Here is a 922,746-nt window from a genome sequence, read left to right as displayed (position 1 = left end):
TTGAGGATGCTGGGGTAAAAGTAAATGAAGATTTATTAGCACTTAGCGACTTGTTGCAATGGATATGGAGAAGTGCCATAAGAAAATCAAAAGCAGAGCCAATTAACATATACATACCGAGCATAAGAATGAGAACCTTATTGTATCAATGGCTTAACAATGAGGAAATCAAGTTTAAGAAATAATATTAGTGTCTATTAACAAAACATAAACCATTGAACTTTCAAATAACTTTATAAACATAAGAACATAAAATATATACTCAAATAAGGAATTGTAAGGCTATTTGAGATTTCAAACATAAAAGTCGAATCCCATTCTATAATAAATGATGGGGTTTTTAAATGTATAAAAGGAGATTTTTATAAAGTAACAAACTGTGATTCATTCCCACAGTTTGTTAATTATTTTATGAATATTAATTAAACCCTGTCTATAGACAGGGTTCTATCGTATGATATTTTTTAAAATGTTACAAATTCCAATAGTAAATTATGGTATATTGGAATTAGAAAATTTAAAAAATAGGGTGATAAGAGGGGGAACATCGTGAAAAGATTATTGTTTTTGATGGTAATACTGGCTGTTGTATTAAGTGCATGTGGAGGAAGAGACTTGTCTAACGTTAAGACTTCTTTATATGGTCATTGGAAAGATGAAGAATCGGGTGCAGAATACTATTTTAGTGATGGCACTTTTATTGTTGTAGATGAGGAAGGCAAAGAAGAAAATACTTACAAGGTTTTAGAACATGATGAAGTTAAAAATACGATTAAAATACGAGAAAAAGATAAAGACGATTCGGGATATGAAATGGAAATTGTTTTTAGTAGTGATAAAAGGGAATCAGTAGAAGTAACGACTTTTGGAGATACATATGAATCTGGAAAAAAGAATGAAGATAGTCCTTTCAAGGAAAGCTGTGACTGCTAGAATAAAGTGTACAGTTTTTGCTTGATAAGATGAAACGCTTATTTACCCAAATATACCAGCAAAAAATATCAACCTATCACTGTAAAATGATCATAGTTCATACTTGCAGTGGAGGTTAGCGAAGGTGGATAAGTGGGAAATGTACATGGAGATAAAGCAATTATTAAAGCAAGGATTTAGTCAGACAAAGATAGCTGAAAAGTTAGGGGTTTCTCGAACAACTGTTTACAGGCACTTAAAGAGATCTCCTTCGGAGATGGCGGAATGGGTTGATTCTCTTCAGTATAAAAAGAAAAAATTAGATCCATATAAAGAACTGATTTTATCTTGGTTGAGAATGCATCCGGATATGTCAGCAGCACAAGTTTATGATTGGCTTTTAGAGAAATATAAAGATCTAACTGTTGGAGAAAGTACAGTAAGAACATATGTAAAAGCATTAAGAGAAGAATACAAAATAAATAAGGAAACATCTCCTCGAATGTATGAGGCAATTCCTGATCCCCCAATGGGAGAACAAATGCAAGTAGATTTTGGTCATACGAGACAAAAAACTGTTGATAATAAGGAAGCCAAACTCAACTTTATAGCTTTTGTCTTATCACATTCTAGACAAAAGTATAAAGAGTGGTTGGATAGACCATTTACAACACGGGATGTTATACAAGCCCATGAGAACGCGTTTAAATGGTATGGAGGAATGACCAATGAGATCGTTTATGACCAAGATAGTTTAATTGTTGTTAGCGAAAATGGTGGAGATCTAATTTTAACTAAAGAATTTCAGCAGTATAGAGAATCCAGAGGAATAAACCTTCGGGTTTGTAGAAAAGCTGACCCTGAGAGTAAGGGAAGAATAGAAAATGTAGTTGGATTTATCAAACAAAACTATGCCAAACATAGAGTGTTTCATAACATCGACTCTTGGAATGAGCAAGGATGGGAATGGCTGAACAGAACGGGTAACTATAAAATACACAATACAACAAAAAAGAGACCATTCGAAGTGTTCCTCCTGGAAAAGCAACACTTAAAACCAGTCTCCCAAAATATAGATATTCAAAATAACTATGAGATAAGTATAGCAAGATGTGTTCATAAGGACAATACTATTCGTTACCAATCTAATCGGTACTCTCTTCCACTTGGAACTTATAACAAATATGAAAAAGTATGTATCAAGGAAACGGAGACTAAAGAATTAGTTATTTATATACCTGATACTGGCGAAATTATTGCAAAACATTCAATTCCCGAAGGGAAAGGGATGTTAATAAAAGATAAAAAACATAGTAGGGATCGTACAAAAGGTGTTGGAGCATTCATTCATACAGTGGCTGAGAGATTTGAAGATAAAGAACTAGCCTTTAAATATTTAGAGAAGGTTAGGGAAAAAAATCCTCGTTACATTAAAGACCAGTTGCAAATCATCTTGCGCGAAACAAAAGGTATCGATAACGAAGTACTGACTAAAGCGTTAGCAGAGTGTTTAAAAAGGAAATTATACAGTGCAACTGATTTTGGCGATATCATTGCATATGTGAAACGTCAGCGCCAGGTACATGAAACAGTTATTGATAAAAAGAAAGAAGTTAAGACTTTGAACAGGCTATCAGAATGGGTTTTAGAAACAGAAGCATACAAAAGAAAAGTAGATACTTACACGGTTTTAATGGAGGTTGAATAGCGATGAGCCAAATCCAACAATTACAAGACATAATGAAAGGGTTAAGACTCGTTGAAACTGCCAAGCATCTCCCCCATTTGATCAGAGAAGCTGAGCAAAAAGACCTTTCATTTACTCAATTCCTGTTAGATGTCACTTCTTATGAACAAACTCGAAGAGAAGAAAAGCAACTAAACAACCGATTAAAGTGGGCAACTTTTCCTTTCAGCAAAACACTTGAGGAGTTTAATTTAAAAGAACAAAAGTCTTTAAGCAACAAACAACTAAATAGATTAAAAGATTTAACTTGGATAGAACAGCTGTACAATTTGATTTTATTAGGGCCACCAGGTGTAGGTAAAACTCACCTGGCCGTAGGCCTAGGAATAGAGGCTATTAACCAAGGGTATAAAGCGATATTCACATCAATGGGAGATTTAATTCATAACCTGAAAACAGAAGAAATCACACGAAAGTCAAAAGCAAGAATGAAAAGAATTAGAGAGGCTGATTTAGTCATAATAGATGACTTAATGTTTATGGCAATGGATCAACAAGAAGCTAATATGTTCTTTCATTTAATTAATGACTTGTATAATCAGTCTTCCATTATCTTGACCTCTAATAAGGCACCAAAAGAATGGGGAGAATTATTGGGTGATCAAGCTATAACAACAGCAATTCTAGATAGGATTCTTCACCGAGTAGAAATCATTCATTTAAATGAAGATAGTTATCGTATGAAGCATCGTTCTACCATATTTGGGGAACAAAGTGTTTCAAAATAACGAGCAAAAATTGTTTCATTCTACTTGACGGTCACAAAAGCATTGATAATTTAACAAAAACTATTGTTGCAGGTAAAACATTTGTTGCTAATTGGAAATATGTAGATGACAAACAAAAGCCATAAAATATATTAATTAAAGTAATAGGAGTGGGGGAAAATTCCCCTGTCTTTATTTATATCGTTACCGATAGACTACACTCAAACGGTAATGAACAGGTAAAAAAGAAAGGCTAGTAATACCAAGGGTTTTAAGGCTCTGATTTATTACCGTTTGACTATTACCGTAATTGTTAGTAAAATATAATTATAAATAACGGTAATGGAGTGGTTCGAAATGAGAACAATCGGATATATAAGGGTAAGTAGTGAAGGTCAAAACATCGCACGACAAAAGAAATCATTGAAAGAAGCAGGGTGTAAAGAGTTTTATATTGAAAAGCTAAGTGGTGCTTCAATGGAGCGTCCAGAACTGCAAAGAATGTTAGAAGAACTTAATAAAGGTGATACTATAATCATTCATGAAATTAGTCGTTTATCACGTTCAACTAAAGACTTACTTACAATTGTTGAGATTATCCAGAATAAAGGAGCAGGGTTAAGGTCTGTTAGTGATAAGTGGTTAGACCTTTCTGACGATAACCCCATGAGTGAATTTATATTTACTATATTTTCAGGTCTAGCACAGTTTGAACGTAAAATGATTAAGCAACGTCAAAAAGAAGGTATAGAGATTGCTAAAAGTGAAGGTAAATTCAAGGGTCGTAAAACGAAATTAATTGAAGGTGGTAAAGAAGAACAGCGAATGAAAGCGATAATTGAAGCATATCAACAAGGGAAGTCTATAAATGATATTCGTACAACTTTTAAAGTAGGCACAGGCACTATCTATAGGCTGTTGGAGCGTGAAGGGATTAAGTAATGTAATTTAATAGGAAACGTTCTAGGCACTCTCTAAGGGTGTTTTTTTCATTTCTAAGAGGGGTTGCTTATCACCAATAGCCTATATTGGTATTATGAAATGTGTAATAGCACTTCTACTCCCACAATCAGAGTTAAAATACAGCACCGTGTGAAACATGAGAAAATACCCTTAATAGAGATTGTTTTACCGTGTGAAAATTTATTATAAAAATCTAATTGATTAGTGACTATTTATTGAAATTACTAATTTATTCCTATATAATGAAGACAACGGTCTAAGTTCGAAAAGTGACCGTTATACATGACTAAAGCAAAACTGCGATATATAGAGTAGCTCAGCAGGATAGAGCAACGGCCTTCTAAGCCGTCGGTCGGGAGTTCGAATCTCTCCTGGGACGTCCAAAAAGCCTACTTTTTATCTTAAAACAAAAAGCCTACTTTTTATCTTAAGATAAAAAGTAGGCTTTTTGTTTTGTTCTCCTAAGAAGTACAAATGAACTCGATAGAAAAACTTTTTTAAAGTCATCTCATCCTTAGAGTCTCAACGATGAAAGCGTATCCAAAGATTCTGTTTAGTCTAAATTATCTAAAAAATATTCAAAAAACGGTTGACTATGTATAAAAATGGGCGTAAGATAGTCCTCAAATATAAGTTTTCTAAAAATTTTAATTAGTTGAAAACGTTAGTTTTCTCTGTTATTTGAAAGTGGAAACCTGAGAATAACAGAGAGATGAAATAATGAATTAAAACGTTGAAGAGGATAAGTAATTTTGATAGTTTGGTATCAACAGAGAGTCGGGTTGCTGGAAGCCGACGTTACCAGATCAAAGTGAACTCACCTCAGAGTGTCATCCTGAATTGAGTAAGGGTGGCCGAGTGTTATTCCAACACACTCGTTATCAAAACGAATGTTTATACATTCATGAGGTAGTCTTCGTGACTGCAAATGAGGGTGGTACCGCGTAAAGTACAAAAGACTTTTCGCCCCTTGACCTATCTTAATAAAGTGGGTCTTTGTCAGGGGTGGAGAGTCTTTTTTTCTTTTTATTAAGAAAACGAAAGGATGAGAAAAAGTGGGAGCCAATATGCAAACAAAAGAGCCAGCAAGCATTGGGAAACAAATGAATGGATCTGACATGTTGATTGAATCTCTAAGAAGAGAAAATGTTGACGTCATTTTCGGTTACCCAGGAGGAGCTGTCTTACCAATTTATGATAAGCTTTACGGCTCAGGAATGTTTCATGTACTTGCTCGTCATGAGCAGGGTGGGATTCACGCAGCCGAAGGGTATGCGAGAATTTCTGGTAAGCCTGGTGTTGTCATTGCTACAAGTGGACCTGGTGCTACAAACATTGTAACTGGTTTGGCAGATGCAATGATTGACTCACTTCCTTTAGTTGTATTTACGGGGCAAGTAGCGTCAAGTGTAATTGGTTCAGATGCGTTCCAAGAAGCCGACGTATTGGGAATTACAATGCCGATTACCAAGCACAGCTATCAAGTACGTAAAGTCAGTGATTTGCCAAGAATCATTAAAGAAGCATTTCACATTGCAACAACGGGAAGACCTGGTCCAGTATTAATTGATATTCCAAAAGACATGGCGCAAGGAGATGGCGAATTCAGCTATGAAGGTGAGGTTAACTTACCTGGCTATCAGCCTACATACACGCCAAACCAGCTGCAGGTTAAGAAATTAGCCGAAGCGGTAACAGCTGCTAAAAAGCCAGTTATTTTAGCAGGCGCAGGTGTATTGTTAAGTAAAGGTTCAGAAGAATTAAAAAATTATGCAGAAAAGCAAAACATTCCTGTTGTGAACACGCTGCTAGGCTTAGGCTGTTTTCCGGCGGATCATCCGCTTCATTTAGGAATGGCCGGCATGCACGGCACGTACACAGCAAACATGGCGATTTATGAGAGTGATCTTCTCATCAGTATCGGAGCTCGCTTTGATGATCGTGTAACAGGCAATTTAAAGCACTTTGCACCAAATGCTAAAATTGCACACATTGATATCGATCCCGCTGAAATCGGTAAAAATGTACCAACGAAAATCCCAATCGTGGGAGACGCAAAAGAAGTGCTGTCACAGCTTCTTTTACAAGATGGCGAAACAGGAGATTATACGAAATGGCATGAGAAATTAGCTGGGTGGAGACAAGAATATCCTTTATGGTATGAGAACTCTTCAGAAGTGTTAAAGCCTCAAAAAGTGATTGAGCTACTGCATCAATATACGGATGGAGATGCCGTAGTGACAACAGACGTAGGTCAGCATCAAATGTGGGTTGCTCAATACTATACGTTCAACAATCCAGACCGATGGGTAACTTCGGGCGGTTTGGGAACAATGGGGTTTGGTTTACCTTCTGCCATTGGTGCACAGCTGGCAAATAAAGATAAAACAGTTGTAGCAGTTGTTGGAGATGGTGGCTTCCAGATGACGCTTCAAGAATTAGGTGTTATTCATGAGCTTAATCTACCTGTGAAAGTGGTTATATTAAACAATCATTCTCTTGGAATGGTTCGTCAGTGGCAAGAAATCTTCTATGAAGAGCGCTATTCTCATTCACTGATTCCGAATCAGCCAGACTTTATGAAACTAGCGGAAGCTTATGGTATTAAAGGGCTTCAAGCAAAGACTGAAGAAGAGGCACACGCTGTATTAAAAGAAGCGATGGAGACGGATGGTCCAGTGTTAATGAACTTCTTCGTAGCACCAAAAGAAAATGTGTATCCGATGGTTGCTCCTGGAAAAGGACTTCATGAAATGGTGGGGGTGAAACCGTGAAGCGGATTATAACAGCAACAGTGTTAAATAGAGCAGGCGTATTAAATAGAGTAACAGGGTTGTTCACCAAAAGAAATTTCAATATTGAAAGTATTTCAGTAGGTCATACCGAATCAGAAGACGTATCGCGCATGACGTTTGTAGTAAACGTGGAGGACGATGGCGCTGCTGAACAAGTAATTAAGCAATTAAACAAGCAAATTGATGTCTTAAAAGTTCAGGACATTACTGAACAGGCCGTTGTTTCACGAGAGCTTGCTTTAATGAAAGTAGCTTCAACACCAGCGAGCCGAAATGAGCTGTATGCAGTTATTGAGCCATTTCGAGCAACCATTCTTGATGTTAGCCGAGATAGTTTAATCATCCAGGTAACAGGTGAATCAAGTAAAATCGAAGCGATGATTGATCTACTTCAGCCATACGGACTGAAAGAAGTAACGCGAACGGGTACCGTAGCTGTACCGCGCGGAACGCAAAAAGTAGCGGCAAAGTGGTCATCAATTATTTAACTAAGATATAAACCAAAAATTAACCTATAAAAATTAAAAACAAAGAGGAGAGATTTATTATGACAAAAGTATATTATAACGGTGACGCAAAGGATCAATTCTTACAAGGTAAAACAGTAGCAATCGTAGGATACGGTTCACAAGGTCACGCTCATGCACAAAACTTACGCGATAGTGGAGTAAACGTAGTTGTTGGTTTAAGAAAAGGTAAATCATGGGAGCAAGCTGAGCAGGATGGATTCACAGTTCTTTCAGTGAAAGAAGCTGTACAACAATCTGAAGTTGTGATGGTCTTATTACCAGATGAGCATCAACCAAAAGTATATAATGAAGAAATTTTACCAGGATTAAAGCCAGGAAAATCATTAGTTTTTGCACATGGCTTCAACATTCACTTCAACCAAATCGTTGCTCCTGAATTTGTAGATGTATTCTTAGTAGCTCCGAAGGGTCCAGGACATCTTGTGAGAAGAACATATGAAGAAGGTGCGGGTGTACCAGCTCTATTTGCTGTATTCCAAGACGTAACTGGTGAAGCAAAAGAAATTGCGTTAGCATACGCAAAAGCAATCGGATCAGCTCGTGCTGGTGTATTAGAAACAACATTTAAAGAAGAAACAGAGACTGATTTATTCGGTGAGCAAGCAGTTCTTTGCGGTGGCTTAACATCATTAGTAAAAGCAGGTTTTGAAACGCTTGTAGAAGCAGGCTATCAGCCAGAAGTTGCATACTTCGAGTGTTTACATGAATTAAAATTAATCGTTGACCTTATGTATGAAGGTGGATTAGCAGGAATGAGATATTCAATTTCTGATACTGCTCAATGGGGTGACTTCGTATCAGGGCCACGCGTTGTAGATGAGCGTTCAAAAGAACAAATGAAAAAAGTGCTTGAAGACATCCAAACAGGTAAATTTGCTAAAGGTTGGATCCTAGAAAACCAAGCAAATCGTCCAGAGTTTACAGCAATCAATAACAGCGAAAATGAGCATTTAATTGAAAAAGTTGGTGCGCAGCTACGTGAAATGATGCCATTTGTAAAAAAACAAAAGAAAGAAGCGGTGGTCGCTAGTGCAAAAAATTAACCTATTTGACACGACGCTACGAGACGGGGAACAATCACCTGGAGTTAATCTAAACCTACAAGAAAAGCTTGAGATTGCAAAACAGTTAGAGCGTTTAGGAATTGATGTAATCGAAGCAGGTTTCCCAGCTTCTTCAAAAGGCGATTTTCAATCGGTGAAGGAAATTGCGTCGACTGTCAAAGATTCTTCTGTAACAGGCCTTGCAAGGTCTGTTACACAGGACATTGACATCGCTTGGGAAGCCTTAAAAGACAGTGCTGAACCAAGGCTGCACGTATTTATTGCTACTTCTCCAATTCACTTGGAGCATAAGTTGAAAAAGACACCAGAGCAAGTGCTAGAAACAGCGGTTGAAATGGTGAAATATGCAGCGAAAAAGTTTCCGATTGTTCAATGGTCTGCCGAAGATGCATGCCGAAGCGAATTACCGTTTCTAGCACAAATTGTAGAAGCTGTCATTGATGCAGGGGCTAAGGTTGTTAATATTCCGGATACGGTTGGTTATACAACGCCGGCTCACTACGGATCTGTGTTTCAATATTTAAAAGAAAATGTTTCAAACATTGATAAAGTGTCATTGTCTGCTCATTGTCATGATGATTTAGGCTTAGCGGTAGCGAATTCACTTGCTGCAATTGAAGCAGGAGCAACACAAATTGAAGGGACAATCAACGGGATTGGTGAGCGTGCTGGAAATGCGGCTTTAGAAGAAGTTGCACTTGCCTTAAATATTCGCAAAGATTTCTATCAAGCGGAGTCAGGCCTGGTTTTACCAGAAATTAAGCGAACAAGCGATTTAATTAGCAAGCTAACGGGCATGACGATTGCACCAAATAAAGCAATTGTAGGTAAAAATGCTTTTGCTCACGAATCTGGTATTCACCAAGATGGTGTCTTAAAAAACCCATTAACATACGAAATTATTTCCCCAGAACTTGTTGGGGTGAAACAAAACCCGATTGTGCTTGGGAAGCATTCTGGAAGACATGCATTCCGTACACGCTTAGTAGAGCTAGGGTTTGTTCTAGAAGATGAGCAAGCGAACGTTCTATTTGAAAAATTTAAGGACTTAGCAGATAAAAAGAAAGACATCACAGATGATGATTTGTTTGCGCTAGTAGTGCACAAGCAGGTTAATCACGATGTTGAATACAAGCTAGAAGGACTTCAAGTACAGTATGGTATTAATAATATTCCAACTGCTACAATCACGCTTCAGCGTAAGAATGGAGACGTTGTTCAAGAAGCGGCGACGGGATCAGGGAGCGTTGAAGCAATTTACAATACGCTGGCACGTTGTTTAGAACAAGATGTAAAGCTATTAGATTATCGCCTACAGTCCATTAACGGTGGACCGGATGCGCTGGCAGAGGTATTTGTTAAAGTAGAAAGTGACGGTGTGGAAGTAAGTGGAAGAGGCGTAGCATTTGATGTACTAGAGTCATCGGCAAAGGCTTATATCAACGCAATTAACCGCTTATTCGCAGTTAAGCAGCACCGCGTTGAGCAAGAAGTGTAATACGTAGACAAGAAGGGAGAGACTATCATGACAAAAAAGGTAGCGGTGTTACCTGGAGACGGAGTTGGGAAAGAAGTTACAAAAGGTGCAATCGACGTCTTAAACGCCATCGGTCAACGCTTTAACCATCAGTTTGAATTTAGCTATGGGTTAATCGGAGGAGCTGCTATTGATACAGAAGGAGTACCACTTCCAGAAAGTACAGTAGCGGTTTGTAAAGAAGCGGATGCAGTATTGCTTGGGGCTGTAGGTGGTCCTAAGTGGGATGCCGTTCCTACACAGCTCCGTCCAGAGCGAGGCTTATTAGCAATTCGTAAAGAACTGGACCTTTATGCTAACTTGCGTCCAGTTACTTATTATGATAGTTTAGCAGATTCTTCTCCTTTGAAAAAAGAATATATTCAAGACGTTGATTTTATTATCGTACGTGAGCTAACAGGCGGCTTATATTTTGGAAAACCAAGTGAACGCCGCACAAATGGGAGTGAAGAAGTCGTTGTAGATACGCTCTATTACAAGCGTGAAGAAATTGAGCGTATCATTCGCCAAGCATTTGAAACAGCAAAAGTTCGTCGTCAAAAGGTTACGTCTGTTGACAAAGCGAACGTATTGGAGTCAAGTCGTTTATGGCGTGAGATTGCTGAAGAAGTATCAAAAGATTATCCCGAAATTGAGCTTGAACATATGCTAGTGGATTCAGCAGCGATGCAGCTTATTCGTAATCCAAAGCACTTTGACGTAGTCGTTACTGAGAACATGTTCGGAGATATTTTAAGTGATGAAGCTTCGATGCTGGCTGGATCTTTAGGGATGTTACCATCTGCTAGTTTGACGTTAAACGGACCTTCTCTTTATGAACCTGTTCATGGCTCTGCACCAGATATTGCAGGCCAAAATAAAGCTAATCCAATCGCAGCCATTTTATCAGCAGCGATGATGTTAAGACATTCATTTGGTCTTGAAGAAGAAGCGAAAGCAGTGGAACAAGCGGTAGAACACGTATTAAATGCTGGTCATCGTACAGCAGATTTAGCGAACGGCTCACATTATTTGTCAACTGAAAAAATGGTAGAAGCAATTGTTGATACGATTGCTGACGATTCTGCAATTGTTAACATTATGACAGCTTATAGTTAATCATGCGTTTCTCACCTTTATGTGAGAAACGTTTTTCATAACTGGAAAGGAGGAGCAAGATGAAAGCAAAGAACATTATTGAGAAACTATGGGAACAACATGTAGTACGCCAAGAAGAGGGGAAGCCGGATTTATTATACATTGATCTTCATCTTATTCACGAAGTAACGTCACCTCAAGCATTTGAAGGCTTACGTGTTGCTGGGCGAAAAGTAAGGCAACCCAATTTGACGTTTGCAACGATGGATCACAACATTCCGACCGTTGACCGCTTCAACATCAAAGATCCAATTGCAAAAAAACAAGTTGATACGTTATCTGCAAACTGCGCTGAGTTCGACGTGAGGCTGTTAGACTTAACGAATGAAGAACAAGGAATCGTTCATATTATTGGACCGGAATTAGGTTTAACGCAGCCTGGTAAGACAATTGTATGTGGGGATAGTCATACATCTACCCACGGAGCGTTTGGTGCATTAGCATTTGGTATTGGTACGAGTGAAGTTGAGCACGTATTAGCTACTCAAACGCTTTGGCAAGCCAAGCCAAGAACGATTCAAGTAAAAGTGGATGGCCAAAAGAAGCCTGGTGTATTCGCAAAAGATATCGTACTAGCGATTATTCAGAAGTTTGGTGTGAACTTTGGAACAGGTTCTATCATCGAATTTACGGGAGATTGCATTAAGCAGCTTTCAATGGAAGAGCGGATGACCATTTGTAACATGTCCATCGAAGCAGGAGCAAAAGCAGGCTTAATCAGCCCTGATGAAGTAACTTTTTCTTATATTAAAGGAAGAGAATATGCACCAAAAGGTGAAAAGTTCACTGAAGCAGTTGAAAAGTGGAAAGCGTTAGCTTCGGATGAAGGCGCAGAATATGATCAAACGCTAGAAATTGATGCAAATGAAATCGAGCCTGTTGTGACATGGGGAACAAATCCTGCGATGAGTTCGTACATTAGTAAAACAGTTCCTACATTTGAATCATGTAACACGGATTCAGAACGCAAATCATTGGAAAGAGCGCTAGACTACATGGGGTTAACTCCGGGTATGGCAATTGAAGATATTCCAATTCAACACGTATTTATTGGTTCCTGTACGAACGCTCGCTTATCGGATCTACGTGATGCAGCTTCTTTTATAAAAGGAAAGAAAGTATCACCGAATGTGCGAGCAATGGTTGTACCAGGTTCTCAGAAAATTAAACGTATTGCTGAAGAAGAAGGGATTGCAAAAACGTTTGTTGAAGCTGGATTTGAATGGCGTGATTCAGGATGTAGCATGTGTTTAGGGATGAACTCGGATTTAGTTCCTCAAGGGGAACATTGTGCTTCCACGTCAAACCGTAACTTTGAAGGACGTCAAGGTAAAGGGGCACGAACTCACCTTGTTAGTCCAGTGATGGCGGCGGCAGCAGCAGTATATGGTCACTTTGTAGACGTTCGTAAATTACAAGAAGAAGCTGTGAGATAAGGAGAGGTAACATGAATGCATTTACAGTTGAAACAGGGAAAGTAGCCGGGATGGACCGCTCTAATGTCGATACAGATCAAATTATTCCAAAGCAATTTTTAAAGCGCATTGAGCGTACTGGTTTTGGAAAATATTTATTTTTTGATTGGCGATACAATGAAGATGGAGTAACGCCAAATCCTAGCTTTGAGCTAAATGCGCCTGAAAATGAAGGAGCAACAATCTTAGTTGCAAATGAAAACTTCGGATGTGGTTCTTCACGTGAGCATGCACCGTGGGCATTGTTAGATTACGGCTTTAGAGCCATTGTGGCGCCATCTTTTGCAGATATCTTTAAACAAAATTGTCTAAAAAATGGAATTCTACCAATTGCATTACCAGTTGAAGATGTTGAGTATCTATTGAAGGAATCAAAAGCAGCTGATTATAACTGCACGATCGATTTACATCAGCAAACAATTTCAGACGAAGCTGGATTCAAACGAACGTTTGACATTAATAGCCATTGGAAATATATGCTTGTAAATGGGTTTGATGAAATTGGCTATACGTTATCGTTTGCTTCTGACATTGATCAGTATGAAAACAATACCGTTCGTTATTGAAAAAAGCTGGGCAAAGTTACCTCTTTGCTCGGCTCTTTTTTGCGTTCTATTAGACAACTTGCTAAACTGTATAGCAAAGAAATGTGAAGTGAGGAGAGAATATGACCGAGAAAAAGCGAGATAATGTAATTGCGTTTCCTCATTTGCAAGAGCGTTTAGTAGAAAAAGCGAAAGAATATCTACAGAATAAACGCTTTAATGAGGCTCTGCATTTATTTAAGCAAGCATACGAAATAGGCCAAGAGCACCGAGACGTATTGTTCGGGCTAGCTGTATGTTATTTAGAACTAGGAGAGGTTGAAACAGCTAAAACGCTTTGTAAAAAGATGTTGCATGAAGACATAGGACATTACTATGATAATCTACAAATGCTTTTAATGATTCTTATCCAGCTTGGTGAGTATAAAGAAGGCTATGAAACCTTGCAGGCTGTTATAGAAGAACATGATGTACCCGCTGAGGATCAAGAGCAAATTAATCAGCTCTTAGCGTTTTGCTTATCGAGAATGAATCAAGAAAAGGACATAGAAGGACAAACAGAGCAGGAGCAGCTTACGCGTTTAAAAGATTTCTTAAATGAGACGGTCGTTTCAAATCAGATTGATCATTTACACACGCTCCCTCTTCATCGAATGAATCAGTATAGCTTCTTCTTACAAGAGCTATTCACAAATGAATCCGTTCATCCCATTGTGAAAACCGAGGCTCTTAAAATATTAATGAAGGAACAGGTTAACCATGACTTTCATATCAACAAATTTCAGCGTGAAAAAAAAATTAATCCGCTCACTTTACAGCAAATAATACCATCTCCGTTAGCCATTCATGTTGAGAAATCCCTGAGGGAAAAGTTGGAACACGAAAATCTCACTATGCTCCAAGCAAGCTTAGAGATTTGGAATCGTTATTTATATGTTTTATTTCCATTCAGTCCGGTTAATGAACATGTAGGTATCTGGGTGGAGGCGTTATACGCACTCGCAACTGAATTATATGGTGAAGAGGTTGACGCTGAGCAAATCGCACTGATGCATAACTTCTCTGCTGAGGATTTGAAACAAGCTATTAAACACCTAAAGGAAATTGAAGAAATTTCTTTGATATAAAATGAGGTGTTTTGTTGAAACGTCATTGTTGTATGTTATAATATAATGGTTGTAAAATGCACTTAAACAAGTATAGTAGAATTTCATCTTTACATCACGTTCCTACTTACTTTAAAGTAATAGGGAGTTCGATAGATAATGAAGGAAACATTGATCTCATTATCAGAGTGAAAATCACTACTTAAAATGATTTTGGAGGGAAATATACATGTCTGCAAAATGGGAAAAACAAGAAGGTAATCAAGGCGTTTTAACAGTAGAAGTTGAAGCTGCTGAATTCGATAAAGCCTTAGATAAAGCATTCACAAAAGTTGTTAAACAAGTAAACGTACCAGGTTTCCGTAAAGGGAAAATGCCACGTCCACTATTTGAAAAACGCTTTGGTGTAGAATCTTTATACCAAGATGCACTAGATATCTTATTACCAGAAGCTTACAGCAATGCTGTTGCTGAAGCTGGTATCGAGCCAGTAGATCGTCCGGAAATCGATGTTGAAACAATCGAAAAAGGACAAGACTTAGTTTTCACTGCTAAAGTAACAGTTAAGCCTGAAGTGAAATTAGGCGAATACAAAAACTTAGAAGTTGAAAAATTAGACACAACAGTAACTGACGAAGACGTTGAAGCTGAATTAAAATCTCTTCAAGAGCGTCAAGCTGAGCTAGTAGTAAAAGAAGAAGGCGCTATTGCTGAAGGCGATACTGCTGTAATCGACTTTGAAGGATTCGTTGATGGAGAAGCATTCGAAGGCGGAAAAGGTGAGAACTATTCATTAGAAATTGGTTCTAACACATTTATCCCAGGCTTTGAAGAGCAATTAGTAGGTTTAGAAGTTGGCGCTGAAAAAGACGTTGAAGTAACGTTCCCAGAAGAGTACCATGCTGAAGAGCTTGCTGGTAAAAAAGCAACTTTCAAAGTGAAAGTACACGAAATCAAAGCAAAAGAATTACCAGCATTAGACGATGAATTTGCTAAAGATGTAGACGAAGAAGTAGAAACTTTAGAAGCATTAAAAGCGAAAACAAAAGAAAACTTACAAACTGCAAAAACAAACGAAGCTGAATCAGCTCTACGTGATGCATTAGTAGAAAAAGCTGCTGAAAATGCAGAAGTAGAAATTCCAGAAGCAATGTATGCAACTGAAATGGATCGTATGATGCAAGAATTCGAGCAACGTTTACAAATGCAAGGTTTAAACCTTGAGCTATACTTCCAGTTCTCTGGTCAAGATGAAAAAGCTTTACGTGACCAAATGCGTCCAGACGCTGAAAAACGCGTGAAGATTAACTTAACGTTAGAAGCTATTTCTCAAGCTGAAAATCTTGAAGTAACTGACGAAGAAGTAGAAAAAGAATTAGAGAGCATGGCAGGAATGTACAACATGCCTGTCGAAGAAATTAAGAAAGTGCTTGGCAGTCTTGAAACAGTTAAAGCTGACATGAAGATTCGCAAAGCTATAGAATTTCTTGTAGAAAACAGCAAAGCTGTAGCATAATAATAGTAAAGAACAAGGCGCGACTTGATCGTGCCTTGTTTTATAACCTTCAAAAGTTTTTTCATACCATAACGACACGCCAGCACGCTGTTTTGTTCAATTGTCAAAAATCCGTAGTTATGAAATTGGCTTAATAAGCTGACAATACATAATAGCCAATCGATGCTTTTCGCTCATCAAGTGTTTATACATAAAACGTTTTAGTATCTATTCCGAAAAATGTATGATAAAATGCAATACAAATCTTTTCATACATGGGAAACTCGGTATGATAAAAGATCATGCTTTTACTAAGAAGAGGAAGAGCAGTTGGCAAATAACTCGGATTAAGTGAGCTTCCAGCACTTTAGTCATTACTATAAGGGGTGAAAATTATGTTTAAATTTAACGATGAAAAAGGGCAACTAAAATGTTCGTTTTGTGGTAAAACACAAGAACAAGTTCGTAAATTAGTTGCTGGTCCAGGTGTTTACATATGTGATGAATGTATCGAGCTTTGCACTGAGATTGTTGAAGAAGAGCTTGGAACAGAAGAAGAAGTAGAATTTAAAGATGTGCCAAAGCCAAAAGAAATCTGTGAAATTCTAGATGAGTATGTAATTGGCCAAGATGAAGCGAAAAAATCTTTGGCTGTAGCTGTTTATAATCATTATAAACGCATTAACTCAAACAGTAAGATTGATGACGTTGAATTAGCTAAAAGTAACATTTCTTTAATTGGTCCAACAGGTAGTGGTAAAACATTACTTGCTCAAACGTTAGCTCGTATTTTAAATGTGCCGTTTGCTATTGCTGATGCAACGTCGCTAACAGAAGCTGGTTACGTTGGTGAGGATGTTGAGAACATCTTATTGAAGTTAATTCAAGCCGCTGATTATGATGTAGAAAAAGCAGAAAAAGGCATTATCTATATCGATGAAATTGATAAGGTAGCAAGAAAGTCTGAAAACCCATCAATTACGCGTGACGTATCTGGTGAAGGTGTTCAGCAAGCATTGCTTAAAATTCTTGAAGGCACTGTAGCAAGCGTTCCTCCACAAGGTGGACGTAAGCATCCGCATCAAGAATTCATTCAAATTGACACAACAAATATCTTATTCATTTGTGGTGGAGCATTTGATGGTATTGAACCAATTATCAAGCGTCGTTTAGGTAAGAAAGTAATTGGGTTCGGTTCAGAAACAAAACAAGCAGATCTTAACGATAAAGAGTTATTATCAAAAGTTCTGCCAGAAGACTTATTAAAGTTTGGCTTAATTCCTGAGTTTATCGGTCGTCTACCTGTTACGGCTAGTCTTGTACCGTTAGATGAAGGAGCGCTTGTTGAGATTTTAACAAAGCCAAAAAATGCGCTAGTAAAACAATATCAAAAGCTTCTTGAGCTAGATAATGTTGAGCTAGAGTTTGAAGATGAAGCACTTGTTGAAATTGCTCGTAAAGCAATTGAACGTAAAACAGGTGCACGTGGTCTACGTTCAATCATTGAAGGTATTATGCTAGAAGTGATGTATGATTTACCGTCTCGTGAAGACATTGTTAAATGTATTATCACTGGAGAAACGGTTCGTGATCAAGTAGCACCTAAGTTTATTTTAGAAGATGGTTCAACGGTTGAACAAGGAAGTAAAACATCTGCTTAATAAATAAGAAGACAGAGCGTTAGTTTTTAACGTTCTGTCTTTTTTTATTTTATGAAGAATTTTATGCTAAATTTGTTTATTCCACCTGTTGCAAGGAGATAATAACAAATAATTATCTTAACAATTGTTGCAGGAGGTTACTTATGAATTGGACGAATATTGCCTTAATGGTTCAGCTATTCTTTGGTATCATTATTGGCTTGTACTTTTGGAATTTATTGCGCAATCAGCGCACACAAAAAGTATCAATTGATCGGGAATCAAAAAAAGAAATGGATCAATTGCGAAAGATGCGTGCCATTTCACTAACTGAACCATTAGCAGAAAGAGTTAGACCGTCAAGTTTTCATGATATTGTGGGACAAGAAGACGGCATTCGTGCTTTAAAAGCCGCGCTATGTGGCCCAAATCCACAGCACGTTATCGTATATGGACCTCCAGGCGTAGGGAAAACGGCAGCAGCTCGTCTTGTACTAGAAGAAGCAAAAAAAAATCAAAAGTCTCCTTTCAAAAAAGGATCAGTATTTGTAGAACTTGATGCGACGACAGCTCGTTTTGATGAACGAGGGATTGCTGATCCTCTTATCGGATCTGTACATGACCCTATCTATCAAGGAGCGGGGGCTATGGGACAAGCTGGAATTCCTCAGCCAAAGCAAGGTGCTGTAACGGATGCTCACGGAGGAATTTTATTCATTGATGAAATTGGTGAACTACACCCTATTCAAATGAACAAATTACTAAAGGTATTAGAAGACAGAAAAGTATTTATGGAAAGTGCGTATTATAGCGAAGAAAATGCACAAATTCCGACTCATATTCACGATATTTTTCAAAATGGACTCCCTGCTGATTTTCGTTTAATTGGGGCAACAACGAGAACACCGAGTGAAATTCCGCCAGCCATTCGCTCACGCTGTGTTGAAGTGTTTTTTCGCGAGCTTGATCAAGATGAAATCATTAGCGTTGCGAAAAAAGCCGCTCAAAAAGTACAAATGGAAGTAACAGATAAAGGGCTGTCTATGTTGTCTACATATGCTCGCAATGGGCGAGAAACAGTTAATATGATGCAAATTGCAGCTGGATTGGCAATTTCAGAAGATCGTAAAGACATAAAGAATGAAGATATTGAATGGATTATTCATTCAAGTCAGCTAACTCCACGTCACGAGCCGAAGATTCCAGAACAAGAACAAGTAGGATTAATTAATGGATTAGCTGTATATGGACCTAATTCAGGTGCGTTATTAGAAATTGAAGTAAAAGCAATGAAAGCAAAAGAAAAAGGAAATATTACCATTACGGGGATAGTAGAAGAAGAAAACATCAATGGGCAAGGAAAATCCGTACGAAGAAAAAGTATGGCCAGAAGTTCAATTGAAAATGTCATTACTGTGCTGCGCTCCATGGCTGTGCCTGCCGATGAATATGATATTCATGTGAACTTTCCAGGAGGAGTGCCAATTGATGGACCTTCCGCAGGAATTGCGATGGCAACAGGCATTTATTCTGCTATCTATGAAGTGCCGATCAAACATACAGTTGCAATGACTGGAGAGATTGGACTGCATGGAAATGTTAAGCCAATCGGGGGCGTCATTCCTAAAATTAAAGCGGCAAAGCAGGCAGGGGTAACTCATGTAATCGTTCCGAAGGATAATATGAATGGAATGGTGGAACAGATTCGAGGAATTGACATTTTACCAGTGACTCAACTAGCAGATGTTTTAAAATATGCACTCTTACCAATACAAGATCACGTTGCTCACCTATCAAAAGAAGCCGGGGTGCCAAAGCGCGAATTCATGTAATATTAGCGACATTTAGTTGGAAAATTTTTTCATATGAATATCATCTGCCTTTTTCGCGTATAAAATCTTTATACACGCTTTACGAAAAAGGCTTTTTCTATGTGAAAAAGATATTTACTTCGCTTTGCATTGCAAAGACTTCACATGGTACAATTAATAATTACTATTATTAGACATGCCAAGTTAAATAGGATAAAATTGAATCAGAATTTATCCCTTACATACTATGGAATAAACGGGCATTGGAGGTGTTCATTGAATGACGAAAAATGAAACAATTCGCATTCCACTTTTACCTTTACGTGGGTTGATTGTCTATCCAACTATGGTATTGCATTTAGATGTTGGAAGAGATAAATCCGTGCAGGCTTTAGAAAAAGCAATGATGGACGACCACTTGGTGTGCTTAGTTTCTCAAAAGGAAATGGGCATCGATGAACCAGCGGTTGATGACTTATATAAAATGGGTACTTTAGCAAAGATTAAGCAAATGTTAAAGTTGCCAAATGGCACGATGAGAGTATTAGTTGAAGGGTTAAACCGTATTGAAGTCAAGGAAATAATTGAAGAAGATTGCTTCCTGGCTGATGTAATGAAATACAATGAAGAACATGAAACAGATGTGGAAGACAAAGCGCTAATGCGCACGCTTTTAGATTACTTTGAACAATACATAAAGCTATCTAAAAAGGTATCCGTTGAGACGTTTTCAACCGTAACAGACATTGAGGAACCGGGACGGTTAGCCGATATTATTGCTTCGCATTTGCCGATTAAAATTCAATTGAAGCAAGAAGTTCTTGAAACTGAAGATGTAAAAGAGCGCTTGAACATGCTCATTTCTTACATTCAAGATGAACAAGAAGTGCTACAACTTGAAAAGAAAATTGGACAACGTGTGAAAAAGTCGATGGAGCGTACTCAAAAAGAATACTATCTTCGTGAGCAAATGAAGGCTATTCAAAAAGAGCTAGGCGATAAAGAGGGTAAAGGCGGAGAAGTTGCTACACTTCGAGAAAAGATTGAAGAAAGTGGTATGCCTGAGCGCGTGATGATGACTGCGTTAAAAGAACTAGATCGCTATGAAAAAATTCCCGCTACTTCTGCAGAAAGCTCAGTTATTCGTAACTATATCGATTGGCTACTTGCTTTGCCATGGACAAAGGAAACTGAAGATCGTTTAGATATTCACCGTGCAGATAAAATTCTAAATGAAGAGCACTACGGTCTTGAAAAAGTAAAAGAGCGTGTGCTCGAATACTTAGCTGTTCAGAAATTAACGAACTCATTAAAGGGACCAATTCTTTGTTTAGCTGGACCTCCAGGAGTAGGTAAAACGTCTCTAGCACGTTCTATTGCGACGGCGTTAAATCGGAATTTTGTCCGCGTATCGCTCGGTGGCGTGCGTGATGAATCTGAAATTCGAGGCCATCGCCGTACGTATGTAGGCGCGATGCCTGGACGTATTATTCAAGGAATGAAAAAAGCTGGTACAGTCAACCCTGTCTTTTTATTAGATGAGATTGATAAAATGTCTAATGACTTCCGTGGAGACCCATCTTCTGCTATGCTTGAAGTCTTGGATCCGGAGCAAAACCATAATTTTAGCGATCACTATATTGAAGAAACGTATGATTTATCAAAAGTGATGTTTGTAGCTACTGCTAATAATTTAGCGACGATTCCAGGACCTTTACGCGACAGAATGGAAATCATTAATATTGCTGGCTATACAGAGCTTGAAAAACTTGAAATTGCTAAGCGTCATCTAGCAGTGAGACAGTTAGAAAACCATGGTCTGAAAAAAGCTGACCTTCAAATTCGAGAAGATGCTCTAGTAGCAATCATTCGTCTTTATACGAGAGAAGCGGGCGTTCGTAACCTCGAGCGTGAAATTGCATCTATTTGTCGTAAAGCTGCTCGCATTATCGTATCTGGAGATAAAAAGCGCGTAGTCGTAACTGAAAAGAACTTAGAAGAATTTTTAGGAAAAGCAAGGTTTCGCTATGGGCAAGCTGAATCTGAAAACCAAGTTGGTGTTGCAACAGGGTTAGCTTACACAACTGTGGGAGGAGATACGCTTGCAATTGAAGTTAGTCTATCTCCTGGAAAAGGTCGCCTTGTACTAACAGGGAAACTTGGTGATGTGATGAAAGAGTCTGCTCAAGCAGCTTTTAGTTACATTCGTTCAAAAGCGGAAGAGCTAGGAATTGATGAAAAGTTCCATGAGAAATATGACATTCATATTCATGTGCCAGAAGGAGCAGTACCAAAAGATGGACCTTCGGCAGGAATTACAATTGCAACAGCTTTAACTTCAGCTTTAACAGGTAGACCGGTAAGAAGAGAGGTAGGAATGACGGGTGAGATTACGCTTAGAGGTCGCGTCTTACCAATCGGTGGATTAAAAGAAAAATCATTAAGTGCACATCGCGCTGGACTTACAAAAATCTTAATCCCTCAAGACAACGAGCGTGATATTGAAGATATTCCAGATAGTGTACAAGAACAGTTGGACATCGTACTTGTATCTCATTTAGATCAAGTATTGGAACATGCATTAGTAGGAGAGGTAAAATGAAAGTAACCCAAGCGGAAATTGTTATCAGCGCAGTAAAGCCTGATCAATATCCAAAAGAAAACTTGCCAGAATTTGCTTTGGCTGGTCGATCAAATGTAGGAAAATCATCATTTATTAATAAAATGCTTAACCGTAAAAACTTAGCACGTACATCGTCAAAGCCTGGAAAAACACAAACGTTAAATTTTTATTTAATCAATGAAATGATGCATTTTGTTGATGTTCCAGGCTACGGGTTTGCTAAAGTGTCTAAGACAGAGCGTGAAGCATGGGGCAAGATGATTGAAACATATTTAACGGATCGCGATCAGCTAAAAGCGGTGTTATTAATTATTGATTTACGTCACGCGCCGTCTAAAGATGATGTCATGATGTACAATTTCTTAAAGCATTACGAAATTCCTGTAATGGTTATTGCCACAAAAGCGGATAAAATTCCGAAAGGTAAATGGCAAAAGCACTTAAAAGTTGTACGTGATACGTTAGAGCTAGAAGCCGAAGATGAACTCATTCTATTTTCATCTGAAACTGGTCAAGGAAAAGATCAATCGTGGAGATCACTTCAATACCGCATGAATAATTAACAAAAAAAGGTTGAAACGAAAAGCGCTCGCTTTTCGTTTCAACCTTTTTTACATATATTACTTACGTTTGAAAAATAATAAATATAAGCCAATGAGTAGGAATAGAATAGGCCAAAAGGTAGCTAGGTAATTCACACCGTTTTCAACCGCTGGGGCAAACTGATTTAAATTATTTGAAAACATCATAAACAGCGCAATGAGTAATAAAAGAATACCTTGAAATAGGCCGGTTTTACTCTTTTTCGCACTCAGTAAAAAGCTCAGTGCAATCATTAAAATGACCATGCTAGTATGTTGAGGCCAGAACGGCAGCCAGTCACTTACATAAAAATGACCGCCTAATGTAATTAATATGTAGCTTGCTAGTACGTTAGAATAGTCTTGCGAAATGCGACATTGTGCCCCAAGCGCAACTCCGACTAAAACGAGCAGGAGAGGCCAGGTGTATAAGTGTTCTGCGATTTTTAAGTTAAGCTCGTCTACTAGAAAAAAGATTCCAAATCCAACTAATAAAACTCCGAAAAAAATTGACTGTTTCTTCATCGTAACCTCCTGGTGTGATTAAACAGGAAAAGTGATAAATCACTGCTTTTTTGATACAATTTGTTATGGATAATCGTTAATATCTTAACACATGTTTTCAAAGACTGTTCACATTTTTTTTAAGAACGAGTAGGGAAACATGTTATAATAGAGATAGATAAAAGGACAGTAATTTAATTTTTTATTGAAGGGGGTATGTACAAGTGCATATTATAGCAGTCGGCTTAAATTATCGAACAGCCCCTGTTGAAATAAGGGAAAAGCTTAGCTTTAAAGAACAAGAGTTAGGCTCTGCAATGAAAGCTTTAAGTAGTCAAAAGAGTATCTTAGAAAACATTATTGTGTCAACATGTAATCGTACGGAGATCTATGCAGTAGTGGATCAGTTACACACAGGGCGTTACTATGTAAAAGCCTTTTTGGCAGAGTGGTTTGAACTAGATAAAGACGAGTTTTCACCTTTTTTAACAATTGCTGAAAACGATGGTGCTATTGAGCATTTGTATCGAGTAAGCTGTGGGTTAGACTCAATGGTTGTAGGTGAAACACAGATTCTTGGACAGGTACGTTCAAGCTTTTTACTTGCTCAACAAAATCAAACAATTGGAACGGTATTTAATCAATTGTTTAAGCAAGCTATTACACTAGCCAAGCGTGCGCACAGCGAGACAGAGATTGGAGCCAATGCTGTTTCAGTGAGTTACGCTGCGGTTGAGTTAGCGAAAAAAATTTTTGGTGATCTGTCATCGAAGCATGTGCTTATTCTAGGTGCAGGTAAAATGGGCGAGCTTGCTTTGCAGAACTTATACGGCAGCGGTGCTCAAAAAGTAACGGTTGTAAATCGTACATTCGAAAAAGCAGAAGAACTTGCTAAGCGCTTTTCTGGTCAAGCGAAACAGCTAAACGAACTTCAATGTGCGTTAATTGAAGCTGATATTTTAATTAGCTCTACGGGAGCTAGTACGTTTGTCGTATCAAAAGATATGATGAAGCAAGTAGAGCGCATGCGCAAAGGACGACCTCTTTTTATGGTTGATATCGCGGTTCCGCGTGATTTGGATCCTGCACTTGCAGAGCTTGATAGCGTCTTTTTATATGATATTGATGACTTACAAGGGATTGTGGATGCGAATTTACAAGAACGCAAAAAGGCTGCTGAAACAATCGAGTTAATGATTGAAGCTGAAATTGTTGATTTTAAAATGTGGCTAGGTCGTCTTGGGGTTGTGCCTGTTATTTCAGCTCTTCGTGAGAAAGCACTAACTATTCAGGCTGATACGATGGCTAGTATTAATCGCAAGCTTCCGAATTTGTCTGAGCGTGAACGAAAAGTGCTGAACAAACATACGAAAAGCATCATAAATCAATTGCTGCGAGATCCGATTTTACATGCAAAAGAATTGGCTGGAGAGCAGCATGCTGAAGAGTCGTTAGAATTGTTCATGAAGATTTTTAATATTGAACAAGAAGTGGAAGCTCAAAAGCAAAAAGAATCTCATCATGAGCTACCCGTAACTCCTCAACAAGTAGCTTACCAGTCGTAAGTGAGGCTTTGATATGGTTGATATCTCATTGACCAGAATTTATGAATTAATTGTAATTTTATACGCGGTCAGTGTTTTGCTTTATTTCATTGACTTTGTACAGCATAACCGGAAGGCAAATAAAGTAGCCTTCTGGTTACTTTCTATTGTGTGGTTTTTACAAACAATCTTTTTGTTTTTACGAATGTGGGAAACCAGTAGAGTCCCAATCTTAACAATTTCAGAGGGCCTGTACTTCTATGCGTGGGTGCTCATTACGCTATCGTTAGTCATCAATCGTTTATTTAGAGTTGATTTTGTCGTGTTCTTTACGAATGCGATTGGCTTTTTAATCATGGCGATTCATACGTTTGCACCAATGGAAACACAAACGTCGGTTGAAGCAGAACGATTGGTATCGGAACTTTTAATTTTTCACATCACAATGGCTATTTTATCTTATGGAGCTTTTTCCATTTCTTTTGTTTTCTCAGCTTTGTACCTTGTACAGTATGATTTGCTGAAAAAGAAAAAATGGAACAAGCGACTGATGCGCATTGAGGATTTAACGAAGCTGGATTATCTGTCTTACGTACTGATCTTAATTGGTGTACCTCTATTGTTGCTTTCCTTGATGCTTGGGTTAATATGGGCGTATATTAAAGTAGTCGATTTTCACTGGTATGATACAAAGGTATTAGGTTCGTTCTTTATGCTCCTTGCATATAGCGCTTACTTGTATGTGCGTTTGAGAAGAGGAATTCAAGGTCGGGCAATAGCTATTTGGAACATCGCATTATTTTTAATTTTATTGATTAACTTTTTCTTATTTGGAAGTTTGTCAAACTTTCATTTTTGGGAGTCGTAAAACTAGGAGGACAACATGCGGAAAATTATTGTCGGCTCACGCCGAAGCAAGCTAGCATTAACACAGACAAAATGGGTTATCGAACAGTTGAAACAACAAGGTCTTCCTTTTGAGTTTGAGATTAAAGAAATTGTCACAAAAGGAGATAAAATCTTAGATGTAACGCTTTCTAAGGTAGGCGGAAAAGGCTTATTTGTAAAAGAAATTGAACAAGCAATATTGTCAAAAGAAATTGATATGGCCGTTCACAGCATGAAGGATATGCCGGCTGTTTTACCTGAAGGGTTAACAATTGGATGCATTCCGCTGCGTGAAGACCACAGAGATGTGCTCATTTCAAAGACCGGAAAAACGTTTGAAGAGCTACCAAGTGGAGCTGTCATTGGAACGAGTAGCCTACGACGTGGTGCACAGCTTCTTGCAAAGCGTTCAGACATTGAAATTAAATGGATTCGAGGCAATATCGATACACGTTTAAACAAACTACAAACAGAAGAATATGACGCAATAATTCTAGCTGCAGCTGGTCTATCACGAATGGGTTGGTCTAAAGACACTGTGACGCAGTATTTAAACCCTAGCTTAAGTGTTCCAGCGGTTGGTCAAGGAGCTTTAGCGATTGAATGTCGTTCAGATGACAAGGAGCTACTTGAACTTCTACATATGCTAAACGATGAGGACACAAGCTTAGCAGTTCAAGCAGAGCGCGTGTTTCTAAAGCGCATGGAAGGCGGCTGTCAAGTTCCGATTGCAGGCTATGCTCACGTAGTAGAGAATAGGCATGTACAATTAACAGCGCTTGTTGCTTCTCCAGATGGTCAACAAATTTATCAAGAAACGCTTGCTGGTGCAAACCCCGTAGAAATTGGAGAGGAAGCTGCACGTCGTTTAACTGCCAACGGAGCTAAAGAATTAATTGATCGTGTAAAAGAGGAGCTGGACAGTTAATGAGTCAACAGGCTCCTCTTTTTTTAAAACGAGTGTTGATTACGCGCCAAGCGGAGCAAGCCAAAAGCTTTACTGCTGCAATACAAGCTGTAGGTGGTATTCCTTTAACGGTGCCTGTTTTATCTTTTGTACCAGCAGCTAATCGTACGTACATACAGAGAGTGCTTGAACAGCTTCATACATATCAGTGGATTATCTTTACAAGTCAAAATGGAGTCGAGTTTTTCTTTCAGTGGCTTAATCTATTAAATATAAACAGTGGTTTAGCTAAATCCTGTAAGATCGCTGTTGTTGGAAAAAAAACAGGTGAAGCACTCAAAAAACGTGGGATAAAGCCAGACGTAACTCCTGAAGAGTACATAGCAGAGTCACTGCTAGAAGCACTCATGAAGGAGGCTAAACCTCATGAAAAAGTCCTTGTTGTTAGAGGGAATCTAGCACGTCCTATTCTTTTACAAGGACTTGATGAAAAAGGGTATAGCGTGACGGACCTGGTGATGTATGAAACGGTTCAAAATAAAGCATCCAGGACTGAGCTTCAGCACGCGGTTGAGAAAGCGGATATCATTACGTTTACAAGCTCATCTACCGTTAACTTCTTTGTTGATATGATGGATTCAAAACAAGATTGGCTATCGGTTATAAACGAAAAAGTGGTCGTGTGTATAGGACCTATTACCGCTCAAACTGCTGCCAAATATGAAATTGAGCACATCGTTCCAGAAGAGTATACAATTAATGGTATGATAGAGAAAATGGTAGATTATTTTAAAGGTAACAATTAAGGAGGATTTTCTCATGACATTATTACAATTCAATCGTCATCGTCGTCTAAGACGTTCAGATAGCATGCGTGCACTTGTTCGCGAAACGCACTTACAGCCGGAAGACTTTATTTATCCAATCTTTGTAATTGAAGGAGAAAATAAGCGCAATGCAGTTCAATCCATGCCAGGCGTAGATCAAGTATCGCTTGATTTATTAAGTAGAGAAATGCAGGAGCTTGTCGATTTGGGAATTCAGTCCGTTATTGTTTTTGGCGTGCCAGCTGAAAAAGATGCTGTTGGTTCGCAAGCTTATCATGATCATGGAATCGTTCAAAAAGCAATTCGTCAAATTAAAGAAGAGTTCCCTGAACTTGTCGTTATTGCAGACACTTGCTTATGTCAATATACCGATCATGGACATTGTGGCATTATTGAAGAAGGAAAAATCTTAAATGACCCAACGCTTGATTTGCTAGCAAGAACAGCGGTTAGTCAAGCAAGAGCTGGCGCTGATATCATTGCACCTTCTAACATGATGGATGGGTTCGTAGCGGCTATTCGTCATGGTTTAGACGAAGCTGGTTTCGAAGATATTCCTATTATGTCTTACGCTGTAAAATATGCGTCAGCTTTCTACGGTCCTTTCCGTGATGCAGCACATTCTTCTCCGCAATTTGGAGATCGTAAAACGTACCAAATGGACCCAGCCAATCGCTTAGAAGCTCTTCGTGAAGCGGATTCTGACGTAGCCGAAGGTGCAGACTTCTTAATTGTAAAACCAGCGCTTTCTTACTTAGATATTATGCGTGATGTAAAAAATAACTTTAACCTACCTGTCGTGGCTTATAACGTAAGTGGAGAATACTCCATGATTAAAGCAGCTGCACAAAATGGATGGGTAAATGAAAAAGAGATTGTGCTAGAAAAGCTTACAAGTATGAAGCGTGCTGGAGCAGATTTAATCATTACGTATCATGCGAAAGATGCTGTTCGCTGGCTAAAAGACAACTAAAAGGAGTGTTTGTTCGATGAGAAGTTATGAAAAATCAAAAGCAGCCTTTCTTCAAGCAAAGCAACTAATGCCGGGCGGAGTAAATAGCCCAGTTCGTGCTTTTAAATCTGTAGATATGGATCCTATCTTTATGGAACGTGGAAAAGGAGCGAAAATCTACGATATTGATGGAAATGAATATGTAGATTACGTCCTATCTTGGGGGCCATTAATTCATGGTCACTCAAATGATCGTGTGGTAGAAGCAATTAAGAAAGTAACTGAGTCTGGAACAAGCTTTGGTGCTCCAACTTTAATTGAGAACGAATTAGCTAAAGTAGTAATCTCACGTGTACCTTCAATTGAAATTGTTCGTATGGTGAGTTCTGGAACGGAAGCAACGATGAGTGCTCTTCGCTTAGCTCGTGGCTATACGAATCGAAATAAAATCTTAAAATTTGAAGGATGCTATCACGGGCACGGCGATTCATTGTTAATTAAAGCTGGTTCGGGTGTTGCAACACTGGGTTTACCAGATAGCCCTGGTGTACCAGAAGGAATTGCTAAAAATACGATTACGGTTCCTTATAATGATTTAAAAAGCGTAAAGTATGCGTTTGAGCAGTTTGGTGAAGATATTGCGGGTGTTATTGTTGAGCCAGTAGCTGGTAATATGGGAGTAGTACCACCTCAGCTTGGATTTTTAGAAGGGCTTCGTGAAATTACATCTGACTATGGCTCACTGTTAATTTTTGATGAAGTGATGACAGGCTTCCGAGTAGCGTATAACTGTGCGCAAGGTTACTATAACGTAACGCCTGATTTAACTTGCTTAGGAAAAGTAATTGGTGGTGGCCTTCCGGTTGGTGCTTACGGTGGTAAAGCGGAGATTATGGAGCGAGTAGCACCGAGTGGTCCAATTTACCAAGCGGGTACGCTTTCTGGAAACCCACTTGCCATGACGGCAGGTTATGAGACGCTAACGCAGTTAACGCCACAGTCGTATGATGAATTTTCTAGAAAAGCAGATCGCCTTGAAGAAGGTCTAAAAGCAGCCGCGGCAAAATATGAAGTGCCTCATACAATTAATCGAGCTGGCTCTATGATTGGCTTGTTCTTCACAAACGAAGACGTAATTAACTATGAGACAGCGAAAACATCAAATCTTGAATACTTTAGCAAGTACTATCGTGAAATGGCGAATGAAGGAGTCTTTTTACCACCTTCTCAATTTGAAGGTATGTTTTTATCGACTTCTCATGCGGATGCAGATATTGAATTTACAATCCAAGCTGCTGAAAAAGCCTTTGCTAAACTTCGTTCATAATCCAAAGAGCTTACGTGATAAACGTAAGCTTTTTTGCTTTTAAAGACATATTTTATTTTTCACTTTCATACATCTTTAATGACAACGCTATTTTGTAAGGTGTTGGAAGGGGGAGAGCAATTTGTCGCAGGATAATTTATCGGGTCTGCGTTTTTCAGTAGAAGAATCAGTATGGTTTCAAAAGGGACAGGAAGTGTCTCAGCTTTTATCAATCTCCTTAGAGCCTCAGGTCGCAATCCAAGAATATGATCAATATGTCTCCATTCGTGGAGCTTTATTGCTAACAGGTGAATATGAAACGTTAGAAGAGGAAGCACACTCTTTGCGCGAATATACAAACGAAAAGCACGTTGAATCAGTGCTTGTTAGAGAAGATGGTACAGCTGAACTATCACATGCCTTCCCTGTTGACATTACGATTCCTAAAAATCGTATTCAGAATATGGAAGATGTTTATGTATCAATTGATTTATTTGATTATGAGTTACCAGAATCGGATTGCCTACAGCTAATGGCGGATTTATCGATTACGGGTCTTTACGGTGAACAGCAAAGTCACGTAAGAGAAGAGGAAAAAGGTTGGGCAGAAATTGAAGAACCAGAAGCAAAACATGAAGAAGAGCTTGAAGCTTCTTACCGCAACACTGCTGTTGAAGAAGTAGAAGAAAAAGAACTTGAAGTTCCTTACCGTAATACTTCTGTTGAAGAAGAAGCAAAACATGAAGAAGAGCTTGAAGCTTCTTACCGCAACACTGCTGTTGAAGAAGTAGAAGAAGAAAAAGAACTTGAAGTTCCTTACCGTAATACTTCTGTTGAAGAAGAAGCAAAACATGAAGAAGAGCTTGAAGCTTCTTATCGTAACGCTTCTGTTGAGGAAGAAATGGACGTAAAGGAAGTTGAAAAAGAAGCCGAGGTGCAGAACTATTTTTCGTCCGTTTTCCGTAAAGAAGAACCAAAAGAAACGTTAGTAAAGTACGAAGAAGATGTGTATGAACCGTTTGAAGTAGAAGTGAAAAAAGAAGAAGCGGAAGAAGAACGCGAAGATAATGTAATTGAGCTGTTTCAAGCACGTGAAGATGCGTCCAGTTGGGGCGAAGAAGAAACGGAGATAGCACATTATGAAGAAAAAGAGCAGGAAGAAAATGAAATTGTAGTAGAGTTTCGAAAGGAAGAGGAATCGGCTTCAAACCGTGCGGAAAATGCGCTGTATTTAACAAAGCTATTTTCTCGTGAGGAAGAGAAACAAGCGACATGGCGCTTATGCATTGTCCAAAGTGGAGACTCGCTTGATACGATTGCTGAACGCTATGATACAAACGTACAGAGTCTTTTAAGAGTAAATGATTTAGAAGACGAGCAAGAGTTAGAAGAAGGAAGCATCCTAAACATTCCTGTTAAGTAAAATAGCAATAGAAAACAGTTTTGACTTCTGCTACGTCTTAACTGTTTTCTTTGTGTATAAATGAATGTTTAATGCATAGAAAGTAACAAGGAGGTGTGAGTATGAACTATCAGGAACCTGTTAATTATCATGAACTCCTAAAGCAGTATCAGCTTGAAATTGATTTTATCGAAGACTACGGGAAGGTAAAGAAAGTCTATACCAAAAGCGGAGTCTATGCCTTAAAAGAAGTAGAGGAAGCTGAAATTAGAAGTCATGATTTTATTAGAAGTCTTCAAAATCTTCAGCATAAAGGATGGATGGGGTTTGTCCCTATTTATCAATCCAGGCAAGGTTCGCCTGTGGTAACCCACCAAAACAAAGGTTATTATTTGATGCCTTGGCTTCCTAATACACCTTCTGACGAACGGGATGTAAGATATCATAAATTATTTCAAGAGTTAGCAAAGCTTCATGGTACTTCTTCAAAAGAAGTTGAAGTTAAAAAGAAAGATATTGAAACGCACTATACGGGATTAAAAACAACGTGGGAAGACCGTCAAAAAGAGCTTGAAGAGTATGTAATGGAATGTGAAAAAAAGGTGTATATGTCCCCTTTTGAACTTCATTTTTGTACCGTGTATTATGAAATGATGCGGGCTATGGAATTTGGGTTTAGTCGGTTAGATGAATGGAACACCGAAATGGAAGAAAAAGAAAAAATCCGACTTGTGACGATTCATGGAAAGCTGTCGGCAAAGCATTTTTTATACGATGAACGCGGGAATGGCTTTTTTATTAATTTAGAGCAAGCGCGTGAGGCTTCACCGATTCATGATCTTGTCTCATTTTATTTGCGAACGCTACGCACATATCCATTAACGAGCTTAGATAGCTATGAATGGTTCGCAACATACGAGAAGCATTTTGCACTGAGAGAAGAGGAACGTTTACTTTTGCATTCATATCTTGCTTTTCCAGAACCTTTATATCAGTGCATCATGCAGTATCGTCACCAGCGGTATAAAACTGAGCTTGAACATATGCAATCGTTGATTCGAGCATACTGGCTAACAAAAAATATTGAACAGGTCAATATTAAAATCTTTGAAGTAGATCAACAGAAAAAAATAGCAGCAGAAGCGGCTGCTAATGAGACTGAGACATAAGTAGTTCAGTCCTTACTATACCTGAACGATTGAGAGTTCATCACTTTTAATCGTTCAGGTTTTTTGGTTGATTGTGAAAACAATGTTGGAAACAGGGTGGAATGGAGCGTAGGACACTCGACTCCTGCGGAAAGCGAGTGACCGTAGCGCAATGGAACGAACGTGTTGAGACAAACTAAAGAGATGGGAACAGCTAGTGTTCGTCTTTTAGAAGCAATCATTTTGTTATGTCCCAAACTCTTTTTTACATCCATTCTAGATAGAGAACAATAGTGATGAGTGAAAAAATAGCAAGAAGGAAAACATCGAACGTGGTGGGGAAAAAAAGCGTTCGAATTCCTTGAATAATCGTCAGGGGAATGATGAATTGGGCACACGCTGCGCCAATCGTTTTAAACCAGCGCTGTACTTGATAAGAGTTAAACTGTAAGTTAATTCGTTTTTTCATACTTCATATGCTCCTTTCCTGCTTGCAGGCCGTTACATAATAATGTATGAATCATGGGCGCTAGGTGTTCAGTTTTTTTCGTAAGATCTGGCGTGTTTGTGAATAGAATGAGAAAAAAATGGAGAAGATTATTGACGAATTCATATTTTTTCATATAGTATAATTAAGAGAAAATCATATGAACATACAGTGAGTAGGAAGAGTACAAAATAAAGCACCTTTAGAGAGAGAAATCAGCAGCTGAAAGATTTCTTAGGAAAGCTTATTTGGAAGGTCGCCTATGAGTAGTTTTTTTGAACAGACTTTGGTCTAAGTAGAAGAAACCGGTTAATGAACCGTTATGAAATGAAGTGTATAGACGTCTTTACGGGAGAAGTCTATAAAAAAAGGTGGTACCGCGAAATCAACTCCTTTCGTCCTTTTATGGAAGAAGGAGTTTTTTTATGTTCATTCGAGCTTTCGCATATCGAAAGCTATATAAGAAATTATACATGGAGGTACAGAGTATGTCAGAACAGGAAGTAAAGCTTTCAACGAAGTATGACCCAAAATCTGTTGAAGAAAATCGCTATCAATATTGGTTGGATGGGAAGTTTTTTGAAGCAACAAACGATGCTGAGAAAGAGCCCTACACAATCGTGATCCCACCGCCAAACGTAACGGGTAAACTTCATCTAGGGCATGCTTGGGATACAACGTTACAAGACATTTTAACGCGTATGAAGCGCATGCAGGGCTATGACGTTCTATGGTTGCCTGGAATGGATCACGCCGGTATCGCTACGCAAGCAAAAGTAGAAGAAAAGCTTCGTCAAGAAGGAAAAAGCCGTTATGACTTAGGGCGTGAGAAGTTTGTAGAAGAAACGTGGAAGTGGAAAGAAGAATATGCCAGCTTTATTCGTCAGCAGTGGTCCAAGCTAGGCCTTGGCTTAGATTATTCTCGCGAGCGCTTTACGTTAGATGAAGGCTTATCAAAAGCCGTTCGTGAAGTATTTGTTAAGCTATATAAAAAAGGCTTAATCTACCGCGGTGAATATATTATCAACTGGGATCCAGCAACAAAAACAGCCCTGTCTGATATTGAGGTTATCTATAAGGATGTGCAAGGTGCATTTTACCATATGCGCTATCCGCTTGCCGACGGTTCTGGGCATATTGAAATTGCAACAACACGTCCGGAAACAATGCTAGGTGATACGGCAGTTGCTGTTCATCCTGAAGACGAACGCTATAAGCATTTAATTGGTAAAACAGTTAAGCTTCCGATTGTAGGTCGTGAAATTCCTATCGTTGGTGACGATTATGTAGACATGGAGTTTGGCTCAGGCGCTGTGAAGATTACACCTGCTCATGATCCAAACGACTTTGAAATTGGGAACCGCCACAATTTAGAACGCATTCTTGTGATGAATCAAGACGGTACAATGAACGACAAAGCAGGAAAATATGAAGGTATGGATCGCTTTGAATGTCGTAAACAAATCGTAAAAGATTTACAAGAAGATGGCATTTTATTTGAAATTGAAGATCACATGCACTCTGTAGGTCACAGTGAACGTAGTGGAGCTGTGGTCGAGCCTTACTTATCAACGCAGTGGTTCGTGAAAATGCAGCCCCTGGCTGATCAGGCAGTTGAACTTCAAAAAAGCGAAGAAAAGGTTCAGTTTGTTCCAGATCGCTTTGAAAAAACGTACCTACACTGGATGGAGAATATTCGCGACTGGTGTATTTCACGTCAGCTTTGGTGGGGACACCGTATTCCAGCTTGGTATCATAAAGAAACTGGAGAAGTGCACGTTGATCATGAGCCTCCAGCAGATATTGAAAACTGGGAGCAAGATTCAGACGTACTTGATACGTGGTTTAGTTCAGCTTTATGGCCATTTTCAACGATGGGTTGGCCGGACGTGGAATCGATTGACTTCCAGCGCTACTATCCAACAAATGCGCTTGTAACGGGCTATGACATCATCTTCTTCTGGGTATCTCGCATGATTTTCCAAGGTCTTGAATTTACAGGCAAGCGTCCATTTGACGACGTATTAATTCACGGACTTGTACGTGACGAGCAAGGCCGTAAGGTGAGTAAATCTCTTGGAAACGGTGTAGATCCGATGGAAGTGATTGAGAAGTACGGTGCCGATTCACTTCGCTACTTCTTATCAACGGGAAGTTCACCGGGACAAGATTTACGCTTTAGCTTTGAAAAGGTTGAAGCAACTTGGAACTTTGCTAATAAAATTTGGAATGCATCTCGCTTTGCATTAATGAATATGGATGGCATTACGTTTGAAGAACTTGATATGTCGGGTGAGAAATCAGTAGCGGATGAGTGGATTTTAACACGCTTAAATGAAACAATTGAAAGCGTAACGAAGCTAGCTGATAAGTATGAGTTCGGCGAAGTAGGACGCGTGCTTTATAACTTTATCTGGGATGACTTCTGCGACTGGTATATTGAAATGGCAAAGCTACCTCTATATGGAGAAGACGAAGCGGCTAAGAAAACAACTCGTTCAATCTTAGCGTATGTGTTAGACAACACAATGCGACTTTTACATCCATTTATGCCGTTTATTACCGAGGAAATTTGGCAAAGCTTGCCGCATGAAGGCGAATCGATTACGGTAGCGAAATGGCCAGAAGTACGCCCAGAGCTAACAAATAAAGAAGCGGCAAACGAAATGCGCTTACTTGTAGACATCATTCGTTCAGTGCGTAATATTCGTGCGGAAGTAAATACGCCAATGAGCAAGCAAGTACGCTTGTTCATTAAAGCAAAAGATGAAGCGATTCAAGCGCAGCTTGAGAAAAATCGTGCATACATCGAGAAATTCTGTAATCCAAGTGAGCTTGCAATTTCTACGGAAATCTCTTTAGACGAAAAAGCAATGACAGCTGTTGTAACAGGAGCTGAATTAATTCTACCTCTTGAAGGGTTAATTAACATTGAAGAGGAAATTGCGCGCCTTGAAAAAGAATACGATAAGCTGAATAAAGAAGTGGAGCGTGTTCAAAAGAAACTTGGAAATCAAGGTTTTATCGCAAAAGCACCGGCAAAAGTAGTAGAAGAAGAGCGCCAAAAAGAACAGGATTATGTTGAAAAACGTGAAGCTGTTCAAGCGCGTATTGTCGAATTGCGCGGGGAATAATAGAAAAAAGCGCTGCTTGTGAAGCAGCGCTTTTTGCAGGCTGTTGAGAAACTTTGTTCTCAACAGCTTTTTTATGTCTGTCTTTTTTTATCAGTGGTAACACTGATAAAAAAAGACTGGAGTTGATGAAACATGATGGGTGCACTTAAAAATCATCGAGATGAACAAGTGATGGTTTCTGTAGAAGATTTAGTTCCTGCCAATCACTTTTTGCGTACAATTGAAGCGACAATTGATTTTAGCTTTATTGAAGAAAAGCTTCTTCCTTATTATTGTGAAGACAATGGACGTCCTTCCATTCATCCCATTACGCTATTCAAAATGATGTTTATTGGCTACTTTTATGGCGTTCGTTCCGAACGTCAACTTGCCAAAGAAATTCAAACGAATGTGGCGTATCGATGGTTCTTAGGCTTATCGTTAACGGATGCCGTTCCTCACCATTCGACGATTAGTTTTAATCGCCGAACACGCTTTTTAGATACGACGATTTTTGAAGACATTTTTGATGAAATTGTTCGCCAGGCGATAGAACATCGCATGGTTGGTGGACGTGCTTTAATGACAGACTCGACTCATATCAAAGCGAACGCAAATAAACATAAATATGAAAAACAACCAAAGAAGTCCCGCCGACAAGCGTATATGGAAGAGTTAGAAGCAGCCGTCAACGAAGATCGTCTTGAAAACGGAAAAAAGAACTAAGTCCTCGAAAGGAAGGCGTTGCCTTACAAAAACAAACCCGCATCAGTACAACGGATCCCGATAGTGGTTTTATGATGAGAGATGGAAAGCCAGATGGCTTTCATTATTTAGATCATCGAACGGTGGATGTCAAACATAATATTATTACAGACACCTGTATTACAGATGGCAATGTGGCTGACTCTGTTCCTTATCTTGACCGCCTTGACATACAAATAAAAAAGTTTCGCTTTTCTGTTGAAGCTGTTGCATTAGATGCCGGGTATTTTACAAGCCATATTTGTAAACGCCTTTCTGAAAAAGGGATTTTTATGGTGATGGGCTATCGGCGTTTTGGATCGTCAAACAAAGACGTGCCAAAACGTCTGTTTCACTACGTACAGGAAAAAGATGTATTCGCTTGTCCAATGGGGTGCATTTTATCGTATGCGACTACCAGTCGCACAGGAGATCGTACATACAAATCAAATCCAAGTGATTGTGCCGTTTGTCCAATGAGAAACGGTTGTTTTTCCGCTTCCCAAAAACAACGCGTGGTGACACGTCACATTTGGGAGAGATTCAAAGAACAAGCGCGTCTAAATAAGCGCACAAAAGCAGGTAAACAACTTTATCGTATGCGTTGCACGACGATTGAGCGTAGCTTTGCCGACGCAAAAGAGCTAAATGGGTATCGATATGCCCGGTATCGAGGGCTGAAGTCTGTCCAGATGCAGGCGTATCTGACGGCAGCTTGTCAAAACATGAAAAAAATCGCCCATTACCTGACCAAAACAGGTCAGGTAATGGGCGATTTTTATGGAAAACGACGATTTATTTGTGAAATGTTTACTTGTTTCACTATAAAAAATGAAAAGAGCCTCAGATTGACGAGAACCTTACAGGTTTCTCGTCAATCTGAAAAAAGCGCTGCTTGTGAAGCAGCGCTTTTTGTATACATAACGGAACCACAACCAGACTTTTAAGTTCATTCGATTTTTACTGTTGCATTCGCTATAATAATCATAATACAAAAAGAAGGGTGACCGCGATGATACAAACATATGATGAGGCCTTACAATGGATACATAATCGCTTACGTTTTGGCATGAAGCCTGGCTTAGAGCGAATGAACTGGATGCTTGAACAGCTTGATTATCCCCATCAAAATATAAAAGCTATTCATATTGCGGGCACAAACGGAAAAGGCTCAACCGTTACGTATCTGCGCTATATGCTCCAAGAAGCAGGGTATGATGTAGGCACATTTACTTCTCCTTATATTGAAACATTTAATGAGCGAATTAGCATAAACGGAACGCCAATTTCAGATGAGGAAATGCTTCGCCTTGTACAAGAAGTTAAAGCAGTTGTAGAAAGAGTAGAAGAGACAGAATTTGGCGCTGCGACTGAGTTTGAAGTTATTACGCTCATGTTCTTTTTATATTTTGGCTACCATAACCGCGTTGATTATGTTCTTGTTGAAGCTGGACTTGGTGGTCGATACGATTCAACAAATGTCGTTGAACCACTGTTAACCATTATTACGAATATTGGCTTTGATCACATGGCTATTTTAGGGAATACGGTAGATAAGATTGCGTTTGAAAAAGCAGGCATCATTAAGCGAGGCGTGCCTTTAGTAACGGGTGTAGAACAAAAAGAAGCGATAGAAGTAATTGAAGGAATAGCTCGTGACCATGAGGCGTCGCTAGATCGTTTGGGCAGTGAGTTTACAATTGAAAGTTACAGTGCTTTAGAAAATGGCGAAGCCTTTACATTACAAACACCTATCCATACTTATGAGAACCTTGAACTTGGCATGTTTGGCTATCATCAAGTGAAAAACGCATCCTTAGCGGTTCGAGCTTTAGAGCTGTTAGGACAAAAAGGAGAACTACAGCTTTCTCAAGCTGATTTAGCAGAAGGGTTAAAAAAAGCACGCTGGAGTGGACGCTTTGAAAAAGTGAGTGATTCTCCACTAGTTATCATTGATGGTGCCCATAACCAAGAAGGTGTAAAAAGCCTACTAAGTACGCTGCGTCTTCACTATGAAGACAAGCAGATTCACATCATTTTTAGCTGCCTAAATGACAAGAGTGGTAAAGAAATGGTGAAAAGTTTAGAAGGTATTGCTGAAAGTATTACCTTTACATCGTTTGATTTTCCAAGAGCGAGAACAGGACAAGAGCTATATGAACTCAGTAAGCACCCTAGTAAAAAAGTGAATGAACAGTGGCAAGAAGCAATTGAACAAGCTCTTTTACACCATGCAAAACCAAATGACTTAATCGTCATTACAGGTTCACTTTACTTTATTTCAGAAGTTCGATCATTCTTATTACGCGCCTAAAAAGCAAGTCGTCACCGAACGGCTTGCTTTTTTATTTAAAATATTTCGTGAATGACACTGTGAATAAAGAACTATTTTTATTATAATGATGGTAAAACATACTAAAGAGAGGAATAAAAGATACTATGACCAAAGTTATAGGTGAGTGGATAGGATTCTTTATTGCAATCTTGTTGTTCAGTACGTTCGTTCCTCTACAAGGACAAGCTGCAAGCAGTACTCCTGCTTTAAATGTGAACGTAAGCCCGTCAAAAGAAGAGTTTTTAAAGCCTTTAGGTGCTGATGCACAGGGAGATTTAAATATTACGCTTAATCCAGAAGGAAAGCTTGATGATATTTCAAATGAGCTTAGAAAGCCTTTAGACGTGGTGTTTGTGCTTGATAAATCCGGATCGATGGGTCCTTTATATGGAAATAAGTTAGATGATGCTAAGAAAGCGATGAATGAAGCAGTTAAAGTTTTTCAAGCAAATCGTTTAGCGAATGATCGGTTTGGACTGGTAACTTTTGATACGGACGTAAAGGATGTTATTTCTTTAACCTCCGATCTTCAAGCCATTAATAAAAAGGTTCAAAGTATGACGGCTGATGGAGGAACAAACTATGCACAGTCACTTGAACGAGCAGGTGATATCTTAAAAGATTCAAAGAATGATAAATATATTATCTTTCTCACAGATGGATTTCCTACCCAAGCTCAGGAAGAAAAGTATTTTAACTTTTCCGGTAACGTTCGCAAATGTAACTCTTGGGGATATTGTAAGTATGACTATGTAAGGGTTAATAGTCATAAAACGGTATATTACAATGTATATACCAATGGTTCACAAGATGCGTATATACTAGATGATGATGGCTATAGAATATATGTTAATACATCTGGAACTCCACAATCGATTATTAAAAGCTTGAGCACTAATCAAGCTCTCAGTCTAGCCAATCAAAAGGTCAAACTTTACTCTATAGGTTTTGGAACAAATCAAGAGTTAGACATGAACTATTTAACTAAGCTCTCAGAAACTACTGGCTCTAAAGCCTATCAAGGTGATACAAGCAACCTAAGCGATTTATTTCGAAGCATTACGACTGAAATTGGGCAATATGCAATGAAAGACGTGCAGGTGAAAGTGAAAATTCAGGGAAGCGGAACGTCGTTTCCTGGAAAAGTGAAGTTAGCCGATAATGCGAATGCGTATATGGACGGTGACTATGCGGTGATTAATTTAAAAGACGTTCCGTATGTATTAGGTCAAACGCCTTCTGCGACATCGTATTCCCTACCCCTTACGTTTGATACCAAAGGAACGTATAATTTTTCAGACGTCTCGTTATCCTATAAAAATTTAAGCGGTAGTTCCATTTTGAAAAAGCACGATGCAGTAAAGGTTGAAATCAAGGATAAAATTGCTCCAACGTTTAAAGGAACGGTTGGTTTTTTAGATACAAACAAAGTAGGTCGGCTTATTAAAAAAGAAGATCGAAATAGCGAATCTAACCAATTTGATTTAATCTATACGCTTACACCTGATGCAACTTTAGAAAAAGCTGATCGAGGCACGCTGCAAACTATTAAACTAACGCAGATTCTTCCTGAAGGGATAACGGTTGTTAATCCGCCTTCAAACGTCAGCGTGAAAGGAAATCTCATTGAAGTAACGTTTACGGATATTCCCTATAACAATGGTTCGTTTAGCATTAACAAGCTAACGCAAACGATTAAACTTCAAGCAAATTGGGCAATGAATCAAACGTTCCAGAATCCAACTGTCTCGTATAATGACAGTAATGCAGGAGCAAGAAGCGTCATTTTAACAGCTCCAAAATTACCAATCATCGCGAAGGTTGTATTAGAAGATACCCTTGAGAAATATAGTGGGGATGCATATGGTAACATTGAAAAGATAACAAAAAATACCAATACGCTTATTCAAACAATTAAGCTAAAAGATGGAGAACAAGAGTTAGCTCAGCCAATTAAGTCAATGGTATTTACAGGTGATAAAACAGCAATTGACGTAACGTATAGCAATGACACAAAAAAGCGGCTGAAGCTTGTTCCTTCGTTTGAAATAAGAGGTCAAGATTCAAACGAAGTGATTAAAAACGGTAGTGTGTCATCGGAAAAAGTAAAGTTCTCGTTAGTGGATTTAATTCCAGGAGAAGGTGTAACGTATGAATATAAGGTCAACAACGGTAGTTGGACAACCTTTCAACAAAAAGATGAAGTTACCGTTGATAAAGTAGGAGAAGTAACGATTAAAGTTCGTGCAACGGGTGGTTTTGCAAAAGCTAATCAAGAGGTTACTCAGACAGTAACTATTCGGAAGTTAGTTGACAATATTAATGTTGATCCAGCTAGCGTGACGCTGTTTGTTGGTGAAAAAATAACGTTAAATGCATCTGTTTCACCAGCGGATGCCACGAATAAAGATGTTAAATGGATGATTTCTGATACGGGGATTGTTAAAAAAGATATACTCGTAACGGGTTCATCTAAATATGGAATTATTGGTGTGGCACCAGGAAATACGACTGTTGTAGTAGAATCAGTAGACGGAGCTGTGAAAAAGGAAATTCCAGTACAAGTGCTTGATGATTTTAAATTTAAATATCCTTCGATTACGATGGAACCAGGAGAAGAGCGCAATATAAAAGATTTACTTGTTTATCGTAATGGTGGGCTTTTAGATACGCTACTAAATCGTCAGGTGATAGAAAGTATTGTTACTGAGCCAAAGGATAACCCGTCATTTAGCATTGTATCTAAAGATAACAGCATGTTTATTGTGGCCAAAAAAGTAGGATATGGATCTGTGGTGGCAACTGGAGCAAAAGTGAAACAAGACGGAACAAGGGCTAGCTCTAGTATGATCGTTATCGTGAAAAAAAGACAAGGAACAGATGGATCTGGGGCGAAGTGGTGAGTGAAAGCCGTGATGCTAAGCATCGCGGCTTTTTGCTGTTCAAAGTATTGTCACTTTAATCAATGGGAAAACTGATATATAATTGACATGAATCCAAACGTAAGGAGATTGTGAAAATGAGTAAGGAAAATGAGAAAATAGTGCCGACTAGTAATAAAAACTATACGGGCATTATCTTAACGGTTTCATTAATTGCAAACGCAATTATCTTAGCACTGTTCTTTTCACCAATCGGTTATCAAGGAGAGGTTCACTTTGATTTAACAATCTTTCCGCGATTAAATGCAATATTAAACAGCTTTACTTTTATCTTTCTTGTAGCGGCACTAGTATCAATTTTAAAGAAAAACATTAAAGCTCATAAAGGGTTTATTTTAGCGGCATTTTCTTCGACACTATTGTTCCTTGTTTTCTATTTGACGTTTCACTATATGTCAACAGAAACAGCAACGTTTGGTGGAGAAGGAATTATTCGCCCAATCTATTTCTTTATTTTAATTACTCATAGCTTCTTAGCGGCCGTAGTTGTTCCACTTGCGCTGTTCTCAACGGTTTGGGGTTGGACGATGCAAGTAACTAAGCATAAAAAAATCGTTCGTTGGACAATGCCGATTTGGCTATATGTAAGCTTTACAGGTGTGCTTGTATACCTATTTATGGCACCTTATTATTAAAAAAATCTTCTCCTGACGGAGAAGATTTTTTTAATTTCGCGGTTGAATGGTTGCTTCTGGTATTACTTGAAGCGTATCAACAAGCGGTAGAGATTCAAGTTTTGTTAATAAGACGCTGCGGTCATAAAGAACGTTAAAGCGAGAATACTTTCCTACTTGTGAGGTACTAGATCGGTCGATGTCTTTTTCAGTTTCTACGTTACCTCTCACAGCATTAACCGTCAGCGGTCCCTGAGAGAAAATTCCACCGTCGATGGCAAACAGTGAGCCTACGCCGTAAAGCTCAGCTGAAGATTCCGTATAGAAAAAGCCTTGTAACAGCGAGAATACATCTTGCTGTTGATCTTTTAAGTTTTTGAAATTGACTCTTTGTTCTTCTTCGTCATTAAACGTTGTAAACTCATTAATTCGGTTTAAATTAATAGGACCTTTAGCAAGTAAAATCAGCATTCCTTTTTTTCCTTCATTACTATAATTAAAGCCTTCAATACTAACGTTGGTAATTTTAACCTCTCCACCTGTATAGACAATGGAATCAAACATCCCAATTTCCTTTTCGGCGGTTGAAACATCCGTATTACCTGTAATCGTCAAATTGTTTTTTACCACAATATTCTTTGTTAATTCAAAAGTGCTGTTTAAAGGTTTCAAGGTTAAATTGTTACCCACAAACAATGGATGATCTAACGAAATGTCATCGTTTGTATCGATGAGTAAGCTTCCACTTGTCAGTAACGAATCAGTTAATGTAACCGTTCCATCCTGATTTACAATTGTGATATCCCCAGTAGAAATAATTTTTGGTAACGTGATGTTCGCTCCTTTTAAATTAGTGATTGTTACGTTACCGTCTACAAACAGTTTATCTGTAATCGTGAGATTGCTGATGTTGCTTAGTACCAAGTCACCTTTTACAACGATAGACGATAATGTGGAATCAGAGATATTGGCAACTTGAGTACTTTGGCTAAAAACAAGGTCGTCTCCTAAGCTGAGCACTTCATATAAAGATGGTACCGTTAGTATAGAACCATTCTTTGTTAATAAAGAAGACGTAATGTCAGGTAGTTTTAGTGAGTTGAAAATGGAATTTAGGACATCTTCAGCTATCATTGTACCTTTGTCAGCGGCTTGTAAAATGGCTTTATTAAGAACGGCGGTTACGCTTGAAGATTCCGTGAACTGTAGGTTTTCACTACTGAAAATTCGGCGTTCTTCTTCTAGCATGGCTTCATCAAATTTAAAATCAATAAAGTTACTATCATTTTTTAAAGCAGGTACTTTTTCTTTATAAAAAAAAGCTTCACGTGGCTCTTTATCAGCAAAAAGATTCTTGTTTTGCGAATAGAGACTGCCTGTAATCTGAGGGAAAGGTGTATCTACCTGCTGCTGTCCATTTCCATTCGTAGGCGTATAGTTAGCTTCTTTATGAATGACTAACTCATTTGCAAATACGTTTCCTGTAATAGTGGGTGAGCCGTTTAAAATTAATGATTCAGCGGAACCAAGTGCATATTGTAAAAAGCTTGGTGTCGGTGAAATAATGACTCGTTTTGTATAAGTACGTTCAAGTTTTGAAACTTTTTTATCATCAGGAGCTTTTGTGACAATCGTGATGTTATAAATGCGCGTGAAATGATTAGAAAGCGTGCTGGCATTTAACTCAGATGTTGTCACGTCTTCGATGGTGACGTCTTCTAAAAAATCTTTCTTTTTATAGTCATCAACGACGATTTTTTGAGCCAGGTCTTTTAAATGAGTGTCAAAGAGTGAATCAATCTGTCCATTTGCATCTCTCGTAATGGAAATCATGTATTGAGTAGATTGTTCGCGAAGCGCAGTGCGCAAATCGCCAACTACTTCATCCATAGCTGCTTCTGCTTCCGCAGAAATATTGACGTCAACTTCTCGTACTGTTGTACGGAAGGTTCCTTGAATCGTTGCGGCTACAACAGCGAGTCCCACCACGCTTAGAACAGTGATAACAAGAAGTGTGAGCACTAGACCGTAGCCCTTTTCATTGTTTAACATAGTTGTTCACCGCCTTAAAAGCCAAATTTACTGCTGAGCGTTAGTTTTTTATCTAAATCAGGATGCTTCACGATAAGCACTACATCTAATAAGCCTCGAATGCAACGATTACTGCTATCTTCTTCGGCGCAGCTAATGGTAAACTTCGAGTCAGAAAAATCTGCTTCTGACTCGAGCGGTAATGAGTTCACGGCGACTTTTTTTTCACTCCCAGTTGCTATGAGTTCAATTTCAGATGTCGTTTGCTCAGCTGCCGGTCGCTCTTTGGATTCCACATCATAAAAAACATCAGAAGAGTTTTCGCTATCTCGGTATTCGTCGTACTGTGGAGCGTAGCGGTCGGTTAGGGAGATGCACGTACCTTTTTCACCGCGCGGGCTACAATCTTCAAACGTGTCAAAGCCTTTTTCTGTTAGCTCGTTCATCATCATTGTGATGATATAATCTGCATCATCGCGAATTTGTTCTTCAATACCAATTTTTTTAGAGACGGTGATGCCGTTTACGAATACGCTGTATGTAATACCCATTACAATGGTTAAAACAACCATTGTAGCTAGTAGCTCCGTCAGCGTAAGACCCTGCTCATTGTTAATAAGTTTCGCGAATATCTTCACTGACAATAGCTCCTTTCACGGTTGTGGATAATTCTTCGTTGTTTCGCTTCCATTCTGCTGAAACGATAACGGGAACGGTATATTTATAATTACCTTTGTTAAGTTCTTTCTCCTGACCTTTCTCATGGTCATACGTCACCTTTACTTGGAAGGGAATATTATTAATTGTAATGGGTGCGCATCCGTTCGGTGGAGAAGCTAGTTTTGTATACTTATAGTACTGTGCTGTAGAATTATTCTGAGTACAAATATAAACATAAAGCGGTTTTGCTGAAGCTGATTGATTTAGCTGTTCATTCATTTCAATAAAGCTTTGTCGTTCCATAAAAGCTAATGCACTCCTTGCTACATTAATACCTGCCGTTTTGTTTTGACTTCTGTTTGTATAAGAATAAGCATTAGAAAAAAAGTGCATAAGTCCGGTAAAAACAATCATTAAAATGACAAGTGAAGCAAGAACTTCAATAAGAGTTAGTCCTTTTTCATTAAAAAACTTCTTCACAAAGCTTCTCCCTTCTTTTAAATTCGACAAGATTATTATACAATAAGCTAGAAAAGTTGATAGGTAAATTGTACGTATTCTATTTTTTTCTATTCTTTTAGTAGGAAGTGAAGGCCTTTGATTTCTTTTTTATTAATTAGTATTAGTTCTATTGTTTTATTTTTTGTTTTATATTACCTGCCTTTACCGTATAACAAAAATGGTAGAGTGGCTATTTTTAGTACTTCTGTCATACTAGCGATTGTGGGGCTAATCACAAACGTTTTTCTTTCTATTAAAGGAATGCTTTTGACGTTATTGCTGTTAATTTTATGCATTGCTTATTTATTCAGTAAACGTCCTGCTTTGTTAATGGGAGCTGAGACTTCCGCAGATGAAGATGATGATTATCAGCTGCACGTAAACGCCATGACGAATCATCAATCAAAGCTACCTAGTGTACCTCATGATGCTGAATCGGTTCACCAAGATAGGAATAAAGATGACTTCTACCTTGATATCGATACAAAACAAACGGTTAATTCATTTGAAACTGCAGACCTCGATGTATTATTACATCAAGATTCAACCTCTGTTGAACAGAAGAGTGAGCATGATCAATTCAACGTTACATCAGCTGAACATATCGAACCATTGCAGGAAATCGATGAGGTGAATGAAGATAACGCCTTACCAGTTGTATTAGAAGAACCCTTCCAACAAGAAGAAACGTTAGCTCCGCTAACAACGGCAGAATTAGACATGCTTTTACATGAAGAATTATCTTCTATTGAACAGAGGAATGAAGAACAACAAGATCATGTGCCAGATGTCCTGGAAGATGAAAAACTACTAGAGTACTTAAATCATATGAATGTAAACGAAAATGAGTTTCCTAGTGAGCGAGATTCAAATCATGAAGGAGAAAGTCATCTCCATGATTTATTGAATGATATTACAGTCGAAGATGACGATTTCGTCGTGAGTGAAGAAGTTGAAGAATTAGAGGACCTGATAAGCGATATGACGATTCTTGAAGAGGAAGTAATGCCGCTAGAAAATAATCATCAAGAACCGCTTATCGAACTTCTTGAAGAACAACAGCTTGCAGGCTTCGAAAAGGAAGAACTTCATGAAGCTCTGATAGAAGAAATCGAAACAAATCAGCTAGAAGTCAGTGAACTTGCTGAAGGAGTAGATAATGCACGAAAAGACGGTGAAGAATCGCATGATGAAGAAATGCATCATGAAGAAATGCTGACAAGTGAACCTGAAACTCGTCGCCAGGAAGAGCACAATGATCTAGAAGAAGTGCGTGAAGAAGTAATGGAAGAGAGCACTGTAGCCGAAGAACAAGACAGTGATGAGCTGGACATAGTCACTAATTTGAGTGAAGAACACGTAGACGTAGTAGAAGAAGATCAAGGAGCTAGTGAGAAAGAGCAAGAAATCAGCGAAGAATCACAAGAACCAAAGCAAGCAGCAGTGACGGCTTCTATGAACGCAGCTCTATGGCAAACCATTCTAGAGCAAATTGAATGGTGTAAATATCAGCAAACGAAAGAACAATATGAAGATACGCTTCATCAATATATTCATACAGCTCTGCCAGCTCATGAGAAATATGTGCTACATCGCTTACTTATCCAGCATTATATTGACAGTCATGAGTCACAAAACGCTACTACACAGATTGAAATAGTAAAAGATGCGTATGGACAATATCCTATTTTACTAGCAGAATTAAATTACTTACATGAATTAGCAAATCTTGAAGGAGTAGGTGTTAAGAAATAATGAAAAAAAGTGTTGAAATTCTGAACTTGCCTGTTATTAGCATTTCAGAAGGAGAAGAAATTGGACAAGTCAAAAGCTTAATTATTAACCCAGAGAAGTTTTCAGTCGACTTTTTAACAACCCAACAAGAAGAATGGCAAGTAGGAGTTAAAGCGATTCCGTTTAAAAAAGTCATCGGTGTTGGGGAGTATGCTGTCACTGTAGAGCACGGCAATGCAATTATGGACCTTAGTGAAATTCCAATTGCAAACCAGCTTTTCAATAAAAAAGTAGGGCTAATTGGTTCCCGAGTTATGACTCGTAAAGGACATCTTTTAGGTGAAATTATTGAGTACCACGTAAATGATGATAACGGTCAAATCCTGGGATTAACCTTAAAAATGGGTGATCGCGAAGTTATTTTACCGATGGGAGAAGTTGTAACCCTTGGTAAACAAATGGTTATTGTGACTGAGAATGCTGAAGAGGCACTTGTAGCTGAAGCTTCTGAGTTAAAAGTCTTATCTGCTGATGAAGAAGCGGAGCAAATCATTTCAGTTGTTGAAGCGCCAGCACCAGCTCCAAATCCAACAGAAGTAGACAACAAAGCACTGCAGCAAGCGGATGGTTTAAAAGAAAAACAGGTACAGCTGCTTATCGGTAAGACGCTGTTAAAAGATATTCATGACCAGCAAGGAAACATGCTGTTTGAAGGTGGTACAACGCTAAAACGTGAAGATGTAGAAAAAGCTCAGGAAGAAGGTCCGAGCACGTTTGTTGAACTATCGATGAATGTAACTGAATAATTAGGAGGAACTTAGTGTGAGAAATGAACATTTTCTCCGCATTTTTCTGCTACTGACATTTTGTACCGCATATTTGTTAAGCTTTTCAAACCTTGGTGTTTATGCGTACGATCGTTTATTCGGAAGCGATGGTGCGTATAAACCAGGTACAAAAATTGGCAGTATTGATGTAGCTGAAATGTCAACTGCACAGGCAAAAGAAGAAGTTAAAGCATCTATTGAAAAATGGAAAGCTACACAAACAATTGACATTCAGTACAAAGAGAAAAGCGAAACATTACCAATGGATGTATTTTCATTTTATCTTAACGATACATTTGCTGTGGCGCAGACAGGAAAAGAAACGCCTGTGTCAGTAAAAGTGAATGAAGAACTGCTAGCAGCATTCTTAAGCTCATTTCAAAATGACCCAGAGGATAAAGATAACTTGCAGATGGATCGTTTAAAAAGGCAACTGCATACGCAAGCTAGCATGCTATCCCCTAGCAACGAGTTGCTCTCATTGGAGTCATTTTTATCGGAGTCTAGTCAGACAAAAGAAGTGCTGGCACAGTCAACCGTAGCCGTGACGAGTAAAGAAATGGCTGATATCCAAAGCTGGTTAGATGAACTGAAGCAGCTGAAGATACCCGCACAAAAAACGGTCTCGCTAAACGAACTAATTCAAAAGCATCAGCTTGAGAATCTATCTCCAGATAGCCTAAGTTTAGTTGGGTCTTCGATATATGAAACAATTACTTATTCGAATTTTGATATATTGGAACGTCACATTGGCAGTGAAATTCCTGATTATATTGATCCCGGATTTGAGGCTCGTATTTCGCCAGGCAAGCTGGATTTAGCATTCTTTAACAGCAATCAATCCGACTATACATTAACCTTTGAGCTTGACCAAGGACGTCTAACAACTAAGTTAGTAGGTGAACCGTTTTTTTATACATACGAAACAGCAGTGAAAGAGCGGAAGGAGTATGAGCCACGAACAATTGTACAATATACGGCAATGCTTTCTCCAAACGTCACTAATATTGAAACGATGGGCAAAAACGGATTGGCAATTAAAGTCGAGCGAACGGTAACAGATGGAGACGCAGTTATTGCATCTAATCTGTTATCAGATGATTTCTACCCGCCTGAAAACAAAGTTGAGCAGCGAGGCTTAATTATTGATGAAGAAGATAGCGATAATAGCCAAGACATGGATTCATCTGAAAGCAGTAGCTCTAAAGTAGATGAGGACGCAGCAAAAGAATCAAATGATAAGTCTGAATCAAATGACTCTTCTGGAAATTCTTCAGCTAGTTCTTCAAACGGGAATGAAGGTCCACCTAAGAATAACAGCACGACCAGCGAGGCAGAAAAAAAAACGACTAATGCTAATGAACAAGCTGTGAACAAAGAGCGTGAGCAAATTATGAACGGAACAGCTGACGTAAAGGAACCTGAAAAACCATAATGTGTGTAAAGGATGAAAGTGATGCATGAGCGTAAACGACTTGGCGATTTGCTTTTAGAAGCAAATTTGATTACAGAAGCTCAGTTAACAGAAGCTTTAAGCGAAAAAAAAGAAGGGCAAAAGCTGGGAGATGCTCTTTTAGAACGCGGTTATCTTACCGAACAGCAGCTCATTCAAGTGCTGGAATTTCAGCTTGGAATTCCCCACGTTAGCTTGTATGGCTACCCTTTTGATGAGTCGCTTTTTTCTCTCATTACGCATGACTTTGCAAAGCGTAACATGGTTGTGCCGTTAAGGAAGGAAGAGAACCGCTTGTTAGTGGCGATGGCCGACCCGATGGATTTTTTTGCGATTGATGACCTCCGGTTGTCAACAGGATTTCAAATTGAAACGGCTATTGTATCCAAAGAAGAAATTTTACGAACGATTTCAAAGTACTATGACCTTGATGATGACGTGGAAGAATTTGCGCTGCTTCAAAAGAATGTCCAGGGGCAAGAAGAGGAAACGGTAACTGACGGTGACTCTCCTGTAGTGCGCCTTGTGAATCAGCTTATTGCAAGTGCCGTTCAGCAAAAAGCAAGTGACATCCATATCGACCCTCATGAAAAAAAGCTGTCCATTCGCTATCGCGTGGACGGCATGCTTCGGGTGGAACGAGTTTTGCCCAAAAATCTTCAAGGGATGCTCACGGCTCGAATTAAAATTATGGCGAACCTTGATATTACCGAGCATCGCGTTCCACAGGATGGTCGAATTAAAATGAATTTAGATTTAAAGCCAATCGATTTGCGTGTCTCAACTCTTCCGACCGTATATGGTGAAAAAATTGTTATGCGTGTATTAGACTTAGGGAGCTCATTAAAAAGCATTCATAAGCTTGGGTTTAACAGCTTAAACTTAAAACGTTTTTTGAAAATGATTGAGCAGCCAAACGGCATTGTGCTCATCACAGGTCCAACCGGATCGGGGAAATCTTCCACGCTATATGCGGCGCTAAACTATCTCAACAAAGAAGAAACGAACATCATTACGGTAGAAGATCCAGTGGAGTATCAGCTTGAAGGAATAAACCAAATTCAAGTAAACCCTGCTGTGGGCCTAACCTTTTCAGCAGGACTTCGCTCAATTTTGCGGCAGGACCCTAATATCATCATGGTTGGAGAAGTGCGTGATAAAGAAACGGCTGATATTGCCATTCGCGCATCCTTAACCGGGCATCTTGTATTTAGCACGCTTCACACTAATGATGCGCTCAGTACAATTACTCGACTGATGGATATGGGAGTAGAACCGTTTTTAGTGGCGACATCACTAGCTGGCGTTGTATCTCAGCGTCTCGTTCGACGAATTTGCAGAGACTGTCAAAGTGTTCGCGAACCGTCTGCAAGCGAGCGTGATATCTTTGCACGCAGAGGAATTTCAATCGATCGCGTTACGTATGGAAAAGGGTGCGGAACGTGTAACATGACAGGGTATAAAGGTCGAATTGCCATTCACGAACTCATGGTGATGAATGAGGAGATAAAGCAGGCTATTTTAAATAAAGAACCATTTAGTCAACTTCGTGCTCTAGCGATGAAAAATAAAATGATTTTCTTGATGGATGACGGATTGGTAAAAGTGAAACAAGGGTTGACGACTACGGAAGAAGTTCTGCGTGTGTCAACGTTAGAATGAGGTGAACGATAATGAGAAGCAAAGTGGAACATTTAATGAGAAGTGCATTCCAGCTAAAGGCGTCAGACGTACATTTAACTGCAGGCGTCCCGCCGATTTTTCGCATCAACGGTGCTTTAAAGCGCTATGGAAAAGAAAATTTAGTTCCAGAAGAGCTTGAAGAGATGGCAAAGAATATTATTGATCCAATAAGATGGGGAGACTTCAAAGAAAAAGGCGAGCTCGATTTTTCATACGCTGTGGAAGGATTATCGCGCTTTCGCGTCAACGCTTATCATCAGCGCGGTTCAATTTCAATTGCCATTCGAATTGTGCCTACGAAGATTCCGAGTTTAGAAGATTTAAAGCTTCCGGAAGTATTAAAAACAATTGCGACGAAATCTCAGGGACTTGTTCTTGTGACTGGACCAACGGGAAGTGGGAAGTCAACAACGCTTGCGTCTATGATCGATTTTATGAATCGTACGGCAAGTCGTCATATTATTACGCTAGAAGATCCGATTGAGTACTTACATCGCCACGGTAGCTGCATTATTGATCAGCGGGAAGTGGGGTTTGATACACACAGCTTTGCCAACGGTCTGCGCGCTTCGCTTCGTCAGGATCCTGACGTTATTTTAGTGGGAGAGCTTCGCGACCTAGAAACGATTCATACTGCCATTACGGCAGCTGAAACCGGACACTTAGTGCTCGCTACGCTGCATACGTCAAGCGCACCGGCAACGATTAACCGTATTATTGACGTATTCCCAGCTGCGCAGCAGGAGCAAATCCGCGTCCAGCTCTCTTCGGTGCTCGTGAGCGTCATTTCACAGCGTTTGCTGCCAACGACGGACTTGCAAAATCGCACGTGCGCAACGGAAATTTTAATGAATAATCCAGCTGTATCCAACCTGATTCGCAGTGAAAAAATTCATCAAATTCCAAACGTTATGCAAACAAGTCGTTCTCTTGGCATGCATACACTCGCTCAGTCGGTCAATGAGCTTTTGCAAGCGGGTGTGATTACGAAAAAAGTAGCGGAACCGTATGTCAACGAGGCGGTTAGCTAATGGTGCAGTTTCAGTACGAAGGAAAAGACGTGAACGGAAGAAAAAAGCGCGGGAAAATCACGACTTCATCCAAGCGTGATGCCGTGATGCTGCTGCGTGAAAAAGGAATTCGCGTTTCTCATGTACAAGAAGTAGAGCAGACCTTGTTAAATAAAGAAATCAACCTAGGCAATAAGGTGAAGCTCTATGATTTTGTCATTTACCTGCGCCAGTTTTCAACGCTTTTAAAGGCGGGAGTGACGGTTGTAGAGTCGACGCGTATCTTATCTGCTCAAACCGAAAGTAAACTACTACAGCGAGCGCTTGTACAAATTGAAGAAGAAATTCGGGAAGGAAATGCGCTATCCTCAGCTTGTGCGAAATTTCCTCATGCGTTTCCAAGCATGTTTATTAACATGGTTAAAGCAGGTGAAGTAGCCGGTAATCTCGATGAAACGCTTGAACGCCTAGCCGATTATTTTGAAAAGCAGCACCGCACGCGACAAAAGATTATCTCAGCACTGGCTTATCCAGCAGCGGTGGGCGTCGTGGCCATTGCCGTCGTCATTTTCTTGCTTGTATCCGTTGTGCCAATGTTTGTAGATATGTTCAAAGATTTCGGAGCTGAGCTTCCAGCCATTACGAAGTTTGTATTGGCTTCAAGTGAATTTATGCAAAAATTTTGGTGGGTAATTGTTGGTTTATCTAGCATCATTGCAGTAGGACTTTCACTTTTATATAAGCGCCCACAAACAAAGTATTATTTAGACTATGCCATGTTAAAGCTTCCCGTATTTGGACCAATGCTGCAAAAAGCGGCTATCGCTCGGTTTACGCGAACGCTAAGCTCGCTGTTTTCAAGCTCCGTGCCAATTTTACAAGCCATTCACACCGTTGAAGGCGTTATTGGGAACGAAGTTGTATCTCAAGTATTAAAAAAAGCGCGAACATCTCTTGAAAAAGGAGCTTCCCTTACCGAACCGATGGAAAAACACTGGGTATTTCCACCGCTTGTGACGCGCATGATTTTAGTTGGTGAAGAAACGGGTGCACTCGATACGATGTTAAGCAAAGTGGCAGATTTCTACGAAGCGGAAGTTGAAACGACAACGGATCGGTTAAAGTCTCTCATCGAACCGTTAATGATCGTCTTACTAGCTGTACTTGTAGGGACAATTGTACTAGCGATTATGGTGCCGATGTTTGATTTATTTAATCATGTTGATTCGTACTAAAACTATTTTCATATTTTGTAAATTATTGTATAATGAAAAAAATGAATAAAATGACCTATAAATCCATTGTGTGATTTCAATCGGGATAAGAAATCAGCATGATAGGAACAAATGAAATCTTCATTTACCATAACGTTTGCAGCGTGGTATTTTCTTTACTTTTTTACTAGTTATAAAGTATGAGGGTTTATGGTCCTGATTCTGCTGATTTTTTACATATTCAACAGAATAGAGAACAGAATGTAGTACAAGCACAAAAGCTCAATGCTCATCGGTTCCATTTTCAAGTCAAACGGTGGATTTATGCAAAATGTACAAAGGAAAAGGAGAGAAACACATGATGAAAAAGTTCTTGAAAAATGAAAAAGGATTAACGCTTATCGAGCTACTCGCCGTAATCGTCATCCTAGGAATCATCGCAGCGATTGCAATTCCAAGTATTGGTGGGATTATTCAGAAATCTCGTGAGGATGCGGTGAAGGCTGATGCGATTCAGGTATTAAATGCTGCCAAAGTATACATGGCTTCTAATAACGTAGAAAATGGAAGTGAAAACACGATGGATCAAGAAGTCTTGGCTGAATATGTAGACTTTGAAGGTGAAGGATTCGGTACTTATGAAGTGAGCTATAAAGATGGCAAGTACGAATTAACTGCTGAGGGCGATGCAGGAAGTAAAACAATTAAATTTGAGAATGCAACAATTAAGGGTATTAAAGCTAGTGGGAAATCTTTAGAAATTACAAACTAATGATTTATTTTTATTGCTACATTCTAACCCTAGGTCTCATTCTAGGCTCCTTCTACAACGTAGTCGGCTTACGCATTCCGGCCAGGGAGTCAATTGTGAGGCCACGGTCTAGCTGCCCGAGCTGTCAGCACGTTTTAACAGCTTGCGAGCTGGTGCCGGTGCTGTCGTATTTGGTTCAAAAAGGGAAGTGCCGCAGCTGCGGGACGTCGATTTCAATTAAATATCCGATGATGGAACTTTTGACAGGCATATTATTCGTCCTGTCATTTCGTTTATATGGCTTTCAGTGGGAAACGCTTGTTGCGTGGACTCTTGTATCGCTCCTGATGATTGTGGTGGTATCCGATTTGGCGTATATGCTCATTCCGGATAAAGTGCTGCTGTTTTTCTTACCGGTTGTAGTCGTTCTTAGACTGTTTGTTCCGCTCGACCCTTGGTGGGATATGTTTCTAGGTGCTGCAGCTGGCTTTGGACTGCTCCTTTTAATTGCTCTCGTTAGCAAAGGTGGCATGGGCGGAGGCGATATTAAGCTATACGGAGTGCTTGGGCTTGTGCTCGGATTTAAGCTCGTGCTCTTGTCCTTCTTTTTAGCCGCGGTAATCGGTGCAATTGTTGGAATATTTGGTATGATAGTAGGGAAAGTCCAACGCGGAAAACCAATGCCATTTGGCCCATCGATTGCAGGAGGAACGCTTGTTGCATATTTTTATGGTGATTTTCTGATAAACTGGTACTTTACATTTTTAATTTAGCAGGTGAACAACCATGGCCTTACGACTTCCGTCAATGAAAAGTAAAATAGGCAATTTGATTATTAAAGACCATGTCATTCGATATATTGAAGTGAAACAAGCAAGTCCGGTTGTTATTTCGAAACAGCATGAGCGTCATTTACCTCATGGCTTAATTCAGCAGGGGAAAATTGTGGATGAAGAGTCGTTGCTGTTTATTTTAGATGAATGCGTGAGAGATTGGAAAATTAAAAAGATGAAAGTGCGCTTTATTGTTCCGGATAACAAGGTGGTTATCCGGCAGCAGCAGCTTCCAGAGCACGTGAAGGAAGAGGAGATTCGAACGTATTTGTTTATGGAACTTGGCGCTACGATTCATTTGCCGTTTGAAGAAGCTATTTTTGACTACGTTATTCATCAAAAAACAGAAAAGCAAACGGAAATCACGCTTTTTGCTGCGCGAGAAGATACGGTTGTTAGCTATATGGAACTGATGAAAAAAGCGAAGTTAAAGCCGGTTGTTGCGGACTTGTCTTCGCTTAGTACATACCGACTTTTCTTCCAGGCTGACCTCGTTCGCTCTCAGGCGCACTATATGGTTTTGCAAGTGGATTCGTTTAGCATGAATGCCAGCTTATTTGCGAACCATCGTCCCGTCTTTATGCGCCATATGTCAGTTGGAGAGTACTGTAACGGCTGGACGGTGGAGCAAGAAGGAGACAAAACTTCTCTGCAGTTTTATGGTGACAAACATGAGCAAATACAAGCATTCTATGAAGCTATTCAAGAGCTAGAGCGAATCGTTAGCTTTTATCAATTTTCTATTAATAAAGGTGAACAACTCATCTCCAAAGTTTTTGTGACCGGTGACCATCCCTATATTCATGAGTTAATGGAGCAAATGCAAGAAGCTGTTAGCATTCCATTTGAAGTGATTAACCATGGAATGAGTCGTCAAGAGTTGATAGACGACGTGAAGCCCAGCTTTCATTTGCCGCTTGGCTTGGCACTGAAAGAGGTGAGATGATGCTTGTTGAAATTAATCTCTTGCCCCAAAAAGAACGTGGAAATAAGCCGTTTGTTTGGGGGCTAGTTACCATTGCTGCGCTAGTGCTGTTGGTGGGGAGCTTTATCATTTGGGAGTATTTTAGTTTAGTAGAAAAAGAGCAGTCAGCAACGATAGCGATTCAAGAAGTACAGGTAGACCAAGCTGTCAAAAAAGCGCAGCTTCAAAAAAGCAACGACGGCAAGGAAGTTGAAGAGCTTGTTTCAGCGATTGAATGGGCGCAGAGCTACCCGATGAAAACTGTTCCAATTATCAAAGAGTTTACGGCTGCGCTCCCTGACCGAGGCTTTCTTAAACGATTTGCGTACAGTGCAGAAAACGAGACGGTAGAAATTCAAATTCAATTCGACGAACAGCGCCAGAGCTCCTATTATTTAAGCCGATTAAAAAATGATGTATCGATTGTAAAAGATGCGCAGGTGTTAACGGTGGAAGCTGAAAAAAGTGAAAAAGAGAACGAAGATAAAACGATTCAAAGTGAAGAAAGTATTATTCCGCGCTATGTTGCAACGTATAGTGTTCAGATTGATCGAAAAGCAGTAGGCAACCTTGTTAAGAAAGAAAAAGAAAAGGAGGACCAATGATGATGGGACTATCCAACAAACAGTGGATTATCGGTGCCTCAACTTTTGTTGTTATGGCATCCCTCCTTGTGATTTTATATTTTCAGTTTTTATCACCGTTAAAAACAAATGTTCAGACGCTTGAAGAGGAGCTTGAAGCGGAACAGAGAATTTTAAAATCGTTGAATGAAAGCGGGGCAAATAAGCCGAAAGCCCTTTTAAAAAGCAGCGTGGAGCTACAAAAACAAGTACCCGTACAGCCGTTTACCGAACAGTTTATGCTCGAACTGCAAAAAGCTGAAGTGGTGTCCGATAGCGTCATTGATGAGATGAATTTTGCTGATGGAGAAGGGATTTCTTCACCTGCAGGCGAACAAAGCGCTGAGGATGAAGCGCAGCCTGCTGAAGGGGCTGTCACTCCGGCAGGCTTACAGCAGACCAAAGTCACCGTCACGGTAGAATCGAAGCGATATGATGACCTTTTGACATTTTTACAGACGATGGAGTCTTCAAAGCGCATCACTCAAGTCGAAGCGATTACATTTGATGGACCACAGGATGCAAAGACCATTTCTGATGTAGAAGACCCCGTGCTGCGATATGAGCTAATGCTATCAACATTTTATTACCCTTCGTTAGAGAATTTACGTGATAAAATCCCAGCAATCGACATACCAGAAGCGGGAAACAAAGCTGATCCATTTCAAACGTTAGGTAATCATTAATGAAGTTGATACATAAAGATGAACGAGGACTGACGCTGATTGAAGTTCTAGCGGTTCTTGTAATTTTAGGAATTGTAGCAGCGGTGGCATTTCTCTTTACAAGTAAAGTCATTCAACAATCAAAAGGTCAAGCGTTCGTAGCTAACGCTATTGCTATGAAGGAGTCAGCCACTTTACATAAGCGTTCAAACGAAGTGATCTTAGATGGAAAAGTGGAAGGGAAGCTGACGTATCAAGAATTGATTGAAGAAGGTTATCTTGAGCCGCTCATGGACCCTTATACGAATAAAGAATGGACGACAACAGAAGATGCTGACGGTTCATTTGTAGAGATTCGCTTTGAAGATAATCGCTTAAATTACTATGTTTGCCTAAAGAGTGATACAAAAGTACTTTGCCAAGAGGACGGAGTAGGGATTTTGTCATCGGAGCTTGCGGTCGACAAAATTAAAAATCGTGTAATAAAATAGCGAAACCTTTTATAACAAGACGACAAATGTCTTGTTATTTTTTTTGTCGTCTATGATAGCATGGTAAAAAGTGTATGTGTTAGGTAGCAAAAGGTGGTGAAAAGGTGGACAAGCAAAATCCAAAAGTTACGGTCAAAATTAATGGTAGGGAAAAGAACATAAAAGATACGGATACGCCTAAGGAAAAGGAAGAAGAGGTAGTGTGGGTTCTTCCGGAAAAAGTCGAGGTGTCTGAGCGCAAAGTCGTTTCAATTGAAGAAGTGCGCAACGAAAAGAAAAAACAGCCGAAAAAACTGAAAGAGCAAGTGGGGAAAATATCCATCAAGAAATCATCGTTTTCAGCAGCGAGGAAATTTATTGTGATTGTAGGATTAGCGGTTACCGTTGGCGTCGGGTTTGGAATGTTTGGTTTAAATACGATTACAAATGATAAGCAGCCGTCTCCAGTCAGTCAGAGCCCATCCGCAGTTGCGGTTAACTCCGCAGTGACCGATCATTCGGAGCAAACAAAAGCGACTGAAAAAGAACTGAAAGAAGACGCAAAGCCTGGGGCAACGGCCACGGTTGATGCTTTCTCAATCTATATTGTACAAGCAGGTGTTTTCTCTTCAAAAGAAGCGGCAGCAAAAGCAAAAGAAAGTCTAAGCGGAGAAAGCGTTGTGTTTGGTCAAAGCAATGCCTATACCATTGTCGTAGGTGCTAGTACGAGTGAAGCAAAGGCTAAAGAACTGAGCGATGCCTATAAAAAAAGTGGTGAAGACGCCTATGTAAAATCATATGAGATGAAAGGTGCTGCTCAGCTGGCAGAAAGTGACGAAAAAGTGATGTCCACGCTTCAACCATTTATGGCCAATGTGATGGATCAAGTGGGAAAAGTAGTGGAAGGAAACAAAGCGTCAAGCGTGAGTGAAGTTAAGAAAGAACTGGATAAAATCCAAGAGCAAACGGATAATAAAGAGATAGGAAAGCTAATTAAAACGCTAGAACAATCGGTTTCCTCTCTTGAGTCATTTAATCAGTCTAGTAAAAAAAGCGATGGTGATCAAGCGACAAAGTATATGCTAACGTCCCTTGTTCAGTATCAGCAAATTATTAAAAAGTAAATCAGGTGGCGCTTGCTACCTGATTTGTTTATTGTAAAAAATAGTTAATCTTGTTAAAATTGAGATGTGTTCTTTTTTTCAAATATTCGAAGTGTAAAGGTTGAGATCAATGAACAAAGAATTAATATTAGCCTCTGGCTCTCCTCGTCGTAAAGAACTGCTACAGCAGCTTCACATTCCTTTTTCCGTACATGTAAGCAACGTTGATGAAAAAGTTAATCACAACTATTCACCGTCTGAAGTGGTGATGGACTTAGCGTTGCAAAAAGCGTCTGATGTTGCAACTCTGTATCCGAATCATATTGTGCTAGGATCCGATACGGTTGTTGTGTACAAAGACAGTATTTTAGGAAAGCCAGCTAGCGAAGCAGAAGCAGTTAAAACTTTAGAGATGCTTTCAGGAAAAAAACATCAAGTGCTCACAGGAGTGGCTCTTGTGGAAGGTGAGCAAGTTCAGACATTTTATGAAAAAACAGATGTTGAATTTTGGCCGTTAACAGTAGATGAAATTACGCAGTACGTTCGAACGGGTGAGCCAATGGACAAGGCGGGCTCGTACGGTATACAAGGCCTAGGAGCTGTGTTTGTCAAAAGCATTCAAGGTGATTACTTCTCTGTTGTTGGTCTGCCATTGTCTCGCACAATAAGAGAACTGAGAAAGCGTGGTTTTGTCTACTCCATTTGAGGAGGGAAACCATTTGATGAATGAGTCATTGATAATGAAAGATTTTCCATATGAAGAAAGACCAAGGGAGCGCCTCATGCTAAAAGGTGCTTCCAGTTTATCAAATCACGAGCTTATCTCTATCCTGCTTCGAACAGGAACGAAAGAAGAATCCGTTCTTCAACTTGCCAACCGAATCCTTCGCTATTTTGATGGATTGGAGCTATTGCAAAATGCAACGCTGGATGAAATGGTAAGAATGAAGGGGATTGGACAAGCAAAAGCAGTTCACCTTATTGCTGCGATTGAACTCGGAAAGCGAATGGCTCAGGTGAAACCAGGAGTAAAGTATGCTATTCGAAGCCCAGAAGATGGAGCAAATTACGTAATGGAAGAAATGCGTACATTACTTCAAGAGCATTTTGTCTGTCTTTACTTAAATACGAAAAATCAGGTTCTTCATAAACAAACCATTTTTATTGGTAGCCTCAATTCATCGATTGTACACCCCCGTGAAGTCTTTAAAGAAGCTTTCCGTCGCTCGGCAGCCTCTATTATTTGTGTACACAATCATCCTTCCGGAGACCCTACACCTAGTCGAGAAGATATCGATGTGACTAAACGCTTACAAGAGTGTGGATTAATCATTGGTATTGAACTTTTAGACCATTTAATTATCGGGGATCGAAAATATATTAGCTTAAAAGAAAAAGGATATATGTAATGCTATGCTTTTTAATTTCCTTGAGTTATAATAGTAGTCATGATTTTAAATGACAAGTTCTTTACAATCATCGGTTATTAATAGACAAAGTATGAAAATATATCATACAATATTTGGCGTTGACATCTATAAAAGAAGTATAGAAAATAAAAAATGTTAATAATGAAATGGTGAAATCGACTGAGAGGGTTTAGCCTTTGCATTTCGGTAAGAGAAAGGAAGAGACACATGTTTGGAATCGGTACTAGAGACCTTGGAATAGATTTAGGTACTGCAAATACACTTGTTTATGTTAAAGGAAAAGGAATCGTTGTACGTGAACCGTCAGTTGTAGCATTACAAACAGATACAAAGCAAATCGTAGCGGTTGGTAATGATGCAAAAAATATGATTGGTCGTACACCTGGAAATGTTGTAGCACTTCGTCCTATGAAAGATGGAGTAATTGCAGATTATGAAACAACAGCAACAATGATGAAATATTACATCAAACAAGCGCAAAAGACAAAAAGTTTGTTTGCTGGCAAGCCTTATGTAATGGTATGCGTACCATCGGGAATTACGGCTGTTGAGAAGCGCGCAGTCATTGACGCAACTCGTCAAGCAGGCGCTCGTGATGCTTATACAATTGAAGAGCCATTCGCAGCAGCAATCGGTGCGAATTTACCTGTTTGGGAACCAACAGGAAGCATGGTTGTTGATATCGGTGGCGGTACCACAGAAGTAGCCATTATCTCACTAGGTGGTATTGTAACATGTCAGTCAATCCGTATTGCCGGAGACGAAATGGATGAAGCAATCATCCAATATATTCGCAAAAATTACAATCTTATGATTGGTGAACGTACGTCAGAAGCGTTAAAAGTGGAAATTGGTTCAGCAGGTATCCCTGAAGGAATCGACAACATGGAAATTCGTGGACGTGACTTATTAACTGGATTACCAAAAACAATTGAGATTTCAGCAGAAGAGATTGCTGATGCGCTGAAAGATACGGTTTCAGCAATTGTTGATTCAGTAAAAGGTACGCTTGAAAAAACACCACCAGAACTAGCGGCAGATATTATGGATCGCGGAATTGTATTAACAGGCGGTGGCGCTTTACTGCGTAATTTAGATCGTGTAATTAGTGAAGAAACAAATATGCCTGTTGTCATTGCAGAAGATCCGTTAGACTGCGTAGCAATTGGAACAGGAAAAGCATTAGATAATATTGATTTATTCAAAAATCGTACAAGCGATTCGTATCGCTAAACAGTAAGAGGTGTAAATCGTGCCACAGTTTTTTTTAAATAAGCGTCTAGTTATTTTGTTAGTTAGTATTATTGTATTAGTGGCATTGATTGGTTTTTCGTTAAATGGTCGTAAAGATGTAACGTGGCCTGAACAGTTTGTGAAAGACACGGTCGGTCTTGTTCAGGCTACATTTCACCAACCCGCACAGTATGTAGCGGGTTTCTTTGAAAATGTAGGTGACCTAAAGCGTACATATGAAGAAAATGAAGTGCTAAAAGCACGTCTTGATGAGCGTATGCAATTAGAAGCGAAAGTAAGTGAGCTAGAAACAGAAAATGATAAGCTGCGTGAACAAATGGATAAAGAAAGCGACCTCAAAGCTTACGATCCAATTGAAGCAACGGTTATCGCTCGAAACCCAGACCGTTGGCATGACGTTATTGCCATTGATAAAGGAAAAGTTCACAATGTTGAAGAAAACATGGCCGTGATTACGCCAGGTGGACTAATTGGGAAGGTGAAACATGCTTCTCAGTTTACTTCAACGGTTCAATTAATTAGCTCATCCGATCGCACCAACCGCGTATCGGCTAAGATTCAAGCGGAAAAACCTGTGTACGGTTTAATTGAAGGATACGACGAAGAAGAACAAGCTCTTTTATTAAGACGAATTCCATTTGATGCTGAAATTAAAGAAAAACAAAAAGTTGTTACCTCTGGCCTTGGAGGCGAAGATGGTGTATTTCCAAGCGGACTTGTTATTGGAGAAATTACGAAAATTGAGCCTGATGAGTACGGTTTAACACAAAAAGCATACATTAAGCCATCAACGGACTTATACGATCTTGATCATGTTATGGTCGCTAAAAGAAGTACAGTGATGTCTGAAGACAGCTTAGAAGCAGAGGAGGAAGAGTGATGAAACGCTTCCTCTTACCTTTCATAATTCTAGTTATTTTTATGTTAGAAAGCATTTTTGTGAACTTTGTTGCGATGCAGCCAGCTTTTCGAGACTGGCTTTTATCGCCGCGCTTTGTTTTAATTGCGCTCGTATTTATGACCATCTATATTAATCGCAAGCAGGCGATGATTTTTGGGATTGTTTTTGGATTTTTATATGATATTGCCTTTACGGACGTACTGGGTATTTATGCACTTGGCTTACCAGCCGTTTGCTATATCGTGTCACAGCTTATAAAGATTTGGCAAAACAATTTGTTAGTGGTGCTTTTAATTTGTTTGATCGCAGTTGCCATTATTGAGTTTTATGTATATGGCATTAATACAATTATCGGGGTATCGGATATGCTAATGGGGCGTTTCTTAGCCGAACGATTTTATGCAACTCTGATTTTAAATGCAATTTTTACGGTGATTTTTGCGCTACCTCTACAAAAGTGTTTTCAATATTTTTCACTGTTTTATGCAAAGGAACGATAATACTTCAAAAAAAGTCAATTTTCTAGTTCCAAATTCGTAGAAATGTTGTGATTCTGCGAGTGAAAAAAAGGAATTGGTAAGTCTCTGTCGAAATTATATATTCGTTGAGGTGAGCGTCTTGAATAAACAAAAGCAACAAAATATAACTATTAAAGGAACGAAAGATGGACTAACGCTCCATCTCAATGACGCATGTTCGTTCGAGGAGCTATTAGCTGAACTACAGACGAAGCTTTTGACGAATAAACATGGAGATGACGAGCAGCATGTCACCGTATATGTAAAAGTTGGAAATCGTTTTATGACTGAAGACCAGGAAAACGAGTTAAAGGCGCTCATCGAGAAGAATCGACACTTAGTAGTCAAAAAAATCGATAGTAACGTCATTTTAAAACAGGATGCATTACGGGTAAAAGAAGAAGAAGAATTAGTTTCTGTTGCAAAAGTTGTTCGCTCAGGACAAGTACTTCACGTCGAAGGAGACTTATTGTTAATCGGCGACGTCAATCCTGGGGGAACCATTGTAGCAGGGGGAAATCTTTTTATATTAGGTGCTTTAAAAGGAATTGCTCATGCAGGGTATCGTGGTAATAAAACAGCGGTTATTGCAGCTTCAATTATGCAACCGTCTCAGCTTCGAATTGCTGATGTTATCACACGACCTGAAGAAGAGGATAGTGAAAAAGAGCAAAGTGTCATGGAGTGTGCGTATTTAGATGACGCGAATCAAATAGTTATAGACCGCGTTCAAGGTTTAGCGAGTCTACGACCTAACTTGACAAGGTTAGAAAGGAGAATTTGACAGTGGGAGAGGCTATTGTTGTTACGTCTGGTAAAGGTGGAGTTGGAAAAACAACGACATCTGCCAACTTAGGTACTGCGCTAGCGTTAGCTGGAAAGCGCGTTTGTTTAGTAGACACTGATATCGGTCTGCGCAACTTAGATGTTGTGATGGGACTGGAAAATCGAATTATATATGATCTTGTAGACGTGGTAGAAGGGCGCTGCCAACCTCAAAAAGCCTTAATTAAAGACAAACGATTTGAATGTTTGTATCTGCTTCCTGCTGCTCAAACGAGCGATAAGACAGCTGTTCAGCCAGAGCAAATGCGCGAGCTGATTCTTGAATTAAAGCAAGAGTATGACTATGTCATTATTGATTGCCCAGCTGGTATTGAGCAGGGATATAAAAATGCAGTAGCTGGCGCAGATAAAGCGCTTGTTGTGACAACTCCGGAAGTGTCAGCTGTTCGTGATGCTGATCGCATTATTGGGTTGCTCGAGCAAGAAGATATTGAATCGCCAAAGCTTGTCATTAATCGAATTCGAAGCCATATGATGAAAAACGGAGATATGCTTGATGTGGATGAAATTGCTCAGCTGCTTGCAGTTGACCTCATCGGAATTGTAGCCGATGATGAAAATGTCATTAAAGCATCTAATAGCGGTGAGCCCATCGTTATGGACCCATCTAGTAAGGCTTCCATTGCTTATCGTAATATTGCGCGACGAATTCTTGGTGAAACCGTTCCTTTACAATCGCTTGATGATGAAAATAAAGGGATGTTCGCACGCATCAAACGATTCTTTGGTGTACGTGCATAAAAACAAAGCGTTTGTTTGAAAAGCTTCCACAATGGAAGCTTTTTTTGTTTCACTATTCATCATTTTTATCCTGTCATAACGATGCCGGACAAGTCATACATTAAATTATATAAGTTTAAGGACAAGGAGAATGATGAATCATGAATCGACGTGCTGATGAAATTCGAAAGCGAATTGCTGAGCGTAAAAAAAGGCAGCTTTCTACTGCTAAGAAAATCCCGCATGAACCGCTTCATACGTCATTGATGAGTGAAGAAGAAAAGTATGGACTTCCTGATTATTCACCTATTGAATATACACCTACTAAAAGTAGCGGTGAGCGCTATCCCTTTTTTCGAAAAGAGCGCTTCTTTTTTAAAGTCTTAGCGTCAGCTTGCTTAGTACTTATCGTCGCTATTTTATTTAAAAGTCCTTCCCCAACGTTTGAAAAAGCAAGGGTGTACATCTCTACAGCGATGGATCAAGAATTTCAGTTTGCTGCTGTTTCATCTTGGTACGAAGATCAATTTGGCAAACCGCTCACGCTTTTACCACAAAAGGCTGAACCTAAAAGCGATGAACAAAGCGTCAGCGGAGATTATGTTATGCCTGCATCTGGAAAAGTAATGGAGACCTTTGAAGAAGATAAGCAGGGTGTAACGATTCAAACGGGAGCAGATTCTGTTGTCGAAGCGATGAGCGAAGGAATTGTTCGCTATGTTGGAAAACGAGATGGAATTGGAAACACAGTAATTATCCAACATGCTGATGGCTCTGAAACATGGTATGGGCAACTAAAGACGGTTGATGTAAACGTTTATGACTTTGTTAATAAAGGAAAACAACTTGGCGTAGTAGCGAGTTCAGATGACGGAGAAACAGGCCTCTTTTATTTTGCAATTAAAAAAGGTGAAAAGTTTGTGGACCCTAGTCAGGTGATTCAATTTGAATAGCTACTTATCACTGCTGATGAAAATTCATATTCACCCTCTGTTGTGGGGGGTTTTTATTATTGGGATTTTTACAGCGGCGATTAAGCCGCTGATGATTTTGTTTGTGATTATCCTTATTCATGAGTTGGGTCATGCGCTTGCTGCTCACCATTTTTCATGGCGAATCAAGCGAATTATGCTGCTGCCGTTTGGTGGAGTAGCGGAAGTGGATGAACATGGAAACCGTCCATTTCGTGAAGAGCTAATCGTTACGATTAGCGGACCTATTCAGCATATTTGGCTCGTTGGCGGTGCTTATTTATTTGCTGAGCTTGGTTGGATTCAAGCGGAAACGTATGAACAATTTCTCTATCAAAATGCGCTTATCTTCTTTTTTAATTTGTTACCTATTTGGCCTCTAGATGGAGGAAAGATTTTGTTTTTATGGTGCAGTAGATATGCGCCGTTTTTAACAGCACATGAACGAATGCTAAAACTATCAAGTGGATTTTTAATAGCGTTATGCCTCTATACGGCCGTTTTTTATGCAATGCACCTTCATTTATGGATGGTGCTAGCCTTTTTGATTCTTTGTCATTATCAAGAATGGCGAAACCGTCATTTTGTCTACATGCGCTTTTTACTAGAACGATATCATGGGAAAGAAAATGCAATTTCTACTTTACAGCCAGTAACTGCTTCTGCAAATGAGCAGATTTATGATGTATTAAAAAAGTTTAAAAGAGGCTGTAAGCATATGGTTGTGTTTCAAGCAAACGGTGAAGCGTTGAGAATTGATGAAAACGAGCTGCTTCATGCTTATTTTGTGGAGAAAAGAGTGGACAGCTCGCTTGATGAACTTGTATCTATCTATTAAAATCAAGTAACATATAAAGAAGGTAAGGTTCGGCTGAACGCGTAGCCGGACTTTTTTTATTGAACATTAAAGAAGTGGAGATTTAAACGTGAGAAAATGTATTATTAATGCTGCAACAAAATCGAAGCGCATTGCCGTTATAAATGATGGAGAGCTAGAAGAGATTTATTTAGAAGAGCAGAATAAGCACCAAATTGTTGGTGATATTTATATAGGTCGAGTTGTGAGGGTTGTACCAGGTATGCAGGCCGCTTTTGTTGATATTGGTCTATCACAAAATGGATTTATTCATCAGCAAGAGCTCGTTTCATATCGAAATGATTCGGACACTCAAAGAGACAGTAAGCCAATGTCAGCTTTTATTCGAGAAGGAGAAGCTATTGTTGTTCAGGTGATTAAAGAAGGAATTGGAACAAAGGGACCGCGCTTAACCGGTGTGATTGAATTTGCAACGGAAGAACTTGTTTATTTACCAGACGGAAACTATGTGGCAACTTCGAAAAAGATGGAGGAGAAAGAGCGAGTTAAGTGGAAGCAGCTTGGTCAACAGCTGGTTGAAGAGAAAGAAGGCCTTGTCTTTCGGACAGCTGTTCAATCGCTGACAGAGGAACAGGTAATAAAGAGAGTCAAAGAGCTGCGAGTTCAGTATCAACATGAAATCGTAGCGAACAAGAATCAAAAGGCACCGAAGCTCTTAAAAAAAGGCCAAGAGTTTTTGAATGCATTTGTACAAAATGCGAGTAAAAAATCAATACAAGAATTCGTAGTGGATGATTTTACTGAATACCAACAGCTTCTTAAGGCGTATCCAACATTACCTTTTTACTATTATAAAGGCACTGAAAGCGTATTTGAGCACTATGAGATTGAAAGCCAATTGGAAAAACTTTTGAAACGCATTGTTTGGCTGAAGAGCGGTGGCTATATTGTCATTGATGAAACAGAAGCAATGACGGTAGTGGACGTAAATACAGGAAAGTTTAGCGGGAAAAGCTCATTGAGAGAAAACATTTTACGCGTTAATAAAGAAGCTGCTTTTGAGATGGCTAAGCAGCTAAAGCTTCGCCACATTGGCGGGATGGTATTGATTGATTTCATTAACATGAGCAGCCGACAAGATCGTGATGAAGTGCTAAAGTATGTTCAAGACATTGTAAAAGAGGATGAAGTTCGTACTACCGTAGTTGGGTTTACTGAACTCGGTATTTTGCAGCTAACGCGCAAAAAGGTACGTGATAGCATCGGTTCTACCTTAACGACGGCTTGTCAGGTTTGCAATGGAACAGGACGAGTAATGGATGCAGAAGCCATTGCGTTTCAAATTGAGCGTAAGCTATGGGAATATCGATTTTCAACAGAAGAAGCCATTTGGGTTGAAACGCGCGAAGATGTAGAAAAATACTTAAAGAACGATGGTTTCTTTCATGCGATAGAAGAAATGATTGGACTGAAGCTTTACTGTACGCCAACGCTTTCAGCTTCTCATATGTACCATGTTAAATACGTTGGGAAAGAATCTGTCATTCGGGACAGATTAAGAAAGTAATCTTTTTATGAATAAAGTTGCAAATGTAATTGACACTTACCTTCATACTGTAGTAAGATTTAATATGTTGGTTTGTAGCACCCGTGCTACAACCGCTCAGAACAGGTTTTAAGTCTAGTATAGGCACCTGTGATGGCGAGTCTTAGTTTTTAGAGGAGGTGCAGAGAATGTACGCAATTATCGAAACTGGTGGTAAACAAATTAAAGTAGAAGCTGGTCAAGCAATCTACATCGAAAAACTTGCTGGTGAACAAGGCGAAACAGTTACTTTTGATAAAGTATTATTTGTAGGTGGCGACAACGTTAAAGTTGGTGCTCCATTTGTTGAAGGTGCAACAGTTACGGCTAAAGTTGAAAAACAAGGTCGTGCTAAGAAAATCACTGTATTCAAATACAAAGCAAAGAAAAACTATCGTCGTAAGCAAGGTCACCGTCAACCTTACACAAAAGTTGTTATCGACGCTATCAACGCGTAAGATTAGCATCTGATGATTAAGGTGACAATTTCTCGTAACGCAAACAAGCAAATCGACGGGTTCACGATGAGTGGACATGCTGAATTTTCCGAGCATGGAAAAGATCTTGTTTGTGCGGGAGCATCGGCAGTTTCATTTGGCACTTTAAACGCTATTCATTCAATAACCGGCGTAACGCCAGTTATCAAGCAGGGTGGAGATGGTGGATATCTTCGCTGTGAGATTCCAGGAAATGTTGATTTATCAGCATTGGAGCAAATTCATCTTTTGCTAGAAGGAATGGTCGTGTCTTTGAAAACAATCGAATTAGACTACAGTAAATATATAAAAATTAACGACAATTAAACAGGAGGTGGATGTCATGTTAGTAAGATTAGACCTTCAATTCTTCGCTTCTAAAAAAGGAGTAGGTAGTACTAAAAACGGTCGTGATTCAATCTCGAAACGTCTTGGTGCTAAACGTGCTGATGGCCAATTCGTAACTGGTGGTTCAATTTTATACCGTCAACGCGGTACTAAAATTTACCCAGGTGCAAACGTAGGTCGTGGTGGAGATGATACTCTATACGCTCAAATCGACGGTATCGTTAAATTCGAACGTTTCGGTCGTGACCGTAAAAAAGTATCTGTATATCCAGTAGCTCAAGAAGCATAAGCTGTGAAAAGAAAACTCTAACCTCAATGGAGGTTAGAGTTTTCTTTTTGTAGAATAATTCACCTATTCTCCACTGGAATTTGTTATAATCGAACATATTAAATAACAATGATGCGAGATGTTTTTTATCGCCTAGAAGTTACTTATGCTCGAGTCAAAAGTTAGTTAGGAGTGCGAAAATGAAAAAAGAGTGGGATGTTGTCGAAGTATTAAAATATGCTAGGCATGATTGGCTAAATAAGATACAGCTAATCAAAGGCAATTTAGCACTGAATCGGGTAGATCGAGCAAACGACATCATCAATACAATCGTGAACGAGTCACAGCACGAATCAAAATTAACAAGCATGAATATGCATTTGTTCACAGGTTTTGTTATGACTTACCACTGGTATAACCACGCGGTTCGGTTAGAACTTGAAGTGCTCGGAAACGCTCAGGATTTATCAAAGTATGATAATGAAGTATACAAATGGTGCCGTTATTTAACGGGTTTGCTAGAATCTCATATTGATTATCATGCTGATAATTATTTGAGTATTTCATTATGCACCGAAGAGCAGGAACCTCGTTTCTTTTTTGATTTTAGTGGAATACTAACGGATATGCAAAATTTACAAGAACAGCTCGGTAGTTATGAATATGGTCAAATGCTTACATGCGTTGAACAAGAAATTCTTCCAACTGAGTTTAATATTCAAATTAAGTTAAATACATGAGTAGATCTCTTTTGTACAAGCGTACAGAAGAATGAACTAGAACGGAGTGAAAGTACATGTTTGTAGATCAGGTCAAGGTATATGTGAAAGGTGGCGACGGAGGAAACGGTATGGTTGCCTTCCGTCGTGAAAAGTATGTGCCAAAAGGAGGTCCAGCTGGTGGTGACGGTGGTCACGGAGCAGACGTTATCTTTGAAGTAGAAGAAGGGTTACGTACGCTGATGGATTTTCGCTATAAGCGACACTTTAAAGCAGATCGTGGTGAGCACGGCATGTCAAAAGGCCAGCACGGGCGCAATGCAGAAGCAATGGTTGTTAAAGTTCCACCAGGAACAGTTGTGGTTGATGCAGAGACAAAAGAAACAATTGCAGATTTAGTAGAACACGGTCAGCGTGCGGTTATTGCAAAAGGTGGACGCGGAGGTCGAGGAAATACGCGTTTTGCAACGCCAGCTAACCCGGCTCCAGAGCTTTCTGAAAACGGAGAGCCAGGACAAGAGCGCGATGTTATCCTTGAGCTAAAAGTACTGGCGGATGTTGGATTAGTTGGATTCCCAAGCGTAGGAAAATCAACTTTACTATCGGTTACGTCTGCTGCGAAGCCAAAGATTGCCGAGTATCATTTTACAACGCTTGCACCAAATCTAGGAGTCGTTGAAACGGGAGACAACCGTAGTTTTGTTATGGCGGATTTACCAGGTTTAATTGAAGGTGCACACGAAGGCGTTGGTTTAGGACATCAGTTTTTACGCCACATTGAACGTACGCGAGTTATTGTTCACGTAGTAGACATGTCTGGATTAGAAGGTCGCGATCCTTACGAAGACTATCTAACAATCAATGAAGAGCTACGCCAATATAATTTACGCTTAACAGAGCGTCCACAAGTGGTAGTAGCAAATAAAATGGATATTCCAGAAGCGGCAGAAAACTTAGCTCGTTTTAAAGAAAAAATTGGAGATGAAGTAAAAGTATTCCCTATCTCTGCTGCAACGCGTGACGGAATACGCGAATTGTTGTTTACGGTAGCTGATCTTGTAGACACAACGCCTGAATTCCCAATGCATGAAGAGGAAGATTTATCGACTCACCGCGTACTTTACAAGCACGAGAAGAAGGAAGTTGAATTCCAAATTACACGCGATAGCGACGGTTCATTTGTATTAGATGGCGAAAAAGTCGAAAAGCTGTTCAAGATGACAGATTTCTCAAGAGACGAATCTGTTCGTCGCTTTGCTCGTCAGCTTCGTGGTATGGGCATAGACGAAGCGCTTCGTGAAAGAGGCGCAAAAGATGGAGATATTGTAAAGCTATTCGAATATGAGTTCGAATTTATCGACTAATCATTCATGTCACGGGGGAGGGGCTTGACTTGGATAAGGCGGATAAGCAGTTTTATTTAGTACGAGAAGATGTATTGCCAGAAGCAATGAAGAAAACGCTGGATGCAAAGCTGCTAATTGAACGTGGAAAATCAGCTTCCGTAGCCGATGCAGTTCAAGAGGTTGACTTAAGCCGCAGTGCTTTTTATAAATATAGAGATACTGTGTTTCCATTTCAAACGGTTGTTACACAGCGAATTATTTCGCTCTTTTTTCACCTGGAAGATCGCTCAGGTACGCTATCTCATTTACTAAGTGTCGTAGCCTCTTCGGGTTGTAACGTGTTAACGATTCACCAAACCATTCCGCTGCAAGGTAGAGCAAACGTTACGCTCTCACTAGATATTGCAAGTATGAAGGTTGAGTTGAACGATTTGTTACGAGAGTTAAAAAGACTTGCATTTGTGGACAAGGTTGAAGTCCTTGGTTCAGGTGCTTAACTAGAAAGCAGACATAGACAGGAGAGAGAAGAATCGTGGGGAAAGTAGGATATTTAGGACCAAAAGCAACATTTACACATGTAGCAGTTCAAGAAGTATTTTCAGAATATGAGCAGATTCCCTTTAAGACTATTCCATCTTGTATTGATGCGGTGTATAACGAAGAAGTAGAGTATGGAATCGTTCCGCTTGAAAATGCACTAGAAGGTTCCGTTAATTTAACACTTGATTATTTAATTCATGAGCATCGTCTTCCAGTAGTAGGCGAGATCATTTTACCGATTCGTCAGCATTTGATGGTTCATCCTGATCATGCAGACAAATGGGAAGAGGTCAAGGCAGTTTATTCACATCCTCATGCCATTGCGCAGTGCCATAAGTTTTTATACGGCAGCTTAGCTCATGTTCCTGTAGAAGAAATGACATCAACAGCATTTGCTGCAAAATATGTTAGCGAGAACCCTGGAGAAGTTGTTGGTGCGATTGCCAACGGGCTAGCTGCTAAGGAGTATGGGCTTCATATCGCACGCCCAAATATTCATGATTATGATCACAACACGACTCGATTCGTTGTACTTCATAAGGATAGAACTCGCGCAGTGCCATTTGAGCAAGAGAATGGTTACAAGACGACGTTAATGATTACATTACCATCGGATCAAGCAGGAGCACTACATCAAGTACTGTCTGCGTTTGCATGGCGTAAGCTAAACCTATCTAAAATTGAATCAAGGCCAATGAAGACAGGATTAGGAAACTACTTCTTTATTGTCGATATTGAACAGAAAATGGACGAGGTGCTCATCCCAAGCGCGATTGCTGAACTCGAAGCACTTGGATGTAAGGTAGCTGTTTTAGGAAGCTATCCACATACGCTACTCGACCAAAAAATCCCGCTATAAAACATAGCGGGATTCAGTTTGTCGACAAAAGGGATTCGGAATGGTCTCATTCCGAACCCCTTTTTAGCTTTTTATGGGATTTGAAGCTATTTAATAAAAAGACAGACCTCTTCGAGTTCATCATTTAGGCCATTTTTGGACCTTGCCACGTCCAGTTGGCCATCTTCTTCAGGTTCATGGCAGCGAAAGTAAGCATCGCCTGCATCGACAATTTTTTAAGTCCCCTTAACGTTGTCCAACGCATGCCATGCTTTTCTTTTCCATCTGCGAATACACGCTCAATGGTTTCTTTACGTTTGGCATAAATCTCTTTCACCTCTGCGTGATAGCGAAGATGGTCTGCCTCTTCTACGTATTCCTGCCAAATATGACGCGTCACCACTTTCTGGTGGTCTTTACTCTCCGTACATCTGGCTAAAAATGGGCATGTCGCACAAATCTGTTTTGGCGATTTGTACTCCCGATATCCTTCTTTATTCGTTGTCGAGTAGGCCAAGATCTCACCTGCCGGGCAAAGATAACAGTCAAAGTATTCGTCATACACATAGTCATGTTTTCGGAAAAAACCTTTTTTCGTACGTGGTCGTGTGTATGGCAAGGCAGGGGTCATCCCCTGTTCCAATAAGTAACGGGTAATCGCAGGAGTTTTGTACGCGGCATCTGCGGCGACCGCTTCAGGCTTTCCGACTCTCTCGATGACCTTTCCGACCAATGGCTCTAAAATCTGACTATCATGTGTGTTGCCAGGTGTGACCATGGTGCCAAGCACAAAACCGTTACGATCCGCGGCTGCGTGAAAAGAATAGGCGAACTGCTTCGTCCGTTCATCCTTCACATAGTAACCACTCTCTGGATCGGTGGTGCTTTCTTTGATTTCTTTCTTCTCTTCCTTCTCAAACTTGTCCGGAGGAAATGGTTTTTTTCCGTGATCTTCCCGGTCCTGGTTAATCTCTTCTTGAAGGCGTTCCTGATACGCGCGTGTCTCTTTGCGAACGACTTTCTTTTCAAATTTGCGTTTGTTCGCACTCGCTTTAACATGGGTCGAATCCACGAAAACGTGCTCGGCACTGATTAGCTTTTTCTCGGCAGCTTCCTTTAAGATGCGATAGAAAATCTGTTCAAACAGATCGGTATCTTTAAAACGGCGTTCATAGTTTTTTCCGAACGTAGAGAAATGAGGCACTTTATCGTGGAAACCATACCCAAGGAACCAGCGATAGGCCATATTGGTTTCCACTTGTTCAATCGTTTGGCGCATGGACCGGATTCCAAACGTGTATTGAAGGAAGGTCAATTTAATTAAGATGACAGGATCAATACTGGGACGACCGATTTCTGAATACATGTCCTTCACCAAGTCATAGATGAACGAAAAATCAAGTGCTGCCTCTATTTTACGAACCAAGTGGCTGGCCGGTACCAATTGATTTAACGTAATCATTTCTAATTGATCTCGTTGAATGGGATTATGTTTCGAAAGCATGTCAATCACCTCAAGTTATGTAGTACTTCCATTGTAAAATAAAAAAGACTGTAGGCAAACTGGATTTCTTCCAGTTTGTCTACAGTCTGAATCCCGCTATAAAACATAGCGGGATTTTTTTATTCACTCTTTAATAGGTAGCCAGCTTGCTCAAGTGCATGACAGGCTGCATCAAGCTTCTGAACGGAGTCTGCTTCAAGCGTGTGAAGGTGGGTGCCTTCTGTTAATTGTGAAAGATAGGTTGCGTTGGTTTGATTAATCTTGTGTAAAAAAGCTTCTACATCTTTACGAGTTTGAACCATCATTGAAGCCGTAAGCTCTCCGTATACGGGGTGTTCAATGATTACATCTTTTACGCACACTCCGTGGTCTACGATGAGAAAAAGCTCTTTCTCTGTATCTTCAGGTGCGTGATGACAAGCAATAATTCGCTGCTGAGAGGATGCCTGGCCAGGAGACTGCATATAAATATAGCCTTGGCTTGTGGCTAAAATAGGTTCATTACGGGCTTTTAAGAGCGAGATATCCTGCACAATCACCTGTCTGCTTACCTTTGTTCTTTTTGATAGTTCACTGCCTGTCATCGGCTTCTGTTCATCTTTTAACCATTGTAAAATGAGTTCTCGTCGCTCTTCACCTAAAACTTTGCGTTGATTTTCTGACATGGTCTTACCGCTCCTTCATAATCTCTTTATGTAATAAATGAAGCACATTCATTAGTTCATCTAAATCTTTCGTAGTCGTATGCAAACTAAAGGAAATGCGAATGAAATTTTTGGCTTGCTCTGGACTTTTTCCAATAGCTAGTAGCGAACGAAGAGGGGCTTGTTTATGAACTGTACAAGCGCTGCCCGTTGCTACTGCGATATTGTGACGATTACATTGTAACATAACATACTGACCTTGTACGTTGCGGAACGTTAGTCCGATTATACCAGGAAAGTGAGCTGAGCTAGCTGCTTCCATCTCAACGAATCCCTGTAACTCCTTGATGCGTATAAGCAAGTATGACTTTAAGTGTTCGAAGTGATTGTAGGCTTGTTTTAACTGAGTATAAGCATGTTCAGCAGCCGTCGTAAACGCTGCAATTCCAGGGACGTTCACAGTTCCTCTATGGCTTTCTGTAAGGAAATGAGTTAGGGAAGCAGAAGCTTTAGAAGAACTTGGTTGAATGTAAACGAATCCGACGCCTTTTGGACCATATAGTTTATGGCTTGATACTGATAAGCTATCAATGTTTGCTTCTTTCACGTTAATCGGTAATTTTCCAAATGACTGCACACAGTCGCAGTGGAACCAAATGTCTCGTTTTTTTAACAGTTGTCCAATATCATAAACGGGCTGAATTGATCCTAGCTCGTGATTGACATGCTGAATGGCTACAAGAACTGTGTCGTCTTGAATGGCGTCTTGCAAAGCTTCTATCGACACAACGCCATCTTTTGTGACTGGTAGATAAGTAATAGTATACTCTACTTCTTGGAACGAAGAGAGAGCCTGTAAGACGGAGGAATGCTCTAACGAAGTCGTTATAATGTGTTTTCCTCTATGCTCTGTGTAATGGAGAAGTGAGCGGATAGCAAGTACGTTTGATTCCGTGCCTCCGCTTGTAAAGTAGATGGCTTGTTGCTCTCCATTAATAAGAGAAGCGAGCTGATGTCGACATAAAGAAAGCAAATCATCTGCTTGCGTACCAACCGTATGTAAGCTGTTTGTATTTCCGTAATACGATGTGGCCGCTGTGTGATATGCTTGGATTGATTCCTTACTCATGGGCGTGGTTGAAGCATAGTCAAGGTAAATCATAGCTTTCCCTCTTTCGTTCAAAATAAAAAATATCTTGTCTTTTATTTAATAATATGTAAATATAAGTGTCAAGACACATGTAAAGTTAATTGTCTTGTTTTTTGTTTTTATAAATTAACAGAAGTGTAAGAGGTGAAGCATGCATAAGACGGACGTGTTGATTATTGGAAGTGGATTGGCAGCTTTAGCTACGGCTTCTGCTTTGTATCCATATAAGAAAGTTACGATTGTAACAAAAGGAAGCATAGAACAAAACAATTCTGTATTAGCGCAAGGTGGAATTGCAGCGGCGGTGGGAAACCATGATAGTTGGCAAGAACATGCTTATGATACGTTAGCAGCTGGTAGCAGTCACTGCAGCGAAGAGACCGTACATATATTAACTAAAGAAGGAATCAGCTGCGTATTCGACTTCATTGCTAACGGCATGGAGTTTGATCAATTCCAAAATGGCAGCCTGCATTTTGGTAGAGAAGGAGCTCATCGATTAAATCGAATTTTGCATGCAGGAGGAGACCAAACGGGTGCTTTATTATTTGCCTTTTTAAAGAAGCGCGTATTACCTCATGTTGAAATTATAGAGCATCAAATTGTTCATAAGCTAATTTGTGATGAACAAGGATGTATTGGAGCGATTGGAGAAGGACGAAAAGGGAAGATACAAGCGTATTTAGCAGAGCATGTTGTAGTGGCTACTGGTGGAATCGGCGGTTTGTATCAGTATACGTCCAATCATGCTTACGCCACTGGAGACGGCTTGATGCTTGCTTATGATGTGGGAGCAGAACTTGAAGATTTAGAATTTATTCAGTTTCACCCTACGCTCTTGCGAGAGGGGAATCATGCTGCTGGACTGGTATCAGAAGCGGTACGCGGTGAAGGAGGCGTGCTCGTAACTGAAGATGGAGAGCGCTTCATGAAAGGAATTCAGCCGTTTGAAGACCTATCGTCGCGAGATATTGTAGCAAGAGCAGTTTTTGGGCAAATACAAAAAGGAAAAGATGTCTTTTTAGATATTAGCGAAGTAGAAAAGTTTAACAAACGCTTTCCGACAATAAAAGCTCTTTGTCAAAAAGCAAATATTCACCTTTCCAAAAATCGAATACCTGTCATACCAGGTGCACATTTTTTAATGGGTGGAATCAAAGTTAACGAACACGGAGAAACGACCATTCCATCTCTTTATGCTGTAGGAGAAGCAGCCTGTACAGGCGTACATGGTGCAAACCGTCTAGCTAGTAACTCGTTGTTAGAGTGTATCGTATTCGGTAGACGAGTAGGGTGCCATATCCTATCAAAAGAAAGTAGGCGAGTCGTAGATTATAAAACAAACTATCAGATTTCAAGAGTTGAGGAGTCTTTAATTATGCATCAAGCGGATATTCAAGCCGTTATGATGCAGCACGTAGGAATCATTCGAAACGGAGCTGGTCTCCGTCAAGCAATCAGCTGGTTTGATGAGGAGCTAGATTCGTTGGATTTTAGCTTTACAAGGTCATATCCCGAACAACAAAGGCGGCGAATTTTGATGCTCAGACTTGGAAAACTCATAGCTTCTGCAGCGATACATCGATGTGAAAGCAGAGGCGCACATTACAGGTCTGACTTTCCTCAAACTAGTCATCAGTGGGAGAAACAAAAAGTTACTCATGTTTTACGAGGCGTATTAGCGTAATTGGTAATGAATGATACAAAGAAAACGAGGGGAATTGTATGAACGCATTGAAGGTTAAAGCACTTCTTCATCAATTTTTTATTGAAGACGTTGGAGATCAGGATTTGACGAGTGAAGCCATTTTTTCACGTCACGAAACGGGAAGCGCTGAAATTGTCACTAAGCAAAGTGGAGTTTTTGTGGGTGATAGTATTATTACAGAAGGCTTTCAATTACTAAATCAACAAGCGAAAGTTCAGCTTTATATAAAAGATGGACAGTACGTTGAAGCTGGAGATATCATTGCAAAGATTCACGGACCAATACAAGCAATTTTAACGGGAGAGCGCGTTATATTAAACCTTATCCAGCGCATGAGCGGAATCGCAACGATGACTTTTCAAGCGAGAAAAATAATGGAAGGGACGCATACACAAATTTGTGATACGCGTAAAACAACGCCTGGGCTTCGAGGGTTAGAAAAGTATGCTGTTCGAATGGGTGGAGGAGTTAATCATCGGTTTGGGTTGTACGACGGAGTCATGTTAAAAGATAATCATATTGCGTATGCAGGTTCTATTAAAAACGCTGTTTTAAAAGTGAAAGAATATATTGGACCCATGGTAAAGGTAGAAGTGGAGATAGAGACCCTGGAACAGCTAAAAGAAGCGGTTGAAGCAGACGTAGATATTATTATGTTTGATAACTGCGACCCACAAACGATTAAGAAATGGATTTCTCAGGTACCAAACCACATTACGACAGAAGCTTCTGGTGGAATGAATTTGAATAATATAGCTTTATATAAAGACACGGGTGTTGACTACATCTCCTTAGGAGCATTAACACACTCTGTGCAGTCACTTGATATTAGCTTAAACGTGGAGGAAATGAACCATGAACTTGTTTGAAACGTTAAAGACTAAGACATTACCCTTTGAGTATTCAATGATGTCGGATGAAGAGATGAAGAGAAGAATTAGAATCATTAAGCAAAAGCTTGGCGCTCAGCTTTACATATTAGGACATCATTATCAAAAGGATGAAGTTTACAAGTTCGCGGATGCGGTAGGAGATTCCTTGCAGCTATCTCAAATGGCGGCAGCAAATAAAAAAGCTGCTTATATCGTATTTTGTGGTGTTCATTTTATGGCAGAAACGGCGGATATTTTAACAACGAGTAGTCAACGAGTTGTGTTACCTGATATGCGAGCAGGGTGTTCTATGGCCGATATGGCTAACATTGAACAAACAGAAAAAGCATGGCCGATTTTGCAATCTTTGTTTGGAGACACAATTATACCGCTTACGTATGTTAATTCCACCGCGGAAATCAAGGCGTTTGTCGGCAAACATCATGGAGCAACCGTGACGTCATCAAACGCAAAAGAAGTGGTTCAGTGGGCGTTTTCTAAAAAACAGCGTATTTTATTTTTACCAGATCAGCATTTAGGAAGAAATACAGCTTATGAATTAGGAGTGCCTCTTTCTGAAATGGCTATTTGGGATCCCATTGAAAATGAGCTCGTTTTTGATGGTGATATAGAAGATGTGAAGATTATCCTGTGGAAGGGACACTGCTCCGTTCATGAAAATTTCACGTTGAAAAACATTGAGCATGTACGTAAAGCACACCCGAACATGAACATCATTGTGCATCCAGAGTGTACGCATGACGTAGTGCAGCACTCTGATTACGCTGGCTCAACAAAGTACATCATGGAGACGATTGAACAAGCTCCATCAGGTTCAGAGTGGGCAATTGGAACAGAAATGAACTTGGTTAACCGCTTGATTCATGCTCATGATGATAAGAAGGTTATTTCACTTAATCCGTATATGTGTCCTTGTTTAACAATGAATCGTATTGATCTTCCTCATTTGCTTTGGTCTTTAGAAATGATTGATAAGGGCACGCCCATCAATGAAATTAAAGTGGAGTCTGAAGTAGCAGAACTGGCTCAAAAAGCACTCAACAATATGCTTGCAATGGTTTAAAGATGTCGGACTAAATGAAAAGTGAAAAACAAGCATAAAAGAGATCCTCTCACATACATTTGTGGTGATGGATCTTTTTTTTATAAAAAAATCCAAACTTTTAAGCATCAAGAATAAAATACTTGTTCAAGGCATATGTTGTGATGAACAAACAGAACTTGCTTTGATTCCGCACATATAGATGAAATATACTCGACTCGGGAGGGGAATGACGTTGAAAATCCATATTGTCCAAAAAGGGGATACCCTTTGGAAAATTGCCCAAAAATATGGCGCAAACTTTGAAGAACTTAAAAAAATGAACTCACAATTAAGCAATCCAGACATGATTATGCCTGGAATGAAAATTAAAGTGCCAACTGGCGGAGTACCTGTTGCAAATGAAGGGAACTCATTAGGGATTAAAGAAATGCCTAAAGTCCAGCATCCATATAGCGACCAATCAACGAAAGCTTATCCGGTAACAGAAATAGATAGTGAACAATCACCAATTCCGAGCATGCAGCCAGTGAAAAAAGAGATGCCAATTGCTCAGCCGCCGAAGAAAGAAGCACCAGTAGCGCCAGTAGCGCCGAAGAAAGAAGCACCAAAGAAGGAAATGCCAAAAAAAGAGGCACCAAAGAAAGAAGCGCCTAAAAAGGAAATGCCTAAGATGCCAAAGCTTCCAAAGATTCAGCCAATCGCTCCTGAAATTGACATTAACAATTACTATACGTTAAACATGGCGATGCAACAGCCGAAAAAAGAAGAGCCAAAAGTAGAAGCTGTTGTAGAGTCACCTGAAAGTCCAGAGATGGAGAGTGTAGAAGCACCGGTGCAACAGCCATGCTATCCAATTGTACCAATCTCTCCAGTAATGCCTGGATGTGGATTTCATTATATGCCGTGTTATCCACCGCCAATGCCACCAGCATATCCTGTGTATCCACATCAATGGCAGATGCCACAGGTACAAGGAGCAATGGAAGAAATGGAGTCCATGGAAAATAACCAAATGGTAGCTGGTCAAATGCAACATCCAAATGCGCCAATGCATGCTGCGAATGCACCATTTTACCCAATGATGAATCCGTATATGCCATGTGGTCCGGTTCAATGCTCGCCTTGTCCACCACCTTGGGGATACCAGCAACCTGCGTATCCAATGTATCCGTCGATGCCACAGGTACAAGGTGAAATGATGGAATCGCCAGAGATGGAAAACAATAGCGTAATGGGTATGCAGATGCCATATCAGCAACCGCAAGAAGACTGCGGATGTGGATCTCCTCAGCCCATTCCATATGGACACCAGCAGATGCCGTATGGATACCAACAGATGCCATATGGGTACCAAGATCAGCGCTTGGCACCGTACCCAGCCCCGTATGGACCCCCATTTGGTATGATAGGGGCACCGCCATATCCAGCGGTTGATCCGGATTTATTTAATATACCCGATTATGAAGAAGATGAAGATTAATAACGGCAGAGGCGATGACTCTATACATCGCCTCTTTTTTTGTTTGGTAGAAAAAGGAATTCTTGTGAAGCAATACTATATAAAAAAGCCACACGTACTTTATGTAAACACGAATCAAGGGATGAAAATAATAAAGAAGTATCGGTATGAAAACACGATTAATCGTAATTTTCAGTTCATTCAAGCACTCAAACAGCACGGGTTTAACGCTACCATTAATTTTGAACCTTTTTCAGATGGAGAGGTTGTGATCAAAACCAGAGGAGAAGTTTGGGGAATTATGCCTTATCTCCAAACAAAGTCACCGGTTTCATATGAACAATCCCATCACCGAAAGCGAGTCATTGAGCTACTACATTCTTATCATGAAACCGCGGCATTTGCTTGGTATGATGTGAAAGACATATTTCCAATGTATGAACTTACTCACGTGTGGCAAAAGCGACTTGCTAGTTTTATTCATCATAACAAGCTTATTGAGTCCATCATTGGAAAAAGAACGTATAAAGTTATTGAAGAGTTATGTCAAAACAGTTTAGTAACCATGCATAAATACGAACATGAAGGGCAGAAGCATCAACACACAATAATCCATGGTGACACGGCTTCTCATAATTTTTTAAGGGGAGTTAATAACGATTATTATTTAATTGATTTTGATTGTGCAGCTCAATCCACATTTTTTACGGATTATATTCAACTAGCTCAACGCTTTTTATTACAGGAAGACTTTTCTATTGAAAAGCTGCTAAAGGAAGAGGGGATGAGCAATCTTTTTCATTTACCGTATTTTGCTGCGGCTCTGCGCTTTCCAGCTATGCTTTTGCTGCCTTGGTACATTCGTTTAACCAGCATATCACCTTCATATAAAGAGCTTATTCAGCTAAAACAATGGACTGAAAAGCAAGCTATAAAAGCAGAATTAACAAATAGGGAGATATTGCGTATATTCCCCAATATCTAAAGAGTTTACCGCTAACTGACAGCATAAATTTTGCTCAACTTTAAGACCCTAATGGTGAGTCCGCTATAAGGTGGCTCATTTAAAGGGGGAGTTTCGATTGAACAAGTATATCATTTCATCATTAGCAGCTGGCTGTATGTTTGGCTTAACGGCTTGTACAAGTGACCAAGGAATGGAACAGCGTTATAACGATAACACTGAGCCTGTTGGTTACTATACAAGTGAAAACGAAAATGAGCATCGTCTTGACCAAGGAAAAGGCCCTGTAACGGATATGTTAGACGGCGACGACGAAAATAACAACAATAGACGAACTGCTCCGTTAAACGTAACGGATGGGCGTTATGATAGCCCAACTAATTCTTATCAAAACCCATCTACAAATAAAAATGGTTTTTATAGCAATGCTAACATCGGTGGTAGTGATAGGAATTATCACGGTCATCTCAATGGTAGAAACAATCTTACGCAAACGAATACAAATGCTTACCCAGCAGACTTGACTGAGAAAGTAGCAGACAAAGCAGCTGGTGTAAACGGTGTGAAAGACTGTAGAGTAGTAGTTGATGATAACCGCATGTTGGTAGCTGTTGATCCAGCTAACAGCAACGTGAACGAAGAAGAGCTTAAAAAAGCTGTGCAAAAAGAAGTAAAGCCTTTAGCGAAAAAATATAATCTTCAAGTTGAGGTAGATAACGGAATGTTCAATAGCGTTCGTAATATTGATAATGACATTCGTAACGGTGTAGATAACGGAATTATTCGTACAAATATCAACAGCTTGTATGAATCCATTGATGAAAATGTTAATCGTAAAGACCGCTAAGTAAAAAAGAGCTGGGACATCAGTATTCCAGTCAACGAGATATCCGAATGAGGCTGGGACATAAGTAATTCGGCCAATGATAAATCTGAACGATTGAGAGTTTCTCACTTTTAATCGTTCAGGTTTTTTGTTGATTGTGAAAACAATGTTGGAAACAGGGTGGAATGGAGCGTAGGACACTCGACTCCTGCGGGAAAGAGAGGGAAAACTGAGATCCCGCAGCGCAGCGAGGAAGCTCAGGTTCCTCCCCGCGGAAAGCGAGTGACCGTAGCGCAATGGAACGAACGTGTTGAGACAAATCAAAGAGATGGGAACAGCTAGTGTTCGTCTTTTAGAAGCAATCATTTTGTTATGTCCCAAACTCGTTCGGATGTTTTTTGTTTTGAAAACCTAACTATTGTAGAAGAGTCATGATTCGTTTTTGAGAAGGACTCATTTAGCTTTGTCCCAGCTTCTTTTTGTATATTTAAGAAAATGGATAAAAAAAGAAAGAAAGGAAAAGATATAAATAGCAATTCTTCTTTCAGTCATCTTTATGAAGTGACAAATTACATGTGTGAGGTGATGATGGATGAAACGAACCATTCATCAAATAATCATTGTATGTACTATCAGCAGCTTTTTAGTAAGCTTAGCTGGAGTAGTAGAAGCTGAGCGCCCAATGACTATTTTTTTAGAGCGTACGTATGTAGATGGAGTTATTAGTCAAGAGGTCTTGAATTCCCCGTACATGACAAAAGAAGAAGTACTAAGCGCGTATCCTATGTGGAGAGTGATTAAAGCATCAGACGAAGAGGTTGTACTTAGAAAGGCGGTTGACGACATTTCGCCAATGCTTAAAGAAAACGGCTACGTTGGCTTATCAGTTAACGGAGTATTATCTACGTTTGAAGGGAAGCCGGTAAATTCCACAAATATTATTCAATCTTTCTTTCAGATTGATGTAGAAAAATTAGAGAGCTATCAAGAAGAGCTGCTGAAAGATGGGATTCGTGTTCAAACGAAAGATGATTACGTATCCTTGATGGATTTTTATAAAATGTACGAGCTTAATTCGCGGCCTACTTCTAGTAAGTAGCCGCTTTTTGTCGCGTTCTAATCCACAGTAAGGACTCGAAAGCAGATTTCTTTTTATTTCTATGTCAAATTCCTTCTATTCACTTTTAGGATTGTGTTAAAATAATAGTCAGCGCTAAATGTTCGACAGAGTATGCAAAAGCAATTGTGAAATTAAAATTATTACGGCTTCTTAGTTGGAAGATAGATGAATGAACTGGGCAGTGTTCTCTACTTGATGATAACAAGGAGGGTAGACTGCCTTCGTTCATGTGAGAGGGAGAGAGTTAGTTGATTGATTATATCAGAGGTGTGATTACATATATTAATCCAGAATACGTTGTCATTGAAAACCAAGGAATGGGCTATCAGGTATTTACACCAAACCCTTATGTGTTTTCAGTTGATAATGAAGAGAGAGTTATTTATACGTATCAGTATGTCCGTGAAGATATCTTAGCACTGTACGGCTTTAATTCTCGCGAACAAAAAGAACTATTCATGAAATTAATTAGCGTCTCAGGCATTGGTCCAAAAGGTGCGCTGGCGATTCTAGCATCAGGTAACCCTTCTCAGGTGGTGCAGGCCATTGAAGAAGAAAATGAAAAGTTTTTGGTGAAGTTTCCAGGAGTAGGAAAAAAAACAGCTCGTCAAATGATTTTGGACTTGAAAGGCAAGCTTCATGATATCGTACCGGATGCAGTGCCATCACTATTTGCTGATATGGACGAACAAGAAGTTAAATCACAAAGCTCAGAAGCTTTAGATGAGGCTATCGAGGCATTAAAAGTACTTGGATATGCAGAGCGAGAGATTAATAAGGTAGTTCCAGCCTTAATGCAACAGTCGATGACGACAGATCAATATATTAAGGAAGCGTTGAAGCGTTTGCTTAAGTAACGAATGAAGGAGGAATATGATGGACGATCGTATTGTGACAGGCGATGCACTTAGCGAAGAAGAAGTGCTAGAGCAAAGTCTTAGACCTCAATTTCTACAACAGTATATTGGTCAGCATAAAGTAAAAAGCCACTTAGATATCTTTATTAAAGCTGCTAAAATGCGAAGCGAAACGTTGGATCATGTTTTACTATATGGACCTCCTGGCTTAGGGAAAACAACGTTGGCGACCATTATTGCAAATGAGATGGGCGTGCAAATTCGCACTACTTCCGGACCTGCCATTGAGCGTCCTGGAGATTTAGCGGCTGTACTAACAAGCTTAGAACCGGGCGATGTGTTGTTTATTGATGAAATTCATCGTCTTAATCGATCGGTTGAAGAGGTCCTTTACCCTGCAATGGAGGATTTCTGTCTAGATATTGTGATTGGAAAAGGCCCAAGCGCTCGCTCCGTGCGTTTAGATTTGCCACCCTTTACGCTTGTGGGGGCGACAACAAGAGCTGGTTTGCTCTCATCACCACTGCGAGATCGTTTCGGGGTTTTAAGCCGCTTGGAATATTACCAAGAAGAAGACTTAGCGTCTATTGTAGAGCGTACTGCTTCTATTTTAAATGTAGGCATCGATACGCAAGCTACGCATGAAATTGCCAGGCGAGCTCGTGGGACCCCGAGGATTGTCAACCGGCTTTTAAGACGCGTTCGCGATTTTGCGCAGGTAAAAGGTGATGGTGAGATTACTGTTCAGCTTGCTACAGAAGCTTTAGAGATGCTGCAAGTCGACCGTTTAGGTTTGGATCATATTGACCATAAATTATTAAGAGGGATTATTGAAAAATTCCGTGGAGGTCCAGTTGGCTTAGATACAATTTCGGCTACCATTGGTGAAGAATCACATACAATTGAAGATGTATATGAGCCGTACTTACTTCAGATTGGCTTTCTGCAAAGAACGCCTAGAGGGCGGATTGTGACGCGGCTTGTGTATGATCATTTTCAAATGGAGGTGCCAGAGAAGTGAACGAACTCCCTAAATTCGTAATGATTGTGGGTGGTATTTTACTATTGGTCGGTTTTTTGCTACAATTTATCGGCAAACTTCCTGGTGATATTTTAATTAAAAAAGGAAATACAACCTTTTATTTTCCAATCGTTACGTCGATTGTTATTAGCATTTTATTATCGCTTATTTTCTTTTTTATTGGTCGATTTAAATAATTATTTTAGTAGGAACAGGTGAATGAAATGAAAGTAGATTTATTTGATTTCCATTTACCGGAGGAATTGATTGCGCAAACGCCGCTTGAAAAGCGTGATGCATCAAGACTCATGGTAGTAAACAAAGAAACAGGTGAGGTACGTCATCATATGTTTCAAGACCTTCTTGACTATTTACAAGAAGGTGATTGTCTTGTATTAAACGATACGCGTGTTTTACCAGCTCGTTTATTTGGAACAAAAGAAGATACGGGCGCTAATATTGAAGTCCTTCTTTTAAAACAAACGGAAGGTGACATGTGGGAAACGCTTGTGAAGCCCGCTAAGCGAGTTAAAGAAGGAACGGTTATTTCATTTGGAGATGGTCGCTTAACGGCTGTTTGTAAAGGTGTGAGTGATCAGGGGGGAAGGCTGCTGGAATTTAAGTATGACGGAATCTTTTATGAAGTATTAGAACAGCTTGGTGAAATGCCGCTGCCACCTTATATCAAAGAACGCCTTGATGACCGCGAACGCTATCAAACTGTGTTTGCACGTGAACAAGGTTCAGCTGCAGCACCAACGGCAGGACTTCACTTCACGGAAGAGATGTTGGAAGAAATTAAAGCGAAAGGTGTGCATATTGCTTTCTTAACACTGCACGTTGGCCTAGGAACCTTCAGACCCGTAAGCGTAGATGATCTGGAAGAGCATGATATGCACGCTGAATACTATCAAGTGAGCGAAGAGACAGCTTCGTTGTTGAATTCAGTGCGTGAACAAGGTGGACGAATTATCTCTGTTGGTACCACGTCTACGCGAACGCTTGAAACAATCGCAACTGAACACGACGGTGTGTTTAAAGCTTCATCGGGCTGGACGAGCATCTTTATTTTCCCTGGATATGAATTTAAAGCAATTGATGGTATGATTACAAACTTCCATTTGCCGAAGTCAACGCTTATTATGCTTGTTAGCGCGTTAGCTGGACGTGAGCATATCATCGGCGCATATGAAACAGCGGTAAAAGAAAAGTATCGATTCTTTAGCTTTGGCGATGCCATGCTAATCTTGTAATTTAACATGAAAGGAATACACTAATGACAGCTATTCGTTATGAACATATTAAAACATGTAAGCAAACCGGAGCACGCCTTGGCATTGTGCATACTCCACACGGATCTTTTGAAACGCCGATCTTTATGCCAGTTGGTACGCTTGCTACAGTAAAAACAATGTCTCCTGAAGACTTAAAAGCAATGGGAGCAGGAATTATTTTAAGCAACACGTATCATCTATGGCTACGTCCAGGTCACGAAATTGTAAAAAAAGCTGGCGGACTTCATAAATTCATGAACTGGGACCGTCCAATTTTAACGGATTCAGGTGGTTTCCAAGTGTTTAGTCTAAGCGATCTTCGACGTATTGAAGAAGAAGGCGTGCATTTCCGCAATCACTTAAATGGTGACAAGTTATTCCTATCACCTGAAGGAGCAATGGAGATTCAAAACGCACTTGGTTCGGATATCATGATGGCATTTGATGAGTGTCCACCATATCCAGCTGAATATGATTATTTAAAGCGTTCAGTAGAGCGTACAAGCCGTTGGGCTGAGCGCTGTTTAGAAGCTCACAGTCGCCCGCAAGACCAAGGATTATTTGGGATTGTACAAGGAGGAGAATTTGAAGATTTACGTCGTCAGAGTGCTTCTGACTTGGTTTCTATGGACTTCCCGGGTTATGCTGTAGGAGGACTATCTGTTGGAGAACCAAAAGACGTTATGAATCGCGTGCTTGAGTTTACAACACCTTATCTGCCTGCGGATAAACCTCGTTACTTAATGGGCGTAGGTTCACCAGATTCATTGATTGATGGAGCAATCCGTGGAATTGATATGTTTGACTGCGTGCTACCAACGCGTATTGCACGTAACGGTACATTAATGACAAGCGAAGGGCGCTTAGTTGTTAAAAATGCAAAATATGCAGAAGACTTTGGGCCAATCGATCCAAACTGTGATTGCTATACGTGTAAAAATTATTCAAGAGCGTATATTCGCCACTTAATTCGTTCTAATGAAACGTTTGGAATTCGATTAACATCTTACCATAACTTATATTTTCTGCTAAACTTAATGGAGCAAGTCCGTGAAGCTATTCGCGAAGATCGATTAGGTGACTTCCGTGATGAATTCTTTGATAAATATGGATTTAACGGACCAAATGCAAAAAATTTCTAGGTCATTACAGGGGTTTTTCATCAACATATGAATAAGTACCTGTTGATAAATTGATTAAAGGAGGAGATCTTGTGGAAATTTTCCAAGCAATATGGCCATTACTTTTAATGTTCGCCATCTTTTATTTCTTATTAATTCGTCCACAGCAAAAGCGTCAAAAAGCTGTACAGCAAATGCAGTCTGAACTGAAGAAAGGTGACAAAGTCATCACAATCGGTGGAATGCACGCTTTAGTTGAAGCAATTGATGAAGGAACAGTTATTGTGAAAACAACAGACGGTTCTAAAATGGTATTTGACCGCGCTGCAATTCGTGAAATCCGTAGCGAAGCGTAATTATAGAAAGAGACTGAGACATAAGTAGTTCAGTCCTTACTATACCTGAACGATTGAGAGTTTCTCACTTTTAATCGTTCAGGTTTTTTGTTAATTGTGAAAACAATGTTGGAAACAGGGTGGAATGGAGCGTAGGACACTCGACTCCTGCGGGAAAGAGAGGGAAACATGAGATCCCGCAGCGCAGCGAGGAAGCTCAGGTTCCTCCCCGCGGAAAGCGAGTGGCCGTAGCGCAATGGAACGAACGTGTTGAGACAAACTAAAGAGATGGGAACAGCTAGTGTTCGTCTTTTAGAAGCAATCATTTTGTTATGTCCCAAACTCTTTTTATGCTGTTCTAGAGCCTGATAAATTGACCCCAATCACACCGCCGAGCATGGCTACCAGTAAAAACCCACCGTGAAATAAAAGCTGCTGAGCTGAAAAGAGCTCGTTGTATCCAAGAAATTGTAGCATAAGCATAAGAACAGAGTAGATAAGACCAGTTGCTCCACCAATCATCCAACCCTTTGAGCCACTTTTTCCACCTGACATAAATCCACCAATAAAGACTGCCAAAAAGGATAAAATAGCAATCCATAGTTGCAAAGCTTGTTCAGTAACAGACGAAAACTTTAACAAAAGTGCTAACAAAAGGCTGATGACAAAACCGATGATAAAGATGATCATTACTCCAAAAAAGATAGCACTGCTCATTCTTTTTGCTTCCATTACTAAAAACCCCCTTATATGTCAAACTGCAATCTTAGTACGAGCATATTCACAAAATGGAAGAAATAGACGCAAAAAAATCCGTCTATTTTTTGTGTTTAAACGAAAACTAGTCAGGAATGTCAAAGTGCGGAGGTTTTTATATGGAGATCGTAACAATGGTTTTTCGTACTATTTTGTTATATTTTATCGTATTAGTCATCTTTAGACTAATGGGTAAGCGTGAAATTGGCGAGCTCAGTATTTTAGACCTTGTCGTGTTTATTATGCTAGCAGAGCTAGCGGTAGTGGCAATTGAAAATACAAATGATCCATTGCATCATAGCTTAGTTCCGATGATCACCTTACTTGTGATTCAAATTGGGTTGGCTCTTTGGTCACTCAAAAGTAATCGCATGCGCAACTTCTTAGACGGTCAGCCGACGGTTATTATTCAAAATGGCGAAATTCGTGAAAAGGAAATGAAAAAGCAGCGCTATAACTTTAACGATTTACTCATACAGCTTCGTGATAAAAATGTGAAGGATATTGCTGACGTTGAATTTGCTATTTTAGAACCTTCTGGCAAGCTTTCTGTTTTTGAAAAAAAGAATAATACCGCTCCTTTTGGAAAAGAAAGCTTAAATCTGCCTTACATTATTGATGGCGTAGTCCAAGAAGAACATTTAGCACTCGATCACCGTACAACGCTATGGCTTCGCCAAGAATTAAAAAAGCTAGGTTATCAAGAAATAAAGAATATTTCATATTGTACCTACAATAATGGCACCTTTTTTGTAGATAAAGTGGACGAACCAAAATAAAGAAGATGAGTATGGTTGCTCATCTTCTTTATTTCTTTTTAAACAGTCGTAGAATTGAAAAGCGGTTGAGCTCTTCTTTCGTAATAAGCTTGAATAGTAATAAAAGAATAACGTATAACAGGCTTGTTAGCATTATAGAGACTAATGTTTGTAGTACAAGTGGAAGGTTGGCAAAAAAATGTGTAAACGCATACTGTCCCACCCATCCAGCAGCTAACATGACGATACAGCTTTTTACATAATCCATGATTTGTAGCTTATACATAATTTGTTTCGTAACGGTTGATAAATGAAGAAGAGTGACGAGCATAGTGCCAACTACAATAGAAAGTCCGGCGCCCATAATGCCGAGAGTAGGCTGAGAAGCTAATAAAAAAATCAATGCGGTTTTCACAGCTGCGCCAATGAAACTGTTAATCATGGCGGCTTTAGCTAGGTCTAAAGCTTGAAGGACGGCCTGAAGGGGTCCTTGAAAGTAAGAGAAGATAAAAAAGGGTGCCATGACTTTAACAAAGATAGCTGCTTTATCTGATCCGTACATCAATTCCATTATGGGGTTAGCGAATACGTATAATACGACAACGGCAAGTCCCCCTGTTATAAACGATAGGCGCAGCGCTTGGTGAAGTCTATACTGAATTTGTTTCATATGGTTCTTTGCATAGGATTCACTGATAGCAGGTACTAGTGCAGTTGAAAGAGAAACGGTAATAAAGGACGGTAGCATTAATAATGGAAGTGCAAAGCCCGTTAATTCTCCGTACTGCTGAGTAGCGACGGTGGTTGCTACTCCAGCAATCGCTAGGCTCTTGGCTACAACAATTGGTTCTAAAAACCAAGAAACTGAACCAATCATACGACTCCCTGTAGTGGGAACAGCGATTCTCATCAAGTCATAAAAGGTATCTTTGCCAGCACGAAGTGATTGAAAAAAGTTACGACGAACGGTTAACTTCTTTTTTCGTTTAAACATATAGAACATATAAAATAGAGATGCCAATTCTCCAAATACAGAAGAGAGCATAGCGCCAGCAGCGGCATATTCAATTCCATAAGGTAAGAATGCCTTTGTACATACAGCGATTAAAGTGATACGAACGACTTGTTCAATGACCTGCGAATAAGCAGCGGGTTTCATTTGCTGAAGACCTTGGAAATAGCCGCGAATAACCGATGAAATAGCGATAATTGGAATAACAGGAATAACCGCTAATAGTGGATATAAGGTACGCTCATCTGTAAAAAAGGTTTTTGCGATAATAGGAGCGAATACTATTAAACTGAGCGTAAATATAAAACTCAATGTACACGTGATGCTTAAAGAAACAACCAGAATCTTTTTAATTTTTCGTTTGTCACCGAGTGCCTGTGCTTCTGCAACTAGCTTTGAAATGGCTACAGGCAATCCTAACTGCGTTAACGTAATAACGAGTACAAGAGTAGGAACAGCCATCATGTATAGGCCAACACCTTCGTTCCCAATCATTCTTGCAATAACAACGCGGTTAATGAATCCGAGAACTCTTGTAATCAATCCAGCTATAATTAAAATAATAGTACCTTGCAAAAATTTAGACATAGATCCTCACTGCTTTCTTGGACAAATTATAATTGATGTAATCCAATATATGCAGGGAATGTGTCCAAGCATGACAAGGAATCAAAGAAATAACAGAGAGCTTGCTGGCTTATATATTTTGCATGCGTGTGAGAAAAGGAGTCGTGAACATGAATTCGATAATATCAGATGAGCAAAAGACAATCATTCAACCAGTAATTGAGAGTAAGCTAGAAGAATTTCATTTAATTGGTTACGAAGACGTAACGGAAGCAGAATTGTGGGGGTATTTGAACCAAAAGAAGTGGAAAAAGCGTCAAGAATTTTCGTTGCATCAGGTTGTTAGTGACGTGTTGACTGTTAAGATTACTGATGTAATGAGCTATGTAACAATTGAATCTTATAAATCAAATATGTTCGAAACTGTTAGTGACAATGAAGATTGGAAAGAATTATTAAAGTAATGCAAATTTTATGGTTCGTCATTTGACAGACCCCTAGTTATCGAAGATAATTAAGTTGGTATTTTACAGCGATCAGCTCATGTGTTTTACATAAGAAGGAGGATTTCTTATTCATGGTTAAAAGAGGACGTATCGTTACCTTTTTCCTCTTAGTACTTTTAATATTTGGTACAATCGGAACAACGGTTACAGGTATTGCAAAAGATATTAAGCTTGGTCTTGATCTTCAAGGTGGGTTTGAAATTTTATATGATGTAAAACCTGCTAAGAAAGGTGATGTCATCGATAACAGTGCACTTAAAAGCACCGTTGAAGCGCTAAATCAGCGTGTGAATGTGCTCGGTGTAAGCGAGCCTAGTATTCAAATTGAAGGAGATGATCGCATTCGCGTACAGTTGGCTGGTGTTACGGATCAGTCACAAGCGCGTGAGCTATTATCAACTGAAGCAAATTTAACCTTCCGTGATGTAAATGACAATATCTTAATGGATGGTTCTGACCTTGCTCAAAATGGTGCAAAACAATCGTTTGATGAAAACAATCAGCCGAGCGTTTCGTTAAAGCTAAAAGATGCGGATAAGTTTAAAGAAGTAACAAAGAAAGTGCTAGATATGGCACCCAATAATTTATTGGTCATCTGGTTAGATTTTGAGGAAGGAAAAGATTCCTATAAGGCAGAAGCAGCTAAGCAAAATCCTAAGTTTTTATCTGCAGCAACTGTAAATCAAGTTTTCTCTCAAAAAGAAGTATCGATTACGGGTGGTAACTTTACAGTTAAAAGTGCTACAGAATTATCAGATCTATTAAATGCAGGCTCTTTGCCTGTTAAATTGGATGAAATTTATTCAACATCTGTCGGGGCTCAATTTGGTGAGAAAGCTCTCGATATGACCGTGTTTGCCGGAGCAATTGGAATTGCTATCATCTTCCTTTTCATGATTGCATTCTACCGTCTACCAGGGCTTATCGCGGTAATTACGCTAAGCTTTTACGTATATTTAAACCTTTTAGTATTCGATCTTATGCATGTTGTTCTTACTCTTCCAGGGATAGCAGCTTTAATTCTTGGAGTCGGGATGGCAGTGGATGCTAATATCATTACATACGAGCGAATTAAAGATGAATTAAGGACAGGCCGATCTGTAATGTCTGCTTTTAAAGCAGGAAATCGTCGTTCCATTGCAACGATTTTCGATGCAAACTTAACAACAATGTTAGCAGCTGTTGTGCTGTTTATCTATGGAACAAGTTCTGTTCAAGGATTTGCGACAACGTTAATGATTGGGATTGTACTGAGCTTTGTGACAGCTGTATATGGAACGAGATTGTTGCTAGCTCTGCTAGTTAACAGCCGTTGGTTAAATAAAAAACCTCACTTATTCGGTGTGAAAAAATCTGAAATTCATGATTTAAGCAAAGACGATGGTCAAACAGTTTTACCAACAGCTTGGGACAGATTTGATTTTGTTAAATACAGAAAACGCTTCTTTGCTTTATCAAGCATCCTTGTTGTAGCTGGAGTTATTGCCTTGCTTATCTTCAAGCTTAACCTAGGAATTGATTTTGCAAGCGGAACGCGAGTTGAAGTAGCAAGTGATAAAGCTTTAACTCAAGAACAGGTAGAAAAGGACATGTCTTCAATTGGATTAGAGTCAGACGATGTGATTATCACGGGTGATGATAAAAAGACGGGAGTTGCCAGCTTTGTAGGTGTACTTTCACAAAAGGAAATTGCTGATTTAAAGGATTACTTCAGTGGAAAGTATGGCTCAGAACCTAACGTAAGTACAGTGTCTCCGACTGTCGGAAAAGAGCTAGCACGCAATGCAATGATTGCGGTATTAATTGCTTCTATTGGAATTATTATTTATGTAGGGTTCCGATTTGAGCTGTATATGGGATTAGCTGCCATTGTAGCCTTACTACATGATGCCTTTTTCATCATTGCTTTCTTCAGTTTAACTCGTCTTGAGGTTGATTTGACATTCATTGCGGCAATCTTAACAATCGTTGGTTATTCAATCAACGATACGATTGTAACGTTTGACCGCATTCGAGAGAATATGAAGAAGTTCAAATCAAAAACGTTTGAGGACTTAAAGTTTATCGTGAACTTAAGTTTGCGTGAGACCCTAACTCGATCGTTGAATACGATTATTACGGTAATTATTGCTGTAGCAGCACTGTTGATTTTTGGAAGTGACTCAATTCTAAACTTCTCTATCGCTCTACTAGTAGGATTAATTGCAGGTACGTACTCATCGATTTTCATTGCCTCTCAGCTGTGGCTTGTATGGAAAGGCAAGCAGCTAGAACGTAAGAGAGTCGTTGAAAACGAAACAGAATAAATGAATGAAAAAGTGCACGGATTATTCCGTGCACTTTTTCTGTGTCTGCCCTTTCAATTCACATCATAAGCTTAGTAGTACAAGAGAATTTTGGGTACGCTAATGAATAATGTCTTTCTAGAAAGGGTGTGAAAAAATGGACAATGAACAGCGGTTTAAAGAAGCACAAACTGCTGCGATGGTAGGGATGGTTGGTAATATTGTCTTGGCTATCATGAAATCGATTGTAGGCGTCATGGCAAACAGTCGAGCACTCATAGCGGACGCCGCCAATTCTGTTTCAGATGTTGCAGGCTCACTTGTGGTTTTTATTGGTGTGAAAATTGCAAAGCAGCCACCTGATGAAGATCATCCTTATGGACATGGAAAAGCTGAATCAATCGCTGCTATTATCGTAGCCGTTCTTTTAGCCATTGTAGGAATTGAAATTTTAACTTCTTCTTTCCAAGCATTTTTTAATCGGATAGAGCCTCCTAAAATTTTTGCTGTCTATGCTCTAGTTGCGGCTATCATTATTAAAGAAGGATTGTACCGCTACACATACCGTATTGGAAAGAAAATAAAAAGTGACGCTGTTATGATTAATGCTCATGATCATCGAGTGGACGTGTTCTCTTCTTTTGCAGCGCTTGTAGGTATTGGAGCTTCTCTTATTGGCGATGAAATTGGGATAGAGTGGTTAGTGTATGCGGATCCTCTCGCAGGATTAATTGTTTCTGTACTTGTGTTAAAAACAGCTTGGACACTAGGAGCAGAGGCTTTTCACAATACGTTGGATCATGTTCTTCATGAGGAAGATATCGCACATTTAAAAGAGATCGTGTTAGGCGTTGAAGGTGTTGAACGAATTGACACGCTTCATGCAAGAGAGCATGGTTACTATGTTATTGTTGATTTGCGTATTTCAGTCGATCCGTTTATCACGGTGAAAAAGGGCCATCAAATTGGAAAAGTAGTAAAAGAGAAGTTACTGGAAGAACCGAATATTCAAGGTGTATTTGTTCATATTAACCCATATTCAGAAAGTTAAGATTAAGCTCACTCATTGCCCGTTTGGGTTGCCTTTAGTATAATTATGTGGGTTAAGGGGTGAGATGAGATATGCTACAGTCAAAGAAGCGTTGGAATGTAAAACATATAGATGATCCACTTGTTGATGAATTTGCAAAGAAACTCAATATTACACCTCTTGTTGCTTCACTGCTTATTAATCGAGGAATTCAAACAGTAGAAGAAGCCTCACAGTTTTTACATATTGAGGATGAATCTTTTCATGACCCATTTCTTTTAGAAGGTATGGAAGAAACGGTTGCGCGCATTCGTCAAGCGATTGAAAACAATGAACGTATTATGATATATGGGGATTATGATGCTGACGGTGTAAGCAGTACGTCCGTTATGCTTTCTGTTTTAGGTCAACTCGGAGCGCAAGTTGATTTTTATATACCCAATCGTTTTACAGAAGGCTACGGCCCAAACGAACAGGCATTTAGACAGATTGGTGATGAAGGATATGGATTAGTTATTACAGTAGATACTGGAATTTCCGCTGTTAAAGAGGCAAAGCTAGCAGCTGAGATAGGGTTTGATTTAATCATTACAGACCACCATGAACCAGGTCCAGAAATTCCGGAAGCCTATGCGATTATCCATCCTAAACTTCCAGGTGGAGGCTATCCATTCAAAGAGCTAGCTGGAGTTGGAGTAGCGTTTAAATTAGCTCACGCTTTGCTCGGTGAAGCTCCTGAACATTTATTGGAGCTAGCTGTCATTGGTACAATTGCTGATTTGGTGCCGCTAGTAGGAGAAAATCGACTAATAGCGAAAAAGGGCTTACGCTATTTAAAAAGTTCAACTCGACCTGGAGTTGAAGCGCTATTAAAAGTGTGCAGTGTGAAGAAAGAAGACATTACGGAAGACACAATTGGTTTTGCCCTTGCTCCAAGAATTAATGCTGTAGGTCGTCTTCAAGATGCGAACCCGGCAGTCGATTTACTTATGTCTGCTCATTATGAAGAAGCAATCGAGTTAGCAAAAGAAATTGATGCTTTAAATAAAGAGCGCCAACAGATTGTAAATGAAATTACGCAAGAAGCAATCGATACTGTAGAAAGCCTATATCCGCCTAGTGAAAATGCAGTCTTAATTATTGAAGGTGAAGGGTGGAACGCAGGAGTTGTTGGAATCGTAGCTTCTCGGTTGGTTGAAAAGTTCTATCGTCCAACTATTGTGTTAAGTCTGGATCACGAAACCGGCTTAGCAAAAGGGTCGGCAAGAAGCATTGCTGGATTTGATTTATTTGCAAACTTATCAAAGAGTCGTGATATTTTACCGCATTTCGGGGGCCACCCGATGGCTGCAGGGATGACGCTTGAAGCGAAGAATGTTGAGCTACTGCGCCAGCGTTTAAATGAACAAGCGCGAGAAGTGCTAACTGAACAAGACTTCATTCCGATTACCTCGATTGATACGATATGCAAAGTTGAGGATATTACAATCGCTGGTATTGAAGAGCTCCAAACACTCGCTCCTTTTGGCATGCATAACCCCAAGCCGAAGGTGCTTGTTGAGCGTGTTACGCCAACATCAATGCGTAAAATCGGCAGTGATAAAAACCATTTAAAGCTTGTTGTAGAAGATAATGGGCTATCAATTGACGTCGTAGGGTTTGGTTTAGGACATGTATTAGATGAAGTCTCTCCGTTAGCCAAAGTATCGTTAGTCGGTGAGCTTTCAATTAACGAATGGAATAATATACGCAAGCCACAGCTCATGATTGAAGATGTAGCAGTGAGTGAATGGCAGCTTTTTGATTATCGTAATTCATTTGATATGAAGAGATTCTTTCAAGAAATTTTCACGAAAGAAATGGATATCGTGACGTTTAATCAACAAACCGTTCAAAAGCATGCAGCGATTTTGCCGATGGATCAAGTCGTTGAGATTTCGACAGATGAACAAGCTAGTCTATATAATTCAGCTGATAAACAAATGATTCTTTTAGATTTACCAGATTCAAAAGAGAGGTTAAATCTCTTATTTGCTGAAGGAAAGCCGGCTCGAATTTATGCGATGTTCGTAACGGAAAATGATAGTTATTTTGATACGATTCCGACTCGTGAACATTTTAAGTGGTTTTATGGACTGCTGGCTAAAAGAAGCCCGTTTGATTTAAAACACTATAAAGAAGAGATTGCCATTCATAAAGGCTGGACAAAAGATACAATTGATTTTATCTGCCAGGTGTTTTTCGAACTAGAATTTGTTACAATAAACAATGGTCTAATTTCGCTAGTGAAAAATAGTCCTAAACGTGATTTAATAGAGTCTGTGACTTATCGCAAGAAACAGCAACAAATTGAAATGGAAAAAAACTTTATTTATAGTTCATATGCACAGTTAAAAAGTGAGTTTGAGAAGCTTCTTGCAAGTGCGGATGAATGAGGAGGCAACATTAGAATGAATTTTAAAGATTATATTACAATTGTACCTGACTGGCCAAAACCAGGTATTAAGTTTAAAGATATCTCAACATTAATGGATAATGGTGAAGCGTATCGTGCAGCGACAGATGAAATCATGAAGTATGCAAAAGATAAAGAAATTGATATCATCGTTGGGCCTGAAGCACGTGGGTTTATCGTTGGTTGTCCAGTTGCGTATGCGCTAGGTGTGGGCTTTGCACCAGTTCGTAAAGAAGGTAAATTACCTCGTGAGGTAATTAAAGTTGATTATGGCTTAGAATATGGAAAAGACGTATTAACAATCCATAAAGATGCAATTAAGCCAGGGCAACGCGTATTAATTACAGACGACTTATTAGCAACAGGTGGAACAATTGAAGCAACAATTAAACTAGTTGAAGAACTAGGCGGAGTAGTTGCTGGCATTGCGTTCCTTATTGAGTTATCATACTTAGATGGACGCGAAAAGCTAAAAGGGTACGACGTATTTACATTAATGACGTACTAATGAACGGATTTATAATCAAACAGAGAAGAGGCTGGGACATAAGTAATTCAGCCAATGATAAACCTGAACGATTGAGAGTTTCTCACTTTTAATCGTTCAGGTTTTTTGCTGATTGTGAAAACAATGTTGGAAACAGGGTGGAATGGAGCGTTGGACACTCGACTCCTGCGGGAAAGCGAGTGGCCGTAGCGCAATGGAACGAACGTGTTGAGACAAATCAAAGAGATGAGAACAGCTAGTGTTCGTCTTTTAGAAGCAATCATTTTGTTATGTCCCAAACTCTTTTTTGTTTAATACGAAGAAAGCAAAAGATTGAAATGTGACTTTATTTGATAAATTATTACCAAAGGCTTTACATCTCTATTAATTTTCATGATAATAGTTACAATATGAATTAATAAAAATGCTAGTTGATAAAGGTGATTTCATGGCAAATGAGCAAGTCCTAACAGCAGAACAGGTCATTGATAATTCGAGACGGTATTTGGATGAAGAGGATGTTGCGTTTGTTCAAGCAGCATATGATTTTGCAAAAGAAGCACATAAAGAGCAATATCGTAAATCAGGAGAACAGTATATCATTCATCCTATACAGGTTGCAGGGATTTTAGTTGATCTTGACATGGATCCAGCCACAATTGCAGCTGGATTCTTACACGATGTCGTTGAAGATACAGAGATAACGCTAAAAGATTTAGAGAAAGCTTTCAACTCAGAAGTTTCAATGTTAGTAGACGGTGTTACAAAACTTGGGAAAATTAAATATAAATCAAAAGAAGAGCAGCAGGCAGAAAACCATCGCAAAATGTTTGTTGCAATGGCACAAGATATTCGCGTTATTTTAATTAAGTTAGCCGACCGTTTGCATAATATGCGTACATTAAAGCATTTACCACAAGAGAAACAGCGCCGCATTTCAAACGAAACGCTGGAGATTTTTGCACCGCTTGCTCATCGCTTGGGGATTTCAAAGATTAAGTGGGAGCTTGAAGACACAGCTCTGCGCTATTTAAATCCGCAGCAGTATTATCGAATTGTAAACTTGATGAAGAAAAAGCGAGCAGAGCGCGAACAGTACTTAGAAGAAGTTATTGATGAAGTACGCGAGAACGTTGATGATGTGTCGATTAAAGTTGAGATTTCAGGTAGACCAAAGCATATCTATTCAATCTATCGCAAAATGGCCCTTCAAAATAAGCAGTTTAATGAAATCTATGATTTGCTTGCAGTGCGTATTATTGTAGACAGCATTAAAGATTGCTATGCGGTACTTGGTATTATCCACACCTGTTGGAAACCAATGCCTGGCCGCTTTAAAGATTATATTGCAATGCCAAAGCAAAATATGTATCAGTCTCTTCATACAACTGTTATTGGCCCAAAAGGCGATCCCTTGGAAGTTCAGATTCGTACTTTTGATATGCATCAAATTGCAGAGTATGGAATTGCTGCACATTGGGCTTATAAAGAAGGCAAGTCAACGGAACATGCATCTTTCGAAGAGAAGTTGACTTGGTTCCGCGAAATTTTAGAGTTCCAAAATGACGCTAATGATGCAGAAGAGTTCATGGAATCATTGAAAATTGACTTATTTTCGGACATGGTCTATATTTTTACGCCAAAAGGCGATGTGATTGAATTACCGTCTGGTTCAGTTCCGATTGACTTTGCATATCGCATTCACTCAGAAATTGGGAATAAAACAATCGGTGCGAAAGTCAATGGAAAGATGGTCACGCTGGATTATCGTCTAAAAACGGGAGATATCATTGAAATTTTAACATCTAAGCATTCCTATGGACCAAGTAAAGATTGGCTGAAGCTTGCTCAAACATCTCAGGCAAAAAACAAGATACGTCAGTTCTTTAAGAAGCAAAGCCGAGATGAAAATATTGAAAAAGGCAAAGAGCTTGTTGAAAAAGAAATTCGTCAAATGGAATTTGACGTAAAAGAAGTATTAACAACCGATAATATTAAACGAGTAGCCGAAAAGTTTAACTTCTCAAATGAAGATGATATGTATGCAGCAATTGGATATAACGGTTTAACTGCTGCTCAGGTTGCGAATCGTTTGACAGAGAAATGGCGAAAGCAGCGTGATCAAGAGCAGGAAGTGCAGGTAGATGATCTGGCTCGAGATACGGCAGCGAAGCGTGTACGTCAGCATAAGCGCAAAGACTCTGGTGTTATTGTACCAGGTGTTGAAAATATGCTTATTCGTTTATCGAAATGCTGTAATCCAGTTCCTGGTGATGAGATTGTAGGATTCATTACAAAGGGTCGGGGAGTATCTGTTCACCGCGCAGACTGTTTAAATGTCCATACGGAGGATTCGGAAAATCGTTTAATTCCAGTTGAGTGGGAAACGCATATTAAAGAAGGTAAAGAATTTAACGTCGAGATTGAGATATCTGGTTATGATCGTCGCGGCTTGTTAAACGAAGTGCTTCAAGCTGTCAATGAAACAAAAACCAATATTTCAGCCGTCTCTGGTCGATCGGATCGAAATAAAATGGCAACCATTAATATGTCAATCTCTATTCATAACATTAGTCATCTTCATAAAGTTGTTGAACGAATTAAGCAAATTCGTGATATCTATTCGGTTCGTCGTATTATGCATTAAGAAAGGTACGTGAAGAATGAAGGTTGTAGTGCAGCGTGCAAAAGAAGCAAATGTTACCGTTGAAGGTGAAGTCGTTGGTGAAATTAGCAAAGGCTTTATGCTCTTAGTAGGAGTTACGCATGAAGATGAAATGAAAGATGCGGATTACCTTGCAGATAAAATAGTCAACCTACGAGTGTTTGAAGATGAAACAGGAAAAATGAATCACTCATTGCTCGATATTGAAGGTGAAATTCTATCTGTTTCGCAGTTTACGTTATATGGTGATTGTCGAAAAGGAAGACGCCCAAATTTTATGGGAGCGGCAAAGCCAGACAAAGCGCTTACGCTGTATAATTATTTTAACGAGCAGCTAGAAAAAAAGGGAGTTCGTGTTCAAACCGGCTCGTTTGGAGCAATGATGGACGTTAGCTTCACCAATGATGGGCCTGTTACGTTAATTATTGAAAGCAAAGATAAATAAATGATTAAAAAAGCGTCTGTTGCATCATGTGCAAACAGGCGCTTTTTCTATTGTTGCTTGAAGTATTGCTGAATTCCTACGGCTACTTGGTGAGCGACTCTTCGCTGATACCCAACGGAATTAATGTAGGTTTCCTCACGCTTATTACTTAAAAAACCTAGCTCTAATAAAATGCTTGGGCGCTTATTTTCACGCAGCACGTAGTAGTCTCCAAAACGCACTCCTTTGTCCTTTAAGTCACTGTGATGGACAAGTGAAGCGTGGATAGAGCCAGCTAGAATAGAGTCTTGGTTATCATGGTAAAAGTACGTGATGAGTCCTGTTAAGTCAGGGTTAGCAACGCTGTTATAATGAATGCTAATATATAAATCAGCGCTGTTTGAAGCTAGAATACGATTGGACAGCTCTACATATGAATCGTCTGTTCTTGTTAATTTTACGGTGGCACCATCGTTTTGAAGCTCTTCTTGTACGAAACGAGCAGTTCGGAGCGTTAAGTCCTTTTCATACGTACCTTGTGTACCTATGGCCCCTTTATCTTTCCCACCGTGTCCGGGATCTAAAATGATGGTTTTCCCTTTTAAATAATCTGTAGGTGCGTTTTGGATAACAGGTGTAGATTTTAGCTCAATTTGCTGCTGTGGAGAGAGGTTGTTAAAGTCTAATAACGCTGTATGTGGTTTAGAAATCCAGCCTTCAAGGTCTTGAAATTGTACAAAAAGCCAATTTCCCTGCTGATCTATAACGCTAACCCGATCATTTTGCTTAAGTGTTGCTGAAATGGAAAAAGCTAAACCTGGTCCTGTTCGAACATGTAAGGTATCGGCTGTAACGATTCTAGGTGAAAAACTCGGAGATTCTGGCTCATCGAAGGAAGAGAGACAAACGAGTATGATAACAGACAACAAGAAATAAAGTTTAGATGAACGAAAAAAAGCGATACGTATCCCTCCTTTATCACAGACTAAGTAATTCGAGGTTGTGAAAAAAAATCCTTTCATTTATGAAAGATGTCGACTTTTTTGGCAATGCTATAAAGAGCATATTTAGTGTGAAAGCACTTAGAAAGAAGGGATACGTACATGAAATTTAGTGATAAAGGAGAGCATTCCTTTCAACAAAATCAGTCGCTTTTCGGCATGCAGTTCCACGACTTCGTAGATAAAGAAAAGGATGCTTCGTCAATTGAATTAGCGTCTGAATTTGGTTTGTCGCTTCGAGATGTGCAAAAGCTTAGGAAACAGCTAAACCGCTCATAATTCATTTCGTTTCCAACTTACCAATAATTTATGGCCGTGAAGTTCTTGACAACTGTTCATTTCATTCGTAATATAGTAAACAATTGCTATATTTTAATGAAAGGCTATTACATAGCTTAATTTTATATGAATAGAACCTATGATGAAGAAAAGTAATTGAGATGACACATGGAGAGAGAAAAAATGCCTTGGGCTGAAAGCATTTTACATGATGACTCAATGAATGAACACTTCGGAGGTTTCGCTCTGAAAGCACGGTTAGTAGGAGCTGAACGGTTTCGTACGTTAACGAATGAGTGGAAGTGTACAGCATGTATGCTTCAATTAGGGTGGTACCACGTGATTTAAACTCTCGTCCCTACTAGTTGCTAGTAGAGATGAGAGTTTTTTTGTTATAGAAAATGAAGTTATAGGAGGCATATGACGCTTTATGTCAGTTCAAATACCAAGAGGAACTCAAGATATCTTACCAGGAAAAGTAGAATACTGGCAGTTTGTGGAGCAAAAAGCTCGTGAAATCTGTCGTGCATTTAACTACAAAGAAATTCGTACACCAATGTTTGAGCATACGGAGTTATTTCAGCGTGGTGTGGGAGAAACAACTGATATTGTTCAAAAAGAAATGTATACCTTCAAAGACCGAGGGGATAGAAGCTTAACGCTTCGTCCGGAAGGAACTGCTGCTGTTGGACGTTCTTACGTAACGCATAAAATGTTTGGAAATCCAAATCAACCAACGAAGCTTTTCTATATTGGTCCCATGTTCCGATATGAAAGACCGCAAGCAGGGCGCTTCCGCCAATTCGTTCAGTTTGGTGTTGAAGCTCTTGGAGTAAACGATCCAGCTATTGATGCAGAAGTGTTAGCGTTATTAATGAATTTTTACCAATCGCTAGGTTTAAAAAAGCTAAAGCTAGTTGTAAACAGCCTGGGAGATACGGAAAGTCGTCAAGCGCATCGCCAAGCGCTAATTGATCATTTCTCTCCGCGTATCGGTGAGTTTTGTAGCGATTGTCAAAATCGTTTGCACAAAAACCCACTTCGCATTTTAGATTGTAAGAAAGATCGTGACCATGAGCTTATGAACACAGCGCCGTCTATCTTAGAGTATTTAAATGACTATTCAAAAGAGTACTTCGAAAGCGTACAGCAATACTTAACAGATTTAGATATTGAGTATGTCGTTGACCCAACGTTAGTTCGCGGATTAGATTACTACAATCACACAGCGTTTGAGTTAATGAGTGAAGCAGATGGATTTGGTGCTATCACTACGCTATGTGGCGGAGGACGTTATAACGGACTTATTCAAGAAATTGGTGGACCTGAAACGCCAGGAATTGGGTTTGCTTTAAGTATTGAGCGCTTATTGTCAGCATTAGAAGCTGAAAACATTGAGCTTCCAGTTGAAAAAGGCATTGATTGCTATGTTGTAACACTTGGTGATGCAGCAAAAGCAAAATCAGTCGCGCTTGTTAATAAACTACGAAAAGCAGGATTTGTAGCAGAAAAAGATTATCAAGATAAAAAAGTAAAAGGTCAATTCAAATCAGCAGATCGTTTGGAAGCAAAATACGTAGTGGTCCTTGGTGATGATGAATTAGCTAAAGGCGTAGCCAACGTCAAAGATATGGCACTAGGCGAGCAAGAAGAAGTGAAGTTAGAAGAGCTAGTAGCTTACTTAGAGAACAAAGCTTAAGGAGGAACAGTCATGACAAAACGTTCATATTACTGTGGTGACGTAACGGAAACGGCCATTGGTGAAAAAGTATTGTTAAAAGGTTGGGTGCAAAAACGCCGTGATTTAGGAGGGTTAATCTTTATCGATTTACGTGATCGAGGAGGCTTAGTACAAGTCGTATTTAACCCTGAGGTATCACAAGAAGCGCTTGAAATTGCAGAAAACGTTCGTAACGAGTATGTATTACAAGTTGAGGGGAAAGTAGTCGGCAGACAAGAAGGAACGATTAACCCGAACTTAAAAACAGGTAAAATCGAAATTCACGCTGAGCGTATTACGGTATTAAATGAAGCAAAGACGCCTCCATTTGCTCTTAATGATCAAACGGATGTATCAGAAGATGTTCGTTTAAAATATCGTTATTTAGATCTTCGTCGTCCAGAAATGTTTTCAACGTTAAAGATGAGAAGTGACGTTACAAAAACAATTCGTAATTTCTTAGATGATAACGACTTCTTAGATGTAGAAACACCAATTCTAACAAAAAGTACGCCAGAAGGTGCTCGTGATTATCTTGTACCAAGCCGCGTGCACCCAGGTGAATTTTACGCGCTTCCGCAGTCGCCACAAATCTTTAAACAGCTGTTAATGGTAAGCGGCGTAGAGCGCTACTATCAGATTGCGCGATGCTTCCGTGATGAAGATTTACGTGCTGATCGTCAACCTGAATTTACGCAAGTCGATATTGAAACTTCTTTCTTAACGCAAGAAGAAATCATGACATTGACAGAAGAAATGATGTCAAAAGTGATGAAAAATGTAAAAGGATTAGATATTCAAACACCTTTTCCACGCATTTCTTATGATGAAGCAATGAGTCGCTTTGGTTCTGATAAGCCAGATACGCGCTTTGCTATGGAGCTTGTCGATTTATCTGAGCTTGTAAAAGATTGCGGGTTTAAAGTGTTCAGTGCCGCGGTAGAAAGCGGTGGGCAAGTTAAAGCAATTAACGTTAAAGGAGCTGCGGGGAATTATTCTCGTAAAGATATCGATGCGTTAACAGATTTTGTGAAGATTTACGGTGCGAAAGGTCTTGCATGGCTAAAAGTTGAAGCTGAAGGACTGAAAGGACCAATTAGTAAATTCTTTAACGAAGAAGAACAAGCGCAGTTTATGAGCACGCTACAGGTTGAAGAAGGCGATTTATTATTATTTGTTGCAGATAAAAAATCAGTAGTGGCAGATGCATTAGGTGCGCTCCGATTAAAGCTGGCTAAAGAGCTTGGCCTAATTGATGAGTCACTATTTAACTTCCTGTGGGTAACAGATTGGCCACTTCTTGAGCATGATGAAGAAGAAGGTCGTTACTATGCAGCTCACCATCCGTTTACAATGCCGGTTCGTGAAGACTTACCACAGTTAGAAACGAATCCAGGTGCCGTTCGCGCTCAAGCGTATGATCTTGTTCTAAACGGCTATGAGCTTGGTGGTGGATCACTGCGTATTTATGAGCGTGACATTCAAGAACAAATGTTTAAAACGCTTGGCTTTACGCTTGAAGAAGCGCATGAACAATTTGGTTTCTTACTTGAAGCATTTGAATACGGTACACCTCCTCACGGTGGAATTGCATTAGGACTTGATCGTCTTGTTATGCTGCTTGCTGGACGTACGAACCTTCGTGATACGATTGCATTCCCGAAAACAGCAAGTGCAAGCTGTCTACTAACAAACGCACCGGGTGAAGTAAGCGAAGCTCAGCTTGAGGAACTAAATCTAGATATTCGAAAAGCAAAAACAGAAGCATAATATTGCAAAACAAAATCTTCTGTGATAAGATACTTTCAAGAACAATAGAGTCCTGATATGTTCGTCTTTACAACAGTTTTGACCGAACAATTTGTTGCTTGGGAACTCGGAGTTTTTATACAGCGTACATGCCTTTTCTAAGGACTTACAGTGTGTAAAACAGAGTACCCACCTGCCGAGAGCGGGTTCAAAACGAAAGCATTAAGACGGCATTATTGGGACTAGCCTACATAAAAACCTTCTCTGTCGTATAGAGAAGGTTTTTTTATGAGTTTTAATACGTAAACCGATAGACATGCTTGCTTTTGAAGAAAAGTGTGTTATAGTCTAATTCGTATAAAATCATTATGCAAGCATTTGCGATGATAGAAAAACTTGAAAAGTATACACTACTAAAAAGTGTTGAAATAGAAAGGCGGAGTGTTGAAACAATGTTGCATCAATTTTCACGTAATGAACTAGCGATTGGGAAAGATGGCTTAGCAACTTTAAAAGGGAGTACAGTAGCTATTTTAGGAATTGGAGGCGTTGGTTCGTTTTCGGCAGAGGCGCTTGCTCGTTCAGGTGTTGGACGATTAATTTTGGTTGATAAAGACGATGTGGATATCACAAACGTAAATCGTCAAATTCATGCTTTATTATCAACAGTAGGTAAACCTAAGGCAGATTTAATGCGCGATCGAATTCTTGATATTAATCCTGAGTGTGAAGTCATCTCGTTAAAAATGTTTTATACAGAAGAAACATATGAGCAGTTTTTTAGCTATGAACCTGATTTTGTGGTTGATGCTTCTGATACTATTTCGTATAAAATTCATTTAATGAAAGAGTGTTTAAAGCGAAATATCCCGATAATCTCAAGCATGGGCGCTGCTAATAAAATGGATCCAACGCGCTTTAAAATTGCTGATATTTCAAAAACTCATACGGACCCAATTGCGAAAGTCGTGCGTACGCGACTTCGTAAAGAAGGAGTTCGCAAAGGAATTAACGTTGTCTTTTCTGATGAAAGACCAATCGTCATTCGTGAAGAAATCCGTAAAGAAGTAGGAAACGATGCAGCGGAAATTCGCAAAGCCAAAATGCCACCATCATCAAATGCATTTGTTCCCTCTGTTGCAGGTTTAATCATGGCTGGACACGTCATTAATGAACTGCTAGCAGACGTAACAATTAAGCGTGTTGGCGACGATAAGTAATAAAAAGCCCCAGTAGGCAGTGCCTTAAAAAATAAAGTTTACCTTTATCTTTTTTAAGGCACTGCCTCTTTGGGGCTTTTTTCATGGAGATAAATTTTTATAAACCTGTGCCAATGCTTGTTCGAATTTTCCTGTTCTCTTTGGCTCATAATAGCGTTTATTCTTTATTTTATCAGGAAGGTATTGCTGTTTAACCCAGCCGTTTTCAAAGTCGTGAGGGTATTGATAATTCTGTGCTCTCCCTAGCTTAGCTGCTCCTTTATAATGACCGTCTTTTAAATGGTTTGGGACGTCCCCGGATAAACCTTTTTTAATATCAGCAATAGCAGCGTCAAGCGCTTTGTAAGCTGAGTTGGACTTTGGAGATAAACAAAGTTCAATAACAGCGTTGGCTAATGGTATACGAGCTTCTGGAAAGCCTAGCCTCTCAGCTGATTCAATGGCAGACAGTGTTCTTGCACCGGCTTGAGGGCTTGCTAGTCCAACATCTTCGTACGCAATGACTAAAAGTCGTCTGTTAATACTCACTAAATCACCAGCTTCAATCAGTCTCCCTAAATAATGAAGCGCAGCGTTTACGTCGCTTCCACGAATGGATTTTTGAAATGCTGAAAGTACGTCGTAATGAGCATCTCCATCTTTATCGTGTGAAAAGTATTTTTGTTGCAAGCACTGCTCGGCAATGTCAAGCGTGATATGGATGACGCCTTCCTCATTTTCATCCGTAGATAAAATAGCAAGCTCAAGGGCATTTAGCGCGGAACGAACATCACCGTTACAGCTTGTTGTAAAATGAAGCATTGCATCACGATCAACCTGAACATTTTGATTTCCATATCCGCGTTCTTTATCATGCAGTGCTCGGTTCAGCGCTTGTTCAATATCATCTGGCTCTAACGATTTTAGTTCAAAGATTTGACACCGGCTTCGAATTGCGGGGTTAATAGCGTGATAAGGGTTGCTTGTTGTAGCACCAATTAACGTAATGAGTCCGTTTTCTAGATAAGGAAGTAAAAAGTCTTGTTTTCCTTTATCTAGTCGATGTACTTCGTCTAGTAGTAAAATTACTTTCCCGGACATTTTTGCTTCCTCGGCGACAATTTCCATATCTTTTTTATTATTCACAACCGCATTTAGCTGTCGAAAAGCTGTTTTGGTTGTTTTAGCAATAGCTGTAGCAATAGATGTTTTCCCTACACCGGGCGGACCGTATAGAATCATTGAGCTTAGGTGGTTGGCTTTGACCATTCGATAAATCATTTTGTCTTTTCCAACAAGATGCTGCTGTCCAATAATTTCATTGATATCTTTAGGACGCATGCGAAATGCAAGCGGGTTATTATTCATGCAGTGACCTCCTTTTAGAATTAAATATATAGTTTGATTTTACTGTATCATATCTAAAAAAGTGTTGAAATTTCTCTCATAGGGATAGTATGATATAATGTCAACAGTATAACGTTTTTAAATAGACTATTTAAATTTGAAATAATGAATAATGAACGACCTATTATAAACACCTTATGGATATGAGAAGGAGTGGAGAAAATGAAAATCTCGACAAAAGGACGCTACGGTTTAACAATTATGATTGCACTGGCAAAACGCTTTGGTGAAGGTCCCATTTCATTAAAAACAATCGCTCAAAACCATGACTTATCGGAACATTATCTTGAGCAATTAATTTCGCCTCTTCGTAATGCAGGTCTTGTAAAAAGCGTCAGAGGTGCGTACGGTGGCTATATTTTAGCACATGAACCTACCAATATTACAGCAGGAGACATTATTTCGGTACTGGAAGGACCAATTAGTCCAGTAGAAGGATTGGAAGACGAAGAGCCAGCTAAAAGAGAGCTGTGGATTCGCATTCGTGATGCAGTTAAAGAAGTGTTAGATAGCACAACGCTTGAAGATTTAGCGAATCATTCAGGTGATGAAGAAGAATCATATATGTTTTATATTTAATTGGTTGAGTTAGGAGGAGTTTTTAGTTGGAGCGTATTTATGTAGACCATGCAGCAACGTCTCCTGTACACCCAGCAGTTGTTGAAAAAATGACGACGTTTATGCATGAGCATTTTGGGAATCCGTCAAGCATTCATCACTACGGACGAGAAAGTCGCAGATATTTGGATGAAGCGCGTCAAACAATTGCCAGCAGTATTGGAGCACGTGAAAATGACATTATCTTCACGAGCGGTGGAACGGAAGCAGACAACATGGCGCTGATTGGTGTTGCGCTTGCGAATAAACATCGTGGCAATCATATTATTACGACATCTATTGAGCATCATGCTGTGTTGCATACTTGTCAGTTTCTAGAAGAACAAGGTTTTGAAGTGACGTATCTACCGGTTGATGAAACTGGACGTGTGTCGGTTGAAGATATTAAGAGGTCCTTAACGGATAGAACGATTTTAGTTTCAGTTATGTACGGCAACAATGAGGTTGGCACAATCCAGCCAATTTCAGAAATTGGTGCCTTGTTAAAAGAATATGGTGCTTATTTCCATACGGATGCAGTGCAAGTTTATGGATTAATTTCATTAAATGTGCAACAATTAGGTGTCGATCTTCTCTCCGTTTCTTCTCATAAAGTTAACGGACCAAAAGGGATTGGCTTTTTATATGCTGCTCCACACGTTACGCTTTCGCCACTTTTATTTGGAGGAGAGCAAGAGAGAAAGCGCAGAGCAGGTACAGAGAACATGGCAAGCATTGTCGGATTTGAACAAGCTGTTCGCATTGCGCAAGAATCATTAAAAGAACGTGCAGCTCAATATAAGCAGTTTAAAGAACGAATGATACAGGTATTGGAAGAAGAGCAAGTATCGTTTGATATAAACGGAAATGTCGAGTATTCTTTACCACATATACTAAATCTTTCTTTCAAAGGTGTAAACGTTGAATCTATGCTTGTGAATTTGGATTTAGCAGGTATTGCTGCATCAAGCGGATCAGCTTGTACAGCAGGAGCTGTAGATCCGTCTCACGTACTTGTTGCCATGTTTGGCAAGGACTCTAACCGTATTACTTCATCAATTCGCTTCAGTTTTGGGTTGGGTAATACAATGGAGCAAATAGAAGAATTAGCTCGTAAAACAGCAACAATCGTAAAGCGATTGGCAAAATAAAAGAACACGTTTATTGGAGGTGACTAAGTTGACGAAAGCACCAAAAGATACGCGTGTTGTTGTTGGAATGAGTGGAGGAGTAGACTCTTCAGTCGCTGCTCTGTTATTAAAACAACAAGGTTATGATGTAGTTGGAATCTTCATGAAAAACTGGGATGATACGGATGAAAATGGCGTATGTACAGCAACAGAAGATTACAATGACGTCATTCGCGTATGTAATCAAATCGGTATACCTTACTATGCAGTCAACTTTGAAAAACAATATTGGGATAAAGTATTTACGTATTTCCTTGATGAGTACAAAGCAGGGCGTACGCCAAATCCTGATGTTATGTGTAATAAAGAAATTAAATTTAAAGCATTTTTAGAACATGCGATGACGCTTGGTGCAGACTATTTAGCAACAGGGCACTACGCGCAAGTGGCGTATCGTGATGGCGAGTACAAAATGCTTCGAGGAGTAGACAATAATAAAGACCAAACGTATTTCTTAAACCAGCTTGGTCAAGAACAGCTATCAAAAGTTATGTTCCCACTTGGAGGAATTGAAAAATCCAAAGTGCGTGAGATTGCGAAAGAAGCGGGACTTGCGACAGCTACTAAGAAAGATAGCACAGGCATTTGTTTTATTGGAGAACGTAATTTTAAACAGTTTTTAAGTCAGTACCTTCCAGCTCAGCCTGGTCTTATGCAAACGTTAGATGGTGAAGTAAAAGGAAACCATGACGGCCTGATGTATTATACAATCGGCCAACGTCACGGACTTGGAATTGGTGGAAGCGGAGAACCTTGGTTTGCTGTTGGTAAAGATCTAGAGAAAAACGTTCTTTATGTCGACCAAGGATTTCATAATGAGCTGTTATACTCAACTTCTATTACGGCAACTAACGTTAGCTGGGTAAGCGATCGTGAATGGAACGAACCGCTTTCTTGCACAGCTAAATTCCGTTACCGCCAAGAAGATAATGAAGTAACAGTTGAGAAGCTAGATGAAAATACGGTTAAAGTTCTTTTTAAGAACCCAGTTCGTGCCGTAACGCCAGGACAAGCTGTCGTATTCTATAACGGTGAAGAGTGTCTAGGTGGAGCTACAATTGATAATGTATATAAAGATGAAGAGCAGCTTTGGTACGTATAATACGAATCCAAGGGCTTTTTAACAAAACCTCGGCTCTGTAGAGCGGGGGTTTTGTTATGATATACTACTAGTAATCGGATAAACTAATAAAAAACAACGGTGGAGTGAAAAATGACAGATAAAAATCAATTAGGTATTCAATATATGCAAGATGGAAAATTTGAAGAAGCAGCAAAAACATTTTCAGAAGCAATCGAAGAAAATCCCAAAGACCCGGTTGTATACGTGAACTTTGGTAACCTTTTAGCCGCGGTTAGCGAAACAGATCGTGCGCTAAAATTTTATGAACGTGCCATTGAAATTGATGAGGAAACAGCAACGGCTTACTACGGTGCTGGCAACGTATATTTTAACCTTGAACAGTTAGAACAAGCGAAGCATTATTTTGATCTAGCTATTAAAAAGGGCTTAAATTCGTCAGATGTGCATTTTATGCTCGGTTTAACACTATTTCATTTAGAACAAATAACGTATGCTCTACCATATTTAAAACGAGCAGTAGAGCTTAATGAACACGATACAGAAGCAAGATTTCAGCTTGGACTTTGTTTAGCTCAGCTAGAAATGGTAGATGAAGCGGTAGAGGAGTTACTGCGCGTTGTCCAAGAAGACGAGGAGCATGCTGATGCTTACTACAATTTAGGAGTAGCTTATGCGATGAAAGATGATAAGGATAAGGCTATCTCAATGTTTGATCAAGCGCTACAAATCCAGCCAGATCATCATATGGCAGCAAATGGTAAAAATGTTCTTTCAATGATGGAACACTAAGAAGTGAATGTAAAAATGGGGGAATAGTATGAGTGAGGAAGTTCTAAACCCTTTACAACCCGATGAAGAAAAAACGTACATAAAAGGCACGGCAATTGTCACGGTCTTTCATAATGAAGAAAATTTGTATAACGTAACAAGAATTAGAATAAAAGAAACAAATGTATCCATGGACGATAAAGAAGCGATTGTTACGGGATATTTCCCCCGTTTGAACGAAGATGAACTTTACACTTTTATTGGAAACTTTAAAGAGCATCCGAAATTTGGCCTTCAGTTTCAAGTAGAGCAATTTAAAAAAGAGCTTCCCCAGTCAAAACAAGGGGTCATTCAGTACTTATCAAGTGATCTCTTTAACGGTATTGGTAAAAAAACCGCAGAAAATATTGTAGAAGCACTTGGTGAACGTGCAATTTATCGAATGCTACAAGACCCTGCGGTATTGAAAAAGGTGTCTAGGCTATCTGCTGATAAAGCAGAAAAGCTAATCGTTCAGCTGCGAGAGCACCAGGGGTTAGAAGAAGTAATGGTTAAGCTGACAGATTTGGGATTTGGTCCGCAGCTTTCCATGAAAATTTTCCAAGCTTATAAACAAGAGGCGCTAGAAGTGATTCAAACAAACCCCTATCAGCTTGTTGAAGATGTTCAAGGAATCGGCTTTAACCGAGCGGATGAATTAGGAAGGAAGCTAGGGTTAGCAACCAACCATCCTAACCGGCTTCGAGCTGGAATTTTATACGTTATCGAGCATGAATGCAATCAAATGGGACACGTCTACGTGAAAGCAGAGCAATTGTATCAGAAAACGGGAGAGCTGTTACAAAAAAGTCGTCAAGAACCGTTATCAGAAATGGATATTATACGAGAGATTGATGCACTAAAAGAAGAGAAAAAAATTATTATTGATGACGATAAAATGTACTTCCCACCGCTTTTTTATGCTGAAAAAGGAGTCGTTAAAGCGATTGGTAAGCTAATGGCTCAAACAGAGTATGAAGAGCAATTTCCTGAATCAGAATTTCTTCTAGCTCTAGGGGAGTTAGAAGAGCGTCTAGGCGTGCAGTATGCACCTTCGCAAAGAGAAGGAATTCAAAAAGCGCTTTTATCCCCAATGCTTTTGCTTACAGGAGGACCAGGTACCGGTAAAACAACAGTTATAAAGGGAATTGTTGAACTTTATGCAGAGCTTCATGGCTGTTCGCTAAATCCAGGGGATTATAAAAAAGACGAAGGATTTCCAGTGCTGCTTGTCGCTCCTACAGGTCGAGCTGCTAAACGGATGAGCGAGGCTACTGGACTGCCAGCGGTGACAATCCACAGACTTTTAAAGTGGAATGGACAAGAAGGGTTTGACCACAATGAAGAAAATCCAATCAATGGTAAGTTACTGATTGTGGACGAGGTCTCTATGGTAGATTTATGGCTTGCTCACCAGCTCTTTAAATCACTTCCAGCTAGCATCCAAGTAGTGCTTGTAGGTGATGAAGATCAATTACCTTCAGTTGGTCCTGGTCAGGTGTTGAAAGATTTATTACATTCTGAAGCTGTTCCTACCGTACGATTAACAGATGTATATCGCCAAGAAGAAGGCTCATCTATCATTGATTTGGCTCATGAAATTAAAAAAGGACGTCTTCCATCCGATTTGACTAATCAGCAAGGCGATCGTTCCTTTATTCGTTGTTACGGAGCGCAAATTACAGATGTTGTCAAACAAGTGTGCGGCAATGCTGTAAAAAAAGGCTATACGGCTAAAGATATTCAAGTGCTGGCTCCAATGTATAAAGGTCCGGCGGGGATTGATAAAATGAATGAAGTACTGCAAGAATTATTTAATCCAGCCTCTCAACAGCGGAGAGAGTTAAAGCACGGAGATGTAACATATCGTGTAGGCGATAAGGTACTTCAGCTTGTAAATCAACCTGATAGTAATGTTTTTAATGGAGATATGGGTGAGATTGTGTCTGTTTTTTTCGCAAAGGAAAACACGGAAAAGCAGGATATGCTTGTTATTTCATTCGAAGGAAATGAAGTAACCTATACGAAACAAGACTTTAATCAGATTACGCATGCGTACTGCTGCTCTATTCATAAATCACAAGGAAGCGAGTTTCCGATTGTGGTGTTGCCTATTGTGAAAAGTTATTATCGCATGCTCCGACGGAACCTGCTTTATACTGCCGTTACGCGGAGCAAGCAGTTCTTGATCTTATGTGGTGAAGAAGAAGCGTTTCAAATTGGCGTAAATCGTAACGAAGACAGCATTCGACAGACCAATCTACAAGCCCTTCTCAAAGAGCAATTAGTTGATGAGTTAGAAGATCCTGAGGTGCCATTTATGAAAGATGCAAATATTGGCATGGAAAACCTTACGCCGTATGATTTTATGTAAGATATCGCAACCTACAAAAGAATTAAGCATTGCTTAATTCCCTCCTCCTAGCCTGGTGTTTAGGTATGGACATGGTAAAAAGTGGACAGAATACGTTTTATAAACGAACGTATAAAAGAGGTGTTCACTTTGTTAAAGTGTCCAAACTGTAAAAGTATTGATGTTGGTAAAATTGGGGTTAATCAATATTATTGCTGGAATTGTTTTATTGAGATGACGATTTCAAAAGGACAAATTAATACCCACCAAGTAGAAGAGGATGGCACGTTAAGCTCATTGGATGATTTGTTTTCAGAGGATGAGCGTACAATGAATTTTTAACTCATTTAGGGGGGCTTTGCGATGAATCGAATTATTCCGTCAGTAGTTGCTTTTGGTCTAGGGGCATATGCGTTCAAAATGGCAGGTGACCGAGAGATGTTCACAAAGCGCAATATGAAAAAAATGCGCAAGCGTGTTATGAAAGCAATGCACTAAAATCATTGTTGGTCTCTTTACAAAAAAGCTCTTGCTTAGCAAGGGCTTTTTCTCATGGGAAGTTATCTAAAAAAACATCATGAATAAACTCTTTTCTTTGTTGAAAAATAAAGATGAGGAGGAGTTTATTGTGAAAGAGGTACCGATTAAATGGTTTTATCGTTTGGGGATTTTTTTGCTAGCACTGCTTTGTATTTTACTTTTATTTAAAATAAAGTTTGTTTGGCTACCATTTCTTGAGATGTTTTTTAAAGCAATGCTGCCTTTTTTTATTGCTGCCTTTATTACATATTTACTTCATCCAATTGTAGAGAAAACGCATGAAAAAGGTGTTCCACGACCTCTTGCCATTTTACTAATTTATCTCATTTTCTTTGGTGGAATAGGTTATGGTATTTATAAAGGGTTTCCTCTTTTCGTTATTCAGCTAAAAGAATTAAATGAACAGCTGCCTGAGCTTACGGAGATGTATAAGGGATGGGTGCATGAAATTCATGATCGTACCTCAACACTACCAAACGGAGTTCATGAAAAAATTGAGCAGAGTATCGTTGATTTAGAGCAAACTGTTAACACATGGTTATTGCGAGTGATGGAGGGGGTTAAGTCCATTGTCAATTCATTTTTAATTCTCATTATTATTCCGTTTATTGTGTTTTACTTGCTAAAAGACTTCGGCCTTGTTCGAAAAGCTGTCGCATATATTGTGCCAAAGAAATGGCATGAAGAAGGGAAGCATTTTTTACATGATGTAAACTTGTCATTGGGAAGCTACCTTAGAGGACAGTTTTTTGTTTGTCTCATCATAGGCGCTATTGCTACGACTACATTTTGGTTTTTTAACGTACCGTATGCGCTTTTGCTTGGGATAATCATAGGCATTACGAATATTATTCCGTATTTCGGTCCCATTATTGGAGCAGTACCAGCGGCAATTCTCTCCATGACAGTTTCTGTGAAGCTCGTATTAATTGTTGTCGTCATTATCTTTGTACTTCAATTTCTAGAAGGGAATATTCTATCTCCTCTAATCGTAGGGAAAAGCTTGCATATCCACCCTCTTTTTATTATCTTAGCGCTTTTGCTTGGGGGAGAATTTGGAGGGGTGTTTGGGCTAATTATTGCTGTTCCTATTTTAGCTATTGTAAAAATTTCGATTTTACATGTGCGAGGGCATACCTTGAAACATTGACAAAGCAACCCGAATTTGTCATAATATCGCCATAGAAAACGTTACATAGTAAACAATACAATGAAGGAACCAAGTAAGCTGTACACTGGTATATAAGAGAAGCACTTCCAAGGCTGAAAGAGGTGCGATACAAAGAATAGCTGAATGCTAGTCCTGAGTGCAGGAAAACCCTGCCGTTTTAGCAGCGTTAATGCGATGAAGGTGATGAACATTCTAACATGTTCATAATCAGGGTGGTACCGCGAGCTAAACTCTCGTCCCTGCTTTTTGGGATGAGAGTTTTTTTGTGTGCAAATTTCTAAAACTCCCTATTGTATTGTGCGTAATGAAGCAAGCTGCTTTTAGGTCATTATGTTTTTGTCTATAAATAATGAAGAGTTCTAAAGGAGGAACCAATCATGAAAAAGTTAACATCTGCACAAGTGCGTCAAATGTACTTAGATTTCTTTAAAGAAAAAGGTCATGATGTAGAGCCGAGCGCTTCTCTTGTACCTCATGAAGATCCATCTCTTTTATGGATTAACAGTGGTGTTGCGACGCTAAAGAAATACTTTGACGGACGCGTTATTCCACAAAACCCACGTATTTGTAATGCTCAAAAATCAATTCGTACAAATGATATTGAAAACGTTGGTAAAACAGCGCGTCACCATACGTTCTTTGAAATGTTAGGTAACTTTTCAATCGGTGAATATTTTAAAGAAGAAGCAATCGACTGGGCTTGGGAGTTCTTAACGAGCGATAAATGGATTGGCTTTGATCCTGAAAAATTATCTGTCACTATTCACCCAGAAGATGAAGAAGCATTCAAGCTTTGGAACGAAAAAATTGGAGTTCCAAAAGAGCGCATTATTCGTTTAGAAGGTAACTTCTGGGATATTGGTGAAGGGCCAAGTGGACCGAATACAGAGATTTTTTATGACCGTGGTGAAGCTTATGGAAACGACTTAACTGACCCTGAGCTATACCCTGGTGGAGAAAACGAGCGCTATTTAGAAATCTGGAATTTAGTATTTTCTCAATTTAACCATAACCCTGATCATACCTATACACCACTACCAAAGAAGAACATTGATACAGGAATGGGACTAGAGCGTATGGTGTCGGTTATTCAAGATGTACCGACAAACTTTGATACAGACTTATTCATGCCAATTATTGAAGCAACTGAAAACATCTCAGGTGCTAAATACCGCACAGAAGATGAAAAAGACGTTGCATTTAAAGTAATTGCTGACCATATTCGTACGGTGACATTTGCTGTTGGAGACGGAGCTCTTCCATCCAATGAAGGTCGTGGATATGTACTGCGCCGTTTATTACGTCGTGCTGTACGCTATGCAAAAAAACTAGGCATCAATCGTCCGTTTATGTACGAGCTAGTACCTGTTGTGGGTGAGATTATGGTTGATTTCTACCCAGAAGTGAAAGACAAAACAGACTTCATTCAGCGCGTTGTGAAAAACGAGGAAGAGCGTTTTCACGAAACGTTAAACGAGGGTCTTGCTATTTTAGCAACAATGATTAAAAAAGCAAAAGACCAAGGCAGTGATACAATTTCTGGTGAAGATGTATTCCGATTATATGATACATATGGCTTCCCAGTTGAGTTAACGGAAGAATATGCAGAAGATGAAAAGATGAAAATAGATCATGACGGATTTGAAAGCGAGATGGAAGGTCAACGTGAGCGTGCAAGAGCAGCTCGCCAAGATTCTAGCTCTATGCAAGTTCAAGGTGGGGTATTAGGCGAGTTAACAGTTGAAAGTGAGTTTGTCGGCTACGATAAAGACGAAGTGGAAACGTTCATTGAAGCTATTATCTTACATGGAGAACTTGTTGATAAAGTAACGGAAGGTCAAGAAGCACAGGTTATTTTAAAGCAAACGCCATTCTATGCTGAGAGCGGTGGACAAATTGCTGACCAAGGTGAAATCTCAAATGCCACATCTGTTGCAGCAGTTAAAGATGTGCAAAAGGCACCGAATGGCCAGAACGTGCACACTGTAGAAGTAAGAAGCGGAGAGCTTGTAAAGGGCGAAACTTACACAGCGACAATTAACGGGAAAAAGCGTGATGCAATCGTGAAAAACCATACGGCAACTCACCTGCTTCACCAAGCATTAAAAGATACGTTAGGAATGCATGTTAACCAAGCTGGTTCATTAGTAACTCCAGATCGCTTACGTTTTGATTTCTCTCATTTTGGACAAATAACAGCGGAAGAAATTGAAAAGATTGAAACGATTGTAAACGAAAAAATTTGGGAAAACATTTCCGTAAATATTGAAAATAAAGCAATTGATGAAGCAAAAGCAATGGGTGCAATGGCGCTGTTTGGTGAGAAGTATGGCGATATCGTTCGCGTTGTTCAGGTTGGAAGCTATAGCTTAGAGCTTTGTGGTGGTTGCCACGTTGCTAATACGTCTGAAATCGGCTTATTTAAGATTGTATCAGAATCAGGAATTGGAGCTGGAACACGCCGTATTGAAGCCGTAACTGGAAAAGCAGCTTATCAGTTGATGAATGACCAAGTAACACTGTTAAAAGAAGCAGCAGCAAAAGCAAAAGCGAACCCTCGAGATCTTGTTGGTCGTGTGGAAGGCTTACTAGAAGAAATTCGCCAACTTCATCGTGAAAATGAGTCATTAGCAACGAAGCTAGGGAATATTGAGGCAGGCAATCTAATCGACCGCGTGAAAGACGTAAACGGTGTGAGCGTCTTAGCAGAAAAAGTAAACGCAACGGATATGAACAACCTTCGTTCAATGGTAGATGACTTAAAGCAAAAGCTTGGCTCAGCAGTTATTGTACTAGCTGCACCTCAAGGTGAAAAAGTAAATATCGTTGCAGGAGTGACAAAAGATTTAATTGCAAACGGTCATCATGCAGGTAAGATTGTAAAAGAAGTGGCAACAATTTGTGGCGGTGGCGGCGGTGGTCGTCCAGATATGGCTCAAGCAGGTGGAAAAGATCCGAACCAAATTGAAAATGCATTGAAGATTGTAGAAGAATGGGTTAAATCCGTTTAATTCTCCTCTTTCTTGGTGTACAATAGAAGTAAGACTTAACATGATTCATAATGTGCTCACAAATTAAACGAGTGAGGTGGGAAAATGAGTTCATTTGATAAAACAATGCAATTCAATTTTCAAGATGAGCCAGCTGAAACAAGCGTCCATGAGGTTTTATTTACGGTTTATGAGGCATTGAAAGAAAAAGGATATAACCCGATTAACCAAATCGTTGGATATTTGCTATCAGGAGATCCTGCTTACATTCCTCGTCATAATGATGCGCGAAACACAATTCGCCAATTAGAGAGAGACGAGCTCATTGAAGAACTTGTGAAATCTTATTTACAACAGCATCGAAAGGATTCATAAATGCGCGTATTAGGATTAGATGTTGGCACGAAGACAATTGGCGTAGCTGTAAGCGATGAAATGGGCTGGACAGCCCAAGGGATTGAGACGATTAAAATTGCCGATGAGCAAATGAAGGAGTCTTATCCTCGATTACAGCAATTAATTGATGAATATTCAGTTGAAAAAGTCATTGTTGGCCTACCAAAAAATATGAATGGCACAATTGGTCCTCGCGGTGAAGCTTGTCTTCAATTTGCAGAGGAACTAAAGAAGGATCTAAACATCGAAACGATGATGTGGGATGAACGCTTATCGACAATGGCTGCAGAGCGTGTTTTACTTTCAGCTGATGTTAGTCGTAAAAAGCGTAAAAAAGTCATTGATAAGATGGCGGCTGTTATGATTCTTCAAGGATACTTAGACAGCAAACAATAAAGTTGATTGTAGCTTAGCTTCTGCACGGTTATCCTCGATAAAAAGAGTCTAATTTGATAAGAAGCTAGGGCTTTCAACTTGCCATAAAATTGCTAGTAACTAGCTGGAAAATGAGGTGTCGAACATGACAGAAGAAGGAAAAATTACAATCGTAGACGAAAGTGGTAACGAGCAATTATGTGAGATTTTATTCACATTTGATTCTGAAGAATATGGTAAATCTTATGTAATTTATTATCCAATTGGTGCAGATGAAAATGACGATGAAGAAATTGAAATTCATGCGTCTGCTTTCACACCAAGCGAAAATGGTGAAGATGGTGAACTTCAACCAATCGAGACAGAAGAAGAATGGGATATGGTTGAGGAAATGGTTAACACATTCCTTGACGAAGAAGAAGGCGAATAAAAAAGTTGGTGGCGAGAGCTACCAACTTTTTTTATGGTTTATTTTTCAAATAATTTAAATCTTTACTGTCTATCCTAATGAGGACATGTCTTTTCACTTGCTTTTATAGGCGGTCTTGTATGATAATGACGAAAAATGAGATAAATTGTAGTATAATAGTGCGTGCGTATGAGAGGAGGATGCAACTTGTCGCACCAATCTTTTTTTACACCTAAAAAAAATAAACGAAAAAAAATTATCATTGTGACAATAATTCTTTTAGCCGTACTTATTGGTGGAGGCGTTTTTTATGCTCAATCATTTGTACAACCCGTTGATAAAAACAGTAGTAAAAAAGTAAATATAACGATTCCGCAAGGTTCTTCAGTCCGGTCGATTGGAACGTTGTTAAAAGAAGAAAATCTAATTAAAAGTGAAAGTGCTTTTCGATACTATATTAAAATGTCTAGCGTATCAGGATTTCAGGCTGGAACATACACTTTCTCTCCTTCCATGAGCTTAAGTGAGATGGTCGATATGATGGAAACAGGAGATGTATCGAAGAATCCGGATGTTCGCTTAGCAATTCCAGAAGGCCGTCAGCTTGATGAAATTGCTACAATTATTGCAAATCGAACAAACTACACGGAAGAAGAAGTAATGAATACTTTAGATGACCCTGCTTTTATTGAGAAGATGAAGAAGAAATACCCAGATCTTGTGACGGATGAAGTGTTTAATAAGGACATTAAGCATCCTTTAGAAGGGTATTTATATCCTGCTACTTACGATCACTATGATTCAACTGTTTCGCTTGAAGTCATTTTAGATAAAATGATTGGTAAAACGAACGGCGTTTTAGCTCAATATCAAAAGGAAATGAAGAGCAAAAAATATACGGCTCATAAGCTTTTAACGATGGCTTCTTTAATTGAAGAAGAAGCAACGGAACAGGTGGATCGTGAGAAAATCGCAAGCGTGTTTTATAATCGTATTGAAGAGGATATGCCATTACAGACGGATCCAACGGTGTTATATGCTTTAGGTGAGCATCGTGAGCGAGTCTACTATAAAGATTTAGAAGTAGACTCGCCTTACAATACGTACCGAGAGAAAGGACTTACACCAGGACCGATTGCAAACTCAGGCTTAATGTCTATTAAAGCAGCTTTGGAACCCGCTGATACCGATTACCTCTATTTCTTAGCGAATAAAGATGGAGAAGTCATCTTTACCAAAACACTTGATGAGCATAACCAAGAAAAAGCGACTCATATCACAGGGCCTCGTGAAGAAGATAAGAAATAAAAGCAATAGTAACCGTTAATTAAGCGTTTAAAACCCCCTTTACTTTTAAAGATAAAGGGGGTTTTAGTTATAAAATTGTGTGGATAGCTTTAAAAAATTGATTCGACTTTTTGGCATCTGCTCTACTTTTATGTTAAAATATATCGGGTTTACGTTCAGAAAAAAACCACTTATAATAGACTAGTTGTATATTTTGTGCGTTAGTACATGTTAGCTAAGGTTTTTTTTGAGCTTTAGTCACGTTTATTTAGTGAGTCAAACTATATATAACCGCTTTTGACTAACGTCAAACATACTTCTTTGAACGGAGGAAGTGTTTTGCTTTTACAAAATGTTGAACAGTATGTAGAAAACCTTATTCCTAAGCGTACAGAGCTTGTTGAAGAGATGGAGAACTATGCAAAAGAACATGTAGTACCAATTATGGAACTCATCGGAATTGAAGCATTGCTTCAAATTCTTCGCCTTCATCAGCCAGCACATATATTAGAAATTGGGACAGCCATCGGCTATTCTGCTATTCGTATGGCTGAAGCATTACCAAATGCTAAAATCGTTACGGTGGAACGTAATGAAGATCGGTATAAACAAGCTCAGTTCTTCATTAATCGAGCTGAAAAGAAAGAGCAGATTAAAACCTTGTTTGGAGATGCTTTAGAACTTCAAGCAGACATTGAACAAAATGGCCCTTACGATGCCGTATTTATTGATGCTGCCAAAGGACAATATCAGCGCTTCTTTGAGCATTATGCACCATTAGTAAATAAAAAAGGTATTATCATTTCAGATAATATTTTATTCAAGGGGCACGTAGGAACCGATTTATCGCAGATTGAAACGCGCCGTAAGCGAAGTTTAATTAAAAAAATTGATGCATACAACGTATGGCTAATGAAACATCCAGATTTCCAAACCACCATTTTACCAATTGGGGATGGAATTGCAATTAGTATAAAAAGAGGTGATTGACAATGAAAAAACCTGAACTATTAGTAACACCAACTGCTGTTTCAAATATTAAACCATTAATAGAAGCCGGTGCAAACGCATTTGTAATTGGTGAACAGCGATATGGGTTACGACTTGCAGGAGACTTTAAGCGTGAGGATATCGTAGAGGCAGTTAATATTGCACACGCTCATCATACAAAAGTTTATGTAGCTATGAACGCGCTATTTCATAATGATACAGTAGCAGAATTAGATGAATATATCTTGTTTTTACAAGAAGCAGGCGTAGATGCCATTGTCTTTGGAGACCCAGCAGTATTAATGGCTGCTCGCGCAGTTGCTCCGAAAATGAAGCTTCACTGGAATACAGAGACGACTGCAACCAACTGGTATACATGTAATTACTGGGGACGAAAAGGTGCTAAGCGTGCGGTGTTAGCTCGTGAACTTAGCATGGACAGTATCATTGATATTAAAGAGAATGCAGAAGTAGAAGTGGAAGTACAGGTTCATGGAATGACATGTATGTTTCAATCGAAGCGCTCTTTATTAGGTAACTATTTTGAATATCAAGGTAAAGTAATGGAAGTTGGAAATCGAAAGCTTGAACAAGACATGTTTTTATTTGATAAAGAACGCGATAACAAATATCCAATTTACGAAGATGAGAACGGTACACATATCATGAGTCCAAACGATATTTGTATTATCGACGAGCTTGCAGAAATGATTGATGCACAAGTTGACGTTTTTAAAATTGATGGTGTGCTAAAGAGCGCAGAATACATTATTGAAGTAACGAAGAAGTATCGCAAAGCCATTGATTTATGCGTAGAAAATCGTGAAGAGTATGAAGAGATAAAAGACGAGCTTTTAGAAGAAATTGAAGCAATGCAACCAGCAAATCGTCCTCTTGATACAGGATTCTTCTTTAAAGAAACTGTTTACTAAGTGTCATGAGAATGGAAAGAAAAATCGAAAAAGTAGACAATTAGGAGGTACTAACTATGGCTGTGCAAATTGATACGGTTGTTAATGGGAAACGTGTTATTACGAAAAAGCCCGAGTTGTTAGCTCCAGCAGGCAATCTTGAAAAGTTAAAAGTAGCAGTACATTATGGTGCTGATGCGGTCTTTATCGGTGGAAAAGAGTTCGGTCTTCGCTCAAATGCAGGTAACTTTTCATTAGAAGAAATGGCTGAGGGAGTAGAATTTGCAAAAAAATATGGAGCACGTATTTATGTAACAACAAATATCTTTGCTCATAATGAAAACATGGATGGCTTAGATGAATATTTAATGGGATTACAGACGGCTGGCGTAGCTGGAATCATTGTAGCAGATCCGTTAATTATTGAAACATGCCGCCGAGTTGCCCCAAAGCTAGAAGTACATTTAAGTACTCAGCAGTCGCTTTCAAACTGGCGTGCTGTTCAGTTCTGGAAAGAAGAAGGCTTAGAACGTGTGGTATTGGCGCGTGAAACGAGTGCTGAAGAAATCCGTGAAATGAAAGAAAAAGTAGATATTGAAATTGAAACATTTATTCACGGAGCTATGTGTATTGCTTACTCTGGTCGATGCACGTTGAGTAATCATATGACAGCTCGGGATTCAAACCGCGGTGGCTGCTGTCAGTCATGTCGCTGGGACTATGACTTATTTAAATTAGAAGGCGAATCAACAGAAGTTCCTTTATTCAATGAGTCAGATAGTCCGTTTGCAATGAGTCCAAAAGATTTAAACTTAATTCAATCAATTCCAAAAATGATTGAGCTAGGTATCGACAGCTTAAAAATTGAAGGCCGTATGAAATCAATCCACTATATCGCAACCGTTGTAAGCGTCTATCGCAAAGTCATTGATGCCTATTGTGCAGATCCAGAAAACTTTGTGATTCAAAAAGAGTGGTTAGATGAGCTTGATAAATGTGCTAATCGTGATACTGCTCCTGCTTTCTTTGAAGGTGTGCCAGGAGTAGATGAGCAAATGTTTGGCATTCACGGTAAGAAAACAACATTTGATTTTGCTGGATTAGTGTTAGACTATGATGAGGAAACAAGCATGGTAACACTTCAGCAGCGAAACCACTTTAAGCCTGGAGATGAAGTGGAGTTCTTTGGACCAGGAATCGAAAACTTTACACAAGTAGTCGGCACAATTTGGGATGAAAAAGGCAATGAGCTAGACGCTGCTCGTCATCCGCTACAAATTGTAACGTTTAAGGTAGACAAACCATTGTTTTCTTACAACATGATGCGAAAGGGGATTTAATAAGAAGATGGGGAAAAAGCCCGTTGTAATCGGTATTGCTGGTGGATCTGGCTCTGGAAAAACAACTGTTACAAAAGCAATTTATGAATATTTTAAAGGTCATTCAATTATGCTTCTAGAGCAAGATTATTATTATAAAGATCAAAGTAACCTGCCATTTGAACAACGCTTACAGACGAACTATGATCATCCTTTAGCGTTTGATAATGACCTTTTAATTGAGCACTTGCAGAAATTATTAAATTATGAGAGCATTGAAAAACCTGTATATGATTATACTATTCATACTCGCTCTCAAGAAGTTATTGTAGAAGACCCAAAGGATGTTATTATCTTAGAGGGTATCTTAGTGCTTGAGGACAAGCGTCTGCGTAACTTAATGGATATTAAACTATATGTTGATACCGATGCTGATTTGCGTATTATCCGCAGAATGTTGCGAGATATTAACGAGCGTGAGCGTACGCTAGAATCCGTAGTCGATCAATATATTTCAGTGGTACGTCCAATGCATAATCAGTTTATTGAACCAACTAAGCGATACGCTGATATTATTATCCCAGAAGGCGGTCAAAATCACGTAGCAATTGATTTGATGGTAACGAAAATCCAAACAATTCTTGAACAAAATGCGATTTTATAATAACATAGCATAGATACAGGGATTTTTTTGAAAATAAAATCGTCATATTCTATAAACAAGGTCTTCACATATAGTAGAGAAACGAGCAGCTTCTAATTTGAAGCTGTCATTTCTCTATTCACTGAGATTTTAGAATATGAAACCTTTTAGTACATACAGAAAACACTGTATAAGGCACTAATGTATTTCGATTTTATAAAGGAGTGAAGGGTTATGGCACAAGAAAAAGTGTTTCCAATGACGGAAGAAGGAAAGCTAAAATTAGAACAAGAATTAGAATATCTGAAGACGGTAAAGCGTAAAGAAGTAGTAGAGCGCATTAAGATTGCTCGTAGTTTTGGTGACTTATCAGAGAACTCTGAGTATGATTCAGCAAAGGATGAACAGGCTTTCGTTGAAGGGCGCATTACAACGCTAGAAAACATGATTCGCAATGCGAAAATTATTGAAGAAGATGTAGAGAACTCTTCAATTGTATCTCTAGGTAAATCTGTGACGTTTATTGAACTACCAGACGGAGACGAGGAAACGTATACAATTGTAGGTAGTGCAGAAGCAGATCCATTTGAAGGTAAAATTTCAAATGACTCTCCAATTGCTAAAAGCCTAATGGGCAAACAGGTTGGAGATGAAGTAACAGTTCAAACTCCAGGTGGAGAAATGGCTGTTAAAATCGTTACTGTAAAATAAATGTAAATGAATTAGCTCGTTAGAAAGAAGCGCCAACGAAACCGTTCGTTGGCGCTTCTTTTTTCTATTTTTAGAAAAAAGAAGTTTAATTCTGAATTTTATCTGTTGTATTCGTTTGAAAAAAAGCTACGTCGGCGACAATGATACAGAGTGAGGTGTATCGACATTGAGAGTAGTTCGAAAACGAATGCAATCGATTTTGATTATTATTATGTTGTTAATTTTTTTACTTATTGGCAGACTCGTTCAAATACAGCTTATTAGTACAGAATCATTTTCAAATCATAATGTTAATTTAATTGAAGAAAGCGTTCATCAGCGCACACAAGAAATGGTGGTAGATGATGGAAGAGGTAAATTTATAGACCGCAACGGTCAATCACTTACATCCGTTACGAATAATCGCCTTGTGCTGTTTCCGTTTTTAAATGAAATGCAATGGCCCATGCAACAGGTGTCTACTATTACGGGGATTTCGACAGTAGAGATGGTTACAAAGCTAAAAGATACGAAGTCTCCGGTAGCTGTTGGAGATCATCTAACAATTGATCAGTTAAAGCAAGTGAATGAATTAAAGATACCTGGAGTTTTTGGGGTACCGTTAAAGGATGAGCGTCCCGTACCTATTGCAGAGCATGTAATTGGATTAGTAAGACAAAGTCAGGAGAAAATCGTAGCACAATATGAAGATAAATTGAAAAGTGGGGAATTAAAGGCAACTACGCCAATTGGCATTACGGGCATGCAAAAAACATTTGACGAATTTCTTCTACCACAGCAAGAGTCGAAGTTGTTATATCACGTCGATCGGTTTGGAGGTCCGATGTTTGGAATTGATGTTAAGTATACGGGAGATGCTAATCCTTTTTATCCTGTAAATGTGAAAACGACTCTGGATTTGACAATTCAAGAAAAGGTAGAAGAGCTATTAGAAAAATATAACTTAAAAGAAGGCGGCGTAGTACTATTAGATATCGAAAAGAGCAACATATTAGCCATGGCTAGTAGACCTAATATCAATCAAACTCATCCGTACGAAGAAAAGAACAAGGGGCTCTATAACCGTATGCTAATGCCACAAGTCCCTGGATCTGTGTTTAAAACCGTCACAGCAGCAGCTGCAGTAGAAGAAGGGATTCTTACTCCGAATATGACGTTTAATTGCAATCAAAGCATATATGACGAATCGTTAGAGAATGATCATCAAAAAGGAATGTTATCCTTTGAAGAGAGCTTTGCACAAAGCTGTAATAAGACGTTTGCACAGCTAGCTAAGCAAATGAGTGAGAAAAAACCTGATTCATTGGACCAATATGCCCGAAAATTAGGCGTAACGGACCCGGTAGGGTGGAGCGGAGATGTGTTTCACTTTGATCATTTTACACAGCTTCAAGAAGGAAAGGGAACAGTGTGGAAGAAGGATGCCAATAAACGCGTTCCCAACGCCATTTCTCAAACTGCTATCGGTCAGCTAGATGTGAAGCTTACTCCTCTAGCAGTTGCCAATATGATGGCTACGATTGCTAGAGGTGGAGAAAAGCGACAAGTAAAAGTAGTGGATGAAATTCAGTATAAAAACAATACTTCGCTTTACACGTTTAAAAACAAAAAGTTGTCTGGTGAAAGTATAAAAAAGCCAACGGTTAAAGAACTTCAAAAGTTACTAAGCCAAGTTGTCCAAAGTGAGGATGGCACGGGAAGACGTTTTCAAGATCTTCCTTATTCAGTAGCAGGAAAGTCTGGTACTGCTGAAATTGATGTAGAAAATGAAATCGTTAATAAGTGGTTCGCTGGATACTTTCCTGCTGATAAACCTAAGTATGCCCTAGTAGTTGTTGATTTGAATACAAAAAGTACAATATCGTCTACAAATCAGATTTTTTATGATATTGTTAAAGAGATGTATGATTTAAATCATCAATAACTAAAAAGTATGTAAAAAATATTACAAAAATGCTTCAAATGAAGGTATGTGCTTCATGAATTTCCAAACACATGGTAAAATAGAACATTATAAAAGTTGGAGGAAGTTGTAGCAATGAATAACAATCGTTCTTCAAGACATCAAAACAAAGAAAAAAAGGTTAACCGATTATATAATGTGTTAATTGCCGTAGTTGCGGTATTGATTGTCTTTATCGGTGGCTCACTTATTCTTGGAGGAGGATCAGACGAGACATCTCCAGAACAAAACACAGAGCAAACACCAAAGTCAGAAAACAATAATGATACGGAGAAAAATACTCCTGAAGAAAACACAGAGGAACCTGCAAGTGATGAAGAAGCAGATGAAAACGCAACAGATGATGAAGCAACAGAGCAAGAGGAGTCTTCTGATGTAGAAGTGGAAGAAAATCCTGAGCCAGGTGTTGAAAGCCGAACTGTAGACCCATCCTGGGAGCCTGTAGGTACAGAGCAAGGTGAAAAGCCAGCAGCTACGTATGAAAAAGGTTCAACTGATTGGAATGAAATGCTTGCAGCAGTTGGAGCTGGAGTAGGCGTTAATCCAAACGATATGACAGTATGGCGTTTAGGCAACAATGGTGCTCCTGAAAAAGCAGTGGCAACAGTTAGTCCTAAAGGTGAAGGCTCGGTAAAGTATCGAGTGGAAATTGAATGGATAGAAAACGAAGGTTGGAAACCAACTGTTGTTGAAAAATTATCTTAATAAAAAAAGCGGCGCTTTCATTAGCGCTGCTTTTTTAGTTTGAAATGAACAACCGCAGAATAAAGCTTCTTACCTTGTTCATAGTCTACTGCCATTTGATGAGAAACGCTTTGAACTCCTAATAAGATGGCTTTATTTTGTTCAACTTTATCATTAATTTGTTTCTCTAAATCTTTTAAGTCATGTGATTCGAAAAACTCAATTTTGTCTTCAATCATATCAAACTGAAAATTCATCGTCTCGCTTCACCTTCTTCATCCCATATTTACCAAACTTTATTTTAGCAGGAATTCTTGCCGAAATAAATTTATTATGATAACTTAAGAACAATTAATACTTTAAATCATACTATATCTATAAGAATTATAAGGAAAAGATAAAATCGTTAAATAACAACAATTTTTTATTGTGAAAAAATAACTTAGATAGTAACAAAATTAAACATGAGGGTGAGATAAGATGGGTAGAGAGTTTTTAAACATCTTTGAAAAGTGGGCAGAAAACTATGATTCGACTGTTGAAGGACATGATCAAGAATATGAAGAAGTTTTTCGAAACTATGAAGGTATTTTACAAGCAGTTGCAAATCGTTCATCGGGAAGCGTAATTGAATTCGGTGTAGGAACCGGAAACTTAACGAAAAAGCTACTGGAAAAGAGTCTAGCAGTGACAGGAATTGAGCCTTCAAGTCCAATGCGAAAGCTTGCGGCAGGAAAGCTAGGTGAATCGGTTACTTTATCTGATGGCGACTTCTTAGCGTTTCCTGCCCCAAAAGAGCAGGTTGATACAATTGTTAGTACTTATGCTTTTCATCACTTAACAGATAAAGAAAAAGAGCTTGCGATTAGAAACTATAGCAACCTTCTACAAACAGATGGTAAAATAGTGTTTGCTGACACGATGTTTGAAACAAACGAGTCGTTTCAAGAAACAATTGAATATGCTAAGCAACATAAATTCTTTAACTTAGCGGAAGACTTAGAAAGAGAGTATTATACAACGATTCCAGTCTTAAAAAATCTTTTTGAACAAAATGGATTTGAAGCAACTTTTGAACGCTTCAATCATTTCGTTTGGATTGTGGAGGCAACGAAACAATAACAGAAAGAGGTTCGTATAATGAAAGTAGCAATCATTGGTGCTATGGAGGAAGAAGTAACGATTCTCCGAGACAAGGTAGAAAACAGAGAAGAAACAGTCATTGCAGGCTGCGAATATTCAACTGGTACAATCAATGAAATTGATGTAGTACTGTTAAAGTCAGGTATTGGAAAAGTAAATGCTGCATTATCAACAGCAATCTTACTGGAAAGATTTCAGCCTGACTATGTGATTAATACAGGGTCTGCTGGCGGCTTTCATCCAGATCTAAATGTTGGAGATGCAATTATTTCATCGGAAGTACGTCATCATGATGTTGATGTAACAGCATTTGGCTATGAGTACGGTCAAGTTCCAAATTTACCTGCTGCATATCAAGCTGATAAAAAACTTGTTGAGATTGCAGAACAAAGTGCACAAGAAGTAACGGATATGAAAGTAGCCAAAGGTTTAATTGCAACGGGTGACTCATTTATGAATGATCCAGTTCGCGTTGAGTTTGTAAGAAGCAAATTCCCAGAACTAATGGCAGCTGAAATGGAAGCTGCTGCAGTAGCTCAGGTTTGTCACCGGTTTAAAGTTCCTTTCGTTATCATTCGTGCATTATCTGATATTGCGGGTAAAGAATCAGATGTATCGTTTGATCAGTTCCTTGAAAAGGCAGCTGTAAACTCTACAAACTTAGTATTAAACTTTTTATCAAAATTAAAATAATAAATCTGTCCAATAGTACCAATACTATTTTATAGTATTGGTACTATTGGGATTTAATTCACACTAAACAGATGAGTTAACTATAGATGGAAACTTTTGCTAAAGAGGTGTTGGCATCATGGAAGTCGTAAAAAGTATCCATGAGTTAATTGGAAAAACTCCCATCGTTGAAATTACAAAATTCGCGCTTCCTAAAGATGTACGATTGTTTGCGAAGCTTGAATACTTTAACCCGGGAGGAAGTATTAAAGATCGTCTTGGAAAAGAGCTGATTGAAAGAGCCCTAGCTACAGGAAAAGTTACTGATGGTGGGACAATAGTTGAACCAACTGCAGGAAATACGGGAATCGGGCTTGCTTTAGCAGCTATTCCATACAATTTAAACGTTGTTGTATGTATCCCTGAAAAGTTTAGCATTGAAAAACAAGAGCTTATGAAAGCCCTTGGTGCAAAGGTTGTTCACACGCCTACGAGTGAGGGAATGAAAGGAGCTATTCAAAAAGCGAAGGAGCTTATCGAAACTATTCCAAACGCATATTGCCCGCAGCAGTTTGCAAACGCTGATAATCCGTTAACGTATTACAAAACGCTAGGTCCAGAGGTATATGAACAGCTGGATGGTCATATCGATATATTTGTGGCAGGAGCAGGCACAGGTGGCACATTCATGGGAACTGCTCAATATTTAAAAGAACAAAATCCATTAATAAAAACAGTGATTGTTGAGCCTGAAGGTTCAATTTTGAATGGCGGTCAAGCAGGTCCTCACAAAACAGAAGGCATTGGGATGGAATTTGTACCGGATTATATCAATACAAGCTACTTTGATGACATTCACACCATTGAAGATGATTTAGCATTTAAAGCTGTCCAAGAGTTAGCGGCAAAGGAAGGGCTTTTAGTAGGGAGTTCATCAGGAGCTGCTTTTATGGCTGCATTAAAAGAAGCACAAAAAGCTAAGCCTGGTACAAATATCCTTACTATTTTTCCAGACAGCAGTGAACGATATTTAAGTAAAAAAATTTATGATGGAGGTATTTAGATAATGAAGCGTAAAACACAGCTTATTCATGGTGGAATTGCGGGAGATCAACATACTGGAGCAGTCTCAGTTCCCATTTATCAAGTGAGCACGTACAAGCAAGAAGAAGTTGGGAAACACAAAGGTTATGAATACTCACGTACAGGGAATCCAACAAGGCATGCTCTAGAAGAACTAATTAAAGACCTCGAAGGAGGAGAAGCGGGATTTGCTTTTGGGTCGGGGATGGCTGCAGTTACAGCGGTTATGATGTTGTTTAACAGCGGTGACCATGTTATTTTAACGGATGATGTATATGGCGGTACGTATCGCGTGATTACGAAAGTGTTAAATCGCATTGGCATTGAAGCGACATTTGTTGATACAAGTGATGTTACAAACATCGAAAAAGAAATCAAAGAAAATACAAAAGCACTGTACATTGAAACACCAACAAACCCGCTATTGAAAATCACCGATATTTCGGAAGCTGCACAAGTAGCGAAAAAACATGATTTAGTAACGATTGTCGATAACACATTTAGCACGCCATACTGGCAAAATCCAATTGAGCAAGGAGCGGATATTGTTCTCCATAGCGCAACGAAATATTTAGGAGGCCACAGTGATGTTGTGGCAGGATTGGCAGTTGTAAATTCGAAAGAACTTGCAGAAGAGCTTCATTTTATTCAAAATTCAACTGGAGGTATCTTAGGCCCACAAGATTCATGGTTACTCATGAGAGGAATGAAAACGTTAGGGATTCGTATGGAGGAGCATGAAGCAAATACAAAGAAAATTGTCGACTATTTAAACAATCATCCAGCGGTACAAAAAATTTACTATCCAGGCCTTGAAAATCATCCGAACCACGCAGTTGCCAAACAGCAAGGAAGAGGATTTGGTGGTATGGTATCGTTTGATGTAGGTAGTGAGGAGCAGGCTAATAAGCTATTAACCACGGTAAAATACTTCACATTAGCTGAAAGTTTAGGAGCGGTGGAAAGCTTAATTTCTTTACCTGCTAAAATGACGCATGCTTCTATTCCAGCTGATCGTCGCAGAGAATTAGGAATAACGGATGGACTAGTACGTATATCAGTAGGTCTTGAAGATGTAGAAGATTTAATTGAAGATTTGTCAAATGGTTTAAAATAAAAGAGACTGAGACATAAGTAGTTCAGCCTCTACTATACCTGAACGATTGAGAGTTCATAACTTTTAATCGTTCAGGTTTTTTGGTTGATTGTGAAAACAATGTTGGAAACAGGGTGGAATGGAGCGTAGGACACTCGACTCCTGCGGGAAAGAGAGGGAAAACGGAGATCCCGCAGCGCAGCGAGGAAGCTCAGGTTCCTCCCCGCGGAAAGCGAGTGGCCGTAGCGCAATGGAACGAACGTGTTCAGACAAACCAAAAAGATGGGAACAGCTAGTGTTCGTCTTTTAGAAGCAATCATTTTGTTATGTCCCAAACTCTTTTGTTTACATAAATTGTCATCCTTGTGCTGGTGTTCTTTATGTTACGATAAAGATAGCGTTTCTAGTCACCACACGTACTAAGAAAAGTGCAAAGGCTTAAGGGAAGGGTGAAGCTTATGAATCAAAAAGAATTAAAATTAATTAAACAAAAAATAGAAGATTATCGACGATTTATTTATGTATTGTTAGCTACAGGTACATTTTTATATATTGGTGTATTAATTGGGCAAGGTGAAAAAACGTTTGTTCAATTAATGTTCATGTCCGGAGTAGATGTTGTTTTATTATTAGTAGCATTTTACTTTGCTTATCGAGCTAAAAAGTTAAAGAAGAAAATAAAAGATGAGCTATCATCATAACGGTGTATAAAGAAAAGTGGAAGAGAATTAATTGTTCTTTCCATTTTACTTTTTTTCTTTTTCAGCGCGATAAAACTCGTGAAACATTTTCATTAATGCGCGTTTTTCGATGCGGGAAACGTAGCTTCTAGATATATTGAGTTCCTTAGCTATTTCACGCTGTGTTTTTTCTTTCTGTAAATCAAGCCCGAATCGTCCAACAATTACCTCTTTCTCACGCTCATCAAGAATATCAATGTACTCTTTGATTTTTTCTAATTCCATATTTAGCTGAATCATATCAATAACATCATCTGATTCAGATTTTAAAATGTCAATAAGGCTAATTTCATTTCCTTCTTTGTCTTGGCCGATTGGATCGTGCAACGACACGTCCTTCTTTGTTTTCTTTAAAGCGCGTAGGTGCATTAAAATCTCATTCTCAATACATCTTGCCGCGTACGTTGCGAGCTTTGTACCTTTTCCTTGAGAATAGCTTTCAATCGCTTTGATTAAACCAATCGTTCCAATTGAGATAAGATCTTCAGCGTCTTCCCCCGTGTTTTCAAATTTTTTCACGATGTGTGCTACGAGTCGAAGGTTATGTTCAATTAATAAGTTTCTCGCTTCTTGGTCTCCTTGAGCCATTAAAGTTAAATAGCGTTTTTCTTCTGCAGCTGATAGCGGCTGGGGAAAAGCGTTATTTTTAACATACGACACAAGAAATATTAACTCTTTAAAAAAGTATCCGAGCGCTGTAATAATAGCTGACATTTTCACACCTCCAGTTAGTGTAAGCGATAAAGCCGTGACATTAAATTATATGTTAGGCGGGCTTACTATGTGCCTGTACGGTTAAAAATAACGGCAAGACAAGCGAGTTTCATAGAATTCTTTTTGAGAAGTACAGACACAATGGCCACCTGCCCATACATAAGCTATCTTTTTGAATAAATTATGAGTAATACGTATGTGAGGAGTGACAACTATGTCATATGGATATGGCGGATATGGATGTTATCCAAGCTATCCATGTTATCCATCTTGTGGCGGTGGAGGATATGGATGGGGAATAGGGTTACTGGTTGTTTTATTTGTACTACTACTTATTTTCGGCGGTTTTTACTGGTTTGGATGCTATTGGGATTAACAAAAACCTCATGCGAGCATGAGGTTTTTGTTATACTTTCTTTAGTTTAAATGTGCTCACCATTAGGAAAGATAAAATAATGGTTAAAAACATAAAAACGTAGGATGGTAAGTACGGTACAGATAAGTAGCTTAAGGTTAATAAACATCCCGCAGCTGTAATGGGCAATCCTGTAAAGTAACCGTTGTTCTCTGTAATATTAAAGCGTGCTAATCTTAGAGCACCGCATGCAATATATACAATGGCGAATACAGCCCCTGAAGCTCCGTAGCTAAATAGAATGCTTTGATATAGTAGTAGAGCAGGGGCAATACCAAATGATATAATATCGCACATGGAATCTAGCTGCTTGCCAAGTTCTGATTCAATATTTAACTTCCGGGCAACCATCCCATCAAAGCGATCAGCTAGCGCTGCAAGAAAAATAAGCAGTAGGCTGAGCTTTAACTCATCACGTAGAATGAATAAAATGGCAAAGCTACCAAGGCTTAAATTTAGTAATGTTAAAGCATTTGCTGATTGGGATTTTATCTTTTTAATTGTATGATCAAGATAATCTAATAAAAACAAGTTCCTCACTCCTTTTAGAGGATGACCTCATACAGCATAATGATAGAAAAGGTCGTAATTTCATTTTAGACGTAAACGAGAGGCTAGTAAAGAACTATTCAACTTTGGCATCTTAAAATTACAGGAACGTATGTAAAGCTTTTTAACGCTATCTAAGCAAAAAATAGAACCTATTTAAGGAAGAGGGAAGCTTGTCAAGTAGGAACGGTACCAGACAAGCTTTACTGCTCTTAAATAGGCTCTTCTATTAGTTAAGATGGAATTTGAATTGTTATTTTTAATGACCGACGTTGAATTTCTTTTTCAATCAGCTGAATGAACTCCGGGCTTAATTGCAACTGTGTAGCTTTATAATATGATTCGATAAGCAGTTCATCTGATAATTTTCGCATGATAATGCCGCCACCTCCTATAAAAAAGATAGGTGCTTTAATTCTAAGAAGTATCTCGTGTCCCAATAGAATTCTTATTCATAATGTATCATGAATTGAAATATAGAACAATCGTTCTGTTATCCACAACTATAAGTGGATAAGCTGTGAGTATTTTGTTTATAATTACCAATAATGCATAATCTATTGAAAGGTATTCTGTGAATAAAATTATCCACAGAATACCAGTTAGCATAATTTGTCGAAAAGTTTCTTGAGAAAATATCGAAGATTTTAAGGTTTTTTCATTTGTTTTTAATCATTTTATTCTTTTTTTGGTGAAATTAAGATATGATTATAGTTTGACTGCAGAAATTTCAACAAAAGCAACAGCTGATGAAAAAAGTAGTATTTAAATATAAATAACTGGTGGAAAAATGAATATCCCCCGTTATAATGATAGGCAGAAATCGTTCTTAGAACGTTATTAATATAGTTGAGGTGCATAATACGTGTTAAAACTTTTTTTACCAAACCAACATGTGAAAAGTGTATTGCAAATTAAGCCTGAGGAGTTAATCGAGCGAGGAGTAAAGGGGATTATCACAGATTTAGATAATACGCTAGTTGAGTGGGACAGACCTGACGCAACTCCTGAGCTTATCGAATGGTTTAAGTTAATGCAAGAACATGGTATTAAGATTACTATTGTATCGAATAATGTGGAAAAGAGAGTTAAGCTCTTTTCAAATCCTGTAGGGTTACCATTTGTTCATCAAGCAAGAAAGCCGATGAGAAAAGCATTTAGACGAGCACTGCGTGATATGGATCTACAAAAGGATGAAGTAGTTGTCATCGGAGACCAGCTTTTAACAGACGTGCTAGGCGGAAATCGCTTAGGTGTATACACCATTTTAGTTGTGCCCGTTGCGCAAACGGATGGATTTATTACAAAATTCAATCGTAAAATGGAGCGACGTATTTTAGCTTGGATGAAAAGAAAAGGTATGATTAACTGGGAGGAATAAAAGTGAGTGAAGAAAAGCTACAGTGCATGGGTTGTGGGGTAGAAATTCAAACAGAGCGTCCAAATGATATTGGTTATGCCCCTAAGTCTGCACTTGAAAAAGAGTTTATTATTTGTCAAAGATGTTTTCGTTTAAAGCACTACAATGAAATTCAAGACGTATCGCTAACAGATGACGACTTCTTGAAAATCCTAAATGGAATTGGCCAAACGGATGGTTTAGTCGTAAAGGTTGTAGATATCTTTGATTTTAACGGTAGTTGGCTCCCTGGTCTACATCGCTTTGCAGGCGGAAATAACGTCATTCTTGTTGGAAATAAAGCGGATTTACTTCCTAAATCTGTGAAGAAAAATAAATTGATTCACTGGATGAAGAAATCTGCAAAAGATCTTGGGTTAAAGCCTGTAGATGTCTTTTTAATGAGTGCGCATAAAGGACAAGGCATTAAGGAAGTTGCTGAAGCTATTGAGCACTACCGATTTGGAAAAGATGTTTATGTTGTTGGCTGTACAAATGTTGGGAAATCAACGTTTATCAACGCAATTATTAAAGAATTCACAGGTGAAAAAGATGTGATTACAACATCTCAATATCCTGGCACAACGCTTGATATGATTGATGTACCGCTTGATAATGGCGCATCGTTATATGATACACCTGGTATTATCAATCATCATCAAATGGCACATTACGTAGATAAGCGCGATTTGAAGCTTATTTCTCCAAAGAAAGAGATTAAGCCTAAAATTTATCAGCTAAATGAAGGACAGACGCTGTTCTTTGGAGGATTGGCACGATTAGATTATGTAAGTGGCGGTCGTAAATCATTGACGTGCTATGTATCAAACGAGTTACTTATTCATCGTACAAAGCTCGAAAAAGCAGATGCGCTGTATGAAAATCAGTTGGGAGAGTTGCTTCAACCTCCAAGACCAGAGCAGCTAAGTGAGTTTCCTGAGCTTGTTGCCCACGAATTTACAATCAAGCATGACAAGACGGACATTGTGTTCTCTGGGCTTGGTTGGGTGACGGTAAACGAACCTGGTACAAAAGTAGTTGCATACGCACCAAAAGGTGTTGGGGTATTTGTACGTGAATCACTAATTTAAATATAAAGAAGAGGGGAAATAGGTTGAAGCAGTTATATGGACTAATAGGTTATCCAGTAGGGCATTCACTTTCACCGCTTATGCATAATGATGCGTTTGAAAATTTAGGAATAGACGCTCATTATGAGGCGATTCAAATTGAGCCAGACTCCTTTAAGGTTGAAGTTGAAAAGCTAAAAAAGCAGCAGATTAAAGGGTTTAACGTGACGATTCCGTATAAAGTTGATATCATGGACCTTTTAGATGAGGTGGACCCTTTAGCTAGAGCAATTGGCGCCGTTAATACAGTTGTGAATCAAAATGGACGCTATGTTGGATATAATACAGACGGTGATGGATATGTGGCATCTCTACTGCAGCATGTAGGGGGCACATTAAAAGATAAAGCTGTTGCAATTATTGGTGCGGGAGGAGCGGCTAAAGCAATTTTTTACACGCTAGCATCTCATAAAGATAGCCCTTCCTCTTTCTATATATGTAACCGAACGGTTGAAAAAGCACAGAGGCTAATTGATCAGTTGCCATTTCAAGCTAATGCGTCAGCCATCACATTAGACGAAGCAGAAAAAAAAGTAGACACATTTGATGTCATTATTAACACAACATCTGTGGGAATGCATCCTCATGTGGAGGATGCGCCAATCGACATTCAACATATTCGCCCAGAAACAATTGTTAGTGATATTATTTACAATCCGTTAGAAACTAAGTTATTAAAAGAAGCAAAACAAAAGCAAGCATATTGTCATAATGGCGTAGGTATGTTTGTATTACAAGGCGCGCTTGCTTTTGAAAAGTGGACAGGTATCGTTCCTGACCAAAAAAAGATGGAACAAATTGTGTTAAAGAAACTTACTGAAAAGTAAAAGCATCATGGAGGTTTTTATGTTAAAAGGAAAACAAAAGCGATTTTTACGCTCAAAAGCACATCATTTATCACCAATCTTCCAAGTAGGTAAAGGTGGAGTGAATGAAAATATGATTCAACAAATTTCAGATGCACTTGAAGCGAGAGAATTATTAAAAGTTAGCATTTTACAAAACTGTGAAGAAGATCGTAATACGGTAGCAGAGCAGTTGGCTAAAGGTGCTAGAGCTCAAGTTGTACAAGTAATTGGTAACACTATCATTCTTTATAAAGAGTCACGCGAAAATAAACAAATCGTATTACCTCGATAAGAAAAGGATACCACCCTATCATACGCGTATGATAGGGTATATGTACATGTTGAGAGAAGCTTAATATGATAAAAGGAGCTATGATTTTTTGAAACGTATTGGTATTTTTGGTGGAACGTTTAACCCTCCCCATATCGGACATTTAATTATGGCAAATGAAGTATTGTTTTCATTAAAGTTAGATGAAATTTGGTTTATGCCTTCGCATATTCCGCCTCATAAAACCTTGAAACAAGAAATAGATCCCAATCATCGCTTGAATATGCTTAGTTTAGCGACTGACGGTTATTCTAAATTCCGCGTTCAGTCGATTGAATTCGAACGTAACGATATATCATATACATTTGATACGATGTGCATCTTAAAAGAAACATATCCAGATAATCAGTTTTATTTTATCATCGGGGCAGACATGGTAGAATATTTACCAAAATGGTATAACATTGAGGAGCTACAAAAGCTTGTGACATTCGTAGGGGTGAAGAGGCCTGGATATGAAATGAAATCTCCATATTCAATACTGGAAGTAGAAGCACCTCAAATGGATATCTCTTCATCATTTATACGAGAACGTATTAAAGTGCAAGGTCCCATTGACTTTTATGTGCCTTTATCAGTAAAACACTATATTGAGGAGAATCAGCTATATGAATCAGAGTGAAGCGTTAGCTGTTGTGAGAGAGCAGTTAACAGAACGAAGATATATTCATACGTTGGGAGTCATGGAAACAGCCGTAAAATTAGCCGAGCGATATGATGTGGATATAAAAAAAGCCGAATTAGCTGCAATCTTTCATGATTACGCAAAATTTCGACCAAAAGAAGAAATGAAAGCGATTATTATAAATGAAAGCATGTCTGTTCACCTTCTTGAGGCCAATACAGAGCTCTGGCATGCTCCAGTTGGTGCATTCTTAGTTGAAAAAGAAGTGGGGCTAACGGATGAGGACATATTAAATGCTATTCGCTATCACACATCGGGGAGACCAGGGATGTCGTCTTTAGAGAAAGTGATTTATGTGGCCGATTATATTGAGCCAGGTCGCAAGTTTCCTGGAGTTGAAGAAGTAAGAGAGCTTGCAGAGCAAGACTTAGATAAAGCGCTACTTCAAGCATTAAAAAATACGATTAGCTTTTTGATTAGCAAAAATCAAAGAGTTTTCCCAGATACGCTGTATACTTATAACGAATTAGTTCTAGGAGGAAACATAAATGAATGAACGCGATTTATTATCACTTGTGGTAAAAGCAGCAGACGATAAAAAAGCAGTGGATTTAGTTGCATTGAATATGCAAGGGATTTCACTCGTAGCAGATTACTTTGTCATTTGTCATGGTAATTCTGATAAGCAGGTTCAGGCTATTGCAAGAGAAGTGAAAGAGCAAGCGCATGAACATGAAATTACGGTAAAGCGTATGGAAGGGTACGATGAAGCACGTTGGGTACTTGTGGATTTAGGTGATGTTGTTGTTCATATTTTCCACAAAGACGATCGTGGCTACTATAATTTAGAGCGCTTGTGGGGAGACGCGCCTTCTGTTGACTTACAAGAAGAATTACAATCATGAGCAGCTATAAGCAATTCGCCTACGTGTACGACCATCTTATGACGGACATTCCATATGACCAATGGATTCAGTTTGTATCCCGTAAAGTTAAGCCGGGTGAAAAGCTGTCTATTCTTGATGTAGGGTGCGGAACTGGTGAGATGTCAATTCGTTTAGCCAAACAAGGCTATGAGGTAACTGGAATTGACCTATCGGATGATATGTTGGTGATTGCGCAAGAGAAAGCGCAAAACGAAGGTATCGCGTTAAAGCTATATGAACAAGATATGTCAAAACTTGAGCTGATGCAGGAGTTTGATTGTATCGTTATCTTTTGTGATTCACTTAATTATCTACAAACTGATGAACAAGTTAAAGAAACGTTTATGCGTGTCTATGAACATTTAGCTCCAGGTGGCTTTTTGTTATTTGATGTTCATTCAACGCATAAACTTAAGAATATTTTTGGGGATAATTCATTTTCATATGTAGATGATGATGTATCTTATATTTGGAACTGTGAGTATAATGAGGCTAATCAAAGCGTTCAGCATGATATGACATTTTTTGTGTATGACGAAGAAATTGAAGCGTACGACCGATTTGATGAGGTTCATATTCAGCGAACGTTATCAGAGTCTACTTATAAAGAGTGGTTAACAGAAGCTGGGTTTTCAGCTGTTGAAGTGAGCGCTGATTTTAAAGACGAGCTTCCTCATCAAAATAGTGAAAGAATATTCTTCTCTGCAAAAAAATGAGTTTGGGACATAACAAAATGATTGCTTCTAAAAGACGAACAATAGATGTTCCCATCTCTTTGATTTGTCTGAACACGTTCGTTCCATTGCGCTACGGCCACTCGCTTTCCGCGGGGAGGAACCTGAGCTTCCTCGCTGCGCTGCGGGATCTCAGTTTTCCCTCTCTTTCCCGTAGGAGTCGAGTGTCCTACGCTCCATTCCACCCTGTTTTCAACATTGTTTTCACAATCAACCAAAAAACCTGAACGATTAAAAGTTATGAACTCTCAATCGTTCAGGTATAGTAGAGGCTGAACTACTTATGTCTCAGTCTCATTTTTTTTTATAAAAAAGCAGGAATTTTGTTGAATGAAGGTGAATAATGTTGATTACGTAAAATTAAACTGCTTTTCAACGAGCTCGATATCCTCATCAAACTTCTCATGTGTTTTTTGAAACAAATGAACAAACATATCTCCAAGTTCCTCTTCTAATACTTTAATTCCTTCTCCTGTAACACCGCCCTTTACGCATACTTTCTCTTGTAAAGTAGGGAGCGTAAAAATTTCTTTTTCAAGTAATTTACCCATTCCAATAATCATATCACTAGCCATAATGGTTGCTTCTTCTTTTGAAATCTCCGTTTCTTGAACAGCAGCATCAATAAATTTCTGTAACAAGAAGCTGAAAAAAGCAGGTCCACAGCTAACAATATCCGACGATACCCTTGTAATGTTTTGTGGAATTGATACGGTTTTAGACATGCTGCTAAATAAATTTGTTAAGTAATTTTGATAAAAAGATGAACAATGATCGCCATATGTCATAAGTGATACGCCTGACAACGCACGATTTGTAATGCTTGGAATGATTCGTGCTACTTGGGTAGTCACGATGCTTTCCAGCTGCTCCACGCTTATTGGACTTGTAATCGATACAATGCAATGTTCTTTCGTTAACAGCGGTTTTATTTTTATTAAAAGGGGGTGAATATCCAATGGTTTTACACATATAAAAATAAGTTGTGAAGAACGGACAACTTCTTCCGCACAATCTCCCAGCTGAATTTCTCGGTGCTGCTTTTGAATCGTTTTTGCTTTGCCTTTTGTTCGATTTGTGATAGTTAGTTGTGAAGGATGTACGGCTTTTGACTCAATAAAGGCATCAATTAATATTCTCCCCATATTACCTGTTCCAATAAATCCTATATTCACTTGTACTTCCCTCCTTCAAAAGCCTATTCTTCTAAACAGTATGAGATTATTAATCAATTTATGACGTTAGTTCATAATCCCTTAAGGAGGAAACCATGACTTTATCGAAAAAACATTGGATTATTTTGGGTTTTATTTCGGTAGCTGTATGTGGGTTTTTAATTTATACAAATGTTTTATTTCCCCAGGTAGAAACGAGTGCTCAGGTTGGAGATGACTTTCCATTTGCTGAAAAACAAGAAAGTAGTTCTTCAACAAGAGACGTGCCTCAAAAAGATTCTACAAGTACTCAAATCGTTGTTGATGTGAAAGGTGAAGTTCAAAAACCAGGCGTATACGAGCTTGAGGCTGGCCTTAGGGTTCAGGATGCTGTCGAGAGAGCGAGTGGAATTACGAAAGAAGCGGACATGAATCAGGTAAATTTAGCAACAAAAGTAGCTGATGAAATGGTCATCTATATTCCAGCTATTGGTCAAGAGCCTCAAGTACCTGTTGCTAGTGGAGGAAGCGTTGAAAAAAGTGACAGCGGTGTAGTGAATCTTAACACAGCAACGTTAGAAGACCTGCAAACTTTAAATGGAATCGGTCCGTCAAAAGCGCAAGCGATTCTCACATATCGTGAAGAAAATGGTCCTTTTAAAACAGTGGAAGATCTGCTACAAGTCTCAGGAATTGGCGAAAAATCATTGGAGAAAATAAAAGCAGAGATAGCAATAAATTAGTGAATGCGTTGACGTCATCTCCTTTTAACCGATACACTATGTACTAGATAGCGAGACAAGAAAGTAGGGAGTAGAAGATGACAAGAATTTCGTGGGATCAATACTTTATGGCACAAAGTCATTTATTAGCATTACGCAGCACGTGTGAACGTTTAGCTGTAGGTGCCACAATTGTAAGAGATAAACGTATTATTGCAGGCGGATACAACGGATCAATAAGCGGCGGGGTGCATTGTGCAGACGAAGGCTGTTACGTCATTGATAACCATTGTGTCAGAACCATTCATGCAGAGGTAAATGCTCTGTTACAGTGTGCTAAATTTGGTGTTAAAACAGAAGATGCAGAAGTTTATGTCACGCATTTTCCTTGCTTAAACTGTTGCAAAGCACTTATTCAAGCTGGGATTAAGACCGTTTATTATGCCAACGACTACAAAAATCACCCATATGCTATTGAATTATTTGAGCAATCAGGGGTAAGATTTGAAAAAGTCGAGCTAAACGAAGCTGTCATTGATTTAAACAGTCAAGAAAAATGGAGCTTTGTAAACAGTATTTTAGAGAAGCTTCACCAGAGTAATCTTTCAAAAAAAGAAATTGCTCGCTTAGAAGACCAAGCCTTTTCGTTGTTTCAACCTTCATAAGCTAGGCACTTGGTGTCTAGCTATCTCTTTTGAATGGGAGGTGCTTTCTTGAAAGGTTTCTATTTATATATAGCAGTTAGCTCCATGTTAACCATGTTTTTAGCTTATCATCTATCATGGATTACATTCGTATTTGCACTAAGCTACGCGGTTTTTTTATACCTGAAGTGCCCACCGTATGTTTTCGTCCTTTGTGTTCTTGTTGGCGGTTTTTCTTTTGGGTTGTTTTATCTTTTTTCACTTCATCATCAAACATCTATCTCTTCCAATCAAACAATATTTACCGGTCAAATCGCTTCTATTCCTGATATTGACGGAAGCCAAGTGCGCTTTTTCTTTAGCACTCAAGGTGAGGACATATCCGTTACGTATTATATGAAAAAAGAAAGTGAAGTTAAACAGATTCAAAACCTAACGATTTATGACCAATGTATGCTAAAAGGCAAACTTTCTTCTTTTGAAGAAGGGCGAAATCCAAATGCATTTAACTACAAAGCATACATGAATACTCAGCGTATTCACTGGAATCTTAAAGCATCTACTTTTACAACCTCTTTATGCCAACCTCCTAAACGATTATCTCTCATTCAGTCCCTTTCTACCTATCGACAAAAAGGAATTGACTACCTTAAACAGACTGTTCCTCAGCCAGCTTCTTCTTTTATGCAAGCGCTCATTTACGGAGAGAGAAACCAAATCGATTCTGATTTACTCCAGCTTTACCAAAGTTTCGGGCTTATTCATTTGCTAGCTATTTCAGGACTTCACGTTGGTTTAATGACCTTTATGTTTTTTTATATACTGATTCGAGTGGGGGTTACGCGCCAGTTAGCCATAAACATTTTATTAGTAACTCTTCCTTTGTATGCTATTATCGCGGGTGGGGCGCCTTCGGTTATTCGTGCAGTGTTAATGAGCATGTTAGCATTAATTAGCATGCAGTATCAAAAAAAGATTAGTCTAACCGACAGCATAGCAATAGCATTTTTGTTAATGGTAGTTGTTAATCCATTTTATATTTTACAAGTGGGATTTCAATTATCTTTTGTGGTGACCCTTTTTATTGCGCTTAGTACACAGATTATTCTAAAGCGAATTACCTCAACTATAGCTCAGCTACTGATGGTATCGTTGGTTGCGCAGCTCGGATCGCTACCGCTGTTATTGTTTTATTTTTATGAAATTTCGCTACTAAGCCTTCCTCTTAATATGATTTATGTTCCCTTTTTTTCAACAGTCATTCTTCCACTTTGTTTGTTCACATTTATTGCTTCATTTTTCTTTTCACCCATCGGAACTATAGGTCAATGGCTACTAAATAATATATTATTACTGAGCGAATGGTTCTTGAAGCTACTACACGATGTATCTCCTGTGTTCTTAATAACAACCGGCAAGCTTTCTCTATGGGTTGTTGGACTTTTTTACATAGGTATTTACGGCGTTTTATGGTCTATGGAAAACAAGAAATATACGTCTTTTTTTAGCATAGTCACTGTCCTAATGTTTGTGGTTCAATGTCTTTTTCCGTATGTAAATCCATATGGGAAAGTGACGATGATTGACGTGGGTCAAGGAGATAGCTTGTTAATTGAGCTTCCCTATAGGCAAGGGATTTATTTAATTGATACGGGAGGTAGCGTTCCGTTTTTCAGTGAAGATTGGCAAGTACGTCGCGATTTGTTTGATGTGGGAAGGGATGTTATCATGCCAGTTTTAAAATCAAAAGGAATTCGAAAGGTAGATAAGTTATTGATTACGCATGGCGACTATGACCATGGTGGAAGTGCCAGCACGTTACTGAATCAAGTCAAAATTGAACAGGTGGTGCTGGGGAAAAAGAAGCAGTTTACAGATTTAGAACAAGATATTATCAAGCAAGCAAGGAAAGCGAATAGCGAGATTTCTTATGTTCAGAAAGGAGATCACTGGAAACAAGGAGACATTTCTTTTTATATTCTTTCACCAACAGGATCAGAAACAACAAGCAATAATTCATCTATTGTTTTGTTTACAGAGTTTGGAGGACTAAACTGGCTTTTTACAGGTGATTTAGAAGAAGCGGGAGAAAATGAGATTCTTCGCACTATTCCTTCGCTGCAAGCTGATGTGTTAAAGATTGCACATCATGGAAGTAAATCGTCTACATCACCTGCGTTTCTTCGTGCACTTAACCCCAAAATTGCTCTCATATCAGCAGGTAAAAAGAACCGTTACGGTCATCCTCATGAGGAAGTGGTTGAAAGGTTACAAGAAGCCGATGTTTTGATTTACCGAACAGATGAAAACGGTGCAATCACGTATACATTTCGAAAAAACAAAGGAACCTTTTACCCCCAACTTCCATAGTCTATATCAAGTTAAAAAAACGACTGTAGATGACAGTCGCTAAGTGTTGCTGATTTTCTATCTCGTTTACCGATTCAACTAATGAATAAAGGTTGTATTCATTAGCAGCTACTTATGAACCAAAGTAGTGAATGACCGTTGCGATAATAAATAAGGTAGTAAAAAATCCAAATGATGCGATAAATCCTACAGCCGAATCGACTGCGTCGTTTCGTTTACTTTGAACGCTTTCTTCAAATTGATTCATTGCCACCCCTCCTATTTACAGTATAATCCATGTTTTTTAAAAAATCTATAAAATATAAAGCGTTTTCCTAACATGACAACAGTTAACAATCATTGTTTGTGGCAAAAAAGTAAACGATAATTATATGGGTTTACTCATTAACAAATAAGTAACCTAGGGCTTAATTTGTTAGTGTTTATTATAAACTGAGGAGTTGCTGCTTTTAGCAATTCCTTTTTGTATTCTTGCCAAACCGTTGTCGCACCTATACCATAGAAGGTGAAGAACTATAGAATGGAGCGTAAAAAATTGGCAATAGATTCGTTGAAAACTATCAATTCTAAGGACATAAAACCCGTCTATTTATTACATGGTTTAAATGCTTTTATTATGAAAAAAGCAAGAGATAAAATTATTCAACATTCCTTATCAGATGAGGAAAAAGAGTTTAATTTATCGATATATGACTTAGAGGAAACGCCGATTGAACAAGTAATTGAAGATGCTGAAACGCTGCCTTTTTTAGGTGATAAGCGAGTGGTAATTGCCAAGAATGCTTTTTTTCTAACGGCAGAAAAATCAAAATCTAAGGTAGAACACGATGTTAGTAAATTGCAGGACTATCTTGAGCAACCCGCACCTTTTTCAACTTTAATCGTGCAAGCTCCTTATGAAAAATTAGATGAGCGTAAAAAGATAACAAAAGCGTTAAAAAAGCAGGCTACATATGTGGAAGCAAATGAATTTAATGAGCATGACTTAGTGCAGTGGATAAAAGACGTATTGCATAAAAGAAACGTGGAAATGGATGAAGATGCTAAGCAGCTCTTGCTGCAGCTTGTCGGATTAAACGTTACGATCATCACAAATGAAGTGGAGAAAATGATGCTTTATGTAGGAGATAATGGTGTCATTACGCGGGAAGTTGTACACGAGCTTGTAGCCAAAACGTTAGAACAAAATGTTTTTACACTTATTGAAGCAGTTATGAATAAAAACCTAAAAGAAGCGTTAAATATTTATCAAGATTTGCTTCGGAACAATGAGGAGCCAATCAAAATTCTATCGTTACTAGCTTCACAATTTCGCTTAATTTATCATACAAAGCAGCTTTCTGGTCAAGGGTATAGTCAACAGCAAATTGCACAAACGTTAAAAGTGCATCCTTTTCGAGTGAAAATTGCTCTTCAACAAAGTCGAAAATTTGAAGAGCCGTTGCTGCGTAGCATTATCAAAGAGCTAGCAGAAGCAGATTATGAAATGAAGACGGGAAAAATAGACAAAGAATTGCTTTTACAATTGTTTTTCTTAAAGCAAGCTGGTGTCTAGCAAAACATAAAAAAAACGATCCTATAGGGATCGTTTTTTCGCTTATTATGCAGATAAACCGTTAAGTTTTTGCGCTAAGCGAGATTTTTGACGAGCTGCAGCGTTTTTGTGGATAAGACCTTTTTGTGCAGCCTTGTCTAATTTTTTAGAAGCAACAGAGTATGCTGCTTTTGCATTATCTACATCGTTGTTTTCAACTAAAGCTTCAAAGTTTTTGATAGCAGTACGCATAGCAGATTTTACTTGGATGTTATGTGCACGACGAGCTTCAGCAGTTTTTACACGTTTGATAGCTGATTTAATGTTTGGCATTCGTTTCACCTCCCGAAATTATAACAATCGAGATTATATAGAACTCGACATTTCTTACAATAAGAACAAAGGATATTTTATCAAACCCACGGCTATAATGCAATAGCACCTAAAAGGAATTTTATCGCTCTCGTGCATGAATTAATTAGCAAGAGGTGAAACTAACTTCTATGATAATAGCTGAGGAGGGTCTGCAATGAATGAAAACTTAGACTTAAGTCAATATAGTATTCGCACTGATTTAGCCGTGGAAGCAAGAACGATGGCTGTTGAAGACAATGAAAAGCAAGCCAAGCAGTCTGAGCTTGAAGGCGTTATTTTTAAAGAGAAAGATGTCGATGGAGTAAAGGTATCTTTAGTCGAAATAACTGAACGAGGTGCCCAAACGATTGGAAAGAAAAAAGGTCGCTATCTTACTCTAGAATCTGTTGGAATTCGCGAGCAGGATACCGAAAAGCAGGAAAAGATGGAAGAAGTATTTGCCGAAGAACTAAATCATTTTATAAAAGGCTTGAATATCCCAGATGATGCAAGTTGTTTAGTAGTCGGTCTTGGAAACAGCAGCGTTACTCCGGATGCACTTGGACCAAAGACGGTCGAAAATTTATTAATCACTCGTCATTTATTTGCTCTACAGCCTGAAAGCGTAGAAGAAGGGTTCCGTCCGGTAAGTGCTATTATACCTGGTGTAATGGGGATTACGGGAATTGAAACGAGCGATATTATCTTTGGTGTTGTCCAAAAAGTAAAACCTGACTTTATTATTGCGGTTGATGCTTTAGCAGCTCGTTCAATCGAACGTGTGAACGCAACGATTCAAATTTCAGATTCAGGTATTCATCCCGGCTCTGGAGTTGGAAATAAACGAAAAGAAATTAGCTATGAAACGCTAGGTATTCCAGTAATTGCAATCGGTATACCCACAGTTGTTGATGCGGTATCAATTACAAGCGATACCATTGATTTTATTTTAAAGCATTTTGGACGTGAGATGAATGAACAAGACAAGCCTTCGAAGTCTCTTATCCCTTCTGGAATGACGTTTGGAGAAAAAAAACAGTTAACTGACGAAGATTTACCAAGCGAAGAACATCGTCAAACGTATTTAGGAATGATTGGTACGTTACCTGATGAAGAAAAGCGTCGTTTAATTCATGAGGTGTTAGCGCCGTTAGGTCATAATTTGATGGTTACACCAAAAGAAGTTGACTTATTTATAGAAGAGATGGCCAACGTGGTAGCTGGAGGGCTGAACGCAGCTCTTCACCATGAAGTGGATCAAGGAAACTTTGGATCTTATACTCATTAAAAGTGAATGAAACAAGAAGAAGTATCCCATAATGAATACTACGAAAATGAATAGGTATGTTTAGATGAAAGGAGCATTCTCATGGCGAAATTCATGATGAAGTCGCTGCTGCTAAGCGTTGTGTTATTGTTCGGTGTACTATTAGGGATGCAGACTGCCCAGCAAGGGCTAATTAAGATGAAAGGGTATGATGACCCTAGTATTCAGCAAGTTTTTACAGTTTCTAAAACGAGCGAGGGCGAAGTAGAAGCAGATGTAATGGGCAACAAGCGAGTTGTGGACCTTGAAGAAAAACAAAAGCTACTGGAAGAGCGAAAGGCATTTAACTTTTTTTCTTCAATCGGAAAAAGCTTAGCTAACGGCATACAGGCTGTTATGCAAAAAGCAGTCGAAGCTTTTCATAACCTGTTTGTATAAAACAACAAAGCAGAGCAGCCTTAATGTTTCGCTATACATTAAAGCTGCTCTGCTTTACTATTGAGCTCATCTCTCTCCTTCCTTTGAGAAGTTTATTGAATGTTGACTGATGTGTTGTTATAATTTACTTTAGTGTATTTTGCCGATTTTCAGTAGGAGTGAAAAAATGATGGATAGAGAAGCGAAGTTAAACCGACAGTCGAAAATTAGAAACTTTTCGATTATTGCTCATATAGATCACGGAAAGTCAACATTAGCTGACCGTATTTTAGAAAAGACAAATGCGCTTACGCAGCGCGAAATGAAAGCTCAGCTTTTGGATTCTATGGATTTAGAACGTGAGCGTGGAATTACTATTAAGCTAAATGCTGTTCAGCTTAAGTATAAAGCAAAAGATGGGGAAGAATATATTTTCCATTTAATTGATACTCCAGGGCACGTCGATTTTACATATGAAGTGTCTCGTAGTCTTGCAGCTTGTGAAGGAGCAATTCTTGTAGTGGATGCAGCTCAGGGAATTGAAGCGCAAACATTAGCAAACGTATACTTAGCGCTAGATAATGATTTGGAAATCTTACCGGTTATTAATAAAATTGACCTTCCAAGTGCTGAGCCTGAACGCGTACGTCAAGAAGTGGAAGATGTAATTGGCTTAGATGCTTCAGAAGCAGTGCTCGCTTCTGCAAAAGCAGGTATTGGAATTGAAGAGATTTTAGAGCAAATTGTAGAAAAGGTACCTGCTCCTGAAGGCGATCCTGAAGGGCCTTTAAAAGCCTTAATTTTTGATTCATTCTATGATGCGTATCGTGGTGTTGTTGCATCTATTCGTATTGTAGAAGGGTCGGTCAAAACAGGCGATAAAATTCGCATGATGGCAACGGGCAAAGAGTTTGAAGTAACAGAAATTGGTGTATTAACACCAAAAGCAGTTCCACAAGACCAACTATCTGTTGGAGATGTAGGATATTTAACAGCTGCTATTAAAAACGTAGGAGATACACGTGTAGGGGATACGATTACGCTTGCTAAAAATGGTGCAACTGAACCATTACCAGGTTACCGTCGTTTAAATCCAATGGTATATTGCGGCTTGTATCCAATTGATACAGCAAAATATAATGACTTACGTGAAGCCTTAGAAAAACTGGAGCTGAATGATTCTGCCCTTCAATTTGAACCAGAGACATCTCAAGCATTAGGATTCGGCTTCCGCTGTGGATTCTTAGGCCTGCTTCACATGGAAATTATCCAAGAGCGTATCGAGCGTGAGTTTAAGATTGACTTGATTACAACAGCACCAAGTGTTATCTACGATGTTTACATGACGGATGGCGAGAAAGTATCTGTTGATAACCCGTCTAATATGCCAGACGCTCAAAAGATTGAAAAAGTGGAAGAGCCGTATGTAAAAGCAACGATGATGGTTCCTAATGATTATGTAGGAGCTGTTATGGAGCTTTGTCAGAAGAAGCGCGGTAACTTCATCGACATGCAGTATTTAGATGCGAATCGAGTGAGCATTGTGTATGAGATTCCGCTAGCTGAAATCGTGTATGATTTCTTTGATCAATTAAAATCAAACACAAAAGGGTATGCATCCTTCGATTACGAATTAATTGGTTACAAAGAATCTAAGCTTGTGAAAATGGATATCTTATTAAATGCAGAAAAAGTCGATGCACTGTCCTTCATCGTGCACCGTGACTCAGCGTACGACCGCGGTAAGATTATCGTAGAGAAGCTTAGAGAGCTGATTCCACGTCAGCAGTTTGAAGTCCCTATTCAGGCAGCTATTGGTCAAAAGATTGTAGCACGTTCAACAATCAAAGCCATTCGTAAAAATGTATTAGCAAAATGTTACGGTGGAGATATTTCTCGTAAGCGTAAGCTTCTTGAGAAACAAAAAGAAGGTAAAAAACGAATGAAGCAAGTCGGATCAGTAGAAGTTCCACAAGAAGCATTCATGGCTGTACTGCGTATGGATGAAGAGTGAGAAATCATTTAATATAAGCAGTTTAGTGTTTTATAACTGATTGATTTGTTACACTATAGCGTAGAGCGATTAAAGACGCGTTACGATAAAAAATACCGCAGAGAGCATCTGCGGTATTTTTATCATTTACTTTAACTATTTTGAGGTGGAAGACGATGATTGAAGCAGCTTACCTGCACATTCCTTTTTGTCATCATATTTGTCACTATTGTGACTTTAATAAAGTATTTTTCAAAAATCAGCCCGTTATGCCTTATCTAGAAAAAATGAGAGATGAGATGAAGCAGACGGTAGAAAGGTATCCAGCTAATGATTTAAAGACGATTTTTGTCGGTGGAGGAACTCCGACAGCCCTTGATGAAAAGCAACTGACGTACTTTTTAGAATCCATTCATGAATCGTTTCCAGTTCATGATGTAAAAGAGTTTACGTTTGAAGCAAATCCTAATGAGCTAACAGAAGAGAAGTTACGAATTTTACATGCGTACGGTGTAGATCGATTGAGCATTGGTGTTCAAACGTTCAATGAACAGCTTCTTGAAAAAATTGGACGTGTTCATAGCAACCAGCAAGCATTTCAAGCTGTTGACGAAGCGAGAAAAATAGGGTTTAGAAATATTAGCTTAGATTTAATGTACAGCTTGCCTGGACAAACGATTTCTGATTTCAAAGAAACGCTTGATATTGCATTTTCACTGGATGTCGAGCATATATCTGCTTATTCTCTTATCATTGAGCCTAAAACCGTATTTTATAACTTAATGAATAAAGGAAAGCTTCGTGTGCCTTCTCAAGAAGATGAAGCGTTTATGTACGAGATGTTAATGGATGAGATGGATAAGCATGGATATTCTCAGTATGAAATTAGCAATTTTGCTCGTTCAGGCTACGAAAGCCTCCATAACCTGACGTATTGGAATAATAATGATTACTACGGGATAGGAGCGGGAGCTCATAGCTACATTGATGGAATTAGACGATCGAATATTGCACCGTTAAAAAAATATATGCAGGCCGTTACTGAAACGAATCATGCTTATTTAGATGAAATTTCTGTTTCAAAAGTGGAAAGAATGGAAGAAGAGATGTTTCTAGGATTGCGTAAAACAAATGGTGTTAACAAAGCTAGCTTTTACGAAAAGTATAAAGTTGAAATGAATGATGTTTTTTCTGAGCCAATAAAAGAATATACAAACAAAGGATTGCTGGAACAAACCGAAAGTTCGCTGCGACTAACAAAAAAAGGGCGCTTTTTAGGAAATGAGGTATTCCAGGCATTTATTGGTGGAATCTAATCGTTGACATGACCCATAATGATTTGGTAATTTATTATTAGATTTAGCACTCAAGCTTTTAGAGTGCTAACAGAGGTGATGAAACGTGCTTACTGATCGACAACTATTAATTTTACAAGTCATAATTGATGATTTTATTCGATCTGCACAGCCTGTTGGCTCTCGTACACTTTCTAAAAAAAGTGAAATTAACTTTAGTTCAGCAACAATTCGCAATGAAATGTCTGATTTAGAAGAGCTGGGCTTTATTGAAAAAACTCATACATCTTCAGGGCGCGTTCCATCCGAAAAAGGATATCGCTATTATGTGGATCATTTGTTATCTCCGCAGCTATTAACGAATGAAGATATTTCAACAGTTAAGTCTCTCTTTGCTGAACGAGTTGTTGAACTGGAAGAGATTGTGCAAAAATCTGCTCAAATTTTATCAGACTTAACAAGCTTAACGTCCATTGTGCTTGGCCCTAAAGCAGTAACGAATAAGCTCAAGCAGCTGCAGATTTTGCCGTTAACTGAGGAGTCAGCCGTTGCTATTATTGTTACAGATACAGGTCACGTACAGCATCGTACCATTACTTTACCTACTGGTATTGGCGCATCAGATATTGAGAAGATGGTCAATATTTTAAACGATAAGCTAGTAGGCGTTCGGATTACTGAGCTACATGATAAGATGTATAAAGAAGTAGCTTTATTGTTAAAAAATCATATTCGAGGGTATAAAGAAACGATGACGATTTTAAGCGATACGTTAAAGCTGAATACAAGCGGTAAAATGGTTATCGGTGGAAAAACGAATATGTTTGCTCAGCCTGAGTTTCATAACATTGATAAAATTCGTGATTTATTCACTATTATTGAACATGAAAAAGAGTTTTCACAGCTTTTAACGTCTAGTGAATCTGGTATTCACGTTAAAATTGGCCGTGAGAATGAAGTAAACGAAATGGCTGATTGTAGTTTAATTACTGCTACGTATTCGTTTGGTGAAGAACAAATTGGTACCATTGCTTTATTAGGACCGACTCGTATGGAATATGCGCGAGCTATTAGCTTAATGACATTGTTATCTTCTGACATGTCTCGTTTATTAACGAATTTATACAAGCAATAAAAAATAAAAGGAAAGTGCTGGAAGTCATTGCTTCCTGTCTTTCCTATGATAAAATAGACAGCAGCATGAACGTGCTCTAACTTTAAGGAGGTGAAGGAATTGTCAAACGAAAAGCAAGTAGAGGATGTAGTAGAAGAAACTGTAGATACAGAAGTTCAGCAAGAAGAGACTGTTGAAGAATCTGTAGAAGAATCTGTAGAAGCTACTCTTCAAACAGAAATTGACCAATTAAAGCAACAGCTTGAAGAACAGGAAAATAGATATGTACGTCTACAAGCTGATTTCGATAATTTCCGTCGTCGTTCTCGTCTTGATGCAGAAGCAGCACAGAAATATCGTGCTCAATCTTTAGTGACAGATATCTTACCAGCACTAGATAACTTTGATCGTGCTCTACAGGTGAACACAGAAGATGAGAATACGAAGTCTGTGATGAAAGGTGTAGAGATGGTCTACCGTCAATTAGTTGAGGCACTTCAAAAAGAAGGTGTTGAGGCAATTGAATCTGTAGGGAAACCATTCGATCCTTATGAACATCAGGCTGTTATGCAAGTAGAAGATGAGGCGTATGAACCAAATACAGTCGTAGAAGAACTTCAAAAAGGGTATAAACTAAAGGATAAAATTATTCGCCCTGCAATGGTAAAAGTAAACCAATAAAACTATTACATAAAACAAGGAGGTTATTTTACATGAGTAAAATCATTGGTATCGATTTAGGTACAACGAACTCTTGTGTCGCTGTTTTAGAAGGCGGCGAGCCAAAAGTAATCCCAAATCCAGAAGGAAATCGTACAACACCATCTGTTGTTGCGTTTAAAAACGGTGAGCGTCAAGTTGGGGAAGTAGCAAAGCGTCAAGCAATTACAAACCCAAACACAATCATCTCAATTAAACGTCATATGGGTACAGATTACAAAGTAGAAGCTGAAGGGAAAGAGTATACACCTCAAGAAATGTCAGCAATTATTCTTCAACATTTAAAAGGATATGCAGAAGAATACTTAGGTGAGCCTGTAACAAAAGCGGTTATTACAGTTCCTGCATACTTTAACGATGCTGAGCGTCAAGCAACAAAAGATGCTGGTAAAATTGCTGGTTTAGAAGTTGAGCGTATCATCAACGAACCAACAGCAGCTGCTCTTGCATACGGATTAGAAAAAACAGACGAAGATCAAACTGTACTAGTATATGACTTAGGTGGAGGTACGTTTGACGTATCGATTCTAGAACTAGGCGATGGTGTATTCGAAGTACGCTCAACTGCTGGTGACAACCGTCTTGGTGGAGATGATTTTGACCAAGTAATCATCGACTACTTAGTAGCTGAGTTTAAAAAAGAAAATGGCATTGATTTAGCTAAGGATAAAATGGCGCTTCAACGTCTAAAAGATGCTGCTGAAAAAGCGAAGAAAGATTTATCTGGTGTAACTTCTACACAAGTTTCATTACCATTTATCACAGCTGGCGAAGCTGGACCACTTCACTTAGAAGTAACGCTATCACGCGCGAAGTTTGAAGAGTTATCTGCAGACCTAGTAGAGCGTACAATGGCTCCAGTACGTCAAGCATTACAAGATGCTGGTCTTTCTGCAAGTGAACTAGATAAAGTTATTTTAGTTGGTGGTTCTACTCGTATTCCAGCTGTACAAGAAGCAATTAAAAAAGAAACTGGTAAAGAGCCTCATAAAGGCGTAAATCCTGATGAAGTTGTTGCTTTAGGTGCAGCAATTCAAGGTGGCGTATTAACTGGTGATGTAAAAGACGTAGTATTACTAGATGTAACGCCATTATCTCTAGGAATTGAAACAATGGGTGGCGTATTTACAAAGCTAATTGAGCGAAACACAACAATTCCTACAAGTAAATCACAAGTATTCTCAACGGCAGCTGATAACCAAACGGCTGTAGACATTCATGTGCTTCAAGGTGAACGTCCAATGTCAGCTGACAACAAAACGTTAGGTCGTTTCCAATTAACGGACATTCCACCAGCTCCACGTGGTGTACCTCAAATTGAAGTAAGTTTTGATATTGATAAAAACGGTATCGTAAACGTACGTGCAAAAGATTTAGGTACAAATAAAGAGCAAGCAATTACAATCAAGTCTTCTACTGGTTTATCAGATGATGAAATCGAACGCATGGTAAAAGAAGCAGAAGATAATGCGGATGCAGATAAAAAGCGTAAAGAAGAAGTTGAATTACGCAATGAAGCAGATCAACTTGTATTTACAACTGAAAAAACGTTGAAAGACCTTGAAGGTAAGGTTGAAGAAGCGGAAGTAACAAAAGCTAACGAAGCAAAAGATGCGTTAAAAGCTGCAATTGAAAAGAATGACCTTGAAGAAATCAAAGCGAAAAAAGATGAACTTCAAGAGGTTGTTCAAACTCTAACGGTGAAAATGTACGAGCAAGCTCAACAAGCAGCTGGTGGCGAAGGCGCTCAAAACGATGATGTTGTAGATGCAGAGTTTGAAGAAGTAAACGACGATAAAAAATAATGCATCTTGACGACTAATGTGAAGGACGCCACGGTGCAATTCACAGGATTTCAAAAGTCAAAGTCAAGCTATCTCTTGGCTTTGACTTTTTTAACGTACAAAAATAGCAATTCACAATAGGTTCGGTGTGTCGCTTAACTTTTCTGTTGCGATGGAAAGATTAATGATGATACAATTACGTTTATGTGAAACGATTCGGGAGTGAGTATTGATGAGTAAGCGAGATTACTATGAAGTACTCGGCATCAGCAAAGGCGCTACAAAAGATGAAATTAAAAAAGCGTACCGTAAGCTTTCAAAAAAATATCATCCAGATATTAATAAAGCCGAGGATGCTGCAGAGCAATTTAAAGAAGTCAAAGAAGCATATGAAGTATTGAGTGATGATCAAAAGAAAGCACACTATGATCAATTTGGTCATACTGATCCAAATCAAGGCTTTGGTGGTTTTGGCGGCGGATCAGACTTTGGCGGCTTTGGCTTTGAAGATATTTTTAGTTCAATCTTTGGTGGTGGAGGTCGTAGAAGAGACCCTAATGCGCCAAGACAAGGTGCCGATTTACAATATACGATGACGTTATCGTTTGAAGAAGCGGTATTTGGGAAAGAAACAACAATTGAAATTCCTCGTGAAGAAACATGTGACACATGTAATGGGTCAGGTGCAAAGCCAGGTACAAAAGTAAGCACATGTTCACACTGTAACGGTTCTGGGCAATTAAATGTGGAACAAAACACGCCGTTTGGTCGTGTAGTAAACCGTCGTGCTTGCCATCATTGTAATGGAACTGGTAAGAAAATTGAGCAGAAATGTTCAACATGTCACGGAGAAGGAAAAGTAACAAAACGTCGCAAAATTAATGTGAAAATTCCAGCTGGTGTGGATGATGGTCAACAGCTTCGCGTGAGTGGCCAAGGAGAACCTGGTGCAAATGGCGGTCCATCTGGAGACTTATACGTTGTGTTTAACGTTCGATCACATGAACTCTTTGAGCGTGACGGTGATGATATTTATTGTGAAATGCCGTTAACCTTTGCACAAGCCGCACTGGGAGATGAAGTGGAAGTACCGACGCTGCATGGAAAAGTAAAGTTGAAAATTCCTGCAGGTACGCAAACGGGTACAAGGTTCCGACTAAAAGGGAAAGGTGTAGCAAACGTTCGAGGATATGGTCAGGGTGACCAGCATATTCACGTGCGCGTTGTTACACCAACAAAGCTTTCTGAGAAACAAAAACAATTGATCCGAGAATTCGCAGAATTAAGCGGACAAGAAGCAGTTGATGAGCAGCACGATTCTTTCTTTGCAAAAGTAAAGAGAGCAATTAAAGGCGAATAGTAAACACTGACAGGTTGGTAAAATGCTTTACCAACCTGTCAGCTGTCATAAAACAAAATGAAGTGAAAAAATAGAAGGGATGAAGTTGGTAGAGATGAAATGGTCTGAAATTTGTATTCATACGACACAGGAAGCGATTGAACCAATCTCACATATTTTACATGAATCAGGAGCGAGCGGTGTTGTAATCGAAGATCCTGCAGATTTAATAAAAGAAAGGGATACAACTTTTGGGGAAATCTACCAGCTTAATGCCGATGATTACCCTGAAGAAGGCGTAATTGTAAAAGCATACCTTCCTGTAAATAGCTTCTTAGGTGAGACGGTTGAAGGTATTAAAGAGGCTATTAACGGCCTGTTAGTTTATGACTTTGATTTAGGTGCAAACAAGGTGACAATCAGTGAGGTAAATGAAGAAGAGTGGGCAACTGCATGGAAGAAATATTATCATCCTGTAAAAATATCTGAGCGTTTTACAATTGTCCCTACTTGGGAAAACTATGAAAAAGTCAACACAGATGAATTAATTATTGAATTAGATCCAGGGATGGCGTTTGGAACAGGGACCCACCCAACAACGGTCATGTCTTTGCAAGGACTTGAACGAACGGTTAAAGAAAATGATACGGTTATCGATGTTGGAACAGGTTCTGGCGTTTTAAGTATTGGTGCAGCAATGCTTGGAGCAAAATCTGTAAGAGCACTTGATCTTGATGAAGTAGCCGTTCGTTCTGCTCGTTTAAACGTAAAGCTAAACAAAGTGCAAGATGCTGTAACGGTTGCTCAAAATAACCTTTTAAATAATATTGAAGGTCCTGTAGACGTTGTTGTTGCAAATATTTTAGCAGAAATTATTGTTCGTTTTGTTGACGATGCATATGCGGTTCTGAAGCCAGGCGGTTCATTTATTACATCAGGCATAATTAGTGCCAAGAAAGAAGAAGTAAAAGAAGCGCTTGTGAAGGCTGGATTTGTTATTGAAGAAGTAACAATGATGGAAGATTGGGTAGCTATTATTGCGACTAAACAAGCTTGATAAGTGAGAAGGTGTAGCTGTGCAACGTTATTTTCTAAAAAATGATCAATTTGTTGATAAAACGGTGAGAATTACTGAATCAGATGCTCACCACATTCAGCGAGTGATGAGAATGTCAGAAGGAGAACGTATTATTTGTTGCAATGAAAATGGACAAGCGGCTCTCTGTGAGATTGAAATGATTTCCACTGACGAAATCCAAGGATCTATTATAGAATGGCTAAGTGAAGAAAAAGAAATGCCTGTGACAGTTACGATTGTGAGCGGGTTGCCTAAAGGGGATAAGCTTGAGCTTATTATTCAAAAAGGGACAGAACTTGGCGCAACGAGGTTTATCCCTTTTATTGCGGATCGCTCCATTGTGAAATGGGACGAGAAAAAAGGTAAAAAGAAATTAGAGCGATGGAACAAAATTGCAAAGGAAGCTGCAGAGCAATCTCATCGTACCATAGTGCCAGCTGTTGACAGTCCGATGACTTTAAAACAGCTCGTTGCAGCAAGCGACTGTACGCATAAAATTGTAGCGTATGAAGAAGTAGCTAAGCAAGGTGAGTCTTCTAATTTGCATCATGTTTTATCTAATCTACAGCCAGGTGATTCGCTTTTGGTTGTTATTGGACCAGAAGGTGGACTCACAGAACAAGAAGTTGCGTTTTTAGAAGAACATCAATTTATTAAATGTGGATTCGGTCCTCGAATTTTACGTGCAGAAACAGCACCGCTATACGTGCTATCTGCTATTTCATATCAAACTGAGTTAATGGGGTGAACACAATGCCAACAGTTGCTTTCCACACGTTAGGGTGTAAAGTGAATCACTATGAAACAGAAGCTATTTGGCAGTTGTTTAAAGGAGCTAACTACGATCGCGTAGAATATGAACAAACTGCTGATGTATATGTTATCAATACCTGTACGGTAACGAACACAGGTGATAAAAAAAGTCGCCAAGTAATTCGTCGTGCAATTCGTAAAAATCCAGATGCTGTTATTTGTGTAACAGGATGTTACGCACAAACATCACCAGCAGAAATAATGGCGATTCCTGGCGTTGATATCGTTGTAGGTACACAAGATCGCGTGAAGATGCTAGATTACATTGAACAATTTAAACAAGAGCGCCAGCCGATTAACGGCGTAGGAAATATCATGAAAACACGCGTATATGAAGAATTAGACGTACCAGCTTTCACGGACCGTACGCGTGCATCCTTGAAAATTCAAGAAGGCTGTAACAATTTCTGTACGTTTTGTATCATTCCTTGGGCAAGAGGTTTAATGCGTTCACGCGATCCAAAAGAAGTTGTAGCGCAAGCTCAACAATTAGTAGATGCTGGTTATAAAGAGATTGTTTTAACGGGAATTCATACGGGTGGCTACGGTGAAGATATGAAAGATTATAATCTTGCACAGCTATTACGTGATTTAGAGTCTCAAGTAAAAGGATTAAAACGCATCCGTATTTCATCAATTGAAGCTAGTCAGATTACAGACGAAGTTATCGACGTGTTGGATAAATCTGAAATGGTTGTTCGTCATTTACACGTGCCCCTTCAGTCCGGGTCAAATACGGTGTTAAAACGCATGCGTCGTAAGTACACAATGGAATTCTTTGGAGAGCGTTTGACACGCTTAAAAGAAGCGTTACCTGGACTTGCGATTACATCTGATGTAATTGTAGGATTCCCTGGTGAAACAGAAGAAGAGTTTATGGAAACATACAACTTCATTAAAGAGCATAAATTCTCAGAGCTTCACGTGTTCCCATACTCTAAGCGTACAGGTACACCTGCTGCTCGCATGGACGACCAAATTGATGAAGAAGTGAAAAACGAGCGCGTACATCGCTTAATCGAGCTTTCAAATCAACTGGCGAAAGAGTATGCTTCAGAATTTGAAGGTGAAGTATTGGAAGTTATTCCGGAAGAACGTTACAAAGAAGAATCAAATAGCAATCTGTACGTTGGTTACACGGATAACTATTTGAAAGTAGTGTTCCCAGCAACGGAAGAAATGGTTGGAAAGCTTGTGAAAGTAAAAATTTCTAAAGCTGGTTACCCATATAACGAAGGTGAGTTTGTACGTGTGATGGACGATGTAGAAATGCCAGCAGATCGCGTTAAACTAAGTTCTTAATTTCAAAAAGCACACGCAGGTTTGGAAGATAAAGAAAGCCTGCGTGTGCAAGTTTTATAATTGATTGAGAAAATGGGTATGGTTTAATAAGTGAATTCATAAAATACAATTGAATGGGTTTATTACTTTATTTAAACTGGTTGACCTTAAGAGTTCATTATATTATAATGGCAAAAGACATGTCTAACACATGTCATTATGATGTTAGTGGTTTTGTTCGGAGGGAGGGAATTAGAATGTCAAAAACAGTTGTTCGTAAAAACGAATCGCTTGAAGATGCTCTTCGTCGCTTCAAACGTTCAGTTTCAAAAACTGGTACGTTACAAGAAGCAAGAAAGCGCGAATTCTATGAAAAGCCTAGCGTAAAGCGTAAGAAGAAATCTGAAGCTGCTAGAAAGCGCAAGTTTTAATAAGAGGGTGGATTTATTATGAGTCTTCTCGAGCGTTTAAATAGTGATATGAAGCAAGCGATGAAAAACAAAGAGAAAGAGAAGCTAACTGTGATTCGCATGGTAAAAGCATCTCTTCAAAATGAAGCCATTAAGTTGGGCCACGATCTAACTGAAGCAGACGAGTTGACGGTTATTTCTCGCGAATTCAAACAACGTAAAGACTCCCTCCATGAATTTGAGAAAGCAGGTCGTCAAGATCTTGTTGATAAAATTCATTCTGAATTAGTTATATTAGAAGCTTATGCGCCTAAGCAACTAAGTGAAGAAGAGTTAAGCGAATTGATTAAAGCAACGATTGAAGAAACGCAGTCTTCCTCTAAAGCTGATATGGGGAAAGTTATGGGAGCGCTTATGCCTAAAGTGAAAGGTAAAGCTGATGGCTCTCTTGTAAATAAGCTTGTTCTTCAACACTTATCGTAAAAAACACCTTACACACGTAAGGTGTTTTTTATATGTTATAGGTTCATATTCATACATAAAAAGTTTCAAAAACTTGAAACTATTTGTAAAGTTAATCGTATAAGAAGATAAGCACTCATATGATGCAAAGAGAGGAGGGGTGATAGAATAAGTGAAAAAAATAACTGTAAGCATCATTGTCGCTACGTTTATCATACTTTGTTTCTTGCCACAAGCCTTCACTGCTAGTTCAGAGAAAGTATATGTCATTCCAGTTGAGGATACAGTTGAAAAAGGACTTCTCGCTTTTTTAAACCGTAGTATTAAAGAAGCAGAAACCGAAAAGGCAGATTTAATTGTGTTAGATATTAATACGCCTGGTGGGGCCGTAGATGCTGCTTCTGATATTGGAAAAAGTATTACAAAAACGGATATTCCCATTGTTGCGCTCGTCAATAAAAAAGCATTATCCGCAGGAGCATACATTGCCTTAAATGCGGATGAAATTTATATGACTCCTGGATCAACAATGGGTTCTGCAGCTGTTATTGATGGGTCAGGTAACGCAGCGGACGACAAAGCACAGTCTTATTGGCTATCAGCGATGAAAAGCGCCGCTGAGCAAAATGGACGCGACCCAAAATATGCAATGGCAATGGCAGATAAATCGATTGAGCTGCCAGAGCTGGACATAACGAATAAAGAACTGCTAACGCTGACTCCTAAACAAGCGGAAGACGTACAATATTCTGAAGGAACAGTTGCTAATTTAAATGAGCTATTAGATAAATTAGGCTATGAAAATTCGGATGTGATTACAACAAAGGTTAGCTGGGCAGAGCATATCGCTCGCTTCGTTACCAATCCAGTAGTCGTACCAATTTTGCTGTCGATAGGAGGACTAGGTTTAGTGATTGAGCTTTATACGCCAACGTTTGGTTTAGCTGGTTCCATGGGAATTGGTGCGCTACTTCTATTCTTTTATGGTCATCTGGTAGCGGGATTAGCAGGAATGGAAGCAATTATTGTATTTATTATTGGAATTGTTCTTCTGCTTTTAGAGCTTTTCTTACCAGGTGGAATATTAGGAATAATTGGGTTAGGGGCTATTTTTGTTAGTTTCTTTCTCACTACGGATAACTACGTGCAAATGGGAGTGTCGTTAATCATTGCTTGTGCTGTTGCTTTGGGAGGAGCGTTTGTTATGATGAAATTTTTTGGTAAGAGAATGAAAACGTTGAGAAAGATGGTATTAAGTGACTCACTTAATACAGAGTCGGGTTATGTTTCTAACCAAAATCGTTATGAATTGATCGGTAAAGAAGGGGTAACAATTACACCACTTCGACCATCTGGTACAGTTTCAATCAATGATGAATACATCGACGTAGTATCAGAGGGGAATTATTTAGCAAAAGATGTTAAAGTGAAAGTGATGAAAGTAGAAGGATCACGAGTTGTGGTACGAAAAGTGAAAGACTTACCAACCGAGGAGGAAGTTAAATAATGGAACCAGGTAGCTTATTATTTTTTGTTGCAATTGGCTTAGGCATTATACTATTAGCCGTATTCTTTACGTTTGTACCGGTAATGCTGTGGATTTCAGCATTAGCAGCAGGTGTACGTATTAGTATCTTTACACTAGTCGGAATGAGATTACGTCGCGTTATCCCGTCTCGCGTTGTAAATCCATTGATTAAAGCAAGTAAAGCTGGATTGGATGTTTCGACAAATCAGCTAGAGAGCCACTACTTAGCAGGTGGTAACGTTGACCGCGTTGTTAATGCGTTAATCGCTGCTCAACGTGCAAATATTGAGTTATCGTTTGAGCGTGGAGCTGCGATTGACTTAGCGGGTCGTAATGTGTTAGAAGCTGTTCAAATGAGCGTTAATCCAAAAGTAATTGAAACACCTTTTATTTCAGGTGTGGCGATGGATGGTATTGAAGTAAAAGCAAAAGCTCGTATTACAGTACGTGCAAACATTGACCGTTTAGTAGGGGGAGCTGGAGAAGAAACAGTTATTGCCCGTGTCGGTGAAGGGATTGTTTCTACAATTGGTTCTCAGCAAGATCATAAAAAGGTATTAGAAAACCCAGATATGATTTCACAAACAGTTTTAACAAAAGGGTTGGATTCAGGAACAGCCTTTGAAATTCTATCAATTGATATTGCAGATATCGATATCGGTAAAAACATTGGTGCAGTCCTTCAAATTGACCAAGCGGAAGCTGACAAAAACATTGCACAAGCAAAAGCGGAAGAGCGCCGTGCAATGGCTGTAGCACAAGAACAAGAAATGCGTGCAAAAGTAGAAGAGATGCGTGCAAAAGTAGTAGAAGCCGAAGCGGAAGTTCCGTTAGCGATGGCAGAAGCACTGCGCTCTGGTAACCTTGGCGTGATGGATTATATGAATATCCGAAACATTGATGCAGACACGGACATGAGAGATTCTATCGGCAAAATGGGACAGGATGACGAAGAGAAATAAGGAGGGCTCTCCTCATGAACATAATTCAAGGCATATTTGAATTTATTATCGGAAATCTCTTTCTTGTTATCATCGTCGGAGGCTTTATTTTAAACGTTATTCAACGTTATATTGGTTCAGGGGCAGAAGAGGAAGAAAAACGCCCACAGCGCCAGCCAATGCCTCCTGTTGGTAATCCTACTTCTAGAGAAGAGAGAAATCGATCAAAACGAATACCCTATCGTCCTTCTGAGCGCAACAAAAAAGAAACGGTAGTAGAAGCTAAGAAAGATATGAAAGAAGAGGCTCAAGCCGTTCGGAATGAGCTTCAGGAAAAGCTTGAACAATTAAAGACTCAAAGAGAAATACCAAAGCGAGCTGGAACGAGCTCAGTTTCATCTATCGACAAAAAGCAGGATACATCTACTCGTCCCGTTGTGTTTTCGAAGAAAGCAGCAATTCAAGGTGTTATTTGGTCGGAAGTACTAGGACCGCCAAAGTCGAAAAGACGAAGTTATAAAAGATAAATAGATGTGATACATTAACCCCCTTTCTCATAAACATGAGATGAAAGGGGGTTCTTTTTTATGAGCAAAACATGGAGACAGCAAATGAAAAGATGGATGACGAAAACGATGGAACTACCCGCTGATGTGTTAATGGATCTTCCTCGGATTACGTTAGTTGGACAAATACACATATATATTGAAAATCACAAAGGTTTATTAGCCTTTTCTGATACTGAAATACGAGTGTTGTTGAAGCAGGGACAAATGCTAGTCCGCGGTGAAGGACTCGTGATAAAGGTGATTTTACCTGAAGAATTAGTGTTAGAAGGGAAAATTAATCAAGTTCTTTATTTAGAACAGTAAGGGTAGGAGGAACATAATGAAGAATGGATGGACAAACTTTATTATTGGAACCGTTCGAATTCGAATTGTTGGAAAAGGTATTGAACGTTTTGTGAATTTATGCGTGCGCCAAGGAATTATGATCTCTCATGTCAAAAAAGTAGAAGAGGGTTGTATTACAGCCACTATTTTGTTGAAAGACGTCAAAAAAATTCGTATACTGATTCGAAAAGCTGACTGCAAAATTTATTTTGTACGTCGGCAAGGCTTTCCTTTTTTAACAAAAACAATGTGGAGAAACAGCGGGTTTGTATTAGGCGTTCTTTCTTTTTTTCTTTTGCTTACGCTGCTATCTAATATGATATGGAAAGTTGAGATAACTGGAGCTTCTCCAGAAACAGAATATGAAATGACCAAGAAGCTAAAGGAAGTTGGCGTTAAGAGAGGAGAATTTCAATTTTCATTAGGTAGTCCTGAGCAAATACAGCGTTACTTAACCGACTCCATGAATAATATCACATGGGTCGGTGTAGAGGTTAAGGGAACTTCTTATCACTTTCAAGTTGTTGAGAAGAATGAACCAAAGCAGCAGGAGAAATCATCTCATCAGCATTTAGTTGCAGCTAAAAAAGCAACGATTACAAAAATGTTTGTTGAGAAAGGACAACCTTTGGTAAAAGTAAACGACGTGGTAAATGAAGGTGAAGTACTGGTTTCTGGTATTATTGGTAACGAGAAAAATAAGAAGGTTGTATCAGCAAAAGGAGAAGTTTATGGGGAGACATGGTACAGGTCTGAAGTAGAAGTTCCACTGGAAACTAATTTTCATGTGCTGACTGGAGAATCCTATAATAAGCACTACTTAGATTTAAGCGCATTTAAAATGCCGCTTTGGGCGTTTTCAAAAGAAAAGTATAGAACGACAAAAGTTGAAAAAGAAGTGAAGCCGCTGTACTTTTTCAAGTGGAAAACACCCCTTTCTTATGAAAAAGTGATTATAAGAGAAGATCAAACTACAAAACGGGTATACTCTAAACAAGAAGCCGTTGCCAAAGGGCTTGAAACGGGTCGAAAACAATTAAAAGCATTTTTAAGTGAAGATGCTGAAATAAAAGGTGAAAAAGTTTTGCACCAGCAACTTGAGAATGGTAAAGTAAAATTATCAATACATTACCAAGTTATAGAAAATATTGCGAGTACCCAACCAATTATTCAAGGAGATTGAGGAATGTCAGAACAGCTAGTAACAATTAACGTACAACTTGACGATTCAAACGAAGCAATTTCTTTATTCGGTGTTCAGGATGTTAACTTGAAAAGAATTGAAGAAGAAATGAATGTAAACATCATCTCTCGAGGTGAAACAGTCATTGTTTCAGGTAACCCTGAAGATGTACAAACCGTTGAAGAAATGTTAAAGAAGCTAGTAACAATTATTCGTAAAAACATTACAATTTCAGAACGAGATGTTGTCTATGCAATTCAGCTTGCTAAAAAAGGTACGCTGGAGTTTTTTGAAGATGTATATGAAGAAGAGATTGCCAAAAATGTACAGGGTAAGTCAATTCGTGTTAAGACATTAGGGCAAAGTCACTATATTTCTGCTATTAAAAAGAATGACCTTGTATTTGGTATTGGACCAGCGGGAACGGGAAAAACGTATTTAGCCGTAGTAATGGCCGTTAACGCCTTAAAAAATGGTTTTGTAAAGCGAATTATTTTAACGCGCCCAGCTGTTGAAGCAGGGGAAAGCTTAGGTTTTTTACCAGGAGATTTAAAAGAAAAGGTAGATCCTTATTTACGACCACTATATGATGCGCTGCATGATGTGTTAGGAACGGAGCATACGCAGCGACTAATAGAAAGAGGAGTAATTGAGATTGCTCCACTTGCTTATATGCGTGGCCGTACATTAGACGATGCTTTTGTCATTTTAGACGAGGCGCAAAATACAACATTAGCACAGATGAAAATGTTTTTAACTCGATTGGGTTTCGGGTCAAAAATGATTATTACAGGTGACGTATCACAGGTGGACTTGCCTAGAGGTGTGAAGTCTGGATTAGGGTCAGTTACAAAAATATTAAATAATGTAACAGGCATTTCGTTTATCCATTTAGATCAATCAGATGTCGTTCGTCATCCATTGGTTGGTCGAATCATTCAAGCGTATGACCAATTTGACAAAGAGACCCTTTAATTTAGGGTCTATTTTTTGTAAAAGGGGGAAATTGGTGTGTCAAAGTTTCGGTTTTTTAAACAAACAATGGCACAGATCGAAAAGCTGCGGTTAATTCAACTAGGGTTATATGCTTTAATTGGTCTCATTATGTTTGCGTCTATGTACAGCAATGTAAAGCCAGAAGAATTGGACTTGAGGCTTTTATCGATTTCACCGGAGACGATTTACTCACCTGTGACAATTGAAGATAAAGAAAGTACAGAAAAGAAGAAGGCAGAGGCAAAAGAAGCAGTTGAAGATGTGTATACACAAAAAACAGAATATGCACAAAACCAGGTCGATCTTGTTGCATCTATTTTTGATGCTATTATTGAAGTGAATAAAGAGTACGATCAGCTAGAAAATAAAAGCGAAGCAAGCAAACAAGAAATGTTGCAGGATAAGCTTCCGGATAATATTCGCAAGGATCTATCTGACAAGGCAATTAGTGAGCTTTTACAGACGAACAAAGAAGAATTATCGGTTGCAAAAGATGCGGTTGTTACAGCAGTCCACCACGTAATGAAAAACCAAGTTATGATTAGTGACTTAGAAGAAATGAAAGACCAAGCTGAGGGGCAGCTGGTGTATACAACTAATGTAAGTTCTAGCCTAAAGGCTGCGATGAATGAAATCGCAAGATCTTCTATTATTCCAAATGTCATTTACGATCCACAAAAAACATCTGAAAATCGCCAGGCAGCAGTTGAAAAAATAGAGCCTGTGCGGATTAAGCAAGGTCAAATTATTGTGGAAGAAAATCAGCTCATCAATGCGGATATCTACCGTCAGCTTCAGCTTGCTGGGCTGTTAAACAATAAAGGAATGCTGCAACCGTTTATTGGCTTAAGCTTGCTAATTATTATTATGATTGGCGGAGCAGCTTTTTATTTGCGAGGCCTTCATGCAAATACATATAAGCCACTCCTTTTATATGCAATTATCACAAGTATTACGATTGCTTTAATGAAAATCTTAAGCTTTTTTCAACGAATTGATTTATCTGAAATTGGCTACTTAGCCCCTGTGGCTGTTGGTGGTATTTTGCTGCGAGTGTTAATGAATGAGAAGATTGCCATTATTTCCAGCATCATTTTTGCCATTTGCGGTAGCATTATTTTTAACGGTGAATTGACAACAGCGTTTAATATGAATATAGGGATTTACTTTTTGATTAGTAATATTACAGCTATCTTGTTTTTAATGGACAAACAGCGCAAGGCAAGAGTGCTTCAAGCAGGACTCGTTGTCGCGCTAATGAATGTGATTGTTAGTCTATCAATTATTTTTATTAAAAATGGTCAGTTAGATACAATGGAGCTTGGTTATTATAGCTTAATGGCAATGGCATCTGGCATTATCTCTTCAGTATTAGCCATTGGTTTGCTTCCTTTCTTTGAAAGTGGCTTTGGTATTTTATCAACAATGAAGCTAATTGAGCTATCTAGTCCAAATCATCCTTTACTGAGAAAAATCTTAACGGAAACGCCGGGTACGTATCATCATAGCGTAATGGTAGCTAACCTTTCAGAAGCTGCTTGTGAAACAATTGGAGCGAACGGTTTGCTCGCACGCGTAGGGGCCTATTATCACGATATTGGTAAAACGAAGCGTCCTCAATATTTTATTGAGAACCAAATGAATATTCGTAATCCACATGATGCGTTATCTCCAAAAGTCAGCAAAAATATCATTACATCTCATACAACAGACGGAGCGGCTATTTTGCGCAAGCATAAGCTACCAAAAGAGATTGTTGATATTGCCGAGCAGCATCATGGAACGTCTTTATTAAAGTTCTTCTATCATAAAGCATTGGAACAAACAGAAGAAGAAATAAAAGAAGAAGACTATCGTTACGAGGGGCCTAAGCCCCAAACAAAAGAAGCAGCCGCCATCTGCATTGCAGACAGCGTAGAGGCTGCTGTGCGTTCGATGCCCAATCCAACCCCAGAAAAGATTGAGAAGCTAGTGCGAAGCATCATTAATGACAGAGTTGAAGATGAGCAGTTTATTGAATGTGATATTACATTAAAAGAATTGGAATTGATTAGACAAGCTCTTTGTGAGACGCTAAATGGTATATTCCATTCTCGTATTGAGTATCCTGAATTAAAAAAACAGAAGGTGAAAGCATGAGTTTATTAATTGACTTTATTGATGAAACAAATGAAATAACAAATGAACAAAAAGAAACATTAGAAGCCTTATTAGCAGTAGCTGCTGCTAAAGAAGGTGTAGAAGACGGAACAGAAGTATCAATTACGTTTGTAAACAATGAACGTATTCAAGAAATCAACCGTGAATATCGTGACAAGGACAAGCCGACAGACGTTATTTCTTTTGCTTTAGAGGAAATGGGCGAAGGGGAGATTGAAATCTTTGGAGAGGAAATGCCGCGAGTTTTAGGCGATATTATTATTTCCGTTCCAAGAACAGTTGAGCAAGCTGAAGAATATGGCCACTCCTTTATGCGCGAACTAGGTTTTTTAACCGTACATGGTTTCTTACATTTGCTTGGTTATGATCACGAAACGGTTGAAGATGAGAAGCAAATGTTTACACGTCAAAAGGATATTTTAGATGAGCATGGACTCACGCGATAAAAGAGGAATAAGACGATTAGTTCGTAGCTTTGGCTATGCAATAGAAGGATTTAAGTATGTAGTTACAAAGGAAGCAAACATGAAAATTCATGTTTTCGCTTCCTTTGTAGTTATCTTAGCAAGCTTGTGGTTTCGTATCTCATTAACAGAATGGCTGGTTGTTCTGCTGTTAATTGCAGGTATGTTTAGCTTAGAACTTATGAATACGGCTGTTGAAAAAACAGTGGATTTAATTACAACTAAACGTCATCCTTTAGCAAAGCACGCAAAAGATGCTGCCGCTGCGGCAGTGTTGGTTTATGCGTGTTTTGCTGTTGTTATTGGCATCCTTATCTTTTGGAAATACATCTTCTTTTCATGAGTTGTTTGTATTCTCTATATAGCGTTGTGCTATAATGATGCTATAGTAAGATTTGCTCTTTTTTACAGCATGCTAAACTGATTACGTGTTGTAGAAAAGGTGATAAGAATATTATGAATGGATCAATCATCGGAGGCTTTACATGAGTAATCATACATTTAAATCAGGTTTTGTTTCAATTATTGGTAGACCTAATGTTGGGAAGTCTACCTTTTTAAATCGAGTAATTGGGCAGAAAATCGCCATTATGAGTGACAAGCCACAGACAACTCGTAATAAAATTCAAGGCGTTTATACAGAAGATGAGGCACAGATTGTGTTCATTGATACACCTGGGATTCATAAGCCTAAGCATAAGCTTGGGGACTTTATGATGAAAGTTGCGCAAAATACCTTAAAAGAAGTAGATCTTGTGCTGTTTATGGTAAACGCAGCTGAAGGGTTAGGTCGTGGTGATGAGTTTATCATTGAGCGTTTAAAAGAGACAAAGACACCCGTGTTTTTAGTCATTAACAAAATTGATGAAATTCACCCAGATGAGTTGTTTACAATTATCACAACGTATAAGGATCTATATCCTTTCGCTGAAATTATCCCAATTTCTGCTTTGCAAGGAAACAATGTAGAGCGTTTGTTAGAGCAAATTAAAAAAGTGCTTCCAGAAGGTCCGCAATACTATCCTGCTGATCAAGTAACGGACCATCCAGAGCGTTTTATCATTACAGAATTAATTCGTGAAAAGGTATTGCATTCAACGCGCGAAGAAATTCCTCACTCCATTGCAGTTGTCATGGACTCCATGCAAAAGCGAGATAACGGTGCTATATACGTCGGAGCAACAATTATTGTTGAACGCGATTCTCAAAAAGGCATCGTCATCGGAAAGCAAGGGAAAATGCTAAAAGAAGTAGGTAGAAAAGCGCGTGCTGATATTGAAGCTTTACTAGGTTCAAGAGTATTCTTAGAGCTTTGGGTGAAGGTGCAAAAAGATTGGCGCAACCGTTCATCACACTTAAGAGACTATGGTTTTAGAGAAGATGAATATTAAATTAACACATCACAAATTGTAAAAAATTGTGTTACATGATTTTAGCTAGGAAGGCTATTCTAAACGTAAGGAATTGAAATTGTATCTGATCTATACGATTAGAAAGGTGGGAGTTCTATGTTGAATTTTACTTGGAACGTCTTTTCACAAACAGGTAGTATCGATACATACCTTCTTTTCAAAGAACTTGAAAAAGAGGTAATAGAAGGGCCTGAAGCACACGAAGATGATACTGATGGTCTCAATTCTCCAGTTTCGTAGCCTTCCCAACAGTAGGTGATAAAGTTTGTTTAAAAAATGTGAAGGTATTGTTATTCGAACGAATGACTATGGTGAATCAAATAAAATTGTAACCATCTATTCACGTGAATTGGGCAAGGTAGGCTTAATGGCCAGGGGCGCGAAGAAGCCGAGTAGCCGTTTAGCTTCTGTGACACAGTTATTTACGTATGGCTATTTCTTTATACAAGCAGGTTCAGGAATGGGAACTCTTCAGCAAGGTGAAGTGATTTCTTCTATGAGAAGCATACGCGAAGATATTTTTACAACCGCGTATGCTTCTTATATTCTTGAATTAACGGATAAGGGAACAGATAACAACAAGCCAAATCCGTTTCTGTTTGAGCTGCTTTACCAAACGATTCATTATATGAATGAAGGATACGATACTGAAATTTTAATGTATATTTATGAAATGAAGATGTTGAATGTACTAGGTTTATATCCAATTCTTGATGAATGCGCGGTCTGTCATGCAAAAGAAGGAACTTTCCACTTTTCTGTACGCGAAGGGGGCTTTATTTGTCACCGTTGCCTAGAAAAAGATCCGTATCATTTTAAACTGACGCCCATGACCGTTAAATTACTGCGCTTATTTTATTATATGGATTTAAAAAGACTAGGCTCTATTTCAGTTAAGCCGGAAACGAAAAAACAATTGCACTTTATTATTGATCAATATTATGATGAGTATTCAGGCTTGTATTTAAAAACAAAGCGATTTTTAACTCAGATGGAATCTTTGAAAGCGGCACTGCCAACTAAAAGCGAATAAAGGTTACGTATGAGTTTTATAACATAACGTGAGGGTGCCTCAAAGGATAAAGTAATATTTGAGACGCCCTTTTTACTATTGATTTAAAAAAGCGAATAGTCATTAAAAAAGTTACAGGCATCTTTCATGTTTTTTTGGCCGTAACATGATAGAATAAAAAATCCTTTTAAAAATATATCTTTTCATCTTTTACTTTTGAATAAAAAGTATATAATGTTTCTATAAATAGTATGTCACATTTAACAGTTAGGTGGTGATTAAAATCGAACTAAATAAAAGACAAGAGCACATCTTACAGATTGTAAAAGATCAAGGTCCCATTACTGGAGAGCATATTGCAGATAAGCTAAACTTAACGCGTGCAACGCTGCGACCGGACTTAGCGATTTTAACAATGGCAGGTTATTTAGAAGCACGACCTCGTGTGGGTTATTTCTATACAGGAAAAACAGGGGCGCAGCTGCTAACGGATAAAATCAAAAAAATCCAAGTTCAGGACTATCAATCTATTCCTGTTGTAGTCAATGAGAATGTGTCCGTATACGATGCGATTTGTACGATGTTTCTAGAAGATGTAGGAACGTTGTTTGTTGTGGATGAACAGTCGTTATTAGTAGGAGTTCTATCTCGAAAAGACTTGCTGCGTGCCAGCATCGGGAAACAAGAGCTTACATCAATTCCTGTTCATATTATTATGACTAGGATGCCTAACATTACATATTGTCATCGTGAAGAGCTTCTCATTGATATTGCACAAGTGCTGATTGAGAAACAAATTGATGCCATTCCCGTGGTGAAAAAAGTAGACGCAGGACTTGAGGTAGTAGGAAGAGTGACCAAAACAAATATCACAAAATTACTAGTAGCACTGGCTCATGATGAAGTATTATAATCGAAGTGATTAAAATGATTAAGGGGATGTGCCAAAATGAACAACCCATGCTTATATGTAATTTCAGATTCGGTTGGGGAAACAGCAGAATTAGTTGTCAAAGCAGCTTCCAGTCAATTTAATATGACGGAGTTTATTATTAAACGAGTTCCTTATGTAGAAGATACTGCTACGTTAGCAGAAGTGGTATCTTTGGCTAAGTTGAATAATGGAATTATTGGATTTACGCTTGTGAAACCAGAAATGCGAAACTTTTTGCTGAACGAAGCGGCTAAAAAAGGCGTGGAAGTTTTTGATATTATTGGACCGCTTATTGATAAAATTCAATCATCCTATCAGCTATCGCCAAGATATGAACCAGGAACGGTTCGCAAGCTAGATGATGATTATTTCAAAAAAGTGGAAGCGATTGAATTTGCAGTTAAATATGATGATGGACGAGATCCAAGAGGCATTCTGCGAGCAGATATTGTGCTCATTGGAGTATCACGAACGTCTAAAACGCCGCTGTCTCAGTTTTTAGCTCATAAACGTTTAAAGGTGGCTAACGTTCCAATCGTACCGGAAGTAGATCCACCAGAAGAACTCTTTCACGTGTCGCCTAAAAAATGCATTGGCCTGATGATTAGTCCTGATAAATTGAATGATATTCGCAAAGAACGTTTAAAATCATTAGGACTAAATGACCAAGCTATTTACGCAAACATTGAAAGAATTAAAGAGGAGTTAGATTTCTTCCAAGGAATTGTCGATAAAATTGGATGTGAAGTAGTGGACGTCTCAAATCGAGCTGTAGAAGAGACTGCTGGAATTATTGCGAAAATCATTCAACAAAAGAAATAAAGCAGTTGTCAGTTACACGAAGAAATGACGTGACAACACTGTGTTGCTTTATGAGCCATCATTCCTGAATGATGGCCCTTTGCGTGAAGGGCTACTCTTTAACTTTATGGTAGAAAATATTGCGTAGTTATATTATAATTAAAAATTGTGATAAAAAAGAATAGTTTTAGGTTTAGACTCTGTGAAGAACGAATAAACTATTTATATAAATGTCAAGGATTGAGTCTAAAAAGTATTCGACAAACGCAATCTACATGAAATTACAAATGGTAGAAGGAATCTGTGGAGGGATGTAGAATACAGAGTTATAGCAAAAGAAACTATACGATTTTTGTCGATGCTGATGCGTGTCCTGTAAAAAAAGAGATTGTAGAACTGGCACATACATACTGCGTTGAGGTTGTTTTTGTTGCTTCATATGCTCACATGCAAACAAACCCTTCAGCTGGTAAGTGGGTTTACGTAGATAGTGAGAAGGAAGCAGTAGACTTATACATTTTAAATCATGTTCAGCAAGGAGATGTCGCTGTAACACAGGATACAGGGTTAGCGAGCATGCTTCTTAGTCGACGTGTTTATGTATTGTCTCCACGTGGAAAAGTATATAGTGAGAACGATATGGATACGGTTCTTTTTTTTCGATATGTTTCAGCAAAGGAAAGAAAAGCAGGTCGCTATTCAAAAGGTCCTAAAGCTTTTAGCGATGAAGACAGAGAAAAATTCAGCACAGCACTCGAAAAAATATTGTCGAAACGTGAAGGAATTTAGCTTTTGATGAAGAATTACTATAGAAATACGGAGCTGTTAACATGGCAAATCGAATTCCTGATGAAGTGATTGATCGTATTCGGCGTTCAGTAGATATTGTCGATGTCATAAGCGACTATGTGCAGCTAACGAAACAGGGCCGAAACTATTTTGGGCTGTGTCCGTTTCATGGGGAAAATACACCATCGTTTTCCGTATCGCCAGATAAGCAAATTTATCATTGCTTTGGCTGTGGAGCTGGAGGAAACGCATTTTCATTTGTTATGGATTTAGAGGGGCTTTCATTTACCGAAGCTGCTCAACACCTTGCTGATAAAGGAAACATTCCATTTGAATATGAAGTGCAACAGCCGAGCTCTGAGGGTTCAAAGTCAGAAAATGCCCTTGTTGATGCACATGAGCTTTTAAAGAAATTTTATCATCATTTATTGGTAAATACAAAAGAAGGCCAGGAAGCCTATGACTATTTAATCAACCGTGGTTTCACAAGAGAAATTATAGACGAGTTTGAAATTGGATATGCGCTAGATTCCTGGGATTTCGTTACTAAGTTTTTAACAAAGCGTGGATTTAAGCCAGATGAAATGGAAGCTGCAGGTCTTATCATTAAACGAAATCAAGAAGAAAGCTATTTCGATCGGTTTCGAGATCGAGTTATGTTTCCTATTGCAGACTTACAAGGAAGAACCATTGCTTTTTCAGGTCGCCTATTAAAAGAGATAAAAGGGCAGCCTAAGTATCTAAATAGTCCCGAAACTTCAATCTTTAATAAAAGTCGTACACTCTACAATTTTCACCGTGCAAAAAAACACATCAGAAAAAATCAACAAGTCATTTTATTTGAAGGATTCGCAGACGTTATTTCATCGGTTACTGCTGAGTGTCAACAGTCAATTGCAACGATGGGTACTGCGCTTACAGAAGAGCAGGCAAAAATTATTCGTCGAAACGTTGAATCCGTTATTGTATGCTATGATGCAGACTCGGCAGGTATTGAAGCTGCGTATAAAGCTGTGAATATTTTAACAGATGCAGGCTGCTCAGTAAAAGTCGCCACGATGCCGGATGGATATGACCCTGACGATTATATAAAAGAGTTTGGAGCAGCAAAATTTCGAAACGAAGTCATTGAAAACAGCTTGACGCTTATGGCGTTTAAAATGCGATACTTGCGACGTGGTAAGAACTTGCAGATTGAAGCTGATCGCATGAAGTACATTGATGAAGTGTTAAAAGCAGTTAGTCAATTAACAAAAGCGGTCGAAAAAGACTATTACCTCAGGCAACTGTCTCAAGAGTTTTCAATTTCATTAGATGCTTTAAAGGAACAGCAGCAACAAGTTCGCCATGAAGTGAAAAAGAAAAAGGATAATGATTCTTGGAATAGAAATACTATATCAAGACATCCTGTCACCAAAAAAAACCTTCTTCCTGCACATGAAAATGCAGAGAGGCATTTAATTGCATATATGCTAAAAGACAGGGATATAGCGTTTCGGATTCAAGATCTGCTTCAAGCACAGTTTAATATAGAAGAACATAGGGCTCTTGTGACATACTTGTATGGTTACTACGAAGAAGGGTATAGTCCTAACCCAAGCAACTTTATCGAACGTATTCCTGATTCAAATCTGACAGGTTTAGCTTCGGAACTAGCGATGATGTCAATTAACGAAGAATTGTCGGAGCAAGCGTTGCATGATTACATTCAACAAGTGTTGAATTATGAAAAGAAGTCCATAATAAAAGAAAAAGAGCAGCAAAGGCAAGAAGCGGAGCGTCAAAAGGATTATGTAAAGGCTGCGACGATTGCAATGGAAATTTTGGAATTAAAAAAGGCGTTAAAATAAAACGTGTTTATTAGTCCCACTTTTAAAAAAGGTATCCTCAAAATTTTGGAAGGAGGGGATTTGATGGCTGAAAAATCAGCACATTCAAAGCAACTTGATTCAGATTTAACAATAGAGCAAGTCAAAGAACAATTGACTGAAATTGGTAAAAAACGTGGTGTTCTCACATATGAAGAAATTGCCGAGCGCATGGCAAATTTTGAAATTGAGTCCGACCAAATGGATGAATACTATGAATTCCTTGGTGAACAAGGTGTTGAAGTGATGAGTGAAGCAGAAGCAAATGAAGATGCGGATCCAGATATTCAACAATTGTCTAAGGAAGAAGAGTTTGATTTGAATGATCTTAGCGTGCCACCAGGAGTAAAAATCAATGACCCTGTTCGTATGTATTTGAAAGAAATTGGTCGTGTAGATCTTCTATCTGCTGAAGAAGAAATTAACTTGGCAAAACGTATTGAAGAAGGCGATGAAGAAGCTAAGCGCCGTTTAGCAGAAGCAAACTTACGTCTAGTTGTAAGTATTGCTAAGAGATATGTAGGACGCGGCATGCTTTTCTTAGATTTAATTCAAGAAGGAAATATGGGCCTAATTAAAGCAGTTGAAAAGTTTGATTACCGTAAAGGTTACAAATTTAGTACGTATGCAACATGGTGGATTCGTCAAGCCATCACACGTGCGATTGCAGACCAAGCAAGAACAATTCGTATTCCTGTACACATGGTAGAAACAATTAACAAGTTAATTCGTGTTCAACGTCAATTACTGCAAGACTTAGGTCGTGAGCCATCTCCAGAAGAAATTGCAGAGGATATGGATTTAACGCCAGAAAAAGTACGTGAAATCTTAAAAATTGCGCAAGAGCCTGTTTCACTTGAAACGCCTATTGGTGAAGAAGATGATTCTCATTTAGGTGACTTCATTGAAGATCAAGATGCAACATCGCCTTCTGAGCACGCTGCTTACGAACTATTAAAAGAGCAATTAGAAGACGTCTTAGATACGTTAACAGATCGTGAAGAAAATGTGCTGCGTCTTCGTTTTGGCTTAGATGATGGTCGTACACGTACACTTGAAGAAGTTGGAAAAGTGTTTGGCGTAACGCGTGAACGTATTCGTCAAATTGAAGCAAAAGCGCTACGTAAGTTAAGACATCCAAGCCGCAGCAAGCGCTTAAAGGATTTCTTAGAATAGAATTTGTGATGAATTAATAGTTTACTTCTATATAGGAGTAAACTATTTTTTTGCTTCTTTTTTTTACCAATCACTACCCTTTGAATATATTTTACTGAAATGAGTTTTGTTTTGCAAATGCTCTTTTAAAAAAAATCCACTAATTTATCCAGTCACGCCCTTAAATGCAATCGCTGTCATTTTTTTAAAGAAACTTTCGTTTATTATATCATGAAATAGATTCTCTTATTTTAAAAGTTGAGAAAATTTACAAAAATGACTTATAATTAATTATTGTAAGCGTATACATTTTGTTTGGGGGGATTTGAGATGAATTTTGAATTAACGGCAGAACAGAAAATGATTCAAAAAACACTTCGAGAGTTTTCTGAAGCTGAGGTTGCACCAGGAGCATTGGAACGAGACAAGACGAAAGAATTTCCGTTAGATGTGTTTAAAAAGTTATCTGATTTAGGCGTTATGGGACTTCCTTTCCCAGAAGAGTATGGTGGGGGCGGTGCTGATACGGTCAGCTTTGCAATTGTAGTAGAAGAGCTAAGCAGAGCGTGTGGTTCAACGGGAATTACATATTCTGCTCATGTATCGTTAGGGGGGGGCGCCTATTCACCTATTTGGAACACCGGAGCAAAAAGAAAAATACTTAGTTCCAATCTGCACAGGAGAATCGTTTGGAGCATTTGGGTTAACTGAGCCTAATGCGGGAAGTGATGCTGGAGGAACTGAAACAAGTGCAGAGTTAGAAAATGGTGAATATACGATTAACGGTAGTAAATGCTACATTACCAATGCAAGCTATGCAAAATTTTTAGCTTTGACAGCTGTAACGGCAAGACATGAAGGAAAAAAAGAGATTTCTGCGTTAATTGTGCCGACTGATGCAGCTGGTTTCTCAGTCATCGATAATTATGAAAAGATGGGACTTCATGCTTCAAATACAACGGAACTAATTCTAGAAGACGTAAAAGTGCCAGAAGAAAATCTACTTGGCAAAAAAGGAGAGGGATTTAAGCAATTCTTAAAAACGCTCGACGGAGGACGAATTGGAATTGGAGCAATGGGAGTTGGAATTGCTCAAGCGGCTTATGAAAAAGCTCTTGCTTATGCACAAGAAAGAAAGCAGTTTGGAAAAACACTTTCGTCTTTTCAAGCAATCCAATTTAAACTAGCAGATATGGCCATGAAAGTGGAACTGGCAAGAACAATGGTTTATAAGGCAGCATGGCTGAAAGATCAAGGCAAACCTTTTACTAAGGAAGCAGCCATGTGTAAACTATATGCCTCTGAAATATGTATGGAAGTAGCCAGCCAAGCGATTCAAATCCACGGTGGATATGGTTATATGAAAGAGTATCAGGTTGAGCGCTTTTTACGTGATGCCAAGCTGTTGGAGATTGGCGAAGGAACATCTGAAATTCAGCGTTCCGTTATTGCTAGGCAAATTGGGTGCTAATTAACTACTTGAAAAGTGTAAACGCTTCGAAAAATAGTAGATTTTATGGATAGGTTAGATAATTCTGTAAATAAAACCCTTTCACTTGTCCTCGTTTTACAGTAAAATAAAGATGCTTATACTATTTTTGCTATTTCACGGGATGGGAATACATAAAGGGGGTATAGTTAATGAATCGAAATCCACTGATACCATTTTTGCTTATTGCACTTATTGGAATTGGATTAATGGTAACCTTCTCATTTAATGGTCTCAACAACGCAGAAGAAATAGCCGCTGAAAAAGAAGGTGGAGGCGAAGAAGATCAAGCCTCAGCAAAGCCTGAAGATCTCTATCAACAAAACTGTATTGGATGTCACGGCGATCAGTATCAAGGAGGCGTAGGGCCAGCTTTAAAAGGAGTGGGCGACAAGCTTTCTGAAGAAGAAATTGCTGATATCCTAGTGAACGGAAAGGGATCAATGCCACCAGGGTTAATATCTGCTGAAAAAGCTCCTGAGATGGCGAAATGGGTTTCAGAAATTAAATAAATAGGATTTTTATGGCAGCCTCTTACAAACGAAGAGGCTTTTTTTTATGGGATATAGGAAATAATAGAAGCGGAGTCACAGTATGATTCGCAACAGTGTTTGTGATAAAATAAGGAACAGTAATTACATAAAGAATAGGTGACAAGACAATGAATGAGCTAAAATTATCCAAGCGACTAGAAGAAGTCGCAAAATCAATTCCAAAAGGAGCTATGCTTGCTGATATTGGATCAGATCATGCTTATCTACCTTGCTATGCATATTTACAAGGGTATATAAAAGGAGCAATTGCAGGTGAAATTACAGAAGGTCCTTTTCAATCAGCTGTGAAGCAGGTAGAAAAAACAAACTTAACAGACGTTATTGAAGTAAGAAAAGGCGATGGGTTATCTGTTATTAAACCGGGTGAAGTAGACTGCATTACAATTGCAGGAATGGGTGGAACTTTAATTCAAACCATTTTAGAAGACGGGAAAGAAAAGCTACAGGGCGTTACAAGACTTGTGCTTCAGCCTAATATTGGGGCTCATCATATCAGACAGTGGTTAATTGAACATAAATGGTCTTTAATTGACGAAAAAATCATGGAAGATGACGGTCGAATCTATGAAATTCTTGTTGCTGAACAAGGAGAGCCGTTAGAGTCTTATGATGAAAAAGTTGAAGCGGGAATTTTAGTAGGTCCAATCTTAGCAAAAGAGAAAAACGATGCTTTTAAAAAGAAATGGAATCATGAGCTAGCTCATACAAAAAAGATCGTCGAGCAAATGGAGAAATCAGCTACAACAAAAGAAGGGCAAGAAAAAAAGAAAAAGCTAGAAAATGAAATTCGAATCATTGAGGAGGTTTTATCATGAATAAAGTACCAAACGGTTATCAAGTTATTGAACTGTTTGAGTCTTTTTCCCCGAAGCACTTAGCTATGGAAGGGGATAAAATTGGTTTGCAAATCGGGACATTAAACAAGCCGGTTCATAAAGTGATGATTACCTTAGATGTATTAGAAACGGTTGTTGATGAAGCGATTGAAAAACATGTAGATCTCATTATCGCTCATCATCCTCCTATCTTTCGACCATTACAACAAATTCAAACGGACCAACCCGCTGGCCGTATTGTTGAAAAGTGCATTAAACATGATATTGCGGTATACGCTGCTCATACGAACTTAGATATTACTGAAGGTGGGGTTAACGATTTGTTAGCTGATGCATTAGGTTTGCAAAATACCGAAGTGCTTGTTCCAACGGGTGCTGAAGAACTAAATAAACTTGTAGTCTATGTGCCAAAAACTCACTATGAAGCCGTTCACCAAGCTATCTCAGAAGCCGGTGCAGGTGAGATAGGGCTATATAGTGGCTGTGCTTTCTTTACAGAAGGGATTGGAACCTTCACTCCATCTGAGCAGGCAAACCCTTATATCGGCTCACAGGGTACTGCAGAACGCGTGAACGAAGTGAAAATTGAAACGATCTTTCCAGCAAAGCTTCAAAAAAAAGTTGTACAAGCTGTGCTGCGTGCTCACCCATATGAAGAAGTAGCGTATGACATTTATAAGCTTAAGCAAAAAGGAAAAGAGTACGGTCTTGGGAAGATTGGAAAGCTTCCTCGTGAGATGACTTTAAAAGAATTTGCTCATCATGTAAAAGAAGCGTTAGATGTAGAAGGGCTAAGAGTTGTTGGTGACTTACATGATACGGTGAAAAAGGTAGCCGTATTAGGTGGAGATGGTAACAAATACATCTCTAATGCAAAGTTTAAAGGTGCGGACGTTTACGTTACAGGAGACTTATATTTTCACGTAGCTCATGACGCGATGATGATGGGATTGAACGTTATCGATCCTGGTCATCATGTGGAAAAGGTAATGCGTCAAGGGGTTGAAAAGAAAATGCAAGAGCTATGTAAAGACAAAAAGTTTGAGTGCACGATCTTTTCTTCTCAAGTTGATACAAATCCATTTACGTTTCTATAAAAAAGATGCTCATCAGAGCATCTTTTTTTAGGATGATTTTTTTGTACGTACTTTTGGTAAGATTTTTGATAAAGGAACAGCTTTTTCGCGCGTCCAAGTCGTTTCATCAGCAGGGTCAAACTGCTCTAGATACTTAATGACTTCTTTTGTAATTGGCGTAGGAGTTGATGCACCAGCCGTTACAGCAACAGAAGTAGCACCTTTAAGCCAATCCACTTCAAGCTCAGAAATATCGCTAATACGATAAGCTTTTGTTCCAGCAATCTCTTCAGAAACCTGCGCTAGGCGGTTAGAGTTATTACTTTTTGGATCACCAACAACAATTGTCACGTCGGCTTCTCCGGCTTGTTCCGCTACCGCTTCTTGACGTACTTGTGTTGCTAGGCAAATTTCTTTATGAACTTCAGCATGAGGGTACTTCTCCTGAACTTTTTCAATCACATCGGCTACGTCCCATTGGCTCATTGTTGTTTGATTAGTCACAATGATTTTATCTCTTGTAATCGCAAGGGATTCCACATCTTCTTCTTTTTCAATTAGATGAACGATGTGAGGTGCAATTCCAACTGCACCTTCTGGCTCAGGATGGCCTTTTTTGCCGATATAGACAACCTCATAGCCTTCTTTTTCTTTTGCAAGAATAAGGTCATGGGTTTTTGTTACGTCTGGACACGTTGCGTCAATGGTAACAAGTCCTTTTTCCTTTGCGCGTTCTTTTACTTCTGGTGATACACCATGAGCTGTAAAAATGACCGTACCTTCATTAATTTTATCTAAAATCTCTAAACGGTTTGCACCGTCTAGGGTAATGATTCCATCTTCTTCAAACGCGTCTGTTACGTGCTTGTTATGCACAATCATGCCTAATATATAAATTGGGCGTGGAAGTGATGTATCCAAAGCTGCGTTGCGTGCAATAACCATTGCATCAACAACTCCATAGCAATAGCCGCGTGGAGCAATTTTTATAACCTTCATTAGTATCCTCCTCATCATAAGGTGACGAGTATTTGTAAACTCCTTTCTATTATATAAAAGCATGAACAATAATACAAAGAATATATTGGTGCTGTAATGGTTCATCTCAATAACTGGAATTAGCCCTTAGTTTCGATGCAAGTATGTATAAAAGGTAGATGTTAACCTCTCTACCTTTTTTATCTTAAATGTAAAGCTTTGGTGTTGATTGGCGTACCTTTTTAACAGATTTAATTTCTTGATCATCAAAATCAAACTCGTCACTTTCCGATTTTTTTTCTTTTTCGTCCTCTTTTAAACCATCAACCTGCTTACTTACTTCATTTTCTTTTTCTTCGCTATCGTTATTTGTGTCATTCTCTTCTCCTTCATCTGTATCCGCCGTTCGTAATAGCTGATACATTTTTAGGAGAGATGGAGCGTTTTTAACGAGTGGTCCGTATTGTTGTACCATTGGCCCCATGGTTTCAGCTACTTTAATAACCTTTTGAATATTGGTCATCATAGAGCTAAGCGTAGCAGGGTTCGTTAAGTTCTGTAAGTTACTTAATAATGAAGCAGACGATGCTGGTGTAGCTGCACTTTGAACCGTATTAAATAGAGAAGTAGGTGGAATCATCCTTTGAGCTCCAGCAGCTCCAGAACCTCCAATGGCTTCAGGACCTCTGGCACCAGAACGACCTCTTCCAAATATACGAGCTAGTAAATTCCCTGGACCACGAGACGTTCCTTGAGGGTTGATTCCCTGTGTATTCGGGAAGAATGTTTGTTGAGTATTAGTAGGTCCAAAAGGACTCTGCATACGAGGGGGAAAGGATGGTCTTCTTGGAATCAAAGAGCGCACCTCCTTTAGGTTAGTAAACTTCTTCTTTATCCTATGCATTTGTACCGAAAATGTTTGCAAAACCCAACATAAGTTTTTAGAATCGAAATGATCAGTAGTCAGCGAGAGCAAAATGGATTATAATCATATATTGTGTTTAAAATTGAACGTGACAGTAAAAAAAGGAGATTTAATATGGAAAAAACTAACTTTGAACGTTTTGAGCTACAGCCATTTTTAATAGAAGCAATCAAGCAATTAGGGTTTTATAACCCAACAGAAATTCAAGAACGCTTAATTCCATCAGTTTTAAAGGGAGACAGCGTTATTGGTCAGTCGCAAACTGGAACAGGTAAAACACATGCATATTTACTTCCTCTTTTAGAAAAAGTAAATCCAGCAAAACAAGAAGTACAGGTTGTTATTGCGGCACCAACACGTGAGTTAGCTTCACAAATTTATAAAGAAGTACTAAAGATTACGAAGTACTGTGAAGAAGGCAAAGAAATTACGGCAAAATGTTTTATTGGTGGAACAGACAAGCAGCGTACGATTGAAAAGCTAAAAAAACAGCCGCAAATTGTCGTTGGAACACCTTCACGTTTATTTGACTTAGTGAATGAAAAAGCGTTATTTGTTCATACAACTGCAGCAATCGTTGTGGATGAAGCAGATTTAATGCTTGATATGGGCTTTTTAGAAGATGTAGATCGCTTAGCGAGTAGCATGCCTGAAAAGCTTCAAATGCTTGTATTCTCAGCTACAATTCCAGAGAAATTAAAGCCATTCTTGAAAAAATATATGGATAACCCTAAGTATTCTCACGTATCACCAAACCAAGTAGCAGCAGCTAAGCTAGAGCATGTATTAGTACCACTTCGTCACCGTAACAAGTTTAAACTTTTACATGATATGCTTTTGTCGTATAACCCATATTTAGCTATTGTGTTTACCAACACGAAGAAGATGGCTGATGAAGTAGCGGATGATTTAATGGCAAAAGGTCTTCGCGTAGGTCGTATTCACGGGGATTTAACGCCGCGTGATCGTAAGAAAATGATGAAACAAATCTCAAATTTAGAGTTTCAATACGTTGTTGCAACAGATTTAGCAGCTCGCGGTATTGATATTGAAGGAATTAGCCACGTAATTAACTTTGAGCTTCCTTCAGACCTGGATTTTTATATTCATCGCGTAGGACGTACAGCACGTGCTGGATATTCAGGAATTGCTGCTACAATGTATGATGTAGAAGATGAAGATGCAGTGATTCGACTTGAGAAAATGGGAATTGAGTTTGTGAACAAAGACTTAAAAAACGGTGAGTGGATTTCAATTGATGACCGCAACCGTCGTAAAAAACGTCAAAAGAAAACGGATGACGTTGATAAAGAAGCAAGTCGCTTAATTCAAAAGCCGAAGAAAGTAAAACCTGGTTATAAGAAAAAACGTGCTCGAGAAATTCAAAAATTTGTTCAGAAGAAAAAAAGAAGCGAGCGCCGGAATAATCGATAAAACAGAGGTGGTAACAACATGTTAAAAATCGGTTCACACGTATCAATGAGTGGGAAAAAGATGTTACTTGGTGCTAGTGAAGAAGCTGTTTCATATGGAGCGAATACGTTTATGATTTATACGGGTGCTCCTCAAAATACAAGACGCAAAAAAATTGAAGAGCTAAACATTGAAGCTGGTCTACAGCATATGAAAGAAAACGGTATTGATAATATCGTTGTGCATGCTCCATATATCATTAATATTGGGAATACAACAAATCCAGCCACGTTTGAGCTTGGAGTAGAGTTTTTAACTTCAGAAATTCAGCGCACGCATGCTCTTGGGGCTCGCCAAATTGTGCTTCATCCAGGAGCTCATGTAGGAGCGGGGGCAGAAACAGGAATCAAGCAGATTATTAGTGGGTTAAACGAAGTGCTTCGTCCAGACCAAGAAGTACAAATTGCTTTAGAAACAATGGCTGGAAAAGGTTCTGAATGTGGAAGAAGTTTTGAAGAAATCGCTATGATTATTGATGGAGTGACGCATAACGAAAAGCTGTCGGTTTGCTTTGATACATGTCACGTTCACGATGCAGGCTATGATATTGTGAATGATTTTGACGGTGTGCTAAACGAATTCGACAAAACAGTAGGTATCGACCGTATTAAAGTACTGCACGTTAACGATAGTAAAAATAGCTGTGGGGCTAAAAAAGACCGACATGAAAATATTGGATTTGGCCATATTGGATTTGACGCGTTAAATTACATTGTCCATCATCCAGCATTTGTGGATGTACCTAAAATTTTAGAAACGCCGTACGTTGGTATTGACAAAAAGACGAAAAAAGCACCGTATAAGCTTGAAATTGATATGCTAAAAGCAAAAGCGTTTGATCCCGAGTTACAAAATAAGCTGATGAGCTAACAGCTAAAATAAGCTGGGACATAAGTATTTGAGCTAACGAGATATCCGAACTAGTGGAAGTTAACGACTTTTGATAGTTCGGGTATCTTTTTGTTTGTTTTGAAAATAAGTTAAAAAGCCTAGTGGAATGGAGCGTAAGACATATGACTCCTGCGGGAACAGAGGAAAGGCTGAGACCCCGCAGCGCAGCGAGGAGGCTCAGATTCCTCCCCGCGGAAAGCGAGTGTCTGCAGCGCAATGGAACGAACTGGTTATTACAGCCTAAAGACTTTAGAAAAGGCATACGTGGTCTTTGAGAAAAAATCATTTCGTTTTTTCTTAGACTCTTTGTTTATGTTACATCAGTTTTTGGAACAGCTCATTAACCTTTTTAGCCGTTTCACGATCTGTTACTTGAGCAATTTGTTTAATTAAATAACGCCGCTCAGATTCATTGTAAATATTTACAGGTTTTTGCTTAATGACGTTTACAAGAGTATGAGCCTGTTCAGGTGTAATGAATACATTATACTGCTTACTATAGCTAAGCAACTCTTTGGGTGTTAAGTTATTTATTTTTTTGTTCACGATTTGTTGAACAATTTTCATGTCAATCCCTCCTCGTTATATATATTGTATGAGGGAAAGTGCAACATGTGCCTATTTTCTTTATGTGTTAAAGTTTACAACAAAGTAGGATTGAGGTATACTACTAGAATGATTAAATCGTAACGATTCTGACATGAATGGGGTAACGGCTAAGACAATAAACCGTGCCCTGTTCGTCGTGCTTAAATATAGAAAAGAATGGTGATGGATATGAGTATAGCGAATGCTATTGAAGTTGAACAATTATCGTTCCAATACGATGGGAGATATGTTTTAGAAGACATTAGCTTTTCAATTCCAAAAGGGTCTTTTTTAGGGCTTGTGGGTCCAAATGGCTCTGGAAAATCAACGCTTATTAAATGTATTCTAGGATTGCAGAAGCCTTCAAAAGGATTAATTCGCTTATTTGGGACAGAACAAAGAAAATTTAAAGAGCGAAGCAAAATTGGCTATGTGTCACAAAAAGCAAATAGTTTTAACAGTGGTTTTCCCGCAACTGTATTTGAAGTTGTATCAACAGGGCTAACGTCTAAGATTGGCTTGTTTAAGTTTATGACACCAGCACATCGAAAAAAAGTCAAAGAAGCAATAGCGGCAGTTGGTATGAGTGAGTTTATAAATCGAAACATAGGTGAGTTATCCGGTGGACAGCAACAGCGTATTTTTATTGCACGTGCTCTTGTGAGTGATCCGGAGCTGCTTATATTAGATGAGCCAACGGTTGGTGTGGATGCTCAAAATGTTCAAAATTTTTATCAACTATTAGAAAAGCTAAATAAGGAACACGGAATTACGCTGTTACTTGTTACGCATGATATTGGAACGATCACTGATAAAGTAACGCACGTTGCGTGTTTAAATAAATTTTTACATTTTCACGGGGAATCAAAGGACTTTGAAACGTTTTGTGAGCATGATGTATCCATGTTTTATGGACATGACATTCATATGTTAACTCATCACCATGACCATGGAGGGCAGCACGCATGATTGCAAGTTTATTTGAATTTGAATTTTTACGCAATGCATTTGCAACGGGAATGATCATTGGAATCCTAGCTCCGCTTTTGGGCGCTTTTATTGTTGTGCGCCGCCTTTCTCTTATTGCAGATGCGCTTAGCCATGTAACTCTTGCCGGAATTTCTTTCAGCTTGTTATTGAGTCAGAAAGTAGGGTTTATGCAAGGGGTAAATCCACTATATCTAGGAATGGTTGCTTCAGTTGGAGGATCGCTTTTCATTGAAAAGCTACGTGCGGTTTACAAGCATTACCAAGAATTAGCCATTCCCATTATTTTATCGGGCGGAATAGGAATTAGTGCCATTTGTATTTCATTAGCAGATGGCTTTAACAATGACCTAATGAATTATTTGTTTGGTAGCGTGAGTGCTGTAAGCCGATCGGATTTATGGACGGTTATTGGTATTGCGGTAGTAGTTATTACGCTCGTTTTCGTATTTTATAAAGAATTATTTATTTTATCCTTTGATGAAGAGCATGCGTCAGCATCTGGCATTAAAGCGAAATGGGTGCATTTTTTATTTATCGTAATGGTTGCTTTAGTTATTGCGGTTTCCATGCGAATTGTTGGAATTTTATTAGTGTCATCCTTAATGACGCTCCCGGTAGCAGCGAGCATTCGCTTAGCTAATGGTTTCAAACAAACCATTTTATTATCGGTCATGTTTGGAGAAGTATCCGTACTAGGTGGGTTGTTTTCAGCTTACTATTTAGATTTAGCTCCCGGAGGTACAATTGTTGTCATTGCTGTTATAATTTTAATTATATCAATTATGATTAACAAAGGGCGAAAGGGGAAAAGAACATGAATTTGTCAGAAGCAATTAATTTGTTAAAAGATGAAGGATATAAGCATACTGGAAAACGAGAAGAAATGCTTACGTTGTTTTCAAAAACGGATAAGTACTTAACGGCTAAAGATGTGTTAGAGCATATGCGATTGGATTATCCAGGTCTTAGCTTTGATACTATTTATCGTAACTTATCACTATTTGCAGACCTTGGCATATTAGAGATGACCGAGCTTTCAAGTGAAAAGCACTTCCGCTTTAAATGTGCAACTAAACACCACCATCATCACTTTATTTGCTTAGAATGCGGCAAAACAAAAGAAATTGATGCTTGTCCAATGAAGTATGTAAACGAAGACTTAAAGGGATTCGATGTAACGGGACATAAATTTGAAATCTACGGCAAATGTACGGATTGTAACGAGCAAGTGGTAAACTAAATTTTATAAACAAAGAGGCTGGGATATAAGTAATTCAGCCAATGATAAACCTGAACGATTGAGAGTTTCTCACTTTTAATCGTTCAGGTTTTTTGGTTGATTGTGAAAACAATGTTGGAAACAGGGTGGGATGGAGCGTAGGACACTCGACTCCTGCGGGAAAGAGAGGGAAAACTGAGATCCCGCAGCGCAGCGAGGAAGCTCAGGTTCCTCCCCGCGGAAAGCGAGTGGCCGTAGCGCAATGGAACGAACGTGTTGAGACAAACTAAAGAGATGGGAACAGCTAGTGTTCGTCTTTTAGAAGCAATCATTTTGTTATGTCCCAAACTCTTTATTGTTGCAATTATGATTGTATTTTTAACCAATTGTTTACCCATTCATTTGCTTCTATCCAATTATGAACCCGTACCACTTTTGACGGCACTGGAAGGCGGTTATAAGGTGTATCAAAAAGAATGACGGGTATATCGCACTCTTCGCTTATATCACAAGCATTATCGTGTTTGTCCTCAAAAAAGATATCCACTTTGTGCTTTTTCGCTGCTTCTACTTTAAAGTGCGTTCCAATTAGTTCAATATGATGAAAGGATACATCATGTTCATTAAACCAATTTTCTGTCACATCCAATAGCTTATCTGAGCGAGCGCTGATAAAAAAGAGCTCATGCTGCTTATGCCATTGCTGCAAAATTTCCTTTGCATGTGGAGCAAGAGGGGATGTTTTGTAAATGGCAGCTTCGTTGTCTGTAAACCATTGTGCTAATTCTTCGCGAGTAGCATTTACAAAAGGTAAAAAATCATACTCAGTAATATCTTCGTAAGTTAAATTTGCATTAAATGCTTTATTCAAATGAGGAACAAATGTTTCGGGTGAAGTGACTGTTCCATCAATGTCAATTCCAAATCGTTTAGACAACCAATTGCACTCCAATCTGTAAAATCTTCTCTAGCGGCTTGTTATGTTAAGTGTACTAAAGTAAGAAAACATTAACAACTATAATTTTAAGATGACATCACATACTATAAATGCTCCTTTATTTCAGAAAGTGAGGGATAGACATGGAGAATAAGCAGCATGAACGACGTAAGGATATAGATTATGACGCGTACGAAGCAGACTTTATGGAAGAAACGGCTGCTGAGATAGCAGTTCCAGCTTCAGCACGTGAAGAGCATATTCATCGTGAACATGAAGTAGTTGATCGAGATGAAGGGAAAGGGTATGGGCGTTTTGCGCTAATCCTATCCATTCTTTCGTTATTCTTCTTGCCAATTATCCTTGGCGCAGCTGGGATTATTTTAGGGTTTATCGCACGAAGAAAAGGAGCATATACGTTAGGAGCATGGGCAATAGGAATTGGGATTGTATCCATTATTGTGGGAACCTTTGTCCTCCCGTTCTTTTAACAAAGAAAACAGGGTACCGAAACGGTACCCTGTTTTTTAAGCATTTTGTTCTGCTTTTTGTTTTTCATAATATTCTTCAGCAATTTTATCTACTTCTTTTTTCAACTCTTCAACCATTGTTTCCTCTGGAACCTTACGAACGATTTCACCCTTGCGGAAGAGCAATCCTTCACCTCGAGCGCCAGCAATTCCGATATCGGCTTCACGAGCTTCACCAGGTCCGTTTACTGCACAACCTAATACGGCAACTTTAATTGGTGCCTTAATGTGTGAAATATACTCTTCGACTTCGTTTGCAATGCTAATGAGATCAATTTCAATGCGTCCGCATGTAGGACAAGAAATTAAAGTCGCTGCGTTAGCTGCTAAACCGAATGATTTTAATAATTCGCGAGCTACCTTTACTTCTTCAACTGGATCGGCACTTAAAGATACACGAACGGTATTTCCAATACCTTTAGATAAAATAGCACCTAATCCAGCAGCGCTTTTTACTGTTCCAGCAAATAATGTACCAGACTCTGTGATACCTAAGTGTAGAGGATAATCAAAAGCTTTTGCTGCCTTTTCATATGCTTCAATTGCTAGGTTTACATCAGAAGCTTTCATGGATACGATGATATCGTGGAAGTCTAAATCCTCTAGAATTTTAATGTGATGTAATGCACTTTCCACCATGCCATCAGCCGTTGGATATCCGTATTTATCTAGAATACGCTTTTCAAGTGACCCTGCGTTAACTCCAATACGAATTGGAATACCTTTAGCTTTCGCAGCGTTCACAACGGCTTCAACTTTTTCACGGCGTCCAATGTTTCCTGGGTTAATTCGAATTTTATCAGCTCCGCCTTCAATTGCTTTTAAAGCAAGACGGTAATCGAAATGAATGTCAACAACTAAAGGGATATTGATTTGTTTTTTAATATCTGCAATAGCATTTGCTGCGCGCTCATCTGGGCAAGCTACGCGAACAACTTGACACCCTGCTTCTTCTAGGCGCTTGATTTCAGCAACCGTTGCTTCAACATCATGTGTCTTTGTTGTTGTCATGCTTTGGATAACTACTTCATTATTACCACCGATTGTTAAATTTCCAACTTTAACAGGGCGTGTTTTTGTACGATGTATAATTTCACTCACGTGATAATCTCTCCTTCAAAAAGAAATCAAGAATTTAGATTCATTAATAGAATAACTCTTTATAGATAAAATAACTAGTATAAAGTGTCGCTTGTTTATTTTAACAATGTCAATCTTTGTTTGACAAGAAGTATGCTGTAATTACTTGTAAGTAGGAAATTTATATGTTTTTCCAACTTGAATTTCATGTGGAGAAAGCCCGTTGTTTAAGCTTGTAAAGTCCTTTGATAGCTGATTGATTGAAACGGGAATAGAGCCTTTTAGTGCTTTTTCTATAATGGACAATACTGTATCACCAGCTTTTACTCTTACTTCTATAAAGTGTGTTGTTGTTTGTGTCGGTTTTTCTTTCTCAACATTTGCTATGACAGGAGCAGCTTCAGTTGAGGAAGGGATCGTACCATATTTAATATCATAATGACAAATATAACCAACAAATGCGAGAGCGGCAAGGGCAGATAGTCTTTTCATAAGCTCCTCCTGAAAGCAAATTTTAAATAAACAGGGTGTTATAGCTTATGCTTGTCCAACTTTAACTATGAATGGAGAATTTATTTTGAAAGAAAAATTAATGATGATCTCACTAGGATTATTACCGCTCATTATGGTGTTAGGAAATTCTACTTTGATTCCTCTGTTACCAAATATTCAGCAGTCCTTAAGTTTAAACGAATTGCAAACAGGCTTTATCTTAAGCGCTTTTACAATCCCGGCTGCCATTTTAATTCCAATTGCAGGCATCCTATCCGATCGTTACGGTAGAAAAAAGCTTATTTTAATTTCGTTAACCTTTATTATGGTTGGAAGTGTTATTTCATTTTTAAGCATGGTCATACCAAATGAGGCATTTTCAATTCTAATTGGGGGGCGAGTGATACAGGGAATGGGAGCAGCAGGCACGACAACCCTTGCAATGGCCTTAGTAGGTGATGTATTTCATAATGATAAGCGAGCGACGGCATTAGGATTATTAGAAGTTTATAACGGAGTAGGGAAGGTAATTGCTCCTATTATAGGTGCAACTGTTGGGCTCGTAATATGGTCTGCTGTTTTTATTGTCTATCCTTTGGTTGCATTGATGGCTTTTTTAGGTATTAGCCGATATGTGGAAAATGTAAAGGGCAGTGAAAATGTGTTAGGAATTAGAGCTTATTTTCAACAAGCTTTTCGAATTGTTTACCAAAGAAAAAAAGAATTGTTTCCTCTTTTTTTTATAGGAGGGGTAGGATTGTTTATTGTGTTTGGTGTTCTGTATTTTCTATCCTTTTTAATTCAGGAAACGTATCATATCGATGGTTTTTTTAAGGGAACAGCTTTTTTCTTCCCTCTCAGTGCGATGACCCTTGCTTCTTACTGGAGCGGAAAAAGAATTAAAAACGATGAGGCACTAATGAAGAAATTAATGCTTCTAGGTACGAGTTTATTATTTGTAACGTTCGGCTTGCTTATTTTTGTTCATTCTCTGTCTGTTTTAATGTTTAGCTTGACGCTTGCTTTTGGTGGGCTTGGCTTTGTATTACCATGCGTCAACATGATGATTACGTCTACAGCTTCAGATGCAGAAAGAGGATTTGTTGTGTCATTATACGGGACAACGCGATTTCTAGGTGTTGCTTTAGGGCCCATTGTATATGGAATTTGGATGATGAATGAAAAAAGCATGTACGTGTATAGCTTTCTGACTTTGCTGATAGCGGGTGGCTGGTTGATTTTACGAATCTTCAGTTCAGTTGATATTGGAAAGAGAAAAGTTGTAAAAATGAAATCGAAGTAGTTCTTTTTGCCTAAAGAGAACAATTTCTTTACATAGAATTTACAACCTTCTGCCATACTTTTGACTAGTAGTTACAGGGGGGAACAAAATTGAGTATGAACAAACAGAGAAAAAAGAAAAAATCCCAGCAATTTTCACTTTCAGTAAGGTTGTTAGCAGTTGTCATCTTGTTATTGATCTTTGCAATCTCTGCAGTTGGAGCCTTATCTTATATTAAATCCAAAGAAGGTATTGTTTCAGTGATTGAAAATCGTAACGTAACAGTAGATATTTCAAACGCTCTAGAGAAAAAGGTGGAAAGAATAGGGGAGGGTGTTGTCCATTTTCAAGTTAAGGACCAAGGTTACACAGTAGCCTTTAAACAAATTCCTGAAGTTAAATCTTTAATTACGTCTTTTCAGTTAATGTTAGAGCATATGCAATCAATGTTTTTACAATTAAAAGAAACAACTGCTGCTCTTGATAATACGGGTTATATGCTAAAACAAGCCTCGACTAATTCACTTGACCATAATAGACAGTTAGTAGAGATGACAGATCTTTTACAAATAGGCGCTTCTCAAACGGCTACTAGTTCAGAACAAAATATTAATTTTTTTCAAAACATGAATCAATATATAGATAGTATGATTTCTCAAATGAAACAATTATCAATAAATACAAGAGAAATGGATGAATGAGCTAAAATGGGGCAGCTGTCTGTTTAACAAATGTTGAAAACACTGATAAAATAGGACAGGAGTTAGCCACACTTTCCAAAAAACCGCAGCAAGTCGCTCATTTCTTTTAATTACTATAAAGCGTACCTCTTAAGCGTTTAAAGAGGTACGCTTTTCCTTTTTAATCGGAAGCCTAGATAAAATAAATACATATGCAAATAGCACTCCAACTAAATAAAGGCTTGTTGAATAAGGCGCAGAATAAGAGAGCAAATCAATTACCATAAATAGAACAGTCATGGGAGTACTGCTGTAAGCACTCAACACCCAAGCTTGTTTGAACGTCAATATTCTTTTGGTGAAGCGACTCGCGTACAGACCAATCACAGCAAACAGTGTAATTTGAATAAACTTTAATCCTGCTGTTAAACAAAATAATAAAAAGACAGAGAGAGGAATGAAGATAAAAAGTGTATTTTTAATATCTTTTAAGTGATGTAAAAGATTTTCTTTACTTAAAGAATTCCATCCTAAAAGTTCGTATGAATAGACCTGTACTTGGCCCTTAATGGCAAGAAAGACACCATCTTTTAGCAACCCTATTCCATATAAAGGCGGTGCACTTGAAATCTCCTCAGTTGTAATGGTGGAATCTAGAGTAAACGAAGAACTAGAAACATTTATTTTTTCTTTTTCATACAGTTTGAAATCCTCAAGGTAAACAGCGGTGGATGGGGTTTCAATATGCTGAACGGCGTTTTGATAACCGCTTACAATTGTGGGTATCATAAAAAGCAAAGCTGGTAGTAATGAAAAAGCAGTTAGCAATAAAACATACCCAATGGTTTTATTTGGATGTTCAAACCGAAGCATCACTGCTTTTTTTGGAAGGTATGTACTTATTAAAAAGCGGCGAAACATTTCCATGGTCAAAGCTCCTTATTTTAGTAACATTTGCTTTTTATTTTACCATTATATTCATAATGAAAGTGTGAAAAAATGACTTTTTTATGTGGATGCTGTGTTATGTAAATGAAATGTTAAGATAATGTAAATTTTTTAGAATCAGCGTTTACACAACATTTATTTTACGTTAATAATTATGTGGGACTTGTAGATGTCTGTCGAAAAATGAAACTGTAGAGATAGGAGTGAAATTCTTTGGAACTAGATGTTCAGAAGATGATATTTGAATTTATCGGTGGCCTCGGGATTTTCCTGTTTGGGATTAAATTCATGGGTGATGGCTTACAAAAGTCAGCTGGAGATAAATTACGCGATATACTAGATCGTTTTACAACCAACCCATTTATGGGTGTGTTAGCAGGGATTTTAGTTACCATACTTATTCAAAGTAGTTCCGGAACGACTGTTATTACCGTAGGGTTAGTAAGTGCTGGTTTTATGAACTTACGCCAAGCCATTGGCGTTATCATGGGAGCGAATATCGGGACAACCGTTACAGCTTTCATTATCGGTATTAAAATTTCAGACTATGCGCTACCGATTTTAGCTGTAGGTGCTCTCATGCTATTCTTCTTTAAAAGCAAGCCAGTTCAAAACTTTGGTCAAATCGTATTTGGCTTTGGGATGTTATTCTTTGGTTTAGAGCTAATGGGCGATGGCATGAAGCCACTTCGTTCCCTTCAAGCGTTTCAAGACTTAACAGTAAGTATGAGTGATAACCCAATTTTAGGTGTTGTCATCGGTACAGTATTTACGGTTATCGTTCAAAGCTCAAGTGCAACAATTGGTATCTTACAGGAGCTATTTGGCCAAGGAGCAATCGATATTTATGCAGCGTTACCGGTATTGTTTGGTGATAATATTGGTACAACTATTACGGCAATTTTAGCATCCATTGGTGCAAGCGTTGCGGCAAGACGCGCAGCGTTAACTCATGTAATGTTCAATATTATTGGAACAGTTATCTTCTTAATTATTTTACCGCTGTTCACAAAGTTTGTTTTATATTTACAAGATACATTAGCATTAAACCCAGAGATGACGATAGCTTTTGCACACGGAACGTTTAACATCACGAATACTATTATTCAATTTCCGTTTATTGGATTATTGGCTTTAATCGTAACAAAAGTAATTCCTGGAGACGATGCGTTAGTTGACTTTAAACCGAAACATCTAGATCCAGTTTTTATTGAACAATCACCATCAATTGCGTTAGGACAAGCAAAAGAAGAGCTCGTTCGTATGGGGCAATTCTCAACAATTGGATTAGAAGAAGCAAACAATTATTTGAAAACGAAGCAACATAAGCATTCTGATATGGCTTTACAAATTGAAGATGCCATTAACAATTTAGATAAAAAAATTACTAACTATTTAATTTTACTTTCTTCTTCTTCTATGTCAGCTTCAGAAAGTGAAGAGCATTCAATGCTGTTAGACACGGCTCGTGATATTGAACGTATTGGAGATCATTTTGAAAATATCGTAGAGCTTGTTGATTATCAAATTACTAACAAAGTAAAGGTAACATCTGAAGCTAATAAAGATTTAGCAGAAATGTTTGAACTAACAATTTCAACAGTTAAAGAAGCTGTTGCAGCACTAGAGAACAACGATCGTGAAAAAGCTGTTCACGTAATGCAACAAGAAGATCAAATCGACAGCATGGAGCGTTCACTTCGTAAAAAGCATATTTTACGCTTAAACGAAGGTGCTTGCACAGGCTCAGCTGGTATTGTATTTGTTGACATTATTAGTAACTTAGAGCGTATTGGAGATCACGCAGTTAATATTGCAGAAGCAGTGTTAGGAGAAAATCAAAAGAGTGTGACTCAAAAATCTCAATAAGCTAGAAAGAGCGACTCGTTAACGAGTTGCTCTTTTTTATGGAATATTATTATCAAAAAAGTTGTTACAGTGTATACTGTTTGATAATAATAGTAAATAGAGATTGAGATGAAAGGAAACGTGTTAAGTTGGACTTTTTATATTGGACACTCATTGCAATTTGTTTTGTTGTATCATTTATTGGATTAGTCTATCCTATTATTCCAAGCGTACTGTTTGTAGCACTTGGATTTTTATTGTACGGGTTTTTCTATAGTTTTGAACCATATACTTTCTTGTTTGTGCTTATTCAAGGTCTGCTTGTGGCAGCACTTTTTGCCGCTGATTATTTGGCAAATCTAATTGGTGTTAAAAAGTTCGGTGGAACAAAAGCGGGTATTTGGGGAAGCACCATTGGATTGTTGGTTGGTCCATTCTTAATTCCTGGGCTTGGTATATTAATTGGCCCATTTTTAGGGGCGGTGATTGGTGAGTTAGTTGTACACCGTACGAATTTTCAAAATGCTATAAAGATTGGTTTTGGATCGTTAGTTGGCTTTTTCAGCGGTGCTATTTCAAAAGGAATTATACAGGCGGCAATGATCATTTACTTTCTTATCGTTGTTTTATAATAATTTGTTGACTTTTAATTAAAAGCATGTTAAATTTTTAATGTCGCTAATAAATGTTATATCGTTCCACAGTAGCTCAGTGGTAGAGCAATCGGCTGTTAACCGATCGGTCGTAGGTTCGAGTCCTACCTGTGGAGCCATGGCGGTGTAGCTCAGCTGGCTAGAGCGTACGGTTCATACCCGTGAGGTCGGGGGTTCGATCCCCTCCGCCGCTATTCCTTTAAGTGACAAAGCATACATACTATTATTCCACAGTAGCTCAGTGGTAGAGCAATCGGCTGTTAACCGATCGGTCGTAGGTTCGAGTCCTACCTGTGGAGCCAAGGACCCTTAGCTCAGCTGGTTAGAGCAGACGGCTCATAACCGTCCGGTCGCAGGTTCGAGTCCTGCAGGGTCCACCATGAAAAGGTTGGAGGAATACCCAAGTCCGGCTGAAGGGATCGGTCTTGAAAACCGACAGGGGTGTTAAAGCCCGCGGGGGTTCGAATCCCTCTTCCTCCGCCATACATATTGTTGATTAATCTTTCTTTACAATTGTGAAGAAAGATTTTTTATTTTGTTTTCAAATAAAATTTTACGTTTAAATAGGATAGACAGTGGGAAACAGGTAAATATAAGTGATGATTAAATGCTTTTTCATTGAAAGCGTAGGTTAAATTTGCTAATCTAAAAACATGAGGTGAATTTTCTTTCACCAAATTAGGTACATATTTTAAAGGAGGAATTACCCATGGCTTACGAATTACCACAATTACCTTATGCATATGATGCACTTGAACCACACATCGACAAAGAAACGATGAACATTCACCATACGAAACACCATAACACTTACGTTACAAACTTAAACGCAGCAGTAGAAGGAAAAGCTGATTTAGCTTCTAAAAGTGTTGAAGAGTTAATCTCAAATATGGATGCTGTACCAGAAGATATCCGTACAGCAGTACGTAACAATGGTGGTGGACATGCTAACCACTCATTATTCTGGACAATTCTTTGCCCTAACGGTGGCGGCGAGCCAACAGGCGAGTTAGCAGACGCAATTAGCAGTAAGTTTGGAAGCTTTGACGCATTCAAAGATGCATTCGCTAAAGCAGCAACTACACGCTTCGGTTCTGGCTGGGCTTGGTTAGTTGTAAACAACGGTGAATTAGAAGTAACAAGTACACCAAACCAAGATAGCCCACTAATGGAAGGTAAAACACCAATCCTAGGACTAGACGTTTGGGAGCATGCTTACTACTTAAACTACCAAAACCGTCGTCCAGATTACATTTCAGCATTCTTTAATGTAATTAAATGGGACGAAGTTGCAAAACGCTACGCAGCAGCAAAATAATGAGAGAAAAAACCAGTAAAGCAATTATTGCCTTTACTGGTTTTTTTGTTTTCCAATTCTTTTACATATCTCCTTTTCTTTTTCACACACTAGGGGTAGAAGAGAAAAGGAGTTTTTTATATGCCTTTATTAAAAAAAGTTGTTGGAGATGTAGAAGTTAATAAAGATTTATTGTTATTACTTATCATTGGAGGGCTATATGCTTTAGCCATTTCAATTTCAAATTCATTTGTAAACGTGTATTTATGGAAACAAACAGGAGAGTTTTCTGCTTTAGCGATTTATAATTTAGTCATTGTTATCTTTCAGCCATTAACCTTTATTTTAGCAGGAAGGTGGGCTAAAAAAATTGATCGAGTCGTTGTGCTTCGATTAGGTGTTTCGTTTCTATCTGTTTTCTATATCGTGGTGTTGATGGTAGGCGACCGTGCCGATGAATTTTTAATTCTTCTCGGTGCTCTTTTAGGAATAGGGTATGGATTTTATTGGTTAGCATTTAACGTGTTAACGTTTGAAATTACAGAACCTGATACACGGGACTTTTTCAATGGTTTTCTAGGAGTATTAAATTCGTTTGCTGGAATGATTGGACCTCTAGGAGCGGGCTTTATTATTGCTAGCTTATACGAATACATTGGTTATCGTGTGGTCTTTGGCGTTTCACTCCTAATGTTTGTTTGTGCAGTTGTCCTTAGCTTCTTTTTACAAAGACGTCCAGCTGAGGGCGTATATAAATTTAGAGAAGTACTAAGAGAAAGGAAATACAATCGAGACTGGCGCAGAATCTTATATGCACACGTATTTCAAGGAATTAGAGAAGGGACATTCATTTTCGTGGTGTCAGTATTGGTTTTTATTACAACTGACAGTGAACTCGCACTTGGTACGTTTGGGCTGGTAAATTCAGCTGTAGCTTTTGTTGCGTACTATGTTGCTTCTAGGTTTATTAAACAAAAAGACCGCTTAAAGTTTATTTTGGCAGGTGGAATCCTTCTGTATGGTTCAGTCTTTCTATTGTTGTTTAACTTATCATATACAAACCTCATTTTATATGCGATTTGTATCGCAATCGGCTACCCTATTTTGCTGGTACCGTATATGTCCTTAACGTATGATGTGATTGGTCGAGCTAAAGACATTGTTTCTAAACGTATTGAGTATATTGTTGTTCGAGATGTATTCTTAAATATTGGACGCATTATTTCAATTGGCTCTTTTCTCATTGCTGTGGTCTTTTTTAATGAACAGCAAAGTTTACCCATACTGTTAGCTGTTATCGGCGCAGGACACTGTTGTATTTACTTCTGTGTTCGCAACATTTCTCAACCTACGAACAAACACACCCCTAAGTCGGTTACACAGCCAGCTTTAAATGAAGGAGACGGTGAATCTCCAGCATAATGGGGATAGATAATTACTTTGTACTATAGAAATTAGCACAAAATTCTTTTACAATAGACACAGCATAAATAGACACCTTTAAGGTGTCTATTTATTTGCCAAAATGAAAAAATTATGATGAGATTATATATATGTTGATAAATTGTAGGTGAAGAAATGAAAAAGAAAAATAAACGTAAAAGTCATGTCTCGTTTCGGATGAACATTTTATTTCTAGGCATCTTTGCGCTGTTTTCGGTACTGATATTACGTTTAGGTTTAGTACAAATTGTACATGGGGAAAGTTACCAACGTGAAGTTGAGCGTACCGAGGACGTAACCGTTAATACTCCGGTTCCGCGAGGTAGAATGTACGATCGTTATAATCGTGTGATTGTCGACAATACACCTCTAAATGCGATTACATATACGCGCTTCCAAGGTAACACTGCGGAAGAGCGATTGAAAATCGCTCGACAATTAGCAAAGTTAATTGATGTTCCTTACTCAACGGATGCAATTGATGTACCAGAAAAAACAGTGGATGAAAATGCTGAGGACATTGTAAAAATCACAGAGCGTGATTTAAAAGATTATTGGATTATGCTCAATCCAAAAGAAGCTGAAAAGAAAATCAGTGATAGTGACCGAAGTAAAGTAGAAGCGGGAGAAATGACGGATGAAGAGCTTTATAACCGTCAATTAAGCCGCATTACAAAGCGAGATTTACAAACATTAGCTGATGACTTAGAAGTTTTGGCAATTAAAAGACAAATGGAAGCGGGTTATGCCCAAACTCCTCAAATTATTAAGAAAAACGTAACGCCGGCTGAATTTGCTATTGTTAGTGAAAATTTATCGCAGCTTCCAGGTGTTGATACAACCACTTACTGGGAACGCTATTACCCACAAGGCGGTACGCTTCGTACACTTTTAGGGAATGTATCATCAGCCAATGAAGGTCTTCCAAGAGATAAAGTGGACTACTATCTGTCCAGAGGATACAGTCGTAATGATCAAGTCGGTACGAGCTATCTTGAAAAAGAATACGAATCACAGCTTAAAGGTCAAAAAGAGCAGGTTCAATATATAACGGATCGAAGCGGAAATCTTATCGATACCTTACAATTAACTGAAGGGCAGCGCGGAAGTGATTTAGTGTTAACTATTGATATAGAGCTTCAACAAGCAGTAGAAGAAGCTATTACAAAACAATTAATTGAGAAGAAACAAATGTCTGGTACAAGATTTTTAGACCGAGCGTTTGTTGTTATGATGGATCCGAATACGGGTGAAATCCTAACAATGGCAGGTAAGAGATATACAACGGATTCCAAAACAGGTGCTGCTAAAATTGAAGATTTTGCATTAGGGAATTTATCAACTTCATACACGATGGGCTCTGTAGTAAAAGGGGCTACTGTATTAGCAGGGTTAGATTCTGGTGCAATTACAACTAATACAATCTTTGTCGACGAGCCAATTAAGTTTGCGGGAACGAAAGAAAAGAAATCCTTTAAAAATATGGGACCAATCAATTACTCTACAGCACTAAAACAATCGTCAAACGTATTTATGTTTAAAACGGTTATGGCGATGGCTGATGTGCAGTATCGATATAATGGTTCTTTACCAATTAAAGCAAATACGTTTGCGCAGCTTCGCTCGTACTACAGTCAATTTGGTCTTGGCGTGTCTACTGGTATTGAGCTTGATAATGAAGCGACGGGCTTCCAAGGTGGAAGCAGCATCCCGGGTACAGCTCTTGACTTAGCTATTGGTCAATATGATACGTATACGCCTCTTCAAGTTGTTCAATACGCATCAACAATTGCAAACGGTGGCTATCGTATTAAGCCTCAGATTGTAAAAGAAATTCGGAAACCAACAATTAAAGAAGAAGAAATTGGCGGTGTTGAATACTCGTTCGAAACGCAAGTATTAAACCGAATTACTATGAAGCAGGAATATATTAAAGCTGTACAAAGTGGACTTAAGAGGGTAACTCAAGAGCAAGGTGGAAGTGGATATGCAGCATTTGCAAGCGCTCCTTATAATCCAGCTGGAAAATCTGGTACGGCACAGGCTTATGAGAAAAACCCGAATGGCGGGGATCCAATTGCAATTAATAATTCTACATTTATCGCTTATGCTCCGGCAGATAACCCAGAAGTAGCAATGGCAGTAGTTGTTCCTTCAGCATTCACACCAAGTAGCCCGAATAATATTACAAAAGAACTTGCTCGTGAATCAATGGATTTATACTTTGATTTAAAGCAAAAGGGTGAAAAGGAAGTAGATGAGCAAGAACAACAGCAACAAGTAATTGATGCAGAAGCTACAAATGCAGAAGAATAGCAAAGAAAAAAGGCGCTGAAACCTCAGCGTCTTTTTTTATATGCTCTTTTTTCTTAAGGGAATAACATTTCTAAATATAAGTAGTAAGAACATAGAATAAAATCCAAAAATAAGAAAAAAGACTGTTGTTTTTCCATTGGTTTAAGTAAAAAGACCTTGATTTACGAAAGCTTTACATTTGCTTAAAACGGAATTAATAGTTGGGCTTTAATGTATAGCTTGTAGGACAAAACAACGAAATGTCGTAGGAGGAATTTGAGAATGAAAAGCTTTAAATTTCTAGCAATGTCAGCAGTAATCGGATCATCAGTTGTGCTAGCAGCATGTGGCGGCGGTCAAGGAAGTGACGCTGGTGACTCAGGTGAACAATTAAAAGGAAATGTGGCAATTGACGGTTCATCTACTGTGTATCCAATTATGGAGGCAGTTGGCGAAGAATATATGGCAACTCAACCTGGAGTTCAAGTATCCGTTGGTTTGTCTGGAACGGGCGGTGGATTTGAAAAATTCACAAAAGGTGAAACAGATTTAAGTAACGCATCTCGTCCAATTAAAGATGAAGAAAAGAAAGCAGCTGAAGAAGGCGGCGTAGACGTTCAAGAGTTTGAACTAGCTTACGACGGACTATCAGTTGTTATCAATAAAGAAAATGATTGGGTTGATCATTTAACAGTTGAAGAACTAGAAAAAATGTGGGTTAACGATGGAAAAGCAAAAAAATGGTCTGATATTCGTGAAGGCTGGCCAGATGAAGAAATTAAATTCTATTCTCCAGGACATGACTCTGGGACATTTGATTACTTTGATGAAGTAATTTTAGATGGAAAAGAAATTACAGAGTCTGCAACATTATCAGAGGATGATAACGTGTTGGTAAACGGTGTAACGGGTGATAAAAACGCAATTGGTTACTTCGGTTACGCGTATTACTCTGAAAACAAAGATAAGTTAAAAGTTGTACCAATTGATGGTGGAAACGGTCCAGTGGAACCAACAAAAGAGACGGTTATGAGCGGTGAATACGCACCATTATCTCGTCCGCTATTTACTTATGCAAGTGTTGGAGCACTAAAAGATAAAGAACAAGTATATGACTATGTTAAATTTACGCTTGAAAATGCAGGAGAGCTTGCTGAAGAAGTAGGTTATGTGAGCTTAAAAGATGAAGAATATGACGAGCAGTTAAAAACGCTTGAAGGTTTAAAGAAATAGACAAATGAAGATGAGGAGCAGAGCAACGCTTGCTTCTCATCTTTCCATGCGATGGAAGGGAGTTTACTACATTGGCTTTAGCGAATAATGGCAACACTAAGAAGGGTTCCATTCGAGAATTAATAAAGCAAAATAAATCAAAAAAAGGCGCATCAATGATTATAGAGAAAGTGATGCCAATTTTGCTTTTCTGTACGGCTGCTGTATCCGCATTAACAACCGTGGGGATTTTGTTCACATTAATTTTTGAAACAATTATGTTCTTTGAAAGAGTATCTTTTGTTGAGTTTATTACGGGTCAAAAATGGCTTCCGTTTATTGAGAAAGCAGGCAACTTTGGAGTTTTACCACTTGTTACGGGAACGCTATTGATTACTGTAATTGCAATGGTCGTTGCTATTCCAGTTGGATTAGCAGCAGCAATTTTTTTGAGTGAGTACGCGTCGGATCGAACAAGACGTATTATTAAACCGATTTTAGAAGTATTAGCAGGTATCCCAACAATTGTATATGGATTCTTTGCTTTAACATTTGTTACACCGCTTTTAAAAGATGTTATTCCAGATTTAGGGTTATTTAATGCTTTAAGTCCAGGTATTGTAGTTGGTGTCATGATTATTCCTATGATTGCTTCTCTATCAGAAGATGCAATGAGTTCTGTACCTCAATCAATGAGAGAAGGAGCTTTAGCTTTAGGAGCAACACGTTTAGAGGTGGCATTAAAAGTGGTGTTACCAGCAGCTCTGTCAGGAATTATCGCATCGTTTGTACTCGGTATTTCGCGTGCAATTGGTGAAACGATGATTGTTACAGTAGCTGGTGGAGCTACGCCGACAATGGCACTAGACGTAACGGGTTCAATTCAAACGATGACTGCGTATATCGTTCAGGTTGCAACGGGAGATGCAGGGTATGGAACGACTGTTTATTACAGTATCTATGCTGTGGGAATGACGTTATTCGTCTTTACACTCATTATGAACCTACTAGCTCAGTTTATTACAAAGCGCTTTAGGGAGGAGTACTAATTATGTACGTGGATCGCGAGCAAGTACAACAACGTATGCATGGGCGGTTATTAAAAAATAGTATTTTAAGGTTCATTTTTTTCTGTGCAACGATTTTTGGATTAGCAGTTCTGGGTATGCTTTTATATCGGGTATTGACTCAAGGATTAGGCTGGCTTGATACAGGTTTTTTACAAAACTTTGCATCGAGAAGACCAGAAGATGCTGGAATTAAAGCGGCACTAGTTGGCTCCTTATGGCTGATGGCTGTCATTGCACCAGTATCATTGATTTTAGGAGTAGGAACAGCGCTTTATTTGGAAGAGTACGCAAAGAAAAATAAATTTAATGATTTCATTAAATTAAACATTTCTAACTTAGCAGGTGTACCTTCAATTGTGTTTGGATTATTGGGATTAACCATTTTTGTTCGTGAGTTATCGTTAGGAAGAAGTATTTTAGCAGCTGGATTAACAATGAGTTTGTTAATCTTACCGGTTATTGTAGTAGCGGCACAGGAAGCCATTAGGTCAGTGCCAACTCATTTACGTGAAGCTTCGTTTGGAATGGGAGCAACTAAGTGGCAAACGATTTACCGTGTGGTACTGCCGGCAGCAATCCCTGGTATTTTAACAGGAAGCATTTTAGCTTTATCAAGAGCGGTAGGGGAAACAGCACCGCTTGTAGTAGTTGGTTTGCCTACATTCATTGCCTTCTTGCCAGCTGGTGTATTAGATACCGCAACGGCTTTACCGATGCAAATTTATAACTGGACGAGTCGACCGCAAGCAGACTTCCAAAGCGTAGCAGCAGCAGGAATTATCGTGTTATTAGTGTTCTTAATTGTAATGAACTCCATTGCTGTATTTATTCGTAACAAATTTCAAAAGCGTTATTAAGCTTAATTGAATGATGATAGTAGGATGAAGGAGGAGCTTTCCATGACAATCACAATCGATCAAAAAATGACAGAGGAAAATATAAATCCCATTAACAAACCAAAAGAAATTGTTTATAAAACAAAAGGTTTAAACTTATGGTACGGAGAAAATCAAGCGTTAAAAAACATTGATTTAGATATTCATGAAAATGAAGTAACAGCCATTATTGGTCCATCAGGATGCGGGAAATCTACGTATATTAAAACGTTAAATCGAATGGTTGAAATGAGTCCAATTGTAAAAACGTCTGGTGAAATTGAATATCGTGGACAAAATATCTTTAATAAGTCATATCGAGTAGAAGAGCTTCGTACACAAGTAGGAATGGTTTTTCAAAAGCCAAACCCATTCCCAAAATCAATTTATGATAATATAGCTTATGGACCACGTATTCACGGCATTCGCAATAAAAAAATTTTAGATGAAATTGTGGAAAAAAGCCTACGCGGTGCGGCAATTTGGGACGAAGTAAAGGACCGCTTAAATCAAAATGCTTATGGTTTATCAGGTGGTCAACAGCAGCGTTTATGCATTGCTAGATGTTTGGCAATTGAACCAGACGTAATCTTAATGGATGAACCAACGTCTGCTCTTGATCCAATCTCAACGTTAAAAGTGGAAGAGCTTGTTCAAGAACTGAAGAAGGAATTCAGTATCATTATCGTAACGCATAATATGCAGCAGGCTGCACGTATTTCAGATAAAACAGCATTTTTCTTAAATGGAGAAGTTGTTGAGTTTGCAGAGACTGATCGAATTTTCTCAAACCCATCTGATAGACGAACAGAAGACTATATTACAGGACGTTTTGGTTAATAGTTGATCAATTAAGAGGAGATGGACTACATGGTTGTACGTGAAAAGTTTCATGCTGATTTAAAAATTTTACGTGAAAAGCTTTTAGAGATTGGTCGGTTAACAGAAGAAGCGTTAGCAAAAGCTATTGAAGCTTTACAAACGCAAAATGTGGATTTAGCGCTAGAGATTATTGATGGTGACACGGAAATTGATCAACTTGAAGAAGAGATTAATGACTTAGCTATTCTATTGCTTGCAAAACAGCAGCCAGTTGCCACTGATTTAAGAAGAGTTATTGTAGCTATTAAGATTGCTTCTGACGTTGAGCGTATGGCAGACTTTGCAGTGAACATCGCTAAATCAGCAATTCGAATTGGAAAAGAAGACTTAATTAAGCCGCTAGAGCATGTGAAAAAGATGCATGCTATTTCAATTGAAATGCTTAGCTTGTCATTAAAGGCATATCATGAAGAGGACCTAACCCTTGCTAAAAAAGTTGCTGAAATGGATGATGAAGTAGATGAGCTTTACGGAATTACCATTAAAGAGCTGCTTAACCTTGCGAAAGAAAAGCAAGAAGCTATGAATCAAATTACGCAGCTGTTATTTATTGCTCGTTACTTGGAAAGAATGGCAGATCATACAACAAACGTAGCAGAAAGCGTATTTTACTTAGTAAAAGGAAAACGCTATGACTTAAATGAATAACAAAATAAGAAGCGCTCAGCTAATGCTGGGCGCTTCTTATTTTGTTAAAGTGTTAACAATTTGCTCTAAACTCATATTCGATGTAAGCGTATAGGTACCAACTTGGAATTTTGTGCTCGCATTTTTTTGAGCAACGAGATTCTCAAATTCATCAGTCGAATCAATAATATGATTGTTTACTAATGTATGTGCAATATCTAAACTAGACATTCCTGCTTTTATAGAGATTGATACTTCACTTGTTTTAGATTTAGTCTCTTGCTTCTCAAAAGCAGGTTTTAATGAATCTTCGTATTCTTTCTTTTTAATTAATACATACTGGTGGTCCTCTGCATAAGCATGTAGATCAGCATCGCTAATTTTCAAAGAAGTAGCGTTTTTCTCTTGAATAACATAAACGACAGCTAAAATTGAAGTGGCTGTTAATATCCCAATAGCAAATCCTCGTATCGTTAAACTATTCATGGCGATTTACTCCTTGTACGTTAAGCAGTCGTTTTACGTCTTCTTTATGAAGATGCTGCTGGTTTGGAGGTAGAGCATTAGCATGGGCCGAATGAGTTGCTGTGTCAGGATCTTCGTCAGATAATAAGGCTTCTTCTAATAAATCTAAGCGCTTAGTGGTTTGATATTGATCTTGTAGAACAGTCAATGAAAGGTGCTCTAGCTGTTTTTCTACAGACTGTATTTTTGTTTCCTTTAAAAAAGAAAATAAAAGTAAAAATAGGGAAAGTGCAATTAGGGTAATAAAAGCATATAACATGTGGTTCACCTCTTACAAAAGATAAAATCAATCTATGATACCATAAATCGACAAATTGTGTTTATTGTTACAGTTTTTTCTTAGTGGTAATATGACAATAAGTATATCTTAAGTAAAGTGGTGAGGCTTTGAAGACAAAAGTAAATGAATTGGATGTATGTGTTGTAAATCGAGTAAACGCTTCAGCTTTGTATGTACATTGGTCTTTTTCTGACGCTATTCAGGAAATGGTGGAAAAGATGTATCAAAAGAAATGGAATGATCTGTCATTTGCTCTATGTATTTATGATGTAACCGGTCTTAGCGTCACATTTGATGGGCATCAATCAAAGCGTCATACGCTTTTAGAGGTGTACAGCAATCAGACAGAAGCATTCTTAAAAGATATGGATACGAACTGTACATATGTTGTAGATGTGGGCGTATACGAACACCATTTCTTTGCACTGATACGTTCAAGTAGAGTTCAGCTGGGAACAAGTATAGAACCTAAGCAATTGGATCAAACGAAGTGGTCCTGGAGTGAAAATGCACCGCAAACGGATTATGTTCATGATGACTGCTTTAGCACGTATTCTTATTATACAAATGAGTGGAACAAGGTGAATCAAAGTGATGAATGACTTTAATTGCCTAATAATTAATATGGAAGACCCAGTCTATGACATGGTTCATTGGAGTGAAGCGAATGAAAAAGCATTATTTGAGCATTTAGTTAGAAAGTATCTCCCACTTGTACATTACATTCAAAATAATGGGTTAAAAGGTGCTTCAATTATTCTCTCTTCTTTAATTTTAGGAATTTTGGATCATAATGGCTTTAATCAACGATTTAATCACTTCATACAACGTCAAGGTCAATTTGTTGATACTCTGAAGCAGTGGGATGGAAGATTGCTTGACGCGTTAAAGTATTATCAGGATGAACAAATTATAGAGTGTATAGCAATACCTATAACTACGAGGTGTCCATCCCTATTAAAAACATCTAAAGGATACCATTTACAGATTAGCCTTGCAATTGAGCTATTTAATAAATACCTGGGGCAAAGGCCTAAAGGGTTTTACTTGCCAAATGGAGATTATACGTATGAACTTGATAAGTTATTGAAAGCGCATAACGTTGAATATAGTTGTATTGAGGTACAGCACGACTACGGAGTCAATCTGTATACTTCATCAAGCGGTATATTCCTTCTTAAGCATGACGCGCTATTACCTGTCATTTCAAAAAGTGACACAGGTTTACGAAGTTTAAAGGATGGAAAGCTACTATATCAATGTGTAAAAGATATAAACAATCAACAGAAATTAGTGAAGATTTCACCTAAGCATGAGTCATCTAGATATAATCAACCAATCACAGAGGAAAACAGCTGGTTTTATAAGACTATGCAGCAGACAGAAGTAAAGTTAAGCAAGGTTAATAATAAACTGCATAAACTTGAGAGGAAAAAAGAATTAGCGCATACATGGATTATCTTGGCGTCTAGCGAGTGGTTAATTCACTCCAAAGATGACTATAACCGGCAGTTAAAATTATTTAACCAGTTATGTCATGTTGAAGAACAAAAAGTAATGAAGAATGAATATTTACAATGGGTTCCCGATGTGGTGAAAGAATGCGGGATTGCTTATAAAGAGACCAAGAAAGATATCTCTTTATATTTACCGGGAAATATGTCGATTTTAATGCTAGCTTGGGAATATCCACCCCTTGTTATCGGAGGGTTAGCTCGACATGTTTTTGATTTATCCAGAGCTTTGGCGAAATCTGGCCACTATGTGGTCGTTATTACCGCATTTGTAGAAGGGCTACCTTTGTATGAATGTATGTATGGTGTTCATGTCTATCGAGTAAAAAGTTTGCAACCTCATCATGCTGACTTTCTTACGTGGGTAAATAGTTTAAACGTAGCGATGGCATTAGAAGGTATTCGTTTAGCAGCAGCTACGCCGTTTCAAGTAATTCATGCTCATGATTGGTTGGTTGGTACAGCAGCACAGGGTATCGCTAGCCATGTGAAAAAACCGCTCATTACAACAATACATGCAACAGAGCATGGACGGAATAATGGCATTCATAATGAAATGCAGCAAAGAATTCACCAGCGTGAAGAAGAGCTTGTTCATGAGTCCACAGCCATTATTGTATGCAGTACCTATATGAAAAAAGAAATAATGGAATTGTTTAATATAGAGCCAGAGCGCATTTCAATTTTTCCAAACGGCATTGATCAGCACATGGTTGCTCGTGTCGTTAATCGTTCAAAAGAAGTAGCGGTCAAAGGAAAGTTTAAGCTGCGAAATGCACCTATCTTCTTTTCAATTGGTCGCATTGTTTATGAAAAAGGCTTTCAGCTTTTAATTCAAGCTGCAGAATACTTTAAACAGGTAGATATTGATATTCAGTTCATTATTGCGGGTAAAGGGCCCCTCTTGCATGAATTTCAACAACAAATTAAAAATCGAAACCTAGATCAGTATATTAAATTTATTGGCTATATTACGGATGAAGAACGAAACTGCTTGCTACACTTAAGTACCGGAGTAATCTTCCCAAGTCTTTATGAACCATTTGGTATTGTAGCATTAGAAGGAATGGTAGCGAAAAAACCTACAATTGTTTCTGAAACGGGTGGTTTAAAAGATATCGTTAATCATAGGGTAACCGGACTTACGTTCAAACCTGGGGTTGTCGAAGAGTTAATTCATTGCGTTTTCACTGTGATCACAGATTCACAACTGATTCAAGAAATTAGTGAAAAAGGGTATGTTGAGGCAACTACGATGTTTAGTTGGGAACAAATTGCACTGGATACAAGCGCATTGTTTCAAGATCAAATCAAACAGAGTAAAAGGAGGAAGGAAAAGCGTTGAAAGCCATTATACTTGCTGGTGGTAGAGGAACGCGTTTACAGCCGTTAACAAACGACGTTCCAAAACCGATGCTTCCACTCTATGAATATCCTGTTATCGAATATATAGTTGAACTCTTAAAAAAGTATGGAATTAATGAAATTGGCATTACGCTACAGTATCTACCCGAACAGATTATGAATTACTTTGGAGATGGAAAGAAGTGGGGTGTCTCAATTACTTATTTTATTGAAGAGATGCCTCTTGGAACAGCGGGGGGAGTCAAAAAAGCAGATTGGTTTATTGAAGAAGAATGCATCATCATTAGTGGCGATGCTGTAACGGATTTAAATCTAGCTAACGTCATTGCGTTTCATCGTCAACATCAAAGTGAAATGACAATTGTGACAAAGCTTGTGCCAGATGTTACACATTACGGACTCGTATCTGCGAATGACAAAAATGAGGTCACGCGTTTTATTGAAAAGCCAAAGCAATACGAAGCAACTGGAAACTTAATTAATACTGGTATTTATGTAATTCATAAATCAATTTTAAACAGTATTAGCCGTGAAGGAGCAGTTGACTTTAGCTTTGATGTTATTCCCGCACTGTTAAAGAATAATCGTAAAGTCTATCATTATACAACCGCAAACTATTGGATTGATATCGGGCAGCTTCATCATTATAGGCAGGCACATTATGATTTATATGAAAAATTGTTTGGTTCTAATAGTTTGAACCATATTTCAGACACTGCTGTTATTGCAGAGGATGTGAAGGTCATTCCTCCTGTTTATATTGGAGAAGAGGTACAAATCAGATCGGGATGTACAATTGGTCCGTGGGCTGTTATCGGGAAAAACAGTCACATTAATAGTAACGCAACAATTCGAAAAAGTGTTTTGATGAATGATGTTATTGTAAAAAAGAACTGCTTTTTATATGATGTTGCGTTGGAACACGGGATGATTCTTGAAAGAGAAAGTGTTCTTTTAAACGATAAAGCCGAAAGCGGAGCCGTCGCGCGTGTGTTTGATGTGAAGACTAAGCCTCTTTTTAGTATCGCAAAGTTTATGAATCAATTTTCACTTAGAGTGCAAAAACAAAAGAAAGAATTTTAGAAAAATAATCCTTATAAGGAATTTATTAGTTGAAAAATACTCGCTTTACCTTGTATTAGAGATGAAAAGAAATAATATAATCAAAAATTAACTGTGTTAGTTAGAAAAACAGACTGGCATTCCGAAGTAAAAAATGATATTATAGTAAAGTCTGATTTATGTTTATAATGTTTGGAGGGAAAATAGATGCGCGTAAACGTTACATTAGCTTGTACTGAAACTGGTGATCGTAACTACATCACAACTAAAAATAAGCGTAACAACCCAGATCGTCTTGAGTTGAAAAAATATAGCCCAAGACTTAAAAAAGTAACACTTCACCGTGAAACTAAGTAAGCAGTAGGAGAATATTCCTGCTGTTTTTTTTATATAAATATCAGTGTGAGGAGTGGAAAGATGAATAAAGCGGACATGCGACGTAAAATGAAGCAGACGTTATTAAGCTTATCGACAGCAGGTACATACAATGCAAAATCCATGTTGATTACAAAGCGGCTCTTAGATACTACCTGGTGGAAAGATGCTGATGTAATTGCAATAACGATTTCTAGAGGACAAGAAGTAGATACAAAACGACTAATTGAAACAGCTTGGTCTCAAGGAAAAACTATCGCTGTTCCAAAGTGCATTTCCGAGCAAAATGAAATGATTTTTCGGAAAATTACATCTTTCTCTCAGCTAGAAGTTGTATATTTTAATTTGCAGGAACCAATTGAATTACAAACAGAGCTTATTAAAAAGAGTGAAATTGATCTCATTCTTGTACCAGGTGTCGTATTTAGTTCAAATGGTTATCGAATTGGATATGGAGGAGGCTATTATGATCGCTTTCTCGTCGATTATGAACAAATGAAGGTAAGCTTGGCTTTTCATGAACAAATCGTACAACGTGTACCAGTTGAATCCCATGATATCCCGGTGGACGCTATTATTACAGATGAGGAGATTATACATTGTGCTCATAAATAGTTTTCTTATTTATGTAATCATTTGTTTTGTATCCTTTATAGGATATGTACTTCGTGTTTTGTCAAGGTCAGGTGCCATTATGGCTGCTGCTGTTGGTATTAGCATTTATATTGGTTTTGAATTAAAAGGTCTATTACTGTTAGGGATGTTTTTTGGAACATCTACGTTTTTTAGTCAATATAAAAAAGTCAAAAAGAAACTAGTGGAAGAAAAAGTAGCTAAGCATGATCAGCGTGATCATATACAGGTAGCTGCAAATGGTGGGGTTGCAGCGCTGAGTGCTCTTTTATTCTTTAGCTTTGAATCTCACGTCTTTTTAATGATGTTTGCCGTTAGTTTAGCAGCGGCTAATGCCGATACGTGGGCTTCTGAAATTGGCGTATTAAGTAAAAAAAAACCAGTCTTTATTTTAACCTTTAAACAGGTAGATCCAGGAACGTCAGGAGCCATTTCGATACTTGGAACAGTAGCGGGTATCGGTGGATCTTTGATTATTGCAGCTACTGCTTTCTATGCTTTTCCCGAGTTATCAATTATAGAGTGCTTATTTATTAGTATGCTTGGCTTTTTAGGAAACCTTATTGATACGTTTTTAGGAGCGACAATTCAGCTAAGATACCGCTGTTCGGTCTGTTTTTTGCAAACTGAAAAAGAACAGCACTGTGGGATTCCAACTCTTTATGAAAAGGGATGGAATTACTGCAATAATGACGCTGTTAACTTGTTATCCGTTATGTTTGCTACAATTCTTGGAGGGATTTTTTTTATCTTATGTAAAGCCACGGGATAAAGTAGGTTAAACTGTGCATGCTAAATCGTAAGGAGGTTTAGCGAAATGAAACGTTTTATAGGATGGCTTAGTGTACTTTTAATCGGTTATGTTGTATATCAAATAAGATATCGTTTAGTTAACGTGTTTTTTCGTAATTCGTTTTTACGTAGCTTAGCAGTTCGTTCATTTTTTAATATGCCTTACGTGCGGGAGCGTTTAATGAATCAAGTGTTTCGCTAAATGCAACGCATAATAAAAGCACTTTATAAGTCCACTTATAAAGTGCTTTTATTATGCAGAGAAAAGATTGATTTTTTAAGGTTTTTTTGCGATGGTAATAAAGAGAAAATAATAGGGAGTGCATAATGGATGTCAGCCATGCAAGATTATTATTATTGGTCCTTGGTTCATGCAGTACAACATAATAAAGAATGTTCGATTATACATACGAATCGTGATGGAACAGAAGTGTGGTTTGATTGTAAAGTACACGGTGAAAAAACAACGTTTCGAGTGGCGCGTAAAAGCTTTAGCTGGGAGAACGATCTTCAAAAAGATCAAGTGCTAGCGTTCGAGCGTGCTGAGGGACTACGAAAGCAACGGTTTCAGCGTAGAATAATCTTTCATAATATATACATAATAGATTTTGAACCTTTGCAATACGATGGAAGAGAGCAAAAAGATCTTCAGTTAAAAAAGGTGAAGGTGAAATTAGAAAGGTATGTGGGAGAGCAAGTTTATGAAATAGAGTCGCTATTTTCACATTTAGACTTAGCAGTACCAAATGTTGAAGGGTATTCAGAAGAACAATTTCTTCATCAAGCTCATCAAATACGCTATGAAGTGTTAAGTCAGATGAATACAGAGCGTAAAGAAGAAGAGAGGTTGTTTCAATATGGAAAGCCTTTCTTTACATACATTTTTCTTGTTGCTCAAATTTTAATGTTTCTATTTTTAGAGTGGAAAGGAAGTAGCGAAGATCCGTTAACTCTCATTGAGTATGGTGCAAAGTACAATCCTCTTATTTTAGAGGGAGAGTGGTGGCGTTTCTTTACGCCAATCATTATACATATTGGTGTTTTTCATCTATTAATGAACAGCTTAGCTCTTTATTATTTAGGAACGTTAGTAGAAAGAATGTATGGTAGCGCACGCTTTTTGTTCATCTATATAGCAGCAGGCTTTGCAGGCGTTTTAGGAAGCTTTGTATGGACTTCAAACTTATCAGCAGGAGCTTCAGGCGCAATATTTGGCTGCTTTGGTGCGCTACTTTTTTTAGCACGTACAAATCCAAGAGTCTTCTTTCGGACAATTGGTTATAATGTGTTAGCTCTTATCGTCATTAACCTTATCTTTGGTTTAGTAGTACCAGGAATTGATAATGCAGGACATATCGGTGGGCTTGTTGGTGGATTCTTAGCTGCCAGCATTGTTAGTTTGCCGAAAAAACCAAAGTTATACGTACAGATACCAGCATTTGTATCAACCGTATTGCTCGTACTGGGCTTGTTATACTATGGTTTTTCTATTCGAACAACAACAGCAGACGAGCCCTACGCTCTCAGCTTAGCAAGCGAGTATATTAAACAAAAAAAATATGAAGTAGCAATTAAATCGTTAGATAGCTTTGTAGAACGGGATACAAACAATGCATTGATTTACTATTTAAGAGGATATGCTTACACTGAACTAAAAGAATATGAACGAGCGGAACAAGAGCTAAAAGAATCTGTGAGGTTAGACTCTAACTTTCATGAAGGCTACTACTACTTAGCTCTATTGAATGCAGAGTTAAATCATGTGGATGAAGCAAAGGAAAACGTAGAAAAGGCATTAGAAATAGAACCAGCTAACAAAGAATATCAAGATTTACAACGGAAATTAAATTGATAAAAATAGACAGAGTACTTAAGATTTTCTGCTTTACTATTGTGAGAACGTTTACTAAAATAAACTAGATAGGATTAAATGGTCTCATTATTTTATGACTATATGCAGGTGAAGAGATGAACACGTTATACGATGTGCAACAACTTTTAAAATCGTTTGGAATTGTTATATATATTGGTAATCGTCAAGCTGATATAGAGTTAATGGAAACAGAGATACGAGAGCTATATCAATCAAAGTTGATTGAAACACAAGATTATCAAATGGCAATTTTATTGCTTAGACAAGAATTACAAAAACAAAAGGAAAAAGGATGAGTAAAAAAATGGATGATAAATGGTTAGTTGGTGTTGACTTAGGCGGTACAACAATTAAGATGGCTTTTGTTAATCAATACGGAGAAGTGATTCATAAATGGGAAATTCCAACGGATATTAGCGAACAGGGGCGAAAAATCCCAACGGATATTGCAAAAGCAATCGACAAAGAAGTCGTGAACTTAGGAGAAAGCAAGTCGAAACTTATGGGGATTGGTATCGGTGCTCCAGGTCCAGTGAATTTTGCAAACGGTTCGATTGAAGTAGCAGTTAACTTAGGGTGGGAAAAATTCCCTATTAAAGATATTCTAGAAGTGGAAACTTCTTTGCCTGTAGTAGTGGACAATGATGCAAACATTGCGGCAATTGGTGAAATGTGGAAAGGTGCAGGAGACGGAGCGAAAGATTTACTATGCGTAACGCTTGGAACAGGTGTAGGAGGAGGGGTTATTGCAAACGGTGAAATCGTTCAAGGAGTAAACGGTGCGGCTGGTGAAATTGGACATATTACATCGGTGCCTGAGGGTGGAGCGCCATGTAACTGTGGGAAAACAGGCTGTTTAGAAACAATTGCTTCTGCAACAGGTGTTGTTCGATTAGCGATGGAAGCAGTGGTGAATACGGATAAGTCAAGCACCCTTCGTACACTTCTAGATGAGCATGATCAAATTACTGCTAAAGACGTTTTTGATGCTGCCCGTGCAAACGATGAATTAGCTGGAGAAGTGGTTGACAAAGTGGCGTTTCATTTAGGACTAGCACTTGCAAATTCGGCTAACGCATTGAACCCCGAGAAAATTGTCCTTGGAGGCGGTGTATCACGTGCAGGAGATGTGTTGCTCGATCCAGTGAAGTCTTACTTTAAAAAGTTTGCGTTCCCAAGAGTAGCTGAAGGAGCAGAGTTGGCAATTGCTACACTTGGTAATGATGCAGGAATTATTGGTGGGGCATGGTTAGTTAAAACATATGTATAAATAGGCGTAAACTAAAAAAAGAGAATGGTAGACGGTTCTACCACTCTCTTTTTTATGTAAAATAAAAGAAGGATTATCTTATCTCTTTGGTAAATTATCTTAATTATGTTTTTTGAAACTTTTTAGAAGAAAAAACGTAGAAAAAGAGAAGTATCTAATCTGATTATAACATTTCAATTATAAAGGTAATATGTTATAAATTATTTGCTTTTTTGTAAAAAAAACATTAAGATTAGGGTCGTTATATGACATTTACGGTGTCTGAAAACAGTGGATAAGGAGGTCCTTGATGAAAGACAAAATTTCATTGTCAAAGTTGTCGTTTATTCTTACTGCTGTCGTTTTGCTTTGGATAAAAACATATATTGTTTATAAAACACAGTTTGATATTACAATTGAGAATTCGACACAAGAGTTTCTATTGTTTATAAACCCACTGAGCTTTTTATTGCTTATTCTAGGGGCAGGTTTATTCTTTAAAACACGTAAAGGAGCTAAGGCTTACGTTTTAACTACTAGTTTCATAGTTTCCTTTATTTTATTTGCAAACGTAATGTTCTATCGTTTCTTTAATGATTTCTTAACGTTACCCGTTCTTTTTCAAACAAGTAACATGGGAGACTTAGGAAATAGTGCGTTTGAGTTGTTTAAATTTACGGATGTTTTAATGTTCGTAGACGTAATTTTCCTAGCAGTCCTTGCTTCTTTATTTAAAGCAAACAATAAAGTAGACGAGCCGACTACTCGTAAAACAAGGTTTGCTTTTTATATTGCAGTGGTGGCCGTATTTATTTCAAACTTGGCTTTAGCTGAAACAGAACGTCCAGAACTATTAACTCGTGCATTTGATCGTGAAATGCTGGTGAAAAATATCGGTACGTACAACTATCATATTTACGATATTGTACTGCAGTCAAAGACAAAAGCCCAACGAGCATTTGCTGATAGTAGCGAATTTGTTGAAACAGAAAATTATTTAAAAGCAAATCAAAAAGAGCCAAACCCTGATATGTTTGGAAAAGCAAAAGGGAAAAACGTAATTGTTGTTTCACTAGAGTCTACTCAAAGTTTTGTTGTAAATAATACGATAAACGGTGAAGAAGTTACGCCGTTTTTGAATGACTTTATTGAAGAGAGCTATTACTTTGATAATTTCTATCACCAAACAGGACAAGGAAAGACTGCTGATAGTGAGTTCTTATTAGACAATTCACTGTACCCACTAGGGCGTGGATCGGTATTCTTTACGCATGGAACTAATGAATTTAATGCAACGCCTGAAATATTAAAAGAAGAAGGTTACTACTCTGCTGTTTTCCACGCAAATAACAGTAGCTTCTGGAACCGAGATATTGTATACCCTAACTTTGGTTACGATCGATTCTTTAATATTAATGATTACAACGTAACAGATGAAAATTCTGTAGGATGGGGCTTAAAGGACAAAGAATTCTTTGAACAATCTGTGGAACACATGAAAACATTACCACAGCCTTTTTATTCAAAATTCATTACGTTAACAAACCACTTCCCATTTGAGCTAGATGAAGAAGATCGAATGGTTGATGAGTATGATTCAAACAGTCGCACGTTAAATCGCTACTTCCCAACATTACGTTATCAAGATGAAGCGTTTAAACAATTTATTCAAAAGTTAAAAGACGAAGGATTGTATGAGGATTCAATTATCGTTGTATATGGTGACCACTATGGTATTTCACAAAACCATAACGCAGCAATGGAAAAATATCTAGGAAAAGAAGTAACACCTTATGTATGGACACAGCTACAGCGAGTGCCTATGGCGATTCATATTCCTGGAGAAACTGATAATAAAACAATCTCAAAAGTTTCAGGCCAAGTTGATTTAAAACCAACTATTTTACACTTATTAGGTATAACTACGGATAATCACGTTCAATTTGGAACAGATATGTTTTCCGAGGATAAGTTAGACTTTACTGTCCTTCGTGACGGAAGTTTTATTACAGATAAGTACGTGTATACTAGTGATAAATGTTACGATAAGTCTACTGAGCAGGAAACAGATAGAAGTAACTGTGAACCTTATATGGAAAAAGCAAAGCAAGAGTTAGATTACTCCGACCAGATTGTATATGGAGATCTTCTACGTTTCTATGATGGAACAACTTATCGTCCAGATAAAAAGCAAGAAGAAACTGATAAGAAATAAGAAAAAAGAGACTGAGACATAAGTAGTTCAGTCCTTACTATACCTGAACGATTGAGAGTTCATAACTTTTAATCGTTCAGGTTTTTTTGGTTGATTGTGAAAACAATGTTGGAAACAGGGTGCAATGGAACGAACGTGTTGAGACAAACTAAAGAGATGGGAACAGCTAGTGTTCGTCTTTTAGAAGCAATCATTTTGTTATGTCCCAAACTCTTTTTTTGTTCATTCTCCATCATAGTTTTAACATATAGATAATAAAGAGGAGCGTGATATGATGACCATTGTGAATGAATGTATTCCTTATAACTATGAGCGAACGATAACTGACCTCTATCGATTAATTTCTAAGTACCCTTATGGAAGGATTGAAAGTATTGGAAGAAGCGTACTTGGAAAACAGATTCCACATCTACTCATTGGTCATGGAAGCCATGTTGTACATATAAATGCTTCATTTCATGCGAACGAGTGGATTACAACAAACGCACTAATGAAATTTCTAGAAACGTATTTACGAGCCATTTATCGAGGAGAACGCGTTGCTGGAATTGATGCTCAGCTTTTATATGAAAATATTACTTTATCTATTGTACCAATTGTAAATCCAGACGGTGTTAACTTAGTTATAGATGGAATTAATGCACATGAGGCGTACTCAGCGTTTATTCCTTATATAGGAAGGGAGGTTAATGATTTTCAGGGGTGGAAAGCAAACATTAGAGGGGTGGATTTAAATAATCAATTCCCTGCATATTGGGAGATTGAAAGAGAACGTAAAATTCCAAAGTCACCACACTTTCGAGATTTCCCTGGCTATGCTCCTTTATCTGAACCTGAGGCTAAAGCGATGGTTCAGGTTGCAAAACGATATCAATTTGACTGTGTAATTGCGCTGCATACCCAAGGTGAAGAGTTTTACTGGGGATATATGAACAAAGAGCCAATGGAAGCGAAAGAGATGGCGGAGTATTTTGAGAAAGTGAGCGGATACCGAGCAGTGAGAACAATTGATAGTCACGCGGGGTATAAGGATTGGTTCATTCTTGAAACTGGAAAGTTAGGCTTCACGCTTGAACTTGGTAAAGGAATTAACCCAATTCCTTTATCGCAGTTTCACATTTTATATCCAAAAACAGAATCAATTCTTGCTAATGCAATGAATATCCTTGCATGTAAATAAAATATAATCGTAATAAAAGCGCCTATCAAAGAGGCGCTTTTCTTTATACTCATTCGTTAATGAGCTGCTGGATATCCATGATGTAAAATAGTCATAACCGTAAACCAACCAAATACAGCAAACGTTGCCACAGCAAAGCCTACTCCAAGGAAGTTTTTATTGCGCAAAGATGAAATAGCGGCAAAAATACCTAATAATGTTGTTAAGCCTAATATAATCATTAGTCCCATGAAACAACCTCCTTATTTGTAAGGATTGAAAGTAAAGCGCTAACATACTTCTAACTTCTTTATTGTAAAACTTTTCTAACGATTTGTCGAGGTGGAAAATTAGCAAAACAATGTTCTAGGGTTTTCATTTCCCTAGATTTATGTGTATGATAAAGCATAGAGACAATGAACTGAGAAAGATAAGGAGGCGCTGCTGATGAAATATCATCGCGTACCATTAGGACCTATACAAACAAACTGTTATTTACTTGTGAATGATGACAAAGAATGCTTAATTGTTGACCCAGGCGGCGAAGGAAAAAAACTTAATCAACTCATACATAAGCAACAATATAAACCACAAGCAGTGGTATTAACTCATGCACACTTTGATCATATTGGTGGAGTGGACGAAGTAGCATCACATTTCTCTATCCCTATATATGTTCATAAAAAAGAAAAATCTTGGTTAAAAGACCCAGCAGTAAATGGTTCCACTTTTTTTGGTCTAGGAGAAGTAACTGTTCAATCTGATGTGACGCTGTTTGCCGGAGAGGGCAGCACAACAATTGGGTCATTTTCGTTTGAATTATATGAAACGCCAGGTCACTCGCCAGGGAGCGTATCTCTTTACTTTAAAGAAGCAGAGTTAGTTATTTCAGGAGATGCACTGTTTGAAGGAAGTGTTGGGCGTACCGATTTACATGATGGAAATCATGAACAGTTGCTGAAGAGCATTCATACAAAGCTTTTGGTACTGCCTGAAGAAACGTTAGTTTTATCTGGGCATGGTGGAGAAACAACAATTGGTCAGGAAATGGATCACAATCCGTTTTTAAATGGATTTTAAAAAAGAAGCAGCGATGAATCCATCGCTGCTTCTTTTTTATCATTATTGTCCGCCTGGCGTCATCATAAATGTACTCCAGTAAGTAAACCCTACAAAGAATACTGTTAAATAAGCACCAAACACATAGATGTACATACGTTCTGATAGTTTTAAATAGCTTAGTAAGACAAAAAAACCTGTTTGAGCTAAAAAGAGCAAGGATGTTTGTGGCATATGTCCAAGGTAAAACATGACTGCAAAGATCCCTGTCCAAAACCCCATTACACGGTACATACGTTCCATGTTTGTTGCCTCCTTTATCCCACTTGTCAATTATTGATTATAAAGTACAATTTATCCAATTGTAAATATAATCTAAGCATGCTTGTTGAAATTGTGTAGAAAGATAAGTAATTCTTTTCCATTATAGTACATTTATTGTTTGATGAAAACGTTATCTTTTTTGTTCAGCGAATCTTTTTGAAAAAAAGCATAAAAATAAAACAAAATAGTGTACAATATTTATACAAAACATGTACGATGTGTATAAATTGATTAAACGACCTTACAGGAGGATATAAAATGGAATCAGTTATGTTTTATACGTATCCAAGTTGTACATCTTGTCGTAAGACGAAAAAATGGCTTGTAAAGCAAGAAGTTAATTTCAATCAGCGCCACCTCTTTCGCGAAACTCCTACTTATGAAGAGATGCTTGAATTATTATCAATGACAACTGAAGGTATTGATGAAATTTTAGCTAAGCGGAGTCAAGAATATAAAAATTTAGATGTCGATGTAGAAAGCATGACGATTTCGGAAGTCGTTCATTTGTTAATGGAGCAACCAAGACTTCTTAGAAGACCCATTTTAACAGATGGTAAAAAGCTTGTAGTAGGATACAATGAATCCGCGTTAAAAAACCTCGTAAAAAAGCAAAAAAAGGTTTCATCAATGGTGGGATGATGAGAGTTGTTATGGTAGATGGATAAGCGATAACGATTGAAGGTAAATAAATCGTTATCGTTTTTTTGTGCTTTATGAAAAAATTAGTTCCGAGCCAATCGTTTAAAAAGGAAGAAAAAATTTTAAAAAAAGAAGGAATTTCACTAAATAAGTCGAATTTCAACTAACACTACCAAGAAATATGCTTAAATATGACAGAATAAGGAGAGATGCTCATTGAATGAAATTGAACAATTAGCCACACGCATGATTCGTGAAGCATGTGAGATGAAGAGCTCGGATATTCACATTATCCCTCGAGCTAGAGATGCCATAATTCAGCTAAGAGTTGATCAAGATTTGGTTGCTCATCAAACGCTCCCAAAAGAGGTATCTGAACGACTCATTTCCCACTTTAAATTTTTAGGGAGCATGGATATTGGTGAAAGACGAAAGCCTCAAAATGGTGCACTGTCTACAACAATCGATCATATTAAAGTTAATCTACGTTTATCCACTTTACCTACATTGCAGGATGAAAGTCTCGTTATTCGTGTATTACCCCAAACGCAAACAACTTCTCTTAAATATTTATCACTTTTTCAAAATCATACCAAAAAACTTATTTCACTGCTTAAGCATTCACATGGATTAATTGTGTTTACTGGGCCAACAGGGTCCGGTAAAACAACAACTTTGTATACGTTACTTCATGAGGTCAACCATTTATTAAATCGAAATGTCATTACGCTTGAAGATCCAATTGAACAGCAGAGTGAAAAAGTACTGCAGGTACAAGTGAATGAACGAGCTGGCATCACGTATGCAACAGGTTTAAAAGCAATTTTACGTCATGACCCTGATATTATTATGGTCGGGGAAATCCGCGACGCTGAAACAGCTCAAATTGCGGTTCGCGCAGCTTTAACCGGTCATCTAGTACTGACAACTATGCATACGAAAGATACAAAAGGCTCTATTTATCGATTGCTTGAGTTTGGTGTTAGTATTCAAGAAATTGAACAAACGTTGGTAGCCGTAGCTGCACAGCGATTAGTCGAAATAAAATGTAATTTTTGTGAAGGAAGATGTCATCCGCTATGTAAGAAAGAGCGTTTAAATAGACAGGCTAGCGTGTATGAGCTTCTATATGGAAGGGAAGTAAACGAAGTAATTAATGAAGTGAAAGGAAAGGAATTTCAATATGATTATGCACGACTAAGAGATGCAATTCGAAAAGGTATTGCGCTTGGGTATTTGTATTCACATGCGCTAGATGGGTGGGGGTCTTATTAAACGAAAGACATCAAACAAACATTGGGGACTTTCCAAACAAGCTAAAGTTTTAAGTCAGTTATCGAAGCTTGTTGAAAAAGGATATACGCTATCTCAAGCTTTATCGTTTATAGCATTCCAGCTATCAGCGAAGCAGCGTAGCGATGTGGATGCTTGTTTAATGGCAATGCGTCAAGGCGAGTCTTTGCACAGCTGTCTTCTAAAACTGAAGTTTCACCGAGACGTATTAAGCTACCTTTATTTTGCTGAACAGCATGGAGATCTTCATTTTGCGCTAAAAGAAAGTAGTCATATGCTAAGTGAGAAGATAAAAAACAAGAAACGATTTCAAAAGCTAGTACAATATCCACTTTTACTTTTAAGTTTCATCCTTGGGATTTTATTTATATTAAGCACCGTTTTGTTACCGCATTTTCAGTCTCTTTATAAAACAATGGGACACGAACAATCACCATTTCTTCTTATCTTTATGTCGACTATGTCTTACTTTCCACACGCACTTCTTGGAATCTCTGGAACCTTGTTGCTAATAGGAGGTCTGTATCTTATTAGTACAAAAAAGCTTGCTCCTGTAAAGAAAATGAACATTTTGATGAAAATTCCTTTTATGAAGCAGTTCACTAAGCTGTTTAACTCCTATTTTTTCGCGGTTCATACGAGTAATTTATTAAAAGGTGGACTATCAATTTATGAGTGTCTCTCGCTCTTTCAGCTGCAGCAACACTATCCTTTTTTTAGAGAAGAAGCTAAGCTTTTCACAACAGAACTTGCCGCTGGAAAATCTCTTAATCAAATTTTACAAACACGTCCTTATTATCAAAAAGATTTAGCAGAGGTCGTTGTTCATGGACAAAAAAATGGGGATTTAGCAAAAGAATTGTACGACTACAGCCTATATATGGTTGAGAGAATGGAAGAATGGGTTTTTCACATTCTCAAATATGTTCAGCCCATTACGTTCGCCTTTATTGGTATCGTTATTCTACTTATGTATATGTCAGTCATGATGCCAATGCTAGAAATTATGTCGAGTTTATAAAGGGGATTCAAACATGTTAAAAAATGAGAAAGGTTTTACTTTAATTGAGATGCTCATTGTTATGTTAGTTATTACAGTGCTATTGCTTATTATGGTGCCAAATGTATTAAAGCATAACGCTGTTATTAACAATAAAGGATGCTCGGCTTTAGTGAAAACAGTGGAAGCACAAGTGCAGGTGTATGAGCTTGAAAACGGAACAAAGCCTACTTTAAACGAGCTTGAAAGCGGAGGATACTTAAAAGAAGGAACGGTGTGTCCAAATGGTTCGAAAATTACAATAGGTACGGATGGACGCGTATCAGCGAGTGATGGAAACTCGTAAAATGAATCAAAAAGGCTTTACGCTAATCGAGTCCTTAATCGTGTTAGCCATTGTGCAAGTTATGGTGTTAATCATCGTCATCAATTTAAAACCTCTTATGGCCCACTATCAGTTAACCTCATTTTTACGACAACTTCAAGCAGATACCTTTTATACGCAACAAATAGCCATCACTACTCAGCGTCCGGCAAGGCTTACATTTGAGCCAACCAACTCCCGATATTTGTTGCTTAAGATTGGAGCTGAAAGGCCCATTATGCAAAGAGGTTATCATTCGAATATTCGCGTTGTGTTTAGCAGTGGTACAAGTTCGATTCAATACAATGAGCAAGGAAATATTTCGCAGGCAAAAAGTTTGTTTATTTCAAGTAACAAAGAAACATATAAGGTCACGTTCCAAATTGGAAGAGGACGCTTTTATGTTACGAAAATATAATAATCAAACAGGCTTCACATTACTGGAAATGCTAGTAGCATTCAGTGCGCTGATTATGCTCACCGCTGTGATTGTTCCTTTATATATTCAAGCAATACAAGCTGAAAAAGATAAGAAGCGAATGTATGTAGGAGATGCGCTTTTGTATGAAAAAGTCATGACGGATGCTGATCAAAAGCACTTACTCTCTGAAAAGAGGATGTATAACGGGGTTGAATACCTCCTTGTATTCAAAGAAGAACCGGTTCCAAAGTGGTGTGTTTCTTGGAAAAGAACTAATCAGAAAATCATAGAAAGATGTGAATCTACGTTAAAATGAGGAACCAAAAAGGTTTTACATTAGTAGAAATGTTGCTTAGTTTAACGATTTTCTTTGTAATAGTATCCTTTATTCCGCCTGTCTTGTCATTGGCTAACCAAAAATATGCCCCTGATGACCTAGCAACAGAAATGGAATGGGAAATCTTTATTCAGCAGTTAACAAAGGAGTATCGAAGAGCGCATCATGTTAGCGTTAACGAAAGAATTTTATCATTACGAATAGATGGAGAGCCTTTAGTTACGTATGAACCTTTTAATGATAAGGTTCGGCGTAGGGTTGACCAGAGTGGTCATGAAGTTGTCTTGCAGTTTGTGAAGTTAATTGAGTACAAATACGAAAGCAATCTGCTTCATGTTAAGGTGGTATATAAACACGGTGAAATTCATGAAACAACGATTAAAACATTTATGGATGTTGAATAAAGATAGGAAAGCGTACCAAGCGGGTTTTGCGCTTCCCTTTGTACTAGCCTTTAGTGCGCTATTTTTATTTTTACTATCCCACCAGTTGGTGTATTTTGTAACGAAAAGTACGTTTTACGCCGAAGTAAATCAGCGCTATGAATTAGACTATTTACTGCAAAAAGGAGTTCGGGATTTACAAGCAGACGTTCAAACAAATAATTTTTCACAAGAAAGCGATGGGGTACTAACTTATGATTCAGGAACCGTTAAGTACCAAATACTAAGGCAGACAGAGGATAGTGTGACTATTCAAGTTCGCTGCGCTACAAAAGAAGAAAGACAGCTTATTCATACAATTACTTTTCAGCGAGAAAGCGGTAAGGTAATTGCCTGGGTTTAGAGATAGAGCAAAAGACCTTGAGTTTATGAAGAAATCAAGGTCTTTTGTTGTTAATCATCAAATTCAACATCTTTATCATTAATTTTGATTTTTACATGATGATGTTCTACATTACGCTTTGAATGGTTAGTGAAAGGAGGTCTAATCACAACCGTTTCATCAATGGGTTCCAATGCTTGTTTAATTTGGCTTTCGTTGACATTATAAGCTTTTTGAAACACTTCAGGAGGTGTTAAGCGAAGGATGTCTGAACCTTCTGCTGATTCAAACTGGTCGTTATTAAAGAAAAGGTGAAGGTGAGCTTCTTCTGTTAATGGTTCAATCCAGTGCCACCAACCCATTGGGATAAATGCTACATTTCCTTTTTTAATACGATACGTATGCAGGGTGCTCGTATCGGGATCTATAATTGATACCTCGACTTCTCCAGAAATCACCACATCTAACTCCCAAGCATTGGGTGCCAATGAGGTTCTCTCATATAGCCTTTAGTTAAATATAAGTCTACAAAAGCTCAACCGATCATGGCAGGGAGCTGTGTAGATGTTACTTGATACGCAATGTTGTTGGTGTTTCGTTTAAATAATACGCTGTTTTGGTAGTTAAACGATAAGTTTGGTGTACCAGACGTCTTCTTAATATTCGAATTATCAGGAACAAATTCAGAATGACTCATAGTTGTTTCAACCTCTTTCTTACAAAAGAATATAACGTATCATATTATTAGTCAGGAAAGAATGTGTTACATCATCACAAAGTTTTCTTGCTTTTGATTAATAGCTTTTCGGCGAGGATATACTAGTTCGTAGGAGATGATGATGTGAAAACAAACGACTACGTGAAGTACGTAACGCAGCAGCTTGTTCAATATATGGATCAACCGAAAGAAATTCGTAAAACCAAACGAATTGAAAAGAAAAAGACACGAGATCCGTTTTTTAATAGGTGGTTTGGAATGATTCCTCTTTCATTTCAAATCTGGTATCGAAATACGAAAAAAGGTAAAAAGTAGCCTGCGCTCTTTTTACCTTTTTTATTTATAGAATGTTTTATACGAAATGACGTGAAAGGTGATGATTAACAGTTTGTTCAGACAAGTAAAACAATCCGCCGTTTACAATTTTCGTTAAAATAACAGGCTCATATAAATCTTGTAAAGCCTGTTTTTCTGTCGTATAGCTTTCGGGTAGCTCTTCCATATTCTCATAGAAATGATCTAAAAGTGCAAGGTCTTCATACCATCTTTCTTGCGCTTTTTTTGCCCAATCCATCGGCTGCTTTGAAATGTGATCTTCCACATAAGCTGATAATCTTGAAATTCCGCTTTTGGGGCGAATAATTGGCGATAGCGTAAAGCAATAATCAGGAATCTTTGACGTGAAGTTTTGTTTGGACATCATCAGCTGAAAGTTATCAAGAATCGCTCCCGTAATTAAATTTAACCCAAGCGATAGTAATTCATCTTTTTTTCGGTCACACTTATACGAAACCTTCATATTTAAAGCAAGCCAAGGCTGAAGTGAACGCTGCGATTGTGAGTGAGAATGCATTTTTTCATATAAGTGAACGAATCCTCCAAACTTTTGGGCTGACCCAAAAATTTGATGTAAACGCGGTGAGCCAAAGTGAATTTTTTCGCCTTGTACAGATGAATCATCATAAGTTGGATCGGTGATAAACGTAAGTGAAGCAGGATTAGGTTTCCCGCCTGTTTTTTCAATATAATGCCAATAAAAAGGTCGGTTCATAAGCTCTTTATCCATTTCAATAGTAAGCTGAACCTTCAAATAAGATGGGTCGTCTTCTGTCAAGTCACAGTTATGTGCCGTGAAATATTTTTTGAGAAATTGATGAATTTCAGTTTGCTGCATGCTGTTCACCTTCTTCATCTTCGTGATATTCAATAATGGATGTAAGATTGTTCATCTTAATTTTCATTTCTCCTTCACTTCGTGAATGAAGAAGAATATCTTGAATGTGATCTTCAATGTTATCAATTTCTAGTTTGGTTAAAATTTCGTCGAGCTCACCAACAACACGTTCAAATAAATTTATTTTTTCATAAAGTAGCTTTAAAATATGTTCTTCGACTGTATTCTCAATTGCTAGATTATAAATGTGCACATCATGCTGTTGACCCAGTCTATGAACGCGTCCAATTCGTTGCTCTAATCTCATTGGGTTCCAAGGTAGGTCGTAGTTAATGATATGGTGACAGAATTGAAGGTTAATTCCTTCACCTCCAGCTTCCGTTGCGATAAAAACTTGAGCATGGCTTTCAAAAAGCTGTTTCATCCAGTCTTTTTTTCCACGCTTAAATCCACCCCTAAACGGAACAGATGTAATACCGTGTTGTTTTAAATACCACTGTAAATAAAGCTGAGTTGCTCGATATTCCGTAAAAATGATGACTTTATCATTAATCTGTTGAATTAATTCAATTACCTTTTCTGCTTTCGCATTTTGAGGAACGGTTTGTACTTTTTCAAGGAGTGGTTTAAGTATCTGAGTAGCTTTTTCACTGTTTTCGTCCTCTTGGCGTTCAAGCATGCTTTTTAAGGTCATAAATACTGCTTCGCGACTGCTACAAGCTTCGCGCTGCAATGTTAAAATTGCAAAGGAACTGCTGGGTAAATTTGAATGTTGCTTAAATGAAGTGATTTGATCATACAACTCTCGTTCTTCAGATGAAAACTCAACAGGAACGGTTTGAACAATTCGTTTTGTCCATTCAATACCTGTGTCTTGCCTGCGGTTTCGAATCATCACTTTGTTAACGAGTTCCTTTAAATACTCATCATTTTGAACAGAACGTTTCTTAGCAGAAAATAAATCAGCAAAATAATCTTTGTTTCCTAGGTGGCCTGGTTTTAATAACGAAACTAAGTTGAAAATCTCTTCTACTCGATTTTGAATTGGTGTCGCTGTTAATAATAAGCAGAACTTTTTCTTTAAGCTTTGAACAAACTCATAGTTTTTTGTTTTATTATTTTTTAGTTTATGAGCTTCATCGATGATGATAAGGTCATAATCTTGTTCTAATACAATTTCGCGATGAGGAGAGCGCTTGGCTGTATCAATGGATGATACTACTACGTCGCATTGCTCCCACACGTATGTTTTCTTTTGTGGAACAGCAGGAATAAAAAATTTATGGTTAAGTTCCATTGCCCATTGGGATACAAGTGATGCTGGTACAAGAATAAGGGCTTTTTTCACAAGACCACGAATCATATATTCTTTTAAAATGAGTCCTGCTTCAATTGTCTTTCCAAGCCCCACTTCGTCAGCTAAAATCGCTTTTCCATTCATTTCTTCTACCACTTTTTTAGCTACTTCTAACTGGTGTGGATGCGGGGTTAGGTCTGTTAAATGGCGAGGTGCTTGCAGACCTTCAAATTCAGTAATTAACGTTTGCTCCTCGATTTCATATGCTAATTTATACATTTCCCAATCAGACCAAGAGCCGTCTTGCTCAAGTTTATTTAAAAAAGTAGATTCCCATGCTTCATCTTTCTTCATACTGATGTTCATCGTTAGTTTTGCTCCTTTCTGAAAGTTTTTATTGAACTGCTGAACAGAATCATGTAGGATAAAAATATATTTTAGAAAATTTAAAATAGAAAATAGATTGTCACTAAATGAACTATTTTGTTATTGATGTGTGTAAGTAATAGTTTCTTAGTAGTATGCCCAAAATTACAAACTTTATAGAGGCGAATGATGACAAGGGGAGAGACTGCTTTAAAGTGGCGCCGAAGGAGCAAACAACATGTGAATCTCTCAGGCAAAAAGACTCTTGTTGGACGCAACTCTGGAGAGCGTCTATTTCGAATAGACCACCCACGAGGCAAACCTATTTAACGGGTAAACTTTCAGGTGAAAAGGACAGAGACTTCCTGCTATACAGCAGGGAGTTCTCTGTCCTTTTTTATGTGTAAAAAAGATACGATGATTCCCCGAAACCAAAGCAAATGGCCTTATATGAGGAGGATGTTAAATGACTGAGCTAAACAAAACACCACTTTACGATGTCTATCAACAGTACGGTGGAAAGATTATTGATTTTGGAGGTTGGGCTCTTCCAGTTCAATTCTCATCTATTAAAGAAGAACATCATGCGGTTCGTACAAAAGCTGGCCTGTTCGATGTTTCTCACATGGGAGAGTTTGATGTAAAAGGGACAAATAGCTTGGCGTTTTTACAAAAAGTTATGACGAATGATGTTTCAGTATTACGTCCAGGTAAAGCACTATATACCGCAATGTGCTATGAAGATGGGGGCACAGTGGATGATCTCCTTGTTTATCAAAAAGGAGAAGATGACTACCTGCTTGTTGTAAACGCAGCAAATATTGAAAAAGACTTCGAATGGCTACAGCAGCATAAGCCAGAGGATATTGAGCTTGTAAATCGTTCAAGTGAGTTTGCTTTACTAGCTTTGCAAGGTCCAGCAGCACAAGGTGTTTTGCAGAAATTAACATATGAATCATTATCTGACTTGAAACCATTTACATTTAAAGATGATGTAGAAGTAGCAGGTGTGAGAGCGCTTGTTTCACGTACAGGCTATACAGGCGAGGATGGTTTTGAACTGTACTGTTCTGCATCAGATGTAGTAACGCTTTGGACTGAGCTTTTAAAAAATGAAGAGGTAGTTCCATGTGGATTAGGAGCACGAGATACGCTTCGTTTTGAAGCAACTTTAGCTTTATATGGTCAAGAGCTTTCAAAAGATATTACGCCAATTGAAGCACGTATCGGATTCGCAGTGAAAACGGATAAAGAAGATTTTATCGGCAAAGAGGTATTAAAGCGTCAGCGTGAAGAAGGACCAAACCGCAAGCTTGTTGGGCTTGAAATGATTGATAAAGGAATTCCACGACATGGATATGAAGTGTTTAGTGAGGAAGAAGAGATTGGCTTTGTTACAACAGGCACACAATCGCCAACTTTAAATAAAAACATTGGTCTTGCACTTATCGATGCTAAACATGCTGAGCTAGGTACAGAAGTGTATGTGCAAGTGCGAAAAAGACGTTTAAAAGCAAAAGTCGTGAAGACACCTTTTTATAAGCGTTCAAAATAATGTTGGGTAATTAAAGAGAGGGGACAAAAGAATGGTACATCGTTATTTACCAATGACATCAGAAGATCAGCAGCAAATGTTAAAGGCAATTGGCGTGTCTTCAGTGGATGAGTTGTTTTCAGATATCCCAGAAAGCGTTCGTTTCCAAGGGGAATACAATATAAAAAAAGCGGCATCAGAATCTGAGCTAGTAAAAGAGTTAACAAACTTAGCTACTAAAAATAAGAACGTAAAGGAATACGCTTCATTTTTAGGAGCAGGTGTTTATGATCACTATATGCCAATTATTGTTGATCACGTTATTTCGCGTTCAGAGTTTTACACAGCTTATACACCATATCAGCCTGAAATTTCGCAAGGAGAGCTGCAGGCTATCTTTGAATTTCAAACGATGATTTGTGAGCTAACAGGAATGGATGTTGCCAATTCATCCATGTACGATGGTGGTACAGCACTTGCTGAGGCAGCCATGTTAAGTGCAGGTCAAACGAGAAAGAAAAAAGTGTTAGTTTCAGAAACAGTTCACCCTGAATCACGAGCTGTGTTAGAAACGTACGCAGCAGGTCAGTACATTGAAGTAGTAGAAGTACCAAGCAAAGACGGCGTAACGGATCTGACGGTGCTGAAGGAGCGCATGGATGATGATGTAGCGGCTGTCATCGTTCAGTATCCAAACTTCTTTGGTCAAGTAGAACCTTTAAGAGAAATTGAAGCCATTGCTCATCAAGGAAAAGGAATGTTTGTTGTATCAAGCAATCCACTATCTCTTGGATTGTTAACTCCTCCAGGTCAGTTTGGTGCTGATATTGTTGTAGGAGATGCACAACCTTTTGGTATTCCAACACAGTTCGGTGGTCCTCACTGCGGCTACTTTGCTACAACGACAAAGTTAATGCGTAAAATTCCGGGACGCTTAGTTGGTCAAACGATTGATGAAAATGGTAAGCGCGGCTTTGTCTTAACGCTTCAAGCACGTGAGCAACATATTCGCCGTGATAAAGCAACTTCAAACATTTGTTCAAATCAAGCGTTAAATGCACTTGCAGCTTCAGTAGCGATGACTGCCTTAGGAAAGCAAGGGGTAAAGGAAATGGCTACGCAAAATTTATCAAAAACGCATTATGCATATAACGCATTAAAAGCAAGCGAAGTAGATGTTGTTTTTAATGGGGCATTTTTCAATGAGTTGGTTGTAAAACTACCTCAACCCAGTAAGGAAGTAAATCAAAAGTTATTAGCGAAGCATATCATTGGTGGCTATGATTTAGGCCGAGACTATCATGAGCTTAAGGATCACATGCTACTTGCTTTTACTGAACTCCGTACAAAAGAAGAAATCGACCAACTTGTGAAGGAATTGGGGGATCTTTATGCATAATCAACATCAATCGCTTATTTTTGAAATGAGTAAAGAAGGACGCGTTGGCTATTCATTACCAGAACTAGACGTGCCGGAAGTAACCAGTACGGAAGTGTTGCCAGCAGAATATGTACGTACCGAAGCACCAGAACTTCCAGAAGTGTCTGAGCTAGACATTATGCGTCACTATACTGCTCTTTCAAAACGTAACCATGGAGTAGACTCTGGCTTTTATCCGCTTGGTTCTTGTACAATGAAATATAATCCAAAAATTAATGAATATACAGCCCGTATTCCAGGCTTCGCTAATATTCATCCACTTCAGGATGAAGAAACGGTTCAAGGTGCTCTTGAGCTCATGTATGATTTGCAGGAGCACTTAACAGAGATTACAGGCATGGATGAAGTTACGCTTCAGCCAGCAGCAGGTGCTCATGGTGAGTGGACGGGGTTAATGATGATTCGTGCCTATCATGAAGCAAACGGTGATACGAAGCGTACGAAAGTAATCGTTCCTGATTCAGCTCATGGTACAAATCCAGCCTCGGCAACAGTAGCTGGATTTGAAACAGTTACTGTAAAATCTAATGAGCATGGTTTGGTAGACTTAGATGATCTTCGTAAAGTAGTAAACGAAGAAACAGCAGCTCTTATGTTAACAAACCCAAATACGTTAGGTCTTTTTGAAGAAGATATTTTGGAAATGGCAGAAATCGTTCATGCAGCTGGTGGTAAGCTTTATTATGACGGAGCGAACTTAAATGCTGTATTAAGCAAAGCACGACCAGGTGATATGGGCTTTGACGTTGTACATTTAAACCTTCATAAAACATTCACAGGTCCACACGGTGGTGGTGGTCCAGGTTCTGGTCCAGTTGGTGTAAAAGCAGATTTAATTCCATTTTTACCAAAACCGGTACTAGTCAAAACGGAAAGCGGCTTTACTTTCGACTACAATCGCCCACAGTCCATTGGCCGAGTTAAACCGTTTTACGGCAACTTTGGTATTAACGTACGTGCTTATACGTACATCCGCTCTATGGGTCCAGATGGTTTAAAAGCGGTAACGGAAAATGCGGTATTAAACGCAAACTACATGATGAGACGATTGTCAGAGCATTATGATTTACCGTTTGATCGTCATTGTAAGCATGAATTTGTTTTATCAGGGAAGCGGCAAAAGAAACTCGGTGTTCGCACGCTGGATATTGCGAAGCGACTGCTTGATTTTGGGTATCATCCACCGACAATTTACTTCCCTCTTATTGTCGAAGAGTGCATGATGATTGAACCAACTGAAACGGAATCAAAAGAGACGCTTGATGCGTTTATTGATGCAATGATTCAAATTGCAAAAGAAGTGGAAGAAAATCCGGAAATCGTTCAAGAAGCACCTCATACGACGGTTGTGAAGCGATTGGATGAAACGCTTGCAGCAAGAAAGCCTGTACTCCGCTATCAAAAAGAAAGTTAAAAAACAAACAGCCCCTTCATCTAAGAAGGGGCTGTTTTTGTGGTTTATTTTTTTGTTTTAATTTTGCCGTTCCAAGCTTTGAATCCGCCTTTTAGGTCATGAATCTCTTTCACACCATGCTTGCGCAAGAGCTGAGCAGCACGACCAGTTCGCATGCCACTTTGGCAGTAAATATAAACGGGTTGATCAGTACGGAACTCCTTTATACGCATACGGAACTGTGAAAGAGGAATATTTCTTGCTCCTAAAATATGTCCGTTTTCAAATTCATTTGGTTCGCGAATATCAACTAGCTGTGCTTTACGATAACCGCTGCGGAATTCTTCTTCCGTTAACGTTTTCATAATGCGACGTTGGTAAAAAAACATTACGACAGAATAAATAATAATTGCCGCAAGTACAATGATTAGTGCCCACATGTTGTTTCTTCCTTTCTTCGACAAAATACATAGTCTTATTATATAAGTGAATGAAATTAGAAGTAAAGGGATTCTTCTTGAAGTCATGATAGTTTTTACGAAAGAAAAGTAAAAAATTACTGCTTCACTTTTCTTTTCCTTCTGCTTATCTTTTGGTAGACTAAAAAACGGATTAAGTTTATTACATACGTAAATGTCTACTATACTAGTTAGGGATGAGAAAAATGAAGCAAAAATGGAGATTCATTGATTCAAAAGAACGTTCGCCATATTACAATATGGCACTTGATGAAGCGCTTTTAGAGTGGCATAGCACTGGTCAAATACCACCAACGATTCGATTTTACGGTTGGAATCCTCCAACATTATCAATTGGTTACTTTCAAAAAGCTGAAAAAGAAATCAATTTTGAACAGGTAGATAAATTAGGATTAGGATTTGTGCGTCGACCAACAGGGGGACGAGGCGTTTTGCACGACGAGGAGCTTACTTACAGCGTCATTGTATCGGAAGACTATCCAAACATGCCTAAGACGGTGACAGAGGCGTATCGTGTCATTTCAGAAGGGTTATTAGAGGGATTTCGTTCGCTGGGTCTGGAAGCATATTTTGCAATCCCTCGCACAGAAGAAGAAAAAAATAGTTTGAAAAATCCACGTTCATCTGTTTGTTTTGATGCACCTTCATGGTATGAGCTTGTGGTAGAAGGGCGTAAAATTGCTGGAAGTGCACAAACGCGTCAAAAAGGTGTAATTTTACAGCATGGTTCTATTTTATTAGAGATTGACGAAGATAAATTATTTAGCGTATTTAATTATCCAAATGATCGTGTGAAAGAGCGAATGCAGCGTGCGTTTCGTTCAAAAGCTGTTGCAATCAATGCTATTGCAGGCCGTAAAATCCAAATGGAAGAAGCGAAGGAAGCATTTTATAAAGGCTTTGCTAGCGCTTTAGATATTGACTTAGAACCTTATGAATTAACAGAACAAGAAGAGCGTTACGTAGAAGAATTAGCACAAAAGAAATATGCTTCTGTTGAATGGAATTTTAGAAGATAACGATTGCTTAGGAGCACACTATTTAAGCTGTGCCCCTAAGTATTTTATCTAGCTGAAGAAAGTAATTGATGTAAAAGTCAAATACTTTTTTTAATGTAAAAAAAATATTTTTCTTGACATCTATCTATATGTAGGTGTTTGGGTTTTGATTGAATACTACATGTTGAATTTGTCCAATCCGTGTGGTAAGTTATTGATAGTTGAAATTTTGCTTTTTTCCAAAATAAGGTAAATGATTGGTAAAATAGAGCACGATTGGTAAGGGAGTTGTCAGAATGACTGTTATAGTTAATCAAAAAGTAAATATGAATATTGAAAAGCTTAATCAAGATATTGAACGCTTTCCACAAGTACACCCAATTACACCAGATATGAAAATTACTCATAAAGGCGTATCTCGACTCGTAATGTTAGACCGTTATGCGTTTAAAGATACGGAAAAACTTACGTTATCAAAAGGAGACTTTGTTGTTTTAACCGTAAAGGAAGACCCTAAGTTTCCAGCTCGAGGACTTGGCTATGTGGAAAGCATTAATTTTGACCAAAAGATGGCAGTCGTAAAGGTTGAAGATGAGTTTCGTGGAGCGTTAGCACCTGAAGAAGCAGAAAGTGGACTTATTACTCGTTCATTAGACGTAATTGAAAAACCACTTGAAATCTTCTATGAGCAAATTGCAAAGCGTAACGCTACTGGGTTAGCTTCCGCTGAACAAACGGAAGAGAAGCGAAACGAATGGTTTGAAAAATTCTATCAAGAGCTTGTTCAAATGAACTTTGTACCAGCTGGACGCGTTCTGTACGGAGCGGGAGCTGAAACGGATGTTACATACTTTAACTGCTATGTAATGCCGTACGTAAAAGATTCTCGCGAAGGAATCTCCGAACACCGTAAGCAAGTCATGGAAATCATGAGCCGAGGCGGAGGAGTTGGAACAAACGGTTCAACCCTGCGTCCACGCAACACACTAGCGCGTGGTGTAAACGGTAAATCATCAGGATCTGTCTCTTGGTTAGATGATATTGCGAAACTTACGCACCTTGTTGAGCAAGGCGGTTCTCGTCGCGGTGCTCAAATGATTATGTTAGCGGATTGGCATCCAGATATTGTTGAGTTTATTATCTCTAAAATGCAAAATCCACGCATTTTACGATTCTTAATTGAAAACACAAATGATGAAATGATTAAAAAACATGCCCAAGATAAGCTGAAATTTACGCCGCTTACGGAATCTGAAAAAGACATGTACCAAGGAATTATCAATTATAAGCAAATTCCAGGTCTTGGTGGATTCAGCGAGAAAATTATTGCGGATGCTGAAGAAAAGCTACAAACTGGTGGAACGTACAGCGTTCATAATTCTGAATTTTTAACAGGAGCAAACATTTCTGTTTGTTTAACAAAAGAGTTTATGGATGCAGTTGAAAACGACGGTGAATACGAGCTTCGCTTCCCAGATGTAGAAAGCTATTCGAAAGAAGAAATGGCACACTACAACGAAAACTGGCATGAGGTAGGAGATGTTCGCGAGTGGGAAAAACAAGGTAATAAGGTTCGTACGTATCGTAAAATTCGTGCAAAAGAGCTTTGGAACTTAGTTAATATTTGCGCAACGTACTCAGCAGAGCCTGGTATCTTCTTCTTTGATAATGCAAACGACATGACAAATGCACAAGCATACGGTCAGCATGTTGTGGCAACAAATCCATGTGGAGAACAACCACTTGCACCGTTTTCAGTTTGTAATTTAGCAGCTGTAAATTTAGCGCAAATGGCAGATAAAGAAAAGAAAACAGTAGACTTTGAAAAACTTCGTCAAACGGTTGAAACGGGTGTGCGCATGCAGGATAACGTTATTGATGCAACGCCTTACTTCTTAGAAGAAAATCAAAAGCAAGCTCTTGGTGAGCGTCGTGTAGGTCTTGGTGTAATGGGTCTTCATGATTTGCTTATCTACTGTGAAACAGAGTACGGTTCTGAAAAAGGAAACGAACTTGTTGATCAAGTATTTGAAACAATTGCAACAACAGCATATCGTGCGTCTGTAGAGCTTGGGAAAGAAAAAGGAAGCTTCCCATTCTTAATTGGTGATACTAAGGAAGAAACGGATCGTTTACGTGAAGCTTTCACAAATACAGGGTTTATGAAAAAGATGCCTGAAGACATTCGCGAAAGCATCAAAGAGCACGGTATTCGTAACTCACACTTACTAACAGTAGCACCTACTGGTAGTACAGGAACAATGGTTGGTGTGTCAACAGGTCTTGAGTCATACTTCTCATTCTCTTACTTCAGAAGCGGTCGGTTAGGGAAATTTATTGAAGTAAAGGCAGATATCGTTCAAGAATATTTAGACCAACATCCAGAAGCGGATCCAAACAACCTTCCTGAATGGTTTATCTCAGCAATGGAATTGGCTCCAGAAGCTCATGCTGATGTTCAGTGTGTCATTCAACGTTGGATTGATAGTTCAATTAGTAAAACGGTAAATGCACCTCGTGGCTATACAGTTGAACAAGTTCAAAAAGTGTACGAGCGTTTATATAAAGGCGGTGCAAAAGGTGGTACGGTTTATGTAGACGGTAGCCGTGATGCTCAGGTATTAACGCTAAAAGCAGAAGAAAATACATTTGATGAAGAAGTAAAAGAAACAAAAGCAGAAAAACCACACGTTGTATTAGTCGATACAATCAACGAAGTGGGATCAACCGATGTAACGATTGGTTCTGAAATTGGAAATACGTGTCCGGTTTGTCGCCAAGGAACTGTTGAAGAAATGGGTGGCTGCAACACATGTACAAATTGTGGCGCTCAGTTAAAGTGTGGTTTATAAGAAAGTGATAGAGGCTGAGACATAAGTAGTTCAGCCTCTACTATACCTGAACGATTGAGAGTTCATAACTTTTAATCGTTCAGGTTTTTTGGTTGATTGTAAAAACAATGTTGGAAACAGGGTGGAATGAAGCGTAGGACACTCGACTCCTGCGGGAAAGAGTGGGAAACCTGAGATCCCGCAGCGCAGCGAGGAAGCTCAGGTTCCTCCCCGCGGAAAGCGAGTGACCGTAGCGCAATGGAACGAACGAGTTGAGACAAATCAAAGAGATGGGAACAGCGAGTGTTCGTCTTTTAGAAGCAATCATTTTGTTATGTACCAAACTCTATCTGTTGAAATAAATGGCTGCTACATTTCCTTGTATTTGCTTATACTATATAGTATGATTTTACATGAATGTCTTTTGGTATATCGTTAGTTTTCGTCTTTTTGAGCAGTATATTACTAAAAGTTTACAGAAGCGTGTTTCGTTAGTTTATACATAATAATTATTTTATTGGGGGAGATTTCATGCCTACGCCAAGTATGGAAGATTATATTGAACAAATATATATGCTGATTGAAGATAAAGGATATGCTAGGGTTTCGGATATCGCTGATGCTTTAACAGTTCATCCCTCATCAGTCACAAAAATGGTGCAGAAGCTTGATAAAGATGAATATTTAATCTATGAAAAATACCGCGGTCTTGTTTTAACTCCGAAAGGACAAAAGATTGGTAAGCGTCTTGTTTATCGCCACGAACTATTGGAGCAACTGCTGCGTATTATCGGTGTAGATGAAGAAAATATTTATGAAGATGTTGAAGGTATTGAGCATCATCTAAGCTGGAACTCAATTGACAGAATCGGTGATTTAGTACAATATTTTGAGGAAGATCCAGAGCGTGTGCAAGGTTTGCGAAGTGTCCAAAAGAAAAATGAAGAAGAGCAACAGCTATAACGCATATTGGAAAAGCCGTTCTAATTTAGATTAGAACGGCTCTTTTTTATTTTTAGCATAATTTAATAAAAGAGGTACTAAAGTGTAGATAGGAGGCAGACTGAAGGAGTTGAGAACTTCTGTATATTGATGGCGTTTTTTCAGGTGGTGGCCTTAAAGGCTTTGCATTAATTGGGGCCTTACAAGCTTTAGAGGAGCGAGACTTTATTTTCAGGCGTCTAGCAGGTACAAGTGCTGGCTCAATTGTATGTGCTCTTATTGTGGCAGGTTATACAAGTGACGAAATGATGGAGATGATGGATGAAATGAATGTGAAGTCTTTGCTAGATCAACGCGTTTCTTTTCTTCCATCCGCCTTAACAAAGTGGCTTCTTCTCTATTGGAACTTAGGATTATATAAAGGTGAAAAATTAGAAAAATGGATAGCGAGTAAATTAAAAGCAAGAGGCATTGTTACATTTGGTGATTTGCCAGCGGGATCGCTGCGCATCATTGCTTCTGATTTAACAAATAGTAAGCTCGTTATACTACCCGATGATTTGCCTAGGTATGGAATAGATCCAAAGAAATTTCCTGTAGCAAAAGCTGTGCGGATGAGCTGTAGCATTCCCTACTTTTTTGAGCCAGTTAGGCTGCGGACAAATCCCGTAAGCCTCATTGTGGACGGTGGGGTATTAAGTAACTTTCCTATTTTTTTATTTGACGATGATCAAAAGCGTAAACAAAGGCCTGTTTTGGGTATTAAGCTTAGCCCCCGTGAAAAAGAAGAAGATAAAAAAAATATTAAAAATGCAATCGCGATGTTTTCAGCTTTATTTGATACAATGAAAGACGCTCATGATGCAAGGCATATATCAAAACGTCACGAGCGAAATATTATCTTTTTACCAGTTAGTGAAGTGTTCGCTACGGAATTTTCCTTACCAGACGAACAGAAACATCAGCTTTTTCACTATGGCAAGAATAAAGCGGAGCTATTCTTAAAAAGATGGTGCTATTAAATAGAAAAAACTGCGTCTTTGTAAGGCGCAGTTTTTCATTAAAAGAAGGCACGGTTTTTCTTTTTTCCTTTTTTGCCTTCAATGACTGTTAAATGTGTATTGCTTTTCTTCTTCTTTAACGGTTTGTTAACTTTAGCAGATGGACGTTTTTGGACGTTTCGATAAGCGTTCATATCCACTTTATTACCGCTGCGTTCTTTTTCTTTTTGGCGTATTTTTGATTGTTTTACAGCTCGATGATAGCCTTTGTCTTGTCCTTTGGTTTGGGCAGGACGGATAATAAACCGATAAACTAAGTAAAACAAAATGATAAATAAAAAGATATAGCCTGCTTGGCGCAATAGGCTTGTTGGATTTGTTGCAAGTGTGTAAATAAACCCAATGATTCCTAAAGCAATTAATGAATTAACAAGTGGTTTAACGAATGGACGCCTCATTTTGTTCACCTCCTAAAATGATAAAAGAAAGCAAAACAGTCTTAACTTACTTGTTCGCCACCGGTTACAGATTTTCCCTCATTTTCAATGCGTAAAAGCTCTTGAAACGAAGCGATTGCAACTTCGACTTGGTCATCCTTAGGTTCCTTTGTAGTAAGAAGCTGTAGCCATAGCCCAGGGTAACCTAAGAATCGTAAAACAGGTACATGGCGAACTTTATTGGTCAATTGTAGTACTTCAAAAGATAAACCCAACACGACGGGAATCAAAGCAAGTCGGTTTACGACTCTAAGCCAAAGCGGGTCCGTAGGGACAAGGAGATAGACAAACATTCCAACGACAACTGTAAATAGAATGAAGCTACTTCCGCAGCGATAGTGTAGCCGAGACTGAGCTTGAACTGATTCTACCGTAAGTTCCTGATTGTTTTCATACGCATTAATGACTTTATGTTCTGCTCCGTGATATTGAAAGACGCGTTTAATAAGCGGAGTTTGTGAAATCGCGTAAATATAACCGAGCAATAATAAAAGCTTAAAGAAGCTTTCAATCACTACTTGTGCTAAATCGGAAGCGAAAATAGGACGAGTCAAATTTGCTAAAAACACTGGGATTAGAGTGAAAAGCACTTTTCCAAATAGAAAAGAAAGTACACCAATTGTTGCAACACCCAATATTAAGGATAGTTTTGATTCTTTTTTTTCTTCTTTAATTACATCGTCTTCGTTAGGATGTACATCGTAACGTTCAGATGAAAAATTTAAATGTTGTGTACCGTTTGCACTTGCTTCAATAATCGCTGCAATTCCTCTTAAAAACGGAATTTTTTTCAGCGCTGTTAGTACACGATTCGATCTCCGAGAAGATTGAAAATACTCAATAGATTGATCTTTGCGACGAATGGCAGTGACCATCATTTTCTTGCCGCCAAACATGACTCCTTCAATGACAGCCTGCCCACCGTATGCGGTTTTTTGTAATTTAGACATTTCAGACACCAACCTAACTCAGACTAATTGCCCCTTAATAATTTATATTCTACAGCAATTTCGAATAAACCTCTAGGTCGATGTATGTTATCTAGTTTAGACAAAACTTTTCTATATCACACATGAAATGATAAAATTTTCCTGTTGTTCTCATTAAGAAACGTTCAACTTTATAATAGAACAGTAAAGATCAGCTCATACTATTCAGTAGAGGTGATGAAGATGACAGCTAAACAAGATAATAAGTCGACACATCAACAAATACAATCAAAGGAAGGCTCATTCTTAGCTAAAGTGGTAGTTATTGGTTTTGTAGGAGGAGTGTTTTGGAGCTTAATGGGATACATTACGTATTTATTTAGCTTTAGTGAAATTCATCCCAATACGATTTTACAGCCGTGGGCTTTTGGTAGCTGGAAAGATCGCTGGCCAGGGCTTATTGTTAGCGTTTTGATAATTGGTATTATATCAATTGGTGTAGCGCTTCTTTACTATGTGCTCTTAAAAAAGTTTAAATCAATATGGTTTGGTATTGCATATGGGGCAGTGCTTTGGGCGCTCGTTTTCCTTTTACTCAACCCGTTGTTTCCAAGTATGAAAATGATAGGAGAATTAACGTCTAATACCATTATTACAACCATTTGTTTATACATCTTATACGGGGTATTTGTCGGATATTCCATTTCCTTTGAGGCAGCAGAGCTAAACAGCAGTTCTAGACATAACCCAGAACTTGTAAATGAGTAGTGTGAATGTTTTGATTTATGATAAACTAAAAAGAGAAAACGTAAGGTTTATTTTAATGATAAAAATAGCTGTGTAAGCAAGGGAGAGTGTCCATGAGAAAGTTTTTGGTAATTAATGGTCCGAACTTAAATAGGCTCGGTGTTCGAGAACCAGCAGTTTATGGGAGAGAGAATTTAAAAACGTTAGAGCACAACCTCCAGCAGCTTGCTGAGCAACAGGGTGTGCATATTGAATGTGTTCAGTCTAATCATGAAGGAGTTATTATTGATTGGATTCATGGAGCAGACGAGAACTTTGATGGAATTGTCATTAACCCAGGGGCATTCACCCACTATAGCTACGCAATCCGCGATGCGATTGCAAGCATTTCAGTTCCTGTGCTTGAAGTTCATATTTCAAACGTACATAAGCGAGAAGCATTTCGTCACGAATCAGTGACGGCGCCTGTCACAGCAGGACAAATTGTAGGTTTGGGTATTTATGGATATGAGTTAGCGGTTCTTGCTCTGTTGCAAAAGAAAGGGGAATGAAGGATGAAAATAGAGAAATTACGCAAACAGTTTCATACGTTAAATGTTGACGGTATGGTTATTACAAGTGAATATAACCGTCGCTATATGACTAACTTTACTGGTTCGGCAGGTATAGCAGTAATCTCTAACGATAAAGCTGTATTTATCACAGATTTTCGTTATGTAAAGCAGGCCGCTGAACAAACAGAGGGATTTGAAATTGTGCAACATAAAGGCCCAATCTTAGAAGAAGTAGGGCAGGTTATTACGAAGCTTGGAATGAAAAGCGTTGGCTTTGAAGAGAATCATGTTTCATATGCTCAGTTTCAACAGCTTGAAAAGCAAGTCAAAGCAGAGCTTATTCCAGTTTCCACTGCCGTTGAAAACTTACGCTTGATAAAGAGTGACTCAGAGATTAAGATATTAAAGGAAGCTGCAAAAATTGCAGATGCAGCATATGAGCATATTTTGACCTTCGTTAAGCCTGGTGTAACAGAGCTTCAAGTGTCTAATGAGCTGGAGTTCTTTATGCGAAAGCAAGGTGCAATTTCGTCCTCGTTTGATACAATTGTGGCGTCAGGTCATCGTTCGGCATTACCGCACGGCGTTGCTTCTGAAAAAGTCATTGAAGCAGGAGAATTTGTTACGCTTGATTTTGGTGCGTATTATAAAGGCTATTGTTCTGACATTACCCGTACATTTGCGGTAGGGAAAGTCAGTGAAGGACTAAAGGGAATTTATGATACAGTATTAGAGGCGCAGTTAAGAGGCATGAAAGGAATTAAAGCGGGTATTACGGGTAAGGAAGCCGATGCCTTAACAAGAGACTATATTGTAGAAAAAGGATATGGACAGTATTTTGGTCATTCTACAGGTCATGGTGTGGGGTTAGAGGTTCATGAAGGCCCGTCGCTTTCTGTGAAGTCTCAGGATACGCTGCAGCCAGGAATGGTTGTAACGGTTGAACCAGGTATTTACATACCAAACCTTGGTGGCGTTCGTATTGAAGACGATACCGTGGTAACAGAAGAAGGAAATGAGTCATTAACATACTCACCGAAAGAACTTATTATTTTATAAGATGTAGGAGGATTTTTTCATGATTTCAGTAAACGATTTTCGCACAGGTCTAACAGTAGAAGTAGACGGAGGTATTTGGCGCGTAATGGACTTTCAACACGTAAAGCCAGGTAAAGGAGCAGCGTTTGTTCGCTCAAAGCTTCGTAACTTACGTACTGGAGCTGTTCAAGAGAAAACATTCCGTGCAGGTGAAAAGGTAGCAAAAGCACAAATTGATAACCGTAAAATGCAGTATTTATATGCAAGTGGTGATCAGCACGTATTTATGGATAACCAATCATATGAGCAATTAGAACTTCCAGCATCAGCAATTGAATATGAGCTAAAGTTCTTAAAAGAAAACATGGAAGTAGCTATCATGATGTATCAAGGTGAAACGCTAGGTGTTGAGCTTCCAAATACAGTTGAATTAAAAGTTACTGAAACAGAACCAGGTATTAAAGGTGATACAGCATCAGGTGGTACGAAGCCAGCTACGGTTGAAACAGGCCTAATTGTACAAGTTCCATTCTTCGTGAATGAAGGCGATGTATTAATTATCAACACAGCAGATAGCAGCTATGTATCACGTGCATAATAAAGCATAAAAAAAGAAGAGATGATTATCTCTTCTTTTTTTATGCTTTTCTTTTTCGTAAGTGATAAGTTGTCTACGGATTGCATAGGTTGTACTAAATGATGTAATACGTGGGAGGAAGTTATGAAGCATTGGTTTGATCACATAAACGGAACTGTTTTGACGATGGCTTGCTTACGGTTTGTCTCATCTTTTATTGAATTCATCGCAGCCATTTTAATTTTTACGAATAATGATGTCAAAAAAGCATTAATGATTAATGGAATGCTGGCGCTGGTAGGGCCAATTGTGATGATCACGTCATTTAGCCTTGGATTAGTATCAGTTGCTGACCAACTATCTTTTGGCAAGCTTGTGCTCATCGGTACAGGCGTCCTTTTAATTTTAATTGGGGTATTTAAGTGAAGTTTCTGACATAACAAGTAAAAGCTTGCCATACATTGAAATGAGTATAAAGGTGAGGGGATTTCAATGCTAGATGAAATTGTGGCTATTTTTCCAGAAGGCATTAAGCGCAATGTACAGCCATATATACAGCGCTATATAGATACTTTAGAGGAAGTGCGCATTCGAATTGGAAGGCCAATTGAGCTAACAATTGACAGTCAGCCAGTCTTTTTGTCCTATGTGGTAACGGCAGAAGATACGCTATTTATTTTAAACAAGCTCAGTCATTTCTCTATTTATATGATTGAAGAAGAATTGAAAAAAGGGTATGTCACGATTGAAGGGGGTCATCGAGTAGGACTTGCAGGTAAAGTTATTACTGAAAATGGACATGTTCGTGTAATCCGTGATGTGACGTCGTTCAACATTCGAGTGGCAAAAGAACAGATTGGCATAGCGGAACCACTAACTCCTCTTCTCTACCAATCCCGATGGCTTAGCACCATTTTGATTGGTCCCCCACAAACGGGAAAAACAACAATGATAAGAGACTTAGCAAGAATGATGAGCACAGGGAATAGGCAACGAAAGATTGAAGCGGTTAAAGTGGGTATCGTAGATGAACGCTCGGAAATCGCAGGCTGTGTCAAAGGTGTTCCACAACATACTTTTGGAACACGAATAGATGTTTTAGATAGCTGTCCGAAAGCTGAAGGAATGATGATGATGATTCGATCGATGAGTCCAAACGTATTAATTGTGGATGAGGTAGGAAGTGAAGAAGATTGTCAAGCTGTGTTAGAGGCTGTCAATGCGGGTGTACAAGTGTTTATGACGGTGCATGGTTATGATCTATTTGATTTAAATAAACGTCCCTCCTTGAAACAATTAATAGAACTTGAAGTATTCGAACGCTATATCGTATTAACCAATGAGAATGGTCCAGGAACTGTAAAAACCATCTATGATCGAGGAAGAAAGCCACTTTCGTTGAAGTCGAATTATTCTTTGAAATAAAAAGGGTGACGAAGAAATGAAAATTTTAGGAGCTATTTTTATTTTGCTTGCTTCTACGTTCACAGGTTTTGAAGTTGCCAAGCAGCTTAGCGAAAGGACGAGGCAACTTCGGCAATTGAAAACAGCGCTACGATCGTTAGAGTCAGAAATTATGTACAGTAATCGCCCACTTCATGAAATTTCACATATGCTTTCAAAACAATTTCCTAATCCGTTATCGCTTTTTTTTAAGGAGTTTGAACAGCGTTTAACACAAGGAATGACCACTGCCAAAGAAGCGTGGGAGCACGCTCTTCAAACTCATAAAAAAGCGCTTGCCTTTAAAGAGGGAGAACTTGAAGTGTTGAAGCAGTTTGGTGAAACGTTAGGACAACATGATCGGTATTCCCAACAAAAACATATATTATTAGCTATTAACCATTTGGATCGGGAAGAACAGGACGCACTTGAACAGCAAAATCGGTATGAAAAAATGATAAAAAGTCTGGGCTTTTTATCAGGATTGCTACTCGTCATTTTATTGATGTAGTGATTGGGGGAATAGGGATGAACATTGATATGAATACAATTTTTCAAATAGCAGGAATCGGTATTGTTGTAGCATTTCTCGTTACGGTGTTAGAGCAAATGGGGAAGAAAGATTACGCGAACTGGGTAACGCTTATAGGGTTTATTTATATCTTGTTTATGGTTGCATCGATTGTTGAAGATTTATTTCAAAAAATTAAAGCCGTTTTTTTATTTCAAAGCTAAGGGAGTGATTAGCCATTGAAATGATACAAATTGTGGGCTTAGGCTTAGTGGCTACCTTTTTAGCACTCATTTTAAAAGAACATAAATCGCCCATTGCCTTTTTACTTGTTGTTTTTGTAGGCTGCGTGATCTTTTTATTTTTAATCGATCAGATATACGAGATTATTAAAATGATTGAAAAACTTTCTGTGAATGCACATGTGAATATGATTTATGTGGAAACAATCTTAAAGATTATAGGGATTGCTTACATTGCAGAGTTTGGTGCTCAGATTACGAAGGACGCTGGGCAAGGTGCGATTGCTTCTAAAATTGAACTGGGCGGTAAAATTTTAATTTTATCAATGGCTATTCCAATTTTAACAGTAATTATTGAAACAATTATTTCCATGCTACCGTCCTAAATTATTAAGCTTATGAGGTGACGAGATGAAGTGGTGTATGAGTAAACGAAAATTGCTCGCATTCCTTTTGCTCCTCTTCTTTTTCTTTCCAAATAATGTACAAGCCTCTCAGTCTGCGCCTCAAGAAGAAATAGTAGATGAACAAATAGACCAGCTCGATATCGACGAAGTGAAGCAATTTTGGGATGATATCTTGACTCAGTATGGCGGCTTTTTACCAGAAAGTCAAAAGGGTAGTTTAGTTGACTTCTTAAAAGGTGACAAAGAGTTTTCACTTCAAGAATGGCTGAACGGGTTGGTGAAATTTTTACTTCATGAAATTATTTCAAATGGAAAACTGCTGGGAACGCTCATTATGTTAACCGTATTCAGCGTCTTTTTACAAACGTTACAAAGTGCATTCAATCAGCAAGCTGTTAGTAAAGTGGCATATGCACTTGTTTATATGGTGTTAATTATCATTGCTTTAAATAGTTTTCAAGTAGCCATTGCATACGCAACCGGCGCAATTGAAACAATGTCTAAGTTCATTTTAGCCTTAGTGCCATTATTATTGGCGTTAATGGCTTCATCAGGCGGGGTAATATCGGCTGCTTTCTTTCATCCAGTCATTTTATTTTTAATGAACATTAGCGGGATGCTCATCCAGTATATAGTCATGCCACTATTATTTTTATCAGCACTATTAAGCATTGTGAGCACTATTTCAGATCAGTACAAGGTTACACAGTTAGCTCAGCTACTTCGAAACGTCAGCATTGGTATTCTAGGAATCTTTTTAACAGTCTTTTTAGGAGTCATTTCAGTACAAGGTGCTACTTCTGCTGTGGCGGATGGAATTACTATTCGGACCGCTAAATTTGTTACGGGAAACTTTATTCCAGTTGTGGGACGAGTGTTTACGGACGCGGCAGATACCGTTATCACAGCTTCACTTCTTTTAAAGAATACAGTTGGAATAGCAGGAGTGGTGGTTTTACTTCTAATTGTTGCTTTTCCAGCTATTAAAGTATTAGCCCTAGCACTTATTTATAAGCTAGCAGCAGCACTTTTACAGCCGATTGGCGGTGGTCCTGTTATTTCGTGTTTAAGCATTATTAGTAAAAGTGTTGTTTACATTTTTGCTGCATTGGCAATTGTCTCACTGATGTTTTTCCTATGTTTAACAGTCATCATTACGGCCAGCAACGTTACGATGATGGTGAGATAGGAGGGAAAGAAATGCAAGCACTAACAAGTTGGATTACGAATATTATTCTATTTATTTTACTAGCAACCGTTATAAATTTACTGCTTCCTAGTTCAGGCTTTCAAAAGTATACGAAGCTCGTCATTGGCTTGCTTTTAATGTTAATTATTGTTACGCCAGTCTTTCAAATTTTAAAAGTAGACGTGAACAAAATGTTTAATTCTATTCGATTGTCAGCGGCTAGTGACGATGCAGGAGTAGAAAATTTAATAGAAAGTAAGAAAAAAGAAATACAAGCTTCACAACGTGCATATATTTTAGAACAAATGGCTGTCCAAATGGAGACAGAGGTAAAAGAGGAGCTGATGGAACAGTATGGTGTAGCAATTGATCAGATGCACATTGAAACGAAAAACGAAGAAGCAGATCCCGAAGCCGACAATATAAAAACGATTACAGTTGTGATGAGTGCAGAAGAGCCTGAGGATGAACAGGCCGTGGCAGTTGTGAAAGAAATCTCCATTGACACCTCCACACCAATTGAAAAGGAACCTTCAAAAGAAGCGACGGATATTACTACGTATCTAGCAGCTAAATGGGGCATAGATGAAAAACAAATGATTGTAAACTTGGAGGAGGAGTGAACGTGACATGAATGATAAAAAAGAAGGATCATCATTTTTAAAAAGACTTTTCTCCTTGACAAAAAAATCAGATGATAAGAAGCCGTCTAAGCTTGTCTACATGGGTATTTTATTAGCAGCAGGCATGGTGTTTATGCTCATGAACGGTTCAAAGGGTATGTTGCAATCAACAGTAGATGAAGCAAAACCAGCTTCTTCTACTGTACAGGACCAAGAGGATGTCCCGGCATTTGGTTCAAAAAAAAACACAGCGATTACTGATTATGAAAAAAAATATGAAGAACAGTTACAAGACGTATTAGAACAGATTGATGGTGTAAGCAAGGTGGAAGTAATCGTAAACCTCGATGCAACAGAGGCAAAAGTTTATGAAAAAAACACGGTGACCCAAAAGCAGTCGACAGACGAAACAGATCGTGAGGGTGGAAAACGAAAAGTAGAAGACATGTCTACGGATGAAAAGTTAGTTATCGTCAGAAGTGGTGACCAGGAAAAGCCTGTTGTAGTGAAAACAGAAAAGCCGAAAATACGAGGTATCCTCGTCGTTGCGAAAGGGGCTGATAATATCGAAGTGAAAAAATGGATTATTGAAGCAGTCACGCGTTCCTTAGATGTGCCTAGTCATAGAGTTGCTGTATTACCTAAAAAAGGTTAAGGGGGAAATCCAAATGTTATTAAAAAAGCAAACAGTTTGGTTATTAACAATGTTAAGTTTAGTAGTGGTTTTATCAGTGTATTATATGACAACGCCAGAAAGCCCTCAGTCAAACGTAGCGGTTGTGGATCAACAAGAAGAAAATACGAACAAAGAAGCTGTAAAAGAAGATGCTAAAGAGCCAGCAAAAGAAGATACAAAAAAGGAAAATGCTAAGTCTACTACAGAGAGCAAAACGACTGTATCAAATGTAGAAAGTGATGAATTATTTACGGCGCTTCGCTTAGAGCTAATTGATGAGAGAAGCAAGCTGAAAGAAGAGTTACAGGAAGTAGCTGCTTCTAAAAACGTATCAGCTACTGAAGTAAGTAAAGCAATGGATAAAATCGACCAGCTATCGGAGCTAGCAGAGAAAGAGGCTGTCATTGAAACTTTAATTAAGTCTAAAGGTTATGAAGATGCACTGGTAAGAGCTGATGGTAGCGAGGTTAACATTACTGTGAAAACTGAAAAGCATTCTAAAGCAAAAGCAAATGAAATTATTCAATTAGTGAAAAAAGAGCTTGGGCAAAAAGAGGTAGCAGTTGAGTTTCAACCAACAAAATAAATCAATTCAAAAAGCGATGAAGCCTATTGTCATCGCTTTTTTTATGATTCTTACTAGGCTGATAGCTGAATTTTAACGTGGATTTATCCAGGTGATTGGGTTATAATTATCATTATAGCCTTATATTAGTACTAGGTTATAATGTTTTTCTACAATTGTAATTTCTCTATCGATACAATTATAATTGGAAATAGTAGTAAGTTCTAAAACCCATTTTGAGTAGATTATTCTTTTACATGCGCACAAAGCAATTTGAATGAAGATTGCAATTTGTCGTATCATAGCAAAGTAGTAGAAAGATTTCTATTTCATGAAGTAGGAGTGTTTAATATGTTGAAAATTCAAGAAATCCGTGAATTAATTAAATTAGTTGATCAATCATCCATTGAAGAATTTGTATATGAGCATGAAGGGGCAAAAGTAAAAATGAAAAAGAAAGGTGCAATTGTTTCAAAGAACGCTGCACCTGTACAAGTTGTTTCATCAACTCCTGAAGTAGTAGCACCACAACCTGCTGCTCAGCCACAAGCGGCAGCCGTAAGTGAAACAAAAACAGCTGAGCCAGTAGAAGCAGCACCAGCAAAAGATGAGAATCTACATAAAATTACGTCTCCAATGGTTGGAACGTTTTATGCATCATCTTCTCCAGACGACGATGCGTATGTTGCAGTGGGTGACAAAGTTCAAAAAGATTCCATTGTGTGCATCGTTGAAGCAATGAAATTATTTAATGAAATTGAAGCAGAGGTTAAAGGTGAGATTGTGGAAATTTTAGCTGAGAATGGTCAGCTTGTAGAATATGGTCAACCTCTGTTCTTAGTGAAGCCTGAATAAGGAGCGGTAAAACATGATTAAAAAGCTTTTAGTTGCAAATAGAGGAGAAATTGCAGTTCGTATTATTCGTGCCTGCAAAGAATTAGGCGTAGAGTCAGTTGCAGTTTATTCCCAAGCCGATCGCAACGCTCTTCATGTACAGCTTGCAGATGAAGCTTATTGCATCGGACCTACGGCATCAAAAGATAGTTATTTAAACTTTACAAATATCATGAGCGTTGCAACATCGACAGGTTGTGATGCAATCCATCCTGGATATGGATTCTTAGCGGAGAACTCTGATTTTGCAGAGCTTTGTCGCGAATGCAATATTACATTTGTGGGACCTACTCCTGAAGCTATTACAAAAATGGGAACAAAAGACATTGCGCGAGAAACAATGCGTGAAGCAGGTGTGCCAATTGTTCCAGGCTCAACGGGTATCGTAGAGTCTGTTGAAGATGGCATGTCAATTGCTAAAGATATTGGGTACCCTGTTATTATTAAAGCAACAGCCGGCGGTGGAGGAAAAGGAATTCGTGTTGCGAGAACGGAGCAAGAGCTCGTAAAAGGAATTACGATTACGCAACAAGAAGCTGCTACGGCATTTGGTAACCCTGGTGTATATATTGAAAAGTACATCGAGGACTTCCGTCATGTTGAAATTCAAGTATTAGCAGATACACATGGTAACGTGATTCATTTAGGAGAGCGCGACTGTAGTATTCAGCGCCGACTTCAAAAATTAATTGAAGAAACGCCTTCTCCAGCATTAAATGAAGAAACACGTACTAAAATGGGAGACGCAGCTGTAAAAGCGGCTCAAGCAGTTGGCTATACAGGGGCTGGTACAGTAGAGTTTATCTTTGATTATCGCGAAAATAAATTCTATTTTATGGAAATGAATACGCGGATTCAAGTAGAGCATCCTGTAACAGAAATGGTAACAGGTGTTGACTTGATTCAGGAACAAATTAAAGTAGCAAATGGCGAACATCTTCCTTTAAAACAAGAGGAAGTAACATTTAATGGGTGGGCAATTGAATGTCGTATTAACGCAGAAAACCCTGAGAAAAACTTCATGCCATCTGCTGGAACAATCGAAATGTATTTACCACCAGGGGGCTACGGAGTACGCGTTGATTCAGCCGCATACCCAGGCTATACAATCCCGCCATATTATGATTCTATGATTGCGAAGCTAATTGTTCATGCACCAACTCGCGAAGAGGCAATCGAGCGAATGAAGCGTGCTTTAAGTGAGTTTGTTATTGAAGGAGTTGCAACAACGATTCCGTTCCACTTGAAATTATTAAATCACGAACAGTTTGTAGGTGGAGAATTCAATACAAAATTTCTTGAGCTACATGATGTAATGAATTCGTAGTATAGTATAAATAATAGGAGGTGCTGTACATGAACGAAAATCATGTATTAGAAATGGAAGAACATCCAAATTCCTTAGGTAAAGTTGAAATTGCTCCTGAAGTCATTGAAGTAATTGCAGGGATTGCGGCTTCAGAAGTAGATGGCGTTACGGCTATGCGTGGCAATTTTGCAGCAGGTGTCGTTGAAAAGTTAGGGAAGAAAAACCATGGAAAAGGCGTTAAAGTTGATTTAACTGAAAATGGTATTAAAGTTGATGTATTCTGCATGATGAAGTTTGGTGTATCTATTCCGGTTGTGGCGCAAAAGGTACAAGATAATATCCGCCAAGCGTTAAAAAATATGACAGCAATTGAAATAGATGAAGTAAATATTCATATTGTAGGCGTTCAATTTGATACGCAAAAGCAAGAAGTTGAAGAAGAGGAGTAACTCCTAATTTTAGTTATTTCTTTTCCAGACAAGCTATGGTAAAGTGAAAAAGACTGTCTCGTCACATAGACGGTCTTTTTCGTGTTTATGAGTTGGTCTAGAAGGTGTAACATGGCGGAAAAGCACTTAATGAAGAAGGACGCCATGTTACGCTTTCTAGTGTTGGATGATTAAAAGCCGAGTAAAAATGAGATAGTAATGACGGGTGAAATTCCTTCTTTGATTTACAATAAATTGTGCTATTATCTAGGTATACTAGTGAAAGTAGATAAATAAAGGAGTCAAAATAATGAAAAGACATACAGCAAGACAAAAAGCATTACAGGCCTTATTTCAACACGATCTTGGGCAAATTGAGCCATTAGAAGCGATGGAAAATGTGTTGCAAGAGGGAAAAGGTGACGATTTCTTAGAAAAATTAGTGTTAGGCGTGGCAAACAATCAGAAAGAGATTGATGGCATTCTACGCGACCACTTAGAAAAATGGACGTTAGATCGAGTTGCAACGGTAGACCGTACTATTTTACGTATGGCGGTATATGAAATGAAATACGAAGAAGAAATTCCCGGAAATGTTACAATAAATGAAGCAATTGAGTTAGCAAAAGTATTTGGTGATGATCAATCTGGTCGCTTTATTAATGGCGTATTATCGAAGGTAGCTGTTACTCTATCTCGTTAACCGAGTACAATCTAATAGGGTACTTCTCTCCTTTATCTAAAAAGGAGAGGGGAAGAACCTTTTAGAAACAAGGAGGTTATATTATGAGTGAAGTTCGTTATTTAACTGTGTCAGCATTAACACGCTATATTAAGCGGAAATTTGATGTCGATCCTCATCTACAAGATATTTGGATTAAAGGTGAAATATCTAACTTTAAAAAGCATAGTAGAGGTCATATGTATTTTACTTTAAAAGATGAAAATGCTCGCATTGCAGCGGTCATGTTTGCTGGTCATAACAGCAAATTAGCCTTTCAGCCTGAAGAAGGAATGAAAGTGTTAATTCGCAGCGAAATATCTGTATACGAGCCGAGTGGAAACTACCAAATGTATGTAAAGGAAATGCAGCCTGATGGCGTTGGTAATCTCTACTTAGCTTATGAACAGTTAAAGAAAAAGCTTGAAAAAGAAGGGTTATTTCATGCTTCCCACAAACAAAATCTCCCTAAATACCCGAGTACAATCGGTGTAATTACATCCCCGACAGGAGCCGCAGTGCGCGACATTATTACAACGCTAAAGAGGCGCTATCCAATCGCTAAAATCATTGTTATACCAGCTCTCGTTCAAGGTGTGAACGCTGCTCCTTCAATCGTAAAAGCAATTAACGAAGCAAACAAGCGAGACGAAGCTGATGTGCTAATTGTTGGGCGAGGAGGAGGGTCAATTGAAGAGCTATGGGCGTTTAATGAAGAAGTGGTTGCACGCGCGATTTATCATTCCGCGCTGCCTATTATTTCAGCTGTTGGCCATGAGACGGACTTTACAATCGCAGATTTTGTAGCAGATCTAAGAGCACCTACTCCAACAGGAGCTGCAGAACTGGCGGTACCAAGTATTGCTGAGATTTCAGAGCGTATTTCACAGCGGAATATTCGTTTACTTCGCGCGATGAATGAAAAAATTCAGCACAGTAAAAGAAGATTAGAAAAGTCTCAAAAATCGTATGCGTTTCGTTATCCACAAAAACTAATCGAACAAAAAGAGCAACAACTTGACCGCGTTATCGATACATTATATCGTGAAAGCAAGAGATTTTTTGAAAGAAAGCAAAATCAGTATGAACAACTTGCTATGAACTTGCAGCGTAACCACCCTCAGCAAAAAGTTAAGCAAGCACGTGAACAGCACATGCAGCTAGCAAAAGTATTGCAAAGAGAAATGCAACAGATTATGAAACAGCAACACCTTTTATTTGCAACTACAGCTTCTAAGCTACATGCATTGAGCCCGTTAAAAACAATGGAGCGAGGTTATAGCCTGGTGTACGATGATGATCAGACGCTAATAAAGTCCACAAAACAATTGGCAAAAGGTGATACCATTCAAGTTCGATTAACAGATGGACAATTACAGTGTGAAGTGTCAGATATAAAGGAGCGATAAAAATGGCGAACAAAACAGAGCAGACGTTTGAAGACGCAATGGACCAGCTAGAGAAAATTGTGAATAAGTTAGAAGAAGGCGACATTCCGTTAGAAGAAGCGATTGAAAAATTTCAGCAAGGGATGTCTTTATCAAAATTCTGTCATGATCGCCTTCAGCAAATTGAAAAACAAATGGAGAGCATTTTGCAAGAAGACGGCACGTTAGCACCTTTTACTGTTCAGGAGGAAGAATAGACGTGAGCGAACAGCAGCTACAGGAGTACATTCAGTTTACAAAAGGTAAAGTAGAGACATTTCTACATGGATATGTAACGAATCTGCAAGCGCCTTCGCTATTAAAAGAATCGATGTTGTATTCATTAACGGCTGGAGGAAAGCGTCTGCGACCAATGTTGGTCTTTGCGACGCTAAAAGCATTAGGGCATGATGAAGAAAAAGGGCTCGCAGCTGCAAGCGCAGTTGAAATGATTCATACATATTCACTCATTCACGATGACTTACCAAGCATGGATGACGATGATTTACGAAGAGGTAAGCCAACAAATCATAGGGTGTATGGCGAAGCGACGGCGATTTTAGCTGGTGATGCGCTATTAACCAACAGTTTTCAGGTAATTATAAACGCCTCAGAAATAAAAGATGAAGTAAAAGTGAAGCTTCTAAGTGAGCTTGTGAAAGCAGCTGGAGCAGAAGGTATGATTAAAGGACAGGTTGCTGATATGCAAGGAGAACAGCAGCATGAACATTTAACTCTTCAGCAGCTAGAAGATATTCATATACATAAAACAGGAAAGCTTTTAAGTTTTTGTGTGAAAGCAGGTGCAATCTTAGGTGAAGCGACTGAGGAACAATTAGAGCTTCTAGACAAGTTCAGCTTTAACTTAGGGCTTGCTTTTCAAATTCAAGATGACATTTTAGATATTGAAGGGTCCGAAGAAGCAATTGGTAAACCTGTTGGAAGCGATACGGAGAATGAAAAGACGACGTATCCTCTTCTACTTGGGATGGAAGCAGCAAAGCAAAAGCTTCATCATCATATTCAATCCAGCTTAGATGCGCTTAAAACAACCAAGTTGGATACGGGGTTGCTTGAAGAAATTTGTCTATACGTGGCGAAGCGTGATCGTTAAGTAATGGCCCTGTTTTTTATATAAATGAGATAAAATAAGATTGAGTCCCAATATTGCCTATGCTATAATAGCCTTACTACTATGTCAAAGACGTAGTGCATAGGTTTGCAAGACATATACAATATTTTGGTGGCCGTTATCACATTTGTGTTAGCGGCTATTTTTTCACGGTTTTCTTTTAAAGAGAGGTATGTTTACTTATAACCTGACAAAGGTATTATAAGTAGTAACTGTGTTAATAATTGACTATTAGTATAAAACCATACAAAATGTATTAAGGTAACTTTATAACAAGTACGAAAGTGAGTGATCCAGATTGGATCTTACAACGATAAAAAGTCCTGATTTTTTAAAAAAGATGTCAATAACAGAATTAGAAGCATTGAGTGAAGACATTCGTCGCTTTTTAATTACAAAACTCTCTGCAACAGGAGGCCACATTGGGCCAAACCTAGGAGTAGTTGAGCTGACGGTTGCGCTTCATAAAGTATTTAACAGCCCAAAGGATAAATTTTTATGGGATGTTGGACATCAGTCCTATGTTCATAAAATTTTAACGGGGCGAGCATGCGAATTCGATACGATTCGCCAGTACAAAGGTCTTTGTGGCTTTCCTAAGCGGGATGAAAGTGAACATGATGTGTGGGAAACAGGACACAGCTCTACGTCATTATCTGCTGCAATGGGAATGGCAATTGCGCGTGATTTGCAAAAAACAAAATCTTATGTTGTCCCAATTATTGGTGACGGAGCATTAACAGGCGGAATGGCCTTGGAAGCGCTAAACCATATTGGACATGAAAAAACAGATATGACGGTTATTTTAAACGATAACGAAATGTCAATTGCCCCAAATGTAGGTGCTCTTCACAGCGTACTGGGACGACTTCGTACAGCAGGGAAATACAACTGGGTAAAAGATGAGCTAGAAGTATTTCTGAAAAAAGTGCCAGCCGTTGGAGGGAAGTTAGCAGCCACAGCGGAGCGAGTTAAAGATGGCCTGAAGTATATGGTTGTGTCCGGTATGTTTTTTGAAGACCTTGGGTTTACATATCTAGGTCCGGTGGATGGTCATAATTACGAAGAGCTTTTAGAAACTCTTCAGTATGCCAAGAAAACAAAAGGTCCAGTTGTCGTTCATGTTATTACGAAAAAAGGTAAAGGTTACTTGCCAGCAGAAAGTGATACTAGCGGTGCGTGGCACGGTCCAGGCCCTTATAAAATTGAGTCTGGTGACTTTATTAAAGATAAGAATGTACCGGTAGGATGGAGCGCATTAGTGAGTAATACTGTTTTAAAGATGGCTCGTAAAGACGACCGTATTGTAGCAGTGACTCCTGCTATGCCGGTTGGTTCGAAGCTAGAAGCATTTCAACAAGAATTTCCTGATCGTATGTTTGATGTTGGAATTGCAGAGCAGCATGCGACAACGATGGCAGCTGGCTTAGCTACTCAAAATATGAAGCCATTTTTAGCTATTTATTCAACGTTCTTGCAGCGCGCTTACGATCAAGTTGTGCATGATATTTGTCGTCAAAAGCTAAATGTATTTATCGGAATTGATCGAGCTGGTTTAGTAGGAGCAGATGGTGAAACACATCAAGGTGTATTCGATATTGCGTTTTTACGTCATTTACCAAACTTGGTGTTGATGATGCCGAAAGATGAAAACGAAGGTCAGCACATGGTTCATACAGCCTTAACATATGAAGCAGGACCGATTGCTATGCGTTACCCTAGAGGGAATGGTTTAGGCATACCATTAGATGACGAGCTAAAATCGATTGATATTGGGACATGGGAAGTGCTAAAAGAAGGTACAGATGCAACGATCTTAACGTTTGGTACAACCATTCCAATGGCTATGGAAGCGGCGGAAGCGTTAAGTAAAAAAGGTATTCAAGTTGAGGTTGTAAATGCACGTTTTATTAAGCCAATGGACGAACAGATGCTGCATAACATTTTAAAATCAAATCGTCCTGTTTTAACAGTTGAAGAAGCCGTATTGCAAGGTGGGTTTGGAAGTGCAGTACTAGAGTTTTCTTCAGAGCATGGCTATTACTCCGCCATCGATCGTATGGGGATTCCAGATAAATTTATTGAGCATGGAAGCGTAACAAAGTTATTAGAAGAAATCAACTTAACAACCGAAGAAGTAATTAATCGAGTAAATAAACTCGTAAGACCAATACAAAAGAGGCTTGAAGTGAAGTGACGAAAAAAGAACGAGTAGACGTTTTACTAGTCGAAAGAGGCTTGGTAGAAACGAGAGAGAAAGCGAAGCGAACAGTTATGGCTGGTCTTGTATACGCGAACGAACAGCGGTTAGATAAGCCTGGGGAAAAGATTGACCGAGATACACCGTTGACTGTAAAGGGAGCAGTAATGCCGTATGTGAGTAGAGGTGGCTTTAAGCTTGAAAAAGCACTGAAAGAGTTTGATGTACAAGTAAAAGATCGTATTATGATTGACATCGGCTCATCAACGGGTGGATTTACTGACTGTGCTTTGCAAAACGGAGCAAAAATGTCATATGCATTAGATGTTGGGTACAACCAACTAGCTTGGAAGCTACGACAGGATGAGCGAGTGGTTGTAATGGAACGTACGAACTTTCGTTATGTTACGCCAGCTGACCTAGCAGCAGGATTACCTGAATTTGCGTCAATTGATGTTTCATTCATTTCCTTAAAGCTAATTCTACCCGTGTTAAAACAGCTCCTTGTATCAGGTAGTGATGTGGTAGCACTTGTGAAGCCGCAGTTTGAAGCCGGTCGTGAGCAAGTTGGAAAAAAAGGGATTGTACGAGATGCAAAGGTTCATGAAGAAGTTGTTGAAAACATGATGAACTTTGCACTCAAGGAAGGGTATGATGTACGAAACGTATCGTACTCACCGATTACGGGTGGAGATGGAAACATTGAATTTTTACTTCACCTACATTGGAAAGGGCAAAGAGAACAAGGAGAGAACCTTGCTGGTCTGACAGCTCAAGAAGTTGTTGAACAAGCGCATTCTGTACTTAAAGAGAAAAAGTCTTAACGCTCTTGTCTCTTTTCAAGTATCAAAAGCCAATGCTAGTAATTCTAGCATTGGCAATTTGATTATACACCTTTATACGCAAAGGTGTATAATCAAATTGAATGTCAGCATGATGTGGAAGAGAATCATAACATTTCGTCTATACTATAAGAGATAAGATAATACATATTAGTGTGAGGTGCCAGTATGAACAAAGGGCAAAGACATATTAAAATTCGTGATATTATTACAAACAATGATATTGAAACGCAAGATGAGTTAGTAGATATTTTAAAAAATCAAGGATTTAACGTAACGCAAGCAACCATCTCTCGCGACATTAAAGAGCTTCACTTAGTAAAAGTTCCGTTAATGGATGGTCGCTACAAATACAGTCTCCCTGCAGATCAGCGCTTTAACCCTTTACAAAAGCTAAAGCGTTCATTAATGGATGCTTTTGTGAAAATTGATTCAGCTGGACATATGCTGGTAATGAAGACCTTGCCGGGTAATGCCAACGCCATTGGAGCATTGATTGATCATTTAGATTGGGAAGAAATTTTAGGTACAATTTGTGGTGATGATACGTGTTTGATTATTTGTCGAACGCCTGAAGACACCCAAAAGATTTCGGATCGATTCTTAGAAATGTTGTAAAGGTGTGTGAAACAGATTGTTAGCAGAACTATCAATCAAAAACTTTGCCATCATTGATGAGCTTTCAGTATCGTTTGAAAAAGGCTTAACAGTTTTAACAGGTGAAACAGGAGCTGGTAAGTCAATTATTATTGATGCCATTCATCTGCTTGTTGGTGGACGCGGTTCATCCGAGTTTGTAAGGCATGGAACAAATCGAGCGGAAATCGAAGGGTTATTTCTAATTGAAGACGAGCACCCTTGCTATGAAAAAGCGAAGCAGGTGGGAGTTGAAGTTGAAGATGGCATGGTGGTACTCAGACGAGATATTACCATGAATGGTAAGAGCATTTGTCGTATTAATGGAAAGCTAGTCACGCTTGGCATTTTACGTGAAGTGGGTCAAACACTGATGGATATTCATGGTCAGCATGAGCATCAGGACTTAATGAACCAAGATCGACATCTAATTCTTCTTGACCAGTATGGAGGTCAGAAGGTTGAAGAAGCACTATCAGAATATCGAGAAGTGTTTGCTACATATACAACGTTAAAGAAACAATTAGAACAATTAACAGAAAACGAACAGCAAATGGCCCACCGCTTAGATTTAATTCAATTTCAGCTTGATGAAATAAAAGCAGCCGACCTTCAACCAAATGAAGATGAGCAACTGATGGATGAGCGCCTTAAAATTTCTAACTTTGAAAAGATTTATACGTCCTTAACGGATGCATATAACGCTCTTCATGGTGAGCAAAGAGGACTAGATTGGCTAGGTGTAGCTATGAACCATGCAGAAGAAATTTCGAATTTAGAAGACACCTATGGCGAAATTTCAGAAGTCATATCATCAAGCTTTTATCAAATTGAAGATGTGTCTTATCGTATTCGCCAGCAGCTCGATTTATTAGAGTATGATCCAAAGCGTCTCAATTTTATTGAATCACGGCTAAATGAAATTAGTCATTTAAAGCGTAAATATGGTCAAAGCGTTGATGAAATTCTAGAGTATGCAGCTCAAATTGAAGATGAAATTGATCGAATTGAGAACCGAGATACTCATGTTGAAAAAATTAAACAAAAACTGTCGAGCGTAGCAGAGGACTTGCTTGTTGAAGCGAAAAATGTTTCTGAGGTTAGAAAGCAGTTAGCTGCGGAATTAACGGATAGTATTCATCAAGAGCTACAGGAGCTTTATATGGCTAAAACTATCTTTAATATCGTATTTGAAAAGCTACCGCCAAACCAAGCTGATAGCGAACTGAGCGGTGGTTCTGTTAAGTTTACTAAGGATGGTATTGATTCAGTGGAGTTTTATATTTCGACAAACCCAGGAGAGCCGCTAAAGCCACTTGCTAAAGTAGCTTCTGGTGGAGAGTTATCTCGTATTATGCTTGCACTAAAAAGTATTTTCTCTAAGCATCAAGGTGTTACGTCCATTATTTTTGATGAAGTAGATACAGGAGTGAGCGGTCGTGTCGCACAATCCATTGGTGAAAAAATTCACGCCATCTCTGTAGATTCCCAGGTGCTTTGTATTTCGCATCTTCCACAGGTCGCTGCTATGGCGGATACACATTTGTTTATTTCAAAGCAAATCAAAGATGATCGCACTACAACATCTGTTTTACCGTTAAACGAAGAAGAGAAAACAAAAGAAATTGCTCGCATGATTGCAGGAGCCGAAATAACCGATTTAACGCAGCAGCATGCCCAAGAACTGTTAGGTCTAGCAGCAAAAATTAAACAATAATTATTTAAAAAGCGCTTCTGGTGGATTGTTATGTGCCAAAAGCGCTTTTTTTATGTAGTAAACATCGGTTAAAAATCTTTCCTGCGGTTCTTTTTATTTTTCTTTGAACTTCGGTTATAAATGGGCTATAAGAAGGCAAAAGTAAAAGTGTAGCCATTTAGGCGAGGAAGCGAGGAGAGTGAAAAGATGAACAATCGACTTAGATATATAATTGGTGCAATTCTCCTTGTTTCGTTTATTTTTGTAGGCTTTATCCCTGTTGTGCAGCAATACCTTACTATCCCAAAACAAATGACACTGTTTAAAAGTGATGAAGTAAAATTTTCCACATCGTTAGCAGTTAGCACTCATAGTAATGATGTTATTGAAACGATGAAACAAGATGCTAAGCTTAGAATAGCTGGCAAAGAAGTAGGCAAAGAAGAAATGATGCTTCATCTTGCAGGAGTACCGGTCAAAAGAGTAGATGTTCAAGTATTATCTGATTTTAAAGTCATTCCTGGAGGTCAATCAATTGGCGTCAAGTTGAACTCTAAAGGTGTTTTGGTTGTTGGTTACCATCAAGTTGATACGAAAGATGGAAAGAAATCTCCTGGTGAAATTGCAGGCATCCAAGTAGGCGACATGATTACAAAAATCAATGGCAAAACGATTGAAAAAATGAGTGATATTACGCCATTTATTCAGCAAGCAGGAAAAACTGGAGAGCCTTTAAAATTACAAGTAATGAGAGAAAAAGAACAATTACAAACAAAGTTATATCCCTTAAAAGACAAAGAAGATTACGCGTATCGAATTGGTCTATATATTAGAGATTCTGCTGCGGGCATTGGTACGATGACTTTCTATGATCCCAAATCAAAAAAATATGGAGCGTTAGGTCACGTAATTTCCGATATGGATACCAAAAAGCCAATTGTTGTAGAAGATGGGCAAATCGTACGCTCTACCGTCACATCAATTGAAAAAGGTGAAAACGGTGTTCCAGGCGAGAAGCTAGCGCGTTTCTCAGAAAATAAAGAAATTATCGGTAATATTAAAACAAATAGTCCATTTGGTATCTTTGGAAAGCTATCTGAAACGATGGAAAATGGCATTTTAGATAAGCCGATGCCGATTTCACTATCTCATCAAGTAAAAGAAGGACCAGCTAAAATCTTAACGGTGGTCGAAAACGATAAAGTGGAAGAATTTGATGTGGAAGTTGTTAGTAGTGTTCCGCAAAAGTTTCCTGCTACTAAAGGAATGGTCATTAAAATTACAGACAAAAAGTTATTAGAAAAAACAGGCGGTATTGTGCAAGGAATGAGCGGAAGTCCAATTATTCAAGATGGCAAAGTAATTGGAGCCGTTACTCATGTGTTTGTGAATGACCCAACTTCAGGATATGGTGTTCATATCGAATGGATGTTAAATGAAGCGGGCATTAATATTTATAAAAAAGAATCAAAAAGAGCGAGCTAATGATAAATAGTTCGCTCTTTTTGTTATGAAAAGACTGTCGTATTTTTGTTAGAAAAACGTCGAAAAAACCAGAAAACAAAAGGAATTTATGGGATAATGATAAAAAAGACTTTTTTATAAAAAAATAAAGGAAATAATGTTGCATTGTCGAATTTGTCCTTTAGAATAAAGAGTAGAGACATGCGGGACTGGCGTATAAGTTAAGGGAATGAGGAGGAAGATACTTTGAAAAAAATTAAAGTATGTTTAGTCGATGATAATAGAGAATTAATTGGACTGCTTGAGGATTACATTTCTGAACAAGGTGATATGGAAGTAATCGGGGTTGCGTATAACGGGCAGGAATGTTTATCTATTTTAAAAGATAAAGACCCGGACGTGCTTGTACTAGATATCATCATGCCTCATTTAGACGGGCTTGCAGTATTGAGTCAATTAAAAGAAATGAAAAAAGAAAACTATCCTAATGTAATTATGTTAACCGCTTTTGGTCAAGAAGATGTGACGAAAAAGGCAGTCGATTTAGGTGCTGCTTATTTTATATTAAAGCCATTTGATATGGAAAACTTAGTAAATCATATTCGCCAGGTAAGTGGTCAAGCATCATCTTTTACAAACCGTTCATCCTCATCAGCAATGCGCTTACAGCGTGATAATAAACCTGCAAACTTAGATGCGAGCATTACAAGCATTATTCATGAAATTGGTGTGCCTGCCCATATTAAAGGTTACTTATATTTACGTGAAGCGATCTCCATGGTTTATAAAGATATTGAATTACTTGGTTCGATTACAAAGGTTCTTTATCCGGATATTGCAAAAAAATATAATACCACAGCAAGTCGTGTGGAACGTGCCATTCGCCACGCAATCGAAGTAGCCTGGAGCAGAGGAAACATTGATTCAATTTCGTCTTTATTTGGCTATACTGTCAGCATGACGAAAGCAAAGCCTACAAATTCGGAGTTTATTGCAATGGTTGCGGATAAATTACGCCTTGAACATAAAGCTTCTTGAGAGGGTAAGAAGTAAACGAATGCTTATTAGTGTCCTTGAATAGTAAGATATATTTAGATAAATGAAAAAACATCATTCTTTACGAGGACGCTGATCCTACAAAGAATGATGTTTTTTATTGTACTAGTTTTTTCAAAAGCTATTCATAACTTTAGGCACTAAGTACAATAAAGATGATAAATATCTGTACGGTTAGATTTGAAAATAGTTAATTTATTAAAATAAATATAGATGATACCATATATATACTTGTAAAAGTGTTGATTTGTAAATAAGCGGAACGAACTGCTATGCATACTTGTTATGGTTTTCACATATTGAATAAGTAACATAACATCCACTCCCACTTTTAATTTATTTGTTAAAAAAGAAGGTGACATTTAAAATTGAGGATTCATATGAAATATAAGCGTATTATTTTTGCATTTTGTATGGCATTAAGTATTTCTTGTTTTGTTTCATTTACCTTGGTATCCATTAACTTTGGTTACAATGATACATTTATGTCAACGTGGTTAAAAATCTGGTCTGAAGCTTTTGTATGTGCTTTTTTTGGTTCGTATTTCTTTCCAATCGGAATCAATAAACTAATGAGCAAAATTCAGTTTGTGGAAGAGTCTCTGAATCGTAGTGGAAAAGAAATGTAAAAAGATCCTCGGCTTGAGAAGCCGAGGATCTTTTTATTGAAGAAGGGATAAGATAAAAGTCCAAATACAAACAAATAAAAGTAAAGCGAGGCTGTAGCGAAGCGTCATCTTGGTTAACTCAGCTTCTTTTCCTGTTTGACCAACTGCTGCTGTTGCAATAGCAATTGACTGCGGGGATACGAGCTTTGCCATGACTCCTCCAGCTGTGTTGCTAGCAACTAGCATAGAAGGGTTTGTTCCAATTAAAGCTGCGGCCGTTGTTTGGATTGGAGCAAACAGCGTGTTGTTATTCACAACAGATCCCGTCATAAAAACACCAATCCAGCCGAGAACAGGGGAGAACAAAGGAAAAATTTGACCTGCTTCGGCTACGGCATTCCCAAGTGCCATTGTTAAGCCACCATATGTCATTAGTTTAGCGATGCTGATAACAGCACAGATCATCCCAATAGGAATGATAAATTCTTTGATTGTCTTTCCTAGAAGTGCTATGCTCCGAGAACGGTTAATGTTTTTCGTTGTTAAAACAGTCGTTATAGCAGCAAAAAGGATGGCCGTTCCTGTTGCTCCAATGAAATCAATTGAAAGTACAATAGGTGTTCCAGGAGCATTAAAAGTGAAAACAAAAGGTGATAACAGGTTTCCTGGTTGGAAAAGAGATTTGAAAACAGGAAGGCTCCAGATTAGTACAAATCCTGTTAACAAATAAAAAGGTGACCAAGAAAGAATAACTTCTTTTACTGGATATTTTCTCACAGTAGGGGCTTGTCCATTTAGCAAGAAAATACGCTTTGGCTGCCATTTACGTAAGAAAAGAGCAAGTGCTCCCATTGCTAAAAGCGCAGGAATAATATCAGCAAGCTCTGGCCCAATTAGGATGGTCATAGTGGCTTGTGCACTAGTATAAACAAAAGATGTGACCAAAATAGCAGGGAGCGTTTCTTTAACTCCTCGCCATCCATCAATTAAAAAGATAAGTAAAAAAGGAATCGTAAAGTTAATGAAAGGGAGAGTTAAAGCTGTTTGCACCGATACATCCATGGCGCTTACGTTCTCTAACTGAAAAGTATCAACAATCGCTACTGGAATCCCAATGGCGCCAAATGCACCAGATGCTCCGTTCGCGATTAGGCAAAGCATAGCTGCTTGAAGTGGCTTAAAACCGAGTGAAACAAGTAGTACGGCGCAAATTGCAATTGGCACACCAAAGCCTGCAGCTCCTTCTAAAAAGGCATTAAAGCAAAAGCCGATGAGCAATAGCTGAAGTCGCTGATCACTGGAAATGTTAATAATACTACCTCTTAAAACATCAAATTTTCCGGTTTCAACGGCAATTTTATAAAGCCACACAGCCATAATAATAATATAGCCAATAGGCCAGATACCTTGAACGAACCCTTGAATAACGCTGCCGAATGCATGCGTAGGTGAAAGGTCAAAAAAGTAAATAACAAGAAAGAGCGTAATACCCAAATTTAACAGTGCTGCATAAATTCCTTTCATTTTAAAAAGGGTCAAACATATTAAAAATGAGATAATGGGAATAGCTGCAATAAGTGCTGAAAGCGTAAGGTTTTGAAATGGATTATACGTATCAACAAGCATATGAATGGCTCCTTTAGAAAGCGAGAAAGCGAACTTTCTCGCTTCCTGCTTAGTTTGGTAAAGAGAAAAATGGCTGCTGAATTTCTTTTAACGTTTGAATAGATTTTGAGAATTTTTCATGTTCGGACTTATCTAACGGAAGTTCTAAGACTTTCTTTACACCTCCACGGTGAATGATACTTGGAACACCTACATAAATATCATGTTCACCATATTCTCCGTCTAGATAGGCTCCTACTGGAAGGACAACCTGCTCATTTCTCAAGATGACTCTCGTAATTCTAGCTAATCCCATTGCGATACCATAATAAGTAGCACCTTTTGATTTGATAATTTCATAAGCCGCATTTCGTACTTGAACAGCAATTTCTTCTTTTCGTTCTGATGATAGCTGATCTGCGATTGGTGTTCCAGAAATGTTAGCGCCACTCCAAACGGCAAGCTGAGAATCTCCGTGTTCTCCAATGATATAACCGTGGACGCTCGTTGGAGCTGCGCCAAGCTCTTCACTGAGGAGATGACGGAAACGAGCTGAGTCAAGGATGGTGCCTGAACCAATCACGCGTTCCTTTGGAAGTCCTGAAAATTTCCATGTGGCATAAGTAAGGATATCAACTGGGTTTGTCGCTACTAAAAAAATACCATTAAATCCAGAGGACATGACTCCATTCACGATGTGTTCAAAGATTTTGACATTTTTATGAACAAGGTCAAGTCTTGTTTCTCCTGGCTTTTGAGCTGCTCCTGCACAAATTACGACAATAGCAGCATCTTTGCAATCATCGTACGTTCCAAAAGAAATGCGCATAGAGCTTGGAGCATATACGATACCGTGAGCTAAATCCATTACATCACCGCGTGCTTTTTCTTCGTTTAAGTCAACTAACACTAACTCATCGCAAATACCTTGGTTCATTAATGAATAGGCATAGCTTGCTCCAACTGCACCTGTACCTACTAACACAACTTTGTTTCCTAATGTCATTTCCATAAGAATGCCTCCTCAAGCAAATAGTATGTGAAATATTTCACATAGTTAGATAAATAAAAAACAAATCATCTTTAATTTTTTGTAATCATTTCGGCGAATTAGATATTGTGAAGTATTTCACAATTAGATAATAACACTTACTTTTTCATTTTGCAATAATAAAATATCATTTTTGTTAAAAGTTAATTAAATAAAAAAAAGACCTTCTTAAAAGGCCTTTCTTATCTTGGATCGCTCCATAATACCAGTGATCTATCATTAGCTCTTGTCGTCTTCTTTATCCAGCTGAGCAAGCTTTTGCAATAGGATATGCTGGGGCATGTGCATAAGTTGTTCTAAAGGAACGTTTAGTTTTTCAGCTAGTTTGACAGCCGTATCAGGTGAGATTTGTAATGGTCTCATACATATCAACTCCTATTCTCTTGTAAAATATATGTGTAAGCATTATGATAAATTGCAACTACCTTGTTAATCATAAGTCATAATGAAGGGATTGAGCAAGTATGCGTATTATGGGTCACAGAGGAGCAGCAGGGACGTTTCCTGAAAATACAATGATTTCGTTTGAAGAAGCAATCAGAGTAGGAGCAGATGGAATTGAGCTTGATGTTCATATGTCCAAAGACGATGAGCTCATGGTTATTCATGATGAAAAAGTTGATCGTACAACAAATGGTAAAGGGTATATAAGGGACTTTAATTATAAAGAATTAAGAAGCCTTGATGCGAGCTATAAATTTAAAAAGAAATACGGCGCGTGTCAAATACCTACGTTAAAAGAAGTACTAGCTTGGGCTTCTAATCAACAGTTTTCTGTTAATATTGAATTGAAAAACAACTTGTTTGACTATCCTTATTTAGAAATGAAAGTACTGGACCTTATTTACTATTATAAAATGAAAGACCGTATCATTATATCTTCATTCAATCATAATAGCTTAGCGAGAGTAACATCTTTTGATTCAACCATTGAAACCGCTATTTTATACTCATACCCAATGTTTGAGCCTTGGATTTATGCTCAACACCTTGGTGCTAGAGCACTTCATCCAAATTATCGTACGGTTAATCAAGTAAACGTAGCTGCTTCCAAAGACTATCGTATCCCTGTGCGTCCATATACGGTGAATGATGTGAAGCTAGCGAAACAGCTATACGGATATGGCTGTGAATCCATCATCACTGATTATCCTGAGAAGATGGTTAACGAATTTGCTAATAAACGTATGTAAAAAAAGAAGCATCTCTATTTTTTTGATAGAGATGCTTCTTTTTTTTGCTGAAAGCGAGGTTGAACCTTTTGACGCTTTCGATCTCGATGAAGAATAAAACCTGCTACAAATCCTAAACCAATTACAAAAAATAGCAACCCTACAGTGAACTGAAGCATTAAGGATGAAAAAGGCGGCTGTAAAATGCCAAACACCATATCTCTCATTAATTTAATGCCATAACCTGCTAAAACTCCGGGAATTAATAAAATGAGCAATGCAATAATCCTCATCATAGTTAGGAAATCCTTTCCTGGTTTGTCTTACTTAAATGATAAAACAGCAAAAAAAATTGTCAAGACTGTTTAAAGTTTTATATGATAAAGTGGTGCAAGAAGTTGCAGAGTATTTTTCCATTTTAAATGAAAAAGGTGAAAAAATATGCAAACTGTGTTGATTATTGGTGCTAACACGGGTGGGTTGGCCGTATTAAAGATGATTGAAGAAGCGGAAGGCGTAAAGGTAGCTGGAGTAGTAGATGTTAACTCTGAGGCGCCAGCGATGAAGTATGCAGAGCAATTAGGGATAAAAGTGTCCACAAGCTGGTCATCTTTTCTTCACCAAGGTGTGGATGTGATTGTAGATGCGACTGGAAGTGAACGTGTCTTTCAGGAATTACATAAGCAAAAACAAAGTAATACGCTGTTGATTCCAGGATCAGTTGCTAAAATGATGGCTAGCTTAATGGAGCAAAAAGAAGAATTAATTGAGCGGTTAACGCATGAATCAGATAAATATAACCTGATCTTTAACTCTACGCATGATGCAATGATTGTTGTAGATAAAGAGGCAAAAATAACCCTCTTTAATAAAAGTGCTGAACGAATTACAAACTTAAAAAGTGAAAACGTCATTGGAAAGCATATTCATGAATCCATTCCAGCGAGTGAGTTACCAACGACTTTACTGACAAAACGGACGGATTATAATCAAGAGTTTACCATTACGAACAGTCATAAAGTAATTACGTCACGCATTCCTATGATTAATGAAAAAGGAGAATTATTTGGAGCGTTTTCTGTTTTTAAAGATATTACAGAAGTGGTGAATTTAGCTGAGGAAGTAACTAATTTAAAGGATATTCAAACAATGCTTGAAGCAATCATTCAGTCATCAGAAGAAGCCATTTCAGTTGTGGATGAAGAAGGTGTTGGGTTATTAATAAACCCTGCTTATACAAAAATCACGGGACTTCAGCGCTCAGATATTATTGGGAAGCCGGCAACCACAGATATTTCTGAAGGAGAAAGCATGCACATGCAGGTGTTAAAAACAAGAAGAGCTGTGCGCGGTGTCAGCATGAAAGTGGGACCGAACAAAAAAGATGTTGTTGTAAACGTTGCTCCGGTTATCGTGGATGGTAAGTTAAAAGGGAGCGTAGGCGTTATTCACGATATCTCAGAGATACAGCAGCTTACGACGGAATTAAACAGAGCGCGCCAAATTATTCGTACGCTAGAAGCGAAGTATTCATTTGCTGACATTATTGGTGAATCTGAAGAATTTTTGTTAGCCATTGAACAAGCAAAACTAGCAGCTAAAACGCCTGCAACAGTTTTACTGCGCGGAGAGTCTGGAACTGGAAAAGAGCTGTTTGCCCATGCTATTCATAATGCAAGTGAACGAAAGTATAACAAATTTGTACGCGTAAACTGCGCTGCGTTATCGGAATCTCTTTTAGAAAGCGAGCTCTTTGGTTATGAAGAAGGAGCGTTTTCAGGTGCTAAGCGGGGTGGCAAGCGCGGGTTGTTTGAAGAAGCGAATAACGGAAGTATTTTCTTAGATGAAATCGGTGAATTATCAGCACATATGCAAGCAAAACTATTACGAGTGCTACAAGAAAAGGAGCTAGTACGAGTGGGGGGGACCAGCTCTATTCCTGTAAACGTGCGAGTGATTGCGGCAACGAATGTGAATTTGGAACAAGGGATTGCCGACGGAACAATTAGACAAGATCTCTACTATCGATTGAATAAAATTCCAATTCAAATTCCACCTCTTCGACAGCGAAAAGAAGACATCGAGGCCTTGGCGCTACACTTAATTACGAAAATTAACCAAGACTATGGCAGAAGTGTAGAAGGTCTATCAGAGGATGCATTAAAATTGCTTGTCCACTATGACTGGCCAGGAAACGTCAGAGAGCTTGAGAACATTTTAGGAAGAGCTGTTATTTATATGCATTATAGTGAGGTAATCATTACTGCAAAACATCTTCCAACTCTAAATGATGTAAGTGAACAGACTGAACCAACATCTGTTGATTTTACTATACAAAGCGGTGAGACCCTTTCAATGTTAGTGGAACAATATGAAAAAGATGTTATACTGCACGTTTTAAAAGAACATGATTATAATAAAACCAAAACTGCAAAACGTCTAAATATATCAATTCGCGCTCTTTACTACAAGCTTGAAAAATACGGAATTGCAAATATAGGCATGCAATAATATGCATAACGTGCAAAATGTTGCACGTGATTTAATGAGCTCATTAATCGATTGTATATCCTAAAAAATAATAAAGCGTATTGTTTTCAGCCTTAATCAAGGGAACTCGTTAGAAAACGAGGAATTCTTCAATGTTCTCAACATTTGGCATGGTTCTTGCAAATATAAAAAGTGGTGAAGCTACTAGCTTCTTTCTTACCAAACTCTAACATGAAAGGTCGAGCATTTCATGATACTTAAACAGTTAATGCGTAAAAGTGTAACAAATAAACAGGTTACAGTTGCCGTTGCTGCTGCTGAGGATGCAGAAACTCTCGAAGCGGTTAACCAGGCATGTGAGCACCAATTAGCTCGTTTTGTTTTATATGGAAACGAAGCTAAAATTAAATCAATTTTAGAGCGAGAGACTGAAAAACGCTTGGAAACAGGCGAAGTTACGATTGTGCATACTAATTCACCTCAACAATCTGCGCAAGAAGCAGTGCATGCCGTAGCAATGAATGAAGCGCATATTGTTATGAAAGGTCACCTCTCAACTTCAACCATTCTTAAAGCTGTTTTACATAAAGAGAACGGTTTGCGAACTGGAAACGTCCTATCACACGTAGCTGTTTTTGAAGTTCCGGGGTATGACAGACCTATTATTGTCACTGATGCAGCAATGAATATTGCACCAAGTATTCAAGAGAAAGTTCAAATTATTGAAAATGCGGTTGGTGTTGCAAAAGCAATGGGGATAACAACACCAAAAGTAGCGCCAATCGCAGCTGTTGAAGTAGTCAATCCAGCAATGGAAGCTACCACAGATGCTGCATTATTAACACAGATGAACAAGCGTGGTCAAATAAAAGGCTGTGTTGTCGATGGACCTCTTGCTTTGGATAATGCCATCAGTCACGTAGCTGCTGAGCAAAAAGGAATCCAAAGTGAAGTTGCTGGAGCAGCTGATATTTTAGTAGTACCTACGATTGAATCAGGAAACATTTTATATAAATCACTTATTTATTTTGCACAAGCAAAGGTTGGAGCTGTTATTGCCGGAGCGAAAGCGCCAATCGTACTTACGTCAAGAGCAGATTCTGCTGAAAGTAAACTTTATTCGTTAGCGTTAGCAATCAACGTAGCGACACATAATTGATAGGAGGAAACAACAATGAAAATTTTTAGCTATATGGAACAGTATGATTACGAACAATTAGTTTTTTGCCAAGATGAGCAATCGGGGTTAAAAGCAATTATTGCAATTCATGATACAACAATTGGGCCGGCTTTAGGTGGAACGAGAATGTGGACGTATGAGTCTGAGGAAGCAGCGATTGAAGATGCGCTGCGTCTTGCAAAAGGCATGACGTACAAGAACGCAGCAGCAGGGCTTAACTTGGGAGGCGGTAAAACAGTTATTATCGGTGATCCTAAGAAGGATAAAAACGAAGAAATGTTCCGTGCATTTGGACGCTATATTCAAGGGCTAAACGGACGCTATATTACGGCTGAAGATGTAGGGACAACAGTTGAAGATATGGACCTTGTATACCAAGAAACTGATTACGTAACAGGAGTTTCACCTGCATTTGGTTCATCAGGAAATCCTTCACCAGTTACGGCTTATGGAGTTTATCGCGGGATTAAAGCAGCAGCAAAAGAAGCTTTTGGTACGGATATTTTAGAAGGGAAAATAATCGCAGTTCAGGGAATCGGAAACGTTGCATATAACCTGTGCCGTCATCTTCATGAAGAAGGCGCACAGCTCATTGTGACAGACATCAACAAAGAATCTGTACAGCGTGCAGTTGAAGAATTCGGTGCAAAAGCAGTAGACCCACAGGATATTTATGGAGTAGAATGTGATATCTATGCACCTTGTGCGCTAGGCGCAACAATTAACGATGAAACAATTCCACAATTAAAAGCAAAGGTAATTGCTGGAGCAGCAAACAATCAGCTAAAAGAAGCGCGTCATGGCGATATGATTCATGAGATGGGAATCATTTATGCTCCGGATTATGTAATCAATGCTGGAGGAGTAATTAACGTAGCGGACGAATTAATTGGTTATAACCGCGAACGCGCATTGAAAAAGGTTGAAACGATTTATGATAATATTGAAAAAGTAATTGAAATTTCAAAGCGAGACGGAATTCCAACATATGTAGCAGCAGATCGCCTAGCAGAAGAGCGTATTGAGAAGCTAAGACGCTCTCGTAGTCAATTTTTACAAAACGGACATCACCTTTTAAGTAGACGCTCTCGCTAACAGCCAACAGCTAGGGACTTGTAGGAATATGCTCCCTAGCTTCATTTAAGCAAACAATATTTTATCCCACTCTTAACGGACAGTAATCCTTCCTTTTAAGATGATGAGGCCAGAAAGAAAAGAAGTGGGAAATCAGCTGTCTGTAAAGGTCCGATAAGTTTAACTAATCACCAGTGGAGATGAAGAAAATTTTCACTGATGGAAGTTAAACTTTATACAGCTAGGAGGCTCTGTGTTAATTATGCAAGATTATCGAATACTCACCATTAATCCAGGATCGACATCAACGAAAATCGGTGTATTCCACAATGACCAAATGATTTTTGATCGCACGATTCGCTATGAAGCAAAAGAACTGAGTGTATTTGAAACCATTTATAATCAATATGAATTTCGAAAAAAATCCATTTTAGAAGCGCTTGATGAAGAAGGGATTAATTTATCAAAGCTTAATGCCGTCTGCGGACGTGGGGGATTATTGCGTCCGATTGAAGGTGGTACGTATGAAGTGAATGAGTTAATGCTTAAAGATTTAAAAGAAGGATATGCAGGTCATCATGCATCAAACCTTGGTGGAATCTTAGCGTATGAAATTGGTTCTGGCTTGAATATTTCATCATTTATTGTCGACCCTGTGGTTGTTGATGAACTATTAGATGTGGCAAGGGTGTCAGGCAGCCCGCATATGGCGCGTAAAAGTATTTTTCATGCATTAAATCAAAAAGCTGTAGCCCGTAAAGTTGCAGCTCAGCTCGATAAAAAGTACGAAGAGTTGAACTTAATTGTGACGCATATGGGTGGCGGTATTACTGTTGGTGTTCATAACTATGGAAGAGTTATTGACGTGAATAACGGTTTACACGGTGACGGTCCTTTTAGTCCAGAGAGAGCGGGAAGCGTTCCGGTAGGAGAACTTGTCCGCTTATGCTTTTCGGGTGAGTATTATCGCGAAGATATTATGAAGATGCTTGTTGGTAAAGGTGGATTAGTTGGGTATTTAGGGACGTCTGATGTTCAAAAAGTTGAAAAGCTTATTGAACATGGAAATAAAAAAGCAAAATTAGTGTATGAAGCGATGGCTTACCAGATTGCAAAGGAGATTGGTGCAGCAAGTGCTGTGCTAGCGGGGAAAGTCGATGCAATTATTTTAACAGGTGGAATTGCTTATTCAAAAATGTTCGTGAGTTTAATTATTGAACGCGTAAAGTGGATTGCAGATGTTACGGTGTTTCCAGGAGAAAACGAACTTCAAGCACTGGCTGAAGGAGCACTGCGCGTCTTAAAACAAGAAGAGAAAGCGAAGCAATATCCTGGTGAGCATATTCACTCTTCTACACTTTAAAAGGAAAGGTGTGACAATATATGGCAAGGGAATATGATGTAGTAGTTCTAGGGGGAGGCACCGGCGGATACGTAGCGGCAATTCGTGCTTCCCAGCTTGGCCTAAGTGTTGCAATTGTAGAAAAAGAAAAGCTGGGTGGTACATGCCTTCATGCAGGTTGTATCCCAAGCAAAGCTTTATTACGAAGTGCAGAAGTGTATCAAACAGCAAAAAAAGCAGACTCTTTTGGCGTTTTAGCATCTGATGTAAAACTCGATTATGAGCGTGTACAAGAGCGAAAAGATTTGGTTGTTACACAGCTGTATAACGGCGTCAAAGGACTGATGAAAAAAGGCAAAATTGATGTGTATGAAGGCTTTGGCCGTATATTAGGGCCATCCATCTTTTCACCGATGCCAGGAACCATTTCAGTTGAGCTAAAGAGCGGTGAAGAAAATGAAATGCTTATACCAAATAACGTAATCATTTCAACAGGCTCGCGCCCAAGAACATTACCAGGGCTAACGATTGACGGTGAGTTTATCATTACATCGGATGAAGCATTACAAATGAAAAATCTTCCTCAATCTATTATGATTGTTGGTGGCGGTGTAATCGGTGTTGAATGGGCTTCAATGCTTGCTGACTTTGGAGTTGAGGTAACGATTATTGAATACAGTGATCGTATTCTACCAACCGAAGATCACGATATATCAACTGAAATGAAAAAACAGCTACAGCGAAAAGGAATTAAGGTAGTTACTTCTGCTAAAGTGTTAGCGGATACCGTTGAAGTAGATAAAAGTGTCAAAGTGAAAGCTGAAGTGAATGGTGAAACAAGTACATACGAAGCTGAAAAGATGCTTGTATCTGTTGGAAGACAAGCCAACGTTGAAGGCATTGGATTAGAAAACACAGACATTGTTGTTGAGAGCGGTTTTATTAAAACAAATGAATTTTATCAAACAAAAGAGTCGCATATCTATGCAATTGGTGACGTCATTGGTGGTCTTCAGCTGGCTCACGTGGCTTCTCGTGAAGGAATTGTAGCAGTCGAACATATAGGAGATAAAAAGCCGCTCCCAATTCAATATGAAAATATTTCAAAGTGCGTATATAGTAGCCCAGAAGTGGCAAGCGTGGGTTTAACAGAACAAGAAGCAAAAGAAAAAGGTCATGCTGTGAAAGTTGGCAAAATGCCGTTTAAAGCAATCGGTAAAGCACTTGTATATGGTGAAGCAGAAGGATTTGTAAAAATTATTAAAGACGATGAAACAAATGACCTACTAGGAGTTCACATGATTGGTCCTCACGTAACAGACATGATTTCAGAAGCAGGTCTTGCAAAAGTGTTAGATGCGACGCCATGGGAAGTTGCTCATACTATTCATCCACACCCAAGCTTATCCGAAGCAATCGGTGAAGCAGCCCTTGCTGTTGATGGAAAAGCCATTCATTTTTAATTATTAAGGAGGTTTTAACTGATGACAGAAAATCGTCATGAAGCACTAGGCTTAACAAATGAACAAGTAGTTGAAATGTATCGTACAATGCTTCTGGCTCGTAAAATTGACGAGCGTATGTGGTTATTAAATCGTGCTGGGAAGGTACCTTTTGTTATTTCGTGTCAAGGACAAGAGGCAGCGCAGGTCGGTGCAGCATTTGCGTTAAACCGTGAGAAAGACTACGCGTTGCCGTATTACCGAGACATGGGAGTAGTCCTTGCATTTGGGATGACGGCTCGTGATTTAATGCTATCAGGATTTGCAAAAGCGGAAGATCCAAACTCAGGTGGTCGTCAAATGCCTGGTCACTTCGGCTATAAAGAGAAGCGCATTGTAACGGGGTCTTCTCCGGTGACAACGCAGGTTCCTCATGCCGTTGGAATTGCTTTGGCCGGGAAAATGGAGAAAAAAGAGTTGGTGACATTTGTAACGTTCGGTGAAGGTTCATCAAACCAAGGTGATTTTCACGAAGGTGCTAATTTTGCAGGCGTTCACAAATTACCGGTTATTTTCATGTGTGAAAACAATAAGTATGCCATTTCGGTGCCGGTAGAAAAGCAACTTGGTTGTGAAAAGGTATCAGACCGTGCAATTGGCTATGGTATGCCTGGATACACAGTAGACGGAAATGATCCTTTAGAAGTGTATAAAGTTGTAAAAGAAGCAAGAGAAAGAGCAGTAAAAGGTGAAGGACCAACGCTTATTGAAACGGTTTCTAGCCGCTTGACTGCTCACTCAAGTGATGATGATGATCGCGCTTATCGCGAAGCAGACGAAATTTCAGAAGCGAAGAAAAATGATCCAATTATTCGCTTTGGTGCGTATTTAAAAGAAACTGGGACTCTAACAGATGCGAAAGAAGCTGAAATGCTTGAAGAAATCATGAAAATTGTGAATGAAGCAACAGACTATGCAGAAAATGCTGCATATGCAGACCCAGAATCAGCTTTAAAATACGTATACGGTGAGTGAGGAGGAAACTAAAATGCCAGTAATGTCATATATCGATGCCGTAACAATGGCTATGCGTGAAGAAATGGAGAGAGACCCACGTGTATTTGTGTTAGGAGAAGATGTGGGAAGAAAAGGCGGCGTATTCAAGGCAACGAACGGCTTATATGAGCAGTTTGGCGAAGAGCGCGTAATTGATACACCGCTGGCAGAATCAGCGATTGCTGGAGTTGGAATTGGAGCAGCAATGTACGGAATGCGCCCAATTGCTGAAATGCAGTTTGCTGATTTTATCATGCCTGCTGTGAACCAAATCGTTTCAGAGGCTGCAAAAATTCGCTATCGCTCGAACAATGATTGGAACTGTCCAATTACAATTCGTGCGCCTTACGGTGGAGGCGTGCACGGTGCTCTTTATCATTCGCAATCAGTTGAAGCGTTGTTTGCCAATCAGCCAGGTTTAAAAATCGTGATGCCATCTACGCCTTATGATGTGAAGGGGTTATTAAAAGCAGCAATCCGCGATGATGACCCGGTGCTATTCTTTGAACATAAGCGCGCGTATCGCTTAATTAAAGGTGAAGTGCCAGAAGATGATTATGTACTTCCAATCGGAAAAGCAGATGTGAAGCGCGAAGGTGATGATATTACTGTTATTACATATGGTCTTTGCGTCCATTTTGCACTCCAAGCAGCTGAAAAACTTGCGGCTGATGGAATTTCAGCTCATGTATTAGATTTACGAACAGTTTATCCATTAGATAAAGAAGCGATTATTGAAGCTGCATCTAAAACAGGTAAGGTGCTTCTTGTAACAGAAGATAACAAAGAAGGAAGCATCATGAGTGAAGTAGCGGCTATTATTGCAGAACATTGTTTATTTGATTTGGATGCACCGATTCAACGTTTGGCTGGGCCAGATATTCCAGCTATGCCATATGCTCCAACGATGGAGAAGTATTTTATGGTAAATCCAGATAAAGTAGAAAAAGCAATGAGAGAATTAGCTGAATTTTAAAGGAGTTGTTTCCAGTGGCAATTGAAAAAATCAAAATGCCTCAGCTTGGAGAAAGCGTAACGGAAGGCACGATTAGCAAATGGCTAGTAGCTGTGGGGGACCAGGTTAATAAATATGATCCATTAGCAGAAGTGATGACCGATAAAGTGAATGCAGAAGTGCCATCTTCATTTACGGGTGTGATTAAAGAAATTATTGCAGCTGAAGACGAGACGCTGCCAGTTGGAGAAACGCTGTGTTTGATTGAAGTAGAAGGAGCTTCTTCAGCAGATACAGCTCAAAATGCGCCAAAAGAAACGAATGAAAAAGTTTCTTTACCAGATACAGCTGACCACTCTAATAAAAAGCGCTATTCACCAGCCGTTCTGCGTTTATCCCAAGAACATGGAATTAACCTTGAAACACTTACAGGGTCAGGTGGAGGTGGTCGAATTACAAGAAAAGACGTACTGGCTGCAATTGAAAAAGGTCCGCAAAGGGATTCAGCTGTTCATCAGGAGGCGCCAAAAACAGCACCGGCTTCATCAGCAGCGCCTTTACCAAAAGCAGAGATGAAAAAGTCGGAACCTATTCCAACGGCTTCTGGTGATAAAGCCATTCCTGTATCTGGTGTACGTAAAGCGATTGCCAGCAACATGTTACGAAGCAAGCACGAAATTCCTCATGCATGGACAATGGTTGAAGTGGATGTAACAAGCCTCGTAGCATATCGTGATTCTATTAAAACGGAATTTAAACAAAAAGAAGGATTTAACTTAACGTACTTTGCTTTCTTTGTCAAAGCGATTGCACAAGCCTTAACAGAATTCCCAGAAATCAATTCAATGTGGGCAGGCGATGAAATTATTCAAAAGAAAGACATTAATATTTCTATTGCTGTTGCAACAGACGATGCATTGTTTGTACCTGTCATAAAAAATGCCGATGAAAAAACAATTAAAGGAATTGCACGCGAAATTAATGAATTAGCGCAAAAAGTACGAGCAGGTTCATTAAAAGCGGCAGACATGCAGGGTGGAACGTTTACTGTTAATAACACGGGATCATTTGGTTCCGTTCAATCGATGGGAATCATTAATTATCCACAAGCAGCAATTTTACAGGTGGAATCTATTGTTAAGCGTCCGGTTGTTATTAATAATATGATTGCCATTCGAGATATGGTCAATCTATGCTTATCTCTTGACCACCGTGTGCTTGATGGACTCGTATGTGGTCGATTCTTAAAACGCATTAAAGAAATTTTAGAATCGATGTCCAAGGAACATACATCTATTTACTAAAAGTGAAAGAGACTGAGACATAAGTAGGTCAGCCTCTACTATACCTGAACGATTGAGAGTTCATAACTTTTAATCGTTCAGGTTTTTTTATTGATTGTGAAAACAATGTTGGAAACAGGGTGGAATGGAGCGTAGGACACTCGACTCCTGCGGGAAAGAGAGGGAAAACGGAGATCCCGCAGCGCAGCGAGGAAGCTCAGGTTCCTCCCCGCGGAAAGCGAGTGACCGTAGCGCAATGGAACGAACGTGTTGAGACAAATCAAAGAGATGGGAACAGCTAGTGTTCGTCTTTTAGAACCAATCATTTTGTTATGTCCCAAACTCTTTTATTTGTTTAATATTTAATTCGAAAAGGTTTTGCTCGTCATGCCGATTTGGCATACGGTATTTTGAGAAGGTATATATATTTCGTTTATAGAATGTAATAAAATAAAAGAGAGTGTGTCAGTAGAAAAAGGCTTTGGTATCAAAGTATAAAGGGGAAATGACGATGAATAAACCATCCTTTCATGAATTTGCCTATACTCCTCAGCAAGAATGGATACAAGAAGTAAAAAAAGCGCTAAAAGATGACCCTCATCTATATGAAAAAGAAACGTTTGAGAACATTTTTTTGAAAACGCTTTACCGAAAAAATGACGTGCAAGATTTACCACATTTAAAAGACGAAGAGCTTTACTTATTCGTAAGAGGAATAGACTCACATTTCGTATCAAATGAATGGAATATTGCACAACGAATAAATGTAGCCGTTCCAAAGAAAGCGAATCAAATGATAAAGGAAGCATTAGATAACGGACAAACGTCATTGGCTATTGAGTTAAATCCTATATCAATTAAAGGAAAGAATCCGTTAACAGTTCCTTTTACTGAATTAAAAAGCGGCGTTTTGCTCTCTAACTATGCAGATCTATGTGCGCTTTTTAAGGACATTCAGTTACCTGAAGTACCTCTTTTTATTCCTTCTGGATATACGGCACTGCCGTTGATTGAATCCATTGATACGTACTGTCAACAGGAAGGGATCACATTATCACAAGTAGCTGGAGTGGTTGGAATGGATCCGCTCGGCTCATTAGCTGAACACGCTCATTCACCAATTCCAATCACTGATTTGTATCATGACATGGCAAACGCAATTGCTTTTGTACAAGAAAAGAAAAGTTCGCTAAAGACGGTACTTATTGATACAAAACCGTATCACATGAGCGGGGCAACAGCCGTTCAAGAGTTAGCATATGCACTTTCAACAGCCGTACAATATATGGATGAATGTTTAAGACGCAATATTCCTTTACATCATGTATTACCTCATCTGGCATTTTCATTCTCAACAAGCTCACAGCTTTTTATGGAAGTTTCAAAACTACGTGCATTTCGCTTACTGTGGCTTCAGGCCGTTCGAGCATTTTCACAGACTATAGACGTACCGCTTCCTTTCATCCATGTAAATACATCCATCCATACGCTTTCATCTCAAGACTTACATACGAATATTTTACGAGGAACACTGCAAGCATTTGCTGGAATTATTGGCGGAGCAAATAGCCTCCATGTTTATCCATATGATGCTATATCAAAGCAGTCAACAGAATTATCCAATCGACTCGCACGAAATACGCAGCTAATGCTTCGAGAAGAATCACAATTAGGTAGAGTCATAGACCCGACAGGAGGCTCATGGTACATCGAATCCTACACGCATGAGCTTGCAGAAAAAGCTTGGAAGCTGTTTCAGAAAATGGAATCTAAAGGCGGTATGGAAGCATGTCTAGAGTCAGGTTGGATTCAATGTGAGCTTCAACATGTAAGTGAAGAGAAAAGAGAACAGATACATAGCAGAAATGAAAGAATGGTAGGAATTACGCATTATGTATCTCCAAGTAAAACTACTTATGAAGAAGATAACGTTGCAAACAAAGACTACCACGAATATCAATTGCAATTAAGAAATGAATTGACGGCATCTTCTCTATTGGTGAATGCGCATGAAGAACAATCCCCTTCTCAAGCAATTCTCTTTTTGAATCAGTGGAGAAAAAGCGAAGCGTTTGAACAGATGCGTGAAAGAACCAAAGGATTGACTATTGGTTGCATTGAATTATCAGAAAGTAAATTGGTTAAGCAACAAAAAGAGTTTGCTTATGATTTTTTCCAGTCTGGTGGATTTCAATGTGAAACTTTTTCACCGTTATATCATGACCTGGATACCATTGAATGGTTGAAAAAGCGTCCTTGTCATGCATACGTAGTATGTGGTGAACCTGAACAAGTAAAAGATATGCTTGCCTTCCTTAATAGGTATAAACAAGAAAAGCTTTACGTATTTGTTGTAGCAAAATCAGAGGTAGACGGAGCTGCGGAATTCATTAATGAAAATGTGAATGCAATTAATTGTTTTGCGCAATTAGTACGCTGGATTGAGGTGAATCAACATGTATAAAAAACCACAATTTGAAAATATTGATTTTGGCGCTGTTACGCAACCGAAAGCTGTGGAGAGTAAGCAGAATACTGTAGAATCTTTTCAAACAAATGAACAAATTTTTGTGAAATCTCTATATACAGAAAAAGATTATAAAGGCATTGAATTTCTTGATTTTACACCAGGAAAACCACCATATCTAAGAGGACCTTACGCGACGATGTACGTGAAAAAACCATGGACAATTCGTCAGTACGCAGGGTTTTCAACAGCAGAAGAAAGCAATGCCTTTTATCGCAGAAATTTAGCTGCAGGGCAGAAAGGATTGTCTGTTGCTTTTGATTTAGCAACACATCGAGGGTATGACTCTGATCACCCTCGCGTGGTTGGTGACGTAGGAAAAGCGGGGGTAGCAATTGATTCGATCTTAGACATGAAAAAGCTTTTTGATGGTATTCCTCTGGATAAAATGTCGGTTTCAATGACGATGAATGGTGCTGTATTACCAATCATGGCTTTTTATATCGTGACTGCTGAAGAACAAGGTGTGCAAAAGGAGCAGCTAGCCGGTACCATTCAAAATGATATTTTAAAAGAATACATGGTACGTAATACGTATATTTATCCTCCAGATATGTCGATGAGAATTATTGCAGATATTTTCAAGTATACGTCTGAGCATATGCCCAAATTTAATAGCATCAGTATTTCAGGCTATCACATGCAAGAAGCGGGAGCACCAGCTGACCTGGAGCTAGCTTATACGCTAGCAGACGGATTAGAGTATGTTCGAACCGGAATAAAATCTGGTATTTCAGTCGATGCCTTTGCACCACGCCTATCATTTTTTTGGGCGATTGGAATGAACTACTTTATGGAAGTAGCAAAAATGAGAGCCGGTAGATTGCTATGGGCTAAGCTAATGAAACAGTTTAATCCAACAAATCCCAAGTCGTTAGCTTTGCGTACGCACTCGCAAACGTCTGGCTGGAGCTTAACGGAGCAAGATCCGTTCAATAACGTAGTGCGTACATGTGTGGAAGCACTGGCAGCAGTTTCAGGGCACACGCAGTCACTGCATACGAATGCATTGGATGAAGCAATTGCGCTACCAACGGATTTTTCAGCAAGAATTGCACGTAATACACAGTTATATTTACAAGATGAAACGTCTATTTGTTCTGTTATTGACCCGTTGGGAGGGGCTTATTATATTGAATCACTAACGAATGAGCTCGTTCATAAAGCTTGGGGTCATTTAGAAGAGATTGAATCACTTGGTGGTATGGCAAAAGCAATTGAAACTGGGATTCCGAAAATGAAAATTGAAGAAGCTGCTGCCAGAAGGCAAGCTAGAATTGATTCAAAAGCCGAAATTATTGTTGGTGTGAATGCATTTAAAGCGAACGAAGAAGAAGAGTTAGAGATTTTAGATATTGATAATCAAGCAGTGCTAACAGCGCAGGTAGAAAGATTAAAAGAACTGAAGAATCAGCGCGATGACAAGCAGGTGGAAAAAACTTTACGTGATTTAACGCATGCTGCTGAAACAGGAAAGGGAAATTTATTAGAGTTAGCGGTTGAAGCTGCCAGAGCAAGAGCAACGCTAGGCGAAATATCACTTGCTCTTGAAAAAATATCTGGTAGGCATCAAGCGGTTACACGTTCAATAAAAGGTGTTTATCAAGCAGAATTTGAAGGAGCAGAGCTTATTGATAAAGTGCGCCAGTTAACAGATGACTTCTTAGAAGAAGAGGGAAGAAGACCAAGAATCCTAGTTGCCAAAATGGGTCAGGACGGTCATGATCGCGGAGCAAAAGTCATTTCTACAGCATTTGCGGATCTAGGCTTTGATGTGGATGTTGGTCCACTTTTTCAAACGCCTGAAGAAACTGCTGTGCAAGCAATTGAAAATGATGTTCACGTCGTAGGGTTTAGCTCGCTTGCTGCTGGACATAAAACGCTACTTCCACAGCTTGTTGAGCAGCTGCGTTTACACGGTAGAGAAGATATTTTAGTCATTGTTGGAGGAGTTATTCCAAAGCAAGATTATCCTTTTTTAGAAGCAAGCGGAGCAGCAGCTATTTTCGGTCCAGGTACGGTCATTCCAAAAGCAGCTATCCACGTGTTAGATAAGATTAAAGAAAAGCTAGCGGTGGATGAGTGATTATATGACCAAATTAAAAACAGTGTCTCAGTATAAAGAAGGGCTTTTAGGAAAAAACCGAGCTGCTTTAGCACAAGCTATTACCTTAATTGAAAGTCAGGCTGCTAAGCATAAACACCTGGCTCAACAGTTAATGAAAGAAATTTATTCGCATACTGGAAAATCGATTCGGATTGGATTTACAGGTGTACCAGGAGCAGGGAAAAGTACGTTAATTAATGCATTTGGAACTTATTTATGTGATCAAGGATACCGAGTAGCAGTACTTGCGATTGATCCAAGCAGTACGGTATCTGGTGGAAGTATCTTAGGTGATAAAACGCGAATGGAGCAGCTTGCTAAGCATCCAAGAGCTTTTGTTCGACCGTCTCCTTCGCAAGGAACATTAGGCGGGGTTCATCGCAAGACGAGAGAAGCTGTTCTTTTATGCGAAGCAGCGGGATATGACGTCATTTTTATAGAAACGATGGGCGTGGGGCAAGGTGAAGGAATCGTTAAGCAAATGGTTGATGTCTTTGTTCTTCTTGTTTTAACAGGTGCAGGAGATGAGCTTCAAGGAATTAAAAAAGGAATCTTAGAGCTAGCCGACTTGATTTGTGTAAATAAAGCGGATGGAGATAATCGAAAAAAAGCAGTACTGACGAAAAAAGAGTATGAGTCCGTTATTTCATTTCTATATGCTCATTCATCTAGTTGGCAGCCAAGGGTATTAACAACATCTGTTTACGAGACAGGTGATTTGATTAGCTTATGGAATCACATCTTGGATTACAAGAGCTGGCTAATACAAAATGAACGATTTGAGCAAAAGCGAGGTCTTCAACTTTCTTCATGGCTACAGTCGAGAATTGCTGATTATCTGTACGAGTCTTTTTATGGTAAGCAAGAGCTACGTGATACGCTAAAAGATGTTGAGCAACGTATGCAAAAAGGAGACATAACAATGGAGGAAGCATTTGAGACAATAATTGATCAGTATAAACAAGTAAACCAACCGATAAAGTAACAATAATTTTTTCGTAAACATAAGCCAAAGAAATCGCGTTTTAAGTCATGGTTTGCTATGATAAAAGTAGCTAACTAAAGGAGGTAAAAAGATGAACATCGATTTTAATTTATTTATGAATGATGTTGTTCGCCAAGCGCGTCAAGAGATTGAAGCTGCAGGTTACACGCAATTAACGACGGCTGAAGATGTAGAGGAAGCGTTTCAAAAGCCCGGTACAACATTAGTAATGGTTAACTCAGTTTGTGGATGTGCAGGAGGGATTGCTAGACCAGCAGCTGCTCATTCCGTTCATTACGATAAGCGCCCAACGAATCTAGTTACGGTATTCGCTGGCCAAGATAAAGAAGCAACGGCTCGCGCTAGAGAATATTTTGAAGGCTACCCACCATCTTCACCATCATTTGCACTATTAAAAGATGGTAAAATTATGACAATGGTAGAGCGTCATGAAATTGAAGGACATGAGCCAATGTCAGTTGTAACAAAACTTCAAGAAGCGTTTGATCAATATTGTGAAGAAGTATAAATAAAAGAGGCTGGGACATAAGTAGTTCAGTCCTTACTATACCTGAACGATTGAGAGTTCATAACTTTTAATCGTTCAGGTTTTTTGTTGATTGCGAAAACAATGTTGGAAACAGGGTGGAATGGAGCGTAGGACACTCGACTCCTGCGGGAAAGAGAGGGAAAACTGAGATCCCGCAGCGCAGCGAGGAAGCTCAGGTTCCTCGCTGCGGAAAGCGAGTGGCCGTAGCGCAATGGAACGAACGTGTTGAGACAAACCAAAGAGATGGGAACAGCTAGTGTTCGTCTTTTAGAAGCAATCATTTTGTTATGTCCGAAACTCTTTTATATTTGGTGAAAATATTTGTAATATCAATTTTTTATACATGATTCACATGGTTATGGAAAATGGTGGATAGGTATTTTCATATAGTTAAATCTATATTTAAAAAAAGTGTTGCATAAATATAAATACGTGTTAAAATACAGTTACATGAATATATATTTATTTTTTTACAATGACTTGCAATAAGGAAAAACTTATTTCATAATATTATTAATTTTAAGAAAATATTAAAATTGGGGGAAACGTGACATGAAAATGAAAAAATGGCTATCAGTAACAGTTATAGGGTTGTTAACAGCGGGAGCATTAGCTGCTTGTGGTGCTGGTGAAGGTGCTTCAAATGGAGGCGGAGGCAGTGAGGATGCAAAAGTTTTAAAAATGGGAACTTCAGCTGATTATCCACCGTTTGAGTATATTGATACAGCAAAAGGTGACAGCGAGCCGGTCGGTTTCGATATTGATTTAGCAAAAGCAATTGGTAAAGAGCTAGGTTATGAAGTACAAGTTGTCGATATGGAGTTCGGTAGCTTAATTCCATCTTTACAGTCTAAAAAAGTGGACTTTGTTTTAGCAGGAATGACCCCGACGGAAGAGCGTAAAAAGAACATAGACTTCTCTGATGTATATTACGAGGCGAAAAATGTACTTGTATCTAAAAAGGACGAGCCGATTAATAGCATTGAAGAGCTGAACGGAAAAACAGTAGGTGTTCAAACAGCATCTATTCAAGAAGATGAAGCAAAAACATTATCAGAAGAAGTAGACATTAAAATTGAAAGTCGCGATCGTATTCCACAATTGATTCAAGAAATGAAGTCAAATCGTATTGATGTAGCAATCATTGAGGATACAGTAGCAAAAGGCTATGTAGCAAAAGATGATACGTTACAACTTGTAGAAACAGGAAGAGAAGACTCTAACAAAGGTTCTGCCATTGCATTTCCTAAAGACAGCAAGCTAACGGATGAGTTTAATAAAGAACTACAAGAAATGAAAGAAAGCGGAGAGCTAGAAGAGCTAATCGTTAAATGGTTTGATAGTAAAGAATAAGAGACAATGAACGGAGAGGAAGGAAAACAGGCATGAATTTGGACTTTTCACAAATCGTGCCTTCAATCCCTTATATTTTAAAAGGGATAGGAGTGACGATTCAAATAGTTTTAGCTTCAGCCATTGTCGGTTTTGTACTAGGGACAATCTTATCTCTATTTAAAATTAGTCGTTCAAAACCGCTCATTTGGTTAGCTGATCTTTATACATCAATCTTTCGTGGTACGCCGCTCGTACTGCAGTTATTGCTTATTTATTTTGGGTTACCACAAATTTTAGGTTTTGATATTGCGCCATTTCCTGCTGCAGTTGCTGCATTTGGATTAAACTCAGCTGCATATATCTCTGAAATTATTCGTGCTGGTATTTTAGCAGTCGATAAAGGACAACGTGAAGCTGCTCTTGCTTTAGGAATTCCATATCGTAAAATGATGGGCCAAGTCATTATGCCTCAAGCTTTAAAAAACATTTTACCAGCTTTAATGAATGAGTTTATTACGCTTACGAAAGAATCAGCACTTGTAACGGTTATCGGTGCGCTTGATATTATGAGACGTGCATATATCGTTGGAGGAGAAAAGTTTGCGTATTTTGAACCTCTGTTATTTGCAGGATTAATTTATTACATCATGGTAATGGGCTTAACGCTCCTTGGTAAAGTGATCGAGAGGAGAATGAGAAAAGGTGATTAAAATTGAAAACTTACACAAGTCCTTTGGCCAAAATGAAGTTCTAAAAGGCATTTCAACAGTTATTAAAGAAAAAGAAGTAGTCGCTGTAATCGGTCCATCAGGTTCCGGGAAATCAACGTTTTTGCGCTGTATGAATTTACTTGAACAGCCAACTAGTGGAGCCATTACAATAGCTGATCAAGAAATTACAAATGCGAAGACAAATATTATGAACGTGCGACAAAATGTCGGGATGGTATTTCAGCACTTTCATCTGTTTCCTCATATGACGGTGCTTGAAAACTTAACATACGCGCCTACTACAGTTAAAGGAATCTCAAAAGAAGAGGCGAAGAGCAAAGGAATGGAACTACTAACTAAAGTCGGACTAGCTGAAAAAGCAAACGAGTATCCAAGTCGACTTTCAGGAGGTCAAAAGCAGCGTGTTGCTATTGCTCGTGCTCTTGCGATGGAACCAGAAATTATGCTTTTTGATGAACCAACATCTGCTTTAGACCCAGAGATGGTAAAAGAAGTATTAGATGTAATGAAATCACTAACTGAAACGGGTATGACAATGGTTATCGTTACGCATGAAATGGGCTTTGCGCGCGAAGTAGCAGATCGTGTTTTATTCTTAGATGGTGGCCGCCTAGTGGAAGATTCACCTCCGGCTGAGTTTTTTACAGCACCTAAAAGTAAGCGTGCGAAGGATTTTCTTGAAAAAATCTTATAATAATCAAAAAGAGACTGAGATATAAGTAGTTCAGCCTCTACTATACCTGAATGATTGAGAGTTCATAACTTTTAATCGTTCAGGTTTTTTGTTGATTGTGAAAACAATGTTGGAAACAGGGTGGAATGGAGCGTAGGACACTCGACTCCTGCGGGAAAGAGAGGGAAAACGGAGATCCCGCAGCGCAGCGAGGAAGCTCAGGTTCCTCCCCGCGGAAAGCGAGTGACCGTAGCGCAATGGAACAAACGTGTGGAGACAAATCAAAGAGATGGGAACAGCTAGTGTTCGTCTTTTAGAAGCAATCATTTTGTTACGTCCCAAACTCTTTTTTTAATTTATAAATAGCGAGAAGCATTGCGTAATTGAATGAAACATGTTAATAAATAATAGTGTTATGAATAACTTATAAAAAAGGAACTGTTTAGGAGCTTTGACGATATGAAGTATAAAATTGGTTATCGAACCTTTAAAACAGCTGTAGGTACTGCACTCGCAATTAGCATTGCACAGCTCATCGGCCTTGAGTTTTTCCCATCAGCAGGAATTATTACAATCTTATGTATACAAAATTCACAGAAAAAATCGTTGCAAAGTGCGTTTGATCGCTTTGTAGCTTGTTCGATTTCAATTTTATTTTCATTTATTTTCTTTGAAGGAATTGCTTATCATCCAGCGGTCATCGGATTGATGCTGCTATTTTTTATTCCGTTAACCGTTATTTTAAAGGTCAACGGAGGAATTGTAACAAGTTCAGTTATTTTACTGCACATTTACTCTCTTGAAAATATGACGTGGCAAATTGTTTTCAATGAATTAGGGCTCATTGTGGTTGGTATTGGCGTAGCGCTTCTTGTGAATTTATACATGCCAAGCTTAGACAAAGAGCTTCGTCAGTATCAGCAGGACATTGAAGAGAATTTTCATATCATTCTTAAAGAAATGGCGCTTTATTTAAGAAGAAACGAAAGCACTTGGTCTGGCAAAGAAATCGCCGATACAGCAGTGCTCTTAGAAAAAGCTAAAAGTCTAGCTTTCCGTGATGTTGAAAACCATTTTGTACGTTCAGAAAATTATTATTATCGATACTTTAAAATTCGTGAAAAACAATTAGAAATTCTAGAACGTACTCTTCCTCTTCTTACATCAATTGACCTTGTGGTTGAACAAAGATATATGATTGCTGATTTTATTGAAGAATTAAGCTTTTCTATTCATCCGGGTAACACAGCAAAGCTTTTTTTATTAAAGCTGGAGCAGCTCAAGGAATCTTTTCAATGCATGGAGCTACCTAAGTCTCGTGAAGAATTCGAAGCACGAGCAGACCTGTTACACTTTGTAAAGGAAATAGAGCAATATTTAATTATTAAACAAAGCTTAAAAATTACGTAAACAATATGCATGTTGTAGCAACCCCTTACGAACAATAAGAAAAAGCGTAAGGGGTTGAATTGTATGCACGTCATGTTTCTTATTTTAGTACTTGTATCACCAATTTGGCCGCTGGGAGCAAATCCTTTACCAGCTGACCCTTTTATTATTGTAAATAAACAGACAAATGAATTAGCATATATTGAACACGGCAAGGTAGAGAATGTTATTAAAGTGGGTTCGGGAAGAACAAAAGATTTAACACCAGAAGGCGAGTTCACTATCACAGTTAAAGCAGCAAACCCTTATTATCGAAAAGATAAGATAGAAGGGGGAGACCCTACTAATCCACTTGGGTTGAGGTGGATTGGATTTGATGCAAAAGACACAGATGGGCGAATTTATGGAATTCATGGTACAAACCAGCCAAACTCTATCGGCAAGTATGTTTCTAATGGGTGCATAAGGCTTCGAAATGAACGCGTTGTTGAGCTTTATGAAAAGGTTCCTCTTGGAACAAAAGTATGGATTGTGACCAGTGGAAAATCCTTTGAAGATCTAGCGAAGGAAAAAGGAATAGTAGTGCAATAAAAGGTAGGTGATTCATCACCTACCTTTTATTATAGCCACATTGTAATGCCAGCAAGAACAGTTGTGATTATCATCGTTCCCAGCATTAAATAGACCACAATTTTTTGCCATTTTTTATTCGACATAAAAGAGTAGCTCCTCTCACAACCTTTTTTTCTATTTTACATGTAGCAGGGAAATGGGACAAGCAACTTCTTTATTCGCTTTCGTTTTAAGAAGGAGAATGAAGATTCATTCAAGAATATGTCTAAATGAAAACGCTTTTTTAGGGGGTGGGAATATGAATAAAATTGATCATATTGGCATCGCTGTTCACTCTATTGATAACATCAAAGCATTTTATGAGAGGCAGCTTGGCTTACTATGTTTAGGGATAGAAAAAGTAGAAAATCAAGGTGTAAAGGTAGCTTTTTTTCAATGCGGTGATTCGAAAATCGAACTTCTTGAACCTTTAAATAATAGCAGTCCAGTCGCTAAATTTCTTCAAAAACGTGGAGAGGGTATACACCACATTGCCTTTGGTGTTGGAAGCATTGAAGATCGCATTCAAGAGCTGAAAGAACGTGGAATTAAAATGATTGATCATGAGCCAAGATTAGGAGCTGGTGGTGCTTCCATTGCTTTTTTACACCCGTCGTCCACCGCAGGGGTTTTGTATGAACTTTGTGAAAAGAAACCAACAGAGGAGGAATAGCACATGGTTGATATTTATGAAAAACTAAATGAGCTATACGACAAGCGCCGCAAAATTGAACAAGGGGGCGGAGATCAAAAAATTGAAAAGCAACATTTCAAAGGAAAACTAACGGCTAGAGAACGCATTGACTTATTGGTTGATGAAGGAACATTTGTTGAAGTTCAGCCTTTTATAGAACACCGCTGTCTGGACTTTAATATGAATACACAAGCAGGTCCTGGAGACGGTGTTGTCACTGGGTACGGTAAAGTGAATGGACGAGGCATTTATTTGTTTTCTCAAGATTTCACGGTGTTTGGCGGTGCGCTTGGAGAAATGCATGCCAAAAAAATCGTCAATGTAATGGACCTAGCAGCGAAAACTGGTGTTCCTTTTATTGGATTAAATGACTCGGGTGGAGCGCGAATTCAAGAAGGCGTGATGTCGTTAGACGGATACGGTCAAATTTTTTATCGAAACGCCATTTATTCAGGAGTCATCCCTCAAATCTCCGTGATTATGGGACCATGTGCAGGTGGTGCAGTATACTCACCAGCCATCACTGATTTTGTATTTATGGTGGAAAAGACGAGCCAAATGTTTATTACAGGACCGAAAGTGATTGAGACAGTAACGGGTGAAACAATCACAGCAGAAAATTTGGGTGGAGCTGCTGTTCATAATGAAATTAGTGGAAATGCTCATTTTAGCGCAAGTTCAGAAGAAGAAGTGCTTGAGCAGGTTCGCCTCTTACTAAGCTACTTGCCTTTATCTAATGCTGAAAAGCCACCGAGTGTCCCTTATAATGATCAAAGCAATGACCGCCCAGAATTATTGGATGTTGTGCCTTTTGATGCTGTCAGACCATATGATGTTCGCCATGTTATTGACCACGTCGTAGACGAAGGAACATTTTTAGAAGTACAAAAAGATTTTGCTAAAAACATTGTAGTCGGCTTAGCTCGCTTGAATGGAAACGTGGTCGGGCTGGTTTGTAATCAACCAAAGTTTATGGCCGGCAGCTTAGATATTAACTCCTCAGACAAAGCTGCACGTTTTATAAGGTTTTGTGACTCTTTTCATATTCCACTCATTACGTTTGAAGATGTAACAGGATTCTTTCCTGGTATTAAGCAAGAACATGGCGGTATCATTCGTCACGGTGCTAAAATTTTATATGCCTATTCTGAGGCAACTGTTCCGAAAATTACGGTGATTTTACGAAAAGCCTACGGTGGAGCTTATGTTGCGCTAAATAGTAAATCAATTGGTGCAGATATGGTATATGCTTGGCCAAACGCTGAAATTGCCGTTATGGGTCCTCAAGGAGCTGCCAATATTATTTTTGCGAACGAAATCCAAAGTAGTGATGCTCCCGAAGAAGTTCGAGCTGAAAAAATTGAGCAGTATCGCGATAAGTTTGCTAATCCATACGTTGCGGCGAGGGGGGGGATGGTAGATGATGTGATTGATCCAAGAGATACAAGAATAAAATTAATACAAGCACTCGAAATGTTGCACAATAAAAAGGAAGAGCGTCCACAGCGAAAACATGGTAACATACCATTGTAGGTTAATTTTGGAGGGATTACATATTATGGTTAATGAGCGACGTCTAGTTGATCTATTTTTAGAACTTATACAAGTTGATTCAGAAACAAAGTATGAAGCCGAGATTGCAAAAGTATTAACGGAAAAATTCACGGCTTTAGGAGTAAAAGTTGTTGAAGATGATACAACAGCTGAAACTGGACATGGTGCAGGTAATTTAATTTGTACTCTTCCAGGAACAAAAGAAGGAGTAGATACCATTTATTTTACTTCTCATATGGATACGGTTGTTCCTGGAAAAGGCATTAAGCCATCTATTGAAGACGGTTATATTAAAAGCGATGGAACAACGATTCTAGGAGCTGATGATAAGGCTGGATTGGCAGCGATGCTAGAAGCTATTCAAGTGCTAAAAGAGCAAAATGTTGAGCACGGTACCATTGAGTTTGTCATCACAGTTGGAGAGGAATCTGGATTAGTTGGAGCGAAAGCATTAGATCCAAAGCTTGTAACGGCAAAATTTGGCTATGCGCTTGATAGCGATGGAAAAGTGGGCGATATTATTGTTGCTGCTCCAACGCAAGCAAAAGTCAAAGCAGATATTTATGGAAAAACAGCTCACGCTGGTGTAGCACCTGAGCGTGGAGTATCGGCAATTACCATTGCCTCAAAAGCGATTTCACGTATGCCTCTAGGGCGTATTGATGAAGAAACAACGGCGAATATTGGTCGCTTTGAAGGTGGAACGCAAACGAATATTGTGTGCGACTACGTATCGATCTTAGCAGAAGCTCGTTCATTGGTTCCTGAAAAAATGGAAGCGCAAGTGGCAAAAATGAAGGAAGCATTTGAATCTGCAGCAAGTGACATGGGAGGAAGAGCTGAAGTAGATATTAAAGTGATGTATCCTGGCTTTAAATTTAGCGATGGAGACCATGTTGTAGAAGTAGCAAAAAAAGCGGTTGCCAATATCGGTCGTCCTTCACGCTTGCTACAAAGCGGCGGTGGCAGCGATGCAAACGTCATTGCAGGTTTTGATATTCCAACTGTAAACTTAGCTGTAGGCTATGAAGATATTCATACCACAAGTGAAAAAATTCCAGTTGAAGAACTTGTAAAAACATCAGAGCTGGTTGTATCGATTATCAAAGAAGTAGCAAAATGATAATAATCACATTGTAAAAAGCTTGGGCCTTGTCGCTCAAGCTTTTTACATATCGGCTAATATAAAGTTTGAATTTTTTGACACTTTGTATAATGTAAACAGCACGTTTCTTCAGTAAAATGGATTATAAGCTTAAAACCTCAACACAAAGGAGTGAAACCAATCGGGGGAAAGTTAATAAAAAAATATGTAAGCGCTTTCAAATATAATCGATATAAGCAATTTAGAAGGGGGATGGATTTATGAAATCTTCAGCTCAGCCGATGCTTCAAGCAATTGTAGAGAACTTTAGTGAAGTTGAAAAAGGCTTGCCAAATCAAGAAGCTATTGAAGAAGCTAATCGATGTTTGTACTGTTACGATGCTCCTTGTATTCAAGCTTGTCCAACGGGCATTGATATACCAACGTTTATTAAAAAAATTGCATCTGGAAACTTAAAGGGGTCCGCTCAAACGATTATGACATCGAATCCTGTTGGAGCGAGCTGTGCGAGGGTTTGTCCAACAGAAGAGCTTTGTGAAGGGGCATGTGTATTAAATCATTCGACTAAACCTATTATGATTGGTGATCTTCAGCGTTATGCTACTGACTGGGCTATTCAAAATGAACAGGTGTTATTTACAAAAGGCAAGCCAAACGGAAAGCGGGTTGCTATTGTAGGCGGAGGACCCGCTGGGCTTTCAGCTGCCAGAGAGCTAGCTCGGTTTGGATATGCTGTGACAATCTTTGAAGCAGAAAAAGAAGCAGGAGGGTTAAATACCTATGGAATTGTATCGTTTCGACTCCCTCAAGCTATTTCTTTTTGGGAGGTACAGCAGGTAAAAGCCCTAGACGTTGAAATTAAAACAAACATGCGTGTTGGTGAAGACGTGATGCCGAGTGAACTTTTAGAGAACTATGATGCAGTCGTTCTTGCTATTGGAATGAGCAAAGTTCCAAATTTAGGTATTGAAGGAGAACACCTAAAGGGAGTTTATGATGCAATTGACTTTGTGAAGCAAACAAAATCAGAAGCGTTGACTACAGAGTTTGTGGGGAAAAAAGTAGCGGTTGTTGGTGCAGGAAATACAGCGATTGATGGAGCAACATGTTCCATGCGATTAGGGGCAAAAAATGTAAAAATTCTATACCGTAGAACGAGTGCTGAAATGACAGCCTATGATTTTGAATATGAATTTGCCAAGCAAGACGGTGTAGAGTTTCGATGGTTAACAGCACCTGTGAGAATTGTTGGAAATGACAAAAATGAAGTAACAGGTATTGAATGTATCAAAATGGAACTAAAAGAATCGGAAGGTGATGGACGTAAAAAGCCTGTACCAATAGAAGGGTCAGAGTTCTTAATTAAAGTGGATGCTGTTATTAAAGCAATTGGGCAAGAGCGTTACTTATCTTTAATTAATCAGTTTGAATTAAAGCAAGATGGTGGAGTCGTACTAATTGATCAAGATACATTCCAAACCTCAAACCCTAAAGTCTTTGCTTGTGGTGACGTTGTATTTGGAAAAGGGCAAGGTGAAGCCATGGTTGTTACGGCTGCACAGCAAGGGAAGCAAACGGCATATGGCATTCATGCTCAGTTAAAGAAAGAAGCAATTGAAACAGCTTAAACAAACGAGAGGGGGAAACAAGTATGGCAGATTTACGCATAAACTTAGCAGGTATTAAATCACCCAATCCATTTTGGCTAGCATCAGCGCCGCCTACAAACTCGGGGTATCAAGTACAGCGTGCCTTTGAAGCAGGATGGGGCGGAGCAGTTTGGAAAACGCTTGGAGATCCAATTTTAAATGTATCTTCACGGTTTGCAGCGGTGAGCTTTAACGGCCAGCGCGTAGCGGGTTTTAATAATATTGAGCTTATTACGGATCGGCCGCTTGAGGTTAATTTAAAAGAAATCTATGAGACCAAAAAGAAATTTCCTGACCATGCTATCATTGCTTCTTTAATGGTTGAACCAAAACAGGAGAAATGGCATGAAATTGTAAAACGTGTAGAAGATGTAGGCGTTGACGGTTTAGAGCTAAATTTCGGCTGTCCTCACGGCATGGCCGAGCGAGGAATGGGAGCAGCTTCAGGGCAGGTGCCTGACCTTGTTGAAAAGCAAACGTACTGGGCTAAAGAAGTAGCGAAAACGCCTGTTATTGTTAAGTTGACTCCAAATATTACGGACATCACAGTTACAGCAGAAGCCGCTGTAAGAGGCGGAGCGGACGCGGTGAGTATGATTAACACTATCAATAGCTTAGCCGGAGTGGATATCAATTCATGGAACACAATTCCCCACGTGGCTGGTAAAGGTGCACATGGAGGCTACTGTGGTCCAGCCGTTAAGCCTATCGCCTTAAATATGGTGGCTGAATGTGCAAGAAGCCCTCATATTAACGTACCGATTTCAGGTATGGGAGGCGTATCGAATTGGCAGGAAGCAGTGGAATTTATGCTTATGGGAGCAACTGGGGTTCAAGTGTGCACGGCTGCTATGCATCATGGTTTTAGAATTGTAGAAGACATGCTTGATGGACTAAACAACTACCTTGATGAGCGAGGAATTGCAAAAGTGAGCGATCTTGTTGGAAAAGCTGTTCCGAAATACTCTGATTGGGGAAATCTTGATTTAAATTATAAAGTTGTGGCTCGAATTGACCCCAATACATGTATTAATTGTAACAAGTGTCATATTTCATGTGAAGACACGTCCCATCAATGTATTGATATGTTGAAAGACTCTTCAGGTAAACCGTATTTGCAAGTAAGAGAAGAAGATTGTGTGGGCTGTAATCTCTGCTCGATTGTCTGTCCTGTTGATGGAGCAATCTCTATGGTGGAGGTAGCGAGTGAGCAGCCGCCTATGACGTGGAATGAAAGACAAGCGGCACTTGCGATGACATCTGCACAAAAACTGGACGTATAACCAAACACAATAGGGGGGGGATCAAATTATGAAAAAATTAGTGAAAAATGGAGTAATCGTTACAGCAGCAGATACGTACAGCGGAGACATTTTAATTGAAGATGGGAAAATCGCAGCAATTGGAAAGGGACTAGATGAGTCTAGTTGTGAAATTGTTGACGCAAATGGAGCTTATATTTTCCCTGGAGGAATTGATCCACATACTCATTTAGACATGCCATTTGGAGGTACGGTCACAAAAGATGATTTTGAAACGGGGACCATTGCAGCGGCGTTTGGAGGTACCACAACTATCATTGATTTTTGCTTAACAGATAAAGGGAAACCGTTGCAAAATGCCATTAATACTTGGCATGCAAAATCAGAAGGGAAAGCAGCTATTGACTATAGCTTCCACCTGATGATTGGAGAGATGAACGATCAGGTATTAGAACAACTTCCTACTATTATTGAAGATGAAGGGATTACGTCGTTCAAAGTATTCATGGCGTATAAAGATGTATTTCAAGCGGACGATGCGACCCTTTATCAAACGCTTATTCAAGCAAAAGAGCTTGGGGCATTAGTTATGGTACATGCTGAAAACGGAGACGTGATTGACTATTTAACGAAGAAAGCGTTAGAAGCAGGAAGTACAGATCCAATTTACCATGCGCGTACAAGACCTCCAGAGATTGAAGGTGAGGCAACAGGTAGAGCAGCTTGTTTTACAGGTCTTGCTGATTCACAGCTATATGTAGTGCATGTATCTTGTGCTGAAGCGGTGAATCAAATTGCTCAGGCTCGAAATCGAGGCGTGAATATTTGGGGTGAAACATGTCCGCAATATTTAGTATTAGATGAATCCTACTTAGAAAAACCTAATTTTGAAGGAGCTAAATACGTCTGGTCACCACCTCTTCGTGAAAAGTGGAACCAAGAAGTGTTATGGAACGCATTAAAAAATGGAGATTTACAAACAATTGGGTCTGATCAATGTTCATTTGATTTTAATGGGCAAAAAGATTTAGGTAAGAATGATTTTACAAAGATTCCAAATGGCGGTCCTATTATTGAAGACCGTATGAGCATCTTATTTTCAGAAGGTGTACAGAAAGGGAAGATTACGCTTAATCAATTTGTAGACGTAACATCTACTCGCACTGCTAAGCTATTTGGATTATATCCGAAAAAAGGCACAATCGCTGTAGGAAGCGATGCGGACCTATTAATTTTTGACCCGACTGTCAAGCGTAAAATTTCTGCTGAAACACATCACATGGCTGTTGATTATAGTGCGTTTGAAGGAATGGAAATTACGGGTGAGCCGGTTTCAGTATTGTGTAGAGGAGAATTTGTGATTAAAGAAAAGCAATTTGTTGGTAAGAGTGGTTATGGTGAGTATATTAAGCGGTCAAAATTTAATGAGCGTAATGAAGCTCAGCAATCCCCAGTAAAACTGTAATTATGCTACTGCGCTGTGCTTATAGCATAGCGCAACCCCTATGTATATAAATAGAGAGAAAACAGCCTTCATGATGAATGTAACGCGTTTACTAAATAGTATGAGGGGTGCAAGAAATGAAAAAATCAGGAAGCTATTTAAAATCACCGGATTTATTACCTGTTGCGCATCAAAACCGTAAAATTGGAACGCTTGGTTTTTCATTAATGTGGGTTAGTATGGCGGTTGTATTAGCCGCATTTGCAATCGGAGGGTCCGGTGTGCAAAGCTTATCTCTCGGCTGGGTTGTAGTAGCAACCGTGATTGGATCAATTGCGATTGGTTTATTTGTGACCATTATTGCCGATATTGGGATTGAACATGGTTTATCATTTCCAGTCTATATGAGAGCTCCATTTGGAACAATTGGCACTCATATTCCATCCGTTATGCGAGGGCTTGCAGCATCTTGTTGGTTTGGAATCAATACGTACTTTGGTGCTACGGCAATGAATGGGATTTTAAATGCTCTAGCAGGGTTTAATAACTGGCTCATATGCTTTTTTCTCTTTGCATTATTACAGCTTATTAATACAGCGCTTGGAATTAAAGCAGTTGAACGCTTTACGGACCTAGCAGCCCCAGTTATCATCATTATTTCAGCCTGGATGTATACGACTCTGTCGGACCAAGCTCTTTCTCAAGGTAGAGAGGTATGGGGGTGGATTGAAAGTCCGGTGACAGGAGGGGCAGCTGTTACAGCATTTATCGTAGTCATTATGAGTAACATGGGGTTTTGGGCAACGCTTGCAGCAGATATTCCGTCTATCTCAAGGTTTATTAAAGCACCTACACATGAGCGGAGCTGGGTAAAACGCAATAAAGGAGCTCTTGTAGGAAGCGTAGTGGCATTGCCGCTAACTCAAACATTTATGGTTATCATTGGTGGTGTCTCTTATATTGCCGTGAAAAACTATGATCCAGTAGTAGCGCTTCAAGAAGCTGCGTCTGGCTTCGCGCTTGGAGTATTACTTTTAATGGTTGTATTTGCCCAGTGGTCAACAAATATCTCAGCGAATTTGATTCCAGCTGCAACGATTTTTTCAAATGTTGGTGGACCTAAAGTGCCATTTGGGGTTGGGGTATTCATCGCTGGTATTGTGGGGACGATTGTTCAACCATGGAGTTTGTTTGGTATTATTGTCCCTGCATTGTTAATTGTCGGTGGAATTTTATCGGCCATTGTTGGTATCTTGTTTGCCGATTACTACTTATTACGAAAGCGTAGAGTAAACGTGACAGAGCTATATGAAGAGAATGGGCAGTATCGCTACTTTTATGGCTTTAATATAGCTGGTTTACTTGCATGGACTATAGGTGGAACAAGTGCTTACTTTCTATCAACTTATTCTTTTGTTGTTGGATTTGTAGTAGGCGCTATCTGTTATTATGTCTTAGCTAAATATTGGTGGTTTAAGCGTTATAAACAAGCTGAGATTGAGACACCAAGTGATGAAAAGTATCTAGGCATTACAGTTGGCCGTGATTGGGTGATCTCAATTGATGAGAAAGTAATTCAACCTGTCGCATCCAGCCAAACTATTTCAACAGATTGAGGTGAAGGTATGTCAGACTATCAGCATTTTGTTGCAGAACGTGAAAAAATTGATTTTCTTATTGAAAAAGGTTTCATTATTAAAAGCGTAACAGAAAATCTGAGCGGTGCATTTCTAGAGTTTGAACGCATAAAGCAAGGGAAGGTTGAAAAAGAAAAGCTTCATATCTTAACAGCGGATGCTAGAAAGTACTTTTCAGGAATATTAATTCAGCAGTTATAAAATAAGAGACTGAGACATAAGTAGTTCAGCCTCTACTACACCTGAACGATTGAGAGTTCATAACTTTTAATCGCTCAGGTTTTTTGATTGTGAAAACAATGTTGGAAACAGGGTGGAACGGAGCGTAGGATACTCGACTCCAGCGAGGAAGCTCAGGTTCCTCCCGGCGGAAAGCGAGTGACCGTAGCGCAATGGAACGAATGTGTTGAGACAAACCAAAGAGATGGGAACAGCTAGTGTTCGTCTTTTAGAAGCAATCATTTTGTTATGTCCCAAGCTCTTATTTATTTTGAAAAATAGCGCAAAAAGTGAAACTAACTCATATTTTTTTCGTTACTATTCATGTCAAGTGTTACGTATTACAAACAGTTATTACATTTCATTTACAACAATGGGAAAAGGGTTTAGTTAGGGAGGGATTTGTAGTAAATAGTATAGTATAAAAGTTTTTTTGAAACAAAAATGTAAACGTTAAATATACCTATAAATGATAAGGGTGTGAAACAGAGATGATGAATGAGAAAGATTTAGATATGATGACAATTGAGGAAAGAAAAGTAATAGATAAGCTTAAGATGGAAATGCTTAATGCAGTGTCACTTCACGACCTACGTTTCTATAAACAGGAAATTCAGAGAATAAAAGAGCAAGCAAAAAAAAGGCATGGTTTTTTTAAAACACTGCAAGTAGCCGCTGAGAAGTTGTAAATCGCATAATGATTTATAGCTTTTTTTTGAGTAATTCCATGTAAGCAGCGAGTTATATTCTAAAAAATTATAAAGAGATAAAATGATTTATTTTTCAGAAAACTTAAGTTAATATAAAGAGATAGACTGATTAAGGGTGGTGTGAGTTTGAAATCTTATTTGACAATTAATGAGGTTTTAAAAAGAAAGCATTTTAACAGCTGTGAAGTAATCGCAGGTAAAGTCGGTCTCACAAATCGGGTAAAATGGGTTCACGTGATGGAAGTGACTCGCGTAAATGAGCTTTTAAAAGGGAATGAATTAATTCTTTCAACTGGTGTAGGGTGGAAGGAAGATAATGAATTATGCCTTTCATTTTTGAAACAGCTAATTGAATGTCAAGCTTCGGGGCTCTGTATCGAGCTTGGTACGTATACCTCTCAGATTCCTCAAAACGTTATTGAATTTGCAAATGAACACGAATTTCCCATTATTTTATTTCATGAAGAAGTCCCGTTTGTTGAAATAACGCAAGATTTGCATGCGCTACTAGTTAATCAGCAGTATTTAATGATTTCCGATTTAGAAAATTACTCTCAGCAGCTGAATCAAATGCTGCTTTCTGTCAACGATCCAAAAGATATTTTACAGCATCTTTGCGAATCAACCGGACTTTTAGCCGGGCTTCGTATACATAGTGAAGTAACGCTTTTTCCAGCCTGTTTAAACTTACCCCAACAACAATTATTACAGCATCATATTACTAAACAAAAAAAGAATCAAAGTATTTTTTTTACCCATTCAATTCAACTGTTAGGCGAAAGCTATGCAGAGCTATATATTCTTTCAACCAATGATTTTTTTACGGAACTTGAAATGTTAACGGTTGATCGAACAGCAACAGCTCTAGCGCAGCATTTTTTACGAGACTTATATGTTGAAGAAAAAAAGCGAGTTCAAGAAACAGAGTGGATGGTTCAGTGGATAAACGGTGAAATTTCCTCATCTCAAATCACACATTGTTTACAAGAAGTATTACATGACTTTCCAATCCAAGGTGGAACGGTTATATGCTGTCAATGTATACAAGATGTCAAGCTAGACCATACGTACTTAAAATTGACGATTCGAGCAATCTTTGAACAAGAAGGTTTTCACCTTCTCATTTTAGAAAAGAAAAGAGAGTTAGTACTGGTTGTTTTAAATAAACGTCAGGTGACTACGTGGAGGGAAAGATTAGAAAGAAGTTTGAACCGTTGGATAAACCACGTTGATTTGCAAGAAGTCAACAAATCACTAGCGGTGCAGCTGATAGGAGTGGGACAGTTTAATAGACGCTTAGATCACATCTATAAAGGCTATGAAACTGCTAGAAAAACAGTTTCCATTCAAATGACTTTGCACAACCAAGTGAAAAATCATATTTGTTTTTATGAAGACCTGCACATGTACCGCATTATTTCGTTAGTCAATGAACAGCGGGAATTACAAGAAGTGGTGATGGAGTATTTACAGCCAGTTCTCGAGTATGATCGAAAATTTAATGCAAAGCTATTTGAAACACTAAAAGTATATTTAGCATGTAATGGATCAAAGCAAGAAACGGCAAAGCGCTTATATATTGTGCGTCAGACTCTTTATCATCGCATTGAAAAGCTGGAAAAGCTATTAGGTTCTGATTTTATGGCTCACGAAAAACGAATGGCTATCGAATTTATGATCATGACCTATGACTATTTGTTTGCACTAAACGCATCTACTACTGCTATTGATGAGCTAGAAAAAGCATCCCTTACATGAGCTCTCTTTCATTTTACTAGGTCTACTTCGTATTTCACTATCCAATGTGTGAAACTAGACAGAATTTCTATTTCACATTATGTCTAATGAATCTGAAGTAAGAATTCATGATAATAAAAGTAAGATTGTATGCTAAAAGGGGGCTAATTAGATGTCAGTCGTGAATGAAGATACCAAACAATTAAGAAACTATGTAGGTGGAAAATGGGTTGCCTCAACAAGCAATCAGTTTCAAGATGTGATTGATCCTTCAACGGGAAAGACGCTTGCAAAAGTACCTCTTTCAACTAAACAAGATGTTGACCATGCTGTTAAAAATGCAAAAGAAGCGTTTAAAGCATGGAAGCATGTACCAGCTCCGAAACGGGCAAGGCTTATGTTTGCGTTTCAACAATTGCTTATTGAACATCATGAAGAGCTTGCAAGACTCGTAGTAAAAGAGAATGGTAAGGCTTATAAAGAAGCTTATGGAGAAGTCCAGCGTGGTATTGAATGTGTAGAATTTGCTGCCGGAGCACCGACGCTACTTATGGGTGAATCGCTTAGTAATATTGCAGAAGAAATTGATTCAGAAATGTATCGTTATCCTGTTGGGGTTGTGGGAGGAATTACGCCGTTTAACTTTCCGATGATGGTTCCACTTTGGATGTTCCCACTAGCGATTGTCTGTGGAAACACATTTGTATTAAAACCATCAGAGCGCACGCCTTTATTAGCTACTCGGATTGCTGAATTGTTCACAGAAGCTGGAGCTCCATCTGGCGTATTAAATCTTGTGCATGGTGCACATGATGTGGTCAACGGTCTCATTGATCATGCGGATATTAAAGCAGTGTCTTTTGTTGGTTCTCAACCAGTTGCAAAGTATGTATATGAACAAGCCGCAGCGCAAGGCAAGCGAGTTCAGGCTTTATCTGGTGCCAAAAATCATCATATTGTTATGCCGGATTGTGATATAGATAAAGCGGTGAATCACATTATAAGCTCTGCTTTTGGTAGCGCTGGACAGCGCTGTATGGCATGCAGTGCTGTTGTAGTGGTAGACGGTGTTAAAGAACAGTTCGTTGCGAAGTTGAAGCAAAAAGCAGATGAATTAATTATGGGCAGTGGGTTACAGGATGAAGTGCTTTTAACGCCCGTTATTCGGAAAGAGCATCGAGATAAAGTACTTGGCTATATCGAAGCCGGGGTGGAAGAAGGTGCTCATTTAATTAGAGACGGTCGTAAGGAAATGGAAGATTATTCGGAAGGGAATTTTCTTGGTGCCACGATTTTTGATCACGTAACGCCCACTATGACCATTGCAAAAGAAGAGCTGTTTGCACCCGTTTTAAGCTTGCTTCGAGCTGAAAATTTAGATGAAGCGTTAGAATATATTGAAAAATCTCGGTTTGGAAATGGTGCAACAATTTATACAAAGGATGCAAAAGCAATCCGTCAATTTAGAGAAGAAGCAGATGCTGGTATGCTAGGTGTCAACGTAGGAGTGCCTGCTACTATGGCTTTCTTCCCGTTCTCGGGTTGGAAAGACTCTTTTTACGGAGATCTACATGTCAATGGAAAAGACGGATTGAACTTTTATACGCGTAAAAAGATGATAACATCACGCTTTGATTTTTAACATATTTATTAGATGAAAAGAGAGACTTCGGCTTTGGTCGAAGTCTCTTCATCCATATAATTACTAAAATCAGAAGGAGTGAATGCAATGGTTCAAGCTAGCAGTGGCGAAAAAAATAAAAGCTTAAAAAATAAGGATGAGCAATACGTATGGCACGGAATGAAACCTTATTCTCCTGAAGCTACTATGGTAGTAGAAAAAGCGAAGGGCGCTTGGATAACAGATGAGGATGGAAATCGATTTTTAGACGCAATGGCGGGACTTTGGTGCGTAAATATAGGCTATGGAAGAGAAGAGCTAGCCCAAGCAGCTTATGAACAGCTCAAAGAACTAGCTTATTTTCCATTAACGCAAAGTCACCCTCCTGCGATTCAATTAGCTGAAAAGCTCAATGAAATGCTAGGAGATGAATATGTCATCTTTTTTTCTAATAGCGGATCAGAAGCGAATGAGACCGCATTTAAAATTGCGAGACAGTATCATCAGCAACGAGGAGAACATGGGCGCTATAAAATTATCTCACGTTACCGTGGGTATCATGGAAACTCGATGGGGGCACTGTCAGCTACGGGGCAAGCTCAGCGTAAATACAAGTACGAACCTTTAGCAACTGGCTTTCTTCATGTTCCACCCCCTGATAGCTACCGAGGTGTCGATAAAATAGATGCACCAAAAGAGCTGCTTCAGTCGGTGAAGACGATTGATGACACGATGACGTGGGAGCTTAGTCAAACAATTGCTGCGGTCATAATGGAGCCAATTATTACAGGGGGAGGTATTTTAATTCCACCAGATAACTATATGCAAGGGGTAAAAGAAGTTTGCGAAAAGCACGGGGCGTTATTGATTGTAGATGAAGTTATATGTGGATTTGGACGCACAGGGGAAGCGTTTGGATTTATGAATTATGGCGTGAAGCCGGATATTATTACGATGGCAAAAGGTATTACAAGTGCTTATTTACCTTTATCGGCAACAGCGGTCAAGCGAGAAATTTATGAAGCATTTAAAGGTAGCGATCAGTATGAATATTTTCGACATGTAAACACATTTGGAGGAAGTCCAGCTGCCTGTGCACTTGCACTCAAAAACCTAGAGATTATGGAGAGTGAAGGCTTATATAATCGTTCAAAAACGATGGGAACCTATTTATTGAAAGAGTTAAAAGAAGAATTGAAAGGACACCCGTATGTAGGCGACATTCGTGGCAAAGGGCTGCTGGTAGGAATCGAGCTTGTTTCTGATCAAATTTCCAAAGTGCCCCTGGATATACAGTTAGTGAATCAAGTAATTGCAAGGTGTAAAGAAAAAGGAGTCATTATTGGGAAGAATGGCGCAACAGTAGCCGGGCATAACAATGTGCTCACTCTTTCACCGCCTCTCATGATTCCAAAAGAAGATTTAAACCTTCTTATTTCTGTATTAACAGAGGCGCTTCAAACAATTAGGTAGCATAGGTAAGTAAAAAGCCTGTATAATATGTGCATACAGGCTTTTTGTTCGGATTAATGTTTGAATTAAGTAGAAAGGGAGAAGCACATGGAACTATTATTTTTAGGAACGGGTGCCGGAGTACCAGCTAAACAACGAAACGTTTCCTCAATTGCTTTACAGCTTCTGCAAGAGCGAAGTGCCGTATGGCTTTTTGATTGCGGAGAAGCAACTCAGCACCAAATTTTACATACTTCCATTCGCCCTCGTCGCATCGAGAAAATTTTTATTACGCACTTGCATGGTGACCATATTTATGGCCTTCCGGGTTTGTTGGGGAGCAGATCGTTTCAAGGAGGCGAAGAACCTCTTACCGTATACGGTCCCCCTGGTATTGAGCAGTTTATTAAAGTCGCGTTAGAAGTTAGCCAAACGCACTTGAAGTATCGGCTTCAAGTTGTTGAAGTCAATGAAGGGGTTATATTTGAAGATGATACGTTTAAAGTAGAATGTGCAAAGCTTGAGCATGGCGTAACGTCATACGGATATCGAATCGTTGAAAAAGACTTACCGGGTGCGCTACAAGTAGAACGTTTGAAAGAAGCTGGAGTACAACCAGGACCTCATTATAAGCAGTTAAAAGAAGGCAAAACTATTTTTCTAGAAGATGGGCGGGAAATTAACGGAGCGGAATTCATTGGAGAATCCAAACCAGGAAAAATCGTAACCATTTTAGGAGATACGCGAATGTGTGAAAATAGCACGATGCTTGCAGAGAATGCGAACGTTTTAGTTCATGAAGCAACATTTGCTGAGGGCGATGAAAAGCTGGCTTATGATTATTATCATTCTACAGCCAAGCAAGCAGCACAAGTAGCTAGGCAAGCGAATGTGCAGCAGCTAATTCTTACTCATATAAGTGCTAGATATCAAGGAGAAGCAGTCAGGCAGTTAGCAGAGGGGGCGCTGAAGGAATTTAAACATACTCTGGTTGCGTCTGACCTAGCGAGTTTTTCTATTGAATAAAAGTGAGGAGCCCTAAAGGCCCTCACTTTTTTACCAACCTCGTTCATATTGAACAGGTGCTTCAATGGTTGTGTTTAACTCTTTGGCGGCTGTGCGTGGCCAATACGGATCGCGCAGTAGTTCTCTCGCGACGAATATGAGGTCAGCACGTTTACTTTGAAGAATCTCTTCCGCTTGAAGGCCGCTCGTAATTAAACCAACAGCCCCTGTATCAATGTTTGCTTCGTGCTTGATTTTTTCTGCAAACGGTACCTGATAGCCAGGGTAGACGTTAATTTTAGCATGCACAAGTGCCCCTGAGCTTACATCGATTAGGTCAACACCTTGTTCTTTCATCCATTTAGCGAATGTAACATGGTCATCGATAGTTAATCCGCCTTCAGCGTAGTCAGTTGCAGAAACACGAACAAATAAAGGACCGTCCCATACCTCTTTTACACTGTTAATCGTTTGTTGTAAGAAGCGATAGCGGTTTTCAGCAGACCCACCGTATTCATCCGTGCGCTTATTGCTTAATGGAGATAAGAATTGGTGAATTAAATATCCATGTGCTCCGTGAATTTCAATAATATCAAAACCAGCTTGTTTTGAGCGTTTTGCACCTTCTTTAAAGGCTTCAATTGTTCTCTCAATATCTTCTTTTGTCATTTCAGCAGGTGTTTTACTTTCATCATCAAATGCAATAGCAGAAGGAGCGTAAATCGTTCCATCTACCGTCGCTTTACGGCCTGCGTGTGCAAGTTGAATAGCGGTTTTACTACCGTGTGCTTTCACTTGATTAACAAGCTTTTGTAACCCTTCAACATGTTCGTCATTCCAAATCCCTAAATCACGTGATGTAATACGTCCTTCAGGTGTTACCGCAGTCGCTTCAATCATGATTAAGCCAACTTGGCCAACAGCACGTGATGTATAGTGAGCCAGATGCCAATCTGTTACGATGCCATCTTCCTCTTCACATGAATACATGCACATGGGCGACATTACAATTCTATTTTTCAACTTTACATCTTTCACTTGATAAGGTGTAAACAATTCAGCAGTCACTTTCATATCCCTCCATTATTTCGAGTTGCTAACAAAATGCATTATAGCACTGAGGTTTAGTAAATTTCACTTTATATGCTTTACTGTTTCATGGAGAGTTAGTAAAAGAGACTGAGACATAAGTAGTTCAGCCTCTACTATACCTGAACGACTGAGAGTTCATAACTTTTAATTGTTCAGGTTTTTTGGTTGATTGTGAAAACAATGTTGGAAACAGGGTGGAATGGAGCGTAGGATACTCGACTCCAGCGAGGAAGCTCAGGTTCCTCCCCGCGGAAAGCGAGTGGCCGTAGCGCAATGGAACGAACGTGTTCAGACAAACCAAAGAGATGGGAACAGCTAGTGTTCGTCTTTTAGAAGCCATCATTTTGTTATGTCCCAAACTCTTAATGTGATGTACGACTGCTCATCATTTTTTCATCAATAGCTTCACCTAATTCTTTTGAGCGAAGTGTAGCTTTGTCAATACATTGGATAAGCGCTTCTTGAAATTCGTAGTCAGTCAGTTGTTCTAGCCCTGCTTCTGTCGTTCCTCCTGGACTGGTAACTTCTTTTCGTAACGTGGTAGGACTTTTTGGTGATGTTCTGAGCATCTGAGCTGCACCAATTAGTGTTTGTGTAATTAAGTCTGTCGCTACGTCTGACTCAAGGCCTTGATGTAGAGCAGCTTTTTGCATCGCTTCTACCAAATAATAAACATATGCGGGTCCACTACCTGATAAGCCTGTAACAGCATGAAGTTGTGCTTCGGGAACAACTGTAACCGTTCCAACTGTATGGAAGAGAGTTTCAGCTAATTTTATATGCTCGTCGTTAGCATGCTCCCCTTTGGAAATGGCCGTTGCAGATAAACCGATTGAAGCGGAAGTATTTGGCATTGCTCGAACAACAGGTACTTTGTGTTGAAATAAAGATAAGATGCTACTTGTTGAAACTCCTGCAAGGACGGAAATGATAAGGTGGCTCTTATGGATATAAGGCTTAATGTTTTCAATGCTTTCCACAACGTCTTTTGGTTTGACTGCTAATACAATTATGTCGCTTTTTTGAATGATTAAAGGAATGTTTCGAGTAATATTAATTTTATATTGATTACGTAATTCATGAAGTCGTGCGTCGTTGCTGTAATTTGTAACGTGAATTTGTCCGGGCTTAAATTTGTTTGTACTAATTAGCCCTGAAATCATGGCTTCGGCCATTGATCCAGCGCCGATAAAAGCAATATTTAATGGTTGTTTCATCAAGGGATGAACCTCCTTTTTATATATACCTGTTAATGAATAAAAATACTTTTTGTTCTGTATGAAGTCGTTGTATTTAATACATATAAGCTGTCTTCTGTGAGTGGATTTTATAAGCATATTGTTGTAATTATGCACTGAGAAAATGATAGCTGTCAATCTAATTTTCAGAAAAGAAAGCATATTGTATGAATGTATATTGGAATCGTGTACACTTAAAGAAAACGTCATTACTTAGAAGGGGACAACGTTATGAAGGAACAAATTCACAAGTTCACATTGCCAACACCGTTTGCAGTTGGAGATGTAAATGTATATGTACTAAAAGGAGAGTCCATTACTTTAATTGATGCAGGGGTGAAGACAGAAGAGGCTTGGAATTCTTTTACGAAACAGCTAAATGAAATTGGCTTACATGTAGAGGATATCGATCAAGTGTTACTGACACACCATCATCCGGACCATGTAGGTATGCTTGATTATTTTTCACCAGATACACCGGTAATCGGACATTGGAGAAACGAGCCGTGGATTTCGAAAGATCCGAATTTCTTTGACCAGTATGACCGATTTTTCACAGAGTTCTTTACGCAGTTAGGCGTAGATGAACGATTTCGAAAATATCTAAAAGGATTACGTCATTCAATGAAATATTCTTGTGAAAGATCACTAAACAATCAAGTTCAAGAAGGTAGTGTAATAAAAGGCTTGGAAGATTGGGGTATTATTGAAGTGCCTGGACATGCTCAAAGTCATATTGCCTTATATCACCAGCAAAGCGAAACCTTAATTGGTGGAGACGTATTACTTAAACATATTTCATCTAACCCGCTTATTGAGCCTCCGTATCATGAAGGTGAGAAACGAAAAAAGTCAATGCTTCAGTATAATACATCTCTTCGTCGTCTTTCTGAATTACCTATTTCATGTATCTACACAGGCCATGGAGATGAAGTGAAAGAAGTGAGTAAACTTGTATCAGAACGACTAACTAAGCAAAGAGAGCGTGCTGAAAAAGTATATCAACTTTTAAAGAACAAGCCGATGTCTGCATTTGATGTTTGTAAATTCCTGTTTCCATCCGTGTATGAAAAAGAATTAGGGTTGACGATGTCTGAAACGGTAGGGCAATTAGACTACCTTGAAAGCCTCCGCCAAGTTAGTTGTCAATATGAAAGTGATCGTTTTATTTATCACACTCATTAATCTTGTTTTTTTAAGTGTAGAAAGATAAGATTAAAAGCACTGAGTTTGTATAATTGAGGTGTAAGAATGAATAATCTTAAAGGAAAGCATATTTTAATTACGGGTGCATCCGGTGGATTAGGAAAAATGATTAGCTATGAAGTAGCTAAAAGAGGTGCTAATCCAATCCTTGTTGCTAGAAATGAAATCCGCCTTCAAGAAGTATCAGAACAAATCGGTGAGAAGTATGGAGTTACTTGCCGTACATATCGATTAGACGTTGCTAATCTAAGTGACGTTCAAACGGTCATGAATCAAATTCTTGAAGATGTTTATAAAATTGATGTGCTAATTAACAATGCTGGTTTTGGGGTATTTGAGGAAGTAACGGAAGCTTCAATGGATACGATTTTGTCCATGTTTCAAGTAAACGTCCTGGGATTAATTGCGTGTACGAAATCAGTATTACCAGCTATGTTAGAAAGAAATGAAGGTCATATTATTAATATTGCTTCTCAAGCAGGTAAGCTAGCTACGCCTAAATCCAGTGGGTATGCTGCTTCAAAGCATGCCGTATTAGGGTTTACAAATGGATTACGCCTAGAAATTGCTAGGACTAACGTGCGAGTGACTGCAGTTAATCCAGGTCCAATTCAAACCAACTTTTTTACCATTGCCGATCAAACAGGTTCTTACGAAAAGAGCATGAAAAATATGATGCTTGACCCAGTAGATGTTGCTAGAAAAGTCGTTGAATCTATCGGGACCAACAAGCGAGAGATTAACTTGCCAAAGTGGATGGGCATTGGCTCTACAATTTATCAGGTTGCTCCATGGTTAGTTGAAAAACTAGCAGGAAATGCGTTTTACAAAAAATAAGCTCAGTGCCCTCAATGGGCATGAGCTTATTGTAGGATGGGTCATAAAGCATTTTACCAGGCCGTGTGTATGCCATGTGACCTCCATCAACCGTAATGCAATCTCCCGTTACATATGAACTGTCATCAGATGCCAAGAAAAGTACAGCGCCTGCTACCTCTTCTGGTTTTCCTAGACGTCCCATTGAATCAACCCATTCGTAGGCTTTTCTAAACTTTTTTCCTTCTTCTGATCCTGATAGTCCGTCAAGAAGGGGAGTTTCAATTGTTCCTGGTGCAATAACATTAACAGGAATACCGTCCCGTGCATAACCGATAGCCATTGTTCGAGTAAGATTTGTAATTGCCCCTTTTGCAGCGTTATATCCGGATCGACCTAAATCTGCAGCTAGTCCAGATACAGAGGAGTTGTTAATAATTGAACCGCTTAAAGATTACTCGTCTAATAAGGCTTTAGCACGCACGCAAGACTCAAATTTACCTTTATGATTTCCGTCACAAAAGGGCATCTTTTTTGACATGCCACATCGACATAGTGAAAACGTGGGTTTCGTTTCATACTTATTACCTTCAGCATCAATTAATTCAACATCACCAGTCACTCGAAATGATCCGTTATCCATTACCTTGATTTGAACTTTTGGCAAGTTAATTCCTCCTTATGTATGATAAGCGCTCATCCATTGTCTATACTAATGAGCGTAATAGTTTATGGAGTGAGCATTGTATATTATACTTCATTATATAAACATGTTCGCATCGTTTATACATTTATTTAAAAGGAGCGATAGAATGAACATTGTATTTACCAATCGTGCTCTTGAAAAAGTTGCTGAAAAATATGATCAAAGCTCATCTCTATTTTTAAAATTGAAATATGATACGGACGGCTGTGGCTGTGTTGTAAGCGGCGTTACATCACTTTGGATTGTTGCTGATAAAGAATTTGATGACGTTGTTGTTTCGACAAACGGTGGTGACATTCTTATTGAGAAAACAAAACAAGTGTTTATGGATGATAACATGACAATTGATTATAGTGACGCTGCTGGAACATTCATGCTAAAAAGTCCAGCGCAAATTTTAAATCCAAGAATGTCATTTATTGACCAATCAGCAAAAGCGCGGTAGATTCTACCGTGCTTTTTTACTTTCTTATCGTTTAGCTAATTGATAGAGACGGTATTGCTTACTTGAAACTGGATGTGAAAGGTAGGGTTCAATATAGGAAACAGCTTCCAGAATTTTTTCGCGATTCACATTTGTTTGAACACCCATTTCATCTAACATAAAAATTAAGTCTTCTGTTGCAATATTACCAGTTGCCCCTTTAGCGAAAGGGCATCCACCAATCCCGCCAGCTGAAGAGTCAAAGCGGGTAACCCCAGCTTGAAGGCAAGCATAAATATTAGCCATAGCTACTCCTCTTGTGTCGTGAAAGTGTGCGTTTAGTAGGACTGTAGGAAATGCGCGTTTCAATGCTGAAAAGAGAGTAAAAACGTCTTTTGGGTTAGCCATCCCGATTGTATCTGCAATGCTGAGCTCGGTTACGCCCGCTTCTACAAAGTGTGCGCAAAGCTCTACGGTTTTGTCTGGATTAATTTTCCCTTCGTATGGACAGTAAAATGAAGTTGATATGCATGTGCGAACGTAGGCATTACGTTCTTTAAGCTTCTCCATAAGAGGTAGCTGTTGGTGAAGAGCTTCAGCGGTTGTTTTGTTAATATTATGCTGGTTAAACGAGTTGCTGACGCCGATAAATAAAGCAACAGATTGACAATTTTCTTCAAGTGCTTTAGTCAGGCCTTGCTCATTTGGAACGAGAACAATATGGCGGTTATTAGTAGGTTGCTGTAATGAGAATGCTTGAATAACTTGCTGTGCATCCTTCATTTGAGGCACCCATTTTGGTGAGACAAAAGAAGTTAATTCAATCTCTGATAGGCCAGCTTCTTTTAATAAAGAAATAAACTGGATTTTCACATGTGTTGGTACAAAATTTTTTTCATTTTGTAGTCCATCTCGAGGACCTACTTCAATGATGGTTGCTTTAGAAGGTAACGACATAATTTTCCTCCTTTTTTGATAACGCTTTCAATTACCTATTTTAAAGGATAGAAGTTTAAATTCAATAAAAATTATAAATTTTTACAAAATAAACGAAATTACAATAGGAAAATTAAGTTGGTTGTCGAATAAGCATATATGTGACAGTAATCAAACAGTAGGGAGAGGTTAACGACATGAGTCAAACAGAAGTGGTTATTGTAAGCGCTGTTAGAACGGCAATCGGCAGCTTTGGGGGAAGCTTACAAAATGTTTCTGCACCAACTTTAGGTGGAGTAGTCATTAAAGAAGCACTAAATAAAGTAGGAATCGCAGCAAATGATGTAGATGAAGTAATTATGGGGAACGTCTTGCAAGCAGGATTAGGTCAAAACCCGGCTAGACAAGCAGCTCTCGCAGCGGGTTTACCAGAAACAGTTTCTTCATTAACAATCAATAAAGTGTGTGGATCAGGACTAAAGGCAGTTCATCTTGCAACTCAAGCAATCCTTGCTGGTGATGCTGAAGTTATCGTAGCGGGTGGAATGGAAAATATGAGCCAAGCGCCATATTTATTAAAGAATGCTCGCAATGGATTCAAAATGGGAGATCAAAAAGTCGTTGATAGTATGATTCAAGATGGACTATGGTGTGCTTTTAACGATTATCATATGGGAATTACAGCTGAAAATTTATGTGATAAATATAGCATTACGCGTGAAGAACAAGACTCTTTTGCTGCTGCTAGTCAGCAAAAAGCAGAGGCTGCAATCGAATCAGGACGATTCCAAGATGAGATTGTTCCGGTAGAAGTACCAGGACGCAAAGGTCAAGTAACCATTTTTGATCGCGATGAGTTTCCACGTGCTGGTACAACAGCAGAAAGCTTAGGTAAGTTACGTCCTGCATTTAAAAAGGATGGTTCTGTAACAGCTGGAAATGCTTCTGGTATTAATGATGGTGCGGCAGCGGTTGTTGTGATGAGCCGTCAAAAAGCAGACGAACTAGGCTTAACACCTTTAGTAACAATTAAATCCAATGCAAGTGCTGGTGTTGACCCAAGCATTATGGGAATCGGCCCAGTAAGCGCTGTAAAAAAAGCATTGGAAAAGGCAGCGGTATCTTTAGAAGATGTTGAATTAGTAGAAGCAAACGAAGCTTTTGCAGCACAGTCAATTGCTGTTGATCGTGAGCTTAAATTTAACCAAGAAACATTAAATGTTAATGGTGGAGCAATCGCACTAGGTCATCCAATAGGAGCTAGTGGAACTCGCGTGTTAGTTTCTCTTATTCATGAAATGCAAAAACGTGAAGCGAAGCTAGGCCTTGCAACGTTATGCATTGGTGGCGGACAAGGGGTTGCTACATTAGTAGAACGTCCATAATATTGAAAAAACCATGAAGCTATTTTAGCATTCATGGTTTTTTTTATGCCATATATTCTCAAATGAAGTGAACGTTCTTAAAAAGTAGGCATATAGTATAGCAAAACACCTATAACTTTTTCGAACGAAAAAATAATTACTTATAATTGCTAGTTATATATTTTAAAAAAGTTCTAAATATTCTATAATAAAATAGTAAGCGTTTTCAAAAAATCGAAGGGGTGGGTTATGTATGAAACCGGTACATACATCATTTATTGAAGCAGTTAAGCCAGTAAAAGATGGTTCAATAATTATGGTTGGAGGATTTGGTCTTTGTGGTATTCCGGAAAATCTCATTTTAGCGTTAGTCGAAACGGGAGTAAAAGACTTAACGGTTATCTCCAATAACTGTGGAGTTGATGAGTGGGGACTAGGATTATTATTAAAAAATAAGCAAATTAAAAAGATGATAGGTTCCTATGTCGGTGAAAATAAAGAATTCGAGCGTCAAGTTCTATCAGGAGAGATTGACGTAGAGCTTTTACCACAAGGGACGCTTGCAGAAAAGATTCGTGCTGGCGGAGCAGGGATTCCAGCTTTTTATACACCAGCAGGAGTTGGCACACCAATTGCGATGGGAAAAGAAACAAGAACATTTGACGGCAAAGAGTATTTATTAGAAGAAGCATTGGTGGCAGATGTCAGCTTAGTAAGAGCTTGGAAAGCTGATTACATGGGAAACCTTATATACAATAAAACAGCTCGCAATTTTAGTCCGATGATTGCAGCTGCAGGTAAAGTGACAATTGCTGAAGTAGAAGAGCTTCACGAAACAGGTAAATTAAATCCAAATATGATTCATACACCGAGTGTTTATGTTCAGTCTTTAATTGTTGGCGAGCAGCAAAAACGTATTGAACGCTTAACGGTTCAAAAATAACGAGAGGAGCGGTTATGATGATTGAAAATGGTGTAAATGTAAGAGAGCGAATTGCAAAGCGAGCAGAAAAAGAAATTCAGGATGGCTTTTATGTAAACTTAGGTATTGGTATTCCAACACTTGTTGCAAATTATATTTCAGACAATAAAACGGTGGTACTTCAGTCGGAAAATGGATTGTTAGGTATTGGACCTTATCCAAAAGAAGGAGACGTCGATCCAGATTTAATTAATGCCGGTAAAGAAACCGTAACAGCTATCGATGGAGCAGCGTATTTCGATAGCGCTGAGTCGTTTGGAATGATTCGTGGTGGCCATATTAACATAGCGATTTTAGGTGGTATGGAAGTTTCGGAGACCGGTGATTTAGCAAACTGGATGATTCCAGGAAAGATGATTAAAGGTATGGGTGGAGCTATGGACCTTGTCCACGGAGCTCAGCGCATTATCGTTATCATGGAACATGTGACAAGAAAAGGTGAACCAAAGATTTTAAAAGAATGCACGCTCCCTTTAACAGGTCAAGGTGTTGTAAACCGCATTATTACAGATCGTGCTGTTATTGATGTAACTGATACCGGGCTAAAGCTAATTGAAGTAGCATCAGGATATACGGTCGATGATATTATTCAATCAACCGCTCCAGGTCTAGTAATAGACGAAAATGTAAAGCTGGATGCGTTCTAATTAATTGTTGTAGATATTTGCTTATGGTAAAATGTCTATCATAATTTAATTGCAGTGGGTGAACAATGATGGCAAAACACAAGCAAAAGAACAGTCAAAAGAAACAAGAAAATCAAATTAGTTTAAAAGATCAATTGAATAGCGATTTAGTAAAGCAGCTTCAAGCAAAGAAACATGCGCTCGCGAAGCGTGAAGAGCAGAGAATTGAGGAAGAGCAAAAAGAGAAAGAGCGCGCTCGAAAGGAAAAAGAAAAAAATAAATCATTTGAAGAACTATTTAATGAAAGTGATTTAAAATGGAATGAATTTAAATAAAAGCTCTTGCCGATAAGGCAAGAGCTTTTATTTAGCGGTGTGCTTCGTATTTATTTGCTTTAGTTAATGATTGAAGCTTTTCATAGTGTAGTTCACTTAAAGGGAGCTTTTCAACAGCTTGTACATTTTCTCGAAGCTGAGCTGGACTACTTGCTCCTGCTACTACTGATGCAACAACAGGATGATAAAGGCAGTAGTTTAACGCTGCGTGATTTAAGTCTGAATCAACGCCTTGTAGAGCAGGTATAAGCTGTTCCAAATCTTTTTTCGTATAAGTTAAATAACCTGCTTCGTTTGTAGCAAGCTTTTCTTGAGCGCGATTTGTTAGCAAACCTTTTGCGACGGGACCTCTTGCAACCACGCTGATGTTATATTCGTTTAAAAGAGGAAGCACGCTTTCTTCAGGTCGACGGTCTAATAGGTTATACTGCATCATTACGCTAACGATTGAAGATTTTTTTACGAATTCATGAATAACGTTTGGGCGTATAGACGAAATCCCATATTCACGAATGAGTCCTTCTTTTTTTAGCTCTTCGAACGCTTCGATTGTTTCGTCAATGTTGTCTTCAATTGTGCCTCCGTGCAGTTGATATAAATCAATATAATCGGTTTTTAATCGGTGTAAGCTTTCCTTTACGGCATCCTTTATGTATGCTTTCGATGGGTCCCAACGCCAACCGTCCTCAACGTCATTCCAGCGGTTTCCTACTTTTGTAGCCAAAATGATATCTTGTCTCTTTGGTTTTAGCGCTTGACCAACAATCTCTTCATTGAGACCGAAGTCATATAAATCAGCGGTGTCAAAATAATTGATACCAAGATCAACCGCTTCATCTATAATTCGCTGAGCACTTTTAACATCCGTTCCTAGCGACATACACCCCAAGCTAACTTCACTAACCAATAGATTGGAGGAACCTAGCTGCCTCTTTTTCATCCTATCCACTCCTTTGGAATACGTTTTATCTATTATATTGTAGCCTGGATAATTTTATAAACTCAACTAATTGACTCAAAGAGGCACAGAAAAAGCAGCGCTTTGCTAGCGCTGCTTAACTTTTTATTATCTTTTTAGGTTCGTTTGAAATAGTAGAAACCCATTCGTGAACATATTGAAAATGCGTACCATATTCTTTTAGCTTTTGGCGGATTTCCCATGCTTTTCCTACTAAAATCACTTGTTTACCCTCTACATAAACTTTCATTTCTTCTACCTCCTAAAAGTCGTATGATAGAATATATGTAAAGGGTTTAAATTTAGAACGAGGTGGATAAAATGGATCATTTAATTGAAAAGACGCTTGCGAAAAAAGAGATTTTTAAAGGAAGAGTCATTGATTTACAAGTGGAAGAAGTACAGCTTCCAAATGGGAAAACGAGTACGAGAGAAGTTATTAAGCATCCTGGAGCAGTTGCTGTTATTGCATTAACGGCTGACCATAAGCTAGTAATGGTCAAACAATATCGCAAAGCAATGGATCGAGTCCTAGTCGAGATTCCAGCAGGTAAACTTGAAAAAGGTGAAGAGCCCATCGTCACAGCTAAACGTGAGCTAGAAGAAGAAACGGGTTATACATGTAAAGAACTGAAACATATTATTTCCTTCTATACGTCACCGGGATTTGCAGATGAGCTTGTACATCTCTATATAGCCGAGAAGCTAGAGGTTATGGAAACAAAAGCAAGCCTGGATGAGGATGAGTTTGTTGAAGTGATAGAAACAAGCATTGAAGAAGCGCTTCAAATGATTCAAACAAATGAAATTTACGATGCAAAAACAGCGTACGCAGTTCAATATTTACAGCTTAGAAGTGCGCTAGGTGAGTAACTACCATTCGTTTCTACTATAAAAAGTAGAATAATCTCTGTCATAGTTACGCTGAATCTATCATATACTCTATCGAGTGATTGATAGGGGGAAGACGATGAGAAAAATGTGGATTAAGCGTGCTTATACACAGCACTTGCGCGATAACAGTTCAATTTATCTATTTGTCACGGTGCTGTTTTTAATGGGGATTATCTTTGGAGCTATCGTGGTAAATAGCTTAACAGTCGATCAAAAAGACGATCTTTATTTTTACCTAAACCGTTTCTTTGGTCTTGTTAAAACTGGAGAAGTGGCCACGAGTACCGAAATGTTTCAGCAAAGCTTCTTTCATAACGTAAAATACCTCGGGCTTATTTGGATTTTGGGTATAGCTATCATTGGCTTACCAGTCGTGTTAATCTTACTTTTTATTAAAGGAATGGTGATCGGATTTACGGTTGGCTTTTTAGTAAATCGCATGGGACTTTCCGGCTTTGCGTTATCTTTTGTGTCGGTAATGCCACAAAACATTTTCTTAATACCTGCGTTTTTAATCTTAACAACAGCTTCCGTGGCGTTTTCGTTAAAGCTTATTCGTCAGCAGTTCTTTAAGGGAGCAAAGGAACAGGTTGCTGCTTCGTTCTTTCGTTACAGCGGTATTTTAGTAGGAGTATTTGTTTTAATTGCATGTGCATCCTTAATTGAAGGCTATGTTTCTCCTACATTAATGAAAACAATGATGAGCTTAGTGAATAAATAATAGTTATTCTTATTTTAAAAACATTCTTTTATTTACGTTATAATAATTTTATTTTGACACCCCTTCGACATTTGATATAATAAATGAGTGAATGGCGAGGGAGGGAATGTTATGGAAAATCGAGTTGAGCGAATAAAGCAACAGTTGCACTCAGCAAGCTACAAATTGACACCTCAACGTGAGGCGACTGTAAGAGTACTCCTTGAACACGAAGAGGATCATTTGAGTGCCGAAGATGTGTATCTCCTCGTCAAGGAAAAGTCTCCGGAAATTGGTTTAGCAACTGTTTATCGAACTTTAGAATTACTAACAGAATTAAAAATTGTTGATAAGATAAACTTTGGTGATGGCGTGTCTCGCTATGACCTTCGTCAAGAAGGAGCTGCACACTTTCATCACCACTTAGTTTGTATCGAATGTGGATCAGTGGACGAAATTCAAGAAGACTTGCTTGAAGATGTAGAAGAGATTGTTGAAAAGCAGTGGCGCTTTAAAATTAAAGATCATCGCTTGACGTTTCATGGCATTTGTCATCGTTGTCAAGGCGAAGATGAAAACAAAGACGAGTGAAATAAGCCTTTTCCTTTTGGGAGAAGGTTTTTGTTTTTTTATGAAAATGACTAAGCTCGGCGCTGTATTTACGAACGCGTAGCTTAGTCATACGGAGTTAATGGAATGGAAGAGTGTAAAAAAGTGAAATCGTTAATGGTATTGCTAGTAGAGTACCCGCAGATAGTAGCGTAATAAGCTTGTAGTTATTTATTTCTTTAGAGGATTTCATCGTTTCGCGAGATACTTCATACCATATTCCGGTTGATATTAAAGCAATCAGTAATAGCATAGTGGTAGTCAGCTTTTTTACCTCCTTCAGCAATATAAATGTATTTTAACATATTTATAAGTTATTAACATAAGTTAGCGTTGAATTAGGCAAGGTAAAGTAGGTATAAAACATGTCCAGATTGGCATATCTTTTAATAGTGTTGAAAATTGGAGGATATGTCTAATGAAATCATGGGTTGAGCTAGTATATAATAGCTGTAAGGTGTTTATTTTATTTACAGGCTGCACACTATTGTTTTATTTTGGTATGGTATGGGTGTCAGGAGAATATCAAGATTATAAACGTTATGATGAGCCGAGCGGCTCCGCAGTGAAAGTAATGCAAATGAACGTATATGAAGATCAAACGTGGATTGAAAGATTATTTATGTTTTATCAAAACGGGGAGTAGAGGCAATTGAAGGATCAAGTTCAAGATTTTATTCACTATTTAATAGTAGAAAGAGGTTTAGCTAAAAATACAATCGATTCGTATGAGCGGGATTTAAAGAAATATAGTCAGTATTTAGAACATGTTGAGCAGTTAAATCATCTAAATGCTGTGACAAGAGCACATATTGTGAGTTTTCTTAAGCATTTAACAGATCAGCAAAAATCATCCAAAACAATTGCTAGACATATCGCATCGATTCGTTCGTTTCACCAATTTTTACTTCGCGAGAAAGTGACTGAACAAGATCCATCCGTTCATATTGAAACACCGCAGCTTGAACGAAAACTACCGAAAGTATTAAATGCAGAGGAAGTAGAAGCACTTCTGTCAGTCTTTGATACGTCTACGCCATTTGGATTGCGAGATAAAGCGATGCTTGAGCTTCTCTACGCAACGGGAATGCGTGTGTCAGAGCTTGTGAATTTAAACATAGAAGATGCACATTTAACAATGGGCTTTGTTCGTTGCTTTGGAAAAGGTAGTAAGGAGCGAATTGTTCCACTTGGGCGAATGGCAACGGAAGCAATCGAAGCATACCTGGCACAAGCTCGTCCAATTTTAACGAAAAAGCAGCAAGGAGAACACGCTTTGTTTGTGAATCATCACGGGAAGCGACTAACAAGGCAGGGGTTCTGGAAGATTTTAAAAGGATTAGCGAAAGATGCGCGTATTGAAAAGGAATTAACGCCTCATACTTTGCGACATTCTTTTGCTACACACTTGCTTGAAAATGGGGCGGATCTACGAGCAGTTCAGGAAATGTTGGGGCATGCAGATATTTCGACGACTCAAATTTATACGCACGTAACAAAAACACGCTTGAAAGATGTCTATAATCAATTCCATCCGCGTGCTTAAAGGTAAAAGGTTAACGGCATTGTTTTATAGCAATGTCGTTCTTTAAATGAAAACACTTTCATTTTCTGTGTACAAATAAGAAAAAACCTTTTATACTATAGAGGTCAGACTTCTGACCAATAAAGATTATGGTTAAACTTTTCCTTAAAGGGAATTTTATAATATATTGGAAACTATACGATTACAGTATTGTTTATTATAGCTTCATGAGTGAAGTGAATTTTACAACAAAGATGGAGGAATGAAGATGTTATCATCTACATACAAACGCGTATTTCTAGTTGTGATGGACTCTGTAGGAATTGGTGAATCACCAGACGCGGAAAAGTACAATGACTTGGGAGCAGATACACTAGGGCATATTGCAGAGCATTGTAACGGCTTGGATATGCCGAACATGAGCAAGCTTGGCCTAAGTAATATCCGTCCAATTAAAGGAATTGAAAAAGCAGAACAGCCGTTAGCAGTTTACACAAAGATGCAGGAAGCTTCAGCGGGTAAAGATACAATGACGGGTCATTGGGAGATTATGGGGCTTAATATCGATACACCATTTAACGTGTTTCCAGATGGATTTCCAGATGAGCTTATTAAAAAGCTAGAGGATAAGACAGGACGTAAAATTATTGGTAACAAGCCTGCGTCAGGAACAGAAATTTTAGATGAGCTTGGAGAAGAGCATGTGAAAACAGGTGCGTTAATTGTCTATACTTCAGCAGATTCAGTGCTACAGATTGCAGCTCATGAAGAAGTGGTGCCGCTTGAAGAACTATATGGAATCTGTGAGTATGCTCGCAAAATTACGCTAGACGACCCATATATGATTGGGCGTATTATTGCTCGTCCATTCCTTGGAGAGGCGGGGAACTTTACACGTACAGCAAATCGACATGATTATGCACTAAAGCCGTTTGGACGTACAGTCATGAACGAATTAAAAGATAGCAATTTTGATGTTATTGCTATTGGGAAAATCTCTGATATCTATGATGGTGAAGGTGTGACAAAATCACTTCGTACAAAGTCAAACATGGATGGAATGGATAAGCTAATCGACACATTAAAAATGGACTTTAATGGATTAAGTTTCTTAAACTTAGTTGATTTTGATGCGTTGTTTGGTCATCGTCGTGATCCAGAAGGATATGGAAAAGCTCTTGAAGAATTCGATGATCGTTTAGCAGAGGTATTCCCGTTATTAAACGATGATGATTTATTAATCATTACAGCAGACCACGGAAATGACCCAGTTCATCATGGTACAGATCATACGCGTGAATATGTTCCAATGTTAGCCTATAGCCCAAGTATGAAAATTGGTAAAGAGATTGACGTGCGCTCAACGTTTGCTGACATTGGAGCGACGGTAGCTGAGAACTTTGGTGTGAAGATGCCACAGTTTGGAAAAAGTTTTTTACGTGAACTAAATTAAGAGAGTGGGGAAAAAGATGAAGCGAGATGTAATTCATACAGCAGCAACATATATTCAAGGTAAAACGACAATTCAACCAACAATTGGATTGATTTTAGGATCAGGTTTAGGCGTATTAGCTGATGAGGTTCAGGACGCTGTAAAAATTCCATATAATGATATTCCCGAGTTTCCTGTATCAACAGTTGAAGGTCATGCGGGTCAGCTTGTAATTGGTACAATTCAAGATGTACCTGTCATTGCAATGCAAGGGCGCTTTCACTTTTACGAAGGATACTCTTTAGAAAAAGTAACATTTCCAGTGCGCGTTATGAAAGAGCTTGGAATTGAAACAATTATTGTGACGAACGCAGCGGGAGGCATAAATGAATCCTATAATCCTGGAGACTTAATGCTTATCTCAGATCATATTAACAACTTTGGAACAAATCCTTTAATTGGACCAAATGACAGTGAACTAGGCGTTCGTTTTCCAGATATGTCAACAGCCTATTGTCCAAAGCTACGTGCATTAGCAAAAGACGTAGCTAGTGAGCTAAATATTGCTGTTCAAGAGGGTGTATATGTAGGAAATACTGGTCCTACGTACGAAACGCCAGCTGAAGTTCGTATGCTACGCGTTGTAGGCGGAGACGCAGTGGGGATGTCAACTGTGCCGGAAGTAATTGTTGCTCGTCATGCAGGCTTGCGCGTCCTGGGTATTTCATGTATTTCAAATATGGCTGCAGGAATTTTAGATCAGCCCCTTCACCATGATGAAGTAATTGAAACAACAGAAAAAGTAAAAAAACAGTTCCTAGCACTAGTAAAAGAAGTTGTAAAACAAATTCCACAACACTCATAAAAAGGGAGTAGCTGTTACATATCATGTGACAGCTGCTTTTTAACTAATGGTGAATCCGTTTTCAAAAAACTATTTTAAAGGGGACTTACGAACATGAGAATGGTAGATTTAATTGAAAAAAAGCGTGATCGCAAAGAACTTACAAGAGAAGAGATTCAGTTTATCGTTAAAGGTTTTACAGATGGAGACATTCCCGATTATCAAATGAGTGCTCTTTCTATGGCTATTTTCTTTAACGGGATGACAGAGCAAGAGCGTGCAGATTTAACAATGTCAATGGTGGACTCCGGTGATGTCATTGATTTATCAGCAATTGAAGGTATTAAAGTTGATAAACATAGTACAGGGGGAGTAGGAGATACAACAACTCTTGTTCTGGCGCCTTTAGTGGCAGCTGTAGGTGTACCGGTAGCGAAAATGTCGGGACGTGGCTTAGGACATACAGGTGGGACAATTGATAAGCTAGAAGCTATCTCAGGCTTTGATGTAGAAATTAGTAAGCAAGAATTTATTGATTTGGTTAATAAAAACAAAGTGGCTGTAGTTGGTCAAACAGGAAATTTAACGCCAGCTGACAAGAAGCTGTACGCGCTTCGTGATGTAACTGCAACCGTTAACAGCATTCCTCTTATCGCAAGTTCAATTATGAGTAAGAAAATTGCTGCGGGGGCAGATGCAATCGTGTTGGATGTAAAAACAGGTGCTGGTGCTTTTATGAAGAGCTTGGATGAAGCAAAAGAATTGGCTCAAGCGATGGTGAATATCGGTAATAACGTAGGGCGTAATACAATGGCTGTCATTTCAGATATGAGCCAACCGCTTGGCTATGCAATTGGAAATGCACTTGAAGTAAAAGAAGCAATCGATACTCTACAAGGAAAAGGACCAAAAGATTTAGAAGAGCTGTGTTTAACATTAGGAAGTTACATGGTACTATTAGCTGAAAAAGCAGAATCGCTAACAGAAGCACGCCAAAAACTAGAAGAAGTAATAGCTAATGGAAAAGCGCTTGAAGCGTTTAAAGTTTTTTTAGAGTCACAAGGTGGAGACGGCTCTCTTGTAGATGATCCAACAAAATTACCACAGGCGAAACATATCGTGGAAGTTGAAGCAAAAACGGATGGCTATGTATCGGAAATTATTGCTGATTCTATTGGGACAGCTGCCATGTGGCTAGGCGCTGGTAGAGCAACAAAAGAATCGGAAATCGATTTGGCAGTAGGACTGGTTCTTCAAAAGAAAATCGGAGACTACGTGAAGGCTGGAGAATCACTTGTAACGATTCATAGCAACACAGAAGATATTGCCAAAGTAAAAGAAAGAATTTATGAAAGCATCAAGCTAAGTGAAGAAGCGGTCGAGGCACCTCCACTTGTATACGATACAATTCCTAAATAAATGATTGAAAAAGCATTGAGGTAACTCTCAGTGCTTTTTTATTTTGGAGCGGAGTATAAAGTCTTACAACGGTGGAAAAAATAGGTTTGTATAAAGAATGGAGGTTTGTGTAGATGAAGTGTAATATTATGAAACTACTCGTTGTCATCTTTTTATTCTCACTTATGACACAGCCTGTTTTAGCGAGTGAAAAAAAGTCTACGGAGTTAGCGGCACAAGCTAAATCGGCAATTTTAATTGAACGAGATACAGGGAAGGTTTTATATGAAAAAAATAGTGATCAACCCCTCCCACCTGCAAGCATGACTAAAATTATGACAATGATTTTAATTATGGAAGCGCTTGATGAAGGTAAAATTACGTTCAAAGATAAAGTTAGAGCAAGTGAATATGCAGCTTCTATGGGAGGTTCACAAATCTTCTTAGAGCCTGGTGAAGAGATGACCGTTAATGAATTATTAAAGGGAATTGCAATTGGGTCTGGAAATGATGCATCAATGGCGATGGCTGAGCACTTAGCTGGTTCAGAGGATAAGTTTGTTGAAATGATGAACAAGAAAGCTAAAGAAATTGGCTTAAAACATACAAAGTTTCAAAACCCAACAGGACTGCCTGTTGACGATCATTATAGTACTGCCCATGACATGGCAATGATGGGAAAAGAACTATTGAAATATGAAGATATTATTAATTATACAAGTAAATATGAAGATTACTTAAGGGAAGATACTGATAAGAAATTCTGGCTCGTTAACACAAATCGCTTGGTGAAATTCTATCCGGGTGTTGACGGTTTGAAAACAGGGTTCACAGGGCAAGCCAAGTACTGCTTAACGGCTACTGCTAAAAAGGGAAATATGCGTGTCATTGCAGTTGTATTTGGAGCGAATACGCCTAAAGAGCGAAATAATGAAGTAACAAAAATGTTAGATTATGCATTTAGTCAGTATACAACAACTCCTTTATATAAAAAGGACGCACCAATTAAAAAGGTAGAAGTTAATAAAGGAGAGCAAAAGTACGTAAATGCCGTAACATCAGAGCCATTATCTGCTCTTGCGAAAAAAGGAACAACAGCTAAGGACATGAAGACAGAAGTCAAACTTGATGAAAATTTGAATGCCCCTGTAAAAAAAGGTGATGAAATCGGCACTATTACCATCAAGAAAGATGGTAAAGTTATGAGCAAATCTCCACTTGTTGCGGAAGAAGACGTTGAAATTGCCTCGTATTGGCAGCTATTTAAGCGTACATTTTCACTATTTTCACAAACATCTTAAAAAAAACGACTAACATTGACGAAATGCTACTAGTTTTGTCACTCAGAAGGAATACGTCTTCGCTATAGCGAAAGATTGACTATACGACTGATAGGAGGTTTGTATAGTGAGTCTTTCTATAGAACTTGAATTAAAACAGGATGTGCTGTTAGTGCGATTGGGTGGAGAGTTAGATCATCATGCTGCAGAGCATTTAAGAACCCGCATTACACAAGAGTTAGAACAAAATGCGATTCAGCACTTAATTTTAAACCTTGAGAAATTAACGTTTATGGATAGCTCAGGTCTCGGGGTTATTTTAGGAAGGTACAAGCAGGTTCGAAACAACGGAGGAGAAATGGTTGTATGTGCAATCTCTCCACCGGTTGAACGCCTCTTCAATATGTCTGGGTTATTTAAAATTATTCGCTTTGAGCCAAGTGAACAAAACGCGCTGCAGAAGTTGGGGGTGGCATGATGAAAAACGAAATGCACCTTCAATTCTCAGCTCTTAGTCAAAATGAATCATTTGCACGGGTTACGGTGGCTGCTTTTATCACGCAGCTTGACCCTACAATGGATGAGTTAACGGAAATTAAAACAGTTGTGTCAGAAGCCGTAACGAACGCCATTATTCATGGTTATAACAATAACGCAGAAGGTATTGTACACATTGACGTTACGCTTCATGATAATGGAATGGTTGAACTTATTATTAAGGACGACGGTGTGGGAATTGATGATGTTAATGAAGCTACGCAGCCTCTTTACACAACAAAACCTGAACTTGAGCGTTCTGGAATGGGTTTTACAATCATGGAGAACTTCATGGATGAAATTAACGTCGTATCTGCGCCTTTAGCGGGAACAACTGTCTACTTAAAAAAACAATTAACAAATAGTAAAGCGTTATGTAATTAAGGAGACTTGCCGATGGATGTGGAGGTCAAAAAGGAAAAAAATGAGCCGTATTTAAAAGATCATGAAGTGAAAGACCTCATCAAGCGCAGTCAACAAGGTGATCAGAATGCTAGGGATACAATCGTTCAGAAAAATATGAGGTTGGTTTGGTCAGTTGTACAGCGATTTATTAATCGAGGATATGAGCCTGATGATTTGTTTCAGATTGGCTGTATTGGCTTGCTCAAGTCAGTCGACAAGTTCGATTTATCCTATGATGTGAAATTTTCAACCTATGCAGTTCCAATGATTATTGGTGAAATACAACGTTTTATTCGAGACGATGGAACGGTGAAAGTAAGCCGTTCATTAAAAGAAATGAGCAATAAAATCCGAAAAGCCAAAGATGAATTATCAAAAATGCTTGGACGGGTTCCCACTGTGGCAGAGGTTGCTGAACACTTGGATTTTACACCTGAAGAAGTGGTTATGGCGCAAGAAGCAAATCGAGCACCGTCTTCTATACATGAAACCGTTTATGAAAACGATGGTGACCCAATTACGCTTCTTGATCAAATTGCTGACCATAGTGAAGCAAAATGGTTTGATAAAATTGCATTAAAAGAAGCTATTGAAGAGTTAGAGGAACGTGAAAAGCTCATTGTATATTTGCGTTATTACAAAGATCAAACTCAATCAGAGGTTGCGTCTCGATTGGGAATTTCTCAGGTGCAGGTATCAAGGCTTGAAAAGAAAATTTTAAAGCAAATGAAGAGTCAAATGAATGAATAAAGAGCGGCAGGTTATCTATAACCTGCTGCTCTTTTTTTTGGTAATTAATGGTCTGTTGTGAAACTTTGAATTAGAAAATTTAAGTGAATACATACTACACGTACAAGGAGGATAACGAATTGTAGGTGTGATGTAAATGGATAATACTTTATATATCAAAATGAGACATCGTGTGCAGGTCGAACCAAATGCAGTGGTCAACCTTGGACAGCTAGCTCTCTTGATAAGTGAAGAATCAATTGAGAAAGAACTTGCTCAGCTCAGCGTGTATAAGGTGAAAAAGAGTGATCGTAACATTACCATCATTGATTTAATGAAAGTAATTGCATTAATAAAGAAGGCTTGTCCTCACCTTGATGTTCAAACAATTGGTCCTGCTCAAACGATTGTTGAAGTTGTTTATAAAAAAAAACAATCGTCTTTTATCGCATTTATAGCTGTCTGGTTTCTATTGTTTATTGGTGCGGCCATGGCCGTCATGAATTTTCATGAAGATGTTAGCATGCAGCAAGTGCATCAAAAACTGTTTTATATGCTCACAGGAATAAAGGATAAGCAGCCTTTAGTCATTCAAATCCCCTATTCATTTGGCCTTGGTTTAGGCATGATTCTCTTTTTTAACCACGTGTTTCGCAAGCGAATTAATGAAGAACCTAGCCCTTTAGAAGTTGAAATGTTCAATTATCAACAGGATTTAGATCAGTATGTCATTATGCATGAGAACAAAGAAAGTATGAAGAATTTAGATGATCGCTAACATCGTATTTACGATAATTGTAGGGTTTGCTAGTGGGCTAGCTGTAGGTGGAGGATTTGTGGCTTTTTTAACAGTGCTAGGCATTATTCCAAGGTTGATGCAGCTTACGAAAACAATGAAATATATTCAATTTTATGAGTGGGCTGTTGTTGGGGGAGCAGTAGCTGGTGGTTGGTGTAGTTTACATCAGTATACATGGAGCGTTCCTTCACTGTTTATTGGCATTATCGGGTTAGCGAGTGGAATTTTCTTTGGCATGCTAGCAGCTGCTCTAACTGAGATGCTGAATGTATTGCCTATCTTAACAAAAAGAATAGGAATGGATGGAAAGCTTATTCTATTACTAATGGCCATTGTACTGGGGAAGGTTTTTGGATCGCTTTTTCACTGGGTTTATTTTGTTAATCAATAAAAAGGAGTGGATACTAAGTGGCAGGTAATCAAAAGCTAAAAGATAACTATCAAGAGAATATAAAATCATTTCAACCAAAGCCTCCTTATGTGTTGAATTGTCTCAAAGCTTTTATCGTTGGAGGGTTGATATGTGGGTTTGGGCAAGCTATACAAAACTTTTATATCACATTTTTTGATTTCACGACAAAAACAGCAGGAAATCCAACAGCCGCAACGCTTGTTTTAATTTCAGCAATCTTAACAGGTATCGGTGTATACGATCGAATCGGTCAATTTGCAGGTGCCGGATCTGCCGTACCGATTACTGGGTTTGCGAATTCAATGACAAGTGCAGCCCTAGAACATAGAAGTGAAGGGCTTGTTTTAGGAGTTGCAACAAATATGTTTAAGCTAGCTGGAAACGTCATCGTTTTTGGTGTTGTGGCTGCTTATATCGTCGGAATGATTCGATATATATTTAAAACATTTTTTTAGATAAAGGAGAGAAAGTAAATGAGAAAGGCTGGAAAACAAACATGGGTATATGAAAATCTTGTTTATATTAACGCAGCTGGTACAGCTGTTGGACCCAAAGAAGCTGACGGTCCATTAGGAAGTACCTTTGATATCACGCATAAAGATCTGCACTGTGAAGAAGCAAATTGGGAGTTAGCTGAGCGTAAGCTTATGCGCGAATCCATCGACTCATGTTTGGGGAAGATGAATTTATCGTATGAAGACGTAGATTTATTTTTAGCTGGTGATCTTTTAAATCAAAACGTAACGGCCAATTTTGTCGCAAGAGATCACCAAATTCCTTTTCTTTGTATGTTTGGAGCTTGCTCTACTTCAATGGAAACGTTAGCAACGGGAGCTGCGCTTGTAGATGCAGGGTTCGCCAACCGTATTATAGCGTCTGCCAGCAGCCATAATGCAACGGCAGAGAGGCAGTTTCGGTACCCGACTGAATACGGAGGGCAAAAACCAGACACTGCAACTGCAACAATTACGGGAGCAGGAAGTGCACTTGTTTCTAGACAAAAGAGTCCTGTTCGCTTGACGTCTGCTACTGTAGGACGAGTAATGGATTATGGAATTAAAAACCCTTTTGATATGGGTTCAGCTATGGCTCCAGCGGCTGCGGATACGATTCAAAAACATTTTGAAGATTTACAGATTTCTCCGGATCACTACGATTTGATCGTTACTGGAGATTTATCAGGCGTCGGTAGCCCAATTTTGAAACAGTTATTAAAAGATGAAGGGTATGACGTTTCAGAGAATCATAATGATTGCGGCTTGATGGTTTATCGTCCGAACCAAAACGTATTTGCTGGTGGAAGTGGATGCGGTTGCTCTGCTGTTGTCACATATGGACATCTGCTTAATGAATTAAAGTCAGGAAACTTAAAACGAATCTTTGTTGTTGCAACGGGAGCACTGCTTAGCCCAACGATGACGCAGCAAAAAGAATCAATACCAACCATTGCACACGGTGTTGTAATGGAACATGTTGAGGAGGGATAATTGTGGATTATGTTATTGCTTTTGTGGTAGGAGGAGCAATCTGTGTAATCGGTCAGCTGTTGCTTGATTTTGCCAAGCTTACCCCTGCTCACGTTATGAGTTCCTTTGTAGTAATTGGAGCAATCTTAGATGGATTTGGGATTTATGATAAATTTATCGAATTTGCTGGAGCAGGCGCCACAGTTCCAATTACAAGCTTTGGACACTCGCTATTACACGGAGCTATGCATCAAGCAGATGAACATGGGTTTATTGGAATTGGTATCGGTATGTTTGAGCTAACGTCGGCAGGTATTTCAGCAGCTATTTTATTTGCTTTTATCATCGCGCTAATCTTTAAACCAAAAGGATAAGAGGTGTGATATGAAAAAAAGGCAAGTTATTTTAATTACAGATGGAGATGAATACGCACGAAAAAACATTGAGTACATTGCGAAAAAAGTGGGCGGCAGATGTATTTCAAAGTCCTACGGAAATCCAACGACTCTAACGGGTAAAGAAATTGTTGGCATGATTTTAGAAGCACCGTATGATCCTGTATTTGTTATGTTCGATGACAGCGGCTTTGTTGGCGAAGGTGCTGGAGAACAAGCGCTTAGGTATGTAGCGACAAATAAACAAATGGATGTATTAGGTGTTATTGCGGTAGCTTCTAGAACCCATCAAAGTGAATGGTCCAAAGTAGATGTTACAATCGATCGCTTTGGTGAACTAACGCATTATGGTGTGGATAAAAGTGGTATTCAAGAGTTGGAGGTTGGGCGAATAAATGGTGACACGGTGTACTGTTTAGATGAGCTCGATGTTCCGCTGGTTGTCGGAATTGGAGACATTGGTAAAATGGCACGCATGGATGATGTAAAAGCTGGTTGTCCAATTACAGAGCAAGCTGTACAACTGATTTTAGAAAGGAGTGGCTTCCGTGAGCAACAAAGTGGAAAATAAAACAAAGATTTTCCCAAAGATTCAACAAAATGATGAATGGTACAAAGAAAACGCTAGTATGATTACAAGCTTTGATGTAGGTGTTCGTAAACTTCTTATCCTAGGTCGAGAAGTGCATGTATACTACGTAACAGGCCTATGTGATAGTGCATTTATCATTGAAATTACCAAAGTACTTGTTCAAATTAATGATAATGAAGTTGAGCAGGCAAAATTAAAAGATATTATTGAAAACCGTTTAATTCATCAACAGGTTAAGCCTCTAAGAACACTGGATGAAGGAATGGATACCATTTTATCAGGTCTCATTTTTGTACTTATTGATGGAGAAGAAGTAGGCTTTGAAGTTGATGTAAGGATGTATCCAGGGCGTTCGCCAGAAGAACCAGATACAGAAAAAGTTATTCGCGGTGCGCGCGATGGATATACAGAAAATATTATTATCAATACAGCACTAACTCGTCGTCGAATTCGAGATGGAAGACTACGCTTTGAAATCTTTAAAGTAGGTGAACGTTCCAAACTGGACGTAGCAATTGGGTACATAGATGAAATTGCAGATCCTGGACTTGTGGAAATTATAAAAAAAGAGCTTACTTCTATCAAAGTAGACGGTCTACCGATGGCAGATAAATCGCTAGAAGAGTATATGGTCAAACAAGGTTTTAATCCGTTTCCTATGGTTCGCTATACGGAAAGACCAGATACGGCTGCTACGCATTTATTAGAAGGGCACGTTATTTTAATTACAGATACATCACCAAGTGTCATTATTACGCCAACTACGTTTTTTCATCATTTACAACATGCAGAAGAATATAGGCAATCTCCTGCTGTTGGGACGTTTATTAGGTGGGTAAGGTTATTAGGGATTTTAGCATCTGTATTTTTATTACCACTATGGCTATTATTTGTTCTAGAACCACAGCTTTTGCCGCCGGCACTTCAGTTTATAGGACCCAATGAGCAAACGAATATTCCAACTGTTATTCAAATCTTCTTAGCTGACTTAGGCGTCGAATTCTTAAGGATGGCCGCCATTCATACACCAACTGCTCTAGCTACCGCCATGGGCTTAATCGCCGCTGCTCTCATTGGGCAGATTGCCATTGATGTAGGACTTTTTGTACCTGAGGTAATCTTATACGTAGCGGTAGCAGCAATTGGTACATTTGCTACTCCAAGTTATGAATTGGCCATTGCGAATAAAATGATTCGTTTAATGCTCTTAATAGGTGTAGCTGCTTTTCACACGCCTGGATTTGTTATTGTGTCTACGCTGTATTTAATCCATCTCGTGAGCTTAAAGTCGTTGAACACGCCTTATCTATGGCCGTTTATGCCATTTAATCCTAACGCGCTGCTTCAGATTATTATTCGCCCAGCGGTACCGTCTGCGAAATCCAGACCTAGCATTGTACACCCACAAGATAAAGATCGTCAGCCAGCAGAGTCGTAAATCTGGTAGCCATCTCTTGTTTATTTAGCAATATGTAGTTGAAACCTGTAAAAAAATGTGATAGATTTGTTTTAATTATGTAAAATAATAAATTTTTAGACAGTTAGCAGCTCTTTATGCTGTCAGCTGTCTTTTTTACAATATATAAAGGAACGGGGTAGAAGGATGTTTTTACATGGTACAAGTCGCATTAATGAACAAGGTCATCTTGAAATCGGTGGTGTAGACGCGGTTAAGCTTGGTAAAGAGTTTGGAACGCCTCTTTACGTATATGATGTCGCTTTAATTCGTCAACGTGCTAGAGAATTTAAAGAAACGTTTGAAAAACACAATATAAAAGCACAGGTAGCATATGCAAGTAAAGCCTTCTCGACCGTTGCGATGGTACAAGTGGTAGACCAAGAAGGCCTGTCCTTAGATGTTGTATCTGGAGGAGAGCTTTATACGGCGCTGGCGGCTAATTTTCCTAAAGAACGGATTCATTTTCATGGAAACAATAAAAGCCGAGCTGAGTTAGAGATGGCTATTAAAGAAGATATTGGGTGCATTGTTGTAGATAACTTTTATGAGATTGCGCTGTTACAAGAACTAACAGAAAAGTATCGCAAAACGATGCCTGTATTATTGCGCTTAACACCAGGTATTGAAGCTCATACTCATGACTACATTCTCACAGGACAAGAAGATTCAAAGTTTGGTTTTGATTTGCAAAATGGTCAGGCTGATGAAGCAATTAAAGCTGTGATGGAAACCAGTGGAATTAACCTGTTAGGAATTCACTGCCATATTGGTTCACAAATCTTTGAAACAACAGGATTTGTCATGGCGACTCAGAAGCTTTTTTCAAAAATGAAAGAGTGGAAGGAAACAATTGGCTATGTACCGGAAGTACTTAATCTTGGGGGAGGGTTCGGAATTCGCTACACAGAGGAAGATCAGCCTATTCCTGTTTCCGAATATGTAGAAGTGATTATTGAAGAAGTTAAAAAGCAATCAGCTCAACTAGATGTTCCAATTCCTGAAATTTGGATTGAACCTGGCCGTTCACTCGTAGGAGATGCAGGTACAACACTTTACTCTGTTGGTTCACGCAAACATGTCCCGAATATTCGTGAATATGTTGCGATTGATGGGGGGATGAATGATAATATCCGTCCTGCATTATATCAAGCAAAGTATGAAGCTGCTCTTGCGAATCGAATGAATGATGTGAAAGATGAACTTGTATCGATTGCTGGGAAATGCTGTGAATCTGGAGACATGCTAATGTGGGACTTGTCGTTGCCAACAGCACGTCCAGGTGATATTCTAGCGATGTTCTGTACAGGTGCATATGGTTATTCAATGGCGAGTCAGTATAACCGTTTGCCTAAACCAGCGGTCGTGTTTGTTGAAGATGGAGATGCTCAGTTAGTTGTACAACGTGAAACATATGAAGATATTATTAAAAATGATTTAAAGTATAACGTTGCGTTAAAAAAGTAAAAAAACGGTTGCCTTAGAGGCAACCGTTTTTTTATGAGAATAAAGCTTTAATAGCATCAATGATACTAATAAAGAAGTTTTTTAGTTTATCAAGGAATGACTGTCCTTCTTCAGACTGCAAAAATGTTGTGACTTTCTCTTTAGTAGCTGATAATTGATCTTTAACTTGATTCCAATCAATATCTAAGTCTTTTAAACGATTGAAAAAGTCAACGAGTGTGTTCAGCTCAGAGTCTGTTAGGCTAATGCCTAAATCATTGGCTACACGCTCGATTAAAGCACGCAAATCATCTTTTGTTTGTGGATTTTCTTTGGCAATTTCTTCTTTTATTGTTGCCATAAATTCAGCTGCTTTTTCTTTTCCTACTTTTTCACCAAGTTCAGCTGTTTGAACCATCTCTTCGTTGGCCGCTTTTTTAACCTCTTCAGGTATTTTTTTATTTGTTTGTACTTCATAGGCTTTCATAATTCCGGTTAATGCGGCAGTACCTGATACTTCAAAAGGTGCAGTAATTTTAATATCAGCGTCTTTTACACCTGCAGTCATTAACGCGTTTAGGTACATATCATCCGTAATGGATGTAATGTTTTGGGTGGCTACGCTTAAGCCTGAATCTTTTGCAGTAAGCGTAATGCTTGAAGATGAAATCGCTCTAGAGCCGATGGTTGCTTTTGGAATAAAGTCACCTAAATACTCATGTTCTTCTGCGTTAGACACAGTAATGGTTTGCGCATTATCTGGTGCTTCAAGGTCTTTTAATACTTTTTCTTTTTGCGCAATTGTTAAATCTTCTCCTAAAGTAACAATGACGTCACCTACAGCTGCGTCTGCAAGACTTTTTATTGGCGCTGTTAAAAACAAAATCAAGCTCATAGTAAGCAAAGCTATTTTTATATAAGGCTTCATAATTTTTTCCTCCTTTAACCATATCCTATTATAATACGATTTTAGATAATGCGATAGTTTCATCTCGCGCTACTTATTAAACGAAGAGACAACAAGAAAGTTTCAAAAAAAGAAAAATTCGCTAATTGATTGAAGAAAAGTGATTCATTGAATTTAGATATTCACTTATAGTACAATAAGATGAAACATTGTTAAAGCGTGCATAGTTACTTATGTACAACCATAAGTGTTGAAATACATAATTTGGAGGTTTTATACATGAAAAAAGCAAGCATTTTAATGGAAAATGGAGAAAAAATTCTAATTGATTTATTTGAAAATGAAGCGCCTGGAACAGTTGAAAACTTTGAAAAATTAGCAGCTGAAGGTTTTTATAACGGCGTAACGTTCCACCGCGTTATCCCTGGATTTGTATCACAAGGTGGAGATCCTACAGGCACAGGAGCTGGCGGTCCTGGGTATACAATTAAGTGTGAAACAGAAGGTAATCCTCATAAGCATGAAGCTGGTTCATTATCAATGGCTCATGCAGGAAAAGATACTGGCGGAAGTCAATTCTTTATCGTACATGAGCCACAGCCACACTTAAATGGTGTTCATACTGTGTTTGGTAAAGTAACAGAAGGGTTAGATACAGTATTGAAGATGCGTAACGGTGATGTGATGAAAGAAGTTAAGGTGTGGGAAGAGTAATATTCTCATGCTGTAACAATTCAACATTAGGTTGAAAAGAGTGATAATAGAGCGCCTTGTAAGTTGTGAAATCAACTTTACATGTCGCTCTTTTTATGTGAATTTACAGCGATGTTGCTATTATTTCATAAATTTTGTATGATAAAAGCATTAGAATTAACGAACACATCGTAGGAAAGTTTGAGAACGAGGGAGAATTTTATGCTTATTCGCTATAAAAGAAGTCATGAAAAAATTGCTATGGGTCTTCTGTCGTTTGTGCCAACTGAAAAGGATTTAAAAAAACTTCAGCAAACGATGAAAGATTATGAGCAAAACGAAAATCGCCAGCTATATTTATGGAAACAGGGAGAAGACTTTATCGGTATTGTTGGAGTTTCAATTATTGATCAAGATTTAGTTGAGGTTCAACATGTGAGTGTCAATCCATCTCATCGCCAGCAGGGGATCGGAAAAGAAATGATTAAAGCACTTCAGCAGATGTATTCTAATGCTCAAATTAAGCCTAGTGAGTTAATTGCACCGTTTTATGAAAAATGTCAAAGTGAACAATAAAAAGCAGAGCTGCAGTAGTCTTAACTACGAGAAGCTCTGCTTTTTCGTAATTTCTTTGCCCGCTCTGCAATGATAGCTGTTCGATCACGGAGCTTATGACGGTGAATAAGGTGTTCATCCTGCAAATTAGATGGTGTAAGCCATCCGAATGTCTGAGCTAAAGGGTGTGCATGGCATTGCTGAACAAGGTGTTCATCTACAATTGGCATATTTAAGCTTTGATACGGTTTTGAAGCCTGTATTAAGCGCAAATGTTTGTTGAGTATGCTGATTAAATCGATTGGCTGTAAACCAATCTGAAATAGCTCTTGATGATGCGCATCAAGAATTGAAATTGCTTTTTTCATCGTACGTTCAGCACCTACGTAGTTACTTCGACGATGATGATACAGCGAAACGGCAACTTGAATGAGCCCAACCCATAAAACATTTCGATGCCTAGGATCAGCGACTTTCCAATGTTCTTCTAGTACTTCATGGCATTCGAAATAATCTCTGTTTGTATGAAAATAAACAAGATAATCTATATACGGTTTTGGATACATAACTGGTAACCTCCTAATGCCAGTGTAACATAAAAAAGTGTCCAGCTAAACTGAACACATTTGGGTCATTTTATTAAAAGTGTAAGCAAGCGCATCCGATAATTACTAATAAAATAAACAATACAATAATTAAAGAAAATCCTCCGTTATAATCATGCTTGTGAGTCATGAGAATTCCTCCTTCGAGTTATCAAAATGCTATTACCCTGACATCATATGTTCATTTTTACGTTTGGTATGGGCGAATGACCTATCTTTCCTAGAAATTATATTGGACATGTGTCTAGAATCCTCTATACTAATGATAGTACGACTTATGACTAAATGATAATTTTGGTGGGATAGAATTGGAATATAGTGTGAAGGTAGATGCTTTTGAAGGACCGCTAGACCTTTTATTGCATCTTATTAACCGATTTGAAATTGATATTTATGACATACCAGTAGCAACGATTACCGAACAATACATGATGTATATACATACGATGAACGAGCTTCAGCTAGATGTGGCAAGCGAATATTTAGTAATGGCTGCTACGCTTATTCAAATTAAAAGTAAAATGTTACTGCCAACATATGATGAAGACGATATAGATGACAGTATGGATGATATAGAAGAAGATCCTCGCGAACAGTTAATGCAGCAGTTAATTGAATATCGTAAATTTAAAGAAGCTGCCGTTGAACTTCAAAAGCTTGAAGAAACACAAACCCATATTTACGCAAAGGCCCCTAGTAACTTACAGCAAATAAGTGATGAAAAATCGCCGCAGCAAGATAGCGGAGATTTAGATGTTTCGCTTTATGATATGCTGAGTGCTTTACAGAAGTTGATGAAGCGAAAACAGTTACAGAAGCCAGCGCAAGCAAGAGTAGCCCGTCAAGACGTTCCAATTGAAAAAAGAATGACGGAAATTGTATCGGTACTCCAAAAAACAAAGGGCAAACAAAGTTTTTATAAGCTTTTTCCTTATCCTGAGCGCAATCATATTGTGGTAACGTTCTTAGCCATCTTAGAATTAATGAAAAAGAATGAAGTCATCGTAGAGCAGTCCAATAACTTAGATGAACTATACGTTGCATATCAAGAAAGGAATGATGAAAGATGAGTAAACAACATGTTTCTGCGGCTATCGAGAGTTTACTATTCGTTGTGGGAGATGAGGGGCTATCGATTAAACAGCTGCAAGAACTTCTTGATGTGTCAAAAGACGAAGTGAGCATAGAGTTAAATAAACTGATGAAAGAGTATGAAGACGAGAAGCGTGGTCTTCAGCTAGTAGAGATTGCTGGACAGTTTCAATTCGCAACGAAGCAGGAATATGCTTCGTATGTGGAAAAATTAATTGAAGCACCATCTGCACAATCGCTATCTCAAGCTGCGCTTGAAACGCTAGCAATTGTAGCATATCGTCAACCGATTACGCGAGCTGAAATTGAAGAAATTCGCGGTGTGAAAACTGAAAGGCCGCTTCAAACGCTGATTGGCAAAGCGCTTTTAAAAGAAGCAGGACGCGCAGAAGGAGCAGGCCGAGCGATTCTATATGGAACAACAAAAGAATTCTTAGCTTATTTCGGCTTAAAAGACTTGAGCGAACTGCCACCGCTTCCAGAAGATGAAGCAGGCGCTGAACAGGAAGCAGATTTGTTTTTTCGGACGTTTCAAGAAACAGAATAACTCACTTGGTAAAGAACACGATGAGCATACATCGTGTTCTTTTTATGAATAAAAAAAGAAAAAAATTACAAATAAGATAAAAGTTGAAAGATGCCTTTACGTAAATAATTCATAACATGAAAACAAGTGCATAAACTTGTACAAACAGATAAAGGGACGGGGATGACATGCGGAAAATAAAGCAAAGCATTATATGTTTCATAATTTTATTTTTAGGTCTAAGCAGTTTACCTCCTACTACATATGCAGCAGGTGTAAGCGCCCATAGTGCAATTTTAATTGAACAAAAGTCTGGAAGAGTTTTATATGAGAAAAATGCTGATGCGATTAGCCGCATAGCGAGCATTACGAAAATTATGACCGCTATTTTAGCGATTGAATCTGGCAAAATTGATCAAACAACAACGGTTAGCTCTCGAGCAGTGGGAGTAGAAGGGTCATCCATTTACTTAATTGAGGGTGAAAAAATTAAGCTCAAAGACTTGGTATATGGACTTATGATGAGATCTGGAAACGATGCAGCTGTAGCGATTGCTGAAATGGTAGGGGGCAGCGAAGAGGGATTTGTTTATTTAATGAATCAAAAAGCAAATGAAATTGGAATGACTAATACCACATTTCAAAATCCTCATGGACTAGATGATCATGAAAATCATCGTTCAACAGCCTATGACATGGCGATCTTGATGCGCTACGCAATGAATAATAAAACGTTTCGAGAAATTTCAGGAACAAAAGTTTACAGAACCGCTCATCCAGAAGAAAAGTGGGACCGCGTGTGGAAAAATAAAAATAAATTACTGACAAGCTTATATGCATATTGCACAGGTGGTAAAACGGGATATACAAAGTTAGCAAAGCGAACGCTGGTAACGACGGCCACAAAAAATGGAATGGATTTAATTGCTGTTACAATTAACGCACCTAGCGATTGGAATGATCACATTTCTATGTACGAAGAGGCTTTTGATAATTATAAAATGACAAGCTTGGCTCCAAAAGGAGAGCTGAAAGGCATCGAAGATTCATTTTATAAAAAGAAGCTTGAAATTAAAAGAGATGTTATATATCCATTAACAAAAGATGAGCAAGAAACCATTAAGTTGAAAACGATTTTAATTAAACCCCAAAAAGAGTGGAAAGAAGGAAAGCCTGTTCCAAGCGTTGTAGGAGAGTTACAGGTGACACAAGATGGTGAGTCAATAGGGAATATACCGATTTACTTTCATAATGAGCAAAAGAAAGAAGAGGGATTTTTCACTAAGGTAAAGAACTTATTTTTCATTTATCCGGGAGCACGATAAGATGGTTAATGTCATTTGGATGTTGCTAACGGTTATTGGAATTGTGTTTGCGATCATTAATGGAAAGATGGATGCGGTTAATAAAGCAATCTTTCAAGGGGCAGGAGAAGCGGTTACCATCAGTATCGGTTTAATAAGTGTATTGGTATTTTGGCTAGGCATTATGAACATTGCGCAACACGCTGGATTATTGGAGAAATTAGCCAAGTTGTTTCGTCCTATTATTGGGAGGTTGTTTCCTGACATTCCAAAAGATCATCCTGCTTTAGGATATATACTATCTAATATGATGGCTAATATGTTTGGGCTTGGTAATGCAGCGACACCGCTTGGGATTAAAGCAATGGAACAGTTAAAACAGCTAAATGGTAATAAGGATGAAGCGAGTAGGTCAATGATTACTTTGCTAGCGCTCAATACAACCAGTCTAACATTAATCCCAACAACTGTTATTGCCATTCGTATCACGTATAATTCCGCCAATCCCACAGAGATTGTAGGAACGACACTTCTTGCAACGGTTGTTGCTACAATGGGAGCCATTATCATTGATCGTTATTTCTACCATCGCCGTATGAGAAAAGGAGGGGAGCGTAGATGACCTTATTGAATCAAATTTCTATTATGTTTATCCCTCTTATTGTAGGTTGTATCCTTTTATATGGAACATATAAAAAAATCCCAACTTATGAACGATTTGTAGAAGGCGGGAAGGATGGACTACAGATTGCGTTTTCTATTATTCCTTATCTCGTTGGGATGCTCGTAAGTATTTCAATCTTTCGAGCATCTGGAGCTTTAGATTTCTTTTTAAACTTTATGAAGCCATTTTTAGATGCAGTTGGCGTGCCAGCTGATATAGTACCACTTGCTTTAATCAAGCCAATTTCAGGAACTGCCGCTTTGGGTATTACAACCGATTTAATTGCAACGTATGGGCCGGATTCCTTTATTGGACGATTAGCTTCTACTATGCAGGGAAGTACTGATACTACATTTTATATTTTAACCGTTTATTTTGGAGCGGTAGGCATAAAAAAAATGGGCGATGCTCTAAAGGTTGGCTTGTTAGCGGATTTAGTAGGCATTGTCGCATCAGTGGTAATTGTTATTCTTGTTTTTGGGTCATAATAAAGGTAAAAGAAAGCAGGCTTGACATGCTTTCTTTTTTGCATGAGAAAATTAATAGCTATTTGCTGTACAGGCTTGTATATTAGAGAGTAAACAAGTAAGATGTTACAAGAGGTGAGATATAAATGGAACGATTACAAAAAGTAATTGCTCATGCGGGTGTTGCTTCAAGGCGTAAAGCTGAAGAGCTTATTACGCAAGGACGAGTAACGGTGAACGGAAAAGCAATAAAAGAGCTAGGAACAAAGGTAGGACCTAACGATAAAATTGAAGTGGACGGTGTACCATTAGAACGCGAAGAACCCGTCTATTTTATGTTATATAAGCCAAGAGGCGTTATTTCAGCAGCGAAGGATGATAAAGATCGAAAAACGGTTGTGGACTTTTTCCCTCACGTTGAAGAACGTATCTATCCAATTGGGCGCTTAGATTATGATACGTCGGGGCTAATTCTTTTAACAAATGATGGTGAATTTGCCAACCTGCTGACGCATCCAAAGTACGAAATTGATAAGGTGTACGTGGCAAAAATTAAAGGTATTCCACCGCGTGAAAAAATCAGACAGCTACAGAGAGGTATTATGCTTGAAGACGGAAAAACATCGCCTGCGCGTGCAAAAGTTCTGTCTATTGATAAAGGAAAGCAAACAGCCATCGTAGAGCTATCGATTCATGAAGGTAAAAACCGCCAAGTGCGTCGCATGTTTGAAGCGATTGGTCATCCTGTCTTAAAATTAAAGCGCGAACGCTATGCAAATTTAGATTTAAGAGGCTTAAACGCAGGAGAAGCAAGAGAATTAACGGCTCATGAAGTAAAGCAGCTGTATACGAAAGCACAAACAGGTAAGTAAGTATAACAAGGCACGTTTAGCTGGTAGGTCATTCGATCAGCTAAACGTGCTTTTTTATGAATAAAGATGTAAGCGCATAAATTATAAATAAATGAGTTGTCCATTCTTTGTTGAAAGCGTTGCTGTGTCACATAACCTTCATAATATTTTTACCTTTACTAATGCGAAAAAATGCTATAATTGTAAGAAAACGCATAATGAAAACGATTTAGAGGAGTTCGATTGGGATGAAAAAACGTCGCTTATTTATTCGTACTACGATTCTAACTATTTTATTAGTTGCTGTGGGCTATACTCTATATACGCAGTTTATAGCTGACAAGCAAGCATTTTCAGTAGGTGACCAGGCTCCTAACTTTGTTCTCCAAGATTTAGAGGGGAATGAACATAAGCTGTCGGATTACAAAGGAAAAGGCGTCTTTTTAAATTTTTGGGGCACGTGGTGTAAACCTTGTGAAAAAGAAATGCCTGTAATGGAAGCACAATACGCGAAGTATAAAGACCAAGGTGTTGAAATTTTGGCTGCAAATGTTGATGAAACAGATGTTGCTGTTAAGCAGTTTGCAAACCGCTATGGATTATCCTTTCCGATTTTAATGGACAGGGATTCACAAGTTCTCCATGCATACGGTGTAGACCCGTTACCAACTACGTTTTTAATTGATAAGAATGGAAAGATTGTCGATGTGTTTATTGGAGGGTTAGATGAACAACGAATTCAAGAGTACATGGAATTAATTAAGCCGTAGGGAGTTTTTGCTATGAAACAAATACGATGTGAATGCGGTCATCAAAACAAAGAAGGAACCGTATTATGTGAAGCGTGTGGGAAGCCGCTGAATGAAGAGTCCTCAAAGCAACTGGTTGATATGCGATATGAGGGTAGTGCAAGGCGCTCACAAACATACAATAAAACAATCATTGATAAGATATGGAACTTTTTCTCCTCAGTAAAGGTAGGTGTTTGGATTATTATCCTTACACTTGCAGCATCAGCTCTAGGAACGATTTATCCACAAGAAATGTACATACCACCAGGAACAACAGCAGTTCAATACTATGAACAAGAATACGGATGGACGGGAAAACTCTACTATGAACTAGGATTTCACAATTTATATGGTTCATGGTGGTACATGCTTTTAATTGCATCGCTCGGTATATCATTGGTCATCGCCAGCTTAGACCGAGTTGTTCCACTTTATAAATCACTAAAGTATCAAAGAGTAAAAAAACACGCCAATTTCTTGAAAAAGCAGCGTTTATTTAGCGTCACGAAGTCATGGGCAGATGAAGACTATGAAGCTATGAAAGAGCAGTTGAAAAAGCATCGTTATACAATTCGAGAAGAAAGCGGAAACATATTGGCTGAAAAAGGAAGGTTTTCGAGATGGGGACCTTACGTCAATCACTTTGGTCTTATTATTTTCTTAATCGGTGCTATGCTTCGGTTTGTACCTGGCATGTACGTTGATGAAGTACTGTGGGTACGAGAAGGTGAAACAAAGGTAGTGCCCGGTACTGATGGGGAATACTATTTGAAAAACAATGCGTTTAAAGTCGAAATGTATGATAAAGAGACGGAAAAAGAAGTTTTTCAACAAGCAATTGACCGCGTGGGCAATCAAGCCATTGTAAAGAACTATCAAGCCGATGTGACTCTATACGAGCGTGAAGGGGACAGTATTCCTGGGCAAACGCCAGAATTAAAAGAATTAAAGGATAAGAGCATTCGCGTAAATGAACCTTTAAAGCATGAAGGCTATGCCATTTACCAGGTGGATTATAAGCTTAATGAATTCAACGCCATGTCGTTTCATTTAACAAACAAAGAAACGGAAGAAAATATTGGCCAATTAACAGTTGATTTATATAATCCCGAGGAAACATATACGCTCAAGGATGGCTATAAAGTAGATTTAATTAGCTATTTCCCAGACTTTTATTTGAATGATGATGGAAACCCAGATACCAAAACACGGGTACCGAACAACCCAGCCTTTGTGTTTAAAATGTTTTCACCTGAGCATCCAAAAGGTGAGATAGCACTTGTCGCTATTCAACAGAACCTAGAGCCACTTGGTGAAAATGATTATAAGATGTCCTTTGCAGGCGTAGATACAAAAAATGTAACAGGGTTAACAGTCAGAAAGGATTATACGCTTTGGATTTTAGGCCTAGGAGGTGCGATCTTTATGATCGGTGTCATTCAAGGAATGTATTGGAATCATCGACGTTTGTGGATTCAAAGAATTGGAGATGAGCTGTGGTTAGCCGCTCACACAAATAAAAACTGGTATGGTTTGAAAAATGAGTTAAATCAAGCAGTTCAACAAACTAAGATTATGCCGTTGCATGATCAAGTAGATAAAGACAAGAGATAGGAGGAGACAGAATGGATTTTGCTAGCGTTAGTAGTAACTTGCTTTATGTAGCTTTCATTGCTTATTTAGTCGCTACTTTTTTCTTTGGTGGAGCCATTAGAGAAAAGAATTCAAAGCATAAGGCAAACAAGTGGCCGATATTTGGAATTAGCGTAACGATTGTTGGATTCATTGCACAAGTTGGATATTTTATTACGAGATGGATTGCTTCAGGCCATGCGCCGGTTAGTAATCTATTTGAATTTACAACCTTCTTTGGCATGATGATTGTCGGGGCATTTATTATTATTTACTTTATCTATAAATTAAGTATTCTAGGCGTATTTGCTCTTCCTATTGCGCTGTTAATCATTGCGTATGCAAGTATGTTTCCAACGGAAATTTCACCTTTAATACCAGCGCTTCAAACAAACTGGTTACATATTCACGTTACAACGGCTGCTGCCGGCGAAGCAATTTTAGCTATCAGCTTTGTAGCGGGACTGATTTATCTTATTAAATGTATTGATCAAACGAAAGCAACCAAAAAAACATTTTGGCTAGAGTTTATCTTATATTCTTTACTGAGCACGGTTGGATTTATTATCATGACAACAGCTTTTAGTTTATCAAACTATGATGCTACGTTTACATGGGTCGATAAAAATGAAAAGCAGGCTGAAATGGTGTATCATCTCCCGGCTCTAGTTGGTCCACATGACGGAGAGTTAGTAACGACTGATCGTTTAGAGCCAGCGGTTTCAGTACCTGCAATTATTAATGCACAAAAGTTAAATACGGTTTTATGGTCACTCATGAGTGGTTTTGTCCTATATTGGTTACTTCGTCTTGTTCTTCGCAAACGAATCGGCGCTGCTTTAAAGCCGTTAGTCAAGCAAGTAAACAGTGAACTATTAGATGAAGTAGGCTATCGCTCAGTTGCTATTGGGTTTCCTGTTTTTACTTTAGGTGCTTTAATTTTCGCCATGATATGGGCGCAAATTGCGTGGACACGCTTCTGGGGGTGGGACCCAAAAGAAGTGTGGGCTTTAATTACGTGGCTATTTTACGCAGCCTTTTTACATCTGCGCTTAGCCAAAGGCTGGCAAGGTGAACGTTCAGCATGGCTAGCAGTTGGTGGCTTTGCTATTATTATGTTTAATCTCGTTGCGGTTAACTTGGTCATTGCAGGCCTACACTCATATGCGTAAGAAAAAACTCGCTGTCATTGCGACAGCGAGTTTTTTTGTCATAATGAATCCAATCAGATGTGGAAATTAGACATAAATGAAAAATGATATAAAAAAGTATAAATAATAGAGACACCTTTTAAGTCCCGTTCATTTGTTACATAGATTGTCACAATGTTGATTAGACATTGGTAGCGGTTCACCCGTTTTTTTTGTAAACTAAACATAGGAGGTTGAGAAGATGCAAACTGAACAAAGATTATTACTTGTGGACGATGAAGATCGTATTCGTCGTTTGTTAAAGATGTATTTAGAAAAAGAAGGATATACGATTGAAGAAGCTGCTGATGGCCATGAGGCTATTGAGAAAGCGTTACATATAAATTATGATCTTATTATTTTAGATTTAATGATGCCTGGAATTGATGGAATTGAAGTGTGTAAACAAATTCGTGAGAAAAAAACAACACCGATTATTATGCTAACAGCGAAGGGTGAAGAAGTAAACCGTGTTCAAGGTTTTGAAGTTGGAACGGATGACTATATTGTTAAGCCCTTCAGTCCTAGAGAAGTTGTACTGCGCGTCAAGGCCTTGTTACGACGATCTTCGTCTACACCTGTTATGGAGCCAACACCTTCGGTTAAAAATATGATTGTGTTTGACCATTTAACAATCGATAATGATGCACATCGTGTGACTGCTGATGATAAAGAAGTCAACCTAACGCCAAAAGAGTACGAATTGCTGTGCTTCTTAGCAAAAACACCGGATAAAGTGTACGACCGTGAGCAGCTTCTGAGAGAAGTTTGGCACTATGATTTCTTTGGAGATTTAAGGACGGTAGATACTCATGTCAAACGTTTGCGAGAAAAATTAAATCGCGTCTCTCCAGACGCTGCTAAAATGATTGTAACCGTTTGGGGTGTAGGGTATAAATTTGAGGTTGGAAACAGCTGATGTTTTGGCGGAGTGTTGTTGGTAAACTCTGGTTCACTATCCTATTACTGGTTACGTTTGTTTTATTTATTTTAACGGTTTTATTGCTGCAGTTCTTTGAAAATTATCATGTAGATGCCGCAGAAAAACGACTAACTAAAACAGCAGCTAAAATTTCTACTATCGTAAAGGAAACCAAAGACCAGGAGCTCGGGCTTTCAATTGCACGCGAATTAGCTGACCAAGCCAGTATCTTAATTGTACAGGGAGATAAGAAGTATTGGAACTCCACTCACCCGGAAGAAGAGAGTCGTGACACTGTCATATCGCTCATTTCTGAAGATGAAAATCTTCAAAGAGTGACCACGCATGGTGAAGTTGTACACGAAGAAATGTACATGACTGAAAATAGAGGTACTTCAGAAAGTCCCCTTATGTTTATTGTAGGCGTTCCGTTATCTGTAGATGGTCAAGGGAATGGCGGGGTTTATTTATACCAATCACTAGCTGAAATTGAAGAGCCTGCACGCTATACAACAAAGTTCATTATCTTGGCTGCGGGTATTGCCATCGTACTAACTACAATTTTTGCTTTTTTCTTATCAACTCGAATTACCGCTCCGCTTCGAAAAATGAAGCAGGCAGCTTTTGAGGTTACGAAAGGAAATTTTGAGACGAAAGTGCCAATTTTAACACACGATGAAATTGGCGAACTAGCAATTGCCTTCAATCAGATGGGAAGGCAGTTGAAATTCAACCTTAATGCTTTAAATCAAGAAAAAGAGCAGCTTTCAAGTATATTAAGTAGTATGGCGGATGGGGTTATTACATTTAGTCAAAATGGTTCGATTTTAATTACCAACCCACCTGCCGATCAGTTTTTACAAGCATGGTACTATGAGCAAAATATGAATAATCAGTCCATTCCAGAGCTTCCTTTAAAAGTGGTTCGTTTGTTCGAGAGCGTTGTTAAAAGTGAAAAAGAACAGAGCGCAGAGCTAACGATACAAGGACAGACGTGGGTTATCCTTATGTCACCACTCTATAACCAAACGAAGATTCGCGGAGCCGTTGCGGTTTTACGTGATATGTCAGAAGAGCGTAAATTAGATAAGCTCCGAAAAGATTTTATCGCCAATGTTTCACATGAGTTACGCACACCTATTTCGATGCTGCAAGGTTATAGTGAAGCGATTATTGATGACATTGCTAGCACGGAAGAAGAGAAAAAAGAAATTACCCAAGTTATTTACGATGAATCCTTAAGGATGGGGCGACTTGTTAACGAACTATTAGATTTAGCTCGAATGGAAGCAGGACATGTTCAGCTTCACGTAGCTGAAATTGAGATGGTTGAACTTGCTGAGCGAGTAGTTCGTAAATTCCAAGGAATTGCCAAAGAGCAGGATGTTATGCTGGAACTCCAAACCAATTCACAAACACAGCTCCCGGCAACCATCGATGCAGATCGGATAGAACAGGTATTGACCAACTTGATTGACAATGCGATTCGTCATACCCCTAAAGGTGGAAAAGTGACCCTTGGTATTAACAGTAACCAAACGGAAGTTCATCTTTCAGTTGAAGATACAGGTGTAGGAATACCAGAAGAAGATTTACCATTTGTTTTTGAGCGATTTTATAAAGCAGATAAGGCAAGAACAAGAGGGAAATCAGGTACGGGACTCGGGCTTGCGATTGCAAAAAATATCGTAGAAGCACATCGTGGAGTCATTGTGGTAAACAGCATTTTAAATCAGGGAACAACATTTTTTATTAAGCTACCTAAACACTACTAATAAGATAAATGCTACTTGTGTTTTAAAGACCAAAGAGTAAAAGGTTAGAAAATAGTAAAATATTTTCTAACCTTTTTTACTGGAAATGTCTAGAATTTTTGAAACTGCATATAGTATATTTATGTGTCAAGAAACGCTTAGTACATAGGAGGACATGTATGCTTGATATTGTAAGGCGAATATTAGTAGTAGTCATTATGGGGATGTGTATAGGGCTATTGTTTGTTGGAGGAACAATGGCTAAAGCAGAAGCTTCTACACAGTGGAACTGGCCGACTGAAGAAGGAACGCTTACAGATGTGTTTGGCTCTCGTAACGCAAAGCATTTTGGTATTGATATTGCAGCGCCTGTGGGGACACAGGTGTATGCAGTATATAGTGGAAGAGTTACAAAGTCTTATTACTCTGATACATATGGACAAGTTGTGTTTATTAAGCAAGATAACGGATATGAAACGGTGTATGCACACTTGAATAGTCGAGATGTTACAGAAGGTGAAAGAGTTTCTATTCGTCAGGCAATTGGACAAGTAGGTAACACAGGGCGATCATCGGGTGCTCATTTGCATTTTGAGGTTCATAAGGGAACATGGAATATTAATAAAACGAATGCTATTAACCCGATTGCAAAGCTTGATCAAGGGAAATTATCAGCCTACGTAAGGGAAGATTTAGAGACTGCTGTATTTAGACAGTTGAATGAAGGGTACGTTGTAAAAAGAGGAGACACGTTATCTAAAATCGCACAAAAATATGAAATGAATGTAGACGATTTAAAAGGAAGGAATCATATGACGACCAGCGATATTTATCCAGGTCAACATCTAAAGATAACAAAATAAAAACAAGAAAGGCCTAGACCTTTCTTGTTTTTATTTTATAGTTCAATACGTTGAATTGTAACAATTTCACTTGCTTGCTTTAATGATTCAATCGTTGCGTCTTCAATAAGACGGTCGAACGTAAGCATCATAATGGCTTCTCCGCCTTTTTGTTTACGTCCTACCTGCATTGTTGCAATGTTGATATCTAAGTCACCAAGCGCTTTACCAACATTTCCAATAACACCTGGTTGGTCTGTGTGTCGGATATATAATAAATGTCCTTCTGGATAAAAATCAATGTCGAATGAATCAATGTTAATAACGCGAGGACCATAATCTTTAATATACGTACCAGTAATAGAGAATGTGCGAGACTCTCCTTTTACAACAACTTCAATAATGTTAGCATAGCCTTGAGTGTTATCAGAAATCTTCTCACCAAACGTAATGCCTCTTTCTTTGGCAATCATTGACGCGTTTACTTCGTTGACTGAACGGTCAATACGATGAGTTAAAAATCCAGATAACAAGCTTCGTGTAATATAGGTTGTTTCTAAGTCTGCTACTGTTCCTGCGTACGTAACAGAAATATCTTGAACAGGTTCTTTCATGCATTGTGATAGAACGGCACCAAGCTGTTTCGTTAAGCTAGTAAACGGCTGGATTTTTTCAAATACGTCTTTTGAAAGCGTCGGTAAGTTAATTGACGAACTTACTGGGTTGCCTTCTAAGAAGCGTAGCACGTCATAGGCAACATCTTCTGCTACATTTAACTGCGCTTCTTTTGTTGAAGCACCTAAATGTGGTGTTGTAATAACTTGGTCAAAGTTTAAAAGTGGATTATCAGTAGGTGGTTCTACTTCAAATACGTCAATTGCAGCGCCTTGAACGTGACCAATCTCTAAATAGTGTGCAAGTGCTTCTTCATCAATAATACCGCCTCGTGCACAATTTAGTAAGTAAACGCCTTTCTTTGTTTTGGCTAACGTCTCGCGATTCAATAAACCTTTTGTATCTTTCGTTAATGGCGTATGAACAGTAATAATATCAGCTACTGCTAATAAATCATCTAACGATAAGAGGTCAACTCCTAGTTTTTCTGCACGAGATGTTGTTAAAAATGGATCATATACATGTACCGTCATGTTAAAGGCTTTCGCACGTTTTGCAAGTTCAGAGCCGATACGACCAAAACCAACAATTCCCAAATGCTTGCGATTGAGTTCCGTACCAACAAAAGCTGATCGGTTCCATTCGCGAGACTTAACGGAAATGTTCCCTTGAGGGATATGGCGAACTAAGCTAGCCATCATGGCAAAAGTATGCTCAGCTGTAGAAATAGTGTTTCCATTTGGGGCATTAATGACAACAACGCCTCGTTTAGTTGATGCTTCAATATCAATGTTATCGACACCTACACCTGCACGAGCAACAATCTTTAAATTCTTCATTTTGTCTAACAAGTCTTCTGTCACAGTCGTTGCGCTTCGAACAAGCAGTGCATCGTATGTATGCAATAAATCTTCAACTTCCGTTACTTTTTTTCTTGTTAAATTAACATTTGATGCTTCTAATAATGGAGCAAGACCTTCATTGCTAATTGAATCAGCTACTAACACTTCATACATGTATTAACATCTCCCTTTCACAACTCAAATATCTGATAATTTATCACGTTAAAAAAATTCTGTCAATTGGATTGTAGAAAAGTTCACAATTGGTAACGTTTTCATTTTTAATTTGTTACTTAATATTCGGATTTTTAGTGAAAAACTTGGTATTTTAGCGGTTTTGTTTTTGTGAAAATATTTTTAATACGTACTTTTTGGAGTTTTATATGTAAGAAAGTACGGTGAAAGAATACCTGACAATCTTTCGTTATTGCGCTGTTTTTTCATCATGAAAAAATAATGACTGAAAGAAATCGGAATTGCAGTATTTTTTGTATCAAATGATTTACTTTTAATTCAAGGTATCATATAATGTGAACATCATTAAATATTGATCTATCTTCGGGGCAGGGTGTAATTCCCGACCGGCGGTGATAAACAAATTGTTTTAAGCCCGCGAGCTCTTTAAATGTGGAGCAGGATTTGGTGTGATTCCAAAGCCGACAGTAAAGTCTGGATGGGAGAAGGTGGAGGTTCAAACGTTCAAAAACAAATGTGTTGAACGTTTATTGAATGTGCCTGCATTTTCCCTCAACAAATTTGTTGAGGTTTTTTTATGGAGTGCATGTGCAATGAACCTTTCTTCTTGGAAGAATGGATCGCAAGAAGGAGAGAGGAAAATGGAACATAGCAAGAAAACACAAAAGCTTGTTATTCTAGGGATGCTAAGCGGTTTGTCTTATGTATTAATGATGCTTAACTTCCCAATACCAGGTATACCACCGTTTTTAAAAATTGATTTTAGTGAGGTACCGGCGCTGCTTGCTGCATTAATCTTTGGTCCTGTAGCAGGTCTTATTGTCGAAGGAATTAAAAATTTGCTGCATTATCTCATTCAAGGAAGTGCAACAGGCGTCCCTGTAGGCCAATTAGCAAATTTTGTAGCAGGGCTATTGTTTATCTTACCGGTTTCTCTTATGTTTCATAAATTTAAAAATACAAAAGGTATTACAACAGGTTTAGTAGTTGGAACAGTAGTGATGTCAGTTGGAATGGCGTTTTTAAATTACTATGTGTTCTTACCTGCATATACGCTTTTCTTACAGTCACCGGCGCTGTCAAGTGAGGAAACACGTCAGCTAGTCGTAACGGGCATTCTGCCATTTAACATGATTAAAGGAATTATTACTGGCTTAATTTTCGTTGTTTTATTTAATAAAATGAAATATTGGATTACAAAGCGAGTCGCTGTTTAAATAGAAAAAAGACCTGTACGTGGATGTACAGGTCTTTTATTGTTTTTTATTCAAATTTGTTAGAGTCGCCGTCAAACTTCTCATCTGCTACGCGGATTGAATCTGTTGGGCAACCTTCAAATGCATCCATCATATCATCTTCTAATTCGTCAGGAACTTCCACAATCCCTTGGTTATCATCTAATGTTACGAATGCAATTCCTTCATCATCGTAATCGTAAATATCTGGCGCTGCTGCTCCACATGCTCCACATGCAATACATGTATCTTTGTCAACAATTGTATATTTTGGCATAACAAGACCTCCTGTAAAGTGTTCGAAAATTTCGTGTTATATAATCTCTTTTCAACATAAGCGTGAAATTTCTCTTTACCCATTGTAAGACGATTTTTAAAACTTTTCAATAGAAAAGTCATTGATAATGCTTATCAGACAAGGGTTTGTCATGACTTATAGTGCCACTTTTTTCGTTCATCTCAATACGTGCAATGACAAAAAGGTGCTTTCTGTTAAAGTTTTGGTAAAATGAAAAGAGAAAGGAAGTTGACGATTGTGAACTATATTCAAACCGTTATGCTATATAGTATGCAACAACTAAAAGGTGAACGAACAGTTTACGGGATTTATCATATAGTAACTGGGAAAAAATCAGCGCAAACAATTCAAGACGGTAAAATCTTTGGCTTGTCTTTTTTATTTCAATCATTTAGTTACTTGAAAAAAGAAACATTTTCTCTATACGTAAAAGAGCTTACTTCTCATCAATTCATTAAAGAAGTGGACCATCAAAAATATATGCTAACAAGCAAGGGTGAAGAGGCACTTCACCAACAATTACGTGAATGGCCTCTGCCAGCTAAGCTTAGCGGTTGGCAATTTGCAAGTAGCACACAATTATTTTTATCGAGACTGACCTTGTTCATTCAAACAATCTCTAATCTACAGTATTTTCAAAAGGGATTTTTGCCAATCACCCAAGATCCTGAGACCATTCAATGGGTGAAAGCTTATTTATTTTCTCAGTCGTATTCAAGAGAAGAGTTGGCCAAACGCTTGTTTAATGAATTAAAATGTATTTTAACGAAATGTTCTTCTCAAAACGCTGATGTGTTTGTTCAACATCTGAGTGGATATAAGCGAATTGGTTTAACCAAAAGTCAGCTTGCTGAATATTATAAGATGAACGAACACTACGTTCATTTATTAATGATCAGCGTCGTTCATCAAATCATTGAGCAAATTAGCAAATGTCGAAGTGAATTTCCAGTTCTTCAACAATTTATACAGGACGTACATATGACTGTGCCACTAACGGCTTCAACAGTTAAAACGTACGAGTGGTTACAAAAAGGAAAATCATTAAAAGAAGTAGCTCGAATTAGACGGTTAAAAGAGAGCACAATTGAAGATCATATTGCTGAATTGGCACTGTTTCTTCCTAATTTTACTATTGATGATTATGTAAAAGTGGAGGATCAAAAGGAAATTATGAATGCTTTTGAAGCGTTAAATACCAATCAGCTAAAAGAAATCAAAAAAAGGGTTAGTGATCACCTTACTTATTTTCAAATTCGTCTTGTATTGGCTAAGTGCGTAACGAATTAAGAAAGGAGTAAGACGATGCAGTTAGAACAGGTACTTCAAAAGGAATTCGGCTTTTCTACTTTTCGGAACGGTCAAAAAGAAATTATAACGGACTTATTAAATAACAATCATGTTTTGGCCGTCTTGCCTACGGGAACAGGAAAGTCACTTTGTTACCAGCTCCCTGGCTATTTTTTAAAGCGGCCAATCCTTATCGTGTCCCCGTTGCTTTCCTTAATGGAAGATCAGGTTCAGCAGCTCAAAGCCAAGGGAGAAAAACGAGTTATTGCTCTTAACAGTTTTTTACGTGAAGATGAAAAGCGGCAGGCGCTTCGTTCCTTAAATAGCTATCGTTTCATTTATGCTTCTCCTGAAATCTTACAGAATCCGTATGTAGTTCAGGCTCTCAAACAAGCAAATATTGGTATGTTCGTTGTAGATGAAGCACACTGTATTTCGCAATGGGGCCATGACTTTCGGTTAGATTATTTAAACTTAGGCATGGTATGGGAAAACCTAGGGAAACCGACTTGCTTAGCGCTAACAGGTACAGCAACGAGTGAAGTGCTCAGTGATATTAAAACTTATCTACACCTTGATCAAGTCAACGAGCATTTATATTCAATGAATCGTTCAAATATTGCTATCAGCGTAGAGCATGTGCATGGTCTTGAAGAAAAAAAGAAAAAGCTACTGGAATACGTAACGAAAATTCAAAAACCAGGTATTATTTATTGCTCTAGCCGAGCGTTAACGGAGTCGTTAACGCACTACTTAAAAGAAAATGGTGTCGAAAAAGTCCAATATTACCATGGAGGAATGGAAGCTAACGATCGCATGCTCATTCAGCGACAATTTCTTGAAAATCAGCTCGACTTCATCTGCTGTACAAGTGCTTTTGGAATGGGAGTTAACAAATCGAACGTTCGTTTTGTCCTGCATTTTCAAACGCCTACGCAGCTTGAATCCTATGTTCAGGAAATTGGAAGAGGAGGCCGTGATGGCTTACCGAGCTTAGCAATTTTATTATATAGTGAAGAAGATGATGGGTCTGCACAGGCTTTGTTAGACTTAGAGCTTCCTTCTCCAGATACGCTTTTATATTGTTTGACACAAATTCGTTCAAGCTCCAGTCCAGTTGGAGTTCGAGAAGTTGAAGCCCACTTTTTATTTACAATTGGTGTTTATGAGACGCATTGGCGTTTTATTCGCCACTATTTAGAAAACATTGGTGCGATTCATGATGGAATAATTTATCCAGAACAGGTTACGGAATCTCTATATGGAGAACTGGTGGAGATTGTAAATAAACGCCTAAACGCTAAGCAGAAAAAATACCATGCAATGAAAGGGTTTATCCATACAAAAGAATGTAGAAGAAAAGCCTTAATGAGATATTTTGAAGAAGAGGGCATTTCAGAGAGGCACAATTGTTGTGATCTTTGCAGCATTGATTTAGATGAATTTAAGCAATCCGAACATGAGCGTACAGAATCTACATTTTTAGGATGGCAAGCCGAACTAGCGAGATTGCTCAAACAAGACGTTCACTAGAAAGACCATTGTTGAAATTTTAAACATAAACATTCACCTTTCTTCATACTGTTGTACTAGCCTTATAAAGGGGAGTTGAAGAAAGTGAAAGAGCTGTCTCGCTATCATGTTGATGAACCTACTCAATATATATTAGAAAGCGTTATAAATAAAAAAGAAAAGTTATCGGCTACTCAAAAATCAATGAATAAATGGAAGTGGGTATTTTTTGTATGCTTGCTGTTTGGGATAAGTTATTTATTTGTATTTACTTCGCGCTTAAACCTGATAGCTTTTAGTGACTTTATTCAATTTTTTCTCGGTGATAGTAAGCATCTTCTCTTGCTTATCATCATTTTTTCTACCTATTTTAGGATGATACAAATGCAAAAGCAATGCGATAAGGTGGAAAAAGAATTTAATGATTTGCGGTGTGAAATTATTCAAAAAAGCAAGGACATTTGGTCAACTCCAGCACAGTGGGAAAGTCGAAAAGATTTGTATGCGGCAATGAAACAAACCTACGATATTAATTTGTATCATGAAAATAAATAAGCATTCAATACATGCAATAGCCTCTTCTCACATACAAGTTGTAGTTAGGGGAGGCTTGTATTATGAGAAAGTGGTTATTATTTGTAATAGGGTGGGTATGTAGTTATTATTTCATTACAACCTCTGTATTTGAACGAGAAGGAGCTTCGCTAGATACCATTGTATTTTTTCTGGAAAATCCAGAGAATCTGTTTGCAACGGTTTTGCTCTTTTTAATTAGCTGTACGTGTCAAGCTATTTGGGTGCAGGTGTTAATTGAAAATGTGTACCGCTGGATACAAGGAACAAGGTTGCACAGAGTGGAATTTCTTGTAGCATTGCTTTCTTTAGTGGGTTGCGTAGCGTTTATTTCATTTGAATATTATGTACTATTACCAGTTATGTTGGTCTCATTCATTTACGGTATAGGTGCTACTTCACAAAGTAAATAAAAAAGGAGTGAGCATGATTATGATTGTAGGAATTATCGGTGTGTTAGTAGTGGCTGCTATTGTTTTACTTACTTACATGGCCAAAGAGGCACAGCGTACAGTTGTCGAACAAGAACATATTGAAGTGAAGGGTGTTCCAAAGGAATGGCAGTCACTGCGTATTTTCTTTATTTCAGATATACATAAACGTACGGTTACAAAATCCTTAATTGAACAAGTAAAGGGACATATTGATTTTGTTGTTATTGGAGGAGACCTAGCGGAAAAAGGTGTCTCGCCACAACAGATTGAAGCGAATATCAAGCAGTTAAGACAGCTAGGTTCTATTTACTTTGTATGGGGAAATAACGACTATGAAATTAATCAACAGAGTCTAGCTGCTCTTTTCAAAAAGCATGAGGTAGTAGCTTTAAAAAACGAAGCAATTTGTATCGAGAAGGAAGGGGTTTCTTACAATATTGTAGGAGTTGATGACTTGTCAGAAGGGCACTTAAACATTAATCAAGCTTATAACGGTGTAAATCAACAACATTTCACACTGTTGCTTAGCCATAATCCAGATGCAGTCTTTGAAGTGGAAAAACAGCGTGTTGACTTAATGCTTAGCGGTCACACTCATGGTGGACAAATCCGTTTGCTTGGGTTTGGCCCTTATGAATTAGGGGGACTTAAAACGCATAAAGATATAGTTTACTTTGTGAGCAATGGGTATGGAACTACTTCTTTACCTCTTCGTTTGGAAGCCAAAGCCAAGGCGCATGTTCTAACAATTACTAGAGCAAACTAACTTTAAGCGTCTTTTGAACATAGCATATATAGATTTTACACAACGTGTAACTTATCCTATAATGCAAGTAATACGTTATAGTTCACGAAGAGTCGTTGGAGGTTACATATGGCTTCACAAGAAGGAAAGTATAATATTAAAGCCATCTCAAACATGGTCGGAATCCAACCCGGAACGTTGCGTGCATGGGAGCGTCGTTATAAAATATTTAACCCTGTGCGAAACGAGTCGGGTCATCGTTTGTATACAGAGGCAGATTTTAAAAAATTAAAGTGGTTAACAGATAAAGTGAGCAACGGCTTTACTATTAGTCAAGCTGTCTCATTGTTAGAAACAGAGAGCGCAAACATTCACCAAACTGCTGACCAAAGTGAAGTGGAAACACCTCAACGTTTAAAAGATCAAATTTTACATCATTTATTATCTTTTGAAGAAAGTAAAGCACAAGAACTAATCAATCATGCTTTTAGCTTATATTCCGTGGAGCAAGTAGTAATTGATATACTAGGTTCTTTATTAGTTACAGTAGGAGATATGTGGGAAAAAGGTAAGATTACAAGCGCCCATGAACACTATGCTACGCAGTTACTGAAAACAAGAATCAGCATGTTATTTTATTCTCTTCCTTCAAGTGGTTTATTACCAAAAGCCATCGCGGTGTGCGGTCCAAATGAAACGCATGAAGTAGGGCTGCTTGTTTTTACATTGTTCTTGAGAAGAAAAGGGTTTGAAGTTATTTACTTAGGGAGCAGCATTGAAGAAAGAGATATTTATCTCATTTTAAAAGAAGTGAATCCAACCTTCTTCTTTATGTCCTGTACAATGATGGAGAATGCTAAGAAAACCGTTGATTTGGCATGTGATGTGCAAGGAGAGTTTCCACATTTAAAAATTGGTCTTGGTGGCTTTGTTTTTGAAATGTTAGACGGGAAGGATAAGGAAAGAGTTTCTTCGTTTTTATTAGGTAATTCAAAAAACGAATGGAATGAATGGTTAACTGAAAAATTAGCCGAACATCATAATCAATAGGCTTGTTTTTAACTGTGTAAACCTGTAAACTCGTAAGTAAACATCACGAACCGTTTTCTAGAAGGTACATATACTGCATTATCAAACCATGTGGTTATGAGTGCAAGCGGGGAGGGACGCAAATGAGACTTGAGCGTTTAAATTATAATAAGTTAAAAGTCTTTGTCACGTACGATGATTTAAAAGAGCGAGGGCTCACAAAAGAAGATTTGTGGACTGATACATTTAAGGTTAAACAGCTGTTTCGTGAAATGATTGAGCAGGCGTCCAAAGAATTAAATTTTGAACCGACAAGCTCGCTTTCAGTAGAGATTTTTTCCCTTCAAGCTCAGGGGATGGTCGTGTTTGTGACGAAACAAGATAGTCAAGATGAAATGGAAATTATTGATGAACATGAAGATATGTACGAAGAATTTATCGAGATGCAAGTGATGTTGGATGAAAGTCACGATTTATTCTTTGAATTTCAAACGTTTGAAGACGTTATTCAATTGGCAAAACGAATTAATCAATATTATGATATTGAAACTATTCTCTATTCGTTTGAAAATCGGTTTTATGTATTAGTAGGAGAAGAAAAACTGACGATGAAAGAGATCGGGAATATTATAGCGTTGTTAGCGGAATATGGAAGTCCCTCTACAATTACGAAACATCGGGTACAGGAGTATGGAAAGCAGTTAATTCATAATCAAGCTCTTTCGTACATTGCAGATACTTTTTCATAAACTTAGAGCTAAGGTACATTCAAATGTAACAGCTCCTTTTGTTGCTGTGGGTGTTACGTAAACCTACGGCAATAAAGGGAGTTTTTTTTGGATTCATCCCACGCAATTCTATAAGAAATGCTAAAAATTATGAGGATTACACAATTAATTGGAAGCGTTTTCGTTTTGTCCTACAAAATATCATAAAACTTTCATATTTCCCTTTGCATAGCAAAAGTAAGGGTGTATACTATGTCATGAAAGATGCACCAAATTAATGAATTACTAATTTTTTGATCCACTTTAGGAGGTTTACAGATGGTAGCCGACAAAATGCAAGAGAGCAAAAGCAATCGACAAGAACAGAAAAATGATGTGTTAAAATCCACTCAAACGGTCATACATAAGGCGTTGGAGAAATTGGGCTATCCTGAGGAAGTATATGAATTGTTAAAAGAACCGCTTCGCATGATGACAGTGAAAATTCCTGTCAAAATGGATGATGGTTCGGTTAAAATCTTTACAGGTTATCGCGCTCAGCATAACGATGCTGTTGGCCCCACAAAAGGTGGAATTCGCTTTCATCCAAACGTAACCGAAAAAGAAGTAAAAGCTCTTTCTATTTGGATGAGCTTGAAATGTGGAATTGTAGATTTACCTTATGGCGGGGGGAAAGGCGGAATTGTGTGTGACCCTCGTAATATGTCATTTGGAGAATTAGAAAAGTTAAGTCGTGGATATGTAAGAGCAATTAGTCAAGTTGTAGGTCCAACAAAAGATATCCCAGCACCAGACGTATTTACGAATTCGCAAATTATGGCCTGGATGATGGATGAATATAGTCGAATTGATGAATTTAATTCACCAGGTTTTATCACAGGTAAACCGCTTGTATTAGGAGGTTCTCACGGACGTGAAACAGCAACAGCTAAAGGGGTTACAATCTGTATAAGAGAAGCGGCTAAAAAACGTGGAATTGATTTAAAAGGTGCAAGAGTCGTGGTGCAAGGGTTTGGAAATGCTGGAAGCTTTTTAGCGAAATTTATGCATGATGCAGGTGCTAAAATTATCGGTATTTCAGATGCATATGGTGCTTTGCATGACGAGAACGGTTTAGATATTGACTATCTATTAGATCGACGAGATAGTTTTGGTACGGTAACAAAGTTATTTAATACAACAATTAGTAACAAAGAATTATTAGAGCTGGATTGTGATATTCTTGTTCCAGCAGCAATTGAAAACCAAATTACAGAAGAAAATGCTGATAAGATTCGAGCAAGTATTGTTGTGGAAGCAGCAAATGGCCCAACTACGTTAGAAGCAACCCGTATTCTGTCTGAGCGTGGCATCTTGCTTGTGCCTGATGTATTAGCTAGTGCTGGAGGCGTTACGGTTTCTTACTTTGAATGGGTTCAAAACAACCAAGGGTATTATTGGACAGAAGAAGAAGTAGAAGAAAAGCTAGAAAAAGTAATGGTTAAATCATTCAATACTATTTACGAAACGTCGACAACGCGTAAGGTAGATATGCGCTTGGCTGCTTATATGGTAGGCGTGCGCAAAATGGCGGAAGCATCACGTTTTAGAGGCTGGATTTAATAAGTAGAAAGATTTGCGTATTTATAGAAAATCTCCTATCATAAGATAGGAGATTTTTTTGTGCGTAAAGATAATTAATTTAGTTAGTAGGAAAGAATGGAGTTGGAAAAGAGCTTGGTATAACGCTAAAGTTCGTTGGAAGTAAAGGAGTGAGCAGTTTGAAAAAAGAAACAGCAATTATTATCGGAGGGGGACCCTGTGGACTTTCTGCAGCTTTGGAATTGCAGGCGGTCGGCATCAATGCTCTTATAATTGAGAAGGGGAATATTGTAAATGCTATTTATAATTACCCTACCCATCAAACGTTTTTTAGTTCGAGTGAGAAGTTAGAGATTGGAAATGTTCCGTTTATTACAGAAAACAGAAAACCTGTGCGAAATCAAGCTCTTGCGTATTATCGTGAAGTAGTCAAACGCAAAAATCTACGAATTCACTCATTTGAACTTGTAACACATGTACACAAGAACAACCAAGGACAGTTTGTTGTCACCACCTCAAAGGGTGAATACGAAGCAGAGCATGTTATTGTTGCAACTGGCTATTATGATTCACCAAACTATATGAGCGTTCCTGGTGAAAATCTACCGAAAGTCCATCATTATTTTAAAGAGGGGCATCCATACTTTAATCAAGATGTGGTTGTCATTGGCGGAAAAAACTCTAGTGTGGATGCAGCATTGGAACTAGTAAAGGCGGACGCTCGCGTGACGGTAATTTACCGAGGATCAGAGTATTCAAAGAGCGTAAAACCTTGGATTTTACCAGAGTTTGAAGCCTTGGTTCGAAACGGCACCATCGAAATGATTTTTGATGCAGTTGTAACTCGTATTGATGAGCATACGGTAACGTATTCAAATGGAAAAGAAGAAATTACAATTCCAAACGATTTTGTCTTTGCGATGACCGGTTACCATCCAGATCATTCATTCTTAGAGAAAATGGGCATTGAGATTGATTTTGAATCAGGTCGTCCGCTGTTTGACCCTGATACAATGGAAACGAATGTGCAAGGTATTTTTATTGCGGGAGTAATTGCAGCAGGAAATAATGCAAATGAAATTTTTATTGAAAATGGGCGTTTTCATGGAAGGCAAATTGCTGAATATTTAGCAAGTAGACAAACATAAAGGTATTGTGCCTTTATGGTTGTCTTTTTATTAATTATGAAAGATCTCTTGGATTTCTTCTTGGTTTGAAGAGCTTTGAAGAGCAACTAACAGTTTAATTCGGGCTTTTTGGCCGTTTAGTCCATTTGAGAAGATCATGCCTAATTCTTTTAAATGTTTTCCTCCACCTTCGTATCCATATACATCTTGTGCAATCCCATTAAAGCAACGAGATACCAATACAATTGGAATGTTTTTATCCAATAGTTGCTGTAAACCCTGTAAGGTGCGTGGAGGTAAGTTTCCTTGACCAAGAGCTTCAATAATCAAGCCATCAATATGGAAAGATGCCAGTGATTGAAAAAGTTGTTCATCCATACCCGCATAAGCCTTCAGTAAAACGACCTGCTTGTCAATGTTATCTACAGGGTAAAATTCGTGCTCTGTTGGCATATGATGAAAAGATATTTCTTGCTTTGTCACAATACCAATTGGTCCGTATTGAGGGCTTTGAAAGGTAGCTACATTGCTTGTATGTGTTTTAGTCACATTCTTAGCTGTGTGAATTTCATCGTTCATGACAACGAGAACGCCTTTTCCTTTAGCTGCATCACTTGAAGCAACGCGAACTGCAGAAATAAAATTATAAGGCCCGTCTGATCCAATTTCATTGCTAGAGCGCATGGCACCTGTTAATACAATTGGAATATCTGTTTTAGTTGTTAAGTCCAGGAAGTAAGCAGTTTCTTCAAGCGTGTCAGTACCATGTGTAATCACGACGCCATCAATTTGATCGGTCTCAATCTTTTGCTGAATTTTTTTTGCTAACGTAAGCATTTCTTTTGGTGTAATATGGGGCGAAGGTAAATGAAACGCTTCTTCAACAATTACATTTGCTAAGCTAGCGATGAAAGGTGTTGAGTGTTGCAAAGGATTATGATCATCAGGTTTTACTGATCCAGTTTGAGCATCTTCTTTCATTGAAATAGTTCCACCAGTGTGAATGATATAAAGAGTTTTCATAATGACATCCTTTCGTTATCAAATTGTTAAAAGTCTTTGCTACTTTCAATTAGGTAGTAGATAAATGATTTTCTTTCTAACAATAACATGATACGATGGAAAAAAACAGATGAAAAGAGGCGCTGCTTTATGTTGGCGATTTTATCTGCAGGTATTGCGCCTGGACTAGCTTTACTGAGCTTTTTTTATTTAAAAGATGAGTATGAAACTGAACCCATTTCAATGGTCTTAAAAACTTTCATTTTTGGCGCGATGCTTGTGTTGCCGATTATGTTTATCCAATATGTGCTTCAAGAAGAAAATTTACTTCATTCCCCTTTTGTAGAAGCGTTCGTTTCCACTAGTTTCTTGGAAGAATTTTTTAAATGGTTTATTTTATTTTTTACAGTATATCAACACATTGAGTTTGATGAGCATTATGATGGCATTGTATACGGTGTTTCTGTTTCGTTAGGATTTGCTACTGTTGAGAATATTTTTTACTTGTTTGCTAACGGTTTAGAATCAGCAATTGGTCGAGCGATTCTACCGGTTTCTAGCCATGCCTTATTTGGAGTTATTATGGGTTATTACTTAGGAAAAGCAAAATTTTCAAAAGGAAATGAAAAAATAAAATGGACGCTCTATTCAATCGGTACACCATTTTTATTACATGGTATTTATGATTATATTATTATCACCATGGATAATTGGATTTTTATTATTATTCCATTTATGATTTATTTATGGTGGTTGGGATTACGCAAAGTAAAGCAAGCGAAAAAAGTGTTTATTGCCTAATAAAAAGACGTAGCTTCTTCATAAGAAAGCTACTTTTTTTTTTTTTTATTTGAGCAAATTTCTCCTAGCCTGTATAAAAAAACATCCTTTACAAAAAATACTCTTATCATCTTATCACTTACATACGATGTAGGAGGTTATGGAATGTTTTTAATGGGACGAATTACAAAGTATATTTGTTCAGCTTGCGTATGTTCTTTATTAGCAATAACAATGATTAATCCCCAATCTTCATCAGCATTTACCAATCAAGTCATTCAACAGGGTGCAGTAGGGGAAGACGTTATTGAATTGCAGTCTCGCTTACAGTACATCGGCTTTTATAATGGGAAAATTGACGGTGTTTTTGGATGGAGTACGTACTGGGCACTTCGAAATTTCCAGTATGAGTTTGGTATAAAAAAGGTTGATGGATTAGCCGGAGCGCAAACCAAACAAAAGTTAGCAGACGTAACGAAATACTATGAGTATCATGTAAAGACTGAGTTGAAAAAAGGAAATAAATTTACCCATTACGGTGGAGTTCCAATTGATAAACAAAAAGGTTCTTCAGCAAAGTCTAGTCAGAACAATGTACAAAAAAATGCAAAATCACAATCCAAAAGTCAGCAACAACAGCCGACAGGACAACAGTCACGAGGACAGCAGCAATCAGAAGGTAGAAATAATAATCAAGCTACTCCTCAACAAAATCAAACTAACAAAACTGCTACTAATGGAGGCAGTGAACAACAGCCGACAGGTCAACAGTCACGAGGACAGCAGCAATCAGAAGGTAGAAACAATAATCAAGCTACTCCTCAACAAAATCAAACTAACAAAGCTGCTACTAATGGAGGCAGTGAACAACAGCAAGAAAAAGCGCAAAAGCCAACAGCTTTAAATGTTCCAAATGGATTTTCACAAAATGATATACAGCTAATGGCTAATGCTGTATATGGAGAAGCGCGAGGCGAGCCGTATAACGGACAGGTAGCGGTAGCAGCTGTTATTTTAAACCGAGTTAACAGTCCAACATTTCCAAACACAGTAGCAGGCGTTATCTTTGAACCGAGAGCCTTTACTGCTGTAGCAGACGGACAAATTTGGCTAGAACCAGATGAAACGGCAAAAAAAGCTGTATTGGACGCAATTAACGGCTGGGATCCAACTGGTAATGCAATGTATTACTTTAATCCAGATACAGCAACTAGCGCATGGATTTGGTCACGACCGCAAATTAAACAAATCGGTAAACACATTTTCTGTAATTAAGAGAGGTGATAATAATGATTCGAACAATTTTAATTACAATTTTAGCAGTTGGTGTGGTAGGAGTCGGATATTGGGGGTATACAGAGCATCAAGAAAAAGATGCTGTTTTATTACAAGCCGAAAATACGTATCAACGAGCGTTTCATGATTTATCGTACGAGCTTGATTTATTAAATGATAAAATCGGCGGGACATTAGCGATGAGTTCTCGAGATCAATTATCGCCAGCGCTTGCGGAAGTATGGCGTTTAACTTCAGAAGCGCATAGCAATGTAGGACAATTGCCATTAGCGCTGTTACCTTTTAATAAAACGGAAGAGTTCTTATCCGATATTGGCGATTTTGCATACGAGGTAGCTGTTAGAGATCTCAGTAAATCACCGCTTACAGATAAAGAGTATAAGACATTGAACGCTCTGTATGAGAAGTCATCTGAAATTCAGAACGAAATGCGTACAGTTCAGCATTTGGTTATTGACAATAATTTAAGATGGATGGATGTAGAGCTAGCTTTAGCAACAAAAGAAAAGCAGGGTGACAATACCATTATTGATGGCTTGAAAACTGTCGAAAAGAGCATGGATTCCTATGCTGAATCAGACTTAGGTATTACAAATACATCAAACGAAGACGAGAAAAAAGCATTTGGCCAGCTTAAAGGTCGTGAAGTAGATGAAAGAGTTGCCAAAGAAGTAGCACGATCGTTTTTAGATTTAAAAGGAAAAGAAGAAATGCACATTGCGGAAAGTGGTAAGGGGGCTAATTATCCTTTTTACAGCTTAACAATTAAAGACCCTTCAACAAAGAAAGAGATTTATATGGATATTACGAAAAAAGGTGGATATCCGATTTGGGTATTAGAAAACAGAGACGTCAAAAAACAAAATATTAGCCTAAACGAAGCAATGGAAAAAGCCAATAAATTTTTAAAAGATCATCGCTTTGAAAGCCTTGTAATGTCTGAAAGCGCTCAGTACGATAATCTTGGTGTCTTTACATTTGTTGAAGAAACTGAAAGTGGAGTGCGTATTTATCCCGATGCTGTAAAGATGAAAATGGCGTTGGATGATGGAACGGTAGCTGGCTTCTCAGCAAAAGAGTTTTTATTACGACATCGTACACGGGACATTCCTGAACCAACGATTACAAAAGAAGAAGCTAAATCAAAATTAAATCCAAACCTTAAAGTGATGGAAGATCGCTTAGCCATTATTGAAAACGACTTACAGGAAGAAGTATTGTGTTACGAATTTCTTGGTACAATTAATGACGATACGTATCGAATCTTTGTAAATGCAAAAACAGGATTTGAAGAAAAAGTAGATAAATTACAAAACGCTGAACCAATCTATGACGAAGTTTAATCGAAAGAGGCTGGGACATAAGTAATTCAGCTAATGATAAACCTGAACGATTGAGAGTTTCTCACTTTTAATCGTTCAGGTTTTTTGTTGATTGTGAAAACAATGTTGGAAACAGGGTGGAATGGAGCGTAGGACACTCGACTCCTGCGGGAAAGAGAGGGAAAACGGAGATCCCGCAGCGCAGCGAGGAAGCTCAGGTTCCTCCCCGCGGAAAGCGAGTGACCGTAGCGCAATGGAACGAACGTGTTCAGACAAACCAAAAAGATTGGAACAGCTATTGTTCGTCTCTTAGAAGCAATCATTTTGTTATGTCCCAAACTCTTTTTATTTTATATAAGGAATCATGTTATTTATTGGAGGTTAAATGAGTATATAGGGCTAAAAAATATGTTTACAAATTAAGTATATTTTACTATTTTTAGTAGTAGGAATACTAATGAAATTGGGGGCTTTTATATGATTAAAGTTGGAATGCCGCTTAACTTAGAAAGTGAAGAAGATCAAATCACTTATCGATGTAAAGTGGTTGATTGTACAGAACACAAACTGATAATTGATTATCCATTTAACGAAAAGACCAAAAAAACAGCTTTCCTAATGAAGGGAACAAAATTAAACGCCATGTTCGTAGGGGAAGATAAAGCCGTTTATGGATTCTCAACAGAAGTAAAAGATCGAGCAATTAAAGATATACCTGTTATTGAATTAGACTATCCGGGAGACGATTCTTTAGAAGCTGTACAGAGAAGAAATTTCTTTCGAGTTCCCGTAACGCTAACGGTAGTTATGGAGAAATATGGTGAAGCGAAAAACTCCTTGCAGAGCTTTACGAGAGACTTAAGTGCCGGAGGGGTTTGTATTAACCTGTCTGAAAGAAGTGATTTTAAAGTGAATGAAGAAGTTAAGGTAGGCTTATTACTAAAGCATGAAGAGGAAGAGGTAACTCTTGAACTGCAAGGTAAGCTTGTTCGTGTTGAACAGCCAATTAACGAACAGCAAGGGCAGCTATCCGTAGAGTTTTTGAGTCCAAATATAAAAGCAAAACAGCTACTAATGCGCTATACGTTAAAGCGTCAGCTCGAGTTAAGAAGAAAGGGATTGTTATAAAGTAAGTATAAATTAAACCTGTTCGTTCCAAACTAGTATGTAAATACAATAATGGAATGAGAGATTAACATGAAGCGGATTGAAAGCTTATTAGTGAAATTTGTTATTGTTCAGTTCTTCTTTTTGTTTGCTGCTCAGGCTCTTTTATTTTACAGCGAACATACAACCTATTTTTCAAAGGTTATACAGTATGAAGGAGTAGCAAAAAATAATTTCAACAAAATTATTGAAACGTTCGACCAGTAAAGCAGCGATATGATAAAATAGAAACAATGATTAAAAAAGCAGGGGGCAACCTGCTCTTTTTTTTCGTGTAAAAAGAAATTAATGAAAAATATGTTCTTGTTAGCACGTCAAGGAGGATTTATGGAAAAGCGAATTTCAATTGCTATTGATGGACCTGCTGCAGCTGGGAAAAGTACAGTAGCAAAGATTATAGCAGAAAATTTATCATATATTTATGTAGACACAGGTGCGATGTATCGTGCCCTTACGTATCAAGCCCAGCAGCAAGGGGTTAAATTAGAAAGCGAAGAAGCGTTACTTCGTTTATTAAATGAAACAGAGATTGAACTTAAACCTTCTGAAAATGGACAGATTGTTAGTGTGAATGGTAAAGAAGTAACCAACGAGATCCGTTCAGCAGAGGTGACAAATTCAGTATCAATCGTTGCTAAACACCGATCAGTGCGTGAAGAAATGGTCGTTCGACAGCAGAAGTTAGCTCAAAATGGAGGCGTTGTAATGGATGGGCGTGACATTGGTACGCACGTCCTTCCCCATGCAGAAGTGAAAATCTTTTTACTTGCATCAGTGGAAGAGCGGGCTCAGCGTCGTCATGAAGAGAACGTGAGAAAAGGTTTCCCATCTAATCTAGAACAGCATAAAATTGACATTGCTCGTCGAGATAAAATTGATTCAGAGCGTGAAGTCGCGCCTTTGAAAAAAGCAGATGATGCAATTGAAATTGATACAACAGCATTGTCAATTGAAGGTGTCGTTGAAAAAATACTTTCTATTATACATGAAAGGGTTGGAATGCTGTGAGCTTTTATACATTTGCACGTTCAGTAGTACGCGGTATATTAAAACCTGTTTATCGTTATGAAGTAATTGGTACAGAGAATATCCCATCAGAAGGTGGGGTATTGCTGTGCTCAAATCATATTGATAACCTTGATCCCCCTACCGTAGGGATTACATGCCCTCGTCCGATTTCGTTCATGGCCAAAGCAGAGTTGTTTGATGCACCCGTCTTAAAAACCATTTTACCTAAATTAGAAACATTTCCAGTAAAGCGCGGCATGGGAGATCGTGAAGCTCTGCGAAAAGGATTAGGAATTCTAAAAGAAGGAAAAGTGCTTGGCCTTTTCCCTGAAGGAACAAGAAGTAAAGACGGTAAACTAAAAAAAGGGTTAGCGGGAGTAGGTTTTTTTGCACTGCGTTCTACAGCTGATGTTGTACCGTGTGCAATTATTGGTCCATATAAAGCATTTTCTAAAGTGAAAGTAGTGTATGGAAAGCCATTAGATATGTCAGAGTTTAGAGAACGCCGTGCATCTGCTGATGAAGTGACGGAAGCAATTATGAGTGAAATTGCTAAATTGATTGAAAAATACCAATAGTTAATAAGCTTTTCGCTTGACAAAAGATTCTATTTATTAGAAGTTAGTAACAAAGAGAGTTTTTTCTATACAAAAATAGATACAAGGATATATAGTGATAAGAGCTTCGCTGCTTTTTATCTGAAAATATATTGCTGCTAGATATTGAAGGAGGAAAAGACGATGGTAGAAGATATGAATCAAGTAGAAGTAAAAGCATTAGAAGTTGGCGAAACTGTAACTGGAACTGTAACGAAAGTTGAAGATAAGCAAGTTCTAGTTGAAGTTGCCAACAGCAAGCTAGATGGTGTTATTCCAATCAGTGAATTATCAAGTTTACATATTGAAAAAGCAAGTGATGTAATTAAAGAAGGTACAGAGATTCAAGCAAAGGTAATTAAAGTTGAAGAAGAGCTATTAGTCTTGTCTAAGAAAGCAGTCGATGCAGAAAAAGCTTGGGATGATTTAGAAGAAAAACTAAGCACAGGCGAAGTGTTTGAAGCTGTTGTAAAGGAAGTTGTTAAAGGTGGATTAGTAGCAGACATTGGTGTGCGAGGATTTATCCCTGCATCTTTAGTTGAAGCGCATTTTGTTGATGACTTTGCTAGCTATCAAGACCAAACGTTAACGGTTAAAGTCGTAGAACTCGATCGTGAAAAAAATCGTATTATCCTATCACACCGTGCTGTTGTTGAAGAAGAAAACGCGCAAAAGAAACAAACAGCTCTTAGTTCTTTAGCGGAAGGTCAAGTACTGGAAGGAACAGTGCAGCGCTTAACAGACTTTGGAGCTTTTGTTGATGTTGGAGGCGTTGATGGTCTTGTTCACATCTCTCAACTTTCACACGAGCGAGTAGAAAAGCCTTCTGATGTAGTAAAAGAAGGAGATAGCGTAAAGGTAAAAGTACTATCAGTTGATAAAGGAAACGGACGTATTTCTTTATCAATTAAAGATACGCTTGAGGGACCATGGGACAATATTTCTTCAAAGCTTAAACAAGGTGATGTAGTCGATGGAACTGTTCGCCGATTAGTATCGTTTGGAGCTTTTGTCGAGGTATTACCTGGTGTAGAAGGGCTTGTGCACATTTCTCACATTTCTCACAAACATATTGGTACTCCTCATGAAGTATTAACTGAAGGAGAAAAGGTTACAGTAAAGGTATTAGATGTGAGCGAAAGCGAACGTCGAATTTCATTAAGCATTCGTGACCTTGAGGAAGAAGGGCCGGTGGATTATGGTGACTACAATATTCAAGAAGAATCAAAAGGTTTTCAGTTAGGCGACATGATTGGAGATCAATTAAAAAAACTAAAATAATGGTGATGTTTGGTGAGTAGAGCGAAACGAAAAATCGATCACATTCATCATGCGATTCAAACCGGACAACATCGCTTACACGGACTCGACGACATTCAGTTTGTGCATAACAGCTTGCCAGATAAAAGTGTAAAAGATGTCCAGTTAAATACAAAGATTGGCGAACTTTCACTGAGTTCGCCAATTTTTATCAATGCAATGACTGGAGGCGGCGGGTTAGAGACGGAAGAAATTAACCGTTCTCTAGCACGAGTTTCTAGCGCTTGTAATTTAGCGATGGCTGTAGGTTCACAGATGGCTGCGATTAAAAACGAAGAAGAAGAAAAAACATATCGAGTAGTAAGGCAAGAAAACCCAACTGGAATCATCCTTGCTAACCTTGGAAGCGAAGCGACAGTGGATCAGGCAAAGCGGGCTGTTGATATGCTTGAAGCCAATGGGATGCAAATCCACTTGAACGTAATTCAAGAGCTAGTTATGCCAGAAGGAGATCGGGACTTTACGGGAGCTTTAAAGCGCATTGAACAAATTGTGAATGCCTTAGATGTACCTGTTATAGCAAAAGAAGTAGGTTTTGGGATGAGCGCTGCGGCAGCGACTAAACTAAAAGAAGTCGGCGTGAGTATTATTGATGTTGGGGGTTACGGCGGTACGAATTTTTCGAAAATCGAAAATGAGAGGCGTGAGAATCATTTTCATTTTTTTAACGATTGGGGAATTTCAACCGCAGCATCTTTAGCAGAAGTATCACAGAGTGTAGGCGGTATTTCAATTATCGGCTCTGGAGGTATTCAAACAGCAATGGATGTAGCCAAATCGCTCGCTTTAGGTGCTTCAGCAACTGGATTAGCTGGGCGTCTACTGTCTGTTTTAATGGATTCAGGTATAGAAGCTGTTATCGAAGAAGTTTTAGAACTCCATGAAGAATTAAGGTTCATCATGGTTGCATTAGGTACTGGTTCTATTTCAGAGCTTCAGCAAGTTCCGCTTGTTATTACGGGAAAAACTTATGATTGGCTATGTCAGCGACCAGTGTCGATTGAAAAATTTAATAATAGATAGCCAAAACAACAAAACAAGCACACGATACCGTGTGCTTGTTTTGTTGTTTTGAATCGGATTTTTACTATCATAGTAAAAAAAGCAGGCAGAAAACCTGACAACTTGGATGAAATAACAAACGTTTATTATATATAATAGTCTGAAAATACAGAAAAGTAGGTGTGGTTATGAAAAAAGGACATCCTGCACTGACCATTTTTCTATTCTTTTTAGGCTGGGTTTTTATGTATGCAGATCGCAATATTTTATCTCCGGTGATGGGAGATATTGGAGAGCAGTGGGGGCTGACAAAAACAGAGCTCGGGTTAATGGCTACGGTGTTTTTTGCCTCCTATGCAGCTATGCAGATTCCCACGGGCTTTTTAGCAGATCGTTTTGGAAGAGTGAAGGTGCTTGTTATTGGATATATCTTATTTGGGGTAGCAACCTTTTTAACTGGCTTGGCTACGACGTTCGGCATGTTTTTACTAATGCGTGCACTAACTGGCCTTGGAGAAGGTACTTATTATGGATCACAGTACGGTATCTCTTCAAGCATCACTTCAGAAAGATATCGAGGGCTTGTGTCGGCATTGATTAACAGCGGTATGGCATTTGGTATTTCACTAGGTTTTATCGGCTCATCGTATATTACATATACGCTTGATAAAGGATGGCAGTTCACTTTTTATCTTTTTGCTGTACCAACTATAATTGTAGCTATTTTAATTGCACTGTTTGTGGAAGATGGGAGAGCAAAGGAGAGTAAGGTACAAGCAAAAGAAAAAGAACCACTGCGGAAACTATTTACGAAAAACCATATTCTAGTGTACATTTTAATCTTTTGCTCACTTTACGGTTTTTTTGGAATGCTAACATGGCTACCGTATTACCTACAAAGCTCTAGGGGTCTTGAAGCTTCGGAAACAGGTATTATTGCTTCATTAGTACCTTGGGCATCTATTCCTGGAGCCATTTTCTTTGGCTATATGTCCGATCGAATTCAAAATAAAAAAGCATTGATTGTTAGTTTGTCAATTGCTGGGGCACTATGTCAATTTTTAATCCCCTACACAAATAGCTATGTTTGGCTGTTAGTTGGACTCATAGTGTATGGGCTGATTGGGAAATTAGCGTTAGATCCAATCCTCATTTCATACATTGCATCTATTACGCCATCTACAATGTATTCTAAAGTGTATGGATTCTTTAATTTTAGCGGGATGCTTTCATCTATTTTTGCACCATATATCACTGGTTATTTTGCTGATCGCTCAGGAAGCATGGAGTTAGGATTTTATCTATCAGGTGGACTTCTCTTAATTGGAGCGCTACTCTTTTTACTTACAGGACAACAGAAATCTGTTTATTCCGTTTCGAATCCTGTTTTAAAATGAAAATACGAGGCTAGGACATAAGTATTTAAGCCAATATTATATCCAAATTATTGAGGGGTAACCTCTTTTATAGTTTGGCTTTTTTGTTAATTGGAAAACCAATTTAAAAAACTAATGGAATGGAGCGGCGTAGGACAAGTAAATCATGCGGAAACTAGAGGGAAAACTGAGACCCCGCAGTGCGGCGAGGAAGCTCAGACTTCTTTCCGCGGACAGCGAGTGTCTGCAGCGCAATGGAACGGACTGGTTGCTACAACTTAAATTGTTTAGAAACGTCACGATTCGTCTTTGAGAAAGAATCATCAGCCTCTTATCTTTGTCCATTGGTATCTCTCCCTTCTTCAGGGCTTTGTAAACTAGTTGCACCTGGATAATGCAAGCCTTGGTCGCGATCTGATTCAACTCGCTTTGATTTCTTTAGCTTTTTCTCTTGACGGTCTTTTCCCATAATTTTCACCTCCTTATTTAGATTCATTATAGGTTTACCGAAGTTTATGTTTCTATGCTTATGCAAAGGGTTAATTTTTGTAAAACTGATACATAATGAAGAAATAGGGAGTTGAGAAGATGGAAGGTTTTCTATTCTATTGGTTTGCTTGGATTGGATGGGTCATTTCAACATTTTTTTTGCATAAAACGTCTTTACGGTGGAAGGTGTCGATGTTGTTGTTGATAAGCATTATGCTATCAACAACGTCCGTTTGGATAGGTCCATTTTTTGTTAGCTATACTTATCTTTTCTTATTAGTTATGGTGTGTGTAGATATTTCAAGGCTTAAAACTTCAAAGCAATTATACGTATTATTTATTTCACTGATTGTCATGTTTGCTTATGTAGGCTTTTGTTTGTTAGAACTGTATGATCCAGTATGGATTTTTGTGAACCGACAATGGCTGTTAACAGCTATTATTTTATATATTGGTTTTCTTCTAGTAAAAGATGATCACATGCGATGTATCGTTATTTTGCTAGGATTGTTAGGGGGAGATTTTCTATATAGCTTAATAGTCACGAATATCTCAATGCCGCATCCCGTGGGACAGCCAATGCTCCTTGACCTTGTAGCTACTGTACTAATGCTTCTTTTTATTTGGAAAGTTGTGCGGTCCCTTGCATCACAGTTCGATTGGTTGTTAGGAAAATTCCAGCGTCAAAAGCATAGTCCGGTCAAGCCTAATAATTGATTTTCTGAAAAATTTGTTGTTGTGAAGCAGCTTTTTTGATAGAATTGTTTGATTGAGAGAGTACTCTTAATTGTTGCATACATGTAAATAACATATTGACTAGTAGGCAATAATTTGAGGTCATGCATGTTTGCATGACCTCGGTTTTTGAAAATGAATGATCTTATCTATTAAAAATATTCAATTGTGAAACGAATAAGCAAAAGGTTACTATTTATACATAGAACAGATCAAAGAAAGGAAAGATTCGCATGCCAAAACCAATTATTGCGATTGTAGGCCGACCAAATGTTGGGAAGTCAACGATTTTTAATCGAATTGTAGGAGAGCGCGTATCAATTGTTGAAGATATTCCAGGCGTAACGCGCGATCGTATTTATAGCTCAGCAGAGTGGCTTAATATGGACTTTAATATCATTGATACAGGAGGAATTGATATTGGAGATGAGCCGTTTTTAGAGCAAATTAAGCAACAAGCTGAAATTGCTATTGATGAAGCGGACGTTATTATCTTTTTAACAAATGGACGAGATGGTATTACATCAGCTGATGAAGAAGTGGCAAAGATTCTATACAAATCTAAAAAACCTGTTGTATTAGCAGTCAATAAAATTGATAACCCTGAAATGAAAGAATTAATCTATGATTTCTATGCTTTAGGGTATGGAGAGCCATTCCCTATTTCAGGAACGCATGGTTTGGGCTTAGGAGACTTATTAGACGAAGCAGCTAAGCATTTCCCAAAAGATGAAGATGAAGACTATGGAGACGATGTTATTAAGTTTTCTTTGATTGGTCGACCAAATGTTGGGAAATCATCACTTGTAAATGCTGTGCTAGGTGAGGACCGCGTTATTGTAAGTAATATTGCAGGTACGACTCGTGATGCGATTGATACAAAGTTTACAAAAGAAGAACAAGAGTATGTTGTTATTGATACAGCTGGTATGAGAAAGCGCGGTAAAGTATACGAAAGCACAGAGAAATATAGTGTGCTTCGTGCGTTACGAGCGATTGAACGTTCAGATGTTGTCTTAGTTGTATTAAACGCAGAAGAAGGAATTATTGAACAAGATAAAAAGATTGCCGGTTATGCACAAGAAGCAGGTAAGGCAGTTGTTATCGTTATCAATAAGTGGGACACAGTAGAAAAAGACGATAAGACGATGAAAAAGTTTGAAGAAAACGTTCGTGAACATTTCCAATTCCTAACGTATGCGCCAATTGTCTTTTTATCAGCGAAAACAAAAAAACGTACGCATACGCTTTTACCAGTTATTAATATGGTAAATGAAAATCATGCAATGCGTGTCGAAACAAGTATCTTAAACGATGTGATCATGGATGCAGTTGCGATGAACCCAACACCAACACATAACGGTAAACGTCTTAAAATTTATTACGCAACGCAGGTAGCGATTAAACCACCTACTTTCGTTGTGTTTGTAAATGATCCTGAACTACTTCACTTCTCTTATGAGCGTTTCTTAGAAAACAAACTGCGCGCAGCGTTTGGATTTGAAGGAACACCAATTCGAATTATTGCTCGATCACGAAAATAAAAAGGAGTGCAGATAACATGGAGAAAATTGCGGTATTAGGTGCAGGGAGCTGGGGCACAGCTTTGGGCTTTGTATTAGCGGATAATGGTCATGATGTACGTATATGGGGACATCGCCAAGAAATAATTGATGGTATTAATGAAATGCATGAAAATAAAAAATACCTTCCCGGCGTAGAGCTTCCAATGACTATGCGAGGCTACACATCATTAGAAGAAGCAATTCTTGGAGTAGAAACAGTTATTCTAGCTGTTCCAACAAAAGCAATTCGTGAAGTGTTACAAAGCCTTGAAGAGGTTGCGACCAATCCGTTAACAATTGTTCATGTTAGTAAAGGAATTGAACCAGATACGCTGCTTCGCATCTCTGAAATGATTGAACAAGAAATGGAGCCTGCTAAATTACAGGACGTAGTGGTTTTATCTGGACCAAGTCATGCAGAGGAAGTAAGTAGAAGACAGCCTACTACTGTCACTTCGTCTTCTAAGAATATGAAAGCAGCCGAAAAAGTACAAGATTTGTTTAATAATCACCAATATTTTCGCGTATACACAAACCCAGATGTAATAGGGGTAGAAATTGGTGGGGCGTTGAAGAACATTATTGCATTAGCTGCTGGAATTACTGACGGCCTTGGTTATGGTGATAATGCTAAAGCTGCACTTATAACGCGTGGATTAGCAGAAATTGCGCGACTTGGTAGCGTATTAGGTGCAAACCCACTTACGTTTTCAGGATTGACTGGAATCGGTGATTTAATCGTAACGTGTACAAGCGTACATTCAAGAAACTGGCGTGCGGGGAACATGCTAGGCAAAGGTCATAAATTGGAAGAAGTGCTAGATAATATGGGGATGGTAGTAGAAGGTGTTCGGACAACGAAAGCTGCCTACCAGCTAGCTGAAAAATATGATGTAAAAATGCCAATTACCCAAGCGTTATATGATGTGCTGTTTAATGATGTTAGTGCAAAAGCAGCTGTAGATTCTTTAATGTCTCGTACGAAAACTCATGAAATGGAAGATTTAGCGAACATTTTAGGAGAACGAAAGAACTAACTTGCAAAGAAATGTAGAAAAAATAGGCAATTGGTGATGCGTAATCACTTGTAGTTGCATAAAATAACATGTAAATAAAGATGAGTGGAACTCTTCATGGGAATATTTAGTTGTAGCCGAAATAAAGTGCCCCCTTTATTTCGGTTTTTTATTTGGAGTCAATTAATAGAATCCTTAAATTCCCTCTTTTTACACGAAATATGGACCTCCTATGCTATAATGAGAGCAAGAAGGGGAGTGGGTGAGCGGTGTCGCCAGCGTTATTAAAAATGTGGATTTCACTTGGTTCAATTGTATTTATGTTTATTTCTGTGTTTTCTATTTATTTGAGTCGTTACAAAATTAAAAATGTTATATTTAAATATGTACTCGCTTTCATTGCCTATACATTAATGATTATTGCGGGATTCATTATGGTGCTTGTTGTCTTTAGTGGACCAACACCTGGAGCATAACAAAAACTGATAGGGTGAAGTTTAATGAGAAAAATCTTACTATTTATAATTTTTTGTAGCATAACATTCTTATTATCAGCTTGCTTATACCCTGAGGCTAATCTATCTCAAAATCAGGTGCCTTATAAAGATCAGCTTGCAGCTGTGCAACAAGCGGTTGATGACTTTCAAAAAGATAGCGGAGGATTATTACCAATTAAAACAAGGGATAACAATACGCCTATTTATCAAAAGTATCCCATTGAATTTAACAAGCTCAGCCCACGCTATATGCAAGAGCCACCCGGTACAGCGTTTGAAAGCGGAGGCGTTTTTTCATATATGCTGGTGGATGTAGAGGAGAATCCAACCGTTAAATTAATAGATTTACGAATGGCTGAACAAATCAAAGAGGTAAATATTCATCTGAATCTATACAGACAAAAACATAGTGGTTATGCGCCATTTAAAGAGGTCATTGCCGATGGTGTTTTTTCTATTGACTATAAAAAATTAAATATGAAAGAGCCACCTACAGTTGTAAGTCCTTATAGCGGTCAATTACTTCCTCTTGTATTAAATGGGAAAGGTGAGCTGTTTGTAGATTATTCATCGGACTTATATGAAGTATTGCAAAAGCATAAACATACATATAAAGAAGGAGAAGATATCCGGAATCTTCTAGTTGAGCATTCTTCTTTTGTTCCGGCTTATTCATTGCCCTATACCATCGACGAAAAAACAAATGAGCCAATATTTTTAGAAAAATGAGTCATGAACCCTTTCTCGCTGAATAAAATTCAGAGAGAAGGGGTTTTCTCTTTCTTATAAGAAATTTTAGCCTAACTTGTGATTGAGTCAGCATGTGCATGAAAAAAATTATAAATTTTTCTATCGAAAGTCATATTTTAATAGGACAACGTCATAACTATATAATGTCCTAATTTACTCTCGCAATGGATGTCATATCCTATGAACTCATAGATCGGAGGGGATCTTTTGGAAAAGGTAGATGTGTTTAAGGATATCGCCGAACGTACAGGAGGCGATATATATTTAGGGGTAGTTGGTGCAGTAAGAACAGGGAAGTCAACTTTTATAAAGAAGTTTATGGAGCTAATGGTATTACCTCACATTGAAAATGAAGCAGAGCGAGCACGAACGCAAGATGAATTGCCTCAAAGTGCAGCAGGAAAAACGATTATGACAACTGAGCCCAAATTTGTTCCAAATCAAGCGGTTAGCGTACAAGTGGACGATGGGCTAGATGTTAACATAAGATTGGTAGACTGTGTAGGATATACAGTTCCAGGTGCGAAAGGTTACGAGGATGAAAATGGTCCTAGAATGATTAATACTCCTTGGTATGAAGAGCCGATTCCGTTTCATGAAGCTGCTGAAATTGGCACTCGAAAAGTAATTCAAGAGCATTCTACAATCGGTGTTGTTATTACAACAGACGGCACAATTGGAGATATTCCACGCCATGACTATCTAGAAGCGGAAGAGCGAGTAATCAATGAATTAAAAGAAGTAGGAAAGCCTTTTATCATGGTTGTTAATACCGTTCAGCCTTACCACCCAGATACGGAGAAGCTAAGAGTAAATCTTAACGAGAAGTATGACATTCCAGTGTTGGCCATGAGCGTGGAAAGTATGCGTGATACAGACGTTCTAAATGTGCTAAGAGAAGCCCTATATGAATTCCCTGTGCTAGAAGTTAATGTTAACTTGCCGAGCTGGGTTATGGTATTAAAAGATAAGCATTGGTTACGTGAAAGTTACCAAGAAGCAGTTCAAGAGACGGTAAAAGATATTAAAAGATTACGCGATGTTGATCGGGTAGTGGCACAGTTTACAGAATTCGAATTCATTGAGCAAGCTCGATTAGCAGGGATTGAAATGGGGCAGGGAATTGCTGAGATTGATTTATATGCTCCGGATGACTTATATGATCAAATCTTAAAAGAGGTTGTAGGTGTTGAAATTCGTGGGCGAGACCACCTATTACAGCTTATGCAAGATTTTGTGCATGCTAAAATGGAGTATGATCAAGTATCAGATGCGCTTCGTATGGTGAAGCAAACTGGGTATGGGGTTGCAGCACCATCTTTAGCAGATATGAGCCTAGATGAGCCGGAAATTATTCGTCAAGGATCTCGTTTTGGAGTTCGCTTAAAAGCCGTTGCACCTTCAATTCACATGATTAAAGTGGATGTAGAATCTGAGTTTGCTCCAATTATCGGTACAGAAAAACAAAGTGAAGAGCTGGTCCGTTATTTAATGCAAGATTTTGAAGATGACCCACTGTCAATTTGGAATTCAGATATCTTTGGTAGATCATTAAGCTCTATTGTAAGAGAAGGTATACAAGGAAAGCTTTCGCTAATGCCGGAAAATGCACGCTACAAACTAAAAGAAACGCTAGAGCGTATTATCAACGAAGGCTCAGGTGGTTTAATTGCGATTATTTTATAACATTGATTAATAATAGACGGTTGCAGGCTCTTTTAATAAGGAGCCTTTTTCTTATGTTTAAAAGCTGAAGGCTGGAAAAATGTTGGATATTATCAAAACGAATAAAGGGTAAAAAGTATGTGAAAGAACATATGTTTCTGTTTTTTTACTATATAACGATTTTCTGCTTGCTATGCTATTAGCGATATGTTAATCTTTTAAAAGAAATCGATTGGACATACTAGTTTTTGTATGGAAGTCTCCGAGACAAAATGAAAAACGTTGAATTATTCATAACAATCGTTTATTATTAGGCTTGTTGATACATAGGTTATGTATAATATTCGTTAATTTTGTTAACAAATGAGATATCGTCGATTACTAGATTCCTTTTGTAATGGGATTTTAGTTTTTATATGATCCGATTTTTGGGAGGAGGTGAATGGCATGAACAAGACAGAATTAATCAATGCTGTTGCAGAAGCGAGTGAGCTTTCAAAAAAGGATGCTACAAAGGCAGTTGATGCTGTTTTTGATACAATCTTAGATGCTTTAAAAGACGGTGACAAAGTTCAACTAATTGGTTTTGGTAACTTTGAAGTACGTGAGCGTGCTGCACGTAAAGGTCGTAACCCTCAAACGGGTGAGGAGATTGAAATCGCTGCAAGCAAAGTTCCTGCATTCAAACCAGGTAAAGCTCTTAAAGACGCTGTAAAATAATATTTACATAAAATGTCTATTTTTATAGTCATAATACAAGAGCTTTGAAAGGTCGCATATTTTGCGACCTTTCTTTTTTGCCTTTAGTACATACATATGCTAGAATTTTTTTAACTACGTCGTAATGCAACGAATGGGAGGCTACAGGATGTCAACTGTAAATAAAGAACAAATCGAACAAGCAGTAAGGCAGATTTTAGAAGCGATTGGAGAAGATCCAAATCGAGAAGGGCTATTGGATACACCAAAGCGCGTGGCTAAAATGTATGAAGAAGTCTTTTCGGGATTGAACGAAGATCCAAACGAACATTTTAAAACTATATTTGGCGAGGAACACGAAGAGTTAGTTTTAGTAAAAGACATCAACTTTCATTCAATGTGTGAACATCACTTGGTTCCTTTCTATGGAAAGGTTCATGTTGCATATATTCCAAAAGGTGGTCGCGTAACTGGATTAAGTAAGCTTGCACGTGCAGTGGAGGCTGTCTCTAAGCGCCCACAGCTTCAAGAAAGGATTACGTCTACAGTTGCTGATTCAATCGTGGAAACCTTATCTCCTCATGGAGTCATGGTTATTGTAGAAGCTGAACATATGTGCATGACAATGCGAGGCGTTCGGAAACCAGGAGCTATGACCGTTACATCAGCGGTTCGAGGAGTATTTGAGCACGACCAAGCAGCACGCGCAGAAGTATTATCATTAATCAAGTCGTAATTGGCTAGAGATGGAGGGAAAATTATGGCACAAAAATCGAATCCGGAATACATCGTCATCAAAGCAGTGGAAGATGGTGTAAATGTTATTGGTCTAACAAGAGGTGCAGATACACGATTTCATCACTCTGAAAAGCTAGATAAAGGCGAAGTGATGATTGCTCAATTCACAGAGCATACGTCAGCAATTAAAATAAGAGGCAAAGCACTTATCCAAACGGTTCATGGTGAGGTTGAATCCGACGTTAAAAAATAAGCAGGAGTTTCCTGCTTTTATTTTTATGGTATACACGACCATTTCAAGTGAAGTGAATAACAACATGTAAAGAATGGAAAAAATAAAAATGCGATAAAATCAAATCATAACCTAGCCGTCGATTATGATTTTAAAGGTTAAATTAACCTTTAGTTATGGTATAATTGACACTATCGAATTTACTTTGGAAAAAGCAGTGACTGAAAGGGAGACAAGGGTGATGAATGTGCAAAACATCTACGATACGGTTGCAGACATGAAAGAACAAATTCATGCTGAGTTGAGTCATCCATATGTTCAAAAATTTATTCATCATCCAACTGTAGATGAAAATAAATTATTATACATATGCTCGTTTTTAACGACTCTTTCACTTGAACAGCAAAAATGGAGTCGCTGTGCGCTGTCAGTTATGCTTGTGCAAACTGCACTAGATACCCACGACCTGGTCTCTACTCAAGATGTTGATAGTGAAGGAACACAACTGCACAAGCGACAGCTAACAGTATTAGCAGGTGATTATTATAGCGGTTTGTATTACTATTACTTAGCACAAACGGGGCAAATTGACTTAATTAAGGTAATTGCTTCGTCTATTAAAGAAATTAATATTGCTAAAATCCACATCTATCATAACCAAACACAAGACGTACAGGATATGATGACGAATTTCTTTACGGTTGAATCATCGCTTATTAATTCCTTATGTGATTACTTTAATTGTCCGGAGTGGCGAGAGCTTTTAGAACATGCCTGTCGTTTAAACGCTATTTCAACCCAGCTAATAAAGTTGGCAAAACAAGAAGCCTCGATTTTATTAGACAATTATTATAAAAATGGAATGAAAAGCATTGGAATTCAAGAAGCGCTTTATGCTTCAAGTGAACCATCAATTGCTGTGGTAAAGCAATACCTAGCAGCAGGTTCACCTTTCATTAATGAGCTTAATGAGCCGTTAAAAGAGCATTTATACGAGATGATTGGCAGCTTAGAGCGTCTTAAAAATGTTGTAGGAGAAGGATAGTATGCAGCAATCAAAAGAAGAGCGTGTGCATGGAGTTTTCGAGAAAATATATAAAAATTATGATCAAATGAATTCAGTAATTAGCTTTCAGCGTCATAAAGCATGGAGAAAAGATACGATGAAGCGAATGGACGTACAGCCAGGGACAACTTCACTGGATGTATGCTGTGGAACAGCTGATTGGACATTAGCTATGGCTGAAGCTGTAGGTCCAACTGGTAAAGCTGTTGGGCTTGATTTTAGTCAAAACATGCTGAAGATTGGGCATGAAAAAGTGAACCAATCATCATTTTTAAATGTTGAATTATTGCATGGTAACGCAATGAATTTACCGTTTGAAGATAACTCATTTGATTATGTCACAATTGGCTTTGGTCTTCGAAATGTTCCTGACTATATGGCAGCATTGAAAGAAATGTACCGAGTAGTAAAGCCAGGTGGGAAAGTGGTATGTTTAGAAACATCTCAGCCAACCATGATTGGTTACCGACAAGCGTACCGTTTATACTTTAAATATATTATGCCTGCATTTGGGAAGCTATTTGCTAAAAGCTACGATGAATATTCATGGCTTCAAGAATCAGCGTGCGATTTCCCAGGCCCAAAAGAACTGGCTGAAATGTTTAAACAAGCAGGATTTGAAGACATTGAAGTTAAAACCTATACCGGTGGAGTAGCTGCAATGCATTTAGGGTACAAACGAGTATAGAGACAATTGTAATAAATATTAATGTGTAAAGTAGTGTAACATCGAACGATTGAAATGAATTTATAATGCTAGGTGAGTCCAATGAAATTAAAAATGATGTATACTTTTCTAAACACGGATATTGCACTAATTGAAAAAGAATTAGAGCAAAGGATTGAAACAAAAGAGGCATTAATTACAAATGCATCTCTTCACCTTTTACAGGCAGGGGGAAAAAGAATTCGCCCTGTCTTTGTTTTATTAGCCGGCAAGTTTGGCTCTTATGATGTCAATCAGATTAAGCATGTCGCAGTAGCCCTTGAGCTGATACACATGGCGTCTTTAGTTCACGACGATGTGATTGACGATGCGGATATGAGACGGGGTAAGCCAACGATTAAAGCCAAGTGGGATAATCGAATTGCTATGTATACGGGGGATTATATTTTTGCGCGTGCGCTTGAAACTATTACTAAAATTGAACAAGTGGATGCTCATAAAATCTTATCTGATACGATGGTTGAACTAACGCTAGGTGAGATTGAACAAATTAAAGATAAATATGATTTAAATCAAGACTTGCGTACGTACTTGCGTCGTATTAAGCGAAAAACAGCGTTGTTAATTGCAGCAAGCTGTCAGCTGGGGGCAATCGCGGCCGGTGCTCCAGAATCTATACATAAAAAGCTATTCCTGTTCGGTTACTATGTGGGAATGTCGTTTCAAATTACAGATGATATTTTGGATTTTACGTCTTCGGAAGAAAAGCTTGGTAAGCCGGTAGGAAGTGATTTGCTACAGGGGAACATCACACTGCCTGTTCTTTACGCATTAGAGGATCCAGATTTCCGTCTTAAAGTTGAGAGGTTATTTGTAGCAGACGATCAAACGGAGCTTATTTCCGAAATTATTACGTATATTACTTCTTCTGACGTAATTGATCGCTCTGTTAAAGTAAGTGAGCGTTACCTTGAAAAAGCCATGATGATCTTGAAAGAGTTACCAGATAATAAAGCGCGTAAAGCGTTATACCAGATTGCTAAGTACATTGGTAAAAGAAAATTTTAAAAAAATATTTTTGGTACGTTGTAAAACAACCTAAAGAGTGGTAAGATTTTCTTGAGTGTGATTACGCTTTCATTCGCTTTACATATCATAACTTCAGGGGTGGAGAGAAAATGATACAACAAACTTTTTTAATGGTCAAACCAGACGGGGTACAAAGAAGTATTGTGGGAGAGATTGTATCTCGCTTTGAAAAAAAGGGGTTTCAATTAGTAGGCGCAAAGTTAATGCACGTATCACAAGATTTGGCTGAAACACATTACGGAGAACATCGCGAAAAGCCATTTTTTAAAGAGCTAGTTGACTTTATTACATCAGGACCAGTATTTGCAATGGTATGGGAAGGGGAAAATGTCATTGCAAATGCACGTCAAATGATGGGGAAAACAAATCCTCAAGAAGCGCTTCCAGGTACAATTCGAGGAGACTATGGGCTTATTGTTGATAAAAATGTTATTCATGGTTCAGATTCTCCAGAGAGTGCCCAACGCGAAATTGCGCTGTTTTTCTCAGAGTCAGAGGTAGTATCATATAACAAACAGCTAAATAGTTTACTTTATTAAGCAGACAATTAGACAATTACCACGAAAAAAAGCAAATGAATCTAATTCATTTGCTTTTTTCTATGGAGAAATTTAACATCGATAAACGAGATTCCGATATAATGGAATAAAAAGAAATATGTAATATGATAGATAGGGGTCTTATTTATGACAAATGAATATGAAGAGTTTGTTCGCAAAATTAAGCTGAAAACAGGTATCGACTTGTCGTTATATAAAGAGGCACAAATGAAACGAAGGTTAGTATCTTTATATGAAAAGAAAGGGTTTACTAGTTTCCATACCTATTATCAAGCCCTAGCTTATCAAGAGGATTTATTGACTGAATTTTTAGATAGAATCACAATTAATGTTTCAGAGTTTTATCGAAATCGAAAGCGTTGGGAAGTGTTAGAAGAAACGATTCTACCTCAGTTAACAAAGGGGAACGAAACGCTAAAAGTCTGGAGCGCGGCATGTTCTACGGGAGAGGAACCATACACATTAGCGATGGTTTTATCTTCATACTATCCGCTTTCACACATTAAAATTTTAGCCACAGATTTGGATGAAACGGTTATTGAAAAAGCCAAAATAGGGTTGTATGCAGAAAAATCACTACAAGAAGTGCCGGTACATATAAAAAACAAGTATTTTACTAGTCAAGGATTGTTTTACAAAGTAAACGATGAGATTAAAAAGACGGTTACTTTTAAGAAACATAATTTACTTGCGGATCCCTTTTCACAACAGTTTGACTTAATTGTTTGTCGCAATGTGCTTATTTATTTCACTGAAGAGGCAAAGCATCAGCTTTATCAGAAGTTTTCGGATTCATTGAGAAAGGGAGGCGTCTTTTTTGTGGGAAGTACAGAGCAAGTATTTCAACCTCAGAAATATGGATTGGAAGTAGTAGATACGTTTTTTTATCGCAAATTATAATAGGGGCAGTAAAGAGTGCGTTCGCTTTTTTTTGTGTGGTGAAGTAACATAGAGTATGGTATAGTCATATTTAAAAATAAAAATTCAGACGATTTCCTGAAAAATACATAATAGTGGAGGTAGAAAGATGAGATACTTAACAGCAGGAGAGTCGCATGGCCCACAATTGACGACCATTCTAGAGGGTGTTCCAGCAGGGCTGCCTTTAACTGCGGAAGATGTAAACACAGAGCTTGCGCGTAGACAAAAAGGACATGGAAGAGGGCGTCGTATGCAAATTGAAACCGATCAGGTAGAAATTGTGAGTGGCGTTCGCCATGGCTACACGCTTGGATCTCCTATTGCGCTTGTTGTTGAAAATAACGATTGGAAGCATTGGACAAAGATTATGGGCATTGAGCCAATTTCTGAAGAAGAAGCCGAAGACGTAAAGCGAAAAATCTCACGCCCACGACCTGGACATGCAGATTTAAATGGCGCAATTAAATATGGACATCGCGATATGAGAAATGTATTAGAGCGTTCCTCAGCGCGTGAAACAACGGTTCGCGTTGCGGCTGGTGCAGTAGCAAAGCAAATTTTAGCTCAGTTTGGAATTAAAGTGGCAGGACATGTGCGTGAAATTGGGGGAATTAAAGCTAATCCTCCAGCATATGAAACTCTTGAACAACTCCAGGAAGTTACAGAGCGATCACCGGTTAGGTGTTTTGATGCAGCTGTTGAAAAAGATATGATGCAAGCGATTGATGATGCAAAAGAAGCTGGAGATTCAATCGGCGGAATTGTTGAAGTCATCGTGGAAGGTATGCCAGCTGGTGTTGGTAGCTATGTACACTATGATCGTAAATTAGATGCTAAAATTGCTGCGGCTGTAATGAGTATTAATGCGTTTAAAGGGGTTGAATTTGGCCTTGGTTTTGAAGCTGCTCGAAAGCCTGGTAGCGAAGTTCATGATGAAATTTTGTGGGATAAAAAAAATGGATACACAAGACGAACAAACCGTTTAGGTGGTTTTGAAGGTGGGATGACTACGGGAATGCCTATTGTTGTTAGAGGTGTTATGAAGCCAATCCCAACGCTCTATAAGCCATTGAAAAGTGTTGATGTTGAAACGAAAGAACCATTTGAAGCAAGTATTGAACGTTCAGATAGCTGTGCGGTTCCTGCAGCTAGTGTCGTAGCCGAAGCAGTTGTTGCGTGGGAGTTAGCATCTGCAATCGTAGAACAGTTTGGCCAAGACCAAATTGAAACGATTGCTGAAAATATTAAGCAGATGCGTGAATATGCGAGGGGATTTTAATGGAACAAATTCAAATTGAAACCAAGTCTAAAACATATCCTCTTTATCTAGGTGAAAACATTCTATCTAAACTTCCATCAGTTATCGAAAACGTAAAGCCAAATGCTTCACAAATTTTAGTGTTGACAGATGAAGCAGTAAACGAGTGCTACGGAGATAAAATGATGGACGCTTTATCTTCGTATTCAACGGTTTATAAATACGTACTGCCTAGCGGTGAGCAAGCGAAATCCTTCGAACATTACTATGCGTGTCAAACGTTTGCTTTAGAAAAGCAGCTGGATCGTAATGCTCTTATTATTGCATTTGGAGGAGGGGTAATTGGAGACTTAGCTGGCTTTGTTGCAGCAACTTATATGCGTGGTATCTCATTCATTCAGGTTCCAACAACCCTTCTTGCCCACGATAGTGCAGTCGGTGGAAAGGTAGCAATTAATCATGAACTAGGAAAAAATATGATTGGTGCGTTCTTTCAGCCAGAAGCTGTCTTTTATGACATTGAATTATTAAATACCTTACCTGAAAAAGAATGGCGTTCCGGTTTTGCTGAAGTGATTAAACATGCGTTAATTCATGACGTGGAATTCTATCAATGGCTGAAAACAACGATTAAAACGTTAAGTGATTTACGAGAGAATGCATTAATCCACGCGCTTAAAAAAGGAATCTCTGTTAAAGCAGCGATAGTGAAAGAAGATGAAATGGAAGCGGGTGTTCGAGCGCATTTAAACTTCGGACATACGTTAGGTCATGCCATTGAATCAGAATGTGGATATGGGAAAATTAGCCACGGGGAAGCGGTAGCAATTGGAATGCTTTTCGCCATGGATGTAAGCAACGCTTTAGGAAAAACAGCGTTTCCAGTATCCGAAATTGCTTCATGGTTTAAACAGTTTGGTTATCAAACATCGATTCCTTCACACTTAGAAAAAGAACGTTTATTAAAGAAAATGCAGGCTGATAAAAAGTCTAAGCAAAGTGACGTGTATATGGTCTTGCTCGAAGAAATTGGTCAACCTTATGTTCAAAAGGTGGAAGACGGTCTTATTTTAAACCTGTTAAGTCAGCAATTAGAGAATTCTAATTAAAAAAGTCTCATGGTTGACAATTTTTAGATGAACGTAATACAATGTAGATAGTTTAGAGTTAGTAATAAGTAGTTTAGTTGAGTTTAGGGTAGACGAGAATGAGATAGTTGAGAAGAGCTGAGTCTAGTTAAAATATGACATTCGTTTACCCAAAGGCATGCTTTTTTTTGATATGTCTTTGGGTTTATTTATAATATCTTCTAAAAACACCTCACTATTTCTCATTCTCCATTTGAAATGGAGGAATGAATCACATGACAAACACGTATACTTCCTTTCTGGAAGACTCTTCACACTTTTTAACAATTCCTATCACAAAGACGTTATATGTTGACAGCTTGACCCCAGTTGATCTGTTTCAGCGGGTGCAGGATGAAGCAGTCTATTTACTTGAAAGTAACGATGATACATCACCTTGGTCCAACTATTCATTTATTGGATTAAATCCTTTTTTATATGTTGCGGAAGAAAATGGTGAGTACATCATTAAAGACCGCTATTTACAACCGCGGTTTTCAGCTTCTAGCTTTAAAAATGCTGTTCAAACAGTGGATGAGCATTTTAAAGTAAAGCTTCCTAATCTGCCACTTCCCTTTAAAGGTGGTGCAGTTGGTTTTATTAGTTATGATGCGGTTTCACAAATTGAAAAAGTACAGGTCAATAAAGAAAATGACTTACAGATGCCAACATTTCATTTTATGTATTGCGAAACGCTATTAGCATACAATCACCAATCAAAAGAGTTAGTTCTTCTCCGCTATGTTCAGCTTAACGAAGGGGATACAGAGGCAGAAAAAAGTAAAAAGTATCAGCTTGCAGTTGAAGATATCAATTCGTATGTTAATCAAATAGTGAATCCCTCAACAAACAAGTTACCGCTTGTCTTTAATTCAGAACAAAAAGACGTAACGTTTAAAGGTGTAACTTCTTCGTACGAGAAAGAGCAGTTTATGAACGACGTTAACAAAATTAAAGAGTATATCAAAAGCGGTGACGTCTTTCAGGCGGTTTTATCCCAACGTTTTCAAGTTCCAACGAAAGCTTCTGGGTTTGATATTTACAGAGTATTGCGACTAGTTAACCCGTCTCCTTATTTATTTTATGTCAAAGTAGACGGTGTGGAATTAATCGGTAGCTCTCCAGAAAAGCTTATTGGAATCGAAAATGGTGAATTAGAAATTCATCCTATCGCTGGAACAAGACGTAGAGGACGGAACGAAGAAGAAGATCAGCATATGTACGAAGATTTAATCCAAGATGAAAAAGAACGTGCTGAACACTATATGCTAGTCGACTTAGCGCGTAATGATATTGGAAGAGTAGCTAAATACGGTAGCGTACAGACACCGGTATTAATGGAGTTGGTTAAATTTTCACACGTCATGCACTTAATTTCTAAAGTAACGGGAACTATTAGCCCAAGCGTTCATCCAATTGATGCTTTGCTAGCTGCCTTTCCAGCTGGGACAGTATCAGGTGCGCCAAAGGTGAGAGCCATGCAAATTTTAAATGAAATTGAACCTGTTGCACGTAATGTATATGCAGGAACCGTTGCTTATTTAGGGTTTGATGGGAATATTGATTCTTGTATTGCCATTCGAACAATTGTCTTAAAAGATGAAGTAGCTTATGTACAGGCTGGTGCTGGTATTGTAGCAGACTCTAAGCCAGAGCTAGAATGGAAAGAAACCCGTAACAAAGCGAGTGCCTTAATTAAAACGATTCAAATCGCTCAAGATATCTACGACAAAAAGGAGAATGTGTATGTTTAAAGAACTGCTATCAAAATGCTTAAATGGCGAAACGTTATCAGCTGTAGAAGCACAAGAGCTTATGAATGACATTATGAATGGGCAAGTTCCACCTACACAAATTGCAGGTATCCTTACTTTGTTAACTTACCGAGGCGAAACAGTTGAGGAAATCGTCGGCTTTGTTAAAGGGATGAGAAATAACATGAACACAATCTCCATTAGGTATGAAAACGTGATTGATACATGTGGAACTGGAGGAGATGGGGCGTCAACGTTTAATATTTCTACAGCAAGTGCTATTGTGGCATCAGCAGCTGGTGTAAAAGTAGCAAAGCATGGCAATCGTGCCGTTTCATCAAAAAGCGGAAGTGCGGATGTACTAGAGAGATTAGGAGTGGATATTCAAGGAGAGAAGACTGAAGTTGAAGAAGCGCTTGAACGTGTCAACATGTCATTTCTATTCGCTCCTCTTTATCACCCAGCTATGAAGCATGTTGCTCAAACACGCCGAGAATTAGGGTTTCGTACAGTTTTCAATGCGCTGGGTCCTTTAGCTAATCCCACAAATTGCAGCAAGCAGGTAATTGGTGTGTATTCAATCGATTTAGCAAGAAAGCTTGCACAAGCTTTAGTACAGCTTAAAGCTAAACATGTACTGCTAGTTTGTGGTCGAGATGGTCTAGACGAAATAAGCGTAACGACTGAAACAGACGTAGTGGAAGTGAAAGATGGGCGCGTCGTAGAGTATATGCTGTCTCCTGAATCACTAGGTGTCCAAAGGGGAACTATGAAAGAGCTTATAGTAAATGATGCGGCAGAAAGCGCAGCTCTTATTCAATCAATCTTTAAAAACGGTGAGAACAAAATTGCACAGTCAGCGGTTGCTGTGAACGCAGCAGCTGCCATATATGTAAGTGGTGCTGTTCAAACACTAGAGCAAGGAGTCGTTGAAGCGATTCGAATCATCGAAAGCGGTCAGGCATTCGAACAGCTCCAGCGTTTAAAATCTGAAGAGGTGGTTAATCGTGCTTAACAAAATTATTGAAACCAAAAAACAAGAAGTAGCAAACTTAGTGCTACCAGATCCTGTTCAAGTAGAGAAAGTGTCATTCTTAGAAGCTCTTGCAAATTCAAACCGTATGCTTTCACTGATTGCAGAAGTGAAAAAAGCATCCCCTTCAAAAGGACTGATTCAACGAAACTTTAACCCTGTTACGATTGCTAAAGCGTACGAAGCAGGAAAAGCAGACGCCCTCTCAGTTTTAACAGATGAGCAGTATTTTATGGGCCACCGGGCATATTTGACTGAAATAAAACAAAACGTAAACCTTCCTGTTTTGAGAAAAGACTTTATTATTGATGAGCTTCAAGTTGAGGAAAGTGCTCGCATCGGTGCAGATGCTATTCTATTAATTGGAGAAGTCCTTGAGCCTGTACATTTAAAGGAGTTATATGAACAAGCAGGTGAGCTAGGGCTTGATTGTTTAGTTGAGGTTCATTCAGCTGAGACATTAGAACAAATTTTACGCGTGTTAACACCACAGATTATTGGCGTTAATAATCGTAATTTGCGCACGTTTGAGACATCCATTACCCAAACAAAGGATATTGCTCCCCTTATTCCAAAGGATAGCTTATTTGTTAGTGAAAGCGGAATTTATGAATATAAAGACCTTACTTATGTAAAAGAAGCCGGTGCAAAAGCAATTCTAGTTGGAGAGTCATTAATGAAACAAGATAATCAGCAAGCAGCGATTGGAAATCTATTCGGAGAAACAAGTCATGCACATTAAGTACTGCGGTATCCAAACAATTGAAGATTTTCAATTAGCAAAGGCTGGACTTGCTGATTACGTAGGCTTTATCTTTTATTCGAAAAGTAAGCGGTACGTTACGCCAGAAAAAGTTCAGGTTATGAACTGTTCAGGCTTTGAAATGAAAAAAGTGGGCGTGTTTGTGAATGAAGCTCCTAGCGAGGTATTAGAAACAGCGGTGAAAGCAGACTTACAGGTGATTCAATGTCATGGAAATGAATCACCTGAAGAACTTATTTTTTATAAAAATGTTGGCTATGAAGTTTGGAAAGCTTTGCCTCATGGTCCACAGACGCTACAAGCCATGGAGCGTTATAAAGGCGTTGTTGATGGCTATGTAATTGATAGTAAAGTCAAAGAACAATTTGGCGGAACGGGCGTTGCGTTTGACTGGAATTTTGTCCCGGCCTATACCAATACGGCTCGCTCTTATAGCAAGAAATGCTTTATTGCAGGTGGAATCACAGAATCTAATATTGATAGCCTAATGTACTATCACCCAGATGGTATCGATCTATCAAGTGGAATTGAAAGTGACGGTAAAAAAGATCAACAAAAAATAAAGCGTATCGAAAGGAAGATTTTACATGACATACAATCATCCAGATGAATTTGGTAGATTTGGAGAATTTGGTGGAAAATATGTACCTGAAACGTTAATGAAGCCATTGGAAGAAGTAGAGAAAGCTTTGGATGAAGCTATGCAGGACCCAGCTTTTAAAGAAGAGTATTTATTTCTTCTTAAAAATTATTCAGGAAGACCTACAGCCCTAACTTATGCAGATAACTTAACAAATAAACTGGGTGGAGCGAAGATTTACTTAAAACGCGAAGACTTGAATCATACTGGAGCTCATAAGATCAATAATGCGATTGGACAAATTTTGTTAGCAAAGCGCATGGGGAAAAAGAAAATCATTGCTGAAACAGGTGCTGGTCAGCACGGCGTGGCTACGGCCACGGTGGCTGCTAAGTTTGGTATGGAATGCAAAGTGTTTATGGGAGAGGAAGATATTGAGCGCCAAGCATTAAACGTATTTCGTATGAAACTATTAGGAGCAGAAGTTATTCCAGCTACTTCAGGCACAAAAACCTTAAAGGATGCAACAAATGAAGCGATCCGTTACTGGGTTCAGCACTGTGAGGATCATTTTTATTTAATTGGTTCCGCTATTGGTCCGCACCCTTACCCAAAAATGGTTCGTGATTTTCAAAAAATTATTGGAGAGGAAGCAAAACAGCAGTTTCTACAGGCGGAAGGCAAGCTTCCTAATACGGTAATTGCTTGTGTTGGTGGTGGTAGCAACGCGATCGGGATGTTCTACGACTTTATTAAGGACGAAAGGGTAGAGCTTATAGGAGTAGAAGCTGGAGGAAAAGGTGTTCATACACAGCTTCATGCTGCCAAAATGGAAAAAGGAACTAAAGGCGTTATTCACGGGACGTTAACGTATCTATTGCAAGATGAAAATGGTCAAATTACAGAGCCTTATTCGATTTCAGCAGGACTTGACTATCCTGGAATTGGCCCAGAGCACTCTCACTTATCTTCAATAGGAAGAGTAAGGTATGAAAGCGTAACGGATGATGAGTCGATTGAAGCGCTTCAGCTACTGTCGAAAACAGAAGGAATTATTCCAGCAATTGAATCAGCACATGCGCTTGCTAAAGCATTTGAGGTAGCAAAAACTAAGACAAAAGATGAAAGTATTTTGATTTGTTTATCAGGACGAGGGGATAAAGATGTTCACACTCTTGTTAATTTATTAGAAAGGAAGGAAAAAGAATATGAGCACATTTAAGCAGCGATTACCGAAACATGATACGCTATTTATTCCTTTTATTACAGCCGGAGATCCGCATGAAGATGTCACGATAGAGCTTGCTTTAGCTTTGCAAAAAGAAGGAGCTTCTGTATTGGAGTTAGGCGTTCCATATTCCGACCCTTTAGCGGATGGACCGATCATTCAAGCGGCTTCTAGCCGTGCACTTGCTCAGGGAATGTCTATATCAAAAGCAATTAAACTTGTGCCAAAAATGAGAAAAAAAGGAGTGGAAATTCCGATTATTCTCTTTACCTATTTTAATCCTGTGTTACAATTAGGTTTAGAATCCTTTTTCGCTTTAGTGCGAGAAAATGAAATTGATGGTGTATTAATTCCTGACTTACCCTATGAAGAAAGTACAGAGATTCGCACCCTTGCTGAGCAAAACGAGGTAGCTTATATTTCAATGGTTGCTCCAACATCTAAAGAGCGTATTGAAAAAATCTCCAAAGATGCAACAGGCTTTTTATACTGCGTATCATCCCTTGGCGTAACTGGAATTCGAGAAACGCTTCCTGAGGACTTAGATTCATTTTTAAAGGAAGTTAAGGCTTCGACGTCCATACCCGTTGCCGTGGGGTTTGGTATTTCAACAAGCCACCAGGTTGAAGTATTAAAAGAATACACGGATGGTATTGTAATTGGTAGTGCAATTGTTCACAAAGTTGAGGAACTTCAATCGGTACTTTTAAATAAGGAGACAAGGTCAGAAGGAATAGCAAGTTTTCAAGCGTATATAGCGTCCATCGTTTCACCGATACAAAAATGCGAGGTGTAACAAGTTGAAAGTAAAAGAGCAATTATTAACATTATCTCCATATAAGCCAGGCAAGCCCATTGAGGAAGTTAAAAAAGAATACAACTTAGAAACTGTTGTGAAGCTAGCATCTAATGAGAATCCGTATGGCTGTTCAAATCGAGTGAAGGAAGCTATTTACGAAGAGCTTAATCATATGGCACTTTATCCAGACGGCTATAGTGCAGAATTAAGAACAGCACTGGCTGAATATTTACATGTCAAAGGTGAGCAGCTTATTTTTGGGAACGGTTCAGATGAAGTTATTCAAATTATTTGCCGTGCTTTACTATCACCAGAAACAAATACGGTGATGGCAACGCCGACATTCCCTCAATACCGTCACAATGCGGTAATTGAAGGAGCTGAAATTCGTGAGGTTCCGCTTCGAAACGGTGACCACGACCTGTCGGCAATGTTAAGCGCAATTGATGAACAAACGACTGTCGTTTGGGTATGTAGCCCCAATAATCCAACCGGTACCTATGTAAAGCAAAAAGACCTGATGGAATTTATTAAGCAAGTTCCAAAGCATACGCTGATTGTTATGGATGAAGCATATTATGAATACGCAGCACAAGAAGAGGACTTTCCACAAACTGTAGATCTACTGGATGAGTACGAGAATTTAATTGTACTACGTACGTTTTCAAAAGCTTATGGATTGGCTTCACTTCGAATTGGGTACGGCATTGCAAATGAAGCATTATTACAAAGAATAGAACCTGCTCGTGAGCCGTTTAATACAAGTCGTATGGCTCAAAAAGCGGCGATTGAAGCTTTGAAAGATCAAGACTTTATTAATGAGTGCAAGCGTAAAAATGAAGATGGTTTACAGCAATACTATGCATTTTGCGAAAAGAACGGTTTGAATTACTATCCTTCTTACACTAACTTTGTACTAATTGATTTTGGTCAACCAGGCGATGAAGTATTCCAATTTCTATTGGAAAGAGGGTATATTGTTCGTTCTGGCAACGCATTAGGCTTCCCTACATCTGCACGGATTACAATTGGGACAAAAGAGCAAAATGAACAAATTATTCAATTACTTCAAGAGTATGTGAGTAAACATAAATCATTTGCATAATAATGTAGAAATGAGAGTGTGAGATCACACTCTCATTTCATATGTGAAATACGAGGTGACAAAGGTGACAGGAACAGTTTTTGTAATTGGGATGGGCCTAATTGGTGGTTCGTTAGCGTTAAATATAAAGAATACATATGAATCAATGCATATTATTGGTTACGATATTAATGAAGAGCAGGTAAAACTAGCAAAATCGCTAACTGTTATTGACGAAATAAGTAGTTCAATTGAAGCTGGAGCTAAAAAAGCTGATTTCATTGTTATTGCTGTGCCTGTTACACAAGCCGTTCAAGTTGTGCAAGAATTAGAAAGTATTCCTTTGAAAAAAGAGGTTATTGTTACGGATGTTGGGAGTACAAAAGAACAAATCGTTCAAACGGCTTCATGCTTACTTTCAAAAGGGATTCAATTTATTGGCGGTCATCCAATGGCTGGTTCTCATAAAAGTGGTGTCACAGCATCTAAAGCTCACTTGTTTGAAAATGCAATGTATGTGTTAACTCCTTCTCCTCATACGGAAAAAGAGGCTGTTAATAGACTTAAAAAATTACTGGCAGGTACAAAAGCTAATATCATTGTTCTTTCACCAAAAGAACATGATAAGCTTGCAGGTGTTATCAGTCATTTTCCTCATATCATTGCAGCTAGTCTTGTGCATCAAGCAGAGCATTATCAGCAAGGAAATCCTCTTGTTTCTAAGTTAGCAGCGGGTGGTTTTCGTGATATTACTCGAATTGCATCGAGCAGTCCAGCGATGTGGAGAGATATTTTACTTCATAATCAAGATGCGTTACTTCAAATGTTCGACTATTGGTTAGATGAGATGCACAATGTGCGTAGTATGATTGAGAAGAGAAATGCTGAGAATATCTATGCGTATTTTTCTCAGGCAAAAGAATTTCGCGATCAGCTTCCGGTGCGTTCAAAAGGAGCGATACCCTCTTTTTATGATCTATATGTAGATGTTCCTGACTATCCGGGTATCATTTCAGAAGTAACAGGATACCTAGCAGAAGAAGAAATTAGCATTACAAACATCCGAATTCTAGAAACGCGCGTAGATATCTATGGTGTTTTAAGACTTAGTTTTCAAACCGATGAAGATCGTAAAAAAGCAAAAGTGTGCTTAGAGGGCCGAGGTTATCAAACGTTTATTTCATAATGTAGTTGCAAGAGACTGAGACATAAGTAGTTCAGTCCTTACTATACCTGAACGATTGAGAGTTCATAACTTTTAATCGTTCAGGTTTTTTTGGTTGATTGTGAAAACAATGTTGGAAACAGGGTGGAATGGAGCGTAGGACACTCGACTCCTGCGGGAAAGAGAGGGAAAACGGAGATCCCGCAGCGCAGCGAGGAAGCTCAGGTTCCTCCCCGCGGAAAGCGAGTGACCGTAGCGCAATGGAACGAACGTGTGGAGACAAACTAAAGAGATGGGAACAGCTAGTGTTCGTCTTTTAGAAGCCATCATTTTGTTATGTCCCAAACTCTTATTATTCAATCCGTTTTGTTGAACAAAACAGTAATCTCATTTATTATAGGGACTACTAACAAATTTGTTTATAACCATTAGTAAATACAATCGATCATACTAAGTGATGAAAACATATAGACGAAGTGATAAAGGAGATTATAGGATGACGAAATTAGATCGTGCTATACGATATGTAGAGGAAAATGAAGTTGAAAAAGGGTTAGCGCTTATCAATGAGCTGAAGCATGAAGCAACCGACGAAGAAAAGTTTCTAATGGTTGAGCAGCTTCACGAATGGGGACTTGTAAATGAAGCGTTACCTTTAGTAGACGAGTTAATTAAGAAGTATCCATCCGAAGGTGAGCTCCATTTATTAAAAGCAGAGATTTTAATTGATTTAGAGGAAGAAGAAGAGGCTATTCACATCTTAAGTCAAGTAGCAACGACTGACTCAAATTACGTAGCAGCTTTAATCTTGATGGCGGATTTATACCAAATGCAAGGTTTAACGGAAGTAAGTGAGCAAAAGCTACTTGAAGCAAAACGCCTATTGCCAACTGAAAAAGTAATTGATTTTGCACTAGGTGAATTCTACAGCAGTCAAGGAATGTATCAGCAATCTATTCCTTATTTTGAAGAGGTATTAAAAACAGATAAAGAACTAAATGGAATTGACTTAAGACAGCGTCTGGCAGAAAGTTTAAGCGGAGTTGGGAAATTCGAAGAGGCTCTACCGTATTTTCATGATGCGTTACAAGACAAGCTAGAAATCAACACGTTATTCGAATATGCATTTTCAGCGTATCAAGCTGGGCATTATCAAACAGCTATTGAGAAGTTTGTAGAGTTAAAAGAGTTAGATCCTCAATACCATTCTTTGTATTTATATTTAGCAAAATCATACGAGCACGAAGAGTTGCTTGAAGAAGCTGCAGCTGCAGTCAATGAAGGAATTTCTCAAGATGAATTTCAAAAAGAACTTTATTTCTTTAAAGGGAAAATTGCGTTGAAGCGCGGTATAGAAGAAGAGGCAGAAGCTGCTTTTAAACAAGCCATTGCATTGGATCCGGGATATGTTGAAGCAATTTTAACATTATCTAAGCTATATATGAGCCAGGAGAAATATGAAGAAGTCATTGAGTTAATTACCCATGCTAATGAATACAATGAGCATGACCCAAACTTTGACTGGGATTTGGCAAAAGCTTATCAGGAAACGGAAGAATATGAAAAAGCAGCAACTCATTATGAAGCAGCATCTCGCGTTTTCTTAGATGAATATGCGTTTCTTGAAGAGTACGGCTATTTCCTACTGGAAGAAGGAAATAGAGAAAAAGCCAAAGAAATGTTTAAAAAATTACTAGTCTTAGATCCATCATCAGTTGAAATTCAAGACATATTATTTCAACTGGAAGAATAAATAATAGTTCAAAGGATTTTCTAATTGTCATGTGGAATATTAATCTGTAAAAGGTGTTTAAGACCTGTGATTAAACACAGAGGAGGGAAGTGAGACTATGACGACCCCTGTTACTGTCAACGAAAAGAAAGAATTTGTTCGCTGGTTTTTAACAAATTATCAATTGAAACGCCGAGAATGTGTATGGATTTTAAACTATTTAATGAGTCATGATCAACTGATGCAGCGCGTTCACTTCGTAGAGCAAGCGCAGTTTTGTCCTCGAGGAATGGTCATGTCAACACATTGTGTAGAAGACCCACCGTTTCGCTTTTATAAAGAAAACATCATGACAACGGATGCGGAAAAATCATTTCATGATATTCGATTAAATCGTGATGAAGACATTTATATTCAGCTTAATTTTCGCTCATTATATTCATCAACACAATATGTTGCGGTGTTAGAAGAAAACCCATATATGCCCAAAACAGTGCAAACAAATGAAAAGGATCGGCTCTTTGCAGAGCAAGTGTTGGAACAGTCCATTCAACGCTTCCAACGTTCAAAGGTTATGGAGCTAATTGATAAAGCATTAGACGAAAATAACAGAGAAGAATTTGAGCGTCTAACGACATATTTAAATAAGCATTACCAAGCAAAATAATTCAAAAAGAGATTGGCTACAGTAGCAGTAAAGTCAATCTCTTTTTCCATATGTAAAAAGAGATGTACAGCAATGACGGGGTGAAATGTAAATGAAATGGCATGTGAAAGACGTTGAATTATATCTACAATCTAAAGAATATGTAGATTCAATTATTATTCCGCTGATTCCAATTGATTTTGGAGCAGCCATGAAAACAACCGCAGCAATGAACGAGTACACAACGATTATTACATCAGAATTAGAAAGACAATTTAAAGGACGAGTTCTACTAGCACCAAGTTTTACATACTTAAAGCAATTAGGAGCTCAACATGCTCTCAAGAATCTGATAGATTGGAAGAATCAAGTGAGTATTAGCGAGACAAAGCATATTTTTTTCTTAACGAATGACCGTGACTGGATTGCTTATGATCAAGAGCTAGAATCAAAGTTAATATGGATTCCAACGCTTCCTTTAGAGCATATGGAAGAAGCTCATAAGCAAAGAGTAGTTGCAAATCAAATTGAACAAATTATTCCAGATTTCTTGGAAAAGTGGAAAAGCTAAACCTTAATAAGATAAGAATGGAAGCGTAAACAAAAAATAACCAAAAAATTTAGAAAAATAAAGGTTATTTCCATGTTTTAGGGGTTGCTTATATTGACCTTGCATGCATATTGATATATCATGAAAATGTCCTAGTTTAATAGAATAAATCATCATGTTTCCACACTATGTTCAAGGGGCTGAGCTTTTAATAGAGGGGGGAATATCATGAGTGAGAAAGACCATCGGGTATCAAGACGACAGTTTTTAAACTATACTCTTACTGGTGTAGGAGGGTTTATGGCTGCCGGTATGCTCATGCCAATGGTAAGGTTTGCGGTTGATCCAGTGTTGAAAAAAGGGGTAGACCAGGATTTAGTGGCTGTCGCACAAGTGGATGACATCACAGCTGAACCGAAGCGTGTTGACTTTAAAGTAAATCAAGTTGACGGTTGGCATGAGTCGGAAGAACCGCGTTCAGCTTGGGTTTACAAAGATAAAGATGGAGAAATTGTAGCTCTATCACCAATTTGTAAGCACTTAGGCTGTACTGTTAACTGGGCTGGTGACAAAGCACATCCAAACCAGTTTTACTGTCCGTGTCATGACGGAAGATATTACAAAGACGGAAAGAACGTAGCAGGCACTCCACCGATGGGTCCGCTAGATGGATACGTACAAAAAGTAAAAGATGGTACATTGTATCTTGGAAAAGCCAAACCACGGGGAGGGGCATAGAGCATGCTAAATAAGATCTATGATTGGGTAGACGAGCGGCTTGATATTACCCCATTATGGCGTGATATTGCCGATCATGAAGTACCTGAACACGTCAATCCAGCTCACCACTTTTCAGCGTTTGTTTATTGTTTTGGTGGCCTGACGTTTTTTGTAACCGTTATTCAAATTTTATCTGGTATGTTTTTAACGATGTACTATGTACCGGATATTAAAAATGCATGGGAATCTGTTTATTATTTACAAAATGAAGTTGCATTTGGTCAAATTGTTCGTGGTATGCATCATTGGGGAGCTAGCCTTGTTATTGTCATGATGTTTCTACATACACTTCGGGTTTTCTTCCAAGGAGCATATAAAAAGCCAAGAGAACTAAACTGGATTGTAGGAGTTTTAATCTTTTTCGTTATGTTAGGTTTAGGATTTACAGGCTATTTATTGCCATGGGATATGAAAGCGCTATTTGCTACAAAAGTAGGGCTACAAATAGCTGAGTCCACGCCAATTATTGGTCAACAAATAAAAACGTTGTTATCAGGACATCCAGATATTGTTGGTGCCCAGACGCTTACTCGATTCTTTGCGATTCACGTCTTCTTCTTACCTGGTGCTTTGCTGGGATTAATGGGTGCTCACTTCTTAATGATTCGTAAACAAGGTATTTCTGGTCCACTATAAGTTAAAAAATTTAATTTATATGTGAGAAATATGTGAAGAAAGGGAGGGAGAATCGGCATGCATCGTGGTAAAGGGATGAAATTCGTCGGTGACTCACGTGTACCTGCTGAAAGAAAACCGAATATTCCAAAAGACTATTCGGAATTTCCAGGTAAAACGGAAGCATTTTGGCCAAACTTTTTATTAAAGGAATGGATGGTAGGTGCGGTCTTTTTAATTGGTTATCTTTGTTTAACTATCGCGCATCCTTCTCCATTGGAGCGGATTGCAGATCCGACTGACACGGGATACCTGCCATTACCAGACTGGTATTTCTTGTTTTTATACCAGCTTTTAAAGTATACGTATGCTTCAGGTCCATATAACGCTATTGGAGCCTTTATTATTCCAGGTATCGCTTTTGGTGCGCTCATGCTTGCACCGTTTCTTGATCGAGGTCCTGAAAGAAGGCCAGCAAAGCGCCCGCTAGCAACAGGCTTTATGTTATTAGGAGTAGCCGCGGTATTTTACTTAACGTGGGAGTCAGTTGTAAGTGTAGATTGGGAAGCAAAAGAAGCTCAGGGGGAAATCCGTGAAGAAGTAGCGATTGATACGGAAGCAGACGGCTACAAAATTATGCAAGAGCAGACGTGCTTAACCTGTCATGGTGAAAATCTTCAGGGAGGACCTGCAGCGCCAGCGCTAACAGGATTAGATTTATCTGCTGAAGAAATCGCAGATATTGCTAAAAATGGTCAAGGTAGTATGCCCGCTGGCATTTTTAAAGGTTCGGATGAGGAGTTAAAGACGCTGTCTGAGTTTATAGCAAATATAGGGAAAGAAGAATAAAAAAATACCTATTTATAGCTTCGCTATGAATAGGTATTTTTTTTTATGGAAAATAACTTTATAATGATGAAGAAATTGTCATATCGTAATTCATATGAAGCGAAAGAGAGGTGTTCACGTTGAGTTGGTTTTGGTATACGTTAAAAGATAAGCGTTTTTTAACATTTTTACTAATCGTCAACATCTTGGGAACAATCTATGGTTATATTTGGTATGGGAATCAGCTGTCACAAACTCCTGCTCGTTTCCTTTTGTTTGTTCCAGATAGTCCGACAGCAAGCTTGTTTTTTGTTATTGTTTTAATTGGTTTTTTATTAAAAAAACAACTTCCACTATTTGAAGCTTTAGCAATGATTACGCTATTTAAATATGGAATTTGGGCAGTTGTAATGAATCTCCTTGTCTATTTGACAACAGGGCAAATGGATGCCATCATGCTTATGCTTATGGGATCACACGGTGCTATGGCTGTTCAAGGTTTATTGTATTCACCGTTTTACAGAATTAAGCTTTGGCATTTAGCAATTGCGGCTGTTTGGACTTTACATAATGACATTATCGACTATGTGTTTTTTATGATGCCAAGGTATAGCATGCTAAATGACTATATCCCTCAAATTGGTTACTTTACGTTTTGGTTGAGCATCTTTTCAATTTTGTTAGCATACATATTAGCGGTTTTACCGCTTCAAAAAAAACAGCATGCTTATGAAAAAAATTAAAAAATAGGCGAACCAAACAAGCCCTCATATTCTACACTATAGTAGGCTAATATGTATGAGGTGAGTGACTGTGAATGAGACAAAACGAGAGGTTCATCCATCTGTTGTAGAATTTAAAAACTTTGTTAAAGCACATCCGAAGCTAGTGGAAGAAGTTCGAACGCAAAGAAAAACGTGGAAAGAGCTATATGAAGACTGGTACTTATTCGGGGCTGAAGATTCCATATGGGATACTTATCGCTCTGAAGATGAGAAAACAGAACCAGAGACGGCAGAAGAAGCAGAGAGTAAAAAAGACATCATGTCCACAATTGTATCATCCTTCAAAAATATGGACTTAGATCAAATGCAAAATCATATCACAAATATTAATTCAGCCATTACCAATATCCAGCAGGTGTTGCAGCAATTTCAATCACCAAAATCATTAACGCACAGCACGCCATCTGGTCCAAGAAATCCATTTGGCTTTCGGAAGGACTAGGAGATTATGCGGGAAGATGTATATGAGTATATCCGCTCTAAGCCAAAACTGAATGAATTCATTCGGGAGCAGCCGATGTGGTATCGTCGCTTGACAAGAAACCCAGATGAATTAGAAAAGTTTGACTTAGAGTCAAAAACCTATTATAAGCAGACGATTCCTCATAAAGTTGAAAAATTTTCAAACTCTATTCAGATGGCAAACATGATGTTTCACATGTTTCAGTCGATGAGAAATCAATAATTTGTTAGAAAGCTTCGTCTTTGCGAAGCTTTTTTTGAGTAAAAAAGAACCCTAGTGCGAAAGCTAAGCATAAAACATTTGCAAAGGATGATCTGAATGCGTGTTATATTATGCTTGCTAGCTTGTATCTTTTCACTTGTAGGGTGTCAGAATGATAAGCCAAAGCCGGAAACAAATAAAGAAATGGTAAGCTTTTCAGGCCAAGCTGCCATGGAAACGATAGGTACAGAGAAACAATTAGTAGTACATCAGCATGTAAGAGGTGCCAATGTATATGTGGAATGTATTATTAACGGATTTTCATTTAACGATGGTAACGGTTTTCTTGAAGTGAAAGTTGACGGTAAAGCAATCAATCCTATTAAGCAAGCTGCTTTTGTCATTAAAGCACTGCCAAAAGGTTCTCATCAAATTACGATTGAGCTGATGAAAAATGAGCAAGAAAGTTACGATTTAAAAGAATCTTTTACAATTAAAATTGTATAAATGAAAAGAACATGTAATAAAATGTTGCATGTTCTTTTTCTTTTGAAACTGAAACATGATAAGATAAAGCAGGAGGTGTATATTTACGATGCTCACAACAATGAGAACAATTGAGCTACTTGATGAGTCTGATGCGCTAGCAAATATGGTTTTGCATTCGGACGTAGCTGAACATTATCGCGAATGTTTAAATAGATTAAATAAAGACACAGAAGCACAGAAATTAATTGCTGAATTCGGTAAAATGAAAGAGCAATACGAAGATGTCCAGCGGTTTGGTAAATATCATCCCGATTATAAATCCATTACAAAGCAAATGCGCGATATTAAGCGCTCTGTAGATTTACAGCATACGATTGCTGCGTTTAAAAAAGCGGAAAATGAGCTACAAAAGCTTTTAGATGAGATTAGTGTTATTATTGGACAATCTGTGTCAGAACATATAAAAGTTCCAACAGGCAATCCATTTTTCGATACAGGAAGCAGCTGTGGCGGAGGATGTGGAGCCGGTGGAAGCTGTGGCTGTAGCGCTTAAGCGTTACAACCTCAGTCGCGTACAATCGGTACCGCACACGTTTCCACAACAGAATGATTTTCTTTGAGGAACAAAGAAGCGGTGACGGTAGACGTATATTGAAGTGGCGTGGCGAACAAACTCCGTTTGCCACGTTACTTTTGCATTTGTGGTAGCTGTCTCAGAGGCTATATGAATCCATTTTTCAATTTGATGCCGATCACCTTTGCTTGATGTAATGTAAAGGAACGGAACATGCGTAATTTCTTTTTTTTCTACTTGTTCAATTAATTTATTCCTAGTAAAATGAGAAAAAAAGGAAGACCAAACGTCATCTAACGTCATACATAACTCACCTACTTCAGTTTCATATAAAACTATTTTAACCTATGTAAAAGGGGAAGCTATTATGTTTGTTAATCGTCAAGGACTTATTGCATATGTGCATTCTGTGAAGCAAGCAAAAGCACTTCGTAAGTATGGGAATGTACAGTATGTTTCAAGAGAACTAAAATACGTTGTGTTGTATTGCAATCAGGATGGAATTGAAAAGACAATGGAGCGTATTCAGTCGCTACCTTTTGTGAAAAAAATATTGCTTTCTTACCGACCAGAATTAAAAACTGAATTTGAAAATTCAAAGCCCGATAAAGCAAAAGAGTACGACTACAAGATTGGTATATAATTAAAAGGAATGTTTCTTTGAAACATTCCTTTTTTTATGTATGTCTATTGCAAAGGTGAAATATATCTGTTCATACGCAAAATGCCAATTAAATGTTGGTAATAAAGCTCTGTTTCTGAAAACATTGTGGAAGGTTTAACGTCTAATACGATTATGCTTTTATCTAGGGAATTAGCTAATTGTTCAAACAGCTCGACGCGTTTACTTGCTTTCGTTTCTGATAGGCTAATTCCTTCTCGACATACGTAAAGAGGTTGGAAATTTCCTTCAGTTGTTGGATTCAGTGCAACAATGAACGATGCTTTTGGCTGATTTTCAATCACGGTGCGCAACATGATTAAGTGCTGTAGGCGATGCGTATTGTGCTTTGCAATTTCGAATAGTTCATAGATATCTGAGTAACCTTGTCCAAGCTCAATAAAACGTTGAATCATCCTTAATCTCCTTTAGTTTTATTTACAGTCAAGTTTAATGTAACATTGAATTTTTTGAGAGTAAATAGAAAAATCCCTTGTCTCTACCTTATAGTAATATCTTTCCTAAGAGAATGAGACGTCGAAAAATATAGAAAGATAAAGAGCGGTGAGTAATATAAGATATACTATTACTTGCACACCTATTGTATTAGAAGTAGAGCTTGGCTTGTATAAAATAGTCATTTTAACGTGAGTTATCGTTTTCTTTTCCTGTATATTTTTTATCTCACACATAAAAGTCTTCACTTTTAGGACAATATAATTGTATCGAGTGGTTAGCTGTCGAACCTAAAAATGTGTGTAAATAAATGGAAAAGAGGTATTGCTTATGTGGAATCAAGTTTATGATCCGTTTAATAACATTTGGTTATCTGCCTTAGTTGCAACTATACCTATTTTGTTGTTCATCATTTTATTAACTGTTTTGAAAATTAAAGGACACATTGCTGGTTTAATTAGTGCAATTATTGCCGGACTTATAGCGATTGTTTTTTACGGAATGCCTATTTCAAAAACAGTATGGACGGGTATTTATGGGGTGCTAGCAGGTTTATATCCAGTTGCTTCTATTGTGCTGGCTGCAATCTTTCTTTATAAATTGACTGTTAAAACAGGTAAATTTGACATTATTAAAAAGAGTATTACTTCCATGTCTCCGGATAAACGCATTCAAGTAATTATCGTTGCTTATTGTTTTGGTGCTTTCTTAGAAGGGGCAGCAGGATTTGGAGCACCAGTTGCCATTACTGCTATCATTTTAGTTGGTTTAGGTTTTGATCCCGTTAAAGCTGCTGGTATTTGTTTAGTTGCTAATATTGCTGGTGGTTCGTTCGGTGCTATGGGTATTCCAGTTACAACCCCTGCTCAGCTTACTGGGCTTGATCCCTTAGATGTTGCGATGAGAACAACTTATATTATTCCCTTTGTTACGTTTGTTCTACCTTTTCTGCTTGTGTTTTTAGTTGATGGTATAAGAGGTATTAAGGAAACATTTAAGACAATTTTAGTGGCTGCTGTCACATTTACAGCAGTCCTATGGGCGACACTTAACACTATTGGAGCACCGTTAGTTGACATTTTATCTGCTTCTATTACGCTGATTGTTCTGTATATATATTTAAGGCCAAAACAACAGGAAAGTGTTGGAACGCTTATTAGAGCTTGGAGCCCATTTATCTTCTTAACCTTACTTGTAATTGTATTTTCTAAGTTAAAATTTGAAAGCCTAATTATGAATTTTCCTATTCCAACCCTCAATGGCTTAATTAATAAAGTTCCACCAGTTGTATCAGATGTTACACCGTTTGGAGCGGTGTTTACTCTTGATTTGTTATCATCAACAACAAGTGCAATTGTTTATGCTTCCCTCCTTACAATCCTTATATTTAAAGTTAAACGTTCAATTATAAAGCAGGCTCTAAAAGAAACGGTTAAAGAACTAGTTATTCCAATTGCTACCATCTGTGCAGTTCTAGCATTTGCTTACATTTGTAACTATTCAGGAATGAGTTCTACATTAGGACTTGCTTTTGCTTCTACCGGTGGTTTATTTCCGCTATTTAGTCCGGTATTAGGATGGATAGGTGTATTTTTAACAGGATCAGTTGTTAATAGCGGATCACTCTTTGCACCACTACAAGTTATTACAGCAGAGCAAGTCGGTTTAAGCCCTGCTGGTATGGTAGCGAGTAATATTGTTGGAGGGGATATGGCAAAAATGTTAAGCCCTCAATCTATAGCGGTAGCAGCCGCTGCAGTTGGCCTGGTAGGTCGTGAAAGTGAAATATTCAAATATACTATTAAAATAAGTTTGATATTCCTTGCTTTTGTGGGAATTATAAACTTGATTATTTATTAAGGATGGTGAGCGCATGAGGAAAATTGTTTTAGTTGGTTGTGGTTCAGTTGGTACAGCTTATGCTTATAGCTTAGTCAATCAAGGCTTTGTTACAGAACTTGTATTAATTGATGCTAATAAAGAAAAGGCAGAAGGTGAAGCAATGGACTTGGTTCATGGTATGGCTTTTGCTAGTACAAATATGAGAGTATACGCAGGAGATTACTCAGATTGCAAAGATGCTCGTATTGTTGTAATTACAGCAGGCGCTAATCAGAAGCCAGGTGAAACAAGACTTCAATTAGTAGAACGTAACACTCGTATTATGCAATCCATTATTCAAAATATTAAAAAGAGTGGGTTTGATGGGATTATTGTGCTTGCTTCTAATCCGGTAGATGTATTGAGTTATGTTGCATATAAAGAAAGCGGGCTTCCAGCAAGCCGAGTTATCGGTTCAGGAACTACGTTAGATTCAGCTCGCTTCAGAGTTCTTTTAGGAGAATACTTTGAAGTGGATCCTCACAATGTACATGCTGTTATTGTGGGAGAACATGGTGACAGTCAACTACCCGTATTTAGTCAAGCATCCGTTGGAGTTGAATCATTTGACAACTTACTTGAAAGAAGAAACAACGAGAAAGATAAAGAAAATCTCACTAAAATCTTTGGGTCAGTTCGAGATGCTGCTTATGAGATTATTAACCGCAAAGGGGTTACAAACTTTGGAATTGGCATGTGCTTAACAAGAATTACAAAAGCTATTCTGAATAATGAGCACTCGATATTACCGGTGTCTTGTTTACTCAATGGGGAATATGGTCAAGAGGATATCTATATGAGTGTTCCAGCTGTCGTTACCCGTGAAGGTGTAAAAGAAGTGATTGAGTTAAAATTGAATGATAATGAACAAGAATTATTCAACAAGTCGGCCGATATACTGAGAGAAATTCGTGTTAAATAAGATGAAAATATTGCCGTGGTATCTGCCCACGGTATTTTTTTATGTTTAGGCAACCATGTCTATAAAAGTGAACAATAAGCTGCTTTTAAACTAAAAAAACCCCATAACCACTAGGGTCATAGGGTTATTTTCATGCACCCTTCGAGTGAGAAAATAAAAGGGAGAGGAGAAACCGGAGGAAGAACTTATGGGGAAACGTAAGTCTTCTCCGCGGTTGGCAACAACATCGGTTCGATGATGTTGTTGGTAAGTAGTATGTCCTCTAATTCTTGTTTTATACATAATCAGAGTGAAACTTCTATTCTTTTCGTTGTTGACGTCACTTTATGCCATAAAAATGGAAAAAGTTTATTTCTGCTAGTTTTTATAGTTAATTTTGTGTTAGGATAATGAAGAATAAGCAAGTAAAAGTAAGGTAGTGATAGACATGAGAGTAGTAGCTGGAAGCTGTAAAGGACATTCATTAAAAGCAGTCCCAGGTAATTCCACGCGCCCTACAACAGATAAAGTAAAAGAAGCTATTTTTAATATGATTGGCCCTTTCTTTGAAGGTGGAATAGCTCTTGACTTATTTGGAGGCAGTGGAGGCTTAGGCATTGAAGCGCTAAGCAGAGGGATAGATCGAGCAATTTTTGTGGATCGAGATGGTAAAGCCATTCAAACGATAAAAAGTAATTTGGAAACATGTAGTTTACAAGAGCAAGCAGAAGTGTATCGCAACGACTCTGAAAGAGCGCTAAAAGCTATCATTAAGCGAGAGATACAGTTTGACTTAATTCTACTGGATCCTCCGTATAAGGCACAAAAGTTGAAAGCGCTTATCGAAACAATTAGTAAGCATAAACTGTTGCAATCCTCAGGTGTCATCGTTGCAGAACATGCAAATGACGTAGTGCTTCCAGATGAAATTAATGAGTTCGAAAAGATAAAAAGTGAAAACTATGGAATTATCGGTGTATCAATTTATACATATAAGCAACCTGAAGAAGTATAACAATTGTTTTACGTAAGAGAAAGGGGATTTTTATGGGGAGCATAGCAGTTTGCCCAGGGAGCTTTGATCCTGTAACGAACGGTCATTTAGACATTATTAAGCGAGGCTCAAACGTATTTGATACGTTGTATGTTGTTGTATTAAACAACTCATCCAAGAACCCATTGTTTACAGTGCAAGAGCGAATTGAACTACTAAAGCAAGTAACAGAATCAATTCCAAATGTAGTAGTAGAATCGTATAGTGGCTTGCTGATGGAATATGCAAAACAAAAGCAAGCTAGCACTATTTTACGCGGTTTACGAGCGGTATCGGATTTTGAATATGAAATGCAGATAACATCTGTAAACCGTGTGTTAGATAAAGAGATTGAAACATTGTTTATGATGACGAATAATCAATATTCTTTCTTAAGTTCTAGCATTGTAAAGGAAGTTGCTAAATATGGTGGCAATATATCAGAGCTTGTGCCTCCGGTTGTGAAAGAAGCGCTCTCTAAGAAGTTTTCAGCTAATTGATAGAACGCCATTACATTCTTACGCAAACGTTTATTTTAGCTTGCTATAGGAATGGATGGCGTTTTTGTCGTTTATTTTAGCGGAAAGTGACGTTTCATATATAACAAGGAATAAGTGAATAGCAATAAAATGGTAAACGTTGGCCCATATAGGGTGCAAAATTCAAAGTAGATTTGGCTCCAGCTCGTTGTGCCTTCCTGCAAAAAAGTAGGCAAAGCGTGTGGAGACCACTGAGCCTGAGATAGAATATTTTGTTCAAAAGGCTTCCATGCTAAGATAGCAAGGATACTAGCAAATAGTCCGTGCATCAAGCGTGCACAAAAAAATGGGAAAAATCGAATATCTGTTTCAGCAAGAATACTGGCAACTTGAGCGTGAACAGAAAAACCACTGAAGCCTAGGATAAAGCTGACAATAATGACTTGTTGAAATAGAGTGGATTCTGCTGTTTGGCTAGTCAATTGACTGCCCATTGTGATTTCAAAAAGTCCTGATATAAAGGGAAGGCTTAGTGCCGTTGAAAGTTGAAGTAAACTAAATAAATATGAAAGACTACTGCTTATAAACGTTGTAATGTTCATGACAAACAGCAGCTTGTTTAAAACAGAAAATAAAATAATAAATCCACCGATCATTAATAAAGATTGAACTGATGATAACACAGCATCACCTAAAAGCTTACCAATGGGCCTTTGATCTTTTATGCGGGCTTCGTGCATTTCTTTAAAGGCTTGAATAAGAGACGGACGCTGAGTGGAAGCAGAATATGTTGTATCAGCCTTTTTTCCGTAAAAGCGCATAACAAGTCCTACTAGAATGTTTCCGAGATAGTGTGCAAAAGCAAGGATTATCCCCACTGCTGCGTTGCTAAAAAAGCCGACCGCAACTGCTCCAAAGATAAATATAGGGTTTGAGGAGTTGGTGAAAGAAACAAGGCGTTCAGCTTCCGTTTTTGATAACTGTTCTTCTTGCCGTAATCGAGCGGTGATCTTTGCTCCGGAAGGGAATCCAGAACCCATTCCCATTGCTAACGCAAATCCTCCGACCCCTGGAACTCGGAATAATGGGCGCATCAAAGGTTCTAATATTGATCCGATAAAGCGGACAACTCCGAATCCAATCAATAATTCGGAAAGAATAAAGAAAGGCAATAATGATGGAAATACGACCTTCCACCATGTATTTAATCCTCGCACTGAGGCTTCCAGTGCTTCTTTTGGATAAGTGAGTAAGGCAAAGGTAAGCGTTAAAGCGGTTCCTCCTAACACAATCGTTTTTAACATGGATTTATTCAATTCTATTCCCTCTCCTTTTAAACTGCATACGATACAGCAGGTACATGTTCTATATATCAATATACGAATTGGTTAGTCCAATTTATGCTAGTTAATCGTTTAGACCACGTTTTCTTTCTCTACTTTCTTGGTTAAGCTAAAGATAAAAATGATTATTTACGTGCTCAAGTTTCACTTTATAGCGGCAGACGTATATACTGAATAAAACAAGTGATTAGTAAGGGGGCCTAACTATGAAAAGCCCAACGATTGGATTAGCATTGGGGTCAGGAGGAGCAAGAGGGTTTGCTCACCTTGGGGTCATTAAAGTTCTGGTGGAAAACAATATCCCTATTCACTATTTGGCGGGTAGCAGCATGGGTGCTTTGGTTGCGGCTATGTATGCATCTGGTACGGAAATGAGTCAACTATATAAAATGGCACTTACCTTTAAAAGAAAATATTATTTAGATTTTACAATCCCTAAAATGGGATTTATTGCGGGGAATCGTATTAAATCCTTGGTAAAAGCCCTAACCAAAAATAAAAAGATTGAAGATTTAAATATTCCAGTTGCCATTGTGGCTACGGATTTAAAAGCTGGGGAGAAAGTCATTTTCAAAACGGGCTCAGTTGCACAAGCTGTAAGAGCAAGCATTTCCATTCCGGGTATCTTTGCACCAGAGAATGTAAATGGACGCTTGCTAGTAGATGGCGGGGTCATCGATCGGATTCCGGTATCAATTGTACGAGAGATGGGAGCAGATATTGTGCTTGCAGTCGATGTCTCTCATGTGAAAAGAAATGCAGAAATCACATCAATTTTTGACGTTATTTTACAGAGCCTAGATATTCTTCAAGACGAGCTTGTAATAAATCGAGCAATTGCGTCTGATGTAATGCTTCGCCCTAAAGTAGAAACGTTTAGTTCGCGAGCGTTTACAAATATTAAAGAAATTATTGAAATCGGTGAACAAGCTGCAATTGAGCATCTACCGTTTATTCAAGAAGCTATTGAAAAGTGGAAGGAGAATCACACAGGTGAAGAAAAGAGTTAGAATTTTATCCTACATAGCATTAGTGCTAACAATTGCTATGTTATTTTTTTATCCCTTACCTTATTATATTACAAAGCCTGGCATAGCACAGGAGCTAAAGCCTATTATTAATGTGCAAGGAGGGTATGAAGAGCAAGGGGCCTTTATGTTAACCACGGTTCGAATGGGAAGGGCGACGCCTTTATCGTATGCTATGGCTCATATTCAAGACTTTCATCACTTGTATCCTGAAGAAGATATTTTGCAGCAAGGAGAAAGTGATAGCGATTATACGGTAAGGCAATTACATATGATGGATACGTCCAAAGATGCGGCCGTCATTGTTGCATACAATGCGGCAAACAAAGAAATTAAGTTTGAGAATAAAGGTGTTTATATTGTTACAGTAGTACCGGATATGCCTGCTTATGGCAAGCTTAAAATTGGAGATATTGTAAAGGCAGTAGATGGTCAAACTATTGAGACAGCAGAGGAGTTAATTGAATACGTAGCGAAGAAGAAAAAAGGGGATAAGGTTGCGATAACCATCTTACGAAATGATGAAGAAAAAATAGTAGAGCTTCCTCTAGCCTCATTTCCAGATGATCAAACGCGCTTTGGGTTAGGAATATCCTTAGAAACCAGTCGCGAAGTGGACGTAGAGCCAGATGTAGAGATTGATACTGAAAAGATTGGTGGACCTTCTGCAGGCTTGATGTTTTCACTTGAAATTTATAATCAGCTTGTAAAAGAAGATATAACAAAAGGACATAAAATTGCGGGTACGGGGACTATTAACGATAAAGGGATTGTAGGTCCTATTGGAGGAATTTCTCAAAAGATTGTGGCCGCGGATAAAGAGGGAGCAGAAGTGTTTTTTGCGCCTAATCAGCAAGGAGCGGCTAATTCGAACTATAAGGAAGCCGTACAGGCGGGAGCAAAAATTGATACCGATATGAAAATCGTTCCAGTTGATACGTTTAATGATGCGATTGAATATCTAGAAAAGTTGGATAAAGTAAAAAAGGCGGAGTGAGTCGGTACCGACTTACTCCGCCTTTTTAAATCATGATCGGTGGCTGCGTATACTCTTGTTTTAAAAACTGAGAGCGTATGGGCTCTTGTAAAGGTGAACTATAGATATTTGTAGCTTTTATATCAAGTGATAAGTCTACGTGTTTACATTGAGATACAGTGGATACAATAGGAACAGACACGTCTTTTTTTATTTGTTTCATATACAGCCTGCCGATTTGAGATATGCCCAACAATCGAATATAAGCGGTTGAAGGCGACTTGGATAGTTCATTTTTTTTTGTGTTCGTCAAAATGTGAACACACATCCGTTGAAGGCGTGTACGCGTATAGCGCTTTGTCTTTACTTTACTTAAAAAGTCTTCAAAGGATAGTGCTTCTTTTATGGCGTTTAATAAGCGATATTCAATACCTTCTTCAATTTCGTAAATGGCTTGAAGAGACTCGGGTGAATGGGTCATGAGTTGATACTTTAAAAATGGAAAATAGAGCTCCCAGTTATGTAAAAAGCCAATTTGTGTTTGATAATCTTTTAGACCTTGAATAACAGGGTTAGGCATATAGCGTGATAAGTCCTTAACATCAATGATATCTTGGAATAAAGCATGACGAATACTTGTTGCGCTTGTAATTTCCGTCTCAGAAAGCATTTTATCGTGATAATGGGATTGAATTCTAGTAATCGTATGTGGTTTAATAGATGCATGCTGTTTTTCAATAGCCTTTACATAGCTTACGCCTAAAATGTTATTTGGTTGTTCCATATTTAAACCAATTTGTTCATTAGTAATGTTTTTCATAGCAAGGGAAAGAGCTTTTGGGTAGCTATTTCCAACTTTTAAATAGCTTTGTACATGCTCATCTATAGCGTGTTCATGCTCCTTTAACAGTCTGCTGAATTTAAGAAAAGACTGCGTGTTTCCATGTTCGCTGCCGAAGCATACATACGAAGCTTTAAGATGTTCTAAGATGGCTACAGCACCGTTTGCAAACGTATCAGCTTGCTGAGTAGAGAATGCATAAGGTAGTTCAATGACAAGGTCGGCACCAGCTTTTAGAGCCATTTTCGTACGAGCCCACTTTGATACGACAGCAGGTTCACCGCGTTGCAAGAAGTGACCGCTCATCACTGCGATAACGCAATCAGCATTTGTTTCTTCTTTTGCACTTTGCAAATGATAATGATGGCCATTATGAAAAGGGTTGTATTCAACTATAATTCCTACAGCTTGCATAATGAGTCTCCTTTTATTAAATTTTCAAGTGCGATTGAACAGTTTTAGCGTAAGGATTATGAAAAGAAAAAAATAAATTTAAGTACATTATAGTGTAAAGAAAAAATATTGACAAATAATCTTGTGAAAGCTATAATAACCTTTGTTGCCTTGAGGTGATTAACAATGAAATGGACAATACATCAGTTGTACCAGTTGCAAAATAAAGGATTAACTTTTGACGAAATCGTAGACGGTAAGGAATTTGTTAATACCGATCCACAGATTCGTCGCATGTCAGATGTACATGTGAAAGGAAGAGCTGATATTAGTTCTTCAAAAGTCACATTTCATCTAAAAATTTCTGGAGAAATGACATTGCCTTGTGCTCGTACATTAGTCGATGTTCCGTATCCTTTTTCTATTGAAGCAACGGAAACTTTTCTGTTCAATAGTGACGCCGATTATGAAGATGACGGTGAAATGAGAGTCGTTGAAGGTGAAGTAGTGGATTTAATTCCACTTATTAAGGAATTAATTATTGTGGAAATTCCTCTTCAAGTTTTTAGTGATGATCAACAACAGAAAGGTGCTGCTCCTCAGTCAGGAAAAGATTGGGAAGTTGTAACGGAAGAAGAGCAACAGGAAAAAGTCGATCCACGTTTAGCGGTATTAGAAAATTTCTTTAAAAACAAAGAAAATAACTAACGAGAAGATCCGGCTTTCGGGCCTTCATATGATTAAAAACTCTTTTAAGGAGGTGGGAATAATGGCTGTACCTTTTAGAAGAACATCTAAAATGAAGAAAAGAACGCGTCGTACGCACTTTAAACTACAAGTTCCTGGTATGGTAGAGTGCTCAAATTGTGGCGAGATGAAACTATCACACCGTGTATGTAAGGCTTGTGGTACTTACAAAGGAAATGACGTAGTAAACAAATAATGCAAAAATAAAAGACCCTGTTGAAGGGTCTTTTATTTTTGCATTAAAACGTTCTTTAAGGTTTGTGATGACTGCTTTTCTAAGGGAAGATGCAGGAGTTTATATTTCGCTTCTCGAATTCTTTACTTATGAAAAAGTTGAGTGAAGATGAAAAAGGGGGAACAGACATTGGTAAAGACAAAGTTTTTTGTAGATAACAACGGCATTAGCACATTTGTTATTAATCGCCCCGAGAAACGAAATGCTGTGGATTATGAGGTGATGACTTCTTTAGAGAAGGCTATATCTGAAGTGAAAGCGAATCCTCATATTAAAGCGTTGGTAATTACAGGAGCGGGTTCACAAGCCTTTTGTAGTGGTGGAGACATTTCAGCTTTTCATGCCCTTGAAACGGCGGCTGAAGCGGAGAGTATGTTAAAGAGAATGGGAAGAATTTTATATGAATTGCTTATATTACCAAAACCCACGGTAGCTTTATTAAACGGCACAGCAGTTGGGGGCGGGTGTGAAATTGCGATTGCTTGTGATTTTCGCATCAGCGCAGCTCATAGTGAGTTTGGTTTTATACAAGGAGACTTAGGTATTACAACGGGTTGGGGGGGCGGCACGATTTTATTTGAAAAGCTTCGTTACTCAGATGCAATGGAAATGTTGACAAGCTCTCAAATCTACAGCGTGGAGCGTGCCAAGCAGGTCGGCTTTTTATCTTATGTAACGTCATACCAAGAGCTAGCGATGCGCTGTGAAGAGTGGTTACTTCCAATTATTACAAAGCCTAGCGCTGTGCTGACTGCATATAAGCAAATGCCGATTGCAAAATGGAGCCAAGTTGGTTTGTGGGAACGAATGGAAGCAGAAATTGATCATTGTAGCTTGCTTTGGGAAAGTGAAGAACACAAGCAAGCGGTTAATAATCGACTTCAAAAGAAGGCTTAATAAAGCTGATTGCATGAATAAAGTATCTTGAAAAAGGCAAGTTAAGAATTTCTGCCTTGAGAAGTTGAACAATAGTCTATCTTATCTAGTAGTTGCATACTTATTTAATAAGTACGGATAAGGAGGGATAGAAAAATGACTTCTTCTCGTCAAGATGCATGGACTCAAGATGAAGATTTACTACTAGCTGAAATTGTATTGCGTCATATACGTGAAGGTGGCACACAACTTGCTGCATTTGAAGAAGTGGGAAAGAAACTTTCGCGAACATCAGCAGCTTGTGGCTTTCGCTGGAATTCTTTTGTGCGCAAACAATACAAAACTGGTATTGACATAGCGAAGATTCAACGCAAACAGCTAAAATCACGCGTGATCACAAAAGATGAAGAACAGCCCGTGCGCTTCTCATATATAGATGGTCAATCGATTACGTCGTTAAGTGAGGTTATTCGTTACTTAGAGTCGATTGAACAAATTCAGCAGCAGTCGAGTGAGTTGCTGGAAGCAAATGAGGAGTTGCAGCATAAACTTGAACAGTTACAGGAAAAAGTAACGGTTCTTGAAAAAGAGAAAAAAGTGTTGGAAAGTAACTTATATACGGTGGAAAAAGATTATAAAGCACTGATTGAAATTATGGAAAGAGCTCGTAAGATGGTTGTTCTAAAAGAAGATGAAAAAAGTAGAAAAGTTAAATTTCAAATGGAGAAAAACGGTAATTTAGAACGAGTTGAAAATAAATAATAAAGCGTAGCACTTCATTTATATAAAAGCCCTTGACTCTTTATCGCGGTGTAGCTCAAAGATAGAGAAGGTTCAAGGGCTTTTTTATATTATCTATTATTTTGAGGTTGATACGCCTTCTGGACACCAAAGCATTGGGTTTTCTCCTAAATCTCGCTCTAAATCATAAGCAGCCGGAACAAAGCCCATTTTTGTCCAAAACTGATTGGAATGAACTCGTGGGTTTGTTTTAATAGGCAAGTTAAAAGATTTAGCGTATTCAATTAATCTCGTACCTAGTCCTTTTGATTGGAATTCTTGGAGTACTTCGAGTTTCCATACTTCAAGGTAAGGCTGGTGTGGCTTGAAGTAGTGATCATGCTTTTTAGACTGTCGGTATAAACTCATTCGAGCTACAAGACGATTTCCAATGTAAATACCGTAGAATGGAGAATGAATTTCGTTTTCAGATATTTGGGCATTTAATTCTTCTAACATGGACAATTCTTGGAGCCCGTATTGCTTAAACTGCTTAAATTCTTCAAGTGTTTTATAGTTAATTCGCAACTGCTGTACCTCATACATTATCAATCACTCCTTAGAAATGAGCTGCTTGTATAGCATATGAATAAATTTTTAAATATAGGATAGATAGATGAGAATAAAAAAAGTAAGCGTTTACAAAAAATAAAGGGATTTTAAGAAAATTGTAGAATTATACGTTTTGGGAGATTTTTTTCTCTTTTAGTCTTATCATACCATGGTTTTGAATAGACTTGAGAATATTTTATACTGCAGCGAAGGGAGAAGAAATACAATGAAAAAAGTTTTAATCGCTAATCGAGGCGAAATTGCTCATCGTATTATTAAAACTTGTCATACGATGAATATACAAACTGTTGCTGTTCACTCTACAGCCGATGAAAATCTACCTTATGTTAAAGCTGCTACAGTTGCTTATGAAATTGGAGAACCTCCTGTTCAAAAATCGTACTTAAATATTGAGCGCTTGTTAGAAATTGCTCATCAAGAAAACGTTGATGCAATTCATCCAGGCTACGGATTTTTATCGGAAAATAGCACATTTGCCAAGCGCGTGGAAGAAGAAGGATTTGTTTTTATTGGACCATCGCCAAAAGTTATAGCGGATATGGGTGATAAAGTAAGGGCTAGAAAAATTATGAAAGAAGCAGGCGTTCCCGTTGTGCCTGGAAGCGAAGGGGCTGTAGCTGATATTGAAGAAGCGTGTGAGATAGCTCAAGCTATTGGTTATCCCGTTATGTTGAAAGCTAGCGGTGGCGGTGGAGGCATTGGAATGGTACGCTGTGATGATGAAAAATCACTGCGTACGACATATGAATCCACAAAAGCGAGAGCTAAAGCATATTTCGGCCATGAAGAAGTATTTATTGAAAAGCTAATCACGGATGCAAGGCATATAGAAGTTCAAATTTTTGGAGACCAGCTTGGAAATGCAGTGCACCTTTTTGAACGAGATTGTTCCGTACAGCGTCGCAACCAAAAAGTGATTGAAGAAGCCCCGGCAACATCGCTATCTATTGATACAAAACAACGTATGTATGAGACGGCCGTCGCTGCTGCTAAGGCAGTTCAGTATTATAATGCTGGCACTATTGAATTTATTGTGGATGCGCAGGGAAATTTCTATTTCTTAGAAATGAATACTAGACTTCAAGTTGAACATCCCATTACAGAGCAAGTGACGGGACTAGACCTTGTAAAGTGGCAACTCTTAGTTGCTAGAGGCGACGCGCTACCTTTGCAACAAGAAGAGGTTCAGCTTACCAACCACGCGGTAGAGTTTCGAGTATACGCAGAAGACCCTGTAACGTTTTTACCGGCTCCTGGACAAATTACGCAGTTTTCGCTTCCAGAGCGTTCTTATGTTCGAGTGGATGCAGGTTATGATAGCGGAGACAAAGTAACACCTTTTTATGATCCAATGATTGCGAAGGTTATTGTCACTGGTCGTACGAGAGAAAACGCAATTGAGCTTGCTAAAGCATATTTTACTGAGGCATCAATTGAAGGGGTTAAAACAAACTTACCGTTGTTTAAACAATTATTAAATGCAGAGCAGTATGTAGCTGGAAAATACAATACAGCGGTATTGACAGAAGTTTTGAAATAAAAAAGGAGGACTAAAAATGAAAGAAACGACAGCAACGATGGCGGGAATGGTGTTAAATATTCATGTATCAGAAGGAGATTCTGTGACAAAAGGTCAGGTATTAATTATTCTTGAATCGATGAAAATGGAAATTCCAATTGAAAGCAGTGAAGAAGGAATAGTTGATGCAATTTTAGTCGGTGTAGGAGACTTTGTAAATGAAGGCGATGTATTAGTGACAATTTCTTAAAAGGAGTGAGCGTATGATACATACAAATGATTTACAAAAGCGTTATGAAGATAAATGTGAAGAAATTCGAGCAGGTGGAGACGCAAAATATCATGAAAAGTTAAAGCAACAAAATAAACTATTTGTTCGAGATCGTTTGGCTTTATTGTTTGATGAAGGTGAGTATAAAGAAGATGCGATGTTTGCTAATAATCAAGCTAAAGGTTTACCAGCTGATGGTGTTGTTACAGCCATCGGCAAGGTGAACGGTCAAACGGTATGTGCAATGGCGAACGATTCAACAATTAAAGCAGGGTCTTGGGGAGCAAGAACAGTTGAAAAGATTATTCGTATTCAAGAAACTGCTGAAAAGCTGCAGGTACCAATGCTATATTTAGTTGACTCAGCAGGAGCTCGAATTACGGATCAATTAGACATGTTTCCGAACCGACGAGGGGCGGGGAAAATCTTTCATAACCAAGTGCGTATGTCGGGGGTAGTTCCGCAAATCTGTTTATTATTTGGTCCTTCTGCTGCAGGAGGAGCTTACATTCCTGCGTTTTGTGATATCGTCATTATGGTTGATGGAAACGCTTCAATGTATTTAGGGTCGCCACGAATGGCTGAAAAGGTTATTGGAGAAAAAGTGACGTTAGAAGAGATGGGTGGTGCTCACATGCACTGTAGTGTGAGCGGTTGTGGAGACGTGCTTGTTTATTCTGAAGAAGAAGCAATTTCAAAAGCAAAATTGTACCTTGGTTATTTTCCTCAAAGCTTTCACGAAAAGCCAGCTGTGCTTGAAGGGAAGTTACCTGTTAAGACATCCAAAACACTAGGAGAGTTAATTCCTGAAAACCAAAACGTTCCGTTTGATATGTATGATGCAATTGATACGTTAATTGATGAAGGAACATTTTATGAAATTAAGAAGTTATTTGCACCCGAACTCATTACAGGCCTTGCAAGGATGGATGGCAAAGTTGTTGGTATTATTGCAAATCAGCCAAAGATAAAAGGTGGCGTACTTTTTGTTGACTCCGCTGATAAAGGGGCGAAGTTTATCCAGCTATGTGATGCATTCCATATTCCGCTTTTATTCTTAGCTGATGTACCAGGTTTTATGATTGGAACAAAAGTGGAAAGAGCAGGTATTATTCGTCATGGTGCAAAACTGATTTCTGCTATGAGTTCTGCGACTGTTCCAAAAATCTCTGTGGTGGTGCGCAAAGCATATGGAGCCGGACTATATGCTATGGCAGGGCCAGCATTTGAACCGGATTGCTGCATTGCCCTTCCTACAGCACAAATTGCCGTAATGGGACCGGAAGCAGCGGTTAACGCTGTTTATTCCAATAAAATTAATGAGATTACCGATCCAAAAGAGCGAATGCTGTATATTAAGCAGAAGCAACAAGAGTACAAAGAGCATATTGATTTATACACGCTAGCTTCCGAGATGATTATTGACGATATCGTGCCAGCTAATGACCTTCGCCAAACTTTAATTGAACGATTTGCTTATTATGAAACAAAAACAATAGCGGAAGTTCGAAGAAAACACCCTGTATATCCAGTGTAACGAACAAAAATGAATAGTATAGAAAAGCTAGGTGAGTATTTCTTGCCTAGCTTTTTATGTGAAGAGATGTTGTTTTAATGATTAAAAATGTTTGCTAAACTAATAGAATCTGTGCTACTTATGTAAAGGTAAGTGTTCAATATCTTACATGGTTCATGAATGGTTTAGGTATATGGTAAGAAAACAAACTAATAGAATGAGGAAAGCCTAATGAAGATAGCAGTAATTGGAGGGGGCGCAATCGGCCTTTTGGTGAGCGCATACTTGGCTGGTCATGCTCAAGTTACTCTGTATACGAGAAGAAAAGAGCAAGCAGACCAAGTGCGTGAACATGGAATAACGCTAAAGCGTAAAAAAAATGTGAAAAAGGTAAAGGTGGATGCGAAGGTTTTAAGACTTGATGAAGCCTTTGTGCATTATGAACTAATTGTGGTGGCAGTTAAGCAATATAGCATTAAAGATATTATTCCTTACTTAATGAAGGCTCCAAAGCATACATCGGTATTATTCCTTCAAAATGGAATGAGTCATGTTACATTGGCAAAACGTCTTCCTCAGCGTACCATCTATTTAGGAGTTGTTGAGCATGGTGCGATGAAAGAAACAGATGATGTGGTGACTCATTCAGGAGTTGGCATCACGCGTGTTGCTTTGTTTAAAGGAGGGGATTTAATTTCCTTTCAACGGTTTCATTCTGATGTGTTTGCATTTATGCAGGAGAATGATTGGTATGAAATGCTTATTCAAAAGCTTGTTGTGAATGCAGTAATCAACCCTTTAACAGCTCTTTACCGAGTGAATAACGGTGAAATCATACATAATTCCTATTTTTATAAAACAGCGAAAGCCGTTTTTAATGAGCTGCATGCTGTGTTACGATTAAAAGACCCAACAGCCTATTGGAATCGAGTAGTAGATGTTTGTGAAAAAACAGCTCAAAATCATTCATCAATGAGGAAAGATCTTCAACAGCAAAGAAAAACAGAAGTTGAATCCATATTAGGCTATATTTTAGAAGAAGCGGCTAAGCGCCAAATTAATACTCCTATTATCCACTTTGTATATAATGGAATATTAGGGTTGGAAGATAGTGAAAGTGAAGGAAGGTGACCGTGAATGGGGAGCTTAGTTGTAAGCATCTTGGCTACGTTTATCACGCTGCCAGTGGTAGGTTTTTTTGTATTATACACTCTACTCAAAAAAAGTGATGAAAAATCGGCGTAAAGCAGTTCACATCTCTACATATGTCTCAACAATTTTTTTAATTGTATCCACGCACTACTTTGCCAAGCAAATTTTCAACCAGTCTTTTTTGTGGCTGATTATTTTAGTGCTGCTCGTTTTGGCGATGATTGTGATGCTTATAAACTGGCAGGTGAAGAAAGACTTACAGCTGAAAAGAATGACAAAAGGGATGTTTCGAATCAGCTTCTTTTTCTTTTTGTTTTCACATGTGTTATTAGTTGTTAGCGGCCTAATCTTTGAATTATTAAAGTTATGAAGCATGTTACTAGACGTGTCGAGAAACAATATGGATAATGAAGCTAGGTAAACTGAACAAGTATTAGTTATAGAAAGGAAGTTCTTTCATGGAGATTACAGATGTCTCTTTATCAGCAACGAACAAGTTAACAGAAGAATATATACAAGGTAGCAACCAAGCTATGTCATACTTTCATTACAATATACATAAAAGTGATGTTTATAAAGAGCGCTTACATGATCTGAAAAGCTATACTCATCCAAGAGAAGAGCTTGTTGAGTACTTGACGGGATTCAATAAGAAGCTAAATGCGTCAAACAAAACCTTGGAGAACATTGAACAGCTTCGTGACCAAGACAGTGTTGTCGTGGTAGGTGGTCAGCAAGCAGGGCTTTTGACAGGACCTCTATACACAATCCATAAAGTTATTTCAATCATTTTGTTAGCGAAACAGCAAGAAGAAGCGCTGGGAGTACCTGTACTACCAGTATTTTGGATTGCAGGAGAAGATCATGATTTTGCTGAAATTAATCATGTTTATGTGGAAGAAAAAGGGCAAATGCTTAAAAAAACGTTTAAGCAGTCGCTGAAAACCAAAGATATGGTTTCCAATGTTAACATAAACCAAGAAGCCTGTAGTGAGTGGATTGATAGCTTGTTTCAACTGTTTGGTGAAACAGAGCATACAAAAGAAGTATTGGCCTTTTTAAAATGCTCGCTTCAGCAATCTCAAACCTTTACCGATTTTTTTGCGTATTTAACGACAAAGTTGTTTACGGAGTATGGCTTAATTTTAATGGATGCTGCTTCGGAAGAATTGCGTAAAATTGAATCCTCGTTCTTTATTCAGCTAATCGAGCAAAATGAAGCCCTTTCTCAGTCCGTTATGGCTCAGCAGAAAAAGTTAAGCGATGACTATAAAAAGGTGATTGACGTTGGAAGTGAAACAGCACATCTTTTCTATTCTCATGAGGGAAACCGTATCTTGTTAGAGAGAGATGAAGCTCAGAATTTTAAAGGGAAGCAAGATGAAGTGTCTTTTTCAAAAGAAAACCTCATTCAGATTGCAAAGCAAAGTCCACATTTATTAAGCAATAATGTAGTGACGCGTCCGTTAATGCAAGAATATCTGCTTCCAACATTAGCTTTTGTTGCTGGACCTGGTGAAATAGCGTATTGGGCAGAGTTACAGCAAGCGTTTAATATCTTTAACTTTACTATGCCTCCGGTTGTTCCTCGCCTATCTTATACGTTAGTAGAGCGTAACATTGCTAAATATTTAGAAGAACTAAATATTAATTCAGAAAAAGCAGTTGTACAAGGAGTAGCTACAGAGCGAGAAGCATGGCTACGTGCAGAAGTTCGTAATCCTTATGAAGGATACTTTAATGAAGCGAAAGAAAAAATAGAAGAAATTCATAAAACTCTTCGTGAAAATGTTCAAAAAGAAGACAAAACGTTTGAAGAAGTTCTATTGAAAAATCGAGCAATTCTTCAAAAGCAAATGGAGACTGTTCAAAAAATTGTCGAATCTAAACAGCTCATTAAGCATGATGTAACGCATACGAAATACAATAAAATTGAGTGTGCGCTTCGTCCTAATGGAGCTCCTCAAGAACGAATCTGGAACGTCGCTTATTATTTAAATAAATATGGCATGCAGTTCGTGTCACAATTACTCAATGAGGAAGTCGAATTTAATCATCATCTAAAGGTCTGTTACCTCTAATAAAATCCTGCTGCAAAGCAGGATTTTTCTTTTATAAAAGAGAAACAGTGTACATACACAAAGCAACCAAACAAATCCTGAACAGTTATTTTTTTACAAACTCTAAAACACATCGTAGCACCTTACTTTTTATGCCAGGAATATGTCTCGTGTTTAACAAAATAAAACCTTTTGTAACAGAAAGACAAAATTCTACTTAATTCTTGTATAAATAGCTGAAAAAATGTTGAAATTTGATATATAATGAAATGGTATTAAAAATGTATAAAATTTACCTTTATTTCAAGGTGTTTATACATAATTAAGTAGTTTAAAAAGAAGTAGGTGTCAACATGTTTAATCACACAACTGTTTTGCTAAAAGAAGCAGCAGAAGGCTTAAATATTAAGCCTGACGGAATTTATGTAGACTGTACGCTTGGCGGAGCAGGTCATAGTGAATATATCGTCAAGAAGTTATCTGATGAAGGTAGGTTAATTGCATTTGATCAAGATGACATTGCAATTGAAAATGCAAAGGGAAAATTAGCCCCTTATCTAAATCGAGTAACGCTCATAAAAAGTAATTTTCGCTATTTAAAAGAAAAATTAGAAGAGCATGGAATCACAGAAGTAGACGGGGTTTTATTTGATTTAGGTGTTTCATCTCCACAGTTAGATACCCCGGAGCGTGGCTTTAGCTTTCACCATGATGCCCCTCTTGATATGAGAATGGATACGAACTCAAGCCTTTCTGCTTATCATATCATCAATGAATGGCCTTATGAAAAGCTTGTGAAGATTTTCTTTCAATATGGTGAAGAGAAATTCTCCAAGCAAATTGCTAGAAAAATTGAGTCATATCGTGAGCAAAAGGCAATTGAAACAACTCTGGAACTTGTTGACATTATCAAAGACGGTATTCCCGCTGCTGCACGTAGAACGGGTGGGCATCCAGCGAAGCGTGTGTTCCAAGCAATTCGTATTGCTGTAAACGATGAACTTCAAGTGTTTGAAGATGCAGTTGAACAAGCAATGAACGTAATCAGCGTTGGTGGACGAGTGAGCGTTATTACTTTTCACTCGTTAGAAGATCGTATTTGCAAAGTAGCATTTAAAAATGCGAGCACAGTCCCACAGCTTCCACATGGATTACCAGTTATCCCAGAAGAATTCCAACCGAAAATGAAGGTAATTACGCGCAAACCAATTGTGCCTTCTGAAGAGGAAGTGGTTGATAATAAGCGAGCTCGTTCTGCGAAGTTAAGAATTATTGAGAAATTAAAGTAAGCGTAACAGGCAAAGAGAAAAAAGGAGGGGATTGTGTTGAGTAATGTAGCGTATCAAGTTAAACCTAACACGCAACATGAACAACAAAAGCAGCCGGTTCGTAAAGTTGTAAAAAAGTCGAAACGAAAGATTTCGGTCGGTGAAAAGTTTGTTTATACAGGTACACTTGCACTTATGCTTTTTGGTGCAGTTCAAATGATTTCTAATCAGGCAACGCTTTACAGTACAAATGCAGAAGTACAGGCGTTGGAATCAAACATCCAAAAACAAGAAACAAAAAACAATGAGTTGAAGCTTCAGGTAACAGAGCTAAGTGCGTATGAGCGAATTTGGGCAAAAGCAAAAGAACTAGGACTAAGTTTAAACGAAAATAACGTTAAAGTAGTCGAAAATTGAACCAATGAAAATGCCTAAGAAAAATAGCAATATTAGTACAGGAGCAGCAATATTAATTGTAATATTTGCATTGCTCTTTTTTGTATTAACAGGAAGGTTCTTTTATATACAGGCCACAGGAAAAGCTGAAGGCCAAGCTTTAGCCGAAATCGCACAAAAAAAATATACGAGAGAAACAACCATTGAAGGACAGCGTGGAACGATTTATGATCGTAACGGAGAAGCTATTGCACACGACACGGGAGCATATACGGTTGTAGCAATTTTAGACCCAGACCAAACAAAAGATAAAGACAAGCCAAAGCACGTAGTAAATACGGAAAAAACAGCAAAAGAATTAGCGCCGTTGCTCAACATGAAAGAGGAAGAATTACAGAGTTTGTTAGATAAAGGTGTAAAAAAAGGCTCGTTTCAAGTAGAACTTGGTCCCGGGGGACGAGATATTAACAATACGACTAAGCAAAAGATTGAAAAGCTTAAGTTACCTGGTATTACGTTCTTGCGAGATGCGAAGCGTTTTTATCCAAACGGAGTGTTTGCCTCTCACATTTTAGGATACGCACAAAAGAATGATGAAGGAAAAATCGTTGGGAAAATGGGGATAGAACAAGTCTATGATAAGCAGCTAACAGAAGAAGATGGAAAAGTATTCTATCAAGCTGGTCAAAATGGAATTAAGCTTCCAGATCCAAAAGAATCAATTGTCCCTCCAAAAAACGGTGACAATATTTACTTAACCCTTGATGAAAAAATTCAAACGTTTGTAGAAGATGCTTTGACAAACGCTCAAAAGGAATACGATCCAGATAACATTATGGCTGTAGTTGCAAATCCAAAAACGGGCGAGATTCTAGCAATGTCTACGCGACCAACGTTTAACCCAAACGTTCGTGATATTACAAATTATCGAAACCCTATTATTGAAGACAGCTTTGAGCTTGGGTCTACAATGAAAATCTTTACGCTCGCCGCTGCGATTGAAGAAGGTGTTTATAACGGAGAGGATATTTATCAATCAGGAGCTTACAAAGTTAGCGAAAAAGATGCGCCAATTCGTGACCATAACGGTGGTAACGGATGGGGACCCATTACGTTTGACGAAGGCATTCGACGTTCGTCAAACGTTGCCATTGCGATTCTAGCCAACGAAAAGCTTGGGACAGAAAGGCTCTTTAATTACTTAGAGGATTTCGGATTTATGAAAAAAACGGGAATCGACTTGCCTGGAGAAGCTTCTAGTAAACTGATTTCTAAATATCCAAGGGATCGAGTGACGACTGCATTTGGTCAGGGGTCAGCATTCACTCCAATTCAGCAAATTCAAGCTGCTACTGCCATTGCAAACGATGGTAAAATGATGAAGCCTTACGTCATTGAAAAAGTTGTAGATGGTACAACGAACAAGGTGAAAAAAGAAACGAAGCCAGAAGTGGTAGGGAAACCTATTTCAAAAAAAACAGCCAATGAAGTACTTGATATCCTTGAAAGTGTTGTATCTGAGGATGATGGTACTGGAAAAGCGTATGCTATTGAAGGCTATGACGTGGCTGGCAAAACGGGAACGGCTCAAATACCAAATCCGAACGGAGGAGGATATTTGCATGGACATGGTAAAAACCTATTCTCATTCATGGGGTTTGCACCAGCGAAAGACCCCGAGCTAGTGGTTTATGTAGCGGTCCAAAATCCAAAACTAACTCCTCAAGAGTCAGGTTCAGCTCCGCTTTCGATGATTTTTAATCCGGTTATGAAAAATAGCTTACAAGCGTTAGGAGTTAAGCCTAAAGAAACAGATGAAGAAAAGCAGAAGCAAAAAAGCACATCTTCTGAAATTAAACTTGATAGTTATGAAGGTAAATCAGTAGGTGACGTCAAGAAAGAATTAGAAGCAAAAGGATTAACGCCTGTCATTGTTGGAGAAGGCAAAAGCATCGATGACCAATTTCCTAAAGCAGCTCACACCGTTATTAGCGGAGAAAAGGTATTTTTACAAACAAAAGGTACACCAACGATGCCCGATATAACCGGATGGTCTCACCGCGATGTGATCCGATTTACTGAGTTTATGAATATAAAAGTTAGTGCATTAGACAGTGGCTTTGTTGTGACTCAAAGTATTAAACCTGGTAAAGCTGTTAAAGAAGGTAGCTATTTAGTGGTAGAGCTTGAACCTCCCGAATCCCTTTCGGAAGCTGTAGAAGTAAAGCAGAAAGAAGAAGAGGTTCAAAGTAAAGAAGAGCAAGATAGTTCAGACGAAAAACCAACTGAACCAACTGATTAGAAATACGTTCTATCGAATAGTGTACAAGCATATATTGGAACGAGCCGATTCAGAGGAGGTTCTATTATATGCGGGTATCAGGAGTAACTGTTCGCAAACGATTAGCAGCAGTTTTAATTGCGGGTTTTTTAATTTTTTTAATTATTGACACAAGGCTTGGGTATGTACAACTTTTCATGGGCGATGCGCTCACAGAAAAAGCTAAGGGGCTTTGGAGCAGAAATATCCCTTTTGAACCAGAGAGAGGGAAAATCCTAGATCGTAACGATGTACCACTAGCTACGAATAAAAGCGCTCCGACGGTTTTAATTATGCCAAGGCAAGTTGAAGATCCGGCAAATACAGCTGAACAGCTGGCAAAAGTGTTAAATACAACGAAAGAAAAAGTATATGAACAAATTACCAAGTCCGCTTCTAGCGTCTATCTACGCCCCGAAGGCCGTAAAATCTCACATGCTAAAGCAAATGAAGTGAGAAATTTGAATCTAAAAGGTGTGTATATTGCAGAAGATTCTAAGCGCCATTATCCATTCGGTAGCTATCTCTCGCATGTGTTAGGATTTGCGGGAGTTGATAACCAAGGTTTAATGGGCTTGGAACTTTACTATGATAAGGAGTTAAAAGGTGAACAAGGTTCAGTTAAGCTCTATTCAGATGCAAAAGGAAAGAAAATGCCCAATATTGCAGATGATTACACAGAGCCGGTTGATGGACTGGATTTAAGGTTAACCATTGATTCTAGAGTAAATACAATTATTGAGCGAGAGCTCGATAATGCACAAACTACCTATAACCCAGATGGGATGATTGCTATTGCAATGAATCCTAAAACGGGTGAAATTTTAGGAATGTCAAGTAGGCCAACATTTGACCCTGCTGATTTCCAAACGGTTGACCCAGATGTTTATAACCGTAACCTTCCGATATGGAGTGCGTATGAACCTGGTTCCACTTTTAAAATCATCACTCTAGCAGCTTCTTTAGAAGAAAAGAAGGTTGATTTATTGAAGGACCAATTTTATGATGATGGAGCTGCAGAAGTGGGCGGTGCGAAACTAAGGTGCTGGAAGCGTGGAGGACATGGACAGCAGACTTTCTTAGAGGTTGTACAAAATTCTTGTAACCCAGGTTTTGTCGAACTCGGGGAGCGTTTAGGGAAAGACACGCTTTTTAAATACATCCGTAACTTTGGTTTTGGTGACAAAACGGGTATTGACTTACAGGGTGAAGCAAGAGGGATTTTATTTCCGCTCGACCGTGTTGGTCCAGTAGAACAGGCAACTACTGCTTTTGGTCAAGGGGTGGCTGTTACGCCTATTCAACAAGTTGCTGCCGTAGCAGCAGCTGTAAATGGTGGGACCTTGTATACGCCTTATATTGCTAGGGAATGGGTTGATCCCAAAACCGGAAATGTTGTTCGGAAAAATGAACCTGAAGCGAAGCGCAAAGTTATTTCTGAAGAAACATCAAAACAAGTTCGATTTGCTCTTGAGAGCGTCGTTGCTCAAGGGTCAGGTAAAAATGCGTTTGTAGAAGGATACAGAGTCGGTGGTAAGACGGGAACAGCTCAAAAAGCAAAAGATGGAAAGTATTTAGAAAATAATCATATTGTTTCATTTATTGGATTTGCTCCCGCCGATGATCCCGAACTAGTGGTATATGTAGCGGTAGATAATCCAAAAGGCACTACTCAATTTGGTGGAGTCGTTGCTGCACCAATCGTAGGAAAGATTATGGAAGATAGCTTGCCAGTGTTAGGTGTACAACCTCGTACAGGCCAAATTGAAAAGGAATTGACGTGGCTGGATACACCAATGATAAAAGTACCAAATTTTGTAGGGTTATCAAAAAAAGAGTTACAAGAGCAGTTAGTTAATTTAAAATTAGATGTGAGTGGTTCAGGGGAAAAGGTCATTAAACAATCACCGGAGGCTGGAACGAAGGTGAAAGAAGGCGAAACAATTCGAGTATACATGAGTAATTAAGTCATATATATATGAGTGATTACGTGGTACAATAGAAGATGTTTCATTTTATAGAATAAGTAATGGCATGACCCAACTCTTTTATTCTATTCGTTTTATTCACTATAAGTGGAACTATCTACTTGTATGTTTGAGACAATTAAGCCTTGAGGGAGTTCCCTCGTGGCTTCTTTTTCTGTAAAATGTTCAAGGTGATATTTCGCTTTACACATAGAGAGGACATGGTAACAATGGATTTAAGAAAGCTATTAGGACATTTACATGACTTCGTGCAAATTCCTGAAAAAAACATTGAAATTACTTCAATTGAAATGGATTCAAGAGAAGTAAAGCCGAGAGCACTGTTTATTTGCGTAAACGGTTATACGGTTGATGGACACGATTTTGCGCAAACAGCTGTCGAAAAAGGTGCCGTGGCTATTCTAGCGGAACGTCCGCTTGATGTGGACGTACCTGTTATCTTAGTCAAGAGTACCAAAAGAGCAATGGCTGTGTTAGCAGATGCGTTTTATGGCCATCCAACGCAAAAATTACGTTTAATTGGCGTAACGGGAACAAATGGTAAAACAACCACTACACATTTGATCGAACATATGTTTAAAGCGCAGCAAAAGAAAACAGGGCTCATTGGTACAATTGAAATCCGTATTGGCGATCAGTCGTATGACGTGAAAAATACCACGCCAGAATCACTAACTTTACAAAAAACATTTGGACAAATGGTAGAAGAAGATGTTGAAGTAGCAATGATGGAAGTATCTTCACACGCGCTTGATATGGGGAGAGTGCACGGATGTGACTTTGATGTCGCTGTGTTTACAAATCTGACTCAAGATCACCTAGATTATCATGAGACAATGGATGATTATCGTCGAGCGAAAGGGCTATTATTTGCTCAATTAGGCAATGCTTATTATAGCGACAAGCGCCCTAAGTTTGCGATTTTAAACGCGGATGATAAAGCATCAGAAGAATATATTCGCAGCACGGCAGCTACAGTCATTACATATGGCATTGATAATGAAAGTGATATACGTGCAAAAAATATTAAAATGACAAACGGTGGTACAACGTTTACGCTTGTAACTCCTATGGAGAGCGTGGAAGTAACGATGCAGCTTGTTGGGAAATTTAGCGTATATAACGTACTAGCAGCAACTGCAGCTTGCTTAGTGTCGGATATGCCACTGTCCGTTATTGTCGAGGAAATAACGAAATTACAAGGAGTCTCTGGTCGTTTCGAGTTAGTAAATGAAAACCAAGATTTTACGGTCATTGTTGATTACGCACATACACCAGATAGCTTGGAAAATGTGTTGCAAACGGTAAAGCAATTTGCAACAAATAATATCTATACTATTGTTGGATGCGGTGGAGATCGTGATCGCACAAAGCGTCCAATTATGGCGAACATTGCAGCTTCTTACAGTACGGAGGCTATCTTAACATCTGATAACCCAAGAAGTGAAGATCCAGAAGCCATTTTACATGATATGGAACAAGGGATTAAAACAGATAATTTCGTTACGATTGTTGACCGAGCAGAAGCCATCAAATTTGCGGTATCAAAAGCTCAGAAAGATGATGTTATTGTCATTGCAGGAAAAGGGCATGAGACTTATCAAATTGTTGGTAATCAAGTTCTGGATTTTGATGATCGTGAAGTAGCACGTAAAATGATTAGGGAGCGAAATTTGTAATGAATTGTTTGAAACAAAAACTAGGAAACATCAATACATTAAATGAGGAGGGAATGACATGCTAGAGCCAGCTATTTTATTAACCATCGGCTTAGCCTTCCTCATTACGGTTTTATTGTCGCCGGTATTCATTCCGTTTTTACGAAGATTAAAGTTTGGTCAAAGTATTCGCGATGAAGGACCAAAATCACACCAGAAAAAATCAGGAACGCCTACAATGGGCGGGATCATGATTTTACTATCAATCATTGTGGCAACGCTAATCATGGCTAATCAATATGCAGAGGTAACGTATCGTACGTTCCTGCTGTTATTTGTAACAATTGGTTTTGGATTGTTAGGGTTTTTAGATGATTTTATTAAAGTGGTATTAAAGCGAAATTTAGGTCTAACATCAAAGCAAAAGTTTTTAGGGCAAGTGGTTATTGCGATTATTTTTTATTTCATCGCTAGACAATTTGAATTTTCAACTGAAGTAACGATTCCGGGAATTCCAACGCCAATTGATCTTGGGTGGTTTTATGTTATCTTCTTAATTATCTGGTTGGTCGGCTTCTCAAACGCAGTAAACTTAACAGATGGTCTAGACGGTTTAGTATCAGGTACAAGCGCGATTTCCTTTGGTGCCTTTGCTGTTTTAGCATGGAATGCAGGTCAATTGGAGATTTCTATTTTTTCAGTCGCTATTGTAGGCGCAGTTTTAGGCTTTTTAGTATTTAACGCATATCCAGCAAAAGTGTTCATGGGAGACACAGGCTCACTAGCTTTAGGTGGAGCTATTGCAACGATTGCAATTTTAATGAAAATGGAATTTTTACTTGTTATCATTGGCGGTGTTTTTGTTATCGAGACGTTATCCGTTATGATTCAGGTAGCATCATTTAAAACAACGGGCAGACGCGTTTTCAAAATGAGTCCATTACATCATCACTATGAGCTAAGCGGTTGGTCCGAGTGGCGCGTCGTTATGACATTTTGGGCTGTAGGATTATTGTTTGCAATGCTTGGAATTTACATTGAGGTGTGGATATAAGTGAAAACAATTGATGGTTATCAAAATAAACAAGTACTTATTTTAGGGCTTGCAAAAAGTGGTTTAGCAGCAGCAAAACTTGTAAAGAGTCTAGGGGCGAAAGTGGTTGTGAACGATCAGAAACCATATGATGAAAATGATGCAGCTCAGGAACTTGAAGCTATTGGCATTAAGGTGATTTGTGGTCATCACCCATTAGAGCTACTTGATGGTGTGGATGTAATTATAAAAAACCCAGGGATTCCGTATTCTAACCCTCTTCTTCAGGAAGCATTAAAGCGCAAGCTCTCAATTATTACTGAAGTAGAACTAGCATATCAAGTTAGCGAAGCGCCTTTCATAGGGATTACGGGGAGTAACGGAAAAACAACAACCACTACGTTAATTTATAAAATGCTAGAAGAAGATCGTAAAAACCCGCTAATTGCAGGTAATATTGGTACAGTGGCTTGTGAAGTGGCGCAGGAAGCAAAGTCAGAAAACGTTATTGTAACGGAACTTTCTTCATTTCAATTGATGGGCATTGAAACTTTTAAACCCAAGATTTCTTTATTTTTGAACCTATTTGAAGCGCACTTAGATTATCACGGTACGAAGGAAGAGTATGCGCAAGCGAAAGCCAATATCTTTAAAAATCAAACACAAGATGATTTTGCTGTGGTTAACATGGATGATGCAGAAGTGAGGAAAGTAAGCGAAGGTATTGCTGCACAAATTGTGCCGTTTTCTGTTAAAGAAGAAGTAAAAGATGGTGCATACCTGCTAAACAACCAGCTATATTTCTGTAACGAAGCGGTTATGAATGTAAAAGATGTTGTTTTACCAGGTAAGCATAATTTAGAAAATATTTTAGCTGCAATTGCGGTCGTTAAGCTGTTGGGTTGTTCAAACGAAGCGATATATCGAGTGCTTACAACGTTTGCAGGCGTTAAACATCGCGTTCAGTATGTGACAACCATTAACAAGCGTAAATTCTACAACGACTCTAAAGCTACCAATATATTGGCAACAACAGTAGCGCTGTCTGCTTTTACACAGCCGACCATTTTATTAGCCGGTGGATTGGACCGAGGTAATGAATTCGATGAATTAAAACCATCCTTGGAACATGTGAAAGCTGTCATTACATTTGGTGAAACCGCACCAAAAATTGAGCGCGTCGCAAAAGAAGCAGGAATACAAGTGGTTAAACGTGTCGATAATGTTAAACAAGCAGTAATTGAAGCATATGACTGTTCAGAAGAAGATGATGTTGTACTATTATCTCCGGCTTGTGCAAGCTGGGATCAGTTCAAAACTTTTGAAGAACGTGGAGACATGTTTATCAAGTCTGTGCATAAACTGAAATAAGGGCTTGTCTAGACACCTAGAAAACAAGAGCCCTAATCTATTGTTTCGAGGTGCATGACATTGTCGACGAAAAGGTCTACGCCAGATTTTTTTCTTATAATCGTTACACTATCACTTTTAACGATTGGGCTTATTATGGTTTACAGTGCAAGCGCAGTATGGGCTACATATAAGTTTGAGGATTCATTCTTTTTTGCCAAGCGTCAGCTTTTATTTGCTGGGTTAGGTATATGCGCTATGTTTGTCATTATGAACATTGACTATTGGACATGGCGAACGTGGTCCAAAACGCTTGTCATTATTTGTTTTGTACTATTAATATTGGTTTTAATTCCGGGTGTAGGTTTGGTAAGGAACGGTTCTCAAAGTTGGATTGGGGTAGGCGCTTTTTCAATTCAGCCCTCGGAATTTATGAAATTTGCAATGATTACCTTTTTAGCCAAATATTTATCGGAAAATCAAAAGAACATAACATCCTTTAAAAAAGGGATGGTACCAGCTTTATCTTTTGTGTTCCTGGCTTTTGGTATCATTATGCTTCAGCCAGATTTAGGAACAGGAACAGTACTAGTGGGAACATGTATCGTTATGATTTTTGTCTCAGGGGCTCGTATTAGTCACTTTGTAGGCCTGGGTTTACTTGGCATAGGAGGATTTGTTGTACTTGTATTATCTGCTCCTTATCGAATTAAACGAATCACTTCGTTTTTAGATCCATGGGAAGATCCGTTAGGAAGCGGCTTTCAAATTATTCAGTCCTTATATGCAATTGGGCCAGGAGGACTTTTAGGATTAGGGTTGGGGCAAAGCCGGCAGAAGTTTTTCTACTTACCAGAGCCTCAGACAGATTTTATCTTTGCAATTCTGTCAGAAGAGCTTGGTTTTATCGGAGGCTCATTGGTTTTAGTACTATTTAGCTTGTTATTATGGCGTGGTATACGAGTAGCGCTAGGTGCGCCCGATCTATACGGTAGTTTCTTAGCACTTGGGATTATTTCAATGATTGCCATTCAGGTTATGATTAATATTGGAGTAGTAACTGGATTGATGCCAGTTACCGGTATTACACTGCCGTTTCTAAGTTATGGAGGTTCTTCACTGACTTTAATGCTTGCTGCAGTAGGAGTATTGCTGAATGTTAGTCGCTACTCTCGCTATTAAAGATACCATATTAACTTAACGATAAACCTAATGATAAACCGTCAATGAAACCTATGAAAAATAGGTGTTAATTGGCGGTTTATTTTGTTTCTTTACAGGTGTATGATATTTTTGAATGAAATGTTTTAAAAATGTAATGTTGTCATAACCAAATCTACTGTCAACTATGATATGATGTGAAAGATTGAGTATTTTTTTATAATAAGCTAGCAAATCCTGTTTACATAGGTTATTGCATGAAATATATTAAAACAATTGATAAAATAATATTGAAAGCTTCACTAAAATCTAAAATAGACGTACATTCTTTAGGTGAATGTCATACGATAAATAAATGTAATGATGGATGACAACAGTAAAAATGGTTAGTAGGAGGTTCTTATGGAAGCTTTAGTAAAAGAATTAATGGAATTAAATATTGGAAGAGTTCGTGAAAATGAACCGTTGTCCAAACATACAACAATGAAGATTGGTGGACCTGCCGATGTACTTTTGGAACCAAGCTCTGTAGAAAATCTAAAAATAGCAATGGACATTATTCGTAAACATAACGTGAAGTGGAGAGCTATTGGACGCGGCTCTAACCTATTGGTATCGGATAAAGGAATTGAAGGTGTTGTCATTAAGTTAGGAGCAGGACTTGATGATTTACAAATTGACGGAGAGCGCGTTACAGTAGGAGGAGGCTACCCTAGCATTAAACTTGCTACTGTTATTACAAAGCAGGGTTTATCAGGCCTTGAGTTTTCAAGTGGTATTCCAGGTTCAGTGGGCGGTGCAGTCTACATGAATGCAGGTGCTCACGGTTCTGATATGTCACAAATACTAGAAAAAGCGTATATTTTATTTGAAGACGGAACGTTAGAATGGCTTTCAAATAAAGAGATGAAGTTTTCTTATCGCAACTCAATTTTACAAAAAGAGCGCCCAGGGGTTTGCGTGCAGGCAGTTCTACAGCTAAAGAAAGGAACTCGCGATGAAATCGTAGGAGTTATGCAAAAGAACAAAGATTATCGTCGTGAAACACAGCCTTGGAACTTCCCTTGTGCAGGTAGTATTTTCAGAAACCCACTACCAAACTATGCGGGAGATCTAATTGAGAAGTCTGGCTTAAAAGGTTATTCAATTGGTGGAGCCCAAATTAGTGAAATGCACGGTAACTTCATTGTAAATACGGGTAACGGCACGGCAAGCGATGTCTTGGCATTGATTGATCATGTAAAAAAAACAATCAAAGAACGCTTTGACATTGACATGCATACAGAAGTAGAAATAATAGGTCGTTAATAACAAAACGATGCAAAAACTAAGGGGATGGACCTTGATTCTATGCTATAATCAAGGTATTCTAACAAGAAAATGGGAAAATGAGTGAGGGAAAGCAGGGCGCTTTCTCAACAGGGTAAGGGTGAAACAAAATGGATAAAGATAAAAGCAAGTTAATTGTTCTTGAAGATCGCGTGCCTAAGCTCAAAGAGCAGCGTAAGCATAAAACAAATAGGCGGCTTATCTTTTATTTATCACTCTTTTTCATCCTTATTCTATTCATTGTATATTCGCAATCATCCCTAAGTAATATTTCAAAAATTGAAGTTATAGGGAACGAATATGTGGGTAGTAAGGATGTTATAAAAGCAAGCAACCTAACAAATAAAACAAGCTATTGGGAAGTCGATAAAGATCAGGTAAGCGAGCTGGTAGAAAAGCATCCTGAAATTCAAACAGCGACGATTATTAAAAGCTTTCCTAATAAGGTAACAATTAAAGTGAAAGAATACGAGCGCACAGCATACGTATTTTCAAACGGTACATATTTCCCCGTCAATGAAAATGGAAAAGTTCTTAAAGCAATCAAAAGTAGCGAAATGATATCAAGTGCTCCTTTGCTTGTAGAATGGAATGACCCGGAAGCTATTCAAGAGATGGTACAGGAACTAGCCAAGACGCCGGTAAGCCTTGCAAGTTCTATTTCAGAGATTTACTATATGCCTACTAAAGCAGAACCTCTCCAAGTTGAAGTGTTTATGAACGATGGTAGAGAAGTGAGTGCAAAGATAAAAAATTTCTCGGAAAAAATTGTGTACTATCCAGCTATTGTAAAAGAGTTAACGCCAGAACAACAAGGCGTAATTGATTTGGAAGGAAACTCTTTTACACCCTATAAGAAAAATGAACAGAAAAGCGATGAATAGCCGTCAACCCTTTCGTTTGATGGCTGTAACAGCGAGTGAAGAACGTGATATAACCTTAATGTGTTAAAAAAGATAACATAATTAGGGAAACGTTGAAATTTCGCTTTTCTAGCTTTCATTCATGGTGTAGACTTATAGTTATAGTAAATAGTTATTCTATGAAAAAATATACGTTCGGTATAAAAACGTATTTGAATCAATTAATTGAATGAAATTGAAAGACTAACATGAAAAAGTCGAAAAAAATTGAATTTACAAAAGGGAAAAAGCTTAGTTTGTTGAATATTTTCATATAATAAAAGCTAAATCGAAAGTTTGTTGTTCTTCTGACGTCAAAGTAGTAAAGATGTGTAGAATGTAAAAGGAGGTGCCAAAGAATGAACAGCAATGAAATATACGTTAGTTTAGACATCGGTACATCCAGTGTGAAAGTAATCATCGGAGAGATGAGTAACGATTCATTGAATATCATTGGTGTGGGGAATGTAAAGTCACACGGGTTGAAAAAAGGTTCTATCGTTGATATAGACGCAACAGTTCAATCAATTAGAAAAGCAATAGAACAAGCTGAAAGAATGGTTGGCATTACAATTAAAAAGGTAGTCGTGGGCATTAGTGGGAACCATGTGTTTTTACAAGATTGTCACGGTGTCGTGGCGGTATCAAGTGAAAATCGTGAAATTGCTAATGAAGATATTCACCGAGTAATTGATGCAGCACAAGTTATGTCCATTCCACCTGATCGTGAAATCATTGATGTTATTCCGAAGCAGTTTATCGTAGATGGATTAGAGGGAATTAATGATCCTCGTGGGATGATTGGCGTACGCTTAGAAATGGAAGGCACAATTATTACGGGGTCTAGAACGGTGTTACATAACTTATTACGCTGTGTAGAGAGAGCCGGTTTAGAAATCAGTGATATTTGCTTACAGCCACTTGCCTCTGGTTCAATTGCTTTGTCTCGCGATGAAAAAAACCTAGGAGTTGCACTGGTTGATATCGGCGGAGGCTCTACTACTATTGCTATCTTCGATCAAGGGCATTTAAAAGTGACGACCGTAGTAGCAATTGGTGGAGAACATATTACAAAAGACTTATCAATTGGGCTTCGAACATCAACAGAAGATGCAGAAGCTATTAAAATTAAGCATGGACATGCTTTCTATGACCATGCATCAGAAGAAGAGGTATTTAGCGTACCTATTATTGGTAGCGATCAGCACCAGCAGTTTAATCAACTCGAAATCTCTGATATTATTGAAGCTAGATTAGAAGAGATCTTTGAGATGATAACGCAGGAAGTGAACCGTTTAGGATACAAAGATATTCCTGGTGGTTTTGTTCTAACAGGTGGTGTTGTAGCAATGCCAGGCATTTTAGAGCTAGCACAAGTTGTGTTAAAAAACAATGTGCGCATTGCTGTACCTGATTATATTGGAGTTCGTGAGCCGCATTACACAACGGGTGTAGGTCTCATTAAGTTCGCTTATAAAAATGCAAAAATTCAAGGGCGTGAAATTGGAGCCCCAGTTGTGGAAGAGCAAGTATTTGAGGAAGAGTTTGTTCCAGCAGCGAAACCTCAGCAGCAACAAGCGCAGCCACAGCAGTCAAATGAGAAGCCAAAAAAGAAAAATGACCAAAATTTAATGAAGAAGTTTTTTGGATACTTCTTTGATTAACGTTACGGATTGGTAATTTCGATGAATTAGGAGGAACTATCATGTTGGAGTTTGATACAAGTGTAGACCAATTAGCAACGATAAAAGTAATCGGTGTAGGGGGCGGCGGTAACAACGCAGTAAACCGTATGATTGAACACGGTGTTCAAGGCGTAGAGTTTATTGCGGTTAACACAGATGCCCAAGCGTTAAATTTATCAAAAGCAGAAACAAAAATGCAAATCGGCGCTAAGCTTACTCGCGGTCTTGGTGCTGGAGCCAATCCGGAAGTAGGAAAAAAAGCAGCGGAAGAAAGTAAAGAACAAATTCAAGAAGCTTTAAAAGGTGCAGATATGGTGTTCGTTACTGCAGGTATGGGTGGTGGAACAGGAACTGGTGCTGCTCCTGTTATTGCTCAAATCGCAAGAGAACTCGGCGCTTTAACAGTAGGCGTTGTCACACGTCCGTTCACATTTGAGGGGCGTAAACGTTCTACGCAAGCAGCTGGTGGTATCGCTTCTATGAAAGAAGCTGTCGATACGCTAATCGTTATTCCAAACGATCGCTTATTAGAGATTGTAGATAAAAACACGCCAATGCTGGAAGCATTCCGTGAAGCAGATAATGTGCTACGTCAAGGTGTACAAGGTATCTCTGATTTAATCGCGGTACCTGGACTTATTAACTTAGACTTTGCTGATGTAAAAACAATTATGTCTAACAAGGGTTCTGCTTTAATGGGAATCGGTATTGCAACAGGTGAAAATCGTGCGGCTGAGGCAGCCAAAAAAGCTATTTCAAGTCCATTACTTGAAACGTCTATTGACGGTGCTCAAGGTGTACTGATGAACATTACAGGTGGAACAAACTTAAGCCTTTATGAAGTTCAAGAGGCGGCTGACATTGTTGCTTCTGCATCAGACCAAGAAGTAAACATGATTTTCGGTTCTGTTATCAATGAAAACCTGAAAGACGAAATTGTTGTTACTGTTATTGCAACAGGCTTTAGTGATCAAGACCTGTCTCAAGGTAAGCCAGGACGACCATCTTTAACAGCTAACCGTGTGCAGCAACAGCAACAGCCTGTGGCTCCGCCAAAGCGTGAAGTGAAGCGTGAAGAGCCTGTTCAACAAGAATATTCTCGCCCAACGCAGCCTCAATCATCAGATGATGCTTTAGATATTCCAACGTTCTTACGTAACCGAAATCGTAGACGCTAAAAAAACGTGCTGATCTTAAAAGAGATCAGCGCGTTTTTCTTTTTTCTTTATTCTTTGCTCAATAGATAAAGAATGACAAATATCGGATTATTTCCTCAAAAATACTGCTTGTTTCCCCCCATGAAATGACAGACTTTCTACTAGATTATGCTTTATACTAATTTTTAACAAAAGAGATTAAGAGGAATGGAGAGGTTCAATCAGTGCCAATCTATTTAGATTTAATCTGGATTCTTAATTTTGGATTAGATACAATTTTGTTGCTTTTATGCGCAACGGTTTTAAAGCGGCAGTTTAAATGGTGGCGACTGTGCTTAGGGGGATTTATTGGCTCTTTAATTGTACTTCTTATGTTTACTCAATTTTCTGATATTATGCTGCATCCCGCAGTTAAAATTCTGTTCTCCCTCATTATGGTGTTAGTAGCTTTTGGGTATAAGCGTCTTCGCTTTTTTATTGAAAACTTATTAACATTTTATTTTTCAACGTTTGTCGTAGGTGGTGGGTTAGTAGGAATTCATTTTTTGTTTGATCAACAATATTTGCTGGTAGATGAAATGGTGAGTACACAGCCACAGTTTGGAGACCCTATCAGCTGGTTATTCGTATGCTTAGGCTTCCCTATTCTAGCCTACTTCTCAAAGGCTAGAGTTGAAGATATGAAGATGAAAAACATTACGTTTGATCAGCTAGCGGATGTGAAGATTAGTTTAAACGGTGTAGAAATTCATACAAAAGGTCTTATTGATAGCGGTAACCAGCTTGTTGATCCATTAACGAAAACACCTGTTATGATTGTTGCAGCATCCTTACTTGAAGAAGTCCTTCCTTCCTCGCTGCTTCAATTAAGTAAAAATGTCCAATCATTTTCGCATGATGAGGATATTGATCATGACTGGTATGCGAGGGTGAGATTTGTGCCGTATAGAAGTGTCGGACAGTCTAATCAGCTATTGTTGGCTCTAAAGCCAGATCATGTAACCATTGTTCATAACTCCCAAGAAATTCATGTTGAAAAGGTGTTGGTTGGAATTAGCCATACAACATTATCGGTTGAAGGACAATATGAATCAATTATTCATCCCAAGCTATTAGTCATTGGAGAAGTCAGCTCAGCTTCTTAATTTGAACAAAAATAAAAGGGGGAAATTGAATGTCTACATATCGTATTCGGCTACAGTTATGGTGGTACAAGTTATTAATTAAATTAAAAATTAAAACAGATGAAGTATATTATATTGGTGGGAGCGAAGCATTACCGCCACCTCTAACAAAAGATGAAGAAGAAGTGTTACTGAAAAAACTTCCTTCTGGTGATGAAGCGGCAAGGTCTTTACTAATTGAGCGAAATTTACGCCTAGTTGTCTATATTGCACGTAAATTTGAAAATACGGGGATTAATATTGAGGACTTAATTAGCATTGGGACAATAGGCTTAATAAAAGCAGTAAATACATTTAATCCAGAAAAGAAAATCAAACTAGCTACGTACGCATCGAGATGTATTGAAAATGAAATTCTCATGTATTTAAGACGAAATAACAAGATTCGTTCAGAAGTTTCGTTTGATGAGCCGTTAAACATTGATTGGGATGGGAATGAGCTTTTACTTTCGGATGTAATGGGAACGGAAGAAGATATCATTACAAAAGACTTAGAAGCGAATGTAGATAGGAAGCTGTTATTAAAAGCTTTACATCAACTTAATGATCGTGAAAAGCAAATTATGGAGTTAAGATTTGGATTAGCAGGTGGGGAAGAGAAAACGCAAAAGGATGTAGCGGATATGCTTGGTATTTCTCAATCGTATATTTCACGATTAGAAAAGCGAATTATTAAAAGGCTCCGAAAAGAATTTAATAAAATGGTGTAACAAAATGCGGTAACAAGTAGGCGTTCTGACTCTGCTGTTACCGCATTTTGTTTCAGGAATAAAATGTAAGAATTTTGAATGTGCATATTTTTTCCTTTCAAGGAGATACTGAACTCAGAACATCATCTCCTGTGAGGAGGGAAAGAATTGACAAGAAATAAAGTAGAAATTTGTGGAGTAGATACTTCAAAGCTTCCTGTATTGAAGAATGATGAGATGCGCCTTTTATTTAAGGAGCTGCAAGCTGGTGATGAAACCGCTCGTGAGAAGTTAGTGAGTGGTAACCTACGTCTTGTTCTAAGTGTAATTCAGCGTTTTAATAATCGCGGAGAATTCGTTGATGATTTATTTCAAGTGGGTTGTATTGGCCTCATGAAATCTATTGACAACTTTGATTTAGGACAAAACGTAAAATTTTCTACATATGCTGTTCCGATGATTATTGGAGAAATTCGCCGCTACTTGCGAGACAATAACCCAATTCGGGTATCAAGATCATTAAGAGACATTGCATATAAGGCACTCCAAGTTCGAGAAAGATTAATGAGTGAAACATCAAAAGAGCCAACTGCAGAAGAAATAGCCAAAGTATTAGAAGTTCCACATGAAGATATTGTATTTGCGTTAGACGCTATTCAAGACCCAGTATCATTATTTGAACCTATCTACAATGATGGAGGAGATCCTATTTATGTGATGGATCAGCTTAGTGACGAGCGAAATCGCGATTCTACTTGGATTGAAGAAATAGCCTTACAGGAAGGGATGCGTCGACTAAATGAGAGAGAAAAACTAATTTTACGAAAACGCTTCTTTCAAGGAAAGACTCAAATGGAAGTGGCTGATGAAATTGGGATTTCACAAGCACAGGTATCTCGTTTAGAAAAAGCAGCCATTAAACAGATGAATAAGAACATTCAAAGCTAATATTTTTGGCTTCATACGTATGATAAACCGCCGCATGGATCAGTCTGTGCGGCGGTTTGTTTGATAGAAGAAAAAGCGCGTAAAATTACCGTTTCTTTCATGAAATCACTCAAGTTTAAATATACATATACAAAGAGATTTCTACGTTTTTTAAAATAACGTGTTGGCTAAGAGAATAGGGGGAATAGGGATGTTAAAGATTTCTGAATTTCAAATTAAAGATGTGGTTAACGTAGCAGACGGCAAGCGCCTTGGACATGTAGGAGATATTGATATTGATTTAGCCACTGGTAAAATTCAAGCGATTGTCATTGGGAACTCAAGAATGCTTGGTTTTTTTGGGAAAGAAGAGGAAATTGTCATTCCGTGGCGAAATATCGTAAAGATTGGTTCTGACGTTATTTTAGTACGCTATAAAGACAGCTACGAACTTGAAGAGAATTAATGTATTTTTATAAACAGCTATTCTCAATCTGTGGTACAATATTTGAGAACAATAGATAAAGGGTGTGTCACATACATGAATAAAGCTGCTTTTACAAAAAGCCATCATGAATCGTTTATGTGGCTTCGTCCGTGGATGGATGAAAATAGTCAGCTGTTAAGTGGCTTTACGACTAAAAACGGTGGAATAAGTGAGCCTCCGTTTACTTCATTCAACCTTGGACTGCACGTACATGACAACAAAGAACACGTTATTTTAAATAGAGAACTATTAGCTAACCATCTAAATATGCCCTTATCGAATTGGGTTTGCGCTGAACAAGTACATAATTCGGTTGTACAAAAAGTAACGCGTAAGCAATCAGGAAAGGGAATGCATGCTTATGAAGATGGAGTTGCACAAACAGATGGAATTTATACAAATGAATCAAACGTTTTGTTAGCACTATGCTATGCAGACTGTGTACCTCTATATTTTTATGCTCCAAATCATCATATGGTAGGGCTAGCTCATGCTGGATGGCAAGGAACAGTTAAAGATATTGCGGGTGAGATGATTCGAAAATGGGTACAGGAAGAGCAAATACCTGTTGAAGATATTTATGCTGCTGTAGGGCCAGCGATTGAATCATGCTGCTATATTGTCGATGACCGCGTCATTTCAGCAGTGAATGAAGTAGCGTCGTCAGCGGACGTATATGTGCAAATTTCTCCGAATCAATATCGACTAGATTTGAAAAAACTAAACGTTTATTTGATGAAAAAAGCTGGTGTTAATGAAGCAAATATTATCGTTTCATCCCATTGTACAAGCTGTGAAGATGATCTATTCTTTTCGCATCGTCGCGATCAAGGTAAAACCGGTCGTATGTTTAGCTTTATAGGTTTTAAGGAGGATTGACTACATAGTGACAGCAAGCGTAGCAAGCAATTTAGAACAAGTAAAAGAACAAATTAACCTAGCCTGTGAGAAGGTAGGGCGTCACCCAGAAGAAGTAAGGGTTGTAGCCGTAACAAAATACGTTTCTACTGAGCGCGCACAAGAGGCCGTAGAAGCAGGCCTTATACATCTAGGAGAAAATCGTGATGAGGGCATGACGGAGAAGTATGAGGAAATTGGTGACAAGGCCACATGGCACTTTATTGGAACGCTCCAAACGCGTAAAGTGAAAAATATTATCAATCAAGCATCGTATATTCATTCGTTAGATCGTTTATCGCTAGCAAAAGAGATTAATAAGCGAGCGAGTAAGCCAGTAAAATGCTTTGTACAGGTAAACGTTGCGGAAGAAGAATCTAAGCATGGGCTATCAGCAGATGAGGTTGTTCCATTTATTCAAGCATTAGAGGAATACCCAAATGTTCAAGTTGTTGGGTTAATGACAATGGCTCCTCATACGGACGATGAGAAGGTATTAAGAAATTGTTTTAAAGATTTAAAAAAGCTACAGCAAGAAATTCAAACTCTTAATTTACGCTATGCTCCTTGCCAAGAGCTTTCAATGGGAATGTCAAATGATTACCAAATTGCTATTGAAGAAGGAGCAACGTTTATTCGATTAGGAACCACATTGGTTGGTTAAGAACGTTAAGGAGGTGTCAGGCGATGAGTATGAAGAATCGTTTAAAAAATTTTTTTGCCATGGATGATGAGACAGAAGAGTACGTAGAAGAACGATATGAACAAAAAGAATATGACAATGAACCTGCTGCTGTTCAACCTTCTAAGACGCAAAAGCAAGTTAGCAGTCAGCAGCAACAGCAAAATGTTATAAGTTTGCAAAGCGTACAAAAATCATCGAAGATGGTCTTATCTGAACCACGCGTTTATGCCGAAGCCCAAGATATTACCGATCATTTAAAGAACCGCAAAGTCGTTGTTGTCAATTTACAGCGAATTCAGCGTGATCAAGCAGTAAGAATAGTCGACTTTTTAAGCGGAACGGTTTATGCTTTAGGTGGTGACATTCAAAAAATCGGAACCGATATTTTTTTATGTACGCCAGACAATGTCGATGTTAGTGGTAGCATTTCAGATATGTTCACTGAACATGAAACAAGCAACGTAAAGAGGTGGTAACCGTATATGGAAATCGTACTTAGGATTTTGCTTCAGTTAATCGAGATTTATTCATGGGCGCTCATTATTTACATTTTTATGTCATGGGTTCCCGACATTCGCGCATCTCGATTTGGACAAATGCTGGGAAGCATTTGTGAACCTTACCTTGAGCCGTTTCGACGAATCATTCCTCCGCTTGGAATGATTGATCTCTCACCACTGGTAGCTATTCTTGTGTTACGCTTTGCAAGTGGTGGACTCGTATCGCTATTTAGAATGTTAGGGTTCATATAAAAAGGAATCATTTGATTCCTTTTTTACATACGAGCAAGGAGAGTAGACATGTCTATTTATCAACATTTTCGAGAAGAAGAACGAGCATTTATTGACCTCGTATTAGAGTGGAAAGAAGATGTTCTTAATCAATATAGTCCAAAGCTGACGGACTTTTTAGACCCACGCGAGCAGCAAATTGTTTCAGCTATCATTGGAACAGAAGGAGAAGTGCTTGTTTCGTTTGACGGTGGAAGTGAACAAGGAGAACGAAAGCGAGCGCTTTTATATCCTGATTATTATGAGGTGGGAAATGAAGATTTTCAACTGAGCTACTACGAGCTGCACTATCCTAGTAAATTTGTTACGGTTGAGCACCCTCAAGTGTTAGGAGCATTAATGTCGCTTGGGTTAAAACGGTCAAAGTTTGGTGATGTTTTGGTACAAGATGAGCGCATACAGCTGGTTATTGCCGATGAAATATCTTCTTACGTGGAAGCAAACTTCACGTCAGTGGGTAAAGCCAAAATATCTCTTGTAAAAAAAGACCGCACAGAGTTACTTCAAGTTCAAAGTGAATTTCAGGAAAAAACGTATACTGTATCATCCATGCGGTTAGACGTTTTACTATCTACCATTTACAATTTATCTCGTCAAAAGGTGCAGCCGTTTATTGGAAGTGGAGCGGTAAAAGTAAATTTTAAAACGGTTGAACAGCCTTCTTTTGAGTGCAAAGCAGATGATATACTTTCACTAAGAGGTTTTGGTCGAAGTAAAGTTATATCAGTTGAGGGGAAAACAAAAAAAGATAAGTGGCGAGTAATTGTAGGGAAACAACAATAACAAAAATTGTAAGCAGGAAACAAAAAAATATGTCGAATATTCCATTACAAACAATGTAATGAGACAACGTGGAGGTGGCCTACATGCCTTTAACCCCTTTAGATATTCATAACAAAGAATTTAATCGTGGGTTTCGTGGATATGATGAAGACCAGGTCAATGAATTTCTTGACCAAGTAATTAAGGATTACGAATTAATTATTCGTGAGAAAAAAGAATTAGAAGCGCGAGTAACTGAGCTTACTGAAAAAGTAGGGCATTTTACTAACATCGAAGAAACGCTGAATAAATCAATTTTAATTGCTCAAGAAGCAGCAGAAGACGTAAAGCGAAACGCAGAGAAAGAAGCGAAGCTAATTGTAAAAGAAGCGGAAAAGAATGCTGACCGCATTATCAATGAAGCTTTATCAAAGTCTCGTAAAATTGCGATGGATATTGAAGAGACGAAAAAGCAGTCAAAAGTATTCCGTACGCGTTTTAAAATGTTAATTGAAGCCCAGTTAGAAATGTTAAACAGTGATGATTGGGATCAATTAATGGACTATGAAATGCCTGCGTTAGAAGAAAAAATTGACTAGTCAAGACAGAACCTTGACTTCTTTCGTTTTGTTGTCATATAATTTGGTAACAGATGAAATTTCATACGTATAGTACGGAGATAGGGACAGTAGTTTCTTACATGATTACGTTTAGCGAACCGAGGAAGGTGAGAGCTCGGTCTAATCTAAGAAACGAATATCACCCTGGAGTATTGCTGCTGAAACGAAGTAAGCAGCGACGTGTTATTCACGTTACGAATGCTGAGAGGACAAACGGAAGTGCTGTTTGTCTACAAGGGTGGTACCGCGGGAGACCTTCTCGTCCCTTTTTGGGATGAGAAGGTCTCTTTTTGTTGTAGCTATATACGGAATGAAATTTACGATTTTATGGAGGTTAGAACTTTGGAATATAAAGATACGTTATTAATGCCGAAAACAGAATTTCCGATGCGTGGAAATTTACCAAATCGTGAGCCACAAATGCAAGAAAAGTGGGCGGGAATGGACATTTATGCAAAAGTTCAAAAGCGTACAGAAGGTCGTCCATTATTCGTGTTACATGATGGCCCTCCTTATGCAAATGGTGATATTCATATGGGGCATGCACTGAATAAAATCTTAAAGGACTTTATCGTTCGCTATAAATCCATGTCAGGTTTTTGTGCACCGTATGTACCTGGTTGGGATACGCACGGTTTACCGATTGAAACAGCTTTAACAAAGAATAAAAAAGTCAACCGTAAAGAAATGAGCGTTGCTGAGTTCCGTAAGCTTTGCGAACAGTATGCATGGGAGCAAGTGGAAGGTCAACGTGAACAGTTCAAACGTTTAGGTGTGCGTGCTGATTGGGATAACCCTTATGTGACGCTTCAGCCTGAATACGAAGCTCAGCAAATTAAAGTATTTGGAGATATGGCGAAAAAAGGCTATATCTACAAAGGACTAAAACCAGTTTATTGGTCTCCATCTAGTGAATCAGCGTTAGCAGAAGCTGAAATTGAATATTATGATAAGCGCTCTGCGTCTATTTACGTGGCGTTTAATGTAAAAGATGGTAAAGGCGTAGTGGAAAGTGATGAGAAATTTATCATCTGGACAACAACGCCATGGACAATGCCGGCAAACTTAGCTATTGCTGTAAACCCAGAGCTTCAATATAGCGTAGTGGCCGTAGATGGTGCTAAATACATCGTGGCATCAGAACTTGTTGAGACCGTTGCAAAAGAGATTGAATGGGTTGAATATGAAGTAGTGCGTACTATGAAAGGTGCTGAACTTGAGCACGTAGTAGCAGAACATCCAATTTACAAGCGTGATTCTCTACTCGTTTTAGGTGACCATGTTACAACTGATGCGGGTACTGGGTGTGTTCATACGGCTCCAGGACACGGGGAAGATGACTTTATTGTGGGTCAAAAATACGGTTTAGGTGTACTTTGTCCAGTTGACAGCAAAGGTCATATGACAGAGGAAGCGCCTGGATTTGAAGGCTTATTCTATGATAATGCGAACAAGGCCATTACTGAAAAGCTTCAAGAAGAAGGCGCCCTGTTAAAGCTATCATTCATCACGCATTCATATCCACATGACTGGCGTACGAAAAAGCCGACAATTTTCCGTGCAACAGCGCAATGGTTTGCATCAATTAAAGACTTCCGTAAAGAGCTATTAGAGGCAGTAGAAAAAACACAGTGGGTTCCTGCTTGGGGCGAAACTCGTCTTTACAACATGGTTCGTGATCGTGGAGACTGGTGTATTTCTCGTCAACGCGCATGGGGCGTACCAATTCCTGTGTTTTATGCTGAAAATGATGAGCCGATTATTACGGATGAGACAATTGAGCATGTATCAGAGCTGTTCCGTCAGCATGGTTCAAACGTATGGTTTGAGCGTGAAGCAAAAGATTTATTACCGGAAGGCTTTACTCATCCTGGTAGTCCAAACGGTCATTTCACAAAAGAAACGGATATTATGGACGTATGGTTTGATTCTGGATCTTCTCACCAAGCTGTACTTGAAGAGCGTGAAGGGTTACAGCGTCCGGCTGACCTTTATCTAGAAGGGTCTGACCAATATCGCGGTTGGTTTAACTCAAGCTTATCTACAAGCGTTGCTGTAACGGGTGAAGCACCTTATAAAGCCGTTTTAAGTCATGGTTTTGCTTTAGATGGTGAAGGTCGTAAAATGAGTAAATCACTTGGTAACACGGTTATTCCAGCTAAGGTTATGAAACAGTTAGGTGCAGATATTCTACGCTTATGGGTAGCGTCTGTTGACTACCAGGCAGATGTACGCGTATCTGATAACATCTTGAAACAAGTAGCTGAAGTATATCGTAAAATTCGTAATACGTTCCGCTTCTTATTAGGAAACCTAGCAGATTTCAATCCACAAACGGATGCGATTTCAGTAGATCAGCTTCGTGAAGTAGATCGTTACATGCTAGTTAAGCTCAATAAATTAGTGGATAAAGTGAAGAAATCATACGATGCATATGAGTTCTCAAGTATTTATCATGCAGTTCATAATTTCTGTACGATTGATATGAGTTCGTTCTATTTAGATTTTGCAAAAGACGTATTATATATCGAAGGTGCAAACAACGTAGAGCGTCGTAGCATTCAAACCGTTCTTTACGAAACGCTACTATCTCTAACAAAGTTAGTATCTCCAATCCTTTCTCATACAGCTGATGAGGTATGGGTTCATATTCCAAACGTAGAAGAAGAAAGCGTCCAGCTAGTTGATATGCCAGAAGTGAAAGAAATTGCTGGTGCAGATGAGCTCGAGAAAAAATGGGATGCGTTTATGGAACTCCGTGACGAAGTGTTAAAAGCACTTGAACAGGCTCGTAATGAAAAGGTAATCGGAAAATCTCTTGAAGCTAAGTTGACTCTATATCCAAACGCTGAGACGAAGCAATTGTTAGCGTCTATCTCAGAAAACGTAGGTCAATTGTTTATCGTTTCAGGCTTAGAGGTTGCTGGTGACGTAGCAGATGCGCCGGAAACTGCACAGCGCTTTGAGCACGCAGCAATCGTTGTGACACCTGCTGAAGGAGAAAAATGTGAACGTTGTTGGACAGTTACAACAACAGTTGGTTCAGACTCAGCTCATCCAACATTATGTGCAAGATGTGCAGATGTGGTGAAAACGAACTACGTTCAGCAGTAAAGCGGAAAAAGAGGCTGGGACATAAGTAATTCAGCCAATGATAAACCTGAACGATTGAGAGTTTCTCACTTTTAATCGTTCAGGTTTTTTTGATTGTGAAAACAATGTTGGAAACAGGGTGGAATGGAGCGTAGGACACTCGACTCCTGCGGGAAAGAGAGGGAAAACGGAGATCCCGCAGCGCAGCGAGGAAGCTCAGGTTCCTCCCCGCGGAAAGCGAGTGGCTGTAGCGCAATGGAACGAACGTGTTGAGACAAACCAAAGAGATGGGAACAGCTAGTGTTCGTCTTTTAGAAGCAATCATTTTGTTATGTCCCAAACTCTTTTTTTGGAAAAAAGACTGTACGAAATTCCCAACACGTATTGTTATGAGGTTTTTGAAGGAAGGAAAAACTTGTCGTGTTGCAATCGTCTCAATATCGGTAACGATAAAATCAATAAGATTGATTTCATCGATAAGGAGGCGGTTTAATGTACGAGCAGTACCTTTCAATTGGACAAGAACTATCAGTTATAAAGGAAGAACTACAAGAACGCCTAATTCAATATGATGGTAATACGAATGAGATGAAATATGAACCCTATAAAGAACGATACGTTATTGATATGATTAAAGCAGATTTAAAAGATGTAGAGCGAGCTTTAGCAAAGCTTGATGTCGGAGCGTTTGGAATCGATGAAAATACGGGGGAACAAATGTGTATTCACAAATTAAAAGTCATCCCAACCGCCAGAACGGAACAAGATTTATTTGTTTTATGGTAAGAAGCGAGAAAAAATATAAAATATATGCTAAAATGCTGTAGTATGGATTCGTTTGACTTTACGGCAGGAGGAAACGGCTTTGTTTTATTATATGATTGCTTTGGCTATTATTATTTTTGACCAGTTAACAAAGTGGATTGTAGTTAAAGAAATGGAACTTGGTGAAAGTATTCCGGTTATTGACAACTTTTTGTATATTACTTCACATCGAAATAGAGGAGCAGCTTGGGGCATTTTACAAGGACAAATGTGGTTTTTTTATGTTATCACCATTATTGTTGTCATAGGGCTTATCGTGTATATTCGGAAGATAAATAAAGCGGATAAGTGGCTTGGAGTAGCGCTTGGACTGATGTTAGGTGGAGCAATAGGGAACTTTATTGACCGTGTTTTTCGCCAAGAAGTGGTGGATTTCGTTAATACATACATTTTCACATACGATTTTCCAATCTTTAACGTTGCGGATTCAGCATTGGTAGTTGGTGTTGGTATTATGTTTATCCTCACGTTATTTGAAGGAAAGCAAAAGAAGGAGAGCACGAAAGAATGAGCGTAGTTGAAATTGTTATTGAAGAAGGACAAAAAAGTGAACGTATCGATAAGGTATTAGCAACTGCTAATACAGAATGGTCACGTTCACAGGTTCAGCAGTGGATTAAAGATGAGTTTGCAAAAGTAAACGGCGATACGGTAAAAGGAAACTATAAATGTAAAGTTGGGGACGTTGTTACATTAGAAGTGCCTGATTTAAAAGAACCGGACATTGTTGCCGAAGAAATGGACCTAGATATTTATTATGAAGATGAAGACGTGCTAGTCGTAAACAAGCCTAGAGGTATGGTTGTTCATCCAGCTCCAGGTCATTATACTGGGACCCTTGTAAACGGCTTAATGGCTCACTGCAAAGATTTATCTGGCATTAACGGAGTAATGAGACCAGGGATTGTACACCGTATTGATAAAGATACGTCTGGACTGCTAATGGTGGCAAAAAATGATATGGCTCATGAATCACTTGTAAATCAGCTCGTTGCTAAAACAGTAACGCGACGTTACAAAGCGATTGTACACGGCGTTATTCAACATGATCATGGTACAATTGATGCACCAATTGGCCGCGATAAGCAAGAGCGTCAAAGTATGACTGTTACGGATGATAGATCTCGCGATGCCGTAACGCATTTTACAGTATTGGAACGCTTTAAAGATTTTTCATTAGTGGAGTGTAAGCTTGAAACGGGAAGAACGCACCAAATTCGCGTTCACATGAAGTACATTGGTTTTCCTCTTGCAGGAGACCCAAAGTATGGGCCAAAAAAGACGCTTCCTATTGAAGGACAAGCACTTCATGCTGGCGTGTTAGGTTTTGTTCACCCTCGTACAAACGAATATATTGAGTTTGAAGCACCTGTACCAAAAGTATTTGAAGAAATGCTGGAGCTACTTAAAAAAAGAAGTTGACAAGAAGTAATGAAACTGTCATACTGTAGATAACTTAATGAGAACCTTTAAAGACAGTCCCGTGAGGCTGAGAAGGAAACGTACAAAACGTGGGTTTTTTATACCCTTTTCTACAGATAAACGTAGGCGTTTTAATCCTCTCACCTTAGCGGTAGAGGATTTTTTTATGTCATAATTGGGGTGAAGAACAGATGAATGTAAAAGCAACTGTACTAGATGACCAAGCAATTCGTCGCGCATTAACAAGAATCGCGCATGAAATTATTGAAAAGAATAAAGGCATTGATAACTGTGTGCTTGTTGGAATTAAGACACGCGGAATTTATATAGCAAAGCGTCTAGCTGAGCGCATCGAACAAATTGAAGGAAAAACGCTACCGGTTGGAGAGCTAGATATTACGCTTTATCGAGATGATTTATCAAAAGTAACGAATAACGATGAGCCGCTTGTAAAGGGGTCGGATATCCCGACGGATATTACAAGCAAGAACGTCATACTGGTTGATGACGTATTGTACACGGGTCGTACGGTTCGTGCAGCGCTGGATGCGCTCATTGATATCGGCAGACCCGAGCTGATTCAGCTGGCTGTGCTTGTGGATCGAGGCCATAGAGAGCTTCCAATTCGTGCAGACTACGTGGGGAAAAACGTACCAACAGCGAAGTCAGAAAAAATTGCCGTTCAGTTAGCAGAAGTTGATGAACTGGACCAAGTAGCTATTTACGAAAAATAATATACACGCCCTTTTAAACGGTAGTCCCGTGAGGCTGCAAAAGGGGGAAACACTGCGTGAAGCGAATGATTCGTCATGTTGCTTCATGCTGTGGAAACCTCTTTGCGCACTTGTGTAAAGAGGTTTTTTTATGGGCGTAAAAGGAGAAGAGAAGAATGAAACAACAGATTGTACTTGATATACACGATCGACCAAGTCCGGTAAAATGGTTAGCCCTTAGTATTCAGCACCTGTTCGCGATGTTTGGAGCGACGATTTTAGTTCCGTTTTTAGTAGGATTAAGCCCGGCAGTAGCACTTGTATCAAGTGGAGTGGGGACACTGGCATTTCTACTGATTACAAGAGGGCAAGTACCCGCTTACCTTGGGTCATCCTTCGCGTTTATCGCACCAATTATTTCAGCGAAAGCAACGCTTGGACCTGAACAGGCCATGGTCGGTTGTTTCCTAGCAGGGCTAGTATACGGAATTGTAGCCCTTGTTATTAAAGGAACAGGAATTAACTGGGTTATGAAGCTATTGCCACCGATTGTAGTAGGGCCCGTTATTATTGTGATTGGCTTGGGCTTAGCTAACACGGCTGTAAGCATGGCGATGAATGATGCTGATGGGAATTATAGCAGTCAGTACCTGCTTGTCGCGCTTGTTACGCTCGCTATTACGGTTATTTGCTCAGTATACTTTAAAAACATAATTAGCTTGATTCCAATCTTCATTGGAATTGTTGGTGGCTATCTGTTTGCCTATACACAAGGCTTAGTAAGCTTAAAAGAAGTAAAAGAAGCACCATTCATTGCAGTCCCAGATTTTTATATCCCATTCGTGTCCTACACGCCATCGATTTCGCTAGGCATCATTCTAGTAATGGTCCCTGTAGCGGTAGTGACGCTTTCAGAACACATTGGACATCTGCTTGTGTTAAATAAGATTATCGATCGTAACTACATCGAAAAGCCAGGTTTGCATCGTACGGTGTTAGGTGATGGAGTTGCAACGATGCTTGCAGGTTTAATGGGAGGTCCTCCGAATACAACATACGGTGAAAACATCGGCGTACTTGCAATTACAAGAGTGTTTAGCGTTTTTGTGCTAGGAGGAGCAGCGGTCATCGCCATCTTGTTTGGATTTAGTGGAAAAGTGACAGCGCTGATTTCGAGCGTACCTTCACCAGTCATGGGCGGTGTATCAATCCTCTTGTTTGGAATTATTGCCGCATCAGGACTGCGCATGATGGTTGACGGACAGGTTGACCTTGGAGATAAACGCAACTTAGTCATCGCATCCATCATTCTCGTATTGGGAGTTGGAGGAGCACACCTGGAGCTTTCTGAACAAGTACAGATCGATGGAATGGCACTTGCAACTATTGTAGGAATCATCTTAAACCTTGTACTACCAAAATCGAAAGAGCAGGAAGCTGTGACTTCAGAAGTAGAAGAAGTACAAGAAAATCAAAAAATTTCATAAACGCCTTTTAAAAGAAATCCAGAGAGGTTTCCAAGGGTGTAGTACAGCGCGTCAAAGACGATGCTTGTTTTCTCACACCCTTTCTATATCAAGAAAGGGTGTTTTTTATTCCACTTACACTGCTAAATAACGTTTAACAAGTTTAACTAACAATCAGTAGAGATGAAGAAAGTCTTCACTGATGGAAGTTCAATTTTATAAAAAGTGAATGAGATGAAACAAAATGGAGGGAATCGATATGAAACATTTAGTGACAGTCTCAACGCTAGAAGTAAATGAAATTCTACAAATCTTAAGTGATGCTGAAAACTATCGAGTAAATCAACGAGGGTGGTACCCGAAGGAAAAGATGTTTGTGGCAAACCTATTTTTTGAAGCGAGCACGAGAACGCGCTGCAGTTTTGAAATGGCTGAGCAAAAGTTAGGTTTAACAACCATCCCTTTTGAAGTGACAACGTCAAGTGTCCAAAAAGGAGAAACTCTTTACGACACCATTGAGACGCTAGCAGCAATTGGAGTTCAATCGGTGGTCATTCGCCATCCAGAAGATCGCTATTATGAAAAACTTCAAGAACAAGTATCGATTCCAATTCTTAATGCAGGGGATGGCTGTGGTCAGCATCCAACGCAGTGCCTGCTGGATTTACTCACGATTCAGCAAGAGTTTGGGTCTTTCAAAGGCTTAAAAATTGCCATTATGGGGGATTTGAGGCATAGTCGCGTTGCCCGTTCAAACGCTGAAATGTTAACAAAACTAGGCGCAACGGTTTATTTCGCTGGACCAGAAGAGTGGCGAGATGAGTCAAATCCATATGGTACATATATAGGCGTGGATGAGGCTATACAAGCTGTTGATGTGGTGATGTTACTTCGAATTCAGTTTGAAAGGCATTCAAAGAACCACTCTACTTTAGAGGAAGAATATCACAGTCGCTACGGCCTTACGGTTGAGCGAGAGAAAAGTATGAAAAATGGCAGCATTATCTTACACCCGGCTCCAGTCAACCGCGGGGTAGAAATTGCGGATGAACTAGTTGAGTGTCAACGCTCAAGAATTTTTAAACAAATGGAAAACGGCGTTTACATCCGAATGGCTGTTTTAGCACGATCATTACAATCAGTTGAAAGGGGAATGAATGATGAAAACAATTATCAAAAATGCTACATGGTTAACTGAGGGAAAGCGTGAAAGAATTGAATTAAAGATTGAAAATGGCACAATCACTGAAATTGCAAGCGAAATTCCCGCAACGGATGAAGAGGTTATTGATGCAAACGGTCATTTAGTAGCACCAGGTTTTATTGATGTGCATGTTCATTTAAGAGAGCCTGGTGGAGAAAAGAAAGAAACAATTGAAACGGGAACGTTAGCAGCTGCCAAAGGTGGATTTACCGCAATTGCAGCTATGCCAAATACCCGCCCGGTACCAGATACTGTTGAACAAATGGAATGGCTGAATAAACAAATTGAAGAAACAGCCCATGTACGTGTGCTACCTTATGCATCCATTACAATTCGTCAGCTTGGAAAAGATCTTACAAACTTTGAAGGGTTAAAAGAAGCCGGAGCATTTGCTTTTACAGATGATGGTGTGGGTGTCCAGTCGACAGGAAAGATGCTAGAAGCAATGAAAACAGCTGCTGAACTAGACAAAGCAATTGTTGCACATTGTGAAGATAATGAACTTATTAACAAAGGGTGTGTACATGACGGAAAGTTTGCAAAAGAGCATGGGCTTAACGGCATTCCATCTATTTGTGAAGCCGTGCAGATTGCAAGAGATGTTCTACTAGCGGAAGAAGCAGGCTGTCACTACCATGTATGTCATGTAAGTACAAAAGAGTCCATTCGTACAATTCGCGATGCGAAAAAAGCAGGCATTCGCGTAACTGCCGAAGTAACGCCGCATCACCTTTTATTAAGCGAAGAAGATATTCCATCGCTTGATGCTAACTTCAAAATGAACCCGCCACTTCGCGGAAAAGAAGATCAACAAGCGCTAATTGAAGCGTTATTAGACGGAACGCTTGATTTCATTGCAACAGACCATGCGCCGCATACGGCTGAAGAAAAAGCGGAAGGGATGGAGCTTGCTCCGTTTGGAATTGTTGGGCTTGAAACCGCGTTTCCACTTCTTTATACAAACTTAGTTTTAAAAGGAGTCATTACATTAGAGCAGCTCATTTCGTACTTAACGAATAAGCCGGCAGAAACGTTTAAGCTTCCATACGGAACGCTTGAAGTTGGAAAACCAGCAGATTTGACGCTCATTGATTTAGAAACAGAAAGAAAGATTAATCCAGCAGAATTTGTATCAAAAGGTAAAAATACACCATTTGCAAACTGGTCTTGCAAGGGCTGGCCAATCATGACATTAGTAGAAGGTAAACAAGTATGGGAGGATGTTAAAGTATGCAACGTCAACTAATTTTAGAAGATGGAACAGTATTTATTGGAGAAGGATTTGGCAGCGAAAGAGAGATGACGGGAGAAGTTGTCTTTAATACAGGCATGACGGGATATCAAGAAATTTTATCAGATCCCTCTTACTGCGCACAAATCGTCACTTTAACATATCCTATGATTGGAAACTACGGAATTAATCGCGATGATTTTGAATCGATTGAACCAGCTGTGCATGGTTTAATTGTGAAAGAAGTTTGCGAAGTCCCATCAAATTTCAGAAGTGAACTTTCAGTTGATGAGTTTTTGAAACAAAAAGACATTCCTGGTTTAGCTGGAATTGATACGCGTAAACTAACGCGTAAAATTCGCCAGCACGGTGCGCTTCGCGGTCGAGTATGCGGGATGGACGTGAACGTAGAAGAGGTAGTTACAGGTCTTAAAAACTACAGCTTGCCAACAGATTCAGTTAAAAAAGTATCAACAACAAATGCATATCCAAGCCCAGGACGCGGTCAAAAAGTAGTACTAGTTGACTATGGAATGAAGCACGGGATTCTTAGAGAATTAACGGCTCGCCAGTGTGACGTCATCGTAGTTCCTTACAACGTGACTGCAGAAGAGGTTCTTCGCTTGAACCCAGATGGGATTATGCTGAGCAATGGACCTGGAGATCCAAAAGATGTGCCGGAAGCTATCGATATGATTAACGGAATTTTAGGAAAAGTACCTTTGTTCGGAATTTGTTTAGGACATCAATTATTTTCATTAGCCTGCGGGGCAGATACAGAGAAAATGAAGTTTGGTCATAGAGGTTCTAATCATCCTGTAAAAGATTTACGAACAAACAAAGTTGCTCTTACTTCTCAAAACCATGGCTATACGGTGCGTGAAGCATCACTAGAAAACACGGATTTAGAAGTTACGCATATCGCGTTAAATGATGGAACAGTTGAAGGAGTTAAACATACGAAGTATCCAGCGTTCACCGTACAATATCATCCAGAAGCATCACCTGGACCAGAGGACGCAAACGGATTATTTAATGAATTTATGGAACTTATGAAAAACAATCAGAAAGTAGGTAATTGCTAATGCCAAAACGTCAAGATATTCAAACTATTTTAGTAATCGGATCAGGTCCAATCGTCATTGGTCAAGCAGCAGAATTTGATTATGCTGGTGCACAAGCATGTATTGCATTAAAAGAAGAAGGGTACAAAGTTATTCTTGTAAACTCCAACCCTGCAACGATTATGACGGATTCCGAGATGGCAGATAAAGTATATATCGAACCTCTAACGGTTGAGTTTGTAAGTTCAATTATTCGTAAAGAGCGCCCAGATGCGTTACTCCCAACACTTGGAGGACAAACGGGACTAAACTTAGCTGTTGAGCTTCACAACACAGGTATTTTAGAAGAATTTAACGTTGAAATTCTTGGTACAAAGTTATCAGCTATTGAACAAGCAGAAGATCGTGAGCAGTTCCGCTCTCTAATGAACGACCTAAACCAGCCGGTTCCAGCAAGTGAAATTATCCATACGCTTGACGAAGCATATTCATTCGTTGAACAAGTAGATTATCCAGTTATTGTTCGTCCAGCATACACGTTAGGCGGAACAGGCGGCGGTATTTGTCATAATGAACAAGAACTCATTGAAATTGTCACAAGCGGTTTGAAAAACAGTCCGGTAACGCAATGTCTATTAGAAAAAAGTATTGCTGGATTTAAGGAAATTGAATATGAAGTAATGCGTGATGCAAACGATAATGCAATTGTTGTATGTAACATGGAAAACTTTGACCCAGTAGGGATTCACACGGGTGATTCTATCGTTGTAGCACCAAGTCAAACGTTAAGCGATCGTGAATATCAGCTATTACGAAATGCTTCACTAACGATTATTCGAGCATTAAAGATTGAAGGTGGATGTAACGTTCAGCTAGCGCTGGACCCAGAAAGCTTTCAATACTATGTCATTGAAGTAAATCCGCGCGTAAGCCGTTCTTCAGCACTTGCATCGAAAGCGACAGGATATCCAATTGCAAAGCTAGCAGCTAAAATTGCTGTTGGATTAACTCTAGATGAAATGATGAATCCTGTTACAGGAAAAACGTATGCATGCTTTGAACCAGCGCTTGATTACATCGTATCAAAAATTCCACGCTGGCCGTTTGATAAATTTGAATCAGCTAACCGTAAGCTTGGAACACAAATGAAAGCAACAGGCGAAGTAATGGCAATTGGTCGTACGTTTGAAGAGTCACTTCTAAAGGCTGTTCGTTCGCTAGAAGCAAATGTTCATCACTTAGAGCTTAAAGACGCGCATGAGTTTAGCGATGAAATCATTGAAAAGCGAATTCGTAAAGCAGGCGATGAGCGTTTATTCTACATCGCTGAAGCGATTCGCCGCGGCGTAACGATCGAGCAGATCCACGATTGGAGTAAGATTGACTTATTCTTCTTAGTGAAGCTTGAACGAATAATTGCATTTGAAGCTGTGTTAAAAGAAGAGATTCATAATATTGAAGTGTTACAGAAAGCAAAAGAAATGGGATTTGCAGATGATACCATTGCGAAGCTGTGGAATCAATCAGAGCGTGAAGTATATGATTTCCGCAAGCAAAATGGCGTAACACCAGTTTATAAAACAGTTGATACATGCGCAGCAGAGTTTGAATCAAGCACACCTTACTTCTATGGGACATTTGAAGAGGAAAACGAGTCAACCGTAACGGAGCGCAAGAGTGTGATGGTATTAGGATCTGGTCCGATTCGTATCGGTCAAGGAATTGAATTCGACTATGCGACGGTGCATTCCGTATGGGCAATTAAAGAGGCTGGTTACGAAGCAATCATTGTTAACAACAATCCAGAAACCGTTTCGACTGACTTCAGTATCTCAGATAAATTATATTTTGAGCCGCTTACGGTAGAAGATGTAATGCATATTATCGACTTAGAAAAGCCAGAAGGTGTGGTTGTTCAGTTCGGTGGACAAACAGCTATCAATCTAGCAGAAGAGCTTGCAGCAAGAGGTGTAAAAATCTTAGGAACATCTCTAGAAAGCTTAGATGCAGCCGAAGATCGTAAAAAGTTTGAAGCAACGCTCGCTCGATTAGATGTACCGCAACCCTTAGGTAAAACTGTAACTTCAGTTGAAGAAGCAGTCGTTGTTGCAAGTGAAATCGGCTATCCAGTTCTTGTTCGTCCTTCTTATGTACTAGGTGGACGTGCAATGGAAATTGTATACAAAGAAGAAGAGCTGCTGCATTACATGAAAAATGCAGTAAAAGTACACGCAGACCACCCTGTTTTAATCGACCGTTACTTAACGGGTAAAGAGATTGAAGTAGATGCAATCTCTGATGGTGAAACAGTGGTTATTCCAGGAATTATGGAGCACGTAGAGCGCGCAGGTGTCCACTCAGGTGATTCAATTGCAGTCTACCCTCCTCAAACATTATCAGAGGAAGTAAAAAACACGATTATCGACTATACAACAAGAATTGCGAAAGGCTTAAATATTATCGGACTGCTGAACATTCAGTTTGTTCTATCAAAAGGGGAGGTTTATGTACTAGAAGTAAACCCACGCTCAAGTCGTACGGTACCGTTCTTAAGTAAAATTACGCGCATTCCAATGGCTAATGTTGCGACAAAAGTGATTTTAGGAACAAGCCTAAAAGATCTCGGCTACGAGTCTGGTCTACATCCAGAAGAAGAAGGCGTGTATGTAAAAGTACCGGTGTTCTCATTTGCGAAGCTACGCCGTGTTGATATTACGCTTGGACCAGAAATGAAGTCAACGGGTGAAGTAATGGGACAAGATTCTACGTATGAAAAAGCTCTTTACAAAGGCTTAATTGCGTCGGGAATGTCAATCAAACCATACGGCTCAGTACTGATGACGGTAGCAGATAAAGACAAAGAAGAAGCAACGGAGCTTGCAAAACGCTTTGCCGATATCGGTTATCAAGTTATTGCAACAGAAGGAACAGCAGAAGTATTCGAAAAAGAAAACATTCGCGTGAAAGTGGTAAACAAAATTCACGACCAAGATCATAACCTACTTGATGTCATTCGCACAGGTGAAGCGCAGCTTGTGGTTAACACATTAACAAAAGGTAAGCAACCGGCTCGTGATGGATTTAAAATTCGTCGTGAAGCAGTTGAAAATGGCGTACCTTGCTTAACGTCACTAGATACAGCAGAAGCAATTCTACGCGTACTTGAAACAATTAGCTTCCACACCGTACCGATGAAAGAAGCGCGCCCAGCTCGTGAGGTGACAACTGTATGAAAAAACATGAAATGATGCAAGTCGTCAAGCAGCGTCCTTTAACTCATAACGTTTACGAATTAACACTGAAAGGCGAGCTTGTTCGTTTCATGAATGAGCCTGGTCAGTTCGTTCACATTCGCGTTGAGAATCAGTATTTACCCCTTCTAAGAAGGCCGATTAGCATCGCTGAAATTAACCAACATGCAAATGAGTTTAAGATGATTTATCGTGCGGAAGGTGCAGGAACAAAGCTACTTGCTAGCAAGCAGTCAGGCGAAGCAGTAGATGTGTTAGGACCTTTAGGTCACGGGTTTCCGACAGATGTGCTAGAAAGTGGGAAAACAGCTGTATTGGTAGGTGGAGGGATTGGAGTTCCTCCTCTATACGAGCTGTCCAAACGCTTAATGGCAAAAGGAATCAAGGTTGTTCATGTACTTGGATTTCAGTCAGCTGCGGATGTGTTTTATGAAGAAGAATTTAACGAACTAGGAGACACGCATATTGCAACGGTGGACGGAACTTTGGGTACAAAAGGGTTTGTAACGGACGTAATTGATCGACTTCAACTGCCGTACGACACGATGTTTTCTTGTGGCCCAACGCCCATGCTACGTGCTTTAGAAGCAAACTATAGCGATAAGCCCCTTTATATTTCATTAGAGGAAAGAATGGGCTGTGGAATTGGAGCTTGTTTTGCATGTGTATGTCGTCAAGCTGAAGAGTCTAATGCATATAAGAAAATTTGTAGTGATGGACCCGTTTTCCAAGCAGGGGAGGTGCTTTTATGAACATGCTTCAAACGAAATTACCAGGATTAAATTTAAAAAATCCCATCATGCCAGCTTCGGGATGCTTTGGGTTTGGAAGAGAGTATGCACAGTTTTATTCATTGGATACGCTTGGAGCTATCATGATTAAAGCTACAACTGCGGAAACAAGGTTTGGAAATCCAACACCGCGCGTGGCAGAAACCCAAGCAGGGATGCTAAATGCAATTGGATTACAAAACCCAGGGTTAGAAAAAGTTATGTCAGAAGAGTTAGTATGGCTTCAAAAATACGATGTACCCATTATTGCAAACGTTGCAGGTGCATCTGTTGAAGAGTACGTAGAAGTGGCAAAGAAGATTTCAACTGCTTCAAATGTAAAAGCATTAGAGTTAAATATTTCATGTCCAAACGTAAAAGAAGGTGGCATCGCTTTTGGCGTTGATCCAGTGATTGCTGCTCGCTTAACAAAAGCGGTAAAAGAGGTATCGGAAGTGCCTGTATACGTTAAGTTATCTCCGAACGTGTCAAATATTGTAGAGATGGCTACAGCAGTAGAATCAGCGGGAGCAGATGGATTAACGATGATTAATACGCTTTTGGGAATGCGTCTTGATTTAAAAACGGCACAGCCGGTGTTAGCAAACGGAACTGGCGGATTATCAGGTCCGGCAATTAAGCCAGTAGCTATTCGTATGGTGCATGAAGTGAGCCAAAAAGTAAATATTCCAATCATTGGAATGGGTGGAGTGACGACGGCTGAAGATGCGCTGGAATTTTTATACGCAGGTGCGAGCGCAGTTGCAGTAGGAACAGCAAACTTTGTAGATCCTTACGTCTGTCCAACTATCATCGATGAGCTGCCAAAATTAATTAATTCTTTAGGGTATGAGCATGTATCTGAATGTGTAGGAAGGAGCTGGAAAAAACATGAAAAAGCCGTTTATCATTGCTCTTGATTTTTCATCACTTCATGATGTGAAAAATTTTTTAGCACCGTTTCAAGGAGAGTCTCTTTATGTGAAAGTAGGAATGGAGCTTTTCTATAAAGAAGGGTTAGCAATCGTTTCTTATTTAAAAGAGCAGGGACATGAAATTTTTCTAGACTTGAAGCTTCATGATATTCCGAATACAGTGAAAAATGGAATGAAATCATTGGCTTCTCTAGACGTTGATTTAGTGAACGTTCATGCGGCCGGAGGTACACACATGATGCAATCGGCTCTTGAAGGGCTGGAAGCAGGTACTTCTGCTGGTAAACAGCGCCCGCTATGCATCGCAGTGACTCAGCTCACAAGCACATCTGATACAATGTTGAAAGAGCAGCAGCTTATTACACATTCAATGCAAGAAGTTGTAACACATTATGCTTCTCTTGCTCATCAAAGCAAATTAGATGGTGTGGTATGCTCAACTCATGAAGTGCCAAGCATACGTAAGGCTGTAGGTAAATCGTTTTTAACCGTAACGCCTGGAATTCGAATGGCGCTTGATTCAAATGATGATCAAGTACGAGTAGCAACACCTGAGCTTGCGAGAGAATACGGAGCAAGTGCTATTGTAGTAGGACGCTCTGTGACAAACGCAAGCAATCCAGTAGAAGCTTATTACCAAATGTTAAAGCAATGGAAAGGGGAGCATGTATCACAATGACAAACTTACGAAAAGAAATCGCCAAACAACTAATTGATATCCAGGCAGTTAGCCTTCAACCAGATCACCCATTTACATGGGCTTCTGGAATTAAATCTCCCATCTATTGTGATAATCGCCTAACGCTATCTTATCCAGGTGTTCGAAAAGAGATTGCTAAAGGTTTGCAAAGTTTGATTAAAACATATTTTGCAAATGCAGAAGTAATTGCAGGAACGGCAACGGCTGGAATTCCACATGCAGCGTGGGTGAGCGAAGCGCTTGAGTTACCGATGTGCTATGTTCGCAGTAAAGCGAAGGGACATGGTCGTGGTAACCAAATTGAAGGAAAAGTAAAAGAAGGTCAAAAGGTCGTTGTAATTGAAGACTTAATCTCAACTGGGGGCAGTGTTCTGACAGCAGTGAATGCGTTAAAAGAACAAGGCTGCAACGTACTGGGTGTCGTATCTATCTTTACATACGAACTGGAAAAAGCGCGTCAGTTATTTAAAGAAGAAGGTTTGCAGGTTTACTCATTAACGGATTATTCAACGCTTGTAGAAGCGGCAAGTGAAGCAGGATACATCCAGGAAGCTGCAATGAAAAAGCTCTTTAAATGGAGAGAAAACCCTTCAGATCCAGCTTGGATGACAGCTGAAGAAACGGTTTAACCTAAATGAAAAAGCGTGTCCATGATATGACGGACACGCTTTTTTATGCTGAAATTAATCTCTTAATTTTAATACAAGCTCTTCATTTGGCGTTACGTAAACCGTTTGCTGATTGTCGTAAGTAACAAAACCAGGTTTAGCACCATTCGGTTTCTTTACATGGCGAATCTTTGTAAAGTCAACCGGTACGGAGCTGGAATTTTTCGCCTTGCTGAAGTAAGCTGCAAGGTGAGCAGCTTCAAGAATGGTTTCTTCTGTTGGCTCAGCGTCACGAATAACGACGTGGGACCCAGGTGTATCTTTTGTATGAAACCAAAGATGGTCTCTGGCTGCCAGCTTATTCGTTAAGTATTCGTTTTGTTTGTTGTTTTTGCCGACCAAGATAACGGTACCGTCACTTGCTTTATATTGCTCAAGCGTTGGAGTTGAATTCTTTTGCTTTTTATTTTTCTTTTGCTGGCGATTGCGTAGATAGCCTTCTTCTACAAGCTCCTCGCGAATTTCAGCAATATCTTTGTGAGAAGCTGTCTCCATTTGCTGCAGTAAAGATTCAAAGTAGACAATTTCTTGTTGGGCTTTTTCAATTTGTTCATGAACAATTGCTACTGAATTCTTTGCTTTTTGATATTTAGTAAAGTAGCTCTGCGCATTTTGAGCAGGCGTTTTTTGAGGATCAAGCTCAATTGTTAGCGTCCCACCCTTTTCATCATAGTAGTTTATGACATCAACGGTTGTATCTCCTTTTTTAACGAGATGTAAATGCGACGTTAAAAGCTCTCCTGCAAGTTGGTATTCACCGGCTTTTTCAGCCTGCTGTAGCGTTCTTTGCAACTTATTAATTTTCTTTTCATTTTTCTTTTTTTCAGTTGTCATGAATTGAAGTAAATCATGTGCTTGTTGCTTAACGCGATCGCGCTCTGCTTTTCCATAATAGAAGCGGTCTAAAAGTTCACTAATGGTTGGGAACGTCTTTTCTTCACCTTGTAAGTGGCTAAGAGACAGAAGGTGAAAGTAATCTTTTCCTTGCACCGAAGTGAGGGTTGGCTGCATGTTGCCGTTTTGAATGGCACTCATTGTATTGATAAACGCTTTGGGTAACGTAGTTTGATTGGCCAGACCAGCGCGATAGACAATTTCATTGGCAAGCAACGGTGAGAGCCCAGCGAAAGCTTGAACGAGCTGATTGCCAATCTTTCCACTGTTGAAGTCTAAACTTCTTAAAACCATTTCTTCATCCGCTTCAAAAGGATCTAGCTTTTCTTGATTTGGTGGCAGTACATAAGTTGCACCAGGCAGTAGCGTACGGTGACGATTTAACGCCATTGGAATGTGCTTGATGCTATCGATAATGACATTTGTTTCTTTATCCACAAGCATGATGTTGCTGTGGCGACCCATAATTTCAATAATAAGCTGCTTAGATGTTACATCTCCAATTTCGTTGCGACCTTTTGTTTCAATAACGAGAATACGATCGAGCCCTAGCTGGTAGATTCGTTCAATAATATTTCCTTCTAGATGTTTACGAAGAAGCATGCAAAACATTGGCGGTTCAGCCGGGTTTTCATATGTTTCATTTGTAAAGTGAACGCGTGCGTAATTGGGGTGAGTTGAAATAAATAGCTTCCGATTTTCCCCCTTCGCTCGAACTTGTAAAATTAGTTCATTTGGAAATGGTTGATAGACTTTTGCGATTCGACCGGATGTTAATGCGTTATCTAATTCTTGTAAGATTCCGTATGTAAAGATTCCGTCAAATGACATGTTGTTCACATCCTTTAATGTTTCAAAAATAGTCCTTCGTAAAAGTATAGCATTTTTTAGGACGAGTCTGAATAAGCATACGATATAACATTGTAACAATCTATGTGACTCATTTACAAACAAAAGGGTGTGAAGGAATGCGATGAAATGGTATGAGCTGAGTGAGCGAGCAACATTAGAAGTGACAAAAACAGATAAAGAAAATGGATTAACTGCAAAAGAAGTCGCATTGAGGCAAAAGCAAGAAGGTTTCAATGAGCTTGCTGAAGGTGAAAAGCAGTCTGCGCTGCTCGTATTCTTGGAACAGTTTAAAGATTTTATGGTTTTGGTTTTATTAGCAGCTACGCTAATATCGGGCTTATTAGGAGAGTATATTGATGCTATTGCCATTATTGCGATTGTCGTGATTAATGGGTTTCTTGGATTCTTTCAAGAACGTCGTGCTGAAAAGTCACTTAATGCACTGAAGGAATTATCGGCGCCGCAGGTACTTGCTTTACGAGACGGTAAGTGGTCAAAGACTCTTTCTAGAGAACTGGTAGTGGGAGACATTGTCAAGTTTGGAAGTGGTGATCGGATTGGTGCTGATATTCGTCTTATTGATGCTAAAAGTTTAGAAATTGAAGAATCAGCGCTGACAGGTGAATCTGTCCCTGTTCCAAAGTATACGCGCGTATTAGAAGGAAATGAAATTCCACTTGGAGATCAAGAGAACATGGCATTTATGGGGACGCTTGTGACGCGTGGAAGCGGTGTTGGAGTTGTAGTAGGGACAGGTATGAAGACTGCCATGGGACAAATCGCCGACTTATTACAAAATGCAGAAGCAGTCATTACCCCACTGCAACGAAAACTTGAGCAGCTTGGGAAAATTCTCATTATTGTTGCGCTTTTATTAACTGTTCTTGTAGTGGGAATTGGTGTCTTGCAAGGGCATGATTTATATACGATGTTCTTAGCAGGCGTATCACTAGCCGTTGCTGCAATTCCAGAAGGATTGCCAGCAATTGTAACCGTTGCTTTATCATTGGGCGTTCAGCGAATGATTAAACAAAAATCCATTGTTCGGAAGCTTCCAGCTGTTGAAACACTGGGCTGTGCATCTGTTATTTGCTCAGATAAAACGGGAACGCTTACTCAAAACAAGATGACCGTTACTCACTTGTGGTCAGGTGGGAAAACGTGGAATTTATCTGGAACAGGCTATGACCCAAGCGGTACGTTTTCTGCTGAGGGGAAAGAAGTTAATGTTAGTCGAGAAAAACCGCTGCAGCAGCTGTTGCTGTTCGGCCTATTATGTAATCAAACAACGGTTACGAAAAAAGACAAAGATTATGTAGTCGATGGTGATCCTACAGAAGCCGCTTTAGTTGTAGCCGCAATGAAAGCGAACTTTACCCGTCAAAATGTAAAAGGAGACTTTAAAGTTATTGAAGAGTTTCCCTTTGATTCTACTAGGAAGATGATGAGTGTGGTGATAGAAGGCAAGGATAACAAGCGCTATGTGGTGACAAAGGGTGCACCAGATGTTCTACTAACAAATAGCAAGTCAATTGTATGGGAAAATCGTCATCAACAGCTGTCTCCTAGCGGTCGTGAAGAAGTGCAAAACGCCATCCATTCTCTAGCGAGCCAGGCACTTCGAACGATTGCGGTTGCTTATCGCCCGCTTGAATCGTACGAAACCATTACTACTGAACAAGCAGCTGAAAAAGAGCTTGTGTTTTTAGGACTTCAAGGGATGATTGACCCTCCACGACCTGAAGTAAAGCAGGCTGTAAAAGAATGCCGAGATGCTGGCATTAAAACGGTTATGATTACAGGAGATCATGTGATAACCGCTGAAGCGATTGCCAAGCAGCTTGGGATTTTACCAAAGGGAGGACGAGTACTAGAAGGCCATACATTAAATACAATGTCACAGTCGGAGCTTGAAGACGTAGTAGATGATGTATATGTTTATGCACGCGTATCGCCTGAGCATAAATTAAAGATTGTTAAAGCGTTACAAGCAAAAGACCACGTTGTGGCTATGACAGGTGACGGTGTAAACGACGCACCTGCAATTAAAGCAGCCGACATTGGCATAGCAATGGGAATTACAGGAACGGACGTTGCTAAAGAAGCCTCAGCGCTGGTGCTACTAGATGATAACTTTGCAACGATTAAATCAGCGATTAAAGAAGGGCGAAACATTTATGAAAATATTCGAAAATTCATCCGATACCTACTTGCTTCTAACGTAGGAGAAATACTTGTAATGTTGTTTGCCATGATTCTAGCTCTGCCGCTTCCATTAGTACCCATTCAAATATTATGGGTCAACTTAGTGACGGATGGCCTTCCGGCGATGGCATTGGGGTTAGATCAACCTGAAGACGATGTAATGAAGCGTAGACCAAGGCATCCAAAAGAAGGGGTGTTTGCACGCGGACTTGGTTGGAAGGTAGTGAGTAGAGGGTTTTTAATTGGAATAGCGACCCTTGCTGCGTTTATTATTGTCTATGATAACAACCCTGATAACTTACAGTACGCTCAAACGATAGCATTTGCTACGCTTGTCATGGCCCAGCTAATTCATGTGTTTGACTGTCGAAGTGAGAAGTCCATTTTCGACCGGAATCCTTTTGAAAATCTTTACTTAGTTGGTGCGGTTATTTCATCAATTTTGCTAATGCTAGTTGTTATTTATTATCCACCTTTACAACCAATCTTCCATACGATGGCTATTGCGCCAAGGGAATGGTTAATTATTTTAGGTTTAGCAAGTGTTCCAACATTTTTATTAGCGGGATCACTTTTAACAAGAAAAAAATCGTAATTAATGATATAGTAATAAGCACTGGTGGAAGCATACGGTTTGCTTTCACCAGCTTTTAATGAGTGAGGTACATTGCTTTTACTCTTTTTTTGAGTAACACTTTCTTTTATTTCTTTTTTTTTGTAAGATGTACATAGTGGATGTGATGATAATGATAAGAAGTATGACAGGTTTTGGCCGAGGACGAGCAGATAATGAGGTTCAAGCGGTAACGGTAGAAATGAAATCGGTAAATCATCGCTTTTGTGAAATTACTGTGCGAATGCCAAGGCAATTAATGGAAATTGAAGATAAAATAAAAAAAATCATTCAAACATACATAAAACGTGGTAGAGTAGAAGTATTTGTTACGATTTCAGGTGAAGGATTAGCTAAAAAGACGTTACAAACGGATTGGGAGTTGCTAGGTGAGTATATGAAAGCTTTCCAAGAAATTAGCGAGCGTCACCAGCTTTCCAAGTCTGTTGAAATTCAAGATATTCTGCATATGCCTGACGTAATGACGACTTCTGAAGAAGAAGTAGACCAAACATCAATTCACCAGCTGGTTTTTACAGCGGTTGAACAAGCAGTAGGTCAGCTGCTAACGATGCGTGAAAAAGAGGGGCAAGAATTATATCAAGATTTAGTTCAGCACCTCACCAACATCCAGCAGCTTCGCGACGAAGTAGAATCGCTTGCACCGACTGTTAGTGAGCAATATGAGGATCGCTTGAGAAAAAGATTAACCGACTATCTTGAAGGTACAATCGATGAACAGCGAGTGCTAGCAGAAGTGGCTATTTTCGCTGAAAAAGCAGACGTTAATGAAGAATTAACCCGTATTCACAGTCATCTTACTCAGTTCTTTCAAACAATTGATACAACCGATGTTATCGGGAGAAAGCTTGATTTTCTTGTGCAAGAGTTAAATCGAGAAATGAACACAATTGGAGCGAAAGCGAATAATGGTAAGATTGCTCAATGTGTCATCGATATGAAAACGCAGCTAGAGCGTTTGAAAGAACAAGTTCAAAATATTGAATAGTTACTAGTAGCCTTCAGAATAGACGGACACAATATGGATACAGTAGGGGGCTTTGTATGAGCGGTAAATTAATTAATGTTGGATTTGGAAATTTTATTTCTTCTAATCGCATCATTTCTGTCGTTCAGCCGGAATCAGCACCAATTAAACGAATTGTGCAAGAAGCGAAGGATCGCGGAAATTTAATTGATGCCACGCAGGGAAGAAAAACCCGAGCTGTGATTGTAATGGACAGTAATCATATTATTTTAGCTCCTGTTCAACCGGAAACTGTAGCACAAAGGCTTGTGAATAAAGAAGAATTAGTAGAAGGGTAGGGCGTATAAACCAATGATTGAAAGAGGTTTATTAATCGTTCTTTCCGGACCGTCAGGTGTTGGAAAAGGAACGGTAAGAAAAGCATTATTTGAACAAGAAGATATTAAACTTCAGTACTCTATTTCAGCAACAACGCGTCGTCCACGTGAAGGCGAAGTTGATGGTGTGGATTATTTCTTTAAAGAGCGCGAAGAATTTGAGCACATGATTGAAAATAAAAAGCTTCTAGAGTGGGCAGAGTACGTAGGGAACTACTACGGTACACCAATTGACTACGTTGAAGAAACGTTAGCTTCAGGGAAAGATGTCTTTTTAGAAATTGAGGTTCAAGGTGCTCTTCAAGTGAAAGAAGCATTTCCAGAAGGATTGTTTATTTTCTTAGCACCACCAAGCTTATCAGAGTTGAAGAGTCGTATTGTAAACCGCGGTACAGAAACAGAAGATTTAATTAACAACCGTATGCGTGTAGCAAAAGAAGAAATTGAGCTTATGGATGCATACGATTATGTAGTAGAAAATGACAAGGTAGAAAATGCATGTGCACGTATTCAAGCAATTGTCACGGCAGAGCATTGCCGCCGCGACCGTGTATCTGCACGCTATAAAAGAATGTTGGAGGTAGAATAAATGCTTTATCCGTCAATTGATTCATTAATGCAACGTTTAGATTCTAAATATACGCTAGTAACAGTAGCTGCAAAGCGCGCACGTCAACTTCAAATGCATAATGATACAACAATCCAAAGACCTGTATCTCATAAATTAGTAGGTTGTGCATTAGAAGAAATCAACTCAGAACAACTTACGTATACGCACGTACCTTCAAAAGATGAGAATGAAGAAAGATAATTGTTAAAATAACAACCTATTCGCAGTAGGTTGTTATTTTTTTCTGTTAGAAAGAGGGTTTGTCAAAATCAACTTCTATTCTTGAACATGTTATAATATGGACATTGTAAAGGTTGTTCAGTAGATAAAAAGATGGGAGTATGGGTAACGATGTTGAAAGGAAAACGAATTTTATTATGTGTTAGTGGTGGAATTGCTGTTTATAAGGCATCGGCTTTAACCAGTAAGTTAGTACAAGCAGGAGCCGAAGTGAAAGTCATTATGACAGATTCTGCTCGTGAGTTTGTTACGCCGTTAACATTTCAAGCACTTTCAAGAAATCCTGTATACACAGATACATTTGATGAAAAAGATCCGGCTGTTATTGCACATATTGACTTAGCAGATTGGCCAGATTTAATTCTTGTCGCACCTGCTACTGCTAATATGATAGGGAAATTAGCAAATGGAATTGCTGATGATATGATTTTAACTACTCTTCTTGCTGCCACAGCTCCAGTTTGGATTGCTCCAGCAATGAATGTTCATATGTACGATCATCCAGCTGTAAAAAAGAACATGCAAACATTAGCTTCATTTGGCTATCAGTTTGTGGAGCCTGGAGAGGGTTATTTAGCATGTGGTTATGTTGGGAAAGGAAGGTTAGAAGAACCTGAAACAATTGTTAGTCTTCTACAGTCTTATTTTTATGACCAAAAGCCACCTCAAGCGCTAAAAGGTACGAATGTTTTAGTTACAGCAGGGCCAACGGTTGAACGAGTGGATCCTGTACGTTTCTTTACTAATCGTTCGACTGGGAAAATGGGCTATGCTATCGCAGAAGAAGCAGCGAAGCAAGGAGCCAACGTAACGCTTATATCTGGGCCAACACAGCTGACGCCACCCGTTAACGTCAAAACAGTTCAAATCGAGAGTGCACAGCAGATGTTTGAAGCGGTGATGAAGCATTATACGGGTATGGATGTTGTCATTAAATCCGCGGCAGTTGCTGACTATCGTCCAAAGCATGTTCATCAGCAAAAGATGAAGAAGCAGCCGGGAGAGGCAGTACTAGAGTTGGAGCGCACTACTGACATTTTAAAAACGCTCGGAGATTATAAAGATTACAATCAGGTGCTCGTTGGATTTGCAGCAGAAACAGAACAGGTAGACTTATATGCTCAAAAGAAGCTCGAAAGCAAAAATCTAGATATGATTGTCGCTAACAACGTAACAAGTGAAGGTGCAGGTTTTGGAACAGATACGAATATCGTAAAATTTTATAAGCGAAACGGTGAGCAAAGGCAGCTTCCTCTTATGTCTAAATCATCTGTCGCTAAAGTTTTATTAGAAGAAGTGAAGCAGCTGCTAGAGAGTGTTCGACAATGAATTTTGCTAGCGTAATTGTTGACGTAGCAGCGAAGCAGACAGACCGATCATTCGATTACTCGATTCCTAAACAGTGGAGAGAGATTCTTGTCCCAGGAATGCGGGTAATCGTTCCGTTTGGCCCGCGCAAGGTGCAGGGGTTTGTTGTAGACGTTAAATTAGAAACAGATGTAAAGCGAACGAAGCCAATCGCTGAGCTGCTTGATTTAACACCAGTGTTAACGCCTGAATTATTAGAGCTAGGTCATTGGCTCACTGAAAAAACGCTTTGCTTTAAAATATCTGCTTTTCAAGTAATGCTCCCTGCTGCGATGAAAGCAAAATATGACAAAAAGATATTGCTTCAACCAGGAGTAGAAAGTTCACAGCTTCACTCAAAGGTTCAGCCGTACTTTCAACATACTTCCGAAGTGATGTGGAGCGACATTGAGAAATCAGAGTCTGTAAATAGCTTTTATCGCGATATTCAAAAAGGACTCTTAGAAGTTGTATATTTAGTCAAAAGTAAAGGGAATAAAAAGACCGTGAAAGCTCTTCGTTTAGCTCAGCCGCCTGAACATGTCAAACAGCTGCTCCAAGAGTTGCCTAAACAAGCTGAAAAGCAAAAGCAAGTGCTTGAATTTATGCTTGTGCAAGAAGAAGTAGTAGCACAAAGAGACATTATGACTGTGCTTAACGTAACGAGTGCACCTATTAAAGGATTAGTTTCAAAAGGATTGCTTCACGAGGTTGATATGGAGATTTATCGAGACCCGTATGCCAATCGTGATTTTATTCCTTCAAAACCTTTTCCGTTAACAGATGAGCAATCGGCTGCTATCAAGCCAATCCTGCGCGATATTGAGAACCATGAACACGATGTTTTTCTCATGTATGGTGTAACTGGAAGCGGTAAAACGGAAGTGTATTTACAGTCAATTGATCAAGTGTTGAAACAGGGGAAAGAAGCAATTATGCTTGTTCCAGAAATATCACTAACGCCTCAAATGGTCAAAAGATTTAAAGAGCGATTCGGTTCGAAGGTAGCCGTGATGCATAGCGGTTTGTCGGCCGGTGAGAAATACGATGAGTGGCGTAAAATTCAGCGCAAAGAGGTATCCGTAGTCGTAGGGGCAAGGTCGGCTATCTTTGCTCCGTTTCAACATGTGGGCATCATCATCATTGATGAAGAGCATGAAACGAGCTATAAGCAAGAGGAGAATCCCAGGTATCACGCGCGCGATGTGGCAATTAAACGCGCAGAATTTCACAACTGTCCAGTAATTTTAGGAAGTGCAACCCCGACACTAGAGTCATTTGCACGTGCTCAAAAAGGGGTTTATAAACTTCTGCCACTACGCGAACGAATGAATAAATCAGCTCTTCCAAAAGTAGATATTGTAGATATGCGTGAAGAGCTCCGCGATGGAAACCGGTCAATGTTCTCTACGCTTCTTCTTGAAAAAATACGTGAGCGCCTTGAAAGACGAGAACAAATTGTATTGTTCTTAAATAAGAGAGGGCACTCATCTTTTGTTATGTGCCGTGACTGTGGATATGTTCCTTCGTGTCCGCACTGTGAAATTTCATTGACATATCACCGCTACCAAAACCGAATGAAATGTCATTACTGTGGCTATGAAGAGCCAACTCAAACGGCTTGTCCAGAGTGCGAAAGCGACCATATTCGCTTTTTTGGATCAGGGACGCAAAAGGTGGAAGAAGAGCTTGGAAAGGTGTTGCCTGAAGCGTCTGTCATTCGAATGGATGTTGACACAACAAGCCGAAAAGGGGCGCATGAAAAGCTCCTAACAAAGTTTGGAAATGGAGAAGCGCAGATTTTATTAGGTACGCAAATGATTGCTAAAGGTTTAGACTTTCCAAACGTAACGCTTGTTGGGGTGTTATCAGCAGATACGATGTTGAACCTTCCTGACTTTCGAGCTGCTGAAAAAACGTTTCAGCTCCTTACACAAGTAAGCGGAAGAGCGGGACGTCACCACTTGCCTGGTGAAGTCGTTATTCAAACCTATGCTCCTGAGCATTACAGCATTCAGTTAGCAAGTCAGCACGACTATGATACTTTTTATCTTGAGGAAATGAAGCTTAGACAAGCTCATCGTTATCCACCGTTCTTTTATTTGGCGTTGGTAACTGTCTCACATGAAAACGTGGCAAAAGTGGTGTCTGTGACTGGGAAAATATCGCAGTATTTAAGACAAAAGCTCTCTCCGCAAGCCGTTATTTTAGGACCTGTTGCCTCTCCAATTGCTAAGATAAAAGATAGATATCGATATCAATGCATGATAAAATACAAGCTGGAACCGAATATGATACCAGCTTTAAAATATGTAGTGAACCAGTACCAAGATCAAATTCAGCAGGAGCAATTAACGATTACGATTGATTTACACCCTTATTCAATGATGTAAATCGACAACTAAAACGTTAAATGACTGCAGTTTTGGATATAAATAGAAAGAGTTGAAGGAGGGAGTAATTTGGCTAAATTAAAGCTAGTTTACCATCCCGATGAAGTATTAGAGACAAAATGTGAACCTGTCACAGTGTTTGATAATAAATTAGCTAAGTTAATCAATGGCATGTATGATTTAATGCTTGAAGCAGATGGAGTAGGACTTGCTGCTCCACAGGTTGGTGTATTACAGCAAGTAGCAGTGGTTGATATAGGAGATCGACACGGAAAAATTGAATTGGTTAACCCAGTCATTCTTGAAAAGCATGGTCAACAAACTGGTCCTGAAGGCTGCTTAAGTTTTCCGGGCCTTTTTGGTGACGTAACTCGCGCTGATTATGTGAAAGTACGAGCACATAATCGTCGTGGAAAAGTATTTGTAATGGAAGCAAAGGGTTTTTTAGCTCGTGCCATTCAGCATGAAATTGACCATTTACACGGGGTACTTTTTACTGAGAAAGTATCGCGTTATTATGAAGATGGAGAACTAGAAGGGTAGGAATTTAAAATGAAAGTTGTGTTTATGGGAACACCGGATTTTTCCGTACCGGTATTGCAGACTTTAATTAAAGATGGATATGAAGTAGTGGCCGTTGTAACACAGCCTGATCGTCCAAAAGGAAGAAAAAGAGTTATGACTCCACCACCAGTGAAAGTAGAGGCACAAAAGCATGGCATTCCAGTGCTGCAACCAGAAAAAATTCGTTTAGAAGAAGCGTACAGTGAAGTATTGGCATATAACCCTGACTTAATTGTAACGGCAGCGTTTGGACAAATTTTACCAACACCAATTTTAGAAGCGCCGAAATATGGCTGTATTAATGTCCATGCATCGTTGCTGCCTGAGCTTAGAGGAGGAGCACCGATTCATTATTCTATTTTACAAGGGAAGCCCAAAACTGGCGTAACGATTATGTATATGGTCGAAAAGCTAGATGCCGGTGATATTTTGACGAAAGTCGAAGTGCCTATTGAAGAAAAAGACCATGTTGGAACACTGCACGATAAACTAAGCGAAGCGGGAGCTAAATTATTATCTGAAACTATTCCAGCCCTCGTATCAGGTAATCTAACGCCAATAAAGCAGAACGAAGATGAAGCCACATTTGCGTTTAACATAAAGCGCGAACAAGAAAAAATTGATTGGACGCGAAGCGGTGAGGAAATTTATAACCACATCCGCGGTCTTCACCCTTGGCCAGTGGCGTATACGACGCTAGATGGTCAAGTGATGAAAGTTTGGTGGGGAGAAAAAGTTGCTGCAGAAGGAGATCCGGGGAAGGTAGTATCCCTTGAAAAAGATGGATTTATCGTGGCGACAGGAAACCGTACAGGAATTAAAATTACAGAGCTTCAACCATCTGGGAAAAAGAGAATGGAAGCCGCGCAGTTCTTACGCGGGAATGGCATTGAAGTAGGAGCTGTGTTAGGAGCTCATAATGAGTAAATATAACGTTCGTGATATCGCGCTTGATATTTTACTTTCGATTGAAAAAAATCAGGCTTTCAGTAACTTGTTGTTAAATAAAAGTATTCAAAAGTACGGTGTTCAAGGGAAAGATGCCGGTCTCTTAACAGAGATTGTATATGGTACAATTCAAAGAAGAGATACGCTAGACTATAGTTTGGCTCCATTTTTAGCGAAAGCCAAAAAGCTTCAGCCTTGGGTCAAAGTATTGCTTCGTTTGTCTCTTTATCAGATGCTGCACTTAGATCGTGTACCTGATCGCGCAGTTATTCATGAAGCAGTAGAAATTGCTAAGAAGCGTGGCCATAAAGGAATTGCTTCGATGGTGAATGGTGTTTTACGTAATGTGCAACGAAACGGAGTTCCAAGCGTAGAAGAGATTAAAGATCCTATCGAGCGCTTATCGGTAGAAACGAGTCATCCTTTATGGTTGGTAAAACGATGGGTGGAACAATATGGATTGGACAAAACGCGTGAAATTTGTTTAGCTAATCTAATGTCCCCTAAGCAAACGCTTCGCGTAAACACAGCGAGGTTCACTGTTTCTGAAGTAGTTGCTCAGCTTAAAGAAGAAGGTATTTCTGTAGAAAGCGGTGAGCTTGTTGAGGAAGCTTTAGAAGTTCAAAAAGGAAATGCTGCATATACAGATGCATTTAGAAAAGGGATGTTTACTGTACAGGACGAAAGTTCAATGCTTGTCGCTCATGCTCTTGGTGTCGAACAAGGAGAAATGATATTAGATAGCTGTGCAGCACCAGGTGGGAAATCAACTCATATCGGTGAAAAGCTTAACAATACGGGACAAGTCATTTCTTTAGATATTCATGATCATAAAGTCAAGTTAATTTCTGAGCAAGCAGAGCGCTTGCAGCTTACGAATGTTTCACCAACGGTGCAAGATAGTCGTAAGGTGGCAGAGCGCTTTGAAGCGGAAACGTTTGATCGCATTTTAGTCGATGCTCCGTGCTCAGGATTCGGGGTTATGCGAAGAAAGCCGGATTTAAAGTATGTTAAGACCGAGCGTGACGTTCAGCAATTGGCAAAAATCCAGCTTGATATTTTATCAGCTGTTGCGCCACTTTTAAAAAAGGGTGGGACGCTTGTATACAGTACATGTACGATTGATCGTGATGAAAATGGAGATGTAGTGGATGCATTTCTCGATAATCATGCAGAATTTATGGTAGACTCTACCTTGGCAGAACGCATGCCAGAAAAGCTTAAACAAAACGTTAAACATGGACAAATTCAACTGCTTCCAAGCGAGGAAAGCGATGGGTTTTATATTGCGTGTTTACAAAAGAAGGTGTAAAAATGGAAGGAACTGTTAGTAAAAGAACGAAAGATACAAAAGTGGAAAATAAAAAACCGTCAATTTACTCATTACAACTACATGAGTTAGAAGCATGGTTAGTATCTCAGGGAGAGAAAAAATTCCGTGGGAAACAGATTTTTGACTGGCTATATGTAAAGCGTGTAACTGAATTTGACGATATGTCAAATTTGTCAAAAGGACTGCGTGATAAGTTAAATGAAGCGTTTGTTTTAACTACGTTAAAAACAGCTGTTCAACAAACCTCTGCAGATGGAACAATGAAATTTTTATTTGAGCTTCACGATGGTTATACAATTGAAACAGTGCTTATGCGCCACGAGTACGGAAACTCAATCTGTGTAACAACACAAGTTGGCTGTCGCATTGGCTGTACGTTCTGTGCATCTACGCTTGGTGGATTAAAGCGTAACTTAGAAGCTGGTGAAATTGTTGCTCAAGTAGTGAAAGTACAAAAAGCGCTTGATGAACAAGGAGAACGCGTAAGTCATGTCGTAATTATGGGTATTGGTGAACCGTTTGATAACTACGATCAAATGATGGGCTTCTTAAAAATTATTAATCACGATAACGGTCTTAATATTGGTGCGCGTCATATTACGGTATCAACAAGTGGAATCATCCCTAAAATCTATAAATTTGCTGATGAGCAAATGCAAATTAATTTTGCCATTTCACTACATGCACCAAACAACGATATTCGTTCGAAATTGATGCCTATTAACCGTGCGTACAAGCTACCTGATTTAATGGAAGCAATTAAATACTATACAGACAAAACAGGTCGTCGTATCAGTTTTGAATATGGTTTGTTTGGTGGAGTAAATGACCAGGTGGAACATGCTGAAGAGTTAGCAGCGCTTATTAAAAACATTAAATGTCACGTGAATTTAATTCCTGTGAACTATGTTCCAGAGCGTGATTACGTTCGTACACCGCGTGAACAAATTTTTGAATTTGAAAGTACGTTGAAAAAACATGGTGTTAACGTAACAATTCGCCGTGAGCAAGGTCATGATATTGATGCAGCTTGTGGTCAATTGCGTGCGAAGGAGCGTAAAGAAGAGACGAGGTGATTGTATGGAAACTGTCTTTATGACAGACCGAGGGAGAATACGTCAACACAATGAAGATAACGGAGGGGTATTTTTGAATGCTCATGGCCAGGTGCTTGCAATTGTAGCAGATGGTATGGGAGGTCATCGCGCTGGAGATGTAGCCAGCGCGATGGCAGTTCAAAAATTGCAAGACGTCTGGACGAGTAGCCCAGTTATAAATGAACCGAATGATGCTACTATTTGGATACGTGAACAAGTGATGAATGTAAATGAAGCTATTCATCAACATGCAAGTGAACATGAAGAATGTAAAGGAATGGGCACAACCATCGTATTAGCTATTTGCACATCCGAATTTTGTACAATTGGTAATATTGGAGATAGCCGGGGCTATTTATTCAGTGAAGATGGTTTTAGGCAAATTACAGAAGACCATTCCCTTGTCAATGAGCTGGTGAAAAACGGTCAAATTTCACGAGAAGATGCGGAACATCATCCTCGCAAAAATATTTTATTACGTGCATTAGGTACTGAAGAAAAAGTAGATCTTGATGTAAAAACAGTTGAAGTTGAATCAACAGATTTATTATTATTGTGTTCAGATGGACTTTCCAATAAAATAAGCGAAGAGAAGCTCCAAGACATTTTACAACCTGGAACGTCCCTAAACGAAACAGGTACACACTTAATTACATTAGCTAATGAATTAGGTGGAGAAGATAATATTACACTAGCAATTGTGGACTTTACATCTGAAAGTGGGTGAGAACGTTGCTAATCGGGAGACGGCTAAACGACCGTTATAAAATTCTACATGTCATTGGTGGAGGTGGCATGGCCAACGTTTATTTAGCACGTGATATGATTTTAGATCGCGACGTGGCAATTAAAGTTCTGCGGCTAGATTTTGCTAATGACGATGCTTTTATTAAGCGTTTCCACCGTGAGGCACAATCTGCAACAAGCATTGCTCATCCAAATATTGTGAGTATTTATGATGTTGGAGAAGAAGAGGACATCTACTATATTGTAATGGAATATGTCCCTGGAATGACCTTAAAGCAATATATTTTACAAGAGTCACCGTTATCTTTAGAGAAAGCGATACATATTATGACTCAAATTACATCCGCAATTGCTCATGCTCATCAATATGGAATTATTCACCGAGATATTAAACCACAAAATATTCTAATTGACCATGATGATACGGCAAAAGTAACGGACTTTGGAATTGCCGTGGCTTTAAGCTCAACAACTATTACACATACAAACTCTGTATTAGGGTCTGTTCATTATCTATCTCCAGAACAAGCAAGAGGAGGTCTAGCGAATAAAAAGTCCGATATTTATTCATTAGGCGTTGTTTTATTTGAATTGTTAACTGGGCGAGTACCATTCTCGGGAGAGTCTGCTGTTTCCATTGCACTAAAGCACTTACAAACGGAAACACCCTCACCAAGAAAATGGAATCCTTCTATCCCACAAAGCGTAGAAAACGTTGTATTGAAAGCAACAACAAAAGACCCTTTTTATCGCTATAATACGGTAGAAGAATTTGAAGAAGATTTACGCTCTGCTATTCATCCCACTCGACACAATGAACAAAAGTTTATTGTACCAGATGATGATGAAGTAACAAAAGCAATTCCAATTATAAAAGATGAGCCGTATGGTCATGAATTGGAAAAGACGGCTGTTCGTAAACCTTCTAATACACATCAAAATGAAGTAGAATCTAAGAAAAAGCCTAGAAAGAAAAGTAAAGTTATTTTAACGCTTGCGCTCATTTTTTTATTGTTAGCGGCAGCGAGCGTCGCTGCTGTGACTTTTATTCCTTCTTTACTATTGCCTAAGGATATTACGGTGCCTGATTTACATAATGAAGACTATGAGTCAGCCGTGACTGAGCTTGTATCATTAGGGTTTAATGTGAAAGATCCAAAGGATATAGCTGATGACGAAGTACAAGAAGGAGATGTCGTTAAAACATCACCTAAAGCGGGAAATGTGGTAAAAGAAGGTACAGCTGTTATTATCTATCGAAGTACTGGGAAAGCAAAAGTAGCGTTTGATCGCTTTAATGGCCGAGATGTAAGTGAAGTTCAAAAGCTGCTTGAAAGTCAGAATTATCGTGAAGTGCGAACAATTGAAATCGACAGTGAGGAGCCCAAAGGAACAATATTAGATCAAAGTCCAAAAGAAGGTGAAGAGGTTGTTCCAGAAAGCACGGCCGTTACGTTATGGATAAGCAAAGGACCTCCGGAAATTAAAGTGAAGGATTTCTCAGGATGGACGGAAAAAAGCGTTCGAGATTATGTAGCAGAAGAAGAATTTGAAATTGCAGTAGAAAACGAATATTCTGATACTGTTGAAAAAGGTTTGGTTATTTCTCAAACCCCGAAAGCTGGTTCGGTTATTAAAAAAGGTGATAAGCTAACGTTTAAAGTTTCCTTAGGGAAGGAAGAAGTACCTCCTCAAACTGTCAATGTACAAGTAACAATTCCCTATGAGGAAAAGAATAGTGAAGGAAAAAATCCTGAGCAAAAAGTAGAGATTTACGTAGAAGATGCAGATAATACAATGTCTGTGCCTATTAAAGAACTAACAATTACAGAAACGGTTACTGAATCATTCGATGTGTTAGTGAAAGAAGGCGAGCCAGCCAAGTACAAAGTAGTTCGAGATGGTCAAGTAATTGAAGAAAAAGCTGTAGAATATCCAGAAGAATGATAGGAGTGAGGTTATGCCAGAAGGAAGAATTATTAAATCCTTAAGTGGATTTTATTATGTTCTTCATGATGGACAAGTAACCCAGTGTCGCGGAAGAGGAGTGTTTCGAAAGAAGAAAGTCACTCCATTAGTAGGCGATGAAGTAGTATTTCAAGCTGATAATGAGCTTGAAGGGTATATACTTGAAATTAAAGAACGTAAAAATGAGTTAGTGCGACCGCCAATCTCAAACGTTGATCAAGCGTTGTTAGTATTTTCAGCTATCGAGCCTGATTTTAGTACGGTGCTTTTGGATCGCTTTTTAGCTTTGGTAGAGTCAAATGATATTCAGCCGGTTATTTGTATTTCAAAAGTTGATTTGTTGTCAGAGAAACAAAAACAATTAATTGAGCAATATGCCGAAGATTATCGTAAAATAGGATATGAGGTAATTTTAACATCAACCGTAATGGAAAGTGGTATTGCAGAAATTAAGCCGCTGTTTGAAAATCAAATAACGGTCATTGCAGGACAATCAGGAGTTGGTAAATCTTCGTTACTAAACGTTTTGAAGCCTGAGTTAGAGCTGAAGACAAATGATATTTCAACATCTCTAGGGCGAGGAAAGCATACAACCAGACATGTAGAGCTTATTTCATTTGGTGAAGGACTCGTAGCAGATACACCGGGCTTTAGCTCCTTGGAGTTTCTAACTCTAGAGGTAGAAGAACTTTCTCACTGCTTTCCAGAAATGTCTCGCTTAAGTGAAGACTGTAAGTTCAGAGGATGTCTGCATGTGAAAGAACCAAAATGTGCAGTTAAGCAGGCAGTGGAGAACCAAGCAATTCCTGCTTACCGTTATGAGCATTATTTGCAGTTTGTTGAAGAAATCAAGCAAAGAAAGCCGAGGTATTAAACATGACAAAAATTGCACCTTCCATCTTATCAGCTAATTTTTCTAAATTAGGAGAAGAAATTCGTGAAGTAGAAGCTGGTGGAGCTGATTATATTCATGTGGATGTAATGGATGGCCATTTTGTTCCTAACATTACAATTGGTCCTTTAATTGTAGAAGCAATTCGTCCAATTACATCTCTTCCGCTAGATGTTCACTTAATGATTGGTAACCCTGATGCGTATATTCCGATGTTTGCAAAAGCAGGTGCTGATATTTTAACTGTGCATGCAGAAGCTTGTACGCATTTACATCGTACAATTCAATTGATTAAAGAACATGGTATGAAAGTTGGAATTGCGTTAAATCCAGCTACTCCAATTGATGTTGTAAAGCACGTGTTAGAAGACATCGACCTAATTTTATTAATGACGGTTAATCCAGGTTTTGGAGGCCAAAAGTTTATTAATAGCGTACTACCGAAAATTGAACAAATCTCGCAGCTTATTGAAATTCGTCAGCTATCTATTGAAGTGGAAGTAGATGGTGGAGTAAACGAAGAAACAGCAAAAAAATGCGTAGAAGCTGGAGCAAACGTTTTAGTAGCTGGCTCAGCTATTTATGATCAAGAAGACCGCGCAGCGGCAATTGATCGAATTCGTTCAACTATATAAAGAGTCTACAAAAGTTGTCAAAGGAGGAGTGAAATCTGCTTTTCCTTGGCAACTTTTTTAAATAATTCATAAATAGAAAGGGTGGCTTATCATTATTATTCATATTTTGGCAGGAGGTCCGGATAATTATGTGCCGGAACTTCACAAGTGGAAGGCATGTGATAAGTGGATAGGTGTAGATCGCGGTGTGTTCACTCTTCTTGAGCAGGGGATTATTCCTGATGAAGCGTTTGGAGACTTTGACTCCATCAATGAAGAGCAGCTGAAGGCTATTCAGGATCGGCTGCAAGATTTACATGTTTATCCTTCTGAAAAAGATGCAACGGATTTAGAGCTTGCGGTTGAGTGGGCTGTGTCTAAAAAACCTGCGTACATTCGGGTTTTTGGAGCTACGGGCGGTAGAATTGATCATACGTTTGGAGCCATTCAGCTTCTGTATAAAAGCCTGCAAGAAAACGTGAAGGTAGAGCTAATTGACAAGCAAAATAGCATTCAATTGTTCTCTCCTGGAACGCATGAAATTGAAGTAAGAACTCAAGCGAAATACGTCTCGTTTGTTCCTTATGCTGGCGGTGTTGAAAACCTTACGCTAACAGGCTTTAAGTATCCCCTAACAAACCACTATGTAGAACTTGGCTCTACTTTATGTATAAGTAACGAACTTCTTGCACAAAGAGGTACTTTTTCATTTACTACAGGCATATTAATGATGATAAGAAGCAATGATGCAGATTGCTTGTAAAAGACTTTAATAATGTTGATGGAAGAATGGATGAAGGTAGTCCATTAAAAGTAGATGAATGGTGGAAATGGTGAGGAGGAGTAGTATGAAATTTTATACGATTAAACTTCCAAAGTTTTTAGGTGGTATTGTAAAGGTCATGCTAAATTCATTTAAAAAAGATTAAAAAGCAAGATAATAAAAGAAGCACCATATACATGGTGCTTTTTCGTTATCGAAAATTAAACGCGCTCAACTTTACCTGATTTAAGGGCTCTAGCTGATACGTATACACGTTTTGGTTTACCGTCCACAAGGATACGTACTTTTTGAACGTTAGCACCCCATTTACGCTTTGTAGCGTTCATAGCGTGAGAACGTGCATTACCTGAACGAGCTTTTCTGCCAGTGATTACACATTTGCGTGCCATAGTTTTCCCTCCTAACACAAAAAAACTACTCAATTCTGCTTTTTGAGAAATACTATATTAATTTATCACAGCATTCTTTATAATGCAATACTTCTCAACAAAAGCTTTCAAGAAATTTTCCTTGACATATAAATTGAATGTATGTTCAATAATAAAGAGAGTTAAATTTGGGTAATTAGGGAATGTTCTTTTAAAAAGAGATTGGTTATAGTAAAATATTTATTAGCCTATGTATAGAAAGGGGAAAAAGTATGTCCATCGAAATGAAAACTAAGTACGGTCAAATTGATATCTCCACAGACGTAATTGCAACGATTGCTGGAGGGGCAGCTATTGACTGCTATGGCATCATCGGCATGGCTTCTAAGAATCAAATTAAAGATGGTCTTACTGACATTCTTCGTAAAGAAAACTTTACACGGGGTATTATCGTAAGGCAAGAAAATGATGAAGTACATATTGATATGTATATCATTGTTAGTTATGGAACGAAAATCTCAGAAATTGCTCATAACGTACAGACTAAAGTGAAATATACGCTAGAACAAACAGTGGGTCTAACGGTTGACTCAGTAAATATTTACGTGCAGGGTGTTCGTGTAACGAACGTGTAATTAAGGAGGAAGATTCGTGTCAATGACAACATTGAACGGAAAGCGTTTTGCGGAAATGGTGCTTCAAGGAGCACAGCATCTGTCAAACAATGCTGACTATGTAGATGCACTAAACGTTTTTCCAGTTCCAGATGGAGATACAGGTACCAACATGAACCTGTCGATCACATCAGGTGCTAAAGAAGTAAAAAGAAATGTATCAAATCATATTGGACAAGTAGGACAAGCTTTATCAAAAGGCCTATTAATGGGGGCGCGTGGTAACTCAGGCGTGATCTTATCACAGCTTTTCAGAGGTTTTGGCAAAGCGATTGAACAAAAAGAATTTATTACGACAGTAGACTTTGCACACGCGCTTGAGATGGGCGTTGAAACAGCCTATAAAGCTGTTATGAAGCCAATTGAAGGTACGATTCTAACCGTTGCAAAAGATACGGCTAAAAAAGCAGTTGAAGTAGCTGAAAAGCAACCAGAAATGATTCCATTTATGGAAGAAGTGCTAAAAGCATCAAAAGCCTCTCTTGATCGCACCCCAGAATTACTGCCTGTTTTAAAAGAAGTAGGCGTTGTAGACAGCGGTGGACAAGGCTTAGTTTTAATTTATGAAGGATTCCTAGCAGAGCTAAAGGGAGAAAAGCTTCCAGGTGTACCTCTGGCAATTCCATCAATGAATGAGCTTGTAAACGCTGAACACCATAAGCACGCTCAAAGCCATATGAACACTGAAGACATCGAGTTTGGGTACTGTACAGAATTTATGGTTCGGTTAGAAGCAGACAAAATGGAAAAGCACGCATTCTCAGAAGAGACATTTCGCCAGGATCTAAGCGAATGGGGCGATTCTTTATTAGTTGTGTCTGATGATGAAGTCGTAAAAGTGCATATTCATGCTGAGCATCCGGGTGAAGTATTAAATTATGGCCAGCGCTACGGTAGCTTAATAAAAATGAAAATTGAAAACATGCGTGAACAGCATAGCGAAATTGTTTCGAAAGAAGCACCTGCTCCTGTAAAGGCTGAGAAAAAGCCATACGGTATTGTGACGGTTTCAATGGGAAGTGGCATTGCAGAGCTGTTTAAAAGTATCGGAGCTACTGTTGTAATTGAAGGTGGCCAAACGATGAATCCAAGTACAGAAGATATTGTCAAAGCAATCGAAGAAACACACGCTGAAAAAGTGATTATCCTTCCTAATAATGGTAATATCGTGATGGCTGCAAATCAAGCTGCGTCTGTAGTAGGAGATCACGTTGCCGTTGTTCCTTCTAAAACAGTTCCACAAGGAATGACAGCGCTTCTATCGTTTAATCCTCAATCAGATCTAAATACGAACGAAGAAGCGATGACAGAAGCCCTTGGTCATGTGAAGACGGGGCAAATTACGTACGCTGTACGTGATACCAATATCGACGGCTTAGAGCTTGCAAAAGGTGACTTTATGGGAATTGCTGAAAAGCAAATTGTTGTAAAGGATACTGAAAAGCTTGAAGCTGCTAAAAAGTTACTGCAACATATGGTTGATGAAGACTCAGAAATCATCACGATTTTGCAAGGTGAAGATGTAGCTGATACAGAAATGGATGAGTTAGTATCATTTGTTGAAAGTCAATTTGACGATGTTGAAGTTGAAGTCCATAAAGGTGGGCAACCATTATACTCATATATCTTTGCGATTGAATAATATAAATGCAGGTTAGTTTTATGACTAACTTGCATTTTTTTTATTGATTTTTAAACTGTCGGAATTTACAGAATACGAACATTTTGTTTTATATTTGTTCTTTTGTTCGTATAAATGGTTCTTTCGGTTGAAAAGCCCACTATATTGTGATAATTTTTAAAGGGGGCGTACATCGTGCGTTACTTTAAAGTGAATACTTAAGTGAAGATGAATGCAGCATAGGGGGAATTTACAATGGAGATTTTGAAAGGTACGGCACTGCTTTTATTGGTCTTATTTTTATTTTGGCTTTTCAGTAACAAAGCACCGTATGGGATGAAAGCTATGGGTGCTTTGGCAAGCGGTGCCGTTGCGGCGTTTCTCGTTGAAGCATTTCAACTGTATGTGGGTGGCGATTTATTAAACATCAAATTTTTAGGTGAAGTAGGAGAAGCTGCTGGGGGTATGGGTGGCGTCGCTGCTGCTGCGTTAGTAGCGTTGGCACTAGGCGTATCTCCCGTTTACGCATTAATGATGGGGGTTGTCTGTTCAGGATTAGGCCTGTTACCTGGCTTCTTTGCTGGCTATATCATGGCTTTTGCTATGAAAGTAGTAGAGAAAAAAGCGCCTGCAGGTTTAGATTTATTGGGAGCAATTTTAGTTATTGCACCGTTAACACGCTTAATCGCAACAGGGATTTCGCCTTTGGTGGATGCCACGCTATTGAACATTGGTTCCATCATTAAGGAAACAGCAAATGCTAATCCAATTCTAATGGGAATTATACTCGGTGGCGTTATCACGGTTGTTGCTACGGCACCTCTAAGCTCAATGGCTTTAACAGCTATGCTTGGCTTAACGGGTCTTCCGATGGCAATTGGTGCACTAGCGGTTTTCGGTTCGTCATTTATGAATTATGTATTATTCGATCGTTTGAAATTTGGAGATCGTCGTACCACAATTTCAGTAGCTGTAGAGCCATTAACGCAAGCTAATATAATATCGGCTAACCCAATTCCAATTTATGTAACAAATTTTGTTGGTGGAGCAGTAGGTGGTGTCATTGTTTCCCTATTTGGATTGGTAAACGATGCGACAGGAACAGCTACTCCTATTGCAGGTTTAGCAGTTATGTATGGCTTTAACGATCCAATAAAAGTAACAATTTGCGCAGCACTATGTGCAGTTGGTGGAGCAGTTATTGGGTATATTGGTTCAAACGTGTTTAAAAACTTTAATATCAAAACAGTTGCAGAGCTTGAACAAGAAACAAAAGAAGCAGCATAACTCAAAAGCTGACTCGAATGAAGAGTCAGCTTTTTTTATCGGAGAATAAAGAGAAAAATGTTAGCTTATTATTTCGAATTTTAAAACTTTATTATAACGAATTTCTAGGGTTCCAAAAATAGAAAACGTCAAGTAACATATAAAGTGATAGCGATAACATTAAAGTTTAATATCCTTTTTACAGGGGGAGAGTAACCATGAAATATAAATCCGTATTCGATATTATTGGTCCAATTATGATTGGTCCATCAAGTTCACATACAGCAGGTGCTGCGCGTATTGGTAGGGTAGCAAGAACGTTGTTTGGCAAACAGCCAGAAAAAGTCATCGTCTCACTTTATGGATCTTTTGCTCAAACATATAAAGGCCATGGGACAGATGTAGCAATCATTGGAGGGGTATTAGATTTTGATACGTTTGACCCTCGAATTCCTGAGTCTCTTACATTAGCTAAACAAGCGGGCATGGACGTGACGTTTATTGAAGAAACAGCGATTACTGATCATCCAAACACGGCGCGCGTGCGAATGATTGATGGTGATAAAGAAATTGAAGTTGTTGGTATCTCAATTGGTGGTGGTAAAATTCAAATCACAGAATTAAATGGATTTGAGTTAAATTTATCAGGCATGAATCCTGCTATCCTTGTTGTACACAACGATCGTTTTGGAGCGATTGCAACGGTGACGAATATATTAATGAAGCATTCTATTAACATTGGCCATATGGAAGTATCTCGAAAGGAAAAAGGACAGGTTGCATTAATGGCCATTGAAATGGACACAAACATTGAAGATGCAGTAATTGAAGAGCTACAAGGATTACCGCACATTATTAAAGTGACAAGAATGGTTGAGTAGCGTACTGCTTTTTATGCCTTTTTGGAAAAAGGAAGTAATCTATCGTTTAAATAAATGCTTAGCAAGATGATATTGGCTTAGATAGAATGACATCATGTTGTAAAATGGGAGGATACTATGTTTCGAAATGTAGCGGAATTAGTAGAGTTAGCAGAAAGTAAAAAGGTCAAAATAGCGGAAATTATGATTGAACAAGAAGTAGAAGTTACTGGCTTAAACCGTGAAGAGGTCTTTGAAAGAATGGATCGCAATTTAACGGTTATGGAAGAAGCGGTGGAGCGTGGGTTAAGAGGCGTTCAGTCCGTTACTGGTCTAACAGGTGGCGATGCTGTTTTAATACAAAAGTATATTGAAAGTGGAAATGCTTTATCTGGTAATTTAATCTTAGATGCAGTAAGTAAAGCGGTAGCAACGAACGAAGTAAATGCTGCGATGGGAACGATTTGTGCAACACCGACAGCCGGTTCAGCTGGAGTGGTGCCTGGAACGTTATTTGCAGTGAAAAATAAATTAAATCCAACGCGTGAAGAAATGATTGAATTTCTATTTACATCAGGAGCATTTGGATTTGTTGTGGCAAACAATGCTTCCATTTCAGGTGCAGCAGGAGGGTGTCAAGCTGAAGTAGGGTCAGCGTCTGGCATGGCAGCGGCAGCGATTGTAGAAATGGCGGGTGGTACACCTAGTCAAGCAGCTGAAGCAATGGCAATTACGCTTAAAAATATGCTAGGATTAGTATGTGACCCTGTAGCAGGATTAGTAGAAGTACCGTGCGTAAAGAGAAACGCGATGGGCGCTGCGAATGCAATGATTGCTGCTGATATGGCGTTAGCAGGTGTTACAAGTCGAATTCCGTGTGATGAAGTAATTGATGCAATGTATCGAATTGGTCAAACAATGCCAGTAGCGTTACGAGAAACTGCACAAGGAGGCTTAGCGGCAACACCAACAGGTCGCGAGCTAGAAGCAAAGATCTTTGGTATTGCATTAAACAAAAGTGAATGAATTAAATAAAATTTCCATTAAAACCATTAAAGGGATTGGAGAAGAGACAGCGACTCTTCTCGAAGAAATGAAGATACAATCTGTACAAGATTTACTTGAGCATTTTCCTTATCGCTATGAGGACTATGAGCTGAAAGATTTAGCGGATGCTAAACATGATGAAAAAGTAACGGTAGAGGGAAAGGTTCACAGCGTTCCCTCTCTTACTTATTACGGAAAAAAACGGTCTCGATTAACCTTTCGCTTGTTGGTTGGTCGTTATCTTGTTACCGTTACGTGCTTTAACCGACCTTATTACAAATCAAAGCTTGAAATTGATCAAACGGTTACTGTGACGGGAAAATGGGATCAGCACCGCCAAACGATTACTCTTCAAGAACTACAGTTTTCACCTTTCAAAAAAAATCAAACCATTGAGCCAGTTTATTCCACAAAAGCAGCGCTTACTGTAAAAGCAATTCGTAAGTTTATCACCCTGGCTTTAAATCAGTATGGAAGTCAAATTGAAGACATGCTCCCTTTATCGCTCCGAAATCGATATAAGTTAATGGCACGAGAAGATGCGGTGCGAACGATTCATCTACCTCGAGACCATAGCGATTTAAAACAAGCGCGCAGGCGATTTGTATATGAAGAGTTTTTGCTGTTTCAGCTAAAGATGCAGGCGCTTCGAAAGCGTGAGCGAGAAGAAATGGCTGGTATGTCTCAAGTGTTTCAATCAAGCGATTTAGTTGAGTTTACAAATCAACTGCCATTCCCGTTAACAAACGCTCAAAAACGAGTAGTGAATGAAATTACTGCTGATATGAAGTCGCCTTATCGAATGAATCGCCTATTACAAGGAGATGTAGGTTCAGGTAAAACGGTTGTTGCTGCCGTTGCGCTATATGCAACGGTATTGGCAGGGCATCAAGGTGCTCTAATGGTTCCAACTGAAATTTTAGCCGAACAGCATGCTGAATCCTTAAGTGCCATGCTTGAAAAAGTTCAAGTGCGCGTCGGGTTGTTAACGGGTTCAGTTAAAGGGAAAGCAAGGCGTGAGCTTCTGCGACAAGTTCAGGCCGGAGAAATAGACGTGTTAGTCGGTACTCATGCGCTCATCCAAGATGAAGTAGTGTATAAAAGTCTTGGTCTTGTCATTACGGATGAGCAACATCGCTTTGGTGTGGGTCAGCGTAGAGTTCTTCGTGAGAAAGGTGAAAGTCCAGATGTATTATTTATGACGGCGACTCCTATTCCAAGAACGCTTGCCATTACTGCTTTTGGTGAGATGGACGTGTCGATTATAGATGAAATGCCAGCTGGTCGAAAAGCAATCGAAACGTATTGGGTAAAGCATGATATGCTAGAGCGTATTTTGCAATTTGTCCAGAAAGAACTGAGTGAAGGACGGCAAGCCTACGTAATTTGTCCATTGATTGAAGAATCAGAGAAGTTGGACGTTCAAAATGCCATTGATGTTCATAGTACCCTTGTTCAATATTTTAAAGGGCAATGGAATGTAGGACTGATGCATGGGCGCTTAACACCAGATGAAAAAGAAGAAGTCATGAAAGAGTTTAGCGTAAACAATGTGCAAATTCTTGTTTCGACAACGGTTGTTGAAGTAGGGGTGAACGTTCCAAACGCCACGGTTATGGTCATCTATGATGCGGAGCGCTTTGGGCTATCACAGCTCCATCAGCTTCGCGGGCGAGTAGGAAGAGGAGACGCGCAGTCGTATTGTATTTTGTTAGCAGATCCAAAGTCTGAAGTTGGAAAAGAGCGCATGAATATTATGACGGAGACAAATGATGGTTTTGTATTATCAGAAAGAGACCTTGAGCTTAGAGGGCCTGGGGACTTTTTTGGCCGAAAGCAAAGCGGAATGCCTGAGTTCAAAATAGCGGATATGGTCCACGATTATCGAGCGCTTGAAGTAGCCCGTACAGATGCTACTGAGCTTGTGAATTCGGAGGCGTTTTGGCAAGATGAGCAATATCAGTTGATGCGTTCTTATTTGGAAGCAACAGGTGTATTAGCAGGTGAAAAATTTGATTAATAGTCAGTGAATCGGCGTTGCAATTGAGGTGTAACTTTACTAAAAATGTTGCATTTCAATTGCAATAATTATATACTGCTGTTAGTACCTAGTATTAAAAGTTCGGATGGTGTGTTATGAAGCGTAATAAAAGAGATCGACAGCTGTTATTAAAAGCTACAATTGACGAGAATCCATTTATCACAGATGAAGAATTAGCCGACCGTTTTTCAGTTAGCGTACAAACAATTCGCTTAGACCGCCTAGAATTGTCTATCCCTGAATTACGCGAGCGAATTAAATATGTAGCTTCTAAGAAATTAGAAGATGAAGTGCGTTCTCTGCCTATTGAAGAAGTAATTGGGGAAATTATCGATATTGAACTAGACCAATCCGCTATTTCCATCTTTGATGTGCGTGAAGAACACGTTTTTCAACGCAATCAAATTACAAGAGGACATCACTTGTTTGCTCAAGCAAACTCACTTGCAGTAGCGGTTATTAATGATGAATTAGCATTAACAATTGAGGCTACAATTCGCTATCATCGTTCGGTAAAGATTCATGAGCGCGTGATAGCAAAAGCAAAGGTTCTGTCTACAGATGAAACTCGAACAATCGTAGAGGTAAATAGTTTTGTAGGACAAGAGCAGGTGTTTTCAGGAACGTTTAATATGTACCGATCTACATCTGATAAATAAAACTAAAGGATGAGAAAGAACATGAAAATAGCAATTGATGCTATGGGAGGGGACAACGCTCCCAAAACGGTTATTGAAGGTGCAGAATTAGCCATTCAGCAGTTTGAAAACTTACATATTACACTTGTTGGTAATGAAGTTGAAATAAAGAAGTACCTAACAAATCCAGAGCGTATCACAATTCTTCATACTGAAGAAGTAATTGAAGCAACAGATGAACCAGTTCGTGCAGTACGCAGAAAGAAAAATGCATCAATGGTGCTTATGGCTACTGAAGTAGCTGAGGGGCGTGCTGATGCATGTATTTCTGCAGGTAACACGGGTGCTTTAATGACGGCTGGGTTATTTGTTGTTGGTCGTATTAAAGGAATTGAGCGTCCTGCTCTAGCTCCGACGCTGCCAACTTTGGACGGCAAAGGTTTCTTAATGCTAGATGTAGGAGCTAACGTTGATGCGAAACCTGAGCACCTTGTACAATATGCAATTATGGGCTCGGTATACGCAGAGAAGGTAAGAGGTGTTCAATCGCCTAAAGTTGGGCTTTTAAACGTTGGAACGGAAGAGAAAAAAGGTAATGAGTTAACAAAGCAAACGTTTAAATTGCTTCAAGAAACCAACATTAACTTTATCGGAAACGTAGAATCACGAGATCTTTTAAACGGCGTTGCAGACGTTGTAGTAACGGATGGTTTTACGGGTAATGTTGCATTGAAAACTATTGAAGGAACGGCACTTTCACTATTTTCAATGTTAAAAGCAGAGTTAATGAGTAGTTTTAAAAGCAAGGTAGCTGCTTCCGTGTTAAAGCCTCAGCTTAAAGGGCTAAAAGCAAAAATGGACTATAGCGAGTATGGCGGCGCAGGCCTGTTCGGTCTAAATGCACCGGTTATTAAAGCTCATGGTTCGTCAGACGCTACGGCCATCTTTAATGCGATTAAACAAACCGTAAATATGGTAGAAAATAACGTCTCTTCTACCATTCAAGCTTCCGTTGAAAGTGAATAAAATAACGAATAAACGAGGAGAGGATAAGAATGGGGAAAATAGCTTTTATGTTTCCAGGCCAAGGCTCACAAGCCGTAGGTATGGGGCAAGACTTATATGAGCAATCTGAAGAAGCAAAGCAACTTCTTTCAAAGGCAGATGAAGTGCTAGGCTTTTCATTATCAAACCTTATGTTTGAAGGTCCACAAGATGAACTGACGTTAACGTATCATGCGCAACCTGCTCTTGTTACTGCTAGCACAATGCTTTTAAACGAGTTTAACAAAAGTGGGATTACACCTGATTATGTAGCAGGTCATAGTTTGGGAGAATACAGTGCGTTAGTAGCAGCTGGAGTAATGTCTTTTGAAGATGCTGTTGTTGCTGTAAACAAGCGTGGACGCTATATGGATGAAGCTGTTCCTGCTGGTGAAGGAACAATGGCTGCCATTTTAGGAATGAGTGCTGAAGAGTTAAAAGCTGTAACGGACGAAATTACGGCTTTAGGAGCTTCTGTCCAGCTTGCTAACATTAATTGTCCAGGTCAAATTGTAATTTCTGGAACAGCAGAGGGTGTTGAAAAAGCGAGTGAACTAGCGAAAGAAAAAGGAGCAAAACGAGCGATTCCTTTAGATGTAAGCGGACCGTTCCACTCTAGCTTAATGAAGCCCGCTGCTGCTAAACTGCAGGATACGCTTAGCATAATGGATTTTAAAGATGCGAAAGTTCCTGTTGTAGCTAACGTAACGGCGCAGCCAACAATCCAAAAAGAAGCTGTACAAGCGCTGTTAATTGAACAATTATATTCTCCAGTTCGCTGGCAAGAAACGGTTGAGTTATTGCTTGCTGAAGGCGTAGATACATTTATTGAGATTGGTCCAGGAAAAGTATTATCAGGGCTTGTGAAGAAGGTGAATCGCCGTGCTACGGTTTATTCAGTGAGTAATGTTGAAACGTTACAAGCAACAATTGAAGCAGTGAAAGGGGTAGAATAAAATGTTAGAAGGAAAAGTAGCGGTTGTTACAGGAGCGTCTCGTGGAATTGGACGTGCGATTGCGCTTGAATTAGGAAAGCAAGGAGCTAAAGTAGTTGTAAACTATGCAGGTAGCGAAGCGAAAGCACTTGAGGTCGTTGATGAAATTAAAGGTTATGGAACAGATGCCATTGCGATTCAAGCAAACGTAGCGGATGCAGATTCTGTTCAAAGCATGATTAAAGAAGCAATTTCAACGTTTGGCTCTTTAGATATTTTAGTAAACAATGCTGGTGTTACAAGAGATAACCTGCTAATGAGAATGAAGGAAGATGAGTGGGATGATGTTTTATCAACAAACCTAAAGGGCGTGTTTTTATGTACGAAAGCAGCAACTCGCCAAATGATGAAACAACGTCATGGACGAATCATCAACATTTCATCTATTGTGGGTGTTAGCGGAAACGCAGGACAAGCAAACTATGTAGCTGCTAAGGCTGGTGTTATCGGATTAACAAAAACATCTGCAAAAGAGCTTGCAAGTCGTAATATTACAGTAAATGCAGTGGCACCAGGGTTTATCGCAACTGATATGACGGATGAGCTTCCAGAAGAAGTAAAAGCTGAAATGCTAAAGCAAATTCCACTTGCATCCTTTGGTGATCCACAAGATATTGCCAATATTGTTTCATTCTTAGCTACAGATGCAAGCCGCTATATTACGGGACAAACCATCCATGTTGACGGCGGAATGGTTATGTAATATCTTAAAAGAATTGAAAAGTAAGGGTTTTGACAAACTTTATTATTCAGCCATAGTATTTTAAAGGAAAATCTACTATAATGACTTGAGGGGAGGTGAAGAACAATGGCAGAAGTACTAGAGCGCGTAACAAAAATCATTGTTGATCGTCTTGGTGTAGATGAAAGCGAAGTGAAATTAGAATCTAATTTCAAAGAAGATTTAGGTGCTGACTCTCTTGATGTAGTTGAGCTTGTAATGGAGCTTGAAGATGAGTTTGACATGGAAATCTCTGATGAGCAAGCAGAACAAATCGCAACTGTTGGAGATGCGGTTAATTACATACAGAGTCAAGTTTAATTCTGTTGTATCATTAAAAGCCCCGTTAATAGCGGGGCTTTCTGTGTTTTTTGCGTTATTTTTGAAAAAAATAATTTTTTTTTCAAAATGCGATGTATCTTTTAGGATACCTCGTTTTATAATGGGTTATGTTATGAAAAAACTATGAACTAATTGTGGCTGGTAAGCGGAGGTATTTTATGCCTAAACATTATTCGAATCGAGACCGAAAAAATAATTCTCAAGTAGTAAAAAACTTTAAACAGTTTCAAGAAGAAATCAACGTGACGTTTGAAAATGAAAAGCTCTTATTTCAAGCTTTTACACATTCATCGTATGTGAATGAGCATCGTAAAAAACCTCATGAAGATAATGAGCGTTTAGAATTCTTAGGGGATGCCGTGTTAGAGTTGACTGTCTCACAATTTCTATTTAAAAAATACCCAATGATGAGCGAAGGAGAACTGACAAAGCTACGTGCAGCCGTAGTGTGTGAGCCATCTCTTGTGACTTTCGCAAATGAGCTCGAATTTGGTAAACTAGTGTTGCTCGGTAAAGGTGAAGAAATGACGGGTGGCCGTCAACGTCCAGCTTTACTGGCGGATGTATTTGAAGCATTTATTGGTGCATTGTATTTAGATAAAGGAATTGAAACAGTAAATCAATTTTTAACAAAAGTTGTATTCCCGAAGATTAATGAGGGTGCTTTTTCTCATGTGATGGATTTTAAAAGTCAGTTACAGGAAATTATTCAACGAGATGGGTTTGGTCAGCTAGAGTACAAGGTGCTACAAGAAAAAGGCCCGGCTCATAATCGTGAATTTATGTCACGTGTATCACTTAATGGTGAAGAGCTAGGTGTTGGAGTTGGTAGATCTAAGAAAGAAGCTGAGCAAAAAGCGGCTCAAGTAGCCATCTCGAAAATAAAAGCGTCGAATGCAAAGTAAAAGAGAGTATTAGTCTGATGTAGGAACGAGTCCCCCCAAGCAACGAATGGTTGTTGCAAAGGGGGATTTACTATGAAAATAAGGAAAAGGGGGAATCTATATGTTCCTCAAGCGTTTAGATATTACTGGCTTTAAGTCATTCGCTCAGAAAGTATCAATTGACTTTGTACCAGGGGTTACAGCAGTTGTTGGACCAAACGGTAGTGGTAAAAGTAACATTACAGATGCAATTCGCTGGGTAATGGGCGAGCAGTCTGCAAAGTCACTGCGTGGTGGGAAAATGGAAGACGTTATTTTTGCGGGAAGTGAATCAAGGCGTGCTGTTAATGTAGCAGACGTAACGATTACGCTAGAAAATGACGATCAGTTCCTACCGCTTGATTATCATGAAGTAAGCATTACAAGGCGAGTAAATCGCTCAGGTGATAGTGAATTTCTTATTAACAACCAACCATGTCGTTTAAAAGATATTGTGGATTTATTTATGGACTCAGGTTTGGGAAGAGAAGCTTTTTCCATTATTAGTCAAGGTAAAGTTGAAGAAGTTCTCAGCAGCAAACCAGATGAGCGTCGTAAAATATTTGAAGAAGCAGCGGGCGTTTTAAAGTATAAAACGCGTAAACGTAAGGCTGAGTTAAGGTTAATTGAAACACAAGAAAACTTAAATCGCGTGCTTGACATTTTACATGAAATTGAGGGACAGTTAGAGCCTTTAAAAATACAGTCTTCCATTGCAAAAGATTACTTGCAGAAAAAAGAAGAATTAGAACAGATTGATATTGAAGTAACGGTTTTTGAAATTGAAGAGCTTCATGGTAAGTGGGAAGCGCTTAAACGAGACATAGCATCTCATCAGCAAATGGAGCAATCGCTTTCTGCCAACATTGGAGAGCGTGAGCAAGAGATTAATTGTTTACGCGTGTATATTCAGCGTGCGGATGAGGAAATCGACGCGCTACATAAACACCTTCTTTTTGTTAGTGAAGAAGTTGAAAAGCTAGAAGGTAAGAAAGAAGTGTTAAAAGAGCGTAAAAAGAACGCTTCGCAAAATAAAGAGCAGTTAGAGCGACTTGTAAAAGAGTATACTCAAACAAAAAAAGAGTTGCTGATAGCGAAGCAAAAAGAAGAGAATGACTTAACTACTTTTGAAAACGACGTTGCTAAAACGCGTGAAGAAGTAGCCGAACAAGAGCGTCTGTTTGCAACGTATAGTGAAAACCTGGATGAGCAGTTAGAGCAGTTAAAAAGCGAATATTTTGAGTTGGCAAATGCACAGACAGCTTCTCGAAATGAGATTGCTTTTCTAGAGCAGCAAAAGCATCAAACGTCTGAAAAAGAAGCGCGGCTTTTAAAAGCAAACGAGCAATATGTTCAGCAACGAGTGGATCTAGAGCGGAAAAAAGGAGCTCTTATTGATAAACTGCAAAACTTTCAACAAGAATTGCAGGATGCCACGCGTCAATTAAAAGAGCAGCTTGCAAAGCTCGATTCCCTGCGAGAGGAATATCGAAAGCAAGAGTCAACCCTGTATCAAGCCTATCAATACGTCCAGCAAACAAAGTCTAGAAAGCAAATGCTTGAAGAGATGCAGGAGGACTATGAAGGGTATTTCCATGGTGTAAAGGAAATTTTAAAAGCGAGAAGCCAGAAGCTTCACGGGATTGAAGGAGCTATTGCTGAACTAGTTAGCGTGCCGAAAGAGTATGAGACAGCGATTGAAATTGCGCTCGGTGGTGCAACTCAGCATATTGTGACGTCTGATGAGCAGAGTGCGCGACAAGCAATTAGCTTTTTAAAACAAAATCATTACGGACGCGCTACATTTTTACCATTAACATCCGTGCGTTCGCGTTTTATACCGCCACAAACCATTTCGTTAATTGAAACTCACGATACGTTTGTGGGCGTCGCTTCTTCGCTTGTAAAATATGATGAGAAGTATCGTAGTATTGCAGAGAACTTGCTTGGTACGGTTATTATTGTAAAAGATTTAAAAGGAGCAAATGAGCTTGCTAGACTGATTCAGCATCGCTACCGCTTTGTTACTTTAACAGGAGACGTGGTGAATCCAGGCGGGTCCATGACAGGTGGATCGGTTAAGCAAAAAACCAATTCATTGCTTGGTCGTCAGCGAGAGCTTGAAACAATTACTGCGAAGCTGAAGGAAATGGAAGAAAAAACGCTTCAACTTGAGAAAAATGTGAAAGCTAAGAAAGAAACGATTGAAGAGTTGGAACAAGCTATTGGTAAAGAACAGTCTTTTGTTAAGCGTCTAGAAGAGCAAGAAAAAGCGTTAGATCGAGATGTGAAGCAAGTAGAAATTGAAGAGCAAGCGGTAAACGATCGATTAGCGATGTATGATCAAGACATGGTTAGCTTTAAAAGCGATCAAGAACATTTGATCAAGCGAATTCAAGTGTTAGAAAAGCAGCTAGGTGAAGCAAAAGAACAGACTTCAGAGCTAGAGGGAGTTATTGAAGAGCTTACTCATCGTAAGCGTACGCAACAAACTTCCCGAGAGGAAGTGCGCCAGAAGCTAACCGAAGTAAAAGTAGAGCTGGCTGGACAAGAACAGTCTCTTAAAAATAAGCGTGAAAAATATGATCGTATTTGCTTTGAGCTAAATCAAACAACGAAGCGCTTAGAAGAAGTAACAGAAGACTTGGCACTTTTAACGAATGAGATGACATCAAATGATTCTGGAGAGCTTTCACTAGAAGAAGCGGCTGCAGAAAAGGTTAAAGAAAAAGCAGAAACGTTGAAGAAAATGGATGACTGTCGGGCAGAGCGCTTGAAATCACAAAACAAGCTAGAAGATGCAGAGCGCTTTGTCAAAGAGTTGCATCGCCAGCATAAGCAAATTGCAAATGCGTTAAAAGACGAAGAAGTAAAACTGAACCGAATTGACGTTGAGTTAGACAGTCGTTTACATCAGCTGAATGAAGAATATCAAACGAGCTTTGAAGCAGCAAAAGCTTCGTATCAGCTAACGATTCCAATTGACGAAGCTCGTAAAAAGATTAAGCTTATTAAGTTAGGTATCGAGGAGCTTGGTACGGTTAACTTAGGGTCTATTGAACAATATGAGCGAACAGCAGAGCGCTATGAATTTTTAAGCAACCAGAAAAATGATTTAGATGAAGCTAAAAACACGCTTTATCAGGTTATTGATGAAATGGATGAAGAGATGAAAAAGCGTTTCTCTGATACGTTCTACCGAATTCGGGAAGAGTTTAACCATGTATTCCAGTCTCTATTTGGTGGAGGAAAAGCAGAGCTGAAGCTAACGGATGCGACGGATCTGTTGAACACTGGGGTGGACATTATTGCCCAGCCTCCAGGTAAAAAACTTCAAAACTTAGGGCTTCTTTCTGGAGGAGAACGGTCTTTAACAGCCATTGCTCTTCTCTTCTCCATTTTAAAGGTTCGTCCTGTACCGTTTTGTGTATTAGACGAAGTAGAAGCAGCTTTAGATGAGGCGAACGTGCACCGTTTTGCTACGTACTTAAGAAGTTATAGTGAGCAAACACAGTTTATTGTCATTACGCATCGTAAAGGAACAATGGAAGAAGCAGATGTGCTGTACGGCGTAACAATGCAGGAATCGGGAGTTTCAAAACTTGTATCCGTACGCTTAGAAGATTCGAAGCAATATGTTTAGTAGAAAGGGTGTTAAAACATGAGCTTTTTTAAGCGATTAAAAGAAAAGATTACAAATCAAACAGACTCCGTTACTCAAAAGTTTAAAGATGGACTTTCAAAAACGCGCGATTCGTTTTCAGAACGCGTCAATGATTTAGTTTCTCGCTATCGAAAAGTGGATGAAGAGTTTTTTGAAGAGTTGGAAGAGATTCTAATCGGCGCAGACGTTGGCGTTTCGACTGTTATGGATTTGATTGATGAATTAAAAGATGAAGTAAAACGAAAGAACATTCAAGATCCTCAAGAAGTTCAAGCGGTCATCTCTGAAAAATTAATTGATATCTATGAGTCAGGCGAGGAACAGCTGGCAGGCCTTAATATGCAGCAAGATAGCCTTACTGTTGTTCTGTTTGTTGGTGTTAATGGCGTAGGGAAAACAACAACAATTGGTAAAATTGCTCATAAGTTTAAGTCAGAAGGCAAGAACGTTCTGATGGCAGCAGGCGATACGTTCCGTGCAGGTGCTATTGAGCAGCTTGAAGTATGGGGCGAACGCGTTGGAGTAGATGTTATTAAGCAATCAGCTGGGTCAGATCCAGCTGCTGTAATGTATGACGCTATTCAGTCAGCAAAAGCTCGTAAAGCGGATATCTTACTATGTGATACAGCGGGTCGTTTGCAAAATAAAGTGAACTTAATGAAGGAGCTAGAGAAAGTAAAACGCGTAATTGAGCGTGAAGTGCCTGGAGCTCCACATGAAGTGCTACTTGTGTTGGATGCAACAACTGGGCAAAACGCTCTTAGCCAAGCTAAAATCTTCTCAGAAGCAACAAACGTAACGGGAATTGTTCTGACAAAGCTAGATGGTACTGCAAAAGGTGGTATTGTGTTGGCTATTCGAAACGAACTGAACTTACCAGTGAAATTCGTAGGGCTAGGGGAAAAGATGGACGACCTTCAGCCGTTTGATACGGAACAATACATCTATGGGTTATTTGCTAATGCGGTAGAAGATGAAGTGCAAAACAGTTAATTTAAAAACGCGATGAAGCCTTTCTTCGTCGCGTTTTTGCTGTTAAGGAAAAAACTTGACATTCTAATTGCTTCTTTGTAAACTAAAGACATGTAAAGGCTTTTCACTTAACAAGGGGGGCAGTCGTATGTTAGAAAAAACGACGCGAATGAACTTTTTATACGACTTCTATCAAGCGTTGCTTACACCAAAGCAAAGAAGTTATATGTCTCTTTATTATTTAGATGACTATTCCCTAGGTGAAATAGCAGAGGAATTTGATGTGAGTCGTCAAGCAGTTTATGATAATATAAAACGTACAGAGCAAATGCTTGAACAATATGAGGAAAAGCTATTGTTATTTCAACGGTTTCAAGAGCGTCAATCAATTGTTCAACAACTAAAAAATGAACTGACAGGCGAACTTGAAACAAACAACAAGCTTTCTTCTCTTCTTGATTCGCTCGAGAAATTAGATTAGGGGGCGGCATATATGGCATTTGAAGGATTAGCCGACCGTTTGCAAAGCACGTTACAAAAGCTAAAGGGAAAAGGTAAAGTAACTGAAGCAGATGTTAAGGAAATGATGCGTGAGGTACGCCTAGCCCTTTTAGAGGCGGATGTAAACTTTAAAGTAGTAAAAGACTTCATTAAGCGAGTAAGTGAGCGCGCAGTAGGTCAAGACGTATTAAAAAGCTTAACGCCTGGTCAACAGGTTATTAAAGTTGTACAAGAAGAATTAACAGCACTGATGGGCGGCGAACAAAGCAAAATTGCAGTGGCTCCAAAGGCTCCTACGGTTATTATGATGGTAGGACTTCAAGGTGCAGGTAAAACGACAACTACTGGTAAGCTAGCTAACCTACTGCGTAAGAAACATAACCGCAACCCATTGCTTGTAGCAGCTGATGTATATCGCCCTGCGGCGATTAAACAGCTTGAGACGCTTGGAAAGCAGTTAAGTATGTCTGTTTTTTCACTGGGAGATCAAGTAAGTCCCGTTGAAATTGCAAAGCAGGCCATTGCTTATGCTAAAGAAGAGCATCATGATTATGTATTAATTGATACAGCCGGACGTTTGCATGTAGATGAAAATTTAATGGAAGAGTTAGAGCAAATTAAAGAGCTCACAAACCCTCATGAAATTTTCTTAGTTGTCGATGCAATGACGGGTCAGGATGCTGTAAACGTAGCTGATAGCTTTAATAAACAGCTTGGCTTAACAGGTGTGGTATTAACGAAGCTAGATGGAGATACGCGCGGTGGTGCGGCTTTATCAATTCGTGCAGTTACCAATACACCGATTAAGTTTGTTGGTTTGGGTGAAAAGATGGATGCAATCGATGCATTCCATCCAGAGCGTATGGCTTCTCGTATCTTAGGAATGGGAGACGTTCTTACGCTGATTGAAAAAGCGCAGGCTAACGTAGATGAAGAAAAAGCTAAAGAGCTTGAAGCGAAACTGCGTACGCAGTCGTTTACATTTGATGACTTTTTAGAGCAGCTTGCTCAAGTTCGTCAAATGGGGCCGTTAGATGAACTTATTGGCATGCTTCCAGGTGCTAATAAAATGAAAGGCCTCAAGAACTTACAGGTAGATGAAAAGCAAATTAGTCATGTAGAAGCGATTATTCGTTCCATGACAAAAGCTGAAAAAACAAATCCTGAAATCATTAACGCTAGTCGACGAAAACGCATTGCAAAAGGTAGCGGTCGATCGGTTCAAGAGGTTAACCGACTATTGAAGCAGTTTGAAGACATGAAGAAAATGATGAAGCAAATGACAAACATGTCTAAAGGGAAGAAAAAGGGCATGAAATTACCTTTCTTTTCTTAATTTGTCACTAAATTTAGTTGTAAAAATAAACAGAATAAAATATTTTTTATACTGTTAAGAAAAAAACCTTTACAAACATTTTATCTTTTTGATATTATATTATCTTGTTGAAACATATTCGGAGGTGCTTTAAAAATGGCAGTAAAAATTCGTTTAAAACGTATGGGAGCTAAAAAATCTCCTTTCTATCGTATCGTAGCAGCAGACTCTCGTTCACCACGTGATGGACGTTACATCGAAGTGGTTGGGACTTACAATCCAGTAGCTCAACCAGCTGAAGTTAAAATTGATGAAGAGTTAGCTCTTAAATGGTTACAAAATGGTGCAAAACCATCTGATACAGTACGTAACCTTTTCTCTAACGAAGGCATCATGGAGAAATTCCATAACGCTAAATTAGGAAAATAATTATACTCGCGATGACATCACTAATTGAAACGATTGTTAAGCCACTTGTTGATTATCCAGATGAAGTCCGAGTGAAAGAAGTAAGTGAAGAACATCAAGTGACGTACTTCATTGAAGTTCACAAAGAAGATATCGGAAAGATTATTGGAAAGCAAGGGCGGGTTGCCAAAGCGATTCGGACTGTTGTCTCTGCGGCGGCATCGCAATTAGATAAAAAAGTGCATGTGAAAATTCAAGAGTGAAAAAAGGGAGAGGGATAACCTCCCCCTTTTTTTTATGTAACTACTTCTCAAATGACGGATAGAAATGGTTTAATAAGAATCGTAGGATGAAGAGGAGGGGTTTGATGCAAATTATTCAAAAGGTTGTTGTGAAGCAAGTTGTGACGGAAAGCAGCAAGGCGTTACTACATAATCGTTTCTCTCAGCGAAAAGTCGAGCTGCAAAAAGAGTTAGAGCAGCTTAAGTTTCAACTGAAACAAATAGAGAAAACAAAAAAAACTCAATCATCTTTGCTTCATACTCAGTTTGAAAAAGAGCGTTCATCCAGACTTGAAAAAATAGACGTAATTGATTTTCAAATTGAACAGCTAGAGCGCCTGGCGTTAGGAAGTGAGCTTGTTGAATCAGAAATGGATTCGTTGCTTGAAGTGAAAATCGGTGATAATTGGAATGATATAAAGCAAAAAAAAGAGATTGTAATCAAAGACGGCATTGTCGTTGAAATTCGATAGAGGTGAACAATGAATAATTGGTTTAAAGTAGGTAAAATTGTTAATACACATGGGATTAAAGGTGAAGTACGCATTATCTCAACCACAGATTTTGCAGATGAACGCTACGAAGTAGGAAACAAACTTTATTTGTTCCAAGAAAAGCAAACTGAACCTGTTGAGGTAGTTGTGGCTACGCATAGAAAGCATAAAAATTTTGACCTTGTATCATTTGAAGGGTATCCAAATGTAAATGACGTTGAGAAATTTAAGAACAGCATGGTGAAAGTATCGGAAGATCAATTGTCTGAGCTTGAAGACGGTGAGTTTTATTTTCATGAAATTATTGGCTGCATTGTTAAAACGGAAGAAGGTCAAGAGCTTGGGAAGATAAAAGAAATCTTAGTTCCTGGTGCGAATGATGTGTGGGTTGTAAAAGGAAAAGATGGAAAAGAGATTTTAATTCCTTATATCGACGCAGTTGTTCAGGAGATTGATGTTGAGAATAAAGAAATTATTATTACAGTAATGGAAGGGTTATTAGACTGATGAAGATTGATGTCCTGTCTTTATTTCCTTCAATGTTTGAAGGAGTGTTTGGTGAATCCATTTTAAAAAAAGCGCAAGAAAAGCAAGCCGTAGAGTTAAACGTGGTAAATTTTAGAGAATACTCAGCGAATAAGCATCAAAATGTTGATGACTATCCGTATGGCGGCGGAGCAGGGATGGTATTAACACCTCAGCCAATTTTTGATGCGGTAGATGCGCTGACAAAAGACTCTAAGCCACGCGTTGTTTTACTGTGTCCACAAGGAGAGCGCTATACGCAAAAAAAAGCAGAAGAGCTAGCGCAAGAAGAGCATCTAATCTTTGTATGTGGTCACTATGAGGGATATGACGAGCGAATCCGTGAGCACGTTGTAACTGATGAGATTTCAATTGGTGATTATGTGTTAACCGGTGGAGAGCTAGGGGCAATGGTTGTAATTGACAGCGTAGTACGTCTATTGCCAGGCGTATTAGGGAATCAAGATTCGGCTGTAAAGGACTCGCATAGCACAGGGTTGTTAGAACACCCACATTATACACGTCCTGCTGATTTCAGAGGATTTAAGGTTCCTGATGTCTTAATGAGCGGTGACCATCAAAAAATTGCAGCATGGCGCGAAAAAGAGTCTCTCAAGCGAACGCTGCTAAGAAGGCCAGATATGCTAGAACAGCTTGAGCTTTCTTCACAGCAAAAGAAAATAATAGCTGAATTGCAAAATGAAGAAAGTGAATAAGACGAAGAGTTCCCAATGTGTTTTAAAAGATACAGAAAAATAATTTCTCTTATTGCATACGCCATGAGAGTGTGCTAAGATAAATCTTGTGGCTTGAGCTGATATGCTTTTGTCACTTATAACGGTGTTCCGCTGCAATGATCTATAAGCATTGTTATGAGCATCTGTTGGAAGGAGTTGAAACACGCGATGCAAAAATTAATCGAAGAAATTACAAAAGAACAACTTAAAACCGATCTTCCTACGTTCCGTCCTGGTGATACTGTACGTGTACACGTAAATATCGTTGAGGGTAGCCGTGAACGTGTTCAGGTATTTGAAGGTGTTGTTATCAAGCGTCGTGGTGGTGGTATCAGCGAAACATTTACAGTACGTAAGATTTCTTACGGTGTAGGTGTAGAGCGTACATTCCCACTTCATACGCCAAAAATTGCAAAAATCGAAGTAATGCGCCGTGGTAAAGTACGCCGTGCGAAACTTTATTACCTACGTGAATTACGTGGTAAAGCTGCGCGTATTAAAGAAATTCGATAATCGTGAAGGGGAGCTTGTTAAACAAGCTCCTTTTTTCAAATCTTTTTTTATAATTATTAGGTGTTTCAGTGACTTTCAGATACAATAAAAGATGTAGTATATAAAGGTTGGGGGACTGAGAATGGCCCGAGGAAAAAATGAATTTTTTGAATGGATTAAAGCCATTGCTATTGCTGTTTTATTAGCTGTAGTTATTCGCTACTTTTTATTTGCGCCGATTGTAGTAGATGGATTATCAATGATGCCAACTCTACATGATCAGAACCGCATGATTGTAAATAAGTTTTCGTATAAAATTGGGGATCCTGATCGTTTTGATATTATCGTCTTTCATGCAGATGAACAAAAGGACTACATAAAGCGAATTATTGGTCTACCGGGTGATCATATTGAATATCGTGATGATGTTTTATATGTGAACGGAAAGCCGTATGAAGAACCATATCTTGATGAATATAAAAAAGAAGTTATTGATGGTAACTTAACAGAAGATTTTACCCTAGAAGGTTTAACAGGTGAAGGAGAAGTACCTGAAGGCCATTTGTTTGTAATGGGAGATAATCGTCGCTACAGTAAGGATAGTAGACAAATTGGGTTTGTAAGTATGGATCAAGTACTTGGAAAGACAAGCTTAGTTTACTGGCCGCTATCTGAAGCTCGACTATCTAATTAAAAAATGTAGTAATTGATAAAAGGTGAGTAGAACATGACAATACAATGGTTTCCGGGACATATGGCGAAAGCGAGACGTCAAGTTACGGAAAAACTAAAATTAATTGATATTGTATATGAGCTAGTAGACGCTCGTATTCCACAATCATCAAGAAATCCAATGATTGATGAGATTATTGTAAATAAGCCTCGCATTGTCTTATTAAATAAAACAGATAAAGCGGATCCGCGCATGACAGAAGAATGGTTGCGTTACTATCGTGAACAGGGTGTACAAGCGTTAGCGATTGATGCACAGGCAGGAAAAGGGATGAAACAAATTGTCTCTTTATCAAAGGAAATTCTCCATGAAAAATTTGAGAGAATGAAAGCAAAAGGAATTAAAAAACCTCGTGCGATTCGAGCGATGATTGTTGGAATTCCCAACGTAGGAAAGTCTACGCTTATCAACCGCTTAGCAAGCAAAAAGATTGCCAAAACAGGAGATCGTCCTGGTGTGACTCAAGCACAGCAATGGATTAAAGTGGGAAGTGAGCTAGAGCTTTTAGATACGCCAGGAATTCTTTGGCCGAAGTTTGAAGATCAAACGGTAGGCTATAAATTAGCGACAACAGGTGCAATTAAAGATACAATCGTTAACATGCAGGACATTTGTGTTTATGCACTTCGCTTCCTTTCTCGCTATTATCCCGTTAATCTTAAAGAGCGTTATGGTCTTGAGGAGATACCAGAGGATATTGTTGAGCTTTTTGATGCGATTGCAGCAAAAAGAGGTTGTATTATGAGCGGTGGAATGGTTGATTATGATAAAACAGCCGAACTGGTGCTGAGAGAGATTCGAACGGATAAGCTAGGAATGCTAACGTTTGATGATCCAGCTGAGCTTTCGTCAGAAGAATAGGCTGTAAAAAAAGTTAAGGTCGCTTTTTACCTATGTAAGGTAAAGGCGGCTTTTTTATTGATTGAAAATAATAACAGAACAGTCGATATAGAAGGATAGTAAGGAGAGAGGAAAAGATGAAACTAAACATTAATGACATTAAGCAGGCGTTGCAAGCAATCGACAACCTTCAGGATCCCTTATTTGCGCAGTATGAGCAAGATGAGCGCAAGGGTGTACAACAAGCTGTTGTACAAAGAAAGAAACAAATACAAGCCTCTGAGAGCTTAAAAGAGCAATTCTATCAAATGTTAGCATATGAAAACAAACTGTATGACCAAGGCTTACAGTTTATTGCAGGAGTTGATGAAGTAGGGAGAGGACCTTTAGCAGGACCGGTAGTTGCCGCCGCAGTTATTTTGTCTAGGGACTTCTTTTTACCTGGATTAACAGATTCTAAAAAGTTATCAGAAGCCAAGAGAGAAGAGTTTTACGAACAGATTTGTCAGCAAGCAGTAGCAGTTGGTGTTGGAATTGTAGATGCAGCAACTATTGATAAATTAAATATCTATCAAGCAACGAAAAAAGCCATGTTAGAAGCAATCGAGGGATTATCTATTGAGCCTCAAGCCTTATTAATAGATGCTATGGAGTTGCCGCTTAATATTCCGCAGGAGTCTATCATTAAAGGTGATGCCACAAGCATTTCTATTGCAGCAAGCTCTGTGGTTGCAAAAGTGACAAGAGACCGAATGATGAAGGAACTAGCTTTAATTTATCCCGAATATGGATTTGAAAAGCATATGGGATATGGTACAAAGCAACACTTAGAGGCAATTGATACCTATGGAATTTTAAAGGAGCATCGCCGTTCTTTTGCACCTATTAAAGAGAAAATATAAGTGGTAAAGAGGGGGAAGAATGATGAAAATTTCAGGTTTTCAACAGCTTTTCTCAGCATCTAATCATAGTACCAGGTCGTTTACACTTACTGCTGGCGATCATGTTCTTGGACGGGTGCTCAAACTTTTTCCGAAACAAACAGCACTTTTAAAGCTCAACGGAATGACAATGGTAGGAAAATTGGAAGCCCCATTAATAGTTAGACAAAACTACTGGTTTCAAGTTACTTCGACAGAAGGAGAATTGCCGCACTTAAAAATGATTTCGCCCATCAAACAAGGTTCTGAATTAGTTGAATCATTAGTGCAAGAACTGAGAATTGAAGTGAATAAAGAGAGCAAAAAGTGGTTGTCTAATCTTGTAGAACAAGGACATGCGCTTACTAAAGAAAAGGTAAATAGCCTCGGTAATATTCTTGCAAAAGAGAGCTTGACAGAACAAACGAAGGAAATTCTAACCTATATGTTAAAGCTGCGTCTTCCCTTGTCTAAAGAAGTGTTCGATGCATTGAAAAATGTTATGGGAAGCAGCTCTTTTTCAAAAGAGTTACAAGCGATTAAAGAATATAATCCAAACTCAGGGCTTGGAAAGGTAATTGATTCAATCTTTTTTCAGTCTAGCGGTGCTCAAAATGAACCTTTTAAAAAAACATTCGTGAATTGGTTACAAGCGACGAATCATAACGAAAAAGCCTATCAAATGCTGCAACATTTGAATTTGTTTCCTAAGAGTAAAAGGGAAGAAGATGTATTAAGTGTAGCCTCACGCTTATTTACCTTACAGCAAAGCGAAGTGAAAGCTGTATTCTTAGCCAAGGTGCAAGAATCTTTTCGTGAAGGTTTTGACATGGTGCGTCAGCTATCACAAGAAGTGTACGAACAGGCTGGGGAGTATGAAGCATTCTCGAACGCATGGAAAGCAATTGACCAGTACTCTAATAGCGAGGTAATCAAACAACTAATGGGAGTACAGCGCTTAACAGCTTTCTTTCACGCGTTTGGATTATCACAAGAAGGTGGAGGAGCACTTCTGAACCTTTTAGCTTCAGAAGTCAAATCGGTCGACGATGCAGGTATTCGAGAGAAGATGGAGCTGCTTATATCTCGAATAACTGGTTTTCAACTTCTATCACAGGCCAATGGTCCACTGTCTAACTTCTACATGGAAGTTCCACTGTTAGTTGGCAAACAGTGGAGAGATGTTTCTATACAATGGAGTGGTCAAAGACAAGAAAACCAAGGGGTTAATCCTAATTATTGTCATATTTTGTTTTATGTGAACCTTGAAGCGTTACAAGACGTTGTCATTAGTGTAAATATCCAAAATCGAATCATTACTTTGCAGATAATAAATCAATATGCCGACCTGTTGAAAGAGAGCGGTGAAAAGTTTACAAAAAGCTTAGTAAAAAAGCTGGAAGAGTTGGATTACCAGCTATCAGGAGTTAGTTATCGTGCTTTGAAACAAGAAAGTTCAATTGAAAAGAAAATGTCTACATCGTCTTATTCGTATAGAGGAGGAGTTGACTTTTTGATATGAGCATAAATGATAGAAAACAAAAGGCGGTTGCGCTAACGTATAATCAAGAAAGAGATGAGGCGCCTAGGATCGTTGCCAAAGGAAGTGGAGAAGTTGCAAAGCGTATCATTGAACAGGCACAGGAGCATAACGTTCCTGTTCAAAAAGATGCTTCTTTAACCGAGCTAGTAAGCACGCTAACTATTCATGAAAAGATTCCAAGCGAGCTTTATGAAGTGGTGGCAGAGGTTTTTGCGTTTGTTTATCAGCTGGACCAAGAGATAAAGAAAAAATAATTTTCCAATTATTTTAATATTTTTTAATTGAATAGTAGACAACTAGACAATTATTTTTATACAATGAAAGCGCAGTCTATTTTATTGGTTGATTACGTTAGGAGGATGGGAAATGAATATCCATGAGTATCAAGGGAAAGAACTCCTAAGAAAATATGGAGTAGCAGTACCTAATGGTAAAGTAGCATATAGTGTAGAAGAAGCGGTTGAAGCTGCTAAAGAACTTGGATCTCAAGTTTCAGTTGTTAAAGCGCAAATCCATGCTGGGGGACGTGGAAAAGCGGGTGGTGTAAAAGTAGCGAAAAGCTTAGATGAAGTTCGTACATATGCACAAGATATTTTAGGTAAAACGCTCGTTACGCATCAAACAGGTCCAGAGGGGAAAGAAGTAAAGCGTTTACTTATTGAAGAAGGTTGCGATATTAAGAAAGAATACTACATTGGTTTAGTATTAGATCGCGCTACTTCTCAAGTTGTATTAATGGGTTCTGAAGAAGGTGGTACGGAGATTGAAGAGGTAGCGGAAGCAACTCCTGAAAAAATCTTCAAAGAATACATTGATCCAGCAATTGGTCTACAAGGTTTCCAAGCGCGTCGACTCGCGTTTAATATTAATATTCCAAAAGAATTAGTAGGTAAGGCAGTTAAATTTATGGCTGGTTTATATACTGTATTTGTTGAAAAAGATTGTTCAATCGCTGAAATCAACCCACTTGTTGTAACAGGCGATGGAAACGTAATGGCACTTGATGCGAAGCTAAACTTCGACTCAAATGCACTATATCGTCAAAAAGATATTTTAGAGTATCGCGATTTAGATGAAGAAGATGCGAAAGAAATTGAAGCGTCTAAATATGACCTAAGCTATATTTCATTAGATGGAAACATCGGTTGTATGGTAAACGGTGCTGGACTTGCTATGGCCACAATGGACATCATTAAGCACTATGGCGGAGACCCGGCTAACTTCCTTGATGTTGGGGGCGGCGCTACAGCTGAGAAAGTAACAGAAGCGTTCAAAATTATTCTATCTGACCAAAATGTAAAAGGGATTTTTGTTAACATCTTTGGTGGAATTATGAAGTGTGATGTAATTGCAACTGGTGTTGTAGAAGCGACAAAACAAGTTGGCTTAAGCTTACCATTAGTTGTGCGTTTAGAAGGAACAAACGTAGAGCTAGGTAAGAAGATTCTTCAAGAATCAGGGCTGAATATCACAGCAGCTGAGTCAATGGCAGACGGCGCACAAAAAATCGTTTCACTAGTGAAATAGAAAGGCTGGGGGATAGGAATGAGCGTATTTATTAATAAGGACACAAAAGTGATTGTACAAGGTATAACAGGCGGAGTAGGTCTTTTCCATACAACGCAGATGTTAGAGTACGGCACACAAATCGTCGGTGGTGTAACGCCAGGTAAAGGTGGTATGGAAGTTGAAGGCGTTCCCGTTTTTAATACGGTATTAGAAGCCAAAGAAAAAACAGGTGCTACAGCTTCTGTTGTTTACGTGCCACCTGCGTTCGCGGCTGATTCAATTATTGAAGCAGTTGATGCAGAGTTAGATCTTGTTATTTGTATCACAGAAGGTATTCCTGTATTAGATATGGTAAAAGTAAAGCGCTATATGGAAGGCAAAAAGACTAGACTTGTAGGACCAAACTGCCCAGGTGTTATTACGCCAGAAGAATGTAAAATTGGTATTATGCCAGGATATATTCACAAAAAAGGTCATGTTGGTGTCGTATCACGCTCTGGTACGTTAACATACGAAGCAGTACATCAACTTTCTGAAGCAGGAATTGGTCAATCAACAGCTGTTGGTATCGGTGGAGACCCGGTTAATGGTACAAACTTTATTGATGTTCTAAAAGCCTTCAATGAAGACGAAGAGACGTATGCTGTTATTATGATTGGTGAAATTGGTGGTACAGCTGAAGAAGAAGCTGCAGAATGGATTAAAGCAAACATGACAAAACCTGTTGTAGGGTTTATTGGTGGGCAAACAGCACCTCCAGGGAAACGTATGGGCCATGCTGGTGCCATTATTTCTGGTGGAAAAGGAACGGCTGCTGAAAAGATCAAAACAATGAATGAATGCGGTATCAAAGTCGCTGAAACGCCGTCTGTAATGGGTGAGACATTAATTAGTGTGTTAAAAGAACAAGGTTTATTAGAAAAATGTAAAACTCATTAAAGCATAAAAATGGTCCTCCTTGCTGAGGACTATTTTCTATGCCATAAAAGGAGTCGATGATATGGATGAGTTGCGCAAAAAAATAATTCACTTATCGCATTGTCAGCTATTGACTTGGAAGCAAATCTTTTCGTTTCTTCAGTATGATTCTTCTCTTCAACATCTGTACAATTATTCTCCGAATGACCTTCAGCAAATCCTTCAGGTTCCATTCAATCGAGCATGTCAAGTGAAAAAATATTTGCAAACTATTCCAATACAAGATATTCTAAATAAATATGAAGAGCAAAGTATTTACTGTATAACAATTATTGATGATGAATACCCCCATTTATTAAAAAATATCTATGATCCACCTTGGGTTTTGTTCTGTAAAGGAGATTTGTCATTATTTCAGTATAAAGATTGTTTAAGCGTGGTTGGAACAAGACAGCCTACTCAGTATGGATATGATGCTATACAATCGGTTTTAGCTCCGTTGCTTCATAATCAATTTGTAATTGTAAGCGGATTAGCTTTGGGTATTGACACAGCTGCTCATCAGCTAGCCATTGCTAAACAAGCAAAAACTATTGCAGTTTTAGGAAGTGGCTTTTATAATATCTATCCAAAGCATAATCTTCCATTAGCAAATGAAATTGCTCATAACCATTTATTGGTGTCAGAGTATCCGCCACCGACTAAACCAGCCAAGTGGCACTTTCCAAAGCGGAATCGAATTATTAGTGGCTTGACAAGTGGTACAGTTGTGGTTCAAGCTAAAGAGCGAAGTGGTTCATTTATTACAGCTGATCAAGCACTTCAACAAGGAAGGGAAGTATTTGCTATACCTGGCCCTATTACAGATGATGCTTCAAAAGGAGTAAACAAACTGATTCAAATGGGTGCGAAGCTTGTACAGAACCCTACAGATATAATAAGTGAATTACATCGATTCCAAAGTCATAGGTAATTTTTTATTTGGAAAGATGTATGATTTGTAAGATGAAAGAGTATTACTGAAACATAACGAAATTTAGAGAAAAGTATTTGATACAATATGATAAAAAAAAGATTAATTAATAATAATGAAGGTTTTATTTTACCTCTTGAGGAGGAGCAAATAGATGTCTGACTACCTAGTAATTGTAGAATCGCCTGCTAAGGCCAAAACAATTGAACGCTATTTAGGAAAAAAATATAAAGTGAAAGCATCGATGGGACATGTTCGTGATTTACCCAAAAGTCAAATGGGCATTGATACTGAACATAACTATAATCCAAAGTATATTACCATTCGTGGTAAGGGACCGGTACTGAAAGATTTAAAAACAGCAGCTAAAAAAGCGAAAAAGATTTATCTAGCAGCCGATCCAGATCGTGAAGGTGAAGCCATTGCATGGCACTTGGCTCATAGCCTAGATGTAGATATTGCATCAGACTGTCGCGTTGTATTTAATGAAATTACAAAAGATGCAATTAAAGAGTCTTTTAAACATCCACGTGCAATCAATATGGATTTAGTTGATGCGCAGCAAGCAAGACGTATTTTGGACCGATTAGTGGGATATAACATTAGTCCATTACTATGGAAGAAAGTGAAAAAAGGATTAAGCGCTGGACGTGTTCAATCGATTGCAGTACGCTTAATCATTGATCGTGAAAAAGAAATTACGGACTTTGAGCCGGAAGAGTATTGGACGGTACAAGCAACTTTCCAAAAAGATAACGATCAGTTTGAAGGATCGCTAATTGAGTACAAAGGGAAGAAAGCAAACCTTTCCAATGAAGAAGAAGTAAAAGCCATTCTTCAAACGATAGAAGGTAACGAGTTTAAGATTTCAAAAGTAACAAAAAAAGAAAGAAAACGAAATCCAGCTCCTTCCTTTACAACTTCTTCTCTTCAACAAGAAGCAGCACGAAAGCTGAATTTTAGAGCAAAGAAAACAATGATGATTGCTCAGCAGCTATACGAAGGTATTGATTTAGGGAAAGAAGGAACCGTTGGTTTAATTACGTACATGCGTACCGATTCAACCCGTATCTCTGAAACAGCGCAAGAAGAAGCAAAAGAGTACATTTTAAACGCATATGGCAATGACTATTTAGCACAAGAAAAGAAAAAAGAAAAGAAGCAAGCCAACTCACAAGATGCTCACGAAGCAATTCGTCCTACTTCGGCAATGCGTAAACCTGCAGATGTGAAGGAATTTTTATCAAGAGATCAGTTTCGTTTATACAAGCTTGTTTGGGAACGCTTCTTAGCAAGCCAAATGTCTTCGGCCGTAATGGATACAATGGCTGTTGATTTAAAAAATGGTGACGTAACGTTTCGAGCAAATGGGTCAAAAGTGAAGTTTCCTGGGTTTATGAAGCTATATGTAGAAGGTAGCGATGACCAAGTCGAAGAAAAAGAAAAGCAGCTTCCAAACTTAGAAGAAGGGGAAACAGCTTATTCAAAAGATATTGAGCCAAAGCAGCATTACACACAGCCACCACCGCGTTATACGGAAGCGAGATTAGTTAAAACGCTTGAAGAATTAGGGATAGGAAGACCATCCACCTATGCACCAACGCTTGATACGATTCAAAAACGCGGATATGTTGCTTTAGAGAACAAGCGCTTTGTACCAACGGAACTTGGTGGGATTGTGCTAGAACTTATTTTAGAATTTTTCCCTGAAATTTTAGATGTTGAATTCACAGCTAAAATGGAAACGGACCTTGATAAGGTGGAAGAAGGAAGCGTACAGTGGGTTAAGGTTATTGACGAATTTTATCGCGATTTTGAAAAGAGGCTTGAAAAAGCAGAAAAAGAAATGCGTGAAGTAGAGATCAAAGACGAACCTGCTGGAGAAGACTGTGAAGCTTGTGGATCACCAATGGTATTTAAAATGGGGCGCTATGGAAAGTTCATGGCATGTTCAAACTTTCCAGAATGTCGTAATACAAAGCCAATTGTCAAAGAAATTGGCGTAAAGTGCCCGACGTGTGAAGAAGGGAACATCGTAGAACGTAAGTCCAAGAAAAAACGTACTTTCTATGGCTGTGATCGTTTTCCAAGCTGTGAATTCATTTCTTGGGATAAGCCAATTGCTAGAAAGTGTCCAAAGTGTGAGAGCTTACTTGTAGAGAAAAAGCAGAAAAAAGGAACGCAAGTAGTTTGCACAAGCTGTGATTATAAGGAAGAAACGCAACAATAAGAAGCGCGGTTAGTTATTTAGAATAAATTGTAACGATGAATGATTGATTATTATGAAGGATATAAGTGCGACGACATGAGGTAGTGTGCTAAAATGGAAACGTTCTTAGCGACTCATTTACATGGCGTCGTATTTTTTTGAGAAAAAAGTAGCAGCGAGTGGAGATAAACGATTAAACAAACAGAAAAAAGGTATGTTATAATACTTCTTTGTTTGATATTTTAGTTGGAGGATTGAACATGACAGAACAAGTAATTAACGTAATTGGTGCTGGTCTTGCTGGAAGCGAGGCCGCTTGGCAAATTGCGAAAAGAGGATTAAAAGTAAGACTTTATGAAATGCGTCCGGTAAAGCAGACACCAGCGCATCATACAGATAAATTTGCTGAATTAGTATGTAGTAACTCACTTCGTGCCAATACTTTAACAAATGCAGTTGGAGTATTAAAAGAAGAGATGCGTAAGCTAGACTCAATTATTATTGAATCAGCAGATGCGTGCGCAGTTCCGGCAGGTGGCGCTTTAGCTGTAGATCGTCATGAGTTTGCAGCGCGCGTAACGGAAAGTGTAAAAAATCACCCGAATGTCGAAGTTGTACACGAAGAAATTACGGAAATTCCAAAAGGCCCAACAATTATTGCAACAGGTCCATTGACATCAAAAGATTTATCAGAACAGCTACGTACTTTAACAGGTGAAGACTATCTTTATTTTTATGACGCGGCGGCTCCAATCATTGAAAAAGACAGCATTGATATGGACAAGGTATATTTAAAATCACGTTATGATAAAGGTGAAGCAGCTTATTTAAACTGCCCAATGACAAAAGAAGAGTTTACGAAGTTTCACCAAGCATTAATTGATGCTGAAGTAGTACCTTTAAAAGAGTTCGAAAAGGAAATCTACTTTGAAGGTTGTATGCCAATTGAAGTAATGGCAGCGCGTGGAGAAAAAACGATGTTGTTTGGACCACTTAAGCCTGTAGGGTTAGAAGATCCCAAAACCGGTAAACGACCTTACGCTGTTGTACAATTACGCCAAGACGATGCAGCAGGAACGCTTTATAATATCGTTGGTTTCCAAACGCACTTAAAGTGGGGAGCTCAAAAAGAGGTATTAAGCTTAATTCCTGGCCTTGAAAATGCTGAAGTTGTTCGCTACGGAGTAATGCACCGCAATACGTTCATTAACTCTCCGAAACTACTTCGCCCAACTTACCAATATCGCGAACGTGAAGATTTGTTCTTTGCTGGTCAGATGACGGGAGTAGAAGGCTATGTTGAATCTGCTGCTAGCGGTCTAATGGCTGGAATGAATGCAGCCCGTTACGTTTTAGGAGAAGAGTTAGTTGTCCTACCTCAAGAAACAGCAATTGGAAGTATGGCTCACTATATTACGCATACAAACGCTAAAAATTTCCAGCCGATGAACGCAAACTTTGGCTTGTTTAAAGAGCTAGAAGTCCGTATTAAAAACAAAAAAGAGCGAAATGAAGCGCTCGCTACAAGAGCATTAGAAACTATTCAGAATTTTACAACAAAATAACGAAATTGTTTGCAAGGGCTACTGAATTGTGATAATATTTAGTAGCCCTTGTGAGGTGATATGAGTGGAATTTGTTAAAGTTTCTTTAAATTCCTTCCTAGAATATTTACAAATTGAAAAGAACTATTCACAATATACAGTTGATTGCTATAAAAAAGATATTGAGTCATTCATCTCTTTTTTAGAAGCAGAACAAATACAAAATTTACAAGATGTTACATATGCAGATGCAAGACTGTTTTTAACAAGGTTATATGAAAAGTCATATTCAAAAAAATCAATGTCGAGAAAGATTTCATGTTTACGAAGCCTTTATCGATATTTGTATCGTGAACAAATAGTGGTTGAAAATCCGTTTGCGCTTGTTTCATTGCCGAAAAAAGATCAGTATACGCCACGCTTTCTTTATGCGGAAGAGCTGATGAAACTGTTTGAGTTAAATGATCTTACTACGCCGCTTGGCCAGCGTAATCAAGCGCTCCTTGAATTAATGTATGCTACGGGAATTCGTGTGAGCGAATGCGCAGCCATTCAGCTTAGTGATATTGACTTTTCACTTCAAACGCTTCTTGTGCATGGAAAAGGAAAAAAACAGCGTTACGTTCCATTTGGTAAATATGCAAAAGACTCTCTTCATACATATATACAGAATGGGCGAGTGCAGTTGAAAAGCAAAAGCGCTACCAATACGAATGCGCTCTTTTTAAATAATCGCGGAACAACATTGACGGATAGAGGTATTCGCTTAGTTATTGAAAAACTCATGAATAAAACGGCAGAGAACATACATATTAGTCCTCACGTTTTACGTCATACCTTTGCTACGCATTTATTAAATGAAGGAGCCGACTTACGTACGGTTCAAGAGCTACTTGGTCATGAAAATTTATCCACAACTCAAATATATACGCATGTAACGAAGGATCGGTTAAAAACAGTATATATGAATCATCATCCTCGTGCATAGAAGGAGGAGTTAGTTATTATGTCTACATTTCATGCTACAACGATTTTTGCCGTTCAACATAATGGTCAATGTGCTATGTCAGGTGATGGGCAAGTGACGTTTGGAAATGCTGTTGTGATGAAACATACAGCTAAAAAAGTACGTCGCTTATTTCAAGGACAGGTTTTGGCTGGATTTGCAGGTTCAGTTGCTGATGCGTTCACACTGTTTGAAATGTTTGAGAGTAAATTAGAAGAGTATAACGGCAATTTACAGCGCGCATCAGTTGAATTAGCAAAACAATGGCGAAGTGATAAAGTTTTACGCAAACTAGAAGCTATGCTGATTGTGATGAACAAAGATAGCTTACTATTGGTTTCGGGAACAGGTGAGGTCATTGAGCCTGATGATGGGATTTTAGCTATCGGTTCTGGTGGGAATTATGCATTATCGGCTGGCCGTGCATTAAAACAGCATGCTGGAGAACATTTAACTGCAAAAGAAATTGCAAAAGCTGCTTTGGATGTTGCAAGTGAGATTTGTGTGTATACGAATAATCAAATTATTGTAGAAGAACTGTAGGAAAGGGGATTTTCTATGAATTCTCATTTAACGCCTCGACAAATTGTTGAAAAGCTTGATCAGTATATTGTTGGCCAAACAAGTGCAAAAAAAGCGGTTGCGGTTGCGCTAAGGAATCGCTATCGACGTAGTTTATTAAACGAAGCTTTGAAAGACGAAGTTGTTCCCAAAAATATTTTAATGATTGGGCCAACTGGTGTTGGTAAAACAGAAATTGCGCGCAGGCTTGCAAAGCTTGTTGGTGCACCTTTCGTTAAGGTAGAAGCAACAAAGTTTACAGAGGTTGGCTACGTTGGTCGTGATGTAGAATCGATGGTTCGTGATTTAGTTGAGACATCCGTTCGTTTAGTGAAGGAAGAAAAAATGGTTTCTGTATCCGACAGTGCTCAAAGAAATGCCAATAGGCGTCTTGTTGAGCTTTTAGTTCCAAGCAAGAAAAAGCAGCAGACATTTAAGAATCCATTTGAAATGATTTTCTCCAATAATTCACAGCAAGCCGATACTCAAGCAGAACAAGAAGAAGAAGTAAATGTTGAAACAAAGCGCAAGCAAATTGCCCATCAGTTAGCCCTTGGAGAACTTGAGGATCATTATGTAACAATTGAGGTAGAAGAACAACAGCCTTCTATGTTTGATATGCTGCAAGGTTCGGGTATGGAACAGATGGGGATGAATATGCAAGATGCTTTAAGTAACTTTATGCCAAAGAAACAGAAAAAGCGTAAACTTACGGTGAGAGAAGCTCGTAAAGTGTTAACAAACGAAGAAGCTCAAAAGCTAATTGATATGGATGAAGTAACGCAAGAAGCAATTCATCGTGCAGAACAGTATGGAATTGTCTTTATTGATGAAATTGACAAAATTGCTCAAAAGAGCGGTAACTCATCTTCAGCGGATGTATCACGTGAAGGTGTACAACGTGATATTCTACCAATTGTAGAAGGTTCTACAATTGTAACAAAGTATGGAGCAATTAAGACAGACCATGTTTTATTTATTGCTGCAGGGGCGTTCCATGTTTCCAAGCCTTCGGATTTAATTCCGGAATTACAAGGGCGTTTTCCAATTCGTGTTGAGTTGACAAAACTAACGGTAGAAGATTTTATGAGTATTTTAGTTGAACCAGATAATGCACTATTAAAACAATATGTAGCATTATTGGAAACTGAAGGTATACAAATTGAATTTTCTGACGATGCTATACGTAAGATTGCAGAAATTGCCTTTCAAGTTAACCAAGACACGGATAACATTGGGGCAAGAAGACTTCATACTATTCTGGAAAGACTGCTTGAAGACCTATCATTTGAAGCGCCAGAAGTTACGTTAGAAAAGATTGTTATTACTCCTCAATACGTGGAAAGTAAGTTAGAGAAGATTGCAAAAAATAAAGATTTAAGTCAATTTATTTTATAGGTATAGAATAGAGATTTCAGGAGGAACAAAGATAATGGATTTATTAGGAAAAACTAGAAAGATTAATGCGATGTTACAAAAGGCTGCAGGCAAGCCCGTAAACTTTAAAGAAATGGCTGAAACTTTATGTGAAGTTATTGAATCGAATGTATTTGTTGTTAGTCGTCGCGGTAAGTTATTAGGAATCGCAGTTAAGCAACAGATTGAAAATGACCGCATGAAAGGCATGTTAGAAGCGCGTCAATTCCCAGAAGAGTATACACAAAACTTATTCAACATTTCTGAAACATCTTCAAACTTAGATATTAATAGTGAATACACAGCGTTCCCTGTTGAAAACAAAGAGCTTTTTGAAGCTGGTTTAACAACAATCGTTCCAATCATCGGTGGAGGGGAAAGATTAGGTACGCTAGTATTAGCTCGTTTAGATCGTAACTTTGCAGATGATGATTTAATTCTAGCTGAATATGGTGCAACTGTAGTCGGTATGGAGATTCTTCGTGAGAAAGCGGAAGAGATTGAAGAAGAAGCGCGTAGCAAAGCGGTTGTTCAAATGGCAATTAGTTCACTATCGTACAGTGAATTAGAAGCAATCGAGCATATCTTTGAAGAGCTGAACGGTAATGAAGGTTTATTAGTAGCAAGCAAAATTGCTGACCGTGTAGGGATTACACGCTCTGTAATTGTAAATGCACTTCGTAAGCTTGAAAGTGCGGGTGTAATTGAGTCGCGTTCTTTAGGAATGAAAGGAACGTACATTAAAGTATTAAACAGCAAGTTTCTTGTTGAATTAGCAAAATTGAAATCAAACTAATCGTTAGAATAAAGAGATCTTTGATTAGCAGTCAAAGGTCTCTTTTTTTTGTTAAGATCGCCCTCCTAAAAAAGTACCTCTTTTATATAAAATGCGAGTTAATAGAACTATTACCATTTTTAATTAAAATATAAATAGTCCATAAAGAACTAGTTAATTTGAATAAATATAATTCTTTAAGACTATACAAAAAAACGATTACCTTTAATGGTTTTAGTGTTTAAGAATTAATTAAATTACTTTTAATGTCATTTATCAGAGACTTATTAATTATATTTAGTGTATTTTGTCGAAAAAAGCGCCCGGATTTATTTTGAAGGTGTTAAAATAGATTTGTAAATTCAATGATAAATTTTAGTAATGTAGTACAAAAGTTGCTTATTAGGTATAGACAAGAAGCATACTTTTTTTTACAATAGGCTTTATGGTAGAAAAGTCGAAATTTGTCAGAAAATTAAACGCGGTAAGTAGGTGTCCTATATGAGTTTATTTTCAGGAACAATTCAGTCATTAGAGCAAGGTCTGAATTATTCAACGCTTAAGCAGCAAACAATTTCTCAAAACATTGCAAATGTAGATACGCCAAACTATAAGGCTAAAGATGTATCTCGGAAGAATCAATTTCAATCAGAGCTTCAATATTCATTGAAAGCATACCGTACGAACGAAAAACATATTGAATTCTCAAAATCATCCGAACAAGCAGCTGTTATTTCAAGAACAAGTCATACATACCAAGAAAACGGCAATGGGGTTGATTTAGATAAAGAAATGACGACAATGGCAGAAAATCAAATTTACTATGAAGCATTAATTGATCGACTTAACGGTAAATTTAATTCTCTACAAACTGTCATTAGAGGAGGTAAGTAGAGGTGTCAATATTTCAAAATCTCAGCATATCTGGGTCAGCTTTAACTGCTAATCGACTACGAATGGATGTTATTTCTTCTAATATGGCGAATGCCGAAACAACAAGAAGTGAACTTGTAAATGGAGAATGGCAGCCGTATCGCAGAAAAGTGGTTTCGCTCCAATCAAACGGTGGTCCAAGTTTTTCTTCGTTGCTACAAAATGAAATGAGTAAAGGGTCAGCGGGCGGTGTGAAAGTTAAGTCCATAACAGAAGATCAATCTCCTTTTAAGCTTGTGTATAACCCAACGCATCCTGACGCAAATGAAGATGGGTATGTTCAACTTCCCAATGTGGATCCATTAAAAGAGATGACAGATTTAATTGGTGCAACAAGATCCTATGAAGCAAATATTACGGTGTTAAACGCAAATAAAAATTTATTATTGAAAGCATTGGAAATAGGAAAGTAAGGTGAAGCAGTATGATTCAAGGGATTCAACATCAAATGCCTGTACTAACTGAGAAAATATCGAACACAGGAACCGTTAAAGAAGCTCACGGTCAATTTTCAACTTTTTTAAAAGAGTCGTTAAACCAAGTAAACAACGCACAAAAGGCATCAGATCTAGCCACAGAAAAGTTAGCTCGTGGAGAAAAAATTGATTTACATAATGTCATGATTGTATCACAAAAAGCCAGTATTGCGATGCAGACGACAATTGAAATACGTAATAAAGCTGTTGAAGCATATCAAGAAATGATGCGTATGCAAATGTAGTAAACGGTTTTAGCTAAAAAGCGGTTATTTCATCCCTAGATAGAAAACAAGCAATAGCCGGAGGATTGTAATGAATGAAAAACTAGCACTCTATAAAAATCAAATAGGTGCGTTCTGGTCAAAGCGCACTAAGGTTCAAAAAGGTTTGATCATCGGCGGCCCCTTGGCGCTGCTAATTGCCCTTATTGCTATTTCTTTAGTAGCAACCAATGAGAAGTTTGTTCCCCTTTACAGCAATTTATCTGTACAGGAAACAGGTCAAATTAAAGCGGAGCTGGATACAAGAAAAATACCTTCTGAAATCTCAGAAAATGGAACGGTTATTTCCGTACCGGAACAACATGTTGACTCATTAAAGGTGGATCTTGCTGCACAAGGTATACCAGACAGTGGGAGCATTGATTATTCTTTCTTTGGGCAAAATGCTGGATTTGGTATGACGGACAATGAGTTTAACGTTGTTAAATTGGAAGCTATGCAAACCGAAATAGCTAATCTGATGAAAAATATCCAAGGTGTCAATAATGCGAACGTGATGATTACCTTGCCAGAAGAAAGTGTTTGGGTGAAGGATCAGCAAGGAGAAGCTTCAGCATCAATTGTTTTAAATACACAGCCAGGCTACAAATTTGATGAAGGACAAATAAAATCTCTCTATCATTTGGTTTCAAAAAGTGTTCCAAATTTACCTACTGATAATATCGTAATTATGAATCAAAACTTTGAATATTTTGACTTAAAAAGCAGTGACGAAATGTCTAATTCATCTAGTTTTGCTACTCAGCATGGTATTAAAAAGGAAATTGAACGTGATGTTCAGCGCCAAGTTCAACAAATGTTAGGTAGATTAGTTGGACAAGACAAAGTAATGGTTTCAGTTACAGCTGATGTTGACTTTACACAGGAAAATCGAGAAGAAAATTTAGTGGAACCTGTAGATAAAGAAAACATGGAAGGAATCGCAGTAAGCGTGGAGCGAATCAATGAAACGTTTACGGGAAAGAAACCTGAAGATGGTGGGGTTGCAGGGACCGGTGAAGAAGATACAACCAACTATGTAGAAAGTGGAAGTACCGACAGTGGAGACTATGAAAAGGCAGAAGAACGAATCAACAACGAAGTAAATAGAATTCGTAAAGAAATTGTAGAGAGTCCTTATAAAGTTCGTGACTTAGGAATCCAAGTAATGATTGACCCTTCTAATGCAAATGGTGAAGGTGAACTAGCAGAGAATTTAGAGGATGACATTCAGCAAGTTTTAAGCACGATTGTTCGTACGTCAATTTCAAAGGATGAACAAGGTGCTGAGTTAACTGATAATCAGGTTGCAGACAAAATTGTAGTCTCCGTACAGCCGTTCCAAGAACAGAAAGTAGCCGTTAATCAACAGCAAAGCGGAATCCCAACATGGCTATATTTTGTAGGTGGTGGCTTATTACTAGTTATTCTTGCACTACTATTCTTATTGTTAAAGCGTAGAAAAGATTCTGAAGAAGAGTTCTATGAATATGAAGAAGAGTATGAAGATTCAGTTGAAACCATTCAAAAGCCTCCTGTCCTAAGTGAAGAGCAGCAGTCAAGAAAACGTCTAGAAGAGCTTGCAGGTGAGCAGCCAGATGAATTCGCAAAGCTATTGCGCACGTGGATTAGTGAGGAGTAGGAGGGAGTATAGTGGCGAAAGTGGTAAGTAAAAGTGAATTAACAGGTAAGCAAAAAGCAGCTATTTTATTAATTTCCCTTGGTCCTGATGCATCCGCTTCCGTCTATAAGCATTTAAGCGAAGACGAAATTGAACAGCTAACGTTTGAGATTTCTTCAATGCGAAAGGTAGAGCCTGCGGTTAAAGAAGCCGTTTTAAAAGAATTTGAGCAAATGACAATTGCTCAGAATTATATTGAAAAAGGCGGCATTACTTATGCGAAAGAAGTGTTGGAAAAAGCTTTAGGTCCTGAACAAGCAATAATGGTTATTAATCGTTTAACTTCATCTTTGCAAGTTCGACCATTCGATTTTGCGCGTAAAGCAGAACCAATGCAGCTTTTAAATTTTATTCAGCATGAGCACCCGCAAACGATTGCTTTGATCTTATCATACTTAGAGCCAGCTCAAGCTGGGCAAATTTTGTCATCTTTACCTCAAGAGCGTCAAGGTGATATTGCGAGAAGAATTGCTACAATGGATAGCACATCTCCAGAAGTCATCAGTGAAGTAGAACAAATTTTAGAAAGAAAGCTTTCGACAACGGTGACGCAAGATTACACCCATACTGGTGGAATCGAGACGGTGGTTGAAGTGTTAAATGGCGTGGATCGTGCAACAGAGAAAATTATTATTGATACTCTAGAAATTCAAGATCCAGAGCTTGCGGAAGAGATTAAACAGCGTATGTTTGTCTTTGAAGATATTGTGACGTTGGATAACCGCTCCATCCAGCGTGTCGTTCGTGAGGTTGAAAACGAAGACTTGCTATTGAGCTTAAAAGTAGCAAGCGAAGAAGTAAAAGATATTATATTCCGCAACATGTCCAAGCGAATGGTAGACACGTTTACAGAAGAAATGGAGTATATGGGACCAGTCCGTTTAAAAGATGTGGAAGAAGCTCAGTCTCGCATTGTGGCGGTTATTCGTAGATTAGAAGATATGGGAGAAGTAGTCATTGCAAGAGGTGGAGGAGACGATATTATTGTCTAGTATCATTAAATCTACCTATGCAAATCACGTACATGATTCAGCCAAAACAATCGAAATCAAGCCATTATTTAGTGGGAGAAATTTGATCAATTCAAATGGTCAGACAGCAAAGAATGAATGCCCTGACAAAATTCTTACTGAAGCAAAAGAAGCGTCTACACGTCTTTATGAAGAAGCTGAAGCAAGACTATTAGAAGCAAGACAGCAAATTGAAGCAGAGCGACAGCAGTGGGAGAATGAAAAAATACAGCTATATGAAGCAGAGAAGAAAAAGGGTTTTAACGCTGGGTATAGTGAAGGTCAACAGGCTGGATATAAGGACTATACATCGCTTATAGAAGAAGCCCGTACGGCTGTTAACGTAGCTAAAAAAGATTATACCGATTACCTTTCTCAAGCTGAAGAGGTTATCTTAGAGCTTGGCTTTACACTTGCTGAGAAAGTCATTGGGCAGAATATTCAACATAAAAATGAGAAAAGTTTTGTATCACTGGTTAAGCACGCAATAAAGGAAGTTAGAGAGAGCAAAGAGCTTCGAGTCTTTGTGGCACCTTGCCATTATGAAATGGTTTGTGAAAATAAACAGCAATTGTTCGATATATTGAATGGAGAAGCTAGCTTATTCATATACGCAGATGAAAATTTGACAGATGAACATTGCATTATTGAGTCGATGTATGGAAAGCTCGATGCATCGGTTGATAGTCAGTTAACGGAGCTAAAAAAGAAATTGAAACTACGTTTAATGGAGGAAAAGCAAAGTGAAAGTGAAGCAGCTTATTCCTGAGATAGCTCATATCTCTTCGTTTAAACGATATGGGAAAGTTAACCGAGTTATTGGAATGATGATTGAATCACGAGGACCACAAGCTTCCATTGGTGATGTTTGCTATATCCACTTAAAGGATACTTGTGAGCGAATTCAAGCAGAAGTAGTTGGATTTAAAGATGAACATGTCATTTTAATGCCCTATACATCTGTTCGATATATTGGACCTGGTTGCATCGTGGAAACAACTGAAAAACCGCTTCAAGTAAAAGTAGGACCTGAGCTAATTGGTCAAGCACTAGATTCCCTAGGAAATCCACTTGATGGAACTAGCTTACCTAGCTATCTTCCATCAGTGTTAACTGAACAGGAACCTCCTAATCCATTGCAACGCCCACCAATTTCTGAACCAATTGAAGTAGGGGTTCGAGCAATCGACAGTTTGCTTACAGTTGGCAAGGGTCAGCGGATTGGAATCTTTGCAGGAAGTGGAGTTGGGAAAAGTACGCTTATGGGAATGATTGCGAGAAACACGAATGCAGATATCAACGTCATTGCATTAGTAGGGGAACGTGGTCGAGAAGTCCGTGAGTTTATTGAGAGAGACCTTGGTTCGGAAGGTTTGAGAAATTCAATTGTCGTTGTCGCAACTTCTGATCAGCCTCCACTATTACGAATGAAGGCGGCTTATACAGCTACATCTATTGCAGAATACTTTCGAAGTCAAGGGCTTAACGTCATGATGATGATGGATTCCGTTACGCGCGTTGCTATGGCGCAGCGAGAAATTGGTTTAGCAGTGGGAGAACCTCCCACAACCAAAGGATACACACCATCGGTTTTTGCTTCATTACCTCGCCTATTAGAAAGAACAGGTACTACTGAACAAGGCTCTATTACGGCATTTTATACGGTATTAGTTGACGGTGATGATATGAATGAACCGATTGCTGATACGGTTCGAGGAATTGTTGATGGGCATATTGTATTGGATCGGAATTTAGCTAATAAAGGTCAATATCCAGCCATTAATGTGCTCAAAAGTGTTAGCCGCGTTATGAATCATATTGTAGAAGCAAATCATAAAATAAGTGCTGAAAAGCTACGGTTATTACTTTCTACATATATTGAAGCAGAAGACCTTATTAATATCGGAGCTTACAAAAGAGGGTCCTCTGCTGAAATTGATGAAGCAATTTTATATTATCCAGAACTTATTTCATTTTTAAAGCAAAAAACGAGTGAACATCCCACGCTTAAAGATAGCGTAGAGATACTAAAACAGCTCTTTCAGAAAGGTGAACGAACGTGACGTATCAGTTTAAGTTAGCAAAAGTCATGACGGTTAAGCAAGATGAAAAAAATCGTTTATTGGCTCAATATAATGAATCAGTTCAATATTTCGAGCAAGTCGGGCAGAGGCTTTACGATAAGCTCAAGCAGAAAGAAGAAATGCTTGAACTTCAGGCAAAAAAGCTTAAAAGTGGTTTAGCGGTTAGCGAGATTAAATTTTTTCAACAAGCGCTTGAAAGCATTGAGGCGACGATTGCCAGGCTCCAGCGAGACGTCATGTTGGCGCGACAGCAGATGAGTATGAAAGAGCTGAAGCTTCAAGAAAAAAATATTGAGTGCAAAAAGTATGAAAAGCTTAAAGACAAAAGCTATACAAGCTACCTAAAAACTCAGGGTGATGCGGAAAGTAAGCAAATGGATGAGATTTCTCTGCAACAGTTTATGCTACACAGAAATTAGGTGAGAAGATGGCTAGAAAAAAGCAAGATGAATATGAAGAAATAGAAGAAAAAAGAAATAGTAAGTGGCAAGTCTTCTTGTTTATTATTTTTATACCCCTGCTGTTTATTATTACAGCTATTTATATTGGTCTAACAATTAGTGGAGTCGATGTTCAAGAGAAAATCTCGTCGGTAACTTCATCTCTTCCTTTAATAGGAGACGATAATGAAAGCTTAAAATCTACTAATCAGCAACAGGCGAATAAAGAGTTAGAAAATCAAATAAAGAGCCTGAATGAAAAGCTTCAAAAGAAAGAAGACAATATTAGAAGTTTAGAAGAAAAAATAACGGCTAAAGAGCGCGAGATTGATGAGTTAAAAATTAAGATTAGAGATTCAGAAGATGAGAAAGATGTTGCTAGTCAAGAACAAGACGGTGGAGACGATAAACAGAAAGACATTGTTTCTACTTATGAAAAGATGAACCCGACGAAAGCAGCTCTCATTTTTACCGAATTAAAAGAAAATGAAGCAATCTTGCTGCTAAAAGCGTTAAAAACGGATGCACGCACGAAAGTCTTAGAAAAGATGGACCCTGCCGTTGCAGCTCGCTATACAAGCTTACTAGCTGAGCCGTTAAGTGAGTAATGGAGGTGAAAGAATGAAGGTAGCTATGCAGCCTATGCTTCCAGTTATGAATGAGAAGCAAAACGTAGATCGTACAGTTAAGAAAGAACATCCTTTTTTATTTCAAGCAATGCTATTCGTAGAGCTGGAAACGACTGATAATCTCAGCACGAACAGTCATTCTATTAGTCAGCCTTTGAACAATCAAATGATGAACGTAGATGATAACGAAGATTTGGCTGAATTCTTGGCGCTTCTTGAGCTTCATTTAGAAGAAGGGAATGTTGAAAAGATAGAAAATGAAGAGCAAAGTATTTTGTTTAAGCCTTTTGTTGATCTTATTCAACAGCTCCCTACAAGCGGAGTAAAAGAATCTAAGCTGAAGCAATTGCTTTCCAATGCTACGAATTTGCAGGCGTACTTAGCGGATGTCACATTGCCAGGAAGTGCAAAAAATTTCGTTAAGGAATTTCAACAGTTTTTTCAAACCTTGCGAGAGCTTGTTCCAGTGGAATCCAGTCAACTAAAAGCATTGCAAGAAAAGCTGCAGCAGCCTGAGATACAATCTGTTCAGTTTTCTCGTAAAGAAATGAAACAGCTTATTGAACTGATTACACAAAAAATTGCTTCAGCAAGTGATAATCACTCACTGCCAACTAGACAATTAATAAGCATGGAAACGGATGAGTTAGGTAAGCAAAAAATTCCTGTTGATAAAGCGACGTTTGTACCGGGTGAAATGAGTAAGTTGCAGCAGCTATCGTTTCATGTAAATACGAATTTGCCCAAAGATATGCAGGCATCACAGGTGATGAAGCAGGTACAAGAGCTATTAGTGAAAGCTTCTTTTCAGCATAATGCGTCTCAAACGAAGCTAGTTTTAAAGCTCTTCCCTGAAAGGCTAGGATCCATTCAAATTGAACTAGTGCAGCGAAACCATGAGACTGTCGCTCGTATTATCGCATCATCTGCTCAGACAAAAGATCTCTTAGATACTCAGCTAGGGGCTTTGAAACAAACGCTTATTAGTCAGCAGGTGCAAGTAGATAAAATTGACGTTTTTCACACAGCAGAACAATGGATGACTAACGGCGAAGAACATCAAGAACAAAAGCAGCAAGAAAAACGAGTTGAAGAAAAAGACGAAAAAGACGAAAAAGACGAAAAAGACGAAACTAATCAAATCTTTTCTCACTCATTAGAAGAAGCGTTAATTAACTACAATGTGTAGGTGATGTATATGACAAATAAGGTTCAGTCTGATTTGTATTTGGCAAATCAGCCCGTGCAGCAAAAGCAAACAGGAACAAGCTCGCTTGGAAAAGATGACTTCTTAAAGATTTTAATTACTCAATTACAAAATCAAGATCCAACTAGTCCTATGGAAGATAAGGAGTTTATTTCTCAAATGGCTCAGTTTTCAACACTAGAACAAATGACAAATATGAGTACATCGATGGAGAAATTTTTACAAGTAGTTCAAAGTGAATCTCCAATTCTAAAAGGTAGCGAGCTTATTGGTAAGACGGTTTCTTGGGTAGATGAAACGAATAAAGAAAGCGAAGCTGTTGTGAAAGCCACTTCTGTAAAGGACGGCAAGCTTACTTTTATGTTAGATGATGAGTCTCATACAACTTTAACTCTTGACGATATTTTGTCTGTCACTCGTTGAACACTATAAATAAGGGGGAAGTTACATGTTACGTTCAATGTATTCTGGAATTAGTGGAATGAAAAATTTTCAAACCAAGTTAGACGTAATCGGTAATAATATTTCAAATGTTAATACGTACGGATTTAAGAAAGGGCGTACAACGTTTAAAGACTTAGTTAGTCAGCAAATAGCAGGAGCGAGTGCACCGGGAGCGGATCGAGGCGGAGTGAATCCAAAGCAGGTAGGGCTTGGGTCTCAAATTGGAACAATTGATACGATACATACTTCTGGAAGCATTCAGCCAACAGGTCGCCCACTTGATCTAGCTATTTCAGGAGAAGGATTCTTTACTGTAGCTAATGGGGCAGATGGCCAAACAATTGATAGACCACTGTATACACGAGCAGGTAATTTTTATTTAGATGAAGGTGGAAACATCGTAACAGCTGAAGGCCTTTACCTTATTGGTTCTGTTTATGACGTTAATGGAAATGAAACGGAGTTTATAGGGGCAATAAATATTCCAGATACAGCTAAAAGTTTTAGCATTGGTCAAGATGGAGTCGTAAATTATGTTGATTCAGACGGTGCTTTACAAATAGCGGGTAGAGTTCGATTAGCAAAATTCTCAAACAATGATGGCCTTGAAAAGGTAGGAGGTAATCTCTTTGCTGAAACAGCCAATTCAGGTAGCGCAAAAGTTGATGGTACAGAATTTTTTGATTTAAGTGAACCGGGAGTAAACGGAACAGGAACGCTTGTATCGAGTGCTTTAGAGATGTCTAATGTTGACTTATCGGAAGAATTTACGGAAATGATTGTATCTCAGCGTGGTTTCCAAGCGAATACTCGAATCATTACAACTTCTGATGAAATCTTACAAGAACTTGTCAACTTAAAACGATAAACTGATAGCCTAGGAGGAAAGAAGCTGAGCTGATCAGCTTGGCTTTTTATCAATTATGGTGACTTTAACAAGGTTAAATGGAAAGCAATTTACGCTAAATGCAATTTACATAGAGCAAGTGGAATCGTTTCCTGACACAACTATTACATTAACCAACAATAAAAAGTTGGTTGTAAAAGAGTCGATTGCTGAAGTGAATGAAAAGGTATGCGCTTATTATCAATCGATTAATGTGTTAGGACTTCGGTGCGATATGGAGGAATAAGCTGTGTTTAAAAATAAGTTAGTTGGCACTATGATCATTATTTTATTGTCTTTAACATTGATTGGGAGTGTTGGGGTCATTGTCACGCTAAAGTTAGCAAGCGAGCCAGCGGCTGAAGCTGCGCCTTCCATTGATGAAGTAATTGATTCATCTGTTGACATTGCTGATATTAAAACAAATTTAAAAAGCAATAATTATATTAGCCTATCATTTAAAATTCAAATGGATAGCAAAAAAGCAGCTGAAGAACTACAGAAAAGAGAGTTTCAAGTAAAAGACATTATTATTAAAGAACTATCGGAGATGACAGCTGAAGATTTCGAGGGAAAAAAAGGTTTAGAAGCGCTTGAAGAGCGAATTTCAAAACAGATCGATAGCTCGATTGAGACTGGGCATGTGGTGAAGATTTATACGACCTCCAAGGTTCTACAATAATGGAAAAATGGCAGGTAGGAGGTGAGGTTTTTGGCCGGTGATGTATTGTCTCAAAACGAGATTGACGCACTGTTGTCTGCGCTGTCGACAGGAGAGATGGATGCGCAGCAGTTAAAAGATGAAAACACGAAAAATCGCGTCAGGTCCTATGATTTTAAAAGAGCCTTACGGTTTTCAAAAGATCAAATTAGAAGTTTAACAAGGATCTATGAGAACTATGCGAGATTATTAACAACATTACTTTCAGCTCAACTGCGAACAATCACACAGGTTTCAGTTGTATCAGCAGATCAAATTCCTTATGAAGAGTTTGTTCGCTCGGTTCCGAGCATGACGGTCTTAAATGTCATGTCAGTCGAACCTCTGGATGGCAGAGTAATTATGGAAGTAAACCCGAATATTGCATACGCGATGCTAGACCGTATTTTAGGTGGCAAAGGAGAAGCAGGAAATAAAAAAATAGATAATTTAACAGAGATTGAAACAAAACTACTTCGTAATTTGTTAGATAAAACGCTGGATATTATGGAAGAGGCCTGGAGTTCAGTTGCTGTGATTAATCCAGAAATGGAAGAATTTGAAGTTAATCCACAATTTTTACAAGTTATATCACCAAATGAGATTGTTGTAGTCATTTCGCTGAGCGTACAAATTGGTGAAGAAACAGGCATGATTAACTTATGTATCCCACATGTTACGCTGGAGCCTATTATTTCAAAGCTATCAGTGCATTATTGGATGCAATCATCTAAAAAAGAGCCAAATGAATTAGAGGTTGAGCAGATTCGAACACAAGTTCAAGGTGCAACCGTTCCTGTTGTTGCGATGCTAGGACAGACTGATATATCCATTGAGGATTTCCTTTCTTTAGATAAGGGAGACATCATTCGCTTGGACCGAGGTGTTAATCAACCTCTCATCGTTCAAGTTGGAGGTGTACCGAAATTTAGTGCGCAGCCAGGACAATTAAAAAGGAAATTGGCGATTCAAATTTTAGATCAGTTTAAGGGGGGAACGTCGTTATGACAGGAGATATGCTTTCTCAAGATGAAATCGATGCATTGCTAAAAGGAACGTCTTCATTAGACCCTATGCCTTCAGATAGCAACCTAGAAGAAAGTGAAATTAGTAAACACTTTACAGAGATGGAACGCGATGCGCTTGGTGAAATTGGCAATATTTCATTTGGTAGCTCTGCTACTGCATTGTCAACCTTATTAAATCAAAAAGTTGACATTACAACGCCTTATGTTTCGTTGATTCATAAAGAAGAGCTGAAAGAAGAATTTCCCAATCCGCATGTTGCGGTAGAAGTTCATTATACAGAAGGAATTTCAGGTCGAAACTTACTTGTTATTAAACAAAGTGATGCAGCTATTATCTCTGATTTAATGCTTGGTGGAGACGGTGAAAATCCAGGAGAATTACTAGATGAAATTAAACAAAGTGCCGTTCAAGAAGCGATGAACCAAATGATGGGTTCAGCAGCGACATCTATGTCTACGATTTTTCAAAAGAAAGTAGATATTTCGCCACCAAGCCTTGATATTTTAGATCTTCCAGAAGGAGAAGGCACGAACTTATTAGAAGGGGATGATGTGCTAGTTAAAGTTTCATTCAATCTAAAAGTTGGCACGCTAATCGATTCTAATATTATGCAATTGTTATCTCTTCCTTTTGCAAAAGGGTTAGTAAATGAACTGCTGAATCCAGTTGCGACCGCAGAAGAAGAGAGTGAACTTGTTCAAGAAATGCCATCTCAACAACCTTTGCAAAATCAAGTGAGTGAATCACTGCAACAAGAACCAGTTATGCCTGCAGCTCCTGTTAATGTTCAACCTGTTGCTTTTTCATCTTTTGATGGAAATGAAATACCATCACAGTCCGAAACAAATAATTTAGACATGTTGTTAGATATACCACTTCAAGTAACTGTAGAGTTAGGGCGTACAAAACGAACTGTTAAAGAAATTTTAGAGATGTCATCGGGGTCAATAATTGAGTTAGACAAACTTGCTGGTGAGCCGGTCGATATTTTGATTAACAGCAAGCTAATCGCTAAAGGTGAAGTAGTGGTAATTGATGAAAACTTTGGCGTTCGCGTGACGGATATAGTTAGTCAACGTGATCGTATTAATAAATTAAAGTAACTTTATATAGGGGGAAAATAAAATGAGTAAACGAGTATTAATTGTAGACGATGCGGCATTTATGCGCATGATGATTAAGGATATTCTTGTGAAAAATGGATATGAAGTTGTGGGGGAAGCTGCTGATGGAATGCAAGCTATCGATCTTTATAAAGAGCATCAGCCAGACCTCGTAACAATGGATATTACAATGCCGGAAATGGATGGTATTACGGCTTTAAAAGAGATTAAGCAACTGAATCCAGCTGCGAAAGTAATTATGTGTTCAGCAATGGGACAACAAGCAATGGTTATCGATGCAATTCAAGCTGGTGCAAAAGACTTTATTGTGAAGCCATTTCAAGCAGACCGTGTGCTTGAAGCCATTTCAAAAGCTGTAGGATAAAGAAAAAAGTGGAGCAGCTGCTCTGCTCCACTTTGTATTATGAAAAGGTAAGAGGTGGCAAATGTTGCTGCGATATATCGTATTTATTTTAGCTATCGCTGGAAGTCTGTTGTTTCAAAATAGTATAAGCGTGCAAGCGGCAGAAACATCGGATTCAGTGAAAGAATGTATAGAAAATCCAAGCGCTTGTGAAAAAGAGTTGGACCCTAACGCAGTTGGTGATAGTGATACCAATCAAGGTGCGACTATTTCCGCTGGTGAAGTGGTGAAAATGTTAGTTGCTTTTGCATTTGTTATTGGCTTATTGCTAGTTGTCTTAAAATTTGTGAAGTCAAAAGGAAATGTATTAAAGCAAAATCAACTGGTGGAAAATTTAGGTGGAACTAACCTTGGGAATAGTAAATCGGTTCAAGTTGTTAAGGTCGGTGAGCAGCTGTTCGTTGTAGGTGTAGGAGAAAATATTGAGCTGCTTTCAGAAGTAGTTGGAGAAGACAAGGAGCAGCTGTTAAAGAAGTACGAAGATCAACGCAGTGATGGTGAATATAAAGTGGTTCTTCCATCACTATTTGAACGAAAAGAAAAGGAAGCTATTTCAGTTGAAAGTATGAAATCTTTTACACAATCGTTAAATCAGATGATGAAAAAGCGGAAAACCAAGTTGGAAGAATTAGGAAGGGACCGTAAGCAACATGAATGAAGTGATGGAGATTTTTAATGCTAGTGATGCTGAAAATGTATCAACCTCAATCCAATTATTGCTGCTTTTAACGGTTCTATCAATTGCTCCGGGTATTTTAATTTTAATGACATGCTTTACTCGAATTGTTATTGTTCTTTCGTTTGTTCGAACGTCATTAGGCACTCAGCAAATGCCTCCCAATCAAGTACTGTTAGGACTCGCTTTATTCATAACATTCTTTGTTATGGCACCGACGTTTTCACAGGTGAATAAAGAAGCTTTGCAGCCTTTATTTAATGAAGAAATTAATTTAACAGAAGCGTACGATCGAGCATCTCTTCCTATGAAAGAGTTTATGAGTGCTCATACAAGGCAGAAAGACTTAGCGTTATTTTTAGAATATGCAGAGATGGATAAACCAAGTTCAGTAGAAGAAATTCCATTAACGGCATTGGTTCCTGCATTTGCAATTAGCGAATTAAAAACAGCCTTTCAAATCGGCTTTATGATCTTTGTTCCGTTTCTTGTCATTGATATGATTATTTCCAGCGTATTAATGTCGATGGGGATGATGATGTTGCCGCCAGTGATGATTTCTCTGCCGTTTAAAATTTTGCTTTTTGTCTTAGTAGACGGTTGGAATTTAGTCGTTAAATCATTATTAATAAGTTTTCAATAGGTGAAAAACATGAATGGAGAATTTGTCATTTCGTTAGCAGAAAAAGGCGTATATACAATCTTAATTGTGTGTGGTCCACTTTTGCTATTAGCACTCGTTGTCGGTTTGCTTGTCAGTATTTTTCAAGCGACAACTCAGATTCAAGAACAAACCTTGGCCTTTGTGCCAAAAATTGTAGCGGTACTTGTAGGAATTGTATTTTTTGGGCCATGGATGTTATCTAAGATGGTGTCATTTACGTATAATATCTTTTCAAACCTACATAGGTATATCGGATAAAGATGGTGGAGCTAATCAATGTTTATCCGGCATTTCTCTTAATTTTAGTACGATTGTCCGCTTTCTTTATTACGGTACCGCTTTTTTCATATCGTACAGTTCCAACTTTTCACAAAGTAGGGCTAGCGGCAGCTTTATCACTTGTTGTAGTCACAACACTAGATTTTCCAATTATTCCACTTGACGATCGCTTTTTGCTTCTTGTCATTAAGGAGTGTCTCGTTGGAATTTCGATGGGGTTAATTGCATATATCGTAATCATGGCAATTCAAATTGCTGGTGGGTTAATTGATTTTCAAATGGGTTTTGCTATCGCTAACGTGATGGATCCGCAAACGGGTGCTCAAAGTCCAATTACCGGTCAGTACCTTTATATTTTTGCCCTGCTCTTTTTATTATCGACCAATGGTCATCATTTGTTAATAGATGGAGTTTATCATAGTTATGAAGTATTAAAGATTAACGAGCTTTCATTTTCAGTTGGAACCGAACTGTTTGTGACGACAATTATTAAAACATTTAGCATGATGTTCCTATTAGCGGTTCAAATGTCGCTCCCGGTTGTTGGCGCGTTATTTCTTGTTGATATAGCACTAGGAATCGTCGCAAGAACGGTACCTCAGCTTAATATTTTTGTAGTAGGATTTCCGCTCAAAATCATCGTGGCGTTTATTTTTCTAATCGTGGTTATGGGAAGTATGTTTTATATGATGCAGCTAATCTTTGAATACATGCTAGAGGCGATGCGAACGATGGTTCATTTACTAGGAGGAGTATAAAAATGTTTCTCGTTCGGTTAGATTTGCAGTTTTTTGCGGGAGAAAAAACGGAAAAGGCAACGCCTAAAAAGAGGCAAGACTCTAGAAAAAAAGGACAAGTAGCAAAAAGTCAAGACGTCACGACAGCCATTATGCTACTTCTTGTTTTTCTCTATTTTATATTCGGAGCTCGGCATACGCTTGAAAAGATGATGCTCATTATAAAGGAATCTTTTCAGACATATATGCTAACGGAAGTTACGGAAGAAAGTGTGTTTATTTTGTTACGAGACCTTCTTCCTGAAATTGCATATGCACTCGGACCTATTATGCTCGTTGCCTTGGTAGGTGCGCTTGCAGCTAATTATATGCAGGTGGGTGTCCTCTTTTCAGCTGAACCCCTTCAGCCAAAATTGGAGAAGGTTGATCCAATTAAAGGGGCTAAAAGAATTTTTTCAATGAGAGCCATTGTAGAACTATTGAAATCAACGTTAAAGATTGTCTTAATTGGTGCCGTTACGTTTGCTGTATTATGGATTAACATTGATGAGGTTCTCATTTTATCTCATCGGAGCATCGGAGACAGTCTGGTATCGCTAGCAAAACTAGTGTTGCAAATGGGCCTTGCAGCCTCTTGTGTTCTACTTTTATTATCTGTTCTTGACTACATGTACCAAAAGTTTGATTTTGAAAAAAACATTCGGATGTCAAAGCAAGATATTAAAGAAGAAAATAAAAATGTTGAAGGAGATCCACTCATCAAATCTAAAATTAAGCAGAAACAACGTGAGATGGCGATGTCTAGAATGATGCAAGAAGTGCCGAAAGCGGATGTTGTCATTACGAATCCAACTCATTATGCAATTGCTTTAAAATATGATGAAGATAAAATGGATGCTCCATACGTGGTGGCAAGCGGAGTAGATTTTGTAGCTCAAAAGATAAAAGCCGTTGCAAAAAGCCATGAAATCATTATGGTAGAAAACCGACCTTTAGCAAGAGGCTTATATGAACAAACGAAAGTTGGCGATGTGGTGCCCGAAGAGTTTTTTAAAGCGGTAGCTGAGATTTTAGCGTATGTGTATCGCATTCAAAAAAAGGTATAAGTATTGAAGATTATAAGAAATAAGGAGAGAAATGATTCATGTCTGCAAGAGAGTTACCAGTTGTTATAGGTGTTGTACTCATTATTGTTATGCTTGTTATTCCGCTCCCGTCTTGGTTGTTGAGCGTGTTAATTATGGTAAATATATCTCTTGCACTGCTTGTTTTGCTTGTATCAATGAACATGAAAGAGCCGCTTGAGCTATCTGTTTTTCCATCGTTATTGCTTGTGCTGACACTTTTTCGCTTGGGGTTAAATGTATCCACCACAAGAGCTATCTTAGGTGAAGGTAATGCCGGCGGTGTGGTAGAGACATTCGGTAACTTTGTTATCAGTGGGAATCCACTTGTAGGATTTGTTGTTTTTGTTATTTTAATTATCATTCAGTTTTTAGTTATTACAAAAGGAGCTGAGCGCGTTTCAGAGGTAGCTGCACGCTTTACTCTTGATGCAATGCCAGGAAAACAAATGAGCATTGACGCTGATTTAAATGCAGGAATGATTTCCGAAAAAGAAGCCATTCAAAGGCGTGAGAAAATTCAGCGTGAAGCGGATTTTTACGGATCAATGGACGGAGCCAGCAAGTTTGTAAAGGGAGATGCAATTGCTGGTATTGTTATTACACTAATTAATATTTTATTTGGCATCATTATTGGAATGATGCAAATGGGTATGAGCATTGGAGAAGCATCCCAAACGTTTACTTTATTAACAGTTGGTGATGGGTTGGTCAGTCAGATTCCAGCATTAATGATTTCCACTGCTACAGGTATTATTGTAACAAGAGCAGCTTCTACAGGGAATTTAAGTCAAGATATTACGGGACAGCTATTTGCGTTTCCTACAATGCTATATGTTACTGGAGCGACTATTGCTGTTCTTGGCCTCATTACGCCAATCAATGATTTATTAACACTTCCATTAGCACTTTTACTAGCAGCAGGAGGTTATTACTTATCTCCTAAAAAAGCAAAACTTCTTTTAAACGAAGAAGCCGCATCAGAAGAAGAAGTGCCAGCTGATGATATGAAAAGTCCTGAGAGCGTTGTGAATTTATTGAGCGTAGATCCTATCGAGTTTGAATTTGGTTATGGTCTTATTCCTTTAGCAGATACAAATCAAGGAGGCGACTTGTTAGATCGTATCGTTATGATTCGCCGTCAGCTTGCTTTAGAGCTTGGTTTAGTAATTCCTGTTGTAAGAATTCGCGACAATATTCAACTACAGCCAAACGAATATCGGCTAAAAATTAAAGGGAATGAAATGGCAAGAGGTGATTTATTGCTCGATCATTACTTAGCAATTAGTCCTGGAATGGGTGACGATATGATAGAAGGCATTGATACAATTGAGCCTGCCTTTCAAATGCCAGCCAAGTGGATTAATGAAGCAACTAAAGAGCAAGCAGAGATGTTTGGGTATACCGTAGTAGATCCGCCTTCAGTGGTATCAACACATATTACAGAAGTAATTAAAGCATATGCTCACGAGCTAATAGGTCGCCAAGAAACTAAACAATTAATTGATCATGTAAAAGAGTCGTATCCAATCTTAATTGAGGAGGTTACCCCATCTCCACTCTCAGTAGGAGAAATCCAGCGAGTATTAGCTAAATTATTAAAAGAGCAGGTATCGATTCGGAATTTGCCAGTTATCTTTGAAGTACTAGCTGACTATGGAAAGATGACATCTGATACGGATCTATTAACAGAATATGTTCGTCAAGGATTATCTAGGCAAATTACCACCCAGTATGCTGCTGGAGAACAGCTGCTTCGCGTCATTACGCTATCGGGGAAGGTTGAAAAAGTACTAGCTGAAGGAGTTCAACAAACAGAACATGGGAACTATTTATCATTGGATCCATACGTTTCCCAAAACATTGTGGAACATATTGTAGCTCAAGTTGATGGGGCAGGGTTTCAAGATCAAACACCGATTGTTCTTTGCTCACCAGCTGTACGGATGTATGTCCGCCAGCTAACAGAAAGATATATACCTCAAGTTGCGATTTTATCATATAACGAACTAGAAGCAAGTATTGAAGTTCAGAGCGTTGGAGTGGTTGATTTATCATGAAGGTAAAAAAATATGTGGCATCTTCAATGCCGGAAGCAATGAAAGTTATTCGAGCAGAGCTTGGTCCAGAAGCGGTGATCTTAAAGTCGCGTTCTGTTAAAGTTGGTGGATTTATGGGCGTCTTTACTAAAAAGAAGTTGGAAGTAATTGCTGGGGTAGACGACCAAGTAAAAAAAACTAAAAAATACGTTAAAAACCGTACAGATGAACAGCTTATGAAGCAGGTTGATGAATTAAAACAGCTTATTGCAACGGTGCACCCATTAAGAAATACTGTTGTTGAATATCCGTTGCTTGTTCAAAAAGTTATTTCATATTTGCAACATCAAGAGATCGAAGAACGATTGTTAAAAGAAGTAAGAGATAAAGTCATGGAGTTATATTATACAACACCTTCGCTAGGCGATAAGCAGGTGATTGAATGGCTGAAAAGCTGGTTTGAAGATTACCTATCATATTCAGAACGTTCAAAAGTATTTCAAAAGAAATATATTAACGTTGTTGGTCCTACAGGCGTTGGTAAGACAACAACGCTAGCAAAATTAGCTGCGTCGTGTATTTTAGAACAAAATAAAAGAGTTGCGTTCATTACAACTGATACATATCGTATTTCCGCTATCGATCAGTTAAAAACGTATGCGTCCATTCTGAATGTTCCAATTGAAGTTTGCTATAACAATGAAGATTTTCAGCAAGCGCTTCAGATATTTAATGAATACGATATTGTGTTCATAGACACAGCGGGGCGGAACTTTTTAGACAGCCAATACATTCATGATCTCCACAATATGATGTCGTTTAATGAACACATGGAAACCTTTTTAGTGTTAGCAGCGACGGCAAAAATGGCTGATTTACGTAAAGTTTACCAACAGTTTAGTAGTATACCAATTGATTCAATTGTTTTGACAAAGCTAGATGAGACCACAACATTTGGTCCAATTATTAATGTGCTAACGGAGTGTCAGCTGCCAGCTTCTTTTATGACGATTGGACAAGATGTCCCTGACGATCTAGAGAAATATACTGCTGAAAAAATAGTGGATTATCTGTTTGGAGATTGGAAACATGAATGATCAAGCAGCAGCTTTAAGAAAAAGGGTAGCAGCGGTCAAACATGGTTCTAATCAACGGACGGAGGCTAAGACATTAGCAGTCATTAGTGGAAAAGGAGGAGTTGGAAAGTCTAATTTTTCGCTGAACTTTTCATTGTCTTTACAAGAGAAAGGATATCGGGTGCTGCTTTTTGATATGGATATTGGAATGGGCAATATTGACGTATTAATGGGAATTGCTTCGACCTACACTATCGTGGATATGTTAGAGAATAAATGGCCCATTCAGCGTGTCATCAAACAAGGACCAAAGGGTCTTTCATATATTGCAGGAGGCTCTGGAATTACTTCTTTATTTGAGTGGAAACAAAATGATTTGCATTATCTAATTGATCAATTTAACTCCGTTTCTCAAGATTATGACTACTTAATTTTTGATATGGGAGCAGGAATGACAGAGGGCGTCATTGCTTTTTTTAAAGGCAATGGATGACATGGTGCTCATTACTACGCCTGAACCAACATCAATTACGGATTGTTACGCTGCATTAAAGTTCTTACATTTATATGGTGTGAATGCTTCTTTTAAGATGGTAGTAAATAAGTCACTTTCTATTAAAGAAGGTGTAAACACGTATGAACGCTTTAATCAAGCAGTTAAACAGTTTTTGAAGTGCTCAATTGAATTGTTAGGAACAATAGAGGAAGACCGCTGCGTTTCTCATTCGGTAAATAGTCAGGTTCCATTCATTTTACAATATCCAAAAGGCAGTGCAAGCCAAGGAATTAAGAATATTGTAAATCAATATGCAACATCGTCTAGTACCAGAAATCACAGCGTTGGATTTGTAGCCAAGCTGAAGAAGTTATTTCTCGAAAGGTAGGGTTTGCTAGTTGAATAAAATTAAAGTATTAATCGTTGATGATTCAGCGTTTATGAGAAAGGTTATTACTAGTTTACTAGAGGAAGACGGTAGGTTTAACGTAGTGGGGACAGCTCGAAACGGCGAGGAAGCACTAAAGAAAGCTGTGCTATTGAATCCACATGTTATGACACTTGACGTAGAGATGCCTGTGATGAACGGATTAGAGATGTTAAAAGAATTAATGAAAATTAAGCCAACTCCTGTTGTAATGTTGTCTAGTACAACGTTTGAAGGAGCAAATAATACATTTTTAGCGATGGAGTATGGAGCAGTTGATTTTGTTGCCAAACCTTCAGGTGCTATTTCACTAGATATCGACAAAGTAAAAGATGAGCTATTAACAAAACTCTATATTGCGAGCAAAGCAAATCTTCCTTTCAATTCAAAAGAATCAATTAAAGACAAGCCTGTGAAATCATCAATGGTAAGGGGAGACCGAAAGCCGTTAAAGAAAGTGGTTTGCATCGGTACATCAACCGGAGGGCCAAGAGCATTACAAGAAGTTCTAACAATGCTTCCTGCAACGATTCCAGTCCCTATTTTAATTGTTCAACACATGCCAGCTGGTTTTACGAGTTCACTAGCAGCTAGATTAGATCGGTTAGCTGCTATTTCGGTAAAAGAAGCAAGAGATGATCAAAAGTTAGAACCAGGATGTGCGTATATTGCACCCGGAGGCTACCATCTAACCGTAAAAGAATCTAAAGAAGGATTAATAACTGTTTTGGATCAGTCGTTACCGGTAAAAGGGCACCGACCATCAGTTGATACTTTGTTTCAGTCGCTTGCAGATTGTCCTAACTATGAAAAAGTTGCGGTTGTATTAACTGGAATGGGAGCAGATGGAACGGAAGGCGTTATTCATATGAAAAGCAAAGGGCAAACCATAGCGATTGCCGAGTCGGAAGAAACGGCTATTATTTATGGAATGCCAAAGTCTATAATCGCCACAAGGTTAGTAGATGAAATACAGCCATTACATTATGTAGCAAATCGTATTTTACATTACGTGCAGAAATAGGGGGAGCACTCAATGGATATGAGTCAGTATTTAGAAGTATTTATTGAAGAGAGTAAGGAACACTTACAGAATATTAATCAACAGTTGTTAGAATTTGAAAAGGATGTTAATAATCTTAGTTTTGTAAATGAAATTTTCCGTTCAGCTCATACGTTAAAAGGAATGTCAGCAACGATGGGGTTTGAAGATTTAGCGAACCTTACTCATAAAATGGAGAATGTACTAGATGCGATTCGTAACCAGCAATTAAGCGTAAATACACGCGTTGTCGACTTAGTGTTTGAATCAGTGGATGCTTTAGACGTCATGGTGGAGTCAATCGCCACAGGTGGTGACGGAGGATATGATGTACAAGAGATTGTAACGAAACTCCAGGCTTTAGAAAGCGGAGGATTAGAAGTGGCAGCAGCTACAGAAAGTAAAGTCGTATCACCTAGCATTGTATATGATGAATTTGAAACGGACCTTCTAAACCAAGCGTTACAACAAGAATTCTTTGTATATGAGGTAACCGTTACATTAGATGAGCGCTGCTTATTAAAGGCAGCGCGAGCATATATGGTATTTGACGTGTTTGAGCAAGCTGGTGAAGTGGTTAAGTCAAACCCATCAGTTCAAGATATAGAACAAGAACAGTTTGATCAACAATTTACGGCTGTATTGGTATCAAAAGAAGAGGAAAGCTCGTTAAAGGAGCAGCTGATGCAAATCTCTGAAGTAGAGCATGTTCAGATTAATACTGTGGAGCCAAAAGAAAATGTAGCAACCGATAGTGAAAAACAAACGTCACGCCCTCAACAGTCTAATACAAAGCGTGCTGATGACCTTAATGTCAAAGAAACTGCACCAGCAAAAACTGCACCTATTAATAAAACAATCCGAGTGAACATCGATCGCTTAGATAGCTTAATGAATTTATTTGAAGAGCTAGTTATTGATAGAGGGCGCCTTGAGCAGATTTCAAAAGACTTAAATAATCAAGAGTTAGAGGAAACTGTTGAGCGGATGTCACGTATCTCTGGAGATTTGCAGTCTATTATTTTAAACATGCGTATGGTTCCAGTCGAGACTGTTTTTAATCGTTTTCCACGTATGGTTCGTCAACTGGCAAAAGATTTAGGGAAAGAAATCAACTTGCAGATTATCGGTGCTGAAACAGAGCTTGATCGTACGGTTATTGATGAGATTGGTGATCCCCTGGTCCACTTGCTTCGCAATGCGCTAGACCATGGGATTGAAATGCCGGACGTGCGTGAACAGAATGGGAAAAAGAGGGAAGGTACAGTTCGACTGAAAGCATATCATAGTGGTAATCATGTGTTCATCGACCTTGAAGATGATGGTGCAGGGATCGACCGCGATAAAATTTTAGAAAAAGCCCTGAAAAAAGGAATTGTTTCAGAAACAGGTGCTCAAGGTTTAACAGATCAACAAGTATATGATCTTATGTTTGCATCTGGTTTTTCCACAGCCGAACAAATTTCTGATGTTTCAGGGCGTGGTGTAGGGCTTGATGTTGTCAAAAATACAATTGAGTCCTTAGGTGGAACGGTGACAATTGATTCAATACCAGGCTATGGATCTACTTTTTCTATCCAACTACCCTTAACATTATCAATCATTTCAGCGTTGCTTGTTAATATGCAAGATGAACGCTATGCACTTCCATTGTCATCTATCATTGAAACAGCACTTGTAAATAAAAAAGACGTTATGAAAGCTCACGGGCAAGAAGTTATTGATTTCCGAGGAAAAATCATACCGCTATTAAACCTAAAAAAGCTGTTTGACGTACCGGAAACTTCTGAGGAAAAAGATGTTTATCCTGTTGTGATTGTACGAAAAAGTGATAAGACAGCCGGTTTAATTGTTGACTCGTTTATAGGTCAGCAAGAAATCGTTTTAAAATCATTAGGCAATTACTTAACTTCTCCGTTTGCCATTTCAGGAGCAACAATTTTAGGTGATGGGCAAGTAGCGTTAATTATTGATTGTAATGCTTTAATTAAATAATAATGTTTGGGAAAACAACGTTTTAAACCGTAGTGGAGGAGAGCGAAATGGAGACAAAATTCATTGTATTTCAGCTGGAGAACGAAGAGTATGGAATTGCAGTAGAGCAGGTTAAATCAATTGAGAAAATGCAACATATCACGCGAGTCCCTCGAACAGAAAAATATGTGCGCGGCGTCATCAACCTACGTGGAGTAGTAATTCCAATTCTAGATTTGAGAAAGCAGTTTGGCTTGCAAGAGCAAACTCATACAGATCATACACGAATTATTATTGTCATAATAAACGATATTGAAGTTGGCTTAATCGTAGACGCAGCAAACGATGTGTTAGATATTTATGATGACCATATTGAACCAGCACCTGAAGTCATCGAAGGTATTGAAGCTGATTATATAAGCGGTGTTGTAAAAGTAGAGGAGCGTTTAATAGTACTAGTGAATTTAGGAAAGGTTTTAGGTTTGGATGACCAAGAATAAAACCAACTTAGACAATTTGAAGTTTGACGCAATCCATTTAGATGTTTTGAGAGAAATAGGAAATATTGGAGCTGCTAATTCAGCCACGGCCCTTTCTCATTTGGTAAAAAAAAGAATTGAGATGCAGCTTCCAAGCGTAAAAGTTACTGATATAAACGAAGCGGTTGAAGAAATTGGAGGTCCTGAGCGAGTAGTAGTGCAGCTATTATTACAGATTAAAGGAGATATTCAAGGTAGCTTGTTTTTTCTATTATCAGTAGATGATACGAAGACATTACTAGGCTATTTATTAGATGAACCTTCAATAGAAATTGAAAGTTTGAATTTCCTTGAATCAGAATTAATGCGGTCTACGCTATATGAAATAGGGAATATTTTATGTGGCTCCTATTTAACTGCTCTTGCAGATTTAACAAACCTTCACATCTACCCTTCATTACCAGCTGTTTGTGTAGATATGCTTGGTGCTACGATGACGAGTGGATTACTGGAAGAAGGGTATCAGATGGAATCGGTTTTAATAATTGAAACAATGTTACAAGAACAAGCGCACTCTTCCGTTATGAAAGGGAATTTCCTCCTTGTTCCAGACAACGATTCTATTCAACCATTATTTCAAGCATTAGGAGTACCATTGCATGGATAAGCATATTGTAAAAGTTGGTATTTCAGATATGAATGTTGTGCAAGGACCTGATTTAATTCGCACAGCAGGATTAGGCTCGTGCGTAGGAGTTGTATTATATGATGACATCTTAAAGGTAGCGGGTCTAGCTCATATTATGCTGCCGGATTCTCGGCATGTGAAAGAGTCATTCAACCGGGCTAAGTATGCAGATACAGCCATTATTGATTTGATTGAAATGCTCGTACATTTAGGTGTAAATAAAAGACGCTTATGTGCCAAAATAGCAGGTGGTGCGCAGATGTTTCAATTTACTTCAAATAATGATTTTATGAAAATTGGCGCTCGAAATATTATAGCTGTGGAGCAGGAGTTAAAACAGCATCATATTAGGTTAATATCAAAAGATGTGGGAGGAACAAACGGCAGAACAATTGAATTCGATCCCACAACTTCACGACTAATGGTTCGAACGGTAAACAAAGGTGTGGTTGAAATCTAGCCAGTAAGCTAAAAGGGTAGCTATTTATTGTACGAAAGAAGGGGGAGAAGCCGTCATGACAAGTGTAAATGTAATGGATGAAAAGAAACGGTGGGAAAAATGGTCAAAAGAACGAGATGAAGAGGCTGGTAATTTGCTTGTGAAGCAATATATGCCGCTTGTCAATTACCATGTGCAACGAATTGGAGTGGGTTTACCTCGAAATGTACATAAAGAAGAGTTAAAAAGCCTTGGCTTAATGGGGTTGTATGATGCACTTGAAAAATTTGACCATAAACGTGATTTGAAATTTGATACGTATGCATCGTTCCGTATCAGAGGTGCTATTTTAGACGGATTAAGAAAAGAAGATTGGCTCTCTAGAAGCGCACGTGAAAAAGCCAAAAGAGTGGAGCATACGATTGAAAAACTTGAACAACATTATTTACGAAATGTTACTGTTCAAGAGATTGCTAGTGAAGTAAAGATGACAGAAGAAGAAGTCATTCATGTGATGAATGAAGGTTTTTTCGCTAATGTTTTATCAATTGAAGAACCAATAAAAGAGCATGATGAAGGTGACCACCAATCGTATACAATCCGTGACGAGAGAATGATTACTCCTGAAGACCATCTTTTAAAAGAAGAATACTTTGCGGAACTGGTTCGGGTAATTGAAAAGCTTAATGAGAAAGAGCAGCTTGTCATTTCATTATTTTATAAAGAAGAATTGACGTTTACTGAAATTGGACACGTTTTAGGTTTATCCACATCACGTATTTCACAAATACACTCAAAAGCTTTGTTCAAACTAAGAAATACGTTAAATAAAATGATGTAAGTTAGAGGGATTTTACAATGTATATCTTATTAATGATTAGCTTTGTTTTACACAGTGTGACGCTTCTAGTTATTTGGCGGTTGCGTCAGCAACTGTATTCGGTAAATGCTTTAGAAAAAAAACAGCGTGAAATAATAGAGGAAATGGATAGCACAATGGCGACTTATTTAGCGGAAGTGGATGCTCAAAACGATGCTTTTCTACTAAAGGTGCAGCAAAGAATGAAGCGAATAGAAGCTGAACAGCCAGGTGTGTCTATAACAAAACCACCTTCTGATGAGGAAGGGAAAGAAAAGTTAGATATTGCTTATCAAAAAATAGATTTAAAAAGCGAACCACAAGAGTCTTTTGCAGAACTTCTTCAACAAGAGATGACCGAAGAAGTTGAAAGAAGTGAAAACGAACTGACAAAGGAAGAAGCTAGTAAATTATCTAGAAATGAAGTACAAGAAATTGCGCTTTCTCTGCAAAAAAAAGGTTTAACAATCGAAGAAATTGCGAAAAATCTATATAGAGGAAAAACTGAAATTGAGTTATTGTTGAAATTTCAACAATAAACTGCATTTTAGGCTTGCTTGTGAAAAGTGAGTGTGCTATATTTGTTTTTGGTGTTAATACACACGCTCATTGATTTAGTCATTGGTGCTACGCTTTGTAGTTTTGGCTAAAGATGAAATGAGCGGAGGATAATCAAAACCATTAGGAGGAAAAACACATGTCAGTAATTTCAATGAAACAATTACTAGAAGCTGGTGTACATTTCGGTCACCAAACTCGCCGTTGGAACCCAAAAATGAAGAAATATATCTTCACTGAGCGTAACGGTATCTACATTATCGATCTTCAAAAAACAGTTAAGAAAGTAGAAGAAGCTTACCGCTTCGTTAAAGAATTAGCTGCTGATGGCGGTACTATGTTATTCGTAGGTACTAAAAAGCAAGCTCAAGATTCTGTTAAAGAAGAAGCAGCTCGCGCTGGTATGTACTTCGTTAACCAACGTTGGTTAGGTGGTACATTAACAAACTTCTCTACAATCCAAAAACGTATTAAGCGTTTAAAAGACATCGAAAGAATGCAAGAAGACGGTACTTTTGAAGTACTACCTAAGAAAGAAGTAGTTCAACTTAAAAAAGAGTTAGAGCGTCTTGAGAAATTCTTAGGCGGTATTAAAGATATGAAACAACTTCCTGATGCATTATTCATCATCGATCCTCGTAAAGAGCGTATCGCAGTAGCAGAAGCTAAAAAATTACACATCCCAATCGTTGGTATCGTAGATACAAACTGTGATCCAGACGAAATTGATTATGTAATCCCTGCAAACGATGATGCAATTCGTGCTGTGAAACTTTTAACTTCTAAAATCGCTGATGCAATCTTAGAAGCAAAACAAGGTGAAGAAACAGCAGTTGAAACTGAAACAACTACTGCTTAATTCCACGAAAGGTGATAAGAGGGAATAGCCTTTTATCACCTTTTTTTGAAAAGATTTAATTAATTGATATAGAGTACATACCCAAATAAGGAGGCTATTTATTATGGCAATTACAGCTCAAATGGTAAAAGAATTACGTGAAAAAACTGGCGCTGGTATGATGGATTGTAAAAAAGCATTAACTGAAACTGGCGGTGACATGGAAAAAGCAATCGATTTCTTACGTGAAAAAGGTATTGCTAAAGCGGCTAAGAAATCTGATCGTATCGCTGCTGAAGGTTTAACTTACATCGAAACACAAGGTAACGAAGCAGTTATCCTTGAAGTAAACTCTGAAACAGATTTCGTTGCGAAAAACGAAGGTTTCCAGAAGTTAACAAAAGAACTTGCTGCACATATCTTAGCTAACAAACCAGCTAACGTTGAAGAAGCTGTTGCTCAAAAAATGGAAAATGGAGCTACTGTAGAAGAGCACATTAACTCAGCAATCGCTACAATTGGTGAAAAACTTTCTCTACGTCGTTTCGCTGTAGTAAGCAAAACAGATGCTGACGCATTTGGTGCTTACTTACACATGGGTGGACGCATTGGTGTATTAACAGTATTATCTGGTACAACTGATGAGCAAGCTGCAAAAGATGTTGCAATGCACATCGCTGCTATCAACCCTAAATATGTATCTCGTGACGAAGTTTCTGCTGAAGAGACTGAGCGTGAGCGTGAAGTATTAACACAGCAAGCATTAAACGAAGGTAAGCCAGAAAAAATCGTTGCAAAAATGGTTGAAGGTCGCTTAAGTAAATTCTTCGAAGATATCTGCTTATTAGATCAAACATTTGTTAAAAATCCTGATCAAAAAGTTCGTCAATTCGTTGAGAGCAAAGGTGCAACAGTAGAGAGCTTTGTACGCTTTGAAGTAGGAGAAGGTATTGAGAAGCGTCAAGACAACTTTGCTGAAGAAGTAATGAGCCAAGTTAAAAAGTAAGAATGTGATTAAATGGGGAACACTCTGTGTTCCCTTTTTCAAAAAAATGGATCTCACCGTTGACGATGGAGGTTAGGCATGAGTCAAGCAAAATATAATCGTATTGTATTAAAATTAAGTGGCGAAGCATTAGCAGGAGAAGACGGATTTGGTATTAATCCTTCTATCATTAAGTCGGTTGCAGAGCAAGTGAAAGACGTTTATGACTTAGGCGTTGAAGTAGCAGTAGTCGTTGGTGGTGGAAACATTTGGCGTGGTAAAATTGGTAGCGAAATGGGAATGGACCGTGCAGCTGCAGATTACATGGGCATGCTTGCAACTGTTATGAATTCACTAGCACTTCAAGATAGCTTAGAGAACATTGGAGTACAAACTCGCGTTCAAACATCTATCGAAATGAGACAAGTTGCTGAACCATACATAAGAAGAAAAGCGGTTCGTCACCTTGAGAAGAAACGCGTTGTAATCTTTGCAGCAGGTACAGGAAATCCTTACTTCTCTACTGATACGACAGCTGCGTTGCGTGCGGCTGAAATTGAAGCAGATGTAATTCTAATGGCGAAAAATAATGTTGATGGCGTATACAATGCTGATCTGAAACTAGTTCCAGACGCAGTAAAGTATGAAACATTAACATACATTGATGTCTTAAAGGATGGACTAGCTGTAATGGATTCGACTGCTTCTTCTCTATGCATGGATAATGATATTCCGCTAATCGTCTTCTCGATTACGGAAGAAGGAAACATCAAACGTGCCGTAACAGGCGAAAATATTGGAACAATTGTAAGGGGGAAATAATGATGGCAAAACAAGTGTTGCAAGATGCAAAGGAAAGAATGGAAAAAGCACTTCAGTCATATAGTCGTGAATTAGCTTCAATTCGTGCTGGACGTGCGAGTGCTTCATTATTAGACCGCGTGACGGTTGAATATTATGGTGTTCCAACACCAATTAATCAACTTGCACAAGTTAGCGTACCGGAAGCTCGTATGTTGGTAATCCAACCTTATGATAAATCACAGCTTGGTGAAGTGGAAAAAGCAATTATGAAATCTGACCTAGGCCTAACGCCAACAAGCGATGGTTCAATCATCCGTTTATCAATTCCTGCTTTAACAGAAGAGCGTCGTAAAGAGCTTGTTAAAACAGTGAAGAAAGCGTCTGAAGATGCGAAAGTAGCAGTTCGTAATATTCGTCGTGATGCAAACGATGACCTTAAAAAGTTAGAGAAAAACGGTGAAATTACAGAAGATGATCTTCGCGGATATAGTGATGATATTCAAAAGTTAACGGATGACCACATTGCTAAAGTTGATAGCGTGACAAAAGATAAAGAGCAGGAAATTATGGCGGTATAAGTCATTTCAATGTAAAATATATTGTAAAAGACCCTCTATTGTTTACAGGGGGTTTTTTTGTTAATAATGTGTAGTAAGACAAAATATCGAATGACAAAGAACAAAATGTCAATGAGAACATACAACGGGGGACCTTTGCATGTTAAAAAAAATTCAAGCATGGAAAAAAAGTCAAGATCCAGGCACACAGTCTTTTGAGGAACGAAAAGAGCGAGTGAAGAAGCAGGCTGTACCAGAACATATTGCAATTATTATGGATGGTAATGGGCGCTGGGCACAAAAAAGAGCACTTCCTAGAATGATGGGACATCATGAGGGAATGAAAGTCGTTCGACAAATTACAAAAGCAGCAAGTCAATTGGGTGTTAAAGCGCTAACTTTATATGCTTTTTCAACAGAGAACTGGAAACGACCAAAGGTGGAAGTAGAATTCCTTATGAAGTTACCTGAGGAATTTTTAACGACTTTTTTACCGGAGCTGATTGAAGAAAATGTTCAGGTGCGCATTATGGGAGATAAGAGTGAACTACCTTCTCATACATTACGTGCAGTTGATAAGGCAATTGATGAAACAAAAGATAATACAGGCCTTATTTTGAACTTTGCACTTAATTATGGAAGTCGACATGAAATCGTTAAGGCTGTCCAGGCTATTGCGAAGGATGTTGAATCTAACAATTTAAATCCTTCTGAAATTAATGACGAATTGTTTTCTTCGTATTTAATGAGTAAGAGCTTACAAGATCCGGATTTGTTAATTCGAACAAGTGGTGAACTGCGCTTAAGTAACTTTATGCTTTGGCAGTTAGCTTATACTGAATTTTGGTTTACAGATGTATTATGGCCAGATTTTAAAGAAAATCATTTAATTGAAGCAATTGAGGCGTTCCAAAATCGTGGGCGTCGCTTTGGTGGAGTCTAAGAGGGTGTTGAACTAACATGAAACAAAGAATCATTACAGCCATTGTTGCACTAGCGGTGTTTGTTCCTATTGTCATGATTGGTGGCATGCCATTTACTGCTTTAATGTATTTGTTAGCAACAATTGGTGTTGTTGAACTGTTAAATATGAAAAAAATCAAACCATTGTCTTTTCCCAGCATTATCAGTTTCCTACTAACGTGGGTGTTTTTACTACCAAATAGCTCAGATGTTGCATTTCAAATGGTAAGTGAACATAAAGTAGAAGTAGCTCTATTTGCTACGCTGTTATTATTAATGTATACAGTAGTTGTAAAAAATGTATTTACATTTGATGGCGTAGGTTTTCTTTTATTAACGACCATTTACGTAGGGCTGGGCTTTCACTACTTTATTGAAGTTCGTGCAGAGCATGGGTTAACATATTTATTTTTCGCATTTCTTTTAATTTGGGCAACTGATTCTGGCGCTTACTTTATCGGACGAGCAATGGGGAAGAGAAAGCTGTGGCCTGAGATTAGTCCTAATAAAACAATTGAAGGTTTTGTTGGTGGAGTAGTATGTGCATTAGTAGTTGCGGTTATTTTTAAAGTCACGTCGGGCATTGAGCAGTCCATGGGCGCAGTACTTTTAATTGGAATCATCATCTCTTTGTTTGGACAAATGGGAGATTTAGTACAGTCGGCATTTAAACGACATTATGGGGTAAAAGATTCAGGTAAACTCTTACCGGGGCATGGAGGAATACTAGACCGATTTGACAGTCTGCTATTTATTATGCCAATTCTGGCGTTTCTTTTATCTCTCTAGTAGAACCATAATTAAAAATAGCTAAGGCTTGTCTACTCAGTAAAAACATGTCTTTGAAGTAATGGGAGTGAATATATTTGAAGAAACTTTCTTTATTAGGTGCTACAGGTTCGATTGGACTTCAAACAGTTGACGTTGTTCAAGCTCACTGTGATTCTTTTGAACTTGTAGCTATGTCATTTGGTCGAAATGTACAAGAAGCACGCAAGATTATTCAAGTATGTAAGCCATCTCTTGTCTCACTTATGAACAAAGAAGACAGTGAAACACTGCAGGCGGAGTTTCCAAACGTAACGTTCATGTATGGTGAAGAAGGTTTGGTGGCGGTAGCGACACACCCGGAAACGGAAGTAGTAGTGAATGCCGTTGTGGGAAGTGTTGGATTAGTACCAACGCTTGAAGCGATTAAAATGAGAAAAACAATTGCGTTAGCCAATAAGGAAACGTTAGTTACAGCAGGCCATATTGTTATGAGTGCGGCTAAGGAGTATGGAGTGGACATTTTACCAGTAGATAGCGAGCATTCAGCTATTTTTCAAAGCCTTCAAGGGCAAGATGATAAAGCAATCGATCGTTTAATCTTAACAGCTTCTGGCGGTAGCTTCCGAGATAAAACAAGAGAAGAGTTAAAAGGTGTAACCGTTCAAGAAGCGTTAAATCATCCAAATTGGTCGATGGGCGCAAAAATTACAATTGACTCAGCTACTATGATGAATAAAGGACTAGAAGTCATTGAGGCACGCTGGCTTTTTGATATTCCGTATGAACAAATTGATGTATTATTACATAAAGAAAGTATTATTCATTCAATGGTGGAGTTTGCTGATACTAGTGTAATTGCACAGCTTGGAACACCAGATATGCGCGTGCCAATTCAATATGCGTTAACCTATCCAAAACGCTTACCGCTGCAGGGCACAGATCGTTTAAGCTTGGCTGATATTGGACAGCTACACTTTTCGAAAATGGATCAAGACCGCTTTAGATGTTTGCGTTTTGCTTTTGAAGCAGGTAAAGTAGGCGGTACGATGCCAACGGTTTTAAACGCAGCAAATGAATCCGCTGTTCAGGCCTTTTTAGATGGGGCTATTACGTTTTTAGAGATTGAAGATGTGATTGAACGAGCAATGAATGAGCATCAGGTTATAAAAAATCCTTGCTTGTCTACAATAAAAGAAGTAGATTTAGAAACAAGAAAACTTGTAAACCTTTTAGCTCGTACTAATTAAAGTTAGTATGATAACTTAAGAAGGCGTACATTTCTGATTAACGTTTCACCTTATCATAAGAAGGGGGGCATACCCATTGAATACGGTCATTGCGTTTATTATTATCTTTGGTGCTCTTGTCTTTTTCCATGAGTTAGGGCATTTAATTTTTGCGAAACGAGCTGGAATTCTATGCCGTGAATTTGCTATCGGCTTTGGGCCGAAAATTCTTTCGTTCAAACGAGATGAAACAGTCTATACAATTCGCTTATTGCCATTAGGTGGATTCGTACGTATGGCCGGGGAAGATCCGGAAATGATTGATGTGAAACCGGGTCAGGTTATTGGCTTACTGTTTAATAATGATGAAAAGGTAGAAAAAGTCATTATTAATAATAAAGAGCAATATCCAGATGCTAGAGTGATTGAAGTAGAGCATGCAGACTTAGAGCATGAAATGGTTATTAAAGGATATGAATCAGAAGATGAAGAACGATTACACACCTTTAGAGTAGCTGAAGAGTCGTACTTTATTGTTGATGGTGATGAGGTTCAAATCGCACCGTACAGTCGTCAATTTGCTTCCAAAACATTGGGACAACGTGCTATGGCTATCTTTGCAGGTCCTTTAATGAACTTTGTGCTAGCTTTCGTTATTTTTGTGGTGCTAGGGATTTCACAAGGCTATGCAGTTGATAAGCCGGTACTTGGTGAATTAACAAAGGACGGCGCTGCTATTGAAGCGGGCTTGAAACAAGGTGATGAAGTACAAGCAATTGGTGGTGCAGCTGTTTCGACATGGCAAGATGTTGTTGAAGTCATCCGTAAGCATCCAGAGCAAGAGATTACGTTCACTGTTAATCGCGGTGATGAAACGCGTGAAATAGAGGTAACACCGGATAGTCGTGAAATGGGAGAAGAAAAAATCGGTTTAATAGGTGTGTATGCACCTGTTGAAAAGTCGGTAATTGGCTCTATCACAAACGGCGCAACTGAAACAGCAACGTGGATGAAAGAAATTGTGACTGGGTTAGGAAAGCTAGTGACAGGACAGTTTTCACTTGATATGCTTTCAGGTCCTGTTGGTATTTATGCAGCTACTGACCAAGTGGCACAGTCAGGTATTTACTACCTAATGAAGTGGGCGGCTGTTTTAAGCATCAACTTAGGAATCGTGAATCTATTACCTATTCCGGCTTTAGATGGTGGACGTCTCGTGTTCTTTGCAGTTGAAGCAGTACGGGGTAAGCCGATTGATCGTCAAAAAGAAGGTGTAGTTCACTTTATTGGATTTGCGTTACTTATGTTATTAATGCTTGTAGTAACGTGGAATGACATTCAAAGTTTCTTTTTATAAAAACAAATAGGGAATACGTGATGAACAAGGTAAGCCCCTGTAAATAGGGGCTTACTGTGGTTGTAAAAGCGTGATAAACTATGAAAATAGAGAAGTGAGTAAAGAGGTGCAAGGTTATGAGACAAAGTGCAACATTAATTCCTACATTAAGAGAAGTACCTGCTGATGCAGAAGTAAAAAGTCATCAGCTTTTAGTAAGATCAGGCTTTATTCGCCAAAATGCTAGTGGTGTATACAGCTTCTTACCTTTAGGTAAAAAAGTGCTTCAAAAAGTTGAAGAAATTGTAAGACAAGAAATGGAGCGTGCTGGCTCAGTTGAATTGCTAATGCCTGCACTTCAACAAGCAGAGTTGTGGAAAGAGTCTGGCCGTTGGTATTCATATGGACCAGAATTAATGCGTATGAACGATCGCCATAGCCGTGAATTCGCTTTAGGCGCAACGCATGAAGAAGTTATTACAAGCTTGCTTCGTGATGAAGTAAAATCATACAAAAGATTACCTTTAAACCTATATCAAATCCAAACAAAGTTTCGTGATGAAAAACGTCCGCGTTTTGGACTATTACGTGGTCGTGAGTTTGTGATGAAAGATGCTTATTCTTTCCATGCTTCACAAGAAAGCTTAGATGAAGTGTATGATAAGATGTACGAAGCATACAGCCGCATTTTTGAGCGTTGCGGATTAAACTTCCGCGCAGTTATTGCAGATTCAGGGGCAATGGGTGGAAAAGATACGCATGAGTTTATGGTGCTATCTGAAATCGGTGAAGATACAATTGCTTATTCAGATACATCTTCTTATGCTGCAAATATTGAAATGGCTCCAGTCGTAACGCAGTATAAGAAATCAAACGAAGCACCTGTTGAACTTGAAAAAGTAAATACGCCTGATGCGCGCACAATTGAAGAAGTTGCGTCGTTTTTAAATGTCGAAGCATCATCATGCATTAAGTCGCTGCTATTTAAGGTAGATGATCGCTTTGTGTTGGTCTTAGCTCGTGGAGATCATGAGATTAATGATATCAAAGTAAAAAATTATTTTGAAGCAACAGTTGTTGAGCTTGCAACGCCAGAGGAAGCAAAAGAAGTGATGGCAGCTCAAATTGGTTCACTTGGTCCTATTCAAGTAAGCGAGAAGATTGAAGTAGTCGCAGATCATGCAGTAAAAGCTGTTGTAAATGGCGTATGCGGAGCAAACGAAGATGGTGTTCACTACCAAGGCGTGAATCCAGAGAGAGATTTTACAGCAACATATGAAGACTTCCGCTTTATTCAAGAGGGAGACGCTTCTCCAGATGGACAAGGTATTATTAAGTTTGCTAAAGGAATCGAAGTGGGTCACGTATTTAAATTAGGTACGCGCTATAGCGAAGCAATGGGCGCAACATACCTAGATGAAAATGGCCGTTCTCAGCCAATGATTATGGGCTGTTACGGAATTGGTGTATCGCGTACATTAGCAGCGATTGCTGAGCAGTTTAATGACGAGAAAGGTTTTGTGTGGCCTCAAGCTGTTGCGCCTTATCATGTCCATGTTATCACGGTAAATGTGAAAAATGATGAGCAGCGCGAGCTTGGTGAAACGTTATATAACCAGCTATTAGATCGTCGTGTAGAAGTGCTGCTTGATGATCGACAAGAACGTGTAGGAGTTAAATTCGCAGATTCAGATCTAATTGGAATTCCAGTGCGCGTTACGGTTGGTAAACGTGCCTCAGAAGGAATTGTAGAAGTGAAAATGCGTCAAACAGGGGAATCATTTGAAGTCCATGTTGATGAAGTAGAATCGAAAATTATGGAAATGTTAGCTAAGTAATTTACGCTAATTTTAAAATCGCTCAATGCAAATATGACAAGTTTCGTATTTGCAGTTGAGCGATTTTCGTTTGATTTTATAAGCATTGCGTCAACAGCCGATGCTAGGTTTATGTTAAAATGAAGTGCATTATTTTTTAAAGGAGGCAGAAGTTTTGGGAGAACAAACGCTAGGAAAAAAAGAGCGTTTTAAGCTACTGCTGCAGCAGTTAGAGTTAACGAGTGACCAAGTTGTTCCTTATTTTGACCAAGCCTCAATTGAGAAGGTAGTCATTAATAAAGAACAAAAAAAATGGCACTTTTACTTTCAATTTCAACGAGTGCTTCCGTTTAATGTGTATGAGCTTTTTCAAACACGTATTCGGTCAGCTTTCTCACATATAGCAAACGTCTCTTTTTCTATTACGGCAGAGACGAAAGAATGTACACAGGACGACATTCAAAGCTACTGGCAACATTGTATCAGTGAACTTCAAGGTATTTCGCCTTTACTTATGTCGCTTTTACAAGGACAAAGGCCAACGCTAAATGGTGTAAAGCTAGTATTAAATGCAAGACATGAGGCGGAAGGAACGGCTCTGCGAAAAAAATATGGTCAGCTAATTGCCGACCAGTATTCGTCCTATGGTTTTCCACAGATGCAGCTGGTAACAGAGGTTGTGCATTCTGAGGAAGCTTTTCAACAGTTTGTTGAGCAGCGCAAGCAGGAAGATACAGAAAAAGTGCTTCAGGCCATTACTGAAATGCAGAATAAAGAAAACGATAAAAGTGATGGGCCAGATTTACCAAAAGGTCCGCTTACAATCGGTTATACAATTAAAGATGAAGTGGTCTCACTTGATACCATTGTTGATGAAGAGAAGAGAATTGCTGTACAAGGCTATGTATTTGATGCTGAAACAAGAGAGCTTCGAAGCGGCCGTACGCTATTAATCTTTAAAATTACAGACTATACAAATTCCATTATGATTAAGATGTTCTCACGCGATAAAGAAGATATTCCACTGCTTCAAGCAATTAAAAAAGGCATGTGGGTGAAAGTACGAGGCAGTGTACAAAATGATACGTTTGTACGCGATCTTGTTATGATTGGAAACGATGTGAATGAAATTTCACCAATTACAAGACAGGATAAAGCTTCTGATGACGAAAAGCGTGTTGAGCTTCATCTCCATACACCGATGAGTCAAATGGACGCTGTAACATCGGTGAGCACATTGGTTGGTCAAGCTAAAAAGTGGGGACATAAAGCCATTGCCGTAACGGACCATGCTGTAGCACAATCTTTCCCTGAAGCATACGGTGCGGGAAAGAAAAACGGGATTAAAATTTTATATGGTGTCGAAGCAAATCTCGTGGATGACGGTGTGCCGATTGCATATAATCCTCAAGATGTTTCGCTTCCAGATGCCACGTATATCGTATTTGACGTAGAAACAACTGGTTTATCAGCCGTGTATGACACGGTCATTGAGCTGGCTGCTGTTAAAATGAAAGAGGGAGAAATCATTGATAAGTTTGAAAGCTTTGCTAACCCGCATCACCCTCTTTCAGCTACAACAATTGAATTAACGGGCATTACAGACGATATGGTCCAAGATGCGCCTGATGCTTCAGAGGTATTAAAGAAGTTCAGCGATTGGATTGGAAATGACATTTTAGTTGCACATAACGCGAGCTTTGACATGGGCTTTTTAAATGCAGGATTACAGCGAGCTGGATTTGAAAAAGTGCAAAATGGTGTGATTGATACCTTAGAGCTAGCAAGGTTTTTATATCCACATATGAAAAATCATCGTTTGAACACGTTAGCGAAAAAGTTTGATGTAGAGCTAGTCCAGCATCACCGTGCGATTTATGATGCTGAAACAACTGGTTATTTACTAGTCAAAATGTTAAAAGATGCGTTTGAACGTGATATCTTAAATCATAATCAGCTTAACGATTATATGGGAGAAGGGAATGCTTACCAGCGCGCACGCCCGTATCATGTAACGATGTTGGCTCAAAATGAAACAGGCTTAAAAAACTTGTTTAAGCTCATTTCAATGTCTCATTTAAACTATTTCTATCGTGTACCGCGTATCCCGCGTTCCAAACTTCAAAAGTTTCGAGAAGGGATTTTAATCGGGACTGCTTGCGACCGCGGTGAAGTATTCGAAGGAATGATGCAAAAAGGTATCGATGAAGTGCAAGAAGCGGCAGAATTCTATGATTACATTGAAGTACAGCCGCCTGAAAACTACAAGCACCTCATCGAACTAGAGCTGGTGCGAGATGAGCGAGCGTTAAAAGACATTATTAACAATATTGTGAAGCTCGGTGAAAAGTTAGAGAAGCCTGTAGTTGCTACTGGAAACGTTCATTATCTGAATCCAGAAGATAAAATATATCGAAAAATATTAATTAGTTCACAGGGTGGCGCTAATCCGCTTAATCGTCATCAGCTACCGGACGTTCATTTCCGCACAACAGATGAAATGTTGAAGTGCTTCTCATTTTTAGGTGCTGATAAAGCCAAGGAAATTGTCGTAGCCAATACGCAAAAAGTTGCTGATATGATTGAAGAAGTTAAGCCGATTAAAGACGACTTATATACGCCGAAAATTGAAGGTGCCGATGAAGAAATGAGGGCGATGAGCTATGCGATGGCTAGAAGCATCTATGGAGACGATTTGCCTGAAGTTGTTGAAGCAAGGTTGGAAAAAGAGTTAAAAAGTATCATTGGTCACGGCTTCGCGGTTATTTATCTAATTTCTCATAAGCTTGTAAAGAAATCGCTAGATGACGGCTATCTCGTTGGGTCGCGTGGTTCTGTCGGATCTTCATTTGTAGCGACGATGACGGAAATTACCGAAGTAAATCCACTGCCGCCGCACTATGTTTGCCCTTCATGTAAGCATTCGGAGTTTTTTGATGACGGTTCGGTAGGTTCTGGATTTGACCTCCCTGATAAAAGTTGCGTCGAATGTGGCACTCCGTATAAAAAAGACGGACATGACATTCCGTTTGAAACGTTCCTTGGTTTCAAAGGAGATAAAGTACCGGATATCGATTTGAGTGCGTCACGTTGCTAATTGAAAAGATTAGCCACTAGCTATAATGCTAGGAGAACTACTATTTCGAAGTGTGGAATGATGGGGTAACGCCCTGAAACACACTCACTGAAGCTGCGGCAGGCATAAGAAGTAATGCAAAAACAACTTTTGTCTGAAGCCCGCTAAAGTAGGCTGAAGGTCACCCTAACAGTACGGCTGAGGAAAGGGAGCTATAAAGCTTCTGTGAACGATAGGTCTGGTGTCTATAAAATCTATATGGTTAGAATCAGTAGAATAACTGGGACGAACCCTCGATTGACTTCTCGTGAATGTCACATATCAGAAATGATATGGGTTCCTAATAGGAATTTTGAGTGTGGATGAGTAAACGTTTGGTTATGAAAGTCCATACTGTGTTACAGGCACAGTCAAGCTCAACGGGATTTAGGGGGAACCTAAGTAGATTATGTAAAGATAGAAATAGTGGAACGTGAGAAGCTTCCAACACATCAGAAGGTTGCACTTCGTTAAAAGTGTTTCTATGGAAAAGTAACAGCTATAACATAGATTTATGGAAGTGGCAGTGATGCCGTAGTACCGCTTACAAGATTGCCTATGATGACTGAATAACCAATAAGTCGGAGGATAAAACACTCTTGAGGGAAGGGCATTAGTCGTTAACGTCGAAACAAACCTACAAAAGTCAGGTTCTAGTAAGACTTAAAGAAACGAAAACTTTCGAGAGGAAGTGATTAGTTGACTGACTTAATGATACAAAAGTTGAGAAATAACGAATACTTTGGTATGCAAGGCCAGTTGGATAATCTTTATGAAGAAAGCGCAAATGGTAGATACTTTAAAAACCTTTATGATTTTATTGTATCGGAAGAGAACATTAGATTAGCGTATCGAAATATCAAAAGTAATACTGGAAGCAAAACAAAAGGCACAAATGGACATACCATTAAATATTTACAAAGAATGGATATTAACAAGCTTGTTGCAATAACAAGAAAAAGACTTAAATACTACGAACCACATTCTGTTAAAAGGGTATTGATACCTAAACCTAATGGCGATAAGAGACCACTTGGAATTCCCACAATAGAGGACAGATTAATTCAACAGATGTTTTTGCAAATTCTTGAACCTATTGTGGAAGCAAAGTTTAACTCAAATAGTTTTGGGTTTAGACCGAAAAGAAGTACCCACGACGCTTTGGCTAGATGTTATCATCTAGTAAATCACAGCTTCAATCATTATGTGGTTGATGTAGATATAAAAGGATTTTTCGATAATGTTAATCACACCAAGCTTCTCAAACAACTATGGACCATCGGGATACGGGACAAAAAAGTATTATCAATTATTAAGAAAATGCTGAAAGCCGAAGTCAAAGGAATTGGAGTACCAGAGAAAGGCACGCCACAAGGCGGGATATTATCACCACTACTCGCAAATGTTGTATTAAACGAGTTAGATTGGTGGATATCAAACCAATGGGAAACAAAACCTACGAAAATACCTTATAAATTAAAACGAAACAAAACAGATGCTCTTAAAAAGACGAAACTCAAACCGATGTACCTAGTAAGATATGCGGATGACTTTAAAATCTTTACGAACTCATACAATAATGCCAAGAAAATCAAAATAGCCGTCGAAAAATGGTTACAAGAAAGACTTGGCTTAGAGACAAGCAAAGAGAAAAGCAAAATCACAAATATCCGAAAAAATGGTACAGACTTTTTGGGAGTACGGTTCAGAGCCGTTAAAAAGGGAACTGGAAAAACAGGATATATAGTAAACTCAAAAATGTGTCCTAAATCTAAAAATAAGGTAGAAGAAGTAATTAGGCATAAGTTAGTAAAGATAAGAAAAAGTCCTACACCAGAAAAGATTATGATGTACAACGCCAATATCCTTGGAATGCAGAACTATTACAGAATAGCTACAAGAGTATCCCAAGACTTTAATGATATAAGGCATAGAGTACACAAAAATATTAAATCACTTTTATACAGAAATATTTTTAACTTTACTCAAGAGAAAAACAAAGTGATTGAAAAATTTTACACTGGTTACCGATGTCCTAGATTTAAAAGTAATGGCATTTTAGTATATCCGATGGAAGCAGTTAAACACGATATCCGAGGTCAACGCAAGCCAGAATTTACAATCTATAATGCTAAAGACCGAAAAGCCATTCACAAAGAGATTAAAAACGTATCCGTTACTGAAATTGAAATGTTTAGAAAAGGTACTTATAAGTCCAAGAGCGTAAAATACGAAGACAATCGTCTAAGTAAATACGTTGCCCAGAAAGGTTGCTGCGGAATAACGGGTGAAAGATTAACCCCGTTTAATGCAATATGTCACCACAAGAAACCAACTGCCCAAGGCGGAACTGATGACTACGATAATCTAATAATTATCAAAAAAGACTACCATATGTTAATTCATAATAACAATCCAACGACAAATCCAAAGTACAAAGCAATACTTGAAACTTTTGATTTAAAAGCAATTAAAAACCTAAATCAGTTAAGAACGGAAGTAGGAAATCCAAAACTTAGCTGAGTAACTTCGACAATGTTAACGATGGAACGCCGTATGACACTGAAAGGGTCACGTACGGTGTGAGATGGGGGAAAAGCTGGAGATAACTTCAAATGCTTACCTATCATCATACTTCTCTGGTGAATATCAGCCAAGAGCGCATAACTATACAAAAGTGCTGTTTGGAGAAGACAACGTATACCGTGCTGGAACAATCGGTACCGTTGCAGAGAAAACGGCGTATGGATATGTAAAGGGATACGCTGGAGATCATGAATTGCATTTGCGAAATGCAGAAGTTGATCGATTAGTAGCAGGGTGTACAGGAGTAAAACGAACAACAGGTCAGCACCCTGGAGGAATTATCGTTGTACCAGACTATATGGATATCTATGACTTTACACCAATTCAGTTCCCAGCAGATGATCGAAACTCTGAGTGGCGTACAACTCATTTTGACTTCCACTCTATTCATGACAATCTCTTAAAGCTTGATATTCTAGGGCACGATGACCCTACGGTTATTCGTATGCTACAAGACTTAAGTGGAATTGATCCAAAGACCATTCCGACAGATGACCCTGAAGTCATGAAGATCTTTAGCGGAACGGAATCTTTAGGTGTAACAGAAGAGCAGATTATGTGTAAAACAGGAACTCTTGGTATCCCTGAATTCGGTACTCGATTTGTTCGCCAAATGTTGGAGGATACAAAACCATCTACGTTCTCAGAACTTGTTCAAATTTCTGGGCTATCTCACGGAACGGATGTATGGCTAGGAAATGCGCAAGAGTTAATTCGTAATAATATTTGTAACCTAAGTGAAGTAATTGGCTGTCGTGATGATATTATGGTGTATTTAATTTATCAAGGGTTAGAGCCTTCCTTAGCGTTTAAAATTATGGAGTCAGTTCGTAAAGGGAAAGGGTTGACCCCTGAATTCGAAGAAGAAATGATTAAAAACGGCGTGCCAGATTGGTACATTGATTCGTGTAAAAAGATTAAGTACATGTTCCCGAAAGGTGCGACACGTTGCTCGTTTAACCCCAACAGAAATGTTGGATAAAGACAAGCCCGTGTAGATACAAAGACAGTAAATCTACATGAGAACTACATGAAATGAGTCGGAGGCGTGAAATCCCCTCCTACCGTAACAGGATACGGTGAAACCCCCTGAGCACCGCGACTTGCAGGAATGGTCTCCTGGCTTGAACTGTAAGAGAGCTCGCTAAGGTTCGTCTTAAAAGCGTGACACGTAGACGTGAGTAAAGGCGGGGGTCCCAAAAAGTGGCTATGGTGAGGCAACGAATCCTCGTATGGAAAGGCTCGTAAGGACAACTCAGTTGAGAAGCTGAGGCTATCGCTTGCGATGGAACATTTGCGGATTACCTATCTTTTGGGGGAATATCTGCGTTCAACCATTAAAGGTTGTTCGGCTGAAGTCTTTAAACTCCTGTTAGATTAAGCTAAATGTCGGGTCAGAGAGGACACCTAAGGTCACCACTAAAGAAGGGATAATTTCATGTGGAACGTGTGAAGGGTGTAGGATGGATGGCAGGAGCCAAGTGAAATCCCTGAGAGTAGGAAATGACTCTCTTCATACACCTGGCGGCAGCCCGTAGTAGTGTTGAAGCTTCTGTAATGGAAGTGGAGCGAAGGGGCATAGTCGGACTCAAGAAAAGGAGCAACCAACATTCACTAACTGCTAAGAAATTCCGTTGAGAGTAAAGTACCGAGATGCAAGTATCCTTGTGAAAGGAGCGAGCATCTATAAAACTTAGCATACCGAAATCGGAAGAGGAGTTTCAAACTCTCAGAGATACAATATACGCGGTAACGAAAGCCGCAATCGCTGAGAGAAAGCAACCTAAGTTCCAAGGGATTATTGAAGTAGCTAGAAGCAATGAAGACAAGCTTCTTAGCTTAGGTTATAAGCAAAAACAAATTAAAAAGATACTTTCATTTCGGGAAAAATTAGTGAAGTAACATTTGGTTGTTGTTCGATGGAACGCCGTATGAATCGAAAGGTTCACGTACGGTGTGAAGCGGGGGAAAATGGAACCCGAACAGGTGAGGCTGAGGGGAATATTACCTATCGCTACCCCATGCAGCAGCATACGTTTTAATGGCTGTACGTATTGCGTATTTTAAAGTTCATCATGCGCTTTTATATTATGCAGCATATTTCACAGTACGCGCCGATGACTTCGATATTGACACAATGATCAAGGGTTCGACTGCTATTCGGGCGAAAATGGAAGAAATCAATGGTAAGGGACTTGATGCTTCTCCGAAAGAGAAGAACTTATTAACAGTGCTTGAACTTGCGCTTGAAATGTGTGAGCGTGGCTATTCATTCAAAAAAGTTGATTTGTATGAATCGAGTGCAGATGAGTTTATTATTGATGGTACATCGTTAATTCCACCATTTAATTCCATTCCAGGATTGGGTACTAATGCGGCTTTAAATATTGTGAAAGCTCGCAAGGATGGAGAGTTTTTATCAAAAGAAGATCTACAGCAAAGGGGAAAAGTATCAAAGACAATTCTAGAGTATTTAGACAATCACGGTTGCTTAGAAAGCTTGCCAGATCAAAACCAACTTTCACTTTTCTAACATTTGCATAAAATAAGCGGTTATGATATAGTGAATGTGGAAATGCTAAGGATACGGACGAGTAAAGAGTGGGGAAACCCGCTCTTTCTTATTGATATGAACTTACGAACTAGTAAGGAGTATGGGAAACGAATCGGCGGTTAGCATGATTCGTTTTTTCTGTACGTGCATGCTTTTTGACTCGAGACGTTCTAGCATCGAAACTTAAGTACCGGACTGTATCACGGCGATATGAATTGAAAACATTCATTATTATTTTCATCATTCTTACTCATTAGTATATCGTGCGTATGTACCAGCTTCATACTAGGTATTGAAAGGACAGTATCAAATGTGTCCACTCTTTTTTAGATAAGAGACATAGATTTTGTTGTCTCGAAAGGAGGATTAGAAATGGGCAAAAGCGTAAAAGAAACAGTAGAAGAAATGGTTACACCAATTTTAGAAGAAATGAACTTAGAGCTAGTGGAAATAGAGTATGTAAAAGAAGGGCGCGATTGGTTCCTTCGAGTTTTTATTGATTCTGAAACGGGTGTAGATATTGAAGACTGCGGAGCTGTAAGCGAAAAGCTTAGCGAGAAAATGGATGAAGTTGATCCAATCACACATAACTATTTTCTTGAAGTATCCTCTCCAGGTGCTGAGCGACCTTTAAAGAAGGACAAAGACTTTGAACGTTCAATCGGTAAGCATGTATACATAAAAACATATGAGCCAATTGAAGGAGCAAAGGAGTTTGAAGGCGAACTAGTAGCATTTGACGGTACAACAGTAACGTTATCAATTCGCATTAAAACACGTACAAAAACAGTGGAATTACCATATGAAAAAGTTGCGTTTGCTAGGCTGGCAATTGTGTTTTAACGCATTAGCAACTAGTGAATATTAAAGGGGGATTAACCAAAATGAGCAGTGAGTTATTAGATGCCTTGGTAGTTCTTGAAAAAGAAAAAGGCATTAGTAAAGATGTTATTATTGAAGCGATTGAAGCAGCGTTAATTTCTGCTTATAAGCGCAATTTTAATCAAGCGCAAAACGTGCGTGTTGATTTAAATTTAGATCGAGGAACAATGCGCGTATTCGCACGTAAAGACGTTGTAGATGAAGTGTATGATCCACGCTTGGAAATCTCAGTTGAAGAAGCCCAAGGGATTAATCCTAACTTTCAATTAGACGACGTTGTAGAAATTGAAGTAACGCCAAAAGACTTCGGTCGCATTGCTGCACAAACAGCGAAGCAAGTTGTAACACAGCGCGTTCGTGAGGCAGAGCGTGGCGTTATCTATTCTGAGTTTAGCGATCGTGAAGAAGACATCATGACAGGAATTGTTCAGCGTCAAGACTCACGCTTTATCTATGTAAGCCTTGGGAAAATTGAGGCTCTATTGCCACAAAGTGAACAAATGCCCAACGAACAATATAAACCACATGACCGTATTAAAGTGTATATCACAAAAGTGGAAAAAACAACAAAAGGTCCTCAAATTTACGTTTCAAGAACACACCCTGGATTACTTAAGCGTTTATTTGAAAAAGAAGTACCAGAAATTTATGATGGTACAGTTGAATTAAAGTCAGTTGCACGTGAAGCTGGCGATCGTTCTAAAATCTCTGTTCACTCAGAATATGCTGAAGTAGATCCAGTCGGTTCTTGTGTAGGACCAAAAGGTCAACGTGTTCAGGCTGTTGTGAATGAATTAAAAGGTGAGAAAATTGATATCGTTCGCTGGTCAAATGACCCGGTAGAATTTGTGGCAAATGCATTAAGTCCATCAAAAGTATTAGAAGTAATGGTGGATGAAGAGGAAAAAGCAACAACGGTTATCGTGCCAGATTACCAGCTGTCATTAGCAATCGGTAAACGTGGACAAAATGCACGTTTAGCAGCTAAGTTAACAGGATGGAAAATTGACATTAAGAGTCAATCCGAAGCCGAGCAAGAAGGTATTTATATTCAAAAAAGTGATGACATGTTAGTGAGTCAACATGCATTTGATTCAGACGAAGATGACATGGAATAAGAGGTGAGCCAAATGAACAATCGTAAAAAAGTCCCGATGCGAAAATGTGTGGCCACTGGTGAAATGATGCCTAAAAAAGAGCTAGTACGCGTTGTACGCTCTAAAGAAGGTGAAGTTTCGGTTGACTTAACGGGTAAAAAGTCCGGGCGCGGTGCCTATTTAAGTAAAGATAAAGAAGCCATTTTATTAGCAAAAAAGAAAAATGTCTTATCTACTCACTTGAGCGCACCGATTGAAGATGCAGTTTATGATGAATTGTTGACGCTTGTAGAGAAGGAGAAGCAATGACATTGAATAATGAAAAGTGGCTCTCTTTTTTAGGACTTGCAAATCGAGCACGTAAATTAATTTCTGGTGAAGAGCTTGTAATAGGAGAAGTGCGCAAAAAAAAAGCAAAGCTTGTTCTTTTAGCCGGTGATGCATCAGATAACACAACAAAAAAAGTCATCGACAAATGCACGTATTATCAAGTTCCGGTTCGAACCGTTGTGGATCGCTACGTTTTAGGAGAAGCAATCGGTAAAGATGCACGTGTTGTCGTTGCAGTGATGGATAGTGGCTTTGCCAAAAAGCTAATCACGATGCTCGATTAATCTTTTTGGGGGTGAAAATATTGAGTAAAGTTCGCGTACATGAATATGCAAAACAATACAATATTTCAAGCAAAGACGTTATAGAAAAATTAAAAGAAATGAATGTTGAAGTGTCTAACCACATGACAACGTTAGAGGATGAGCATGTGAAAAAACTAGATGCAGCACTAAATAATAATTCAAAACCAAATAATAATGATAAAAAAGGCAACAAAAAGCCAGCAAAACCTGCTGCCAACAAAGGTGGAAAAGGTAATAGAAAGCCTCAGGGAGGAAAAGGAAGACCGGCTCCGGCACAACCAAAAGAACTTCCTGAAAAAATCACATACTCTGAAAGTTTAACAGTTTCTGAATTGGCAAAAGAGTTAGGCAAAGAGCCTTCAGAGATTATTAAAAAGCTGTTCATGGTTGGGGTTATGGCAACAATCAACCAAGAGCTTGAAAAAGAAGCAATTGAATTAATTGCTGGTGAGTATGGCGTAGAAGTGGAAGAAGAAGTTGTGTTAGACGCAACTGATTTTGAAGCAATGGAAATCATTGACGATGAGAAAGACCTTCAAATTCGTCCACCAGTTGTTACAATTATGGGTCACGTAGACCATGGTAAAACAACGCTATTAGATTCAATTCGTAACACGAAGGTAACGGCTGGAGAAGCTGGTGGAATCACGCAGCATATCGGTGCTTACCAAGTTGTGGTAGAAGAGAAGAAGATTACGTTCTTAGATACACCAGGACATGCCGCGTTCACAACAATGCGTGCGCGTGGAGCAAAAGTAACAGATATTACAATTCTTGTTGTTGCAGCTGATGATGGTGTAATGCCACAAACAATTGAAGCAATTAACCACGCGAAAGCTGCTGAAGTACCAATTATCGTAGCTGTTAATAAAATGGATAAAGAAGCAGCAAACCCAGACCGCGTTATGCAAGAACTAATGGAACACGGATTGGTAGCGGAAGAATGGGGTGGCGATACAATCTTCTGTAAGCTATCTGCTCTATCAGGAGAAGGTATTGACCAGCTTCTTGAAATGATCCTATTGGTAAGTGAAGTAGAAGAATTAAAAGCAAACCCAAATCGTCGTGCTGTTGGAACGGTTGTCGAAGCACAGCTTGATAAGGGCCGCGGTTCAGTAGCTACTTTACTTGTTCAAAATGGAACACTAAAAGTTGGAGATCCAATCGTTGTCGGAAATACGTTCGGTCGTGTTCGTGCAATGGTAAACGACATCGGTCGTCGCGTGAAAGAGGTTGGTCCTTCAACTCCAGTTGAGATTACAGGTCTAAACGATGTACCGTTAGCTGGTGACCGCTTCATGGTGTTTGAAGATGAGAAAACAGCTCGTCAAATCGGTGAGCTACGTGCTCAAAAGCAGCTTGAACAACAGCGTGGTGAAAAAACGCGCGTAAGCTTGGATGATTTATTTGAGCAAATCAAGCAAGGTGAAATGAAAGACTTAAACTTAATCGTAAAAGCTGACGTACAAGGTTCTGTTGAAGCTTTAGCAGCATCTTTACAAAAGATTGATGTTGAAGGCGTAAACGTACGCATCATTCACACTGGTGTAGGTGCAATTACAGAATCTGATATCATCTTAGCAACAGCTTCTAATGCAATCGTAATTGGATTTAACGTACGTCCAGATGCAGGTGCAAAACGCACGGCAGAAGCTGAAAAAGTAGATATTCGTCTACATCGTATTATCTACAAAGTGATTGAAGAGATTGAATCAGCGATGAAAGGAATGCTTGATCCTGAGTTTGAAGAAAAAGTTATTGGTCAAGTTGAAGTTCGTCAAACGTTCAAAGTATCTAAAATTGGTACAATTGCCGGCGGTTACGTCACAGAAGGTAAAATTACGCGCCACAGCAGCATCCGTTTAATTCGTGATGGTATCGTTATCTTTGAAGGTGAAGTTGATGCCCTAAAACGATACAAAGATGATGCAAAAGAAGTAGCTCAAGGCTACGAGTGTGGTATTACAATTAAAAACTTCAATGACATTAAAGAAGGCGATGTTATTGAAGCATATGTAATGGAGCAAATCGATCCTAAGTGATTGGATTAGTGGAATGTGAATGTTTAATTTATAACGCGGCCTCACTAAAGGATAAGCGAGCGGTTTTACAGCGGATTTTAATGCGCCTAAAACAAAAGTATAATGTATCGGTATCCGAAACAGATTTTCAAGATGTGTGGCAGCGTACAAAAATTAGCATAGTTGCAGTTTCATCTAGTCGCATCGCAACGGAACAAGAATTACAAAAAGCAATTGCTCTAATGGATTCTTTTCCAGAAATCGAACGCACTATTACAACCTTTGATTGGTTATAATACCGATTATAAGCAGAAAATTTTTCTGTTGATGAAGTGTTGGAACCAATTGGGTTTTTCAAGCTGATTTAATAGCAGTCAGCCTGTTGAAGTGGTATAAAAGGGGTGACACAGTATGAAAATTAGAGCAACTAGAGTCGGTGAACAAATGAAAAAAGAGCTAGGTGAGATTTTAAATCGAAAGATTAAAGATCCACGCATCGGCTTTGTAACGGTTACGGACGTTCAGGTTTCAGGCGATTTGCAGCAAGCAAAAGTATATATCTCTGTATTAGGAGATGCTGAGCAGCGTGAGAATACGTTAAAAGGTCTTGCAAAAGCAAAAGGCTTTATTCGCTCAGAGATTGGTCAGCGCATTCGCTTACGTAAAACACCTGAAATTACATTTGAATTTGATGAGTCAATTGATTATGGTAATCGGATTGAGTCGTTACTTCATGAAATTAAAAAAGAAAGCAACGATGAGCAAGACCATAATTAATGGATGATTAGGGTGCTCAAATGAGCATGATAAAGGGTGTCTCAACAAGTACATGTGCTTTTTGAGGCACCTTTTTTATGGAGGAAAAGGAGTTGAGTAAGTTGGATGGTGTTTTAGTTTTAAATAAGCCAGCGGGGATGACGTCTCATGACTGTGTCTTTAAAGTTAGAAAGCTACTAAAAACAAAAAAAGTAGGTCATACGGGCACGCTTGACCCAGATGTAACAGGTGTACTCCCCATCTGTATCGGTCGCGCAACCAAAATTGTAGAGTATTTAACAGGTGCAACAAAAACGTATGAAGGGGAAGTCACTATTGGTTTTTCTACCACGACGGAAGACTCATCTGGTGATGTGGTGGAAAGAAAAGAGATAAATGCGACGTTTACGCGTGCTCAAATTGAAGAGGTTCTTAAATCCTTAACGGGGACGATTGAACAAGTTCCTCCCATGTATTCAGCCGTAAAAATTAATGGTAAAAAGTTATATGAATACGCAAGGCAAGGGATTGAGATTGAAAGACCTGCGCGTACTATTCAAATTTATCAGTTTGAACTTCTTGATGACCGAGATGTATTTACGGGCGAAAACATTTCATTTCGCTTCCGTGTGACCTGTAGTAAAGGAACGTATGTTAGAACACTTGCTGTTATGATCGGTGAGAAACTTGGTTACCCGTCTCATATGTCTTATTTAAAAAGAACAGGATCAGGTCAGTTTTCTTTAGAGGATTGCTTAACGTTTGAACAGATTGAACTAGCAGTAGAAGAAGGAACAATTCAATCACTTTTACATCCTATTGAGCGTGCGCTCTTTCATTTGCCGAAATTCAAAATAAATGATACATTAGCAGAGAAAGTGAGAAACGGTGCGGTATTACCATGTCCAGAAGATGAATCTTTACTCGAGGGGCAATTTCTAATGGTGGATTCAGCTGGAAAATGCATGGCGATTTATGCGCAGCATCCCACAAAAAAACATTTAATTAAACCGGTAAAAGTCTTAGCAATCGACTGAATTGGTTAAGGAAAAGGTGAAGTGCGTTTTGGAAACGATAGAGATTCGACATCCACATCATTTAGGACGAGAGGTTGTACAGCGTTCTGTTTTAGCTCTTGGATTTTTTGATGGTGTACATTTGGGGCACCAGCAAGTGATTAAAACAGCAAAGCAAATCGCTGATGAGAAAAATGTAGCGAGCGCAGTGATGACTTTCACACCTCATCCATCCGTCATTCTTGGGAAAAACGTTCAGCACGTTGATATGATTACACCTTTAGAAGAAAAAAAACGACTTATTAAAAAACTGGGAATTGACTTTTTATATATAGTGCATTTCGATCGGGCGTTTGCATCTTTATTACCACAAGAGTTTGTTGATCAGTATATTATCGGCTTAAACGTAGAGCATGTTGTAGCAGGATTCGATTATTCATATGGTAAGCTAGGAAAAGGGACGATGGAAACGTTACCTTTTCACTCTCGTTCACAGTTTACGCAGACGGTCGTAGATAAGCTAACAACAAATGAAGAGAAAGTAAGCTCAACGTTAGTTAGACAATTCTTAGCTGATGGTGAAATGGAGAAAGTGAAATTGCTGCTTGGACGTAATTATGAAGTAGAAGGAACGGTCGTTCATGGTGAAAAAAGAGGCAGGCAAATTGGGTTTCCAACGGCAAATGTTTCCTTAGCCGCTGATTATCTCCTGCCAAGAACAGGCGTATACGCAGTGGAGTTAGAGCTAAATAATCAATGGTATCAAGGAGTATGCAATATAGGATATAAACCAACATTTCATGAAGACTTAAAAAAGCCCACAATTGAAGTGCACCTTCTATCATTTAACAAGCAAATTTACGGTGAGCATGTAAGAGTTCGTTGGCATAAGCTCATTCGTAGTGAGCGCAAATTTTCTGGAATTGAAGCGCTAATTGAACAAATTTCATTAGATAAAGAAGAAGCAAACCAGTACTTTTTAGGTGTTTCAAAAAACGTACAATAAACTAAAAGAAAAAGCAGAGATTTTCTTGCTTTTTTGAAAAGAAAGTAGTAATATAACACTTGTATGCAAAACAACCATTGCTTGGCATGACGATTCACCAACGTCTTGCTCGGTAACTGGGGTTTATAAACAAGGAGGTGAATAGGATGGCTATCACACAAGAGCGTAAAAATGAAATCATTAATGAGTACAAAACTCATGCAAACGATACTGGATCTCCAGAGGTTCAAATCGCTGTCCTAACAGAGCAAATTAACAATCTAAACGATCATTTACGTACTCACAAGAAGGACCACCACTCTCGTCGTGGACTTCTAAAAATGGTAGGTAGACGTCGTAACTTACTTAACTATCTTCGTAACAAAGACGTTACTCGTTATCGTGATCTAATCAACAAGCTTGGTTTACGTCGATAATAAGAAGAAAGCGGGAGCATTCCCGCTTTTTTAGTATGTACATTTAGATGTTTTGAAAAGATGCTACATAATGTGAAAAAAGCTATTGTTTTTTAGTATTTCGTTTATAATAAAACTATCACATTTATTTACATACATATATTTTATATGTAGAGAGGGGTACTCGTCGATATGGAACAAGAAAAACGAGTGTTCTCCATGGAACTAGCCGGTAGAAGGCTAGAGGTTGAAGTTGGTCAATTAGCAAAGCAAGCTAACGGAGCAGCACTGATTCGTTATGGAGACACAGTAGTATTAAGCACGTCAACAGCTTCAAAACAAGCGAAAGACGTAGATTTTTTTCCTTTAACAGTTAACTATGAAGAGCGTTTATACGCAGTTGGTAAAATTCCAGGTGGATTTATTAAGCGTGAAGGTCGTCCAAGTGAGAAAGCTATTTTAGCTAGCCGCTTAATTGACCGTCCAATTCGTCCGCTATTCGCAGATGGATTCCGTAACGAAGTACAGGTCGTAAGTGTTGTAATGAGTGTAGATCAAAACTACTCGTCTGAAGTTGCCGCTATGTTTGGTTCTTCTTTATCACTTTCTATCTCTGATATTCCATTCGAAGGCCCAATTGCTGGGGTTATCGTAGGGCGTGTAGACGGTAAATTTGTTGTAAATCCAGGTGTAGAAGACCAAGAAAAAAGCGATATTCATTTAACGGTTGCTGGAACAAAAGACGCTATTAACATGGTTGAAGCTGGTGCAGATGAAGTACCAGAAGAAGTGATGTTAGAAGCAATTATGTTTGGACATGACCAAATTAAGAAGTTAATTGAATTCCAAGAAGAAATTGTTGCAGCTGTTGGTAAAGAGAAAATGGAAGTGCAACTTTATACAGTAGATGCAGACTTAGAAAGACAAGTGCGTGAAATTGCAGAAGCAGACATGAACCGAGCTGTTCAAGTTCAAGAAAAGCATGCTCGTGAAGAAGCAATTAGCGAAGTAAAAGCAGCGGTAATTGCGCAGTTTGAAGAGCAACAAGTTGAAGCTGATGTATTAGGTCAAGTCAGTGAGATCTTATCTAAGCTTGTTAAAAGCGAAGTGCGTCGTCTAATTACAGAAGAAAAAGTGCGTCCAGATGGTCGAAGCATTGACGAAATTCGACCATTATCATCTGAAGTTGGCTTATTGCCGCGTACACACGGCTCTGGGTTATTCACGCGTGGACAAACGCAGGCACTTAGCATTTGTACACTAGGAGCGCTTGGAGATGTGCAAATTCTAGATGGCTTAAGCGTAGAAGAATCTAAACGCTTTATGCATCACTATAATTTCCCTTCTTTCAGCGTAGGTGAGACAAGACCAATGCGTGGACCTGGACGTCGTGAAATCGGTCATGGAGCACTTGGTGAACGTGCATTAGAGCCTGTTATTCCAACAGAAAAAGATTTCCCATACACAATCCGCCTTGTATCTGAAGTGTTAGAATCAAACGGTTCAACGTCTCAAGCAAGTATTTGTGCAAGTACGCTTGCAATGATGGATGCTGGGGTTCCAATTAAAGCTCCTGTAGCGGGTATTGCAATGGGTCTTATTAAATCGGGTGAGCATTACTCAATTTTAACTGATATCCAGGGAATGGAAGATCACTTAGGTGATATGGACTTTAAAGTAGCGGGAACAGCAAAAGGTGTTACTGCGTTACAAATGGATATTAAAATTGATGGCCTATCTCGTGAAATCTTAGAAGAGGCTCTTCAACAAGCACAAAAAGGACGCATGCAGATCTTAGATCACATGATTTCTACAATTAATACACCTCGTGAAGAGCTGTCTCAGTACGCTCCGAAAATCTTGACGATGGCAATCAATCCAGACAAGATTCGTGATGTTATTGGACCAAGTGGTAAACAAATTAATAAGATCATTGAAGAAACTGGTGTTAAGATTGATATTGAACAAGATGGTACAATCTTTATCTCATCAATTGACCAAGAGATGAACCTAAAAGCGAAGAAAATCATTGAAGATCTTGTTCGTGAAGTTGAAGCTGGACAAATGTATCTAGGTAAAGTTAAACGCATCGAGAAGTTTGGTGCATTTGTTGAAATTTTCAGCGGTAAAGATGGCCTTGTTCATATTTCTGAGCTTGCTGAAGAACGTATTGGTAAAGTGGAAGACGTTGTTGCTATCGGTGATGAAATTCTTGTAAAAGTAATGGAAATCGACAAGCAAGGTCGCGTTAACTTATCAAGGAAAGCAGTTCTGAAAGAGCAAAAAGAAAAAGAAGAGCAGGCAAAAGAAACAAAATAATTGCCTTGTTATTCCCCCACGCAGTCTAACTGATGTGGGGGTTTTATTACATTGGCTTGAAGACGCTGTTCTACCTTGTCCTTTTTCTACATACTTTGTATGGAAAAGGGGGAAGGATAAGTGAAACGTTCAATCATTCAATTTACTGCATTTTTATTTTTACTTGCAATTACATATAAATCAATTTATAATCCGTTTGCTACTGATTATGTGGAAGCATTTCAGACAACGGTTGAGCAAGCTGGTGTCGAAAGAAACGACCTATATCAGAAGATTGCCGAGAAAGCAAAGATATATAACGTTAAGCCTTCTAATGCAGCCATTGACCCAGTCTGGAAGAAAACGCCGGGTTACAATGGAATCGCTGTAGATGTAAAGGCTTCCTATGAGAATATGAAAAAAAGCGGTAAGTTTAATGAAGACAAGCTGGTTTATAAACAAATAAAGCCAAAGGTGCATTTAGATGATCTTCCATCTGAAGCTATCTATCGTGGACACCCTGAAAAGCCTATGGTATCGTTTACGATAAATGTGGCCTGGGGAAATGAATATTTACCAGATATGCTTCAAACTTTAAAGAAGCACGATGCAAAAGCAACGTTTTTTTTAGAAGGAAGATGGGTTAAAAATAACCCTGAGTTGGCAAAGATGATTGTAGATGAGGGACATGAAGTTGGAAATCATTCCTACTCGCATCCTAACATGGCTACATTATCATCAGGACAAATTGTTGATCAATTAAAGAAAACGAATGAAGTAATTACGGCTACTACTGGTAAGAAAGTAAAGTGGTTTGCGCCCCCAAGCGGTAGCTTTCGAAAAGAAGTAGTAACGTTAGCTTCAGAGCAAAAAATGAGTACAATTATGTGGACAGTAGATACAATTGATTGGCAAAAGCCAACAAAAGATGTGCTGATTAATCGCGTGATGAAAAAAATTCATCCAGGTGCAATCGTGCTGATGCATCCTACTGAGACTACAGCGAATTCATTGGATCAGCTGTTAACGGATATTGAGAAAAAAGGGTTAGATGTTACGACGGTAACGATGCTGCTTGATGAAGAAAGAATGGTCAGTTATCGTAAAGATTAACGGATATCAAGCGTATTTTTCTTATAAACGTATCTCATTAAAATGAAGCAAATGACAAAGGAGGAGTTAGCTTGATTACTCGACATACATGCAAAAATGGTGTGCGAATTGTGCTTGAAAATATCCCAACGGTTCGTTCGGTAGCGATTGGAGTTTGGATTGGGACCGGTTCTCGAAGTGAACATCCAGAAATTAATGGTGTCTCACATTTTTTAGAGCACATGTTTTTTAAAGGTACTAAGACACGCTCTGCTCGTGACATTGCAGAGAGCTTTGATCAAATTGGAGGACAAGTTAATGCCTTTACATCAAAGGAATATACTTGTTACTATGCAAAAGTGTTAGATGAACATTCCAATCAAGCGCTTGATGTGCTAGCAGATATGTTCTTTAACTCTGCTTTTGATGAAGAAGAGTTAGCTAGAGAGAAAAATGTAGTATACGAAGAAATTAAGATGTATGAAGATACCCCAGACGACATCGTACATGACTTATTAGGTAAAGCTGTGTATGGTGACCATCCGTTAGGATATCCAATTTTGGGAACGGAAGAGACGTTAAAAACGTTTAACGGTGATTCGCTTCGTAGCTATATGGAAAAAATGTACATTCCTGAAAATGTTGTGATTTCAGTAGCGGGTAACGTAGATGATTCTTTTATTAAAGAAGTTGAAAAGTATTTTGGTACATACACTTCATCATATGATGCCCATCAGTATGTACAGCCAGCTTTTCATACAAATCACATCGCTCGCAAAAAAGATACAGAACAAGCGCATTTATGCTTAGGTTTCGAAGGGCTTCCAATTGGTGGAAAAGATGTGTATAGCCTAATCGTTTTAAATAACGTATTGGGAGGAAGTATGAGCAGTCGCTTGTTCCAAGAGGTACGAGAGCAACGTGGATTAGCTTATTCGGTCTTCTCTTATCATTCTTCCTACCGTGATAGTGGCCTTGTGACTATTTATGGTGGAACAGGTAGCAATCAGCTTGATGTGCTGTATGATACAATTCAAGATACGCTTACAGAGCTTACAGACACAGGGATTACGGCGAAAGAGCTTGCTAACAGTAAAGAGCAGTTAAAAGGAAACTTAATGCTGAGTCTAGAAAGCACAAATAGTCGTATGAGTCGTAACGGAAAAAATGAACTAATGTTGGGTCATCATCGCTCATTAGATGAAATTTTAGATCTAGTTAACAATGTGACAATTGACAGCGTTAATTCATTGGCACGTTCTATTTTCAAAGATGATTTTGCACTATCTTTAATTAGCCCTAGCGGTGAAATGCCAAAAGGATTGAATAAAAAATAAGAGTACGAAAGCGGCTGGAACATAAGTATTTCAGTCAATGATCTATCCGAACTATTGAGAGTTAACGACTCTTTTATAGTTCGGATTTTTTGTTGATTAGGAAACTAATTTTAAAGAATTAGTGGAATGGAGCGTAAGGCATGTGACTCCTAGGGGGACTAGAGGAAGAGCTGAGACTCCGCAGCGAGGAGGCTCAGATTCCTCCCTGCGGAAAGCGAGTGTCCGTAGCGGAATGGAACGAAACGAACCTGTTATTATAACCTAACTACCTTAGAAAAGACATAACTCGTCTTTGAGAAAGAAACATTTCGTTTTGTCCCACACTTTTTTATTTTCTTGTCATGTTTTTACTATGTTCATTGATAAACTAGTTATAAGGGGGAGAGGTTTATGAGGTTAAGTGAACTAAGCGGTAAGGAAATTGTGGATTTAAAGCGAGCTGAACGCCTTGGCGTACTGGGGCAAACGGACTTAGAATTTAATGAGCAGGGCCAAATAAAAGCGCTATTAATTCCTTCTATGAAATGGTTTGGTTTCCGAAAGCAGGGTAGTGATGTAAGAGTACCATGGTCTCATATTGAAAAGATAGGAACCGATATGGTTATAGTTAATTTAGAACAATAAGAAAATACATCGATTGAATAGTAGAAAAGCATGGCTGTTAGTAGCCATGCTTTTTTTGGACTCGAATATTTGTCATACAATGCGGAGAAAGATTCACCGATTCTCAGTTGTTTACATACTATGTTGAAGAAAATGCAATAGGTATCTAATGGTAATGAATGATTCTATGATATCTATAATTTTAAAGAACTAGACGTCTCTATTTAATATTAAAGAAGGTGAACAGACACATGTTAACGGATTTGCACATAGCTGTCATTGGTGGTGATGCAAGACAGCTTGAGGTCATACGAAAGCTCATCCAATTAGATGCAAAAACATCGCTTATAGGGTTTGATCAGCTTGATCACGGCTTTACTGGTGCGACCAAATATCAAATTGATGAACTAAATTTTTCCGATGTCGATGCCATTATTTTGCCTGTACCAGGTACAAATCATGAAGGGCAAGTCGATACCATCTTTTCAAATGAAAAAGTAATTTTAACAGAAGAGATCTTAGCTAGTACTCCTGCGCATTGTACCATTTATTCAGGAATTAGTAATGATTATTTAAATAGCCTTGTTCAAAAGACAAATCGAACACTCATTCAGCTGTTTGAGCGTGACGATGTTGCTATCTACAACTCAATTCCAACAGTTGAGGGGACAATTATGCTGGTCATTCAACATACAGACTTTACAATACATGGAGCGAATATATCCGTTCTTGGATTAGGAAGAGTAGGAATGAGTGTGGCGCGCTCGTTTGCAGCATTAGGAGCAAATGTAAAGGTTGGTGCGCGTAAATCAGAGCATTTAGCACGCATTAGCGAAATGGGGTTAATACCGTTTCATTTAAAGGATTTAGCTCAAGAAATAACGGATAGTGATATTTGTATTAATACGATTCCATATCCGGTTTTGACATCTAGTGTCTTAGCCAATATTCCAACGCATGCTCTTGTAGTGGACCTTGCATCAAAGCCTGGAGGTACTGATTTTCGCTACGCTGAAAAAAGAGGAATTAAAGCGATTCTAGCACCGGGACTTCCTGGAATCGTGGCACCAAAAACAGCAGGACAAATCGTTGCCAATGTCATTGTGACGTTACTGAAAGAAGCTGCTGATCAAAGGGAGGAGAAACAATAATGTCACTTAAAGGAAAACGAATTGGTTTTGGTTTAACGGGCTCTCACTGTACGTACGATGCAGTAATGCCAGAAATTGAAAAGCTTGTCAATTTAGGAGCAGAAGTAATGCCTGTGGTATCTTATACTGTTCAATCAACAAATACACGTTTTGGAGATGGAGAAGATTGGATTCGAAAAATTGAAGAAGTTACCGGGAACTCTGTTATCAATACCATTGTAAAAGCAGAGCCATTAGGACCCAAAATTCCACTTGACTGCATGGTAGTTGCTCCAATTACTGGAAATACAATGAGTAAATTTGCGAATGCTATGACCGAATCCCCAGTTCTAATGGCTGCAAAAGCAACGCTACGTAATAATAAGCCTGTTGTCTTAGGTATTTCAACCAATGACGCATTGGGTCTAAATGGTGTAAACTTAATGCGACTAATGGCTACTAAAAACATTTACTTTATTCCATTTGGTCAAGATGATCCTATTTCAAAGCCAAACTCAATGGTAGCTCGTATGCCGATGCTTTCTGATACGGTGTATGCGGCATTGGAAGGGAAACAAATTCAACCTGTTGTCGTGGAGCGTTTTCGCGATTAAGAAACAAAGTAGCGCGCCGCATCATAAAGTAATTTTAAGAATATATTTCTGTCAAAGGTGAAAAAAGAAGAGAAGATTTTAAAATCTTCTCTTCTTTAGCGCAATAAAATAAGGTATTATGTTAAAATAGTCAGTATATGCAGAAAAATGTTGAGTAGTTGAAAATTGTTGGAGGCGGTATTAAAATGACAAGAGAATTACATGTAGCAGTAGTAGGAGCAACAGGTGCAGTAGGACAACAAATGATAAAAACTCTACAAGAGCGTAATCTTCCAATTGGCAAATTAACATTATTATCTTCAGCTCGTTCAGCGGGTAAGAAAGTCACTTATAATGGAGAAGAAATAATCATTCAAGAAGCAAAGCCAGAGAGCTTTGAAGGAGTAGATATTGCTTTATTTAGCGCAGGAGGAAGCATTTCCAAGGCGTTAGCACCGGAAGCAGTGAAACGTGGAGCGATTGTAGTTGATAATACAAGCGCATTTCGTATGGATGAAAACGTACCTTTAGTTGTGCCAGAAGTAAACGAAGAAGCACTAAAAGCACATAATGGAATCATTGCAAATCCAAACTGTTCAACGATTCAAATGGTAGCAGCACTGCAGCCACTGCGTGAAAAATACGGTTTATCTAAAGTGATTGTATCGACGTATCAAGCTGTTTCAGGTGCTGGTGCCGCAGCAATTAATGAATTAAAGGAACAAGCACAAGCAATCCTGGACGAAAAAGAATTCACGCCAGAAATTTTACCAGTTGGTGGGGATAAAAAGCATTACCAAATTGCTTTTAACGCTATTCCTCAGATTGATAAGTTCCAAGATAACGGCTTTACATTCGAAGAAATGAAAATGATTAACGAAACGAAAAAAATTATGAGCATGCCTGAACTACCAGTAGCTGCTACTTGTGTTCGCTTACCGGTTGTTACAGGACATTCAGAGTCAGTTTATATTGAAATTGAAAACAATGATGCAACGGTAGCTGATGTGAAAAAATTACTAGCTGATGCACCTGGTATCGTTTTACAAGATGACCCAGAGAATCAAGTATATCCAATGCCTGCAGACTGCGTAGGCAAGCGTGAAGTATTCGTTGGTCGTATCCGTAAAGATTTAGATCACGAAAATGGCTTCCATATGTGGATTGTATCTGATAACTTATTAAAAGGTGCAGCTTGGAATTCTGTACAAATTGCAGAGTCACTTATTAAGCTTGGCTTAGTAAAATAAGCGCAACTAGCGTGTTTCAGAGTATTAATGAGGTGTAAGTATGAAAATCATCGTCCAAAAATTTGGAGGAACTTCCGTTCGTAATGAACAAGGAAGAGAACGTGCTATTCATCATCTGAAAAATGCACAAAAAGAAGGTTACAAAGTAGTGGTAGTTGTATCTGCAATGGGACGTAAAGGCGAACCATATGCAACGGATACGCTGTTATCACTTGTGAATGGTAATAAGGCTTCTGTGAATAAACGAGAGTTAGATATGTTAATGGCTTGTGGAGAATTAATTTCTTCCGTTGTATTCACTAACTTATTAAACGAAAATGGCATAAAGGCTACAGCTCTAAATGGTGCTCAGGCTGGTTTTATCACGAATAGTGATTTTACTAATGCCAAGATTATTGAAATGAAATGTGACCGTATAATAGAAGAATTAGAAGAGTATGATGTCGTGGTAGTAACAGGCTTTCAAGGAGCAAACGAAAGCGGTGATACAACAACGTTAGGTCGAGGAGGTAGCGACACGTCTGCTTCTGCTTTAGGAGCTGCATTACAAGCTGAATACATTGACATTTTTACAGATGTCGAAGGGGTAATGACAGCAGATCCACGCATTGTTGAAGATGCAAGACCGCTATCGGTTGTGACATATAATGAAATTTGTAACATGGCATATCAAGGTGCGAAGGTTATTCATCCAAGAGCTGTTGAAATTGCTATGCAGGCCAAAGTACCAATGCGCGTACGTTCAACCTATGCTGACTCTGAAGGTACACTAGTGACTTCCCATAGTGCGGCTCAACAGCGTGGAAGCGATGTCCAAGAGCGTCTTGTAACAGGCATTGCTCACGTATCCAATGTGACACAAATTAAGGTATTCAGTAAGGACGGTTATTACGACACGCAGGCTGAAGTATTTAAAGCTATGGCTCAGGAAAAGATTAGCGTGGACTTTATTAATATTTCACCAAAAGGTGTTGTGTACACTATTACTGAAGAATCAACAGATAAAGCGATTGCGGTTTTACAAGAGCTTGGTTACGAGCCTTCTGTTATCCGCAATTGTGCTAAGGTATCTATCGTAGGTGCAGGGATTGCCGGTGTGCCTGGCGTAACGGCTAAAATTGTAACGGCGCTTGCAAGCGAAGGAATTCAAATTTTACAATCAGCTGATAGTCACACAACAATTTGGGTACTTGTAAAAGAAGAGGATTTGAAGAAAGCAGTTAATGCACTTCACCGTGCTTTTGATTTATCAAAAGTAACTCAATAAAGTAAACAGACTCCATCAATTAAATATTGTTGATGGAGTTGTTTACCAATGGAGATAATTGAACGTCAAGGAGTGAAGACATGATTGATTTTGGTAAAGTAGCAACGGCTATGGTAACCCCTTTTGATCATAAGGGAAACATTGATTTTGAAAAAACAACACAGTTAATTAACTATTTGATTGAGAATGGATCAGATTCTTTAATCATTGCTGGAACAACGGGTGAATCACCAACGTTATCCACAGAAGAAAAGCTAGCTCTATTTAGACACTCAGTTAAAGTAGCGGCAGGTCGTGTTCCAGTAGTAGCTGGAACTGGTAGTAACAACACGTATGCATCGATTGAGCTAACAAAAAAAGCTGAAGAAATTGGCGTAGATGCTGTAATGATCGTTGCGCCGTATTACAATAAACCAAATCAAGAAGGTTTATATCAGCATTTTAAAGCAATTGCAGAGAGCACAAAGCTTCCTGTGATGCTTTATAACATTCCAGGTCGCTCTGTTATTAACATGGAGCTTACTACCATTGTACGCTTGTCAGAGCTTTCAAACGTAGTAGCAATTAAAGATGCAAGCGGAGATCTTGACGCTATGACAGCTATTATTAACAATACAGCTGATGACTTTGCGCTTTATAGTGGCGATGACGGTTTAACGTTGCCGGTATTATCAATTGGTGGTAATGGTATTATTTCTGTGGCGTCTCACGTATTAGGTAACGAGATGCAAGCGATGGTATCAGCATTTGAGACGGGTAAAGTAAAAGAAGCAGCTCAACTACATGGTAAATTATTGCCTGTTATGAAGGCTCTTTTCTCTGCTCCAAGCCCAACACCTGTAAAAACGGCTCTGCAGTTTAAAGGTTTAGACGTAGGATCTGTACGTTTACCACTTGTTCCTTTAACTGAACCTGAGCGTGAATCATTACGAAAAATGCTTAACACGCTATAATAAAAAGCCTCCTCATTCGGGACTGACCCCTGTTTTTGAGACAGGAATCAAAACACCTTTTAAACAACCCGTTTTCTGTATTGTACAGGAGACTGGTTGTTTAATTTTGTTTGAATACGGGCATGGTTATAATACGTAATATAGCTTTTGACGGTTTGCTCTATGATGGTAGTCGTAGTGTATGTCAACTCGTCAAGGTAGAACGTTTCAGACTTTAGTGAGGAATGAAACGATTCAATTGAGGCATTATCTGCAGGCGTCCCTTTTCGGGACATACTCATGATAATGCCTTTCTCTTTAATTGTTTGTTGATAAGCATACGATGTGTACACAGAGCCTTGATCACTATGCAACGTGCACCCTTCCGGTAGAGAAGGGAGTTGGTTAAGCGTGTCTAAAACAAACGCGACATTTTGACAATCACCAATGGAATACGCAATAATTTCTCCGTTAAATAAATCTTGAATACTTGAAAGATACAATGGTTTCGGCCCAAAAGGCAAGTACGTAATATCGGTCACAAGCTTTTGAAGAGGGCGTTCAGCTCGAAAGTCACGATTTAATATATTCTCTGCAACCTGATAAGGTTGCCCTGTTCGCTGCCGTTTCTTCCGTTTAACGCGACATTGCCAACCGTATTTCTGCATGGTACGCTGCACAAACTTGTGGTTAATCTTCATGGTTCGCTTGAGTACAGCTGTGATCTTCCGATAGCCATATCGAAACTTGTGTGCACGACATTGTTCACCCACTTGCTGTTCCATCCATTTCTTTCGTGTATCCTGTTGACTATGCTGCTTCCAACGGTAGTAAGTGGACCGAGGAATACCAAGATGGAAACAGATTTGATAAATAGGGATTTGTTCTTTTAACTCTTCCACTAGGTTCACTGCGATTTCTGGTACCACTTCCTTTCCAATTCCTTGTACTTTTTTAAAATCTCGATTTGTTGCTTTAATTGTCGGTTCTCAGTCTTTAACTTAGCTGTCTCGTTTTCAAAATCAGGACCTTTTCCATAGGCATATTGCTTGCCTACTGGCTGTTCCAACCGGTGTACATCCCCATTTTGATACCACTTCATCCATGTTTTTAATTGGGTAGGATTCCGAATGTTTAGTTGTGATAAGACTTCTTTTACAGGTACACCGGCTAACCTCATTTCAATCGCTTTTAACTTTATTTCGACTGGATAACTGACTCTTGTTCCCATAGAAAAAACACCTCCAAGTGATTGTTAGGTACTACATACCCAGTTTTCAACTTAAAGGTGTTTTTTATTTGTCTCACTTTATGGGGTCAGTCCCTTCGTAAAAGAATGCAGGGGGCTTTTTTTATTCATTAGAAAAGCATGGATGAAATTTCTTGTATTCCAATTCTGTCATCAGTTATAATGAAGACAAATGAGATTATGGACGGGTCTATGATTTTGGGAGGAAACGGAATTGAATAAAAAGACAGAAAATATTAAAATTTCAGCTTTGGGTGGTATAGGAGAAATCGGTAAAAATATGTACATCGTTGAGGTGAACGACGATATCTATGTACTAGATGCAGGAGCAAAGGTTCCAGGCGGGGATATGCTTGGAATTGATATGGTGATTCCTGATATTTCGTATTTAATTGAAAATAAGGAACGTGTAAAAGCTATTTTCTTAACGCATGGTCACGAAGAACAAATTGGTGCTATTCCATTTATTTCAAAAAAACTTGAAGTGCCCGTATATGGAACGGAATTTACCCTTGCGTTAGTAAAAGAAAGAATGAAAGAGGTTGGACTAAATAGTTTCTCATTGTTAAACGTTATCAGCTCATCGACACGTCTTTCGTTTGAGAACGTAAGCGTTTCATTTTTCCGAACAAACCACAGTATTCCTGACTCAGTAGGCATTTGTTTGCATACTTCACATGGCGCAATCGTACATACAGGAGACTTTATTTTCGATCAAAATCGTTTGTCAAAAAAACCTGATATTGGAAAAATGGCGATGATTGGTGAGCAAGGAGTATTGTGCTTGCTATCTGATAGTATCAATGCTGAAAAGCCTGGATATACAACATCTGAAGCTGTAATTGGTCAAGAGATTGCTTCGCTGTTCCATCATACAAAAGGACGAATTATTGTAGCGACATATAGCTCAAACATTCAGCGGATTCAGCAGGTAATTCAGGCAGTGTATGAAACCAATCGCAAGCTAGTTGTAGTTGGAAAAAGTATGATGAAAACAATTGAAATCGCAGTGGAACTTGGACACTTATCAATACCCGAAGATTTAATTGTCCCTGTGCAAAAGCTTCGCGATATTTCTGAGCACGAAACGGTTGTGCTAACGACAGGGCATCAAGGAGAGCCAATGGCAGCATTACATCGCATGGCCAAACAATCTCATAAATTTATTCAAGTGAAAAAAGACGACACGGTGCTAATTGCTGCAACACCAATTCCGGGCCATGAAGTAATCTTTGCAAAAGTAATCGACATTATTAGTCGCTTAGGAGCAAACGTCGTTCATAGCCAAAAGCAAGTTCACGCTTCTGGGCATGGCAGTCAAGAAGAACTAAAATTCATGTTGAATTTAATGAATCCTAAATACTTAATCCCTGTAAACGGCGAATATCGTATGCAAAAATCACATGAAAAAATTGCAAAGGAAATAGGCTTAGCTGATGATGAAATTTTTGTACTTGATAAAGGTGAGGTAATTGAGTATAAAGACGGTCGCATGCAGCCATCAGGACGTATCTATGCAGGAAATACGTTAATAGATGGACTAGGTGTGGGTGACATTGGTAATATTGTCTTACGTGATCGTCGCTTGCTATCACAAGATGGAATTTTAACAGTGGTGGTTACAATCAATAAGAAGCAGCGTACTGTTGTGGCAGGACCGGAAATTATTTCTCGAGGGTTTGTATATGTAAGAGAATCGGAAGCTCTACTTACAGAGGCAGGAAAAGTGGTTGAAGAGATTTTAGCAAAGTGCATGGAAGAAAAAGTGATTGAATGGTCATCTTTAAAATTAAAAATGCGCGAAGCGTTAAATCAGTTTTTATATGAAAAAACAAGACGTAAACCGATGATTTTACCAATTATCATGGAAATATAAGAGTTAAGAGGCTGGAAGGTAAAAGCTAATGACATATCCGAGCTATTGAGAGTTAACTCTCAATAGCTCGGATTTTTTTGGTGAGTAGGAAAGCAAGTTTAAAAAAGAGTGGAAAGTGAGTGACTGCAGCGCAATGGAGTAAACTTGTACTTTCAACCTAACTCGTTTAGAACAGTCAGAGTTCGCCTTTGAAAAAGAAGCATTTGGACTCTTTTTATTAAGAAACAGTATGAATTGTAAAAGCGATGGATTTAATAAAAAAGAAAAGCTCATACTAACAATATTATTGTTGGAAAGGAGCAAAATGATGTTTGAACCCAATGAAATGAATTCTTCAGAAACAGCACCACAGCAACCTGAAAAAGGTGAAGAGAATACTAAAGGTGGTATTTTGGATAAAATTCAGCAGCTAGGACAAACAAACGTTGCACAGATGCCACAGGATTCAAAGATTCACTGTTTAACAATTGTAGGGCAAGTAGAAGGGCATATGCAGCTACCGCCTCAAAATAAAACGACAAAATACGAGCATGTTATTCCACAAATTGTAGCGATTGAGCAAAACCCTAACATTGAGGGTTTATTAATTATTTTAAATACGGTAGGTGGAGACGTAGAAGCTGGTTTAGCAATTGCTGAAATGATTGCTTCTCTTTCAAAACCGTCAGTATCAATTGTGCTTGGAGGAGGACATTCAATTGGAGTCCCAATTGCAGTATCCACTCATTATTCCTTTATTGCTGGCACTGCTACAATGACAATACACCCAATCCGTTTGACGGGCTTAGTTATTGGCGTACCTCAAACATTTGAATACTTAGATAAAATGCAGGAACGGGTGGTCAATTTCGTTACGCATCATTCAAATATTACCGAAGAAAAATTTAAAGAGCTTATGTTTTCAAAAGGTAATCTAACACGAGACATTGGAACAAATGTTGTGGGAGCCGATGCAGTTGAATACGGATTAATTGATGAAGTTGGCGGGGTAGGTCAAGCTATTAAAAAGCTTAATGAGCTTATTGAACAGAAGGGTCAACATCAACAGGAGAACCAGTTATTGCAATGATTTTGTATACAATGATGCCCCAAGAGCTAATTTATCCCGATACAACACAAGCCGAGCTTCCAAAACAGAAAATGATGCAGTATAATGGCATTTCCATGCTTGTAGAAGAAAACGAATACAATCAACAGCAAATTGTACGTATTTTAAGCACAGACCCTCAGCATTATTTAGACAAAAAATATTATCCTGGTCAAATTCTGTCGTAAGGATTTGAGTATAATTTTACTAAAACTATATGGTATAATAATAAATGAGTATGTTGCAGCCGAGTAATGGCTGCTTTTTTGTTCAGTTTATATGAATAAGAAAATCAACATAGGAAGACGTTGATTGGAGTGAGAACATGGCAAAGAAAAAGCGAAGAGGAAAATTTAAGAAAGAAGAATGGAAACGTATTGTCCGATTTGAACTCATAGGCTTATTATTATTAGCTATTACATTAATTGCGATGGCAGGGCTTGGTGCGGTTGGCCAGGCGCTTGTGCTGCTTGTTCGCCTTTTTATTGGTGAGTGGTACATGCTTATGCTAATCGGCTTGCTTGTGCTGGCAGGCTATATTATTTGGAAAAGGGCACTGCCACCGTTTATAACAAGACAACTAGTTGGTACATATTTAATTATTTTAGCAATTTTATTATTTAGTCACGTCACGCTATTTGAAAACCTTTCTAAGAATGGTACTTTTACTGATCCTTCAGTCATTTTAAATACATGGGATTTATACATGCTAGAAGCAACTGGGGAAGTAAATCGCAGTGATTTAGGTGGAGGAATGGTTGGAGCCGTTATGTTTGCGATGTTCTATTATTTATTTGACAGTTTAGGAACTGAGCTCATTGCTTCCCTCTTAATTGTGATTGGCGTGTTATTAATTACGGGACGTTCTTTACACGAAACGCTTCGAAAGGTATTAACGCCAATTGTCCGCTTTTTAGTCACGGAATTAAAAGAGGGTTGGGAAGATATTACAAATTGGGCTTCTAAAAAGAAGCAAAGATCTAAAGGGAAGAAAAAGCGTAAACTAACTGTGGAAGAAGAGGAGGAGAGTGATGAACAGGAAGTAGAAGCACCTGTCATTGCAAAGCAGCCTCCAATTATTGAGCACTTTGATTATGAAGAAGAAGCTGATTCACTTCCAGCGTCTGTTCAGGCTCAGCCAGACCCTCAGCCACAGCCAACAGTTAAGCCTGTTCAACCAGTGGAAAAGAAAGAAAGCCCAGCTCAACAAGAAGAAAAGGCGCCTGTTATTTCATTTGTGGAAGCTGAAAACATGGAATATGAACTTCCACCTATCCGATTGTTAACAATGCCGAAGAAAAGTAATCAAGCAAAAGAGAAGAAGAATATTTATAAAAATGCTGAAAAACTAGAAAAAACGTTTCAAAGCTTTGGTGTAAAAGCCACGGTTGCCAAGGTTCACTTAGGACCTGCTGTTACCAAATATGAAGTATATCCGGATGTTGGGGTGAAAGTAAGTAAAATCGTAAATTTAAGCGATGACTTAGCTTTAGCTCTTGCTGCGAAAGATATTCGAATTGAAGCGCCTATTCCAGGTAAATCAGCAGTAGGTATTGAAGTCCCTAATGAAGAGGTAGCAATGGTTTCGCTTCGTGAAGTCTTGGAATCCAAAGACAAAATGGATCCTGATAAAAAGCTGCTAGTGGGGCTGGGAAGAGATATATCTGGCGACGCTGTCTTAGCGGAATTAAATAAAATGCCTCATATGCTTGTTGCCGGAGCGACAGGAAGCGGTAAAAGTGTTTGTATTAACGGAATTATCATTAGTATTTTAATGAGAACGAAGCCCCATGAAGTCAAGCTCATGATGATTGACCCTAAAATGGTGGAACTTAATATGTATAATGGTATTCCACATCTACTGGCACCCGTTGTTACTGATCCAAAGAAAGCATCTCAAGCTTTAAAGAAAGTCGTAAGCGAAATGGAGCGCCGCTATGAGCTCTTTTCACACAGTGGTACAAGAAACATTGAAGGCTATAATGATCTTGTGAAGCGCCACAATGATGACTCGGATGCTAAGCAACCGACACTACCTTACATTGTTGTTATTGTCGATGAGTTAGCTGACTTAATGATGGTTGCTTCATCAGACGTTGAAGATTCGATTACTCGTTTAGCACAGATGGCGCGTGCAGCAGGAATTCATTTAATTATTGCAACACAAAGGCCGTCTGTTGACGTTATTACAGGGGTTATTAAAGCGAATATTCCGTCTCGAATTGCGTTTAGCGTATCCTCTCAAACCGATTCTCGTACCATTTTAGATATGGGAGGAGCCGAGAAGCTGTTAGGCCGTGGAGATATGCTGTTTATGCCGGTCGGAGCTTCTAAGCCAGTACGTGTACAGGGAGCATTTCTATCTGATGAAGAAGTTGAAGAAGTGGTTGATTTCGTTATTGCTCAGCAAAAAGCGCAATACCAGGAAGAAATGATTCCAACAGACGCGCCAGAACAAGTGGAAGAAGTAGCGGATGAATTGTATGATGAGGCAGTTCAGCTTGTAGCAGAAATGCAAACAGCATCTGTTTCAATGCTACAAAGGCGCTTTAGAATTGGGTATAATCGCGCAGCTCGCCTGATTGATGCAATGGAAGAACGTGGAGTTGTCGGACCTTATGAAGGTAGTAAACCTCGAGCAGTACTTGTTTCACAACAAAACGAAGATGTTGGAACATAATTAAATGGTTAGAGAAGACGTAGAGCATATGCCCTACGTCTTTTTTTGTCATAAATGCTGTTATTTTTTTATAAAAAGGTATTATAAAAAAATGTGTTATCATATTTTGTTAGGTAAAATACGAATGTTATTTTTTAAAATTAATTATTTGTTTGTCTTTAATAAATAAATATTGAAATATGGGGTTGTTAGACATGCTTACATGCAACAAATAGAAAAAATCAATATTTTTTAAAAAATATTAAAATTTTTTACATAAAATTAATATAACCTATTTATTTATGTCGAAAAAAATGATATATTATTTTCGATTAAAGAGTCAAACATCAGAGGTCTGATGACTAGTTTAGGGTATGGAGGAAGTGTGATGTCTATTCGAGCGGATAATCGACATTTGTATTTACAAGTGATTGATAACATTAAACAAAACATTGAACGAGGAGTTTTTAAAGAAAAAGAGAGACTTCCATCAGAGTTTGATTTGTCAAAACAGTTAGGCGTAAGCAGAGCGACGCTGCGTGAAGCACTTCGCATATTAGAAGAAGAAAACGTCATTGTCAGAAGACATGGAGTAGGTACGTTTGTTAATGCTAAGCCAACGTTTCTTTCAGGCATTGAGCAATTAAATAGTATAACACATATGATTGAACAAGCTGGAATGAAGCCGGGTACCATTTTCTTATCATCAAATGTGCAAGTGGCTTCAGAAAATGACATAGAGCGTTTTGGCTGTCAAATCGATGAAAAAATGCTTTTTGTTGAGCGTGTGAGAACTGCAAATAATGAGCCGGTTGTATACTGCATGGACAAAGTTCCACAAGCAATACTACCTGAAGATTTTGAATATAAGCAAGAGTCTTTATTAGAAATTCTTGAAAAACAGGCTGGCAAACATATTTCATATGCAGTAGCTCATATTGAGCCGATCGGGTACCATGAAAAAGTTTCTCCCATTTTACAATGTAGTCCAGAGACAGCGCTTCTTGTACTGCGACAAATGCATTATGACCAATATGATGAACCAATTTTACATTCCATTAACTATTTCAAAGCAGATAAATTTAGTTTCCAAGTATTAAGAAAAAGAGTTTAATAGGTTTTAAGTTTTCGCAATTTTAGTAATGATTGTGCGCTGATTCTTTTAAGGAGGTGTTCAATACCAAGCGCGACGAACGTGAAGTAGAACTACGATTCTTTTACACTATTTGGGGGGTTAATAAAATGACAAAACGTAAATATGGAATGGCTTTATCACTTATGTTAGCAGCAGGTACATTATTAAGTGCCTGTGGATCTAGTGACTCAGAAAGCGGAAGCGGTGAAAAAGCGGCTTCTGATTTTAAAGTAGGGATGGTTACAGATACTGGTGGAGTTGATGACAAATCATTTAACCAATCAGCATGGGAAGGTCTTACAAAATTCGGGAAAGAAAATAAATTAGAAGAAGGTACAGGTTATAAATATCTGCAATCGGCTGAAGCTGCTGAATACCAAAGTAACTTATCAACGTTTGCTGAAGCAGGCTATAACCTTACGTACGGTATCGGTTTCTTACTGAAAGAGGACATTAAAAAAGTAGCTGGTCAATATCCAGAATCACATTTTGCACTAGTTGATGACACGTTAAAGTCAGAAAACTTAGACAACGTTGCAAGCATTCTATTTAACGAAGAGCAAGGCTCATTCTTAGTAGGTGTAGTTGCAGCTAAACAAACAGCAACCAATAAAATCGGCTTTGTTGGTGGAGTAGAATCTCCGTTAATTAAAAAGTTTGAAAATGGCTTTAAAGCAGGTGTTAAAGCTGTAAACCCAGACGCTGAGGTAGTTGTTCAGTACGCGGAAGACTTCAACGCTCCAGAAAAAGGTTCAGCGATTGCATCAACAATGTATAGTCAAGGTGCTGACATTGTATATCACGCAGCAGGTGGTACTGGTAACGGAGTATTCACTGAAGCGAAAAACCGTGCGAAAAAAGGTGAAAAGGTTTGGGTAATTGGCGTAGACCGTGACCAACACCAAGAAGGTATGCCAGAAAACGTAACGCTAACATCGATGGTAAAACGTGTGGATATTGCGGTTGAAGAAGTAGCAAAACAAGCAAAAGACGGAAAATTCCCTGGTGGAGAAGAAGTAGTGTTTGGACTTCAAGAAGATGCGGTTGGTATTGCTCCAACTATGGATAATGTCACAGACGAGTCAAAAACCGCGGTTGAAGAGTACAAGCAAAAAATCTTAGATGGCGAAATTAAAGTACCAGCAACAGATGATGCATATAAAGAATTTGAGAAAACTCTTAAATAATTCTTCATATCACAACAGGATAGATATGAAAAAAGGCTAGTGAACCACTAGCCTTTTTCATAGCCTTTAAGATGATAAGAAAAAGTAATAGACTTTACTCTAGATACAAATAGGGAGTGAACATAGTGGAATATGTAATTGAAATGCTAAATATTCGTAAAGAGTTTCCGGGTATCGTAGCGAATGATAACATTACACTCCAAGTGAAAAAAGGAGAAATCCATGCTTTACTAGGTGAAAATGGTGCAGGGAAATCAACGCTGATGAACGTTCTTTTTGGGCTTTATCAACCTGAAAAAGGTGAAATAAAGGTCAAAGGAAAAGCTGTTAAAATTACGAATCCAAATATTGCAAATGACCTAGGAATTGGAATGGTTCACCAGCACTTTATGCTTGTGCAAAATTTCACGGTTACTGAAAATATTATCCTCGGAAATGAGCCTACAAAAGCAGGAAAGATTAACATTGCAAAAGCTGCTAAAGAGATTGAGGCATTATCAAATCAATACGGGCTTTCTGTTGATCCATATGCAAAAATTGAGGATATTTCAGTTGGTATGCAGCAGCGTGTCGAAATTTTAAAAACCTTATATCGCGGTGCAGAAATCTTAATCTTTGATGAGCCGACAGCGGCTCTTACACCTCAAGAAATCACAGAATTAATTGAAATTATGAAGCGTTTAATTAAAGAAGGAAAATCCATTATTTTAATTACTCATAAATTAAAAGAAATTATGGCAGTTTGTGACCGCTGTACGATTATTCGCAAAGGTGTAGGGATTGGAACAGTGACGGTTTCTGAGACCAATCCAGATGAATTGGCGTCCTTAATGGTTGGACGTGAAGTGCATTTTAAAACAGAAAAGAAAACAGCAGAACCAAAAGATGCTGTGTTAACAATAGATGGCTTAGTCGTGGAAGATGCCCGCGGAGTAGCAGCTGTTAATGATCTATCGCTAACTGTCAAGGCGGGTGAAATTGTAGGAATTGCAGGAGTAGATGGTAATGGGCAAACAGAACTAATTGAAGCCCTCACAGGTCTTACAAAAATCAAATCAGGTTTTATTAAGCTAAATGAAAGTGACCTCACAAAGCTATCAGCACGTAAAATTACTGAATCAGGTGTAGGACATATTCCACAAGACCGCCATAAGCACGGCCTTGTTTTGGACTACACAATTGGTGAAAATATCGCACTTCAAACGTATTACAAAGAACCAATGTCTAAAAGAGGTATTTTGAACTATAAAGAGATTTATAGAAAAGCGAAAGAACTCATTGCAGAATATGATGTTCGCACACCGAGTGAGTATACGCAAGCTCGAGCCCTTTCTGGAGGTAACCAGCAAAAAGCCATTATCGCTCGTGAAGTAGACCGCAGTCCGGAGTTATTAATTGCAGCTCAGCCGACACGCGGATTGGATGTGGGAGCAATTGAGTTTATTCATCGTAAATTAATCGAAGAGCGTGATAAAGGAAGAGCGGTTCTTCTTGTATCTTTAGAACTGGATGAAGTTATGAATTTAAGTGATCGTATAGCTGTTATCTACGAAGGTAAAATCGTTGATATTGTGAATCCAAACGAGACGAATGAGCAGGAGCTTGGGTTATTAATGGCAGGCGGAAAGCGCGAGAAAGCAGGTGAAACATCATGAAATGGCTAAGAAATGAGCGAACCATTCATATTCTAATTCCAGTTATCTCGGCAATTTTAGGGTTACTTGCTGGTGCAATTATCATGGTTCTTGGAGGCTATGATGCGGTAAAAGGGTATGATTCTTTATTTAACGGTATGTTGGGTAGTCCAAAAGCTATAGGTGAAACGATTCGTGCAATGACGCCTCTTGCTTTAGCTGGTATTGCCGTGGCGTTTGCCTATAAGACAGGCTTATTTAATATTGGGGTAGAAGGTCAGCTACTCGTTGGCTGGTTAGCAGCGGTTTGGGTAGGCTACGCTTTTGAACTTCCGTCTGTTATTCATATACCACTCGCAATCCTTGCAGCAGGTGTTGCTGGTGCATTGTGGGCCTTTATTCCTGGGTTTTTAAAAGCACGCTTTCATGTTCATGAGGTTATTGTCTCTATTATGATGAACTATATTGCACTGTATACAACCAGCAGTATCATTCGTGAGTTTTTATATGCAGGAAATGAAAAATCGTACAACATCCATGAGTCAGCTTCATTGGCATCTTCATTTTTAGCTGAAGCAACGAACAATTCTCGTTTACACTATGGGATTATTGTCGCATTTTTAGCAGCTTTTGTAATGTGGTTTCTATTGAACAAAACGTCAAAAGGCTTTGAACTTCGGGCCGTTGGGTTTAATCAGCAGGCTTCTAAATATGCAGGGATGAATGTATCTCGCAACATCATCCTTTCCATGTCAGTATCCGGTGCGTTTGCAGGATTAGCCGGTGCAATGGAAGGCCTTGGTACATTCCAATATATGAATACTTTTACGTCATTTACTGGAACAGGGTTCGACGGAATTGCTGTTGCTCTTTTAGGAGCCAATAGTGCAATTGGTATCTTACTTGCTTCTTTCCTATTTGGAGGGTTACAAACAGCAGCACCACAAATGAACTTTATGGCGGGAGTGCCGTCGGAATTAATTGAGATTGTTATCGCTCTTATCATTTTCTTCGTGGCGTCCAGTTACCTTATTCGTTGGATTATTGGTCGTTTAAGTAAAGGAGGAGCACAATGAGTTTCTTAGACGTTTTAATTATAATTATTCCAGCTGCGCTGTACTCTGCGGCACCGCTTATTTTTACAGCATTAGGTGGAGTGTTCAGTGAGAAGTCTGGCGTTGTAAATATTGGTCTTGAAGGTCTTATGATGTTTGGTGCATTTACGGGAATTGTTTCAACACTACTTCTTCAAGACTCATTGGGTGCATGGGCACCTTGGGTTTCAATTTTAATTGCAGCAGGGGCTTGTGCAATCTTTTCACTTATTCATGCCGTAGCAAGTATTACGCTTAAAGCAGATCAAGTAGTCAGCGGAGTTGCGCTCAACTTCTTAGCTGGAGGTTTATCTATCTTTTTAATCAAGAAAATCTTTGGAAAAGGACAAACGGATTTTATTCAATTCCGTATTGATAAAACAAGCATTCCTGTTCTATCTGATATCCCGGTTATTGGTAAGCTATTTTTCTCTAATGTTCCAGTGACGTCATACTTAGCAATTTTGTTAGCCTTTGTTGTATGGTATATCATTTACAAAACGCCGTTTGGGCTGCGTCTTCGTTCTGTAGGTGAACATCCGATGGCTGCAGATACAATGGGAATTAAAGTTATCAGAATGAGATATGTAGGCGTTATGCTATCTGGTGTGTTAGCAGGTATCGGTGGTGCTGTATATGCAACATCAATCGCCACAAATTTTTCAGCAGGTACCATTTCTGGACAGGGCTTCTTAGCGCTTGCTGCCATGATTTTTGGAAAATGGCATCCAATTGGTGCGATGGGAGCGGCTCTCTTCTTTGGCTTAGCACAATCCCTAAGTATTACAGGAGCACAGATTCCAGTTATTCAAGACATTCCAACTGTTATTTTAACAATTGCTCCTTACGTCTTAACAATTTTGGCGCTAGCTGGATTTGTCGGTCGAGCAGAGGCACCGAAAGCACTTGGTACGCCTTATGAAAAAGGTAAAAGATAATAGAATGGTTTTCTGAGGCTAGGACATACGTATTTCAGTTAATGATTTATCCGAACTATCGCGAGTTAACTCCTTTCGATAGTTTGGATATTTTTTGTTAGTGCGGAAAACAATTAAAAAACTAGTGAAATGAAGCGTAGGACACGCGACTGCTGCGGGAGATAAAGGAAGAGCTGAGACCCAGCAGCGCAGCAAAGAGGCTGGGATTCCGCCCCATGGAAAGCGAGTGTCTGCAACGCAATGGAACGAACTTGTTTTTAAAAACTAACTATTGTAGAAAAATCATGATTCGTTTTTGAGAAGAGGTCATTTAGTTATGTTCCAGCCTCTCTTAGTTCAGATGTAGTTTGTGGAAAAAGGAAAGTGTTTCTGTCACAGTGAATGTACAAATACAAGGTGAACTGTTAATTGGAAATATAATTTATTTTGCACCTATGCAAAAAAGCTAAATTGCTTATCTTATTTAGTCTTTATTCAAGAAGGACTTATACGAAAGTTGTTTCCTTGAAAATCTTTCCTCTAATTGGATATAGTGAAGGTAAGACTAAAAACGGCAAAATAAACTAAAAATAAAGGTATTGTGTTGTTTTTAGCAAACTTACTATTAATAAGGAGGTATCTCTATGAAATTATTGACTGAACAAAAGCACGAACTGAATGGCTTAACGCTGCATACAATTCCAACTACAAAGTATAAAACCAATACGTTTATTTTAAAATTAAATGCTCCATTGAATGAAAAAACGGTGACGATGCGAGCTCTTTTACCTTATGTATTACAAAGTGCTACAGAATCTTTTCCAACGACAACACAGCTGCGTACATATTTAGATGAACTCTATGGTGCAACTTTGCAGGTGGATTTGACGAAAAAAGGTGATAACCACGATATAACCATTCGAATTGATATAGCGAACGAAAAATATTTAAAAGATTCAACTCCTCTTCTTCAAAAAGCACTCACGCTGCTTGGTGAAATTCTCTTGAAGCCGGCAACGGAGGAGGGAGCTTTCTTAAATGATGCAATGGAAAAAGAAAAGCGCTCTCTGCGTCAACGTATTCAAGCAGTCTTTGACGATAAAATGCGCTATGCAAATCTTCGCTTAGTTGAAGAGATGTGTAAGGAAGAGCCGTACTCTCTACATGTTAATGGTCGAATTGATGATATTGAGTCGATTACAGCAGCTACGCTTTATGAGTATTATCAACATGTATTAAAAGAAGACGCCATTCATCTCTATGTCATTGGCGATTTTCATGAACAAGAAGTAAAAACCACGGTTGAGCAAGCGTTTGATTTGCCGCAGCGTCAACCAAAAGAAATCAAACGTTCAATTACGAAAAAAGAAATTACCGATGTAAATGAAGTCGTAGAAAAACAAGAGGTAAAGCAAGGGAAGTTAAACATTGGCTACCGTACAAACGTTGTATACGGAGATCGTCAGTACTTTGCTCTTCAAGTGTTTAACGGTATATTTGGCGGCTTTTCTCATTCAAAGTTGTTCATCAATGTCCGTGAAAAAGCAAGCTTAGCTTACTATGCTGCATCGCGAGTTGAAAGTCATAAAGGTCTTCTGATGGTTATGTCAGGAATCGATGCGAAAAACTATGATCAGGCTGTAACCATTATTAAAGAACAAATGGAAGAAATGAAAAATGGATCGTTTACCGATAGCGAAATCGCTCAAACAAAAGCAGTTATTCATAATCAACTGTTAGAAACGGTGGATACACCACGAGGGCTGGTTGAAGTTATGTACCATAATGAATTAACAGGGAAAAGTATTTCCGTTGATGAATACCTCAAACAAATTGATGCAGTATCAAAACAAGAAATTGTGAAAGTAGCTGAGAATATTCAGATGGATACAGTGTATTTCTTAACAGGAAAAGGCGGTGAAAACAATGGAGAAAATTGAATTTTCCCAGCTGAAAGAGCAGCTTTATCATGAAAAAATGGACAATGGATTAGAAGTTTATATTTTACCAAAGCCTGAATTTAACAAGACGTTTGCGACGTTTACCACAAAATATGGTTCCGTTGACAATCAGTTTGTTCCGCTTGGGGAAGATAAAATGATTAAAGTTCCTGATGGGATTGCGCATTTTCTAGAGCATAAGCTGTTTGAAAAAGAAGATGGTGATGTATTCCAACAATTTAGCAAGCAGGGGGCATCTGCCAATGCATTTACATCATTTACGCGAACAGCATATTTATTTAGCTGTACGTCTAACTTTGAACAAAATTTAGAGACGCTTGTAGACTTTGTTCAAGAACCGTATTTCTCTGAAAAGACAGTCGAGAAAGAAAAAGGAATTATTGGACAAGAGATTACGATGTATGATGATAATCCGGACTGGCGCTTGTACTTTGGAACAATTCAAAACATGTATAAAAATCATCCTGTGAAAATTGATATTGCTGGTACCATCGAGTCCATTTCTCATATTACAAAGGATTTGCTTTATACGTGCTACGAAACGTTTTATCATCCGAGTAATATGTTATTATTTGTGGTAGGGCCCGTTGATGCAGAAAAGGTAATGACTCAAATTCGTGAAAATCAAGCTAAAAAAGATTATGAAGATATGCCTGAAATTACTCGTCATTTTGATAAAGAACCAGAAACAGTAGCGGAACAAAAGCAGGTATTAAATATGCCCGTTCAAGCCTCTAAAGCAATGGTTGGTTTAAAAACAAGAAAGCCTGAACGTTCGGGGCAAGATATGCTTCGACATGAGCTTGCGATGAACATTGTACTTGACCTTGCGTTTGGAAAAAGCTCTTCTTACTATGAGGAACTTTATAAAAATGGACTGATTGATGAGACATTCTCATACGACTATACTGAAGAAAATGGCTTTGGTTTTGCGTTAATTGGTGGAGATACAGAAAATCCGGAAAAATTTTATGCTCGCATTAAAGAAATTTTGCTTGAAGTGAAATCCAACGGTTTGCAAGAAGAAGAATTAGAACGAGTAAGAAAGAAAAAAATTGGAGAATTTTTGCGAGCTTTAAATTCTCCAGAGTTTATTGCCAATCAGTTTACTCGCTATGCGTTTAACGATATGAATTTATTTGATGTTGTAGATACGCTTGAGAAACTGACAGTTGCAGATGTGAAGCACGTAATGGATGATATGATCCATGAGGAGAGCTTTACTGTATGTGAGGTTGTGCCAAAATAAGTGATAAGATAGTATATGAAAAGCTGACGTTGAGTCAGCTTTTTTAATGGATAATATAAGGAGAATCAACATGGAGAAATATGCGCTAATTACAGGAGCAAGTGGCGGAATTGGCAGTGCTATTGCGGAGAAAATGGTAAAGGAAGGGTATGGGGTAGTTCTGCATTATCACCAAAACGAAGCTTCAGTTAACGAAATTGCTAGCCGACTTCGCTTCTACACAAACAATATTATCGTTGTGCAAGGAGATTTATCTTCAAAAGATGGCGTCGATCGGTTTTTAGCTACTCTTTCTGTTCCGATAGACGTACTTATTTATAATAGCGGTCAAAGTTTATCAGGATTAATGACCGATGTTTCAGATAACCAAATTGAAGAGATGGTTTATTTAAGCGTAACGGCTCTTTATCGAATCACCAAGTTTGTTCTTCCTAAAATGATTCAGAAGAAAAATGGGAATATTATCGTTGTCTCATCTATTTGGGGATTAGAAGGAGCTTCTTATGAAGTGTTGTATTCAATGGTGAAAGGCGCTCAGAATACTTTTGTCAAAGCATTGGCCAAAGAGGTTGCGTTAAGTGGAATTCGAGTAAATGGGATTGCACCAGGAGCTATTTTAACAAATATGTTAGCCGATTATACAGAAGAAGATGTTGAAATGATGGAGCAAGAAATTCCCATGGGACGGATTGGGAAGCCGTCAGAAATTGCAGATGTTGTGGCTTATCTAACATCTAATCAGTCTTCTTATATGACAGGGCAAATTTTATCAGTAGATGGCGGTTGGCATACATAATAACGCGAATAAAAAAGAGGAAGGTGTACAAACTATGATATGAATAAACCTTAAGGAGGGCTACTCATGTCAGTATTAGACAATTGGGGTAACTGGAAAAACTTTTTAGGCGATCGCTTACATCATGCTCAAAACGAGGGTATGAACAACGAAGTAATCAATGACTTAGCATATCAAATTGGTGGCTACTTAGCGAACCAAGTTGACGCAAAAAACGAACAAGAAAAAGTATTAGCAGATTTATGGAGCGTTGCTTCAAAAGAAGAGCAACATGCAATTGCTAATATGATGGTGAAGCTTGTTCAAAACAATGGTTCTGCTCATTAATATAACCATGTTAATGAAATGAACAAAAGAAGGAGTCGGCTCAAGTTTTTTGAGAAACGACTCTTTTTTATTTATAAATAAGTCAATGATAAGCAAAGATAAAAACTACAGCGCTTACAATAAGAACATTTACATAAGAAATAGGTTTTACACTTTATAATTTAATGAAAATCATTTATATTTAAATTATGTGAAAAAAGGGGAAAGATAACAGCGGGTACCATTTCATAGGCTCGCATTTTTTACATATCTAATAACAGCTTCTCCGAGTAGTGTTTGAGGTGATTTATTAATCGTTCTTCAAGCATTTTTGTGCTGTGAATGAGCGTTTTAATATGTTCATTCTATTATTGGATTAGGTTTAGACGGAACAAATGGGATGAGGAGGGGTTTCGTGAATAAAATTGAGTGGTACTTAGAATATCAAATACAGAAAAATCGACCTGGTTTATTGGGAGACATTTCGTCTCTTTTAGGAATGTTGGCAATTAATATTGTTACAATTAATGGGGTAGATGACAAAAGGCGTGGTTTATTACTAAGGTGTGATTCCCATGAGCAAATTGAGCGGCTTGAATCTATATTAAAAACAATGGATAATATTGTTGTGACAAAGATGCGTCCTCCCAAGCTACGAGATCGTTTAGCTGTTCGTCACGGTCGTTACATTCAACGAGATGCTGATGATAAAAAGACATTTCGATTTGTACGAGATGAACTTGGACTGCTAGTGGACTTTATGGCAGAGCTTTTTAAGCAAGATGGTCATAAGTTAATTGGTATCAGGGGAATGCCTCGTGTAGGTAAAACAGAGTCGATTGTTGCTGCTAGTGTTTGTGCGAATAAGCGATGGTTATTTGTATCATCAACGCTTTTAAAACAAACGATTCGCAGTCAGCTAATTGAAGATGAGTATAATTCTAATAACATCTTTATCATTGACGGTATTGTATCAACAAGAAGGGCGAATGAGAAACACTGGCAGCTCGTTCGTGAAATTATGAATGTGCCTGCGACAAAGATTGTTGAGCATCCCGATGTATTTGTACAAAATAGTGAATATACGCTGGATGACTTTGCATATATCATTGAATTACGAAATGATCCAGATGAAGAGATTACATATGAAGTCATTGAAGGATCGCAAATGTTTCCAAACGGTGGATTATCCATGTTTGATTTTTAGCATAATTGGTAGGTGTTAATATTGACAGAGTTAGGGCAAAGGTTAAGACAAGAGCGAGAAAATAAAGGGATGTCGCTAGAGGATTTACAAAAAAACACAAAAATTCAAAAGCGCTATTTGATTGGTATTGAAGAAGGCAACTATGATGTAATGCCAGGGAAATTTTATGTGCGAGCGTTTATCAAACAGTATTGTGAAGCTGTAGGATTGAATCCTGATGACATTTTTGATCAGTACAAAACGGATATTCCAACGACTCAAACCGATGATATTCCACAGCCGTTATCTCGTGTTCGCAGTCGAAAAGAAATCCCCCAAAATACGAAAGCGTCAAAAGCAGCAGATTATTTACCGACGATTTTAGTAGTTGCTGGTGTGCTGGTAGTCGGAATTATCATTTGGGTGATTGCTCAAAATATTGTATCCGGGCGTCAAGAAGATCAGGCTGCAAATACTGAACAAACGAATAACGAAGTACAACAATCTGAAGAGCAGCAAGCATCTAATGAAGACCAAGCTGCTAAAGAAGCGGCAGAAAAAGAAGCAACAGAAAAAGAAAAGGCAGACAAAGAAAAAGCTGCTAAAGAAGATGAAGAGAAAAAAGATGAAGAAAAAGAAGAAACAAAGCAAGCTTATAAAGAAGTTCAAAAGTCAGGCCGCAATGGAACATATGAGCTATCTGGAACAGATGAGTTTAAGCTAGAAGTGTCGTCTACTCAAGCTGATACATGGTTAGATGTAAAAAATGGTAAGGGCAATTCATTTTATAATGCCATGTTAAAAAATGGTGAGACAAAAGAATTTGACTTCACGAAAGAAAGTGAAGTTCGAGTGAATATTGGATTCTCACCAGGGGTACAATTGAAAATTAATGGACAAGATGTTTCTTTACCGTTTGATGCAAATCAACAGGTTAGACAAGTTGTAACGATTAAATATGAGCAGGAAAAAGCTCAATAAGTAGCTTAGCAGTATCAAAAATGGTTAAGTCGTGCCGACAACAGTTTGCACGGCTTACGTTTTTGTATGTAATTGGAGGAAACAATAGTGAATTTACCAAATAAGATTACAATCTCTCGAATTTTTTTAATCCCGCTTTTTTTAATTTTAATGATGGCACCGTTACCTTTTGGTGAAGTTAGCGCTGCTGGAATGGACGTGCCAATCGCTCATTTATTAGGGGCAGCGTTATTTATTATTGCGTCTACAACAGACTGGATCGACGGGTACTACGCTCGTAAGTATAATATGGTTACAAACCTTGGGAAATTTTTAGATCCGCTAGCAGATAAGCTATTGGTTTCAGCAGCTTTGATTGCTATTGTAGACTTAGACTTAATTGCCGGTGCAGGTTGGGCTGCAATTATTATTATTAGCCGCGAATTTGGAGTAACAGGCTTACGTTTAGTTCTTGCTGGAGAAGGTGAAGTCGTTGCTGCAAATATGCTAGGTAAAATTAAAACGTGGACACAAATTATTGCTATTTCAGCTATTTTACTTTATAACTTACCCTTTGAATTTGTGTCATTTCCATTTGCAGCAATTGCCCTATGGATTTCTGTTGTATTTACAGTAATTTCTGGATGGGATTACTTTGCGAAAAACAAGCAAGCATTTGTTAATTCAAAATAATGGGGATGATTTCATGAACGCGGAAATTATTGGAGTAGGTTCAGAGCTTTTGCTAGGCCAAATTGCCAATACAAACGCGCAATACCTATCTAAAAAGTTTGCAGAGCTTGGTATTAACGTATATTATCATACGGTAGTTGGCGATAATGAAAGCCGATTGAAAGAAGCAATTTTGACCGCCAAAAAACGTGCGGATTTGATTGTGTTTACAGGTGGGCTTGGGCCAACCAAAGATGACCTTACAAAAGAAACAATTGCTTCAGAACTAGGTGTCTCACTTGTAACAGATCAGCAAGCGCTTGAAAGTATCGAAGCGTATTTCGAAAAAACGAATCGGACAATGACGCCTAATAATAGGAAGCAAGCAATTGTACTTGAAGGTGCAACAATACTGCCAAACGATTATGGAATGGCACCAGGAATGGGCATTACGGTGCGTGGTATTCACTACATGTTATTTCCTGGTCCACCAAAGGAACTTTACCCTATGTATGAATCGTATGGACAAGCATATTTAGCAGAAAAGCTAGATATGAAAGAGCAAATTGAATCTCGCGTTTTACGTTTCTTTGGAATTGGAGAGTCTCAGTTAGAAACAGATATTGAGGATTTATTAGATGCACAAACAAACCCAACCATTGCGCCGTTAGCTGCTGATGGAGAAGTAACGCTTCGCTTAACGGCTAAGCATGGAGATGTGGTTGAGGCTCATCGAATGCTTGATGAAGTAGAAAAGCAGATTATGAGCCGTGTAGGAGAGTTTTTCTACGGATACGATATGACATCTCTACAGGCTGAACTCATTGCTACAATGCGAGAGCAAGAAGTGACCGTTGCTTCAGCTGAAAGTTTAACTGGCGGATTGTTTAGTGGGACGCTAACGAGCATTCCTGGAGCTGGAGATGTTGTAAAAGGTAGCATTGTTGCTTATCACACTGAGGTAAAGCACAATGTGCTACATGTAGCAAAAGAAACCCTAGAGCAAGACGGGGCAGTTAGCGAGAGATGCGCAGAAGAAATGGCTGTTGGTGTGAAAAAGCTGACAGGCTCTGATGTTGGTATTAGCTTTACAGGCGTCGCTGGTCCGTCTAAGCAAGAAGGTAAAGAAGTTGGTACAGTTTACATTGGTATAGCTTTTAAAAATGAAAAAACACGCGTGTATTCGCTAAAGCTTACAGGCAGTCGTGATGGTATCCGTAAACGCACTGTGAATTATGGAATTTATTATCTTTTACAACTATTGAAACAGTAATATATTGAAGCGGTGTAGTCCCTCCTTGTGTAAATAAGGAGGGACTTTTCCTTCATAAAATAGTTATTTTTTTAAAATATAGTCTTGGCTGTTAAAATAAAAAAATCGAACATTTATTCGCTTTTTTGCTTGTCAAATGACTCAAAAGCGAGTATAGTTATGTATAGAAAGTTAATTAAAACGTCATTGCTACTACAACGTAGTAATCTTAAATTATAAAACAAAGCAAGCAAGTATAGAGGAGGAAATCGAGTGAACGATCGTCAAGCAGCCCTTGATATGGCTCTAAAACAAATTGAAAAGCAATTCGGTAAAGGTTCAATTATGAAATTAGGAGAACAAACGGAACGTAAAATTTCAACTGTGTCTAGTGGTTCTCTAGCGTTAGATGTTGCGCTTGGTGTAGGTGGGTATCCACGCGGACGTATTATTGAAGTTTATGGTCCAGAAAGCTCTGGTAAAACAACAGTTGCGCTTCATGCAATTGCAGAAGTACAGCAGCAGGGTGGACAAGCAGCGTTTATCGATGCTGAGCATGCGTTAGACCCGGTGTATGCACAAAAGTTGGGTGTCGATATTGACGAGCTTCTTTTATCACAGCCTGATACAGGTGAACAAGCACTTGAAATTGCTGAAGCGTTAGTTCGTAGTGGAGCAGTTGACATTCTGGTTATTGACTCTGTTGCAGCCCTTGTGCCTAAGGCTGAAATTGAAGGTGAAATGGGAGATTCTCACGTTGGTTTACAAGCTCGTTTAATGTCTCAAGCACTTCGTAAGCTATCAGGTGCTATTAATAAGTCGAAAACAATTGCTGTTTTCATTAACCAAATTCGTGAAAAAGTTGGCGTTATGTTTGGTAACCCTGAAACAACGCCAGGTGGACGTGCGCTTAAGTTCTATTCTTCAGTGCGCCTTGAAGTTCGTCGTGCTGAGCAGTTGAAGCAAGGTAACGATATTGTAGGAAACAAGACAAGAATTAAAGTTGTCAAAAACAAAGTAGCACCACCATTCCGCGCAGCTGAAGTGGATATTATGTACGGAGAAGGAATCTCAAAAGAAGGAGAAATTTTAGATATTGCTTCTGATTTAGATATCGTACAAAAAAGTGGAGCTTGGTATTCTTATAACGAAGAACGTTTAGGTCAAGGCCGTGAGAATGCGAAGCAGTTCCTAAAAGAAAATGTTGATATTCGTCAAGAAATTGCTGGCCAAGTTCGTGAATATCATGGATTAGACGAAGCGGCAGAGCAAATGCCTGAAGACGATGCTCAAGATGAATTGAAAATTTAATAACACTTCTTTTGCTTAAAAAAGACTCTTTTTTAAAAAAGGGTCTTTTTTTGAAAAAAATGTTAATCATAGTGATAGCAGGGGCAAGGATTTTCGTGACATAGCATTTTCATAGGCTTGACAATAAAAATGGACAGACTTACAATTAAGATGTATATTTTCCCTTTTTAAAACATTTTAGCGTTTAAAAGCCTTTGTGTGTATATTGAAAGGTGAAGGCGATATACATGCCGACATGAAATTAAAAACTTACAAGTTTATAGCAAGGGGAGGTGAAATGATGGATATAATTACAATCATCTTCGCTTTGCTTGGCCTAATCGTCGGTGCAGTTGTTGGCTTTTTTGTTTGTAAATCGATTGCTGAAGCTAAGGTTGCGGGAGCAAAGTCAAACGCAGAACAAATTATCGATGATGCAACCCGTGAGGCGGAAGCTTTGAAAAAGGAAGCTTTATTAGAAGCGAAAGATGAAATCCATCAGCTTCGTACAGAGGCAGAACTAGATATTCGTGATCGTCGAGCAGAACTTCAAAAACAAGAAAATCGATTAATGCAAAAAGAGGAAAATCTTGATCGAAAAGACGAGTCACTTGATAAACGTGAAGCGGCACTTGAAAAGAAAGATAATTCTCTTACCGTTAAACAACAGCATATTGAAGAGATGGAAAGCAAAGTTGAAGAATTAGTCAAGGCTGGTCAAGCGGAATTAGAACGCATTTCAGGCTTAACGAGAGACGATGCACGAGCGATTATTTTAGATCGTGTTGAAAATGAACTTTCCCATGATGTTGCGATGATGGTGAAAGAAACAGAAAATCGTGCCAAAGAAGAAGCCGATAAAAAGGCTAAAGAAATTCTTTCGCTTGCGATTCAACGTTGTGCAGCGGATCACGTAGCTGAAACAACGGTTTCAGTTGTTAACTTACCAAACGATGAGATGAAAGGTCGAATCATTGGTCGAGAAGGTCGAAACATTCGTACATTAGAAACATTAACAGGTATTGATCTTATTATTGATGATACACCAGAAGCAGTTATTTTATCAGGTTTTGACCCTATCCGCCGTGAAACGGCACGTATCGCCTTGGACAAACTTGTTCAGGATGGACGTATTCACCCAGCTCGAATTGAAGAGATGGTTGAAAAATCTCGTCGTGAAGTAGATGAGTATATTCGTGAGGTTGGTGAACAAACAACGTTTGAAGTTGGAGTTCATGGCTTGCATCCAGACTTAATGAAGATATTGGGCCGTTTGAAATTCAGAACGAGCTATGGTCAAAACGTCTTAAAACATTCGATGGAAGTTGCTCATTTAGCTGGATTGATGGCTTCTGAACTTGGTGAAGACGCTACGCTTGCGAAGCGTGCAGGTTTACTTCACGATATTGGAAAAGCAATCGACCACGAGGTAGAAGGAAGCCACGTTGAAATTGGCGTTGAGCTAGCTACGAAATATAAAGAGCATCCTGTTGTTATTAACGCAATTGCTTCACATCATGGTGACACGGAACCGACGTCAATTATTGCTGTTCTAGTTGCTGCGGCCGATGCTTTATCAGCTGCAAGACCGGGTGCTAGAAGTGAAACGTTAGAAAACTACATTCGTCGCTTAGAAAAGCTTGAAGAAATCTCTGAGTCTTATGAGGGTGTTGAAAAATCATTTGCTATTCAAGCAGGACGTGAAGTCCGCATTATGGTTAAACCAGATACGATTGGTGATTTAGAAGCGCATCGCTTAGCGCGCGATATTCGCAAACGCATAGAAGATGAACTAGATTATCCTGGTCATATTAAGGTAACAGTAATTCGAGAAACACGAGCTGTTGAATACGCGAAATAAGTAAAATAAAGTGGCTATTGCCACTTTATTTTTTTGAGTCAGAAATAAGGAGCTAAAAGATGAGAATTTTATTTGTTGGAGACGTTGTTGGTTCTCCAGGTCGAGATATGGTAGAAGAATATTTACCACGCTTAAAAAGAAAATACGCCCCAGGCTTAACGATTGTAAATGGTGAAAATGCGGCGTCTGGAAAAGGAATTACAGAAAAAATTTATCGAGCATTTTTACAAGCTGGTGCAAACGTAGTAACGCTTGGTAACCACGCATGGGATAAGCGTGAAATTTTTGATTTTATTGATGATGCTAAGAACTTAGTGCGTCCAGCTAATTTCCCAGAGGGAACGCCAGGAAAAGGAATTACATATGTAACCTACAATCAATATGAAGTAGCTGTTATTAACTTACAAGGGCGAACGTTTATGGCCCCTCTTGATTGCCCGTTTAAAAAGATTGATGAGTTGATTGCACAAGCAAAGCAACGTACGCCAATTATTTTTATTGATTTTCATGCTGAAACGACAAGTGAGAAGCAGGCAATTGGCTGGTATGTAGATGGTCGCGTAAGTGCTGTAGTGGGTACTCATACTCATGTTCAAACAGCTGATAATCGTATCTTGCCGCAAGGTACTGCGTATATTTCAGATGTGGGAATGACAGGTCCTTACGATGGTATCTTAGGTATGGAGCGAGAAGCAGTGATGAAGCGCTTTTTAACATCGCTTCCGGTTCGCTTTGAAGTTCCTAAGGAAGGCCGAACGCAGCTGAGTGGAGTTATTATTGACCTTGATGAAAAAACAGGTCAAGCTAAAAAAATTGACCGAATTTTAATTAATGACGATCATCCTTTTTTTGAATAAGTGAGATGAAAGAGCGGTATGTTTCTTTGGAGACATACCGCTTTTTTTGTCGTTTTACTGAGCGAAAAAGAACAGAGATTAGCGAATCTGTACAAATGACAAGTTTTTGAACAATTAGAGAAAACAAGCAGGAATACGTTTACTATTTCGTGAATATAGTATCATTGAAATCAATTAAGTCATTGGTCTAATGATCTCTCATCATACATTGTAAAGAATAAGGAGGAGTTAGATATGGAAATTTTAAAGGTTTCGGCGAAGTCTAACCCGAATTCAGTTGCTGGTGCTTTAGCAGGAGTATTGCGCGAACGCGGTGCAGCTGAAATTCAGGCGATTGGCGCTGGTGCACTAAATCAGGCAGTAAAAGCAGTAGCGATAGCTCGAGGTTTTGTAGCACCAAGCGGTGTCGACTTAATCTGTATTCCTGCTTTTACCGATATTCAAATTGACGGGGAAGAGCGGACAGCGATTAAACTCATTGTTGAACCTCGTTAATCATAAAATGGACGGGACCTGCTAGGTATGACCTAGCAGGTCTTTTTTGCAGATAATAGATTGAAAGGAGTAGGGAAAATGATTTTCGATGCGCATTGTGATGTATTAGCCAAGCTATGGTGGAATCAGCATCTATCTGTACAGGATAGCCCAAACCTTCATACAACAATTGATGGAATGAAGCAAGTGGGTGGTAAAGTACAGGTATTTGCTATCTTTGTACCAGAAGCTGTTCAAGCCGAGCAGCAGTTTGACGTAGCTCTTGAAATGGTACACCTCTTTAAAAAACATATTATTAGTCTTCCGAATGTGAAATGGATTCAATCACAGGAAGATGTTTTGCGCTTAGGTAAGAGTGAAATAGGCGCAATGTTGAGCTTAGAGGGATGTGATGCCATCGGCGTTCATCTCGTCCGTTTACAGACGTTATTTGCTTTAGGGGTTAGGTCAGTAGGCCTGACATGGAACTATGCGAACGCGGCGTGTGATGGTATTCTAGAACCACGTGGAGCCGGCTTGTCTAGCTTTGGTAAAGAAATTGTAAGGGAAAATAATCATTATAAAGTCTGGACAGATGTTTCTCACTTATCAGTGCGAGGTTTTTGGGATGTAATAGAAGAATCAGATTTCGTAGTTGCGACTCATTCAAACGTGTATTCCTTATGTTCCAACCCGAGGAATTTACGCGATGACCAAATTGATGCGTTATTGAAAAAAAAGAGCGTTATTGGTATTACCTTTGTCCCACAGTTTCTAACGGATAAAAAAGAAGCAACCGTGGATGATGTGTTAAGACATCTTGATTATATATGTAGCAGAGGAGGAGAGTATTCAGTTGGATTTGGCTCAGACTTTGATGGTATTGATCAAACGGTAGTAGGGCTGGGTAAGTTTAAAGATTATCACAATTTAATTAATCAACTACATAAGCGTTATTCCGCGGACCAAGTGCATCGTTTTTTATTTTCAAATTTTGTGCAACGATTACCATAATGAACCTAGTAAATACTCTGAAAATATAAATCTGTGAATTATGTGGAAAGGGTTGCATTTTAGTACATGTGGGAATAGAATTGTAGACGGATTAAGAAACTTAGTATTTTATTGCTCGTTTTTAGAATGATTTCGTTAGAAAAAAGAGCAATCTTGACAGAATAAAAGGAGTGGCTTAGATGGTAAAGCAGCTTTCATGGAAAGTTGGCGGTCAGCAGGGTGAAGGAATCGAAAGTACAGGTGAAATTTTCTCAACTGCCTTAAATCGATTAGGGTACTATTTATACGGCTATCGTCATTTTTCTTCACGTATTAAAGGTGGACATACAAACAATAAAATTCGCGTAAGTACAACGCAAGTGCGTTCTGTATCGGATGATTTAGATATTTTAGTAGCGTTTGACCAAGAAACGATTGATGTGAATGTACATGAGCTTCGTCAAGGTGGAATTGTCATTGGAGATGCAAAGTTTAAACCAGCACTTCCAGAAAGCTGTACAACGGCAACATTGTATTCCGTTCCGTTTACAGAAATTGCAACTGAGCTTGGTACATCTTTAATGAAGAACATGGTAGCAGTAGGAGCTTCAAGCGCTGTTTTACATATTGATACAGATGTATTCGAAGAAGTAGTATTAGAGATTTTTGGTCGCAAAGGACAACAGGTTGTTCAAAAGAATATGGAAGCCATTAAACGAGGCGCAGAGTATATTCGTGAGCAGCTTGGTGAGAACTTAGAGACGATGAGACTTGAACCAGCAGATGGACAAAAGCGCATGTTTATGATTGGAAATGACGCTATTGCTCTAGGTGCTGTAGCAGGTGGAGCTCGCTTTATGCCGGCATACCCAATTACGCCTGCATCAGAAATCATGGAATACTTAATTAAAAAGCTTCCGCAGTTTGGTGGTACGGTTATTCAAACTGAGGATGAAATTGCAGCATGTACAATGGCAATTGGTGCAAACTATGCTGGCGTTCGTGCGTTAACAGCATCAGCAGGTCCAGGACTATCTCTTATGATGGAATCAATTGGTCTTGCAGGGATTACAGAGCAACCAATCGTTATCATCGATACACAGCGTGGAGGTCCAAGTACAGGACTACCAACTAAACAAGAACAATCAGATTTAATGGCAATGATCTATGGTACCCATGGTGAAATTCCTAAAATTGTGATGGCGCCAAGTACAGTTGAAGAAGCCTTCTATGATACCATTGAAGCATTTAACTTAGCTGAAGAATACCAGTGTCCTGTTATCATGCTGACAGATTTACAGCTTTCACTTGGGAAGCAATCTGTGAATCCTTTAGATTATAGTCGTATTCAAATTCGCCGAGGAAAGCTTCAAGAAGCTGAGCTTCCTGAGCTTGAAGCGAAAGAATACTATAAGCGCTATGAAGTGACAAAAGATGGCGTTTCTCCTCGTGTTGTTCCTGGTATGAAAAACGGTATTCACCACGTAACAGGAGTTGAACATGATGAAACAGGAAAGCCTTCTGAGTCACCAATCAACCGTAATAATCAAATGGATAAACGTATGAGAAAGTTAGACAACATTCAGTTTAAAACACCAATTCACCTGCACTCAGATGAAGTTGATTCAGATGTTTTATTCGTTGGCTTTAACTCAACAAGAGGAGCAATTGAAGAAGCGATGGAACGCTTAGAAGCAGATGGACTTCGCGTCAACCATGCGCATATTCGCTTGATTCATCCGTTCCCTGTTGATGAAATTCTTCCTTATGTAAATGGAGCGAAGAAGGTAATTGTAGTGGAAAATAACGCAACGGGTCAATTAGCCAATATTTTAAAGATGAATGTCGGTAATCACCATAAAGTGCAGAGTATCTTAAAGTATGATGGAAACCCATTCTTACCGCAAGAAGTCTACACAAAAAGTAAGGAGATGTGCTTGATTAATGGCAACGTTTAAAGATTTTCGTAATAGTGTAAAACCTAACTGGTGTCCAGGGTGTGGAGATTTCTCGGTTCAAGCAGCAATTCAACGTGCATCGGCTAACGTAGGACTAGAACCACATGAATTAGCGGTTATTTCTGGTATTGGATGCTCTGGTCGTATTTCGGGTTATATTAATTCATACGGATTTCATGGTATTCATGGACGCGCTCTACCAATTGCACAAGGTGTGAAAATGGCTAACCGTGATTTAACAGTTATTGCTTCTGGTGGAGATGGAGATGGATTTGCCATTGGTATGGGGCATACTGTTCATGCAATTCGCCGTAACATTGATGTAACATATATCGTAATGGATAACCAAATTTATGGTTTAACAAAAGGGCAAACATCTCCTCGTAGCGACGTAGGATTTAAGACAAAGAGTACGCCAGAAGGTTCGATTGAATCATCTTTGTCCGTCATGGAACTTGCTTTAACATCTGGTGCAACATTTGTGGCACAGAGCTTTTCAACTGATTTAAAAGAGCTTACAAGTTTAATTGAACAGGGTATTCAGCATAAAGGGTTTTCTTTAATTAACGTATTCAGCCCATGCGTAACGTATAACAAAGTGAATACGTATGATTGGTTTAAAGAGAATTTAACAAGCTTAAAAACAATTGAAAACTATGATCCAGCAAACCGTATGCAAGCGATGCAGACATTGATGGAGCATAATGGTTTAGTAACCGGCTTAATTTATCAAAATGCTAACCAACCTTCTTATCAGCAGCTTGTGCACGGTTATAGCGACCAACCACTTGCTGATTCTGATTTAATGATGTCAGAAGATAAATTTAAAGAGCTTGTAGCTGAATTTATGTAAACAAAAAGAGACTGAGACATAAGTAGTTCAGCCTCTACTATACCTGAACGATTGAGAGTTCATAACTTTTAATCGTTCAGGTTTTTTGGTTGATTGTGAAAACAGGGTGGAATGGAGCGTAGGACACTCGACTCCTGCGGGAAAGAGAGGGAAAACGGAGATCCCAAAGCGCAGCGAGGAAGCTCAGGTTCCTCCCCGCGGAAAGCGAGTGACCGTAGCGCAATGGAACGAATGGGTTGAGACAAATCAAAGAGATGGGAACAGCTAGTGTTCGTCTTTTAGAAGCAATCATTTTGTTATGTCTTAAACTCTTTTTGATATTTTTTCTCCCTTGGTGACATATGTATATATGGAGAGGACTCGGTTATTTACCTGTATTTAAAAAGGTGTTAATATATTTGTGGTGAAAGCGTTTTTATAAAAAGGGGATGTGCACCATGGGTGGAAAGATGAAAGCGTTGGTGAAGGATAAAAGAGGGTTTGGAGCTGTTTTGGCTGAAGTTGATATTCCATCGATTGCCGATGATGAAGTATTAATTAAAGTGAAAGCAACTTCAATTTGCGGTACAGACGTTCATATTTATAAATGGGATAAATGGGCATCTTCACGAGTCAATCCTCCTTACGTGTTCGGTCATGAATTTTCGGGGGAAGTTGTTCAAGTTGGTCAAAATGTAGCAGGAGTACAGATTGGGGACTCTGTTTCTGCTGAAACGCATATTGTATGCGGACGCTGTATGCAGTGCTTGTTAGGTAATGCTCATATTTGTCAAAAGACAAAGATTATTGGCGTTGACCGAATGGGCTGTTTTGCTGAGTACGTAGCTGTACCAGCTCAAAATATTTGGAAAAACCCTAATCACTTATCACATGATGTTGCGTGTTTGCAGGAGCCGCTTGGAAATGCAGTTCATACAGTTTTAAATGACAGTATTGCGGGTAAATCTGTCTTAGTAATAGGGTGCGGACCTATCGGTTTAATGGCCGTAGCCGTTGCAAAAGCTTCCGGAGCATCTTTAGTGATAGCAATGGATGTGAATGAGTATCGCTTGAGCCTTGCCAAGGACCTTGGAACTCACATTGTACTTAATCCACTTGAACAAGATCCTCTAGAGGTTATCAATAAGCTGACAAGTGGAAATGGTATTGATGTTGTCTGTGAGATGTCGGGCCAGCCGACAGCAATGAATCAAGGTTTTAAGATGGTAGCAAATGGAGGGAGAGTATCTATTTTAAGCTTACCAACGACACCTGTTTCCATTGATGTGACGAATGATATTGTATTTAAAGGGGTAACGGTTCAAGGTATCACAGGGCGTAAAATGTTTTCAACTTGGTATACAGTGTCTAATTTATTGGCAGGAAATCAGCTGAATATGAACGAACTAATTACGCATCGCTTGCCACTAGAAGACTATGAAAAAGGCTTTGAGCTCATGATGGAAGGAAAATGTGGGAAAGTTGTATTTATCTTAGAGTAGTTGAAAGGGGAAGGGGTAAATGAGAGGATTTGAGTTTTTAGATCAAGAGCTACAGGAAATGAAGAAAGCAGGTACTTTTCGCAAGCTTATACCAATTGAGTCTGAACAAGGATCAAAAGTGCAGATTAACGGGCAGACGCTTATTCAGCTATCGTCAAACAACTATCTAGGTTTAACATCCCATCCGAAAATGAAGGATGCGGCTATTGAAGCGGTTCAAAAATATGGTGCTGGTACGGGATCTGTGAGAACCATTGCAGGAACATTCTCTATGCATGAGGCGCTGGAGAAAAAATTAGCAAAATTCAAGCATACGGAGGCAGCACTTGTGTTTCAATCTGGCTTCACGACAAATCAAGGCGTGCTTTCATCAATTTTAACACATGAAGATGTTGTTATTTCTGACGAATTAAATCACGCATCCATCATTGATGGGATTCGATTAACAAAAGCTGCTCGTAAAGTATATAAGCATGTGGATACGGAAGATTTGGAAAGAGCTCTTAAAGAGTCAGGAGACTATCGTAAACGGATTATTGTAACGGATGGTGTATTCTCAATGGATGGTAATATTGCACCGCTTCCGAAAATCGTTGAGTTAGCTGAACAATATGATGCTCTTGTAATGGTGGACGATGCTCATGCCTCCGGAGTGCTTGGTGAGAATGGCCGAGGTACAGTCAATCATTTCAGTTTAGACGGACGCGTTCATATTCAAGTAGGGACGTTAAGTAAAGCAGTTGGTGTTCTTGGCGGTTATATCGCGAGCTCCCAGACATTAATTGATTATTTAATTCACAAAGGTCGACCTTTTTTGTTTAGTACTTCTCATCCACCAGCAGTGACGGCCGCATGCAGCGCAGCTATCGATGTGTTGCTTGAAGAGCCAGAGCTCATTGAAACATTGTGGGAAAACACGGCATTCTTTAAACAAGGGTTATCTAAGTTAGGCTATGATATCGGACATAGCGAAACGCCTATTACACCCGTTATCATTGGAGATGAAGCATTGACGCATCAGTTTTCAGAAAAGCTAGCAGAAGCAGGCGTCTTTGCTCAAGGAATTGCGTTTCCAACGGTTGCTAAAGGGAAAGCAAGAATCAGAACAATCGTAACGGCTCAGCATACAAAGGAAGAATTAACAGCTTCTCTTAGCGCTTTTGAAAAAGTAGGAAAAGAGTTGAAGATTTTAGTATAAACGTCAAGAAAATACTGCAGGCTGCAGTATTTTCTTTTTTACAGCTCAAGGGTATGTTATTGTGTTCAATAGATGAAAGTTATATACTAATATAATGTGATTCCGTTTCGTTTTTTGTATGAATGAGGACAAAAAATAAAGACATGAATGGCATTTTTTTAACGAGTTTATAAAGCAACGCATAACAATGAAAAAATTAGTAAATGTGCACGTTGAAAGGAGCTTTTATATGAACGAAAAACAACGTTTAGAAAGTGGACAAGTAACTCCAGCGGACAAAAAATCCGAGAAGGATTACAGCAAATATTTCCAAACAGTATATATGCCACCTTCTTTAAAGGACGCAAAAAAGCGCGGTAAAGAAGAGGTTGCTTATCATAACGACTTTTCTATTGAAGAGCGTTTCAGAGGCATGGGACAAGGCCGTAAGTTTTATATTCGTACATACGGCTGTCAAATGAACGAGCATGATACGGAAGTAATGGCAGGAATTTTCTTAAGCTTAGGCTATGAGCCAACTGACTCCGTTCAAGATGCACACGTCGTTTTATTAAATACGTGTGCCATTCGTGAAAATGCTGAAAACAAAGTATTTGGTGAACTAGGGCATTTAAAGGCTTTAAAGCGTGAGCGTCCAGACTTATTGATCGGAGTATGTGGCTGTATGTCACAGGAAGAGTCAGTCGTTAATAAAATCTTACAAAAACATCAGCATGTTGATATGATTTTTGGAACGCATAACATTCACCGCTTGCCTCATATTCTAAATGAAGCATATATGGCAAAAGAAATGGTGATTGAAGTATGGTCAAAAGAAGGAGACGTTATTGAAAATCTGCCACGTGCAAGAAAAGGCAGCATCAAAGCGTGGGTAAATATCATGTATGGCTGTGATAAGTTCTGTACGTACTGTATCGTTCCTTATACGCGTGGTAAAGAGCGTAGCCGTCGTCCAGAAGAAATCATTCAAGAGGTGCGTCATTTAGCAGCTCAAGGGTATAAAGAAATTACGCTTCTTGGTCAAAACGTAAATGCATACGGAAAAGACTTTGAAGATATGGAATATGGTCTAGGTGACTTAATGGATGAGATTCGTAAAATTGATGTTCTGCGTATTCGCTTCACAACAAGTCATCCACGTGACTTCGATGACCGCTTAATTGAAGTGTTAGCAAAAGGTGGAAACTTAGTTGATCACATCCATTTACCAGTTCAGTCAGGTAGCTCAGATATTCTGAAGATCATGGCGCGTAAATACACGCGTGAGCACTACCTAGAGCTTGTTCGTAAAATTAAAGAAGCAATTCCAACAGCATCTCTTACCACTGATATTATTGTTGGTTTCCCTAATGAAACGGACGAGCAGTTTGAAGAAACGCTATCATTGTACCGTGAAGTGGAATTTGATAGTGCTTATACGTTCATCTACTCTCCTCGTGAGGGTACACCAGCTGCTAAAATGAAAGACAACGTACCGATGGAAGTGAAAAAAGAGCGTCTTCAGCGCTTAAATGCACTTGTAAACGAAATTTCTGCAAAGAAAATGCAGGAATACGAAGGTCGTGTTGTCGAAGTATTAGTGGAGGGTGAAAGTAAAAACAACCCGAATGTGTTAGCTGGCTATACTGAAAAGAATAAGCTTGTAAACTTCGTAGCACCAGAATCAGTAATTGGTCAAGTTGTAAAAGTGAAAATTACAAAAGCTAAGACATGGTCTTTAGATGGAGAGATGGTAGAAGAAGCAGCAGAGGTGAAGTGAAATGTCGCAGTACACAAAAAGTGATGTGATTGCAAGAGCGAAAGAACTTGCAAAAATGATTTCTGAAACGGAAGAAGTTGAATTCTTCAAGCGTGCAGAAGCTCAGCTGAACGAAAACCAAAAAGTTCGTGAAAAAATTGCGAGCATTAAAAGCCTGCAAAAACAAGCGGTTAACTTTCAGCACTATGGAAAAACTGAAGCGTTAAAGCAAGTGGAAGAAAAAATCGATCGAATCCAAGCTGAGTTAGATGAGCTGCCAATTATTCAGCAGTTTCAAGACTCTCAGGTTAACGTTAATGATTTGCTTCAACTTGTGGCGAGCACAATTTCAAATACGGTCACTGATGAAATTATTGTGGCAACTGATGGTGACGTACTTCGTGGTGAAACGGGCTCAAAAGTTCGTAACACTCCGGGGGCAAGCTGCCATTGATAAAAAACTCCCAGCGGAAGCTGGGAGTTTTTTTATGTTGTACAATTTTCTCTAGAATAATTGTCACATTTCTCTAAGGTGTTGCATACAATGAAACATAGGTTTTTTATGTCTTTAACCTAGTTTTACAAAATAATGTGCAAACAAGCGATAGAACCTGCATAGGATGAAATGAAGATAGTTTGAGGAGGGTATGCTCACATGTCACAACACTATAGAGAAATTATTACAAAAGCAGTCGTAGGTAAAGGGCGTAAGTTTACGCAGTCATCACACACGCTTACACCACCGAACCGACCGACGAGCATTTTAGGTTGCTGGGTAATTAACCATCAGTATGATGCTAAAAAGCGCGGAAATACAGTTGAAGTGGACGGCAAATATGATATTAACGTCTGGTATTCTTTCAAAGATAATACAAAAACAGAAGTGTTTACAGAGACGGTTCACTATCGTGATGTGATTAAGCTTCGCCAGAAAGATGACGATGCTTTTGGAGATGATTGCGAAATTATCGTACGAGTGCTACAGCAGCCAAATTGCCTTGAGTGTACAATTTCACCAAACGGAAACAAAACGATTGTCCAAGTAGAGAGAGAGCTTTTAGCCGAGGTGATTGGTGAGACAAAAGTATGCGTAGCCGTTAATCCAAAAGGATGCGATGATGGTGATGAACTTGATTTAGACGTTGATGACGATGAATTTGAAGACCTCAATCCAGATTTCATTTTAGGTGACGATGAATAACTAGGAAGAATTTCTTCCTAGTTTTTTTATGTGCACCAAAAGTGATTAGCAAGTTTTACAATCATGAAGTTTTTTGCAAACCTATGTTATAATACGTGTAGAAAAAATGATTAACAGAAGTTTTTGGAGGAATAGTATGGCAACATATACGCCAATGATACAGCAATATTTAAAAATCAAGGCAGACTATCAAGATGCCTTTTTATTTTTTAGATTAGGTGATTTTTACGAAATGTTTTTTGAAGATGCAACGACTGCATCTCAAGAATTAGAAATTACGTTAACAAGCCGAGACGGAGGGGGCGATGATCGCATCCCAATGTGCGGTGTACCTTACCACTCAGCGCCTACATATATTGAAAGATTAATTGAAAAAGGCTATAAGGTGGCAATTTGTGAACAAGTAGAGGACCCTAAAAAAGCCAAAGGCGTCGTAAAGCGTGAAGTCATTCAAGTCATTTCACCAGGGACTTTAATGAACGAAAAAGGACTGCAAGAAAAAGAAAATAATTATATTTGCTCGGTCACGCATTTCCCAGATGACACGTTTGGATTAGCGCTATCGGATTTATCGACCGGGGAAAATAGCGTCACGCTTATTTCTTCATTCCATGACGTTGTTTCTGAAATCTATGCCAAAGAAGCAAAGGAAATAGTTGTTTCAAGCAGCTTTTCTGCTGAATTGCTGCAAACAGTGAAAGAGAGAATGACCATCACTACTTCGTTTGAAGAAAGTACAAAGGTTGAAGATGCCTTTTTACATTTAACTGAATCACTTCAACAGCAAAAATTAGTAGATACATTTGCTCGTATTTTACAATATTTAGTACGTACACAAAAGCGTTTTCTTGAACATTTACAGCCTGTACAGCTTTATCAAATCAATGAATATATGAAAATTGATTTGTTTTCTAAGCGAAACTTAGAGTTAACAGAAACGATTCGTTCAAAAGGTAAAAAAGGATCTCTTTTATGGTTATTAGATCAAACAGTCACGGCAATGGGTGGACGTTTATTAAAAAATTGGATTGACCGCCCGCTTCTAAGCAAAGAGAAAATTGATGAGCGTTTAAATATGGTGGACGTTCTTATGAAACAATTTTTTGAACGTGAAGAACTGCGAGATTTATTAAAAGAAGTGTATGACCTAGAGCGTTTAGCAGGTCGCGTAGCATTTGGTAACGTTAATGCGCGTGACTTAGTACAGCTGCGCAAATCCCTGCAAAAGGTTCCTGAAATTCAAGAAGTGGTTTATCGATTAAATAATCCATATGCTTCTAAACTCGTTGAAGATATTGACCCATGTGAAAGGTTAACTGCGCTACTGGAAAGAGGATTAAAAGAACATCCTCCTCTATCAATTAAAGAAGGGGATATTATTGCAGATAATTATAACCATCAGCTTGATCAATATCGAGATGCTAGTCGGAACGGGAAGACATGGATTGCTTCTTTAGAGCAGAAAGAGCGTGAAAGAACAGGGATTCGTTCGTTGAAAATTGGTTATAACCGCGTGTTCGGCTACTACATCGAAGTAACGCGTGCCAACTTGCATTTACTACCTGAAGGGATGTATGAGCGTAAGCAAACCTTAACGAACGCTGAGCGCTTTATTACACCTGAGCTTAAAGAAAAAGAAGCGCTTATTTTAGAAGCGGAAGAAAAAATTGTTGAGCTTGAGTACGAGCTGTTTGCGCAAATTCGTGAAGAGGTCAAAGTATATATTCCTCGTCTTCAAGCGTTAGCTAAAAAAGTAAGTGAGCTTGATGTATTGCAGTGTTTTGCAAAGGTCAGTGAAGAGCGTCATTATACAAAACCTACATTCTCTACTAATGGAGATATTCATATTAAAAATGGGCGTCATCCCGTTGTTGAAAAAGTGATGAATGCACAAGAGTATGTACCAAACGACTGTCAAATGACTGACGATAGCTCAATCTTACTCATTACAGGACCAAATATGTCGGGTAAAAGTACGTATATGCGCCAAGTAGCGCTAACAGCCATTTTAGGACAAATCGGCTGCTTTGTTCCTGCAGAAGAAGCAGAGCTGCCCATCTTTGATCAAGTGTTTACGCGAATTGGAGCAGCGGATGATTTAATCTCAGGTCAAAGTACGTTTATGGTTGAAATGTTAGAAACGAAAAATGCAGTTACCAATGCGACACAGTCAAGCTTAATTTTACTGGATGAAATTGGACGAGGTACGTCAACATATGATGGAATGGCGCTGGCTCAAGCAATTATTGAATATGTGCACGAACATATTGGATGTAAAACACTATTTTCTACACACTATCATGAGTTAACGGTATTAGATCAACAGCTTTCAGCACTGCGTAATGTGCATGTTAGCGCAATTGAAAAGAACAATAAGGTGGTCTTCTTACACAAAATTAAAGAAGGGCCAGCAGATAAGAGTTATGGTATCCATGTTGCTGAGCTAGCAGAGCTTCCAGAGCCTTTATTGCAGCGTGCGCGCGTCATTTTAGCAGATTTTGAGAACGCGAGCGAAGAGCAAAAAGTGAAGCCGACTGCTGATGCAGTAGCTGAACCTGAACCTCAGCCAATTGAGCAACCAAAAGCCGAAACTAAAACAGATACCGAGCAAAGTCAACTTTCATTTTTCGGAGAAGAAAAAGAACAACAGGTAAAAGAAGCCAGTTTATTGAAGCGTGAAAAGCAAATTCTAGCAGAATTAAAGCAGCTTGACCTTCTTGAGATGACGCCGCTTGATGCAATGAACGCCATGTATAAGCTATAAAAACTACTAAAGAAGAAATAGACTTGAAAGGGGTGAGTCTGTGGGTAAAATTAGACAGCTTTCAGACGAACTTTCAAATAAAATCGCAGCAGGAGAGGTTGTAGAACGACCTGCTTCTGTTGTGAAAGAGCTCGTTGAAAATGCGATTGATGCAAATAGCACAGTTATTGAAATTGAACTAGAAGAAGCAGGGTTATCAAAGATTCGTATTTTAGATAACGGAGATGGGATTGCACCTGAAGATTGCTTAACTGCTTTCCGTCGACATGCGACGAGTAAGATTAAGACTGAGAACGACTTGTTCCGAATTCGGACATTAGGTTTTCGCGGTGAAGCACTGCCAAGTATTGCGTCTGTATCCATGCTTGAAATTAAGACAAGTACCGGTGATGAAGCCGGTACCCACTTAAAGCTTCGTGGAGGAGAAATAACGCATCACGAACCGTCTTCAAGCCGAAAAGGTACAGAAATTATTGTAGAAAACCTATTTTTTAACACGCCAGCACGCCTTAAATACATGAAAACAATTAATACAGAATTAGGAAACGTAACGGATGTTGTGAATCGCCTTGCCATGGCGAATCCTCATGTATCCATTCGTTTAATTCACCAAGGTCGTCAGCTTCTCTATACAAACGGAAGTGGAGATGCGCGTCAAGTGTTAGCTGCTATCTATGGGATGGCAGTAGCGAAAAAGATGATTCCGTTAAAGGTAGAATCGCTAGATTATGATATCACCGGCTATATTGCCTTGCCGGAAGTAACACGTGCATCTCGAAGCTATATGTCTACGACAATTAACGGTAGATTTATAAAAAACTACGGGCTTTTAAAAGCTATCCAGCAAGGCTATCATACGCTGTTACCGATTGGACGCTTTCCGGTTGTATTTTTAGCTATTAACATGGATCCATTGCTAGTAGATGTGAACGTACACCCAGCAAAGCTTGAAGTAAGGTTAAGTAAAGAAGCAGAGCTGTATGAGCTTGTAGAAGAGGCAATTAAAGCTGCGTTTAAAAAACAGCAGCTTATACCAGAAGTGACAGCAGCTTCTCGCTCTAAACAACCAGTGCTGCCAACGGAGCAGCAAACCTTCACGTTTAATCATGGATTGCCTAAAGAGCCTCTTCCTTTATCGAAGGAATTTGTTGAACCGAGCAAAGCTCAGCCTTTCTTTAGCAAGAACGTTGCCGAAACGCAAGAAAAGCCAGGTTTTATGGTGACAGAAAATGTTGAAAATGAGCTTGAATACGATGAGCTGGAAGAGCAGGATGCAGAACCAGTGTTTTCTTATGAGGAAGAAAATGATGTACAAAAGCAAGAATCGGGTAATGAGAAAGTCGAAGAAGTGCAAGCAGAGCGAGTTCCTCCCATGTATCCGATTGGTCAGATGCACGGTACGTATATATTAGCTCAAAATGAAAACGGCTTGTTTATCATTGACCAGCATGCGGCTCAAGAGAGAATCAAATATGAATTCTTTAAGAAAAAGCTTGGTCAAGTAGATGCAGAAGTGCAGGAACTTTTAATGCCACTCACGTTTGAGTTTTCAGGTAACGAAGCGCTCATTCTAGAAGAAAATCGTAGAGCTCTTGAAGATGTCGGCGTATTTTTAGAACCGTTTGGCCAAAATGCTTATATCGTTCGAGCACACCCTCAGTGGTTCCCAAAAGGTGAAGAAAAAGAAACAATTGAAGAGATGATTCAGCAAGTATTTGTGATGAAACGTGTAGATATAGAAAGCTTACGTGAAGAAGCTGCTATTATGATGAGTTGCAAAGGTTCAATCAAAGCGAATCATCACCTTCGAAATGATGAAATTTTAGCTTTACTTGAAACGCTAAGAAAAACAACCGATCCGTTTACTTGTCCGCACGGGCGACCAATTATCATTCACTATTCAACATATGAAATGGAAAAAATGTTTAAGCGCGTGATGTAAAGTGATTTATACAATGTTTTACCCCATTTGATGAAGTTATATCTGCACCATTTTTCACCGTAATTGTGTGTTTAAAAGTAAAATTGCAAAGCGGTATGTGGTGCAGGTATTTTTTTAAAAAGAAAAGATTGTTTTTCTTTTATTGTGTATGTAGATTCTGTAAGTCAGATACCTATACGTTAGTAGTTTCTATTGCATATACTAGCGGTAGAAATTAAACATAATGTGAAGGGGAAGTTATGATGAATAACGATTTTAACAGATTACAAACCAATTCAAACCATGATATCGGTTCTAATAGAGATAATGAGTCGGGAAATAAAAATATTATTAGCAATAGTGGAAGCTCTAACGTTAATATTAATATACCTCAGATAAGAGAAACATCTCAAAATCGCTCGGGGCGTCGTAGAAAATGTCGAGCAGAAAACCGCTCTCAAGGTCGTGTACAATCCGAATCAGAAAACCTCTCTGGCCGTCGCAGAAAATGTCGAGCAGAAAACCGCTCTGGTGGTGGCACACAACCTCAATCTGGAAACCAATCCCAACCTCTTGTTCGACCCCAGTCAGAAAATCCTTCTGGAAATCGTGTACAATCTGAATCAGAAAACCGCTCTGGTGGTGGCAGAAAATATCGAGCAGAAAACCGCTCTCAAGGTCGTGTACAATCCGAATCAGAAAACCTCTCTGGAAATCGTGTACAGTCACAATCAGAAAACCGCTCTCAATGTAGAAGGAATCCTTTTCGGTTCTTTTAATTCAGAAGGTAGAACTTTTAAGAGGAACAGATGTAGAATGCTAATTTTCAAAGCGAAAAAAGAATCTCCATCATTGTTTTGGAGTTTCGTGCTTGCTCAAAACTAGCTTTCAAACAATACCTGTTTCTCTTCTTTTTATAGGCCTGTAAAGAAATTTTTATGTACATTCAGCTTTTTTTCTTTTTTAGTAAATATCTTTTCCAACCAAGTTACTGTCATTGGTGTATGTTCAGGTTAAGAGTTGACTTTTTCTAAAAACCATTTATATTCTTTTATTATTTCATCAGTTAAACGAATTGAGTCTTTGTTTCTACTTTTATAGTCGAGCTCCGCTAATTCAATTGCTGTAACAGAACGTTCCTTCTTTATCAGCCTTGAATAAAGATGGGTTTTCCGGGTAAAATGAGAAGATGTAAATGTAATAGATGAAAGTAGTGTGGTTATGACGGGAGAGAAACAAAAATTAATAGTAATTATTGGTCCGACAGCCGTTGGTAAAACCAAGTTGAGCATTGAAATGGCCAAGCTGTTAAATGGAGAAGTTATTTCGGGAGATTCCATGCAAATTTATAAAAAGATGGATATCGGAACAGCGAAGGTTACAAGCGATGAAATGGAAGGAATTCCTCATCACTTAATTGATATTAAAGAGCCGACTGAGTCGTTTTCCGTGGCTGAATTTCAAGAGATTGTAAGAGAGAAGATTACAGATATTCATGGCCGGGGTAAACTGCCGATTATTGTAGGTGGTACAGGATTATATATTCAATCTGTCATCTATGACTATCAGTTTACTGAATCAGCAGGCGACGAACACTTCAGACAGCGCATGGAACATTTTGTTGCAGCGCATGGAATTGAGCCTCTTTATCAAAAACTTTGTGAAATAGATCCAGTTGGCGCAGAGTCCATTCATCCTAACAACCATAGGCGCGTTATTCGTGCTCTTGAAGTGTATGAAGTGACTGGTAAGCCTTTCAGCGTTTATAATCGTGAGCAAACTCAAGAGCTTCTCTATGATGTGACGCTCATTGGTTTAACAATGGAGCGTAAACAACTATACGATCGAATTAACCAACGTGTTGATCTTATGGTGCAAAAAGGCTTGGTAGAAGAAGTCAAATCACTGTACGATGCAGGGGTTCGTGATGTACAATCAATTCAAGCGATTGGCTACAAAGAACTGTATACATATTTCGACGGAAACTGCACGCTTGAAGAAGCGATTGAACAGTTAAAGTTGAATTCAAGAAGGTATGCCAAACGTCAATTAACGTGGTTTCGTAATAAGATGCCTGTAACGTGGTTTGAAATGGAAGTTGACAATTTTCATGAAAAGTTCAACAAAATTTTCACTTATGTAGCAGGAAAGCTGAAAGAAGAAGCGAATTAATCTAGTAAAGATAGAGAAATGAGGAGGCCGAATAGTGAAACAATCCGTTAATATTCAAGATCAGTTTTTAAATCAATTACGCAAAGAAAATATTTATGTCACTGTGTTTTTATTAAATGGTTTTCAACTGCGCGGACTAATTAAAGGGTTTGATAACTTTACAGTTCTATTGGATTCAGAAGGAAAGCAGCAGTTAATTTATAAACATGCAATCTCAACGTTTGTTCCAAATAAAAATATCTCTGTAGAATTAGAGTAGTCAGATAACCAGCCAAATCCGCGGGGATGAGGCTGGTTTTTCTTATGGTTGAAAGAGAGAAGTATTTTTCTTAACATGGTTTACTGTTTTACCACATACAACTATAATAAGCGTTTATTTCTTGGGTAATGGCGAGCTACAGAAAAAATACAAGCCGCTAAAAGAAAATGATGATTTCATTCGTTCGTCCTACAGCTAGAGATAGAGCGATACAATGTCATCAGCGTAACTGTGATGAAACGAGAGGTGAACAGTGTGGAGCAGCCTATAACTCTTAAAAACAATGGGCAAATTAATATTGTTTTAAATAACGAGACAAAGAAAGAACGAGTCTATACAACGTCAATTCCACGTCCTGTGAAACGACCGATTGTTAATCATGAACCACTGCTAGAAATTGAAAGAGAAATGAGCGGTCTGGTTGGAATGGATGAGCTAAAAAAAATGATTAAAGAAATATATGCTTGGTTATATATTAATAAAAAGAGAGAAGAAAGTGGTCTGAAGGCAGAAAAACAAGCGATGCATATGATGTTTAAAGGAAATCCAGGTACAGGAAAAACAACGGTTGCAAGGCTTTTAGGGAAATTGTTTTTAAATATGAATGTGTTATCAAAAGGACACCTCATTGAAGCTGAAAGAGCAGACTTAGTGGGTGAGTACATTGGACATACAGCACAAAAAACCCGAGATCTTGTGAAAAAAGCGTTGGGTGGTATTTTATTCATTGACGAAGCCTATTCGCTTGCCCGAGGTGGAGAGAAAGATTTTGGGAAAGAAGCAATTGATACGCTTGTGAAGCATATGGAGGATGCAAATGATAAGTTTGTCTTAATTTTGGCTGGCTATCCACGCGAAATGGAGAACTTTTTAAGCTTAAACCCTGGTCTTCGTTCAAGGTTTCCATTCATCTTTGATTTTCCGGATTATGATGTCAATGAGCTAATGGATATTGCAGACCGGATGATGGATGATCGCCAGTATCAATTCAGCGGCGATGCTTATAAAAAGTTAAAAGAACATTTCATGGATGTAAAATACAATCAGACGCCTCTAGACTTTAGTAACGGTCGCTATGTGCGAAATATTTTAGAACGCTCCATTCGAGCTCAATCCATGAGGCTTTTAGAAGAAGCAAACTATGGTAAAGAGCAGCTGATAACGCTTAAATCAAGCGATATTCGTCTATAAAAAAATCCGGCTTTATGCCGGATTTTTTTATTACATATTTGGTTGGCGAATTGAACGAATTGGCAGCTTCCATTTGTACATATAAGATAGCATACGACATGCAACAAGCAAACCAAATAATACGTAAAGCTCTACCGGAGAGCTTGCGATTTGAAGGCCAACAATCAAGCCTGCAAGAATTGCCCAAAGCGCATAGATTTCATCTTTTAAAACGGTCGGTTTTCGGCGAGCAAGCAAGTCGCGTACAATCCCACCGCCGCTACCTGTTAATACAGCAGCAACGATAACAGCGCTTAAGGGGTGGCCCATGCTGGTAGCATAGAGTGCGCCTTGAATGGCAAAAGCCGCAAGCCCAATTGCGTCAGAAAAGTTCCCCCAACGTTTCCACTGTCTTAAGATGCTGTTTGGAAACAAAAAGGTTGCCGTAATCGATAATAGCGCAATTTGAAAAAATAATCCCTGCTCCCAAAGAGCAGATACTGGTACACCAATTAATAAGTTACGGATGGCGCCACCGCCAAACGCTGTGACGATTCCTAGAATGTAAACTCCTAAAATATCATATTCTTCTTCCATTGCAATAAACGCCCCGCTAACTGCAAAAGCAATGGTGCCGATGATGCTCAAAACGTCCCATGTCATCGCAACTTCCCCTTTATGTATAAAAATTCGTTTGTTAGAAAGTATTACAATAATAAAGTCATTCAAATTGTATCCACTATTGAGCAGAATTTCAACGTTTTTTTAGGGATAATTTCTTAAAAGAAACAAAGCGTGATAAACTAGTAAAAACAAGCTATTCTGCATCTTTGAAGAAGATAGAGAAAATCGTGTTTTTTTGTTATGATATGAGTGCGTTAATACTTTAACAGTAAGGGAAGGAAAGTCATTGACATTTGAGATGAAACAAGAGCTTGAGCGTGTGATTTTAGTGGGGTGTCAGCTTCACGATGATGATGAGCGCTTTGAGTATTCGATGGATGAACTAGCATCATTAACTGAAACAGCACAGGGTGAGGTTCTAGTACGCTTGTCTCAAAAGCGCGACCGTATACATCCAGCTACATATATCGGAAAAGGAAAAGTGGAAGAGCTCGTTGCGCTTGAAGAAGAGCTAGAGCCAGATTTAATTGTGTTTAACGATGAGCTTTCACCGAGTCAAATTCGTAATTTATCCAGTCAGCTAGAAGCTCGAATCATTGACCGAACACAGCTGATTTTAGATATTTTTGCGCAGCGTGCGCAAACAAAAGAAGGAAAGCTGCAGGTTGAGCTTGCGCAGCTAAACTACTTACTTCCTCGCCTAGTTGGACAGGGAACAGCACTTTCTCGCTTAGGAGGAGGAATTGGTACAAGAGGTCCAGGTGAAACGAAGCTTGAAAGCGATCGACGTCATATTCGTCGTAAAATCGACGAAATTAAGCGTCAGTTAAAAACAGTCGTCAGTCACAGGGAGCGCTACCGAGAGAGAAGAAAGCGTAACCACGTATATCAAATCGCTATAGTAGGATACACAAACGCCGGTAAGTCAACGCTTTTCAATCGTTTAACAGAAGCGGGCATTTATGAAGAAAATCAGCTGTTTGCAACCCTTGATCCAACGACGAGACAGTATACGATGCCGTCCGGCTTAACTGCTCTTTTAACAGATACGGTTGGGTTCATTCAAGATTTGCCAACAACGCTTGTTGCTGCGTTTCGTTCCACATTAGAAGAAGTGACAGAAGCTGATTTCATTTTACACGTGGTCGACTCTGGTAATCCAGACTATCACAACCATGAGCAAACTGTTCACAAGCTATTAGCGGAATTAGATGTAGAAGATATTCCGATGTTAACCGTTTATAATAAGCGAGATGTGAAGCATGAATTATTTGTGCCGACCACACCTGCTTCTGTTTTAATCAGCGCTTTTAATAAGGAAGATCTCGCTTTGCTGGGAACAAAAATCCAGGATGAAATGAAGAAAGAGATGGAGTACTTTCATCTATTTATTCCTTCGGATGAGGGCAAGCTGTTGGCGGAGTTAAAAACCGTTGCGCTGGTTGACTCCCTAAAGTTTAATGAGGAAAAAGAAAAGTACGAGTGCCGAGGCTATATTGCAAAAGAGCACCCAATTTATAAGCAGCTAAGAATGATAGAAGAAAGTTGAGGAAGATAGAAAATGATGTTTGATCAGTTAGCAAACGGAGAGAGAATTAAAAGGTTAGCAAAGGAAGTGGAGCAGCAAATTAAGCCGATTCATGAACGAATTGATGAAGTGATTGAAGCAAATCAGTTTCGCGTGCTGCAAAGCTTTCAACAAAACCAGGTGAGTGATTCACATTTCATTCCCTCCACGGGCTATGGTTATGATGATTTAGGAAGAGATACGCTTGAAAAGGTATATGCTGATGTATTTGGGACGGAAGCGTGCCTTGTACGTCCCCAAATTATTTCAGGTACGCATGCAATAGGCATTTCGCTATTCGGTGTGTTGCGACCTGGTGATGACCTTTTATACATTACCGGTAAGCCATACGATACGCTTGAAGAAATTGTTGGAATTAGAGGGTCTGGCGTTGGTTCACTGAAAGAGTATAACATTGGATATAAAGCCGTAGATTTAACAAAAGAAGGGCGAGTAGACCTTGAAGAAGTGAAAGCGGCCATTACGGATACAACGAAAATGATTGGTATTCAGCGTTCAAAAGGTTATGGAATTCGTCCTTCGTTTACGGTCAGCCAAATTAAAGAAATGATTGCTTTTGTGAAAAGCATCAAGCCAGACGTTATCGTATTTGTAGATAACTGTTACGGAGAATTTGTAGAGACAATAGAGCCATCTCATGTTGGAGCTGATTTAATTGCAGGCTCTCTCATTAAAAATCCAGGCGGTGGGTTAGCGAAAATCGGTGGCTATATTGCTGGACGTAAAGAGTTGGTTGAAGCATGCTCTTACCGCATGACAACGCCAGGTATTGGAGCAGAAGCTGGTGCAACGCTGTACAGCCTACAGGAAATGTATCAAGGTTTCTTTTTAGCTCCGCACGTTGTAGGGCAGGCTTTAAAGGGGGCTGTATTTTCTTCGGCCATGTTTGAAAAACTTGGGATGCAGTCAGAACCAAAGTGGGACGCTGAGCGAACAGACTTAATTCAGTCCGTTCAGTTTGATGATCGGGATAAGATGGTGGCGTTTTGCCAAGCAATTCAATACGCGTCGCCAATTAATTCGCACGTGACGGCATACCCAGCTTATATGCCAGGATATGAAGACGATGTAATCATGGCAGCCGGTACGTTTGTTCAAGGGGCTAGCTTAGAGCTAACGGCAGATGGTCCAATCCGTCCACCGTATGTTGCTTATGTACAAGGTGGTTTAACGTATGCTCACGTTAAAGTAGCTATCTGCACAGCAATTGATTCAATGATTTTGAAAAAGTTAATTTAAGTATAATCTTGCTCAGCAAGAGAAAAAGATGAGCTATCGTGTATAAAAACAAATTAAAAATAAACTAAAATCGCTATTTTATTGTATTCGTGAAATATTCTAAAAATTTTTATGTGAGAATTGCTCACATATAGTTGACAGATAAACTAACATGGCATACAATGAAACTAGTTAATCAAAGGAGGAACTGAGATGAGTGACAACATACGAAGAAATACGCCGCTTTTCCCAATTGGAATTGTGATGCAGTTAACTGAGTTGTCGGCTCGCCAAATTCGCTACTATGAGGAACATGAATTAGTTACACCTGTACGATCTGAAGGTAATCGTCGATTATTCTCGTTTAACGATGTTGATAAATTACTAGAAATTCGTGACTTAATTGAACAAGGTGTAAACTTAGCTGGTGTTAAGCAGCTATTTCAAGTTCAGAAAGCGCAAGAAGGGCATAAAAAAGAGACAAAACCAGAAGATGAAAAGGTTGTAGCAGAAGCAAGCAAATCTGAGCTATCAGATGAAGAGTTACGCAAGATGCTTCGCGCTGAGTTAATGCAAGCAGGACGCTTTAACAAAGCAACGCTCAATCAAGGAGATATGTCTCGGTTCTTTCATTAAAAATTGTAAGTATTTATATGCTTCGTTAACAGGAAGTATATAAACTATAAATATTTTTTAGATTTAGGGGAGGATCACACGATGGCAAAGTACACAAAAGAAGATATTTTCAAAAAGGTTCAGGAAGAGAATGTAAAATACATTCGCCTTCAGTTCACTGACATTTTAGGAACAATCAAAAACGTTGAAATTCCAGTAAGTCAATTAGAAAAAGCGTTAGACAACAAGATGATGTTTGACGGTTCTTCAATCGAAGGTTTCGTACGTATCGAAGAATCTGATATGTACTTATATCCAGATCCAGACACGTTTGTTGTATTCCCTTGGACGTCTGAAAAAGGTAAAGTTGCACGTTTCATTTGTGACATCTACAATCCAGACGGAACTCCATTTGATGGAGACCCACGTAACAACTTAAAGCGTATATTAAAAGAAATGGAAGACTTAGGATTCAGTGATTTTAACCTTGGGCCTGAGCCAGAATTCTTCTTATTCAAGCTAGATGAAAAAGGAGAGCCAACGTTAGAATTAAACGATAAAGGTGGCTACTTCGACCTAGCACCAACTGACCTTGGTGAAAACTGCCGTCGTGACATCGTATTAGAGCTTGAAGAAATGGGCTTTGAAATTGAAGCATCTCACCATGAGGTAGCTCCTGGTCAACATGAGATTGACTTCAAATATGCTGGCGCATTAAGAGCTTGCGATGACATCCAAACATTTAAACTAGTAGTTAAAACAATTGCTCGTAAGCACGGCTTACACGCAACATTCATGCCAAAACCATTGTTCGGTGTGAACGGTTCAGGTATGCACTGCAACCTTTCACTATTCAAAGATGGCCAAAATGCATTCTATGATGCAAACGGAAACTTAGAGTTAAGTGATACAGCTCGTCAATTCATCGCTGGTATCATTAAGCACGCTCACAGCTTCACTGCTGTAACAAACCCAACAGTAAACTCTTACAAGCGTTTAGTACCTGGTTACGAAGCTCCTTGTTACGTTGCATGGTCTGCACGCAACCGTAGCCCATTAATTCGTATCCCAGCTTCTCGCGGAGTAGGAACTCGTGTTGAGGTACGTAGCGTAGACCCAGCTGCTAACCCATACCTAGCGATGGCTGTATTACTAAAAGCTGGTTTAGACGGAATCAAGAACAATCTTGAAGCTCCAAAACCAATTGACCGCAACATCTATGTGATGACTAAAGAAGAGCGCGTAAAAGAAGGTATCGTAGATTTACCTGCTACGCTAGCTCAAGCTTTAGATAGCTTCCAAGCTAACGAAATCATGGTTTCTGCATTAGGTGAGCACTTAGCTGAACACTTCATCGAAGCTAAGGAAATTGAGTGGGATATGTTCCGTACACAAGTTCACCCATGGGAACGCGATCAATACATGAGCCAATATTAATTGGTAAATCCCTTGACACTACTGGTGTCAGGGGATTTTTTTATTTTGGTAGGAAACTTAATTTGATGTACTGAAACGTTCACGACCAAAATCGGACCAAAATTTTTTAACTTTCCAAAACAGACGATATATATTCCTCAAAAGAAGTGATAGAATCTTGATTAATCTTCTTACTAACATGAGTGTAAACATCAGATGTAATGGTGACACTTCCGTGCCCTAATCGTTCTTGAATGTACTTCATGCTTGCTCCAGATTCCAACATAAGCACAGCATGAGTATGTCGCAGCGAGTGAATGCTTAAAGGTGATAGGTTTGCTTTCTTTAAGATTCTTGAAAAAGCATTAAATAACGTTGACTTGGGTAAAGGATTTCCATCCCTGCGACAGAAAATCAGATCTAATTCATGGTGATATGAATTTGTTAACATTAACTTATCATTATTTTGCAATCGCCGGTGTGTGCTTAGTTCATTTTTTATTGATTGAAATAATTCCTTCTTTGAAGTTTATATCTTTCCATTGCAAAGCAGCGGCTTCACCTTTCCTCATACCTGTATGAATAAGCGTCTTAAAAAATAAATAGTAAATATAATTGTCTTTAGATGCACATTGGAGGAATAATTGGATATCTTCACTACGCATATACTTTAAACCGTTATGCTGTTTTTCATTCTTTTTGGAGATAGTGGCGCCACTGCAAGGATTCTTCTCAAGTTTTGAAAGCATAAGCGCTTTGTCCATAGCGTTATGCATTGTTCCATGGATGATTTCTACCGTTCTCTTGCTGTAGCCTTGATTGGTTAAATGGTTTAAAAACTTTTGATACATCATTGGCTTAAGATCCTTCAGCAAAAGATTTTTAAAATAAGGAAGAATATGATTTTTAATATTTTGAGAATGTAATATATACGTATTTTTACGTATGCTATCTTTTTTATATTCGTTTAACCAACTCAATAAGTAATCTTCTAAACGTAAAGAAGAATTATCAAGCTCAAAACCACTCTCAATTCTTTTCTCTTCTTCAGATGCTGCTGTTTGAGCTTCTTTTTTTGTAGAAAAACCACTTTTGGATTTCACTTTATACTTTTGGGTAAAGGGGTCTTTAAAGGAAACTCGATACTCCCATTTGCTGTTACACTTACGAAAAGTGGCCATCGTTATTAACTCCTTTCAAATAGAAATTGGTTTGCACACAAACTTTGTGCTTTCCTAGCATTTGAGAAAAATGTTTAGTAAATCGTTGACCCAATACTTGACGTTGAAAATGTTCTAAACGCTTCTTAGCAAAGATTTCAGTTACATTAAAGGTGTTGCATATATCAGCAATAAATTCCTGCTTCGTTTGGGGGATAGGTAATTTTAATACCATGAAGGTAGGCACACAAAACTGTAATGCAAAATTATTTGCTTTATTCTCTTGATAGGAAATGAATTCTTCTGGAAGAAACCATTGGTGCCCACAGTGAAATAAAACATGTCCTAATTCATGACCGAATTCTTCCCATTGTTGTTGAGTTGACAAGTTACGATTAATTAAAATGCTGTATAATCCATTGCGATCAATTGCAGCACTTTCGAAATCAACAAAATGAAGCCAAATCCCAAGATTAGAAGCGATACTAATCATATCAATTTGACTGGGAACATTAATATGTAGTTTTTGGTACAAAAAGGTAACAGAATCTTCTAACGGAGTAAATTGATAATTCATGGAAATCACCTCTTAGGAATATAATACCAAACACATGTTCCTTTTTTATTGATATTAGAGGTGAGTTTATGTAGTTCATGTAAAACAATTTTAGCTTTGTCCCTTGTCTTTTCAATATAATCAGAATTGCGATTTTTACTGTCCATATTTTTTAAAATAGCAATTCGTCTATAGAATCCACAAATTAAATCAAAACAATCATTTGATATTTCAGGTCCTAAATTTGTTGAACAATTGTACCATTGAATATTCTGTAATTCTTTTTCAAGCAACAAATCTTGCTCGTTATCGTTTTCATAAGGAATTACAGCTTCTAAAATATTTAAATTATAATTAATTTCTTCTGCTATTAATCTTATGGAGTTAGTTATCAAATTCACGAAGAGACTGAGATAATTTAGTATAAGCTTCTATCCTATGCTCATAACTATTATGTGTATGCGTAGTATTCATAGTGATGGGGTTGTATAAGTTAATCAAGTTATCTTGACATTTAAAGAATGTTTCTGTTTGACGTTTATCAAAGAGCCATACCTATTTAATAGTGAAAAATAACTACTTCCTAAATATGGGTCTTTGATTCATTATACTTATGACTCTCCCATTATAAGTATGATAGTATCATACATGTATAAAACAGAGGCTACAACATAAATAAAAGGGGGGCAATGATGAAAAAACGTACTAAGACAATTATTGCAGTGATTACTGGAGCTGCTATTTTAATAGGAGGAATATGGATGATAAACGAAAGCCGTTACCCAAACGTCCCTGCTTTTGATGACCACTTTACACGTGAATTCTTGAACAAAGATAAAAAAGTGGACGATGGATTTTTTGAGTTTACATCGAAGACAGGGCAGTATACGATGTGGTTTCCACAGGAGTATCAGTTATTACATAAAGACAGAGAAGATTATACTATAAATAAAGAATCTTATGAGAACTGGTGGGCTGTTTATAATGAAGAAGTTGAAGATGAAATACAAAAGAATTATATAAAAACTGAATTTTCAACGAGTAATCCCACAGATGAAAATATTCATGTTGAAGCTTTATTTAAAAGAAGATTTGGATTAAGTAATCCTAAACGAATAGAAACTTCAAAAGCTGGAATTTACTACCAATCAGCTTACATTTATTTCAAAGGAACAGAAAAGCAAGTAATATCAGATAGAAAGAAACATATTCCTAATACATACTTGGCCTATGTAGCAGATAAGAGTTCTAATAAAATACTACAAATCTCTTTTGATAATAGTGGTAAATATAAAAGTGATGATGAAGAAAAAAAGAAAGCGTGGTTTGTTGAAATTTTAAAGAGTATTCGTTTTAGTGAGGAAAAAATATGAGTGGAAAACCTATATTGAATGATAGTATAAGAAATAAAGTAACACAACTTGAATATAAAGGGCTATCAGGAAAAGAGAAAGAAATTAAACGAATATATAAAGAAAGTACAGGCAAAGAACCGCCACCATTTAAAATTTATAGTAGCGATGAAATGAATATAGGTAAAGAATCTGGATTTGATGGAGCTGCAATTCATTTTTATGATGAAAAAAAGCATATTAACCAAGTATATTATATTTTTAGAGGAACAGAACCATCTAAGGACTTTGGAGATGTAGTTTATGATGCTTTAGGAATTGGCGCAGGAGAAGATCAAGCGCAAATTAGCGATGCAACAAAAATGTATGAAAAGGTAGAAGGAAATATAAAATCTTCTGGCACTAAAGTCGAAAGGTATGGTGATGGCCACTCTTTAGGAGGTCATTTGATAGTAACTTTAGGTTTAATAACTAAAAATTTTAAAGATGTAAGAGGAATGACTAGTGTTGCATTAATTTATTTTCACTATTAAAAATACTCAAAATGTTCAATTTTATTATTTTGTGCAAAGAAAAAGTCCTTTATAATGGATAAGTCAGGTGGTAACCCGTCCAAATCCACTAAAAAAGGACCAACTCATGGACAAGATTACACGAAAAACTTCATTTGGACAATGGTTTTCACCAATAAATCTTCAACTTTTTGAAGAAACCGTGAAAACGTTGAAAGTAGATTACTATACGAAAAAACTAAAAACAGACTCATTTCTAAAATTACTCCTTTTTGCACAGCTACAAGAAGTCGAAAGTTTGCATGAGCTAAGCGATTGTCTTTTCGACGACCAACTACAAAAAGGCATTGATCTTGATTCAATCAGTATTTCTCAGCTCTCACGCCGATTAAACGGTATAAATCCAGATTTATTTCAACGGCTTTTCCTTGATTTAGTCGCACAAATTCATGCAAAAACACATTATACAAAGCTTATTATGCCGTTAAAAATCATTGATTCAAGCACATTGCCACTTAATTTGACCAATCATAAATGGGCAAAGTTCCGCAAAACAAAAGCGGGTGTCAAGTTGCATTTGAGACTTGTGTTTATGGAAAAAGGGAGTTCCTATCCTGAAAAGGCTGTTTTAACAACGGCAAAAGAACATGATCGTGGTCAGCTTGAAATCATGGTTGATGATAAAGAATGCATGTATGTGTTTGACCGTGGCTACCTAGATTACGAGCGCTTTGACCGAATGACAGATGATGGTTACAAAAGAACAAATGCAGATATAGCTGCCAAAATCGAAGGAGTCATTCTAACAGTTATGCTCCATCTCATACGCCTAAATAGCCAAGTTAGCAATATTACAATTACACCTGGTATTAACGCAATAAGTAAGGGACCACCAATCATCATCATCTATCTACCTTTCAAAATACCTTTTTATACCATTTTAACTTAAGTCTTCTTTTGAAAATTTCTATATATGATATACACCCTTAGATACCATAATGTAATTTATCGGCCACTAAACATTTAGTCTTCTAATTCATGTCATTTTTTAAAGAATCAATAAAGTTGAATGCAATTTTGGAAAGTTCATCTTTTTCTCTTGTACATAACGAAATAGGATTTTTCAAATTAACTTCTTCTACATGTACAATTGCTACTTGCTCTTGAGCTAAATGCTCATTGACTTCAAGCGAAGAAACAAAAGTAACTCCATATCCTGCAATCACCGTTCTGATTGTTTCATTCAACCCATTAATTTGTAATCCAATAATTGGCTTACTGACATTATGGATCTTACAGAGAGAAAATAATTTTTCCCTTGAAGAACTGCCTTCTTCACGAAATACAAAAGGTTCTCTTACAATTTCAGATAATGCAACTTTTTTTCCAGCATATTTATGATTTTTATGTACGATAAACAACATTTGATCTTCAAATAGTTCATTACTCGTAATTAATGAATGAAATTCCCTTTTACCGCCTATCAAAGCGATTTCAGCTTGGTAATTAATCAAATAATCAATTGCTTTACTAGAATTAGTAGTTATTAATTCTACCTCTACTTCAGGGTATTGCTGTTTGTACAGTCCAATCCATTTAGGCAGTAAAAAGTTTGCAGGAAGGTATGTTGCTACAATACGCAGCTTTCCAGCTGTACCATCCCTGTATTGCTTAATAGAAGATTCAATCTCACGTTCAAGAGAAAATAATCTTTTAGCATGCTTAGCAAGTTGTTCACCAGCAGGGGTTAAAAAAATCCCTCTCCCTTTAGGAGATACTAAAGTTAAATCAATTTCTTGCTCTAATTTTTTTATTTGAGCTGTTACTGCCGGTTGACTTATATTCAATTCCTCAGCAGCACGGGTTACACTTCTTTTTTCGGCTACAGTGTAAAATAATCTTAAAGCATGAAGATTCATATTTCGCTCCTCTAATCATAAATAAAAGTTATTAATACTAAATAAATATATATTAGATTTATAAAACCTCTTCCTTTATTCTAAAACTATAAAATGTAGTACTCAAGAATATTTCTTAATAAAGAGGTGAGAAGGGAATAGAGACTTCCCTTATAAAAATGAAATTAGTATGCATTGAATGTGGTAAATCAATTTCTTATGATAATTTTAGTTATTACTGTGAATGTGGTGGATTGTTTGATATTGTTCAGGACTTTCACAACCACGATGCAGAGCGATTAAAACGCTTATTTAATGAGCGTCTCTCAGAACGTATGACTCCTTATGCTAGTGGCGTATGGAGATATAAAGAATTAATCTTTCCTGAGTTACCTGAAGAATTTATTGTGACAAAATATGAAGGAAATACAGGGTTATATACACATCAACTAATTCAAGATTATATTGGTATGAGAAAAATCTACTTAAAAGCACAGAGCGAAAATCCCAGTGGTTCATTTAAAGATAATGGAATGACCGTAGCTGTTTCTCATGGAAAATCCCTAGGTTATAAAAAATTCACTTGTACTTCAACCGGAAATATGGATAGGCTACACTTAGTTGGACAGAATTTTTAAGGTCAAGTAGACTACAGATAATACATTTGAGGAGAATCTACATGGCCAAAAGAGAACGCCGAACATTTACTGAAGATTTCAAGCAACAGATGGTGCAGCTATACCAAAATGGAAAACCAAGAAAAGAGATTATTCGTGAATATGACCTAACTCCTTCCTCTTTAGATAAGTGGGTGGGCCAGAGTCAAAGGTCAGGTTCTTTTAAGGAGAAAGATAATTTAACAGATGAACAAAAGGAATTGATAGAACTCCGAAAAAGAAATAAGCAACTAGAAATGGAAAATGACATTTTAAAGCAAGCCGCGCTGATACTAGGACGAAAGTAAATGTAATTAAGAATAACCAACACAAATACTCGATATCAGCAATGTGCAAAGTCCTACAAATCCCTAGAAGCGTCTATTATTATGAAGCAAAAGAAAGAAGAGCAGAGGATCCCGTTGTCTCTGATGTGGTCGAAATTTTTCACGCAAGCCGTCAAAATTATGGAACACGAAAAATCAAAGTTGAATTGAAAAAGCGTGGTCTTATCGTGTCTAGACGAAGAATTGGACGCATCATGCAGGAGCAGGGCCTTGTTTCTTCATATACAATCGCCCAATTTAAACCACATGCAAAATCGTGTAATGAATCAGAACAGAAGAATGAGCTGAATCGTGAGTTCGCCCAGGAACAAGAAATGACCGCAATCGTAAGCGATTTAACATACGTAAGAGTGAATCAAAAATGGAACTACGTATGTGTCTTTGTTGATCTCTTTAATCGAGAAATTGTGGGTTTTAGCACAGGACCAAACAAAGGTGCATTACTCGTTTATCGTGCATTAGCTTCTATCAAAGTCGATCTTAATAAGATACAGCTTTTTCATACGGATCGTGGAAATGAATTTAAAAATAAACTGATTGATGATGCTTTAAAGACATTTAATATCCAGCGATCCTTAAGTATGAAGGGCTGCCCATATGATAATGCAGTAGCCGAAGCGACTTTTAAAATTATCAAAACAGAGTTTGTGAAAGGAAGACATTTTAATAGTTTAGCAGAATTAACGAGGGAATTTCAGGACTATGTTCACTGGTTTAATAACATCCGAATTCATGGAACCCTTGGATATGCAAGCCCAATTGATTACAAGCATAGACACCTTAAGAAAATTGTCTAGTTTAGTGTTGACATACCAATACCTCTTCATCCTTAGCTATGTATGCTTCCATAGGAAATTCAGATTCTTACATTTTTGTCCCTAATAAGGATATATCGATGAACAAGGTACTACAAACGATCGCATATGGTGCTCATGTATTTAGTATTCCTGGAACGTATGATGATGGAATTGAATTTTTAGAGAAATATAGTGAAGATTTAGGTTTATATGTTTGTAATTCAATTAATCCTTTTAGAATAGGAGGTCAAAAAAGCATTATTTATGAGATTGCTCAATACCTAAATTGGAATTTACCGGATTGGATTGTTGTACCTGGGGGAGCTTTAAGTAACGCAACTGCATTAGGTAAAGGACTACATGATTTATTTACACTTGGATTAATAGATAAACTTCCGAGGATTGCAATTATACAGGCAGAAGGGGCGAGTCCATTTCACCAAATGATAGATCAGAAAATGAAAGAACTTATACCTGATGGGTCTCCATACACCAGAGCTTCTGCATTGAATATTGGAAATCCACCAAGCTGGAAGAAGGCAAAACATGCTCTAAAAGAAACAAATGGAATTACAGCTTCAGTATCGGACACTGAAATTCTTAATGCAAAAGCTATTATAGATAGAAGTGGGATTGGATGTGAGTCAGCCTCTGCAGCTACAGTTGCCGGATTGAGAAAGTTAGTAGATCAGCAGAAGATTGATAAGGATGAGACCGCATTATGCATTCTAACAGGAAATATTTTAAAAGATACAGATGCTTTAAAGGAATATCATTCTGAAGATAATATGGTTGCAACTTTTAAAAATACACTACAAGCAACTTCCTTAGATTACAAAACTATTCAAAACTATATATAAATCCTTGTAATGGTTCAGAAACCTCCTGTTACTTTATTATCAGGAGGTTTCTCTTTTTATACTGTATACCATATATAATCTTAGTTAACATAAAACGTATTCGTGGAAGTAGCTTACATCAGTGTTTTATTTTTTCAATGAGCGTTTTCCCACCTTAATTGTCTTACGCTTGTTATTCTTTACATAAAATGGATATAAATTATAAGATTTTCTCCATTTCATATTGTTCAACATGTACGTTAAGGCCTATTCTTTTTAGAAATTGTATAGATTTTATATCCCGTTTATCGACGTTATTAATGGAGATGACTGAATGGCGCTTCCAAATCCAATGAAACAAAGAATGACCAAGACCTTGGTTTCTTCTTTCTTTAAGAATACCAAATTGGAGAACGTTTCCCTGTTTTGAATTAATTACAGCATATCCATAAACGGCATCTTGTTTTCCTATCGTGATAACATCATATAAATGTGGATTGCGTAATATAGCTTGAACAGATTGTTCCCAAGAGGGGGCAAAATTCCAAAAAGAATGTGCCATAGTCCAATCAAATTTATTTGGACTAACAGTGTTTATACATACCTTCTTATGGATAGCCATGGGTTTAAAGTCGATACTACCTTTAAAACAAACAAGTTCTCGCTTTATTTCAAACCCTAAATTGCTATAAGCTTTAATAGCTTTTTCATTCGTTTGGATAACTTCTAATAAGCATTTTTGAACATTATGTTGTTTAAGTATAGGGATAGCGTGGTTGTAAATTTGTGCTACAAGACGCTCACCTCTATGTTTTGGAATGACTCCTGTACCAATATCAAAAGCTGTTTTCTTATCATTGTGTTCTTCAATTCCATGCATAATAAAAGCTACCTGTTCATCTTGACTAAACGCACCAAATGATAAGTTGTATTGAATCCCTGCACCTGTAAATCTTTCAGCTAAATAATCTGGAGATACTTTAAACGGAACTACATAATCAGAGAAGGCTTCATTAAAGCACGTTGTGAATTCTTATAAATTTATGTTCTCAAGACTTTTAATAATCAATTTAATCACCTCTTAATATTTTCAACCAATCCTATTACTTTTGTAGTATAAGCGTACTATACTTGTATCTTTATCATATACACAAGAATTTTACAACATCACTCTTTCGGTACACCTGCCAAAAGAGAACCCTTATTGAGAAAAAGATTCTGATAAATTCCTTGTTTCTGTTTTGTGCAGCTTTTTATAAATCTTGGATACATCAGGGTTTGATCTTATAGAAGTAACAGCTTTAAAAAGTAGGGAAAATTACCGTATTTCTAATGAACATTGTTCAGCATATCAGGAAAAACAAAAATCAACTTTAAGATTTAACATAGCCACGGATTAAGAAGTCTATGACAGCTATATGAACATCTACGGTTTTGTTATAAAATAGCTAACTATATGTTTATTCTAGAGTGTATTAATCTTTAATGTTGATAAATTGGTATAAATCTAAGGGAATTCTTTTCAGGTAGAATTCCCCTGTGACCGTCAAGTAGAATGAAACAATTTTTGCTCGTTATTTTGAAACACTTTGTTCCCCAAATATGGTAGAACGATGCTTCATACGATAACTATCTTCATTTAAATGAATGATTTCTACTCGGTGAAGAATCCTATCTAGAATTGCTGTTGTTATAGCTTGATCACCCAATAATTCTCCCCATTCTTTTGGTGCCTTATTAGAGGTCAAGATAATGGAAGACTGATTATACAAGTCATTAATTAAATGAAAGAACATATTAGCTTCTTGTTGATCCATTGCCATAAACATTAAGTCATCTATTATGACTAAATCAGCCTCTCTAATTCTTTTCATTCTTGCTTTTGACTTTCGTGTGATTTCTTCTGTTTTCAGGTTATGAATTAAATCTCCCATTGATGTGAATATCGCTTTATACCCTTGGTTAATAGCCTCTATTCCTAGGCCTACGGCCAGGTGAGTTTTACCTACACCTGGTGGCCCTAATAAAATCAAATTGTACAGCTGTTCTATCCAAGTTAAATCTTTTAATCTATTTAGTTGTTTGTTGCTTAAAGACTTTTGTTCTTTTAAATTAAACTCCTCAAGTGTTTTGCTGAAAGGAAAAGTTGCCCACTTTAATCGGTTGTTTAGTTGCTTTTCTTCTCTTCGAGTTTGCTCATAAGAAGTGACATCTAACAGGAATTGAGTAAATGAAAGGTCTTTTTGCTCAGCTTCTCTGATCAAATGGGGGAGATGCTTGGCAGTTTCAACGAGTCTTAACCCTTTCATTATGTCTTGTAATTGTTGGATTTGGCTCATCGCTATTCAACCTCCATTAAAACCGTGTAAGTATCTACTTTTCTTTTGTATGCTTCTGTTTCTAAAACCCATTCTGATAGCCTGTTCAAAGTCTTAACTTCTTTCTTTTTATCAATAACTGTTTCATGTACCTGGCGCTGACGTTTCACATATGCAATGATATCGCCAAAATCAGTTGCACTGTATAATTTCCTTTTTAAACACTCTGCTAACGCTTTAGTCAGTACTTCGTTATCGATACCTTTTGTTTCGCGCAAGATGATTTGCAACTGGTCTTTAATGTAACGAGGATTTTTTTCCCTAACCTTCTCTAAATATTTAAAGGCTAGTTCTTTATCTTCAAATCTCTCAGCCACTGTATTAATGAATGCTCCAACACCTTTTGTACAATCCCTACTATGTTTTTTATCTTTTATTAACATCCCTTTCCCTTCGGGAATTGAATGTTTTGCAATAATTTCGCCAGTATCAGGTATATAAATAACTAATTCTTTAGTCTCCGTTTCCTTGATATGGATCGGCTATACTTAGTTAGACAGAAATTTTAAGGTCAAGTAGAATTAACTATACTAATCAGTTATGAGGAGAATCTACATGACAAAAAAAGTACGTCGAACGTTTACCGAAGAATTTAAGCAACAGATCGTGCAGCTATATCAGAATGGAAAGCCTCGTAAAGACATCATTCGAGAATATGAGTTAACACCATCTTCGCTTGATAAGTGGATTAATCAAAGTAAGTCCTCTGGTTCCTTCAAAGAAAAGGATAACCTCAGCCCCGAACAGAAAGAGCTGCAGGAACTTAGGAAACGTAATAAGCAATTAGAGATGGAGAATGATATTTTAAAGCAAGCCGCGCTGATACTAGGACGAAAGTAAATGTGATTAAGAACAACCAGCATAAATACTCGATATCAGCAATGTGTAAGGTCCTACAACTCCCTAGAAGTACGTATTATTATGAAGCAAAAGAACGAAAGAATGAAGATGATATAACTTCAGACATCATAGAAATTTTCCATCAAAGCCGCCAAAATTATGGTGCGAGAAAGATAAAGCATGAGCTAAAGAAAAGAGGGAAATTGGTTTCTCGTCGTCGAATCGGCAGAATTATGAACGAACAAGGACTTGTTTCAGCTTATACTGTAGCTCAATTTAAACCCCATAAGGATAAACCAAATGAAAGTGATCAAGCGAATGAGTTAAATCGTGAATTTACACAAGAGGAAGAATTGACTGTCGTGGTCAGCGACCTAACTTATGTAAGAGTCAACAGAAAATGGTATTACATATGTGTATTTGTTGATCTCTTTAATCGGGAGATCGTTGGATTTAGTACAGGTGAGAACAAAGATGCTTTACTAGTTTATCGAGCTCTATCGTCAATAAAAGGTAATTTACATACGGTTCAAATGTTCCATACTGACCGAGGAAGAGAATATAAGAACCAAGTCATTGATGAGGCCCTAGAAACGTTTAACATCAAGCGATCTCTAAGTTTGAAAGGCTGTCCGTATGATAATGCAGTAGCAGAAGCAACATTCAAAATCATCAAAACAGAGTTCGTAAAGAAACGTCATTTTGATAGCTTAGAAGAGTTACAAAGAGAGTTTACAGATTATGTGCACTGGTTTAATCATCTACGCATCCACGGTACTTTAGATTATTTAAGTCCAGTGGAATACAAATTTACGCACCTTAAGAAAACTGTCTAGTTTAGTGTTGACAATCCAATACATACTTTTTCATATTTGTTATAAGTTCCAAGTGGAAGAGAGTACCGATTAGATTGGTAACGAATAGTATTGTCCTTATGAACACATCTTGCTATACTTATCTCATAGTTATTTTGAATATCTATATTTTGGGAGACTGGTTTTAAGTGTTGCTTTTCCAGGAGGAACACTTCGAATGGTCTCTTTTTTGTTGTATTGTGTATTTTATAGTTACCCGTTCTGTTCAGCCATTCCCATCCTTGCTCATTCCAAGAGTCGATGTTATGAAACACTCTATGTTTGGCATAGTTTTGTTTGATAAATCCAACTACATTTTCTATTCTTCCCTTACTCTCAGGGTCAGCTTTTCTACAAACCCGAAGGTTTATTCCTCTGGATTCTCTATACTGCTGAAATTCTTTAGTTAAAATTAGATCTCCACCATTTTCGCTAACAACAATTAAACTATCTTGGTCATAAACGATCTCATTGGTCATTCCTCCATACCATTTAAACGCGTTCTCATGGGCTTGTATAACATCCCGTGTTGTAAATGGTCTATCCAACCACTCTTTATACTTTTGTCTAGAATGTGATAAGACAAAAGCTATAAAGTTGAGTTTGGCTTCCTTATTATCAACAGTTTTTTGTCTCGTATGACCAAAATCTACTTGCATTTGTTCTCCCATTGGGGGATCAGGAATTGCCTCATACATTCGAGGAGATGTTTCCTTATTTATTTTGTATTCTTCTCTTAATGCTTTTACATATGTTCTTACTGTACTTTCTCCAACAGTTAGATCTTTATATTTCTCTAAAAGCCAATCATAAACTTGTGCTGCTGACATATCCGGATGCATTCTCAACCAAGATAAAATCAGTTCTTTATATGGATCTAATTTTTTCTTTTTATACTGAAGAGAATCAACCCATTCCGCCATCTCCGAAGGAGATCTCTTTAAGTGCCTGTAAACAGTTGTTCGAGAAACCCCTAACTTTTCAGCTATCTTTGTCTGACTAAATCCTTGCTTTAATAATTGCTTTATCTCCATGTACATTTCCCACTTATCCACCTTCGCTAACCTCCACTGCAAGTATGAACTATGATCATTTTACAGTGATAGGTTGATATTTTTTGCTGGTATATTTGGGTAAATAAGCGTTTCATCTTATCAAGCAAAAACTGTACACTTTATTCTAGCAGTCACATCCCCCCCTTAAGCCATATTTAATCTCCTGCGATGTGAATTAACGATACTTTTGAGTGAGATATTTTAGAGATAAATTCTTGATAATTATTTTGCTCATGGCTCGGTACATTGCTTTGATATTGGTTTAAATCTGATATTAACTATCTTAGCTTACCACCTGAAAATATTTGCACCAGAACCTTATTTTTTATGTTCTCTTCTATAACTCTGTTTAAAAAAATAGATAATTCAGTAAACAATACTTTTTTGTCATTCATCTTCAATTCAAGTAACAAATCATAAAAATAGTATATTTTATCCATAATAACCAAAATTTTTATTGTTTTGAAGATATTCATACATTATAATAGTCTATAGTCTATGTTTTTAGTTAATATTTAGCATTTATATATATTTAAGGAAAATATTTATTTTGAACAACATCAGAACAAGGAGAGAAATATGAAGAAAAAAACAACTATAATTTCGATTTTAGTCTTATCGGTCATTGTAGTAGTAGAAACTTTTGCCCTAGTAAATATTCAACAAAACAATAATAATGCAATTGCTACTCTAGATGATGAGATTATTACTCAAAAACAACTCACTAATCAGTTAGATTCCAAAGAGAAAAAGAGGTTAGCTGATAAGCTTATAAATGACAAGATAATAGATTTAGAGATAGATACACTGAATCTAAAATCACCTTCCGAGGAAGAAATGTTAAAACAACTTCCCTACATACAGTTATTTGATAGTAGTAAGAAAACTTTAGCAGACGAACAAACTAAAGAATTTGTAAAAGAATATATACATGTTAAAGAATTAGCTAAAAAGTATACTTTAAATGATGAAAAGTTCAAGAAGTTTATAGAAGATGAACGAAACTTCAATGGGGACTATTTAATAAAAATTCAAGAAATTAGTGGCAATCATCAGCAATTATCTAAAATTGAAGATTCCTTAAAGTAAGCTAAAGATATTAATTCAATTATTAAAAATAACTCTCTAGATATTAAAGAAAAAAATATATTTTCTTTAACCAATGAATACAACCAAGATTTTTCTCAAAGTAAGGTTGGAGATTACCTTCATGTAATGGATGAACATCATGGATCTGGACACAAAATTATAATAATCACAAACATTAACAAATCCGATGAAACAATATTTAATTTAAAAGAGAATAAAGAAGAGATTTTAAATGTTTATATGAGTAAAAACTATTTTCAAGAAAGGCTAGACGTCCTAAATGTTCTCAAAATGAAGCATAAAATTAAATATGCCATTAAAGAATAGATTAGAAGTTAAGTTAATACTGGTAATATTAATGCTTATTATTAGTTCAACTTTATCTTATAGTCATAATGATACTACTAAAAACCTAGATTTAAGTGCTAAATATTATGAAAACCTAAAAACATGGCCTAATAAATTTCTTAATCTAAACAAAAATTCTAGTACTGGAAAAGGAATAAAAGTTGCAATTTTAGACACCGAGGTTAAGTTTAAAACTGTGAATAATTTGAAGAGAATACATTATTTTTTATCAAACGACAATGCTAATAGTTTTATTGAAGCATCTACCCATGCTGATCAAATTGTAAGCATTATTAACTCCATTGCTCCAGATGCTGAAATCTATTTGGTAGTTGTTTCAAACAAAGACGGGAAAATAAAAGAAAATGATTTAAAGAATGCTCTAGATTGGCTCACTAAAGAAAAAGTAGACATTATAAACATGAGTTTTGGCTTTAATTCAGCAATGTCTAAAACTATTGAGCCGCGTTTAGAAAAACTTTATAAAAATAATACCGTAATAGTAGCTGCGTCCGGCAATGAAGGAATATCAAGAGTAAATTACCCAGCTTCTTCTCAATATGTAATTAGTGTTGGAGCTAACGATTACTCAGGTCAGAAATGGATAAATTCTAATTATGGCACAGAACTAGATTTTAGTATGCCCGGTGTGCAGATAATAGATAAATATAGGCAGATTTATGTTGATGGCACATCATTTAGTACTGCATTCATGAGTGGTATGATCGCAAAACTAAAGGAAAAGCACCACAATACCAGTAATAAAGATATATATGCAAAGCTTATTCAAATGACCCCTACTCATAAGTGGAATCCATTGAATGGATATGGAACACCTACTTTTTAATTAAGAGGAGATAACATATGAAATTATTAAAAACTATTACAATTCTATTTTTAGCTCTAATGTCAGTTACATCTACAAGAGCATTTGCTGAAGAAGCCACACAGGAAAATCAAAATGTAACAGTTCAAAGTATTAAGCATCTTGTTATAACTTTACCAGAAAACTCTGATAGTTCTTTAATTGACATGTATGAGAATGGTGGCTGGGAGTATAACCCTACTACTAATCAGTTACAAAAGCCGGTTACTTATGAAGGACTAGAAATTGAAGTTGATAATAAAGTTTATAATACTGATGAAAATGGTGTAGTATCGCTTTCTACAGAAAAAAATGCAGGTGAAGAGGTAACAATCGAATCAGAACAATTAAGTGCTAGCGAAAAAGACGTAAAAGAATCCAATCAAAAGCTAAGTACTACTGCTGATGTTAGTGATGAAACTGTTGTCGTTGAAGAATATATTAACTTAAATCATTTACTTAATAGTATGGGTGATGGACAAACTGATGAAGTGACTGATGAAGAAGCTCACGATGCAACTCTTACTCAAGATGAGCAAGTTGGAGAGCTTAAAGCTGCAGCTCCCTATTTAGATAATAAACAATTACCTTCTCGTGGACGCGCTATTCATTGTAATAGGTTCAATGGTTATTTAGGCGATGGTAGGTATTACTCAAACGAAGCTAGCCCTAGCGCAATTAGAAACTTCTTCCAAAGTGATTGTGATGTATCACTTGCACGCTCAACAAAATGTTATGCTGATTATGGGTCTAACCCCTATTGTGCAGCGAAACCTTCTACTAAAAATGGACACTGTGGTGTCATCGTAGGGCATGCAAGAGGCTACCACAAGCATACAGGTTGGTTTAGTCCATCAAAATAATATATAGGAGTATATAAAATTGAACAAATTAAAAAATAAAAAAAAGTTTTGGGTATTAATTGTTATAGTAATAGCTATTGTTTGTATTATGGGATTTAAATTTTACGAATACCAAACAAAAACTACTGACCTATCTGGAGAAAATATAGATACAATCTATCTATTAGACGATATGAAGAGCTATGAAACAAATCATCGTTTTTCTATTAGCAAAGATGTTAGCCACCCAGGTTACAAGGTATATGCTATTGATAATAACGAAAATAAACGCATTACTGTAAAGAATGAGAACAAAGAAAATACCATCTACAGAATAGAAGCATTTGATTCTAGTTCTAAAACGTCGAAAAATGTATCAATCGGCACTTCCGAAAAAGATTTAATTTCAGCATATGGTAAAAGTTATATCGAACGTTCAAGTGACCAAACAGACAAAATAATTGAGTATGTCGATAGAGATAAAAATATCTTACTTTCATTTTTTATTTATAAAAATAAAGTAGATGGAATTAACTTAGAAGTTAAAGATTTTTAAATGACCTATAAACATGTATAAGCCCAAGGTTGCTTTTTACAGCTAATATTTGTTATGAGGTAGAAATATTAGTACATAAATAATAACATGTTTTTCTATAATGACTATGTTTTTTTAAAAAAAGCATATGTATAAATAGCAGACTTTTTATACATACATTCTCCTCTCAACTGGCAAACGGGAAAAATCAGTCATATCAAGGATGTATAAAAAGCTGCATAAATCAGAAAACACTCCTTATCCGGAACTCTTGCCTGGGACTGACCCCATAAAGTGAGACAAATAAAAAACACCTTTAAGTTGAAAACTGGGTATGTAGTACCTAACAATCACTTGGAGGTGTTTTTTCTATGGGAACAAGAGTCAGTTATCCAGTCGAAATAAAGTTAAAAGCGATTGAAATGAGGTTAGCCGGTGTACCTGTAAAAGAAGTCTTATCACAACTAAACATTCGGAATCCTACCCAATTAAAAACATGGATGAAGTGGTATCAAAATGGGGATGTACACCGGTTGGAACAGCCAGTAGGCAAGCAATATGCCTATGGAAAAGGTCCTGATTTTGAAAACGAGACAGCTAAGTTAAAGACTGAGAACCGACAATTAAAGCAACAAATCGAGATTTTAAAAAAGTACAAGGAATTGGAAAGGAAGTGGTACCAGAAATCGCAGTGAACCTAGTGGAAGAGTTAAAAGAACAAATCCCTATTTATCAAATCTGTTTCCATCTTGGTATTCCTCGGTCCACTTACTACCGTTGGAAGCAGCATAGTCAACAGGATACACGAAAGAAATGGATGGAACAGCAAGTGGGTGAACAATGTCGTGCACACAAGTTTCGATATGGCTATCGGAAGATCACAGCTGTACTCAAGCGAACCATGAAGATTAACCACAAGTTTGTGCAGCGTACCATGCAGAAATACGGTTGGCAATGTCGCGTTAAACGGAAGAAACGGCAGCGAACAGGGCAACCTTATCAGGTTGCAGAGAATATATTAAATCGTGACTTTCGAGCTGAACGCCCTCTTCAAAAGCTTGTGACCGATATTACGTACTTGCCTTTTGGGCCGAAACCATTGTATCTTTCAAGTATTCAAGATTTATTTAACGGAGAAATTATTGCGTATTCCATTGGTGATTGTCAAAATGTCGCGTTTGTTTTAGACACGCTTAACCAACTCCCTTCTCTACCGGAAGGGTGCACGTTGCATAGTGATCAAGGCTCTGTGTACACATCGTATGCTTATCAACAAACAATTAAAGAGAAAGGCATTATCATGAGTATGTCCCGAAAAGGGACGCCTGCAGATAATGCCTCAATTGAATCGTTTCATTCCTCACTAAAGTCTGAAACGTTCTACCTTGACGAGTTGACATACACTACGACTACCATCATAGAGCAAACCGTCAAAAGCTATATTACGTATTATAACCATGCCCGTATTCAAACAAAATTAAACAACCAGTCTCCTGTACAATACAGAAAACGGGTTGTTTAAAAGGTGTTTTGATTCCTGTCTCAAAAACAGGGGTCAGTCCCCCTACCAAGGGTTCTTTTTTGGGTTGTGTTCCGGAAAGAGTGTTTATGTAAACTAGCATTGTATACAGTATTCATATATTTTTGTTGCTTAGAGAGTCCATTTTTAATTTATGAATAAAGAAACAAAACCAAAAATAAGCGCAATTGCTAAAGAAGATGCCAGCATCCACCAGGCAAACTGTAATCAACGATTGTAAAATACCCAATAACAACGGTTTTAAATTCCCCAAAAATAACAGATAATCGTTTCGAAACAAACATCAAAGATGGAGTGAAGAAACGGTGCTGAAGATTGGGGAGTTTTTTATGATTAGAGAGTTATTTCAGAAAGGGTGGACGAAAACAGCCATTGCAGAAGCAACAGGCTTCGATCGTAAAACGATCAGCAAATATCTAAAAAGCAATCAGTTGCCGGAACGTAAGGCAAGCGAGCAGCAGAAAGAGAGTAAGCTCGAACCCTATAAGTCCTACATCCTTCAACGAGTCAAAGAAGGAACAACCAACTGTGTCGTACTGTTAGAGGAAATTCAAACGATGGGTTACGAGGGGAAGATGACAATTTTAAGAGACTTTGTTCGTCCTCTTCGTCAACAGCCAAAGAAACAGGCAACCTTACGGTTTGAAACACCACCAGGGAAACAAGCCCAAGTGGATTGGGCGTACGTGGGAAAATACTTAGTGAATGGCAATCTGCAAGACATTTATGCATTTGTGATGATATTAGGTTATTCCCGAATGAAGTACGTAGAGTTTACAACCAACATGAATCTCGAAACCCTCATGAAGTGTCATATGAATGCTTTTTCTTACTTTAATGGGGTACCAGAACAAATTCTCTATGATAATATGAAAACCGTTGTAATCAAGCATAGTCCTGTAGAGATTCGTTTCAATCGCAAGTTTGAGGATTTCTTAGCCTACTATGGGATTGTGCCAAAAGCCTGTCGTCCTAAACGTCCGCAAACAAAGGGGAAAGTAGAAAGAACCATTAAGTATTTGAAAGATAACTTCTTTCAGCGAAAACACGAACCAACTTTACATGCATTAAATGAAGCCGTACGTACATGGTTGGATCAGATAGCTAACAAGAAAACCAATCAGACTACTAATGAGTCACCATTTCAACGATTTGAGCAGGAACAGAAGTTCCTGCAGATATGGGGAGTGAAGCCTCTGTTTCCCACTTCACATTGGGAAACCAGAGAAGTCAGTCGGGACTGTGTGGTGTCGTACCGCGGAAAAAGGTATTCAGTTCCTTACCGTTACGCTGGACAAATGGTTAAGATTAAAGAAACACTCGATCATCATTTAGAGATTTACGATGAACGTGAATGTATCGCAAAGCATCCGGTTCTTACAGGAAAAGCAACTACTCATATCCGAATGGAACACTATGATGGGCTACATACAAAAGAAAAAGGGCAGAAAGCGAAGAACGTTGAAGATTTGGCGACCGACGGTCTTCACTCTCATACCCCATCTCCAAATGTGGAAAAACGCCCTCTCGCTGCTTACGCAGCACTGGAAGAAGGTGAGTCTGTATGATGAACGAACTCTTATTGGAGCGTTTAAAGAAGCTCGGCTGGCATCATACAGCCAACCAACTTGATAGTTTACTAGAAGACGCTTCTAAGGATAATGTATCATATTCTGAGTTTCTTCACACTATCGTTTTGCATGAAACGGAGCAACAAGATTCTGATCAACTAGAAAAGCGAATGAAACGGGCAAAGCTGCCTTACACCAAAACGATTCATGATTTTGACTTTACATTTCAACCAAGTCTGAGCGAGAAAAGGGTCAAGGAAACCTTAACATGTCGCTTTATTGCCAATGGGGAAAATCGCATATTACTGGGTCCTCCGGGTGTAGGAAAAACTCATTTAGCCGTCTCCTTTGCGATTGAAGCGATTACCCAAGGATATACAGCCCTATTTTTGTCGGCCGACGACTTAGTGGCTCAGTGCCGCAAGGCCAATGATAAAGGGACACTCCAGCGACTCGTAAATCGTTGGAGTCGTCCAGACGTGTTAATTGTAGATGAAGTAGGTTATTTTCCTTTTGATGAACTAACCGCCAATGTTTTCTTCCAGGTTGTTTCAAAGCGATACGAACAAGGAGCAATGATTTTAACATCTAATAAATCGTACCTTGAATGGGGAAAAGTTTTTGGTGACGATGTATTGGCAACGGCTATCTTGGATCGCCTCTTACATCATGCGATTACATTTAACATCAAGGGTGACTCCTACCGTTTGCGAGAAAAGAAAAAAGCAGGAATTTATCCTGCCCAAACAACGATTTAGCCGTTCATAATGGGGAATTTCATTTCGTTGAAATTGGGGAAATTTGAATCGTTGTTGACACAAACAAACTTATAGGGTTTTTTAAATTCATTGCTTCTTGCCAAGATACTTTAAAAGATCGTTCATTTAGTTTGTAGCGTTTGATTTGAACGTACTGAAAAATGTTGAGGAATATAGAAAATATAAATAATATAAGTACGAGAGTTAGTATTTGGTTGTTCATTCTTTTCACCATCCAATATATATTAGCTTTCATATATATTACGGATCTAATTGTAAAAAGTTTCTTTTTATAGTATTTTTTAGTTTTTTATGTTCCTGGAATCTGGATTATGTTAACCAATGGTTTACAGCCTACTACTAAGCGTTTGTGGAAGTTTTTACATATTTGTTATAAAGTGGGCGTAAGAGGTGGTTAAGTTGAACTTAGGAGAACAATTGCAAAGACTAAGGGAAGAAAAAAATCTTTCTAGGGAAGAATTGGCCCAAGAAATGAATGTATCTAGGCAAGCTGTATATAAGTGGGAAAATAATAAAGGGTATCCCGATATTGAAAATCTTATTAAGCTAAGTGATTTATATAATGTGACGTTAGATGAACTAATTAAAGGTGATCATTCTTTTCAGAAAAAAATAGTAATAGATCAAAAAAAGAATAAAATTGAGGATTTATCAGACCCTGGTTTTATGATTGGAATCATTCTTGTATTTGTAGGATTATTTTTAGATTTAGGTGCATTTTCAGCTGGTGTTACAATACTAGGATTCTTAACGATGTTTTTTTATGATGATTTAAAGAAAACGTTTTGGACTATAAAAAAGGATTTTAAAGAAGAAAGGTAAGTAAAACAGGCTTTAAGAGAACTTGAAGCCTGTTTTTGTGCCTAGAAAATCCATTATGATAACTAGGTTCATATATCATATTTATGACCAAGCATCATGAGATGATAAAATGTAATTACAAGGAATTTAATTACATAAAGGGGGAGATATAGTTGTTAATGGATTTACACTTGGATAATGAAATGGAACCTTCAGTTGCTCTTTTATACGCTACTGTTTCAGATACATATGAAAGGTTAAAACTTCTTGTAAAGGATGTAAATCAGGAAGAATTACTCTACAAAGGTACTGAAAACAAGATGAACAGTATTGGACAATTATTGAGGCATTTAGCTGTTGTAGACTTGCATTGGGTCTACCGACTTAAGAATCAACAAATACCCTCTAGTCTTCAAAAAGAATACGGTCCTTTAGTTGATTCAGCAGGTCAAATACCTTTTATAAAAGATACAACTATTATTGATTTAATAGATAGCTATGATAAGGTTCAAACAATGTTTCGTTTAGAATGCACGAAGTTATCTGAAGAGGATTTAAATAATGTAGTCTCATATGAGAATGGAAAAACAGCTACAATTCGTTGGGGGATCTGGCATATAGCTGATCACAGTCGTTATCATCAAGCACATATTGGTTTATTGAAGAAATTATATAAAGAAGAATAAAGTTGGAGATAGAGATTCTAAACAAAGCAAGAAATATCATTATTATTTTTTGCTTTGTTTATTGTTTAGTACCGAGAACACGTTTTATGTTAATGAGTCTGTTAAAGGTAAATGTTAATATTTTTTGTAGTCACTACATTGTTTTTAACAAAATCTATTTCCTGCGAAAATCTGTTGGTAAGAGGGACTTAACTAGTTAGTCACTTATTGATATAAAAGTTAAAGTTGAAACTCATCTAAATAATTTTTTAGAGAGCCCTAATTAATAGGTTATCGTTAAACGATGCGTAATTAATAAATAAGTAACTTTATGTGACCACATTTTGACCACAAGCATCCACGAATCAATTAATAATTTGCGAAATATGATTTCTAGAAAACTTTGATAAGGTGAAACTTATTTCATACACCAGTTCTCTTATAGCAATGCGATCAATAAAAAAGTCAATATTAATTGTTAGGAAACAGCTTGGCATAATGTATCGAGGCGTCTTTTTATGGAGCTATCTTTCCATTTTGATAGTAAAAACTGTAGAAATAAAAAATCTTTTTTATTACAATAAGTAATAATTTACCTTTTATGGTATTATATAAAAGTGTGTTTGTATAGCTATCAGATACGACTGTAAAATAGGATAACTAGACCGTTTAATTTATATTTTCAACATAAATAAAATATAATGGAGGCATTATTATGTGGTTAATATTAGGGCTTATTGCCATAGTAGCAACTATTATAAATCTGTATATGTATAAAACAGGAAAAGATTATAAACTTGCGATGGCGATGGGATTATCATTCACGGCACTGACACTCTGTGCAGAACATAGCCTTGTATCTGATTGGGTGAAAGGGGAAGATTGGTCAGCTTTAATGGATGTTGTTCCTACTATGGAAAAGGCAGTATGGTTTTTAACAATTGTTTCTATTTTACTAAATATAGCACCTATACTGCTAGAACTAAAAGGTAAAAAATAAAAAGTTATGGATGCTAGATCTGCTCATAAGAGTAGGTTTTTACTTGTTTTGTAATAACTATAAAGTAATAGTGAGAAAATTTCATAAATATTTTAAAAAAAGAGAGCCGTGTAACCTATTATAGCTAAAGCTAACATCACAGCTTGTATTCCAATACCAAGAGTACTAAATATTCCTCCTGTAAAGGCAAATCCTTTGCCTTTTTCAAGATTTCTCTTAATCTCTTTATTATCTAATAGGTAAATATGATCTATATTCTCATTTTTAAAGCTATATTTATTATCTGCGTACTTGGTACTGTAGCGGATATTATAGCGACATATGCAGCAAAATTTGCGATTGATGAGGTAATTGAAGAACAGGCGTCTGAACAACAAGAAAATGTTGAACAAGAAATAAGATTGAGAGAGTTAGACTGACAGGTCGCATCTTTACAAAAAAAGCTTGAAGAATTACAACTATAACGCTCGAGCTGTTCGAAATATGTATTAATGAGATAAAGGATTAAAAAATCAATTCTCCCCTAACTGACCAGAGGGCACTAATCATTATGTAGCGATTAGTGTCTTTTTTGATGTTAAAAATCAAAATTTAGGAGATGAAATGAAAAGTGAAATAAATTGAATCATGTGCTAAATGAAAAATATAAAAGATCAACGAAGCAGCATTCTAGAAGTAAAGAGTATGGCGTCTAGTCCTTCATTCACCGAACATGAAAAGAGTACATAAAAATAAGTAACTATGTAAAATGAAGAGGTGTTTTATGTATTATTATCCATATTATGATCCATATTTTCAGCAGCGAATGAATCGTCAACCACAGTCGCCGTCAGTTGATACTTCTATTTTCAGTCATTCTGTCAGTTCCCTTCAAAAAATTACTCTTGAAGCAAATGCTTTATTGAAAAAAATAGCTGAACCGAAGTTTTCTCAGACCTTGATGACAGCAGCTCAGGCTGGAAATCACATACAGGTCGACAACCTGATTAAATCGATAGGGATAAGTACATCTGTAACAGCCAAGTACAATCCAGATGGTCTGTTGTTAATTATGCCTGCTCAGTCTCAAGGAGAAGGATGTTGTACGTTAACTATGTTTCTTAGGTGGGGAGAGTTTCGATGAAGGAAGGCTGTCTCCCAGACTTAATGGGATGGGAGACAGTATAATACGTACCATAGATATTTTTCACGTTTACTTAATAAAGGGCTTGACTATCTCTGTGTGCATCTAGATACGTTGAATAGCTTGTCTAAACAAATAGATTATATACATTTTTTATTAAATTGAATGATTGTTTAGGTAATGGTTATATTAATGCTTGTGCGCAAGATGGAAGGTAGCACACCGTTATAAATATGTTAAGGAGGATGAAAAAATAGGTATTTTAAGTGGAAATCCAACAGATGAGCCAATGCACTACGGTGAGGTATTTGGAACTTGGTCTTTTGTTTCAACATCAAAAGCTTTAGTGTCTGGATATCAAACATTTTTAAATCACGTAGGTGACAAAGACCTACATAAATTAGTTCAACAATCAATTGAACAATGTCAAGAAGAGATAAAAGCGATAGAAAAATTATTAAAAGAAAACGGAATAGGTTTACCTCCAACACCTCCAGAACGTCCTGAAGCTTGCTTAGATGATATTCCAGTAGGTGCTCGAGTTCAAGATCCAGAAGTTGCGGCTTCTGTTTCGCGCGATATTGCAGCAGGTTTAGTTGCTTGTAGCCAATTGATTGGACAGTGTGTACGTGAGGATATCGCAGCAATGTTCAGCCAGTTCCACATGGAAAAAGTAGCGCTAGGCGGTAAATTTTTAAAGCTTAGTAAAGAAAAAGGATGGTTAATTCCTCCACCTCTTCATAAGTCTAAAAATACGGACTGTTAATAAATGTTTTTGCAGATTATTACAAATCCGACTCCTTGTGTATTCAATTAATAAACAGAGGGGGTTGGATTTTTCCAATCCTCTATAAAGAGTATGAATTAATAATACCAAGCTTATGTTTATGTCTAAGTTATAAAGAATTGAACCTTAATGATGATAAAAAAGATGAAGTCTATTGCACAGGTAACAAAAGTAAATTATGAGTAAACTGTTTCTAAGTACAAATACACTCGTAAGAATGCATTTTGACTAAGAGCTAAGAACATTTCTTAATACAGTTACAGTAAGTTTTTTTATAAAAAAATATTTTGTTAATAACGGACACTTATAGCAGCCCTTACTTATTGTATGTGTAATTTAAATCTCAGGTAATATTAAAAGGATCTTTTACTTTTGCGTAGCGGGCTCACCAAAATGTGTCTTGTAGTTCCATAATAACAGTACCATTTTTGGATAAACAATTATAAATAATATCGATTCTTTGCTTTTCCTCAAACTCTAAAACTAAAGAAATAGTACTTCCAAATTCTAAATTTTGCTCAGGGAAAGAATCAGAAACCATGAAAATAGTTCATCTTTTTTAAACTTAGCGTGCATAATCCGATTCTGAGCTTCTGGAGGAGTTGGGAAATTTACTTCTCCAAACGTTTGAATTTCTTGAACTTGACCTTCAAAAACTTCCTTTGCATTTCCATTAAAAGATAAATAAGGTGTAATTTGTTTCTTTATTTCAAGCTCTCCTTTAAGTTGAAGTGTCAGACAATCCAATTATAGTGGTAATAATTCTTCATCGTAAAATTGAGCGTTCAAAGCTTTTAATAAAAAGAAGTAAAGATGTACATGTACTTTTTTATTTAGCTTATTTATATAAATATTTTAAAAACCAAAATTGCATCTTAGCAAAAGAATATGCTAAAATTTGACGAGTGTACTTGCCAGAAGTACATTCTTTTTTTGTATATAAACAGCTAGTATTCATCATTAGAGAAAAAGGAGTGGATTCCTTTGCCGCAGCAAGACTTAAAAAAGGAAATTGGATTCTTAGCTGCTCTTACGACAGTTATTGGAACCGTTATTGGAGCGGGTGTGTTTTTTAAACCAACCGCGGTTTATGGAGCGACTGGCTCCGCTAGCCTTGGACTCTTAGCCTGGTTAATTGGTGGGCTTTTAACGATATGTGCGGGTCTTACAGCTGCTGAATTATCAGCTGCTATTCCTGAGACAGGAGGGATGATGGCTTATTTAAAGAGAACGTATGGGAATCTTGTTGCGTTTTTGCTTGGGTGGGCACAGACGGTTATTTACTTTCCGGCTAATATTGCTGCGCTTGCTATTATCTTTGGAACGCAAACAATTAGTTTATTTGGACTAACGGCAAACGATAATCAATTCCTCATTGTTATAATTGCCATTGCAACTGCGCTGTTTTTGACCTTAATGAATTTTTTAGGAGCCAAAGCAGCTGGTGCTATTCAAACGATTGCAACTGTTTGTAAGCTCATCCCATTAGTACTCATTATTATCTTTGGTTTATTACATAGTGGAGACGTGCCATTTCAGCTGTTTCCAGTAGAAGCAGGACCAGATAAAGATTTCTTAACAGCGTTAGGATCAGGATTACTGGCAACCATGTTTGCTTATGACGGCTGGATTTTAGTTGGAAACATTGCAGGGGAAATGAAGAACCCGAAAAAAGATCTTCCGAGAGCTATTATCCTTGGCTTATCCGTTGTAATGGCCGTATATCTTCTTATTAACGTTGCGTTTCTTATGGTAATGTCGGCAGCGTCTTTAGCAGGTACAGATACGCCAGCATCAGATGCTGCAGGCCTGATTTTTGGCGCTTTTGGTGGGAAGTTTGTAAATATTGGTATTTTAATTTCTGTATTTGGCTCGATCAATGGCTACATTATGACGGGAATGCGCATTCCGTATGCGATGGCGACAGAGAACAAGCTTCCATTTAGCAAGTGGTTTGGGCGTCTTTCAAAGAAAAGTAAAGTACCGTACAACTCGGGCATTTTTATTTTGTTTATCGCCATCATTATGATGACGATTGGTGGATTTAACACGCTAACGGACATGCTTGTGTTTGTTATTTGGATCTTTTACACGATGACTTTTGCGGCTGTGCTTATTTTACGTAAGCGTGAACCCGATCTTCCAAGACCTTATCGTGTGCCACTTTATCCGGTACTACCACTTATTTCGCTACTAGGTGGGCTGTTTATTGTGATTAATACGCTCTTTACACAAACAACTCTTGCTTTGTGGGGGTTAGGTATTACGGCTCTTGGTTTACCCATTTACTTTGCGATGAGAAAGAATCATATTAATAATTAGAAAAGAAGTCTTTTAGGGCTTCTTTTTTTTATTGGTTTTTTTGTTGTATATGCAACAAAAATGAGATGCATTATATATAAATATTTTGTTGTGAATACAACAAAATGGAGGTGTGTCAATGTGGAGATTTTACGCGAAATTGGGATGATTGCAAGAGCGCTTGATTCTATCAGTAATATTGAGTTTAAAGAGTATGATCTTACCAAGGGCCAATATTTGTATCTTGTTCGGATTTGTGAAAATCCGGGAATTATTCAAGAAAAGCTAGCGGAAATGATAAAGGTTGATCGAACAACGGCAGCTCGCGCTATAAAAAAATTAGAGATAAATGAATTTATTGAAAAAAAAGAAGATGTCCATAACAAAAAGATAAAAAAGCTTTTTCCAACTGAAAAAGGCAAGATTGTCTTTCCTATTATTAAAAGAGAAAATGAGTACTCAAATGAAATGGCTTTAAACGGATTTTCAAATCAAGAAATGGAAGTGATGGTGGACTTACTTCAACGAGTAAGAAGAAATGTTGAGAAGGACTGGGAGTTTGTTAAAAAAGGAAATAAGAGAATGTATTGAGAAAGTTGAGAGGAAAGGTAGGAGTAACATGAACATAAAAATTAAGCCGTGCAATTATGAACAATTAGATCAGCTCCAAACTATTAGCTATGAAACGTTTGATGAGACGTTTCGACATCAAAACTCTCCTGAAAACATGAACGATTAAAAGTTATGAACTCTCAATCGTTCAGGTATAGTAGAGGCTGAACTACTTATGTCTCAGTCTCTTTTAACTAAACATTTATTCCGACTCTGCTTCCATTGCATCTTGTTTCGTTTGATGAACAGTTCCGAACGGATGATTTGGCGGGGCATAAATAGAATAGAGCTTTAGAGGTGTGTCTCCTGTATTCGTTAAGTTATGCCATGTTCCTGCAGGTACGATAATGGCAAAATCATCTGAAACGTCGGTTTGAAACGTTAAGTTATCTTTTCGACTGCCCATTTTGACAGACCCTTGCCCTTGTTCAACGCGTAAAAACTGGTCTACGTCTGGATGCATTTCTAAACCAATATCTTCTCCTGGTGCAAGGCTCATTAGCGTTACTTGAAAATGCTTTCCGGTCCATAAAGCCGTGCGAAACGTTTCATTTTGCTTAGTCGCTTCGTTGATGTTTACAACAAGTGGATTTGGACCGTAATCTCTGATTTCTCTCGTTTGATGGTTTCGGCTGCTTGCTGCAGGTGCAGGGTAATAAGGTGGATGAAACTGCTGATACATTTGATGATACCACTGATGGTAATAAGGTGAATTTGGATACATTATTTTTCCTCCTCTAACTAGGTGTTTTCCCTGTTCATCATATGCAGATAATGCCAGAAAGGGAGGAGGTGTGCTGAAAATGGGCGCTAAAAAGTTTGTGTTTCAACTCATTTTTGTAGAGTATATGGAATTCTTTCAGTAGTTAGCAATTGCACAAAGCCATTGTAGTAAGGAAGCAATTCCTCTGCTGTTTTAAAATCAACCCATTGAACTTCTAAAATATTTTCTTCACTAGGAATTTGTTTCGGCGCTTTTATAATACTTCCTCGAAATGCAATGAAAAAGACAATGAAATTAGAATATTATGTAAAAACAGGCGCTGATTATGATAAAATAAGAGCAATCAGAATGAGCGGGAGGAAGTCCGATGTAAACAATCTCTTACACTTATAAGCTAAAAACTAAATAAGATGTGAGGGATTTCTATGTCAACATTTCATAACGAACAATCATTTCGTTTTCTTTGGATTGGACAAATGCTAGCGAATTTAGGTGATGTGTTATATATTGTGAGCTTAACAGCAGTAGTATATCACATGACTAAATCAGTTACCTTCATGTCCTTGATTCCATTTGTTATTACGATGACAGCGTTAGTAAGCGGTATCGTGGCGCCTTTAATGATCGAAAAGTATCAGTTGAAAGCAATTCTATCTTACTCTCAGGTTGGGAAAACGATTTTTTTGCTAGTGCTTTGTCTTATGGCACTGCATATAAGCATAGACCGTTTATGGCTAGTCTATATAGTGATTGGATGCATTTCTTTTTTAGATGGAGCTGCATCACCGGCGCGCAATGCGCTTGTTCCAAGCCTAATCGATCACGAGCATCTTGTAAAAGCAAACAGCTTTTTAGCTATGATTGATCAAATAACAAGACTTGTCGCCTGGCCTGCTGGAAGCATACTAATGATATGGTGGGGCCAAGTTAATATGCTATGGCTCACTTTTTTGCTGTTTACTACTTCATCTATTTTTATGTGTTTGATTAAAGTGGAACCCATAGAAAAGAGCGCAGAAGCATCACCTAAGCTAGGTGTGATTAAGGAAGGGTGGCAAATTATTTGGAATTCAAAGCAGCTCCGGATAATCAACGTGATGACAGTGTTAGAAACTGTGGCTGGAGGAGTTTGGATTGCGGCCATTATACTTGTATTTGTCGAAGAGGCTCTGGATCAAACACAAGCGTGGTGGGGAATTATTAATGCAGCTTTCTTTGCAGGAATGTTATTAAGCGGAGCGCTTGTATATCGCTATTCTAAAGTAATGGAGAAGAATTTAGGTCAAGCGATGATGTGGTCATCATTCTTCCTAATGGTTCTTACTCTTTGGTTTGGAACGACTTCTATAGCATGGTTAGCCGCTATGATTTCACTATTGTACGGGTTACCACAAATGGCGAGAGATGTTGCAGAAGTGACCATTATTCAAAGAAATGCCAAAAAAGAGTTGCTGGCTAAAGTGTATTCAGCAAGAGATACACTAATATACGGGTCTTTTGGAATTTCTTCATTGCTCTTTGGGTATATAACAGATTATTTCGGTGTTCGCATAACGTTTACAACTGCAGCAGGTTTCTGTTTGCTTTCCTTTCTTATTGCAATTCTGAATAGAACCAACCTTGTCCGGATATCAGGCGTTAATAATAGAAATAGAACAAACCAAGCTGGCTAATTTGCCACTTGGTTTTTTTATTCTTCTTTAAAACTTATCTTTGAGACAGCTTCTGACGATGTGTTAAATTCAATTGAAACAATTACCGTGAATTTTTGGTTGTTTTCATTTAACCAAAGCTTAAAGGTTTCTTTTGACATATTACCTTGCTGTTCTCTTTTTACATGCAAATAGTCATAAATAGCGGCTTTCGGGTACTTTTCTTTTGTTTTTTGCATCGCAAGCTTTCCCCACTTCGCGTAAGCTGGTTCTCTGGATTCTACTGCATGAGCGGGAGAAAACCAAGCAAGGTTAGTGAACGAAATAAAAGTGAGTGTTAAGCATAAAAGTAACTTTTTCAATGAAATCACCCTTCCTAATTTAAATTGAAATAAATTACGTTTCTATAGCATTATTTTTTAATATCTATGGCTTGTTGGCTGTTTGCAAAAAGCACAGTATTAAAAAGAAAGGACCGTTTAACATTGTGCTAGCTATCGTTAGTTTGTGAAAGTTGTTGAAAATTATGTTGAAATTCTAAAAAGCGAATACATACATAAAAGATAATGGCCTCTGTAGTGAGAATTGTTACACCTCAGTACTTCTGAATGGCTTTTGGTTTATTTAACCTCCTGATTATAAACCAACCAACCAACCGGGTTCTGATATTTGAGAAGAACGCTCCAAAATTTTATTCATGATGCTCTTTGTCGGAGCATTCGAGAGGGTTCGGCTGGTAGTTATTTTTAGAGGTGATAGAAGAAATGCTATAAGGAATAATAACAATTTATCTTTGCCCATTTCAAAAATATCTGATGTGAGCATCATTAGAGAGAGGACAAATCGCATCCTCATATCTGTGTTCTAGGTAGTCATACGTGTGATTATTTGCTACGTTGACGTCTTTTACGAAATAATCCAACTATGAAAAGAAGCAGTGGATATATCAATCCAAAAATTAAGCTATAGGAAAGCCATGTCTCACTGTCCCATACTTTTTGATAACTGATGCTTGGATAGACGGTAATGGATAAAACGATAACCATAATGGCAAATGGAAGAGTAAAAACCTTATACTCTTTTAATCCGAAAATTTGTGCAAAGCTTGAAACGGTACCGTAAAAGTAAATAGATAATTTAAAGTACAAAGAAATAAACCACATGATTGCAATTAAGATTTCAATTCCTTGCAAAAATGTCCCTATATTAATTCGCATCGCTAGTTCATAACTAGGGTAGGAAACACTTGCAGAGACAAAGGGACCTAAAACTAAGGTGCTTAATAAAATAAGGATACACATGATGAATCCTCCTATAATGCCACCTTTTAAAAACGAAGATTTTGCTTTTTTGAATCGATTTATATGTGCAGGAAATAGCATAAGTAAAGCAGGAAAAGTAAGATAGCTAATGCTAACAAAAGTAAATGTAGAGCTGACGAGTGATTTTAGGTTTATATCCGTTATGGGCTGAAGATTTTTAAAATCGCTTTGTGGTGCAATAAAGCAGATTAACGCAATAAAGGGTATGACAAACCATGGAAACAAAATTTGAGCCGATCTCGCTAAATTTTCTACTCCCGATCGAACTCCAATCGCTACAACAAGCATAAATGCGATATTAATTAATAAAATAGGGGTTTCGTCAATAACCTGTGTGGCTAAGAAGCTCCCTAAGTAGTATAGAACTTCACCACAAAATAAAAATACAGAAAGAAAAAAAAGAAGAGATACAGCCTTTCCAATCCACTTTCCAAGAAGATATTCATTTAATTCAATTAGCGTTTTATTTGGAGAAAGGTTCCCAATTGCGACGTACAACTGTACTAAAATAACCCCAATCATAATACCTAAAAAAGCTGAAATCCATGCGTCTTGTTTTGCATCAGCAGCTATGGCTGATGGTACAACAAGAATACCGCTCCCTACACAGTGTAGCGTGACTAATATTCTAAACTGAGTAGAGGATATCTTATTTTTCTTCATAGTCGTTTCACCTATTTTTACCTTAAAATCTGAACTAGAATATCAGTAAGAGGTCTTAAAAGGAACGCAATCCCATTTAAAGGGTTAGGGACGTCCTGCAATATACCTCTAGCAATAACCATGCTAAAGCTAATTGAAAGCAAAAAAATAAGCACTTTGAATTCTTTGTGCATTTTTGCTTTTAGTAAACGAGGAGCGTCAATCTTTAGAATAAATATAGAAGCTAAGATTATGCAGATAATAGGAATCATTTTTACTTCATGCACTCCTGTTATGTTGGTTATTTATAGTTATTACCTTAGTGAACGGTTTTTATCAGTTTAGTTAAAAAATGTTTGTTTTAAAATTAGAAATTCGTTTCATCATGAGATGCGTCGGGTATACAAAATATAGGAGGGGTTTCAATGAGTAATCAAAACCAAGGATTGGGAGATAAAGTAAAAGGTGCTGTTAACAAGGTAAAAGGTGAAGTGAAGGATCAAGTAGGTAACGCTACAAATAATAAAAACCTTCAAGCAAGCGGTAAAAAAGATAAAGCAAAAGGAAAGGTACAAGAAGGCGTAGGGAAGTTTAAAGACGGTCAATAAGCTAATAAAAAAGCAGGCTTTGTATTGGACAAGCCCGCTTTTTTAATTAAACAAAGTATTATGAAATTAAAGTAAGTGGATTTTATGAAGTGATGAATGCTACTATTACATTATTGGTACGAACAATACCACTATACCCCTTTGACTTAAAGTCAAAAAATCCCTAGTTATCCCCTTGATAACTAAGGCCTTACTGGTCAATTTTAGTTTGATGTAGATGGAAAAAGCGCTGCTTGCGAGCAGCGTTTTTTCGTTATCCTTCTAAATATCGATATAGCGTAGATTTGCTAATTCCCGTTTTTTCTTTAATATCCGCTAATGTGTAGTTTTTGCTTTGGTACATTTCAATTGCTTTTTTTACATTTTCATCCGGTTTTCGTGGACGCCCAGTCGAAATTCCTTTAAGTTTGCTAACTGAACTCGTTTTTTTGCAGAGCCATGTTCTTCTTTTATAATGGTATCGCATGGGATTTTTTGTAGAGATAGTTCTTGATTCTTACAGTTTATATCTCCTTCGTAAGGCCTCATGTATCCAATAATCATCTCACTGCTCCCTTGCTAATTAATGCATGTCTTTTATCATACCACAAAGAAAATTATAAACAAAAAGTATCAAAAAGATTCCATTTTGGGAAAAAAGAGTGGTAGACTACTTTTTGTTGAAGACGAATTCGGCTTGCGAGTAGCGAGTCAAAATAAAAGGTGCAGGATTTGGTAGATAAAATTAAGCAAGAATGGTTTTCAAACACCCGTGCTGACGTACTAGCAGGAATCGTAGTTGCTTTAGCACTAATTCCAGAAGCCATTGCATTTTCAATTATTGCAGGCGTAATTTTAAGTGCAGTATTATTCGTAGCAAAAATCTCAAAGATTAAGCTTTATCAAAAGGTGGAAGGTTCCAACTTACTTGTTAACGTAGAAGGTCCTTTGTTTTTTGCTTCAGTTGAAAGCTTCGTAAATGCTTTTGACTTTACAGCTGATGCTAAATCTGTCGTTATTAACTTTTCCAATGCCAAGGTTTGGGACGATTCAGCTGTAGATGCTATTGATAAGGTTGTGATGAAATATCATGAATATAGAACGAATGTCACGATAAAAGGGTTAGATTCGACCAGTAAAAGATTGGTAGATAAGCTCGCGGTTTATCATCGCTCAAATGCTAAACCATCAGCTCACTGAGGTTAAAACTTTATCATTGGAGATAGGCTAATAATTATAGTCTTGATCTTGTTTGGATTAAAAAGAGACTGAGACATAAGTAGTTCAGTCCTTACTATACCTGAACGATTGAGAGTTCATAACTTTTAATCGTTCAGGTTTTTTGGTTGATTGTGAAAACAATGTTGGAAACAGGGGGGAATGGAGCGTAGGACACTCGACTCCTGCGGGAAAGAGAGGGAAAACGGAGATCCCGCAGCGCAGCGAGGAAGCTCAGGTTCCTCCCCGCGGAAAGCGAGTGACCGTAGCGCAATGGAACGAACGTGTTCAGACAAATCAAAGAGATGGAAACAGCTAGTGTTCGTCTTTTAGAAGCCATCATTTTGTTATGTCCCAAACTCTTTTTTTTTAGTTCGGTTTATAAAGTAACAAAGCTAAAACCAATGTGTCGGATACTGCCTTGCACGAAAGGCGTTATTATAGATGGTTGAAATAAACACGACTACCAAAGCACCGAAAATAATGGGAAGTAGAAAATTCCAAGTTACTTCATTATTAATTGCAACGAGAGCACTAGCTGCTGCTGGTGGGTGCATGGTTTCTGTCAGAGCCATAAGAAATAAGACAAATGCCAATGCAAACACGAGAGAAAAAACGCTTTTACCCAGTAAACTAAGTATAATAATTGCGCATGTTGTAGAAAGAAAGTGTCCGCCAATAACATGTCGAGGTTGTGAAAGTAAGCCTTTGTGAGCACCGAAGACTAAAATGCAGCTTGCCCCAAGAGGAGCTAAAGCCATAGGGTAACTTAGGTGTAAGACGATAAAACTAACGACCAGCATGGCAATTAGTGCACCTGCAGCAGAAACAGTTGAATCTATATAATCAACTTTTCCTTGTTGTCTCATAGTTCCTTTCATTTTCTTAAAATATGAAATAAAAACATTAGTAGATTGGTGAGCGTACTTTGTAAGTTTTTTTTCCACAGTAGTAATTAAAGCTCCTTTCTAAAACAGTTAAGTTAAATATAGAATGTTTTATCTATTTAAATATTCTATAATAAAAACTAGTTTGTTCAAAGGGCTATCAATTTTTCAGATTAATAGAACATTCAAGCTTGTAAGTAATTATTTAAATAAAAGCATCCAAAACTCGAGAAGATGATTTTAATAATAGGCACTTAAATAGATAATCATTCATAAATTTTTCACCGTTCATTTTCAGTTCACATTTCCTTGCTAAACTGTGTAACAAATGATGAACAAAAGGAGAAGTTTATGAAAAAAATCACGCAACGATTGGATTTAGTATTAGTTTTAACCTTGGTAGCTGCACTAGTATTAAATACATATAACATTTGGCAGGACGGGGCTGCGAACCAATATTATTTAGCTGCGGTGAAAAGCATGACTCAGAGCTTTCACAATTTCTTTTACGCTTCATTTGACCCGTCTGGCTTCGTGACGGTGGATAAACCACCTGTTGTGCTATGGATTCAAACTATTTTTGCACTTTTGTTTGGCGTGCACACATGGAGCGTGATCCTACCCCAAGCCCTTGCTGGAGCAGGATCAGTTTACTTACTTTATAAAATGGTTCAACCGACGTTCGAAGATGGAGCAGCTCGAATTGCTGCAATTGTCATGGCGTTAACTCCTATTGCAGCAGCAGTAAGCCGAACGAATAATATTGACAGTCTGTTAGTATTTACACTTCTTTTAGGTACTTGGTGTTTAATGAAATCGCTGAAATCAGGAAAGCTCCTTTGGCTTATATTCGCTTTTGGACTAATTGGACTGGGCTTTAATATGAAAATGCTTCAAGCATTTATGGTATTACCAGCTTTTATCGTCATGTACGCTGTTGCTGCACGGAAGTCAGTAAAAAAAAGAATTTTATCACTTATACTGTCTATGTTTGTATTAGCAAGCGTTTCGCTATCGTGGGCTTTGGTAGTAGATTACGCGTCAGAAGATAATCGTCCTTACGTTGGTAGCAGCCAAACGAATTCAGTTTTGGAGTTAGCTTTTGGTTATAACGGTACGGAACGTCTTTTAGGGCAAACAACAGGAAATGCAAGAGCTGGAATGGGCGGATTTGGAGAACAAGGAAGTGTTCAGGCATCAAAGAATATATCACTTTCTGACGACTCAGAAAGTGACGATACTCAAGGGACACCTCCGTCAATGAACGGAAATAATCAGCCGCCGCAAATGCCTCAAAATCAAGGGGATGGTGGACCTCCAGGAAACAATAATTCAAGAGGGCCACAAGGAAGTGTAGGACCTGGAGGTAGCCAAAGTATGAATATGTTTGGAACAGGTGAAGCAGGTCCACTTCGATTATTTCAGTCGGCTTTATCTGGGCAAATTAGCTGGATGTTGCCTTTTGCATTAATGGGAATTTTAGCGGTAGCACTGACCGCATTTCGTGAGCGAAGAAAGAAAGAATGGCAAGAAGCGGTGTTTTGGACTGCATGGCTGGTTCCAGTAGCCGGGTTTTTTAGCGTTGCGGGATTTTTTCATCACTACTATTTAATTATGCTTGCTCCTCCAATTGCCGCTTTGTGCGGGATTGGCTGGAGTGCAATGTATCGCTTATACAAAGAGCGTAACGATTGGAAAAGTTATTTACTACCCGCAGCAGTGGGGGTTACTGTCATCTTTCAAACGTATATTCTAGGCTCTTACACAGAGCAAATTGGAAGCGTATGGATGTATACATTAGGTATTGTAGGTGTAATACTGACAGTTGCTTTTGTTATACTGAAGAGTCACGACATAGCTAGAAAAAGACTGTCAATTATCAGTTTATGTATCCTTTTGATAGCGCCAATGTATTGGTCTGTGACTCCTATCCTTTACGGTGGAAATAGTGTACTCCCCGAATCAGGGCCGCAGCTTAGCAACTCAATGAACGGAGGTGGAATGTTTAGCTCAAACGTGAATAGCGAGCTTCTTTCATACCTTCGCGAAAATAATACGGGAGAAGAGTACTTATTTGCGACGTTCACAACCGTTACGGCCGCACCTTATATTATTGATGCTAATGAAAGCGTCATGGCATTAGGAGGGTTCAACGGTACGGACCCTATTCTAACAACGAGCGAGCTAGAGGGTCTTGTAAAGAAAGGGAAGGTTAAATATTTTTTACTGAGCGGGGATAACTCAGGAAATAGCGAACTTGTTAAATGGATTAAAATTCATGGTGTCGAAATTTCACAAGAACACTATTTAAGTGAAGAAGACCAAGGGAAGAATAATCTTGGTATGGATCGAGGTTTTGGTAGTAGAAACCAAGAGGCGCTTTATAAAATAGAAATATAGAATGAAGTAAAGGTACGAGGTGTCAAACCTCGCACCTTTTCAGGCTGTTGAGAAACTTTGTTCTCAACAGCTTTTTTATGTCAGTCTTTTTTTATCAGTGTTACCACTGATAAAAAAAGACTGGAGTTGATGAAACATGATGGGTGCACTTAAAAATCATCGAGATGAACAAGTGATGGTTTCTGTAGAAGATTTAGTTCCTGCCAATCACTTTTTGCGTACAATTGAAGCGACAATTGATTTTAGCTTTATTGAAGAAAAGCTTCTTCCTTTCAGGAGCTGAAAGAAATAGGGCAATGTGAAAAAGACGAAGTGCAGCGCGCAGACCTCTTTATTTTAATCCTTCCAGGAGGAAAGGGAAGTCATATTGGGCAATTGCGTTTGAAAAGAAGGTCTATTTGTACAGTGAAAACAGCGGGTTAAATGATCTTCAAAACACAAGTGCTTTTTATCACCTAGACAGAGTTGACAAGTTTATGGGAACGCTTGAAGAGTTTTTTCACTATTTAATGAAATGTGAGGTGGCAACCCATGTCTGAAATTACATTTTTAGCATCATATAAGCCATTTATTATTCCTGATGAAATCGAAGAATACAACAAAAAAACAAACTTTGAACGAATAGAGGACTTAATATATTTAGCTGTTTTTGATTTAAAAGATACGGGCTGGTATGAAGAAGTAGGCGGATTGTTTACACTGCCGTACTTATATGAAATCCGTGGTGCGGACAACCGTTTATTTTTACTGTACCTTGAAAAGTATATGGAAGAAGGAGATGTATTAGAGCTATGGCACCTTCCTAATCAGCATGCTTCTTCAGAATATGAAAGGCGTCTACTGTCTGCTGCTGAACCAATCAAGATCAATGTGGGTAGCTTGACTTATGAAAATCAAACAGGGGTGTATCACTTGAATGAAAAAAAGTGGGTTGAAGAACTAAGTCACCGTAATTTTCTTACACCGTATGGGATTACAACAATTGTGAAGTATTAAATTATCAAAAAGTATGTTTTAAACAATCAAATGTCACTAAACAACTCTTTATCTTCAATATCCCCACATAAAAACAAAAAAAAGAGGGCATAGATAAGTGTACGTTCTATAGAGGGGGATTTTCATGAGTAAGGAACAGTATTGGCAAACGATTCATAAAACCCAAGATAAATTAAATCGTTTATTTTATGATTATTGGAAGCAGTATTCAGACTTTGGAAACTGGCAGTTTTGGACTGTTTTAGCATTAGCAGTATTACCGCTTGTGTTACTTTGCTTTACAGTAGATAGAAAGCGCATATTTGAGCTCTTTTTCTTTGGGTACACGGTGCATATCCTATGGACTTATATTGATATTGCGCTTGGGGGTAGTAACCATCTTATACATACGTATTTTCTAATTCCGATATTACCAAACGCATCTAACATCACCGCTTCTGTACTTCCAGTTGGCTTTTTACTTCTCTATCAATATTGTACAAACCATAATAAAAACTTTTATATTTATACCATTGTACTAAGCGCGCTCTTTGCTTTTGGTTTAGCACCGTTAGAGAAAAGTGTAGGGTTAATTGAAGCGCGTAAGAGTATGAATTTATTCTACGTGTTTTTAATTGACTTAGGTGTTGTTTACTTTGCTTATTGGCTTACAAAATGGCTGTTAAAGATCCAAAACAAAGAGCAAGCTATAGATTAAATAAAAAAGAATGTTGAGTACTCAACATTCTTTTTTATTTAAGAGGTACAAGCTTTACCAACTTTTAAGCCAAAGCTGCCAGCGTAATCGCAATTCAATTAAAACAGGTATAACAATAAACACAAGACCTAACAATAGCGTTAGTTCTCTCCGACTCCATATACGCTTATTCCAATTCATTTCTTCAACTCCTAAATATAATGGATGACTTTATGTATATTAGCTGTATATGGAAAATATCCTTTTTTAATTTTGGGTGAGGTTATTGCTTTGCATGGATGTTTTTTTCTGCTAGGGTAATACAAAAGCACAGGAGTGTGATGATATGCAAAATCGTAGTGTACATAATCCATTAATTATTGATGTATCTCATCATCAAGGGGAAATTGATTGGGAACGAGTGGCTCGAGCAGGAGTGCAAGGTGCATATATTAAGTTAACAGAAGGAAAAACATTTACAGATCCAAGGGTATATGAGAATTATGTTGAAGCTAAGCGAGTGGGTTTGCTTGTCGGCTTTTATCACTATGCACACTGTACCAACGACCCTAAACAGGAAGTGGCTTTCTTTTTGCAGCAGCTGCAGTCAATGAAGTTTGATTTTCCCCCATGCTTAGATTTAGAAGTAAATAAAGGGAAAAATGCTGAGTTTGTCTCTAGGTTTGGCCGAACGTGGCTAGAAGAAATGGAGAAAAATACTGGTGTACAGCCTTTGTTATATAGTGGGTATCACTTTGCTAAAACATACTTCACAAAGGAGCTTTCCTATTATCCTCTTTGGATTGCTCGCTATAGTAGCAGTAACCGAACGGAAGGATTTGATTGCCCGGGAAACCTATTTACTTGGTCAGAGTGGACCATGTTTCAATTTACCGATCAGGGGAAAGTTGACGGGATTTCAACGTATGTCGATTTAAATGAAATGAACGCTGCTTTTTTTCAGTATGTCAAGGAGTCGAAGCCAAGCTTACTAAGTACCGTAAAAACGTCTTTTCAACAAATGAAAAGTCAATTTGTGAAAAGTTCTAATCCGTCTCTACCTAAAGGTATGTTAAAAAAGGGAGCGAGAGGAGAAGAAGTGTTTGTACTCCAAAAAGCGCTTGCTTCCGTTTACTTTTATCCCAATAAGTTCGCTCCTAATCATGGAATAGACGGAATTTATGGAGCCAATACAGCTAATGCTGTTGCTCGCTTTCAAAAAGTCTATTTGCCAAAAGAAGTGGATGGAATTTACGGACCGAACGTTCGAGTAAAATTAGAAGAAATGATGAAAGGAAAATAACGAGCATAGAACCTATGCTCGTTATTTTTGAAGACGGTCTTTAATTAGTTTATATAAAGCATTTATTCCTAAGCTAATGCTAATTGTAATTCCTGACAAAGCAACGATAAAGGCGATGTACTCAAACAATGAATAATCTTTTATTGCGCTCCAGCTTAGGTTTTTATTCCAGCTTTCAATAACTAAATTCATTCCGTAAATACCGGATAGCACAGTATAGATGGTCAAAATCAACAGTAGATAATTATGACGTTTCCCTGCAATTTTTTCTTGATTTTGATATAAAGTCCCAAGTGTTTCCTTCACTTCTTGGTAGAGTGAATCAATGTGAAAGGTCTTTTTGAAAAGTCTAGAAAATTCTTGTCCTTCCGTTCGAGAACTGATTTCTAAAAACAAGTACTTACCTGAAAAGAGTGTGATAGAGCGGATGAGTCGCTCAATAGCGTTTTGGTCTTTTTCAAATGTAAGCTGCGAATATTGATAAGATAGTTTCAACAGTACAATTTTATAAAAGAAATGTAAAAATAGATTATAGTAGTGCTGACCAAATAGGTGATTCATTAACATTTGATTCGTCTCTTCATCGGCTGAATGTGAAATACAAGAAAAAACGTGGTCTGTTACAACATAGTATGTTTCGGGCGTCCATCGCTTGTAGACGTGTTGATCATTGTATTCATCAATATATTCTTGGTTTCTAGCTGAAATAAATGGTTTACCGCCAGTATCATAGCTGTTCAGTTGTCCAGTTCGAAATAAGGTGCCACTGCTAATAGGCTGTTCATTGTTGACGGTTACGTAACTTAGTACGTACATCCGTTCATCAATAAAATAAGGCAGGCTTCCAAAATGTTTGCTGTGCTGTGTTTCTTGCTCAATGTAAGGTTTTAGAAACGGTGTTAAGTTTGAAAAAATATAATCTTGTACTTTATCATAGGTTTTATTTTTGTATGTAATGGTCGCTCCGTGCTCTTCAGCTAATTTAGGCTCTAATACGCGGAAATGATTCATAAACTCAATGACGTCATCGTACGAATAATGGTTTCCCTTTACTTCGATACGAATCGTCATTACACCGATTTCAAATGGGCATAAAAAAATATCAATAGACAAAACTTCACTTAGAATTGTTGACGCTTTTGTTTCAAATGTAATTTCTTGATTCACCTTTTTTGAAAATCGAATGAGCCCTGTTTCTTTTGGTGATTGAGGAAAGAGAATACATTCGATATAAGGAAGAAAGTATTGATCAAGGCTAGCGTGGGAAACAAAATAGTCTTTGCTATAAAATTTCTTTTCTAAATCTGTATTCTCTAGAGAAAAAAAGTCAAATTCATGCTCATAAAGAGCTGAAACTAAATCTTTTTTCTCTTTTCGGTTAAAAGAAAAAGGAAACAAGAACATGTTTATTGCACGATTCGGTGTAATATCTTGAAAAGGAGAGTTCATTGCTTGCCACTTATCCACTGAGAAATTCCCTCCCTTATGCTTTTCATTATTGCTCTTTAAGTAATATACCTATATTTGACCAAAAAAAAACATAAAAGAGGCTGGGACATAACAAAATGATTGCTTCTAAAAGACGAACACTCGCTGTTCCCATCTCTTTGATTTGTCTCAACACATTCGTTCCATTGCGCTACGGCCACTCGCTTTCCGCGGGGAGGAACCTGAGCTTCCTCGCTGCGCTGCGGGATCTCCGTTTTCCCTCTCTTTCCCGCAGGAGTCGAGTGTCCTACGCTCCATTCCACCCTGTTTCCAACATTGTTTTCACAATGTTTTCACAATCAACCAAAAAAACCTGAACGATTAAAAGTTATGAACTCTCAATCGTTCAGGTATAGTAGAGGCTGAACTACTTATGTCTCAGTCTCTTTTCTTAATGAATGGAGCGATATACTCCAATGACTTTTCCTAAAATAGTTACATGACGTAAGATAATAGGTGCCATTGTGGAGTTTTCTGGCTGTAAGCGAACGAAATTATCTTCTTTAAAGAAACGTTTGACAGTTGCTTCGTTGTCTTCCGTCATTGCTACAACAATATCGCCGTTATTAGCTGTTTGCTGTTGGCGAACAATGACCATATCTCCATCTAGTATACCGGCTTCAATCATACTTTCTCCCATAATTTCTAACATAAATACTTGCTCATCTGGAGAGGCGTACTTGTCAGGTAACGGAAAGTATTCTTCTACATTTTCAATTGCAGTAATTGGAAAGCCTGCCGTAACTTTACCGATAACAGGAACATTTATAACTGCACTTTGTGGAATGCTTACATCGGCCTCTGCTTGAAGAACTTCAATTGCTCTTGGTTTTGTGGGGTCTCTACGAATTAGACCTTTACTTTCTAAACGAGCTAAGTGCCCGTGAACTGTTGAACTAGATGCTAAACCAACTGCTTCACCAATTTCGCGAACAGATGGGGGATATCCTTTTAATTTCACTTCATGCTTAATGAAATCTAGTATTTCTTGTTGACGTTTTGATAGCTTCATACATTTCACCTCATTTTTAGCTATTCTTTGCTATAAATTATATCATGGCTATATATAATATACAAACATAAGTTCGAAAAAAACCCATTGACAGAAACGGATGTTCGCAATAAAATGAGAACATACATTCTGAGGGGGATTTGAAATGAGACCATTAATAGAATCTATTAAACATTATACTACCTTTTTTGTGGTTATCGCCGCACTTACATATGTCTTGACGTTGCTATTAGGAGCAGATAGAGTGGAGTTAGAAAAATATACAACTGTTACTATTGCAAAGGGTGACACTATTTGGGAATTATCCCAAGAATATAGTAAGCATCATAATTTATCACCAAATGAATTTGTAGAATGGGTCCAAAATATGAATGAGCTAACTGTTCCATCTACACAGTCGCTTTCTCCGGGAGATCAGTTATATATTCCGGTATTGAAATCTGATTTAGCAAGTGATCATCAGATTGCTTTTGATAAGTGAACTAGAGCTACGAGTCCTCTACTGAACGATGGTAGGGGTTTTAGTGTTTGGAAATGAAGAAAGGGAGCTAGAAAGATGAAAGCAGTTATCTATTGTCGAGTAAGTACGGATAAAGAAGCCCAAGAGACATCGTTAAAGAGGCAGGAAGAAGAGTTAATGCAACTTGCTACGATGCATAATTTTACAGTTTGTGAAATTATTTCTGAAAAAGCGAGCGGCTATGAAGTTGACCGAGAAGGAATATTAGAAGTCTTAGAATTATTAAAAGCAGAAGACGTTTCTACCCTGCTTATTCAGGATGAAACACGACTGGGGCGTGGAAATGCAAGGATTGCTTTACTGCACGCGTTAAATAAAGAGAAAGTAGCAATTTACACGATTAGTCATCAGGGACAGCTACAGCTATCAGAAGCTGATTCCATGTTGTTAAACATCATTAGCTTGGTGGAAGAACATCAAAGAAAATTACATAATGCAAAAATTAAACGAGGTATGAAAAGAGCAGTTGCCAATGGGTATCACCCGGAGCATAATTTGAAAAACCAGCATGTAAACTCAGGTAGAGAACGAAAGGAAGTTCCCATAGAAGAAATTGTACAACTACGTAATAATGGCTTAACATTTGCAGAAATTGCTGTCACGCTAAAAGGCTTTGGTTATAAGGTATCAAAAGCAACTGTACACCGTCGCTATCAGGAGTACTGCGACGACCAAGGCGAGCTTCTTGCTAAAAAACAAGAGATTTAGTAAGATGTGTAGTATTGTATTATGGTTTAAACTGTATTAAAAAGCGAGGAGTTCTGACAAAATGTTGTCTAAAGATAAAATGGCACGAATCAATCAACTATCTAAAAAATCAAAGGCGGAAGGTTTAACAGAAGCTGAAGCACAAGAACAGCAAGAGCTTCGTAAAGAATATTTACAAACGTTCCGTCAATCAATGACAAATCATCTTCATACGATTAAAGTTGTTGATGAAAAAGGGAATGACGTAACCCCTAAAAAACTGAAAGATAGCAAAAAGAAGCGTCTACACTAAGGCGATGGTTTGCTGTGGTGCAAAAACTAGGGAAATGAGTTTCTCTAGTTTTTTTGTATATTTTTGCGTTTGGAAACGAAAAATGTAAAAGTACGAAAAAAAACGAATCAAATATTGTACAAAATCGTTAATCATTAGTATGATTACATATATACATAGTTTTGAAAGGAATGAAGAGTTATGACACAACGTATTGAAGATCTTTCAATTGCAACAATTCGTACTTTATCAATTGATGCTATTGAAAAAGCAAATTCAGGTCACCCAGGTATGCCAATGGGAGCAGCTCCAATGGCGTACACGCTATGGACAAAGTTTATGAATATTAACCCATCAAATCCAGATTGGTTTAACCGTGATCGCTTTGTTTTATCAGCAGGACATGGTTCAGCACTTCTATATAGCTTATTACACTTAGCAGGCTATGACCTATCAATTGACGATTTAAAAAACTTCCGTCAATGGGGAAGTAAAACACCAGGTCATCCAGAGTATGGTCACACAGCAGGTGTTGATGCAACAACTGGTCCATTAGGACAAGGAATTGCAATGGCAGTTGGTAAAGCGATGGCTGAGCGTCATTTAGCCGAAACATATAATAAAGAGGGACTTGAAATCGTTGATCACTTTACATACGGTATTTGTGGTGACGGAGACTTAATGGAAGGTGTATCAGCTGAAGCAGCTTCACTAGCAGCGCACTTAAAATTAGGTCGCCTTGTCGTGCTTTATGATTCAAACGACATCTCATTAGACGGAGATTTAGACCGTTCATTCTCTGAAAACGTAGAAGATCGTTTCAAAGCTTACGGATGGCAAGTAATTCGCGTAGAAGATGGAAATGACTTAGCAGAGCTTTCAAGTGCAATCGAAGCAGCTAAAGAAGATCTTTCTCGTCCAACTTTAATTGAAGTAAAAACAACAATTGGTTATGGTTCTCCAAACCATGCGGGAACATCAGGTGTTCACGGTGCGCCACTAGGTGCAGATGAAACAAAATTAACAAAAGAAGCGTATAGCTGGACGTTTGAAGAAGATTTCTATGTGCCAGAAGAAGTTTATGCACACTTTAAAGCAACGATTGCTGATGAAGGTGCAAAGAAAGAAAAAGAATGGAACGACGTTTTTGCTCAGTATAAAGAAAAACATCCTGAGCTAGCAGTTCAATTTGAATTAGCTGTACAAGGTAAACTTCCAGAAGGTTGGGAACAACAATTACCTGTATATGAAACTGGTTCAAGCTTAGCAACTCGTGCTTCATCAGGTGAAGTATTAAACGCAGTAGCACAAGCTGTTCCTCAATTCTTTGGTGGTTCAGCAGACCTTGCTGGTTCAAACAAAACAATGATCAAAGGTGCAGAAGACTTTACTGCAAAAGATTACAGTGGACGCAACATCTGGTTTGGTGTTCGTGAATTTGCAATGGGCGCAGCGCTTAACGGTATGGCTCTTCATGGTGGTGTAAAAGTATTCGGCGGTACGTTCTTCGTATTCTCTGATTACCTACGTCCAGCAATTCGTCTAGCAGCATTAATGAAGCTACCTGTTACGTATGTATTTACGCATGACAGTATTGCAGTTGGTGAAGATGGTCCAACACATGAGCCAATCGAGCAATTACCTTCATTACGCGCAATGCCTGGTCTATCAGTTATTCGTCCAGCAGACGCTAACGAAACGGCTGCAGCATGGCGCTTATCATTAGAGTCTACAGATACGCCAACAGCGCTTGTGTTAACTCGTCAAAACTTACCGACTCTTGAAGGTACGAGTGAAACTGCTTATGAAGGTGTTTCAAAAGGGGCTTACGTTGTATCAAAAGCAGGTAAAGAACAGGCGGATGCACTTCTACTTGCAACTGGTTCTGAAGTAAGCTTAGCAGTAGAAGCACAAAAAGCACTTGAAGCAGAAGGTGTTTCAGTAGCTGTTGTCAGCATGCCATCATGGGATCGCTTCGAGAAGCAGTCAGCTGAGTACAAAGAAAGTGTTATTCCAAAATCAGTGAAGAAGCGCTTAGGTATTGAAATGGCTTCGACATTAGGTTGGGAGCGCTATGTAGGTGACGAAGGTCAAGTTCTTGGCATTAACCATTTCGGTGCTTCTGCTCCTGGTGAAACAATTATGAAGGAATTTGGCTTTACAGTTGATAACGTTGTAGCAAGAGTAAAAAGCATGTTAAATGCATAATTGATAAAAAAGAGGCTGGGACATAAATAATTCAGCCAATGATAAACCTGAACGATTGAGAGTTTCTCACTTTTAATCGTTCAGGTTTTTTGTTGATTGTGAAAACAATGTTGGAAACAGGGTGGAATGGAGCGTAGGACACTCGACTCCTGCGGGAAAGAGAGGGAAAATGGAGATCTCGCAGCGCAATGGAACGAACGTGTTCAGACAAACCAAAAAGATTGGAACGGCTATTGTTCGTCTCTTAGAAGCAATCATTTTGTTATGTCCCAAACTCTTTTTGTTTCGACAAAAAAACAAAAGAATTTTTGCATCAATAGACAACCATTGCAATGTGGACAAGCTATAATAAAAAAATAAAAAGGCGAAAGTAAGGAGGAGAAGTATGAGAACATATGAAGTATATTTAATGGAAGACGAAGTAGCAAAAGCATATTTTCAAAGAGAGAAGCTTGTTTTTCAACTATTTGTGGATTATAAAATGAAGAGAGGCTTAGAAGATCAATATCTTCAAAAGCAGGTTGAATACATTACAAGACCCCTTGCTATTTCATATATTCAGCGCGCGATACTTCAAATATTTTCTCAATACCCTCACTTCTTTATACACAATGATCATTTTGTTTTAGAATACCCACACAAAAAAAGCCGGGCTTCGCTGAAAATAAATAGTCGATGTATAACGATTGAAGGAGATGGAAATGTTGATGCAGAGACCGCTTTTTTTGAAGTGCTGCGAAAGCTTGATGCGTGCTATCTAGCAATTAATTACGGGACAGAAGAGTACGGATGGCTAAGGCCTGTTAAAACAAGAAAATATGTGTAATTATTTAAGGAAATTAGTCTGGAAATATTGTATATTGGCGAATGATTTAGTACACTGTAAGGTAGACAACACGAAGGAGGAAGTTGTAGTATGTGGCCATATATTCTAGTTGGTATTCTAGCATTGCTTGCTGGGGTAGCGCTAGGATTTTTCATTGCTCGTAAATACATGATGAGCTACTTTAAGAAAAATCCACCAATTAATGAACAAATGTTAAAAATGATGATGATGCAAATGGGCATGAAACCATCACAGAAGAAGATTAACCAAATGATGAAAGCGATGAACAGCCAAATTAAATAACGGTTAATTGGACAGACACTCTCAGCTTAAAGGGTGTCTTTTTTGTACACTAAGTATTTGTAAGAGGGAAAGGGATAACGCAAATATCGTTGCGTTATAAAGAGCTTTAACTGCTTACGCGTATATAATATAAGTATGTACTGACGATAGTATGTGATTGTGTTAAAATATGTAAGCGATATAATATTTGAATTGTTAGAAAATATAGAAAAAACAGGGGTGGTGGTGGGGTTATGAATATATTTCGTGATTTGGGATGGTTTTTTAAGCAAGAAAAGAGAGCGTATATCATAGGGATTTTACTTTTGATAGCGGTTGCTTTACTTCAGCTAGTGCCACCTCGTGTTATTGGGTGGGCAGTTGATGCTATTGAAAAAGGAAGTTTATCAAAAGAAAAGCTCCTTCAGATGGTGCTCTTGTTAGGGGCAGCCGCTGTCGGCTCATATGGTATGAGATACATATGGCGAGTTATGATTTTTGGTGCTGCTGTTAAGCTGGCACGACAAATGCGCAATACGTTGTATGAACACTTCACGAAAATGAATCAAACATTTTATCAAAGTAAACGTACGGGTGACCTGATGGCTCACGCAACGAATGATATTCAAGCTATTCAACAAACAGCGGGAATTGGCGTTTTAACATTTGCGGATTCTGTTATTACGGGCAGTGTTGTTTTAATAACAATGGCTGTAACAATCAGCTGGAAGCTAACGCTAATTAGCTTATTACCCATGCCTTTAATGGCCTGGCTAACGAATAAATATGGCACAATGTTACATCAACGGTTTGGAGAAGCACAAGCGGCTTTTTCTTCATTAAACGATAAGGTGCAAGAAAGTATAACGGGTGTAAAAGTTGTAAAAACGTTTGGAAAAGAAACCTCAGAAGTCGATATGTTTACGAGACAATCAGCTGATGTTGTTCAAAAGAATATGAAAGTAGCGAGAATTGATTCTTTATTTGACCCTACGATTTCTTTTATTGTGAGCTGGTCTTTTTTATTTGCTCTTATTTTTGGATCATGAATGGTCGTAAGCAATGAGATCACGTTAGGAGAACTAGTTACATTTACTACGTACCTTGGGTTGTTAGTGTGGCCGATGCTAGCGTTTGGTTGGCTTTTCAATATCGTAGAAAGAGGAAGGGCTTCATATGATCGAGTTTTTGCTCTACTACAAGAAAAAAATGAGATTGTTGAAAGTGAGAAACCTATTACAAAACGCCCTAATGGAGCGATTACGGTACAAATTGACCGCTTTGTGTATCCGGGTACAGATGAAGCAGCTCTTAAAGATATTCACTTTTCCTTACAGGAAGGCCAAACGCTTGGAATTGTAGGAAAAACAGGAGCTGGAAAAACAACTTTACTAAAGCTTCTTATTCGTGAATTCGATTTAACGGTTGGAGATATTTATTTTGATCAACATAGCATTAAATCTTATAGCTTTGATTCTTTATATAATAGTATTGGTTACGTTCCCCAGGATCATTTCTTATTTTCAACGACAGTAGGAGAAAATATTGCCTTTTCAAACCAAAATGCTTCCCATTCGGATATAGAGCGAGTGGCACAATTGGCACATGTTCATGAAGATATCACGTGCTTTACAGATGGATATGAAACCATTGTAGGAGAAAAAGGGGTTTCTTTATCAGGTGGACAAAAACAACGATTGTCGATTGCGCGTGCACTATTACAAGATCCTCAAATGCTTTTTTTAGATGACTCGCTTTCAGCAGTTGATGGGAAAACTGAAGCCCTTATTTTGAAATCTTTAAAGCAGCACCGCCGCAATAAAACAACGGTTATTACTACTCATCGCCTGAGTGCAGTTGCACATGCAGATTTGATTTTGGTCATTAAAGGTGGTCGAATCATTCAGCGGGGAAGGCATGAAGAACTTTTAAAAGAACACGGGTGGTATCAAGAGATGTATACAAGGCAGCAGCTAGAAGAGATTGTGGAAGCTGGAGGCTATGAATATCATGAAAAATAAACAAGTATTAAGGCGGTTAGTAAGATACGCAGTTCCCCATCGCAAATCCTTTGCGCTTGCATTTTGTTTATTGTTGGTGGCCACCACAGCGGATTTATTAGGTCCCATGCTTATTAAAGTGTTTATTGATACGTATTTAACAGAGCGTTACTTTCCTGTAGAGCCGCTCCTTTTATTAGGAGTTGGCTATATAAGTTTGAACATGGTCAAGGTCGTTATTCAATACTTTCAGCAGCTCAAGTTTCAGGGAATTGCTTTAAACATTATTCAGCAAATAAGAATTGACGTGTTTTCACATGTACATAAGCTTGGGCTCCGCTACTTTGACCGAACGCCAACGGGTAGTCTAGTTTCACGAATCACAAACGACACGGAAGCAATTAAGGAAATGTTTGTCGAAGTGATTGCGGTATTTATTCAAAATGGTGTCTTTTTAATTGGTATTTTTATAGCCATGTTCATTTTAGATATGAAGTTAGCACTTTATTGCTTAGCGCTTTTACCATTCATTTTCGTATTAATGAAAACATATCAGCATTTTAGTGGGATTTATTATGCACAGTTAAGAGAAAAGCTCAGCCAGCTCAATGCAAAGATTCACGAATCGTTACAAGGTATGGGGATTGTTCAGGTATTTAGACAAGAAAAGCGTCTAAGACGTGAATTTGGAGATATTAACGAATCACATTACCAAGCTGGTGTACGTAATTTAAAGTTAGACGGCTTACTTTTAAGGCCAGCAGTTGATGTATTATATGTTCTTGCAATTATTGGCGTACTTAGCTACTTTGGTATATCAGTTTTAGATAGCCCAGTAGAAGTGGGGGTGTTATATGCTTTTGTAAACTATTTGGAGCGCTTTTTTCAGCCAGTTAATGAAATGATGCAGCGCCTTTCAATGTACCAACAAGCCATGGTCGCTTCAAAGCGAGTATTTGAATTAATGGACGAAGGTGAAAAAGCACCGTCTTTTATGAAAGACTCACAAGCTACAATTAAACGAGGTATGATAGAATTTAGAGGAGTTACCTTTTCTTATGATGGAAAGACAAACGTTCTATCAAATATTTCCTTTTTAATAAAAGAAGGTCAAACGGTAGCGTTAGTGGGACATACAGGCAGTGGTAAAAGCTCAATCATTAATCTTCTTCTAGGATTTTATACGCCAAAGCAAGGTGAAATCCTAATTGATGGTCAGCCCCTTCAAACGTATAGTGAAGAAGAAATTAGAAGAAGAATTGGTTTGGTATTACAAGATTCATTTATTTTTGCTGATACGGTTAAAGCAAATATCTCTCTTCATGATCCTTTAATTTTAGAAGAAGATGTACGAGAAGCGCTGAGATTCGTACAGGCAACACCTTTTATTGAAGATTTACCGAAAAGCTATAATGAAGTGCTTGTTGAAAGGGGGGCAACATTGTCAAGCGGCCAGCGTCAACTCTTATCATTTGCTCGCACAATGGTACGTAAACCAAAAATACTAGTTCTAGATGAAGCAACAGCACATATTGATACAGAGACAGAAGATGCTATTCAAGCTGTTTTAGCGAAGATGAAGAGAAATAGGACAACGGTGGCAATCGCTCATCGATTGTCTACTATTCAACATGCAGACGCTATCCTAGTGCTACATAAAGGTGAAATTGTAGAAAGAGGTACTCATGCAGAACTGTTAGAAAAGCAAGGTCTTTATTACAGCATGTATCGACTCCAGAACCATCAAGGAAAGGCTGGTGGAGAGATATAAAAAAACAACTTCTTAAGTAGAAGTTGTGTCGGAGTGCTGTGAAGGAGTGTTATTATAGATGTTTAGTAGATGATCTAATTCTTGACTATGCTTAATAGCAGGGGGAGAATTTAATCCACTAACTCGAACGACCCGAATCAGCTCTTCACGCTTCTTTTCAATCTCTAACAATATATTTTGTTTCAGCAATAGAACTGGTCCCTTCTCAATAAAACTTTTACCTAATTATACAAGATAATGGCACTTTTTGAAAAGGAATAGATGAGTCATTTTGATGACAAAATGGTAACAGATTCTAAACAAATGGAGTGAATCAGAAATGGCTGATGTGAATTTATTTTTAGCATTTGGAGCAGGATTTTTATCGTTTATTTCACCATGCTGTCTACCGCTGTATCCGGCTTTTTTATCGTATATTACAGGTGTCTCAGTAGGGGATCTGAAAGAAGGGAAAAACGTACATCAGCGCAAAGCTCTTTTACATACGACCTTTTTTCTACTAGGCTTTTGTTTAATCTTTATTGCAATTGGTTTTGGCACTTCTTTTATTGGAAGTTTATTTGCGAACTATGGAGATTTAATTCGTCAAGTGGGGGCCATACTCATTGTGTTTTTAGGGCTTGTAACAGTTGGAGTCTTTAAGCCGAAGTTTTTAATGAAAGATCGCAAAGTACAGTTTTCTAATCGACCTACAGGTTTGTTAGGTTCTTCTCTTATCGGAATGGCTTTTGCTGCAGGGTGGACGCCATGTACAGGACCTATTCTTGTATCTGTTATGGCTCTAGCAGCTACTAATCCTAGCTCAGCTATGCTCTACATGATTGCTTATTCGCTAGGGTTTTCAATTCCATTTTTTATCATGTCGTTTTTTATAGGTAAAATGAACTGGATAAAGCGTCATATGAAAGCAATGATGACCGCTGGTGGATATGCAATGATTGGAATGGGAATCATTTTATATTTTGACTGGATGACCAAGATTATTATTTATACAACGAGCATCTTTGGAGGCTTTACAGGGTTCTAGATAACGAAGTGGTGTGGCTTGAAAAAAGTTGGAATCGTTGATAAAGTAATAAGTAAAAAGTCCTATTTCGTTTCGTTGGAAAAGACCAGAGGTAGATAGGGGAAGACGGAGGGCTATAATTGTCAAGAATACTAATTGTAGATGACGCAAAGTTTATGAGAGCAACGTTAAGAAGTATTATGGAGAATGCTGGTTACCACGTAGTTGGAGAAGCGGAAACAGGTAAAGAAGCCATCGAAAAATTTCATGACCTTCAACCTGATGTTATAACGATGGATATTACAATGCCGGAGCTAAATGGAATTGAAGCGGTTAAAGCCATCAAGCGAGTTGATCCGAATGCAAAAATTATTATGTGTTCTGCGATGGGACAACAAAAAATGGTTGTTGAAGCCATTGAGGCTGGTGCAAAAGATTTTATTGTAAAACCTTTTGAGGAGTCGTCAGTGTTAGAAGCTATGAAGCGCTTGCTAAACTAGTAAAAAAACAATAGTTAATTAAATTAAAGGAGACTGAGACATAAGTAGTTCAGTCCTTACTATACCTGAACGATTGAGAGTTCATAACTTTTAATCGTTCAGGTTTTTTGTTGATTGTGAAAACAATGTTGGAAACAGGGTGGAATGGAGCGTAGGTCACTCGACTCCTGCGGGAAAGAGAGGGAAAACGGAGATCCCGCAGCGCAGCGAGGAAGCTCAGGTTCCTCCCCGCGGAAAGCGAGTGGCCGTAGCGCAATGGAACGAACGTGTTGAGACAAATTAAAGAGATGGGAACAGCTAGTGTTCGTCTTTTAGAAGCAATCATTTTGTTATGTCCCAAACTCTTTTTTTGTTAATAAAAATTTATTTTTATGTATTCCTTAACGATATAGAGAGTGATACAATGAAACCGTGAAATTTGTATTTTAAAAGAGGTGTAGAAGTGAAAGAGATTATATTAATATTGATTTTGCAACTAGTTTATGTACCAATCTTAACGTTGCGAACGATTTTCCTAGTAAAAGGAATGAGTATGTACGCCTCGGCTTTTGGTTTTTTAGAAGCATTAGTATATGTATTTGGTTTATCCCTCGTCTTTTCAGGTGACCAAAGCATTGTAGCTATGATTGTATATGCTGTTGGATTTGGTGCTGGTATTATATTAGGTGGATATATTGAGTCACGCTTAGCGATTGGCTATACGACATTTTTAGTGAATTTAATGACAAAGAATGAAGAGCTAATTAACCGCCTTCGTCAAGAAGGTTTTGGAGTTACGGTCTATCAAGGTGAAGGAAGAGATAGCGCACGTTATCGTTTAGATATTTTAACAAAAAGAAGTCGTGAAGAAGAGCTATTAGATTTTATAGAAGAATATGAACCTAGAGCATTTATTATTTCGTACGAGCCTCGTAAATTTAAAGGCGGATTCTTATTAAAAGCAATGAAAAAGCAAAAAGTAAAATCTAAGCAGAAACCGAAAAATGACCCTTCGCATTTAAAGTAAGACAAGATTTCACATTCTTTTGCAGTTGTTTTATAATAGGAAGTATACTATGAGTAAAGAAGGGGTTACTTTGATTTATGCTTCCACGATTTTTGCTGTTTTAATGGGTTCATTCATTATTTTTATGAGGATGAAAGCATCTGAAAAGCCGGTAAATGCTAAAAAAATCATTTTACCACCTTTTTTTATGAGTACGGGAGCGTTGATGTTTATTTTTCCAGTTTTTCGAGTGACTGGAGCTGAATTTTTAGAGGCTTTGATAGTTGGCCTGTTCTTTTCATTATTTCTAATAAAAACATCAAAGTTTGAAGTGCGTGATGATGATATTTATTTAAAACAGTCAAAAGCGTTTATCTTTATTATTATTGCATTGTTACTCATTCGCGTTGTCATGAAACTATATTTAAGCTCAACAATCGATGTAGGCGCTCTTGGGGGGATGTTTTGGATTTTAGCGTTCGGTATGATTGTGCCATGGCGCATTGCGATGTATCGTTCGTATAAAAAACTTGAGCAACAGCTGCAGCACAACTTGATGAATAAAATGATTTAAAAAGGTGTCCATACGGGACACCTTTTTTGTCTATTCAAATAAATGTTGATACGGAGAATGATCGATACGTTGAGCTTTTAATGTTTTTAACAAAAACTTATGATCTCGTTTTGGAGTTGCCGTAATGTATCCTCGAATAATTAAATCTTCCGTAATACTTGCGGCTTGCTCTTGAAGTGCAAGTTCACCGATTTTACCGGCGATTTTTTGCCTAGCTACGTCGCGAAATAGCTCAGGAACAGGTTGTACAAGCGTTTCCAATAACTGTTTTTGTTCATTAGACCACAAGTGAATCGTTTGCTCTAAGTAATAGTCTTGCCAATCAAGAATTGACTTTCCATCTTCTTTTGGTAACCGCTTTAAAAATTTTCGAAACATAAAAAAGCCACCGATTGCAAACAAGCTAACCAATATGACAACCCATAGTACAATGAACCACAAAAACCATCCCTCAAGCATTTTATCCCCCCTATGTATTATGCTCTTAGCAATATATAGCTTTTGTCTTTATTATAGCGAGGAGTGGATAAACGTGGCAACAGCTAGTTTAGAAGAATAAAAAGTCTATATAAGTCACAAATGACTTGGTTGAGTCATTTGTGACTTATATAGAAAAAGAAAATTGTTCAGAAATGTCGAAAAAATTAAACTTTTAGAGTTGGCACGCTTCTTGCATATTAAAAGAGTGAGGAAATTAACTAGTGAAAGGAAGATTATAATGAGCAGACAATTCAGTCAGGTAGATAAAAACTTTCCGGGTAAAAATGCAAAACAACTATTAGAGCGTAGACATAAAGCTGTGCCAAAAGGGGTGAGTTACGGTATTCCAACATTTGCTGAAAAGGCAGAAGGTGCTTTAGTAACAGATGTTGACGGCAATACGTTTATCGATTTTGTTGGTGCTATCGGAACAATTAATGTCGGTCATGGACATCCAAAAGTAAAAGAAGCGCTTCATAAGCAAGTTGATCGATTCATCCACACAGGTTTTAATGTAGTGATGTATGAATCATACGTAGCATTGTGTGAACGATTAGCAGCTATTGCACCAGGAAACTTTGATAAAAAAGTATTATTGTTAAACAGCGGTGCTGAAGCAGTAGAAAATGCTGTGAAAATTGCTCGTAAATATACAAAACGTCAAGGCATCATTTCGTTTACTCGTGGTTTCCATGGACGTACATTAATGACAATGACGATGACAAGCAAGGTAAAACCGTATAAGTTTGAGTTCGGACCATTTGCTCCAGAGGTATACAAAGCTCCTTATCCTTATGCATACCGTAGACCAGAAGGGTTAACTGAAGAAGCTTATGAGGACTATATCATTTCAGAGTTTAAAAACTTCTTGAATAATGAAGTAGCACCTGAAACAGTAGCAGCAGTAGTTATGGAACCAATTCAAGGAGAAGGTGGCTTTATCGTTCCTGGCAAGCGCTTCGTTCAGGAAGTATATAACGTATGTAAAGAGAATGGAATTTTATTTGTTTCAGATGAAATTCAAGCCGGCTTTGCACGAACAGGTCGTTATTTTGGAATTGAGCACTTTGATGTTGAGCCGGATTTGATCACAGTATCAAAATCATTAGGTGCTGGCGTACCAATTAGTGGCGTTATTGGTCGAGCTGAAATTATGGACGAATCTAATCCTGGGGAACTTGGTGGAACGTATAGCGGAAGTCCTTTAGGCTGTGAAGCAGCGTTAGCTGTATTAGATATTATTGAAGAAGAAGGGCTAAACGAGCGCAGTGATGTTCTTGGGGAAATTGTGCGCGCACGCTTTGAAAAGTTAAGCGAAAGCTATGATGTAATTGGCGATATCCGCGGTCTTGGATCAATGTGCGCCGTAGAATTAGTAAAAGATCGTGTTAAAAAAGAGCCAAATAAAGAATTAACGCAAAAAGTTGTGCAAGAAGCAAATAAAAGAGGGTTATTGTTGCTAAGTGCAGGGGTTTATGGCAACGTACTTCGCTTCTTAATGCCGATTGTCATCACGGATGAACAGCTTGAAGAAGGGCTGCAAATTGTGGAAGAATCGTTAGCTGCAAGTGTACAACAACTCGTGAATGTATAAAAATAAGAATGGTGAGACAAAGGCCACCCGCTTGTCCTTTGTCTCTTAATAGAAGTACCATTTTCGTTACCAAATTTTTCTGATAAAATGAATGAATACTATTTTTGATGAAAAGGTGATTTAGTTAATGAGCAACAGCGAGAATATGTCTTATATGAATCAAGAACTTTACGATATCTTTGAGTCATCCTTTGATGAAGTTTTTGTTACGGATGCGCAAGGTTATGTCGTGATGGTAAATTCACAGTGTGAAAAAAATTACCATCTGAAAGCGGAAGAGTTTATTGGAAAGCACGTAAAGGAGCTTCAAGAAATAGGGATTTTTTATCCCTCGGCGACGCTTCAGGTAATTGAATCCAATACATCGCTAGAACTTGTGCAAAAAACAAGTTCAGGTAGGTATTTGCATGTTCGGACTCGTCCCGTTTTTGATGAAAGTAAGCAGTTGAAAAGCGTCATTAGCTATTCCCGTGATTTAACGGATTTAATGCAGTTGAAAAATAAAGTAGAACAGATGGAAGAGCAGCTGGAGAGTTACCAAAAAGAGATGTCTGATTCTGTAGAGCTAGAGGGCATTGTTACCAATAGCAAAGCAATGAAGAAAGTGTTTGCTATTGTTCAACGAATTGCTTCTGTTCATACAACCGTTCTTTTACTTGGAGAAACGGGTGTTGGAAAGAGTAGGGTGGCAAAATTAATTCAGCAGCTAAGTGTTAGAAAGAGTGCTCCTTATTATGAAATTAACTGTGCTGCTTTACCAGATCAGCTAATTGAATCGGAGCTGTTCGGTTATCAAGGTGGAACATTTACAGGAGCGTTTCGTGAAGGGAAAAAAGGTATTATCGAGCTATCAAACGGAGGAACCTTGTTTTTAGATGAAGTTGGTGAACTATCGTTACAAGCACAAAGTAAATTGCTTCATGTGCTTCAAGACCGCACCATTCGGCCTGTCGGTTCAAGTAAAACAATTCCAGTAGATGTGCGCATTATTGCTGCAACCAATCAAGATTTGGAGGCGATGGTGGACAAAGGGTTATTTCGAAGAGACTTATATTATCGTTTGAATGTAGTCCCCATCACAATTCCTCCTTTACGTGAACGGGCAGAAGATATTTTACCGCTGGTCTATCAGTTTTTAAATCATTTTAATGCAGTGTATGACCGCAAAGTGGAGCTTTCACCAAAAGCATTGGATGCGTTTAGTAGACAGGAGTGGAAGGGGAATGTGCGAGAAGTTGAAAATATGATTGAACGTCTTGTTGTTACAAGTGACAATGTAGTAACGCTAAAAGATTTACCATTCGAACAGGACTTTTCAGTTCATAAACACAATCGTACATTGCCAGAAGTCGTAGAAGAAATAGAGAGAAAAATGGTGGTCGAAGCTTATGAAAAGTACGAATCTTCTTACAAAGTTGCAGAGCAATTAGGGATTAGTCAGTCACAAGCGAATCGAAAAATAAGGAAGTATCTAGAGGGGATGGATGAAGGAGATGAGCAAGCAACCTAAGCAATTGGATAAGGTGTTATCAAAATTCGATGTATTATGTTTAGCTATTGGAGCCATGTTAGGCTGGGGTTGGGTCGTACTATCAGGTACTTGGCTAAATTCGGCTGGGTCATTAGGAACGTTAATTGCTTTTTTAGTTGGAGGATTACTCGTTATTTTTGTAGGACTTACTTATGCTGAATTAGCATCAGCTATGCCAAAGGTAGGCGGAGAGCATGTATTTGTAAAAAGAGGCCTTGGAAAAAAGGCTTCGTTTGTAGGTTCATGGGCAATCGTTTTAGGGTATGTATCTGTAGTAACGTTTGAAGCAGTAGCGCTTCCTACGGTTCTAGACTACTTAATTCCTAATTATCAAACAGGATATTTATGGACAATCAACGGCTGGGATGTTTACTTAACGTGGGTATTAGTTGGAAGTGTAGGAGCCATTATTTTAACAGCCATCAACTATTTTGGTCTCAAAACAGCGGCCTTTTTACAGGTTGTACTAACAGTCGCAATTGTTGGTATTGGTATTCTTTTAATTTTTGGGTCAGGGATTAACGGAGATACAAAGAACTTGGACCCATTATTTATTGGGGGAGCAGGTGGCATCATGACCGTACTAGTCATGGTACCGTTCTTATTCGTTGGTTTTGATGTTATTCCTCAAGTAGCAGAAGAAGCTAATTTACCGGCAAGAGAAATTGGTAAGATTTTAATTATTTCTGTAAGTGCTGCAATTGTATTTTATATGTTTATTGCTTTGGGCGTAGGGATGGCATTAGATAAAGGCGCTCTAGAAATTTCGCAATTAGCAACTGCTGATGCGATGGCGGCAGCGTTTAATTCACCATTATTCGGGAAAATTTTGATCATTGGCGGTATTGCAGGAATTGTGACGAGTTGGAACGCATTTATTATCGGGGGAAGCCGTGTTATTTATGCGATGGCCCAAGATGGAATGTTGCCAGCATGGTTTGGTCGCCTTCATCCTAAATATAATACACCTTCCAATGCGGTCATTTTTTTAGGGGCATTAGCAGTGTTTGCTCCATTATTGGGCAGACCTGCACTTGTATGGATTGTAGATGCAGGTGGATTAGGAATCGTTATAGCTTACTTAATGGTTGCGTTATCGTTTGTAGCTTTACGTAAAAAAGAACCGCAAATGGATCGTCCATTTAAAGCAGGAAAAACAACTTTTATCGGTTGGTTAGGAGTCATCTTTAGCATTGGATTCATTGCATTATATATGCCTGGAATGCCAGCTGCTCTTATTTGGCCGTATGAGTGGATTATGGTACTAGGCTGGACGCTTATCGGAGCATATTTCTTTATTAAGATGAACAAAGGGGTTTATCATAGCAATGACGAAGAAATACAAGTAAACGATACCGACAGCTCGGTTGATGCGAAAATTAATTAAAGGAGTGATCATTCATGAAACAAGCAAATCTATATATTAACGGTGAGTGGGTAAAAACGTCTGAAACGTTCGACGTTGTGAATCCAGCTACAAATGAAGTGGTAGCTTCAGTTGCCAAAGGTGGGGCTAAAGAAGCAAAATTAGCAGCAGATGCAGCATACGAAGCATTTTTAGAATGGTCCAAGAAAACAGCAGAAGAACGCGGAAAATTATTAATGAAATGGCATCAGCTAATTGAAGAGTATACCGACGAATTAGCTGAAACAATGACAATTGAGCAAGGAAAACCATTAAAAGAAGCAAAAGGTGAAATTGGATATGCGAACGGATTTGTATCATGGTATGCAGAGGAAGGTAAGCGAATATACGGTGAAACAATTCCGGCATCAGCTCCGAACAAGCGCTTATTTGTTCATAAACAACCAGTTGGTGTAATGGCGGCTATTACGCCTTGGAACTTTCCTGCTGCAATGATTACACGTAAAGTTGCTCCTGCTTTGGCGGCAGGTTGTACGGCTGTCATTAAGCCAGCTGAACAAACTCCTTTAACTGCATTACGCTTAGCTGAATTAGCAACGGAAGCAGGTATTCCAAAAGGAGTAATTAACGTCGTTGCCGGAGATGCGAAATCAATTGGTGAAGCTTGGATGGAAGATGGTCGTGTTCGTAAACTGTCATTTACAGGTTCAACAGCTGTTGGAAAGCTATTGATGAAAGGCGCAGCAGATACAATGAAAAAAGTATCACTTGAGCTTGGTGGACATGCACCGTTTATCGTAACAGAAAGCGCAGATTTAGATAAAGCAGTAACAAATGCTATCGCATCTAAATTCCGCAATGCTGGTCAAACATGCGTATGTACGAACCGTATTTATGTGCACGAAAAAGTTGCAGAGGAGTTTACAAAGCAATTTGCACAAGCAGTTTCACAGCTAAAGATTGGTAACGGTTTAGAAGAAGGAACAGATATTGGACCGCTAATCGACGAAAAAGCGTTAGAAAAAGTTCAGAAGCAGTTAGATGATGCAGTAGAAAAAGGTGGAGATGTTGTCACTGGTGGATCTGTTTTAACAAAAGGAAGTGGTTTGTTTGTAGAGCCAACTGTTGTCAAAGGCGCTACAGATGAAATGCTTTGTATGTATGAAGAAACGTTTGGACCAATCGCTCCAATCGCTACTTATCGAGATGAAGCAGAAGTAATTCGTCGTGCGAATAATTCACCATTTGGTTTAGCAGCATACGTATTTACTGAAAATATCTCAGAAGCAATCCGTATTGCAGAAGCTCTTGAATATGGAATTGTGGGGTTAAATGATGGCCTGCCATCAACACCACAAGCTCCGTTTGGTGGCTTTAAAGAAAGTGGACTTGGTAGAGAAGGAAGCCACTTTGGAATTGAGGAATACTTAGAAGTAAAATACATCTCATTAGGACTTTAATTTAACAAGTGAAAAAAGGTAGCTCCCAGAAAATATGGGAGCTACCTTTTTGTTATCCAGCTGCTTGATTGGGTGACTTTGGATGTGTATAGTCAATTTCCAAGCCGCTTGCGATATTTTGTTTTGCCTTTTTAAAGAATAAAAATAAAAAGATAATGCTTACTGCAAATGCAATTATATAAGATACGGTTATTGGTAAATTAAATCCGATTGGTGCATTCATAATATAAGTTGTCGTTGCCATCGTCATAAACAATGCTGGAATCGTTGAAATCCAATGATTAGCCCCTTTTACAATGAGATACATCGATGCGATCCATAGGGCAATGACTGCTGTTGACTGGTTAGCCCATGAGAAGTAGCGCCATAACAACGTGAAATCAATTTTAGTTAAGATAAATGCAATAACAAATAAAGGTGCAGCGATGATTAAACGATTCGGCAACTTAATTTGCGAAAAATTCAGATAATCAGCGATGATCATACGAGCGGAGCGGAAAGCCGTATCGCCTGATGTAATAGGCAAAATAATGACTCCGATAATAGCAAGCGTACCCCCAATTGCACCAAGCATCAACGTTGATACTTCAGATACAATGGCTGCTGGGCCACCACTGTTAATAATACTATTTAAATCACGACCATCAAACAAACTCATAGCTGCCGCAGCCCAAATCATTGCAATTGCAGCTTCTGCAATCATCATACCGTAGAAAATTTTGCGCCCGGATTTTTCATTTTGCAATGTACGTGAAATAATTGGTGATTGCGTGGCGTGAAAGCCTGATAATGCACCACAAGAAATCGTTAAAAATAAGAGTGGGAAAATTGGAATGTTATCAGGATGCATATTTGTAAACGTTAACTCTGGAATAGGTGCCCCTGTTACAACAAGCATGGCTCCTACACCAACTGCGCTGATAATTAGAAATGCACCAAAGATTGGATAAATACGTCCAATAATTTTATCAATCGGTAAAATTGTAGAAAGAATATAATAAACGAAAATAGCAAAGATAATGATAGTCAGCGGAATGGTTCCATTGGCTAAGTCATTGATTAAAGCCGCTGGTGATGTAATAAATACAGTTCCGACTAAAATGAGTAGTAAAATCGAGAAAACGTTTACAATGTGTTTTGAAAAAGTTCCTAAAAATTTTCCAGCTAATTCAGGAATATGAGCACCACGGTTTCGAATGGAAATCATACCAGTTAAATAATCATGTACAGCACCTGCAAAGATTGCTCCAATTACAATCCAAACAAACGCTACGGGACCATAAAGCGCTCCCATAATAGGTCCGAAAATTGGACCAACACCGGCAATATTTAATAGTTGAATTAAAGAATTCTTCTTATTATTCATCGGTACGTAGTCAATGCCATCTTTCATTGCATAGGCAGGAGTTGGTCGAGAATCTTTCACTCCAAATACGCGCTCGACTACTTTTCCATAAGTCGAATACCCAATGAGTAATAGCACAAACGAAAGTAAAAATGTAATCATCGTATCAGTCCTTTACTAAGTGTTATGAAAACGGTTTCTTAAACTTAGTATACTAGAAAGTTATTAAAAGAAAAAGGACCTTTTAGTCAAATTTAGTAAAAAGACAGATCCTAAGAAGAATCATCTTGAACGTAATGTTTAAAGTCTAAAAACAAAAAACAAAACTCTTCAAAGGAAAAAGTATCAAATGTTTCACAAGAGTAAGTATCCAAAAAGTCTTCAATCATATGACGGGGGATAGATTGAAATAGTCCCATTGCTTTAAACGAGTACTCAAATTTATGATATAAAGGTTGTAATCCATAGTAGTCAAAGACATCCTGCAATTGTTCTGTATGCATTTTTTATTCCTCCTTTTTAAGTAGTATGACCATGTTGAATGAGAAAAATAAAATGAGTTTTGTCTAAAGGCTAGATTTTCTATTTCGAAGAAGCTATGCTAAAAGGATACACTGGTGATAAAGGAGAAAAAACATGTTTATGTACGTCACAATACTAGGATTTTTAACTTTTGCACTGTATGCTTGTACATTTGTGTATGCCATCATTAATAAAAGTGGACAAGCAAAGCAAAATGGAAAGCGCGCACTGATTGGCTTCTTAGTCATGGCTGTAGGTTTAATCGGTATGCAAGTGTCATAGTTTGAGATTTCTTTGACAATTTTGCCACCTTCACTTATAGTTAACCATGAGCGAACGTATGTATCTGTTTTTGAGTTTTCGTTCATAAATTGAATAAGAAAGAAGGTGGCAAAATTGAGATACCATACACATATTGCAACATCGATTGCTGCCGGTGCAGGAGTAGCGATTCAGACAGATGTCGCTTTTACTTTTCCATACGTCGTAGGCATAGCCATTGGATCATTGCTCCCCGATATCGATGAGCCAAACTCATACGTTGGACGAAGATCGTTTGGGCTTGCAAAAGTAATTAAAAGCATTTTTGGGCATCGTGGAATTACACATTCACTTCTTGTTTGTGGACTTATTTTTTATTTATATCAGCTATATTCATATGAATGGTTGTTTGGGATAGCGTGTGGCTATATCTTTCATGTAATAGGCGACTTCTTTTCAAAAAGAGGTGTGCCTTTATTTTGGCCCATTGTACGAAAGAAAATAAAATCGCCTCTCACATACGAAACAGGGAAACCTTCAGAACAGCTTATCTTTTACATAGCAATAGGTCTTATCATTTATTTCTTGTACAAATATAGCTTATATTCTCAGCTGTTTTAATGTTAAAAACCCCGACTTAACTAGTCGGGGTTTTTAACATTAAGATAGAATTGGCTTCAACATGTGTAATCGGTAATATAACGTCAATTGTTGTACCTTCTTGAAGCATGCTTGTTACGCTAAGTGTACCTTTATGCTCAAGTATAACCTTATTACAAATAGTTAAGCCTAATCCAACGCCGTGCTCTTTTGTTGTATAAAAAGGTTGACCAATTTTTTTTATTCGATCAGCATCCATGCCACAACCATTGTCCATAATTTGAATAGTAACGTGCTGTTGATTTATCTTGTTAAAAGAGACCGTAATTTGTCCTCCAAGAGGCATCGCATCAATTGCATTTTGAATGACATGTATAAATACCAGCTTTAATTGATGGGGTTGTCCATGAATGACAAAGTTACCGTGAGCAGTATTGTATTCATAAACCACTTTAATGCCTTGGTGTATAAAAGCTTGGGAGAAGCGTTTTGTCACATCTTTCAATAAAGCAAGTAAATCAATGGGCTCGTAAGGTCGAACTTCTTGTTTGGCTAAACTCATAAATTCATTTACAATTTGTTCAATTTGATCAATTTCACTTTGCATCATGCGACGATAAGCAATATCCTGAGCACTTTGATATTCTTCACTAAACAGTTGTAAGAAACCTTTAATCGTGGTTAAAGGATTTCTAATTTCATGAGCAATACTTGCAGCTAATTCCCCAATTGCTGATAATTTTTCAGCATTTCTCATCATTTCTTCAAGCTTTCGCTGTTCTGTTATATCACGAGAGACGAACACAAAACCTTCAACTTTTCCATCATTAACAATAGGTACGCCTTTTCCTTCAAGCAAAATAGAAGTGCCATTAGCATGTAGATTTCGATAATGAAAAGTACTTGCTGTTTTTGTTAACTTCATGTTTTCAATTCCGGTTGCTACTTTTGTATGATCATCTTCATGTACATGAAGAAGTACATCCTTCCCAATTAAGGAACAAGGAAGAAGGCCGAGTGTGTACTGGTAAGAGGGTGAAGCATATTCATAGCAACCATCGATTCCGACTACGCAAATTAAATCGTGCGTGTGAGAGAGAATTAAGCGATGGCGAATTTCACTTTGCTTTAAATGCTCTTCCGCTTCTTTACGAGCTTGAATATCACGAGCGGTAATAACAACGTAGGTTACTTGATTATCTTTTACAGATGGAATCCCTCGCCCTTCAACCCAAATATAAGAGCCGTCGTCTTTTAGTAAACGATATTCTGCACTCATTTCAACTTTTAATGAAAACACTTGATTTAATTTATGTCGTATCTGATCTATATCATCAGTATGTATTACGCTAAAGTTTAAAGACTGTCCTTCTTCTGTTGGTAAATAACCTAATACGGATAAATGAGAAGGGGAGTTATAAATTAAATGCCCATGCTGGTCCACAACGGTGATTAAATCTCGCATATTATCTGTAATGATTCGATCTTTTAGCTGATGAAAAGATAACACTTGGTTTTCGTTAAATTGATATTTTACAGGTGTACCACCATACCCATCAAGCTAACGACAGAAACGATTAAAAATGTAATGATCCTTGTCCTAACATCGGTGAGTATCAGAAAAATCGGCATGACAAAGAAGCCTATGAAACCATCATTTTTTCGTTAGGCAACTTGTTGTTGTTTTACTGCTGTCTCATACACAATACCAAGAATGTCAAAAACGGTTTTTTTCTGATACCGATGACACTTACGCCCATTCTTTTTCAACAGGTGATACAGTCGTTGGAGAATCGTTACGAGTTCAGTCAGATCACCTGCCATTGCTGGAAATAGTAACGGAAAATAGTCCTTAATCATATAAATTGATTTGTATTCACTCAGCTCTTGTTTTCTCTTTTTCAACAGGATCTGCCGCATTTGAAACATGGTGGAAGAACAGAGAAGAATCCCGATGAGTTGCCCATATAAATGGCACTCTAGCCGTTCCTTTTTGATGGTTTTACATTCATCTATTTCGAAGAAGGACTTCCATGTTTTAAATAAAATTTCAATCTGCCAACGTAACGAATACAATGAATGCACATCGTTTGTCGGTACTTCTTTTGGTGGTGTGTTCGTAATATAAACGTTCATTCCCATCAGCTGTTTACTTTTATCCTTCATGACAATGCCTTTCTTTTTCTCACGTACAGCTTGGTTGTTTAAACGGGTTTTAGTTTGTTCGTTCGTTAGTCGGTGAATGATGACACGTGTCGGTAATTTTTGAATTTGACCAACATAAGCTTCTGAAAGTTCAATGGTCTCACCCGGTTCCAGTTCGTTCAAGATGTGTGCCATATTAAGCTGAATATATTCGCTCTGCTTTTTCAGTGTGCCGTTTTTGAAGTATTCTGGTTCAGGGTTTTTTACATAAATACGGGTATTTAGCTTTAATCGAGAGAGATAAAAGGCGCCTAATTCATGAATCGTTTGTAAATCTCGTAAATCAAAATAACCTAAATCACGTAAACAGAAATCGCCTGCTTTCACACTTTCAAGACAAGTTGTGCCATACGTTTTATCATTATCTTTTCCCGGTCCTAGCTGTACGTGTAAAAATTGCCCACTCAATAAGTCATATTCAAGCTGAATCTTTACACCTGCCGTATTACTGCTTCCTCCAGACCCTTGATAATCACTTACGAAGGCATCGGGTAGCTGAAACACTGTGGCATCTAAAATCCGAATACGGTTAAAAATCAAGAAGAGCGTTGACGATAGCGATTGTGTTGCACAAAGTTTCTGTGTGAGAAGTAAAGCAAACACCTCACGAAGAAACTGGACGGCTGCTGGATTAAACCGTTGATTCAATCCTTCCTGACTCATCAGGACACCTGTTGAAGCTTCTAGTCGACTACACAGTTGTGCAAGCGATGTGCGAGCGACTTCCTGGCTAAGCCACACGCAAAGAGCCATCAGTTCATTTGCTTGATACTTACTCGATCGTTTCACAAATCCCACTTTCTTAGCGATTTCTTGTAAGGCAATGGGAGACAAAGAGCGTTGTAATTCTTGTGCAAATAGGTGTAATTCTTCGGAAAACTGAACATCCATAAAAAAACGCCATCCTTTTCGAGTAGTTTACTAAAAAGAATAACGTTTTTTTCGTTTTGGGGAAAATCCATTGCGTTAGCTTGATGGGTATGGGGTACCACCACATACCCATCAAGCTAACGACAGAAACGATTAAAAATGTAATGATCCTTGTCCTAACATCGGTGAGTATCAGAAAAATCGGCATGACAAAGAAGCCTATGAAACTATCATTTTTTCGTTAGGCAACTTGTTGTTGTTTTACTGCTGTCTCATACACAATACCAAGAATGTCAAAAACGGTTTTTTTCTGATACCGATGACACTTACGCCCATTCTTTTTCAACAGGTGATACAGTCGTTGGAGAATCGTTACGAGTTCAGTCAGATCACCTGCCATTGCTGGAAATAGTAACGGAAAATAGTCCTTAATCATATAAATTGATTTGTATTCACTCAGCTCTTGTTTTCTCTTTTTCAACAGGATCTGCCGCATTTGAAACATGGTGGAAGAACAGAGAAGAATCCCGATGAGTTGCCCATATAAATGGCACTCTAGCCGTTCCTTTTTGATGGTTTTACATTCATCTATTTCGAAGAAGGACTTCCATGTTTTAAATAAAATTTCAATCTGCCAACGTAACGAATACAATGAATGCACATCGTTTGTCGGTACTTCTTTTGGTGGTGTGTTCGTAATATAAACGTTCATTCCCATCAGCTGTTTACTTTTATCCTTCATGACAATGCCTTTCTTTTTCTCACGTACAGCTTGGTTGTTTAAACGGGTTTTAGTTTGTTCGTTCGTTAGTCGGTGAATGATGACACGTGTCGGTAATTTTTGAATTTGACCAACATAAGCTTCTGAAAGTTCAATGGTCTCACCCGGTTCCAGTTCGTTCAAGATGTGTGCCATATTAAGCTGAATATATTCGCTCTGCTTTTTCAGTGTGCCGTTTTTGAAGTATTCTGGTTCAGGGTTTTTTACATAAATACGGGTATTTAGCTTTAATCGAGAGAGATAAAAGGCGCCTAATTCATGAATCGTTTGTAAATCTCGTAAATCAAAATAACCTAAATCACGTAAACAGAAATCGCCTGCTTTCACACTTTCAAGACAAGTTGTGCCATACGTTTTATCATTATCTTTTCCCGGTCCTAGCTGTACGTGTAAAAATTGCCCACTCAATAAGTCATATTCAAGCTGAATCTTTACACCTGCCGTATTACTGCTTCCTCCAGACCCTTGATAATCACTTACGAAGGCATCGGGTAGCTGAAACACTGTGGCATCTAAAATCCGAATACGGTTAAAAATCAAGAAGAGCGTTGACGATAGCGATTGTGTTGCACAAAGTTTCTGTGTGAGAAGTAAAGCAAACACCTCACGAAGAAACTGGACGGCTGCTGGATTAAACCGTTGATTCAATCCTTCCTGACTCATCAGGACACCTGTTGAAGCTTCTAGTCGACTACACAGTTGTGCAAGCGATGTGCGAGCGACTTCCTGGCTAAGCCACACGCAAAGAGCCATCAGTTCATTTGCTTGATACTTACTCGATCGTTTCACAAATCCCACTTTCTTAGCGATTTCTTGTAAGGCAATGGGAGACAAAGAGCGTTGTAATTCTTGTGCAAATAGGTGTAATTCTTCGGAAAACTGAACATCCATAAAAAAACGCCATCCTTTTCGAGTAGTTTACTAAAAAGAATAACGTTTTTTTCGTTTTGGGGAAAATCCATTGCGTTAGCTTGATGGGTATGAGGTGTACCACACATTCTGCAAAAATTATATTCTTCTTGATAACCGCAAGATGAACAAACAGGCATAGAATCACTCCAATCTTCCGTAAGGTAAAATATAGGCTCTATGTTATATTATACCTCATTCTAAACAGTTCCTGGTAGAAAGAAAACCCAAAAGAGACGTTCTTTCGATAGATACAAAGTCTCATTTTTGGGTTTGTTTTTTATGGAGGAAGGCTCTTTTAGTAAAAACCTTCGAATTGACGAGCTGTAATCCCATACTCATCACAGAGGCGAATTAAAAGTTGCTCTTGCTGTTTTATATCTGGTTCATAGTTAGTATTCCAATAAATTGCAGTAGGGTTTACTTCTTTAATGAGAGATTCAATGGTTGGATTAGCCATCATAAACATCCTTTCTTTCAATAGTTTGCTATCTAGTATAAACATAAATAATTCGATTGCCCAAGTTTTAATATGTTGCCCATTTTTAATAGGACGAAATTCGAACGGAAAGAAAGGTGAATATGTTAAAACGGTAATAGTAACGGAAGGAGCCCTATAAATGAAACATGTATATGGAAGTTTACCAACTCCGATGCAAGGAATGCCGATGCAAGGAATGCCGATGCAAGGAATGCCGATGCAAGGAATGCCGATGCAAGGAATGCCGATGCAAGGAATGCCGATGCAAGGAATGCCGATGCAAGGAATGCCAATGCAAGGAATGCCGATGCAAGGAATGCCGATGCAAGGAATGCCAATGCAAGGAATGCCGATGCAAGGAATGCCGATGCAGGAAATGTCGATGCAAGGAGTGCCAATGCAAGGAATGCCGATGCAAGGAATGCCGATGCAAGGAATGCCAATGCAGGGAATGCCGATGCCAGAAATGCCACCAATGCAGGGGATGTCGATGTCAGGAGGAGCAGACTGTGGATGCGGTCAGAAGCCTAGCAATTTGATGCCTGCAATGAATCAAAGTATGAATGCACCACTTGTACAAGGTGAAAACGTACAGATGCCTTCTAAGTCCATGATGCCTATGCATCCAATGCATAATGCGAATAAGCGAAGTCCCGGATACTTCTAATAAAAATGGTTAAAAAGCTAGGATTCTAAAGTTATAGAGTATAATTGTTGCATTTTTATAATAAAAACGTCATGAGAAATAACCAAGTTTTCAACGGTTATACCTGACGTTTTTTGTTCGTAAGGAAAAAGACATCTTTTCAAGCATGGTACGATATTGAAGAGAGTTTACTATGCTCTAGATTAATGAAGAAGAAAGGATGTTTATTGTAATGATAGATGTGATTGCGACGACATTGCATGATGCAAAGCTAGCTCAAGAGAATGGGGCAGATCGAATTAGTATTTGCACGAGTATTAATGAAGGTGGCATTACCCCAAGCTATGGGTTAATTAAACAAATAAAAAAAGCGATTACCCTTCCTGTATACGTAATGATTCGACCTCATAATCAGTCGTATCAATACAATGAAGACGATATTCAAACGATGGTTCATGATATCGAAGAAGCAAGGAAACTGGGAGTGGAAGGAGTAATCTTGGGCTGTTTAACGTCAGAGAAAACCATTGATGAAGAGGCGTTAAAAGCTTTACTAAGTGCTTCTAAAGGAATGGATGTGACGTTTAACTTAGCTTTTGATGACTTACATAATCAAGAAGAAGGGCTTCGAAAATTATTGAATTATCCAGAAATAAAGCGGGTTATGACGTCTGGAGCTGATAAAAGTGCGTTAAACGGAATTCCACAAATCAAAAAAATGTTGCGTCAAATGAGAAACGAAAATCTTATATTTGTCGGAGCCAAGGGGTTAAAACCAGAAAATTTACAGGCTTTTCTATCGGTTACCAATCTAACAGAAGTATGCATTGGAGCAGGTATACGAGTTAATTGCCAATATACACAGCCAATAAATGAGAAAAGTGTGCAAAAAGCAAAAGAAATTATGAATAAAATGCAATAAGAGAAAAAGTGCTACGAAGTAAAGTAGCACTTTTTTTAGTAGAATCAGCATTAAAAACTGCCAGTTAACACAGATGAGTTTAGGAAAAAATGCATATTTTTAGAAAATTAGTTGACATTGAAAATCATTATCATTTATCCTTATACATGTAATTAGTAATGAAAATCATTATCATTTAAATAAATAGGAGGATTATTCATGTCTATTTCAATAACAAATCAATCTACAAACGAAGCGTTACTTTCACAGCAAGAACTTCGAGAATCGAATGCAAGATCTTATCCAAGAAGAATTCCAATTGCTATTCAAAAAGCGGAGGGAGTCATCATCACAGATATGAACGGCAAAGAGTATATTGATTGTTTAGCAGGAGCAGGCACTTTAGCGCTTGGTCATAATCATGAAGTAGTCCATGAAGCGATTCAACAGGTACTAGCTGATCGTATTCCTTTACATACATTAGATTTAACTACGCCGGTTAAAGAAGCGTTCGTAGATGAGTTGTTTGCAAGTTTACCAGCTAATTTTGCCCAAAAAGCAAAAGTGCAGTTTTGTGGACCTACGGGTGGAGACGCCATTGAAGCAGCGTTAAAGCTTGTAAAGACGGCTACGGGGAACCGCACAATTTTATCGTTCCAAGGCGGCTACCATGGTTCTACTCACGGCACATTAAGTATTAGCGGAACAACAAGCCCTAAAGAGCGCATTCATGCTTTAGTTCCAGATACACATTTCTTACCTTATCCTTACGAATATCGTTGTCCTTTTGGAATCGGTGAAGGTGGTCATGAAGCAATTAGCACATACATTGAAAACTTATTAGACGATCCAGAAAGCGGTATTGTTAAACCAGCAGGAATTGTAGTTGAAGTTGTTCAAGGTGAAGGAGGTTCAGTACCTGCTCCTATCGCGTGGTTGAAAGAGCTTCGTCGTATCACAAAAGAGCGTCAAATTCCGTTAATTATTGATGAAGTGCAAACTGGAATTGGTCGAACGGGTAAAATGTTTGCTTTTCAGCATGCTGATATTGAACCCGATGTTCTTGTGCTGTCAAAAGCAATCGGGGGTAGCTTACCACTATCTGTTGTTGTATACGATAAAGCGTTGGATCAGTGGGAACCAGGTGCTCATATTGGAACTTTTCGTGGTAATCAGCTCGCAATGGCAACGGGAAAAGCAACGCTTAGCTTTGTGAAAGAGCATGCTTTAGATGCACATGCGCATGATCTTGGAATTTACATGCAAATGCAGTTAAAGGCCATCCAGTCCAATAGCTTTTCTATTGGAGATGTTCGTGGTCGAGGGTTAATGATTGGAGTGGAAATCATCGATTGGTCTAAGCCGGCAAATAAGATTGGAACCCATCCTGGAAATGGAGAGCTAGCGAAGGTGATTCAGCAAGAGTGCTTTAAGCGAGGGGTTATCCTAGAAGTTGGAGGCAGACATGGAGCAGTCATTCGCTTATTACCACCTTTAATTTTAAGTCAAGCTCAGGCTGATGATGTGCTAGAGCGCTTTAAAGAAGCGGTAAAAGCAGCAGAAGCTAAGTGGGTGACAAGGTAAGATGGAACAAGATTATCAACAATGGTTTCTATCTAAGGACAATCAAAGCGTAAGAACGTATAAGCAGTTAATGAATCAGTCTATAGAGATGATTTCGAACTATTATGAAACAATTGAAAAGCCTTATCATCATTGGGAGCTAGAAGATCGCTTTGAACACTTTAATGATGAAATGACATTCAAAGAAAATGGACGTGCGTTCGCAGAACTGAAAGAGTCAATAGAACAGCTTGTTTTAAGGCATTCTCTGCATATTTCTCATACTGGAGCAATGGCGCATTTGCATTGTCCACCAGCTATACCTGCTTTGGTCGCAGAAGTCTTTATCACAGCTCTCAACCAATCGATGGACTCTTGGGACCAAAGTCCAATTGCGACTTATATAGAAGACGCAGTTATTAAAGAGTGCGTTAAACAAATCGGCTATGAAGAAACCGCAAGTGGCGTATTTACAAGCGGTGGCACGCAGTCAAATTATATGGGGATGCTACTAGCTCGCAATGATTATTGTAAGCGAAAGCTTAAAGCAAATGTACAGGAAGAAGGTCTACCCCCTGAAGCAAATAAACTGCGAATCTTTTGTTCTGAAAAAGCGCACTTTACGGTTCAGCAATCCGCTGCGCAGCTTGGTTTAGGGATGAATGCAGTTATTCCAGTTAAAACAAATGAGCGCTACGAGATGTGCATGGATGATTTATGTGCAAAGATAGAGCTTTCGAAAGAAAGTGGAGAGCTTCCGATGGCCATTGTAGCCACAATTGGAACCACTGATTTTGGAAGTATTGATTCTCTTCATGATATTCATCAACTGGCAGCAACTTATGATATGTGGGTTCATGCCGATGCTGCGTATGGAGGCGGCCTGTTGTTTTCAAAAGCTAATAGACACCTAGTTCAAGAGTTAAAGCTTGCAGACTCTATTACGATTGATTTTCATAAATGGTTTTATCAGCCCATTAGCTGTGGTGCTTTCTTTGTGAAAGCTGAAACAGCTTTTCAGCATATTCAGCTTTATGCAGATTACTTAAATCCAGAAGAAGATGAGCATCTTCACCTTGTTAACCGCAGTATTCAAACAACTAAACGGTTTGATGCTCTCAAAGTTTGGCTAACGTTTCAAATGATGGGCACATCAGCCTTTGGTAAATTGATTGACCAAACTATTCAAAATGCGAGACAGCTAGCTGGATACTTACAAGAAAATTCAATGGTTAAAGTTATGAACGAACCGATGATGAACGCTGTTGTATTTAAGTATCAGTGTAAAAGGCTAGCGAAAAGTGCGGAAAATCAAAAGTATATTGAAAATAAGATTAATACAATGATCCAGCAGCAGTTATATGAAAAAGGAACGTATATTATAGCGAAAACAAAAGTAAACCAAGAAGCATGTTTAAAAGTAACAATGTTGAATCCAATGATTGAGTTAGAGAACCTAAAACAACTTATAAAAGAAGTGATTCAGCTTGGAAACGAGTTGGAGCAGAAGGAGGAAGCATTACGTGAATGCGCAACAATCAGCTAATTTTATTACAATGCAAAATGTAGTGAACTGCTATGTCAGAGAAACAGGAAAGGGGAAATGGATAAAAGTAGGGGAAGGTGAAGAACTTATTTTAACCCTGGAAAAGCAGCCCGTCACGCTCTATTTCCCAGCTTATTATCGTTCTCTAACAGGGCGTCATTTATTAAACGAGCAAATGGCATACCAAGTAGAAGGTCATCAGCGCCAGGAGCTAGATTTGTTAACGCTATTAGCGCTGCTAATGAAAGAAGTAACGGAAGACTTGCTTCAAATAAACGAATTGATTGTTCGCGTGCTATTAAGCTACGAAAATATGAAGCAATTTATCGAAGTGAGACAAGCGGAACTTCAAGAGTGTTACGGGGCTGATAAAAGCTTTTTACAATCAGAACAAGCACTTTTAATTGGACATCAGCTTCATCCAACCCCAAAAAGCAGACAAGGCATTTTGCCTGAAGAAGAAACAATATTTGCTCCAGAGCTAAAGGGGAAGTTTCAACTACACTATTTTTACGCAGAAGCTTCATTGGTCAAAGAGGGGTCTGCGCTGGAACAAGCAAGGTTAGTTATTAAAAAGCAGTTGGTAGAAGATGAAGAAGTATCAGATGAATTCAAAACTAACTATTGCCAAGACGATGAGAATGTATTGATTCCAATGCATCCACTTCAAGCAAGATATTTACTTGGGAAATCAGAAGTTTGTGATTGGATTCAAAGCGGGAGACTTTCATATCTAGGTCCTCAAGGGCAAGCGTTTTATCCTACTTCTTCTGTACGAACTGTATATAACTCAAGCGCAGACGTCATGTATAAGTTTTCGATACCAGTAAAAATTACAAATTCACTTCGAGTCAACAAACGAAAAGAGCTGTACCGAGGTGTAGAGGTAACGGAACTTTTACGTGCTGGTTTAGAAGAAGAGCTACAAATTTATCACCCTGCTTTTCACATTATTAAAGATTTTGCATACGTAACGCTTGGTGAAGAAGAGATTGGCTTTGAGGTTGTGATTCGAGAAAACCCTTTTAAAGGCTCACAAGGTGATTCAACGACTCTTTTAGCGAGTTTATGTCAAGATCATGTGTATCGTCATCATACACAGCTTCAAGAGATTGTTCATCGTTTAGCCAAAGCTGAAAATCGATCACTGGAAGCTGTTAGTCAAGATTGGTTTAAGCAGTATTTAGACATTTCATTAAAGCCAATGATGTGGCTGTATACAGAAAAAGGAATTGCGCTTGAAGCTCATCAACAAAACTCGATTATCAAATTGACAAAAGAAGGCTATCCACAAGCGTTTTATTATCGTGATAACCAAGGATATTATTTTATGCGCTCTAAACAAGAAAGCCTCAAAAAGCTTGTCAAAGACTTGAATCAGATGAGCGATACAGTTTGTGATGATGCGGTTGCTGAAGAAAGATTCCGTTATTATGTTATCTTTAATCATTTATTTGGTTTAATTAATGCTTTTGGTACAAGTGGACTAATTGAAGAAAGCAAGTTGATTGAACAGATGCGTACGGTCATTTCAGAATATGCAAAGAATGATCATACAAATCTAGTCAAGAGTATGCTTTCTCAAGAGAGCTTGCCTTGCAAAGCCAATTTATTAACGCGCGTTCATGATATGGATGAACTAGTTGGAAGTCTAGAAACACAATCTGTTTACGTAGACGTTACGAATCCGCTTGCGGTTCTAGAAGGTGTATATAAATGATGGTACTGGCTCAAAGTGACTACCCTATTACAGTATGGGATACCAACACAAAAAAAGAAATTACGTTTCGCTATGTAACGTTTGAACAAGATTTTGACCGCTTGCATAGCTGGATGCATCAAGACCACGTCATTCCGTTTTGGAATTTGGACAAGCCAAGAGCCGAGTATGCCTCTCATTTAAAACGTTTTTTAGCGAACAAACATCAGCAATTATTAATTGGTGAAATAGATGGGCAAGCGATGAGCTACTGGGAGTCGTATATCGTCTCCCAAGATCTAATCCGTCATTATTATGACTATGAAAAAGGAGATCAAGGCATTCATCTATTGATTGGCGAGCCAAATTATCTTGGCAAGGGGTTTATTTATCCATTAATGCTAACGCTCATGAAGAGAATGTTTGAAGTGCCAGAAACCAAGCGTATTATGGCTGAACCGGATATTCGAAATGAAAAGATGATTTATGTTTTTGAAAAGTGTGGATTTCAACAGTTAAAGACGGTAGATCTTCCTGATAAAACAGCAATGCTTCTTTATTGTCAACAAGAAGTGTTTGAAAGTAGGTGGAACGCATGGATTCAAGGAGAATTTTAGAGGTTATTGGAGTGGGCATTGGGCCATTTAACCTTGGCCTAGCAGCTTTATTAGAAGAAACAGAATACTCATATAAATGCTTTGATCAAAAGTCTCAGTTTAACTGGCATCCGGGTATGCTTTTAGAAGGAGCTACGCTACAAGTTCCGTTTATGGCGGACTTAGTGACAATGGTTAATCCGTCCAGCCCGTATAGCTTTTTACGTTATTTACACGAGCATGCGCGATTGTATCAGTTTTATTTCTTTGAAAAATTTCATATTCCACGAACTGAATATAATCACTATTGTCAATGGGTGGCTAGTCAGTTAAAAGGGCTACAATTCAACAGTAAGGTTCAGAAAATTGAAATAGAAGAAGAGCAGCTATATAAAGTAATAGTTGAGGAAGATGGTGAATCAACTGCTTACTACGCGAAAAATGTAGTAGTAGGGGTAGGTACAAATCCAACCGTTCCAGCTGATTTTAAAGATTTGCAAAATAATCGATTCTATCATTCGGCTTGCTATAAGCAAAATCGTGATGAAACAGTTAAAGCTCGTCATATTACGGTCGTTGGTTCTGGGCAAAGTGCCGCTGAAGTTGTGTATGACTTGTTGCAACATCAAGAGGAAAACAACTATGAACTCCATTGGTATACAAGGTCTAAAGGGTTTTATCCAATGGAGTATTCAAAGCTCGGGTTAGAGCATTTTTCACCAGAATACACGCGTTATTTCTATCACTTAAATCAGGATAAAAAAAGAGATGTGTTAAAAAATCAAGCTCTCTTATATAAAGGAATTAGCTTTGATACGATTGCTGACATTTATGAACATTTGTATGAACGAACCGTTGGTGGAAAAGCTTCTCCTATTCATATGCAAGCACTAACGGAGGTTCAAAGTGTTAGTCGAGAAGAAACTGGCTATAAACTCACCCTTTATCAATATGAGCAAGATGAAGTGAAAGAGTTGAAAAGTGATGTTGTTATTATGGCTACAGGATATGCTAGCAGCTTTCCATCATGCTTAGAAAGTTTACAATCTCATCTACTAGTTGATGAAAGTGGGCAGTTGCAAATTGATGAGCAGTTCAAAGTCAGGACTCAACCCGTTGAAGCCAATTTGTTTATTCAAAATGGAGAACTTCATACACACGGCGTGGGAGCTCCAGATTTAGGGCTTGGTCCTTACCGGAATGCGATTATTATTAATCAAATTACAGGAAAAGAAATTTATAAAGTTTATAGTAAGAATGTATTTCAACAGTTTGGTGTGTAAAGTAAAATGATTCGCTCGTGGATTATATTTACGTGCTTGTTTATGACGGTGGTGTCAGAAGTTCTTCTGTCACCTTTTTACCCCCAATTTTTCACGGATTTCTTTCAAGTTAATGGCTTACAGGCAACATCCTTATTTATTATTTGTTGTCGAATAGTCGTCATTATTATGACACCAATTTGGGGGTTGCTTTTAAAAAAGTGGAAGATTGAAAAAGTAAGCGTCTATGCTCTTGTTAGTATATCCATTTGTAAATGGATGTTGAATGAAAGCAGCAGCTTTTCCATGTTTCTAGCTTTTTCACTTCTACTACTTGTATTTCAAAGTTGCCTAATTATCGATCTTTATCTGTTTAAGCAAAGCAATGCGGAGACGGTTTCTTATTATAGTTGGATGCTAACGGCACAAAATGTTGGCTTACTTTTAACGCCGCTACTTGCGCTAATACTTGTTCAAAATGGCAAGCTACATATACCTCTTATTGGTGGTGGAATGGTATTACTGGCAGCAGTTCTATCATTTATCATGGCTCAGCAGAGGTTAAAATTCTATAAACCGGTAAAGGAGAATAAAGGATGAAAATAACAGATACGAATTTAACGGTATTTACAAAAGAGCGCTGGAATAAAGCAAATAATCAATTGCTTGCTAAAATGTTAGAGGAGTTTATGTATGAAAATATTATTACTCCACACGAGGTGAAGGTAAACGAGGAAAGCTCGTTGTATGAATGGAAAGACTCTCGTGGAATTGTCTATCGGTTTGAAGCGAAAAAGCGCTTGTTTGATAGTTATGAAGTGTTAGTAGAAACAATTTATATAGAAGAAAATAATATGCTGATTAACCCTTCAAGAGCACTACAGCTATTAATTAGTCTGTCTGACCTTGATGAAATGTCGTTTTCAACAGCTGGACATTTAGCTAAAGAGTATATGCATACCCTTGTGGCTGATCTTCATTTACAAGAACGTCTCAGTGCTGATGAACTAGCAAATCTTGACTACGCAGAGCTTGAAGGTGAAATGACGGGACACCCTTGGATTACATATAACAAAGGACGAATTGGTTTTAACTATAATGACTATATGAAATTTGCTCCGGAACAAAAGCAAAAAATTCAGTTATCATGGATTGCTGTGTCGAAAACTGTGAGCTCTTTCCATTCACTCACATCACTTCAGTTCCAACAAGTAATGGAACAAGAGCTAGGTGAAAAAACAGTAGAAGTATTTGAAAATCAATTGCAGGAAAAAGGTTTACAACCAGCAGACTATTATTATCTACCTGTTCATGAATGGCAGTGGAAGAACATGATTATCCCTCTATATGCACACTATTTAGCGGAAAATCTCATTGTCCCAATGGGGGAAGGAGATGATTATTATCTTCCGCAGCAGTCAATTCGCACATTTGTTAATACAACAAATCGCAATAAATATCATGTAAAGCTACCAATGAGCATTTTAAATACGCTTGTATATCGAGGTCTTCCGAGTGAACGGACGGTTATTGCACCTCAGGTAACAAAGCATATAAAAGACATTCGCGACAATGATTCATTCTTGCGAGACATATGTAAAGTAGGCTTGTTAGGAGAAGTAGCCACTTTAAATGTAGACCATCCGACATTTGCAGCAATGAAAGATGCTCCTTATCAATATTTAGAAATGCTTGGCGTCGTGTGGAGAGAAAGTATTTATCAAGAGTTAGAAGAAGGAGAGCAAGCCATTACGCTAGCAGCACTCTTGCATGTGGACTCTAAGGGTAAAGCATTGGTATCGTCTTATATAGAACAGTCTGCCTTATCTGCTTCACAGTGGGTAGAAGCATTAATGAGCGCAACTCTTCCGCCATTATTACATTACTTATATCAATATGGAACGGTGTTCTCACCTCATGGTCAAAATACAGTTCTTGTCTTAAAAGAAGGTAAGCCAGTCCGCATTATTATGAAAGATTTTGTTGATGACGTAAATATTAGTGATCAATCATTTAAAGAATTACAAAGTTTAACGCCCGAATTAAAAGCTGTATTGCGGAGCGAGAAACCAGATGGCTTAACACAATTTATCCTAACAGGTTTATTTATTTGTCACTTTCGTTATTTAGCGAAAGTGCTTGAAAATAAAGAAGGAATAAGTGAATATCAATTCTGGAATAGTGTTAGAAGTGAAATACTTGAATATCAAAAGCAATTTCCAAAGCTTCAAGAGCGCTTTGAACTGTTTGATTTGCTTCGTCCATCTGTGACTAAGCTCGCATTAAACCGAAATCGTATGTTCGATTATGGGTATAATGACGGTGAAGATCGACCACATGCGAGTGAACATGGGGAAGTAAGGAATGCGCTTCATGAAGTTGCAGTTATAAAACAAGTCTAAATATAAAGAGGCAGAAACATAAGTGTTTTAGCTAACGAGATATCCGAACTATTAGAAGTTAACGACTTTTGATAGTTTGGGTATCTTTTTGTTCATTCCAAAAACAAGTTGAAAAAACCTAGTGGAATGAAGCGTAGGACACGTAACTCCTCCCCGAGGAAAGCGAATGTCTGCAGTGATAGGGAACCAACTGGTTATTGTAACCCAATACTTTAAAAAAGGCATAATTCGTCTTGGAAAAGCCATCATTTCGTTATATCCCAACCTGTTTTTATGTTTTAAATGCAAGGCATCAGGTAAAAAGAGTAATGTGTAATTCGTCTGCAGAAGCATGGTTTAAATCATTTTAGGAAAACCTCATAAATAAAGAACGCAGAGAGAAAAGGTTGGTGTTAAGTAACGTGACAACATATATGATAGGTGTTGATATTGGAACAACAACAACAAAGTCGGTTTTATTTACTGCTGATGGAAAAGTGAAGGAGTCACATCATGTTGGGTATCCTCTTCATACGCCGGATGCCCTAACAGCTGAACAGAAGCCAGATGAGATTTTTGCAGCTGTCCTATCAACAATTAAGAAAGTAGTGGCAAAGGGAAAGGTAAATAAAGAAGATTTAAAAGTTGTATCTTTTAGCAGCGCGATGCATAGCCTTATTGCTGTTGATGAAAGTGGTGAGCCACTTACAAATTGTATAACATGGGCTGATAAGCGAGCGGCTACATATGCAGATAAGCTTTGTAATCAACGAATGGAACTATACAAGCGAACGGGTATGCCTCTTCATCCTATGTCACCTCTTGTTAAGATTAAATGGTTAAAGCATGAGCACCCAGAAATCTTTGAAAAAACAGCTAAATTTATTTCAATTAAAGAATATATATTCCATAAATTATTTGATGAGTATATAGTGGATTACTCCATTGCTTCTGCAACAGGCATGCTTAATTTAGAAATAAAACAATGGGATGAAGTCGCGTTAACAAATGCAGAAATCTCTCCTTTGCAACTATCCACGATTGTGCCAGCAACTCATGTGAGCAAAGGCATTAAAAGCGAACTTGCTCACACGCTTAAAATTAATGAAGACACGCCTTTTGTAATAGGGGCAAGCGATGGCGTATTGTCTAACTTGGGCTTAGATGCTATCGACCAAGGTGAAATTGCCATTACAATTGGCACGAGTGGAGCAGTTCGAGCGGTTACAAAAGAGCCTGTTCTAGATAAAGAGGGCCGAACATTTTGTTATGCATTTACCGACGATCTCTGGGTTGTAGGCGGCCCTATTAATAACGGTGGGATGATTTTACGATGGGCAAAAGATGAATTGGCCAAAAGCGAAGCTGCAGTTGCCGAACGCTTAGATGTTAACGTATATGATTTACTTACGAAAATGGCTGACACGATTCCCCCTGGAGCTGGAGGACTCATTTTTCATCCTTATTTATCAGGAGAGCGGGCTCCTTTATGGGATGCAGACGCGAGGGGTTCATTCACCGGACTGTCTCTTCATCATGGTAAGGAGCACATGATTCGCGCGGTTTTGGAAGGGATTATGTACAACTTATACACGGTGTTAGAGCCTCTTGAAGAATTAATTGGGCCTGCTCGTGAAATTAAAGCTTCAGGTGGATTTGCTCGCTCTGAAGTATGGAAGCAAATGATGGCTGACATTTTTAATGCAGAAGTAAGAATTCCAGAAAGTTTTGAAAGCTCTTGTCTTGGCGCAGCCGTACTAGGCCTTTATGCAATTGATGAAGTTGAATCGGTAAACGTTGTAGAGAAGATGGTTGGGAAAACTACACACCTAAAGCCAATTCCTGAAAATGTGGAAGTATATAAAAAAATTCTGCCCGTCTATCGAGATATTATGAATAGTATGAAGCCTCATTACGCGAAGCTAGCAGAGCTTCAGCATGGAGAAGAATCGAATCCTTACTCTAAAAATAAGAATGACGCTTGATAATCGGTAGACTTTCATTATAATGATAGAATAGTCTGTACATTCAAAGAGAGAGGGAACTTTATGAAATCGCACATTGAGCAACATGTAACATCATACAAAGAAAAGTATAAAAACAGAGGTCGGTTGTTAATCAGCTGTTCAGATCAGCCTGGAATTGTGTCAGCTGTATCTACGTTTTTATTTGAACAAGGAGCAAATATCGTAGAGTCTAGTCAGCATTCAACCAATCCAGAAGGTGGAACATTTTTTATTCGTTTTGAATTTGAATGCGACCGCTTGGATGAAAAAGGATCAGCAATGGAAGAAGCTTTCCAATCAATTGCAGAATCATTTTCAATGGAAGCGAAATTTACGTACGCACATCGTTTAAAACGAACGGCGGTCTTTGTATCAAAAGAGCTACATTGTTTATTAGAACTCCTATGGGCATGGGAAAGCGGTGATTTAATGAGCGATATTGCTGTAGTCGTTAGTAATCACGAAGATGCGCGTGAAGTTGTTGAATCTTTTGGTATTCCGTTCTATCATATTCCTGCAACAAAAGAAATTCGTGCTGAAGCGGAAGCACAGCAGCTACAATTATTGAAGGACTACAACATAGATTTAATTATCTTAGCACGTTATATGCAGATTTTAACGCCGACATTTGTAGCAGAGAATCCATATCGTATCATTAATATTCATCATTCGTTCTTACCTGCTTTTATTGGTGCAAAGCCATACGAGCGAGCATACAAGCGTGGTGTTAAGTTAATTGGTGCTACCTCACACTACGTAACGGATGATCTAGACGAAGGACCCATTATTGAACAAGATATCGAACGAGTAAATCACCGAGATGATGCGGAAGAGCTGAAGAAAAAAGGACGCTTAATTGAGCGTACTGTCTTAGCAAGAGCAGTAAAGTGGCATTTAGAAGATCGAATTTTAGTTTACGGTAATCGAACAATTGTATTTAATTGATGAAAAGAGGCTGGGTCATAAGAATTTCAGCCAATGATCTATCCGAGCTATTTAAAGTTACCTACTTTTTATAGTTCGGATTTTTTTGTTGGTTCGGAAAACAATTTTGAAAACAGAGTGGAATGGAGCGTAGGACATTTGAATCCTGCGGGAAAGCGAGTGTCTGTGGCGCAACCGAACGAATGTGTTCTTACAACAACCCACATCGTTTAGAAACAGGATGATTCGTCTCCTAGAAGGAATCAGTTCGTTATGTCCCAGCTTTTTTCTCATGTCTATGAGAAACCCTGCACTTTCTCATAGACATGAGAAAAAATCGCCTATACAATAAAGAAAGACTTTTGAAAAAGGAAGTGTCGGAAGTGAAACAATATCTCGACTTATGTGAACATGTATTAAAACATGGAACGAAAAAAGAAGATCGGACAGGAACAGGAACAATTAGTACATTTGGCTATCAAATGCGATTTAACCTCCAAGAAGGTTTTCCTGCTTTAACCACAAAAAAACTTCATTTAAAATCAATTATTCATGAATTATTATGGTTTTTAAGCGGTGATACAAACATCAAATATTTACAAGATAACGGTGTACGTATTTGGAACGAATGGGCTGATGAAAACGGAGAATTAGGTCCTGTCTATGGTCACCAATGGCGCTCTTGGCCAACACCAGAAGGAAGTACGATTGATCAAATCACAAATGTCATTCATCAAATTAAAAATAATCCGGATTCAAGAAGGTTGATGATAAGCGCGTGGAACGTTGCGGATGTTGATAACATGGCGCTGCCGCCATGCCATTGCTTATTCCAATTTTACGTAGCAGACGGTAAATTATCTTGTCAGCTATATCAACGATCAGCCGATATTTTTTTAGGCGTACCTTTTAATATTGCATCCTATGCGCTTCTGACAATGATGGTTGCGCAAGTGTGTGATTTAGAACCAGGTGATTTTGTTCATACGTTTGGTGATGCTCATATTTATACAAACCATCTTGAACAAGTAAATCTTCAGCTAACGCGTGAACCTCGCTCCTTACCAAAAATGAAGATTAATCCAGATGTCAAATCGATCTTTGACTTTAAATTTGAAGATTTCGAGCTTGTTGAGTATGATCCGCATCCTCACATTAAAGGGGCCGTTAGCGTATGATTTCGTTAATTGTAGCAATGGACAACAACTGCTTGATTGGAAAAGAAAACGATTTACCTTGGCGTTTGCCAGCTGATTTACAGTATTTCAAACAAACCACAACGGGTCACACAATTGTAATGGGGCGAAAAACGTTTGAATCAATTGGTAAACCTCTTCCAAATCGAAACAACGTTATTTTAACAGGAAATAAAGACTATCACCATGAAGGTGTAAAAGTTATTCACTCTGTTGATGAACTAGTATCGCTTGAAGGAGAAAGTGAACTGTTTGTGATTGGTGGCGCAACAGTGTATGAGCAAACTATGCATGTGGCGACTCGTTTATACGTTACGCATATCGACGAGGTGTTTGAAGGGGATACATACTTTCCTGAAATTGATTCATCTGTTTGGAGAGAAGTATCAAGAAAGCAAGGTGTTAAGGATGAAAAAAACCCTTATGCCTACTACTTTACAGTGTACGAACGTGCATAATGAAATAACTACCCACAGCAAGTGAGTATGTTTATTGATTGGGTCAATCGCAGAGCATCGGTTCAAGCTTTAAAAGATAGTGTTTGTCTACTTAAAGAGGGACATTCAATGGTCATTTTACCAGAGGGAACACGGAGTAAAGGCAAAGGAATTGGTGAGTTTAAAAAAGGAAGTATAAGAATTGCATTAAATGCTAAGGTGCCAATTGTACCTGTTGCTATTCAAGGAATATCGAACATTATGGAACAATGTAAAGTTGGATTTCAAAAAGCAGATGTAACCATACGGATTTTACCCCCAGTTACAACGGATTTAGATGCAGGAAGTGATCCAAACGTGATTCATCATCAAGTTCGTGAGCGAATTATTCAAGCTTTAAATAATCATCATCAAGTGCAATCAAAAAGCGTCTCTTAAGTGAGACGCTTTTTTTGTTCAATAAATTCCTGTAAATGATGAACTAACTGTCTGAATTCTTCTGGGTTTACAAATTGTTGTTCATTCCAATGTTGTTGGACCCACTGTGTAAGCTCAGAAGCTGAGTTAAATATTTCTCCACTTGTATCCGCATTCCTCAGCATGTATCGTCCGTTATCATCATCAATAGTTACTTCACAAGGAATGGCACTATCAATGCTTTGTAACGTATACTCCATGTTAATCACCAGCTTTCTATCTTTCTTTTTTACTGTTTACTATACTGGTGAAAAGATGCTAATTAAAAAAAATCAAAAGATTAACTAAAAATAATGATTTTTCTAAATTTTATGTGATATAATGTACAAATTAAAAAAAGGTAGGAAGAGGAAGGAAGTTGGTTATGAAACAACAAGTAGATAATCGAACAAAACATGTACAGTTAGAGGACATCATGATTGCGAATCAAATGATTAAAGATGTTGTTGTACATACACCACTACAGCGCAACGAGGTGCTTTCTGAGCGTTATGAATGTAATGTGTACTTGAAGCGTGAAGATCTGCAAGTCGTTCGTTCATTTAAAATTCGAGGAGCGTATAATCGAATTAAGCAATTGACAAAGCAGGAATTAGAGCATGGAATTGCGTGTGCAAGCGCCGGTAATCACGCACAGGGAGTGGCTTACGCTTGTCGCCACTTGAACATTGATGGGAAAATTTTCATGCCTAGCACTACTCCTCGACAGAAGGTCAACCAAGTTAAATTTTTAGGGAGAGACAATGTAAAGATTGTTTTAACAGGTGATACGTTCGATGATTCGTATGAAACAGCTATTCAGTGCAGTGAAGAAGAAAAAAGAACGTTTATTCACCCTTTTAACGACGTTGATGTAATTGCGGGACAAGGAACGGTTGCTGTTGAAATGTTTAACGATTGTGAAGACGAAATTGACTATGTGTTTGGAAGTATTGGGGGAGGCGGTCTAATTTCAGGTGTAGGGACTTATGTGAAAAGCATTTCTCCTAAAACAGCAGTCATTGGCGTAGAGCCAGCCGGCGCAGCTGGAATGCAAACGTCTTTTGATAGAGGAGAAGTCGTAACCCTTGAGGGCATTGACCCGTTTGTAGATGGGGCAGCCGTAAAGACCGTTGGTAGCGTATCCTACGAAATCAGCCGAGAAGTGGTTGATGATATCGTTATTGTTCCTGAAGGGAAAGTCTGTACAACCATTTTATCTCTTTATAATGAAAATGCGATTATTGCAGAGCCAGCCGGTGCGCTTTCTATTGCCGCTTTAGACTCTTATCGCGAACAAATTAAAGGTAAAACAGTGGTGTGCGTTATCAGTGGAGGGAATAATGATATTGGTCGCATGCAAGAGATCAAAGAACGTTCCATGATGTATGAAGGTTTGCAGCATTATTTTATTGTGAATTTCCCTCAGAGAGCAGGAGCACTACGAGAATTTTTAGACGAAGTGCTTGGACCAAATGATGACATTTCACGCTTTGAATATACGAAAAAAAATAACAAAGATAGCGGCCCAGCATTGGTTGGCATCGAATTAAAACATAAAGAAGATTATTATCCATTAATTAGTCGAATGGATAAAAAAGGATTTCCTTATACGGAAATTAATAAAGAAAGCAGCTTGTTCCATTTATTCATTTAAGATTGATGCAATAACCTGTAATAAAATAACAGCATTACAAAGGAATGTCTCATTGTACGTCGAATAAGATGTCTATGAGACATTTTTTCTAAAAATAAAGTAAAAATGAAAAGACAAGTAATTAGTTTACCATGTATAATAAAAGAAACGGGTAAAAAGAGGGTTGATCGCCTTGCTATTGAAAAGCCTTGAATTTAAACATGAGAATGGTCAAAAAGTAAAAATTATTGATATTCCAGTATTGGAGGAAGATAGCACATTTCGGTTTATGATCTCTGTAAAGTTAAATACCTTAATAACAGACATTATGAAGAAATCAATGCCGAAAAAAACCTACTCGTTTCAAGAATATTTAAAACGCGTGTTGAAATGGAAAGATTATGAACAGCTATTTAAGTCTGACGCATTAAAACATAATGCTTAAAGAGAAAAAGTTGACTATTCTGAATTTTTCAGCGTAGTCAACTTTTTTATGTTTTACGTGAAATAGTTGATTATACTAGCTTGATAATAAGTACTTTAGAATATTACTGTAATCAAGTTTAGAACAATGCTATAATGAGCGCAAAGGATTTTGTAGGGGTGAACTCATGACGAAAATTAAAGTGGTAACGGATTCAACGATAGATTTAACCGTAGAGCAAGCAGCTCAATATGGTATTGAGATTGTCCCGTTATCGATTAATATTGATAATGAAACATATTTAGATCGAGTTGAAATAACGCCAAGTGATTTTATTGAAAAGATGAAAAGGTCTGATGTATTACCAAAGAGCTCCCAGCCAGCGGTTGGAGCCTTTGTTGAAGTATACGAGCGCCTAGTGGATGAAGGGTACGATGTTTTATCAATTCATATGACAGGTGGTATGAGTGGTACAGTACGTTCTGCAGAAAGTGCTGCTAAGATGGTAGATGGGAATATTACCGTAGTGGATTCTATGTATATCTCAAAAGCTCTCTCCTTTCAGGTGTTTGAAGCTCTTGATATGATTCAACAAGGGTGTGAAATGAATGAAATTGTCCAACGTTTGGATGAAATTCGCCGTAATACGACGCTGTTTGTTGTAGTTGATACGTTAGAAAACTTAATAAAAGGTGGACGAATTGGTCGAGGTAAAGCGCTAATTGGTTCTCTACTAAATATTAAGCCTATTGCTTCACTTGCTGATGGTGTGTATACGCCTGTTGCAAAAGTTAGAAGTCATTCTCAAATCGTGAAATTTTTGACAAAGCAAATCATGGAGGAAACGGCAGGTAAGCAAATTAAAGGAATCGGATTGGTGCATGCGGAAGGATTTGAACTAGCTCAAAAGCTAAGAGAATCGATAATTGCTGCCTGTGGCTATGAAGATTTTACAATTGAAGAAACAACACCTGTTATTTCTACTCATACAGGAGTTGGTGCGATTGGATTTATGTACTTTGCTGAATAAACTGAAAGTGATCTGTCTGGTGAGCAGGTCACTTTTTTGTTGGAAAAATCATATAGACTTCAACGTTAATAGTGGTGAAAAGATGTTATAATAGTGAGAAAGTAACCATCGTATGTTTAGCAAAAATTTCTATATGGAGTGCAAACATGAGAAATTATATTCGAAACTTAAGCGTGTTTAACAAAACTGTTTTGTTCTCCATGTTAATTGTTATTATTGTTGGAGTTGGGACAGCTTCGGTTAGCTACTATCTCCAAAACGTAACGACCAAGCAGCTACTCACTCAGAATGCACTAACGACAACAAAGCTTTGGAAAGAGACGTTATCTCCTAATGAGATTACGCAATTTGTTAAGGCAGAAGATTTACCTAGCTCTTTAGCTCGAACAGGGATAGAGAAACAGTTTGAGCGTATTTATAAAGCAAGTCCAGAATATTTACAAGGTCATCTATTTACAGTAGAACCTTATGAAAATCATGGATTTAAAATAGTTGTTACTGCTAATCAAAAGGTGCGTCAACAGCTTACACCTTCCATGATCTATTATGGCGAAAAAGAGTTTTATACCCATTTTATGAAAGCGAAAACAGAAAAAACGGAAGCGGTAACAGATACATATACGGATCAGTTTGGCACGTGGATTACTGCCTTTTCTCCCATTTTAAATGAAAAAGGCGAAGTCATTGCTATGCTTGTAATTGATGATAACCAAAAGCTAACAAAAGCAGAGATAGGTTATATTCATTTAATGATTAGCGAAATGGATCGAGCCGAGGTTATTATTAATGATTATTTATCCTTAGCACGTCTAGGGGTAAAAGAAGTAGATATCATTGACTGCATCCTAAGCGTAACAAGTTTAGTAGATTTATTATCTTCATATGCACTGTTAACAAGCAATATTGAAATTGAAATTCAAACGAATCAGTTAGCATACGTTCGAGGCAATAAGAATGAATTTAACCAAGTGCTTCTCAACATTATGAAAAATGGTATTGAAGCTATGCAAGATGGTGGAAAGCTTTCTGTGTCTATTAATGTAAAAGATAATCAAGTTCATATTGCAATTAAAGATACTGGTGAAGGAATGACCCAACAAGAGTTAGAGAGACTAGGAACAGCTTTTTACTCATTAAAAGAAAAAGGGACAGGGATTGGGTTAATGGTATCATACCAAATTGTAGAAGAAATGAGAGGCAAGATTACTGTTGAAAGTGAGAAAGGAAAAGGATCTACGTTTATTGTTTCAATACCAGCATATAAAACGTAAACCATTGTATCGGAGGAGAAAATATTGAAAAACAACAATCAAAAGCTTATGCTGCTGTGTTTGGTTTTAGTTATCGTTTTAGCAGCTTGTGGCTCACAAATTAAAGACCCTTTAAACTGGAAGCTCAATTCTTTTATTTATACAAATCAGGAGAATAAAGAAGTTAGCCTAGATGATCTTAAGGGTAAGGTCTGGGTCTCTAACTTTATTTTTACCAACTGTGAAACGGTTTGTCCACCAATGACTGCTCATATGGCTAAGCTTCAGAAAATGGTGAAAGAAGAGGGACTCGATGCCAACTTTATTTCTTTTAGCGTAGATCCTGAAAACGATTCACCCGATAATCTGAAGGAGTTTGCCGCAAAATTTAATGCGGACCTTTCGAATTGGCACTTTCTAACGGGTTATACACAACAAGAAATCGAAAAATTTGCGTTGGACCAATTTAAAGCTGTTGTTAAAAAGCCAGAAAATGATCCGCAAGTTATCCATGCTACAACTTTTTATTTAATCGACAAAGAAGGTACCGTTATGAAGTCTTATAGTGGTGTGGGAGATACTCCGTATGACGAAATTATTAAAGATATGAAAACGTTAAGTAAGTAAAAAGAAGGTATCTATGAGTTAAAAGTTGTATTTTAATTCATGGTTACCTTTTTTTAGAATAAACATTCTTATCCATTTTTCTACATATACTATAAGCATGGGAAAGACCTTCCTTGACAATGTATGTTACTATATAAAGATATATAAATGCGCTATAGTAAATCTAGTCAAGTAAGGCGACAACTAGAATACAGCATAGTAAGTAGGTGTTGTGATGAAAAAATGGAGAAAAATAATCGTGGCAAGCGTGTGCTCTGTCACTTTAGCTAGCTGTTCTCAGCCTACCTTTCTTGTCAATCAAGAAGACGTTGTAGATCAAAAAGAAGTGCAGCTTACAGAAAAGGAACAAATACCAAAGGGCTTTTTCCCTGTGGAATTAGAAGCTGTTGCGATAGGTGATTCGTTAACGGAAGGTATAGGAGATGAATCCAAAAAAGGTGGATACGTACCTTTTATTGAACAGTATATTGCCAAGCAAAACGAAGTGGAAAATGTAACAATTTCTAACCTGGGTAAAAAAGGAAACCGTACGGACCAGCTGTTGGCAAGATTAAAGGATCCATCAATTGCGAGCAAAGTTTCAAGAGCAGATATGATTTATGTTACAATTGGCGGTAACGACGTAATGAAAGTTGTGAGAGACTATTTTTACGATATTTCAATTAAAACATTTGAAACAGAAAAATCAAAATATGAAAAACGTTTAAATGAGGTTTTTCAACGAATTCGAAAGCTAAATCCAAATGCACATATTTACTTAATAGGATTTTATAATCCATTTTTTAAAACGCTAAGCGATATGAAAGAGATTAATGTTGTAATTGATGAATGGAACCAAGCAAGTCAACAAGTAGCAATGAATTATGAAAACGTAACATATGTTAAAATTGATGATGTCTTTTACGATTCTTCTGACAATCTTTTAGGAAAAGATGAGTTTCATCCTAATAAAAAAGGGTATGAATTAATGGCGGAACGTATTAGCGATGCAATGGAAGAAGAAGATCCTTTATTGGGACAAAACAAAGAGAAAGCACGGGAAGAAGAACTGAACGGAAACGAGTAAGGAGCTTATGAAATGAAGAAGTGGAAATGGTTATTTATTGGATTATTAAGCGTTAACCTTCTCTTAGCGGTTATAATCATTGGTCTTATTTTTCAACCGGCTGATGAAGTAACACCGCTGAAGTCTGGTGAAATAGAGGGAGATGCTGAACTAACGATTTTAGCTAAAAAAGAAGATTTAAATATACTTATTGATAAATACTTAAAAAGAGAGCTTAATAATCAGCCTCTTAATTACGATATCACGCTAACAGATGTTGTGCAGCTAGACGGAACCATCGAGGTTTTTGGGGACGATATTGATATTCGAATGACCTTTACTCCTGAAGTGCAAGATAATGGAGATATTGTTCTTGAACAAGAAACACTATCGATTGGAAAAATCCAGCTCCCGGTAAAAACAGTACTTCGCTATGTTAATAATAATTTTAACCTTCCTGAATGGGTGACAATTGATCCGAAGAGCGAGTCTGTATATGTGGCTCTTCAAGAGATGGAGCTTCAAACAGATTTTAATGTGAAAGTTGAGAAGTTTGACTTAGAAAATGATGATATACGAGTCAAGTTAATTTCAAAGAAAGAATAGCAAAAAAGCTCTCAGTAATAGTTTATTACTGAGAGCTTTTTTGTGTTAGCGATCTTGTGAAATTAAGGCTTCTAATGCAGGATTTCCTTGTGCGTAGCCGACAGCATAAACGGTATAAGCTCGGTTTGGACGCAGGCTGAGAGGTGGGATAGATAAAACAACATCATCTGTTCCTGCTATGCGTACATCAAGCTGTACAAACATTGGAGATAATCCTAGATATTTAGTAATTTCTTTAAACGTAACGTCAGAAAAGATCACGTCTCCACCCCGAGCAGCAATATCAACTGCTGGTGCATCAGGAGACAAATGAATAAACCTCATTTTTGTTTCGCCATCTGGAACTTTACTATCATCATAAATAAAAAGTAATTCTAGCTGATTTAAATTATTTACGGCAGCAACCGTGTATTTTTGCTTCCCTTCAAACGTAAACGACTTTGTGAGTAAAGGTTTTTCGGTTTGGCCAGCAGGATAAATTGAGATTGTGTAGCGACCCGGGTCCCCTAACGGTAAATAATCAGTTTCTTGTTTGTAAGTGAGATTCCTAATAATACGTCGGCCATTTAAATAAATATCGACGGACGGTGCATCGGGAGAAGCGTGGAAAATTCTAGCCATTGGTTTAGCTATTCGTGACCCTTGTGCATTTTTACCTGCTAAAATTGCTTGCTGCACATAATATAAATGCTTTTCGTAATAAGCAATGTGACGGGAAGGATCGCTATATTTATAGTAGTTTGATAAAAAATCATACTTCATTGCTTTTTTAATGTATTGGTCAAATGAATAATTAGCCATGCGTTCAGCTCCTCTGTTATACGGAGTAGGAAAAAGATGTCTATACGTAACCAAACATATGCTAAAACTCATAAATTATGCTGTAAAACAATTGACCAACTTTCATCTTGCTTTTAATTGAATAGAATGAAGCATAACCGTTAATGAATAATGGTTATAGGCAAAAGAGGTGAAGAGGATGAAGTTGTTTTATGAGAAGATGCTCAAAATCATGCTCATTGGATTTGGGTTCATTCTTCTATTACTGCATTTCATTGTCTTATCATTTTAGTTACTAATTTACGAAAAGGGGTGACTGCATTATGAAAGGAAGCGTGTGGTTCACCGTCTTTCGGTATGTACTTGTGTGTTATGCTGTTGTTTTCACCCTCATTGTCGCGAGTTTACTGCCGGCTCTCTTTGGATTTACTGTAACCTTACAGCAAGAAAATGGACCAGGAATTCCTAGTGGATCAGTGGTTGTGTTTCAGTCATCACAAGATATAGATACCGAAGGAGTTGTACTAGTTAATCAACAAGATTCATTAATAGTAATGAAAGCGAATAACCACTTGCCTGATGAAAGCATAATGGGAGTGTATTCTTATCATCTTCCATATGTAGGCTTCCTACTTACAATCATGAAGCAGCACTGGGCCGTTTTTTTATTTGTAACACTTTTTTGTTTTATTCTTCTTGGAACAAAGAGCTTACAGACGAAAAAAGGAGAGTGAAAATGGGTATTCGCACATACACATCGCATTTTCAAAACATAAAGTAACAATGTGCTAAACGAATATCACGAATGAGGAGAGATTGCTATGTATAATTATGGTTGTTATGATCAATGTCAATATCCGGTTGGGGGGTATCACCACCACTGTGGGTCAGGAAATTCATTTGCATTAATTCTTGTGCTGTTTATTTTATTGGTTATTATTGGATGCAGCTGCATCTGCTAGTTTATTTAAAGAGCTCTTTTCATGCTTCGGGGTGAAAAGAGCTCTGTTTATGTAGAGAGTAAGACAATATTTTTGTTTGAAAAAATAAAAATATTTTGCCAAATGTTCTTTTTCCATATTATACTATAATTACTATCCTAATAACTGAAGGTGAATATATGGATCAAGAAAGGCTATATGAACAGCTATTTTCAATGTCGTTAACACCCATGCTTATCATGGATCTTAATGGAGAAGTTCAAGCTTTAAATGATGCTTGTGCACATCTATTTAAGAAGGAGAAAAAGCAACTTCTTTCTTCCAATGTTTTTCAGCATAGTAGTCAGTTTTTAATTAAAAAAGCTGATATTGCTCCTCTCCATAGTCATGAAGAAGAAGTGGTTGTGTTAAACAAGCAAATAAACCAACAAGTACCCGTACATATTCATATTCAGAGAATGAAAGAGCAGCCGCATCTTCTTGTTGTGCAGTGGAAAGAATTTTCTTCTAGTTTTGAAAAACAAGAGGAAGTTATTCGGAAAATGAAGCAGTACAAACAGTTTGTAAAGCAGAGTCAAGATGCTTTTATTGTCACCCAAGAAGGAAAGATTCAGTACATTAACCCCGCTGGTGTGCGCATGCTTGGAGGAACTAAAAAAGAGGACTATCTAGGACGATATTGGCTTCATTTTATTCATCCAGAACATCTAGAAATCGTTAAAAAACGAATGAATCAGCTGATGAAAGGAATGTCTATTCGTCCTCGTGCAGAAGTGAAGTTATTGACTAAGCGTGGAGTTGTGAGTATTGAATCTTCCGAAACGAAAATTAAATTTAAAGGCGAGGATGCTATTCAGTATATTATTCGTGATGTAACGGATCGGAAGAAGTATGATGAAATGGCAAGTAAATCTGAAAAACTCATGATGGTGAGCAAGCTAGCAGCGGGCGTAGCGCATGAAATAAGAAATCCATTGACTGCAGTTAAAGGGTTTGTGCAGCTATTAAATGCATCTCAGCAATATAATAAATCTTATCATGATATTATGCTAGAAGAGCTGAATCGCGTTGAATCAATTATCCAAGAATTTTTAACGTTAGCAAAACCTAAAAGTGAGCATCCTTTTAAGAAAAAGAGCCTTCACCAAATTTTAAGTCATGTAACGTTATTGCTTACTACTCATGCAAACTATAAGAATAGTGAAATCAAAAGCTTTCTCGAAGGGGATATTGAAATTCTCTGTGAAGAAAATGCATTAAAGCAAGTATTCATAAATCTTATTCAAAATTCATTGGAATCGATGGATAAAGGCGTGGTAACGGTTAGAACAGAAAAACGAAATGGATATGGCGTAGTAACAATTGAAGATCAGGGTTGCGGAATAGACGAACAATCATTAGCTCGTTTAGGAGAACCGTTCTTTTCTACAAAGCAAACGGGAACGGGTTTAGGGCTAATGGTTAGCTATCAAATTATTGAACAACATCAGGGGCATATTTCATTTACAAGTCAAATAGGAGTGGGCACAAAAGTTGAAATTGCGATTCCGCATGTAAAAGAGCCAGTGAATGTATAGTAGCAGTACTATTTATTCGCTGGTTTTTTTATTTGTGCGTAAAAGGCGAATGTTATATTTTTAATTTTTTGTAATGTTCGTGTTTATTGTTGACGTAAGCGTTTTTGTCTGATATAGTATCAAATGGCTAGAAGATAACCGAATAATAAATAAAAAACGGTTGATGAAAAATAAAAAGGTTAACGGGGGAATGTATCGATGAATCAAAACTATGATGTAATTGTTGTAGGAGCAGGCCCAGCTGGAATTTTTACTTGTTATGAATTAACGCTAAAACTACCTGAAGCAAAAGTGTTGTTAATTGATAAAGGACACGATATTTACCGAAGAAATTGTCCGATTCTTCAGAAAAAAATTGTGAAATGTCCGCCGGCGAATAATAAAAAAGATTTTGCAGGCTGTTTGCCCGCTTGTTCAATTACCAATGGATTTGGTGGAGCAGGCGCATATTCAGATGGGAAATTCAATATTACAAGTGAATTTGGGGGATGGATGACGGATTATCTCCCTGAATCACAGGTGGTAGATTTAATTAAATACGTAGATGAAATTAACTTAAAGCACGGGGCAACAGATTCGATTACAGACCCGTTAACTGATAAAGTACGTGAAATTGAAAAACGGGGCTACGCAGCAGGCTTAAAACTACTGCGTGCGCAAGTTCGTCACTTAGGGACGGAACAAAATTTAGAAATTTTGAAAAGCATTTATGAATATTTAAAAGAACGCATCGACATGCAGTATAAAACAGAAGTTGCTGATTTTGTTACAGAGAAAATTGATGGGAAGCACATTGTACGCGGAATTGAGCTTAAAAATGGGGAAATGCTAACTGCTGATAAAGTGGTAGTATCTCCAGGGCGAGATGGTTCAAAATGGCTGACTGACTTATTAAAAAAACGTCGATTAAAAATGATTAACAACCAAGTTGATATTGGCGTTCGTGTTGAGACTTCAGATATCGTAATGGAAGAGATTAATAAGCATCTATACGAAGGTAAATTCATTTATAATACATCAGTTGGTACGCGAGTAAGAACGTTCTGTAGCAACCCCTCAGGACATGTAGTTGTTGAGAATCATTCTGGAATCATGCTTGCAAACGGCCACGCTTATAAAGACCCGAAGCTTGGAAGTAAGAATACGAACTTTGCGCTGCTTGTATCTCATAAATTCTCAGAACCGTTTGATCAACCAAATGAATATGCACATGAAGTATCAAGATTAGCAAATATGCTATCAAATGGGGGATTAGTTGTACAGAAGTACGGTGATATTCTAAAAGGTCGTCGCTCCACACCAGCTCGTATTAAAGAAGGTTTCTTAGAGCCAACGTTAAAAGAAGCAGTCCCAGGAGATCTTGGGCTTGTTCTTCCTTATAACACAATGAAGAGTCTAATTGAAATGACGGAAGCATTAGATCATGTAACGCCAGGCTTAGCTTCTGAACACACGCTTTTTTACGGAGTAGAAGCGAAGTTTTACTCTGCACGTCCAAAACTAACGGATCGCTTTGAAACAGAGATTTCAGGCTTATATGTTGGAGGAGACGGAGCCGGCATCACGCGAGGATTAGCTCAGGCAAGTGCTTGTGGCGTATGGGTGGCACGAGATATTGTTGAAAAATTAAAAGATGAAAAAAGAAAAGAACAGCCAGCAATGGTATAAGAAAAAGCGGACGCATAGGGTCCGCTTTTTTTATTTACATAATAGCTTTTTTAATATGTTTTAAATAACGGAAGCGAATGAATAAGAAATACACTACTTGAACAGCTCCAAATCCAAGCAGAACGACTGCAGTTTCCTTAACAACTGAGAATTCAAATAAGCCTTGAAGAGCTTTAAACGCAAACACGCTGTGTACAAACGCTACAAGAATGGGAACAAAAAATAATAAAACAAGCTGAGGCGTAATAATTTTATTGAGCTCAGACTTAGTTAAACCAACTTTTGCAATCATTTGATACTGGCGTTTATCATAGTCAAGGTCTGTATACAAACGGAAGTATAAAAAGCTTCCTGCTGCAATGAAGAAGACACAGCCGACTAAAAGTGCCACGAAAAGAGCAGTGCGATACATTTCCATCATCATATTGTAATCATATCCAGCTGATGAGAAATAGAAAGCTGGATCACTCGTATAATTCCCAGTATAAATGCCGTCTTCTCCGTTATATAAACTTAAGCCAATGTCTTTTGTTTCGACCCAATCTTTAGTTGCAAATCCGTAATAGTGAGTTGTTGACGTAGGGTTTTTAATTTGTTTATAAAGCTCATTTGGAATGACGTACAAATCATAGCCGATCATTCCAGAAGAAAAGTAAGGTGCATCAATAATTTTTGTTGCGTTGAATGTTAGATTGCTTTCACTTAAAGTAATGGGTTTCATCTTTTCATCTAAAAACGTATTATAAGTGACTGTGCTCACATAATGACCTTCATTTTCTTTTAACTTAAGTGGTTTTTCACGAGCTGCAATAGCCATCGCATTATAATCAGACAAGGAGATAAGCTCAACTTTTTTATTCGTTTCTTTTCCTGTTTGTTCGATTAACGTTACTTTGATTTCATTATATGATAAGTCGTTTTTATTAAAATCATCTCGAATGGCTTGTACCTGTGCTTTTTCGCTCGGGTTTTGATCCGATGATTGATAGACAACGGGAATTTGAGCACGTTCGTCGAATAGCTTTTTTGAGCCTCCCATCGCCGATAAGGTTCCAATTGCACAAAAAGCAACGGTTGATACGATTGTTACCATGAAAAACATACGAGCGTTATCTTTCATTCTGTAAGCTAAATCTGAAATGGTAATAAGACGAGTATGATTCCAGTAAAAGCGCTTGTTTTTCTTGAACATTTTTAATAAGAAAACACTTAGCTGCGTATAGAAAAAATAAGTTCCCACAATCGTCATAAGGATAACGATAAAAAAGCGATAGCCAATATTATACATGTTTGCTGTCCACGCTAAGTAATAGCCGCCAATTAATAAACCAGCAGCCAGTAATGATAAAATAATAGAGGTTTTAGGTTCAGGCTTTGGTTTTGATGTAGACTGAAACAAATCTAACAGTTTGTTTGTGCGTACAAAAACGCTTGTGAAAAATGAAATAACAAGAAATAAAACGGTAAATGCAGCTATTGTTAAGGCGAGTGCTTCCCAAGGAACTAAAAACGAAAGGGGTTTTTCCATGCCAATAACGTAAGATCCAACCATTAAGTAGAGCTTGCCGAGAAGCATTCCAACAAGAATTCCCGTAATGATGGCTGAAAAACCAATGATCATGTTTTCTAAAAAAATCATGGTGTTTAGCTGACGTTTAGACATTCCATGCATAATAAAAATTCCAAATTCACGCTTGCGAGACTTTAAAAATGCGCTGACAGAATACAGGACGAAGAAAAACGAAAATACATAGATAATATATTCAGCCGCCGTCATGCCCTTTTTTGCCATTTCTTTTGTTACACCTTCTGTGACCCCAGGATGAAAAATAAACATTGCATAAAGAAAAAAAACGGCTACAGAAAAGGCGCTGCTTAAAAAGTAAGCTGCATACGTACGCTTATTACGCATCACGTTTTTAAATGCGAGTTGTCGAAAGCTCATGTGCGTCTCCTCCTAAAACTGATAGCATATCAATAATTTGCTGATAAAAAGCTTGACGATTATTTCCGCGGTAAATTTCGTTATAAAGCTGTCCGTCTTTAATGAAAATTACGCGATTGCAATAGCTAGCTGCGTGCGCATCATGAGTAACCATCATCATTGTTGCGCGTTCTTGTTCATTTAAATGCTGCAGGGTTTCCATCACATCTTTAGATGCTTTGGAATCTAAGTTTCCAGTTGGCTCATCAGCCAAGATAAGCTGTGGATGGTGGATAATTGCTCGGGCAATGGCGGCTCGTTGCATTTGTCCGCCTGAAATTTCGTACGTGCGCTTTTTTAAGATATGTTCAATGCCGAGTTTACTAGTAATAGCAGCTACTCTCTTGGCCATTTCGGAGCTTTTTACTTTGTCTAAAGCAAGCGGTAAAATAATATTTTCTTCAACAGTTAATGTATCTAATAAATTAAAGTATTGGAAGACAAACCCGAGCTCGCGGCGTCTAAAAAGTGCAATCTCTTTTTTCTTAAGTTGATGAGGATTGCGGTTGTTAATGATTACTTCTCCAGCCGTCGGTGAATCAATGGTAGAAACCATATTGAGCAGGGTTGTTTTCCCGCTTCCGGACGGCCCCATAATGCCAACAAATTCTCCTTTTTCAATTGAAAAGTTAACGCCTTCTAAGGCTTTGTAAGAAACGTTTCCTTTATATACTTTTGTTAAGTTATTGACTTGTAAAATAGGCATAGTCAAACTCCTTTGTAAATGTTTTTTCTTTATAGCCCTATCTTATTGAAATTTGATCTAACGTGCCATGTACTAAGCTTACAGGAATCTTACACTTTTGTAAGAAAGCAAGAGAAGAGGCTGGGACATAAGTAATTCAGCCAATGATAAACCTGAACGATTGAGAGTTTTTCACTTTTAATCGTTCAGGTTTTTTGGTTGATTGTGAAAACAATGTTGGAAACAGGGTGGAATGGAGCGTAGGACACTCGACTCCTGCGGGAAAGAGAGGGAAAACTGAGATCCCGCAGCGCAGCGAGGAAGCTCAGGTTCCTCCCCGCGGAAAGCGAGTGGCCGTAGCGCAATGGAACGAACGTGTTCAGACAAACCAAAAAGATTGGAACAGCTATTGTTCGTCTCTTAGAAGCAATCATTTTGTTATGTCCCAAACTCTTCTTGGGTACGAGCGATATTTTGTTGAAAAATTAAGCGTATGGTAGTTCCTTGTCCTTCTTTTGATTCAAGCTCTATCTGATGGTGGAGCTGTTTACAAATTTCTTTTACGAGATAGAGCCCCATCCCTGTAGATTCTTGATATTTCCGACCGTTTTCTCCAGTGAAATAGGGATCGAACACCCGCTTTAGGTCTTGTGATGGAATACCTATTCCTTGATCTTTTACTTCTAATATAACCTGTCTACCTCTTTCAAATGCTGAAATGGTGATGCTTTGATTAATTCCAGCAGAATAGCGGACGGCATTAGTAATAAGCTGTGAACAGGCAAAGTGAATCCACTTTTCATCAGAAGCGACGATGTACTGGGGCGGAACGTTAACTGTTGGAAATACGCGGTTTCGAATAAAAAAGCGTTTATAACTCGAAATAAGGCTAGTTACAACTTTATGTAGAGAAACACTTTCCGCTTGAAAATCATGAGTGAAATCATTCAATCTCGATGTATATAATACAGTCTCTAATCCTTTTTGAATTCGCTCCATTTCATCTTGAATGCTCATAAAGATAGGTTCATCTTCATTTTGAATCATAAGGTGAATAACAGATACAGGAGTTTTCATTTGATGAACCCACTGATTCATAAATGTAATATGTTGATTAAGCTTATTTTGATAGTGATACATTTCATTATGAAAGCTTCGAAATTGACTCTCCAGCAGTTCTTTTAACGCTTCTGAAAGCGGAGACTCCTCTTCAGACAATATGCTGTCTTCTGACTTATGTAAGGGATTTGACAGGTGTTTATAAAATGTTTTGTTTGTATAGTAGCGATAGCATAAATAAGTGATGTAGATAACGGTGCTGATTAAAATAGCATAAAGAACAGTAAAAATGTCTCGAAAACCATCTAACGCAAAAATCGTACATACTAAACCCAATTGGATAAGATAAAAAAATGTAAGAGGAAGATGTTCTTTAAAAAACAGCTTCATGCTTTATTTTCCTCTTGAATCCGCAGCATATAGCCTGTACCTCTAATTGTTTCAATCGCTTTTTCGATACCAACATCCCCTAGTTTTTTACGCGTACGCGTCATGTAGACATTTAGAGTATTATCATCAACAAAAAGCTGGTCGTCCCAAATTTTTTCGAGTAATCGATCTCTGCTAACAACTCTTTCTGCTTTATCTAACAATGTTTCAATGAGCTTGCTTTCTGTTTGGCTAAGCTCAACTTCTTTGCTTTGGTAGCGTAATAGTAACCTTTCAGGATATAAAGTTAAGCCGGCGTGCTCTACAATTCGCTCCTGGTTAGTAGGTGCATAGGACCCGTATGCGCGTCGTAGTTGGCTATTTACCTTGGCAATCGCGACGTCGTAGTCAAAAGGCTTGGTTAAATAATCATCTGCTCCACTTTCTAACGCCATCACTTGGTCCATTTTTCCATCGCGTGCTGAGATGAAAATGATAGGGCAAGTGGAAAGAGTACGGATTTGTCTGCACCAATAAAAGCCATCATATTTTGGTAAATTCACATCCAATAAGACAAGGTTAGGGTGGTGCTTTTGAAAATCATCAAGTACATCTGTAAATGACGTAACGATATGTACGAGTAAATTATATTTTTCAAGATGTTCTTTTAATAAAGAAGCAATTTTTTGATCATCTTCTACAATTAAGACGGTAAACATGGTTAGGACTCTCCTCTATAGATAAAAATCAATATATTGTTCTTTATAGTTTATCAAAAAGAAAGGGGAGATTGAAATGGATTTTAGAAAAAAATGTAATTTATGAAATTGCTCGCCAAAAAAGTAAAGTTTAAATTAGCTAAACTTAATTATGGTGAAATTCAGAAAAAAACATTTACATATATACATTAAACCAGTATAAAATATGAATATAAAAATGATAATGCTTACAATTATTGTATAAAAATAATATTTAATGAATATTAATTATTTTATTTTAAATGTTATAAAATGGATTTCTTCTTTATGTGTTTAGTATTACTATACAATTTGTTAGTTGTTATTGGTATGAGGTGCTATTTTAAGTTGGAATGTCATTTGGTAAAGAGTAGTTTAGTTTATAACGAACATAAATACGAATATAAAATATACATAAAATGTGATAAAATATGACATGAAAATAAAAAAAACGACAGTGTTTTGAATTTTTTTTGTATATTATCTTGACAAAGTGATAGGAAATGAATTTTAATAAAGAAGTAAGTTATTGCAGTTTAAAACTATTACATCAAAATAACAGTTGCTTAATTTCAGATTGAAAGAAAGCGGGGGACCCAAATTTGTGCAGACAAGCACTAGGGGTGAATCTTAACTTAATAGTTAAGTAGGGTAACTCACATACCCGAATCCGACAGCTAACCTCGTCAGCATTTTGTGGGAGAGTACATGGAAGGTTTGAAAACCAGAGAGGGCTCTCATGGTTTTTTTTGTACACTTTTTTCGATGATTTTAAAAAAAAGCAGCTGGAGCTCATTCTATTCTGAAAATTTCAAAAATAATATAAATTAAAAGTAGTTATTCTTTTTGGAATATTCAACTTGTTAATCTTGGTAGTTATTAAATTAATAATATAATTTGTTTATATGAGGGGGTCCATCAATGAAACTATCAACAAAGATTATCATTGCACTAATTATTGGTGCTGTTGTAGGTGTCTTGTTAAATACGTTTTCACCAGGGACGTTTACAACACTAGATAAATATTTATTTACGCCGCTTGGGCAAATCTTTTTAAATCTTATTAAGATGCTTGTTGTACCGATTGTCTTTTTCTCAATTGTACTTGGCGTTGCAGGTTTGGGAGATCCGAAGAAACTTGGCCGCATCGGCGGTAAAACAATTGGTTACTTTTTAATTACGACAACAATTGCTATTACAATTGCTATTATCTTAGCATTTATTATTAAGCCAGGCACAGTTGGGACATTCGACACAGCAAATGCTTCCTTTGAAGCACAAGAAGCACCTCCTGTAGGTGAAACATTACTAAACATGATTCCTACTAACCCAGTTCTAGCAATGACTGAAGGAAACATGCTTCAAATTATCGTATTCTCAATCTTTATTGGATTTGGAATTACGATGTTAGGTAATAAAGCAAAAGGACTATATAACATTATCGATCAAGGTAATGAGCTTATGATGTACCTTGTAAACTTAGTGATGAAGTTTGCTCCATACGGTACGTTTGGTTTAATCGCAACTGCGGTTGGTAGCCAAGGATGGGGAGCGATTAAAGCAATGGGGCTTTACATGTCAGTAGTTGTGCTTGCGCTATTTGTTCACGCTATCTTAACGTACGGTGGATCTATAGCGCTGTTAGCAAAGCGCAACCCAATTGAGTTCTTTAAAGGCTTTGCACCAGCTATGACTGTTGGTTTTAGTACATCAAGCAGTAATGCGACGTTGCCAATTGCAATGAACGTAGCTCAGAAAAATCTTCGTGTACCGGAATCCATCAGTAGTTTTGTTCAGCCATTAGGTGCAACAATTAACATGGATGGAACAGCAATTATGCAAGGGGTAGCAACTGTTTTCATCGCTCAGGTGTACGGAGTAGATTTATCATTCAGTGCACTAATTACAGTTGTTGTAACAGCAGTTCTTGCAAGTATTGGAACAGCGGGTGTTCCAGGTGTTGGACTTATCATGTTAGCGATGGTACTTTCAGCAGTTGGCTTACCAGTAGAAGGTATCGCATTAATCATCGGTATTGACCGCTTGCTTGATATGATTCGTACATCGGTTAACATTACAGGGGATGCTGCGTGTGCAGTAATTGTTGCCGAGTCTGAAGCAAGAAGAGCTGAAAAAGCAGGAGCTTAATGTAATGCATTAACCAGTAGGGGATGACTGGAGAATGACAAACAAAGGATTTCTGATACGATAAAAAGGCTCACTCTTTACGTTTAAACGTAAGGAGTGAGCCTTTTTCTGTTTTAGTGAAAACAATCCTTTTTACTTAGCAAAAACAGTGTCCATATGGCATAGAATCTAATAGAAGTCTGCTGACAAGGAGGAATCGCGATGAATGATAAGTCTTTATCGAACTTGATCAAACCACTGTTAAACGCTTGGTATCCTACGATTTCTCACGGAACGGGAGTTTATTTGTATGACGTGGAAGGCAAAAAATATTTAGATGGATCATCTGGTGCCGTGACAGCAAACGTTGGACATGGTGTTCAAGAGATTATTGATAAAATGAATGACCAAGCAAAAAAAGTTGCGTTTGTCTATCGCTCTCAGTTTACAAGTGAACCTGCTGAAAGCTTAGCAGCACGGCTCTGTGAACTGAGCAATCATCATTTTCAGTTTGTGTTTTTTGTTAATAGCGGGACAGAAGCAACAGAAACCGCAATGAAAATGGCTATTCAGCATTGGCAGGAAAAAGGGAAGCCTCAAAAAATAAAAGTGTTATCAAGATGGATGAGTTATCACGGCATTACGATTGGTGCTTTGTCCATGTCAGGGCATGCGGGTAGAAGAAAAAGATTTGTACCTTTACTAGAAGAATACCCTTCTGTTTCACCACCTTATTGCTATCGATGTCCATTTGAAAAAACGTATCCATCCTGTGATTTAGCGTGTGCAAACGAACTCGAAAGAGTCATTAAGCGTACAGGAAGCGAGCAAATTGCTGCTTTTATTACGGAGCCTATCATTGGAGCAGCTGGAGCAGCTATAACGCCACCTGATGGATATTACGAGCGAATTCGAGAGATTTGCGATAAATATGATGTTTTATGGATTGTAGATGAAGTGATGACGGGGATGGGGCGTACAGGAAAGGTCTTTGCTTATGAACATTGGAAAGCCAAGCCGGATCTTTTGACTCTTGGTAAAGGTTTAAGTGCTGGATATACTCCAATTGCAGCAACAGTTGCTACTAAAAGCGTACTAGCGCCCGTATTAAATGGATCTAATCTCATTATGAGTGGGCATACATTAAGTGCAAATCCGCTTTCTTCAGCCGTTGCGTTGGCCGTGCTGGATTATATACAGAATCATTCTTTAATAGAAGCAGTGGAGAGTAAGGGAGCATATTTATATGCGAAGCTTAAGAGCTTGCAACAGCAAGTAAACATTATCGGAGATATACGAGGGAAAGGGTTATTGCTAGGATTAGAGCTTGTTCAAAACCTGAATTCTAAAGCTTCATTTCCTTCATCGTTTGAATTAACGTCTAGGGTTATTCAAAAAGCTCAAGATAAAGGCCTTTTATTATACCCATCTCAAGCTGGAGAAGATGGAGTAGAAGGAGACGGAATTATTATTTCACCTCCATATACTATTACGTCACACGAAATTGATGAGCTGGTGGGATTATTAACTGTGACGATGGTTGAGATTGAAAAAGAACTGGGGGGAGAGGAAGAGAAAAATGAATAATCTTCAAAATAGGTTTCATAAAATGATTAAAAGCACAGATGTTATGAGCTATGTTCAAAATGATATGACAATCATGTTTGGAGGGTTTGGAGGGGTAGGTACAGCTCCTACTGTAATTGAAGAAATTTTAAAAAGTGATGTTAACGGGTTAACGCTTATTTGTAATGATGCAGGTTTCCCAACCATTGGTGTAGGAAAGCTTGTATGTGAACAGCGAATTAAAAAGCTCATTGCTTCGCACATTGGTTCGAATCCGGTTGCTGGTAAACAGATGAACGATGGAATACTAGAAGTAGAATTTTCTCCTCAAGGAACGCTTGTTGAGAGAATTCGAGCAGCCGGAGTGGGCATCGGTGGGGTATTAATTGATGTGGGGATTGAAACTGACGTAATTTGTGTGGGAAAGCAAATGATCACTCTATCAGGCAAAACGTTTTTAGTTGAGACGCCGTTAGAAGCAGATGTATCGATTGTTTACGCTAAGAAAGCAGATGAATTTGGAAACTTGCTGTATGATAAAAGCGCTCGTAATACGAATCCGCTTGTAGCTATGGCTGGAAAAGTAACGATTGCTGAAGTAGAAGAAATTGTCCCATTAGGTGAACTTAATCCTGATTCAATTATGACTCCAGGTGTATTTGTAAACTATATTGTACAGTCAAAAGGGGTGAATTGGAAATGGGTTTGGGAATAGATAATCGTCATCGAATTGCTAAGAGAGCTGCTCAGGAAATTGAAAATGGAATGATTGTAAATCTAGGTATTGGAATTCCATCGCTTATTCCAAACTATGTTCCTTCGGCGATAGCGGTTATGTTTCATGCGGAAAATGGAATTGTTGGAATCGGTCCTTCTCCATTGGAAGGGCAAGAAGATGAAAATGCTTGCAATGCAGCGGGTTATCCTATTACTACGCTTTCAGGGTCTTCCTATTGTGATAGTGCAATTGCTTTTGGAATGATTCGAAAAGGATACGTTGATATGACTATTCTAGGAGCGCTAGAAGTCAGTGAACAAGGGGATTTGGCAAATTGGATTGTACCAGGAAAGCGAGTACCTGGTATGGGAGGAGCGATGGAATTAGCGCAAAAGGTTAAGAAAGTTGTTGTGCTAATGAATCATACCAATAAAAATGGTGAACCAAAGCTTGTGAAAACGTGCTCTTTACCTCTTACTGCTAAGCGCTGCGTGGATTTAATCATTACGGACCGAGCTGTCTTAAAAATAGAGAAAAATCACTTGCTTTTAATAGAAGTAATGTCTCCTTATACTGTGGAAGATGTGCTGCAAGCAACTGATGCAACAGTAGAGCTGAGCGATAGCATCAAAATAATTCCCTAAGGAGGTTGAGATATGACAAATTGGCAAGGGGAAATTCAGAGCTGGTTGACGGAACATAAATATGAAATAGTTCGGTTGTTGCAACGTTTTGTACAGGAAGCAAGCGTCCAAAGAGATGAAAAATATGTTCAGGCGATTGTGATTGAAAAGCTAAGACAGCTTCAGTTAACCATTGACATATGGGAACCGGATATTAAAGAACTGCGTAAAAATGAAGCATTTGTCTCTACTCGAACTAACTTTCAAGATAGTCCTAATGTAGTAGGTACCTTAAAAGGAAGAGGAGGAGGGAAATCTATTCTATTAAACGGTCATATTGACGTGGTACCAGCAGGAGATTTAGCACACTGGAGAGACGAACCGTATAGTGGAATGGTAAGAGACGGTAACGTATATGGACGAGGAAGTACAGATATGAAAGGAGGAAATGTAGCTCTTCTTTTTGCTATTCAAGCGTTACAAGAGCTCGGTGTTTTATTAAAAGGTGACGTTATCTTTCAAAGTGTAATTGAAGAAGAAAGTGGAGGAGCGGGTACGCTTGCCTGTGTGTTAAGGGGGTATAAAGCAGATGGAGCAATCATTCCTGAGCCTACAAGCATGAAAATCTTCTCTAAGCAACAAGGTTCGATGTGGTTTCGTTTAACCATACATGGTCGATCTGCTCACGGAGGTACAAGATATGAAGGAGTGAGTGCAATTGAGAAAGCAATGCTTCTTATTGAGCATCTCCAGCAGCTAGAGAAAAATCGCAATGCTCGCATTGTTGATCCGTTGTACAAAAATACGCCCATCCCTGTGCCAATTAACATAGGCACGATAAAAGGCGGATCGTGGCCGTCTTCAGTTGCAGATGAGGTGATAATTGAAGGGAGAATTGGGGTAGCACCTCATGAAAAGATGAAGGATGTGAAGGAAGAAGTAGAAGAATGGTTGAAAAAAATTAGCGTGCAAGATTCTTGGTTTGATTTTCACCCTGTGGATTTAGAGTGGTTTGGAGCGCATTGGCTGCCAAATGAGTTAGATACACAGCACCCCCTTATTTCATCTCTCTCTCAAAGCTATGAGCGAGCAATGGGTCACCCTCCTACTATTGAAGCGTCACCTTGGGGAACGGATGGAGGGATTTTATCTCAGGTTGGTAAGATTCCAACAGTTGTTTTTGGTCCAGGAGTTACGGAAGTTGCTCACTTTCCAAACGAATATATTTCTATTGAATCTGTTATAAAAGCCACTGAAATTATTGCTCTTACTATTATTGATTGGTGTGAAATTGCCGACTGATAAAGGAGGGGAAGCAATTTGATTGAAGTGAATAGACGGGACTTCAGCGCGCTGTGCATACAAGACTCTTTTAATAAAAGACTTCGAATTGAGGATTACCGAGGGAATATTTCTAGCATGATTTACTATATAAAGAGAGAGCTGAATAAGCACCAGTTAGAAAAGGTAATTATAAAGTCTCGCTACGAACAAGTTCAAAGCTGGTTGCAACATGGGTACCGTTTGGAAGCCACCATTCCATCTTATTTTAATGGAAGCACTGCTTACTTAATGACTTTTTATGAAAGCCAAGAGCGACAAGTGCACAATCATTATGCAAAAGAAAATAATCTACTTCAAAAAGTCCAGTTATTACCGCTAAAGTGCCCAGAAACATTGTTGTCACCTTACAAATTAAGGAAAGCTATAAAGAGTGACGCCAAACAGCTAGTAACATTATATAAAACGGTATTTACTATTTATCCATCTCCCTTACATGATCTAGTCTACGTTCAAAGCATGTTAGAAGACGGAACACCTTTCTTTATTGTTGAATATGAAGAAAAAATTGTAAGCGCAGCTGCTGCAGAAATTAATACGCTTTATAATAATGCAGAATTAACAGATTGTGCCACCCTTCCATCTCATCGCTCGCTTGGCTTAATGAAGCATTTGATGGTTGAAATAGAGAGAGAATTGAAAAAGAAGTATGTTTATTGTGTATATACAATAGCTAGAGCGCTTTCATTTGGGGTGAACGCAGCTTTTCATCAGCTTGGCTATGCGTACAGTGGGAGACTTATTAACAATTGTTTGATTTCCACGGCGCTAGAAAATATGAATGTATGGTCAAAGGATTTATCAACCTTAACAAGTGAGTCTTAGGATAAGAAAGTCACATAAAATATAACCATTTACTAGGCGTTCACATATAAAGTAGTAGCACAGTCTAAATTGTAATTAAGGGAGGAGTTTTTGTGTTACATGACTTATATAAGCCGTCACGTCATTGGAAAGACATCGAACTTTGGAAAGATGTACCGGAAGAGAAGTGGAACGATTGGATTTGGCAATTAACCAATACGATTCGAACGCTTGAGGATTTAAAAAAGGTCATTCATTTAACACCCGAAGAAGAAGAGGGTGTTCGAATTGCAACCAAAACGATTCCATTAAATATTACACCTTACTACGCTTGGCTAATGAACCCAGGTGACCCGCGATGTCCAATCCGCATGCAGTCTGTGCCAATTGGCCAAGAAATGCATAAAACGAGATATGATTTAGAAGATCCTTTAGAAGAAGATGAAGATTCACCTGTACCTGGGCTTACACATCGTTATCCGGACCGAGTTTTATTTCTTGTTACTAATCAGTGCTCGATGTACTGTCGTTATTGTACTCGAAGACGATTCTCAGGACAAATTGGAATGGGTGTTCCTAAAAAACAACTGGATATGGCAATTGAATATATTGCTCAAACAAAAGAAGTGCGAGATGTTCTAATATCTGGTGGGGATGGATTGCTAATTAATGATCAAATTTTGGAATATATCTTAAAAAATTTACGCGCTATTCCCCATGTTGAAATCATTCGTATTGGCACAAGGGCACCGGTTGTTTTTCCGCAACGTATTACAGAAAATTTATGCTCCATTTTAAAAAAGTACCATCCAGTCTGGCTCAATACTCACTTTAATACATCAATTGAAATTACAGAAGAAACGAAAAAAGCATGTGAAATGCTTGTAGATGCTGGAGTGCCTGTGGGCAACCAAGCAGTTATCTTATCTGGCATTAACGATAGCGTACCAATTATGAAGAAGTTAATGCATGATTTAGTGAAAATCCGTGTCAGGCCTTATTATATTTATCAATGCGATTTATCAGAAGGAATCGGTCACTTTAGAGCACCTGTATCAAAAGGCCTTGAAATTATTGAAGGGCTAAGAGGACATACGTCTGGCTATGCTGTACCTACCTTTGTAGTAGATGCTCCTGGTGGAGGCGGTAAGATTGCTATTCAACCAAACTATTTAATTAGTCAAAGTGCTGGTAAGGTTGTACTTCGAAATTTTGAAGGGGTCATTACGACTTATCCAGAACCGGAAAACTATGTCCCTAACCGAGCGGATGACTATTTTTATTCAATTTATCCAGACACGAAGCAAAAGGAATCTTCCATTGGAGTAGCAGGGTTGATGAATGAAACAAACTCAACGCTTATTCCAGAAGGTTTAGGGAGAGTAAACAGGCGTAAGTCGTATGAAGCAGATACAGCACATGCGACCCTAAAAAATAAGCGTGAAAAGCGCGACGAGTTAAAGGAGAAAAAGTTTCAAGCGCAAGCACAAAAAGAAAAAAGATTCCACTTCATCTTGAGGAGGCAAATACAATGATGGTAGAATGCGCATGGTGCGGCGAAAGCGCTGGAGAAAAAAGCGTTCATACCGCTTTTTGGGAACTTCCAGATGGAACAAGAGGCATTGAAATCACAGATGTACCTTGTATTAAATGTTCTGCCTGTGGAATGTATTATCAAGAAGAAGAAGTGATTGAAGAAATAGAAACACAGCTGCTGCTTGTAGATACAAAACTGTTGCCAAAGGTTATTTCCTATAAAGAGTTACTAGCAACACCGCGTTTGTTAAAGCGTAATTACTTTAAATTTTAATAAAGAGTTTGGGACATAACAAAATGATTGCTTCTAAAAGACGAACACTCGCTGTTCCCATCTCTTTGATTTGTCTCAACACGTTCGTTCCATTGCGCTACGGTCACTCGCTTTCCGCGGGGAGGAACCTGAGCTTCCTCGCTGCGCTGCGGGATCTCCGTTTTCCCTCTCTTTCCCGCAGGAGTCGAGTGTCCTACGCTCCATTCCACCCTGTTTCCAACATTGTTTTCACAATCAACAAAAAACCTGAACGATTAAAAGTTATGAACTCTCAATCGTTCAGGCATAGTAAGGACTGAACTACTTATGTCTCAGTCTCTTTATTTTTTATTAGCTTTGTATGTGTACTTGCTGTTCTCGAAATATTTGATACGCATTGGTTAATTTATCAATAATGGGACGTGTTGATGACAAATGCTGCTCATCAATACGTGCGATCGGTAAAATACCAATGGATGTACTCGTGACAAACGCTTCATCAGCTTGTTTAATAAAATCAATTGTCATATGCTGTTCTCGTACTTGAATGCCTTCTTCTTTTGCGCAAGCAAGGACATTGGTTCGAGTAATGCCACATAAAATTTGTTTTGTGGCTGGAGTTGTATATAAAATTTGATCCTTGATGACGAAAACATTGCTGCTAGAACCTTCCGTTATGTATCCGTCTTTTACAAGGATGGCTTCTTTGCATCCTTTAGAGGCAGCTGCTTGCTTTGCAAGGATATTTGGAAGTAAGTTTAATGATTTAATGTAGCAGTTTGCCCAGCGCTCATCTTCTAAAAGTAAAGTGGAAATACCTTTTTCGTAAGCCTCATCAGGCATTTGACGCGGGTGTCTAATCGTCATAGATAGCTCTGCTTTGGTATCTGGAAATAAATGATTACGAGGAGAAATTCCACGCGTTACCTGCATGTAAATATCTGCTTCTTTCAACGTAGACTTTTGTATTCCTTCTTCAATTATTTTCTCCAAATCAGTTCTGCTAAACGGCAGCTCAATTAATAACGCTTTTGCGCTTCGCTCAAGACGATCTAAATGTTGAGAAAGTGCTAGAGGTGTTCCCTTGTATACGCGAATGAATTCATATACACCATCGCCAAATTGATGTCCGCGTTCATCAATAGGAATTACTTTTTCGTTAATATCTCGAAATTGTCCATCATAGTAACCGAGTTCCATTTCTATACACTCCTTCTTTCTCTTATAGTGAAACGTTACCACAAAATTCAGTAAAATGAAATTAGAAAGTATTTGAGTCATATAGACAAAAATCTCACCTCTTGCTAGAAGGTGAGATTTTTTCTTGTTTATGGGAACGTTCGTTTAATGGCTAATGAGAATTTTTCAATTGCCTTCTTTGGCGTAATGAACTGAATGAATAGTTTCGTACCAGTAATGATCCAATCAACAATACGACTACCTAATAGAAGCGTTACTAAAATAGACATGGCTGTTAAAACCATAATGCTCCAAAAGCTAGCATCTAAACTTTTGGCAAATTCGGTAGTGAAAAACCACTTTAAAATAAATCCATGTAAAAGGTAGACATAAAGCGAACGCTGTCCGATGCTAGTTAAAGCAAAAGGACGGGTTGGAATTAAGGCCATAAATGCAAAAGATACAATAAACGCAATGCCATAGTGAGACAAGCGCATTAAAAATTCGCCTACGCTATTGTATGTGTTTGTACCATAAAGCATGTCCGTATAAACGGTTTCATTTAAAAAGTAATAACTTGCTGCTAGTGTTACAACTAAGATAGTGGAAGCAATGACTCGATTTTTAGCTGTTAAAAGATTTTTAAATGGTTCTTCTCTCTGTGACAAGTAATACCCCATCAAAAAGAATGGGAAGAACACAAACATGCGGCTAATACTTAGTATTTTTTCAAATCCATCAATGTTAACAAAACCAATTCCAACACCTAGTAGAATAGAAGCTGTCATGCTGATCCACATTGGGAACTTTGCGAAAAATGGCAGCATTAATTTCCAAAAGATTAAGCTAAGTAAGAACCACATTGCCCATCGCGGTACTAAATACTGTAGTGTGTACGTTTCATTCGTATAAAGGGCACTATAGTAAAAAGTGTAGATGGTTTGAAATGCTAAGTAAGGGATAGCCACTTTGGTAAAGATTTTTTTGTAATATCCTTTTTTATGAAAGTTTTTTGAAAAATAACCAGCTAGTAAGATAAATACTGGCATGTGGAAAATAAAGATAAAGTGATAAATGGATAACATACCTTCGCTATCTGTACGATAAGGTGAAATCATATGTCCAAATACAACTAAAAAAATTAATACAAATTTAGCGTTATCAAAATAAGCATTTCGTGTACTCATAGTATTCATCTTTCCTTATTCTTTGCTGATTTAAACGTGCTTCAGCAATTTTTTATTGTGCTTTCAGTAGCAAATTAAATCATGAAAGTGAAAAATTTGCAATTTATATTTTTACTATAAAAACTGTCGAAACAGCATTTTTGTTACATTTGTGCATCGTTTTTGTCACATTCACTTAAAGTGAAAAACAAAATGCTTGATATGACAACTTGTCTTCTTTACTATACAATGCAACTAGAACATAAATCTGTAACCATAATGTAATGTTTCTCATGTGTCTAGGTCAGAATTCGACGTCATTCACAAGAGACTGTTTAAATGGTAGTCTTATAGCAAATAAAACGTGAGTAAACAACGCATAAAATACAGGGGGAACAACGTATGAAGTCATTTTATCACTACATGATGAAATTTAGGTTAAATCCAAAAAATGATCTAATAGGACAGTTAGCACGATTTGTGTATGAAGACCATAGCTTTCCTAAAACGGCAGATGATTACAATGAGATCAGCTCCTATCTCGAATTAAACGGTGATTATACGATGAGCATGTCTGTTTTTGATGAGGCATGGGAGCTATATGAAATGAATCAGTAAGGTGTTTAAAACAAAGGGCCTCTATACGCAGCGTATAGAGGCCCTTTGTTTTTTTTGTGAAAATCAGCGTATTTCAGGCTTGATTGAGGTGATGTTATACTTCCCCTTTTACTATTTTTGCATATACTATTGTAACTTTTCAGTAGGTGTTAGTTTAACAAGGAGGTGCGACGATGGCAGGCAAGAAAAAGCCTAAATACCGCATTGGGGATACAATCGTTGTAACGATCTATGGGACCGTTGGCACCATTACAGATATAAAAGTGATGGATGGACTCTTTGTATATGAGATTAACCATAGTGAAGGTCTGTTTTTAGAAGACACAATTGAGTTATTAGAAGATTATGACGGACAGATCTTAGTACAAGAACGCGTTGAGTTGGAATATAAATATTTCTTTGGTGACATTGTTCAAGTGTTTAATTACGGAAAAGAATTGTTTAAAATCATTGGCATTCGCACAGAAATATGGCGATATAAAGAAGACGCATGGGAAGATATTGTGTATGAACTATCCCGTGTTACTGACGGAGAATGGCTTGAAGCTAGTGAAGAAGAGCTTATTCTCGTGACTCCTCATGAGGAAACAGAAAACTATGTACAAAATATCGATATGTTGTATTTAGGAAAAGAAATTAAAAAGACGGAGTTGCTACCGACGATGAAAAAACAAAATGGACATGGAAAAGAAGAGATGAAATTAACAAAAGAGAAGCATGAAATTATAAATGGTTTGTTAGATGTTTATAACGATTACAAAACATTGCATGAGATGTTTCAAGATGATGAGTATGTAGAAGTAATGAACTTAGTATTGAAACATTTACACAAGATTTCCAAATCAGAGCAAGATAAAGCGTAGCACCATGTCTGTTATTATAAGCGTATGTTAGAAAGGGTAAGCTATACATAGAAAGAGACGTATAGCATTGAAAATTTTAGACATACTCTTGTACTTTTGCTCATAAAAGTATATAAAGTAAAGTTTGAGCTAGTAAGATTAGATATTTGCTAGTCCTTTGCTTTGCTATTTTGCGAGCTCATGAAGCTACGCTTGCCCGCTGAGACGGGGTGAGGAGTGATATTGTGAAAGAAATCGAAGTAGTTATTGATACAGAGGAAATCGCTGAGTTCTTTTACAATGAACTAATAAAGCGGGGGTACGCTCCAGCTGAGGAAGAGCTAGGAGAGTTGGCTGATATTACATTTGATTATTTGATTGATAAATGTATTATCGATGAGCAAGAAGAATAAAGAGAGATAATAGCAATTTAATAGCGGTACTTTATGTAACGACGAGGCAGCTCGTCGTTTTTATATTAGAGTGGGCATATCCAGTTTTGCTAAGTATGAATAAGGTGAGGTCCCTACAAACCAATCAGACTGATTAAAAAATGTATGGACGCGGTTTCCCCAGCACATATCTAAAGGTAAAGTAGATGAAGGAGCCTTAAAATGGTTAAATTTTGAGTGTAGACTTGATGAATAGTCTTGTCTCGCTCCGGTATGCTTTACGCTATCTGCAAACGAATAAGTACCTGAATATAAATGACTATGAAGAAACAGAAGTGCATAAAGCAATTTCCCCGCAATAATTCGATTTTTAAGGGAAGAAAATTGTGAAATGTTTACTCCAACTAAAGCTAATTGGTTAGTACTTTCATAAGGAATTAACACCTGGGTCATACCGAGAAAGCTTTGTGCATAAAACTGCCATGTGTCCAGTACGTCTTCTTTTGTTTTTCCATCTTGAATGAGCTTGTTTTCAATATAATGCTGTTCATTCACAATTAAAGCAAGAGATAGTAAATGTTCTTTTTTCATAGGTTCATTTATGAATTCAGTCCAAATGGGATGCATAAATGCGGATACTCCTAAGGCGGTAAGTAAGTGAGACAGATTTTGCCCATTCTTTTGACTTTCTTCATATAACAGTAGTTGAGAAAAAGCATCTTGAAAGATTGCAGCGTTTGCGCGCTCTAAAAATAGAAAAAAAGCATGCTGTTGAACAGGAGAAAGAAGCTTTTTGGCGAAAGTAGTTTGCAAGTCGGTCATATAGTAGCCGCCATTTCTAGAAACGAGGTGAGCTAAAAACGTCCATTTTATTTCCGGGTAACGCTTATAAAATTCCAAATAAGCATGGGTTCGCGTAATGTTGTTTTTATTGTGCAAGCGAACGTTTTTTTAATTCTTTGAACAAGCTTAGACTCTTTCTCATTTAGTTCAAAAGTGTTAGAAAAGGAAGATAAAATAGCTAAAGATTGCGTATTTAAGTGTGCTAAGTTGTTCGTTGTTTCAATAGTCATAGTCTTGTTAACCTTGAATGGAAGTGAATAAATCATAAAAGTTCTCCTTTTCGTTTTAAAGCAGCTAAACGGGGAATAAAGTTTTTGAAACCTTTATATTATTAGTACGTATAAAGGGTAATAAGTGTTAAGAAAAGAGGGAGTTATTATGATAAAAAAACTACTGAATTCAATATTAGGATCAAAAAAACATCATCGCTACAGCAGCAGCGATTACCACCGTCGCCGTCCACGACACTACAGCAGCAGTGACTACAAAAAAGGACGTCACTATGATAGTCGAAGTCATTCAAAGTATGGACATCATCATTATAAGCGTAAGAAAAAAAGCTTTTTCTCCAGCTTTTCTTCTAGCTGATTGACAAAATGAAGCACTTTTTTAAATCAATTCAACGATTTCTAATGGACCGCCCTTTAAGACAAGGCGTATTAATTAAGAACCGTTATGAAATTGACCGTGTTTTAGGAATGGGGAGCTATGGTATTACATACCTGGCAAAGGATCAAAAGCTTGGAACACAAGTAGTAGTCAAGCAGCTGCGTAATACGAAACAAAAGCTTGACCAAGGCATGCGAGCTTTTCAATATGAAAAAAAGATATTAGCAAGAATAAATCATCCTCAAGTCCCTCAGCTACTGGATGTAGAGGAAAGTAGCGCTGGATTTTTCATTATAATGGACTATATTAACGGAAAGACGTTTGAAGACTTAATATTTGAACATCACTATAAATACAAAGAAGAAGATGTAGTTCAAATATTGCTACAAGTAATAGAAGTGATTGAATCTCTTCATAATGAAGGAATTGTCCACCGTGACCTGCGAATTCCAAACATTCTTAAGGTCGATGATGTTATTTACATCATTGATTTTGGTTTAGCACGTTTTATAGGAGATGATGAACAAGTCGAAGGCTTAGTAACAGAACAGCAGTATATGAGAAGAACAACTGTTCAAAGTGATGTATATGCTTTAGGGCATTTCGCGCTGTTTTTGCTGTACTCAAGCTATGAACCTAATTCAAGAAAAGAGAAGAGTTGGGAAGAAGAACTTTTGTTATCACCAGAGCTTACAGCAATCATTCGCAAAATGTTACAATCCGATGGCTATTATGAAGATATGATGCACCTCAAAGGGGATTTGCAGTTTATTGCTGATAAAAAGACGAAGGCTTTAAACTTTTAATATAGTGTAGAAATGGGGAGGTTGGAATTAATGGCTTTATTTAATAAGATATTAGCTCGAATCGGTATTGGTGCTGCTAGAGTAGATGCAAAGCTAGTAAACGACGAGTTTCGTGCAGGTGAAAAGATTGAAGGGATTGTAGAAGTATATGGAGGCAATGTTGAGCAGACGATTGACCGAATTTACTTACGTCTGTTTACATCATATGTAAAAGAAGTAGATGATAAAAAGGTCAAACAAGATATACAGCTCAATGTATTCAAGATTAATGAGCCGTTTACTATTCAGCCAGCTGAAAAAAAAGAAATCCCTTTTACTTTCCAACTACCTGATGATACACCCGTTACGCTTGGAAAAACACGAGTATGGGTGGCAACAGGTTTAGATATTAAAGATGCGGTAGATCCGTCCGATATTGATTATGTGAAAGTTCTTCCTAATTTGATGGTTACAAGCGTGATGAAATCAATGGAAGACCTTGGCTTTCGTCTTCGTCAAGTGGAATGCGAAGAGGCACCAAGAAGAATGCGAAAGCGACTTCCTTTTGTACAAGAATTTGAATTCGTCCCAGCTAAGGGTCCTTATTATGGAAAGTTAGACGAAGTAGAAGTAATTGTTCAATCATTAGGTAACGGTCAATATGAACTGTTGTTGGAAATTGATCGTAAAGCTCGAGGGTTTAGTGGCTTTTTATCAGAGGTATTAGACGCTGATGAGTCTCTTGTGCGGGTTACAGTGTCTGAAAGTGAGATTGCTCAGCTATCTGCCACTCTAGAGCGAGTTATTTCAAGATATAGCGTATAAGTTAGGATAGTCTGTCTTTCTTCTTCACATATTAAACGTGTGAGGAAGGGAGGGAAAACCATGTCTCATAAAACAAGTAATCAAACACATCAAAAAGGAATGAAAAAGTCGTCACGTCAACAGCCAGAATTCTCAAATGAATTTGCTATGAACCAGGCACCAAAGCCTGAACACTATAAACAGCCTAAAAAGGACTAACGACTGCATAAGGAGCATGTATTTGCATGCTTCTTATTCATTCTTCTTTATCGTTTAATGGAGGAGAGCACAACATGTTAACGCGAAGACAATATATTGTTACTGTCTGCCTGGCACTTGCCTTATTTGTGATTCTAATGCTAACGTTTGACACGGCTTTTGTAAAAGAGTTAGATTATGATGTATTACATACAATTTTTGAGTGGAGGACAAGCTGGCTAACACCATTTTTTATTTTTATTACAACGTTAGGATCATGGTATGTTACGGCACCAATTTGGCTTGTCCTTGTTATACTGTTGATGTATAAACGCCAAGGCATATCAGCCTTATTCATTACCCTTGTGTTTTGGGGGGTACGAGGGTTAAATTGGCTTTTAAAAGAAATTTTTGAACGTCCAAGACCTGGATGGAGTCAGCTAATTGACGCATCACACTACAGTTTTCCAAGCGGCCATGCGATGAATTCGAGCGCATTTTTTGTGGGACTATTATGCCTTGTTTTAGCGTATTCCAAGACACAAAGTGTGAGAAGTATTGCCTATACAAGCTTTATTCTACTAATCATATTAGTTGGGTTCAGTCGAATGTATTTAGGTGTCCATTACTTAACAGATGTATTAGCCGGTTATGCTTTGGGTATCTCTTGGGCGATTAGCATGTATCAGCTCTATTGTAAATTCATGCAGTCTTCTTTAAAGAAATACCAGTTCCCGACATAATATATACCATTACAAATTCTTAACGAATATTTCATTTTATTGATTTAGAACCAAACGGTTATCCACTGACTTTAACAAGATGATACACTAGTAAAAGCATGGCGAACGCCATGCTTTTTTGGAGAGATTTATGCTAAGGTAGTTTAATTATAAAAGAAAGTATGAATAAAACATGTATTTGAAATGAAGGATTTTGATCTATCTATCGCTAATATAAATGACATAGTATTAATTCATACATAGGATGCAGGATAGAACATTGAGGTTTGGAGGGAAGACATTTGAATGTGTGGACGAATTTAAAAAAACAGTTAAATATCATTACGGAATACGATGTTACAATTATGCAAACAGAAGAAAAAGGAGAAAGAAGAGGATATAAACCGGTTCATCGTTTAACGGTAAAAGCTCTCGACCATCAAGATGCAGCGGTTAAAGTCTTTCAACAGTTCAACATTGCTGACAATTTGCCAAAAGAATGCAATGCTCGTTTTATTAGTACAGGAGATATTTTATTAATTGATGAAGGTACTAAAGGAAAGTATTATTATAAACTTTGGACGGATGGATGGCAAAGAGTAAATCGGATTCACGTCCGGTAAATCAATTATTGATAAAGCAAAGCGACCAATCAGGCCGCTTTTTTATTAAAAAAGTTAATAGTCGCGCATATGGTGTCCAGGACCATTTTTGCGTTTATTTGCTGTATGCTCATCACCATGTGCCTCTTGCTCCGCAATAATGGCTTCTTGAGGAATGTGGTTGTTTTTCTTTGGTGAATTAATGCGATTACGATGTTTTTTGCCCATATGATCACCTCATTTATTTAAAAATAGTGTTCTTGAGTAGCTTTCCTCGAAACATGTTTTTCATTACGCCATTTTTTTCAGTACATAGTTCAGCAAAAACGTTGGAATAATGAAAGGCAGAGAAAGAAATCAGTAATTAATTCGACAAATTATGTTATAGTGAGAAGGTAACATTTTTACACAATAGGAGGTACAAAGATGAGTGTACATATTGGGGCAAAAAAAGGTGAAATTGCAGAAACGATCTTACTCCCTGGAGATCCGCTTCGTGCAAAATACATTGCGGAAACATTTCTAGAAGATGTTACTTGCTACAATGAAGTTCGCGGAATGTTAGGATTTACAGGAAAATATAAGGGAAAACGTGTTTCTGTACAAGGAACAGGGATGGGCGTTCCGTCTATCGCTATTTATGTAAATGAGTTAATGAATGAGTATGGTGTTCAAAACTTAATTCGTGTCGGAACTTGTGGGGCGATTCAAAAAGATGTAAAAGTTCGTGACGTTATTTTAGCTATGTCTTCATCAAGTGATTCACAAATGAATCGCGTGAAATTTGGACCTATTGACTATGCGCCAACTGCGAATTTCGACTTATTAAAGCGTGCATATGACGCTGGAGTTGAAAAAGGATTACACCTAAAAGTAGGTAACGTTTTCACTTCTGATCAATTCTACAATGAAGATGGACAACTAGAAAAGCTGGCTGCACACGGTGTACTAGCAGTTGAAATGGAAACAACAGCACTGTATACGCTAGCAGCTAAATATGGGCGTAATGCGCTGTCTGTTTTAACGGTAAGCGATCACATCTTTACAGGTGAAGAAACAACAGCTGAAGAGCGTCAAACAACATTTAATGATATGATTATCGTTGCTTTAGAAGCAGCAATCAATGAGTAATAAATAGTTGAATTCTGTTCGCAATTCCCTTATAATATCTTTATGAATAAGATTCCTTAAAGGGGAGTAGCGTCAGGTTTTTCCTGAAATAAAGTCGACATTTCGTAGAGAAATCTACCGGCTTTATTGGCATAGTAAAACAATGTCTAGCAAGACCTTTACCGATTAGTGGTGAAGGTCTTTTATTGTTTAAATGAGAGATAAAAGATGTAACCATAATCGTTTGTTCTTATTTTTATGTTAAAAAGAGGAGAAGCGATGATTCGTTGAAACGAAAAAAGAAACTATTTTTAATGGTAGCATTCCTTGTGTTGAGTAAATTATTTTTACTTGCAATGTTGACCTTGGAGGTGAAAAATCCGCCTCGATTTCAACATTTATTTGGCTTAATTTCAGTCAGCTATTCATTAAATTATACGGAAGTTCCACCTCGACGTTAATGAGTAGGACTTCACTAAAAAAGAGCGTGCAGTTTACGCTCTTTTTTAATGGTGTGAATTAGAAAAGAAATCGGTTCAACACGATCGTAAAAAATATATTTTCAATTCAAAGAAGATATGGTACGATAACCTACGTTCAAAACGGCTTTGGTTTTCGTGAGAGTCGAAAATCAATTTACTATATACTATGAGGTGATTTAGTGAGCGTAGCAGCTATTAAGCAGCAGTGGTTTTCAAATATCCGAGGAGATATTCTCTCAGGAATGACCGTTGCACTTGCATTAATTCCCGAAGCACTTGCATTTTCCATCATTGCAGGAGTAAATCCTATGGTAGGTCTATATGCTTCTTTTTGTATGGCAATTGTCATTGCATTTACTGGGGGAAGACCAGCAATGATTTCTGCCGCAACTGGTGCAATGGCTCTTTTAATGATTGATCTAGTGAAAACTCATGGGGTTGAGTATTTGTTTGCGGCGACAATCTTAACTGGAATTATTCAGCTCGTTTTAGGTGTGCTGAAAGTTGGAAGGTTTTTATCATTTTTACCACAAACGGTTATGTTTGGTTTTGTTAACGCGTTAGGGATTTTAATTTTCACTGCTCAATTTCAGCATTTTAAAGGTGCGAACTGGGCTATGTACGCGATGGTAGCAGGAACATTATTAATTGTATATGTATTCCCTCTTGTAACTAAGATAGTTCCAGCACCATTAGTAGCGATTGTATTTATGACGACCATGGCCATTTTTGGTGGAGGATTTGGCTTGAAAACGGTAGGAGATATGGGAGAGATTACGCGTACACTACCAGCTCTTCATTTTCCAGCAGTAGAATTATCACTAGAAACATTATTGATTATTCTACCGTATTCACTACCGTTAGCGATTGTAGGTTTGTTAGAATCATTACTAACTGCGACAGTTTTAGATGATATGACGGATACAGATTCCAATAAAAATAAAGAGGCACGTGGACAAGGTTTTGCTAACATAGTTACAGGTTTATTCGGTGGAATGGCAGGATGCGCTATGATTGGACAATCTGTAATCAACGTAAAATCAGGTGGACGTGGAAGACTTTCAACACTTATAGCAGGCGTGTTTTTATTATTTTTAATTATGGTGTTAGGTGATGTTGTAAAGCAGATTCCAATGGCCGCGCTTGTTGGCGTCATGTTTATGGTAGCGGTAGGCACGTTTGATTGGCGATCTGTTAAAGACATTCATAAGTATCCTGTATCGGATTCTGTTGTTATGATTGCAACAGTTGTTGTTGTAATGCTTACACATAATTTAGCGCTAGGAGTTATGGTTGGTATTGTCATTAGTACGGTCGTGTTTGGTTGGAAAATGGCGAGATTAACAATAATAAAAGAAGAAGAGTCTGATCGAATAGTTTATCACGTTAAAGGTCCTCTTTTCTTTGCAACAACAACAGCTTTTGTAAATGCATTTCATTACGAAGATGAACAAGCAATAATTGTAGTTGATTTTTCAAACTCTTACGTTTGGGATCAATCTGCAATGTTAGCCGTGGCGAAAGTTATAGGAAAGTATGAAAGCAATAATAAAAAGGTAATATTACAAGGGATGAACGGTGCTACCAAAAAAGCGATGGGGCGAATTGGCTTAGAATCTTCGATATAGATAGCATAAAGAGGTGACTATTCACCTCTTTATTTTATTGAAAACGATAAAATGCATATTATAATCATATTGTCATTAAATAAGGGAGGTGTTTTAAATAATTGTTAAACGAGGTTCCACCACTTCCTTAAAGGTCATTATTTTTCTAATCGGAATTGCAGTGTTTACTTTGTGTATTTATTGGATGCCTGTGTGAACCATTAAAGACGTAGAAGCACATCCTGGTAGGGATTACTCGCTCTATCCCCTTTTAGTATGTGCGTATGGAATTTGTATTACATTTTCTTCATTGTATTAATGATAATAAGCTTAAAGGTGATTTCTATAATCACAGGAGATGATGCAGCAGGACCTATAGCGATAAGTTTGATAGGAATTTTTGCAACAAGTATCCTCACAGCCATTGTGGACGTACTTCTGAAGCCATTAAAAAATTTCCTGGATAAAAATAGGTGTAATTTTATTATTAAATTCCCTACCGTTGAGTATAAAAATGATAATAGAACTTATTCATAATCAAAAAAGAAGTGAAAATATAAAAAAGCAGTTGGATTACGAAATCCACTGCTTTTTTTGTTACAACTTACTGTTGATATTAATGTTAAAACAGTAACGAATTGGGCTGCGAGTTTTGATTTTATGCTTCAAAACCGAACCCGTTAATTTTATACCGCTCTTTTTATTTTACTCTGTACCAAACATATATCGTTTTTGGTGCCAAGATATTCCAAACATTAATCCAATGGCAAACATACTACCCATTAGGGAGCTACCACCGTAAGAAATAAATGGTAGAGGGATACCTGTAATTGGTAATACTTGAATCGTCATACCGATATTTTGAAAGACGTGGAAGGTAATCATCGTAATGACACCTACGCATAAATAAGAGTTAAATTCATTTTTTGTTTCTAATCCAAGTTTAATTAAGTAATAAATAAGAAGGAAAAACAAGCTGATAACAATGCTTCCTCCTATAAAACCGAACTCTTCACCTATTACGGCAAAGATAAAGTCTGTTTGACTTTCTGGAATGTAAACAACGCCATTTCCCGGGCCTTTTCCGTTGACCATCCCAGAACCGATAGCATTCAGTGATTTCACTAAGTGATATGCTTCACCTGTGCTGTAAGTGGTTGGGTCTAGCCATGCATAGATCCGACCAAATTGATACTGCTTAACACCTAAATATTTTTCAAGGAAATCAGGAGCATAAATTACTAGTGCAAGAATGCCGGCACCTATTGAACCAAGCCCTAAAAAAGCAGGAACAATTAGCTTCCACGTTACTCCCGATACAAAGACCAGACCTACAAAAATCGCTAATAAAACAAGCGCAGTTCCTAAGTCAGGTTGCTGCATCACAAGAAGCAGAGGAAAACCTAATGTTGCCCCCATTTTTGCTAGTAATAAAAGGTCTTCACGTATCGTGCGAATGCGATATTTTTCGTTGTGCTTAACAATAATATTACTCAATACAATAATCAAGAAAACTTTTACAAACTCAGAAGGCTGTAATGAAAAGCCAGGTAGTGTAAACCAACTTTTTGCACCGTTAATTTCTCGAGCAATACTGCTCGGCGCAATAATTAAGAAAATTAGAAGGAAGTTTCCAAAACCATAGAAGACCCACGAGAGTTTTTGTAATTGATCAGAATCTAGTCGCATTACAAATGCAATAATTACTGCTCCAATTACGTAGAAAGCAACTTGTTTAATAACAAAGTTTGAATCATATTGTCCAATAGTTTGTGCACTATTAATAGCAGTAATACTTACGCAGAAAAAAAGAAAGAGAAGAAAAGCTAAATTCCAGTCAAATCTACTAACATTTCGTTGATTTTCACCCATACTATTCACCTATCAATATCGAATCTAATTATATTCTTAATGTGGCACGCTAGTGTTAAGCCACAAAAGATATCTTCACTATGATGAAGATAATATCATACAGCCTCTTATTATACATGAATCATTCTACAATATAAATAGGTCAAACGATAACATTTTGCCTTTTACATCTTTTTGCTAGATTTTTAAGGTGGATAGGACTAAATCTAGCAATCTTATCATAGAGATTACTATATAAAAGATAATTTAATCAATTGCTAATCACTAGTAAATTTAATAGATAAAAATGAAAATTGAGTGAAAGAGTCTCTTATATAATAGAGGATAAGGAGGATTAGCTTATGATTTGGGGCGTGATTCTTGTAGGCTTATTCATTTGGTGTTCCTGTTACTATACCGTGTGTCACCATGGTTATATATCAACAAAAGCTGGCAATTTAGCTGCTGTATATACGGCAATGAGCACAAGCTTTATAACCGCTTTTACGATGTTTGTATTAGTGGAAGAAACGCTTATGTTCTCAAGTATTTGTGCTGCTTGTGCAGGTATAGGAGTAGGATGGTTTATTGCGATTCCTTTCACAGTGAAAACAATTATAGGTGGTATTGTTAGCGGTGTTATTGCTAGTTTCAGCTTTTATACAATCCATCTCTTTTGGTCATATAGCAACGGGATTTTATGGGGGATTTTTATTTTAATCTCCATAGTAGGAAGCAGCCAGTCTCTCTTTAAAGTTTTAAAAGAAATTCCTATGTTTGAATCAGTTTTTGTTAAACGTTGCATTCAACACCCCTTTGTTTTAACTCCAATATTCGTTTTAATCTTTTTTGTATATCAATTTATTGAACGATACATGTCGCAATATGATCCTACTCGAAAAACCTAGTGTATGGATATTCACCTATTCAAAAAGTGAAGCATATAGTAATTTAAATGCACATTGGAAAGGAGAATATATATGTATCGATATTATTACGACCCTCGCTTTCAAATTATATTTCCAGGACAGGGTGGGCAAGGTTTTCCACCGCGACCACCAGGACAAGGTGGAAGCTTTTTACCACCACCTCCACCACCAGGGCAGGGAGGCGTACCAGGTTTTCCACCACCTTCTGGTCAAAGTGGTCCCCCAACAGGTCCACCGCCTGCTTTTACACCTCAATTAGCTTCTTCGGGAGGACCATCTCTTTATGCTGTAGATCCTGGTTCGATAGCAGGTTGTCTGTATAAATACACGTATATCTGGGCAAAAGGTGGGCGGTCATATTGGTTCTATCCAACATATGTCGGCCGCAAATCCGTAGCAGGGTATCGTTGGACTGGATTCAACTGGATATATGCTGGGATTGATTTAGATCGAGTGAACGAATTTCAGTGTTATTAAAGAGGTTGGGACATAAGTATCTCAGTCAATGATATATCTGAACTATCGCGAGTTAACTACTTTCGATAGTGCGGATATTTTTTTTGTTTCGGAAAAATTTTAAAAAAATCATTTAAACGGTTGACGAATAAAGAACAGAATTATATAATAAATCTTGAATTCGAGATAATAAACCAAATTAAAATCTTGAAATGAAAATAAATGATTTAAAGATAAACGGGAGATGAGAACTATGACAAACGTGTTATATGTAAAAGTAAATCCACAAGTTGATGAGGCGTCCTTCTCAACACGCTTAGCTCAAGCATTTTTAGATGAGTATCAAACGGTGAATCCAAGTGATACAGTAACAACAGTCGACCTTTATAAAGAAGGCGTTCCTTTAATTGATTCTGATGTGTTAAGCGCTTGGGGGAAAGCTGGAGCAAATCAAGAGCTAACAGAAGATGAAACAGTAAAAGTTGAGCGTATGGGAGCCTTATTAGAGCAGTTCTTACAAGCTGATAAAGTAATTTTTTCAGCACCGATGTGGAACTTAAGCTTTCCACCACTTATGAAAGCATATATTGATAACATTTTGATTGTTGGGAAAACATTCAAGTACACTGAAAGCGGACCTGTTGGATTAGCTACTGGAAAGAAAGTAGCATTATTAGAAGCGCGCGGCGGTGTTTATAGCGAAGGACCAGCTGCAGAACTTGAGTTTACACAGAAATACTTCCGCACTGTAATGGGCTTTATTGGTATTCAAGATGTTGAATTAGTTGTTGCTGAAGGCATGGCTTATGCTCCAGCAGAAGCAGATCAAATTTTAGCTAATGCAGTAGAGAAAGCAAAAAGTGTGGCAAAGACATTTTAATAAGTAGTGAAAAAAAGAGTATGGTAAAGGCTATACTCTTTTTATATTTCAGCGAGTTAAATCAATTCCGATATTATTCCATCGAAAGAACTTTTTTGTTTACAATACATCGTAGGCATGTTTAAATAGTGAACATATTTATCTCAATATCCTGATCTAATGAGGGGAGCATTGTATACAAATGTTGAGGATATAAGAAGAAGTTTCTTCTTAATAAAGCTACGTTTTTCAAAGGTAATAAAGGGGTATGCTACCAATAAAATGATAAAGGAAAGGTGATTAACATGTTTAAAAAACTTTTTGGCGGTAAGACGAAATCTAAAGAAACACTAGTAACGGCACCAATGACTGGCAAAATCCTTCCATTAGAGCAAGTTCCAGACCCGGTGTTTTCTCAAAAAATGATGGGCGATGGATTTGCTATTGAACCAACCGATGGACAAGTAGTATCTCCAGTGGCAGGAGAGGTAGTCCAATTATTCCACACAAAGCATGCTGTCGGATTAAAAACAGAAGCAGGTACGGAAGTACTTATACATATTGGACTGGAAACAGTAGCAATGGAAGGGGAAGGCTTTGAAGCGCATATTCAAGCGGGCGATAAGGTAGAAGTAGGCACACCTCTTATTACGTTTGATTTACCATTAGTGACAGAAAAAGCGAAAAGTATTATTACGCCTGTTGTCATTACGAATAGCGACGCAGCAGATTCATTTGAAGTTGTAGCAAGTGGTGATGTTCAAAAAGGACAAACTCAATGTGCGAAAGTGACAATGAAATAAATTTGTCACCTTCTTCCTGCTGAGGAGGAATAACCGGTTGAAGATATTTAAAGTATTAAACAACAATGCAGCCGTTGTAAAAGAAGGAAAAATTGAAAAGATTGTAATGGGCCCGGGGATTGCCTTTCAAAAAAGCAAAAATGATATTTTAAATAAAGCCAAAGTTGAAAAAGTTTTTGTAATGAAAGAAGAAAATGAAAAATTTCAAGAAATATTAAAAAGCCTACCTGAAGAGCATATTCAAGTGGCAGAAGAAATTATTTCGTATGCGGAACAGCAGCTAGGCGTTACGCTTAGTGATCATGTTCATATCGCTTTAAGTGATCATTTATCATTTGCAATTGAAAGGTTATCTCGAGGAATTTTAATTCAAAATAAACTTTTACATGAAATTAAAGCACTATATCGTCCGGAATACGATATAGGTGTATGGGCGATTGAACAAGTTTCTAAACGTTTAAAAGTTCAGATGCCAATTGATGAAGCAGGTTATATCGCTCTTCACATTCATACAGCTAAATTGCATACATCCAATATGGAACAGGTAATGATGAATACAACAATCATCAACGAAATGATTGAGATTATTACAGAAGAACTTGACCTTAAAATTGATGAAGAGAGCATTTCGTACCAGCGACTACTCACTCATTTACGCTTTGCGTTAAATCGAATTGCTGAAGATGAGCCTTTTCATTCAATGGATGAAGATATGTTGAACATGCTGCAAACTAAGTACAAGCGTGCTTATACATGTGCTTTAAAGATTGGAGCATTTCTGAAAGCCGAATATGACATAAATTTTCCACCTTCTGAACTTGGCTATATTACGCTCCATATTGAAAGAATTGGTCAAAGGGCCTAAAAAAGTCTTGACGAACAATGTCGAAATAGATACAATGAAAGCGTATTAATTGAATAAGCGGGATTGTGACTGGTTAAGCAGGCAAGACCTAAAATGCGTGAAATATGTATGCACTGCTGTTGTGTATATGTATTTGAGTACGCGTTTTAGGTCTTTTTTGTTGTCATCTGGCTAGTTGAATCGCAGAAACTATATTAAAAACATGTGATAAAGGGGGCGTTCGCATGGATGTGAAAGACATTGCGAAAAAGCTTGTTCCGCTTTTAGGTGGAAAAGAAAACGTTACCAGCGCTCAGCACTGCGCTACGCGCTTGCGTTTAGTCATTCGAGATGAAAGCAAAATTGATCAAAAAGGTTTAGATGAAATAGACGATATTAAAGGTGCTTTCTCTAATTCAGGGCAATTTCAAATCATTTTTGGCACAGGACTTGTTAATAAAGTCCATGCAGAATTTATGAAAGAGTTAGGTGTAGAGAATCAAACAACAGAGCAGCCTGAAAATCATCAAGAAGAAATGAAGAAAAAGATGAATCCTTTCGCAAGGTTTGCTCGTATGCTTTCAAATATTTTTGTTCCGATTATCCCTGCCATTGTTGCAAGTGGTTTACTAATGGGGCTACTTGGAATGATGAAAGCATTTAAGTGGGTTTCAGAAGACAGCTCACTTTTCATTTTACTAGATATGTTTTCAAGTTCCGCGTTTATCATCTTGCCAATCTTGATAGGATTTTCAGCTGCTAAGGAATTTGGAGCGAATCCGTATTTAGGAGCCGTAATGGGTGGAATATTAACTCATCCAATGCTATTAAACCCATGGACCTTAGCAGATGCCAAGCCTGAATATATGGACTTTTTTGGATTAAGTATTCCGTTAATTGGCTATCAGGGTACCGTTGTACCGATTTTACTTGCGATTTATGTGATGAGTAAAATTGAAAAAGGGTTGCGTAAAGTTGTTCCAAACGCAATTGATTTACTAGTAACACCATTTTTGACAGTTATTGTTACAGGGTTTATTTCTCTGTTATTTATTGGACCATTTGGAAGATATATTGGTGATTTGATTTCAATTGGTTTACAATCAATGTATGATGTAGCGGGTGTATTTGCTGGGATCGTGTTTGGTGGTTTGTATTCCACGATTGTATTAACAGGACTACAACATAGTTTTCATGCAATTGAAGCAGGACTTCTTGCAAACCCTGATATCGGAGTTAATTTCTTACTTCCTATATGGGTATGCGCTAATGTTGCACAGGGTGGTGCCGGATTGGCCGTATATTTTAAAACAAAGAATGCAAAAACAAAGAAAATCGCAATTCCAGCCGCTGTTTCTTCGTTTCTTGGGATTACGGAACCAATTATCTTTGGTGTAAACTTAAAGTTACGTAAACCATTTATTGCAGCAGCTATAGGTGGTGCTGCTGGTGGTGGATATGTTGTGTTAACGAATGTTGTTGCAAACGCATACGGTTTAACAGGTATCCCGATGATGGCTATTGCAGCTCCACTTGGGATGAGTAATTTAATTAACTATATTATTGGAATGGTTATCTCGGTAGGAGTAGCATTTATTGTTACGTGGTTTATGAAATTAGAAGAAGAATAAAGAAGGTAAAAGAAAAGTAGGAGTAAAATGACAGTTCATTTTACTCCACTTTTCTTAATTTATACTCATAAAGAAAGAGAGGGGAAAAAAATGAAAAACGGTGTTATTTCATTAAGAGAAGCATTAGTTGACTTTATTCCGTTAGATCATACGAATCTTACATATCAAAAAAGTCCAGGGGGTGCGCCTGCAAACGTGGCGGTAGGAGTATCAAGATTAGGCTTGAAATCCACATTTCTAGGGAAAGTTGGGAATGATGTATTAGGTCATTTTTTAAAAGATACGCTTGATGAATATGGTGTTAATACAAACAACATGCTGCTTACAGATGAAGCACGTACAGGAGCGGTTTTCGTTACGTTAGATAAAGACGGTGACCGCAGCTTTAATTTTTACATTGATCCAAGCGCAGATCGCTTTTTTCACGAAGCAGAAATTGATGAAGAGCTATTTAAAGAAAATCGTATTCTTCACTTCGGTACGATTTCAATGATTAGTGAACCTTCCCGCTCTGCCACTTTGAAAGCTGTAGAACTTGCGAAGAAGAATGATGTTCTTGTGTCATTCGATCCTAATGTTCGTTTAACGTTGTGGAAAGACGAAGAAAAATTGAAACGTACCATTCTAGAGATGCTTCCAAAAGCAGATATTGTAAAGCTTTCAGAAGAAGAGCTTGCTTTTATTACCGGAAAAGAAATGATTGAAGAAGGAGTGGAAGCGTTAAGCCATTATGCTATCCCGCTTTTAATTATTACATTAGGAGCAGAGGGAAGCCTAGCTGTATCTTCTAAAGCAAAAGTAGCTATTTCCGCTATGAAAGTGAACGCTGTTGATACAACAGGTGCAGGAGATGCCTTTGTGTCTGGTATGCTTTATTCCATTAATCAATATAATGGTCAACTTTCAGACTTGACAGAAGAAGAGCTTACTTCTTTTGGACGCTTTGCAAGTGTTTCTGGGGGACTAGCAGCTTCAACAAAAGGTGCGATGACGGCATTACCTACAATTCAAGAGATTGAAAAGCTTCTTGTGAAGTGAAAAAAGAGACTGAGACATAAGTAGTTCAGCCTCTACTATACCTGAACGATTGAGAGTTCATAACTTTTAATCGTTCAGGTTTTTTTGGTTGATTGTGAAAACAATGTTGGAAACAGGGGGGAATGGAGCGTAGGACACTCGACTCCTGCGGGAAAGAGAGGGAAAACTGAGATCCCGCAGCGCAGCGAGGAAGCTCAGGTTCCTCCCCGCGGAAAGCGAGTGGCCGTAGCGCAATGGAACGAACGTGTTGAGACAAACCAAAGAGATGGGAACAGCTAGTGTTCGTCTTTTAGAAGCCATCATTTTGTTATGTCCCAAACTCTTTTCTATAAAATATAAGCCTTGATGAAACTTTTTCACAAATAAACCGTAGAAGATAAAGACGTACGTATTGTGTCAGCACATTGTAAATGCTACACTACTAGTAGATTCATTAACTACAGTTTAGAAAGAGAGTAAACATATGGATTTTTATCATGATTTGTTTCTATATGTTCCGTACTTAACTGCCCTTATGGCTTATGTAGTCTGCTATTATATGCTTCGGGAATCGAGGTATGTAGCGGTACGCACAGAGGAGCTAAGAGAATCGACTTGTATTCAAACTAGCGTAGCAGTATTTACGGCATGGAAGCGTTTGAAGACGCTTATTCATGTATATAGAAAAACACCGGTAAAAGAAAAAAACACGGATGAAGAAGACCCTTTCCTTCTTATTTTTGCTTAATGTAATCATTTAAACAATTAGGAGGAAAGAAAATGAAACGACATTATAAATTAGTAGCAGTTTTAGGGATGGTATTAATTGCATTAGCAGGGTGTAGTACACAAAATCCTGTTACGTCTACAAGCGGTGGATTTTGGGATCACTACTTTGTATATCCACTGTCTCTTGCTTTGACAAAGGTAGCAGAATTCCTTGGTGGTAGTTATGGTTTATCAATTATTGCTGTCACGATTATTATTCGTCTAGTCTTATTACCGCTTATTTTAAAACAGCAAAAAAGCACCATGGCTATGCAAGCATTACGCCCGGAAATGGAAGCTATACAAAAGAAATATGCAGGTAAAAAAGATCCTGAAACGCAGCAAAAGCTTCAAAAAGAAATGATGGCTTTGTATCAAAAACATCAAATTAACCCACTAGGTGGATGTTTACCTATTTTAATTCAAATGCCAATTATTTTTGCGTTTTATAACGCCATTGCACGTACGGGAGAAATTGCGGAACATTCATTTTTATGGGTAAGCTTAGGTGCTCCAGATCCATACTTTATTTTACCAATTGTTGCAGCTATTACAACATTCTTACAAATTCGTGTAAGTATGACGGATGAAATTCAGCCTCCAATGAAGATGATGATGAACATTATGCCAATCTTCGTATTAGTAGCTGGTTTTACACTTCCGTCAGCTTTAGCTCTATATTGGGTAATTGGTAACTTATTTGGTATTGGACAAGGTTATTATTTAAAAAAGAGAATGACGTTCCTAAAAAGTAAATCAGATACTAAACCAGCTCCTACAAAATAAAGAAAAAGGCAGTCGTAGTATATACGATTGCCTTTTTCTTTTGGTTAACAACATTTTACTTGTGAAAAATGATATAAATTGGATTAACTTACATATTTCTAAGGCATAACAAAAAGAGACTGAGACATAAGTAGTTCAGCCTCTACTATACCTGAACGATTGAGAGTTCATAACTTTTAATCGTTCAGGTTTTTTGGTTGATTGTGAAAACAATGTTGGAAACAGGGTGGAATGGAGCGTAGGACACTCGACTCCTGCGGGAAAGAGAGGGAAAACTGAGATCCCGCAGCGCAGCGAGGAAGCTCAGGTTCCTCCCCGCGGAAAGCGAGTGACCGTAGCGCAATGGAACGAACGTGTGGAGACAAATCAAAGAGATGGGGAACAGCGAGTGTTCGTCTTTTAGAAGCAATCATTTTGTTATGTCCCAAACTCTTTTTTTATAGGTTTTTGTCATGAGATGTTTGGATTTGTGCAAGGATAAGAAGAAGTAGATGTGACAGATAAATTTAATTAAAAGGAGTGACAAAATGAGGCGCTTTTTCTTATGCTTCTTCATGATATTATTGCTTCCAAGTACAGTTGAATCAGCTTCTAACTTCAAGGTAAGTTTTATTCGAGATGGTGACGTGTGGGTTTATGAAAACGGAAAAGAAACAAAACTTTCTTCAACTAATGAGGCAAGTGAACCGATTTGGTCAAAGCATGGAGCTTATATCGCCTATAAAAATGGAGAATCGTTGATGGTAGCTAGTGTAAAAGGCAAGCAAATTGAAATTGAAAAAGATGTCCAAAGTTATCAGTGGTCACCAACTGGTATGGAGATAGCGTACATATCAAACGACATTTTAACTATCTACAATGTTAAACAAAAGAAAAAAAGCCACGTAGCTCTTGGCGTTGATCAGTTTTCATGGTTCCCAGATGGTAAACAATTTTTAATAACGGAGTCAGCAACCTTATCACCGAGAGGTTGGGGAGCGGTTAAATTATATACGGTTGAAAAAAATGCAAATCTAGATATAAAAAAGGTCGAACCTTTTGCAACCTTACCTCATCCAAGCGACTCTTTTTTTGCTTATACAACGAGCGAATTTAAGTGGTCAGAAAATGGACATTGGATTAGCTTTTTAGCTATTCCGACAGCTTCTATGTCAGCTGATGGAAACACGCTATGCGTTATAACTTCTGAAGGTAAAGCGTTTCAATCAATCGGTACAATGCTAAACGTATCAAATTGGTTTAAGTGGTCTCCCCATCAGCAAGAGCTAGCTTTTATTAATGGAGAAGGTCGGATTGCTACTGAAAATAAAACGTTCACGTTAAAAGAAATGCCCGTTTTTAAAGAGCATATTTTTACTCCAAAAGGTTTTGCTGACTGGGATTTTACGTGGGGGGCAAATAAGCAAATTATTATTTCACGAGTACAAGAAGCGGATTGGTCAAACGACGCTAAGAAACGCCCGCTTCCCTCACTTTATACAATTAACTTAGCAAAAAACCAGCAAGAAAAATTGACTAATCCTTTAAAAGGTTGGGGGGATTATGCGCCAACATATATCAATCAGTCCAAGCAAACCCTATGGATACGTACGAATCGTAAAAGAGCCAATATTATGGCTGGTAGTACAAAGCAAGAAAAAATACTCATTAAAGATGTCGATGTGCCTGATAATTATTATGATTTATATCGGTGGAATGATGTTTTCACTGTATACGAGCCCTAACATGTAAGAAAATAAGCGAAAACCAGGTGAGGATATGAACATTCGATTGTTAACCAAAGAAGATGCAGATATTTATTGGGAACTACGTTTAAGAGCCCTACGAGACCATCCAGAAAGCTTTGTTTTAAGCTATGAAGAAGAATGTGAAAAAGAAGTGTCAGATATTCGTAAGCAATTTCCTACATTTGAAGACGAGTTTATCATGGGAGGGTTTCTCGATGATAAACTTGTTGGAATTGTAGGTTATAAAAAACAAAAACCTTTAAAAGTTCAGCATAAAGGAGATATCTGGGGAATGTACGTAGCTCCTGAAGCAAGAGGAATGGGGCTTGGGAAATCACTTTTAAAAGCAGTTATTGAACAAGCTTCAAAATCAACGGAGCTGCTGCAAATTTATCTTGTGGTCGCAGCTAATAATCAAGGAGCAAAAGCTCTGTACACTGCTTTAGGATTTAATAGCTATGGGTTTGAAAAACAAGCTCTACATGTAGAGGATAAATTCATTGACGAAGAGCATATGGTTCTTTATATGTAGAAGAATCAAAGGGCTGAGAAATAAGCATTTCAGTGAACTAGATATCCGAACGATTGCGAGTTAACTGGCAATCGTTCGGATATTTTTGTTGGTTATGGAAATAAGTTATAAATTGAGTGTCTGCAGTGCAATGCAAAGAACGTGTTTCTATAACTTACTTATGTTAGCAACGTCACGATTCGCCTTTGAGAGTTAATTTTCTTGTCTAAAAATGTATGTGAAGGCACTATTTATGTAGTAAATATGCTACTATTTAACTAACCATTATTTATTATATGTTTTACTAAAGGAAGGATAAGTAAAATGGAATCATTAATTCAATTGAAAAATATCTCAAAATCATACAAAAAGCAAACGGTACTAGAGAACGTCCATACAACTTTTCAAAAGGGAGAAACAGTAGCGATTGTTGGCAAGAACGGTGCTGGAAAAAGTACGTTGTTAAAGATTGTAGGAGGGTTAATTAAGCCCACCAAGGGGAGCGTAACAATTGATACATCCATTGGTTTACCGGCCTTTGTGGTTGAACAATTTCCTCAAGAGCTTCCGTTTCGGCTTCAAGATTATCTATTTCATATGGGACGTATTCAACAAATCTCGAAAAAAAAACTACTGTTAAAAATTGAAGAGCTGCTCGAGACCTTTGATATGACCGAGTATAAATACGAAGAAATTACTTCTTTTTCAAAAGGAATGAAGCAGAAAGTAAATATGATGCAAGCGATGCTGGGATCTTCAGAGCTTCTTCTTCTTGATGAACCGTTATCTGGTCTAGATGCCAAAGCGCAGGTTGACGTTGAGAAAGCGTTTAGACGATTAAAAGATCGAGGAATGACCATTATTTTTACCTGTCATGAAGAAAGATTAATTCAAGTAACGGCGGATCGAGTGATTACAATTGGTGCTCACAAAATACTTCGAAGTCAGCGTATTGAATGTATAGATAAACTGGCTGTTATTGAAGCGGATTTTATTATGAATAAGCCTATTCGAGAGCTGAAAGGTAAGTGTGCTAAGGTTGAGCAACACGGCAGTCGCTATACGCTTTATATTAGAAAGCAAGATATGAATCAATTGCTCAAAGAGCTAATTAATGTGCGAGCGGATATTCATCGTGTAGAAATTATTGAAAGGGAAGACTATTAGAAATGATTGCATTAATACGATATCATTATCTTACATATTTAAAGTCATATCGGTATATTCCGCCATTGGCTTTGTATTTAATCTTATTAATTATTACCTATACATACACACCAAATCCGGTATTAGACAGTTTCTATAATACTTCTATTTATTTATTCTTTATCTTTTCGTGGATTACAATTTCATTTATGCACGCGGAAAATAGTAAGCAAGAAAGAATTACAAGGCTGCATGTGAGGAAGAAATCAGTTTATTTCATCAGTAAAATAATCAGTGCTGTAGTGCTGTCAATTATTCTAAGCGCTGTTTCAATTTTATATCCAATCGTCTTTGACATGTTTTCTTCAATGCCCACTGCTAAGGAGCAAGTGTTTGGATATTTACTGCATTTAGTAAGCTGCTTAACAAGCATGAGCGTGTCATTATTGTTCACTCGTCATATGCTTCGCACTGGTAATCTTTCGTGGTTTGGCCCAGTGTTTGTGTTGGTATTAACGTTGGCAGTAGCGGGTGTTCCTTATCCTTATGAAGGTTTGCAAATGGTTATTTATTTATTGCCGCCAATAGCAGCCCTGATACACTTTATAAGTGAGGATATTCATGTTTGGATAGGCTTTTGTTGGGGGCTTGCTTACTCAGCTGTCGTCATAGGTTTTTATTTATCAATTGTCCGTAACCGAGATATTTAAATTTGCTCAGTACAATAAAGCCCCTTTTACACCGGGAAATTAAATGTAAAAAGGGGCTTTTCATAAGGATGAACGACTTTATATAGACGGTCAGGATAATTAGTGAAAATACCGTTCACGCCCCATTGAATTAACTTTTTCATCTCTTTTGTATCGTTTACCGTATAAGCATGAATGTCTAGTCCATATGATTGGACCATTTTTATATAGCTTTTTGTTAACGTCTTTGAACTTGAGCCAATTCCATCAGCATATCGATGAATATTTTTTAATTGATGTGACGTTAATAAACCTTGTCTATAGGAAACTAATTGAATGAGCATAATGGAAGGTTCTAAGTGGTGAAAAGTCCGCAAACTTTCATCACTGAACGATTGAATAATAAGCTGTTGTTTATTTATAGTGTACTTATCTAAAAGAGCCATTAGCTTTTTTTCCATACCGGGATATTCATGAGGTGATTTTGTTTCAATATAATAACGAATGTCGTTTCCAAACGTGGCAAAAATTTCGTCAAGCGTTGGAATATAAGCTCCTTTTCGCTTGCTAGAAAACCAGCTTCCCGCATCTAAAGTCTGCAGTTGCTTTACGGTTTTATTCTTTACATATCCCGTTCCATTCGTTGTACGGTGTAGGGCATAGTCATGAATGGCAACTAATTGGCCATCTTTAGACATATGCAGGTCAATCTCAATATAGTCACTTTTCATTTTTTGTGCCAGCTTATAGGCTTCTATCGTATGCTCTGGTTCATGGCCAGAAGCTCCGCGGTGAGCAATGATAAGCGGGTCTTTTTCAGCCGTATTAGCGATGTTGGTGTTACTAATAAAAAAAGCAACCCCTACTAAGCATGTAATTGAAAGTACAATAAGCCATTTTTTGTGCATATAGTAGCCTCCTGTTCATCTGCTTTTATTTTAAAGTAGTAAGGAAGTGCGTGTAAACGAAGATTTCGTATTTATTAGTATGTCCGATAGAACAAGATGTTTTCATGGATATAGTGGAAAAATCATAAAAGTAGCCAATGCTTATTGAGCATTGGCTACTTTAGTATCCTGAAGTTTTGTATAAACAACAAGGCGTTCTTCATGTGTTTTATTTTGTTTATCGAATAATCCTGTACACGTTATTAAATTGAGATGATGATCAAACGTTGGACCGAAGATTTCTCGTAAAGGTGCATCTTCACGCGGATAGGCTTTTTTATCAATAACAACAAATGTAAGTACGTTACCCGATTCATCAGATACAAAGATTTCATCACCCTTATCAAGTTTATGAAGGTTGTAAAAAATTGCAGGTCCTTCTTTATCATCAACATGCCCAGCAATAACAGCATTTCCTTCATTTCCTGGCTTTGTGCCTGGTTCAAACCAAGCGACATCATCACCGTTATCAGGAACATCCATTTGTCCATCATTAGTTAAGCCGGTTTTTTCAATCAGCGCTTGAATGTCTAACTTTGGTATTGTAAGCTGAGATGGGGCAGAAACATCAACCGACGCTTGTGGGGGCGAATTTGTTGATTTTGTTTCTGCCATTTTTACTTTTTCAGGATCGGGCTGTGAAGTTGTTGCGACTGACTGAGCTGAACAGCCAACTAATCCTAAAAAAGCAGTGCATATAATTGGTAGAGCCCATCTCATGTTGTTCATTAATTTTCGTAGCCTTTATGACGACGAACAACAAAGATAGCAACTGCTCCAATTCCTAATAGAGTTAATACAGGAAGAAGGGAGTCATTTGATTGCTCAGAAGCTCCACCCATACCTGTTTTGGGCATTTCAGAAGGCATTGCCGTATTGTCTTTTAAAACAAGTGGCTCAAGGCTGTCAGCAGTACTTACAACAAGTACCGTGTAAACTGTATTTGCTTCTAAGTTTGTACCTGTAAGGTCTAATACTTTCGTATTACCATCAGTAGTTGTTACTTCTAGATCATATGTGCCAGCATCTACTTCTGTATAATCTGTTACTTGTTTAAATGATGCATTTTCAAAAAGGGTTAGACCGTTTGCAACGCCTACATTTACTGCAGAAGCATCAGGAGAGAAGTGACCTACGCGCACTTTTGTTTTTCCTTCTGAAGCATTCATATCATCTTCAAGCACTTTTAACTCTAAATTAGCAACTTTGTTAATTGCAGCTACAGTATAAGCTTTTCCAGCTTCAACTGTTAAGTTTGTAGAAACGACAGCTTCTTCTTTTCCATTTGTACCAGCAGCATAGATGTCAACTTTATGTTCACCAGAAGATAGATTTAAATAATCAGTAGCATCTTTGAAAGCAGCACCTTCAACAGCAGCTTCTCCATCAACGTATACGTCAACCTCAGGTGCATCTGGTGAAGCGTGAACAACACGTACCATTGCATCGTTGCTTGCAGCTGATGCGAAATGCCCAGTAAAAGCAAGTAATAAAACAGTCATTAAAGAAGTGATACTAACTTTAATTTTTTTCATTTGCTTCATTCTCCTTTTGTGTACTTTTTTGTTTAACGTTTGTGCAAATGTTGTACAAATATTTTATATCCAATATGTAATTTTGAAAACTTTTAAACTGTTTTTTAATTTGAATGTTTTTTGAAGATGAAAAATGTTTGTGTAACCTTACAATTGTTATCATCTACAATTTTATCCAATATATTCATGGTTTAATGCTTAAGATGCGAAATATAATAAATAAAATAAAGAAAATATTCAGAATGTTGTGATAAAATCAAAGAAAGGAGTGGATGTCCCAATGCTGCCCGTTGAAGAAGAAAAGGTAAAAATAGTGCATCGGTCTTTACCTCGCAAAATGATTATTAAGCGTGTGTTACTTATTTTATTTGGAGCTATATTAATGGCGGTAGGTCTGGAGTTTTTTCTAGTACCTAATAAAGTCATTGATGGAGGTATTGTTGGAGTGTCTATCATATTGTCTCATTTAACAAATTTAAAACTTGGGGCGTATATTTTTGTACTAAACTTACCTTTCTTTTATATAGGTTATAAGCAAATCGGTAAAACGTTTGCCTTATCAACTCTTTTTGGCGTCAGCATTTTATCTATTGCTACATACGTTTTTCATCCACTGCCGGTGCTAACAACAGATCCGCTTTTAGCAACGGTTTTTGGAGGTATCGTTTTAGGTATTGGGGTAGGAATTGTGATTCGGTACGGTGGCTCTTTAGATGGGACAGAAATTCTAGCTATTTTATTTAATAAGAAAACGCCTTTTTCCGTTGGCGAAATTATCATGTTCTTTAACTTATTTATCTTAGGAAGTGCAGGGTTTGTGTTTGGATGGGACCGTGCTATGTATTCGTTAATGACTTATTTCATTGCTTTTAAAACAATTGATATTGTTATTCAGGGGTTAGACGAGTCAAAGTCCGCTTGGATTATTAGCGAACAGTACGAACGAATTGGTGAAACTATTTTAGCAAGGTTAGGCAGAGGAGTAACGTACTTGAAAGGAGAAGGAGCATATACGGGTGATGATAAAAAAGTAATCTTTTGCGTTATCACAAGATTAGAAGAAGCAAAGCTAAAAGAAATTGTTGATGAAATTGATTCAACTGCATTTTTTGCGGTAGCAAATATTGCTGAAGTAAGAGGAGGGAGGTTTAAGAAAAAAGATATCCACTAAGTATAGAAAGAGGCTAAGACGTAAATAAATGTTCTCTTCTCAAAGACGAGTCATGACGTTTCTAAAATCGTTAGGGTGTAAGAGCAAGTCCATTCCATTGCGCTGCAGATACTGGCTTTCCACGGGGAGGAATTTGAACCTCCTCGCTGCGCTGCGGGGTATCAACCTTCCCTCTCTTTCTCGCAGGAGTTGAATGTCTTACGCTCCATTTCACTAGTTTTTTAAAGGTGTTTTCCAAACCGACAGAAAATACCTGAACTATCAAAAGAAGTTAACTTGCGCTAGTTCGGATAGATGGTTGACAGAAATGCTTATGTCCCAACTTCTTTTTGCTCTATGAAAGAACAGCTAATCCCTTGGAGAAGTTTGTTTTTAATATTTTAATTACACGATCTGTTTGTTCTGGTATACACTCTACGATTAAAATCACTTCCGCCGTTTGCTCACGCTTACTTCGCTTTTTAACAACTCTATAATAAATAAAGTTAATTAAAAAGCCAATGATAAACCCTGAAGCAGCACCAATCAATCCCCAGTATATAGGTCCCCATGTTAAGATGAATCCAACGCTTACGCCTATAACTGCAAAAGCTGTTGCCAGCCCAGCAGCGATGTCAAATAAGCTAATGCTGTCTGATTGATGAATACTATCGAAAAGTAAAAAATGATCATCTTTTACTTCTAGTGGGATGGCTAAAATTTGGCTTTTAGGAATACCACTGCGCTCCAATGCTACAATGGCGAGCTCTAGGTAAATTGAGTGATTAAAAGTAGAGAATACTTGCATAATGGGCTCCTTACTATATCGGGATTTAGCGTATAGAAGCTATAATCGCTGTTTTAATGAAAAGCGGTATTGCTGATAGTTTTGTGAAAGAAAGTCAGCCTGTTCACGATCATATAATTTATTGTTCTCAATGGTGTTAACATAGGCATCATAGGCGCTAAAACCATATATAGAAGGAAGAAATAAAAGCCATTCTATATTTAAAACGCTTGTTGAACTTGGGATGTCTCCTAAAAATAGAAAATGAATCGCAGGAAGAAATTGTGATTGATAAAAAAATACGACTACCCAAATTAAAGAGAAGAAACCTATGATAATTCGGTGAATATAAAGCTGACCAGATCCCGGCATGAGTATGGACCACATGACGGCTACTAGGGGGCTTCGTTTATCAAGGTAGTTGACTTCTAAAGCGCCCATTTTAAAGATATCAAAAGGTTCATTTTGATGTTCAGCCAGCACGTACACTTTGTTTATGTCGATGGTTGTGCGATAGCTATCCCAAACGGCAAATAGATAAACAGGGATATATAAAAGCGCCCATCGAGTATCCAATATGCTTTTGGCTTCTTCTAGCCTACCAGTAAAAGAATATACCATTGCAACATTAATGTTGGCATGAATATTTGTATAAACCTCCCAAATGAATAAGAGCAGCCCTGTAATGTTTTTAGATAACAAAAGATGACCGAAGCCAGGAAGAGCCGCCGACCACCAGGCAATGATATACGGATTTCGAAGGTGGAGCTGAGTTGTGCCAAACAAGCTAACATAGGCTTTATGTCGCTTGTGCGTTTGGTAAGTAATATGCTTCATACAGAATTCCTTTGCTGGTTAATTTGTTTTATTGTTCCGTAGAACCATCATTTTCATTCATAAAGATGCATTTTTGCTACAAGATAATGTAAAGTATGTGCATGTTCCATTCGATAGTATAAAGAAAAGAGGAATTTTATGTTTAAGCGATTACTTAAAGTACTAGCGGTAGGAGTTTTGGTTTTATTTGCTGTCGTGGTAGCATTCTCTGTCATTTGGACACAGTTTGATTACAAGCCTTCTCAAGAAGTTGAAAATTTAGGTGTCCCAAAGCAAGCGATACAACGAGATGGCTACCTACTTTTTCAGCCAGATGATAATACTGATATAAAAGGTGGCTATATTATTTACCAAGGTGCAAAAGTAGAAGCAATGGCATACGGTTATTATGCAACAGGAAATCGCAAAGCAAGGATATCTAGTAGAGATAGTAGATGCGCCTTTTAATGTTAGTTTCTTCTCAAGTAACAAGGCAGAAGAAATCATGAAGGAACACCCTACTATTAATAATTGGTTTATCGGAGGACACTCTTTAGGAGGAGTTGTAGCGAGTTCTTATGCGTACAATCATCAAAGTAAGGTAAAGGGACTCATTTTATTAGCTTCCTATCTAATGAACAAAAATGACTTTTCAAACACAAATTATCCAATTTTATCATTAACAGGTGACAAAGATGGTTTATCAACGCCTAATAAGATTTCTGAAACGAAGCATTTATTATCAAAAAATACAAAAATAGTAAAGTTAAAAAGAGCAAATAATGCCCAATTTGGTCTATATGGTGAACAAATTGGGGACAATAAAGCGACTATTTCTCCTGAAGAACAACAAAAGCAAACGGTTCAATGGCTTAATGAGCAAATAAAATAAAGAGACTGAGACATAAGTAGTTCAGTCCTTACTATACCTGAACGATTGAGAGTTCATAACTTTAATCGTTCAGGTTTTTTGTTGATTGTGAAAACAATGTTGGAAACAGGGTGGAATGGAGCGTAGGTCACTCGACTCCTGCGGGAAAGAGAGGGAAAACGGAGATCCCGCAGCGCAGCGAGGAAGCTCAGGTTCCTCCCCGTGGAAAGGGAGTGGCCGTAGCGCAATGGAACGAACGTGTTGAGACAAACTAAAGAGATGGGAACAGCTAGCGTTCGTCTTTTAGAAGCAATCATTTTGTTATGTCCCAAACTCTTTGTTAGCTTATTGGAGAATGTTCAGTAGCATCCATATCTAAAATCCATTCGTTAAACTTTTCTTGTAGTAAACCAAGCGAACGTTGATTATTAGATACGACATCCAACGCTCGATCATCATAGAGATGAAAAATTGTTCCTTTGCTTACGTTGATAATGTAACATTCCTCTTCAATCGCAGGTTGGATATGTAAATCGCGATTCGCAATAGATTGTAGTAGTTGCTTTTGCTTTAAGTCAGTTGGCCTGCAGGCAATTGCATACTCATTTTTAGTTGATAATAGCTGTACGCTTGTCTTTCTTAAGCGAGAGCGAATGAATTTTTTCATTAATATATCAGTGCGCTTTAGAAAGGATAGTTCAGCTTTTGAAGATGGCGAACGAAATACAACGATGAGCTCATCATTTTCATCATGAAGTGCTTTAAAAATTTGGTATGTGCGTTTATAAACATTTTTCATATACCCTTGTTCCCACACGCGCTTTTGGTTTGTTAGCTTGAATCGGATGCCTATTGGTGCATTGTAAAAAAGCGGTTTTCTCATTTGGATATCAGGAAATAAGTGAGATAAATATGATTGTAAAGTAAGATTGTTCATACGCAACACCCTATCTATTCGTAAAGTTTTTACCTTTTATTGACTCAAGTGTAGCATGAAGTCGATTGAAAATGTGAAGTGCAAACCTGATTTAACGGAAAGGTAATACAACTGTTATATTTCCATTCAAATTCTTATAAAAGAAAGGTGTTTTTTACAAATTTGTCGTATTAGTAACGTACATATCTCTATGTCAATCACTCTGAATAAAAATGACATAGTAGAACGTTTTTGCTCACGCAGAATTTCACTTGATAATAGAGCTAACCATATGAAAAGTAGGTGAGGATGATAAAAAAACAGATTTTGCTAGTCGTAGGCGTTACGTGTTTATTATTTGTGCTAATTTTTTATAAGACTATTTTTCAAGAAGGAAATCCGATACCCTTAGCAGTGGGGATGGCAAAAATGAAAACAGGAAATGAAAAGGTAGTTCAAGTTTCAGATAAACCAGAGAAGTATTTAATTCACTCCGATGATTACCTATCGTTTATTAAAGAAATGGATAAAAAAGGTGATACGTTTCAATACCAGGAAGATGAATTATTTTATTTTGATCGAGAAGAAAAGCGAGCTTCTTTTGAACGAAAATCATACACCAATCGCTACATGATTATGGAACTAAAGTAAGACAGCGACTAATTAGCCGCTGTCTGTTTTTGCTCCAAAATCTTCAATTGTAACGTCAACATGATAATCAATAGTAGAGTTTGAAAAAATAGTATCCCATTCTTTTCGATGTTTCTTCCAAAATGCAGGGTGGTTGATTCGTACATACTCTCTAAATTCAGGTGCATCTGCTTCATAATCAGATTGGAGCTTGTTAAGTATTTTGTTTGTATCTGATTGGATAATGTTCTCTACATTTTTTTCAATATGGTTAATAAAAGAAGGAGATAGCTTTTGGTCAGTAGCATCCCAATCTTCAGATAACCGTCCTGATGTCTTTTTCTAATTTTGAAACACGTTGTACTAAAAAGCTTTGGTCCGTTTTTAACTTAGCTCATATTTCTCCCAATGATAAGGTGGGAAGAATTTTATTGGTCCGATACCTATTTTCAACTAAATCATAAATGACATTGACCGGTGGAGTATCCATTCCTTTAATCGTTAAAATAGCCTTTGCTTGGCCATTTGTAACAAAAACAAGGCAGCTTCTGCGAATTTCATTATCCCTAGCAAGCTGATCCATTAGAGAGTCTAACTTGAAGGTCTTCCCAGCTGTTTCACCAAATACTAAAATACGCTGATGCTGACTGAATAAAGGGTCTTGCTTCAATGCAATGTTCCTTGTAATTTCATGTACTGTGGGTCCTATTGTTACAATGTTTTTATACGGTGAAGATGAGGAAGAAGATACCCCACCACGGTCTGGAGATATAAGAGTTTGATGAGTGAGCATAAGGTTATGCTGAGACGTCTTTTCTTTCACCGTGTCTAAGGAATCCATGCCAACGCCAATGACGAGTAAGAGTTGTTCAATGTTTCGGTGTCGAGAGCAACCCACTAATATGATTATCATCATGATGACAGCTAAATATTTATTCATATTCTCCTCACTCGTTTCTTAATTAGCATAATTGATCCTAAAAAAAATGGAACTGCAAGAAATATAATAAAAAAAGCCCAGCTTAAAAGGTCAGCAAAAGCAATAACGTCTCCAGCCGTTTTAGGGAGGAGTGACCCTACTACAATAACAACCCTACTACAATAACAACCCTCCTACTAATCCAACAGTCTGCCCAACAGGTGTTGGGAGGCGAAGTCCGGCTTCTCTTAACAATTCGATGGTCACTTCCATTACCATCGCTTCAATAAAAGGTGAAAATGGTACGTCTTCTCGCGTGGCTGCAATGGTAATGGCAAGCTCAGTGGGAAGCAGCCCTTGATGAAAAGAAACAAGGCTAATATAAATGGCTGAGAAAAAGAGCGTAATGAAAATTGAAATATAGCGAAGAAGGCGTAAGAGAGAACCTGCCAACCATCTTTCGTAATAGTCACTGGGCGATTTCATAATCATGTCAATTGTTGTTGGTACTAATAGAGCAAAAGGTGAACCGTCTACAAAAATTGCAACTCTGCCTTCATTAATAGCAGCTAAGACGCGGTCAGGTCTTTCTGTATTTTGGACCTGTGGAAAAGGAGAATAAGGAGCTTCTTCGAGAAATTCTTCAATCATTCCAGAACCTTGAACATTATTAAGATTAATGTTTTGAAGTTTTTGGCGAACTTGATTAACGATATGAGGTTGACATTGCTTTTTATGAAAAACAATTGATGTTCGATGAAGCTGTTCTTCTCCAATGAAAACATCCTCGACCGTTAAGTTTGCATCACTTGCTCTTTGCCTTAATATGCCGATATTTTCTTCTGAATTTTCAATTAACGCAACCTTTGGACCACGCACAACTTTTTCGGTCGTTGGTTCACTCCACGTACGCTGTTTAGCTATTGTCATATTTAAAGAAAAAGCCGTTGTACGATTATGAATAAATAATAAAGGTTCTCCTTTAAAAAAAGCAGTGAGAGCTTGCTTGTACGTATAAACTTCACTGCTTTCAACAGTTGAGATAAAGGAATCCCAACGATCTAGCGTGTTGGCTGGTGATGAGGTTTTTGTTTGAATCGAATCATTTTTTCTGTTAATTGATTCAGCTTTTCGCTGTCTACAAGCCCTTGTAGATAAAGAATATAAACAAAATCAGTAGATGAAATCCATAGCTTTTTTGAAGCTATGTCACTGCTACCACCTGCTAATTCTAGAAATGTCTTAACAACGTACTCTGTATCTCGTTGAAACGTTGAATTGAGCAAGTCTTCATCACCTTTACATTATTAGTAATATATTGAGTTCAGTAGTAAAAAACAGTACGATAAAAAAGAATATATATTAGTCTTTACGAGTTCAATAGGTGTTATGCTAACTAATCGAAAAAGGACGTGAAAACATGCTACATTCATTTAAACTTCAAACGAGTAATCGCGATGAGATGATTGATTTGACAAGTCAAGTGGAAACAGAAATTAAAAAGCATCAAGTGAAAAGCGGAGTAGTCACCGTATATTGTCCACATACGACCGCTGGTATTACAATTAATGAAAATGCAGATCCAGATGTAAAACGTGACATGATTAGAAGATTTGACGAGGTATATCCTTGGATTGATGAAAAAGATCAGCATTTTGAAGGGAATACAGCTGCCCATCTAAAGGCAAGTACAGTTGGTTCTTCGCAACAACTTATTATTGAGAATGGAAATTTATTATTAGGAACGTGGCAAGGGATTTATTTTTGTGAATTTGATGGCCCTAGAAACCGTACATGGTATATTAAAATTCAAGCAGATTAAAAGAAGAGGCTGGGATATAAGTAATTCAGCCAATGATAAACCTGAACGATTGAGAGTTCCTCATCTTTAATCGTCCAGGTTTTTTTGTTGATTGTGAAAACAATGTTGGAAACAGGGCGGAAAGCGAGTGGCCGTAGCGCAATGGAACGAACGTGTTGAGACAAATCAAAGAGATGGGAACAGCTAGTGTTCCTCTTTTTGAAAATTTGTTTTGTTATATTCAACCCTCTTCTTTTAGCATGTCTTCTTTTTTTGATTTTTTGTTATAAAACAAAAGATAGATAATATATATGTTATATAACAGAAAAAGGGAGAGATCTTGTGTGGAGCAAATTACAATTAAACAAGAAACAGAACAAGAACAAAATGAAAAGACAAATTTTACGTGGGTAGATGAATATCCAACTGTATTAGATATTATTAATGAATACTATAGTTTTTGCCGTTAAAAAAGCCAACGCAAGTTGGCTTTTTGTTATTTAACGAATTCTTTTTGCACCAATATAACGCTTGCTCCAATAGCTATCTTTTAATGAAGCAACTGAAACACCTTTTGAAGATGAGCTATGTAAAAATTGATTGTTTCCCATGTAGATACCGGCATGGGAAGCGCCTTTTTGGTATGTTTGGAAAAATACAATGTCCCCAGGCTGTAAGCTTGTAACTCGTGTCCCTTTTTTATAAATCTCTGCTACAGTTCGAGGTAAAGTAATGCCAGCGCCCTGCTTGAATGTATAACTAATAAAGCCACTGCAATCAAATCCTCTAGGAGTTGTTCCACCCCAGCGATATGGTACCCCTACATACTGCTTTCCTTTATTAATAACTTTTGAAGCATTAAATGTAGAAGTCTGTGAAGAAGTTTTTACTCCAAGCTTTGCATATGTGCTTTTTCCAACAACTCCATCGGCAGACAATCCATTTTTACGCTGAAATGATTTAACTGCATTTGATGTAGCTGGTCCAAAATAAGTTGTTGTATTGCCAGTGAAATAACCTTTTTTCTTTAAAAGCTGCTGTAATTGCTGAACATCCTGATTTCTCATTCCTTGCTTTAATGTTTGATCACCTAGCGCAGCTTGGCTGACTAAAGGGCTAGCAAATAAAAAGCTAGCGAGGGTAAAAACCGCCACAAATTTCTTCATAATGGGCCTCCATCAATTTTTCATCAATTTTCGTAAAATAATCATAACACCTTTCGACAGATGGAAACGTTACATTTTCATTACAAAATATGAAAAAAATGAAAATTAGAGTGAGCAGAATGATGTGTTTTGATTTTGAGAAATAGAAAAAAATTGAATATTTAGCTGTTAATAACTAAAACATATGAAAATGTAAGGACATTTAAAAATAATAATAGAAATCTGTTGTGAATTACTACACAAATACTTTGTAGTCATGTAGAATGTAAAAATAGAATACAGTGTCAATTGATTTGACTTTTGATGAGGTGAAAAGTAATGAAAAGAATAGGTGTATTAACAAGCGGCGGTGATTCTCCAGGAATGAATCCTGCGGTTCGTGCTGTTGTGCGTAAAGCGATTCATGAAGGAATGGAAGTTTATGGTATTTATCAAGGATATCAAGGGTTAATTGAAGGGAATATTCGAAAGCTTGAAGTTGGTGATGTTGGTGATATCATTCAACGCGGTGGAACAATGTTATATTCTGCAAGATGTCCAGAGTTTAAAACAGAAGAGGGACGCCGTAAAGGTATTGAAAACCTAAAGAAGCATGGTATTGAAGGTTTGGTTGTAATCGGTGGAGATGGATCTTACATGGGAGCTGTTAAGCTAACTGAGCTTGGTTTTCCATGTGTAGGTATTCCAGGAACAATCGATAATGACATTCCAGGAACAGACTTTACTCTAGGTTTCGATACAGCTTTACATACTGTTATCGATGCAATTGATAAAATTCGCGATACGGCTACTTCACATGAACGTTCTTTTATTATTGAAGTAATGGGACGTAATGCTGGAGATATTGCTCTATGGTCAGGGCTAGCTGGAGGAGCTGAAACAATCTTAATTCCTGAAGCGAAAGATGAGTTCCAAGAAATGGTGGATCGTTTAAAGAAAGGCCAAGAGCGTGGTAAGAAACATAGTATTATCGTTGTTGCTGAAGGTGTAGCTACAGGAAACGAAGTAGCAAAACAGCTTGAAGAAGCTGCTGGAATTGAAACTCGCGTTACGGTTCTAGGGCACATTCAGCGTGGTGGATCACCAACAGCACAAGATCGCGTGTTAGGAAGTCGTTTTGGTGGCCGCGCCGTTGAGTTATTAATGGAAGGTAAAGGCGGGCGTGCAATCGGTATCCGTAAAAATGAAATTGTTGATTATAATATTATGGAAATCCTAGGTGAACCTCATCATATTGATGAGCGTATGTATCAACTATCAAAAGAATTATCAATCTAAACGATATAAAGGCGAGACTTCTTATAGAGGAGTTTCGTCTTTTTTTAGTTTCAAACCAGTACCTTCACAATGCTTACACTTTTTTGTGTAGAATATGCCAGGAATAATCATTACTTTCCCAAGCCCTTTGCAAAAGGTACATATCAGCTCAAACCCCATAATGCCATCATTCCTTTTATTTAGTATAGCATTTCTGTTTATTAGTATAACACAAAAGCGTAAAAATTTTTAGAAAATTTAATTTTTATATCGCTTTCTTCAATGGAATAAAAAATAGTAGAGCTGTTATAATTGATAGAAAAGGAGTGAAGGACATGTTTAAGCGAATTTTATTAGCTTCAGATGGGTCTGAACACGCTGCTAGAGCAGCTGAAAAAGCGGTTGCTTTAGCCAGATTAACTGATCGAAGCTTTGTTCAAGTGATATATGCAGTAGAAGGAGATAGTAGGTTAAACACGCTTGGAAAAGATGAAGCAAGAGAAAAGCGTATCCAAACAACACAAGAAGTTTTAGAGAAATCTGATATAGAGTATGAAATTACGTTTATTCATGGAGATGCTGCTAAAACAATTATTCAATTTGCTAACAACAATCGCTTTGATGTTGTAGTAGTTGGAAGCCGAGGCTTAAATCCAGTAAAAGAAATGTTTTTGGGGAGCGTGAGCCATAAAATTGCTCAACATGTGAAGATACCCGTATTGATTGTAAAGTAGGAGAGAGCGCCAATGAATATGCAAGTTGAAGAGTTAAAGAAACGAATTGGAGAGGCAAGTCGGATTTGTGTCTTTACGGGAGCGGGAATAAGTACAGAGTCGGGCATACCTGATTTTCGCTCGCAAAACGGATTGTATCGAAAAAACCTAGAATTTTCAGATGTGATTTCTACTTCTTTTTATCAGAACAATCCGGTACTTTTTTGGGAGCTATTTAAAGAGATTTTTCGTGTGAAGCTGCTTGATGAATATGAACCTAACTCAGGTCATTACTTTATAGCAGAATTAGAAGAAGAAAAGACCGTGCATGTGATTACACAAAATATTGACGGCTTGCATCAGAAAGCAGGAAGCACGAATGTATATGAAATTCACGGAACAATTAAGCGAGCACATTGTCAAAAATGTGGAAGTGAGTTTGGGTTAAATTTTCTAACCAAAGTTGAATTACCGAGCTGTACGTCGTGTGAAGAGGCACTAAAGCCCAATGTAGTTTTATTTGGAGATTCAATTCACTGGTTTGAAGAAGCTGTAGAGGCAGCTTTACAAAGTGATTTATTTATTGTCATGGGTTCATCTTTGCAGGTAACACCCATTAATCAAATTCCTTTATTAGTTAGAAAACATGGTCAGGTACCAATGGTCATTATTAATAAAGAGCCAACTTACTATGATTATGTGTTTGATAATCAAATACACCTCCCAATCGGTGAAGTTGTAACGGCTTTAAAGAGTGGGAAGTGAAAAAGCACGCTACGGGCAGCGTGCTTTTTTTTAAACTTCAAAATAGATAGCGAAGCAGAACACAGAAATGACCAGAAAAAACGCTGAATGCAACTTGCTTTCTTTAAACGTCAAAACAGCTTCAATAAATAAAAATAAACTTAGCATTAATTGAATGTATGGTAAATAAGCAATATAGTTGGTAGAATCACTGTTCTGAAAAGCGATTATTCCGTATACCACAGCTCCGATTAAAAAGGCATATTTTAATAGTTGTAATCCTTTAACTAACATCTTTGTGAGGTTCCTCCTTATTTAAAACCTAGGTCACATGATTATAACATATATTATATAGATGTAGACAACTAAAGTGACGCGATATGTTTGACCACGGTCTATCTTTCATGAACTCAAAAGGATATGAACCACTTCTGAATACTGAATAAAAAATTTTTTATTTCTGATTTTTCAAATTCCTTGTTGACAGACTAAGAAAGTAGGTGTAATATTTTCCCTAGTTAATTAATTGAATATTCTTATCTCGAGAGGCGGAGGGACTGGCCCTGTGAAGCCTCGGCAACAGACTGTTAAAGTACTGTGCCAATTCCAGTAGCAATTTGCTTGAAGATAGGAGAAGAACCAATAACGACTATTAACCTCTTCTTATCTTTAAGAAGAGGTTTTTTATTTTGAACAGAAAGAGGGAATAGAACCATGACAAAGACATTAGTGAAAGCTCCATTTAAAGCTGATCATGTAGGGAGCTTTTTAAGAACAACTCCTCTCAAAGAAGCAAGAGAAGCCTATACAAATGGTCAGATCAGTAAAACGACTTTAAAATCTGTAGAGGACCAGGAGATTGAAAAGCTTGTCCAAAAACAAATCGAAGTGGGACTTAAATCTATCACTGACGGAGAATTTAGACGTGCATGGTGGCACTTAGATTTCTTATCAGGTCTAGATGGTGTAGAAGAGTTTGAAACGGAGTATATTAGTCAATTTAAAGGTGCCAAAACAAAAAATAAAGCAATCAAGGTAGTTGGTAAAGTAGATTTCAACCATCATTATATGCTGGAACATTTTACATTTTTAAAAGAAGCTGTTGAACAATATGGTGATGGAAGCCAAGTTGCTAAGTTTGCTATTCCAAGTCCCAACATGTTATTCACTCGAATTCAAGAGGATACTTACTACAATGGGGATAGAGAACAGTTTTATCATGACACGGTAGTTGCTTATCAAAAAGCAATTCAAGCTTTTTATGATGCAGGCTGCCGCTACTTACAGTTAGATGATACTTCATGGATTGATTTTGTTTCTGAAGAACGTATAGATGCAGTTGTTGAGAAGCTGGGTATGGATGTAAAAGATATTATTGATACGAGAGTCAACTGCTTAAACGATGCGATTTCTAAAAAGCCGGAGGATATGGTCATTACGATGCACATTTGTCGCGGAAACTTTAGATCTACGTATATTACCAGTGGTGGCTACGATACTATTTCAGACGCAATTTTTGCTAACTTGCATGTAGATGGGCTTTTCCTTGAATATGATGATAATCGTTCAGGAGATTTTGAGCCATTAAAAAGTTTTACACGTAACAACCAAACAGTTGTATTAGGACTAGTAACATCTAAATTTCCTACATTAGAAGATGCAGAGGTTATTAAACAAAGAGTTAAAGAAGCGAGTGCATCTATTCCTCTAGAAAACTTGTCACTGAGTCCACAATGCGGGTTTGCAAGTACGGAAGAAGGAAACGAACTAACAGAAGAAGAGCAATGGAATAAAATTAGTCACGTCATTAAAATTGCTCAAGATATTTGGGGCGCTAACTGAAGAATAAGAGTTGTTTCTTAATTTTACATAAGAATCCAATTAGATCTTTCTTTTCGTTGTAGTAAAATTGGAAAAAGCTGCGTTTATAAATGATGCAGCTTTTTTTGTGTATTGATAGCGTAACTGCAAATTATCTACAGGTAACATAATATTTATTGGGTAAGATAGCGAACTGTCACGCTAAAGAAACGAAAGATTCTTGATAGATGTATTTATCTTGCAGAATGCTTAAGTTTCAGAGTTGACTCGCAATTGCCTTAAAGGTATTGTATACACACCAAATGTCGAATAGTTTATTTCTTCATATAATAAAAATAATCAGTGATAAGTAGTTTAAGGAACTCATACTGTAATAATAAGTGAAAATTCTGTCATTATCGAAATGTAAAAGCTGAATATGTGAAAGGAATGTTCTTATTGGGAATCAGGAGTAGACTAGGGTTGTTTTTGTTAGGCATTTGTTTAAACGCAATTGCATTCGTTAGTCTTATCATGGAATTGAGTTTAGTTCCCATTCACGCAAGAAACGCAGGTGATTACCTAACAGTATTTTTAAGTGAGATGCATATTTTTCTCTTTTTGATAGGCGTGATATGTGTTATTGTAAGCTTTTATATGCCTGTGAACAGTAAAAAATAGAAGTGTCTTTTATAAAAGGTGTAAAGTATTTATACTTAAGATTCGTGTTAGAACACTGGCTAAAAGGTTTGACGACACAGTTTTTTACATTTAAAATAAAAAGAAATAACTATTTAGCAATAAAAAATGTTTTAAACTTTTAATCACTTAGGAGGTGACTCCTTACTCGTACTATTACGAGCTAAGGAACTTGATTGGACATATTTAACTTGATTTTATTAGCGGTACTGATTGCATTAACTGCCTTTTTCGTTGCTACAGAATTTGCAATTATTCGAATTCGTAGCTCTAGAATCGATCAATTAGTGGTGGAAGGGAGCAAAAATGCAAAAGCTGCGAAGCAAGTTATTACCAACCTAGATGAATATTTATCCGCTTGCCAGCTGGGAATTACAATTACAGCATTAGGCCTTGGGTGGTTAGGTGAGCCTACTGTAGCTCATATGCTTGAACCACTTTTTGAGCAACTTGGTATTGAAGGAGGGTTATCTACCATCATTTCAGTTGCTATCGCGTTTGCTGTCGTTACGTTTCTACATGTGGTAGTTGGAGAGCTAGCTCCTAAAACGTTTGCTATTCAAAAAGCTGAAGCGGTGACTCTATTATTTGTAAAGCCGCTAATATTCTTTTATAAAATCATGTATCCTTTCATCTGGGTACTTAATGGCTCAGCTCGCTTGCTAACAGGTTTATTTGGACTAAAATTAGCATCAGAGCATGAATTAGCACATAGTCAAGAAGAGCTTCGCATCTTATTATCAGAAAGCTATAAAAGCGGTGAAATTAATCAATCAGAATTTAAATATGTCAGTAAAATCTTTGACTTTGATGACCGAGTGGCAAAAGAGATTATGGTACCACGAACAGAAGTGGTCTCAATTGATCAAGAAGATACGATTGAATATATTTTAGATATGGCAAAAGAAGAGCGATTCACTCGCTATCCTATTATTGATGGCGATAAAGACCATATTGTTGGTTTGCTAAACATGAAGGAAATCTTAACTGAGCTTGTTATGAAAGATGTGCAGTCAATTCATTTAAAAGATTATATTCGTCCAATTATTCAAGTGGTTGAAACGGTCTCTATTCACGATCTACTGCTAAAAATGCAGCGTGAACGCATTCAAATGGCGATTTTAGTTGATGAATATGGTGGTACAGCTGGTATTGTAACAATTGAAGATATTTTAGAAGAAATCGTTGGTGAAATTCGTGATGAATTTGATACGGATGAAAAGCCTCTCATTCAAAAGGTGAAAGATTATCATTACATTGTGGATGGTAAAGTGCTTGTAAGTCAAATTAATGAGCTGCTTGGCATTCAAATTGATGATACAGAAATCGATACGATTGGTGGCTGGGTATTAACAGAAAAATATGATGTAAAGCAACAGGATATTATTACGTTTGAACAGTATGATTTTAAAGTGAAGGCAATGGAAAATCATCATATTCAATACGTGGAAGTCATCAAGCGACGTCAGGTAACCGAAGTTGTTTCAGAACCAATGCCAATCCCTGAAGTCGATCCTTCACAGGCGCTATCTTCATAAAAAACGCACGGTTAACCGTGCGTTTTTTTGGTATAAACTATTCTCTAAAATTAGTAGTATAGGTGATTATTACCGCTATTAATCTGTCAAAAAATTTGCTTTAATATGATTATGAAAACTTTATTAAAATTCTCATCAATTACAATGTTGTCTGTCACTCTTGTTTTTGGATTAGATCATACTGCTCAAGCATCTACAGTACATACTGTTCAATCAGGAGATACTATGTGGAAAATTGCAGTGAAATACCAGGTAGGTGTTCAAGAAATTATTGATGCAAACCCAAGTATTTCGAACCACAATGTAATCTATCCTGGTCAAAAAATCAATGTACCAAGCGTAAATACTACGGTTCAATCATTTGAAGAGCAGGTTGTAAAACTTGTGAACGAAGAGCGCGCAAAAGTAGGGGTAAAACCGTTGAAATCTAATTGGGAAGTAGCGCGAGTAGCTCGCTATAAATCTCAAGATATGATTGATAAAAACTACTTTAGCCATACTTCTCCTACATACGGAAGTCCTTTTACTATGCTGAAAAACTTTGGTATTTCCTATAAAACAGCAGGTGAAAACATTGCTGCTGGACAAGCGACACCAGAAGCCGTTGTGAAGTCATGGATGAACAGCGAAGGGCACAGAAAAAATATTTTATCCAGTAGCTTTACAGAAATTGGAGTAGGTTATGTTAAAGGCGGAAGCTACGGACATTATTGGACACAAATGTTTATCTCAAAATAAAATAGAAAGGAGAAAAGGTTGCTAATTTATTTAGCAACCCTTTTTTTATCCGCGAGATCTTTCTAATATATTTGTATCTTGTTTAATGATATCTTCAGATTGTTGCACTACAAGAGCACGAGTTGGAAAAGCAAAGTCAACTCCTTCTTCTTGTAAAATGTCCATAATTTTAAAGTTTATTTTTTCTTTTACCTCTAAATAGTCAGCATAAGCCGTTGTGTTAGAAAAGAAGTATAGCAGAACATCAAGGCTCGATTCGTTAAAGGTTTCAAAATTAACAATAATCGTTTCCTTATGAATATCTTCATCTTCCATCAGCATTTGCTTAATCCGCTCAACTGAGGTTTCCAGCTTTTCTTTAGGTGTATTATAATTCAATCCTAAATGAAATGATATTTGACGTTTCCCCATTTTAGCCCAGTTTACAATAGGCTCATTTGATAGGGTTGCATTGGGAACTGTTACAAGCGCTTGAGCAAACGTTCGCACCTTTGTGCTTCGAAATGTAATATCTTCAACCACGCCTTCAACGCTTGGTGTTTTAATCCAATCTCCAATTGTAAAAGGCTTTTCTGTAATAATAACAACTCCGCCAAAAAGGTTGCTAACCGTATCTTTAGCTGCAAGGGCAAATGCTAGCCCTCCGAGTCCTAAGCCGGCTACGAATCCATTAACGTTGAAGCCCCATTCTTCACCAATAATGGAAGCAGATAAAACGACAACGATAATGCGAATAAATTTCTCAACAAATGGAATAACAATACGGTCTACTTGAACATCAAAATTTTTGGAGAAAGTTGAGAAAAAGAGAGCCGTTGAATCCGCTAGGTTGTAAATTCCCCACCCTGCGAGAATAATAAAAGCAGAACGTATAATCTGGCTTTCACGCTCAGCCGTTAAAAGTTCAAACGGTAGATAAGGGAGCGCAAGCTGAATACCAATGATTACAAAAATCCACCTCATTGGCTTTTCAAATGCTTCTAAAATACTTGTGATAAGGTCAATTTTTTTATTCTTAACAAACCCGATAATAAATTTAAATAAATAAGTTGTAAACAGTTTACGCAGCACAAGGAAAATTAAAAAAATCCCAACTGCTAAACCAATATTTTTCCAACCATCAACAGATGATAGTGAGTCAACAAAGTCCATATAAACCTCCTAATACGCAAACAATCTTGTATCTACTAAAATAGCATAACTTCACGGTTAAAGCTATAAAAGTCCATGCTGTACATTTATTCAGAAATATTTTTAAATAAAGCTTATCATGAAGGACTTTACTATGTACTTATTTTAGTAAATAAAATAAGCAAATCTTTTAATGATGTAGCGGCGGGGCCGGATTTATTGGTGAATATAGTGATACATGTAGTTTACCCTCATCAGTCAGTGAAGCAAAGAAAATATCAGAGAGATTTTCAATATCTCGTGTTTTTAACTCGCTTAATAACCATTCTTTTGTCTGGTTGCAGTAAGTTAATACTTCCTCGTATATCTTTCCTTCAATAATTAAGGGATAAGCAAGATCTAATTGGTTATTTGCAATTTGCAAATCATCACGCGTCAAAAATTCTTTGGACGCTTTTTTTTGAACGGTTAATTGCCCGTTGGATTCAATAACAGCGATTTTAACAACACTGATATCAAAGACGTTACTTTGGCGAAGCATATATAAAATATTATCAATTGAGTATCGAATGCGTTTAAGATTCTCAATTAAAAATGCACCATCTTTAATGACAACAATTGGTTCAAATGTAATCTTTTTTCCAAATGAGCGCGAGTGAATCTTAAAGTAAGCAATAATTTTCTGGAAAATGGCAATCATAACAATTGCGATCGCTGTATGGATATGTTCAACTTTTGGGTCAGCAATATCTGCTCCTACAACAGCGCCAAGAGACATTAAAATAAGAAAGTCAAAGATGGGAAGCTCGCCGATTGAGCGTCTGCCCATAAACAGCGTCATAATAAGCAAGAGAGGTAAAATAGTAACAATTCTAGTCAATAGAATGAGGGAATCTTTTAATAAATCCATTGTAAAACTCCTTACTTTCTTAGGCTTTTCACTTAGTATGTATAAAAAAAGAGTTAATATGAATGAAAAAAGAAGCTCTGTATAAACAGGCTTCCATTAGTGATCTGTAAATAATAATTTCAAACCTAAAATGCCAAATACTGTACCTTGTATATACTTTAGTGATAACTGCACGTGACGGTTGTTTTTTGCACGCTTTCCAAGGTAAGAAGCGAAAAGTACTACAAGAGAAAAGACAACTAACGTTTCTAAAATGAAAATCATGCCGAAAGAGAACATCTGTAGGCCTACATGACCTAATGATGGGTTCACAAACTGAGGTAGAAATGTAATGAAGAATATAGCTACCTTTGGATTAGACAGATTGGTAAAAAAACCTTTTTTGAAAAATTGCGCTGTATTCATCTGAGTGGAAGTTAAAGATAAAGGCTCGGTTTTAGAACGAAATGACTGAATAGCTAAAAATAAAAGATAAAGCACGCCAACAATTTTTAAAATATTAAATGCTAATACGGACTGCTGAAAAATAATAGATAGCCCTCCAGCTGCCAAGAGCGTATGAATGAAAGTACCGGTAATGGAACCTAGTACTGTTTTCATTCCTGCTTTAACACCTGAGGTTAAGCTTTGAGTCAAAACAAATAGCATGTCTTGACCGGGAATTAATACAATTGTTAATGAAACAACTATGTAAGATAAAATCCAAGATAATGTCATAGTCACCCCTCCTGACATTGATTAAATCATGTCTTTATGACGATTCTCAAGAGTCTGTGCTAATGAAGTAATAAAGTAGTTTATTACTAAAGTAAAGGAATAAAACGACTTGACGAATTTGTCTGATATAAATATAATTTACTTACATAAAGTAAGTGAATTATATAAAATAAATATTTGGGATTCCATTTTATATGAAAAAGAAGGAGAGAAAGAAATGTCATTTCATCAAAAGCCTCATACATTCGTTAGTCAGGTTGCGCTTCGTGTAAATAATATTTTAAAATCGCTGCGTTTCTATGAAGAAGTGCTAGGTTTTCAAGTTCTAACAAAATCCAGTATGAAAGCCGTATTAACAGCAGACGGAAAAACACCTCTCGTTACATTAGAGCAGCTTTCTAGTCCAGAACCAAAGCAGGAACGTAAAACCGGTCTTTATCATTTTGCCTTATTATTACCATCACGCGCAGCCTTAGGTGAGATTATTCGTCATTTAGTTAAAACAGGGTATCCAGTGCAGGGGGCTTCGGATCACTTAGTTAGTGAAGCGATATACTTAGCTGATCCTGAGGGGAACGGAATTGAAATATATCGAGATCGATCTGATGCTAATTGGGAGTGGAATGATGATGAAGTTAAAATGGCTACGCTTCCCCTTGATGCTCAAGCTGTTTTAGCAGAAGCAACAAATGAAAAGTGGGAAGGGTTACCGGCTCATACAGTAATGGGGCATATTCATTTGCACGTCGCTGACTTAGAAGAAACGAGAGCGTTTTATGAGAAGTTAGGGTTTGATGTCGTTAGCAGTTTCCCTAACCAAGCATTGTTTATGTCTACAGGACGATATCATCACCATATTGGAGTGAATATTTGGAACGGAAGAGGCGCGAATGCACCGTCTGAAAAAAGTCCTGGAATGAAGTATTTTACAATTGAGTTTCCAGATGAAGAAAAGCGAGAGGTAGTGGTGGATCGTTTGAAAGACATAGGCGCAGTAATTAGTAAAGAAGATCAAGCTATCTTTACAAAAGATCCTTCACAAAATCAAATAAAGCTAGTTGTTCAATAAACTAAAAAAGCGCATGGGAATGCGCTTTTTTATATAATAAGCAAAAAGCCTGAAAAAATAGGTAAAGCAACAAGAGATGTTTTTAACACGGGTGTTGGTACGCGTTTTGTAAACTTGGCACCGATATATGAACCTACCATTGTTCCTACAACTACCTCAAATAATAATTGAATATCTAAGAAGCCCTGTTGATAATAACCTGTTCCTCTGGTATAAAGCTTGAAAAGTGCGAGCCGAGCCATGCTCCTAAAGCCCCTACAATCCCAACAATAATGCCTGATTTAAGTGAAACGTTTCCTTCACGATAGTGGCTGATAGCAATTGAAAGAGAAGAGAAAATCATTGCTGCTAGAGCAGTGGCTAAAGCGATATGAACGGGAACATTAAAAAATAATGTTAAAAGAGAGATAATAAATCCAGAACCTCCTGCTCCTACAAAGCCTAGAATAAGCCCAACAGCTAGCATTGTTAAAATAATTGAAATATGCATTTGAAGTATGCCTTCTTTTCATGCTGATTTCCACTTTTATTCTAACATATATTTAGCTTCACGAAAGACATAGAAGAAAGGAGGGAGAATATAGTAGAGGTACTAGGAACTTTTTGGCATAATGAAAGATAGGTTTGGTGTGAAAGGGGAGAACAATTAATGAAAACACGTGTTACGGAGTTACTAGGAATTCGCTATCCAATCGTTCAAGGCGGCCTTGCTTATCTAGCTTATAGTGAGCTAGCCGCAGCTGTATCAAACGCAGGTGGACTTGGACAAATTACGGCTATGACTTTAAAGACAAAAGAAAACCTTACCCGTGAAATTCATAAGGTTAAGGCGCTTACTTCTTTTCCTTTTGGTGTTAACTTTGCTGTTGGAGGGCAAACCGGCACTTCTTATGAAGAACTTTTAGAAGTAGCAATTACTGAACAAGTACCGGTTGTTTCTATTACAGGAGCGAATCCAGCGCCAATTATTGAAAAGTTAAAGGGCACTAGTATTAAAACGTTGGTGCTTGTCTCTAACGTAAGGCAAGCACAAAAAGCAGAAGAGCTAGGTGCAGATGCGGTTATGGCTGTTGGTCAAGAAGCTGGTGGGCATATTGGAAGAGATGATTTAGGAACGATGGTACTGATTCCTAGAGTAGCTCAAGCAGTGTCCATTCCTGTATTAGCCAGTGGGGGAATAGGAAACGGCCAAGGTCTTTTAGCAGCATTTGCTCTCGGAGCAGAGGGAATTGAAATGGGAACAAGATTTATTGCTACAAAGGAATGTGTACACGCAGGCGAACGTTACAAACAAGCAATTGTTGAAGGGACCGAAAGAGACACGATTGTTATCAAGCGTTCTTTGGGTGCACCCGGGCGCGTATTAAAGTCAGATTATACGCTTTCTATTGTAGAACGTGAGCATATGGGAGATCGGTACGAAGAATTACAAGACGTAATTAGTGGAAAAGCTAACTGCCGTTATATATACGAAAACAATGAAAAAGAAGGATTCGGCTGGGCCGGACAAGTTATTGGCTTAATTTCAACTATTCCAACTGTACAAGAACTTTTTAATCAAATGATAGAAGAATATGAAACTGCTCGCCATAGAGTGAATCAAATATCGCAATAATTCAACCAAATTTGTAACAAATTGTGAAAAAGCTATTTAAAAAAAGGTGAGAATGCAGTATTCTAACAAGTAGATAAGCAGAGCTAGTTGAAGAATATGTTGAAAGACCGGTGAATGAATGAGCTTTTTCACAAAAGATTTGTTAATTAACTTTTTATTTATATTATTACCATTATTTTTAGTTCAAATGTACTATTTATTAAAGTATGCAAAACAAATAGATTGGTTGAAAAATTGGACGATAGCAATATTTCCAATCCTTTCTATCTTGTTATGCATGCTTTTTCCTGTTGATGCCGTTATTGTCCCTGATAGATATAATATTGACCTTCGACGTATCCCATATATCTTAGGAACACTGTATGGGGGAGAGGGATTTGGAACCTTTCTTTTGGTATTGATTTTAACCATACGTTTTTTAATAGGCGGAGTAGGATTTTACGTTACGTTAATATCTTTACCAATTTTAAGTATCCCATTATTCATAATTGCGAAGAAATATTTAGCCATGTCTTTGCAACAAAGAATCATAGCAAGTACATTAATAAGTCTCGTAGGTGCACTTTTGGCTATGGGAGTCTCGATTTTTGTTTTTGATATTGCGCTGCCAACTTTTTTGTGGATTGAATTTGTTTGCTTAGATGTAATTGGTACGCTAGTTATTACGGTTCTATGGGAAGCTATTCGAACCAATCTATCAATTCTTAAACGATTGGTGAAAGCTGAAAAACTAGAAGTCGTCAGTCACCTAGCTGCAAGTATTTCACATGAAGTGCGCAATCCATTAACTGCTAGTCGAGGTTTTATGCAAATGCTAGGGGAAGATGAACAAAATCCCATAAAAAAGCGGTATTTATCAATTGCAATTGATGAACTTAATCGTGCGAAGGATATTATTGATGATTACTTACTCTTTGCAAATTCAGCCCCTGAGCGACCGGAACAAGTAGATGTAGGAGTAGAAATTCAACATGTTTTACAAATTATTAAACCACTTGCAAATATGAACGGTGTCGTTTTACCGCCTCCCTCTCTTTTGCATGGGCAAGCTAAGGTGTGTGGAGAACGAAAGAAGCTTCAGCAGTGTTTTATTAACTTAGTCAAAAATAGTATTGAAGCAATGCCTAATGGAGGGAAGCTCGAAGTAAAGCTGAAAAAAAGCGGAGAAACAGTTACGGTAGAGATTCATGATACGGGGTGTGGAATGACGAGTGAGCAGATTAGCCGGTTAGGCGAACCTTATTTTACAACCAAGGAAAAAGGAACGGGCCTAGGAACAATGGTTTCTTTCCGCATTATTCACTATATGCAGGGGAAGGTTCACGTGAAGAGTGAAAAAGGAAAAGGAACATGCTTTTCAATTGAGCTACCACTTTGTACAAAAACAGCACCTAAAATAGATTAATTTGATTTAGGTGTTTTTTTGTCTTGAAAAATCATTTTGAAAGCGTTACAATGTTCTCATAAGTTATCCGAAACGTTTTGGAGGAAGTGTAATTGACAACTATAAAAGATATTGCGAAAGTTGCAGGCGTCTCTATTACGACGGTATCTCGTGCATTAAATGGGTATTCCGATGTGAATGAAAAGACTAGGCAAAAGATTATAAATGTAGCTAAGAAGCTGAATTATAGCCCAAACACTTTAGCTCGTGGTTTGGTCATGCAAAAGTCGAAGACAATCGGTCTACTTGTTTCAGGAATTAGTCGAGAAAGTGTCAAAGATAATTTTACGTTTGAAGTTTTATGTGGAGTAAATGAAAGAGCCTCTCTTTTAGGCTATGATTTAATTTTATTTAATACCAATACAACAAAACAACGCGAAAAAACGTATACGCAGCTTTGCAAAGAAAGAAGAGTGGATGGGGCAATCATTCAAGGAATTAAAAAGGATGATCCGTATCTAACGGAAGTGCTTGAAAGCAACATTCCCTGTGTCCTTGTCGATATCCCGATTCGTTCCAATTTAGTTGGTTATGTGACAACAGATAACAAGCTAGGGGCTAAGAAAGCAGTTGAACATTTAGTGCAATTAGGACACGTGCACATCGGAATGGTAAAGGGAAGTGAGGATGCGTTTGTGAGTCAAGAAAGGCTTAGAGGGTATCTAGACACGTTGGAAGAGCATGGTATTGATATACGTGAAAATTGGGTTGTAAACGGGGAGTTTGAAGAAGCCGTTGCAGAACAACAAGCGTATGAGCTATTAAAAAATAACGAAGAAATCACATCTCTTTTTTGTGCAAGTGATTTGATGGCATTAGGTGCATTAAAGGCTTGTAAGCGTTTAGGGCGAAGTGTACCTGATCAGATTTCTATCGTGGGCTACGATAATATTGTGCTTGCTGCTTACTCATCACCTCAACTTACAACAGTAGGGCAAGAAGTGTATCAGATAGGATATGAAGCCGCAGATTTATTGATTGAGATATTAGAGAATCGTTCTACAAATATGGAGCGATATTTAGAAACAGAACTTATTATTAGAGAAACGACAGCTAAAAGCCACGAATAAGTGGTTTTTAATACAAGGAAAATCCGAAACGTTTCGGATTTTCCTTGTGAAGTAAATCCAAAACGTTTTGGTAAATAGGAGGAGGAGTAATGGATTATCGTGTAATTAAAGAAAATGATTTATTTCTGTTAACAGATCAAATGGGAAATATAACCAAAAATCATCAGTACGGTTTAGGTTTGTATACGAAGGACACTCGCTTTTTGAGTGGACTTAACATAAAGATAAATGGTGAGGATCCAATTCTATTAGCTTCAGATGCTGATGAAAATTATATGGCAACTATTCGATTAACCAATCCCCATATAAAAAATGAAGAAAACCTTATCTTATGGCGTGAATCAATTGAAATTTTACGTGAACGCTTTATTTATGACGGGGTTTTATATGAAACAATTAAGCTCAAAAACTACTTTCCAAAGCGTGTAGATTTTACGATTACAGTTCATATACAGGGGGAAAATAAATCGGTGCTTAGAAGCATGTGCAGATTGTTAATCAGCGCATGTTTTTTTTACGTAGAAAAGAAAAAGTTCTATTTGAAATTTTATTTTAATAAGTTTAATTAGTTATTGAAATTTTATTTTAATGAAATTATAATGAATGTAAATTTAACTGTTTTACAGGAGGAAAAGTCATGGACAGAAACCTAACAATACTAACAACAGAATCTCGCAACGAACGCACAATGAATATCGATGCTGAAAATACAGCTGATATTTTACGTATTATGAACGAAGAAGATCAAAAAGTAGCTGTAGCTGTTAATGCAGTTTTACCAGATATCGAAGCAACCGTTGAATATGTCGTCCAGTCTTTAAAAGCCGGTGGTCGACTCATTTATATCGGCGCTGGTACAAGTGGTCGATTAGGTGTTCTAGATGCTGTCGAGTGTCCTCCTACTTTTAGTACGCATCCATCCGCTGTACAAGGAATTATGGCTGGAGGAGCAGGTGCATTTACAAAAGCGGCTGAAGGAGCAGAAGATAGTGAAGAAGGCGGTGTGCAGGATCTACAAAGAATTGAATTAACAAGCGCTGATACGGTTATTGGAATCGCTGCTAGTGGAAGAACCCCGTATGTAATTGGAGCTTTGCGGTATGCGAAAAGCATTGGAGCGAAAGCCATTGCCTTATCGTGTAATGAAAATGCAGCTATTTCGCAAGTGGCGGATCGAGCAATAGAAGTAATTGTAGGCCCTGAAATTTTAACAGGATCAACACGTTTAAAGTCTGCAACAGCTCATAAAATGATTTTAAATATGATTTCAACGGCTTCTATGATTAAACTCGGAAAAGCATATGGAAATTTAATGGTTGACGTAAATGTAAGTAATTACAAGTTAAAAGAACGAGCAGTTGGAATTATCGAAAAAGTAACAGCAGCACCATATGAAGAAGCGAAAAAAGCGCTAGAAGAGGCTAATAATGAAGTGAAGACAGCTATTGTTATGATTAAAACGCAAACAACAGTTGAAGAAGCACGAACTCTCCTAGAAAAAAATGATGGGTACGTTAGAAAAGCAATCGAGCGCAGCAAGTGAAAAGGAGAGAGAAAAATGGCGACAGGCGGATTAAGAATCATTCACGCTCTACTTCCACAGCTACCTGCTTCTGAGAAGAAAATCGCAGAATATATTTTAGCTCAACCTGAAGCCGTGATGGATTACACAGCTGGTGAATTAGGTTCATTAGCAGGTGCTAGCGGAGCTGCTGTTATTCGCCTTTGTAAATCGTTGGGTGTAAAGGGGTTTCAAGATTTAAAGGTTCGGATAGCAGGAGATTTAAGCACAAAAGTGGAGCAAGGATATCGTGATATTACACCTCACGATACGATACAATCTATTGTAAAAAAAACAACAATTAATAGCGTTCAAAGCATTAGTGATACTTCTGAGCTATTACAGCACGAAGAAATTGAAAGAGCCGTTAGCGCTTTAAGCAAGGCAAGAACCATACACTTTTTTGGTGTTGGAGCTTCTCACATCATTGCCATGGATGCGCAGCAGAAGTTTTTACGAGTGAATAAGGGAGCGACAGCCTTTACTGATGTGCATATAGTAGCGACTTTAATTGCAAATGCAGGAGCTGATGATGTTGTCGTAGGGATTTCTTTTTCAGGAGAAACATCTGAGGTTATTAATATTTTATCCTTAGCAAAAAAGCGAGGTTTAACAACCATTAGCTTAACAAAGCAAGGGTTATCGTCAGTATCAGCTCTAACAGATATTTCACTTCATACTTCCTATACAAGAGAAGCGCCGTTTCGAAGTGCAGCTACTTCATCAAGGTTGGCTCAGCTTTACGTCATTGATACACTGTTTTTGGCCATGGCAAGTACGAAATATGATGAAACTGTTGGATATATAGATCGTACAAGAGAAGCAATTCAATTCTTAAAAGATAAACAAAAGTAAGGTTCTATACATCAAAACTTTGGAGAAACAGTAAAACAAAGGGGGAGCTAGCATGTCAACAGAAAATAAAGTGTTAGCAAAATCAATATTAGAAAATCTCGGAGGCGCTAGTAATATTAACGAATATACTCATTGTATGACGCGTTTAAGAGTAAAAGTAATAGATGCCAGTCTAGTAAACTTAGACACTATTAAGCGTACGGAAGGTGTATTAGGAGTCGTAGAAGAAGAGACGCTTCAAATTATTTTGGGACCGGGTAAAGTTACGGTGGTAACAGAAGCATTTGGTCAGCTGATAGATGAAGCTGGTGGTCTTGATTTAAGCGAACGAGCTGCTCAAAAGAAGAGTGAACTAAAAGCAAAAAATCAAACACCGTTTAAGCTGTTTTTACGAAGAATCGCAAGTATTTTTATTCCATTAATTCCAGCTCTTGTAGCCTCTGGATTAATTACAGGAATTACAAAGTCAGTTGTGCAGGCAGAGTGGTTAGCAGCAGATTCACAGCTGGCTTTAATTCTAACAGCTATTGGAAGCGGTTTATTTGCTTATCTAGGTATCTTAGTTGGGATTAACGCAGCAAAAGAGTTTGGTGGATCACCAGCTTTAGGAGGTCTGGCTGGTATTTTAGTTATAAATCCAGCGGTGGGAGACATTCAGCTTTTTGGAGAAGCGTTATTGCCTGGTCGAGGCGGTTTAATTGGCGTATTATTTGCCGCTATTTTTATTGCCATTGTTGAGAAAAAAGTTCGACCGTTTGTACCTCAATCTTTGGATGTTATTGTAACACCTACTGTAGCTCTTCTTGTTACTGGAATTGTTACGTATATCGTCTTTATGCCTCTTGGAGGATTCATTTCAGATTTAATTACAAAAGGGTTACTGAGCGTGCTTGACTTAGGAGGGATTGTGGCTGGCTTTGTACTGGGGGCAGCATTCTTACCGCTTGTTGTAACGGGACTACATCAAGGGTTAACGCCTGTCCACTTAGAACTCATCAATTCAATCGGGGATGACCCTTTATTACCTATTCTTGCGATGGGCGGAGCGGGTCAAGTAGGAGCCGCTTTTGCTATTTATGCAAAGACAAAGAAAAAACGTTTAAAACGAGCAATTGGTGGAGCGTTACCTTCAGGAATGTTAGGAATTGGTGAACCACTTATCTTTGGAGTAACACTGCCACTAGGACGACCGTTCTTAACAGCTTGTTTAGGTGCTGGAGTTGGAGGTGCTTTCCAAGCATATTTTAATATTGCAACTGTTGCGGTAGGGGTTTCAGGGTTACCGTTAACGTTCCTTGTTCATGCACATCAAATTATTTTATATCTAGTTGGATTATTGATTGCATATATAGCAGGATTTTTATTCACATACGGATTTGGATTTAAAGATGAAATGGCAGGAGAGTTCGATTGATAGGTATTTCTTTTTATTTAAACGATCAGTTCGCTGAACAAAGAATTATGGAAGCAAGTAAAAAAGGTGTGAAGCGAGCGTTTACCTCGCTTCACATTCCTGAAGAAACAGGCCATCTTGCTCAAAAAGCTAAACATTTACTGCAAGTAGCAAAACAGCATGAAATGGAAGTTTATGCTGATGTTTCTAAACATACACCTATTCATCTGCAGATTCCTCAATTAGAAGATTTAGTCACCTTAGGCGTAACGGGTATTCGGTTAGACGATGGGTTTGAAGTAGAAGATATTATTTACCTTTCTCAGTTTTTTAAGTTAGCTGTTAATGCCAGTACAGTGTCAGAAAGCTTTCTTACTGCGTTGGTTACAGCAGGCATAGAAGCAAATCAGTTAGTTGGATGGCACAACTTTTATCCAAGACGTGAAACGGGATTGGATGAAGTGTTTTTTCGACAGCAAAATCACATGTTTTTTCAACGGCAGATTCCAGTCATTGCGTTTGTGGCAGGGCAAAAAGAAAAACGAGGACCTTTGTTTGAAGGGTTACCTACTTTAGAACAGCATCGTACCACAAACACGCTGTTAGCAGCAGTCTGTCTAGTCGAAGAAGGGATTAGCAGTATTTATATTGGAGATCCTGAATTCAATGAAGAGATAGTAAATGCGTTAGCCGATTGGAATAAGCATAGGATATTAACTCTTCGTATGGTGACGGAAACGCTGCCAGCATGTACATACCAACTACGTCCTGATCGCTCACGAGACGTTGTGCGATTACAAGGAACGCGTACAAGTCAGAGCATAAAGCCAAGTCAAACAATTAGGCGACCGCGAGGAACCATTACGATGGACAATGAGCGGTATGGAAGATACCAAGGTGAAGTTCACATTGGTTTGAATGACTTGCCGGCTGATGAGCGAGTTAACGTAATAGGACATATTCATCCAGAAGATATAGAGTTATTAGAACTTGCTCAGCAAGCCTATAGTCTCAGGTTAATAAGAGAATAAAAGATTTTTATTTGCAAAACCTAATAGGTATCCTTTTTAGACATTTTATACTCTGCAGCATGAGAAGGAACCATTTCAAACTATAAACGAAATGGAGCGGATTATAAATGAAGAGATGGTCAATGGGAGTTTTAATAGCTGTTCTTTTAGTTAGTATAGCAGTACCTTTTTTCACTTCACCCAGTGAAGCAAAGGGACCTGGGAAGAAACAGAGTTTTAAGTTAGGTGTTGAAGTTCTTTTAGAAGATGAGTTACAACTTTTAGAAGGAAAAAAAGTAGGACTCATTACAAACCCAACAGGTGTTAATCAAGAGCTTAAAAGTATTGTTGATATTTTTAATGAACATAAAGCTTTTGATCTTGTCTCACTATACGGACCAGAACATGGAGTGAGAGGAGATGCTCAAGCTGGTCAGCACGTAGAGTTCTATATTGATCAAAAAACGGGGCTTCCTGTGTACAGTTTGTATGGTCCAACTAAAAAGCCAACGCCTGAAATGCTAAAGGGTGTTGAAGTGCTGGTTTTTGATATTCAAGATGTAGGAACTCGCTTTTACACTTATATTTATACAATGGCCTACGCAATGGAAGCTGCAAAAGAAAATAACATTCCTATCGTTGTTCTAGATCGACCGAATCCCTTAGGTGGTCAGAAGATAGAAGGACCGGTTTTACAAGAGGAGTATACTTCATTTGTTGGCATGTATCCTATTCCAATTCGTCACGGTATGACAGTAGGTGAATTAGCACAATTATTTAATCAAGAGTTTAATATTGGAGCTGATTTAAACGTAGTCAAAATGAAAGGCTGGAAACGATCAATGACAGCAAAAGATTTGCCTACAGAATGGGTTGCTCCTTCACCAAACATGCCAACAGCAGATACAGCGCTTGTATATCCGGGAGCTTCGTTAATTGAGGGTACAAATGTTTCAGAGGGAAGAGGAACAACTAAGCCATTTGAAACCATTGGAGCACCTTTTATTAACGGAGGTAATTTAGCTGAAGAGCTCAATAAACTTGCACTTCCAGGCGTGACGTTTCGTCCATCCTATTTCACTCCTTCTTTCTCTAAGCATAGTGGCAAACTTTCAGGAGGAATTGAAATTCACGTAATTAATGAATCAACATATGAACCTGTTAAAACAGGGGTAGCAATTGTAAAAACTATTCATGATTTATACCCAAACCACTTTGCGTTTAACGCTGGAAATAAACCATTCTTTGATTTGCTAGCGGGCAATAATTCAGTTAGGGAAAGCATTGAAAGTGGAAAGTCAATTCAAGAAATTGTCGCAGAGTGGAAGCCGGAGATAAACGAATTTCAAAAGTTGCGAAAAGGATATTTACTTTATAAATAAAATGAAAAGGAGAGGGATTTTATGAAAAAAGTGATGTCTGTAGGGCTTGTAGCAGCTTTAGCTACCTCAATCCTTATCCCATTTAAGACTCCTTTAGTATCAGCAGAAGAAACGCTTGATGCTAAAAGCGTTGTTTCAGAAATGACGCTAGAAGAAAAAGTTGGTCAAATGCTGATGCCAGATTTTCGTAACTGGAAGAAGCAAGGGGATAAAATGGCTGTTGGATTTACTGAAATGAATGATGAAGTAGGAAGTATTATAAAAAAATACCATATTGGCGGCGTAATCTTGTTCGCTGAAAACGTGGTAGATACTGAACAAACAGTTCGATTGGTTAATGGTTTGCAAAGTGCCAGTGAAGATATTCCTCTTCTTGTTACAATCGATCAAGAAGGTGGAATTGTTACAAGGCTACAGTCGGGAACCAATCTGCCAGGAAATATGGCGCTTGGTGCTACTAGAAGAGAACGAAATGCATATAAAACTGGAGAGATTATCGGTAAAGAGCTGTCCTCTTTGGGCATTAACGTAAATTTTTCTCCGACGATTGATGTGAATAATAACCCAGGAAACCCGGTGATTGGTGTCCGGTCATTTAGCTCAGACCCAAAGTTAGTAGCAAAATTAGGTGTTCAAACAATTAAAGGATTACAAAAACAAAATATTGCAACGGCAGCCAAGCATTTCCCAGGACATGGAGATACCGCGGTAGATAGCCATTACGGTTTACCTGTTGTATCACATGATAAAAAGCGCTTAGATGAAGTGGAACTTTATCCTTTTAAACAAGCGATGGATGCAGGTGTAGACATGATTATGACGGCGCATCTACAATTTCCAGCCCTCGATGACACAACGTATACAAGTAAAAAGGATGGTCAACAAATTACGGTTCCAGCTACATTATCGAGAGGGATTATAACCGATCTTTTACGAAAAGAGCTTGGATACAATGGAATTGTAGTTACAGATGCATTAAATATGAAAGCTATTTCGGATAATTTCGGCCAAGAAGAGGCTGTTATTATGGCTATTAATGCTGGCGTAGATATTGCACTTATGCCCGCTCAAGTCAACTCTATTGAAATGGAAAAGAATTTAGAGGATGTTTATAGCGGAGTAATAAACGCAGTCCATAGTGGAGAAATTCCAATGGCTGAGATCAATGACTCTGCCGAACGAATTATTGATTTGAAAATAAAGAGAGGCATTTACGAAGCAACTGATCAAAATGTAGATAAAAAAGTGAAAAATGCTCTAAGGGTAGTAGGAAACAAGGAGCATGTAAAAGCAGAAGAAAAAATGGCAGAAGAAGCGGTGACATTACTAAAAAATGAAAAGCGTACTTTGCCATTTAAACCTAAAAAACATGAAAAAGTATTGGTGGTTGCCCCTTTCAAAGACCAGACGGATGCAATGGCGCGCACAATTCAAGAGCTAATAGATAAAAAAAGGATTAAGTCAGTAGATGTAGAACGTTTAGAATTTGAAAATAAGACGTTTACAGAGGAAACTAAAGAGAAGATAAATGAAGCTGATTATGTTATCACAGGTTCATATATAGTGAAAAATGACCCGGCAGTGAACGATGGGGTAATTGATGACACAATTCAAGATTCATCCAAATGGGCAACAGCTTTCCCAAGAGCCGTTATGAATTACAGTCAATCACAGAGTAAAAAGTTTGTATTAATGAGTGTGCGAAATCCTTATGACATAGCAAATTTTGAAGAAGCTAATGCTGTTTTGGCGGTGTACGGTTTTAAAGGATACACGAATGGACGCTATCGTCAGCCAAATATTCCAGCGGGTGTTAAAACCATTTTTGGAGCTTCTGATCCAAAAGGAAAGCTTCCCGTAGCTATTCCTTCTGTCACAAATAAAGGCGAAACGCTATACCCGTTTGGCTTAGGATTAAATATTAAAAATAATAAGCCTTTAAAATAAACAAAAGAGCTACCTACATAGGTGGCTCTTTTTGTTCTTCAATTAAGAGTTGAATAAGGTTTTTTAACTGTTTAAACTCCTCTGATGTACCGACTACTGTTTCGCTTAAAGCATGCAAAGTACTGCTAATGACAAACGAGCGTATTTGAGGCTGACGAATAAGCTCTTCTTGTAAGAATGTTAGTAATTCAATAATTTTTGGCTTGTCTACATCATCAGCATCTTCCGCTTCTTTTGTTACTAATAAGATAGAGGCTCGAATCTTTTGTTCTGTTGTTTGAGGAGAATGATTGTGAAAAGGAATCCACTGTGTTAGCAAGTCAGGATCAAAAAGCATTTCTTGGCTAGTAGAGACATTTTTCACTAGATGAACTAATCGGTCGACGGTATAACGAATGATTTTAGGTGCGTCAATTTGGTTATGGTGTGCCATGACGCTGTAGTGAAAGTTGCGGTGTAGAATGCCTAAAAACATAATGGCGCAGTCCAGTAAGTAAGCTTTTTTATCTGAGCCAAATAAGTCAATTAATCGATTGTAAAGCCAGTGTAATTCGTAAAGCTGAGCTTGTTTAAAATGCTCCTTTAGCTCAGCGTTATTCGAAAAGAAAATCTCTTCAAATAGTGTAAACAATTGATTTTGATGGTGCATTTGTACCTGAAGTTCAATTTGCTTAATGAATATATCTAAGTCTGAACGGTTTTGGCCAATTAAAAATTCATTTCTTTTGGTTTCTAACTCATCATAAACCGACTCGAAAATTTTAATGACTAGCTCATTCTTAGACGAAAAGTAATTATAAAACGTACCTTTTGAAATGCCGCTATCTTCAACGATATCTTGTATAGATGTTGCTTGGAATCCTTTTTCAACAAAGAGCTTATGAGCGCTCTTTAGCATCAATTCTTGTTTTTTATTCATTTCATCACCTGCAATAAAAGTGTACTAGCTGTCTATTTATTTATGATACAAGAGAAAAAACGTTTACACAAACCCTTTTAAAATCACAGCTTTTTTTTGTTGCAAAAAATGAACTGAAGGTATAATATACAATATGTGAACTTATAGTATAAAAAAATATACTTGCGGTTTAGTGAGAGGAGGAACTTTATGCAAACTACAAAAAAACCACCATATGGAATTATTGGTATTTTACTTATAGGAGCATTTATTTCATTACTTAATGAGACATTATTAAACATTGCTTTACCATCTATAAAAAATGAGTTAGGAGTAACAACATCAACCGTTCAGTGGTTAACGACAGGTTATATGCTTGTCAATGGTATCATGATTCCAACCACTGCTTTTTTAATTCAACGATACTCGGTCCGTGGCTTGTTTTTAACAGCGATGGCTCTTTTTACAACGGGTACAGTAGTAGCTGGAGTAGCGCCGGAATTTGGAGTATTGTTAGCTGCACGTGTTATTCAAGCATCAGGAGCAGCTATTATGATGCCGCTATTAATGAATGTGCTGTTAACGAGCTTTCCAATTGAAAAGCGCGGGGGAGCAATGGGTATTTTTGGATTGGTGATGATTTTTGCACCTGCAATCGGCCCAACTCTTTCAGGATGGTTAATTGAGCATTATGACTGGAGAATGCTATTTCACGTTGTGACGCCAATTGCATTTGTTGTTCTTGTATTAGCATTTTTCTTGTTGAAAGATCAAAAAGAAAAGGTAGATATTCAGTTAGATAAGCTTTCTTTAATTCTTTCTGTATTTGGATTTGGTGGTTTACTGTACGGGTTTAGTTCAGCTGGAGATAAAGGCTGGGGATCACTAGAAGTATACGGAACGATTATCGTTGGAGTAATTGGGTTGGTTTTATTTATTACTCGCCAGTTTAAGCTTGAAAAACCAATGCTAGAGTTTCGTATCTTTAAATATCCAATGTTTGCATTGTCATCTGCCATCTCAATTGTTATTACGATGGCATTATTCTCTGCAATGCTATTGCTACCAATGTACGTACAGAGTGCTCGAGGGATTTCGCCCTTAGATTCAGGATTATTGTTATTACCGGGAGCCTTAGTGATGGGGATTATGTCTCCAATTACAGGCAAGCTGTTTGATAAATTTGGCGCACGCGTGCTAGCTGTAATTGGGTTAGCTATCACAGGTGTTACGACGTATATGTTTAGTCAATTATCATTGACAACTACATATACGGAGCTAATTATCCTATACACGGCTCGTATGTTTGGTATGTCAATGGTTATGATGCCGATTATGACAAACGGATTAAATCAGCTTCCACAGCAATTTAATCCGCACGGCACAGCGATGAATAATACGTTACAACAAGTGTCAGGAGCTATTGGTTCAGCTTTACTTGTAACGGTTATGTCTAACCGCACAGAATTTCATGCAGAAGAATTAGCAAAAGAGGCAATGAGTAATGGAGCCGTTGCACCAACGGCTGATTTGCAACAGCAAATTGGACTGCAGGCCATGGTTGAAGGGATCAATGATTCATTTTTAATTTCATCGATACTTATAGTGGTGGCATTAGTCTTATCGCTCTTTATGAAGCGAGTAACAGTTAGCGGAGTTACACAAGACCAACAAGCTGTTAAAAGAGAACAGTTTGCTAAATAAAATAAAAAAGGTAAGGTTCACTTATAAGTGAACCTTACCTTTTTTTATGAATATGTTCGTTGTATAGTGAAAAAGTATGATGAGTCTTGAAAGGAGAATGAGGAGTTATGTGGCAATCTCTTCAAGGTGAACGTATTTGTCTAACCCCAATCCAACTTGAGCACGCACCGGAGCTTTTTAAAATTTGGTCTAATCAAAAAGTTACTGAATTCATGAATATTGATTCTTTTTGTGATGAAAAGCAAGCAAGGGAAATGATTGCTTTTCTACAGAATCTAGCGAAGGAACAAAAAGCACTACGCTACACAATCTTTCATAAAGAGCAAGCAAAGATTATTGGTTCATGCGGATTTAATCAAATAGATACTCATAACCAGCATGTAGAAATTGGCTATGAAATAGACGAAGTATTTTGGGGACAAGGATATGGTTCAGAGGTAGTTCAACAATTGGTTCATTATGGTTTTGTGAGCCTTGATATGGTTAGGGTATCGGCTAAAGTAGAGCCAGCAAACAAGGCGTCCATTCATTTACTAGAGAAAAATCATTTTCAGTATGAGGGAACTCTGCGAAAAGTTGAAAAGTCAAAAGGGATGTTTGTTGATTTATGCATGTATGCTCGAATTAAATATGAGTAATAAAAACGCGTCAAGTTTTAGCCTGACGCGTTTTTAATTAACTTGTATAAATAAAGCTTAGCCCCATTGATTTTAGTAGCTTTCGATAAGCAATGGATGTTTGGTCAGCTGCGATATGAGCTTCCATTTGTAAATCAAGAGGGAGATCTTCGGGCTTTTGGTTTTCAACCATTTCGCGATCTTCATCGAATACCCGAAGGTTAAAGTCATAAACACCTTCAACAGGAGAATCTTTGTCAAAGTTGCGAGCAATAGGTACAAATAAGCGCGTTTCACGAGCGGAAACTGGACAAACCGCATTCATAATCCAAAGCTGGCCACCTTCAGGAAAATAAACTTTTAGTGTAGCAGTGAAAGGTGGGTACACGTCAAATACCCGCAGCCATTTAAAGTTTTCTGGATTTAAGTGTGCTTGTTCTTTAGAGTAATTGCTTACAGTGCTTAAGTATTCCACGTTTAAACCATAGTCTGTTTTATCAACCTTATATCTGGGAACAAAGGCATTGTTTCGATCGCCAAATGTATCCGTATGAACCCAGGCAAAATGTGCAACATCCAAAAAGCCTTCCATCTGTCGACCTGCCGAACCCCCTATATCAAAGCTAGGACAAACAATTTGTTGAAAGTCAGGGTCATCCCAAGCCTGAAACTGTGGAATGTTATCCATTTCGCCTGTTAACGATGTCCAAATGAGTCCAAATTGCTCGATAACAGGGTAAACCGTCATGCAGAGGCGAGGAGATATATTTGCATCAGGATGCGCTGGTATCGATGTACAAGCTCCTTCTGTGTTATAGCGAAATCCGTGATAAGGACATACAATTTCCTCCTCTTCTACCCAACCCATACTAAGGGGAGTGCCACGATGAACGCAGAGGTCTCGAGCTACGACAACTTGTTTTTTAGTGCGATATACAACTAAATTGACATCTAATAGCTTAACGCTAAGCGGCTTTTCGTTTACCTCAGCTGCTTGTGCGATGGGATACCAATAGGTCGAAAGAGTCGTCCAATCCTCCTTGCTAAACGTACAGTCACGCGGATAAGGTGTTTTTGGGGGAGATTTTTTAAGCGTTTGTTGTTGGTCCATTTATCTTCTTCCTTTCTAGTTTCTTGAATGTTTTACCAGTGTAACTCATTTTTAGAAAATTCTCATTTTTATTGTTAGATATTCTTACATTCATTTGAATTTTTGTAGATTATAGTGAATCAGATAGATACATTTTGGATAATAAATGAAATAAAATGTTTCAAAGAATAGAAAAATATGATATAATTACGATTGACGCTGGCGTAGCTCAGTAGGTAGAGCACTTGCATGGTAAGCAAGAGGTCGCAGGTTCAATCCCTGTCGCTAGCATAATACGTGTAGTAAAACGAGGACCTTTTAAGGGTCTCGTTTTTTTGTACTCATCAAAGTATTTATTTTCCTAAAAATAGATAAAATGTAAAAATGTTTAATGGGAAGAAAACTAGGGTAAAAGAGGTTATCGATAAAAACTGAACGAGGAGTGCATCTAAATTTGATCACATTTAAAAATGTTTCAAAGCAGTATGAAGATGGCACCACAGCTGTCAAAGACATTAATTTAGAAATAAGGCAAGGGGAGTTTTTTGTTCTTATTGGTCCTAGTGGATGTGGGAAAACAACGACGCTTAAAATGATTAATCGTCTTCATGATGTGACTAGTGGTGATTTATACATAGCGGATAAAAAAGTAACGGATTACAACATTAATGATCTGCGCTGGGAAATTGGGTATGTCCTCCAGCAAATTGCTTTATTTCCTCATATGACCATTGCGGAAAACATCGCGGTAGTACCTGAGATGAAGGGGTGGAAAAAGAATAAAATCAAAAAGCGTGTAGATGAACTCTTGGAACTGGTTGGACTGGACCCGAAGCAATACCGAAACCGCAAGCCTTTTGAGCTCTCAGGTGGGCAACAGCAGCGCATTGGTGTAGCTAGAGCTCTCGCAGCCGATCCTCCTGTTATTCTTATGGACGAACCTTTCAGTGCACTAGACCCGCTAAGTCGTGATCAGCTGCAGCAGGACGTTTTAGCTTTAAAAGAAAAGATAAAAAAGACATTCGTCTTTGTTACGCATGATATTAGCGAAGCCATGACTCTTGGAGATCGTATCTGTTTAATGAAAGATGGGGAAGTAGTTCAAATTGGCACACCAAAAGAGTTTGTTCAAAACCCTAAAAATGATTTCGTAAAATCATTTATCGGTAATCAGGGAAGCGTATTGCTTCAACCATTAGAAGTATTTGTTAATGAAACAAATCAGCAAGATTTTGAAAAGATTGAAGCTCCTGTACATTTAAAATCATCTGCATCTATTGGCGAAGCTGTAGAGCTTTTACAAAAGCACGATTGTGTTGGTGTTTATAAAGGTTCGAAAAAAATTGGTATTGTAACGAGCAAAAACATCCTTGCCTTCTTGTCTAATAGATCAAAAGAAGGAGCGGTGGTATAATGAATGGCTTAACTACTTTGTTAGAACAAAGGGGAGATGCGCTTGTTCAAGCACTGCTTGAACATGTTCAAATTTCCGTACTAGCGCTATTAATTGCAGTATTAATTTCCGTACCTCTTGGCCTGTACTTAACCAGGCATGAGCGAATTGCTGAGCCTATTATCGGCGTAACGGCTGTTCTACAAACGATTCCTTCATTAGCTTTATTAGGTTTATTAATTCCAGTAGTAGGAATAGGAACCGTTCCCGCTGTTATTGCTTTATTTCTCTATGCTTTATTACCAATTGTTCGTAATACATATACAGGAATTAAAGAAGTAGACCCATCTTTAATTGAAGCAGCAAGAGCGATGGGAATGAATTCATTTAGGCGACTGATAAAAGTCGAGCTACCCTTGGCTCTTCCAGTTATTATGGCTGGTATTCGTACAGCGATGGTCTTGATCATCGGAACAGCAACCATCGTTGCATTAATTGGTGCAGGTGGATTAGGTAGCTTAATTCTATTAGGAATTGACCGAAGTGATAATGCTCTTATTTTATTAGGTGCTATTCCAGCAGCACTATTAGCAATTGTCTTTGACGTGGTTCTTCGAACAATTGAAAATTCTTCAAAGAAGGGTTCGAAAAAACGTCCTATCATTATGATTGCTATTTTAGTATTAATTCTTGCATCCCCGTTTATAGCTATGAAAGCAACTGAGCCAGATCTTGTAATAGGTGGGAAACTTGGTGCAGAACCAGATGTTTTAATTAATATGTATAAACAGTTAATTGAAGACGAAACGAATATGAAAGTAGACTTACGTTCGTCATTGGGAAAAACAGTTTTTGTATTTGAAGCTCTTCGTAATAAAGAAATTGATATTTACCCAGAATATACTGGAACAGCGCTTGTTACGCATTTAAAAGAGCAACCTAATAGTAAAGATGCCAGTGAAGTATACGAACAAGCCAAAGTAGGATTAAAGGAAGAATTTGATTTAGTCTATCTTCAACCGATGGCTTTTAATAACACCTATACATTAACAGTAACAAAAGAGTTTGCAGAGCAAAATAACGTCAAAACTATTTCAGACTTAACAAACGTGGCTGATCAAGTAAAGGCTGGCTTTACCCTTGAATTTAAGGATCGAGAAGATGGATATGCAGGTCTTCAAAAAGAGTATGGCTTAGCGTTAAACAATGTTAAAACGATGGAACCAAAGCTTCGCTATAATGCAGTTCAAACAGGTGATATTAATTTATTGGATGCATATGCAACAGACCCAGAAATTGAACAGTATGATTTAGCAGTTCTAGAAGATGATGAAAAGTTCTTTCCCCCTTATCAAGGTGCGCCTGTCTTAAGAGCAGAAACGTTAAAAGAGCATCCTGAGTTAAAGGAGATTCTCAATAAGCTAGCAGGGAAAATCAATGATGAAGAAATGCGTAAAATGAATTATGAAGTCAATGCTGAAGGGAAAACAGCAGAAGAGGTAGCCCGCAAGTTCTTGGTTAAAAAGGGGTTAGTATCAGACTGAAATTAATTGAAAGCCGAGCAATGACTCGGCTTTCTTTATGATGAGGTCGTACCTTTATGTAGTACTTGTAGCCACGTGTCTGGAGAAATTTCGAAGCCTTCAATACTAATACAGGTCATTCCATCCGCGCTACCAAATTCAACGTATTCACCGGCTTTCCAAAATACAGCTTCTCCGAAATTAACATAAATTCGACCTTCACTGTTAGCAATCCATCCTTCTCCGCTTATAATTAAGAGTAGTTTGGGAATCGCGGCTTCAGTTTTAGGCGCGTAATCATAAGGTGCTAATGAAATGTAATTTATTTTTACATCTCCCGTCTGAGAAAGAATGGTGTTGAAATGATAAGACTGATAAAGCATAGAATCAGTTTTACGCTGAGCATATTGATATAGTTTCACATTGGTCCCTCCAGTAGACACGGATTTCGTTGTCGTGTTTCCATAGCGTAACTAATATATGTATGAACATAAAAAAAAGACCTAAAAAGCAGAAAACTGTCTGCTTTTTGGGTCTTTTTAATCTAAGAATGTTTGAATTTCCTGCCTGTTCTTTTCTAAATCTAATCGTAGTACAGCGCCTGCTCCTGAAACACGTTCATTGATAAATGCACCGTCAACAGGGATGCGAAGCGAATCAAGTTCATTTGAGCTTCCAAGTAAGAAATCTTTTCCTATAGATACGAAGGTCTTTGGAGGTACATTTGTATCCACATAGGGATCAATAATTCCCCATAACTTAGGTGCTTTAGCTATTGTTTGAAGCGATAACGCTTCTTCTGTAAGTTTACCTAAAACTTCTTGCTGTCTTTGAACCCGTCCAAAGTCACTTTGACTATCATGTCTAAATCGCACATAGCCTAATAGCTCTTCACCGTGAAGCGTCTGCTTTCCCGGTTCTAAGGTCATCCCGATACCATGGGACATTCTTTGGTTAATATCAACTTCAATACCATTTGGAGCAATTGTATCTACAACTTTTGAGAAGCCTTTAAAATCTACTACCGCATAGTAATTCACATCGATACCGAAATTTTCCTTTATTGTTTTGCGCAAAAGCTCAGGTCCCCCAAATGCATATGCTGCATTGATTTTATTTTTTCCATACCCGGGGATATCTACATAACTATCTCGCATAAGAGATACAATCTTTGGCTGGTTATTATCCTTGTCATAGTGCGCAATCATAATTGTATCAGCACGTGAATGTTCTTCCCCGCGCGAATCAATCCCTAAAAGAAGAACGTTCATAGTATCTAAATTGGCGCTTTTACCGTTAAATTCAAATTGTCCATCTTTTTGAAAGTCGCCGTCTGCTTCAGCCAACCCTTGTTGATATTGATAAAAAACATATCCAGCTAAAGCAATCAGTACTACAGAGCAAAAAAGAAAAAATCTTCTCATTCGCTTTTTCTTTCTCTGTTTATGTCGTTTGCGATGTTCACGTTGTTCCAATATTCTCACCTATCATTTTAAAGTAATTGAAAAGTATAGCAATTATATTCTTATATAAAATTACCATCACATTCTATGATTAGCAAGTATTAGCCATTTTAATCGTAAAAGCTAGGTGTGTATTCTGTAAGATTAAAGCAAACAAAAAGGTTTTAATGAATTTATACGTTTTTTGCAGGTGAATGAGCCAAAAGTCTCTAATTAGTAAAAGGTGAAGAAATGCAGAATGGCAAAGGAGATGGGGAAATGAGCTTATACGTATCATCTTCAAATATAGTCGTTATTCCACCAAAAGCTGTTTCACACTGGAAAACATATGGAGTGGGAGCAATTAAAGGAGCAAAAGTGACGGGAAAGCGCTGTGAACAATTGATGCTACGATTTAAAGAGAAGATAATGACGCCTTTTCAAATGGTATCTTATCACGAGTCATTCGTTGTCATGTTTGATGATGAGCAAAGCAAAGAGCATTTTGAGCTAATTGCAAACATACTTCAGGCAGATGGGGATAAGTTTAACTACTACCTGTTATTTGATGATCATGAATCTGAAGTTTTGAAGGGAATGAAACAATTTTTGACAGTAGGCGAGTTTAATGTACCAGTCGTACGGCTTAATCAAACAGGTGAATTTGATTTTCATAGCAATGGCAACTCGGTTGAAATAGTCATTGATGATGATGTAGATGAAGAAGGAATAAGTTCGTTTATTCAAACATTTAGGTTAAACGAAGGACATTATTTTATTGGTGACCCTGGATTTTTAAAAAACCAAGAGATGTTCCAGGAGCAATATTTTACCGGAGGGGATTACCATCTTATTTATCAGTATAATAATCAATGGCTTAAAAAAGTAATTATTCAACCTAGCGAATCAGTACAAAATAGTATATAAACTAGAATTTCTTTTGTGCCTAAAGACGTTGTTTCACTAGTCGAGAAAGTAGTGAAATTATGGTATAATAACTTTAAAAGATTAAGAAAGGAAGTTATATGCGATGAATGAACGCTTAAGCAACGTGGCTTCTTGGCTTTCTGAAAAAAGCTATGATGCTGCATTTATTTCTTCAACAGAAAATGTATTTTATTTAACAAATTTTTATACGGATCCGCATGAACGACTTTTAGGCCTATTTGTATTTCCAAATACTGAACCTGTACTTGTTTGTCCTTTTATGGAAGTTAATCAAGCAAAAAGTGCAGGGTGGAAATATGATGTTGTTGGATATGAAGATCATGAAAACCCTTGGGAGCTAATTCGTGCCGCATTACATAAAAGAGAAATTAATAATATTGGTCGTTTAGCAGTGGAAAAAGAGCAGCTATCTTTCCTGCGAAGTGAAGAGTTAAAAACATTGTATCAAGATGTTGTATTTGAAAGCGTAGAAGAAAAAATGAACGAATTAAGGGTAGTGAAAACGCAAGCTGAAATTGACATTTTACAAGAAGCAGCAGCTCTCGCTGATTATGGTGTTGAAGTAGGTGTATCTGCTTTAAAAGAAGGCGTTACGGAAATGGACGTTCTTGCTAAAATTGAATATGAATTAAAGCGAAAAGGTATTCGCGAGATGTCGTTTTCTACGATGGTGTTATTTGGAGAAAAAACGGGTGATCCTCATGGCAATCCTGGGCTACGTACACTAAAAAAAGGTGACATGGTCTTATTTGACTTAGGCGTTGTGTTAGATGGATATTGTTCGGATATTACGCGAACAGTGGCATTTGGCGAAATTACTGAAAAACAACAGCATATGTATGAGACGGTTAATAAGGCGTTAGAAGCTGCTTTATCTGCATCAAAGCCCGGTACAAGAATTGGGGACTTAGACATGATTGCGCGTAACCTTATTTCGGAAGCGGGATACGGAGAATACTTTCCACATCGACTAGGTCACGGATTAGGAATTAGTGTACACGAATTTCCTTCTATGAACCGTACGAATGATGACATACTAAAAGAAGGCATGGTTTATACCATTGAGCCAGGCGTTTATATCCCTAACATTGGTGGAGTACGTATTGAAGATGATGTAGTTATTACGAAAGATGGAAATAAAACGTTAACGAAGTATCCTAAGAAGTTACAAATTATTCAACCGTAAGAAAAAGAGACTGAGACATAAGTAGTTCAGCCTCTACTATACCTGAACGATTGAGAGTTCATAACTTTTAATCGTTCAGGTTTTTTGGTTGATTGTGAAAACAATGTTGGAAACAGGGTGGAATGGAGCGTAGGTCACTCGACTCCTGCGGAAAGCGAGTGACCGTAGCGCAATGGAACGAACGTGTTGAGACAAATCAAAGAGATGGGAACAGCTAGTGTTCGTCTTTTAGAAGTAATCATTTTGTTATGTCCCAAACTCTTTTTCTATATGAATAGAAGAAGACTAATGGCCATGATAGCCATTCCGCCGATAAGTCCATAAATAGAAAGGTGAGCCTCATCATATCGCTGAGCAGCAGGTAAAAGTTCATCCAAAGAAATAAAGACCATAATTCCTGCCACTGCGGCAAAGATAACCCCGAACATAACGTCATTTAAAAAAGGCATGAGTAAAAAATATGCAGCAATAGCTCCTAGAGGCTCTGAAAGACCTGATAAAAAAGAGAGTTTAAATGCTTTCTTCTTATCACCTGTTGCAAAATAAACGGGTACGGAAACGGCAATTCCTTCAGGGATGTTATGAATAGCAATTGCTACTGCAATAGCAATTCCTAAAGAAGGATCTTGAAGAGTCGACGTAAACGTAGCAATTCCTTCAGGGAAATTATGAATGGCAATTGCTAAAGCAGTAAATGTTCCCATTTTTAAAAGAGCAGTGTCTTTCACTCTTGGTTGTTTCATGTCTTCTACGGTCTTTAATTCATGTGGGTTTCCTTGTTTTGGGACAAATTTATCAATCATTGCAATCAAGAGCATTCCAGCAAAAAAACCACCAACCGTTACCCAATTTCCAGATACTTTACCAAGTGCTCCTACAAGGGAATCCTGTGCTTTTACAAAAATTTCAATCATGGATACGTAGATCATAACGCCAGCTGAAAAACCGAGTGCAATTGATAGAAATTTTGTATTCGTTGTAGATACAAAAAAAGCTAAAATACTTCCTATTCCTGTTGCGAGACCTGCCATTAATGTTAAACCAAAGGCTAGTAATAAATGTTCAGTCATGAAATAATCCTCCCGAAAGAATAAGAGTGAGTTTTTATCTATATTCCACAAATATCTGAGACATGACCAGTGTGTAAAGGCAACGGGAAATAATATCACATGTTCAATTCTCAATTTATCTAGCACAGTATATTCAGTTTCTTTTGATTGGGAACTTGCCTATAGTTTAGAAGGAGTATGAAATAGCGATTGTGAAAATCATTTCCAAGAGATATATTACGAACAGATAACATTTTGTTCACAAATTATCGCATCGCTATCGATTTTTCGTTTGGTAGTATATCCTGTACAGTAGAGGCTTTGTAAGCTTGATAGCAAGGAGGCTTTTTGATGACTAATTACTCAAAAGATGATGAACAAATTATACATAAAGCAGTTGAAGTTTTTGGAGGGAAAGATCGTATTGACGAATTTGAGGATGAGAGAAAAAAACACAGCGTACATGTTTTAGCAACAGGCAATCACCCCCGTTCAGACTTAACAGCATATGCAACGTTGGGAGGGTATCATTGTCCAACAGGATACACGGTGGGCGGTATTCCACTTCGCATTGAAATTGTAGGAGCATGTCATTCTTCATTTGCACCCTTCCCACAAATTTTAAGCAAGTGTGTATTTCATATGATGAAGTCACATGTTTCAATCTTTCCAGGGGCAATTTATAAAGATATTATTACTTCTTTCGATCATAGCCTTCATATGCAGCATATTTTATTGATTCCGCCATTTTTATGGGATACATTTTCTACGATTGAGCTATCAGATAAAAAGGTTGCGTTTTTACAAGCAGTCCCAATCTCTGAAAATGAGCGAGCTTTTGCATTAGAATATGGAGTAGACTCTCTGCTAAGCCGATTCGACGATGAGCGAGTGAACGTATTTAATTTAGAGCGTCGAACGGTAGTATAAAGAGGCAGCCAGGTAGGGCTGTCTCTTTTTCTTGATAGAAAACAGGCTTGTATCTAGAAACTTTAGGACAAAACTCCACGATTGTCCTAAGACAAACACCTATACGTGATAAATTCCCATTACATATAGTAGAACATAAGTATTAAACATAATTAGGAAGGGGATGTTATGATGAATAACCAGCGCAGAAGGCCACGAATAAATCCAAATTTTCGTCCAAGTGGGGGCACAAATAATGAGGATGGAAACAAAAATATCATTAGCAACAGTGGAAACTCCAACGTTAATATTAACCTAGGGCAAGGAAAAAGATCAAAACAGTCGCAGAGCCTAGATCAGTCTGATAGCGGCCTAATCTTTTAATCTAAGGGGGACTCTTTAGTAAGCGAATTTAGTGAAAATTCGCTTAGGTTAATGAAGAGTGAATAGCGGTTAGTACGGGGAGGTTTATCATGAAAAGCTTAGTAAGTGATAGTGGAAACGCAAAAGTAGATATTACCATTAATATAGATAATTCAGCTCTAGCTTATTTAGTAGGAAGCTGCCTCCATGCAACTCAGCAAATAACCGATGAACAATATCTTCAAATGATGACTAATCTGACAACACTACTTGGGAAAAATAGTGAAGAAATAAAAAAGCTGTTTTCAAACCATCAAATTTCGACGAATAAAAAATTTAAATCTGCTAACGAGCTAGAGAATTTAAAAATCTATTATAATAAGAAGTAGAAGCACTTGATAAAAGTGCTTTTTATTTTGAATTCAGTCATAAAAAGGGGAAGTCAATGAATAGTAATGATGAAAAATATTGACTCTCACGCTACGTCATACTTTATCGTTACTAATTAAGAGGAGGGATTGAAAATGGCTATGCAGGTAAAGGAAGTAGCTAGCTTAGCGGGTATTAGTATACGCACCCTTCATCATTATGATGATATTGATTTATTGAAGCCTACTGAGGTAACTGAATCAGGATACCGGCTATATGTTGAAGATGATTTAGAGATGCTGCAACAAATTTTATTATTTAAAGAACTAGGGCTTTCGTTAAAAGAAATTAAAGCAGTCATTTATGATCCTTCCTTTAATAAACAAGAAGCGTTAGAGTTGCATCAACAGCTTCTAATTGAAAAAAGGAATCGACTTAATCGTATGATTGCCATGACTGAACAAACGATTAAGTCAATGAAAGGAGAAAAACCAATGACTAATAAGCAAAGATTTGAAGGGTTTGATTTTAGTGAAAATCCTTATGAAGAAGAAGCTAAAAAGCGATGGGGAAACGAAAAAGTAAACGAAGCGAATAAAAAAGTTAGAGGTATGACGAAAGGCGAACAAGCGGATTTAGCAGCAGAAGCAAATGAGATTTATAAAAAGATAGCTAAGCTGATGAATCAATCACCATCATCAGAATCGGTTCAAAAAGCTATACAAGAATGGTTTCACTTCTTGAATCGTAATTTTACGACGTATTCCCCAGAAGCATTTAAAGGGTTAGGAGAATTATATATTCAAGATGAACGCTTTCAAAAGAACATTGACCAATTCGGAGAAGGTTTAGCTGAATTTTTAAAAGAAGCTATGGGGGTATTCGCTGATAGTTTGTTAAACGAGGAAAAGCAATAAGAGAAGTTATTCATGATTTTGAACATAGTAATTGAAAAGAGTCCCCATCCAAATGGGGACTCTTTTCAATTACTACTGCGTAATGTTTTTGAAAGAATTTTTGCTACGGATTTACTTTGTTCAATTTGTGTACGCTTATTATTTTTGCGTTCTAATGCGATCGCTTGTAGGCTTTTTTCTTCTTCAGTTTGAGCTACAACCTTTGGTACAGTAGCAGGCTTTCCATCTTCTAAAGCAACAAACGTTAAGAAAGAAGTCGCTGCAATTCGTTTAACACCTGTAATTAAATTCTCAGCGATTACTTTTACAAAGATAATCATTGAGCTTTTGCCAGTTAGTACAACAAAAGACTCATATGATATGAAATCTTCTTCCGTCACAGGTTCAATAAAATCGACGTAATCAATCGATGCTGTAACACACGGTTTTCTTGAATGTTTTGTAGCAGATAATGATGCAATCATGTCCATATCGGCTACAATTTTCCCTCCAAATAACGTATAGTGATTATTTAAATCATTAGGGAAGATATGCTGTGATTTTACAACTCTTGATACACTGCAAGGTATTTGTTCAACTGTCATCTATAAAGCACTCCTTTAAAACCTCAATCTATAATGAATGTCCATATGTAATAATAAAAAACGTATATCAATTTTATTCCCTATTTTTGAATCAGTAATCTTTATGATGAAAAGTAAAAAAATAGAGTATTTTCTGTCATATTTTTTAGATATAAAGTTGTGTTAGTTTGTAATTCCTTTTATTCTTTTAAAAAAATATAGATAAAAGGGATTAAAAAAAATCTCCTTGTGTCCGATAAATAGTTTAAAAGATTCATATATCTATTTATGTCGAGGAGGAACGTATGAAAAAAGTAATCGCTACTTTAGTTGTTATGTTCATGCTTAGCTCAAGCTATTCCGTGGTAAACGCAAAAGCTGAAACAAACCCAACTGTAAGCGTCCAGCTTAAAAATTATTTGAAAAACAAAAAGGAAATTCAAATTCAAACATCAGAAGATGCAGCGACATCTTATGAAGGAGTTCGATTAGAAGCTAATCAGACCTATCTCTTAAAGGTAGAACAAGGGAAAATTTCTTTATATAAAGGAACGACCAAATTAAAGGAAGATACAACCTTTAAGCTATACACTAATCAAACAGCAGAAACGCGTATTGAAGGAAGAGTGTATAGTGGGAGTTTTGATTTTGTGATTGAAGGTAACGAATATATACTACCAATTAATCATGTATCAATGGAAGAGTATTTAAAGGGAGTCGTTCCTAACGAAATGATTCCAAGTTGGCCTGTAGAGTCATTAACTGCACAAGCTATTGCAGCACGCACATATGCAATGGGGCATTTGAACAAAACAATTAATGATACCATTCAATATCAAGTATATGGTGGAAAAACAGTCTACGCTAATACGAATGCAGCTGTTGAAAAATCATATGGTCAGACACTTACATATAACGGGAAATTAATCAGCGCACTTTATTCATCTAGCAATGGTGGAGTTACGGAGTCTAATGTTAATGCATGGTCAGGCTCACCGCTTCCTTATTTACCAATTCAAACCGATTCATATGATCCAAAACATTCTTGGAATTTAACGGTGAAAAAGCAGCAAATAGACATGGAGAACTTAGACTTAGTTCATTATAAAAATTGGTGGAGCACTATCAAAGAAAATGATAAGGAAATTACTGATAATATCAAAACTTATTTACAGCAAAAAGATTATAAAGGAAAAGAAATTAAGGTTCTCTCAATTCCAAAGCTAGAGTTCACTGAAAAGAATACTAGTAATCGTTATAATAAAGGAAGCTTAGAAGTCAAGTTTATTGTAAAAGACGATGTTGATTCAGAGGGGAAACTTAATGTGAAAACATTGAGATTAAATAATGTAAAGTCTTCTGATATTCGTCCAATTATTGGGGTAAACCTTATTAAAAGTTACTATGTGACTGAACAAAATGCTACTGATAAAGAAACGGTACTAAAAGGTCTAGGATATGGTCATGGTGTAGGAATGAGTCAATACGGAGCTTATTATCGTGCCAAAGCTGGTCAAACCTATGATCAAATTTTACGTTTTTATTATCCGAATGCAGAGCGCACGCAGCAATACAACCGTGAAGCAAAGCGTTTAGCAGGCCCAGAACGATATGATACAGCTGCAGAAATTGCAAGAGAAGGGTGGACTACGGCTCGAACAGTTGTCATTGCAGCGGGAGGGAATTTTCCAGATGCGCTAGCAGGAGCTCCTCTTGCAGTTCAGGAAAATGCTCCACTATTACTAACAACAGGTCATGAATTGCATCCAACTGTAAAAGCAGAGCTCCAGCGTTTACAGCCTGAAAAAGTAATTGTATTAGGAAGTTCAAGGGTTATTCGAGATTCAGTATTAGATGAAATTAAGCAGTTAGGTGCTAAGGAAGTCCAGCGTTTAGGAGGAGCGGATCGCTTTGAGACGTCAGCGGCAATTGCTAAACAAATAAATTCTTCGAAAGTAATTGTAGTGAATGGACAAAACTTCCCAGATGCTCTATCAGTAGCTCCATATGCAGCGAAAGAAGGAATTCCTATTATACTAACAAGGCCAACTTCAATTCCTGCAGCTACAGCACAAGTGCTTGAAGGAAAAGCAGAAGCTATTGTTATTGGTTCTGAACAGGTAGTAAATGCAACAGTTTACAATTCTCTTCCAGCTAACCGAGTAAGATATGCAGGAGAACATCGCTATGCAACAAATCAAAAAGTTGTGACGAACCTGCTTGGCAATACAAAACAAGCTTATGTTGCAGCGGGAACTAATTTTCCAGATGCACTAGCTGGCTCAATTTTAGCTGGAAAACGTGGTGTGCCAGTTATCCTAACAGATGCAGACAAGTTGCCAGCGGGCACAGCTGATATTTTAAGCGGCTATAAGGATTTTACAGTACTAGGTTCTACTCGCGTAGTAAACGATTCTGTAGTTAATGAGCTAGAAGAAATTGCAAATAAATAAACAACAAAGCCGTGGCAAAAACGTCACGGCTTTGCTTGTAAAACTGGAATGCGAATAGTGAAAGAAACACCTTTATCTAAATTTTGTACTGAGATTGTCGCATTATGCATAGTAACAATCCGCTTTACAATACTGAGCCCGATGCCAAATTCTCCTTTTGAACCTTTTTCAAACGGTTCAAAAATTGTAGATAGTACGTTCTCTTCGATAGGAGGTCCGTCATTTGCAATTCGACATTCTACAATATCTATCCCTTCACGAATTTTTCTGTGAACAAAGATAGAAATGGATGATTCAGCGTATCTAATCTGGTTTTCTAAAATGTTCTCAATAACTTTGGTCCACTGCTCTTTATCACCATCAATTGTCACTTTATCATCTCTAATATCCCATTGAATTTCAGTACGACTCCACCGCAGCCTTTCAACTACCTCGCAAATAAGTTCTGACAAAGAAAAAAGCTCATGGTCAACAGGGTGAGCTGATAGATAATCTAATTTTGTTAAATATAACAAGTCACGAATTTTCTTTTCTAATTTCTGTGATTCATCTTCAATGACTTGAACAGTATTTGGCAAATCTCCTTTTGGATAAATACCATCTTGTATGGATTGAGCGTAGCTTCTAATGACCATTACAGGCGTTTTCAAATCATGTGAGATATTTTGAAGAAGAGTTTGTTGTGCTTCTTCTTTTCGAATGAGTCGTTGTCGCATTTGTTCTATAGAAGAACCCAATTTTCCAATTTCATCCGTACGATCTAACGCTACAGGCTCGTGCCATTCTTGCTCTGCAATTCGCTTAACATGTCTCTCAAGTGATACAAGAGGGCGACTTAAATATTTTGCGAGCCAAATAGAAGGAATCCAGCTTAGAAGGAAAACGATGGACATTACGACTAATAGCTGTTTAAATAAAGCGGAAGCTAAAGCATTTCGGTACGTATCCCATGAAAACGATAATAAAAATGCAGGCTGGTCGTTAATGATTACTTTACTAATTACATAAAATAACGTTCGGTTACCCAGGTCTTTTTCATACCTTTCGACAGTTGATTCTTGATCTTGAGCTAGCTCCTGTGCATGTCTTAAAAAATCTTGAGGTAGAACACGCGATGATAGGTAGGAAATATCGACATTTTCAGGTAATAAAATGTGGTCTACCGTACGGTTTCGTAAAGATGGCCCGTTTTCGTCATTGCTAAAATAATATTCACCAGACCGGCTAGGCAACCCGTATTCTTTTAAAATATGCTGTTCATTTTCAATACTTGTATAAATTTCATCCGTAAAGAACTGTCTAAGTGCGCTTGGAAACAACGTAGCTAACAAAAGTGAGATAACTAGCAATATGCCTGAGATGACAAGCCAAATTTGAAAAGCAAGAGATCGATTTTTCATGTGCTCATCATCCGATAACCATATCCATAAATTGTTTCAATTCGAGCATGTGGGAGCTTTTTCCGAACTCTGCGTACTAAATCATCCACAACTCGGTCTGAACCGAAATAATCCTCACCCCAAATAGAGTTTAATAACTGCTCGCGTGAAAATGCTTGACCTATGTCTTTAGATAATGTGACAAGAAAATCAAATTCTTTTGACGTTAAATCAATAGGCTCATTGTTTTCATATACAGTTCGTGTATGAAGGTCTAACCTATAGGGACCGATAGCAATTGTTGATTCGTGTTTTTGTTTTTGACCATACACAAGGTTTAAAAGTTTTTGAACACGAATAACGAGCTCACGAGGCAAGAATGGCTTGGATAAGTAGTCATCGCTTCCCATTTCAAGCCCTAACACTCGATCAATATCTGCATCTCTAGCAGAAATGAAAATCACAGGGATATCAGGGGTAGCAGACTTAATTTCACGAATGAGATGATAACCATCGATATCAGGAAGCATGATATCTAAAACCCAAAGACTAGGAGGGGTATGAATCATTGCTTTGGCATCTGTTCCATTTGAAAATGAAGTAACAGACCAGCCTTCTTTTTGTAAATAAAGAGTTAAAACTTCATTTAAGTTTTGTTCATCTTCGACTAAGTAAATTGTAAAGCTCACTTTATACACACTCCTCTTTCTATTCAAAGCTATTATACTATGTGTTTGGTAGCAGAAAAAATTTTTTCACAATTTCCCATATTCTTTTGATACTTATCCCAAACTTTTGTTTTATAGTGTAAATAACGAAAAACATAATTGAATGTAAAGGAGCCAATTATATGGAACCAAGAGACTTTAATCAAAATAACAATGATGGTGAATATAACAGTCAACCTAATAATGACCAAATGAAAGCTCAATACGATGCAGAATATCAACAAGAACCAGGTATGAAACAAGAATATCCAACTTATCGGTCTGAGCATGTAAGAGAAGAAAAATCTAAAAGAAGGTTTTTACCATTTCTTGCATCGTCCATTGCAGGTGCTGTGTTAGGTGGAGGAATTGTATTATATAGTGCACCTCACCTAGGGTTCACAAATGATGGAAGCCAAACGAATACCGCATCTACTTCAACAAGCGCTACAACTACAGCTGCTACAAAAACTATTAGCACCAATGTAAGTCAAGGAGACCTGGTATCTGTTGTAGATAAAGTTTCACCAGCCGTAGTAGGCGTAAACAATATCCAAGAGCGAACAAATCCCTTTTCAGGAGATACGCAAACAGCAGAATCTGGAACAGGTTCAGGCGTTATTTTTAAAAAAGATAATAACAAAGCGTATGTTGTAACAAACAACCACGTAATAGAAGGATCAAGTAAGGTAGAAGTTACGTTATCAAATGGGAAGAAAGAGGATGCCCAAATTGTAGGTGCGGATCCGCTAACCGATTTAGCTGTTTTAGAGATGGATGCTAAAAACGTAGAGGCAGTAGCTGAATTTGGTGATTCTACTTCACTTGTTGCCGGAGAACCGGTACTTGCAATTGGAAACCCTCTTGGTGAGCAGTTCTCAAGAACAGTCACACAAGGTATTGTAAGCGGCACGGAGAGAACGGTAAACATTACAACATCAGCTGGGGAATGGAACTTGGATGTTATTCAAACAGACGCAGCTATTAATCCAGGAAACAGCGGTGGAGCATTAATCAATGCTGCTGGTCAAGTAATTGGTATTAATAGTTTAAAGATTGCTGAAGACGGTGTAGAAGGAATCGGTTTTGCTATTCCAACTGCAGATGTTCAACCTATTATTGACAAGCTAATGAAAGATGGAAAAATTAATCGACCATATATGGGAGTGGGGCTACAGGATGTAGCAGGTTTATCAACTGCCATTAAAGAAAATGAGCTAGGCCTAACAGAAGATACTTCTGACGGTGTTGTGGTTACGACAGTTGAACCTTTTTCAGCTGCTTCAGAAGCTGGCTTGCAATCAAAAGACATCATTGTAGGGATAGATGGTAAAGAAGTAAAAACATCCAGTGACTTGCGCAAGTATTTATACACGGAGCGTGCAATTGGAGATAAAGTAAAGCTTGACGTTTACAGAAACGGAAAAAAAATAAACCTTTCACTAACGTTGAAACAACAAGGCAACGATGAATGATATACACAGCACGGCAGCTATTTCTATTTTTAATCGCTGCCTTGTTGATTACTGGGTGTGTAAATGCTTCAGAAGAAGTTGTTTTTCCAACACTAAACAATGAACAGCCGTCTAATAAAGTGGTCGCTATATACAAAGGTGACCCTATTACAAGTGATGAACTTCGAGAATTTTTAGCCGTACAAGGCTTTCTAGATCCGGATGCTCCGGTGAACGATTCTTCTTATCGAAAAGATGCTCTTTATCAGCTTATTGTTGATAAGTACGTAGGGGAAGAAGCTGTCAATACTGATTGGGTGAACCAACAGTCAGAACAATTGTGGAATGAAATTGAACATTCCTATAGTCAAAAAATTAGAGAGCAAGCTTATGAAGAGCTAGACATTACAGAAGAAGTTGTAAAGAAGCACATTAAAGCTCATTTTCAATCGAAACAGTTCTTTCGAGACAAAATATCCGAAGAAGATGTAAAAGGCTACTTTGACAAAGCGGGATATAGCGCTGAATTTAAAACAGTTGAAGAAGCGAAAGAGCCAATCCTTCAAAAGCTTGTACAAAAAGCTATCAATAACTATGTTCAGGATGAATTAAAGAGACAGATTAAGTACGTTCAAGTCTCTTGATTCACCTTTTATATAGATTACTGAGGTTGGGACATAAGCATTTCAGCTAATGATCTATCCGAACGATCAACAGTTGAATACTTTTGATCGTTCAGATATCTTTTGTTGAGACAGAATCATTTCGTTATGTCCCAGTCTCATTCTGTTTGTTCTTTTCATTGATGAAGCCCCCTTTTATCGTGATAGAGCAATATAAATGAAATGAATAAAAATAGAAATAGACAAATGTTTTTGCAAGTGATAAGATAGGGTTGTAAAATCTTTCATTATTCGGAAAATTCATTGTCCTTTCACCTTTTGGTTGAAAGGCATTTTTTTGTTTAATTCGCATACATAAAGATAAAGAAAATAAAATGACTAGTCTCCATTCATACTCCTCAGACGTGATGATACCATCACGTCTTTTTGCAATTAAATGTTAATATGTAAGGTTGCCTTATGAAAAGAATTGAAGTAAGTCATAGTCTAACTTATTTTTCTTTTAAAAGATAATCGATAAAGCCGGGTTTCATTTCGACTTGAGAAATACCGATATGAGATACAGTATGTGCAAAAGGAGTAACTTCATCGATGAAATTTTCAAGTTCCTTAAGGTTTGGAAGCTGTAACTTTGTAATAAAGCAGGCTTTTCCAGCTATTCGTTCACAAAATAAAGCGTATGGATAAGTAGCGATAAATTGTTTAAAGCGACGATATTCACCGTTTTTAATTGTTGCCTCAACAAAACAAGAAATAGGAAGCCCTAATTTTTCACAATTAATAGTGACAGAGTATCCGCTAATAATACCAACTTGTTCCAAATTTCGAACCCGCTCAGCAACCGATGGGGCTGATAGATTGACTAATTTTGAAAGTTCTCTCATGGAAAGTCGAGCGTTAGTAGTTAACTCCTTTAAAATATGTAAATCAATACGATCAATGTTCATCTATTCTCATCAGCTCTTTCATTTTTATATTCTATTATAGTGAAAAATGATAAAAATTTCTGCGTTTTGCCTTCTTATTTTTAGGGGGATTTTATTATTTAAAAAAGGTATTGACATACCAAAAATGTGGGAGTAAGATAAGGTGAAACTTTAAGTAATAACTTATTTTTCCATTTAAAGTAAGTCACAAATAGATGAAATCGCTGAATCCTAATAGGAGCGGAGGAACCACTTTTGCACACTTTGTGCTCGGGGTGAATCCTTTATAGGTAGGGTTACTCTCATAACCCGAATCCGACAGCTAACTTCGCAAGCGTTTTGAGGGGGAGATGGAATGTGTAAAAAACACAGGAGCCTTCCTGTGTTTTTTTGTGTGGAAATTAATCGTTACAATAAGTAAGATCATAAAAAAAGAGCACAATAAAACAAGAGAGAAACCGGAATAGGAAAGGAAAGTTTGAAATGAAAAAGCAATTTGCGGTGTTAGGATTAGGGCGTTTTGGCGGCAGCCTTGTAGAAGAATTCATCAATCTAGATGTGGATGTTCTAGCGATTGACCGCAATCAAGAAGTTGTCAATAAGTACACAAATACAGCCACTTATGCAGTGCAAGTAAACGGTGTGGATGAAGCAAGCCTTAAAAGCCTTGGAATTCGAAATGTTGATCATGCAATCGTATCATTTGGAGACGATATTGAAGCGAGTGTATTGGTAACAATGTTACTGAAAGATATGGGTGTGAAGCAGGTGTGGGTAAAAGCAGTAAATTCATACCATCAAAAAGTACTTGAAAAAATTGGAGCCGATAAGGTCATTCACCCTGAGCGAGATATGGCGAAACGAATTGCGCATCACGTAGTTTCTGAAAAGATTATTGATTACATTGAACTTTCAAAGGACTATAGCATTGTAGAAATAATGGCTTCAAAAAAGATTCATAATAAAACATTATTTGATTTAAACATCCGTTCCAAGTATGGGTGTAATATTATTGGTTTTCAACGTGGAAATGGTGAAATGGTAATTTCACCAACAGCCCATGAAATTATCCATGAAGGTGACATGCTCATTGTTATTGGACATAATCGGGATATTAATCGCTTTGAGGAAGAAGGCGTATAATCAATGAGTTTAGCCAGAAGTATTAAGCTAACGCCCCCCCAATTATTAACATCAATCTTTGGAGGGGGAATTATTATTGGCGCATTACTTTTAATGCTTCCATTTTCTACAACGGAACCAATCTCTTGGATAGACGCCTTGTTTACCTCTACTTCAGCTATGACGGTAACGGGATTAGCCGTTGTAGATACAGGAACGCGCTTTACGGTATTTGGTCAGACGATTATTATGCTTCTGATACAGGTAGGTGGATTAGGGATCATGTCATTTGCCGTGCTGATCTTTATTATGCTCGGTAAAAAAATCGGTTTTAAAGAACGAATGATGGTCCAGCACGCTTTAAACCAAACTAATATTGGTGGCGTCATTCTTCTAGTAAAGCGCCTTTTTATCTTCTCTTTTGTCATTGAGTTGATTGCACTGATTTTTTTAGCCATTCGGTGGGTACCAGAGTTCGGCTGGGAAAAAGGGTTATTTTTTAGCTTGTTTCATTCAATATCAGCATTTAATAATGCTGGGTTTGGCCTTTTATCTGATAGCTTAGTGCAGTATGCAGGAGATCCACTCATTAATATTACGATTTCATTATTATTTATTATTGGGGGAATCGGATTTACGGTACTGGCGGATTTATGGGAGAAAAAGTCTTACAAAAAGCTTAGCCTACATTCAAAATTAATGATTATTGGAACATTTATCATTAATACTGTGGCGATGCTGTTTATTTTTTTCTTAGAGTATGGAAACGCCAAAACGTTGGGAAGCTTAAGTCTTGGTGACAAGATGTGGACATCGTATTTTCAAGCGGTTAGTACGAGGACCGCTGGATTTAACTCTATTGACATAGCTAACTTGACGGATTCAACAGCTTTTTTAATGATCATTTTAATGTTTATTGGGGCAGGGAGTGCGTCTACTGGTGGAGGAATAAAGTTAACAACGTTTATTGTGATAACATTTGCCGTCCTTTCATTTATTCGAGGACGTGAAGATATTGTCTTATTAAAGCGCAGGTTAAGTACTGTATATGTTGTAAAAGCACTAGCTATTTCTATGATCGCAATTATGTTTGTGTTCTTCGCTACGTTTGCAATAAATATATCGGAACCGAACACGCCTTTTTTAAAGCTGATGTTTGAAGTTGTATCAGCATTTGGAACAGTTGGCTTATCCATGGGAGTAACGCCAGAGCTATCATACGTTGGACGTGTTATTATTATTTTTATCATGTTTTTAGGTAAGATAGGTCCGTTAACTTTAGCATTTTCTTTAGCTAAACCAAAACGTGAAAAAATTCGTTATCCAAATGAAGATGTATTGATTGGATAATAAAGAGACCGCATTCTTTGTTTTCATAGATAAACAAAGGATACGGTCTTCGTTTTAATTAAAACATAATAGTAGCGCCTAAAATTGTGGCGATCATTAAAAAGAATGTAACCATTAAGATTCCTGGTAATTTTGATTGATTGCGCATCCAATCAATCCCTCCTTTTCAATTATAGTCATGTTAAAGTGCCTTCTACCTATATAACGTATAAGTAATCAATTTAGATTCATTTTTTTAAAAATTTTTAATGAAACCGAGAGCCTGTCCAGACTTATTACGCTTTTGCAGATATTGAGTTTTAGAATCGAAAAAAGATACGGTCATAAGGCAGATTGGCGTGTTACTGTTTAATAAAAAAGGTATTAGAATCCACGTTTGTCCATTGCAAAAACTCTTGTAGTGAATATAGTAAAATAGGAAGTCATTATGATTTCCTTTCACATCATAACGCCCTCTAATAAAGACCCGATGCATGACAATTCCCCCAACTGTCTGGTTCGATCGGTATATGACCATGCTATTTGTATGGTCTTTTTTTACATGTTAGATTAAAAGAAATAAAGTCATATATATAATAATTATAAAGAACTAAAGAAGGGTAGGTCTTTACTATTGTTTTTTAAAATTAAAGAATGTTTAGAAAATTATTATAATATTATTTTGTGATAGTGATATAATAATATGAATATTTTAAAGATATTTTTTTGTACTTCCTGGTAAAATATACTCTTTAATTGTAAAAAAAATACTTTTTAAATGCCCTTAGATTTGCTCTTGTCAGCTTTTCTATACAGCCTATTAACCTATAGCCAAAAAGTTGTAAAAATAGATAATTAAAGGTAGTAAATCCAACTTTCACTGGCAAAGTTAATGGATTGTCTCTGCTGCTACTAAACTACTAAAACTAGCAGTGGAAAATACGAAAGGGGCAATGATATGAAAAAGTATAGTTGGTTAAAGGTTGTAACATCGTTAGCAATTACGGCAGGGGTGTTAATACCATCTACTGGAGGAGCTTATGCAGCAACTGAAGAAAAAGAACAAGTGATTGTAGGATTTAAAAGTAGCGTAAATGAAAAAAGTATTACAAAAGCAAACGGTAAAGTGAAAAAGAAAATGAAAGAATTACCGATTGCCGTCGCAGAAATGACTCCAAGTGAGGTTGAAAAGCTTGAAAAAGATCCAAATGTAGCTTATGTAGAAGAAGATATTCGTATATCAGTAGCAGCTGATACGCAAGACTGGGGAATCTCTAAAGTGAAGGCTCCTACAAGTTGGTCAACTGGTTTAAGTGGACAAGGTGTAAAAGTGGCGGTAGTTGATACTGGAGTTGCAACAAATCATCCTGACTTAAAAGTAGCTGGAGGAGCTTCATTTGTATCATATACATCTTCTTATAATGATGATAATGGACACGGTACGCACGTAGCAGGGATTATCGGTGCTGAAAACAACGGTACAGGTACGATTGGTGTTGCATATAACGCAGATATTTACGGTGTAAAAGTACTTGAAAGCAGCGGTTCTGGAAGCCTTTCTAGTATCATCGCTGGAATTGACTGGTCTGTAGCAAACGACATGGACATTATTAACTTAAGCTTAGGAACGTCTGTAGGATCTACAGCATTAAAATCGGCAGTTGATCGAGCTTATCAAAGTGGAGCAGTTGTAGTAGCTGCTGCTGGAAATTCTGGAAACTCTGCTGGAACAGGAGATACGGTAAATTACCCAGCGAAATATGATTCAGTTATTGCTGTGGGAGCTACGGATCGTTATGATCGCCGTGCTTCATTCTCATCAACTGGCCCTACTGTTGAAATAGCAGCTCCTGGTGCGGCTATTCTAAGCACATACTTAAACGGTCAATATTCAACGTTAAGCGGTACATCAATGGCTAGCCCTTATGCAGCTGGTATCCTAGCCTTATACAAACAGAAATACCCATCATATTCAAATGCACAGTTACGTCAACTGTTAATCAACAAATCAATTGATTTAGGACCAGCTGGTCGTGACACGCACTTCGGATACGGATTATCACAAGCTGGTACTTTCTAATTTAGATAAGAACAAAGCAGAGCCTTGGCTCTGCTTTGTTTATACCTTTTCAGATAGTGTATAAAGCTCATCGGATGATGTAGCAATTTTATCAATACGATTTGTCAATTCTGAAATAATGGAAGATATTTTGTCTAGTTCTTTTTTTGTTAGAACGCTCTGCTGTTTATTTTCTGTTGTGACAGTTAAAACATTTGTGAAAAACGTTGTGATGTTATTCATATTTACCGTTGTGTCTTTTGTTAACCTCGCCACTTCATCTCCAATCTCAGCTACGCTTTTTATTTGTTTTTGAATATCTTTGATGAAAGTTGAAATGTTTGCGATTGATTTTTTTGTTTCCTCCGCCAGTTTACGAACCTCCTGAGCAACCACGGCAAATCCTTTTCCATGTTCCCCTGCTCGAGCTGATTCGATTGAAGCGTTTAAAGCAAGTAAGTTTGTTTGTTCAGCAATGGATGTTACAATCGCTACAATTTGTGTAATTTGCTTTGATGTATCTTCTAACGTTTTCATGCGTTGCTGAATGAGAGAAGTATTTTGCTGGATGCCATCAAGCATTGCTTGCTCTTGTTCGAGCTTGGTTTGGCTTTCAATTGCATCTTTGGAAACAATCTCAGCTAACTCTGAGCTTTTATTCGCAAATGACACAACATCCGCCGTTTGGCTGCTTATTTGAGTAACAAACTGTGCTGTTTCCTCAGATAGGTTAGCTAATAGAGAAGAGGTACGACTAATCTCATCTTGAATAAGCTTTTTTTCTTGATATAAAAGTTGTCGTTGTTCTTCAAACGTTTCTTCATAGGCAGTTAACACAATTTGTTGTTCTAAATTAATGAGCGTTGTAATACTTTTAATAGTTTGAATGCAGGCTTCTTTTTCGTCTATCTCCTCATGGCACAGGGCAATTAATGCAATTTGTAAGTTCTGAAAAGCGCATAAATACCAATTCGGTTCAAGACCAATTTTTACATGCATTTTTGAAATCATTTTACGCTTTTGTACAAACTCATCATCTACTTTGCCGTTAAACATTTCTAATATATGTTTTTTAAGCGTGTTTTTTAAGCGGTCAATACTGCTATGCTTCTCAATGATGGTAACTAAGTGTTGCTGTTCTCCAATAGCTCGATAGAATTCGTTTACAATTGAAATAATATTTTCTTCAACTGCAGGCTGTAGCCTAACGATTCTTTTAAGGTCATCTAAGTTTAGACCAATCATTTTAATTTGTTGTTGAATTTCTAAACTAGATACTTGCATGCTTGCAGTCATTTCTTCAAGAGCAACTGCTTGTTCGGTATGTGTGTTTTTCCTAAACCAGTTCATAAAATCACCTATTATCCTTAAAGTTGTAAGCACATATATGGGTATATAACGGTCATGGACCCTTACTATATATTTCGGTTTGCTTGTTGAAAAGCTTGAGCGTTATTTTCAAAAATGTCATGAAAATGTGATGTGCTGTCATGGGATTGTTATGTTCTATTTATCTGATTGTGATGCGTGCATGATAAGGTGATACAGTGACCACTTTGATAGATAGTAGTGGGAAAAATAGGTGAAGGAGTATGTATAATGAGGAAATTGGTTGCGTCTATGTTAATGGGAGGAGCCGTATTGTCTACACCCGTCATTGGACAAGCCGCTTCAAACGACGAGCTATTAAAACAAGGAATGAAAAACGAAAGCATCTATGAAGTCAAAGATTCTTTAAAGCAAGAAGGATATTTAAAGGGTAAGGTTTCTACATACTTTAATTACGAAACAAAAGTAGCAGTTCAAGCTTTTCAGCAAGATCATAATCTAGTAGCTGATGGAATTGTTGGAACCAAAACATATAAAGAACTAGAAACAACAGAAGTTGAACAAGGAGCGTCTAGCTTTGACGAGTCCGCGGTCATTAGTAAGGCGAAATCTCTTATTGGCACGCCTTATAAATGGGCAGGTACAACACCTTCTGGCTTCGATTGCAGTGGCTTCTTACAATATGTATATAAGGAAAGTGTAGACGTAGAAGTTCCACGTACCGTGGCAGATATATATGCGGCAGGTGAAAGCGTGAAGGAACCAGCAGTGGGAGATATTGTTTATTTTGAAACATATAAAGAAGGCCCTTCTCATGCAGGGATTTATTTAGGTGATAATCAGTTTATTCACACTTCTACCTCAAAAGGTGTAACAATCAGTGATAAAAACTCGAACTATTGGAGTGAACGTTATCTAGGTGCTAAAAAAGTAAAGTAATTTGAGAAAGAGACTGAGACATAAGTAGTTCAGCTTCTACTATACCTGAACGATTGAGAGTTCATAACTTTTAATCGTTCAGGTTTTTTTGGTTGTGAAAACAATGTTGGAAACAGGGTGGAATGGAGCGTAGGACACTCGACTCCTGCGGGAAAGAGAGGGAAAACGGAGATCCCGCAGCGCAGCGAGGAAGTTCAGGTTCCTCGCCGCGGAAAGCGAGTGACCGTAGCGCAATGGAACGAACGAGTTGGGACAAACCAAAGAGATGGGAACAGCTAGTGTTCGTCTTTTAGAAGCAATCATTTTGTTATGTCCCAAACTCTTTTTTGTTTTGAAAAAAGTTAAATCATTGTGCACTCTTTCTTTGTAAGAATGCGAGACAAGCGCATATTTATCAAAAAATGCGAAAAAAGTTCTATCACTTCCTCCTGACAGCTTGTATATATTGGTAAAGTAATCGTTTGAGTGTTCTAGTAAAATTCAAATGATTCCATGACTAACAAGGAGGAAAAAAAAGATGTGGTGTTATAGCTATTACCGTCTCAAAAAGAAAATTAAGAGATTGTTATTTTCAAGAAGGTTTGGTACTTTCATTGAAAATAATACAAAAAAAGCAGTAGAAGAGGTTATTTATTCTCAGCGATTTCGAGACTACTTTATTCAGCTTGTAAGAGAAGCGGATGTTTCGCCTTTTAAAGAAATTGCGCTTCAATATTTACATGAAGAGGTTGTCGTTTCAACAGTTGCGGGTCCTTTGCAAGGTACGGTTGCTGAAGTAGGCGATGATTATTTAAGGCTAACTGAAAGTGCCACTTCCAGCATTTTGTTACCATTTACCAGCATCATTACAATTCAAAAAGTTTAAAGAGAGGAGAGGAAAAGATGTTTCAAGACGCATTAAGAGAAAGCATTGGTTCATTTGTGCAAATCATTACCCCAATTGATATTATTAGCGGTACATTAATTGCAGTATTTGAAGCTTCAATTGTTGTTCGTACATCAAGCTCATATGGAGAGCCTACTGATGTCACAATACCTTTTGCATCTGTCACATACATTCGTATTATTAGTGGAGATGAATAAAATGAACGTATCCGTTATCATTCCAGCATGTAATGAAGAAGAGTCATTGCAAAGTGTGATTCAGGCAATAAAAAAGATAGCACCTTTTGAAATCATTGTTGTTGTAAATGGGGCCACTGATAATACAGCTTTAATTGCAAAACAAGAAGGGTGTAAAGTGTTAACGTACGAAGAGAAGCTTGGGATTAACATTGGTCGAGCAATTGGAGCAAAAAAAGCAAAGGGGGATATCCTTGTATTTCTAGACGGAGATATCGTTGTACCCTTTGAAGAACTAAACCAGTATGTGCAAGCAATTAAAGATGGCCATGACCTTGCATTGAATGACTTGGAATGGACAATGAAGCGAAAAATTCGTCCTCACGTAGTGGCTGTCTCAAAATATATGCTTAATTTAAGCTTAAAAAGACCAGATTTAACAGTTCAAGCAGTTACCGCAATTCCACATGCTATAAAGCGCTCAGCAGCTGAAGAAATCGGCTTTGAGAATTTAGCGCATCCCCCATTAATGCAGACACTTGCTATTTTAAAAGGAATGTCTGTTGTATATCCTTGTTCCACAGATGTTATTTATACCAACCGTATTCGTAATACCCACAAGACGCTTGTTCCTAATTCTCCGTTTCCCTTTTCAACCGAATCAATTTTAGCTGATCATTTAAAAGCTTTTTCTCACTTAATTCATCAGAAAGGAGTAAGGGGAGGACTTACGGATGGAAATCGTAACCGTACGATTGTATCAGAATATACACCCACTCTCCTGAAAAAAGAGAGATGTAAAACAAGTGCGATTATTCCAGTTGGAGAAGAAAGAGAAACGATTCATCTTGTTATTCAAGAAGTGCAAAAAGCAGGTGTTGAAGAAATTATTGTGGTAGCAAATGGGTCAGATGAAATAACGATTTCAAGAGCACGTGAAGCAGGCGCAACGGTACTTGTGTATCCAAATAGGCTTGGACATAATGTTCCAAGAGCAATTGGAGCAATGTATAGTTCAGGTGATATTTGCTTGTTTATTGACGGTGATATCGTTATTTCTGCTGAAAATCTTCAACATTTCATCCGTGCAGCTGAAAATGGAGTTGATGTTGCGCTCAATAATTTGGAGTGTTTATTAGATCAAGTCCATCCTCTACATTCTGTTAGTGCTGCAAAGTATTTTTTAAATGCTATTAGTAAGCGTCCAGATTTAACCATTAACACAACAACTGCAATTCCTCACGCAATAAAAAGAGAAGTAATAGAGAAAATCGGGTACGAATCGCTCATCATTCCTCCTTTATTTCATTTGAAAAGTTTGTTAGCAGGTTTTACGGTTAAGGCGATTCATTTTGTAGACGTAGCGCGCACCAATCGCATTCGAAAAGAGCACTTAAAGACAACAGGATTGCCTCAATCAACGGAAAGGATTTTAGGAGACCATATTGAAGCAATTGCTTATCTACTCAATCAAACAACGGAAAGAGGTCTCTTTTTAAAAGATACAAGAAGACATGACATTTTGTCTGAGGTGATGCGTGATGAAAACTAAAAAAGTAGCAGTATTAGGACTTGGATACGTGGGATTACCCTTAGCATTATTGGTTGCTAAAAAAAGTTTTGATGTGATAGGTCTTGATGTTGATCGTAGCAAAGTGAACCTACTTCATCAAGGGAAAAGCTATATTCCAGATGTATCAAATGAGGAGATTAAAAGAGAAAAGAAATTTAAAGCTCAATGTTTACAAGACGGAATTGAAGAGTTTAAACAGTGTGAATATGTAATTGTGACGGTTCCAACACCAATTAACGATCAGCACGAACCAGACTTAACAGCAATGATTAAGGCTTCAGAGTTTTTGCAAAAGGAAATGGTTGCCGGACAAACAGTAATCTATGAGAGTTCAACTTATCCAGGTACGTTAGAAGAAATTGTTTTACCAATTCTTTTAAAATCAAAGCTACAAGTAGGAAGCGACTTTTATCTCGCTTATTCTCCTGAAAGAGTAGACCCAGCAAATACGCACTATCACATTGAGCAAATCCCTAAAGTGATTAGTGGATATACGGAAAGCTGCTTACAAAAAATTAGCGAATTTTATGGTAGCATCTTTCAAAAAGTAGTTCCTGTTTCGTCACCAAACGTGGCTGAAATGTGTAAACTATTTGAAAATATTCAACGGTTAGTTAATATTTCTCTTGTGAACGAAACAAATGTATTATGTGAACAGCTGAACATTGATTTTTATGAAGTACTTGAAGCAGCAGCAACGAAACCATTTGGATTTACTCCTTATTATCCCGGACCTGGAATTGGTGGGCACTGTATTCCTGTTGACCCACTTTACTTTGTATGGAAGCTCAAACAGGCTGGTTTAAAAAGTGAACTCATTCAAGCAGCTCATGAAATAAATGAACAAATGACTGAACATGTTGTGACACTCGTTGAAAAGCAGCTTGATAAGAATGAGAAAAATGTTTTGGTCATTGGCATCGCGTATAAACGGGATGTAAACGATGTACGGGAGTCACCAGCATTGCCTATATGCAACGAGCTAATTACAAGAGGGTATAATCTATCATATCATGATCCATATATCGACACTTTTACGCTAAATGGTTGCAACATTCAGTCTGTAGAGCTTACTAAACAAGCGGTGCAAACAGCCAATGTAGTCTTAATCTTAACCGACCATCAAAACATTGATTGGTCACTTGTGAAAACTGCCGCGAAAATAGTGGATACAAGGGGAGTATTAAGGCGTTAAAAAGGAGGGCGTAATGTGAAGAAGCTTTCAATCATTCTAATTGTTCAAAATGATGAAGCGACAATAAGGCAAGTCATTCGCAGTACTCGCTGTTTAAATCCTCATGAAGTGATTGTCTTAGCCAAGCAGTCAATGGATGGATCGGTTTTAATTGCAAAAGAAGAAGGCTGTATTGTGAAAATAGAGAATGGTGAAGAAACAGCACATGAATTGCGAATGAAAATAACTCGCATGTGTAAGGGAGACGCCTTTTTATATTTAGACAGCGATTATATGATCTCAGAGAAACAAGTAAAACAATTTGTTCAACCACTTTTATTTAGTCATTGTGATGTGGTTTTAAACAAATGGGATGAAGCATTTCAGCATGATTTTGGAAGGTTTGAAGTCATGTGGAGCAGGGTTCTACATGATATGTGTAATAAACCTCATTATACCAATGCTTATCTTTCTCCTCCATATGCATTTACTAAGGAAGTATATAGTCAATTATCCTCTGCTGCTTGTACAAATCCTCTCGCTTTATTTGTTGAACTACAAACGAACTCCTTCCGAACAAGCCATCACCTTTCCATTACAACTTTTGGAGAAGGGAAGTTTGCTCCTGGTGCTTTTGAAAACAAACGAGCTGAATATAAAGAAAGATATAAGGAGCTCTTGGACAATTATATAGCTAAAACAGAAGCTGTTTCAAAAGCTATGAACAGAACGGATGCTTATCAGCCGTATGAAAACATTAGCAAAGGGTGGGGAAAACTTTCCTCTTTTTATAAAGGAAAGCAGCTATCAGTTGTCATACCAGTAAAAAATGAAGCGAAAACGCTACAAGAAGTGATCAAAGAGGTTCGGAAGCTTGAGCCTCTTGAAGTTATAGTTATTGTGAACGGCTCTACGGATGAGTCAGAACAAATTGCCAAAAATATGGGAGCGAAAACAATTGTTTATAAGAATGCGTTAGGGCATGATGTAGGTCGAACGATAGGTGCCGAGGTTGCAAAGGGAGACATTATTTTATTTGTAGATGGAGATTTTAGTATTAAGGCTTATGATTTATACCCCTTTGCAAGAGCAATAGCAGATGGCTTAGATGTAGCTTTAAATAAAAGTGAAGATGAAAAAAGCTTATCTCATAGTGTGCAGGCTTGGAAATTTCTATTAAATGAAATGAACGACAGAGGAGATTTATGGATGAGCTCGCTAACTGCAGTTCCGCATGCGATTAGCAAACAAGCGATAAATAAGATTGGTGCTCACATTCTCTCTAGTCCTCCTATGGCGATGTTGAAGTGCTTTCAAAATCAATTAAGCATAGCTTCTGTTCATGACGTTAACGTAAATAAACAGAATCGTTTTCGATTTCATGAGTATCTTCCAACAAATGTAATTAACTCAACGGCAGAGCTTATTATTAAAGAGTATATGAGAGCTTTTTATTTAAGTTGATAGCAAAAATAAACCTACTTACTAATAAAATGTAAGTGGTTTATTTTTTGTTACATAATTATAATATAAAAATAACTTGTAATTATATATATATTGCTACTAAAATAGTGATAGAGGATACATAAAAGGAGGAACTAACATGAAGAGTTATACAATTGGTACATTCTTTATACGTGTTGTATTAGGGTTAACATTTTTTATTCATGGCCTAAGTAAATTTCAAGGCGGAATTGACGGAACTGTAGGTTTTTTTGAAAGCATTGGTATCCCTGGTTTCATGGCTTATGTAGTAGCAATTATAGAACTAATTGGTGGAGTTGCTGTTATTGTTGGACTAGGCACACGAATTGTTGCAGCATTGTTTGTTTTTGTTATGCTAGGAGCTATTTTTACAGCAAAACTGGGAGCGCCATTTGTGGGAGGATATGAGTTAGATATTGCACTTCTAGCTATGTCTTTACATCTTGTCTTTGCAGGAAGTGGAGCATTATCTTTGGATCAGCTCTTGAGGAAAGATGAAAGCTACTTGTAAAAGAAGGGGCGCAGTTCAAGGGTGTGCTTCTTTACTATAAGAAAACGTTAATCGTTTTCAATTTAACATGGTAATATTTTTATCACTAAATGGTATTGAAAATTCGTGAAAAAAGAGTAGAATGTAGGAATATCCTTTTTAAAAAAGGGTATAGAGAAAAGCAGGCGCTTAACCGGGATGAACAGCGTATATTTCAAAGTAGAAAAGGAGATGTTCATATGCCAATCATTCTAAAAGATGTTGTAGTGGGGTTTTTCTCAATGGCCGCTGCAGGTCTATTCGCTTTTCAAGGAATCGAAGTTGTGTCAGCAGTTGTAGACCTAGTACAATCTTGGAAACAAAACTAACATTCAATTATAAGAGAAAGAGACTGAGACATAAGTAGTTTAGCCTCTACTATACCTGAACGATTGAGAGTTCATAACTTTTAATCGTTCAGGTTTTTTGGATGATTGTGAAAACAATGTTGGAAACAGGGTGGAATGGAGCGTAGGACACTCGACTCCTGCGGGAAAGAGAGGGAAAACTGAGATCCCGCAGCGCAGCGAGGAAGCTCAGGTTCCTCCCCGCGGAAAGCGAGTGACCGTAGCGCAATGGAACGAACGTGTTCAGACAAACCAAAGAGATGGGGATAGCTAGTGTTCGTTTTTTAGAAGCAATCATTTTGTTATGTCCCAAACTCTTTTTTTATCTCTTCTGATTGCAAAATAAGTAAATACATATAGTAGGAGGAAATGAACGGTTCATATGCTGTATACTATTAGTAGATAAAATTCCATGAAAATTGTACAAGGTACAACAGGGGGGAAAGTGATGAACTGTGGAAAGTGGATGATTTTAGGGATAGTTAGTACAAGTATTGTACTTACGGGATGTGGAAAAGAGAAAAGTAGCAGTGAGCATGAATCTCATTCACATCATGAAATTGAAACGACAGCGGACATTCGTGAAGAAACAAAAAGCAATGAAATTTTACCAACGTTTTTAAATGATAAAGACGAGAATATGAAGGTTGTATATCGCTCAGTTGGTAAGCATAAAGAGCTTCTTGAAAAGATTCCATGCTACTGTGGCTGTGGTGATACAGTAGGGCATACAAGTAGCTATGATTGTTTTATTTATGAAAACAAAGTAGGTGGAGCTGTTGTATGGGATGATCATGCAACAAGGTGTGGGATATGCTTAGACATTGCTGCGCAGTCGGTAATTGAATACAGTCAAGGTAAAAGTATAAAGCAAATTCGAAATGATATTGATGAAAAGTATAAAAAAGGATACGGAAAACCTACTCCAACTCCTAAGATATAGCAATGCCTGGAATGGAATGTTAAGTATAAAATTCCTTCCAGGCATTTTATTTTTTGATAAAAATAAAATGTGTTATAATTAGAATAGTTAGAAAGTTTGAGTGGGAGAGGAGAGGTAATAATGCAAACCCCAGAAAGTTTAGAAGGGCCAGAGTATAAGTCGATGTTAATAGAAGAAGCGGTAAATCAAAAGTTGTATGATGAACAGAAAACTTATAATCTGTTAGGAAGAGTAATTTTAATTAGTTCATTATTACTTGTGTTCTTTGTATTATGGGGAGTGTTTAGTTTCTTTACAACGTAAAACGCTGCATGGAAGGCGAGCATCCACACAGCGTTTTTTTATTTTACTTCTTCAACTGATTGTTCTAATTCATTAACTTCAGTTTCGATATTTTCAAGCTCTTGTTTTATTTGGCTTTCTGCTTCTAGCGTAGGCACTTCTCCAATTGTTTCTTCCTCAACCTCTGTGCGTTCAGTAGTAGCGGCAGCTTCAAGTTCTTCAGTCGATGGACGAAGTGATTTTACTTTGTTTACAACTTGAACAGACTGTTCTGATACCACTTGTGAAATGCGTGCAGTGCGTTGCTTTAAGTCTTGTCCTTTTGCATAGACGCTTTCTTTGACTTGACCAGTTTTTGCTAATGCTTGATTTGCTTGATCTTGAATGCTAGCGCGGAGCTCTTTTCCTGACTTTGGAGCTACTAACAGTGCAGTTGCAACCCCGACAACGCTTCCTACAATGGTACCTACTAAAAGCTCTTTACTACCTCTGTTTACAACTTGTTTTACATTTTCTTCTTTCATGACATATACCTCCTCTTATAATATGTAATCATATGAAGGACCTACCATTTTGTTGAATACTTCCTGTAAAACATATTGCGTTAGTTAAAAAAATCTGCCGCTTGCCGTCGGATGCTCGTACAGGTTGATGAATTTTGATTGTTATATAATATTCAACCATCCTTCCAAGAACCCTTCTTTTTTGACATAAAAATTGTAAAAAAACTTATCTTTAAAATACGACACAATAAAACGACAAGATCCGTTTTGGATTCGTTGGATTTTTAAAAGAAAGTTTTATATGATAGAGTGTGAAACAAAATGCTTGTTGAATGTGTTGGAGGGATTTATACATATGTCTACATCAAAATATCGAACAATTTTTGAAGCGAAGCCCGGCGAACTTGAAGAACTAAAAAATAAAGCGAAGCAGGATAGCTGGCAACCTATTTATCATATCTATCCTGAATATGGCTTAATGAACGACCCAAATGGTTTAATCCAACTTAATGGAGAATATCATGTTTTCTATCAGTGGTATCCTTACGGAGCAATTCATGGTATGAAGCATTGGGCACATGTGAAATCAAAAGATTTAGTAAACTGGGAGAGACTTCCTGTAGCGATTGCGCCGACAGAAAAGTATGAGTCACATGGGGCATATTCTGGAGGTGCCGTTGTGAAAGATGGAAAAGGGCTCCTTTATTATACGGGAAATGTAAAGTATGAAGATGGATCTCGTACAGCAAATCAATGCATGGCCATCTTACATGAAGATGGTACCGTAGAAAAGTATAGTCAGAATCCTGTAGTAGAAGGCGTGCCAGTTGGTTATACCGGACATGTTCGTGATCCAAAGGTATGGAAAGAAAACGACATGTACTACATGCTTCTAGGAGCACAGCGCGAAAACGAAACGGGAACGTTAATTGTATATGAATCAACTGATGCGCTCGATTGGCGTTTTAAAGGTGAAGTAAAAACGAAGCTGCCGGATTTTGGCTATATGTGGGAGTGTCCTGATTACTTTAAATTAGATGGAAAAGACGTTTTTGTGTTTTCACCGCAAGGCATTCAGGCAGAAGGTCATAATTTTCATAATATCTATAATGTTATTTATGCAGTAGGCACATTTAATCTAGATGATCTAACGTTTGACATGGAATACTATCGTGAAATCGATAAGGGTTTTGATTTTTATGCTCCCCAAACGTTTGAAGACGAACAGGGAAGACGTTTAATGTTTTCGTGGATTGGAAATCCAGACGTCGAGTATCCATCTGATCAATATGGTTGGGCTCACGCTTTAACTCTTCCGCGTGAGCTGTCATTAGAAGGAACAGAATTAGTGCAAAAGCCTGTTTCTGAACTAACAAAGCTTCGCGATGATGCAGTTCATTTTCGCGGGCGTTTAACAGACGAAGAAGTTATTATTGATGAAGCTACTAACAATGCCTATGAGATAGATATGAGCTTTACGAATATTGAAGCTTCTCAAGTAGGCTTTCAGCTTTTTAACAGCAAGGAAGAAACACTAACGCTTGTTTTTGATCATGAAAAAGAAGAAGTGCGAGTAGATCGTTCTCATTTCAAACATCAATATGCTACAGATTACGGAGTTGTAAGAACGGAAAAATGGGAATCAGCTTCTTGTGTTGATGTTCGTATTTTCGTTGATAAAAGCATTCTAGAAGTATATATTAACGGCGGAAAAACAGTATTTACTTCACGCATATTCCCACAAAAAGATTCGAAGTCAGCTGTTACGGTATTTGCAAAAGGCGAAGCAAATTATCAAATTGCCTACTATGGGTTATCACGTGGAATCTAGAAGCGGTAAGAAAGGTCAAGACTTGTTCTTGGCCTTTTGATTTTGAATATAACAAATTTGATACATTATGTTGTGGAAAGCTAAGAAATCAAATTCTTAGCTTTTTTATCTTTATACTTGTTTTTTAAAATTAAATTGTGTACAATTAAATAAATAAAGATACAAAAGGAGAAATGAATTAATGAAAACTTTATATGAAACAACAGTTATTAATACAGGTGGAAGAAGTGGTGAAGTACATTCGCCAGATAATATTTTTAACTTAGAAGTTGCTGCACCATCATCACTAGGAGGTAATGCCACAACCGAAACAAATCCAGAGCAATTATTTGCGGCTGGCTACAGCACATGTTTTAATAGTGCTTTAGAATTCATGTTGAAAAGACACAGCGTTGAGATTGAAAGCAGTAAGGTCACCGCTACTGTACGTCTTGGTACAGATGCTAAAGATCAAGGAGTTAAATTAGAAGTGGATTTAACGGTTCATGTGGAAGGATTAGATTTAGACATTACGAAGAAATATGTAGAAATGGCCCATTCCTATTGCCCTTATTCAAAAGCAATTAGCGGTAATGTTGATGTGAAAATTGACGTTGTTTAATTAAGCGAGCTCCCATGAAGATATTTTCATGGGAGCTCTTTTATATCAAATGGGACATAAATTAAATGTAGGACGACCGATTCGTATACATTAAAAACGTGCTGTAGTAGACTGAAAAGTAAGGTTTAGCGACATTGGAGGGGAAATAATGTATACGGTATTTTCAACATTTGATGTACCTGATGAAAAGGCAGAAGAAGTCATCAACATTTATCAAAAGCGATCAAGGAAAGTCGATCAAGCTCCTGGTTTTGTGGATTTTCAGCTGTTACAAAATGATAAGCGTGCAGGAGAGTTGACGGTGCAGCTTGCATTTGAAACGAAAGAGTCTTATTTAAAATGGATGAGAAGCAAGGAATTCAAGGAAATTCATGAGCTTGAAAAGAGATATCCAGATCAAGAATTAGCAGCGGTCATTCCGAGCATACGTCAATATAAGGTTGTGGCTACATGACAAACCTTCCTGTAAATAAAATTGTAGAAAAGGTAACAGAACAAATTTATGAGCAAGAGCCTACGCTTTTACAAAAATTTGGTGAACGAGGGAAGCAAAAGTGAATCGAGGACAATCACTACCACATGAGATATTTACATACGTCATACCTGCTTCAAAATGAAGCTGTGTTTAGCGATTACGCCTTATGGTTAAATAGTTTGTTAACGAGTCGAGGCATGAAAACGAAGCATATCATTGATAATTTTATCCTTATTGAAGAAGTTCTTTTGGAACTAGCTGGAGATAGTGACGAACCAGCTAAATCGTACATCTTATATTTGCGAGCGGCGAATGAAGTGTTACGAAGAGAGGAGAAAAATGATTCGATTACTGACGAAAAATGATGCAAGACAATACGTAAAGCTAAGGCTTGAATCGCTTTTGGAAAGCCCAGCTGCCTTTTTAAAAACCTATGATGAAGAAGCTAGCACTCCTCAATTAGAAGAAGAGATGGGAGAGAAACTAGTGAAAGAGCATTTTTACACATTCGGTTCATTTCGAGGTGAACAGCTTATAGGAATGATTACACTTCAAGCAGAACAGCCTTTAAAAATTCGCCATAAAGGTAACCTTTTAGCAATGTATGTAGCAAAAGACGCACGAGGAAAGGGAGTTGCAAAAGAGCTTGTGCAAGTTGTGTTGGATAAAGCAAAACAATTAGGACTTGAACAGCTGCAGCTCACCGTTGTTTCAACGAATAAAGAAGCAATCGCGCTATACGACTCGTTTGGGTTTGTGACCTATGCGGTTGAACGAAATGCACTAAAGTATAAAGGACAGTACTGGGACGAAGAGCATATGGCTTTATCATTAAGATAAGCTTCATAATGTTGATAGTAAATCATTGATTTTTAGGAGCTACTTATATGGTTATATACAAAACAAGCCCGCATTAAAGAATGAAGCGGGCTTGTTTTATCTATATAGAAGTAACAGTAGAATAATGGTGTACCTTTAACAAATTAAGATTGAGAGAGCTCTTTTTGTCCTACTTTTTTGATTAAGACAAATCCGATAATGACAGCAAAAAACGCAAGAATCATGATGCTAGCAAATACCGTATGAATACCGACAAAGAGATGCCCTTGAACAGAAGCTAACGTATCAGGATCTACCTTTTGGTGCTCAAATGATGAATTAATCATTGAACTATCACCGCCGTTTGCATTCACTTGAAGGTTAAAAAGAGTACCAAATACGGCAGCTCCTAAAGTCTGGCTAAATGTATTCGTAAAGGTATTTAAAGAAATAGCTGTTCCACGTTTTTGTTGTGGTACAGAGCCTTGAATAATTAGCATGAGTACGGGCGTAATAATTCCCATACCTAGGCCGAGAATTCCAATTGAAGCATAAATGGACCAATCAGATGATTCCTGTGTTAATGAAAATAAAAAAGACGTTGCAATCAATAAAAAAATTGTTCCAAGCGTAATGACATATGTAGGTCTTAGCTTTGCAACCAGATGCCCTGAGAAAATAGAGGCAATTGTCCAACAAACTGGCATTGGCATTAACATAAAGCCAGCAGCTGTGGCGCTTTTTCCGAGAATTCCTTGCGTGAATAAAGGAAGGTATACTGTAATGCTAATTAGAATACCGCCCATAAATAGTGTTAAAAAGTTAACGGTTGTAATGGTAGAATTCGAAAAAAGATTGAGCGGTACAAGCGGTTCAGGAGACCTTTTTTCAATCCAAATGAAAAGAATGAATAGTACAAACGCGCTGCTAAACAAACCAATAAGTAAATCATCTGTCCACTGCTGTGTTTGGCTGCCTGTTAAAAGTGCATAAAGTAACGCGATAACTCCTAATGAGAAAGTAACAGCACCTGGGTAATCAATATGTCGTTTTTCTTTTTGAATTTGTTCTTTATAATATTTCACAATCATAAACAAGGATAAAAGACCGAATGGAACGTTTAAAAAGAAGATGTAACGCCATGACAGCGTATCAACTAAAAATCCTCCTAATAATGGACCAATGACGCCAGAAACACCCCACACAGCGCTAATCCACCCCTGTGCTTTTACACGAGCTTGAGCTTCTTTATTTAAGTCGCCAATGATGGTCATTGTAATTGGCATAACTGCTCCTGCACCCAAGCCTTGAAAAGCACGAAAGATGATGAGCTGTGTCATATTCATTGCCATTCCACATAGAATTGATCCAATTAAAAAGATAATAATACCAACTAACAATACGCGTTTGCGTCCGAATAAATCAGCAAGCTTTCCATAAATAGGCGTTGAAACAGCCGTTGCTAACATGTAAATTGCATAGACCCAGCTCACTAGTTCAATACCTGATAGATCACTTGTAATTCTAGGCGTAGCGGTACTGACGATCGTTCCTTCCATCGCTGCTAGTGATGTAACGAGCATGAGTGCAATCATAATTTGTTTTTTCATAGAAGCAGCCTTCCTTTCTTAAATAACTCCAAACTTTTACAGTATATCTTATTTAATATTATTAAACAATAAAGCTATTAAAAAATAACCAAGCATTCGAATTGTATGCTTGGTTATTTTGCAAGAAATCGTTTCCGCTTATAAATGAATTTGCCTATATAATAAAGTGCAACGGTTAAAAGAACAACCCCTGCAATGACGTATTCATTAATCATATCTGATAATAATCCTGCTGATAAAAGAGATAAGATGGTGAAGTAAATGAGGTTACCCGATGCCGTTCCCCATAAAAACTGCTGAAAGCGAATAGAGCTAACGGCGGCTACGAAGTTAATAAGACTAGTCGGAATGAACGGAAAAACTCGTACTTGAAAAACGTAGCTTGTTCCGTTTGCTTCAATTTTTTCAAGTAAAGAAGGCTTTATTTTTTTTAATAATCCATCCTGGAAAACATAGCGAACCATTAAAAAGACGCAAGCTGCTGCTAGCATACTCGTAAACCAACTCCAAATCAATCCTAGTTCGAATCCTAATAGATTTATGTTAATGGCAATGATTAATACAAGTGGAATCATGGTAAACGCATTTTGCACAAGCATGGCAACTAGCGTGAACAGCAGTGTTATTAGTAAGTTTTCTTTTAAAAAGGCTGTTATCTTATCCATATCACCAGTGCGAATCGAATTAAATAAATCAGTATTAGTAATACAAATGATTAATACAATAGCGACTAGAAAGAGCAAGCCTGCTTTTATCCACGTTTTAATTTGAAATCACCTTTTTCATTTGTTAAGTTAACAAACAGTAAATAGGCTTTTATTATATCTTAGCTCTCTGAAAATGAACATTAATTTACTATAGAAGGGAACTAAACTTACATGAATAAGTAGAGAAAAGGTATGATACGATAGGGTTAATAAAATAAGCGGGAGACAAGTATGAAGGACACATATAAAGATTTTGCTGAATTATCAAAGTTTGAACGAGCTGAAAAGGATTATCGAATTAGAACACAAGCAACCTCATCTGAACTGCTAGTGCTAGCCATTCACGGTGGGAGAATTGAGCAAGGAACATCGGAAATGGCTATTGCTATTGCAGAGAAACAAAATAGCTATTATCTGTTTGAAGGGATGAAAAGTGCTCAAAATCGTAAACTGCATATTTCATCTTCTCATTTTGATGAGCCTACTTTATTATCTATGTTGAAAGAAGCAGAATATGTTCTTAGCATTCATGGATATAAGGAGACAAAGAAGAAGCATACGCTAATCGGTGGGTTAGATGAAGAGAGAAAGAAGTGGGTATACAAGGCGTTGAGAGATGCGTCGTTTAGTGCTGAAATTGTTGGTCAAGACCACTTGTTATCAGGTACGCACAAGCATAATGTTGTGAATAAAGGAAAGCGAGAAAAAGGCGTCCAACTTGAAATTAGCTATCAAGAAAGAGACAGCTTTTTTCTAACAAAAAACCAGTATACGAATTCTTTTTATCGCTATGTAGCAGCAGTTCAATTGGCATTTGTAGAAAACGGCACACCCTAGGATGTGCCGTTTTCTTGGCCTGAGCAAATGCTTTGTAAATAATCACGAATAACAGCTTCAATTCTGTCGCTAGTTACTCGATCTCTGTCAAACATTGCGTGCAGTGCTAGCCCATCAATTAAAGCATAAAGCTTTTCTGATTCCAGGTCAGTGTTTATCTTTTCTTTTAATACGTTTTCATTTTCTAGGTAAAGCATAATTTTTTTCATACCGGAGAAAATTCCATCATCAATAGGTCCTTGATTTTTATGTTTATGATGAGCTGTGAAAGTAAGCCAAACCTCCATTTCAGCCATTTTTTCATCATTAGTTGGAACGATCTCTAGCAGCATTTTTAATACTTTTTCCTGTGGAGGAAGGTCCTGTGAAGCAATTGAAACAATTCGTCGCTCAGCTTGTTCTTTAACTAGTTCCATGGCATAAGCTAATAAGTCATCTTGGGAAGAAAAGTAGTGACGCAAGGAGCCAAGTGATAAATTTGCTTCCTTCGCAATATTTCTAACGGTAGTACCTTCCATCCCTTGCTTTAAAATAACTCGCCATGTTGCTCTGGCAATTTGTTCTTTTCGTTTTTGATGATCAACTAATTTTGGCATGAATTTATTGTAGCAATAAAAAAGACAAGTTGCAATTTTACAATACAGTTGTATTAATAAAAAAGAAATGCTAAAATGGATTTAAATAATACAACTGTATTAAAAAAGAGGGGTGGAGGCTTGAATTTTATTGCTTGGATGATTGTAGGGTGCGAAATTGCTTTTTGGATTGTTATTTTGTTAGGGTTAACAACACGATATATAGCTAAAAAAGAAAAGATGGGTTTTTTCCTTTTAGCATTAACGCCGGTTATTGATTTGATCTTATTGCTTGTTACTGGAATTGATTTATATAATGGTACGAAAGCGACGACTGTTCATGGTATTGCAGCCATTTATATTGGAGTATCGCTGGCATTTGGTAAGAGCATGATTAAATGGGCAGATGAGCATTTCTTATATTATGTGATGAAGCAGGGGCAAAAACCAATCAAACGTTTTGGAAGAGAGCACGCTAATCATGGGCTAAAGGGATGGTTTCAACATTTAGTTGCGTATGGAATAGGAGCTGGTCTTTTAGGTGCGCTTATTTATCTATTAAATGATTCACAACAAACAGAAGCGTTAAGCGGTATACTGCGAATATGGTCTTTAGTTTTAGCCATCGATTTGTGTATCACCATTAGCTATTTTATCTGGCCAAAAAAGATGAAAGAAACAATTAAACAGTAAGCTGTCCAGTGCTCACTTGTAGGTGAGCATTCTTTTTTGATGAAAGTAGGATAATAGGATGTATTTCGGTTATTTGAAAATTTTCAACTTATTTACACTGATATCCTTTATAATAGAAAACGTTAGAGAAATGATAGATAAGGGAGAAAGAGAATGGACATTTTAAGTGCAGAGTTTTTGTCAGCGCTTCTTGCTATTATTATTATTGATTTAGTTTTAGCTGGCGACAACGCAATTGTAATCGGTTTAGCAGCAAGAAAGTTACCCAAACATCAGCAGAAAAAAGTAATCATTTGGGGAACAATTGGAGCAATTGTTATTCGTATGCTTGCAACATTAGCAGTTGTTTGGTTATTAGAGATTCCAGGTTTACTTTTAGTTGGAGGAATTTTATTAACGATCATTGCGTATAAGCTCTTGGTTGAAGATCAAGATCATGATGTAAAAGCTGGAGATAGCATGTGGGCTGCAATTCGTACAATCATTATTGCAGATGCATTAATGGGGTTAGATAACGTATTGGCAGTTGCCGGTGCAGCACATGGAAGCTTTTTATTAGTAGTACTAGGGTTGTTAATTTCAGTTCCTATTGTGATGTGGGGAAGCACGTTAATTTTAAAATGGGTAGAAAGGTTTCCGATTATTATTATAATTGGAGCGGCAGTACTAGCTTGGACCGCTTCTAAAATGATTGTTGGCGAGCCGTTTCTAAAGCCTTATTTTGAAAATGGTTTCGTTAAGTATGGTTTTGAAGTGTTAGTCATTGCTGTAGTTATTGGAGCAGGGAAAATGAAACAAAGGAAAGCACAAAAGCAATCTGTAGAAGAAACTATTGAGAAAGCTCAATCTTTTTCTAAGTAGAACCGAGCTTATAACCCAAACAAAAAAGAGGTGCATTTCGCACCTCTTTTTGTTTGGGTTGAATTATAGGCTTATGAGATGTCCGTACTTTTTAGCATAGCTTTATAGATAAGCTTTGTTAATTGTTCGGCACCTTCTGGAAGAAGATGAACGCCATCCTTGGTAAAGTATTCTGGATGATTGGCTCCTAAAGTATGCCAATCAACAAGCATCACGTTTTTAGATTCTTTTGCTGCTTTTTCTAACTTCTCATTTACTTCTGTTTCCCATTGTCGTGGAACTCGTGCATTGATGAGATACACATCTGCTTTTGAGAACTGCTTAAGTAGTTCATCTAGCTGTTCTTCTGTAAAGTAACCATTCGTACCAAGTTGAATAATAACTGCACTAGAAGGTTCGTTAAACTGAGCATAGTTCTTTGCGACGTTTAACGCTTCTGATAGCTGTCGACCAACTTTGCCATCAATTACAATATTAGGATAAGTTTCTTGCAGGGGGTCAGCTAAGTTAAGCATGACTGAATCACCAATTGATAGAACTTGAGTATAGGAAGGTTCCTTTGCCGATGATTCTTTTTCTTTCAGATTGTTATCCTGTGATATTGGCTTTGCTGTTGTTTCAATATGAACGGCTTCAGGCTGTTTGCTTTCTGTTTTTTTAGGTTCTAAAATCCCCGTAACGCCAAGTGTAAACAATAAGAAAAAAATAACAAATACTATAGGCGCAGCAAATTTTAGATGAGAACGAAATGTAGCCGACGGTTTGAATGTTGGCAGTGTTTGCCTAAAGAAGGTTTTGAAGCCTTCTTTTCGTATAGGTTGTTCAATAAATCGATAAGAGATTTCTGCGATGAAACATGTCGCTATAACTTGTAAGCTGATATGTACATAATTGAACTCACCAAATTCAGTAGTAGGTGTTGTTAATGTAATAATAGGGTAGTGCCATAAGTAAATGCCATATGATCGTGTACCAATCCATCGTAACGGCTTAAAAGACAGTAGTTTACCAATTATGCTACTAGGGTGTGAAATCGTTGCGACGAGGACAGCGGCATTTAAACTAACTAAAAACATACCTCCTCGATACATTGATGGGGCAAATTCATTTAGTAATGAAGTGCATAAAAACACTAACAGCAAGCTTGTAAGGCCAGCAACGTTTAAAATGAATTTTCCTGTGCTTGGGACATTTTTAGAAGATAAGCGATAGAGTGGCCAAACAAATGCTAAGCAACATCCAATTAGCAATTCGAATGATCGTGTATCAGTGCCGTAATAAACGCGACTGGGGTCCATACCTGGTTCATATAGAGCTCCCATTAATAGTGCAGACACTAAGGATCCGCAGCTTATAATGAAAAGAACAGTCTTTTTCTTCCTTGTAAACCGCAGTCCAATTAGCAATAAAAGTGGCCATATGATATAAAATTGCTCTTCGATTGCAAGTGACCATAAATTTTTTATGGGAGAAGGTGATTGAAAGCTATCAAAATATGAAACATCTTGAAAAATAAACCACCAGTTACTTATATAGAGCAATCCTGCTATCGCATCCCCTTGTAAAGTAGATAAAAGAGATGGTTTGAATAAAACCGTCCAAGCAACTACGCATACAACCATGAAAAAAGCTGCAGGAAACAACCTTCGTATTCGGCTTTTAAAAAACGAAGGAAGGAGCAGTTTTTGATGCTCTTCATATTGTTTCAATAAAATAGATGTAATTAAATATCCTGATAAAACAAAGAAAATGGACACGCCTAAGAAGCCGCCGCTTGCCCAACTAAAGCCATAGTGATATGCAAATACAAATATAACAGCTAGCGCTCGAAGTCCATCTAATCCATGAACATATCGATGCTGTAGCTGAGTGTTAGCCATATTAAAGACTCCTTTACAATCTAAATTGTCATGTGTATGTAAATAATATTTTTATGAATCTGAAAGATAACCTTTGAAAATTTCAGAACAAACCACAAGATATATGGTACAAAGAATTATTTTACCCGTAAAGTATTTTTTACCATATCGTCATAAAATTTAACACTTTTAGCAAGAAAATATTTTTTGACGTAAAAGAACCGGACGTACCTTTGGTAAATCCGGTTCGTACTTTTAAATTTTATAGAGGAGAGCGCACGGCTCTGTCTGCATTTATTCTACCATAAACCCAGTTTGTTCCTGTACCTATTATTGGGTCACACGTATTTTGAATGACTGTACGGATTTGAGACGAGCTGCGCCCTTGAGCTGCTAATAATGCTGCTAATCCAGCTACGTGAGTGCCGTGGCCATTAAAGTCATTTGTGTCAGTATTGTTATCAATAAATTTATAGCCGGGAACTAATTTTAATGCGAGGTCAGGGCAGTTTGGCTGGACGCCTCTATCAAGTATTGCAATTCTAATGCCAGCATTGCTTTGAGTAACATCCCATGTAGAAGGAACACTTACTTTTTGAGGTCTGTATTGAAAGGAATAAAATGAATCATTTGGAATATAGGAAGCTTCAAACACGTAGTTTTGCTCTGCGTATTCAACTTCATCGAGTTCCGAGTATATTTTCATCATCTTATTAATATTCTTGGCTGTAGTAACTACTTGAAAGCCTAATGTTTCACTACAATATGAAGCTTCACATTTATATTTTTTATGAATTGAAGCGATTGTATTCTCATCAACGTTGTCATTAAATTTAACAATAAATTGATCTTGAGCAAATATTGATGCTTGTACCAATTTTTTAACTACAAAAAACAAAAGCGTAATTACACAAATTGAACCCGTAGTTAATGCAATCCATCGCGCTGCAGATACTCTCTTATCAAGAGAGTTGTGTACCCTAAGTCCCATTCGACTAGTTTTTTACTTATTTTTGGAACGAACAAAAAAATATCCGGACGATTGCAGGTTAGCAACCGTTCGGATATTTCATTGACTGAAATACTATATCCCAGTCTTCATTGGTCTCATTATATCTTAATTTCTTTAATAATTCGTGCAGGATTTCCACCAACGATAGCGTTTGGAGGAACGTCTTTGGTCACCACGGCTCCTGATGCAATAACTGCATTATCGCCAATAGTAACGCCTGGATTAATGACAGCGCGACCGCCAATCCAAACGTTATCCCCAATGACAACGGGCTTGCCGTATTCCCTACCGCTGTTACGTTCAACGGGGTCGAGTGGGTGAGTAGCTGTATAAATATGAACACCTGGTGCTAGCATACAGTTATCACCAATCGTTACAGGGCAAATGTCTAAAATTAAGCAATCGAAATTCGCATAGAAGTTTTCTCCTACATGAATGTTATATCCGTAGTCGCAGCGGAAAATAGGTTCGATATAAATATTTTCCCCAGTCGAACCAAATAGGTCTTTTATTAAACTCATGCGATAAGTATCATCTGTTTCAACTGCTTGGTTAAATAATCTGGTTACTTTTCTTGCATGAGTGCGATCTTTGATCAATTCAGCATCTCCTGATATGTACATTTCTCCTGCAATCATTTTTTCTTTTTCTGTTTTCATTTTTTATTCTCCCTACCCTTTTTATTTAACGTTTTCATATCGTAGTTTAGCGTAAAATTCGGCGTTCGTTAAGTAAAGTAGCTAAGAATCCACTAGCTTTTTCTTTATTCGATCAATAACAAAAAGGAAAAGAGGCAGAACAAAGCCGATTGTGCCTGTATAAAAAGGAGAAGTAGTAAGCGTGTAAGTTCCTAAAAACGGACCGCTTGGCACAAAGATATTGGAAGAAGCTAAAAATAATAATCCGATAGGTAGGGCTAAGAAACGATATGAACTTAAGTTAAATAACTGCGCTAATCCTAAGTTTAATACAAACAACAAAATGCTAAGCTTGAAGAAAATTGAAATAAACCAAATTATAGCGACAATTACTTCAATGCGGGTTATGAAATTTGTCACATTAATTTCTTGAGCCAATAGGTAGGTAGGAAAAAGACGAGTAGAAGTTTGATCTACTCCTAAAACTAAAATGCAAAGAAAGATAATGATAATTAAAAAAATACCGCCAATCAATGTACCAATATAAACAGGTGTGCGTTTTTTATTCGTCCATTTAACATAAGGAAAAATCATTAAAAAAACAACTGTATCCAAAAAAGGAAATGTCAAAAAATGCACTGTGGAAATGAAAATAGGTCGGATACCCGTAGTCAATAATGGTTGAAAGTGATCAAAGCTAATTTGTTTAATAAGAAATAATACGAGTAAACTAAAGAGAGCAATGACCCATGGAAATAAAATTTCACCAGAACGTGCCAAAACCTCAAGTCCTAAGCGAACGCCAAACAGCGATACGCTTAATACAAATACATAAATTGGAACAATTGGGGTTTCAGGCATAACTTGCGTAATGATAAAGTCACCAATATTATAAAGTGTTAAAGAACCTGCTACTAAAGGGAAAGTTAAAAAAATGATAGAAAACAATTTGCCAATCCATTTGCCGAGAATTTCTTCGGTGAACTCAGTAAATAGCATTGTTGGATATCGTCTTCCTAGTGCTATGTATAAAGGCATAATACCCAAAGCGATGATTAGCGTTAAAATACTTGTAATCCAAGCATCTTGTTTTGCAATTGAAACAATGATAGGTGGGATAACTAAAATAGCACTCCCAATTATATAAAGGCTAAGTAGCACGATGAATTGTTTTTCAGAGATTTTGACATATTTTAGCACGCTGGAAAGACCTCCTATACAAGGCATATTGTTTTTCAAGCCTTATATGCTCGTTAGTATGCCTAATTCGACGTTGCTTATGAATAATGAGAAAAAAAGTAAAGAGTTTAGGACATAACAAAATGATTGCTTCTAAATGACGAACACTAGCTGTTCCCATCTCTTTAGTTTGTCTCAACACGTTCGTTCCATTGCGCTACGGCCACTCGCTTTCCGCGGGGAGGAACCTGAGCTTCCTCGCTGCGCTGCGGGATCTCCGTTTTCCCTCTCTTTCCCGCAGGAGTCGAGTGTCCTACGCTCCATTCCCCCTGTTTCCAACATTGTTTTCACAATCAACCAAAAAACCTGAACGATTAAAAGTTATGAACTCTCAATTGTTCAGGTATAGTAGAGGCTGAATTACTTATGTCTCAGTCTCTTTGAGAAAGTGTAAATATAACTCTTACTTTAAAGCCCAGTGATAAATAGCTTCAGCAACACCATCTTGGTCATTGGTTTTAGTTATCCAGTCAGCTGCTTCCTTTACGACATCTTGCGCGTTACCCATGGCTACGCCTACTCCAGCTTCTGTAATCATTGCAATATCATTTAGGCTATCACCCATAGCCATTACTTCGTTCATTGACAGATTTAAGCGATCACAAACGGTACGAAGTGCTTTTGCTTTATTGATGCCAAGAGCGTTAATTTCAAGATTTGTTGGGCTAGAATTTGTAATTTCAAGATTTTTGTTTTTAGTTAATGTATCTAAAACTAATTTGCGCGTATCATCATCATGAATATCATAGCCAAACTTTAGCCATTCATGATTAGTAATATCCGTTGGAAACTCGTCCCTCCATACCTTTTCACTCGTCACAGCCCAAAAAGTTAATTTATGCTTTTGTTTTAAATCCCACATTTCTTGTATGTAATCTGGTTGTAGAATCGTGCGCTCAATTAAATTTCCTTCACCGTCCCAGATTTCACTCCCATTTACATTAATAATATAAGAGGAAAGCTTTAACGACTCAGCAAATTCAATACTAGTTGGGCGCGACCGTCCTGTACTTAAAACCACATGTATTCCTTTTTCTTCTGCTTGTGCTATAGCTTTTTGATTACCTTGTGAAATTTCACCTTCTGTATTTAATAGTGTGCCATCCATATCAAGAGCAATTAACTTAATTGATGGTTTATCCATAGTGCTTCACCCTTTCAAAAATGTTTTTTCTACTTTAAGCATAGCATGAACAAACCTTTTAAAAAAGAAAGGTGCTGAGTAAAGGATAGATCAAATGACTCATTTTTCAAAAAAAATGAAAAAGTTAATTGACGAATACGAAAGGGCTTTTCTATAATTTTATAGAAAAGAAATTCATCTTTTATAGAAAATTGCAAGCGGTTGCATAAAAAGAAAGATGAAGGCTTCTAACAATAATAAGGGGGAAAAGAGATGGGGAAAAGTTTTAAAGTGCTGTTAGCATTCATAATGAGTACAGCAATTATATTTACAAGCTATACAAGTACTCACGCAGAAGTCAAATCAGATTACAAGCTGTACGTTATGGCTCCTTTAGGAGAAGTTACGGATTGGGATCAGTTTGAACGTCAGCTTGTTCAAATGAAGAAGAATGGAGTATACGGCTTAACAACAGATATTTGGTGGGGAATTGTTGAAGCTAAGGGAGATAATCAATTTGATTGGTCTTATTATAAAAAGTATGCCAGCGTTGTTGAAAATTCAGGCCTGAAATGGGTTCCTATTTTATCCACACATCAATGTGGTGGTAACGTAGGAGATGATTGTAACTATCCAATACCTAATTGGCTGTGGGAAAAAGATGACATAGAAAGCATGGCATTCAAAAGTGAAACTGGGTTTGTTAATAAAGAAGCATTAGCACCTTGGTGGAACGGAATTGAAAAGCAGTATGAGGAATTATATCGCTCGTTTGCAAAAAACTTTGCTAATTATGATGATATCATTAGTAAAATTTATTTAAGTGGCGGACCAGCAGGAGAATTACGCTACCCATCTTATCAGTTTGCAGACGGATGGGACTATCCAAAACGCGGTCAGCTACAAGCATATACAGAAGGTGCAAAAGAAGACTTTAGAGATGAAATGAAGAATCAATATAAAAATATTAAAAATCTTAACAAGGCGTGGGGAACATCATTTAAGAAGTGGAATGATATTGAACCTCCAACTGACGGAGATACTTTCTTTACAAGCGGTGAAGCTTACAAAACTATATATGGAAAAGATTTTATGAAGTGGTATCAAGGGGCTCTTGAAGATCATCTTCAGACAATCTCAAAGCAAGCACATAAATACTTTGATCGTACGTTTGGCGTAGAAGTTGGTGCGAAAATTTCTGGTGTGCACTGGAAGATGAACGATCCTGAAATGCCACATGCTGCTGAATACAGCACAGGATATTATAATTATGCTAAGCTTCTAGACCAATTTAAAAAATCAAATATGGCGTTAACGTTTACTTGCTTAGAAATGGGAGACCAAGATGCACAAACATCTCCTTACTATAGTGCTCCAAAAACGTTAGTGACTCAAATTGCTACATTAGCAAACGAGCGTAATCTTTCGTTAAACGGAGAAAATGCGCTTCCTGTTATTAATAATGAATGGGGATTTGACAATGCATCTGAGATGGTATTTAACTATGACTTTGATGGTTTTACGCTTCTTCGTATGACGTATTTATTTGACGAGGCTGGGCATCCGACAAATGAACTTAAGATGTTGAAGGATAAGCTTGCGCTAAAGCCATTACCAGTTACGTTTAAAATGGAAGGTTTACAGCTAAAGAAAGGTCAAACGCTTCATGTAACAGGTAATCGAGGAGAGCTAGGTCGTTGGAATGCAAGCAACTATAACTATACGTTAAAACCAAAGCGAGACGGTAGCTTTGAGGGAACATTTGACTTAGCTGCTGATCGTGAGTATGAATTTAAGTTCTACATTAAAGATCAAAATGGGAAAATCATTTGGCAAGATGGTGAAAATCAAAGCTACAACACACCAGCAACGGGAAAAGGACATTACGTAGCAACTTGGTAATAAAATTGAAACAGCCGCTTATACGAATAAGCGGCTGTTTTGTATGATAGATGTTTCGTTTTTACTTTGCTTGGTCTTGATTGTCAGCATGTTCTTTTGGATTTTGTTTATCATGATTAGGAGACATCATGTTTGACATGACGACATGGCCATCTCCACCGCATACTTTGCACTTTATAAATGAAAGCAGCGCAAATCCAAATTTCGTTCCGCTTCCTTGGCAGTGTGGACAAACATAACGAAGAGGCATTTTGATACCATCCTTTTTTATAAATTCATTCCCATTATAATTTTTGTACCTTCCTCTCACAAGGTACAAAAGGTAGAAGAAGGTGGAGGAGATTTTTCTCTCTAGTTAAAAGGTAGGGGGTGAAAAATCATCGATTTTTGTTGCTTTTAGGGGAAGAGTTCAATATTTTCCACCCTCCTTGTCAATGTAATCGGTTTCAAAAAAGTTTATGCTGCACTAAAATGAGAGCATATAGGAGGTGCGGTTACATGGAGAGCCAAAGCAAATTGCAAGAAAAAGAGGTTGTGTCAGTAAATAAGCCAAGACAAACGAAGTCATCAATTCGCACAAGCAATCGTAAAAAGTGGAAAAAAGCAGGAATATTTACCTTGTTTGTAGGACCAGTCCTTTTAGCATTTAGCATGATTGTTTTATATCCGTTTTTATCAGGTGTTTATTATGCCTTTACCAATTGGAATGGTGTAACAGGAAATATTGAGTGGGTAGGATTAGACAACTTTAAGTACTTACTTTTTGAAGATAAGCAATTTCATGCTTCCTTCATTCTAACCGCGAAGTACACCGTTGTTGCAATCTTATTAACAAATGTCGTTGGGTTTGGTCTTGCATTACTTGTTACACAGATGCTTAAGACAAGAAACATTCTACGAACAGTCTTCTTTTTACCTAACTTAATTGGTGGATTATTACTTGGATTTGTATGGCAATTCATTTTTATTCGAGGATTTTCATCAATTGGTCAATTAACAGGATGGTCACTATTTGAGCTTCCTTGGTTGGGAGATGCAAATACAGCTTTTTGGGGCATAGTTATTGTCAGCGTATGGCAAGGTGCCGGTTATATCATGATTATTTATGTAGCAGCTTTACAAAACGTTCCTCAAGAGCTTCTTGAAGCAGCAAAAATTGATGGAGCGAACCGCTGGCAAACACTTCGTCATATTACACTACCAATGGTAGCGCCAGCCGTTACAATTTGTTTATTCTTAACCATTTCATCTTCATTTAAAATATTTGATGTAAACTTATCATTAACAAACGGTGGACCGTTTAAATCAACAGAAATGTTAGCGCTTAACATCTATACAGAGGCTTTCGTTAACAACCGTTATGGTATTGGAGAAGCAAAAGCACTGATCTTCTTCTTAATCGTAGCAGGTATTACAACGCTTCAAGTTATGTATACGAAGAAGAAGGAGGTTGAATCTTAATGCGCAATAAGTATACAGGAAAGACGTTTATTATTGAAATCTTAGCGATAATACTAGGTCTAATCTTCCTTGTTCCGTTTTACTATGTTATCGCTAACTCATTAAAGCCGTTTGCAGAAATCTTAACGAATACATCAGCTTTACCATCAGCATTTCAATGGCAAAACTACGTAACAGCTTTTGAAAGAATGGATTACTTACGAGTATTTAAAAACTCATTAATGATTACAGTAGCAAGTAATCTAATGATTGTAGTCTTTTGTTCAATGGGTGCTTATATGCTTGTACGTACAAAAACAAAGTTCAGTAACTTTATCTTTTTACTCTTTGTAGCAGCGATGGTTATTCCGTTCCAATCTATCATGATTCCATTAGTAAAAGCGGCAAGTTCGTTTGGATTAATGAACAGTATCTGGGGATTAGTTGTGATGTATCTAGGATTTGGTTCTGGATTAGCAATCTTCTTATATCACGGGTTTATTAAAGGGATTCCAGTAGAGTTAGAAGAAGCAGCAATTATTGATGGATGCTCTACATTTGGAGTGTTTTGGAGAATTGTATTCCCGTTGTTAAAGCCAATCACGGTGACCATTATTATTTTAAACAGCTTATGGATTTGGAATGACTTCTTATTACCGTTACTTGTTCTGCAAGATCCGTCATTGCGTACAATTCCATTAGCAACGTTCTTCTTCTTTGGACAATATACAAAGCAGTGGGATTTAGCACTAGCAGCATTAATGTTAAGTATCATTCCATTATTAATCTTTTTCTTCTCAATGCAAAAGCATATTATCAAAGGAATTACAAGTGGGTCTATTAAATAATGAATTTGGAAGCCTATGCTCATGATGAGTGAGCATAGGAGCCAAACATATCATAGGAGGAACCAAGCATGAAACTAAAAAAATTTCCTTTAGCAGCAGGTGTACTATCAGCATCTCTTTTATTTACAGCAGCATGCTCCAGCGATAGTTCATCTGGCGATAATGCAAGCGGTGGCGCAAAAGGTGACCAAGTTGTTGTTGATATTTTTCAAGGAAAAGTTGAAATTGCAGATCAGCTAAAAGCATTAACAGATCAATATACAAAAGAAAATCCTAACGTAACGTTTAACATTGAAACGGTTGGAGGTGGTGCAGATGGTGCAGCAGCACTAAAAGCGAAATTCGCTTCTGGAAATGAGCCTGATATCTTCTCAAATGGTGGCTATCAAGAAGCTGTTACGTGGAAAGATAAACTTGAAGATTTATCTGGTGAGCCTTGGATAAAGGATGCGTTTGATAACACGTTAGATCCAATGACAATTGACGGTAAGGTATATGGTCAGCCAATGAACCTGGAAGGCTATGGATTTGCGTATAATAAAGAGCTTTTCAAGAAAGCGGGTATTAAAGAAGTACCACAAACATTAGATGAACTAGAAGCAGCAGCTAAGAAGCTAAAAGCAGCAGGAATCACGCCGTTTTCAATTGGATACGGCGAATGGTGGGTATTAGGAAATCATGGTTTAAACATTCCTTTCTCAGCTCAAGAAGACCCAGATGCGTTTATTAAGAGCTTAAATGAGGGGACTGGAAAAATTTCAGGTAACCAGCAGTTTAAAGAATATGTTAAACTATTGGATTTAACAATTAAGTATGGAAATAAAAACTCATTAACAACGGATTACAATACGCAGGTAACGAACTTTGCAACGGGTGAAGCAGCAATTATTCAACAAGGAAACTGGATTCAGCCAATGCTTGATAAGATTAATCCAAACTTAGATTTAGGCGTTATGCCAATGCCTCTTGGTGATGGTGGAAGTGTGAAAGGTAAAATTTCAGTCGATGTACCAAGCAGCTGGGTCGTTCATAACGGTGCACCAGAAGCAGATAAAGAAGCAGCAAAAGATTTCTTAAACTGGATGGTAACTTCTGAGGAAGGTAAGCGTGCACTTGTAGAAGAATTTAAATATGTACCTGCATTTAAGACAATTGAAGCAGATGCAAAAGATATTGGTCCATTAGGTGCAGAAATCTTAAAGTACTCTGAAGAAGGAAAAACAATGCCGTGGCAGTTTATGAAGTTCCCAGATGGTGTGAAAGAAGAATTTGGTGCCTCACTTCAAGAGTATGTGGGCGGTCAAGTAACGGAAGAAGAACTGTTTAAATCATTTGAAAGCACTTGGGATAAACTAAAAAAATAAGCTTATTTATAAAAGAGGCTGGGACATAAGTATTTCAGCTAGTTATAAACCCGAACTATTGAGAGTTATCTCTTCTCATAGTTTGGGTTTTTTGTTGATTCGGAAAAATTTTTAAAAAAAGAGTGAAATGGAACGAACGTGTTCAGACAACCTAACTAGGTTAGAAACGTCATGATTCGTCTCCCGAAATGAATCATTTAGTTATGTCTCAGTTCCTTTTCATTTTGCATAACACTTTACATAGGGTAGGGGGGTACATTATAATATGAAATATGAAAGGTGGTTTTTGAATGGAAGAAAGCCATGAGTCTGAAATGAAGGTAGAGTGTCATTCTGGTACTGTACGACGAAGTCATCATTCTCCAAAAGTTAAGAAAAACTTAACGAGTCGGCTTAATCGAATTGAAGGTCAAATTCGAGGAATCAAGGGTCTGATTGATAAGGATACGTATTGTGATGATGTCATTACGCAAATATCAGCTGTTCAATCAGCTTTAAATGGCGTAAGCAAAATTTTATTAGAAGGTCATTTGAAGCACTGTGTGGTCGAAAGAGTGCAGGAAGGTGACGATGAAGTACTAGATGAATTACTAACAACGATTAAACGCTTAATGAAATAAAAAGGAGCTGGAAAAGATGGAACAAACAGTATTATCAGTACAAGGTATGTCATGTGGGCATTGTGTAAAAGCAGTTGAAGGTGCACTATCAGAGTTAAGAGGTGTAAAAAGTGTACAGGTTAATTTAGAATCAGCAACGGTTGAAGTTGAATATGATGAAAGTAAAGTCAGCCTTGAAACGATTAAAGAATCAATTGATGATCAAGGCTATGACGTAGCGTAAGAAAGCGTGCGAATAACTTCGCACGTTCTCTTTTAAAAAGTAATATACCTACACAGGGTATATGAGGAGGGGTTTTATGAAAAGTCAAAAAGACATTACGCTACGCATAGCAGGTATGACGTGTTCAGCTTGTGCAAACCGTATTGAAAAAAGTTTGAAGAAACTAGATGGCGTTGAAGATGCAGCTGTTAACCTTGCATTAGAAAAAGCAACAATTCGCTATACACCTGAAGTAGTTCAGCCACGCGTTTTTGAAGAAAAAGTGCAGAATCTAGGATATGATGTCATTTATGAAACAGAAGAACTAGACATAACCGGGATGACCTGTGCAGCTTGTTCAAGCAGAATCGAAAAGGTATTAGGAAAGCAACAGGGAATTGCTCATGTAAACGTGAATCTTGCATTAGAAACGGCAACTCTAAAATATAATGAAGAACAAATTGATCTATCTACCATCATTAATAGAATTGAAAAATTAGGATACGGTGCGTCTTTAAAGGCTGAAAAAAACGAAAATATCCGTGAAAAAGTAACCAATCAGCAAGAACTCAAATTTTTAATTGCAGCAATATTAAGCATACCGCTGCTTTGGGCGATGGTTAGTCACTTTTCCTTTACGGCCTTTATTCCTGTACCGCCAATGTTTTTAAATCCATGGTTTCAACTGGCCCTTGCTACGCCAGTTCAATTTCTTATTGGTGGACAGTTTTATGTTGGAGCCTATAAAGCGCTAAGGAATAAAAGTGCGAATATGGATGTTCTTGTGGCTTTAGGAACGAGTGCGGCTTACTTTTACAGCGTTTATTTGTCGATCCAGTCCATTGGTTCAAATGCCCATATGATTGAACTTTATTATGAAACAAGCGCAATCTTAATTACGCTTGTTTTACTTGGGAAATTATTTGAAGCCAAAGCAAAAGGGCGTTCTTCAGAGGCAATTCGAACGCTTTTAAGTTTACAAGCAAAAACAGCGGTTGTAGAGCGAAAAGGCCAACAGGTTGAAGTCCCTATTGAAGAAGTGAAGCATGGAGACGTTGTTTATGTGAAGCCAGGCGAAAAAATTCCAGTAGACGGTGAGGTAATAGAAGGACAATCTGCAATTGATGAGTCCATGCTAACAGGAGAAAGTATTCCGGTTGAAAAATCGATTGGTGATGATGTGACGGGAGCCGCAGTGAACAAAAATGGCTTTTTAAAAGTAAAAGCAACAAAAGTGGGAAAAGAAACAGCGCTTGCACAAATTATAAGAGTTGTGGAAAGCGCACAAGGTTCTAAAGTCCCTATTCAACGCGTGGCTGACCGTATTTCAGGTATTTTTGTTCCCATTGTTGTAGCACTAGCAATCGTTACGTTTTTTGTTTGGTATATGGTGCTTGATCCTAGTGACTTTGCTTCAGTGCTTGAAAAAATGATTGCTGTACTTGTAATTGCCTGCCCTTGTGCATTAGGTCTAGCTACCCCAACGTCAATTATGGCGGGATCAGGTCGAGCAGCCGAGCTAGGTGTTTTATTTAAAGGCGGTGAGCATCTAGAAGCAGCTCATGAAGTAGATACCATCGTGTTAGACAAAACTGGTACCGTGACAAAGGGTGAGCCAGAAGTAACGGATGTTGTGACAGAAAATGCTGGAGATAAAGAAAAGCTTCTACAGCTTGTTGCCTCTGCTGAAAGTCAGTCTGAGCATCCATTAGCACGCGCAATTGTCAAAAAGGCTTTTGAACAAAATCTTAGTTTGCTAAAAATTTCAGCTTTTGAAGCAATACCTGGGCATGGTATAAAAGCGATTATAGAGGATGAGGAAATTTTAGTTGGTACGAGAAAGCTTATGTCTGATTCTGGTATTGAAGTTGCGGGTGTTGAATCACTCATTTCAGAAATTGAGTCTCAGGGGAAAACGGTTATGCTAATTGCTTTAAACAGTGAATATGCAGGGTTTGTAGCAGTTGCTGATACGGTTAAAGAAACGTCAGCAAATGCTATTAAGGACCTAAAAGAAATGGGACTTCACGTTGTGATGATTACAGGTGATAATAAGCAAACAGCGAATGCTATCGCTAATGAAGTGGGAATTCATCATGTGCTTGCTGAAGTATTACCAGAAGGAAAAGCAGCCGAAATTCAAAAGCTGCAGGCTCAAGGGGCAAAAGTGGCAATGGTTGGTGACGGCTTAAACGATGCACCGGCTCTAGCAGTGGCGGACGTTGGAATGGCCATTGGAACCGGCACGGACGTCGCGATTGAAGCAGCAGACTTAACGCTTATGAGAGGTGACCTTACAAGTATCGTTCATGCTTTGCAAATGAGTAAAGCAACAATGCGTAACATTAAACAAAATCTCTTTTGGGCATTCGGCTACAATACCATTGGAATTCCAATTGCCGCAATCGGATTTTTGGCACCGTGGTTAGCCGGAGCCGCTATGGCGTTCAGCTCTGTATCCGTTGTGTTAAATGCGCTGCGTTTGCAGAAAATGAAGATTTAGAAGATAGGGTGGAACATAAGGAATTCAGCTAATGATAAACCTGAACGATTAAAAGGAAAGAATTTTTAATCGTTCAGGTTGTTTTAATTGTGAAAACAATGTTGGGAACGAGTTTAGACAACGTAAAGAGATTTTGTCTTTTTGAACATTTGTTTTGTTATTTCTCACCTTCTTTTTTGAATGGAGGAGGTGAAACTTTTTGCACAAAAAGAGCTCCATCCATTTGTTCGCGGGGCGTAATTAATGTTTGCATGGTTCCGCTATCTAAGAAAACTGTTTTTTTGAATATCCATTCGTTTTCCCGTTGCTTTTGTAGTTGAGAAAAATCTACAAACGTAGTAGGTGAATTCAGCTTTGTATAAATTACTTATTTAGTATACAAAAATAGGAAGAAAATTTAAAATAATAAGATAAAAATGAAAATGATATGGTAGTATATGTATATAGTTAGTGGTTCTACTATCTAGACAAAAGGTGGAGGACAACATGATTCAAGGAATAAATCACTGCTGCTTTTCAGTATCTAATTTAGCTCAGTCAATCGGTTTTTATAAGCAGGTTCTAGGTGCTAATCTTCTTGTTACTGGCACAGCCACAGCTTATTTGGATTTAAATGGTTTATGGATAGCGTTAAATGAAGAGAAACATATTCAAAGAAATGAAATTCACGATTCCTATACCCATTTTGCGTTTTCAATTAAAGCTGGAGATTTAAAATGTTTTGAGGCAAAACTAGCGGCTTATCATGTACCAATTTTAAAAGGAAGAACAAGAGATGAGCGTGATAGAGAGTCAATTTATTTCACGGACCCAGACGGGCATAAGTTTGAAGTACATACGGGCACGTTAGAAGACAGACTTCGCTATTACAAAGAAACAAAACCTCATATGGTATTCGCTGAAGAAGGGAAAGGGAAATGAAAAAGTGGCTTATGTTGAGCGGAATCTTTTTTCTAATGGTAGGAGTTGTTATAGGGTTCATATATATAAGAAAGGGTGAATCTCTTCAAATAGGAACCATTACAACTTTTCCTCCCAAATAAAAAAACAGTGGCAATCGAGTTAGATAATGAAAGCTCTATTAGCTCAGTTTATCTCATAGCTATACAAGTAAATAATCAAGCACATCCAAGTGGGCTAGAACTTGAGCAAATAAAAGCGAACGAAGTGATCAACTTATCAGATCAGATTGATCAACAGCTAACGCTACAAGAGGTGCATAAGAAGATAGAGCCTTCCAGTAAAAGATATATGTTAAAAATTACTCATAGCAAACCAATTGAACGAGTAGCTCTTACCTATAAGTATGTGGGAAAAACGCAAACACAAGTAATAATTTTGGATTAAAAAGTGGGAGTGTGCCAAATGATTATTAAAAACCTTGAAGTAAAGCATGAAACTATTCCGTTAAAAGTACCATTTAAAACAGCGCTCCGAACAGCCACAGAAATTGAAAGCGTTGAAGTGATTATTACGTTAGAAAATGGAATAACGGGTAGAGGAGCGGCTGCCCCAACGTATGTGATTACAGGTGATTCGTTAGAGAGCATTTTAGCAGCTCTTAAAGGGCCTATTAAAGCTGCGATAATTGGAAGAGATGTTAAAGAATTTCAACTGTTACTTCAAAGTGTACAGTCTTGCTGTGTAGGAAATACTAGTGCTAAAGCTGCTGCTGATATTGCTCTTCACGACGCATATAGTAGATTAATAGAAGTTCCGCTTCATACTTACTTAGGGGGTAAAAAAAACACTTTCCACCTGTATGACCATTGGTGTAGACACTCCAGAGAAGATGACGAAAGCTGCTAAATCAGCTGTAGCTGACGGCTTTCAAGTACTTAAAATAAAGGTTGGGGCGAATCCAGAGTTAGATATTGAACGCATACAGAAAATTCACGAAGCTATTCCTTCATACATAAAGCTTCGTTTAGATGCAAATCAAGGTTGGCGTGCGAAACAAGCAGTGCAGATTATTCATGAGATGGAAAGTAGAAACTTTAACATTGAGTTTATTGAACAGCCAGTTCCTTCCTATGATTTAGATGGCCTAAAGTTTGTAACTAATCGGGTTTCTACACTTATTATGGCAGATGAAAGCTTGTTTTCAGTAAAGGACGCGTTAAAGCTTGTCGCAAGGCGCTATGTAGATTTATTAAATATTAAGCTTATGAAGTGCGGGGGAATAAACGAAGCATGGAAAATTGCGAGTATTGCAGAAGCAAACGGTGTGGGTTGTATGATTGGTAGCATGATGGAACCTTGTTTTTCTGTAGGAGCGGCAGCACACTTTGCAGCAGCACATCCAAATGTTCATTACTTTGACTTAGATGCTCCACTATGGCTAGATGGCGACTTAGATGTTTTAACCTATCACGGAGATCAAGTCATTTTATCTGCTCTTCCAGGGGTTGGAGATGTACAAACTACTTTTCAAGGAATTAAAAAAGATGCCACCTAGTATCATAATCTAGTTGGCAGTTTCTTTGAACATTTGAAAATGGAAAGCTTGTACGTTTTACTGCTCGTCCTTTTTTTGCTCTTCAATGATAGTGGCAATACGGTTGATAATCTTTGTGAAATTATCAATCTTTTAATGAGTAAATAAAAAGCGACCGCAATTGGAAAAACTACATTGGCAATAACGTTTAACCAACTTTCTATTAGAGACACCTCCTTAATATGGACTTGCTATATCATATGCAGTCTTTCACCAAGGATTCATTATGCTGAAAATAAGTTCTTATATACGTTTTTATTGTTGTTAAATGGAAAGGTGTGAATTTTTTGGGGAAGGAAGTTTCAATCGTTTTAGATCCTAAGGGTGTTAATAGAAAAGCCTCTTATTACACAATAGGAATTGTATTGCTTAGTACGGTTGTTTACACATGGTTCTGGGGGTTAGAGTTTACCATTACTCCTATGTCCCTGCTTAAGTTTATCGGTTTTTATTTTCTATTAATTTTTCTTCATGAACTGCTTCATGGAGTTGGTTTTTTGTGGTTTGGGAAGGTCAAGCTAACAGATTTAAAGTTTGGTTTTATTTGGAAGTATATGGTTTGTTACGCACACTGTAAGGTCCCCATTTCAATGCGTGCTTTTCGCATGGCACTGTTGCTACCTGTACTTCTTACAGGATTTGTTCCGCTCATTATCGGATTGGTAGTTGGCAACGGCATGCTAGTAGCAATCTCAACATTATTAGTAGGGGGTGGTGCTGGAGATTGGCTTATTTATCGTTCGATTCACTCATTTTCTAAAGATACGCTGGTAAAAGATCATAAAGATAATATTGGATGTACGGTTTATTTTTGTAATGAAATGAATGAAAATAAAAACATCAATACATAGATTAAAAAGCGCATGAATTCCACCTGGTTTCTTCTTCTCACAAGCTGATGAAGATGAGCTGCATCAAGCACTTGGTGTTACTTTAAAGAAAATAGATTTGCAAAAAGCATTTAAAGAATGCATTACTAATTCAAAGTCAGAGTGGGTTGGAGAAGTAGATCGTGCTCAACTCTGTCTCAGTTCACAGAGGATGGAATGGTAACATCATGTGAATCTGATATTGATGGATCAATTTCCATGTTTATCTTAAGAGAATTAGCAAAAGGAAACGCCCCGTATTTGGGAGACTTGGTTCACATTGACGAAGAGAAAAATTCAGCTGTATTTTGGCACTGTGGAGCTGGTGCTTATTCGTTAGCCCGTCCAGATACTGGAGCCACAGCTGGTGTTCATCCTAACAGAAAGATTGGCTTGGCAATGGACTTTGGCTTAAAAGCTGGAGAAGTAACGATTTTCCGAGTGAGTCATAGACCAGATGGTTATCGTTTATCATTTACGAAGCTGATTTGTTAGGCATTCGAGCGGGAGAAGCGCTCTTGGAAATGACAAGGTTGAGCTTTGGTTTTGATGATAAGCCTATTGAATTTACAACCACAAAGTTTCGTGGTGATAAGTACCATTATGATATTGAATTAACGAGATAATAAACATTTGGGTGAATGGGAGACATGGTAAATACGGCAAGCGTAAAGCAATATGGATTATATGTAGATGGCGAATGGAGTGAGACCAAAAAGGAAATGAATGTTCTTGATAAATACACGCAGGAAACAGCTGCAAAGGTATCAGTTGCTGAAAAACATCACGTTGATCAAGCAGTTCAGGGAGCAAAGCAGGCACTTAAAACCTCATTTTCACCATATACGCGATACGAGGTATTAATGAAGGTATTAATGAAGGTAGTTGAACTGTAGGAGGAGGGCTTATGAATAAACCAGTCATTCTATTCGTTTCGTATCTATTATTTATTATTCCGCTTTTCATAATTATAAACTTCTTTCTAGGAGTTGTTACTTTTGAGAAAATTCAAGGAGTCGTCATTTTTTTTCCTCTAGTCTTAAGTTTCATTGGCTTTTGGCTAGCCCTATCTATCTATAAGAGAAAAGAAAGTGGCTTTACTAAAGGAGCAATTGTTGGAAATATAGCTATGTTCTTGTTTCCTATTGTATATATGATTATGGGAACGGTTTTTTAGGAGTATAAATTTACTAATAGGTAAAAAAAGACATGGCATAAGCCATGTCTTCTTAATAATAGTAGCCATATGGTGGGTAGTAAGGGTATGGTGGATAAGGGTATGGTCCGAATCCTCCGCCGTAAAGAGAGCTAGCAAGTAATCCGCCAGCTAATCCTCCTAAGAACGGAGCTCCAAAGATAAATGGTCCTCCGAAAGGACGTCCGAATGGTCTGCCAAATGGACGACCGAAGCCGCCTGGTCTGCCATAAGGTCTGCGAAAATCGTGCTCAGTGTATACGTGTTGGTTTTGATACATAACAATACCTCCTTTTTCTTTAGAAGTATATTCAACAGCCTACAAAACGTTTGGGCAGTAATCTTGTTTAGGTAGATTATTTTTAAAAAAACATAAAGGAGAAAAAGCTATGAATTCATATTCGGTAACAAAGGCAGTTGAAAGTGATTTTTTATCATTTTCAGAGCTGAAAAATCAAGTGCAGAAGCTTCATATTAAAGGAAGGCCTGATTTATATGAGAAGAAGGATTCAACCTTGTCCCGTGGTGAATATCAACAATGGCTTGAATCGGCTGAAACAGAATTACTAGTCGTACGAGATCGAGAGAAGTCTGTCGTTGGATATGTGATCCTTGATTTTAAAAAGGCAGGAGATACTAATCCCATTTTAAAAAACCGGTGCACTTTATTCATTCGAAGCATCGGTATTAGTGAGGATCATCAAAGCAAAGGAATTGGTAAGCTATTAATGAATGAAATTGTTAAATACGGCAGAGAAAAATCAGTAGATGCTATTGAACTAAACGTGTTGGAATTTAACGAACGTGCAATAAAGTTCTATGAAAACATGGGATTTACTACTAAAAGTCGTCAGATGGAACTGTTGTTTTAAAAAAGGAAGCGCTCAGTATGGTTATATTGAGCGCTTTTATTTTATCTATTTTGTGCAAGCTCCAGTAAAAAATCATCAAATTTTAGGGAGTGCTGACTATTATCCGTGCGTTTTCGAATGGCAAGGCTGCTATTCGCTACTTCTTGATCGCCAATAATTACGATATAAGGAGCTTTTCTTAGCGTGGCTTCCCTAATTTTAAGGCCAATCTTTTCTTTTCGGCTATCAACTTCAACCCGTCTTCCATGCTGACGTAAGCGCTGTGCAACTTCATTTGCGTAGTCTATATGAGCATCAGCAATCGGCAGAATTTTCACTTGAACAGGTGCAAGCCAAAGAGGGAAGTCTCCACCATAATGCTCGATTAAAATACCCATAAAACGCTCGATTGAACCGTAAATTGCGCGATGAATCATTACTGGGCGATGAGGGTTGTTATCTTCTCCGATATATGTGCAGTCGAATTTTTCAGGCATTTGAAAATCCAGTTGAACTGTTCCACACTGCCAGCTTCGGCCAAGGGAGTCTAAAATATGAAAATCAATTTTAGGCCCGTAGAACGCTCCGTCTCCTTTATTAATATCGTACGCTAACCCTCTTACTTTTAAGACATTTTCAAGAGACGCTTCCGCTTGTTCCCACATGCTTAAGTCTCCCATGTATTTTTCAGGACGAGTTGAAAGTTCTATCTTATACTCAAAGCCAAACTGCTCATAAAATTCATGAACCAGCTTTAAGACACCATTAAGCTCTGCTTCAATTTGAGCAGGCGTAACAAATAAGTGTGCGTCATCCTGCGTAAATGAGCGAACGCGAAACAAACCGTTTAAAGATCCAGATAGTTCATGTCTGTGTACGAGTCCAAGTTCAGCATAACGAACCGGAAGCTCTCGGTAGCTTCTACGTTTGCTGTTAAACAATAAAATTGCGCCGGGGCAGTTCATTGGCTTTAGGGCATAGCTCTGTTCATCTACGTTTGAAAAATACATATTTTCTTGATAGTGGTCCCAGTGTCCAGACTGTTCCCATAAATGCTGTTTCATCATAACGGGTGTTTGAATCTCTGCGTATTGAGCTTGAATATGCTTTTGTTTCCAATCGTTAACGAGTTCGTTTCGAATGGCCATGCCGTTTGGTAAGAAAAAGGGCATGCCGGGTGCTTCTTCTAGAGTCAAAAAGAGTTCAAGCTCTTTTCCTAGCTGCTGATGGTTTTGCTTTTCAAGTTTTGCGTTTCTCATGTTTTTCCTCCTCATAATTAAATAAAAAAAACGCACTCATCCCAAAAGAAGGGACGAGTGCGGTCGTGGTACCACCCTAGTTTCACGACAAAAAAACGTCGTGCTCAAAAACGATAACGGATTTCCCGATTACGGATAGTTTGCAAAGCATTTCCCCGCAATAGCTCAAAGATGGTAAATCAACTTTGTTTTTAAAGGGCTCACAGCCAAAGGCCCCAGTCTCTGGATAAAAGGTAAAAGAAGATTCGTATTCTTATCAACGCCATCTATAAAATTGTATAAAAAACCGCACTCATCCCAAAAGAAGGGACGAGTGCGGTCGTGGTACCACCCTAGTTTCACGACAAAAAAACGTCGTGCTCAAAAACGATAACGGATTTCCCGATTACGGATAGTCTGCAAAGCATTTCCCCGCAATAGCTCAAAGGTGGTAAATCAACTTTGTTTCTAAAGGGCTCGCAGCCAAAGGCCCTAGTCTCTGAGTAGAAATGAAAAGTTATTCATGTCCTTATCAATGCTTACGGATGATTATAATGGATGGATTTTCCTTAAGTCAAGAGGGATTTTTAAAAAAAGGAAAATAAAGATAAAATAACCCAGTTAAAGTTAATTATGGTATAATGAACAATACATATTCGGCTGAGAGAAATAAAGGAGTGCTAGTAATGATTCAATTTCCGCGTTTAAAGCATGACGCTACCATAGGTGTAACCGCTCCTTCTTCGGGGGTTCCAGACGCTTTACATAAGATGTTTCAATCAGCTTGTGACAAAATGGAGGAGCGTGGGTATAAGGTTCAATGCGGTCAAACTGTTTGGACGCAGGTAAAAGCAAAGTCTGCTTCAGGTAAAGTGCGAGCTTATGAATTGATGAGTATGCTCAAAAACGAAGAAATAAATTTAATTATTCCGCCTTGGGGTGGGGAGCTTTTGATTGAAATTTTTGAGCACTTTTTATTTCAAGAAATTAAGCCAAAGTGGGTTTTAGGCTATTCTGATACAAGCTTATTCCTATTTGCGTTAACCATAAACACCGGTATTGCAACAGCTCATGGTCCAAATTTAGTCGATTTGCGAGGCGAGTACTGGGATGAGACGACCAAGATGTGGGAACGAGTATTACAACTTGAAGAAGGAAAGAGTATTACGCAGTACTCTTCTACTTATTTTCAAAAAGAATGGCAGCACAGTAATCCATCTCCTTGCGTCTTTCATTTAACCGAACCTACCGAGTGGAAAATGGTTGGGAACAAAGAGCTTGTGATTGAAGGAAGGTTACTTGGTGGATGTATCGACGTAATCCGTCATGCAATTGGCACACCATGTGGGGATGTTAAAAGCTTTCAGCAGAGGTTTTTACAGGGTGAAAAGCTCGTTTGGTATTTTGAAAACTGTGAGCTATCAGCTACAGACCTTAGGCGTACACTCGTTCAAATGAAGCTAGCAGGTTGGTTTGATTATTGTAGCGGTATACTTTTTGGTCGAAGCACTGCTAACCATCCAGTCGGAGGCTATACAGCTGAAGATGTGTATGAAGCCCTTTTAAAAGAGCTTGAAGTACCTATTGCATATGATCTTGACTTTGGGCATATGCCTCCTCAGCTTACGCTTGTGAACGGTGCTTTCGCCAAGGTAGAAATTAAAAATGGAAAAGGTTATATAAAACAAACATTTAAAAACTAACAGAGGTTGCATTATGCAACCTCTGTTAGTTTTTATGGCTGTAAGTCTAGCATAGCTCCATAATATTGAGAAGCGGTTGTGAAACAAATAAAAGCACAAAGCTCGCTAATCTCCTTATCGCTAAAGGCCTCTTTTAAAACGGCAAAGACAGTATCTGGAACGCTTCCTTTTTCTTTTAAAAAAACGTCTGCAAAGGCAATCGCCAGCATGGTTTTCTCATCTTGTTGTTTCCGATTTGGCGCACCTTTTGCTTTACAATAAGCGCAGCCATTTTTTTCAGCTAATACGCGCCTTACTTCTTCCTTTAGCTGTGCTGATAGACTAAGAGTTCTTTCTAACTCATCACCTAAATCACACCATTTATTCATAATATCTACATTGTGACCTAATAGCCGTTGAAAAGGCGTGAATCCAACCCTAGAAAGTTCAATTCTTGGCATATTTTACATCCTCCTTTCATTTTTCTAGTATAGCGTAATGGGATAAAACAGACCCTTTCGTTTGAAAAAGAATTTAAAATAATTATTTATATATATAACAAATAATGCATAGATGGTTTTCAATTGAGAAACTATCAATTTTTAGAAACAGTTTATCTGAAAAAGTCATTTATTTAGATTTTTTGATATATTCCTAGTTTTTTCTAAAAGGTTATAGTATCCTGTTGGTAGAAAGATTCATTTTTTGTAAAAAAATGATAGATTTTTGGGGAATATGGTATAAAGGGGAATCGGTCAGATGGAGGAAAGAACAGGGAGAAAACAGAAATACCGGCGGATGAAAAAAAGAGGGATTTTTACTATTCTAACTTTGATTCTCATTGGCTATTTTGTCGTTGCCAATATGGATCGTTCAGAACCTGCAAGTAACAACGTTGCTTCAACGGAAAAAGAACAACCTAAAAAGGAAGAAGCTAAAGAGAAAAAAGCAGCGGCCGTCAAGAATGAAAAAGAAACAACGATTAAAATTAGCGCAGCGGGAGACTTTACAATTGGTACAGACGAAAGCTTTCCATATCAACAGTCGTTTCCGCATGAAGCAGATAAAAATGGCTTACCTTACTTTGTAGAACATATTAAAGATTTATTTGAAAACGATGACTTTACGACCGTTAATCTTGAAACAACGTTAACTAACTCGACGCAAAAAGCAGCAAAAACCTTTCGTTTTAAAGGGGACCCTTCCTACGTTAATATCTTAAAGTTAGGAAATATTGAAGCTGTGAACTTGGCAAATAATCATATTTTTGATTATCTAGATCAAGGGTATGAGGATACGATGAAAACATTAGATGAAAATGATATCGGTTACTTTGGTTATGATAACGAGTACATAACAGAGGTTAAGGGTGTTAAGATTGGTGCACTTGGGTATGAAGGTTGGGATTCAAATGTGGAAACAGCCAAAAAAGAAGTCAAGGCTGGCATAAAGCGTTTACGCAAAGAAGGTGCAGAGATTGTTATTGTACATTACCATTGGGGTATTGAAAAAAGTCCTGTGCCAACACAAACTCAGCAAGAGCTAGCTCGCTACACGATCGATAACGGTGCAGACTTAATTCTAGGACATCATCCACATGTTGTTCAAGGCATTGAAGAGTATAAAGGGAAGTTCATTGTATATAGTCTAGGAAACTTTATGTTTGGTGGAAATCGCAATCCAAGTGATAAAGATACTTTCGTTTTTCAACAAACCTTTCATTTGAAAGGTGAAGAGCTAACAGATAAAAAAGAAATTCAGGTTATTCCATTTAGCATTTCATCAGTAGCTTCAAGAAATAACTATCAGCCAGCGCCTTTACAAGGAGCTGAAGCAAGTCGAGTGAAAAATAGAATTATTAATTTATCCGCCCAAATTACAGATTCAAACTGGCTTGTTTATGAAGGCGGAGAATAAAAGAAAGAGACTGAGACATAAGTAGTTCAGCCTTTACTATACCTGAACGATTGAGAGTTCATAACTTTTAATCGTTCAGGTTTTTTGGTTGATTGTGAAAACAATGTTGGAAACAGGGTGGAATGGAGCGTAGGACACTCGACTCCTGCGGGAAAGAGATGGGAACAGCTAGTGTTCGTCTTTTAGAAGCCATCATTTTGTTATGTCCCAAACTCTTTATTGTAGATGAAAATCAAGAGATTTCATCTCAATGCCATTTACAAGTAACGTTAAAGTGTGTAAGCCGCTATAGTGTTTACGCGTAGATAAGTCTTTAAAGGAAAGCTTTCTTTCATAGTGTTTAGATAAATGCTTTTTGACTTGAAACTCTGCTAGCTTAAACACTTTTCTTGTGCGATTACCCCGTGATTTTACATAATCTACTGCATATTCAATACGAATTTTCTCTTCTGTTTCGCCATATAGATCAAATTGAAAAGTTAAAGAGTCTCCAATTGCTGTTTCGGGAGCTGAAAGTTGGAAATTTGAGATTGTCACTTGGTGATTCTGGTCAAAGCCAAAAAGCTGTAGAACTTTTGGATGGCCATTTTTCAATAGCGTGCGACATGCATGTTTTAAAATCCAATCTGTGTGTGGGTGCTTATTAAGGTTAGCCTCAGTAAAAGTTAAAAGAAGATCAGAATGCGTTTTAGAAATATCATTTAAATTATTTGCGACGCTTTTACGTACATACAAAGATGAATCTTGAAGTAAGTTATTTAACACGGGAAACACCGGCCTTGGGTCTTGTTTAAATGATGGAATAGATATTCCCCAAGGAAGGCGAGGACGACAGCCTTCACTGGCAAGGCGGCGAACGTGTTCATTTTCATGAGTAGACCATGTTAAAAATTGTTCCATCATGCGTTTTTGATCTTTGAGTAAAAAAGGTCGAACCGCAAACTCTGAAGTAGAGTAGGTCGTGAAAAAAGCAAGCGCATCCATAGACATTTCCCATTCGTTCAAACCATATTGTTCTACATAGTCTGGAAAAGTAATTCCAGCAAGCTGTCCCTTAAATTCAGGGGCGACTTTATATAAAACAGCAAGTGCTCCGTGATAATCTAAAGCTAAATGCTTATGTAGCATTGTGGTAATGTGTCTCATTCTTTCTTTTAATGATTGATTGTCCCACTCTTTATGAAAGACACTTGATACAAAAGCATCTTTTGAAAATGAAGAATAAGCTGCTTTTATCGAATGGGCCAGCTTGTTAACAAAATGTTTATTGTAGATATTTCTTTGCTCAGCCATTGGTACACCTCTTCTATATAAATTGATAAAGTAAGGTAGAGACAGTATTCTTAAGATAAACGCCCTCGTAGCTCAGAAGGGAAGAGCGCCGGAAAACATTGTAGCCACCGGGTCGCAAGGTAAGGGTTTCAGAAGCACCGAAAAGCAAAATAAGCTGAAACGGGTGAAATTCCCGTTGGTGAAACTCCGTAGGGAAGCGTGTTCCCCCGAACCTAAGCTTACGAAAGGAGTGCGGGTTCGAATCCCGTCGAGGGCATAAAAAAAGCAGAGAATTTCTCTGCTAATTACCACTCTTTTGGTTCATAGTTTAATTCTTTAAACAGCTGGTTACGCTCTTTTTTTGTTAAATCACGCCATTGACCAACCGGTAAATTATTTAAGTGGATATTCATAATACGTGTACGCTGTAGGCGTAATACCTGGTAACCAAGAGCTTCACACATACGACGAATTTGACGGTTAAGCCCTTGGGTTAAAATGATTTGAAATTCGTATTTCGACAGCTGCGTTACTTTACACGGCAGTGTTTTTGTTCCTAAAATATGTACACCCTCTGACATGTTTTTAACAAATTCTGGAGTGATAGGCTTGTCCACAGATACCACATACTCTTTTTCATGCTGATTTTCTGCACGTAGAATTTCGTTTATAATGTCATTATCATTTGTTAAAAGAATAAGGCCGTCTGAATCTTTATCCAATCGTCCTACGTGGTGAATACGTAACGGATGATTGACAAGGTCAATGATGTTTCCCTTTACTTTCTTCTCACTTGTACTTGTAATGCCAACTGGCTTATTTAAAGCAATATATACGTTGTTACGAGCGATACGAAGCTGCTCTCCGCTTACTCGAACGTCATCGCCAGGATATACTTGGTCACCAATTTTTGCTTTCTTACCATTAATGGTTACGCGACCTTCGCTAATTAATTTATCTGCACCGCGTCTGGAAGCTTTTCCAGATTCGCTAATGAATTTATTAACTCGCAGTTTCATCACATCCATATCTTCATTCATTTTACTTTAAAGTAATGCCTTAATATCTTATCATGCCAAGGGAATTCCGTCATTAGTTGTTCTTTTTATTATTAACAAATTTCATCTGTTTTTAACAGTGAAAAAAGGATGGAGAAAACTGTTAGCATGCTTTGTATGCATTTAGCCATGCTAATAAGTGAGATGCCAAGCGAGGCTTTCTCGTTAAAGGTAAGTATCCTAACTTTGAGGTGATAAGAATGAGTTATAAAGATCAATTAGATCCGCACTCAGAACTTTTTAGCCACAACTGGACAAGACCGAAGCGCTCGAAATCGCAGGTAAATGGACATACTCAAATGTCACAAACAAACATTATTTTGCGAAGTAATGCGAAAGCGCATCGTTGGTAAGGATGCTATTCTCTATGCAAAAGGCGCGCACAGCGCCTTTTGTTAATTCATTGAAAATGGAGGGGTAAATGATGAATCAAAAAAGTCGTGTAGAAGCGGAAAAAGCGAAATATTTTTCGTCTCAAATTGTTAAAAAACCAGGTCATTCTGATGGTGTATACGAAGAGTTTTCAAGTGAGCTTGATCAAGCTGATTTAAAAGCTCAAGAACGTGCAAAAGCTGCAGATGAACGTCAAAGTCATTAATGAATAAAATAGCTGCCGTTTGGCAGCTATTCGATAGTCAATAGTTATTATTCTCCTTGTGCGCCACCAAGCGTTTTTTGGTGAGCATGCTCCGCTTCATTTCCGTTCTTTCTAAGCTTAGCTGCTTTGTCATCAACTAGCTTTGATTGATCCACTTCTTGTGAAGGAGTTAACTTTTTCTTAGACAATAGAATCACCGCCTTTCGATTACACTTTTAGCTTTTCTAAAACTCAATAAAATATCAGTCTAAAATAAAAAAGACTCCACAATTGGAAGTCTTTTATTTTTTCAGAAGTAGATAAATGAAATAGGGAGCACCAATTAACGCAACAATAATTCCGGCCGGAACTCCTTCAGAAGTCATTAAGTTACGTCCGATTGTATCAGCTATTAAAAGGAAAAAGCCACCCATTAAAATAGCTACGGGAATAAATAGCTGGTTTCTTGGTCCTACAAGGCTTTTTGCAAGGTGAGGAGCAATTAATCCAATAAATGCAATTCCACCGCTTACAGATACGGCAGAAGCTGCAAGGGCTACAGCAGCAAGTAACAGTGTGATTCGTTCTTTTTCAATGGAGATTCCAACACCGATAGCCGTATGCTCATTGAGCGATAAAATATTAAGTCTATTAGCTTTGTATAAAACAAAAGGAATTAATACCATTAGCCAAGGTAAAAGAGCTAAAACAAACGGCCAGTCTGAACCCCAAATGTTTCCGGCTAACCATTTTGCAATAAAGTCCACCTTTTGACGTTCAGCAGAAGAGATTAAGACAATCATGACTCCGGATAGAGCCATGGAAAACCCAACCCCAGTTAGTACTAACTTAGTAGGGGCGAGGCCTATATTTCTTTCATAGGCAAACGTGTAAATCAAGGCTGCAGTTATAATGGCTCCAATAAATCCAACAAAGGGAATCATATACACAAATGAGCCAGGGTCAATTGGGAAGAATAAGAAAAATACCGCGACTCCTACTCCAGCACCTGAGTTAATTCCAATAATGCCTGGTTCTGCTAAATCATTTCGGGTAATGCTCTGTAAAATAGCTCCTGATAAAGCAAGAGCCATACCAGCTAGTAATGTAATAACGATACGAGGCAGACGGATTGAAAATAAGATAAATTCTTCTTTAAACGTTCCTTGTCCAAATAGAGTCGGAAGCAAGCGGTCAAAGGATAAAGACGCATAGCCTAATCCCATGCTAACAGTAATTGTCAGCAAAATAAGAACTGTTAGTAAAAGCAAAATAAATAGCTGTTTTTTTCGTAGTGTAGGATGAATCATCGGATTGTGTGACCTCCTTTTTTAATAATAAACAAAAAGAAAGGGAGGCCAATCATTGCTACAACTGCAATAATGGATGTTTCGTACGGAGCGTTAATTGTGCGTGCTAACGTATCCGCAAACAACATAAACGATGACCCGATAAGTACAGACATTGGGATGATAAATCGGTAATCCGTTCCGACAATCGCTCTTACGATATGAGGAATCATCAAACCAATAAAGACAAGGTTACCGGCTAAAGCAACCGATGCACCCGCCAATAACACAATGACTCCAAACAAAATAACTTTAATCTTAGTCGTATGCTGTCCTAATCCCGTTGCTACCTCATCACTTAAACTAAGAATGGTCAGCTGTCTAGCAAGAGTAAGTGCAATCAATGTGCCTACTATAATAAATGGAATCACAATGGATAATTGTTTCCAAGATGTTAAAGTAAGTCCTCCAGAAGTCCACATAGACACATCTTTTGAAATGTTAAAGTAAATGCCAACGGCATCGGCGATTGCATATAGAAAAGTAGAAACTGCGGCACCAGCTAATACAATGCGGAGAGGGGAAAAACCTCCTCTTTTTAGAGAGCCAATGCCAAATACTAGCCCAGCGCCAACACCAGCTCCAATAAAGCATGCAATCATAATCCAAAAATAGTTGGCAGATGGAATGAGAGCAATTGTCAGAGCAAGAGCAGCTTTAGCACCAGCTGTTAATCCGAGTAAACCAGGGTCTGCTAGTGGATTCCTTGTCATCCCTTGCATGATACCACCTGATACTGAAAGAGCGATACCTACAAAAATAGCTGCTACTTCTCGAGGAAGGCGAAGTTCGCGAATAATTAAGATTTGATTATTTGTACTAGTTGAGGTAAGCGCTAACCAAACATCTTTTATAGAAATGTTAGCTGCCCCAAAAACCATTGAAATAATGAACATTCCAATAAAGATTAAAAATCCAAGAATAAGTTTAAGTGTAAAAGGAATAAATGGTGTTTTGTTCGTTGTCATGAGCCTCTCATCTTTTCTTTTATAGAATAAAGCAAAAGGAATTCTTATTTTAAGAATTCCTTTTTATGATTGGATTACTGCTGTAAAAATTTCTCTTTAAAGAAGTCTAATTGATATTCTAATGAAATTGGATCATTAAAATAAAACTCTTTTGCATTTGCTTCAAACAGTTGCTTGTTCTTTACAGCAGGAATGTTTTTGTACGTATCCGTTTCTTGGAATGACGTATCTCCATCTGTATTTTTACTGAAGATTACGTAGTCACCGGCATACTCAGAAAGAACCTCTGGTGAAATTGCATAATAGCCATCTTTTAATGCCATTTCTTTTACTTTTTCAGGCATTTTTAATTTCATCTCTTGATATAAAATTTCTGTACCACGTGCCCAATTGTCACCAAATACATAGAGTTGTTTGTCAAAGTTTTCAATAACTGAAACGGTTGCATCTTCACCAATTTTTGCTTTGATGTCTTCACCAGCTACTTTTGCATCAGCTTTGAATTCATCAATCCATGCTTGTGTTTCTTTTTCTTTGTTTAAAGCTTTACCAATTTCTAAGTGCTGAGTTAAATAATCTACTTTACCGTATGTATACGTAACGGTTGGAGCAATTTCTTGTAGTTTATCAATGTTTTTTGTTGTCGATAAACCAATGATTAAATCAGGGTTTAATTCAATGATTTTTTCTAAGTCGTCTTCTGTTACAATTTCAGCATCTTTTAGCTGGTCTTTGAAGCGAGGGTTGTCTTTTGACCATGAATCTACGCCAACTACGTTTGTATCTAAAGCTAAAACGTTTCCGACAAATGAAGCAAGAACAACTACGCGCTTAGGATTAGCAGGAACTTCAATTGGTCCATTTTCAGATTCATATGTAACAGTATCTGATTTTTTATCTTTTGCTTCATTACCTTGACTTTCGTTTGAGTTACCGCAAGCACTAATAATGAGCAGTAGTAAGAGCACAAAGGGAAGTAATAATTTTTTCATGTTGTTAGTCTCCTTCTATAATAAATTATATGTAATACACATCGGTTTATTTGTTCTAGGATCGCGTCCAATTTCAGCATCGATCTGGAAGACCTCTTTTAAAACGTCTTGCTGCATGACTTCTTCACAGGTACCGGCTTTTATAATTTCGCCATCTTTCATTGCGATAATATAATCTGCAAAGCGGGCGGCTTGATTTAAGTCGTGAAGAACCATAATAACAGTGCGATCTTGCTCTTCGTTAAGCTTTTGTAACAGCTCAAGTACTTCAAGCTGATGAGCCATATCCAGGTAAGTAGTGGGCTCGTCTAAAAAGATAATATCTGTTTCTTGAGCTAGGGCCATTGCAATCCACACGCGCTGTCGCTGACCGCCCGATAAGGCATCAACAGGACGGTACTTATAGTCTATTGTTCCTGTTACTTCAAGTGCCCAGTCAATAACTTCATAATCTTTTTTTGTTAAGCGACCAAATCCTTTTTGATAAGGAAAACGTCCATAAGATACGAGCTCTCCTACGGTGAGTCCGTTTGCGCTTTCAGGGGACTGAGGAAGGATTGCTATTTTCTTTGCAAGTTCCTTGGTGTTTTCTTTTGCAATACTAGAACCGTCCAATAATACAGTGCCGGACTGATGAGAAATCAAGCGTGTAATAGCTTTTAGCAACGTTGATTTTCCACATCCGTTTGAACCAATAATGGTTGTTATTTTTTTATCAGGAATTTGAACACTCAAATCTTTTACGATTACCCGTTCACCATATCCAATGTTAAGATCTTCTGTATGTAGGCGAACCATGGCGAAACCTCCCGTTCAAAAGTGTTAATTAGAATTGGTGATAATGATTATCATTTCTGATTCATTTTTACTATAATAGTCTGTTTGAATTCTGTCAATCATTATTTTTGTTTGTCAATTTGATTAAAAAGATGTATAGTTAAATGAGAATGATAATCAATGATGATTACTAGGAGTGAGCGAATCGTGAAAAATTCAGAGCTTTATGATGTAACCGTAATTGGTGGCGGACCAGCAGGGCTATATTCGACCTTTTACAGCGGACTTCGTGAAATGAAAACGAAACTAATTGAATTTCAGCCTCGTTTAGGGGGGAAAGTGCACGTTTATCCCGAAAAAATGATATGGGACGTGGGGGGCTTAACTCCGACTCCTGGAGCTCAATTAATTGAGCAGCTTGTAGCTCAAGGATTAACGTTTGATCCAACAGTTGTATTAAACGAGAAAATTGAATCTATTTCTCGAAATAATGAAGGACACTTTTTATTAACGGGTTCTTCGGGCGAAATACATCGATCTAAAACAGTAATCATAGCGGTAGGCGGAGGGATTTTGAATCCACAAAAGCTAGAAATTGAAGGAGCAGAGCGCTTTGAGATTTCAAATTTAAATTATACTGTAAAGTCACTGCAACGCTTTAAAGATAAAGTCGTAATTGTTTCGGGAGGAGGCAATTCAGCCATCGACTGGGCTAATGAATTAGAGCCTGTTGCAAAAAAAGTGTATTTAACATATCGAAAAGACTGTCTATCTGGTCATGAGTCACAGGTGACGCAGCTAATAAATAGCTCTGCAACTTGCATGTTAAATACGTCAATTAGTAAATTAATAGCTGATGGGAACAGTGAAAAAATTGCTAAAGTAGAGCTTACTAACCATTTAACTGGAGATATTACATATCTACCAATTGACGAAGTAATCATCAACCATGGATATGAGCGAGACACATCATTACTTCAAAAAAGTGAGCTTTCAATTGAAATGATTCATGATTATTATATTGCGGGAAACTCGTCAAGTGAAACAACTGTGCCCGGCTTATACGCAGCAGGTGATATTCTGCAGCATGAAGGCAAAGTAAACCTAATTGCTGGTGCGTTTCAAGATGCAGCAAATGCCGTAAATCGAGCAAAGCTGTTTATTGAGCCTAATGCTAATAAAGTTGCAATGGTCTCTTCTCATAATGAAGTGTTTAAAAAACGCAATAGAGAGCTAGTAAAGCAAATGTTACAAGCATAGAAGGTGGCTGCAGATATAGTAGCCATCTTTTTATCGTGTAATTGTACCGTGACAAACTACTAGAGAATTTCATATAATTTTATAAGTAAGCGCTTACAAAATTTTAAGGGGATGAAGGGAATGACGAATACAGAGAAATATAGGTTTGAAACAAAAGCGGTTCACGGAACGTATAAATCAAGCATGCATCACGACAGCCTTGTTACACCGCTTTATCAAACATCTACTTTTACGTTTTCAAGCTTAGACCAAGGAGCACGACGTTTTGCAGGAGAAGAGAGTGGATATGTTTACTCAAGGTTATCAAACCCCACCGTAGCAGAATTTGAAAGTCGAATGGCAGAGCTAGAAGAAGGCGAAGAAGCGCTAGCATTTGGTTCGGGAATGGCTGCTGTATCTGCAGCTTTAATTGGTTTAACAAAGGCTGGAGATCATATTCTTTGTTCAAAAGGTCTCTACGGCTGTACGTTTGGTTTATTGGAGCTATTAAATGAGAAATATAGCATTACACATTCTTTTTCAACGTTTCTAACAGTAGAAGAAATAAGAGCTAGCATTACTGATAAAACTGCATGCATTTATATTGAGACACCGATTAATCCTACTATGCACGTCATTAATTTACCTCTTGTAGTGGCAGTAGCAGAAGAGCATGGAGTTCCAGTCATTGTGGATAATACATTTTTAACGCCGTATTTGCAAAAGCCCTTGGCTCTAGGATGTGATCTTGTTATACACAGCGCAACCAAATATATTGGTGGGCATGGTGACGTTGTGGCAGGCGTAATGGTTGGAAGTACAAATCTTATTCAAGGTATAAGAAAGACTGTTCAAAAAGATATCGGTGGAATTCTTGCACCTTTTGATGCGTGGTTATTAATTAGAGGCTTAAAAACCCTGCCTGTCAGGATGGATCGTCATTGTGAAAATGCAGAAAAAATTGTTGAAAAGCTAAAAATACACCCAAAAGTGAAAGCTGTTTATTACCCGGAAATAGAAAGTAGCTTCGAAAAGCAAATGAAAAGAAGTGGAGGGGTGTTAGCTTTTGAATTAAATGGATCAGAGGAATCTGTGAAGAAGTTTGTGAATGAACTAAGCTTAATCTCCATTGCAGTTAGCTTAGGTGATACAGAAACTTTAATCCAACACCCTGCTTCAATGACGCACGCGGTTGTTCCAGAAGCTATTAGAAAGGAAATGGGCATATCAAACGAGCTATTGCGCCTATCTGTAGGCTTAGAATTTTGGGAAGATATATGGAAAGACTTAGAAAATGCACTTGATAAAATTAGCTAATTATGTAAGAAGGAAAAGACCTTTTTAATAGGGTCTTTTTTGTTTTGTCAAGAATTTTGTTCTCAAAATAAAAAGTTATGTTGAAATATACATATTCACTAGTTATAATGGTGTACATGCTTCTAATGAACGTTTTTAAATTATTCTGAAAAATCTTTTTAGGAAGTAATTTCAGCCAAGAAAGACGGAGGGTTTTAGGTGTCAAATAAAATACCATTTTCATTTATTGTTGTAATTGGTCTTATGTTATTCGCTCTATTTTTTGGAGCAGGAAATTTAATCTTTCCAGCCATGCTTGGTCAATCAGCCGGTACGAATTTATGGTCTGCAAACGCTGGCTTTTTACTTACAGGGGTAGGACTTCCTTTAATAGGGGTAATGGCTCTTGGGTTTTCAGGCAAAGATGATTTGCAGTCTTTAGCTAGTCGAGCACATCCTGTTTTTGGGATCGTGTTTACGATTGTTCTTTACTTAGCAATCGGTCCACTTTTTGCAATTCCTCGAGCGGGAACAGTTTCTTATGAAATTGGCGTTAAGCCGTTTTTATCAGAAGGAGTAGGAGTCTTACCTCTATTAATTTTCACCATCATTTTCTTTGGAGTTGCGTGCTTCTTTTCCCTTAAGCCAGGTAAGATTGTTGATATTATTGGAAAGGTGTTAACACCTGTTAAAATTGGGTCTATTGGCATTTTAGTTGTTGTAGCAGTTGTAGCTCCAATTGGTGAATTTAAAGCTCCTTTGGAAGCGTACGAAACCAATTCATTCTTCAAAGGCTTTCAAGAAGGATACTTAACAATGGATACGCTAGCTTCATTTGTATTCGGTATTATGATTATTAACGCTATCCGTGAGAAAGGGGCTACGACTAGAAAGCAAATCATTGGGGTATGCGGAGCGACAACTCTTATTACAGCCACAGTATTAGGTGTCTTTTATACGGCTCTGGCTTATATGGGAGCGTCGAGCGTATCTGAGCTAGGCTATTTAGATAATGGAGGTGCCGTGCTTGCGAGCGTATCAAATTATTATTTTGGCTCATTTGGAGGCGTGTTTTTAGGTATTATGATTACCGTGGCATGCTTAACAACAAGCATTGGGTTAATTATTGCCTGTTCTACTTTCTTTCACCAGCTATTTCCTAAAGTTAGCTATAAAGCAATTGCTGTTATTCTATCTGCCTTTAGTGCACTTGTTGCTAATATTGGTTTAACACAGCTAATTGCAGTTTCCGTACCTGTACTAACGGCTATTTATCCACTTGCCATTGTGCTTATTGCGCTTACGTTTTTACATCCTTTATTTAAAGGAAATCCTGTCGTATACCAAGGAAGTTTACTTTTAACATTCATCGTAAGTTTATTTGATGGACTAGGTGCTGCTGGGGTGAAAATTCAGGCAGTCGATTCAGCTTTTACACAATTGTTACCGCTATATTCTGTTGGATTGGGATGGGTTGTTCCAGCCATTATTGGAGGAATCGTGGGATATATTGTTGTATTGCTACGAGCGGGAACAGTTTTAAATAGACCAAGTAAATAGAAGTGAAAAGCATGCTGAAGAGCATGCTTTTTTTGTTACAACCACTCCAAAAACTCCAAGCGATTACCAAAAGGATCATGTACATAAATGCGATTAGCGTTTGGTAACTTTTCATCTTGTATAAAAGCAACTTGATGAGCTGCAAGGTGCTCTTTCAAAGCAGATAAATTTTCAACTGTAAAAGCAGGATGTGCCTTTTTGGCAGGTATAAACGATTGGTCAATTCCGATGTGAAGTTCACAGTCGTTGATCTTAAACCACAAACCACCATTTTTCTGAAGTACGACAGGCTTTTCAACTTCCTGAAAACCAAGAAGCTCATGAAAAAAGCGTCTAGCTCTATGTTCACTATTAGGCGGAGCAGCCAGCTGAACGTGATCGATGCGTTTAAGAGAATACATCAATGAATCGCCTCCATCTGAATTCACTTCTTTCTTCTATATTAGTATAGTGGGTAGCTCTATTGAGTAGTAGAAAGAAAAAGTAGCACACAATAATAAGAAATTCTTATAAAAAGATTAATTTTTTAGAAAATTTATTGATTTCTGTTTTCTTGTCGTGTTACCCTTTTGAAAAGGAATTTAAATGGGAATTTTTCTAAAACATCAATAGAGGGGAAGGCAGCTATGAATCCAGAAGTGAATCAAGTTGAGAAAAAAGGGGTTATACTAAGGGTATTAGATTCAATTGAAAGGGTTGGGAATAAACTTCCACACCCCGCAGTATTATTTGTTATTTTTGCTATGAGCATTATGGTTGTTTCATGGATTGTAAGTGTATTTGACGTAACGACCGTTCATCCTGGAACAGGTGAAGAACTTCCAATTCGAAATATGTTTTCTAAAGAAGGGATTCAGTTTATCTTTACATCAATGCTATCCAATTTCACAGAGTTTCAGCCTCTTGGTTTAGTACTAGCTATGATGCTTGGTATCGGAGTGGCTGATAAGGTTGGACTAATTGAAACGTTTATTAAAAAGACTATTATAAATGCACCTAAAAGTGTTATTACATATGCAATTGTTTTTGCAGGAGTGCTTGGTAATTTAGCAGCAGATGCGGCGTTTGTCATTATTCCTCCGCTTGCGGCAACCATTTTTTATACGCTAGGAAGGCATCCTTTTGCTGGTTTAGCAGCTGGCTTTGCGGGAGTAGGTGCAGGGTTCAGTGCTAACTTGGTCATTTCAGGTAATGATGCTTTATTATCCGGAATTGCAAATGAAGTAGTGAAAACGGTAAGCGATACGGCAACGGTAACACCCGTTGATAACTGGTTTTTTAATGCGGCATCTGTAGCGCTTGTGGTTCTTGTCGGTGGACTTGTAACAGAAAAAATTATTGAGCCAAGACTTGGTACGTACAAAGGGAATAAAGCATCCGTGATGTCAGAGGTATCGAACCTTGAAGCAAAAGGGCTTCGAAACGCTGGTATTGTAGGGTTTCTTTACATAGGAATGATTGTTATGATGACTGTGCCAAAAAGTGGACTGCTAAGAAGCGATGAAGGAACTATTATTCCAAGTCCATTCTTAGATGGTATTGTACCAATTACGCTTATTTTCTTTCTTTTAATTGGAATGGCATATGGATTTACGGTAGGGAATCTAAAATCTATTTCCGATGTTCCTAACTTAATGGCAGAGTCGATGAAAGATATGGCTGGCTTTATTGTCTTAATTTTTGCGGCTTCTCAGTTTATTGCGTACTTTAACTGGACGAACATTGGTACGTGGATTGCTGTAAGTGGAGCTGAGATACTAACAGGAATTGGGCTAACAGGACTGCCTGTTATCATCGGATTCATCTTTTTGACTGCAGTATTGAATTTATTTATCTTTAGCGGATCTGCCCAGTGGGCTTTAATGGCTCCTATCTTTATCCCGATGTTAATGTTGCTTGATTATCATCCGGCATATGTGCAAATGGCTTACCGAATTGCCGATTCGTCCACTAATGTTATTACGCCATTAAATCCGTATTTTCCAATTATCTTGGCATTAATGAAAGATTATGATAAAAGGTCAGGGATTGGCTCACTGATTTCCTTAATGCTGCCGTATAGCGTAGTCATTTTGGTTGCCTGGACTTTATTCTTTCTAATTTGGAATCTTCTTGGGCTTCCAATTGGGCCAGGGATTGAGATGTTTATCAATAAATAAAAAAGTCGCTGTGTAAAGCGACTTTTTTATTTGTCATCACCGCATTTTGGAGATAATGCCATTAGGATCTTGGCAGTAGCTTCATGTCCATAAAAATCGTATCCCATACCCCATCTTTTTCAGTGAAGCGTGTGTGAAAGCCCCTTGATTGCCAAAATGCAAAGCCGCCAGGAAGGAATGGGTGAGTGTGTAAGCTTAAGACATCATACGTCCCTTGACTAAAAGACAGTGCTTGTTGAAAGAGCTGTTTGCCAATTCCATAGCGGCGATACTTTTCGTCAACATAACACTTAACAATTTCAGCTGTGTTTTCTGGATAAAAGTCGTTCAGATGACTAAAACGACGGTCATATGGATAAACACAAATGGTTCCAATTACTTCATTGGTAGGTGAAAAAGCAGCGAAGAAAGCTGTTTTTTCTTTATGTAAGTAGTGCATTTCAAAGTTTGCTAAATCTGGAGAAAGGACATCCTTATTCAGCATGGGAAACAGTTGACTGCGCATTTTAACTAAAAAAGCAACAACTTGTTTTGCGTCTGTAGTGGTGACTTGCTTAATAGCGACAGTAGATAGCATAAAATTTCTCCTTAGACTAAAAAAATTCCGTGTATGGTGAGAGTATACACCATTTCTTTGTAAAAAAGATCAGTGTTTTCTGAAAAATAACTTTTAATATTCTGTAAATTAGATTATAGTCTAATTAGATAAATATCTAACTAGGAGTGTTTATATGCAGTTGAAACGTATTGTGGACTTTCATAAAACAATGGGCGATCCGACGCGAATTCGTATTCTAAGTTTACTAAAGTCAGGACCCCTGAACGGGCAAGCAATTGCAGGCAAGCTAGGACTAAAACCGCCAACGATTACGCACCACATGGCAAAGCTTCGAGATATTGGACTCATTAAAGAACGAAGAGACAAAAATACGATTTATTTTTATCTGAATGTCAAAGCACTAGAAGCAAGCGCAACGGCTATTTTAACGATTGTAAATGAAGAGGTGATTGAAACAGTGGAAGAAAATGATCGTTTTAAAATTTTAAAGCCCTTTTTTACTGCTGATGGAAAGCTGACAAATTTACCAGCACAGCGTAAAAAGCGTATGGTTGTGCTTGAAAAGATTATCAGTGATCTTAAGTATGGAATTGTTTATGAAGAAAAAGAACTGAATGAGTATTTAAAAAAGTTTCATGATGATTACGCAACGTTAAGGCGTGAATTAATCATGAATCATTATATGTATCGAAAAGATAATCAATATGAAATGAACCCTAAAGAGCTATGGGGTAAGATGTAAGCTAGTTTAATCAACTAGCTTTTATTTCACACAACTAATTAGATGGTTATCTAATTAGTTAAAGGGGATAGAAAGATGATTTATTTATTAAAAGTTGAGAAAGCATATCGAAGTTTATTTTTAGCAGGGGTTGTGAACGGAGTAGGAGATCGTTTCAGCCAAGTAGCGTTGTTAGCTTTGCTTTTAGAATATACGGAATCTGGCCTAGCAGTAGGTACAGCACTTGGCATTAGGGTTCTTCCGTTTCTTTTTTTTGGCCCCTTAGGAGGAGCGCTTGCGGATCGTTTTTCAAAGCCAATGATTTTAATTGTTACAGACCTCATTCGAATTCCGTTTGCTTTAGCTTTTATATGGGTAAACGATTCTTCAATGATTTGGCTTGTTTATGTAAGTACGTTTGTATTAGCAGCGGGAGAAGCTATCTATGCTCCTACAAGAAAGGCTTTAATACCTACTGTTATTCATTCGAACCGTATTGTACAGGTTAATAGTTTAGAGCAAGTATTATTAGGAATTGTATTAGTTGGTGGCTCTCTTATTGGTGGCTTTGCTTCTTTTTATATAGGAAGTGATGTCACGTTTATATTAAATGCGTGTTCTTTTTTATTTGCCAGTTTAATTGTATACAAACTAGTAGATAGAGGTGGACAACAAGTAAATTCGAAACCAACAGAATCCATTACAATTTCTGCTGTTTATTCAATTATTACGTCTTCGGTAGCTTTAATTTTGGTTTTTTGCTTTGAACTTTTTGTACCTATCTTTAATGGAATTGATAACGTACTCATTAGCGTGTATGCTGTTCAAGAATTTAACATAGAAAGCTGGGGGGTAGGCTTGTTTTACGGAGGACTTGGGATGGGGCTAATGCTTAGCTTTATTGTGGCGAATCGAATCCGAAAATATCTGTTGATTTGTGGATTAGTCTCTCTTGGAGTAGAAGGTATTTTCTTAATGATGATAAGTAACACCTATTCCTGGCAGCTAGCGTTTTGCTTTTATTTGGTTCTAGCATTCTTTTCAGGTATTAGCAACGCTTGTCTGGATTCAGTTGTTATGAGAGTGACGCCTTTACAACATCAAGGAAAGGTATTTGGTATGTTTACAACCATTTCCAACGTAACTCTGGGTTTATCTATGTTTGGAGCAGGCTTATTATTAACAGTAATAGATAGTCGAACACTTGGATTAATTGGTGGGATGGGATATGTAATCATCAGTGTAGGGTTAGTATGTATTTATATCATAAGGACTCTTAAGCAAAAAAAAACTCCTTTTATATAACATAATGAGTTGAAAGGCTGCTCAATTATTTTAGCAGCTTTTTTAGTTAATTAGGACCTATTAGTTTCTAAATATTGTTATTTATAGTTAAAATGTATTGTTTTGCTTTATTTTGTAAAAAATTATGAAAATTTAGTTTATTATAGAATGTGAAGGGATACATTCCACCTATTAAAAAGGAGCGTGAAGTAGATGAAGGTGTTAAAAAGTTTTTTTTGCTATTATGCTAGTCTTTAGTGTTATTGCACCAGTAGGATCTGCAGAAGTGCCAGGAGTGAATCGCTCGATGAAGCAAGGAGCGACGAAAGGCCTTGTGTCTGTGTCACACCCTTTAGCAGCTAAAGTAGGGAAAGAAGTGTTAGAAAATGGTGGTAACGCCGTCGATGCAGCCGTAGCTATTCAGCTTTCTTTAAACGTTGTTGAGCCAATGATGTCAGGTATTGGTGGCGGCGGATTTATGATGATTTACGATGAGAAAGAAAACGATATTGAAATGATTGACGGTCGTGAAATGGCGCCAGCTAATGTAACATCGAAATTGTTCTTAGATGAAAAAGGAAAGCCTGTACCTTTTAGCAAGAGACACACAACTGGAAAGGCAGTTGGAGTTCCTGGTACAGCAAAAGTATTAGAACAAGCCCTTGCAGATCATGGGACAATGACATTTGAAAAGCTAATTGAACCAGCTATTAAACAAGCGGATAAAGGCGTTAAGGTGAATTGGTCGATGGCGCAGTATATTAATGAAAATAAGTCGAAGTTGAAAAATAATAAAGCAGCATCCGAGATTTTCTTTCAAAATGGCGAACCTCTTGAAGAAGGAGATTTACTCCTACAAAAAGACCTTGCTAAAACGTTTAGAATTTTGCAAGAGGATGGTCCTGCAGCTTTTTATGAAGGAGATATTGCGAAAGCTTTAGCTGAAGAAGTACAAGCTAAAGAAGGAACGATGACTGAAGAAGATTTAAAAAATTATACAGTTAAGAAAAGAGAGCCTGTAGCTACTACATACAGAGGTTATGATGTTATTAGTGCAGCACCGCCAAGCTCAGGTGGATTAACGGTGTTACAAATTTTAAAGCTGATGGAAGGTTATGATGTTAAAAAAATGGGAGCAAACTCTCCTCAGTACCTTCATTATTTAACAGAAGCGATGCACTTAGCGTACGCAGATCGCGCAGCTTATATGGCTGACGAAGATTTTTACAGCGTACCTAAAGAAGGCTTATTAAACGAAGAATATCTGAAAGAACGTCGTAAACTTATTAACAAAAATCGTTCAATACCTGAAGTGAAAGAAGGAGATCCTTGGAAGTATCAAGAAGGAGAGAAAGAAAAGAAAAAAGTCGTGAAAGAAGAAACGCCAATCGGACAAACCACCCATTTTTCAGTAGTAGATAAGTGGGGGAATATGGTTTCGTATACAACTACTATTGAACAAGTATTTGGGTCAGGTATTATGGTTCCTGGGTATGGCTTTATGCTTAACAATGAAATGACGGACTTTGATGCAACACCAGGGGGAGTTAACGAAGTAGAGCCAGGTAAGCGACCACGAAGCAGTATGTCCCCAACGTTTTTAGGAAAAGATGGCAAGCCGTTTATGGCGATTGGTTCACCAGGAGGACCAACAATTATTGCATCTGTCGCTGAAACAATTATGAATGTTGTAGATCACGACATGCCTATTCAAGAAGCAATTTTAACACCGCGTATTTATTCAGCAGCTTATCCAACTGTTAGGTGGGAGCCTGATATTGATCAAAATACGCGATTAGAGCTAATGGCTAAAGGACATGCTTTTGAAGAAACAGCGCAGCATATTGGGAATGTCCAAGCAGCTATTTTAAATCGAGAAACTGGAAAGATGTACGGTGGAGCTGATAATACGCGTGAAGGAACGGTTTTAGGAGTAGACCGCTTTTCCTATAAAGCAAAACAGCCCAAGCCAATTCAAGAACAAAAAGAGGGGCCGTTCACAGTAAAAGTGAATAATGTCGAATACCCATATACGCATGACCAGCTTAAGCTCATTGATGGAAAGCCTTATGTACAAGCTGATAAACTGCTACTTGGTTTGGGGCTTTTAAAAACGAGCGATTTGAAGATGTATAAGCCAACGAAACACTCCTACTTACCGGCTGCTACTACTGCAGTAGGAGCAGGATTTGAAGTAGAGTGGGATGAAGAGAAAAAAGAGCTTTCTTTAGAGAGGGACCCTGTAGAAATTGATAATCCAATTGATGATGAAGATGGAGACATTATCACGAACTAAAGTTTAGTATTAAAAGAGACTGAGACATAGGTAGTTCAGGTTCCTCCCCGTGGAAAGCGCAATGGAACGAACGTGTTCAGCTAACCTAAAGAGATGGGAACAGCTATTGTTCGGCTTTTAGAAGCAATCATTTTGTTATGTCCCAAACTCTTTTGTTACAGGAATGTAAAAGATTTAAACGTTAAAATGAAGTTCATAAATTCGTCATGAACTTATCTGTAAGTTTCCCAAAAATCATGTATAATGATTCTTAATCTTTGCTATATATATAGTAAAAAACCATTAACTGATAGTTTAAAAGGGGGTGATTCCATGGGGCAGGGAGACATAGCAGACGAAGCAGATTTGCAAGTATGGTTAATGTAATAAAAGTAGCGTGCATTAAAAAGAGATTGAAAGTTACATTTATGCACCTGGAATCACCTTTATACATAAAGGTGTAATCCAGTCGATACTTTTATAAAACAGGAGGTGTTCTCTTATTCTGCCGTTTGACAGAATAAGAAAACGTATTGATTACACTTAATTTAATATTAGTTGCGCTTTTAATTGGTTTGACCGCGTTCTTCGTAGCGGCTGAGTTTGCCATTGTAAAACTTCGTAGTTCAAAGGTTGATCAGCTGATTGCTGAAGGAAGAAGAGGGGCACTTGCAGCTCAAAGGGTAACCACACATCTTGACGAGTATCTATCTGCCTGTCAGTTAGGTATAACAATTACAGCTTTAGGCTTGGGTTGGTTAGGTGAGCCGACTGTTGAGAAAATCTTAAATCCAATTTTTGCTGATTTTGGCTTTTCATCAACGCTGTCACATTTATTATCCTTTGCTATTGCCTTTGCTCTTGTTACGTTTCTACACGTTGTAGTCGGGGAATTGGCTCCGAAAACAGTTGCTATTCAAAAAGCAGAAACGGTAACACTATTATTAGCGCCAGCTCTTATTTGGTTTTATCGCTTAATGTATCCATTCATCTGGTTATTAAACGGGTCAGCACGTATTTTAGTCGGTCTTTTCGGGCTAAAGCCAGCTTCTGAGCATGAAATCGCTCATAGTGAAGAAGAGCTTCGTATTATTTTGTCAGAAAGCTATGAAGGTGGAGAAATTAACCAAGCGGAATATAAGTATGTAAATAACATATTTGAGTTTGATAATCGCGTTGCACGTGAAATTATGGTGCCAAGAACAGAAATGATTGTGGTATCAAATGAGGATACAATAGAAGAGTTCTTAAAAGTAGCAGTAGAAGAACGCTATACGCGTTATCCGTTTGTAGCAGAAGGTGACAAAGATCAAATTATTGGTTTAATTAACCTAAAAGAAGTTTTAAATGATGTGGTCATTCATAGTCACTTAAAGCAAGAGAAGGTTGAGCGATATATGAAGCCAATTATCCAGGTTATTGAATCAATTCCAATTCACGATTTACTGTTAACCATGCAGAAGAATCGTACGCAAATGGCTGCTTTAATTGATGAATATGGCGGGACGTCTGGACTTGTTACGATTGAAGATATTCTTGAAGAAATCGTTGGAGAAATCCAGGACGAGTTTGATGGCGAAGAAGTTCAAGAGGTTCGTAAAGTATCAGACGATCATTACCTTTTAAATGCCAAAGTGCTAGTTGAAGAGGTGAACGACTTATTAGGAATTCACATCGAAGAAGAAGAAGTCGATACGATTGGCGGTTGGATTTTAACACAAAAAACCGATATTGAGCTTCACGATTGTATCGTTTACGAAGGTTATGAGTTTAAGGTGACTGATGTAGATGGATTGCAAATAAAAGAAGTAGAAGTAAGGAAACTGCAAGAAAACGCAGCTGAAGTATAATAAAAAGCCAGCTTGGCCATATGGTCAAGCTGGCTTTTTATATGTTATTCCTGCGCTTCCAATCTTCATAAAAATGCAGCAACGTTTGGTGTATGCCCTGGAGTGCCATTAACACTAAGTAAAGCATCATAAATAACACGATTTCACCTGTGAACAATGCAATAACGGCCAACCAAACATAAAACATTTTATCTTTCATTCTCTTTTTCCCTTTTAAATAGAACTAAGCTTTGAGGAGCCACTTTCCCGCTTCTTCTAAGTTCGTAGCAATATAATGAGGGGAATTTTTCGTTTGTTCATGCTTATTCTCAGCAAGAGCTTTTTTTCCTGCACCTGTTTGCACTAAAATGGTTTTTGCTCCTACTTTCCTTCCAGCTTCAATGTCCGTCCACCGATCTCCAATTATCACGCATTTTGATAAGTCTAACTGATGCTTACGGGCAGCTTCTATAAGCATGCCGATACTCGGCTTTCTGCATGTGCATCCCGTAGTATGATGATGGGGACAAATGCAAAAATCGTCAAACCCAAATGAAGTCAATTCGTTTATAAACTCATTTTTGGTTGCTTCTCCGCTTGAAATTCCAGGCTGGTTGGTAAAAGCAAATAGTTTAATATTGTGCTCTTTTAACAAATGAATGGTTTTTAATGAAAAAGAAAAAAAGCGAATTGTTGTAAAGTCGATTAGCTTTATAGTGTTGTTTCCGTTACTATATGTATTATTTTTAGGGTGGCAAGCGTTTAGCGAAAAGTCTTTTGACGTAGCAGGTATTGTATTGATTAGCGGTGTTTTAATGTTTCTTGCTGAATATATTTCATTAAAACGCTCGTATGCAAAAAATAAAGAGCTGTTAGATTAATGAATCCATACTATAAAACAGTAATTAGCTTATAAAGAAATACAGGCTATAATAAAGCCTGTATTTTTATGTGGTGAAAAAAATGAATATTTTGTTTTATTTATTTATAATCCTAACTCATTGCTTGAATCCTTGGAGTAAGATAAGATATGTTCATATGAAAGGTGTGAATAGAAATTGATAGTACGTACTGAAGAAGAAAGGCAAGGCTTAATGAAAATTGGAAAGATTCTTGCTGAGATAAGAGATACGTTAGTAAAAGAAACGAAGCCTGGAGTTACAACGGGCGAACTAGATGAATTAGCTAAAGAACTTTTTGAAAAACATGGAGCAATTTCTGCTCCGAAAGAACTATTTGATTTCCCAGGCTATTCTTGTATTAGTGTAAACGAAGAGGTAGCTCACGGCATTCCTGGTAAACGTGTAATTGAAGATGGAGATCTTGTTAATATTGATGTATCAGGTTCGAAAGACGGTTATTTTGCTGATACGGGCATTTCGTTTGTTGTTGGGGACAGTAATAAGTTTTTAGAGAAGCTTTGTAAAGCGACAAAAGAAGTATTTGATGAGGGACTTAAAAAGTTTAAAGCTGGTGGTAAGCTTAGTAATGTTGGGCGAGCTGTTCATAACAGTGCACGCAAACGTGGGTACACGGTTATTACTAACTTAACGGGTCACGGGGTAGGACATTCACTTCGCGATAAGCCAGATCACGTTCATAACTACTATGAGCCAAGAGACCGCACGCTTTTAAAAGATGGAATGGTTATTGCGTATGAACCGTTCGTGTCAACAAATGCTGAAGAAGCATATCAGCTGGATGACGGCTGGACGTTAGCGACAAATGATGGAAGCTTTGTTGCACAAATTGAGCACACAATCATTGTGACGAAAGGTCAACCAATTATCGTAACAGAATAGAAGCAGATGCCTTTGCATCTGCTTTTTTATAGTACTACTCATACCAAAGCTTAATTGTTTGTTGATTCATTTTAATGTAGGTGGAAAGTGAAGAAATGAAGATAAAAAAGAGGCTGGGACATAACTAGCCAAAAATAATGAAAAAGGGTTCTCATCATCGCATTTTGATGATGAGAACCCTTTTTTGTTGATCTGTTTGATTGGTCTATGCACATTTTACGCTGGAGGCGATGTACTTTCGTACATTCACCGCCATGAACGCAAACCCTAATTCGTTTTTCACGTTCTCTTTGCCTCTTACGGACATTCGAGTGAAACGCAAATTAGCCTTCAGATATCCAAAAACTGGTTCTACGTCAATCTTACGTTTTCCGTAGATTTTACCCGTTTTTTCTTCTGAAAGCAGCTGTTGAATGCTTTTCTTTTGTTGTTCCCACTTTTCGTTATAATGGATTCTTCGGTTCTTTCCTTCCTTCGCCTTCGTACATTGTGAACGAAAAGGACAACCTGAACAGTCTTCACATTCGTACACATTGAATAACCTTGTAAATCCGTAACGGTCTGTGCGATGCGATTTGTAACGAAACGTCAACTTATTCCCGTTGGGACAAGTAAAGGAATCATCTTCTTCATGATAATCCCAATTCGCTGTCTGAAATGGGTCATTCTTAACGCGTTTTTTCTTCTCTTTTCGATACATACTATATGTGATAAGAGGCGTACGCTTTCTGTTCTGCACATCGAGGTAATTCTCTTCACTTCCATATCCCGCATCTGCGACAATATAGTCTGGGAGTTCGAAGTAGTGATGTTCAATTGCGTCAAGAAACGGACAAAGTGTTCGTGTGTCCGTTGGATTTGAAAAGACATCGTAAGCAAGTGTATATTGACCTTCTGTCGCAATTTGCACATTATACCCCGCCTTCAGTTGGCCATTCTTCATGTAGTCATCCTTCATACGCATAAACGTGGCATCATGATCTGTTTTTGAATAACTATTCCGTTCGTTAAAAATCTCCATGTCTTTTTCATACTTTAACTTACGTTTCACAAAGTCTTGAAATTGCTTATACGCTTTCTTCGGTTCTTTTCTGCTTGATCGCAGTTGTTTTCGTTCATCGGCATCTTCACTTGCTTCAATTTCTTTTGTCAACTCTTCAACCTTTTCTTCTAATTTTTTAGTGATTAGAGATAATTCTTCAACAGAAAGTTCGTCCGAACTTTCTCGTTCGATCTGTGGAATAATTTCTCTTTCTACTAGTTCGTCATACAGCTGGGTTGATTTCTCCAAGAGGCTCGCACTATACTTTTCGATTGATTTGCGCCAGACAAATGTGAACTTATTGGCATTTGCTTCAATCTTCGTTCCATCAATGAAGATTGCTTCATTATCAATCTCGTTCTCTTGAATAAGCTGACATCGAAACTGGACAAAGCACTCACGAAGAAGCACTTGAACTTCTGGGTGAACACGAAATCGATTGATTGTCCGATAGCTCGGTTCGTAACCTTGAGCTAGCCACATCATACGTATACTATCTTTGAGAAGCGCTTCAATTTTTCTTCCTGAAAAAACTGACTGTGTGTAGGCACATAAAATGATTTTCATCATCATGCGTGGATGGTAAGCAGGACACCCCGTTTTCTGTAAGAAGCCGGCAAAGGCTTCATCTGGAATATGTTCAACGAGATGGTGAACGGCGAAGGCAATATCATTTTCTTGTAATTTTATTTCTAAATCTAAAGGCAAAACCACTTGATTCATGTTATAATCTTTAAACATAAGGACCCTTCTTTCCGATAAGATTTTGTATGGTAACTTTATTTTATCAGAAGTGGTCCTTATTTTAATGTAAAAATAAACAAAGCCGGTGAAATTTTACTCGTCGTAAAATTTCACCGGCTTTTTCGGTTCAGAGGAGGGTTTTGTCCCAGCCTCTTTCTATTTACTAAAATAAATTTAGTTTATTTAAATTAGTAGTCCCATTTACCGTGGCGTTTGCTGCTTTTTTTATAAGAGCATCTTTCTTTCTTGTCGTAGCTGTGTTTCTTTTTGTCACAAGTTCTTTTGTCATCGTGCTTGTAATCTTTTTTGTAAGAATCTTTTTCGTAGCAGTAGCATTTAAACTCTTTCTTACCATAATCTTTCTTACCATAATCTTTTTTACCTTTACGGTGCTTGTCGTGTTTTCTACACATTGACAATCATCTCCCAGTTGTTTTATTAGTAGAAGCTCTAATGCATTCTACTTAATATAAGATATGAAAAACCGGACAACCTGGTATATGCAAAAGCCTGTATTGAGTAGAAAAGGGCGAGTCCATTTTTAACTTTATTATAATGAGCTGATTGACATTGACATAATGAAAGTGAATTTGATATAATTATCTCGAATTAAAGATATTTGATGTGAAAATAAATGATGGTATAAACATAATCCTAGTTAGGAGGAATTAGAATGAATGAATTAAAAGGTATTCATCACGTGACAGCTATTACGAGTAGTGCTGAAAAAAATTATGAGTTTTTCACGTATGTACTAGGGATGCGCTTGGTGAAAAAAACAGTCAACCAGGACGATATTCAAACCTATCATTTGTTTTTTGCAGATGATAAAGGAAGTGCTGGAACTGATATGACGTTTTTTGACTTCCCAGGAATTCCAAAAGGATCTCATGGTACGAATGAAATTTTTAAAACATCATTTCGTGTTCCAAACAATGAAGCACTTCAATATTGGGAAAAGCGATTTAATCGTTTAGGTGTTCATCACGGTGGTATTCAGGAACTATTCGGAAAGAAAACTTTATCTTTTGTGGACTTTGATGATCAGCAATACCAATTAATTTCTGATGAAGGAAATGTCGGAGTAGCTTCTGGTATACCTTGGCAAAAGGGGCCGATTCCACTGGAATATGCCATTACTGGACTTGGTCCAATCTTTGTACGCGTGGCGAATTATGAGTTCTTTAAGGAAGTATTAGAGAAAGTATTATTATTCCGCGAGGTGGACCAAAAAGGTGACTTGTATCTATTTGAAGTTGGAGAAGGTGGGAACGGTGCTCAAGTAGTAGTTGAACATAACACAACTTTACCTGAAGGTATTCAAGGGTATGGAACCGTTCACCACGTTGCGTTCCGAGTGAATGATCGTCAAGTACTTGAAGAGTGGATTGATCGACTTGCGAGCTTTAGATTTCCAACATCAGGCTATGTGAATCGTCATTTCTTTGAATCTTTATATGCTCGCGTTTCTCCTGGGATTTTATTTGAATTTGCAACGGATGGTCCAGGATTTATGGGAGATGAAGAGTATGAAACACTAGGAGAAAAGCTTTCACTTCCTCCATTTTTAGAGCCTAAACGTGAACAAATTGAAAAGCTTGTACGACCAATTGAAACGGTTCGGAGTACAAAACACTTTGAAAAAGAGTATGAGTAAAGGTAGCTTCCAATGGAAGCTGCTTTTTTTTTACGTCATTGTTAGAAGAACTGACGTATAATAGAAGAGAAGGTGTGGGGGTGATGATCATCAATAAAAAGAAAATGGTTTTATTTGCTGTTTCCATTATGATTGCAGCACTAAATATGAGGCCAGCTATTAATTCAATTTCCCCTATTTTACAGGAGCTTACGTCAGCACTTCAAATGAATGCGTCTACGGCTAGCCTTTTGACAGCTGTACCCGTGTTGTGTATGGGAGTGTTTTCACCGCTTGCTGCAAGCTTGGCTCAAAAATTTGGGCTAGAGCGTATTATTGGGTATGCGCTTTGTTTGATTGGAATTGGGACGGTACTACGTTTTTTTACATATTCAACAGGCTTTTTAATTATGACCTCGCTTATAGCAGGAGTAGGAATTGCCGCTATGGGCCCGTTTTTGTCTGGCTTTATAAAAAAATATTTTAATGAACATGTACCGTTTATGATTAGTCTGTATACAGCTGCTTTGACAACAGGAGCAGTTGCCGCTTCATGGCTTTCAGTTTCGATTTATGAAAACACAAATTCGTGGAGAGTGACGCTGAGCGTTTGGGTACTATTTGCTATTGCTGCTATTCCGGTGTGGTGGCAATGGGTTTTGAAAAATAGCGAAAGTCCCTCTGGTCTTTCGGTACCCGAAGAAGTGAAGCCTATACCTTGGAAAAGCCAACGCGCGTGGCTATTAACGTTATCTTTTGGCTGTATGGCCATGATTTTTTATTCGGCAACGGCTTGGATTGCTCCACTGATTGAAAATCAGGGCTATTCGAAGCAGTATGCAGCAAACATTCTTACGCTCTTTACTGCAACTCAAATTCCAGTGGGTTTTTTATTACCAGTTTTATTAAAAAAAGTGACATCACGCCTTTTTTGGCTCTGGTTTGCCGCTGGAATGGAAGCGTTAGGTCTACTTTTATTAGCTCTTGAAGTTGTTCCATGGGTGGGTGCAATCTTTATTGGTATCGGTGCTGGAACGCTATTTCCGCTAAACTTATTACTACCGATTGATTTATCGAAAAACGCTGATGAAGCTGCTGGCTTGTCAGCAATGACCCAGTCAGCTGGCTATATCATCGGTGCATTAGGACCAATTATCATCGGTACTTTAGTTGACTTAACCGGTCAATTTTACTCCACATATGTTTTTTTATTTGTTGTGACATTTACGATGAGTATTATTCAATGGTTTGCTATGAGATCGGTTTCTAGAAATAGAGGGTAGTAGTATGGGATAAGAAAGGGGAAGAATAAGACCTTCTTCTTTCTTATCTATCATAAATGGACTAGCATTATTACAAAAAACGTTAACTGTGTTAGAAAGTTTGTAATCTTGTAGAATAAGTCGAATGCATTAGTTGAATTTTAAATGAAGAAACAGGACTTATATCCAATATCTTCTAATCAAGTTTTCTTTTACAATAATAGTAGAAGCACAATCCTAGTTATGCATCTATTATTCTTGTAGGAGGAAGTGCCATGAAAAAATCGTACGCAGCATTATCGCTAGCATCACTGCTTGCTCTAACAAGCAGCCCCTCATTTACATCTGCTACTATTCATTCAGAAACATCCGTTCATCAAGACTCATCTTACGCTATCAATTATTCATTGTTAAAAAAAGCAAAACCTGAGGAGGTTGGCATGTCATCTGCAAAGCTAAAAGAAGTGGATGCCATGATTGAACAAGAAATTAAAAGGGGTTTTCCAGGTGCCGTATTACTTGTTGTAAAAGATGGTAAGGTTGTGAAAAATACCGCGTATGGCTATGCTGAAAAATATAACAGTGCCACACCGCTAAAACACCCTGAGAAAATGAAGACAAATACTATGTTTGATTTAGCATCCAATACGAAAATGTATGCGGTAAACTTCGCTCTCCAAAAGCTGGTTAGCGAAGGGAAGCTAAATTTAAATGAAAAGGTTCAAACATATCTACCAGACTTTAAAGACCAATCAGAGGATGTTATTAAAGGAAAGGATCAAATGAAAGTGATTGATTTACTTCATCATAGCGGGGGATTTCCACCAGATCCACAATACTTTCATCCAAAAGCGGGTGCTTTATATTCTCAGGAAAGAGACAGAACCATTAGTTTAATTTCCAAGACACCTCTTCAATACGAACCAGGAACAAAGAATGTATACAGCGACGTTGATTATATGCTCCTCGGCGTTATCGTTGAGAAAATTACTAATCAGCGCTTAGATCATTATGTGGAAAATGAAATTTATCGACCATTGGGCTTGAGACATACACTGTTTAACCCGCTACAAAAAGGATTTAAGTCTAAAGACTTTGCGGCAACTGAACTACAGGGCAATACGCGGGATGGTGTTGTAAGTTTTCCGAATGTTCGAACATATACATTGCAAGGAGAAGTTCATGACGAAAAAGCATATTATTCAATGGCAGGTGTTTCGGGGCATGCTGGCTTGTTTTCAACAACGAGTGATTTAGCAGTTTTACTACAAGTCATGTTAAACGGAGGAGGATATGGTCGTCATCAATTATTTAATGAGCAAACAATTCAAACCTTTACAGAGCCGTCACCTATGAATTCTACATATGCACTTGGATGGAGACGAAACGGGGATGAAAGCATGGAATGGATGTTTGGTCCTCATGCAAGTCAAAATGCAATTGGCCATACTGGCTGGGTTGGTACTGTCACAATCATTGATCGAGAGAAGGATTTAGGTATTGTTTTATTGACGAACAAGAAACATTCACCACTTATTAATCCGTCAGAAAATCCAAATCGCTTTGAAGGAGATGTGTTTGAAACCGGTCAATATGGAAGCGTTGTAACAGGCGTTTATGACGCCATTGAATAGAGAGTGAAGAAAGAAGGAGCTGAGGTTAATCAGCTTCTTCTTTCTTCTTTTTTTGAAAACGCATTCAAAAAGATGTTGAACTCCATCGGAGGTTTTGATAAAATAAATTTAGTTAATTTTACTAAAAAATAGTAAAATTAACTGTTTTGCCGACGACTGCATAATAAGCAAGCAGTCTTTTTTCGTAAACTGTTTGGTCTATACCAATTTTCGTATGCTATCATAAAAGCAAATAGAAGTTTTACAGGGAGTGGCTAACTTATGGCAACGATTAAAGATATTGCACAGCAAGCAGGCGTTTCAATCGCTACCGTATCTAGAATTTTAAATAGTGATCAAACTCTATCCGTCGCTGACGATACGCGTAAGCGAGTAATTAACACTGCAAAAAGCTTAAATTATCAGTCGTCAAAAAGAAAAAATACGGCGTATTCAAAATTAACAGAGACTCGTTCTATCGGTTTAATCCTAACAACATCACAAAAAGATGAAGTGAATGATCCATACTTTTTATCTATTCGATTAGGCATCGAAAGTATTTGTGAAGCTTATCAATTTAAAATTGAAAACGTATTTGTGGTTGGTGAAAATGAAATCCCTAAAGGCGGACTTAATCATTTGGACGGCTTAATCGTGATAGGAGCAATTGACGAAAAAGATTTAGCGTCATTTTATTACAATAAAAATAGGCTAATCTTTGTTGACTATACACCTAAAGGTAATGATTTTGATGTAGTGACGTCTGATTTCGAAGCTGCAACTAGAGGCTTAATTGAAAAGCTAGAAGAAATGAAGCATAAAGATATTGCCTTTATTGGTGGGAAAGTGATTACAAAGCGCCTCAGTGACAGTGCCGGAGAGCATCATTCTGAAAGACGTCAAAACACGTATGAACGAGTGATGAAAGAAAAAGGGAACTTTCATTCACGCTATGTAAAAGTAACGGGATGGGATCCAATTCATGGATACGAAATGACGAAAGAATTAATTAATCAAGAAAGCATGCCTACTGCAATTATTGTAGCGAGTGACCCATTGGCTATTGGAGCTTTAAAAGCGCTTAATGAAGCAGGTATTCATGTGCCAAAGGAAGTATCAATTGTTAGTTTTGATGATATTAGTGCAGCAGCTTACCTAACTCCAAGCCTATCTACAGTTAAAATTCATACAGAAGAAATGGGGAAAACAGCGGTAAAGCTTCTTCATGATAGATTAAAAGGAAGAGAGTTACCAATTAAGGTTATGTTACCTACGAGCTTTATTGCTCGGGAAAGTATAGCAGAAAAGATAGAATGACAACAAAGCTAGGGGAGATGGAGAGAAATGTCTATTTTATTTGACGAAAAGAATAAGATCTTTCACTTGAAAGCAAAAGATACAAGCTACGTAATGGGGCTTGTTCGAGATAATTACTTAGCTCATTTTTACTGGGGGAGAAAGATTAATAACTACAATCACACAAACCAAATCCAGCCGTTAGACCGTTCGTTTTCTCCGAACCCATATCAAGGAGACCGCACGTTTTCACTGGATTGGTTACCTCAAGAATACCCTCAGCATGGAAACGGTGATTTTCGTTCACCAGCTTATCAAGTAGAACTATCAAATGGTACAGCGGTTACGGATTTACGTTATAAAGAGCATCGAATTTATAAAGGGAAACCTAGCTTAGAAGAATTACCAGCTACATATATTCATTCTGATGATGAAGCAGAGACTCTAGAGGTTGTGTTAGAAGATAGCATTATTGGCTTAGAAGTAACGTTACAGTATACGGTTTTTGAAAACTATAATGGGATTACGCGTGCGACAAAGTTTGAAAACCAAGGGAAAGAGTCTATAAAGTTGATTCGTGCTCTCAGTGCTAACGTTGATTTTCGGGACGCAGAATTTGATATGCTTTCACTGCCAGGTGCATGGGGGAAAGAGCGTCATGTTGAGCGTCAGCCATTGCATACGGGTATTCAATCTGTTGGCAGTATAAGAGGTGCAAGCAGCCATCAGCAGAATCCTTTTCTTGCGCTGCTTCGTAAAGATGCGACTGAATATTCTGGAGAAGTATACGGATTTAACTTTGTTTATAGCGGTAATTTCTTAGCCCAAGTAGAAGTAGACCAGTTTTCAACGGCGCGTTTATCTGTAGGCATTCACCCGCATAATTTTACGTGGTTACTAGAAAAAGAGGAGGCTTTTCAAACTCCTGAAGTCGTCATGGTATATTCAGCTGCAGGTTTATCAGAAATGTCTCACACTTTCCATAATTTATATAAAAACCATCTATTACGCGGTGAATTTAAAGAGAAAGAGCGTCCAATACTAGTAAACAACTGGGAAGCTACTTACTTTGACTTTGATGCGGAGAAAGTAGAGCAAATTGCCAAGGTAGGTAGCGAGCTTGGCATGGAGCTGTTTGTACTTGATGATGGCTGGTTTAAAAAGCGCAACTCAGACACAACGTCACTTGGAGATTGGTTCGTTGATAATGAGAAACTTCCTGCAGGCTTAGAAGATGTGGCCAAACGTGTAAACAACGTAAACATGGAGTTTGGCTTATGGTTTGAACCTGAAATGGTCTCAAAAGATAGTGATTTATATAGAGAACATCCGGATTGGTGTTTGCACGTACCGAACCGTCATCGAACGGAAAGTCGAGAGCAACTGGTTCTTGATTTTTCTAGAGAAGATGTACGCGCTGAAATTACAAAACGCATCTCAGCTATTCTTTCAAGCGTTCCAATTACGTATGTAAAATGGGACATGAACCGCCACTTAACAGAAGTGGGTTCAGCACTTCTTCCTGCTGAGCGTCAAAAAGAAACGTCTCATCGCCATATTTTAGGCGTATACAAAATGATGGAGGACCTTACAACTGCATTTCCTCATATTTTATTTGAAAGCTGCTCTGGTGGTGGAGGACGCTTTGACCCAGGGATGCTGTATTACATGCCGCAAACTTGGACCAGCGATAACACGGATGCGGTTGAACGTCTGAAAATTCAGTATGGCACAAGCCTTGTGTACCCGATTGTATCAATGGGAGCGCACGTATCAGATATTCCGAATCACCAAGTTCATCGCTATGCACCATTAAAGATGCGCGGTGATGTAGCAATGGCTGGCAACCTTGGCTATGAGCTAGATTTAACGAAGCTAACAGATGAAGAGAAACAAGCTGTAAAAGAGCAAATTGTGGAATATAAGGAAATTCGAAGACTCATTCAGTACGGTAATTTTTATCGACTCTTAAGTCCATTTGAAGGACATGAAACAGCATGGTTATTTACGGATGAAGCAAAAGAAGAGGTAGTAGTATTTTATTATCGTGTACTTGCTGAGCCAGCGGCACCTTTGCGCTCGATCAAACTTCATGGGTTAGATTCAGAGAAATCGTATGAATTAATAGGAACAGATAAGGTGTATGGGGGCGATGAGCTTATGTACAGTGGAATTCATATCCCTATTTCCTTACAAGGCGACTTTCAAAGCTATGTGTGGAAATTTAAAGCAAAAAGATAAAGAAAGGGAGGCTGGGACATAAGGATTTCAGCCAATGATAAACCTGAACGATTGAGAGTTCCTCACTTTTAATCGTTCAGGTTTTTTGTTGATTGTGAAAACAATGTTAGAAACAGGGGGGAATGGAGCGTAGGACAGTCTCCGCGGAAAGCGAGTGGCCGTAGCGCAATGGAACGAACGTGTTCTGATAACGTAAAGAGGTGAGAAAAGAGATTGTGTGTCTTTTTGAAAATTTGTTTTGTTATGTCCACCCTCTTTTTTGTAATGGTTATTCTCCACTATTTAGTAGAAGTGTGGTAAACTATTTAGCGAGAAAAGATTTTGTTAGTAAGATTGGAGATGCAAGATCATGTTAGCGAATCATGATAATCAACAGCCCATGAGTCGTTCTGAACGAAGAAAACAAGCTCAGCCAAAGAAAAAAACTCAAACGTTTCAAAATCGTCTTTTAAATGGATTAATTTTAATTGTCTCAATATGGATTTTATATTTACTGGTTAAAATTTTGTTTTTAGTTCAATGAGCAACGGATACAGTTGCTCTTTTTCATTTGGGTAAAAAGGAGAGAATATTATGCAAAGAGAGCTTGCGCAAAATATAGCAGTTGGTTCAAAAAGCCGTTTGCTGCTTGTTTTAATTTTAGGAGGGCTGGGTGCATTTGGGCCTTTTACAATCGATATGTATTTACCCGCTCTGCCAACAATTGCAAAAGAACTTGATGCGACAACATCTTTAGTTCAAATTAGTTTAACAGCCTGCTTGATTGGGTTAGCGTTTGGTCAACTGTTAATGGGGCCTTTTAGCGATATTAAAGGTCGAAAAAAGCCTCTCGTTATTTCAATTATTATCTATACAATCGCTTCAGCTTTATGCGTTGTGGCACCTACTATTTGGATATTTATTGCCTTACGCTTTATTCAAGGAGCTGCAGGGGCGGCTGGTATGGTCATTTCAAGAGCGAGCGTGCGAGACTTGTTTTCAGGAACAGATTTAACTAAATTTTTTGCAATGCTGATGCTCGTTAACGGGTTAGCACCTATTGTAGCACCGATTGCAGGAGGTCAAGTACTGGAGTTCGTATCGTGGCGAGGAGTATTCGGTGTTTTAACCGTAATTGGCTTAGTTATGTTAATCAGCGTTATGGTTGGACTAGATGAAACACTACCGCCGGAACGCCGTAAAACAGGCGGATTTAAAGAGATTTTACAAACCTTTGGAAGCTTAGTGAAAGACAAAACATTTGTAGGTTACGCGTTGACGCAAGGGTTCGTAATGAGCGCAATGTTTGCTTACATTTCGGGCTCAACATTTGTTCTTCAAGAAATTTATGGGTTGTCTCCACAAATGTTTAGTGCTGTGTTTGGTATTAATGGTTTAGGTTTAATTATTGCCACGCAGGTGACGGGACGTTTGGCAGGAAGAATTTCTGAAAGTATCTTGCTGACGTATGGTCTGATTCAAGCTGCTATTGGCAGCATTAGCTTAGTGCTCGCTATTTTATTTACAGACTCTGTGTTGCTGCTGTGTGTTTTTTTATTCTTCTCAGTAACAAGCGTTGGGATTGTCAATACAACGGTATTTTCATTAGCTATGCAAACTCAAGGAAAACAAGCGGGGAGTGCAGCTGCTTTATTAGGACTACTCCCATTTTTACTAGGAGGATCCGTAGCGCCGTTAGTAGGCGCATTTGGAAACAATACGGATTTAGCGATGGGAATTGTTATTGCAATCTGTGAGTTACTTGCTTTATGTGCTTATATGTTACTTGTAAATAAAAAAGGATAACATTACAAAAAAATAGCGCTTTACATAACGTAAAGGGCTATTTTTTAGATGAAATCACTTTCAATTTCTCATGCATATGCTGTAAAAAGAACTTTATGACGGGGCGTGGCATGGATGGAGAATGGACAATTGGAAGTAGTTGGAGCTGCAATTGCCGCTATCGGAACCATAACGGCCGCAGTTGGAAGTACGCCTTTCTGGTGGCTTTCTGAACAAGCTAAGTACAATTTAAATCTTTGGGGGAACTTACTTCAGGGAACAGGTAACGCATTAGAAGCAAATGGGCAAGGAGAAATCTCACTCGAAAAAATTGGAAACGAAATTCAAGCTGTCGGCAACTCCACCATTGTTGCAGGCCTTCTTTTGTTAGAAGAAGAGGAAGTACAAACTCGTCTTACTATTTCTGGAAACTTAATGCAAGCTTTGGGAGGAGCGGCTGCTTTAGGAGATGAGTTAAAGGACGACTCAAATATTGGAGAGGTATATAGCATCGTCGGAAATATCATGCAAATTATTGGGAATTCGATGCAAGCTCTAGGTGATGGGTATGATTTAAGAGCAGAAGAACTAGAAGAAGCAACAGGGACAGATAATGGTTCTAATGAAGATAATAATAATAATAAAGGAGAAGTATTAAATGTGTTTGGAAGCTGGATTCAAGCAGGTGGATCTGTACTATCGTTCATCGGTCAGGTTATAGAAGAAGAGGAAGAATAAAAGGAAGCACCGAGGTTCTAGTTGAAAGTAGAAACTTCGGTGCTTTTTGCCATATTTATAAAGTTCTTTGAAGCTTGACTAAGGTAAAAATCCTTAACGTGAGCGAATACAAGCGTACGCGTAGCGTGCTCTAGTTTTATATAGCGAATTGTGGAAGGATTATCATGTTTAATAACCATTTCAGGAACAATGGTAACTCCAAGGCCGTTCAAAACTAATGCTTGAGCTGTTTCAATACTACTTGTTTCATAAGCTACTGCTGGTTGAACCTGGTGATTTGCACATAAAGAGAGTACCTTCGAGCGAAAGTCAAACCCGCTTTTTAATAAGATGAATGGGCAATTTTCGTAATCGGTTAAGCGATTCGATAAAGGTGGTAGCCAATTGGGCGAATTCTTTGGAACAGCAAGGTAGAGAGCTTCTGTTAAAAAAGGTTCATATTTTAAGCGTTCATCTTTAATCGGAAGTGATAGCAAAGCAAAATCTACTTTAGCGTTGACCAATAATTTCAGTATATTTTCGCTTGAGTCTTCCAGAAACTTTACTTTTACAGTTTGATACTGATGCATAAACTGCTTTAGCAAAGGCGGAAGAACATGTCCACCTGTGATAGGGGTAACGCCAATTGTGATACTGTTTTCTTTTATGTTTTTGGAATCCTCTAGCTCTTTTTGTAAATTGTCATGCATACGTAAAATAGCCTGTGCTCTTACAACAAACAGCTTGCCTTTCTCTGTTATTTCAATACCAGTTGAATAACGATTAAATAATAAAATACCCAGCTCATCTTCTAGCTTGGAGATTTGTTTACTTAAAGAAGGCTGAGCGATATGTAAATTCGCAGCGGCTTTCGTAAAGCTTTTCATCTTGTAGATTTCTATTACATATTGAAATAAGCGTATCTCCATTTTTCCCTCCATAGTTTTAAACTATCAATGTAATAACTACCATTTTGTTTAAATACCATTATTATGTTTTCTGAAGGCTCATATTAATATTTTTAATACAACTAATAAATTATCTGTATTTTACTAATTTTGAATTTTAGTGTAAAATCAATTAAAAAAATAGGAATAGTAGAGATTAAGAGATTTTTAGAGAAATATTCGTCAGAATAATGAAATCATTTTGTATAATTTGTATACATACTAAGCTTTATATTCCTTTGTGAGGTGGATATTTTTGCAACTTCAGGTCACAAACAGTCCTTTTAATCAAGAGCAGGTAGAATTATTAAATAAGCTACTACCAACGCTAACAGAATCCCAAAAAATTTGGCTAGGGGGATACTTGGCTGCGAGCGGTTCAGCACCAGCAGCAGTATCAGCACCTGTTGCTGAATCGGTGCAGAGCGTATCAGTTGCTCAGCCTGTGTCTAAAGACGTAACAATCCTTTATGGATCTCAAACAGGAAATGCTCAAAACTTGGCAGGTCAAACGGGTAAAACATTAGAAGCAAAAGGCTTTAATGTTAAAGTCGCATCTATGAGTGAATTTAAACCCAATACCCTTAAAAAACTTGAGAATTTACTCATTGTCGTAAGCACACACGGAGAGGGGGAGCCACCTGATAACGCGCTCTCATTCCATGAGTTTTTACACGGAAAACGCGCTCCAAAGCTTGAAAATTTACGCTTTTCAGTTCTTTCTCTTGGAGACAGTTCTTATGAGTTTTTCTGTCAAACAGGAAAAGAGTTTGACCAACGCTTAGAAGAGCTAGGCGGTACGCGCTTATATCCACGAGTTGACTGCGATTTAGATTTTGAAGAACTAGCAGCAGAGTGGACAGAAGGTGTTTTGAATGGTTTAAGTGAAGGTAGCGGCGCTCAAATGGAGGCGGCTGTAGCAGTGGAAGACGCATCAGCTCAGCCATCAACTTACTCTAGAACGAATCCATTTAAAGCAGAAGTACTAGAAAATTTAAACTTAAACGGTCGCGGATCAAATAAAGAAACGCGTCACTTAGAGCTATCTTTAGAAGGTTCTGGATTAACGTTTGAACCTGGAGACAGCTTGGGCGTTTATCCAGAGAATGATCCTGAGCTTGTTGATTCATTAATTTCGGAGCTAGGTTTCAACCCAGATGAAGTAGTGAAGGTGAACAAACAAGGCGATGTGCGTTCTCTACGTGAAGCGCTCATTTCAAACTTTGAAATTACTACATTAACAAAACCGCTTCTTGAACAAGTGGCAAAGCTTACAGGAAATGAAGAACTGCATGCTCTTATCAGCGATAGCGCAAAAGTAAAAGAGTATGTCTATGGGCGTGATCTTTTAGACCTTATTAAAGACTTTGGTCCGCTTGGAGTTTCAGTTGGAGATTTTGTTGCCTTATTGCGCAAGCTACCAGCACGTTTATATTCAATTGCAAGTAGTTTAGAAGCTAATCCTGATGAAGTGCATTTAACAATTGGAGCAGTGCGCTATGATTCACACGGAAGAGAGCGTAAAGGCGTATGTTCTATTTTATGCGCAGAACGCTTACAGCCAGGTGATACTTTACCTGTTTATATTCAACATAATCAAAACTTTAAGCTTCCAAGCAATCCTGAAACGCCAATTATTATGGTGGGGCCAGGAACGGGAGTTGCACCGTTTCGTTCGTTTATGCAAGAGCGTGAAGAGGTTGGTGCGGAAGGTAAGTCATGGATGTTCTTTGGCGATCAGCACTTTGTAACAGACTTCCTATATCAAACGGAATGGCAACAGTGGTTAAAGGACGGTGTACTTACCAAGATGGATGTTGCATTTTCACGTGATACAGCTGAAAAGGTATATGTTCAGCATCGTATGAAAGAGCATAGTAAAGAGCTTTTTGAGTGGTTAGAAGAAGGTGCGGTTGTTTATATTTGTGGAGACGAAAAGCATATGGCACATGATGTGCACAATACGCTAATTGATATTATTGAACAAGAAGGCAATGTAAGCCGTGAACAAGCAGAGCAATACTTAGCTGATATGCAGCAGCAAAAGCGTTATCAGCGCGACGTATATTGAGGATTGAAAGGAGAGTTTCAACATGGTTAACAAAATTTTAAAAGCGCCCGAAGGTCCTCCAAGTGACGTTGAGCGTATAAAAAAAGACAGTAATTACCTGCGCGGTACATTAAAGGAATCGATGCTTGAACCGATTAGCTCAGGAATTTCGGATGACGATAATCGTTTAATGAAATTTCATGGCAGCTATTTGCAAGATGACCGTGATCTTCGTAACGAGCGTCAGAAGCAAAAGCTAGAGCCAGCTTATCAGTTCATGCTTCGCGTTCGTACACCAGGTGGAGTTTCAACGCCTGAACAATGGCTTGTTATGGATGATTTAGCTCAGAAATACGGAAACGGCACGCTTAAGTTAACAACACGTCAAGCATTTCAAATGCATGGTATTTTAAAGTGGAACATGAAGCAAACAATTCAAGATATCCATGCATCAATGCTTGATACAATTGCAGCATGTGGTGACGTAAATCGTAACGTGATGTGTAATCCAAATCCGTATCAATCTGACATTCATGAAGAAGTATTTGAATGGTCAAAGCAACTCAGTGATTATCTATTACCACGTACGCGAGCATATCATGAGCTTTGGTTAGATGAAGAAAAAGTTGCTTCAACGCCTGAAGTGGATGAAGAAACTGAGCCAATGTACGGCCCGTTATACCTACCTCGTAAATTCAAAATTGGAATTGCGGTGCCGCCATCAAATGATGTTGACGTATACTCTCAAGACCTAGGTTTTATTGCAATTGTTGAAGAAGGTAAGCTAGTTGGTTTTAATGTTGCAATCGGCGGCGGCATGGGGATGACGCACGGGGATAAGCAAACGTACCCGCAACTAGCAAAAGTGATTGGTTTCTGTACACCAGACCGAATACTTGAAGTGGCTGAAAAAATTATTACAATTCAGCGTGACTACGGTAACCGCTCTGTGCGTAAATACGCGCGCTTTAAGTATACGGTTGATCGCTTAGGGTTAGATACTGTCGTTAAAGAATTAGAAAATCGCCTAGGGTGGAAACTTGAAGAAGCGAAAGAATTTCACTTTGAACATAACGGCGATCGCTATGGCTGGGAAAAAGGTGTCAGAGGAAAATGGCATTTTACACTATTTGTTCAAGGTGGTCGCGTAACGGATTACGATGGCTATCCGTTAATGACTGGATTGCGTGAAATTGCGAAAGTGCATACTGGAGACTTCCGCTTAACAGCCAATCAAAATTTAGTTATTGCTAATGTATCAAGCCAAAAGAAAAAGCAAATTAGTGAATTAATTGAACAATATGGATTGACAGACGGCAAGCATTATTCCGCGCTTCGTCGCAGTTCACTTGCTTGTGTATCGTTACCTACCTGTGGATTAGCGATGGCAGAAGCAGAGCGCTACTTGCCGACGCTTATTGAACAAATCGATGAAATTTTAGATGAAAACGGTCTTCGTAATCAAGAAATTACGATTCGTATGACAGGCTGTCCAAATGGATGCGCTAGACCTGCACTTGGTGAAATTGCCTTTATCGGTAAAGCGCCAGGAAAATATAATATGTACTTAGGGGCTGCTTTTGACGGCAGTCGTTTAAGTAAAATGTATCGTGAGAACATCAGTGAAAGCGAAATCTTAAGCGAGCTACGCGTGCTAATTAGCCGCTATGCAAAAGAGCGTCATGATGGTGAACACTTCGGTGATTTCGTTGTACGCGTTGGCGTTGTGAAAGCAGTAACGGACGGTACGAACTTCCACGATTAAGAAAGAAAAAGACAGAGGGCTCTCCTCTGTCTTTTTTTATGAGTCCATGAACCGAACGAGAAGCTTGTACATATACTAAAAAGACAAGTCGGTTTAAAAGGAGAGTGAAAGTCCTTGAAGGAATTTACGGAGCGGGTTATTCAAATTATTCAAAGAATCCCTAGTGGGTACATTATGACATATGGACAAATTGCAAAGGAAGCAGGAAACCCACAGGCAGCGAGACAAGTAGCTCGCATTCTACACTCTATGAGTCAAAAGCATAAATTACCGTGGCATCGTGTTGTAAATGCAAAAGGTGAGATTGTAATTAAAAGTGAAGAAGCTGCTTGGACTCAAGCGACATTTTTAGAGAAAGAAGGTATTTCTGTAAAAGAAGGAAAAGTAATAATAGAACATTATTGCTTGAACCAAAAGAAATAGTGATTAGTAAACTAATTTATAAAAAAAGAAGGTAGCGTGCACCTTCTTTTTTTAATACCACGTATTATCTTCAATCCAATATTCATATTCCTCAGCTTCTTCATCACTTAGCTTCTTGCCATTTATGTAGACTTCATGCCACTCGTATACTTGCTTATGAATATATGTATAGAATAGGATGCGTACATGTTCTTTTTCAGCATAGTCATAGCCTTTAAACTGAATAATATGATGATTATCTTCTTTTTTGATATACGTCCACGTTGGATTATCCGTAAATGCTTCTAGCGTTATTCCTTCATCGCTGTACTTCATAATGTCTTTAGCATTTGTTTTAGTCGGTAAATAAGATAATCCGTAATCAGCACCAATACTAAAAGCAATAACGAGTGCGTTTAATCCAATTAAACTACCGATGTGTGTGCCACCTTTATCTTTTAAATAAAGAATTTGCTTTTCTTCTGGGAGATCCATAGCGGACTGTACTAGTTTAAAAGCATGTTTATAATACCAACGATTAGCATTTATTCCTATTACTATGGCAATCACCAAATAAAAAAGTAATTCAACGAGAAATGGGATATCAATGATATATGTTGCAACGAGCAGTGGGATATCAATCAGCGCAATAATTAAAAAGATTTTATATAACTTGCGGTAGGCAAGCCAGAATGGAAAAAATAAAAAGGCCATCCAGTTCCAGCTGTTATTTTTGGCAGGGTCTGTGACCGAGCTCCATTTTGTATGGTAGTAAGAGGTGTTGGTTTGCACTACTTTATGCTGAGCATCAAATGATAGAGGATGAATTGTTGAATCTAGCATCTAGATCCTCCTTTCTTTTTTCTTATCCAATCTAGAATAAGCTATTAATGGAAATGAAACAAGTAGATTTATGTGTTTAATAGGTGCTTTTTAGCCCGAATGCTAACCCGTGTTCTTTAAATTAAAAAACAGTATAGGAAAAATCTTTTTCAGTGTATAATAGATACACTGTAAGATGAATAAGTAAAGGCAGGAACATATATGAAAACGAAATGGAAAATGGGGATACGAACAAAGATTTTAGGCGGCTATTTCTTTATTGTTTGTAGCTTATTTATAGCTATTATTCTTTTAAATAACCAAATTAAGTCGTTACAACAAGAGCGAAATTTTATTATTGATCACGATATCCAAATTCATGAGTTAACAGGTCGAATTGAAAATAGTTTGTTGAACATGGAAACGGGTCAACGCGGGTATGTACTCACAGGGGATTCAAGTTATTTAGCACCTTATGAACAAGGACAATCTCAATGGAGAGACGATTATAATAAGTTATATCGATTATTAGATGATAATTCTCAACAAGAGAAGCTGAAGGAAATAAAGTCAACCATTGAGAGTTGGGTTGAAAGCGCTGGAGAACCAACAATTAAATGGAAGCAAGAAGGTAACAAAGAAGAGCTAGAATCGTTTTTTAAAGTAGATTCTGGTCGCCGCTACATGGATGACATGCGCAGTCAATTTAATTCGTTTCGTGAAACGGAAAAAGCAATGACCGAACAACGAGCGGTGGAATTAGATAGCCAAAATAAAAATATTACCTTAGGCATGTATGGTCTTCTCGTATTTGTCGCCTTATTTTCAACTGTAATTGGCGTTTTTTTATCAAGATCAATTGTTAATACAATGAAAGAAGTTACAAATACAATCAAACAGATTGCTGCATCAAAAAATCAGTTAAATACGCGAATTAGAGTTAAAACAAACGACGAAATCAAAGAGCTAGGTGATGCAACTAACGAGCTACTAGATAGTGTAGAAGACCGAAATTGGCTTCAAACCAACCTGGCAGAAATCGTGACTATGTATCAAGGCATTACGTCTATTCGAACATTAGCTGAGCAATTTCTACTAACGGTCTCTAAAATAACAGGTGCTTCATGCGGTGCATTTTATATTCGAAATGATGAGCATGATGAGATTGAGTTTGTAAAAGAAGCAAGTGTTGCTGATCGGTTTGAAGACGTAGGAAGAGAATCATTTAAAATGGGACAAGGGCTTATTGGACAATGTGCATTAGAGAAGAAACAGTTATGCTTAACAGATTTACCTCAAGGGTATCAATTGATTGGCTCAGGTTTAGGTGCAACCGTACCTAAAAGTGTGCTTATTGCTCCTGTTTTATTTGAAGGTGAAGTTATCGCGGTTATTGAATTAGCAAGCTTAGAAGACTTTACTGCGCTTGAAAAAGAGCTTATGAATCAGGTGATTGAGACGTTTGGACTGACGATAAATAGCGTTACGAGACGAATGGAAATTGCTCGATTACTTTCGGAATCTCAAGCAATGACTGAAGAGCTTCAAGCACAGTCCGAAGAGCTTCAAACGCAGTCCGAAGAGCTTCAGATGCAATCTGAAGAGCTTCAAACCATCAATGAACAGTTAGAGGAGCGCACGCGAGATGCAGAACATCAGTCCGAAGAGCTTCTGGTTGCAAAAAAAGAGCTAGAAGAAAAAGCAAATCAGCTTGAATTGAACTCACAGTACAAGTCTGAGTTTTTAGCAAATATGTCTCATGAGCTTCGTACGCCGCTTAACAGTATATTAATCCTATCAGAGATGCTTTCGGAAAATGGAGATAATAGGCTTACAGATGAAGAAGAAGAGTATGCACGCATTATCCACTCTTCAGGCAGTGATTTATTAGGGTTAATTAATGATATTTTAGATTTATCAAAAGTAGAAGCAGGAAAGCTAGAGCTGCTTCTAAGTGAAGTTAACATGAGCGAGCTTCCACAACAGCTAGAGCGTCAGTTTGCTCATGTATCTGAAAAGAAAAATGTAGCTTTTCATGTATACAAAGAGGATGATGTACCGAATCTGTTTATAACGGATGAAAAGCGTGTTCAACAAATTTTGAAGAATTTGCTATCCAATGCTTTTAAATTTACTCATCAAGGAGAAGTATCTATTTTCATTCGACGAGCAAGTGAAAGCATCTCTCACCCACTAAAAGAATTAGTGGAGTCGAACTGCTGGCTCGAGTTTGAAGTAAGGGATACTGGAATTGGTATTCCTAAAGAAAAGCATGAACTGATTTTTGAAGCCTTCCAACAAGCAGATGGTGCCACGGTTCGGAAGTACGGTGGTACAGGTTTAGGGCTGTCCATTTGTAGCGAATTTGCAAAGCTTTTAGGTGGTTTTATTACACTTCATAGTGAAGTAAGTAAAGGAAGTTCGTTTACGCTTTATTTACCAAGCTTAATTAATGGGGCTGTGGATTATACTCAGCTAGAAGAAGCGTACAACCAAGTGGCGGTGACTTTTAATGAAGTGGAAGTCGCTGAAACACAGGTAGAAAGCAAAATTGACAATCAAGAAGAAGATACTTCAACTATAAATGACTCAAATGTATTCCAAGGAAAGAAAGTATTAATTGTTGATGATGACCAACGTAATATTTTTGCTTTACAAACAGCGTTGAAAAAGCAGGGAATGGGCATCATCACGGCTCAAAATGGCCTTGAGTGTTTAGAGATTGTAGAGTCAAAAGAGCATCATATTGACTTAATTTTAATGGATATTATGATGCCGTATATGGACGGATATGAAACAATGCAAAAGATTCGTCGAGAGTTGGAATTAACTGATTTACCAATTATTGCATTAACCGCAAAAGCGATGAAAAATGATCGTGAAAAATGCTTAGAAGCAGGAGCGTCTGACTATATTAGCAAGCCGTTAGATTTAAGTCAGTTATTTTCCGTGATGCGCGTGTGGTTGGCAAGCTGAGTTAAGTAATGAAAAAGGATGTTACGTATGGATACAAATCAACTAGAAGTAAACGAAGCATCGTATAAATCAAATCTAGAGCTGAAGCTGCTATTAGAAGCGATTTATCGACTATCTGGATTTGATTTTAGAAAGTATGCTCAGTCCTCTGTATACCGGCGAATTCAAAACCGAATGAACATCGATGGCATTCCAACGATTTCAAGAGTAATTGAAAAAGTTGTGCATGACGAGGAGTTTCTAGAGCAAATTTTAAACGATCTATCAATTAATGTAACAGAGATGTTCCGAAACCCAACGTTTTTTAAAGCGTTTCGTATGCAGGTAATACCTTTACTAAGACAGCATAAAGAAATTCGAATTTGGCATGCTGGCTGTGCAACAGGTGAGGAAGTATTTTCAATGGCTATCCTGTTACAAGAAGAGGGATTATTAGATAGAGCAGTTATATATGCAACAGATATGAACGAAGACGTGCTTCAAAAGGCAAGACAAGGAACGTTTTCACTTCGGAAAATGAAAGATTATACAAAAAACTATATGCAAGCAGGTGGAACAGAAGCCTTTTCACAGTATTATCAAACCGATCATCTATATGCTTATTTCCATCGAAGCTTATTAAAAAATATCATTTTTGCACAGCATAACTTAGTAACAGATCACTCATTTAATGAGTTTCACGTTATTATTTGTCGTAACGTGCTCATTTACTTTACAAATGAGCTTCAAGAGCAAGTATATGGGCTGTTTTCAGAAAGCTTATGTGAAGGTGGATTTTTAGGACTTGGAGATAAAGAAACGCTGCGTTTTTCAGCTGGCTCTGAATTCTACGAAGAGTTTGTGGGAAATGAGCGAATTTATCGAAAAATAACTACATGAAGAAAGGTCGAGAGCGCATGCTCTCGACCTTTTTAAATAGATTTAGCTTGAACAAGCAGTAAACACATGTCATCTGGCTGGTTTTCACGCTGTTCGGGAGGGAGGATTTGATCCATGATAATTGATGTATCCTCCCATTTTTGAGAAGTAATTAATTTCAGTTGTTCAGTTGCCTCGACTTCCGAAGGTCCCATCGCTTCTAGTGCACCATCTGTAAATAATAGAAGTTGAACATCTTCTTCAAAAGACACTGTAAACTTGTTGACGTTAATGTCATCAAAAAAACCAACTGCACAGCTTCCTCGCTCCAACGGTAAGACTTCCTTGCCATCAATCAACATAAAGCCAGGGGGATGCCCAGCATTTACGTATTCGATCGTTTTCTTTTTTGTATCAATCACAACATAGATACCGGTAAAATAATAAGGAATATGATCTTTTTCCGTATGTAGCAAGGTCATGTAGCGATTTAACTCTTTAATCACAAGCTCAGGATCAACAAGAAGCTTAATAGCTTCTCTAAGGACAGATGAGATAAACATACAGACAAGAGAAGCCGAAATTCCGTGCCCCATCATATCAAATAAAATAATTCCGTATCGGTGTTTATCAATTTTATGGCAATAATACATATCTCCAGCGAGCTTAAAAGATGGTAAATAGGATACGTCCATTTTAATATCATCTTCTTTTAACAATTGGCTAAGAAGATTTCGCTGAACGTTTGTAGCTAAATCAAGTTCTGTTTGAATTTTCTTTTCATGCTCAGCGTGCCAGTCGAGCTCTGATTTTAGTCGAAGCGCAACGCGTATGCGTGCCAGCAGCTCTACTTTGTTAATGGGCTTTGTAATATAGTCACTTCCTCCAGCGTCGAGTGCTTCAACAAGCTTTGAAGAGTCCTCAAGAGCGGTGACAAAAATAATAGGGATGTTTCTCAAACGCTCGACGGTTTGAATACGGCGACACGCTTCAATACCATCAATTTCAGGCATCATAATATCTAATAGAATTAAATCAACAGGCGGTGTTTTTGCATGAGGATCATCTACTCTTAGATAGGTGAAAAGCTCTTGTGCCGATGTTAGTGATACGGTATCAGTATAACCAGCACCTTTTAAAATTTTATCAATTACAAATAAATTGACGGAATTATCGTCTACCAATAAAATGGCCATTCTTTATCTTTCCCCTTATCTTGTTTGAAGACTATTCAGTTTTCAAGCATACATTTTCTTTTAAGCTTTATTATACAAAACTTATATGGCTTGTGGTATTAACATCTCTTAATGTTAATAATAAAATTTGCCTCTACGGAAATACAGAGAGTTAAACTAGGTGATAATGTAATAATTTTCTAGAATTCTAAAGTTAAATGGGTTAATATGTAAATAACGGATAAGGAAAGGAAGGATAGTGTTGAAAAAAGGATTTTTATGGGGAGCTAAGGCTGTTGTTTTTGCATTATTAATTAGCAGCATTTATTTATCATATACTCAAAGTAACGATCCGTATCGTTTTTTTACGGGCTTAGGGAGTGAAATTTCAATTTCCCCAAATGACGATCGTTTGTTATTTTCATATTATACAAATGGAAATGAACAGATTTACAGTTCGAGTATAAGTGGAAAGGATGTCCAGCAGCTTACAACGTCGAGTGAAACTCGGAGTCATACACCGCGCTATTCAAATGATGGCAAAAAGTTTTTATTTTTAGCAAAGAAAGCGGATGCTAATGAGCAAAACGTTCTTAATGTTACGAATGCGGATGGGCAAACACCTCAAAAGGTTAGTGATGATTCTCTACACGTAACGGATGCTGTATTTTCAAAGAATAATCAGCAAATATATTTTATCGGAATGCCTGCTTCAGATCTTGGGAAATTAGAAGGAACAGCAGAAGGTGGAAGTAATCTCTACGTTGCAGATGTACAGACTGGAAAGGTCAAGCAACTAACAAAGAAAGACTATTTTTCAATGGGAGATTTAGCTGTTGATGATGATGACGTATATTATACCGTTTTTAATGAGCATGAAGAGCTCTACTCATATAATCTAAAAGCAAACAAAGAACAGCGTGTAAATTACAATAAACTAACAGGAGATATCTATGAAACAACTTTTACACCATCTGGTGATCAAGTAGCGTATACAGCAGTCTCAAAAGAGTCTGAAAACAGCTCGTTATATGAATATGAACTATTTTTATTTGATATTCAATCAAATAAAACAGAGCAGTTAACAACGTTAAAATCTAGCGTGAATTCTCCTGTGTTTTTTCATAAGCAAAATAAAGTTATTTTTCTACATGATACAGCCTGGGCAGCACAACCTGAAGAGTATAAGTTAAAAACAATTGATCTAAAAACAAAAGAAATACAAGAAGTAAAGTTATCAGTTCCTAAAGGTACGAATAATAGCGCGCTGAACAAGTTAGTAGGCTATATAGGAAATGGATATACAATTGGGCTATTATACGTCGTACTGCTTTCTTTATTCACATACTCGTTTCATAAAAATAAGCATAAACCATACGTAATTCCGATTATTAGTCTTAGCATTGCTATTGTAGGAGTTGTAGCAAGCTTTGTTACAGCAGCTGTTTTTGATCCATGGGTGGGCATTGCAATTGGGACGTTATCAATTGGCATCGCGGCATGCAGCATTATCTTATTTCTCATTGCGTTTGTCATAAAGCAAGTGACGACAACGCATAATCATTCACTATAATAAGAGCTGCAACAGGTACAGGTGGACTGTACCTGTTTTTTCTATTTGAAAAACGAGGTATAATAAGGTGAATCGTTTTCATAAAGCAGGGGGATTACTGAATGAAACCAAAGATTAGCGATGTAGCCAAGCGCGCTGGCGTATCACCAACGACGGTGTCGCGCGTTTTAAATAATAGAGGATATATTAGTGAAGAAACAAAAACACGCGTGCATCAAGCGATGAAAGATATTAACTACTTCCCGAATGATGTAGCACGTTCTTTGTTTAATAAGCGCACAAACGTCATTGGTTTAATCTTTCCAACGGTTGCCAATCCATTCTTTGGTGAACTGACGTTTTATATTGAAAATATCTGTACCAAATTAGGGTACAAAGTATTGTTGTGCAACAGTTTAAACCGAGTAGATGAAGAAGAAAAATACGTTGAAATGTTAATGCGTAACCAAGTGGACGGAATTATTGTTGGAACCCATAACCGAGGAATTATTAATTATCACAAGGAGCATCTCGCTGTCGTAGCTATTGACCGAAATTTATCTGAAACGATACCCGTTGTCAGCTCAGACAATTATGAAGGAGGAAAGCTAGCGACGGAATTGTTGCTGAAAAAAGGGTGTCATCATATTGTTCATTTGAATGGACCAGCCGAATTAGAAACGCCAGCGAAGTTTAGACGAAAAGCATACGAAGACGTGATGAGACAAAGTGGAAAAGAACCAATTACTTATGAAATTCCCGCGACGTTTGATCGACGAAGTCAACAGGGAATAATTGAACAGCTGTTTGATGAACAAGTTAACGTAGATGGGATTTTTGCCAGTGATGATGTCATTGCAGCTTCTGTTTTACGAGAAGCAAAGAGGCGAGGAAGAGATGTTCCTAGCGATTTAAAAGTAGTGGGATATGACGGAACTGAGGTAACACAAACGCTTCTTCCAGAGTTAACGACTATCAAGCAGCCGGTTGAACAAATTGCTCAGCAATCTGTTGAACTGTTATTGCAAGCTATTGAAGGAAAGTTTGGTGAACTGCCTTTAGAAACCAAGCTTCCCGTTCAGTTATTGGAAGGAAGCACAACGTAACGATACATAGCCTAAAATGGGCTATGTGTTTTTTTTGTGTCAACCCGTTGACATATGAAATCGGTTGACATAGAATATATTTGAAAGTGCTTTCAAATATTGGGGAATGAGTTCACTTCAAAGGGGTTAGAGGGATGAATAAATCTAAAAATTTGTATTGGAAGCTAAGCGCTTATTTTTTCTTTTTCTTTTTTACGTGGTCATCGAGCTACTCATTATTTTCGATTTGGCTTGGACAAGAGATGAATCTAAACGGGGCTGAAACAGGTATTATCTTTTCTGTAAACGCTATCTTTGCTCTTTGTATGCAGCCGATTTATGGATATGTTTCCGATAAAATTGGTTTAAAGAAAAACATTTTATTTTTTATTAGTACACTGCTTGTGTTTGTGGGACCTTTTTACGTATTTGTCTATGGTCCGTTACTCCAAGCTAATGTAATAGTTGGAGCCGTAGTAGGGGGATTATACCTTGGTGTTGCCTTCTTAGCAGGGATTGGAGCTATCGAATCTTATATTGAAAAAGTGAGTAGAAAGTATAGCTTCGAATATGGAAAATCGAGAATGTGGGGATCTTTAGGCTGGGCGGCAGCGACGTTTTTTGCAGGACAGCTGTTTAATATCAATCCAAACATTAATTTTTGGGTCGCTTCTGTATCCGCTATCATTCTGGTTTTAATCATTTTATCGGTTAAAGTTGAAATGACAGATTCAGAGATGAATAA

Annotated in this window: 914 protein-coding genes, 7 tRNA genes, 1 other RNA gene, 19 pseudogenes, 7 riboswitches and 7 other annotated features (2 of these 955 running past the window's edge); of the genes and pseudogenes, 787 read left to right on the top strand and 154 right to left on the bottom strand. The window is 38.1% G+C overall.

Annotated elements, in window-relative coordinates; translation table 11 throughout:
- The 19 genes from MKZ18_RS17975 to yihA form a co-directional block, all read left to right on the top strand.
- On the top strand, nucleotides 1-185 hold the final stretch of the coding sequence (locus tag MKZ18_RS17975) for a DEAD/DEAH box helicase family protein (protein ID WP_341344586.1). It extends 1,060 nt beyond the left edge of the window; only the last 185 of its 1,245 coding nucleotides appear in the window; its start codon lies beyond the left edge, outside the window; its stop codon occupies nucleotides 183-185.
- Between the two features lie 364 nt (nucleotides 186-549).
- On the top strand, nucleotides 550-933 hold the full coding sequence (locus MKZ18_RS17970; RefSeq protein ID WP_341344585.1) for a hypothetical protein: 384 nt from the start codon (nucleotides 550-552) through the stop codon (nucleotides 931-933).
- A 124-nt stretch (nucleotides 934-1,057) separates the two neighbouring features.
- Complete coding sequence (gene istA, locus MKZ18_RS17965) at nucleotides 1,058-2,620, top strand: IS21 family transposase (RefSeq protein ID WP_144594440.1); 1,563 nt, start codon at nucleotides 1,058-1,060, stop codon at nucleotides 2,618-2,620.
- A 2-nt stretch (nucleotides 2,621-2,622) separates the two neighbouring features.
- Nucleotides 2,623-3,387, top strand: coding sequence for an IS21-like element helper ATPase IstB (istB, locus tag MKZ18_RS17960; RefSeq protein WP_025909801.1), 765 nt, complete (start codon nucleotides 2,623-2,625; stop codon nucleotides 3,385-3,387).
- Between the two features lie 336 nt (nucleotides 3,388-3,723).
- Nucleotides 3,724-4,308, top strand: coding sequence for a recombinase family protein (locus MKZ18_RS17955; protein ID WP_253347715.1), 585 nt, complete (start codon nucleotides 3,724-3,726; stop codon nucleotides 4,306-4,308).
- A 331-nt stretch (nucleotides 4,309-4,639) separates the two neighbouring features.
- A tRNA-Arg gene (locus tag MKZ18_RS17950) sits at nucleotides 4,640-4,712 on the top strand.
- 341 nt (nucleotides 4,713-5,053) lie between these two features.
- Nucleotides 5,054-5,303 (top strand) — a binding site (T-box leader).
- A gap of 93 nt (nucleotides 5,304-5,396) precedes the next feature.
- Nucleotides 5,397-7,103, top strand: a complete 1,707-nt coding sequence (gene ilvB, locus MKZ18_RS17945) for an acetolactate synthase large subunit (RefSeq protein WP_144593832.1) — start codon at nucleotides 5,397-5,399, stop codon at nucleotides 7,101-7,103.
- Nucleotides 7,100-7,612: an acetolactate synthase small subunit gene (gene ilvN, locus MKZ18_RS17940; RefSeq protein WP_025908570.1), complete on the top strand. Its 513-nt coding sequence runs from the start codon at nucleotides 7,100-7,102 to the stop codon at nucleotides 7,610-7,612. The genes ilvB and ilvN overlap by 4 nt, the downstream gene beginning before the upstream one ends.
- 59 nt (nucleotides 7,613-7,671) lie before the next feature.
- Nucleotides 7,672-8,697 carry a ketol-acid reductoisomerase gene (ilvC, locus tag MKZ18_RS17935; RefSeq protein WP_025908569.1) on the top strand — a complete coding sequence of 342 codons (1,026 nt, stop codon included), beginning with the start codon at nucleotides 7,672-7,674 and terminating at the stop codon, nucleotides 8,695-8,697.
- Entirely contained in the window at nucleotides 8,684-10,216 is a 1,533-nt protein-coding gene (locus tag MKZ18_RS17930) for a 2-isopropylmalate synthase (protein ID WP_025908568.1), read from the top strand. The genes ilvC and MKZ18_RS17930 overlap by 14 nt, the downstream gene beginning before the upstream one ends.
- Nucleotides 10,217-10,243: 27 nt before the next feature.
- Entirely contained in the window at nucleotides 10,244-11,353 is a 1,110-nt protein-coding gene (gene leuB / locus MKZ18_RS17925) for a 3-isopropylmalate dehydrogenase (protein WP_025908567.1), read from the top strand.
- 59 nt (nucleotides 11,354-11,412) lie between these two features.
- Entirely contained in the window at nucleotides 11,413-12,828 is a 1,416-nt protein-coding gene (gene leuC / locus MKZ18_RS17920; RefSeq protein ID WP_061785017.1) for a 3-isopropylmalate dehydratase large subunit, read from the top strand.
- Between the two features lie 11 nt (nucleotides 12,829-12,839).
- Nucleotides 12,840-13,433, top strand: coding sequence for a 3-isopropylmalate dehydratase small subunit (leuD, locus tag MKZ18_RS17915; protein WP_025908565.1), 594 nt, complete (start codon nucleotides 12,840-12,842; stop codon nucleotides 13,431-13,433).
- Between the two features lie 101 nt (nucleotides 13,434-13,534).
- Nucleotides 13,535-14,539 (top strand): tetratricopeptide repeat protein, encoded by a 1,005-nt coding sequence (locus MKZ18_RS17910; protein WP_144593829.1) that lies wholly within the window; start codon nucleotides 13,535-13,537, stop codon nucleotides 14,537-14,539.
- 208 nt (nucleotides 14,540-14,747) lie between these two features.
- Nucleotides 14,748-16,034: a trigger factor gene (gene tig, locus MKZ18_RS17905; RefSeq protein WP_025908563.1), complete on the top strand. Its 1,287-nt coding sequence runs from the start codon at nucleotides 14,748-14,750 to the stop codon at nucleotides 16,032-16,034.
- Between the two features lie 374 nt (nucleotides 16,035-16,408).
- Complete coding sequence (gene clpX, locus MKZ18_RS17900; RefSeq protein WP_025908562.1) at nucleotides 16,409-17,674, top strand: ATP-dependent protease ATP-binding subunit ClpX; 1,266 nt, start codon at nucleotides 16,409-16,411, stop codon at nucleotides 17,672-17,674.
- 143 nt (nucleotides 17,675-17,817) lie between these two features.
- Nucleotides 17,818-19,485 carry an ATP-dependent protease LonB gene (gene lonB / locus MKZ18_RS17895; RefSeq protein WP_025908561.1) on the top strand — a complete coding sequence of 556 codons (1,668 nt, stop codon included), beginning with the start codon at nucleotides 17,818-17,820 and terminating at the stop codon, nucleotides 19,483-19,485.
- A 259-nt stretch (nucleotides 19,486-19,744) separates the two neighbouring features.
- Nucleotides 19,745-22,066, top strand: coding sequence for an endopeptidase La (gene lon / locus MKZ18_RS17890; RefSeq protein ID WP_144593830.1), 2,322 nt, complete (start codon nucleotides 19,745-19,747; stop codon nucleotides 22,064-22,066).
- On the top strand, nucleotides 22,063-22,650 hold the full coding sequence (gene yihA, locus MKZ18_RS17885) for a ribosome biogenesis GTP-binding protein YihA/YsxC (RefSeq protein ID WP_025908559.1): 588 nt from the start codon (nucleotides 22,063-22,065) through the stop codon (nucleotides 22,648-22,650). The genes lon and yihA overlap by 4 nt, the downstream gene beginning before the upstream one ends.
- Nucleotides 22,651-22,707: 57 nt before the next feature.
- On the opposite strand, the gene MKZ18_RS17880 is transcribed toward yihA, so the two are convergent.
- On the bottom strand, nucleotides 22,708-23,193 hold the full coding sequence (locus MKZ18_RS17880; RefSeq protein WP_025908558.1) for a LiaF transmembrane domain-containing protein: 486 nt from the start codon (nucleotides 23,191-23,193) through the stop codon (nucleotides 22,708-22,710).
- A 203-nt stretch (nucleotides 23,194-23,396) separates the two neighbouring features.
- Here MKZ18_RS17880 and hemA point away from each other — a divergent pair, with 203 nt between their 5' ends.
- The 8 genes from hemA (at nucleotide 23,397) to ysxE (ending at nucleotide 32,167) form a co-directional block, all read left to right on the top strand.
- Nucleotides 23,397-24,737 (top strand): glutamyl-tRNA reductase, encoded by a 1,341-nt coding sequence (hemA, locus tag MKZ18_RS17875; RefSeq protein ID WP_025908557.1) that lies wholly within the window; start codon nucleotides 23,397-23,399, stop codon nucleotides 24,735-24,737.
- Nucleotides 24,738-24,750: 13 nt separating this feature from the next.
- A complete protein-coding gene (locus MKZ18_RS17870; protein ID WP_025908556.1) occupies nucleotides 24,751-25,584 on the top strand; it encodes a cytochrome C assembly family protein in 834 nt (277 codons plus the stop codon).
- A 15-nt stretch (nucleotides 25,585-25,599) separates the two neighbouring features.
- A complete protein-coding gene (gene hemC / locus MKZ18_RS17865; protein WP_025908555.1) occupies nucleotides 25,600-26,532 on the top strand; it encodes a hydroxymethylbilane synthase in 933 nt (310 codons plus the stop codon).
- Nucleotides 26,532-27,317, top strand: a complete 786-nt coding sequence (locus tag MKZ18_RS17860) for a uroporphyrinogen-III synthase (RefSeq protein WP_061785021.1) — start codon at nucleotides 26,532-26,534, stop codon at nucleotides 27,315-27,317. Before hemC ends, MKZ18_RS17860 begins: the two co-directional genes overlap by 1 nt.
- A 13-nt stretch (nucleotides 27,318-27,330) precedes the next feature.
- Nucleotides 27,331-28,311, top strand: coding sequence for a porphobilinogen synthase (gene hemB, locus MKZ18_RS17855; RefSeq protein WP_062686611.1), 981 nt, complete (start codon nucleotides 27,331-27,333; stop codon nucleotides 28,309-28,311).
- 16 nt (nucleotides 28,312-28,327) lie between these two features.
- A complete protein-coding gene (gene hemL / locus MKZ18_RS17850) occupies nucleotides 28,328-29,617 on the top strand; it encodes a glutamate-1-semialdehyde 2,1-aminomutase (protein WP_144593831.1) in 1,290 nt (429 codons plus the stop codon).
- A 121-nt stretch (nucleotides 29,618-29,738) separates the two neighbouring features.
- Nucleotides 29,739-31,019 carry a stage VI sporulation protein D gene (gene spoVID / locus MKZ18_RS17845; RefSeq protein WP_340842132.1) on the top strand — a complete coding sequence of 427 codons (1,281 nt, stop codon included), beginning with the start codon at nucleotides 29,739-29,741 and terminating at the stop codon, nucleotides 31,017-31,019.
- 101 nt (nucleotides 31,020-31,120) lie between these two features.
- On the top strand, nucleotides 31,121-32,167 hold the full coding sequence (gene ysxE / locus MKZ18_RS17840; protein WP_078989223.1) for a spore coat protein YsxE: 1,047 nt from the start codon (nucleotides 31,121-31,123) through the stop codon (nucleotides 32,165-32,167).
- Nucleotides 32,168-32,411: 244 nt separating this feature from the next.
- Here the strand turns inward: ysxE and MKZ18_RS17835 are convergent, their stop codons facing one another.
- Nucleotides 32,412-32,615 (bottom strand): hypothetical protein, encoded by a 204-nt coding sequence (locus tag MKZ18_RS17835; RefSeq protein ID WP_025908549.1) that lies wholly within the window; start codon nucleotides 32,613-32,615, stop codon nucleotides 32,412-32,414.
- A gap of 180 nt (nucleotides 32,616-32,795) precedes the next feature.
- Nucleotides 32,796-33,039, top strand: a binding site (T-box leader).
- An 82-nt stretch (nucleotides 33,040-33,121) separates the two neighbouring features.
- Between MKZ18_RS17835 and MKZ18_RS17830 the strand changes: the two genes are divergently transcribed.
- The 5 genes and pseudogenes from MKZ18_RS17830 to MKZ18_RS17810 all read left to right on the top strand — a co-directional run bounded on the left by MKZ18_RS17830 (nucleotide 33,122) and on the right by MKZ18_RS17810 (nucleotide 42,402).
- On the top strand, nucleotides 33,122-35,767 hold the full coding sequence (locus MKZ18_RS17830; RefSeq protein WP_341344584.1) for a valine--tRNA ligase: 2,646 nt from the start codon (nucleotides 33,122-33,124) through the stop codon (nucleotides 35,765-35,767).
- A gap of 132 nt (nucleotides 35,768-35,899) precedes the next feature.
- Nucleotides 35,900-37,272, top strand: a pseudogene (locus MKZ18_RS17825) (IS1182 family transposase); the annotation flags it as partial.
- A gap of 230 nt (nucleotides 37,273-37,502) precedes the next feature.
- Nucleotides 37,503-38,804: a bifunctional folylpolyglutamate synthase/dihydrofolate synthase gene (locus tag MKZ18_RS17820; protein ID WP_061785207.1), complete on the top strand. Its 1,302-nt coding sequence runs from the start codon at nucleotides 37,503-37,505 to the stop codon at nucleotides 38,802-38,804.
- A 125-nt stretch (nucleotides 38,805-38,929) separates the two neighbouring features.
- A complete protein-coding gene (locus MKZ18_RS17815) occupies nucleotides 38,930-41,728 on the top strand; it encodes a VWA domain-containing protein (protein ID WP_061785208.1) in 2,799 nt (932 codons plus the stop codon).
- A gap of 116 nt (nucleotides 41,729-41,844) precedes the next feature.
- On the top strand, nucleotides 41,845-42,402 hold the full coding sequence (locus tag MKZ18_RS17810; RefSeq protein WP_061785209.1) for a DUF420 domain-containing protein: 558 nt from the start codon (nucleotides 41,845-41,847) through the stop codon (nucleotides 42,400-42,402).
- A gap of 30 nt (nucleotides 42,403-42,432) precedes the next feature.
- Here MKZ18_RS17810 and MKZ18_RS17805 read toward each other — a convergent pair whose 3' ends face one another.
- Genes MKZ18_RS17805 through MKZ18_RS17795 form a run of 3 tightly spaced genes read right to left on the bottom strand, consistent with a single transcriptional unit; the run spans nucleotide 42,433 to nucleotide 45,552 of the window.
- Nucleotides 42,433-44,433, bottom strand: coding sequence for a hypothetical protein (locus tag MKZ18_RS17805; protein ID WP_144594041.1), 2,001 nt, complete (start codon nucleotides 44,431-44,433; stop codon nucleotides 42,433-42,435).
- A 14-nt stretch (nucleotides 44,434-44,447) separates the two neighbouring features.
- Nucleotides 44,448-45,050 (bottom strand): PilW family protein, encoded by a 603-nt coding sequence (locus MKZ18_RS17800; protein ID WP_186317475.1) that lies wholly within the window; start codon nucleotides 45,048-45,050, stop codon nucleotides 44,448-44,450.
- Complete coding sequence (locus tag MKZ18_RS17795; protein ID WP_186317474.1) at nucleotides 45,025-45,552, bottom strand: type II secretion system protein; 528 nt, start codon at nucleotides 45,550-45,552, stop codon at nucleotides 45,025-45,027. The genes MKZ18_RS17800 and MKZ18_RS17795 overlap by 26 nt, the downstream gene beginning before the upstream one ends.
- Before the next feature lie 117 nt (nucleotides 45,553-45,669).
- Between MKZ18_RS17795 and MKZ18_RS17790 the strand changes: the two genes are divergently transcribed.
- The 30 genes from MKZ18_RS17790 (at nucleotide 45,670) to pheA (ending at nucleotide 72,501) form a co-directional block, all read left to right on the top strand.
- The gene (locus MKZ18_RS17790; protein WP_340842140.1) at nucleotides 45,670-47,328 is read left to right on the top strand and encodes a hypothetical protein; all 1,659 of its coding nucleotides are present in this window, start codon (nucleotides 45,670-45,672) and stop codon (nucleotides 47,326-47,328) included.
- Nucleotides 47,328-48,113, top strand: a complete 786-nt coding sequence (locus tag MKZ18_RS17785; protein ID WP_076512661.1) for a PRC-barrel domain-containing protein — start codon at nucleotides 47,328-47,330, stop codon at nucleotides 48,111-48,113. Before MKZ18_RS17790 ends, MKZ18_RS17785 begins: the two co-directional genes overlap by 1 nt.
- Before the next feature lie 16 nt (nucleotides 48,114-48,129).
- Entirely contained in the window at nucleotides 48,130-49,569 is a 1,440-nt protein-coding gene (locus tag MKZ18_RS17780) for a VanW family protein (protein ID WP_340842143.1), read from the top strand.
- 12 nt (nucleotides 49,570-49,581) lie between these two features.
- Nucleotides 49,582-51,249 (top strand): GspE/PulE family protein, encoded by a 1,668-nt coding sequence (locus tag MKZ18_RS17775; protein ID WP_144594035.1) that lies wholly within the window; start codon nucleotides 49,582-49,584, stop codon nucleotides 51,247-51,249.
- Between the two features lie 11 nt (nucleotides 51,250-51,260).
- Entirely contained in the window at nucleotides 51,261-52,301 is a 1,041-nt protein-coding gene (locus MKZ18_RS17770) for a type IV pilus twitching motility protein PilT (RefSeq protein WP_144594034.1), read from the top strand.
- The gene (locus MKZ18_RS17765; RefSeq protein ID WP_076512665.1) at nucleotides 52,301-53,515 is read left to right on the top strand and encodes a type II secretion system F family protein; all 1,215 of its coding nucleotides are present in this window, start codon (nucleotides 52,301-52,303) and stop codon (nucleotides 53,513-53,515) included. Before MKZ18_RS17770 ends, MKZ18_RS17765 begins: the two co-directional genes overlap by 1 nt.
- Before the next feature lie 337 nt (nucleotides 53,516-53,852).
- On the top strand, nucleotides 53,853-54,266 hold the full coding sequence (locus MKZ18_RS17760; protein WP_025908543.1) for a prepilin-type N-terminal cleavage/methylation domain-containing protein: 414 nt from the start codon (nucleotides 53,853-53,855) through the stop codon (nucleotides 54,264-54,266).
- Nucleotides 54,266-55,018 carry a prepilin peptidase gene (locus tag MKZ18_RS17755; protein WP_076512667.1) on the top strand — a complete coding sequence of 251 codons (753 nt, stop codon included), beginning with the start codon at nucleotides 54,266-54,268 and terminating at the stop codon, nucleotides 55,016-55,018. The genes MKZ18_RS17760 and MKZ18_RS17755 overlap by 1 nt, the downstream gene beginning before the upstream one ends.
- 13 nt (nucleotides 55,019-55,031) lie before the next feature.
- On the top strand, nucleotides 55,032-56,024 hold the full coding sequence (gene pilM / locus MKZ18_RS17750) for a type IV pilus biogenesis protein PilM (RefSeq protein WP_061785213.1): 993 nt from the start codon (nucleotides 55,032-55,034) through the stop codon (nucleotides 56,022-56,024).
- Nucleotides 56,021-56,647, top strand: coding sequence for a hypothetical protein (locus MKZ18_RS17745; protein WP_138116582.1), 627 nt, complete (start codon nucleotides 56,021-56,023; stop codon nucleotides 56,645-56,647). Before pilM ends, MKZ18_RS17745 begins: the two co-directional genes overlap by 4 nt.
- Entirely contained in the window at nucleotides 56,644-57,351 is a 708-nt protein-coding gene (locus MKZ18_RS17740; RefSeq protein WP_138116584.1) for a hypothetical protein, read from the top strand. Before MKZ18_RS17745 ends, MKZ18_RS17740 begins: the two co-directional genes overlap by 4 nt.
- Complete coding sequence (locus MKZ18_RS17735) at nucleotides 57,351-57,821, top strand: type II secretion system protein (protein ID WP_061785216.1); 471 nt, start codon at nucleotides 57,351-57,353, stop codon at nucleotides 57,819-57,821. The genes MKZ18_RS17740 and MKZ18_RS17735 overlap by 1 nt, the downstream gene beginning before the upstream one ends.
- Nucleotides 57,822-57,925: 104 nt before the next feature.
- Nucleotides 57,926-58,924 (top strand): SPOR domain-containing protein, encoded by a 999-nt coding sequence (locus tag MKZ18_RS17730; RefSeq protein WP_061785217.1) that lies wholly within the window; start codon nucleotides 57,926-57,928, stop codon nucleotides 58,922-58,924.
- Between the two features lie 109 nt (nucleotides 58,925-59,033).
- Entirely contained in the window at nucleotides 59,034-59,609 is a 576-nt protein-coding gene (locus MKZ18_RS17725; RefSeq protein ID WP_061785218.1) for a Maf family protein, read from the top strand.
- A 16-nt stretch (nucleotides 59,610-59,625) separates the two neighbouring features.
- Complete coding sequence (gene radC / locus MKZ18_RS17720) at nucleotides 59,626-60,312, top strand: RadC family protein (protein ID WP_025908535.1); 687 nt, start codon at nucleotides 59,626-59,628, stop codon at nucleotides 60,310-60,312.
- Nucleotides 60,313-60,540: 228 nt separating this feature from the next.
- On the top strand, nucleotides 60,541-61,566 hold the full coding sequence (locus tag MKZ18_RS17715) for a rod shape-determining protein (protein WP_025908534.1): 1,026 nt from the start codon (nucleotides 60,541-60,543) through the stop codon (nucleotides 61,564-61,566).
- 19 nt (nucleotides 61,567-61,585) lie between these two features.
- Nucleotides 61,586-62,467 carry a rod shape-determining protein MreC gene (gene mreC, locus MKZ18_RS17710; RefSeq protein ID WP_061785219.1) on the top strand — a complete coding sequence of 294 codons (882 nt, stop codon included), beginning with the start codon at nucleotides 61,586-61,588 and terminating at the stop codon, nucleotides 62,465-62,467.
- Nucleotides 62,467-62,988 carry a rod shape-determining protein MreD gene (gene mreD, locus MKZ18_RS17705; RefSeq protein ID WP_025908532.1) on the top strand — a complete coding sequence of 174 codons (522 nt, stop codon included), beginning with the start codon at nucleotides 62,467-62,469 and terminating at the stop codon, nucleotides 62,986-62,988. The genes mreC and mreD overlap by 1 nt, the downstream gene beginning before the upstream one ends.
- Nucleotides 62,989-63,106: 118 nt before the next feature.
- Entirely contained in the window at nucleotides 63,107-63,790 is a 684-nt protein-coding gene (minC, locus tag MKZ18_RS17700; protein ID WP_025908531.1) for a septum site-determining protein MinC, read from the top strand.
- Between the two features lie 2 nt (nucleotides 63,791-63,792).
- Nucleotides 63,793-64,593 (top strand): septum site-determining protein MinD, encoded by an 801-nt coding sequence (gene minD / locus MKZ18_RS17695; RefSeq protein WP_025908530.1) that lies wholly within the window; start codon nucleotides 63,793-63,795, stop codon nucleotides 64,591-64,593.
- Between the two features lie 140 nt (nucleotides 64,594-64,733).
- On the top strand, nucleotides 64,734-65,525 hold the full coding sequence (locus MKZ18_RS17690; RefSeq protein ID WP_025908529.1) for a M23 family metallopeptidase: 792 nt from the start codon (nucleotides 64,734-64,736) through the stop codon (nucleotides 65,523-65,525).
- Nucleotides 65,518-66,381, top strand: coding sequence for a M50 family metallopeptidase (locus MKZ18_RS17685; RefSeq protein WP_340842153.1), 864 nt, complete (start codon nucleotides 65,518-65,520; stop codon nucleotides 66,379-66,381). Before MKZ18_RS17690 ends, MKZ18_RS17685 begins: the two co-directional genes overlap by 8 nt.
- Nucleotides 66,382-66,469: 88 nt before the next feature.
- Nucleotides 66,470-67,927, top strand: a complete 1,458-nt coding sequence (locus MKZ18_RS17680; RefSeq protein WP_062686619.1) for an Rne/Rng family ribonuclease — start codon at nucleotides 66,470-66,472, stop codon at nucleotides 67,925-67,927.
- An 80-nt stretch (nucleotides 67,928-68,007) separates the two neighbouring features.
- Nucleotides 68,008-68,080: a sequence feature (ribosomal protein L21 leader region), on the top strand.
- A gap of 14 nt (nucleotides 68,081-68,094) precedes the next feature.
- Nucleotides 68,095-68,403 (top strand): 50S ribosomal protein L21, encoded by a 309-nt coding sequence (gene rplU, locus MKZ18_RS17675; protein ID WP_025908526.1) that lies wholly within the window; start codon nucleotides 68,095-68,097, stop codon nucleotides 68,401-68,403.
- Nucleotides 68,404-68,415: 12 nt separating this feature from the next.
- Nucleotides 68,416-68,748 carry a ribosomal-processing cysteine protease Prp gene (locus tag MKZ18_RS17670; protein ID WP_025908525.1) on the top strand — a complete coding sequence of 111 codons (333 nt, stop codon included), beginning with the start codon at nucleotides 68,416-68,418 and terminating at the stop codon, nucleotides 68,746-68,748.
- 16 nt (nucleotides 68,749-68,764) lie between these two features.
- The gene (gene rpmA, locus MKZ18_RS17665) at nucleotides 68,765-69,058 is read left to right on the top strand and encodes a 50S ribosomal protein L27 (RefSeq protein WP_025908524.1); all 294 of its coding nucleotides are present in this window, start codon (nucleotides 68,765-68,767) and stop codon (nucleotides 69,056-69,058) included.
- 179 nt (nucleotides 69,059-69,237) lie between these two features.
- Nucleotides 69,238-69,777: a Spo0B C-terminal domain-containing protein gene (locus MKZ18_RS17660; protein WP_025908523.1), complete on the top strand. Its 540-nt coding sequence runs from the start codon at nucleotides 69,238-69,240 to the stop codon at nucleotides 69,775-69,777.
- A 56-nt stretch (nucleotides 69,778-69,833) separates the two neighbouring features.
- Complete coding sequence (gene obgE / locus MKZ18_RS17655) at nucleotides 69,834-71,120, top strand: GTPase ObgE (protein ID WP_025908522.1); 1,287 nt, start codon at nucleotides 69,834-69,836, stop codon at nucleotides 71,118-71,120.
- Nucleotides 71,121-71,149: 29 nt separating this feature from the next.
- A complete protein-coding gene (locus MKZ18_RS17650) occupies nucleotides 71,150-71,599 on the top strand; it encodes an ACT domain-containing protein (protein WP_025908521.1) in 450 nt (149 codons plus the stop codon).
- 32 nt (nucleotides 71,600-71,631) lie between these two features.
- Complete coding sequence (gene pheA, locus MKZ18_RS17645) at nucleotides 71,632-72,501, top strand: prephenate dehydratase (protein ID WP_061785224.1); 870 nt, start codon at nucleotides 71,632-71,634, stop codon at nucleotides 72,499-72,501.
- 124 nt (nucleotides 72,502-72,625) lie between these two features.
- Here the strand turns inward: pheA and MKZ18_RS17640 are convergent, their stop codons facing one another.
- The 3 genes from MKZ18_RS17640 to MKZ18_RS17630 all read right to left on the bottom strand — a co-directional run bounded on the left by MKZ18_RS17640 (nucleotide 72,626) and on the right by MKZ18_RS17630 (nucleotide 75,790).
- Nucleotides 72,626-73,984, bottom strand: a complete 1,359-nt coding sequence (locus MKZ18_RS17640; protein WP_144594447.1) for an IS1182 family transposase — start codon at nucleotides 73,982-73,984, stop codon at nucleotides 72,626-72,628.
- Between the two features lie 119 nt (nucleotides 73,985-74,103).
- Nucleotides 74,104-74,649, bottom strand: a complete 546-nt coding sequence (locus tag MKZ18_RS17635) for a transcription repressor NadR (protein WP_061785225.1) — start codon at nucleotides 74,647-74,649, stop codon at nucleotides 74,104-74,106.
- A 4-nt stretch (nucleotides 74,650-74,653) separates the two neighbouring features.
- Nucleotides 74,654-75,790: an IscS subfamily cysteine desulfurase gene (locus tag MKZ18_RS17630; RefSeq protein ID WP_061785226.1), complete on the bottom strand. Its 1,137-nt coding sequence runs from the start codon at nucleotides 75,788-75,790 to the stop codon at nucleotides 74,654-74,656.
- Nucleotides 75,791-75,929: 139 nt separating this feature from the next.
- Between MKZ18_RS17630 and nadB the strand changes: the two genes are divergently transcribed.
- The 13 genes from nadB (at nucleotide 75,930) to yajC (ending at nucleotide 88,422) form a co-directional block, all read left to right on the top strand.
- Nucleotides 75,930-77,465, top strand: a complete 1,536-nt coding sequence (gene nadB / locus MKZ18_RS17625) for an L-aspartate oxidase (RefSeq protein WP_225001542.1) — start codon at nucleotides 75,930-75,932, stop codon at nucleotides 77,463-77,465.
- A 38-nt stretch (nucleotides 77,466-77,503) separates the two neighbouring features.
- A complete protein-coding gene (gene nadC, locus MKZ18_RS17620; RefSeq protein ID WP_340842163.1) occupies nucleotides 77,504-78,355 on the top strand; it encodes a carboxylating nicotinate-nucleotide diphosphorylase in 852 nt (283 codons plus the stop codon).
- Entirely contained in the window at nucleotides 78,342-79,442 is a 1,101-nt protein-coding gene (gene nadA / locus MKZ18_RS17615) for a quinolinate synthase NadA (protein WP_138116593.1), read from the top strand. Before nadC ends, nadA begins: the two co-directional genes overlap by 14 nt.
- Before the next feature lie 214 nt (nucleotides 79,443-79,656).
- Entirely contained in the window at nucleotides 79,657-80,904 is a 1,248-nt protein-coding gene (gene safA / locus MKZ18_RS17610) for a SafA/ExsA family spore coat assembly protein (RefSeq protein ID WP_445677365.1), read from the top strand.
- A gap of 64 nt (nucleotides 80,905-80,968) precedes the next feature.
- A complete protein-coding gene (locus MKZ18_RS17605) occupies nucleotides 80,969-81,868 on the top strand; it encodes a phosphotransferase (RefSeq protein WP_160169865.1) in 900 nt (299 codons plus the stop codon).
- A 97-nt stretch (nucleotides 81,869-81,965) separates the two neighbouring features.
- The gene (locus MKZ18_RS17600) at nucleotides 81,966-82,694 is read left to right on the top strand and encodes a YhcN/YlaJ family sporulation lipoprotein (RefSeq protein ID WP_061785232.1); all 729 of its coding nucleotides are present in this window, start codon (nucleotides 81,966-81,968) and stop codon (nucleotides 82,692-82,694) included.
- Nucleotides 82,695-83,265: 571 nt separating this feature from the next.
- The gene (locus tag MKZ18_RS17595; protein WP_025908511.1) at nucleotides 83,266-83,772 is read left to right on the top strand and encodes a BofC C-terminal domain-containing protein; all 507 of its coding nucleotides are present in this window, start codon (nucleotides 83,266-83,268) and stop codon (nucleotides 83,770-83,772) included.
- A gap of 269 nt (nucleotides 83,773-84,041) precedes the next feature.
- Entirely contained in the window at nucleotides 84,042-84,650 is a 609-nt protein-coding gene (gene ruvA, locus MKZ18_RS17590; RefSeq protein WP_025908510.1) for a Holliday junction branch migration protein RuvA, read from the top strand.
- 19 nt (nucleotides 84,651-84,669) lie between these two features.
- Complete coding sequence (gene ruvB, locus MKZ18_RS17585; RefSeq protein ID WP_340842982.1) at nucleotides 84,670-85,671, top strand: Holliday junction branch migration DNA helicase RuvB; 1,002 nt, start codon at nucleotides 84,670-84,672, stop codon at nucleotides 85,669-85,671.
- Nucleotides 85,668-85,868, top strand: coding sequence for a DUF2905 domain-containing protein (locus MKZ18_RS17580; protein WP_025908508.1), 201 nt, complete (start codon nucleotides 85,668-85,670; stop codon nucleotides 85,866-85,868). The genes ruvB and MKZ18_RS17580 overlap by 4 nt, the downstream gene beginning before the upstream one ends.
- Nucleotides 85,869-85,895: 27 nt before the next feature.
- A complete protein-coding gene (gene queA, locus MKZ18_RS17575; RefSeq protein WP_025908507.1) occupies nucleotides 85,896-86,924 on the top strand; it encodes a tRNA preQ1(34) S-adenosylmethionine ribosyltransferase-isomerase QueA in 1,029 nt (342 codons plus the stop codon).
- Between the two features lie 23 nt (nucleotides 86,925-86,947).
- Nucleotides 86,948-88,087, top strand: coding sequence for a tRNA guanosine(34) transglycosylase Tgt (tgt, locus tag MKZ18_RS17570; protein ID WP_025908506.1), 1,140 nt, complete (start codon nucleotides 86,948-86,950; stop codon nucleotides 88,085-88,087).
- Between the two features lie 71 nt (nucleotides 88,088-88,158).
- Nucleotides 88,159-88,422 carry a preprotein translocase subunit YajC gene (gene yajC, locus MKZ18_RS17565; protein WP_025908505.1) on the top strand — a complete coding sequence of 88 codons (264 nt, stop codon included), beginning with the start codon at nucleotides 88,159-88,161 and terminating at the stop codon, nucleotides 88,420-88,422.
- A 327-nt stretch (nucleotides 88,423-88,749) separates the two neighbouring features.
- On the opposite strand, the gene MKZ18_RS17560 is transcribed toward yajC, so the two are convergent.
- Nucleotides 88,750-89,133, bottom strand: a complete 384-nt coding sequence (locus tag MKZ18_RS17560; protein ID WP_025911747.1) for a TIGR04086 family membrane protein — start codon at nucleotides 89,131-89,133, stop codon at nucleotides 88,750-88,752.
- Between the two features lie 143 nt (nucleotides 89,134-89,276).
- Here MKZ18_RS17560 and MKZ18_RS17555 point away from each other — a divergent pair, with 143 nt between their 5' ends.
- Entirely contained in the window at nucleotides 89,277-89,936 is a 660-nt protein-coding gene (locus MKZ18_RS17555) for a DUF421 domain-containing protein (protein ID WP_061784987.1), read from the top strand.
- A 28-nt stretch (nucleotides 89,937-89,964) separates the two neighbouring features.
- Here the strand turns inward: MKZ18_RS17555 and spoVB are convergent, their stop codons facing one another.
- Nucleotides 89,965-91,515: a stage V sporulation protein B gene (gene spoVB, locus MKZ18_RS17550; RefSeq protein WP_025911743.1), complete on the bottom strand. Its 1,551-nt coding sequence runs from the start codon at nucleotides 91,513-91,515 to the stop codon at nucleotides 89,965-89,967.
- Nucleotides 91,516-91,664: 149 nt separating this feature from the next.
- Between spoVB and MKZ18_RS17545 the strand changes: the two genes are divergently transcribed.
- From MKZ18_RS17545 to dtd, 7 genes are all read left to right on the top strand, one after another.
- Nucleotides 91,665-91,958, top strand: a complete 294-nt coding sequence (locus tag MKZ18_RS17545; protein WP_025911741.1) for a post-transcriptional regulator — start codon at nucleotides 91,665-91,667, stop codon at nucleotides 91,956-91,958.
- 113 nt (nucleotides 91,959-92,071) lie between these two features.
- Nucleotides 92,072-94,306: a protein translocase subunit SecDF gene (gene secDF / locus MKZ18_RS17540; RefSeq protein WP_025911740.1), complete on the top strand. Its 2,235-nt coding sequence runs from the start codon at nucleotides 92,072-92,074 to the stop codon at nucleotides 94,304-94,306.
- Nucleotides 94,307-94,442: 136 nt separating this feature from the next.
- Nucleotides 94,443-95,336 carry a cation diffusion facilitator family transporter gene (locus MKZ18_RS17535; RefSeq protein ID WP_025911738.1) on the top strand — a complete coding sequence of 298 codons (894 nt, stop codon included), beginning with the start codon at nucleotides 94,443-94,445 and terminating at the stop codon, nucleotides 95,334-95,336.
- A gap of 71 nt (nucleotides 95,337-95,407) precedes the next feature.
- Nucleotides 95,408-97,750, top strand: a complete 2,343-nt coding sequence (gene recJ / locus MKZ18_RS17530; RefSeq protein WP_025911737.1) for a single-stranded-DNA-specific exonuclease RecJ — start codon at nucleotides 95,408-95,410, stop codon at nucleotides 97,748-97,750.
- A 15-nt stretch (nucleotides 97,751-97,765) separates the two neighbouring features.
- Nucleotides 97,766-98,278 (top strand): adenine phosphoribosyltransferase, encoded by a 513-nt coding sequence (locus tag MKZ18_RS17525; RefSeq protein ID WP_076512678.1) that lies wholly within the window; start codon nucleotides 97,766-97,768, stop codon nucleotides 98,276-98,278.
- Nucleotides 98,279-98,705: 427 nt separating this feature from the next.
- Nucleotides 98,706-100,904, top strand: coding sequence for a RelA/SpoT family protein (locus MKZ18_RS17520; RefSeq protein ID WP_340842174.1), 2,199 nt, complete (start codon nucleotides 98,706-98,708; stop codon nucleotides 100,902-100,904).
- A gap of 16 nt (nucleotides 100,905-100,920) precedes the next feature.
- Entirely contained in the window at nucleotides 100,921-101,367 is a 447-nt protein-coding gene (gene dtd, locus MKZ18_RS17515) for a D-aminoacyl-tRNA deacylase (protein ID WP_025911732.1), read from the top strand.
- 47 nt (nucleotides 101,368-101,414) lie between these two features.
- On the opposite strand, the gene MKZ18_RS17510 is transcribed toward dtd, so the two are convergent.
- Nucleotides 101,415-102,272 (bottom strand): N-acetylmuramoyl-L-alanine amidase, encoded by an 858-nt coding sequence (locus MKZ18_RS17510; protein ID WP_251385190.1) that lies wholly within the window; start codon nucleotides 102,270-102,272, stop codon nucleotides 101,415-101,417.
- 177 nt (nucleotides 102,273-102,449) lie between these two features.
- Here MKZ18_RS17510 and MKZ18_RS17505 point away from each other — a divergent pair, with 177 nt between their 5' ends.
- From MKZ18_RS17505 to MKZ18_RS17485, 5 genes are all read left to right on the top strand, one after another.
- Nucleotides 102,450-102,626, top strand: coding sequence for a hypothetical protein (locus MKZ18_RS17505; RefSeq protein ID WP_035321387.1), 177 nt, complete (start codon nucleotides 102,450-102,452; stop codon nucleotides 102,624-102,626).
- Nucleotides 102,627-102,756: 130 nt separating this feature from the next.
- Nucleotides 102,757-102,989: a binding site (T-box leader), on the top strand.
- A gap of 67 nt (nucleotides 102,990-103,056) precedes the next feature.
- A complete protein-coding gene (hisS, locus tag MKZ18_RS17500; protein WP_061784990.1) occupies nucleotides 103,057-104,325 on the top strand; it encodes a histidine--tRNA ligase in 1,269 nt (422 codons plus the stop codon).
- 12 nt (nucleotides 104,326-104,337) lie between these two features.
- A complete protein-coding gene (gene aspS, locus MKZ18_RS17495; RefSeq protein ID WP_025911729.1) occupies nucleotides 104,338-106,116 on the top strand; it encodes an aspartate--tRNA ligase in 1,779 nt (592 codons plus the stop codon).
- Nucleotides 106,117-106,162: 46 nt separating this feature from the next.
- Nucleotides 106,163-106,342, top strand: a non-coding RNA gene (ssrS, locus tag MKZ18_RS17490) — 6S RNA.
- Between the two features lie 205 nt (nucleotides 106,343-106,547).
- A complete protein-coding gene (locus MKZ18_RS17485; protein WP_025911728.1) occupies nucleotides 106,548-107,315 on the top strand; it encodes a tRNA threonylcarbamoyladenosine dehydratase in 768 nt (255 codons plus the stop codon).
- Between the two features lie 81 nt (nucleotides 107,316-107,396).
- On the opposite strand, the gene MKZ18_RS17480 is transcribed toward MKZ18_RS17485, so the two are convergent.
- A complete protein-coding gene (locus MKZ18_RS17480) occupies nucleotides 107,397-108,662 on the bottom strand; it encodes a replication-associated recombination protein A (RefSeq protein ID WP_061784991.1) in 1,266 nt (421 codons plus the stop codon).
- A 201-nt stretch (nucleotides 108,663-108,863) separates the two neighbouring features.
- Here MKZ18_RS17480 and cymR point away from each other — a divergent pair, with 201 nt between their 5' ends.
- From cymR to MKZ18_RS17380, 20 genes are all read left to right on the top strand, one after another.
- The gene (gene cymR / locus MKZ18_RS17475; RefSeq protein WP_025911725.1) at nucleotides 108,864-109,280 is read left to right on the top strand and encodes a cysteine metabolism transcriptional regulator CymR; all 417 of its coding nucleotides are present in this window, start codon (nucleotides 108,864-108,866) and stop codon (nucleotides 109,278-109,280) included.
- 26 nt (nucleotides 109,281-109,306) lie between these two features.
- Nucleotides 109,307-110,449: a cysteine desulfurase family protein gene (locus tag MKZ18_RS17470; protein ID WP_061784992.1), complete on the top strand. Its 1,143-nt coding sequence runs from the start codon at nucleotides 109,307-109,309 to the stop codon at nucleotides 110,447-110,449.
- 28 nt (nucleotides 110,450-110,477) lie between these two features.
- A complete protein-coding gene (mnmA, locus tag MKZ18_RS17465) occupies nucleotides 110,478-111,590 on the top strand; it encodes a tRNA 2-thiouridine(34) synthase MnmA (protein WP_061784993.1) in 1,113 nt (370 codons plus the stop codon).
- 111 nt (nucleotides 111,591-111,701) lie between these two features.
- Nucleotides 111,702-112,361 (top strand): tetratricopeptide repeat protein, encoded by a 660-nt coding sequence (locus MKZ18_RS17460; RefSeq protein WP_025911721.1) that lies wholly within the window; start codon nucleotides 111,702-111,704, stop codon nucleotides 112,359-112,361.
- A 28-nt stretch (nucleotides 112,362-112,389) separates the two neighbouring features.
- On the top strand, nucleotides 112,390-114,753 hold the full coding sequence (gene recD2 / locus MKZ18_RS17455; protein WP_061784994.1) for an SF1B family DNA helicase RecD2: 2,364 nt from the start codon (nucleotides 112,390-112,392) through the stop codon (nucleotides 114,751-114,753).
- A 129-nt stretch (nucleotides 114,754-114,882) separates the two neighbouring features.
- Nucleotides 114,883-115,074, top strand: coding sequence for a hypothetical protein (locus tag MKZ18_RS17450; protein ID WP_025911719.1), 192 nt, complete (start codon nucleotides 114,883-114,885; stop codon nucleotides 115,072-115,074).
- 21 nt (nucleotides 115,075-115,095) lie between these two features.
- Entirely contained in the window at nucleotides 115,096-115,230 is a 135-nt protein-coding gene (locus MKZ18_RS17445) for a YrzQ family protein (RefSeq protein WP_076512682.1), read from the top strand.
- Between the two features lie 127 nt (nucleotides 115,231-115,357).
- Entirely contained in the window at nucleotides 115,358-116,422 is a 1,065-nt protein-coding gene (locus MKZ18_RS17440) for an AI-2E family transporter (RefSeq protein WP_445936767.1), read from the top strand.
- A gap of 51 nt (nucleotides 116,423-116,473) precedes the next feature.
- Nucleotides 116,474-116,687: a binding site (T-box leader), on the top strand.
- A gap of 133 nt (nucleotides 116,688-116,820) precedes the next feature.
- A complete protein-coding gene (alaS, locus tag MKZ18_RS17435; protein ID WP_061784995.1) occupies nucleotides 116,821-119,454 on the top strand; it encodes an alanine--tRNA ligase in 2,634 nt (877 codons plus the stop codon).
- Between the two features lie 84 nt (nucleotides 119,455-119,538).
- Nucleotides 119,539-119,808 (top strand): IreB family regulatory phosphoprotein, encoded by a 270-nt coding sequence (locus MKZ18_RS17430; protein WP_025911714.1) that lies wholly within the window; start codon nucleotides 119,539-119,541, stop codon nucleotides 119,806-119,808.
- Nucleotides 119,809-120,225, top strand: a complete 417-nt coding sequence (ruvX, locus tag MKZ18_RS17425; protein ID WP_025911713.1) for a Holliday junction resolvase RuvX — start codon at nucleotides 119,809-119,811, stop codon at nucleotides 120,223-120,225. It abuts the gene before it with no gap.
- Between the two features lie 115 nt (nucleotides 120,226-120,340).
- Complete coding sequence (locus MKZ18_RS17420) at nucleotides 120,341-120,634, top strand: DUF1292 domain-containing protein (RefSeq protein WP_256993314.1); 294 nt, start codon at nucleotides 120,341-120,343, stop codon at nucleotides 120,632-120,634.
- 186 nt (nucleotides 120,635-120,820) lie between these two features.
- Nucleotides 120,821-121,921, top strand: coding sequence for an endolytic transglycosylase MltG (mltG, locus tag MKZ18_RS17415; RefSeq protein WP_061784996.1), 1,101 nt, complete (start codon nucleotides 120,821-120,823; stop codon nucleotides 121,919-121,921).
- Nucleotides 121,922-122,239: 318 nt separating this feature from the next.
- Nucleotides 122,240-122,890 carry an O-methyltransferase gene (locus tag MKZ18_RS17410; protein WP_061784997.1) on the top strand — a complete coding sequence of 217 codons (651 nt, stop codon included), beginning with the start codon at nucleotides 122,240-122,242 and terminating at the stop codon, nucleotides 122,888-122,890.
- A gap of 2 nt (nucleotides 122,891-122,892) precedes the next feature.
- Nucleotides 122,893-123,822 (top strand): peptidase U32 family protein, encoded by a 930-nt coding sequence (locus MKZ18_RS17405; RefSeq protein WP_025911708.1) that lies wholly within the window; start codon nucleotides 122,893-122,895, stop codon nucleotides 123,820-123,822.
- Between the two features lie 56 nt (nucleotides 123,823-123,878).
- Entirely contained in the window at nucleotides 123,879-125,141 is a 1,263-nt protein-coding gene (locus MKZ18_RS17400; RefSeq protein ID WP_035321382.1) for a peptidase U32 family protein, read from the top strand.
- Between the two features lie 7 nt (nucleotides 125,142-125,148).
- Nucleotides 125,149-125,784, top strand: coding sequence for a uridine kinase (gene udk / locus MKZ18_RS17395; protein WP_025911705.1), 636 nt, complete (start codon nucleotides 125,149-125,151; stop codon nucleotides 125,782-125,784).
- A gap of 213 nt (nucleotides 125,785-125,997) precedes the next feature.
- The gene (greA, locus tag MKZ18_RS17390) at nucleotides 125,998-126,474 is read left to right on the top strand and encodes a transcription elongation factor GreA (protein ID WP_061784998.1); all 477 of its coding nucleotides are present in this window, start codon (nucleotides 125,998-126,000) and stop codon (nucleotides 126,472-126,474) included.
- 166 nt (nucleotides 126,475-126,640) lie between these two features.
- Nucleotides 126,641-128,398, top strand: coding sequence for a peptidoglycan D,D-transpeptidase FtsI family protein (locus tag MKZ18_RS17385; RefSeq protein WP_061784999.1), 1,758 nt, complete (start codon nucleotides 126,641-126,643; stop codon nucleotides 128,396-128,398).
- 114 nt (nucleotides 128,399-128,512) lie between these two features.
- Nucleotides 128,513-129,142 (top strand): YrrS family protein, encoded by a 630-nt coding sequence (locus tag MKZ18_RS17380; RefSeq protein WP_061785000.1) that lies wholly within the window; start codon nucleotides 128,513-128,515, stop codon nucleotides 129,140-129,142.
- Between the two features lie 20 nt (nucleotides 129,143-129,162).
- On the opposite strand, the gene MKZ18_RS17375 is transcribed toward MKZ18_RS17380, so the two are convergent.
- Nucleotides 129,163-129,378: a YrzA family protein gene (locus MKZ18_RS17375; protein WP_025911695.1), complete on the bottom strand. Its 216-nt coding sequence runs from the start codon at nucleotides 129,376-129,378 to the stop codon at nucleotides 129,163-129,165.
- A gap of 223 nt (nucleotides 129,379-129,601) precedes the next feature.
- On the opposite strand from MKZ18_RS17375, the gene MKZ18_RS17370 reads away from it, so the two are divergent.
- From MKZ18_RS17370 to MKZ18_RS17350, 5 genes are all read left to right on the top strand, one after another.
- Nucleotides 129,602-130,243 (top strand): class I SAM-dependent DNA methyltransferase, encoded by a 642-nt coding sequence (locus MKZ18_RS17370; RefSeq protein ID WP_061785001.1) that lies wholly within the window; start codon nucleotides 129,602-129,604, stop codon nucleotides 130,241-130,243.
- Between the two features lie 18 nt (nucleotides 130,244-130,261).
- Nucleotides 130,262-130,957 (top strand): 5'-methylthioadenosine/S-adenosylhomocysteine nucleosidase, encoded by a 696-nt coding sequence (gene mtnN / locus MKZ18_RS17365; RefSeq protein WP_341344582.1) that lies wholly within the window; start codon nucleotides 130,262-130,264, stop codon nucleotides 130,955-130,957.
- Between the two features lie 118 nt (nucleotides 130,958-131,075).
- Nucleotides 131,076-131,999: a PLP-dependent cysteine synthase family protein gene (locus MKZ18_RS17360; RefSeq protein WP_025911691.1), complete on the top strand. Its 924-nt coding sequence runs from the start codon at nucleotides 131,076-131,078 to the stop codon at nucleotides 131,997-131,999.
- 3 nt (nucleotides 132,000-132,002) lie between these two features.
- A complete protein-coding gene (locus tag MKZ18_RS17355) occupies nucleotides 132,003-133,136 on the top strand; it encodes a bifunctional cystathionine gamma-lyase/homocysteine desulfhydrase (protein WP_341344581.1) in 1,134 nt (377 codons plus the stop codon).
- Nucleotides 133,137-133,573: 437 nt separating this feature from the next.
- Entirely contained in the window at nucleotides 133,574-133,816 is a 243-nt protein-coding gene (locus MKZ18_RS17350; RefSeq protein WP_025911689.1) for a YrhC family protein, read from the top strand.
- Nucleotides 133,817-133,861: 45 nt separating this feature from the next.
- On the opposite strand, the gene sigK is transcribed toward MKZ18_RS17350, so the two are convergent.
- Nucleotides 133,862-134,569, bottom strand: coding sequence for an RNA polymerase sporulation sigma factor SigK (sigK, locus tag MKZ18_RS17345; RefSeq protein ID WP_035321368.1), 708 nt, complete (start codon nucleotides 134,567-134,569; stop codon nucleotides 133,862-133,864).
- 214 nt (nucleotides 134,570-134,783) lie between these two features.
- On the opposite strand from sigK, the gene MKZ18_RS17340 reads away from it, so the two are divergent.
- Nucleotides 134,784-134,945 (top strand): hypothetical protein, encoded by a 162-nt coding sequence (locus tag MKZ18_RS17340; RefSeq protein WP_167556103.1) that lies wholly within the window; start codon nucleotides 134,784-134,786, stop codon nucleotides 134,943-134,945.
- A gap of 30 nt (nucleotides 134,946-134,975) precedes the next feature.
- Here MKZ18_RS17340 and pssA read toward each other — a convergent pair whose 3' ends face one another.
- Both pssA and MKZ18_RS17330 read right to left on the bottom strand, forming a co-directional pair.
- A complete protein-coding gene (gene pssA, locus MKZ18_RS17335) occupies nucleotides 134,976-135,515 on the bottom strand; it encodes a CDP-diacylglycerol--serine O-phosphatidyltransferase (RefSeq protein WP_025911688.1) in 540 nt (179 codons plus the stop codon).
- Between the two features lie 251 nt (nucleotides 135,516-135,766).
- Nucleotides 135,767-135,907, bottom strand: a complete 141-nt coding sequence (locus tag MKZ18_RS17330; protein ID WP_025911687.1) for a sporulation histidine kinase inhibitor Sda — start codon at nucleotides 135,905-135,907, stop codon at nucleotides 135,767-135,769.
- 491 nt (nucleotides 135,908-136,398) lie between these two features.
- Here MKZ18_RS17330 and MKZ18_RS17325 point away from each other — a divergent pair, with 491 nt between their 5' ends.
- The 8 genes from MKZ18_RS17325 (at nucleotide 136,399) to MKZ18_RS17290 (ending at nucleotide 141,508) form a co-directional block, all read left to right on the top strand.
- A complete protein-coding gene (locus MKZ18_RS17325) occupies nucleotides 136,399-136,914 on the top strand; it encodes a YqeG family HAD IIIA-type phosphatase (protein WP_061786499.1) in 516 nt (171 codons plus the stop codon).
- A gap of 2 nt (nucleotides 136,915-136,916) precedes the next feature.
- Nucleotides 136,917-138,023 (top strand): ribosome biogenesis GTPase YqeH, encoded by a 1,107-nt coding sequence (yqeH, locus tag MKZ18_RS17320; protein ID WP_025911683.1) that lies wholly within the window; start codon nucleotides 136,917-136,919, stop codon nucleotides 138,021-138,023.
- Between the two features lie 23 nt (nucleotides 138,024-138,046).
- Nucleotides 138,047-138,889, top strand: a complete 843-nt coding sequence (aroE, locus tag MKZ18_RS17315) for a shikimate dehydrogenase (protein WP_061786500.1) — start codon at nucleotides 138,047-138,049, stop codon at nucleotides 138,887-138,889.
- Between the two features lie 19 nt (nucleotides 138,890-138,908).
- Nucleotides 138,909-139,202 carry a ribosome assembly RNA-binding protein YhbY gene (gene yhbY, locus MKZ18_RS17310; protein WP_025911680.1) on the top strand — a complete coding sequence of 98 codons (294 nt, stop codon included), beginning with the start codon at nucleotides 138,909-138,911 and terminating at the stop codon, nucleotides 139,200-139,202.
- A gap of 88 nt (nucleotides 139,203-139,290) precedes the next feature.
- On the top strand, nucleotides 139,291-139,863 hold the full coding sequence (locus MKZ18_RS17305) for a nicotinate-nucleotide adenylyltransferase (RefSeq protein WP_025911679.1): 573 nt from the start codon (nucleotides 139,291-139,293) through the stop codon (nucleotides 139,861-139,863).
- Nucleotides 139,850-140,422: a bis(5'-nucleosyl)-tetraphosphatase (symmetrical) YqeK gene (gene yqeK, locus MKZ18_RS17300; RefSeq protein WP_025911677.1), complete on the top strand. Its 573-nt coding sequence runs from the start codon at nucleotides 139,850-139,852 to the stop codon at nucleotides 140,420-140,422. Before MKZ18_RS17305 ends, yqeK begins: the two co-directional genes overlap by 14 nt.
- On the top strand, nucleotides 140,415-140,771 hold the full coding sequence (gene rsfS / locus MKZ18_RS17295) for a ribosome silencing factor (protein WP_025911675.1): 357 nt from the start codon (nucleotides 140,415-140,417) through the stop codon (nucleotides 140,769-140,771). The genes yqeK and rsfS overlap by 8 nt, the downstream gene beginning before the upstream one ends.
- Nucleotides 140,768-141,508 (top strand): class I SAM-dependent DNA methyltransferase, encoded by a 741-nt coding sequence (locus MKZ18_RS17290; RefSeq protein ID WP_138116617.1) that lies wholly within the window; start codon nucleotides 140,768-140,770, stop codon nucleotides 141,506-141,508. The genes rsfS and MKZ18_RS17290 overlap by 4 nt, the downstream gene beginning before the upstream one ends.
- 368 nt (nucleotides 141,509-141,876) lie before the next feature.
- Here MKZ18_RS17290 and comER read toward each other — a convergent pair whose 3' ends face one another.
- Nucleotides 141,877-142,701, bottom strand: coding sequence for a late competence protein ComER (gene comER / locus MKZ18_RS17285; RefSeq protein ID WP_061784769.1), 825 nt, complete (start codon nucleotides 142,699-142,701; stop codon nucleotides 141,877-141,879).
- A gap of 95 nt (nucleotides 142,702-142,796) precedes the next feature.
- Here comER and MKZ18_RS17280 point away from each other — a divergent pair, with 95 nt between their 5' ends.
- From MKZ18_RS17280 to MKZ18_RS17270, 3 genes are all read left to right on the top strand, one after another.
- Nucleotides 142,797-143,423, top strand: coding sequence for a helix-hairpin-helix domain-containing protein (locus MKZ18_RS17280; protein ID WP_061784768.1), 627 nt, complete (start codon nucleotides 142,797-142,799; stop codon nucleotides 143,421-143,423).
- A gap of 77 nt (nucleotides 143,424-143,500) precedes the next feature.
- Entirely contained in the window at nucleotides 143,501-144,067 is a 567-nt protein-coding gene (locus MKZ18_RS17275; protein ID WP_025911670.1) for a ComE operon protein 2, read from the top strand.
- 48 nt (nucleotides 144,068-144,115) lie between these two features.
- A complete protein-coding gene (locus MKZ18_RS17270; RefSeq protein WP_061784767.1) occupies nucleotides 144,116-146,416 on the top strand; it encodes a DNA internalization-related competence protein ComEC/Rec2 in 2,301 nt (766 codons plus the stop codon).
- Between the two features lie 112 nt (nucleotides 146,417-146,528).
- Here the strand turns inward: MKZ18_RS17270 and MKZ18_RS17265 are convergent, their stop codons facing one another.
- Nucleotides 146,529-146,663 carry a YqzM family protein gene (locus MKZ18_RS17265; protein ID WP_025911668.1) on the bottom strand — a complete coding sequence of 45 codons (135 nt, stop codon included), beginning with the start codon at nucleotides 146,661-146,663 and terminating at the stop codon, nucleotides 146,529-146,531.
- A 273-nt stretch (nucleotides 146,664-146,936) separates the two neighbouring features.
- On the opposite strand from MKZ18_RS17265, the gene holA reads away from it, so the two are divergent.
- A complete protein-coding gene (gene holA, locus MKZ18_RS17260) occupies nucleotides 146,937-147,971 on the top strand; it encodes a DNA polymerase III subunit delta (RefSeq protein WP_224839995.1) in 1,035 nt (344 codons plus the stop codon).
- Nucleotides 147,972-148,016: 45 nt separating this feature from the next.
- Here holA and rpsT read toward each other — a convergent pair whose 3' ends face one another.
- Nucleotides 148,017-148,283 (bottom strand): 30S ribosomal protein S20, encoded by a 267-nt coding sequence (rpsT, locus tag MKZ18_RS17255; RefSeq protein ID WP_025911665.1) that lies wholly within the window; start codon nucleotides 148,281-148,283, stop codon nucleotides 148,017-148,019.
- A 196-nt stretch (nucleotides 148,284-148,479) separates the two neighbouring features.
- Here rpsT and gpr point away from each other — a divergent pair, with 196 nt between their 5' ends.
- The 34 genes and pseudogenes from gpr to MKZ18_RS17085 all read left to right on the top strand — a co-directional run bounded on the left by gpr (nucleotide 148,480) and on the right by MKZ18_RS17085 (nucleotide 182,389).
- Entirely contained in the window at nucleotides 148,480-149,592 is a 1,113-nt protein-coding gene (gene gpr / locus MKZ18_RS17250) for a GPR endopeptidase (RefSeq protein ID WP_061784766.1), read from the top strand.
- 81 nt (nucleotides 149,593-149,673) lie between these two features.
- Complete coding sequence (locus tag MKZ18_RS17245; RefSeq protein WP_025911662.1) at nucleotides 149,674-150,009, top strand: DUF3679 domain-containing protein; 336 nt, start codon at nucleotides 149,674-149,676, stop codon at nucleotides 150,007-150,009.
- A 166-nt stretch (nucleotides 150,010-150,175) separates the two neighbouring features.
- Nucleotides 150,176-152,002: a translation elongation factor 4 gene (gene lepA / locus MKZ18_RS17240; protein WP_025911660.1), complete on the top strand. Its 1,827-nt coding sequence runs from the start codon at nucleotides 150,176-150,178 to the stop codon at nucleotides 152,000-152,002.
- A gap of 155 nt (nucleotides 152,003-152,157) precedes the next feature.
- Complete coding sequence (gene hemW / locus MKZ18_RS17235; protein ID WP_061784765.1) at nucleotides 152,158-153,297, top strand: radical SAM family heme chaperone HemW; 1,140 nt, start codon at nucleotides 152,158-152,160, stop codon at nucleotides 153,295-153,297.
- Nucleotides 153,298-153,382: 85 nt separating this feature from the next.
- On the top strand, nucleotides 153,383-154,411 hold the full coding sequence (hrcA, locus tag MKZ18_RS17230; RefSeq protein ID WP_025911656.1) for a heat-inducible transcriptional repressor HrcA: 1,029 nt from the start codon (nucleotides 153,383-153,385) through the stop codon (nucleotides 154,409-154,411).
- Nucleotides 154,412-154,510: 99 nt separating this feature from the next.
- On the top strand, nucleotides 154,511-155,071 hold the full coding sequence (gene grpE, locus MKZ18_RS17225; RefSeq protein ID WP_061784764.1) for a nucleotide exchange factor GrpE: 561 nt from the start codon (nucleotides 154,511-154,513) through the stop codon (nucleotides 155,069-155,071).
- 32 nt (nucleotides 155,072-155,103) lie between these two features.
- Nucleotides 155,104-156,915 carry a molecular chaperone DnaK gene (gene dnaK, locus MKZ18_RS17220; protein WP_025911652.1) on the top strand — a complete coding sequence of 604 codons (1,812 nt, stop codon included), beginning with the start codon at nucleotides 155,104-155,106 and terminating at the stop codon, nucleotides 156,913-156,915.
- A 211-nt stretch (nucleotides 156,916-157,126) separates the two neighbouring features.
- Complete coding sequence (dnaJ, locus tag MKZ18_RS17215; RefSeq protein ID WP_025911650.1) at nucleotides 157,127-158,254, top strand: molecular chaperone DnaJ; 1,128 nt, start codon at nucleotides 157,127-157,129, stop codon at nucleotides 158,252-158,254.
- A 94-nt stretch (nucleotides 158,255-158,348) separates the two neighbouring features.
- On the top strand, nucleotides 158,349-159,290 hold the full coding sequence (gene prmA / locus MKZ18_RS17210) for a 50S ribosomal protein L11 methyltransferase (RefSeq protein ID WP_061784773.1): 942 nt from the start codon (nucleotides 158,349-158,351) through the stop codon (nucleotides 159,288-159,290).
- A gap of 19 nt (nucleotides 159,291-159,309) precedes the next feature.
- On the top strand, nucleotides 159,310-160,059 hold the full coding sequence (locus tag MKZ18_RS17205) for a 16S rRNA (uracil(1498)-N(3))-methyltransferase (RefSeq protein WP_061784763.1): 750 nt from the start codon (nucleotides 159,310-159,312) through the stop codon (nucleotides 160,057-160,059).
- A gap of 5 nt (nucleotides 160,060-160,064) precedes the next feature.
- Nucleotides 160,065-161,426 (top strand): tRNA (N(6)-L-threonylcarbamoyladenosine(37)-C(2))-methylthiotransferase MtaB, encoded by a 1,362-nt coding sequence (gene mtaB, locus MKZ18_RS17200; RefSeq protein ID WP_025911646.1) that lies wholly within the window; start codon nucleotides 160,065-160,067, stop codon nucleotides 161,424-161,426.
- Nucleotides 161,427-161,662: 236 nt separating this feature from the next.
- A complete protein-coding gene (gene rpsU, locus MKZ18_RS17195; protein ID WP_003152957.1) occupies nucleotides 161,663-161,836 on the top strand; it encodes a 30S ribosomal protein S21 in 174 nt (57 codons plus the stop codon).
- Between the two features lie 18 nt (nucleotides 161,837-161,854).
- Nucleotides 161,855-162,298, top strand: a complete 444-nt coding sequence (locus MKZ18_RS17190; RefSeq protein ID WP_025911644.1) for a GatB/YqeY domain-containing protein — start codon at nucleotides 161,855-161,857, stop codon at nucleotides 162,296-162,298.
- Between the two features lie 151 nt (nucleotides 162,299-162,449).
- Nucleotides 162,450-163,784 carry an NfeD family protein gene (locus tag MKZ18_RS17185; protein ID WP_061784762.1) on the top strand — a complete coding sequence of 445 codons (1,335 nt, stop codon included), beginning with the start codon at nucleotides 162,450-162,452 and terminating at the stop codon, nucleotides 163,782-163,784.
- The gene (gene floA, locus MKZ18_RS17180; protein WP_025911641.1) at nucleotides 163,784-164,767 is read left to right on the top strand and encodes a flotillin-like protein FloA; all 984 of its coding nucleotides are present in this window, start codon (nucleotides 163,784-163,786) and stop codon (nucleotides 164,765-164,767) included. The genes MKZ18_RS17185 and floA overlap by 1 nt, the downstream gene beginning before the upstream one ends.
- Before the next feature lie 14 nt (nucleotides 164,768-164,781).
- Complete coding sequence (locus MKZ18_RS17175) at nucleotides 164,782-165,273, top strand: hypothetical protein (protein ID WP_318757593.1); 492 nt, start codon at nucleotides 164,782-164,784, stop codon at nucleotides 165,271-165,273.
- A gap of 60 nt (nucleotides 165,274-165,333) precedes the next feature.
- Nucleotides 165,334-165,618: a sporulation protein YqfC gene (gene yqfC, locus MKZ18_RS17170; protein ID WP_025911638.1), complete on the top strand. Its 285-nt coding sequence runs from the start codon at nucleotides 165,334-165,336 to the stop codon at nucleotides 165,616-165,618.
- A gap of 16 nt (nucleotides 165,619-165,634) precedes the next feature.
- Nucleotides 165,635-166,822, top strand: a complete 1,188-nt coding sequence (yqfD, locus tag MKZ18_RS17165; protein ID WP_119543638.1) for a sporulation protein YqfD — start codon at nucleotides 165,635-165,637, stop codon at nucleotides 166,820-166,822.
- Between the two features lie 3 nt (nucleotides 166,823-166,825).
- Nucleotides 166,826-167,797, top strand: a complete 972-nt coding sequence (locus MKZ18_RS17160; RefSeq protein WP_025911635.1) for a PhoH family protein — start codon at nucleotides 166,826-166,828, stop codon at nucleotides 167,795-167,797.
- Nucleotides 167,798-167,863: 66 nt separating this feature from the next.
- Nucleotides 167,864-169,957, top strand: a complete 2,094-nt coding sequence (locus MKZ18_RS17155; protein WP_445677370.1) for an HD family phosphohydrolase — start codon at nucleotides 167,864-167,866, stop codon at nucleotides 169,955-169,957.
- Entirely contained in the window at nucleotides 169,954-170,424 is a 471-nt protein-coding gene (gene ybeY / locus MKZ18_RS17150; RefSeq protein WP_025911633.1) for an rRNA maturation RNase YbeY, read from the top strand. The genes MKZ18_RS17155 and ybeY overlap by 4 nt, the downstream gene beginning before the upstream one ends.
- Complete coding sequence (locus MKZ18_RS17145; protein ID WP_025911632.1) at nucleotides 170,402-170,785, top strand: diacylglycerol kinase family protein; 384 nt, start codon at nucleotides 170,402-170,404, stop codon at nucleotides 170,783-170,785. Before ybeY ends, MKZ18_RS17145 begins: the two co-directional genes overlap by 23 nt.
- Nucleotides 170,786-170,927: 142 nt before the next feature.
- Complete coding sequence (era, locus tag MKZ18_RS17140; protein ID WP_025911630.1) at nucleotides 170,928-171,833, top strand: GTPase Era; 906 nt, start codon at nucleotides 170,928-170,930, stop codon at nucleotides 171,831-171,833.
- 117 nt (nucleotides 171,834-171,950) lie between these two features.
- Nucleotides 171,951-172,094, top strand: coding sequence for a YqzL family protein (locus MKZ18_RS17135; RefSeq protein WP_064484023.1), 144 nt, complete (start codon nucleotides 171,951-171,953; stop codon nucleotides 172,092-172,094).
- Between the two features lie 25 nt (nucleotides 172,095-172,119).
- Nucleotides 172,120-172,887 carry a DNA repair protein RecO gene (gene recO, locus MKZ18_RS17130; RefSeq protein ID WP_025911629.1) on the top strand — a complete coding sequence of 256 codons (768 nt, stop codon included), beginning with the start codon at nucleotides 172,120-172,122 and terminating at the stop codon, nucleotides 172,885-172,887.
- A 253-nt stretch (nucleotides 172,888-173,140) separates the two neighbouring features.
- Nucleotides 173,141-173,779, top strand: a complete 639-nt coding sequence (locus MKZ18_RS17125) for a helix-turn-helix transcriptional regulator (protein WP_090752854.1) — start codon at nucleotides 173,141-173,143, stop codon at nucleotides 173,777-173,779.
- A 36-nt stretch (nucleotides 173,780-173,815) separates the two neighbouring features.
- Nucleotides 173,816-174,622, top strand: coding sequence for a pyruvate, water dikinase regulatory protein (locus MKZ18_RS17120; RefSeq protein ID WP_025911626.1), 807 nt, complete (start codon nucleotides 173,816-173,818; stop codon nucleotides 174,620-174,622).
- Nucleotides 174,623-174,904: 282 nt separating this feature from the next.
- Nucleotides 174,905-175,390, top strand: a complete 486-nt coding sequence (locus tag MKZ18_RS17115) for a YaiI/YqxD family protein (RefSeq protein ID WP_061784758.1) — start codon at nucleotides 174,905-174,907, stop codon at nucleotides 175,388-175,390.
- A 41-nt stretch (nucleotides 175,391-175,431) separates the two neighbouring features.
- On the top strand, nucleotides 175,432-177,240 hold the full coding sequence (dnaG, locus tag MKZ18_RS17110; protein ID WP_061784757.1) for a DNA primase: 1,809 nt from the start codon (nucleotides 175,432-175,434) through the stop codon (nucleotides 177,238-177,240).
- 63 nt (nucleotides 177,241-177,303) lie between these two features.
- On the top strand, nucleotides 177,304-178,434 hold the full coding sequence (gene rpoD, locus MKZ18_RS17105) for an RNA polymerase sigma factor RpoD (protein ID WP_061784756.1): 1,131 nt from the start codon (nucleotides 177,304-177,306) through the stop codon (nucleotides 178,432-178,434).
- Nucleotides 178,435-178,743: 309 nt separating this feature from the next.
- Nucleotides 178,744-179,884: pseudogene (locus tag MKZ18_RS17100) on the top strand (acyl-CoA dehydrogenase family protein).
- A 170-nt stretch (nucleotides 179,885-180,054) separates the two neighbouring features.
- On the top strand, nucleotides 180,055-180,414 hold the full coding sequence (gene cccA, locus MKZ18_RS17095; RefSeq protein WP_025911618.1) for a cytochrome c550: 360 nt from the start codon (nucleotides 180,055-180,057) through the stop codon (nucleotides 180,412-180,414).
- Between the two features lie 149 nt (nucleotides 180,415-180,563).
- Nucleotides 180,564-181,271, top strand: a complete 708-nt coding sequence (locus MKZ18_RS17090; protein WP_025911616.1) for a tRNA (adenine(22)-N(1))-methyltransferase — start codon at nucleotides 180,564-180,566, stop codon at nucleotides 181,269-181,271.
- Nucleotides 181,268-182,389, top strand: coding sequence for a Nif3-like dinuclear metal center hexameric protein (locus MKZ18_RS17085; protein WP_025911615.1), 1,122 nt, complete (start codon nucleotides 181,268-181,270; stop codon nucleotides 182,387-182,389). The genes MKZ18_RS17090 and MKZ18_RS17085 overlap by 4 nt, the downstream gene beginning before the upstream one ends.
- A gap of 27 nt (nucleotides 182,390-182,416) precedes the next feature.
- On the opposite strand, the gene MKZ18_RS17080 is transcribed toward MKZ18_RS17085, so the two are convergent.
- Nucleotides 182,417-183,367, bottom strand: coding sequence for a 4-hydroxy-3-methylbut-2-enyl diphosphate reductase (locus tag MKZ18_RS17080; RefSeq protein ID WP_100346809.1), 951 nt, complete (start codon nucleotides 183,365-183,367; stop codon nucleotides 182,417-182,419).
- A 184-nt stretch (nucleotides 183,368-183,551) separates the two neighbouring features.
- Nucleotides 183,552-184,211: a VrrA/YqfQ family protein gene (vrrA, locus tag MKZ18_RS17075; RefSeq protein ID WP_373688725.1), complete on the bottom strand. Its 660-nt coding sequence runs from the start codon at nucleotides 184,209-184,211 to the stop codon at nucleotides 183,552-183,554.
- Nucleotides 184,212-184,385: 174 nt separating this feature from the next.
- On the opposite strand from vrrA, the gene MKZ18_RS17070 reads away from it, so the two are divergent.
- Nucleotides 184,386-185,705 carry a DEAD/DEAH box helicase gene (locus MKZ18_RS17070; RefSeq protein WP_025911611.1) on the top strand — a complete coding sequence of 440 codons (1,320 nt, stop codon included), beginning with the start codon at nucleotides 184,386-184,388 and terminating at the stop codon, nucleotides 185,703-185,705.
- An 18-nt stretch (nucleotides 185,706-185,723) separates the two neighbouring features.
- Nucleotides 185,724-186,614, top strand: a complete 891-nt coding sequence (locus tag MKZ18_RS17065) for a deoxyribonuclease IV (protein ID WP_061784752.1) — start codon at nucleotides 185,724-185,726, stop codon at nucleotides 186,612-186,614.
- Nucleotides 186,615-186,950: 336 nt separating this feature from the next.
- On the opposite strand, the gene MKZ18_RS17060 is transcribed toward MKZ18_RS17065, so the two are convergent.
- Nucleotides 186,951-187,202, bottom strand: a complete 252-nt coding sequence (locus MKZ18_RS17060) for a DUF2624 domain-containing protein (RefSeq protein ID WP_025911607.1) — start codon at nucleotides 187,200-187,202, stop codon at nucleotides 186,951-186,953.
- 210 nt (nucleotides 187,203-187,412) lie between these two features.
- Between MKZ18_RS17060 and MKZ18_RS17055 the strand changes: the two genes are divergently transcribed.
- From MKZ18_RS17055 to MKZ18_RS17045, 3 genes are read left to right on the top strand one after another with little or no spacing between them, the layout of a single operon-like run.
- Nucleotides 187,413-188,192: a metal ABC transporter ATP-binding protein gene (locus MKZ18_RS17055; RefSeq protein ID WP_078989269.1), complete on the top strand. Its 780-nt coding sequence runs from the start codon at nucleotides 187,413-187,415 to the stop codon at nucleotides 188,190-188,192.
- On the top strand, nucleotides 188,189-189,031 hold the full coding sequence (locus MKZ18_RS17050; protein ID WP_025911604.1) for a metal ABC transporter permease: 843 nt from the start codon (nucleotides 188,189-188,191) through the stop codon (nucleotides 189,029-189,031). Before MKZ18_RS17055 ends, MKZ18_RS17050 begins: the two co-directional genes overlap by 4 nt.
- Complete coding sequence (locus tag MKZ18_RS17045; RefSeq protein ID WP_025911602.1) at nucleotides 189,028-189,453, top strand: Fur family transcriptional regulator; 426 nt, start codon at nucleotides 189,028-189,030, stop codon at nucleotides 189,451-189,453. Before MKZ18_RS17050 ends, MKZ18_RS17045 begins: the two co-directional genes overlap by 4 nt.
- Before the next feature lie 343 nt (nucleotides 189,454-189,796).
- Here MKZ18_RS17045 and MKZ18_RS17040 read toward each other — a convergent pair whose 3' ends face one another.
- A complete protein-coding gene (locus MKZ18_RS17040; protein ID WP_062687170.1) occupies nucleotides 189,797-190,369 on the bottom strand; it encodes a 5' nucleotidase, NT5C type in 573 nt (190 codons plus the stop codon).
- Between the two features lie 143 nt (nucleotides 190,370-190,512).
- On the opposite strand from MKZ18_RS17040, the gene MKZ18_RS17035 reads away from it, so the two are divergent.
- The gene (locus MKZ18_RS17035) at nucleotides 190,513-190,860 is read left to right on the top strand and encodes a DUF4190 domain-containing protein (RefSeq protein ID WP_138116625.1); all 348 of its coding nucleotides are present in this window, start codon (nucleotides 190,513-190,515) and stop codon (nucleotides 190,858-190,860) included.
- A 36-nt stretch (nucleotides 190,861-190,896) separates the two neighbouring features.
- On the opposite strand, the gene ispG is transcribed toward MKZ18_RS17035, so the two are convergent.
- Nucleotides 190,897-191,991: a flavodoxin-dependent (E)-4-hydroxy-3-methylbut-2-enyl-diphosphate synthase gene (ispG, locus tag MKZ18_RS17030; RefSeq protein ID WP_174521173.1), complete on the bottom strand. Its 1,095-nt coding sequence runs from the start codon at nucleotides 191,989-191,991 to the stop codon at nucleotides 190,897-190,899.
- Nucleotides 191,992-192,141: 150 nt separating this feature from the next.
- The gene (locus MKZ18_RS17025; RefSeq protein ID WP_025911597.1) at nucleotides 192,142-192,471 is read right to left on the bottom strand and encodes a LysM domain-containing protein; all 330 of its coding nucleotides are present in this window, start codon (nucleotides 192,469-192,471) and stop codon (nucleotides 192,142-192,144) included.
- 85 nt (nucleotides 192,472-192,556) lie between these two features.
- Here MKZ18_RS17025 and MKZ18_RS17020 point away from each other — a divergent pair, with 85 nt between their 5' ends.
- Together MKZ18_RS17020 and MKZ18_RS17015 are read left to right on the top strand one after the other, a co-directional pair.
- Complete coding sequence (locus tag MKZ18_RS17020; RefSeq protein ID WP_163070569.1) at nucleotides 192,557-193,774, top strand: MFS transporter; 1,218 nt, start codon at nucleotides 192,557-192,559, stop codon at nucleotides 193,772-193,774.
- An 89-nt stretch (nucleotides 193,775-193,863) separates the two neighbouring features.
- Nucleotides 193,864-194,454, top strand: a complete 591-nt coding sequence (locus tag MKZ18_RS17015; protein ID WP_163070570.1) for a hypothetical protein — start codon at nucleotides 193,864-193,866, stop codon at nucleotides 194,452-194,454.
- A gap of 129 nt (nucleotides 194,455-194,583) precedes the next feature.
- Here MKZ18_RS17015 and MKZ18_RS17010 read toward each other — a convergent pair whose 3' ends face one another.
- Nucleotides 194,584-195,360 carry a DUF1189 domain-containing protein gene (locus tag MKZ18_RS17010; protein ID WP_163070571.1) on the bottom strand — a complete coding sequence of 259 codons (777 nt, stop codon included), beginning with the start codon at nucleotides 195,358-195,360 and terminating at the stop codon, nucleotides 194,584-194,586.
- Between the two features lie 234 nt (nucleotides 195,361-195,594).
- Here MKZ18_RS17010 and MKZ18_RS17005 point away from each other — a divergent pair, with 234 nt between their 5' ends.
- The 15 genes from MKZ18_RS17005 (at nucleotide 195,595) to phoU (ending at nucleotide 207,604) form a co-directional block, all read left to right on the top strand.
- The gene (locus MKZ18_RS17005) at nucleotides 195,595-197,250 is read left to right on the top strand and encodes a Na/Pi cotransporter family protein (protein ID WP_174521172.1); all 1,656 of its coding nucleotides are present in this window, start codon (nucleotides 195,595-195,597) and stop codon (nucleotides 197,248-197,250) included.
- Between the two features lie 128 nt (nucleotides 197,251-197,378).
- A complete protein-coding gene (locus MKZ18_RS17000) occupies nucleotides 197,379-197,861 on the top strand; it encodes a DUF456 domain-containing protein (protein WP_025911590.1) in 483 nt (160 codons plus the stop codon).
- 65 nt (nucleotides 197,862-197,926) lie between these two features.
- Nucleotides 197,927-198,001 (top strand) — tRNA-Asn (locus MKZ18_RS16995).
- A 1-nt stretch (nucleotide 198,002) separates the two neighbouring features.
- Nucleotides 198,003-198,076: transfer RNA gene (locus MKZ18_RS16990), tRNA-Met, on the top strand.
- Nucleotides 198,077-198,109: 33 nt separating this feature from the next.
- Nucleotides 198,110-198,184: transfer RNA gene (locus MKZ18_RS16985), tRNA-Asn, on the top strand.
- Nucleotide 198,185: 1 nt separating this feature from the next.
- A tRNA-Ile gene (locus tag MKZ18_RS16980) sits at nucleotides 198,186-198,262 on the top strand.
- Between the two features lie 10 nt (nucleotides 198,263-198,272).
- Nucleotides 198,273-198,365, top strand: a tRNA-Ser gene (locus MKZ18_RS16975).
- A gap of 226 nt (nucleotides 198,366-198,591) precedes the next feature.
- The gene (gene sodA, locus MKZ18_RS16970; RefSeq protein WP_025911589.1) at nucleotides 198,592-199,200 is read left to right on the top strand and encodes a superoxide dismutase SodA; all 609 of its coding nucleotides are present in this window, start codon (nucleotides 198,592-198,594) and stop codon (nucleotides 199,198-199,200) included.
- Nucleotides 199,201-199,320: 120 nt separating this feature from the next.
- Nucleotides 199,321-200,601: an MFS transporter gene (locus MKZ18_RS16965; protein ID WP_025911588.1), complete on the top strand. Its 1,281-nt coding sequence runs from the start codon at nucleotides 199,321-199,323 to the stop codon at nucleotides 200,599-200,601.
- 156 nt (nucleotides 200,602-200,757) lie between these two features.
- Entirely contained in the window at nucleotides 200,758-202,938 is a 2,181-nt protein-coding gene (locus tag MKZ18_RS16960) for a peptidoglycan D,D-transpeptidase FtsI family protein (protein ID WP_100346816.1), read from the top strand.
- Nucleotides 202,939-203,199: 261 nt separating this feature from the next.
- The gene (locus tag MKZ18_RS16955) at nucleotides 203,200-204,150 is read left to right on the top strand and encodes a PstS family phosphate ABC transporter substrate-binding protein (protein WP_061785793.1); all 951 of its coding nucleotides are present in this window, start codon (nucleotides 203,200-203,202) and stop codon (nucleotides 204,148-204,150) included.
- 71 nt (nucleotides 204,151-204,221) lie between these two features.
- Nucleotides 204,222-205,178 (top strand): phosphate ABC transporter permease subunit PstC, encoded by a 957-nt coding sequence (pstC, locus tag MKZ18_RS16950; RefSeq protein ID WP_051567222.1) that lies wholly within the window; start codon nucleotides 204,222-204,224, stop codon nucleotides 205,176-205,178.
- 2 nt (nucleotides 205,179-205,180) lie between these two features.
- Nucleotides 205,181-206,056 (top strand): phosphate ABC transporter permease PstA, encoded by an 876-nt coding sequence (gene pstA / locus MKZ18_RS16945; protein ID WP_186317481.1) that lies wholly within the window; start codon nucleotides 205,181-205,183, stop codon nucleotides 206,054-206,056.
- Between the two features lie 66 nt (nucleotides 206,057-206,122).
- Entirely contained in the window at nucleotides 206,123-206,914 is a 792-nt protein-coding gene (gene pstB / locus MKZ18_RS16940; protein WP_100348152.1) for a phosphate ABC transporter ATP-binding protein PstB, read from the top strand.
- Between the two features lie 30 nt (nucleotides 206,915-206,944).
- Entirely contained in the window at nucleotides 206,945-207,604 is a 660-nt protein-coding gene (gene phoU, locus MKZ18_RS16935) for a phosphate signaling complex protein PhoU (protein ID WP_025911582.1), read from the top strand.
- Nucleotides 207,605-207,640: 36 nt separating this feature from the next.
- Here phoU and MKZ18_RS16930 read toward each other — a convergent pair whose 3' ends face one another.
- Together MKZ18_RS16930 and MKZ18_RS16925 are read right to left on the bottom strand one after the other, a co-directional pair.
- Nucleotides 207,641-208,069, bottom strand: coding sequence for an endolytic transglycosylase MltG (locus tag MKZ18_RS16930; RefSeq protein ID WP_025911580.1), 429 nt, complete (start codon nucleotides 208,067-208,069; stop codon nucleotides 207,641-207,643).
- Nucleotides 208,062-208,367, bottom strand: coding sequence for a hypothetical protein (locus MKZ18_RS16925; protein WP_025911579.1), 306 nt, complete (start codon nucleotides 208,365-208,367; stop codon nucleotides 208,062-208,064). Before MKZ18_RS16925 ends, MKZ18_RS16930 begins: the two co-directional genes overlap by 8 nt.
- Before the next feature lie 128 nt (nucleotides 208,368-208,495).
- On the opposite strand from MKZ18_RS16925, the gene MKZ18_RS16920 reads away from it, so the two are divergent.
- The 12 genes from MKZ18_RS16920 (at nucleotide 208,496) to MKZ18_RS16865 (ending at nucleotide 220,646) form a co-directional block, all read left to right on the top strand.
- Nucleotides 208,496-208,990, top strand: a complete 495-nt coding sequence (locus tag MKZ18_RS16920) for a DUF4912 domain-containing protein (RefSeq protein WP_061785791.1) — start codon at nucleotides 208,496-208,498, stop codon at nucleotides 208,988-208,990.
- The gene (locus MKZ18_RS16915) at nucleotides 208,983-211,247 is read left to right on the top strand and encodes a glycosyltransferase (protein WP_061785790.1); all 2,265 of its coding nucleotides are present in this window, start codon (nucleotides 208,983-208,985) and stop codon (nucleotides 211,245-211,247) included. The genes MKZ18_RS16920 and MKZ18_RS16915 overlap by 8 nt, the downstream gene beginning before the upstream one ends.
- Nucleotides 211,244-212,350 carry a sugar phosphate nucleotidyltransferase gene (locus MKZ18_RS16910; protein ID WP_025911575.1) on the top strand — a complete coding sequence of 369 codons (1,107 nt, stop codon included), beginning with the start codon at nucleotides 211,244-211,246 and terminating at the stop codon, nucleotides 212,348-212,350. Before MKZ18_RS16915 ends, MKZ18_RS16910 begins: the two co-directional genes overlap by 4 nt.
- Before the next feature lie 186 nt (nucleotides 212,351-212,536).
- Complete coding sequence (gene rpmG / locus MKZ18_RS16905; RefSeq protein ID WP_013059189.1) at nucleotides 212,537-212,686, top strand: 50S ribosomal protein L33; 150 nt, start codon at nucleotides 212,537-212,539, stop codon at nucleotides 212,684-212,686.
- Nucleotides 212,687-212,746: 60 nt separating this feature from the next.
- Nucleotides 212,747-213,319, top strand: a complete 573-nt coding sequence (locus MKZ18_RS16900) for a 5-formyltetrahydrofolate cyclo-ligase (RefSeq protein ID WP_061785789.1) — start codon at nucleotides 212,747-212,749, stop codon at nucleotides 213,317-213,319.
- Nucleotides 213,306-214,109 (top strand): DUF92 domain-containing protein, encoded by an 804-nt coding sequence (locus MKZ18_RS16895; RefSeq protein WP_235932314.1) that lies wholly within the window; start codon nucleotides 213,306-213,308, stop codon nucleotides 214,107-214,109. The genes MKZ18_RS16900 and MKZ18_RS16895 overlap by 14 nt, the downstream gene beginning before the upstream one ends.
- A 45-nt stretch (nucleotides 214,110-214,154) precedes the next feature.
- Nucleotides 214,155-214,331: a hypothetical protein gene (locus MKZ18_RS16890; protein ID WP_167556106.1), complete on the top strand. Its 177-nt coding sequence runs from the start codon at nucleotides 214,155-214,157 to the stop codon at nucleotides 214,329-214,331.
- Between the two features lie 129 nt (nucleotides 214,332-214,460).
- Nucleotides 214,461-215,981, top strand: a complete 1,521-nt coding sequence (locus tag MKZ18_RS16885) for a rhomboid family protein (RefSeq protein WP_061785788.1) — start codon at nucleotides 214,461-214,463, stop codon at nucleotides 215,979-215,981.
- 116 nt (nucleotides 215,982-216,097) lie between these two features.
- The gene (locus MKZ18_RS16880; protein WP_025911569.1) at nucleotides 216,098-216,298 is read left to right on the top strand and encodes a YqgQ family protein; all 201 of its coding nucleotides are present in this window, start codon (nucleotides 216,098-216,100) and stop codon (nucleotides 216,296-216,298) included.
- 8 nt (nucleotides 216,299-216,306) lie between these two features.
- Nucleotides 216,307-217,272, top strand: coding sequence for an ROK family glucokinase (locus MKZ18_RS16875; protein WP_025911568.1), 966 nt, complete (start codon nucleotides 216,307-216,309; stop codon nucleotides 217,270-217,272).
- Nucleotides 217,273-217,561: 289 nt separating this feature from the next.
- Nucleotides 217,562-219,466: an LTA synthase family protein gene (locus tag MKZ18_RS16870; RefSeq protein ID WP_163070575.1), complete on the top strand. Its 1,905-nt coding sequence runs from the start codon at nucleotides 217,562-217,564 to the stop codon at nucleotides 219,464-219,466.
- Nucleotides 219,467-219,737: 271 nt separating this feature from the next.
- Nucleotides 219,738-220,646 carry a M14 family metallopeptidase gene (locus MKZ18_RS16865; RefSeq protein WP_231882726.1) on the top strand — a complete coding sequence of 303 codons (909 nt, stop codon included), beginning with the start codon at nucleotides 219,738-219,740 and terminating at the stop codon, nucleotides 220,644-220,646.
- A 56-nt stretch (nucleotides 220,647-220,702) separates the two neighbouring features.
- Here the strand turns inward: MKZ18_RS16865 and MKZ18_RS16860 are convergent, their stop codons facing one another.
- On the bottom strand, nucleotides 220,703-220,876 hold the full coding sequence (locus tag MKZ18_RS16860; protein ID WP_025911564.1) for a DUF2759 domain-containing protein: 174 nt from the start codon (nucleotides 220,874-220,876) through the stop codon (nucleotides 220,703-220,705).
- Nucleotides 220,877-221,072: 196 nt separating this feature from the next.
- Here MKZ18_RS16860 and MKZ18_RS16855 point away from each other — a divergent pair, with 196 nt between their 5' ends.
- Nucleotides 221,073-221,705 (top strand): MBL fold metallo-hydrolase, encoded by a 633-nt coding sequence (locus MKZ18_RS16855; protein ID WP_025911563.1) that lies wholly within the window; start codon nucleotides 221,073-221,075, stop codon nucleotides 221,703-221,705.
- A gap of 42 nt (nucleotides 221,706-221,747) precedes the next feature.
- On the opposite strand, the gene MKZ18_RS16850 is transcribed toward MKZ18_RS16855, so the two are convergent.
- A complete protein-coding gene (locus tag MKZ18_RS16850) occupies nucleotides 221,748-221,987 on the bottom strand; it encodes a DUF2626 domain-containing protein (RefSeq protein WP_025911561.1) in 240 nt (79 codons plus the stop codon).
- 279 nt (nucleotides 221,988-222,266) lie between these two features.
- Between MKZ18_RS16850 and MKZ18_RS16845 the strand changes: the two genes are divergently transcribed.
- The 8 genes from MKZ18_RS16845 to comGG all read left to right on the top strand — a co-directional run bounded on the left by MKZ18_RS16845 (nucleotide 222,267) and on the right by comGG (nucleotide 226,851).
- Entirely contained in the window at nucleotides 222,267-222,650 is a 384-nt protein-coding gene (locus MKZ18_RS16845) for a Spx/MgsR family RNA polymerase-binding regulatory protein (RefSeq protein WP_061784685.1), read from the top strand.
- 216 nt (nucleotides 222,651-222,866) lie between these two features.
- Nucleotides 222,867-223,925 carry a competence type IV pilus ATPase ComGA gene (gene comGA / locus MKZ18_RS16840; protein WP_025911559.1) on the top strand — a complete coding sequence of 353 codons (1,059 nt, stop codon included), beginning with the start codon at nucleotides 222,867-222,869 and terminating at the stop codon, nucleotides 223,923-223,925.
- Nucleotides 223,906-224,964, top strand: coding sequence for a competence type IV pilus assembly protein ComGB (comGB, locus tag MKZ18_RS16835; RefSeq protein ID WP_025911558.1), 1,059 nt, complete (start codon nucleotides 223,906-223,908; stop codon nucleotides 224,962-224,964). Before comGA ends, comGB begins: the two co-directional genes overlap by 20 nt.
- Before the next feature lie 13 nt (nucleotides 224,965-224,977).
- Complete coding sequence (gene comGC / locus MKZ18_RS16830; protein ID WP_025911556.1) at nucleotides 224,978-225,289, top strand: competence type IV pilus major pilin ComGC; 312 nt, start codon at nucleotides 224,978-224,980, stop codon at nucleotides 225,287-225,289.
- A gap of 1 nt (nucleotide 225,290) precedes the next feature.
- A complete protein-coding gene (gene comGD / locus MKZ18_RS16825; protein ID WP_061784684.1) occupies nucleotides 225,291-225,725 on the top strand; it encodes a competence type IV pilus minor pilin ComGD in 435 nt (144 codons plus the stop codon).
- The gene (locus tag MKZ18_RS16820) at nucleotides 225,709-226,044 is read left to right on the top strand and encodes a type II secretion system protein (protein WP_025911553.1); all 336 of its coding nucleotides are present in this window, start codon (nucleotides 225,709-225,711) and stop codon (nucleotides 226,042-226,044) included. The genes comGD and MKZ18_RS16820 overlap by 17 nt, the downstream gene beginning before the upstream one ends.
- Nucleotides 226,041-226,469 carry a competence type IV pilus minor pilin ComGF gene (gene comGF, locus MKZ18_RS16815; RefSeq protein ID WP_025911552.1) on the top strand — a complete coding sequence of 143 codons (429 nt, stop codon included), beginning with the start codon at nucleotides 226,041-226,043 and terminating at the stop codon, nucleotides 226,467-226,469. The genes MKZ18_RS16820 and comGF overlap by 4 nt, the downstream gene beginning before the upstream one ends.
- On the top strand, nucleotides 226,432-226,851 hold the full coding sequence (gene comGG, locus MKZ18_RS16810; protein ID WP_061784683.1) for a competence type IV pilus minor pilin ComGG: 420 nt from the start codon (nucleotides 226,432-226,434) through the stop codon (nucleotides 226,849-226,851). Before comGF ends, comGG begins: the two co-directional genes overlap by 38 nt.
- Nucleotides 226,852-226,901: 50 nt before the next feature.
- Here comGG and MKZ18_RS16805 read toward each other — a convergent pair.
- Nucleotides 226,902-227,527 (bottom strand): annotated as a pseudogene (locus MKZ18_RS16805) (cupin domain-containing protein).
- A 144-nt stretch (nucleotides 227,528-227,671) separates the two neighbouring features.
- Between MKZ18_RS16805 and MKZ18_RS16800 the strand changes: the two are divergent.
- Nucleotides 227,672-227,863 carry a YqzE family protein gene (locus MKZ18_RS16800; protein ID WP_025911548.1) on the top strand — a complete coding sequence of 64 codons (192 nt, stop codon included), beginning with the start codon at nucleotides 227,672-227,674 and terminating at the stop codon, nucleotides 227,861-227,863.
- A gap of 37 nt (nucleotides 227,864-227,900) precedes the next feature.
- On the opposite strand, the gene MKZ18_RS16795 is transcribed toward MKZ18_RS16800, so the two are convergent.
- Nucleotides 227,901-228,722: a YqhG family protein gene (locus MKZ18_RS16795; RefSeq protein WP_025911547.1), complete on the bottom strand. Its 822-nt coding sequence runs from the start codon at nucleotides 228,720-228,722 to the stop codon at nucleotides 227,901-227,903.
- A complete protein-coding gene (locus MKZ18_RS16790; RefSeq protein WP_144594223.1) occupies nucleotides 228,709-230,385 on the bottom strand; it encodes a DEAD/DEAH box helicase in 1,677 nt (558 codons plus the stop codon). Before MKZ18_RS16790 ends, MKZ18_RS16795 begins: the two co-directional genes overlap by 14 nt.
- A gap of 186 nt (nucleotides 230,386-230,571) precedes the next feature.
- Nucleotides 230,572-230,660: riboswitch (glycine riboswitch) on the top strand.
- Nucleotides 230,661-230,663: 3 nt separating this feature from the next.
- Nucleotides 230,664-230,745: riboswitch (glycine riboswitch) on the top strand.
- Nucleotides 230,746-230,851: 106 nt separating this feature from the next.
- Here MKZ18_RS16790 and gcvT point away from each other — a divergent pair.
- Genes gcvT through gcvPB form a run of 3 tightly spaced genes read left to right on the top strand, consistent with a single transcriptional unit; the run spans nucleotide 230,852 to nucleotide 234,774 of the window.
- Complete coding sequence (gcvT, locus tag MKZ18_RS16785; RefSeq protein WP_144594225.1) at nucleotides 230,852-231,940, top strand: glycine cleavage system aminomethyltransferase GcvT; 1,089 nt, start codon at nucleotides 230,852-230,854, stop codon at nucleotides 231,938-231,940.
- A 31-nt stretch (nucleotides 231,941-231,971) separates the two neighbouring features.
- Complete coding sequence (gcvPA, locus tag MKZ18_RS16780; protein WP_061784680.1) at nucleotides 231,972-233,318, top strand: aminomethyl-transferring glycine dehydrogenase subunit GcvPA; 1,347 nt, start codon at nucleotides 231,972-231,974, stop codon at nucleotides 233,316-233,318.
- On the top strand, nucleotides 233,311-234,774 hold the full coding sequence (gcvPB, locus tag MKZ18_RS16775) for an aminomethyl-transferring glycine dehydrogenase subunit GcvPB (protein WP_025911541.1): 1,464 nt from the start codon (nucleotides 233,311-233,313) through the stop codon (nucleotides 234,772-234,774). The genes gcvPA and gcvPB overlap by 8 nt, the downstream gene beginning before the upstream one ends.
- Nucleotides 234,775-234,818: 44 nt before the next feature.
- On the opposite strand, the gene MKZ18_RS16770 is transcribed toward gcvPB, so the two are convergent.
- On the bottom strand, nucleotides 234,819-235,193 hold the full coding sequence (locus MKZ18_RS16770) for a rhodanese-like domain-containing protein (protein ID WP_025911539.1): 375 nt from the start codon (nucleotides 235,191-235,193) through the stop codon (nucleotides 234,819-234,821).
- A 224-nt stretch (nucleotides 235,194-235,417) separates the two neighbouring features.
- On the opposite strand from MKZ18_RS16770, the gene MKZ18_RS16765 reads away from it, so the two are divergent.
- From MKZ18_RS16765 to MKZ18_RS16750, 4 genes are all read left to right on the top strand, one after another.
- Nucleotides 235,418-236,251 carry a lipoate--protein ligase family protein gene (locus MKZ18_RS16765; RefSeq protein WP_025911538.1) on the top strand — a complete coding sequence of 278 codons (834 nt, stop codon included), beginning with the start codon at nucleotides 235,418-235,420 and terminating at the stop codon, nucleotides 236,249-236,251.
- Nucleotides 236,252-236,526: 275 nt separating this feature from the next.
- Nucleotides 236,527-239,082: a vitamin B12-dependent ribonucleotide reductase gene (locus tag MKZ18_RS16760; RefSeq protein WP_341344580.1), complete on the top strand. Its 2,556-nt coding sequence runs from the start codon at nucleotides 236,527-236,529 to the stop codon at nucleotides 239,080-239,082.
- A 510-nt stretch (nucleotides 239,083-239,592) separates the two neighbouring features.
- The gene (mntR, locus tag MKZ18_RS16755) at nucleotides 239,593-240,024 is read left to right on the top strand and encodes a transcriptional regulator MntR (RefSeq protein WP_025911536.1); all 432 of its coding nucleotides are present in this window, start codon (nucleotides 239,593-239,595) and stop codon (nucleotides 240,022-240,024) included.
- A 119-nt stretch (nucleotides 240,025-240,143) separates the two neighbouring features.
- Nucleotides 240,144-241,025, top strand: a complete 882-nt coding sequence (locus MKZ18_RS16750; RefSeq protein WP_061784675.1) for a patatin-like phospholipase family protein — start codon at nucleotides 240,144-240,146, stop codon at nucleotides 241,023-241,025.
- 38 nt (nucleotides 241,026-241,063) lie between these two features.
- Here the strand turns inward: MKZ18_RS16750 and MKZ18_RS16745 are convergent, their stop codons facing one another.
- A complete protein-coding gene (locus MKZ18_RS16745; protein ID WP_025911533.1) occupies nucleotides 241,064-241,462 on the bottom strand; it encodes an SA1362 family protein in 399 nt (132 codons plus the stop codon).
- A gap of 41 nt (nucleotides 241,463-241,503) precedes the next feature.
- Nucleotides 241,504-242,451, bottom strand: a complete 948-nt coding sequence (locus tag MKZ18_RS16740) for a DUF1385 domain-containing protein (RefSeq protein WP_061784674.1) — start codon at nucleotides 242,449-242,451, stop codon at nucleotides 241,504-241,506.
- Between the two features lie 222 nt (nucleotides 242,452-242,673).
- Between MKZ18_RS16740 and MKZ18_RS16735 the strand changes: the two genes are divergently transcribed.
- The 27 genes from MKZ18_RS16735 to MKZ18_RS16605 all read left to right on the top strand — a co-directional run bounded on the left by MKZ18_RS16735 (nucleotide 242,674) and on the right by MKZ18_RS16605 (nucleotide 265,436).
- Nucleotides 242,674-243,198, top strand: coding sequence for a YqhR family membrane protein (locus MKZ18_RS16735; RefSeq protein WP_061784673.1), 525 nt, complete (start codon nucleotides 242,674-242,676; stop codon nucleotides 243,196-243,198).
- Between the two features lie 92 nt (nucleotides 243,199-243,290).
- Nucleotides 243,291-243,728 carry a type II 3-dehydroquinate dehydratase gene (gene aroQ, locus MKZ18_RS16730; protein WP_061784672.1) on the top strand — a complete coding sequence of 146 codons (438 nt, stop codon included), beginning with the start codon at nucleotides 243,291-243,293 and terminating at the stop codon, nucleotides 243,726-243,728.
- 3 nt (nucleotides 243,729-243,731) lie between these two features.
- Nucleotides 243,732-244,790 (top strand): M24 family metallopeptidase, encoded by a 1,059-nt coding sequence (locus tag MKZ18_RS16725; protein WP_061784671.1) that lies wholly within the window; start codon nucleotides 243,732-243,734, stop codon nucleotides 244,788-244,790.
- A 19-nt stretch (nucleotides 244,791-244,809) separates the two neighbouring features.
- Nucleotides 244,810-245,367: an elongation factor P gene (efp, locus tag MKZ18_RS16720; RefSeq protein WP_061784670.1), complete on the top strand. Its 558-nt coding sequence runs from the start codon at nucleotides 244,810-244,812 to the stop codon at nucleotides 245,365-245,367.
- 123 nt (nucleotides 245,368-245,490) lie between these two features.
- Nucleotides 245,491-245,772, top strand: a complete 282-nt coding sequence (locus tag MKZ18_RS16715) for a YqhV family protein (RefSeq protein WP_025911524.1) — start codon at nucleotides 245,491-245,493, stop codon at nucleotides 245,770-245,772.
- 66 nt (nucleotides 245,773-245,838) lie between these two features.
- Complete coding sequence (gene spoIIIAA / locus MKZ18_RS16710; RefSeq protein WP_078989285.1) at nucleotides 245,839-246,771, top strand: stage III sporulation protein AA; 933 nt, start codon at nucleotides 245,839-245,841, stop codon at nucleotides 246,769-246,771.
- A 16-nt stretch (nucleotides 246,772-246,787) separates the two neighbouring features.
- Nucleotides 246,788-247,300: a stage III sporulation protein SpoIIIAB gene (spoIIIAB, locus tag MKZ18_RS16705; RefSeq protein WP_144594058.1), complete on the top strand. Its 513-nt coding sequence runs from the start codon at nucleotides 246,788-246,790 to the stop codon at nucleotides 247,298-247,300.
- Between the two features lie 17 nt (nucleotides 247,301-247,317).
- Nucleotides 247,318-247,524, top strand: a complete 207-nt coding sequence (spoIIIAC, locus tag MKZ18_RS16700; RefSeq protein WP_025911519.1) for a stage III sporulation protein AC — start codon at nucleotides 247,318-247,320, stop codon at nucleotides 247,522-247,524.
- Between the two features lie 20 nt (nucleotides 247,525-247,544).
- Nucleotides 247,545-247,928: a stage III sporulation protein AD gene (gene spoIIIAD, locus MKZ18_RS16695; RefSeq protein WP_061784668.1), complete on the top strand. Its 384-nt coding sequence runs from the start codon at nucleotides 247,545-247,547 to the stop codon at nucleotides 247,926-247,928.
- A 37-nt stretch (nucleotides 247,929-247,965) separates the two neighbouring features.
- The gene (gene spoIIIAE, locus MKZ18_RS16690) at nucleotides 247,966-249,138 is read left to right on the top strand and encodes a stage III sporulation protein AE (protein WP_090752760.1); all 1,173 of its coding nucleotides are present in this window, start codon (nucleotides 247,966-247,968) and stop codon (nucleotides 249,136-249,138) included.
- 11 nt (nucleotides 249,139-249,149) lie between these two features.
- Nucleotides 249,150-249,761 carry a stage III sporulation protein AF gene (gene spoIIIAF / locus MKZ18_RS16685; RefSeq protein ID WP_025911513.1) on the top strand — a complete coding sequence of 204 codons (612 nt, stop codon included), beginning with the start codon at nucleotides 249,150-249,152 and terminating at the stop codon, nucleotides 249,759-249,761.
- A 7-nt stretch (nucleotides 249,762-249,768) separates the two neighbouring features.
- Nucleotides 249,769-250,416 (top strand): stage III sporulation protein AG, encoded by a 648-nt coding sequence (gene spoIIIAG, locus MKZ18_RS16680; RefSeq protein WP_061784667.1) that lies wholly within the window; start codon nucleotides 249,769-249,771, stop codon nucleotides 250,414-250,416.
- Between the two features lie 13 nt (nucleotides 250,417-250,429).
- On the top strand, nucleotides 250,430-251,023 hold the full coding sequence (locus MKZ18_RS16675; protein WP_025911509.1) for a SpoIIIAH-like family protein: 594 nt from the start codon (nucleotides 250,430-250,432) through the stop codon (nucleotides 251,021-251,023).
- Nucleotides 251,024-251,353: 330 nt separating this feature from the next.
- Nucleotides 251,354-251,857: an acetyl-CoA carboxylase biotin carboxyl carrier protein gene (gene accB, locus MKZ18_RS16670; RefSeq protein ID WP_025911508.1), complete on the top strand. Its 504-nt coding sequence runs from the start codon at nucleotides 251,354-251,356 to the stop codon at nucleotides 251,855-251,857.
- A 13-nt stretch (nucleotides 251,858-251,870) separates the two neighbouring features.
- Nucleotides 251,871-253,223 carry an acetyl-CoA carboxylase biotin carboxylase subunit gene (gene accC, locus MKZ18_RS16665; RefSeq protein WP_025911507.1) on the top strand — a complete coding sequence of 451 codons (1,353 nt, stop codon included), beginning with the start codon at nucleotides 251,871-251,873 and terminating at the stop codon, nucleotides 253,221-253,223.
- A gap of 29 nt (nucleotides 253,224-253,252) precedes the next feature.
- Nucleotides 253,253-253,654 carry an Asp23/Gls24 family envelope stress response protein gene (locus MKZ18_RS16660; protein WP_025911505.1) on the top strand — a complete coding sequence of 134 codons (402 nt, stop codon included), beginning with the start codon at nucleotides 253,253-253,255 and terminating at the stop codon, nucleotides 253,652-253,654.
- 289 nt (nucleotides 253,655-253,943) lie between these two features.
- Complete coding sequence (gene nusB, locus MKZ18_RS16655; protein WP_061784666.1) at nucleotides 253,944-254,336, top strand: transcription antitermination factor NusB; 393 nt, start codon at nucleotides 253,944-253,946, stop codon at nucleotides 254,334-254,336.
- Between the two features lie 83 nt (nucleotides 254,337-254,419).
- Nucleotides 254,420-255,763: an exodeoxyribonuclease VII large subunit gene (gene xseA / locus MKZ18_RS16650; RefSeq protein WP_025911501.1), complete on the top strand. Its 1,344-nt coding sequence runs from the start codon at nucleotides 254,420-254,422 to the stop codon at nucleotides 255,761-255,763.
- Nucleotides 255,764-255,765: 2 nt separating this feature from the next.
- Nucleotides 255,766-255,999 carry an exodeoxyribonuclease VII small subunit gene (locus MKZ18_RS16645; RefSeq protein ID WP_025911499.1) on the top strand — a complete coding sequence of 78 codons (234 nt, stop codon included), beginning with the start codon at nucleotides 255,766-255,768 and terminating at the stop codon, nucleotides 255,997-255,999.
- A 2-nt stretch (nucleotides 256,000-256,001) separates the two neighbouring features.
- Nucleotides 256,002-256,895, top strand: coding sequence for a polyprenyl synthetase family protein (locus MKZ18_RS16640; protein ID WP_340842251.1), 894 nt, complete (start codon nucleotides 256,002-256,004; stop codon nucleotides 256,893-256,895).
- A 316-nt stretch (nucleotides 256,896-257,211) separates the two neighbouring features.
- Entirely contained in the window at nucleotides 257,212-259,110 is a 1,899-nt protein-coding gene (gene dxs, locus MKZ18_RS16635; RefSeq protein ID WP_025911495.1) for a 1-deoxy-D-xylulose-5-phosphate synthase, read from the top strand.
- Complete coding sequence (locus MKZ18_RS16630; RefSeq protein ID WP_025911493.1) at nucleotides 259,107-259,937, top strand: TlyA family RNA methyltransferase; 831 nt, start codon at nucleotides 259,107-259,109, stop codon at nucleotides 259,935-259,937. Before dxs ends, MKZ18_RS16630 begins: the two co-directional genes overlap by 4 nt.
- A 186-nt stretch (nucleotides 259,938-260,123) precedes the next feature.
- On the top strand, nucleotides 260,124-260,573 hold the full coding sequence (gene ahrC / locus MKZ18_RS16625; protein WP_025911491.1) for a transcriptional regulator AhrC/ArgR: 450 nt from the start codon (nucleotides 260,124-260,126) through the stop codon (nucleotides 260,571-260,573).
- Nucleotides 260,574-260,589: 16 nt separating this feature from the next.
- On the top strand, nucleotides 260,590-262,308 hold the full coding sequence (gene recN, locus MKZ18_RS16620) for a DNA repair protein RecN (RefSeq protein ID WP_025911489.1): 1,719 nt from the start codon (nucleotides 260,590-260,592) through the stop codon (nucleotides 262,306-262,308).
- A gap of 186 nt (nucleotides 262,309-262,494) precedes the next feature.
- Complete coding sequence (gene spoIVB, locus MKZ18_RS16615; RefSeq protein WP_144594059.1) at nucleotides 262,495-263,772, top strand: SpoIVB peptidase; 1,278 nt, start codon at nucleotides 262,495-262,497, stop codon at nucleotides 263,770-263,772.
- A gap of 225 nt (nucleotides 263,773-263,997) precedes the next feature.
- Entirely contained in the window at nucleotides 263,998-264,789 is a 792-nt protein-coding gene (spo0A, locus tag MKZ18_RS16610) for a sporulation transcription factor Spo0A (RefSeq protein ID WP_025911485.1), read from the top strand.
- 398 nt (nucleotides 264,790-265,187) lie between these two features.
- Nucleotides 265,188-265,436, top strand: coding sequence for a DUF2798 domain-containing protein (locus tag MKZ18_RS16605; RefSeq protein WP_224839988.1), 249 nt, complete (start codon nucleotides 265,188-265,190; stop codon nucleotides 265,434-265,436).
- A gap of 33 nt (nucleotides 265,437-265,469) precedes the next feature.
- On the opposite strand, the gene MKZ18_RS16600 is transcribed toward MKZ18_RS16605, so the two are convergent.
- The 3 genes from MKZ18_RS16600 to MKZ18_RS16590 all read right to left on the bottom strand — a co-directional run bounded on the left by MKZ18_RS16600 (nucleotide 265,470) and on the right by MKZ18_RS16590 (nucleotide 268,434).
- Nucleotides 265,470-267,041 carry an L-lactate permease gene (locus MKZ18_RS16600; protein WP_138116641.1) on the bottom strand — a complete coding sequence of 524 codons (1,572 nt, stop codon included), beginning with the start codon at nucleotides 267,039-267,041 and terminating at the stop codon, nucleotides 265,470-265,472.
- Between the two features lie 49 nt (nucleotides 267,042-267,090).
- Entirely contained in the window at nucleotides 267,091-268,032 is a 942-nt protein-coding gene (locus tag MKZ18_RS16595) for an L-lactate dehydrogenase (RefSeq protein ID WP_341344579.1), read from the bottom strand.
- 258 nt (nucleotides 268,033-268,290) lie between these two features.
- On the bottom strand, nucleotides 268,291-268,434 hold the full coding sequence (locus MKZ18_RS16590; protein WP_064484024.1) for a YycC family protein: 144 nt from the start codon (nucleotides 268,432-268,434) through the stop codon (nucleotides 268,291-268,293).
- 101 nt (nucleotides 268,435-268,535) lie between these two features.
- Between MKZ18_RS16590 and MKZ18_RS16585 the strand changes: the two genes are divergently transcribed.
- Entirely contained in the window at nucleotides 268,536-269,264 is a 729-nt protein-coding gene (locus tag MKZ18_RS16585) for a glycerophosphodiester phosphodiesterase (RefSeq protein ID WP_025909233.1), read from the top strand.
- A gap of 14 nt (nucleotides 269,265-269,278) precedes the next feature.
- Here the strand turns inward: MKZ18_RS16585 and MKZ18_RS16580 are convergent, their stop codons facing one another.
- Nucleotides 269,279-269,539, bottom strand: a complete 261-nt coding sequence (locus MKZ18_RS16580) for a DUF2627 domain-containing protein (protein ID WP_061784659.1) — start codon at nucleotides 269,537-269,539, stop codon at nucleotides 269,279-269,281.
- A 145-nt stretch (nucleotides 269,540-269,684) separates the two neighbouring features.
- Here MKZ18_RS16580 and MKZ18_RS16575 point away from each other — a divergent pair, with 145 nt between their 5' ends.
- The 17 genes from MKZ18_RS16575 to MKZ18_RS16495 all read left to right on the top strand — a co-directional run bounded on the left by MKZ18_RS16575 (nucleotide 269,685) and on the right by MKZ18_RS16495 (nucleotide 290,953).
- The gene (locus MKZ18_RS16575) at nucleotides 269,685-271,754 is read left to right on the top strand and encodes a sigma 54-interacting transcriptional regulator (protein WP_076512158.1); all 2,070 of its coding nucleotides are present in this window, start codon (nucleotides 269,685-269,687) and stop codon (nucleotides 271,752-271,754) included.
- 229 nt (nucleotides 271,755-271,983) lie between these two features.
- Nucleotides 271,984-272,892: a phosphate butyryltransferase gene (gene yqiS, locus MKZ18_RS16570; protein ID WP_144594060.1), complete on the top strand. Its 909-nt coding sequence runs from the start codon at nucleotides 271,984-271,986 to the stop codon at nucleotides 272,890-272,892.
- Nucleotides 272,893-272,907: 15 nt separating this feature from the next.
- Complete coding sequence (gene bcd, locus MKZ18_RS16565) at nucleotides 272,908-274,008, top strand: branched-chain amino acid dehydrogenase (RefSeq protein ID WP_061784657.1); 1,101 nt, start codon at nucleotides 272,908-272,910, stop codon at nucleotides 274,006-274,008.
- A 241-nt stretch (nucleotides 274,009-274,249) separates the two neighbouring features.
- Complete coding sequence (gene buk / locus MKZ18_RS16560; RefSeq protein ID WP_035320423.1) at nucleotides 274,250-275,350, top strand: butyrate kinase; 1,101 nt, start codon at nucleotides 274,250-274,252, stop codon at nucleotides 275,348-275,350.
- 20 nt (nucleotides 275,351-275,370) lie between these two features.
- Nucleotides 275,371-276,792, top strand: coding sequence for a dihydrolipoyl dehydrogenase (gene lpdA, locus MKZ18_RS16555; RefSeq protein ID WP_076512159.1), 1,422 nt, complete (start codon nucleotides 275,371-275,373; stop codon nucleotides 276,790-276,792).
- Nucleotides 276,793-276,813: 21 nt separating this feature from the next.
- Nucleotides 276,814-277,806, top strand: a complete 993-nt coding sequence (locus tag MKZ18_RS16550; protein ID WP_025909226.1) for a thiamine pyrophosphate-dependent dehydrogenase E1 component subunit alpha — start codon at nucleotides 276,814-276,816, stop codon at nucleotides 277,804-277,806.
- A 13-nt stretch (nucleotides 277,807-277,819) separates the two neighbouring features.
- Complete coding sequence (locus tag MKZ18_RS16545) at nucleotides 277,820-278,803, top strand: alpha-ketoacid dehydrogenase subunit beta (protein ID WP_025909225.1); 984 nt, start codon at nucleotides 277,820-277,822, stop codon at nucleotides 278,801-278,803.
- A 14-nt stretch (nucleotides 278,804-278,817) separates the two neighbouring features.
- On the top strand, nucleotides 278,818-280,086 hold the full coding sequence (locus MKZ18_RS16540; protein WP_144594061.1) for a dihydrolipoamide acetyltransferase family protein: 1,269 nt from the start codon (nucleotides 278,818-278,820) through the stop codon (nucleotides 280,084-280,086).
- A gap of 490 nt (nucleotides 280,087-280,576) precedes the next feature.
- Nucleotides 280,577-282,529 (top strand): methylmalonyl-CoA mutase family protein, encoded by a 1,953-nt coding sequence (locus tag MKZ18_RS16535; RefSeq protein WP_186317498.1) that lies wholly within the window; start codon nucleotides 280,577-280,579, stop codon nucleotides 282,527-282,529.
- Nucleotides 282,522-284,678, top strand: coding sequence for a methylmalonyl-CoA mutase (scpA, locus tag MKZ18_RS16530; RefSeq protein WP_144594418.1), 2,157 nt, complete (start codon nucleotides 282,522-282,524; stop codon nucleotides 284,676-284,678). Before MKZ18_RS16535 ends, scpA begins: the two co-directional genes overlap by 8 nt.
- A 4-nt stretch (nucleotides 284,679-284,682) precedes the next feature.
- Nucleotides 284,683-285,684, top strand: coding sequence for a methylmalonyl Co-A mutase-associated GTPase MeaB (meaB, locus tag MKZ18_RS16525; RefSeq protein WP_144594416.1), 1,002 nt, complete (start codon nucleotides 284,683-284,685; stop codon nucleotides 285,682-285,684).
- Between the two features lie 91 nt (nucleotides 285,685-285,775).
- Complete coding sequence (locus tag MKZ18_RS16520; protein WP_025909220.1) at nucleotides 285,776-286,213, top strand: BrxA/BrxB family bacilliredoxin; 438 nt, start codon at nucleotides 285,776-285,778, stop codon at nucleotides 286,211-286,213.
- A gap of 579 nt (nucleotides 286,214-286,792) precedes the next feature.
- On the top strand, nucleotides 286,793-287,587 hold the full coding sequence (locus MKZ18_RS16515) for a transporter substrate-binding domain-containing protein (protein ID WP_025909772.1): 795 nt from the start codon (nucleotides 286,793-286,795) through the stop codon (nucleotides 287,585-287,587).
- Nucleotides 287,588-287,619: 32 nt separating this feature from the next.
- Nucleotides 287,620-288,279, top strand: coding sequence for an amino acid ABC transporter permease (locus tag MKZ18_RS16510; RefSeq protein WP_025909773.1), 660 nt, complete (start codon nucleotides 287,620-287,622; stop codon nucleotides 288,277-288,279).
- Entirely contained in the window at nucleotides 288,272-288,994 is a 723-nt protein-coding gene (locus tag MKZ18_RS16505) for an amino acid ABC transporter ATP-binding protein (protein WP_062686278.1), read from the top strand. Before MKZ18_RS16510 ends, MKZ18_RS16505 begins: the two co-directional genes overlap by 8 nt.
- 438 nt (nucleotides 288,995-289,432) lie before the next feature.
- Nucleotides 289,433-290,383 carry an aromatic acid exporter family protein gene (locus tag MKZ18_RS16500; protein ID WP_025909775.1) on the top strand — a complete coding sequence of 317 codons (951 nt, stop codon included), beginning with the start codon at nucleotides 289,433-289,435 and terminating at the stop codon, nucleotides 290,381-290,383.
- Nucleotides 290,384-290,446: 63 nt separating this feature from the next.
- Nucleotides 290,447-290,953 (top strand): L,D-transpeptidase, encoded by a 507-nt coding sequence (locus MKZ18_RS16495; protein ID WP_025909776.1) that lies wholly within the window; start codon nucleotides 290,447-290,449, stop codon nucleotides 290,951-290,953.
- Between the two features lie 29 nt (nucleotides 290,954-290,982).
- Here the strand turns inward: MKZ18_RS16495 and prli42 are convergent, their stop codons facing one another.
- Nucleotides 290,983-291,078 (bottom strand): stressosome-associated protein Prli42, encoded by a 96-nt coding sequence (gene prli42, locus MKZ18_RS16490; protein ID WP_152545186.1) that lies wholly within the window; start codon nucleotides 291,076-291,078, stop codon nucleotides 290,983-290,985.
- 155 nt (nucleotides 291,079-291,233) lie between these two features.
- On the opposite strand from prli42, the gene mce reads away from it, so the two are divergent.
- From mce to rnz, 13 genes are all read left to right on the top strand, one after another.
- Complete coding sequence (gene mce, locus MKZ18_RS16485; RefSeq protein ID WP_025909777.1) at nucleotides 291,234-291,647, top strand: methylmalonyl-CoA epimerase; 414 nt, start codon at nucleotides 291,234-291,236, stop codon at nucleotides 291,645-291,647.
- A 3-nt stretch (nucleotides 291,648-291,650) separates the two neighbouring features.
- On the top strand, nucleotides 291,651-293,201 hold the full coding sequence (locus MKZ18_RS16480; RefSeq protein ID WP_025909778.1) for an acyl-CoA carboxylase subunit beta: 1,551 nt from the start codon (nucleotides 291,651-291,653) through the stop codon (nucleotides 293,199-293,201).
- A 25-nt stretch (nucleotides 293,202-293,226) separates the two neighbouring features.
- Nucleotides 293,227-294,345: a tripeptidase T gene (locus tag MKZ18_RS16475; RefSeq protein WP_025909779.1), complete on the top strand. Its 1,119-nt coding sequence runs from the start codon at nucleotides 293,227-293,229 to the stop codon at nucleotides 294,343-294,345.
- 242 nt (nucleotides 294,346-294,587) lie between these two features.
- Entirely contained in the window at nucleotides 294,588-295,955 is a 1,368-nt protein-coding gene (locus MKZ18_RS16470; RefSeq protein WP_239428655.1) for an NAD(P)-dependent oxidoreductase, read from the top strand.
- Nucleotides 295,956-295,978: 23 nt separating this feature from the next.
- Complete coding sequence (gene preA, locus MKZ18_RS16465; RefSeq protein ID WP_025909781.1) at nucleotides 295,979-297,259, top strand: NAD-dependent dihydropyrimidine dehydrogenase subunit PreA; 1,281 nt, start codon at nucleotides 295,979-295,981, stop codon at nucleotides 297,257-297,259.
- A gap of 28 nt (nucleotides 297,260-297,287) precedes the next feature.
- The gene (gene hydA, locus MKZ18_RS16460) at nucleotides 297,288-298,703 is read left to right on the top strand and encodes a dihydropyrimidinase (RefSeq protein ID WP_061786354.1); all 1,416 of its coding nucleotides are present in this window, start codon (nucleotides 297,288-297,290) and stop codon (nucleotides 298,701-298,703) included.
- A 116-nt stretch (nucleotides 298,704-298,819) separates the two neighbouring features.
- Nucleotides 298,820-300,298 carry an NCS1 family transporter gene (locus tag MKZ18_RS16455; RefSeq protein WP_025909783.1) on the top strand — a complete coding sequence of 493 codons (1,479 nt, stop codon included), beginning with the start codon at nucleotides 298,820-298,822 and terminating at the stop codon, nucleotides 300,296-300,298.
- 9 nt (nucleotides 300,299-300,307) lie between these two features.
- Entirely contained in the window at nucleotides 300,308-300,520 is a 213-nt protein-coding gene (locus MKZ18_RS16450; protein WP_025909784.1) for a hypothetical protein, read from the top strand.
- A 509-nt stretch (nucleotides 300,521-301,029) separates the two neighbouring features.
- A complete protein-coding gene (locus tag MKZ18_RS16445; RefSeq protein ID WP_251385330.1) occupies nucleotides 301,030-301,227 on the top strand; it encodes a hypothetical protein in 198 nt (65 codons plus the stop codon).
- A 141-nt stretch (nucleotides 301,228-301,368) separates the two neighbouring features.
- Nucleotides 301,369-303,006, top strand: coding sequence for a PucR family transcriptional regulator (locus MKZ18_RS16440; RefSeq protein WP_390894707.1), 1,638 nt, complete (start codon nucleotides 301,369-301,371; stop codon nucleotides 303,004-303,006).
- A 151-nt stretch (nucleotides 303,007-303,157) separates the two neighbouring features.
- Entirely contained in the window at nucleotides 303,158-304,627 is a 1,470-nt protein-coding gene (locus MKZ18_RS16435) for a CoA-acylating methylmalonate-semialdehyde dehydrogenase (RefSeq protein WP_061786535.1), read from the top strand.
- 87 nt (nucleotides 304,628-304,714) lie between these two features.
- Nucleotides 304,715-306,079, top strand: a complete 1,365-nt coding sequence (locus MKZ18_RS16430; RefSeq protein WP_100346852.1) for an aspartate aminotransferase family protein — start codon at nucleotides 304,715-304,717, stop codon at nucleotides 306,077-306,079.
- A gap of 87 nt (nucleotides 306,080-306,166) precedes the next feature.
- A complete protein-coding gene (gene rnz / locus MKZ18_RS16425) occupies nucleotides 306,167-307,084 on the top strand; it encodes a ribonuclease Z (RefSeq protein ID WP_100346853.1) in 918 nt (305 codons plus the stop codon).
- Between the two features lie 30 nt (nucleotides 307,085-307,114).
- Here the strand turns inward: rnz and namA are convergent, their stop codons facing one another.
- Nucleotides 307,115-308,131 carry an NADPH dehydrogenase NamA gene (namA, locus tag MKZ18_RS16420; protein ID WP_025909790.1) on the bottom strand — a complete coding sequence of 339 codons (1,017 nt, stop codon included), beginning with the start codon at nucleotides 308,129-308,131 and terminating at the stop codon, nucleotides 307,115-307,117.
- 386 nt (nucleotides 308,132-308,517) lie between these two features.
- Nucleotides 308,518-309,372, bottom strand: a complete 855-nt coding sequence (gene proI / locus MKZ18_RS16415) for a pyrroline-5-carboxylate reductase ProI (protein WP_163070587.1) — start codon at nucleotides 309,370-309,372, stop codon at nucleotides 308,518-308,520.
- Between the two features lie 252 nt (nucleotides 309,373-309,624).
- On the opposite strand from proI, the gene MKZ18_RS16410 reads away from it, so the two are divergent.
- Complete coding sequence (locus MKZ18_RS16410; RefSeq protein WP_340842267.1) at nucleotides 309,625-310,578, top strand: MBL fold metallo-hydrolase; 954 nt, start codon at nucleotides 309,625-309,627, stop codon at nucleotides 310,576-310,578.
- 66 nt (nucleotides 310,579-310,644) lie between these two features.
- Complete coding sequence (locus MKZ18_RS16405; RefSeq protein WP_062686271.1) at nucleotides 310,645-311,436, top strand: SDR family NAD(P)-dependent oxidoreductase; 792 nt, start codon at nucleotides 310,645-310,647, stop codon at nucleotides 311,434-311,436.
- Between the two features lie 25 nt (nucleotides 311,437-311,461).
- Here the strand turns inward: MKZ18_RS16405 and MKZ18_RS16400 are convergent.
- Nucleotides 311,462-311,860 (bottom strand): annotated as a pseudogene (locus MKZ18_RS16400) (SDR family oxidoreductase); the annotation flags it as partial.
- 9 nt (nucleotides 311,861-311,869) lie between these two features.
- Nucleotides 311,870-312,058, bottom strand: a complete 189-nt coding sequence (locus MKZ18_RS16395) for a CDGSH iron-sulfur domain-containing protein (RefSeq protein WP_340842984.1) — start codon at nucleotides 312,056-312,058, stop codon at nucleotides 311,870-311,872.
- Nucleotides 312,059-312,227: 169 nt separating this feature from the next.
- Here MKZ18_RS16395 and MKZ18_RS16390 point away from each other — a divergent pair, with 169 nt between their 5' ends.
- Nucleotides 312,228-312,566, top strand: coding sequence for an iron-sulfur cluster biosynthesis family protein (locus MKZ18_RS16390; protein ID WP_061784739.1), 339 nt, complete (start codon nucleotides 312,228-312,230; stop codon nucleotides 312,564-312,566).
- A gap of 24 nt (nucleotides 312,567-312,590) precedes the next feature.
- Here MKZ18_RS16390 and MKZ18_RS16385 read toward each other — a convergent pair whose 3' ends face one another.
- Nucleotides 312,591-313,502, bottom strand: coding sequence for a hydroxymethylglutaryl-CoA lyase (locus MKZ18_RS16385; protein WP_061784738.1), 912 nt, complete (start codon nucleotides 313,500-313,502; stop codon nucleotides 312,591-312,593).
- A gap of 176 nt (nucleotides 313,503-313,678) precedes the next feature.
- Here MKZ18_RS16385 and MKZ18_RS16380 point away from each other — a divergent pair, with 176 nt between their 5' ends.
- The 4 genes from MKZ18_RS16380 to MKZ18_RS16365 all read left to right on the top strand — a co-directional run bounded on the left by MKZ18_RS16380 (nucleotide 313,679) and on the right by MKZ18_RS16365 (nucleotide 316,788).
- Nucleotides 313,679-314,866, top strand: coding sequence for an acetyl-CoA C-acetyltransferase (locus MKZ18_RS16380; protein WP_025909797.1), 1,188 nt, complete (start codon nucleotides 313,679-313,681; stop codon nucleotides 314,864-314,866).
- 232 nt (nucleotides 314,867-315,098) lie between these two features.
- The gene (locus tag MKZ18_RS16375; protein WP_100346857.1) at nucleotides 315,099-315,788 is read left to right on the top strand and encodes a CoA transferase subunit A; all 690 of its coding nucleotides are present in this window, start codon (nucleotides 315,099-315,101) and stop codon (nucleotides 315,786-315,788) included.
- A gap of 17 nt (nucleotides 315,789-315,805) precedes the next feature.
- Nucleotides 315,806-316,474, top strand: a complete 669-nt coding sequence (locus MKZ18_RS16370) for a CoA transferase subunit B (RefSeq protein WP_025909799.1) — start codon at nucleotides 315,806-315,808, stop codon at nucleotides 316,472-316,474.
- A gap of 65 nt (nucleotides 316,475-316,539) precedes the next feature.
- On the top strand, nucleotides 316,540-316,788 hold the full coding sequence (locus MKZ18_RS16365; RefSeq protein WP_309247706.1) for a YqkE family protein: 249 nt from the start codon (nucleotides 316,540-316,542) through the stop codon (nucleotides 316,786-316,788).
- A gap of 31 nt (nucleotides 316,789-316,819) precedes the next feature.
- On the opposite strand, the gene MKZ18_RS16360 is transcribed toward MKZ18_RS16365, so the two are convergent.
- The gene (locus MKZ18_RS16360) at nucleotides 316,820-317,728 is read right to left on the bottom strand and encodes an aldo/keto reductase (RefSeq protein WP_144593749.1); all 909 of its coding nucleotides are present in this window, start codon (nucleotides 317,726-317,728) and stop codon (nucleotides 316,820-316,822) included.
- A 115-nt stretch (nucleotides 317,729-317,843) separates the two neighbouring features.
- The gene (mciZ, locus tag MKZ18_RS16355; RefSeq protein ID WP_076512177.1) at nucleotides 317,844-317,996 is read right to left on the bottom strand and encodes a Z-ring formation inhibitor MciZ; all 153 of its coding nucleotides are present in this window, start codon (nucleotides 317,994-317,996) and stop codon (nucleotides 317,844-317,846) included.
- Between the two features lie 71 nt (nucleotides 317,997-318,067).
- Here mciZ and MKZ18_RS16350 point away from each other — a divergent pair, with 71 nt between their 5' ends.
- The 20 genes from MKZ18_RS16350 to lysA all read left to right on the top strand — a co-directional run bounded on the left by MKZ18_RS16350 (nucleotide 318,068) and on the right by lysA (nucleotide 334,686).
- On the top strand, nucleotides 318,068-318,619 hold the full coding sequence (locus tag MKZ18_RS16350) for an NUDIX domain-containing protein (RefSeq protein WP_144593748.1): 552 nt from the start codon (nucleotides 318,068-318,070) through the stop codon (nucleotides 318,617-318,619).
- A gap of 97 nt (nucleotides 318,620-318,716) precedes the next feature.
- The gene (spoIIM, locus tag MKZ18_RS16345; RefSeq protein ID WP_025909100.1) at nucleotides 318,717-319,361 is read left to right on the top strand and encodes a stage II sporulation protein M; all 645 of its coding nucleotides are present in this window, start codon (nucleotides 318,717-318,719) and stop codon (nucleotides 319,359-319,361) included.
- Between the two features lie 111 nt (nucleotides 319,362-319,472).
- Nucleotides 319,473-319,931: a ferric iron uptake transcriptional regulator gene (fur, locus tag MKZ18_RS16340; RefSeq protein ID WP_025909099.1), complete on the top strand. Its 459-nt coding sequence runs from the start codon at nucleotides 319,473-319,475 to the stop codon at nucleotides 319,929-319,931.
- A 436-nt stretch (nucleotides 319,932-320,367) separates the two neighbouring features.
- Nucleotides 320,368-320,595 carry a YqzK family protein gene (locus MKZ18_RS16335; protein WP_025909098.1) on the top strand — a complete coding sequence of 76 codons (228 nt, stop codon included), beginning with the start codon at nucleotides 320,368-320,370 and terminating at the stop codon, nucleotides 320,593-320,595.
- Nucleotides 320,596-320,601: 6 nt separating this feature from the next.
- Entirely contained in the window at nucleotides 320,602-321,495 is an 894-nt protein-coding gene (gene xerD, locus MKZ18_RS16330; protein WP_025909097.1) for a site-specific tyrosine recombinase XerD, read from the top strand.
- 247 nt (nucleotides 321,496-321,742) lie between these two features.
- Nucleotides 321,743-322,927, top strand: coding sequence for a phosphopentomutase (deoB, locus tag MKZ18_RS16325; RefSeq protein ID WP_340842273.1), 1,185 nt, complete (start codon nucleotides 321,743-321,745; stop codon nucleotides 322,925-322,927).
- A gap of 16 nt (nucleotides 322,928-322,943) precedes the next feature.
- Nucleotides 322,944-323,771 (top strand): purine-nucleoside phosphorylase, encoded by an 828-nt coding sequence (locus tag MKZ18_RS16320; protein ID WP_025909095.1) that lies wholly within the window; start codon nucleotides 322,944-322,946, stop codon nucleotides 323,769-323,771.
- A 93-nt stretch (nucleotides 323,772-323,864) separates the two neighbouring features.
- The gene (locus MKZ18_RS16315) at nucleotides 323,865-325,169 is read left to right on the top strand and encodes a pyrimidine-nucleoside phosphorylase (protein WP_062954738.1); all 1,305 of its coding nucleotides are present in this window, start codon (nucleotides 323,865-323,867) and stop codon (nucleotides 325,167-325,169) included.
- A gap of 113 nt (nucleotides 325,170-325,282) precedes the next feature.
- Nucleotides 325,283-326,449, top strand: a complete 1,167-nt coding sequence (locus MKZ18_RS16310) for a D-alanyl-D-alanine carboxypeptidase family protein (RefSeq protein WP_061784732.1) — start codon at nucleotides 325,283-325,285, stop codon at nucleotides 326,447-326,449.
- 106 nt (nucleotides 326,450-326,555) lie between these two features.
- Nucleotides 326,556-326,906, top strand: coding sequence for an anti-sigma F factor antagonist (gene spoIIAA / locus MKZ18_RS16305; RefSeq protein WP_025909092.1), 351 nt, complete (start codon nucleotides 326,556-326,558; stop codon nucleotides 326,904-326,906).
- Nucleotides 326,906-327,349 carry an anti-sigma F factor gene (spoIIAB, locus tag MKZ18_RS16300; RefSeq protein WP_025909091.1) on the top strand — a complete coding sequence of 148 codons (444 nt, stop codon included), beginning with the start codon at nucleotides 326,906-326,908 and terminating at the stop codon, nucleotides 327,347-327,349. The genes spoIIAA and spoIIAB overlap by 1 nt, the downstream gene beginning before the upstream one ends.
- 12 nt (nucleotides 327,350-327,361) lie before the next feature.
- Nucleotides 327,362-328,120 carry an RNA polymerase sporulation sigma factor SigF gene (gene sigF / locus MKZ18_RS16295; protein ID WP_025909090.1) on the top strand — a complete coding sequence of 253 codons (759 nt, stop codon included), beginning with the start codon at nucleotides 327,362-327,364 and terminating at the stop codon, nucleotides 328,118-328,120.
- A gap of 136 nt (nucleotides 328,121-328,256) precedes the next feature.
- Nucleotides 328,257-328,877 (top strand): stage V sporulation protein AA, encoded by a 621-nt coding sequence (locus tag MKZ18_RS16290; RefSeq protein WP_144593747.1) that lies wholly within the window; start codon nucleotides 328,257-328,259, stop codon nucleotides 328,875-328,877.
- The gene (locus MKZ18_RS16285; RefSeq protein WP_025909088.1) at nucleotides 328,867-329,289 is read left to right on the top strand and encodes a stage V sporulation protein AB; all 423 of its coding nucleotides are present in this window, start codon (nucleotides 328,867-328,869) and stop codon (nucleotides 329,287-329,289) included. The genes MKZ18_RS16290 and MKZ18_RS16285 overlap by 11 nt, the downstream gene beginning before the upstream one ends.
- Nucleotides 329,290-329,306: 17 nt before the next feature.
- Nucleotides 329,307-329,765: a stage V sporulation protein AC gene (gene spoVAC, locus MKZ18_RS16280; protein ID WP_061784730.1), complete on the top strand. Its 459-nt coding sequence runs from the start codon at nucleotides 329,307-329,309 to the stop codon at nucleotides 329,763-329,765.
- Between the two features lie 18 nt (nucleotides 329,766-329,783).
- Nucleotides 329,784-330,797 (top strand): stage V sporulation protein AD, encoded by a 1,014-nt coding sequence (gene spoVAD / locus MKZ18_RS16275; protein ID WP_025909086.1) that lies wholly within the window; start codon nucleotides 329,784-329,786, stop codon nucleotides 330,795-330,797.
- A 2-nt stretch (nucleotides 330,798-330,799) separates the two neighbouring features.
- On the top strand, nucleotides 330,800-331,150 hold the full coding sequence (gene spoVAE, locus MKZ18_RS16270) for a stage V sporulation protein AE (RefSeq protein ID WP_025909085.1): 351 nt from the start codon (nucleotides 330,800-330,802) through the stop codon (nucleotides 331,148-331,150).
- A gap of 10 nt (nucleotides 331,151-331,160) precedes the next feature.
- On the top strand, nucleotides 331,161-331,742 hold the full coding sequence (locus MKZ18_RS16265) for a stage V sporulation protein AE (protein WP_076512181.1): 582 nt from the start codon (nucleotides 331,161-331,163) through the stop codon (nucleotides 331,740-331,742).
- Between the two features lie 7 nt (nucleotides 331,743-331,749).
- Nucleotides 331,750-333,201 carry a spore germination protein gene (locus MKZ18_RS16260; RefSeq protein ID WP_374700358.1) on the top strand — a complete coding sequence of 484 codons (1,452 nt, stop codon included), beginning with the start codon at nucleotides 331,750-331,752 and terminating at the stop codon, nucleotides 333,199-333,201.
- A gap of 165 nt (nucleotides 333,202-333,366) precedes the next feature.
- Nucleotides 333,367-334,686: a diaminopimelate decarboxylase gene (gene lysA / locus MKZ18_RS16255; RefSeq protein ID WP_144593746.1), complete on the top strand. Its 1,320-nt coding sequence runs from the start codon at nucleotides 333,367-333,369 to the stop codon at nucleotides 334,684-334,686.
- 31 nt (nucleotides 334,687-334,717) lie between these two features.
- Here the strand turns inward: lysA and MKZ18_RS16250 are convergent, their stop codons facing one another.
- Complete coding sequence (locus tag MKZ18_RS16250; protein ID WP_373688723.1) at nucleotides 334,718-335,581, bottom strand: DUF1002 domain-containing protein; 864 nt, start codon at nucleotides 335,579-335,581, stop codon at nucleotides 334,718-334,720.
- A 270-nt stretch (nucleotides 335,582-335,851) separates the two neighbouring features.
- Between MKZ18_RS16250 and MKZ18_RS16245 the strand changes: the two genes are divergently transcribed.
- Nucleotides 335,852-336,286, top strand: a complete 435-nt coding sequence (locus MKZ18_RS16245) for a peptidylprolyl isomerase (protein ID WP_025908337.1) — start codon at nucleotides 335,852-335,854, stop codon at nucleotides 336,284-336,286.
- A 201-nt stretch (nucleotides 336,287-336,487) separates the two neighbouring features.
- Nucleotides 336,488-336,841: a GNAT family N-acetyltransferase gene (locus MKZ18_RS16240; protein ID WP_025908338.1), complete on the top strand. Its 354-nt coding sequence runs from the start codon at nucleotides 336,488-336,490 to the stop codon at nucleotides 336,839-336,841.
- A 20-nt stretch (nucleotides 336,842-336,861) separates the two neighbouring features.
- Here MKZ18_RS16240 and MKZ18_RS16235 read toward each other — a convergent pair whose 3' ends face one another.
- The gene (locus MKZ18_RS16235; protein WP_025908339.1) at nucleotides 336,862-337,386 is read right to left on the bottom strand and encodes a DUF309 domain-containing protein; all 525 of its coding nucleotides are present in this window, start codon (nucleotides 337,384-337,386) and stop codon (nucleotides 336,862-336,864) included.
- Nucleotides 337,387-337,459: 73 nt separating this feature from the next.
- Nucleotides 337,460-337,555: a YjcZ family sporulation protein gene (locus tag MKZ18_RS16230; RefSeq protein WP_076512182.1), complete on the bottom strand. Its 96-nt coding sequence runs from the start codon at nucleotides 337,553-337,555 to the stop codon at nucleotides 337,460-337,462.
- Between the two features lie 178 nt (nucleotides 337,556-337,733).
- On the opposite strand from MKZ18_RS16230, the gene MKZ18_RS16225 reads away from it, so the two are divergent.
- The 12 genes from MKZ18_RS16225 (at nucleotide 337,734) to MKZ18_RS16170 (ending at nucleotide 349,481) form a co-directional block, all read left to right on the top strand.
- Entirely contained in the window at nucleotides 337,734-338,495 is a 762-nt protein-coding gene (locus tag MKZ18_RS16225) for a segregation/condensation protein A (protein ID WP_082802678.1), read from the top strand.
- Nucleotides 338,492-339,064 carry an SMC-Scp complex subunit ScpB gene (scpB, locus tag MKZ18_RS16220; protein WP_061784726.1) on the top strand — a complete coding sequence of 191 codons (573 nt, stop codon included), beginning with the start codon at nucleotides 338,492-338,494 and terminating at the stop codon, nucleotides 339,062-339,064. Before MKZ18_RS16225 ends, scpB begins: the two co-directional genes overlap by 4 nt.
- 167 nt (nucleotides 339,065-339,231) lie before the next feature.
- A complete protein-coding gene (locus MKZ18_RS16215; protein WP_061784725.1) occupies nucleotides 339,232-340,368 on the top strand; it encodes a D-alanyl-D-alanine carboxypeptidase family protein in 1,137 nt (378 codons plus the stop codon).
- 1 nt (nucleotide 340,369) lies between these two features.
- On the top strand, nucleotides 340,370-340,969 hold the full coding sequence (locus MKZ18_RS16210) for a nucleoside recognition domain-containing protein (protein WP_025908343.1): 600 nt from the start codon (nucleotides 340,370-340,372) through the stop codon (nucleotides 340,967-340,969).
- A complete protein-coding gene (locus tag MKZ18_RS16205) occupies nucleotides 340,966-341,499 on the top strand; it encodes a spore maturation protein (protein WP_025908344.1) in 534 nt (177 codons plus the stop codon). The genes MKZ18_RS16210 and MKZ18_RS16205 overlap by 4 nt, the downstream gene beginning before the upstream one ends.
- A 125-nt stretch (nucleotides 341,500-341,624) precedes the next feature.
- Entirely contained in the window at nucleotides 341,625-342,350 is a 726-nt protein-coding gene (locus MKZ18_RS16200; RefSeq protein WP_061784724.1) for a pseudouridine synthase, read from the top strand.
- 227 nt (nucleotides 342,351-342,577) lie between these two features.
- The gene (gene resA / locus MKZ18_RS16195) at nucleotides 342,578-343,099 is read left to right on the top strand and encodes a thiol-disulfide oxidoreductase ResA (protein ID WP_025908346.1); all 522 of its coding nucleotides are present in this window, start codon (nucleotides 342,578-342,580) and stop codon (nucleotides 343,097-343,099) included.
- Between the two features lie 12 nt (nucleotides 343,100-343,111).
- Entirely contained in the window at nucleotides 343,112-344,734 is a 1,623-nt protein-coding gene (gene resB, locus MKZ18_RS16190; protein ID WP_061784723.1) for a cytochrome c biogenesis protein ResB, read from the top strand.
- A gap of 11 nt (nucleotides 344,735-344,745) precedes the next feature.
- Nucleotides 344,746-345,924: a c-type cytochrome biogenesis protein CcsB gene (gene ccsB, locus MKZ18_RS16185; RefSeq protein WP_025908348.1), complete on the top strand. Its 1,179-nt coding sequence runs from the start codon at nucleotides 344,746-344,748 to the stop codon at nucleotides 345,922-345,924.
- A gap of 220 nt (nucleotides 345,925-346,144) precedes the next feature.
- Entirely contained in the window at nucleotides 346,145-346,861 is a 717-nt protein-coding gene (locus MKZ18_RS16180; protein ID WP_025908349.1) for a response regulator transcription factor, read from the top strand.
- Nucleotides 346,861-348,639: an ATP-binding protein gene (locus tag MKZ18_RS16175; protein WP_061784722.1), complete on the top strand. Its 1,779-nt coding sequence runs from the start codon at nucleotides 346,861-346,863 to the stop codon at nucleotides 348,637-348,639. Before MKZ18_RS16180 ends, MKZ18_RS16175 begins: the two co-directional genes overlap by 1 nt.
- Nucleotides 348,640-348,797: 158 nt before the next feature.
- Entirely contained in the window at nucleotides 348,798-349,481 is a 684-nt protein-coding gene (locus tag MKZ18_RS16170; RefSeq protein WP_025908351.1) for a peptidoglycan DD-metalloendopeptidase family protein, read from the top strand.
- A gap of 35 nt (nucleotides 349,482-349,516) precedes the next feature.
- On the opposite strand, the gene serA is transcribed toward MKZ18_RS16170, so the two are convergent.
- The gene (gene serA, locus MKZ18_RS16165; protein ID WP_061784721.1) at nucleotides 349,517-351,091 is read right to left on the bottom strand and encodes a phosphoglycerate dehydrogenase; all 1,575 of its coding nucleotides are present in this window, start codon (nucleotides 351,089-351,091) and stop codon (nucleotides 349,517-349,519) included.
- 376 nt (nucleotides 351,092-351,467) lie between these two features.
- A riboswitch (FMN riboswitch) is annotated at nucleotides 351,468-351,606 on the top strand.
- A 147-nt stretch (nucleotides 351,607-351,753) separates the two neighbouring features.
- Here serA and MKZ18_RS16160 point away from each other — a divergent pair.
- The gene (locus MKZ18_RS16160) at nucleotides 351,754-352,329 is read left to right on the top strand and encodes an ECF transporter S component (RefSeq protein ID WP_025908353.1); all 576 of its coding nucleotides are present in this window, start codon (nucleotides 351,754-351,756) and stop codon (nucleotides 352,327-352,329) included.
- A 46-nt stretch (nucleotides 352,330-352,375) separates the two neighbouring features.
- On the opposite strand, the gene MKZ18_RS16155 is transcribed toward MKZ18_RS16160, so the two are convergent.
- Entirely contained in the window at nucleotides 352,376-352,624 is a 249-nt protein-coding gene (locus tag MKZ18_RS16155) for a ferredoxin (protein WP_061784720.1), read from the bottom strand.
- Nucleotides 352,625-352,882: 258 nt separating this feature from the next.
- On the opposite strand from MKZ18_RS16155, the gene MKZ18_RS16150 reads away from it, so the two are divergent.
- From MKZ18_RS16150 to MKZ18_RS16110, 9 genes are all read left to right on the top strand, one after another.
- The gene (locus MKZ18_RS16150; RefSeq protein WP_061784745.1) at nucleotides 352,883-353,935 is read left to right on the top strand and encodes a helix-turn-helix domain-containing protein; all 1,053 of its coding nucleotides are present in this window, start codon (nucleotides 352,883-352,885) and stop codon (nucleotides 353,933-353,935) included.
- Nucleotides 353,936-353,950: 15 nt separating this feature from the next.
- Entirely contained in the window at nucleotides 353,951-355,468 is a 1,518-nt protein-coding gene (locus tag MKZ18_RS16145; protein ID WP_061784719.1) for a RecQ family ATP-dependent DNA helicase, read from the top strand.
- 84 nt (nucleotides 355,469-355,552) lie between these two features.
- Nucleotides 355,553-356,002 (top strand): DUF2663 family protein, encoded by a 450-nt coding sequence (locus MKZ18_RS16140; RefSeq protein WP_025908357.1) that lies wholly within the window; start codon nucleotides 355,553-355,555, stop codon nucleotides 356,000-356,002.
- A 62-nt stretch (nucleotides 356,003-356,064) separates the two neighbouring features.
- A complete protein-coding gene (locus MKZ18_RS16135) occupies nucleotides 356,065-356,433 on the top strand; it encodes a hypothetical protein (RefSeq protein ID WP_061784718.1) in 369 nt (122 codons plus the stop codon).
- 13 nt (nucleotides 356,434-356,446) lie between these two features.
- Complete coding sequence (locus tag MKZ18_RS16130) at nucleotides 356,447-357,220, top strand: metallophosphoesterase (RefSeq protein WP_076512190.1); 774 nt, start codon at nucleotides 356,447-356,449, stop codon at nucleotides 357,218-357,220.
- Between the two features lie 108 nt (nucleotides 357,221-357,328).
- Nucleotides 357,329-358,249, top strand: coding sequence for a MerR family transcriptional regulator (locus tag MKZ18_RS16125; protein ID WP_061784717.1), 921 nt, complete (start codon nucleotides 357,329-357,331; stop codon nucleotides 358,247-358,249).
- A gap of 122 nt (nucleotides 358,250-358,371) precedes the next feature.
- A complete protein-coding gene (locus MKZ18_RS16120) occupies nucleotides 358,372-358,977 on the top strand; it encodes a genetic competence negative regulator (RefSeq protein WP_061784716.1) in 606 nt (201 codons plus the stop codon).
- Between the two features lie 312 nt (nucleotides 358,978-359,289).
- Nucleotides 359,290-360,558, top strand: a complete 1,269-nt coding sequence (locus MKZ18_RS16115; protein ID WP_174521170.1) for a Glu/Leu/Phe/Val family dehydrogenase — start codon at nucleotides 359,290-359,292, stop codon at nucleotides 360,556-360,558.
- A 158-nt stretch (nucleotides 360,559-360,716) separates the two neighbouring features.
- The gene (locus tag MKZ18_RS16110) at nucleotides 360,717-361,685 is read left to right on the top strand and encodes a YpdA family putative bacillithiol disulfide reductase (RefSeq protein WP_061784714.1); all 969 of its coding nucleotides are present in this window, start codon (nucleotides 360,717-360,719) and stop codon (nucleotides 361,683-361,685) included.
- Nucleotides 361,686-361,715: 30 nt separating this feature from the next.
- Here the strand turns inward: MKZ18_RS16110 and MKZ18_RS16105 are convergent, their stop codons facing one another.
- Nucleotides 361,716-362,687: an asparaginase gene (locus MKZ18_RS16105; protein WP_061784713.1), complete on the bottom strand. Its 972-nt coding sequence runs from the start codon at nucleotides 362,685-362,687 to the stop codon at nucleotides 361,716-361,718.
- Between the two features lie 129 nt (nucleotides 362,688-362,816).
- Between MKZ18_RS16105 and prsW the strand changes: the two genes are divergently transcribed.
- The 10 genes from prsW (at nucleotide 362,817) to MKZ18_RS16055 (ending at nucleotide 372,554) form a co-directional block, all read left to right on the top strand.
- Entirely contained in the window at nucleotides 362,817-363,467 is a 651-nt protein-coding gene (gene prsW / locus MKZ18_RS16100; protein ID WP_025908365.1) for a glutamic-type intramembrane protease PrsW, read from the top strand.
- Nucleotides 363,468-363,611: 144 nt separating this feature from the next.
- Complete coding sequence (gene sleB / locus MKZ18_RS16095; protein ID WP_144593745.1) at nucleotides 363,612-364,721, top strand: spore cortex-lytic enzyme; 1,110 nt, start codon at nucleotides 363,612-363,614, stop codon at nucleotides 364,719-364,721.
- Nucleotides 364,722-364,735: 14 nt separating this feature from the next.
- Nucleotides 364,736-366,085: a germination protein YpeB gene (gene ypeB / locus MKZ18_RS16090; RefSeq protein ID WP_061784711.1), complete on the top strand. Its 1,350-nt coding sequence runs from the start codon at nucleotides 364,736-364,738 to the stop codon at nucleotides 366,083-366,085.
- A gap of 456 nt (nucleotides 366,086-366,541) precedes the next feature.
- Nucleotides 366,542-367,192 (top strand): flagellar brake protein, encoded by a 651-nt coding sequence (locus tag MKZ18_RS16085; RefSeq protein ID WP_025908368.1) that lies wholly within the window; start codon nucleotides 366,542-366,544, stop codon nucleotides 367,190-367,192.
- A gap of 69 nt (nucleotides 367,193-367,261) precedes the next feature.
- A complete protein-coding gene (locus tag MKZ18_RS16080; protein WP_160169862.1) occupies nucleotides 367,262-367,438 on the top strand; it encodes a YpfB family protein in 177 nt (58 codons plus the stop codon).
- A 120-nt stretch (nucleotides 367,439-367,558) separates the two neighbouring features.
- Nucleotides 367,559-368,239: a (d)CMP kinase gene (gene cmk, locus MKZ18_RS16075; protein ID WP_025908369.1), complete on the top strand. Its 681-nt coding sequence runs from the start codon at nucleotides 367,559-367,561 to the stop codon at nucleotides 368,237-368,239.
- The gene (locus MKZ18_RS16070) at nucleotides 368,236-368,817 is read left to right on the top strand and encodes a lysophospholipid acyltransferase family protein (protein ID WP_210609783.1); all 582 of its coding nucleotides are present in this window, start codon (nucleotides 368,236-368,238) and stop codon (nucleotides 368,815-368,817) included. Before cmk ends, MKZ18_RS16070 begins: the two co-directional genes overlap by 4 nt.
- A gap of 162 nt (nucleotides 368,818-368,979) precedes the next feature.
- Nucleotides 368,980-370,116 carry a 30S ribosomal protein S1 gene (rpsA, locus tag MKZ18_RS16065; protein WP_061785450.1) on the top strand — a complete coding sequence of 379 codons (1,137 nt, stop codon included), beginning with the start codon at nucleotides 368,980-368,982 and terminating at the stop codon, nucleotides 370,114-370,116.
- Nucleotides 370,117-370,128: 12 nt separating this feature from the next.
- The gene (gene fni / locus MKZ18_RS16060; protein ID WP_025908372.1) at nucleotides 370,129-371,178 is read left to right on the top strand and encodes a type 2 isopentenyl-diphosphate Delta-isomerase; all 1,050 of its coding nucleotides are present in this window, start codon (nucleotides 370,129-370,131) and stop codon (nucleotides 371,176-371,178) included.
- A gap of 167 nt (nucleotides 371,179-371,345) precedes the next feature.
- Nucleotides 371,346-372,554 (top strand): MFS transporter, encoded by a 1,209-nt coding sequence (locus MKZ18_RS16055; RefSeq protein ID WP_061785451.1) that lies wholly within the window; start codon nucleotides 371,346-371,348, stop codon nucleotides 372,552-372,554.
- A gap of 310 nt (nucleotides 372,555-372,864) precedes the next feature.
- Here the strand turns inward: MKZ18_RS16055 and MKZ18_RS16050 are convergent, their stop codons facing one another.
- Complete coding sequence (locus MKZ18_RS16050; RefSeq protein ID WP_064484030.1) at nucleotides 372,865-373,002, bottom strand: YpzI family protein; 138 nt, start codon at nucleotides 373,000-373,002, stop codon at nucleotides 372,865-372,867.
- Between the two features lie 119 nt (nucleotides 373,003-373,121).
- On the opposite strand from MKZ18_RS16050, the gene MKZ18_RS16045 reads away from it, so the two are divergent.
- The 35 genes from MKZ18_RS16045 (at nucleotide 373,122) to MKZ18_RS15875 (ending at nucleotide 403,655) form a co-directional block, all read left to right on the top strand.
- The gene (locus MKZ18_RS16045) at nucleotides 373,122-373,739 is read left to right on the top strand and encodes a YphA family membrane protein (protein WP_061785452.1); all 618 of its coding nucleotides are present in this window, start codon (nucleotides 373,122-373,124) and stop codon (nucleotides 373,737-373,739) included.
- 251 nt (nucleotides 373,740-373,990) lie between these two features.
- Entirely contained in the window at nucleotides 373,991-375,301 is a 1,311-nt protein-coding gene (der, locus tag MKZ18_RS16040) for a ribosome biogenesis GTPase Der (RefSeq protein ID WP_061785453.1), read from the top strand.
- 17 nt (nucleotides 375,302-375,318) lie between these two features.
- Nucleotides 375,319-376,359, top strand: a complete 1,041-nt coding sequence (locus tag MKZ18_RS16035) for an NAD(P)H-dependent glycerol-3-phosphate dehydrogenase (RefSeq protein ID WP_061785454.1) — start codon at nucleotides 375,319-375,321, stop codon at nucleotides 376,357-376,359.
- 248 nt (nucleotides 376,360-376,607) lie between these two features.
- Nucleotides 376,608-376,814: a DUF2768 domain-containing protein gene (locus tag MKZ18_RS16030; protein ID WP_025908377.1), complete on the top strand. Its 207-nt coding sequence runs from the start codon at nucleotides 376,608-376,610 to the stop codon at nucleotides 376,812-376,814.
- 24 nt (nucleotides 376,815-376,838) lie between these two features.
- Nucleotides 376,839-377,564 carry a hypothetical protein gene (locus MKZ18_RS16025; RefSeq protein ID WP_061785455.1) on the top strand — a complete coding sequence of 242 codons (726 nt, stop codon included), beginning with the start codon at nucleotides 376,839-376,841 and terminating at the stop codon, nucleotides 377,562-377,564.
- Between the two features lie 228 nt (nucleotides 377,565-377,792).
- The gene (gene spoIVA / locus MKZ18_RS16020) at nucleotides 377,793-379,271 is read left to right on the top strand and encodes a stage IV sporulation protein A (RefSeq protein WP_061785456.1); all 1,479 of its coding nucleotides are present in this window, start codon (nucleotides 377,793-377,795) and stop codon (nucleotides 379,269-379,271) included.
- Between the two features lie 426 nt (nucleotides 379,272-379,697).
- Complete coding sequence (gene hbs / locus MKZ18_RS16015; protein ID WP_025908380.1) at nucleotides 379,698-379,970, top strand: non-specific DNA-binding protein Hbs; 273 nt, start codon at nucleotides 379,698-379,700, stop codon at nucleotides 379,968-379,970.
- Between the two features lie 148 nt (nucleotides 379,971-380,118).
- Entirely contained in the window at nucleotides 380,119-380,685 is a 567-nt protein-coding gene (gene folE / locus MKZ18_RS16010) for a GTP cyclohydrolase I FolE (RefSeq protein ID WP_025908381.1), read from the top strand.
- A 24-nt stretch (nucleotides 380,686-380,709) separates the two neighbouring features.
- A complete protein-coding gene (gene mtrB / locus MKZ18_RS16005; protein ID WP_025908382.1) occupies nucleotides 380,710-380,940 on the top strand; it encodes a trp RNA-binding attenuation protein MtrB in 231 nt (76 codons plus the stop codon).
- Between the two features lie 220 nt (nucleotides 380,941-381,160).
- Entirely contained in the window at nucleotides 381,161-381,964 is an 804-nt protein-coding gene (locus MKZ18_RS16000; RefSeq protein WP_235859214.1) for a heptaprenyl diphosphate synthase component 1, read from the top strand.
- Nucleotide 381,965: 1 nt separating this feature from the next.
- Nucleotides 381,966-382,673, top strand: coding sequence for a demethylmenaquinone methyltransferase (locus MKZ18_RS15995; RefSeq protein ID WP_341344578.1), 708 nt, complete (start codon nucleotides 381,966-381,968; stop codon nucleotides 382,671-382,673).
- Nucleotides 382,674-382,754: 81 nt separating this feature from the next.
- Nucleotides 382,755-383,720: a heptaprenyl diphosphate synthase component II gene (gene hepT, locus MKZ18_RS15990; RefSeq protein WP_061785459.1), complete on the top strand. Its 966-nt coding sequence runs from the start codon at nucleotides 382,755-382,757 to the stop codon at nucleotides 383,718-383,720.
- 110 nt (nucleotides 383,721-383,830) lie between these two features.
- Nucleotides 383,831-384,280, top strand: coding sequence for a nucleoside-diphosphate kinase (gene ndk / locus MKZ18_RS15985; protein ID WP_025908386.1), 450 nt, complete (start codon nucleotides 383,831-383,833; stop codon nucleotides 384,278-384,280).
- Between the two features lie 147 nt (nucleotides 384,281-384,427).
- On the top strand, nucleotides 384,428-385,201 hold the full coding sequence (locus MKZ18_RS15980) for a CheR family methyltransferase (RefSeq protein ID WP_025908790.1): 774 nt from the start codon (nucleotides 384,428-384,430) through the stop codon (nucleotides 385,199-385,201).
- Nucleotides 385,202-385,328: 127 nt separating this feature from the next.
- Nucleotides 385,329-386,501: a chorismate synthase gene (gene aroC / locus MKZ18_RS15975; RefSeq protein WP_061785460.1), complete on the top strand. Its 1,173-nt coding sequence runs from the start codon at nucleotides 385,329-385,331 to the stop codon at nucleotides 386,499-386,501.
- The gene (gene aroB, locus MKZ18_RS15970; RefSeq protein WP_061785461.1) at nucleotides 386,501-387,589 is read left to right on the top strand and encodes a 3-dehydroquinate synthase; all 1,089 of its coding nucleotides are present in this window, start codon (nucleotides 386,501-386,503) and stop codon (nucleotides 387,587-387,589) included. The genes aroC and aroB overlap by 1 nt, the downstream gene beginning before the upstream one ends.
- Nucleotides 387,590-387,843: 254 nt before the next feature.
- Nucleotides 387,844-389,361: an anthranilate synthase component I gene (trpE, locus tag MKZ18_RS15965; protein WP_061785462.1), complete on the top strand. Its 1,518-nt coding sequence runs from the start codon at nucleotides 387,844-387,846 to the stop codon at nucleotides 389,359-389,361.
- The gene (gene trpD / locus MKZ18_RS15960; protein WP_061785463.1) at nucleotides 389,354-390,376 is read left to right on the top strand and encodes an anthranilate phosphoribosyltransferase; all 1,023 of its coding nucleotides are present in this window, start codon (nucleotides 389,354-389,356) and stop codon (nucleotides 390,374-390,376) included. The genes trpE and trpD overlap by 8 nt, the downstream gene beginning before the upstream one ends.
- The gene (gene trpC / locus MKZ18_RS15955; protein ID WP_061785464.1) at nucleotides 390,369-391,136 is read left to right on the top strand and encodes an indole-3-glycerol phosphate synthase TrpC; all 768 of its coding nucleotides are present in this window, start codon (nucleotides 390,369-390,371) and stop codon (nucleotides 391,134-391,136) included. Before trpD ends, trpC begins: the two co-directional genes overlap by 8 nt.
- Entirely contained in the window at nucleotides 391,126-391,767 is a 642-nt protein-coding gene (locus tag MKZ18_RS15950; RefSeq protein ID WP_061785465.1) for a phosphoribosylanthranilate isomerase, read from the top strand. The genes trpC and MKZ18_RS15950 overlap by 11 nt, the downstream gene beginning before the upstream one ends.
- Nucleotides 391,745-392,959 carry a tryptophan synthase subunit beta gene (gene trpB / locus MKZ18_RS15945; protein ID WP_025908797.1) on the top strand — a complete coding sequence of 405 codons (1,215 nt, stop codon included), beginning with the start codon at nucleotides 391,745-391,747 and terminating at the stop codon, nucleotides 392,957-392,959. The genes MKZ18_RS15950 and trpB overlap by 23 nt, the downstream gene beginning before the upstream one ends.
- Entirely contained in the window at nucleotides 392,946-393,761 is an 816-nt protein-coding gene (trpA, locus tag MKZ18_RS15940) for a tryptophan synthase subunit alpha (RefSeq protein WP_061785466.1), read from the top strand. Before trpB ends, trpA begins: the two co-directional genes overlap by 14 nt.
- A gap of 4 nt (nucleotides 393,762-393,765) precedes the next feature.
- Complete coding sequence (gene hisC, locus MKZ18_RS15935; RefSeq protein WP_061785467.1) at nucleotides 393,766-394,869, top strand: histidinol-phosphate transaminase; 1,104 nt, start codon at nucleotides 393,766-393,768, stop codon at nucleotides 394,867-394,869.
- 64 nt (nucleotides 394,870-394,933) lie between these two features.
- The gene (locus tag MKZ18_RS15930; RefSeq protein WP_061785468.1) at nucleotides 394,934-396,034 is read left to right on the top strand and encodes a prephenate dehydrogenase; all 1,101 of its coding nucleotides are present in this window, start codon (nucleotides 394,934-394,936) and stop codon (nucleotides 396,032-396,034) included.
- A 475-nt stretch (nucleotides 396,035-396,509) separates the two neighbouring features.
- Nucleotides 396,510-397,766, top strand: a complete 1,257-nt coding sequence (locus MKZ18_RS15925) for a tetratricopeptide repeat protein (protein ID WP_025908802.1) — start codon at nucleotides 396,510-396,512, stop codon at nucleotides 397,764-397,766.
- 97 nt (nucleotides 397,767-397,863) lie between these two features.
- Nucleotides 397,864-398,412: a ReoY family proteolytic degradation factor gene (locus tag MKZ18_RS15920; RefSeq protein ID WP_025908803.1), complete on the top strand. Its 549-nt coding sequence runs from the start codon at nucleotides 397,864-397,866 to the stop codon at nucleotides 398,410-398,412.
- Nucleotides 398,413-398,503: 91 nt separating this feature from the next.
- Nucleotides 398,504-398,962 carry a YpiF family protein gene (locus MKZ18_RS15915; RefSeq protein ID WP_061784786.1) on the top strand — a complete coding sequence of 153 codons (459 nt, stop codon included), beginning with the start codon at nucleotides 398,504-398,506 and terminating at the stop codon, nucleotides 398,960-398,962.
- 207 nt (nucleotides 398,963-399,169) lie between these two features.
- On the top strand, nucleotides 399,170-399,679 hold the full coding sequence (locus tag MKZ18_RS15910) for a ubiquinol-cytochrome c reductase iron-sulfur subunit (protein ID WP_025908805.1): 510 nt from the start codon (nucleotides 399,170-399,172) through the stop codon (nucleotides 399,677-399,679).
- 3 nt (nucleotides 399,680-399,682) lie between these two features.
- Nucleotides 399,683-400,357, top strand: coding sequence for a menaquinol-cytochrome c reductase cytochrome b subunit (gene qcrB, locus MKZ18_RS15905; RefSeq protein WP_025908806.1), 675 nt, complete (start codon nucleotides 399,683-399,685; stop codon nucleotides 400,355-400,357).
- A 57-nt stretch (nucleotides 400,358-400,414) separates the two neighbouring features.
- Complete coding sequence (locus MKZ18_RS15900) at nucleotides 400,415-401,185, top strand: menaquinol-cytochrome c reductase cytochrome b/c subunit (RefSeq protein ID WP_025908807.1); 771 nt, start codon at nucleotides 400,415-400,417, stop codon at nucleotides 401,183-401,185.
- 119 nt (nucleotides 401,186-401,304) lie between these two features.
- Nucleotides 401,305-401,907 carry a DUF1405 domain-containing protein gene (locus tag MKZ18_RS15895; protein ID WP_061784787.1) on the top strand — a complete coding sequence of 201 codons (603 nt, stop codon included), beginning with the start codon at nucleotides 401,305-401,307 and terminating at the stop codon, nucleotides 401,905-401,907.
- 70 nt (nucleotides 401,908-401,977) lie between these two features.
- Complete coding sequence (locus tag MKZ18_RS15890; RefSeq protein ID WP_061784788.1) at nucleotides 401,978-402,391, top strand: YlbD family protein; 414 nt, start codon at nucleotides 401,978-401,980, stop codon at nucleotides 402,389-402,391.
- A 6-nt stretch (nucleotides 402,392-402,397) separates the two neighbouring features.
- Complete coding sequence (locus tag MKZ18_RS15885) at nucleotides 402,398-402,634, top strand: YlbE-like family protein (protein ID WP_025908810.1); 237 nt, start codon at nucleotides 402,398-402,400, stop codon at nucleotides 402,632-402,634.
- 96 nt (nucleotides 402,635-402,730) lie between these two features.
- On the top strand, nucleotides 402,731-403,120 hold the full coding sequence (locus MKZ18_RS15880; RefSeq protein ID WP_025908811.1) for a hypothetical protein: 390 nt from the start codon (nucleotides 402,731-402,733) through the stop codon (nucleotides 403,118-403,120).
- A gap of 88 nt (nucleotides 403,121-403,208) precedes the next feature.
- Nucleotides 403,209-403,655, top strand: coding sequence for a YlbF family regulator (locus MKZ18_RS15875; RefSeq protein ID WP_025908812.1), 447 nt, complete (start codon nucleotides 403,209-403,211; stop codon nucleotides 403,653-403,655).
- Between the two features lie 3 nt (nucleotides 403,656-403,658).
- Here the strand turns inward: MKZ18_RS15875 and MKZ18_RS15870 are convergent, their stop codons facing one another.
- Complete coding sequence (locus MKZ18_RS15870) at nucleotides 403,659-403,979, bottom strand: hypothetical protein (RefSeq protein WP_025908813.1); 321 nt, start codon at nucleotides 403,977-403,979, stop codon at nucleotides 403,659-403,661.
- A 64-nt stretch (nucleotides 403,980-404,043) separates the two neighbouring features.
- Here MKZ18_RS15870 and MKZ18_RS15865 point away from each other — a divergent pair, with 64 nt between their 5' ends.
- Nucleotides 404,044-404,319, top strand: a complete 276-nt coding sequence (locus MKZ18_RS15865) for a YlbG family protein (protein ID WP_025908814.1) — start codon at nucleotides 404,044-404,046, stop codon at nucleotides 404,317-404,319.
- A 44-nt stretch (nucleotides 404,320-404,363) separates the two neighbouring features.
- Here MKZ18_RS15865 and MKZ18_RS15860 read toward each other — a convergent pair whose 3' ends face one another.
- On the bottom strand, nucleotides 404,364-404,753 hold the full coding sequence (locus tag MKZ18_RS15860) for a DUF7147 family protein (protein WP_061784789.1): 390 nt from the start codon (nucleotides 404,751-404,753) through the stop codon (nucleotides 404,364-404,366).
- Nucleotides 404,754-405,117: 364 nt separating this feature from the next.
- Between MKZ18_RS15860 and MKZ18_RS15855 the strand changes: the two genes are divergently transcribed.
- The 4 genes from MKZ18_RS15855 (at nucleotide 405,118) to coaD (ending at nucleotide 409,108) form a co-directional block, all read left to right on the top strand.
- A complete protein-coding gene (locus MKZ18_RS15855; protein ID WP_144593877.1) occupies nucleotides 405,118-406,653 on the top strand; it encodes an L-lactate permease in 1,536 nt (511 codons plus the stop codon).
- Complete coding sequence (locus tag MKZ18_RS15850) at nucleotides 406,649-407,596, top strand: L-lactate dehydrogenase (protein ID WP_061784791.1); 948 nt, start codon at nucleotides 406,649-406,651, stop codon at nucleotides 407,594-407,596. Before MKZ18_RS15855 ends, MKZ18_RS15850 begins: the two co-directional genes overlap by 5 nt.
- A gap of 427 nt (nucleotides 407,597-408,023) precedes the next feature.
- A complete protein-coding gene (rsmD, locus tag MKZ18_RS15845) occupies nucleotides 408,024-408,590 on the top strand; it encodes a 16S rRNA (guanine(966)-N(2))-methyltransferase RsmD (protein WP_061784792.1) in 567 nt (188 codons plus the stop codon).
- A gap of 32 nt (nucleotides 408,591-408,622) precedes the next feature.
- A complete protein-coding gene (gene coaD, locus MKZ18_RS15840; protein WP_025908817.1) occupies nucleotides 408,623-409,108 on the top strand; it encodes a pantetheine-phosphate adenylyltransferase in 486 nt (161 codons plus the stop codon).
- A gap of 71 nt (nucleotides 409,109-409,179) precedes the next feature.
- Here coaD and ylbJ read toward each other — a convergent pair whose 3' ends face one another.
- A complete protein-coding gene (gene ylbJ / locus MKZ18_RS15835) occupies nucleotides 409,180-410,403 on the bottom strand; it encodes a sporulation integral membrane protein YlbJ (RefSeq protein ID WP_061784793.1) in 1,224 nt (407 codons plus the stop codon).
- A 233-nt stretch (nucleotides 410,404-410,636) separates the two neighbouring features.
- On the opposite strand from ylbJ, the gene MKZ18_RS15830 reads away from it, so the two are divergent.
- On the top strand, nucleotides 410,637-411,440 hold the full coding sequence (locus tag MKZ18_RS15830; RefSeq protein WP_061784794.1) for a patatin-like phospholipase family protein: 804 nt from the start codon (nucleotides 410,637-410,639) through the stop codon (nucleotides 411,438-411,440).
- Complete coding sequence (locus tag MKZ18_RS15825; protein ID WP_025908820.1) at nucleotides 411,424-412,455, top strand: SepM family pheromone-processing serine protease; 1,032 nt, start codon at nucleotides 411,424-411,426, stop codon at nucleotides 412,453-412,455. The genes MKZ18_RS15830 and MKZ18_RS15825 overlap by 17 nt, the downstream gene beginning before the upstream one ends.
- A 25-nt stretch (nucleotides 412,456-412,480) precedes the next feature.
- Here MKZ18_RS15825 and MKZ18_RS15820 read toward each other — a convergent pair whose 3' ends face one another.
- A complete protein-coding gene (locus tag MKZ18_RS15820; protein WP_025908821.1) occupies nucleotides 412,481-413,689 on the bottom strand; it encodes a nucleotidyltransferase in 1,209 nt (402 codons plus the stop codon).
- 165 nt (nucleotides 413,690-413,854) lie between these two features.
- Here MKZ18_RS15820 and MKZ18_RS15815 point away from each other — a divergent pair, with 165 nt between their 5' ends.
- The 4 genes from MKZ18_RS15815 to MKZ18_RS15800 all read left to right on the top strand — a co-directional run bounded on the left by MKZ18_RS15815 (nucleotide 413,855) and on the right by MKZ18_RS15800 (nucleotide 416,288).
- Nucleotides 413,855-414,376, top strand: a complete 522-nt coding sequence (locus MKZ18_RS15815) for a YceD family protein (RefSeq protein ID WP_025908822.1) — start codon at nucleotides 413,855-413,857, stop codon at nucleotides 414,374-414,376.
- Nucleotides 414,377-414,437: 61 nt separating this feature from the next.
- Nucleotides 414,438-414,611, top strand: coding sequence for a 50S ribosomal protein L32 (rpmF, locus tag MKZ18_RS15810; protein ID WP_025908823.1), 174 nt, complete (start codon nucleotides 414,438-414,440; stop codon nucleotides 414,609-414,611).
- Nucleotides 414,612-414,779: 168 nt separating this feature from the next.
- Entirely contained in the window at nucleotides 414,780-415,547 is a 768-nt protein-coding gene (locus tag MKZ18_RS15805; protein WP_061784795.1) for an enoyl-CoA hydratase/isomerase family protein, read from the top strand.
- 135 nt (nucleotides 415,548-415,682) lie between these two features.
- On the top strand, nucleotides 415,683-416,288 hold the full coding sequence (locus MKZ18_RS15800; RefSeq protein ID WP_144593876.1) for an RsfA family transcriptional regulator: 606 nt from the start codon (nucleotides 415,683-415,685) through the stop codon (nucleotides 416,286-416,288).
- 96 nt (nucleotides 416,289-416,384) lie between these two features.
- On the opposite strand, the gene MKZ18_RS15795 is transcribed toward MKZ18_RS15800, so the two are convergent.
- Nucleotides 416,385-416,852, bottom strand: a complete 468-nt coding sequence (locus tag MKZ18_RS15795; RefSeq protein WP_242529394.1) for an N-acetyltransferase — start codon at nucleotides 416,850-416,852, stop codon at nucleotides 416,385-416,387.
- A gap of 232 nt (nucleotides 416,853-417,084) precedes the next feature.
- Here MKZ18_RS15795 and MKZ18_RS15790 point away from each other — a divergent pair, with 232 nt between their 5' ends.
- The 42 genes from MKZ18_RS15790 to pyrE all read left to right on the top strand — a co-directional run bounded on the left by MKZ18_RS15790 (nucleotide 417,085) and on the right by pyrE (nucleotide 463,989).
- Nucleotides 417,085-418,419 carry an acetyl-CoA carboxylase biotin carboxylase subunit gene (locus MKZ18_RS15790; RefSeq protein WP_144593875.1) on the top strand — a complete coding sequence of 445 codons (1,335 nt, stop codon included), beginning with the start codon at nucleotides 417,085-417,087 and terminating at the stop codon, nucleotides 418,417-418,419.
- A 16-nt stretch (nucleotides 418,420-418,435) separates the two neighbouring features.
- Nucleotides 418,436-418,648: an acetyl-CoA carboxylase biotin carboxyl carrier protein subunit gene (locus MKZ18_RS15785; RefSeq protein WP_076512220.1), complete on the top strand. Its 213-nt coding sequence runs from the start codon at nucleotides 418,436-418,438 to the stop codon at nucleotides 418,646-418,648.
- Nucleotides 418,649-418,661: 13 nt separating this feature from the next.
- The gene (locus MKZ18_RS15780) at nucleotides 418,662-420,206 is read left to right on the top strand and encodes an acyl-CoA carboxylase subunit beta (RefSeq protein ID WP_025908829.1); all 1,545 of its coding nucleotides are present in this window, start codon (nucleotides 418,662-418,664) and stop codon (nucleotides 420,204-420,206) included.
- Between the two features lie 210 nt (nucleotides 420,207-420,416).
- Nucleotides 420,417-421,316: a 2-dehydropantoate 2-reductase gene (locus tag MKZ18_RS15775; protein WP_144593874.1), complete on the top strand. Its 900-nt coding sequence runs from the start codon at nucleotides 420,417-420,419 to the stop codon at nucleotides 421,314-421,316.
- 67 nt (nucleotides 421,317-421,383) lie between these two features.
- Entirely contained in the window at nucleotides 421,384-421,707 is a 324-nt protein-coding gene (locus MKZ18_RS15770) for a DUF3397 family protein (protein WP_341344577.1), read from the top strand.
- A gap of 88 nt (nucleotides 421,708-421,795) precedes the next feature.
- The gene (gene bshC, locus MKZ18_RS15765) at nucleotides 421,796-423,418 is read left to right on the top strand and encodes a bacillithiol biosynthesis cysteine-adding enzyme BshC (RefSeq protein ID WP_061784799.1); all 1,623 of its coding nucleotides are present in this window, start codon (nucleotides 421,796-421,798) and stop codon (nucleotides 423,416-423,418) included.
- A gap of 332 nt (nucleotides 423,419-423,750) precedes the next feature.
- Entirely contained in the window at nucleotides 423,751-424,686 is a 936-nt protein-coding gene (gene rsmH, locus MKZ18_RS15760; protein WP_025908833.1) for a 16S rRNA (cytosine(1402)-N(4))-methyltransferase RsmH, read from the top strand.
- Nucleotides 424,687-424,722: 36 nt separating this feature from the next.
- Nucleotides 424,723-425,082 (top strand): cell division protein FtsL, encoded by a 360-nt coding sequence (ftsL, locus tag MKZ18_RS15755; protein ID WP_025908834.1) that lies wholly within the window; start codon nucleotides 424,723-424,725, stop codon nucleotides 425,080-425,082.
- 4 nt (nucleotides 425,083-425,086) lie between these two features.
- Nucleotides 425,087-427,363 carry a penicillin-binding protein gene (locus MKZ18_RS15750; RefSeq protein ID WP_061784800.1) on the top strand — a complete coding sequence of 759 codons (2,277 nt, stop codon included), beginning with the start codon at nucleotides 425,087-425,089 and terminating at the stop codon, nucleotides 427,361-427,363.
- A 68-nt stretch (nucleotides 427,364-427,431) separates the two neighbouring features.
- Nucleotides 427,432-429,348, top strand: coding sequence for a stage V sporulation protein D (locus MKZ18_RS15745; protein ID WP_061784801.1), 1,917 nt, complete (start codon nucleotides 427,432-427,434; stop codon nucleotides 429,346-429,348).
- 230 nt (nucleotides 429,349-429,578) lie between these two features.
- Entirely contained in the window at nucleotides 429,579-431,048 is a 1,470-nt protein-coding gene (locus MKZ18_RS15740; protein WP_061784802.1) for a UDP-N-acetylmuramoyl-L-alanyl-D-glutamate--2,6-diaminopimelate ligase, read from the top strand.
- 58 nt (nucleotides 431,049-431,106) lie between these two features.
- Complete coding sequence (mraY, locus tag MKZ18_RS15735; RefSeq protein WP_340842325.1) at nucleotides 431,107-432,081, top strand: phospho-N-acetylmuramoyl-pentapeptide-transferase; 975 nt, start codon at nucleotides 431,107-431,109, stop codon at nucleotides 432,079-432,081.
- Nucleotides 432,082-433,431 carry a UDP-N-acetylmuramoyl-L-alanine--D-glutamate ligase gene (gene murD / locus MKZ18_RS15730; protein WP_061784803.1) on the top strand — a complete coding sequence of 450 codons (1,350 nt, stop codon included), beginning with the start codon at nucleotides 432,082-432,084 and terminating at the stop codon, nucleotides 433,429-433,431.
- Nucleotides 433,432-433,485: 54 nt separating this feature from the next.
- Nucleotides 433,486-434,592 carry a stage V sporulation protein E gene (gene spoVE, locus MKZ18_RS15725; RefSeq protein ID WP_061784804.1) on the top strand — a complete coding sequence of 369 codons (1,107 nt, stop codon included), beginning with the start codon at nucleotides 433,486-433,488 and terminating at the stop codon, nucleotides 434,590-434,592.
- Nucleotides 434,593-434,973: 381 nt separating this feature from the next.
- Nucleotides 434,974-435,879, top strand: coding sequence for a UDP-N-acetylmuramate dehydrogenase (murB, locus tag MKZ18_RS15720; RefSeq protein WP_025908841.1), 906 nt, complete (start codon nucleotides 434,974-434,976; stop codon nucleotides 435,877-435,879).
- 131 nt (nucleotides 435,880-436,010) lie between these two features.
- Nucleotides 436,011-436,784, top strand: coding sequence for a cell division protein FtsQ/DivIB (locus MKZ18_RS15715; protein WP_061784805.1), 774 nt, complete (start codon nucleotides 436,011-436,013; stop codon nucleotides 436,782-436,784).
- Between the two features lie 377 nt (nucleotides 436,785-437,161).
- Nucleotides 437,162-438,466, top strand: a complete 1,305-nt coding sequence (ftsA, locus tag MKZ18_RS15710; RefSeq protein WP_025908843.1) for a cell division protein FtsA — start codon at nucleotides 437,162-437,164, stop codon at nucleotides 438,464-438,466.
- Between the two features lie 41 nt (nucleotides 438,467-438,507).
- A complete protein-coding gene (gene ftsZ, locus MKZ18_RS15705; RefSeq protein WP_025908844.1) occupies nucleotides 438,508-439,665 on the top strand; it encodes a cell division protein FtsZ in 1,158 nt (385 codons plus the stop codon).
- Nucleotides 439,666-439,868: 203 nt separating this feature from the next.
- Nucleotides 439,869-440,789: a sigma-E processing peptidase SpoIIGA gene (gene spoIIGA, locus MKZ18_RS15700; protein ID WP_025908845.1), complete on the top strand. Its 921-nt coding sequence runs from the start codon at nucleotides 439,869-439,871 to the stop codon at nucleotides 440,787-440,789.
- Between the two features lie 29 nt (nucleotides 440,790-440,818).
- Complete coding sequence (gene sigE / locus MKZ18_RS15695; RefSeq protein ID WP_025908846.1) at nucleotides 440,819-441,538, top strand: RNA polymerase sporulation sigma factor SigE; 720 nt, start codon at nucleotides 440,819-440,821, stop codon at nucleotides 441,536-441,538.
- Between the two features lie 147 nt (nucleotides 441,539-441,685).
- Nucleotides 441,686-442,465, top strand: coding sequence for an RNA polymerase sporulation sigma factor SigG (gene sigG / locus MKZ18_RS15690; RefSeq protein ID WP_025908847.1), 780 nt, complete (start codon nucleotides 441,686-441,688; stop codon nucleotides 442,463-442,465).
- A 190-nt stretch (nucleotides 442,466-442,655) separates the two neighbouring features.
- Entirely contained in the window at nucleotides 442,656-442,910 is a 255-nt protein-coding gene (locus tag MKZ18_RS15685) for a YlmC/YmxH family sporulation protein (RefSeq protein WP_025908848.1), read from the top strand.
- 75 nt (nucleotides 442,911-442,985) lie between these two features.
- Nucleotides 442,986-443,810: a peptidoglycan editing factor PgeF gene (pgeF, locus tag MKZ18_RS15680; RefSeq protein ID WP_061784806.1), complete on the top strand. Its 825-nt coding sequence runs from the start codon at nucleotides 442,986-442,988 to the stop codon at nucleotides 443,808-443,810.
- Between the two features lie 7 nt (nucleotides 443,811-443,817).
- On the top strand, nucleotides 443,818-444,492 hold the full coding sequence (locus MKZ18_RS15675) for a YggS family pyridoxal phosphate-dependent enzyme (protein ID WP_035320310.1): 675 nt from the start codon (nucleotides 443,818-443,820) through the stop codon (nucleotides 444,490-444,492).
- 23 nt (nucleotides 444,493-444,515) lie between these two features.
- On the top strand, nucleotides 444,516-444,989 hold the full coding sequence (locus MKZ18_RS15670; RefSeq protein WP_341344576.1) for a cell division protein SepF: 474 nt from the start codon (nucleotides 444,516-444,518) through the stop codon (nucleotides 444,987-444,989).
- Nucleotides 444,990-444,995: 6 nt separating this feature from the next.
- Nucleotides 444,996-445,265 carry a YggT family protein gene (locus MKZ18_RS15665; RefSeq protein ID WP_025908851.1) on the top strand — a complete coding sequence of 90 codons (270 nt, stop codon included), beginning with the start codon at nucleotides 444,996-444,998 and terminating at the stop codon, nucleotides 445,263-445,265.
- 48 nt (nucleotides 445,266-445,313) lie between these two features.
- Entirely contained in the window at nucleotides 445,314-446,087 is a 774-nt protein-coding gene (locus MKZ18_RS15660) for a YlmH family RNA-binding protein (protein ID WP_061784808.1), read from the top strand.
- Between the two features lie 83 nt (nucleotides 446,088-446,170).
- Nucleotides 446,171-446,665, top strand: coding sequence for a DivIVA domain-containing protein (locus tag MKZ18_RS15655; protein ID WP_061784809.1), 495 nt, complete (start codon nucleotides 446,171-446,173; stop codon nucleotides 446,663-446,665).
- 68 nt (nucleotides 446,666-446,733) lie between these two features.
- Nucleotides 446,734-446,956: a binding site (T-box leader), on the top strand.
- A 72-nt stretch (nucleotides 446,957-447,028) separates the two neighbouring features.
- On the top strand, nucleotides 447,029-449,800 hold the full coding sequence (ileS, locus tag MKZ18_RS15650) for an isoleucine--tRNA ligase (RefSeq protein WP_061784810.1): 2,772 nt from the start codon (nucleotides 447,029-447,031) through the stop codon (nucleotides 449,798-449,800).
- A 471-nt stretch (nucleotides 449,801-450,271) separates the two neighbouring features.
- A complete protein-coding gene (locus MKZ18_RS15645; RefSeq protein WP_025909059.1) occupies nucleotides 450,272-450,565 on the top strand; it encodes a conjugal transfer protein TraR in 294 nt (97 codons plus the stop codon).
- 79 nt (nucleotides 450,566-450,644) lie between these two features.
- Nucleotides 450,645-451,115: a signal peptidase II gene (lspA, locus tag MKZ18_RS15640; RefSeq protein ID WP_025909058.1), complete on the top strand. Its 471-nt coding sequence runs from the start codon at nucleotides 450,645-450,647 to the stop codon at nucleotides 451,113-451,115.
- Nucleotides 451,112-452,026, top strand: a complete 915-nt coding sequence (locus tag MKZ18_RS15635) for an RluA family pseudouridine synthase (RefSeq protein ID WP_025909057.1) — start codon at nucleotides 451,112-451,114, stop codon at nucleotides 452,024-452,026. Before lspA ends, MKZ18_RS15635 begins: the two co-directional genes overlap by 4 nt.
- Before the next feature lie 191 nt (nucleotides 452,027-452,217).
- Nucleotides 452,218-452,760 carry a bifunctional pyr operon transcriptional regulator/uracil phosphoribosyltransferase PyrR gene (pyrR, locus tag MKZ18_RS15630; protein ID WP_025909056.1) on the top strand — a complete coding sequence of 181 codons (543 nt, stop codon included), beginning with the start codon at nucleotides 452,218-452,220 and terminating at the stop codon, nucleotides 452,758-452,760.
- A 155-nt stretch (nucleotides 452,761-452,915) separates the two neighbouring features.
- Entirely contained in the window at nucleotides 452,916-454,226 is a 1,311-nt protein-coding gene (locus tag MKZ18_RS15625; RefSeq protein WP_225001498.1) for a uracil-xanthine permease family protein, read from the top strand.
- Between the two features lie 238 nt (nucleotides 454,227-454,464).
- Complete coding sequence (locus MKZ18_RS15620; protein WP_225001497.1) at nucleotides 454,465-455,403, top strand: aspartate carbamoyltransferase catalytic subunit; 939 nt, start codon at nucleotides 454,465-454,467, stop codon at nucleotides 455,401-455,403.
- Entirely contained in the window at nucleotides 455,366-456,655 is a 1,290-nt protein-coding gene (locus tag MKZ18_RS15615; RefSeq protein ID WP_340842985.1) for a dihydroorotase, read from the top strand. Before MKZ18_RS15620 ends, MKZ18_RS15615 begins: the two co-directional genes overlap by 38 nt.
- Entirely contained in the window at nucleotides 456,640-457,725 is a 1,086-nt protein-coding gene (locus MKZ18_RS15610) for a carbamoyl phosphate synthase small subunit (protein WP_025909052.1), read from the top strand. The genes MKZ18_RS15615 and MKZ18_RS15610 overlap by 16 nt, the downstream gene beginning before the upstream one ends.
- Nucleotides 457,725-460,937, top strand: a complete 3,213-nt coding sequence (gene carB / locus MKZ18_RS15605; RefSeq protein WP_340842335.1) for a carbamoyl-phosphate synthase large subunit — start codon at nucleotides 457,725-457,727, stop codon at nucleotides 460,935-460,937. Before MKZ18_RS15610 ends, carB begins: the two co-directional genes overlap by 1 nt.
- A complete protein-coding gene (locus MKZ18_RS15600; protein WP_025909050.1) occupies nucleotides 460,934-461,707 on the top strand; it encodes a dihydroorotate dehydrogenase electron transfer subunit in 774 nt (257 codons plus the stop codon). Before carB ends, MKZ18_RS15600 begins: the two co-directional genes overlap by 4 nt.
- Entirely contained in the window at nucleotides 461,704-462,645 is a 942-nt protein-coding gene (locus MKZ18_RS15595) for a dihydroorotate dehydrogenase (RefSeq protein ID WP_061784606.1), read from the top strand. The genes MKZ18_RS15600 and MKZ18_RS15595 overlap by 4 nt, the downstream gene beginning before the upstream one ends.
- Nucleotides 462,617-463,339, top strand: coding sequence for an orotidine-5'-phosphate decarboxylase (gene pyrF, locus MKZ18_RS15590; RefSeq protein ID WP_025909048.1), 723 nt, complete (start codon nucleotides 462,617-462,619; stop codon nucleotides 463,337-463,339). The genes MKZ18_RS15595 and pyrF overlap by 29 nt, the downstream gene beginning before the upstream one ends.
- The gene (gene pyrE, locus MKZ18_RS15585) at nucleotides 463,336-463,989 is read left to right on the top strand and encodes an orotate phosphoribosyltransferase (RefSeq protein ID WP_025909047.1); all 654 of its coding nucleotides are present in this window, start codon (nucleotides 463,336-463,338) and stop codon (nucleotides 463,987-463,989) included. Before pyrF ends, pyrE begins: the two co-directional genes overlap by 4 nt.
- A gap of 54 nt (nucleotides 463,990-464,043) precedes the next feature.
- Here pyrE and MKZ18_RS15580 read toward each other — a convergent pair whose 3' ends face one another.
- Nucleotides 464,044-465,753, bottom strand: coding sequence for an Rqc2 family fibronectin-binding protein (locus MKZ18_RS15580; protein WP_025909046.1), 1,710 nt, complete (start codon nucleotides 465,751-465,753; stop codon nucleotides 464,044-464,046).
- 142 nt (nucleotides 465,754-465,895) lie between these two features.
- On the opposite strand from MKZ18_RS15580, the gene MKZ18_RS15575 reads away from it, so the two are divergent.
- The 17 genes from MKZ18_RS15575 (at nucleotide 465,896) to spoVM (ending at nucleotide 483,639) form a co-directional block, all read left to right on the top strand.
- The gene (locus MKZ18_RS15575; protein ID WP_076512226.1) at nucleotides 465,896-468,574 is read left to right on the top strand and encodes a calcium-translocating P-type ATPase, SERCA-type; all 2,679 of its coding nucleotides are present in this window, start codon (nucleotides 465,896-465,898) and stop codon (nucleotides 468,572-468,574) included.
- A gap of 151 nt (nucleotides 468,575-468,725) precedes the next feature.
- Entirely contained in the window at nucleotides 468,726-469,601 is an 876-nt protein-coding gene (locus MKZ18_RS15570; RefSeq protein ID WP_025909044.1) for a YicC/YloC family endoribonuclease, read from the top strand.
- A gap of 56 nt (nucleotides 469,602-469,657) precedes the next feature.
- Nucleotides 469,658-469,918 carry an extracellular matrix/biofilm regulator RemA gene (gene remA, locus MKZ18_RS15565; RefSeq protein WP_144593603.1) on the top strand — a complete coding sequence of 87 codons (261 nt, stop codon included), beginning with the start codon at nucleotides 469,658-469,660 and terminating at the stop codon, nucleotides 469,916-469,918.
- 13 nt (nucleotides 469,919-469,931) lie between these two features.
- Nucleotides 469,932-470,546 (top strand): guanylate kinase, encoded by a 615-nt coding sequence (gene gmk / locus MKZ18_RS15560; RefSeq protein ID WP_025909042.1) that lies wholly within the window; start codon nucleotides 469,932-469,934, stop codon nucleotides 470,544-470,546.
- Nucleotides 470,547-470,768 carry a DNA-directed RNA polymerase subunit omega gene (rpoZ, locus tag MKZ18_RS15555; RefSeq protein WP_025909041.1) on the top strand — a complete coding sequence of 74 codons (222 nt, stop codon included), beginning with the start codon at nucleotides 470,547-470,549 and terminating at the stop codon, nucleotides 470,766-470,768.
- A gap of 150 nt (nucleotides 470,769-470,918) precedes the next feature.
- Nucleotides 470,919-472,136, top strand: coding sequence for a bifunctional phosphopantothenoylcysteine decarboxylase/phosphopantothenate--cysteine ligase CoaBC (gene coaBC, locus MKZ18_RS15550; RefSeq protein WP_144593602.1), 1,218 nt, complete (start codon nucleotides 470,919-470,921; stop codon nucleotides 472,134-472,136).
- On the top strand, nucleotides 472,133-474,547 hold the full coding sequence (gene priA / locus MKZ18_RS15545) for a primosomal protein N' (RefSeq protein WP_144593601.1): 2,415 nt from the start codon (nucleotides 472,133-472,135) through the stop codon (nucleotides 474,545-474,547). The genes coaBC and priA overlap by 4 nt, the downstream gene beginning before the upstream one ends.
- A gap of 69 nt (nucleotides 474,548-474,616) precedes the next feature.
- Nucleotides 474,617-475,090 (top strand): peptide deformylase, encoded by a 474-nt coding sequence (gene def, locus MKZ18_RS15540; protein WP_061784601.1) that lies wholly within the window; start codon nucleotides 474,617-474,619, stop codon nucleotides 475,088-475,090.
- A gap of 9 nt (nucleotides 475,091-475,099) precedes the next feature.
- Nucleotides 475,100-476,038 carry a methionyl-tRNA formyltransferase gene (gene fmt / locus MKZ18_RS15535; RefSeq protein WP_025909037.1) on the top strand — a complete coding sequence of 313 codons (939 nt, stop codon included), beginning with the start codon at nucleotides 475,100-475,102 and terminating at the stop codon, nucleotides 476,036-476,038.
- Entirely contained in the window at nucleotides 476,031-477,371 is a 1,341-nt protein-coding gene (gene rsmB, locus MKZ18_RS15530) for a 16S rRNA (cytosine(967)-C(5))-methyltransferase RsmB (protein WP_025909036.1), read from the top strand. Before fmt ends, rsmB begins: the two co-directional genes overlap by 8 nt.
- A 2-nt stretch (nucleotides 477,372-477,373) precedes the next feature.
- A complete protein-coding gene (gene rlmN, locus MKZ18_RS15525; RefSeq protein WP_025909035.1) occupies nucleotides 477,374-478,468 on the top strand; it encodes a 23S rRNA (adenine(2503)-C(2))-methyltransferase RlmN in 1,095 nt (364 codons plus the stop codon).
- A gap of 4 nt (nucleotides 478,469-478,472) precedes the next feature.
- Nucleotides 478,473-479,216: a Stp1/IreP family PP2C-type Ser/Thr phosphatase gene (locus MKZ18_RS15520; RefSeq protein ID WP_025909034.1), complete on the top strand. Its 744-nt coding sequence runs from the start codon at nucleotides 478,473-478,475 to the stop codon at nucleotides 479,214-479,216.
- A gap of 5 nt (nucleotides 479,217-479,221) precedes the next feature.
- Nucleotides 479,222-481,183, top strand: a complete 1,962-nt coding sequence (pknB, locus tag MKZ18_RS15515; RefSeq protein WP_175406222.1) for a Stk1 family PASTA domain-containing Ser/Thr kinase — start codon at nucleotides 479,222-479,224, stop codon at nucleotides 481,181-481,183.
- 13 nt (nucleotides 481,184-481,196) lie between these two features.
- Nucleotides 481,197-482,078, top strand: a complete 882-nt coding sequence (gene rsgA, locus MKZ18_RS15510; RefSeq protein ID WP_025909032.1) for a ribosome small subunit-dependent GTPase A — start codon at nucleotides 481,197-481,199, stop codon at nucleotides 482,076-482,078.
- Between the two features lie 2 nt (nucleotides 482,079-482,080).
- Nucleotides 482,081-482,731: a ribulose-phosphate 3-epimerase gene (gene rpe, locus MKZ18_RS15505; protein ID WP_025909031.1), complete on the top strand. Its 651-nt coding sequence runs from the start codon at nucleotides 482,081-482,083 to the stop codon at nucleotides 482,729-482,731.
- Between the two features lie 88 nt (nucleotides 482,732-482,819).
- On the top strand, nucleotides 482,820-483,473 hold the full coding sequence (locus tag MKZ18_RS15500) for a thiamine diphosphokinase (RefSeq protein ID WP_090752673.1): 654 nt from the start codon (nucleotides 482,820-482,822) through the stop codon (nucleotides 483,471-483,473).
- Between the two features lie 85 nt (nucleotides 483,474-483,558).
- The gene (gene spoVM, locus MKZ18_RS15495; protein ID WP_016765421.1) at nucleotides 483,559-483,639 is read left to right on the top strand and encodes a stage V sporulation protein SpoVM; all 81 of its coding nucleotides are present in this window, start codon (nucleotides 483,559-483,561) and stop codon (nucleotides 483,637-483,639) included.
- A gap of 55 nt (nucleotides 483,640-483,694) precedes the next feature.
- Here the strand turns inward: spoVM and rpmB are convergent, their stop codons facing one another.
- Nucleotides 483,695-483,883 carry a 50S ribosomal protein L28 gene (rpmB, locus tag MKZ18_RS15490; protein WP_025909029.1) on the bottom strand — a complete coding sequence of 63 codons (189 nt, stop codon included), beginning with the start codon at nucleotides 483,881-483,883 and terminating at the stop codon, nucleotides 483,695-483,697.
- A gap of 251 nt (nucleotides 483,884-484,134) precedes the next feature.
- Here rpmB and MKZ18_RS15485 point away from each other — a divergent pair, with 251 nt between their 5' ends.
- The 101 genes and pseudogenes from MKZ18_RS15485 (at nucleotide 484,135) to dapA (ending at nucleotide 583,119) form a co-directional block, all read left to right on the top strand.
- Complete coding sequence (locus tag MKZ18_RS15485; RefSeq protein WP_025909028.1) at nucleotides 484,135-484,497, top strand: Asp23/Gls24 family envelope stress response protein; 363 nt, start codon at nucleotides 484,135-484,137, stop codon at nucleotides 484,495-484,497.
- A gap of 16 nt (nucleotides 484,498-484,513) precedes the next feature.
- Complete coding sequence (locus MKZ18_RS15480) at nucleotides 484,514-486,178, top strand: DAK2 domain-containing protein (protein ID WP_061784597.1); 1,665 nt, start codon at nucleotides 484,514-484,516, stop codon at nucleotides 486,176-486,178.
- Between the two features lie 234 nt (nucleotides 486,179-486,412).
- Nucleotides 486,413-487,444: a PTS sugar transporter subunit IIC gene (locus tag MKZ18_RS15475; RefSeq protein ID WP_025909026.1), complete on the top strand. Its 1,032-nt coding sequence runs from the start codon at nucleotides 486,413-486,415 to the stop codon at nucleotides 487,442-487,444.
- A 197-nt stretch (nucleotides 487,445-487,641) separates the two neighbouring features.
- Nucleotides 487,642-488,304, top strand: coding sequence for an L-serine ammonia-lyase, iron-sulfur-dependent subunit beta (gene sdaAB / locus MKZ18_RS15470; protein ID WP_025909025.1), 663 nt, complete (start codon nucleotides 487,642-487,644; stop codon nucleotides 488,302-488,304).
- Nucleotides 488,305-488,421: 117 nt separating this feature from the next.
- A complete protein-coding gene (gene sdaAA, locus MKZ18_RS15465) occupies nucleotides 488,422-489,309 on the top strand; it encodes an L-serine ammonia-lyase, iron-sulfur-dependent, subunit alpha (RefSeq protein WP_025909024.1) in 888 nt (295 codons plus the stop codon).
- A complete protein-coding gene (recG, locus tag MKZ18_RS15460) occupies nucleotides 489,302-491,350 on the top strand; it encodes an ATP-dependent DNA helicase RecG (protein ID WP_144593600.1) in 2,049 nt (682 codons plus the stop codon). Before sdaAA ends, recG begins: the two co-directional genes overlap by 8 nt.
- Nucleotides 491,351-491,466: 116 nt before the next feature.
- Nucleotides 491,467-492,030: a transcription factor FapR gene (gene fapR, locus MKZ18_RS15455; RefSeq protein ID WP_025909022.1), complete on the top strand. Its 564-nt coding sequence runs from the start codon at nucleotides 491,467-491,469 to the stop codon at nucleotides 492,028-492,030.
- A gap of 21 nt (nucleotides 492,031-492,051) precedes the next feature.
- Entirely contained in the window at nucleotides 492,052-493,035 is a 984-nt protein-coding gene (gene plsX, locus MKZ18_RS15450) for a phosphate acyltransferase PlsX (RefSeq protein ID WP_025909021.1), read from the top strand.
- Nucleotides 493,036-493,064: 29 nt separating this feature from the next.
- The gene (fabD, locus tag MKZ18_RS15445; protein ID WP_025909020.1) at nucleotides 493,065-494,009 is read left to right on the top strand and encodes an ACP S-malonyltransferase; all 945 of its coding nucleotides are present in this window, start codon (nucleotides 493,065-493,067) and stop codon (nucleotides 494,007-494,009) included.
- Between the two features lies 1 nt (nucleotide 494,010).
- Nucleotides 494,011-494,751 carry a 3-oxoacyl-[acyl-carrier-protein] reductase gene (gene fabG / locus MKZ18_RS15440; RefSeq protein ID WP_025909019.1) on the top strand — a complete coding sequence of 247 codons (741 nt, stop codon included), beginning with the start codon at nucleotides 494,011-494,013 and terminating at the stop codon, nucleotides 494,749-494,751.
- Nucleotides 494,752-494,856: 105 nt separating this feature from the next.
- A complete protein-coding gene (acpP, locus tag MKZ18_RS15435) occupies nucleotides 494,857-495,090 on the top strand; it encodes an acyl carrier protein (protein WP_025909018.1) in 234 nt (77 codons plus the stop codon).
- Between the two features lie 179 nt (nucleotides 495,091-495,269).
- Entirely contained in the window at nucleotides 495,270-496,016 is a 747-nt protein-coding gene (gene rnc / locus MKZ18_RS15430) for a ribonuclease III (protein WP_025909017.1), read from the top strand.
- 100 nt (nucleotides 496,017-496,116) lie between these two features.
- Nucleotides 496,117-499,677, top strand: coding sequence for a chromosome segregation protein SMC (gene smc, locus MKZ18_RS15425; protein WP_061784594.1), 3,561 nt, complete (start codon nucleotides 496,117-496,119; stop codon nucleotides 499,675-499,677).
- An 18-nt stretch (nucleotides 499,678-499,695) separates the two neighbouring features.
- Nucleotides 499,696-500,691, top strand: a complete 996-nt coding sequence (ftsY, locus tag MKZ18_RS15420) for a signal recognition particle-docking protein FtsY (protein WP_061784593.1) — start codon at nucleotides 499,696-499,698, stop codon at nucleotides 500,689-500,691.
- 127 nt (nucleotides 500,692-500,818) lie between these two features.
- Complete coding sequence (locus tag MKZ18_RS15415) at nucleotides 500,819-501,151, top strand: putative DNA-binding protein (protein WP_025909014.1); 333 nt, start codon at nucleotides 500,819-500,821, stop codon at nucleotides 501,149-501,151.
- A gap of 12 nt (nucleotides 501,152-501,163) precedes the next feature.
- Nucleotides 501,164-502,507, top strand: coding sequence for a signal recognition particle protein (ffh, locus tag MKZ18_RS15410; protein WP_025909013.1), 1,344 nt, complete (start codon nucleotides 501,164-501,166; stop codon nucleotides 502,505-502,507).
- Nucleotides 502,508-502,642: 135 nt separating this feature from the next.
- Nucleotides 502,643-502,915, top strand: coding sequence for a 30S ribosomal protein S16 (gene rpsP, locus MKZ18_RS15405; protein ID WP_025909012.1), 273 nt, complete (start codon nucleotides 502,643-502,645; stop codon nucleotides 502,913-502,915).
- Nucleotides 502,916-502,926: 11 nt separating this feature from the next.
- A complete protein-coding gene (locus MKZ18_RS15400) occupies nucleotides 502,927-503,157 on the top strand; it encodes a KH domain-containing protein (RefSeq protein ID WP_025909011.1) in 231 nt (76 codons plus the stop codon).
- 104 nt (nucleotides 503,158-503,261) lie between these two features.
- Nucleotides 503,262-503,648 (top strand): YlqD family protein, encoded by a 387-nt coding sequence (locus MKZ18_RS15395; protein ID WP_061784592.1) that lies wholly within the window; start codon nucleotides 503,262-503,264, stop codon nucleotides 503,646-503,648.
- A gap of 9 nt (nucleotides 503,649-503,657) precedes the next feature.
- The gene (gene rimM, locus MKZ18_RS15390) at nucleotides 503,658-504,176 is read left to right on the top strand and encodes a ribosome maturation factor RimM (RefSeq protein ID WP_061784591.1); all 519 of its coding nucleotides are present in this window, start codon (nucleotides 503,658-503,660) and stop codon (nucleotides 504,174-504,176) included.
- On the top strand, nucleotides 504,176-504,910 hold the full coding sequence (trmD, locus tag MKZ18_RS15385; protein WP_025909008.1) for a tRNA (guanosine(37)-N1)-methyltransferase TrmD: 735 nt from the start codon (nucleotides 504,176-504,178) through the stop codon (nucleotides 504,908-504,910). The genes rimM and trmD overlap by 1 nt, the downstream gene beginning before the upstream one ends.
- 189 nt (nucleotides 504,911-505,099) lie before the next feature.
- The gene (gene rplS, locus MKZ18_RS15380; protein ID WP_025909007.1) at nucleotides 505,100-505,444 is read left to right on the top strand and encodes a 50S ribosomal protein L19; all 345 of its coding nucleotides are present in this window, start codon (nucleotides 505,100-505,102) and stop codon (nucleotides 505,442-505,444) included.
- Nucleotides 505,445-505,565: 121 nt separating this feature from the next.
- Nucleotides 505,566-506,117, top strand: a complete 552-nt coding sequence (gene lepB / locus MKZ18_RS15375) for a signal peptidase I (protein WP_025909006.1) — start codon at nucleotides 505,566-505,568, stop codon at nucleotides 506,115-506,117.
- 33 nt (nucleotides 506,118-506,150) lie between these two features.
- Nucleotides 506,151-507,017 carry a ribosome biogenesis GTPase YlqF gene (gene ylqF / locus MKZ18_RS15370; RefSeq protein ID WP_061784590.1) on the top strand — a complete coding sequence of 289 codons (867 nt, stop codon included), beginning with the start codon at nucleotides 506,151-506,153 and terminating at the stop codon, nucleotides 507,015-507,017.
- A gap of 116 nt (nucleotides 507,018-507,133) precedes the next feature.
- The gene (locus MKZ18_RS15365) at nucleotides 507,134-507,898 is read left to right on the top strand and encodes a ribonuclease HII (protein WP_025909004.1); all 765 of its coding nucleotides are present in this window, start codon (nucleotides 507,134-507,136) and stop codon (nucleotides 507,896-507,898) included.
- A 19-nt stretch (nucleotides 507,899-507,917) separates the two neighbouring features.
- Entirely contained in the window at nucleotides 507,918-509,438 is a 1,521-nt protein-coding gene (locus MKZ18_RS15360) for a hypothetical protein (RefSeq protein ID WP_144593599.1), read from the top strand.
- The gene (locus MKZ18_RS15355) at nucleotides 509,435-509,713 is read left to right on the top strand and encodes an EscU/YscU/HrcU family type III secretion system export apparatus switch protein (RefSeq protein ID WP_025909002.1); all 279 of its coding nucleotides are present in this window, start codon (nucleotides 509,435-509,437) and stop codon (nucleotides 509,711-509,713) included. The genes MKZ18_RS15360 and MKZ18_RS15355 overlap by 4 nt, the downstream gene beginning before the upstream one ends.
- A 112-nt stretch (nucleotides 509,714-509,825) precedes the next feature.
- Nucleotides 509,826-510,986, top strand: coding sequence for an ADP-forming succinate--CoA ligase subunit beta (gene sucC, locus MKZ18_RS15350; RefSeq protein WP_025909001.1), 1,161 nt, complete (start codon nucleotides 509,826-509,828; stop codon nucleotides 510,984-510,986).
- Nucleotides 510,987-511,004: 18 nt separating this feature from the next.
- Nucleotides 511,005-511,907: a succinate--CoA ligase subunit alpha gene (sucD, locus tag MKZ18_RS15345; RefSeq protein ID WP_025909000.1), complete on the top strand. Its 903-nt coding sequence runs from the start codon at nucleotides 511,005-511,007 to the stop codon at nucleotides 511,905-511,907.
- 61 nt (nucleotides 511,908-511,968) lie between these two features.
- Nucleotides 511,969-512,859, top strand: coding sequence for a DNA-processing protein DprA (gene dprA, locus MKZ18_RS15340; protein WP_061784588.1), 891 nt, complete (start codon nucleotides 511,969-511,971; stop codon nucleotides 512,857-512,859).
- A 154-nt stretch (nucleotides 512,860-513,013) separates the two neighbouring features.
- The gene (topA, locus tag MKZ18_RS15335) at nucleotides 513,014-515,089 is read left to right on the top strand and encodes a type I DNA topoisomerase (RefSeq protein ID WP_061784587.1); all 2,076 of its coding nucleotides are present in this window, start codon (nucleotides 513,014-513,016) and stop codon (nucleotides 515,087-515,089) included.
- 239 nt (nucleotides 515,090-515,328) lie between these two features.
- Nucleotides 515,329-516,633, top strand: coding sequence for an FADH(2)-oxidizing methylenetetrahydrofolate--tRNA-(uracil(54)-C(5))-methyltransferase TrmFO (trmFO, locus tag MKZ18_RS15330; protein WP_025908997.1), 1,305 nt, complete (start codon nucleotides 515,329-515,331; stop codon nucleotides 516,631-516,633).
- Between the two features lie 64 nt (nucleotides 516,634-516,697).
- On the top strand, nucleotides 516,698-517,600 hold the full coding sequence (gene xerC / locus MKZ18_RS15325; RefSeq protein WP_061784586.1) for a tyrosine recombinase XerC: 903 nt from the start codon (nucleotides 516,698-516,700) through the stop codon (nucleotides 517,598-517,600).
- Nucleotides 517,601-517,618: 18 nt separating this feature from the next.
- Nucleotides 517,619-518,161 carry an ATP-dependent protease subunit HslV gene (hslV, locus tag MKZ18_RS15320; RefSeq protein ID WP_061784585.1) on the top strand — a complete coding sequence of 181 codons (543 nt, stop codon included), beginning with the start codon at nucleotides 517,619-517,621 and terminating at the stop codon, nucleotides 518,159-518,161.
- Nucleotides 518,162-518,176: 15 nt separating this feature from the next.
- Nucleotides 518,177-519,577, top strand: coding sequence for an HslU--HslV peptidase ATPase subunit (gene hslU / locus MKZ18_RS15315; protein WP_025908994.1), 1,401 nt, complete (start codon nucleotides 518,177-518,179; stop codon nucleotides 519,575-519,577).
- A gap of 34 nt (nucleotides 519,578-519,611) precedes the next feature.
- Complete coding sequence (codY, locus tag MKZ18_RS15310) at nucleotides 519,612-520,391, top strand: GTP-sensing pleiotropic transcriptional regulator CodY (protein ID WP_025908993.1); 780 nt, start codon at nucleotides 519,612-519,614, stop codon at nucleotides 520,389-520,391.
- A gap of 480 nt (nucleotides 520,392-520,871) precedes the next feature.
- Nucleotides 520,872-521,264: a flagellar basal body rod protein FlgB gene (gene flgB / locus MKZ18_RS15305; RefSeq protein WP_025908992.1), complete on the top strand. Its 393-nt coding sequence runs from the start codon at nucleotides 520,872-520,874 to the stop codon at nucleotides 521,262-521,264.
- A gap of 2 nt (nucleotides 521,265-521,266) precedes the next feature.
- The gene (gene flgC, locus MKZ18_RS15300; RefSeq protein ID WP_025908991.1) at nucleotides 521,267-521,716 is read left to right on the top strand and encodes a flagellar basal body rod protein FlgC; all 450 of its coding nucleotides are present in this window, start codon (nucleotides 521,267-521,269) and stop codon (nucleotides 521,714-521,716) included.
- A gap of 11 nt (nucleotides 521,717-521,727) precedes the next feature.
- Nucleotides 521,728-522,024 (top strand): flagellar hook-basal body complex protein FliE, encoded by a 297-nt coding sequence (gene fliE / locus MKZ18_RS15295; protein WP_025908990.1) that lies wholly within the window; start codon nucleotides 521,728-521,730, stop codon nucleotides 522,022-522,024.
- 70 nt (nucleotides 522,025-522,094) lie between these two features.
- On the top strand, nucleotides 522,095-523,684 hold the full coding sequence (gene fliF / locus MKZ18_RS15290) for a flagellar basal-body MS-ring/collar protein FliF (protein WP_061784583.1): 1,590 nt from the start codon (nucleotides 522,095-522,097) through the stop codon (nucleotides 523,682-523,684).
- 20 nt (nucleotides 523,685-523,704) lie between these two features.
- Nucleotides 523,705-524,715 carry a flagellar motor switch protein FliG gene (fliG, locus tag MKZ18_RS15285; protein WP_373688722.1) on the top strand — a complete coding sequence of 337 codons (1,011 nt, stop codon included), beginning with the start codon at nucleotides 523,705-523,707 and terminating at the stop codon, nucleotides 524,713-524,715.
- Complete coding sequence (fliH, locus tag MKZ18_RS15280; protein ID WP_025908987.1) at nucleotides 524,708-525,502, top strand: flagellar assembly protein FliH; 795 nt, start codon at nucleotides 524,708-524,710, stop codon at nucleotides 525,500-525,502. Before fliG ends, fliH begins: the two co-directional genes overlap by 8 nt.
- Nucleotides 525,477-526,796: a flagellar protein export ATPase FliI gene (fliI, locus tag MKZ18_RS15275; protein WP_025908986.1), complete on the top strand. Its 1,320-nt coding sequence runs from the start codon at nucleotides 525,477-525,479 to the stop codon at nucleotides 526,794-526,796. Before fliH ends, fliI begins: the two co-directional genes overlap by 26 nt.
- A complete protein-coding gene (gene fliJ / locus MKZ18_RS15270) occupies nucleotides 526,793-527,236 on the top strand; it encodes a flagellar export protein FliJ (protein WP_025908985.1) in 444 nt (147 codons plus the stop codon). Before fliI ends, fliJ begins: the two co-directional genes overlap by 4 nt.
- A gap of 8 nt (nucleotides 527,237-527,244) precedes the next feature.
- The gene (locus MKZ18_RS15265) at nucleotides 527,245-527,865 is read left to right on the top strand and encodes a MotE family protein (RefSeq protein ID WP_025908984.1); all 621 of its coding nucleotides are present in this window, start codon (nucleotides 527,245-527,247) and stop codon (nucleotides 527,863-527,865) included.
- A gap of 13 nt (nucleotides 527,866-527,878) precedes the next feature.
- The gene (locus tag MKZ18_RS15260; protein WP_341344575.1) at nucleotides 527,879-529,075 is read left to right on the top strand and encodes a flagellar hook-length control protein FliK; all 1,197 of its coding nucleotides are present in this window, start codon (nucleotides 527,879-527,881) and stop codon (nucleotides 529,073-529,075) included.
- A gap of 9 nt (nucleotides 529,076-529,084) precedes the next feature.
- Nucleotides 529,085-529,516: a flagellar hook assembly protein FlgD gene (flgD, locus tag MKZ18_RS15255; RefSeq protein ID WP_025908982.1), complete on the top strand. Its 432-nt coding sequence runs from the start codon at nucleotides 529,085-529,087 to the stop codon at nucleotides 529,514-529,516.
- A 25-nt stretch (nucleotides 529,517-529,541) separates the two neighbouring features.
- The gene (gene flgG / locus MKZ18_RS15250; RefSeq protein WP_025908981.1) at nucleotides 529,542-530,405 is read left to right on the top strand and encodes a flagellar basal body rod protein FlgG; all 864 of its coding nucleotides are present in this window, start codon (nucleotides 529,542-529,544) and stop codon (nucleotides 530,403-530,405) included.
- A gap of 55 nt (nucleotides 530,406-530,460) precedes the next feature.
- On the top strand, nucleotides 530,461-530,670 hold the full coding sequence (locus MKZ18_RS15245) for a flagellar FlbD family protein (RefSeq protein ID WP_318757123.1): 210 nt from the start codon (nucleotides 530,461-530,463) through the stop codon (nucleotides 530,668-530,670).
- A gap of 3 nt (nucleotides 530,671-530,673) precedes the next feature.
- Nucleotides 530,674-531,105 carry a flagellar basal body-associated protein FliL gene (gene fliL, locus MKZ18_RS15240; protein WP_025908979.1) on the top strand — a complete coding sequence of 144 codons (432 nt, stop codon included), beginning with the start codon at nucleotides 530,674-530,676 and terminating at the stop codon, nucleotides 531,103-531,105.
- Between the two features lie 30 nt (nucleotides 531,106-531,135).
- Nucleotides 531,136-532,131 (top strand): flagellar motor switch protein FliM, encoded by a 996-nt coding sequence (fliM, locus tag MKZ18_RS15235; protein WP_061784579.1) that lies wholly within the window; start codon nucleotides 531,136-531,138, stop codon nucleotides 532,129-532,131.
- The gene (fliY, locus tag MKZ18_RS15230) at nucleotides 532,128-533,255 is read left to right on the top strand and encodes a flagellar motor switch phosphatase FliY (RefSeq protein WP_061784578.1); all 1,128 of its coding nucleotides are present in this window, start codon (nucleotides 532,128-532,130) and stop codon (nucleotides 533,253-533,255) included. Before fliM ends, fliY begins: the two co-directional genes overlap by 4 nt.
- 22 nt (nucleotides 533,256-533,277) lie before the next feature.
- A complete protein-coding gene (locus MKZ18_RS15225) occupies nucleotides 533,278-533,640 on the top strand; it encodes a response regulator (protein ID WP_025908976.1) in 363 nt (120 codons plus the stop codon).
- A 61-nt stretch (nucleotides 533,641-533,701) separates the two neighbouring features.
- Entirely contained in the window at nucleotides 533,702-534,337 is a 636-nt protein-coding gene (locus MKZ18_RS15220) for a flagellar biosynthetic protein FliO (protein ID WP_318757122.1), read from the top strand.
- Complete coding sequence (gene fliP, locus MKZ18_RS15215) at nucleotides 534,330-534,998, top strand: flagellar type III secretion system pore protein FliP (protein ID WP_025908974.1); 669 nt, start codon at nucleotides 534,330-534,332, stop codon at nucleotides 534,996-534,998. Before MKZ18_RS15220 ends, fliP begins: the two co-directional genes overlap by 8 nt.
- Nucleotides 534,999-535,007: 9 nt before the next feature.
- Complete coding sequence (gene fliQ / locus MKZ18_RS15210; protein WP_025908973.1) at nucleotides 535,008-535,277, top strand: flagellar biosynthesis protein FliQ; 270 nt, start codon at nucleotides 535,008-535,010, stop codon at nucleotides 535,275-535,277.
- Nucleotides 535,278-535,279: 2 nt separating this feature from the next.
- Complete coding sequence (gene fliR, locus MKZ18_RS15205; protein WP_025908972.1) at nucleotides 535,280-536,056, top strand: flagellar biosynthetic protein FliR; 777 nt, start codon at nucleotides 535,280-535,282, stop codon at nucleotides 536,054-536,056.
- 2 nt (nucleotides 536,057-536,058) lie between these two features.
- Nucleotides 536,059-537,141, top strand: coding sequence for a flagellar biosynthesis protein FlhB (gene flhB / locus MKZ18_RS15200; protein ID WP_025908971.1), 1,083 nt, complete (start codon nucleotides 536,059-536,061; stop codon nucleotides 537,139-537,141).
- A 38-nt stretch (nucleotides 537,142-537,179) separates the two neighbouring features.
- Complete coding sequence (gene flhA, locus MKZ18_RS15195) at nucleotides 537,180-539,219, top strand: flagellar biosynthesis protein FlhA (protein WP_025908970.1); 2,040 nt, start codon at nucleotides 537,180-537,182, stop codon at nucleotides 539,217-539,219.
- Nucleotides 539,216-540,295 (top strand): flagellar biosynthesis protein FlhF, encoded by a 1,080-nt coding sequence (locus MKZ18_RS15190; RefSeq protein ID WP_340842367.1) that lies wholly within the window; start codon nucleotides 539,216-539,218, stop codon nucleotides 540,293-540,295. The genes flhA and MKZ18_RS15190 overlap by 4 nt, the downstream gene beginning before the upstream one ends.
- Nucleotides 540,288-540,767 carry a P-loop NTPase gene (locus MKZ18_RS15185; RefSeq protein WP_341344574.1) on the top strand — a complete coding sequence of 160 codons (480 nt, stop codon included), beginning with the start codon at nucleotides 540,288-540,290 and terminating at the stop codon, nucleotides 540,765-540,767. The genes MKZ18_RS15190 and MKZ18_RS15185 overlap by 8 nt, the downstream gene beginning before the upstream one ends.
- A complete protein-coding gene (locus tag MKZ18_RS15180; protein ID WP_341344573.1) occupies nucleotides 540,742-541,158 on the top strand; it encodes a MinD/ParA family ATP-binding protein in 417 nt (138 codons plus the stop codon). The genes MKZ18_RS15185 and MKZ18_RS15180 overlap by 26 nt, the downstream gene beginning before the upstream one ends.
- Before the next feature lie 10 nt (nucleotides 541,159-541,168).
- On the top strand, nucleotides 541,169-542,221 hold the full coding sequence (locus tag MKZ18_RS15175; RefSeq protein WP_061784573.1) for a protein-glutamate methylesterase/protein-glutamine glutaminase: 1,053 nt from the start codon (nucleotides 541,169-541,171) through the stop codon (nucleotides 542,219-542,221).
- A 12-nt stretch (nucleotides 542,222-542,233) separates the two neighbouring features.
- On the top strand, nucleotides 542,234-544,234 hold the full coding sequence (locus MKZ18_RS15170) for a chemotaxis protein CheA (RefSeq protein ID WP_061784572.1): 2,001 nt from the start codon (nucleotides 542,234-542,236) through the stop codon (nucleotides 544,232-544,234).
- 47 nt (nucleotides 544,235-544,281) lie between these two features.
- The gene (locus tag MKZ18_RS15165; RefSeq protein WP_340842369.1) at nucleotides 544,282-544,713 is read left to right on the top strand and encodes a chemotaxis protein CheW; all 432 of its coding nucleotides are present in this window, start codon (nucleotides 544,282-544,284) and stop codon (nucleotides 544,711-544,713) included.
- Nucleotides 544,700-545,359 (top strand): chemotaxis protein CheC, encoded by a 660-nt coding sequence (locus MKZ18_RS15160; protein ID WP_144593593.1) that lies wholly within the window; start codon nucleotides 544,700-544,702, stop codon nucleotides 545,357-545,359. The genes MKZ18_RS15165 and MKZ18_RS15160 overlap by 14 nt, the downstream gene beginning before the upstream one ends.
- The gene (locus MKZ18_RS15155) at nucleotides 545,352-545,840 is read left to right on the top strand and encodes a chemotaxis protein CheD (RefSeq protein WP_061784570.1); all 489 of its coding nucleotides are present in this window, start codon (nucleotides 545,352-545,354) and stop codon (nucleotides 545,838-545,840) included. The genes MKZ18_RS15160 and MKZ18_RS15155 overlap by 8 nt, the downstream gene beginning before the upstream one ends.
- A 55-nt stretch (nucleotides 545,841-545,895) precedes the next feature.
- Nucleotides 545,896-546,660, top strand: a complete 765-nt coding sequence (locus MKZ18_RS15150; RefSeq protein ID WP_025908962.1) for a FliA/WhiG family RNA polymerase sigma factor — start codon at nucleotides 545,896-545,898, stop codon at nucleotides 546,658-546,660.
- A gap of 17 nt (nucleotides 546,661-546,677) precedes the next feature.
- Nucleotides 546,678-547,217, top strand: coding sequence for a hypothetical protein (locus tag MKZ18_RS15145; RefSeq protein WP_025908961.1), 540 nt, complete (start codon nucleotides 546,678-546,680; stop codon nucleotides 547,215-547,217).
- Between the two features lie 158 nt (nucleotides 547,218-547,375).
- Nucleotides 547,376-548,095: a 30S ribosomal protein S2 gene (gene rpsB / locus MKZ18_RS15140; RefSeq protein WP_025908960.1), complete on the top strand. Its 720-nt coding sequence runs from the start codon at nucleotides 547,376-547,378 to the stop codon at nucleotides 548,093-548,095.
- A 103-nt stretch (nucleotides 548,096-548,198) separates the two neighbouring features.
- Nucleotides 548,199-549,080: a translation elongation factor Ts gene (tsf, locus tag MKZ18_RS15135; protein ID WP_025908959.1), complete on the top strand. Its 882-nt coding sequence runs from the start codon at nucleotides 548,199-548,201 to the stop codon at nucleotides 549,078-549,080.
- A gap of 78 nt (nucleotides 549,081-549,158) precedes the next feature.
- Complete coding sequence (gene pyrH / locus MKZ18_RS15130) at nucleotides 549,159-549,881, top strand: UMP kinase (protein ID WP_341344572.1); 723 nt, start codon at nucleotides 549,159-549,161, stop codon at nucleotides 549,879-549,881.
- 2 nt (nucleotides 549,882-549,883) lie between these two features.
- Nucleotides 549,884-550,441, top strand: coding sequence for a ribosome recycling factor (gene frr / locus MKZ18_RS15125; RefSeq protein ID WP_025908957.1), 558 nt, complete (start codon nucleotides 549,884-549,886; stop codon nucleotides 550,439-550,441).
- A gap of 139 nt (nucleotides 550,442-550,580) precedes the next feature.
- The gene (locus MKZ18_RS15120) at nucleotides 550,581-551,363 is read left to right on the top strand and encodes an isoprenyl transferase (RefSeq protein ID WP_025908956.1); all 783 of its coding nucleotides are present in this window, start codon (nucleotides 550,581-550,583) and stop codon (nucleotides 551,361-551,363) included.
- A 17-nt stretch (nucleotides 551,364-551,380) separates the two neighbouring features.
- Nucleotides 551,381-552,172 carry a phosphatidate cytidylyltransferase gene (locus tag MKZ18_RS15115; RefSeq protein ID WP_025908955.1) on the top strand — a complete coding sequence of 264 codons (792 nt, stop codon included), beginning with the start codon at nucleotides 551,381-551,383 and terminating at the stop codon, nucleotides 552,170-552,172.
- A 77-nt stretch (nucleotides 552,173-552,249) separates the two neighbouring features.
- Complete coding sequence (gene dxr / locus MKZ18_RS15110; protein ID WP_025908954.1) at nucleotides 552,250-553,401, top strand: 1-deoxy-D-xylulose-5-phosphate reductoisomerase; 1,152 nt, start codon at nucleotides 552,250-552,252, stop codon at nucleotides 553,399-553,401.
- 76 nt (nucleotides 553,402-553,477) lie between these two features.
- Nucleotides 553,478-554,737, top strand: a complete 1,260-nt coding sequence (rseP, locus tag MKZ18_RS15105; protein WP_340842375.1) for an RIP metalloprotease RseP — start codon at nucleotides 553,478-553,480, stop codon at nucleotides 554,735-554,737.
- Between the two features lie 116 nt (nucleotides 554,738-554,853).
- Complete coding sequence (locus MKZ18_RS15100) at nucleotides 554,854-556,554, top strand: proline--tRNA ligase (protein ID WP_025908952.1); 1,701 nt, start codon at nucleotides 554,854-554,856, stop codon at nucleotides 556,552-556,554.
- 154 nt (nucleotides 556,555-556,708) lie between these two features.
- Nucleotides 556,709-559,621, top strand: a pseudogene (locus tag MKZ18_RS15095) (PolC-type DNA polymerase III); the annotation flags it as partial.
- Between the two features lie 726 nt (nucleotides 559,622-560,347).
- Nucleotides 560,348-562,171, top strand: a complete 1,824-nt coding sequence (gene ltrA / locus MKZ18_RS15090) for a group II intron reverse transcriptase/maturase (RefSeq protein WP_061784568.1) — start codon at nucleotides 560,348-560,350, stop codon at nucleotides 562,169-562,171.
- 112 nt (nucleotides 562,172-562,283) lie between these two features.
- Nucleotides 562,284-563,171 (top strand): annotated as a pseudogene (gene polC / locus MKZ18_RS15085) (PolC-type DNA polymerase III); the annotation flags it as partial.
- Nucleotides 563,172-564,251: 1,080 nt separating this feature from the next.
- Nucleotides 564,252-564,767 (top strand): annotated as a pseudogene (locus MKZ18_RS15080) (helix-hairpin-helix domain-containing protein); the annotation flags it as partial.
- 393 nt (nucleotides 564,768-565,160) lie between these two features.
- On the top strand, nucleotides 565,161-565,631 hold the full coding sequence (rimP, locus tag MKZ18_RS15075; RefSeq protein WP_025908947.1) for a ribosome maturation factor RimP: 471 nt from the start codon (nucleotides 565,161-565,163) through the stop codon (nucleotides 565,629-565,631).
- 41 nt (nucleotides 565,632-565,672) lie between these two features.
- Nucleotides 565,673-566,788 (top strand): transcription termination factor NusA, encoded by a 1,116-nt coding sequence (gene nusA, locus MKZ18_RS15070; protein WP_025908946.1) that lies wholly within the window; start codon nucleotides 565,673-565,675, stop codon nucleotides 566,786-566,788.
- 12 nt (nucleotides 566,789-566,800) lie between these two features.
- On the top strand, nucleotides 566,801-567,076 hold the full coding sequence (rnpM, locus tag MKZ18_RS15065; RefSeq protein ID WP_025908945.1) for an RNase P modulator RnpM: 276 nt from the start codon (nucleotides 566,801-566,803) through the stop codon (nucleotides 567,074-567,076).
- Nucleotides 567,073-567,381 carry a YlxQ family RNA-binding protein gene (locus MKZ18_RS15060; protein ID WP_078989371.1) on the top strand — a complete coding sequence of 103 codons (309 nt, stop codon included), beginning with the start codon at nucleotides 567,073-567,075 and terminating at the stop codon, nucleotides 567,379-567,381. Before rnpM ends, MKZ18_RS15060 begins: the two co-directional genes overlap by 4 nt.
- Before the next feature lie 20 nt (nucleotides 567,382-567,401).
- Nucleotides 567,402-569,444, top strand: coding sequence for a translation initiation factor IF-2 (gene infB / locus MKZ18_RS15055; RefSeq protein WP_061784567.1), 2,043 nt, complete (start codon nucleotides 567,402-567,404; stop codon nucleotides 569,442-569,444).
- On the top strand, nucleotides 569,441-569,719 hold the full coding sequence (locus MKZ18_RS15050) for a DUF503 domain-containing protein (RefSeq protein ID WP_061784566.1): 279 nt from the start codon (nucleotides 569,441-569,443) through the stop codon (nucleotides 569,717-569,719). The genes infB and MKZ18_RS15050 overlap by 4 nt, the downstream gene beginning before the upstream one ends.
- Nucleotides 569,720-569,834: 115 nt before the next feature.
- Entirely contained in the window at nucleotides 569,835-570,200 is a 366-nt protein-coding gene (gene rbfA, locus MKZ18_RS15045) for a 30S ribosome-binding factor RbfA (RefSeq protein WP_025908941.1), read from the top strand.
- 101 nt (nucleotides 570,201-570,301) lie between these two features.
- Nucleotides 570,302-571,216, top strand: coding sequence for a tRNA pseudouridine(55) synthase TruB (gene truB / locus MKZ18_RS15040; RefSeq protein WP_076512248.1), 915 nt, complete (start codon nucleotides 570,302-570,304; stop codon nucleotides 571,214-571,216).
- A 28-nt stretch (nucleotides 571,217-571,244) separates the two neighbouring features.
- Complete coding sequence (gene ribF, locus MKZ18_RS15035) at nucleotides 571,245-572,201, top strand: bifunctional riboflavin kinase/FAD synthetase (RefSeq protein WP_025908939.1); 957 nt, start codon at nucleotides 571,245-571,247, stop codon at nucleotides 572,199-572,201.
- Between the two features lie 146 nt (nucleotides 572,202-572,347).
- Nucleotides 572,348-572,617, top strand: a complete 270-nt coding sequence (gene rpsO / locus MKZ18_RS15030; protein ID WP_025908938.1) for a 30S ribosomal protein S15 — start codon at nucleotides 572,348-572,350, stop codon at nucleotides 572,615-572,617.
- Nucleotides 572,618-572,788: 171 nt separating this feature from the next.
- Nucleotides 572,789-574,915: a polyribonucleotide nucleotidyltransferase gene (pnp, locus tag MKZ18_RS15025; RefSeq protein ID WP_025908937.1), complete on the top strand. Its 2,127-nt coding sequence runs from the start codon at nucleotides 572,789-572,791 to the stop codon at nucleotides 574,913-574,915.
- Nucleotides 574,916-575,035: 120 nt separating this feature from the next.
- The gene (locus MKZ18_RS15020) at nucleotides 575,036-576,007 is read left to right on the top strand and encodes a polysaccharide deacetylase family protein (protein ID WP_076512249.1); all 972 of its coding nucleotides are present in this window, start codon (nucleotides 575,036-575,038) and stop codon (nucleotides 576,005-576,007) included.
- Nucleotides 576,008-576,078: 71 nt separating this feature from the next.
- Nucleotides 576,079-577,323, top strand: a complete 1,245-nt coding sequence (locus MKZ18_RS15015; protein WP_025908935.1) for a M16 family metallopeptidase — start codon at nucleotides 576,079-576,081, stop codon at nucleotides 577,321-577,323.
- A 390-nt stretch (nucleotides 577,324-577,713) separates the two neighbouring features.
- Entirely contained in the window at nucleotides 577,714-577,947 is a 234-nt protein-coding gene (locus tag MKZ18_RS15010) for a YlmC/YmxH family sporulation protein (RefSeq protein WP_035320336.1), read from the top strand.
- A 230-nt stretch (nucleotides 577,948-578,177) separates the two neighbouring features.
- A complete protein-coding gene (gene dpaA, locus MKZ18_RS15005; protein WP_076512250.1) occupies nucleotides 578,178-579,077 on the top strand; it encodes a dipicolinic acid synthetase subunit A in 900 nt (299 codons plus the stop codon).
- A complete protein-coding gene (locus MKZ18_RS15000) occupies nucleotides 579,077-579,670 on the top strand; it encodes a dipicolinate synthase subunit B (RefSeq protein WP_025910560.1) in 594 nt (197 codons plus the stop codon). Before dpaA ends, MKZ18_RS15000 begins: the two co-directional genes overlap by 1 nt.
- A 185-nt stretch (nucleotides 579,671-579,855) precedes the next feature.
- Nucleotides 579,856-580,899: an aspartate-semialdehyde dehydrogenase gene (asd, locus tag MKZ18_RS14995; protein ID WP_061784560.1), complete on the top strand. Its 1,044-nt coding sequence runs from the start codon at nucleotides 579,856-579,858 to the stop codon at nucleotides 580,897-580,899.
- A gap of 40 nt (nucleotides 580,900-580,939) precedes the next feature.
- The gene (gene dapG, locus MKZ18_RS14990) at nucleotides 580,940-582,166 is read left to right on the top strand and encodes an aspartate kinase (RefSeq protein WP_025910558.1); all 1,227 of its coding nucleotides are present in this window, start codon (nucleotides 580,940-580,942) and stop codon (nucleotides 582,164-582,166) included.
- 80 nt (nucleotides 582,167-582,246) lie between these two features.
- A complete protein-coding gene (gene dapA, locus MKZ18_RS14985; protein ID WP_025910557.1) occupies nucleotides 582,247-583,119 on the top strand; it encodes a 4-hydroxy-tetrahydrodipicolinate synthase in 873 nt (290 codons plus the stop codon).
- A gap of 59 nt (nucleotides 583,120-583,178) precedes the next feature.
- On the opposite strand, the gene MKZ18_RS14980 is transcribed toward dapA, so the two are convergent.
- A protein-coding gene (locus MKZ18_RS14980; protein WP_144594449.1) for an IS3 family transposase occupies nucleotides 583,179-584,329 on the bottom strand; the annotation gives its coding sequence in 2 pieces (ribosomal slippage) (nucleotides 583,179-584,056 and nucleotides 584,056-584,329; 1,152 coding nt in all).
- Nucleotides 584,330-584,561: 232 nt separating this feature from the next.
- Here MKZ18_RS14980 and MKZ18_RS14975 point away from each other — a divergent pair.
- From MKZ18_RS14975 to spoVK, 35 genes are all read left to right on the top strand, one after another.
- Nucleotides 584,562-586,223, top strand: a complete 1,662-nt coding sequence (locus MKZ18_RS14975) for a ribonuclease J (protein ID WP_341344571.1) — start codon at nucleotides 584,562-584,564, stop codon at nucleotides 586,221-586,223.
- A gap of 307 nt (nucleotides 586,224-586,530) precedes the next feature.
- A complete protein-coding gene (locus MKZ18_RS14970; RefSeq protein WP_025908581.1) occupies nucleotides 586,531-587,292 on the top strand; it encodes a ClpP family protease in 762 nt (253 codons plus the stop codon).
- Nucleotides 587,289-587,498 (top strand): YlzJ-like family protein, encoded by a 210-nt coding sequence (locus tag MKZ18_RS14965; protein WP_025908582.1) that lies wholly within the window; start codon nucleotides 587,289-587,291, stop codon nucleotides 587,496-587,498. The genes MKZ18_RS14970 and MKZ18_RS14965 overlap by 4 nt, the downstream gene beginning before the upstream one ends.
- Before the next feature lie 137 nt (nucleotides 587,499-587,635).
- Complete coding sequence (locus MKZ18_RS14960) at nucleotides 587,636-589,990, top strand: FtsK/SpoIIIE family DNA translocase (RefSeq protein WP_100346938.1); 2,355 nt, start codon at nucleotides 587,636-587,638, stop codon at nucleotides 589,988-589,990.
- A 367-nt stretch (nucleotides 589,991-590,357) separates the two neighbouring features.
- Nucleotides 590,358-591,083, top strand: coding sequence for a GntR family transcriptional regulator (locus MKZ18_RS14955; protein WP_144593591.1), 726 nt, complete (start codon nucleotides 590,358-590,360; stop codon nucleotides 591,081-591,083).
- A 128-nt stretch (nucleotides 591,084-591,211) separates the two neighbouring features.
- Nucleotides 591,212-592,291 carry a BMP family lipoprotein gene (locus MKZ18_RS14950; protein WP_100346939.1) on the top strand — a complete coding sequence of 360 codons (1,080 nt, stop codon included), beginning with the start codon at nucleotides 591,212-591,214 and terminating at the stop codon, nucleotides 592,289-592,291.
- Nucleotides 592,292-592,416: 125 nt separating this feature from the next.
- Complete coding sequence (locus MKZ18_RS14945; RefSeq protein ID WP_341344570.1) at nucleotides 592,417-593,946, top strand: ABC transporter ATP-binding protein; 1,530 nt, start codon at nucleotides 592,417-592,419, stop codon at nucleotides 593,944-593,946.
- Nucleotides 593,940-595,001, top strand: a complete 1,062-nt coding sequence (locus tag MKZ18_RS14940) for an ABC transporter permease (protein ID WP_082802735.1) — start codon at nucleotides 593,940-593,942, stop codon at nucleotides 594,999-595,001. The genes MKZ18_RS14945 and MKZ18_RS14940 overlap by 7 nt, the downstream gene beginning before the upstream one ends.
- Nucleotides 594,998-595,957, top strand: coding sequence for an ABC transporter permease (locus tag MKZ18_RS14935; protein ID WP_061785724.1), 960 nt, complete (start codon nucleotides 594,998-595,000; stop codon nucleotides 595,955-595,957). Before MKZ18_RS14940 ends, MKZ18_RS14935 begins: the two co-directional genes overlap by 4 nt.
- A gap of 623 nt (nucleotides 595,958-596,580) precedes the next feature.
- A complete protein-coding gene (gene yfmF, locus MKZ18_RS14930; protein WP_025908589.1) occupies nucleotides 596,581-597,876 on the top strand; it encodes an EF-P 5-aminopentanol modification-associated protein YfmF in 1,296 nt (431 codons plus the stop codon).
- Nucleotides 597,863-599,146, top strand: a complete 1,284-nt coding sequence (yfmH, locus tag MKZ18_RS14925) for an EF-P 5-aminopentanol modification-associated protein YfmH (protein ID WP_025908590.1) — start codon at nucleotides 597,863-597,865, stop codon at nucleotides 599,144-599,146. Before yfmF ends, yfmH begins: the two co-directional genes overlap by 14 nt.
- A gap of 70 nt (nucleotides 599,147-599,216) precedes the next feature.
- Nucleotides 599,217-599,942 (top strand): elongation factor P 5-aminopentanone reductase, encoded by a 726-nt coding sequence (gene ymfI, locus MKZ18_RS14920; RefSeq protein WP_078989381.1) that lies wholly within the window; start codon nucleotides 599,217-599,219, stop codon nucleotides 599,940-599,942.
- A gap of 66 nt (nucleotides 599,943-600,008) precedes the next feature.
- Entirely contained in the window at nucleotides 600,009-600,269 is a 261-nt protein-coding gene (locus MKZ18_RS14915; protein WP_119542597.1) for a DUF3243 domain-containing protein, read from the top strand.
- 394 nt (nucleotides 600,270-600,663) lie between these two features.
- The gene (locus tag MKZ18_RS14910; RefSeq protein ID WP_035320247.1) at nucleotides 600,664-601,455 is read left to right on the top strand and encodes a DUF3388 domain-containing protein; all 792 of its coding nucleotides are present in this window, start codon (nucleotides 600,664-600,666) and stop codon (nucleotides 601,453-601,455) included.
- Nucleotides 601,456-601,467: 12 nt separating this feature from the next.
- A complete protein-coding gene (locus tag MKZ18_RS14905) occupies nucleotides 601,468-602,415 on the top strand; it encodes a helix-turn-helix domain-containing protein (protein WP_234561751.1) in 948 nt (315 codons plus the stop codon).
- An 87-nt stretch (nucleotides 602,416-602,502) separates the two neighbouring features.
- The gene (gene pgsA, locus MKZ18_RS14900) at nucleotides 602,503-603,087 is read left to right on the top strand and encodes a CDP-diacylglycerol--glycerol-3-phosphate 3-phosphatidyltransferase (protein ID WP_025908595.1); all 585 of its coding nucleotides are present in this window, start codon (nucleotides 602,503-602,505) and stop codon (nucleotides 603,085-603,087) included.
- Nucleotides 603,088-603,100: 13 nt separating this feature from the next.
- Nucleotides 603,101-604,339: a competence/damage-inducible protein A gene (locus tag MKZ18_RS14895; protein WP_061785730.1), complete on the top strand. Its 1,239-nt coding sequence runs from the start codon at nucleotides 603,101-603,103 to the stop codon at nucleotides 604,337-604,339.
- Between the two features lie 252 nt (nucleotides 604,340-604,591).
- A complete protein-coding gene (recA, locus tag MKZ18_RS14890; RefSeq protein WP_025908597.1) occupies nucleotides 604,592-605,629 on the top strand; it encodes a recombinase RecA in 1,038 nt (345 codons plus the stop codon).
- 280 nt (nucleotides 605,630-605,909) lie between these two features.
- Nucleotides 605,910-607,469: a ribonuclease Y gene (gene rny / locus MKZ18_RS14885; RefSeq protein ID WP_025908598.1), complete on the top strand. Its 1,560-nt coding sequence runs from the start codon at nucleotides 605,910-605,912 to the stop codon at nucleotides 607,467-607,469.
- A 59-nt stretch (nucleotides 607,470-607,528) separates the two neighbouring features.
- Nucleotides 607,529-608,326, top strand: coding sequence for a TIGR00282 family metallophosphoesterase (locus tag MKZ18_RS14880; protein WP_025908599.1), 798 nt, complete (start codon nucleotides 607,529-607,531; stop codon nucleotides 608,324-608,326).
- 234 nt (nucleotides 608,327-608,560) lie between these two features.
- The gene (gene spoVS, locus MKZ18_RS14875) at nucleotides 608,561-608,821 is read left to right on the top strand and encodes a stage V sporulation protein SpoVS (RefSeq protein ID WP_003181955.1); all 261 of its coding nucleotides are present in this window, start codon (nucleotides 608,561-608,563) and stop codon (nucleotides 608,819-608,821) included.
- Nucleotides 608,822-608,899: 78 nt separating this feature from the next.
- On the top strand, nucleotides 608,900-609,814 hold the full coding sequence (locus tag MKZ18_RS14870) for a dipeptidase (RefSeq protein ID WP_061785728.1): 915 nt from the start codon (nucleotides 608,900-608,902) through the stop codon (nucleotides 609,812-609,814).
- 179 nt (nucleotides 609,815-609,993) lie between these two features.
- A complete protein-coding gene (locus MKZ18_RS14865) occupies nucleotides 609,994-611,751 on the top strand; it encodes a 2-oxoacid:acceptor oxidoreductase subunit alpha (protein ID WP_025908601.1) in 1,758 nt (585 codons plus the stop codon).
- A complete protein-coding gene (locus MKZ18_RS14860; protein WP_025908602.1) occupies nucleotides 611,738-612,604 on the top strand; it encodes a 2-oxoacid:ferredoxin oxidoreductase subunit beta in 867 nt (288 codons plus the stop codon). Before MKZ18_RS14865 ends, MKZ18_RS14860 begins: the two co-directional genes overlap by 14 nt.
- A 437-nt stretch (nucleotides 612,605-613,041) precedes the next feature.
- Nucleotides 613,042-614,085, top strand: a complete 1,044-nt coding sequence (tdh, locus tag MKZ18_RS14855) for an L-threonine 3-dehydrogenase (RefSeq protein ID WP_078989382.1) — start codon at nucleotides 613,042-613,044, stop codon at nucleotides 614,083-614,085.
- A gap of 19 nt (nucleotides 614,086-614,104) precedes the next feature.
- A complete protein-coding gene (locus MKZ18_RS14850; RefSeq protein ID WP_061785718.1) occupies nucleotides 614,105-615,283 on the top strand; it encodes a glycine C-acetyltransferase in 1,179 nt (392 codons plus the stop codon).
- Between the two features lie 229 nt (nucleotides 615,284-615,512).
- The gene (gene miaB, locus MKZ18_RS14845; protein WP_025908606.1) at nucleotides 615,513-617,042 is read left to right on the top strand and encodes a tRNA (N6-isopentenyl adenosine(37)-C2)-methylthiotransferase MiaB; all 1,530 of its coding nucleotides are present in this window, start codon (nucleotides 615,513-615,515) and stop codon (nucleotides 617,040-617,042) included.
- Nucleotide 617,043: 1 nt separating this feature from the next.
- Complete coding sequence (locus tag MKZ18_RS14840) at nucleotides 617,044-617,475, top strand: RicAFT regulatory complex protein RicA family protein (RefSeq protein WP_025908607.1); 432 nt, start codon at nucleotides 617,044-617,046, stop codon at nucleotides 617,473-617,475.
- A 201-nt stretch (nucleotides 617,476-617,676) separates the two neighbouring features.
- Nucleotides 617,677-618,222, top strand: coding sequence for an outer spore coat protein CotE (locus MKZ18_RS14835; RefSeq protein ID WP_025908608.1), 546 nt, complete (start codon nucleotides 617,677-617,679; stop codon nucleotides 618,220-618,222).
- Between the two features lie 136 nt (nucleotides 618,223-618,358).
- Complete coding sequence (gene mutS / locus MKZ18_RS14830) at nucleotides 618,359-620,986, top strand: DNA mismatch repair protein MutS (RefSeq protein ID WP_341344569.1); 2,628 nt, start codon at nucleotides 618,359-618,361, stop codon at nucleotides 620,984-620,986.
- Between the two features lie 40 nt (nucleotides 620,987-621,026).
- Complete coding sequence (gene mutL, locus MKZ18_RS14825; protein ID WP_025908610.1) at nucleotides 621,027-622,928, top strand: DNA mismatch repair endonuclease MutL; 1,902 nt, start codon at nucleotides 621,027-621,029, stop codon at nucleotides 622,926-622,928.
- A 239-nt stretch (nucleotides 622,929-623,167) separates the two neighbouring features.
- On the top strand, nucleotides 623,168-623,686 hold the full coding sequence (locus tag MKZ18_RS14820; protein WP_144593588.1) for a hypothetical protein: 519 nt from the start codon (nucleotides 623,168-623,170) through the stop codon (nucleotides 623,684-623,686).
- Nucleotides 623,687-624,128: 442 nt separating this feature from the next.
- Nucleotides 624,129-625,079 carry a tRNA (adenosine(37)-N6)-dimethylallyltransferase MiaA gene (gene miaA, locus MKZ18_RS14815; protein ID WP_076513904.1) on the top strand — a complete coding sequence of 317 codons (951 nt, stop codon included), beginning with the start codon at nucleotides 624,129-624,131 and terminating at the stop codon, nucleotides 625,077-625,079.
- 34 nt (nucleotides 625,080-625,113) lie between these two features.
- Nucleotides 625,114-625,338: an RNA chaperone Hfq gene (gene hfq, locus MKZ18_RS14810; protein WP_025908613.1), complete on the top strand. Its 225-nt coding sequence runs from the start codon at nucleotides 625,114-625,116 to the stop codon at nucleotides 625,336-625,338.
- Between the two features lie 255 nt (nucleotides 625,339-625,593).
- Nucleotides 625,594-626,529 (top strand): stage V sporulation protein K, encoded by a 936-nt coding sequence (gene spoVK / locus MKZ18_RS14805; RefSeq protein WP_025908614.1) that lies wholly within the window; start codon nucleotides 625,594-625,596, stop codon nucleotides 626,527-626,529.
- Nucleotides 626,530-626,559: 30 nt separating this feature from the next.
- On the opposite strand, the gene MKZ18_RS14800 is transcribed toward spoVK, so the two are convergent.
- A complete protein-coding gene (locus tag MKZ18_RS14800; RefSeq protein WP_061785712.1) occupies nucleotides 626,560-627,171 on the bottom strand; it encodes a trimeric intracellular cation channel family protein in 612 nt (203 codons plus the stop codon).
- A gap of 247 nt (nucleotides 627,172-627,418) precedes the next feature.
- On the opposite strand from MKZ18_RS14800, the gene hflX reads away from it, so the two are divergent.
- From hflX to glnA, 4 genes are all read left to right on the top strand, one after another.
- On the top strand, nucleotides 627,419-628,681 hold the full coding sequence (gene hflX, locus MKZ18_RS14795; protein ID WP_025908616.1) for a GTPase HflX: 1,263 nt from the start codon (nucleotides 627,419-627,421) through the stop codon (nucleotides 628,679-628,681).
- Between the two features lie 15 nt (nucleotides 628,682-628,696).
- On the top strand, nucleotides 628,697-629,959 hold the full coding sequence (locus tag MKZ18_RS14790) for a methionine gamma-lyase family protein (protein ID WP_025908617.1): 1,263 nt from the start codon (nucleotides 628,697-628,699) through the stop codon (nucleotides 629,957-629,959).
- A 192-nt stretch (nucleotides 629,960-630,151) separates the two neighbouring features.
- Nucleotides 630,152-630,574 (top strand): MerR family transcriptional regulator, encoded by a 423-nt coding sequence (locus tag MKZ18_RS14785; protein ID WP_025908618.1) that lies wholly within the window; start codon nucleotides 630,152-630,154, stop codon nucleotides 630,572-630,574.
- 81 nt (nucleotides 630,575-630,655) lie between these two features.
- Nucleotides 630,656-631,990: a type I glutamate--ammonia ligase gene (gene glnA / locus MKZ18_RS14780; protein WP_025908619.1), complete on the top strand. Its 1,335-nt coding sequence runs from the start codon at nucleotides 630,656-630,658 to the stop codon at nucleotides 631,988-631,990.
- A gap of 106 nt (nucleotides 631,991-632,096) precedes the next feature.
- Here the strand turns inward: glnA and MKZ18_RS14775 are convergent.
- From MKZ18_RS14775 to MKZ18_RS14765, 3 genes and pseudogenes are all read right to left on the bottom strand, one after another.
- Nucleotides 632,097-633,150: pseudogene (locus MKZ18_RS14775) on the bottom strand (site-specific integrase).
- The gene (locus tag MKZ18_RS14770; protein WP_076513905.1) at nucleotides 633,134-633,706 is read right to left on the bottom strand and encodes an ImmA/IrrE family metallo-endopeptidase; all 573 of its coding nucleotides are present in this window, start codon (nucleotides 633,704-633,706) and stop codon (nucleotides 633,134-633,136) included. The pseudogene MKZ18_RS14775 and the gene MKZ18_RS14770 overlap by 17 nt, the downstream one beginning before the upstream one ends.
- Nucleotides 633,707-633,711: 5 nt before the next feature.
- Complete coding sequence (locus MKZ18_RS14765) at nucleotides 633,712-634,086, bottom strand: hypothetical protein (protein ID WP_061785711.1); 375 nt, start codon at nucleotides 634,084-634,086, stop codon at nucleotides 633,712-633,714.
- 288 nt (nucleotides 634,087-634,374) lie between these two features.
- On the opposite strand from MKZ18_RS14765, the gene MKZ18_RS14760 reads away from it, so the two are divergent.
- The 3 genes and pseudogenes from MKZ18_RS14760 to MKZ18_RS14750 form a co-directional block, all read left to right on the top strand.
- Nucleotides 634,375-635,058 carry a hypothetical protein gene (locus tag MKZ18_RS14760; RefSeq protein WP_313958817.1) on the top strand — a complete coding sequence of 228 codons (684 nt, stop codon included), beginning with the start codon at nucleotides 634,375-634,377 and terminating at the stop codon, nucleotides 635,056-635,058.
- The gene (locus MKZ18_RS14755) at nucleotides 635,055-635,570 is read left to right on the top strand and encodes a DUF6792 domain-containing protein (RefSeq protein ID WP_062686126.1); all 516 of its coding nucleotides are present in this window, start codon (nucleotides 635,055-635,057) and stop codon (nucleotides 635,568-635,570) included. Before MKZ18_RS14760 ends, MKZ18_RS14755 begins: the two co-directional genes overlap by 4 nt.
- A 106-nt stretch (nucleotides 635,571-635,676) precedes the next feature.
- Nucleotides 635,677-636,306 (top strand): annotated as a pseudogene (locus tag MKZ18_RS14750) (IS4 family transposase); the annotation flags it as partial.
- 274 nt (nucleotides 636,307-636,580) lie between these two features.
- Here MKZ18_RS14750 and MKZ18_RS14745 read toward each other — a convergent pair.
- Nucleotides 636,581-637,468 (bottom strand): LysR family transcriptional regulator, encoded by an 888-nt coding sequence (locus tag MKZ18_RS14745; protein WP_061786509.1) that lies wholly within the window; start codon nucleotides 637,466-637,468, stop codon nucleotides 636,581-636,583.
- A 158-nt stretch (nucleotides 637,469-637,626) separates the two neighbouring features.
- On the opposite strand from MKZ18_RS14745, the gene MKZ18_RS14740 reads away from it, so the two are divergent.
- The 3 genes and pseudogenes from MKZ18_RS14740 to MKZ18_RS14730 all read left to right on the top strand — a co-directional run.
- Complete coding sequence (locus tag MKZ18_RS14740; protein WP_340842399.1) at nucleotides 637,627-638,085, top strand: threonine synthase; 459 nt, start codon at nucleotides 637,627-637,629, stop codon at nucleotides 638,083-638,085.
- Nucleotides 638,086-638,126: 41 nt separating this feature from the next.
- Nucleotides 638,127-639,247, top strand: a protein-coding gene (locus tag MKZ18_RS14735) for an IS3 family transposase (RefSeq protein WP_139325296.1) whose coding sequence is annotated in 2 segments (ribosomal slippage) — nucleotides 638,127-638,376 and nucleotides 638,376-639,247 — 1,122 coding nt in all. Because the reading frame shifts where the segments join, the coding sequence is not laid out codon by codon here.
- 17 nt (nucleotides 639,248-639,264) lie between these two features.
- Nucleotides 639,265-640,107 (top strand): annotated as a pseudogene (locus MKZ18_RS14730) (pyridoxal-phosphate dependent enzyme); the annotation flags it as partial.
- A gap of 199 nt (nucleotides 640,108-640,306) precedes the next feature.
- Here MKZ18_RS14730 and MKZ18_RS14725 read toward each other — a convergent pair.
- The 3 genes and pseudogenes from MKZ18_RS14725 to MKZ18_RS14715 form a co-directional block, all read right to left on the bottom strand.
- Nucleotides 640,307-641,083: pseudogene (locus MKZ18_RS14725) on the bottom strand (GNAT family N-acetyltransferase); the annotation flags it as partial.
- A 577-nt stretch (nucleotides 641,084-641,660) separates the two neighbouring features.
- Nucleotides 641,661-642,425 (bottom strand): IS21-like element helper ATPase IstB, encoded by a 765-nt coding sequence (gene istB, locus MKZ18_RS14720; protein ID WP_025909801.1) that lies wholly within the window; start codon nucleotides 642,423-642,425, stop codon nucleotides 641,661-641,663.
- Nucleotides 642,426-642,427: 2 nt separating this feature from the next.
- Nucleotides 642,428-642,847, bottom strand: a complete 420-nt coding sequence (locus tag MKZ18_RS14715) for a hypothetical protein (RefSeq protein WP_340842402.1) — start codon at nucleotides 642,845-642,847, stop codon at nucleotides 642,428-642,430.
- Between the two features lie 172 nt (nucleotides 642,848-643,019).
- Between MKZ18_RS14715 and MKZ18_RS14710 the strand changes: the two genes are divergently transcribed.
- Nucleotides 643,020-644,140, top strand: a protein-coding gene (locus tag MKZ18_RS14710) for an IS3 family transposase (RefSeq protein WP_197473406.1) whose coding sequence is annotated in 2 segments (ribosomal slippage) — nucleotides 643,020-643,269 and nucleotides 643,269-644,140 — 1,122 coding nt in all. Because the reading frame shifts where the segments join, the coding sequence is not laid out codon by codon here.
- Here the strand turns inward: MKZ18_RS14710 and istA (MKZ18_RS14705) are convergent.
- Entirely contained in the window at nucleotides 644,137-645,213 is a 1,077-nt protein-coding gene (gene istA / locus MKZ18_RS14705; protein WP_340842406.1) for an IS21 family transposase, read from the bottom strand. The genes MKZ18_RS14710 and istA (MKZ18_RS14705) overlap by 4 nt on opposite strands.
- Nucleotides 645,214-645,792: 579 nt before the next feature.
- Here istA (MKZ18_RS14705) and MKZ18_RS14700 point away from each other — a divergent pair.
- The 16 genes and pseudogenes from MKZ18_RS14700 to MKZ18_RS14625 form a co-directional block, all read left to right on the top strand.
- Complete coding sequence (locus MKZ18_RS14700; protein ID WP_341344568.1) at nucleotides 645,793-646,302, top strand: hypothetical protein; 510 nt, start codon at nucleotides 645,793-645,795, stop codon at nucleotides 646,300-646,302.
- A gap of 310 nt (nucleotides 646,303-646,612) precedes the next feature.
- Nucleotides 646,613-647,497 (top strand): S8 family peptidase, encoded by an 885-nt coding sequence (locus MKZ18_RS14695; RefSeq protein WP_061786513.1) that lies wholly within the window; start codon nucleotides 646,613-646,615, stop codon nucleotides 647,495-647,497.
- Between the two features lie 17 nt (nucleotides 647,498-647,514).
- Nucleotides 647,515-648,378 carry a hypothetical protein gene (locus MKZ18_RS14690; RefSeq protein ID WP_061786514.1) on the top strand — a complete coding sequence of 288 codons (864 nt, stop codon included), beginning with the start codon at nucleotides 647,515-647,517 and terminating at the stop codon, nucleotides 648,376-648,378.
- A 19-nt stretch (nucleotides 648,379-648,397) separates the two neighbouring features.
- Nucleotides 648,398-648,913, top strand: coding sequence for a hypothetical protein (locus MKZ18_RS14685; RefSeq protein ID WP_061786515.1), 516 nt, complete (start codon nucleotides 648,398-648,400; stop codon nucleotides 648,911-648,913).
- A gap of 350 nt (nucleotides 648,914-649,263) precedes the next feature.
- Nucleotides 649,264-650,414 (top strand): IS3 family transposase gene (locus MKZ18_RS14680; RefSeq protein ID WP_144594449.1). Its coding sequence is split into 2 segments (ribosomal slippage): nucleotides 649,264-649,537 and nucleotides 649,537-650,414, totalling 1,152 coding nucleotides; the frame shifts between segments, so codons are not numbered across the junction.
- A gap of 323 nt (nucleotides 650,415-650,737) precedes the next feature.
- Complete coding sequence (gene istA / locus MKZ18_RS14675; RefSeq protein ID WP_251385950.1) at nucleotides 650,738-652,000, top strand: IS21 family transposase; 1,263 nt, start codon at nucleotides 650,738-650,740, stop codon at nucleotides 651,998-652,000.
- Nucleotides 651,997-652,761: an IS21-like element helper ATPase IstB gene (istB, locus tag MKZ18_RS14670; RefSeq protein WP_000980839.1), complete on the top strand. Its 765-nt coding sequence runs from the start codon at nucleotides 651,997-651,999 to the stop codon at nucleotides 652,759-652,761. Before istA (MKZ18_RS14675) ends, istB (MKZ18_RS14670) begins: the two co-directional genes overlap by 4 nt.
- 420 nt (nucleotides 652,762-653,181) lie before the next feature.
- A complete protein-coding gene (locus MKZ18_RS14665; RefSeq protein ID WP_025909209.1) occupies nucleotides 653,182-653,604 on the top strand; it encodes a helix-turn-helix domain-containing protein in 423 nt (140 codons plus the stop codon).
- A 158-nt stretch (nucleotides 653,605-653,762) separates the two neighbouring features.
- The gene (locus tag MKZ18_RS14660; protein WP_061786059.1) at nucleotides 653,763-654,269 is read left to right on the top strand and encodes a DinB family protein; all 507 of its coding nucleotides are present in this window, start codon (nucleotides 653,763-653,765) and stop codon (nucleotides 654,267-654,269) included.
- A gap of 694 nt (nucleotides 654,270-654,963) precedes the next feature.
- Nucleotides 654,964-655,248 carry a hypothetical protein gene (locus tag MKZ18_RS14655; RefSeq protein ID WP_061786048.1) on the top strand — a complete coding sequence of 95 codons (285 nt, stop codon included), beginning with the start codon at nucleotides 654,964-654,966 and terminating at the stop codon, nucleotides 655,246-655,248.
- A gap of 245 nt (nucleotides 655,249-655,493) precedes the next feature.
- On the top strand, nucleotides 655,494-655,667 hold the full coding sequence (locus tag MKZ18_RS14650) for a hypothetical protein (RefSeq protein WP_156413527.1): 174 nt from the start codon (nucleotides 655,494-655,496) through the stop codon (nucleotides 655,665-655,667).
- Nucleotides 655,668-656,011: 344 nt separating this feature from the next.
- Nucleotides 656,012-656,371 carry a hypothetical protein gene (locus MKZ18_RS14645; protein ID WP_076512706.1) on the top strand — a complete coding sequence of 120 codons (360 nt, stop codon included), beginning with the start codon at nucleotides 656,012-656,014 and terminating at the stop codon, nucleotides 656,369-656,371.
- A gap of 253 nt (nucleotides 656,372-656,624) precedes the next feature.
- A complete protein-coding gene (locus tag MKZ18_RS14640; RefSeq protein WP_144594286.1) occupies nucleotides 656,625-657,137 on the top strand; it encodes a DUF3231 family protein in 513 nt (170 codons plus the stop codon).
- 1,005 nt (nucleotides 657,138-658,142) lie between these two features.
- On the top strand, nucleotides 658,143-659,480 hold the full coding sequence (locus tag MKZ18_RS14635) for an APC family permease (RefSeq protein WP_340842413.1): 1,338 nt from the start codon (nucleotides 658,143-658,145) through the stop codon (nucleotides 659,478-659,480).
- A gap of 144 nt (nucleotides 659,481-659,624) precedes the next feature.
- Nucleotides 659,625-660,050 (top strand): MarR family winged helix-turn-helix transcriptional regulator, encoded by a 426-nt coding sequence (locus MKZ18_RS14630; RefSeq protein ID WP_061786060.1) that lies wholly within the window; start codon nucleotides 659,625-659,627, stop codon nucleotides 660,048-660,050.
- Between the two features lie 28 nt (nucleotides 660,051-660,078).
- Nucleotides 660,079-660,189 (top strand): annotated as a pseudogene (locus MKZ18_RS14625) (GNAT family N-acetyltransferase); the annotation flags it as partial.
- 84 nt (nucleotides 660,190-660,273) lie between these two features.
- On the opposite strand, the gene MKZ18_RS14620 reads toward MKZ18_RS14625, so the two are convergent.
- Entirely contained in the window at nucleotides 660,274-660,795 is a 522-nt protein-coding gene (locus MKZ18_RS14620) for a cupin domain-containing protein (protein WP_061786054.1), read from the bottom strand.
- 425 nt (nucleotides 660,796-661,220) lie between these two features.
- On the opposite strand from MKZ18_RS14620, the gene MKZ18_RS14615 reads away from it, so the two are divergent.
- Nucleotides 661,221-662,468: an MFS transporter gene (locus MKZ18_RS14615; protein ID WP_340842415.1), complete on the top strand. Its 1,248-nt coding sequence runs from the start codon at nucleotides 661,221-661,223 to the stop codon at nucleotides 662,466-662,468.
- Between the two features lie 17 nt (nucleotides 662,469-662,485).
- Here the strand turns inward: MKZ18_RS14615 and MKZ18_RS14610 are convergent, their stop codons facing one another.
- Both MKZ18_RS14610 and MKZ18_RS14605 read right to left on the bottom strand, forming a co-directional pair.
- Nucleotides 662,486-662,809: a DUF3889 domain-containing protein gene (locus MKZ18_RS14610; protein ID WP_025910949.1), complete on the bottom strand. Its 324-nt coding sequence runs from the start codon at nucleotides 662,807-662,809 to the stop codon at nucleotides 662,486-662,488.
- A 522-nt stretch (nucleotides 662,810-663,331) separates the two neighbouring features.
- Nucleotides 663,332-664,432 (bottom strand): GerAB/ArcD/ProY family transporter, encoded by a 1,101-nt coding sequence (locus MKZ18_RS14605; protein ID WP_061786056.1) that lies wholly within the window; start codon nucleotides 664,430-664,432, stop codon nucleotides 663,332-663,334.
- Between the two features lie 404 nt (nucleotides 664,433-664,836).
- On the opposite strand from MKZ18_RS14605, the gene MKZ18_RS14600 reads away from it, so the two are divergent.
- On the top strand, nucleotides 664,837-665,019 hold the full coding sequence (locus tag MKZ18_RS14600; RefSeq protein ID WP_061786057.1) for a CsbD family protein: 183 nt from the start codon (nucleotides 664,837-664,839) through the stop codon (nucleotides 665,017-665,019).
- Between the two features lie 253 nt (nucleotides 665,020-665,272).
- Here MKZ18_RS14600 and MKZ18_RS21115 read toward each other — a convergent pair.
- Nucleotides 665,273-665,431 (bottom strand): annotated as a pseudogene (locus MKZ18_RS21115) (helix-turn-helix domain-containing protein); the annotation flags it as partial.
- Nucleotides 665,377-665,562: a hypothetical protein gene (locus tag MKZ18_RS21110; RefSeq protein WP_374955935.1), complete on the bottom strand. Its 186-nt coding sequence runs from the start codon at nucleotides 665,560-665,562 to the stop codon at nucleotides 665,377-665,379. The pseudogene MKZ18_RS21115 and the gene MKZ18_RS21110, both read right to left, overlap by 55 nt.
- A 168-nt stretch (nucleotides 665,563-665,730) precedes the next feature.
- Here MKZ18_RS21110 and MKZ18_RS14590 point away from each other — a divergent pair, with 168 nt between their 5' ends.
- Entirely contained in the window at nucleotides 665,731-666,198 is a 468-nt protein-coding gene (locus MKZ18_RS14590) for an STAS domain-containing protein (RefSeq protein WP_025910955.1), read from the top strand.
- Nucleotides 666,199-666,611: 413 nt separating this feature from the next.
- Here MKZ18_RS14590 and MKZ18_RS14585 read toward each other — a convergent pair whose 3' ends face one another.
- Entirely contained in the window at nucleotides 666,612-667,163 is a 552-nt protein-coding gene (locus MKZ18_RS14585) for an HPP family protein (RefSeq protein WP_061786683.1), read from the bottom strand.
- A 291-nt stretch (nucleotides 667,164-667,454) separates the two neighbouring features.
- Between MKZ18_RS14585 and MKZ18_RS14580 the strand changes: the two genes are divergently transcribed.
- The 4 genes and pseudogenes from MKZ18_RS14580 (at nucleotide 667,455) to MKZ18_RS14565 (ending at nucleotide 671,196) form a co-directional block, all read left to right on the top strand.
- Entirely contained in the window at nucleotides 667,455-669,503 is a 2,049-nt protein-coding gene (locus MKZ18_RS14580; RefSeq protein WP_163071325.1) for a glycosyltransferase family 39 protein, read from the top strand.
- A gap of 136 nt (nucleotides 669,504-669,639) precedes the next feature.
- Nucleotides 669,640-669,777: pseudogene (locus MKZ18_RS14575) on the top strand (IS5/IS1182 family transposase); the annotation flags it as partial.
- A gap of 257 nt (nucleotides 669,778-670,034) precedes the next feature.
- A complete protein-coding gene (locus MKZ18_RS14570; RefSeq protein ID WP_119543338.1) occupies nucleotides 670,035-670,499 on the top strand; it encodes a hypothetical protein in 465 nt (154 codons plus the stop codon).
- A 124-nt stretch (nucleotides 670,500-670,623) separates the two neighbouring features.
- Nucleotides 670,624-671,196 carry a hypothetical protein gene (locus tag MKZ18_RS14565; protein ID WP_076512712.1) on the top strand — a complete coding sequence of 191 codons (573 nt, stop codon included), beginning with the start codon at nucleotides 670,624-670,626 and terminating at the stop codon, nucleotides 671,194-671,196.
- Nucleotides 671,197-671,250: 54 nt separating this feature from the next.
- Here the strand turns inward: MKZ18_RS14565 and MKZ18_RS14560 are convergent, their stop codons facing one another.
- Nucleotides 671,251-671,376 carry a hypothetical protein gene (locus MKZ18_RS14560; RefSeq protein ID WP_258957911.1) on the bottom strand — a complete coding sequence of 42 codons (126 nt, stop codon included), beginning with the start codon at nucleotides 671,374-671,376 and terminating at the stop codon, nucleotides 671,251-671,253.
- Nucleotides 671,377-671,521: 145 nt separating this feature from the next.
- Here MKZ18_RS14560 and MKZ18_RS14555 point away from each other — a divergent pair, with 145 nt between their 5' ends.
- Complete coding sequence (locus MKZ18_RS14555; protein ID WP_061786678.1) at nucleotides 671,522-672,478, top strand: GH25 family lysozyme; 957 nt, start codon at nucleotides 671,522-671,524, stop codon at nucleotides 672,476-672,478.
- A 21-nt stretch (nucleotides 672,479-672,499) separates the two neighbouring features.
- Here the strand turns inward: MKZ18_RS14555 and MKZ18_RS14550 are convergent, their stop codons facing one another.
- On the bottom strand, nucleotides 672,500-673,945 hold the full coding sequence (locus MKZ18_RS14550) for a hypothetical protein (RefSeq protein ID WP_235859269.1): 1,446 nt from the start codon (nucleotides 673,943-673,945) through the stop codon (nucleotides 672,500-672,502).
- A gap of 412 nt (nucleotides 673,946-674,357) precedes the next feature.
- Entirely contained in the window at nucleotides 674,358-674,978 is a 621-nt protein-coding gene (gene lexA, locus MKZ18_RS14545) for a transcriptional repressor LexA (RefSeq protein WP_025908269.1), read from the bottom strand.
- 145 nt (nucleotides 674,979-675,123) lie between these two features.
- Here lexA and yneA point away from each other — a divergent pair, with 145 nt between their 5' ends.
- The 8 genes and pseudogenes from yneA to MKZ18_RS14505 all read left to right on the top strand — a co-directional run bounded on the left by yneA (nucleotide 675,124) and on the right by MKZ18_RS14505 (nucleotide 683,564).
- Entirely contained in the window at nucleotides 675,124-675,459 is a 336-nt protein-coding gene (gene yneA, locus MKZ18_RS14540; RefSeq protein WP_025908270.1) for a cell division suppressor protein YneA, read from the top strand.
- A 75-nt stretch (nucleotides 675,460-675,534) separates the two neighbouring features.
- Nucleotides 675,535-676,206 (top strand): YneB family resolvase-like protein, encoded by a 672-nt coding sequence (locus MKZ18_RS14535; RefSeq protein ID WP_061786653.1) that lies wholly within the window; start codon nucleotides 675,535-675,537, stop codon nucleotides 676,204-676,206.
- Between the two features lie 61 nt (nucleotides 676,207-676,267).
- Nucleotides 676,268-676,498 (top strand): DUF896 domain-containing protein, encoded by a 231-nt coding sequence (locus tag MKZ18_RS14530; protein WP_025908272.1) that lies wholly within the window; start codon nucleotides 676,268-676,270, stop codon nucleotides 676,496-676,498.
- Nucleotides 676,499-676,678: 180 nt separating this feature from the next.
- Complete coding sequence (tkt, locus tag MKZ18_RS14525) at nucleotides 676,679-678,685, top strand: transketolase (RefSeq protein WP_340842431.1); 2,007 nt, start codon at nucleotides 676,679-676,681, stop codon at nucleotides 678,683-678,685.
- A 385-nt stretch (nucleotides 678,686-679,070) separates the two neighbouring features.
- Entirely contained in the window at nucleotides 679,071-679,511 is a 441-nt protein-coding gene (gene sirA, locus MKZ18_RS14520; protein ID WP_076512715.1) for a sporulation inhibitor of replication protein SirA, read from the top strand.
- A 90-nt stretch (nucleotides 679,512-679,601) separates the two neighbouring features.
- Nucleotides 679,602-679,814: a YneF family protein gene (locus MKZ18_RS14515; protein ID WP_025908276.1), complete on the top strand. Its 213-nt coding sequence runs from the start codon at nucleotides 679,602-679,604 to the stop codon at nucleotides 679,812-679,814.
- 233 nt (nucleotides 679,815-680,047) lie between these two features.
- Nucleotides 680,048-681,814 (top strand): annotated as a pseudogene (locus MKZ18_RS14510) (ABC transporter transmembrane domain-containing protein).
- Complete coding sequence (locus tag MKZ18_RS14505) at nucleotides 681,804-683,564, top strand: ABC transporter ATP-binding protein (protein WP_404826855.1); 1,761 nt, start codon at nucleotides 681,804-681,806, stop codon at nucleotides 683,562-683,564. Before MKZ18_RS14510 ends, MKZ18_RS14505 begins: the two are co-directional and overlap by 11 nt.
- A gap of 12 nt (nucleotides 683,565-683,576) precedes the next feature.
- Here MKZ18_RS14505 and MKZ18_RS14500 read toward each other — a convergent pair whose 3' ends face one another.
- Entirely contained in the window at nucleotides 683,577-683,753 is a 177-nt protein-coding gene (locus tag MKZ18_RS14500; protein WP_076512718.1) for an aspartyl-phosphate phosphatase Spo0E family protein, read from the bottom strand.
- A gap of 130 nt (nucleotides 683,754-683,883) precedes the next feature.
- On the opposite strand from MKZ18_RS14500, the gene MKZ18_RS14495 reads away from it, so the two are divergent.
- The 4 genes from MKZ18_RS14495 (at nucleotide 683,884) to MKZ18_RS14480 (ending at nucleotide 686,629) form a co-directional block, all read left to right on the top strand.
- The gene (locus MKZ18_RS14495) at nucleotides 683,884-684,591 is read left to right on the top strand and encodes a cytochrome c biogenesis CcdA family protein (RefSeq protein ID WP_025908279.1); all 708 of its coding nucleotides are present in this window, start codon (nucleotides 683,884-683,886) and stop codon (nucleotides 684,589-684,591) included.
- A gap of 119 nt (nucleotides 684,592-684,710) precedes the next feature.
- Nucleotides 684,711-685,070, top strand: a complete 360-nt coding sequence (locus tag MKZ18_RS14490) for a response regulator (protein WP_025908280.1) — start codon at nucleotides 684,711-684,713, stop codon at nucleotides 685,068-685,070.
- A 442-nt stretch (nucleotides 685,071-685,512) separates the two neighbouring features.
- Nucleotides 685,513-686,076, top strand: coding sequence for a DUF2179 domain-containing protein (locus tag MKZ18_RS14485; protein ID WP_025908282.1), 564 nt, complete (start codon nucleotides 685,513-685,515; stop codon nucleotides 686,074-686,076).
- A gap of 49 nt (nucleotides 686,077-686,125) precedes the next feature.
- Nucleotides 686,126-686,629 (top strand): CcdC family protein, encoded by a 504-nt coding sequence (locus MKZ18_RS14480; protein ID WP_061786311.1) that lies wholly within the window; start codon nucleotides 686,126-686,128, stop codon nucleotides 686,627-686,629.
- A gap of 30 nt (nucleotides 686,630-686,659) precedes the next feature.
- Here the strand turns inward: MKZ18_RS14480 and MKZ18_RS14475 are convergent, their stop codons facing one another.
- Complete coding sequence (locus MKZ18_RS14475; RefSeq protein ID WP_025908284.1) at nucleotides 686,660-687,088, bottom strand: DUF2621 domain-containing protein; 429 nt, start codon at nucleotides 687,086-687,088, stop codon at nucleotides 686,660-686,662.
- Between the two features lie 259 nt (nucleotides 687,089-687,347).
- Here MKZ18_RS14475 and gabT point away from each other — a divergent pair, with 259 nt between their 5' ends.
- From gabT to MKZ18_RS14455, 4 genes are all read left to right on the top strand, one after another.
- Entirely contained in the window at nucleotides 687,348-688,703 is a 1,356-nt protein-coding gene (gene gabT, locus MKZ18_RS14470) for a 4-aminobutyrate--2-oxoglutarate transaminase (RefSeq protein ID WP_035320142.1), read from the top strand.
- Nucleotides 688,704-688,830: 127 nt separating this feature from the next.
- Complete coding sequence (locus MKZ18_RS14465) at nucleotides 688,831-690,213, top strand: sigma-54 interaction domain-containing protein (RefSeq protein WP_061786312.1); 1,383 nt, start codon at nucleotides 688,831-688,833, stop codon at nucleotides 690,211-690,213.
- Nucleotides 690,197-691,621: an APC family permease gene (locus tag MKZ18_RS14460; protein ID WP_025908287.1), complete on the top strand. Its 1,425-nt coding sequence runs from the start codon at nucleotides 690,197-690,199 to the stop codon at nucleotides 691,619-691,621. The genes MKZ18_RS14465 and MKZ18_RS14460 overlap by 17 nt, the downstream gene beginning before the upstream one ends.
- A 14-nt stretch (nucleotides 691,622-691,635) precedes the next feature.
- A complete protein-coding gene (locus MKZ18_RS14455) occupies nucleotides 691,636-693,060 on the top strand; it encodes an NAD-dependent succinate-semialdehyde dehydrogenase (protein ID WP_025908288.1) in 1,425 nt (474 codons plus the stop codon).
- A gap of 52 nt (nucleotides 693,061-693,112) precedes the next feature.
- Here MKZ18_RS14455 and MKZ18_RS14450 read toward each other — a convergent pair whose 3' ends face one another.
- Nucleotides 693,113-694,567, bottom strand: coding sequence for a carbon starvation CstA family protein (locus tag MKZ18_RS14450; protein ID WP_025908289.1), 1,455 nt, complete (start codon nucleotides 694,565-694,567; stop codon nucleotides 693,113-693,115).
- A 110-nt stretch (nucleotides 694,568-694,677) separates the two neighbouring features.
- Complete coding sequence (locus MKZ18_RS14445; protein ID WP_061786313.1) at nucleotides 694,678-694,908, bottom strand: hypothetical protein; 231 nt, start codon at nucleotides 694,906-694,908, stop codon at nucleotides 694,678-694,680.
- Between the two features lie 133 nt (nucleotides 694,909-695,041).
- Between MKZ18_RS14445 and MKZ18_RS14440 the strand changes: the two genes are divergently transcribed.
- Together MKZ18_RS14440 and MKZ18_RS14435 are read left to right on the top strand one after the other, a co-directional pair.
- On the top strand, nucleotides 695,042-695,209 hold the full coding sequence (locus MKZ18_RS14440; RefSeq protein ID WP_175384187.1) for a hypothetical protein: 168 nt from the start codon (nucleotides 695,042-695,044) through the stop codon (nucleotides 695,207-695,209).
- Between the two features lie 114 nt (nucleotides 695,210-695,323).
- The gene (locus tag MKZ18_RS14435) at nucleotides 695,324-695,809 is read left to right on the top strand and encodes a metal-dependent hydrolase (protein WP_025908291.1); all 486 of its coding nucleotides are present in this window, start codon (nucleotides 695,324-695,326) and stop codon (nucleotides 695,807-695,809) included.
- A gap of 16 nt (nucleotides 695,810-695,825) precedes the next feature.
- On the opposite strand, the gene MKZ18_RS14430 is transcribed toward MKZ18_RS14435, so the two are convergent.
- The 4 genes from MKZ18_RS14430 to MKZ18_RS14415 all read right to left on the bottom strand — a co-directional run bounded on the left by MKZ18_RS14430 (nucleotide 695,826) and on the right by MKZ18_RS14415 (nucleotide 701,016).
- Nucleotides 695,826-697,298: a PAS domain S-box protein gene (locus tag MKZ18_RS14430; protein WP_341344567.1), complete on the bottom strand. Its 1,473-nt coding sequence runs from the start codon at nucleotides 697,296-697,298 to the stop codon at nucleotides 695,826-695,828.
- 155 nt (nucleotides 697,299-697,453) lie between these two features.
- Complete coding sequence (locus MKZ18_RS14425) at nucleotides 697,454-698,884, bottom strand: IS4 family transposase (RefSeq protein WP_047933940.1); 1,431 nt, start codon at nucleotides 698,882-698,884, stop codon at nucleotides 697,454-697,456.
- Nucleotides 698,885-699,104: 220 nt separating this feature from the next.
- The gene (locus tag MKZ18_RS14420; RefSeq protein ID WP_047933940.1) at nucleotides 699,105-700,535 is read right to left on the bottom strand and encodes an IS4 family transposase; all 1,431 of its coding nucleotides are present in this window, start codon (nucleotides 700,533-700,535) and stop codon (nucleotides 699,105-699,107) included.
- Between the two features lie 316 nt (nucleotides 700,536-700,851).
- Entirely contained in the window at nucleotides 700,852-701,016 is a 165-nt protein-coding gene (locus MKZ18_RS14415) for a hypothetical protein (RefSeq protein ID WP_340842442.1), read from the bottom strand.
- 153 nt (nucleotides 701,017-701,169) lie between these two features.
- Here MKZ18_RS14415 and MKZ18_RS14410 point away from each other — a divergent pair, with 153 nt between their 5' ends.
- The 14 genes from MKZ18_RS14410 to MKZ18_RS14345 all read left to right on the top strand — a co-directional run bounded on the left by MKZ18_RS14410 (nucleotide 701,170) and on the right by MKZ18_RS14345 (nucleotide 716,629).
- Nucleotides 701,170-701,565 carry a pentapeptide repeat-containing protein gene (locus MKZ18_RS14410; RefSeq protein WP_445936766.1) on the top strand — a complete coding sequence of 132 codons (396 nt, stop codon included), beginning with the start codon at nucleotides 701,170-701,172 and terminating at the stop codon, nucleotides 701,563-701,565.
- 347 nt (nucleotides 701,566-701,912) lie between these two features.
- Nucleotides 701,913-702,602 carry a copper homeostasis protein CutC gene (locus MKZ18_RS14405; RefSeq protein WP_225002241.1) on the top strand — a complete coding sequence of 230 codons (690 nt, stop codon included), beginning with the start codon at nucleotides 701,913-701,915 and terminating at the stop codon, nucleotides 702,600-702,602.
- Between the two features lie 198 nt (nucleotides 702,603-702,800).
- Nucleotides 702,801-704,165, top strand: a complete 1,365-nt coding sequence (locus tag MKZ18_RS14400) for an aspartate aminotransferase family protein (RefSeq protein WP_061785094.1) — start codon at nucleotides 702,801-702,803, stop codon at nucleotides 704,163-704,165.
- 1 nt (nucleotide 704,166) lies between these two features.
- A complete protein-coding gene (locus MKZ18_RS14395) occupies nucleotides 704,167-705,690 on the top strand; it encodes a pyridoxal phosphate-dependent decarboxylase family protein (RefSeq protein WP_061785095.1) in 1,524 nt (507 codons plus the stop codon).
- A complete protein-coding gene (locus MKZ18_RS14390; protein ID WP_025908298.1) occupies nucleotides 705,668-707,410 on the top strand; it encodes an IucA/IucC family protein in 1,743 nt (580 codons plus the stop codon). Before MKZ18_RS14395 ends, MKZ18_RS14390 begins: the two co-directional genes overlap by 23 nt.
- Nucleotides 707,410-708,006 carry a GNAT family N-acetyltransferase gene (locus MKZ18_RS14385; protein ID WP_139325239.1) on the top strand — a complete coding sequence of 199 codons (597 nt, stop codon included), beginning with the start codon at nucleotides 707,410-707,412 and terminating at the stop codon, nucleotides 708,004-708,006. The genes MKZ18_RS14390 and MKZ18_RS14385 overlap by 1 nt, the downstream gene beginning before the upstream one ends.
- Complete coding sequence (locus MKZ18_RS14380) at nucleotides 707,985-709,268, top strand: lysine N(6)-hydroxylase/L-ornithine N(5)-oxygenase family protein (protein ID WP_061785097.1); 1,284 nt, start codon at nucleotides 707,985-707,987, stop codon at nucleotides 709,266-709,268. The genes MKZ18_RS14385 and MKZ18_RS14380 overlap by 22 nt, the downstream gene beginning before the upstream one ends.
- Before the next feature lie 6 nt (nucleotides 709,269-709,274).
- Nucleotides 709,275-709,847 carry a hypothetical protein gene (locus tag MKZ18_RS14375; protein ID WP_061785098.1) on the top strand — a complete coding sequence of 191 codons (573 nt, stop codon included), beginning with the start codon at nucleotides 709,275-709,277 and terminating at the stop codon, nucleotides 709,845-709,847.
- On the top strand, nucleotides 709,844-711,649 hold the full coding sequence (locus tag MKZ18_RS14370; protein ID WP_061785099.1) for an IucA/IucC family protein: 1,806 nt from the start codon (nucleotides 709,844-709,846) through the stop codon (nucleotides 711,647-711,649). Before MKZ18_RS14375 ends, MKZ18_RS14370 begins: the two co-directional genes overlap by 4 nt.
- Nucleotides 711,650-712,062: 413 nt before the next feature.
- The gene (gene gntK, locus MKZ18_RS14365) at nucleotides 712,063-713,613 is read left to right on the top strand and encodes a gluconokinase (protein WP_061785113.1); all 1,551 of its coding nucleotides are present in this window, start codon (nucleotides 712,063-712,065) and stop codon (nucleotides 713,611-713,613) included.
- A gap of 63 nt (nucleotides 713,614-713,676) precedes the next feature.
- On the top strand, nucleotides 713,677-714,579 hold the full coding sequence (gene purU / locus MKZ18_RS14360; protein ID WP_025908304.1) for a formyltetrahydrofolate deformylase: 903 nt from the start codon (nucleotides 713,677-713,679) through the stop codon (nucleotides 714,577-714,579).
- 362 nt (nucleotides 714,580-714,941) lie between these two features.
- On the top strand, nucleotides 714,942-715,736 hold the full coding sequence (locus MKZ18_RS14355; protein WP_025908305.1) for a thymidylate synthase: 795 nt from the start codon (nucleotides 714,942-714,944) through the stop codon (nucleotides 715,734-715,736).
- Nucleotides 715,733-716,212, top strand: a complete 480-nt coding sequence (locus MKZ18_RS14350; RefSeq protein ID WP_025908306.1) for a dihydrofolate reductase — start codon at nucleotides 715,733-715,735, stop codon at nucleotides 716,210-716,212. The genes MKZ18_RS14355 and MKZ18_RS14350 overlap by 4 nt, the downstream gene beginning before the upstream one ends.
- Nucleotides 716,213-716,239: 27 nt before the next feature.
- On the top strand, nucleotides 716,240-716,629 hold the full coding sequence (locus tag MKZ18_RS14345; protein ID WP_082802695.1) for a lysophospholipid acyltransferase family protein: 390 nt from the start codon (nucleotides 716,240-716,242) through the stop codon (nucleotides 716,627-716,629).
- Here the strand turns inward: MKZ18_RS14345 and MKZ18_RS14340 are convergent.
- A complete protein-coding gene (locus MKZ18_RS14340; RefSeq protein ID WP_061785101.1) occupies nucleotides 716,626-716,868 on the bottom strand; it encodes a hypothetical protein in 243 nt (80 codons plus the stop codon). The genes MKZ18_RS14345 and MKZ18_RS14340 overlap by 4 nt on opposite strands.
- Before the next feature lie 164 nt (nucleotides 716,869-717,032).
- Here MKZ18_RS14340 and ilvA point away from each other — a divergent pair, with 164 nt between their 5' ends.
- From ilvA to MKZ18_RS14305, 7 genes are all read left to right on the top strand, one after another.
- Nucleotides 717,033-718,304, top strand: coding sequence for a threonine ammonia-lyase IlvA (ilvA, locus tag MKZ18_RS14335; protein WP_061785114.1), 1,272 nt, complete (start codon nucleotides 717,033-717,035; stop codon nucleotides 718,302-718,304).
- A gap of 172 nt (nucleotides 718,305-718,476) precedes the next feature.
- Nucleotides 718,477-718,728, top strand: a complete 252-nt coding sequence (locus MKZ18_RS14330) for a DUF2535 family protein (protein ID WP_025908502.1) — start codon at nucleotides 718,477-718,479, stop codon at nucleotides 718,726-718,728.
- A gap of 166 nt (nucleotides 718,729-718,894) precedes the next feature.
- A complete protein-coding gene (locus tag MKZ18_RS14325; RefSeq protein WP_061785102.1) occupies nucleotides 718,895-719,737 on the top strand; it encodes a DegV family protein in 843 nt (280 codons plus the stop codon).
- Between the two features lie 146 nt (nucleotides 719,738-719,883).
- Nucleotides 719,884-721,008 carry a sensor histidine kinase gene (locus MKZ18_RS14320; protein WP_061785103.1) on the top strand — a complete coding sequence of 375 codons (1,125 nt, stop codon included), beginning with the start codon at nucleotides 719,884-719,886 and terminating at the stop codon, nucleotides 721,006-721,008.
- A gap of 48 nt (nucleotides 721,009-721,056) precedes the next feature.
- Entirely contained in the window at nucleotides 721,057-721,614 is a 558-nt protein-coding gene (locus tag MKZ18_RS14315) for an SCO family protein (RefSeq protein ID WP_061785115.1), read from the top strand.
- Nucleotides 721,615-721,828: 214 nt separating this feature from the next.
- Nucleotides 721,829-722,680 (top strand): GDSL-type esterase/lipase family protein, encoded by an 852-nt coding sequence (locus tag MKZ18_RS14310; protein WP_061785104.1) that lies wholly within the window; start codon nucleotides 721,829-721,831, stop codon nucleotides 722,678-722,680.
- A 12-nt stretch (nucleotides 722,681-722,692) separates the two neighbouring features.
- The gene (locus MKZ18_RS14305) at nucleotides 722,693-723,265 is read left to right on the top strand and encodes a YpmS family protein (protein ID WP_025908497.1); all 573 of its coding nucleotides are present in this window, start codon (nucleotides 722,693-722,695) and stop codon (nucleotides 723,263-723,265) included.
- A 45-nt stretch (nucleotides 723,266-723,310) separates the two neighbouring features.
- Here MKZ18_RS14305 and MKZ18_RS14300 read toward each other — a convergent pair whose 3' ends face one another.
- Nucleotides 723,311-724,066 (bottom strand): DUF4397 domain-containing protein, encoded by a 756-nt coding sequence (locus tag MKZ18_RS14300; RefSeq protein WP_061785105.1) that lies wholly within the window; start codon nucleotides 724,064-724,066, stop codon nucleotides 723,311-723,313.
- A 302-nt stretch (nucleotides 724,067-724,368) separates the two neighbouring features.
- On the opposite strand from MKZ18_RS14300, the gene MKZ18_RS14295 reads away from it, so the two are divergent.
- The 4 genes from MKZ18_RS14295 to MKZ18_RS14280 all read left to right on the top strand — a co-directional run bounded on the left by MKZ18_RS14295 (nucleotide 724,369) and on the right by MKZ18_RS14280 (nucleotide 728,231).
- The gene (locus MKZ18_RS14295; RefSeq protein ID WP_025908495.1) at nucleotides 724,369-724,779 is read left to right on the top strand and encodes a hypothetical protein; all 411 of its coding nucleotides are present in this window, start codon (nucleotides 724,369-724,371) and stop codon (nucleotides 724,777-724,779) included.
- 87 nt (nucleotides 724,780-724,866) lie between these two features.
- Nucleotides 724,867-725,007, top strand: a complete 141-nt coding sequence (locus MKZ18_RS14290; protein WP_076512731.1) for a YjcZ family sporulation protein — start codon at nucleotides 724,867-724,869, stop codon at nucleotides 725,005-725,007.
- 158 nt (nucleotides 725,008-725,165) lie between these two features.
- Complete coding sequence (locus tag MKZ18_RS14285) at nucleotides 725,166-726,563, top strand: ATP-binding protein (protein WP_144594294.1); 1,398 nt, start codon at nucleotides 725,166-725,168, stop codon at nucleotides 726,561-726,563.
- A 198-nt stretch (nucleotides 726,564-726,761) separates the two neighbouring features.
- Nucleotides 726,762-728,231, top strand: coding sequence for an NAD(P)/FAD-dependent oxidoreductase (locus MKZ18_RS14280; protein WP_061785107.1), 1,470 nt, complete (start codon nucleotides 726,762-726,764; stop codon nucleotides 728,229-728,231).
- 34 nt (nucleotides 728,232-728,265) lie between these two features.
- Here the strand turns inward: MKZ18_RS14280 and MKZ18_RS14275 are convergent, their stop codons facing one another.
- From MKZ18_RS14275 to MKZ18_RS14260, 4 genes are all read right to left on the bottom strand, one after another.
- Entirely contained in the window at nucleotides 728,266-730,176 is a 1,911-nt protein-coding gene (locus MKZ18_RS14275) for an ABC transporter permease (RefSeq protein ID WP_061785108.1), read from the bottom strand.
- Nucleotides 730,151-730,921: an ABC transporter ATP-binding protein gene (locus tag MKZ18_RS14270; RefSeq protein WP_251385348.1), complete on the bottom strand. Its 771-nt coding sequence runs from the start codon at nucleotides 730,919-730,921 to the stop codon at nucleotides 730,151-730,153. Before MKZ18_RS14270 ends, MKZ18_RS14275 begins: the two co-directional genes overlap by 26 nt.
- Nucleotides 730,922-731,338: 417 nt before the next feature.
- Nucleotides 731,339-732,349 (bottom strand): sensor histidine kinase, encoded by a 1,011-nt coding sequence (locus tag MKZ18_RS14265; protein WP_144594352.1) that lies wholly within the window; start codon nucleotides 732,347-732,349, stop codon nucleotides 731,339-731,341.
- Nucleotides 732,346-733,047, bottom strand: a complete 702-nt coding sequence (locus MKZ18_RS14260; protein ID WP_025910007.1) for a response regulator transcription factor — start codon at nucleotides 733,045-733,047, stop codon at nucleotides 732,346-732,348. The genes MKZ18_RS14265 and MKZ18_RS14260 overlap by 4 nt, the downstream gene beginning before the upstream one ends.
- A 571-nt stretch (nucleotides 733,048-733,618) precedes the next feature.
- Nucleotides 733,619-733,773: riboswitch (cyclic di-AMP (ydaO/yuaA leader) on the top strand.
- 213 nt (nucleotides 733,774-733,986) lie between these two features.
- Between MKZ18_RS14260 and MKZ18_RS14255 the strand changes: the two genes are divergently transcribed.
- From MKZ18_RS14255 to MKZ18_RS14220, 8 genes are all read left to right on the top strand, one after another.
- Nucleotides 733,987-735,213 (top strand): dicarboxylate/amino acid:cation symporter, encoded by a 1,227-nt coding sequence (locus tag MKZ18_RS14255; protein ID WP_025910008.1) that lies wholly within the window; start codon nucleotides 733,987-733,989, stop codon nucleotides 735,211-735,213.
- Between the two features lie 201 nt (nucleotides 735,214-735,414).
- Nucleotides 735,415-736,779, top strand: coding sequence for an aspartate aminotransferase family protein (locus tag MKZ18_RS14250; RefSeq protein ID WP_076512735.1), 1,365 nt, complete (start codon nucleotides 735,415-735,417; stop codon nucleotides 736,777-736,779).
- Nucleotides 736,772-737,473, top strand: coding sequence for a CoA transferase subunit A (locus tag MKZ18_RS14245; RefSeq protein WP_025910010.1), 702 nt, complete (start codon nucleotides 736,772-736,774; stop codon nucleotides 737,471-737,473). Before MKZ18_RS14250 ends, MKZ18_RS14245 begins: the two co-directional genes overlap by 8 nt.
- The gene (locus MKZ18_RS14240; protein ID WP_025910011.1) at nucleotides 737,458-738,120 is read left to right on the top strand and encodes a 3-oxoacid CoA-transferase subunit B; all 663 of its coding nucleotides are present in this window, start codon (nucleotides 737,458-737,460) and stop codon (nucleotides 738,118-738,120) included. Before MKZ18_RS14245 ends, MKZ18_RS14240 begins: the two co-directional genes overlap by 16 nt.
- A 12-nt stretch (nucleotides 738,121-738,132) precedes the next feature.
- Nucleotides 738,133-739,401: a peptidase gene (locus MKZ18_RS14235; protein WP_078989456.1), complete on the top strand. Its 1,269-nt coding sequence runs from the start codon at nucleotides 738,133-738,135 to the stop codon at nucleotides 739,399-739,401.
- Nucleotides 739,402-739,428: 27 nt separating this feature from the next.
- Nucleotides 739,429-740,265, top strand: a complete 837-nt coding sequence (ablB, locus tag MKZ18_RS14230) for a putative beta-lysine N-acetyltransferase (RefSeq protein WP_035320758.1) — start codon at nucleotides 739,429-739,431, stop codon at nucleotides 740,263-740,265.
- 92 nt (nucleotides 740,266-740,357) lie between these two features.
- Nucleotides 740,358-741,779: a lysine 2,3-aminomutase gene (gene ablA, locus MKZ18_RS14225; RefSeq protein WP_341344565.1), complete on the top strand. Its 1,422-nt coding sequence runs from the start codon at nucleotides 740,358-740,360 to the stop codon at nucleotides 741,777-741,779.
- Nucleotides 741,779-742,054 (top strand): YokU family protein, encoded by a 276-nt coding sequence (locus tag MKZ18_RS14220; protein WP_025910015.1) that lies wholly within the window; start codon nucleotides 741,779-741,781, stop codon nucleotides 742,052-742,054. Before ablA ends, MKZ18_RS14220 begins: the two co-directional genes overlap by 1 nt.
- Nucleotides 742,055-742,384: 330 nt before the next feature.
- On the opposite strand, the gene dat is transcribed toward MKZ18_RS14220, so the two are convergent.
- On the bottom strand, nucleotides 742,385-743,233 hold the full coding sequence (dat, locus tag MKZ18_RS14215) for a D-amino-acid transaminase (RefSeq protein ID WP_225002228.1): 849 nt from the start codon (nucleotides 743,231-743,233) through the stop codon (nucleotides 742,385-742,387).
- A gap of 128 nt (nucleotides 743,234-743,361) precedes the next feature.
- Nucleotides 743,362-744,399 (bottom strand): acyltransferase family protein, encoded by a 1,038-nt coding sequence (locus MKZ18_RS14210; RefSeq protein WP_225002227.1) that lies wholly within the window; start codon nucleotides 744,397-744,399, stop codon nucleotides 743,362-743,364.
- 381 nt (nucleotides 744,400-744,780) lie between these two features.
- Between MKZ18_RS14210 and MKZ18_RS14205 the strand changes: the two genes are divergently transcribed.
- The 3 genes from MKZ18_RS14205 to MKZ18_RS14195 all read left to right on the top strand — a co-directional run bounded on the left by MKZ18_RS14205 (nucleotide 744,781) and on the right by MKZ18_RS14195 (nucleotide 746,251).
- Nucleotides 744,781-744,996: a YozE family protein gene (locus MKZ18_RS14205; protein WP_025910018.1), complete on the top strand. Its 216-nt coding sequence runs from the start codon at nucleotides 744,781-744,783 to the stop codon at nucleotides 744,994-744,996.
- 173 nt (nucleotides 744,997-745,169) lie between these two features.
- Nucleotides 745,170-745,859, top strand: coding sequence for a hypothetical protein (locus MKZ18_RS14200; protein ID WP_025911466.1), 690 nt, complete (start codon nucleotides 745,170-745,172; stop codon nucleotides 745,857-745,859).
- Nucleotides 745,860-746,083: 224 nt separating this feature from the next.
- Nucleotides 746,084-746,251, top strand: a complete 168-nt coding sequence (locus MKZ18_RS14195; RefSeq protein WP_064484042.1) for a YozD family protein — start codon at nucleotides 746,084-746,086, stop codon at nucleotides 746,249-746,251.
- A 60-nt stretch (nucleotides 746,252-746,311) separates the two neighbouring features.
- Here the strand turns inward: MKZ18_RS14195 and MKZ18_RS14190 are convergent, their stop codons facing one another.
- On the bottom strand, nucleotides 746,312-747,169 hold the full coding sequence (locus MKZ18_RS14190) for a DUF2515 family protein (protein WP_341344564.1): 858 nt from the start codon (nucleotides 747,167-747,169) through the stop codon (nucleotides 746,312-746,314).
- A 282-nt stretch (nucleotides 747,170-747,451) separates the two neighbouring features.
- Here MKZ18_RS14190 and MKZ18_RS14185 point away from each other — a divergent pair, with 282 nt between their 5' ends.
- The 6 genes from MKZ18_RS14185 (at nucleotide 747,452) to MKZ18_RS14160 (ending at nucleotide 750,814) form a co-directional block, all read left to right on the top strand.
- Entirely contained in the window at nucleotides 747,452-747,661 is a 210-nt protein-coding gene (locus MKZ18_RS14185) for a hypothetical protein (RefSeq protein WP_076512741.1), read from the top strand.
- 8 nt (nucleotides 747,662-747,669) lie between these two features.
- Nucleotides 747,670-748,488, top strand: a complete 819-nt coding sequence (locus MKZ18_RS14180) for a serine/threonine protein kinase (RefSeq protein ID WP_061786013.1) — start codon at nucleotides 747,670-747,672, stop codon at nucleotides 748,486-748,488.
- 30 nt (nucleotides 748,489-748,518) lie between these two features.
- Nucleotides 748,519-749,292: a sporulation protein gene (locus MKZ18_RS14175; RefSeq protein ID WP_025911463.1), complete on the top strand. Its 774-nt coding sequence runs from the start codon at nucleotides 748,519-748,521 to the stop codon at nucleotides 749,290-749,292.
- A gap of 60 nt (nucleotides 749,293-749,352) precedes the next feature.
- The gene (locus MKZ18_RS14170; RefSeq protein ID WP_153301137.1) at nucleotides 749,353-749,490 is read left to right on the top strand and encodes a hypothetical protein; all 138 of its coding nucleotides are present in this window, start codon (nucleotides 749,353-749,355) and stop codon (nucleotides 749,488-749,490) included.
- A 74-nt stretch (nucleotides 749,491-749,564) separates the two neighbouring features.
- Nucleotides 749,565-750,212 (top strand): phosphatase PAP2 family protein, encoded by a 648-nt coding sequence (locus MKZ18_RS14165; protein WP_061786015.1) that lies wholly within the window; start codon nucleotides 749,565-749,567, stop codon nucleotides 750,210-750,212.
- A 281-nt stretch (nucleotides 750,213-750,493) separates the two neighbouring features.
- Nucleotides 750,494-750,814, top strand: coding sequence for a hypothetical protein (locus MKZ18_RS14160; protein ID WP_061786012.1), 321 nt, complete (start codon nucleotides 750,494-750,496; stop codon nucleotides 750,812-750,814).
- 54 nt (nucleotides 750,815-750,868) lie between these two features.
- Here the strand turns inward: MKZ18_RS14160 and MKZ18_RS14155 are convergent, their stop codons facing one another.
- Nucleotides 750,869-751,021, bottom strand: coding sequence for a hypothetical protein (locus tag MKZ18_RS14155; protein WP_167556116.1), 153 nt, complete (start codon nucleotides 751,019-751,021; stop codon nucleotides 750,869-750,871).
- A 198-nt stretch (nucleotides 751,022-751,219) separates the two neighbouring features.
- Here MKZ18_RS14155 and deoD point away from each other — a divergent pair, with 198 nt between their 5' ends.
- From deoD to MKZ18_RS14140, 3 genes and pseudogenes are all read left to right on the top strand, one after another.
- Nucleotides 751,220-751,924, top strand: a complete 705-nt coding sequence (gene deoD / locus MKZ18_RS14150; protein WP_061786011.1) for a purine-nucleoside phosphorylase — start codon at nucleotides 751,220-751,222, stop codon at nucleotides 751,922-751,924.
- A gap of 49 nt (nucleotides 751,925-751,973) precedes the next feature.
- A riboswitch (yybP-ykoY riboswitch) is annotated at nucleotides 751,974-752,133 on the top strand.
- 431 nt (nucleotides 752,134-752,564) lie between these two features.
- Nucleotides 752,565-754,013 (top strand): SulP family inorganic anion transporter, encoded by a 1,449-nt coding sequence (locus MKZ18_RS14145; protein ID WP_082802754.1) that lies wholly within the window; start codon nucleotides 752,565-752,567, stop codon nucleotides 754,011-754,013.
- A 97-nt stretch (nucleotides 754,014-754,110) separates the two neighbouring features.
- Nucleotides 754,111-754,529: pseudogene (locus MKZ18_RS14140) on the top strand (DUF2975 domain-containing protein).
- A 168-nt stretch (nucleotides 754,530-754,697) separates the two neighbouring features.
- Here MKZ18_RS14140 and MKZ18_RS14135 read toward each other — a convergent pair.
- Nucleotides 754,698-755,864 (bottom strand): FtsW/RodA/SpoVE family cell cycle protein, encoded by a 1,167-nt coding sequence (locus MKZ18_RS14135; RefSeq protein ID WP_025911454.1) that lies wholly within the window; start codon nucleotides 755,862-755,864, stop codon nucleotides 754,698-754,700.
- Between the two features lie 341 nt (nucleotides 755,865-756,205).
- Here MKZ18_RS14135 and MKZ18_RS14130 point away from each other — a divergent pair, with 341 nt between their 5' ends.
- From MKZ18_RS14130 to MKZ18_RS14070, 13 genes are all read left to right on the top strand, one after another.
- On the top strand, nucleotides 756,206-756,751 hold the full coding sequence (locus tag MKZ18_RS14130; protein WP_025911452.1) for a hypothetical protein: 546 nt from the start codon (nucleotides 756,206-756,208) through the stop codon (nucleotides 756,749-756,751).
- Between the two features lie 72 nt (nucleotides 756,752-756,823).
- Nucleotides 756,824-757,249, top strand: a complete 426-nt coding sequence (locus tag MKZ18_RS14125; protein ID WP_025911450.1) for a hypothetical protein — start codon at nucleotides 756,824-756,826, stop codon at nucleotides 757,247-757,249.
- A 232-nt stretch (nucleotides 757,250-757,481) separates the two neighbouring features.
- On the top strand, nucleotides 757,482-758,108 hold the full coding sequence (locus tag MKZ18_RS14120) for an FMN-dependent NADH-azoreductase (RefSeq protein WP_341344563.1): 627 nt from the start codon (nucleotides 757,482-757,484) through the stop codon (nucleotides 758,106-758,108).
- A gap of 284 nt (nucleotides 758,109-758,392) precedes the next feature.
- On the top strand, nucleotides 758,393-758,890 hold the full coding sequence (locus MKZ18_RS14115; protein ID WP_138116756.1) for a PTS sugar transporter subunit IIA: 498 nt from the start codon (nucleotides 758,393-758,395) through the stop codon (nucleotides 758,888-758,890).
- A gap of 37 nt (nucleotides 758,891-758,927) precedes the next feature.
- The gene (locus tag MKZ18_RS14110; protein ID WP_061786010.1) at nucleotides 758,928-759,755 is read left to right on the top strand and encodes a PRD domain-containing protein; all 828 of its coding nucleotides are present in this window, start codon (nucleotides 758,928-758,930) and stop codon (nucleotides 759,753-759,755) included.
- Nucleotides 759,756-759,979: 224 nt separating this feature from the next.
- A complete protein-coding gene (locus MKZ18_RS14105) occupies nucleotides 759,980-761,365 on the top strand; it encodes a sucrose-specific PTS transporter subunit IIBC (RefSeq protein WP_341344562.1) in 1,386 nt (461 codons plus the stop codon).
- Between the two features lie 90 nt (nucleotides 761,366-761,455).
- Nucleotides 761,456-762,403 carry an aminoimidazole riboside kinase gene (locus MKZ18_RS14100; RefSeq protein WP_341344609.1) on the top strand — a complete coding sequence of 316 codons (948 nt, stop codon included), beginning with the start codon at nucleotides 761,456-761,458 and terminating at the stop codon, nucleotides 762,401-762,403.
- A 463-nt stretch (nucleotides 762,404-762,866) separates the two neighbouring features.
- A complete protein-coding gene (locus MKZ18_RS14095; RefSeq protein ID WP_061786724.1) occupies nucleotides 762,867-763,130 on the top strand; it encodes a hypothetical protein in 264 nt (87 codons plus the stop codon).
- A 32-nt stretch (nucleotides 763,131-763,162) separates the two neighbouring features.
- Nucleotides 763,163-763,936, top strand: a complete 774-nt coding sequence (gene yidC, locus MKZ18_RS14090; RefSeq protein WP_100347049.1) for a membrane protein insertase YidC — start codon at nucleotides 763,163-763,165, stop codon at nucleotides 763,934-763,936.
- Nucleotides 763,937-764,463: 527 nt separating this feature from the next.
- The gene (locus MKZ18_RS14085) at nucleotides 764,464-765,660 is read left to right on the top strand and encodes a TolB domain-containing protein (protein ID WP_340842470.1); all 1,197 of its coding nucleotides are present in this window, start codon (nucleotides 764,464-764,466) and stop codon (nucleotides 765,658-765,660) included.
- 34 nt (nucleotides 765,661-765,694) lie between these two features.
- Entirely contained in the window at nucleotides 765,695-766,195 is a 501-nt protein-coding gene (locus MKZ18_RS14080) for a GNAT family N-acetyltransferase (RefSeq protein WP_025911434.1), read from the top strand.
- A 303-nt stretch (nucleotides 766,196-766,498) separates the two neighbouring features.
- Nucleotides 766,499-767,341, top strand: coding sequence for an ATP-binding cassette domain-containing protein (locus MKZ18_RS14075; protein WP_225002387.1), 843 nt, complete (start codon nucleotides 766,499-766,501; stop codon nucleotides 767,339-767,341).
- 2 nt (nucleotides 767,342-767,343) lie between these two features.
- Nucleotides 767,344-768,030: a hypothetical protein gene (locus MKZ18_RS14070; protein ID WP_025911430.1), complete on the top strand. Its 687-nt coding sequence runs from the start codon at nucleotides 767,344-767,346 to the stop codon at nucleotides 768,028-768,030.
- 26 nt (nucleotides 768,031-768,056) lie between these two features.
- Here MKZ18_RS14070 and MKZ18_RS14065 read toward each other — a convergent pair whose 3' ends face one another.
- From MKZ18_RS14065 to MKZ18_RS14055, 3 genes are all read right to left on the bottom strand, one after another.
- Nucleotides 768,057-768,917 (bottom strand): glycerophosphodiester phosphodiesterase family protein, encoded by an 861-nt coding sequence (locus tag MKZ18_RS14065; RefSeq protein ID WP_061786433.1) that lies wholly within the window; start codon nucleotides 768,915-768,917, stop codon nucleotides 768,057-768,059.
- Between the two features lie 141 nt (nucleotides 768,918-769,058).
- A complete protein-coding gene (locus MKZ18_RS14060) occupies nucleotides 769,059-769,685 on the bottom strand; it encodes a class F sortase (RefSeq protein WP_235932329.1) in 627 nt (208 codons plus the stop codon).
- Nucleotides 769,685-770,491: a DUF4397 domain-containing protein gene (locus MKZ18_RS14055; protein WP_076512747.1), complete on the bottom strand. Its 807-nt coding sequence runs from the start codon at nucleotides 770,489-770,491 to the stop codon at nucleotides 769,685-769,687. Before MKZ18_RS14055 ends, MKZ18_RS14060 begins: the two co-directional genes overlap by 1 nt.
- A gap of 280 nt (nucleotides 770,492-770,771) precedes the next feature.
- On the opposite strand from MKZ18_RS14055, the gene MKZ18_RS14050 reads away from it, so the two are divergent.
- Nucleotides 770,772-771,662, top strand: a complete 891-nt coding sequence (locus tag MKZ18_RS14050) for a YitT family protein (RefSeq protein ID WP_239428863.1) — start codon at nucleotides 770,772-770,774, stop codon at nucleotides 771,660-771,662.
- Nucleotides 771,663-771,996: 334 nt separating this feature from the next.
- On the opposite strand, the gene MKZ18_RS14045 is transcribed toward MKZ18_RS14050, so the two are convergent.
- Both MKZ18_RS14045 and MKZ18_RS14040 read right to left on the bottom strand, forming a co-directional pair.
- Nucleotides 771,997-772,449, bottom strand: coding sequence for a hypothetical protein (locus MKZ18_RS14045; protein ID WP_341344561.1), 453 nt, complete (start codon nucleotides 772,447-772,449; stop codon nucleotides 771,997-771,999).
- Nucleotides 772,450-772,488: 39 nt separating this feature from the next.
- Nucleotides 772,489-773,265: a hypothetical protein gene (locus MKZ18_RS14040; protein ID WP_076512750.1), complete on the bottom strand. Its 777-nt coding sequence runs from the start codon at nucleotides 773,263-773,265 to the stop codon at nucleotides 772,489-772,491.
- A gap of 138 nt (nucleotides 773,266-773,403) precedes the next feature.
- Here MKZ18_RS14040 and MKZ18_RS14035 point away from each other — a divergent pair, with 138 nt between their 5' ends.
- Together MKZ18_RS14035 and MKZ18_RS14030 are read left to right on the top strand one after the other, a co-directional pair.
- Nucleotides 773,404-773,712 carry a hypothetical protein gene (locus tag MKZ18_RS14035; RefSeq protein WP_225002391.1) on the top strand — a complete coding sequence of 103 codons (309 nt, stop codon included), beginning with the start codon at nucleotides 773,404-773,406 and terminating at the stop codon, nucleotides 773,710-773,712.
- Nucleotides 773,654-774,136: an alpha/beta fold hydrolase gene (locus tag MKZ18_RS14030; protein ID WP_235859259.1), complete on the top strand. Its 483-nt coding sequence runs from the start codon at nucleotides 773,654-773,656 to the stop codon at nucleotides 774,134-774,136. The genes MKZ18_RS14035 and MKZ18_RS14030 overlap by 59 nt, the downstream gene beginning before the upstream one ends.
- Nucleotides 774,137-774,455: 319 nt before the next feature.
- Here the strand turns inward: MKZ18_RS14030 and MKZ18_RS14025 are convergent, their stop codons facing one another.
- Nucleotides 774,456-775,052 (bottom strand): DUF3885 domain-containing protein, encoded by a 597-nt coding sequence (locus MKZ18_RS14025; RefSeq protein ID WP_025911418.1) that lies wholly within the window; start codon nucleotides 775,050-775,052, stop codon nucleotides 774,456-774,458.
- A 288-nt stretch (nucleotides 775,053-775,340) separates the two neighbouring features.
- Between MKZ18_RS14025 and MKZ18_RS14020 the strand changes: the two genes are divergently transcribed.
- Nucleotides 775,341-775,682, top strand: a complete 342-nt coding sequence (locus MKZ18_RS14020) for a hypothetical protein (RefSeq protein WP_225002392.1) — start codon at nucleotides 775,341-775,343, stop codon at nucleotides 775,680-775,682.
- A gap of 12 nt (nucleotides 775,683-775,694) precedes the next feature.
- Here the strand turns inward: MKZ18_RS14020 and MKZ18_RS14015 are convergent, their stop codons facing one another.
- From MKZ18_RS14015 to MKZ18_RS14000, 4 genes are all read right to left on the bottom strand, one after another.
- Complete coding sequence (locus MKZ18_RS14015; RefSeq protein ID WP_225002399.1) at nucleotides 775,695-775,937, bottom strand: Ger(x)C family spore germination C-terminal domain-containing protein; 243 nt, start codon at nucleotides 775,935-775,937, stop codon at nucleotides 775,695-775,697.
- Nucleotides 775,938-776,055: 118 nt separating this feature from the next.
- The gene (locus MKZ18_RS14010) at nucleotides 776,056-776,601 is read right to left on the bottom strand and encodes a Ger(x)C family spore germination protein (RefSeq protein WP_225002393.1); all 546 of its coding nucleotides are present in this window, start codon (nucleotides 776,599-776,601) and stop codon (nucleotides 776,056-776,058) included.
- 156 nt (nucleotides 776,602-776,757) lie between these two features.
- Nucleotides 776,758-777,624, bottom strand: a complete 867-nt coding sequence (locus tag MKZ18_RS14005; RefSeq protein ID WP_251385416.1) for a spore germination protein — start codon at nucleotides 777,622-777,624, stop codon at nucleotides 776,758-776,760.
- Nucleotides 777,625-777,641: 17 nt separating this feature from the next.
- A complete protein-coding gene (locus MKZ18_RS14000; RefSeq protein ID WP_253347539.1) occupies nucleotides 777,642-777,866 on the bottom strand; it encodes a hypothetical protein in 225 nt (74 codons plus the stop codon).
- A gap of 134 nt (nucleotides 777,867-778,000) precedes the next feature.
- Between MKZ18_RS14000 and MKZ18_RS13995 the strand changes: the two genes are divergently transcribed.
- Nucleotides 778,001-778,402, top strand: a complete 402-nt coding sequence (locus MKZ18_RS13995) for a secondary thiamine-phosphate synthase enzyme YjbQ (RefSeq protein WP_025911415.1) — start codon at nucleotides 778,001-778,003, stop codon at nucleotides 778,400-778,402.
- Nucleotides 778,403-778,725: 323 nt separating this feature from the next.
- Nucleotides 778,726-778,851, top strand: a complete 126-nt coding sequence (locus MKZ18_RS13990) for a hypothetical protein (RefSeq protein WP_257788896.1) — start codon at nucleotides 778,726-778,728, stop codon at nucleotides 778,849-778,851.
- Nucleotides 778,852-778,881: 30 nt separating this feature from the next.
- Here the strand turns inward: MKZ18_RS13990 and MKZ18_RS13985 are convergent, their stop codons facing one another.
- Complete coding sequence (locus tag MKZ18_RS13985; RefSeq protein WP_340842483.1) at nucleotides 778,882-779,547, bottom strand: C40 family peptidase; 666 nt, start codon at nucleotides 779,545-779,547, stop codon at nucleotides 778,882-778,884.
- Nucleotides 779,548-779,865: 318 nt separating this feature from the next.
- Here MKZ18_RS13985 and pfkA point away from each other — a divergent pair, with 318 nt between their 5' ends.
- The 3 genes from pfkA to MKZ18_RS13970 all read left to right on the top strand — a co-directional run bounded on the left by pfkA (nucleotide 779,866) and on the right by MKZ18_RS13970 (nucleotide 782,282).
- Nucleotides 779,866-780,825, top strand: a complete 960-nt coding sequence (gene pfkA / locus MKZ18_RS13980; RefSeq protein ID WP_025911412.1) for a 6-phosphofructokinase — start codon at nucleotides 779,866-779,868, stop codon at nucleotides 780,823-780,825.
- Between the two features lie 314 nt (nucleotides 780,826-781,139).
- The gene (locus MKZ18_RS13975) at nucleotides 781,140-781,538 is read left to right on the top strand and encodes a universal stress protein (RefSeq protein ID WP_025911410.1); all 399 of its coding nucleotides are present in this window, start codon (nucleotides 781,140-781,142) and stop codon (nucleotides 781,536-781,538) included.
- 12 nt (nucleotides 781,539-781,550) lie between these two features.
- Nucleotides 781,551-782,282: an NAD-dependent protein deacylase gene (locus MKZ18_RS13970; RefSeq protein ID WP_025911409.1), complete on the top strand. Its 732-nt coding sequence runs from the start codon at nucleotides 781,551-781,553 to the stop codon at nucleotides 782,280-782,282.
- Nucleotides 782,283-782,312: 30 nt separating this feature from the next.
- Here the strand turns inward: MKZ18_RS13970 and MKZ18_RS13965 are convergent, their stop codons facing one another.
- Nucleotides 782,313-782,555: a hypothetical protein gene (locus MKZ18_RS13965; RefSeq protein WP_025911407.1), complete on the bottom strand. Its 243-nt coding sequence runs from the start codon at nucleotides 782,553-782,555 to the stop codon at nucleotides 782,313-782,315.
- 239 nt (nucleotides 782,556-782,794) lie between these two features.
- Nucleotides 782,795-782,895: riboswitch (SAM riboswitch) on the top strand.
- An 80-nt stretch (nucleotides 782,896-782,975) separates the two neighbouring features.
- Between MKZ18_RS13965 and MKZ18_RS13960 the strand changes: the two genes are divergently transcribed.
- The 3 genes from MKZ18_RS13960 (at nucleotide 782,976) to safA (MKZ18_RS13950) (ending at nucleotide 787,036) form a co-directional block, all read left to right on the top strand.
- Entirely contained in the window at nucleotides 782,976-784,103 is a 1,128-nt protein-coding gene (locus MKZ18_RS13960) for a 5-methyltetrahydropteroyltriglutamate--homocysteine S-methyltransferase (RefSeq protein WP_025911406.1), read from the top strand.
- A gap of 848 nt (nucleotides 784,104-784,951) precedes the next feature.
- Nucleotides 784,952-786,298 (top strand): hemolysin family protein, encoded by a 1,347-nt coding sequence (locus MKZ18_RS13955; RefSeq protein WP_251385413.1) that lies wholly within the window; start codon nucleotides 784,952-784,954, stop codon nucleotides 786,296-786,298.
- A 111-nt stretch (nucleotides 786,299-786,409) separates the two neighbouring features.
- Nucleotides 786,410-787,036 (top strand): SafA/ExsA family spore coat assembly protein, encoded by a 627-nt coding sequence (safA, locus tag MKZ18_RS13950; RefSeq protein WP_076512815.1) that lies wholly within the window; start codon nucleotides 786,410-786,412, stop codon nucleotides 787,034-787,036.
- A gap of 45 nt (nucleotides 787,037-787,081) precedes the next feature.
- On the opposite strand, the gene MKZ18_RS13945 is transcribed toward safA (MKZ18_RS13950), so the two are convergent.
- From MKZ18_RS13945 to MKZ18_RS13935, 3 genes are all read right to left on the bottom strand, one after another.
- Nucleotides 787,082-788,188 (bottom strand): mechanosensitive ion channel family protein, encoded by a 1,107-nt coding sequence (locus tag MKZ18_RS13945; protein WP_144594021.1) that lies wholly within the window; start codon nucleotides 788,186-788,188, stop codon nucleotides 787,082-787,084.
- Between the two features lie 169 nt (nucleotides 788,189-788,357).
- Nucleotides 788,358-789,077, bottom strand: coding sequence for a DUF421 domain-containing protein (locus MKZ18_RS13940; RefSeq protein WP_025911396.1), 720 nt, complete (start codon nucleotides 789,075-789,077; stop codon nucleotides 788,358-788,360).
- Nucleotides 789,078-789,173: 96 nt separating this feature from the next.
- Complete coding sequence (locus MKZ18_RS13935; RefSeq protein WP_061785269.1) at nucleotides 789,174-789,794, bottom strand: LysE family translocator; 621 nt, start codon at nucleotides 789,792-789,794, stop codon at nucleotides 789,174-789,176.
- Between the two features lie 217 nt (nucleotides 789,795-790,011).
- Between MKZ18_RS13935 and MKZ18_RS13930 the strand changes: the two genes are divergently transcribed.
- Complete coding sequence (locus MKZ18_RS13930; protein ID WP_144594022.1) at nucleotides 790,012-790,863, top strand: VOC family protein; 852 nt, start codon at nucleotides 790,012-790,014, stop codon at nucleotides 790,861-790,863.
- 29 nt (nucleotides 790,864-790,892) lie between these two features.
- Here MKZ18_RS13930 and MKZ18_RS13925 read toward each other — a convergent pair.
- Nucleotides 790,893-791,353, bottom strand: a pseudogene (locus MKZ18_RS13925) (TSUP family transporter).
- A 159-nt stretch (nucleotides 791,354-791,512) separates the two neighbouring features.
- Between MKZ18_RS13925 and MKZ18_RS13920 the strand changes: the two are divergent.
- From MKZ18_RS13920 to MKZ18_RS13875, 10 genes and pseudogenes are all read left to right on the top strand, one after another.
- Nucleotides 791,513-792,478: an NAD(P)H-dependent flavin oxidoreductase gene (locus MKZ18_RS13920; protein ID WP_061785268.1), complete on the top strand. Its 966-nt coding sequence runs from the start codon at nucleotides 791,513-791,515 to the stop codon at nucleotides 792,476-792,478.
- A gap of 118 nt (nucleotides 792,479-792,596) precedes the next feature.
- Nucleotides 792,597-793,883, top strand: a complete 1,287-nt coding sequence (locus MKZ18_RS13915) for an ATP-binding protein (RefSeq protein ID WP_340842486.1) — start codon at nucleotides 792,597-792,599, stop codon at nucleotides 793,881-793,883.
- A gap of 92 nt (nucleotides 793,884-793,975) precedes the next feature.
- Nucleotides 793,976-794,992, top strand: coding sequence for a LacI family DNA-binding transcriptional regulator (locus MKZ18_RS13910; RefSeq protein ID WP_340842488.1), 1,017 nt, complete (start codon nucleotides 793,976-793,978; stop codon nucleotides 794,990-794,992).
- An 89-nt stretch (nucleotides 794,993-795,081) separates the two neighbouring features.
- Nucleotides 795,082-795,453, top strand: a pseudogene (locus MKZ18_RS13905) (glycogen debranching N-terminal domain-containing protein); the annotation flags it as partial.
- A 176-nt stretch (nucleotides 795,454-795,629) separates the two neighbouring features.
- Nucleotides 795,630-796,535: an N-acetylmuramic acid 6-phosphate etherase gene (gene murQ, locus MKZ18_RS13900; protein WP_062686967.1), complete on the top strand. Its 906-nt coding sequence runs from the start codon at nucleotides 795,630-795,632 to the stop codon at nucleotides 796,533-796,535.
- 15 nt (nucleotides 796,536-796,550) lie between these two features.
- Nucleotides 796,551-797,408, top strand: coding sequence for a MurR/RpiR family transcriptional regulator (locus MKZ18_RS13895; RefSeq protein ID WP_025911383.1), 858 nt, complete (start codon nucleotides 796,551-796,553; stop codon nucleotides 797,406-797,408).
- A 52-nt stretch (nucleotides 797,409-797,460) separates the two neighbouring features.
- Entirely contained in the window at nucleotides 797,461-798,822 is a 1,362-nt protein-coding gene (locus MKZ18_RS13890) for a PTS transporter subunit EIIC (RefSeq protein ID WP_025911382.1), read from the top strand.
- Nucleotides 798,819-799,832, top strand: a complete 1,014-nt coding sequence (locus tag MKZ18_RS13885; protein ID WP_163070760.1) for a MupG family TIM beta-alpha barrel fold protein — start codon at nucleotides 798,819-798,821, stop codon at nucleotides 799,830-799,832. The genes MKZ18_RS13890 and MKZ18_RS13885 overlap by 4 nt, the downstream gene beginning before the upstream one ends.
- 107 nt (nucleotides 799,833-799,939) lie before the next feature.
- The gene (locus MKZ18_RS13880) at nucleotides 799,940-801,193 is read left to right on the top strand and encodes an exo-beta-N-acetylmuramidase NamZ family protein (RefSeq protein WP_025911380.1); all 1,254 of its coding nucleotides are present in this window, start codon (nucleotides 799,940-799,942) and stop codon (nucleotides 801,191-801,193) included.
- Between the two features lie 21 nt (nucleotides 801,194-801,214).
- Nucleotides 801,215-803,140 (top strand): glycoside hydrolase family 3 protein, encoded by a 1,926-nt coding sequence (locus MKZ18_RS13875; protein ID WP_341344560.1) that lies wholly within the window; start codon nucleotides 801,215-801,217, stop codon nucleotides 803,138-803,140.
- Between the two features lie 13 nt (nucleotides 803,141-803,153).
- Here the strand turns inward: MKZ18_RS13875 and MKZ18_RS13870 are convergent, their stop codons facing one another.
- The gene (locus MKZ18_RS13870; protein ID WP_025911378.1) at nucleotides 803,154-804,059 is read right to left on the bottom strand and encodes a TetR/AcrR family transcriptional regulator; all 906 of its coding nucleotides are present in this window, start codon (nucleotides 804,057-804,059) and stop codon (nucleotides 803,154-803,156) included.
- 189 nt (nucleotides 804,060-804,248) lie between these two features.
- Between MKZ18_RS13870 and MKZ18_RS13865 the strand changes: the two genes are divergently transcribed.
- Nucleotides 804,249-805,742: a DHA2 family efflux MFS transporter permease subunit gene (locus MKZ18_RS13865; protein ID WP_062686964.1), complete on the top strand. Its 1,494-nt coding sequence runs from the start codon at nucleotides 804,249-804,251 to the stop codon at nucleotides 805,740-805,742.
- Between the two features lie 107 nt (nucleotides 805,743-805,849).
- The gene (locus tag MKZ18_RS13860) at nucleotides 805,850-806,380 is read left to right on the top strand and encodes a GNAT family N-acetyltransferase (RefSeq protein ID WP_025911376.1); all 531 of its coding nucleotides are present in this window, start codon (nucleotides 805,850-805,852) and stop codon (nucleotides 806,378-806,380) included.
- A 37-nt stretch (nucleotides 806,381-806,417) separates the two neighbouring features.
- On the opposite strand, the gene MKZ18_RS13855 is transcribed toward MKZ18_RS13860, so the two are convergent.
- Nucleotides 806,418-807,470: an aromatic ring-hydroxylating oxygenase subunit alpha gene (locus MKZ18_RS13855; protein ID WP_061785259.1), complete on the bottom strand. Its 1,053-nt coding sequence runs from the start codon at nucleotides 807,468-807,470 to the stop codon at nucleotides 806,418-806,420.
- 197 nt (nucleotides 807,471-807,667) lie between these two features.
- Between MKZ18_RS13855 and MKZ18_RS13850 the strand changes: the two genes are divergently transcribed.
- The 3 genes from MKZ18_RS13850 to MKZ18_RS13840 all read left to right on the top strand — a co-directional run bounded on the left by MKZ18_RS13850 (nucleotide 807,668) and on the right by MKZ18_RS13840 (nucleotide 810,386).
- Nucleotides 807,668-807,740: transfer RNA gene (locus MKZ18_RS13850), tRNA-Thr, on the top strand.
- A gap of 163 nt (nucleotides 807,741-807,903) precedes the next feature.
- A complete protein-coding gene (locus tag MKZ18_RS13845) occupies nucleotides 807,904-808,863 on the top strand; it encodes an ABC transporter ATP-binding protein (protein ID WP_251385411.1) in 960 nt (319 codons plus the stop codon).
- Nucleotides 808,863-810,386 (top strand): ABC transporter permease/substrate-binding protein, encoded by a 1,524-nt coding sequence (locus MKZ18_RS13840; protein WP_025910793.1) that lies wholly within the window; start codon nucleotides 808,863-808,865, stop codon nucleotides 810,384-810,386. Before MKZ18_RS13845 ends, MKZ18_RS13840 begins: the two co-directional genes overlap by 1 nt.
- Nucleotides 810,387-810,421: 35 nt before the next feature.
- Here the strand turns inward: MKZ18_RS13840 and MKZ18_RS13835 are convergent, their stop codons facing one another.
- Both MKZ18_RS13835 and MKZ18_RS13830 read right to left on the bottom strand, forming a co-directional pair.
- The gene (locus tag MKZ18_RS13835; RefSeq protein WP_251385410.1) at nucleotides 810,422-810,787 is read right to left on the bottom strand and encodes a cupin; all 366 of its coding nucleotides are present in this window, start codon (nucleotides 810,785-810,787) and stop codon (nucleotides 810,422-810,424) included.
- A gap of 117 nt (nucleotides 810,788-810,904) precedes the next feature.
- Nucleotides 810,905-811,789, bottom strand: a complete 885-nt coding sequence (locus MKZ18_RS13830; protein ID WP_374699996.1) for an LCP family protein — start codon at nucleotides 811,787-811,789, stop codon at nucleotides 810,905-810,907.
- Nucleotides 811,790-812,086: 297 nt separating this feature from the next.
- On the opposite strand from MKZ18_RS13830, the gene MKZ18_RS13825 reads away from it, so the two are divergent.
- Nucleotides 812,087-812,734 (top strand): hypothetical protein, encoded by a 648-nt coding sequence (locus MKZ18_RS13825; RefSeq protein ID WP_251385409.1) that lies wholly within the window; start codon nucleotides 812,087-812,089, stop codon nucleotides 812,732-812,734.
- A gap of 103 nt (nucleotides 812,735-812,837) precedes the next feature.
- Nucleotides 812,838-813,941, top strand: coding sequence for a M24 family metallopeptidase (locus MKZ18_RS13820; RefSeq protein ID WP_076512762.1), 1,104 nt, complete (start codon nucleotides 812,838-812,840; stop codon nucleotides 813,939-813,941).
- 266 nt (nucleotides 813,942-814,207) lie between these two features.
- On the opposite strand, the gene zupT is transcribed toward MKZ18_RS13820, so the two are convergent.
- Nucleotides 814,208-815,011: a zinc transporter ZupT gene (gene zupT, locus MKZ18_RS13815; RefSeq protein WP_025910798.1), complete on the bottom strand. Its 804-nt coding sequence runs from the start codon at nucleotides 815,009-815,011 to the stop codon at nucleotides 814,208-814,210.
- A gap of 330 nt (nucleotides 815,012-815,341) precedes the next feature.
- On the opposite strand from zupT, the gene MKZ18_RS13810 reads away from it, so the two are divergent.
- From MKZ18_RS13810 to MKZ18_RS13795, 4 genes are all read left to right on the top strand, one after another.
- Nucleotides 815,342-815,920 (top strand): suppressor of fused domain protein, encoded by a 579-nt coding sequence (locus MKZ18_RS13810; RefSeq protein WP_061786026.1) that lies wholly within the window; start codon nucleotides 815,342-815,344, stop codon nucleotides 815,918-815,920.
- Between the two features lie 168 nt (nucleotides 815,921-816,088).
- A complete protein-coding gene (locus tag MKZ18_RS13805) occupies nucleotides 816,089-816,283 on the top strand; it encodes a hypothetical protein (protein ID WP_153301138.1) in 195 nt (64 codons plus the stop codon).
- An 89-nt stretch (nucleotides 816,284-816,372) separates the two neighbouring features.
- Complete coding sequence (locus tag MKZ18_RS13800) at nucleotides 816,373-816,651, top strand: hypothetical protein (RefSeq protein WP_025910801.1); 279 nt, start codon at nucleotides 816,373-816,375, stop codon at nucleotides 816,649-816,651.
- Nucleotides 816,652-816,786: 135 nt separating this feature from the next.
- A complete protein-coding gene (locus tag MKZ18_RS13795; RefSeq protein WP_061786028.1) occupies nucleotides 816,787-817,548 on the top strand; it encodes a MerR family transcriptional regulator in 762 nt (253 codons plus the stop codon).
- Nucleotides 817,549-817,613: 65 nt separating this feature from the next.
- Here MKZ18_RS13795 and MKZ18_RS13790 read toward each other — a convergent pair whose 3' ends face one another.
- Nucleotides 817,614-818,132 carry an acyl-CoA thioesterase gene (locus MKZ18_RS13790; protein ID WP_076512765.1) on the bottom strand — a complete coding sequence of 173 codons (519 nt, stop codon included), beginning with the start codon at nucleotides 818,130-818,132 and terminating at the stop codon, nucleotides 817,614-817,616.
- Nucleotides 818,133-818,416: 284 nt separating this feature from the next.
- On the opposite strand from MKZ18_RS13790, the gene MKZ18_RS13785 reads away from it, so the two are divergent.
- A complete protein-coding gene (locus MKZ18_RS13785; RefSeq protein ID WP_163070763.1) occupies nucleotides 818,417-820,564 on the top strand; it encodes a SpoIID/LytB domain-containing protein in 2,148 nt (715 codons plus the stop codon).
- Between the two features lie 23 nt (nucleotides 820,565-820,587).
- On the opposite strand, the gene MKZ18_RS13780 is transcribed toward MKZ18_RS13785, so the two are convergent.
- Nucleotides 820,588-821,964 carry a sensor histidine kinase gene (locus MKZ18_RS13780; RefSeq protein WP_206833548.1) on the bottom strand — a complete coding sequence of 459 codons (1,377 nt, stop codon included), beginning with the start codon at nucleotides 821,962-821,964 and terminating at the stop codon, nucleotides 820,588-820,590.
- On the bottom strand, nucleotides 821,961-822,632 hold the full coding sequence (locus tag MKZ18_RS13775) for a response regulator transcription factor (RefSeq protein ID WP_025910806.1): 672 nt from the start codon (nucleotides 822,630-822,632) through the stop codon (nucleotides 821,961-821,963). The genes MKZ18_RS13780 and MKZ18_RS13775 overlap by 4 nt, the downstream gene beginning before the upstream one ends.
- A gap of 272 nt (nucleotides 822,633-822,904) precedes the next feature.
- Between MKZ18_RS13775 and MKZ18_RS13770 the strand changes: the two genes are divergently transcribed.
- A complete protein-coding gene (locus MKZ18_RS13770) occupies nucleotides 822,905-824,125 on the top strand; it encodes a S1C family serine protease (RefSeq protein ID WP_186317486.1) in 1,221 nt (406 codons plus the stop codon).
- Nucleotides 824,122-824,748 carry a hypothetical protein gene (locus MKZ18_RS13765; protein ID WP_144594245.1) on the top strand — a complete coding sequence of 209 codons (627 nt, stop codon included), beginning with the start codon at nucleotides 824,122-824,124 and terminating at the stop codon, nucleotides 824,746-824,748. The genes MKZ18_RS13770 and MKZ18_RS13765 overlap by 4 nt, the downstream gene beginning before the upstream one ends.
- A 470-nt stretch (nucleotides 824,749-825,218) precedes the next feature.
- On the opposite strand, the gene MKZ18_RS13760 is transcribed toward MKZ18_RS13765, so the two are convergent.
- Nucleotides 825,219-825,674, bottom strand: a complete 456-nt coding sequence (locus MKZ18_RS13760; protein WP_025910809.1) for an Lrp/AsnC family transcriptional regulator — start codon at nucleotides 825,672-825,674, stop codon at nucleotides 825,219-825,221.
- A 191-nt stretch (nucleotides 825,675-825,865) separates the two neighbouring features.
- Nucleotides 825,866-826,005: riboswitch (cyclic di-AMP (ydaO/yuaA leader) on the top strand.
- A gap of 131 nt (nucleotides 826,006-826,136) precedes the next feature.
- Between MKZ18_RS13760 and MKZ18_RS13755 the strand changes: the two genes are divergently transcribed.
- From MKZ18_RS13755 to MKZ18_RS13745, 3 genes are all read left to right on the top strand, one after another.
- On the top strand, nucleotides 826,137-826,796 hold the full coding sequence (locus tag MKZ18_RS13755; protein WP_025910811.1) for a potassium channel family protein: 660 nt from the start codon (nucleotides 826,137-826,139) through the stop codon (nucleotides 826,794-826,796).
- A 3-nt stretch (nucleotides 826,797-826,799) separates the two neighbouring features.
- The gene (locus MKZ18_RS13750; protein WP_025910813.1) at nucleotides 826,800-828,125 is read left to right on the top strand and encodes a TrkH family potassium uptake protein; all 1,326 of its coding nucleotides are present in this window, start codon (nucleotides 826,800-826,802) and stop codon (nucleotides 828,123-828,125) included.
- A 937-nt stretch (nucleotides 828,126-829,062) separates the two neighbouring features.
- Nucleotides 829,063-830,184: a S8 family peptidase gene (locus MKZ18_RS13745; protein ID WP_025910817.1), complete on the top strand. Its 1,122-nt coding sequence runs from the start codon at nucleotides 829,063-829,065 to the stop codon at nucleotides 830,182-830,184.
- 39 nt (nucleotides 830,185-830,223) lie between these two features.
- On the opposite strand, the gene MKZ18_RS13740 is transcribed toward MKZ18_RS13745, so the two are convergent.
- Complete coding sequence (locus tag MKZ18_RS13740) at nucleotides 830,224-831,513, bottom strand: globin-coupled sensor protein (RefSeq protein ID WP_251385407.1); 1,290 nt, start codon at nucleotides 831,511-831,513, stop codon at nucleotides 830,224-830,226.
- A gap of 249 nt (nucleotides 831,514-831,762) precedes the next feature.
- Between MKZ18_RS13740 and MKZ18_RS13735 the strand changes: the two genes are divergently transcribed.
- From MKZ18_RS13735 to MKZ18_RS13690, 10 genes are all read left to right on the top strand, one after another.
- Nucleotides 831,763-832,431, top strand: coding sequence for a C40 family peptidase (locus MKZ18_RS13735; RefSeq protein ID WP_163070768.1), 669 nt, complete (start codon nucleotides 831,763-831,765; stop codon nucleotides 832,429-832,431).
- A 517-nt stretch (nucleotides 832,432-832,948) separates the two neighbouring features.
- Nucleotides 832,949-833,296 carry a hypothetical protein gene (locus MKZ18_RS13730; protein ID WP_035321114.1) on the top strand — a complete coding sequence of 116 codons (348 nt, stop codon included), beginning with the start codon at nucleotides 832,949-832,951 and terminating at the stop codon, nucleotides 833,294-833,296.
- Nucleotides 833,297-833,313: 17 nt separating this feature from the next.
- A complete protein-coding gene (locus MKZ18_RS13725; protein WP_025910826.1) occupies nucleotides 833,314-833,514 on the top strand; it encodes a hypothetical protein in 201 nt (66 codons plus the stop codon).
- A 1-nt stretch (nucleotide 833,515) separates the two neighbouring features.
- On the top strand, nucleotides 833,516-835,045 hold the full coding sequence (locus tag MKZ18_RS13720; protein WP_025910827.1) for a glycosyltransferase family 2 protein: 1,530 nt from the start codon (nucleotides 833,516-833,518) through the stop codon (nucleotides 835,043-835,045).
- Nucleotides 835,032-836,261, top strand: coding sequence for a nucleotide sugar dehydrogenase (locus tag MKZ18_RS13715; protein WP_175384206.1), 1,230 nt, complete (start codon nucleotides 835,032-835,034; stop codon nucleotides 836,259-836,261). Before MKZ18_RS13720 ends, MKZ18_RS13715 begins: the two co-directional genes overlap by 14 nt.
- Nucleotides 836,262-836,276: 15 nt before the next feature.
- Nucleotides 836,277-837,704, top strand: coding sequence for a glycosyltransferase family 2 protein (locus MKZ18_RS13710; RefSeq protein WP_025910829.1), 1,428 nt, complete (start codon nucleotides 836,277-836,279; stop codon nucleotides 837,702-837,704).
- Between the two features lie 139 nt (nucleotides 837,705-837,843).
- Entirely contained in the window at nucleotides 837,844-838,236 is a 393-nt protein-coding gene (locus MKZ18_RS13705; protein WP_025910831.1) for a DoxX family protein, read from the top strand.
- 218 nt (nucleotides 838,237-838,454) lie between these two features.
- On the top strand, nucleotides 838,455-838,583 hold the full coding sequence (locus MKZ18_RS13700; RefSeq protein ID WP_257788897.1) for a hypothetical protein: 129 nt from the start codon (nucleotides 838,455-838,457) through the stop codon (nucleotides 838,581-838,583).
- Nucleotides 838,584-839,013: 430 nt separating this feature from the next.
- Nucleotides 839,014-839,544, top strand: a complete 531-nt coding sequence (locus MKZ18_RS13695; protein ID WP_225002302.1) for a PCYCGC domain-containing protein — start codon at nucleotides 839,014-839,016, stop codon at nucleotides 839,542-839,544.
- A gap of 120 nt (nucleotides 839,545-839,664) precedes the next feature.
- Nucleotides 839,665-839,847: a hypothetical protein gene (locus MKZ18_RS13690; protein ID WP_025910834.1), complete on the top strand. Its 183-nt coding sequence runs from the start codon at nucleotides 839,665-839,667 to the stop codon at nucleotides 839,845-839,847.
- A 38-nt stretch (nucleotides 839,848-839,885) separates the two neighbouring features.
- Here MKZ18_RS13690 and MKZ18_RS13685 read toward each other — a convergent pair whose 3' ends face one another.
- Nucleotides 839,886-840,350, bottom strand: a complete 465-nt coding sequence (locus MKZ18_RS13685; protein WP_025910835.1) for a YtxH domain-containing protein — start codon at nucleotides 840,348-840,350, stop codon at nucleotides 839,886-839,888.
- A 334-nt stretch (nucleotides 840,351-840,684) separates the two neighbouring features.
- Between MKZ18_RS13685 and MKZ18_RS13680 the strand changes: the two genes are divergently transcribed.
- The 5 genes from MKZ18_RS13680 (at nucleotide 840,685) to MKZ18_RS13660 (ending at nucleotide 844,076) form a co-directional block, all read left to right on the top strand.
- Nucleotides 840,685-842,160, top strand: coding sequence for a glycoside hydrolase family 32 protein (locus MKZ18_RS13680; RefSeq protein WP_025910837.1), 1,476 nt, complete (start codon nucleotides 840,685-840,687; stop codon nucleotides 842,158-842,160).
- Nucleotides 842,161-842,341: 181 nt separating this feature from the next.
- Complete coding sequence (locus MKZ18_RS13675) at nucleotides 842,342-842,761, top strand: organic hydroperoxide resistance protein (protein ID WP_206782517.1); 420 nt, start codon at nucleotides 842,342-842,344, stop codon at nucleotides 842,759-842,761.
- Nucleotides 842,762-842,909: 148 nt separating this feature from the next.
- Nucleotides 842,910-843,215, top strand: coding sequence for an antibiotic biosynthesis monooxygenase family protein (locus tag MKZ18_RS13670; RefSeq protein WP_340842495.1), 306 nt, complete (start codon nucleotides 842,910-842,912; stop codon nucleotides 843,213-843,215).
- Nucleotides 843,216-843,340: 125 nt separating this feature from the next.
- Entirely contained in the window at nucleotides 843,341-843,601 is a 261-nt protein-coding gene (locus MKZ18_RS13665) for a hypothetical protein (RefSeq protein ID WP_237071996.1), read from the top strand.
- Entirely contained in the window at nucleotides 843,576-844,076 is a 501-nt protein-coding gene (locus MKZ18_RS13660; RefSeq protein WP_025910841.1) for a GNAT family N-acetyltransferase, read from the top strand. The genes MKZ18_RS13665 and MKZ18_RS13660 overlap by 26 nt, the downstream gene beginning before the upstream one ends.
- Before the next feature lie 143 nt (nucleotides 844,077-844,219).
- On the opposite strand, the gene MKZ18_RS13655 is transcribed toward MKZ18_RS13660, so the two are convergent.
- Nucleotides 844,220-845,665 (bottom strand): MDR family MFS transporter, encoded by a 1,446-nt coding sequence (locus MKZ18_RS13655; RefSeq protein WP_025910843.1) that lies wholly within the window; start codon nucleotides 845,663-845,665, stop codon nucleotides 844,220-844,222.
- Nucleotides 845,666-845,778: 113 nt separating this feature from the next.
- A complete protein-coding gene (locus MKZ18_RS13650) occupies nucleotides 845,779-846,408 on the bottom strand; it encodes a TVP38/TMEM64 family protein (protein WP_062687128.1) in 630 nt (209 codons plus the stop codon).
- Nucleotides 846,409-846,603: 195 nt separating this feature from the next.
- On the opposite strand from MKZ18_RS13650, the gene MKZ18_RS13645 reads away from it, so the two are divergent.
- Nucleotides 846,604-847,209: a poly-gamma-glutamate hydrolase family protein gene (locus MKZ18_RS13645; protein WP_025910845.1), complete on the top strand. Its 606-nt coding sequence runs from the start codon at nucleotides 846,604-846,606 to the stop codon at nucleotides 847,207-847,209.
- On the opposite strand, the gene MKZ18_RS13640 is transcribed toward MKZ18_RS13645, so the two are convergent.
- Complete coding sequence (locus tag MKZ18_RS13640; protein WP_062687129.1) at nucleotides 847,206-847,805, bottom strand: TetR/AcrR family transcriptional regulator; 600 nt, start codon at nucleotides 847,803-847,805, stop codon at nucleotides 847,206-847,208. The two genes, MKZ18_RS13645 and MKZ18_RS13640, sit on opposite strands and share 4 nt — an antisense overlap.
- Before the next feature lie 120 nt (nucleotides 847,806-847,925).
- Between MKZ18_RS13640 and MKZ18_RS13635 the strand changes: the two genes are divergently transcribed.
- Together MKZ18_RS13635 and MKZ18_RS13630 are read left to right on the top strand one after the other, a co-directional pair.
- Nucleotides 847,926-848,477, top strand: a complete 552-nt coding sequence (locus MKZ18_RS13635; RefSeq protein ID WP_062687133.1) for a hypothetical protein — start codon at nucleotides 847,926-847,928, stop codon at nucleotides 848,475-848,477.
- 153 nt (nucleotides 848,478-848,630) lie between these two features.
- Nucleotides 848,631-849,338: a TerC family protein gene (locus tag MKZ18_RS13630; protein WP_025910850.1), complete on the top strand. Its 708-nt coding sequence runs from the start codon at nucleotides 848,631-848,633 to the stop codon at nucleotides 849,336-849,338.
- Nucleotides 849,339-849,409: 71 nt separating this feature from the next.
- Here MKZ18_RS13630 and MKZ18_RS13625 read toward each other — a convergent pair whose 3' ends face one another.
- The 5 genes from MKZ18_RS13625 to MKZ18_RS13605 all read right to left on the bottom strand — a co-directional run bounded on the left by MKZ18_RS13625 (nucleotide 849,410) and on the right by MKZ18_RS13605 (nucleotide 855,230).
- Nucleotides 849,410-851,218, bottom strand: a complete 1,809-nt coding sequence (locus MKZ18_RS13625; RefSeq protein ID WP_251385455.1) for an acyltransferase family protein — start codon at nucleotides 851,216-851,218, stop codon at nucleotides 849,410-849,412.
- Between the two features lie 241 nt (nucleotides 851,219-851,459).
- Nucleotides 851,460-852,074 carry a S8 family serine peptidase gene (locus tag MKZ18_RS13620; RefSeq protein ID WP_251385454.1) on the bottom strand — a complete coding sequence of 205 codons (615 nt, stop codon included), beginning with the start codon at nucleotides 852,072-852,074 and terminating at the stop codon, nucleotides 851,460-851,462.
- A gap of 233 nt (nucleotides 852,075-852,307) precedes the next feature.
- A complete protein-coding gene (gene maa, locus MKZ18_RS13615) occupies nucleotides 852,308-852,868 on the bottom strand; it encodes a maltose O-acetyltransferase (RefSeq protein WP_182840836.1) in 561 nt (186 codons plus the stop codon).
- Between the two features lie 81 nt (nucleotides 852,869-852,949).
- The gene (locus tag MKZ18_RS13610; RefSeq protein ID WP_251385453.1) at nucleotides 852,950-854,047 is read right to left on the bottom strand and encodes a GerAB/ArcD/ProY family transporter; all 1,098 of its coding nucleotides are present in this window, start codon (nucleotides 854,045-854,047) and stop codon (nucleotides 852,950-852,952) included.
- Nucleotides 854,048-854,489: 442 nt separating this feature from the next.
- Nucleotides 854,490-855,230: a Cof-type HAD-IIB family hydrolase gene (locus MKZ18_RS13605; RefSeq protein ID WP_100347097.1), complete on the bottom strand. Its 741-nt coding sequence runs from the start codon at nucleotides 855,228-855,230 to the stop codon at nucleotides 854,490-854,492.
- Between the two features lie 252 nt (nucleotides 855,231-855,482).
- Here MKZ18_RS13605 and MKZ18_RS13600 point away from each other — a divergent pair, with 252 nt between their 5' ends.
- A complete protein-coding gene (locus MKZ18_RS13600) occupies nucleotides 855,483-857,111 on the top strand; it encodes a family 14 glycosylhydrolase (RefSeq protein ID WP_251385452.1) in 1,629 nt (542 codons plus the stop codon).
- Between the two features lie 61 nt (nucleotides 857,112-857,172).
- Here the strand turns inward: MKZ18_RS13600 and MKZ18_RS13595 are convergent, their stop codons facing one another.
- Nucleotides 857,173-857,361 (bottom strand): hypothetical protein, encoded by a 189-nt coding sequence (locus MKZ18_RS13595; RefSeq protein ID WP_025910858.1) that lies wholly within the window; start codon nucleotides 857,359-857,361, stop codon nucleotides 857,173-857,175.
- 248 nt (nucleotides 857,362-857,609) lie between these two features.
- Here MKZ18_RS13595 and MKZ18_RS13590 point away from each other — a divergent pair, with 248 nt between their 5' ends.
- The 14 genes and pseudogenes from MKZ18_RS13590 to MKZ18_RS13530 all read left to right on the top strand — a co-directional run bounded on the left by MKZ18_RS13590 (nucleotide 857,610) and on the right by MKZ18_RS13530 (nucleotide 868,631).
- A complete protein-coding gene (locus MKZ18_RS13590) occupies nucleotides 857,610-858,572 on the top strand; it encodes a carbohydrate ABC transporter permease (RefSeq protein WP_025910859.1) in 963 nt (320 codons plus the stop codon).
- Entirely contained in the window at nucleotides 858,572-859,399 is an 828-nt protein-coding gene (locus tag MKZ18_RS13585) for a carbohydrate ABC transporter permease (protein WP_025910860.1), read from the top strand. Before MKZ18_RS13590 ends, MKZ18_RS13585 begins: the two co-directional genes overlap by 1 nt.
- Nucleotides 859,400-859,467: 68 nt before the next feature.
- Nucleotides 859,468-860,763 carry an ABC transporter substrate-binding protein gene (locus tag MKZ18_RS13580; RefSeq protein ID WP_025910861.1) on the top strand — a complete coding sequence of 432 codons (1,296 nt, stop codon included), beginning with the start codon at nucleotides 859,468-859,470 and terminating at the stop codon, nucleotides 860,761-860,763.
- Nucleotides 860,764-861,053: 290 nt separating this feature from the next.
- On the top strand, nucleotides 861,054-861,383 hold the full coding sequence (locus tag MKZ18_RS13575) for a metal-sensitive transcriptional regulator (protein WP_061785821.1): 330 nt from the start codon (nucleotides 861,054-861,056) through the stop codon (nucleotides 861,381-861,383).
- 16 nt (nucleotides 861,384-861,399) lie between these two features.
- The gene (gene copZ / locus MKZ18_RS13570; protein ID WP_061785820.1) at nucleotides 861,400-861,606 is read left to right on the top strand and encodes a copper chaperone CopZ; all 207 of its coding nucleotides are present in this window, start codon (nucleotides 861,400-861,402) and stop codon (nucleotides 861,604-861,606) included.
- 76 nt (nucleotides 861,607-861,682) lie between these two features.
- Nucleotides 861,683-864,088 carry a heavy metal translocating P-type ATPase gene (locus MKZ18_RS13565; protein WP_341344559.1) on the top strand — a complete coding sequence of 802 codons (2,406 nt, stop codon included), beginning with the start codon at nucleotides 861,683-861,685 and terminating at the stop codon, nucleotides 864,086-864,088.
- Nucleotides 864,089-864,574: 486 nt separating this feature from the next.
- Nucleotides 864,575-865,009, top strand: coding sequence for a metallothiol transferase FosB (gene fosB, locus MKZ18_RS13560; RefSeq protein ID WP_025910866.1), 435 nt, complete (start codon nucleotides 864,575-864,577; stop codon nucleotides 865,007-865,009).
- Nucleotides 865,010-865,138: 129 nt separating this feature from the next.
- Nucleotides 865,139-865,435 carry a hypothetical protein gene (locus MKZ18_RS13555; protein WP_138116787.1) on the top strand — a complete coding sequence of 99 codons (297 nt, stop codon included), beginning with the start codon at nucleotides 865,139-865,141 and terminating at the stop codon, nucleotides 865,433-865,435.
- A gap of 18 nt (nucleotides 865,436-865,453) precedes the next feature.
- A pseudogene (locus MKZ18_RS13550) lies at nucleotides 865,454-866,546 on the top strand (dipeptide epimerase).
- 326 nt (nucleotides 866,547-866,872) lie between these two features.
- Complete coding sequence (locus MKZ18_RS13545) at nucleotides 866,873-867,436, top strand: DUF3267 domain-containing protein (RefSeq protein WP_144594121.1); 564 nt, start codon at nucleotides 866,873-866,875, stop codon at nucleotides 867,434-867,436.
- 195 nt (nucleotides 867,437-867,631) lie between these two features.
- Nucleotides 867,632-867,949 (top strand): hypothetical protein, encoded by a 318-nt coding sequence (locus tag MKZ18_RS13540; RefSeq protein WP_061785814.1) that lies wholly within the window; start codon nucleotides 867,632-867,634, stop codon nucleotides 867,947-867,949.
- Between the two features lie 29 nt (nucleotides 867,950-867,978).
- The gene (locus MKZ18_RS21105) at nucleotides 867,979-868,080 is read left to right on the top strand and encodes a hypothetical protein (protein ID WP_445936765.1); all 102 of its coding nucleotides are present in this window, start codon (nucleotides 867,979-867,981) and stop codon (nucleotides 868,078-868,080) included.
- Between the two features lie 24 nt (nucleotides 868,081-868,104).
- Nucleotides 868,105-868,350 carry an aldehyde dehydrogenase family protein gene (locus MKZ18_RS13535; RefSeq protein ID WP_061785813.1) on the top strand — a complete coding sequence of 82 codons (246 nt, stop codon included), beginning with the start codon at nucleotides 868,105-868,107 and terminating at the stop codon, nucleotides 868,348-868,350.
- Nucleotides 868,351-868,361: 11 nt separating this feature from the next.
- Entirely contained in the window at nucleotides 868,362-868,631 is a 270-nt protein-coding gene (locus tag MKZ18_RS13530; RefSeq protein WP_144594122.1) for a hypothetical protein, read from the top strand.
- Between the two features lie 52 nt (nucleotides 868,632-868,683).
- Here MKZ18_RS13530 and MKZ18_RS13525 read toward each other — a convergent pair whose 3' ends face one another.
- Nucleotides 868,684-868,929 carry a hypothetical protein gene (locus MKZ18_RS13525; protein ID WP_025910872.1) on the bottom strand — a complete coding sequence of 82 codons (246 nt, stop codon included), beginning with the start codon at nucleotides 868,927-868,929 and terminating at the stop codon, nucleotides 868,684-868,686.
- A 109-nt stretch (nucleotides 868,930-869,038) separates the two neighbouring features.
- Here MKZ18_RS13525 and MKZ18_RS13520 point away from each other — a divergent pair, with 109 nt between their 5' ends.
- On the top strand, nucleotides 869,039-869,521 hold the full coding sequence (locus MKZ18_RS13520) for a GNAT family N-acetyltransferase (RefSeq protein ID WP_025910873.1): 483 nt from the start codon (nucleotides 869,039-869,041) through the stop codon (nucleotides 869,519-869,521).
- Between the two features lie 41 nt (nucleotides 869,522-869,562).
- On the opposite strand, the gene thrS is transcribed toward MKZ18_RS13520, so the two are convergent.
- Nucleotides 869,563-870,759, bottom strand: coding sequence for a threonine--tRNA ligase (gene thrS, locus MKZ18_RS13515; RefSeq protein ID WP_318757828.1), 1,197 nt, complete (start codon nucleotides 870,757-870,759; stop codon nucleotides 869,563-869,565).
- Nucleotides 870,760-871,061: 302 nt separating this feature from the next.
- Nucleotides 871,062-871,283 (bottom strand) — a binding site (T-box leader).
- A 141-nt stretch (nucleotides 871,284-871,424) separates the two neighbouring features.
- On the opposite strand from thrS, the gene MKZ18_RS13510 reads away from it, so the two are divergent.
- On the top strand, nucleotides 871,425-872,441 hold the full coding sequence (locus tag MKZ18_RS13510) for a S66 family peptidase (protein ID WP_061785809.1): 1,017 nt from the start codon (nucleotides 871,425-871,427) through the stop codon (nucleotides 872,439-872,441).
- Nucleotides 872,442-872,473: 32 nt separating this feature from the next.
- On the opposite strand, the gene MKZ18_RS13505 is transcribed toward MKZ18_RS13510, so the two are convergent.
- On the bottom strand, nucleotides 872,474-872,881 hold the full coding sequence (locus MKZ18_RS13505; RefSeq protein ID WP_035321122.1) for a carboxymuconolactone decarboxylase family protein: 408 nt from the start codon (nucleotides 872,879-872,881) through the stop codon (nucleotides 872,474-872,476).
- Nucleotides 872,882-873,179: 298 nt separating this feature from the next.
- Here MKZ18_RS13505 and MKZ18_RS13500 point away from each other — a divergent pair, with 298 nt between their 5' ends.
- Nucleotides 873,180-874,337, top strand: a complete 1,158-nt coding sequence (locus MKZ18_RS13500; RefSeq protein WP_251385448.1) for a CapA family protein — start codon at nucleotides 873,180-873,182, stop codon at nucleotides 874,335-874,337.
- 216 nt (nucleotides 874,338-874,553) lie between these two features.
- Here MKZ18_RS13500 and MKZ18_RS13495 read toward each other — a convergent pair whose 3' ends face one another.
- Nucleotides 874,554-875,630 carry a DNA alkylation repair protein gene (locus tag MKZ18_RS13495; protein ID WP_318757319.1) on the bottom strand — a complete coding sequence of 359 codons (1,077 nt, stop codon included), beginning with the start codon at nucleotides 875,628-875,630 and terminating at the stop codon, nucleotides 874,554-874,556.
- 284 nt (nucleotides 875,631-875,914) lie between these two features.
- Entirely contained in the window at nucleotides 875,915-876,622 is a 708-nt protein-coding gene (rluF, locus tag MKZ18_RS13490; RefSeq protein ID WP_076512818.1) for a 23S rRNA pseudouridine(2604) synthase RluF, read from the bottom strand.
- Nucleotides 876,623-876,867: 245 nt separating this feature from the next.
- Between rluF and MKZ18_RS13485 the strand changes: the two genes are divergently transcribed.
- Both MKZ18_RS13485 and MKZ18_RS13480 read left to right on the top strand, forming a co-directional pair.
- Complete coding sequence (locus MKZ18_RS13485; protein ID WP_078989514.1) at nucleotides 876,868-877,020, top strand: YpzG family protein; 153 nt, start codon at nucleotides 876,868-876,870, stop codon at nucleotides 877,018-877,020.
- Nucleotides 877,021-877,088: 68 nt separating this feature from the next.
- Nucleotides 877,089-877,265 carry a YfhD family protein gene (locus MKZ18_RS13480; protein WP_078989515.1) on the top strand — a complete coding sequence of 59 codons (177 nt, stop codon included), beginning with the start codon at nucleotides 877,089-877,091 and terminating at the stop codon, nucleotides 877,263-877,265.
- Between the two features lie 47 nt (nucleotides 877,266-877,312).
- Here the strand turns inward: MKZ18_RS13480 and MKZ18_RS13475 are convergent, their stop codons facing one another.
- The 5 genes from MKZ18_RS13475 to MKZ18_RS13455 form a co-directional block, all read right to left on the bottom strand.
- On the bottom strand, nucleotides 877,313-877,453 hold the full coding sequence (locus MKZ18_RS13475; protein WP_167556118.1) for a hypothetical protein: 141 nt from the start codon (nucleotides 877,451-877,453) through the stop codon (nucleotides 877,313-877,315).
- Nucleotides 877,454-877,546: 93 nt separating this feature from the next.
- Complete coding sequence (locus MKZ18_RS13470; RefSeq protein WP_025910879.1) at nucleotides 877,547-878,554, bottom strand: FecCD family ABC transporter permease; 1,008 nt, start codon at nucleotides 878,552-878,554, stop codon at nucleotides 877,547-877,549.
- Nucleotides 878,551-879,561 (bottom strand): FecCD family ABC transporter permease, encoded by a 1,011-nt coding sequence (locus tag MKZ18_RS13465; protein ID WP_025910880.1) that lies wholly within the window; start codon nucleotides 879,559-879,561, stop codon nucleotides 878,551-878,553. The genes MKZ18_RS13470 and MKZ18_RS13465 overlap by 4 nt, the downstream gene beginning before the upstream one ends.
- A 74-nt stretch (nucleotides 879,562-879,635) precedes the next feature.
- Nucleotides 879,636-880,553 (bottom strand): iron-hydroxamate ABC transporter substrate-binding protein, encoded by a 918-nt coding sequence (locus MKZ18_RS13460; RefSeq protein WP_340842497.1) that lies wholly within the window; start codon nucleotides 880,551-880,553, stop codon nucleotides 879,636-879,638.
- A gap of 15 nt (nucleotides 880,554-880,568) precedes the next feature.
- Nucleotides 880,569-881,351 (bottom strand): ABC transporter ATP-binding protein, encoded by a 783-nt coding sequence (locus MKZ18_RS13455; protein WP_025910882.1) that lies wholly within the window; start codon nucleotides 881,349-881,351, stop codon nucleotides 880,569-880,571.
- A gap of 186 nt (nucleotides 881,352-881,537) precedes the next feature.
- Here MKZ18_RS13455 and MKZ18_RS13450 point away from each other — a divergent pair, with 186 nt between their 5' ends.
- From MKZ18_RS13450 to brnQ, 3 genes are all read left to right on the top strand, one after another.
- Nucleotides 881,538-882,590, top strand: a complete 1,053-nt coding sequence (locus tag MKZ18_RS13450; RefSeq protein ID WP_025910884.1) for an NAD(P)/FAD-dependent oxidoreductase — start codon at nucleotides 881,538-881,540, stop codon at nucleotides 882,588-882,590.
- Nucleotides 882,591-882,710: 120 nt separating this feature from the next.
- Nucleotides 882,711-883,886 carry a methionine gamma-lyase gene (gene megL, locus MKZ18_RS13445; protein WP_340842498.1) on the top strand — a complete coding sequence of 392 codons (1,176 nt, stop codon included), beginning with the start codon at nucleotides 882,711-882,713 and terminating at the stop codon, nucleotides 883,884-883,886.
- A gap of 198 nt (nucleotides 883,887-884,084) precedes the next feature.
- A complete protein-coding gene (gene brnQ / locus MKZ18_RS13440) occupies nucleotides 884,085-885,425 on the top strand; it encodes a branched-chain amino acid transport system II carrier protein (protein WP_341344558.1) in 1,341 nt (446 codons plus the stop codon).
- Between the two features lie 35 nt (nucleotides 885,426-885,460).
- Here the strand turns inward: brnQ and MKZ18_RS13435 are convergent, their stop codons facing one another.
- On the bottom strand, nucleotides 885,461-885,853 hold the full coding sequence (locus MKZ18_RS13435; RefSeq protein ID WP_326490221.1) for a VOC family protein: 393 nt from the start codon (nucleotides 885,851-885,853) through the stop codon (nucleotides 885,461-885,463).
- Between the two features lie 198 nt (nucleotides 885,854-886,051).
- On the opposite strand from MKZ18_RS13435, the gene MKZ18_RS13430 reads away from it, so the two are divergent.
- Entirely contained in the window at nucleotides 886,052-887,584 is a 1,533-nt protein-coding gene (locus MKZ18_RS13430; RefSeq protein WP_340842500.1) for an AbgT family transporter, read from the top strand.
- Nucleotides 887,585-887,645: 61 nt separating this feature from the next.
- Here MKZ18_RS13430 and MKZ18_RS13425 read toward each other — a convergent pair whose 3' ends face one another.
- Complete coding sequence (locus MKZ18_RS13425) at nucleotides 887,646-888,161, bottom strand: GNAT family N-acetyltransferase (RefSeq protein ID WP_340842501.1); 516 nt, start codon at nucleotides 888,159-888,161, stop codon at nucleotides 887,646-887,648.
- Between the two features lie 154 nt (nucleotides 888,162-888,315).
- Between MKZ18_RS13425 and MKZ18_RS13420 the strand changes: the two genes are divergently transcribed.
- The 4 genes from MKZ18_RS13420 (at nucleotide 888,316) to MKZ18_RS13405 (ending at nucleotide 894,273) form a co-directional block, all read left to right on the top strand.
- Nucleotides 888,316-888,885 (top strand): DUF2087 domain-containing protein, encoded by a 570-nt coding sequence (locus MKZ18_RS13420; protein ID WP_025910893.1) that lies wholly within the window; start codon nucleotides 888,316-888,318, stop codon nucleotides 888,883-888,885.
- 75 nt (nucleotides 888,886-888,960) lie between these two features.
- A complete protein-coding gene (locus tag MKZ18_RS13415) occupies nucleotides 888,961-890,169 on the top strand; it encodes an MFS transporter (protein WP_076512805.1) in 1,209 nt (402 codons plus the stop codon).
- A 223-nt stretch (nucleotides 890,170-890,392) separates the two neighbouring features.
- The gene (ggt, locus tag MKZ18_RS13410) at nucleotides 890,393-892,444 is read left to right on the top strand and encodes a gamma-glutamyltransferase (RefSeq protein ID WP_445936759.1); all 2,052 of its coding nucleotides are present in this window, start codon (nucleotides 890,393-890,395) and stop codon (nucleotides 892,442-892,444) included.
- Between the two features lie 512 nt (nucleotides 892,445-892,956).
- Complete coding sequence (locus MKZ18_RS13405) at nucleotides 892,957-894,273, top strand: hemolysin family protein (protein ID WP_061786349.1); 1,317 nt, start codon at nucleotides 892,957-892,959, stop codon at nucleotides 894,271-894,273.
- Nucleotides 894,274-894,496: 223 nt separating this feature from the next.
- Here MKZ18_RS13405 and MKZ18_RS13400 read toward each other — a convergent pair whose 3' ends face one another.
- A complete protein-coding gene (locus MKZ18_RS13400; protein WP_225002445.1) occupies nucleotides 894,497-894,907 on the bottom strand; it encodes an HAD-IIIA family hydrolase in 411 nt (136 codons plus the stop codon).
- Between the two features lie 4 nt (nucleotides 894,908-894,911).
- Between MKZ18_RS13400 and MKZ18_RS13395 the strand changes: the two genes are divergently transcribed.
- Together MKZ18_RS13395 and map are read left to right on the top strand one after the other, a co-directional pair.
- Nucleotides 894,912-895,133 (top strand): hypothetical protein, encoded by a 222-nt coding sequence (locus tag MKZ18_RS13395; RefSeq protein WP_025910903.1) that lies wholly within the window; start codon nucleotides 894,912-894,914, stop codon nucleotides 895,131-895,133.
- A gap of 177 nt (nucleotides 895,134-895,310) precedes the next feature.
- Complete coding sequence (gene map, locus MKZ18_RS13390) at nucleotides 895,311-896,054, top strand: type I methionyl aminopeptidase (RefSeq protein ID WP_025910904.1); 744 nt, start codon at nucleotides 895,311-895,313, stop codon at nucleotides 896,052-896,054.
- Nucleotides 896,055-896,259: 205 nt separating this feature from the next.
- On the opposite strand, the gene MKZ18_RS13385 is transcribed toward map, so the two are convergent.
- Together MKZ18_RS13385 and MKZ18_RS13380 are read right to left on the bottom strand one after the other, a co-directional pair.
- Entirely contained in the window at nucleotides 896,260-897,837 is a 1,578-nt protein-coding gene (locus tag MKZ18_RS13385; RefSeq protein ID WP_138116520.1) for an IS1182 family transposase, read from the bottom strand.
- A gap of 166 nt (nucleotides 897,838-898,003) precedes the next feature.
- Nucleotides 898,004-898,210, bottom strand: a complete 207-nt coding sequence (locus MKZ18_RS13380) for a hypothetical protein (protein WP_340842502.1) — start codon at nucleotides 898,208-898,210, stop codon at nucleotides 898,004-898,006.
- 303 nt (nucleotides 898,211-898,513) lie between these two features.
- On the opposite strand from MKZ18_RS13380, the gene MKZ18_RS13375 reads away from it, so the two are divergent.
- The 8 genes from MKZ18_RS13375 to MKZ18_RS13340 all read left to right on the top strand — a co-directional run bounded on the left by MKZ18_RS13375 (nucleotide 898,514) and on the right by MKZ18_RS13340 (nucleotide 908,390).
- On the top strand, nucleotides 898,514-899,497 hold the full coding sequence (locus MKZ18_RS13375; RefSeq protein WP_025910907.1) for a ring-cleaving dioxygenase: 984 nt from the start codon (nucleotides 898,514-898,516) through the stop codon (nucleotides 899,495-899,497).
- A gap of 83 nt (nucleotides 899,498-899,580) precedes the next feature.
- The gene (locus MKZ18_RS13370; RefSeq protein ID WP_341344556.1) at nucleotides 899,581-900,759 is read left to right on the top strand and encodes an MFS transporter; all 1,179 of its coding nucleotides are present in this window, start codon (nucleotides 899,581-899,583) and stop codon (nucleotides 900,757-900,759) included.
- Nucleotides 900,760-901,013: 254 nt separating this feature from the next.
- Complete coding sequence (pbp4b, locus tag MKZ18_RS13365; RefSeq protein ID WP_251385445.1) at nucleotides 901,014-902,372, top strand: penicillin binding protein PBP4B; 1,359 nt, start codon at nucleotides 901,014-901,016, stop codon at nucleotides 902,370-902,372.
- 261 nt (nucleotides 902,373-902,633) lie between these two features.
- Entirely contained in the window at nucleotides 902,634-903,668 is a 1,035-nt protein-coding gene (locus tag MKZ18_RS13360) for a LacI family DNA-binding transcriptional regulator (protein WP_251385444.1), read from the top strand.
- Between the two features lie 27 nt (nucleotides 903,669-903,695).
- Nucleotides 903,696-905,888 carry an alpha-galactosidase gene (locus tag MKZ18_RS13355; RefSeq protein ID WP_025910914.1) on the top strand — a complete coding sequence of 731 codons (2,193 nt, stop codon included), beginning with the start codon at nucleotides 903,696-903,698 and terminating at the stop codon, nucleotides 905,886-905,888.
- 349 nt (nucleotides 905,889-906,237) lie between these two features.
- Nucleotides 906,238-906,411, top strand: a complete 174-nt coding sequence (locus MKZ18_RS13350; protein WP_153301140.1) for a hypothetical protein — start codon at nucleotides 906,238-906,240, stop codon at nucleotides 906,409-906,411.
- 50 nt (nucleotides 906,412-906,461) lie between these two features.
- The gene (locus MKZ18_RS13345) at nucleotides 906,462-907,673 is read left to right on the top strand and encodes a multidrug effflux MFS transporter (protein ID WP_285848229.1); all 1,212 of its coding nucleotides are present in this window, start codon (nucleotides 906,462-906,464) and stop codon (nucleotides 907,671-907,673) included.
- Nucleotides 907,674-907,787: 114 nt separating this feature from the next.
- Nucleotides 907,788-908,390, top strand: a complete 603-nt coding sequence (locus MKZ18_RS13340) for a DUF6944 family repetitive protein (RefSeq protein ID WP_251385770.1) — start codon at nucleotides 907,788-907,790, stop codon at nucleotides 908,388-908,390.
- Between the two features lie 17 nt (nucleotides 908,391-908,407).
- On the opposite strand, the gene MKZ18_RS13335 is transcribed toward MKZ18_RS13340, so the two are convergent.
- The gene (locus MKZ18_RS13335; RefSeq protein WP_163071292.1) at nucleotides 908,408-909,298 is read right to left on the bottom strand and encodes a LysR family transcriptional regulator; all 891 of its coding nucleotides are present in this window, start codon (nucleotides 909,296-909,298) and stop codon (nucleotides 908,408-908,410) included.
- A gap of 274 nt (nucleotides 909,299-909,572) precedes the next feature.
- Here MKZ18_RS13335 and MKZ18_RS13330 point away from each other — a divergent pair, with 274 nt between their 5' ends.
- From MKZ18_RS13330 to MKZ18_RS13320, 3 genes are all read left to right on the top strand, one after another.
- Nucleotides 909,573-911,387: an assimilatory sulfite reductase (NADPH) flavoprotein subunit gene (locus MKZ18_RS13330; RefSeq protein WP_025910918.1), complete on the top strand. Its 1,815-nt coding sequence runs from the start codon at nucleotides 909,573-909,575 to the stop codon at nucleotides 911,385-911,387.
- Nucleotides 911,388-911,409: 22 nt separating this feature from the next.
- Nucleotides 911,410-913,131, top strand: a complete 1,722-nt coding sequence (cysI, locus tag MKZ18_RS13325; protein ID WP_076512474.1) for an assimilatory sulfite reductase (NADPH) hemoprotein subunit — start codon at nucleotides 911,410-911,412, stop codon at nucleotides 913,129-913,131.
- A 114-nt stretch (nucleotides 913,132-913,245) separates the two neighbouring features.
- On the top strand, nucleotides 913,246-913,554 hold the full coding sequence (locus tag MKZ18_RS13320; protein ID WP_062686977.1) for an MGMT family protein: 309 nt from the start codon (nucleotides 913,246-913,248) through the stop codon (nucleotides 913,552-913,554).
- A 51-nt stretch (nucleotides 913,555-913,605) separates the two neighbouring features.
- Here MKZ18_RS13320 and MKZ18_RS13315 read toward each other — a convergent pair whose 3' ends face one another.
- Complete coding sequence (locus MKZ18_RS13315; protein WP_061785552.1) at nucleotides 913,606-914,376, bottom strand: DUF2628 domain-containing protein; 771 nt, start codon at nucleotides 914,374-914,376, stop codon at nucleotides 913,606-913,608.
- A gap of 201 nt (nucleotides 914,377-914,577) precedes the next feature.
- On the opposite strand from MKZ18_RS13315, the gene MKZ18_RS13310 reads away from it, so the two are divergent.
- Nucleotides 914,578-917,331 (top strand): CHASE3 domain-containing protein, encoded by a 2,754-nt coding sequence (locus MKZ18_RS13310; protein WP_144593683.1) that lies wholly within the window; start codon nucleotides 914,578-914,580, stop codon nucleotides 917,329-917,331.
- A 27-nt stretch (nucleotides 917,332-917,358) separates the two neighbouring features.
- On the top strand, nucleotides 917,359-918,210 hold the full coding sequence (locus MKZ18_RS13305; protein WP_025910927.1) for a CheR family methyltransferase: 852 nt from the start codon (nucleotides 917,359-917,361) through the stop codon (nucleotides 918,208-918,210).
- A gap of 32 nt (nucleotides 918,211-918,242) precedes the next feature.
- Here MKZ18_RS13305 and MKZ18_RS13300 read toward each other — a convergent pair whose 3' ends face one another.
- On the bottom strand, nucleotides 918,243-919,385 hold the full coding sequence (locus MKZ18_RS13300; protein WP_062686974.1) for a SpoIIE family protein phosphatase: 1,143 nt from the start codon (nucleotides 919,383-919,385) through the stop codon (nucleotides 918,243-918,245).
- Nucleotides 919,386-919,626: 241 nt separating this feature from the next.
- Here MKZ18_RS13300 and MKZ18_RS13295 point away from each other — a divergent pair, with 241 nt between their 5' ends.
- The 3 genes from MKZ18_RS13295 to MKZ18_RS13285 form a co-directional block, all read left to right on the top strand.
- A complete protein-coding gene (locus MKZ18_RS13295; RefSeq protein WP_186317455.1) occupies nucleotides 919,627-920,937 on the top strand; it encodes a PD40 domain-containing protein in 1,311 nt (436 codons plus the stop codon).
- Between the two features lie 101 nt (nucleotides 920,938-921,038).
- The gene (locus MKZ18_RS13290) at nucleotides 921,039-922,022 is read left to right on the top strand and encodes a LacI family DNA-binding transcriptional regulator (RefSeq protein WP_144593681.1); all 984 of its coding nucleotides are present in this window, start codon (nucleotides 921,039-921,041) and stop codon (nucleotides 922,020-922,022) included.
- Nucleotides 922,023-922,156: 134 nt separating this feature from the next.
- A protein-coding gene (locus MKZ18_RS13285) for an MFS transporter (RefSeq protein WP_025910936.1) crosses the window boundary here: on the top strand, nucleotides 922,157-922,746 show its start. It continues 649 nt past the right edge of the window; the window shows 590 of its 1,239 coding nt (coding positions 1-590); its start codon is at nucleotides 922,157-922,159; its stop codon lies off the right edge, out of view.

This window comes from Priestia sp. FSL W8-0001, from assembly GCF_038050335.1.
Taxonomy (GTDB): domain Bacteria; phylum Bacillota; class Bacilli; order Bacillales; family Bacillaceae_H; genus Priestia; species Priestia flexa.
This window is presented reverse-complemented; position numbering and strand designations above follow the sequence as displayed.

What these genes read in the sequence shown, in the direction of transcription:
- rpsP (WP_025909012.1), top strand. Translation starts at nt 502,643, where the DNA reads ATGGCAGTAAAAATTCGTTTAAAACGTATGGGAGCTAAAAAATCTCCT.
- MKZ18_RS14010 (WP_225002393.1), bottom strand. Translation starts at nt 776,601, where the DNA reads ATGAATAAATATTTAGCTGTCATCATGATGATAATCATATTAGTGGGT.
- MKZ18_RS16735 (WP_061784673.1), top strand. Translation starts at nt 242,674, where the DNA reads ATGACAGCTAAACAAGATAATAAGTCGACACATCAACAAATACAATCA.
- MKZ18_RS14535 (WP_061786653.1), top strand. Translation starts at nt 675,535, where the DNA reads ATGAAAGCAGTTATCTATTGTCGAGTAAGTACGGATAAAGAAGCCCAA.
- MKZ18_RS14865 (WP_025908601.1), top strand. Translation starts at nt 609,994, where the DNA reads ATGGTAAAGCAGCTTTCATGGAAAGTTGGCGGTCAGCAGGGTGAAGGA.
- pyrH (WP_341344572.1), top strand. Translation starts at nt 549,159, where the DNA reads ATGAGTCAAGCAAAATATAATCGTATTGTATTAAAATTAAGTGGCGAA.
- MKZ18_RS15010 (WP_035320336.1), top strand. Translation starts at nt 577,714, where the DNA reads ATGAGGTTAAGTGAACTAAGCGGTAAGGAAATTGTGGATTTAAAGCGA.
- MKZ18_RS16965 (WP_025911588.1), top strand. Translation starts at nt 199,321, where the DNA reads ATGCCTTTATTAAAAAAAGTTGTTGGAGATGTAGAAGTTAATAAAGAT.
- mce (WP_025909777.1), top strand. Translation starts at nt 291,234, where the DNA reads ATGAATAAAATTGATCATATTGGCATCGCTGTTCACTCTATTGATAAC.
- MKZ18_RS14295 (WP_025908495.1), top strand. Translation starts at nt 724,369, where the DNA reads ATGAAAGGAAGCGTGTGGTTCACCGTCTTTCGGTATGTACTTGTGTGT.
- buk (WP_035320423.1), top strand. Translation starts at nt 274,250, where the DNA reads ATGCAAGATTATCGAATACTCACCATTAATCCAGGATCGACATCAACG.
- MKZ18_RS14760 (WP_313958817.1), top strand. Translation starts at nt 634,375, where the DNA reads ATGATGAAAAAACGTACTAAGACAATTATTGCAGTGATTACTGGAGCT.
- aroC (WP_061785460.1), top strand. Translation starts at nt 385,329, where the DNA reads ATGAGATACTTAACAGCAGGAGAGTCGCATGGCCCACAATTGACGACC.
- istB (WP_025909801.1), bottom strand. Translation starts at nt 642,425, where the DNA reads ATGAGCCAAATCCAACAATTACAAGACATAATGAAAGGGTTAAGACTC.
- proI (WP_163070587.1), bottom strand. Translation starts at nt 309,372, where the DNA reads ATGAAACAACCATTAAATATTGCTTTTATCGGCGCTGGATCAATGGCC.
- MKZ18_RS13305 (WP_025910927.1), top strand. Translation starts at nt 917,359, where the DNA reads ATGGATACAAATCAACTAGAAGTAAACGAAGCATCGTATAAATCAAAT.
- MKZ18_RS14340 (WP_061785101.1), bottom strand. Translation starts at nt 716,868, where the DNA reads ATGGAGTATACGTTACAAAGCATTGATAGTGCCATTCCTTGTGAAGTA.
- MKZ18_RS16310 (WP_061784732.1), top strand. Translation starts at nt 325,283, where the DNA reads ATGAAGTGTAATATTATGAAACTACTCGTTGTCATCTTTTTATTCTCA.
- pgeF (WP_061784806.1), top strand. Translation starts at nt 442,986, where the DNA reads ATGAATAAAGCTGCTTTTACAAAAAGCCATCATGAATCGTTTATGTGG.
- MKZ18_RS14650 (WP_156413527.1), top strand. Translation starts at nt 655,494, where the DNA reads ATGATCTATATTCTCATTTTTAAAGCTATATTTATTATCTGCGTACTT.
- MKZ18_RS16350 (WP_144593748.1), top strand. Translation starts at nt 318,068, where the DNA reads ATGGATCATTTAATTGAAAAGACGCTTGCGAAAAAAGAGATTTTTAAA.
- lexA (WP_025908269.1), bottom strand. Translation starts at nt 674,978, where the DNA reads ATGAAGCTATCAAAACGTCAACAAGAAATACTAGATTTCATTAAGCAT.
- MKZ18_RS17745 (WP_138116582.1), top strand. Translation starts at nt 56,021, where the DNA reads ATGATGCTTGTTGAAATTAATCTCTTGCCCCAAAAAGAACGTGGAAAT.
- MKZ18_RS14370 (WP_061785099.1), top strand. Translation starts at nt 709,844, where the DNA reads ATGAAAATAACAGATACGAATTTAACGGTATTTACAAAAGAGCGCTGG.
- MKZ18_RS13565 (WP_341344559.1), top strand. Translation starts at nt 861,683, where the DNA reads ATGAAAAGTCAAAAAGACATTACGCTACGCATAGCAGGTATGACGTGT.
- resB (WP_061784723.1), top strand. Translation starts at nt 343,112, where the DNA reads ATGAAACAAATACGATGTGAATGCGGTCATCAAAACAAAGAAGGAACC.
- MKZ18_RS16660 (WP_025911505.1), top strand. Translation starts at nt 253,253, where the DNA reads ATGAACGAAAATCATGTATTAGAAATGGAAGAACATCCAAATTCCTTA.
- MKZ18_RS13355 (WP_025910914.1), top strand. Translation starts at nt 903,696, where the DNA reads ATGTCTATTTTATTTGACGAAAAGAATAAGATCTTTCACTTGAAAGCA.
- ilvC (WP_025908569.1), top strand. Translation starts at nt 7,672, where the DNA reads ATGACAAAAGTATATTATAACGGTGACGCAAAGGATCAATTCTTACAA.
- rpoD (WP_061784756.1), top strand. Translation starts at nt 177,304, where the DNA reads ATGGCTGAAAAATCAGCACATTCAAAGCAACTTGATTCAGATTTAACA.
- MKZ18_RS13740 (WP_251385407.1), bottom strand. Translation starts at nt 831,513, where the DNA reads ATGAACTGGTTTAGGAAAAACACACATACCGAACAAGCAGTTGCTCTT.
- spoIIIAE (WP_090752760.1), top strand. Translation starts at nt 247,966, where the DNA reads ATGAGTAAACGAAAATTGCTCGCATTCCTTTTGCTCCTCTTCTTTTTC.
- MKZ18_RS16760 (WP_341344580.1), top strand. Translation starts at nt 236,527, where the DNA reads ATGACTGTTATAGTTAATCAAAAAGTAAATATGAATATTGAAAAGCTT.
- MKZ18_RS15000 (WP_025910560.1), top strand. Translation starts at nt 579,077, where the DNA reads ATGTCACTTAAAGGAAAACGAATTGGTTTTGGTTTAACGGGCTCTCAC.
- MKZ18_RS14440 (WP_175384187.1), top strand. Translation starts at nt 695,042, where the DNA reads ATGTTTATGTACGTCACAATACTAGGATTTTTAACTTTTGCACTGTAT.
- MKZ18_RS16890 (WP_167556106.1), top strand. Translation starts at nt 214,155, where the DNA reads ATGAAACGTTTTATAGGATGGCTTAGTGTACTTTTAATCGGTTATGTT.
- spoIIIAC (WP_025911519.1), top strand. Translation starts at nt 247,318, where the DNA reads ATGAACATTGATATGAATACAATTTTTCAAATAGCAGGAATCGGTATT.
- rimP (WP_025908947.1), top strand. Translation starts at nt 565,161, where the DNA reads ATGGGCAAAAGCGTAAAAGAAACAGTAGAAGAAATGGTTACACCAATT.
- MKZ18_RS14380 (WP_061785097.1), top strand. Translation starts at nt 707,985, where the DNA reads ATGGATTCAAGGAGAATTTTAGAGGTTATTGGAGTGGGCATTGGGCCA.
- MKZ18_RS15775 (WP_144593874.1), top strand. Translation starts at nt 420,417, where the DNA reads ATGAAGATAGCAGTAATTGGAGGGGGCGCAATCGGCCTTTTGGTGAGC.
- MKZ18_RS16745 (WP_025911533.1), bottom strand. Translation starts at nt 241,462, where the DNA reads ATGAGGCGTCCATTCGTTAAACCACTTGTTAATTCATTAATTGCTTTA.
- MKZ18_RS16545 (WP_025909225.1), top strand. Translation starts at nt 277,820, where the DNA reads ATGCCAGTAATGTCATATATCGATGCCGTAACAATGGCTATGCGTGAA.
- MKZ18_RS14450 (WP_025908289.1), bottom strand. Translation starts at nt 694,567, where the DNA reads ATGATTACATTTTTACTTTCGTTTGTGCTATTACTCATTGGGTATTCG.
- accB (WP_025911508.1), top strand. Translation starts at nt 251,354, where the DNA reads ATGTTGAAAATTCAAGAAATCCGTGAATTAATTAAATTAGTTGATCAA.
- MKZ18_RS13995 (WP_025911415.1), top strand. Translation starts at nt 778,001, where the DNA reads ATGCTACATTCATTTAAACTTCAAACGAGTAATCGCGATGAGATGATT.
- MKZ18_RS17190 (WP_025911644.1), top strand. Translation starts at nt 161,855, where the DNA reads ATGAGTCTTCTCGAGCGTTTAAATAGTGATATGAAGCAAGCGATGAAA.
- MKZ18_RS15615 (WP_340842985.1), top strand. Translation starts at nt 455,366, where the DNA reads ATGAAAACAATTATCAAAAATGCTACATGGTTAACTGAGGGAAAGCGT.
- MKZ18_RS16055 (WP_061785451.1), top strand. Translation starts at nt 371,346, where the DNA reads ATGAAAAAAGGACATCCTGCACTGACCATTTTTCTATTCTTTTTAGGC.
- flgG (WP_025908981.1), top strand. Translation starts at nt 529,542, where the DNA reads ATGTTACGTTCAATGTATTCTGGAATTAGTGGAATGAAAAATTTTCAA.
- obgE (WP_025908522.1), top strand. Translation starts at nt 69,834, where the DNA reads ATGTTTGTAGATCAGGTCAAGGTATATGTGAAAGGTGGCGACGGAGGA.
- MKZ18_RS16135 (WP_061784718.1), top strand. Translation starts at nt 356,065, where the DNA reads ATGAGAAAGTGGTTATTATTTGTAATAGGGTGGGTATGTAGTTATTAT.
- MKZ18_RS14600 (WP_061786057.1), top strand. Translation starts at nt 664,837, where the DNA reads ATGAGTAATCAAAACCAAGGATTGGGAGATAAAGTAAAAGGTGCTGTT.
- comGG (WP_061784683.1), top strand. Translation starts at nt 226,432, where the DNA reads ATGAAACAACGATTAAAACATTTATGGATGTTGAATAAAGATAGGAAA.
- dnaK (WP_025911652.1), top strand. Translation starts at nt 155,104, where the DNA reads ATGAGTAAAATCATTGGTATCGATTTAGGTACAACGAACTCTTGTGTC.
- MKZ18_RS14415 (WP_340842442.1), bottom strand. Translation starts at nt 701,016, where the DNA reads ATGATGGCTAATCCAACCATTGAATCTCTCATTAAAGAAGTAAACCCT.
- spoIIIAF (WP_025911513.1), top strand. Translation starts at nt 249,150, where the DNA reads ATGCAAGCACTAACAAGTTGGATTACGAATATTATTCTATTTATTTTA.
- MKZ18_RS14315 (WP_061785115.1), top strand. Translation starts at nt 721,057, where the DNA reads ATGCTGCTGTGTTTGGTTTTAGTTATCGTTTTAGCAGCTTGTGGCTCA.
- MKZ18_RS14285 (WP_144594294.1), top strand. Translation starts at nt 725,166, where the DNA reads ATGGATCAAGAAAGGCTATATGAACAGCTATTTTCAATGTCGTTAACA.
- tig (WP_025908563.1), top strand. Translation starts at nt 14,748, where the DNA reads ATGTCTGCAAAATGGGAAAAACAAGAAGGTAATCAAGGCGTTTTAACA.
- MKZ18_RS17275 (WP_025911670.1), top strand. Translation starts at nt 143,501, where the DNA reads ATGACAAGAATTTCGTGGGATCAATACTTTATGGCACAAAGTCATTTA.
- MKZ18_RS14420 (WP_047933940.1), bottom strand. Translation starts at nt 700,535, where the DNA reads ATGGATGTTCAGTTTTCCGAAGAATTACACCTATTTGCACAAGAATTA.
- MKZ18_RS17055 (WP_078989269.1), top strand. Translation starts at nt 187,413, where the DNA reads ATGAGTATAGCGAATGCTATTGAAGTTGAACAATTATCGTTCCAATAC.
- MKZ18_RS14880 (WP_025908599.1), top strand. Translation starts at nt 607,529, where the DNA reads ATGAGAATTTTATTTGTTGGAGACGTTGTTGGTTCTCCAGGTCGAGAT.
- MKZ18_RS17785 (WP_076512661.1), top strand. Translation starts at nt 47,328, where the DNA reads ATGAAAAAAAGTGTTGAAATTCTGAACTTGCCTGTTATTAGCATTTCA.
- dprA (WP_061784588.1), top strand. Translation starts at nt 511,969, where the DNA reads ATGGATGAGTTGCGCAAAAAAATAATTCACTTATCGCATTGTCAGCTA.
- MKZ18_RS16865 (WP_231882726.1), top strand. Translation starts at nt 219,738, where the DNA reads ATGATGACCATTGTGAATGAATGTATTCCTTATAACTATGAGCGAACG.
- hepT (WP_061785459.1), top strand. Translation starts at nt 382,755, where the DNA reads ATGAAATTAAAAATGATGTATACTTTTCTAAACACGGATATTGCACTA.
- pilM (WP_061785213.1), top strand. Translation starts at nt 55,032, where the DNA reads ATGGCCTTACGACTTCCGTCAATGAAAAGTAAAATAGGCAATTTGATT.
- MKZ18_RS14770 (WP_076513905.1), bottom strand. Translation starts at nt 633,706, where the DNA reads ATGAATTATCAATTTACTCCGTTAGAAGATTCTGTTACCTTTTTGTAC.
- MKZ18_RS14220 (WP_025910015.1), top strand. Translation starts at nt 741,779, where the DNA reads ATGGTAGAATGCGCATGGTGCGGCGAAAGCGCTGGAGAAAAAAGCGTT.
- fliR (WP_025908972.1), top strand. Translation starts at nt 535,280, where the DNA reads ATGGTGGAGCTAATCAATGTTTATCCGGCATTTCTCTTAATTTTAGTA.
- MKZ18_RS13465 (WP_025910880.1), bottom strand. Translation starts at nt 879,561, where the DNA reads ATGACAACGAACAAAACACCATTTATTCCTTTTACACTTAAACTTATT.
- MKZ18_RS15475 (WP_025909026.1), top strand. Translation starts at nt 486,413, where the DNA reads ATGGAGATTTTGAAAGGTACGGCACTGCTTTTATTGGTCTTATTTTTA.
- rnz (WP_100346853.1), top strand. Translation starts at nt 306,167, where the DNA reads ATGGAACTATTATTTTTAGGAACGGGTGCCGGAGTACCAGCTAAACAA.
- fliF (WP_061784583.1), top strand. Translation starts at nt 522,095, where the DNA reads ATGAATGAAAAACTAGCACTCTATAAAAATCAAATAGGTGCGTTCTGG.
- MKZ18_RS15260 (WP_341344575.1), top strand. Translation starts at nt 527,879, where the DNA reads ATGAAGGTAGCTATGCAGCCTATGCTTCCAGTTATGAATGAGAAGCAA.
- MKZ18_RS14755 (WP_062686126.1), top strand. Translation starts at nt 635,055, where the DNA reads ATGAGTGGAAAACCTATATTGAATGATAGTATAAGAAATAAAGTAACA.
- fabD (WP_025909020.1), top strand. Translation starts at nt 493,065, where the DNA reads ATGGGGAAAATAGCTTTTATGTTTCCAGGCCAAGGCTCACAAGCCGTA.
- MKZ18_RS13500 (WP_251385448.1), top strand. Translation starts at nt 873,180, where the DNA reads ATGGAGGAAAGAACAGGGAGAAAACAGAAATACCGGCGGATGAAAAAA.
- ahrC (WP_025911491.1), top strand. Translation starts at nt 260,124, where the DNA reads ATGAACAAAGGGCAAAGACATATTAAAATTCGTGATATTATTACAAAC.
- MKZ18_RS14275 (WP_061785108.1), bottom strand. Translation starts at nt 730,176, where the DNA reads ATGAGCTTTCGACAACTCGCATTTAAAAACGTGATGCGTAATAAGCGT.
- MKZ18_RS16915 (WP_061785790.1), top strand. Translation starts at nt 208,983, where the DNA reads ATGAATGACTTTAATTGCCTAATAATTAATATGGAAGACCCAGTCTAT.
- MKZ18_RS17280 (WP_061784768.1), top strand. Translation starts at nt 142,797, where the DNA reads ATGACTTTATCGAAAAAACATTGGATTATTTTGGGTTTTATTTCGGTA.
- MKZ18_RS13700 (WP_257788897.1), top strand. Translation starts at nt 838,455, where the DNA reads ATGCCAATCATTCTAAAAGATGTTGTAGTGGGGTTTTTCTCAATGGCC.
- MKZ18_RS16580 (WP_061784659.1), bottom strand. Translation starts at nt 269,539, where the DNA reads ATGATGAGGATTATTGCATTGCTCATTTTATTAATTCCCGGAGTTTTA.
- MKZ18_RS17290 (WP_138116617.1), top strand. Translation starts at nt 140,768, where the DNA reads ATGAGCAGCTATAAGCAATTCGCCTACGTGTACGACCATCTTATGACG.
- MKZ18_RS17375 (WP_025911695.1), bottom strand. Translation starts at nt 129,378, where the DNA reads ATGAATTTTCAGTTTGATATGATTGAAGACAAAATTGAGTTTTTCGAA.
- yqiS (WP_144594060.1), top strand. Translation starts at nt 271,984, where the DNA reads ATGATACTTAAACAGTTAATGCGTAAAAGTGTAACAAATAAACAGGTT.
- MKZ18_RS17630 (WP_061785226.1), bottom strand. Translation starts at nt 75,790, where the DNA reads ATGATTTACCTTGACTATGCTTCAACCACGCCCATGAGTAAGGAATCA.
- MKZ18_RS15915 (WP_061784786.1), top strand. Translation starts at nt 398,504, where the DNA reads ATGAAATGGCATGTGAAAGACGTTGAATTATATCTACAATCTAAAGAA.
- miaA (WP_076513904.1), top strand. Translation starts at nt 624,129, where the DNA reads ATGACGGGAGAGAAACAAAAATTAATAGTAATTATTGGTCCGACAGCC.
- murQ (WP_062686967.1), top strand. Translation starts at nt 795,630, where the DNA reads ATGGACAGAAACCTAACAATACTAACAACAGAATCTCGCAACGAACGC.
- MKZ18_RS17815 (WP_061785208.1), top strand. Translation starts at nt 38,930, where the DNA reads ATGACCAAAGTTATAGGTGAGTGGATAGGATTCTTTATTGCAATCTTG.
- MKZ18_RS16160 (WP_025908353.1), top strand. Translation starts at nt 351,754, where the DNA reads ATGGAACATAGCAAGAAAACACAAAAGCTTGTTATTCTAGGGATGCTA.
- MKZ18_RS17060 (WP_025911607.1), bottom strand. Translation starts at nt 187,202, where the DNA reads ATGAAAATTGTTCAACAAATCGTGAACAAAAAAATAAATAACTTAACA.
- codY (WP_025908993.1), top strand. Translation starts at nt 519,612, where the DNA reads ATGGATTTATTAGGAAAAACTAGAAAGATTAATGCGATGTTACAAAAG.
- MKZ18_RS14375 (WP_061785098.1), top strand. Translation starts at nt 709,275, where the DNA reads ATGATTCGCTCGTGGATTATATTTACGTGCTTGTTTATGACGGTGGTG.
- MKZ18_RS13880 (WP_025911380.1), top strand. Translation starts at nt 799,940, where the DNA reads ATGAAGAGATGGTCAATGGGAGTTTTAATAGCTGTTCTTTTAGTTAGT.
- MKZ18_RS13820 (WP_076512762.1), top strand. Translation starts at nt 812,838, where the DNA reads ATGAATGAACGCTTAAGCAACGTGGCTTCTTGGCTTTCTGAAAAAAGC.
- MKZ18_RS16105 (WP_061784713.1), bottom strand. Translation starts at nt 362,687, where the DNA reads ATGAAAACTCTTTATATCATTCACACTGGTGGAACTATTTCAATGAAA.
- MKZ18_RS13865 (WP_062686964.1), top strand. Translation starts at nt 804,249, where the DNA reads ATGCAAACTACAAAAAAACCACCATATGGAATTATTGGTATTTTACTT.
- MKZ18_RS17755 (WP_076512667.1), top strand. Translation starts at nt 54,266, where the DNA reads ATGATTTATTTTTATTGCTACATTCTAACCCTAGGTCTCATTCTAGGC.
- MKZ18_RS14300 (WP_061785105.1), bottom strand. Translation starts at nt 724,066, where the DNA reads ATGGCTAATTATTCATTTGACCAATACATTAAAAAAGCAATGAAGTAT.
- MKZ18_RS17635 (WP_061785225.1), bottom strand. Translation starts at nt 74,649, where the DNA reads ATGTCAGAAAATCAACGCAAAGTTTTAGGTGAAGAGCGACGAGAACTC.
- nusB (WP_061784666.1), top strand. Translation starts at nt 253,944, where the DNA reads ATGAAAAGACATACAGCAAGACAAAAAGCATTACAGGCCTTATTTCAA.
- coaBC (WP_144593602.1), top strand. Translation starts at nt 470,919, where the DNA reads ATGTTGAAAGGAAAACGAATTTTATTATGTGTTAGTGGTGGAATTGCT.
- MKZ18_RS15625 (WP_225001498.1), top strand. Translation starts at nt 452,916, where the DNA reads ATGAAACAACAGATTGTACTTGATATACACGATCGACCAAGTCCGGTA.
- MKZ18_RS14570 (WP_119543338.1), top strand. Translation starts at nt 670,035, where the DNA reads ATGTCTGAAATTACATTTTTAGCATCATATAAGCCATTTATTATTCCT.
- dpaA (WP_076512250.1), top strand. Translation starts at nt 578,178, where the DNA reads ATGTTAACGGATTTGCACATAGCTGTCATTGGTGGTGATGCAAGACAG.
- MKZ18_RS17405 (WP_025911708.1), top strand. Translation starts at nt 122,893, where the DNA reads ATGAAAAAACCTGAACTATTAGTAACACCAACTGCTGTTTCAAATATT.
- trpD (WP_061785463.1), top strand. Translation starts at nt 389,354, where the DNA reads ATGTTTAAAGAACTGCTATCAAAATGCTTAAATGGCGAAACGTTATCA.
- MKZ18_RS13705 (WP_025910831.1), top strand. Translation starts at nt 837,844, where the DNA reads ATGAAGAGTTATACAATTGGTACATTCTTTATACGTGTTGTATTAGGG.
- lysA (WP_144593746.1), top strand. Translation starts at nt 333,367, where the DNA reads ATGTTTTTACATGGTACAAGTCGCATTAATGAACAAGGTCATCTTGAA.
- MKZ18_RS17835 (WP_025908549.1), bottom strand. Translation starts at nt 32,615, where the DNA reads ATGAAAAAACGAATTAACTTACAGTTTAACTCTTATCAAGTACAGCGC.
- spoIIIAD (WP_061784668.1), top strand. Translation starts at nt 247,545, where the DNA reads ATGATACAAATTGTGGGCTTAGGCTTAGTGGCTACCTTTTTAGCACTC.
- MKZ18_RS14085 (WP_340842470.1), top strand. Translation starts at nt 764,464, where the DNA reads ATGAGGCGCTTTTTCTTATGCTTCTTCATGATATTATTGCTTCCAAGT.
- MKZ18_RS17050 (WP_025911604.1), top strand. Translation starts at nt 188,189, where the DNA reads ATGATTGCAAGTTTATTTGAATTTGAATTTTTACGCAATGCATTTGCA.
- leuC (WP_061785017.1), top strand. Translation starts at nt 11,413, where the DNA reads ATGAAAGCAAAGAACATTATTGAGAAACTATGGGAACAACATGTAGTA.
- MKZ18_RS16435 (WP_061786535.1), top strand. Translation starts at nt 303,158, where the DNA reads ATGTCAGTCGTGAATGAAGATACCAAACAATTAAGAAACTATGTAGGT.
- lonB (WP_025908561.1), top strand. Translation starts at nt 17,818, where the DNA reads ATGAATTGGACGAATATTGCCTTAATGGTTCAGCTATTCTTTGGTATC.
- MKZ18_RS15165 (WP_340842369.1), top strand. Translation starts at nt 544,282, where the DNA reads ATGGAGACAAAATTCATTGTATTTCAGCTGGAGAACGAAGAGTATGGA.
- MKZ18_RS14935 (WP_061785724.1), top strand. Translation starts at nt 594,998, where the DNA reads ATGAGTTTCTTAGACGTTTTAATTATAATTATTCCAGCTGCGCTGTAC.
- MKZ18_RS13575 (WP_061785821.1), top strand. Translation starts at nt 861,054, where the DNA reads ATGGAAGAAAGCCATGAGTCTGAAATGAAGGTAGAGTGTCATTCTGGT.
- MKZ18_RS15645 (WP_025909059.1), top strand. Translation starts at nt 450,272, where the DNA reads ATGTACGAGCAGTACCTTTCAATTGGACAAGAACTATCAGTTATAAAG.
- ffh (WP_025909013.1), top strand. Translation starts at nt 501,164, where the DNA reads ATGGCATTTGAAGGATTAGCCGACCGTTTGCAAAGCACGTTACAAAAG.
- MKZ18_RS14175 (WP_025911463.1), top strand. Translation starts at nt 748,519, where the DNA reads ATGGCTTTATTTAATAAGATATTAGCTCGAATCGGTATTGGTGCTGCT.
- MKZ18_RS15400 (WP_025909011.1), top strand. Translation starts at nt 502,927, where the DNA reads ATGACATCACTAATTGAAACGATTGTTAAGCCACTTGTTGATTATCCA.
- MKZ18_RS13960 (WP_025911406.1), top strand. Translation starts at nt 782,976, where the DNA reads ATGACAAAGACATTAGTGAAAGCTCCATTTAAAGCTGATCATGTAGGG.
- MKZ18_RS15880 (WP_025908811.1), top strand. Translation starts at nt 402,731, where the DNA reads ATGCGTGTTATATTATGCTTGCTAGCTTGTATCTTTTCACTTGTAGGG.
- MKZ18_RS17460 (WP_025911721.1), top strand. Translation starts at nt 111,702, where the DNA reads ATGACAGATAAAAATCAATTAGGTATTCAATATATGCAAGATGGAAAA.
- MKZ18_RS13720 (WP_025910827.1), top strand. Translation starts at nt 833,516, where the DNA reads ATGAACGTATCCGTTATCATTCCAGCATGTAATGAAGAAGAGTCATTG.
- MKZ18_RS17350 (WP_025911689.1), top strand. Translation starts at nt 133,574, where the DNA reads ATGAATCAAAAAGAATTAAAATTAATTAAACAAAAAATAGAAGATTAT.
- asd (WP_061784560.1), top strand. Translation starts at nt 579,856, where the DNA reads ATGACAAGAGAATTACATGTAGCAGTAGTAGGAGCAACAGGTGCAGTA.
- MKZ18_RS13695 (WP_225002302.1), top strand. Translation starts at nt 839,014, where the DNA reads ATGAAAATTGTACAAGGTACAACAGGGGGGAAAGTGATGAACTGTGGA.
- MKZ18_RS16880 (WP_025911569.1), top strand. Translation starts at nt 216,098, where the DNA reads ATGAACACGTTATACGATGTGCAACAACTTTTAAAATCGTTTGGAATT.
- MKZ18_RS15925 (WP_025908802.1), top strand. Translation starts at nt 396,510, where the DNA reads ATGACGAAATTAGATCGTGCTATACGATATGTAGAGGAAAATGAAGTT.
- MKZ18_RS15265 (WP_025908984.1), top strand. Translation starts at nt 527,245, where the DNA reads ATGGCTAGAAAAAAGCAAGATGAATATGAAGAAATAGAAGAAAAAAGA.
- MKZ18_RS14310 (WP_061785104.1), top strand. Translation starts at nt 721,829, where the DNA reads ATGAAAAAATGGAGAAAAATAATCGTGGCAAGCGTGTGCTCTGTCACT.
- MKZ18_RS17535 (WP_025911738.1), top strand. Translation starts at nt 94,443, where the DNA reads ATGGACAATGAACAGCGGTTTAAAGAAGCACAAACTGCTGCGATGGTA.
- efp (WP_061784670.1), top strand. Translation starts at nt 244,810, where the DNA reads ATGATTTCAGTAAACGATTTTCGCACAGGTCTAACAGTAGAAGTAGAC.
- fapR (WP_025909022.1), top strand. Translation starts at nt 491,467, where the DNA reads ATGAAGCGTAATAAAAGAGATCGACAGCTGTTATTAAAAGCTACAATT.
- MKZ18_RS16315 (WP_062954738.1), top strand. Translation starts at nt 323,865, where the DNA reads ATGAGAATGGTAGATTTAATTGAAAAAAAGCGTGATCGCAAAGAACTT.
- MKZ18_RS15150 (WP_025908962.1), top strand. Translation starts at nt 545,896, where the DNA reads ATGACAAGTGTAAATGTAATGGATGAAAAGAAACGGTGGGAAAAATGG.
- MKZ18_RS14290 (WP_076512731.1), top strand. Translation starts at nt 724,867, where the DNA reads ATGTATAATTATGGTTGTTATGATCAATGTCAATATCCGGTTGGGGGG.
- resA (WP_025908346.1), top strand. Translation starts at nt 342,578, where the DNA reads ATGAAAAAACGTCGCTTATTTATTCGTACTACGATTCTAACTATTTTA.
- comGB (WP_025911558.1), top strand. Translation starts at nt 223,906, where the DNA reads ATGGGTGGGGGTCTTATTAAACGAAAGACATCAAACAAACATTGGGGA.
- MKZ18_RS13890 (WP_025911382.1), top strand. Translation starts at nt 797,461, where the DNA reads ATGTCAACAGAAAATAAAGTGTTAGCAAAATCAATATTAGAAAATCTC.
- MKZ18_RS13830 (WP_374699996.1), bottom strand. Translation starts at nt 811,789, where the DNA reads ATGAGAAGATTTTTTCTTTTTTGCTCTGTAGTACTGATTGCTTTAGCT.
- MKZ18_RS13655 (WP_025910843.1), bottom strand. Translation starts at nt 845,665, where the DNA reads ATGAAAAAACAAATTATGATTGCACTCATGCTCGTTACATCACTAGCA.
- MKZ18_RS17770 (WP_144594034.1), top strand. Translation starts at nt 51,261, where the DNA reads ATGAGAAGCAAAGTGGAACATTTAATGAGAAGTGCATTCCAGCTAAAG.
- MKZ18_RS14445 (WP_061786313.1), bottom strand. Translation starts at nt 694,908, where the DNA reads ATGCATACAGAACAATTGCAGGATGTCTTTGACTACTATGGATTACAA.
- MKZ18_RS14580 (WP_163071325.1), top strand. Translation starts at nt 667,455, where the DNA reads ATGAAAAAAATCACGCAACGATTGGATTTAGTATTAGTTTTAACCTTG.
- MKZ18_RS14095 (WP_061786724.1), top strand. Translation starts at nt 762,867, where the DNA reads ATGGATTTTTATCATGATTTGTTTCTATATGTTCCGTACTTAACTGCC.
- MKZ18_RS16080 (WP_160169862.1), top strand. Translation starts at nt 367,262, where the DNA reads ATGAAGCGGATTGAAAGCTTATTAGTGAAATTTGTTATTGTTCAGTTC.
- floA (WP_025911641.1), top strand. Translation starts at nt 163,784, where the DNA reads ATGGAACCAGGTAGCTTATTATTTTTTGTTGCAATTGGCTTAGGCATT.
- MKZ18_RS15665 (WP_025908851.1), top strand. Translation starts at nt 444,996, where the DNA reads ATGGAAATCGTACTTAGGATTTTGCTTCAGTTAATCGAGATTTATTCA.
- scpB (WP_061784726.1), top strand. Translation starts at nt 338,492, where the DNA reads ATGAGTAAACAACATGTTTCTGCGGCTATCGAGAGTTTACTATTCGTT.
- MKZ18_RS16795 (WP_025911547.1), bottom strand. Translation starts at nt 228,722, where the DNA reads ATGCAGCAAACTGAAATTCATCAATTTCTCAAAAAATATTTCACGGCA.
- MKZ18_RS14240 (WP_025910011.1), top strand. Translation starts at nt 737,458, where the DNA reads ATGGGTTTGGGAATAGATAATCGTCATCGAATTGCTAAGAGAGCTGCT.
- MKZ18_RS13760 (WP_025910809.1), bottom strand. Translation starts at nt 825,674, where the DNA reads ATGAACATTGATCGTATTGATTTACATATTTTAAAGGAGTTAACTACT.
- preA (WP_025909781.1), top strand. Translation starts at nt 295,979, where the DNA reads ATGGCAGATTTACGCATAAACTTAGCAGGTATTAAATCACCCAATCCA.
- MKZ18_RS17265 (WP_025911668.1), bottom strand. Translation starts at nt 146,663, where the DNA reads ATGAATCAATTTGAAGAAAGCGTTCAAAGTAAACGAAACGACGCAGTC.
- fliP (WP_025908974.1), top strand. Translation starts at nt 534,330, where the DNA reads ATGAATGAAGTGATGGAGATTTTTAATGCTAGTGATGCTGAAAATGTA.
- sucC (WP_025909001.1), top strand. Translation starts at nt 509,826, where the DNA reads ATGAATATCCATGAGTATCAAGGGAAAGAACTCCTAAGAAAATATGGA.
- MKZ18_RS16450 (WP_025909784.1), top strand. Translation starts at nt 300,308, where the DNA reads ATGTCAGACTATCAGCATTTTGTTGCAGAACGTGAAAAAATTGATTTT.
- rnc (WP_025909017.1), top strand. Translation starts at nt 495,270, where the DNA reads ATGCCTAAACATTATTCGAATCGAGACCGAAAAAATAATTCTCAAGTA.
- rpmB (WP_025909029.1), bottom strand. Translation starts at nt 483,883, where the DNA reads ATGGCACGCAAATGTGTAATCACTGGCAGAAAAGCTCGTTCAGGTAAT.
- MKZ18_RS15415 (WP_025909014.1), top strand. Translation starts at nt 500,819, where the DNA reads ATGTTAGAAAAAACGACGCGAATGAACTTTTTATACGACTTCTATCAA.
- topA (WP_061784587.1), top strand. Translation starts at nt 513,014, where the DNA reads ATGTCTGACTACCTAGTAATTGTAGAATCGCCTGCTAAGGCCAAAACA.
- MKZ18_RS13460 (WP_340842497.1), bottom strand. Translation starts at nt 880,553, where the DNA reads ATGAAAAAATTATTACTTCCCTTTGTGCTCTTACTACTGCTCATTATT.
- MKZ18_RS15575 (WP_076512226.1), top strand. Translation starts at nt 465,896, where the DNA reads ATGAAATGGTATGAGCTGAGTGAGCGAGCAACATTAGAAGTGACAAAA.
- MKZ18_RS16405 (WP_062686271.1), top strand. Translation starts at nt 310,645, where the DNA reads ATGAATAATCTTAAAGGAAAGCATATTTTAATTACGGGTGCATCCGGT.
- MKZ18_RS15860 (WP_061784789.1), bottom strand. Translation starts at nt 404,753, where the DNA reads ATGATTCAACGTTTTATTGAGCTTGGACAAGGTTACTCAGATATCTAT.
- MKZ18_RS16845 (WP_061784685.1), top strand. Translation starts at nt 222,267, where the DNA reads ATGGAATCAGTTATGTTTTATACGTATCCAAGTTGTACATCTTGTCGT.
- alaS (WP_061784995.1), top strand. Translation starts at nt 116,821, where the DNA reads ATGAAAAAGTTAACATCTGCACAAGTGCGTCAAATGTACTTAGATTTC.
- MKZ18_RS14115 (WP_138116756.1), top strand. Translation starts at nt 758,393, where the DNA reads ATGTTTAAAAAACTTTTTGGCGGTAAGACGAAATCTAAAGAAACACTA.
- trpE (WP_061785462.1), top strand. Translation starts at nt 387,844, where the DNA reads ATGACAAACACGTATACTTCCTTTCTGGAAGACTCTTCACACTTTTTA.
- flhB (WP_025908971.1), top strand. Translation starts at nt 536,059, where the DNA reads ATGTTTCTCGTTCGGTTAGATTTGCAGTTTTTTGCGGGAGAAAAAACG.
- MKZ18_RS13930 (WP_144594022.1), top strand. Translation starts at nt 790,012, where the DNA reads ATGTCATTTCATCAAAAGCCTCATACATTCGTTAGTCAGGTTGCGCTT.
- MKZ18_RS13395 (WP_025910903.1), top strand. Translation starts at nt 894,912, where the DNA reads ATGGTTTTTAATGAAAAAGAAAAAAAGCGAATTGTTGTAAAGTCGATT.
- MKZ18_RS16180 (WP_025908349.1), top strand. Translation starts at nt 346,145, where the DNA reads ATGCAAACTGAACAAAGATTATTACTTGTGGACGATGAAGATCGTATT.
- MKZ18_RS13640 (WP_062687129.1), bottom strand. Translation starts at nt 847,805, where the DNA reads ATGCCAAAATTAGTTGATCATCAAAAACGAAAAGAACAAATTGCCAGA.
- MKZ18_RS15815 (WP_025908822.1), top strand. Translation starts at nt 413,855, where the DNA reads ATGAAATGGACAATACATCAGTTGTACCAGTTGCAAAATAAAGGATTA.
- MKZ18_RS14700 (WP_341344568.1), top strand. Translation starts at nt 645,793, where the DNA reads ATGAAGAAAAAAACAACTATAATTTCGATTTTAGTCTTATCGGTCATT.
- MKZ18_RS16595 (WP_341344579.1), bottom strand. Translation starts at nt 268,032, where the DNA reads ATGGAAATGACATTAGGAAACAAAGTTGTGTTAGTAGGTACAGGTGCA.
- der (WP_061785453.1), top strand. Translation starts at nt 373,991, where the DNA reads ATGCCAAAACCAATTATTGCGATTGTAGGCCGACCAAATGTTGGGAAG.
- dnaG (WP_061784757.1), top strand. Translation starts at nt 175,432, where the DNA reads ATGGCAAATCGAATTCCTGATGAAGTGATTGATCGTATTCGGCGTTCA.
- bcd (WP_061784657.1), top strand. Translation starts at nt 272,908, where the DNA reads ATGAAAATTTTTAGCTATATGGAACAGTATGATTACGAACAATTAGTT.
- dtd (WP_025911732.1), top strand. Translation starts at nt 100,921, where the DNA reads ATGAAGGTTGTAGTGCAGCGTGCAAAAGAAGCAAATGTTACCGTTGAA.
- megL (WP_340842498.1), top strand. Translation starts at nt 882,711, where the DNA reads ATGACGAATACAGAGAAATATAGGTTTGAAACAAAAGCGGTTCACGGA.
- MKZ18_RS13645 (WP_025910845.1), top strand. Translation starts at nt 846,604, where the DNA reads ATGAAGGACACATATAAAGATTTTGCTGAATTATCAAAGTTTGAACGA.
- MKZ18_RS14785 (WP_025908618.1), top strand. Translation starts at nt 630,152, where the DNA reads ATGAGTGACAACATACGAAGAAATACGCCGCTTTTCCCAATTGGAATT.
- rpoZ (WP_025909041.1), top strand. Translation starts at nt 470,547, where the DNA reads ATGCTTTATCCGTCAATTGATTCATTAATGCAACGTTTAGATTCTAAA.
- MKZ18_RS13665 (WP_237071996.1), top strand. Translation starts at nt 843,341, where the DNA reads ATGAGATATTTACATACGTCATACCTGCTTCAAAATGAAGCTGTGTTT.
- MKZ18_RS16715 (WP_025911524.1), top strand. Translation starts at nt 245,491, where the DNA reads ATGAAGCATTGGTTTGATCACATAAACGGAACTGTTTTGACGATGGCT.
- MKZ18_RS16470 (WP_239428655.1), top strand. Translation starts at nt 294,588, where the DNA reads ATGAAATCTTCAGCTCAGCCGATGCTTCAAGCAATTGTAGAGAACTTT.
- MKZ18_RS14070 (WP_025911430.1), top strand. Translation starts at nt 767,344, where the DNA reads ATGATTGCATTAATACGATATCATTATCTTACATATTTAAAGTCATAT.
- MKZ18_RS13730 (WP_035321114.1), top strand. Translation starts at nt 832,949, where the DNA reads ATGTGGTGTTATAGCTATTACCGTCTCAAAAAGAAAATTAAGAGATTG.
- MKZ18_RS17360 (WP_025911691.1), top strand. Translation starts at nt 131,076, where the DNA reads ATGGAAGTCGTAAAAAGTATCCATGAGTTAATTGGAAAAACTCCCATC.
- MKZ18_RS16520 (WP_025909220.1), top strand. Translation starts at nt 285,776, where the DNA reads ATGAACATCGATTTTAATTTATTTATGAATGATGTTGTTCGCCAAGCG.
- hslV (WP_061784585.1), top strand. Translation starts at nt 517,619, where the DNA reads ATGTCTACATTTCATGCTACAACGATTTTTGCCGTTCAACATAATGGT.
- MKZ18_RS14745 (WP_061786509.1), bottom strand. Translation starts at nt 637,468, where the DNA reads ATGAATCTTCATGCTTTAAGATTATTTTACACTGTAGCCGAAAAAAGA.
- MKZ18_RS15950 (WP_061785465.1), top strand. Translation starts at nt 391,126, where the DNA reads ATGCACATTAAGTACTGCGGTATCCAAACAATTGAAGATTTTCAATTA.
- sirA (WP_076512715.1), top strand. Translation starts at nt 679,071, where the DNA reads ATGAGAACATATGAAGTATATTTAATGGAAGACGAAGTAGCAAAAGCA.
- MKZ18_RS16475 (WP_025909779.1), top strand. Translation starts at nt 293,227, where the DNA reads ATGGTTAATGAGCGACGTCTAGTTGATCTATTTTTAGAACTTATACAA.
- era (WP_025911630.1), top strand. Translation starts at nt 170,928, where the DNA reads ATGAGTAATCATACATTTAAATCAGGTTTTGTTTCAATTATTGGTAGA.
- MKZ18_RS16930 (WP_025911580.1), bottom strand. Translation starts at nt 208,069, where the DNA reads ATGAATAGTTTAACGATACGAGGATTTGCTATTGGGATATTAACAGCC.
- MKZ18_RS13795 (WP_061786028.1), top strand. Translation starts at nt 816,787, where the DNA reads ATGGCTATGCAGGTAAAGGAAGTAGCTAGCTTAGCGGGTATTAGTATA.
- bshC (WP_061784799.1), top strand. Translation starts at nt 421,796, where the DNA reads ATGGAGATTACAGATGTCTCTTTATCAGCAACGAACAAGTTAACAGAA.
- meaB (WP_144594416.1), top strand. Translation starts at nt 284,683, where the DNA reads ATGACCAAATTAAAAACAGTGTCTCAGTATAAAGAAGGGCTTTTAGGA.
- MKZ18_RS14210 (WP_225002227.1), bottom strand. Translation starts at nt 744,399, where the DNA reads ATGAGTACACGAAATGCTTATTTTGATAACGCTAAATTTGTATTAATT.
- MKZ18_RS14320 (WP_061785103.1), top strand. Translation starts at nt 719,884, where the DNA reads ATGAGAAATTATATTCGAAACTTAAGCGTGTTTAACAAAACTGTTTTG.
- ysxE (WP_078989223.1), top strand. Translation starts at nt 31,121, where the DNA reads ATGAACTATCAGGAACCTGTTAATTATCATGAACTCCTAAAGCAGTAT.
- spoIIIAB (WP_144594058.1), top strand. Translation starts at nt 246,788, where the DNA reads ATGAAAATTTTAGGAGCTATTTTTATTTTGCTTGCTTCTACGTTCACA.
- MKZ18_RS15485 (WP_025909028.1), top strand. Translation starts at nt 484,135, where the DNA reads ATGTCCATCGAAATGAAAACTAAGTACGGTCAAATTGATATCTCCACA.
- MKZ18_RS15060 (WP_078989371.1), top strand. Translation starts at nt 567,073, where the DNA reads ATGACATTGAATAATGAAAAGTGGCTCTCTTTTTTAGGACTTGCAAAT.
- MKZ18_RS16875 (WP_025911568.1), top strand. Translation starts at nt 216,307, where the DNA reads ATGGATGATAAATGGTTAGTTGGTGTTGACTTAGGCGGTACAACAATT.
- MKZ18_RS13685 (WP_025910835.1), bottom strand. Translation starts at nt 840,350, where the DNA reads ATGAAAGAAGAAAATGTAAAACAAGTTGTAAACAGAGGTAGTAAAGAG.
- MKZ18_RS17160 (WP_025911635.1), top strand. Translation starts at nt 166,826, where the DNA reads ATGTCAGAACAGCTAGTAACAATTAACGTACAACTTGACGATTCAAAC.
- mciZ (WP_076512177.1), bottom strand. Translation starts at nt 317,996, where the DNA reads ATGAAAGTTTATGTAGAGGGTAAACAAGTGATTTTAGTAGGAAAAGCA.
- MKZ18_RS14560 (WP_258957911.1), bottom strand. Translation starts at nt 671,376, where the DNA reads ATGAATTGGAATAAGCGTATATGGAGTCGGAGAGAACTAACGCTATTG.
- rlmN (WP_025909035.1), top strand. Translation starts at nt 477,374, where the DNA reads ATGGAAGGAACTGTTAGTAAAAGAACGAAAGATACAAAAGTGGAAAAT.
- MKZ18_RS14555 (WP_061786678.1), top strand. Translation starts at nt 671,522, where the DNA reads ATGCAAAATCGTAGTGTACATAATCCATTAATTATTGATGTATCTCAT.
- MKZ18_RS14385 (WP_139325239.1), top strand. Translation starts at nt 707,410, where the DNA reads ATGGTACTGGCTCAAAGTGACTACCCTATTACAGTATGGGATACCAAC.
- MKZ18_RS17640 (WP_144594447.1), bottom strand. Translation starts at nt 73,984, where the DNA reads ATGCTTTCGAAACATAATCCCATTCAACGAGATCAATTAGAAATGATT.
- MKZ18_RS17090 (WP_025911616.1), top strand. Translation starts at nt 180,564, where the DNA reads ATGAATGAGCTAAAATTATCCAAGCGACTAGAAGAAGTCGCAAAATCA.
- MKZ18_RS14255 (WP_025910008.1), top strand. Translation starts at nt 733,987, where the DNA reads ATGAAACTATCAACAAAGATTATCATTGCACTAATTATTGGTGCTGTT.
- MKZ18_RS13785 (WP_163070763.1), top strand. Translation starts at nt 818,417, where the DNA reads ATGAAAAAAGTAATCGCTACTTTAGTTGTTATGTTCATGCTTAGCTCA.
- udk (WP_025911705.1), top strand. Translation starts at nt 125,149, where the DNA reads ATGGGGAAAAAGCCCGTTGTAATCGGTATTGCTGGTGGATCTGGCTCT.
- rpmG (WP_013059189.1), top strand. Translation starts at nt 212,537, where the DNA reads ATGCGCGTAAACGTTACATTAGCTTGTACTGAAACTGGTGATCGTAAC.
- MKZ18_RS14205 (WP_025910018.1), top strand. Translation starts at nt 744,781, where the DNA reads ATGAAGTCATTTTATCACTACATGATGAAATTTAGGTTAAATCCAAAA.
- MKZ18_RS15875 (WP_025908812.1), top strand. Translation starts at nt 403,209, where the DNA reads ATGCTCACAACAATGAGAACAATTGAGCTACTTGATGAGTCTGATGCG.
- MKZ18_RS14045 (WP_341344561.1), bottom strand. Translation starts at nt 772,449, where the DNA reads ATGCAAGTATTCTCTACTTTTAATCACTCAATTTACCTAGAGCTCGCC.
- MKZ18_RS16385 (WP_061784738.1), bottom strand. Translation starts at nt 313,502, where the DNA reads ATGTCGTTACCTTCTAAAGCAACCATCATTGAAGTAGGTCCTCGAGAT.
- dnaJ (WP_025911650.1), top strand. Translation starts at nt 157,127, where the DNA reads ATGAGTAAGCGAGATTACTATGAAGTACTCGGCATCAGCAAAGGCGCT.
- ilvA (WP_061785114.1), top strand. Translation starts at nt 717,033, where the DNA reads ATGAAACAACAAGTAGATAATCGAACAAAACATGTACAGTTAGAGGAC.
- MKZ18_RS15355 (WP_025909002.1), top strand. Translation starts at nt 509,435, where the DNA reads ATGAGCATAAATGATAGAAAACAAAAGGCGGTTGCGCTAACGTATAAT.
- plsX (WP_025909021.1), top strand. Translation starts at nt 492,052, where the DNA reads ATGAAAATAGCAATTGATGCTATGGGAGGGGACAACGCTCCCAAAACG.
- MKZ18_RS17430 (WP_025911714.1), top strand. Translation starts at nt 119,539, where the DNA reads ATGAGTTCATTTGATAAAACAATGCAATTCAATTTTCAAGATGAGCCA.
- MKZ18_RS16675 (WP_025911509.1), top strand. Translation starts at nt 250,430, where the DNA reads ATGTTATTAAAAAAGCAAACAGTTTGGTTATTAACAATGTTAAGTTTA.
- MKZ18_RS15785 (WP_076512220.1), top strand. Translation starts at nt 418,436, where the DNA reads ATGAAAGAAACGACAGCAACGATGGCGGGAATGGTGTTAAATATTCAT.
- MKZ18_RS14170 (WP_153301137.1), top strand. Translation starts at nt 749,353, where the DNA reads ATGTCTCATAAAACAAGTAATCAAACACATCAAAAAGGAATGAAAAAG.
- MKZ18_RS13800 (WP_025910801.1), top strand. Translation starts at nt 816,373, where the DNA reads ATGAAAAGCTTAGTAAGTGATAGTGGAAACGCAAAAGTAGATATTACC.
- fliE (WP_025908990.1), top strand. Translation starts at nt 521,728, where the DNA reads ATGATTCAAGGGATTCAACATCAAATGCCTGTACTAACTGAGAAAATA.
- ndk (WP_025908386.1), top strand. Translation starts at nt 383,831, where the DNA reads ATGATACAACAAACTTTTTTAATGGTCAAACCAGACGGGGTACAAAGA.
- yfmF (WP_025908589.1), top strand. Translation starts at nt 596,581, where the DNA reads ATGAAATTATTGACTGAACAAAAGCACGAACTGAATGGCTTAACGCTG.
- hisS (WP_061784990.1), top strand. Translation starts at nt 103,057, where the DNA reads ATGTCAGTTCAAATACCAAGAGGAACTCAAGATATCTTACCAGGAAAA.
- MKZ18_RS15885 (WP_025908810.1), top strand. Translation starts at nt 402,398, where the DNA reads ATGCGGGAAGATGTATATGAGTATATCCGCTCTAAGCCAAAACTGAAT.
- trmFO (WP_025908997.1), top strand. Translation starts at nt 515,329, where the DNA reads ATGACAGAACAAGTAATTAACGTAATTGGTGCTGGTCTTGCTGGAAGC.
- MKZ18_RS13530 (WP_144594122.1), top strand. Translation starts at nt 868,362, where the DNA reads ATGAATAAACCAGTCATTCTATTCGTTTCGTATCTATTATTTATTATT.
- MKZ18_RS13470 (WP_025910879.1), bottom strand. Translation starts at nt 878,554, where the DNA reads ATGATTCATCCTACACTACGAAAAAAACAGCTATTTATTTTGCTTTTA.
- MKZ18_RS13510 (WP_061785809.1), top strand. Translation starts at nt 871,425, where the DNA reads ATGATTCAATTTCCGCGTTTAAAGCATGACGCTACCATAGGTGTAACC.
- MKZ18_RS17135 (WP_064484023.1), top strand. Translation starts at nt 171,951, where the DNA reads ATGTTGAATTTTACTTGGAACGTCTTTTCACAAACAGGTAGTATCGAT.
- lepA (WP_025911660.1), top strand. Translation starts at nt 150,176, where the DNA reads ATGATGGATAGAGAAGCGAAGTTAAACCGACAGTCGAAAATTAGAAAC.
- yneA (WP_025908270.1), top strand. Translation starts at nt 675,124, where the DNA reads ATGAGACCATTAATAGAATCTATTAAACATTATACTACCTTTTTTGTG.
- MKZ18_RS13375 (WP_025910907.1), top strand. Translation starts at nt 898,514, where the DNA reads ATGAATGAATTAAAAGGTATTCATCACGTGACAGCTATTACGAGTAGT.
- MKZ18_RS16430 (WP_100346852.1), top strand. Translation starts at nt 304,715, where the DNA reads ATGGTTCAAGCTAGCAGTGGCGAAAAAAATAAAAGCTTAAAAAATAAG.
- hslU (WP_025908994.1), top strand. Translation starts at nt 518,177, where the DNA reads ATGAATTCTCATTTAACGCCTCGACAAATTGTTGAAAAGCTTGATCAG.
- MKZ18_RS15780 (WP_025908829.1), top strand. Translation starts at nt 418,662, where the DNA reads ATGATACATACAAATGATTTACAAAAGCGTTATGAAGATAAATGTGAA.
- dapA (WP_025910557.1), top strand. Translation starts at nt 582,247, where the DNA reads ATGATTGATTTTGGTAAAGTAGCAACGGCTATGGTAACCCCTTTTGAT.
- MKZ18_RS16790 (WP_144594223.1), bottom strand. Translation starts at nt 230,385, where the DNA reads ATGAACATCAGTATGAAGAAAGATGAAGCATGGGAATCTACTTTTTTA.
- MKZ18_RS13495 (WP_318757319.1), bottom strand. Translation starts at nt 875,630, where the DNA reads ATGGCTGAGCAAAGAAATATCTACAATAAACATTTTGTTAACAAGCTG.
- ymfI (WP_078989381.1), top strand. Translation starts at nt 599,217, where the DNA reads ATGGAGAAATATGCGCTAATTACAGGAGCAAGTGGCGGAATTGGCAGT.
- MKZ18_RS14915 (WP_119542597.1), top strand. Translation starts at nt 600,009, where the DNA reads ATGTCAGTATTAGACAATTGGGGTAACTGGAAAAACTTTTTAGGCGAT.
- MKZ18_RS13485 (WP_078989514.1), top strand. Translation starts at nt 876,868, where the DNA reads ATGAGTTATAAAGATCAATTAGATCCGCACTCAGAACTTTTTAGCCAC.
- ftsY (WP_061784593.1), top strand. Translation starts at nt 499,696, where the DNA reads ATGAGCTTTTTTAAGCGATTAAAAGAAAAGATTACAAATCAAACAGAC.
- hemC (WP_025908555.1), top strand. Translation starts at nt 25,600, where the DNA reads ATGCGGAAAATTATTGTCGGCTCACGCCGAAGCAAGCTAGCATTAACA.
- MKZ18_RS15635 (WP_025909057.1), top strand. Translation starts at nt 451,112, where the DNA reads ATGAGCGTAGTTGAAATTGTTATTGAAGAAGGACAAAAAAGTGAACGT.
- MKZ18_RS17760 (WP_025908543.1), top strand. Translation starts at nt 53,853, where the DNA reads ATGATGAAAAAGTTCTTGAAAAATGAAAAAGGATTAACGCTTATCGAG.
- MKZ18_RS13595 (WP_025910858.1), bottom strand. Translation starts at nt 857,361, where the DNA reads ATGCCTCTTCGTTATGTTTGTCCACACTGCCAAGGAAGCGGAACGAAA.
- MKZ18_RS13755 (WP_025910811.1), top strand. Translation starts at nt 826,137, where the DNA reads ATGAAAAAGCAATTTGCGGTGTTAGGATTAGGGCGTTTTGGCGGCAGC.
- MKZ18_RS14495 (WP_025908279.1), top strand. Translation starts at nt 683,884, where the DNA reads ATGGCTGATGTGAATTTATTTTTAGCATTTGGAGCAGGATTTTTATCG.
- MKZ18_RS16085 (WP_025908368.1), top strand. Translation starts at nt 366,542, where the DNA reads ATGATTAAAGTTGGAATGCCGCTTAACTTAGAAAGTGAAGAAGATCAA.
- rny (WP_025908598.1), top strand. Translation starts at nt 605,910, where the DNA reads ATGGATATAATTACAATCATCTTCGCTTTGCTTGGCCTAATCGTCGGT.
- safA (WP_076512815.1), top strand. Translation starts at nt 786,410, where the DNA reads ATGAAAACTTTATTAAAATTCTCATCAATTACAATGTTGTCTGTCACT.
- MKZ18_RS17010 (WP_163070571.1), bottom strand. Translation starts at nt 195,360, where the DNA reads ATGGAAATGTTTCGCCGCTTTTTAATAAGTACATACCTTCCAAAAAAA.
- MKZ18_RS13350 (WP_153301140.1), top strand. Translation starts at nt 906,238, where the DNA reads ATGTTAGCGAATCATGATAATCAACAGCCCATGAGTCGTTCTGAACGA.
- MKZ18_RS21110 (WP_374955935.1), bottom strand. Translation starts at nt 665,562, where the DNA reads ATGATTATTGGATACATGAGGCCTTACGAAGGAGATATAAACTGTAAG.
- MKZ18_RS13810 (WP_061786026.1), top strand. Translation starts at nt 815,342, where the DNA reads ATGACTAATTACTCAAAAGATGATGAACAAATTATACATAAAGCAGTT.
- hemB (WP_062686611.1), top strand. Translation starts at nt 27,331, where the DNA reads ATGACATTATTACAATTCAATCGTCATCGTCGTCTAAGACGTTCAGAT.
- sleB (WP_144593745.1), top strand. Translation starts at nt 363,612, where the DNA reads ATGTTTTTAATGGGACGAATTACAAAGTATATTTGTTCAGCTTGCGTA.
- sodA (WP_025911589.1), top strand. Translation starts at nt 198,592, where the DNA reads ATGGCTTACGAATTACCACAATTACCTTATGCATATGATGCACTTGAA.
- MKZ18_RS14835 (WP_025908608.1), top strand. Translation starts at nt 617,677, where the DNA reads ATGTCACAACACTATAGAGAAATTATTACAAAAGCAGTCGTAGGTAAA.
- copZ (WP_061785820.1), top strand. Translation starts at nt 861,400, where the DNA reads ATGGAACAAACAGTATTATCAGTACAAGGTATGTCATGTGGGCATTGT.
- MKZ18_RS13725 (WP_025910826.1), top strand. Translation starts at nt 833,314, where the DNA reads ATGTTTCAAGACGCATTAAGAGAAAGCATTGGTTCATTTGTGCAAATC.
- recD2 (WP_061784994.1), top strand. Translation starts at nt 112,390, where the DNA reads ATGAGTGAGGAAGTTCTAAACCCTTTACAACCCGATGAAGAAAAAACG.
- MKZ18_RS13425 (WP_340842501.1), bottom strand. Translation starts at nt 888,161, where the DNA reads ATGCTATCTACTGTCGCTATTAAGCAAGTCACCACTACAGACGCAAAA.
- lon (WP_144593830.1), top strand. Translation starts at nt 19,745, where the DNA reads ATGACGAAAAATGAAACAATTCGCATTCCACTTTTACCTTTACGTGGG.
- MKZ18_RS16380 (WP_025909797.1), top strand. Translation starts at nt 313,679, where the DNA reads ATGAGTCAAACAGAAGTGGTTATTGTAAGCGCTGTTAGAACGGCAATC.
- MKZ18_RS16725 (WP_061784671.1), top strand. Translation starts at nt 243,732, where the DNA reads ATGAAAATAGAGAAATTACGCAAACAGTTTCATACGTTAAATGTTGAC.
- MKZ18_RS14465 (WP_061786312.1), top strand. Translation starts at nt 688,831, where the DNA reads ATGAGCAACAGCGAGAATATGTCTTATATGAATCAAGAACTTTACGAT.
- ruvB (WP_340842982.1), top strand. Translation starts at nt 84,670, where the DNA reads ATGGACGATCGTATTGTGACAGGCGATGCACTTAGCGAAGAAGAAGTG.
- rpmF (WP_025908823.1), top strand. Translation starts at nt 414,438, where the DNA reads ATGGCTGTACCTTTTAGAAGAACATCTAAAATGAAGAAAAGAACGCGT.
- MKZ18_RS15920 (WP_025908803.1), top strand. Translation starts at nt 397,864, where the DNA reads ATGACGACCCCTGTTACTGTCAACGAAAAGAAAGAATTTGTTCGCTGG.
- MKZ18_RS15520 (WP_025909034.1), top strand. Translation starts at nt 478,473, where the DNA reads ATGGAAACTGTCTTTATGACAGACCGAGGGAGAATACGTCAACACAAT.
- phoU (WP_025911582.1), top strand. Translation starts at nt 206,945, where the DNA reads ATGGTTGTACGTGAAAAGTTTCATGCTGATTTAAAAATTTTACGTGAA.
- MKZ18_RS15620 (WP_225001497.1), top strand. Translation starts at nt 454,465, where the DNA reads ATGAAACATTTAGTGACAGTCTCAACGCTAGAAGTAAATGAAATTCTA.
- MKZ18_RS16500 (WP_025909775.1), top strand. Translation starts at nt 289,433, where the DNA reads ATGAAGTATAAAATTGGTTATCGAACCTTTAAAACAGCTGTAGGTACT.
- cmk (WP_025908369.1), top strand. Translation starts at nt 367,559, where the DNA reads ATGGAAAAGCGAATTTCAATTGCTATTGATGGACCTGCTGCAGCTGGG.
- MKZ18_RS17740 (WP_138116584.1), top strand. Translation starts at nt 56,644, where the DNA reads ATGATGATGGGACTATCCAACAAACAGTGGATTATCGGTGCCTCAACT.
- MKZ18_RS17175 (WP_318757593.1), top strand. Translation starts at nt 164,782, where the DNA reads ATGAACATAATTCAAGGCATATTTGAATTTATTATCGGAAATCTCTTT.
- MKZ18_RS14270 (WP_251385348.1), bottom strand. Translation starts at nt 730,921, where the DNA reads ATGCCTATTTTACAAGTCAATAACTTAACAAAAGTATATAAAGGAAAC.
- MKZ18_RS13935 (WP_061785269.1), bottom strand. Translation starts at nt 789,794, where the DNA reads ATGACATTATCTTGGATTTTATCTTACATAGTTGTTTCATTAACAATT.
- MKZ18_RS14055 (WP_076512747.1), bottom strand. Translation starts at nt 770,491, where the DNA reads ATGAAAAAAATTAAAGTTAGTATCACTTCTTTAATGACTGTTTTATTA.
- MKZ18_RS15830 (WP_061784794.1), top strand. Translation starts at nt 410,637, where the DNA reads ATGAAAAGCCCAACGATTGGATTAGCATTGGGGTCAGGAGGAGCAAGA.
- MKZ18_RS13970 (WP_025911409.1), top strand. Translation starts at nt 781,551, where the DNA reads ATGAATATGCAAGTTGAAGAGTTAAAGAAACGAATTGGAGAGGCAAGT.
- holA (WP_224839995.1), top strand. Translation starts at nt 146,937, where the DNA reads ATGGAGCGTAAAAAATTGGCAATAGATTCGTTGAAAACTATCAATTCT.
- yhbY (WP_025911680.1), top strand. Translation starts at nt 138,909, where the DNA reads ATGTTAAAAGGAAAACAAAAGCGATTTTTACGCTCAAAAGCACATCAT.
- MKZ18_RS14120 (WP_341344563.1), top strand. Translation starts at nt 757,482, where the DNA reads ATGACAAACGTGTTATATGTAAAAGTAAATCCACAAGTTGATGAGGCG.
- MKZ18_RS13345 (WP_285848229.1), top strand. Translation starts at nt 906,462, where the DNA reads ATGCAAAGAGAGCTTGCGCAAAATATAGCAGTTGGTTCAAAAAGCCGT.
- MKZ18_RS14025 (WP_025911418.1), bottom strand. Translation starts at nt 775,052, where the DNA reads ATGAACAATCTTACTTTACAATCATATTTATCTCACTTATTTCCTGAT.
- MKZ18_RS16850 (WP_025911561.1), bottom strand. Translation starts at nt 221,987, where the DNA reads ATGGAACGTATGTACCGTGTAATGGGGTTTTGGACAGGGATCTTTGCA.
- MKZ18_RS14950 (WP_100346939.1), top strand. Translation starts at nt 591,212, where the DNA reads ATGACAAAACGTAAATATGGAATGGCTTTATCACTTATGTTAGCAGCA.
- maa (WP_182840836.1), bottom strand. Translation starts at nt 852,868, where the DNA reads ATGAAAACAGAAAAAGAAAAAATGATTGCAGGAGAAATGTACATATCA.
- MKZ18_RS15145 (WP_025908961.1), top strand. Translation starts at nt 546,678, where the DNA reads ATGTATATCTTATTAATGATTAGCTTTGTTTTACACAGTGTGACGCTT.
- sucD (WP_025909000.1), top strand. Translation starts at nt 511,005, where the DNA reads ATGAGCGTATTTATTAATAAGGACACAAAAGTGATTGTACAAGGTATA.
- MKZ18_RS16360 (WP_144593749.1), bottom strand. Translation starts at nt 317,728, where the DNA reads ATGAAAAAGAGGCAGCTAGGTTCCTCCAATCTATTGGTTAGTGAAGTT.
- MKZ18_RS15570 (WP_025909044.1), top strand. Translation starts at nt 468,726, where the DNA reads ATGATAAGAAGTATGACAGGTTTTGGCCGAGGACGAGCAGATAATGAG.
- MKZ18_RS17155 (WP_445677370.1), top strand. Translation starts at nt 167,864, where the DNA reads ATGGCACAGATCGAAAAGCTGCGGTTAATTCAACTAGGGTTATATGCT.
- ilvB (WP_144593832.1), top strand. Translation starts at nt 5,397, where the DNA reads ATGCAAACAAAAGAGCCAGCAAGCATTGGGAAACAAATGAATGGATCT.
- MKZ18_RS13735 (WP_163070768.1), top strand. Translation starts at nt 831,763, where the DNA reads ATGAGGAAATTGGTTGCGTCTATGTTAATGGGAGGAGCCGTATTGTCT.
- scpA (WP_144594418.1), top strand. Translation starts at nt 282,522, where the DNA reads ATGTATAAAAAACCACAATTTGAAAATATTGATTTTGGCGCTGTTACG.
- pyrE (WP_025909047.1), top strand. Translation starts at nt 463,336, where the DNA reads ATGACAAACTTACGAAAAGAAATCGCCAAACAACTAATTGATATCCAG.
- MKZ18_RS13380 (WP_340842502.1), bottom strand. Translation starts at nt 898,210, where the DNA reads ATGGTAAGAAAGATTATGGTAAGAAAGAGTTTAAATGCTACTGCTACG.
- MKZ18_RS17820 (WP_061785207.1), top strand. Translation starts at nt 37,503, where the DNA reads ATGATACAAACATATGATGAGGCCTTACAATGGATACATAATCGCTTA.
- MKZ18_RS14260 (WP_025910007.1), bottom strand. Translation starts at nt 733,047, where the DNA reads ATGTTTACCGTCTTAATTGTAGAAGATGATCAAAAAATTGCTTCTTTA.
- fabG (WP_025909019.1), top strand. Translation starts at nt 494,011, where the DNA reads ATGTTAGAAGGAAAAGTAGCGGTTGTTACAGGAGCGTCTCGTGGAATT.
- murB (WP_025908841.1), top strand. Translation starts at nt 434,974, where the DNA reads ATGGAAGCTTTAGTAAAAGAATTAATGGAATTAAATATTGGAAGAGTT.
- MKZ18_RS16515 (WP_025909772.1), top strand. Translation starts at nt 286,793, where the DNA reads ATGAAAAAATGGCTATCAGTAACAGTTATAGGGTTGTTAACAGCGGGA.
- MKZ18_RS16925 (WP_025911579.1), bottom strand. Translation starts at nt 208,367, where the DNA reads ATGTTATATGCTTTTATTACCCTAATTGCACTTTCCCTATTTTTACTT.
- MKZ18_RS17525 (WP_076512678.1), top strand. Translation starts at nt 97,766, where the DNA reads ATGAATTTTAAAGATTATATTACAATTGTACCTGACTGGCCAAAACCA.
- aspS (WP_025911729.1), top strand. Translation starts at nt 104,338, where the DNA reads ATGACAAAACGTTCATATTACTGTGGTGACGTAACGGAAACGGCCATT.
- MKZ18_RS14180 (WP_061786013.1), top strand. Translation starts at nt 747,670, where the DNA reads ATGAAGCACTTTTTTAAATCAATTCAACGATTTCTAATGGACCGCCCT.
- MKZ18_RS13660 (WP_025910841.1), top strand. Translation starts at nt 843,576, where the DNA reads ATGATTCGATTACTGACGAAAAATGATGCAAGACAATACGTAAAGCTA.
- MKZ18_RS16170 (WP_025908351.1), top strand. Translation starts at nt 348,798, where the DNA reads ATGCTTGATATTGTAAGGCGAATATTAGTAGTAGTCATTATGGGGATG.
- MKZ18_RS13360 (WP_251385444.1), top strand. Translation starts at nt 902,634, where the DNA reads ATGGCAACGATTAAAGATATTGCACAGCAAGCAGGCGTTTCAATCGCT.
- yqfD (WP_119543638.1), top strand. Translation starts at nt 165,635, where the DNA reads ATGAAGAATGGATGGACAAACTTTATTATTGGAACCGTTCGAATTCGA.
- MKZ18_RS13455 (WP_025910882.1), bottom strand. Translation starts at nt 881,351, where the DNA reads ATGGTTCGCCTACATACAGAAGATCTTAACATTGGATATGGTGAACGG.
- fmt (WP_025909037.1), top strand. Translation starts at nt 475,100, where the DNA reads ATGAAAGTTGTGTTTATGGGAACACCGGATTTTTCCGTACCGGTATTG.
- MKZ18_RS16115 (WP_174521170.1), top strand. Translation starts at nt 359,290, where the DNA reads ATGCAAGAGAGCAAAAGCAATCGACAAGAACAGAAAAATGATGTGTTA.
- MKZ18_RS17955 (WP_253347715.1), top strand. Translation starts at nt 3,724, where the DNA reads ATGAGAACAATCGGATATATAAGGGTAAGTAGTGAAGGTCAAAACATC.
- ftsZ (WP_025908844.1), top strand. Translation starts at nt 438,508, where the DNA reads ATGTTGGAGTTTGATACAAGTGTAGACCAATTAGCAACGATAAAAGTA.
- rpsU (WP_003152957.1), top strand. Translation starts at nt 161,663, where the DNA reads ATGTCAAAAACAGTTGTTCGTAAAAACGAATCGCTTGAAGATGCTCTT.
- MKZ18_RS15365 (WP_025909004.1), top strand. Translation starts at nt 507,134, where the DNA reads ATGAAACTAAACATTAATGACATTAAGCAGGCGTTGCAAGCAATCGAC.
- MKZ18_RS13480 (WP_078989515.1), top strand. Translation starts at nt 877,089, where the DNA reads ATGATGAATCAAAAAAGTCGTGTAGAAGCGGAAAAAGCGAAATATTTT.
- rsmH (WP_025908833.1), top strand. Translation starts at nt 423,751, where the DNA reads ATGTTTAATCACACAACTGTTTTGCTAAAAGAAGCAGCAGAAGGCTTA.
- MKZ18_RS13430 (WP_340842500.1), top strand. Translation starts at nt 886,052, where the DNA reads ATGAATCCAGAAGTGAATCAAGTTGAGAAAAAAGGGGTTATACTAAGG.
- rsmD (WP_061784792.1), top strand. Translation starts at nt 408,024, where the DNA reads ATGAGAGTAGTAGCTGGAAGCTGTAAAGGACATTCATTAAAAGCAGTC.
- MKZ18_RS13915 (WP_340842486.1), top strand. Translation starts at nt 792,597, where the DNA reads ATGAGCTTTTTCACAAAAGATTTGTTAATTAACTTTTTATTTATATTA.
- MKZ18_RS14695 (WP_061786513.1), top strand. Translation starts at nt 646,613, where the DNA reads ATGCCATTAAAGAATAGATTAGAAGTTAAGTTAATACTGGTAATATTA.
- MKZ18_RS16120 (WP_061784716.1), top strand. Translation starts at nt 358,372, where the DNA reads ATGAGACTTGAGCGTTTAAATTATAATAAGTTAAAAGTCTTTGTCACG.
- MKZ18_RS17485 (WP_025911728.1), top strand. Translation starts at nt 106,548, where the DNA reads ATGTTGCATCAATTTTCACGTAATGAACTAGCGATTGGGAAAGATGGC.
- MKZ18_RS14265 (WP_144594352.1), bottom strand. Translation starts at nt 732,349, where the DNA reads ATGAAGCTGTTTTTTAAAGAACATCTTCCTCTTACATTTTTTTATCTT.
- cymR (WP_025911725.1), top strand. Translation starts at nt 108,864, where the DNA reads ATGAAAATCTCGACAAAAGGACGCTACGGTTTAACAATTATGATTGCA.
- MKZ18_RS17880 (WP_025908558.1), bottom strand. Translation starts at nt 23,193, where the DNA reads ATGAAGAAACAGTCAATTTTTTTCGGAGTTTTATTAGTTGGATTTGGA.
- MKZ18_RS16870 (WP_163070575.1), top strand. Translation starts at nt 217,562, where the DNA reads ATGAAAGACAAAATTTCATTGTCAAAGTTGTCGTTTATTCTTACTGCT.
- rbfA (WP_025908941.1), top strand. Translation starts at nt 569,835, where the DNA reads ATGAAAATTAGAGCAACTAGAGTCGGTGAACAAATGAAAAAAGAGCTA.
- MKZ18_RS14530 (WP_025908272.1), top strand. Translation starts at nt 676,268, where the DNA reads ATGTTGTCTAAAGATAAAATGGCACGAATCAATCAACTATCTAAAAAA.
- MKZ18_RS17715 (WP_025908534.1), top strand. Translation starts at nt 60,541, where the DNA reads ATGTTTGGAATCGGTACTAGAGACCTTGGAATAGATTTAGGTACTGCA.
- radC (WP_025908535.1), top strand. Translation starts at nt 59,626, where the DNA reads ATGAATGAGTCATTGATAATGAAAGATTTTCCATATGAAGAAAGACCA.
- greA (WP_061784998.1), top strand. Translation starts at nt 125,998, where the DNA reads ATGGCACAAGAAAAAGTGTTTCCAATGACGGAAGAAGGAAAGCTAAAA.
- MKZ18_RS13790 (WP_076512765.1), bottom strand. Translation starts at nt 818,132, where the DNA reads ATGACAGTTGAACAAATACCTTGCAGTGTATCAAGAGTTGTAAAATCA.
- MKZ18_RS16390 (WP_061784739.1), top strand. Translation starts at nt 312,228, where the DNA reads ATGAACATTGTATTTACCAATCGTGCTCTTGAAAAAGTTGCTGAAAAA.
- MKZ18_RS14100 (WP_341344609.1), top strand. Translation starts at nt 761,456, where the DNA reads ATGAAAAACGGTGTTATTTCATTAAGAGAAGCATTAGTTGACTTTATT.
- MKZ18_RS14620 (WP_061786054.1), bottom strand. Translation starts at nt 660,795, where the DNA reads ATGTATCCAAATTCACCTTATTACCATCAGTGGTATCATCAAATGTAT.
- MKZ18_RS13585 (WP_025910860.1), top strand. Translation starts at nt 858,572, where the DNA reads ATGCGCAATAAGTATACAGGAAAGACGTTTATTATTGAAATCTTAGCG.
- acpP (WP_025909018.1), top strand. Translation starts at nt 494,857, where the DNA reads ATGGCAGAAGTACTAGAGCGCGTAACAAAAATCATTGTTGATCGTCTT.
- istB (WP_025909801.1), top strand. Translation starts at nt 2,623, where the DNA reads ATGAGCCAAATCCAACAATTACAAGACATAATGAAAGGGTTAAGACTC.
- rpe (WP_025909031.1), top strand. Translation starts at nt 482,081, where the DNA reads ATGACAAAAATTGCACCTTCCATCTTATCAGCTAATTTTTCTAAATTA.
- MKZ18_RS16770 (WP_025911539.1), bottom strand. Translation starts at nt 235,193, where the DNA reads ATGTGGGCACTAATCATTGTACTTGCGGCAATTATTATTTATTCTGTC.
- MKZ18_RS16000 (WP_235859214.1), top strand. Translation starts at nt 381,161, where the DNA reads ATGAATGTGCAAAACATCTACGATACGGTTGCAGACATGAAAGAACAA.
- gabT (WP_035320142.1), top strand. Translation starts at nt 687,348, where the DNA reads ATGAGCAGACAATTCAGTCAGGTAGATAAAAACTTTCCGGGTAAAAAT.
- MKZ18_RS13370 (WP_341344556.1), top strand. Translation starts at nt 899,581, where the DNA reads ATGATCATCAATAAAAAGAAAATGGTTTTATTTGCTGTTTCCATTATG.
- deoD (WP_061786011.1), top strand. Translation starts at nt 751,220, where the DNA reads ATGAGTGTACATATTGGGGCAAAAAAAGGTGAAATTGCAGAAACGATC.
- comGC (WP_025911556.1), top strand. Translation starts at nt 224,978, where the DNA reads ATGTTAAAAAATGAGAAAGGTTTTACTTTAATTGAGATGCTCATTGTT.
- MKZ18_RS14305 (WP_025908497.1), top strand. Translation starts at nt 722,693, where the DNA reads ATGAAGAAGTGGAAATGGTTATTTATTGGATTATTAAGCGTTAACCTT.
- MKZ18_RS16860 (WP_025911564.1), bottom strand. Translation starts at nt 220,876, where the DNA reads ATGGGACTAATGATTATATTAGGCTTAACAACATTATTAGGTATTTTT.
- MKZ18_RS17505 (WP_035321387.1), top strand. Translation starts at nt 102,450, where the DNA reads ATGAAATTTAGTGATAAAGGAGAGCATTCCTTTCAACAAAATCAGTCG.
- lpdA (WP_076512159.1), top strand. Translation starts at nt 275,371, where the DNA reads ATGGCAAGGGAATATGATGTAGTAGTTCTAGGGGGAGGCACCGGCGGA.
- spoIVB (WP_144594059.1), top strand. Translation starts at nt 262,495, where the DNA reads ATGAACAATCGACTTAGATATATAATTGGTGCAATTCTCCTTGTTTCG.
- xseA (WP_025911501.1), top strand. Translation starts at nt 254,420, where the DNA reads ATGAGTGAAGTTCGTTATTTAACTGTGTCAGCATTAACACGCTATATT.
- MKZ18_RS14350 (WP_025908306.1), top strand. Translation starts at nt 715,733, where the DNA reads ATGATTTCGTTAATTGTAGCAATGGACAACAACTGCTTGATTGGAAAA.
- MKZ18_RS13745 (WP_025910817.1), top strand. Translation starts at nt 829,063, where the DNA reads ATGAAAAAGTATAGTTGGTTAAAGGTTGTAACATCGTTAGCAATTACG.
- MKZ18_RS14840 (WP_025908607.1), top strand. Translation starts at nt 617,044, where the DNA reads ATGTCGCAGTACACAAAAAGTGATGTGATTGCAAGAGCGAAAGAACTT.
- MKZ18_RS16645 (WP_025911499.1), top strand. Translation starts at nt 255,766, where the DNA reads ATGGCGAACAAAACAGAGCAGACGTTTGAAGACGCAATGGACCAGCTA.
- mutS (WP_341344569.1), top strand. Translation starts at nt 618,359, where the DNA reads ATGGCAACATATACGCCAATGATACAGCAATATTTAAAAATCAAGGCA.
- gntK (WP_061785113.1), top strand. Translation starts at nt 712,063, where the DNA reads ATGATAGGTGTTGATATTGGAACAACAACAACAAAGTCGGTTTTATTT.
- gcvPA (WP_061784680.1), top strand. Translation starts at nt 231,972, where the DNA reads ATGGTACATCGTTATTTACCAATGACATCAGAAGATCAGCAGCAAATG.
- MKZ18_RS15185 (WP_341344574.1), top strand. Translation starts at nt 540,288, where the DNA reads ATGAATGATCAAGCAGCAGCTTTAAGAAAAAGGGTAGCAGCGGTCAAA.
- aroQ (WP_061784672.1), top strand. Translation starts at nt 243,291, where the DNA reads ATGAGAAAGTTTTTGGTAATTAATGGTCCGAACTTAAATAGGCTCGGT.
- MKZ18_RS13840 (WP_025910793.1), top strand. Translation starts at nt 808,863, where the DNA reads ATGAATGGCTTAACTACTTTGTTAGAACAAAGGGGAGATGCGCTTGTT.
- ypeB (WP_061784711.1), top strand. Translation starts at nt 364,736, where the DNA reads ATGATTCGAACAATTTTAATTACAATTTTAGCAGTTGGTGTGGTAGGA.
- MKZ18_RS16445 (WP_251385330.1), top strand. Translation starts at nt 301,030, where the DNA reads ATGATGAATGAGAAAGATTTAGATATGATGACAATTGAGGAAAGAAAA.
- MKZ18_RS16605 (WP_224839988.1), top strand. Translation starts at nt 265,188, where the DNA reads ATGAAATATAAGCGTATTATTTTTGCATTTTGTATGGCATTAAGTATT.
- MKZ18_RS13975 (WP_025911410.1), top strand. Translation starts at nt 781,140, where the DNA reads ATGTTTAAGCGAATTTTATTAGCTTCAGATGGGTCTGAACACGCTGCT.
- MKZ18_RS16765 (WP_025911538.1), top strand. Translation starts at nt 235,418, where the DNA reads ATGAAGCAAAAATGGAGATTCATTGATTCAAAAGAACGTTCGCCATAT.
- MKZ18_RS14455 (WP_025908288.1), top strand. Translation starts at nt 691,636, where the DNA reads ATGAAACAAGCAAATCTATATATTAACGGTGAGTGGGTAAAAACGTCT.
- MKZ18_RS15745 (WP_061784801.1), top strand. Translation starts at nt 427,432, where the DNA reads ATGCGGGTATCAGGAGTAACTGTTCGCAAACGATTAGCAGCAGTTTTA.
- MKZ18_RS16155 (WP_061784720.1), bottom strand. Translation starts at nt 352,624, where the DNA reads ATGCCAAAATATACAATTGTTGACAAAGATACATGTATTGCATGTGGA.
- MKZ18_RS17775 (WP_144594035.1), top strand. Translation starts at nt 49,582, where the DNA reads ATGAAAGTGATGCATGAGCGTAAACGACTTGGCGATTTGCTTTTAGAA.
- MKZ18_RS13630 (WP_025910850.1), top strand. Translation starts at nt 848,631, where the DNA reads ATGGACATTTTAAGTGCAGAGTTTTTGTCAGCGCTTCTTGCTATTATT.
- MKZ18_RS15395 (WP_061784592.1), top strand. Translation starts at nt 503,262, where the DNA reads ATGCAAATTATTCAAAAGGTTGTTGTGAAGCAAGTTGTGACGGAAAGC.
- mraY (WP_340842325.1), top strand. Translation starts at nt 431,107, where the DNA reads ATGCTAGAGCCAGCTATTTTATTAACCATCGGCTTAGCCTTCCTCATT.
- MKZ18_RS13895 (WP_025911383.1), top strand. Translation starts at nt 796,551, where the DNA reads ATGGCGACAGGCGGATTAAGAATCATTCACGCTCTACTTCCACAGCTA.
- MKZ18_RS17145 (WP_025911632.1), top strand. Translation starts at nt 170,402, where the DNA reads ATGAGCATGGACTCACGCGATAAAAGAGGAATAAGACGATTAGTTCGT.
- smc (WP_061784594.1), top strand. Translation starts at nt 496,117, where the DNA reads ATGTTCCTCAAGCGTTTAGATATTACTGGCTTTAAGTCATTCGCTCAG.
- MKZ18_RS16290 (WP_144593747.1), top strand. Translation starts at nt 328,257, where the DNA reads ATGGATAATACTTTATATATCAAAATGAGACATCGTGTGCAGGTCGAA.
- rimM (WP_061784591.1), top strand. Translation starts at nt 503,658, where the DNA reads ATGAATAATTGGTTTAAAGTAGGTAAAATTGTTAATACACATGGGATT.
- MKZ18_RS15980 (WP_025908790.1), top strand. Translation starts at nt 384,428, where the DNA reads ATGACAAATGAATATGAAGAGTTTGTTCGCAAAATTAAGCTGAAAACA.
- MKZ18_RS14280 (WP_061785107.1), top strand. Translation starts at nt 726,762, where the DNA reads ATGAATCAAAACTATGATGTAATTGTTGTAGGAGCAGGCCCAGCTGGA.
- MKZ18_RS15800 (WP_144593876.1), top strand. Translation starts at nt 415,683, where the DNA reads ATGACTTCTTCTCGTCAAGATGCATGGACTCAAGATGAAGATTTACTA.
- MKZ18_RS14800 (WP_061785712.1), bottom strand. Translation starts at nt 627,171, where the DNA reads ATGACATGGGACGTTTTGAGCATCATCGGCACCATTGCTTTTGCAGTT.
- MKZ18_RS14065 (WP_061786433.1), bottom strand. Translation starts at nt 768,917, where the DNA reads ATGCACAAAAAATGGCTTATTGTACTTTCAATTACATGCTTAGTAGGG.
- MKZ18_RS14790 (WP_025908617.1), top strand. Translation starts at nt 628,697, where the DNA reads ATGTTTGATCAGTTAGCAAACGGAGAGAGAATTAAAAGGTTAGCAAAG.
- MKZ18_RS14345 (WP_082802695.1), top strand. Translation starts at nt 716,240, where the DNA reads ATGTTTATTGATTGGGTCAATCGCAGAGCATCGGTTCAAGCTTTAAAA.
- mtnN (WP_341344582.1), top strand. Translation starts at nt 130,262, where the DNA reads ATGAAAGTAGCAATCATTGGTGCTATGGAGGAAGAAGTAACGATTCTC.
- pyrF (WP_025909048.1), top strand. Translation starts at nt 462,617, where the DNA reads ATGAAAAAGCCGTTTATCATTGCTCTTGATTTTTCATCACTTCATGAT.
- MKZ18_RS17765 (WP_076512665.1), top strand. Translation starts at nt 52,301, where the DNA reads ATGGTGCAGTTTCAGTACGAAGGAAAAGACGTGAACGGAAGAAAAAAG.
- MKZ18_RS13540 (WP_061785814.1), top strand. Translation starts at nt 867,632, where the DNA reads ATGGTAACATCATGTGAATCTGATATTGATGGATCAATTTCCATGTTT.
- MKZ18_RS16215 (WP_061784725.1), top strand. Translation starts at nt 339,232, where the DNA reads ATGCGGAAAATAAAGCAAAGCATTATATGTTTCATAATTTTATTTTTA.
- MKZ18_RS17860 (WP_061785021.1), top strand. Translation starts at nt 26,532, where the DNA reads ATGAGTCAACAGGCTCCTCTTTTTTTAAAACGAGTGTTGATTACGCGC.
- MKZ18_RS16365 (WP_309247706.1), top strand. Translation starts at nt 316,540, where the DNA reads ATGATGGCAAAACACAAGCAAAAGAACAGTCAAAAGAAACAAGAAAAT.
- prsW (WP_025908365.1), top strand. Translation starts at nt 362,817, where the DNA reads ATGTTGGCGATTTTATCTGCAGGTATTGCGCCTGGACTAGCTTTACTG.
- MKZ18_RS17670 (WP_025908525.1), top strand. Translation starts at nt 68,416, where the DNA reads ATGATTAAGGTGACAATTTCTCGTAACGCAAACAAGCAAATCGACGGG.
- MKZ18_RS16510 (WP_025909773.1), top strand. Translation starts at nt 287,620, where the DNA reads ATGAATTTGGACTTTTCACAAATCGTGCCTTCAATCCCTTATATTTTA.
- MKZ18_RS16175 (WP_061784722.1), top strand. Translation starts at nt 346,861, where the DNA reads ATGTTTTGGCGGAGTGTTGTTGGTAAACTCTGGTTCACTATCCTATTA.
- MKZ18_RS21105 (WP_445936765.1), top strand. Translation starts at nt 867,979, where the DNA reads ATGACAAGGTTGAGCTTTGGTTTTGATGATAAGCCTATTGAATTTACA.
- sigE (WP_025908846.1), top strand. Translation starts at nt 440,819, where the DNA reads ATGTCTACATATCGTATTCGGCTACAGTTATGGTGGTACAAGTTATTA.
- spoIIIAG (WP_061784667.1), top strand. Translation starts at nt 249,769, where the DNA reads ATGAATGATAAAAAAGAAGGATCATCATTTTTAAAAAGACTTTTCTCC.
- MKZ18_RS14515 (WP_025908276.1), top strand. Translation starts at nt 679,602, where the DNA reads ATGTGGCCATATATTCTAGTTGGTATTCTAGCATTGCTTGCTGGGGTA.
- trmD (WP_025909008.1), top strand. Translation starts at nt 504,176, where the DNA reads ATGAAGATTGATGTCCTGTCTTTATTTCCTTCAATGTTTGAAGGAGTG.
- MKZ18_RS13875 (WP_341344560.1), top strand. Translation starts at nt 801,215, where the DNA reads ATGAAAAAAGTGATGTCTGTAGGGCTTGTAGCAGCTTTAGCTACCTCA.
- pyrR (WP_025909056.1), top strand. Translation starts at nt 452,218, where the DNA reads ATGAATGTAAAAGCAACTGTACTAGATGACCAAGCAATTCGTCGCGCA.
- trpA (WP_061785466.1), top strand. Translation starts at nt 392,946, where the DNA reads ATGAGCACATTTAAGCAGCGATTACCGAAACATGATACGCTATTTATT.
- MKZ18_RS13770 (WP_186317486.1), top strand. Translation starts at nt 822,905, where the DNA reads ATGAAACAAGAATATCCAACTTATCGGTCTGAGCATGTAAGAGAAGAA.
- qcrB (WP_025908806.1), top strand. Translation starts at nt 399,683, where the DNA reads ATGCTAAATAAGATCTATGATTGGGTAGACGAGCGGCTTGATATTACC.
- MKZ18_RS15660 (WP_061784808.1), top strand. Translation starts at nt 445,314, where the DNA reads ATGTCTATTTATCAACATTTTCGAGAAGAAGAACGAGCATTTATTGAC.
- MKZ18_RS14075 (WP_225002387.1), top strand. Translation starts at nt 766,499, where the DNA reads ATGGAATCATTAATTCAATTGAAAAATATCTCAAAATCATACAAAAAG.
- cccA (WP_025911618.1), top strand. Translation starts at nt 180,055, where the DNA reads ATGAATCGAAATCCACTGATACCATTTTTGCTTATTGCACTTATTGGA.
- zupT (WP_025910798.1), bottom strand. Translation starts at nt 815,011, where the DNA reads ATGACTGAACATTTATTACTAGCCTTTGGTTTAACATTAATGGCAGGT.
- MKZ18_RS13605 (WP_100347097.1), bottom strand. Translation starts at nt 855,230, where the DNA reads ATGGATAAACCATCAATTAAGTTAATTGCTCTTGATATGGATGGCACA.
- comGD (WP_061784684.1), top strand. Translation starts at nt 225,291, where the DNA reads ATGAATCAAAAAGGCTTTACGCTAATCGAGTCCTTAATCGTGTTAGCC.
- MKZ18_RS16200 (WP_061784724.1), top strand. Translation starts at nt 341,625, where the DNA reads ATGGAACGATTACAAAAAGTAATTGCTCATGCGGGTGTTGCTTCAAGG.
- MKZ18_RS14030 (WP_235859259.1), top strand. Translation starts at nt 773,654, where the DNA reads ATGCAACAGGAAATCGCAAAGCAAGGATATCTAGTAGAGATAGTAGAT.
- gcvPB (WP_025911541.1), top strand. Translation starts at nt 233,311, where the DNA reads ATGCATAATCAACATCAATCGCTTATTTTTGAAATGAGTAAAGAAGGA.
- MKZ18_RS13920 (WP_061785268.1), top strand. Translation starts at nt 791,513, where the DNA reads ATGAAAACACGTGTTACGGAGTTACTAGGAATTCGCTATCCAATCGTT.
- rnpM (WP_025908945.1), top strand. Translation starts at nt 566,801, where the DNA reads ATGAACAATCGTAAAAAAGTCCCGATGCGAAAATGTGTGGCCACTGGT.
- MKZ18_RS17035 (WP_138116625.1), top strand. Translation starts at nt 190,513, where the DNA reads ATGGAGAATAAGCAGCATGAACGACGTAAGGATATAGATTATGACGCG.
- MKZ18_RS15115 (WP_025908955.1), top strand. Translation starts at nt 551,381, where the DNA reads ATGAAACAAAGAATCATTACAGCCATTGTTGCACTAGCGGTGTTTGTT.
- gcvT (WP_144594225.1), top strand. Translation starts at nt 230,852, where the DNA reads ATGACTGAGCTAAACAAAACACCACTTTACGATGTCTATCAACAGTAC.
- MKZ18_RS14325 (WP_061785102.1), top strand. Translation starts at nt 718,895, where the DNA reads ATGACGAAAATTAAAGTGGTAACGGATTCAACGATAGATTTAACCGTA.
- pstA (WP_186317481.1), top strand. Translation starts at nt 205,181, where the DNA reads ATGTACGTGGATCGCGAGCAAGTACAACAACGTATGCATGGGCGGTTA.
- MKZ18_RS16885 (WP_061785788.1), top strand. Translation starts at nt 214,461, where the DNA reads ATGTCAGCCATGCAAGATTATTATTATTGGTCCTTGGTTCATGCAGTA.
- flhA (WP_025908970.1), top strand. Translation starts at nt 537,180, where the DNA reads ATGTCTGCAAGAGAGTTACCAGTTGTTATAGGTGTTGTACTCATTATT.
- MKZ18_RS13290 (WP_144593681.1), top strand. Translation starts at nt 921,039, where the DNA reads ATGAAACCAAAGATTAGCGATGTAGCCAAGCGCGCTGGCGTATCACCA.
- MKZ18_RS14970 (WP_025908581.1), top strand. Translation starts at nt 586,531, where the DNA reads ATGTTTGAACCCAATGAAATGAATTCTTCAGAAACAGCACCACAGCAA.
- MKZ18_RS14125 (WP_025911450.1), top strand. Translation starts at nt 756,824, where the DNA reads ATGTATCGATATTATTACGACCCTCGCTTTCAAATTATATTTCCAGGA.
- MKZ18_RS16600 (WP_138116641.1), bottom strand. Translation starts at nt 267,041, where the DNA reads ATGCTTGTTGATACGTATAATCCATTTCAAAACCTTACGCTTTCAGCA.
- MKZ18_RS17045 (WP_025911602.1), top strand. Translation starts at nt 189,028, where the DNA reads ATGAATTTGTCAGAAGCAATTAATTTGTTAAAAGATGAAGGATATAAG.
- trpB (WP_025908797.1), top strand. Translation starts at nt 391,745, where the DNA reads ATGACATACAATCATCCAGATGAATTTGGTAGATTTGGAGAATTTGGT.
- MKZ18_RS17555 (WP_061784987.1), top strand. Translation starts at nt 89,277, where the DNA reads ATGGAGATCGTAACAATGGTTTTTCGTACTATTTTGTTATATTTTATC.
- MKZ18_RS14820 (WP_144593588.1), top strand. Translation starts at nt 623,168, where the DNA reads ATGATGAATAACGATTTTAACAGATTACAAACCAATTCAAACCATGAT.
- yidC (WP_100347049.1), top strand. Translation starts at nt 763,163, where the DNA reads ATGAAACGACATTATAAATTAGTAGCAGTTTTAGGGATGGTATTAATT.
- MKZ18_RS13315 (WP_061785552.1), bottom strand. Translation starts at nt 914,376, where the DNA reads ATGCTAGATTCAACAATTCATCCTCTATCATTTGATGCTCAGCATAAA.
- MKZ18_RS14245 (WP_025910010.1), top strand. Translation starts at nt 736,772, where the DNA reads ATGAATAATCTTCAAAATAGGTTTCATAAAATGATTAAAAGCACAGAT.
- MKZ18_RS14955 (WP_144593591.1), top strand. Translation starts at nt 590,358, where the DNA reads ATGTCTATTCGAGCGGATAATCGACATTTGTATTTACAAGTGATTGAT.
- MKZ18_RS13860 (WP_025911376.1), top strand. Translation starts at nt 805,850, where the DNA reads ATGTGGCAATCTCTTCAAGGTGAACGTATTTGTCTAACCCCAATCCAA.
- MKZ18_RS16535 (WP_186317498.1), top strand. Translation starts at nt 280,577, where the DNA reads ATGAATAAACCATCCTTTCATGAATTTGCCTATACTCCTCAGCAAGAA.
- MKZ18_RS14105 (WP_341344562.1), top strand. Translation starts at nt 759,980, where the DNA reads ATGGATGTGAAAGACATTGCGAAAAAGCTTGTTCCGCTTTTAGGTGGA.
- MKZ18_RS16285 (WP_025909088.1), top strand. Translation starts at nt 328,867, where the DNA reads ATGATCGCTAACATCGTATTTACGATAATTGTAGGGTTTGCTAGTGGG.
- hydA (WP_061786354.1), top strand. Translation starts at nt 297,288, where the DNA reads ATGAAAAAATTAGTGAAAAATGGAGTAATCGTTACAGCAGCAGATACG.
- MKZ18_RS15245 (WP_318757123.1), top strand. Translation starts at nt 530,461, where the DNA reads ATGGTGACTTTAACAAGGTTAAATGGAAAGCAATTTACGCTAAATGCA.
- MKZ18_RS17560 (WP_025911747.1), bottom strand. Translation starts at nt 89,133, where the DNA reads ATGGAAGCAAAAAGAATGAGCAGTGCTATCTTTTTTGGAGTAATGATC.
- ruvX (WP_025911713.1), top strand. Translation starts at nt 119,809, where the DNA reads ATGCGCGTATTAGGATTAGATGTTGGCACGAAGACAATTGGCGTAGCT.
- MKZ18_RS16375 (WP_100346857.1), top strand. Translation starts at nt 315,099, where the DNA reads ATGAAACCGGTACATACATCATTTATTGAAGCAGTTAAGCCAGTAAAA.
- ccsB (WP_025908348.1), top strand. Translation starts at nt 344,746, where the DNA reads ATGGATTTTGCTAGCGTTAGTAGTAACTTGCTTTATGTAGCTTTCATT.
- MKZ18_RS15120 (WP_025908956.1), top strand. Translation starts at nt 550,581, where the DNA reads ATGTTAAAAAAAATTCAAGCATGGAAAAAAAGTCAAGATCCAGGCACA.
- spoVS (WP_003181955.1), top strand. Translation starts at nt 608,561, where the DNA reads ATGGAAATTTTAAAGGTTTCGGCGAAGTCTAACCCGAATTCAGTTGCT.
- MKZ18_RS14690 (WP_061786514.1), top strand. Translation starts at nt 647,515, where the DNA reads ATGAAATTATTAAAAACTATTACAATTCTATTTTTAGCTCTAATGTCA.
- secDF (WP_025911740.1), top strand. Translation starts at nt 92,072, where the DNA reads ATGGTTAAAAGAGGACGTATCGTTACCTTTTTCCTCTTAGTACTTTTA.
- MKZ18_RS14480 (WP_061786311.1), top strand. Translation starts at nt 686,126, where the DNA reads ATGAGTAAAGAAGGGGTTACTTTGATTTATGCTTCCACGATTTTTGCT.
- MKZ18_RS14965 (WP_025908582.1), top strand. Translation starts at nt 587,289, where the DNA reads ATGATTTTGTATACAATGATGCCCCAAGAGCTAATTTATCCCGATACA.
- tgt (WP_025908506.1), top strand. Translation starts at nt 86,948, where the DNA reads ATGACAGCTATTCGTTATGAACATATTAAAACATGTAAGCAAACCGGA.
- spoVE (WP_061784804.1), top strand. Translation starts at nt 433,486, where the DNA reads ATGACATTGTCGACGAAAAGGTCTACGCCAGATTTTTTTCTTATAATC.
- MKZ18_RS16590 (WP_064484024.1), bottom strand. Translation starts at nt 268,434, where the DNA reads ATGAGACCATTACAAATCTCACCTGATACGGCTGTCAAACTAGCTGAA.
- MKZ18_RS15655 (WP_061784809.1), top strand. Translation starts at nt 446,171, where the DNA reads ATGCCTTTAACCCCTTTAGATATTCATAACAAAGAATTTAATCGTGGG.
- MKZ18_RS17355 (WP_341344581.1), top strand. Translation starts at nt 132,003, where the DNA reads ATGAAGCGTAAAACACAGCTTATTCATGGTGGAATTGCGGGAGATCAA.
- MKZ18_RS16050 (WP_064484030.1), bottom strand. Translation starts at nt 373,002, where the DNA reads ATGGGAAAAGACCGTCAAGAGAAAAAGCTAAAGAAATCAAAGCGAGTT.
- dat (WP_225002228.1), bottom strand. Translation starts at nt 743,233, where the DNA reads ATGGAACTCGGTTACTATGATGGACAATTTCGAGATATTAACGAAAAA.
- spoVAD (WP_025909086.1), top strand. Translation starts at nt 329,784, where the DNA reads ATGAGAAAGGCTGGAAAACAAACATGGGTATATGAAAATCTTGTTTAT.
- MKZ18_RS15995 (WP_341344578.1), top strand. Translation starts at nt 381,966, where the DNA reads ATGCAGCAATCAAAAGAAGAGCGTGTGCATGGAGTTTTCGAGAAAATA.
- MKZ18_RS17545 (WP_025911741.1), top strand. Translation starts at nt 91,665, where the DNA reads ATGAATTCGATAATATCAGATGAGCAAAAGACAATCATTCAACCAGTA.
- MKZ18_RS15600 (WP_025909050.1), top strand. Translation starts at nt 460,934, where the DNA reads ATGAAAAAACATGAAATGATGCAAGTCGTCAAGCAGCGTCCTTTAACT.
- MKZ18_RS14660 (WP_061786059.1), top strand. Translation starts at nt 653,763, where the DNA reads ATGGATTTACACTTGGATAATGAAATGGAACCTTCAGTTGCTCTTTTA.
- MKZ18_RS15155 (WP_061784570.1), top strand. Translation starts at nt 545,352, where the DNA reads ATGGATAAGCATATTGTAAAAGTTGGTATTTCAGATATGAATGTTGTG.
- MKZ18_RS17660 (WP_025908523.1), top strand. Translation starts at nt 69,238, where the DNA reads ATGAAAAAAGAGTGGGATGTTGTCGAAGTATTAAAATATGCTAGGCAT.
- MKZ18_RS15225 (WP_025908976.1), top strand. Translation starts at nt 533,278, where the DNA reads ATGAGTAAACGAGTATTAATTGTAGACGATGCGGCATTTATGCGCATG.
- ylqF (WP_061784590.1), top strand. Translation starts at nt 506,151, where the DNA reads ATGACAATACAATGGTTTCCGGGACATATGGCGAAAGCGAGACGTCAA.
- mntR (WP_025911536.1), top strand. Translation starts at nt 239,593, where the DNA reads ATGCCTACGCCAAGTATGGAAGATTATATTGAACAAATATATATGCTG.
- nusA (WP_025908946.1), top strand. Translation starts at nt 565,673, where the DNA reads ATGAGCAGTGAGTTATTAGATGCCTTGGTAGTTCTTGAAAAAGAAAAA.
- MKZ18_RS14040 (WP_076512750.1), bottom strand. Translation starts at nt 773,265, where the DNA reads ATGAAGCATATTACTTACCAAACGCACAAGCGACATAAAGCCTATGTT.
- MKZ18_RS14200 (WP_025911466.1), top strand. Translation starts at nt 745,170, where the DNA reads ATGGCAGGCAAGAAAAAGCCTAAATACCGCATTGGGGATACAATCGTT.
- MKZ18_RS14960 (WP_100346938.1), top strand. Translation starts at nt 587,636, where the DNA reads ATGGCAAAGAAAAAGCGAAGAGGAAAATTTAAGAAAGAAGAATGGAAA.
- MKZ18_RS15100 (WP_025908952.1), top strand. Translation starts at nt 554,854, where the DNA reads ATGAGACAAAGTGCAACATTAATTCCTACATTAAGAGAAGTACCTGCT.
- MKZ18_RS13600 (WP_251385452.1), top strand. Translation starts at nt 855,483, where the DNA reads ATGGGGAAAAGTTTTAAAGTGCTGTTAGCATTCATAATGAGTACAGCA.
- MKZ18_RS15160 (WP_144593593.1), top strand. Translation starts at nt 544,700, where the DNA reads ATGACCAAGAATAAAACCAACTTAGACAATTTGAAGTTTGACGCAATC.
- MKZ18_RS15170 (WP_061784572.1), top strand. Translation starts at nt 542,234, where the DNA reads ATGGATATGAGTCAGTATTTAGAAGTATTTATTGAAGAGAGTAAGGAA.
- MKZ18_RS16740 (WP_061784674.1), bottom strand. Translation starts at nt 242,451, where the DNA reads ATGTCTAAATTACAAAAAACCGCATACGGTGGGCAGGCTGTCATTGAA.
- MKZ18_RS15870 (WP_025908813.1), bottom strand. Translation starts at nt 403,979, where the DNA reads ATGACGTTAGATGACGTTTGGTCTTCCTTTTTTTCTCATTTTACTAGG.
- mtrB (WP_025908382.1), top strand. Translation starts at nt 380,710, where the DNA reads ATGGCACAAAAATCGAATCCGGAATACATCGTCATCAAAGCAGTGGAA.
- MKZ18_RS13825 (WP_251385409.1), top strand. Translation starts at nt 812,087, where the DNA reads ATGAGCTTATACGTATCATCTTCAAATATAGTCGTTATTCCACCAAAA.
- pfkA (WP_025911412.1), top strand. Translation starts at nt 779,866, where the DNA reads ATGAAAAGAATAGGTGTATTAACAAGCGGCGGTGATTCTCCAGGAATG.
- MKZ18_RS13855 (WP_061785259.1), bottom strand. Translation starts at nt 807,470, where the DNA reads ATGGACCAACAACAAACGCTTAAAAAATCTCCCCCAAAAACACCTTAT.
- MKZ18_RS15740 (WP_061784802.1), top strand. Translation starts at nt 429,579, where the DNA reads ATGGATTTAAGAAAGCTATTAGGACATTTACATGACTTCGTGCAAATT.
- MKZ18_RS13680 (WP_025910837.1), top strand. Translation starts at nt 840,685, where the DNA reads ATGTCTACATCAAAATATCGAACAATTTTTGAAGCGAAGCCCGGCGAA.
- hbs (WP_025908380.1), top strand. Translation starts at nt 379,698, where the DNA reads ATGAACAAGACAGAATTAATCAATGCTGTTGCAGAAGCGAGTGAGCTT.
- MKZ18_RS16205 (WP_025908344.1), top strand. Translation starts at nt 340,966, where the DNA reads ATGACCTTATTGAATCAAATTTCTATTATGTTTATCCCTCTTATTGTA.
- MKZ18_RS16125 (WP_061784717.1), top strand. Translation starts at nt 357,329, where the DNA reads ATGGCTTCACAAGAAGGAAAGTATAATATTAAAGCCATCTCAAACATG.
- rsmB (WP_025909036.1), top strand. Translation starts at nt 476,031, where the DNA reads ATGAGTAAATATAACGTTCGTGATATCGCGCTTGATATTTTACTTTCG.
- serA (WP_061784721.1), bottom strand. Translation starts at nt 351,091, where the DNA reads ATGTATGAAGTGTTAGTAGCTGATTCAATTAGCAATGAAGGTCTTGCT.
- lepB (WP_025909006.1), top strand. Translation starts at nt 505,566, where the DNA reads ATGGCCCGAGGAAAAAATGAATTTTTTGAATGGATTAAAGCCATTGCT.
- MKZ18_RS17595 (WP_025908511.1), top strand. Translation starts at nt 83,266, where the DNA reads ATGAAACGAACCATTCATCAAATAATCATTGTATGTACTATCAGCAGC.
- fosB (WP_025910866.1), top strand. Translation starts at nt 864,575, where the DNA reads ATGATTCAAGGAATAAATCACTGCTGCTTTTCAGTATCTAATTTAGCT.
- prli42 (WP_152545186.1), bottom strand. Translation starts at nt 291,078, where the DNA reads ATGTCGAATAAAAAATGGCAAAAAATTGTGGTCTATTTAATGCTGGGA.
- fur (WP_025909099.1), top strand. Translation starts at nt 319,473, where the DNA reads ATGGAAAATCGAGTTGAGCGAATAAAGCAACAGTTGCACTCAGCAAGC.
- mtaB (WP_025911646.1), top strand. Translation starts at nt 160,065, where the DNA reads ATGCCAACAGTTGCTTTCCACACGTTAGGGTGTAAAGTGAATCACTAT.
- queA (WP_025908507.1), top strand. Translation starts at nt 85,896, where the DNA reads ATGAAAGTAGATTTATTTGATTTCCATTTACCGGAGGAATTGATTGCG.
- MKZ18_RS14655 (WP_061786048.1), top strand. Translation starts at nt 654,964, where the DNA reads ATGTGGTTAATATTAGGGCTTATTGCCATAGTAGCAACTATTATAAAT.
- MKZ18_RS15190 (WP_340842367.1), top strand. Translation starts at nt 539,216, where the DNA reads ATGAAGGTAAAAAAATATGTGGCATCTTCAATGCCGGAAGCAATGAAA.
- deoB (WP_340842273.1), top strand. Translation starts at nt 321,743, where the DNA reads ATGTTATCATCTACATACAAACGCGTATTTCTAGTTGTGATGGACTCT.
- MKZ18_RS15360 (WP_144593599.1), top strand. Translation starts at nt 507,918, where the DNA reads ATGATGAAAATTTCAGGTTTTCAACAGCTTTTCTCAGCATCTAATCAT.
- nadB (WP_225001542.1), top strand. Translation starts at nt 75,930, where the DNA reads ATGCATAAGACGGACGTGTTGATTATTGGAAGTGGATTGGCAGCTTTA.
- MKZ18_RS13310 (WP_144593683.1), top strand. Translation starts at nt 914,578, where the DNA reads ATGAAAACGAAATGGAAAATGGGGATACGAACAAAGATTTTAGGCGGC.
- MKZ18_RS17810 (WP_061785209.1), top strand. Translation starts at nt 41,845, where the DNA reads ATGAGTAAGGAAAATGAGAAAATAGTGCCGACTAGTAATAAAAACTAT.
- ftsA (WP_025908843.1), top strand. Translation starts at nt 437,162, where the DNA reads ATGAACAGCAATGAAATATACGTTAGTTTAGACATCGGTACATCCAGT.
- pstB (WP_100348152.1), top strand. Translation starts at nt 206,123, where the DNA reads ATGACAGAGGAAAATATAAATCCCATTAACAAACCAAAAGAAATTGTT.
- MKZ18_RS13505 (WP_035321122.1), bottom strand. Translation starts at nt 872,881, where the DNA reads ATGCCAAGAATTGAACTTTCTAGGGTTGGATTCACGCCTTTTCAACGG.
- MKZ18_RS16550 (WP_025909226.1), top strand. Translation starts at nt 276,814, where the DNA reads ATGACAGAAAATCGTCATGAAGCACTAGGCTTAACAAATGAACAAGTA.
- MKZ18_RS14080 (WP_025911434.1), top strand. Translation starts at nt 765,695, where the DNA reads ATGAACATTCGATTGTTAACCAAAGAAGATGCAGATATTTATTGGGAA.
- MKZ18_RS17380 (WP_061785000.1), top strand. Translation starts at nt 128,513, where the DNA reads ATGAATAACAATCGTTCTTCAAGACATCAAAACAAAGAAAAAAAGGTT.
- MKZ18_RS16245 (WP_025908337.1), top strand. Translation starts at nt 335,852, where the DNA reads ATGAAAAAAGCAAGCATTTTAATGGAAAATGGAGAAAAAATTCTAATT.
- MKZ18_RS16335 (WP_025909098.1), top strand. Translation starts at nt 320,368, where the DNA reads ATGAAATCATGGGTTGAGCTAGTATATAATAGCTGTAAGGTGTTTATT.
- MKZ18_RS16820 (WP_025911553.1), top strand. Translation starts at nt 225,709, where the DNA reads ATGTTACGAAAATATAATAATCAAACAGGCTTCACATTACTGGAAATG.
- MKZ18_RS17725 (WP_061785218.1), top strand. Translation starts at nt 59,034, where the DNA reads ATGAACAAAGAATTAATATTAGCCTCTGGCTCTCCTCGTCGTAAAGAA.
- MKZ18_RS14715 (WP_340842402.1), bottom strand. Translation starts at nt 642,847, where the DNA reads ATGTTAATAAAAGATAAAAAACATAGTAGGGATTGTACAAAAGGTGTT.
- MKZ18_RS13340 (WP_251385770.1), top strand. Translation starts at nt 907,788, where the DNA reads ATGGAGAATGGACAATTGGAAGTAGTTGGAGCTGCAATTGCCGCTATC.
- MKZ18_RS17025 (WP_025911597.1), bottom strand. Translation starts at nt 192,471, where the DNA reads ATGAAAAGACTATCTGCCCTTGCCGCTCTCGCATTTGTTGGTTATATT.
- MKZ18_RS17400 (WP_035321382.1), top strand. Translation starts at nt 123,879, where the DNA reads ATGGCTGTGCAAATTGATACGGTTGTTAATGGGAAACGTGTTATTACG.
- MKZ18_RS14505 (WP_404826855.1), top strand. Translation starts at nt 681,804, where the DNA reads ATGAAAAATAAACAAGTATTAAGGCGGTTAGTAAGATACGCAGTTCCC.
- MKZ18_RS14870 (WP_061785728.1), top strand. Translation starts at nt 608,900, where the DNA reads ATGATTTTCGATGCGCATTGTGATGTATTAGCCAAGCTATGGTGGAAT.
- MKZ18_RS14425 (WP_047933940.1), bottom strand. Translation starts at nt 698,884, where the DNA reads ATGGATGTTCAGTTTTCCGAAGAATTACACCTATTTGCACAAGAATTA.
- priA (WP_144593601.1), top strand. Translation starts at nt 472,133, where the DNA reads ATGAATTTTGCTAGCGTAATTGTTGACGTAGCAGCGAAGCAGACAGAC.
- MKZ18_RS17520 (WP_340842174.1), top strand. Translation starts at nt 98,706, where the DNA reads ATGGCAAATGAGCAAGTCCTAACAGCAGAACAGGTCATTGATAATTCG.
- MKZ18_RS13520 (WP_025910873.1), top strand. Translation starts at nt 869,039, where the DNA reads ATGAATTCATATTCGGTAACAAAGGCAGTTGAAAGTGATTTTTTATCA.
- MKZ18_RS13780 (WP_206833548.1), bottom strand. Translation starts at nt 821,964, where the DNA reads ATGAAAAATCGATCTCTTGCTTTTCAAATTTGGCTTGTCATCTCAGGC.
- MKZ18_RS15580 (WP_025909046.1), bottom strand. Translation starts at nt 465,753, where the DNA reads ATGTCATTTGACGGAATCTTTACATACGGAATCTTACAAGAATTAGAT.
- comGF (WP_025911552.1), top strand. Translation starts at nt 226,041, where the DNA reads ATGAGGAACCAAAAAGGTTTTACATTAGTAGAAATGTTGCTTAGTTTA.
- prmA (WP_061784773.1), top strand. Translation starts at nt 158,349, where the DNA reads ATGAAATGGTCTGAAATTTGTATTCATACGACACAGGAAGCGATTGAA.
- gmk (WP_025909042.1), top strand. Translation starts at nt 469,932, where the DNA reads ATGATTGAAAGAGGTTTATTAATCGTTCTTTCCGGACCGTCAGGTGTT.
- MKZ18_RS16900 (WP_061785789.1), top strand. Translation starts at nt 212,747, where the DNA reads ATGAATAAAGCGGACATGCGACGTAAAATGAAGCAGACGTTATTAAGC.
- frr (WP_025908957.1), top strand. Translation starts at nt 549,884, where the DNA reads ATGGCAAAACAAGTGTTGCAAGATGCAAAGGAAAGAATGGAAAAAGCA.
- MKZ18_RS14185 (WP_076512741.1), top strand. Translation starts at nt 747,452, where the DNA reads ATGATAAAAAAACTACTGAATTCAATATTAGGATCAAAAAAACATCAT.
- MKZ18_RS17480 (WP_061784991.1), bottom strand. Translation starts at nt 108,662, where the DNA reads ATGAATAATAACCCGCTTGCATTTCGCATGCGTCCTAAAGATATCAAT.
- MKZ18_RS13690 (WP_025910834.1), top strand. Translation starts at nt 839,665, where the DNA reads ATGCAAACCCCAGAAAGTTTAGAAGGGCCAGAGTATAAGTCGATGTTA.
- MKZ18_RS14130 (WP_025911452.1), top strand. Translation starts at nt 756,206, where the DNA reads ATGATTTGGGGCGTGATTCTTGTAGGCTTATTCATTTGGTGTTCCTGT.
- MKZ18_RS16370 (WP_025909799.1), top strand. Translation starts at nt 315,806, where the DNA reads ATGATTGAAAATGGTGTAAATGTAAGAGAGCGAATTGCAAAGCGAGCA.
- MKZ18_RS13420 (WP_025910893.1), top strand. Translation starts at nt 888,316, where the DNA reads ATGCAGTTGAAACGTATTGTGGACTTTCATAAAACAATGGGCGATCCG.
- cysI (WP_076512474.1), top strand. Translation starts at nt 911,410, where the DNA reads ATGGTTAACAAAATTTTAAAAGCGCCCGAAGGTCCTCCAAGTGACGTT.
- MKZ18_RS13335 (WP_163071292.1), bottom strand. Translation starts at nt 909,298, where the DNA reads ATGGAGATACGCTTATTTCAATATGTAATAGAAATCTACAAGATGAAA.
- purU (WP_025908304.1), top strand. Translation starts at nt 713,677, where the DNA reads ATGAAATCGCACATTGAGCAACATGTAACATCATACAAAGAAAAGTAT.
- yihA (WP_025908559.1), top strand. Translation starts at nt 22,063, where the DNA reads ATGAAAGTAACCCAAGCGGAAATTGTTATCAGCGCAGTAAAGCCTGAT.
- MKZ18_RS16230 (WP_076512182.1), bottom strand. Translation starts at nt 337,555, where the DNA reads ATGACTCACAAGCATGATTATAACGGAGGATTTTCTTTAATTATTGTA.
- spoVB (WP_025911743.1), bottom strand. Translation starts at nt 91,515, where the DNA reads ATGTCTAAATTTTTGCAAGGTACTATTATTTTAATTATAGCTGGATTG.
- yqeK (WP_025911677.1), top strand. Translation starts at nt 139,850, where the DNA reads ATGAATCAGAGTGAAGCGTTAGCTGTTGTGAGAGAGCAGTTAACAGAA.
- MKZ18_RS16240 (WP_025908338.1), top strand. Translation starts at nt 336,488, where the DNA reads ATGCTTATTCGCTATAAAAGAAGTCATGAAAAAATTGCTATGGGTCTT.
- MKZ18_RS14035 (WP_225002391.1), top strand. Translation starts at nt 773,404, where the DNA reads ATGTTTAAGCGATTACTTAAAGTACTAGCGGTAGGAGTTTTGGTTTTA.
- MKZ18_RS15220 (WP_318757122.1), top strand. Translation starts at nt 533,702, where the DNA reads ATGTTGCTGCGATATATCGTATTTATTTTAGCTATCGCTGGAAGTCTG.
- MKZ18_RS17805 (WP_144594041.1), bottom strand. Translation starts at nt 44,433, where the DNA reads ATGTTAAACAATGAAAAGGGCTACGGTCTAGTGCTCACACTTCTTGTT.
- flgD (WP_025908982.1), top strand. Translation starts at nt 529,085, where the DNA reads ATGACAAATAAGGTTCAGTCTGATTTGTATTTGGCAAATCAGCCCGTG.
- aroB (WP_061785461.1), top strand. Translation starts at nt 386,501, where the DNA reads ATGGAACAAATTCAAATTGAAACCAAGTCTAAAACATATCCTCTTTAT.
- MKZ18_RS13590 (WP_025910859.1), top strand. Translation starts at nt 857,610, where the DNA reads ATGGAGAGCCAAAGCAAATTGCAAGAAAAAGAGGTTGTGTCAGTAAAT.
- MKZ18_RS14250 (WP_076512735.1), top strand. Translation starts at nt 735,415, where the DNA reads ATGAATGATAAGTCTTTATCGAACTTGATCAAACCACTGTTAAACGCT.
- MKZ18_RS15795 (WP_242529394.1), bottom strand. Translation starts at nt 416,852, where the DNA reads ATGTATGAGGTACAGCAGTTGCGAATTAACTATAAAACACTTGAAGAA.
- MKZ18_RS14235 (WP_078989456.1), top strand. Translation starts at nt 738,133, where the DNA reads ATGACAAATTGGCAAGGGGAAATTCAGAGCTGGTTGACGGAACATAAA.
- MKZ18_RS16145 (WP_061784719.1), top strand. Translation starts at nt 353,951, where the DNA reads ATGCAGTTAGAACAGGTACTTCAAAAGGAATTCGGCTTTTCTACTTTT.
- MKZ18_RS14060 (WP_235932329.1), bottom strand. Translation starts at nt 769,685, where the DNA reads ATGAACAACATGAGATGGGCTCTACCAATTATATGCACTGCTTTTTTA.
- MKZ18_RS13535 (WP_061785813.1), top strand. Translation starts at nt 868,105, where the DNA reads ATGGTAAATACGGCAAGCGTAAAGCAATATGGATTATATGTAGATGGC.
- coaD (WP_025908817.1), top strand. Translation starts at nt 408,623, where the DNA reads ATGGGGAGCATAGCAGTTTGCCCAGGGAGCTTTGATCCTGTAACGAAC.
- MKZ18_RS14895 (WP_061785730.1), top strand. Translation starts at nt 603,101, where the DNA reads ATGAACGCGGAAATTATTGGAGTAGGTTCAGAGCTTTTGCTAGGCCAA.
- MKZ18_RS15685 (WP_025908848.1), top strand. Translation starts at nt 442,656, where the DNA reads ATGTTAAAGATTTCTGAATTTCAAATTAAAGATGTGGTTAACGTAGCA.
- MKZ18_RS16455 (WP_025909783.1), top strand. Translation starts at nt 298,820, where the DNA reads ATGAAAAAATCAGGAAGCTATTTAAAATCACCGGATTTATTACCTGTT.
- MKZ18_RS17690 (WP_025908529.1), top strand. Translation starts at nt 64,734, where the DNA reads ATGAATCGACGTGCTGATGAAATTCGAAAGCGAATTGCTGAGCGTAAA.
- MKZ18_RS15910 (WP_025908805.1), top strand. Translation starts at nt 399,170, where the DNA reads ATGAGTGAGAAAGACCATCGGGTATCAAGACGACAGTTTTTAAACTAT.
- MKZ18_RS13765 (WP_144594245.1), top strand. Translation starts at nt 824,122, where the DNA reads ATGATATACACAGCACGGCAGCTATTTCTATTTTTAATCGCTGCCTTG.
- dapG (WP_025910558.1), top strand. Translation starts at nt 580,940, where the DNA reads ATGAAAATCATCGTCCAAAAATTTGGAGGAACTTCCGTTCGTAATGAA.
- MKZ18_RS16035 (WP_061785454.1), top strand. Translation starts at nt 375,319, where the DNA reads ATGGAGAAAATTGCGGTATTAGGTGCAGGGAGCTGGGGCACAGCTTTG.
- nadA (WP_138116593.1), top strand. Translation starts at nt 78,342, where the DNA reads ATGAACTTGTTTGAAACGTTAAAGACTAAGACATTACCCTTTGAGTAT.
- MKZ18_RS15610 (WP_025909052.1), top strand. Translation starts at nt 456,640, where the DNA reads ATGCAACGTCAACTAATTTTAGAAGATGGAACAGTATTTATTGGAGAA.
- MKZ18_RS14630 (WP_061786060.1), top strand. Translation starts at nt 659,625, where the DNA reads ATGATTGCAAGAGCGCTTGATTCTATCAGTAATATTGAGTTTAAAGAG.
- MKZ18_RS13415 (WP_076512805.1), top strand. Translation starts at nt 888,961, where the DNA reads ATGATTTATTTATTAAAAGTTGAGAAAGCATATCGAAGTTTATTTTTA.
- MKZ18_RS17910 (WP_144593829.1), top strand. Translation starts at nt 13,535, where the DNA reads ATGACCGAGAAAAAGCGAGATAATGTAATTGCGTTTCCTCATTTGCAA.
- MKZ18_RS14405 (WP_225002241.1), top strand. Translation starts at nt 701,913, where the DNA reads ATGATAGATGTGATTGCGACGACATTGCATGATGCAAAGCTAGCTCAA.
- MKZ18_RS13580 (WP_025910861.1), top strand. Translation starts at nt 859,468, where the DNA reads ATGAAACTAAAAAAATTTCCTTTAGCAGCAGGTGTACTATCAGCATCT.
- MKZ18_RS15900 (WP_025908807.1), top strand. Translation starts at nt 400,415, where the DNA reads ATGCATCGTGGTAAAGGGATGAAATTCGTCGGTGACTCACGTGTACCT.
- rpsA (WP_061785450.1), top strand. Translation starts at nt 368,980, where the DNA reads ATGGTAGAAGATATGAATCAAGTAGAAGTAAAAGCATTAGAAGTTGGC.
- MKZ18_RS16395 (WP_340842984.1), bottom strand. Translation starts at nt 312,058, where the DNA reads ATGGATAACGGATCATTTCGAGTGACTGGTGATGTTGAATTAATTGAT.
- MKZ18_RS13300 (WP_062686974.1), bottom strand. Translation starts at nt 919,385, where the DNA reads ATGGCCATTTTATTGGTAGACGATAATTCCGTCAATTTATTTGTAATT.
- MKZ18_RS13945 (WP_144594021.1), bottom strand. Translation starts at nt 788,188, where the DNA reads ATGGACTTTGTTGACTCACTATCATCTGTTGATGGTTGGAAAAATATT.
- hemL (WP_144593831.1), top strand. Translation starts at nt 28,328, where the DNA reads ATGAGAAGTTATGAAAAATCAAAAGCAGCCTTTCTTCAAGCAAAGCAA.
- MKZ18_RS15715 (WP_061784805.1), top strand. Translation starts at nt 436,011, where the DNA reads ATGGATAAAGATAAAAGCAAGTTAATTGTTCTTGAAGATCGCGTGCCT.
- MKZ18_RS16955 (WP_061785793.1), top strand. Translation starts at nt 203,200, where the DNA reads ATGAAAAGCTTTAAATTTCTAGCAATGTCAGCAGTAATCGGATCATCA.
- recJ (WP_025911737.1), top strand. Translation starts at nt 95,408, where the DNA reads ATGCTACAGTCAAAGAAGCGTTGGAATGTAAAACATATAGATGATCCA.
- MKZ18_RS13965 (WP_025911407.1), bottom strand. Translation starts at nt 782,555, where the DNA reads ATGTTAGTTAAAGGATTACAACTATTAAAATATGCCTTTTTAATCGGA.
- MKZ18_RS16960 (WP_100346816.1), top strand. Translation starts at nt 200,758, where the DNA reads ATGAAAAAGAAAAATAAACGTAAAAGTCATGTCTCGTTTCGGATGAAC.
- carB (WP_340842335.1), top strand. Translation starts at nt 457,725, where the DNA reads ATGCCAAAACGTCAAGATATTCAAACTATTTTAGTAATCGGATCAGGT.
- MKZ18_RS17340 (WP_167556103.1), top strand. Translation starts at nt 134,784, where the DNA reads ATGTCATATGGATATGGCGGATATGGATGTTATCCAAGCTATCCATGT.
- MKZ18_RS14395 (WP_061785095.1), top strand. Translation starts at nt 704,167, where the DNA reads ATGGAACAAGATTATCAACAATGGTTTCTATCTAAGGACAATCAAAGC.
- rplS (WP_025909007.1), top strand. Translation starts at nt 505,100, where the DNA reads ATGCAAAAATTAATCGAAGAAATTACAAAAGAACAACTTAAAACCGAT.
- yqfC (WP_025911638.1), top strand. Translation starts at nt 165,334, where the DNA reads ATGAGCAAAACATGGAGACAGCAAATGAAAAGATGGATGACGAAAACG.
- MKZ18_RS16575 (WP_076512158.1), top strand. Translation starts at nt 269,685, where the DNA reads ATGCAAACTGTGTTGATTATTGGTGCTAACACGGGTGGGTTGGCCGTA.
- sdaAA (WP_025909024.1), top strand. Translation starts at nt 488,422, where the DNA reads ATGTTTCGAAATGTAGCGGAATTAGTAGAGTTAGCAGAAAGTAAAAAG.
- spoIIAB (WP_025909091.1), top strand. Translation starts at nt 326,906, where the DNA reads ATGAAAAACGAAATGCACCTTCAATTCTCAGCTCTTAGTCAAAATGAA.
- MKZ18_RS14475 (WP_025908284.1), bottom strand. Translation starts at nt 687,088, where the DNA reads ATGCTTGAGGGATGGTTTTTGTGGTTCATTGTACTATGGGTTGTCATA.
- MKZ18_RS15670 (WP_341344576.1), top strand. Translation starts at nt 444,516, where the DNA reads ATGAGTATGAAGAATCGTTTAAAAAATTTTTTTGCCATGGATGATGAG.
- clpX (WP_025908562.1), top strand. Translation starts at nt 16,409, where the DNA reads ATGTTTAAATTTAACGATGAAAAAGGGCAACTAAAATGTTCGTTTTGT.
- fliY (WP_061784578.1), top strand. Translation starts at nt 532,128, where the DNA reads ATGACAGGAGATATGCTTTCTCAAGATGAAATCGATGCATTGCTAAAA.
- MKZ18_RS13985 (WP_340842483.1), bottom strand. Translation starts at nt 779,547, where the DNA reads ATGAAGAAATTTGTGGCGGTTTTTACCCTCGCTAGCTTTTTATTTGCT.
- MKZ18_RS16480 (WP_025909778.1), top strand. Translation starts at nt 291,651, where the DNA reads ATGGTTGATATTTATGAAAAACTAAATGAGCTATACGACAAGCGCCGC.
- MKZ18_RS16210 (WP_025908343.1), top strand. Translation starts at nt 340,370, where the DNA reads ATGGTTAATGTCATTTGGATGTTGCTAACGGTTATTGGAATTGTGTTT.
- rpsO (WP_025908938.1), top strand. Translation starts at nt 572,348, where the DNA reads ATGGCTATCACACAAGAGCGTAAAAATGAAATCATTAATGAGTACAAA.
- MKZ18_RS16130 (WP_076512190.1), top strand. Translation starts at nt 356,447, where the DNA reads ATGATTATGATTGTAGGAATTATCGGTGTGTTAGTAGTGGCTGCTATT.
- MKZ18_RS17245 (WP_025911662.1), top strand. Translation starts at nt 149,674, where the DNA reads ATGGCGAAATTCATGATGAAGTCGCTGCTGCTAAGCGTTGTGTTATTG.
- MKZ18_RS13675 (WP_206782517.1), top strand. Translation starts at nt 842,342, where the DNA reads ATGAAAACTTTATATGAAACAACAGTTATTAATACAGGTGGAAGAAGT.
- glnA (WP_025908619.1), top strand. Translation starts at nt 630,656, where the DNA reads ATGGCAAAGTACACAAAAGAAGATATTTTCAAAAAGGTTCAGGAAGAG.
- MKZ18_RS14645 (WP_076512706.1), top strand. Translation starts at nt 656,012, where the DNA reads ATGTATTATTATCCATATTATGATCCATATTTTCAGCAGCGAATGAAT.
- MKZ18_RS13525 (WP_025910872.1), bottom strand. Translation starts at nt 868,929, where the DNA reads ATGTATCAAAACCAACACGTATACACTGAGCACGATTTTCGCAGACCT.
- rsfS (WP_025911675.1), top strand. Translation starts at nt 140,415, where the DNA reads ATGAATGAACGCGATTTATTATCACTTGTGGTAAAAGCAGCAGACGAT.
- MKZ18_RS14565 (WP_076512712.1), top strand. Translation starts at nt 670,624, where the DNA reads ATGAGTAAGGAACAGTATTGGCAAACGATTCATAAAACCCAAGATAAA.
- MKZ18_RS14860 (WP_025908602.1), top strand. Translation starts at nt 611,738, where the DNA reads ATGGCAACGTTTAAAGATTTTCGTAATAGTGTAAAACCTAACTGGTGT.
- MKZ18_RS15865 (WP_025908814.1), top strand. Translation starts at nt 404,044, where the DNA reads ATGTTTGTTAATCGTCAAGGACTTATTGCATATGTGCATTCTGTGAAG.
- accC (WP_025911507.1), top strand. Translation starts at nt 251,871, where the DNA reads ATGATTAAAAAGCTTTTAGTTGCAAATAGAGGAGAAATTGCAGTTCGT.
- MKZ18_RS13940 (WP_025911396.1), bottom strand. Translation starts at nt 789,077, where the DNA reads ATGGATTTATTAAAAGATTCCCTCATTCTATTGACTAGAATTGTTACT.
- rpmA (WP_025908524.1), top strand. Translation starts at nt 68,765, where the DNA reads ATGTTAGTAAGATTAGACCTTCAATTCTTCGCTTCTAAAAAAGGAGTA.
- rsgA (WP_025909032.1), top strand. Translation starts at nt 481,197, where the DNA reads ATGCCAGAAGGAAGAATTATTAAATCCTTAAGTGGATTTTATTATGTT.
- MKZ18_RS17120 (WP_025911626.1), top strand. Translation starts at nt 173,816, where the DNA reads ATGAACAACCCATGCTTATATGTAATTTCAGATTCGGTTGGGGAAACA.
- MKZ18_RS16585 (WP_025909233.1), top strand. Translation starts at nt 268,536, where the DNA reads ATGCGTATTATGGGTCACAGAGGAGCAGCAGGGACGTTTCCTGAAAAT.
- MKZ18_RS14050 (WP_239428863.1), top strand. Translation starts at nt 770,772, where the DNA reads ATGCTGCCCGTTGAAGAAGAAAAGGTAAAAATAGTGCATCGGTCTTTA.
- MKZ18_RS17085 (WP_025911615.1), top strand. Translation starts at nt 181,268, where the DNA reads ATGAATAAAGTACCAAACGGTTATCAAGTTATTGAACTGTTTGAGTCT.
- yfmH (WP_025908590.1), top strand. Translation starts at nt 597,863, where the DNA reads ATGGAGAAAATTGAATTTTCCCAGCTGAAAGAGCAGCTTTATCATGAA.
- rpsT (WP_025911665.1), bottom strand. Translation starts at nt 148,283, where the DNA reads ATGCCAAACATTAAATCAGCTATCAAACGTGTAAAAACTGCTGAAGCT.
- pnp (WP_025908937.1), top strand. Translation starts at nt 572,789, where the DNA reads ATGGAACAAGAAAAACGAGTGTTCTCCATGGAACTAGCCGGTAGAAGG.
- tsf (WP_025908959.1), top strand. Translation starts at nt 548,199, where the DNA reads ATGGCAATTACAGCTCAAATGGTAAAAGAATTACGTGAAAAAACTGGC.
- fliQ (WP_025908973.1), top strand. Translation starts at nt 535,008, where the DNA reads ATGAATGGAGAATTTGTCATTTCGTTAGCAGAAAAAGGCGTATATACA.
- MKZ18_RS13750 (WP_025910813.1), top strand. Translation starts at nt 826,800, where the DNA reads ATGAGTTTAGCCAGAAGTATTAAGCTAACGCCCCCCCAATTATTAACA.
- MKZ18_RS14155 (WP_167556116.1), bottom strand. Translation starts at nt 751,021, where the DNA reads ATGGGCAAAAAACATCGTAATCGCATTAATTCACCAAAGAAAAACAAC.
- MKZ18_RS13805 (WP_153301138.1), top strand. Translation starts at nt 816,089, where the DNA reads ATGATGAATAACCAGCGCAGAAGGCCACGAATAAATCCAAATTTTCGT.
- MKZ18_RS16235 (WP_025908339.1), bottom strand. Translation starts at nt 337,386, where the DNA reads ATGTATCCAAAACCGTATATAGATTATCTTGTTTATTTTCATACAAAC.
- MKZ18_RS17870 (WP_025908556.1), top strand. Translation starts at nt 24,751, where the DNA reads ATGGTTGATATCTCATTGACCAGAATTTATGAATTAATTGTAATTTTA.
- MKZ18_RS16025 (WP_061785455.1), top strand. Translation starts at nt 376,839, where the DNA reads ATGAGAAAAATCTTACTATTTATAATTTTTTGTAGCATAACATTCTTA.
- remA (WP_144593603.1), top strand. Translation starts at nt 469,658, where the DNA reads ATGAGCGGTAAATTAATTAATGTTGGATTTGGAAATTTTATTTCTTCT.
- MKZ18_RS17080 (WP_100346809.1), bottom strand. Translation starts at nt 183,367, where the DNA reads ATGAAGGTTATAAAAATTGCTCCACGCGGCTATTGCTATGGAGTTGTT.
- flgB (WP_025908992.1), top strand. Translation starts at nt 520,872, where the DNA reads ATGAGTTTATTTTCAGGAACAATTCAGTCATTAGAGCAAGGTCTGAAT.
- MKZ18_RS17445 (WP_076512682.1), top strand. Translation starts at nt 115,096, where the DNA reads ATGAATCGAATTATTCCGTCAGTAGTTGCTTTTGGTCTAGGGGCATAT.
- MKZ18_RS17065 (WP_061784752.1), top strand. Translation starts at nt 185,724, where the DNA reads ATGTTAAAAATCGGTTCACACGTATCAATGAGTGGGAAAAAGATGTTA.
- MKZ18_RS17330 (WP_025911687.1), bottom strand. Translation starts at nt 135,907, where the DNA reads ATGCGAAAATTATCAGATGAACTGCTTATCGAATCATATTATAAAGCT.
- MKZ18_RS16410 (WP_340842267.1), top strand. Translation starts at nt 309,625, where the DNA reads ATGAAGGAACAAATTCACAAGTTCACATTGCCAACACCGTTTGCAGTT.
- ybeY (WP_025911633.1), top strand. Translation starts at nt 169,954, where the DNA reads ATGAGTTTATTAATTGACTTTATTGATGAAACAAATGAAATAACAAAT.
- spoIIIAA (WP_078989285.1), top strand. Translation starts at nt 245,839, where the DNA reads ATGCTAGATGAAATTGTGGCTATTTTTCCAGAAGGCATTAAGCGCAAT.
- MKZ18_RS17370 (WP_061785001.1), top strand. Translation starts at nt 129,602, where the DNA reads ATGGGTAGAGAGTTTTTAAACATCTTTGAAAAGTGGGCAGAAAACTAT.
- MKZ18_RS14740 (WP_340842399.1), top strand. Translation starts at nt 637,627, where the DNA reads ATGAAATTAGTATGCATTGAATGTGGTAAATCAATTTCTTATGATAAT.
- sdaAB (WP_025909025.1), top strand. Translation starts at nt 487,642, where the DNA reads ATGAAATATAAATCCGTATTCGATATTATTGGTCCAATTATGATTGGT.
- spoIIM (WP_025909100.1), top strand. Translation starts at nt 318,717, where the DNA reads ATGAGAAAAATGTGGATTAAGCGTGCTTATACACAGCACTTGCGCGAT.
- MKZ18_RS17830 (WP_341344584.1), top strand. Translation starts at nt 33,122, where the DNA reads ATGTCAGAACAGGAAGTAAAGCTTTCAACGAAGTATGACCCAAAATCT.
- MKZ18_RS14460 (WP_025908287.1), top strand. Translation starts at nt 690,197, where the DNA reads ATGAGCAAGCAACCTAAGCAATTGGATAAGGTGTTATCAAAATTCGAT.
- thrS (WP_318757828.1), bottom strand. Translation starts at nt 870,759, where the DNA reads ATGAGAAACGCAAAACTTGAAAAGCAAAACCATCAGCAGCTAGGAAAA.
- MKZ18_RS16265 (WP_076512181.1), top strand. Translation starts at nt 331,161, where the DNA reads ATGAAAAAAAGGCAAGTTATTTTAATTACAGATGGAGATGAATACGCA.
- MKZ18_RS16855 (WP_025911563.1), top strand. Translation starts at nt 221,073, where the DNA reads ATGAAATATCATCGCGTACCATTAGGACCTATACAAACAAACTGTTAT.
- spoVM (WP_016765421.1), top strand. Translation starts at nt 483,559, where the DNA reads ATGAAATTTTATACGATTAAACTTCCAAAGTTTTTAGGTGGTATTGTA.
- rpsB (WP_025908960.1), top strand. Translation starts at nt 547,376, where the DNA reads ATGTCAGTAATTTCAATGAAACAATTACTAGAAGCTGGTGTACATTTC.
- MKZ18_RS14135 (WP_025911454.1), bottom strand. Translation starts at nt 755,864, where the DNA reads ATGGGTGAAAATCAACGAAATGTTAGTAGATTTGACTGGAATTTAGCT.
- MKZ18_RS14850 (WP_061785718.1), top strand. Translation starts at nt 614,105, where the DNA reads ATGAGAGGATTTGAGTTTTTAGATCAAGAGCTACAGGAAATGAAGAAA.
- miaB (WP_025908606.1), top strand. Translation starts at nt 615,513, where the DNA reads ATGAACGAAAAACAACGTTTAGAAAGTGGACAAGTAACTCCAGCGGAC.
- hemW (WP_061784765.1), top strand. Translation starts at nt 152,158, where the DNA reads ATGATTGAAGCAGCTTACCTGCACATTCCTTTTTGTCATCATATTTGT.
- MKZ18_RS13670 (WP_340842495.1), top strand. Translation starts at nt 842,910, where the DNA reads ATGTATACGGTATTTTCAACATTTGATGTACCTGATGAAAAGGCAGAA.
- gpr (WP_061784766.1), top strand. Translation starts at nt 148,480, where the DNA reads ATGAATGAAAACTTAGACTTAAGTCAATATAGTATTCGCACTGATTTA.
- istB (WP_000980839.1), top strand. Translation starts at nt 651,997, where the DNA reads ATGATGAACGAACTCTTATTGGAGCGTTTAAAGAAGCTCGGCTGGCAT.
- nadC (WP_340842163.1), top strand. Translation starts at nt 77,504, where the DNA reads ATGAACGCATTGAAGGTTAAAGCACTTCTTCATCAATTTTTTATTGAA.
- MKZ18_RS14165 (WP_061786015.1), top strand. Translation starts at nt 749,565, where the DNA reads ATGTTAACGCGAAGACAATATATTGTTACTGTCTGCCTGGCACTTGCC.
- MKZ18_RS14020 (WP_225002392.1), top strand. Translation starts at nt 775,341, where the DNA reads ATGATAAAAAAACAGATTTTGCTAGTCGTAGGCGTTACGTGTTTATTA.
- tkt (WP_340842431.1), top strand. Translation starts at nt 676,679, where the DNA reads ATGACACAACGTATTGAAGATCTTTCAATTGCAACAATTCGTACTTTA.
- MKZ18_RS13625 (WP_251385455.1), bottom strand. Translation starts at nt 851,218, where the DNA reads ATGGCTAACACTCAGCTACAGCATCGATATGTTCATGGATTAGATGGA.
- leuD (WP_025908565.1), top strand. Translation starts at nt 12,840, where the DNA reads ATGAATGCATTTACAGTTGAAACAGGGAAAGTAGCCGGGATGGACCGC.
- ggt (WP_445936759.1), top strand. Translation starts at nt 890,393, where the DNA reads ATGCTAGTCTTTAGTGTTATTGCACCAGTAGGATCTGCAGAAGTGCCA.
- pbp4b (WP_251385445.1), top strand. Translation starts at nt 901,014, where the DNA reads ATGAAAAAATCGTACGCAGCATTATCGCTAGCATCACTGCTTGCTCTA.
- MKZ18_RS17735 (WP_061785216.1), top strand. Translation starts at nt 57,351, where the DNA reads ATGAAGTTGATACATAAAGATGAACGAGGACTGACGCTGATTGAAGTT.
- MKZ18_RS15595 (WP_061784606.1), top strand. Translation starts at nt 461,704, where the DNA reads ATGAACATGCTTCAAACGAAATTACCAGGATTAAATTTAAAAAATCCC.
- MKZ18_RS17070 (WP_025911611.1), top strand. Translation starts at nt 184,386, where the DNA reads ATGGAAAAAACTAACTTTGAACGTTTTGAGCTACAGCCATTTTTAATA.
- MKZ18_RS16320 (WP_025909095.1), top strand. Translation starts at nt 322,944, where the DNA reads ATGAAGCGAGATGTAATTCATACAGCAGCAACATATATTCAAGGTAAA.
- MKZ18_RS13870 (WP_025911378.1), bottom strand. Translation starts at nt 804,059, where the DNA reads ATGAATAAAAAACAAGAATTGATGCTAAAGAGCGCTCATAAGCTCTTT.
- MKZ18_RS15750 (WP_061784800.1), top strand. Translation starts at nt 425,087, where the DNA reads ATGAAAATGCCTAAGAAAAATAGCAATATTAGTACAGGAGCAGCAATA.
- rplU (WP_025908526.1), top strand. Translation starts at nt 68,095, where the DNA reads ATGTACGCAATTATCGAAACTGGTGGTAAACAAATTAAAGTAGAAGCT.
- MKZ18_RS14400 (WP_061785094.1), top strand. Translation starts at nt 702,801, where the DNA reads ATGTCTATTTCAATAACAAATCAATCTACAAACGAAGCGTTACTTTCA.
- sigK (WP_035321368.1), bottom strand. Translation starts at nt 134,569, where the DNA reads ATGTCAGCTATTATTACAGCGCTCGGATACTTTTTTAAAGAGTTAATA.
- sigF (WP_025909090.1), top strand. Translation starts at nt 327,362, where the DNA reads ATGGATGTGGAGGTCAAAAAGGAAAAAAATGAGCCGTATTTAAAAGAT.
- MKZ18_RS14605 (WP_061786056.1), bottom strand. Translation starts at nt 664,432, where the DNA reads ATGAAGAAAAATAAGATATCCTCTACTCAGTTTAGAATATTAGTCACG.
- MKZ18_RS13385 (WP_138116520.1), bottom strand. Translation starts at nt 897,837, where the DNA reads ATGTTTAAAGATTATAACATGAATCAAGTGGTTTTGCCTTTAGATTTA.
- MKZ18_RS16045 (WP_061785452.1), top strand. Translation starts at nt 373,122, where the DNA reads ATGGAAGGTTTTCTATTCTATTGGTTTGCTTGGATTGGATGGGTCATT.
- MKZ18_RS16495 (WP_025909776.1), top strand. Translation starts at nt 290,447, where the DNA reads ATGCACGTCATGTTTCTTATTTTAGTACTTGTATCACCAATTTGGCCG.
- MKZ18_RS14615 (WP_340842415.1), top strand. Translation starts at nt 661,221, where the DNA reads ATGTCAACATTTCATAACGAACAATCATTTCGTTTTCTTTGGATTGGA.
- MKZ18_RS15790 (WP_144593875.1), top strand. Translation starts at nt 417,085, where the DNA reads ATGAAAAAAGTTTTAATCGCTAATCGAGGCGAAATTGCTCATCGTATT.
- folE (WP_025908381.1), top strand. Translation starts at nt 380,119, where the DNA reads ATGTCAACTGTAAATAAAGAACAAATCGAACAAGCAGTAAGGCAGATT.
- tdh (WP_078989382.1), top strand. Translation starts at nt 613,042, where the DNA reads ATGGGTGGAAAGATGAAAGCGTTGGTGAAGGATAAAAGAGGGTTTGGA.
- leuB (WP_025908567.1), top strand. Translation starts at nt 10,244, where the DNA reads ATGACAAAAAAGGTAGCGGTGTTACCTGGAGACGGAGTTGGGAAAGAA.
- mreD (WP_025908532.1), top strand. Translation starts at nt 62,467, where the DNA reads ATGAAACGCTTCCTCTTACCTTTCATAATTCTAGTTATTTTTATGTTA.
- MKZ18_RS15820 (WP_025908821.1), bottom strand. Translation starts at nt 413,689, where the DNA reads ATGCAAGCTGTAGGAATTATAGTTGAATACAACCCTTTTCATAATGGC.